This is a genomic window from Serratia myotis, assembly GCF_027474885.1.
In the GTDB taxonomy this organism is placed as follows: domain Bacteria; phylum Pseudomonadota; class Gammaproteobacteria; order Enterobacterales; family Enterobacteriaceae; genus Serratia; species Serratia proteamaculans.
Genome location: NZ_CP099707.1, coordinates 4768839 through 5503952, shown reverse-complemented (window position 1 = coordinate 5503952; position 735114 = coordinate 4768839). Strand labels below are relative to the sequence as shown.

664 protein-coding genes, 9 tRNA genes, 10 rRNA genes, 1 other RNA gene, 3 pseudogenes and 3 riboswitches (1 of these 690 cut by a window edge) are annotated in these 735114 nt (G+C 55.5%); of the genes and pseudogenes, 390 read left to right on the top strand and 297 right to left on the bottom strand.

What is annotated here, in order from left to right:
- Positions 1 to 682: 682 nt before the first annotated feature.
- From rpmH to NHG65_RS25805, 10 genes are all read left to right on the top strand, one after another.
- The gene (rpmH, locus tag NHG65_RS25850; RefSeq protein WP_003849659.1) at positions 683 to 823 is read left to right on the top strand and encodes a 50S ribosomal protein L34; all 141 of its coding nucleotides are present in this window, start codon (positions 683 to 685) and stop codon (positions 821 to 823) included.
- Between the two features lie 18 nt (positions 824 to 841).
- On the top strand, positions 842 to 1201 hold the full coding sequence (gene rnpA / locus NHG65_RS25845; protein ID WP_025123954.1) for a ribonuclease P protein component: 360 nt from the start codon (positions 842 to 844) through the stop codon (positions 1199 to 1201).
- Positions 1165 to 1422 (top strand): membrane protein insertion efficiency factor YidD, encoded by a 258-nt coding sequence (gene yidD, locus NHG65_RS25840; protein WP_012004505.1) that lies wholly within the window; start codon positions 1165 to 1167, stop codon positions 1420 to 1422. Before rnpA ends, yidD begins: the two co-directional genes overlap by 37 nt.
- A 2-nt stretch (positions 1423 to 1424) precedes the next feature.
- A complete protein-coding gene (yidC, locus tag NHG65_RS25835) occupies positions 1425 to 3062 on the top strand; it encodes a membrane protein insertase YidC (RefSeq protein ID WP_085120151.1) in 1638 nt (545 codons plus the stop codon).
- 101 nt (positions 3063 to 3163) lie between these two features.
- Positions 3164 to 4528, top strand: coding sequence for a tRNA uridine-5-carboxymethylaminomethyl(34) synthesis GTPase MnmE (mnmE, locus tag NHG65_RS25830; protein WP_219015039.1), 1365 nt, complete (start codon positions 3164 to 3166; stop codon positions 4526 to 4528).
- 156 nt (positions 4529 to 4684) lie between these two features.
- Positions 4685 to 5485, top strand: a complete 801-nt coding sequence (locus NHG65_RS25825) for an MBL fold metallo-hydrolase (RefSeq protein ID WP_499182805.1) — start codon at positions 4685 to 4687, stop codon at positions 5483 to 5485.
- A gap of 120 nt (positions 5486 to 5605) precedes the next feature.
- Positions 5606 to 6919, top strand: coding sequence for a lysine N(6)-hydroxylase/L-ornithine N(5)-oxygenase family protein (locus NHG65_RS25820; RefSeq protein WP_207978732.1), 1314 nt, complete (start codon positions 5606 to 5608; stop codon positions 6917 to 6919).
- Positions 6920 to 7015: 96 nt separating this feature from the next.
- Positions 7016 to 7741, top strand: coding sequence for a 4'-phosphopantetheinyl transferase family protein (locus tag NHG65_RS25815; protein WP_099064426.1), 726 nt, complete (start codon positions 7016 to 7018; stop codon positions 7739 to 7741).
- Between the two features lie 174 nt (positions 7742 to 7915).
- On the top strand, positions 7916 to 8482 hold the full coding sequence (locus tag NHG65_RS25810; protein WP_099064425.1) for an NADPH-dependent FMN reductase: 567 nt from the start codon (positions 7916 to 7918) through the stop codon (positions 8480 to 8482).
- 94 nt (positions 8483 to 8576) lie between these two features.
- Positions 8577 to 9629, top strand: a complete 1053-nt coding sequence (locus NHG65_RS25805; protein WP_499182804.1) for an alpha/beta hydrolase — start codon at positions 8577 to 8579, stop codon at positions 9627 to 9629.
- Between the two features lie 240 nt (positions 9630 to 9869).
- On the opposite strand, the gene NHG65_RS25800 is transcribed toward NHG65_RS25805, so the two are convergent.
- Positions 9870 to 11207, bottom strand: a complete 1338-nt coding sequence (locus NHG65_RS25800) for an NCS2 family permease (protein ID WP_099064423.1) — start codon at positions 11205 to 11207, stop codon at positions 9870 to 9872.
- Between the two features lie 224 nt (positions 11208 to 11431).
- On the opposite strand from NHG65_RS25800, the gene yieH reads away from it, so the two are divergent.
- Positions 11432 to 12097 carry a 6-phosphogluconate phosphatase gene (gene yieH, locus NHG65_RS25795; RefSeq protein WP_099064422.1) on the top strand — a complete coding sequence of 222 codons (666 nt, stop codon included), beginning with the start codon at positions 11432 to 11434 and terminating at the stop codon, positions 12095 to 12097.
- On the opposite strand, the gene NHG65_RS25790 is transcribed toward yieH, so the two are convergent.
- The 23 genes from NHG65_RS25790 to asnC form a co-directional block, all read right to left on the bottom strand.
- Positions 12090 to 12830, bottom strand: a complete 741-nt coding sequence (locus NHG65_RS25790) for an amino acid ABC transporter permease (RefSeq protein WP_099064421.1) — start codon at positions 12828 to 12830, stop codon at positions 12090 to 12092. The two genes, yieH and NHG65_RS25790, sit on opposite strands and share 8 nt — an antisense overlap.
- 1 nt (position 12831) lies before the next feature.
- The gene (locus NHG65_RS25785) at positions 12832 to 13557 is read right to left on the bottom strand and encodes an amino acid ABC transporter permease (RefSeq protein WP_499182803.1); all 726 of its coding nucleotides are present in this window, start codon (positions 13555 to 13557) and stop codon (positions 12832 to 12834) included.
- Between the two features lie 79 nt (positions 13558 to 13636).
- Positions 13637 to 14476 carry an ABC transporter substrate-binding protein gene (locus NHG65_RS25780; protein ID WP_099064419.1) on the bottom strand — a complete coding sequence of 280 codons (840 nt, stop codon included), beginning with the start codon at positions 14474 to 14476 and terminating at the stop codon, positions 13637 to 13639.
- 168 nt (positions 14477 to 14644) lie between these two features.
- Positions 14645 to 15379, bottom strand: coding sequence for a phosphate signaling complex protein PhoU (gene phoU / locus NHG65_RS25775; RefSeq protein ID WP_085120124.1), 735 nt, complete (start codon positions 15377 to 15379; stop codon positions 14645 to 14647).
- An 11-nt stretch (positions 15380 to 15390) separates the two neighbouring features.
- Positions 15391 to 16161 carry a phosphate ABC transporter ATP-binding protein PstB gene (gene pstB, locus NHG65_RS25770; protein ID WP_369804765.1) on the bottom strand — a complete coding sequence of 257 codons (771 nt, stop codon included), beginning with the start codon at positions 16159 to 16161 and terminating at the stop codon, positions 15391 to 15393.
- A 54-nt stretch (positions 16162 to 16215) separates the two neighbouring features.
- A complete protein-coding gene (gene pstA / locus NHG65_RS25765; RefSeq protein WP_099064418.1) occupies positions 16216 to 17106 on the bottom strand; it encodes a phosphate ABC transporter permease PstA in 891 nt (296 codons plus the stop codon).
- 1 nt (position 17107) lies between these two features.
- The gene (gene pstC, locus NHG65_RS25760; protein ID WP_085120121.1) at positions 17108 to 18064 is read right to left on the bottom strand and encodes a phosphate ABC transporter permease PstC; all 957 of its coding nucleotides are present in this window, start codon (positions 18062 to 18064) and stop codon (positions 17108 to 17110) included.
- Positions 18065 to 18156: 92 nt separating this feature from the next.
- Positions 18157 to 19197, bottom strand: a complete 1041-nt coding sequence (gene pstS, locus NHG65_RS25755) for a phosphate ABC transporter substrate-binding protein PstS (RefSeq protein WP_099064417.1) — start codon at positions 19195 to 19197, stop codon at positions 18157 to 18159.
- 336 nt (positions 19198 to 19533) lie between these two features.
- On the bottom strand, positions 19534 to 21363 hold the full coding sequence (gene glmS / locus NHG65_RS25750) for a glutamine--fructose-6-phosphate transaminase (isomerizing) (RefSeq protein ID WP_099064416.1): 1830 nt from the start codon (positions 21361 to 21363) through the stop codon (positions 19534 to 19536).
- Between the two features lie 280 nt (positions 21364 to 21643).
- Positions 21644 to 23014, bottom strand: coding sequence for a bifunctional UDP-N-acetylglucosamine diphosphorylase/glucosamine-1-phosphate N-acetyltransferase GlmU (glmU, locus tag NHG65_RS25745; RefSeq protein ID WP_099064415.1), 1371 nt, complete (start codon positions 23012 to 23014; stop codon positions 21644 to 21646).
- 296 nt (positions 23015 to 23310) lie between these two features.
- The gene (locus NHG65_RS25740; RefSeq protein WP_004950490.1) at positions 23311 to 23730 is read right to left on the bottom strand and encodes a F0F1 ATP synthase subunit epsilon; all 420 of its coding nucleotides are present in this window, start codon (positions 23728 to 23730) and stop codon (positions 23311 to 23313) included.
- Positions 23731 to 23750: 20 nt separating this feature from the next.
- Positions 23751 to 25133: a F0F1 ATP synthase subunit beta gene (gene atpD / locus NHG65_RS25735; RefSeq protein ID WP_012004485.1), complete on the bottom strand. Its 1383-nt coding sequence runs from the start codon at positions 25131 to 25133 to the stop codon at positions 23751 to 23753.
- A gap of 32 nt (positions 25134 to 25165) precedes the next feature.
- Complete coding sequence (gene atpG, locus NHG65_RS25730) at positions 25166 to 26029, bottom strand: F0F1 ATP synthase subunit gamma (protein ID WP_085120116.1); 864 nt, start codon at positions 26027 to 26029, stop codon at positions 25166 to 25168.
- A 58-nt stretch (positions 26030 to 26087) separates the two neighbouring features.
- Complete coding sequence (atpA, locus tag NHG65_RS25725) at positions 26088 to 27629, bottom strand: F0F1 ATP synthase subunit alpha (RefSeq protein ID WP_085120115.1); 1542 nt, start codon at positions 27627 to 27629, stop codon at positions 26088 to 26090.
- 12 nt (positions 27630 to 27641) lie between these two features.
- On the bottom strand, positions 27642 to 28175 hold the full coding sequence (atpH, locus tag NHG65_RS25720) for a F0F1 ATP synthase subunit delta (protein ID WP_085120114.1): 534 nt from the start codon (positions 28173 to 28175) through the stop codon (positions 27642 to 27644).
- A gap of 14 nt (positions 28176 to 28189) precedes the next feature.
- Complete coding sequence (gene atpF, locus NHG65_RS25715) at positions 28190 to 28660, bottom strand: F0F1 ATP synthase subunit B (RefSeq protein ID WP_004950476.1); 471 nt, start codon at positions 28658 to 28660, stop codon at positions 28190 to 28192.
- Between the two features lie 57 nt (positions 28661 to 28717).
- On the bottom strand, positions 28718 to 28957 hold the full coding sequence (atpE, locus tag NHG65_RS25710; RefSeq protein WP_004093904.1) for a F0F1 ATP synthase subunit C: 240 nt from the start codon (positions 28955 to 28957) through the stop codon (positions 28718 to 28720).
- Between the two features lie 49 nt (positions 28958 to 29006).
- Complete coding sequence (atpB, locus tag NHG65_RS25705) at positions 29007 to 29828, bottom strand: F0F1 ATP synthase subunit A (RefSeq protein WP_099064414.1); 822 nt, start codon at positions 29826 to 29828, stop codon at positions 29007 to 29009.
- A 20-nt stretch (positions 29829 to 29848) separates the two neighbouring features.
- Entirely contained in the window at positions 29849 to 30232 is a 384-nt protein-coding gene (gene atpI / locus NHG65_RS25700; RefSeq protein WP_085120112.1) for a F0F1 ATP synthase subunit I, read from the bottom strand.
- 640 nt (positions 30233 to 30872) lie between these two features.
- Complete coding sequence (gene rsmG / locus NHG65_RS25695; RefSeq protein WP_099064413.1) at positions 30873 to 31493, bottom strand: 16S rRNA (guanine(527)-N(7))-methyltransferase RsmG; 621 nt, start codon at positions 31491 to 31493, stop codon at positions 30873 to 30875.
- A gap of 136 nt (positions 31494 to 31629) precedes the next feature.
- Positions 31630 to 33519, bottom strand: coding sequence for a tRNA uridine-5-carboxymethylaminomethyl(34) synthesis enzyme MnmG (gene mnmG, locus NHG65_RS25690; protein WP_099064412.1), 1890 nt, complete (start codon positions 33517 to 33519; stop codon positions 31630 to 31632).
- Positions 33520 to 33901: 382 nt separating this feature from the next.
- Positions 33902 to 34342 carry an FMN-binding protein MioC gene (mioC, locus tag NHG65_RS25685; RefSeq protein WP_012147574.1) on the bottom strand — a complete coding sequence of 147 codons (441 nt, stop codon included), beginning with the start codon at positions 34340 to 34342 and terminating at the stop codon, positions 33902 to 33904.
- A 97-nt stretch (positions 34343 to 34439) separates the two neighbouring features.
- A complete protein-coding gene (gene asnC / locus NHG65_RS25680; protein WP_004950461.1) occupies positions 34440 to 34901 on the bottom strand; it encodes a transcriptional regulator AsnC in 462 nt (153 codons plus the stop codon).
- 155 nt (positions 34902 to 35056) lie between these two features.
- Between asnC and asnA the strand changes: the two genes are divergently transcribed.
- The gene (gene asnA / locus NHG65_RS25675) at positions 35057 to 36049 is read left to right on the top strand and encodes an aspartate--ammonia ligase (RefSeq protein WP_499182802.1); all 993 of its coding nucleotides are present in this window, start codon (positions 35057 to 35059) and stop codon (positions 36047 to 36049) included.
- A gap of 3 nt (positions 36050 to 36052) precedes the next feature.
- Here the strand turns inward: asnA and viaA are convergent, their stop codons facing one another.
- Together viaA and ravA are read right to left on the bottom strand one after the other, a co-directional pair.
- Positions 36053 to 37516 carry an ATPase RavA stimulator ViaA gene (gene viaA, locus NHG65_RS25670; protein WP_085120108.1) on the bottom strand — a complete coding sequence of 488 codons (1464 nt, stop codon included), beginning with the start codon at positions 37514 to 37516 and terminating at the stop codon, positions 36053 to 36055.
- Positions 37517 to 37518: 2 nt separating this feature from the next.
- Positions 37519 to 39027, bottom strand: coding sequence for an ATPase RavA (ravA, locus tag NHG65_RS25665; RefSeq protein ID WP_219017276.1), 1509 nt, complete (start codon positions 39025 to 39027; stop codon positions 37519 to 37521).
- Between the two features lie 283 nt (positions 39028 to 39310).
- On the opposite strand from ravA, the gene kup reads away from it, so the two are divergent.
- From kup to rbsR, 7 genes are all read left to right on the top strand, one after another.
- Complete coding sequence (gene kup / locus NHG65_RS25660; RefSeq protein WP_099064408.1) at positions 39311 to 41179, top strand: low affinity potassium transporter Kup; 1869 nt, start codon at positions 39311 to 39313, stop codon at positions 41177 to 41179.
- Positions 41180 to 41353: 174 nt separating this feature from the next.
- Positions 41354 to 41773, top strand: coding sequence for a D-ribose pyranase (gene rbsD, locus NHG65_RS25655; RefSeq protein WP_099065709.1), 420 nt, complete (start codon positions 41354 to 41356; stop codon positions 41771 to 41773).
- Between the two features lie 7 nt (positions 41774 to 41780).
- Positions 41781 to 43286 (top strand): ribose ABC transporter ATP-binding protein RbsA, encoded by a 1506-nt coding sequence (gene rbsA, locus NHG65_RS25650; protein ID WP_499182801.1) that lies wholly within the window; start codon positions 41781 to 41783, stop codon positions 43284 to 43286.
- Positions 43287 to 43292: 6 nt separating this feature from the next.
- Positions 43293 to 44258: a ribose ABC transporter permease gene (gene rbsC / locus NHG65_RS25645; RefSeq protein WP_037421280.1), complete on the top strand. Its 966-nt coding sequence runs from the start codon at positions 43293 to 43295 to the stop codon at positions 44256 to 44258.
- A 24-nt stretch (positions 44259 to 44282) separates the two neighbouring features.
- The gene (gene rbsB, locus NHG65_RS25640) at positions 44283 to 45170 is read left to right on the top strand and encodes a ribose ABC transporter substrate-binding protein RbsB (RefSeq protein WP_499183508.1); all 888 of its coding nucleotides are present in this window, start codon (positions 44283 to 44285) and stop codon (positions 45168 to 45170) included.
- Positions 45171 to 45237: 67 nt separating this feature from the next.
- Positions 45238 to 46164: a ribokinase gene (rbsK, locus tag NHG65_RS25635; RefSeq protein WP_099065711.1), complete on the top strand. Its 927-nt coding sequence runs from the start codon at positions 45238 to 45240 to the stop codon at positions 46162 to 46164.
- Positions 46165 to 46169: 5 nt separating this feature from the next.
- Entirely contained in the window at positions 46170 to 47171 is a 1002-nt protein-coding gene (rbsR, locus tag NHG65_RS25630; RefSeq protein WP_085120102.1) for a ribose operon transcriptional repressor RbsR, read from the top strand.
- On the opposite strand, the gene mdtD is transcribed toward rbsR, so the two are convergent.
- Together mdtD and NHG65_RS25620 are read right to left on the bottom strand one after the other, a co-directional pair.
- Complete coding sequence (gene mdtD / locus NHG65_RS25625; RefSeq protein ID WP_219017273.1) at positions 47168 to 48583, bottom strand: multidrug transporter subunit MdtD; 1416 nt, start codon at positions 48581 to 48583, stop codon at positions 47168 to 47170. The two genes, rbsR and mdtD, sit on opposite strands and share 4 nt — an antisense overlap.
- 66 nt (positions 48584 to 48649) lie before the next feature.
- On the bottom strand, positions 48650 to 49339 hold the full coding sequence (locus NHG65_RS25620) for a FadR/GntR family transcriptional regulator (protein WP_219017272.1): 690 nt from the start codon (positions 49337 to 49339) through the stop codon (positions 48650 to 48652).
- A gap of 522 nt (positions 49340 to 49861) precedes the next feature.
- Between NHG65_RS25620 and NHG65_RS25615 the strand changes: the two genes are divergently transcribed.
- From NHG65_RS25615 to rrf (NHG65_RS25600), 4 genes are all read left to right on the top strand, one after another.
- Positions 49862 to 51404: ribosomal RNA gene (locus NHG65_RS25615) — 16S ribosomal RNA — on the top strand.
- Positions 51405 to 51548: 144 nt separating this feature from the next.
- A tRNA-Glu gene (locus NHG65_RS25610) sits at positions 51549 to 51624 on the top strand.
- 234 nt (positions 51625 to 51858) lie between these two features.
- A 23S ribosomal RNA gene (locus tag NHG65_RS25605) occupies positions 51859 to 54767 on the top strand.
- A 102-nt stretch (positions 54768 to 54869) separates the two neighbouring features.
- Positions 54870 to 54985, top strand: a 5S ribosomal RNA gene (rrf, locus tag NHG65_RS25600).
- Together the 16S, 23S and 5S rRNA genes with 1 tRNA gene alongside form the textbook arrangement of a ribosomal RNA operon.
- An 82-nt stretch (positions 54986 to 55067) precedes the next feature.
- Here the strand turns inward: rrf (NHG65_RS25600) and mobB are convergent.
- Positions 55068 to 55586, bottom strand: a complete 519-nt coding sequence (gene mobB / locus NHG65_RS25595; RefSeq protein WP_207980030.1) for a molybdopterin-guanine dinucleotide biosynthesis protein MobB — start codon at positions 55584 to 55586, stop codon at positions 55068 to 55070.
- Positions 55579 to 56172: a molybdenum cofactor guanylyltransferase MobA gene (gene mobA / locus NHG65_RS25590; protein WP_499182800.1), complete on the bottom strand. Its 594-nt coding sequence runs from the start codon at positions 56170 to 56172 to the stop codon at positions 55579 to 55581. The genes mobB and mobA overlap by 8 nt, the downstream gene beginning before the upstream one ends.
- Before the next feature lie 152 nt (positions 56173 to 56324).
- Between mobA and NHG65_RS25585 the strand changes: the two genes are divergently transcribed.
- From NHG65_RS25585 to dsbA, 3 genes are all read left to right on the top strand, one after another.
- Complete coding sequence (locus NHG65_RS25585; protein ID WP_499182799.1) at positions 56325 to 56594, top strand: YihD family protein; 270 nt, start codon at positions 56325 to 56327, stop codon at positions 56592 to 56594.
- A 104-nt stretch (positions 56595 to 56698) separates the two neighbouring features.
- The gene (locus tag NHG65_RS25580; RefSeq protein WP_099063940.1) at positions 56699 to 57685 is read left to right on the top strand and encodes a serine/threonine protein kinase; all 987 of its coding nucleotides are present in this window, start codon (positions 56699 to 56701) and stop codon (positions 57683 to 57685) included.
- A 29-nt stretch (positions 57686 to 57714) separates the two neighbouring features.
- Positions 57715 to 58338 carry a thiol:disulfide interchange protein DsbA gene (gene dsbA / locus NHG65_RS25575; protein WP_020837681.1) on the top strand — a complete coding sequence of 208 codons (624 nt, stop codon included), beginning with the start codon at positions 57715 to 57717 and terminating at the stop codon, positions 58336 to 58338.
- A 46-nt stretch (positions 58339 to 58384) separates the two neighbouring features.
- Here dsbA and yihG read toward each other — a convergent pair whose 3' ends face one another.
- A complete protein-coding gene (gene yihG, locus NHG65_RS25570) occupies positions 58385 to 59275 on the bottom strand; it encodes a 1-acylglycerol-3-phosphate O-acyltransferase, YihG family (RefSeq protein ID WP_219017269.1) in 891 nt (296 codons plus the stop codon).
- A 504-nt stretch (positions 59276 to 59779) separates the two neighbouring features.
- On the opposite strand from yihG, the gene polA reads away from it, so the two are divergent.
- Entirely contained in the window at positions 59780 to 62584 is a 2805-nt protein-coding gene (polA, locus tag NHG65_RS25565) for a DNA polymerase I (protein ID WP_499182798.1), read from the top strand.
- Positions 62585 to 62791: 207 nt separating this feature from the next.
- Positions 62792 to 62839: a small protein SpfP gene (spfP, locus tag NHG65_RS25560; protein WP_071892919.1), complete on the top strand. Its 48-nt coding sequence runs from the start codon at positions 62792 to 62794 to the stop codon at positions 62837 to 62839.
- A gap of 279 nt (positions 62840 to 63118) precedes the next feature.
- Here the strand turns inward: spfP and yihA are convergent, their stop codons facing one another.
- Positions 63119 to 63769 carry a ribosome biogenesis GTP-binding protein YihA/YsxC gene (gene yihA, locus NHG65_RS25555; protein WP_099063937.1) on the bottom strand — a complete coding sequence of 217 codons (651 nt, stop codon included), beginning with the start codon at positions 63767 to 63769 and terminating at the stop codon, positions 63119 to 63121.
- Between the two features lie 747 nt (positions 63770 to 64516).
- Between yihA and yihI the strand changes: the two genes are divergently transcribed.
- Complete coding sequence (gene yihI, locus NHG65_RS25550; protein ID WP_112349268.1) at positions 64517 to 65068, top strand: Der GTPase-activating protein YihI; 552 nt, start codon at positions 64517 to 64519, stop codon at positions 65066 to 65068.
- A 182-nt stretch (positions 65069 to 65250) separates the two neighbouring features.
- Positions 65251 to 66624: an oxygen-independent coproporphyrinogen III oxidase gene (gene hemN / locus NHG65_RS25545; RefSeq protein ID WP_207980021.1), complete on the top strand. Its 1374-nt coding sequence runs from the start codon at positions 65251 to 65253 to the stop codon at positions 66622 to 66624.
- A 49-nt stretch (positions 66625 to 66673) separates the two neighbouring features.
- On the opposite strand, the gene glnG is transcribed toward hemN, so the two are convergent.
- From glnG to glnA, 3 genes are all read right to left on the bottom strand, one after another.
- Positions 66674 to 68086, bottom strand: coding sequence for a nitrogen regulation protein NR(I) (gene glnG / locus NHG65_RS25540; protein WP_085120084.1), 1413 nt, complete (start codon positions 68084 to 68086; stop codon positions 66674 to 66676).
- Between the two features lie 8 nt (positions 68087 to 68094).
- Positions 68095 to 69144 (bottom strand): nitrogen regulation protein NR(II), encoded by a 1050-nt coding sequence (gene glnL / locus NHG65_RS25535; RefSeq protein ID WP_099063934.1) that lies wholly within the window; start codon positions 69142 to 69144, stop codon positions 68095 to 68097.
- 182 nt (positions 69145 to 69326) lie between these two features.
- Positions 69327 to 70736 (bottom strand): glutamate--ammonia ligase, encoded by a 1410-nt coding sequence (gene glnA, locus NHG65_RS25530; protein ID WP_085120082.1) that lies wholly within the window; start codon positions 70734 to 70736, stop codon positions 69327 to 69329.
- A gap of 370 nt (positions 70737 to 71106) precedes the next feature.
- Between glnA and typA the strand changes: the two genes are divergently transcribed.
- From typA to fabY, 5 genes are all read left to right on the top strand, one after another.
- Positions 71107 to 72930: a ribosome-dependent GTPase TypA gene (gene typA, locus NHG65_RS25525; RefSeq protein ID WP_012147548.1), complete on the top strand. Its 1824-nt coding sequence runs from the start codon at positions 71107 to 71109 to the stop codon at positions 72928 to 72930.
- Between the two features lie 164 nt (positions 72931 to 73094).
- A complete protein-coding gene (yihX, locus tag NHG65_RS25520; RefSeq protein WP_099063933.1) occupies positions 73095 to 73685 on the top strand; it encodes a glucose-1-phosphatase in 591 nt (196 codons plus the stop codon).
- 49 nt (positions 73686 to 73734) lie between these two features.
- Positions 73735 to 74625, top strand: coding sequence for a virulence factor BrkB family protein (locus tag NHG65_RS25515; protein WP_099063932.1), 891 nt, complete (start codon positions 73735 to 73737; stop codon positions 74623 to 74625).
- The gene (gene dtd, locus NHG65_RS25510) at positions 74622 to 75059 is read left to right on the top strand and encodes a D-aminoacyl-tRNA deacylase (RefSeq protein WP_012147545.1); all 438 of its coding nucleotides are present in this window, start codon (positions 74622 to 74624) and stop codon (positions 75057 to 75059) included. Before NHG65_RS25515 ends, dtd begins: the two co-directional genes overlap by 4 nt.
- A gap of 23 nt (positions 75060 to 75082) precedes the next feature.
- Positions 75083 to 76030 (top strand): fatty acid biosynthesis protein FabY, encoded by a 948-nt coding sequence (fabY, locus tag NHG65_RS25505; RefSeq protein ID WP_099063931.1) that lies wholly within the window; start codon positions 75083 to 75085, stop codon positions 76028 to 76030.
- A 39-nt stretch (positions 76031 to 76069) separates the two neighbouring features.
- Here fabY and NHG65_RS25500 read toward each other — a convergent pair whose 3' ends face one another.
- Positions 76070 to 77731: an AsmA family protein gene (locus NHG65_RS25500; protein WP_099063930.1), complete on the bottom strand. Its 1662-nt coding sequence runs from the start codon at positions 77729 to 77731 to the stop codon at positions 76070 to 76072.
- 129 nt (positions 77732 to 77860) lie between these two features.
- Positions 77861 to 79261: a nucleobase:cation symporter-2 family protein gene (locus NHG65_RS25495; protein ID WP_099063929.1), complete on the bottom strand. Its 1401-nt coding sequence runs from the start codon at positions 79259 to 79261 to the stop codon at positions 77861 to 77863.
- 242 nt (positions 79262 to 79503) lie between these two features.
- On the opposite strand from NHG65_RS25495, the gene gltS reads away from it, so the two are divergent.
- The gene (gene gltS, locus NHG65_RS25490; protein WP_099063928.1) at positions 79504 to 80715 is read left to right on the top strand and encodes a sodium/glutamate symporter; all 1212 of its coding nucleotides are present in this window, start codon (positions 79504 to 79506) and stop codon (positions 80713 to 80715) included.
- Between the two features lie 60 nt (positions 80716 to 80775).
- Here gltS and recG read toward each other — a convergent pair whose 3' ends face one another.
- From recG to gmk, 5 genes are read right to left on the bottom strand one after another with little or no spacing between them, the layout of a single operon-like run.
- Positions 80776 to 82857 carry an ATP-dependent DNA helicase RecG gene (gene recG / locus NHG65_RS25485; protein ID WP_499182797.1) on the bottom strand — a complete coding sequence of 694 codons (2082 nt, stop codon included), beginning with the start codon at positions 82855 to 82857 and terminating at the stop codon, positions 80776 to 80778.
- On the bottom strand, positions 82854 to 83549 hold the full coding sequence (gene trmH / locus NHG65_RS25480; protein WP_413508661.1) for a tRNA (guanosine(18)-2'-O)-methyltransferase TrmH: 696 nt from the start codon (positions 83547 to 83549) through the stop codon (positions 82854 to 82856). The genes recG and trmH overlap by 4 nt, the downstream gene beginning before the upstream one ends.
- A 5-nt stretch (positions 83550 to 83554) precedes the next feature.
- Positions 83555 to 85666: a bifunctional GTP diphosphokinase/guanosine-3',5'-bis pyrophosphate 3'-pyrophosphohydrolase gene (gene spoT / locus NHG65_RS25475; protein ID WP_085120071.1), complete on the bottom strand. Its 2112-nt coding sequence runs from the start codon at positions 85664 to 85666 to the stop codon at positions 83555 to 83557.
- A gap of 19 nt (positions 85667 to 85685) precedes the next feature.
- On the bottom strand, positions 85686 to 85961 hold the full coding sequence (gene rpoZ / locus NHG65_RS25470; protein ID WP_004953385.1) for a DNA-directed RNA polymerase subunit omega: 276 nt from the start codon (positions 85959 to 85961) through the stop codon (positions 85686 to 85688).
- A gap of 54 nt (positions 85962 to 86015) precedes the next feature.
- Complete coding sequence (gene gmk, locus NHG65_RS25465; RefSeq protein ID WP_099063925.1) at positions 86016 to 86639, bottom strand: guanylate kinase; 624 nt, start codon at positions 86637 to 86639, stop codon at positions 86016 to 86018.
- A gap of 284 nt (positions 86640 to 86923) precedes the next feature.
- On the opposite strand from gmk, the gene ligB reads away from it, so the two are divergent.
- Entirely contained in the window at positions 86924 to 88648 is a 1725-nt protein-coding gene (ligB, locus tag NHG65_RS25460; protein WP_499182796.1) for an NAD-dependent DNA ligase LigB, read from the top strand.
- On the opposite strand, the gene NHG65_RS25455 is transcribed toward ligB, so the two are convergent.
- The gene (locus tag NHG65_RS25455) at positions 88626 to 90191 is read right to left on the bottom strand and encodes an MFS transporter (protein ID WP_499182795.1); all 1566 of its coding nucleotides are present in this window, start codon (positions 90189 to 90191) and stop codon (positions 88626 to 88628) included. The genes ligB and NHG65_RS25455 overlap by 23 nt on opposite strands.
- Before the next feature lie 116 nt (positions 90192 to 90307).
- Here NHG65_RS25455 and NHG65_RS25450 point away from each other — a divergent pair, with 116 nt between their 5' ends.
- A complete protein-coding gene (locus NHG65_RS25450) occupies positions 90308 to 91201 on the top strand; it encodes a LysR family transcriptional regulator (RefSeq protein WP_085120067.1) in 894 nt (297 codons plus the stop codon).
- 7 nt (positions 91202 to 91208) lie between these two features.
- Here the strand turns inward: NHG65_RS25450 and NHG65_RS25445 are convergent, their stop codons facing one another.
- Positions 91209 to 91826, bottom strand: coding sequence for a trimeric intracellular cation channel family protein (locus tag NHG65_RS25445; protein ID WP_085120066.1), 618 nt, complete (start codon positions 91824 to 91826; stop codon positions 91209 to 91211).
- Between the two features lie 281 nt (positions 91827 to 92107).
- Here NHG65_RS25445 and NHG65_RS25440 point away from each other — a divergent pair, with 281 nt between their 5' ends.
- Positions 92108 to 92542, top strand: a complete 435-nt coding sequence (locus NHG65_RS25440) for a DUF3574 domain-containing protein (protein WP_219017260.1) — start codon at positions 92108 to 92110, stop codon at positions 92540 to 92542.
- A gap of 38 nt (positions 92543 to 92580) precedes the next feature.
- Here NHG65_RS25440 and NHG65_RS25435 read toward each other — a convergent pair whose 3' ends face one another.
- Complete coding sequence (locus NHG65_RS25435; RefSeq protein ID WP_112349295.1) at positions 92581 to 93765, bottom strand: NupC/NupG family nucleoside CNT transporter; 1185 nt, start codon at positions 93763 to 93765, stop codon at positions 92581 to 92583.
- Between the two features lie 372 nt (positions 93766 to 94137).
- Here NHG65_RS25435 and NHG65_RS25430 point away from each other — a divergent pair, with 372 nt between their 5' ends.
- A complete protein-coding gene (locus NHG65_RS25430; protein ID WP_198404450.1) occupies positions 94138 to 94533 on the top strand; it encodes a hypothetical protein in 396 nt (131 codons plus the stop codon).
- 46 nt (positions 94534 to 94579) lie between these two features.
- Here NHG65_RS25430 and NHG65_RS25425 read toward each other — a convergent pair whose 3' ends face one another.
- Entirely contained in the window at positions 94580 to 95443 is an 864-nt protein-coding gene (locus NHG65_RS25425) for a YicC/YloC family endoribonuclease (RefSeq protein ID WP_099063912.1), read from the bottom strand.
- 126 nt (positions 95444 to 95569) lie between these two features.
- Here NHG65_RS25425 and rph point away from each other — a divergent pair, with 126 nt between their 5' ends.
- Positions 95570 to 96286: a ribonuclease PH gene (gene rph, locus NHG65_RS25420; protein WP_099063911.1), complete on the top strand. Its 717-nt coding sequence runs from the start codon at positions 95570 to 95572 to the stop codon at positions 96284 to 96286.
- Positions 96287 to 96378: 92 nt separating this feature from the next.
- On the top strand, positions 96379 to 97020 hold the full coding sequence (pyrE, locus tag NHG65_RS25415) for an orotate phosphoribosyltransferase (RefSeq protein WP_085120062.1): 642 nt from the start codon (positions 96379 to 96381) through the stop codon (positions 97018 to 97020).
- Between the two features lie 48 nt (positions 97021 to 97068).
- Here the strand turns inward: pyrE and slmA are convergent, their stop codons facing one another.
- The 3 genes from slmA to coaBC all read right to left on the bottom strand — a co-directional run bounded on the left by slmA (position 97069) and on the right by coaBC (position 99572).
- Entirely contained in the window at positions 97069 to 97665 is a 597-nt protein-coding gene (gene slmA, locus NHG65_RS25410) for a nucleoid occlusion factor SlmA (RefSeq protein ID WP_012147516.1), read from the bottom strand.
- Positions 97666 to 97918: 253 nt separating this feature from the next.
- A complete protein-coding gene (dut, locus tag NHG65_RS25405; RefSeq protein WP_099063910.1) occupies positions 97919 to 98377 on the bottom strand; it encodes a dUTP diphosphatase in 459 nt (152 codons plus the stop codon).
- A complete protein-coding gene (gene coaBC / locus NHG65_RS25400; RefSeq protein WP_198404448.1) occupies positions 98355 to 99572 on the bottom strand; it encodes a bifunctional phosphopantothenoylcysteine decarboxylase/phosphopantothenate--cysteine ligase CoaBC in 1218 nt (405 codons plus the stop codon). The genes dut and coaBC overlap by 23 nt, the downstream gene beginning before the upstream one ends.
- Positions 99573 to 99752: 180 nt before the next feature.
- On the opposite strand from coaBC, the gene radC reads away from it, so the two are divergent.
- The 4 genes from radC (at position 99753) to mutM (ending at position 102004) form a co-directional block, all read left to right on the top strand.
- Positions 99753 to 100436, top strand: a complete 684-nt coding sequence (gene radC / locus NHG65_RS25395; protein WP_099063909.1) for a RadC family protein — start codon at positions 99753 to 99755, stop codon at positions 100434 to 100436.
- A 263-nt stretch (positions 100437 to 100699) separates the two neighbouring features.
- On the top strand, positions 100700 to 100936 hold the full coding sequence (rpmB, locus tag NHG65_RS25390) for a 50S ribosomal protein L28 (RefSeq protein ID WP_004953342.1): 237 nt from the start codon (positions 100700 to 100702) through the stop codon (positions 100934 to 100936).
- 11 nt (positions 100937 to 100947) lie between these two features.
- Positions 100948 to 101115: a 50S ribosomal protein L33 gene (gene rpmG / locus NHG65_RS25385; protein ID WP_004392084.1), complete on the top strand. Its 168-nt coding sequence runs from the start codon at positions 100948 to 100950 to the stop codon at positions 101113 to 101115.
- Between the two features lie 79 nt (positions 101116 to 101194).
- On the top strand, positions 101195 to 102004 hold the full coding sequence (mutM, locus tag NHG65_RS25380) for a bifunctional DNA-formamidopyrimidine glycosylase/DNA-(apurinic or apyrimidinic site) lyase (RefSeq protein WP_099063908.1): 810 nt from the start codon (positions 101195 to 101197) through the stop codon (positions 102002 to 102004).
- Here mutM and coaD read toward each other — a convergent pair whose 3' ends face one another.
- From coaD to waaA, 3 genes are read right to left on the bottom strand one after another with little or no spacing between them, the layout of a single operon-like run.
- Positions 102005 to 102490: a pantetheine-phosphate adenylyltransferase gene (coaD, locus tag NHG65_RS25375; protein WP_085120057.1), complete on the bottom strand. Its 486-nt coding sequence runs from the start codon at positions 102488 to 102490 to the stop codon at positions 102005 to 102007.
- Positions 102491 to 102493: 3 nt separating this feature from the next.
- Positions 102494 to 103267, bottom strand: coding sequence for a glycosyltransferase family 2 protein (locus NHG65_RS25370; RefSeq protein ID WP_099063907.1), 774 nt, complete (start codon positions 103265 to 103267; stop codon positions 102494 to 102496).
- On the bottom strand, positions 103268 to 104545 hold the full coding sequence (gene waaA / locus NHG65_RS25365; protein ID WP_085120055.1) for a lipid IV(A) 3-deoxy-D-manno-octulosonic acid transferase: 1278 nt from the start codon (positions 104543 to 104545) through the stop codon (positions 103268 to 103270).
- A gap of 125 nt (positions 104546 to 104670) precedes the next feature.
- Between waaA and NHG65_RS25360 the strand changes: the two genes are divergently transcribed.
- The gene (locus NHG65_RS25360; protein WP_099063906.1) at positions 104671 to 105684 is read left to right on the top strand and encodes a glycosyltransferase family 9 protein; all 1014 of its coding nucleotides are present in this window, start codon (positions 104671 to 104673) and stop codon (positions 105682 to 105684) included.
- Between the two features lie 30 nt (positions 105685 to 105714).
- On the opposite strand, the gene NHG65_RS25355 is transcribed toward NHG65_RS25360, so the two are convergent.
- From NHG65_RS25355 to rfaQ, 3 genes are read right to left on the bottom strand one after another with little or no spacing between them, the layout of a single operon-like run.
- Positions 105715 to 106812: a glycosyltransferase gene (locus NHG65_RS25355; RefSeq protein ID WP_413479204.1), complete on the bottom strand. Its 1098-nt coding sequence runs from the start codon at positions 106810 to 106812 to the stop codon at positions 105715 to 105717.
- A gap of 2 nt (positions 106813 to 106814) precedes the next feature.
- Positions 106815 to 107942 (bottom strand): glycosyltransferase family 4 protein, encoded by a 1128-nt coding sequence (locus tag NHG65_RS25350; RefSeq protein WP_207980002.1) that lies wholly within the window; start codon positions 107940 to 107942, stop codon positions 106815 to 106817.
- Positions 107939 to 109021 (bottom strand): putative lipopolysaccharide heptosyltransferase III, encoded by a 1083-nt coding sequence (gene rfaQ, locus NHG65_RS25345; RefSeq protein WP_207980001.1) that lies wholly within the window; start codon positions 109019 to 109021, stop codon positions 107939 to 107941. Before rfaQ ends, NHG65_RS25350 begins: the two co-directional genes overlap by 4 nt.
- A gap of 211 nt (positions 109022 to 109232) precedes the next feature.
- On the opposite strand from rfaQ, the gene NHG65_RS25340 reads away from it, so the two are divergent.
- Together NHG65_RS25340 and NHG65_RS25335 are read left to right on the top strand one after the other, a co-directional pair.
- Positions 109233 to 110189, top strand: a complete 957-nt coding sequence (locus tag NHG65_RS25340) for a polysaccharide deacetylase family protein (RefSeq protein WP_207980000.1) — start codon at positions 109233 to 109235, stop codon at positions 110187 to 110189.
- 1 nt (position 110190) lies between these two features.
- Positions 110191 to 111294 (top strand): glycosyltransferase family 9 protein, encoded by a 1104-nt coding sequence (locus tag NHG65_RS25335; protein WP_413479199.1) that lies wholly within the window; start codon positions 110191 to 110193, stop codon positions 111292 to 111294.
- Here the strand turns inward: NHG65_RS25335 and NHG65_RS25330 are convergent.
- From NHG65_RS25330 to rfaD, 6 genes are read right to left on the bottom strand one after another with little or no spacing between them, the layout of a single operon-like run.
- Positions 111291 to 112274 carry a glycosyltransferase gene (locus NHG65_RS25330; protein WP_207979998.1) on the bottom strand — a complete coding sequence of 328 codons (984 nt, stop codon included), beginning with the start codon at positions 112272 to 112274 and terminating at the stop codon, positions 111291 to 111293. The two genes, NHG65_RS25335 and NHG65_RS25330, sit on opposite strands and share 4 nt — an antisense overlap.
- A gap of 5 nt (positions 112275 to 112279) precedes the next feature.
- A complete protein-coding gene (locus tag NHG65_RS25325; RefSeq protein ID WP_207979996.1) occupies positions 112280 to 113515 on the bottom strand; it encodes an O-antigen ligase family protein in 1236 nt (411 codons plus the stop codon).
- A 22-nt stretch (positions 113516 to 113537) separates the two neighbouring features.
- Positions 113538 to 114707 (bottom strand): glycosyltransferase, encoded by a 1170-nt coding sequence (locus tag NHG65_RS25320; protein ID WP_207979994.1) that lies wholly within the window; start codon positions 114705 to 114707, stop codon positions 113538 to 113540.
- On the bottom strand, positions 114704 to 115669 hold the full coding sequence (rfaC, locus tag NHG65_RS25315; protein WP_129936350.1) for a lipopolysaccharide heptosyltransferase RfaC: 966 nt from the start codon (positions 115667 to 115669) through the stop codon (positions 114704 to 114706). The genes NHG65_RS25320 and rfaC overlap by 4 nt, the downstream gene beginning before the upstream one ends.
- A gap of 2 nt (positions 115670 to 115671) precedes the next feature.
- Complete coding sequence (gene rfaF, locus NHG65_RS25310) at positions 115672 to 116718, bottom strand: ADP-heptose--LPS heptosyltransferase RfaF (protein WP_207979992.1); 1047 nt, start codon at positions 116716 to 116718, stop codon at positions 115672 to 115674.
- Between the two features lie 23 nt (positions 116719 to 116741).
- Positions 116742 to 117671 carry an ADP-glyceromanno-heptose 6-epimerase gene (gene rfaD, locus NHG65_RS25305; RefSeq protein WP_207979990.1) on the bottom strand — a complete coding sequence of 310 codons (930 nt, stop codon included), beginning with the start codon at positions 117669 to 117671 and terminating at the stop codon, positions 116742 to 116744.
- A 240-nt stretch (positions 117672 to 117911) separates the two neighbouring features.
- Here rfaD and kbl point away from each other — a divergent pair, with 240 nt between their 5' ends.
- Positions 117912 to 119108: a glycine C-acetyltransferase gene (kbl, locus tag NHG65_RS25300; RefSeq protein ID WP_207979988.1), complete on the top strand. Its 1197-nt coding sequence runs from the start codon at positions 117912 to 117914 to the stop codon at positions 119106 to 119108.
- Positions 119109 to 119117: 9 nt separating this feature from the next.
- On the top strand, positions 119118 to 120143 hold the full coding sequence (gene tdh / locus NHG65_RS25295; RefSeq protein WP_499182794.1) for an L-threonine 3-dehydrogenase: 1026 nt from the start codon (positions 119118 to 119120) through the stop codon (positions 120141 to 120143).
- 50 nt (positions 120144 to 120193) lie between these two features.
- Here tdh and NHG65_RS25290 read toward each other — a convergent pair whose 3' ends face one another.
- From NHG65_RS25290 to gpmM, 3 genes are read right to left on the bottom strand one after another with little or no spacing between them, the layout of a single operon-like run.
- Positions 120194 to 121159 (bottom strand): divergent polysaccharide deacetylase family protein, encoded by a 966-nt coding sequence (locus NHG65_RS25290; protein WP_099063892.1) that lies wholly within the window; start codon positions 121157 to 121159, stop codon positions 120194 to 120196.
- A 2-nt stretch (positions 121160 to 121161) separates the two neighbouring features.
- Entirely contained in the window at positions 121162 to 122496 is a 1335-nt protein-coding gene (gene envC, locus NHG65_RS25285; RefSeq protein WP_099063891.1) for a murein hydrolase activator EnvC, read from the bottom strand.
- Between the two features lie 9 nt (positions 122497 to 122505).
- Positions 122506 to 124050, bottom strand: a complete 1545-nt coding sequence (gene gpmM / locus NHG65_RS25280; protein WP_099063890.1) for a 2,3-bisphosphoglycerate-independent phosphoglycerate mutase — start codon at positions 124048 to 124050, stop codon at positions 122506 to 122508.
- 300 nt (positions 124051 to 124350) lie between these two features.
- Between gpmM and NHG65_RS25275 the strand changes: the two genes are divergently transcribed.
- From NHG65_RS25275 to cysE, 5 genes are all read left to right on the top strand, one after another.
- A complete protein-coding gene (locus tag NHG65_RS25275) occupies positions 124351 to 124785 on the top strand; it encodes a rhodanese-like domain-containing protein (RefSeq protein ID WP_085120037.1) in 435 nt (144 codons plus the stop codon).
- Between the two features lie 28 nt (positions 124786 to 124813).
- Entirely contained in the window at positions 124814 to 125062 is a 249-nt protein-coding gene (gene grxC / locus NHG65_RS25270; protein ID WP_012147490.1) for a glutaredoxin 3, read from the top strand.
- Positions 125063 to 125121: 59 nt separating this feature from the next.
- Positions 125122 to 125592 (top strand): protein-export chaperone SecB, encoded by a 471-nt coding sequence (secB, locus tag NHG65_RS25265; RefSeq protein ID WP_012147489.1) that lies wholly within the window; start codon positions 125122 to 125124, stop codon positions 125590 to 125592.
- Positions 125592 to 126611 carry an NAD(P)H-dependent glycerol-3-phosphate dehydrogenase gene (gene gpsA, locus NHG65_RS25260; protein ID WP_099063889.1) on the top strand — a complete coding sequence of 340 codons (1020 nt, stop codon included), beginning with the start codon at positions 125592 to 125594 and terminating at the stop codon, positions 126609 to 126611. Before secB ends, gpsA begins: the two co-directional genes overlap by 1 nt.
- A gap of 68 nt (positions 126612 to 126679) precedes the next feature.
- A complete protein-coding gene (cysE, locus tag NHG65_RS25255) occupies positions 126680 to 127501 on the top strand; it encodes a serine O-acetyltransferase (RefSeq protein WP_099063888.1) in 822 nt (273 codons plus the stop codon).
- A 66-nt stretch (positions 127502 to 127567) separates the two neighbouring features.
- Here the strand turns inward: cysE and NHG65_RS25250 are convergent, their stop codons facing one another.
- From NHG65_RS25250 to cpxR, 4 genes are all read right to left on the bottom strand, one after another.
- On the bottom strand, positions 127568 to 128239 hold the full coding sequence (locus NHG65_RS25250; protein ID WP_099063887.1) for a DUF3313 domain-containing protein: 672 nt from the start codon (positions 128237 to 128239) through the stop codon (positions 127568 to 127570).
- Between the two features lie 152 nt (positions 128240 to 128391).
- Entirely contained in the window at positions 128392 to 128865 is a 474-nt protein-coding gene (gene trmL / locus NHG65_RS25245; RefSeq protein WP_085120033.1) for a tRNA (uridine(34)/cytosine(34)/5-carboxymethylaminomethyluridine(34)-2'-O)-methyltransferase TrmL, read from the bottom strand.
- Positions 128866 to 128928: 63 nt separating this feature from the next.
- Complete coding sequence (gene cpxA, locus NHG65_RS25240; RefSeq protein ID WP_099063886.1) at positions 128929 to 130302, bottom strand: envelope stress sensor histidine kinase CpxA; 1374 nt, start codon at positions 130300 to 130302, stop codon at positions 128929 to 128931.
- On the bottom strand, positions 130299 to 130997 hold the full coding sequence (cpxR, locus tag NHG65_RS25235; protein WP_004953234.1) for an envelope stress response regulator transcription factor CpxR: 699 nt from the start codon (positions 130995 to 130997) through the stop codon (positions 130299 to 130301). The genes cpxA and cpxR overlap by 4 nt, the downstream gene beginning before the upstream one ends.
- A gap of 149 nt (positions 130998 to 131146) precedes the next feature.
- Here cpxR and cpxP point away from each other — a divergent pair, with 149 nt between their 5' ends.
- From cpxP to NHG65_RS25215, 4 genes are all read left to right on the top strand, one after another.
- Positions 131147 to 131641 carry a cell-envelope stress modulator CpxP gene (gene cpxP, locus NHG65_RS25230; RefSeq protein ID WP_207979986.1) on the top strand — a complete coding sequence of 165 codons (495 nt, stop codon included), beginning with the start codon at positions 131147 to 131149 and terminating at the stop codon, positions 131639 to 131641.
- 116 nt (positions 131642 to 131757) lie between these two features.
- Positions 131758 to 132660 carry a CDF family cation-efflux transporter FieF gene (gene fieF / locus NHG65_RS25225; protein ID WP_099063884.1) on the top strand — a complete coding sequence of 301 codons (903 nt, stop codon included), beginning with the start codon at positions 131758 to 131760 and terminating at the stop codon, positions 132658 to 132660.
- A gap of 218 nt (positions 132661 to 132878) precedes the next feature.
- Positions 132879 to 133841 (top strand): 6-phosphofructokinase, encoded by a 963-nt coding sequence (pfkA, locus tag NHG65_RS25220; RefSeq protein WP_085120029.1) that lies wholly within the window; start codon positions 132879 to 132881, stop codon positions 133839 to 133841.
- 194 nt (positions 133842 to 134035) lie between these two features.
- Positions 134036 to 135025, top strand: a complete 990-nt coding sequence (locus tag NHG65_RS25215; RefSeq protein ID WP_099063943.1) for a sulfate ABC transporter substrate-binding protein — start codon at positions 134036 to 134038, stop codon at positions 135023 to 135025.
- Between the two features lie 121 nt (positions 135026 to 135146).
- Here the strand turns inward: NHG65_RS25215 and NHG65_RS25210 are convergent, their stop codons facing one another.
- On the bottom strand, positions 135147 to 135737 hold the full coding sequence (locus tag NHG65_RS25210) for a TetR/AcrR family transcriptional regulator (RefSeq protein WP_207979984.1): 591 nt from the start codon (positions 135735 to 135737) through the stop codon (positions 135147 to 135149).
- 250 nt (positions 135738 to 135987) lie between these two features.
- Between NHG65_RS25210 and NHG65_RS25205 the strand changes: the two genes are divergently transcribed.
- From NHG65_RS25205 to NHG65_RS25195, 3 genes are all read left to right on the top strand, one after another.
- Positions 135988 to 137157: an efflux RND transporter periplasmic adaptor subunit gene (locus NHG65_RS25205; RefSeq protein ID WP_499182793.1), complete on the top strand. Its 1170-nt coding sequence runs from the start codon at positions 135988 to 135990 to the stop codon at positions 137155 to 137157.
- 9 nt (positions 137158 to 137166) lie between these two features.
- Positions 137167 to 140286, top strand: coding sequence for an efflux RND transporter permease subunit (locus tag NHG65_RS25200; protein WP_207979982.1), 3120 nt, complete (start codon positions 137167 to 137169; stop codon positions 140284 to 140286).
- A 174-nt stretch (positions 140287 to 140460) separates the two neighbouring features.
- A complete protein-coding gene (locus tag NHG65_RS25195; protein WP_207979980.1) occupies positions 140461 to 141072 on the top strand; it encodes a TetR family transcriptional regulator in 612 nt (203 codons plus the stop codon).
- 65 nt (positions 141073 to 141137) lie between these two features.
- Here the strand turns inward: NHG65_RS25195 and tpiA are convergent, their stop codons facing one another.
- Together tpiA and NHG65_RS25185 are read right to left on the bottom strand one after the other, a co-directional pair.
- Positions 141138 to 141905: a triose-phosphate isomerase gene (tpiA, locus tag NHG65_RS25190; protein ID WP_085120028.1), complete on the bottom strand. Its 768-nt coding sequence runs from the start codon at positions 141903 to 141905 to the stop codon at positions 141138 to 141140.
- Between the two features lie 127 nt (positions 141906 to 142032).
- Positions 142033 to 142623, bottom strand: coding sequence for a DUF1454 family protein (locus tag NHG65_RS25185; RefSeq protein WP_207980031.1), 591 nt, complete (start codon positions 142621 to 142623; stop codon positions 142033 to 142035).
- A 198-nt stretch (positions 142624 to 142821) separates the two neighbouring features.
- Here NHG65_RS25185 and NHG65_RS25180 point away from each other — a divergent pair, with 198 nt between their 5' ends.
- Positions 142822 to 143247, top strand: a complete 426-nt coding sequence (locus tag NHG65_RS25180) for a DUF805 domain-containing protein (protein WP_099063882.1) — start codon at positions 142822 to 142824, stop codon at positions 143245 to 143247.
- 9 nt (positions 143248 to 143256) lie between these two features.
- Here the strand turns inward: NHG65_RS25180 and fpr are convergent, their stop codons facing one another.
- Together fpr and NHG65_RS25170 are read right to left on the bottom strand one after the other, a co-directional pair.
- Complete coding sequence (gene fpr, locus NHG65_RS25175) at positions 143257 to 144003, bottom strand: ferredoxin--NADP(+) reductase (protein WP_099063881.1); 747 nt, start codon at positions 144001 to 144003, stop codon at positions 143257 to 143259.
- A gap of 3 nt (positions 144004 to 144006) precedes the next feature.
- Positions 144007 to 144630 carry a helix-turn-helix transcriptional regulator gene (locus NHG65_RS25170; protein WP_099063880.1) on the bottom strand — a complete coding sequence of 208 codons (624 nt, stop codon included), beginning with the start codon at positions 144628 to 144630 and terminating at the stop codon, positions 144007 to 144009.
- A gap of 296 nt (positions 144631 to 144926) precedes the next feature.
- On the opposite strand from NHG65_RS25170, the gene emrD reads away from it, so the two are divergent.
- Positions 144927 to 146111, top strand: coding sequence for a multidrug efflux MFS transporter EmrD (gene emrD / locus NHG65_RS25165; RefSeq protein WP_499182792.1), 1185 nt, complete (start codon positions 144927 to 144929; stop codon positions 146109 to 146111).
- A gap of 32 nt (positions 146112 to 146143) precedes the next feature.
- Here the strand turns inward: emrD and glpX are convergent, their stop codons facing one another.
- The 3 genes from glpX to NHG65_RS25150 all read right to left on the bottom strand — a co-directional run bounded on the left by glpX (position 146144) and on the right by NHG65_RS25150 (position 149683).
- Positions 146144 to 147154, bottom strand: coding sequence for a class II fructose-bisphosphatase (gene glpX / locus NHG65_RS25160; protein WP_099063878.1), 1011 nt, complete (start codon positions 147152 to 147154; stop codon positions 146144 to 146146).
- A 131-nt stretch (positions 147155 to 147285) separates the two neighbouring features.
- On the bottom strand, positions 147286 to 148794 hold the full coding sequence (glpK, locus tag NHG65_RS25155; protein WP_112349227.1) for a glycerol kinase GlpK: 1509 nt from the start codon (positions 148792 to 148794) through the stop codon (positions 147286 to 147288).
- Between the two features lie 43 nt (positions 148795 to 148837).
- Positions 148838 to 149683 carry an MIP/aquaporin family protein gene (locus tag NHG65_RS25150; RefSeq protein WP_099063876.1) on the bottom strand — a complete coding sequence of 282 codons (846 nt, stop codon included), beginning with the start codon at positions 149681 to 149683 and terminating at the stop codon, positions 148838 to 148840.
- A gap of 539 nt (positions 149684 to 150222) precedes the next feature.
- Here NHG65_RS25150 and zapB point away from each other — a divergent pair.
- Positions 150223 to 150462, top strand: a complete 240-nt coding sequence (zapB, locus tag NHG65_RS25145; protein WP_012147470.1) for a septal ring assembly protein ZapB — start codon at positions 150223 to 150225, stop codon at positions 150460 to 150462.
- 56 nt (positions 150463 to 150518) lie between these two features.
- On the opposite strand, the gene rraA is transcribed toward zapB, so the two are convergent.
- From rraA to priA, 7 genes are all read right to left on the bottom strand, one after another.
- Positions 150519 to 151004, bottom strand: coding sequence for a ribonuclease E activity regulator RraA (rraA, locus tag NHG65_RS25140; protein ID WP_020837546.1), 486 nt, complete (start codon positions 151002 to 151004; stop codon positions 150519 to 150521).
- 80 nt (positions 151005 to 151084) lie between these two features.
- Positions 151085 to 152002, bottom strand: a complete 918-nt coding sequence (locus tag NHG65_RS25135; protein ID WP_099063875.1) for a 1,4-dihydroxy-2-naphthoate polyprenyltransferase — start codon at positions 152000 to 152002, stop codon at positions 151085 to 151087.
- Between the two features lie 93 nt (positions 152003 to 152095).
- Entirely contained in the window at positions 152096 to 153430 is a 1335-nt protein-coding gene (gene hslU / locus NHG65_RS25130) for an ATP-dependent protease ATPase subunit HslU (protein WP_085120017.1), read from the bottom strand.
- Between the two features lie 12 nt (positions 153431 to 153442).
- Entirely contained in the window at positions 153443 to 153973 is a 531-nt protein-coding gene (gene hslV, locus NHG65_RS25125) for an ATP-dependent protease subunit HslV (protein ID WP_012147466.1), read from the bottom strand.
- Between the two features lie 102 nt (positions 153974 to 154075).
- Positions 154076 to 155026 (bottom strand): cell division protein FtsN, encoded by a 951-nt coding sequence (gene ftsN, locus NHG65_RS25120; RefSeq protein WP_499182791.1) that lies wholly within the window; start codon positions 155024 to 155026, stop codon positions 154076 to 154078.
- Between the two features lie 65 nt (positions 155027 to 155091).
- The gene (gene cytR / locus NHG65_RS25115) at positions 155092 to 156120 is read right to left on the bottom strand and encodes a DNA-binding transcriptional regulator CytR (RefSeq protein WP_099063873.1); all 1029 of its coding nucleotides are present in this window, start codon (positions 156118 to 156120) and stop codon (positions 155092 to 155094) included.
- A 289-nt stretch (positions 156121 to 156409) separates the two neighbouring features.
- Positions 156410 to 158605 carry a primosomal protein N' gene (gene priA / locus NHG65_RS25110; protein WP_413502694.1) on the bottom strand — a complete coding sequence of 732 codons (2196 nt, stop codon included), beginning with the start codon at positions 158603 to 158605 and terminating at the stop codon, positions 156410 to 156412.
- A 198-nt stretch (positions 158606 to 158803) separates the two neighbouring features.
- On the opposite strand from priA, the gene rpmE reads away from it, so the two are divergent.
- A complete protein-coding gene (gene rpmE / locus NHG65_RS25105) occupies positions 158804 to 159019 on the top strand; it encodes a 50S ribosomal protein L31 (protein ID WP_012147462.1) in 216 nt (71 codons plus the stop codon).
- A 78-nt stretch (positions 159020 to 159097) separates the two neighbouring features.
- Here the strand turns inward: rpmE and metJ are convergent, their stop codons facing one another.
- Entirely contained in the window at positions 159098 to 159415 is a 318-nt protein-coding gene (metJ, locus tag NHG65_RS25100) for a met regulon transcriptional regulator MetJ (protein WP_012147461.1), read from the bottom strand.
- A gap of 317 nt (positions 159416 to 159732) precedes the next feature.
- Between metJ and metB the strand changes: the two genes are divergently transcribed.
- The 3 genes from metB to metF all read left to right on the top strand — a co-directional run bounded on the left by metB (position 159733) and on the right by metF (position 164455).
- Positions 159733 to 160893, top strand: a complete 1161-nt coding sequence (gene metB / locus NHG65_RS25095) for a cystathionine gamma-synthase (protein WP_012147460.1) — start codon at positions 159733 to 159735, stop codon at positions 160891 to 160893.
- A 2-nt stretch (positions 160894 to 160895) separates the two neighbouring features.
- The gene (locus NHG65_RS25090; RefSeq protein ID WP_219017219.1) at positions 160896 to 163331 is read left to right on the top strand and encodes a bifunctional aspartate kinase/homoserine dehydrogenase II; all 2436 of its coding nucleotides are present in this window, start codon (positions 160896 to 160898) and stop codon (positions 163329 to 163331) included.
- A 227-nt stretch (positions 163332 to 163558) separates the two neighbouring features.
- A complete protein-coding gene (gene metF, locus NHG65_RS25085) occupies positions 163559 to 164455 on the top strand; it encodes a methylenetetrahydrofolate reductase (protein ID WP_099063870.1) in 897 nt (298 codons plus the stop codon).
- A 53-nt stretch (positions 164456 to 164508) separates the two neighbouring features.
- Here metF and NHG65_RS25080 read toward each other — a convergent pair whose 3' ends face one another.
- From NHG65_RS25080 to argE, 4 genes are all read right to left on the bottom strand, one after another.
- On the bottom strand, positions 164509 to 164754 hold the full coding sequence (locus tag NHG65_RS25080) for a 2Fe-2S iron-sulfur cluster-binding protein (protein ID WP_219017218.1): 246 nt from the start codon (positions 164752 to 164754) through the stop codon (positions 164509 to 164511).
- A 35-nt stretch (positions 164755 to 164789) separates the two neighbouring features.
- Positions 164790 to 164954 (bottom strand): ferredoxin reductase domain-containing protein, encoded by a 165-nt coding sequence (locus NHG65_RS25075; protein WP_413479178.1) that lies wholly within the window; start codon positions 164952 to 164954, stop codon positions 164790 to 164792.
- Positions 164955 to 165077: 123 nt separating this feature from the next.
- Positions 165078 to 167714, bottom strand: coding sequence for a phosphoenolpyruvate carboxylase (gene ppc / locus NHG65_RS25070; RefSeq protein WP_099063869.1), 2637 nt, complete (start codon positions 167712 to 167714; stop codon positions 165078 to 165080).
- A gap of 258 nt (positions 167715 to 167972) precedes the next feature.
- Complete coding sequence (gene argE / locus NHG65_RS25065; protein WP_165366392.1) at positions 167973 to 169118, bottom strand: acetylornithine deacetylase; 1146 nt, start codon at positions 169116 to 169118, stop codon at positions 167973 to 167975.
- Between the two features lie 216 nt (positions 169119 to 169334).
- On the opposite strand from argE, the gene argC reads away from it, so the two are divergent.
- The 4 genes from argC (at position 169335) to argH (ending at position 173840) form a co-directional block, all read left to right on the top strand.
- Complete coding sequence (argC, locus tag NHG65_RS25060) at positions 169335 to 170339, top strand: N-acetyl-gamma-glutamyl-phosphate reductase (RefSeq protein WP_099063867.1); 1005 nt, start codon at positions 169335 to 169337, stop codon at positions 170337 to 170339.
- Between the two features lie 29 nt (positions 170340 to 170368).
- Positions 170369 to 171142: an acetylglutamate kinase gene (gene argB, locus NHG65_RS25055; protein WP_099063866.1), complete on the top strand. Its 774-nt coding sequence runs from the start codon at positions 170369 to 170371 to the stop codon at positions 171140 to 171142.
- Between the two features lie 25 nt (positions 171143 to 171167).
- Complete coding sequence (locus NHG65_RS25050; RefSeq protein ID WP_085120003.1) at positions 171168 to 172388, top strand: argininosuccinate synthase; 1221 nt, start codon at positions 171168 to 171170, stop codon at positions 172386 to 172388.
- Positions 172389 to 172466: 78 nt separating this feature from the next.
- A complete protein-coding gene (gene argH / locus NHG65_RS25045; RefSeq protein ID WP_261286024.1) occupies positions 172467 to 173840 on the top strand; it encodes an argininosuccinate lyase in 1374 nt (457 codons plus the stop codon).
- Between the two features lie 64 nt (positions 173841 to 173904).
- Here the strand turns inward: argH and NHG65_RS25040 are convergent, their stop codons facing one another.
- Together NHG65_RS25040 and NHG65_RS25035 are read right to left on the bottom strand one after the other, a co-directional pair.
- Complete coding sequence (locus NHG65_RS25040; RefSeq protein ID WP_499182790.1) at positions 173905 to 175353, bottom strand: dihydrolipoyl dehydrogenase; 1449 nt, start codon at positions 175351 to 175353, stop codon at positions 173905 to 173907.
- A 77-nt stretch (positions 175354 to 175430) separates the two neighbouring features.
- Positions 175431 to 176162, bottom strand: coding sequence for a glutathione peroxidase (locus NHG65_RS25035; RefSeq protein ID WP_085120000.1), 732 nt, complete (start codon positions 176160 to 176162; stop codon positions 175431 to 175433).
- Between the two features lie 151 nt (positions 176163 to 176313).
- On the opposite strand from NHG65_RS25035, the gene oxyR reads away from it, so the two are divergent.
- Positions 176314 to 177231 carry a DNA-binding transcriptional regulator OxyR gene (oxyR, locus tag NHG65_RS25030; protein WP_099063864.1) on the top strand — a complete coding sequence of 306 codons (918 nt, stop codon included), beginning with the start codon at positions 176314 to 176316 and terminating at the stop codon, positions 177229 to 177231.
- Here oxyR and sthA read toward each other — a convergent pair.
- Positions 177214 to 178611, bottom strand: coding sequence for a Si-specific NAD(P)(+) transhydrogenase (gene sthA, locus NHG65_RS25025; RefSeq protein ID WP_012147448.1), 1398 nt, complete (start codon positions 178609 to 178611; stop codon positions 177214 to 177216). The two genes, oxyR and sthA, sit on opposite strands and share 18 nt — an antisense overlap.
- 215 nt (positions 178612 to 178826) lie before the next feature.
- Between sthA and fabR the strand changes: the two genes are divergently transcribed.
- Both fabR and NHG65_RS25015 read left to right on the top strand, forming a co-directional pair.
- Positions 178827 to 179459, top strand: coding sequence for an HTH-type transcriptional repressor FabR (gene fabR / locus NHG65_RS25020; protein WP_085120094.1), 633 nt, complete (start codon positions 178827 to 178829; stop codon positions 179457 to 179459).
- 13 nt (positions 179460 to 179472) lie between these two features.
- Complete coding sequence (locus NHG65_RS25015) at positions 179473 to 179841, top strand: YijD family membrane protein (protein ID WP_099063863.1); 369 nt, start codon at positions 179473 to 179475, stop codon at positions 179839 to 179841.
- Between the two features lie 44 nt (positions 179842 to 179885).
- Here NHG65_RS25015 and trmA read toward each other — a convergent pair whose 3' ends face one another.
- On the bottom strand, positions 179886 to 180989 hold the full coding sequence (gene trmA / locus NHG65_RS25010; RefSeq protein ID WP_499182789.1) for a tRNA (uridine(54)-C5)-methyltransferase TrmA: 1104 nt from the start codon (positions 180987 to 180989) through the stop codon (positions 179886 to 179888).
- A gap of 121 nt (positions 180990 to 181110) precedes the next feature.
- Positions 181111 to 181322: riboswitch (cobalamin riboswitch) on the top strand.
- Between the two features lie 68 nt (positions 181323 to 181390).
- Between trmA and btuB the strand changes: the two genes are divergently transcribed.
- The 13 genes from btuB (at position 181391) to yjfF (ending at position 194877) form a co-directional block, all read left to right on the top strand.
- Complete coding sequence (gene btuB / locus NHG65_RS25005) at positions 181391 to 183262, top strand: TonB-dependent vitamin B12 receptor BtuB (RefSeq protein WP_099063861.1); 1872 nt, start codon at positions 181391 to 181393, stop codon at positions 183260 to 183262.
- Complete coding sequence (gene murI / locus NHG65_RS25000) at positions 183207 to 184070, top strand: glutamate racemase (RefSeq protein ID WP_499182788.1); 864 nt, start codon at positions 183207 to 183209, stop codon at positions 184068 to 184070. Before btuB ends, murI begins: the two co-directional genes overlap by 56 nt.
- 442 nt (positions 184071 to 184512) lie before the next feature.
- A 16S ribosomal RNA gene (locus NHG65_RS24995) occupies positions 184513 to 186055 on the top strand.
- Between the two features lie 102 nt (positions 186056 to 186157).
- Positions 186158 to 186234: transfer RNA gene (locus NHG65_RS24990), tRNA-Ile, on the top strand.
- A gap of 125 nt (positions 186235 to 186359) precedes the next feature.
- Positions 186360 to 186435 (top strand) — tRNA-Ala (locus NHG65_RS24985).
- A 194-nt stretch (positions 186436 to 186629) separates the two neighbouring features.
- Positions 186630 to 189538, top strand: a 23S ribosomal RNA gene (locus tag NHG65_RS24980).
- Positions 189539 to 189640: 102 nt separating this feature from the next.
- Positions 189641 to 189756, top strand: a 5S ribosomal RNA gene (gene rrf, locus NHG65_RS24975).
- 94 nt (positions 189757 to 189850) lie between these two features.
- Positions 189851 to 189927: transfer RNA gene (locus NHG65_RS24970), tRNA-Asp, on the top strand.
- 53 nt (positions 189928 to 189980) lie between these two features.
- Positions 189981 to 190056, top strand: a tRNA-Trp gene (locus NHG65_RS24965).
- Positions 190057 to 190374: 318 nt separating this feature from the next.
- Positions 190375 to 191331, top strand: coding sequence for a galactofuranose ABC transporter, galactofuranose-binding protein YtfQ (gene ytfQ, locus NHG65_RS24960; protein ID WP_261427806.1), 957 nt, complete (start codon positions 190375 to 190377; stop codon positions 191329 to 191331).
- 23 nt (positions 191332 to 191354) lie between these two features.
- Positions 191355 to 192869: a galactofuranose ABC transporter, ATP-binding protein YtfR gene (ytfR, locus tag NHG65_RS24955; RefSeq protein ID WP_261427804.1), complete on the top strand. Its 1515-nt coding sequence runs from the start codon at positions 191355 to 191357 to the stop codon at positions 192867 to 192869.
- Between the two features lie 17 nt (positions 192870 to 192886).
- On the top strand, positions 192887 to 193888 hold the full coding sequence (ytfT, locus tag NHG65_RS24950; protein ID WP_198404506.1) for a galactofuranose ABC transporter, ATP-binding protein YtfT: 1002 nt from the start codon (positions 192887 to 192889) through the stop codon (positions 193886 to 193888).
- Positions 193885 to 194877, top strand: a complete 993-nt coding sequence (yjfF, locus tag NHG65_RS24945; RefSeq protein WP_099065441.1) for a galactofuranose ABC transporter, permease protein YjfF — start codon at positions 193885 to 193887, stop codon at positions 194875 to 194877. The genes ytfT and yjfF overlap by 4 nt, the downstream gene beginning before the upstream one ends.
- A 4-nt stretch (positions 194878 to 194881) precedes the next feature.
- Here the strand turns inward: yjfF and hdfR are convergent, their stop codons facing one another.
- A complete protein-coding gene (hdfR, locus tag NHG65_RS24940; protein ID WP_099065463.1) occupies positions 194882 to 195709 on the bottom strand; it encodes an HTH-type transcriptional regulator HdfR in 828 nt (275 codons plus the stop codon).
- Between the two features lie 119 nt (positions 195710 to 195828).
- On the opposite strand from hdfR, the gene NHG65_RS24935 reads away from it, so the two are divergent.
- Positions 195829 to 196167, top strand: a complete 339-nt coding sequence (locus NHG65_RS24935; RefSeq protein WP_085119975.1) for a MaoP family protein — start codon at positions 195829 to 195831, stop codon at positions 196165 to 196167.
- Positions 196168 to 196194: 27 nt separating this feature from the next.
- Here the strand turns inward: NHG65_RS24935 and NHG65_RS24930 are convergent, their stop codons facing one another.
- Entirely contained in the window at positions 196195 to 197718 is a 1524-nt protein-coding gene (locus NHG65_RS24930) for a YifB family Mg chelatase-like AAA ATPase (RefSeq protein ID WP_207980117.1), read from the bottom strand.
- A gap of 341 nt (positions 197719 to 198059) precedes the next feature.
- Between NHG65_RS24930 and NHG65_RS24925 the strand changes: the two genes are divergently transcribed.
- From NHG65_RS24925 to NHG65_RS24880, 10 genes are all read left to right on the top strand, one after another.
- Positions 198060 to 199292: an MFS transporter gene (locus NHG65_RS24925; protein ID WP_099065443.1), complete on the top strand. Its 1233-nt coding sequence runs from the start codon at positions 198060 to 198062 to the stop codon at positions 199290 to 199292.
- A 133-nt stretch (positions 199293 to 199425) separates the two neighbouring features.
- Positions 199426 to 199524, top strand: a complete 99-nt coding sequence (gene ilvL / locus NHG65_RS24920) for an ilv operon leader peptide (RefSeq protein WP_015962288.1) — start codon at positions 199426 to 199428, stop codon at positions 199522 to 199524.
- A gap of 142 nt (positions 199525 to 199666) precedes the next feature.
- Positions 199667 to 201313: an acetolactate synthase 2 catalytic subunit gene (ilvG, locus tag NHG65_RS24915; protein ID WP_207980118.1), complete on the top strand. Its 1647-nt coding sequence runs from the start codon at positions 199667 to 199669 to the stop codon at positions 201311 to 201313.
- A complete protein-coding gene (gene ilvM, locus NHG65_RS24910) occupies positions 201310 to 201567 on the top strand; it encodes an acetolactate synthase 2 small subunit (protein WP_012147433.1) in 258 nt (85 codons plus the stop codon). The genes ilvG and ilvM overlap by 4 nt, the downstream gene beginning before the upstream one ends.
- Before the next feature lie 21 nt (positions 201568 to 201588).
- Positions 201589 to 202515 carry a branched-chain amino acid transaminase gene (locus NHG65_RS24905; RefSeq protein WP_099065445.1) on the top strand — a complete coding sequence of 309 codons (927 nt, stop codon included), beginning with the start codon at positions 201589 to 201591 and terminating at the stop codon, positions 202513 to 202515.
- A 116-nt stretch (positions 202516 to 202631) separates the two neighbouring features.
- Positions 202632 to 204482 carry a dihydroxy-acid dehydratase gene (ilvD, locus tag NHG65_RS24900; protein WP_085119955.1) on the top strand — a complete coding sequence of 617 codons (1851 nt, stop codon included), beginning with the start codon at positions 202632 to 202634 and terminating at the stop codon, positions 204480 to 204482.
- 6 nt (positions 204483 to 204488) lie between these two features.
- Positions 204489 to 206033, top strand: coding sequence for a threonine ammonia-lyase, biosynthetic (ilvA, locus tag NHG65_RS24895; RefSeq protein ID WP_099065447.1), 1545 nt, complete (start codon positions 204489 to 204491; stop codon positions 206031 to 206033).
- A 113-nt stretch (positions 206034 to 206146) separates the two neighbouring features.
- Entirely contained in the window at positions 206147 to 207142 is a 996-nt protein-coding gene (gene ssp4 / locus NHG65_RS24890; RefSeq protein WP_099065448.1) for an Ssp4 family T6SS effector, read from the top strand.
- 44 nt (positions 207143 to 207186) lie between these two features.
- Complete coding sequence (gene ssi4 / locus NHG65_RS24885) at positions 207187 to 207717, top strand: immunity protein Sip4 (RefSeq protein WP_499182787.1); 531 nt, start codon at positions 207187 to 207189, stop codon at positions 207715 to 207717.
- A gap of 25 nt (positions 207718 to 207742) precedes the next feature.
- Positions 207743 to 208444, top strand: a complete 702-nt coding sequence (locus NHG65_RS24880; RefSeq protein ID WP_099065450.1) for a DUF2461 domain-containing protein — start codon at positions 207743 to 207745, stop codon at positions 208442 to 208444.
- Here the strand turns inward: NHG65_RS24880 and ilvY are convergent.
- A complete protein-coding gene (gene ilvY, locus NHG65_RS24875) occupies positions 208439 to 209323 on the bottom strand; it encodes an HTH-type transcriptional activator IlvY (RefSeq protein ID WP_099065451.1) in 885 nt (294 codons plus the stop codon). The two genes, NHG65_RS24880 and ilvY, sit on opposite strands and share 6 nt — an antisense overlap.
- A gap of 236 nt (positions 209324 to 209559) precedes the next feature.
- Here ilvY and ilvC point away from each other — a divergent pair, with 236 nt between their 5' ends.
- Complete coding sequence (gene ilvC, locus NHG65_RS24870; RefSeq protein WP_099065452.1) at positions 209560 to 211035, top strand: ketol-acid reductoisomerase; 1476 nt, start codon at positions 209560 to 209562, stop codon at positions 211033 to 211035.
- Positions 211036 to 211217: 182 nt separating this feature from the next.
- Here the strand turns inward: ilvC and kdgK are convergent, their stop codons facing one another.
- Both kdgK and NHG65_RS24860 read right to left on the bottom strand, forming a co-directional pair.
- On the bottom strand, positions 211218 to 212150 hold the full coding sequence (gene kdgK / locus NHG65_RS24865; RefSeq protein ID WP_499182786.1) for a 2-dehydro-3-deoxygluconokinase: 933 nt from the start codon (positions 212148 to 212150) through the stop codon (positions 211218 to 211220).
- 166 nt (positions 212151 to 212316) lie between these two features.
- Positions 212317 to 212520 carry a 2-hydroxymuconate tautomerase family protein gene (locus tag NHG65_RS24860; protein WP_004951695.1) on the bottom strand — a complete coding sequence of 68 codons (204 nt, stop codon included), beginning with the start codon at positions 212518 to 212520 and terminating at the stop codon, positions 212317 to 212319.
- Positions 212521 to 212663: 143 nt separating this feature from the next.
- Between NHG65_RS24860 and pdeH the strand changes: the two genes are divergently transcribed.
- Together pdeH and NHG65_RS24850 are read left to right on the top strand one after the other, a co-directional pair.
- A complete protein-coding gene (pdeH, locus tag NHG65_RS24855; protein WP_207980122.1) occupies positions 212664 to 213449 on the top strand; it encodes a cyclic-guanylate-specific phosphodiesterase in 786 nt (261 codons plus the stop codon).
- A 102-nt stretch (positions 213450 to 213551) separates the two neighbouring features.
- Complete coding sequence (locus NHG65_RS24850; protein ID WP_499182785.1) at positions 213552 to 215585, top strand: AsmA family protein; 2034 nt, start codon at positions 213552 to 213554, stop codon at positions 215583 to 215585.
- 32 nt (positions 215586 to 215617) lie between these two features.
- Here NHG65_RS24850 and NHG65_RS24845 read toward each other — a convergent pair whose 3' ends face one another.
- The 3 genes from NHG65_RS24845 to yhjD all read right to left on the bottom strand — a co-directional run bounded on the left by NHG65_RS24845 (position 215618) and on the right by yhjD (position 219160).
- On the bottom strand, positions 215618 to 216382 hold the full coding sequence (locus NHG65_RS24845) for a CDP-diacylglycerol diphosphatase (protein WP_261427800.1): 765 nt from the start codon (positions 216380 to 216382) through the stop codon (positions 215618 to 215620).
- A gap of 107 nt (positions 216383 to 216489) precedes the next feature.
- Positions 216490 to 217812, bottom strand: a complete 1323-nt coding sequence (locus tag NHG65_RS24840; RefSeq protein WP_099065457.1) for an MFS transporter — start codon at positions 217810 to 217812, stop codon at positions 216490 to 216492.
- Between the two features lie 328 nt (positions 217813 to 218140).
- Positions 218141 to 219160: an inner membrane protein YhjD gene (gene yhjD / locus NHG65_RS24835; protein ID WP_085119945.1), complete on the bottom strand. Its 1020-nt coding sequence runs from the start codon at positions 219158 to 219160 to the stop codon at positions 218141 to 218143.
- A gap of 465 nt (positions 219161 to 219625) precedes the next feature.
- On the opposite strand from yhjD, the gene NHG65_RS24830 reads away from it, so the two are divergent.
- Positions 219626 to 220492 (top strand): crotonase/enoyl-CoA hydratase family protein, encoded by an 867-nt coding sequence (locus NHG65_RS24830; RefSeq protein WP_085119944.1) that lies wholly within the window; start codon positions 219626 to 219628, stop codon positions 220490 to 220492.
- 16 nt (positions 220493 to 220508) lie between these two features.
- Here the strand turns inward: NHG65_RS24830 and pdeR are convergent, their stop codons facing one another.
- Positions 220509 to 222503 (bottom strand): cyclic di-GMP phosphodiesterase, encoded by a 1995-nt coding sequence (gene pdeR, locus NHG65_RS24825; protein ID WP_099065458.1) that lies wholly within the window; start codon positions 222501 to 222503, stop codon positions 220509 to 220511.
- A gap of 561 nt (positions 222504 to 223064) precedes the next feature.
- Here pdeR and spy point away from each other — a divergent pair.
- Positions 223065 to 223565: an ATP-independent periplasmic protein-refolding chaperone Spy gene (spy, locus tag NHG65_RS24820; RefSeq protein WP_099065459.1), complete on the top strand. Its 501-nt coding sequence runs from the start codon at positions 223065 to 223067 to the stop codon at positions 223563 to 223565.
- Between the two features lie 71 nt (positions 223566 to 223636).
- Here the strand turns inward: spy and NHG65_RS24815 are convergent, their stop codons facing one another.
- Positions 223637 to 224866 (bottom strand): Tm-1-like ATP-binding domain-containing protein, encoded by a 1230-nt coding sequence (locus NHG65_RS24815; RefSeq protein WP_499182784.1) that lies wholly within the window; start codon positions 224864 to 224866, stop codon positions 223637 to 223639.
- A 255-nt stretch (positions 224867 to 225121) separates the two neighbouring features.
- On the opposite strand from NHG65_RS24815, the gene NHG65_RS24810 reads away from it, so the two are divergent.
- The 4 genes from NHG65_RS24810 (at position 225122) to NHG65_RS24795 (ending at position 233775) form a co-directional block, all read left to right on the top strand.
- Entirely contained in the window at positions 225122 to 225775 is a 654-nt protein-coding gene (locus NHG65_RS24810) for a TetR/AcrR family transcriptional regulator (protein WP_260329772.1), read from the top strand.
- Positions 225776 to 226182: 407 nt separating this feature from the next.
- Positions 226183 to 229284 carry an autotransporter outer membrane beta-barrel domain-containing protein gene (locus NHG65_RS24805; protein ID WP_499182783.1) on the top strand — a complete coding sequence of 1034 codons (3102 nt, stop codon included), beginning with the start codon at positions 226183 to 226185 and terminating at the stop codon, positions 229282 to 229284.
- Positions 229285 to 229352: 68 nt separating this feature from the next.
- A complete protein-coding gene (locus tag NHG65_RS24800) occupies positions 229353 to 232448 on the top strand; it encodes an autotransporter outer membrane beta-barrel domain-containing protein (protein WP_499182782.1) in 3096 nt (1031 codons plus the stop codon).
- A gap of 475 nt (positions 232449 to 232923) precedes the next feature.
- On the top strand, positions 232924 to 233775 hold the full coding sequence (locus tag NHG65_RS24795) for a helix-turn-helix domain-containing protein (protein WP_099063407.1): 852 nt from the start codon (positions 232924 to 232926) through the stop codon (positions 233773 to 233775).
- On the opposite strand, the gene NHG65_RS24790 is transcribed toward NHG65_RS24795, so the two are convergent.
- The 4 genes from NHG65_RS24790 to NHG65_RS24775 all read right to left on the bottom strand — a co-directional run bounded on the left by NHG65_RS24790 (position 233765) and on the right by NHG65_RS24775 (position 238523).
- Positions 233765 to 235549 (bottom strand): ATP-binding response regulator, encoded by a 1785-nt coding sequence (locus NHG65_RS24790; protein WP_261418010.1) that lies wholly within the window; start codon positions 235547 to 235549, stop codon positions 233765 to 233767. The genes NHG65_RS24795 and NHG65_RS24790 overlap by 11 nt on opposite strands.
- Positions 235546 to 236040, bottom strand: coding sequence for a putative pterin-binding protein (locus tag NHG65_RS24785; protein WP_099063409.1), 495 nt, complete (start codon positions 236038 to 236040; stop codon positions 235546 to 235548). The genes NHG65_RS24790 and NHG65_RS24785 overlap by 4 nt, the downstream gene beginning before the upstream one ends.
- Positions 236041 to 236198: 158 nt before the next feature.
- The gene (gene gorA, locus NHG65_RS24780) at positions 236199 to 237551 is read right to left on the bottom strand and encodes a glutathione-disulfide reductase (protein WP_261418012.1); all 1353 of its coding nucleotides are present in this window, start codon (positions 237549 to 237551) and stop codon (positions 236199 to 236201) included.
- A gap of 129 nt (positions 237552 to 237680) precedes the next feature.
- Positions 237681 to 238523, bottom strand: coding sequence for a 23S rRNA (adenine(2030)-N(6))-methyltransferase RlmJ (locus NHG65_RS24775; RefSeq protein ID WP_099063426.1), 843 nt, complete (start codon positions 238521 to 238523; stop codon positions 237681 to 237683).
- A 135-nt stretch (positions 238524 to 238658) separates the two neighbouring features.
- On the opposite strand from NHG65_RS24775, the gene NHG65_RS24770 reads away from it, so the two are divergent.
- On the top strand, positions 238659 to 239063 hold the full coding sequence (locus NHG65_RS24770; RefSeq protein ID WP_499182781.1) for an ASCH domain-containing protein: 405 nt from the start codon (positions 238659 to 238661) through the stop codon (positions 239061 to 239063).
- On the opposite strand, the gene NHG65_RS24765 is transcribed toward NHG65_RS24770, so the two are convergent.
- Complete coding sequence (locus tag NHG65_RS24765; protein ID WP_499183507.1) at positions 239064 to 239975, bottom strand: LysR family transcriptional regulator; 912 nt, start codon at positions 239973 to 239975, stop codon at positions 239064 to 239066.
- Between the two features lie 105 nt (positions 239976 to 240080).
- Here NHG65_RS24765 and NHG65_RS24760 point away from each other — a divergent pair, with 105 nt between their 5' ends.
- The 11 genes from NHG65_RS24760 to NHG65_RS24710 all read left to right on the top strand — a co-directional run bounded on the left by NHG65_RS24760 (position 240081) and on the right by NHG65_RS24710 (position 253138).
- The gene (locus NHG65_RS24760) at positions 240081 to 241526 is read left to right on the top strand and encodes an amidase (protein ID WP_499182780.1); all 1446 of its coding nucleotides are present in this window, start codon (positions 240081 to 240083) and stop codon (positions 241524 to 241526) included.
- A 232-nt stretch (positions 241527 to 241758) separates the two neighbouring features.
- Positions 241759 to 242835 carry a mandelate racemase/muconate lactonizing enzyme family protein gene (locus tag NHG65_RS24755; protein ID WP_499182779.1) on the top strand — a complete coding sequence of 359 codons (1077 nt, stop codon included), beginning with the start codon at positions 241759 to 241761 and terminating at the stop codon, positions 242833 to 242835.
- A gap of 10 nt (positions 242836 to 242845) precedes the next feature.
- A complete protein-coding gene (locus NHG65_RS24750) occupies positions 242846 to 243619 on the top strand; it encodes an SDR family NAD(P)-dependent oxidoreductase (RefSeq protein ID WP_499182778.1) in 774 nt (257 codons plus the stop codon).
- 1 nt (position 243620) lies between these two features.
- The gene (locus NHG65_RS24745; protein ID WP_237520846.1) at positions 243621 to 244634 is read left to right on the top strand and encodes a zinc-binding alcohol dehydrogenase family protein; all 1014 of its coding nucleotides are present in this window, start codon (positions 243621 to 243623) and stop codon (positions 244632 to 244634) included.
- A 46-nt stretch (positions 244635 to 244680) separates the two neighbouring features.
- On the top strand, positions 244681 to 245667 hold the full coding sequence (locus NHG65_RS24740) for a C4-dicarboxylate TRAP transporter substrate-binding protein (RefSeq protein ID WP_207979793.1): 987 nt from the start codon (positions 244681 to 244683) through the stop codon (positions 245665 to 245667).
- Between the two features lie 54 nt (positions 245668 to 245721).
- Complete coding sequence (locus tag NHG65_RS24735; protein ID WP_085119929.1) at positions 245722 to 246192, top strand: TRAP transporter small permease; 471 nt, start codon at positions 245722 to 245724, stop codon at positions 246190 to 246192.
- The gene (locus NHG65_RS24730) at positions 246189 to 247466 is read left to right on the top strand and encodes a TRAP transporter large permease (protein ID WP_275881007.1); all 1278 of its coding nucleotides are present in this window, start codon (positions 246189 to 246191) and stop codon (positions 247464 to 247466) included. Before NHG65_RS24735 ends, NHG65_RS24730 begins: the two co-directional genes overlap by 4 nt.
- A 93-nt stretch (positions 247467 to 247559) precedes the next feature.
- Entirely contained in the window at positions 247560 to 248201 is a 642-nt protein-coding gene (locus NHG65_RS24725) for a GntR family transcriptional regulator (RefSeq protein ID WP_499182777.1), read from the top strand.
- Positions 248202 to 248292: 91 nt separating this feature from the next.
- Complete coding sequence (gene prlC / locus NHG65_RS24720; RefSeq protein ID WP_499182776.1) at positions 248293 to 250335, top strand: oligopeptidase A; 2043 nt, start codon at positions 248293 to 248295, stop codon at positions 250333 to 250335.
- A gap of 8 nt (positions 250336 to 250343) precedes the next feature.
- Positions 250344 to 251090 (top strand): 16S rRNA (guanine(1516)-N(2))-methyltransferase RsmJ, encoded by a 747-nt coding sequence (rsmJ, locus tag NHG65_RS24715; RefSeq protein ID WP_499182775.1) that lies wholly within the window; start codon positions 250344 to 250346, stop codon positions 251088 to 251090.
- A gap of 149 nt (positions 251091 to 251239) precedes the next feature.
- Positions 251240 to 253138: a bifunctional metallophosphatase/5'-nucleotidase gene (locus tag NHG65_RS24710; protein WP_099063436.1), complete on the top strand. Its 1899-nt coding sequence runs from the start codon at positions 251240 to 251242 to the stop codon at positions 253136 to 253138.
- A 56-nt stretch (positions 253139 to 253194) separates the two neighbouring features.
- Here NHG65_RS24710 and NHG65_RS24705 read toward each other — a convergent pair whose 3' ends face one another.
- The 8 genes from NHG65_RS24705 to uspA form a co-directional block, all read right to left on the bottom strand.
- Positions 253195 to 253794 (bottom strand): KpsF/GutQ family sugar-phosphate isomerase, encoded by a 600-nt coding sequence (locus NHG65_RS24705; RefSeq protein WP_099063437.1) that lies wholly within the window; start codon positions 253792 to 253794, stop codon positions 253195 to 253197.
- The gene (locus tag NHG65_RS24700; RefSeq protein ID WP_499182774.1) at positions 253794 to 255431 is read right to left on the bottom strand and encodes an FGGY-family carbohydrate kinase; all 1638 of its coding nucleotides are present in this window, start codon (positions 255429 to 255431) and stop codon (positions 253794 to 253796) included. Before NHG65_RS24700 ends, NHG65_RS24705 begins: the two co-directional genes overlap by 1 nt.
- A gap of 13 nt (positions 255432 to 255444) precedes the next feature.
- Entirely contained in the window at positions 255445 to 256398 is a 954-nt protein-coding gene (locus NHG65_RS24695) for an ABC transporter permease (RefSeq protein WP_099063439.1), read from the bottom strand.
- Position 256399: 1 nt separating this feature from the next.
- The gene (locus tag NHG65_RS24690; protein ID WP_099063440.1) at positions 256400 to 257389 is read right to left on the bottom strand and encodes an ABC transporter permease; all 990 of its coding nucleotides are present in this window, start codon (positions 257387 to 257389) and stop codon (positions 256400 to 256402) included.
- On the bottom strand, positions 257382 to 258881 hold the full coding sequence (locus NHG65_RS24685) for a sugar ABC transporter ATP-binding protein (RefSeq protein WP_499182773.1): 1500 nt from the start codon (positions 258879 to 258881) through the stop codon (positions 257382 to 257384). Before NHG65_RS24685 ends, NHG65_RS24690 begins: the two co-directional genes overlap by 8 nt.
- A gap of 99 nt (positions 258882 to 258980) precedes the next feature.
- Positions 258981 to 259967, bottom strand: a complete 987-nt coding sequence (locus NHG65_RS24680; protein ID WP_085119918.1) for an autoinducer 2 ABC transporter substrate-binding protein — start codon at positions 259965 to 259967, stop codon at positions 258981 to 258983.
- A 338-nt stretch (positions 259968 to 260305) separates the two neighbouring features.
- Positions 260306 to 261649 (bottom strand): NADP-specific glutamate dehydrogenase, encoded by a 1344-nt coding sequence (gene gdhA / locus NHG65_RS24675; RefSeq protein ID WP_099063442.1) that lies wholly within the window; start codon positions 261647 to 261649, stop codon positions 260306 to 260308.
- A 195-nt stretch (positions 261650 to 261844) separates the two neighbouring features.
- Positions 261845 to 262291: a universal stress protein UspA gene (gene uspA / locus NHG65_RS24670; protein WP_044554836.1), complete on the bottom strand. Its 447-nt coding sequence runs from the start codon at positions 262289 to 262291 to the stop codon at positions 261845 to 261847.
- Positions 262292 to 262900: 609 nt separating this feature from the next.
- Between uspA and uspB the strand changes: the two genes are divergently transcribed.
- Positions 262901 to 263236 carry a universal stress protein UspB gene (uspB, locus tag NHG65_RS24665; RefSeq protein WP_085119915.1) on the top strand — a complete coding sequence of 112 codons (336 nt, stop codon included), beginning with the start codon at positions 262901 to 262903 and terminating at the stop codon, positions 263234 to 263236.
- A gap of 74 nt (positions 263237 to 263310) precedes the next feature.
- Here the strand turns inward: uspB and pitA are convergent, their stop codons facing one another.
- Positions 263311 to 264813 carry an inorganic phosphate transporter PitA gene (gene pitA / locus NHG65_RS24660; protein WP_099063443.1) on the bottom strand — a complete coding sequence of 501 codons (1503 nt, stop codon included), beginning with the start codon at positions 264811 to 264813 and terminating at the stop codon, positions 263311 to 263313.
- Positions 264814 to 265114: 301 nt separating this feature from the next.
- Here pitA and NHG65_RS24655 point away from each other — a divergent pair, with 301 nt between their 5' ends.
- Complete coding sequence (locus NHG65_RS24655; RefSeq protein ID WP_207979783.1) at positions 265115 to 266314, top strand: BaiN/RdsA family NAD(P)/FAD-dependent oxidoreductase; 1200 nt, start codon at positions 265115 to 265117, stop codon at positions 266312 to 266314.
- Between the two features lie 60 nt (positions 266315 to 266374).
- Here NHG65_RS24655 and NHG65_RS24650 read toward each other — a convergent pair whose 3' ends face one another.
- Entirely contained in the window at positions 266375 to 267238 is an 864-nt protein-coding gene (locus tag NHG65_RS24650; RefSeq protein WP_207979782.1) for a helix-turn-helix domain-containing protein, read from the bottom strand.
- 365 nt (positions 267239 to 267603) lie between these two features.
- Here NHG65_RS24650 and NHG65_RS24645 point away from each other — a divergent pair, with 365 nt between their 5' ends.
- A complete protein-coding gene (locus tag NHG65_RS24645; RefSeq protein WP_207979781.1) occupies positions 267604 to 268050 on the top strand; it encodes a nuclear transport factor 2 family protein in 447 nt (148 codons plus the stop codon).
- Positions 268051 to 268291: 241 nt separating this feature from the next.
- Positions 268292 to 270214 carry an FAD-dependent oxidoreductase gene (locus NHG65_RS24640; protein ID WP_499182772.1) on the top strand — a complete coding sequence of 641 codons (1923 nt, stop codon included), beginning with the start codon at positions 268292 to 268294 and terminating at the stop codon, positions 270212 to 270214.
- Positions 270215 to 270262: 48 nt separating this feature from the next.
- Here NHG65_RS24640 and NHG65_RS24635 read toward each other — a convergent pair whose 3' ends face one another.
- The gene (locus NHG65_RS24635) at positions 270263 to 271183 is read right to left on the bottom strand and encodes a LysR family transcriptional regulator (protein WP_207979777.1); all 921 of its coding nucleotides are present in this window, start codon (positions 271181 to 271183) and stop codon (positions 270263 to 270265) included.
- Positions 271184 to 271295: 112 nt separating this feature from the next.
- Here NHG65_RS24635 and NHG65_RS24630 point away from each other — a divergent pair, with 112 nt between their 5' ends.
- From NHG65_RS24630 to NHG65_RS24615, 4 genes are all read left to right on the top strand, one after another.
- Positions 271296 to 272081 (top strand): hypothetical protein, encoded by a 786-nt coding sequence (locus NHG65_RS24630; RefSeq protein WP_099063449.1) that lies wholly within the window; start codon positions 271296 to 271298, stop codon positions 272079 to 272081.
- Positions 272082 to 272239: 158 nt separating this feature from the next.
- Positions 272240 to 273001 (top strand): SDR family NAD(P)-dependent oxidoreductase, encoded by a 762-nt coding sequence (locus NHG65_RS24625; RefSeq protein WP_099063450.1) that lies wholly within the window; start codon positions 272240 to 272242, stop codon positions 272999 to 273001.
- Positions 273002 to 273561: 560 nt separating this feature from the next.
- Complete coding sequence (locus tag NHG65_RS24620; RefSeq protein ID WP_207979773.1) at positions 273562 to 273771, top strand: hypothetical protein; 210 nt, start codon at positions 273562 to 273564, stop codon at positions 273769 to 273771.
- A gap of 51 nt (positions 273772 to 273822) precedes the next feature.
- Positions 273823 to 274032: a hypothetical protein gene (locus tag NHG65_RS24615; RefSeq protein ID WP_207979771.1), complete on the top strand. Its 210-nt coding sequence runs from the start codon at positions 273823 to 273825 to the stop codon at positions 274030 to 274032.
- 90 nt (positions 274033 to 274122) lie between these two features.
- Here the strand turns inward: NHG65_RS24615 and NHG65_RS24610 are convergent, their stop codons facing one another.
- The gene (locus tag NHG65_RS24610) at positions 274123 to 274545 is read right to left on the bottom strand and encodes an Lrp/AsnC family transcriptional regulator (RefSeq protein WP_219017166.1); all 423 of its coding nucleotides are present in this window, start codon (positions 274543 to 274545) and stop codon (positions 274123 to 274125) included.
- A gap of 143 nt (positions 274546 to 274688) precedes the next feature.
- On the opposite strand from NHG65_RS24610, the gene ctlX reads away from it, so the two are divergent.
- The gene (gene ctlX / locus NHG65_RS24605) at positions 274689 to 275615 is read left to right on the top strand and encodes a citrulline utilization hydrolase CtlX (RefSeq protein ID WP_207979767.1); all 927 of its coding nucleotides are present in this window, start codon (positions 274689 to 274691) and stop codon (positions 275613 to 275615) included.
- Between the two features lie 12 nt (positions 275616 to 275627).
- Here the strand turns inward: ctlX and NHG65_RS24600 are convergent, their stop codons facing one another.
- The 9 genes from NHG65_RS24600 to NHG65_RS24560 all read right to left on the bottom strand — a co-directional run bounded on the left by NHG65_RS24600 (position 275628) and on the right by NHG65_RS24560 (position 284652).
- Entirely contained in the window at positions 275628 to 276239 is a 612-nt protein-coding gene (locus NHG65_RS24600) for a helix-turn-helix transcriptional regulator (RefSeq protein WP_207979765.1), read from the bottom strand.
- Between the two features lie 2 nt (positions 276240 to 276241).
- Positions 276242 to 277876, bottom strand: a complete 1635-nt coding sequence (locus NHG65_RS24595) for a PglL family O-oligosaccharyltransferase (RefSeq protein ID WP_207979763.1) — start codon at positions 277874 to 277876, stop codon at positions 276242 to 276244.
- Between the two features lie 24 nt (positions 277877 to 277900).
- Positions 277901 to 278440 (bottom strand): fimbrial protein, encoded by a 540-nt coding sequence (locus tag NHG65_RS24590; protein WP_207979761.1) that lies wholly within the window; start codon positions 278438 to 278440, stop codon positions 277901 to 277903.
- A gap of 18 nt (positions 278441 to 278458) precedes the next feature.
- The gene (locus tag NHG65_RS24585; RefSeq protein WP_207979759.1) at positions 278459 to 279466 is read right to left on the bottom strand and encodes a fimbrial protein; all 1008 of its coding nucleotides are present in this window, start codon (positions 279464 to 279466) and stop codon (positions 278459 to 278461) included.
- A gap of 14 nt (positions 279467 to 279480) precedes the next feature.
- The gene (locus NHG65_RS24580) at positions 279481 to 280095 is read right to left on the bottom strand and encodes a fimbrial protein (RefSeq protein ID WP_499182771.1); all 615 of its coding nucleotides are present in this window, start codon (positions 280093 to 280095) and stop codon (positions 279481 to 279483) included.
- An 11-nt stretch (positions 280096 to 280106) separates the two neighbouring features.
- Positions 280107 to 280862 (bottom strand): fimbrial biogenesis chaperone, encoded by a 756-nt coding sequence (locus tag NHG65_RS24575; protein ID WP_499182770.1) that lies wholly within the window; start codon positions 280860 to 280862, stop codon positions 280107 to 280109.
- A gap of 19 nt (positions 280863 to 280881) precedes the next feature.
- The gene (locus NHG65_RS24570) at positions 280882 to 283383 is read right to left on the bottom strand and encodes a fimbria/pilus outer membrane usher protein (protein ID WP_499182769.1); all 2502 of its coding nucleotides are present in this window, start codon (positions 283381 to 283383) and stop codon (positions 280882 to 280884) included.
- 98 nt (positions 283384 to 283481) lie between these two features.
- Positions 283482 to 284033, bottom strand: a complete 552-nt coding sequence (locus NHG65_RS24565; RefSeq protein WP_207979755.1) for a fimbrial protein — start codon at positions 284031 to 284033, stop codon at positions 283482 to 283484.
- 88 nt (positions 284034 to 284121) lie between these two features.
- On the bottom strand, positions 284122 to 284652 hold the full coding sequence (locus tag NHG65_RS24560; protein ID WP_006317526.1) for a fimbrial protein: 531 nt from the start codon (positions 284650 to 284652) through the stop codon (positions 284122 to 284124).
- A 762-nt stretch (positions 284653 to 285414) separates the two neighbouring features.
- Here NHG65_RS24560 and NHG65_RS24555 point away from each other — a divergent pair.
- From NHG65_RS24555 to fetB, 5 genes are all read left to right on the top strand, one after another.
- The gene (locus NHG65_RS24555; protein ID WP_499182768.1) at positions 285415 to 285828 is read left to right on the top strand and encodes a YuaE family lipoprotein; all 414 of its coding nucleotides are present in this window, start codon (positions 285415 to 285417) and stop codon (positions 285826 to 285828) included.
- A gap of 2 nt (positions 285829 to 285830) precedes the next feature.
- Positions 285831 to 286979: an FKBP-type peptidyl-prolyl cis-trans isomerase N-terminal domain-containing protein gene (locus NHG65_RS24550; RefSeq protein ID WP_499182767.1), complete on the top strand. Its 1149-nt coding sequence runs from the start codon at positions 285831 to 285833 to the stop codon at positions 286977 to 286979.
- Positions 286980 to 286994: 15 nt separating this feature from the next.
- Positions 286995 to 287276, top strand: coding sequence for a FaeA/PapI family transcriptional regulator (locus NHG65_RS24545; RefSeq protein WP_129936986.1), 282 nt, complete (start codon positions 286995 to 286997; stop codon positions 287274 to 287276).
- 183 nt (positions 287277 to 287459) lie between these two features.
- On the top strand, positions 287460 to 288137 hold the full coding sequence (fetA, locus tag NHG65_RS24540) for an iron efflux ABC transporter ATP-binding subunit FetA (protein WP_099063463.1): 678 nt from the start codon (positions 287460 to 287462) through the stop codon (positions 288135 to 288137).
- Positions 288124 to 288897, top strand: a complete 774-nt coding sequence (gene fetB, locus NHG65_RS24535; RefSeq protein WP_207979750.1) for an iron efflux ABC transporter permease subunit FetB — start codon at positions 288124 to 288126, stop codon at positions 288895 to 288897. The genes fetA and fetB overlap by 14 nt, the downstream gene beginning before the upstream one ends.
- An 82-nt stretch (positions 288898 to 288979) precedes the next feature.
- On the opposite strand, the gene NHG65_RS24530 is transcribed toward fetB, so the two are convergent.
- Positions 288980 to 289816, bottom strand: a complete 837-nt coding sequence (locus tag NHG65_RS24530) for a TIM barrel protein (RefSeq protein WP_207979748.1) — start codon at positions 289814 to 289816, stop codon at positions 288980 to 288982.
- 45 nt (positions 289817 to 289861) lie between these two features.
- Positions 289862 to 291289, bottom strand: coding sequence for a sugar porter family MFS transporter (locus NHG65_RS24525; RefSeq protein WP_099063466.1), 1428 nt, complete (start codon positions 291287 to 291289; stop codon positions 289862 to 289864).
- A gap of 567 nt (positions 291290 to 291856) precedes the next feature.
- Here NHG65_RS24525 and NHG65_RS24520 point away from each other — a divergent pair.
- Both NHG65_RS24520 and iolB read left to right on the top strand, forming a co-directional pair.
- Positions 291857 to 293362, top strand: a complete 1506-nt coding sequence (locus NHG65_RS24520) for a CoA-acylating methylmalonate-semialdehyde dehydrogenase (RefSeq protein ID WP_099063467.1) — start codon at positions 291857 to 291859, stop codon at positions 293360 to 293362.
- Positions 293363 to 293448: 86 nt separating this feature from the next.
- Positions 293449 to 294270 carry a 5-deoxy-glucuronate isomerase gene (gene iolB, locus NHG65_RS24515; protein WP_207979746.1) on the top strand — a complete coding sequence of 274 codons (822 nt, stop codon included), beginning with the start codon at positions 293449 to 293451 and terminating at the stop codon, positions 294268 to 294270.
- A 64-nt stretch (positions 294271 to 294334) separates the two neighbouring features.
- On the opposite strand, the gene NHG65_RS24510 is transcribed toward iolB, so the two are convergent.
- Both NHG65_RS24510 and NHG65_RS24505 read right to left on the bottom strand, forming a co-directional pair.
- Positions 294335 to 295171 (bottom strand): MurR/RpiR family transcriptional regulator, encoded by an 837-nt coding sequence (locus tag NHG65_RS24510; RefSeq protein ID WP_099063469.1) that lies wholly within the window; start codon positions 295169 to 295171, stop codon positions 294335 to 294337.
- Between the two features lie 197 nt (positions 295172 to 295368).
- Complete coding sequence (locus tag NHG65_RS24505; RefSeq protein WP_499182766.1) at positions 295369 to 297297, bottom strand: bifunctional 5-dehydro-2-deoxygluconokinase/5-dehydro-2-deoxyphosphogluconate aldolase; 1929 nt, start codon at positions 297295 to 297297, stop codon at positions 295369 to 295371.
- Positions 297298 to 297831: 534 nt separating this feature from the next.
- Here NHG65_RS24505 and iolD point away from each other — a divergent pair.
- From iolD to iolE, 4 genes are all read left to right on the top strand, one after another.
- Positions 297832 to 299772, top strand: coding sequence for a 3D-(3,5/4)-trihydroxycyclohexane-1,2-dione acylhydrolase (decyclizing) (gene iolD / locus NHG65_RS24500; RefSeq protein WP_207979742.1), 1941 nt, complete (start codon positions 297832 to 297834; stop codon positions 299770 to 299772).
- A gap of 64 nt (positions 299773 to 299836) precedes the next feature.
- Positions 299837 to 300850: a bifunctional inositol 2-dehydrogenase/D-chiro-inositol 1-dehydrogenase gene (gene iolG / locus NHG65_RS24495; RefSeq protein ID WP_261427768.1), complete on the top strand. Its 1014-nt coding sequence runs from the start codon at positions 299837 to 299839 to the stop codon at positions 300848 to 300850.
- A gap of 39 nt (positions 300851 to 300889) precedes the next feature.
- The gene (locus NHG65_RS24490) at positions 300890 to 301774 is read left to right on the top strand and encodes a sugar phosphate isomerase/epimerase family protein (protein ID WP_099063473.1); all 885 of its coding nucleotides are present in this window, start codon (positions 300890 to 300892) and stop codon (positions 301772 to 301774) included.
- Between the two features lie 58 nt (positions 301775 to 301832).
- Positions 301833 to 302729 carry a myo-inosose-2 dehydratase gene (gene iolE / locus NHG65_RS24485; protein ID WP_207979740.1) on the top strand — a complete coding sequence of 299 codons (897 nt, stop codon included), beginning with the start codon at positions 301833 to 301835 and terminating at the stop codon, positions 302727 to 302729.
- Positions 302730 to 302864: 135 nt separating this feature from the next.
- Here iolE and yegR read toward each other — a convergent pair whose 3' ends face one another.
- The 4 genes from yegR to NHG65_RS24465 form a co-directional block, all read right to left on the bottom strand.
- Positions 302865 to 303185 carry a lipoprotein YegR gene (yegR, locus tag NHG65_RS24480; protein ID WP_207979738.1) on the bottom strand — a complete coding sequence of 107 codons (321 nt, stop codon included), beginning with the start codon at positions 303183 to 303185 and terminating at the stop codon, positions 302865 to 302867.
- A 519-nt stretch (positions 303186 to 303704) separates the two neighbouring features.
- A complete protein-coding gene (locus NHG65_RS24475; protein ID WP_499182765.1) occupies positions 303705 to 304883 on the bottom strand; it encodes a P1 family peptidase in 1179 nt (392 codons plus the stop codon).
- Positions 304880 to 305398 carry a GNAT family N-acetyltransferase gene (locus NHG65_RS24470; RefSeq protein WP_499182764.1) on the bottom strand — a complete coding sequence of 173 codons (519 nt, stop codon included), beginning with the start codon at positions 305396 to 305398 and terminating at the stop codon, positions 304880 to 304882. Before NHG65_RS24470 ends, NHG65_RS24475 begins: the two co-directional genes overlap by 4 nt.
- A 208-nt stretch (positions 305399 to 305606) precedes the next feature.
- Positions 305607 to 305738, bottom strand: coding sequence for a hypothetical protein (locus NHG65_RS24465; RefSeq protein ID WP_261260184.1), 132 nt, complete (start codon positions 305736 to 305738; stop codon positions 305607 to 305609).
- A 48-nt stretch (positions 305739 to 305786) separates the two neighbouring features.
- Here NHG65_RS24465 and NHG65_RS24460 point away from each other — a divergent pair, with 48 nt between their 5' ends.
- From NHG65_RS24460 to gntK (NHG65_RS24445), 4 genes are all read left to right on the top strand, one after another.
- Positions 305787 to 306482: a pirin family protein gene (locus tag NHG65_RS24460; RefSeq protein ID WP_499182763.1), complete on the top strand. Its 696-nt coding sequence runs from the start codon at positions 305787 to 305789 to the stop codon at positions 306480 to 306482.
- A 131-nt stretch (positions 306483 to 306613) separates the two neighbouring features.
- On the top strand, positions 306614 to 307609 hold the full coding sequence (gene gntR / locus NHG65_RS24455) for a gluconate operon transcriptional repressor GntR (protein WP_099063478.1): 996 nt from the start codon (positions 306614 to 306616) through the stop codon (positions 307607 to 307609).
- A 341-nt stretch (positions 307610 to 307950) separates the two neighbouring features.
- Positions 307951 to 309267, top strand: coding sequence for a gluconate transporter (gene gntT / locus NHG65_RS24450; protein ID WP_099063479.1), 1317 nt, complete (start codon positions 307951 to 307953; stop codon positions 309265 to 309267).
- Positions 309268 to 309395: 128 nt separating this feature from the next.
- A complete protein-coding gene (gntK, locus tag NHG65_RS24445; RefSeq protein WP_085119867.1) occupies positions 309396 to 309923 on the top strand; it encodes a gluconokinase in 528 nt (175 codons plus the stop codon).
- A gap of 48 nt (positions 309924 to 309971) precedes the next feature.
- Here the strand turns inward: gntK (NHG65_RS24445) and NHG65_RS24440 are convergent, their stop codons facing one another.
- Entirely contained in the window at positions 309972 to 310565 is a 594-nt protein-coding gene (locus NHG65_RS24440) for a YhgN family NAAT transporter (RefSeq protein ID WP_165366405.1), read from the bottom strand.
- Between the two features lie 239 nt (positions 310566 to 310804).
- On the opposite strand from NHG65_RS24440, the gene asd reads away from it, so the two are divergent.
- The 6 genes from asd to glgP all read left to right on the top strand — a co-directional run bounded on the left by asd (position 310805) and on the right by glgP (position 321969).
- Entirely contained in the window at positions 310805 to 311908 is a 1104-nt protein-coding gene (gene asd, locus NHG65_RS24435; protein ID WP_099063480.1) for an aspartate-semialdehyde dehydrogenase, read from the top strand.
- A gap of 498 nt (positions 311909 to 312406) precedes the next feature.
- The gene (gene glgB / locus NHG65_RS24430) at positions 312407 to 314593 is read left to right on the top strand and encodes a 1,4-alpha-glucan branching protein GlgB (RefSeq protein WP_499182762.1); all 2187 of its coding nucleotides are present in this window, start codon (positions 312407 to 312409) and stop codon (positions 314591 to 314593) included.
- Positions 314590 to 316575, top strand: a complete 1986-nt coding sequence (glgX, locus tag NHG65_RS24425) for a glycogen debranching protein GlgX (protein ID WP_499182761.1) — start codon at positions 314590 to 314592, stop codon at positions 316573 to 316575. The genes glgB and glgX overlap by 4 nt, the downstream gene beginning before the upstream one ends.
- Before the next feature lie 12 nt (positions 316576 to 316587).
- The gene (gene glgC / locus NHG65_RS24420; RefSeq protein ID WP_099063483.1) at positions 316588 to 317865 is read left to right on the top strand and encodes a glucose-1-phosphate adenylyltransferase; all 1278 of its coding nucleotides are present in this window, start codon (positions 316588 to 316590) and stop codon (positions 317863 to 317865) included.
- Between the two features lie 131 nt (positions 317866 to 317996).
- On the top strand, positions 317997 to 319430 hold the full coding sequence (glgA, locus tag NHG65_RS24415; protein ID WP_499182760.1) for a glycogen synthase GlgA: 1434 nt from the start codon (positions 317997 to 317999) through the stop codon (positions 319428 to 319430).
- A gap of 91 nt (positions 319431 to 319521) precedes the next feature.
- The gene (gene glgP / locus NHG65_RS24410; protein ID WP_112349140.1) at positions 319522 to 321969 is read left to right on the top strand and encodes a glycogen phosphorylase; all 2448 of its coding nucleotides are present in this window, start codon (positions 319522 to 319524) and stop codon (positions 321967 to 321969) included.
- 192 nt (positions 321970 to 322161) lie between these two features.
- On the opposite strand, the gene glpD is transcribed toward glgP, so the two are convergent.
- From glpD to malT, 5 genes are all read right to left on the bottom strand, one after another.
- Positions 322162 to 323670, bottom strand: coding sequence for a glycerol-3-phosphate dehydrogenase (gene glpD, locus NHG65_RS24405; protein ID WP_099063486.1), 1509 nt, complete (start codon positions 323668 to 323670; stop codon positions 322162 to 322164).
- A gap of 268 nt (positions 323671 to 323938) precedes the next feature.
- Entirely contained in the window at positions 323939 to 324697 is a 759-nt protein-coding gene (locus tag NHG65_RS24400; protein ID WP_020837378.1) for a DeoR/GlpR family transcriptional regulator, read from the bottom strand.
- A gap of 161 nt (positions 324698 to 324858) precedes the next feature.
- Positions 324859 to 325695, bottom strand: coding sequence for a rhomboid family intramembrane serine protease GlpG (gene glpG / locus NHG65_RS24395; RefSeq protein ID WP_099063487.1), 837 nt, complete (start codon positions 325693 to 325695; stop codon positions 324859 to 324861).
- Between the two features lie 164 nt (positions 325696 to 325859).
- Complete coding sequence (gene glpE / locus NHG65_RS24390; protein WP_112349138.1) at positions 325860 to 326186, bottom strand: thiosulfate sulfurtransferase GlpE; 327 nt, start codon at positions 326184 to 326186, stop codon at positions 325860 to 325862.
- A gap of 666 nt (positions 326187 to 326852) precedes the next feature.
- Entirely contained in the window at positions 326853 to 329567 is a 2715-nt protein-coding gene (gene malT / locus NHG65_RS24385) for an HTH-type transcriptional regulator MalT (RefSeq protein WP_099063489.1), read from the bottom strand.
- A gap of 544 nt (positions 329568 to 330111) precedes the next feature.
- Between malT and malP the strand changes: the two genes are divergently transcribed.
- Positions 330112 to 332517, top strand: a complete 2406-nt coding sequence (gene malP, locus NHG65_RS24380) for a maltodextrin phosphorylase (RefSeq protein WP_207979714.1) — start codon at positions 330112 to 330114, stop codon at positions 332515 to 332517.
- A 9-nt stretch (positions 332518 to 332526) separates the two neighbouring features.
- Positions 332527 to 334617 carry a 4-alpha-glucanotransferase gene (gene malQ, locus NHG65_RS24375; RefSeq protein ID WP_318439210.1) on the top strand — a complete coding sequence of 697 codons (2091 nt, stop codon included), beginning with the start codon at positions 332527 to 332529 and terminating at the stop codon, positions 334615 to 334617.
- 82 nt (positions 334618 to 334699) lie between these two features.
- Here the strand turns inward: malQ and nfuA are convergent, their stop codons facing one another.
- Positions 334700 to 335275, bottom strand: coding sequence for a Fe-S biogenesis protein NfuA (nfuA, locus tag NHG65_RS24370; protein WP_012147309.1), 576 nt, complete (start codon positions 335273 to 335275; stop codon positions 334700 to 334702).
- 67 nt (positions 335276 to 335342) lie between these two features.
- Complete coding sequence (gene gntX / locus NHG65_RS24365) at positions 335343 to 336026, bottom strand: DNA utilization protein GntX (RefSeq protein WP_129936969.1); 684 nt, start codon at positions 336024 to 336026, stop codon at positions 335343 to 335345.
- 42 nt (positions 336027 to 336068) lie between these two features.
- Between gntX and bioH the strand changes: the two genes are divergently transcribed.
- Positions 336069 to 336863, top strand: coding sequence for a pimeloyl-ACP methyl ester esterase BioH (gene bioH, locus NHG65_RS24360; RefSeq protein ID WP_099063493.1), 795 nt, complete (start codon positions 336069 to 336071; stop codon positions 336861 to 336863).
- 246 nt (positions 336864 to 337109) lie between these two features.
- Positions 337110 to 337394: a YdgH/BhsA/McbA-like domain containing protein gene (locus NHG65_RS24355; protein ID WP_099063494.1), complete on the top strand. Its 285-nt coding sequence runs from the start codon at positions 337110 to 337112 to the stop codon at positions 337392 to 337394.
- A 42-nt stretch (positions 337395 to 337436) separates the two neighbouring features.
- Here the strand turns inward: NHG65_RS24355 and NHG65_RS24350 are convergent, their stop codons facing one another.
- From NHG65_RS24350 to NHG65_RS24315, 8 genes are all read right to left on the bottom strand, one after another.
- Positions 337437 to 337676 (bottom strand): FeoC-like transcriptional regulator, encoded by a 240-nt coding sequence (locus tag NHG65_RS24350; RefSeq protein ID WP_112349132.1) that lies wholly within the window; start codon positions 337674 to 337676, stop codon positions 337437 to 337439.
- Positions 337676 to 339991 (bottom strand): Fe(2+) transporter permease subunit FeoB, encoded by a 2316-nt coding sequence (gene feoB, locus NHG65_RS24345; protein ID WP_207979710.1) that lies wholly within the window; start codon positions 339989 to 339991, stop codon positions 337676 to 337678. Before feoB ends, NHG65_RS24350 begins: the two co-directional genes overlap by 1 nt.
- A 71-nt stretch (positions 339992 to 340062) precedes the next feature.
- Positions 340063 to 340287: a ferrous iron transporter A gene (feoA, locus tag NHG65_RS24340; protein ID WP_085119832.1), complete on the bottom strand. Its 225-nt coding sequence runs from the start codon at positions 340285 to 340287 to the stop codon at positions 340063 to 340065.
- Between the two features lie 643 nt (positions 340288 to 340930).
- Positions 340931 to 343267, bottom strand: a complete 2337-nt coding sequence (locus NHG65_RS24335) for a Tex family protein (RefSeq protein WP_207979708.1) — start codon at positions 343265 to 343267, stop codon at positions 340931 to 340933.
- Between the two features lie 157 nt (positions 343268 to 343424).
- Positions 343425 to 343898 (bottom strand): transcription elongation factor GreB, encoded by a 474-nt coding sequence (gene greB / locus NHG65_RS24330; RefSeq protein ID WP_207979706.1) that lies wholly within the window; start codon positions 343896 to 343898, stop codon positions 343425 to 343427.
- Positions 343899 to 343984: 86 nt separating this feature from the next.
- Entirely contained in the window at positions 343985 to 344848 is an 864-nt protein-coding gene (locus tag NHG65_RS24325; RefSeq protein WP_207979704.1) for a fumarylacetoacetate hydrolase family protein, read from the bottom strand.
- 72 nt (positions 344849 to 344920) lie between these two features.
- Positions 344921 to 345955, bottom strand: a complete 1035-nt coding sequence (locus NHG65_RS24320) for a cupin domain-containing protein (protein ID WP_207979702.1) — start codon at positions 345953 to 345955, stop codon at positions 344921 to 344923.
- A complete protein-coding gene (locus NHG65_RS24315) occupies positions 345956 to 347446 on the bottom strand; it encodes an aldehyde dehydrogenase family protein (RefSeq protein ID WP_499182759.1) in 1491 nt (496 codons plus the stop codon).
- A gap of 113 nt (positions 347447 to 347559) precedes the next feature.
- Here NHG65_RS24315 and NHG65_RS24310 point away from each other — a divergent pair, with 113 nt between their 5' ends.
- From NHG65_RS24310 to envZ, 3 genes are all read left to right on the top strand, one after another.
- Complete coding sequence (locus NHG65_RS24310; RefSeq protein ID WP_283604004.1) at positions 347560 to 348504, top strand: LysR family transcriptional regulator; 945 nt, start codon at positions 347560 to 347562, stop codon at positions 348502 to 348504.
- Between the two features lie 330 nt (positions 348505 to 348834).
- Complete coding sequence (gene ompR / locus NHG65_RS24305; protein ID WP_004709363.1) at positions 348835 to 349554, top strand: osmolarity response regulator transcription factor OmpR; 720 nt, start codon at positions 348835 to 348837, stop codon at positions 349552 to 349554.
- On the top strand, positions 349551 to 350921 hold the full coding sequence (envZ, locus tag NHG65_RS24300) for a two-component system sensor histidine kinase EnvZ (protein WP_207979695.1): 1371 nt from the start codon (positions 349551 to 349553) through the stop codon (positions 350919 to 350921). The genes ompR and envZ overlap by 4 nt, the downstream gene beginning before the upstream one ends.
- Before the next feature lie 25 nt (positions 350922 to 350946).
- On the opposite strand, the gene NHG65_RS24295 is transcribed toward envZ, so the two are convergent.
- The 7 genes from NHG65_RS24295 to NHG65_RS24265 form a co-directional block, all read right to left on the bottom strand.
- Entirely contained in the window at positions 350947 to 351426 is a 480-nt protein-coding gene (locus NHG65_RS24295; RefSeq protein WP_085119824.1) for a type II toxin-antitoxin system VapC family toxin, read from the bottom strand.
- The gene (locus NHG65_RS24290; protein WP_261260163.1) at positions 351423 to 351686 is read right to left on the bottom strand and encodes a FitA-like ribbon-helix-helix domain-containing protein; all 264 of its coding nucleotides are present in this window, start codon (positions 351684 to 351686) and stop codon (positions 351423 to 351425) included. The genes NHG65_RS24295 and NHG65_RS24290 overlap by 4 nt, the downstream gene beginning before the upstream one ends.
- A gap of 126 nt (positions 351687 to 351812) precedes the next feature.
- Entirely contained in the window at positions 351813 to 353432 is a 1620-nt protein-coding gene (gene pckA, locus NHG65_RS24285; protein WP_099063503.1) for a phosphoenolpyruvate carboxykinase (ATP), read from the bottom strand.
- A gap of 196 nt (positions 353433 to 353628) precedes the next feature.
- Positions 353629 to 354507, bottom strand: coding sequence for an Hsp33 family molecular chaperone HslO (gene hslO, locus NHG65_RS24280; protein WP_099063504.1), 879 nt, complete (start codon positions 354505 to 354507; stop codon positions 353629 to 353631).
- A gap of 25 nt (positions 354508 to 354532) precedes the next feature.
- Entirely contained in the window at positions 354533 to 354946 is a 414-nt protein-coding gene (hslR, locus tag NHG65_RS24275) for a ribosome-associated heat shock protein Hsp15 (RefSeq protein ID WP_099063505.1), read from the bottom strand.
- Positions 354946 to 355623, bottom strand: a complete 678-nt coding sequence (gene yrfG / locus NHG65_RS24270; RefSeq protein WP_499182758.1) for a GMP/IMP nucleotidase — start codon at positions 355621 to 355623, stop codon at positions 354946 to 354948. Before yrfG ends, hslR begins: the two co-directional genes overlap by 1 nt.
- Before the next feature lie 96 nt (positions 355624 to 355719).
- The gene (locus NHG65_RS24265) at positions 355720 to 357852 is read right to left on the bottom strand and encodes an intracellular growth attenuator family protein (RefSeq protein ID WP_219017139.1); all 2133 of its coding nucleotides are present in this window, start codon (positions 357850 to 357852) and stop codon (positions 355720 to 355722) included.
- Between the two features lie 466 nt (positions 357853 to 358318).
- On the opposite strand from NHG65_RS24265, the gene nudE reads away from it, so the two are divergent.
- Positions 358319 to 358873, top strand: a complete 555-nt coding sequence (gene nudE / locus NHG65_RS24260; RefSeq protein WP_085119817.1) for an ADP compounds hydrolase NudE — start codon at positions 358319 to 358321, stop codon at positions 358871 to 358873.
- A gap of 50 nt (positions 358874 to 358923) precedes the next feature.
- Here nudE and mrcA read toward each other — a convergent pair whose 3' ends face one another.
- Positions 358924 to 361482 (bottom strand): peptidoglycan glycosyltransferase/peptidoglycan DD-transpeptidase MrcA, encoded by a 2559-nt coding sequence (gene mrcA, locus NHG65_RS24255; protein ID WP_207979691.1) that lies wholly within the window; start codon positions 361480 to 361482, stop codon positions 358924 to 358926.
- Between the two features lie 122 nt (positions 361483 to 361604).
- On the opposite strand from mrcA, the gene pilM reads away from it, so the two are divergent.
- The 12 genes from pilM to trpS all read left to right on the top strand — a co-directional run bounded on the left by pilM (position 361605) and on the right by trpS (position 371833).
- Complete coding sequence (gene pilM, locus NHG65_RS24250; RefSeq protein WP_499182757.1) at positions 361605 to 362447, top strand: type IV pilus biogenesis protein PilM; 843 nt, start codon at positions 361605 to 361607, stop codon at positions 362445 to 362447.
- Positions 362447 to 362983 carry a PilN domain-containing protein gene (locus tag NHG65_RS24245; RefSeq protein WP_099063510.1) on the top strand — a complete coding sequence of 179 codons (537 nt, stop codon included), beginning with the start codon at positions 362447 to 362449 and terminating at the stop codon, positions 362981 to 362983. Before pilM ends, NHG65_RS24245 begins: the two co-directional genes overlap by 1 nt.
- On the top strand, positions 362976 to 363497 hold the full coding sequence (locus tag NHG65_RS24240; RefSeq protein WP_261427749.1) for a hypothetical protein: 522 nt from the start codon (positions 362976 to 362978) through the stop codon (positions 363495 to 363497). Before NHG65_RS24245 ends, NHG65_RS24240 begins: the two co-directional genes overlap by 8 nt.
- Positions 363490 to 363852: a DNA utilization family protein gene (locus tag NHG65_RS24235; RefSeq protein ID WP_099063512.1), complete on the top strand. Its 363-nt coding sequence runs from the start codon at positions 363490 to 363492 to the stop codon at positions 363850 to 363852. The genes NHG65_RS24240 and NHG65_RS24235 overlap by 8 nt, the downstream gene beginning before the upstream one ends.
- The gene (hofQ, locus tag NHG65_RS24230; RefSeq protein WP_099063513.1) at positions 363849 to 365090 is read left to right on the top strand and encodes a DNA uptake porin HofQ; all 1242 of its coding nucleotides are present in this window, start codon (positions 363849 to 363851) and stop codon (positions 365088 to 365090) included. The genes NHG65_RS24235 and hofQ overlap by 4 nt, the downstream gene beginning before the upstream one ends.
- Before the next feature lie 350 nt (positions 365091 to 365440).
- A complete protein-coding gene (gene aroK / locus NHG65_RS24225) occupies positions 365441 to 365962 on the top strand; it encodes a shikimate kinase AroK (RefSeq protein WP_004391482.1) in 522 nt (173 codons plus the stop codon).
- 93 nt (positions 365963 to 366055) lie between these two features.
- On the top strand, positions 366056 to 367153 hold the full coding sequence (gene aroB, locus NHG65_RS24220) for a 3-dehydroquinate synthase (RefSeq protein WP_099063514.1): 1098 nt from the start codon (positions 366056 to 366058) through the stop codon (positions 367151 to 367153).
- Between the two features lie 158 nt (positions 367154 to 367311).
- A complete protein-coding gene (locus NHG65_RS24215; protein ID WP_099063515.1) occupies positions 367312 to 368334 on the top strand; it encodes an SPOR domain-containing protein in 1023 nt (340 codons plus the stop codon).
- Positions 368335 to 368589: 255 nt separating this feature from the next.
- Positions 368590 to 369402, top strand: a complete 813-nt coding sequence (dam, locus tag NHG65_RS24210) for an adenine-specific DNA-methyltransferase (RefSeq protein ID WP_099063516.1) — start codon at positions 368590 to 368592, stop codon at positions 369400 to 369402.
- 55 nt (positions 369403 to 369457) lie between these two features.
- The gene (gene rpe / locus NHG65_RS24205) at positions 369458 to 370135 is read left to right on the top strand and encodes a ribulose-phosphate 3-epimerase (RefSeq protein WP_099063517.1); all 678 of its coding nucleotides are present in this window, start codon (positions 369458 to 369460) and stop codon (positions 370133 to 370135) included.
- Positions 370128 to 370826: a phosphoglycolate phosphatase gene (locus NHG65_RS24200; protein WP_099063518.1), complete on the top strand. Its 699-nt coding sequence runs from the start codon at positions 370128 to 370130 to the stop codon at positions 370824 to 370826. Before rpe ends, NHG65_RS24200 begins: the two co-directional genes overlap by 8 nt.
- 2 nt (positions 370827 to 370828) lie before the next feature.
- Complete coding sequence (gene trpS, locus NHG65_RS24195) at positions 370829 to 371833, top strand: tryptophan--tRNA ligase (protein ID WP_112349113.1); 1005 nt, start codon at positions 370829 to 370831, stop codon at positions 371831 to 371833.
- Positions 371834 to 371884: 51 nt separating this feature from the next.
- Here the strand turns inward: trpS and cysG are convergent, their stop codons facing one another.
- From cysG to nirB, 4 genes are read right to left on the bottom strand one after another with little or no spacing between them, the layout of a single operon-like run.
- Positions 371885 to 373288 carry a siroheme synthase CysG gene (cysG, locus tag NHG65_RS24190; protein WP_413478954.1) on the bottom strand — a complete coding sequence of 468 codons (1404 nt, stop codon included), beginning with the start codon at positions 373286 to 373288 and terminating at the stop codon, positions 371885 to 371887.
- Between the two features lie 49 nt (positions 373289 to 373337).
- Positions 373338 to 374138: a nitrite transporter NirC gene (gene nirC / locus NHG65_RS24185; protein WP_499182756.1), complete on the bottom strand. Its 801-nt coding sequence runs from the start codon at positions 374136 to 374138 to the stop codon at positions 373338 to 373340.
- 30 nt (positions 374139 to 374168) lie between these two features.
- Positions 374169 to 374495: a nitrite reductase small subunit NirD gene (gene nirD, locus NHG65_RS24180; RefSeq protein ID WP_085119802.1), complete on the bottom strand. Its 327-nt coding sequence runs from the start codon at positions 374493 to 374495 to the stop codon at positions 374169 to 374171.
- A complete protein-coding gene (nirB, locus tag NHG65_RS24175) occupies positions 374492 to 377041 on the bottom strand; it encodes a nitrite reductase large subunit NirB (protein ID WP_129936952.1) in 2550 nt (849 codons plus the stop codon). The genes nirD and nirB overlap by 4 nt, the downstream gene beginning before the upstream one ends.
- A 303-nt stretch (positions 377042 to 377344) precedes the next feature.
- Between nirB and NHG65_RS24170 the strand changes: the two genes are divergently transcribed.
- On the top strand, positions 377345 to 378613 hold the full coding sequence (locus NHG65_RS24170) for a cytosine deaminase (RefSeq protein ID WP_243457993.1): 1269 nt from the start codon (positions 377345 to 377347) through the stop codon (positions 378611 to 378613).
- A gap of 49 nt (positions 378614 to 378662) precedes the next feature.
- On the opposite strand, the gene NHG65_RS24165 is transcribed toward NHG65_RS24170, so the two are convergent.
- From NHG65_RS24165 to NHG65_RS24145, 5 genes are all read right to left on the bottom strand, one after another.
- Positions 378663 to 379876 (bottom strand): IS3 family transposase gene (locus tag NHG65_RS24165; RefSeq protein WP_499182531.1). Its coding sequence is split into 2 segments (ribosomal slippage): positions 378663 to 379534 and positions 379534 to 379876, totalling 1215 coding nucleotides; the frame shifts between segments, so codons are not numbered across the junction.
- 110 nt (positions 379877 to 379986) lie between these two features.
- Positions 379987 to 381171, bottom strand: coding sequence for an MFS transporter TsgA (gene tsgA, locus NHG65_RS24160; protein ID WP_099063525.1), 1185 nt, complete (start codon positions 381169 to 381171; stop codon positions 379987 to 379989).
- Positions 381172 to 381360: 189 nt separating this feature from the next.
- Positions 381361 to 382341 carry a LacI family DNA-binding transcriptional regulator gene (locus NHG65_RS24155; RefSeq protein ID WP_099063566.1) on the bottom strand — a complete coding sequence of 327 codons (981 nt, stop codon included), beginning with the start codon at positions 382339 to 382341 and terminating at the stop codon, positions 381361 to 381363.
- 95 nt (positions 382342 to 382436) lie between these two features.
- Positions 382437 to 383744 (bottom strand): 6-phospho-beta-glucosidase, encoded by a 1308-nt coding sequence (locus tag NHG65_RS24150; RefSeq protein ID WP_099063526.1) that lies wholly within the window; start codon positions 383742 to 383744, stop codon positions 382437 to 382439.
- Positions 383741 to 384079 carry a PTS lactose/cellobiose transporter subunit IIA gene (locus NHG65_RS24145; protein WP_099063567.1) on the bottom strand — a complete coding sequence of 113 codons (339 nt, stop codon included), beginning with the start codon at positions 384077 to 384079 and terminating at the stop codon, positions 383741 to 383743. The genes NHG65_RS24150 and NHG65_RS24145 overlap by 4 nt, the downstream gene beginning before the upstream one ends.
- Positions 384080 to 384435: 356 nt before the next feature.
- On the opposite strand from NHG65_RS24145, the gene ppiA reads away from it, so the two are divergent.
- The 6 genes from ppiA to argD all read left to right on the top strand — a co-directional run bounded on the left by ppiA (position 384436) and on the right by argD (position 391268).
- Complete coding sequence (gene ppiA, locus NHG65_RS24140) at positions 384436 to 385005, top strand: peptidylprolyl isomerase A (protein ID WP_099063527.1); 570 nt, start codon at positions 384436 to 384438, stop codon at positions 385003 to 385005.
- Between the two features lie 161 nt (positions 385006 to 385166).
- Entirely contained in the window at positions 385167 to 386852 is a 1686-nt protein-coding gene (locus NHG65_RS24135) for a sensor histidine kinase (RefSeq protein WP_207979666.1), read from the top strand.
- The gene (btsR, locus tag NHG65_RS24130; RefSeq protein WP_099063529.1) at positions 386852 to 387577 is read left to right on the top strand and encodes a two-component system response regulator BtsR; all 726 of its coding nucleotides are present in this window, start codon (positions 386852 to 386854) and stop codon (positions 387575 to 387577) included. The genes NHG65_RS24135 and btsR overlap by 1 nt, the downstream gene beginning before the upstream one ends.
- A gap of 141 nt (positions 387578 to 387718) precedes the next feature.
- Entirely contained in the window at positions 387719 to 389245 is a 1527-nt protein-coding gene (locus tag NHG65_RS24125) for a helicase HerA-like domain-containing protein (protein WP_099063532.1), read from the top strand.
- Between the two features lie 98 nt (positions 389246 to 389343).
- Positions 389344 to 389919 (top strand): aminodeoxychorismate synthase component II, encoded by a 576-nt coding sequence (locus NHG65_RS24120; protein WP_499182755.1) that lies wholly within the window; start codon positions 389344 to 389346, stop codon positions 389917 to 389919.
- 131 nt (positions 389920 to 390050) lie between these two features.
- Positions 390051 to 391268 carry a bifunctional acetylornithine/succinyldiaminopimelate transaminase gene (argD, locus tag NHG65_RS24115; protein WP_499182754.1) on the top strand — a complete coding sequence of 406 codons (1218 nt, stop codon included), beginning with the start codon at positions 390051 to 390053 and terminating at the stop codon, positions 391266 to 391268.
- Positions 391269 to 391305: 37 nt separating this feature from the next.
- Here the strand turns inward: argD and NHG65_RS24110 are convergent, their stop codons facing one another.
- Together NHG65_RS24110 and crp are read right to left on the bottom strand one after the other, a co-directional pair.
- Entirely contained in the window at positions 391306 to 393381 is a 2076-nt protein-coding gene (locus NHG65_RS24110; protein WP_099063535.1) for a YccS/YhfK family putative transporter, read from the bottom strand.
- 54 nt (positions 393382 to 393435) lie between these two features.
- Complete coding sequence (crp, locus tag NHG65_RS24105; RefSeq protein WP_004718520.1) at positions 393436 to 394068, bottom strand: cAMP-activated global transcriptional regulator CRP; 633 nt, start codon at positions 394066 to 394068, stop codon at positions 393436 to 393438.
- 379 nt (positions 394069 to 394447) lie between these two features.
- On the opposite strand from crp, the gene NHG65_RS24100 reads away from it, so the two are divergent.
- Positions 394448 to 394855 (top strand): OsmC family protein, encoded by a 408-nt coding sequence (locus NHG65_RS24100; protein WP_112349102.1) that lies wholly within the window; start codon positions 394448 to 394450, stop codon positions 394853 to 394855.
- A 40-nt stretch (positions 394856 to 394895) separates the two neighbouring features.
- On the opposite strand, the gene NHG65_RS24095 is transcribed toward NHG65_RS24100, so the two are convergent.
- From NHG65_RS24095 to NHG65_RS24085, 3 genes are all read right to left on the bottom strand, one after another.
- A complete protein-coding gene (locus NHG65_RS24095) occupies positions 394896 to 395765 on the bottom strand; it encodes a phosphoribulokinase (protein ID WP_012147256.1) in 870 nt (289 codons plus the stop codon).
- A 276-nt stretch (positions 395766 to 396041) separates the two neighbouring features.
- Positions 396042 to 396275, bottom strand: coding sequence for a YheU family protein (locus tag NHG65_RS24090; protein WP_499182753.1), 234 nt, complete (start codon positions 396273 to 396275; stop codon positions 396042 to 396044).
- Complete coding sequence (locus tag NHG65_RS24085) at positions 396272 to 397252, bottom strand: hydrolase (protein ID WP_499182752.1); 981 nt, start codon at positions 397250 to 397252, stop codon at positions 396272 to 396274. Before NHG65_RS24085 ends, NHG65_RS24090 begins: the two co-directional genes overlap by 4 nt.
- 118 nt (positions 397253 to 397370) lie before the next feature.
- Between NHG65_RS24085 and NHG65_RS24080 the strand changes: the two genes are divergently transcribed.
- A complete protein-coding gene (locus NHG65_RS24080; RefSeq protein WP_499182751.1) occupies positions 397371 to 397973 on the top strand; it encodes a LysE family translocator in 603 nt (200 codons plus the stop codon).
- Positions 397974 to 397982: 9 nt separating this feature from the next.
- A complete protein-coding gene (locus tag NHG65_RS24075) occupies positions 397983 to 398765 on the top strand; it encodes a PhzF family phenazine biosynthesis protein (RefSeq protein ID WP_499182750.1) in 783 nt (260 codons plus the stop codon).
- Here NHG65_RS24075 and NHG65_RS24070 read toward each other — a convergent pair whose 3' ends face one another.
- A complete protein-coding gene (locus NHG65_RS24070; protein ID WP_499182749.1) occupies positions 398766 to 399746 on the bottom strand; it encodes a LacI family DNA-binding transcriptional regulator in 981 nt (326 codons plus the stop codon).
- A gap of 243 nt (positions 399747 to 399989) precedes the next feature.
- On the opposite strand from NHG65_RS24070, the gene NHG65_RS24065 reads away from it, so the two are divergent.
- The 9 genes from NHG65_RS24065 to tauD all read left to right on the top strand — a co-directional run bounded on the left by NHG65_RS24065 (position 399990) and on the right by tauD (position 409010).
- Positions 399990 to 400907 carry a GNAT family N-acetyltransferase gene (locus tag NHG65_RS24065; RefSeq protein WP_499182748.1) on the top strand — a complete coding sequence of 306 codons (918 nt, stop codon included), beginning with the start codon at positions 399990 to 399992 and terminating at the stop codon, positions 400905 to 400907.
- A 31-nt stretch (positions 400908 to 400938) separates the two neighbouring features.
- Positions 400939 to 402198 (top strand): MFS transporter, encoded by a 1260-nt coding sequence (locus NHG65_RS24060; protein WP_261418141.1) that lies wholly within the window; start codon positions 400939 to 400941, stop codon positions 402196 to 402198.
- Positions 402191 to 403270: a Gfo/Idh/MocA family protein gene (locus NHG65_RS24055; protein WP_499182747.1), complete on the top strand. Its 1080-nt coding sequence runs from the start codon at positions 402191 to 402193 to the stop codon at positions 403268 to 403270. The genes NHG65_RS24060 and NHG65_RS24055 overlap by 8 nt, the downstream gene beginning before the upstream one ends.
- Positions 403267 to 404331 (top strand): sugar phosphate isomerase/epimerase family protein, encoded by a 1065-nt coding sequence (locus NHG65_RS24050; protein WP_099063544.1) that lies wholly within the window; start codon positions 403267 to 403269, stop codon positions 404329 to 404331. The genes NHG65_RS24055 and NHG65_RS24050 overlap by 4 nt, the downstream gene beginning before the upstream one ends.
- Positions 404328 to 405449, top strand: a complete 1122-nt coding sequence (locus NHG65_RS24045; protein ID WP_499182746.1) for a Gfo/Idh/MocA family protein — start codon at positions 404328 to 404330, stop codon at positions 405447 to 405449. Before NHG65_RS24050 ends, NHG65_RS24045 begins: the two co-directional genes overlap by 4 nt.
- Before the next feature lie 107 nt (positions 405450 to 405556).
- Positions 405557 to 406552 (top strand): taurine ABC transporter substrate-binding protein, encoded by a 996-nt coding sequence (gene tauA / locus NHG65_RS24040; protein ID WP_112349091.1) that lies wholly within the window; start codon positions 405557 to 405559, stop codon positions 406550 to 406552.
- A gap of 9 nt (positions 406553 to 406561) precedes the next feature.
- Positions 406562 to 407329 (top strand): taurine ABC transporter ATP-binding subunit, encoded by a 768-nt coding sequence (gene tauB / locus NHG65_RS24035; RefSeq protein ID WP_099063547.1) that lies wholly within the window; start codon positions 406562 to 406564, stop codon positions 407327 to 407329.
- A complete protein-coding gene (tauC, locus tag NHG65_RS24030) occupies positions 407326 to 408165 on the top strand; it encodes a taurine ABC transporter permease TauC (protein ID WP_099063548.1) in 840 nt (279 codons plus the stop codon). Before tauB ends, tauC begins: the two co-directional genes overlap by 4 nt.
- Positions 408162 to 409010, top strand: a complete 849-nt coding sequence (gene tauD / locus NHG65_RS24025; RefSeq protein WP_499182745.1) for a taurine dioxygenase — start codon at positions 408162 to 408164, stop codon at positions 409008 to 409010. Before tauC ends, tauD begins: the two co-directional genes overlap by 4 nt.
- Positions 409011 to 409025: 15 nt before the next feature.
- Here the strand turns inward: tauD and NHG65_RS24020 are convergent, their stop codons facing one another.
- A complete protein-coding gene (locus NHG65_RS24020) occupies positions 409026 to 410939 on the bottom strand; it encodes an ABC transporter ATP-binding protein (RefSeq protein WP_099063550.1) in 1914 nt (637 codons plus the stop codon).
- A 133-nt stretch (positions 410940 to 411072) separates the two neighbouring features.
- Between NHG65_RS24020 and kefG the strand changes: the two genes are divergently transcribed.
- The 5 genes from kefG to NHG65_RS23995 all read left to right on the top strand — a co-directional run bounded on the left by kefG (position 411073) and on the right by NHG65_RS23995 (position 415703).
- The gene (gene kefG / locus NHG65_RS24015; RefSeq protein ID WP_165366406.1) at positions 411073 to 411624 is read left to right on the top strand and encodes a glutathione-regulated potassium-efflux system ancillary protein KefG; all 552 of its coding nucleotides are present in this window, start codon (positions 411073 to 411075) and stop codon (positions 411622 to 411624) included.
- Between the two features lie 2 nt (positions 411625 to 411626).
- Entirely contained in the window at positions 411627 to 413435 is a 1809-nt protein-coding gene (gene kefB / locus NHG65_RS24010) for a glutathione-regulated potassium-efflux system protein KefB (protein WP_129936933.1), read from the top strand.
- Between the two features lie 14 nt (positions 413436 to 413449).
- Positions 413450 to 413653 (top strand): YheV family putative zinc ribbon protein, encoded by a 204-nt coding sequence (locus NHG65_RS24005; protein WP_012147237.1) that lies wholly within the window; start codon positions 413450 to 413452, stop codon positions 413651 to 413653.
- A gap of 122 nt (positions 413654 to 413775) precedes the next feature.
- Positions 413776 to 414378 (top strand): peptidylprolyl isomerase, encoded by a 603-nt coding sequence (gene slyD / locus NHG65_RS24000; protein ID WP_085119777.1) that lies wholly within the window; start codon positions 413776 to 413778, stop codon positions 414376 to 414378.
- Positions 414379 to 414489: 111 nt separating this feature from the next.
- Positions 414490 to 415703 (top strand): IS3 family transposase gene (locus NHG65_RS23995; protein WP_499182531.1). Its coding sequence is split into 2 segments (ribosomal slippage): positions 414490 to 414832 and positions 414832 to 415703, totalling 1215 coding nucleotides; the frame shifts between segments, so codons are not numbered across the junction.
- 39 nt (positions 415704 to 415742) lie between these two features.
- Here the strand turns inward: NHG65_RS23995 and NHG65_RS23990 are convergent.
- On the bottom strand, positions 415743 to 415970 hold the full coding sequence (locus tag NHG65_RS23990; protein ID WP_099063553.1) for a SlyX family protein: 228 nt from the start codon (positions 415968 to 415970) through the stop codon (positions 415743 to 415745).
- Between the two features lie 370 nt (positions 415971 to 416340).
- Between NHG65_RS23990 and fkpA the strand changes: the two genes are divergently transcribed.
- The 42 genes from fkpA (at position 416341) to NHG65_RS23780 (ending at position 440068) form a co-directional block, all read left to right on the top strand.
- Complete coding sequence (fkpA, locus tag NHG65_RS23985) at positions 416341 to 417174, top strand: FKBP-type peptidyl-prolyl cis-trans isomerase (RefSeq protein ID WP_099063554.1); 834 nt, start codon at positions 416341 to 416343, stop codon at positions 417172 to 417174.
- A 394-nt stretch (positions 417175 to 417568) separates the two neighbouring features.
- Positions 417569 to 418291, top strand: coding sequence for a helix-turn-helix transcriptional regulator (locus NHG65_RS23980; protein ID WP_165366404.1), 723 nt, complete (start codon positions 417569 to 417571; stop codon positions 418289 to 418291).
- Positions 418291 to 418680 carry a sulfurtransferase complex subunit TusD gene (tusD, locus tag NHG65_RS23975; RefSeq protein ID WP_099063556.1) on the top strand — a complete coding sequence of 130 codons (390 nt, stop codon included), beginning with the start codon at positions 418291 to 418293 and terminating at the stop codon, positions 418678 to 418680. Before NHG65_RS23980 ends, tusD begins: the two co-directional genes overlap by 1 nt.
- 8 nt (positions 418681 to 418688) lie before the next feature.
- The gene (tusC, locus tag NHG65_RS23970; protein ID WP_261418154.1) at positions 418689 to 419048 is read left to right on the top strand and encodes a sulfurtransferase complex subunit TusC; all 360 of its coding nucleotides are present in this window, start codon (positions 418689 to 418691) and stop codon (positions 419046 to 419048) included.
- Between the two features lie 9 nt (positions 419049 to 419057).
- Positions 419058 to 419345 carry a sulfurtransferase complex subunit TusB gene (gene tusB, locus NHG65_RS23965; protein ID WP_219017121.1) on the top strand — a complete coding sequence of 96 codons (288 nt, stop codon included), beginning with the start codon at positions 419058 to 419060 and terminating at the stop codon, positions 419343 to 419345.
- Between the two features lie 142 nt (positions 419346 to 419487).
- On the top strand, positions 419488 to 419862 hold the full coding sequence (gene rpsL / locus NHG65_RS23960; RefSeq protein ID WP_025122329.1) for a 30S ribosomal protein S12: 375 nt from the start codon (positions 419488 to 419490) through the stop codon (positions 419860 to 419862).
- 96 nt (positions 419863 to 419958) lie between these two features.
- Entirely contained in the window at positions 419959 to 420429 is a 471-nt protein-coding gene (rpsG, locus tag NHG65_RS23955; protein WP_012147229.1) for a 30S ribosomal protein S7, read from the top strand.
- A gap of 97 nt (positions 420430 to 420526) precedes the next feature.
- The gene (fusA, locus tag NHG65_RS23950; protein WP_085119770.1) at positions 420527 to 422641 is read left to right on the top strand and encodes an elongation factor G; all 2115 of its coding nucleotides are present in this window, start codon (positions 420527 to 420529) and stop codon (positions 422639 to 422641) included.
- 70 nt (positions 422642 to 422711) lie between these two features.
- Positions 422712 to 423896 carry an elongation factor Tu gene (gene tuf / locus NHG65_RS23945; protein ID WP_208718396.1) on the top strand — a complete coding sequence of 395 codons (1185 nt, stop codon included), beginning with the start codon at positions 422712 to 422714 and terminating at the stop codon, positions 423894 to 423896.
- A 132-nt stretch (positions 423897 to 424028) separates the two neighbouring features.
- Positions 424029 to 424223: a bacterioferritin-associated ferredoxin gene (gene bfd / locus NHG65_RS23940; RefSeq protein ID WP_017894251.1), complete on the top strand. Its 195-nt coding sequence runs from the start codon at positions 424029 to 424031 to the stop codon at positions 424221 to 424223.
- Between the two features lie 74 nt (positions 424224 to 424297).
- Complete coding sequence (gene bfr, locus NHG65_RS23935) at positions 424298 to 424762, top strand: bacterioferritin (protein ID WP_099065725.1); 465 nt, start codon at positions 424298 to 424300, stop codon at positions 424760 to 424762.
- 405 nt (positions 424763 to 425167) lie between these two features.
- Complete coding sequence (gene rpsJ / locus NHG65_RS23930; protein ID WP_001181005.1) at positions 425168 to 425479, top strand: 30S ribosomal protein S10; 312 nt, start codon at positions 425168 to 425170, stop codon at positions 425477 to 425479.
- Between the two features lie 32 nt (positions 425480 to 425511).
- The gene (rplC, locus tag NHG65_RS23925) at positions 425512 to 426141 is read left to right on the top strand and encodes a 50S ribosomal protein L3 (protein WP_012147224.1); all 630 of its coding nucleotides are present in this window, start codon (positions 425512 to 425514) and stop codon (positions 426139 to 426141) included.
- Between the two features lie 10 nt (positions 426142 to 426151).
- The gene (rplD, locus tag NHG65_RS23920; RefSeq protein WP_085119645.1) at positions 426152 to 426757 is read left to right on the top strand and encodes a 50S ribosomal protein L4; all 606 of its coding nucleotides are present in this window, start codon (positions 426152 to 426154) and stop codon (positions 426755 to 426757) included.
- The gene (rplW, locus tag NHG65_RS23915) at positions 426754 to 427056 is read left to right on the top strand and encodes a 50S ribosomal protein L23 (protein ID WP_012147222.1); all 303 of its coding nucleotides are present in this window, start codon (positions 426754 to 426756) and stop codon (positions 427054 to 427056) included. Before rplD ends, rplW begins: the two co-directional genes overlap by 4 nt.
- 18 nt (positions 427057 to 427074) lie before the next feature.
- Positions 427075 to 427899 carry a 50S ribosomal protein L2 gene (gene rplB, locus NHG65_RS23910; RefSeq protein WP_099065724.1) on the top strand — a complete coding sequence of 275 codons (825 nt, stop codon included), beginning with the start codon at positions 427075 to 427077 and terminating at the stop codon, positions 427897 to 427899.
- A 14-nt stretch (positions 427900 to 427913) separates the two neighbouring features.
- Entirely contained in the window at positions 427914 to 428192 is a 279-nt protein-coding gene (gene rpsS / locus NHG65_RS23905; protein ID WP_004929772.1) for a 30S ribosomal protein S19, read from the top strand.
- Positions 428193 to 428206: 14 nt separating this feature from the next.
- The gene (gene rplV / locus NHG65_RS23900; protein ID WP_004391423.1) at positions 428207 to 428539 is read left to right on the top strand and encodes a 50S ribosomal protein L22; all 333 of its coding nucleotides are present in this window, start codon (positions 428207 to 428209) and stop codon (positions 428537 to 428539) included.
- Between the two features lie 17 nt (positions 428540 to 428556).
- The gene (rpsC, locus tag NHG65_RS23895) at positions 428557 to 429255 is read left to right on the top strand and encodes a 30S ribosomal protein S3 (protein ID WP_012147220.1); all 699 of its coding nucleotides are present in this window, start codon (positions 428557 to 428559) and stop codon (positions 429253 to 429255) included.
- Between the two features lie 12 nt (positions 429256 to 429267).
- Positions 429268 to 429678, top strand: a complete 411-nt coding sequence (rplP, locus tag NHG65_RS23890; protein ID WP_004951171.1) for a 50S ribosomal protein L16 — start codon at positions 429268 to 429270, stop codon at positions 429676 to 429678.
- Positions 429678 to 429869 carry a 50S ribosomal protein L29 gene (rpmC, locus tag NHG65_RS23885; protein WP_004951169.1) on the top strand — a complete coding sequence of 64 codons (192 nt, stop codon included), beginning with the start codon at positions 429678 to 429680 and terminating at the stop codon, positions 429867 to 429869. Before rplP ends, rpmC begins: the two co-directional genes overlap by 1 nt.
- Entirely contained in the window at positions 429870 to 430124 is a 255-nt protein-coding gene (gene rpsQ / locus NHG65_RS23880) for a 30S ribosomal protein S17 (RefSeq protein ID WP_012147219.1), read from the top strand.
- Positions 430125 to 430289: 165 nt separating this feature from the next.
- Positions 430290 to 430661, top strand: coding sequence for a 50S ribosomal protein L14 (rplN, locus tag NHG65_RS23875; protein ID WP_004951161.1), 372 nt, complete (start codon positions 430290 to 430292; stop codon positions 430659 to 430661).
- A 10-nt stretch (positions 430662 to 430671) separates the two neighbouring features.
- The gene (gene rplX, locus NHG65_RS23870; protein ID WP_004951158.1) at positions 430672 to 430986 is read left to right on the top strand and encodes a 50S ribosomal protein L24; all 315 of its coding nucleotides are present in this window, start codon (positions 430672 to 430674) and stop codon (positions 430984 to 430986) included.
- Positions 430987 to 431000: 14 nt separating this feature from the next.
- Positions 431001 to 431540, top strand: coding sequence for a 50S ribosomal protein L5 (rplE, locus tag NHG65_RS23865; RefSeq protein WP_004951155.1), 540 nt, complete (start codon positions 431001 to 431003; stop codon positions 431538 to 431540).
- 13 nt (positions 431541 to 431553) lie between these two features.
- The gene (rpsN, locus tag NHG65_RS23860) at positions 431554 to 431859 is read left to right on the top strand and encodes a 30S ribosomal protein S14 (RefSeq protein WP_012147218.1); all 306 of its coding nucleotides are present in this window, start codon (positions 431554 to 431556) and stop codon (positions 431857 to 431859) included.
- Positions 431860 to 431889: 30 nt separating this feature from the next.
- Complete coding sequence (gene rpsH / locus NHG65_RS23855; RefSeq protein ID WP_004951149.1) at positions 431890 to 432282, top strand: 30S ribosomal protein S8; 393 nt, start codon at positions 431890 to 431892, stop codon at positions 432280 to 432282.
- A gap of 14 nt (positions 432283 to 432296) precedes the next feature.
- Positions 432297 to 432830, top strand: a complete 534-nt coding sequence (gene rplF / locus NHG65_RS23850) for a 50S ribosomal protein L6 (RefSeq protein WP_012147217.1) — start codon at positions 432297 to 432299, stop codon at positions 432828 to 432830.
- A 9-nt stretch (positions 432831 to 432839) separates the two neighbouring features.
- A complete protein-coding gene (gene rplR, locus NHG65_RS23845) occupies positions 432840 to 433193 on the top strand; it encodes a 50S ribosomal protein L18 (RefSeq protein WP_037425856.1) in 354 nt (117 codons plus the stop codon).
- 14 nt (positions 433194 to 433207) lie between these two features.
- A complete protein-coding gene (gene rpsE / locus NHG65_RS23840) occupies positions 433208 to 433711 on the top strand; it encodes a 30S ribosomal protein S5 (RefSeq protein WP_004951140.1) in 504 nt (167 codons plus the stop codon).
- Positions 433712 to 433713: 2 nt separating this feature from the next.
- Positions 433714 to 433893 (top strand): 50S ribosomal protein L30, encoded by a 180-nt coding sequence (gene rpmD / locus NHG65_RS23835; protein ID WP_002213339.1) that lies wholly within the window; start codon positions 433714 to 433716, stop codon positions 433891 to 433893.
- Between the two features lie 3 nt (positions 433894 to 433896).
- Positions 433897 to 434331, top strand: a complete 435-nt coding sequence (gene rplO, locus NHG65_RS23830; RefSeq protein ID WP_012147214.1) for a 50S ribosomal protein L15 — start codon at positions 433897 to 433899, stop codon at positions 434329 to 434331.
- A gap of 7 nt (positions 434332 to 434338) precedes the next feature.
- On the top strand, positions 434339 to 435670 hold the full coding sequence (secY, locus tag NHG65_RS23825) for a preprotein translocase subunit SecY (protein WP_004929740.1): 1332 nt from the start codon (positions 434339 to 434341) through the stop codon (positions 435668 to 435670).
- A gap of 32 nt (positions 435671 to 435702) precedes the next feature.
- Complete coding sequence (gene rpmJ / locus NHG65_RS23820; protein WP_002227352.1) at positions 435703 to 435819, top strand: 50S ribosomal protein L36; 117 nt, start codon at positions 435703 to 435705, stop codon at positions 435817 to 435819.
- Between the two features lie 146 nt (positions 435820 to 435965).
- Entirely contained in the window at positions 435966 to 436322 is a 357-nt protein-coding gene (gene rpsM / locus NHG65_RS23815) for a 30S ribosomal protein S13 (protein WP_085119639.1), read from the top strand.
- 16 nt (positions 436323 to 436338) lie between these two features.
- Positions 436339 to 436728 (top strand): 30S ribosomal protein S11, encoded by a 390-nt coding sequence (rpsK, locus tag NHG65_RS23810; protein ID WP_004951128.1) that lies wholly within the window; start codon positions 436339 to 436341, stop codon positions 436726 to 436728.
- 30 nt (positions 436729 to 436758) lie between these two features.
- Complete coding sequence (gene rpsD, locus NHG65_RS23805) at positions 436759 to 437379, top strand: 30S ribosomal protein S4 (RefSeq protein ID WP_012147212.1); 621 nt, start codon at positions 436759 to 436761, stop codon at positions 437377 to 437379.
- 25 nt (positions 437380 to 437404) lie between these two features.
- Positions 437405 to 438394, top strand: a complete 990-nt coding sequence (locus NHG65_RS23800) for a DNA-directed RNA polymerase subunit alpha (protein ID WP_002919219.1) — start codon at positions 437405 to 437407, stop codon at positions 438392 to 438394.
- A gap of 40 nt (positions 438395 to 438434) precedes the next feature.
- The gene (gene rplQ, locus NHG65_RS23795; RefSeq protein WP_004929726.1) at positions 438435 to 438824 is read left to right on the top strand and encodes a 50S ribosomal protein L17; all 390 of its coding nucleotides are present in this window, start codon (positions 438435 to 438437) and stop codon (positions 438822 to 438824) included.
- Between the two features lie 147 nt (positions 438825 to 438971).
- Positions 438972 to 439346 (top strand): DnaJ family domain-containing protein, encoded by a 375-nt coding sequence (locus NHG65_RS23790; protein WP_219017120.1) that lies wholly within the window; start codon positions 438972 to 438974, stop codon positions 439344 to 439346.
- Positions 439346 to 439777: a Zn(2+)-responsive transcriptional regulator gene (gene zntR, locus NHG65_RS23785; protein ID WP_099065721.1), complete on the top strand. Its 432-nt coding sequence runs from the start codon at positions 439346 to 439348 to the stop codon at positions 439775 to 439777. Before NHG65_RS23790 ends, zntR begins: the two co-directional genes overlap by 1 nt.
- Before the next feature lie 84 nt (positions 439778 to 439861).
- On the top strand, positions 439862 to 440068 hold the full coding sequence (locus NHG65_RS23780) for an alternative ribosome-rescue factor A (protein WP_085119636.1): 207 nt from the start codon (positions 439862 to 439864) through the stop codon (positions 440066 to 440068).
- 57 nt (positions 440069 to 440125) lie between these two features.
- On the opposite strand, the gene mscL is transcribed toward NHG65_RS23780, so the two are convergent.
- The 5 genes from mscL to def all read right to left on the bottom strand — a co-directional run bounded on the left by mscL (position 440126) and on the right by def (position 444971).
- Positions 440126 to 440542, bottom strand: a complete 417-nt coding sequence (mscL, locus tag NHG65_RS23775; protein ID WP_085119635.1) for a large-conductance mechanosensitive channel protein MscL — start codon at positions 440540 to 440542, stop codon at positions 440126 to 440128.
- A 140-nt stretch (positions 440543 to 440682) separates the two neighbouring features.
- Entirely contained in the window at positions 440683 to 442059 is a 1377-nt protein-coding gene (gene trkA, locus NHG65_RS23770) for a Trk system potassium transporter TrkA (protein ID WP_099065720.1), read from the bottom strand.
- A 77-nt stretch (positions 442060 to 442136) separates the two neighbouring features.
- Positions 442137 to 443426: a 16S rRNA (cytosine(967)-C(5))-methyltransferase RsmB gene (gene rsmB, locus NHG65_RS23765; RefSeq protein WP_219017119.1), complete on the bottom strand. Its 1290-nt coding sequence runs from the start codon at positions 443424 to 443426 to the stop codon at positions 442137 to 442139.
- A 73-nt stretch (positions 443427 to 443499) separates the two neighbouring features.
- Positions 443500 to 444444, bottom strand: a complete 945-nt coding sequence (fmt, locus tag NHG65_RS23760) for a methionyl-tRNA formyltransferase (protein ID WP_261418399.1) — start codon at positions 444442 to 444444, stop codon at positions 443500 to 443502.
- Between the two features lie 17 nt (positions 444445 to 444461).
- Positions 444462 to 444971: a peptide deformylase gene (gene def, locus NHG65_RS23755; RefSeq protein ID WP_085119631.1), complete on the bottom strand. Its 510-nt coding sequence runs from the start codon at positions 444969 to 444971 to the stop codon at positions 444462 to 444464.
- Positions 444972 to 445104: 133 nt separating this feature from the next.
- Here def and dprA point away from each other — a divergent pair, with 133 nt between their 5' ends.
- The 5 genes from dprA to aroE are packed head-to-tail and all read left to right on the top strand — an operon-like array spanning position 445105 to position 448649.
- A complete protein-coding gene (gene dprA, locus NHG65_RS23750) occupies positions 445105 to 446226 on the top strand; it encodes a DNA-protecting protein DprA (RefSeq protein ID WP_499182744.1) in 1122 nt (373 codons plus the stop codon).
- Positions 446198 to 446671: a DUF494 family protein Smg gene (gene smg / locus NHG65_RS23745; protein WP_012147203.1), complete on the top strand. Its 474-nt coding sequence runs from the start codon at positions 446198 to 446200 to the stop codon at positions 446669 to 446671. Before dprA ends, smg begins: the two co-directional genes overlap by 29 nt.
- Before the next feature lie 25 nt (positions 446672 to 446696).
- The gene (locus NHG65_RS23740) at positions 446697 to 447242 is read left to right on the top strand and encodes a DNA topoisomerase family protein (protein ID WP_099065716.1); all 546 of its coding nucleotides are present in this window, start codon (positions 446697 to 446699) and stop codon (positions 447240 to 447242) included.
- A gap of 7 nt (positions 447243 to 447249) precedes the next feature.
- Positions 447250 to 447819 carry an L-threonylcarbamoyladenylate synthase type 1 TsaC gene (gene tsaC / locus NHG65_RS23735; protein ID WP_283603962.1) on the top strand — a complete coding sequence of 190 codons (570 nt, stop codon included), beginning with the start codon at positions 447250 to 447252 and terminating at the stop codon, positions 447817 to 447819.
- An 11-nt stretch (positions 447820 to 447830) separates the two neighbouring features.
- Positions 447831 to 448649, top strand: a complete 819-nt coding sequence (aroE, locus tag NHG65_RS23730) for a shikimate dehydrogenase (protein ID WP_099065726.1) — start codon at positions 447831 to 447833, stop codon at positions 448647 to 448649.
- Positions 448650 to 448686: 37 nt separating this feature from the next.
- On the opposite strand, the gene NHG65_RS23725 is transcribed toward aroE, so the two are convergent.
- Positions 448687 to 449229 carry a gamma carbonic anhydrase family protein gene (locus NHG65_RS23725; RefSeq protein ID WP_085119627.1) on the bottom strand — a complete coding sequence of 181 codons (543 nt, stop codon included), beginning with the start codon at positions 449227 to 449229 and terminating at the stop codon, positions 448687 to 448689.
- A 537-nt stretch (positions 449230 to 449766) separates the two neighbouring features.
- Between NHG65_RS23725 and NHG65_RS23720 the strand changes: the two genes are divergently transcribed.
- From NHG65_RS23720 to aceK, 11 genes are all read left to right on the top strand, one after another.
- Positions 449767 to 451309, top strand: a 16S ribosomal RNA gene (locus NHG65_RS23720).
- A gap of 102 nt (positions 451310 to 451411) precedes the next feature.
- Positions 451412 to 451488, top strand: a tRNA-Ile gene (locus tag NHG65_RS23715).
- Positions 451489 to 451613: 125 nt separating this feature from the next.
- Positions 451614 to 451689 (top strand) — tRNA-Ala (locus NHG65_RS23710).
- A 194-nt stretch (positions 451690 to 451883) separates the two neighbouring features.
- Positions 451884 to 454792 (top strand): 23S ribosomal RNA (locus tag NHG65_RS23705).
- A gap of 102 nt (positions 454793 to 454894) precedes the next feature.
- Positions 454895 to 455010 (top strand): 5S ribosomal RNA (rrf, locus tag NHG65_RS23700).
- Between the two features lie 13 nt (positions 455011 to 455023).
- Positions 455024 to 455099: transfer RNA gene (locus NHG65_RS23695), tRNA-Thr, on the top strand.
- A gap of 50 nt (positions 455100 to 455149) precedes the next feature.
- A 5S ribosomal RNA gene (gene rrf, locus NHG65_RS23690) occupies positions 455150 to 455265 on the top strand.
- Positions 455266 to 455642: 377 nt separating this feature from the next.
- Positions 455643 to 456572, top strand: coding sequence for a homoserine O-acetyltransferase MetA (metA, locus tag NHG65_RS23685; protein ID WP_099065617.1), 930 nt, complete (start codon positions 455643 to 455645; stop codon positions 456570 to 456572).
- Between the two features lie 387 nt (positions 456573 to 456959).
- The gene (gene aceB / locus NHG65_RS23680) at positions 456960 to 458558 is read left to right on the top strand and encodes a malate synthase A (protein WP_499182743.1); all 1599 of its coding nucleotides are present in this window, start codon (positions 456960 to 456962) and stop codon (positions 458556 to 458558) included.
- 46 nt (positions 458559 to 458604) lie between these two features.
- Positions 458605 to 459912 carry an isocitrate lyase gene (aceA, locus tag NHG65_RS23675; RefSeq protein ID WP_499182742.1) on the top strand — a complete coding sequence of 436 codons (1308 nt, stop codon included), beginning with the start codon at positions 458605 to 458607 and terminating at the stop codon, positions 459910 to 459912.
- Positions 459913 to 459982: 70 nt separating this feature from the next.
- Complete coding sequence (gene aceK, locus NHG65_RS23670; protein WP_499182741.1) at positions 459983 to 461737, top strand: bifunctional isocitrate dehydrogenase kinase/phosphatase; 1755 nt, start codon at positions 459983 to 459985, stop codon at positions 461735 to 461737.
- A gap of 30 nt (positions 461738 to 461767) precedes the next feature.
- Here the strand turns inward: aceK and NHG65_RS23665 are convergent, their stop codons facing one another.
- The 5 genes from NHG65_RS23665 to iclR all read right to left on the bottom strand — a co-directional run bounded on the left by NHG65_RS23665 (position 461768) and on the right by iclR (position 467344).
- The gene (locus NHG65_RS23665) at positions 461768 to 462409 is read right to left on the bottom strand and encodes a bifunctional 4-hydroxy-2-oxoglutarate aldolase/2-dehydro-3-deoxy-phosphogluconate aldolase (protein WP_115183629.1); all 642 of its coding nucleotides are present in this window, start codon (positions 462407 to 462409) and stop codon (positions 461768 to 461770) included.
- Between the two features lie 56 nt (positions 462410 to 462465).
- The gene (gene edd / locus NHG65_RS23660) at positions 462466 to 464280 is read right to left on the bottom strand and encodes a phosphogluconate dehydratase (RefSeq protein WP_499182740.1); all 1815 of its coding nucleotides are present in this window, start codon (positions 464278 to 464280) and stop codon (positions 462466 to 462468) included.
- Positions 464281 to 464390: 110 nt separating this feature from the next.
- The gene (gene gntU, locus NHG65_RS23655; protein ID WP_099065623.1) at positions 464391 to 465728 is read right to left on the bottom strand and encodes a gluconate transporter; all 1338 of its coding nucleotides are present in this window, start codon (positions 465726 to 465728) and stop codon (positions 464391 to 464393) included.
- The gene (gene gntK / locus NHG65_RS23650; RefSeq protein WP_099065624.1) at positions 465725 to 466264 is read right to left on the bottom strand and encodes a gluconokinase; all 540 of its coding nucleotides are present in this window, start codon (positions 466262 to 466264) and stop codon (positions 465725 to 465727) included. The genes gntU and gntK (NHG65_RS23650) overlap by 4 nt, the downstream gene beginning before the upstream one ends.
- A 249-nt stretch (positions 466265 to 466513) precedes the next feature.
- On the bottom strand, positions 466514 to 467344 hold the full coding sequence (iclR, locus tag NHG65_RS23645) for a glyoxylate bypass operon transcriptional repressor IclR (RefSeq protein WP_099065625.1): 831 nt from the start codon (positions 467342 to 467344) through the stop codon (positions 466514 to 466516).
- Between the two features lie 372 nt (positions 467345 to 467716).
- On the opposite strand from iclR, the gene metH reads away from it, so the two are divergent.
- On the top strand, positions 467717 to 471397 hold the full coding sequence (gene metH / locus NHG65_RS23640; RefSeq protein WP_499182739.1) for a methionine synthase: 3681 nt from the start codon (positions 467717 to 467719) through the stop codon (positions 471395 to 471397).
- A 36-nt stretch (positions 471398 to 471433) separates the two neighbouring features.
- On the opposite strand, the gene NHG65_RS23635 is transcribed toward metH, so the two are convergent.
- Positions 471434 to 472144: a UTRA domain-containing protein gene (locus NHG65_RS23635; protein ID WP_499182738.1), complete on the bottom strand. Its 711-nt coding sequence runs from the start codon at positions 472142 to 472144 to the stop codon at positions 471434 to 471436.
- Between the two features lie 192 nt (positions 472145 to 472336).
- Here NHG65_RS23635 and NHG65_RS23630 point away from each other — a divergent pair, with 192 nt between their 5' ends.
- The 6 genes from NHG65_RS23630 to NHG65_RS23605 all read left to right on the top strand — a co-directional run bounded on the left by NHG65_RS23630 (position 472337) and on the right by NHG65_RS23605 (position 478633).
- Entirely contained in the window at positions 472337 to 473398 is a 1062-nt protein-coding gene (locus tag NHG65_RS23630) for an ABC transporter substrate-binding protein (RefSeq protein ID WP_099065628.1), read from the top strand.
- 11 nt (positions 473399 to 473409) lie between these two features.
- Positions 473410 to 474207 carry an alkaline phosphatase family protein gene (locus tag NHG65_RS23625; protein WP_129936882.1) on the top strand — a complete coding sequence of 266 codons (798 nt, stop codon included), beginning with the start codon at positions 473410 to 473412 and terminating at the stop codon, positions 474205 to 474207.
- 9 nt (positions 474208 to 474216) lie between these two features.
- Positions 474217 to 475056, top strand: a complete 840-nt coding sequence (locus NHG65_RS23620) for an ABC transporter permease (protein WP_012147180.1) — start codon at positions 474217 to 474219, stop codon at positions 475054 to 475056.
- A 17-nt stretch (positions 475057 to 475073) separates the two neighbouring features.
- Positions 475074 to 475859 carry an ABC transporter permease gene (locus tag NHG65_RS23615; protein WP_085119752.1) on the top strand — a complete coding sequence of 262 codons (786 nt, stop codon included), beginning with the start codon at positions 475074 to 475076 and terminating at the stop codon, positions 475857 to 475859.
- A 4-nt stretch (positions 475860 to 475863) separates the two neighbouring features.
- Positions 475864 to 476856: an ABC transporter ATP-binding protein gene (locus NHG65_RS23610; protein ID WP_085119751.1), complete on the top strand. Its 993-nt coding sequence runs from the start codon at positions 475864 to 475866 to the stop codon at positions 476854 to 476856.
- Between the two features lie 127 nt (positions 476857 to 476983).
- Positions 476984 to 478633: a Na/Pi cotransporter family protein gene (locus tag NHG65_RS23605; RefSeq protein ID WP_085119750.1), complete on the top strand. Its 1650-nt coding sequence runs from the start codon at positions 476984 to 476986 to the stop codon at positions 478631 to 478633.
- A 51-nt stretch (positions 478634 to 478684) separates the two neighbouring features.
- Here the strand turns inward: NHG65_RS23605 and NHG65_RS23600 are convergent, their stop codons facing one another.
- The 5 genes from NHG65_RS23600 to NHG65_RS23580 form a co-directional block, all read right to left on the bottom strand.
- Positions 478685 to 483496, bottom strand: a complete 4812-nt coding sequence (locus NHG65_RS23600) for a hemagglutinin repeat-containing protein (RefSeq protein ID WP_499182737.1) — start codon at positions 483494 to 483496, stop codon at positions 478685 to 478687.
- A gap of 49 nt (positions 483497 to 483545) precedes the next feature.
- Positions 483546 to 485222, bottom strand: a complete 1677-nt coding sequence (locus NHG65_RS23595) for a ShlB/FhaC/HecB family hemolysin secretion/activation protein (protein ID WP_499182736.1) — start codon at positions 485220 to 485222, stop codon at positions 483546 to 483548.
- Between the two features lie 385 nt (positions 485223 to 485607).
- Positions 485608 to 486525 carry a ketopantoate/pantoate/pantothenate transporter PanS gene (gene panS, locus NHG65_RS23590; RefSeq protein WP_207977261.1) on the bottom strand — a complete coding sequence of 306 codons (918 nt, stop codon included), beginning with the start codon at positions 486523 to 486525 and terminating at the stop codon, positions 485608 to 485610.
- 144 nt (positions 486526 to 486669) lie between these two features.
- Positions 486670 to 488037 (bottom strand): lysine-sensitive aspartokinase 3, encoded by a 1368-nt coding sequence (lysC, locus tag NHG65_RS23585; RefSeq protein WP_261428160.1) that lies wholly within the window; start codon positions 488035 to 488037, stop codon positions 486670 to 486672.
- 108 nt (positions 488038 to 488145) lie between these two features.
- Positions 488146 to 488339, bottom strand: a riboswitch (Lysine riboswitch).
- Positions 488340 to 488391: 52 nt separating this feature from the next.
- On the bottom strand, positions 488392 to 490200 hold the full coding sequence (locus tag NHG65_RS23580; protein ID WP_099063610.1) for a cation:proton antiporter: 1809 nt from the start codon (positions 490198 to 490200) through the stop codon (positions 488392 to 488394).
- Positions 490201 to 490472: 272 nt separating this feature from the next.
- On the opposite strand from NHG65_RS23580, the gene pgi reads away from it, so the two are divergent.
- On the top strand, positions 490473 to 492119 hold the full coding sequence (gene pgi / locus NHG65_RS23575; protein WP_499182735.1) for a glucose-6-phosphate isomerase: 1647 nt from the start codon (positions 490473 to 490475) through the stop codon (positions 492117 to 492119).
- Positions 492120 to 492181: 62 nt separating this feature from the next.
- On the opposite strand, the gene NHG65_RS23570 is transcribed toward pgi, so the two are convergent.
- Positions 492182 to 493615 (bottom strand): capsule assembly Wzi family protein, encoded by a 1434-nt coding sequence (locus tag NHG65_RS23570; RefSeq protein ID WP_129936891.1) that lies wholly within the window; start codon positions 493613 to 493615, stop codon positions 492182 to 492184.
- A 225-nt stretch (positions 493616 to 493840) separates the two neighbouring features.
- Here NHG65_RS23570 and psiE point away from each other — a divergent pair, with 225 nt between their 5' ends.
- Positions 493841 to 494248 carry a phosphate-starvation-inducible protein PsiE gene (gene psiE, locus NHG65_RS23565; protein ID WP_099063607.1) on the top strand — a complete coding sequence of 136 codons (408 nt, stop codon included), beginning with the start codon at positions 493841 to 493843 and terminating at the stop codon, positions 494246 to 494248.
- Positions 494249 to 494337: 89 nt separating this feature from the next.
- Here psiE and malG read toward each other — a convergent pair whose 3' ends face one another.
- The 3 genes from malG to malE form a co-directional block, all read right to left on the bottom strand.
- The gene (gene malG / locus NHG65_RS23560) at positions 494338 to 495228 is read right to left on the bottom strand and encodes a maltose ABC transporter permease MalG (RefSeq protein WP_112347184.1); all 891 of its coding nucleotides are present in this window, start codon (positions 495226 to 495228) and stop codon (positions 494338 to 494340) included.
- An 11-nt stretch (positions 495229 to 495239) separates the two neighbouring features.
- Positions 495240 to 496817 carry a maltose ABC transporter permease MalF gene (gene malF, locus NHG65_RS23555; protein ID WP_499182734.1) on the bottom strand — a complete coding sequence of 526 codons (1578 nt, stop codon included), beginning with the start codon at positions 496815 to 496817 and terminating at the stop codon, positions 495240 to 495242.
- Between the two features lie 63 nt (positions 496818 to 496880).
- On the bottom strand, positions 496881 to 498074 hold the full coding sequence (malE, locus tag NHG65_RS23550; protein ID WP_037416088.1) for a maltose/maltodextrin ABC transporter substrate-binding protein MalE: 1194 nt from the start codon (positions 498072 to 498074) through the stop codon (positions 496881 to 496883).
- A gap of 358 nt (positions 498075 to 498432) precedes the next feature.
- On the opposite strand from malE, the gene NHG65_RS23545 reads away from it, so the two are divergent.
- The 4 genes from NHG65_RS23545 (at position 498433) to malM (ending at position 502835) form a co-directional block, all read left to right on the top strand.
- Positions 498433 to 499404, top strand: coding sequence for an alpha-amylase family glycosyl hydrolase (locus NHG65_RS23545; RefSeq protein ID WP_099063604.1), 972 nt, complete (start codon positions 498433 to 498435; stop codon positions 499402 to 499404).
- Positions 499397 to 500506 carry a maltose/maltodextrin ABC transporter ATP-binding protein MalK gene (malK, locus tag NHG65_RS23540; RefSeq protein WP_099063603.1) on the top strand — a complete coding sequence of 370 codons (1110 nt, stop codon included), beginning with the start codon at positions 499397 to 499399 and terminating at the stop codon, positions 500504 to 500506. Before NHG65_RS23545 ends, malK begins: the two co-directional genes overlap by 8 nt.
- A gap of 29 nt (positions 500507 to 500535) precedes the next feature.
- Positions 500536 to 501831 (top strand): maltoporin, encoded by a 1296-nt coding sequence (locus tag NHG65_RS23535; RefSeq protein ID WP_129936894.1) that lies wholly within the window; start codon positions 500536 to 500538, stop codon positions 501829 to 501831.
- Between the two features lie 95 nt (positions 501832 to 501926).
- Positions 501927 to 502835: a maltose operon protein MalM gene (malM, locus tag NHG65_RS23530; protein ID WP_219017104.1), complete on the top strand. Its 909-nt coding sequence runs from the start codon at positions 501927 to 501929 to the stop codon at positions 502833 to 502835.
- A gap of 55 nt (positions 502836 to 502890) precedes the next feature.
- Here the strand turns inward: malM and NHG65_RS23525 are convergent, their stop codons facing one another.
- From NHG65_RS23525 to NHG65_RS23515, 3 genes are read right to left on the bottom strand one after another with little or no spacing between them, the layout of a single operon-like run.
- Positions 502891 to 503874 (bottom strand): nucleoside hydrolase, encoded by a 984-nt coding sequence (locus tag NHG65_RS23525; RefSeq protein ID WP_219017103.1) that lies wholly within the window; start codon positions 503872 to 503874, stop codon positions 502891 to 502893.
- A 22-nt stretch (positions 503875 to 503896) separates the two neighbouring features.
- Positions 503897 to 504898, bottom strand: coding sequence for a LacI family DNA-binding transcriptional regulator (locus NHG65_RS23520; protein ID WP_207977271.1), 1002 nt, complete (start codon positions 504896 to 504898; stop codon positions 503897 to 503899).
- 22 nt (positions 504899 to 504920) lie between these two features.
- Positions 504921 to 506303, bottom strand: coding sequence for an MFS transporter (locus tag NHG65_RS23515; RefSeq protein ID WP_099063598.1), 1383 nt, complete (start codon positions 506301 to 506303; stop codon positions 504921 to 504923).
- 397 nt (positions 506304 to 506700) lie between these two features.
- Between NHG65_RS23515 and ubiC the strand changes: the two genes are divergently transcribed.
- Both ubiC and ubiA read left to right on the top strand, forming a co-directional pair.
- Positions 506701 to 507225, top strand: a complete 525-nt coding sequence (ubiC, locus tag NHG65_RS23510) for a chorismate lyase (RefSeq protein ID WP_207977273.1) — start codon at positions 506701 to 506703, stop codon at positions 507223 to 507225.
- A 17-nt stretch (positions 507226 to 507242) separates the two neighbouring features.
- A complete protein-coding gene (gene ubiA / locus NHG65_RS23505) occupies positions 507243 to 508115 on the top strand; it encodes a 4-hydroxybenzoate octaprenyltransferase (RefSeq protein WP_112347176.1) in 873 nt (290 codons plus the stop codon).
- Between the two features lie 59 nt (positions 508116 to 508174).
- Here ubiA and plsB read toward each other — a convergent pair whose 3' ends face one another.
- Positions 508175 to 510640 (bottom strand): glycerol-3-phosphate 1-O-acyltransferase PlsB, encoded by a 2466-nt coding sequence (gene plsB, locus NHG65_RS23500; protein WP_112347175.1) that lies wholly within the window; start codon positions 510638 to 510640, stop codon positions 508175 to 508177.
- A 149-nt stretch (positions 510641 to 510789) separates the two neighbouring features.
- Between plsB and NHG65_RS23495 the strand changes: the two genes are divergently transcribed.
- From NHG65_RS23495 to NHG65_RS23480, 4 genes are all read left to right on the top strand, one after another.
- Positions 510790 to 511158: a diacylglycerol kinase gene (locus NHG65_RS23495; RefSeq protein ID WP_085119730.1), complete on the top strand. Its 369-nt coding sequence runs from the start codon at positions 510790 to 510792 to the stop codon at positions 511156 to 511158.
- A 121-nt stretch (positions 511159 to 511279) separates the two neighbouring features.
- Positions 511280 to 511888, top strand: a complete 609-nt coding sequence (gene lexA / locus NHG65_RS23490; protein ID WP_012147154.1) for a transcriptional repressor LexA — start codon at positions 511280 to 511282, stop codon at positions 511886 to 511888.
- A 100-nt stretch (positions 511889 to 511988) separates the two neighbouring features.
- Complete coding sequence (dinF, locus tag NHG65_RS23485) at positions 511989 to 513335, top strand: MATE family efflux transporter DinF (protein ID WP_499182733.1); 1347 nt, start codon at positions 511989 to 511991, stop codon at positions 513333 to 513335.
- 303 nt (positions 513336 to 513638) lie between these two features.
- Entirely contained in the window at positions 513639 to 513848 is a 210-nt protein-coding gene (locus NHG65_RS23480) for a CsbD family protein (protein WP_012147152.1), read from the top strand.
- 108 nt (positions 513849 to 513956) lie between these two features.
- Here NHG65_RS23480 and zur read toward each other — a convergent pair whose 3' ends face one another.
- The 4 genes from zur to NHG65_RS23460 form a co-directional block, all read right to left on the bottom strand.
- Positions 513957 to 514469 (bottom strand): zinc uptake transcriptional repressor Zur, encoded by a 513-nt coding sequence (zur, locus tag NHG65_RS23475; RefSeq protein ID WP_012147151.1) that lies wholly within the window; start codon positions 514467 to 514469, stop codon positions 513957 to 513959.
- Positions 514470 to 514642: 173 nt separating this feature from the next.
- The gene (locus tag NHG65_RS23470; protein WP_099063592.1) at positions 514643 to 515401 is read right to left on the bottom strand and encodes an anti-sigma factor family protein; all 759 of its coding nucleotides are present in this window, start codon (positions 515399 to 515401) and stop codon (positions 514643 to 514645) included.
- A complete protein-coding gene (locus NHG65_RS23465) occupies positions 515398 to 515847 on the bottom strand; it encodes an RNA polymerase sigma factor (RefSeq protein ID WP_232519090.1) in 450 nt (149 codons plus the stop codon). Before NHG65_RS23465 ends, NHG65_RS23470 begins: the two co-directional genes overlap by 4 nt.
- 88 nt (positions 515848 to 515935) lie before the next feature.
- The gene (locus tag NHG65_RS23460; RefSeq protein WP_499182732.1) at positions 515936 to 516469 is read right to left on the bottom strand and encodes a tetratricopeptide repeat protein; all 534 of its coding nucleotides are present in this window, start codon (positions 516467 to 516469) and stop codon (positions 515936 to 515938) included.
- A gap of 204 nt (positions 516470 to 516673) precedes the next feature.
- Between NHG65_RS23460 and dusA the strand changes: the two genes are divergently transcribed.
- Together dusA and pspG are read left to right on the top strand one after the other, a co-directional pair.
- Positions 516674 to 517684: a tRNA dihydrouridine(20/20a) synthase DusA gene (dusA, locus tag NHG65_RS23455; RefSeq protein ID WP_207977280.1), complete on the top strand. Its 1011-nt coding sequence runs from the start codon at positions 516674 to 516676 to the stop codon at positions 517682 to 517684.
- 158 nt (positions 517685 to 517842) lie between these two features.
- On the top strand, positions 517843 to 518061 hold the full coding sequence (gene pspG / locus NHG65_RS23450) for an envelope stress response protein PspG (protein ID WP_085119725.1): 219 nt from the start codon (positions 517843 to 517845) through the stop codon (positions 518059 to 518061).
- A gap of 314 nt (positions 518062 to 518375) precedes the next feature.
- On the opposite strand, the gene NHG65_RS23445 is transcribed toward pspG, so the two are convergent.
- Both NHG65_RS23445 and NHG65_RS23440 read right to left on the bottom strand, forming a co-directional pair.
- The gene (locus NHG65_RS23445; RefSeq protein WP_207977282.1) at positions 518376 to 518807 is read right to left on the bottom strand and encodes a lysozyme inhibitor LprI family protein; all 432 of its coding nucleotides are present in this window, start codon (positions 518805 to 518807) and stop codon (positions 518376 to 518378) included.
- A 118-nt stretch (positions 518808 to 518925) separates the two neighbouring features.
- Entirely contained in the window at positions 518926 to 519915 is a 990-nt protein-coding gene (locus NHG65_RS23440) for a quinone oxidoreductase (protein WP_499182731.1), read from the bottom strand.
- Between the two features lie 179 nt (positions 519916 to 520094).
- On the opposite strand from NHG65_RS23440, the gene dnaB reads away from it, so the two are divergent.
- Positions 520095 to 521519 (top strand): replicative DNA helicase, encoded by a 1425-nt coding sequence (dnaB, locus tag NHG65_RS23435; RefSeq protein ID WP_085119722.1) that lies wholly within the window; start codon positions 520095 to 520097, stop codon positions 521517 to 521519.
- Positions 521520 to 521536: 17 nt separating this feature from the next.
- Complete coding sequence (gene alr / locus NHG65_RS23430) at positions 521537 to 522616, top strand: alanine racemase (protein ID WP_219017096.1); 1080 nt, start codon at positions 521537 to 521539, stop codon at positions 522614 to 522616.
- A gap of 42 nt (positions 522617 to 522658) precedes the next feature.
- On the opposite strand, the gene NHG65_RS23425 is transcribed toward alr, so the two are convergent.
- Positions 522659 to 523426 carry a transporter substrate-binding domain-containing protein gene (locus NHG65_RS23425; protein WP_413477244.1) on the bottom strand — a complete coding sequence of 256 codons (768 nt, stop codon included), beginning with the start codon at positions 523424 to 523426 and terminating at the stop codon, positions 522659 to 522661.
- A 214-nt stretch (positions 523427 to 523640) separates the two neighbouring features.
- Here NHG65_RS23425 and NHG65_RS23420 point away from each other — a divergent pair, with 214 nt between their 5' ends.
- The 5 genes from NHG65_RS23420 to maa all read left to right on the top strand — a co-directional run bounded on the left by NHG65_RS23420 (position 523641) and on the right by maa (position 527017).
- On the top strand, positions 523641 to 524108 hold the full coding sequence (locus NHG65_RS23420; RefSeq protein ID WP_099063584.1) for an Lrp/AsnC family transcriptional regulator: 468 nt from the start codon (positions 523641 to 523643) through the stop codon (positions 524106 to 524108).
- An 81-nt stretch (positions 524109 to 524189) separates the two neighbouring features.
- The gene (locus NHG65_RS23415) at positions 524190 to 525383 is read left to right on the top strand and encodes an amino acid aminotransferase (RefSeq protein ID WP_499182730.1); all 1194 of its coding nucleotides are present in this window, start codon (positions 524190 to 524192) and stop codon (positions 525381 to 525383) included.
- A gap of 135 nt (positions 525384 to 525518) precedes the next feature.
- Positions 525519 to 525935, top strand: a complete 417-nt coding sequence (locus NHG65_RS23410; RefSeq protein WP_017894193.1) for a secondary thiamine-phosphate synthase enzyme YjbQ — start codon at positions 525519 to 525521, stop codon at positions 525933 to 525935.
- Positions 525936 to 525939: 4 nt separating this feature from the next.
- Positions 525940 to 526293: an MmcQ/YjbR family DNA-binding protein gene (locus NHG65_RS23405; RefSeq protein WP_012147137.1), complete on the top strand. Its 354-nt coding sequence runs from the start codon at positions 525940 to 525942 to the stop codon at positions 526291 to 526293.
- A 166-nt stretch (positions 526294 to 526459) separates the two neighbouring features.
- Positions 526460 to 527017 (top strand): maltose O-acetyltransferase, encoded by a 558-nt coding sequence (gene maa / locus NHG65_RS23400; RefSeq protein WP_272931549.1) that lies wholly within the window; start codon positions 526460 to 526462, stop codon positions 527015 to 527017.
- A 33-nt stretch (positions 527018 to 527050) separates the two neighbouring features.
- On the opposite strand, the gene NHG65_RS23395 is transcribed toward maa, so the two are convergent.
- Positions 527051 to 528103, bottom strand: coding sequence for an NAD(P)-dependent alcohol dehydrogenase (locus NHG65_RS23395; protein WP_099063616.1), 1053 nt, complete (start codon positions 528101 to 528103; stop codon positions 527051 to 527053).
- Between the two features lie 222 nt (positions 528104 to 528325).
- Positions 528326 to 531157, bottom strand: coding sequence for an excinuclease ABC subunit UvrA (gene uvrA, locus NHG65_RS23390; protein WP_099063581.1), 2832 nt, complete (start codon positions 531155 to 531157; stop codon positions 528326 to 528328).
- 277 nt (positions 531158 to 531434) lie between these two features.
- Here uvrA and ssb1 point away from each other — a divergent pair, with 277 nt between their 5' ends.
- On the top strand, positions 531435 to 531980 hold the full coding sequence (gene ssb1 / locus NHG65_RS23385; RefSeq protein ID WP_099063580.1) for a single-stranded DNA-binding protein SSB1: 546 nt from the start codon (positions 531435 to 531437) through the stop codon (positions 531978 to 531980).
- Between the two features lie 79 nt (positions 531981 to 532059).
- On the opposite strand, the gene NHG65_RS23380 is transcribed toward ssb1, so the two are convergent.
- Positions 532060 to 533610: an MltF family protein gene (locus NHG65_RS23380; RefSeq protein ID WP_207977290.1), complete on the bottom strand. Its 1551-nt coding sequence runs from the start codon at positions 533608 to 533610 to the stop codon at positions 532060 to 532062.
- 83 nt (positions 533611 to 533693) lie between these two features.
- Positions 533694 to 534443 (bottom strand): 3-oxoacyl-ACP reductase family protein, encoded by a 750-nt coding sequence (locus tag NHG65_RS23375; protein WP_207977292.1) that lies wholly within the window; start codon positions 534441 to 534443, stop codon positions 533694 to 533696.
- Between the two features lie 129 nt (positions 534444 to 534572).
- Here NHG65_RS23375 and NHG65_RS23370 point away from each other — a divergent pair, with 129 nt between their 5' ends.
- Entirely contained in the window at positions 534573 to 535490 is a 918-nt protein-coding gene (locus tag NHG65_RS23370; RefSeq protein WP_207977294.1) for a LysR family transcriptional regulator, read from the top strand.
- A gap of 56 nt (positions 535491 to 535546) precedes the next feature.
- Here NHG65_RS23370 and bhsA read toward each other — a convergent pair whose 3' ends face one another.
- On the bottom strand, positions 535547 to 535807 hold the full coding sequence (bhsA, locus tag NHG65_RS23365) for a multiple stress resistance protein BhsA (protein ID WP_099063576.1): 261 nt from the start codon (positions 535805 to 535807) through the stop codon (positions 535547 to 535549).
- A 211-nt stretch (positions 535808 to 536018) separates the two neighbouring features.
- Between bhsA and NHG65_RS23360 the strand changes: the two genes are divergently transcribed.
- The 5 genes from NHG65_RS23360 to NHG65_RS23340 all read left to right on the top strand — a co-directional run bounded on the left by NHG65_RS23360 (position 536019) and on the right by NHG65_RS23340 (position 541126).
- Positions 536019 to 536462, top strand: coding sequence for a lipocalin-like domain-containing protein (locus NHG65_RS23360; protein WP_283603946.1), 444 nt, complete (start codon positions 536019 to 536021; stop codon positions 536460 to 536462).
- Complete coding sequence (locus NHG65_RS23355; protein WP_219017090.1) at positions 536459 to 537127, top strand: glutathione S-transferase family protein; 669 nt, start codon at positions 536459 to 536461, stop codon at positions 537125 to 537127. Before NHG65_RS23360 ends, NHG65_RS23355 begins: the two co-directional genes overlap by 4 nt.
- A gap of 47 nt (positions 537128 to 537174) precedes the next feature.
- A complete protein-coding gene (locus NHG65_RS23350) occupies positions 537175 to 537582 on the top strand; it encodes a VOC family protein (protein ID WP_499182729.1) in 408 nt (135 codons plus the stop codon).
- 336 nt (positions 537583 to 537918) lie between these two features.
- Positions 537919 to 539280: an NCS2 family permease gene (locus NHG65_RS23345; protein WP_219017089.1), complete on the top strand. Its 1362-nt coding sequence runs from the start codon at positions 537919 to 537921 to the stop codon at positions 539278 to 539280.
- Positions 539281 to 539476: 196 nt separating this feature from the next.
- Positions 539477 to 541126: a Na+/H+ antiporter gene (locus tag NHG65_RS23340; RefSeq protein ID WP_099063571.1), complete on the top strand. Its 1650-nt coding sequence runs from the start codon at positions 539477 to 539479 to the stop codon at positions 541124 to 541126.
- A 29-nt stretch (positions 541127 to 541155) separates the two neighbouring features.
- On the opposite strand, the gene NHG65_RS23335 is transcribed toward NHG65_RS23340, so the two are convergent.
- A complete protein-coding gene (locus tag NHG65_RS23335; RefSeq protein WP_099063570.1) occupies positions 541156 to 542043 on the bottom strand; it encodes a LysR family transcriptional regulator in 888 nt (295 codons plus the stop codon).
- A 138-nt stretch (positions 542044 to 542181) separates the two neighbouring features.
- On the opposite strand from NHG65_RS23335, the gene NHG65_RS23330 reads away from it, so the two are divergent.
- A complete protein-coding gene (locus NHG65_RS23330) occupies positions 542182 to 542604 on the top strand; it encodes a CidA/LrgA family protein (protein ID WP_099063569.1) in 423 nt (140 codons plus the stop codon).
- The gene (locus NHG65_RS23325) at positions 542597 to 543286 is read left to right on the top strand and encodes an LrgB family protein (protein WP_099063568.1); all 690 of its coding nucleotides are present in this window, start codon (positions 542597 to 542599) and stop codon (positions 543284 to 543286) included. The genes NHG65_RS23330 and NHG65_RS23325 overlap by 8 nt, the downstream gene beginning before the upstream one ends.
- A 59-nt stretch (positions 543287 to 543345) precedes the next feature.
- Here NHG65_RS23325 and NHG65_RS23320 read toward each other — a convergent pair whose 3' ends face one another.
- From NHG65_RS23320 to acuI, 14 genes are all read right to left on the bottom strand, one after another.
- Positions 543346 to 544044 (bottom strand): CTP synthase C-terminal region-related (seleno)protein, encoded by a 699-nt coding sequence (locus tag NHG65_RS23320; protein ID WP_499182728.1) that lies wholly within the window; start codon positions 544042 to 544044, stop codon positions 543346 to 543348.
- Between the two features lie 119 nt (positions 544045 to 544163).
- Positions 544164 to 545084, bottom strand: a complete 921-nt coding sequence (gene lpxP / locus NHG65_RS23315; protein WP_207977303.1) for a kdo(2)-lipid IV(A) palmitoleoyltransferase — start codon at positions 545082 to 545084, stop codon at positions 544164 to 544166.
- A 356-nt stretch (positions 545085 to 545440) separates the two neighbouring features.
- Positions 545441 to 545737 carry a DNA-binding transcriptional regulator Fis gene (fis, locus tag NHG65_RS23310; RefSeq protein ID WP_000462905.1) on the bottom strand — a complete coding sequence of 99 codons (297 nt, stop codon included), beginning with the start codon at positions 545735 to 545737 and terminating at the stop codon, positions 545441 to 545443.
- A gap of 21 nt (positions 545738 to 545758) precedes the next feature.
- Entirely contained in the window at positions 545759 to 546724 is a 966-nt protein-coding gene (dusB, locus tag NHG65_RS23305) for a tRNA dihydrouridine synthase DusB (protein WP_037410551.1), read from the bottom strand.
- A 386-nt stretch (positions 546725 to 547110) separates the two neighbouring features.
- Positions 547111 to 547845: a carbonic anhydrase gene (locus tag NHG65_RS23300; RefSeq protein WP_261428148.1), complete on the bottom strand. Its 735-nt coding sequence runs from the start codon at positions 547843 to 547845 to the stop codon at positions 547111 to 547113.
- 186 nt (positions 547846 to 548031) lie between these two features.
- Positions 548032 to 548913 (bottom strand): 50S ribosomal protein L11 methyltransferase, encoded by an 882-nt coding sequence (prmA, locus tag NHG65_RS23295; protein ID WP_099065502.1) that lies wholly within the window; start codon positions 548911 to 548913, stop codon positions 548032 to 548034.
- Between the two features lie 12 nt (positions 548914 to 548925).
- Positions 548926 to 550371: a sodium/pantothenate symporter gene (gene panF / locus NHG65_RS23290; RefSeq protein WP_499182727.1), complete on the bottom strand. Its 1446-nt coding sequence runs from the start codon at positions 550369 to 550371 to the stop codon at positions 548926 to 548928.
- Positions 550361 to 550603 carry a YhdT family protein gene (locus NHG65_RS23285; RefSeq protein ID WP_099065504.1) on the bottom strand — a complete coding sequence of 81 codons (243 nt, stop codon included), beginning with the start codon at positions 550601 to 550603 and terminating at the stop codon, positions 550361 to 550363. The genes panF and NHG65_RS23285 overlap by 11 nt, the downstream gene beginning before the upstream one ends.
- Positions 550604 to 550743: 140 nt before the next feature.
- The gene (gene accC, locus NHG65_RS23280) at positions 550744 to 552093 is read right to left on the bottom strand and encodes an acetyl-CoA carboxylase biotin carboxylase subunit (protein ID WP_012147113.1); all 1350 of its coding nucleotides are present in this window, start codon (positions 552091 to 552093) and stop codon (positions 550744 to 550746) included.
- 10 nt (positions 552094 to 552103) lie between these two features.
- Complete coding sequence (gene accB / locus NHG65_RS23275; RefSeq protein WP_112347144.1) at positions 552104 to 552568, bottom strand: acetyl-CoA carboxylase biotin carboxyl carrier protein; 465 nt, start codon at positions 552566 to 552568, stop codon at positions 552104 to 552106.
- A gap of 32 nt (positions 552569 to 552600) precedes the next feature.
- Entirely contained in the window at positions 552601 to 553053 is a 453-nt protein-coding gene (gene aroQ / locus NHG65_RS23270) for a type II 3-dehydroquinate dehydratase (RefSeq protein ID WP_020832079.1), read from the bottom strand.
- A 241-nt stretch (positions 553054 to 553294) separates the two neighbouring features.
- Positions 553295 to 553894 carry a protein-methionine-sulfoxide reductase heme-binding subunit MsrQ gene (msrQ, locus tag NHG65_RS23265; protein ID WP_099065506.1) on the bottom strand — a complete coding sequence of 200 codons (600 nt, stop codon included), beginning with the start codon at positions 553892 to 553894 and terminating at the stop codon, positions 553295 to 553297.
- On the bottom strand, positions 553895 to 554896 hold the full coding sequence (gene msrP / locus NHG65_RS23260; RefSeq protein ID WP_261416442.1) for a protein-methionine-sulfoxide reductase catalytic subunit MsrP: 1002 nt from the start codon (positions 554894 to 554896) through the stop codon (positions 553895 to 553897).
- A 123-nt stretch (positions 554897 to 555019) separates the two neighbouring features.
- Positions 555020 to 555997, bottom strand: a complete 978-nt coding sequence (gene acuI, locus NHG65_RS23255) for an acrylyl-CoA reductase (NADPH) (protein ID WP_099065508.1) — start codon at positions 555995 to 555997, stop codon at positions 555020 to 555022.
- Positions 555998 to 556283: 286 nt separating this feature from the next.
- On the opposite strand from acuI, the gene csrD reads away from it, so the two are divergent.
- From csrD to NHG65_RS23160, 19 genes and pseudogenes are all read left to right on the top strand, one after another.
- A complete protein-coding gene (gene csrD, locus NHG65_RS23250; RefSeq protein WP_499182726.1) occupies positions 556284 to 558215 on the top strand; it encodes an RNase E specificity factor CsrD in 1932 nt (643 codons plus the stop codon).
- A 412-nt stretch (positions 558216 to 558627) separates the two neighbouring features.
- Positions 558628 to 559671: a rod shape-determining protein MreB gene (mreB, locus tag NHG65_RS23245; protein WP_085119693.1), complete on the top strand. Its 1044-nt coding sequence runs from the start codon at positions 558628 to 558630 to the stop codon at positions 559669 to 559671.
- Positions 559672 to 559765: 94 nt separating this feature from the next.
- The gene (gene mreC / locus NHG65_RS23240; protein WP_099065510.1) at positions 559766 to 560770 is read left to right on the top strand and encodes a rod shape-determining protein MreC; all 1005 of its coding nucleotides are present in this window, start codon (positions 559766 to 559768) and stop codon (positions 560768 to 560770) included.
- On the top strand, positions 560767 to 561255 hold the full coding sequence (gene mreD / locus NHG65_RS23235; RefSeq protein ID WP_012147104.1) for a rod shape-determining protein MreD: 489 nt from the start codon (positions 560767 to 560769) through the stop codon (positions 561253 to 561255). Before mreC ends, mreD begins: the two co-directional genes overlap by 4 nt.
- Before the next feature lie 10 nt (positions 561256 to 561265).
- Entirely contained in the window at positions 561266 to 561850 is a 585-nt protein-coding gene (locus NHG65_RS23230) for a Maf family protein (protein ID WP_207977309.1), read from the top strand.
- A 38-nt stretch (positions 561851 to 561888) separates the two neighbouring features.
- On the top strand, positions 561889 to 563358 hold the full coding sequence (gene rng / locus NHG65_RS23225; protein WP_012147102.1) for a ribonuclease G: 1470 nt from the start codon (positions 561889 to 561891) through the stop codon (positions 563356 to 563358).
- Between the two features lie 104 nt (positions 563359 to 563462).
- Positions 563463 to 567278 carry an AsmA2 domain-containing protein YhdP gene (yhdP, locus tag NHG65_RS23220; protein WP_499182725.1) on the top strand — a complete coding sequence of 1272 codons (3816 nt, stop codon included), beginning with the start codon at positions 563463 to 563465 and terminating at the stop codon, positions 567276 to 567278.
- Positions 567275 to 568135: a deaminated glutathione amidase gene (gene nit1 / locus NHG65_RS23215; protein ID WP_099065513.1), complete on the top strand. Its 861-nt coding sequence runs from the start codon at positions 567275 to 567277 to the stop codon at positions 568133 to 568135. The genes yhdP and nit1 overlap by 4 nt, the downstream gene beginning before the upstream one ends.
- Positions 568136 to 568142: 7 nt before the next feature.
- The gene (tldD, locus tag NHG65_RS23210; RefSeq protein WP_099065514.1) at positions 568143 to 569588 is read left to right on the top strand and encodes a metalloprotease TldD; all 1446 of its coding nucleotides are present in this window, start codon (positions 568143 to 568145) and stop codon (positions 569586 to 569588) included.
- 290 nt (positions 569589 to 569878) lie between these two features.
- Complete coding sequence (locus NHG65_RS23205; RefSeq protein WP_499182724.1) at positions 569879 to 571552, top strand: ShlB/FhaC/HecB family hemolysin secretion/activation protein; 1674 nt, start codon at positions 569879 to 569881, stop codon at positions 571550 to 571552.
- Between the two features lie 26 nt (positions 571553 to 571578).
- Positions 571579 to 581076: a hemagglutinin repeat-containing protein gene (locus NHG65_RS23200; RefSeq protein ID WP_499182723.1), complete on the top strand. Its 9498-nt coding sequence runs from the start codon at positions 571579 to 571581 to the stop codon at positions 581074 to 581076.
- Positions 581073 to 581573, top strand: coding sequence for an immunity 42 family protein (locus NHG65_RS23195; RefSeq protein ID WP_219017077.1), 501 nt, complete (start codon positions 581073 to 581075; stop codon positions 581571 to 581573). Before NHG65_RS23200 ends, NHG65_RS23195 begins: the two co-directional genes overlap by 4 nt.
- A gap of 135 nt (positions 581574 to 581708) precedes the next feature.
- Positions 581709 to 582965 (top strand): annotated as a pseudogene (locus NHG65_RS23190) (VENN motif pre-toxin domain-containing protein); the annotation flags it as partial.
- 23 nt (positions 582966 to 582988) lie between these two features.
- A complete protein-coding gene (locus NHG65_RS23185) occupies positions 582989 to 583630 on the top strand; it encodes a hypothetical protein (protein WP_499182722.1) in 642 nt (213 codons plus the stop codon).
- Positions 583627 to 583968, top strand: coding sequence for a hypothetical protein (locus NHG65_RS23180; protein WP_499182721.1), 342 nt, complete (start codon positions 583627 to 583629; stop codon positions 583966 to 583968). The genes NHG65_RS23185 and NHG65_RS23180 overlap by 4 nt, the downstream gene beginning before the upstream one ends.
- A 178-nt stretch (positions 583969 to 584146) precedes the next feature.
- Positions 584147 to 585757: pseudogene (locus tag NHG65_RS23175) on the top strand (VENN motif pre-toxin domain-containing protein); the annotation flags it as partial.
- Positions 585758 to 585759: 2 nt separating this feature from the next.
- On the top strand, positions 585760 to 586104 hold the full coding sequence (locus NHG65_RS23170; protein ID WP_207977319.1) for an immunity 8 family protein: 345 nt from the start codon (positions 585760 to 585762) through the stop codon (positions 586102 to 586104).
- A gap of 377 nt (positions 586105 to 586481) precedes the next feature.
- A pseudogene (locus tag NHG65_RS23165) lies at positions 586482 to 586643 on the top strand (hemagglutinin repeat-containing protein); the annotation flags it as partial.
- A 632-nt stretch (positions 586644 to 587275) separates the two neighbouring features.
- The gene (locus NHG65_RS23160) at positions 587276 to 587953 is read left to right on the top strand and encodes a hypothetical protein (RefSeq protein WP_499182720.1); all 678 of its coding nucleotides are present in this window, start codon (positions 587276 to 587278) and stop codon (positions 587951 to 587953) included.
- 80 nt (positions 587954 to 588033) lie between these two features.
- Here the strand turns inward: NHG65_RS23160 and uriH are convergent, their stop codons facing one another.
- Entirely contained in the window at positions 588034 to 588978 is a 945-nt protein-coding gene (uriH, locus tag NHG65_RS23155; protein WP_499182719.1) for a uridine-preferring nucleoside hydrolase UriH, read from the bottom strand.
- Positions 588979 to 589186: 208 nt separating this feature from the next.
- On the opposite strand from uriH, the gene NHG65_RS23150 reads away from it, so the two are divergent.
- Positions 589187 to 589468 carry a zinc ribbon domain-containing protein gene (locus NHG65_RS23150; RefSeq protein WP_207977327.1) on the top strand — a complete coding sequence of 94 codons (282 nt, stop codon included), beginning with the start codon at positions 589187 to 589189 and terminating at the stop codon, positions 589466 to 589468.
- Between the two features lie 2 nt (positions 589469 to 589470).
- Entirely contained in the window at positions 589471 to 589848 is a 378-nt protein-coding gene (locus NHG65_RS23145) for a hypothetical protein (protein ID WP_207977329.1), read from the top strand.
- Here the strand turns inward: NHG65_RS23145 and aaeR are convergent.
- The gene (aaeR, locus tag NHG65_RS23140; RefSeq protein ID WP_207977331.1) at positions 589811 to 590722 is read right to left on the bottom strand and encodes an HTH-type transcriptional activator AaeR; all 912 of its coding nucleotides are present in this window, start codon (positions 590720 to 590722) and stop codon (positions 589811 to 589813) included. The two genes, NHG65_RS23145 and aaeR, sit on opposite strands and share 38 nt — an antisense overlap.
- Positions 590723 to 591030: 308 nt before the next feature.
- Here aaeR and aaeX point away from each other — a divergent pair, with 308 nt between their 5' ends.
- The 5 genes from aaeX (at position 591031) to NHG65_RS23115 (ending at position 595142) form a co-directional block, all read left to right on the top strand.
- A complete protein-coding gene (gene aaeX / locus NHG65_RS23135; RefSeq protein WP_012147087.1) occupies positions 591031 to 591234 on the top strand; it encodes a p-hydroxybenzoic acid efflux pump operon protein AaeX in 204 nt (67 codons plus the stop codon).
- A gap of 7 nt (positions 591235 to 591241) precedes the next feature.
- Positions 591242 to 592177, top strand: a complete 936-nt coding sequence (aaeA, locus tag NHG65_RS23130; RefSeq protein ID WP_085119165.1) for a p-hydroxybenzoic acid efflux pump subunit AaeA — start codon at positions 591242 to 591244, stop codon at positions 592175 to 592177.
- Positions 592177 to 594144 carry a p-hydroxybenzoic acid efflux pump subunit AaeB gene (gene aaeB, locus NHG65_RS23125; protein WP_099065081.1) on the top strand — a complete coding sequence of 656 codons (1968 nt, stop codon included), beginning with the start codon at positions 592177 to 592179 and terminating at the stop codon, positions 594142 to 594144. Before aaeA ends, aaeB begins: the two co-directional genes overlap by 1 nt.
- Before the next feature lie 243 nt (positions 594145 to 594387).
- The gene (locus tag NHG65_RS23120; protein WP_489844443.1) at positions 594388 to 594837 is read left to right on the top strand and encodes a ribonuclease domain-containing protein; all 450 of its coding nucleotides are present in this window, start codon (positions 594388 to 594390) and stop codon (positions 594835 to 594837) included.
- Positions 594838 to 594842: 5 nt separating this feature from the next.
- Complete coding sequence (locus NHG65_RS23115; RefSeq protein ID WP_037416266.1) at positions 594843 to 595142, top strand: barstar family protein; 300 nt, start codon at positions 594843 to 594845, stop codon at positions 595140 to 595142.
- 30 nt (positions 595143 to 595172) lie between these two features.
- Here the strand turns inward: NHG65_RS23115 and yjgA are convergent, their stop codons facing one another.
- Positions 595173 to 595721, bottom strand: coding sequence for a ribosome biogenesis factor YjgA (gene yjgA, locus NHG65_RS23110; RefSeq protein ID WP_085119683.1), 549 nt, complete (start codon positions 595719 to 595721; stop codon positions 595173 to 595175).
- Between the two features lie 177 nt (positions 595722 to 595898).
- Between yjgA and pmbA the strand changes: the two genes are divergently transcribed.
- Both pmbA and cybC read left to right on the top strand, forming a co-directional pair.
- On the top strand, positions 595899 to 597239 hold the full coding sequence (gene pmbA / locus NHG65_RS23105; protein ID WP_499182718.1) for a metalloprotease PmbA: 1341 nt from the start codon (positions 595899 to 595901) through the stop codon (positions 597237 to 597239).
- A gap of 156 nt (positions 597240 to 597395) precedes the next feature.
- Positions 597396 to 597782 (top strand): cytochrome b562, encoded by a 387-nt coding sequence (gene cybC, locus NHG65_RS23100; protein WP_085119680.1) that lies wholly within the window; start codon positions 597396 to 597398, stop codon positions 597780 to 597782.
- Here cybC and NHG65_RS23095 read toward each other — a convergent pair.
- Positions 597779 to 598564 (bottom strand): AraC family transcriptional regulator, encoded by a 786-nt coding sequence (locus tag NHG65_RS23095; protein ID WP_413502710.1) that lies wholly within the window; start codon positions 598562 to 598564, stop codon positions 597779 to 597781. The two genes, cybC and NHG65_RS23095, sit on opposite strands and share 4 nt — an antisense overlap.
- Before the next feature lie 281 nt (positions 598565 to 598845).
- On the opposite strand from NHG65_RS23095, the gene NHG65_RS23090 reads away from it, so the two are divergent.
- From NHG65_RS23090 to NHG65_RS23080, 3 genes are read left to right on the top strand one after another with little or no spacing between them, the layout of a single operon-like run.
- A complete protein-coding gene (locus NHG65_RS23090) occupies positions 598846 to 600300 on the top strand; it encodes an FAD/NAD(P)-binding protein (RefSeq protein WP_219017069.1) in 1455 nt (484 codons plus the stop codon).
- Positions 600297 to 601178: a formyltransferase family protein gene (locus NHG65_RS23085; RefSeq protein ID WP_499182717.1), complete on the top strand. Its 882-nt coding sequence runs from the start codon at positions 600297 to 600299 to the stop codon at positions 601176 to 601178. The genes NHG65_RS23090 and NHG65_RS23085 overlap by 4 nt, the downstream gene beginning before the upstream one ends.
- A complete protein-coding gene (locus NHG65_RS23080) occupies positions 601171 to 601959 on the top strand; it encodes a sulfite exporter TauE/SafE family protein (RefSeq protein WP_099065074.1) in 789 nt (262 codons plus the stop codon). Before NHG65_RS23085 ends, NHG65_RS23080 begins: the two co-directional genes overlap by 8 nt.
- Positions 601960 to 602002: 43 nt before the next feature.
- Here NHG65_RS23080 and rnk read toward each other — a convergent pair whose 3' ends face one another.
- Entirely contained in the window at positions 602003 to 602413 is a 411-nt protein-coding gene (gene rnk / locus NHG65_RS23075) for a nucleoside diphosphate kinase regulator (protein WP_085119679.1), read from the bottom strand.
- A gap of 426 nt (positions 602414 to 602839) precedes the next feature.
- On the opposite strand from rnk, the gene NHG65_RS23070 reads away from it, so the two are divergent.
- The 10 genes from NHG65_RS23070 (at position 602840) to NHG65_RS23025 (ending at position 611668) form a co-directional block, all read left to right on the top strand.
- Positions 602840 to 603187 carry a glycine dehydrogenase gene (locus NHG65_RS23070; protein ID WP_099062090.1) on the top strand — a complete coding sequence of 116 codons (348 nt, stop codon included), beginning with the start codon at positions 602840 to 602842 and terminating at the stop codon, positions 603185 to 603187.
- A 34-nt stretch (positions 603188 to 603221) separates the two neighbouring features.
- Positions 603222 to 603587, top strand: a complete 366-nt coding sequence (locus tag NHG65_RS23065; protein WP_012147075.1) for a glycine-rich SFCGS family protein — start codon at positions 603222 to 603224, stop codon at positions 603585 to 603587.
- Positions 603587 to 603883: a DUF4312 family protein gene (locus tag NHG65_RS23060; RefSeq protein ID WP_099062091.1), complete on the top strand. Its 297-nt coding sequence runs from the start codon at positions 603587 to 603589 to the stop codon at positions 603881 to 603883. Before NHG65_RS23065 ends, NHG65_RS23060 begins: the two co-directional genes overlap by 1 nt.
- Positions 603884 to 603913: 30 nt before the next feature.
- Complete coding sequence (locus NHG65_RS23055) at positions 603914 to 604690, top strand: DUF4311 domain-containing protein (protein ID WP_012147073.1); 777 nt, start codon at positions 603914 to 603916, stop codon at positions 604688 to 604690.
- An 11-nt stretch (positions 604691 to 604701) separates the two neighbouring features.
- Positions 604702 to 605352, top strand: a complete 651-nt coding sequence (locus tag NHG65_RS23050; RefSeq protein ID WP_037416299.1) for a DUF4310 family protein — start codon at positions 604702 to 604704, stop codon at positions 605350 to 605352.
- Positions 605353 to 605414: 62 nt separating this feature from the next.
- Entirely contained in the window at positions 605415 to 606554 is a 1140-nt protein-coding gene (locus NHG65_RS23045; RefSeq protein ID WP_499182716.1) for an amidohydrolase/deacetylase family metallohydrolase, read from the top strand.
- Entirely contained in the window at positions 606538 to 607656 is a 1119-nt protein-coding gene (locus tag NHG65_RS23040) for a DgaE family pyridoxal phosphate-dependent ammonia lyase (RefSeq protein WP_099062094.1), read from the top strand. Before NHG65_RS23045 ends, NHG65_RS23040 begins: the two co-directional genes overlap by 17 nt.
- Positions 607653 to 608393: a 2-dehydro-3-deoxy-phosphogluconate aldolase gene (gene dagF, locus NHG65_RS23035; protein ID WP_099062095.1), complete on the top strand. Its 741-nt coding sequence runs from the start codon at positions 607653 to 607655 to the stop codon at positions 608391 to 608393. The genes NHG65_RS23040 and dagF overlap by 4 nt, the downstream gene beginning before the upstream one ends.
- 92 nt (positions 608394 to 608485) lie before the next feature.
- Positions 608486 to 609700 (top strand): lactonase family protein, encoded by a 1215-nt coding sequence (locus NHG65_RS23030; RefSeq protein WP_261428136.1) that lies wholly within the window; start codon positions 608486 to 608488, stop codon positions 609698 to 609700.
- A gap of 51 nt (positions 609701 to 609751) precedes the next feature.
- Positions 609752 to 611668: a BglG family transcription antiterminator gene (locus NHG65_RS23025; RefSeq protein ID WP_207977349.1), complete on the top strand. Its 1917-nt coding sequence runs from the start codon at positions 609752 to 609754 to the stop codon at positions 611666 to 611668.
- A gap of 53 nt (positions 611669 to 611721) precedes the next feature.
- Here NHG65_RS23025 and npr read toward each other — a convergent pair whose 3' ends face one another.
- The 12 genes from npr to NHG65_RS22965 form a co-directional block, all read right to left on the bottom strand.
- The gene (gene npr / locus NHG65_RS23020; RefSeq protein ID WP_012147066.1) at positions 611722 to 611994 is read right to left on the bottom strand and encodes a PTS phosphocarrier protein NPr; all 273 of its coding nucleotides are present in this window, start codon (positions 611992 to 611994) and stop codon (positions 611722 to 611724) included.
- The gene (gene rapZ, locus NHG65_RS23015) at positions 611991 to 612845 is read right to left on the bottom strand and encodes an RNase adapter RapZ (RefSeq protein WP_012147065.1); all 855 of its coding nucleotides are present in this window, start codon (positions 612843 to 612845) and stop codon (positions 611991 to 611993) included. The genes npr and rapZ overlap by 4 nt, the downstream gene beginning before the upstream one ends.
- A gap of 131 nt (positions 612846 to 612976) precedes the next feature.
- Complete coding sequence (gene ptsN / locus NHG65_RS23010) at positions 612977 to 613438, bottom strand: PTS IIA-like nitrogen regulatory protein PtsN (protein WP_099062098.1); 462 nt, start codon at positions 613436 to 613438, stop codon at positions 612977 to 612979.
- Between the two features lie 163 nt (positions 613439 to 613601).
- Positions 613602 to 613889 carry a ribosome hibernation promoting factor gene (hpf, locus tag NHG65_RS23005; protein WP_012147063.1) on the bottom strand — a complete coding sequence of 96 codons (288 nt, stop codon included), beginning with the start codon at positions 613887 to 613889 and terminating at the stop codon, positions 613602 to 613604.
- Positions 613890 to 613912: 23 nt separating this feature from the next.
- On the bottom strand, positions 613913 to 615346 hold the full coding sequence (gene rpoN / locus NHG65_RS23000; RefSeq protein WP_099062099.1) for an RNA polymerase factor sigma-54: 1434 nt from the start codon (positions 615344 to 615346) through the stop codon (positions 613913 to 613915).
- Positions 615347 to 615396: 50 nt separating this feature from the next.
- Complete coding sequence (gene lptB, locus NHG65_RS22995) at positions 615397 to 616122, bottom strand: LPS export ABC transporter ATP-binding protein (protein WP_085119668.1); 726 nt, start codon at positions 616120 to 616122, stop codon at positions 615397 to 615399.
- A gap of 6 nt (positions 616123 to 616128) precedes the next feature.
- Positions 616129 to 616668, bottom strand: a complete 540-nt coding sequence (gene lptA, locus NHG65_RS22990; RefSeq protein WP_085119667.1) for a lipopolysaccharide ABC transporter substrate-binding protein LptA — start codon at positions 616666 to 616668, stop codon at positions 616129 to 616131.
- Entirely contained in the window at positions 616637 to 617215 is a 579-nt protein-coding gene (lptC, locus tag NHG65_RS22985; protein WP_085119666.1) for an LPS export ABC transporter periplasmic protein LptC, read from the bottom strand. Before lptC ends, lptA begins: the two co-directional genes overlap by 32 nt.
- Complete coding sequence (gene kdsC, locus NHG65_RS22980) at positions 617212 to 617766, bottom strand: 3-deoxy-manno-octulosonate-8-phosphatase KdsC (RefSeq protein ID WP_099062100.1); 555 nt, start codon at positions 617764 to 617766, stop codon at positions 617212 to 617214. Before kdsC ends, lptC begins: the two co-directional genes overlap by 4 nt.
- Before the next feature lie 17 nt (positions 617767 to 617783).
- Positions 617784 to 618770, bottom strand: coding sequence for an arabinose-5-phosphate isomerase KdsD (gene kdsD, locus NHG65_RS22975; protein ID WP_085119664.1), 987 nt, complete (start codon positions 618768 to 618770; stop codon positions 617784 to 617786).
- 16 nt (positions 618771 to 618786) lie between these two features.
- On the bottom strand, positions 618787 to 619764 hold the full coding sequence (locus NHG65_RS22970; protein ID WP_099062101.1) for a calcium/sodium antiporter: 978 nt from the start codon (positions 619762 to 619764) through the stop codon (positions 618787 to 618789).
- A gap of 20 nt (positions 619765 to 619784) precedes the next feature.
- Positions 619785 to 620063 carry a hypothetical protein gene (locus NHG65_RS22965; protein WP_157765416.1) on the bottom strand — a complete coding sequence of 93 codons (279 nt, stop codon included), beginning with the start codon at positions 620061 to 620063 and terminating at the stop codon, positions 619785 to 619787.
- A gap of 4 nt (positions 620064 to 620067) precedes the next feature.
- Here NHG65_RS22965 and mlaF point away from each other — a divergent pair, with 4 nt between their 5' ends.
- From mlaF to murA, 7 genes are all read left to right on the top strand, one after another.
- Positions 620068 to 620883, top strand: a complete 816-nt coding sequence (mlaF, locus tag NHG65_RS22960; protein WP_099062102.1) for a phospholipid ABC transporter ATP-binding protein MlaF — start codon at positions 620068 to 620070, stop codon at positions 620881 to 620883.
- A gap of 4 nt (positions 620884 to 620887) precedes the next feature.
- Complete coding sequence (mlaE, locus tag NHG65_RS22955; RefSeq protein WP_099062103.1) at positions 620888 to 621670, top strand: lipid asymmetry maintenance ABC transporter permease subunit MlaE; 783 nt, start codon at positions 620888 to 620890, stop codon at positions 621668 to 621670.
- A 4-nt stretch (positions 621671 to 621674) separates the two neighbouring features.
- Entirely contained in the window at positions 621675 to 622208 is a 534-nt protein-coding gene (gene mlaD / locus NHG65_RS22950; RefSeq protein ID WP_112347120.1) for an outer membrane lipid asymmetry maintenance protein MlaD, read from the top strand.
- Between the two features lie 14 nt (positions 622209 to 622222).
- A complete protein-coding gene (gene mlaC, locus NHG65_RS22945) occupies positions 622223 to 622852 on the top strand; it encodes a phospholipid-binding protein MlaC (RefSeq protein WP_099062105.1) in 630 nt (209 codons plus the stop codon).
- Positions 622852 to 623154, top strand: coding sequence for a lipid asymmetry maintenance protein MlaB (gene mlaB / locus NHG65_RS22940; protein ID WP_099062106.1), 303 nt, complete (start codon positions 622852 to 622854; stop codon positions 623152 to 623154). The genes mlaC and mlaB overlap by 1 nt, the downstream gene beginning before the upstream one ends.
- A gap of 140 nt (positions 623155 to 623294) precedes the next feature.
- Complete coding sequence (gene ibaG, locus NHG65_RS22935) at positions 623295 to 623549, top strand: BolA family iron metabolism protein IbaG (protein ID WP_012147051.1); 255 nt, start codon at positions 623295 to 623297, stop codon at positions 623547 to 623549.
- Between the two features lie 55 nt (positions 623550 to 623604).
- Positions 623605 to 624864 (top strand): UDP-N-acetylglucosamine 1-carboxyvinyltransferase, encoded by a 1260-nt coding sequence (murA, locus tag NHG65_RS22930; RefSeq protein ID WP_099062107.1) that lies wholly within the window; start codon positions 623605 to 623607, stop codon positions 624862 to 624864.
- A 70-nt stretch (positions 624865 to 624934) separates the two neighbouring features.
- On the opposite strand, the gene degS is transcribed toward murA, so the two are convergent.
- The 3 genes from degS to zapG all read right to left on the bottom strand — a co-directional run bounded on the left by degS (position 624935) and on the right by zapG (position 628056).
- Entirely contained in the window at positions 624935 to 625993 is a 1059-nt protein-coding gene (gene degS, locus NHG65_RS22925; protein ID WP_207977351.1) for an outer membrane-stress sensor serine endopeptidase DegS, read from the bottom strand.
- A 96-nt stretch (positions 625994 to 626089) separates the two neighbouring features.
- Positions 626090 to 627460, bottom strand: coding sequence for a serine endoprotease DegQ (gene degQ, locus NHG65_RS22920; protein WP_261416425.1), 1371 nt, complete (start codon positions 627458 to 627460; stop codon positions 626090 to 626092).
- Positions 627461 to 627654: 194 nt separating this feature from the next.
- A complete protein-coding gene (zapG, locus tag NHG65_RS22915; protein WP_085119655.1) occupies positions 627655 to 628056 on the bottom strand; it encodes a Z-ring associated protein ZapG in 402 nt (133 codons plus the stop codon).
- Positions 628057 to 628287: 231 nt separating this feature from the next.
- Between zapG and zapE the strand changes: the two genes are divergently transcribed.
- From zapE to sspB, 5 genes are all read left to right on the top strand, one after another.
- Positions 628288 to 629415, top strand: coding sequence for a cell division protein ZapE (zapE, locus tag NHG65_RS22910; protein ID WP_099062110.1), 1128 nt, complete (start codon positions 628288 to 628290; stop codon positions 629413 to 629415).
- A gap of 276 nt (positions 629416 to 629691) precedes the next feature.
- On the top strand, positions 629692 to 630120 hold the full coding sequence (gene rplM / locus NHG65_RS22905) for a 50S ribosomal protein L13 (RefSeq protein WP_012147045.1): 429 nt from the start codon (positions 629692 to 629694) through the stop codon (positions 630118 to 630120).
- A gap of 15 nt (positions 630121 to 630135) precedes the next feature.
- A complete protein-coding gene (gene rpsI, locus NHG65_RS22900; protein WP_085119653.1) occupies positions 630136 to 630528 on the top strand; it encodes a 30S ribosomal protein S9 in 393 nt (130 codons plus the stop codon).
- Between the two features lie 336 nt (positions 630529 to 630864).
- Positions 630865 to 631506 (top strand): stringent starvation protein SspA, encoded by a 642-nt coding sequence (gene sspA / locus NHG65_RS22895; RefSeq protein ID WP_085119652.1) that lies wholly within the window; start codon positions 630865 to 630867, stop codon positions 631504 to 631506.
- 5 nt (positions 631507 to 631511) lie between these two features.
- The gene (gene sspB / locus NHG65_RS22890) at positions 631512 to 632009 is read left to right on the top strand and encodes a ClpXP protease specificity-enhancing factor (RefSeq protein WP_099062111.1); all 498 of its coding nucleotides are present in this window, start codon (positions 631512 to 631514) and stop codon (positions 632007 to 632009) included.
- 118 nt (positions 632010 to 632127) lie between these two features.
- On the opposite strand, the gene NHG65_RS22885 is transcribed toward sspB, so the two are convergent.
- Entirely contained in the window at positions 632128 to 633546 is a 1419-nt protein-coding gene (locus NHG65_RS22885; RefSeq protein WP_099062112.1) for a glutamate synthase small subunit, read from the bottom strand.
- 10 nt (positions 633547 to 633556) lie between these two features.
- Complete coding sequence (gene gltB, locus NHG65_RS22880; protein ID WP_499182715.1) at positions 633557 to 638017, bottom strand: glutamate synthase large subunit; 4461 nt, start codon at positions 638015 to 638017, stop codon at positions 633557 to 633559.
- A 691-nt stretch (positions 638018 to 638708) separates the two neighbouring features.
- On the opposite strand from gltB, the gene mnmL reads away from it, so the two are divergent.
- The 4 genes from mnmL (at position 638709) to mtgA (ending at position 643698) form a co-directional block, all read left to right on the top strand.
- Positions 638709 to 639647 (top strand): tRNA modification radical SAM protein MnmL/YtqA, encoded by a 939-nt coding sequence (gene mnmL, locus NHG65_RS22875; RefSeq protein WP_099062114.1) that lies wholly within the window; start codon positions 638709 to 638711, stop codon positions 639645 to 639647.
- 92 nt (positions 639648 to 639739) lie between these two features.
- Complete coding sequence (arcB, locus tag NHG65_RS22870; RefSeq protein ID WP_499182714.1) at positions 639740 to 642079, top strand: aerobic respiration two-component sensor histidine kinase ArcB; 2340 nt, start codon at positions 639740 to 639742, stop codon at positions 642077 to 642079.
- Between the two features lie 237 nt (positions 642080 to 642316).
- A complete protein-coding gene (elbB, locus tag NHG65_RS22865) occupies positions 642317 to 642970 on the top strand; it encodes an isoprenoid biosynthesis glyoxalase ElbB (RefSeq protein WP_112347108.1) in 654 nt (217 codons plus the stop codon).
- Positions 642967 to 643698 carry a monofunctional biosynthetic peptidoglycan transglycosylase gene (mtgA, locus tag NHG65_RS22860; protein WP_413477262.1) on the top strand — a complete coding sequence of 244 codons (732 nt, stop codon included), beginning with the start codon at positions 642967 to 642969 and terminating at the stop codon, positions 643696 to 643698. The genes elbB and mtgA overlap by 4 nt, the downstream gene beginning before the upstream one ends.
- Before the next feature lie 45 nt (positions 643699 to 643743).
- Here the strand turns inward: mtgA and dolP are convergent, their stop codons facing one another.
- The 4 genes from dolP to NHG65_RS22840 are packed head-to-tail and all read right to left on the bottom strand — an operon-like array spanning position 643744 to position 647351.
- The gene (gene dolP, locus NHG65_RS22855; protein ID WP_099062118.1) at positions 643744 to 644319 is read right to left on the bottom strand and encodes a division/outer membrane stress-associated lipid-binding lipoprotein; all 576 of its coding nucleotides are present in this window, start codon (positions 644317 to 644319) and stop codon (positions 643744 to 643746) included.
- A 9-nt stretch (positions 644320 to 644328) separates the two neighbouring features.
- Positions 644329 to 644919: a DnaA initiator-associating protein DiaA gene (gene diaA, locus NHG65_RS22850; protein WP_004948462.1), complete on the bottom strand. Its 591-nt coding sequence runs from the start codon at positions 644917 to 644919 to the stop codon at positions 644329 to 644331.
- Between the two features lie 51 nt (positions 644920 to 644970).
- Positions 644971 to 645324: a YraN family protein gene (locus tag NHG65_RS22845; protein ID WP_170925084.1), complete on the bottom strand. Its 354-nt coding sequence runs from the start codon at positions 645322 to 645324 to the stop codon at positions 644971 to 644973.
- Positions 645321 to 647351, bottom strand: a complete 2031-nt coding sequence (locus NHG65_RS22840; RefSeq protein ID WP_261416421.1) for a penicillin-binding protein activator — start codon at positions 647349 to 647351, stop codon at positions 645321 to 645323. Before NHG65_RS22840 ends, NHG65_RS22845 begins: the two co-directional genes overlap by 4 nt.
- A gap of 62 nt (positions 647352 to 647413) precedes the next feature.
- On the opposite strand from NHG65_RS22840, the gene rsmI reads away from it, so the two are divergent.
- Both rsmI and rnpB read left to right on the top strand, forming a co-directional pair.
- A complete protein-coding gene (rsmI, locus tag NHG65_RS22835; RefSeq protein WP_085119140.1) occupies positions 647414 to 648277 on the top strand; it encodes a 16S rRNA (cytidine(1402)-2'-O)-methyltransferase in 864 nt (287 codons plus the stop codon).
- A gap of 41 nt (positions 648278 to 648318) precedes the next feature.
- Positions 648319 to 648697: RNase P RNA component class A (gene rnpB, locus NHG65_RS22830), an RNA gene on the top strand.
- A 58-nt stretch (positions 648698 to 648755) separates the two neighbouring features.
- Here the strand turns inward: rnpB and NHG65_RS22825 are convergent.
- Positions 648756 to 649457, bottom strand: a complete 702-nt coding sequence (locus NHG65_RS22825) for a pirin family protein (protein WP_099062120.1) — start codon at positions 649455 to 649457, stop codon at positions 648756 to 648758.
- Positions 649458 to 649564: 107 nt separating this feature from the next.
- Here NHG65_RS22825 and NHG65_RS22820 point away from each other — a divergent pair, with 107 nt between their 5' ends.
- Complete coding sequence (locus NHG65_RS22820; RefSeq protein WP_085119136.1) at positions 649565 to 650470, top strand: LysR family transcriptional regulator; 906 nt, start codon at positions 649565 to 649567, stop codon at positions 650468 to 650470.
- A gap of 35 nt (positions 650471 to 650505) precedes the next feature.
- On the opposite strand, the gene NHG65_RS22815 is transcribed toward NHG65_RS22820, so the two are convergent.
- From NHG65_RS22815 to NHG65_RS22765, 11 genes are all read right to left on the bottom strand, one after another.
- Positions 650506 to 651492 (bottom strand): glutathione S-transferase family protein, encoded by a 987-nt coding sequence (locus NHG65_RS22815; protein ID WP_129937254.1) that lies wholly within the window; start codon positions 651490 to 651492, stop codon positions 650506 to 650508.
- 73 nt (positions 651493 to 651565) lie between these two features.
- Entirely contained in the window at positions 651566 to 651961 is a 396-nt protein-coding gene (locus NHG65_RS22810; protein ID WP_099062123.1) for a DoxX family protein, read from the bottom strand.
- 295 nt (positions 651962 to 652256) lie between these two features.
- The gene (locus NHG65_RS22805; RefSeq protein ID WP_099062124.1) at positions 652257 to 652544 is read right to left on the bottom strand and encodes a YqjK-like family protein; all 288 of its coding nucleotides are present in this window, start codon (positions 652542 to 652544) and stop codon (positions 652257 to 652259) included.
- Positions 652541 to 652942 (bottom strand): phage holin family protein, encoded by a 402-nt coding sequence (locus tag NHG65_RS22800; protein ID WP_099062125.1) that lies wholly within the window; start codon positions 652940 to 652942, stop codon positions 652541 to 652543. The genes NHG65_RS22805 and NHG65_RS22800 overlap by 4 nt, the downstream gene beginning before the upstream one ends.
- Before the next feature lies 1 nt (position 652943).
- Complete coding sequence (locus tag NHG65_RS22795; protein WP_207977362.1) at positions 652944 to 653249, bottom strand: ElaB/YgaM/YqjD family protein; 306 nt, start codon at positions 653247 to 653249, stop codon at positions 652944 to 652946.
- 164 nt (positions 653250 to 653413) lie between these two features.
- Entirely contained in the window at positions 653414 to 653785 is a 372-nt protein-coding gene (locus NHG65_RS22790; RefSeq protein WP_099062126.1) for a DUF1090 domain-containing protein, read from the bottom strand.
- Positions 653786 to 654006: 221 nt separating this feature from the next.
- Positions 654007 to 654378, bottom strand: a complete 372-nt coding sequence (gene mzrA / locus NHG65_RS22785; protein WP_099062127.1) for an EnvZ/OmpR regulon moderator MzrA — start codon at positions 654376 to 654378, stop codon at positions 654007 to 654009.
- On the bottom strand, positions 654378 to 655052 hold the full coding sequence (locus NHG65_RS22780; protein WP_085119124.1) for a DedA family protein: 675 nt from the start codon (positions 655050 to 655052) through the stop codon (positions 654378 to 654380). The genes mzrA and NHG65_RS22780 overlap by 1 nt, the downstream gene beginning before the upstream one ends.
- A gap of 139 nt (positions 655053 to 655191) precedes the next feature.
- Positions 655192 to 655638, bottom strand: a complete 447-nt coding sequence (locus NHG65_RS22775) for a hypothetical protein (RefSeq protein ID WP_099062128.1) — start codon at positions 655636 to 655638, stop codon at positions 655192 to 655194.
- 185 nt (positions 655639 to 655823) lie between these two features.
- Complete coding sequence (gene exuR / locus NHG65_RS22770; protein ID WP_085119120.1) at positions 655824 to 656600, bottom strand: transcriptional regulator ExuR; 777 nt, start codon at positions 656598 to 656600, stop codon at positions 655824 to 655826.
- Between the two features lie 116 nt (positions 656601 to 656716).
- The gene (locus NHG65_RS22765) at positions 656717 to 658015 is read right to left on the bottom strand and encodes an MFS transporter (RefSeq protein WP_219017053.1); all 1299 of its coding nucleotides are present in this window, start codon (positions 658013 to 658015) and stop codon (positions 656717 to 656719) included.
- A 387-nt stretch (positions 658016 to 658402) separates the two neighbouring features.
- Here NHG65_RS22765 and uxaC point away from each other — a divergent pair, with 387 nt between their 5' ends.
- The gene (gene uxaC, locus NHG65_RS22760) at positions 658403 to 659815 is read left to right on the top strand and encodes a glucuronate isomerase (RefSeq protein WP_261463319.1); all 1413 of its coding nucleotides are present in this window, start codon (positions 658403 to 658405) and stop codon (positions 659813 to 659815) included.
- Positions 659816 to 659835: 20 nt separating this feature from the next.
- A complete protein-coding gene (locus tag NHG65_RS22755) occupies positions 659836 to 661326 on the top strand; it encodes a UxaA family hydrolase (protein ID WP_499182713.1) in 1491 nt (496 codons plus the stop codon).
- Positions 661327 to 661391: 65 nt separating this feature from the next.
- Here NHG65_RS22755 and sstT read toward each other — a convergent pair whose 3' ends face one another.
- The 5 genes from sstT to NHG65_RS22730 form a co-directional block, all read right to left on the bottom strand.
- Positions 661392 to 662627 carry a serine/threonine transporter SstT gene (gene sstT, locus NHG65_RS22750; protein WP_099062132.1) on the bottom strand — a complete coding sequence of 412 codons (1236 nt, stop codon included), beginning with the start codon at positions 662625 to 662627 and terminating at the stop codon, positions 661392 to 661394.
- Positions 662628 to 662891: 264 nt separating this feature from the next.
- Entirely contained in the window at positions 662892 to 663869 is a 978-nt protein-coding gene (locus NHG65_RS22745; protein WP_099062133.1) for a TerC family protein, read from the bottom strand.
- Positions 663870 to 664127: 258 nt separating this feature from the next.
- Positions 664128 to 664859, bottom strand: coding sequence for a glutamine amidotransferase (locus tag NHG65_RS22740; protein ID WP_219017050.1), 732 nt, complete (start codon positions 664857 to 664859; stop codon positions 664128 to 664130).
- A 1-nt stretch (position 664860) separates the two neighbouring features.
- Positions 664861 to 665841 (bottom strand): Gfo/Idh/MocA family protein, encoded by a 981-nt coding sequence (locus tag NHG65_RS22735; protein WP_099062135.1) that lies wholly within the window; start codon positions 665839 to 665841, stop codon positions 664861 to 664863.
- Between the two features lie 72 nt (positions 665842 to 665913).
- On the bottom strand, positions 665914 to 666420 hold the full coding sequence (locus tag NHG65_RS22730; protein WP_099062136.1) for a M48 metallopeptidase family protein: 507 nt from the start codon (positions 666418 to 666420) through the stop codon (positions 665914 to 665916).
- A 149-nt stretch (positions 666421 to 666569) separates the two neighbouring features.
- On the opposite strand from NHG65_RS22730, the gene rlmG reads away from it, so the two are divergent.
- Positions 666570 to 667709 (top strand): 23S rRNA (guanine(1835)-N(2))-methyltransferase RlmG, encoded by a 1140-nt coding sequence (gene rlmG, locus NHG65_RS22725; RefSeq protein WP_099062137.1) that lies wholly within the window; start codon positions 666570 to 666572, stop codon positions 667707 to 667709.
- Here rlmG and NHG65_RS22720 read toward each other — a convergent pair.
- The 3 genes from NHG65_RS22720 to NHG65_RS22710 form a co-directional block, all read right to left on the bottom strand.
- The gene (locus tag NHG65_RS22720) at positions 667703 to 668893 is read right to left on the bottom strand and encodes a type II toxin-antitoxin system HipA family toxin (protein ID WP_275881002.1); all 1191 of its coding nucleotides are present in this window, start codon (positions 668891 to 668893) and stop codon (positions 667703 to 667705) included. The genes rlmG and NHG65_RS22720 overlap by 7 nt on opposite strands.
- Positions 668894 to 668951: 58 nt before the next feature.
- Positions 668952 to 669224: a helix-turn-helix domain-containing protein gene (locus tag NHG65_RS22715; RefSeq protein ID WP_499182712.1), complete on the bottom strand. Its 273-nt coding sequence runs from the start codon at positions 669222 to 669224 to the stop codon at positions 668952 to 668954.
- A gap of 86 nt (positions 669225 to 669310) precedes the next feature.
- The gene (locus tag NHG65_RS22710; RefSeq protein ID WP_099062140.1) at positions 669311 to 671332 is read right to left on the bottom strand and encodes an NADPH-dependent 2,4-dienoyl-CoA reductase; all 2022 of its coding nucleotides are present in this window, start codon (positions 671330 to 671332) and stop codon (positions 669311 to 669313) included.
- 425 nt (positions 671333 to 671757) lie between these two features.
- Here NHG65_RS22710 and NHG65_RS22705 point away from each other — a divergent pair, with 425 nt between their 5' ends.
- A complete protein-coding gene (locus NHG65_RS22705; protein WP_499182711.1) occupies positions 671758 to 673377 on the top strand; it encodes an ABC-F family ATP-binding cassette domain-containing protein in 1620 nt (539 codons plus the stop codon).
- Positions 673378 to 673404: 27 nt separating this feature from the next.
- Here the strand turns inward: NHG65_RS22705 and pdxR are convergent, their stop codons facing one another.
- Positions 673405 to 674871, bottom strand: coding sequence for a MocR-like pyridoxine biosynthesis transcription factor PdxR (pdxR, locus tag NHG65_RS22700; protein WP_207977379.1), 1467 nt, complete (start codon positions 674869 to 674871; stop codon positions 673405 to 673407).
- Positions 674872 to 674999: 128 nt separating this feature from the next.
- On the opposite strand from pdxR, the gene NHG65_RS22695 reads away from it, so the two are divergent.
- From NHG65_RS22695 to tnpA, 4 genes are all read left to right on the top strand, one after another.
- Positions 675000 to 676265, top strand: a complete 1266-nt coding sequence (locus tag NHG65_RS22695; RefSeq protein WP_085119098.1) for a 4-aminobutyrate--2-oxoglutarate transaminase — start codon at positions 675000 to 675002, stop codon at positions 676263 to 676265.
- 13 nt (positions 676266 to 676278) lie between these two features.
- Complete coding sequence (locus tag NHG65_RS22690; protein WP_499182710.1) at positions 676279 to 677733, top strand: NAD-dependent succinate-semialdehyde dehydrogenase; 1455 nt, start codon at positions 676279 to 676281, stop codon at positions 677731 to 677733.
- A gap of 58 nt (positions 677734 to 677791) precedes the next feature.
- Positions 677792 to 679036 carry an aromatic amino acid transport family protein gene (locus tag NHG65_RS22685; RefSeq protein WP_099062144.1) on the top strand — a complete coding sequence of 415 codons (1245 nt, stop codon included), beginning with the start codon at positions 677792 to 677794 and terminating at the stop codon, positions 679034 to 679036.
- Between the two features lie 214 nt (positions 679037 to 679250).
- On the top strand, positions 679251 to 679709 hold the full coding sequence (gene tnpA, locus NHG65_RS22680) for an IS200/IS605-like element IS1541C family transposase (protein ID WP_129935314.1): 459 nt from the start codon (positions 679251 to 679253) through the stop codon (positions 679707 to 679709).
- 107 nt (positions 679710 to 679816) lie between these two features.
- On the opposite strand, the gene yfcF is transcribed toward tnpA, so the two are convergent.
- On the bottom strand, positions 679817 to 680452 hold the full coding sequence (gene yfcF, locus NHG65_RS22675; RefSeq protein WP_219017045.1) for a glutathione transferase: 636 nt from the start codon (positions 680450 to 680452) through the stop codon (positions 679817 to 679819).
- A gap of 171 nt (positions 680453 to 680623) precedes the next feature.
- Here yfcF and NHG65_RS22670 point away from each other — a divergent pair, with 171 nt between their 5' ends.
- On the top strand, positions 680624 to 681340 hold the full coding sequence (locus NHG65_RS22670) for an HPP family protein (RefSeq protein ID WP_219017044.1): 717 nt from the start codon (positions 680624 to 680626) through the stop codon (positions 681338 to 681340).
- A gap of 74 nt (positions 681341 to 681414) precedes the next feature.
- On the opposite strand, the gene NHG65_RS22665 is transcribed toward NHG65_RS22670, so the two are convergent.
- Positions 681415 to 681491, bottom strand: a tRNA-Ile gene (locus tag NHG65_RS22665).
- Positions 681492 to 681638: 147 nt separating this feature from the next.
- Here NHG65_RS22665 and mug point away from each other — a divergent pair.
- Positions 681639 to 682127: a G/U mismatch-specific DNA glycosylase gene (mug, locus tag NHG65_RS22660; RefSeq protein WP_499182709.1), complete on the top strand. Its 489-nt coding sequence runs from the start codon at positions 681639 to 681641 to the stop codon at positions 682125 to 682127.
- A gap of 64 nt (positions 682128 to 682191) precedes the next feature.
- Here mug and rpoD read toward each other — a convergent pair whose 3' ends face one another.
- The 3 genes from rpoD to rpsU all read right to left on the bottom strand — a co-directional run bounded on the left by rpoD (position 682192) and on the right by rpsU (position 686286).
- Positions 682192 to 684027: an RNA polymerase sigma factor RpoD gene (gene rpoD / locus NHG65_RS22655; protein WP_099065690.1), complete on the bottom strand. Its 1836-nt coding sequence runs from the start codon at positions 684025 to 684027 to the stop codon at positions 682192 to 682194.
- Between the two features lie 158 nt (positions 684028 to 684185).
- Positions 684186 to 685934, bottom strand: coding sequence for a DNA primase (gene dnaG / locus NHG65_RS22650; protein WP_085119308.1), 1749 nt, complete (start codon positions 685932 to 685934; stop codon positions 684186 to 684188).
- 136 nt (positions 685935 to 686070) lie between these two features.
- Positions 686071 to 686286, bottom strand: a complete 216-nt coding sequence (gene rpsU / locus NHG65_RS22645; protein ID WP_001144069.1) for a 30S ribosomal protein S21 — start codon at positions 686284 to 686286, stop codon at positions 686071 to 686073.
- 326 nt (positions 686287 to 686612) lie between these two features.
- Between rpsU and tsaD the strand changes: the two genes are divergently transcribed.
- Complete coding sequence (gene tsaD / locus NHG65_RS22640) at positions 686613 to 687626, top strand: tRNA (adenosine(37)-N6)-threonylcarbamoyltransferase complex transferase subunit TsaD (RefSeq protein WP_085119307.1); 1014 nt, start codon at positions 686613 to 686615, stop codon at positions 687624 to 687626.
- Between the two features lie 35 nt (positions 687627 to 687661).
- Here tsaD and plsY read toward each other — a convergent pair whose 3' ends face one another.
- Positions 687662 to 688309, bottom strand: a complete 648-nt coding sequence (gene plsY / locus NHG65_RS22635) for a glycerol-3-phosphate 1-O-acyltransferase PlsY (RefSeq protein WP_099065691.1) — start codon at positions 688307 to 688309, stop codon at positions 687662 to 687664.
- 107 nt (positions 688310 to 688416) lie between these two features.
- Between plsY and folB the strand changes: the two genes are divergently transcribed.
- Together folB and bacA are read left to right on the top strand one after the other, a co-directional pair.
- Positions 688417 to 688776, top strand: a complete 360-nt coding sequence (gene folB / locus NHG65_RS22630; RefSeq protein ID WP_006320572.1) for a bifunctional dihydroneopterin aldolase/7,8-dihydroneopterin epimerase — start codon at positions 688417 to 688419, stop codon at positions 688774 to 688776.
- 131 nt (positions 688777 to 688907) lie between these two features.
- Positions 688908 to 689732 carry an undecaprenyl-diphosphate phosphatase gene (bacA, locus tag NHG65_RS22625; protein WP_085119304.1) on the top strand — a complete coding sequence of 275 codons (825 nt, stop codon included), beginning with the start codon at positions 688908 to 688910 and terminating at the stop codon, positions 689730 to 689732.
- Positions 689733 to 689771: 39 nt separating this feature from the next.
- On the opposite strand, the gene NHG65_RS22620 is transcribed toward bacA, so the two are convergent.
- Positions 689772 to 691016, bottom strand: a complete 1245-nt coding sequence (locus NHG65_RS22620) for a multifunctional CCA addition/repair protein (RefSeq protein WP_499182708.1) — start codon at positions 691014 to 691016, stop codon at positions 689772 to 689774.
- A 123-nt stretch (positions 691017 to 691139) separates the two neighbouring features.
- On the bottom strand, positions 691140 to 691760 hold the full coding sequence (locus NHG65_RS22615) for a TIGR04211 family SH3 domain-containing protein (RefSeq protein WP_012146991.1): 621 nt from the start codon (positions 691758 to 691760) through the stop codon (positions 691140 to 691142).
- Positions 691761 to 692040: 280 nt separating this feature from the next.
- Here NHG65_RS22615 and NHG65_RS22610 point away from each other — a divergent pair, with 280 nt between their 5' ends.
- From NHG65_RS22610 to yjeH, 4 genes are all read left to right on the top strand, one after another.
- Entirely contained in the window at positions 692041 to 693348 is a 1308-nt protein-coding gene (locus tag NHG65_RS22610) for a CYTH domain-containing protein (RefSeq protein ID WP_207977393.1), read from the top strand.
- A gap of 45 nt (positions 693349 to 693393) precedes the next feature.
- Complete coding sequence (gene glnE, locus NHG65_RS22605) at positions 693394 to 696231, top strand: bifunctional [glutamate--ammonia ligase]-adenylyl-L-tyrosine phosphorylase/[glutamate--ammonia-ligase] adenylyltransferase (RefSeq protein ID WP_499182707.1); 2838 nt, start codon at positions 693394 to 693396, stop codon at positions 696229 to 696231.
- Between the two features lie 93 nt (positions 696232 to 696324).
- Positions 696325 to 697755: a bifunctional D-glycero-beta-D-manno-heptose-7-phosphate kinase/D-glycero-beta-D-manno-heptose 1-phosphate adenylyltransferase HldE gene (gene hldE, locus NHG65_RS22600; RefSeq protein ID WP_207977397.1), complete on the top strand. Its 1431-nt coding sequence runs from the start codon at positions 696325 to 696327 to the stop codon at positions 697753 to 697755.
- A gap of 25 nt (positions 697756 to 697780) precedes the next feature.
- Positions 697781 to 699034, top strand: coding sequence for an L-methionine/branched-chain amino acid transporter (yjeH, locus tag NHG65_RS22595; protein WP_099063255.1), 1254 nt, complete (start codon positions 697781 to 697783; stop codon positions 699032 to 699034).
- A gap of 29 nt (positions 699035 to 699063) precedes the next feature.
- On the opposite strand, the gene ubiK is transcribed toward yjeH, so the two are convergent.
- Entirely contained in the window at positions 699064 to 699342 is a 279-nt protein-coding gene (ubiK, locus tag NHG65_RS22590; RefSeq protein ID WP_012146986.1) for a ubiquinone biosynthesis accessory factor UbiK, read from the bottom strand.
- 145 nt (positions 699343 to 699487) lie between these two features.
- A riboswitch (FMN riboswitch) is annotated at positions 699488 to 699649 on the top strand.
- 110 nt (positions 699650 to 699759) lie between these two features.
- Between ubiK and ribB the strand changes: the two genes are divergently transcribed.
- Positions 699760 to 700413 carry a 3,4-dihydroxy-2-butanone-4-phosphate synthase gene (gene ribB, locus NHG65_RS22585; RefSeq protein WP_207977399.1) on the top strand — a complete coding sequence of 218 codons (654 nt, stop codon included), beginning with the start codon at positions 699760 to 699762 and terminating at the stop codon, positions 700411 to 700413.
- Positions 700414 to 700479: 66 nt separating this feature from the next.
- Here the strand turns inward: ribB and zupT are convergent, their stop codons facing one another.
- Complete coding sequence (gene zupT, locus NHG65_RS22580) at positions 700480 to 701247, bottom strand: zinc transporter ZupT (protein WP_099063257.1); 768 nt, start codon at positions 701245 to 701247, stop codon at positions 700480 to 700482.
- 206 nt (positions 701248 to 701453) lie between these two features.
- On the opposite strand from zupT, the gene ygiD reads away from it, so the two are divergent.
- A complete protein-coding gene (gene ygiD, locus NHG65_RS22575; protein ID WP_207977403.1) occupies positions 701454 to 702236 on the top strand; it encodes a 4,5-DOPA-extradiol-dioxygenase in 783 nt (260 codons plus the stop codon).
- 15 nt (positions 702237 to 702251) lie between these two features.
- Here the strand turns inward: ygiD and NHG65_RS22570 are convergent, their stop codons facing one another.
- Entirely contained in the window at positions 702252 to 703277 is a 1026-nt protein-coding gene (locus NHG65_RS22570; RefSeq protein WP_207977406.1) for a LacI family DNA-binding transcriptional regulator, read from the bottom strand.
- A gap of 214 nt (positions 703278 to 703491) precedes the next feature.
- On the opposite strand from NHG65_RS22570, the gene NHG65_RS22565 reads away from it, so the two are divergent.
- Genes NHG65_RS22565 through NHG65_RS22545 form a run of 5 tightly spaced genes read left to right on the top strand, consistent with a single transcriptional unit; the run spans position 703492 to position 707843 of the window.
- Entirely contained in the window at positions 703492 to 705261 is a 1770-nt protein-coding gene (locus NHG65_RS22565) for a class I mannose-6-phosphate isomerase (protein ID WP_499182706.1), read from the top strand.
- A gap of 5 nt (positions 705262 to 705266) precedes the next feature.
- The gene (locus NHG65_RS22560; protein WP_099063261.1) at positions 705267 to 705695 is read left to right on the top strand and encodes a PTS sugar transporter subunit IIA; all 429 of its coding nucleotides are present in this window, start codon (positions 705267 to 705269) and stop codon (positions 705693 to 705695) included.
- Between the two features lie 9 nt (positions 705696 to 705704).
- Positions 705705 to 706199, top strand: coding sequence for a PTS sugar transporter subunit IIB (locus NHG65_RS22555; protein ID WP_413502729.1), 495 nt, complete (start codon positions 705705 to 705707; stop codon positions 706197 to 706199).
- Between the two features lie 22 nt (positions 706200 to 706221).
- Positions 706222 to 707022 carry a PTS mannose/fructose/sorbose/N-acetylgalactosamine transporter subunit IIC gene (locus NHG65_RS22550; RefSeq protein WP_085119282.1) on the top strand — a complete coding sequence of 267 codons (801 nt, stop codon included), beginning with the start codon at positions 706222 to 706224 and terminating at the stop codon, positions 707020 to 707022.
- Positions 707022 to 707843, top strand: coding sequence for a PTS system mannose/fructose/sorbose family transporter subunit IID (locus NHG65_RS22545; protein ID WP_099063263.1), 822 nt, complete (start codon positions 707022 to 707024; stop codon positions 707841 to 707843). The genes NHG65_RS22550 and NHG65_RS22545 overlap by 1 nt, the downstream gene beginning before the upstream one ends.
- 274 nt (positions 707844 to 708117) lie before the next feature.
- Here NHG65_RS22545 and NHG65_RS22540 read toward each other — a convergent pair whose 3' ends face one another.
- The 4 genes from NHG65_RS22540 to NHG65_RS22525 all read right to left on the bottom strand — a co-directional run bounded on the left by NHG65_RS22540 (position 708118) and on the right by NHG65_RS22525 (position 711538).
- Entirely contained in the window at positions 708118 to 708900 is a 783-nt protein-coding gene (locus tag NHG65_RS22540) for a glucose-6-phosphate isomerase family protein (protein WP_499182705.1), read from the bottom strand.
- Entirely contained in the window at positions 708893 to 709456 is a 564-nt protein-coding gene (locus NHG65_RS22535) for a glucose-6-phosphate isomerase family protein (RefSeq protein WP_499182704.1), read from the bottom strand. The genes NHG65_RS22540 and NHG65_RS22535 overlap by 8 nt, the downstream gene beginning before the upstream one ends.
- 255 nt (positions 709457 to 709711) lie before the next feature.
- A complete protein-coding gene (locus NHG65_RS22530; RefSeq protein ID WP_099063267.1) occupies positions 709712 to 710872 on the bottom strand; it encodes a glutathionylspermidine synthase family protein in 1161 nt (386 codons plus the stop codon).
- Positions 710873 to 710875: 3 nt separating this feature from the next.
- Positions 710876 to 711538 (bottom strand): DUF1190 family protein, encoded by a 663-nt coding sequence (locus NHG65_RS22525; RefSeq protein WP_099063268.1) that lies wholly within the window; start codon positions 711536 to 711538, stop codon positions 710876 to 710878.
- A gap of 353 nt (positions 711539 to 711891) precedes the next feature.
- Here NHG65_RS22525 and NHG65_RS22520 point away from each other — a divergent pair, with 353 nt between their 5' ends.
- From NHG65_RS22520 to dhaM, 4 genes are read left to right on the top strand one after another with little or no spacing between them, the layout of a single operon-like run.
- Positions 711892 to 712998 (top strand): glycerol dehydrogenase, encoded by a 1107-nt coding sequence (locus NHG65_RS22520; RefSeq protein WP_099063269.1) that lies wholly within the window; start codon positions 711892 to 711894, stop codon positions 712996 to 712998.
- A gap of 52 nt (positions 712999 to 713050) precedes the next feature.
- A complete protein-coding gene (gene dhaK, locus NHG65_RS22515) occupies positions 713051 to 714121 on the top strand; it encodes a dihydroxyacetone kinase subunit DhaK (protein WP_099063270.1) in 1071 nt (356 codons plus the stop codon).
- Positions 714122 to 714130: 9 nt separating this feature from the next.
- The gene (dhaL, locus tag NHG65_RS22510) at positions 714131 to 714763 is read left to right on the top strand and encodes a dihydroxyacetone kinase subunit DhaL (protein WP_085119270.1); all 633 of its coding nucleotides are present in this window, start codon (positions 714131 to 714133) and stop codon (positions 714761 to 714763) included.
- Between the two features lie 11 nt (positions 714764 to 714774).
- The gene (gene dhaM, locus NHG65_RS22505; protein WP_499182703.1) at positions 714775 to 716208 is read left to right on the top strand and encodes a dihydroxyacetone kinase phosphoryl donor subunit DhaM; all 1434 of its coding nucleotides are present in this window, start codon (positions 714775 to 714777) and stop codon (positions 716206 to 716208) included.
- An 8-nt stretch (positions 716209 to 716216) separates the two neighbouring features.
- Here the strand turns inward: dhaM and dhaR are convergent, their stop codons facing one another.
- Together dhaR and tolC are read right to left on the bottom strand one after the other, a co-directional pair.
- Positions 716217 to 718163: a dihydroxyacetone kinase operon transcriptional regulator DhaR gene (dhaR, locus tag NHG65_RS22500; protein ID WP_261428112.1), complete on the bottom strand. Its 1947-nt coding sequence runs from the start codon at positions 718161 to 718163 to the stop codon at positions 716217 to 716219.
- 151 nt (positions 718164 to 718314) lie between these two features.
- On the bottom strand, positions 718315 to 719823 hold the full coding sequence (gene tolC / locus NHG65_RS22495; RefSeq protein WP_219016999.1) for an outer membrane channel protein TolC: 1509 nt from the start codon (positions 719821 to 719823) through the stop codon (positions 718315 to 718317).
- A gap of 286 nt (positions 719824 to 720109) precedes the next feature.
- Between tolC and nudF the strand changes: the two genes are divergently transcribed.
- From nudF to NHG65_RS22465, 6 genes are all read left to right on the top strand, one after another.
- On the top strand, positions 720110 to 720742 hold the full coding sequence (nudF, locus tag NHG65_RS22490) for an ADP-ribose diphosphatase (RefSeq protein ID WP_099063274.1): 633 nt from the start codon (positions 720110 to 720112) through the stop codon (positions 720740 to 720742).
- Positions 720742 to 721167, top strand: coding sequence for a DUF1249 family protein (locus tag NHG65_RS22485; RefSeq protein ID WP_099063275.1), 426 nt, complete (start codon positions 720742 to 720744; stop codon positions 721165 to 721167). Before nudF ends, NHG65_RS22485 begins: the two co-directional genes overlap by 1 nt.
- A 27-nt stretch (positions 721168 to 721194) precedes the next feature.
- Positions 721195 to 722022, top strand: a complete 828-nt coding sequence (gene cpdA / locus NHG65_RS22480) for a 3',5'-cyclic-AMP phosphodiesterase (protein ID WP_085119261.1) — start codon at positions 721195 to 721197, stop codon at positions 722020 to 722022.
- Positions 722022 to 722606, top strand: coding sequence for an esterase YqiA (yqiA, locus tag NHG65_RS22475; protein ID WP_099063276.1), 585 nt, complete (start codon positions 722022 to 722024; stop codon positions 722604 to 722606). Before cpdA ends, yqiA begins: the two co-directional genes overlap by 1 nt.
- A 46-nt stretch (positions 722607 to 722652) precedes the next feature.
- On the top strand, positions 722653 to 724548 hold the full coding sequence (gene parE / locus NHG65_RS22470) for a DNA topoisomerase IV subunit B (protein WP_012146962.1): 1896 nt from the start codon (positions 722653 to 722655) through the stop codon (positions 724546 to 724548).
- A 77-nt stretch (positions 724549 to 724625) separates the two neighbouring features.
- Entirely contained in the window at positions 724626 to 725522 is an 897-nt protein-coding gene (locus NHG65_RS22465; RefSeq protein WP_207977424.1) for a LysR substrate-binding domain-containing protein, read from the top strand.
- A 26-nt stretch (positions 725523 to 725548) separates the two neighbouring features.
- Here the strand turns inward: NHG65_RS22465 and NHG65_RS22460 are convergent, their stop codons facing one another.
- Positions 725549 to 725857: a putative quinol monooxygenase gene (locus tag NHG65_RS22460; RefSeq protein ID WP_413477279.1), complete on the bottom strand. Its 309-nt coding sequence runs from the start codon at positions 725855 to 725857 to the stop codon at positions 725549 to 725551.
- A gap of 33 nt (positions 725858 to 725890) precedes the next feature.
- Positions 725891 to 726472 carry an NAD(P)H-dependent oxidoreductase gene (locus NHG65_RS22455; protein ID WP_099063279.1) on the bottom strand — a complete coding sequence of 194 codons (582 nt, stop codon included), beginning with the start codon at positions 726470 to 726472 and terminating at the stop codon, positions 725891 to 725893.
- A gap of 316 nt (positions 726473 to 726788) precedes the next feature.
- Here NHG65_RS22455 and parC point away from each other — a divergent pair, with 316 nt between their 5' ends.
- The 3 genes from parC to ftsP all read left to right on the top strand — a co-directional run bounded on the left by parC (position 726789) and on the right by ftsP (position 731588).
- On the top strand, positions 726789 to 729062 hold the full coding sequence (gene parC / locus NHG65_RS22450) for a DNA topoisomerase IV subunit A (protein ID WP_219016996.1): 2274 nt from the start codon (positions 726789 to 726791) through the stop codon (positions 729060 to 729062).
- 240 nt (positions 729063 to 729302) lie between these two features.
- Positions 729303 to 730040 carry a 1-acylglycerol-3-phosphate O-acyltransferase gene (locus NHG65_RS22445; protein ID WP_085119250.1) on the top strand — a complete coding sequence of 246 codons (738 nt, stop codon included), beginning with the start codon at positions 729303 to 729305 and terminating at the stop codon, positions 730038 to 730040.
- A 132-nt stretch (positions 730041 to 730172) separates the two neighbouring features.
- Positions 730173 to 731588 carry a cell division protein FtsP gene (gene ftsP, locus NHG65_RS22440; RefSeq protein WP_099063281.1) on the top strand — a complete coding sequence of 472 codons (1416 nt, stop codon included), beginning with the start codon at positions 730173 to 730175 and terminating at the stop codon, positions 731586 to 731588.
- Here the strand turns inward: ftsP and NHG65_RS22435 are convergent.
- Positions 731585 to 732505: a LysR family transcriptional regulator gene (locus NHG65_RS22435; protein ID WP_499183506.1), complete on the bottom strand. Its 921-nt coding sequence runs from the start codon at positions 732503 to 732505 to the stop codon at positions 731585 to 731587. The genes ftsP and NHG65_RS22435 overlap by 4 nt on opposite strands.
- 149 nt (positions 732506 to 732654) lie before the next feature.
- Between NHG65_RS22435 and xapA the strand changes: the two genes are divergently transcribed.
- On the top strand, positions 732655 to 733476 hold the full coding sequence (xapA, locus tag NHG65_RS22430; protein ID WP_085119244.1) for a xanthosine phosphorylase: 822 nt from the start codon (positions 732655 to 732657) through the stop codon (positions 733474 to 733476).
- An 81-nt stretch (positions 733477 to 733557) separates the two neighbouring features.
- A complete protein-coding gene (locus tag NHG65_RS22425; protein ID WP_099063400.1) occupies positions 733558 to 734817 on the top strand; it encodes a nucleoside permease in 1260 nt (419 codons plus the stop codon).
- 97 nt (positions 734818 to 734914) lie between these two features.
- Here NHG65_RS22425 and NHG65_RS22420 read toward each other — a convergent pair whose 3' ends face one another.
- On the bottom strand, positions 734915 to 735114 hold the end of the coding sequence (locus NHG65_RS22420; RefSeq protein ID WP_499182702.1) for a helix-turn-helix domain-containing protein. It continues 658 nt past the right edge of the window; the window shows 200 of its 858 coding nt (coding positions 659–858); its start codon lies beyond the right edge, outside the window; the stop codon is at positions 734915 to 734917.

Below are 735114 nucleotides of genomic sequence, written 5' to 3'. Positions count from 1 at the left end.
GGCGGACTCCACTCGAACAAGATCAATAAAAGAAAAGAATCAGGCTAATTTTTTATAACTCATGATTTTTGACACATACCCGGCATCGGCTGTTTGCCTGTGGGGGATGCGAACCGCCTTTCACGGTTTATGTCCCTCACGATCCCCGCTTGAGAGATCGCGATCGGAATGACGGATCATAGCGCAATCCGCGCAAGAGATCCTCCCCTTCATCACAGATTAGATCCATTTTATCCACAGGCCCCGGCCTGCGGCGATCTTTTCGCCAGTCTCGTTAAATTGCAGGCAAAATCCCGCGTGGGGAAAGGGATTTTTTACATTGTCAACCGGTTATACCCTGTTATCCACGCAAGATCCTTGCTTTTCCCCCGAAGGATCGCATCGGGATCCTTGCGATTTACCTCCGAGTCCGTATAATCTTCGCCCTACGTGTGTACCTGGTTCCTAAATGGTGTGTCATTAACCAGACAGGATTCTGCGGTGACCACGGGCCAATACCGGATTTTACTCCGAATTGGCAGACAACCAGGTAGGCTAGCGCAATGTGAATTGACTCAGGACTGTACAATTATTACAATCCCGCCTCTTTATATATTGCGATTGAGGCGTCGGTCGTCTTCACGCCGAATAGCCAAACGCGTTTACTGATCAGTAATTATTTTAAGTTTAGGTAGAAATCGCCATGAAACGCACTTTCCAACCGTCCGTATTGAAGCGTAACCGTAGCCACGGTTTCCGTGCTCGTATGGCAACCAAGAATGGTCGTCAAGTTCTGGCCCGCCGTCGTGCGAAAGGCCGTTCTCGTCTGACTGTTTCTAAGTAATAAAAGCTAACCCGCTGAGTGGTTAAGCTAGCTTTTCCCAGGGAGTTACGTTTGTTAACTCCCACTCACTTCACTTTCGTCTTCCAGCAGCCACAACGGGCTGGCACGCCGCAAATCACCATCCTCGGCCGCCTGAACCAGCTGGGGCATCCCCGCATCGGTCTTACCGTCGCCAAAAAACACGTCAAACGCGCGCATGAACGCAACCGGATCAAACGCCTAACCCGCGAAAGCTTCCGTTTACTTCAGCACGAGTTACCGGCGATGGATTTTGTCGTGGTGGCCAAAAAAGGGATAGCGGATTTGGATAACCGCGCGCTGACGGAAGCTTTGGAAAAATTATGGCGTCGCCACTGTCGCCAGGCTCCCGCATCCTGATCGGGCTGGTGCGGGCTTACCAGCTCGTCATCAGTCCGCTGCTTGGGCCTCGTTGTCGCTTCCAGCCGACATGCTCTCATTACGCAATTGAGGCATTAAGCAGGTTTGGCATGATAAAAGGCAGTTGGTTAGCATTGAAACGCGTATTAAAATGCCACCCCTTGAACCCAGGTGGCGATGATCCCGTGCCGCCGAAACCCGACGATAACAGAGAACACTAACGATGGATTCGCAACGCAATCTTCTCCTCATCGCTCTGCTGTTCGTGTCTTTCATGATCTGGCAAGCCTGGCAAACGGACAATGCTCCGCAACCAGTCGCGCAGACCACGCAACAGACTTCGAACACTGCTACCGGTGATGCCGCAAGCTCAGCAGTTCCAGCCAGTGGCCAGGGTAAACTGATTACCGTTAACACTGACGTGCTGTCGCTGACCATCAACACCCGTGGTGGTGATATCGAGCAGGCTAAACTGTTGGCCTACCCGGACACTCTGGGTTCATCGACGCCATTCCAATTGCTGGAAACCACACCGTCATTTGTTTATCAGGCGCAAAGCGGCCTGACCGGCAGAAACGGTCCGGATAACCCGGCAAACGGCGAACGTCCTCTGTTCCAGGCGGCGCAGGACAGCTACACCCTGCCGGAAGGCCAGGAAGAGCTGCGCATTCCGCTGACCTTTACCGGTAAAGACGGTGCCATCTACACCAAGACTTTCGTGCTCAAGCGTAACCATTACGCGGTTGGCGTTGACTACAACGTCGACAACAAAAGCACCACTCCGCTGGAACTGACCCTGTTCGGCCAACTGAAGCAGACCACCGAGCTGCCTAAGCACCGTGACACCGGCAGCAACAACTTCGCCCTGCACACCTTCCGTGGCGCGGCGTACTCTTCCAGCGATGACAAATATCAGAAGTATGCGTTCGATAAGGACGAGAACCTGAGTGTGACCACGCAGGGCGGTTGGGTTGCGATGCTGCAACAATACTTCGCCACCGCCTGGGTACCGGCAACTCAGGGTAGCAATACCTTCTATACCGCCAAGCCTGGCGACAACCTGTCCACCATCGGCTTCAAATCTACTCCGGTAGTAGTGCAGCCTGGTGCGCAGCAACAACTGAACGCGACCCTGTGGGTTGGCCCGGAGCTGCAGGATCAGATGGCCCAACTGGCGCCGCATCTGGACCTGACCGTGGATTACGGTTGGTTGTGGTTCATCTCCCAGCCGCTGTTCAAACTGCTGAAGTTCATCCACGGCTTTATCGGTAACTGGGGCTTCTCAATTATCATCATCACCTTCATCGTGCGTGGCATCATGTACCCGCTGACCAAAGCGCAGTACACCTCGATGGCGAAAATGCGCATGCTGCAGCCTAAACTGCAGGCGATGCGTGAGCGTATCGGTGATGACAAACAGCGCATGAGCCAAGAGATGATGGCGCTGTACAAGTCTGAGAAAGTGAATCCGTTGGGGGGTTGTCTGCCGCTGGTTATCCAGATGCCAATCTTCCTGGCGCTGTACTACATGTTGATGGGCTCGGTTGAGCTGCGCCATGCGCCGTTCGCCCTGTGGATCCATGACCTGTCGGCGCAAGACCCGTACTACATCTTGCCAATCCTGATGGGCGTGACGATGTTCTTCATCCAGAAGATGTCGCCGACCACCGTGACTGACCCGATGCAGCAGAAAATCATGACCTTTATGCCGGTGATCTTCACAGTGTTCTTCCTGTGGTTCCCGTCCGGTCTGGTGCTGTACTACATCGTCAGTAACCTGGTGACCATCATCCAGCAGCAGTTGATTTACCGCGGCCTGGAAAAACGTGGCTTACACAGCCGCGACAAGAAAAAGACCTAAGCGTATTGTAGGGGTTCGGCGCGCTGAACCCTTGCAGCGATAGATAAGAGGCGGTCATTAAGACCGCCTTTTTGCATATTGAATTGTCAGAGAGAGTCACTATGAGCACCACCGATACCATCGTAGCCCAAGCCACTCCGCCGGGACGCGGCGGCGTCGGCATTCTGCGTATTTCCGGCCGTGGCGCCAAAGACGTGGCCCAGGCCCTGCTCGGTAAGCTACCGAAGCCGCGTTACGCCGATTATCTGCCATTCCGTGATGCAGAGGGTGCGACTCTCGATCAGGGCATTGCGCTGTGGTTCCCGGGGCCCAATTCGTTTACCGGCGAAGACGTGCTGGAACTGCAAGGCCACGGCGGCCCGGTGATCCTCGATCTGCTGCTCAAACGCGTACTGGCGCTTCCCGGCATGCGTATCGCGCGGCCCGGCGAGTTTTCCGAACGTGCATTCCTCAATGACAAGCTGGATCTGGCACAGGCCGAGGCGATTGCCGACCTGATCGACGCCAGTTCCGAGCAGGCAGCCCGCTCAGCCATGAACTCGCTGCAGGGGGCTTTTTCCACCCGCATCCACCAGCTTGTGGAAGCACTTACTCACCTGCGGATCTACGTGGAAGCGGCCATCGACTTCCCCGATGAAGAAATCGACTTCCTGTCTGACGGTAAAATCGAAGCGCAGCTCAATGGCGTCATGGCCGATCTGGACAACGTACGCGCCGAAGCGCGCCAGGGCAGCCTGCTGCGTGAAGGAATGAAGGTAGTGATCGCCGGGCGACCAAACGCCGGTAAATCCAGCCTGCTGAACGCGTTAGCTGGCCGAGAGGCAGCCATCGTTACCGATATTGCCGGGACGACCCGTGACGTTCTGCGTGAACATATTCACATCGACGGCATGCCGTTGCACATCATCGACACCGCCGGCCTACGTGAAGCCATCGACGAAGTGGAGCGCATCGGCATCGAACGTGCGTGGAATGAGATCGAACAAGCCGACCGCGTGCTGTTTATGGTCGATGGCACCACCACTGCGGCCACCGAACCGGCGGAGATTTGGCCAGAATTTATGGCGCGTCTGCCGCACCGTCTGCCGATCACCGTGGTACGTAATAAAGCCGACATCACTGGTGAAACGCTGGGTATGACCGAAGTAAATGGTCACTCACTTATTCGCCTGTCGGCGCGTACCGGTGAGGGCATCGATCTGCTGCGCGACCACCTGAAGCAGAGCATGGGCTTCACCAGTAATATGGAGGGCGGCTTCCTGGCCCGCCGTCGCCACCTGCAAGCGCTGGAACAAGCGGCCCAGCATCTGGTCGAGGGCAAAGAACAGTTAGTGAGCGCTTACGCGGGGGAGCTGTTGGCCGAGGAATTACGCCTGGCCCAGCAAGCGCTGAGTGAAATCACCGGCGAATTCACCTCCGATGACCTGCTGGGACGCATCTTCTCCAGCTTCTGCATCGGCAAGTAAGCCATCAAATACCGCCGATGCCGGCTTTCTCCGCCAGAGCGGGTAAATTTTTTACCTGCTCTCGGTGATTGATGCCTGAGCGGCCGGTCACAGCACCCTTCAGGGCCAGCGCGATATACTGAGCGACAAGGGATCCCCTCTCAGGAAAGAGCAAGCATGGCATTAACCCTCAGGGTGTTACTGGAAAATCGGCGTGCCGCAGGCGTGGACCCATCGCTGCGGGTGAAAGCCGGCCTAAGCCTGTTGATTCAGGATGAAACGGACTCGGTTTTGTTCGATACCGGCCCTGATGACAGTTTCCTGCATAACGCAGAGCTGATGGGCGTCGATCTGTCCGGGTTAACCGCGACGCTGCTGTCACATGGCCATTATGACCACTGCGGTGGCGTCCCCTGGTTAGCCGATAACAGCCGTATCATCTGCCATCCGCACATCGCCAATGAACGCTATTCGGCAGTGAAACTGCTGGGTAAAACCCGGAAAATCAAAAAATTATCGCTGGATATCGATTACTCACGGCATCAAATGGAGTACAGCAGTGAACCACTGCATATCAGCGAACGTTTTATCTGGTCCGGAGAAATCGTGGTTGCCGAGCCAAAGGCCTATGGCGTAATCAGTGGCAAAACGGAGGCGGTGGATTACGTTAGCGACGAGGGTGTGCTGATTTATAAGTCCGATCGTGGGCTGATTATTATTACCGGCTGTGGGCATCGTGGGATCATTAACATCGTGCGTCATTGCCAAAAGATCACCGGGATCAATAAGATCCATGCGTTGATCGGCGGTTTCCACCTGCGCTGCGCCTCACCGCGCCTGTTATGGCAGGTCAGGCATTTTCTGAGTCAGCAAAAACCGGATAAGATCATGGGATGCCATTGTACCGGCACATGGGGACGGCTGTGGCTGCCGGAGATGATATCACCGGCGACGGGAGACACTTTCGTTCTGGAATAAAACGCTAACAAGTACATTAGTTTTACCGCCATCCCCCTGAACGGGGTCCGCTATCTCCCCTGGCTTGCCAAAAATCACCTAAGCTTATCTCAGCGATTTTTGTCGGGAGAGATAAGAAAAATGAATGAACCACTGGATTTACTGGGTATCGGCCTTGGCCCTTTCAACCTCAGCCTGGCCGCCCTGGCCTATGAAAGTGGTGCCCTCAATTATACCTTCCTCGATCGAAACGCCAGCTTCCGTTGGCATCCCGGCATGCTATTGCCTTCTGCCTATATGCAGACCTATGTGCTGCAGGATCTGGTCACAGCGGTGACACCCCGCAGCCAATTCTCCTTTATCAATTACCTGGTCGAGCAGAAAAAAATTTATCGTTTTTTGATCACCGAACAGCAAATTATCAGCCGTGAAGAGTTCTCGGACTACCTGAGTTGGGCCTGTGATAGATTAGATGGGCTACAGTTTTCGCAGTCGGTTGAAAGTATTGATTTTGACGATGACCAGCAGTTGTTCGAGGTACGCACCCTCAACCAGACCCTGTGGGCGAAGAATATTTGCCTGGGTACCGGCCATGACCCCTGGTTACCGGCAGAGTTTTACCCGGCGCTGGGAGAGAATTGTCTGCATGCCGCCGAAATAGCCATTCGCAATCCAGACCTGACGGGTAAACGGGTGGCCGTAGTTGGGGGGGGTCAAAGCGGTGCAGATATTTTCCTGAACGCGCTGCGCGGTCACTGGGGAGAACCGGCGCAACTGGATTGGATTTCCCGCCGCCCGAACTTCCAACCGCTGGACGAGTCCGCTTTCACCAATGAATATTTCACCCCGGAATACGTCGATTATTTTTATACGCTGCCGCAGGATATTCGCGAACGCGAAATCAGGACACAGAAACTGCCTGCCGACGGTATCAGCAATCATACGCTGCGCACGCTGTACCGAGAGTTATACATGCGTTTCGATGTCATGCATCAGCCACGCAATGTCCGTCTTTTGCCGCACCGCACGCTGCTGGCAATCGAACCGACGGATAAGGGCTACCAGCTGCGTACCCGCCACGGTTTGGAAAATCGCCAGGAAGGATTTCATGCCGACATCGTTATTTTAGCGACAGGTTACCGCCCTTCGCTCCCATCCTGTCTAAAACCCCTGTTGCCGCGCATTCCCTTTGACGATCAGCAGCATTTGCCGCTGCTGCCGGATTTTAACCTTGAGTGGCAAGGACCTGAACAGAATCGTATTTATGCGGTGAATGCCGGTATACATAGTCACGGCAGCGCCGAGGGTGGGCTCAGCCTGATGGCCTGGCGCTCTGCCCGCATTCTCAATCATCTCCTCGGTAAACCCCATTTTGATTTGACGCCTAACGCATCAATGATCCAATGGTGGAGTGACGCGGCACCGGACAATAATATTGAACAGGAAGATAAATAGGATAAAACGCATACTGTTTTTTAATGATAAATCCGCGACTTATGCTTAATCTAACCCCCCTGCGTTTTCTGCTGCCCCTCTGTCATGGAGTGAATAATGGCGTGTCATTTTGCCCGATGGATCCCCACATCCACCGCACTGGATACCCGGAGACTCTCCGCAGACGTGGTTGCTGCGACCGCTTCTTTTTCCGTTAAACGCCGCCAGCGCTTCCTGCAGGGGCGCATCCTGCTCGCTGAGATGATGTTCTATCTTTATGGGCTGCCGGTATTACCCTCTATCGCCACCACCCCAACCGGCCGCCCCTGTTTCGTCGACAATCACCTGCCCGATTTCAGCCTGGCCTATGCCAGCGATACGGTGGGGGTCTTGCTCAGCCAGGAAGGCAAGGTAGGGCTGGATATTGAAGTCATGCGCGCCCGCGGCGGGCAGCATAAAGAGCGGCAGCACCAATACCAAACGCCGGCCGAAAGCGCCTGGATCAGTGCGCAATACGATCGACTGGAGGCAGAAACCCAGCTGTGGAGTATCCGCCAGAGCGTGCTAAAACTTTCCGGCCTGGGTAATAGCGGGCAGTCGACGCTGCTGCTGCATCCTTTTTCCGGCCATCTGCGCTCCAGTATCACCCCCCAGGTCCATGTGATGAGCGATGCCGATGAATACCTGAGTTGGGCTTGTGCGCGTGAACCCAGCCTTGAGCGCTTAATCTGTTGGCAATACGAAGCGGATAAAGGCCTGCAGAAGCACGGCGAAATCTCCCCGCGAACCCCAGCCATCTCCACCCGCTTTGTGAAATTAACCAGTCTGGCACTCCACCGCTGACATCGGCGATTAATGACGGATCCGTAAGATAAAACTTTCTTTAACGGATAAATTTCTGCATAAAACCGCAAAGTCAGCTAAATATTCAGCAATCATCTATTCTCACTGCCCTTCTTGCCCTACTATCTTCGGGTGTTCTAAGCTGAATCTGTTCATTCGAAAGGGAGAATCACCATGTCAGACCAAGCATTAAAAATCGTCACCCTGCTCGGCAGTTTACGTAAAGGCTCTTACAACGCGATGGTCGCCCGTGCCTTACCCGGCCTTGCCCCACAAGGTGTTACCATCGAAGCACTCCCCTCTATCCGTGATATCCCGCTGTACGATGCCGATATGCAGCAGGGAGAAGGTTTCCCCGCCGCGGTGGAAGCCATTGCCGAACAAATCCGCCAGGCTGACGGCGTGATCATCGTAACCCCGGAATATAACTATTCGGTGCCGGGCGGATTGAAGAACGCCATCGACTGGCTTTCCCGTCTGCCAAATCAACCCTTGGCCGGTAAGCCAGTGGCTATTCAGACCAGCTCAATGGGGCCAATTGGTGGCGCACGCTGCCAGTATCACCTGCGCCAGATCCTGGTGTTCCTCGACGCAATGGTGATGAACAAACCAGAATTTATGGGTGGCGTGATCCAGAATAAAGTGGACGCGCAGACGGAAGAATTGAATGACCAGGGTACGCTGGACTTCCTGACGGGGCAGCTGTCCGCCTTCAGCGATTACATCCGTCGTCTGAAATAAATGTCTTTTTTGACGCCTTCAGCAAAAATTGACTGATGGCGTCATTATCATGAGAAAAAAATCGCCAACCCATTAAAAATAAAGTCATTAAATTATGTATTTTTTTATTTTAGCCATATTACTGGCTTTCATCACCAGACCACTACTAGCCACAGAAATGCATTATCCCGCCGGAGAAGAGCCGATCGAGCTGCCGGTACATAGCCCGCTTAGCACCCAGTTACCCCGCACCGCACAGAGCCAGGAAGATAAAAAGATCGCCGCCATGTCGTTGTATCTGACGCTGATGCGTGAAGATGGCCGTAACGTATGGGCACCTTACCAGTTGGCGGCCTCCTCAGCAGAAAAGGGCCAGACCGAATTGGCAGAGCGTTATCTGCAACTGAGCGCCGATCGCGGGTTGTGGTATTACTACAATCTGTTGGAGGACGACGCCTTCAACAACATCCAACACAGCAGCACCTATCAGTCGATTCTGGCGATAACCAAAGCGCGCTATCTGCAACATGCGCATTGGTTCGAAGGCAAAGCCAGCTACGCCATACCGGACGGTCCCCCTCCACCCGGAGGCTGGCCAACGGTGGTGTATCTGCACGCCTATGGCAAAAGCGCCGGTATCACGCCTGAAGAGCGCCTGTTTTTCAGTGAGATCGGCGTCGCCTATGTTGAGATCAACGGCACCCAGATGCTGTCAGAAAACTGTTTCCGTTGGTCAAATTACAGTGATGAAAGCACTCAGAGCGCAATTCAGCGGGCTTTGCAGCCGCTAACCAAAGAATTAAAGCTCAACCCTCAACAGGTCTACCTTACCGCTCGTGGTCAGGGCGCACTGCATGCTGCCAATCTGCTGGCCAAGTACCCACAACTTTATGCCGGAGCGATGCTGATCGCCCCTAATGGCGAGATCAAACAGGCACAGCAATCGCTGGCAACCCATAAGCGGCTGGTGGTGGCGTACTACGATCGGCAAAATTTCAGCGATCAGGCGTTGGCGATGCACTTCGCCAATCTGTTCAGTGAGAATAATCAGGTAGAGGCTTTGCATTTTGCCCAGGGTGAGAACCCCGATGGCGGCTGGCAGGCACGTTTCAAACGGCCGTTGCAGTGGATGCTGCATCAGGCGCCCGACGCAACGCCGGGTGCCTGATGTGACTACGCGCATTGACTTGCAGGCTATGAGAAAGTTGATTATTAGGGAGAGCGTGCCGAAGGGGTCGTAGCAGCTTCAGCTGCCGACCAATTTGCCGGGAGCAAATTGGAACGACTTTCAGTCGGCCCGGAGGGTGGGACACACGGATGTGTCCCATAATGGCCCCTCGGTGCGCTAGGCCCGAGTATCTCAGGCTAAAAGCAAACCCAGGGCCGACGTTTGTCGGCCCTATTCGCATTAATGACCGTCTACAAAAACAATCTTCAGCACAAACAGTAGCGCGACAACCACCACGCATGGGCTGATTTCACGCCAGCGGCCGGTACCCAACTTCATGACGCAGTAAGAAATAAAGCCGAGTGCGATACCTTCGGTAATCGAGAAGCTGAACGGCATCATCACCGCCGTCACAAACGCCGGTACCGCTTCGGTCAGGTCATCCCACTTAACCCGCGCCAGGCTGGATGTCATCAGCACGCCCACGTAGATCAACGCACCGGCAGCGGCGTAAGCCGGCACCATGCCCGCCAGCGGCGACAGGAAAATCACCAGCAGGAACAGGATCCCGGTCACCACCGCGGTCAGACCGGTACGGCCGCCGACGGAAACCCCGGCAGAGCTTTCAATGTAGGCCGTCACGGAGGAGGTACCGACAAAGGAGCCGGCCACCGAACTGATGCTGTCCACGTACAACGCCTGCTTCATGCGTGGGAACTTGCCCGTTGCATCGGTCAGACCGGCCTTGTCGGTCACGCCAATCAGGGTGCCGGAGGAGTCGAACAGGTTCACCAGCATAAAGGAGAAAATCACCCCCGCCAGGCCAATGTTCAACGCCCCCGCCAGATCAACCTGGCCCACTACCGAGGTAATGTTGGGTGGCATCGAGAACACGCCGCCGTATTTCACATCGCCCAATGCCCAGCCGATCAGGGTGGTCACCACGATGGAAACCAGCACCGCCGCATGGAAGTTACGGGAGGACAGCACGGCAATAATAAAGAAGCCCAGCGCGCCCAGCAGCACATTGTGCGAGGTCAGGCTACCGATGGTCACCAGCGTATCCGGGTTAGCCACCACAATGCCGGCATTTTTCAGCCCCATCATGCCGATAAACAGGCCGATACCGCTGGTGATCCCCACCCGCAAACTCATGGGGATATTGGCAATCATCCAGTAGCGGACGCGGAAAATGGTCAACAGCAATAAACCGACCGCGCCCCAGAAGATGGCCCCCATGCCGATCTGCCATGAAATCCCCATCGCGCCCACCACCACAAAGGCGAAGAACGCATTGAGGCCCATTGCCGGCGCCAGTGCCACCGGCAGGTTCGCCAGCAGGCCCATCAAAATACTGCCAAAAGCGGCAATCAGACAGGTGGTTACAAACACCGCCTGCGTATCCATACCCGCCGCGCCCAAAATTTGCGGGTTAACGAACACGATATACACCATGGTCAAAAAGGTAGTAATACCGGCAATCGTTTCCGTACGCGCCGTAGTGCCATGTTGCTTGAGTTTAAACACACGCCCAAGCAAGCCTTGCTCAACGTCAAGGCCAGTGACTTGTTTGCTCATTATCAGAATTCCGAAGAAGGGAATGGAGAGTCGCTGGCTATCCTATAACAAAAAGTCAGGGTTTTGACGCCGCTCACAGCTTTTTTTCGCCGTCTTTACGGCTAAAACCCCCAACAGATTGTATTTACTGAGATTGATCGGTAAACCGTGATTCTGGGGTCGCAATCCTGCCTGATGCGGTTAAAGTGGCATTATCACCGCATAACCTAAGGACACGGCCCCTGATGAAGCAGATTGACTGTATTTTGTTTGATTGCGACGGCACGCTGGTGGACAGCGAAGTGCTGTGCAGCAAAGCCTACGTGCACATGTTTGCCCACTATGGCATTCACCTTTCGCTGGACGAGGTGTTCAGAAAGTACAAGGGGGTGAAGCTGTACGAGATTATCGAACAGGTTAATGCGGAGCACGGAGTCGCCTTGCCGAAGGAAGAACTGGAGCCGTTATACCGCCAGGAAGTGGCCCGTCTGTTCGACAGCGAATTGCAGCAGATTACCGGTGCGCGTGAACTGCTGGCACAGGTGTCAGTCCCTATGTGTACCGTGTCTAACGGCCCGGTCAGCAAAATGCAGCACTCGCTCGGCCTGACCGACATGCTGCACTATTTTGATGACCGGTTGTTCAGCGGCTATGACATCCAGCGCTGGAAACCGGATCCGGCTATCGTGTTTCACGCCGCCGAAAAAATGCAGGTACCGGTGGAGCGTTGCATCCTGGTGGACGACTCCGCCGCCGGGGCGCAGGCCGGGATCGCTGCGGGTATCCCGGTATTTTACTTCTGTGCCGATCCGCACAATAAACCGATCGACCATCCCCTGGTCACCGCATTCGACAGCCTGGCGCAATTACCTGCGTTGTGGCGTGAACGTGGCTGGCAGTTGACTAACTAGCCGGCAACGGCGGTTTGTTACGCCACCAGCGCCATGAGCGTTTCAACGCCCGGGTCTGCGGGCTAAAGCGGCGATTGACCGCATTGGCCAGCAGATCCAGCGCCAGACAAAAAACGAAGTACACCAGGGCGATAAACAGGAACACCTCCATCGGGTACACCATGCTGCGGTTGTTGACCTGGGTTGCCAGAAAGGTCAGCTCACCGACACCGACGATATAGGCCAGCGAAGTGTCCTTGATCAACGAAATCCACTGGTTGATAAACGAAGGCACCATCATGCGCAGCGCCTGGGGCAATACGATCATCCGCAGCGTCTGCCAGCGGGTTAACCCCAGTGATAAACCCGCTTGCCACTGGCCCGGGCCGATGGCGGCAATTCCCGCCTTCACCGCATGAGCCAGATAGGCCGAGGCGATCAACGCCAATGCGCAAACTACGGTAGTAATTTCCGGAATATCCACGCCAAAAACCATCGGCAGCAGAAAATAGGTCCAGAAAATCAGCATGATCACCGGGATGGCGCGGAAGAAGCCCAGCAGCATGGCCAGTAATCCGGCAGCGACGCCGCTCGACATCGCCAGTGCCACGCCTAACAGCGTGCCGAGAATGGCCGAAGCCACACCGGCCATCAGGCTGATCGCCAACGTCAGCGCGGCGCCCCCCAGCGGTCCGTCCGGCCAGGTGCCCCACAACAGATAGCCCAGGTTGTCGTAAATGACGCTGAAATCCATCTTAATGCCCTCTCAGCGGTTTACGCTGCTGTCGCCACATGCCCCAGCCTTCCAGCAACGCAATAATGGCAATGTACAGCAACGTCGCCACACCAAACGCCTGGAAGGTGCGCAGCGTCTCGGTTTCTACCTGACGCGAAGCATAGGACAGTTCGGCAACGCCGATCGCCATGGTCAGCGAGGAGTTTTTTATCACGTTCATATACTGACCCAGCAGCGGTGGCATGGCGATTTTCAGCGCCTGCGGCAGCACCACATAACGCATGGCCTGCCAGCCGGTTAATCCCAGCGCGTTGGCCGCATATTTTTGCCCGCCGGCGACGCCACGGATGCCAGAGCGGATCTCTTCGGCGATAAATGCACTGGAGTACAGCGTCAGGCCGAAAAAGCCGGCGAGAAACTCGAACGACGGCCACTCTAGCGGGCCGATTTGATGTGAAGTGTTCAGCCACTGCATAGCGGCAGAAGGCAGGATCTGCCCGGCGGCGAAATACCAGAAGAACAGCTGCACCAGCAATGGCGTATTACGAAACAACGAACTGTACCCCACCGCCAGCCAGCGCAGTCCCCACAGGCGGCTGTCACGCATTGCCGTCAGTAAAAACCCCAACAGCGTGGCGGCCAGGCTCGCGCAGGCGGAAAGCCACAGCGTCAGCAGGAAACCCTGCCATAGCCAGCTCAGATACTGCGGCGCCAGCAGCCAGTCTGAGAGTTTTTGCAGATGCATGCTAAATCCTTGTATTGCAGAATGCGCCAGGGGCGCAGCAAGCTGCGCCCCTCCGTTCACACCTCACAGCCCTCGCGGATCAGGCTTTCGGCTGTTGATCCAGGGGTGCGATGGTGAAATTGCCGCGTGGCTGCGCGGTTTTGGTTTCCGGGCCAAACCAGCGATCGTAGATCTTCACCGCTTCGCCGTCTTTTTCCAGTTTAATCAGCGTGTCATTCACGCTGGCGGTCAGGCGATCTTCGCCTTTGGGAATACCGACCCCCTGGTACTCTTTGGTAATGCTGAACGGCGAGATCTCGAAATCAGCCTTCTGCGCCGCCGGCAGGTTGCCTAGCAGGCCCACCAGTTTGGCATCATCCTGGGTGATCGCCTGAACGTTGCCGTTACGCAGCGCCACGAACGCCAGCGGTGTGTCGTCGTAAGAGATCACTTTGGCCGTCGGATAATGTTCACGCAGGGTAATTTCCTGCACCGTGCCCTTGTCCGCGCCAATGCGCAGTTTTTTGATATCTTCCGGGGTTTTCAGCACGCCTTTATGGGCGATAAATTTCTGGCCGGTGGCGAAGTACGGCACGCTGAAGTTCACTTCCTTGGCGCGCTCGTCAGTAATGGTGAAGTTGGCGGCGATCAAATCGACCTTTTTCGACACCAACAAAGGAATACGGTTGGCAGGATTGGTGGCTCGCAGCTCCACCTTCACACCCAGCGCTTTGCCGATCGCATCGGCCACATCAACGTCATAACCCACCAACTTTTTGCTTTGCGGATCGATATAACCGAACGGAGGATTACTGTCGAACACCGCGATACGCACTACGCCGGCTTTCTTGATGTCGTCGAGTTTGTCCGCATGCGCGGCACCGGTGGCGAGGCTGGTCAGGCTGGCTAACAAAGTTAAGGCCAAAACGCGATGTTTCATGAGTTGCTCCTAAGGGGTTGATGTCCTGCTGGCTGCTACGCTAGCAAGACCCGATTAGGTCAGGAAATAATATAAAAAGCTATATTTATAACCTTTTTATCTTTAGGGGTTTTAAACAGCATAAAGGCGCAGTTTTCTGCGCCTTTGGAGGGTAACTCGTGGGGAGAATTACTCTTTTTTCTCGTCTTTACCGTCGGACGACAACAGCTTTTCCAGCGCATCGCCGCCAATATGACGGAAGTCCTGACCTTTGACGAAGTAGAAGATAAATTCGCAAATGTTCTGGCAACGATCTCCGATACGCTCGATCGAACGGGCGCAGAACAATGCAGTCAGCACGCTGGGAATGGTGCGCGTGTCTTCCATCATGTAAGTCATCAGCTGACGTACGATGCCTTCATATTCCTGGTCGACCTTTCTGTCTTCGCGGTAAATTCGGATCGCTTCATCCAAATCCATACGCGCGAAGGCGTCCAGCACGTCATGCAGCATCTGCACGGTATGACGCCCCAGCGACTCCAGGCTAACCAACAGTGGCTGGTGCTGATGCGAGAACTTCTCCAGCGCGGTACGGCAAATCTTATCTGCCACGTCGCCGATACGTTCCAGTTCGGAGATGGTTTTGATGATCGCCATCACCAGGCGCAGGTCACTGGCGGTCGGCTGGCGTTTGGCGATGATCCGCACGCAGGCTTCGTCGATCGCCACTTCCATCATGTTGACCTTGGCATCGCCCTCGATCACCCGCTTGGCCAACTCACCGTCCTGGTTATGCATCGCGGTAATGGCGTCGGTCAGTTGCTGTTCCACCAGCCCGCCCATGGTCAACACCTGGGTGCGGATGTGCTCAAGTTCTGCGTTGAACTGGCCGGAAATGTGTTTATTTAAATTCAGGTTATCCATGATGCATCCTATCAACCATAACGGCCAGTGATGTAGTCTTCGGTCTGTTTTTTCTGTGGCGCGGTGAACAGGGTATCAGTATCACTGAACTCGATCAGTTCGCCCAGATACATAAATGCCGTGGAGTCCGAGCAACGCGCCGCCTGCTGCATGTTGTGAGTTACGATCACCACGGTGTAGTCAGACTTCAGCTCGCTGATCAGCTCTTCAATTTTACCGGTGGAAATCGGATCCAGCGCCGAGCAGGGTTCATCCAGCAATAATACGTCCGGACGAATCGCAATGCCGCGGGCGATACACAGGCGCTGCTGCTGGCCGCCGGACAGGCTGTAACCGCTCTGGTGCAGCTTGTCCTTGGTTTCGTTCCACAGCGCTGCCTTGGTCAGAGCCCACTGCACGCGCTCATCCATGTCGGCACGCGACAGCTTTTCAAACAGACGCACACCGAAAGCGATGTTGTCGTAAATCGACATCGGGAACGGCGTCGGCTTCTGGAACACCATGCCAACCTTGGCACGCAGCAGGGCGATATCCGAGTTGTCGGTCAGAATGTTCTGCCCATCCAGCAGGATGCCGCCTTCGGCACGCTGCTCGGGGTATAGCTGATACATCTTGTTGAAGGTGCGCAGCAGGGTTGATTTGCCGCAGCCGGATGGACCGATAAACGCGGTGACCTTGTTCTTGGCGATATCCAGCGTGATGTTTTTCAGCGCATGGAATTTGCCATAGTAGAAGTTCAGATCGCGTACCTGAATTTTGCTGCTGGAAGCGTCAGTAACCATACTCATCAAGACTTCTCTCTTTTCATCAGCGCCGCCAGGGCCGCGCTCAAAATTTTATGAATGCTTTTGCTTGGCGAAAACCACACGCGCCAAGATATTCAGGACCAATACGCACAGGGTAATCAACAACACCCCTGCCCAGGCCAGTTCTTGCCATTCGGCGAACGGGCTCATGGCGAATTTGAAAATGGTCACCGGCAGGTTGGCGATCGGCTGCATCAGATCGGTGCTCCAGAACTGATTCGACAGCGAGGTAAACAGCAACGGTGCGGTTTCCCCGGCGATACGTGCAATCGCCAGCAGTACGCCGGTGATAATGCCGGAAACCGAGGCCTTCAACGTGATGGCGGAAATCATGCGCCATTTCGGTGTACCCAGCGCGTAAGCCGCCTCACGCAGCGTATCCGGCACCAGTTTCAGCATGTTTTCGGTGGTACGGATCACGATCGGCACCTGCAACAGCGCCAGTGCAATGATCCCAGCCCAGCCGGAGAAGTGCTGCATCTTCGCCACCACGATGGTGTACACGAACAAGCCCACGACGATCGACGGTGCCGATAACAGAATGTCGTTAATAAAACGGATGATTTCCGCCAGCCAGGATTTACGGCCGTATTCCGCCAGGTAAATGCCGGCCATGATGCCCAGCGGCGTGCCGAATATCGTCGCCCACATGATCAATAACCCGCTACCGGCAATGGCGTTAGCCAGGCCGCCGCCGGCAGTGTTCGGTGGTGGGGTCATTTCGGTGAACAACGCCAGCGACATGCCGTCGATGCCTTTGGTCACCGTGGAGAACAGGATCCACACCAGCCAGAACAAGCCAAACACCATGGTCGCCATCGACATGAACAGCGCCAGTCGGTTTTTCTGACGGCGCCAGGCCTGCATTTTGCGACGGCTTTCCAACAGCGCCAGGTTGTTTTGCATTTCCATAGTCGCCACGTTAGCGTCCCTCCTTCTTGGCCAGACGCATGACCATCAACTTCGACAGCGCCAGGACGATAAAGGTGATAACAAACAGAATCAGACCCAGCTCCATCAACGCTGCGGTGTGCACCCCAGATTCCGCTTCGGCGAATTCGTTGGCCAGCGCAGAGGTGATACTGTTACCCGGCATATACAGCGAGACGCTGTCGAGCTGGTAGGTGTTACCGATGATGAAGGTCACCGCCATGGTTTCCCCCAGCGCACGGCCCAACCCCAACATCACACCGCCAATCACGCCATTCTTGGTAAACGGCAGCACGATACGCCAGATCACTTCCCAGGTGGTGCAGCCGATGCCGTAGGCCGACTCTTTCATCATCACCGGGGTCTGCTCGAACACGTCGCGCATTACGGCAGCAATGTAAGGAATAATCATAATCGCCAGGATCACCCCGGCAGCCAGAATACCAATACCAAACGCCGGGCCAGAGAACAGCTCACCGACAATCGGAATGCCGGACAGCACGTCGCCAACCGGAGTTTGGAAATATTCGGCAAACAGCGGGGCGAACACGAACAGACCCCACATGCCGTAAACGATACTCGGGATCGCCGCCAGCAGCTCAATGGCGATGCCCAGTGGGCGTCGCAGCCAGTTTGGCGCCAGCTCGGTCAGGAACAGCGCAATACCAAAGCTGACGGGCACGGCGATAATCAGTGCAATCAACGAGGTGACCACGGTGCCGTAGATGGGCACCAGCGCACCGAACTGCTCGGCAGGCGCGTCCCACTCTTTGGTCCACAGGAAGGAGAAACCGAATTTCTGGATGCTCGGCCAGGAGGCGAAGATCAGTGAAACAATAATGCCGCCCAGCAACAATAGGGTAATCAGCGCTGCCAGTTTAACCAGCGCGCTGAAGATGACGTCACCATTTTTACTCGGTGCTTTAATGGTCGGCTTGTACTCAGCCATAGATCACTCTCTGTTTTAACCCTGGCAGGCCCAACATAGGTCAGACCCTGAAAAACTGAGTGGGGCGCGTTGGATCACGCGCCCCTGCGTTGTTAGTACAGCGCTTTACCGGAACTGTCTTTTACGTTGGTTTTCCATGCTGCACGCACCTGCTCGACAACTTCGTTCGGCAGAGTGGCGTAATCCAGGTCATTAGCCTGCTTGGCGCCCGTTTTGTACGCCCAGTCAAAGAACTTCAGGACTTCGGTGCCCTGAGCCGGGTTTTTCTGCTCTTTGTGCACCAGGATGAAGGTGGTGGAGGTGATTGGCCAGGCGTTGTCGCCTTTCTGGTCAGTCAGGTCCTGTGCGAAGGTTTTGCTCCAGTCCACGCCTTTGGCAGCGGCGCTGAAGCTCTCTTCTGTTGGGCTAACCGCTTTGCCATCGGCAGAAATCAGCTTGGTGTAAGCCAGGTTGTTCTGCTTGGCGTAAGCGTATTCAACGTAGCCAATAGAACCAGGCAGACGCTGTACGAAGGCCGCGATGCCGTCGTTACCCTTGCCGCCCAGACCGGTTGGCCAGTTAACGGTAGAGCCTGCGCCGATTTTCTCTTTCCACTGCGCGTTGGCTTTGGACAGGTAGCTGGTGAACACGAACGAGGTGCCTGAACCATCAGCACGACGCACAACGGCAATGTTCTGATCCGGCAGCTTAACGCCTGGGTTCAGCTTGGTGATCGCCGGGTCGTTCCATTTCTTCACGTTGCCCAGGTAGATATCACCCAGAGTTTTACCGTCCAGGGTCAGCTCACCGGATTTGATGCCCGGGATGTTAACTGCCAGCACCACACCACCGATCACGGTAGGGAACTGGAACAGGCCATCAGCCGCCAGTTTTTCGTCAGTCAAAGGTGCATCAGAAGCCCCAAAGTCAACGGTATTGGCGATGATTTGCTTCACGCCACCCGAAGAGCCGATGCCCTGATAGTTAACTTTGTTGCCGGTTTCTTTCTGATAAGAATCTGCCCACTTGGCATAAACCGGAGCGGGGAATGTCGCACCTGCACCGGTCAGGCTAGCAGCAGCGAACGCGGACACGGCGGTCAGGGAGAAAGTCGCTGCCACAATACTGGCGACGGTGGTACGCATCAGTTTCATAATCCCTCCTAATGGGATATTCAAAAATCGACTTCAAGTCGTTTTCATCAGAGTAAGTATTGCTGCAGGAGGGAAAATAGGACAGTTTGGTGACAGTAAAATGTACGAAATATGACAGTTATATTACAACGCGAGCACCGTGATGATTATGTATTTAAAATCAGCCAATTAAAGATAAAAACACTCAGTAATTAATCAATAAAAAAACCCTTTCCATCTCACCTATCCGCTTGAATATGACAACTTTTATCCCTGCTGTCGCACCATTGTCATATTTGCTACAGCCATGAAAAAAGCCGACACGGCGGCCGGCTTTTAGAGGTTAACAGCAACGAGTTACTCTACCGTGACAGACTTCGCCAGGTTGCGCGGCTGGTCAACGTCGGTGCCTTTGATCAGCGCCACGTGGTAAGACAACAGCTGCAACGGCACGGTGTAGAAGATCGGTGCCACGATTTCTTCAACGTGCGGCAACGGAATGATGGTCATGCCTTCGCTGCTGACAAAACCGGCATCCTGATCGGCGAACACGTACAGCTGGCCACCGCGCGCGCGCACTTCTTCAATATTGGACTTCAGCTTTTCCAACAGTTCGTTGTTCGGCGCCACCACGATCACCGGCATATCGGCATCGATCAACGCCAGCGGACCGTGTTTCAACTCACCGGCCGCATAGGCCTCGGCGTGAATGTAGGAGATCTCTTTCAGCTTCAGCGCCCCTTCCATCGCGATCGGGTACTGATCGCCACGGCCAAGGAACAGTGCGTGATGCTTGTCGGAGAAGCCTTCCGCCAGCGCTTCAATGCTTTTGTCCAGCGACAGCATCTGTTCGATACGCGCCGGCAACGCCTGCAGGCCGTGTACGATTTCATGCTCAACGCTTTCCGCCATACCTTTCAGTCGGCCCAAACGCGCCACCAGCATCAACAGCACCGCAAGTTGGGTGGTAAAAGCTTTGGTGGAAGCCACACCGATTTCGGTGCCGGCCTTGGTCATCAGCGCCAGATCGGATTCACGCACCAGTGAAGAACCGGCCACATTGCACACCGCCAACGAACCGAGATAACCCAGTTCCTTCGACAGGCGCAGTGCCGCCAGGGTATCGGCGGTTTCACCGGATTGCGACAAGGTAATGATCAGGCTGCCCGGACGTACGGCAGATTTGCGATAACGGAATTCTGACGCGATCTCCACGTCGCAAGGCACGCCGGCCAGCGATTCGAACCAATAGCGGGCAACCATGCCGGAGTGGTAAGAGGTCCCACAGGCAATGATTTGCACGTGCTGCACCTTCGCCAACAGTTCGTCGGCACGCGGGCCCAGCTCGCTCAGGTTGATTTGGCCGTGGCTGAAACGCCCTTCCAGGGTGTTCTTCAACGCCAGTGGCTGTTCGTAGATCTCTTTTTGCATGTAGTGACGGTAAGCACCTTTGTCACCAGCGTCGTACTGCACCTGGGATTCGATTTCAGGACGCTCAACGGCGTTGCCCTGCTTATCGAAAATGTTGACGGTGCGCCGAGTCATCTCCACCACATCACCTTCTTCCAGGAAGATAAAGCGACGGGTTACCGGCAACAGCGCCAGTTGATCGGAAGCCAGGAAGTTTTCACCCACGCCACGGCCGATAACCAGCGGGCTGCCGGAGCGCGCAGCCACCAGCACGCTGGGATCACGGCTGTCCATAACCACGGTGCCGTATGCGCCACGCAACTGAGGGATCACGCGTTGAACCACCTCCAGCAAGGTACCGCCCTGGCGCTGTTCCCAATGCACCAGATGAGCAATCACCTCGGTGTCGGTTTCAGAGCTGAAGTGATAACCGCGTTCAATCAGCAGTTCACGCAGCGGTTCGTGGTTTTCGATGATGCCGTTATGCACCACCGTAATGTAATCAGAAACATGCGGGTGCGCGTTAGCTTCGGTAGGTTCACCGTGCGTTGCCCAGCGGGTGTGAGCAATACCGGTGCCCCCATGCAATTCATGTTGTTCAGCGGCTTCGGCCAGTTTGTTAACTTTGCCCACGCGGCGTAAACGGCTGACGTTACCTTCAGCATCCACCACCGCCAAACCGGCTGAGTCGTAGCCACGGTATTCAAGGCGGCGTAACCCTTCCAACAGAATCTCTGCAATATCACGTTGCGCTACTGCGCCTACAATTCCACACATCAGTTGTATTCCTAATTAAACGCCTTTCGGGGCGCTTTCGATGTCTTGACCTGATTTTGCCGGTTATAACCGTGCTTCCCCGAGCCTGTAGAGAATGGGGATTATCCTCTTCATCTTTCGAGCTGCTGCGTTGTTGGCTGCGAGTGCTCATCCCAGTCACTTAGTGAACTAAGCTCCTGGGAATTCACACTCTTACCGCCTAGCTGCAGCTCAAAATCTATTGAGGACTTTTATGTTTTGTATTGGGCTCGTAAGCGGAGCCCAACGCAAAACACACGAGTTACTTCTTCTTGACCGGGCGCTGCCAACCCTGGATGTGCACCTGCTTGACGCGGCTCAGCACCAGTTCGTCTTCGCCGATATCACGGGTCACAGTAGTACCAGCGGCGATGGTGGAACCTTTGCCGACAGACACTGGCGCCACCAGTTGGGTGTCGGAACCGACAAACACGCCGTCGCCGATAATGGTTTTATGCTTATTGGCGCCATCATAGTTACAGGTGATGGTACCGGCACCGATATTCACATCGTCGCCAATCTCGGCATCGCCCAGGTAGCTCAGATGACCCGCTTTGGACCCTTTGCCCAAACGCGCCTTTTTCATTTCGACGAAGTTGCCCACATGGGCACCCACTGCCAGTTCAGCCCCCGGACGTAAGCGGGCAAAAGGACCCACTGTGCATTCCGCTGCCAGCACGGCATCTTCCAGCACGCTGTACGGACTGATTTCGCAGTCATCACCGATCACACAGTTTTTCAGCACGCAGCCGGCACCGATTTTCACTCGATCCCCCAGCTTAACCGTGCCTTCAATAATCACGTTGGCATCAATAGAGATGTCGCGACCGTGGACAAGTTCCCCGCGCAGGTCAAAACGCGCCGGATCCAGCAGCATAACGCCAGCCAACAGCAATTTTTCAGACTGTTCTGCCTGGTAGATGCGCTCAAGCCGCGACAGTTGCAGGCGGTTATTCACACCTTCCACTTCGCTCAGGCGTGACGGATGCACAGCTTCAATTTTCTTGCCGTCGGCGTGGGCCAGCGCAATGATATCGGTGATGTAGAATTCACCCTGTGCGTTGTCGTTATTCAGCATCCCCAGCCAGCGCTTGAGATCGCGCCCGTTGGCCACCAGGATACCGGTGTTGATTTCATTAATCTGGCGCTGGGTTTCGCTGGCATCCTTGTGCTCAACAATGCCCACCACCTGGTCGTTCTCACGCACGATACGCCCGTAACCGCTCGGGTCAGCCAGCTTCACCGTCAGCAGGCCAATGCCGCCCTGTGGCTTCGCGGCCATCAGACGCTGCAAAGTATCGACAGAAATCAGCGGGACGTCGCCGTACAGCATCAGCACGTCTTCATCATCGGCAAAATGCGGGGCCGCCTGCTGCATGGCATGGCCGGTACCCAATTGTTCGGCCTGCAGCACCCAGTTGAGTGCGCCGTCGGTCAGGGTGTTTTTCAGCAGATCGCCGCCATGGCCATACACCAGATGGACGTTTTTCGCGCCCAGTTTCATCGCGGCATCAATGACGTGCTGCACCATCGGCTTGCCGGCCAACGGATGTAATACCTTGGGAAGATCGGAATACATGCGTGTTCCCTTGCCCGCGGCGAGGATCACCACACTCATTGCGCTGTTCGACATAAGCAACCTGATAACTCCATTTTGATAGACGAAAGTAGAACCCTTTAGTGACGATATTACTACATATTTCTCTGCACGAACCCAGTGTAGGCCATGGGGCACTAGGCACACAGCAATTAACACTCACATAACCCGGCAGTGGGCAGAACTGTCGGCGATCGGAGACATTTTCAGCCCCAACGGGGGGTTATACATCACCATACCCGCCGGGCTGAAACGCTTATTTTAAAGCAAAAAAAAAGCGACCCAATAGGCCGCTTTCTTAATTTTGGTTGCGTTATGAACGCGCCAAAATATTACATCGATCTTCTGGTGAGTTCGATAACGCGCAGTTTTGCGATCGCTTTCGCCAGTTCTGCAGATGCCTGAGCATAGTCGACATCGCCATGAGAGCTGCTGATATGCTCTTCAGCTTTACGCTTAGCTTCCAGCGCTCTCGCTTCGTCGAGGTCCGTTCCACGGATAGCAGTGTCAGCCAGCACGGTGACCACGCTCGGTTGTACCTCAAGGATACCGCCGGACAGGTAGATGAACTCTTCTTCACCGTGTTGTTTAACAATACGCACCATGCCAGGCTTGATGGCAGTCAGCAGCGGCGCATGGCCAGGGAAAATCCCCAGTTCGCCTTCGCTACCTGTCACCTGGATCTTTTGCACCAGGCCGGAAAACATGTGTTTTTCCGCGCTGACTACATCCAGATGGTAAGTCATAGCCATATCACCCTCCTCTCAAGACGTTACAGTTTCTTGGCTTTTTCCACTGCTTCTTCAATGGTGCCAACCATGTAGAACGCTTGTTCAGGCAGGTGGTCATAGTCGCCGTCCATAATGCCTTTGAAACCACGAATGGTGTCTTTCAGCGATACGAACTTGCCCGGAGAACCGGTGAAGACTTCTGCCACGAAGAACGGCTGAGACAGGAAGCGTTGGATTTTACGCGCACGGGATACGACCAGTTTGTCTTCTTCAGACAGCTCGTCCATACCCAGGATTGCGATAATATCTTTCAGTTCCTGATAGCGTTGCAGAATAGACTGCACGCCACGCGCTACATCGTAGTGCTCCTGGCCAACTACCAGCGGATCCAGCTGACGGCTGGTGGAATCCAGCGGGTCAACGGCCGGGTAGATACCCAGAGAAGCGATATTACGGCTCAGTACCACAGTTGCATCCAAGTGAGCAAAGGTGGTGGCTGGTGACGGGTCAGTCAAGTCATCCGCAGGGACGTAAACGGCCTGTACGGAGGTGATTGAACCAGTCTTGGTAGAGGTGATACGTTCTTGCAGAACACCCATCTCTTCCGCCAGCGTTGGCTGATAACCTACCGCCGATGGCATACGGCCCAGAAGTGCGGACACTTCGGTACCGGCCAGGGTGTAACGGTAGATGTTATCAACGAACAGCAGAACGTCACGGCCTTCGTCACGGAATTTCTCCGCCATGGTCAGACCGGTCAGAGCAACGCGCAGACGGTTACCCGGTGGCTCGTTCATCTGGCCGTAAACCAGGGATACTTTGTCCAGTACGTTGGAGTCGTTCATCTCGTGGTAGAAGTCGTTACCCTCACGAGTACGCTCACCCACGCCCGCAAACACAGAATAACCGGAGTGCTCGATCGCGATGTTACGGATCAGCTCCATCATGTTTACAGTTTTGCCTACGCCCGCACCACCGAACAGACCGACTTTACCCCCCTTGGCGAACGGGCAGATCAGGTCCATTACCTTGATACCGGTTTCCAGCAGATCCTGGGAGTTGGCCAAATCTTCGTAGCTTGGCGCCGGACGGTGAATCGCCCAACGTTCTTCTTCGCCGATATCGCCCTTCATGTCGATTGGTTCACCCAATACGTTCATGATACGGCCCAGGGTAGCTTTACCTACCGGTACTTCAATCGGGTGGTCCAGGTCAGTCACTTTCAGACCGCGACGCAGACCATCAGAGGTCCCCATTGCGATACAGCGAACCACGCCACCGCCCAACTGTTGCTGAACTTCCAGCACCAGCTTATTGGCACCGTTTTCTACCTCAAGAGCGTTGTACACTTTTGGTACGGCATCCTGAGGGAACTCGACGTCCACTACGGCGCCGATTACCTGGATAATCTTTCCAGTAGCCATCTTGAATCCTCTACGTAATTCGTAAACCTAGCTTAAACCGCGGAGGCTCCCGAAACGATCTCGGTGAGTTCCTGAGTGATGCTGGCCTGACGAGCCTTGTTGTATACCAACTGCAGCTCTTTGATCAGGCTACCGCCGTTATCGGTTGCGGCTTTCATCGCTACCATTCGTGCGGCCTGCTCGCTGGCCAGGTTTTCCACGACGCCCTGATAAACCTGAGATTCCACATAGCGGCGCAGCAAGGTATCAAGCAGCACTTTTGGATCGGGTTCATACAGGTAATCCCAAGATTTTTTCTTCAGCTCACCGTCATCGGCAGGCGGCAACGGCAGCAGCTGAACGATCTGTGGTTCTTGGGACATCGTATTGATAAATTTGTTACTGACAATGTACAGCTTGTCCAAACGACCTTCGTCGTAGGCTTGCAGCATCACTTTCACCGGGCCGATCAGCTCCGACAGGGAAGGGTTATCCCCCATGCCGGTAACCTGGGCAACCACGTTGCCGCCCACGGAACCAAAGAAAGAAGCCGCTTTAGAGCCAATCAGTGCCAAATCAGTTTCGACACCTTTTTCGGACCAGCCTTTCATCTCTGACAACAGCCGCTTGAACAGGTTAATGTTCAAGCCACCACAGAGACCACGGTCAGTAGACACCACCAGATACCCGACGCGCTTAACATCACGCTCATCCAGGTACGGGTGCTTATATTCCAGATTACCTAACGCAAGGTGACCAATCACTTTGCGCATGGTCTCTGCATAAGGACGGCTGGCCGCCATGCGTTCCTGCGATTTACGCATCTTGGAGGCGGCGACCATTTCCATCGCTTTAGTGATCTTTTGCGTGTTTTGCACGCTCGCGATCTTACTACGTATCTCTTTTGCGCCGGCCATGTCTGCTTCTCCTCATTGCCAGACGGCCTGCTGTCTTACAACTGCAGGCCGCTGAGCGTTACCAGGACTGGGTTTTCTTGAAGGTCTCGAGGATGCCTTTCAGCTTGCCCTCGATCTCGTCGTTGAAATTGCCAGTTTGGTTGATGTGGTTCAGCAACTCGGCATGCTCGCGGTCTGCGTAAGCAACCAGCGCGGCTTCGAAGCTCACGACTTTCGCGACTTCAACGTCGTTCAGGAAGCCACGTTCTGCGGCAAACAGCACCAGAGACTGTTGTGCGACGGACATCGGCGCATACTGTTTCTGTTTCAGCAGCTCGGTCACTTTCTGACCGTGGCTCAGCTGTTTGCGGGTCGCATCATCCAGATCGGAAGCGAACTGAGAGAACGCAGCCAGTTCACGGTACTGTGCCAGCGCGGTACGAATACCACCGGACAGTTTTTTCATGATCTTGGTTTGCGCTGCACCGCCCACACGGGATACGGAGATACCCGGGTTAACTGCCGGACGAATACCGGAGTTAAACAGGTTGGATTCCAGGAAGATCTGACCATCGGTAATCGAGATTACGTTGGTCGGAACGAACGCGGAAACGTCACCTGCCTGGGTTTCAATGATCGGCAGAGCCGTCAGTGAACCGGTTTGGCCTTTGACTTCACCTTTGGTGAAGGCTTCAACGTAGTCGGCGTTAACACGCGCAGCACGCTCCAGCAAACGGGAGTGGAGGTAGAATACGTCGCCTGGGTAAGCTTCACGACCTGGTGGACGACGAAGCAGCAGGGAGATCTGACGGTATGCAACGGCCTGTTTGGACAGGTCATCATAAACAATCAGCGCATCTTCACCGCGGTCACGGAAGTATTCACCCATCGCACAACCGGCATATGGCGCCAGGTATTGCAGTGCAGCGGACTCGGACGCGGTAGCAACCACAACGATGGTGTTTGCCAGTGCGCCGTGCTCTTCCAGTTTGCGCACCACGTTAGCGATGGTGGACGCTTTCTGGCCGATAGCCACGTAAACACATTTGATGCCGGAATCGCGTTGGTTGATGATCGCATCGATCGCCAGTGCAGTTTTACCTGTCTGACGGTCACCGATCACCAGCTCACGCTGGCCACGGCCGATTGGGATCATGGCGTCAACAGATTTGTAGCCAGTTTGAACCGGCTGATCTACGGACTGACGCTCGATAACACCAGGGGCAATAGCTTCAACCGGGGAGAAACCGTCGTTATCAACCGGGCCTTTACCGTCGATAGGTGCGCCCAGGGTGTTAACTACACGGCCCAGCAGGCCACGGCCAACCGGAACTTCCAGAATACGGCCGGTACATTTTACCTTCATGCCTTCGGCCAGATCCGCGTACGGACCCATAACCACGGCACCTACGGAGTCGCGCTCCAGGTTCAATGCGATTGCGTAACGGTTGCCTGGCAGCGCGATCATTTCGCCCTGCATAACTTCGGCCAGACCGTGTACGCGGATGATCCCGTCACTGACGGAAACAATAGTACCTTCATTGTGAGCTTCGCTCACCACATTGAACTGAGCAATGCGCTGCTTGATCAGTTCGCTGATTTCGGTGGAATTCAGTTGCATGCTCCAGTCCCCTTAAGACTGCAAGACGTCTGCCAGGCGTTCTAGACGACCGCGAACGCTGCCATCAATCACCATATCGCCAGCACGGATAATTACGCCGGCCAGTACAGACTTGTCAATTTTGCAATTCAGCTTAACTTTGCGTGACAGACGTTTTTCCATCGCAGCGACAATATTAGCCTGCTGCTTGTCGCTCAGTGCGCTCGAAGAGAGCACGTCGACTTCGACGGTGGATTCCAGCAAAGCGCGCAGTTCGATGAACTGCTGCAGCACCGCAGGAAGAACCAGTAAACGTCCATTTTCGGCCATTACACGGATAAAGTTCTGGCCATGTTCGTCGAGTTGTTCGCCACATACCGCGATGAACGTTCTGGACAGCGTCTCCGGCGCGACAGCGCCAGCCAGCAGTTCAGAAATCTGTTCATTGCGAGTGACATCAGCAGCAAACGCCAGCATATCCTGCCAGCGATCCAAGCTTTGATGCTCAACGGCAAAGTCAAAAGCTGCTTTGGCGTAGGGGCGAGCTACAGTTACAAATTCAGACATCAGCCCCTCCCTCCTTACAGTTCAGCGACCAGTTTATCTACGATGTCGCTGTTAGCAGCTTCATCCACGGAACGTTCGATGATCTTCTCGGCGCCGGCAATTGCCAGCATCGCGACTTGCTTACGCAACTCTTCACGAGCGCGCTTACGTTCGGCTTCGATCTCAGCCTGAGCCTGCGCCACGATTTTGTTACGTTCCTGCTCGGCTTCCGCTTTCGCTTCATCCATGATCTGAGCTTTGCGTTTGTTTGCTTGCTCGATGATCACCTGAGCTTCTGCTTTAGCAGTTTTCAGCTGGTCGGTCGCATTGGCTTGCGCTAAGTCCAAATCTTTTTTGGCACGTTCTGCAGAAGCGAGACCGTCAGCAATTTCTCCCTGACGCTTCTCGATGGCTGCCATGATCGGCGGCCATACGTACTTCATGCAGAACCAGACAAACAGAACGAACGCGATGGCCTGGCCGAGGATTGTTGCGTTAAGATTCACAGCACAATGCCTCTTTAAAAGTTAATAGTGTGGTTTCAGTGTAGAGAAATTCTCTACTTACGCGACAGCAAACATCACGTACAGACCCAGACCAACAGCGATCATCGGGATGGCGTCAACCAGACCCATAACGATAAAGAACTGTGTACGCAGCAAAGGAATCAGGTCAGGCTGACGTGCAGCGCCTTCCAAGAATTTACCACCCAGGATGCCGATACCGATCGCAGCACCGATTGCCGCTAAACCCATCATCACAGCGGCAGCCATGTACAGCAGATCCATACTCAGGTTTTCCATGACAGTCTCCAGTTTGTTTCAGTTTAAAAGTGTAAGTGTTTTAAGAAAATCAGTGCTCTTCAGATGCCATCGACAGATAGACAATCGTCAGAACCATGAAAATAAAGGCTTGAAGCGTAATGATCAGGATGTGGAAAATGGCCCAAGGCACATTAAGAAGCCACTGTGACCACCACGGCAACAAACCGGCAATCAGGATGAAGATCAACTCACCCGCATACATGTTGCCGAACAGTCGCAGGCCGAGTGAAACAGGCTTGGACAGCAGGCTGACACCTTCAAGAATCAGGTTGATTGGAATGAATAACGGATGGTTGAACGGCTGCATGGTTAACTCTTTAACGAACCCACCAATGCCTTTCATTTTGATGCTATAGAACAGAATCAGGACAAATACGCCTAACGCCATCGACAGCGTAATACTTACGTCTGCGGTAGGAACAACACGCAGCGCCGGCAAACCAAACACATGTTCGCCAATAAACGGCAGAAGATCGATTGGCAACAGATCCATCATGTTCATCAGGAATACCCAGACGAACACCGTCAGCGCCAGCGGAGCAATCACCTTGCTCTTACCGTGATACATATCACGAACGCTGCTGTCGACGAAGCCCATGATAAGTTCGACGGCAGTTTGAAGTTTCCCCGGTACACCACTGGTCGCTGTATTAGCCACTTTCTTGAAAATAAACAAGAAAACAGCCCCCAACAAGACAGAGAAGAACAATGAGTCAATGTTCAACGTCCAGAATGTCGGGTTACCAGAGTGTGGTTCAACTAACTGAAAAGTACGCAGATCCAACTGAAGGTTATTCAGATGGTGGCTGATATAGTCCTTTGCAGTCCCATTTTCTCCAGATGCAGACATGATGCCTCTTACCCTTTTAGTTAAGTTCGGTAACTGTTAATCACGGCCGGTGCCACTATCTGCACCACTAACACCGCTAAATAGGTCAGGCCAAGCGGTAAAAATGCCGCTTTGAACACCCCAAGCGCCACGATCAACAAAACTATGGTGATCAAGACCTTTAATCCCTCGCCGATGGCGAACGACCAGGCAACCCGACCGGGTGCCGGCGTCTGCGCCTGATGGCGCAAGGCAAACAGCATAAACATGGTACTCGGCAACCAGGCAGCGAGACCGCCCGCCAGCGCCGAACCGCTCCATTCCAGGCTTTTCAGACCGAAAGCAGCGCTGATCAGAACAAAAGTCATTAACTGCAGAAACAGCAATTTGCGAGCAACTTTTCCGCTGTAAAGGGACACAGACATGACGTTTGTTCTCTCCGTACCCCAGAGGGGGTATGCTGAGTGACGTATAAAACTGTCTTTACTGCTCTGAGTCAAGCAGCAAAAAACGAGCAAATTATACGGGGCATACCAACGAATTCAATCGATAAGTAGCGAAAAGGTGAACAATTATTTAAATTCTCCCATTTCAGGCTATTTTCACAAGAAAACGGTCGGAATAATAGGGCTCATTTAATTGTCTGATTATTCCAGTGTTACAGCAAGAAACGTGTAGTTGCTCACAATAATACCTATTACTGATTTATAGCCCAGGGTCGGTTAAAGCGTCTTTAGCAAATCGGGCGATCAAAAAGATATTATAAATCATAATATTACAAGTTAACTGTTCAAAAACAATCCGTATACCCACTAAAAACCTTTTATTGACAGCTTCGGGGATAGTATTCCAACAGCTAATTAACATTAGCAGCAAAGCAGGATCCTTCACTTATCGTTGCTAACGTAACTATTACGATCTGCAATTACCCTATTGTCGCCAATTAGCGGCTATTTTTGTGTTAATAAAAAGTAAATTAACTAAAAAAACCACCCGTTGATTAGCCTGCTTACTTTAACCATTGCCACTATATTTTAATTCGCGCTTACTTGATCAAAAACAAACTCAGTTTGCCTTAAGTACCACCAGGTGACGTTCACCTTCGAGTTCCGGTACCTGCAGACGAACCACCGATTCCAGTTCGATGCCTTCAGGCAACTGCGCCAGTTCTTCATCCGGACGCACCCCTTTCAGCGCGTAGAAACGCCCCTGCCCTTTTGCCGGCAAATGGTGACACCAGGTAAGCATATCCTGCAGCGAAGCAAAGGCACGGCTGATGACACCGTCAAACGGCGGTTCAGCGGGGAACGCCTCAACACGGCTCTGTACCGGCTCAACGTTAGTCAGGCCCAGTTCATGCTGTACCTGACGCAGGAAGCGCACGCGCTTGCCCAGGCTGTCGAGCAAGGTGAAATGGGAATCAGGGCGAACAATCGCCAGCGGAATGCCTGGTAAGCCAGGACCGGTGCCAACATCGATAAAACGGCTGCCCTGCAGATGCGGGTTTACCACGATGCTGTCGAGAATATGGCGCACCAGCATTTGTTGTGGATCACGCACCGAAGTGAGGTTATACGCCTTGTTCCACTTATCCAGCATGCCAACATAGCCCAGTAACTGCTGTTTTTGCTGATCGGGAAGCACAATGCCTGCCGCTTTGAGCAACGAATCTAATTTTTTCTGCACAACGGGTCCTCAGACTGGCGCACAACGGCAAGCCAGGTAGGGCTGGCCAAGGAGGTGGCCATGATAATTCAGGTCCGAAAAGATGTCAGCGGCCGTTTGCTCATCAAGTCAACAAACGGCCACCCAAAAACGGGATTTATGCGCTGCGGCGCAGCAGCCCCTGTTTTTTCAGCCAAATCAGCAAAATGGAGATCGCCGCCGGCGTGATGCCGGAGATGCGTGAAGCCTGGCCGATCGAGTTCGGTTTATGATCATTCAACTTGGCGATCACTTCATTCGACAGACCAGAAACCTGCTGGTAATCGAGATCCAGCGGCAGCACGGTGTTCTCATTGCGCTGCTGTTTTTCGATCTCTTCCTGCTGACGAACAATGTAACCTTCGTATTTCACCTGGATCTCAACCTGCTCGGCGGCCTGAGTATCGGCCAGTGGCGGAGCAAATGCCGCAACGGAGGTCAATTGGGTGTAATCCACTTCTGGACGGCGCAGCAGTTCTTCACCGTTGGCCTCGCGCGACAGCGGTGCTTTCAGCAGCGCGTTCACCTGCTCGACGTTCTCGGCGTGCGGGTGCATCCAGATATCACGCAGACGCTGGCGTTCCTGTTCGATGCGCTCCAGCTTTTCGCTAAAGCGTGCCCAACGGGCATCGTCCACCAGACCCAGCTCGCGGCCTTTTTCCGTCAGACGCAGATCGGCATTGTCTTCACGCAGCATCAGGCGGTATTCGGCGCGTGAAGTGAACATGCGGTACGGCTCTTTGGTACCCAGGGTGCTGAGGTCGTCCACCAGCACACCCAGATAAGCCTGATCGCGACGTGGCGACCAGCCTTCGTCTTCGTTGGCGTAACGTCCGGCATTCAGACCGGCCAACAGGCCTTGTGCAGCTGCCTCTTCGTAACCGGTGGTGCCGTTGATCTGGCCGGCGAAGAACAGGCCTTGGATAAATTTGCTTTCCAGCGTCGGCTTCAAATCACGGGGATCGAAGAAATCGTATTCGATGGCATAGCCAGGTCGAATGATTCGGGCATTCTGCATCCCTTCCATCGAACGCACGATCTGCATCTGTACGTCAAACGGCAGGCTGGTGGAGATGCCGTTTGGATAAATTTCATTGCTGGTCAGGCCTTCCGGCTCGAGGAAGATCTGGTGTGCGTTACGATCGGCAAAGCGCATCACCTTGTCTTCGATCGACGGGCAGTAGCGTGGCCCGATCCCTTCGATGATCCCGGCGTACATCGGGCTGCGATCGAGGTTATTACGGATCACGTCATGGGTTTTTTCGTTGGTGTAGGTGATGTAGCACGCCATTTGTTCCGGGTGTTGCCCGGCGTTGCCCATGAACGAAAATACCGGGATCGGTGTGTCACCGTGTTGCGGTGCCAGTACGCTGAAATCAATGGTGCGTGCATCGATACGCGGTGGCGTACCGGTTTTCAGACGGTTAACCCGCAAAGGCAATTCACGCAGTCGCTGTGAAAGCGAGATCGACGGAGGATCCCCGGCACGGCCACCGCTGTAATTTTCCAGACCGATGTGGATCTTGCCGTCCAGGAAGGTGCCTACGGTCAGCACGACCGCCTTGGCGCGGAATTTCAGCCCCATTTGGGTAACGGCACCGACAACGCGATCGTTTTCTACAATCAGATCTTCGACGGGCTGCTGGAAGATCATCAGGTTTGGCTGGTTCTCCAGGGCAGTACGTACCGCTTGGCGATACAGCACTCGGTCAGCCTGAGCTCGGGTGGCTCGTACCGCAGGGCCTTTGCTGGCGTTTAGTATCCTAAACTGGATGCCGGCATGATCGATCGCCGTAGCCATCAGCCCGCCAAGTGCATCAATTTCCTTAACCAGATGCCCTTTACCAATACCGCCAATCGCCGGGTTGCAAGACATTTGCCCCAGGGTATCGATATTGTGAGTCAGTAATAAAGTCTGACGTCCCATACGTGCCGCAGCCATAGCGGCTTCGGTACCGGCATGGCCACCACCGATGATGATGACGTCAAATTGCTCTGGATAAAACATGGAACTGCACCTCGTCGTATTGCGAACGATCGTTGTATTGCCCTGGGGTGGAGGATTCTACTCAAGTTTAGTCGATCGACCAAGTGGTCAGGATCCTTGAGTAATTAAAAGAAGATCTTTTTATTTAAAGATCTCTTTATTAGATCTCTTATTAGGATCGCGATCTTCTGTGGATAAGTGATTATTCGCGATTGAGATCAGCTAATTAAGGAGGATCGTTAGCTGTGAATGATCGGTGATCCTATGGCTTATAAGCTGGGATCTAAATGGCATGTTATGCACAGGACAAAAAGCGACCTAAGGTTGTTATTGGGATAACTACTGCTTTTACCCTGCTTTTAAGCATGGTTATCCACAATCGTTCGGGTGATCTTTGAACAAATTAGAGTAAATTAATCCAATTTTTCACCCATTCCTCTGCTGGATCCTCAGGAATTTCGTGTTCAGTCACGTCGATCTCGAGCCGATCGCCGATCCTTTTCGCTCCACGAGCAATCAGAAGATCGTCGATCCGTTGGATCGCACCACAGAAAGTATCGTATTCAGAGCTACCTAAACCGACTGCACCAAACTGCACCTGAGATAAATCAGGAAGCTGTTCTTCTATTTGTTCCAGTAGCGGTTGCAGGTTATCCGGTAAATCGCCGGCACCGTGGGTAGAAGACACCACCAGCCAGCGTCCGGACAGGGTCAATTCATCCAATTCAGGGCCATGCAGGGTCTCGGTCGTAAAGCCTGCCGCTTCCAGCTTTTCAGCCAGGTGCTCGGCTACGTACTCGGCACTGCCAAGCGTACTGCCACTGATCAGAGTAATGTCTGCCATGAAATGAATGATCCCAGCCTTCTCAAAGTGGCAGCATTGTACGCTGTGAATCGGCTGGGATCTACCTGTGGATAATATGGGTATAGTAATTAGTTGGCTAGGGAGTGATGGTACGCATGATGGGGTTCTGCAGCGAGATCAGGGTTTCAGTAGACTGGATCTCGTCAATCGTCTGGATCTTGTTGATAAGTACTTGTTGCAACGCATCTATCGAGCGGCACATCACCTTGATAAACACGCTGTAGTGGCCGGTGGTGTAATAGGCCTCGACCACTTCCTCCAGGCTTTCGAGCTTTTTCAGCGCGGAAGGATAGTCTTTAGCACTCTTTAATATAATGCCGATAAAACAGCAGACGTCGTAACCCAGGCGTTTGGGGTTCACGTCGACCCGCGCACCGGTGATGATACCGGCCTGCTTCATCTTCTCTACCCGCACATGAATGGTGCCGGGGCTGACGGCAAAGTTTTTCGCCAGTTCGGCATAAGGTGTGCGTGCATTCTCCATCAAGGCGTTAAGGATGCCGCGATCGAGATTATCGATCTGATAATTTTCAGCCATTTAATCCCCCACTAATTGCTGATTGTTGAATTATTACCGCATCAAAATGAACGATTAAAAGTGAAAAGGCAATATTGATTAGCGGATATTGAATTGTAGTGCCGTTCTGTTGCTTAATCGTTGGCAACAGAGACAGGTTTATAAGAGATACGGCAATGAAAAAACAGTTTATTCAAAAACAACAACAAATCAGCCTGGTTAAATCCTTCTTTTCCCGCCAGTTGGAACAACAGCTTGGCCTGATCGAAGTGCAGGCGCCGATCCTCAGTCGTCTGGGTGACGGTACCCAGGACAACCTGTCTGGCAGTGAGAAAGCGGTGCAGGTCAAGGTGAAAACCCTGCCGGACGCCACCTTTGAAGTGGTGCACTCGCTGGCCAAATGGAAACGCAAAACATTGGGCAGCTATGACTTCGGCGCCGGTGAAGGCCTGTATACCCATATGAAAGCCCTGCGCCCGGACGAAGATCGTCTGAGCGCGATCCATTCGGTCTACGTTGATCAATGGGACTGGGAGCGGGTGATGGGTGATGGCGACCGCAGCCAGGATTACCTGGAAAGCACCGTGCGCAGCATTTATGCGGCAATTAAAGCAACCGAAGGTGAAGTGAGTCGCGAATACGGCTTAACGCCGTTCCTGCCGGAGCAAATCCATTTTGTTCACAGCGAAACTCTGCTGCAGCGCTACCCGGGGCTGGATGCCAAAGGCCGTGAGCGGGCAATTACCAAAGAGCTGGGTGCGGTATTCCTGATGGGGATTGGTGGCAAGCTGTCGCATGGCAAATCACACGACGTACGTGCACCGGATTATGATGACTGGACCACCCCAGCAGCAGCAGGGCTGGCCGGCCTGAACGGCGATATCCTGGTATGGAACCCGGTGCTGCAGGATGCCTTCGAACTTTCTTCTATGGGGATCCGCGTTGACGCCAGCGCGCTGAAACGCCAGTTGGCGCAAACCGGGGATGAAGATCGTTTGACGCTGGAATGGCATCAGTCTCTGCTGCGTGGCGATATGCCACAAACCATCGGTGGCGGTATCGGTCAGTCGCGCCTGGTGATGCTGTTGCTGCAACTGTCGCACATTGGGCAGGTACAGTGTGGCGTGTGGTCTCCGCAGGTGCGTGAAGCGGTCGACGGCCTGCTGTAATGCTCAGCGCCGCCAGCGGCGCATTAAACGGCTTTTTAACCCGGTATCAAAGCGCCAGATATGATCGAAGATGCGCATGATGCCGGGCTTGCCGTAGTTGGACATCGCCACCGCGTGAAAGCGTTGCTGGTGGCTTTGCTGCTGTTGTTTGACCTTCTTTATTATCTCTTCCGGTAATCGCTGGGCAATAAAGTCAGAAATGATCACCGCGTCAGCGTCGAACCAGCCGCTTTCCGTCATTTTGCTGACGGTGGCGTTCAGGCAAGCCGCCAGATCGGTACCGCCACGGAAGTGCTGGCCGAGAAAACGCACCGCCTGCTCAATACCACTGGCAGCAGTGAGTTCGTAATGCACGATCTGGTTGGCGAACAGCATGATGTAGCAACGGCGGTTATCCGCCAGCGCGATGCGCAACAGTGCCAGACAGAACGCTTTGGCGCACTGTTCGTTGAAACCGCCCATCGAACCCGAAGTATCCACACAGACGATAAATGGCCCGCGCGGTTGCTGATCCTGCTGCTGGTGGGTGACCTGGCGGATCAGAACCTGTTCCTGCCAAACATCGCCCTGCAGGCGATAACTCAACAGCTGTTTCTCCAGCAGCCGGCGATAAAACTCAAACTCCAACTCTTCAATGCCCAGCGTGACCAACTCGGGCGGCAGCAGGCGCAGAATATCGTCGCTCTGGTGAATGCCGCTGACCTCTTCCGGCAGCGTGGCCGGTACCTGCACCATCACGCGGTACGGCTCGGGCAATGCATCCTGCTGTTGCACCGCCTTGGCCTGATAGCTACGCCCAAGCTGCTGTGCCAGTTTTTTCAGTTCCGGCTGCTGCTGCAAGAAGTTGCCGTATTCCACCAGCCTTTGATAGTCACCCCGTTGCAAGTGGCCTTTACTCATATCCCACAGTCGCCCGGCTGCGGTGTCGTTTTCCGACAGCAGCGGCTCCAGGGCACCACTCAGCGCCAGACGTTCCTGCAGCTCCGCCAATAGCTGTTCGCGTTCCTGTTCCAATAGCTGGTGATGCATCATGGTGGCCTGCAGCGTCAGGCTGATGCGCCAGCGCTGCAGGAACAGAGTTTGGAAGCTGTCGTCCAGCGGATGGTTGGGCAGATCGGCGGCATCCACCAGCGAGCGGGCCTGCTCATAAAAGGGGGAAACCAGTTGGCGCAGCAAATCCAGGGTGTCGTTAAGGTTATGGAAGAACTGGGTGTTGTTCTCCAGTTGGCACTGTTGATAGCGATAAAACTCCTGCGCCAGCGCGGGCGGTACCATGGCTTCGTGGAGACGTTCTTTCAGTTGCAGCTTCCAGCGCGGCAGGTCGCGATCCAGTGCCCGGCGGATTGCCGGAAACTTTTTGAAGAAAATCGACAGCTGCGGTGCCGCCAGCATGCCGATGATCATCTCCTCGATCAGCTCACCTTCGGTGATCGCCAGCAGCAGATCGAGCGTTTCCAGGCTGAGCATACTTACTGGCCGCGCATTTGCTGGTGCTGCTGTTTGATTTGTTCCGCCACCTGCAACAGGCTGGCCTCAATTTTTGCCAGCCTGGCGGCGGGGGTAAACAGGCAGGGTTGGTGCTGACTGAACAACCGGCGCTGTTCCGCCAGGCGCTGCGCCAACTGATCCATTTCATCCAGCATCGCCTGCGGCGTGCCGCCGGTCTGTTTGCCGGGCAGGGCCAGCAGTGCAGGTTGACGGCTGACGTCCAGCACCGTCAGATGCAGTTGCTCGTCCACTTCCAGATCGATCTGCTGGGCAAAACCAATGCCGTTCAGCTTGGCACGCACGTCGCCGCCTTTTTGCAGCCAGTTTTCCAGCGCGCTGTTTTCAATACTCAGATGGTTGACCTGGATATCATGCAGTTGCAGCGGTTTTTGCAGCAACAGGGTCAGAGTACCGGTGCCGAGCGGCGTTGCCAGAGCAAACTGAGGCTTTCTGCTGAACATGCCGCCCTTTTTCACCAGGGCGATCGCCTGACTGTCGCTCTGCTGCTGTTGATGCTGCAGCCAACGGGTATGGATCTGTTGCAGTTGGATCAGCAGCGATTGCTGTTGATAAGCCGATTCGTTCAGCAATTGTTCTACCTGCTGTTGCAATAGCTTCAGCGAGGTGAGGTCGTGCCACAGGCAGTCTTTCAGCAGCAATAAATCGATCGGCGCCACGGCGTCGCGACCGCTGAAGAAGGCGCAGGCCTGCAACAACCGCAGCGCCTTTTTCCAGCGACGGTCGGAGACGTAAGGGGCATTATCCAACGCATCCAGACGCTGGCGCAGCTGGAATATCAGCTCAAAGCAAGTCTCGGGCAGCTTGATTTTGTCGATCTGCGGTTGCCACTGGTGGTATTCCTCATCACTGATACTCAGTGCTTCAGGCACCGGGTTTTCATTCTCGTTCTGGCGACTGACCAGCAGTGAGCGGAAATTCTGTTTGTCCTGCACTTTGTCCAACCACAGGCGTATCAGCATGCGATCGTAAAGGGCTTCCAGGCTGCTGTCGGCATCCGGCAGTTCGTTGGAGGCGGTGACCAGCAGCCGCAGCGGGATCGGTTCTTCCGTATTACCGTTGCGGAAACGGCGTTCGTTGATCGCCGTCAGCAGGGTATTGAGGATCGCCGGGCCGGCCTTCCAGATCTCATCCAGAAATACGATTTCCGCCTCGGGCAGGTAGCCGGCGGTCAGACGTTGATAGCGGCCTTCGTCTTTTAACGCCTGGATCGACAAGGGGCCGAAGACTTCTTCCGGGGTTGAGAAACGCGTCATCAGGTATTCAAATGAACGCGCGCTGCGAAAGGCGAATTTTAACCGGCGCGCAATCAGGCTTTTGGCGATGCCCGGTGGGCCAAGCAGAAACACGCTTTCACCGCTGAGCGCCGCCAGCAAACACAGGCGAATGGCATCCTGTCGTTCATAAAGACCGCTCTCTAGCGCGTTGCTGAGGCGGGAAATCCGTTCTGCCAGAAGAGATGATGGCGCCATATTATTGTCGTGTTGTCCGAGTGTTAGCCAATCTTGGTGGATAATCCGATGATAAACCACCATTATTTTTAATGGTATAGCTTGTTGATTAGTAAAATCTTTCTATTATCAAAAGAGCGGCTGGTTCACATTTTGTTTATTTTTAGGGTCTGATATAAGGATAGGCAAGCAGTATAAATCGTGCATACTGTGCGCCTTTTAGTGGGCGTAACGGATCTTAGAGCCCGTATCTCTGGCTGATGCGGATGCATCGCTAACGGATGTTCTAATAAAGAAACGAATTATGAGCGCAGAGCATAAACAGTCCTTATCGGCGGTAACCCTGGCGGCAATTGGGGTGGTTTACGGTGATATCGGCACCAGCCCTCTCTATACTCTTCGAGAGTGTTTCTCCGGCCATTACGGCTTCGATGTTCGTCCAGATGTGGTTTTCGGCTTCCTGTCGCTGATTTTCTGGATGTTAATCATCATTGTTTCCCTCAAGTACCTCACCTACGTCATGCGGGCGGATAACGCCGGTGAAGGGGGCATCCTGACGCTGATGTCGTTGGCCGGGCGTCATACTTCGGCGCGTACCACCGCCGTGTTGGTGATATTGGGCTTGATTGGTGGCAGCTTTTTCTATGGCGAGGTGGTGATCACCCCGGCGATATCGGTGATGTCGGCGATAGAGGGGTTGGAAATCGCCGCGCCGTCGCTTGATGGCTATATTGTTCCCCTTTCCATCCTGGTGCTGACGGTGTTGTTTGCCATCCAGAAACACGGTACCGGCAGCGTGGGTAAGCTGTTCGCGCCAGTGATGCTGCTGTGGTTTATCGTTCTGGCGGTGCTGGGTGCACGCAGCATCATGGCGAATCCAGAAGTCTTGCAGGCGTTAAACCCGAAATGGGCGCTGAACTTCTTTATTGAATATAAGAAGGTGTCGTTCTTTGCGCTGGGCGCGGTAGTGCTGTCGATCACCGGCGTTGAGGCGTTGTACGCCGACATGGGGCACTTTGGTAAATTCCCTATCCGCCTGGCCTGGTTCACCGTGGTGCTGCCATCGCTGGTGCTGAACTACTTCGGTCAGGGCGCTTTGCTGCTGAAAAACCCGGAGGCCATCAAGAACCCGTTCTTCCTGCTGGCACCGGACTGGGCGTTGATCCCGCTATTGATTCTGGCGACGCTGGCTACGGTCATCGCCTCGCAGGCGGTGATCTCCGGCGTGTTCTCGTTGACTCGCCAGGCGGTGCGTCTGGGTTACCTGTCACCGATGCGTATCATCCATACTTCTGAGATGGAATCCGGTCAAATCTATATCCCGGTGATTAACTGGACGCTGTATATCGCGGTAGTGCTGGTGATTATCGGTTTCGAACACTCCAGCAATCTGGCGGCGGCCTACGGTATCGCCGTGACCGGCACCATGGTGCTGACCAGTATTCTGGTGACTTCGGTGGCGATCAAAAACTGGCACTGGAACCGTTTCTTCGCCGTCGGCATTCTGGTTATCCTGTTGATTATCGATGTGCCGATGTTCGCGGCCAACGCCCTGAAGCTGTTCTCCGGCGGTTGGTTGCCGTTGCTGTTAGCGCTGGTGATGTTCATCATCATGACCACCTGGAAGAGCGAACGTTTCCGCCTGCTGCGTCGCATGCACGAACACGGTAATTCCCTTGAAGCGATGATCGCCTCGCTGGAGAAATCGCCGCCGGTGCGGGTGCCTGGCACCGCGGTCTTTATGTCGCGCGCCATCAACGTGATCCCTTTTGCGCTGCTGCATAACCTGAAGCACAACAAGGTGCTGCATGAGCGGGTGGTGCTGTTGACGCTGCGTACCGAGGATGCCCCTTATGTCCATAACGTACGACGGGTGACCATCGAACAGCTTTCGCCGACCTTCTGGCGGGTAGTGGCCAGTTACGGCTGGCGTGAAACGCCGAACGTTGAGGAAGTGTTCCACCGCTGCGGCCTGGAAGGGCTGCCCTGTCGGATGACGGAAACCTCGTTCTTTATGTCGCATGAGTCGTTGATCCTGACCAAGCGGCCGTGGTACCTGTTCCTGCGCGGCAAGCTGTTTATTGCGCTGAGCCGCAACGCACTACGTGCGCCGGACCAGTTTGAGATACCCCCCAATCGGGTGATCGAACTGGGCACCCAGGTCGAGATTTAATTCCCCTCAAGGGCTCAGCATTCGCTGGGCCCTTTGTGTTTATGTTCTCGGTAACACGAGCGAAACGTTTCGATGACGATCACACTTCTGCACTGTCCCGGTTGCCTTCTGTTGACGTTTTTTTAAACTCCAGACACAAGCGAAACGTTTCGCTGGTGGAGTGAGAAGAAGAAGATGAAAAAAGGCGTGCTGCTGAATGCTGATGTTTCTGCCGTGGTTTCCCGTCTCGGCCATACCGACCAGATCGCCATCTGTGATGCGGGGCTGCCCATTCCGGCGGCAACGCAGCGTATCGATCTGGCGCTGACCCAGGGTGTACCGACATTTTTGCAGGTGGTCGGGGTAGTGACACAGGAAATGCAGGTAGAAAGCGCCATTCTGGCGGAAGAGATAGTTAAACATAATCCGCAGCTTCACCACGCGTTGTTGGCTCAACTGACTGAACTTGGCCAACACCAGGGAAATACCATCAGCGTGAGTTATATCAGCCACAGTGCGTTTAAAGCGCAAACTGAACACAGCCGGGCGGTGATCCGCAGTGGGGAATGCTCGCCTTACGCGAACGTGATCCTCTGCGCCGGCGTAACTTTCTGAGGCATTTATGCAACCTTTACTGCAACTGAAAGGGATCGATAAAGCCTTTCCCGGCGTGAAGGCGCTTTCAGGCGCCGCACTCAGCGTTTATCCCGGCAAGGTGATGGCGCTGGTGGGGGAAAACGGCGCCGGGAAATCCACCATGATGAAAGTGCTGACCGGCATTTATAACAAAGACGCCGGCAGTCAGTATTTTCTCGGTAAAGAGGTGGCATTCAACGGGCCAAAGGATTCGCAGGAAGCGGGCATCGGGATTATCCATCAGGAACTGAACCTGATCCCGCAGTTGACGATCGCGGAAAACATCTTCCTCGGGCGTGAGTTCGTTAACCGCATCGGCCGCATCGACTGGAAGCGCATGTATGCCGAAGCCGACAAACTGTTGGCGCGGTTGAACCTGAGTTACAGCAGTCACCGGCTGGTGGGCGAGTTGTCGATTGGCGATCAGCAAATGGTGGAAATCGCCAAGGTGCTGAGCTTCGAATCCAAAGTCATCATTATGGATGAACCGACGGATGCGCTGACCGACACGGAAACCGCTTCTTTATTTAAAGTGATCAACGAACTCAAAGCCGAAGGGCGCGGCATTGTTTATATTTCGCACCGGCTGAAAGAGATCTTTGAAATTTGCGATGACGTCACGGTGTTTCGTGACGGGCAGTTTATCGCCGAGCGACCGGTCAGTGAGCTGCAGGAAGATTCGCTGATAGAAATGATGGTCGGCCGCAAGCTCGAAGAACAGTACCCGCGTCTGAATCAGCCACGGGGCGAAAAACGGCTGGAAGTCAGCCAGGTTTCCGGTCCGGGTGTGGATAACGTCAGCTTTACCCTGTACCGGGGTGAAATTCTTGGCGTGGCCGGTCTGATGGGCGCCGGGCGTACCGAACTGATGAAAATTCTCTACGGTGCCGCGCCGCGTAAAGCCGGTACCGTCAGCCTCGATGGCCGCCCGGTGGTAACCCATTCGCCGCAGGACGGTCTGGCGAACGGCATCGTGTATATCTCCGAAGACCGCAAGCGCGATGGCCTGGTGCTGGGGATGTCGGTAAAGGAAAATATGTCGCTGACGGCGCTGCGTTATTTCAGCCGGTCCGGTGGCAGCCTGAAACAGGCGGAAGAGCAGCAGGCCGTGGGTGATTTCATCCGCCTGTTCAATATCAAGACGCCGTCGATGGAGCAGCCGATTGGCCTGCTTTCCGGCGGTAACCAACAGAAAGTGGCGATCGCCCGTGGCCTGATGACGCGGCCAAAGGTGTTGATCCTCGATGAACCGACGCGTGGCGTCGATGTGGGCGCTAAAAAAGAAATCTACCAGTTAATCAACCAGTTCAAGCAGGAAGGGCTGAGCATCATTCTGGTGTCTTCGGAAATGCCGGAGGTGCTGGGCATGAGCGACCGCATCCTGGTGATGCACGAAGGACACCTCAGCGGTGAATTCCCGATTGAACAGGCCACCCAGGAAGCGTTGATGGCTGCGGCCGTTGGCAAGCAATACGGCGTAAAGCAGGAGTAATCAGATATGAGTTCCCAGAGTGTGGCAAAGCGCTGGTTCAGTAAAGAGTGGCTGTTAGAGCAAAAATCACTGATTGCTCTGCTGGTGCTGATCGCCGTGGTCTCTTCCATGAGCCCGAATTTCTTCACCGTAAACAACCTGTTCAATATTCTGCAGCAAACCTCAGTGAACGCCATTATGGCGGTGGGGATGACGCTGGTGATCCTGACCTCCGGCATCGATTTGTCGGTGGGGTCGCTGTTGGCGCTGACTGGCGCGGTGGCGGCGTCGATCGTCGGTTTCGAAATTAACGCGGTGGTAGCCGTGGCGGCGGCTCTGGCATTGGGGGCGGCCGTTGGCGCCTGTACCGGGGTGATCGTGGCCAAAGGCAAGGTGCAGGCGTTTATCGCTACTTTGGTGATGATGCTGCTGTTGCGTGGTGTCACCATGGTGTACACCAACGGCAGCCCGGTGAATACCGGCTTTACCGACGTGGCCGATACCTTCGGCTGGTTCGGCATTGGCCGCCCGCTGGGGGTTCCTACCCCGATCTGGATCATGGCGATCGTGTTTATCGCCGCCTGGTACATGCTGCACCATACCCGTCTGGGCCGCTATATTTATGCCCTGGGCGGTAACGAAGCGGCGACCCGCCTGTCCGGCATCAGCGTCGACAAAGTGAAGATTATCGTTTATTCGCTCTGTGGACTGCTGGCGGCGCTGGCGGGGGTGATCGAAGTGGCGCGTCTGTCTTCCGCGCAACCGACCGCCGGGACCGGCTATGAGTTGGATGCCATTGCTGCGGTAGTGCTGGGTGGTACCAGCCTGGCCGGTGGCAAAGGCCGCATTGTCGGTACGTTGATCGGGGCGCTGATCCTTGGCTTCCTGAACAACGGCCTGAATTTACTGGGCGTTTCTTCCTACTACCAAATGATCGTGAAGGCAGTGGTGATACTGCTGGCGGTTCTGGTAGAGAACAAAAGCAACAAATAACCTCCCCCTACAGGAATCACGATGATGAAAATGAAAAAACTGGCAATTCTGGCTTCAGCCTTCGCGCTGAGCGCCACCCTGAGTGCTAACGCGCTGGCTAAAGACACCATCGCGCTGGTGGTTTCTACCCTGAACAACCCATTCTTTGTCTCAATGAAAGAGGGCGCACAGCAGGAAGCCAATAAGCTGGGTTACAACCTGGTGGTGCTGGACTCGCAAAACAACCCGGCGAAAGAGCTGGCGAACGTGCAGGATCTGATGGTGCAGGCACCTAAGTTACTGCTGATTAACCCAACCGACTCCGATGCGGTTGGCAACGCGATCAAGATGGCCAACCAGGCCAAGATCCCGGTTATCACCTTGGACCGTGTGGCAAGCAAAGGTGAAGTGGTCAGCCATATCGCTTCGGATAACCGCGTCGGCGGTAAAATGGCCGGTGACTTTATTGCCAAGAAAGTGGGCGCAGACGCTAAAGTGATCCAGCTGGAAGGGATCGCCGGTACCTCCGCCGCCCGTGAACGTGGCGAAGGCTTTAAACAGTCGCTGGATCAGAACAAATTCAAACTGCTGGCCAGCCAGCCGGCAGACTTCGACCGTACCAAAGGCCTGAACGTGATGCAGAACCTGCTGACCGCTCATCCGGACGTGCAGGCGGTGTTTGCCCAGAATGATGAAATGGCACTGGGTGCACTGCGTGCGCTGCAAACCGCCGGTAAAACCGACGTGGTCGTGGTAGGCTTCGACGGCACCGCTGACGGCGTGAAGGCGGTTGAAGGCGGCAAACTGGCAGCGACCGTGGCGCAGCGTCCGGATCAGATCGGCGTGATGGGTGTGGAAACGGCGGATAAAGTGTTGAAAGGCGAAAAAGTGCCGGCCACTATCCCGGTTGATCTGAAGTTGGTCACTAAATAACACTCTGTAGCACCAGCGCCATCAAAACGGGGCGTTTATGATGGCGCGCAATTCAGGAATCAATGCGATGGCAACAGGTAAGCTGGTGGTTCTGGGCAGTATCAATGCCGACCATATCCTTAATATTGAGCAGTTTCCCCAACCGGGTGAAACGGTGATCGGGAAGCAGTATAAAGTGGCGTTTGGCGGTAAAGGCGCCAACCAGGCGGTGGCGGCAGGGCGCAGCGGCGCGGATATCGCTTTTATCGCCTGCGTGGGGGCTGATGACATCGGAGAACGTGTCCGTCAGCAACTGGCGACCGATCGCATTGATACCCAACCGATTGAGGCGATAGCCGACAGTACCACCGGCGTCGCGCTGATTTTTGTTAATGCGGAAGGCGAGAATGTGATCGGCATTGATGCCGGTGCCAATGCTGCAGTGACTCCCGACTATCTGGCTCGTTATCAGCAAAAGGTGATCGACGCCGACGCGCTGCTGATGCAGCTCGAGTCACCGCTGGAGACGGTTATCGCTGCCGCCGGCCTGGCGAAACAGCATCAAACGCAGGTGATCCTCAATCCTGCGCCGGCACGTGAACTGCCGGACGAATTATTGGCCATGATCGATATGATTACGCCAAACGAAACCGAAGCCCAGCGCCTGACCGGTATTGCGGTCAATAATGATGATGATGCCGCGCGTGCCGCACAGGCTTTGCATGATAAAGGCATTGCCACGGTGATCATCACCCTCGGCAGCCGTGGCGTTTGGCTGAGTGAGAACAACAAAGGTAAGCTGGTGCCTGGCTTCAAGGTTAAAGCGGTAGATACCATTGCTGCCGGCGATACCTTCAACGGGGCGCTGGTCACGGCACTGCTGGAAGGTAAGGTGATGGCAGATGCCGTGCGCTTTGCCCATGCGGCGGCGGCCATAGCGGTGACTCGTCCTGGAGCCCAGCCTTCTGTGCCCTGGCGCGAAGAGATCGACACCTTCTTGCAGCAGCAGGAGTAATCCCTTTGGCCACCATGAAAGACGTCGCCCGTCTGGCGGGCGTTTCAACTTCGACAGTATCGCACGTCATTAATGACAATCGCTTTGTCAGCGACAGCGTGCGAGCCAAAGTCATGGCGGCCGTTGAACAACTGAACTATGCACCTTCTGCCCTGGCGCGCAGCCTCAAACTGAACCAGACGCGCACTATCGGCATGCTGGTGACCTCCAGCAATAACCCGTTTTATGCCGAAGTCGTGCGTGGCGTTGAGCGCAGTTGCTATGAGCGGGGTTACAGCCTGATCCTGTGCAATACCGAAGAAGATGCCGCGCGCATGAATCGCAACATGGAGACGCTGCTGCAAAAGCGCGTCGATGGTTTGCTGTTGATGTGTACCGAAAATCATCGGCCATCGCAGGACGCGCTGAGCCGCTATCCTTCGTTACCGATAGTCATGATGGATTGGGCGCCGTTCGAAGGGGCCAACGATATCATCCAGGATAACTCGCTGCTGGGCGGTGAGATGGCGACCGATCACCTGATCGCCCGTGGGTATCGCAAGATTGCCTGCATCGCCGGCCCACAGGATAAAACTACCGCACGCCATCGGCTGGAAGGCTACCGTCGCGCCATGCAACGCGCCGGGTTGACCATCTTGCCGGGATACGAAGTGCACTGCGATTTTGAATTTGAAGGCGGTGTGGATGCCATGAAGCAACTGCTGGCGCTGGCCGAGCCGCCACACGCCGTGTTTGCCGGCAACGATGCGGTTGCCGTTGGCGCCTATCAGGCGCTGTATCAGGCTGGGTTATCGGTGCCGCAGGACATGGCAGTGATGGGCTACGATGATATCGAGCTGGCCAAATACCTGGCGCCACCCTTAAGCACCATTCACCAACCGAAAGATTCACTGGGGGAACTGGCGATCGATACGCTGATTCATCGTCTGCAGAACCCGGAACGCGAAGCCCAGATCCTGGTGTTGACCCCTGAACTGGTGGAGCGCGCCTCGGTCGGTCATCGTTAGCCTGCGGTTTTAGCCGGCTTCTTCGGTTCCCGACCGCTGATCAGGTTACGCCCGTCCTTTCTTTTCAGCAGCATAAACACAAACGCCGACGCCACGGTGACAATTCCCATAGTGATAAAGGTGTAGTGGAAGTGATCGACCATGGTGCCAAATGACATTGTTTGGTAGAAACGCAGCACTGCCGCGCTGATCGCTACCCCGAAGCTAATGGAAAGCTGTTGAGTCACGGCCAGCACGCTATTGCCGGAGCTGGCATTGGCGTCGTTCAAATCTGCCAGGCTGATGGTATTCATGGCGGTGAATTGCGTAGACATCGCCATCCCCAGCACGAACAACGGCAGGATCATCAACCACAGCGGCATTCCCGGGCTTTGCAGTGCGAACTGGGCAATCAGCACGCCAATAATGACGGTGATACCCACCAGAGTCTTACGATAGCCGAACCAACGCAGCACCTGAGTGACGGTGGATTTCGCCATTAATGAACCGACGGCGGTCGGCGCCATCATGCAGCCGGCAATAATTGCCGAGTAACCGAACCCCACCTGCAGCATCAGTGGCATCAGGAACGGCACGCAGCCGGTGCCCAGCCGTGAAGCGACGTTACCGGCAATGCCCACCGAGAAGGTTCGGGTCTGGAACAGATCCAGACCAATCAGGGGTTGAGGGTGCCTGCGGGCATGGACGATATAGCCAAACAGCATCACCACGCCGCTGAGCAGAATGCCCAGTGAGATATAGCTGGCCAGCACCTGCTCACCAAACAGCTCAAGCCCGGTGGAAACCAACACCAGACTCAGGCCAAACAGCATAAAGCCAATAAAGTCGAAGCGGCGCTTGGGGGTGGTAAAGTCCGGCATATATTTACGGGCGTAGAAGATGCCGAGCAGGCCAATCGGGATATTGATAAGGAAAATCCAGTGCCAGGTGGCGTAAGTCACCAGCCAACCGCCCAGCATCGGCCCCATGATCGGCCCAACCAGCCCCGGCATGGTCACGAAATTCAGTACCGGCAACAGTTCGCTGCGCGGATAAGCACGTAGCAGCGCCAATCGCGCCACTGGCATCATCATCGCACCGCCGACTCCCTGAATAACGCGTGAAGTTACCAGCAGGCTTAACGTTGGGGAAAGCGCACACAGCAGCGAACCGAGAGTAAACAGTGAAACCGCGACGATAAACACCCGGCGGGTACCGAAGCGATCTGCCAGCCAACCGCTGACCGGGATCAGCATGGCTACCGTCAAGGTATAGCTGATAACCGCTGACTGCATCGCCAACGGTGAGCGCTCAAGACTTTGGGCTATCGCCGGCAAAGCCGTATTGAGGATGGTGGCGTCCAGTGCCTGCATAAAGAACGCCATGGCGGCGATCCAGGGTAGCCCTGCCATACTGCGCGCGGATTTAGTCATTGTGAGTCCCGGTTAACTGTCGTCTTCGTCCCTTTCGTCTTTCTTCTATATATAAGCAGGGATGCGTTAGTCTTTCTCTCTAAGCAAAACCTGGCAGGCGGCTAATGCCTCTGCGCTATCGCCGGCAAGTATCGCATCGACGATGGCCTGATGGTGCTGGAGCTTAATCACCTCGTTACCGGTGATGGCGCGGAAGTAACTTTGATACACCGAGCTGAACAGATTGGCGAATGAGGTCAGAAAGGGATTGCCGCTGGCTTCATAGATGAGCTGGTGGAACTGGGTATCCACCTGGATCCAGTGTTCCCGGTCAAACTGGATATGCAGGGCGCGCATTTCCGCCATCAGTTCAGCCAGCCGTGCAGTTTGCTGTGTGTTGGCGTTGGCTGCGGCCAGTGAGCAGGCTTGGGGTTCCAGTGAGGTGCGTAAGATAAGGAAGTGTTGCATGATCTGATCGAAGTTTTCTTTGGTCATCCACCAGGTCAGTAAATCCTGATCGAGAAAGTTCCACTGGCTTTGCGGCATGACCCGGGTCCCGATGCGTGGCCGGGGCAATAACATGCCTTTGGCCGCCAGCATCTTCACCGCTTCGCGTACTGCCGTGCGGCTAACGCCGAATTGTTCACCCAGTTCCATCTCTCCGGGCAGGATGCTGCCGGCCTGATAATCGCCTGCCAGAATTTGTTGGCCGAGTTTTTCTGCAAGTAGATAAGAAAGATTGCGTTGGGCGGCCTGTTGTTGAGCATTAAATTGCATGGCTGCGAGTCCTTACTGACATTGTTACTCTTATTTTACGCTACGGATCGCCAGTTTTTGTGGCTGTTTACCGGAAAAAGTGACGAAAACGCTGACTTGTGCAGCGCTTTGCCGAAAAAATCCGCGCTTGAAAAGTTTTTTGCATTTAGGGGTTGCGGCCTTCTGAGAACTCCCTATAATGCGCCTCCACTGACCGGGAACAACGACTCCTCTAACGAGAACCAAGTCGCCGGGTCAGGAAGAGAAAAGCGAAATAAACGCTTGACTCTTCGGGTGAAAAGCGTAGTATACGCCACCTCGAGATAGCAAGCTACGGCAGCTAACTCACTGCTCTTTAACAATTTATCAGACAATCTGTGTGGGCACTCCACAAGACGATATCCAGAACCTTCGGGTTCGAAAAAATATCAAGTCTTGAAGAGTGACCAAGCAATACGTTGTTTCGTTGGCTTGTCCAACAGAACGACTATTACGAAAGTTATTTTCGAGCATCGCTTCACGAGTTGAAGCAAATCAAGCTTTTAATTGAAGAGTTTGATCATGGCTCAGATTGAACGCTGGCGGCAGGCCTAACACATGCAAGTCGAGCGGTAGCACAGGAGAGCTTGCTCTCTGGGTGACGAGCGGCGGACGGGTGAGTAATGTCTGGGAAACTGCCTGATGGAGGGGGATAACTACTGGAAACGGTAGCTAATACCGCATAACGTCTTCGGACCAAAGTGGGGGACCTTCGGGCCTCACGCCATCAGATGTGCCCAGATGGGATTAGCTAGTAGGTGGGGTAATGGCTCACCTAGGCGACGATCCCTAGCTGGTCTGAGAGGATGACCAGCCACACTGGAACTGAGACACGGTCCAGACTCCTACGGGAGGCAGCAGTGGGGAATATTGCACAATGGGCGCAAGCCTGATGCAGCCATGCCGCGTGTGTGAAGAAGGCCTTCGGGTTGTAAAGCACTTTCAGCGAGGAGGAAGGGTAGTGTGTTAATAGCACATTGCATTGACGTTACTCGCAGAAGAAGCACCGGCTAACTCCGTGCCAGCAGCCGCGGTAATACGGAGGGTGCAAGCGTTAATCGGAATTACTGGGCGTAAAGCGCACGCAGGCGGTTTGTTAAGTCAGATGTGAAATCCCCGCGCTTAACGTGGGAACTGCATTTGAAACTGGCAAGCTAGAGTCTTGTAGAGGGGGGTAGAATTCCAGGTGTAGCGGTGAAATGCGTAGAGATCTGGAGGAATACCGGTGGCGAAGGCGGCCCCCTGGACAAAGACTGACGCTCAGGTGCGAAAGCGTGGGGAGCAAACAGGATTAGATACCCTGGTAGTCCACGCTGTAAACGATGTCGACTTGGAGGTTGTGCCCTTGAGGCGTGGCTTCCGGAGCTAACGCGTTAAGTCGACCGCCTGGGGAGTACGGCCGCAAGGTTAAAACTCAAATGAATTGACGGGGGCCCGCACAAGCGGTGGAGCATGTGGTTTAATTCGATGCAACGCGAAGAACCTTACCTACTCTTGACATCCACAGAATTCGGCAGAGATGCCTTAGTGCCTTCGGGAACTGTGAGACAGGTGCTGCATGGCTGTCGTCAGCTCGTGTTGTGAAATGTTGGGTTAAGTCCCGCAACGAGCGCAACCCTTATCCTTTGTTGCCAGCACGTCATGGTGGGAACTCAAAGGAGACTGCCGGTGATAAACCGGAGGAAGGTGGGGATGACGTCAAGTCATCATGGCCCTTACGAGTAGGGCTACACACGTGCTACAATGGCGTATACAAAGAGAAGCGAACTCGCGAGAGCCAGCGGACCTCATAAAGTACGTCGTAGTCCGGATCGGAGTCTGCAACTCGACTCCGTGAAGTCGGAATCGCTAGTAATCGTAGATCAGAATGCTACGGTGAATACGTTCCCGGGCCTTGTACACACCGCCCGTCACACCATGGGAGTGGGTTGCAAAAGAAGTAGGTAGCTTAACCTTCGGGAGGGCGCTTACCACTTTGTGATTCATGACTGGGGTGAAGTCGTAACAAGGTAACCGTAGGGGAACCTGCGGTTGGATCACCTCCTTACCTAATGATATTGATTGCGTGTAGTGCTCACACAGATTGTCTGATGAAAAAGTAATGAGCAAAAGCGCTACCTGTTGATGTAATGAGTCTCTGACTCATGCTGATACGAACCGATTAAGACGTTCAGTTTAATCGGATTTTCGTGTCCCCATCGTCTAGAGGCCTAGGACACTGCCCTTTCACGGCTGTAACAGGGGTTCGAATCCCCTTGGGGACGCCATCCGATAATGAGTGAAAGACATTATCACCGGTTCTTGCCGAACCGAAAACATCTTAAAGATGACTTTAACGAGTCGTGTTTAAGATATTGCTCTTTAACAATCTGGAACAAGCTGAAAATTGAAACATGACAGCTGAAACTTACTCCTCCGTAGAAGTACTGGAGTAAGGACTAACCTGTCATAGAGTCTCTCAAATGTAGCAGCACGAAGGTGGAAACACTTTTGGGTTGTGAGGTTAAGTGACTAAGCGTACACGGTGGATGCCTAGGCAGTCAGAGGCGATGAAGGGCGTGTTAATCTGCGATAAGCGTCGGTAAGGTGATATAAACCGTTACAACCGGCGATACCCGAATGGGGAAACCCAGTGCAATTCGTTGCACTATCATACGATGAATACATAGTCGTATGAGGCGAACCGGGGGAACTGAAACATCTAAGTACCCCGAGGAAAAGAAATCAACCGAGATTCCCCCAGTAGCGGCGAGCGAACGGGGAGGAGCCCAGAACCTGAATCAGTTCTTGTGTTAGTGGAAGCGTCTGGAAAGTCGCACAGTAAAGGGTGATAGTCCCGTACACTAAAATGCATTAATTGTGAGTTCGATGAGTAGGGCGGGACACGTGACATCCTGTCTGAATATGGGGGGACCATCCTCCAAGGCTAAATACTCCTGACTGACCGATAGTGAACCAGTACCGTGAGGGAAAGGCGAAAAGAACCCCGGCGAGGGGAGTGAAATAGAACCTGAAACCGTGTACGTACAAGCAGTGGGAGCCTACTAGTTGGGTGACTGCGTACCTTTTGTATAATGGGTCAGCGACTTATATTTTGTAGCAAGGTTAACCGTATAGGGGAGCCGTAGGGAAACCGAGTCTTAACTGGGCGAATAGTTGCAAGGTATAGACCCGAAACCCGGTGATCTAGCCATGGGCAGGTTGAAGGTTGGGTAACACTAACTGGAGGACCGAACCGACTAATGTTGAAAAATTAGCGGATGACTTGTGGCTGGGGGTGAAAGGCCAATCAAACCGGGAGATAGCTGGTTCTCCCCGAAAGCTATTTAGGTAGCGCCTCGTGAACTCATCTTCGGGGGTAGAGCACTGTTTCGGCTAGGGGGCCATCCCGGCTTACCAAACCGATGCAAACTCCGAATACCGAAGAATGTTATCACGGGAGACACACGGCGGGTGCTAACGTCCGTCGTGAAGAGGGAAACAACCCAGACCGCCAGCTAAGGTCCCAAAGTCATGGTTAAGTGGGAAACGATGTGGGAAGGCATAGACAGCCAGGATGTTGGCTTAGAAGCAGCCATCATTTAAAGAAAGCGTAATAGCTCACTGGTCGAGTCGGCCTGCGCGGAAGATGTAACGGGGCTAAACCATGCACCGAAGCTGCGGCAGCGACGCTTAGGCGTTGTTGGGTAGGGGAGCGTTCTGTAAGCCGTTGAAGGTGGCCTGTGAGGGTTGCTGGAGGTATCAGAAGTGCGAATGCTGACATAAGTAACGATAAAGCGGGTGAAAAACCCGCTCGCCGGAAGACCAAGGGTTCCTGTCCAACGTTAATCGGGGCAGGGTGAGTCGACCCCTAAGGCGAGGCCGAAAGGCGTAGTCGATGGGAAACAGGTTAATATTCCTGTACTCGGTGTTACTGCGAAGGGGGGACGGAGAAGGCTAGGCTAGCCGGGCGACGGTTGTCCCGGTTTAAGCGTGTAGGGGGAGTGACTTGGTAAATCCGGTTACTTATTCAACCCTGAGGCGTGATGACGATGCACTACGGTGCAGAAGTAGTTGATGCCAAGCTTCCAGGAAAAGCCTCTAAGCATCAGGTAACATCAAATCGTACCCCAAACCGACACAGGTGGTCAGGTAGAGAATACCAAGGCGCTTGAGAGAACTCGGGTGAAGGAACTAGGCAAAATGGTGCCGTAACTTCGGGAGAAGGCACGCTGGCGCGTAGGTGAAGAGACTTGCTCTCGGAGCTGAAGCCAGTCGCAGATACCAGCTGGCTGCAACTGTTTAATAAAAACACAGCACTGTGCAAACACGAAAGTGGACGTATACGGTGTGACGCCTGCCCGGTGCTGGAAGGTTAATTGATGGGGTCAGCCGCAAGGCGAAGCTCTTGATCGAAGCCCCAGTAAACGGCGGCCGTAACTATAACGGTCCTAAGGTAGCGAAATTCCTTGTCGGGTAAGTTCCGACCTGCACGAATGGCGTAATGATGGCCAGGCTGTCTCCACCCGAGACTCAGTGAAATTGAACTCGCTGTGAAGATGCAGTGTACCCGCGGCAAGACGGAAAGACCCCGTGAACCTTTACTATAGCTTGACACTGAACATTGAGCCTTGATGTGTAGGATAGGTGGGAGGCTTTGAAGCGTGGACGCCAGTCTGCGTGGAGCCAACCTTGAAATACCACCCTTTAATGTTTGATGTTCTAACTCGGCCCCGTAATCCGGGGTGAGGACAGTGTCTGGTGGGTAGTTTGACTGGGGCGGTCTCCTCCCAAAGAGTAACGGAGGAGCACGAAGGTTAGCTAATCACGGTCGGACATCGTGAGGTTAGTGCAAAGGCATAAGCTAGCTTGACTGCGAGAGTGACGGCTCGAGCAGGTACGAAAGTAGGTCTTAGTGATCCGGTGGTTCTGAATGGAAGGGCCATCGCTCAACGGATAAAAGGTACTCCGGGGATAACAGGCTGATACCGCCCAAGAGTTCATATCGACGGCGGTGTTTGGCACCTCGATGTCGGCTCATCACATCCTGGGGCTGAAGTAGGTCCCAAGGGTATGGCTGTTCGCCATTTAAAGTGGTACGCGAGCTGGGTTTAGAACGTCGTGAGACAGTTCGGTCCCTATCTGCCGTGGGCGTTGGAAGATTGAGAGGGGTTGCTCCTAGTACGAGAGGACCGGAGTGAACGCACCACTGGTGTTCGGGTTGTCATGCCAATGGCATTGCCCGGTAGCTAAGTGCGGAAAAGATAAGCGCTGAAAGCATCTAAGCGCGAAACTTGCCTCGAGATGAGTCTTCCCTGGGGACTTGATCCCCCTGAAGGAACGTTTAAGACTAAGACGTTGATAGGCTGGGTGTGTAAGTGCAGCGATGCATTGAGCTAACCAGTACTAATGATCCGTGAGACTTAACCTTACAACACCAAAAGTGTTTTGATTTGAGAGTAGATTTTCAGCGAATGTTCCGAGATTGGTTCTGATGGCTACGCGAGTGGCGGTTGGAATGAAACAGAATTTGCCTGGCGGCAATAGCGCGGTGGTCCCACCTGATCCCATGCCGAACTCAGAAGTGAAACGCCGTAGCGCCGATGGTAGTGTGGGGTCTCCCCATGCGAGAGTAGGACACTGCCAGGCATTAATTAAAGTCGAAAGCCTCATGCGAAAGCATGAGGCTTTTTGCTGTGTGCGAAAGAAAGAAAAGAAAGAACAGACGCAGCTACGCTGCGCCTTTCAGCCATTCCACGATGAAATCGGCAATACTTTCTGGTTGGTTGAGATCCAGGGATCTTGCCTTAACGGTTATCGATTGATCGCTGGCAACGGCGATAACGAACTCGTCCAACATATCCTCAAGCGGCCTGCCAATATCTTCACGATAAAGAATGATTTTGCTGACGGGCTCGTGCTTAAACCCTTCGACTAAAATTACATCCACCTTGCTACGATCAAAGCGACTGGCCAGATACTGAAGATCCAGGGATTGCTGTTCTGGAGTTTCTGTCATTAATGCCCAGCGACGATCGCTGGCGACCAGGGTCTGGTCGGCGCCCGCTTTGCGCAGTTCGTAACTGTCTTTGCCTGGCGTGTCCACGTCCATATCATGATGCGTATGTTTGATCAGCCCGACGTGGATGTGCCGCTGCTTTAATAAAGGAATTAATTGCTTAAGCAGCGTGGTTTTACCCGTCCCGCTATAGGCCGCGATCGCCAGCAAAGGAGGAAGCGCATTATTCATTGATGAGTCCTTTTTCCTGCTGCCAACGCAGACAGTCTTCCAGGGTATTAAGATTATGGAATGCCCCCTGTTGGCCCGCGAACGCTATTTGCCGTGCCCCTGCCGCGTCGAGGAATAACATCAATTTGCGTTCCCCACGGGCCAGATACTCTTCCAATTTAGGTGCCAGGCTGGTATGCAACAGCGCCAAAGTGGGGTGTGCCCGCTCTCCATCGCTGGCATAGGCGGCCAGAGCAGGGCCTTTTTGTTGCCAGAGCTGATCAACCAAAGTGGTGGGAAAATCGGGGACGTCGCAGGGGACAAAAGCAACCCATTCGGTGCTCGCGTGTTTCAGCCCGGCCAGCATGCCTGCGAGTGGGCCGGAAAAGTCGGGAGTCAGATCGCTGATGATGGGCAGACCACTTTCCCGATAGCTTTCTTGATTGCGATTGGCGCTGATGGCTATCTGGCCCACCTGGGGGCGTAGCCGAGAAAGTACGTATTGGTAGAGAGGTATGCCGGCTACCTGAACCAGACCTTTATCTTCTCCGCCCATACGTGTGGCGCGCCCGCCGGCTAAAATAATGCCGGTAATCTCCTCATGCATATCCATCATCCCGAATTTATGGCTAACGCCCTGATTGTAGCGCTAAAGAGGGGGCGACATCAGGATTTACCTTTATTGACAAGCTGCTCCTTTCACTGCGTTGGTAAGCCTGTTACTTTGTGTGTTTATTGATTCTATTGGATGATATTGCGATGAAAACGCACCGCGTAAACGAGCTGATTGAGCTGCTACAGCCGGCCTGGCAGGAAGATCCGGATCTCAATCTGATCCAGTTTTTGCAAAAACTGGCACAGGAAGCCGGTTTCCAGGGTAATTTGCCCGAACTGAGCGATGATATCCTGATCTACCATCTGAAAATGCGCGGCAGCGCCGTCACCGAACAGATCCCCGGCCTGAAAAAGGATTACGAGGAAGACTTCAAAACGGCATTGCTACGCGCTCGTGGGGTGATAAAGGATTAGCATTCGTGCGGTAAGGTGAACCAGTTACTCGTGAAACCTGCCATTAATGCTACTATTTCTCATTCCCGGCACAGTGATGTCACCAAACGAAACCGAATGTTGTTATGAACAACTCAGCTTTTAATTTTCAGACCCTGTCGCCCGACCTGATTATGGACGCGCTGGAGGGTGTTGGCCTGCGTGTAGACTCCGGGCTGACAGCGCTTAACAGCTATGAAAACCGCGTCTATCAGTTTATGGACGAAGATCGTAAGCGTTACGTGGTGAAGTTTTATCGGCCCGAACGCTGGAGCGCTGAGCAAATTGGTGAAGAACACCAGTTCTCTCATGATCTTGCCCTGGCGGAGATCCCGGCCGTTGCGCCGTTGTCCCTGCAAGGCCAAACGCTGCATACACACAGCGGTTTCTTTTTTACTGTCTTTCCCAGCGTTGGTGGGCGGCAGTATGAGATCGATAATCTCGATCAACTGGAATGGGTGGGCCGTTTCCTGGGGCGTATTCATCAGGTAGGTAGTGAAAGCCTGTTTGTGGAACGCCCGACAATGGGCATTGAGGAATACCTCATGGCACCCCGTCAGGTATTGGCTGGCTGTGAACTGTTACCGAAGGCCCAACGTGAAAACTTCCTGACCGCGATAGACCGGTTGATCGAGGCGATTAAACAACGTTGGCATCTGGATTGGCAGCCGCGGCGTTTGCACGGTGATTGTCACCCAGGCAATATTCTGTGGCGAGATGGCCCGCTGTTTGTTGATCTTGACGATGCGCGTAACGGGCCGGCGATACAGGATCTGTGGATGCTGTTGCACGGTGAACGTCGCGATCGTCTGATGCAGTTAGATATTTTGCTGGAGGCTTACTCCGAGTTTGCCGAGTTTGATCAAAGTGAATTGGCGTTGATCGAGCCGTTGCGGGCCATGCGCATGGTGTACTACCTGGCATGGGTTGCTCGTCGTTGGCAAGATCCCGCGTTTCCTAAAAGTTTTCCGTGGATGGCGGAGTCTGATTTTTGGTTATCTCAGACCGCGGCATTCACCGAACAGGTTAAGCTGTTGCAGGAACCCCCTCTGCAGCTGATGCCAATGTATTGAAGCTTTAACATAATGGAGAGTTTAGTCTTATGAAGAAAATATGGTTGGCACTCGTTGGCATGGTAATGGCATTCAGTGCCTCGGCTGCGCAATTTAGCGATGGTACACAGTACGTCACCCTGGACAAGCCGGTGACCGGCGAGCCTCAGGTGCTGGAGTTCTTTTCCTTCTATTGCCCGCACTGCTATCAGTTTGAGCAGGTGTATCACGTTTCCGAAAATGTGAAAAAGGCGTTGCCTGCGGGCACTAAAATGACCAAATACCACGTTGAATTCCTTGGGCCATTGGGTAAACAACTGACTCAGGCTTGGGCTGTGGCAATGGCGTTGGGTGTGGAAGATAAAGTTAGCCCACTGATGTTTGAAGCGGTGCAGAAAACCCAGACCGTGCAAACTCCGGATGATATCCGCAATGTGTTTGTGAAGGCTGGCGTGAGCGCGGCTGATTATGATGGGGCCCTGAACAGCTTCGTGGTGAAATCTCTGGTGGTTCAACAGGAGAAAGCCGCAGAAGATCTGCAACTGCGCGGTGTGCCAGCCGTATTTGTTAACGGCAAATACATGGTTAAAAACGACGGCCTGGATACCAGCTCGATGGATGCTTACGTGAAGCAATTCGCCGACGTGGTTAAATTCCTCAGTGAACAAAAGTAACCAAAATTAAGAGTAAAAAAGCCGGCTTAGCCGGCTTTTTCTTTCCTTACTGTCGCTTCAACTTATCCAGCAGCCGATCTTTATCCTGCCACAGCGTATTCAGCCAAAGCTGGAAACGCCGCTTAAACTGCTTATCGTTAAAGTAATCGCCATGCATAGTTTCATCGATTGGCAGCAACTCAATTCTTACCACTACGCGTTTCAACCGGCCACACAACATATCCAAAAAAGGCCGCTCCGTATTTTCAGGATAAAGCAGAGTGACGTTTAACACTTTATCGAACTGCTTGCCTAATGCACTGAGTGTAAAAGCAATACCGGCGGCCTTAGGGGCCAATAAATTGCGGTAGGGTGAATGGGTTTTAATTTTCTTGGCTTCAGTAAAGCGTGACCCTTCCACAAAATTGACGATAGTGGTTGGGCGTTGACGAAATTTTTCGCAGGAACGGCGTGTGGTTTCAATGTCATTCCCGCGCTTTTGCGGATGTTTGAGTAAATAGGCGCGCGAGTAACGTTTCATGAATGGCATATCCAGTGCCCAGCAGGCCAGGCCGACAAAGGGCACCCAGGCTAACTGTTGCTTAAGAAAGTATTTATTCATTGGAATATGGTTACGGAACAACACGCACAACACTACAATATCTGACCAGCTTTCATGATTACTGATCAGCAGGTACCAGTTTTTGCGCTCCAAGCCTTCCAACCCTTCAATATCCCAGCGCAGCTGCCAGTTGATGCGTAATAGCAGTGCCAGCCCCACACACCAGCACCACATCATAAAATCGGCAAAGGCTGAGATACGTCGCCAGACGGCAGGAAAAGGCACCAGTAGTTTAATGATACCGGCCAGCGTTATCGGGATCGAACAGAGCACGGTCACCAAAATGGCGAGCAGGGCAGAAAGTATAAAAATAACAGGGGATAACAATCTTGGCATGGTTATGGGCTGACGGTTGGTGAGAACAGCGTTACATGCCGGTATGCATGAACAAAAAAATATTTTAACAGAAATTATGGGGAGAAAGCGTCCGTAAACGGTAACTGTTTTATAGCGAGAGAAATAGGCATTTGCTGCGTTTTCGTGCAACTTGCTCATCTTGTGCTATGGTAATTGAGGTGTCAAATTTGATGAATAGTGCTATTAAAATTGGACGCAAGTTATATCCACAAATTGTGTAAAAGTCGATAATTACCCTCAGTCAAAATAACGCCATTTAACGCCGTGATTTCAATAGGAATTTTATTTCCTCTTATAACGATAAACGCATCGTTATAATTTGCTGTCTTTTCTATGCACAAAGTTATCCACAGGAAGGATCTTGCGGATCGCTTCGCAAGATCACAGGATTTTCACCCTTAATGCACGCTAAGGTTCGTCTCAGGCGGCCAGCTATGGCATGCTTACCGTCATGTCCGATCACGATAAAGATAAAGTAACGCTATGGCTCAAATTGCAGAAAACCCATTAATCCTGGTTGACGGTTCCTCTTACCTCTACCGCGCTTATCATGCCTTCCCTCCGCTGACCAACTCCGCAGGTGAACCGACCGGGGCAATGTACGGCGTGCTGAATATGCTGCGTAGCCTGCTGCTGCAGTACCAGCCAAGCCATGTTGCGGTGGTGTTTGATGCCAAAGGAAAAACCTTCCGTGATGAGCTGTTTGCAGAATACAAATCGCACCGACCACCGATGCCTGACGATCTGCGTGCGCAAATTGAGCCGTTGCACAAAATGGTCAAGGCGATGGGTCTGCCGCTGCTGGTCACGCCCGGCGTTGAGGCGGACGACGTCATCGGTACGCTGGCACTGGAAGCTGAAAAAGCCGGTCATGCAGTGCTGATCAGCACCGGCGATAAAGACATGGCGCAGCTGGTCACACCGAACGTCACTTTGATCAACACCATGAACAACACCATCCTCGGCCCGCAGGAAGTGTGCGACAAGTACGGCATCCCGCCGGAGCTGATTATCGACTTCCTGGCGCTGATGGGGGATGCCTCGGATAACATCCCAGGTGTGCCTGGCGTGGGTGAGAAGACCGCGCAGGGGCTGTTACAGGGCCTGGGTGGACTGGATGTGCTCTATGCCAATCTGGACAGCATCGCCACGCTCAGCTTCCGTGGGGCCAAAACCATGGCGGCCAAGCTGGAACAGAACAAAGAAATGGCGTACCTCTCTTACAAGCTGGCTACCATCAAAACTGACGTCGAGCTGGATCTGACCTGCGCCGATCTCCAGGTGTCTCCGCTGGACGTAGATACGTTGCAGCAGTTGTTCAAACAGTATGAATTTAAGCGCTGGCTGGCGGATGTCGAAGCCGGCATTTGGCTCGAAGGCAAGAAAGGCGCCGGAGTGAAAGCAACCAGCGCGGCGAAATCTTCTGCCAGTGCAGTTGCTGAAACCGGAAAAGCTCCGGCAGAAGCAACACTGTCGCAAGAAGGCTACGTCACCATTCTGGATGAAGACACCTTCGCCGAGTGGCTGGAAAAACTGAAAAAAGCCGAAGTGTTCGCGTTTGATACCGAAACTGACGGCCTGGATACCCTGACCGCTAACCTGATCGGCCTGTCATTTGCCATTGCACCGGGCGAAGCCGCTTATCTGCCGGTGGCACATGATTATCTTGATGCGCCGGCACAGTTGGATCGCGCTCATGTGTTGGCCACGCTGAAGCCGCTGCTGGAAGATGAGAAAGCGCTGAAGGTAGGGCAAAACCTGAAGTTTGATATGAGCCTGCTGGCGCGTTACGACATTACCTTGCGCGGTATTGCTTTCGACACCATGCTGGAATCCTATGTGCTCGACAGCGTAGGCGGTCGCCACGATATGGACAGCTTGTCCGATCGCTATCTTGGCCACAAAACCGTGACCTTCGAGGAGATTGCCGGCAAGGGTAAAAAGCAGCTCACCTTCAACCAGATTGCACTGGAGCAGGCAGCACCTTACGCCGCTGAAGATGCCGACGTCACGCTGCAACTACACTTAGCGATGTGGCCGCAATTGAAGGAAAGCGCCGAACTGTTGACGGTATTCAATGAGATTGAAATGCCGCTGCTGCCGGTGTTGTCGCATATCGAACGAACCGGGGTGTTGATTGACCAAAGCATTCTGGCCACACACTCCATTGAATTGACCAAGCGCTTGGCTGAGTTGGAAATTCAGGCCCATGAATTGGCGGAAGAGCCTTTCAATCTGGCATCTACCAAACAGCTGCAGGCGATCCTGTACGAAAAACAAAAGCTGCCAATACTGAAGAAAACCCCGGGTGGTGCGCCTTCGACTAATGAAGAGGTGCTGGCTGAGCTGGCGCTGGATTACCCGTTACCGAAGGTGATCCTGGAATATCGTGGCTTGGCGAAGCTGAAAACCACCTATACCGACAAGCTGCCGCTGATGATTAACCCGGTCAGTGGCCGGGTACATACCTCCTATCATCAGGCGGTGACGGCGACTGGGCGTCTCTCTTCCAGCGATCCTAACCTGCAGAATATTCCGGTACGTAACGACGAAGGGCGCCGTATCCGCCAGGCATTTATTGCTCCTGCAGGCTACCGCATTGTGGCTGCCGACTATTCGCAAATTGAACTGCGCATTATGGCCCACCTGTCACAGGATGAGGGGCTGCTGAAGGCCTTTGCAGCCGGTGAGGACATCCACCGTGCCACCGCGGCCGAGGTGTTTGGCCTGCCGCTCGATAAGGTGACCAACGAACAGCGCCGCAGCGCCAAGGCGATTAACTTTGGCCTGATTTATGGCATGAGCGCGTTCGGTCTGGCGCGACAGCTAGGGATCCCACGGGGTGAAGCACAGCGCTATATGGACCTTTACTTCGAACGTTATCCGGGCGTGCTGGAATATATGGAGCGCACCCGCCAGCAGGCCGCCAGCCAGGGCTATGTCAGTACGCTGGACGGTCGTCGTCTGTACTTGCCGGATGTCAGCTCCAGTAATGGCATGCGTCGCAAGGCGGCCGAGCGTGCGGCGATTAATGCCCCAATGCAGGGGACGGCAGCCGATATCATCAAACGTGCGATGATCGAAGTGGACGCCTGGCTGCAAGCTCAGGAGAAGCCGTTGGTGCGTATGATTATGCAGGTACACGATGAACTGGTGTTCGAGGTGCATGAGTCGGTGATTGAGGGATCCAACCAGCGTATTCGTGAGCTGATGGAAAACAGCATGGCGTTGGCCGTACCGCTGAAAGTCGACGTTGGCGTGGGTGCCAACTGGGATGAAGCCCACTAAGAATGCCGTGGCTTGCCAGCCGGACCTTCAGTGGATGCGCTAACTGGCGATAACCTAAGCAGTTTTTGTAATTAAGCTACAAGATACGGCGATTGTTTCCACAACCTCGCCGTTATTACGCACTAAACTGTGTAAGTAAACTACAAAAAATTCTTTTGCACTGCGAAAAAATCATGTAAAGTTACTCGCGTAGGGTACAGAGGTAAGATGTTCTATCTTTCAGACCTTTTACTTCACGTAATCGGATTTGGCTGAATATTTAGCCGCCCCAGTCAGTATTGACTGGGGCGTTTTTTATTGTAAAAACAAAGCCAAGCCATAAGTTTTTCCTATTCTCTCCGACCCACTTTTTCCTCAATCGATCCCCTGAAATTACCCATCCGTTGGACTTTCAACGTTAAATCGTCATAAGAGTTTATGATGGATTTCAGTCAAAACTGTAATTAGATAACGAAAATAGCCTGATATCGCGGATCGCGGGCGTAAAAAAGCCGATGCGCTTCCACATCGGCTATTGCGGCACCTGAGGCATTGTTATTCGCCGGCGGTGTCGTCATCTTCCGGCAGCACTTCCGGTGGGATCTCGTTAAACCAGGTGTTCAGCTTTTGGCTCAGCTTGTCGACACCGATTTTTTTCGGGGAAGAGAAGGCTTCAACCTGGATATCGCCCATAAACGGCACTACCGCTTCACGCACCATATTAAGCTGCGCTTTACGCGCGCCAGAGGCCAGTTTGTCTGCTTTGGTCAGCAGGAGCATGACCGGTGTACCGACATCGACGGCCCACTGAATCATCTGTTGGTCGAGATCTTTCAACGGATGGCGGATATCCATCAGCACCACCAGGCCTTTCAGGCAGTTACGCATTTGCAGGTATTCACCCAGCGCACGCTGCCATTTGCGTTTCATCTCTTCAGGAACTTCGGCGTAGCCATAACCCGGCAGGTCGACGAGGCGAATGCCTTCTTCCACTTCAAACAGGTTAATCAGCTGGGTACGCCCCGGCGTTTTACTGGTACGCGCCAGGCCTTTCTGGTTGGTCAGGGTATTTAACGCGCTGGACTTACCGGCATTAGAGCGGCCGGCGAACGCAACTTCAATACCTTCATCCCCCGGCAGATGGCGAATATCGGGCGCACTGGTGACGAAATGGGTCACATGATAATTGTAATTCTTGCTGGTCAAAATTTTTCGTCTCCGCGAGGATGGCTAACTGATTGGCGATTATAACTGCATCAGCGGTAAAAATGGTGTGTTTCTCTGTTTTTAAGCGTCGTGGCAGCAGGGCATGGTAGTCAGACCCGGCCGGGCTTGTGAGACATTCGCCATTCGAATAGGGGGTAATGTCGCTTTATTCGAAAGCTGTTTTTATTCTTTCCATTTTAAAACAATGATTTAATTCTCCGTTGTCCTCTTTGTGGTGCCAAAGCCCTGCAGCTACCTTGAGACTCCCCCTTGATCGCGTAAAGTAGCTTGCAGCACAGGGCTGTGCAGGATTAAGGAACATCCGGGAAGGGTGATAAATCTCATGGAGTGCACAGGAAGTGCTGGAGTGCCAGGATGAACCCAGAAGGAATTGACCTATTTGCATCTGAATATGCGAATAGCACAAGGATGGTGAAGTTACCGCGATTGGAATGCCCGCAGGAAGCGCGCTCAGGAAGAGTGGATGCGAACGGATTGCGCCATGGACGATTTTCCCTTCAGGATGAAGGACGTAGTGCGGCAGGGATTGCGTTTATAGCAAAAGGAAAAACCAGGATGTTGAATGTACGCACGGAGCGCGTAGCAGGAATATCCTTCGAAAGAAGGTGTAAAAAGGCGGCAGGTTTAACCTGCCGCCTTTTTTCTTTGTTCGCTTTCTGCTAGATTCCGCCGCAATCGTATAGCATCTATCTCTATACTGAATCTACATACCTAAGAGCATACGCTATGAACCAGCCATCAAAAGCACCTCGCGCCCCACGCAGCAGCGCGGCGACGCCGAAAAACAAAAAGAAAAGCCGTGCGGAGCTCGATCAGGAAGCCCGTGAACACAAGCGTCAGAAAAAACGCCGTGGTCTTGCTTCCGGTTCTCGCACCCAGGTTGAGTCGGCTAATCAAAAAAATAAAGCGGCAGCCCAGGCCAAAGATCCGCGTATCGGCAGCAAAGTGCCGGTAGCGCTGTTGGTTGAAGATAAACCAAAAGCCAAGCCGCAACCCAAGCCAAAAGCTGAAGCCAAGCCTAAACCACGTCTGACGCCGGAAGAAGAACTGGCCAAGCTGGAAAATGATGAGCGTCTGGACGCACTGCTGGATCGCATTGATGACGGCGAGACTCTGAACGCCGAAGATCAAGCTTATGTTGATCAGACGCTGGATCGTATCGATGCCCTGATGGAGCAACTGGGCATTGAATTGGGCGATGACGACGAAGAAGAAGAAGAAAAGCGGGAAGATATCCTGAAACTGCTGAAAGGCGGTAACCCGAAAGACGTAATTTAACGCGTCATGTGGTTGATCCTGACAGTAGCCCTACTCTTAATGTGTTATCTGCTGTGGTTATTCGGTAAACTGTGGCGGCTGTCAAAACGCAAAACGCGTTTTCGCAGCGCTTCCGCGGCCAGACAGCGTAGACAACTGCCCATTTCCCGGCCCGGTAGAAAAAAATATCGGAAGGAGTGAGCATGTCAGAGCAGGCAATTGTCTGGGATCTGGCCCTGATCCAGAAATATAACTATTCAGGGCCGCGTTATACCTCATACCCCACAGCGCTGGAGTTCAACCAGGGCTATGACGAAGCGGCGTTTCAACGCGCCGCTGCGCGTTATCCAGAGCGTCCGCTGTCGCTGTATGTGCATATCCCCTTCTGTCACAAACTCTGCTATTTCTGTGGCTGCAATAAACTGGTGACGCGTCAGACGCACAAGGCCGATGAATATCTGGCTGTGCTGGCACAAGAGATCGCTCAGCGCGCTCCTCTGTTTGCCGGGCGTAAAGTCGGCCAGTTGCATTGGGGTGGCGGTACACCGACCTACCTGAGCAAAGTGCAAATCAGCAAGCTGGTGGCAATGTTGCGCCAACACTTTGATTTTCTCCCCGATTTGGAAATGTCGATCGAAGTTGATCCGCGCGAGATTGAGCTGGATGTGCTCGATCATTTACGCAGTGAAGGCTTTAACCGCCTGAGCATGGGGGTACAGGATTTCAATAAAGAGGTGCAGCGGCTGGTGAACCGTGAGCAGGATGAAGCCTTTATCTTCGCCCTGATCGCCCGTGCCAAGGCACTGGGTTTTAACTCCACCAATATCGATCTGATCTACGGGTTGCCAAAGCAGACGCCGGAGAGCTTTGCCTACACCCTGCAGCGGGTGGCGGAACTGAACCCGGATCGCCTCAGCGTATTCAACTATGCGCATATGCCAAACCTGTTTGCCGCCCAACGTAAAATCAAAGACGCGGATTTGCCGAGTGCGCAGCAGAAACTGGATATCCTGCAGCAGACCATTGCCTCCCTGACCGAGTCCGGCTATCAGTTTATCGGCATGGATCACTTTGCCCGTCCGGATGATGAGCTAGCCGTGGCGCAGCGTGAAGGCAAACTGCATCGTAACTTCCAGGGGTACACCACTCAGGGTGACAGTGATTTACTGGGGCTGGGCGTGTCCGCCATCAGCATGCTGGGGGACAGCTATGCCCAGAACCAGAAAGAGCTGAAGACCTATTACAGCAGCGTAGAGGCGCAGGGTCATGCCTTATGGCGCGGTCTGGCGATGACGGAGGACGACTGCCTGCGGCGTGAGGTGATCAAAACGCTGATCTGCAATTTCAAGCTGGACTATCCGGCGATAGAACAACAGTTCGACATCGACTTCGCCAGCTATTTTGCTGAGGATTTGCAACTGCTGGCGCCGTTTGAACGCGATGGGCTGGTGGAACGTGACGAGCAGGGTATTCGCGTCACGCCGCGTGGCCGGCTACTGATCCGCAATATTTGCATGTGCTTTGATATCTACCTGCGCCAACAGGCGCGCACTCAGCAATTCTCTCGGGTTATTTGATCGATAAAAAAACGGCCGCGAATGCGGCTGTTTTCATCAATAACGCAAGCTATTCCATTCCCAACTCTTTCAACTTGCGCGTCAGGGTATTACGGCCCCAACCCAACAAGCGGGCAGCTTCCTGCTTATGCCCCTGGGTATGACGCAGCGCGGTGGTGAGCAGCGTGCGCTCCATTTCCGGTTGCGCTTCCGACAGCAGGTTTTGATGACCGGAACGCAATGCGCGGTCGGCCCATTGCGCCAGCAGCGTGGCCCAACTGTCCGGCAGGCTATGGCCGGCAGTTTCCGGTGCAGAGGTTTCAAACAGCTCACTCGGCAGGTCCTGGATCAGCACTTCCTGCCCGGCGGCCATCACGGTTAACCAGCGGCAGGTGTTTTCCAGCTGACGCACGTTGCCCGGCCATGGCAGGCGGGTCAGGGCAGTTTCGGTTTCCGGATGCAGATTCTTCGCTTCAACACCCAACTCTTTTGCCGCGACTTGCAGGAAGTAGCGGGCCAGACGGGGGATGTCCTCGCGACGTTCACGTAACGGCGGCAGGTGTACGCGGATCACGTTCAGGCGGTGGAACAGATCCTCACGGAATTTGCCTTCCTGTACCCGCAACTCCAGGTTCTGGTGGGTGGCGGCGATAATACGCACGTCCACCTTCACCGGCGCATAACCGCCGACCCGGTAGAATTGACCATCTGCCAGCACACGCAGTAAACGGGTTTGAACATCCAGCGGCATATCACCGATTTCATCCAGGAACAGCGTCCCGCCGTCGGCCTGCTCAAAGCGGCCCTGACGGATCTGATTGGCACCGGTAAAGGCCCCTTTCTCGTGGCCGAACAGCTCTGATTCGATCAGGTCTTTAGGGATCGCAGCCATGTTCAACGCGATAAAGGGTGACTTGGCACGCGGGCTATGGCGGTGCAGGGCATGAGCCACCAGCTCTTTACCGGTACCCGATTCGCCGTTGATCAGCACGCTGATCGATGAGCGCGACAGACGACCGATGATGCGGAACACGTCCTGCATCGCCGGGGCCTCGCCGATAATGTCCGCCACCGGATCGTTGGCCGGCTGGCTGCGCGCCGGCTGCTGCTGTTCCTGATAATGGCTGATGGCGCGTTCTACCAGCGCTACCGCCTCATCGATATCAAAGGGTTTTGGCAGGTAATCGAACGCCCCTTGCTGGTAGGCGCTGACCGCAGCGTCCAAATCCGAATGCGCCGTCATTATGATGACCGGTAGCATGGGGTGACGCTGCTTGATCTGCTTGAGTAACGCCAGGCCATCCATACCCGGCATGCGGATGTCAGACAGCAACACGTCAGGCGTTTGCGTGGCCAGGGCTTCGAGTACCGCATTGCCACTTTCGAAGCTCACGCAGCTCACACCGGCTCCAGTGAGCGCGCGTTCAAGCACCCAGCGGATGGAGCTATCGTCATCGACGATCCAGACTATCCCTCGTTGCATAGAAAACCTCACTGGCGAATAGGCAGGTAAACCGAGAATTCGGTATGTCCTGGCCAACTGTTAAATTCAATTTTTCCGCAATGCTGATCAATAAGATTACGGGCGATGGATAAACCCAGACCGGTTCCGCCTTCGCGGCCGCTGACCATTGGGTAAAACAGCGTGTCCTGCAATTGCGCCGGAACGCCGGGGCCGTCATCTTCGATATCGATACGTGCCGCTAACCGGTAGCGGGTACCGTGCAGGGTGATTTGGAATGCGGTACGGGTGCGCAGCGTGATAGTGCCGCCTGCTTCGCCCAGCGCCTGCAGCGCATTGCGGGTGATGTTCAGCAACACCTGCTCGATTTGATCCGGGTCGTGTGCCATCTCGGGCAGGCTCGGGTCGTAGTCGCGCACCAGCGTCACGTTATCCGGCTTCTCCAGCGACACCAACTGGCAAACGCGCTCCGCCACCTGATGAATACTCTGGGTAATGTGCTGGCCCGGGCGTTGCGGGCCCAGCAGGCGATCGACCAGATTGCGCAGGCGGTCGGCCTGTTCAATGATCACCTTGGTGTATTCGGTCAGCGACGGGTCGGGCAGGGCCTTGGCCAGCAGTTGTGCTGCGCCACGCAGTCCACCAAGCGGGTTTTTAATCTCATGTGCCAGGCCACGGACCAGATCGCGGGCGGCAACCTGTTGAGCATGCTGCAGCTGTTCCTGGCTCAGGCGGCGTTGGTTATCCATGGGCGCCAGCTCGATCAGGATATAGCCTTCAGACAGCGCCTGGGCGGTCAGGGAGAGGATATGTGCGCGCCCATCAACCACCAGGGTCACTTCGCTATCGGTAAAGCCCTGGCCGGCGCGCAGGCTCTCACGCATCAGATCAACGTTCAGTGAGAAATAGCCGAGCAGATCGGGCAAAGGTGTACCGAAAAGTTTACGGGAACTTTGTGCCAGCAGTTGTTGTGCTGCCGGATTGGCGTAATGAACCGCCAGATCATCATCCAACAGCAGGATGCTGTTGATGAGAGAATTGAGGATCTGCCCAGCATCGGGCAGCTTGCCAGTTGCCATACAGCAGACTCCTGCACCTTTTTAGTGCATCTATCCTACCCCATCCCCACAGCGTGCGGTATGGAATAGTTTTGCAGAAAATACGGTGGAGAAAAAAACCCATCCGAAGATGGGCAGAAAGTTTCCACGGCAACAAAAAAACAACTAAATCTGGGCGCCGTCCGCAGACGGCGCGGTAAAACTTAAACGCTGTAGTACAGTTCGAACTCAACCGGGTGTGGTGTCATGCGAACGCGGTCCATTTCTTCTTTACGCAGATCGATGTAAGCGTCGATCGCGTCGTCGGTGAATACGCCGCCACGGGTCAGGAACTCGCGGTCTTCGCTCAGTGCAGCCAGCGCTTCATCCAGGGAGCCTGCAACTTTTGGAATTTCAGCTTCTTCTTCTGGCGGCAGGTCATACAGGTTTTTGTCCATGGCATCGCCAGGGTGGATTTTGTTAATCACACCGTCCAGGCCTGCCATCAGCAGAGCCGCGAAGCACAGGTATGGGTTAGCCGCTGGATCCGGGAAACGGGCTTCGATACGGCGCGCTTTCGGGCTGGCTACCACTGGGATACGGATAGAAGCTGAACGGTTACGGGCTGAGTAAGCCAGCATGACCGGTGCTTCGTAACCTGGGACCAGACGCTTGTAAGAGTTGGTGGTCGGGTTGGCCAGGGCGTTGATCGCTTTAGCGTGCTTGATGATACCGCCGATGTAGAACAGGGCGATTTCAGAAAGGCCGCCGTATTTGTCGCCGGCGAACAGGTTAGTCCCGTTCTTGGACAGCGACATGTGGCAGTGCATACCGGAGCCGTTATCACCGAACATAGGTTTCGGCATGAAGGTCGCGGTTTTGCCAAATGCGTGAGCCACGTTGTGAACCACGTATTTGTAGATTTGGATTTCGTCGGCTTTCTTGGTCATGGTGTTGAAGCGGGTTGCCACTTCGTTCTGACCTGCAGTTGCCACTTCGTGGTGGTGCGCTTCAACCACCAGGCCCATTTCTTCCATGGTCAAACACATGGTAGAACGGATGTCCTGTGAAGAATCGACCGGAGGAACCGGGAAGTAACCGCCTTTGACTGCCGGACGGTGGCCTTTGTTGCCGCCATCATATTTGGTGCCGGAGTTCCATGCGCCTTCGATATCGTCGATAGCTACGTGAGAACCACGGATGCTGCTGCCGAAACGAATATCATCGAACAGGAAGAATTCTGGCTCTGGCCCGAACAGCACGGTGTCCGCGATGCCGGAAGAACGCAGGAAATCTTCTGCGCGCTTGGAGATGGAGCGCGGATCACGATCGTAGCCCTGCATGGTGCCTGGCTCGAGAATGTCGCAGCGAATGATCAGGGTGGATTCTTCGAAGAATGGATCCAGTACCGCCGTGCTGGCGTCTGGCATCAGCACCATGTCAGATTCGTTGATGCCCTTCCAACCACCGATCGAGGAGCCGTCAAACATTTTACCTTCTTCGAAGAAGTCGGCATTTACCTGATGAGAAGGGATGGTGACGTGCTGTTCCTTACCCTTGGTGTCAGTGAAACGCAGGTCTACGAATTTCACTTCATGCTCATTCAGCATCGTCAAAACGTGTTCAGCGGACATACTTAACTCTCCCGGATTTATCATTGTCTTCGTCGTGGAACGAATCTGTGGAACTGGCTTTTTTTGTCTTAAAAAGACTAAAGCGAAAACTGTGCCAACTTTGCTAAAGCGCTTTAATCGCCTTTCTGCGCGGCTTTTGCACAGAAACAGTATGCACCATCAGTGATGCATTGCACTTAAATGGTGCAATTCATGTGAGGTGGGGCACCGTAATGGTGCAAAAGTGCACCGGATGCTGCTTTTTGCACCGTGAAAGGGATCACATACTGACCTGTACACAGTTGTTTATAAGAGACTGTTGTGATCTTGTTTAGTCCCTCGCTTAATACGTGTACAATAGCGCGCTATTTCTAATGCCTGAGGCAAAGCTGTGATCGAAAATTTGCGTAACATCGCCATTATTGCCCACGTTGACCATGGTAAGACCACCCTGGTTGATAAGCTGCTGCAACAATCCGGTACTTTCGGAGAGCGTGTAGAAGCCACCGAACGCGTAATGGACTCCAACGATTTGGAGAAAGAGCGTGGGATTACCATCCTCGCTAAAAACACCGCCATTAATTGGAAAGACTACCGCATCAACATCGTGGATACCCCAGGACACGCCGACTTCGGCGGTGAGGTTGAGCGTGTGATGTCAATGGTTGACTCGGTGCTGCTGGTTGTGGACGCAATGGATGGCCCAATGCCGCAAACCCGTTTCGTGACCAAAAAAGCCTTCGCTAATGGTCTGAAGCCGATCGTGGTAATCAACAAGGTTGACCGTCCAGGCGCACGTCCTGATTGGGTTGTTGATCAGGTCTTCGACCTGTTCGTTAACCTTGACGCGACCGACGAGCAGCTCGACTTCCCAATCATCTATGCTTCTGCACTGATGGGGATCGCGGGTACTGACCACAATGAGATGGCGGAAGACATGACCCCGCTGTATCAAGCGATCGTAGACCACGTGTCTGCACCGCAGGTTGAGCTCGAAGCACCATTCCAGATGCAGATCTCTCAGCTGGACTACAACAACTACGTGGGCGTTATCGGCATCGGCCGTATCAAGCGTGGTAAGGTCAAGCCGAACCAACAGATCACTATCATTGATAGCGAAGGCAAAACCCGTAACGGTAAAGTTGCCAAGGTTCTGACTCACATGGGTCTGGAGCGTATCGAAGCGCCTATCGCTGAAGCTGGCGACATCATCGCTATCACCGGTCTGGGCGAGCTGAACATCTCTGACACCATCTGTGATGTGAATGCGGTTGAAGCGCTGCCGGCACTGTCTGTTGATGAACCGACCGTAACCATGTACTTCAACGTCAACACCTCTCCGTTCTGTGGTAAAGAAGGCAAGTACGTGACTTCACGTCAGATCCTTGACCGTCTGAACAAAGAGCTGGTGCACAACGTGGCACTGCGTGTTGAAGAAACCGAAGATGCTGATGCATTCCGCGTATCTGGCCGTGGTGAACTTCACCTGTCGGTTCTGATCGAAAACATGCGTCGTGAAGGTTTCGAGCTGGCGGTTTCCCGTCCTAAAGTTATCAACCGTAAAATCGATGGCCGCATGCAAGAGCCATTCGAAAACGTGACGCTGGATATCGAAGAACAGCACCAGGGTTCAGTCATGCAAGCCATGGGTGAGCGCAAAGGTGACGTTAAGGACATGATCCCAGACGGCAAAGGTCGTATTCGTCTGGATTACCTGATCCCTGCGCGTGGCCTGATCGGTTTCCGTACCGAGTTCATGACCATGACTTCCGGTACCGGTCTGCTGTACTCCACCTTCAGCCACTACGATGACGTGCGCCAGGGTGAAATCGGCCAGCGCCAGAACGGCGTGCTGATCTCTAACGGCCAGGGTAAAGCGGTAGCATTCGCCTTGTTCGGTCTGCAAGATCGCGGCAAGCTGTTCCTGGGTCACGGTGCGGAAGTGTATGAAGGCCAGATCATCGGTATTCACTCACGTTCTAACGACCTGACCGTGAACTGCCTGACCGGTAAGAAGCTGACCAACATGCGTGCTTCCGGTACTGACGAAGCGACTACCCTGGTTCCTGCTATCAAGATGTCCCTGGAGCAAGCTCTGGAATTCATCGATGATGACGAACTGGTAGAAGTAACGCCAACGTCCGTACGTATTCGTAAACGTCACCTGACTGAAAACGATCGTAAACGTGCAAGCCGCGGTCCTAAAGAAGCTTAATCGCTGATTTAGTCTGCAACACTTAGGGCGCGTCCAGCGCCCTGAGTTTTTTCCTCTGTCTTTTCCCATTTCTGCCGCGTGCTATACGCTTTTCTGCCTGCTCTCTATTCAGCCTCTGTTTTTCCCGCTACAGTAAAATCTCACCGGCCCATCAGGAGAGGACTATGCTGTATATCTTTGATTTAGGTAATGTGATCGTCGATATCGATTTCAAACGTGTACTGGGTGTATGGAGCAATTTAAGCGGTACGCCGCTGGCGGTATTGTCCGAGCGTTTCACCATGGGCGAGTTGTTCCAACAGCATGAGCGCGGTGAAATCAGCGATGAAGACTTTGCTGAACGATTGAGTGATGAAATGGGTATCGCTCTCAGCTTCGAACAGTTCGCTACCGGTTGGCAGGCGGTGTTTGTCGCCCTGCGCCCGGAAGTGATCGACATCATGAAACGCCTGCGCAGTGAAGGCCACCGCGTGGTGGTGCTGTCGAACACCAATCGCCTACACTGCAACTATTGGCCACAGCACTACCCGCAAGTGGCCGAAGCCGCCGATCATCTCTACCTGTCTCAGGATATTGGTATGCGCAAACCGGACGCCAATATCTATCAGCACGTGCTTAACGCCGAAAATACCCCATCGGAGCAGGCGGTGTTTTTTGACGATGTGGCGGCTAATGTGGCAGCGGCTGAGGCGCTGGGCATTAAAGGGGTGCACGTAACCGACCGCGACGTGGTGCCGGCTTATTTTGCCCAATGACCGCGAAGGGTTAAGCTTAAGGCGTACAAACTGACATCAAGGAGTGGCCATGTCGTTTTTCCGCCGCAAGAAGCTGCCTTCTGCGATCAAACCCAGCGTCACCTTTGGGCGGCTGCTGATCAAGCGCGTCGACAGTGATGGCCTGACCATGCTGGCGGGCCATTTGGCTTATGTTTCCCTGCTGTCGTTGGTGCCTTTGGTGACCGTGGTGTTCGCGCTGTTTGCTGCGTTCCCGATGTTCTCCGATATCAGCGTCCAACTGAAAAGCTTTATCTTCTCCAACTTCATGCCGGCCGCCGGCAACGTGATCCAGAGTTATCTGGAGCAGTTTGTTGCCAACTCCAACAAGATGACTGCCGTGGGTACCTGTGGGCTGATTGTCACCGCGCTGTTGTTGATCTCCTCGGTAGACAGCGTGCTGAACACCATCTGGCGTAGCAAAAACAAGCGTCCAATCGTGTTTTCGTTCGCGGTGTACTGGATGGTTCTGACCCTGGGGCCGCTGTTGGTCGGTGCCAGTATGGCGATCAGCTCCTATCTGCTGTCGCTCAACTGGTTGGCGCAGACCGGTGTTAACAGCCTGGTGGATCAGGTGCTGCGTATTTTCCCGCTGATCCTGTCGTGGATATCCTTCTGGCTGCTGTATTGCATTGTGCCGACGGTACGGGTGCCGCCCAAGGATGCGTTGATAGGTGCGCTGGTGGCCGGCTTGCTGTTTGAGCTGGGCAAGAAGGGTTTTGCCTTGTACGTCACCATGTTCCCGTCTTATCAGCTGATTTACGGCGTGCTGGCGGTGATCCCCATTTTATTCCTCTGGGTCTACTGGAGCTGGTGTATCGTGTTACTCGGCGCGGAAATCACGGTGACCATCGGGGAATACCGCGACTACCGCCAACAGAAGGCGGAACAACAGGCTCAGCCACCAGAAGGGCAGTTATGATTGCGTTAATTCAACGGGTATTAAATGCCAGCGTCACGGTCGAAGGCCAGACGGTAGGCAACATAGGCCCGGGTTTGTTAGTGTTATTGGGCGTGGAGCAGGATGATAACGAGCAGAAAGCCGTGCGCCTGTGTGAGCGTGTGTTGGGGTACCGCATCTTTGGTGACGAGAACGACAAGATGAATCTCAATGTCCAACAGGCAGGGGGCAGCCTGCTGGTGGTCTCGCAGTTCACGCTGGTGGCCGACACGCAAAAAGGTATGCGCCCGAGTTTTTCGCGCGGTGCGGTACCGCAGGAAGCCGATCGGTTATACCAATATTTTGTTGGCCAGTGCCGCGAGCGCGGCATAGAAACTCAAACCGGTGAGTTTGCGGCTGACATGAAAGTCGCGCTGGTGAACGACGGACCAGTGACGTTTTGGCTTCAAGTTTAAGTATTCTGAGAGAGAAGGCGTCTATGTATCACCTACGAGTACCGGTAACAGAACAAGAACTGAAGGATTATTACCAGTTCCGCTGGGAAATGCTGCGCAAGCCGCTGCACCAGCCGGTGGGGTCGGAAAAGGATGCCTATGACGCCATGGCGCATCACCAAATGGTGGTGGACGAGGGCGGAAAAATTGTCGCTATTGGGCGGCTGTATATCAACGCGGACAACGAGGCGGCGATTCGTTTTCTGGCGGTAGATCCGACGGTGCAGGACAAAGGCCTGGGGACGCTGGTGGCCATGACTCTCGAGTCCGTGGCGCGCCAGGAGAGTGTTAAGCGGGTCGTCTGTAGCGCCCGTGAGGATGCGGTGGATTTCTTTGCCAAACTGGGCTTCGTTAATCAGGGCGAGATCACCGCGCCGCAAACTACGCCGATTCGCCACTTTTTAATGATCAAACCCGTGGCGACGCTGGATGACATTTTGCATCGCCCCGACTGGTGCGGTCAGTTGCAGCAGGCCTGGTACGACCATATCCCGCTCAGTGAAAAAATGGGCGTGCGCATCAGCCAATATACCGGCCAGCGTTTTGTCACCACCATGCCTGAGATAGGCAACCAGAATCCGCACCATACGCTGTTTGCCGGCAGCCTGTTCTCCCTGGCGACACTGACCGCATGGGGGCTAATCTGGCTGTTGCTGCGCGAGCGTCATTTGGGTGGCACTATTATTCTGGCGGATGCCCATATCCGTTACAGCAAGCCGATTACCGGCCGGCCGCGAGCGGTAGCGGATCTCAGTTCATTGAGCGGGGATTTGGCCCGCCTGGCGCGTGGTCGTCGTGCGCGTGTGCAGGCGGAGGTTCACCTGTTCGGTGACGATGACAGAGGGGCGGTGTTTGAAGGCACTTATATGGTGTTGCCGGCCGAACCGGAAGTTCCCCTCGATCAGGGCGGTTGTGAGGCGATAGACAGTTGATACTGTGGCCCTCTCGGTGCAGAGAGGGCCAATCCCAAATCAAGGCAGTTGTTGTTCCAGCGTTTGTCCTGCTTTGCTGGTGGCCTGCAATTGGCCCTGCAATGAAGCCTTGAATGGCCCATCGCTGTTCAGCAAGCCTTTCAACTGTAATTGCAGGTTACCGTCACCTTCCAGTGGAACCGGTTGCCATCCCCATTGTTGCAGGGTGTTCACCGGTACCGAACGCCCATTCAGCGACAGCGTAAAAGGCTTGCCCGGCAGTTGCTCGACGGTGGCTTTGGCTTCCAGCAATCCCTGCGGCATAAAGGCGCTGAGCTCGGTGACGTTGATCTGCCCGTCATTAGCGTTCAGCGCCAACGATGGGCGGCGAACGTCTATCTTGTTGAAGGTGGCTTCGCTGCCGTTGAGATTCAGCGTGCCGGACCAGATACCCCACTGGTGATCGCGCGCCAGTAACAGGTTGCTGCCGTAACCGTCCAGCGCGGTGACCTGGAACGGGAAAGCCGGGTTGATGTCGATGATCAGATTGCGGTTGGTGGTCAGCTTGTTGACGTAGACCTCTGCCAGCCAGTGCGGCAGCGTTTGTAGCCACAACCCGCGCCAGTTACTCGGCAAGGTGTATTCCAACGCGGCGACCGCCACCTCATCCAGTTGCAGGCGATTATTAGCGCGCAGCCAGTTGCCGGAGGTACGCAATAGGCCACCTTCCCAGCGGGTGGTGAACTGCTGAATAGCGATACCCGCTGGTGAGAGACGCATATTCATGATCGGATCAATCAGGTGGAAACCGCCATTGATCAGATCGCTGGCGTTGAAGTTCAGCGAACCGTCCGGACTACTCCAGTCGCCCTGCTGGAAGGTGACGTTTTGCAGCGACAGGTCGAGATCGTTGAACGCCCACTCTTTACCTTCCAGCCGGGCATCGATCAGATCAAAACGTTTAAGCGTGATCGGCGGCAGGGCGGTAAAGCGCTGCCAGAATTGTTCCAGCGTCAGTGGCGTCTGCATGCGCACACCACTCAGCCGCAGGCGTTCTACCTGCCAGCTGCCGTCAGCGGCGCGGGTGGCTACGCCAGTCAAATCACCTTGCGCCAGATCGGCGCCGAAGTTGCTGAGCAGCAACTGGTTTTGCTTAAGCTCGCCCTGTACCAATACCTGTGAGGCTGGGATGCCGTTCAGCGTCATGGAACCGGCGCTGAACTGGAACTGATTATTTTCACCCAAGGGATGACCGGCGTTGGGCTGCCATGGCGTAATACCGGCATTGACCTGTTGGGCATCCAGCTGCCAGGTTTCATCATTGGATTGCAGCGCCATATTGCTCAGTTGCAGCACATTGGCCTGTATCGGCAATACCGAATTCTGCTGTGGGAGCTTAAGCGTCCCCTCGCGTAGCGTGACGCTATGGAAATAACGTGGTTCGGTGATTTGGCGCAGGCTGAGCCCGAGGTCTACCTGTTTGGCTATCAGCGATGGCGGCTGATTTTTTGTTGCCAACCGAACGTCTTCCAGGCTGATTTGGCTCGGTTGGTCCCACGAGTGCGAGATCTTCGCCACCGACAGCTGGTATTCGCTGTTATCGCTGACCCAGCGGCTGATCCAGCCGGCTGCCCAACGGGTTTGCCCAATGACGTACAACAGCGCAATGGCAAGTACTACCAGCAGCAGCAACGTCAGCAACAGTTTCCCGATAAATTTCATCGTCTACATCCGCATCGGTCAAAAAAGATACCCTGTTTATGCCGTAATTGGCTGGGCATCTCAAGTGCAATGGTCTGATAGGCAATAAAAAACGGCCGCAAGCGACCGTTTAACCGTCAGTGTGGCTGATTACGGCTTTTCGTGTTCGTGCGGGAACACCAGATTCAGCACGATGGCGGTGATCCCCCCGGCCGCAATGCCTGAGGAGAGCAGGGTTTTCAGCCAGTCCGGCGCGAACTGCAGGATCAGCGGTTGCTGGGAAACGCCCATGCCCACCGCCAGCGACAGCGCCATGATCATGATCGCCCGGCGGTTCAGTCGTTCGCGCGACACGATACGCACACCGGATGCGGCGATGGTGCCGAACATCACCAAGGTTGCGCCGCCCAATACCGGCTCAGGAATGTGTTGCACGAATCCGGCTACCGCCGGGAACAACCCCAACAGGATCAGCATCAGTGCCACCACGAAACCGACATAACGGCTGGCAACGCCGGTCAGCTGGATCACCCCATTGTTCTGACCAAAGCAGGAGTTGGGGAAGGTGTTGAACACCGCTGACAGCATTGAGTTCAGACCGTTGGCCAGCACGCCGCCCTTCAGGCGCTTCATATACAGCGGGCCGCTGACCGGCTGTTCCGACACGTCCGAGGTGGCGGTGATATCGCCAATGGTTTCCAGTGAGGTGACCATAAAGATCAGCATCAGGGGTAACAGCAGGTTCCAGTCAAAGCCCAGACCGTAATACAGCGGCGTTGGGATGATGATCGCTGCCGTCTCGGGAACCGGTTGGCTTGATGGCAGCATGTCCATGGCCCAGGCCAGCAGATAACCGACCGCCATGGCAATCACCAGAGAGGCGACGCGCAGGTACGGGTTGCGCTGACGGTTTAGCAAGATAATCACCAATAATACCGCACCGGCCAGCAGCAGGTTTTTGGGGGCACCGAAGCTACCCCCGTTCATCGCGGCATAGCCACCGCCGATGGAAGTCAGCCCGACCTGGATCAGCGATAAACCGATAATCATCACCACGATGCCGGAAACCAGCGGGGTGATAATACGTCGTGCCAGGTGCAGCACGCGTGATAGCAAGATCTCGGTGCAGGAGGCGACCATCAGTGTGCCAAACAGCGCTGCCATCATGGTTGGCACGTCGGCCCCGCCGTTTTTCAGCGCCAGCCCACCCATAATCAGCGGTGCAACAAAGTTAAAACTGGTGCCCTGAATTGACAGCAGACCGGAACCGACCGGCCCCCAGGTTTTAATTTGCAGGATAGAGGCCAGACCGGAGGCAAACAGCGACATGCTGATGATGTGTTGAGTATCCTGTGCCGGTAAACCTAACGCCTGACAGATCAACAGAGCCGGGGTGATCACTGCAACAAACATTGCCAACAGGTGCTGACTAGCGGCAAACAGCGTCTGAGGCAGTGGTGGGCGGTCTTCCAGGCGATAAATCAGTTCACTGTTGCGGGCAGGGGAGGATGCTTTTTGCGCAGCATCGAGCTCGGCGGATGGCATGGTCATGGTGTGGCATTTCCAGAAACGGCAAAGCAGGCATTTTAATGATTTGCCTCACAAAAGCAAACGGTTGCGCGTTAATGTTTTGTTAGTGTTATCGCCGGTTATGTCGCATTTTTATTCATTTTTTCTTGTGTTATCAGCGTTTTTTCCTTCTAATCCTGCACTCATCAAGTTTTAAAAACTAAGCGGTTTTCTATAACTTATTATTTCTTAATTGGATCTTTCCCCTTACATGGAGTACCTGGATGTTTCATCTTGATACTTATGGCACGTTAGTCGCGGCAACATTGGTTTTGCTCCTTGGGGGCAAATGCGTTACCAGCATTCCCCTGTTGAGAAAATACACTATCCCCGCACCTGTCGCCGGTGGCTTACTGGTGGCACTCCTGTTGTTAGCCCTGAAAAAGCTGGTTAACTGGGAAATCAGCTTCGATATGTCGCTGAAGGACCCATTGATGCTGGCTTTCTTCGCCACCATCGGTCTGAATGCCAACCTGGCGCGCTTGCGTGCGGGCGGCAAGGCATTAATGGTGTTCCTGTTTGTGGTGCTGGGCCTGCTGCTGGTGCAGAACGCCATCGGCATCGGCATGGCGAAAATGCTGGGTCTGGATCCGCTAATGGGTCTGATCGCCGGCTCCATTACGCTGTCCGGCGGCCACGGCACCGGGGCGGCCTGGAGCAAGCTGTTTATCGAGCGCTACGGGTTTGAAAATGCCACGGAAGTGGCGATGGCCTGTGCCACCTTCGGACTGGTACTGGGTGGCCTGATTGGCGGGCCGGTGGCACGATACCTGGTGAAGCACTCTTCCACGCCGGAAGGCACACCGGACGACAGTGTCCAGCCAAGCGGTTTTGAAAAGCCGGAAAGCGGCCGTTTGATCACCTCGCTGGTCATGGTTGAAACCATTGCCATGATCGCCATCTGTTTGAGCCTGGGTCAGTTGATCTCGGGCTTGCTGAGTGGCACGGTGTTTGAATTGCCAAACTTCGTCTGCGTGCTGTTTGTCGGCGTGATCCTCAGCAACACCCTGGCTTTCACCGGCTTTTATACCGTGTTTGAACGTGCGGTATCGGTGCTGGGCAACGTCAGCCTGTCGCTGTTCCTGGCCATGGCGCTGATGAGCCTGCGGTTGTGGGAGCTGGCTTCGCTGGCCTTGCCGATGTTGGCGATCCTGGCGGTGCAAACGCTGGTGATGGCGCTGTACGCCATTTTCGTCACCTACCGGGTGATGGGCAAAAATTACGATGCAGCGGTACTGGCCGCGGGCCACTGTGGCTTCGGTATGGGCGCGACGCCAACGGCGATCGCCAATATGCAGGCGATTACCGATCGCTTCGGCCCATCACACCTGGCGTTTCTGGTGGTGCCAATGGTCGGGGCGTTCTTTATTGATATTGCCAACGCGATTGTGATTAAGCTGTATCTGCTGCTGCCGATATTCCCGGTTATTGGCTGATTAACGGGTCGTAATAAACGAAAAGGGCGCCGATTGGCGCCCTTTTCTATGGTCGGGGGATTAGGCGTTGGAGTAACGCGCTTTTTCCGGTAACCAGCGTTCAATCAAGGCTCGGGCATGTTCCGGATACTGCTGATGGATATGGCGGGCGACGCGTTGCACTTCCGGGATCATCGCCTGATCGCGCAGTAAATCAGCCACTTTGAACTCTGCACTGCCGGTTTGACGTGTGCCCAGCAACTCACCGGGGCCGCGGATCTCAAGATCTTGCTGCGCAATAACGAAGCCGTCATTGCTGTCACGCAGCACCTGCAGGCGCTTTTGTGCCGTTTTGCTCAGCGGCGTTTTGTACAACAAAACACAGTGTGACGCGACAGCACCACGACCCACGCGGCCGCGTAGCTGATGCAGCTGCGCCAGCCCCAACCGTTCCGGGTTTTCGATGATCATCAGGCTGGCATTCGGTACGTCGACACCGACTTCGATCACCGTCGTTGCCACCAACAGCTGCAGTTCGCCTTGTTTAAAGGCCTGCATCACCGCCTGTTTCTCTTGCGCTTTCATTCGGCCATGTATCAGCGCGACTTTCAGTTCCGGCAACGCGACTTTCAGCTCTTCCCAGGTGGCTTCTGCCGCTTGGGCTTCAAGCACTTCAGACTCCTCAATCAGCGTACAAACCCAATACGCCTGTCGGCCTTCTTCGATGCAGGCGTTTTTCACTCGCTGAATAATATCGGCACGGCGGGTATCGGGAATGGCGACGGTAGTGACTGGCGTTCTGCCTGGGGGCAGTTCGTCGATCACCGAAGTGTCGAGATCGGCATAGGCGGTCATCGCCAGCGTGCGTGGGATGGGCGTGGCGGTCATGATCAACTGATGGGCATGGAAGCCTTGCTCCTCACCCTTCTCCCACAGAGCCAGCCGCTGGTGTACGCCAAAACGGTGTTGTTCGTCGATGATCACCAGCGCCAGGCCGGAGAACTGCACCTGTTCCTGGAAGATGGCGTGCGTACCGACCACCATCGACACCTGCCCACTGGCAATCGCCTCTTGCTGCGCGATACGCGCTTTACCTTTTTGCTTGCCGGCCAGCCAGCCGACTTGCAGCCCCAGCGGTTCAAACCACTGGCGGAAATTGTTGGCGTGCTGTTCGGCCAGCAGCTCCGTTGGCGCCATCAGCGCCACCTGCTTGCCGTGAGCGATAGCGCGCAACGCGGCTAGCGCAGCCACCAGCGTTTTGCCGGAGCCGACGTCGCCCTGGACCAGCCGCATCATCGGGAAGCCTTTTTGCATATCGGCTTCGATATCGGCCACCACGCGATCTTGCGCCCCGGTTGGTGAAAACGGCAACTGGGCGAGGAATTGCTTTTTAAGCCGGTCATCCGGCATCAGCGGCAGCGCCTGATAGCTCTGGGCACCGGCTCGTACCGCCAGCATGCTGAGGTTATGTGCCAGCAGCTCTTCCAGGATCAGACGTTTTTGCGCCGGGTGTTTACCCAGTTCCAAATCCGCTAACTGGATATCCGGCGGTGGGCGATGCAGGGTATGCAACGCCTGTGGCAGGCTCATTAACCCACCGCTCAGTTCTGGCGGCAGCAGTTCGGCAATGGAGCAGGTATCCAACAGCTCCAGCGCTTGATCGGTCAGCTTGCGCAGCGTGGCCTGCCGAATGCCTTCGGTGGTGGGGTAGACCGGCGTCAGTGACTCTTGCAGCTCAACCTCACTGCTTTCTCCCTGAATGCGGTATTCCGGGTGAATAATTTCTGCGCCGTGATTACCACGTTTGACTTCACCATAAGCGGTGACACGACGGCCGGTGGCCAGGCTGTTCTTCATCGCCGCATTGAAGTTGAAGAAGCGCATGGTGAGCAGGCCGGTACCGTCACTGATCTGACAGGTCAGCATGCGTCGACGGCCAAAGCTGATGTCTGTGCGCAGTACTTCGCCTTCCACGGTGGCAAAAATGCCCGCTTGCAGATCGTTTATTGGATAGAGGCGGGTGCGGTCTTCATAGCGCAGCGGCAGGTGCAGCAGCAAATCCTGAATGGTTTCCAGGCCAATTTTGGCCAGTTTACCCGCCTGGCTGGCGCCAACCCCGGAAAGTGTGGTGAGTGGGACAGCATCCAGCAGGCGGCCTTTCATTTACGTACCGTCGCTTGCATGGTTGCCCACCATTCGGCATCGGCGACCACCTGGCCCTGCTCATCAATGTGTGGGCGCGGCAGCCTTTTACGCTTGGCCACGTTGGCCAGTACCGGATAGCCACCTTCAAACAGCAGACGTTGCTGCTCTTCCTGATTGAGCATGCTGTGCTCACGGCGATACATACCGGCGTTTTGCCGCTGGCGTTGCGCTTCGTACAAAATCAATGCTGAGGCGACCGACACGTTCAGCGACTGCACCATACCGATCATCGGAATGATGATGTCTTGGTCGGCAAGCCGCAGGGCCTCTTCGGTGATGCCGGTTTTTTCCTGACCCAGCAGCACGCAGGTCGGGCGGGTGTAATCCACTTCGCGGAAGTCGACTGCACGGGCTGACAGGTTAGTCGCCAGAATTTGCATACCCTGATCTTTCAGATGGGTCACGGCGTCGACAATGGTGGGATGGGTTTTGACATTCACCCAGCTGTTGCTGCCGGCCGCGGAAGAAACCAGGGTGCGCATGCGCGGGGTTGGCCACACGGCATGCACCTGATGCACGCCGACGGCGTCGGCGGTGCGGATAATGGCGGAGACGTTATGCGGTTTGTGCACCTGTTCCAGGCAGACCGTTAAATCCGGCTGCCGGGTAGCCAGCATTTCACAAATCCGCGCATAGCGTTCAGGGCTCATAAGCGCTAATTTCGGTTACGGTTAACTTTAATGACATCCGGCATGATACGGATTTTACGCATAATATTTGCCAGATGGATGCGATCGCGGGTGGTCAAGCGGATAAAGGCGCTATAAACCCGGCCGTCTTTTTCTTCGGTATTCAGGCTTTGGATATTGGACTCAGCCGCATTGATAGCCGCCGTCAGGTTGGCCAACGCCCCCTGATGGTTAAACATGTCCACTTTGATCTCGGCAATGAATTCCTGCTCGATGTCTTTATCCCACTCTACCGCCATGAATTTCTCAGGCTCTTTCTGGTAGCCGCGGATATTCCGGCAGGACTCATGGTGGATCACCAGGCCTTTGCCTGGACTGACGTGAGCGATGATCGGGTCACCTGGAATAGGTCGGCAGCATTTGGCGAAGGTGATCAGTACGCCGTCTGCGCCCTTGATCGCCAGGTTACGCACCCCGGAGGACGTGCCCAGATTGGACTGGTCACCCTGCAGGTTTTTCGCTACCACCACGCTCATGGCATTGCCCAAGCCGATTTCAGCCAGCAAATCATCCAGCGTTGCCAGCTTCATGCGATCCAACTCGTGCTGGATATTTTCCGGTGGGATCTCTGCCAGTTTGCGGCTGCCGCCCAACGCATGATTCAACAAGCGACGGCCGAGGCTGACCGAATCATCGCGTTTGAGGTTCTTCAGCATCTGGCGAATTTTGGCGCGCGCTTTTGAGCTGACGACAAAGTTCAGCCAGGCGGCGTTGGGTCGTGCGCCCGGAGCAGTGATAATTTCGACCGTTTGGCCGCTACTCAGTGACTGCGACAGCGGGTACGGCTGACGATCGACCCGCGCACCAACGCAGGCGTGGCCGATATCGGTGTGTACCGCGTAGGCGAAGTCGACCGGCGTTGCGCCCGCAGGCAATTCGACAATGCGGCCTTCCGGGGTGAAAACGTAAATCTCATCCGGGAACAGATCGGATTTTACGCTCTCGATAAATTCAAACGAACTGCCGGCGCTTTGTTGCAGCTCCAGCAAGCTTTGCATCCAGCGCTGAGCGCGGATTTGTGCGGTGGTGCCGGTTTCGCCCTGTTCTTTTTCTTTATAAGCCCAGTGCGCGGCGACCCCCATTTCGGCCATCTGATCCATATCTTCGGTACGGATCTGCACCTCAACCGGTACGCCGTGTGGGCCGATCAATGAAGTGTGCAGCGATTGATAGCCGTTGGCCTTGGGAATGGCGATATAGTCTTTGACCCTGCCCGGACGCGGTTTGTACAGGCTGTGAGCCTGACCCAGTACGCGGTAGCAGGTGTCGACTTCCTTCACGATCACCCGGAACGCGTAGATATCCATAATTGAATGGAAACGCTGTTCTTTCAGGTGCATCTTGAGGTAGATGGAATACAGATGTTTTTCCCGCCCGCTGACGCGGCAGGGTATGCCGGCCTCGGTCAGTCGCCCTTCGATCTCAGCGAGAATCTTCTGGATCATCTCTTTACGGTTACCGCGTGCGGCTTTCACCACTTCTTTGATTACGCGATAACGGTTCGGGTACAACGCTTCAAAACCCAGCTCTTCCAGCTCGGTTTTCAGGTGGTGAATACCCAGACGATGGGCCAGAGGGCTGTAGATTTCCAGGGTTTCACGCGCAATACGCCGCCGTTTATCAGGGCGAAGCGAACCGAGGGTGCGCATGTTGTGCGTACGGTCGGCCAGCTTGATCAACACGACGCGGATATCCTGCACCATCGCCATGATCATCTTGCGGAAGTTTTCCGCCTGCGCTTCTTTTTTATCCTGGAACTTCAGCTTGTCGAGCTTGGATACGCCTTCAACCAATTCGGCAACGCTTTTGCCGAACAGTTGTTCCATATCCTGATAGGTGGCCGGGGTGTCTTCGATGACGTCGTGCAGCAATGCTGCCATCAGCGTCTCATGGTCGAGACGCATTTCCGCCAGAATGCAGGCCACGGCAACCGGGTGAGTAATGTAGGGCTCACCGCTGGAGCGTGTCTGTCCCTCGTGAGCATCACGTGCAACGAGGTATGCCTGTTTGAGGCGCTTAATCTGCTCCTCAGGCAGGTAACGTTGAATCAGCAGATTCAGGCTTTCAAACAGGTACAAAGGCAGACTCGCAGTCTAATTAACGACGACCTTCAGCAATGGCGGTAACCGCTTGAATCTCTGCGGCTTCCTGCTCTTGCTGCTCCTGACGATCACGAACATCGAGGATCTGGCTGGTGATCAGGCCTTCTTCGATTTCGCGCAGCGCGATAACGGTGTACTTGTCGTTTTCTTCCGGAACAAGTGCATCTTTACCGCCAGTCTGGATTTGACGTGCCCGACGAGCAGCGACCAACACCAGGTCAAAACGGTTACCAATTTTCTCTACAGCGTCTTGAACAGTTACGCGTGCCATATTTGTGCTACTCCACAGGTGACGAAAAGACTGGGCATAATACTGAAACTGTCTTCAGTCTGCCAATAGTTTGCTGATTAAAGCGTCATGCCGCAGTAATTGGCGGCCTAAACGCAGGCGCTCGGCGCGAATAATGGTTTTCAGATCGGACAGAGCCAAGTCGAAATCATCATTCACAATTAAATAATCATACTCCGCGTAGTGCGCCATTTCCGCCACGGCTTGCGCCATGCGTTTAGCGATCACTTCATCAGAGTCTTGCCCGCGGCCACGCAGGCGACGATCAAGTTCTTCCTTCGACGGCGGCAAAATAAAGATGCTGCGTGCCTGGGGCATTTTTGCGCGAATCTGCTGCGCGCCCTGCCAGTCGATATCCAGGAAAACGTCTACACCGGTCGACAGCACCTGCTCAATGGCGGCGCGTGAGGTCCCGTAATAGTTGCCGAACACTTCGGCGTGCTCAAGAAAGGCATCCTGCTCAATCATTCGGCAGAATTCATCTTTTGAGACGAAGAAGTAATGATCGCCATGCTGTTCACCCGGGCGGCTGTCGCGCGTGGTGTGCGAAACCGAAACCTGCGTGTCGTACAGCGGTTGCGTCTTTAACAAAGCCTGAATCAGACTTGATTTCCCTGCGCCACTGGGGGCAGAGACAATATAAAGTGTGCCTTGAGCCATGATGATGTTCGTTGGTAGCGGTTGATATGCCAATAACAGCGGATGTGTATTTTCTCCGCACAGTATACACGGCTAACGAGCCGGATGCAGCGTTAGCTCGCATTTTGCCCGCCGCTTTATGCTGAAAAAACCTCAAACAGACGAGTTTGCGCAGCTTATCGCTAAATTTTGGCGTTTTTCTGCAACGCGCTCTGCCCTTCTCGAGCTGCTTTGCAGAACGACTGATTGGCCATTGCCGCGTCTCCAATTCCCGGATTTACTGCCGGTTATCAGGGAGGTGCACAATGCGTAAAGGTGTGATGGGGATCGGGATGATCCTGCTGGGCTGTTTGGTGTTTAGTGGGCCACTGTGGGCGGAGTCTTGCCCGGCATGGCGGCCGGAGCGGTTGCAACTGGAGATAACCACGTTAAAAAACCAGCTTGAGCGCTGGGATGTGGCTTATTACCAACAGGGAAACAGTTTGGTTGAAGATGAAGTGTACGACAGCCTGCGCAAAAAACTGCAGCTGTGGCTAGCTTGCGCCGGGCTGGCATCGGCAGAGGAGCCTGTGCCGCTTTTACCTGCGGGCAAGTTGTCGCACCCGGTTGCGCATACCGGATTACGCAAGTTGCCCGATCCTGCCGCAGTGGCCCAATGGTTGCACGGCCGCAGTGACCTTTGGGTTCAGCCAAAGGTGGACGGCGTAGCCATTACGCTGGTTTATCGTGACGGAGTCTTGGTGTCGGCGATCAGCCGGGGGGACGGGCTGAAGGGGGAAAACTGGCTGGAAAAGGTGCGTGCCATACCGGCGGTGCCCACTGACATCAAGGATGCGCCGCAGATGCTGACCCTGCAAGGTGAGCTGTTTCTGATGGTGAACGGTCATCAACAAAAACGCAGTGGTGGCATCAATGCCCGGGCTAAGGTTGCCGGTGCGTTGATGAAAAAGAAGCCTTCACCGGTACTGCAGCAGATTGGCCTGTTTGTCTGGGCATGGCCGGACGGTCCGCAAGCGATGCCGCAGCGTTTACACCAGCTTGCTGCTATGGGGTTCCCTTTGACCCTGGCTTATTCGCAACCGGTGAAATCATTGGTGCAAGTGCAGCAATGGCGAGATCACTGGTACCAGGCTGCTTTACCTTTCGTCACCGATGGCGTGGTGATCCATCAGGCGCGTTCACCGCAGGGAAGGTACTGGCAAGCGAAGCCCGGTGATTGGGCCGTTGCCTGGAAGTATCCTCCGGCGCAGCAGGTTGCGCAGGTCAATGGCGTCGAATTCAATGTGGGGCGAACCGGAAAAATTGCCGTGGTGCTGCGCCTTGAACCTGTCAGGTTGGACGACAAATGGGTGACTCGGGTTAACCTCGGCTCACTACCCCGTTGGCGGCAATGGGCGGTTGTGCCTGGAGATCAGGTGGTAATCAGCCTGATGGGACATGGCATTCCGCATCTTAATAAGGTGGTCTGGCGGATAAAAGAGAGGTCGATGCCCAGTGCGCCATCCGCAGAACATTATCACCCGTTGAGTTGCTTTAGTTGGCGGCCAGGTTGCCGTCAGCAATTTCTTGCCCGGCTGGTATGGCTGGGTGGCCGACAGGGGTTAAATCTGCACGGGGTCAACGAATCTACCTGGCAGGCACTCATCGATCAGGGGCTGGTCCGGCATCTGTTGGATTGGTTGGTGTTGACGCCGGAACAGTTGATGTCTGCCCCTGGTATTGGCAGTAAGCGAGGGCAGAGCATTTACCGGCAGTTTCAACTGGCGCGACAGCAGCCTTTTGCCCGCTGGTTAATCGCCTTAGGCGCGCCGCTGTCCCCGCAGCAAGCGGTGACGTTGAAAAGCTGGCATCAGGTCCAGCAATTGCCCGCCGAAGCATGGCGGACGATGGCCGGTATTGGAACCAAAAGGGCGCGGCAGATTGCCGATTTTCTCCAGCACCCGCCATTGCTGGCATTGGTCAGCACGTTGGTATCCCAGGAAATAATCGGTTTTGCTGTTGGTAGCGTTACTCCGTCGGTTTCTCCATAAGCGCGTTTACCTTTTTCGTCAGGTTGTCGGCGATGGGTAAGGTATGACGCAGAAAAATAAAAACGATACCGGCTGAAATCGCCGTTATTATAGCCAGAATATTCAGCAGGTTATGAAATGCGGCTTCGTAGCTATTTCTCAACGCTGCAGTATCGAGATTCAGCAGCGTTGAAGCTTGCTGTAGGTCACCCATTGCCAGTCGATGGGCTCCCTCAGCCGCGTTGGTCAACGGGGTAGCCGGCAGATGCTGTTCAACCAATGTGGTCAATAATGCGCCCACCACAGCAAGTGCAATGCCTTCGCCCGCTACGCGCACGGTGCTAAAAATACCGGTAGCCATGCCTGCGCGATCTTTCGGCACCACGCTGACCGCCAGTCCATCCATTAACCCCCAAGGCAGGCTGATGCCGCAGCCAATGGTCAATAGCGGCAGCAGAAGCCGTAGGAGCGGCTGCCCCGGTGCATATTGCGCCAGCCATAGCAGGCCGAAGGCGCAGATCAGCAGGCCCAGGCTGGAAATGGCACCGGCGGAAAACCGGTGCGCCATCATGCCGGCCAACACCGGCAGTACCAGCATTGGTGCTGAAAGCGCGAACATCATGATACCCGCCTCCAGGGTGCCGTGACCTTCGATGCCAATAAAGCGCAGCGGGAGTAAAACCAGCAGCACCACGTAGGAATAGGCCGGGGCCGCGGCCAGAAATTGTACGCCTACAAAACGTGGATAGCGGAATAAAGACAAATCGAGCATCGGCCTGTGCCGACGATTTTCTATCAGGATAAAGGCAACCATAGAAAGCAACGCGCCGCTGAACAGGGCGACGACCTCGTGGCTACCCCACCCGCTATCGGGGGCCTGCAGTACGGCATAGGTCAGCAACGTCAGGGCTAGCGTAAAAGTGGCTGCGCCGGGCCAGTCGAGTTTGGCTGCTACAGGATCGCGCGACTCACGCATATAGCGTATGCCTGCGAACAGGGCGATGGCGCTGAGGAGCGACACACTGATAAAAATCGAGTGCCAGCCAAAATGTTGAACCAGAAATCCGGCCAGCAGCGGACCACATGCCAGACCGATACCAAAGGCAGTACCCAGCAGGCTGAAGGCTTTAGCGCGTTCTCTGCCATCGAAGACTTGGGCCAGGCCTGCGGTTCCTCCTGCAAGTGTCGCAGCAGCGGCGACCCCCTGCAGCGCACGTATTAGGTCAAAAGAGATGATGTCACGCACCATCAGCATAGTTAGTGAGCTTAGGGTCAGCACAGCCAGGCCACTGATGAACACGCGTTTACGGCCAAAGCGATCGGCAAGCGCACCGGCAATCATCAGGCTACAGCCAAAGGTCAGCATGAAGGCGTTGGTGACCCAACTGAGGGCGACAACACTGCCCCCCATGCTGGCGGCGATAGCGGGTAAAGAGACTGCCGGGCCAGTGAAGTTAACCGGTATGATCAACCCGGCCAGGCAGACGGAGAACAGGGTAATCCAGCGCGGTGGATGAACTGGGGATTCTGGAAACGGGCCCGGAAGAGGGTGAGGATTGTTCATGATGAGCTCCAGCGAAAGTATTGTCGGCTGGTATGGATGATAAAGAGGATTTAATTGGCTAAAAATGGGGCTATATTCCACTCTTTGAGGACAATAACGCTCTAATTGGAGGGCCTATGGACAGCCTCAGCGGATTATTGGCTTTTGTGCGCGCTGCCGAGCTACACAGTTTTGTCGCCGCAGGTGAACGTCTTGGCATATCGGCTTCCGCAATTGGAAAAAGCATTGCCAGGCTGGAGGAGTCATTGGGTGTCAGGCTGTTTAACCGCAGTACCCGGCGTATCAATCTAACCGAGGAGGGCTCATTATTTTTTGAACGTTGCCAACGTATCGTCAGCGAAATTGAGAATGCCGAAGCCGAAATGGCAAGGATCTCGGATGCGCCGCGTGGCAAGCTGCGTGTAAGCATGCCGGCGATTGGCTATCGAATGTTGGTCCCACTACTTGCTGACTTCAATGCGCTTTATCCTGAGGTTGAGCTGGATGTGGATTTTAATGACCGAATGATAGATCTGATCGCCGAAGGTATTGACGTGGCAGTGCGCAGCGGTGAGCTGGCTGATTCCCGGCTGATGGCCCGGCGATTGGGGCCATTCCGCTTGATACTGGCGGGGGCACCGGGATATTTCCAGCGTCGGGGCATACCACAGGTCCCGGAAGATTTGCTCAGACATGCCTGTTTGCGCTACCGCTACCCAGGCGGCCAGCAATTGCAGGAGTGGACGTTGTTTACGGATGGAGAGCCGGTTTCGTTTCGAATACCAGTGACGTTAACTTGCAACAGCATTGAAGCGCTGATCCACGCCTCCCAAGAAGGGTTGGGTATCACCTACCTGCCTGATTTTACGCTGTGTCAGGCGGTTAACACCGGGCGTTTGGTGGCGGTGTTGGATCAGCATACGCAGGAACAGGGATTTTTCTCTGCCCTGTGGCCGTCAAGCCGCCATATGCTGCCAAAGGTGAGGGTTTTTGTAGACTATCTGGCGCAGCATATGCTGCCTCTCCGATAACCTTTTGCTAATGATCCGGATGCTGGTAATTAAATACCGGTAGACCAAGACGAAAGCGCAGGGCGAGTAAGCGGGCACTGAGGCCAACGACCAGTGTGATGATCACCACCAGATTATGCGGCAGGCTGAAGTGTTGCAGGCCGATGTACAACCAGGCGGCGGCAAAGGAAATACCGGCATAGATTTCTTTCTGAAATACCAGCGGGATACGGTTGCAGAGCATATCGCGCAGTACGCCACCGAACACGCCGGTGATCACGGCGGCAATCGCGGCGATGATGGCGCCGTGCCCCATATCCAGTGCGACTTGCGCGCCGATGATTGAAAATACAATCAGGCCAACGGCATCCAACACCAGGAACAGGCGACGCAGGTGACGCATCAAGGGTGCCAGCCAGGTAGTGACAATCGCAGCAATGGCGACGATAACGATATATTCAGGATGTTTGACCCACCCCAGTGGAAAATGCCCGAGCAGCATATCGCGCACCGAGCCGCCGCCGATGGCGGTAGCCGAAGCGATAATAATTACGCCAAACATATCCATCTGGCGACGGCCGGCGGCCAGTGCGCCGGTCATGGCTTCGGCAGTGATGCCGATGATATAAAGAACGCTCAGTAACATAAGGTATTCACAGGGTGGGCGGGAATAAGTGTAATGGTGGAAGGGTAATCGTCGACGGGGTTCATCGCTACTGAGTTTTTCTAACGGGTGATGTTTCGGATTACTTTAATTAATCCATTGATGGATGGTTTTACTGGTTTATTGCCTTTTCTAACCTTTTGTTGCTAACAGCAGCATTAGAAATTTAGTGTTAGTTTCTATGGCTGACTATATTTATTGCATTCGGTCCGAGGCTACGCGTCGACGGCGGATACGGGTATTCACTAAGGAACATAAAGATAATGAAAAACACCTACCTGCTGGCGACGGCTGTAACAGCGGCCTTACTGTTGAGCGGTTGCGTTGCTCCAGTTCCGAACACCGTACAGCAAAAGTCAGCGGCTTGCTCAGTAGGCGATCCCATGACGCAAACAACGCTTTATTTTGGCCTGAATCGCCCTGTAGGGCCGGTGATCAGCGCAGCAGAGTGGCAGAGTTTCGTTGATCGGCAAGTGACGCCGCGCTTTAAAGATGGGCTGTCGGTATTTGATGCCAAAGGGCAGTGGCTGGGTAACGACGGCAAGCTGGCGCGTGAGAACAGCAAGGCACTGATGCTGATCCATGCGCCGGGCAAGGAAAGTGAAACCAATATTGAGGCGCTGCGCAGCAGCTATAAGCAACAGTTTGCGCAGGATTCCGTGATGCGTGTAGATGCGCCGGTGTGTGTCGCGTTCTGATGAAATCCCGGCCCGCAGGCCGGGGCTAGGGATTTGGCTTACAGAACCAACCCGGCGATGGCCGCCGAAAGCAGGCTGACCAGCGTTGAGCCGTAGACCAGTTTCAGGCCAAAACGAGAAACCACATTACCCTGTCGCTCGTTAAGCCCTTTGATTGCCCCGGCAACGATACCGATAGAGGCAAAGTTGGCGAAGGAAACCAGGAATACTGACAGGATACCCAAGCCGCGTGGCGTTAGCTCCGCAGCAATTTTCTTCAGTTCGATCATCGCCACAAATTCATTGGCTACCAGCTTGGTCGCCATGATGCTGCCTGCCCGCAGCGCATCCGGCGCCGGGATGCCGATCAGCCAGGCCAACGGATAGAATACATAGCCCAGGATCTGTTGGAAGCTGATACCGAACACCGCTGAGAACAGGGCGTTTACCGCAGAAATCAGCGCAATAAAGCCAATCAGCATGGCAGCGATAATCATCGCGATTTTGAAGCCCGCCAAAATATACTCGCCCAGCATTTCAAAGAAACTCTGATCTTCATGCAGCTTACTCAGCTTCAATTCAGGCTCATCGTCCAACTGATAAGGGTTGATGATCGACAAAATGATAAAGGTACTGAACATATTGAGGATCAGCGCTGCAACCACGTATTGCGCATCGATCATCGACATATAGGCGCCAACGATGGACATGGATACTGTTGACATGGCAGTAGCCGCCATGGTGTACATGCGGCGTGGCGAGATATCGCCAATGATGCCCTTATAAGCGATAAAGTTTTCTGATTGTCCGAGCACCAGCGTGCTGACGGCGTTGAAAGACTCCAGCTTGCCCATGCCGTTAACTTTGGACAGCAGAGTGCCAACCACACGGATAATCAGCGGTAAAATGCGGAAATGTTGCAAAATGCCGATTAGCGCAGAAATAAAGATAATCGGGCACAAAACCCCCAGGAAGATAAACGCCAACCCGTCTTTGCTCATGCCACCAAACACAAAGTCGGAACCTTGCGCGGCGTATGTCAGCAGCGTTTCAAAGAAACCGGCGACGTGTCTGATGACGCTAAGGCCACTTTCTGAATGCAGGAAGAAATAGGCGAGGGCACCTTCGATGACCAGAAGCTGAATAATGTAGCGCAGGCGGATTTTCTTGCGGTCATTGCTGACTAACAGGGCCAGGGCGATGATCACCACCAGGGCAAAAATAAATTGCAGAATTTGCGGCATAAAGGGTCCGTACAGCTTGCGGGCATGAAAAAACACATTTAGCCACAGCTTGGCCATCCTTTCATTACCTTAGGTGATAATTGGAATAAAATACTTTCAGTCAGCGAGATAAGTTACCCATTGCCACCCGTGCCTGCTGGGTCGCAGTTTTTCATAAACCCACGCCATTCAATTTCCGACGCGTTTTTTGAGTTGTGGCGCGCAAAGCTTCGCCTCTTCAATGTTTGTTGCCTAAAGGCCTGTAACCCAGTGCTCAGAATGTCCCACGGGTTGCGCTAATAGATTGGTTTATTAAGGATTAACCATGAAAATAGCCTGACATTTTGTCGCAGAAATTCAGCGAAATTTTTTCTCAGGATGAGGAGACCAATGATGAACACCAGCACCTTATTGCGGGCTTTGGCGAATGGCGTGAATCCCGATACCGGCGAGTTATTGAAACCCACTTCAATGGCCAGTTCACCAGAAGCGATACGTCTTTTGTTCGCCCTGGCCGAGGAGTTTCAGAGCGAATCTGAACGCCAGAAAAAGACCAAGCTAACGCCGGAGGAACGGCGACAGAAGAATATTTTTGAGGGGCGGCCGGCAAAATCTTATTTCCCCTGGGATGAAGAAGAGAAACAGCGATTGCAAGAAAGCCACGCCGCGGGCATGACGCTGGAGGTGATGAGCAGTGAATTTGAACGCTCGACCTGGGGAATTGCCGTGCAGCTGCAGAAAATGGGGCTGATTACCGAAGAGCAGGCGGCTGGTTTACCCAGAGCATAGTCGTAAAAAAGCCCGCTGACGCGGGCTTAAGCGAATGAAGAACATATCACTCGATGTTCTGGATCTGCTCACGCATCTGCTCGATCAACACTTTCAGCTCGATGGCGGAAGTGGTGACGTCGGCATTGATGGACTTGGATGCCAGGGTATTAGATTCGCGGTTGAACTCCTGCATCATAAAGTCGAGGCGACGGCCCACGGCTTCTTTCTTCTTCAGGATGTTGTGCGTTTCTTTTACGTGGGCTTCCAGACGGTCCAACTCTTCGGCGACGTCAATACGCTGCGCCATCAACACCAGTTCCTGTTCCAAACGGGTGTTTTCCAGTTGTACCTGAGCTTCTTCCAGCTTGCTGACCAGACGCTCACGCTGCCATTGCAGAATGTTTGGCATCTGGGCACGTACCTTGATCACTTCGGCGCTAACGCCGTCCAGACGCTGTTCAATCAGCGCTTTCAGTGCGGTACCTTCGCTTTCGCGAGCAATGATGAAGTCATCCAATGCCCCGTCCAGCGCCTGCATTAGCTGTGCGCTGATAGCGTCCAGATCCTGCTCCTGGGCAGACATCACCCCTGGCCAACGCAGTACGTCGATAGGATCAATTTCCCCTTCGTCGCTTTGCATTTTTACCCAGTTGGCGGCTTCGACCAGCTGCTTGGCCAGCTTTTCGTTCAGGATCATTGAGCTTTGCGCGCTCGGATCCAGTTCGAAACGCAGGTTGCACTCCACTTTGCCGCGGGTCAGGCGGCCACGAATACGTTCGCGGATCACCGGTTCCAGGCTGCGGAATTGCTCTGGCAGGCGGATGTAGGTTTCTAGATAGCGTTGGTTCACGGAACGCAGCTCCCAAGCTGCGCTGCCCCACTCACCCTTGATTTCACGCCGGGCGTAGGCTGTCATGCTGCGGATCATTGATGCGTACCCGTAATAGGAAAAGATGAGGCGATTATAGCGTTGGAGATGCGGGCAGGATAGGCATTACGTCACGAAGCCCGTATAATGCGCAGCCAATCGTTGATTAGAAGCCGGAGAGAGCCCATGCGTCCTGCAGGCAGAGCACCACAACAAGTTCGCCCACTGACACTGACCCGTCACTATACCAAACACGCGGAAGGCTCCGTGCTGGTTGAGTTTGGCGATACCAAAGTTTTGTGCACCGCCACGGTAGAAGAGGGCGTTCCGCGCTTCCTGAAAGGTCAGGGCCAGGGTTGGATCACCGCTGAATACGGCATGTTGCCGCGTTCTACCCACAGCCGTAACGCCCGCGAAGCCGCAAAAGGCAAGCAGGGTGGCCGCACGTTGGAAATCCAGCGCCTGATCGCCCGTTCGCTGCGTGCAGCGGTAGATCTGAAAAAACTCGGTGAGTTCACCATCACGCTCGACTGCGACGTCTTGCAGGCCGATGGTGGCACCCGTACCGCGTCCATTTCCGGTGCCTGTGTTGCGCTGGCCGATGCGTTGAATGCGCTGGTGGCCAACGGCAAGCTGAAAGCCAACCCGATGAAAGGCCTGGTCGCCGCAGTTTCTGTTGGTATCGTTAACGGCGAAGCGCTGTGCGATTTGGAGTATGTCGAAGACTCCGCAGCAGAAACCGATATGAACGTGGTGATGATGGAAGATGGCCGCATGATCGAGGTGCAGGGCACCGCCGAGGGCGAGCCGTTCAGCCACGAGGAGTTATTGGCGCTGTTGGCGCTGGCTCGAGGGGGTATCGATACCATCTTCCAGGCGCAGAAAGCGGCGCTGGCAGACTAATTATTAAGGCGACTCAAGGGTCGCCTTTTTTACGCTCGGCGATCGGGCGGCAGTATTAACAGATCTAACCGACCAGACGAGGAGAAGCAGCAATGAAAGCCTATCAGCGCCAGTTTATCGAGTTCGCGCTTAACAAGCAGGTATTGAAATTCGGCGAGTTCACCCTGAAATCCGGCCGCACCAGCCCGTATTTCTTTAATGCCGGCCTGTTTAATACCGGGCGTGATCTCGCGCTGTTAGGGCGTTTCTATGCCGAAGCGCTGGTGGATTCCGGTATCGAATTCGACCTGCTGTTTGGCCCAGCCTACAAAGGGATCCCGATCGCGACCACCACGGCCGTCGCGTTGGCAGAGCACCATGAGCGCGATGTGCCGTACTGCTTTAACCGTAAAGAAGCCAAGACCCATGGTGAGGGGGGCACGCTGGTAGGCAGCCCGCTGCAAGGCCGAGTGATGTTGGTGGACGACGTTATCACTGCAGGTACAGCGATCCGTGAATCAATGGAAATCATTGGCGCTGGCGGCGCGCGGCTTGCCGGGGTGCTGATTTCCCTCGATCGTCAGGAGCGCGGCCGTGCGGATATTTCGGCCATTCAGGAAGTTGAGCGTGACTATCACTGCAAGGTGATTTCCATCGTGACGCTGAAGGATTTGATTGTTTATCTGGAAGAGAAACCGGAAATGGCGGATCACCTGGCGGCGGTTCGCGCTTATCGCGAGCAGTACGGGGTTTAACGCGGGATTTACTATGCCGGGCGCACCAAAACGCACCCGGCATAGGGTTTATTGCAGCTGTGCCGCCAACAGTGGCCAGCGGCCATCAAATTCTTGCGTTGGGCGGTAGCGGAATTCGGAGCGTACGTAGCGTGACAGCATGCCTTCACAGAACGCCAGTAACTGGCTGGCCAGCAGCGTTTCATCCACGATAAAGCCTTTTCCTTCCCGCAGTTTGCGTTCTTTCAACACCTGACGCAGTTGCGCCTCGATGCGTTCAAACAGCTGGTTGATTCGCCCCTGCAGTCGATCTTGCTCAAACATTAATGCATGGCCGGTCATGATACGCGTCAGGCCCGGGTTGCGTTCGGCAAACCCCAGCACCAGTAACAGAATCAATCGCAGGCGGTTAAATGTCTCTTTCTCATCCTGCAGGATTAGGTTGATGCGCGTGATCAGGCTGTCTTCAATAAACTCGATCAGGCTGTCGAACATCCGTGTCTTGCTGGGAAAGTGCCGGTACAGTGCAGCTTCGGAGACTCCGACGTTAGCGGCAAGTTTAGCGGTGGTAATACGCTGGCTGCCGTCGCTGGATTCCAGCATCTGAGCTAATGCCTGCAGTATTTCCTCGCGCCGGTTCCTTTTGATTTTTTCTTTTTCTGCCATGTCTGATTAGACCCTTGCTAAAACTGCTTAGACTTTCGAAAACCCGGGCACCGGCCGCTGCAGAGATATCTCTGTGCGGCTTATGTGATAGCTTTTTTACGATGCTGGGGTCAGCGGCCTTAACGACCTGTATTCTCCGCGCGTCCTGGCCTGCGCTGAAATCGTAGCCGGCCAAACCTTGCCGTAGAGCTGTCCTTCTCTCCGGGGTGGCAAGATTTCAGGTGACGTTTCCCTGTCGGCAATCGGGTATCGCTTAGTGGCGGCCGGAGTGACCGAAACCACCGGCACCACGTTCGCTGCTGTCGAACTCTTCAACCAGATTGAACTCAGCTTGTACCACCGGCACAAATACCATCTGTGCGATACGTTCACCGGGTTCAATAGTGAAGGATTTTTGACCGCGGTTCCAGACGGAAACCATCAGTTGACCCTGATAATCGGAATCGATCAGGCCGACCAGGTTGCCCAGTACGACGCCGTGTTTATGGCCTAGACCGGAACGTGGCAAGATTACTGCCGCAATATCGGTATCGGCGATGTGAATAGCCAGGCCGGTAGGCAGCAGCGTAGTTTCACCCGGAGCCAGCTCAACGGCGCTGTCCAGACAGGCGCGCAGATCCAGGCCGGCAGAGCCTGGGGTGGCGTAGGTCGGTAATGGGAAATCCTGTCCGATACGTGGGTCGAGGATTTTAACGTCGATTTTTTTCTTCATAACGGCTGACTATCTCGTCTATTAAACGTTGGCCAAGGAGTGCCTTGTCGCTCAGCGCCAGGCGCTTTTCTCCATCCTGCCAAAAAAGGTGCAAGGCATTGGTGTCACTGTTAAACCCATGCTCTGCAAGCGATACATCATTAGCGCAAATTAAATCCAGTTTCTTACGCGCCAGTTTTTGTCGCGCGTATTCTTCCACATTCTGGGTTTCGGCGGCAAACCCCACGACAAAGGGACGATTTTTGGTCATTGCGGCAACGCCGGCAACGATATCGGGGTTTTTTACCATTTTGAGGATGATTTCATCACCCTGTTTTTTAATTTTTTCATCGGAAATCTGCTCGGCACGGTAGTCGGCCACGGCAGCACAGGAAATAAAAATATTCTGCGCCGCAGCGCGTTGCTGCACCGCCTGTTCCATTTCCAACGCGCTGACGACGTCAACCCGGGTGACCCAGGGGGGCGTTGGCTGGTTGACTGGCCCCGCGATCAACGTGACCTGTGCACCCCGTGCGGCGGCGGCACGGGCGATGGCAAAGCCCATTTTACCGGAGCTGTGGTTGCTAATGAAACGCACCGGATCCAAGGCTTCGCGCGTCGGGCCGGCGGTGAGCATAATCTTTAAATGTTGCAGATCTTGTGGCGTAGAGAAATGGCTGTTCGCCAGTTCGACAATTTCCAGCGGATCGAGCATGCGCCCCGGGCCGATGTCACCACAGGCCTGACTACCGCTGTCTGGTCCCCACAGCAGCATACCGCGTGCCTGCAGAGTGCGCAGGTTGGCCTGAGTCGCGACGGCGTGGTACATCTGTTGGTTCATGGCGGGCGCGGCGGCGATCGGTGCCGCCGTGGCCAGGCAAAGGGTAGTCAGCAGATCGTTGGCCATGCCGGCTGCGACGCGTGCCAGCAGATCGGCGGTAGCCGGAGCCAGGATCACCAAGTCTGCCCATTTACCGAGTTCGATATGGCCCATCGCCGCTTCGGCGGCGGGATCCAGCAGATCGTCTGAGACCGGATAACCGGAGACGGCCTGCAGAGTCAGCGGCGTGATAAAGGCTTTCGCCGCGTTGGTCATTACCACACGCACTTCCGCGCCTCTGTCACGCAGGCGGCGTACCAGTTCCGGGCATTTGTAAGCGGCGATGCCGCCACTGATGCCAAGCACAATATGTTTGCCGGAAAGTCCCGTCATCATGATTGTCCGATTGAATCCGAAAGATGTGCCATTTTAGCATAACCGCCAGACAGGTGAGCGATTCTGCTGAGTCTGCAGTGCGTTACATTGTGCTTTGCGCAGTACTTCGCAATGTTATCAAACACCTGTCGTTGGCCTCTCCGCTGCGTGGCATGCTGTGGCGTTTTCAGGGGGGCGATGATGAGCAGTCAGGTAATCACCTTGTGGCCGGATATGCTGGCACCACGGGAAAAGTTATTGCGTTATGGTGCGCCGGCGCTGTCTGATGCGGAGCTGCTGGCCATTTTTCTGCGCACCGGTTTTCCCGGTGTACATGTCATGCAACTGGCTGAGCAACTGTTGGAGCAGTTTGGCTCGCTGTATCACCTGATGTCGGCGGATCATTCAGTTTTTTGCAGCCACAAAGGGCTGGGTAATGCCAGCTATGCGCAACTGCAGGCGATTTCCGAGTTGGCGTTCCGCTTCTTTTCCAGCCATCTGGCGCAGGAAAATGCCATGCTTAACCCGAGGATGACCCAGCATTATTTGCAAAGTTTGCTGGCACATCATGAGCGAGAAGTGTTTTTGGTATTGTTTTTAGACAATCAGCACCGTGTTATTCGCCATCAGGAGATGTTTGCTGGTACCATCAGCAGCGTTGTCGTATACCCGAGAGAAATTGTGCGCGAAGCGTTGAAGGCTAATGCGGCCGCCATTATTCTGGCGCATAATCACCCCTCGGGTATGGCTGAACCCAGTCATGCCGATCGTTTGATAACCGAGCAAGTGGTTAATGCCTGCCTGTTATTGGAAATCCGAGTGCTCGATCATTTGGTGATAGGTCGGGGTGAATGTGTCTCTTTTGCCGAGCGCGGATGGCTTTAAGCGATTTTTTCGCGATCCTTATGGGATCTTTAGCTGTTCGGGACTTGAGCACTTACGCTTCAGAGCGTATACTACGCCACCTTTGAGAATCTTGGGTTTGGCGTAAGAGCCTATCTCAGCAGGTTTCTAACCTGATGTGTGGTTTCTAACCTGATGACGAGAGTCTCCTCAGTATGAAGTTTGCTGAGATGGGCTCTAAAAGCCTGACGAGGCGGCCATACTCTATACGAAGCTCGAGCTGATTTGATTTTTGGAGAATAGACATGTCACGAGTCTGCCAAGTTACTGGCAAGCGCCCGGTGAGCGGTAACAACCGTTCCCACGCAATGAACGCGACCAAACGCCGTTTTCTGCCGAACCTGCACTCACACCGTTTTTGGGTTGAGGCTGAGAAGCGCTTTGTAACGCTGCGTGTATCTGCTAAAGGTATGCGTGTTATCGATAAGAAGGGTATTGAGACGGTCTTGGCCGATCTGCGTACCCGTGGTGAGAAGTATTAAGGAACTGCATCATGGCTAAAGGTGTTCGCGAGAAGATCAAGCTGGTTTCTTCTGCTGGTACTGGTCACTTCTATACCACCACGAAGAACAAGCGTACTAAGCCGGAAAAATTGGAACTGAAGAAATTCGATCCAGTTGTCCGCCAGCACGTGATCTACAAAGAAGCTAAAATTAAATAATTTTAGTGGATTAATAAAAACCCGGCCTCGGCCGGGTTTTTTGCGTTATAAGAGTAGAAAACCGACAGGAGAGCGCCAGATGCCTGAATTACCAGAAGTTGAGACCAGCCGCCGCGGTATTGAACCTTACCTTGTCGGCCATAGCATTCAATATGCCGTGGTACGCAATGCGCGTCTGCGCTGGCCGGTTTCCGAGCAAATTCTGGCGTTGAGCGACCAGCCGGTACTCAGCGTGCAACGGCGCGCCAAGTATTTGCTGATTGAACTGGCGAGCGGCTGGATTATCGTTCACCTGGGGATGTCAGGCAGCCTGCGGATGTTGGCCGAAGAGACCGAGGCCGGTAAACACGACCACGTCGATCTGGTGATCAGCAACGGTATGACGCTGCGTTACACCGATCCGCGCCGCTTTGGCGCCTGGTTATGGTGTGACGATCTGGCGACCAGTAACGTGCTGGCCCACCTTGGGCCGGAACCACTGAGTGACGCTTTTACCGGTGCCTACCTGTACGAAAAATCGCGTAACAAGCGCACGCTGATCAAACCCTGGCTGATGGATAACAAGCTGGTGGTGGGGGTGGGCAATATCTACGCCAGTGAATCGCTGTTTACCGCCAGGATCCTGCCTGACCGTCCTGCGGGTTCGCTGAGTAAAGTGGAAGCTGAAGTGTTGGTGGAAACCATTAAGGCGGTATTGCTGCGCTCTATTGAGCAAGGCGGCACCACGCTGCGTGATTTCCTGCAATCGGACGGCAAGCCGGGGTATTTCGCGCAGGAACTGCAGGTGTATGGCCGGGCGGGCGAACCTTGCCGCGCATGTGGCACGCCGATTGAATCCGCCAAGCACGGGCAGCGCAGCACTTTCTTTTGCCGACGCTGCCAGCGCTGATTATTGCGCGGCGAGTTTTTCGAACAGGGCCTGGGTGACCACCGCCGGCAGGAAAGGGGCGATGTCACCACCATGGCGCGCCACTTCTTTCACCAGCGAGGAAGAGATAAACGACCACTCTTCGGAAGGCATCAGGAACACGCTTTCCAGCGTCGGCATCAAATGGCGATTCATGTTGGCCAACTGCAGCTCATATTCAAAATCAGATACCGCACGCAGACCGCGAACCAGAATATTGGCATTCTGATGGGCTGCAAAATGCGCCATCAGTTCACTGAACCCCAGCACTTCTACATTATCCAGATGCGATGTCACCTGGCTGGCTAAAGCTACGCGCTCTTCCAGTGTGAACAGCGGTTTTTTACTCGGGCTGGCGGCTATCGCCAAAATAACGTGATCGAACATCAGTGACGCACGGGTTACCAAATCCAGGTGGCCGTTGGTCATGGGATCGAAAGTACCGGGATAGATGGCTTTACGGGTCATGATTCACTTCTCTGAATAGTTGCGGCCCAATGCCCAGAGTGCGGCATATTTATTGAAGGTATATTGCGCGTTGACCACCGCTAACAGCAACCCCTGTTTGCCGTCCAGGAAGCCGGCACGCAGCAACCAGGTTTTGCAGAAGGCACCGAGGGTATGGGTCAGAATCGAGAGATAGCCGCAGCGCTTACCGGCCTGATGGCGTTGATTGGCCCATTCCTCGGCATAACGCAGCTGTTTACGCTGGAAGGCAAAAAAGTCGCGGCAGGTCAGGTGCAGTAGATCGCCGCTAAGAGGCACCACTTTCGCCCCGTTGATCGTGAGCGACTCGTGCACCAGATTGTCGTTATAGCGATAGCGCTGGTTGGCGTACAGCCGATTGACTCGGTCAGGATACCAGCCGCTGTGACGCATAAAACGCCCGAGGAACAGATTGCGGCGCGCGCAGCTGTAGACTTGATTATCGTCCGGAGCGGCCAGCGTTTGTTCAATTGATTGGCGCAGTTCTGGTGTAACGCGTTCGTCGGCGTCGATCATCAGAATATAGTCGTGGCTGGCGTAACTTTGCGCCAGTTGGCGTTGTTTGCCAAATCCCTGCCAGTCGACATGGGTGAATACTTTGGCGCCCAGACTTTCGGCTACGGCGACGCTGTCATCCTGGCTGCCTGAATCCAGCATGACGATTTCGTCTGCCCAGGCTACGGAGCGCAGGCAGTCCGGCAGCAGCCCGGCTTCGTTCTTGGCGATAATCACCACCGACAGGCTTTTGCGGGCGCTCATTTAATGGCTCCGAGGTGGCAGGTGCGGTTCTAACAGTTGCAGCAGGCGCTGCAGCGCTCCCTGATTTTGATACAGCACTTCTACCGCGTGGCGGCCGTAATAGCGGCGATAGTCTTCGTCGGTGAGCAACGTAGCCACTTCCTTGACCAACGACTCCTCGTCGGTCACGGTGATCAACCCTTCGGCCTGCGACAGCTTGGCGCAGATATCCTTGAAGTTGAAGGTATGCGGTCCCATCAGTACCGGGATGGCGTGTGCAGCGGCTTCCAGCGGGTTATGTCCACCGCGTTCCACCAGACTGCCGCCAACAAAGGCCAGATCGGCAATGCCATACAGCAGCATCAGTTCGCCCATGGTATCGCCGATCACCACCTGGGTGCTGCCGGAAGGGATTTCACCGTTGCTGCGCAGGGTGTAGCTGAAGCCGGCTTTTTGCACCAACTCTTTAGCGGTAGGGAAGCGTTCAGGGTGACGTGGTACCAGGATCAGCAGCAGGTCAGGGTGTTTTTCCAGCAGTTTGCGGTGCGCGGCCAGTAGAATGCTTTCTTCACCTTCGTGGGTGCTGGTGGCGATCCACACTGGACGACGCGGCGCCCATTGGCGGCGTAACGTGATGGCGCGTGCAGCCAGCTCTGGCGTAACGGAAATATCGAATTTCAGACTGCCGGTCACCGTCAGCTGTGAGCGCTTTAGGCCAAGTTCGACAAAACGTTCGCCGTCTTCCTGGTTTTGCGCGGCGATCAGGGTAATGCGGCGCAGCATATCGCGGACAAAACCGCCGATTTTTTTGTAGCCGGCGGCAGAACGGGCGGAAAGTCGGGCGTTGGCAATCACCAGAGGGATCTGTCGCTGGTGCAGGGCGTTAATCAGATTGGGCCACAGCTCGGTTTCCATGATGATGACCAGCTTGGGATTCACCTGATCCAGAAAGCGGCGCATGGAGCCAGGCAGATCGTAAGGCAGATAAACATGATGAACGTCTTTACCGAAGGCGGACTGCACGCGTTCTGAACCAGTCGGCGTCATGGTGGTCACAGTAATCGGTAAATAGGGGTAACGGTGGCGCAGTGCGCGGACCAACGGGATGGCGGCCAGCGTTTCACCCACGGAGACGGAATGCAGCATGATGCCGCCCGGCACGACTTTTCCGGCGCAGAAGCCATAGCGTTCTGCCCAGCGTTTACGGTAGGCTGGAGCTTTGCGGCTGCGCAACAGTAAGCGGAGCCAGATCAGGGGTTGGATGAGGTAGAGTAGTACCTGATATAAACGCAGCAACATTCTATCAATTTCATTTATATGGGTTATTCAGAATAGTACCATAACTGGAAGGGAAAGGCGCTAATTTGGTAACCTTGGGTGTCAGTTTCAGACAACAGGCGAGAGATTTCGCTGATAGGCTTGGAATGAAGAATATTTTAATTATTCGCCGTGACAATATTGGCGATCTTGTTTGTACCACTCCGCTGATCGAAGGGGTGAAAATTGCCTATCCGGATGCCAAACTTTATCTGTTAATCAATAAAGTCAGTCAGGATGTTGTTAAAAATAACCCGCACCTCGAAAAGGTTTTCGTCTATAAAAAGGCAAAGCACAAGGCGAAAAATGAAACCACGCTGGGGGTATATTTCGAGCGTCTGATGATTTTCCTTAAGCTGCGCAAAATAAAGTTTGATGCGGCGATCCTGGCCAACCCGGTTCCCTGCAAGTACAGCCTGCGCTTGGCGAAAATGGCGGGGATCGACAATATTATTGGCGCAGACTTGGGAACGCCTGATATTCATCATCCTTTTCGTAAGGAAAATTTCAGCGGCAAGCATCAGGTAGAGCATACCTACAGCTACCTTTCGGCCATTACCGAACAGCGTATACCGATCCCTCCGGTGCGGGTGTATCTGACGGCAGAAGAGCGCCAGCTGGCGGCGCAGCGTTTGCAAAAGTGCTTACCACCGGTCGAGCGAGTTTGTGCTGTTCATATCAGCAGTCGCAGCCCCAAACGGCGATGGCCGATCGAGCGCTATGCCGAAATTATCAATCGTTTACTCGCCGATAAGAACACGGCGGTGCTGATTTTCTGGTCGCCGCAGGGCACGCTAACGCCGGATGATATTGGCGATCAGAAACGCGCAGAGCAGTTATTGGCGCTTTGTCAGAACGAGCGTGTGGCGCTGTACCCAACGGCGTCGGTGCGTGAATTACTTGCCGGTTTTGATTTATGCGACAGAGTGTTGTGCAGCGACGGCGGCCAGATGCATTTGGCCGCGGCGCTGAATAAAGACATGGTGGTATTCTTTGGGGATACTGATAAAGAATCCTGGCATCCATGGTCTGGACGTTATCACATTCTGCAAACCGAATCGGGTGACTGTATTGATGTGCCCATCGACGATGTCTGGCAGAAAATTCAGGCATTCAATTAATTAAATATAAGGCAGGGTTCCCTGCCTTATTTATTTTTTGAGTGCCAAATACTGCTGACAAATAGGATTTAGCCCATAGCTCAGCAGCTGTTGGTGATTAATCTCCGGGGGGGTGGCATAAATTTCCGCCATTTTTTCCGCCAGTGACTTTTCATTAAGTTCCGCCAGCGCGTTATCCATTCCGGCTTTTTCCAGAATTTCCGTCGGCCCACCTGGGCAGCGAGTGCTGACTACCGGAGTGCCGCAGAGCAGCGCCTCCACCAACACGTTGCCAAAGCCTTCGCTGTCGGAGCTAAGTACCAGCAGAGATGCGTGCCGAATAAACGGATAAGGATTGGCCTGGAAGCCGAGGAACAACACGCGGTCTGCTATCCCCAACTGGCTTGCCAGCTGTTTCACTTCTCCTACGTTGGCTTCGCTGCCGGTGCCAATCAGCGCCAGTGGAGCCTGTATGCCCGATTGCGCATAGGCTTTCAGCAGGCGATCGTGCCGTTTGTGTGGATGAAAGCGCCCGACGTGCACCAGATAATCTTTACCTGCCAGCTCACAGGGTTCCGCCGCCTGCTGTTCGATGGCGGCAATATCAAACGGGTTGTTAATTACCGCCAGCCGATTTGGGATGATCGGCAGGTTCTGCTGTAAATCGTCTCCCACGGCTTTTGATACGGCAACGATATTTCTGCCTTGATAAACCGAGGCGATTTTCCGCTGTTTCAGCCAGCGATCAAGCCCCTTTCGATGGCCCAGATAGGAGGTCGACAGGATGCCGTGAATGCAAAACCACAGGCGGTCTGAAGAAAGCAACTGACTGCGGCTGACAATGCGATCGGTTTTATGCAGGTTGGAGAACACCAAATCATAGGTACCCTGTTGGCGTTCATTGTCGGCGATAGCCCGATCCAGCGCGGCGGCGCGGCGAGACAGTTCGGTCAGTTTACGCCATGGCGAGCGGCTGCTGTCCGCCACCACCTGATAGTGAATGCCTGAGGGGATCGGGTAGTTACAGACTTCGCGCAATGAAATCAGGCTGACGTCATGGCCCATTTGCTGCATACCCTGGCACAGGGTCAGCACCACTTTTTCTGCGCCTCCGCCTGGCAGGCCGTCGATAATCATCAGAATACGCATAGTTAATCCAGCAGCCGGTTATAAAGGGAGATCAACTGTTCCGACAGGTGTGCCGGGGTAGCCGACATAATACGCAATCTTGCTGCTTCGCCCATGGCGGAGCCCAAAGCCTGGCGCGGTAGCGCGGTGATCGCTGCGATCAGCGCGGGGACATCAAGGGCATCGGTCACGAAGCCATTTTCCCCCTGGGTGATAAATTCCGAGCCGCCGCAGGTGGTGCTGGTAATGACCGGCAGTCCGCAGGACATCGCTTCCAGGATAACGTTGGGAAACGGATCGTACAGTGTGGGCAGCAATAGGGCGTCGGCAGCCTGATAGAACGGCAGCGTTTGTTTTTGCACGCCCATAAACCGTAGCCGGTCGCTGCAACCCAGCGACTGGGCCAGCGCCTGATAACGTTTTTCAGCCTTATCCTTGCCCACCACCAACAGATAGCTATCGGTCGCTGCAACGGCACGGATGGCAGCGGCCAACCCTTTGCGCTCAAAACCAGAACCGACAAAAATCAGGCAGTGCGCCTGCTGCGGGATCTGGTATTGCTGACGTAGTTGCTGGCGCAGTTCGGCATTGGCGGGCAGAAACTTTTGATTATCAATGGCGTTGTAGATCACCGTGATTTTATCGGCCGGTACTCCGAAGTCATCGATGATTTCCTGTTTGATCATTTCTGCATTGCAGATGACGGCTTTCAGCTCTGGTGCGGCGTACATCGCCCGTTCCGCACACATCACGTAACGGTGGTAGCGGTTGGAGAACAGCCACTTGCGACGCCATTCCGGTAGCAGGCGCGCCCGCTGCAGTAACCAGCGGCGATGGACGCCATCACCGGCACGGTAAATATCACAGCCGGGAATGCGCTCATGGCTCTGCACCAGATCGAAGCTTTCTTTCTGCCATAACGCTCTGGCCGCTTCGGCAAAGCCGCGTTCACGGCTGATGCGACCGAATTTTAGCGGATTACATAGGTGGATATGCCAGTTTGGATTGGCATCACCCTGCCATTCGCGGGTGATAACGTTCAGATCGAGGTCCTGCTGTTCCAGCGCCTCAAGGGCGCGTGAGACGAAACGCTCAGCTCCACCGTCCGGGCGGTACTTTTGGCGAACGATCGCCAAACGAAATGCTTTCATGCCAGCGTGCTCCGCGCGGCTGCAATCACCGCGTCTGTAGGAATAAGGTCCAGATAACGTTCATCGGTGCCGGTATTGATGGCGTCAGGATCGGGTAAGTCGCCGTAGTCTCCGGCCCATATCACCTTGCCAATCACCTGCCAGGGGCGCCAGAACACCAGCTTGGAAGGGCCAAACAGAGCGATGCAGGGGGTCTGCAGCGCAGCGGCCATGTGCATGGGTACCGAATCTACACCGATAAACAGTTTAGCGTGGTCGATCAGGGCGGCCAGTTGTCGCAGTGTCAGTTGGCCGGCCAATGAAACTACGTCCTGCGGCGGACAGAGCGCCAGAATGCGCTCCACCATTTCGCGTTCTTTTGCGTCCGGCCCGGAAGTGATCACCAACTGGTGGCCATCGGCCTGCAGTGCGCTGATGGTGGCCGCCATTTTTTCTTCGCTCCAGCATTTGAAGAACCAGCGGGAGGTGGGTTGTACCACAATAAAATCGCCGGTAATGCTTTGCTGCTGCAACAATTGTTCGCAGGCCTGCCAGTCCTGCTGCGAGTAGCTCATGGTCACCTGCTGGCTGAGGGCTGGCAGGCCGAGCGGTTGCAACAGCGACAGATTCTGTTCAACCGTATGCAACCGGGCGTGATCGCTCACCGGCACCAACTGCGTATGACAATAGCGCCATAAGAAACCCTGCCGTTTGGGAAAATCGAAACCCAGACGAATACGCGCGCCGGTCAGCTTGGCGAGGAGGGCGCTGCGCCACTGATCGGCAAGATTGACCACCAGATCGTAACTTTGTGCTTTGAGCTGGCGGATCAGGTTAAGCTCATGGCGCAGGTGCGCTTTCGTCCCCTGCTTTTTCCACTGACGATCGATAACAAAGATATTCGACAGCGCCGGGTGGCTGGCCAGCATCTCCTGGGTTTCTTTATACAACAGTACGTCGATCTGCGCCTGCGGGTAGTTTTGCTGCAGGGTATTTATGACCGGTGTGATCAGCAACATATCGCCATGATGGCGAAGTTTAGCGATCAAAATACGCTGTATCGAGGGATCAGGAGCTAGGGCTGGCGCGTCGTTCATCATGAGTCGCTTTCTGGGAAACCAATCTTTGATTCTAAATGACCCGATCGCATGTGGCTACTGTTGCTCGGTTTTCTTGCGGTGAAGTGAAAAAATAGTCTGGGGGAGTGACAAAAGGCCTTCAACGTTGTCCAAACCAGGCAGCAAAGTCGTTTGCCCTGGCGAAACGCCCTGCGTAACATAATGCATTCTATTGATATCAGGCTCGATATTTATGACTAAACCGGCGTTTCTCATCACCATTGATACCGAAGGCGATAATTTGTGGCAAAACCACGATCGCATTTCGACCGAAAACACGCGCTTTTTGCCGCGCTTTCAGACGCTGTGTGAGAAATATGGCTTTAAGCCGGTGTATCTCACCAACTATGAAATGGCGGTGGATGCAGAATATGTCGAGTTTGCCCGTGATGTGATAGCCCGTGGCTGCGGGGAGGTGGGGATGCACCTGCATGCCTGGAACAGCCCACCGCTGACGCCATTAACCGACGACGACTGGCGCCATAAGCCCTATCTGATCGAATACCCGGTCGATCAAATTCGCGCCAAGGTCGATCATATGACCAAATTGCTGGAAGACAGCTTCCAGACCAAGATGCTCAGCCATCGCGCCGGGCGCTGGGCGTTTAATGAATATTATGCGGCCTTGCTACTGGAATATGGTTATCAGGTGGATTGTTCGGTGACGCCGCGCGTTAACTGGCAATACTCACCGGGCAACCCGCAGGGCAACGGCGGCACCGACTATCGCCACTTCCCATCGCAGGCCTATTTTATCGATCCGGAAAATATCGCCAGGGCGGGCTCCTCATCGCTACTGGAAGTGCCTATGAGTATCCAGTATAAGCATTCGGCGCTGATGAATACGCTAAAGCAGGGTTACGATAACCTGCGTGGCAAACGGCGCTCACCGTCGGTCAACTGGCTGCGGCCAAGCGGCGGCAATCTGGAAAAAATGAAGTTGGTGGCTGAGCGCTGTCTGGCTCAGGGCCATGACTACGTTGAATTTATGCTGCACTCGTCCGAGTTTATGCCCGGCGGTAGCCCGACCTTTAAAACGCAGCAGGATATCGAAGTGTTATATCGTGATTTGGAGCAGCTTTTTGCCTGGCTGCAGCAGCGCACGGTGGGCATGACGCTGGCCGAGTATTATCAACTTAAAGTGAACTGACATGTCGAAAAAATGGAAAATTAAGGTCGCGGATTGGTTTTTACGGCGCTATACAGCAAAGTCCGGCCGTTTTCAGGACAAAGCGACTTTCGACAGTCGGCTTCAGTTTGACAATATTGTCATCTATTCCACCACGGCGCTGGGTGACTTTATGTTCAATACCCCGGCGCTTCGCGCGATGCGAGAACGCTACCCTGATGCACATATCACGTTGGTGGTGCACAAAAAAAACCAGGAGTTAGTGGAGAACGGTCGCTATTACGATCGGGTGGTGTATTGGGACAGCAAAATCAAAACCATGCGCCCGCTGTTAAAATCGTTGCGCGAACATCGACCAGATTTGGCATTGATCCTGCACTCACATCTGCCGTATGACATTATCAGTGCGGTCTTGTCCGGGGCTAAATACATTATCAGGGATAACTACAGTTCTGGTATTTGCGGGCTTGAACCCTGGTTGACCAACTATATTTTTCATTACTACGGCCACTTTATTCGCCGCAAGTTGGAGCTGATTTCTATCTTGGGCTGCCGTAGTGACGATCCCACTATGGAAATTCCAGTGTCTTACCGGGCGGGCGTCAAAAGCAGTGAGCACTGTACTATTGGATTCCAGTTAGGCGCCTCTACGGAGTCACGTTGTTGGCCTGTCTCACATTTTGCCCGGCTGGCCGACGAACTGGTGGCTAAACAGGGCAATGTACGCATAGTACTGATTGGCGGGCCTTTTGATGAAGGGAAAGCACAACAATTCCTGAGTCAGGTTAGTCCTGAAACCCAGGTATGCATCGACAACCAGATTGGTAAAACGGGGTTGCAAGGGCTGTTGACGCTGATCGACAGCTTCCACGTGTTGGTAACCGGCGATACCGGGCCATTGCACCTGGCGGTGGCGATGAAGGTCAAAACCATTAGCCTGTTTGTCACCGCGGATTCGCGTTCTACCGGGCCGATTCAGGATCTGGAGCTACATCGAATCATTCAGGTTTCCCGTACCGGCTACACCATGCCACTGGAAGCGGAAAGCCCGATGGGGGTGATCCAACCACAGCGCATTTACGCTGAAGTCGTGGATCATCTGTCGTTAGATAAAGCGCAGGTTTAGCGCTTTTTCAACCGCCAGCGGATTTTTGACAGCCAGGTGTCCACCCAGGCGTAACGCATTTGTCGGATTTTTTTTCGCGGTACGCCGCTGTTGCTGCATACGTCAGCAAGACGCCGAAATCTATACCGTGCTTCTGGCGGGTAATAGTAATAACCGTACAATACCTTCGACATACCTTTCACTTCAGAGAAACAGTTGGCGAGCATTAACGCTGCCAACTGTCGTAGTGATTCATCACCCGGATGCTGGTCGATAAAGAGCAGCATTTTGTCGATAGCAAACTGCATATCTTCAATGTCTTTAGCTTTGACATTACGGGTAATTCCCTGGCTGTTGTCACGGTAAAAATAGAGCACGTGATCGAGATGAGCAATTTTCTGGGTTTTGAAATACTGGAAAGGGGTGAAAATCACGTCTTCATAACGCCTGCCATTTTCAAATGACTCTCCCTCCAACAGTGATCGCCTGTAGATCCGACTCCAGAGATGCCACATTGAGTGAGCAAATAATGGGGTTAGGCAGGACAAGCCAAGACTCGCGAAATCATAAGCGTTGCGACGAGCTGTCGTATCGGCGGGTTGTGTTGGTGGAACGTCGGTAAACTTCTGATAATTAAAATCGATAAGGTCATCTTCATCGGCAACCAACAGTGGCCGTAGAATGGCCAGATAGTCATTACTCAGCAAATCATCGCCATCCAGGAAGGTAATAAAGCGCCCTCGTGCGTGACGCAGCCCGACGTTGCGGGCATAGGCGATACCGCCATTTTTCTGTGTGATAAACGTCACATGCGGATGTTGGCGCTCCGCCAGTAATTGACGGACCCGTTCGGCAGAAGTATCTGTTGAACCGTCATCAATGATGATCACTTCAATATCATCAGCGATCTGGTTGAACAGCGAGCTCAGGCTGGCGACCACGAAATTTTCGTTATTGTAAAAAGGTACAATAAAGCTGAGCAGATGCGGCGACGAAACCATGTTTTTCAATTCTCTGATACTGGCGTTTTTTTCACTGACAGCACGCTGACGATAATCGCCAGGCAGAAAATCGCCGTGGCTTCGGTGCTGAAGAAGATAACGTCGCTGAGCCCGTAAACAAACAGGCTGAATGTGACCCCCAGTAGCAACGCATTGCGGTAGGGCTTAAGTGAGGAAACGAATAAACCGATGTAGAGCGCCAGTAAAAATAGCATGCCCCAGACACCTTTGAGTGAGTAGGTTTCCAACAGTTCGTTATGCAGATGCACGTTGATATAAGGCAAGACACCAGCCAGATGAGGCTCGTGTGCAACTATGGCGAGGATTTCGGCACCCCGTTGTTCTGCGGATTGTCCTAGTGGTGCTTGCGAACCGGTGCGTATTGCGACGACCTGCATGGAGACTCTGGAAATAATCGAGTTCTCGGTCTGTGGTTGATTGATTAGCCGCAAATCAGTCTGGAATGCTGTAATACGTTGTTCTATCTGTGCTTTAAAAACGAAACCGCTGGCGAGAAGCAACAGCGGCACGGAGGCCATCAGCAAAATTTTGTGTTTATGAGAAATCAGGTTTTTCGTTGCTAATATCGATAGGGCTACCGCAACTGGGTAAACCAGCATTGCTGCCCGCGTTCCGGTGAGTACCAACGTGGAGAAGGTAACCAGGAAGCCTAAAATATATAGTGGGATACGATATTTCGTCCGTAACATCAGTATTGCTTGCAGCATCACCAGGTTGATGGCGGTAATCAGATAGGCAGCAACAGTGGCACGATCGAAGTTGATCTCTATGCGTGGAATATCCAACCACAGCCCCTGATAAAGCGAGTAGCCGTTGACGGCGACACCGGTGGCCAGTGCGACGATGATAAACGCGCGTTGCATGCAAAGTCGCTCATTTAATGCAATCAACAGGATAAACGCAGTGGCGATCTGTAATTTACCGGTCGACATATAGGAGCGGTAAATATTGATGTAGTCACCGGGCTGTTTGAAGTGGTTCATCCAGAAAATAGTCGCCATACCCACGCAGAAAAACAGCAAAGGTAGAATTAAATTACGTTTATTTTTAAAAAAATATCTTAAATTCAAGCAGACAGCGATGAAGGAAATATAGCTGGAAATATAGAAAATATTGCGTCCGGTAGCTGAACCGAAAGGAATGGTGCAAAAAGCGATCGCGCAACCCAAATAGATGAGGTAACTGAAGGCAGGATGGGGTGTGGTCTCTTTTAATAGCATGGGACTAGGTTTCCAGCTCACATTACGGTTGGCTAATAAAGGATTTCAGTGCGTCATCAAACTCGGTCTTGAACATAGCATAGCTGAAATGTTCGACCGGGTAACGTTGTGCATTTTGACTCATATTTTGATAGATTTCCGGCACCATCAGCCTTTCCACCGCATCCGCACATTCAAGATGTGACAGCAACTTGGGCGTTACCAGGGTATCGCTAAGCGGATCGTAGACATCATGTGGGAAATCCACTTTGATACCGGTCAAGCGTTGATGTTCTTCAATCGTCACCGAGGGCGTCAGACCAATGCCGCAGTGTCCGTCTTGAATCACCTCTGGCTGGCCATCGACCTGTGGGAAAACCACCGGTACGCCAAAATACAGCGCTTCCATACAGGATAAGCCGAAGGGCTCGGTGATCGGCGTGCTCATGTAGATATGCGTACGATTAAAGAAGTCGGCTACGTTATCCTGGAAACCACTGAAGGTGACCCGGTCGCTCAGCTCAAGCTTTTCTGCCAGGGTTTCAAATGCTGCCCGATCCGGGCCCTTACCGGCAATCTCCAATGTGACATCATGCCCACGACGCAGTAGTTCCTGCATCATCAACAACGAAACACTAATGCCTTTCAGGCTCACCAAACGTGATGCCGTTCCGATCCTGACGGGTTTACTGAGCGGCTTCAGGTTATCGCTGATACCCGATGGCGTTTTCAGCCGATTTATCACCACGTGATTCGGGCAGGGCAGGTTGAACCGCAGCGCCATCACCCGTTTAGAGGCGTAGGACGCGGAGATGCAACCGTCCAGCATCGCGAGAAAACGTAAAGTCTTGTGATTCTTTGGGTAACGCCATGAACAGCCATGATCGTAATAAACCAGCTTCCCGCGTTTAGGTTTAGCAGCCAGACCCGGTATCAGATCCCAAACGATCACTACGTCGGCATTGGCCTGCTCGATTTTTCTTTTCAGCAGGTATTTACGCAAAAATTGCGGGCAGCGCAGCGGTAGCGAGTTAATCAGCCGATTGGCAAAGGTGACTTTTTGGTCAGGCATTTGCCGGCGAATCTCTTCGCCGACTTCACTGCTGATGCAAATCACTTCGTTGCTACCGTCGGTGGTGTCGTTGATGTACTGCAGGAACAGGCGTTCAACACCGCCCATTTTCCCTAAATTGATAATGTGCAGTTTTTTCATCCAATAACCTTTTGCAACTCGGACCAGACTGCGTCGGCAGTGAGGGTTGCCATGCTCTTTTCCGGGGAAATCAATGAGTGTTGGTTCTGACCATAACCGCCGATCAATCCTGGATCGGTAGGGCCGAACAGCGTGATATTCGGCCTGTCGAGCGCGGCGGTCAGGTGGCTGAGGCCGGTATCAACCGAGACCACGGCTTTCGCGCCTGCCAGGACTTCGGCCACCTGTTGCAGGCTGAGTTTGGGTAAAACTTCAACCTGTGGGAAGCCTTCCGCCAAACGCAATGCGCGCTGACGTTCGTGCTCCGCGCCCCACGGCAGTTTAATCTTTAATCCGCTCGCTGCGGCCAACGTAATCAGATCGCGCCAGTGAGACTCCGGCCAGTGTTTTTCGTCGCGGGTCGTGGCGTGCAAAAACACCAGATACTGCCCGGCATCGGCCGGCAGATGGCTGAGAAAGCGGGCCGCAATGGCGTAATCACCGTAGCTGTCCGGCTTGTCATAGCCCAGGCTTTTGGCGAACAGCTCACGTGTGCGTTCTACGGCATGCTGTTGTTTGTCGATATCATGGCGATGGTTATAAAACCAGCTGGCGAAAGGTTCGCGGGCGCTTTTGCTGTCCTGACCATGCTTGCTGCCTTTGGCGATGCGGGTGATCAGCGCGGCGCTTTTGATTAGCCCCTGTGCGTCGATCACGACATCGTAGTCGCGTTCCTGCACCACACGTTTAAAGTCGCAACGCTGTTGGCGGGTTTCGCTACCAAACCAGTTTTTGCGCCAACGGCGGATCGCCACCGGGATCACGCGGTCTACTGCCGGATGCCAGGTGGGAATTTGGCTGAAACCTTCCTCTACCACCCAATCAAAGCGGATGCCGGGGATCGCCTGCATCGCGTCGGTCAACGCCGGCAGCGTATGGAGCACATCTCCCATGGAGGAAGTTTTAACAATCAACACCTGCATGCTTATTCCTCGCTGGCGGCAAGTAACGGCGTCAGCGCGTCCAACACCTGCTGGGGCTGAATATCGATCAGGCTCTGATGGTATCCCTGATCGGCATCACCTTTGCGTATCTTATGGTAACCGCTTATTAAGCGGATCACTTTGGCTTTGCTGGACAGCGGCGGCGTGAAATCCGGGCTGCTTGGGCCGTACAAGGCGATCAGCGGTTTGTTCAACGCTGCGGCGACGTGCATCAGGCCGGAATCGTTACTGACCACGGCCGAACAGGAAGCCAGCAGGATCACCGCTTGCTCAAGCTGGGTTTCCCCGGCGAGATTCATGCAGAAGCTGCGGGAATCATCATCCAGTGCGGCCCGGATCTGCTCGCCCGCTTCATTATCTTTGGCGGAACCAAACAGGGCGATTTGATAACCCTGGTCAATCAGCTTTTGGGCCAGTGTGGCGTAGTGGTAGTGCGGCCACCGTTTGGCCGGGCCAAATTCTGCGCCTGGGCAAAAGCCGATAATCGGCCGATGATCGGTCAGATTGAAGGCGGCGGTGGTTTCGGCAATTTCTTCGTCGCTGACCTGCAGTTGCGGCCATAACAGAGGCTGTGGCAGGTCTTCGGCGCGCTGAATGCGTTGCTTGTCGTAGGCAAGGGCTACGTAACGTTGCACCATCAGTGGAAAGGCGGTTTTGTCCAGCAGGCGAATATCATTCAACAGGCCATAGCGCATTTCACCTCGCCAGCCGGTACGTTGCGGCACCTTGGCAAAGAAGGGCACCAGCGCGGATTTGAATGAGTTCGGCAGCACATAGGCGCGATCGTAACCGTTGGTTCGCAGGGCATGCCCCAGCCGCCGACGTTCACCGAGCGCCAGCGCACCGTGGCCCAAGGGCATAGACAGTGCCTGATTGACTTCCGGCATACGCGCCAGTAATGGACGGCACCAGGCCGGCGCCATCACATCAATTTCTGCCGTCGGGTGCTCGGCCTTCAGGGTGCGGTAGAGACTTTGCGACATCATCATATCGCCAACCCAAGAAGGGCCGATAACCAGTATTTTCATACCCTACGTTAAATCCCTTCTGCTTAAGCGGTGCGGTTCAACCAGGCCATGTACTCTTTCACGCCCTCGGCGACCGTTTTAAACGGTGCGTCATAGCCGGCGGCGCGCAGCTTGGTCAGATCGGCCTGGGTGAACGCCTGGTAGCGGCCCTTCAGCTTTTCCGGGAACGGGATGTTTTCTACCGTGCCTTTTTGGTGGAAGTCGACCACGGCATCGGCTACCGCCTGGAAGGTTTCCGCACGGCCGGTGCCGCAGTTGAAGATGCCGGACACGCCGCTTTTCAAGAACCACAGGTTGACTGCCGCCACGTCGCCGACGTAGATAAAGTCACGTTTGAAGTCCTGGCTGCCGTCGAACAGTTTTGGGCTTTCGCCGCGGTTGATCTGACCGTTCAGGTGGAACGCCACGCTGGCCATACCGCCTTTGTGACCTTCACGTGGGCCGTAAACGTTGAAGTAACGGAAGCCGCAAATTTGTGACTCTGCCTGCGGAAGGATTTCGCGCACATACTGGTCGAACAGGAATTTTGAGTAGCCGTAGACGTTCAGTGGCTCTTCAAATTGGCGCTCTTCAATAAACTCTTCACGGCCGCCGTAGGTGGCTGCGGATGAGGCATACAGGAACGGAATTTCGCGATCCAGGCAGTAGTGCAACAGGTCTTTGGAGTACTGATAGTTATTGTCCATCATGTACTTGCCGTCCCACTCGGTGGTGGAAGAGCAGGCACCCTCATGGAAGATCGCGTCGATTTCACCCAGATCGTCACCGGCGATGATGTTGGCGATGAAATCTTCTTTATCGATATAGTCGGCGATGTCGAGATCGACCAGGTTGGCGAATTTGGTGCCGTCTTTCAGGTTATCTACCACCAGGATATCGCGATACCCTGTGTCATTCAGCGCTTTAATGATATTGCTGCCGATCATGCCGGCGCCGCCAGTGACGATAATCATTGGGTTACCCCTGTTATTCTACCCGGTGGGACACAGTGCCCCACGCTCAATGCTGCTTATAATAGCATTTCATGTCGTCGCAAACATCGGACGGGCTCTGAATATCCCGCGATGTCGAGCTCCGCAGCACTTTGCCGTGATATCTGCTGCAATTTTCATATTCTCTCCCGCAGATTCTCGTCAGTTTGGTTACAAATCAGTAAAATATGTTGAAAACAGACCAATCCTGGAGATAACCGAATGTCCGCGTCTTTTTATCAGCAGTTGGAACAACAACTTGAGACCACCCGTAGTGAAGGGTTGTTCAAAGAAGAACGCATCATTATCAGCGCTCAGCAGGCAGATATTGCCGTTGCTGATGGTCGCCATGTGATCAACTTCTGCGCCAACAACTATCTTGGTCTGGCTAACCACCCGGCGATGATCGCAGCGGCCAAGGCCGGTATGGACAGCCATGGTTTCGGTATGGCGTCGGTGCGTTTTATCTGCGGCACCCAGGACAGCCATAAACAGCTGGAACAAAAGCTGGCCGATTTCCTGGGGATGGAAGACGCCATCCTGTACTCCTCCTGCTTCGACGCTAACGGCGGGTTATTCGAAACCCTGCTGGGCCCGGAAGACGCGATTATCTCCGATGCGTTGAACCATGCTTCTATCATTGACGGCGTTCGTCTGTGCAAGGCGAAACGTTATCGCTATGCCAACAACAACATGACCGAACTGGCTGCACAGCTGGAGCAGGCCAAGGCCGACGGCGCGCGCCACATTATGATCGCCACCGACGGCGTATTCTCAATGGACGGTGTGATCGCCAACCTGAAAGGGGTGTGCGACCTGGCTGACCAATATCAGGCGCTGGTGATGGTGGATGATTCCCATGCGGTGGGTTTTGTCGGCGTTAATGGGCGTGGTACCCACGAATATTGCGAAGTGATGGGCCGCGTCGACATCATTACCGGCACCCTGGGCAAGGCGCTGGGTGGGGCTTCCGGCGGTTATACCGCAGCAAAAAAAGAAGTGGTGGAGTGGCTGCGTCAGCGTTCGCGCCCTTATCTGTTCTCCAACTCACTGGCGCCAGCTATTGTCGCCGCTTCGATTAAAGTCTTGGAACTGCTGGAGCAGGGGGACGCGCTGCGCGATCGCCTGTGGGCCAATGCGAGTCTGTTCCGTGAAAAAATGACCGCGGCGGGCTTTGAGCTGGCCGGGGCCGATCACGCCATCATCCCCGTGATGTTGGGTGAAGCAAAACTGGCGCAGGATTTCGCCAATGCGTTGCTCAAGGAAGGCATCTATGTGACAGGTTTCTTCTATCCGGTGGTGCCGAAAGGCCAGGCGCGCATCCGCACCCAGATGTCCGCCGATCACACCCCGGAGCAAATTGAACGTGCAATTGCTGCGTTCATTCGTATCGGTAAAGATCTTGGCGTTATTGCATAAGGTAAAACCATGAAAGCATTGTCAAAACTGAAAGCGGAAGAAGGGATTTGGATGACCGATGTGCCTCAGCCGGAGCTGGACCATAACGACATCATGATTAAAATCCGTAAAACTGCGATCTGCGGTACCGATGTTCATATCTATAACTGGGATGAATGGTCACAGAAAACCATTCCGGTCCCTATGGTGGTCGGCCATGAATATGTCGGTGAAGTGGTTGCCATCGGCCAGGAAGTCAAAGGCTTCAGCGTGGGCGACCGCGTTTCCGGTGAAGGCCATATTACCTGCGGTCATTGCCGTAACTGCCGTGGTGGCCGTACGCACCTGTGCCGTAACACCACCGGCGTGGGCGTGAACCGTCCAGGCTCCTTTGCTGAATATCTGGTGATCCCGGCGTTTAACGCTTTCAAGATCCCGGATAACATTTCCGATGAGCTGGCATCTATCTTCGACCCGTTCGGCAATGCGGTGCACACCGCGCTGTCGTTTGATCTGGTTGGCGAAGACGTGCTGGTTTCCGGTGCCGGGCCGATCGGCATCATGGCGGCGGCAGTATGTAAGCACGTAGGCGCTCGTCATGTGGTGATCACTGACGTTAACGAATACCGTTTGGATCTGGCGCGCAAAATGGGCGTGACCCGTGCGGTAAACGTCAGCAAAGAGAATCTGACTGACGTGATGGCCGAACTGGGCATGACCGAAGGCTTTGACGTTGGGCTGGAAATGTCCGGTGCGCCACCGGCGTTCCGTTCGTTGCTCAACGCGATGAACCACGGCGGACGCATTGCCATGTTGGGTATTCCGCCGTCGGATATGTCGATCGACTGGAATCAGGTGATATTCAAAGGACTGTTTATCAAAGGGATTTACGGCCGCGAGATGTTTGAGACCTGGTACAAGATGGCTGCGCTGATCCAGTCGGGTCTGGATCTGACTCCTATCATCACCCACCGTTTCTCCGTTGACCAGTTCCAGCAGGGCTTTGACGCCATGCGTTCCGGCCAGTCCGGTAAAGTGATTCTGAGCTGGGATTAGTTTTAAGTTGCTGCTTAGGTGTAAAAAGGGCCGGAATTCCGGCCCTTTTTTTATGCTTTGGGTTTGTCTGGTGTTGAGTCTGTCCAGCGTTGCCACTGGCGTTTGATAAAGGTGACGGCTGGCGACTGCGTCACGCTTTCGCCGATCACGCCTATCGCCTTGCTGGCGTTGACTTTTTCCTTCGGCAACTTGACCTTACACTGTTTGATACCGCCGGTGAACGGGTTCTTCGGCTGTGGTTTCGTTGGCTTGACCGGTGGTGGGACGTAATTGCCACCGCTGCTGCTGCCCTGCGGCTCATTCAGCAGTGAGCTCGGTTTCACCAGCACAATATCGGCCGGCAGCGTCGGCAGCATTTGCTGTAACACTCTTACCGTCGCCGGGCGCGGGTGACCAATGGCTATGGCTGAACCATTACGTCGTGCCAACTCGACCGCGCGGTTGAACTGGCGGCGGATATCGGCTTCGTTGGCGGTATCGTCCAGGAACACCTTACGTTTGATCACCTTCACGTGCGTACCGGCTGCCGCGCGGGTGGCCTGACTGTTGCCGATGGTCATACTGTCGAGGAAATAGAGCTGGTAGCTGTCGAGTGCCTGCATCACTTTCTGCATGGCTGGCAGGCTGGAGGTCATGGCGCTGCCCATATGGTTATTCATACCCACCGCGTAGGGCACATTATTGACCGCATTGCGGATAATGCGCTGGATCTCTTCGCTGCTCATCGAAGGCTGCAGCGTATCACGCTCCAGCGGTTGCTTGCTGAGCGGTGCCATCGGCATGTGGATCAGCACTTCGCGACCCTGACTGTGGGCGCGGGTGGCCATTAAATGGGCATGAGGAGCATTGGGCAGTACGGCAACGGAAATCGCCGTCGGCATCTGCAGCACGGCGCCTTCTTCATGCGGCCGGTAGCCGACGTCATCAATAACGATGGAGAGTTTTCCTGCCTGTGCGGCGCAAACTTGCAGCAGACAGCCAATCAATACGGCAGTACGGATTTTGATATAGCGCAAATCTATCTTCCCAACCACGGTAGTGGGTTAACGGCCTGACCCTGGCGACGAATTTCGAAATAGAGCGACGGCGTTCCCTGGCCCCCGCTGGTACCCACCAAGGCGATTGGCTGACCGGCGCGCACCTGCGCCCCGACGTTGACCAACGCACTTTGGTTATAGCCATACAGGCTCATGTCACCCTTACCGTGTTCGATGACGACAACCAGACCATAGCCCTGCAGCCAGTCGGCCAGCAAGACACGGCCATCGGCGATGGCTTTCACTTCGCTGCCTTCGGAGGCCGAGATCACCATGCCTTTCCAGCGTAACTCGCCTTGCAGCTGTTCGCCAAAACCATGCAGAGTGCGGCCGCGCACCGGCCATATTGCCTGCCCATTCGGTCGGCCGAGGCCACCGGTACGGGCCATCAGCGAGCGGTCGGCTTCGCTTGGCTTATAACTGGTGCCGGTTTTCTTCGCCTGCTGTTCTTTGACGCGAACCTGCTCGCGCACCTTGGCGGCTTCACGGGCTTCGCGTTCCGCGCGGGCGCGGGCTTCACGTTCGGCCCGGGCGATCTTGTCGCGCATGCGAGTTTCGTTCTGGCGCAGTTCTACCAGACGCTGCTGGTCTTTTTCCAGCGAGGCTTCCAGTGCGGTCAGCGTTTTCTTACGTGCACCGCGTGCCTGCTCCAGCTTCTGTTGCTGCGTCTGCTGTTCGCCAAGCAGCGATTTCTGTTGGCCTTGCTTGGCGACCAGCGTGGTTTTTTGCTTCGCCAGTTCGGCGCGGGTTTGTTTCAGCTCTTCAATCGTTTGCTGGCGCGCTTCGTTCAGATAGCCGAAGTAAGCCAAAATGCGCTCGCTGCGCTGGCTTTCTTCACCACTGAGCACCAACTGTACGGCGCTGTGCTGGCCCTGTCGGAAGGCGGCATCCAGTTGTTTGGCTAGGATTTCTTGCTGGGTAGATTGCTGCTTTTGCAGCTTGGCGATTGAGGCATTCAGGCCGGAGATGTCTTTCCCCAACTGGCTCAATGTGCCCTGGGTGTCACGCAGCAGGCGACTGGCTTGCGCGATGGTTTTTTCTTGCTGCCTGAGCTGGTCCTGCAGTGAGCTGCGCTGTTGCTGCTGCTGTTTAACCGCCTTTTCTTTCTCGGCGATGCTCTGCTGGATGTCTTTGAGCTGGGATTTATTGTCCTCCGCCGCCTGGCTGGCTAACGGCAACAACAAGACGCCAGCGTAAAATACGCTGGCGCACATGGTGGTCAACTTCCTTGGCGCGGTGCGTTCAGGCAGCGGCTGGCTGCCTGTGTTTGCGCTTCGGGTTACCCTTGATAGTGCAAAAAACGCCTTTTCCCTCATGGAGAAGGATTATTCCACGATGAACAGCGGCTTACCAGTCATCTCTTGCGGGATTTCCATTCCCATCAGCGTCAGCATGGTCGGCGCGATGTCCGAAAGCTTGCCGCCATTGACTGCGCTGGCAGGCTTGCCGATATAAATCAGCGGGACTGGCAGGCTGGTGTGAGCGGTATGCGCCTGGCCGGTGGCCGGATCGCGCATTTGTTCGGCGTTGCCGTGGTCGGCAGTGATCAGCAACTGTCCGTCGGCAGCCTTGACCGCCTCGACCACCTGGGCGATACAGTTATCCAGTGTTTCTACCGCTTTTACCGCCGCGTCGTAAACGCCGGTGTGACCTACCATGTCGCCATTCGGGTAGTTGCAGATAATGGCGTCGTACTTGCCGCTGCCAATGGCGGTCAGCAGCTTATCGGTCAGTTCGGCGGCGCTCATTTCCGGCTGCAGATCGTAGGTAGCGACCTTCGGTGAGTTGACCAGCACGCGATCTTCGCCGGTGAACGGCTCTTCAACACCGCCGTTATAGAAGAAGGTGACGTGGGCGTATTTTTCGGTTTCCGAGATGCGCAGCTGGGTCTTGTCGTGTTTCATCAACCATTCGCCGAAGGTATTGCTTAACGACGCCGGCGGATAGGCGCAAGGAGCTTTGATGTCGGCGGCATACTCGGTCAGCATCACGAAATCACCAAAATGGATGACTTTGGCGCGTGGGAAACCGTCGAAATCAGCATTGACGAAGGAGCGGACGATCTGGCGTGCACGGTCAGCACGGAAATTCATGAAAATCAACGCGTCGCCGTCATGCAGCTCGGCAGAGGCTTCACCGGCGGCTTGCAGCACGGTCGGCTTGACGAACTCGTCGTTTTCACCGCGCTCGTAGGCGGCCTGCAAGGCGGTAACGGCGTTATCGGCCACGAAGTCACCCTTGGCCTGGGTCAGCAGATCGTAGGCCAGTTGCACGCGGTCCCAACGGTTGTCGCGGTCCATGGCGTAATAACGGCCAATCAGCGATGCGATGCGCCCGGTGCCCAGTTTGGCAAAGGCGTCGATGAAATGTTGCAGCGATTTTTCTGCGCTGCGGGGTGGAGTATCGCGACCATCCAGGAACGCGTGCAGGTAAACGGCTTTGGCACCGCGCTGTGAAGCCAGCTCAATCATCGCCAGAATGTGATCTTCGTGGCTGTGCACGCCGCCCGGCGACAGCAGGCCCATGATATGCACTGCTTTACCCGCCTGAACAGCCTTGTCGACCGCCGCCGTCAGCGTTGGGTTGGCGAAGAAATCGCCTTCTTTGATTTCTTTATCCAGTCGCGTCAGGTCTTGATAAACGATGCGCCCGGCACCCAGGTTGACGTGGCCGACTTCCGAGTTGCCCATCTGGCCGTCAGGCAGGCCGACATCCAGCCCGGACGCGGCGATCAGCGTATGTGGCTGCTGTTGCCACAGGCGGTCCATCACCGGCGTTTTGGCGTTCAGAATGGCGTTGTCCTGTTGTTCCTCGCGGTGGCCGTAACCGTCCAGGATCACCAGTACCATCGGCTTTTTGTTACTCGACATTGCGTTAACCTCGTTATGAACTTTATAAGTTGTGAATAGCCATTGGTCCATGGTCAGGCTAATGGCTATTCACTCTCAAAACCGTCTGATTTTACAACGTGGCCGGTTAAAAAGAGCCCAGAGAGATCAAAGTTGCGGTGAACAAGGCCGGCTTTTATGCTGTGGCACCGCGAATTTCTCAGCGTAGCCCGCAGTTTCTGCAATAGCGCTTGCTTATTGGCTGTATTTGCTGCACTCGGCAGGTATACTCTGGAACCTTGAGTTATTTTTTCCCTTAACTGACGGGAGTTGTTACACCCCATGCTGCAAGAAATTATGCAATTCGTTAGCAAGCATCCCATACTGAGCCTGGCCTGGATCGCCCTGCTGGTTGCGGTGATCGTCATGACGTTCAAGAGCAGTTTCTCCAAGGTGAAAGAGATCACCCGTGGTGAAGCCACCCGCCTGATTAATAAAGAAGATGCCGTTGTGGTTGATACCCGCAGCCGTGATGATTTCCGCCGAGGCCACCTGGCCAACGCCATCAACCTGACCGCCAGCGAAATCAAAAGCGGCAGTCTGGGCGAGTTGGAAAAACACAAGGCTCAGCCGATCATCGTGGTTTGTGCCAACGGCACCACTTCTCGCGAGCCGGCAGATAATCTGAGCAAAGCCGGTTTTGAAAACGTAGTTACGCTGAAAGACGGTATTGCCGGCTGGAGCGGGGAAAACCTGCCGCTAGTACGCGGTAAGTAATTCTTTAACGTATTTGAGGTGGTAATCCATGGCTAACATTGATATCTACACCAAAGCGACCTGCCCGTTCTGCCATCGCGCCAAGGCGCTGCTGAACAGCAAGGGCGCTGCGTTTAACGAAATCGCCATTGATGGTGATAATGAAAAACGCGAAGCGATGATTGCGCGCAGTGGGCGCACCACCGTGCCTCAGATTTTCATCGACGGCCAACACATTGGCGGCTGTGATGATTTATATGAACTCGATGCTCGTGGTGGTCTGGATCCGCTGCTTTAAGCGGGCGACTGCCGGTTACTGAGTGTCAATAAGGACGTTTAACCAAGGGTATTACACACATGTCAGAACAAAACAGCACCGAGATGGCTTTCCAGATCCAGCGTATTTATACCAAGGATATCTCCTTCGAAGCACCAAAGGCTCCGCAGGTTTTCCAGCAGGAATGGCAGCCAGAAGTTAAACTGGATCTAGATACCGCTTCCAGCCAGCTGGCTGACGAAGTGTATGAAGTTGTACTGCGCGTAACCGTGACTGCGTCCCTGGGCGAAGAAACTGCGTTCCTGTGTGAAGTGCAGCAGGCGGGTATCTTCTCCGTAGCGGGCATCGACGGCACGCAGCTGGCGCATTGCCTGGGTGCATACTGCCCGAACATTCTGTTCCCGTATGCGCGTGAGTGCATCACCAGCCTGGTTTCTCGCGGTACATTCCCGCAGTTGAACCTGGCACCGGTTAACTTTGACGCGCTGTTCATGAACTATCTGCAGCAGCAGTCCGAAGGCGAAGGTGCCGCACCACATCAGGATGCCTGATGAACACCGTCAATGCTTCAATGACCGTAATCGGTGCCGGCTCGTACGGCACCGCATTAGCCATTACGCTGGCGCGTAATGGCCACTCCGTGGTGCTGTGGGGCCATAACCCCGAGCAGATCCAAAAGATGCAGCACGACCGCTGCAACCAGGCATTTCTTCCTGACGTAGCTTTCCCCGATACGCTGTTGCTTGAAGCCGATCTGGCGCGCGCGCTGGCTGCCAGCCGCGATGTGCTGGTGGTGGTACCAAGCCATGTGTTCGGCGATGTGCTGCGTCAGTTGAAACCGCATCTGCGCCCGGATGCCCGCATTGTGTGGGCGACCAAAGGGCTGGAAGCGGAAACTGGCAGGCTGTTGCAGGACGTGGCGCGTGAAGCGCTGGGCGAGGCTATTCCGCTGGCGGTGGTCTCTGGACCGACGTTTGCCAAAGAGCTGGCCGCCGGGCTGCCAACCGCGATTGCGCTGGCTTCTACCGATGCGCAGTTCGCCGAAGACCTGCAGCAGTTGCTGCACTGCGGCAAAAGTTTCCGGGTTTACAGTAACCCCGATTTTATCGGTGTACAGCTGGGCGGGGCGGTGAAGAATGTGATTGCCATCGGTGCCGGGATGTCAGACGGTATCGGTTTTGGTGCCAATGCGCGTACTGCACTGATTACCCGTGGCCTGACGGAAATGACCCGCCTCGGCTCTGCGCTGGGTGCGGACCCATCGACCTTCATGGGCATGGCCGGGTTGGGCGATCTGGTATTAACCTGCACCGATAATCAATCGCGCAACCGCCGTTTCGGTATTATGCTGGGGCAAGGTAAAGGCGTGCAAGAAGCGCAGGACAGCATCGGTCAGGTGGTCGAGGGCTATCGCAATACCAAAGAAGTTTTGGCATTAGCGCAACGCTACGGTGTGGAAATGCCGATTACCGAACAGATTTACCAGGTGCTGTATTGCCATAAAAATGCCCGGGAAGCTGCGCTGAGCCTGCTAGGGCGCACCAGAAAAGACGAAAAACACAGCGCATAACCTATGAATTGGGCTGCCTGATCGCAATGCGGTGAGGCGGCCTGTTTTGCAAGGCGGAGAGGAACCTGATGTCGTCAGAAGAGTTAGAGCAGGTCTGGAATAGCATCAAATCAGAGGCGAGAGAGCTGGCTGAGTGTGAACCGATGCTGGCTAGCTTTTATCATGCGACGTTGCTCAAGCACGACAACCTGGGTGGTGCGCTCAGCTATATTCTGGCAAACAAGTTGGCTAACCCGATTATGCCCGCCATTGCGGTGCGTGAAGTGGTGGAGGATGCCTACCTGGCCGATCAGCAAATGATCGCTTCAGCGGCACAGGACATCCTGGCGGTGCGCCTGCGCGACCCGGCAGTAGACAAGTACTCAACGCCGCTGCTGTACCTGAAAGGCTTCCACGCCCTGCAGGCTTACCGTATTGGCCACTGGTTGTGGCTGCAGGGGCGGCAGGCGTTGGCAATTTATCTGCAGAACCAGATTTCGGTCGCCTTCGGCGTAGATATCCATCCGGCGGCGACCATCGGTTGCGGCATCATGCTTGACCATGCGACCGGCATTGTGATCGGTGAAACCGCGGTGGTCGAAAACAACGTATCTATTCTGCAGTCGGTCACTCTTGGTGGTACCGGCAAGACCAGCGGCGATCGTCATCCGAAGATCCGCGAGGGTGTAATGATTGGCGCCGGGGCTAAGATTCTCGGCAATATCGAAGTGGGTAAAGGCGCGAAAATTGGTGCCGGCTCGGTGGTGCTGCAATCGGTGCCGCCACATACCACGGCTGCCGGGGTGCCTGCGCGCATTGTCGGTCGACCGGAAAGCGATACGCCATCGATGGATATGGATCAGTACTTTAACGGTACCAACCACGGCTTTGAGTACGGCGACGGTATTTAAGCTGGCGGGTTGTTAAATAATACAATCAGGGGAGCTTCGGCTCCCCTGATGCTTTCTGGCGCGGAGTTAACCTTGTTTCGGGAACGCTACGGTATCGGCGACCATTTGATCGATTGCCGCTTTGACTTGTGCTTCCGTTACCGGTGCGCTGTCGTTGCTGACGGTTTCACCGTAGCTCTTGCGAACAACCTCAAGCACTGTCTTGCCGGTGTCTTGATCAATCAATTGCGCTTCCAGGAACAGGGTGGTGTTTTGCGTCCGGTGGCCCGTCGCGGCCATCGTACTGGCCACCACAGCGGCAACCGGCACCACCTCATAGAATTTCATGTCTTCATCTTCGGCGGATACGGCGGTGATCGCCACCTTGGCCAGCAATACGCGAGAACCCGTTGGGCTCTTAAGTACGGTTGTGCGCTCGGCTATCGCTTTTCTCATACTTTGGTCGGTGTAGTTTCTAATTTTGTCCAGTGTCTGCTGGCTGACGCGCGCGGTAGGTTTCGCCACCGGGTAATAGACTACCGGTGCAACATATACACCCCGGTAGTTGGATTCTTTAAAGTTAGGATCGATCCAACGCAGCGTTGTATGTCCGCTTGGTGAGCTGGTTTCCTGCAGTTTGCTGTAGTCCGGCAGGAAGCCTGAGTACTGCTCTGTTTTTGTTACTTTGGATGCACAACCCGCCAGCAACAGGCCAGCTGCCAGTACCGCTATGGCAACGCTCAAGCGTTGTTTTTTCATACGATTTCCTATGATGAGTGCCGATAACCCTTACAAAACATAGCTCATTATCTTCTGCTACAGCGAATGTTTTCAGCGCCGGGCGTGCCATGTTTCAGAGCGACTTATCAGGATCGTGATGTGTGGCTTGTTTTTACCTGTGCTGTTCTTGGTCAGGGCTTGATCAGGGCACCCGCGTAGTCCAGCTGCCGCCAGGCTTCATACACCACCACGGCTACGGCATTAGACAGGTTCATGCTGCGGCTTTGTGCCTGCATCGGGATGCGAATTTTCTGCTGCGCGGGCAGGGCTTCGAGGATCTCGGCTGGCAGTCCGCGGGTTTCGGGACCGAACAACAGGTAGTCGCCAGCCTGATAGCTGACTGCACTGTGTGCCGGGGTGCCTTTGGTGGTCAGGGCAAACAGCCGCTGCGGATTTTCGCTGGCGATAAAGGCGGCGTAATCGGCGTGTCGTTGGATACTGGCGAATTCATGATAATCCAGCCCGGCGCGGCGCAGGCGTTTGTCATCCCACGGGAAACCCATAGGTTCTATCAGGTGCAGTTGAAAACCGGTATTGGCGCACAGGCGGATGATATTGCCGGTATTGGGTGGAATTTCAGGTTCGAATAAAACAATGTTCAGCATGTAAAAAGCCCCTCATGACGAGGGGCGCAGAATAGCAAAATCTTACCGGCCTGTCTTAGGCGATCAGCGCTGATGCAAGGGTAACCACAACACCAGACGCAAACCACCGAGCGGGCTGTCTTCCGCTTTCACCCAGCCGCGGTGCTGGTTGACCGCCGCCTCTACGATTGCCAGGCCCAAACCGGTGCCACCGGAGGCGCGATCGCGCGCTTCGTCGGTGCGATAAAACGGTCGGAAAATTTGTTCGCGATCTTCCGCACTGACGCCGGGGCCATCATCATCGACCACAATGGTGATACCCTGATTGTCGGCGCTGAATGCCACGGCGATACGGGTGTTCGAATAGCGCAGGGCGTTACGTACGATATTTTCCAGCGCGCTGTCCAATGCGCCGGCATTGCCGAATAGCGTCCACGGACCCGGAGGGGAGGTAACCTCCAGTTGTTTGCCCATTTGTTCTGCTTCGAAGCCCGCGTCATCCAGCACATTGGCCCACAGTTCATTAGCCAGTAGCCGTTCACGTACCAACTCGCTTTTCTGCTGCCCGCGTGACAATACCAGCAGATCGTTGATCATCGAGTCCAGGCGCTGCGCTTCGGTCTCGATACGCGCCAGTTCACGCCCTTCACCGTGGCGACGGCGCATTAACGCGGTCGCCAATTGCAGACGGGTCAGCGGGGTGCGCAGCTCATGCGAGATGTCGGAGATCAGCCGTTGCTGAGCGGTCATCATGCGTTCCAGCGAGCTGACCATTTGGTTGAAACTGGCACCGGTAGCCAGAAACTCTTGCGGCCCGGCTTCGAGCTCCGGATGTTGTTTCAGGTTGCCGCGTGCTACGTCATCGGCCGCGTTTTTCAGTTTGCGTGCCGGTTTTGCCAGGCTCCAGGCCAGCCACAGCAGTAATGGGGCGCTGATCAACATGGTGACGATCAGCAGCAGCAGCGGCCGGTCGAACATCAGGTTGATGAAGTCGGATTGTGGGCTATTGGCGGGACGGATCAGGTACAACTGGTAGTTGTCTTCACCATCACGTACGGAGAATGGGCCGACCAGTTCGACACGGCCGTATTTTTTCTTCTTCGGGTGGTCGGAATTATCAGATTGGCCGATAAAATTACGCACCAACTGCATTTCGTTGCGCTGCATGTTGCCAATCACCCGGCCTTCGCTGGTGACCAGGAGCAGCCGCTGCCCCGGTGGGGCCCATTTTTCGATGGCGCGGAATAAGCGCCGCCACCACATCAGGTCGTTGGCCGGATCGTTTTGCAACTCGGCCTCGACATGTTGTTCCAGCATCAGCCCCTGCCGCTGCTCGCTGTCCAGCAGCGAGGTCATTTGGCGGGAGTCGAGCTTGGGCACCATCAACACCAGCATCAGCACCAGGGCTAATGTGAACCAGAAAATGGCGAAGATGCGTGCCGTCAAACTGTTGATCATGTCGCAGATACCATTAAGTAACCCCGACCACGCAACGTTTTGAACCACGGATGGCCATCTTTGCGGTTCGGCAGTTTACGTCGCAGGTTGGAGATATGCATGTCGATGGCGCGATCGAACGGTGTCAGGCGTTTGCCCAGCACTTCCTGGCTCAGCAGTTCACGTGACACCACCTGGCCGAGATGCTGCGCCAGCAGGTACAGCAGGGTAAATTCGGTGCCGGTGAGATCCAGCGTTTGGCCGTCGAAACTGGCTTCCTGACGGCCCGGGTTGAGCTGCAAACCGTCAACGTCCAGCGTGGGTGCGCCGGTATCCACGTTTTGCTGCTGTTCGCTCCAGTTGGAACGGCGCAGGATCGCACGAATACGCGCCACCAGCTCACGATCGTTAAAAGGTTTTGGCAAGTAGTCATCGGCACCCAGTTCCAGGCCCAACACGCGGTCGAGTTCACTGCCGCGTGCGGTCAGCATAATGACCGGCGTCTGGTGGTGCTGTCGCAGTTCTTTTAAGGTATCGATACCGTTTTTCTTCGGCATCATGATATCGAGCAACAGCAGATCGATGGAGCTGTCCAGAAGCGACAACGCCTGTTCACCATCGTAAGCCACGACGATGGTAAAGCCTTCCATTTCAAGCAGTTCTTTTAACAGCGAGGTCAGCTCGCGGTCGTCGTCAACTAACAGAATTTTATTCATTGTGTATTTTCCTCCTGACGCAAAATACGTCATCAACTGTTGGCATTCCATGACTTTACGTAGTTTTACATGCACTGACGCATGTTTGCAGGTGCAGCAGTACACTGCTCCTCGTTGATTCGCAAAGTGAGAAAGCACGAGGAGTTAAAATGCGTAAGGTGACCGCATTAGTTATGGCATCAATGCTGGCAATAGGTTCTACCGCTGCGTTCGCTGCCGACACTACATCGGAAACTGTACCGACTCCCGGAAGCGACGCGATGACCAGAGCACCCGGTCAGCACCATATGTTTGATGGTGTCAGCCTGACCGAAGAGCAGCGTCAGCGAATGCGCGATTTAATGCGCCAGGCGCGCCACGATCTGCCTGGTGTCAATGTAGCTGAAATGGAAGCCATGCATAAGCTGGTGACCGCAGACAAATTTGATGAAGCCGCCGTGTATGCCCAGGCGGAACAGATGGCTCAGCAACAGGTTAAGCGCCAGGTCGAAATGGCCAGAGTGCGCAACCAAATGTATAACCTGCTGACGCCACAGCAAAAAAGTGTTTTAGACCAGAAGCATCAGCAGCGCATGCAGCAGATGGAGCAACAAATTTCTGGTTTGCAGCAAACTTCTGCCCAGAAGTTAAGTATGACTGAGTAGTCCCTGTTTTTCCTTGCCATAGACACCATCCCTGTCTTCCCCCGCCATGATGGCGGGGTTTTTTTTGTCCATCATTCCGCTATATTGACCCTCTTAATGTTTAACCGGGATGGGTTATGGAACCGCAATATGCGCGTCTGGTGAAATCCGCTGCGTTAGCTGCCACCGCATTGGCCTCCATACTGTTAATGATCAAAATTGTCGCCTGGTACCACACCGGTTCAGTGAGCTTGCTGGCGGCGTTGGTGGATTCTTTGGTGGATATTGCCGCATCGCTGACTAATCTGCTGGTGGTGCGTTATTCGCTGCAGCCGGCTGACGAGGAACACACTTTCGGGCACGGTAAGGCCGAGTCATTGGCTGCGCTGGCACAAAGCATGTTTATTTCCGGCTCGGCCCTGTTTTTGTTCCTGACGGGTTTCCAACATCTGTACTCCCCGGAAACGCTACGTGATCCCGGCATTGGTATTGCCGTGACGGTGGTGGCCTTGTTCAGCACCTTGCTCTTGGTCACATATCAGCGTTGGGTGGTAAGAAAAACCCGCAGTCAGGCGGTGCGAGCAGATATGCTGCATTATCAGTCAGATGTCATGATGAATGGTGCTATTCTTATAGCGCTTGCGCTAAGCTGGTACGGTTTTCAACGGGCGGATGCGCTGTTTGCATTGGGCATTGGCGTCTACATTCTTTATAGCGCGCTGCGGATGGGTCATGAGGCGGTGCAATCGCTGCTGGACAGGGCATTGCCGGACGATGAACGTCAGGCGATCATCGATGTGGTTTCTTCCTGGCCAGGGGTGAAAGGTGCACACGATTTGCGTACCCGCCAGTCTGGCCCGACGCGTTTTATCCAGTTGCATCTGGAGATGGACGATGCGTTGCCACTGATGCAGGCACATCTTTTGGCCGAGCAGGTGGAACAGGCATTGTTGCATCGTTTCCCCGGAGCGGATGTCCTCATCCATCAGGACCCCTGTTCCGTGGTACCAGAGGGGCGACAGGGGCGTTGGGAGCTATAATCAATGTAGGGCCGGTGAGAGCCGTTTTGCGGTTAGCTCAGCGTGCCATGGTGGCTTTTTACCGCAATATTGCGTGACTTGAATCAATTCAGCTGGGTGTTTTTGTTATAATATCCAGCAATAAGCCGTAAAGCTGGTTTTCTGCAGCCGGAGAGGTTTCAAGACAATCGGCGAATACAGAATTCTTAAGAAATTGCATCTACAGTTCAGAGGTAGTCATGATCAAGAAAATCGGTGTACTGACAAGTGGCGGTGATTCGCCGGGTATGAACGCTGCGATCCGTGGCGTTGTGCGTGCTGCCCTTTCAGAGGGTCTGGAAGTTTTTGGTATTTACGATGGCTACCTTGGTTTGTACGAAGATCGCATGGAAAAATTGGACCGCTACAGCGTGTCCGATATGATCAATCGCGGCGGCACCTTCCTCGGTTCAGCCCGTTTCCCGGAATTCAGAGACGACAGCGTACGCGCCAAGGCGATTGAAAACCTGAAAAACCGCGATATCGATGCGCTGGTGGTCATTGGCGGTGATGGTTCCTATATGGGTGCCAAACGCCTGACGGAAGAGGGTTTCCCTTGTATCGGTCTGCCTGGCACCATCGATAACGACGTGGCCGGTACCGACTACACCATTGGTTATTTCACTGCGCTTGAAACCGTGGTGGAAGCGATTGACCGGTTGCGCGATACCTCATCCTCACATCAGCGTATTTCCATCGTTGAAGTGATGGGACGTTATTGCGGCGATCTGACGCTGGCGGCGGCTATCGCCGGTGGTTGCGAGTTTATCGTGTTGCCTGAGATTGAGTTCAACCGCGAAGATCTGGTGTGTGAAATCAAGGCTGGCATCGACAAAGGTAAAAAACACGCGATCGTGGCGATCACCGAACACATCTGCGATATCGATGAGTTGGCGCGCCATATCGAGCAAGAAACCAAGCGTGAAACCCGCGCCACCGTGTTGGGTCATATTCAGCGCGGTGGTTCGCCGGTAGCTTACGACCGCATTCTGGCTTCCCGCATGGGCGCTTACGCCATCGAGCTGTTGTTGCAGGGCTACGGTGGTCGCTGCGTCGGTATCCAAAACGAGAAGATGGTGCATCACGACATCATCGATGCGATCGAAAACATGAAGCGTCCCTTCAAGGGCGACTGGCTGGAAACGGCGAAAAAACTCTACTGATCCCGTTTTAATTCAGGCAATAGAAGCCTCCGCATGCGGAGGCTTTTTTTATCCCCAGCAGCAGATATATTCCATAATCGTCTAGCCCAACATTTTTTATTCTTTAATTGATAGGAGAGTTTCTGGCAGGCTCTGATGCTAAATCAACCGATTGAGGTTGCGATTATTTTTCCTGGGAGAGCGAGTCGATGCGTATGCGTAAATGGGGTGTAGGTCTGACAATCATGCTGCTGGCGTCTGGTGCCATGGCGAAAGATATCCAATTGCTGAACGTTTCATACGACCCGACGCGTGAATTCTATCAGGAATATAACACCGCATTCGGTAAATACTGGCAGCAACAGACCGGCGATAAAGTCACTGTACGCCAGTCGCATGGTGGTTCAGGCAAGCAGGCGACCTCGGTCATTAACGGCATTGAGGCCGACGTGGTGACACTGGCGCTGGCTTATGACGTGGATGCTATCGCCGAGCGCGGACGCATTGATAAAGAGTGGATCAAACGCCTGCCGGATAACTCGGCACCTTACACCTCGACCATTGTGTTCCTGGTGCGAAAAGGCAACCCAAAACAAATTCACGACTGGGCAGATTTGATTAAACCCGGTGTCTCGGTGATTACTCCGAACCCGAAAACCTCCGGCGGTGCACGCTGGAACTATCTGGCTGCCTGGGGTTACGCGCTGCATCAGAACAATAACGACCAGGCCAAGGCGCAGGAATTCGTTAAAAACCTGTATAAGAACGTCGAAGTGCTGGACTCCGGTGCGCGCGGCTCAACCAATACTTTCGTTGAACGTGGTATCGGCGATGTGTTGATCGCCTGGGAAAACGAAGCGCTGCTGGCGGAAAAAGAGCTGGGCAAGGACAAGTTTGAAATTATCACCCCGAGTGAATCGATTCTGGCTGAGCCGACCGTGTCGGTGGTGGATAAGGTGGTTGATAAGCGCGGTACCCGTGATATCGCTACGGCTTACCTGAAGTATTTGTATACGCCAGAAGGGCAAACCATCGCGGCGAAAAACTATTACCGTCCACGTGATGCGGCAGTGGCGGCCAAGTTTGCCGACCAGTTCCCGAAACTGAAGCTGTTCACCGTGGATGATACTTTCGGTGGCTGGACTCAGGCGCAGAAGGTGCACTTCGCCACTGGCGGTGTGTTCGACGAAATCAGCAAGCGTTGATAGTCGTATCATTGTCAGGTTGCTTAATTCATTGATAAACCCCATTTTAATGGGGTTTATTTTTGTCGACTGCAGGTTGTAGTGTTTTTACACTGCCTCCCGGCTAAAAATAGAGTCGGGATCAGGAAGTAATAATATGGCGGATGATATTTCTCACCATCTCACGGTCGAGGGTATCATTCAGATGTGGATTTCTCACTGCACGTACCGACAACCCTTCCAATAAAGCTGAAACGATCTCACAACGCGAGACCGTCTCCGGCGAGTTATTGCCAAGCAACGCGTAGAATTCCTGGAATACTTCCTGATCATGGCGCTCAACCAAATCTGCGATCGAGGGGTTACGCGCCACTTCTGCAAGGATCTCCATATTTAATACAGCGTTCTCCCTATCCAGATAGCGGGTGACGCTTTGCGAAGTGATATCTACTACGGCAGTGACTACATCTGCGTGCTGCATTGATTCTTTGGATTTTTCGATCAGCAATTCGAGCTCACTGCGTTCACGCTCGACAATGGCCTCAACGATCCCTTCCTTGCTTGCGAAATAGTGGTAGATATGGCCGGAACTCATACCGGCGGCAGCGGAAATTTTCGCCATGCTGCTGCGATGAAAGCCTTCGCGACGAAAGCACTCTGCAGCCGCTTCGAGAACTTGTTCCTTGCGACGGCGGGCAATCGCCGTGTCGCTTGGTTTTTTAGCTACTACCATGTTCTATCCTCAGGAAAGAGTTTGGGCTCTGCACCGCGAAAGTTTCTCGATTTGGTGAGTCCCGACGCTGTTGTAAATGCAAGCATGAAATGTGCAACCCGTGCGCAACCCCACAAAACATCTGGACAATTATAGGTCGATTGCTCAATCTATTTTGAGATTATCATTGTAAAAAGGCCAAGGCCATTTTTTTTATAGTCATTTATAGGTCGATTGACCAATCTATATTTTGTAATCCAGAGAGCCTTTAATGAACAAAAGTCACAAATTGATGGTGGCGAAATCACCATCAGCAGGGAAGAGCGCTGCGCTCCTGATTAGTATTTGTTTTGCTTTAACCGCGTGTGAAAAAGCGCCCTCCAGTTCCTCAGATGTCCCCCTGACAGAGGTCGGTGTCGTCACGGTTAAACCAAAATCAGTCCAACTTTCCTCAGAATTTCCCGGCCGTACGAATGCTTTTTTGATCGCAGAAGTTCGTCCACAAGTCAGTGGCGTATTGCTCAAGCGCGAGTTCAGGGAAGGTTCGAATGTCAGTGCTGGCCAAGTTCTCTACCAGATTGATCCCGCCCCCTACCGTGCCACATTGGCGCGTGCGGAGGCCAGCCTGGATTCTGCAAAACTGTTGTTCGAGCGTTACCAGCGTTTGGTCCAGACGCATGCAATCAGTCAACAACAGCGTGACGATGCGCGGTCACAGTACCTGCAGGCAAAAGCTGTCGTTGAAAGCGCCCGTATTGACCTGAACTACACCCGTATTGCAGCACCCATTTCGGGTCACATTGGGCGCTCCACGGTGACACAAGGTGCTCTTGTTACGGCCAGCCAAACGACCGCGCTGGCAACAATACAACAGCTAGACCCGATCTATGTCGATATCACCCAGCCCGCCACAACATTGCTTGAACTCAAGGAAAACCTGACCAGTGGCCAGCTCAAGAGTGCAGGTAAAGGGCAGGCAGAAATTCGTGTGATGCTCGATAACGGAAGAATTTATCCGCATCCGGGCACATTGCAGTTTTCCGAGGTCAGCGTTGATGAGAGCACGGGGGCGGTAACGCTCCGGGCTGTGGTCCCAAATCCGGAAGGGATCCTGCTACCCGGGATGTTCGTGCGGGCGCAGTTGCAGGAGGGCGTGAGTGAACAGGCGCTGCTGATACCCCAACGCAGTGTGACTCGTGATACTCAGGGAAAGGCGAATGCACTGATCCTGGATGATGAAGATCGGGTGCTACAGCGGTCATTGGTTACTGAGCGCAGCATTGACGGGCAATGGCTTATCCGGGACGGTTTGCACGTGGGTGACAGGGTGATCGTCGACGGGATCCAGAAAGTACAGCCTGGAATGCAGGTCAAGCCAATGCCGGTATCCGAAGTTCTCACCCACGGGGTCAACACCATCAAGTCAGATGCAGGCAAATAAGAGAAACCTATGTCCAGATTTTTTATAGACCGCCCCATCTTTGCCTGGGTTATCGCCATCGTCATCATGTTAGCTGGCGCCTTGTCGATTATGAAGTTACCGGTCAATCAGTATCCCAATGTTGCACCACCAGCCATCGGCATTATTGCCGGTTATCCCGGTGCCTCGGCGCAGACTGTTCAAGATACCGTTACCCAGGTGATCGAGCAGCAGCTCAATGGATTGGACGGACTCCGCTACATGCGGTCCGAAAGTAATTCAGATGGTAGTGTGACGATCGTGGTCACTTTCGAACAGGATGTTGACCCAAACATTGCCCAGGTACAGGTGCAGAATAAGCTGCAACTGGCAACTCCGATGCTTCCTCCAGTGGTCCAGCAGCTCGGTCTGCGCGTCATCAAGTACCAGGTTAATTTTATGGTGGTAGCCGCTCTGGTTTCGCAGGACGGGAAACTCGACAACTATGCGCTGGGTGACCTGATTGTTTCACAGTTGCAGGATCCGCTTAGCCGAACCAAAGGTGTGGGGGACTTTTTCGTGATGGGTGCCCAAAATGCTATGCGTGTCTGGCTCGATCCACTCAAGCTCAACAACTTCAAGTTGATGCCAAGTGACGTATTGGCGGCAATCGAAGCGCAGAACGTTCAGGTGTCCTCGGGTCAACTCGGTGGTCGCCCCTCAGGGCCCAAGGTCGGTCTTAATGCCACAGTGATCGGTAAAACCCTGTTGCAAACCCCCGAGCAATTCCAGGACATCTTGCTCAAGGTTAATCCTGACGGCTCTCAGGTTCGCCTGAGAGATGTGGGTGAAGTTAGCCTCGGTTCGGAAAGTTACACCTTTGACAGCCTGGTCGACGGTCACCCTAGTGCAGGTATTGCACTGCGTCTGGCCAGTGGCGGCAATACCCTGGGTGCGGTCAAGGCAGTGCGTCAGGTACTGACCGATTTGGCACCGACTCTGCCGGCGGGTGTCAAGGTTATCTACCCGTATGACACTGCGCCCGTAGTCAGCGAATCGATAAATGGGGTTGTGCATACGCTGGTCGAAGCTATCGTGCTGGTTTTCCTAATTATGTTCCTGTTTCTGCAGAACTGGCGGGCTACGCTGATCCCCACTCTCGCGGTACCTGTGGTGCTTTTAGGTACCTTCGGGGTGATGTCGGCATTTGGTTTCTCGATAAATATCCTCACCATGTTCGGCCTGGTACTGGCCATCGGATTGTTGGTAGATGATGCCATCGTGGTGGTGGAGAACGTCGAACGGCTGCTGATTGAGGAGCAATTGTCCCCGTTGGAGGCGACACGCAAGTCAATGGATCAGATCTCCGGTGCACTGGTGGGTATTGGGCTGGTGTTATCCGCAGTGTTTGTCCCGATGGCATTCTTCGCGGGCTCTACCGGGGTGATTTATCGCCAGTTCTCATTGACTATCGTTACCGCGATGTCTCTGTCGGTGTTAGTGGCACTGATTTTCACCCCGGCGCTGTGTGCGACCATCCTCAAACCGATTCACAACCACCAAGAGAAGAAGGGGTTCTTCGGTTGGTTTAATCGTACCTTCGAACGCAACACGCTGAGGTATGAACGTGGCGTATCGCGTATGGTGGCCGGTCGTGGCCGCTATATGCTGGTTTTTGTGCTTATCGTTGGTGCGCTAATACTCCTCTTTCCGATGATGCCGACATCGTTTCTGCCAGATGAAGACCAGGGCACCATGCTGGTGCAGGTCGAATTGCCCTCGAATGCCACTTTGGATGAAACTGCAGCGGTGCTGGCTCAGGTTCAGCAATACTTCGAGAAAGAAGAAAAAGAGACCGTAGATTCGGTATTTACAGTCGGTGGGTTCAGCTTTGCCGGTCGGGGCCAGAATTCAGGGTTGGCATTTGTCCAGCTCAAGCCTTGGGAAGAACGTCAAAGTACGGTATTCGATCTGCAGGCGCGTTCGATGAAACATTTCAGAAAAATCAAGCAAGGTTCCGTGCTGGCCTTCGCGCCGCCGGCAATCATGGAGTTAGGTAACGCCACAGGTTTTGATCTGTTCTTGCAGGACTACAGTGGACTTGGCCATGAGCATTTGATGCAGGCGCGGGAGCAGTTCCTGACTGAAGCGGCTAAAAATCCGGCGCTGGCGTTGGTTCGTCCAAACGGTAAGGGTGATGAACCCCAGTATCAGGTTTTGATCGATGACGAAAAGGCGCGTGCGCTGGGCGTCAGTCTGGATGAGGTTAACACGACAATGTCAGCCGTCTGGGGCTCGACCTATGCCAACAACTTCCTTGACCGTGATCGTATCAAACGTGTGTACATCCAGGGCGTGTCCCAGGCACGTATTACTGAAGAGGATTTCAGCAAATGGTACGTGCGCAATGCCAACGGTGAAATGGTTTCTTTCGCTTCCTTCGCCAGCGGAAAATGGATAAAAGGCTCACCGAAACTGGAGCGTTATAACGGGGTTCCGGCCGTTGAGATCCTGGGTGAACCTGCCTCCGGTTACGGTTCTGGCGACGCGATGAAAGCGGTGGAAGACATTGCTGCTAAGTTGCCTACTGGCGTAAGTGTAGCCTGGACAGGCCTGTCCTATGAGGAGCGGTTGTCGGGTTCTCAGGCGCCAGCATTATATGCGGTGTCAATCATTGCGGTGTTCCTGTGTCTTGCAGCACTGTATGAAAGTTGGTCTATTCCATTGTCGGTGCTGCTGGTCATCCCGCTGGGTGTGCTCGGTACCGTGGTCGCAACGCTAATGCGGGGAATGGCGAACGATGTTTTCTTCCAAATCGGTTTGTTGACCACTGTCGGTCTGTCGGCCAAGAACGCCATTCTGATCGTCGAATTTGCCAAGGACCTGCATGAAAAAGGGGGACGTACGCTGGTAGAGGCGGCTGTGGAAGCCGCGCGACTTCGACTGCGTCCGATTATCATGACGTCGCTGGCCTTCACCATGGGTGTGCTGCCTCTCGCACTGTCCAGTGGTGCGAGCTCCGGCAGTAAGCATGCGATCGGCACCGGTGTGGTTGGTGGTATGGTGACGGCCACCTTCCTCGCCATCTTCTTCGTTCCGCTGTTTTACGTTCTGGTCGCATCGTTCTTCCAAAAGCATCGCAAGGCAGGTGATTCGGAGGCGGATGAATAAGATTGACCCATAACTGACAAGGTTGCAGCGATGCTGCCTGCTTTATGGAGGTCACCGAGTCGGGCACCCATCCCGCCCTATCGAAGCAGTCAATGATCTATGGGGATACACACATTGTTAAGCCATGTGTCGTATTCCCTGCTCATTTCGCATTGACGGCAGAAGGAAAATCATGTGGTTAGACGTACAAAGGAAGCCGCGTTAGAAACGCGTGAACAGATACTGGATGCCGCTGAATGGTGCTTTCGTACGCAAGGCATCAGTGGTACCACGTTGGAAATGATCGCAAATAGAGCACATTGCACGCGTGGTGCGATCTATTGGCACTTCCGAGAGCAGACCGACATACTCCAGGCCGTACTCAAGCGCGGGCAGTGGGATCTGCTTGACCACCTCGAAGCCCTCACACATTCCAGTACTGAAGTCATTGCCTCTCTTCGTACTTGTCTGGTGAGTGGTTTGTTAGAGATACAAGCTAATACGTCGAAGCGCCATTCCCTCGAAATTCTGTCTTGTCGTTGTGAGTTTTCTCAAGATCAGGCCAGGTTTCTCACATTACAGTGTGAGGAATTGACTCGGATGATGGCGTTACTTCGCACCCTGCTGGAGCATGCTCAGGCGAGTGGGGAACTGCGTGAAGGCCTTTGCCTCAATTCAGCCGCAGCACTCATGGGTTATACGTTGGTGGGGGCGCTCAGGGTTCATTTGATACAGCCCGGAGTCAGCGATATCGAGCGCGATGTCATGGCTGCGCTGGACATTGTATTTTCTGCTATTACGCGTTAGTAACATAAAAACGCCCTCGGCCATCAAGGCCCAGGGCGTTTAAGTTATTTATAAGCCGAGTGAAATCAGGCTTTTTTAGCAGCAGCAGCGGCTTTGACGATCACGGCGAAAGCATCGGCTTTCAGTGATGCGCCGCCAACCAGCGCGCCGTCGATATCCGGCTGGGTGAACAGTTCTGCGGCATTCTTGTCGTTCACGGAACCGCCGTACTGGATGATCACTTCTGCAGCCACGGCTGCGTCCTGCTTGGCGATGTGATCGCGGATAAATTTGTGTACTGCCTGTGCTTGCGCAGGGGTAGCAGACTTACCGGTACCGATAGCCCAAATTGGCTCATAAGCGATAACCGCGCCTTTAAAGGCTTCAGCACCCTGGGTTTTCAGCACCGCGTCGATCTGGCGTGCACAAACTTCTTCGGTTTTACCCGCTTCGTTTTCTGCGTCAGTTTCACCGATGCACAGCACTGGGATCAGACCGGCAGTTTTCAGCACGGCAAATTTTTCGGCGATCGCAGCGTCAGTTTCTTTGTGGTAAGTGCGACGCTCGGAGTGGCCGATGATGATGTATTGAGCACCAACATCTTTCAGCATATCGGCGGAAACTTCACCGGTGAATGCGCCGGACAGGTTCACGTCTACGTTTTGGGCGCCCAGGGCAATGCGGCTGCCGGCCAGTGCGTGCTTGGCCTGGTCCAGATACATGACCGGTGGTGCGATAGCAACGCCACAACCGTCAACGCTGCTCAGTTCATTGCGCAGCGCGGCGATCAGTTCGTTAACCATGTGAGTGCTGCCGTTGAGCTTCCAGTTACCCATAACTAATGGATGACGCATGTTTTTTCCTCCAACAAGGGAACGCGAGAGTCGAAATAACCACTGCCGGACCGGCAGTTTACCTGCCCAACAGTATAGAGATGATTAAGCGCGAAGGCTTTGCTTTTCGTCATTAAATAGCCAGCTGTTACGGCTCGGATAACGCCAGCTTAACCGGTTCAACAGCGAAAGTTATCCCTTTATCGCCGTTGTCTGCCACCACATAACGGATTGCGCCGATCTGCTGTTGGTAGAAGCGTGAACCTTTGCCTTTTTCCAACAGGTTAGCCACTTTGCTCAGGCTTTTTTCCACCGTCAGCGCCGGTTCAAACTGGCGCATCAGTGCGGCCATATAACTGATGGCGCTGGTGCGGGCGGCCTTTTCTTCACTGCTCTGCTGCAGCGGCAGGTGGGTGATCTGCAGCGTTTTGATTTTGCCGGTGCCTTTTTCCAGCGCGATGGAGGCGTAGAGATTTTCGTTCAACTTGCTGGCGGCACGCGTCAGCAACGGCGTGTCGTCTTCTGCCGTTGCGATGGCACGAAATTCACCAATCGGCAGCGTTGGGTTGTCGCGGTTATATTTTTCGCGGAATTTTACCACCGTCAGATCAAACGTCGGCGCCCCGGCCAGCAGGTACGGCGCGGTGGGCGACGCACTGACGGCGGCATCCGGCGGATCGGCCCAGGCACTGCTGATACCCAACAACAGGCAGGCGATGGCGATGGTTTTTCTCAGCATGGCATACGACATCAAGAACAAAGATGGCTCCGATTAAAGCGATAACCGAGGGGGGTTGTCAAAGATCCCGCGCCATTATCGCTTGCTGACAGGAAAGCTGTGCGTTACTCCGCGTAATGCAGGGCGGAAATCTTCGCCCTGCAGCGCCTATGTTACACTGCACGGCAGAATATGGGCAGGCTAACAATGCAGGATTCAATGACAATACAACAGTGGTGCTTTTCGTTTAAGGGCCGAATTGGGCGGCGTGATTTCTGGATTTGGATGGTGTTATGGTTGCTGCTGATGGCGGTGGCTTTTTCTCTGGCCAGTCGTGAGCTGGTGGATATCCAGACCATTGCATTCTTTATCGTGGGGTTGCTGTGGCCGACGGCGGCGGTGCTGGTGAAACGGCTGCACGACCGCAACAAAGCAGGCTGGTGGGCGTTGTTGCTGATCCTGGCGTGGTTGCTGGCGGCGGGCAACTGGCAAATGCTGGCCCCGCTCTGGCAATGGGGCGTCGGGCGGTTTGTCCCGACGCTGATCATTGTGATGATGATGATCGATTTGGGCGCGTTTGTTGGCACGCCCGACACCAACCGTTTTGGCCCACCGGCCGAACCGGTGAAGTTCGGCGCGGACTGAGGTAACAGCTTACCAGTATTGCTCGCTGGTGATATGGCCCGGCTTGCGGCGCAGGTGCTTGCGCATCTGCCGCTGATCTTTCAGCGTTTGTTGGGTATCCCGCACCATTTGCGGGTTACCGCACAGCATGACGTGGTCAGTTTCAGCGTCGAGGGGTAATCCCACCGCTGCTTCCAGCCGGCCATCCTCGATCAGCGCCGGCACGCGGCCCGTCAGTGAACCGCTGACTTCTTCGCGACTAACGATAGTCTGAATGCGCAGTTTGCCGTTGTAGCGCTGCTGTAATTGTTGCATCAGCGGCAGGTAGCTGAGATCGCGCGCAAAGCGGGTGGCATGTACCAGCACCAGGTTTTTGAAACGCTCCAGGTCTTTGCCTTCCTGCAGCATCGACAGGTAAGGGCCAATCGCGGTTCCGGTCGCCAACATCCACAGGGTGTCGCATTCAGGCACTTCCTCCAGCACGAAAAATCCGGCGGCCTCTTTGGTCACCATCACTTCCGATCCCGGCTGCAGCTGATTGAGGCGTGGGCTCAGTTTACCTTCCGGCACGGTAACCAGATAAAACTCCAGATTTGGGTCACTGGGAGCGTTGACGTAGGAATAGGCGCGTTGCACGCGCTCGCCGTCAATTTCCAGCGCCAGTTTGGCAAATTGCCCGGCGGTAAAAGGAGCAATGGGGGCATGGACGGTAATGCTGAACAGCCCGTCTGTCCATTGCGTGACTTGCGTAACCTTGCCATTAACCCAGTCAGCCATACTCTAAAGCTCCAATCGTCGAATCAAATAAGCGCAATGTCGTGAACCGGAAATAGCGTGCGCAGTACGCTCTATGCGATAGCCGTGGCCAAACAAACGGTTAAACAGTTGCAGCTCCGAGTTGCACAGGCTACTGCAGGCGGTGGCCGCCACGCCGATCGGGCAGTGGTTTTCCACCAGTAACATGCCCTGCGGATGCTCAACCAGTTCGGCCATGTAGCCATCATGCTGCCGCAGACGCACCAGTCGGGTGAGTTTGGCCTGATGGCAGGTTTCCTCTGACAGCTGTTCGGCATAGCGCTGATAAAGCTTGTCTTCGCGCGCATTCAGTAGCTGCTCCACCTCTTCAGCGCCAAACAACTGATGGGCAGATCCCAACATCTCCGCCGCCAGCCGATCGTGGCCATTGGCAAACTGGGCGTGGCCCTGATGGGTCAGCGACCAGTAACGGGTGGGGCGACCTACTTTGGTACGCGCTTCCTCGTAATCAACCAGCTCACGTTTCTCCAGGGATTGCAGATGCTGACGGATACCCATGGGGGTGATGTCCAGACGCTCAGCCAGCATTTTGGCTGAATGTGGCCCCAGGGTTTTTAACTGCAATAAAATCAGCTCTGTTGTTTTCATAAACCCAATCCCTATGGTGTTATTTTATTTCAAGATGATGAAAATAATTATCGATTAAATGCTAAAGCCAAACTATTGAAAGTTTGCCATTTTTAACCCATAAGCGGTAGACGTACAGTTTAATTTACGAGGCTGGTTGGCTTTGCTGCCACTGTGACGGAGATCAATATCTGTCTGAAACTCGCTAAAAAAATCAGATTTGTTAGCTTATGCCGCCATAGAGGGCTGCTCGCCGTTCTGGCTGATTTTCGGGCCATACCGGGACGCTGTGACGAGTTAATACGTTAACGAAGATAATGAGAAAAATAGAAAACTTTCACCTGTTGGTGATGCTTACCCTGTTAGTGGCCGTCGGTCAGATGGCACAAACCATTTATGTCCCCGTTGTCGCTGATATCGCTAAAGATTTCTCGGTACGTTCCGGTGCGGTGCAGCGCGTGATGGCGGCCTATCTGATGACCTATGGTTTCTCGCAGCTGATTTACGGCCCGCTGTCGGACCGTATTGGCCGCCGCCCGGTGATCCTGGCCGGGATGATGATTTTCATGATTGGCGCTCTGGGTGCGCTGTTGTCCAATAACCTGACGATGCTGGTTGCCGCCAGTGCCATTCAGGGGATGGGGACCGGTGTGGCTGGGGTGATGGCGCGAACCATGCCGCGTGATCTGTATGCCGGTACCTCGCTGCGCTATGCCAACAGCCTGCTTAACATGGGGATTCTGGTTAGCCCGCTGCTGGCGCCGATCATCGGCGGAGCATTGGCGATGGTATTTGGCTGGCGTGCCTGCTATGCCTTCCTGTTGGTACTCTGTGCCGGTGTGGCTTTCGCCATGTTCCGCTGGCTACCAGAAACCCGCCCGCAGCAGACCGAGAAACGACGAATGCTGGCAAGCTTCCGCAAGCTGCTGGCCGACGGGACCTTCAGTTGCTATCTGGTGATGCTGATTGGCGCTTTGGCGGGGATTGCGGTCTTTGAAGCCAGCTGTGGCGTGCTGATGGGCGGCGTGCTGGGTCTGAGCGGTCTGACCGTCAGTATCCTGTTTATTCTGCCAATTCCGGCGGCGTTCTTTGGGGCCTGGTATGCCGGTCGTGACGGTAAAACCGTCCACAGCCTGGTGTGGCATTCGGTGATCAGTTGCCTGCTGGCGGGCCTGATGATGTGGATCCCAGGGTGGTTTGGCGTGATGAACATCTGGACGCTGATTGTACCTGCGGCGTTGTTCTTCTTCGGGGCCGGTATGATGTTTCCGCTGGCGACCACCGGGGCGATGGAGCCATTCCCCTATCTGGCCGGTGCGGCTGGCGCGTTGGTCGGGGGCATGCAGAATATGGGCTCCGGCCTGGCGACCTGGCTTTCCGCCATGTTGCCGCAGACCGGGCAGTTTAGCCTTGGCCTGCTGATGTTTGCCATGGCGTTACTGATTCTGCTGTGCTGGTGGCCGTTGTCCCACCGGATGCAGCATCAGGGACATACCGTATAAAACGAACAGGGCGCCTTCGGCGCCCTGTTTAATTACAGCAGAAACTCGTGCAGCGCCGGGTCTTTACGATCCAGATAATGGGTCGAGCGGATGCGGCGGATAGTGCGTGACTTGCCGCGGATCAACAGCGTTTCCGTGGTGGCCATATTGCCCTGACGGCTAATCCCCTCCAACAAATCGCCCTTGGTGATGCCGGTGGCGGAGAAAATCACGTTGTCGTTGCGCGCCATATCATCCAGCAGCAGTACCTTGCCGGCTTCAATCCCCATCTCTTTACAGCGTGCCAGCTCCTCTTCGCCGATGCGACGATTCTCGGCGCTGTCGCCTTTGACCTGATGACGCGGCAGCAGGCGTGCCTGCATATCACCGTCCAGAGCACGGATCACCGCGGCAGAAATTACCCCTTCCGGCGCGCCGCCGATACCGTACATCACGTCGACTTCACTGTCTGGCATGCAGCTCAGAATTGAGGCCGCCACGTCGCCGTCGGGGATAGCGAACACTCGCACCCCGAGCTGCTGCATCTGGGCAATAACGCCATCGTGACGCGGCTTGGCCAGGATCACCACCGTCAGTTGGCTCAGTGGCTTGCCCAGGCAGACCGCGACGTTGTTCAGGTTCTCAGCCAGCGGCAGGTTAAGATCGATAGCGCCGCGCGCTGCCGGGCCCACCACCAGTTTTTCCATATACATGTCAGGGGCGTGCAGGAAGGTACCGCGATCGCCCACCGCCAGCACTGCCAACGCATTGGGCTGGCCCATGGCGGTCATGCGTGTGCCTTCGATGGGATCGACGGCGATATCCACCGCGTCGCCCTGGCCGCTGCCGACCTGCTCGCCGATATACAGCATCGGCGCTTCATCAATTTCGCCTTCGCCGATCACGATGCGGCCATCGATATCCACTTTATTGAGCATAATGCGCATTGCGTTGACCGCAGCGCCGTCGGCGGCGTTCTTGTCGCCGCGTCCCAGCCATTTATAGCCCGCCAGCGCGGCGGCTTCGGTAACGCGGGAAAATTCGATGGCTAATTCACGTTTCATGGCAAAACCTGTCTGTGAGAAAGGAAGAAAATATCGGCAAAGTTTATCACAGCACGCGGCGGCGGGGGCGGGGCAAAAAAATGCGCCGCCCGGAGGCAGCGCATGATGGGGGTTAACCGGGCAAACAAGCGTTAGTCGTGCTCTTCCCAGGCTTGTGCGCGGGCAACCGCTTTTTTCCAACCGCTGTAACGGAAGTTACGCTCGGTGGTTTCAATGCTTGGGCGGAACTCACGCTCGATGACCGCTTTGCTCTTCACTTCATCCAGGTCATTCCAGTAGCCGATAGCCAGGCCTGCCAGGAATGCGGCACCCAGTGCCGTCGACTCACGCACCTCAGGACGCTCTACACGAGTACCGAGGATGTCAGACTGGAACTGCATCAGGAAGTTGTTAGCGACCGCGCCACCGTCCACACGCAGCGATTGCAGGCGAGTGTTGGAGTCGGCTTGCATGGCATCCAGCACGTCGCGCGTCTGGTAGGCAATGGATTCCAGCGTGGCACGAATGATGTGGTTGCTGTTCGCGCCGCGGGTCAGGCCGAAGATGGCGCCACGGGCATACGGGTCCCAGTAAGGTGCGCCCAGACCGGTGAAGGCCGGTACCACGTACACGCCGTTGCTGTCTTTCACCTTGGTGGCGAAGTATTCGGAGTCGGCCGCATCGCTGATCAGTTTCAGCTCATCGCGCAGCCACTGAATGGAGGCGCCGCCAATGAAGACTGCCCCTTCCAGCGCATAGTTCACTTCGCCGCGTGGGCCGCAGGCAATAGTGGTCAACAGGCCGTGGTTAGAACGTACCGCTTCTTTGCCGGTGTTCATCAGCAGGAAGCAGCCGGTGCCGTAGGTGTTTTTCGCCATGCCCGGTTGAACGCACAGTTGGCCGTACAGCGCCGCCTGCTGGTCACCGGCGATACCGGCGATAGGAATACGCGTACCGCCTTTACCCCCGATGTTGGTCTGGCCGTACACTTCAGAAGACGGACGGACTTTTGGCAGCATGGCGCGCGGAATATCCAACGCTTCCAGCATACGTTCATCCCAGTCCAGCTCATGGATGTTGAACATCATGGTACGTGAGGCGTTGGTGTAATCGGTCACATGCACCCGCCCCTGGGTCATTTTCCACACCAGCCAGGTGTCGACGGTACCGAACAGCAGCTCACCGCGTTTGGCGCGTTCACGGGCGCCTTCAACGTGATCGAGGATCCATTTTACCTTGGTGCCGGAGAAGTACGGGTCAACCACCAGACCGGTGTTGTGACGAATGTACTCTTCCATGCCATCGCGTTTGAGTTTTTCACAGATGTCGGCGGTGCGGCGGCATTGCCAGACGATGGCGTTATAGATCGGTTTGCCGGTCTCTTTTTCCCAGACGATGGTGGTTTCGCGCTGGTTGGTGATGCCGATACCGGCGATCTGATCGGAATTGATGTCGGCTTTTGCCAGCACTTCCACCAGCGTGGAGCTTTGTGACGACCAGATCTCCATCGGATCATGCTCAACCCAGCCGGCTTTCGGGTAAATCTGCGTGAATTCACGCTGCGACACCGCAACAATATTGGCATCGTGGTCTAGCACTACGGCACGTGAACTGGTAGTTCCCTGGTCGAGAGCGACAATGTATTTTTTTTCTACAGTCATGATTTTAGTCCTGCTATTGTTAACCGTTTTAAAACTGTGCCAATCACGCTTTACGCTGCTGAGCCTTGGCGGCGGGTTGTTCTTCGTCTACACAGACATCACACGGCAGATTGCGGCCAATGAGCATGCGGTAGCCAAAGGCACCCAGGCAGGCACCGATGATTGGGCCAAAGATAGGCACCAGGAAGTACGGAATATCGCGCGCACCGGTGAAGGCCACTTTGCCCCAGCCAGCCAGATAAGCGAACATTTTCGGGCCGAAGTCACGGGCCGGGTTCAGCGCAAAGCCAGTCAATGGTCCCATAGAGGCGCCGATCACGGCAATCAGAATACCGATTAACAGCGGTGCCAGCGGGCCGCGTGGAATGCCGTTACCGTCATCGGTCAGCGCCAGGATCAGGCACATCAGGATCGCGGTAATCACCGTTTCAACCAGGAAAGCCTGGCCAACGGAGATGTGTGCATTAGGGTAGGTGGAGAAGATACCGGCCAGGGCCAGGCTTTCGTCGCTGCCGCGCACCATATGGTTGACCGCTTCAAAGTCGAAGAACAGGTTGTAATACAACCCGTAGACCAGCGCTGCTGCGCAGAAGGCTCCGGCGATCTGTGCGACGATGTAAGGCAGTACTTTGCGTCCGTCAAAGCAGGCAAACAACCACAGCGCGATGGTCACCGCCGGGTTGAGATGCGCACCGGAGATGGCAGCGGTCAGGTAGATGGCCATGGCAACGCCCAGGCCCCAAATGATACTGATTTCCCATTGACCGAAGCTGGCGCCAGCCAGTTTCAGCGCGGCAACGCAGCCTACGCCAAAAAATATCAACAGGCCGGTGCCGAGGAACTCAGCGATACATTGGCCTTTTAGGGTCGGACTGGTGGTTTGGCTCATAATGTTGTTGTCCTGCAAAACGGCGGTTGTGGGTTTATAGGCTCAGGGTGTGTATCAACCCGGCCTATGGGTACAGTTTTTTTCATCTCGTCCAATTATTAATTGAGGACGTGATGTAAATTTATCGTTAACGAACATAAACGAGAAATAGCGAAATCAAAATGTGTGTGCTGAGTCATAAAATTGAGCGAATTCGCGTCGTTTTGTGTTCTTTCTGCACCATAAAACTGTGATCTGACCAGTGTTCCAGCCACCGTTCGTTAACAAATCAATTTACGCACCCTGGGTATTTTCAGTTTTTGCTGATGGTGACGGCAGGAAAATTGCAACAGACTGCGCGTTGAGCCGGATGTTGCTAGACAGTCGGGGACAGGCTACTTACAATCGTTTTTATCGAAAGAAGCGTTTTATCGAGACAGGCGCGTTATTTTCAATAAAAGCGTGTGTCACTTGGCGCGATGCATATTCGCAGCAGTTGCAACCTGAGTTGCGGCCGTTACCTATAGATGTACGCCTTGCTATCATGAGGGGACTGAAGAATGTCATTTGAAGTATTTGAGAAATTGGAATCAAAAGTTCAGCAGGCGATCGATACCATCACCCTGCTGCAGATGGAAATTGAAGAGCTGAAAGACAAAAACAACACTCTTTCACAGGAAGTTCAGGCTGCCTCCGGCAACCACGAATCGCTGGTACGTGAGAACCAGCAACTGAAAGAAGAGCAGCACGTATGGCAAGACCGCCTGCGTGCGCTGTTGGGCAAAATGGAAGAAGTCTGATTCCGGATTGCACGATCGAAAAGGGCGCCCAAGGCGCCCTTTTTCATATCTGAAGATTACTCGATATCGAGTGGATCCTCGGACAGGATAATACCGGTATTGTCAGCATACAGATGATCGCCGGAGAAGAACGTCACACCGCCGAAGTTAACGCGGATGTCACTTTCGCCAATGCTCTCACTGGCGGCACCCACCGGAATGGCCGCCATCGCCTGAATGCCGATGTCCAACTCTTCCAGATCGTCTACCTGACGAACCGCACCGTAAACCACGATGCCTTCCCATTCGTTCTGAGTTGCCAGACGCGCCAGTTCTGCGTTGATCAGGGCACGACGTACCGAGCCGCCACCGTCAATCACCAGGACGCGACCGCGGCCGTTTTCTTCAAGCAACTCGAATAACAGGCCGTTATCCTCAAAGCATTTCACCGTAGTGATTTGCCCGCCAAATGAAGTACGCCCGCCAAAATTGGAGAATAGAGGCTCAACTACGTTCACCTCTTCGTGATAGATGTCGCAAAGTTCGGAAGTATCGTATTTCATAGGATTTTACGTCTGTTTGCCGCTGGAATAACCAGTATATCCCTTTATTCGCCCTGTTGGCAAAATCATCAGTTCGATGGCTAACTGAGCACCACGCCAATAGCGAACAACACATTGGCCAGCAACGCCGCCTTAACCATATGTTCCAGCATAGGTCGCATGCCGGCAGGAGTCGGATCGCGCAACACGCGCAAGCCATGGCGGACCAGCAACGGGATGGCCAAGACAAACAGCCAGCCCCACAGGCTATGCAGGTTAAGCAGCGTGAACAGCGTAAAGCACGCCACCGCACCGATCAGCAGCAACACGTGGTAATAACGTGCCTTCTGCGGCCCAAGTCGGACTGCCAGGGTATTCTTGCCGTTGGCACGGTCGCTTTCGATATCGCGCAGATTATTGATATTGAGCACGGCAGCAGCCAGCAGGCCGCAGGCGGTGGCCGGCAGCATCACGATGCTGTCAAAGGTGTGGGTTTGCAGGTAGAAGGTGCCTGCCACGCTTAGCCAGCCGAAAAATACCAGCACCGAAATATCGCCCAGGCCTAAATAACCATAGGGTTTGTTGCCCACGGTATAGGTTATGGCGGCGACGATAGAAAGCCCGCCCAGCACCAGGAAGCCCACCACGTCGCTGGGTTGTTCACAGGCTACGGCGATCAGTGAACAGCCAGCCAGAGTGATCAACACCACCGTCACTATCAGCGCACGTTTCATCTGCGCCTGGGTGATCATGCCTTTTTGCATGCCACGTAGCGGCCCGATACGGTCTTCTTTGTCGCTGCCTTTTACCGCATCGCCATAGTCGTTCGCCAGGTTGGAGAGAATTTGCAGCAGGCCGGCCGTCAGCAGTGCCAGCAGTGCCACGCCAGGCTTCAGGCTACCTTGCCAGGCGGCAATGGCAGAACCGACGACGATCGAGGCAAAGGCCAGCGGCAGGGTGCGCGGTCGTAAACTTTCAAGCCAGGCTCTGGCCGGGGAGGTGGTAGTTGATGAGCTCATTTTTCGCTTCAGAGTTAGTGGCTGCGTCCGTTAGAAATAATTGTGGGAGGCATAATGCCTCCCACAGATGACTGACTGGACATGATTGAGCGATTATAGGATAAAACGACTCAAATCTTCATCCGCTACCAGTTCATCCAGATGATTACGTACGTAATCCGCATCAATTGTAATGGATTGACCGTTAATTTCACTCGCATCATAGGAAATATCTTCCATCAGACGCTCAAGCACGGTGTGCAAACGACGCGCGCCGATGTTTTCGGTGCTTTCGTTAACCTGCCATGCGGCTTCAGCGATACGGCGGATACCTTCGGCGGTGAACTCAATATTGACGCCTTCGGTGCCCATCAGCGCTTTGTACTGCTCGGTCAGCGAAGCGCTTGGCTCGGTCAGAATACGCTCGAAATCTTCGGTGGTCAGCGCCTGCAACTCAACGCGGATCGGCAAGCGGCCCTGCAGCTCAGGGATCAAGTCTGATGGGCTGGCGGTCTGGAATGCGCCGGAAGCGATAAACAGAATGTGATCGGTTTTCACCATGCCGTGCTTGGTGGAAACGGTACAGCCTTCCACCAGCGGTAGCAGGTCGCGCTGCACGCCTTCGCGAGAGACGTCCGGGCCGGAGCTTTGGCCGCCGCGCTTACAGATTTTGTCGATCTCGTCGATAAACACGATGCCGTGCTGTTCAACCGCTTCGATCGCCTGTTCTTTCAGCTCTTCCGGGTTCACCAGCTTGGCCGCTTCTTCTTCCACCAGCAGTTTGAAGGCTTCTTTGATCTTCAGCTTGCGTGGTTTCTGCTTCTGGCCGCCGAGGTTCTGGAACATCGACTGCAGCTGGTTGGTCATCTCTTCCATGCCTGGAGGCGCCATGATTTCTACGCCCATCGGCGCAGCAGCCAGATCGATCTCGATTTCTTTGTCGTCCAACTGGCCTTCACGCAGTTTCTTGCGGAATGCCTGGCGTGCCGCGGACGGCTCCTGATGCTCTTCCGCCTGGCCCCAGTTGTTCTTGGCCGGAGGCAGCAGTGCGTCAAGGATGCGCTCTTCTGCCAGCTCTTCGGCGCGGGTACGGTTCTTGTCGATGGACTGCAGACGCACCATTTTGATCGCGGCATCGGTCAGATCGCGGATGATGGAATCCACTTCTTTCCCGACGTAGCCCACTTCGGTGAACTTGGTGGCTTCAACCTTGATGAACGGCGCATTGGCCAGTTTTGCCAGGCGACGGGCGATTTCGGTTTTACCGACACCGGTCGGGCCGATCATCAGAATGTTCTTTGGCGTGACTTCATGACGCAGCATCTCGTTGAGCTGCATCCGGCGCCAGCGGTTACGCAGGGCAATGGCAACGGCACGTTTGGCTTTGTTCTGGCCAATGATGTAGCTGTCCAGTTCGCTGACGATCTCGCGCGGGGTCATTTCAGACATAGTATTCGATCCTTACGCTTTGGAAGGCAATTCTTCAATGGTGTGGAAATGGTTGGTGTAAATACAGATGTCACCGGCGATGTTGAGGGACTTATCAACAATTTCGCGGGCGCTCAGCTCGGTATTTTCCAACATCGCGCGGGCGGCTGCCTGGGCGTACGGACCGCCGGAGCCAATCGCAATCAAATCATTTTCAGGCTGGATCACGTCACCGTTACCGGTGATGATCAGCGAGGAGTTTTCATCCGCTACCGCCAGCAGCGCTTCAAGCTTGCGCAGCATGCGGTCGGTACGCCAGTCTTTTGCTAATTCAACGGCCGCTTTCACCAGGTGACCCTGATGCATTTCCAGCTTGCGCTCGAACAGCTCAAACAGCGTGAAGGCATCCGCGGTACCACCGGCAAAACCGGCAATCACTTTATCGTTATACAGGCGACGCACTTTCTTCACGTTGCCCTTCATTACCGTATTGCCCAAGGTAGCCTGGCCATCGCCACCGATCACTACCTGGCCGTTGCGGCGTACGCTTACAATTGTTGTCACGAGCAGACCCTCGTTGAAGACGGAAAGAAGCCCTCGCAGTATCTGCTTGCACAGACACTACGAGGCATATTGAGAGTATAGATGGGGGGGGATTGACGCTTTTCAACCCCCAACGGAGAGGGGAATGCAACTTGACATGCCTACGCCCTTCAGGCGCGACAGGGTTTTGTCCGCAGCAGCCCGGCTGCTGTAAGGGCCGAGCACCACACGGTTCCAGCCACCGCCGGCGGTGATACGGCTTTCAATACCTTCAAACGCCAGACGCGCACGCACGGACTCCGCCTGATCGGTTGCGCGGAATGAGCCACACTGCACCATCCACTTCTGCTTCGACTCAGGTTTGGTTTCCTGCTTGGCCGTTTCCTGTTTCACTTCCGGCTTGGTTTCCGGTTTGACCTCAGGTTTCGGCTGCTTAACCTGCACCGGCGGCGGTGTCACCGTCTGCGGCTTGGGTTGTGGCTTGGGCTGAGCCGGCTGCTGCACCGGTGCTGTCGTCGCGCCGCTGTTAAACGGATTGCGCGGTTGAGCTACCTGCGGTTGCTGTACCTGCTGCTGGATCTGCTGTTGTTGCACCTGCTGCTGCTGTTGCTGTTGCTGCAGACGGCTACGGGCAGCGGCCTGTGAAGGGTCGTTATACGGCACTTCATTCAGCTGCGTTGGGCGTTGTTGCATATCTGCCTGCATCTGATCCAGCAGTTGGCGTTGTTCTGCAGTCAACTGAGTCTTGGTGTTGGTGGTGCCGCCGGCCGTAGGTTCGGTCGGGGTTTGCACGCCAATCTGACGATTCTCCAGCTCTTTGATGTAGCGCCAACGCTCTTCCGGCTTCGGCGGCAAGCCGTTGCCCGGACGACTGCTGTGCACAGGCAGCAGCGGAGTGTCATCCGGCTTGTTGTGCGTTATGAAATAGAGGCCACCGATAAAGATCACCAGAAGTGCGACGGCCAGCGCCAACACGGTTTTGGAGACCTTCGGAGAACTGCGTTTTTTACGGCTGGGGGTTTTACGCTTAGCTCCTGCTGCGCGCCCTCGGCTTACATAGTCTTTTTGTGCCACTATTATTCCGCTGTGTCCTGATGAGGGGATAAGTCCGTCATGTTACTGAACCCTAAAATATTTGACTAGCGTTTAGGGGCAGCGGTGCTGCCTCTGATAATCAATTCACTGTCCAATAGCCGGGAGCCACTTGCCACTGTCTGTCCGTGTAGCTGCTCCAACAGCAACAACATTGCCTGCTGGCCAATCTGGTAACGGGGTTGAGCCACCGTGGTTAACGGCGGGTCGCAATACTGTGCCAGTTTGATGTCGTCAAAGCCGACGATAGACAGGTCCTGCGGGACTCGCAACCCCATCTTTTTCGCCTGCGACAGCACGCCGATCGCCATTACGTCACTGTGGCAGAAGACGGCCGTCGGCGGTTTTGGCTGTGCCATCAACGCCGCGAGCGCCTGAGCACCCGCTTCGTAGGTGAAATCACCCCGGGTAATATAGCTGCTTTCGACGCTAATGCCATTACGACGTAGCGCCTGAATGTAACCTTGCAGCCGATAATGGCTGAGCGGCATCTGCTCCGGCCCGGCGACACAGGCGATTTGCTTGTGACCGAGCTGATGCAAATAATGTACGGCTTCGAAGGCGGCGGTCAGGTTATCGATGTGAACCGTCGGCAGTTCCAACTCCGGGGCAAACTCGTTGGCCATCACCATCGGCGGCAGATTACGCTGCTCTTCCTTGCTGGCATCGAACGGCAAATTGGAACCGAGCAGCAGCATGCCATCGATTTGTTTGGTGATGATCAGATTGACGAAGGTGCGTTCCTGCTGGTTTTGCTGAGCGCAATCGCCAATCAGTACCAGGTAGCCCTGTTGTGCGGCGGTTTGCTCGATCCCCTGGATCACATCGGCGAAAAACGGATCGCAAATGTCGGGGACGATCACCAGGATGGTTCGGGATTCGTTACGCTTGATATTGCGGGAGAGGGCATGAGGAGAATAGCCCACGGCCAGCACGGCCTGTTCCACTTTCTGACGCGTCGGCGTTGACACCTTTTCCGGGTTCATCAGCGCACGCGACACGGTTGCCGTTGAAACGCCCGCCATTTCGGCAACGTCTTTCATGGTTGCCATGGGTAACTCTTTCTTGTGTTCCAACGCCTTTCTCCTTGCGTTAGCCCCATGCCAACGCGACTACTTCAGTTGCTCACAAATTCTTACCGTGCGGTGGTGTTGTTATCATTTAGCGCCATCCGCGTTCAAACATTCCGTCACGCTGCTGCAAGAGGTGACAAAATTGCCTTCACAGACATTCTAAACAGAATATGTCCTGCCTTTGTTACCTAATTTGCATAAAAAGTGTGACCTGGGAAGGTTTTTTAGCGTTCGCTCGCAATTTCAAGGGTAAACGTTTGCCTGGTAGGAACTGAATCGGACTTTTCTGGGTTCAACTGTCTATAGGATCAATGTCCAGCGTCCACTTCACCTTACGCGCCTGCGGCAGGGTGCTGACCAGGGGCAGGGAGCTTTTCATTATCTGTTGCAGCACCCGCCGAGAAGGGTGTTGCAATAGCAATTGCCAGCGGAAGCGGCCACCGCGTTTCGACTGCAGTGCCGGGACCGGCCCCATTACCCACAGCGAATCGTCTTTCAGCGGGCTGGCCTCCAGCAGGTTGCGCAGCTGCTGCAGGAATTGGGGGGCCTGCTGGTTATCGTGATCTTCCGAACGCACAATAATATGGCTGGTATACGGCGGCAGGAACACGCTATTGCGCTCTGCCAGCGTCTGTTTGGCAAAGGCGTCGTAACCTTGTTGCAGCAGTATTTGCAGCAGCGGGTGTTCCGGGTGGTGGGTCTGCAACAGCACCTCTCCGGGCTTACCGGCGCGGCCTGCCCGACCGGAGACCTGGGTATACAGCTGGGCAAAGCGTTCTGCGGAACGGAAGTCGGCCGAGAACAGCGCGCCATCGACGTCCAGCAGGGCTACCAGCGTGACATCCGGGAAGTGGTGGCCCTTCGCCAGCATCTGGGTGCCGATCAAAATGCGCGAACCGCCGCGGTGGATATCTGCCAGATGCTGCTCCAGCGAACCCTTGCGGCTGGTAGTGTCGCGATCGATACGGGTGATCGGGGTTTCCGGGAACAGCGGCGCCAGTTCGTTTTCCAACTGTTCGGTACCGACGCCGACCGACACCAGATGGGTAGACCCGCATTGAGGGCACTGGTGGGGGACCGGACGCTGGCTGTCACAGTGGTGGCAGCGCAGTTGACGATGATTCTGGTGGAAGGTGTAGTAATGATCGCAACGCTGGCACTCGGCGATCCAGCCGCACTCGTGGCATAGCAGCGCCGGGGCATAACCGCGCCGGTTCAGGAACAGCATCACCTGATTACCGGCCTTCAAATGGTGTTGCATGCTTTTCAGCAACGGCTGCGAAAGACCCACCTTCAGCGGCAGGCCTTTTAGATCGATCAGGTGCTGCGCCGCCGGTTTGGCGTTACCCGCACGTTGGGTGAGTTTGAGCTGGCGATATTTACCCAATTGCACATTGTGCAGGGTTTCCAGCGCCGGTGTGGCGGTGCCCATCACCATTGGGATGTTTTCCTCGCGGGCGCGGAATACCGCCAAATCGCGGGCGTGATAGCGCCAGCCTTCCTGCTGTTTATAAGAGCTGTCGTGCTCTTCATCGATGATGATCACACCCAGGCGTGAGAATGGAGTAAACAGCGCCGAGCGGGTGCCGATGACAATCGCCGCCTCGCCGCTGCGGGCGCGCAGCCAGACTGACAGACGTTCGCTGTCATTGAGGCCGGAGTGCAGCACCTCCACCGGCGCATTGAAGCGCTCGCGAAAGCGGGCAATGGTCTGCGGTGTCAGGCCGATTTCCGGTACCAGCACCAGCGCCTGCTTACCTGCGGCCAGAATGTTTTCCAGCACGCTGAGATAGACTTCGGTCTTGCCGGAGCCGGTGACCCCGGCCAGCAGCCAGGTGGCAAACTGGTCGTCTTCGCTGCGGATGGCACCTACTGCGGTGGCCTGTTCGGTATTCAGCCGCAGCCGCTCACCCAACACTTCAAAGCCGGGCCGCCAGTCCTGCGTAGCCACCGTCTGTGCCCGTAGATCGATCAGCCCCTTGGCGCGCAATGCCTGCAAGGCGCTCTCGGTTAATGCCAGTTCACTGATCTGGTGGCGATAGACCGGGCGCTGCAGCAGCGCGGCCAGCGCCTGCTGCTGTTTGGGCGCTCGCTTCAGGCTCTCTGGCAGCGTGGCGCGGCCCTGTTCGGTAGCGAACCATTGCCAAAGCGGGGCCGTTTCAGCCGGTTTCCCCTGGCGCAGCAGGATGGGCAGCGCGTGGAACAGCACTTCACCGATCGGATAATGATAATAGTCGCTGGCCCAGCGCAGAATGCGCCACAGGCTGGGGGAGAACAGGGAGGCGTGGTCGATTACGCTGTCGATGGGTTTGAGCTTATCGAGCGGTAATTCGCTGGTCTCGCTGCAGCCGGTGACGATACCGATCGCCCGTTGCTTGCCCCAGGGCACGGCTACGCGAGCGCCGACAGCCGGCTGCAGGCCTTGCGGCAGCAGATAGTCGAAGGTGCGGGCGAGGGGTACCGGCAAAGCAACGTGAACAACAGGCATGGGGTCATCCAGAGTAAAAAAAACAGTCCATCAGTTTACACGGCGCACCGGCAAATGTACGGTTCCGATTGCGCGGTACTTTTAATTCTGTATAATTTGCCGCCTTTGGTATAATTCGATACCAAATTTTTTATCAACCACGTGTGGTGTCTGGCGAAACAGGGCTGGATAGCGACACGGCCTTAACTGAGGTTTCCCATGAAACAAGGTATCCACCCAAAATACGAAGAAGTTACTGCTAACTGCTCTTGCGGTAACGTGATCAAAATCCGCTCTACAGTGGGTCACGATCTGAACCTGGACGTTTGTGGCGAATGTCACCCGTTCTACACTGGCAAGCAGCGTGATGTTGCTACCGGTGGCCGCGTTGACCGCTTCAACAAGCGTTTCAGCGTGCCAGGCGCTAAGAAATAAGATTTCTTATCGTCAGATGAAAAAGGCGCCTTCGGCGCCTTTTTTCGTTTCTACCGTCTGCAGTTGCAGACCGGCTGCTTAGTATTCCCAGGTATCGGGATCCACACCCAATTCACGCATCAGCAGTTTCGCGGCTTCCGGGATTTCATCGCTGCGTTCTTTGCGCAGGTCTTCGTCGTTCGGCAGCGGCTGGCCGGTAAAGGCGTGCAGAAATGCTTCGCACAGCAATTCGCTGTTGGTGGCATGGCGCAGGTTATTCACCTGGCGACGCGTCCGTTCATCGGTGAGGATTTTCAGGACCTTCAGCGGAATAGATACCGTGATTTTTTTTACTTGCTCGCTCTTTTTACCGTGTTCAGCGTAAGGGCTGACATACTCGCCGTTCCACTCAGCCATGGGACACCTTAAATTTGTCAGAAAAATTACAAAATTCTAAAAACCGGCCAATTATGCCCGATCTTCACTGTTCTCACTAAATAAATGTCAATTTTACGCGACCAGGGTCACTGAATGCGGACGATCAATAGGCGTCGCCTATGCATTCCGGGTTAACATCGTATCGTCATCTCAAACTGGCATAATTTTAGCGGGTATTAAGGCTTTGCTCAATCTATACGCAAAGAAGTTTAGATGTCCAGATGTATTGACGTCTATCTTCACTGCGATTAATCTTTAGGCCTCATTCATCCGAATCCCGAGAGCCGAGAGACCCTATGACGCGTAAACCTGCCACGATTGCCGTACGTAGCGGCCTGAACGATGACGAACAGTACGGCTGCGTTGTCCCGCCGATCCACCTTTCCAGTACCTATAATTTCACCGACTTCAATCAGCCTCGTGCTCATGACTACTCACGTCGCGGCAACCCGACGCGTGATGTGGTCCAGCGGGCGCTGGCAGAACTGGAAGGCGGCGCCGGTGCGGTGATGACCAGCAGCGGGATGTCGGCGATCCACCTGGTGACCACGGTGTTCCTGCAACCCGGGGATCTGCTGGTGGCACCGCATGATTGCTACGGTGGCAGCTATCGTCTGTTCGACAGCCTGAGCAAGCGTGGTGCTTACCGCGTACTCTTTGTCGATCAGGGGAATGAAGAGGCGTTGCAGCAGGCGCTGGCGCAAAAACCCAAGCTGGTGCTGATTGAAAGCCCAAGCAACCCACTGCTGCGCGTGGTAGATATCGCGGCGATTTGCGATGCGGCCCATGCCGTGGGGGCGTTAACGGTGGTGGACAACACCTTCCTCAGCCCGGCGTTACAGCAGCCGATTGGGTTGGGTGCCGATCTGGTGGTGCACTCCTGTACCAAATACCTCAATGGCCATTCCGACGTGGTGGCCGGCGCGGTGATTGCCAAAGATAAAGATCTGGCGGTGGAATTGGCGTGGTGGGCCAATAATATCGGCGTAACCGGCGGCGCGTTCGACAGTTATTTGCTGCTGCGCGGCATGCGTACTCTGTCGCCACGTATCAAGGCGGCGCAACAAAACGCCGATGCGATTGTCAGTTATTTACAGCAGCAACCCTTGGTGAAAAAGCTGTATCATCCTTCTCTGCCACAGAACCCTGGGCACGAGATTGCACGTCGTCAGCAACGCGGCTTTGGCGCGATGCTCAGCTTTGAACTGGACGGTGATGAAGCGCTGCTGCGTCGTTTCCTGTCTGCCCTTGAGCTGTTTACTCTGGCAGAATCCCTGGGCGGCGTAGAAAGCCTGATCTCGCATGCAGCGACCATGACCCACGCAGGTATGGCGGCAGAAGCCCGTGCGGCAGCCGGTATTTCCGAAAGCCTGCTGCGTATCTCCGTGGGTATTGAAGACAGTGAAGATTTGATTGCCGATCTGGAACGAGCTTTCCAGGCGGCGGCAACGAGGTAAGCATGAATGCAATTGCGGTAGCAGGGCCGGTGAGCGGGCGTCAACTGCACAAGTTTGGCGGCAGCAGCTTGGCGGACGTGAAGTGTTATCTGCGGGTGGCCGGGATCATGGCCGAATACAGCCAGCCGGGTGACATGATGGTGGTGTCGGCTGCCGGCAGTACCACCAACCAACTGATTAGCTGGCTGAAGCTTAGCCAGAGCGATCGTCTTTCTGCGCATCAGGTTCAGCAGACGCTGCGCCGCTATCACAGCGAATTGATCGGTGGTCTGTTACCGCCGGAAACCGCCGAGCCGCTGATCGCCGAATTTATTCAGGATCTGGAGCGTCTGGCGGTGTTGCTGGATGAAAAGCTCGACGATGCCGTGTATGCCGAAGTGGTGGGGCACGGTGAGATCTGGTCGGCGCGGCTGATGGCGGCGGTGCTGAACAAACTGGATATGCAGGCGGCCTGGCTGGATGCGCGCGATTTCCTGCGTGCGGAACGCGCCGCTCAGCCACAGGTTGATGAAGGCCGCTCTTACCCGCTGCTGCAACAGTTGCTGGCTCAGCACCCGGGTAAACGCCTGGTGGTGACCGGCTTTATTTCACGCAACGACGCCGGTGAAACCGTGCTGTTGGGGCGTAACGGCAGTGACTATTCCGCTACCCAGGTCGGTGCGCTGGCCGGTGCGGAACGCGTGACCATTTGGAGCGACGTGGCCGGGGTTTACAGCGCCGATCCGCGCAAGGTGAAAGATGCCTGCCTGCTGCCGCTGCTGCGGTTAGATGAAGCCAGTGAACTGGCACGCCTGGCGGCACCGGTGCTGCATACACGTACCCTGCAGCCGGTGTCCGGCAGTGATATCGATCTGCAACTGCGTTGCAGTTATCAGCCGGAACAAGGCTCAACGCGCATCGAGCGCGTGCTGGCCTCCGGCACCGGCGCGAAGATTGTCACCAGCCATGACGACGTGTGTTTGATTGAGCTGAACGTTGCCAGTCAGCATGATTTCAAACTGGCTCAGAAAGAGCTGGATTTGGTGCTTAAGCGCGCTCAGATCAAACCGCTGGCGATCGGCATTCATCCGGACCGTAATCTGGTCCAGCTGTGTTACACCTCGGAAGTGGTGAACAGCGTGCTGCGTACTCTGCAGGAAGCGGGGCTGCCAGGTGAGCTGCGACTGCGTGAAGGACTGGCGCTGGTGGCGCTGGTGGGCGCGGGCGTTTGCAAGAACCCGCTGCACAGTCACCGCTTCTATCAACAGTTGAAAGACCAGCCGGTCGAGTTTATCTGGCAGGCCGAAGACGGCATCAGCCTGGTGGCGGTGTTGCGTCAGGGGCCGACCGCGTTGCTGATCCAGGGCCTGCACCAGACTCTGTTCCGCGCGGAAAAACGTATTGGCCTGGTGCTGTTCGGCAAAGGCAACATCGGCGCACGCTGGCTGGAGCTGTTTGCCCGCGAGCAGAAAAATATTTCTGCCCGCAGCGGCTTTGAGTTCAGCCTGGCGGGGGTGGTGGACAGCCGCCGTAGCCTGCTGAATTATGACGGGCTGGATGCCAGCCGCGCCCTGGCATTCTTTGAGGACGAAGCGCAGGAGCTGGATGAAGAGTCCCTGTTCCTGTGGATGCGTGCTCATCCGTTCGACGATTTGGTGGTGCTTGACGTGACCGCCAGTGAGGAACTGGCCGAGCAGTATCTGGATTTCGCCAGCTACGGCTTCCATGTGATCAGCGCCAACAAACTGGCGGGGGCATCATGCAGCGATAATTATCGTCAAATCCGCGATGCCTTCGCCAAAACCGGTCGCCACTGGTTGTATAACGCTACCGTCGGCGCCGGTCTGCCGGTCAACCATACGGTGCGCGATCTGCGCGACAGCGGTGACAGCATTCTGGCGATCAGCGGCATCTTCTCCGGCACGCTTTCCTGGTTGTTCCTGCAGTTCGACGGCACGGTGCCGTTTACCGAACTGGTGGATCAGGCCTGGCAGCAGGGGCTGACCGAACCCGATCCGCGGGTCGATCTCTCCGGCCAGGACGTGATGCGCAAGCTGGTGATCCTGGCGCGCGAAGCGGGCTACGATATTGAACCGAATCAGGTGCGAGTTGAATCGCTGGTGCCTGCGGGTGCCGAGCAGGGTTCTGTCGATCAGTTCTTCGAAAACGGCGATGCGCTGAACCAGCAGATGCTGCAGCGTTTCGAGGCCGCCAGTGAAATGGGTCTGGTGCTGCGCCACGTGGCGCGCTTCGATGCCAATGGCAAGGCGCGTGTTGGTGTGGAAGCGGTTCGGCCTGAACATCCGCTGGCATCTTTGTTGCCGTGCGATAACGTGTTTGCCATCGAAAGCCGCTGGTACCGCGATAACCCACTGGTGATCCGCGGACCGGGTGCCGGTCGTGACGTCACCGCGGGGGCTATCCAGTCAGACCTTAACCGTTTGGCGCAGCTGCTTTAATTTTCTTGTGGGCGCGGATCTGCCGCGCCCCTCGTTTTTCCTGCCATAATTCTCTTTATCCTGAACATGAAATTCTTTCTCTTAACGGGTGAGGATTAATCATCCTATTACCCTCAGTTTCCTGTTGACTCTTTAGCCAACATACGGCATTTTCTATCTAGACGTCTAAACGTATAGACGCTTATCAAAACAAAGCAAAACAGTGATCGATAAGAGGCGGACAGGGTATGAGTTTTTTTCACGCAAACCAGCGGGAAGCGCTGAATCAGAGTCTGGCAGAGTTAAACGGCCAGATTAACGTATCATTCGAGTTCTTCCCGCCGCGCACCAGCGAGATGGAAGACACCCTGTGGCAGTCCATTGATCGTTTGAGCAGCCTGAAACCAAAATTTGTCTCTGTGACCTATGGCGCCAACTCTGGCGAGCGCGATCGCACCCACAGCATCATCAAAGGGATTAAGGAGCGTACCGGCCTGGAAGCGGCACCGCACCTGACCTGTATCGATGCCAGCCCGGCTCAGCTACGTGAGATTGCCACCGATTACTGGAACAGTGGTATCCGTCATATCGTGGCGCTGCGTGGCGACCTGCCGCCGGGCGGTGGCAAGCCTGAGATGTATGCCACCGATCTGGTGACGCTGCTGAAAGACGTCGGTGATTTCGACATCTCGGTGGCGGCCTACCCCGAAGTGCATCCGGAAGCCAAAAGCCCACAGGCGGATTTGATCAACCTGAAGCGTAAAATCGATGCCGGTGCCAACCGCGCGATTACCCAGTTCTTCTTTGATGTAGAAAGTTACCTGCGTTTTCGTGACCGCTGCGTGGCGACGGGTATCGACGTGGAGATCGTACCGGGCATTCTGCCGGTGTCCAACTTCAAGCAGTTGCAGCGTTTCGCCACCATGACCAACGTGCGCGTGCCGAGCTGGATGACCAGCATGTTTGAAGGGCTGGATGACGATGCCGAAACCCGCAAAATGGTCGGCGCCAATATCGCGATGGACATGGTGAAGATCCTCAGCCGTGAAGGGGTGAAAGATTTCCACTTCTATACGCTGAACCGTGCCGAAATGAGTTACGCGATTTGCCACACGCTGGGTGTGCGTCCGGCGGCCGTGGCCTGAAGAAAATGCCGGTCAGTGCAAACTGACTGGCAGGGTTATTTGCCGATGATGGGTTAAACATCTGGCACCAGTGTTGATGAGCGAGCGCGAGCAACGCAGATCAGAATCGAGCGGTTGGCGGCACGTTCTTCATCACTTAAAACATCATCCCGATGGTCTGCTTCACCCGCCAATAGTGTGACTTCATAACTGCGGCACAACCCCTCCTCGCTGATAGCCTCACCGGCGGTAAGACATTCGAAATTAAGCCTGTCGGCAGGGATCTGCTGTGCCAGGGCAAGACGCTGTACTTCTTCCATTAACGACTCCGGCCCACAACAGTAAATGTGCTCCCTCATGGCCGTTGCCATAAATATCCGTGCCGCCGGCACCACAGGATCATGCTGCGAGTCGGCGTGATGCCAATACCGCCGGCAATAAAGCGGTAGCGCGATGCGTCGGGAACCAGAGGAAACAACGAACGTGGTTCGCCCACCGTCAGCTGTTCGCCTATCTGCATACGTTCGAGAATTACCCCGAAGTTGACGGCAACCGGCGGCTACGGCTGAGTGCCTTATAACCCATCAGCGACGGATAAAAAAACGGCCCCTGTGAACAGGAGCCGTTTTTTACAACGCTCAACCTAGCCGGTGTTACGCATCCCGGCGGCAACGCCAGCAATGGTCACCATCAGCGCCTGCTCAACGCGGGCATCCGGGTGTTCCTGCTGGCGTGAGCGGTGCAGCAGTTCGGCCTGCAGTACGTTCAGCGGATCGGTATACACGTTACGCAGCGCGATGGATTCGGCGATCCATGGCAGGTCTTCCATCAGGTGCGCGTCATTGGCAATGGTCAGTACCACCTTAATGTCGCTTGCCAACTGGTCGCGCAACTGCTGGCCCAGTGGCCACAGTGATTTGTCGACCAGGCGCTGATCGTAGTATTCCGCCAGCCACAGGTCGGCTTTGGCGAACACCATTTCCAGCATCGCAATACGGGTGGAGAAGAATGGCCAGTCGCGGCACATGGCTTCCAGTTGATCCTGTTTGCCGGCTTTCACCGCCTCCTGCAAACCGGCACCGGCGCCCAGCCAGGCTGGCAACATCAGACGGTTCTGTGTCCAGGCGAAGATCCACGGAATGGCACGCAGGCTTTCTACACCGCCGTTTGGCTTACGTTTGGCGGGGCGTGAACCCAGCGGCAACTTGCCCAGCTCCAGTTCCGGCGTTGCGGCGCGGAAATACGGCACGAAGTCCGGATTTTCACGCACGTAGCCACGGTACATTTTGCATGAGGTGTCTGACAGGTCATCCATCAGCGCGCGCCACTCTTTTTTCGGTTCTGGCGGCGGCAACAGGTTGGCTTCCAGGATCGCACCGGTGTACAGCGCCAGGCTGCTGATGGTGACTTCCGGCAGGCCAAATTTGAAGCGGATCATCTCGCCCTGTTCGGTGACACGCAGGCCCCCTTTCAGGCTGCCCGGCGGTTGCGACAGCAGTGCCGCATGTGCCGGAGCACCGCCACGGCCAATCGAGCCGCCGCGGCCATGGAACAGGGTCAGCGCTACTCCGGCTTTTTCACAGGTTTTGATCAGTGCGTCTTGCGCGCGGTACTGCGCCCAGGAGGCCGCCATCACCCCGGCGTCTTTTGCCGAGTCAGAATAGCCAATCATCACCATCTGTTTGCCCTGGATAAAGCCGCGATACCAGTCAATATTCAGCAACTGGGTCATCACGTCATCGGCGTTATTCAGGTCGTCGAGGGTTTCGAACAGCGGGGCCACCGGCAGCGCGAACGGGCAACCGGCTTCTTTCAGCAGCAGATGGACCGCCAGGACGTCAGAAGGTGTGCGCGCCATGGATATCACATAGGCGGCAATTGAGCCTTCCGGCGCTTCGGCGATCACCCGGCAGGTTTCCAGCACTTCCTGAGTATCGGCGCTCGGTTCCCATTTCAGTGGCACCAGCGGGCGTTTGGAATTCAGTTCGCGGATCAGGAATGCCTGTTTGTCGGCTTCCGACCAGCTTTCGTAGTCACCCAGGCCCAGATAACGGGTCAGTTCGGCGATGGCTTCGGTGTGACGGGTACTTTCTTGACGCACGTCGATACGCACCAGCGGCACGCCAAAGCAGCGCACGCGACGCAGGGTATCCAACAGCTGACCATTGGCGATGATGCTCATGCCACAGGCCTGCAGCGACTGATAACAGGCGAACAGCGGTTCCCACAGCTGATCGTTTTTCACCAGCAGGTCGTGTGGCTTCAGGACGCGCTCGCCTTTCAGGCGGCCTTCCAGATAAGCCTGAGAGCTCATCAACTGGCTGCGCAGTTGCTTCATGATCTCGCGGTACGGCTCTTGCACCTCGTCGCCACCGGCCCGTGCGCGCAGTTCCGGGGTACATTCGGTCATCGACAGCTCGGACACCAGCACCTGAATATCGCGGGTGAACAGATCGCAGGCCTTCCAGCGGCTCAGCAGTAGCACGTGGCGGGTGATTTCAGCCGTCACATTTGGGTTGCCGTCACGGTCACCGCCCATCCAGGAGGTGAAGCGTACCGGCACCGCTTCTGCGGGCAGGCTGTAATCGATGGAGTTTTCCAACTGTTCGTTGAATTCGCGCAGGAAGGCCGGGACCCCTTCCCACAGGCTGTTTTCCACCACCGCAAAGCCCCACTTGGCTTCGTCGATCGGTGACGGACGGTTTTTACGGATCTCGTCGGTGTGCCACGACTGCGCCACTAATTGACGCAGGCGGCGCATGATCTTGTTGCGCTCGTAGTCGGCCAGATCGTTATGGTCGAGTTGGCTGAGGCAGGTGTTGACCTCAACCAGCTTGTGGATCAGGGTGCGGCGGGTGATTTCCGTCGGGTGCGCGGTCAGCACCAGCTCGATGGAAAGCTGCGACACGGCATTTTGCAGTTCTTTGGTGCTGAGCTTTTTGTCTTTTAGCCGGGTGAACAACTGCGCCAGCGCTTCCGGGTTGCTGGCGGCTTCACCATTAGGTGAAATGCTGTGGTACTGCTCAGCGGTATTGGTCAGATTGAGAAACTGGCTGAAGGCGCGTGCGACCGGCAACAACTCGTCGTTGGACAGGTTTTGCAAGGTGGAAAGCAGCTCCTGACGATGCGCTTCGTTACCTGCACGTGAAGATTTGGAAAGCTTACGGATAGTTTCAACGCGATCGAGAATATGCTCGCCCAGCGCTTCTTTGATGGTATCGCCGAGCAATTTGCCGAGCATACTGACATTACTTCGCATTGCCGAATATTGTTCGTTCATATAACCCCTGACCCAATTCTGTATGATTTTTATCTTGTAAGTAAATTTCACGTGTCAGGCCAACAGCGCCTGTTTCATCTCGCCACGTTCCTGTCCAATGGTCAATTGACACTATTTTTAGCAAAAAAACATCAAAATCGGCGCATTTTCTGAAATTTAATTACGGCACGCCGGTTATCAGTCTGGCTTATTTCATTGGTTTGCTACGTCTTAAGAGGTAGGGGGATGATAAATCATTAACCCTACCTTGTATCCGGTTTATTGGCGACAGAAGTGGCTGACCAATTGACTCAGCAGCTTGCGTGTCGGTTCGATAAAGCCGGTATCGATGTATTCATCCGGTTGATGTGCCTGGTCGATAGAGCCGGGGCCCAACACCAGCGTTGGGCAAACCTGCTGGACGAACGGGGCTTCGGTGCAGTAGTTGACCACCTGTGTGCGGGTGCCCAACAGTTTCTCAATCACGGCCACCATCTGGTGATCGGTCGGGCACTCGTAACCCGGCACCGAAGCATGCAGTTCCTCAATGCTCAGGCGGCCCGGCCAGCGCTGGCTGACTGGCTCCAGCGTTTGGTGCATCAGTTCATTGATGTTGTCGAGCGTCATGCCCGGCAACGGACGGATATCCAGATGCAACTCGCAGCAGGCGCAAATGCGGTTGGCTGCGTCGCCACCACTGATATGACCGAAGTTCATGGTCGGGTAGGGCACGGCAAAGGCCGGGTTGTTAAAGCGCTCTTGCAGCGTTTTGCGCAGCTCCATCAGGCGGCCGATGGTTTCATGCATCAGGTCGATAGCGTTCACGCCGCGCGCCGGGTCGCTCGAGTGACCTGATTGGCCGACGATGCGGATGGCGTTGGCCATGTGACCCTTGTGTGCGCGTACCGGCTGCAGCGAGGTTGGCTCACCGATAATGGCAAAGTCCGGACGGATACTGGTCGAGGCGGCGAAATAACGTGCACCGGCCATCGTCGTTTCTTCATCTGCGGTTGCCAGAATGTACAACGGCTTGGTCAGCTTGCTGGCGTCGATGTCGCGCACGGCATCCAGAATAAAGGCAAAGAAGCCTTTCATGTCGGCAGTGCCCAGACCGTACAGCTTATTGTCGTGTTCGGTCAGGGTGAAGGGGTCGCGTGTCCAGCGCCCTTCATCATAAGGTACGGTATCGGTATGCCCTGCCAACAGCAGGCCACCGCTGCCTTCGCCAATACTGGCCAGCAGGTTAAATTTATTGCGGCTGTCCGGCACCGGTTGTACGTCGACACTAAAGCCCAAATCGGCAAACCAGCCGGCCAGCAAGTTGATTAACGCTTCATTACTCTGATCGAGGGCGCCATCGGTGGCGCTGATCGACGGAGTGGCGATCAACGCCCGGTACAGCTCAATAAATGGAGGTAATTTCATCTTCACTGTTGACAGCCTTTGGTTAGGTTGGTATCAATATTCATGCAGTTATTGTGAATAAAAATACAGTAAGCTGGAGCGTAAGGGAACCCGATTCCCGGATGATTATAAAAACATCAACGCTCGACCTCGTGGGTGAACGGCAAAACAACGCTGGTGAGCCTGGAAACCTGAGTCGAATACGACCCAACGCAAGTCAAGAAGGTGAAAGGCCCCATGTTGAATACGCTGATTGTCGGTGCCAGCGGTTATGCCGGAGCAGAGCTCACGGCGTACCTTAATCGTCACCCACACATGAACATAACCGCTTTAGCGGTTTCAGCGCAAAGTGCAGATGCAGGAAAATTGCTTTCCGATTTGCACCCCCAGTTAAAAGGTATCGTCGATCTGCCGTTACAACCGCTGGTTGACGTTGCCAAAGCCGCGGTGGGCATCGACGTGGTGTTTCTGGCCACGGCGCATGAGGTCAGCCACGACATCGCGCCGGCGTTTCTGGCCGCAGGTTGCGTGGTGTTCGATCTCTCTGGCGCGTTCCGCGTAAAAGATACCGCCTTCTATAGCCAATACTACGGTTTTGAACATCAGCATGCTGACCTGCTGGAGCAGGCGGTGTATGGCCTGGCGGAGTGGCAGAGCGACAAAATCAAACAGGCACAGCTGATCGCCGTACCGGGTTGTTATCCGACGGCGGCGCAGTTGGCGCTAAAACCGCTGATCGATCAAGACTTGCTGAACCTGGATCAGTGGCCGGTGATCAACGCGACCAGCGGCGTGAGCGGTGCGGGCCGTAAGGCCAGCGTGAACACCAGTTTTTGCGAGGTGAGCCTGCAGCCGTACGGTATTTTCAACCACCGTCACCATCCGGAAATCGTCGCGCATCTGGGCGTGCCGGTCATCTTTACGCCACATTTGGGTAACTTCCCGCGTGGTATTCTCGAAACCATTACCTGTCGCCTGAAAGCCGGTGTGACCGCACAGGATGTGGCCGCCGTTTACCACGCCGCCTATGACGACAAACCGCTGGTACGGCTGTATGACCAGGGCGTACCGGCATTGAAGTCAGTCGTCGGGCTGCCGTTCTGTGATATCGGCTTTGCCGTACAGGGCGAACACCTGATCGCGGTGGCGGCGGAAGACAACCTGTTGAAAGGCGCAGCCGCTCAGGCGGTGCAATGCCTGAATATCCGTTTTGGGTTCCCGGAAACCCAGTCATTACTTTAATAAATCACCAGCGTGGGATGTAAACAGCGATGAACCCGTTAATTATCAAATTAGGTGGCGTGTTATTAGACAGTGAAGAGGCGCTGGAGCGTCTGTTTACCGCACTGGACAGCTACCGTCAGCAGCATCAGCGCCCGTTGGTGATCGTTCACGGCGGCGGTTGCGTGGTGGATGAGCTGATGAAAAAGCTTTCCCTGCCAGTGGTGAAGAAGAATGGCCTGCGTGTGACGCCGGCCGATCAGATCGACATTATCACCGGCGCGCTGGCCGGCACTGCCAACAAAACCTTGCTGGCGTGGGCCATCAAGCATCAGATTAATGCGGTCGGCCTGAGCCTGGCAGACGGTGGCAGCGTCACCGTCACCCCGCTGGATCCGGCGCTGGGCCACGTGGGCAATGCGCAACCGGGCTCCCCGCTGCTGCTCAATACCCTGCTGGCTGCCGGTTACCTGCCGGTGATCAGCTCTATCGGCATTACCGCCGATGGGCAGTTAATGAATGTGAACGCCGATCAGGCGGCGACGGCCCTGGCCGCCACGCTGGGTGCGGATTTGATCCTGCTGTCGGATGTCAGTGGCATCCTCGACGGGAAAGGACAACGCATCGCAGAAATGACGGCGCAAAAAGCAGAACAACTGATTGCTCAGGGCATCATCACTGATGGTATGGTGGTGAAGGTGAATGCGGCGCTCGATGCAGCCCGTACCCTCGGTCGCCCGGTAGATATCGCCAGTTGGCGCCATGCCGATCAGCTTCCTGCTCTGTTTAACGGCGTGTCGATTGGCACCCGGATCCTCGCTTAAATTTAGAATTAAAAAGGAAAAGACCATGCAAAACCAAGGCATCAAAAAAATCGTTCTGGCGTACTCTGGCGGTCTGGATACTTCGGCCATCATTCCCTGGCTGAAAGAAAACTACGGCGGCTGCGAAGTGGTGGCGTTCGTCGCGGATATCGGCCAGGAGCGCAGCGATCTGGAAGGTGTGGAGCAAAAAGCCCTGCAATCCGGTGCCTCTGAGTGTCACGTGGTTGATCTGCGTGAAGAATTCATCCGTGACTATGTTTACCCAGTGCTGCAGACCGGCGCCTTGTATGAAGGCAGCTACCTGCTGGGCACCTCAATGGCGCGCCCGATTATCGCTAAAGCGCAGGTTGAACTGGCGCTGAAAGTCGGTGCTGATGCGGTGTGCCACGGCGCAACCGGTAAAGGTAACGACCAGGTGCGTTTCGAAACCACCTATACCGCGCTGGCCCCACACCTGAAAGTGGTTGCCCCTTGGCGTGAGTGGGACCTGCGTTCCCGTGAAGCGCTGCTGGACTACCTGAAAGAGCGCAACATCCCGACCACCGCATCGCTAGAAAAAATCTACAGCCGTGACGAGAATGCCTGGCATATCTCTACCGAAGGCGGCGTGCTGGAAAGCCCGTGGAATGCACCGAACAAAGACTGCTGGGTTTGGACTGTTGACCCACAGGAAGCGCCGGATCAGCCTGAACAAGTGACCATCACCGTAGCAAAAGGCTGCGTAGTGGCGGTTAACGGTGAAGCACTGAGCCCGTACAAATGTCTGGAAACCCTGAACGTGCTGGGTGCCAAGCATGGCGTGGGCCGTATCGACATCGTAGAAAATCGTCTGGTGGGCATCAAATCCCGTGGTTGCTACGAAACCCCGGGCGGTACCATCATGGTGGCGGCACTGCGTGGCGTGGAACAATTGGTACTGGATCGCGACAGCTTCAAATGGCGTGAGCAGTTGGGTCTGGAAATGTCTTACGTGGTGTACGATGGCCGTTGGTTTGCTCCACTGCGTCGTTCACTGCAGGCCTCTGCCGAAGCGCTGGCCGAAGAAGTTAACGGCGAAGTGGTGCTGCAGCTGTATAAAGGCCAGGTGACGGCGATTCAGAAGAAATCTGCCAACAGCCTGTATTCCGAAGAGTTCGCGACCTTCGGCGAAGATGAAGTTTACGATCACAGCCACGCGGGCGGTTTTATCCGTCTGTTCTCACTCTCTTCACGCATTCGCGCGCTGAACGAGATAAAGAACAAGTAACTTATAACCATTCGGCGTGACTTGATAGGGGCGCAGCGTGCTGCGCCCCTATTCGCATAAAATTTCAGGAGTAAAGGTATGGCACTTTGGGGCGGACGGTTTAGTCAGGCGGCAGATCAGCGGTTCAAACAATTAAACGATTCTCTGCGCTTTGATTATCGCCTGGCGGAACAGGACATCGTGGGTTCCGTGGCCTGGTCGAAAGCGCTGGTCACCGTCAACGTATTGACGGCAACCGAGCAGCAGCAGCTTGAGCAGGCGTTGAACGGGCTGTTGGCAGAAGTGCAGGCCGATCCGCAGGCGATTGTCAGCAGCGATGCAGAAGATATTCACAGCTGGGTGGAGCAGAAGCTGATCGACAAAGTCGGTGATTTGGGCAAAAAGCTGCATACCGGCCGCAGCCGTAACGATCAGGTCGCGACCGATTTGAAATTGTGGTGCAAACAGCAGATCGGCGAACTGCATCAGGCGATTGTGCAACTGCAACAGGCGCTGGTGGAAACTGCTGAAGCCAACCAAGACGCGGTGATGCCGGGCTATACTCACCTGCAGCGCGCGCAGCCGGTAACCTTTGCCCACTGGTGTTTGGCCTATGTAGAAATGCTGGCTCGTGACGAAAGCCGCCTGCAGGACACGCTGAAACGCCTGGACGTCAGCCCGTTGGGCAGCGGTGCGCTGGCCGGTACCGCCTATCCGATTGATCGTGAACAACTGGCCGGTTGGCTGGGTTTTGCCTCCGCCACCCGCAACAGTCTGGACAGCGTTTCCGACCGTGACCATGTGCTGGAGTTGCTATCCAATGCCTCTATCAGCATGGTGCACCTGTCGCGCTTTGCCGAAGACCTGATCTTCTTCAACAGCGGCGAAGCAGCCTTTGTCGATCTGTCTGACCGCGTGACCTCCGGCTCCTCGCTGATGCCGCAAAAGAAAAACCCGGATGCGCTGGAGCTGATCCGCGGTAAGTGTGGCCGCGTGCAGGGCGCATTGACCGGCATGATGATGACGTTGAAAGGCCTGCCGTTGGCTTACAACAAAGACATGCAGGAAGACAAGGAAGGGCTGTTTGACGCGCTCGATACCTGGATGGACTGCCTGCAGATGGCGGCCCTGGTGCTGGATGGTATTCAGGTGAAACGTCCGCGCTGTAAAGAAGCGGCGGAGCAGGGTTACGCCAACTCGACAGAACTGGCGGACTATCTGGTCGCCAAAGGCGTGCCGTTCCGTGAGGCGCACCATATTGTCGGTGAAGCGGTGGTGGAAGCCATCCGTCAGGGTAAGGCGCTGGAAGCCCTGCCGTTGACTGATTTGCAGAAGTTCAGTGCGATCATTGGCGACGATGTGTACCCGATTCTGGCGCTGCAATCTTGCCTGGATAAGCGCTCAGCCAAAGGCGGCGTTTCTCCTCAGCAGGTCGCCAGCGCGATCGCCGCAGCGAAACAGCGCTTGGCTTAACCAGGTTACTCAGTATAAAGGGCGCAGTTCATATGCAGAACTGTGCCCTTTGTTTTTGGAAGGATTACTCGCCTGGGCAGCGCTGGCAGCGTTCCGCCTCGGCCTCGCCCAGTTTGAGCCTGGCTTGCAGATCGCGCAGCGCGGTGCGCAGGCCTTCTTCGATGACCGGATGGTAGAACGGCATGTCCAGCATCTGGTTGATGGTCATTTGTTGTTGGTGTGCCCAGGCCAGCAGGTGGGCGATATGCTCAACGTCCGGCCCCATCATCTCCGCGCCGAGAAAACGCCCGGTGCCCTGTTCGCCGTAGACGTGCAGGATGCCCTTATTGCGCAACATTACGCGCGAGCGCCCCTGATTCTCGAACGACACCTCACCGATTTCAAAACAGCCGCAGGCGCTGAATTTCTCGCTCAATTCGCGGAAGGTGGAGCCGACCATGGCGATCTGCGGATCGGAAAATACTACCGAAATCGCGCTGCGGCGCAGGCCCGGCGTGACTTCCGGGAAGCTGCCGGCATTGGTCCCGGCAATACGTGCCTGATCGCTGGCTTCGTGCAACAACGGCAGTTGGTTGCTGGCATCGCCGGCGATAAAAATATGCGGCAAGCTGGTTTGCATCGTCAGGCGATCGGCCTGGGGTACGCCCCGGGCGTCGAGTCGCAGGCCGGTATTCTCCAGGCCCAAATTATCGACGTTCGGGCGGCGACCGGTAGCGGCCAGTACGTAATCCACCATGATCTCCTGCGGCTTGCCGTGTAAATCCTGATAGCGGATAAACACTTTGTCGCCTTCGCGCTGCATCATCTCGACTTTCACATCGGCATCAAGATAGAACTCTTCGCCCAGGGCTTTGGCCGCGTAATTGCGCACCGTGCTGTCGGTCAAGGGGCCGACGGCGCCGCCAACGCCAAACACTTTGGTCTCGACCCCGAGACGATGCAGCGCCTGACCCAGTTCCAGACCAATCACACCTGGCCCGAACACCGCCACGGACTGTGGTAAATCATCCCAGTTGAAGACGTCGTCATTGACGATCAGTCGGTCACCCAGCGCATTCCACGCTGCCGGCCAGCTTGGACGGGAACCCGTGGCGATAACGATCCGCTGCGCCACGATGCGCGTATGCTCATCCACCTGCAGGGTGTTGTCGTCGAGAAAGCGGGCGTAGCCGCTAATTTTGTCGCCGGCAGGGATCTGGTCGACGCCTTCCAGCACAAAGCCGACGAAGCGGTCGCGTTCGCGTTTGACGCGGTCCATCACTTCACGACCGTTAATGGTGGTTTTACCTGCGGGATACACGCCAAAGCCCGGCGCACGTTCGATTTGATGCACCGCTTCGGCGGCGGCGATCAGTAATTTGGATGGCATGCAGCCAACGCGTGCACAGGTGGTGCCGTAGGCTCCGCCCTCAATCATCACCACGCTGGGGGTCGAAAGCTTGGCGGCGCGATAGGCACCCAGACCGGCGGTGCCGCCGCCGATAACCGCGACGTCAACATTCAACTGTTTCATATCCGCTCCTGAAAGCTAAAAAAAGGGCGGGCCAGAGCCCGCCAAAAGTTCACGTTGGCTTTGTTATTACTTATTAATCAGGCTGACAGGAAAGTTTCCAGGTCATCGCTACCGCCAATATGACGGCCGCCGATGAACACTTGCGGTACCGTGGCACGGCCGCTGACGGCGCGCAGGCTGACGGTCGTCGCGTCCTGACCCAGTACGATTTCCTCATACTGAATGCCGCGCTCCTGCAACATTTGTTTGGCTTTGGCGCAGAACGGGCAACCCGGCTTGGTAAACAGCGAAACCGACTCCTGCACTTTGAATTCCGGCGCCAGGTATTTCAGCATGGTGTCGGCATCCGACACTTCAAACGGGTCACCTGGCTTGTTCGGTTCGACGAACATTTTTTCCACTACGCCGTTACGCACCAGCATCGAATAACGCCATGACCGTGGGCCAAAGCCCAGATCGGCTTTCTCGACCAGCATGTTCATGCCTTTGGTGAACTCACCGTTGCCGTCCGGCACGAAGGTGATGTTCTCAGCGTGTTGATCGGCTTTCCAGGCGTTCATCACGAAGGTGTCGTTCACCGAGACGCACAGGATGCTGTCAACGCCGTGCTGTTTGAATACGCTGGACAGCTCGTTGTAGCGCGGTAAATGGCTGGAAGAGCAGGTTGGGGTGAACGCACCCGGCAGCGAAAATACGATGACGGTTTTATCTTTAAACAGATCCTGGGTAGTGACATCGATCCATTGGTCACCCTGACGAGTATGGAAGGTCACCTGAGGAATTTTTTTGCCTTCTTGGCTGGTAAACATGAATTAACCCCTTAATTAGGAAAAATAAATTTTTGCTATCAGCGTTGTGCCGCTTTGTTGGGACACATTATTGCCGCCGGGGCTTGATAGATCTAATCGCTCGTTGCTATCTTATCTATCGCCATGAGCTATCGTGGTCTGGAGGGAAACAATGAATATTCGTGATTTAGAGTACCTGGTCGCCTTGGCCGAGCACCGGCATTTCCGCCGTGCCGCCGATTCATGCCATGTTAGCCAACCCACGCTCAGTGGGCAGATCCGCAAGCTGGAAGACGAACTGGGTGTGATGTTGCTCGAACGCACCAGCCGCAAGGTGTTATTCACCCAGGCAGGTCTGCTGCTGGTGGAACAGGCGCGTACCGTGCTGCGCGAAGTCAAAGTTCTGAAAGAGATGGCCAGCCAGCAGGGTGAAGCCATGTCCGGGCCGCTGCATATCGGCCTGATCCCGACCGTCGGACCTTATTTGCTGCCGCAGATCATTCCTACGCTGCACAAAACCTTTCCCAAGCTGGAAATGTACCTGCATGAAGCGCAAACCCAACAGCTGCTGGCGCAACTCGACAGCGGCAAACTGGACTGCGCGATCCTGGCCCTGGTGAAGGAAACGGAAGCCTTTATTGAAGTCCCGCTGTTTGATGAACCCATGAAGCTGGCGGTGTACTCCGATCACCCATGGTCGCAGCGCGACCGCGTGGCAATGCCGGATCTGGCAGGGGAAAAGCTGTTGATGCTGGAAGATGGCCACTGCTTGCGCGATCAGGCGATGGGCTTTTGCTTCCAGGCCGGGGCTGACGAGGATACCCATTTCCGGGCAACCAGTCTGGAAACGCTGCGTAACATGGTAGCGGCAGGCAGCGGTATTACGCTGTTGCCTTCATTGGCGGTACCGCCACAGCGTGAGCGTGACGGCGTTTGCTATCTTGAGTGTTATAAACCCGAACCCAAGCGCACCATTGCGCTGGTGTACCGCCCCGGCTCTCCATTGCGCAGTCGTTATGAGCAATTGGCCGAGGCGATCCGCGAGCACATGCAAAACTACCTGGGTACCAAGTTAAAACAGGCGGTTTAAGCCGTTCAGCGCAGCCACCCGGTAGGCTTCGGCCATGGTCGGATAGTTGAAGGTCGTATTAACGAAATACTCGATAGTATTACCTTCACCTTTCTGCTCCATGATCGCCTGACCGATGTGGATGATCTCCGCCGCACGCTCACCGAAGCAATGGATCCCGAGGATCTGCAGGGTGTCGCGATGGAACAGGATCTTCAGGCTGCCGACATTCATCCCGGCAATCTGCGCACGGGCCAGATGTTTGAACTGAGCGCGGCCCACTTCATACGGCACCTTCATCGCCGTCAGTTCCTGCTCGGTTTTACCGACGGAGCTGATTTCCGGAATGGTGTAGATACCGGTCGGGATGTCTTCAATCAGATGTCCGCTGGCTTCACCGGAGGCAATCGCCTGCGCGGCAATACGGCCCTGATCGTAAGCGGCAGATGCCAGGCTCGGATAACCAATCACGTCACCCACGGCATAAATGTGCGACAGCGCAGTCTGGTACATGCTGTTCACTTTCAGCAGGCCACGGCTGTCTGACTCCAGACCGACGTTCTCCAGCCCCAGTGAGTCGGTGTTACCGGTACGGCCGTTGGCATACAGCAGGCAGTCTGCTTTCACTTTCTTGCCGGACTTCAGGTGAACAATCACGCCGTCGTCGGTGCCTTCGATCTTCTCGAACTCTTCGTTGTGACGGATCACCACGCCGTTGTTCCAGAAGTGATAAGACAGCGAGTCCGACATTTCCTGATCGAGGAACGCCAGCAGGCGGTCGCGGGTGTTGATCAGATCGACCTTCACGTTCAGACCACGGAAGATAGACGCATACTCACAGCCGATGACCCCGGCGCCGTAAATGATTACGTGGCGCGGCTCGTGGTTTAATTCGAGAATGGAATCGCTGTTATAAATGCGCGGATGGTTAAAGTCGACGCTCGACGGGTTGTAAGGGCGTGAGCCGCAGGCGATGACGATATGATCGGCGCGGATGGTGTCCTGGGTGCCGTCCATATAACTGACGCTGACGGTGTTGGCGTCAATAAAGCGCGCATCGCCGGCGAACAGCTTGCATTGGTTACGCTCATAGAATCCCTGGCGCATCCGGGTTTGCTGGTTAATCACGTTATCGGCGTGGCGTAAAATATCAGGGAATGTCGCGCTGAGCGTGCGTGAATTGTTATAAAGCGGGTTCTGGTTGAATTCGATAATGCGGCTAACGGCGTGGCGGAGGGCTTTGGACGGGATGGTACCCCAGTGGGTACATCCGCCGCCTACGTTATTGTACCGTTCGATAACGGCCACGCGGGCGCCCTGTTTCACCAACCCCATAGCGGCACCTTCACCACCAGGGCCCGAGCCAATAACTATGGCATCAAATTGATAGTGCTGTTGCATAGGGGAGAGACCTGTCTTATACAAAATTACAACGGTATCTTAACATCATAGCGCTGAGTGCCCAATCACCATTAGGCTTTTTGAGGCAAAGCACAAATGGTGCAGGCGGAAACTGTGACAGGACGCGTTTGTATAAATGCTGTTGCAATAAAATTTGCTATATTGCCGGGTCTACGGCGTTAGACTGACAAAATGGATCTTATCTGGATATGCATATGGGCGTCAGAGCACAACAAAAAGAACGGACTCGTCGTTCCCTCATTGAGGCGGCCTTCAGCCAGCTAAGCGCCGAACGCAGCTTTGCCAGCCTGAGCCTGCGTGAAGTCTCGCGTGAAGCGGGCATCGCACCGACGTCATTTTACCGTCACTTTCGTGACGTGGATGAGCTGGGATTAACCATGGTTGATGAAAGCGGCCTGATGCTGCGTCAACTGATGCGCCAGGCACGCCAGCGTATTGCCAAGGGCGGCAGCGTGATCCGCACCTCGGTCTCCACCTTTATGGAGTTTATCGGTAACAATCCCAACGCCTTCCGTCTGTTGCTGCGTGAACGCTCCGGCACCTCGTCGGCCTTCCGTGCGGCGGTGGCGCGTGAGATCCAACATTTTATCGCCGAACTGGCGGATTACCTCGAGCTGGAAAACCATATGCCGCGCAGTTTCACCGAGGCGCAGGCGGAAGCCATGGTGACCATCGTGTTTAGTGCCGGTGCTGAAGCGCTGGACATCGATATCGAACAGCGGCGTCGGCTTGAGGAACGTTTAGTGTTGCAACTGCGGATGATTTCCAAGGGTGCTTATTATTGGTATCGCCGCCAACAAGAAAAAGCTTCTGTATCCCACGTATAAAAGGTAGAAAGCGATGGAAAAACCAAGCCGTGAGAATGGTACCTTACTGCTGGCGTTGATTGCCGGCCTGTCGATCAACGGTTCGTTCGCCGCGCTGTTCAGCTCGGTGGTGCCGTTTTCGATTTTCCCTATCCTGACTTTGGTGTTGGCGGTTTACTGTCTGCACCAGCGTTATTTGCACCGTGCGATGCCGGACGGCATGCCCAAACTGGCCGCCGCGAGTTTCCTGCTGGGGGTGTTGTTGTACAGTGCGATCGTCCGGGCCGAATACCCGCAGATTGGCTCTAACTTCCTGCCGGCGATCATTTCCGTGGCGTTGGTGTTCTGGATTGGTATCAAGCTGAAGGCGCGCAAGGCGCTGGATGAGAATACGCCGGCCTGATGGGCGTAAAGCAGGGGCGCAGCAATAATGGCGCCCCTGTCAGATTAAACGCGTTTTTCCAACAGTACGCCACATTCCATATGATGGGTGTACGGGAACTGGTCAAACAGCGCCAGGCGGCTGACCCGATGGGTTTCCTGCAAAGTTTCCAGATTGGCGCACAGCGTTTCCGGGTTGCATGAGATATACAAAATACGCGGGTAGGCCTGCACCATTTTCACCGTTTCATCATCCAGCCCACTGCGTGGCGGATCGACAAAGATGGTTTCGCAGTTATAACTGCTCAAGTGGATACCTTTCAACCGATTAAACTCGCGGACTCCGTTCATCGCCTGAGTAAAGTCTTCCGCTGCCATGCGGATAATCTGCACGTTATCGATATGGTTGGCGGCAATGTTGTATTGCGCCGCCGCGACCGAAGGTTTGGCTATTTCGGTCGCCAGTACCCGCTCGAAGTTACGTGCCAGTGCCAACGAGAAGTTACCGTTGCCGCAATACAGCTCCAACAGATCGCCTTTGGAACCGGCGGTCGCGTCCAGCGCCCATTCCAGCATCTGTATGTTCAGCGCCGCATTCGGCTGGGTGAAGCTGTTTTCCACCTGACGGTAGATCATGTCGCGGCCGGCGACCGGCAGCACTTCGTCGACGTAATCCTGATCCAACATGATTTTCATTTTCGACGCACGGCCAATCAGCTGCAGGTCAAAGCCCTGTGCGCGCAGATCATCACGCAGCTTTTCTGCCTGCTGCTGCCAGGCGTCGTCCAGCTTGCGGTGATACAGCAGTGAGGCGATGATTTTGCCGCTGCGGGTCGACAGGTAGTCAATCTGGAACAGTTTGCGGCGCAGAACAGGCTCTGGCTTGATGGCGGCGATCAGTGCACTCATCAGGCGGTTAATTAATTCGCTGGCGGCGGGGAACTGATCGACACGGATGCGCTGCTTGGTCTGTTGATCAAACATGATGTGGTACATCTCGTCTTCATCATGCCAGATGCGGAATTCGGCGCGCATGCGGTAGTGGCTGACAGGCGAGCGGAACACTTCCGGCTCGGGTGCCGTGAACGGTGACATCAGCGTCTTCAGCCGGGCAGTTTTCTCCGCCAGTTGGTCATCGTAACGTTCAATAGGCAAATTCTCGGGCGTCATGTTTCTTCTCGTCAGGCAAATTTGATCAGCGGGGATTGTAGGGAATCAGCCCGTGAAGTCCAGTTTTGTCGCGTTTATTATTTGTAACATTGGTAGCAGTCTAGACATCTATTTACATTGATCGTAGCATTGTCATCCGGCCTCAAGCAGCGAGTGAAAAGGGAATCCGGTTCGAATCCGGAGCTGACGCGCAGCGGTAAGGGGAAGTCACGGCGATAGCGTTTTACGCAGACACTGTCCATTGCAGGATGGGAAGTCATCGCCCGGTGCAGGTAGCTCACAGGCTGCCCGCAACTCCCAAGCCCGAAGACCTGCCGGTGTTACGTCGCAATGTCCGTGGCCGTCGCGAAATACCGGCCATGATCCTGCGGCATCCACCAATTAAGTTTGGATGCTTTTTCATGACAATTACAAAAAATACACTGCTGGCGGTGGTTTCTTCCATCACGGCTTTTTCTGGATGGGCGCAAGACAACACCACAGCCAATAACAGCGATGATCTGGTGGTTTCCGCCAACCGCTTTCCACAGCCGGTTTCTTCCGTACTGGCACCCACCTCTGTCGTCACCCGCAATGATATCGACCGCTGGCAGGCAAAAAGCCTGACCGACGTGATGCGCCGCCTGCCGGGGGTGGATGTCGGGCAGAATGGTGGCCTGGGACAAAAAAGCTCGCTGTTTATCCGCGGTACCAACTCCAGCCATGTCCTGGTGTTGATCGACGGTATTCGCCTTAACCAGGCCGGCATCAGTGGTTCTTCTGACCTTAGCCAGATCCCGATTTCGCTGGTGCAGAAAGTCGAATATATTCGCGGACCGCGTTCGGCTGTCTATGGTTCCGATGCCATCGGTGGCGTGGTGAACATTATTACCACCCGTGAAAAGAACGGCACTACGCTTTCTGCCGGTGTGGGTTCAAACGGCTATCAGGCCTATGACGCTTCCACTCAGCAACAGTTGGGCGACAGCACGGTGGCGACGCTCGCCGGCAACTATACCTATACCAAAGGCTATGATGTAGTGGCTTACGGCAGTACCGGTATGCAGAGCCAGCAGGATCGCGATGGCTACATGAGTAAAGCGCTGTACGGCGCCGTTGACCATCAGTTCAATGAGGCCATTAGCGGCTTTGTGCGTGGTTATGGTTATGACAACCGTACGGCTTACGATGCTTATTATTCCTCCCCGACCAGCCCACTGGTAGATACTCGCAAGCTGTACAGCCAGACCTGGGATACCGGCCTGCGTTATAAAGAAGGTATCTACGCGACACAACTGATTGGCAGCTATAGCCATAGCAAGGATTATGATTACGATCCTCGACTGGGTATGCATGACAGTTCGGCAAGTCTGGTGGATTCAGAGCAATACAACCTGCAGTGGGGGAATACCCTGCAGTTGGGTCAGGGGACGGTCAGTTCGGGGGTTGATTGGCAGCACCAGGAGATCAAGCCGAATTCCACCACGGTCAACGGTGAGAAAAGTCAGCGTAATGCCGGTATCTATCTGACCGCACAGCAGTTGGTTGGCCCGGTAACCCTGGAAGGGGCGGTGCGTGGTGACGATCATTCTGAATTCGGCTGGCATGGCACCTGGCAAACCAGCGCGGGCTGGGAGTTTGTCGAAGGGTACCGCTTTATTGCTTCCTATGGCACGGCGTTTAAAGCCCCAAATATGGGCCAGCTGTATGGCAACTTTGGTAATAATACCGATTTGAAGCCGGAAGAAAGTAAACAGTGGGAAGGCGGCTTTGAAGGGTTGACTGGTCCAGTGACCTGGCGCGTTTCCGGTTACCGTAACGATATTGATAACCTGATTGATTCCACTGGGGAGACCAATTACGTTTATTACAATATCGGCAAGGCTACTATTAAAGGTATAGAAGCCACGGCCTCGTTTGATACCGGTCCGTTAACCCACCACATCGGCTACGACTATGTCGACCCACGCAATGCCAAAACCAACGAAGTGCTGCTGCGTCGCGCCAAACAGCAAGTGAAGTATGAGCTGGACTGGCAGGTCTATGATTTTGACTGGGCGGTCACCTATCAATACCTGGGGGAGCGCTATGACAAAGACTACAGCACCTACCCTGAGCAAAGCGTCAAACTCGGCGGCGTCAGCCTGTGGGATCTCGCAGTTTCGTATCCGGTCACATCTCATCTGACAGTTCGTGGTAGAATCGCCAACCTGTTTGATAAAGATTATGAGACGGCTTATGGCTACGCTACTCCAGGAAGAGAATACTACCTCACTGGAAGCTATACCTTCTAACACCACCGGGAAGGCCCGTCCGACGGTACTGGTATTTGACTCCGGCGTCGGCGGGTTATCGGTGTATCAAGAGGTTCGGCAACTGCTGCCGGACCTCCACTATATATACGCCTTCGATAATGTGGCGTTTCCCTACGGTGAGAAATCCGAAGAGTTTATTGTTGAGCGCGTGCTGGAGATTGTCAGCGCGGTGCAACAGCGCCATCCTCTGGCGATAGTCATCATCGCTTGTAACACTGCCAGTACCGTATCCCTGCCGGCTTTGCGCGAACGCTTTACCTTCCCGGTCGTCGGCGTGGTGCCTGCCATCAAACCTGCTGCCCGTCTGACCGCCAATGGCGTCGTCGGCCTGTTGGCTACCCGTGGTACCGTACAGCGCACCTATACCCATGAGTTGATTGCCCGCTTCGCTACCGATTGCAAGATCGAACTATTGGGGTCTTCAGAGCTGGTGGAACTGGCAGAAGCCAAGTTGCACGGTGACGTCGTACCGTTGGCGACGCTGAAGAAAATCCTGCAGCCATGGCTGAGCATGCGCGAACCGCCGGATACTGTCGTACTCGGTTGCACCCACTTTCCTCTATTAGCAGAAGAGTTAATGCAGGTGTTGCCTGAGGGAACCCGGTTGATCGATTCCGGCGCGGCGATTGCTCGTCGTACCGCCTGGCTGATTTCAACGCAGGAAGCTCTGGTGTCGACTCAGGAAGACAATTTGGCGTATTGCATGGCGTTAAATGAAGACACTGATGCTTTATTGCCCGTTCTGCAGGGATATGGCTTTAAATCGTTGAAAAAACTGCCTGTTTAAGGCTGTTTTGGTTAAACATTCAACGGTCGGAAAAAATATTGAAATTAGGGGTTGCGGCGTTCTGAGAACTCCCTATAATGCGCCTCCACTGACCGGGAACAACGACTCCTCTAACGAGAACCAGTCGCCCAGCCAGGAAGAAGCAAGCCGGTGAAAACACCGTTTCTTAATAAGAAAAAAGCTTGACTCTTCAGCGGGAAAGCGTAATATGCACCTCCCGCGTTACCGAGAGTTATCTCAGTAACGAACGCTCTTTAACAATTTATCAGACAATCTGTGTGGGCACTCCACAAGACGATATCCAGAACCTTCGGGTTCGAAAAAATATCAAGTCTTGAAGAGTGACCAAGCAATACGTTGTTTCGTTGGCTTGTCCAACAGAACGACTATTACGAAAGTTATTTTCGAGCATCGCTTCACGAGTTGAAGCAAATCAAGCTTTTAATTGAAGAGTTTGATCATGGCTCAGATTGAACGCTGGCGGCAGGCCTAACACATGCAAGTCGAGCGGTAGCACAGGAGAGCTTGCTCTCTGGGTGACGAGCGGCGGACGGGTGAGTAATGTCTGGGAAACTGCCTGATGGAGGGGGATAACTACTGGAAACGGTAGCTAATACCGCATAACGTCTTCGGACCAAAGTGGGGGACCTTCGGGCCTCACGCCATCAGATGTGCCCAGATGGGATTAGCTAGTAGGTGGGGTAATGGCTCACCTAGGCGACGATCCCTAGCTGGTCTGAGAGGATGACCAGCCACACTGGAACTGAGACACGGTCCAGACTCCTACGGGAGGCAGCAGTGGGGAATATTGCACAATGGGCGCAAGCCTGATGCAGCCATGCCGCGTGTGTGAAGAAGGCCTTCGGGTTGTAAAGCACTTTCAGCGAGGAGGAAGGGTAGTGTGTTAATAGCACATTGCATTGACGTTACTCGCAGAAGAAGCACCGGCTAACTCCGTGCCAGCAGCCGCGGTAATACGGAGGGTGCAAGCGTTAATCGGAATTACTGGGCGTAAAGCGCACGCAGGCGGTTTGTTAAGTCAGATGTGAAATCCCCGCGCTTAACGTGGGAACTGCATTTGAAACTGGCAAGCTAGAGTCTTGTAGAGGGGGGTAGAATTCCAGGTGTAGCGGTGAAATGCGTAGAGATCTGGAGGAATACCGGTGGCGAAGGCGGCCCCCTGGACAAAGACTGACGCTCAGGTGCGAAAGCGTGGGGAGCAAACAGGATTAGATACCCTGGTAGTCCACGCTGTAAACGATGTCGACTTGGAGGTTGTGCCCTTGAGGCGTGGCTTCCGGAGCTAACGCGTTAAGTCGACCGCCTGGGGAGTACGGCCGCAAGGTTAAAACTCAAATGAATTGACGGGGGCCCGCACAAGCGGTGGAGCATGTGGTTTAATTCGATGCAACGCGAAGAACCTTACCTACTCTTGACATCCACAGAATTCGGCAGAGATGCCTTAGTGCCTTCGGGAACTGTGAGACAGGTGCTGCATGGCTGTCGTCAGCTCGTGTTGTGAAATGTTGGGTTAAGTCCCGCAACGAGCGCAACCCTTATCCTTTGTTGCCAGCACGTCATGGTGGGAACTCAAAGGAGACTGCCGGTGATAAACCGGAGGAAGGTGGGGATGACGTCAAGTCATCATGGCCCTTACGAGTAGGGCTACACACGTGCTACAATGGCGTATACAAAGAGAAGCGAACTCGCGAGAGCCAGCGGACCTCATAAAGTACGTCGTAGTCCGGATCGGAGTCTGCAACTCGACTCCGTGAAGTCGGAATCGCTAGTAATCGTAGATCAGAATGCTACGGTGAATACGTTCCCGGGCCTTGTACACACCGCCCGTCACACCATGGGAGTGGGTTGCAAAAGAAGTAGGTAGCTTAACCTTCGGGAGGGCGCTTACCACTTTGTGATTCATGACTGGGGTGAAGTCGTAACAAGGTAACCGTAGGGGAACCTGCGGTTGGATCACCTCCTTACCTAATGATATTGATTGCGTGTAGTGCTCACACAGATTGTCTGATGAAATGAAAGAGAGCATAAGGTTTAATCTTCCCGGTTAAGCCTTAAAGCACCTTGTCGGGTCTGTAGCTCAGGTGGTTAGAGCGCACCCCTGATAAGGGTGAGGTCGGTGGTTCAAGTCCACTCAGACCCACCAATTCCCTCCTATCCTGCGTTGTCGCCCTGGTTGTTTACGTGAGTAAACGTCGCAGGACTTCGCTTTGACTAGAAGCGAATTGGCGAAGGTAGTAGACAGGGTGTAGAAAAATGCTTTTCTGATATGGGGCTATAGCTCAGCTGGGAGAGCGCCTGCCTTGCACGCAGGAGGTCAGCGGTTCGATCCCGCTTAGCTCCACCATATCAAAAAAATCTTAAAACTGATTCGCAAGAATCACGTTTAAGATTTTGCTCTTTAACAATCTGGAACAAGCTGAAAATTGAAACATGACAGCTGAAACTTACTCCTCCGTAGAAGTACTGGAGTAAGGACTAACCTGTCATAGAGTCTCTCAAATGTAGCAGCACGAAGGTGGAAACACTTTTGGGTTGTGAGGTTAAGTGACTAAGCGTACACGGTGGATGCCTAGGCAGTCAGAGGCGATGAAGGGCGTGTTAATCTGCGATAAGCGTCGGTAAGGTGATATAAACCGTTACAACCGGCGATACCCGAATGGGGAAACCCAGTGCAATTCGTTGCACTATCATACGATGAATACATAGTCGTATGAGGCGAACCGGGGGAACTGAAACATCTAAGTACCCCGAGGAAAAGAAATCAACCGAGATTCCCCCAGTAGCGGCGAGCGAACGGGGAGGAGCCCAGAACCTGAATCAGTTCTTGTGTTAGTGGAAGCGTCTGGAAAGTCGCACAGTAAAGGGTGATAGTCCCGTACACTAAAATGCATTAATTGTGAGTTCGATGAGTAGGGCGGGACACGTGACATCCTGTCTGAATATGGGGGGACCATCCTCCAAGGCTAAATACTCCTGACTGACCGATAGTGAACCAGTACCGTGAGGGAAAGGCGAAAAGAACCCCGGCGAGGGGAGTGAAATAGAACCTGAAACCGTGTACGTACAAGCAGTGGGAGCCTACTAGTTGGGTGACTGCGTACCTTTTGTATAATGGGTCAGCGACTTATATTTTGTAGCAAGGTTAACCGTATAGGGGAGCCGTAGGGAAACCGAGTCTTAACTGGGCGAATAGTTGCAAGGTATAGACCCGAAACCCGGTGATCTAGCCATGGGCAGGTTGAAGGTTGGGTAACACTAACTGGAGGACCGAACCGACTAATGTTGAAAAATTAGCGGATGACTTGTGGCTGGGGGTGAAAGGCCAATCAAACCGGGAGATAGCTGGTTCTCCCCGAAAGCTATTTAGGTAGCGCCTCGTGAACTCATCTTCGGGGGTAGAGCACTGTTTCGGCTAGGGGGCCATCCCGGCTTACCAAACCGATGCAAACTCCGAATACCGAAGAATGTTATCACGGGAGACACACGGCGGGTGCTAACGTCCGTCGTGAAGAGGGAAACAACCCAGACCGCCAGCTAAGGTCCCAAAGTCATGGTTAAGTGGGAAACGATGTGGGAAGGCATAGACAGCCAGGATGTTGGCTTAGAAGCAGCCATCATTTAAAGAAAGCGTAATAGCTCACTGGTCGAGTCGGCCTGCGCGGAAGATGTAACGGGGCTAAACCATGCACCGAAGCTGCGGCAGCGACGCTTAGGCGTTGTTGGGTAGGGGAGCGTTCTGTAAGCCGTTGAAGGTGGCCTGTGAGGGTTGCTGGAGGTATCAGAAGTGCGAATGCTGACATAAGTAACGATAAAGCGGGTGAAAAACCCGCTCGCCGGAAGACCAAGGGTTCCTGTCCAACGTTAATCGGGGCAGGGTGAGTCGACCCCTAAGGCGAGGCCGAAAGGCGTAGTCGATGGGAAACAGGTTAATATTCCTGTACTCGGTGTTACTGCGAAGGGGGGACGGAGAAGGCTAGGCTAGCCGGGCGACGGTTGTCCCGGTTTAAGCGTGTAGGGGGAGTGACTTGGTAAATCCGGTTACTTATTCAACCCTGAGGCGTGATGACGATGCACTACGGTGCAGAAGTAGTTGATGCCAAGCTTCCAGGAAAAGCCTCTAAGCATCAGGTAACATCAAATCGTACCCCAAACCGACACAGGTGGTCAGGTAGAGAATACCAAGGCGCTTGAGAGAACTCGGGTGAAGGAACTAGGCAAAATGGTGCCGTAACTTCGGGAGAAGGCACGCTGGCGCGTAGGTGAAGAGACTTGCTCTCGGAGCTGAAGCCAGTCGCAGATACCAGCTGGCTGCAACTGTTTAATAAAAACACAGCACTGTGCAAACACGAAAGTGGACGTATACGGTGTGACGCCTGCCCGGTGCTGGAAGGTTAATTGATGGGGTCAGCCGCAAGGCGAAGCTCTTGATCGAAGCCCCAGTAAACGGCGGCCGTAACTATAACGGTCCTAAGGTAGCGAAATTCCTTGTCGGGTAAGTTCCGACCTGCACGAATGGCGTAATGATGGCCAGGCTGTCTCCACCCGAGACTCAGTGAAATTGAACTCGCTGTGAAGATGCAGTGTACCCGCGGCAAGACGGAAAGACCCCGTGAACCTTTACTATAGCTTGACACTGAACATTGAGCCTTGATGTGTAGGATAGGTGGGAGGCTTTGAAGCGTGGACGCCAGTCTGCGTGGAGCCAACCTTGAAATACCACCCTTTAATGTTTGATGTTCTAACTCGGCCCCGTAATCCGGGGTGAGGACAGTGTCTGGTGGGTAGTTTGACTGGGGCGGTCTCCTCCCAAAGAGTAACGGAGGAGCACGAAGGTTAGCTAATCACGGTCGGACATCGTGAGGTTAGTGCAAAGGCATAAGCTAGCTTGACTGCGAGAGTGACGGCTCGAGCAGGTACGAAAGTAGGTCTTAGTGATCCGGTGGTTCTGAATGGAAGGGCCATCGCTCAACGGATAAAAGGTACTCCGGGGATAACAGGCTGATACCGCCCAAGAGTTCATATCGACGGCGGTGTTTGGCACCTCGATGTCGGCTCATCACATCCTGGGGCTGAAGTAGGTCCCAAGGGTATGGCTGTTCGCCATTTAAAGTGGTACGCGAGCTGGGTTTAGAACGTCGTGAGACAGTTCGGTCCCTATCTGCCGTGGGCGTTGGAAGATTGAGAGGGGTTGCTCCTAGTACGAGAGGACCGGAGTGAACGCACCACTGGTGTTCGGGTTGTCATGCCAATGGCATTGCCCGGTAGCTAAGTGCGGAAAAGATAAGCGCTGAAAGCATCTAAGCGCGAAACTTGCCTCGAGATGAGTCTTCCCTGGGGACTTGATCCCCCTGAAGGAACGTTTAAGACTAAGACGTTGATAGGCTGGGTGTGTAAGTGCAGCGATGCATTGAGCTAACCAGTACTAATGATCCGTGAGACTTAACCTTACAACACCAAAAGTGTTTTGATTTGAGAGTAGATTTTCAGCGACGTTCCGAGATTGGTTCTGATGGCTACGGGTAGTAGCGGTTGGAATGAAACAGAATTTGCCTGGCGGCAATAGCGCGGTGGTCCCACCTGATCCCATGCCGAACTCAGAAGTGAAACGCCGTAGCGCCGATGGTAGTGTGGGGTCTCCCCATGCGAGAGTAGGACACTGCCAGGCATCAATTAAACGTTATCGGTTTGACACCTGGTAATGAGCAAGATCGCCATGAGCGGTCTTGCCACATCGAAAGATGTAACGTGAAAGAACCGGTGGAGCGGTAGTTCAGTTGGTTAGAATACCTGCCTGTCACGCAGGGGGTCGCGGGTTCGAGCCCCGTCCGTTCCGCCACTTATTTAAATTATGCCTGCTAATTTTAGCAGGCATAATGTTAAGCATGATTTAGGGGCGTAGCTCAGTTGGTAGAGCACCGGTCTCCAAAACCGGGTGTCGCGAGTTCGAGTCTCTCCGCCCCTGCCATATTAGGAACCCTTTGCGAAAGCGAAGGGTTTTTTTTGCTTTCTACTTTTCCTAAATCCTCGCTATTCCCCTGATAAATTGCCTAAAAACCCTACCAAACCTGTTCCCAATTTAGACATTTTTAGCTGGATCCATGTACAAAATGGTTGTTCTCCCGTGATGTGATGCCGCTCATTATTCCTGCCTGATTTTCGACTACACCTAATGGGTGTCCGAGTCTTTGGATACCTAGTTCACCAGAAAAATATGCAGCATACACAACAACAGTTACCGCTGTCTGAGGCCACCAGGAGCCAGGGCAGTGCGGGGAGAACAAACATGGTTAAACGTCTGCTGTTAGCGGCCGCCATCACTGGCGCATTGATAAGTACGGTACAGGCGGCACCGTTGGTCGTCGGTTTTTCTCAGATTGGTTCCGAATCGGGCTGGCGCTCTGCGGAAACCAAGGTTTCGAAACAGGAAGCGGAAAAGCGTGGTATTACGTTAAAAATCGCCGATGCGCAGCAAAAACAGGAAAACCAGATCAAAGCGGTCCGATCCTTCATCGCCCAGGGTGTTGATGCCATTTTCATTGCACCGGTAGTCGCCACCGGGTGGACTCCGGTACTGCAAGAGGCCAAAGAGGCCAAGATCCCGGTATTCCTGCTCGACCGGATGATCGAAGTGAACGATCCCTCGCTGTATACCGCAGCCGTGGCGTCCGACAGCGTGCATGAAGGCAAGGTTGCAGGCGAGTGGCTGGTTAAAGAGGTCGCCGGCAAGCCCTGTAACGTGGTGGAACTGCAGGGGACCGTGGGCTCCAGTGTCGCCATCAACCGCAAGAAAGGCTTTGCCGACGGCATAGCCACCGCTGCCAACGTTAAAATCATCCGCTCACAATCCGGCGACTTTACCCGCAGCAAGGGCAAAGAAGTGATGGAAAGCTTTATCAAGGCCGAGCAAAACGGCAAAAATATTTGTGCGGTGTATGCGCATAACGACGACATGGCGATCGGTGCTATTCAGGCAATCAAAGAGGCGGGCTTAAAACCGGGTTCACAGATCAAAATTGTCTCTATCGACGGTGTCCCTGACATATTCAAAGCGATGGTGAATGGTGAAGCCAACGCCACGGTCGAGCTGACGCCGAATATGGCCGGCCCGGCGTTTGATGCGTTGCTGGCGATGAAAAAAGATGGCACTCAGCCGCCGAAGTTTATCCAGACCGAATCGAAACTGCTGCAGCCGGATACCGCGAAACAGGAATTTGAGCTGAAGAAAAGCATGGGCTATTAATCCACTCACCGGCGGGACAGAAGATGGTCACATCTCAAACCACGTTATTGGCGATTAAGGGATTATCCGTTGAGTTTCCTGGCGTTAAAGCGCTGGAGCAGGTTGATGTCACGTTACAGCGCGGAGAGATTATGGCGCTGCTGGGTGAAAATGGCGCGGGGAAATCTACGCTAATCAAAGCGCTAACCGGGGTTTATCAGCGTTCCGCCGGTGAGATATTGCTGGAGGGTACCGCCATTGCCCCACAGAGTACTGCACAGGCGCAGCTGCTGGGGATTGGTACGGTTTATCAGGAAGTTAACTTGCTGCCGAACATCTCGGTGGCGGCTAATTTGTTCATTGGCCGTGAGCCAACGCGCTTCGGCCTGGTCGATCAAAAAAAGCTGCTGCACCAGGCCCGGCAGCTTTTGCTGGGGTATGGATTACAGTTGGATGTCAGTCAGCCATTGGGCAATTACTCCATTGCGATCCAGCAGATTATCGCTATCGCGCGGGCGGTCGACTTGTCGGCCAAAGTTCTGATCCTGGATGAGCCAACTGCCAGTCTGGATGCCAAAGAAGTCAGCATGTTACTGGGTATTCTCGGCCAGCTCCGCAGCCAGGGCATGGGGATGATCTTTGTCACCCACTTCCTCGATCAGGTTTACCGTATTTGCGATCGCATCACTGTACTGCGCAACGGTAAGTTAGTGGGGACCCGAATTACCGCTGATTTACCGCGTCTGGAATTGGTACAGATGATGCTTGGCCACGCGTTTGACGAGTCGCTGCTTAAACGAGGTGAGCACGCGCCAACGGATGCGCCATCCCTGGTCGAATTCAGGGGTTATGGACGACGCGGCATGGTTGAACCCTTTGATCTGCAAATCCGTCCGGGCGAAATTGTAGGCTTGGCCGGTCTGCTGGGCTCTGGCCGCACGGAAACGGCTCAGCTGATATTCGGCATCAAACCGCGTGATAGCGGCAGTGCGAAAGTTGAGGGTCGTACGGTGAACATCCGCACGCCCCGTAAAGCTGCCAGCCTCGGTTTTGGTTATTGCCCGGAGGACCGAAAAACCGACGGGATTGTCGGTGCTGCGACGGTAAGGGAAAACATCATTCTGGCCCTGCAGGCGCAACGCGGTTGGTTAAAACCGTTATCACTGCGGGAACAAACCCATATTGCCGAGGATTATATCCAACTGTTGGGCATTCGCACGCCGGGGCCGGAGCAGCAGATCCAATATCTGTCCGGCGGAAATCAGCAGAAGGTGTTGCTGTCTCGCTGGCTGGCAACCAAACCGCGCTTTTTGATCCTGGACGAACCAACGCGCGGCATTGACGTTGGCGCGCATGCTGAAATCATCCGCTTGATCGAAAAACTCTGTGATGAAGGGCTGGCGCTGCTGGTGATTTCGTCCGAACTGGAAGAGCTGGCGGGCTATGCCGATCGTATCCTGGTGCTACGCGACAGAAAACACGTGGCGCAGCTTGAGCATGACGCCATTACGGTACCTGCGATCATGCAGGCGATAGCCGCGCAGCAGGGGGCCGAATGAACCTCAGGAGTTTCTCCATGACCGGTGGACCACGTAAAGTCAGATGGGTCTTCCCCGCAGGGGCGACACAACTGGGGGCGCTGGCGGTGATTTTGTTAATCGACAGCCTGGTCGCCCCGAATTTCTTTTCCATCCACATTCAGGATGGTCGACTGTTTGGCAGTGTGATCGACATTGTTAACCGTGGCGCGCCGGTAGCGTTATTGGCATTAGGCATGACGTTAGTGATCGCCACCGGTGGTATCGACCTTTCGGTGGGGGCCGTGATGGCTATTGCCGGTGCCACGGCCGCAACGCTGACCAGCGCCGGTTATCCGCTGGGTTACGTGCTGGCGGCTGCCTTGGCGGCGGGTGCGCTGTGTGGCCTGTGGAACGGCTTTCTGGTGGCAGTACTGCAGATACAACCGATTGTCGCCACGCTGATGCTGATGGTGGCCGGTCGTGGTATTGCGCAACTGATCACCGAAGGACAAATCGTCACCTTTGAACGAGAAGGGTTGGCTCGGCTTGGCAGCGGTGCGCTGATGTATCTGCCGATGCCGGCGATCATTGCCGCAGTGATGCTGCTGTTGATCTGGCTGCTGACGCGTAAAACGGCGCTGGGGCTGTTTATCGAAGCCGTGGGCATCAATCTGCGCTCGGCACGCAACGCGGGGGTCAGTACGCGCTGGGTGGTGATGGCGGTATATGTCATCTGCGGACTCTGTGCTGCGGTGGCCGGGATTATCGTCACGGCGGACATCCGCGGTGCAGACGCCAACAATGCCGGGCTGTGGCTGGAGCTGGATGCGATCCTGGCGGTGGTGATTGGTGGCGGCTCATTGCTGGGCGGGCGTTTTAACCTGCTGTTGTCGGTGGTGGGAGCATTAATCATTCAGGGGATGAATACCGGTATTCTGCTGTCCGGCTATCGGCCGGAATTTAATCTGGTACTGAAGGCGATCGTGGTGCTGGCGGTGCTGATGGTGCAATCACCCAGCGTCTCGTTGCGCCAACTGCTTAGGAGAAGAAAGCCATGATCAAACGTAATCTTCCACTGTTGATTACTGTCCTGGTGTTCCTTTTGGGCTATGGTTTTTGCCTCACTCAGTTCCCCAGTTTTGCTTCAACGCGGGTATGGTGTGACTTGCTGACCGACAACGCCTTTCTTGGCATCGTTGCGGTAGGCATGACGTTTGTGATCCTTTCCGGCGGTATCGATCTGTCGGTTGGCTCGGTGATCGCCTTCACCGGGGTGCTATTGGCCAAATTGATCGGAACCTACGGTATTGCACCGGGCTATGCGTTTGTTATTGCGCTGCTGATGGGCGCTTCGTTCGGCGCATTGATGGGTTGGATTATTGATGTACTGAAACTTCCGGCGTTTATCATCACGCTGGCTGGAATGTTCTTCGTGCGGGGCATGAGTTTTATCGTCTCGGAAGAGTCGATTCCCATTGATCATCCGTTGTATGCCGCGCTGGCGAACTATGCCTGGAAACTGCCGGGCGGTGGCCGCTTTACTCTGTTGGCGTTGGTGATGCTAATGGTGGTGGCGGTCGGCATAGTGTTAGCGCACCGCACCCGCTTTGGCCACAACGTCTACGCCATCGGCGGTAACCGGGTGTCTGCGGCACTGATGGGCGTGCCTGTGCAGCGTACGACGGTGCTGATTTATATGCTCTCAGGCACATTGGCAGCCTTGTCCGGGATTATTTTCTCGTTGTATACCTCGGCAGGCTACGCGCTGGCCGCCAGCGGCGTGGAGCTGGATGCCATTGCCGCGGTAGTGATTGGTGGCACCTTGTTGACTGGCGGGGTCGGTACCGTGCTGGGTACGCTGTTTGGCGTGCTGATCCAGGGGCTGATTCAGAGTTACATCACTTTCGACGGTACGCTCAGCTCCTGGTGGACCAAAATCGTTATCGGCATCCTGCTGTTCTGCTTTATCGGCCTTCAGAAGGCGATGAGCGCGTTTTGGCTTGGCAGACGAACCAAACCCCGCCATCCTCGTCTGAAGCCGTTATAGCGCCTCATGCTGTGGTATTTAAAGGTATTTTCAACAGTTGGCGGATCAACGGCTGTTGGTCGCTATTTTGCAGCCAAACGGCGTACAGCGGGCGGATAATCGGCGGGATATCGGCGGTGGCGGCCAACTGCGGATAGTCCTTCTCCCATTGGCTGGGCAGGAAGGCACAGCCGCCGGTGGTTTCCAGCAGTTGTCGGGTCAGGTGTGCGGAGGTGGTGGTCAGCACCGGCAGGGTATCCCCTTCCAGCATACGGCTTTCCTGTTGGTGGAAATCCGCCCCCCATTCCAGCTTGATATAGGGCATCGGCGCCTGTTTATCACGCAGGGTGGAGGAGAACAGCCGCAGCGAAAAATTGCCCAATAGCTGGCTGGCCAGTTCATCCATCTTGGGTGGCTCGGTGGTAATGAGCAAATCGAGCTGCCTTTCATGCAGCTGTTTTACCAAAGAGTGCCGTAATGCCACCCTGGCTTCCAGTTGTAACGCCTCACGTTGTTGATACAGCGATTGCAGCCACGGGGTCAGATAAGCTTCCCACAGCGACGCGGTGGCGCCGATGGACAATTCGGTATGCTGCAGCGAACGCACCACCTCTTTTTTTGCCAATTGCCAGGTCATCATCAGGCTCTCAGCATAAGGCAGAAGCCGCTCCCCAGCTGGCGTCAGCCGGATATTGTTACGATGACGAGTGAATAAATTCGCGCCCAATTGGGTTTCTAACTGGCGGATACGAAAACTGACGGCAGACTGCGTTAAGTACAAGGATTCTGCAGCTCGGCCAAAGTGACGCGTTCTACTGACCTCCAAAAAGGTTTTCAGTAATTCGGTATCCACACCCATCTCCAGAAATTTTTATCGTTAAGATTTAAATGTTTTGTTTTACACAATGTCAAGCCTATCTAATACTCCGCGCCATAAACAGCACGGCCATGAGAGAATTAGGAGCGTGTCAGATGGCGGATAGCTTCACCACGACCAATCGTTTTTTTGATAATAAACATTATCCTCGCGGGTTCTCCCGTCACGGCGATTTCACCATTAAAGAAGCGCAATTACTAGAGCGTTTCGGGTATGCGTTCAACGAGCTGGACGCAGGCAAACGTCAGCCGGTCACTGAAGAAGAACAGTTGTTCGTCGCAGTGTGCCACGGTGAGCGTGAGCCGGTTACCGAGCAGGAAAAAGTATGGGCTAAATATCTGGTGCGCACACGCCGCCCGAAAAAATTCCATACCCTGTCCGGCGGCAAGCCGCAGGCTGATGCGGTGGAAGATTACACCGACAGCGACGACTGATATCGATGGGGCCTTTGGGCCCCATTTTTATTCCAGGCTGCGGTGCAGCTGCAGCAACAGGCGGTCCATACTGCGGTAGCCAAGCGCTTCGCTCAAATGGCGCTTATCAATCTCCCGATCCCCCGCCAAATCTGCCAGTGTGCGAGCCACTTTTAAAATCCGTTGCCAGGCGCGAACCGATAATCCCAATTTGTTTAACGTCGTCTCAAGAAAGTCCGCATCTGCCTCGCTCAGTGCGCAATCCCGTTCAACCTCGTGATTATTTAGCAGGGCATTGATCTTCCCGGCACGTTCGAGCTGCCTTTCACGTGCCAACAGCACCCGCTCCCGTACCTGTGCGCTACTTTCACCGGCGATGCGTCGTTTGCTTAGCACGCCCGGTGGCAGCAGCGGCACCTCAATCGATAAATCGAAGCGATCGAGGAACGGCCCTGAAAGCCGTCCGAGATAGCGCAGCACCTGTTGTGGGGACGCGCGGTTGTGCATGCCCTGATAATGCCCGGTTGGGCTGGGGTTCATGGCTGCGATCAACTGTACCCTGGCCGGAAAGCAGACCTTGGCCGTGGCGCGTGAAATGACGATCTCGCCAGACTCCAGCGGTTCACGCAGGGCATCCAGCACCCGTCTTTCGAATTCAGGTAACTCATCAAGAAACAGCACGCCGTTGTGCGCCATGGAAATCTCACCCGGTCGCGGCAGTGAGCCGCCGCCAACCAGCGCGGCCATCGAAGCACTGTGATGCGGTGCACGAAACGGCCGCTGTCGCCACGGCAGCGCTTGCGCGGGATGGTGCAGCAGGCTGGCGACGGCGATGCTCTCCAGCGCCTCACGGTCGGTCAGCGGGGGCAGCAGGCCATTCAAACGGCTGGCCAGCATGGTCTTCCCGGTCCCCGGTGGGCCGACCAGCAGCAGGTTGTGGCCCCCGGCGGCGGCGATCTCCAGCGCCCGTTTCGCCTGTTCCTGGCCCAGAATATCTTGCAGATCGGCAGGCTCCTGCGTCGTCTCCGTTGCCGGCGGTGCGCTGGCTGCCGGTAAGTCGCCCTTGCCTAACAGAAAGGCACACACCTCCAGCAGGTGTTCTGCCACAAGGGTTTCGCTCTGGGTAATCAACCCCACCTCCCGGCCATTAGCGGTAGCCAAAATCAACTGCCTGCCCGCATCCAGCGCCGCCAACGCGGCGGGTATCGCGCCACTGACTCCCCGTAGTGCACCGGATAACGCCAACTCTCCCAGGAACTCATAACGCGCCAGCTTATCAGCCGGCAACTGTTCGGAGGCCGCGAGGATCGCCAGAGCAATCGGCAGGTCGTAACGGCCGCCTTCCTTGGGTAAATCGGCGGGTGCCAGATTGACGGTGATGCGCCGGGCGGGAAAGGTGAAGCCGTTATTGATCAGGGCACTGCGCACCCGATCGCGGGCTTCTTTCACCGTGGTTTCCGGCAGGCCGACCATGGTCAGGCCGGGTAGTCCGTTGCTGATATGCACTTCCACCGTAACCGACGGGGCCTGAACGCCCAGTGTGGCTCGGGTATAAATAACCGCCAGTGCCATGTTGCTCTCCTTGCTGAAGGCAACATGATGCGGGAGATGGGCCAGCGGAGTGCGGCAAGCTTGGGGTATTTGCGTGCTGAGTCGTAATTAAAATTATAAATTTCATAAAGATAACGAATTTTTGTGCAGAGCTGCGCAAAGGGTGGCAATACCCCCTAACAATTGCGTGAATGCTGCAACAAATTAGCAGGCTAACCAAGTTGCGGTGAGAGGGGGAATGGGTGTATTTAACAATTGATTAAAATAAAAATCACTTCGTTAACAAACTCCGACCGCCGTCGCCTTCCGACACGGCAGCCGCTAAACCTCATGACCTCGTATTCCAGAGTAGGGATAACACTATGTTTGGTTGGACCCCGCTGCAACGCAATGCAGCCATCGCCAGCTTTTCAAGCTGGACGCTTGATGCTTTCGATTTTTTCGTGCTGGTCTTTCTGCTCAGCGATATTGCGCAATCTTTCCATGTCGGCATGGAGGAGGTGACGCTGGCGATCCTGCTGACGTTGGCAGTGCGCCCGATTGGCGCACTGATCTTCGGCCGGGCGGCGGAAAAATACGGCCGCAAACCGATTTTGATGCTGAATATTGTCTTCTTCTCGATCTTTGAGCTGTTGTCCGCTGCGGCACCGTCGTTGACGGTATTCCTGATACTGCGCGTGTTGTATGGCGTGGCGATGGGGGGGATCTGGGGTGTGGCATCGTCGCTGGCGCTGGAAACCATCCCAGACCGCTCGCGTGGCCTGATGTCGGGGATTTTCCAGGCCGGTTACCCCTTTGGGTATCTGTTGGCGGCGGTGGTATATGGCCTGCTGTTTGAGGTGATTGGCTGGCGTGGGATGTTCGTGATCGGCGCAGCACCGATTTTACTGCTGCCATTTATCTACTACTGCGTGCAGGAGTCGCCGGTGTGGCTGGCGGCGCGTGAACGCAAGGAAAGCAGTGCGCTGCTGCCGGTGCTGAAGAGCCACTGGAAGCTGTGCGGCTATCTGGTGTTGCTGATGGCGGCATTCAATTTCTTCTCGCACGGCACTCAGGATATGTACCCGGTATTTTTGAAAGTTCAGCACGGTTTCGACCCTAAAACCGTCAGTATCATCGCCATTAGCTACAATATCGCGTCAATTATCGGCGGTGTTTTCTTTGGTGCGCTATCGGAAAAAATTGGCCGCCGGAAGGCGATTATCATTGCTGCGCTACTGGCATTGCCGGTGATCCCGCTGTGGGCATTTTCCAGCGGCTCGCTGATGCTGGGGATTGGTGCTTTCCTGATGCAGTTCATGGTGCAGGGTGCCTGGGGCGTGATACCGACTTATCTCACCGAACTGGTGCCGGCCAATACCCGTGCGGTACTGCCGGGGTTTGTTTACCAACTGGGTAATCTGATTGCTTCGGTCAACGCCACGCTGCAGGCGACGATTGCCGAGCATCATGGCCATAATTACGGGCTGGCGATGGCGATTATCGCCGGCACGGTGGCCATCGTCATTGCGCTATTGGTGTTCTTGGGTAAGGACACGGGCAGCAAGGCGATCTCGGGCGAGGCGAAATCTTCGGGTGTGCAGGCTAACGTTTGAAATCCGGGCTTTTTGCACGAGGTATGACCAGATTGCGCCGGATAATAACGCAAAAAAAGTGTTGTCATGCCGCGCGGGACTATGGTACCTCTGTAGGTATTAGTTCGAAACGAGCACAGTGAACAAACTTATTATGAAAGCCTTTGCCCAAGTGATTAGCCTAGTCGTGATTAGCGTGGTGGTGATTATTATCCCACCGTGCGGGGCTGCACTTGGACGAAGAATGGCTTAGAAAACAAGCCGGAATCGCAAGAGAACCCCCGCACCGAAAGGTCCGGGGGTTTTTTATTGGCAAGAGAAAAGTGAAGCGAGGATAAGACAATGAATAACAGAACAAAATCCTGCGGTTGTCGAAGTAAGGCGGGGAAATAACTATGAATGGGGCTCAGTGGGTAGTACAAGCGTTGCGTGCACAGGGGGTTGATACGGTATTCGGCTACCCGGGTGGCGCAATCATGCCGGTCTACGATGCATTGTATGACGGCGGGGTGGAACACCTGCTGTGCCGCCACGAGCAAGGCGCCGCAATGGCCGCCATTGGTTATGCCCGCTCAACCGGCAAGGTCGGCGTTTGTATCGCCACTTCCGGCCCTGGCGCCACCAACCTGATCACCGGCCTGGCCGATGCGCTGCTGGATTCTGTTCCGGTGGTGGCGATTACCGGCCAGGTGGGTTCTGCACTGATTGGTACCGATGCCTTTCAGGAGATCGATGTCCTCGGCCTGTCTCTGGCCTGTACCAAACACAGCTTCCTGGTGGAATCACTGGACGCGCTGCCGGGCATCATGGCGGAAGCCTTTGCCATCGCCAGCAGCGGTCGCCCTGGCCCGGTGCTGATCGACATCCCGAAAGACATCCAACTGGCTCAGGGTGAATTACATCCGCACCTGATGCCGGTAGTGGAAGAACTTCATTACCCGACAGCGGAATTGGCGCAGGCCTTCGAATTGCTGGCGCAGGCACACAAGCCGATGTTGTACGTCGGTGGTGGGGTTGGCATGGCGCAGGCGGTACCGGCGCTGCGTGAGTTTATCGCGGTAACCCAAATGCCCAACGTTGCCACGCTGAAAGGGCTGGGCGCACCGGACGCGGAGCAGCCGTATTATCTTGGTATGTTGGGTATGCACGGCACCAAAGCCGCCAATCTGGCGGTACAGGAATGCGATTTGCTGATTGCCGTTGGCGCGCGTTTTGACGATCGCGTGACCGGCAAACTGAATGCTTTCGCCCCGCACGCCAAGGTGATCCACATGGATATCGACCCGGCGGAAATGAGCAAATTGCGTCAGGCACACGTGGCACTGCAGGGGGATTTGAAAGCCTTGTTGCCGGCGTTGCAGCAGCCGCTGAATATCACCGCCTGGCAACAGCGAGTGGTTGAACTGAAAGAAACCCATACCTGGCGCTACGATCACCCAGGCCAGCCGATCTACGCGCCGCTGCTGTTGAAGCAACTGTCCGAGCGCAAGCCCGCTAACAGCGTGATCACCACCGACGTCGGCCAGCACCAGATGTGGACTGCACAGCACATGACCTTTGAACGTCCGGAGAATTTCATCACCTCCAGCGGTTTGGGCACCATGGGCTTTGGCGTCCCGGCCGCAGTTGGTGCCCAGATGGCCCGCCCGGAGGATACGGTGATCTGCGTATCGGGCGACGGTTCGTTCATGATGAATGTGCAGGAACTGGGCACCATCAAACGCAAGCAGTTACCGCTGAAAATCGTTCTGCTGGATAACCAGCGCTTGGGGATGGTTCGCCAGTGGCAGCAACTGTTTTTTGACGGGCGCTACAGTGAAACCAACCTTTCCGATAACCCCGATTTCCTGATGCTGGCCAATGCTTTTGGTATCCCCGGCCAGCGTATCACCCGTAAAGACCAGGTCGCAGGCGCGCTCGATGCCTTATTCAACAGCGAAGGGCCTTACATGCTGCATGTGTCGATCGATGAGCTTGAAAACGTCTGGCCGCTGGTGCCGCCGGGTGCCGGTAACGAAACCATGTTGGAGAAAATATCATGATGCAGCATCAACTCTCGATCCAGGCCCGTTTTCGCCCTGAAATGTTAGAGCGCGTATTGCGCGTCGTGCGTCATCGTGGCTTTCAGGTTTGTGCTATGAATATGGCAACGGCTGCAAACACCGACAAGATTAATATTGAATTGACCGTTGCCAGCCAGCGCCCGGTGGATCTACTGTCATCTCAGTTGAGCAAACTGATGGATGTCTCCTGCGTTGAGATCCAGCAACAAACATCACAACAAATACGCGCCTGATGCGCGAGAAGGATAAGAATAATGACGAAGAAAGCCGATTACATTTGGTTCAATGGTGAGATGGTTCCCTGGGCTGACGCCAAAGTGCACGTGATGTCACATGCGTTGCACTACGGCACTTCGGTGTTTGAAGGGGTCCGTTGCTACGACTCCCATAAAGGTCCGGTGGTCTTCCGTCACCGTGAACATATGCAGCGCCTGCATGATTCGGCAAAAATCTACCGCATGCCGGTATCGCAAAGCGTTGATGAGCTGATGGAAGCCTGTCGCGCCACGCTGCGTAAAAACAATCTGGTCAGCGCTTATATTCGTCCGCTGGTGTTTGTCGGTGACGTCGGTATGGGAGTAAACCCACCGGACGGTTACAAAACCGACGTGATTATCGCGGCGTTTCCTTGGGGCGCGTATCTGGGTGAAGAGGCGCTGGAACAAGGCATCGATGCAATGGTTTCGTCCTGGCACCGTGTGGCACCGAATACCATCCCAACCGCGGCCAAGGCCGGTGGTAACTATCTTTCCTCCCTGCTGGTGGGCAGTGAAGCGCGCCGCCACGGTTATCAGGAAGGGATTGCGCTGGATGTGCACGGCTATATTTCCGAAGGCGCAGGTGAGAATCTGTTTGAAGTGAAAGACGGCGTGTTGTTCACCCCGCCGTTTACTTCTTCCGCGCTGCCGGGCATCACCCGCGACGCCATCATCAAGCTGGCGAAAGACATGGGCTTTGAAGTGCGTGAGCAAGTGTTGTCACGCGAGTCGCTGTACCTGGCCGACGAAGTGTTCATGTCTGGTACCGCCGCAGAAATTACCCCGGTTCGCAGCGTTGACGGCATCCAGGTCGGCATTGGTAAATGCGGCCCGGTGACCAAACAGATCCAACAGGCGTTCTTTGGCCTGTTCACTGGCAAGACCGAAGACAAGTACGGTTGGCTGGATCCGGTAAATCCATAATTTACCCATCGCCTTTTAAGCTGAAGCTTGAAATTCATAGGGTAAATTGACAGACAGATAAGAATATCCAGGCGGTTCGTTCGCCGCCTGTAATAAATACATTTGGAGTGAAGAGCATGCCTAAGTACCGTTCCGCCACCACCACCCACGGCCGCAACATGGCAGGTGCCCGCGCATTATGGCGCGCGACCGGAATGACCGACGACGATTTTGGTAAACCCATTATTGCGGTGGTCAACTCATTTACCCAGTTCGTTCCGGGCCATGTGCATCTGCGTGATTTGGGCAAGCTGGTTGCCGAACAGATCGAAGCTTCAGGCGGCGTCGCCAAAGAGTTCAACACCATTGCGGTGGATGATGGTATCGCCATGGGCCACGGCGGCATGCTCTATTCCCTGCCGTCGCGCGAATTGATCGCCGACTCGGTTGAATACATGGTGAATGCCCACTGCGCGGATGCGATGGTGTGTATCTCCAACTGCGACAAAATCACCCCGGGGATGCTGATGGCGTCACTGCGCCTGAACATTCCGGTGATTTTCGTTTCCGGCGGCCCGATGGAAGCCGGCAAAACCAAGCTGTCCGACAAGATAATCAAGCTGGATTTGATCGACGCCATGATCCAGGGTGCCAACCCGAACGTCAGCGATGCCGACAGTGCGCAGATCGAACGTTCCGCCTGTCCAACCTGCGGCTCCTGTTCCGGTATGTTCACCGCCAACTCGATGAACTGCCTGACCGAAGCGCTGGGCCTGTCTCAGCCGGGTAACGGCTCGCTGCTGGCGACCCACGCTGACCGTAAGGATCTGTTCCTCAACGCCGGTAAACGCATCGTTGCGCTGACCAAGCGTTACTACGAGCAGGACGACGAAAGCGCACTGCCACGCAGCATTGCCAACAAGGCTGCATTTGAAAACGCCATGACGCTGGATATCGCCATGGGCGGCTCGACCAACACCGTATTGCACCTGTTGGCGGCGGCTCAGGAAGGCGAGATCGATTTCACCATGGAAGATATCGATCGTCTGTCACGCAAGGTACCGCACCTGTGCAAAGTGGCGCCAAGCACCCAGAAATACCATATGGAAGACGTACACCGTGCCGGTGGCGTACTGGCCATCCTGGGCGAGTTGGATCGTGCGGGTCTGTTGAACCGCGACGTCGACAACATCCTGGGCCTGAAGCTGACGGAAACGCTGAATCAGTACGACATCATGCTGACTCAGGACGAAGCGGTGAAGAAAATGTTCCGCGCCGGTCCGGCGGGTATCCGTACTACTCAGGCGTTCTCGCAGGATTGTCGTTGGGACACGCTGGACGATGATCGCGCAGAAGGCTGTATCCGCTCGCTGGAAAATGCCTTCAGCCTGGAAGGTGGCCTGGCCGTACTGTACGGCAACATGGCACTGGACGGCAGCATTGTAAAAACCGCCGGTGTCGACAAAGACAACCTGACCTTCCGCGGTCCGGCAAAAGTGTACGAAAGCCAGGACACCGCGGTGGAAGCGATCCTCGGCGGCAAAGTGGTTGCCGGCGACGTAGTGGTGATCCGCTACGAAGGGCCAAAGGGCGGGCCGGGCATGCAGGAAATGCTCTATCCGACCACTTACCTGAAATCCATGGGGCTGGGTAAAGCCTGTGCGCTGATCACCGACGGCCGTTTCTCCGGCGGTACCTCCGGCCTGTCTATCGGCCACGTTTCTCCGGAAGCGGGCAGCGGTGGCCTGATTGCGCTGATTGAAGATGGCGACATGATCGACATCGATATTCCAAAACGCAGCATGGTACTGGACGTGACGGACAGCGAACTGGCGGCACGCCGTGAAGTTGAACTGGCGCGTGGCGATCAGGCCTGGACACCGAAAAATCGTGAGCGCCAGGTTTCCTTCGCTCTGCGCGCCTACGCCACACTGGCGACCAGCGCCGACAAAGGTGCCGTGCGCGACAAGAGCAAGCTGGGAGGCTAAAGCACCATGGCGGAATCGCAACCCCTACCCGACGCCCCCTGTGGCGCGGAGTATTTGCGAGCGGTGCTCCGCTCGCCGGTTTACGAGGTGGCTCAGGTCACCCCGCTACAGGCCATGAGCAAAATCTCTTCGCGCCTCGGCAATACCATTTTGGTGAAGCGCGAAGATCGTCAGCCGGTGCACAGCTTCAAGCTGCGCGGGGCTTACGCGATGATCGCCAGCCTGAACGAAGAACAAAAGGCGCGCGGCGTGGTGACGGCTTCGGCCGGTAACCATGCGCAGGGCGTGGCCTACTCTGGTAAACGCTTAGGGATCAAAACGCTGATCGTGATGCCGGTAACCACCGCGGACATCAAAGTGGATGCGGTGCGTGGCTTCGGCGGCGAAGTGCTGTTGCACGGTGCCAATTTTGATGAAGCCAAGGCCAGAGCGATTGAGCTTTCGCTCAAGCAGGGCATGACCTTTGTGCCGCCGTTCGACCACCCAACGGTGATCGCCGGGCAGGGCACGCTGGCGATGGAACTGCTGCAGCAAGACGCGCACCTCGACCGGGTATTTGTGCCGGTGGGCGGTGGCGGTCTGGCGGCGGGTGTAGCGGTATTGATCAAGCAACTGATGCCGCAAATCAAAGTGATCGGCGTGGAGGCGGAAGACTCCGCCTGCCTGCGTGCGGCGCTGGATGCCGGGCATCCGGTGGATCTGGCCCGCGTTGGGCTGTTTGCCGAAGGCGTGGCGGTAAAGCGCATCGGTGATGAAACCTTCCGCCTGTGCCGGGAATACCTGGACGACGTGATCACCGTCGACAGCGATGCCATCTGCGCAGCGGTCAAAGATCTGTTTGAAGACGTGCGTGCCATTGCCGAACCCTCCGGTGCGCTGGCACTGGCCGGGCTGAAAAAGTACGTACAGCAGCACAACATCCAGGGGGAGCGCCTGGCGCACGTGCTGTCCGGTGCCAACCTGAACTTCCACGGTTTGCGCTATGTGTCGGAACGCTGCGAGTTGGGCGAGCAACGCGAAGCGCTGTTGGCCGTGACCATCCCAGAACAGAAGGGCAGCTTCCTGAAGTTTTGCCAACTGCTGGGCGGGCGCTCGGTCACCGAGTTCAACTACCGCTATGCCGATGCAGATAACGCCTGCATTTTCGTCGGCGTGCGTCTGACGCGCGGCCATGCCGAACGACTGGAAATCATCGAAGAATTGCATGCCGATGGTTATCAGGTGGTGGACTTGTCCGACGATGAAATGGCCAAGTTGCATGTACGCTACATGGTCGGTGGGCGGCCTTCGAAGCCGTTGCGCGAGCGTCTGTACAGCTTTGAGTTCCCGGAGTCACCGGGCGCGCTGCTGAAGTTTCTGCAGACCTTGGGCACCCACTGGAATATTTCACTGTTCCACTACCGCAGCCACGGCACCGATTTTGGCCGCGTGCTGGCAGGCTTTGAGCTGTCGCAGACCGAACCTGAGTTTGAGCAGCACCTGCAGGCGCTGGGTTACGATTGTCACGATGAAACCGACAACCCGGCGTTCCGCTTCTTTTTGCAGGGATGAGAAGAAATACATAAGTAATCGTGACCTATAAATCAGTTTATGGGTTGCGTAGTTGTGATTTTGTTGTGCATTTTTATACTGCCAAGACTTTTGACGTATAGGGATGCGCGACAATGACAACGGCCTTTTCTTCGCCATTTGGTTCTCCCGAAGATCAATTAACCCGCGCCGAGTTCGCTCGTATGCTCGGTAACAGCAATGTGCAGGAACTGTATCGGGATATTGATTTACAGGCCTTGCAGGACTCCCTGGACTGCAGCATCGCTTTTCATGGGGTGGGCATTATTTTTTCTGACGGCCAAAATTCGTATTTGGTCAGGCCGACCAAACATACCGGTTACTCAACGTCCTCGCAGGTCACTCACGTGGTGATCACCAAAACCGTTGCCCATACTTCGCGTACCGCGGCGACCAATACCCTGTCTGAGGCTTTGACCAAACCGAACGTCGGCAAAGAACTTGCGTCGGCGGCGCTATCTTGCGGCACACTGCTGGTCTCCGTTTTTTTACTGGCGTCGGGGAGCGTCGCGGTGCCCTTTACCGGCGGTACCAGTTCGGCGGTCGCCTATTTAGGCTATGCCGGCATGGCCGCCAGTGCCTTACAGTGTGGCAATGGCCTGTATCGTGTGAATAAGCTTTATGACGGGAAAGGCGATGAGCTTGCGCAGTTGGATTCGGAACAGTGGTATGTTGCTACCAGCACCATTTTGGACGTGATCTCTTTGGCGAGCGCAGGGGCCGCATTGAAAGAAGCGGCGATGACCTATCGCGCAATGCGAAGGGTTTCATCGCGTAAGGCGACGGAGTGGCTAAAAAGCATGCCCCGTAGTGAAAGAAAAAGACTCACTGAGAGCATCATACGGGCGGAGAATCCGGGTATTTCCAATCAAGTATTAAAACAGATGGTTAATGCGGGCTTATACCCGAAACGCTATCCAACGCAAGCCCTCCAGAACGGACTCCGACAGCAATTGCGGTCGGCGCTGAATAACTCTATGGCCTTTGTGGGCAGCGGTATCAGCGGTACTTTGTCCTCGCCGGTTAATGTGAAGGAAACGGGGCAATATTTTGTTGGGATCATGCAAAAATTACCGCAGATGGTGAGGTAATGTCAGACTGGATGATTAACCGCCTGATATCTCAAGGGCGAGAAATGGAACATCAAATCTTGCAGCGGGATCCGGCCGTCTATGCCGGCGTGGATGCGCAGCTAGATCAATATTTTCTGACGCCGGGGCAGCGTTTGTCGCCGCCGGGCGTGGGCAATGTCATGTTGCTGCTGATTTGTCTCACACTGGGAATGGCAGGAACCATGGGGCTATTGGCCGATTTGGCCTTTGCCGCAACCGGCCGTGCTTCGGCCGCCACACTGTTGGGCAGCGGTGCCGTCATGGCTGTGTGGATGACGCTGATTTTATTTCAATTGGTTCAGGGTAAAAATGTCGGAGTGTTATTACTGAAATATTATCTCGGCATGCTGGCCGTGTTTTTGATCGGTGCAGTCGCGGCCTGGATAGCGAACATCACCGGTATGGCCAATGGCCTGATGTTGCTGTGTGCCTGCATTGGCGGGGTTATTTTCAGTAATCGGACGGTGTTTTATCTGTATGTTGCCTATTTCAGGACGCGCCGACGTGTTTTTGTAAAGCGCCGTTGGCAGATGGAAGCCATGCGTAACCCCTGATAGAAACCTCGTTACGGGAAGGAATATGACGCAACAATTTAACGGTTTTAGCCAGCAGGGCCTGAATTTTCTCCAGCAGGTGCGCGTCGAGAACGACAAGGAGTGGTTTGAGGCCAACCGCGGTGTTTACGATAGCGAACTGCTGACGCCGTTCCGTTCGCTGGTGGCGGAGTTGAGCCCGGCGATGTTGGCGATCGATCCCCTGTTCGAGACTCGTCCGGCGATCGGCAAAACGCTGTCGCGCATTCACCGTGACACGCGTTTTTCCCACGATAAATCGCGTTACCGCAGCCGCATGTGGCTGACGTTCAAACGGCCAAGCAAAGACTGGAAGGACGCGCCGGTGTACTTCTTCGAACTGGGGCCGGACATGTTGCGCTACGGGCTGGGTTATTACAGCGCCAACAAACCGACCATGGACCTGTTTCGCCATACGCTGCAGCGCCGACCGCAGCCCTTTTTAGAGGTCGCGGCCTGCTGTCAGCCACCGTTCGAGCTGGTGGGCGAAAGCTACAAGCGACCCTTGGTGAAAGAGCAGGCGGCGGAGATCGCCACCTGGTACAACCGCAAATCCTTTGCGGTAATGGCAACCGACAGTCAGGTAGAAAAGCTGTTCAACGCCGGTTTGGTGCAGACTCTGGCGCAGGGTTTCCTGCAACTGGAACCGCTCTACCATTGGCTGATGCAGGTAGAGGCGATGAAACAGGTCGATCCCTCTGACTTATGACAGTAAACGCCAGAAAGCGTCGATCAGCGGATCGCTGAGGCGTTTTTTCTGCACGCAGACCCCCAGTTCGAACGGCTCGACCATGGAAATATTTTCCAGCTGCGAGATGCGGTTACGCACCGGTTCCGGGCTATTTTCCACCACCACGCCGGGGATCAGCGCGATACCGCAGCCCAGCGCCACCATCGAAACGATGGCCTCATGGCCGCCAACGGTGGCGTAAATCAGCGGGTTGGTGATGCGCTGGCGACGGAACCACAGTTCGATGCGTTTTCGCGACGGGCCGTGCTCCGGCAAAATAAACGGAATATTGGCCCAGTCGGGCTGCTCGGCAAACGCCTGACTGCGTACTGCGCAGGGCAACGCCGGAGCAATCAGCACCAGCGGGATCTCACCGATTTTGGTGAACGCTACGCTGGTGGGCAGGGTTTCGGGCCGGCCGGCAATGCCGAGGTCGGCTTCGTTGGACTGCACCTTGTCGACCGCATCGGCGGCATCACCGGTGGTCAGCTTGATTTCGACCAGTGGATGCTGCGCGCGGAAGCGATCGAGGATCGGCGGCAGGTGGCTGTAGGCGGCGGTGACCGAGCAAAATAGCCGTAACTCACCGCTTAGCGAAGGACCGTGTTGACCCAGCGAATGTTTCAGTTGCTGGTATTGCAGCAGCGTCTGCTGGGCAAAATCTTTTAGCTGTTCACCGGCGTCGGTGAGCTGCACGGTGCGGTTATCGCGCAAAAACAGCGGCTGCCCGAGGATCTCTTCCAGCCGTTGGATCTGGCGGGAAAGCGTCGAAGGGCTGACGTGCATCGCCTTGGCGGTGCGGCCAAAGTGATGGCTTTCAGCCAGATGGAGGAACAGCTTTAAATCACGCAAATCCATATCAGTACGCTCGCAGCAAGAGTGTTGCATAAATTGCAATGTCACATTCGTAATATATCAATTTAAGCAACGCGTTTCCTGTTATACATTGAGTTCAACGAATCTCCGCACAGACAGGGCGGGGAATGAAAATAACATGCACCCTATGTATTTCAATTTGCAGCTAGTGCAGATAACAACGCTGCAATTTGAAAGACGACGGGTATGCAAGACACAACATCTAACGGAGTACCACCATGGCTAACTATTTCAACACATTGAACCTGCGTCAGCAGTTGGCGCAATTGGGTAAATGCCGCTTTATGGCACGTGACGAATTCGCTGATGAAGCCGGCTACCTGAAAGGCAAAAAAGTGGTGATTGTCGGCTGTGGCGCCCAGGGTCTGAACCAGGGCCTGAACATGCGTGACTCTGGCCTGGATGTGGCTTATGCCCTGCGTAAAGAAGCCATCGATGAAAAACGTCCTTCATGGCGTAAAGCGACCGAAAACGGCTTCAAGGTAGGGACCTACGAAGACTTGATCCCCCAGGCAGACCTGGTGGTTAACCTGACGCCAGACAAGCAGCACACCTCGGTAGTTCGTGCCGTACAGCCGCTGATGAAGGACGGCGCGGCGCTGGGCTACTCCCACGGCTTCAACATCGTTGAAGTGGGCGAGCAGGTGCGTAAAGACATCACCGTAGTGATGGTTGCGCCAAAATGTCCGGGTACCGAAGTCCGTGAAGAATACAAACGTGGTTTCGGTGTGCCGACCCTGATTGCGGTTCACCCGGAAAACGATCCTAAAGGCGAAGGCATGGCGATTGCCAAAGCCTGGGCAGCTGCGACCGGCGGCCACCGTGCGGGCGTACTGGAATCTTCCTTCGTTGCCGAAGTGAAATCTGACCTGATGGGTGAGCAAACCATTCTGTGTGGCATGCTGCAGGCGGGTTCACTGCTGTGCTTCGACAAACTGGTTGCTGAAGGCACCGAACCGGCTTACGCAGAAAAACTGATTCAGTTCGGTTGGGAAACCATCACCGAAGCGCTGAAGCAGGGCGGCATCACCCTGATGATGGATCGCCTGTCCAACCCGGCCAAACTGCGTGCCTATGCGCTGTCTGAGCAGTTGAAAGAGATCATGGCGCCTCTGTTCCAGAAACATATGGACGACATCATCTCCGGCGCTTTCTCCGGTGGCATGATGGCCGACTGGGCAGAAGACGACGTGAAACTGCTGAACTGGCGTGAAGAGACCGGAAAATCGGCGTTCGAGAATGCGCCACAGTTCGAAGGTAAAATCAGCGAGCAGGAATACTTTGACCATGGCGTACTGATGGTTGCTATGGTGAAAGCCGGTGTTGAGCTGGCGTTTGAAACCATGGTTGACGCGGGCATCATCGAAGAATCTGCTTACTACGAATCACTGCACGAACTGCCGCTGATCGCCAACACCATTGCGCGTAAGCGTCTGTACGAAATGAACGTGGTTATCTCTGATACCGCAGAATACGGTAACTACCTGTTCGCCAACGCGGCAGTGCCGTTGCTGAAAGAGTTTATGACGACGCTGCAGGCGGGCGATTTGGGTAAATCTGTTGCCGGTACTTCAGTAGACAACGCGCAACTGCGTGACGTGAACGAAGCGGTGCGCAATCACCCAATCGAATCCGTTGGCCGCAAACTGCGCGGGTATATGACCGATATGAAACGTATCGCGGTGGCAGGCTAAATACCCGTCGTCTTTCAGGCTGTAGCGTTGTTACCTGCACTATCACACCCCAGTTACTTACTAAAGTAAGCGCCTGGGGATGAGATAGCTTGGCGCCTGGCTACAACCTGAAATCCCTAGGGTATTAAGATGGGTTTTCGAGTCCAATAAAAAGGCCAGCATCGTTGCTGGCCTTTCGCATTTTATTGCGGCATCGCGGCCAGTGGGATAATGGCCCCAGGGTACTGGATCACCGTGCTGGCGGTCAGATGACCGCGCTGCGCCGCCTGCACGGCATCACCGCCGGTTAAGCGTATCGCCAGATAACCGGCACTGAAGGAATCGCCCGCCGCGGTGGTATCCACCACTTTTTCTTTTGGTAAACGCACCGCCGGGATCTCAAATTCGCTGCCTTCGGCGCTAAATACCAGGCAGGAGTCTGCGCCGCGTTTAATCACTATTTCCGTCACGCCCAGCAGTTGGGTGCGCTGTACCACCTGTTCCACCGGGAGTTTACCCCACAGCAAGTCCTCGTCATCCAGCGTCAGGAAGGCAATGTCGGTACAGGCCAACACTTCGCGGTACGCCTGCTGCGTTTCTTCCCGGCTTTGCCACAGGCGGGGCCGATAGTTGTTATCGAAAATCACCTTGCCGCCGTTGGCGCGACACTGTTTTAGCAACGCTAGCAATTTGCTGCGGCTGGCGGCGTCGAGGATCGCCAGGCTGATGCCGCTCAGGTACAGATAATCGAATTGGGCCAGTTGCTCGCACAGGCTCTCCGCCTGCGGGCCTGCCAGCCAGTAGCGAGCGGCCGCATCATTACGCCAGTAATAGAAGGTGCGTTCGCCGGCGTCATCGGTTTCAATCACGTACAGCCCCGGCAGTTTGTTTTCCAGCCGTTGGATCAGGCGGGTGTGGACCTTTTCCTGCTGCCAGGACTGCAGCATTTCCTGGCTGAAACTGTCGGTGCCGAGTGCGGTCACGTAATGCACCTGCAGCGCGCTTTCTGCTACCTGACGGGCGATATAGACAGCAGTGTTTAAGGTATCACCGCCAAAACCGCGGCTTAGATCCGCGCCTTTCTGCGACAGTTCAATCATGCATTCGCCGATCACGGCAAGATTCTGGGTGGTCATAGTCAACGAGCCCTGGCTGAAAGAAGAAGATGGATAGGGACGAAATACAGCCAGTCTCAATGCAAGGGGCGGGGGGAGTCAATGAAAATAAAACAACGTTTTAATTTATTTATGATCGCGATCGGGAAACTAAAAAGTTTCCCGATACGGACCCCATCTCCACCCGCTATTTAGCCGCGGCGCGCAGGTCGGTGACGCTGTGGCCACCGATGCCCCAGTTGTCGGTTTCTACCTCATCAATCACCACCACGGTGGTGGCCGGGTTTTTCCCCAGCGTATCTACCAGCAGTTGGGTGACACCGGCGATCAGCTGTTTCTTTTGCTCCGGCGTCGCGCCTTCGCGGGTAATTTTGATATTTACGTAGGGCATGTTTTTCTCCTTGGATGTGCATACGCTATTCAATGTAGAAGGCTTTCACCGCTGCTTAAAGTTTTATTGCCCGCTGCCGATAAATCTGAGGGGCGATCCTGCAGCCTGAGCATTTTCATTTCCCTTCGATGGCGATAGTACCAATGACAACCAAGATGACTTCGGGTCTGCTGGCGCCACTCCTCGCCGTATGCTCGCATATCAAGGCGCAGCATTATTGGCGGCAATGCCGACGGCAGTACACCTTCCAGCCGATCTACCGCACCTGTGGCGCTTTGCTGGCGCTGGAGCTGCTAACCGCGGTCTATCATCCGGCCGCGCCGGATAAGCCACTGTCCCCGGAGCATTATTTTGCCGCCCTCGACGTCCGTAAGCGTCTGCAGATCATTCAGGAACAGCTGGAGCTGCTGCAGTATTGGCAGCCGCTGCTGAGTCGCCATGGGCTGATGGTCTCGGTCAATATCGACGGTATTGCACTGCAGGCGTTGCAGCAGCACGGCGCGTTGCAACGGCAGATTGCCAGCATGCCCTATCTGCGCTTTGAGCTGGTGGAGCACGCAGGGATGGCGTTAAACGGCCCGTTGCAGCAGATTGCCGGGGCAGAACGGCTGTGGCTGGATGATTTCGGCAGTGGCCTGGCGAACTTCTCTGCGGTCAGCACCTGGCGTTATCAATACATTAAGGTGGCGCGTGAGCTTTTCACCTTGCTCAAACAGACAGAGGACGGCGTCCAGTTGCTTTCCACCCTGGTCAAAATGATGAATCAACACAGCGAAGGGGTGATCGTCGAAGGGGTGGAAACCGAGCAGGAATGGTTGCTGGTGCAGCGCTCTGGCGCACTGGCTGCCCAGGGTTACTATCTGTCTCGCCCGGCCCATTTCGATACTCTGCAAAGCTTGCCTACGCAATTTTCCATGCCTGCCGCCTGATACCAGTCTCCCGCTAAAGCGTGAACTCTTGCCTATCCTCGGCTAGGCTTGGTAAAGCCACTTATCAATTTATGGGTAAGTTATCGCGTTCAGGGAGCCGTTATGACAAAAACAGGAAAAGCATTCACTTGGGTTGGCGGCATTGTGCTGCTGATCATCGCCGCGTTGGTGGTCTTGGTGCTGACCTTCGACTGGAACCGTCTCAAACCAACCATCAATGACAAGGTGTCGGCCGAGTTACACCGTCCGTTCGCCATTCGTGGTGATTTGGGCGTGGACTGGTCGCGCGATAAAGAAGAAGGTAGCTGGCGCGCCTGGGTGCCGTGGCCGCGCATTCATGCTGAAGATGTCGTACTGGGCAACCCGAAAAATATTCCTGGCGACAGCATGGTGCAGTTGCAACGCGTCGAGGCCAGTATCTCGCCGCTGGCGCTGTTGGGTAAAGAGTTGCTGATCCCGCGTATCTGGCTCAAGCAGCCAAATGCCAGTTTACAGCGGCTGGCTAACGGTGAGAATAACTGGACCTTTAACCTGGCCGGCGATCCTGACCAACCCCCGTCCGCCTGGTCGGTGAACATTCATGACATCGTTTTCGACCGTGGTCACATTGCTTTCAAAGACGCCACGCTGAAGGCTGATTTTCGCGCGGAGATTGATCCGCTCGGTAAACCTTTGCCGTTCAGTGAGGTAACCGGTAAAAAGAGTGCCGGTACTCTGATCCCTGCCGACTATATCTTTGGCTGGAAGGTGAAAGGTAAATACAACGGCGAGCCGTTGTCGGGCAGCGGCAAGATGGGCGGTATGCTGTCATTGCAAAATGCCGAGGTGCCGTTCCCGCTGCAGGCCGATGTACGCTCCGGTTCCACCCGGGTGGTAGTGGCGGGTACGCTGTCCGATCCGATGAACCTCGGTGGGTTGGATCTGCAGCTTAAATTCTCCGGCGACAGCCTGGGCAATCTGTATGCCCTCACCGGTGTGCTGCTGCCGAATACCCCGCCATACTCCACGGATGGCCACCTGATCGCCCGGCTGCACGAGAAAGGCGGTGCGGTGTTCCAGTACCAGAAATTTGACGGCAAAATTGGCGACAGCGATATCCACGGTGATTTGAAATATGTCGCCAGTAAACCACGCCCCAAATTGAGTGGCGAAGTGCTGTCAAAACAGCTGCGTTTTGCCGATCTGGCCCCGCTGATTGGCGCCGACTCCAATACGGAAAAAGCCGGTCGTGGCGAGAAGAGCCGCCAGCCGGCCGGAAAAGTACTGCCGGTAGAGAAATTTGATACCCAAAGCTGGCAGGTGATGGATGCCGACGTCAAATTCACCGCCAAACGCATTGAACACGGTAGTTCACTGCCGCTGAGCGATCTCTATACCCATCTGCAACTGGATAACGGCGTTATCCTGATGGATCCGCTGCGGTTCGGCGTGGCGGGCGGTAACCTCAATTCTACCGTCCGTCTCGACGGCAGTAAAAACCCGATGCAGGGGCGGGCAGATATGCATGCGCGTAAATTCCAGCTCAAGCAGTTGCTGCCGGATGTGGGATCGATGAAACGCAGCCTGGGACAACTGAACGGCGATGCCAAACTGACCGGCAGCGGTAATTCGGTGGCCGATCTGCTGGCAACCAGCAGCGGCGATCTGCGCATGGTGATTAATAACGGGGTGATCAGCCGCAGCCTGATGGAAATCCTCGGGTTGAACGTCGGCAACTATCTGGTGGCGCAGCTATTTGGTGATGACGTCGTGGGGATAAACTGCGCGGCGGCGGATGTCGGTATCCGTGACGGCGTGGCGGCACCGCGGCTGTTTGTGTTCGACACCGAGAACGCGATTATCAATATCAGCGGCAATACCAACTTCGCCACGGAACGGCTGGACCTGTCCATCGATCCGGAAAGCAAGGGCATGCGGGTGCTGACGCTGCGTTCGCCGCTGTATGTGAAAGGCACCTTCGCGCACCCGGATGCCGGTGTGAAGGCCGGCCCGCTGATTGCACGTGGTGCGGCGGCGGTGGCACTGGGCGTGGTGCTGACGCCGGCAGCGGCCCTGCTGGCACTGGTTTCCCCCAGTGAAGGCGGTGAAGAAAACCAGTGCGGGAAAATTCTGCAGCAGATGAAACAGAAGAAATGATCACGAAAGCCCGCTGATAACCCGCGGGCTTTTTACTTCAGTACCTGGCAATCATGATCCTGGATCTCTTCCGCCGAGGCCAGGGTAAATGGTAGCAGGCTACGCTCGGTGGCCAGCAACAGAAAATCGCCGCCCGGCAGCGCCGTCATCGCCAACCCAAAGCTCCCCATGCGACCGTCTGCGCGTGCCACGCCCGCCGCCAGCAGGCGGAAAGCCCCCTGTTTTTGTAACTCTTCGGGCGTTACCCGACGCACCAGATAATCATGGCCCAGCAGGCCGCCAGGTATTGGCTCCCACTGTTCGCTGTAATCCGCCGCGTACTGCGCCAACTGCGTTTTTACCGACGGCAGCAGGCAAGAGATATGAATGTGCAACTGATTCTGGGTCCGGCCATAGGCTGAATTAATCGCCAGCGAAATATTGGCGTCGTCGATCGCCTTGCCGTACTTATCGGCCATAAAGTGCCGTGCCTGCCAGGCTTGCTCAAAGAAGTTTGGGGTCGTGGCAGCCAGCACCTCGGGGCTTTCAATACCGGTGATTCTGGCGCTCGGCATCAGCAGATACTGCAGCGGCCCATTGCGGTCTTTGAACACCACAAAGCCGGCCTGTGGGTCAACCTGCGCACAGGGTGCCGGATTATTATGCGCCTGCTGATTGGGCAGACACTGTTGGCTGACGATGCGCCACAGCGCGCTCGATTGGGGTGGTTTCACCCATATCCAGAGCGCCCCAGCTATCGCGATGGCGATCATCACCAACGGCGCAACGTACAAAAATAGTCTGCGGCGCAGAGACATTATTGATTTCCGTTTCCGTGAAAGGAGAAGCGTTCAGCATAGTCTGATTTTATGACAGGAGACAACGCGGGAAATGCGGCCCCACAGGAGGGGCCGCCTAAGAAGGGTTACAGTGACTGGTCTCGGGTTTCTTTCATCAGCAACAGGGCGATCAGCGTGAGGCAGGCCATGGAGGCCAGATACAGCCCGACATAGAACAGACCATAGTGCGTAGCTAACCAGGTGGCGATATAAGGCGCGACTGCCGCCCCGAGGATCGACGCCACGTTGTACGAGAACGACGCTCCGGTATAACGGACTTCGGTCGGGAACAACTCCGGCAGCAGCGCACCCATCGGGCCAAAGGTCAGGCCCATGATGCTCAGGCCACACAGCAGGAAGCCCATCACCAGCGCCTGGTTACCGGAGCCCAGCATGCTTGGGAACAGGAAGGCGAAGGCGATCATCAGCAGGGTGATGACGATCATGGTCTTGCGGCGACCAAAGGCATCTGCCAGCAGGCCGGCAATCGGCACCATTACGCCAAAGCCAATCACTGCCACCATCAGCATCCACAGGAAGCTGTTGCGTGAGTACCCCAGCCCCAGCGGGGCCGCCGTGGTGCCGTAGGTCATCGAGTAAACCGTCATCAGATAGAACAGGGTATAGGTCGCCAGCATGATAAAGGTGCCGAGGATCGTTGCCTTCAGGTGTTTGCTCAGCAGAGTGCCGAGCGGGATTTTCACCTGCTTGCCGGCTTTGGCCACCTTGGCGAACACCGGCGTTTCATGCAGCGATACCCGCACATACAGGCCGATCAGCACCAGCGCGGCGGACAGGATAAACGGCACGCGCCAGCCCCATTCCATAAACTGTTGGTCCGTCAGCAGCCAGGAGAGCAGCAGGAAGGTGCCGTTAGCGAAGAAGAAGCCGATAGGTGCGCCCAACTGCGGGAACGAGCCGTACAGCGCACGCTTCTTGGGTGGGGCGTTCTCGGTGGCCAGCAAGGCGGCGCCGCCCCATTCCCCTCCCAGACCCAGGCCCTGACCGAAACGCGCCAGCGCCAACAGGATAGGGGCGAAGATGCCAATGGTTTCATAGCTTGGCAGTAGGCCGATCAGCACGGTGGAAATCCCCATGGTGAGCAGCGAGGCGACCAGCGTCACCTTGCGACCGACTCGATCGCCAAAGTGGCCGAACAGCGCCGAGCCAATTGGACGTGCAATAAAGGCGACGGCAAAGGTGGCCAGCGATTGTAGCGTTGCGGTGGTGGGATCGCCCTGCGGGAAGAAGATATGCGGGAATACGATCACCGCCGCGGTGGCGTAAATATAGAAATCGAAAAACTCGATGGCGGTCCCGACCAGCGAGGCGACAATCACTTTTCCGCGTGAGTTAACCGGTGTTGACGCGTCGTCGGCGTCCAGAGTTGGTGCGATGGAGGCTTGCATAATTTTTCTTATATTTTGAATTTGTAAAAATCCATCTTAGTCATAGCAAAATGCCTTTTCAATGATGAAACTTTGTACAATGCCGTAATTAACCGGTTAAAAAGCTTAATGTTTCATTGGTGTGTTTATGCGTGGTTTTTAACGTTGCCAAATGAATGATTCGCAGACTGAACATCTGTAAAAGCCGGAAAGAAAAGTTAGTCTGTAGTTTGTTATGCTGGGTTTGGCAGGTTTGATGGTGGTTTTTTGGTTTTATATGCTGGTTTGTTGGCTTAAGGTTGGAATAAAAAACCAGCCACCAGAGAGTGGCCGGTATGATTGCATTGCTTCAGGGTGCGGATTGTTCGGACGTTGGCAGGGTTTTATCTTCTTTATACTGCGCAGTGGCGATCCAGGCGGCGCAGAATAGCGTCAGGCGGGCAAAGAAATAGAAAAACGCCATCAGCCCAATTACCGAACCAAAGGCGGCGCCGGAGGGGGACTTTGCCACCTGTGGCAGCGTCATGGTCATCACAAACTTAATCACTTCGAAACCAATGGCGGCAAGTAACGTGCCGCGCAACAGCGCCTTTTTCTTCGGCTTATGCCGCGGCAACATCCAGAAGATCCACAGGAACAGCAGGTAGTTGGCGAAGATGGAGATCGACAGCGCAATCAGCGTCATCGCCGGCCGCAGCCACTCGATGCCTTCCAGACCCAGCGCCCGGACGATCGCCGACTGTGCCGAACCGGCGATGGAGGTCAGCGTCAGGGTGATAATCAGCGCCACTACCAGACCACTTAGCGAGACAAAGTCGCGGGTGTATTTGAAATAGATTTTTTCCTGATCCTGCGGATTACGTTCCCAGACATCCCGCGATTGCGCGCGGATCGCCTCACGCAGGTTACCCATCCAACTGATCCCCGAATACAGCGCCAGTGCCAGACCGGTCAGCCCGACGGTGGTGCGTTGCTGAATGGCGGTGTTGACGGTGTTTTTCAGCGTGCTGGCCAGCGTAGGGTCACTGATGCTACCGACAATTTTATTAATTATCCCGGTCAGCAGGTCAGGATTGGATGCCAGTACAAAGCCGACGGCGGCAAACGACACCATCAGGATCGGGATCAACGAAAGAAACGAGAAATAGGTGATGGCGGCGCCGAACTGGCTACCCAGACGATCGTTAAAGCGTTCGGTGGCGCGCAGCAGGTGAGCGATGCTTGGCCAGGCCTTGATACGTTCAACCAGGCGTGAAAAACCGGAGATGCGCCGATCAATATTCTGGTGGCCGGTTTTGATGGCGATCAGCGGCTTTTGCGGCGCTTCACTGTTGGGCTGGCGGGGGTCTTTATCTGATCCTGTAGGCATTACGTCACGATTTCCTTAACGATGAATATACCCGTCATACTTCAACTTGCATGCGCGTTGGCTGCCCTCACTTACCCAAATCACTTACTCAAGTAAGCTCATCGGGATTCGCTCAGTTGCCGCCTTCCTGCAACTCGAAGTCTTTAGGGTAGAGGCTCTCTCAGCCTTGATTATAGCCAAAAGGCGCGCTGATTTGGCCGCCGGGTTGGGCAACAGGCTAATTTGTGAGCTTAGCGCGTTCGTTCCCCGGGTGAAATGTTACTCCCCACCGATAGGTAAAATTCTTATATCAGTCGCGTGCCAGCACGCTTTTTTTCGTTCATCGGCCTCCAATTTTTATCTGTTTCATCACTAAGAAAGCGTTTACTCATGATGTGGCGCTGCGGTTTACCTGCCGCAGCATCACTGCAGCCGTAGGGGCTGGAACGGTTTCACCTGTTATCACTGGATAAAATGGAAGGTCATATGAAATTACTTAATCACCCCACCTGTCGTCCGTTTACCGAAGCGGGCAATTTGACACAAATCTCCGCCTACTATGAGGAAGAGCGGCACATCATGTGGATGCTGCTGCGCGCCGAACCGCGTCCTTGCTTCAATCAGGCGTTAATTGAAGACATCATGACGCTGGCGCAGGCGGCCAAAGAGTCATCATTGCAGTTTGATTTTTGGGTTACTGGCTCGCTGGTGCCAAATATGTTCAACGTGGGCGGCGATCTGCAGTTCTTCGCCGAGGCGATTAAAAACCGCAAGCGTGAGGCGATGATGGCTTACGCACGCGCCTGCATTGATTGTGTGCATGCGGCGGCACGCGGGTTTGATACCGGTGCGGTCAGCATCGCGATGGTGGAGGGCAGCGCGCTGGGCGGTGGCTTTGAGGCGGCGCTGGCGCACCATTTCGTTCTGGCGCAGAACAATGCGCGTATGGGGTTCCCGGAAATTGCCTTCAATCTGTTCCCCGGTATGGGCGGCTATTCGCTGGTGGCGCGTAAGGGAAACATGCGTCTGGCGGAAGAGTTGATTTGGGGCGGTGAGTCGCACACGGCGGAATGGTTTGAAAGCCGTGGCCTGGTCGATCAGTTATTCCAGCCCGGCGATGCCTATGTGGCTACCCGTACCTTCATTGATACCATCCGGCCCAAACTGAACGGCATGCGTGCCATGCTGCGTGCCCGTCAGCGGGTGTTGCAGTTAACGCGTTCTGAACTGATGGACATTACCGAAGACTGGGTGCATTCGGCCTTCACCATCGAGGAGAAGGATCGCGCCTATATTGAACGCCTGGTGATGCTGCAGGATCGCCACACGCTGAACCTGCGTCGTGCCGGCTAACGTTACCCTGCCCGCCTCACGCTGAGGAAGATGGCGGGCGATAAGACTGCAGCCAATGTTCCAGCTGTTCCGGGAGCATTGGCCGCGCAAACAGGAACCCCTGTTTTTCATCCACGCCGATTTCATCCAGGAATCGGTTCTCGCTTTCGGTCTCCACACCTTCGGCGATCACCCGGAATTTGAGCGCTTCGGCCGCCGCCACGATGGCGCGCACCAGCGACTGTGAAACCGGATTATCATTCACGCCACGCACAAAGCTTTTATCCAGCTTAATGGCATCCAGCGGAATACGCGCCAGCTGCGCCAGCGAAGAGTAACCGGTGCCAAAATCATCAAGATGAACCTGTGCACCCAGCTCACGTAGCCGGGTAATCACTTCGCGTGCGCGTTTCTCATCTTCAATCAGGCTGCTTTCCGTGAGTTCGAAGTCCAGCAGGCAGGGGGCCAGTTGATTTTGCAGTAACACCTGTGCCAAATCCTCAACGATAGAGTCATCAACCAATTGCCGGGCGGAAAGATTGACCGCGACTCGCAGTTGCAGCCCTTGTCGTTGCCAGTGAGCGGCCTGTTTGGCGGCGGTTTGCAGCACCCAGCGGCCGAGTGGGCCGATCAGGCCGGACTCTTCGGCGTAAGAGATAAACTGCAGCGGTGGGATCAGACCGCGCTCGGGTGAATCCCAGCGTACCAGCGCTTCCACACTGCAGACTTTGCCGCTGATCGCCTCGATTTTTGGCTGGTAATACACCACCAGCTGGTTTTGCTCCAATCCCTTACGCAGGTTGGTATCCAGCCACATGTATTCCGCGACGCGTTTGTTCATTTCCGGCGAGAACACGGTATAGGTCCGTTTGCCGTGCTCTTTGGCGACGTACATGGCGGTATCGGCGCTGCGGATCAGGCTGTCGAGATCGTTGCCATGTTCTGGACACAGCGCAATACCAATAGAGCAGCCGGTATAAACCTCGATTAGCCCTATACGGAACGGCGTTTTCAGCCGGTCGATAATACGTTGAGCCAGGCGTTGCAGCATTTCGCGGTCGGCCTGCTGGGCCAGTACCAGAAATTCATCGCCCCCCAGTCGGGCCAGGGTTTGGTCCTCAGCCAGACAGCCGAGCACTGCCAGCGACACCTCTACCAGTAAACGATCGCCGAACATATGGCCGTAGGCGTCATTAACCTTTTTAAAGTTGTCGAGATCGAGATACACCAACCCAACGTTGCTGCCATCGCGTGCGGCGATCGACTGGGTGATTTTGTCCTGAATGGCATTGCGGTTAGGCAGGCCGGTGATGATGTCGGTATTGGCCAGCACCCGCAGACGTTCCTGGGCGCGACGCTCTTCGGTGATATCGGTGCCGGAGCAGATCAGAAAGACTTCATTTTTACCGCTGCCGCTGTGAACGAACTTGTTGCGGAACAAAAACAGCCGCTCGCCCTTTACCGTTTTGATCCAGCGCTCCACCTCATAGGACGACCCATTACGGAAAAAGCCGGCGATGTTGCGCCGCGATGCCGAAGCTTCCTCCGGGCTCATAAACAGCTGAAAGACGTTTTTACCAATAACATCATGTTCGTGCAGGCCGGTGTACTCTTCACTCAGACGGTTGAAGCGCTGAATACGGCCATGCTGATCGACAATCACAATCACAGAGTTGGCTTCAGATACCACCTGTTCGGCGAAAGAAAGGCCGTGCACCAAATCACGGGCGACTGATTGGGTATCGCTGAAGGCGGAAGCGGTGCCCGCCCACTCCAGATTGTTGATTCTGCGCCCGACCAGATGCAGGTGTATTGGCTCACCGCTGATCGTGATGGTGATATCAAGGCTGGCGGTAATGCCACTTAGGCGACGGATTTTTGCTGCCTGCATGGCGCTGAGCGCCACGGCCATATGGGTTTTGCCTTTAACTGCCGACAACGCCAGGGCGTTGCTGTCAAACGTCAACCGCCAATAAGGACTGTTGGTGCCGAAGTGGGCGTTAAGAAGCATAGGGCCTTGGTCTGCGAACATGATGATTCCTCAAAAGGGCACGACAGCCAGGTCTGTGCAAGGAGCGCAGCCGCAGGTTATTGGCCCGGGAGTGGCCGTAGTGCACGTATCTCCATCATATAACACGTTTTTCACCGGTGGGGGATGAAACTATTATATAAGCAATAATTAGTTTTGCTCTGTAATCGTTCGATTATCCCCTTGCCTTAGAGTGTATGTGAGAACCTGAGGTTTCGAGAGATCCATGCGATCTCAGCGCATTGGCACGGCTATCAGCTTGTTGCAGGGCGGTTGTAGCACAGAGGTCTACATTATAATAAAGTGGGCCGTTGGCAGGAGTAATCCTATAGAATTAAACTCCATGTTGTGGTGAGTTTTATGTGATGGGAAACCAAAATTTCCAGTTAATACACATTATCTTCATAATTCATTCATTATTGATGAATAAAAGTGTTTCGGGCTTTAATAAATTTACACAGCATCGCATTACTATATATTTATCGGCCTATTATTATCTCCGACGAAAGATGAGCCTGTTCACGTACAGCGCTCCTGATGAAGAATAATTTTAAGGAAATGATTATGCGTAAACTGACCGCTTTATTTGTCGCTTCTACTCTGGCTCTGGGTTCTGCTTCTATGGCTTTCGCAGCCGATACTACGGCGGCGCCGGCCACCACAGATGCCACACCGATGAACATGAAAATGATGCACCACAAAGGCGAAGGTAAAGGTGGCCCGTTTGCCGGCCTGAACCTGACCGAGCAGCAGCGCCAGCAAATGCGCGATATCATGAAAGAAACACACCAGAAGCGCGGCGAAGGGACCAAAGATGAGCGCCAGGCGCTGCATAGCATGGTGGCTTCCGACAGCTTCGATGAAGCCAAAGCGAAAACCCAAATTGACGCCATCAGCAAAGCGCAGTCCGAACATATGCTGGAGCGCGCCAAAGCTGAAAATAAAATGTATAACCTGCTGACCCCTGAGCAGAAAAAACAATACAATGAGAATTATCAGAAACGCGAACAGAAAATGATGGAACACATGAAAAACATGAAGTCGAAAATGACGACTGCACAGTAATAATTTCATGTGGTAAATAAAAAGGGCCAGATTAATCTCTGGCCCTTTTGCTTTTTCTGACCAAAAACGAGTCACTTCGATGAGAGGCGAGGGTTGGCAATATGTTGAAACTGTTCGGTAACAATATGTGCAAAACGTGGATCGTTAATATGATAAGCCGTTTTTATCAGCCGTCGTTTGTTAGTTGGCCGAAGCGTACTTTCTAATGCCTGCATAAAAGCGGCCAATGCCTGTGGATCCCAAAAAGGCTGTCCCGGAGCATCCAGTGCGGATACCCCCCCTCCCGGGATCACAAATCGTACCTCACCGCTGCAAGCATTCATTTTCTCCCCTATCCAGCGTCCGATACTGGCATTTTCCTGTGGTGTAGTGCGAACCAAGGTAACCTGAGGGTTATGTTGGTGGATCAGGCGTTCGGCATAACGCGCCGGTACCGTTTCTGGAGGGCCAAAATTAATCATATCCAATGCACCACAAGATAGTATGCAGGGGATGCGGGTTCGGGCGATGGCACTAAAGCGATCCTCATTGCAGGGAAGAACCCCTCCAAACAGATAATCGGCCACTTCAGTTGTGGTCAAATCAAGCGCTGCGCTCAGCAAACGGCTATCGATCAGTTTCTCCAACGCTCTGCCTCCACTGCCGGTGGCGTGGAATACCAAGCAGTCCCATTGAGGTTCGAGCGCGGAAACAACCATTTTTATGCAAGGCGTTGTGACGCCAAACATCGTCAGACCGACAGCCGGTTTTTCCTCGATGTCATGAGCGGTGGCGAAACGTACCGCTCCAGCAATCTGGCATGCTGCATTGCTCAGGACACGGCGCGATATACGGTTTAGGCCCGCTATATCTGTAACGGAATACAGCATGGCGATATCGCTGTTGCCGACATACGCCGAGACGTCGCCTGCAGCCATGCTTGAAACCATCAATTTAGGCAGGCCGATGGGTAATTTTTGCATCGCCGGAGTGATAATGGCTGTGCCGCCAGAGCCGCCTAAACCAAGCAGGGCCGCGATATCGTGGCGTGTCAGGAGAAAACGTTCGAAGGCGAGTGCCATCGCGGTAATGGCATGGCTGCGGTTGGGGCAAAATACGGCCTTGGCCCCTTCGGGATGATAGCCGGCAACTTCCTCAGCGCAGATATCGGCTGCCGGGTTCGCCGGCAGGTTGCTGGTCGAGAGATCGACGGTAACCGTGGGTAAACCGAGGTTGGCGATAATCTGGCGGACATACTCCAACTCTTGTCCTTTGGTATCTGCTGTGGTAGCAATATAGACAAAATTTGAAGTATTAAACATTGCTCTTTCCTGCCGAATTTCTAATTTTATATTTTAAATTATAGCGTTAAATAATTATGTGGAACCCTGGTGTTGGTCGTTTAAGTTAGAATGATTAATATATCTACATAATGAGACGGTCGTATCATTTATGCAAGCCCAGTTCAGTACGAAATGAGATGCCTGTCTCAGTTTTGAGCGTTTTAATGCTGCCGACAAAGCGGGATGCGGTCGGTTTGATGGTTATCGTATGCTGTTCCGAGAGCGGGAGATGCGATGAAGTATGAGGTTGCCGTGCTAATAACTGCCTTTCCCATGAAACAGGAAAAATCTCTGACCTCTGCCCGGGCCAGAACTCATCATTTACTGTTGACCAGTGCCATGGCGCTGTATGACGAAGGGCTCTTTCCGTCGATCACTGAGCTTGCCGCACATGCGCAGGTGTCACGGGCCACGGCTTATCGTTATTTTCCCACCCAAAGTGAATTGATTGCAGCGGTAGTGGCTGAAAGTTTGGGGCCGATCCTGGAATGGCAACCAGAGGATCATGATGCGTTGAAACGCATTCAACAACTGCTGGCTTTCGCTTACCCTCAGATGGAGCAACATGAAGGTGCTTTACGTGCCGCATTACAGCTTTCACTACAGCAGTGGGCGCAAGCGACGCCGGGGGAAAAGTTCGTCCGCGGCAACCGCAAACGCCTGCTGAACCTGGCGGTTGAACCGTTGCAGGATAAACTACCGCCCGAGGCGTTACAGCGGGTGATTCATTCTTTTTCGCTGATCTATGGTTCGGAAGTTTTCCTGGTCCTGAAAGATATTTGGGGTCTGGATCTCGGTGGTATTCAGGATGTGACGCAGTGGATGGCGAAAGCCATAATTCGCCAGGCCGAGGAAGATGCGATGAACAGCAGAAAACCGCTAGCATGATAGTCCAATTTTTACTGCCATTCTCGGCGAAAACCAGCACATTTCACTGAGTGAGTATTGGTAATAGTTATAATTAAAATTGATAAAAAGAGCATCTTAAGCATTGTTGAACAGGCCGCAGGGGAGATACCCATGCGGCCTTTTTTGTTTCTATTATCCTTATTTATCATTTGATTATATTTCATCCTCAGCACGATAAATTCACGCCTCTCGCTGGCTTAAAGCCATCGAAGATCCTTATGTTTTTCCCCCTTTTTACTCGATCCTCAGGCTCCCGTTTAGATCATCCAGCGCCTTGACCCATTAGGCGCGCTTGAGATTGTTGTGCTTTATTTATTTGGTGTTACGAAACTGTTACACAAAAAAATCAATAAGACATTTGCAAACAACAATGGACGGTATCTGGGATGGAAAATAGACGTAAAGGAGTCAAGCCTGTTCAGGCGGCCTTCGGCTGGCCTGAAATTGGTGTTAATCGCGCACAGTGGAGTGCTGTGCTTTTTTGCCTGGCGGCGATCGGTGGAGCGCAGGCTGCACCTTATGTAGAGAGCGGTAAGCCGGGTGATCCTTCAAGTTGGCGTAGTAATGAATTCAACGCCGAATGGGGCCTGGGGGCGATCCACGCCGATCAGGCCTACGCCGCCGGTTATAGCGGGAAAGGCGTAAAACTCGGCATTTTCGATCAGCCGGTGTATGCCAAACACCCGGAGTTTGCCAGCCAGAACAAGGTAATCAATCTGGTGACTACCGGCATCCGCGAATACACCGATCCCTATATTCCGGTGAAAAAAGGCGACGTATTCCGCTATGACGGCACGCCGAGCGTGGACTCCGACGGCACGCTGGGTTCACACGGTACCCATGTGGGCGGCATCGCTGCCGGCAACCGCGATGGCGGCGAGATGCACGGCGTGGCGTTCAACGCACAAATCATCAGCGCGGAAAACGGCGATCCGGGCCCGGAGGACGGCATCATTCTCGGTAATGATGGCGCGGTGTACCAGGCCGGCTGGGATGCGTTGATCGCCAGTGGCGCGCGCATTATCAATAACAGTTGGGGCATCGGCATCACCGAGAAGTTTGATCAGGGCGGCAAGGATCCTGCCTATCCCCACTTCACGCTCGCCGATGCGCAAAAGCAGTTCGATCAAATCAAACAGATCCTTGGCACCAAAGCCGGTGGCGCTTATCAGGGCGCGATCGATGCGGCACGTAGCGGCATCGTTACCATTTTTGCCGCCGGTAACGATTACAACCTGAATAACCCGGACGCCATGGCCGGCCTGGCCTATTTCGTGCCGGAAATCGCCCCCAATTGGCTGTCGGTCGCCAGCCTGCAGGATCCGAGTAACACCGGCGATTACAGCATCAGCACTTTCTCCTCACGCTGCGGTTATACCGCCAGCTTCTGCGTTGCCGCACCGGGGACCAAGGTGTACAGCTCGATCATCGAAGGCAACAGCGTAGATAACCTGACCACCGGTTACGCCAAATACAGCGGGACTTCAATGGCAGCGCCGCACGTGGCAGGCAGCATTGCGGTGCTGATGGAGCGCTTCCCGTACATGACCGGCGCACAGGTTGCCTCGGTGCTGAAGACCACCACCGTTGATATGGGCGCTCCGGGTATCGATGCGCTGTACGGCTGGGGGATGATCGATCTGGGCAAGGCGATTAACGGCCCGGGCATATTTGTCACCGAACAAGATATTCCTGAGGAGTTCCGTGTTAGCGGTGCCTACGGCCCGGAACAGTTTGTGGTGAATTTACCGGGCGTCGGCGCGGTGCTGGACAAGGGAAAGCCGACCGAACGCGTGTGTGACGATACGCATTGCGGGTTGGATGTCTGGAGCAACAACATTTCCGGCCACGGCGGCCTGACCAAACAGGGCATCGGCACATTGGTACTGACCGGCAATAACAGTTACGCGGGGCCGACGCTGATCAATCAGGGCCTGCTGGCGATTAATGGCTCGGTCACTTCGGACGTCACGGTGCAAAACGCCGGTGTGCTGGGTGGCTCCGGGACGGTGGGATCACTGACCGCCCGCAGCGGCGGTACCGTGGCACCGGGCAATTCAATCGGCACGCTGAATGTGGCTCGTAACGTCAGTTTCGAGCCGGGTTCCCGTTACGCGGTGGAAGTAGCCCCCAACGGCCAGAGCGATCGGATCCAAAGCAACGGATCGGCGACGATCGGCGGGGGTGAAGTGGCGGTCTCGCTGGAGAACAGCACTAATCTGCTGTCGCAAAGCGAAGTCCGCAGCCTGCTCGGCCAGCAGTACAACATCCTGACTGCTCAACAGGGCATCAGCGGGCGGTTTGATTCGGTAGCACCGAACTACCTGTTCCTCGGTACCGGGCTGACTTACCAACCCAATCAGGTCACGTTGAACGTCGGTCGTAACGACACCAGCTTCGCCAGCGTGGCAGCAACCCAGAACGAGCGTGCGGTCGCGGCAGCGGCAGAGGCATTGGCGGCGGGCAATCCGGTGTACGAGAGCATCCTCAATGCTGGATCTACAGGGGAAGCCCGTCAGGCGTTCCGTCAGTTGTCCGGGCAGATCCACGCGGATATTGCCTCGGCACAGGTGAACGACAGCCGTTACCTGCGTGATGCGCTGAATGGCCGCCTGCGGCAGGCGGAAGGGCTGGCGACCTCGCCGGACATCAAGGCTGACGACGACGGCGGTGCCTGGGCGCAGTTGCTGGGTGCCTGGGACCATGCGTCGGGCGATGCCAATGCGACGGGCTATCAGGCTTCGACCTACGGCGTGCTGGTGGGGCTGGACTCGGCATTGGCGGATGACTGGCGCTTGGGCGTGGCGACCGGTTACACCCGCACTTCGCTGGACGGCGGCTACGGCTCGAATGCCGACAGCGACAACTACCACCTGGCGGTGTACGGCGGCAAACAGTTCGGTGAGCTGGCGCTGCGTGCCGGCGGTGGCTACACCTGGCACCGTTTCGATACCTCGCGTTCGGTCAATTACGGCATGCAATCAGATCGCGAAACCGCGAAATACAGCGCGCGCACCGAGCAGGTGTTCGCCGAGGCGGGTTACAGCGTGAAGGCTGACTGGGTCAATCTGGAGCCGTTCGCCAACCTGGCGTACATCAACTTCCAGAACAACGGTATCTCGGAAGATGGCGGGGCAGCGGCGCTGCACGGCGACAAACAGCACACCGACGCCACGGTGTCGACGCTGGGGCTGCGAGCTGATACCCAGTGGCAGGCGAGCAAAACCACTTCGGTGGCGCTGCGCAGCGAGCTGGGCTGGCAGCATCAGTACGGCGATTTGGATCGCGGCACCGGGCTGCGCTTCAACGGCGGCAACTCGCCGTTCGTGGTGAACAGCGTGTCGGCCTCGCGTGACGGTGCGGTGCTGAAGGCCAGTGCAGAGGTGGCGGTGAACAAGAATGCCACGCTGTCACTGGGTTACGGCGGCCTGCTGTCGCAAAACTACCAGGACAACAGCGTCAACGCCGGTTTCACCTGGAATTTCTGATCTTAAAAAACTGAGGGACAAGCCGCCTCTTCGGGGGGCGGTTTGACTAAAACAAAAAGGATAAGGGAATGAAGCAAGCGACAGGAAAGAACAAACCGGCATTGGCGCCAACATGGAAATTGAACGCCTTGCTGTGCGCGTTGTTGGCGGCAGGTGGCGTACAGGCCGCACCCTATACGGAAGGCGGCAAGATAGGCGATCCGGCAAGCTGGCGCAGTAATGAATTCAATGCCAACTGGGGGTTGGGGGCTATTCACGCCGATGAGGCCTATGCCGCGGGTTATACCGGTAAAGGGCAAAAGGTGGGCATTTTCGATACTCCGGTGAACAAGCACCCTGAATTTGCCGGTGACGGTAAACTGGTGAATGTGGTTACCCAGGGCAATAGAGCTTATACCGACCCGCATCGGACAGATATTAAGGCCGGCGATCGTTTTTACTTCGACGGCACCTTCCATTTCTATAACGGTGCGACGCTAAGTAACCACGGCGTCCACGTGGCCGGTATCAGCGGGGCCAATCGTGACGGCACCGGCATGCATGGTGTGGCTTTTGACTCACAAATCATCAGCGTTGATAACGACAATGACGGCCCGGCGTATGGCGAATTCCTCGGGCTGGACGGCAGCGTGACCAACGCGGGTTGGCAGGCGATGATCAACAACGGCGTGCGGGTCATCAATAACAGTTGGGGCGTCAGTATTCCCGATTTCCTGTCGGATAATGGCAAAAAACCCGATGCACTGCATTTCGAGCTGAAAGACGCACAGGAGCAGTTTGATCAGGTGAAACCGTTGCTGGGCAGTTTGGCGGGGGCCGGTTATCAGGGCGCGATCGATGCGGCACGTAAAAATATTCTGGTGCTGTTCGCCGCCGGTAATGACGGCAACTACAACCAACCGGACGTGATCAGTGGATTGGCCTATTTTGTCCCGGATATTGCGCCTAACTGGTTGTCGGTTGCCAGCGTTGCGCAAGATGATGCCTCCACCAACAGCGTGCCTTATACCATCAGCAGCTTCTCTTCCCGCTGCGGCTATACCGCCAGTTTCTGTGTCTCGTCACCGGGCAGTAAAATCTACAGCACCGTGGCCAACGGTTCAGACCCGAATCAACTGGTCTCGGACTACGGCAATAAAAATGGGACCTCAATGGCGACGCCGCACGTGACCGGCGCGGTCGCCGTGTTGCTGCAGCGCTTTCCGTACATGACGTCGGCGCAAATTGCCGACGTGCTGAAAACTACCGCTACCGATATGGGCGCACCGGGTATTGATGCACTGTACGGCTGGGGGATGATCAACCTGGGCAAGGCGATTAACGGTCCGGGCATGTTCTATACCGTCGAAGACATTCCTGAAGAGTTCCGCATTCCGGATCCGACGGGCGTGGCTTATGGCTCGTCACAGTTTGTCGCCAACATTCCTGGCTTCGGAGCTGAAATCGATCCAGGCACGCTGCAGGCTCGCACTTGTGATGACTACCACTGTTCGGTAGAGGTCTATTCCAATGACATCTACGGCCATGGTGGTTTGACCAAAGAAGGCCAGGGTGCGTTGGTGCTGACCGGCAACAATACCTACTCCGGCCCGACCTGGGTGAACACAGGCTTGCTGGCGGTGAATGGCTCGGTCACTTCGGACGTCACGGTGCAAAACGCCGGTGTGCTGGGTGGCTCCGGGACGGTGGGATCACTGACCGCCCGCAGCGGCGGTACCGTGGCACCGGGCAATTCAATCGGCACGCTGAATGTGGCTCGTAACGTCAGTTTCGAGCCGGGTTCCCGTTACGCGGTGGAAGTAGCCCCCAACGGCCAGAGCGATCGGATCCAAAGCAACGGATCGGCGACGATCGGCGGGGGTGAAGTGGCGGTCTCGCTGGAGAACAGCACTAATCTGCTGTCGCAAAGCGAAGTCCGCAGCCTGCTCGGCCAGCAGTACAACATCCTGACTGCTCAACAGGGCATCAGCGGGCGGTTTGATTCGGTAGCACCGAACTACCTGTTCCTCGGTACCGGGCTGACTTACCAACCCAATCAGGTCACGTTGAACGTCGGTCGTAACGACACCAGCTTCGCCAGCGTGGCAGCAACCCAGAACGAGCGTGCGGTCGCGGCAGCGGCAGAGGCATTGGCGGCGGGCAATCCGGTGTACGAGAGCATCCTCAATGCTGGATCTACAGGGGAAGCCCGTCAGGCGTTCCGTCAGTTGTCCGGGCAGATCCACGCGGATATTGCCTCGGCACAGGTGAACGACAGCCGTTACCTGCGTGATGCGCTGAATGGCCGCCTGCGGCAGGCGGAAGGGCTGGCGACCTCGCCGGACATCAAGGCTGACGACGACGGCGGTGCCTGGGCGCAGTTGCTGGGTGCCTGGGACCATGCGTCGGGCGATGCCAATGCGACGGGCTATCAGGCCTCGACCTATGGCGTGCTGGTGGGGCTGGACTCGGCATTGGCGGATGACTGGCGCCTGGGTGTGGCGACCGGTTATACCCGGACCTCGCTGGACGGCGGCTACGGCTCGAATGCGGACAGCGACAACTACCACCTGGCGGTGTACGGCGGCAAACAGTTCGGTGAGCTGGCGCTGCGTGCCGGTGGTGGCTACACCTGGCACCGTTTCGATACCTCGCGTTCGGTCAATTACGGCATGCAATCAGATCGCGAAACCGCGAAATACAGCGCGCGCACCGAGCAGGTGTTCGCCGAGGCGGGTTACAGCGTGAAGGCTGACTGGGTCAATCTGGAGCCGTTCGCCAACCTGGCGTACATCAACTTCCAGAACAACGGTATTTCGGAAGACGGCGGGGCAGCGGCGCTGCACGGCGACAAACAGCACACTGACGCCACGGTGTCGACGCTGGGGCTGCGAGCTGATACCCAGTGGCAGGCGAGCAAAACCACTTCGGTGGCGCTGCGCAGCGAGCTGGGCTGGCAGCATCAGTACGGCGATTTGGATCGCGGCACCGGGCTGCGCTTCAACGGCGGCAACTCGCCGTTTGTGGTGAACAGCGTGTCGGCCTCGCGTGACGGTGCGGTGCTGAAAGCCAGTGCAGAGGTGGCGGTGAACAAGAATGCCACGCTGTCGCTGGGCTACGGTGGCCTGCTGTCGCAAAACTACCAGGACAACAGCGTCAACGCCGGTTTCACCTGGAAGTTCTGATCCAACGAACTTAAATCCTGTTACTGAAACCCTGGGGTCAGCTTGCTGGCCCTATTTTTTTGGATTTTAACGGGGTGATGGCGGAGGGAGCACGTATGATGTATCACGCCGCTTTGCGGTAAAAACGACAAAAAAAAACGGGACCCTTGCGGATCCCGGTTCAAAACGCGGTAAAACAGTTTAGCGCTTACGGCCCATTTACGGCGAGGGTCTGTTGCATACATTCTCTCTGCGCCGTAATCGAAACGAGCTTTCCCTGGTGTCATTGTGATTATTAGTGATGCGTTCTTACTATTGTTATATTTTTATTGTGGTGTTGCTGTGTGTCTCTTCTGATACCATGTTTGACTATATAATGTGGTATGTCAAGCAATGTTTAGATTGTACATTGTATGATATACCAGTTTTGGATCGCTTTTTTGCACGGCAAGTATGAAAACGACTGAAAAAACAGCAAAAAAAATCGAAGGAAAAAATGGATAACAATCACCAAAAATTCGATTCACAGTCGATTGCAAACCGGGTCAGGGAACTGTTTGTACATTATGGGATTGGCAAGCGTCAGCATGCTAAAGAGCTCAGCCGTATTCTGGATCTGAGTTTTTCGCATGCGCACCGTAAGCTGAAGGGGCAAAGTCCCTGGACTCTGGAGCAGATTAACAACGTTGCGGCGGCATTAGGGGAGACGCCGTCAGCGATCGTGGATCTCGGTACTGAAAATGACATCTCCGCGCAAACTATTGCACGAGATGCCATCTTTTACGTCGGTGGTGCGGAGTTAGCCTGTGTCGGCTATATCGGCCATGAGCTGGTTGGCGGAAGGACGTCGGAATATGTCGCGCTGCAACAGGCAGGGCAATGGTGTGTTTATCGTGCGGATGATGCGCCTCAGGGCCAGCGTTACAGCGTGGAACTGATCGAGGTTCGCCCAGCCGCCGTCGAAGACGAGCGTTTGAGCATTGCGGTCCTGGATGATTCACATCAGGCGGCCGATGAACTGACAAAATACCTGAACGGGCGGGGTTTCCATGCGGTGGCGTTTTATGACGTCAGCAGTTTTTGCCTGGCGTTGCAGCAGAGCCTGTTCGACGGTTATGTGGTCGACTGGCTGATCGGCCAGGAAACGGCAGACCAATGCATTGAAACCATCCGCGCTTCAGACAACCCGGATGCGCCAGTCCTGGTGCTGACCGGCCAACTGGGCACCGATCAGCGTGAGTCTGAAATCGCCAGGGCGATGCGTGATTATGACGTGCTGGGTCCTTATGAAAAGCCAGTACGGCTCCATGTGATCGAAGCCGCGCTGCTGCGGTGTTTTAACCTTTAGCGATCAGCAGTGAGGCCAGTGCGGATGACAAGGCGTCCAACCGCACCGGCTTCATTAAATAGTTGTCGAACAGCGCCCGCTGCTCGGCAGCCAGCTGTTCCGGGCTATAAGCGCTGATGCCGACAATCGGGATTTGGCGATTGGGACCCCGCTGGCTACGCAGTTGTTTCGCCAGCGCGGCACCGTCAATGCCGGGCATTTGCAAGTCCAGCAGCAATGCGTCGTAAGGGCGCCTGAGCAGCTTTTGCAGCGCCCGTTCCGACGAGTTGCACAGTTCATATTGATAGCCGAGTTTGTCCAATAGCGCAGCGAAAGCGTCACTCACCGATTTGTTGTCATCAACCACCAAAACATGCTGCTGTTTGCGCAGCAGACCCTGGTGGTGGTGCGGTATTTCGTCCAGTTGTTGATCGTCGCTGACCTCGACCGGAATACTGACGATAAAGGTACTGCCTTTTTTGATATCGCTGTAGACGGTAATGCTGCCGTCGAGCAGCGTGACCAGCCCATGCACAATCGCCAGCCCCATCCCGACGCCGCCATACTGCCGGGTATGGGATTGGTCCAACTGGGTGAAAGGCCGGAATATCTGGTCAAGCATCTCTTTTTCGATTCCGATGCCGGTGTCGGTAACTTCAATAATCAACGAATTGCCGGTCGGCTGGCGTCGCAGGCTGCTGTACAGCGTGATAGTGCCGCTTTCGGTGTACTTGAACGCGTTGGTCAGCAGGTTGACGATAATCTGCCTGATGCGCAGCGGGTCAGAATGTATCTGCAGATGACCGCACTCCACCTCACACAGCAGCGTCACCTGATCTTTCTGACGCAGCATATTGATTTCGTTCGCCGTTTCCTCGACCAGCCGTTGGACGTCGAAGGCGGCGATACGCAGTTCCATCATCCCGCTGTCCAGATGGGCATAATCGGTCAGGTCCTTCATCTGGCTTTCAATTTGCTGCGCGGCGGTTTCCAGCCGTTGGAAGGTATCCGCATGCTCCGTCGACACCTTGGTATTCACCAGCACATCAATGGCGGACATAATGCTCTGCAGCGAGGTGCGTAACTCGTGACCGATGGCCCCCAGAAAGGCATTTTTGGTGCGGGTGGCTCTCTCCGCCTCAATCGCCTTGGCCTGTTGGCGGATGGTCAGGCGCTGCTGACGTAGCACAATCAGAGTGATGGCAATCAAGGCGATCACCGAGAACATCACGATCACCAGACCGTAAAAAATGATATGTCGTTTTTCGATATAGTCTTCGTAGGCGGCGGTGCGTTGCTTCACTTCGGCGTGATCGGTCAGGTTGGCCATCTCAATCGCGTAAGGCTTGATCTGCCGCATGGCCTGCGAAATCAACGAGAAATCAATCTTTGGGCTGTTCAGCAGAGTATCAATCTGATCCATTTTCGCCCGCATGTGTGCGACTACCTCGGGATAACCCGGTTCGGCGTACAGTGGCTGGGTGGATTCGGACACCGTTTCCAGCACGTAAAAACGGGAATAAAGGATTTCAAATTTAAGCCGCAGATCCTCGGCATCCACCTGCGGTGCATTTTTCAGCTGTTCGACCAGCGTATCAAACTCGGCCAGCTTGATGGAGAATTTGGCGATCGACCAGGAGTAATTTTCCTGAGTACCGGCAATAGCATACAACCCTTTCTTTGACAGGGTCGCACTGTAGTAATACAGCGTTACCGTCGAGGCCACCAGAAACAAGGCGGCAAAAATCGCCGGGATCGCCAGCCTGCTGCTGTTTTTAAACCCTGTGAGCTTCATTTGATCACAATCCTGTCCACTTGCCAGATAAAGCGTGAGTTGTAGAGCGGGGAATTCAACTCAGGCCCTGCGGCATCCCTGGGATAAACCAAAAATAGCGGTCCGAAGTTTCTGACCTTCAGCATTACGCCGTCCATCTTGTAGGCCAAAATCATATTGTATTTTTCGACGTCGGACAGCGGCACGTCGATGTAATAATCGTTCAGCGCATAAAACGTCAGCGTGCTGCCTTTGGCGCCCACACGCGCCAAAATGTCCGCCACAGCAATCCCTTCGAACTTTCTTTGCGGCGTCCAGGAGGTTGAGGTGGTGATGCTCTGCACCGGCATTGCCAACAGTTGTTTATCGGTAAACAGATAGCTTTTCTTTACCGGGTCGGTGGTGTTTTTGATGTTGCCCGAGACTTCCAGAGTAAAACTCAGCGCACTGGATTGGACGACCATCAACGCAAAAAAAGCCAACGTGATGTTTTTAAATAGCTTGAACAGCATCGGTGTTCTCCAGAGTCGCGGATGCTTGCATGAGCTCCGCTCATTGATCAGGCAAAATAATGGCAGAAAATAAAAATTTGTGTTGAAGGGAATGGTAAAGAGCACGAAAAGAAAAGGCCAGGGATTGCCCTGGCCTCGGTTTTTGCTGATTTTCGCGCTTAGCGCATGGTGACAAATTCTTCCGCAGCGGTCGGGTGGATCGCCACGGTGTTGTCGAAGTCTTTCTTGGTGGCGCCCATCTTGATTGCCACGGCGAAGCCCTGCAGGATCTCGTCCATGCCGAAGCCGATACCGTGCAGGCCAACAATCTTCTCTTCTTTACCTACACACACCAGTTTCATGCGGCACGGCTGACGGTGCTGCGTCACGGCGCTGTACATGGCGGTAAATGAAGATTTATACACTTTCACGCTGTCCGCCCCGAATTTCTCGATGGCTTCCGGCTCGGTCAGGCCGATAGTGCCGATTGGCGGATGGCTGAACACCACGGTAGCGATGTTGCTGTAATCCAGGTGCTCTTCCGGCTTGTTGTTGAACAGACGCTCGGACAGGCGGCGACCGGCGGCCACGGCAACCGGGGTCAGTTCAACGGCACCGGTGTTATCACCCACCGCGTAAATGCCTGCTACGTTGGTGTTCTGGTATTTATCGACGTCGATGTAGCCATTTTCGTTGGTTTTCACCCCGGTCACGGCCAGATTCAGGTTATCGGTCGCCGGTTCGCGACCAATCGCCCACACCAGGCTGTCGACGATGAATTCCTTGCCGTTTTCCAACTGCAGCGTCAGGCTGCCGTCGGCGTTCTTGACGATGGCCTTCGGTACCGAGTCGGTGTGCAGGCTTGGCCCTTCGGTGTTCATCACTTCCACCAGGGTTTCGACAATCATCGGATCGAAGCTGCGCAGCGGCGCGTGCTTACGTACGAACAGGTGCGTTTCAGCACCCAGCGCGTTCAGCACACCGGCGATTTCTACCGCGATATAGCCCGCGCCTACGATGGCAACGCGTTTTGGCATGGCGTCCAGATCGAAGAAACCGTCGGAATCGATGCCGTATTCTGCACCCGGAATGTCCGGATGGCTTGGGCGACCGCCGGTGGCGATCAGAATATGGTCGGCAGTGATTTTCTCACCGTTCACTTCCACCGTGTGGGCGTCGATAAAGCGCGCAAAACCTTTGATCACGTCGACTTTATTTTTGCCCAGCACGTTGTCGTAGGAATTATGGATGCGGTCGATATAGGCGGTGCGGTTAGCCACCAGCTTTTTCCAGTCAAACGCATTGACGGTGGTATCGAAACCGTAATCCGGGCCGTACAGGTGAATAGCCTCGGCGATCTGCGCCGCGTGCCACATAACTTTTTTCGGTACACAACCCACGTTGACGCAGGTGCCGCCCAGTTCCTTGGCTTCAATCAGTGCGCATTTCTGGCCGTACATGGCTGCCCGGTTGATCGATGCGATGCCGCCGCTGCCGCCGCCAATTGCTAGATAATCGTAATGTTTGGTCATCTGGGATTTCCATGAATTGTGTGAATCGAAGAGCGTAAGAGTTTAACGCCTGATGCAGGTTTGTCGCAAAGATTGCGTCGATGGCTGTGATAGGTGGGGTAAAGGCGCGGCGGGCCGCGCCCCGGAAGCTTATTCCGGCACCACCCAGTTCACCAGCTGATGACCATTGCCCGACGGCACCAGAATTTTGTGCAGCCACGGCAGCACGTTTTTCATCTGCTGTTCCAGCTTCCACGGCGGGTTAATCACGATCATGCCGGAGGCCGTCATGCCGCGCTGGTCGCTGTCGGGTCTGACCGCCAGTTCGATCTGCAGAATATTGCGGATGCCGGTGGCTTCCAGCTCTTTCAGCATGCGCTTGATCTGCTGGCGCATCACCACGGGATACCACAGCGCGTAAGTGCCGGTAGCAAAGCGCTTGTAGCCTTCCTGCAGGCCTTTGACCACGTCCTGGTAATCGGTTTTCATTTCGTACGGCGGATCCATCAGGATCAGCCCGCGGCGTGAAAGTGGCGGCAATTGGGATTTCAACTGTTGGTAGCCGTCGGCGCGCTGCACCTTGGCGCGCTCGTCCTTCTGGAACTCATTGCGCAGCAACGGGAAGTCGCTCGGGTGCAGTTCGGTCAGGTGAATTTTATCCTGCGGACGCAGCAGCTGGCGGGCAATCAGCGGCGAGCCAGGGTAGTAACGCAGTCTTTCGCCGCGGTTAAAGTTGTGCACTACGCTCATGTAGGCCGCCAGCTCTTCCGGCAGGTCGTCACGTTGCCACAGCAGGCCTATGCCTTCCAGGTATTCCCCGGTGCGCTCGGCGTGTTCACCGCTCAGCTGATAGCGCCCTGCGCCGGAGTGGGTATCCAGGTACAGGAACGGCTTGTCTTTTTCTTTCAGCGATTCAATGATCAGGCTTTGAACGGTGTGCTTGAGCACGTCGGCGTGGTTGCCGGCGTGGAAACTGTGGCGGTAACTTAACATGGCTTGTGGTAATTCCTTGTGCTCCCGACGGAGCGTGCTGAACAGAATAAAGGCTTATATTCTGCACAGTATAAACTGTCTGGGCGGGAAAAACCGGAATGCGTTACCACAGACCCTCTATCAAGGAGCAGGACAATGACCGAGTCGGCTATTTTGGCTAACTATCCCGGCGCACCGCGCTGGCAATTTGGCGACAGCCCGGCGCTGGCGGATGAGCTGTTGCAACGGGTGCTCGACGGCGACAAAACTGCAACCTGTGGTTCCTATGTCGCCTATCAACAAGCGAAATCACCGCTGGTTGGGGATTATAACGTGATCCTTAATGGCCAGGGTGAACCCGCCTGCGTCATCAGAACGCTTTCACTGAAGCTGACTCGTTACTGTGACGTCACCGCCGAGATGGCCGCGCTGGAAGGCGAGGGGGATAAGAGCCTGGCCTTCTGGCGCGAGGAACATCAGGCATTTTTTACTCGCGAAGGTACCTTTTCGCCGCAAATGTGGCTGGTATTTGAAGAGTTTGCCCTGGTTGAGGTCCTCTAGTTACGCGGCAGGTTGCTTTAGCGCAGCAACCACCTGTTCCCGCAACCAGCTATGGGCCGGATCGAGGTGCGAACGTTCATGCCATACCATCACCATGTCATAGCCTGGCAGCGCCAGCGGCACCGGGCAGGTGCGCAGGCTGCCCAGCAGTTCACCCAGCATGCGTGAAGGCAGCATGGCCACCAGATCGGATTTTGCCAGCAGCGTGGGAATGAACAGGAAGTGCGGCAGCGACATCACTACCCGCCGTGCCAACCCCTGCGCCTCCAGCAACGTGTCGGTCAGGGTACGAAAACCGCCGCCGTCCTGTGAAACCATCACAAATTCCAGCTGGCAGAACTGCTCCAGTGAAGGCGGTGTCTGCAATAATGGGTGGTCACGGCGGCCCACCAGCAGGTAGTTCTCGTGAAATAACTGGCGGTGACGTAGCCCGGCTGGCGCTTCTTCACGGGCCAGAAAACCCAGGTCGATCACGCCGTCGGCCAAATCACGACTCATGGTTTTGGGCGACGCTTCGCGGATCGCCAGACGGGATTTGGGCGCTGCCAGCCGCAGTTTGGGCAACATCGGCAGCAGAATGGCATATTCAGCCGCGTCGGCGGCGGCCAACTGCCAGGTCATTTCGGCCTGCAGTGGATCAAAGGGATGTTCCGGCGCCACCAAACGACCAAGGTCGGCCAGCGTCTGGCGCAGTGGCGTCAGCAGGCCGAGTGCGCGCGCCGTGGGCAACATGCCACGTGGGCCGGGTAGCAGCAGGGGATCGTGGTAAATCTCACGCAATTTGGCGAGCTGAATACTGACCGAAGGTTGGCTCAGATTAAGACGGGCCGCCGCCCGGGTGACGTTACGCTCGCTGAGCAGTGCTTCCAGCGTGACCAGCAAATTGAGATCGACCCGCTTTAAATTGTTGATAACTATTCCTCGTATTAAATCTATCAATTTCAACTATAGCTCCAATCCTCCTACCGTGGAACGGACGCCGGAAAAGCCGGTGAAACTGCAACGGATAAGGACGAGATGATGAAACTGAGCGAGTACGTTAGCTACGATGCGTTGGGGCTGGCCGAACTGGTGCAGCGCGGCGAAGTCAGTGCGCAGGAGCTGCAACAGACGGCGCAGGCCGCGGTTGAGGCGGTGAACCCGGCGATTAATGCGGTGGTGGAACATTGGACGCCGCCACCACCGGAGGGTGAAGGCTCACTGTCTGGCGTGCCTTTCCTGATCAAGGATATCGCCATCAGCATGGCCGGCAAGCGTCAGGAACTGGGTAGCCGGTTGGCACAGGGCCATATCGCGGCGACGGACAGTTATCTTATGAGCAATATTCGTCGCGCCGGGCTGGTCACCTTCGGCCGTACCACCACGCCGGAGATGGCCTTCAGCACCACCACCGAAGCGGTGCTTTACGGCGCGACGCGTAACCCCTGGAATCCGGATTTTAGCGCCGGAGGGTCCAGCGGCGGTGCCGGTGCGGCAGTGGCTGCCGGGATTGTGCCTATCGCTCACGCTACTGATGCCGCCGGTTCGATCCGCGTACCTGCCTCGTCGAATGGACTGTTCGGCCTCAAACCGACGCGCGGGCGGGTATCGCATGGACCGGCGATGGATGAAGTGTTCAACGGCTTTGGCGTGCAACTGGGGCTGAGTCGTACGGTGCGTGACAGCGCGGCCTTGCTGGATGCCCTGCAGCACCCACATCCCGGCGAACCTTATTACACCACACCACCGGCACAGACCTGGCTGTCACAGGTCACGTCAGAACCCGGCCGTCTGCGTATCGGCATGATGACTCAGGCGTGGAACGGCGGGAAAACCGATCCGCACATCGCTCAGGCCACGGCCGATACTGCCGTGCTGCTGAGTGAATTGGGCCATCAGGTTAGCGAGGTTGAGATGGCGATCGGCGCCAGTTGGCAAGAGCTGGTGTTCGCCAATGCGCAAATCTGGTGTGCCAACCTGGTCGGCTGGGTGGATGGCCTGAGTCAGGCAACCGGGCGGCCGATCTCAACCGAAACGCTGGAGCCGGAAACGCTGGCCTGTTACCGCTACGGGCTGGCTGCCAGGGCGGTGGATATGGTCGCGGCACTTGATGTGCGTAATCGGGTGACCCGCGCGGTGGCTGCCTATTTCCAGCAGTATGACCTGCTGCTGACCCCGACCCTGCCCGATTTACCCTGGCGCATTGGCCGTTACGGCACAGGGACGGCGGATATGAGCGGCCTGGAATGGACAGCGCATTTATTCGATCACTCGCCGTTTACGCCGGTATTTAACGTGGCGGGCGTGCCGGCGATGTCGGTGCCATTGGCGCAGGATCCGCAGCATAACCTGCCGATAGGCATGCAATTTGTTGCCGGTTTTGGCCGTGAAGATGTGTTACTGCAACTGGCGGGTCAACTGGAGCGGGCTGCGCCCTGGCAGCAGCGACGTCCTGCTATTTGGGCGGGGAATGCATTGCGCTAGTTAGATTACCTGTCTTCTCTCAATGGCTATGGGCCGGCTCGAGGTACGGCCTTATCTTCCCCTGCCTGCCAGGAGTATTTGTTAACGGGATCTCTTTTAGATTTGTTTGTTTTTGCATCAACCAATATATCGGTGTATCGTTGCTTTGCATCAGGGATCACAGACAATGAAGTCACTTAGTCGTTTGTTTTAATAGGTTTTTAATTCATTAACCGACTTTGGAGTATGCAAAATGGACAAAATAAAACAGGTCAATCTCTATCGAGCCGTCTCGCCTTTATCCCGCCCTATCGCGGATTCCACGCATTACATCAATGAAATTTCCTTTGTGGTAGCCGAAGTCGTGCTGGCCAGTGGCATCACTGGGGAAGGGTATTTGCTTTCGTTCCACTATTCGCCGGAGGCGATTGCCGGTGCAATGAAAGATCTCCAGCAGTTTGCCGTGGGTTACCACTGCTGGCAGACCGGAAAATTCCTGCAAGAAGTGGCGGCAGAGCACGAATACTTCGGTCACAACGGCTTACAGAAGTGGGCGGCGGCAACGTTCAATGTCGCGATGTGGGACGCCTGGGGCAAGACCCTGCAACAGCCGATCTGGAAGATGTTGGGTAACACCGTCGATCGCGTGCCGGTGTATGGCAGTGGCGGTTGGTTGTCCTATAGCGAGGCCGAACTGCTGGAAGAAGTTCTGGAATACCAGGCGCGCGGCTTGCAGGCGGTGAAGATCAAAGTGGGTTCGCCGGAAGTCGAGCAGGACATTATGCGTTTGCGCAAAGTGCGGGAAGCCGTGGGCTCTGGGATGAAAATCATGATGGATGCCAATCAGGGGATGTCCTTGCCGGACGCGCTGAAGTTATCGACACAGGCGGCAGACATCGGCATTCACTGGTTCGAAGAACCTTTGGTGCATACCGATTTCGACGGCTATCAGCAGTTGCGCCAGAAAACCGGCATCGCGCTGGCCATGGGTGAACGGGAATATGACATGGAACCGCTCAAGGCTTTGATCGCCCGTAATGCGCTGGATCTGTGGCAACCGGATCTGATCCGCATCGGTGGTGTTGAACCCTGGCGTGAGTCGGCGATGCTGGCACATGCCCATCACCTGCCGGTATTGCCGCATTACTACAAGGATTATGACGTGCCGCTGTTGTGCACTATCCCCAATCCTTACGGTGCGGAATCTTTCGACTGGATCGACAGCATTATCGATAACCCGATGGCCATTGATGGCGGCTACGCCTTTCCGCGTTCGGGTGCAGGCTGGGGTTTTAACTTTAACCCGGCATCTCTGACAGAAATCAAATAGGGACAGGGCGATGAAACAGGACGTTTTAACTCAGTATTTTTCATTACAGGGCCGGACCGGCATTGTTACCGGTGCATCATCCGGTATTGGGCGCGGCATTGCTCATCTGCTGGCGGATGCCGGGGCACGGGTGTTCAACTTCAGTCTGGAGGCCACGCAGACCACTGGCATTGACTATGAATTGAACCCCAGAGTGGTTGATATACAAGTGGATATTACCGATCGCGAACAACTGCAGGCTGCCGTCAATAGGGTCGCGGCAGAAGGGGCGATCGACTTCCTGATTAACAATGCAGGCATTACCAAGCGTGTGCGCGCCGAACAGGTTGATGAAGCCTGGTGGCGAAAAATCCACCAGATTAACGTTGATGCGGTGTTCTTTTTGTCGCAGCTTTGCTTTCCGCATTTGACCCGCTCGGCGCATATTGGCCGCATCGTCAACATTTCCTCAATGGCGGCGCATCTGGGCTTTAGCGAGGTAGTGCCTTATTGCTCGACCAAGGCTGCGGTCACCGGCATGACGCGTGGATTGGCTGTGGAATGGGCGCAGGAAAACATCCGTGTCAATTCGGTGGCGCCGGGCTGGATCCAGACCAATATGACGCAGGTAGTTGCCGATCCGCAGAGGCTGGAACGTATTATCAATCGGATGCCGCTACACCGTTATGGTCACCCACGTGAAGAACTGGGTGCCATGGTGTGGTTTTTGGTCAGCGAGGCGTCGCGTTACATCACCGGGCAGGATTTTGCCGTGGATGGGGGGGCGCTGAGCTATGGCTTCTGACATGAAGGTATTAGTGTGCGTCAAACCGGGTCAGCTGAGCCAACAGCGCCTGCCAATACCGCAACCGGCTGCCGCAGAAGTGTTGCTGAAAATGTGCGCCCTGGGCGTGTGCGGTTCGGATATTCACGCTTTCCATGGCCGTCAGCCGATGATGCAGTACCCGGCGGTGCTGGGGCATGAAATCAGCGCTGAAGTGGTGGCCTGCGGGCAAGATGCCACGCGCTATCACCCTGGCCAACAGGTGGTGGTGATCCCCTATCGCCATTGTGGGCGGTGCGTGGCCTGTCGGCGCGGACGCACCACGTGCTGTACTTCTTTGTCAGTGATGGGGATCCATCGCACCGGAGCGATGCAGGAATATGTCACGGTGGCTGAGGATGCTCTGGTGGCGGTCACGGGAATCTCTCATCTTCAGGCGGCGTTAATTGAGCCTTATGCCATTGCTGCCCATGCGGTACGGCGTAGTGGAGTGACTCAGGGAGTGAGCTTGTTGGTGGTGGGGGCGGGGGCTATCGGGTTAGGCGTTGCGGATATCGGGCGTAGCCTGGGGGCCGAAGTGATAGTGGCTGAAGCCGATCAACAGCGTCAGGCCTTTGCTGCAGAACACTATGGTTTTGCTCACGTATTAAATCCATTGGATAGCGATTTTGAGCGACAATTGCTGGTGCTAACCCAGGGGGATGGTCCCCAGATCGTCATTGATGCGACGGGTAACCCTGCTTCAATGAACCGCCAGGTCGAGCGGATCGCGGCGGGCGGAACGCTGGTATTTGTCGGCCTGCATACCGGCGAGGTGCGCTTTAATGACCTGGCTTTCCATAAGCGGGAACTGGATCTGCTCGGTAGCCGTGCAGCGGATGGCGAAGATTTCATCAAGGTCATCACTTTATTGCAGCAGGGAAAAATCAGCCCGGAAAAACTCTGTACCCGTGAAATACCCTTCACTGAATTAGACCAATTTCAATTTGAACAACTCAATCAGCCAGGCAATGTGAAGTCGGTCATTCTATTTTAAGCGTCAGCAGTCGGTTACCTGAATAATTGAACTGGAGATAATTATTATGAAAGGACAACTTAAGCGGTGGGTCATAGTGACCTGCGCATTATTTTCTTTGTTTGTTTTCAGCACGGAATCAATTTCAGCTAAATATACTATACGGGTTTCTTATGAAAATAACCCGGGTGAACCTTTTGATTTGGCGGTAAAGAAATGGGCCGAACTGTTTAAACAAAAAACTAACGGTCAGGGGGAATTGGTCTTGTTCCCCAGTTCCTCATTGGGATCAAAAAAAGACGTGATGGAGCAAATCAAGCTGGGTAGCGCGATGATCACCCTGGCAGATGGGGCGTTCTTTGCCGACTATCTGCCTGATTTCGGCATTATGATGGGGCCGTATCTGGGGCGCGATTACAACGATATTTTCACCCTGACCAAAACGCCCTGGTTTGCTGATTTGTCACGTCAATTGGACGACAAAGGGTTTCATATCCTTGCGGCTAACTGGCTGTACGGTATCCGCCAGATGGTGGTGAACAAACCCATCCATACCCCGGCGGACCTGAAAGGCGTGAAAATCCGCGTCGCCAACAGCCGTATCTTTATTGAAGCTATCAAGGCGATGGGCGCGACGCCAACCCCAATGCCATTGGGTGAAGTGTATACCGCGCTGACTACCGGTGTGATCGACGGCGCGGAAAACCCGATCCCGGTGCTGTACGGCCAAAAACTTTTTGAGCCGGCTAGGTACCTGATCATGACCGGGCATATTGATAATGTCACCCAACTGATTATTGGTCAGAAATATTACAGCCAACTTCCTGATGATATTAAAAAAGCGTTAACGCTATCTTGTGAGGAAGCGGGTAATTATATGACTCAGTTAATTATTCAGGCTGACCGCCAAGACCGGGAAAAAATGAAAGCGGCAGGCGTGACGGTGATTGAGGTTGACCGGGAATTATTCCGGCAGGCGTCAAAGTCGGCCTATCAGCAATTCCCGGAATGGACTCCGGGGTTATATGAAAAACTGCAAGGTTACTTAGAGTAATTATCTGCGATTCCTCGATAACTTCCGCTGCATTGCACCGGGGGAGTGAAAATCATGATACGTAAATTACTGGTTAATCTTGACGATATTCTCGCCTGCCTGGTGTTGACCGCGATTGTGGCGGTGACGGTACTGGCGGTAGTGATGCGTTACCTGGTGCATGCGCCATTGCCCTGGGTGGAAGAGCTGCAATTAGCGCTCTATCTGTGGGCCATCATGCTGGGGGCGGTCAGCGCCATGAAGCGGCGCAAGCACGTCGGCATTGATGTTTTTGTCAATCTGTTGCCCGCAGGTGCCCGCCGATTGATGCTTTATTGGAACGATGCGTTGAGCATGATTGTCTTGCTGTCGTTTGCCTGGCTCGGTTTGCTGCTGGCCGAAGGTGCGGGGGAAAAGATCACCCCGATCCTCGGTATTCGTTACCGCTGGATCGATATGGCGATCCCGGTAGGGTCATTGCTGATGGTGCTGCAATTGGTCGTCAACCTCTGTTATCGCGACAAACGTATGGAGGAATCATCATGACGGTAGCGATCTCCTGCATCATTTTACTGCTGGGTTTTATCAGCAAATTACCGATATTCATCAGTGTGATCCTCGCGGTACTGAGCTGGTTTTTCCTCGCGGGCGATCCCTCGCCGATCATTGCGGCACAAAGGATCGTCGGGGCCAGTGAGAACACCACGCTGTTGGCGATCCCGTTCTTTATCTTGCTGGGCAATCTGTTGAATTACACCGGCATTACCCGAAGAATGTTGACGTTGGCGGAGTTATTGACGCGCAAGTTTTATGGCGGACTGGCGCAGGCCAATGTGCTACTCAGTACCCTGATGGGGGGGCTGTCGGCCTCCAGTCTGGCGGACTGTGCCATGCTGTGCAAAATGCTGGTGCCGGAAATGACGCGCAAAGGTTACAGCAAGAGTTTTGCAACGGTGGTGACGGCGGCGGGCTCGTTGATCACGCCGATCATCCCGCCGGGCATTGCCTTGATTATCTATGGTTATGTGGCGGATGTGTCGATCGGCAAAATGTTTCTGGCGGGCATCGTGCCGGGAATATTGTGCTGTGCGGCGCTGATGCTGACGATTCGTCATCTTTCACGGCGGCGCAATTATCAGGCCGGCAATACCGCCACACCGAGTTGGCGCGAGTTTGGGCAAGCGCTGTGGCAGGCGATGCCGGCGCTTATTTTGGTGTTGGTGATTATCGGCGGGATCCGCATTGGCGCTTTCACACCGACCGAAGCGGGGGCGATTGCGGTGGTATTTGCCATTGGCATTGGCCTGTTTTTCACCCGTGAGATGAAGGTGGCCGACATCGGTGAGGCCCTGTTGGATACGGTATCTTCCACAGCGGGTATTATGCTCATTATCATGGCCTGCTCCGCATTCGCCTGGATACTGAGTTGGGAAAGAACCGCCCAGACGGTGGCGGAGATGATTACGTCACTGTCTGATAACCCGCTGTTGTTCTTGTTGGCACTCAACCTGTTTTTACTGGTGCTGGGGATGTTTATTGAAGGCAATGCGGCGATTATCGTGTTGGTCCCGCTGCTGATGCCAACGGTGAAGGCTCTGGGGATCGATCCTATCCAATTCGGCATTCTGATCATTCTTAACCTGGCGATTGGCAGTCTGACACCGCCGATGGGCACCATTATGTTTATTGCCAATTCGATTACTGGTACCCCGGTTTCTGCCTTTATCAAAGAGGTCTGGCCGATGTTATTGGCATTGCTGACGGTATTACTGTTGGTGACGCTGGTACCGGCGGTTTCGACCTTTTTGCCGGGGCTATAGCTTTGTAATCAGTGGGAGAATACTATTTCAGAAATACCCCTTATGAGATCCGTTATGAGTCGGTTGCGGTTGGATCGGGAAAAACCCGTCAAGATGCAAATTTACCATTGGCTGAAAGAACGCATTATTTATGGTGAGTTTGCGCCGGGTATGATTCTGGAAAAAAACGAACTCGCGCACGAGTTGAATGTATCGCCCACGCCATTGCGAGAAGCCTTGATTTTGTTGAAGCACGATAACTTCATCGATATGGTGCCGAACCTGCATACGCGGGTAAAACTGATAGACGTCAAACGGGTAGAAGAAAACGCTTTTATCCGTGCGGCGCTGGAAGGCGCGGTCGTCGAGCAATTGGCATTAAGCGGTATCAGTAAAGCGGTGGAGAAAACCTGCCAAAAACTGATTGATAGCCAGCTTGGTGCTTTTGGCAAGCAAGACTATGCCACTGTGTTCCACATTGATCTGGAGTTCCACCACCGCTTGGTCGACCAATTGGCGCTGGATTCGCTGTGGGATAATCTGTATGCCAATCGCGCCCACCTGGATCGCGCTCGCCAGTGTTCACCGGTGAATGTGGCGGGTATTCGCCGATCGATAGAACAACATCAGCAACTGTTGCAGTTGATCGTCAGTGGACAGGCACAGCCTGCACGGGAACTGATCAAGGCCCATGTCTGGTCAGTGTTTGATGATTTGCAACAGATCGCACCGGAATACCTGAGTCGCGATCATTGATTTTCCTGCTGCTTGGCTCCATGTTAGATATTCATACGCATTTTAAGGCCTGCCCGCTGCGGCGGGCCCCAACGCTAATCAGGACTGCCCTATGACAAATCCGTTGCTGACCCCGTTTTCCCTGCCGCCGTTTTCCGCCATTCGCCCAGAAGATATCGTGCCTGCGGTGCAATCCGCCCTGGCCGATTGCCGCGCTGCGGTAGAGCGCGTTGTCGCGCAGCCGGGGCCATTTACCTGGGATAACCTGTGTCAGCCGCTGGCTGAGTCTGACGATCTCCTGTCGCGCATCTGGTCGCCGGTGGGGCATTTGAATTCGGTGAAAAACAGCCCGGAACTGCGTACTGCCTATGAACAGGCGCTGCCGTTGCTGTCCGAGTACGGCACCTGGGTAGGGCAACACGAAGGGTTATATCAGGCGTACCGCAGCCTGAAAGAAGGCGCGGCGTTCGATAAGCTGACCGCGCCACAGCGCAAGTCGGTAGAGAATGCGCTGCGTGATTTTGAGCTGTCAGGCATTGGCCTGTCACCGGAAAAACAGCGTCGCTACGGCGAGATCGTCGCGCGCCTGTCCGAGCTGGGTTCCACCTACAGTAACAACGTGCTCGACGCCACCATGGGCTGGAGCAAGCTGATCACCAGTGAAGCCGAGCTGAGCGGTCTGCCGGAAAGCGCGCTGGCTCAGGCTCAGGCGATGGCGCAGGCCAAAGAGCAGGACGGCTGGTTGCTGACGCTGGATATGCCGAGCTATCTGCCGGTACTGACCTACGGCGACAACCGCGCACTGCGTGAAGAGATGTATCGTGCCTTTGCTACCCGAGCCTCCGATCAGGGGCCGAATGCCGGCAAGTGGGACAACAGCGAAGTGATGGCGGAAACGCTGGCGCTGCGCCACGAACTGGCCCAGCTGTTGGGCTTTGACAGCTATGCCGACAAATCGCTGGCGACCAAAATGGCGGAAAACCCGGAGCAGGTGCTCGGTTTCCTCAGCGATCTGGCCAAGCGTGCCCGTCCGCAGGCCGAGCAGGAGCTGGCACAGCTGCGCGCCTTTGCCAAACAGCATTACGGTGTGGATGAACTGGAAGCCTGGGACATCACTTACTACGGCGAAAAACAGAAACAGCATTTGTTCTCGATCAGCGACGAGCAACTGCGTCCGTACTTCCCGGAGCAGCGCGTGGTGGAAGGGCTGTTCGAAGTGGTCAAACGCATTTACGGCATCACCGCCAAAGAGCGCAAGGATGTGGATACCTGGCATCCTGAGGTGCGCTTCTTTGACCTGTTCGACGCCAGTGGTGAACTGCGCGGCAGCTTCTACCTCGACCTGTATGCGCGTGAAAACAAGCGCGGCGGGGCGTGGATGGACGACTGCGTTGGCAGTCTGCGCAAGGCCAACGGCGAACTGCAAAAACCGGTCGCCTACCTGACCTGTAACTTCAACCGTCCATTGGGCGACAAGCCGGCACTGTTCACCCATAACGAAGTGACCACGCTGTTCCACGAGTTCGGTCACGGTCTGCACCACATGCTGACCCAGATCGATACCGCCGGTGTCTCCGGCATCAGCGGTGTGCCATGGGATGCGGTCGAGCTGCCGAGCCAGTTTATGGAAAACTGGTGCTGGGAGCCGGAAGCGCTGGCGTTTATCTCCGGTCATTATCAGAGCGGCGAACCGTTGCCGAAAGAGATGCTCGACAAGTTACTGGCAGCCAAAAACTACCAGGCGGCGTTATTCATTCTGCGTCAGTTGGAATTCGGCCTGTTCGACTTCCGTATGCATGCTGAATACAGCCCGGAAAAAGGCGCGCAGATCCTGCCAACGCTGGCGGAAGTGAAGAAAATGGTGGCGGTCGTGCCTTCACCAAGCTGGGGTCGTTTCCCGCATGCTTTCAGCCATATCTTTGCCGGGGGCTACGCGGCAGGTTATTACAGCTATCTGTGGGCTGAAGTGCTGTCGGCCGATGCTTATTCGCGCTTTGAGGAAGAGGGCATTTTCAACGCCGAAACCGGTAAATCCTTCCTCGACAACATCCTGTCGCGCGGCGGTTCGGAAGAACCGATGGAACTGTTCAAACGCTTCCGTGGCCGTGAGCCGCAGCTGGATGCTATGCTGCGCCATTACGGTATTAAAGGATAACCCCACCGGTGAGCGTGTGTTTATTGTGTGAAGAAGGCGCCGATCCCGGCGCCTTGTCTATTCTGGCGGAACGCTGGCAGTTAACTTCGGACGACGAGGCGCTGATGGCGCTGGTGTTGACGCCCGAAAGGCTGGAGCTGCGCAAGCGTGACGAACCCAAACTCGGGGCGATCTACGTCGATTTCGTCTCCGGCACTATGGCCCATCGGCGCAAATTTGGCGGAGGGCGCGGTGAAGCGGTGGCGAAGGCGGTCGGCATCAAGGGCAGTTACCGGCCTGATGTGGTGGATGCCACTGCCGGTCTGGGGCGTGATGCCTTTGTACTGGCGTCTCTGGGCTGTCGGGTGCGGATGCTGGAGCGTAATCCGGTGGTCGCGGCATTGCTGGATGACGGCCTGCAGCGCGGCTATCAGGATGCGGAGATCGGCCCGTGGCTGCGTGAACGCATGACGCTGTTACACGCCTCCAGCCTGACGGCGTTGGGTGATATTGATCCACGCCCGGAGGTGGTGTATCTCGATCCCATGTATCCGCATAAGCAGAAAAGTGCGCTGGTAAAGAAAGAGATGCGGGTGTTCCAGTCGCTGGTGGGCAGCGACGATGACGCCGATGGCCTGCTGGAACCGGCACGCCGCCTGGCGACCAAGCGCGTGGTGGTGAAACGCCCGGATTACGCCCCGCCGTTGGCTAACGTACAGGCGCATGCGGCGTCGACGACGAAAAGTCATCGTTTCGATATATATATGCCCCTGTAAAATTTTATGCCCGCGGGCTCAGCATGCTGAGTTCGCGGTTCAATCTGATCTACCTCCCAATTCTCTGAATCCGCTTGAAATCCCTCTGGCAAAAATGCCAACCAGATCGCATGATTCCTGTTCATTTCCACTCCTATAATTAGATGATAATGAAGAAGACACTCCTTGCCGTTTTGCTTTGCCTGGGTACCTCTGCGATGGCCTCTGAACCTGTCAATATCACCATTCTTGGCACCTCTGATCTGCACGGCACCTTTGTGCCCTGGGATTACTCCACCGATACCGCAAATCTGGCCGGCAGCCTGAGCCAAATTGCCACCCAGGTGCATCAGGTGCGCGCCCAACAGCCGAATGTGATCCTGGTGGATGCCGGTGACACCATTCAGGGCAACTTTGTCGAGACCTTTAAGAACGACAAAACCAGCCCGATGATCCTCGGCTTTAACGCGCTGGACTATGACGTCTGGGTGATGGGCAACCACGAATTCGACTTCGGCCTCAAACCGCTTTCCACTTCACTGAACCAGTTCAAGGGCACGGCACTGGCTGGTAATATTTTGTGGGACAGCGGCAAGCCCTACCTGCCAGCGTATAAAATCATCGAACGCCAGGGGGTAAAAATCGGCATTATCGGCATGGATACGCCAATGACTGCCGAATTCGCCAAAGGCACCGACCGGGTGAAAGGACTGAACTTTACCGACCCGGTCCAGGCAGTGAAGCAGGTGATCCAGCAGATCCAGGGGAAAGTGGACGCCATCGTGCTGGTGGCACACATGGGGATCGACAATGAGAACCAGCGACCGGGCACCGGCGTGGGTGATATTGCCCGGGCTAACCCGGAACTGGCGGCGATCGTCGCCGGGCATATGCATGTAAAAGTCGACAAAGAAGTGATTAACGGGGTGATCGTCACCGAACCGGACAAATATGGCCGCGCGCTGTCACGCATCGATTTGCAGTTTGAGCAGCACAACGGCAAGTACGTGCTGATCAACAAAGACAGCTATACCTATCCGATCAAAGGCATCACGTCTGATAAAAAGCTGGAAGAGATTTATCAGCCGTACCACAAGATTTTGCGGGCCAACGCCAATCGGCCGATTGCCCAGCTCAGCGGTCAGGATCTGGTGCCGCCGGATGCAGTGAAAGGCATTCCGCAGGTGCACGTGCAGGATACCGGCATCAGCAAGCTGTATCAGGAAGCCGGGCATTACTATGCACCAAAGGCGCAGGTGATCGCGCTGCAGATTGATAACGACCGGCCAAAATTGAACGTCGGTACCATTACCGCCAAGGACATCGCCTTCAACTACCAATATGCCGGCGGCGAGATCACCGTTTATCAGCTCAGCGGCAAAGAGTTGAAGAAGTACATGGAATGGTCGGCGGGCTACTTCAATCAGTTGCATGACGGCGACGTGACCTACAGTTTCAACCCGCAGCGCCGCGCATCAAAATACTCGACCAATGATTTCTTCGATGGCGTGACCTACAAAATTGACCTGCGCCAGCCGGCCGGGCAGCGCATCCGTGACCTGCGGATGGCCGACGGCACGCCGGTGACAGACAGCACGCCAATCCGTCTGGGGATGAACAGCTACCGCATGGGGCACCTGACGCAAAAAGGCGGCGCGCTGGAAGGCATGCAGTTCCCGGTGCTGTCTGACAGCAAGGTGGAATACGGCGAAGAGGCGGGCACCATCCGTAATCTGACCATTCGTTATCTGACCGAGGTGAAGAAAGGCCAGTATCAGGGGCAGGCGGTACAGCGCTGGCAGTTGGTCGGGCTGGAAGGTTATGACCGCGAGCGCAAGATCGTCGAAAAACTGCTGAACGACGGCAAAATTAGCGTACCTACCAGCGAAGATGGGCGTTACGGCAACGTGGCGTCATTCAACGTGAAAGGGTTGCTGCTCAGCGAGCCACTGGCACGTCAACAGCAACAGGCTGCGCTGCAGGCGCAGTTAACTGCCGCCAGTGATCCGGTGGCGAAAAAGCGTTTGAGTGACCAGTTGGTGATTATTGAGGCGATTAACAAAGCCTGAGAATGATTACGGGCTCGGCATGTGTGTAGGGGCTCAGCATGCTGAGCCCTGTTACCTTAATGCCCCTGCAGTAACCGTTTGCCGACATCCCCGCCCGGGTGTACCGCCAGCAGCGTTTCTTTGTTGTAGCCACTGCGTTCCATCAAACAGGCACAGGCCGCGTCGAAAATCGCCAATACCAGCACGATAGAGGTGGTTGCCAGCATATTCAGCGGATCTATCTCATTTTCTACCCCGGTGCGGATCACCAACTCTGCCGCCTGGGCGATTGCCGAATCCGGATTTTCCGTCACGCCAATCAAGGGCACGCCCTTGGCCTGTAGCGTCGGCAGCAGCCGGGTCAACTCGTCGGAATTGCCGCCGCGCGAAATCAGAATCATCAGGTCATCGCCGCGCAGGAAGCCCAGATCGCCGTGCGCCGCATCGGTGGCGTTCAGGTAGATGGCCGGCCGCTCCACGCAGGCCAGCATATGGGCAATCTTGCGGGCTGCGATGCCGGAGGTACCGACGCCGGTGACCACAATCTTGCCCCGACACTCCGCCAACCGGGTTAGCAGCCGCTGCCAGGTCTGCGCGTCGATGCGTTGACCCAACTGGGCCAACTCCCGGCTGTAGACCGCCCAGGCCTGTGTGGCTCGCTGCCATTCCTGCTGCATCAGGCTTCCTCCTGCATCAGTTGGCGGTATTTCATGTGGTCGTTATACAGCTCATGGAACACACGATATTTACGATCGTAATAGCGCTTAATCTTGTTGGTTTGCGGCGTCACGGTTTTGCCGATGCGGCTCATGGCGCTCATCGCTTCCGGCAGGGTTTCGAACACTCCGGCCGCCACGGTGCCCATCATCGCGCCGCCCAACAGCATTGCCTCGCTCTCTTCCGGCAGCAGCATGGCACAGCCGGTGGCGTTGGCATGTTCCTGCACGAAAATCGGGTTCTTGGTGCCGCCGCCGCTGGCCATGATGGTATCGATGTTGTAACCGCTTTGGTTCATGGTTTCGATAATATGGCGGGTGCCGAGCGCGATGGCCTGGATAGTCGCCAGATAGTGCAGCGCCATGTCCTCCGGGGTGCGTGACAGCTTCAGCCCGGTCAGGGTGCCGGTCAGCGTCGGGTTGGCGCGCGGCGAGCGGTTGCCGTGGAAATACGGCAGCATATGAATGTCTTTGGTCAGGTAGGCGATGTCCTCCGGCTCACCCGCCATACGACGCAGCAGGGCGTTCAGCACTTCATAGATGGTCAGGCCCTGCGTTTTTGCCTGCGCCAGCAACTCCTGATAACAAGGGTGCGATTGGATCATGTGGTCAATCAGTGCACCGGTGGCGGACTGGCCGCCTTCGTTCAGCCAGTATTCCGGCAGAATGGCCGAGTAATACGGCCCCCACACGCCGGGGATAAAGCGTGCAGTGCGCGACATCGCCATATGTCCGGTGGAGGTGCCGCCGATCAGCGCGACGCGGCGATTAAAGTCCGCCACTTCACCGGAAACCCCGGTGGCACCCAGCGTGCCGAGGGTACCGGCGTGGGCATCAATGATCGACACGCTGACCGCGGTACCGGCAATCAATCCCATCTCACTGGCGGCGCGCTGGGTGAGGCCGTGACCGAGCGGTTCACCCATCATTTTGACGTCGCTGCCGATCTTGGCGGCATCGTGTTCCAGCACCTCTTCCAGCCCAATCTGTTTGAAATAGCTCTTGTCCCAGCGCTGTTCATGGCCGAGATAAGTCCATTTGCACACCGTCGAACACAACGAACGGGTGGCGTCCTGAGTGGCGCGCCAGGTCAGAAAGTCCGGCAGGTCAAACAGGTAACCGGCATTGGCCCAGGTGGTCGGCATATGCTGCTTCAGCCACAGCATTTTGGGGGTCTGCATTTCCGGCGAGATGATGCCGCCGACGAAATCCAGTACCCGGTGTTTGGTGGCATTTATGCGCTCGGCCTGGGTGATCGCCCGGTGATCCATCCACACGATAATGTTCTGCTCGGTACGGCCGGACGGGCTGACGGTCAACGGCTTACCCTCTTTGTCCAGCACCACCAGGGAGCAGGTGGCGTCAAAGCCCAGCCCTTTGACCTGGATCGGGTTGATGTCGGCCTGATTGACCGCATCACGCACCGCGTTGCACACCGCCTGCCAGATATTGTCCGAGGACTGTTCAACAAAGTCGGCCTTCGGGCGGTACAGATCGATGGTTCGGCTGGCCTGTCCGACCATGTGGCCGTTGAGATCGAATACCCCTGCGCGCGCACTCCCGGTGCCTACATCTACGCCAATAAAATAGCTCGCCATTATTTTTCTCCAGTCAGGCTTTTCGATTCTGTAATGCGATAAACAAGATCAGCACCGCACCCCACAGGGCCATGGTCAGATAGCTGCTGACGCCCAGCAGGTTGAGACCGCTCTCCAGCATTTGCAGCACAATCAGTGCCAGCACCAGCCCGAGCACCCGGCCAAATCCGCCATCCGGGTTAATCCCCCCCAGCACCGAGGCCAGAATGGTCACCAGCAGATAGGATTCGCCGTAGCCGGCCTTGGCCGAGTTGAATTTGGCCATCATCAGCAGTGCCGCACCCCAGCCGAGCAGGGCCGACAGGATATACACCGCGATTTGCACCCGGGCGGTATTCACCCCGCTGAAACGGGTGGCCTGCTCGTTGGAGCCGACCAGATACAGGCTACGTCCCAGCGTGGTGTGCTCCAGCAGCAGCCACAGGCCCACCGAGACCAGCAGGAACAGCAGCAGTGCCACCGGAATGCCGAGCAGGCTGCCGTTGCCGAGATACTGAATGGCCGCCGGGAAACCGGAGATCACCGCGCCGTTGGACAGCAGAATGTTCAGGCCGGTGATCAGCGTCATGGTGCCGAGTGTGGCAAGGATCGGCGAAACGCCGACCCAGGCGACCAGCACGCCGTTAAGCGCGCCAATGGCGACGGCGACCAGTAACCCGGCCAGCAGCGCCAGCACCAGAAACAGCGGTTGATCCGGGTGGCTGACGATAACGGCCGCCATCACCAGTGAACAGGCGTTGGCACCGGCGATAATCGACAGATTGATACCGCCGGTCAGCATGGTAATACCCATGCCCAGCGCCAACATGCCGAGGATCGGCAATTGCGAGGCGATCGACTGGAAATTACCGAGGCTGAAGAAACGCGATCCAAGCAGCCCGGCGAACAGCAGCGCCACGATGATAATGATCGCGCTTTGCAGGCGGATGATCCGATCGTTTGGGATCAGGCGGGTTAATGGGATCATGTCATAGCTCCTTGGCCAGCTTGCGTTTTTCATTCCAGGCGGTGCTGCTGATGCTGATCAAAATGATCGCGCCGCTGAACACCTGGTGCCAATAGGCCGATACGCTAAGCAGCGTCAGACCGTTCTGCAGGAAGGCCAGCAACACCACACCCAACAGCGTGCCGGTCAGCGAGCCGCGGCCACCGGTCATGCTGGTGCCGCCCAGTACCACCGCCGCCAGTACCGTCAGTTCGAAGCCGAGCAGCGAATTGGGGGCCACCGACTGAGTGATCTGCGCCTGTACCACCGCGGCAATGCCAGCCAGAATGCCCATGTAACCGTAAACGTAGAAGTGCAGCCGCAGCAGGTTCAGCCCCAGGCGCGATGCCGCATCGCGGTTACCGCCCATGGCAAAAATCTGGCGGCCGAGGCGCGTGAAGTTCATCAGCACGCCGGTGACGATAATCACTGCCAGCAGGCACAGCAGCGGCAGCGTCAGGCCGTAGTCATAGCCATCAGTGCCCTGGAATGAGAACCAACTGATGCCGTCCATAAACCAGTCGGGGAACCCATACAGCCAGGTGCCGTTGGTGGCGTACACCAGCAGGCCGTAGAACAGGTTCAGCGTGGCGATGGTGATGATGATCGCCGGCACTTTCAGCCAGTAGACCAGAAAACCGTTCACCAACCCGAGCAGCAGACCGACGCCCATTGCCAGAACGAACGCCAGCGGGAAACCGCCGCCGTGCTGGATCACCCAACTGGCCATCACGTACTGGGCGATAGCGGTGATCGCCGGGAACGAAATGTCGATACCACCGGCAATCAGCACCACGAACAGGCCGCAGGCGAGAATGCCGAGAATGGCGTAGCTGGTGGCCACGTCGGTCAGGTTGCCCAGCGTCAGAAATTCGCTGGTGCTGACGCTCAGGCCGATGGCCAGCAGCAACACCAGCAGGCCAAGGTAAAACTCGTGCCGCCCGGCCAGGCGGGCCAGTAATGACTTATCCATTCACCACCTCGGCGATCTGTTGTTCGGTACTGTGGTGCGGCGAAAACTCGGCGATCAACTCACCTTTGCGCATCACCATCACCCGATGGCTGTTGTAATAGGCTTCCGGGATCTCGTCGCAGATCATCAACACCGCCATGCCGAGTGCCGCAAGATCTTTGGCGATCTGGTAGATCCCCTCTTTGTTGGCGATATCTACCCCAACGGTCGGCGAGTCGAGGATCAGGATCTTCGGCTGCGTCGCAATCCACTTGGCAATAGCGATACGCTGGGCGTTGCCGCCTGACAGGGTTTTGACCGGCAGCGCGCTGTCGGACACCTTGATGTTCAGATCGCGGATCAGGCGGTTAACCAACCCGGCGGCTTTGGCATGATCCAGCAGCCCGAGCGGGGTATGCAGTTGATCAAACACCGTGACGATGGTGTTGTCGTAGATCGACTGCTCCATGATCAATCCCTGCGTCAGACGATCTTCCGACACATAGCCGATGCCCTGGCGCACCGCTTCGCGGTTGTTGTGTAGCCGTACCGGTTGGCCGTCGATCCTGATCTCACCGCTGTCTGGCCGGGTCATGCCGAACAGGCTGAGGCACAGCTCGGTGCGCCCTGCGCCAAGCAACCCGACGATCGAAACGATCTCGCCGCCGTGCAGGGAAAGATTGATGTCCTGATATTTGCCACGTCGGCTGAGATTGCGCACTTCGAGTCGCGGCGCACCGTCGGCTTCTGCCCGTGGGGGTAACTGGCTGTAGTGAAAGCGTTGGCCCGTCATCAGGAACGCCAGTTCATGACTGTCCAGCTCACTTGCCGGGTAAGTACCGACCAGCTTGCCGTCGCGCATCACGCTGATGCGGTCGGCGACTTCCATCACTTCATCCAGTCGGTGGCTGACAAACACCACGCAGATGCCCGCCGCTTTCAGTTCGTTGACCACCCGCAGCAGGCCGTTGACCTCCTGACGCGTCAGCGAGGCGGTAGGTTCATCCATGATCACCAGCCGCGCTTCGGCGGCAATGGCGCGGCAAATCGCCACCAGTTGCCGATCGGCAATCGACAGCTTTTCGACTTTCTTGTCGGGATCGATATGCACGCCGACGCGCGCCATGGCGTCCAGTGCCGTCTGACGCATTACCCGCTTGCGTACCCAGAAATGGCCGCCGGGCAGGTAGCGGTGAATGGCGATATTTTCCGCCACCGTCAGATTGGGGAATAAAGACAGATCCTGATAAATCACCTGAATGCCGTAATAACCGGATAGCTGCGGCGTCAGGGAATGAAACAGTTTGCCTTCCAGTGAAATATTGGCGCCTTTTTCCGGCTGGTAAACGCCGGAAATAATTTTAATTATGGTGCTTTTACCACAGCCATTTTGTCCGGCCAGGCAGTGCACTTCGCCTTTATTTAGAGTCAGGTTGATCTGGTCCAGTGCCAGCACGCCTGGAAATTGTTTACTGATATTTTCCAGGCTGATAAATGCGGTGGATGTGGTCATAGCGTTAACCTGTGCAGGTTTTTATTATCGTCGGGCGCGGTGGGCTGCGCGCCGACGTTATTTAATGATTTTCCCGGTGTGGCGAAATATTACTTAAGGTTAAAAGCCCAGTGATTTGGCATTATCTTTGGTAACTTCAAGAATTTTATTAAACCGAATCACTTTCTTATCCATATCGACGTCGGCTTTACCCAAACCTTCGATCGACAAGTCTTTGGTCACTTCCTTGCCTTGTAACAGTTGGTCGGCGACGGTCACCAGCGCGTAGCCGGCATCTTTCGGGTCCCACAGCAGCGCTTTCTTGATGTCGCCGCGCATCAGGTAAGGTGCAGCCTGTGCCGGCATGGCGATACCCACCACGGCAATTTTGTCCTTGGCGCGCTTCTTGGCGACTGCCTGACCGGCACCGATCGGGCCGAGGGAGCCGAAACCGATAATGCCTTTCATCTGCGGATAGGTTTTCATCAAATCCAGCGTAGTGGCGTAGGATTTATCGATACTTTCCGCCACCGGCAGGCGCGAAGTCACTTCGAACATATCCGGGTATTTGGCTTTCTGGTACTTGATGGCGGAATCCGCCCAGGCGTTGTGCAGCGGCACGGTCAGCGAGCCGACGTAAATGGCATAGCCACCTTTGCCGCCCATGTCTTTTGCCAGCTCATCGACGTTGGCCTGCGCATACTTCTCGCTGTCGATGGTTTCAATGTCCCACTGGCCAATCTGCTGGTCCGGGGATTCATGGGTCAGTACCACGATGCCTTTCTCGCGGGCCTTCTTCAGCACCGGTTCAAGTACCTTGGCGTCGTTAGGCACCACGATGATGGCGTTAACGTTCTTGGCGATCAGGTCTTCAATCACTTTGACCTGTGCTGCCGGGTCTGGGGTAGAAGGCCCGGTCTGGTAGGCATTAACGTCGAGCTTTTTCGCCGCTTCGTTGACGCCGACTTCCATACGGTTGAACCAGGGAATGCCGGTCACTTTGGCAACCACGGCGATCTCGTACTTTTCAGCAGCTAAGGCAGGTGTTGTTGATAACATGCACGCAGAAACCACACATGCATTTAATAATGCGAGGTTAAATTTCATTCGCTGTACCTTTTTTATCTGTAGGGGTGGTTGTTTTTCCACCTGAGCAGATTACAAAGGAAAGGAAGAGGGGGCGTAACCCGAATTTGAAAACTGTGAGCTGTGCACATTGAGGTGAAATTATAGCGGTTTTTATGTTAATTAAATGTTTAATAATTTAGGGGTGGTAATTTTACCACCTAAAATCCTCAGTTAATTAACAATATAACTCATGTTATTTTACATATTTGCAATGATTGGAGCGAAGGAACATCGCTTTTTGGCGGAAAAAATGCCGGTCTGAGCGCCGGCATTGAAACATTAAAGCAATGTGTGAACAATATCACCTTATTGGGTGATTACAGCACGCCCTGCGCCAGCATGGCGTCGGCAACCTTGACGAATCCGGCAATATTGGCGCCGTGTACGTAGTGAGTTTGCTTGCCCTCACCGCCGTATTCCACGCAGGCGTGATGAATATCCGCCATGATATGTTGTAAACGTACATCCACTTTCTCCGCTCGCCAGCCGATACGCGCGGCATTCTGCGCCATCTCCAGGCCGGAGGTTGCTACCCCACCGGCGTTGGCGGCTTTGCCAGGGGCAAACAACACGCCGGCGTCCAGGAATGCGTCTGTCGCCTGAATGGTGGTCGGCATATTGGCACCCTCGGCCACGGCTTTTACCCCGTTACGGATCAGCATTTGGGCGGCTTCCAGATCCAGCTCGTTTTGGGTGGCGCACGGCAGGGCGATATCCACCGGGATGCTCCATGGCTGCTGACCGGCCAGATAGGTCAGGCCGCGCTCGCGGGCGTAATCTTCCACCCGGCCATAGCGCTGATTCTTGATCTCCACCAAATGGGCCAGTTTCTCGGTGGTGAAACCGGCTTCGTCGACCAGGGTGCCGCCGGAGTCAGACACGGTGATGACGCGCGCATCCAGCTCCAGCGCCTTCTCAATGGTGTACTGCGCCACATTGCCTGACCCGGATACCGCCACCCGCATGCCTTCAAAGCCTAATCCGTGACGCTGCAGCATGGCGTCGGTGAAGTACACCAGGCCATAGCCGGTGGCTTCCGGGCGGATCAAACTGCCACCGAATGACAACCCCTTGCCGGTAAACACGCAGGCGGTGTTGTTGGACAGCTTCTTCATCATGCCGCTCATAAAGCCGACCTCACGACCGCCAACGCCGATATCTCCGGCGGGCACGTCGGTGTCTGGCCCCAGATGGCGGTACAACTCGGTCATCAGCGACTGGCAGAAACGCATGATCTCCGCCTGGCTTTTGCCTTTCGGATCAAAGTCCGAACCGCCTTTCCCGCCGCCCATTGGCAATGTGGTCAGTGCATTTTTGAAGGTCTGTTCAAAACCGAGGAATTTCAGGATCGATAAATTGACCGACGGGTGAAAACGCATGCCACCTTTATAGGGCCCAATGGCGGAGTTGAACTGCACGCGCCAGGCGCGGTTAACCTGTACCTGGCCGCGATCGTCCACCCAACTGACCCGGAACTGAATGGTGCGTTCCGGCTCAACCAAGCGCTCCAGCAGGGCGTATTCACGATAACGCGGGTTGCGCTCGATAAACGGCCACAGCGAGGTGAAGACTTCTCTGACCGCCTGTAAAAATTCTGGCTGATGAGGATTATGCTGTTGTAGTGAGGACAAGAATGACTCTACCGATAAGGCATGTTCCATGGATAACTCCTTTTGCATTAATTTTCCCCCACTATTTTTATAGATATTGGTATGGGTAAAGCGTGGGGAATGATGTTGTGTCTTTAGCGACTATATCACTGGAGGGCGGTTGATTATCAAGCGATTAATGATGGCGAAAGAACGAAAAACGCCCGCGGCTGCGGGCGTTGGGGACTGATGTTAGTGGGCGCTTACTTAATCTTCAGCTTTTTCTTCTTCGTCACGCAGCGGCACGATCAGCATGTCGATGTGCACGGTGTTGATCAACTGGCGTGCGGAGGACATCAGCTTGCTCCAGAAATCCTGGTGGTGGCCGCACAGGACCAGGTCCATATCGTATTTCTTGATAGCATCGACCAGCACCTGCGCCAAATCACCGCTGCCGCTCAGGGTTTCGGTAATCGGATAGCCGGCGTTTTGTGACAGTTCGGTCAAGGCGTGATGCGTTTCTTCCGAGATACGTTTTTGCATATCGCCGAGATTAACGTCGATCAGGCCGGTATACAGGTCGGAATAGTTAACATCTACGTGGATCAGGGAAACTTTGGCGTTGTACGGACGCGCCATAGATACGGCTTTTTCTACCAGAATTTTGCTTTCCGGGGATAGGTCTACCGCGATCAGAATGTGTTTGTAAGCCATGAGAATACTCCTTCCATATAATGCCGATTAAAAGTTAGCAGGCATCAGCGTACCAGCCTGGCGCTTTAGGTTTCATTTTATCATTCAGATAACATAATGATATGTTGGGGCGATCACACTGCACCGCATCAAAAAATCTCTTTATCGCTACTCTGTCAGTTTTACACCCGCCCGGCAAAAAATCCTATCGCCCGTGGTGCTATTGGCAGGTTGACCGATTGAAATATAAGCATTCTTAAACAGAGTATAGTCCCAAATAGCCCATTGGGCAGGGGAAAAGGCCATCAGCCATCAGTCAGGGCGGGAATCAGTTATAACCAATCGATAGATGACAAATTGGCGGGTTACGGTAAATTTTATCTACTGCTCAGGCCAGTTGCGTTTCAATAACCTACAATAATGAATATGGGCCTTATCATTACTCCTCTGAGCCAAACCTGCGCGATGTGCATCTGCATAACGATGGGTTACCTCCAGAGGCAGTGGGTTTTGCGCGGCCTGTGCGGTGCCAAGGGGATCGGAGCGGTAGGCTCCCGCAGTAATGGTATAGAGGTAGGGCAGTTGGACCCGGCGGAGCGCCGTGGATAACAACGCCTTGAGGAGGCAATCATGATCAGTACCGTCGCGCTGTTTTGGGCTCTGTGTGTGGTGTGTGTGTTAAACATGGTGCGGTATTACTCTTCTCTGCGCGCGCTGCTAGTGGTTTTGCGCGGCTGCGACCCGCTGCTGTATCAGTATGTCGACGGCGGTGGCTTCTTTACCGCCCACGGTCAGCCGAGTAAACAGATACGGCTGGTGCGCTATATCTTCTCGCAGCGCTATACAGAACATCACGATCCGGAGTTTATTCGCCGCTGTGAGCGGGTGCGTGGGCAGTTTATGCTGACCTCCGCGCTGTGTGGACTGGTGGTGATCAGCCTGCTGGCGTTGATGATTTGGTATTAAATCCGGCCGGTTTTTCCGACGACAGACAAAGAAAAGGCGGCCACCAGGGCCGCCTTTCACATGGAGCGAGCTGCTTAAATCACTTTAAGCGCCAACCAGTACAGCGAACCGGAAAGCAGAATCGAGATTGGCAGGGTCAATAACCAGGCCAACAGGATGTTCTTCACGGTTTTACTCTGCACGCCGCCGCCGTCCACAATCATCGTCCCGGCGACTGCCGAAGAGAGGACGTGGGTGGTGGAAACCGGCATACCGGTATAGCTGGCCACGCCAATCGACAAGGCTGCGGTCATCTGAGCCGACACGCCCTGAGCGTAGGTCATGCCCTTCTTACCGATCTTCTCGCCAATGGTAGTCGCAACGCGCTGCCAACCCACCATAGTACCGAGTGACAACGCCAGAGCTACCGCGACGATAATCCAGATCGGTGCATACTCAACGGTTTGCAGCAGATCCTGACGCAGGTTTTTCAGGAAGCGTTGGTCCTGGCTAGAGGTTTCCGGCAGCTTGGCGACCTTATCCGCGGTATCCGTTACGCACATCAGCAGGCGACGCAGGTGGCTGCGTTGATCTACCGTCAGTTGATCGTAACTTTGCAGGTTGTTCAGCAAACCTGAGGCAAGCTGAATCGCCGGCATGGCGCGGGCACTGTCACAATGGAACTCGACGGGTTTATCCGGCGAGACGTCCTCATCCGGGCTTGGCACCAACGGAGTCAGAGCGACCACATGCGACAGGGCGTCACTGTGTTGCTGGTAATATTGCTGCAGGTGGGCAACGGCATCACGCGTACGGGTGATGTCATAACCGGTTGCATTCATATTAAGCACGAAGCCGGCCGGAGCCACGCCGATCAGCACCAGCATAATCAGGCCGATACCTTTCTGGCCGTCGTTGGCGCCGTGCGAGAAGCTGACGCCGATAGCCGACAGGATCAGTGCGATACGGGTCCAGAACGGCGGCTTGCGTTTGCCGTCGACCTTTTCACGTTCAGCAGGCGTCATGTGGATACGCTGGCGTTTCTTGGTGCCACTCCAATAGCGGCGCAAGGCAAACACCATCAACCCGGCGACCATCATGCCAACCAGCGGCGAGATGAGCAATGACAGGAAAATACCAATCATTTTCGGGACGTTAAGCGCATCCACCACCGAAGTGTGGGTCATCAGTGCGTTGGTTAAACCCACACCAATAATTGCGCCAATCAGCGTATGGGAACTGGAGGCCGGCAGACCGAAATACCAGGTGCCGAGATTCCAGATAATAGCCGCCAGCAGCATGGAAAATACCATGGCTAATCCGTGTGCTGAACTGACGTTCAACAACAGATCTGTTGGCAACAGGTGAACAATGGCGTAAGCAACACTCAAACCACCGAGCATTACGCCAAGAAAGTTGAACAAACCAGCCATCACGACCGCAAGTTGCGAGCGCATGGCACGGGTATAGATTACTGTAGCAACCGCATTGGCCGTATCATGAAAACCGTTAATGGCTTCATAAAACAACACGAACAACAATGCGAGAATTAACATCAGGCCGGTATGGAAATCCAGGCCAGCGAACAAATGCAGCATAAGCGTTACGCCAGTTTGTGGACATGAACGCCGCGCATTATCCGTGACAACCGGGGCCGGGGAAAAGGAAAATATGACGTTTTTTTGATTTAGATATGACGAAATGATGGCAGTGGTATGACAAAGATATGAAATATCAGTGCGTTATGCTGTCTTGCCCGTTGTAATATTTTCTTACTATGGTGTTGTCGGTGTCATGGCTTTACAATCTGCCGCCGTAAAGTTGCCGGTTACCGGTAGCGATTCGGCTTAATATGGCGGCCTTTTGTCGCGATTGTGATTTTTATTCAGAGAGGCGCAGGTGGAACAGTTTGATGTCGTGGTAATAGGTGCGGGCGCAGCGGGCATGTTTTGCGCGGCGCAGGCAGGGCAACTCGGTTGCCGGGTGCTGCTGCTCGACAACGGCAAAAAACCGGGCCGCAAAATCCTGATGTCCGGCGGCGGACGCTGTAACTTTACCAATATGTACACCGAACCGGCCGCTTACCTGTCGAATAACCCGCATTTTTGTAAATCGGCACTGGCGCGTTACACCCAGTGGGATTTTATCGATCTGATCAACCGCCACGGCATTGCCTACCACGAGAAAACGCTGGGGCAACTTTTCTGCGACGACTCGGCGCAGCAGGTGGTCGAACTGCTGGTCAAAGAGTGTGAGCTGGGTCAGGTGACAACGCGCCTGCGTAGCGAAGTGCTGGGCGTCGAAAAAACCGCCGAAGGCTTCGAACTGGCACTGAATGGCGAGAAAGTGAGTGCTCGCTCACTTGTGGTGGCCAGCGGCGGTCTGTCGATGCCGGGACTGGGGGCTACGCCGTTCGGCTACAAGCTGGCGGAGCAGTTTGGCCTGAAAGTACTGCCGACGCGTGCCGCGCTGGTGCCTTTTACGCTGCATAAACCGTTGCTGGAACATCTGCAGACCCTGTCTGGTGTCTCTGTGCCTGCGGTGATCACTGCCGAAAATGGCGTCAGCTTCCGCGAAAGCCTGCTTTTCACCCACCGTGGCCTGTCTGGTCCGGCGGTATTACAACTTTCCAGCTACTGGCAACCCGGTGAGTTTGTAAGCGTTAACTTACTTCCTGCGCTTGATCTGGCGGACTTCCTTAACGAGCAACGCCAGGCCCACCCGAATCAAAGCCTGAAAAACACCCTTGCGCTGCACCTGCCGAAGCGTCTGGTGGAGTGTTTGCAGACGTTAGGGCAATTACCGGAAGTCACGCTGAAGCAGTTGAACCCGACGCAGCAGGCTGCGCTGGTAGATACTTTGCAGAATTGGCGCGTGCAGCCGAACGGCACCGAAGGCTACCGTACTGCAGAAGTGACGCTTGGTGGTGTGGATACCAAAGCACTGTCCTCCAAGACGATGGAGGCCGCCAAGGTGCCGGGCCTGTACTTTATCGGCGAAGTGGTGGATGTGACAGGGTGGCTGGGGGGCTATAACTTCCAGTGGGCCTGGAGCTCGGCCTGGGCCTGTGCTCAGGCTTTGGCTGTGCAGGGGCAATAAAGTCCGGCGAATGGCAATGTAGATTGCGCTGGTGCCAGCCGATGGGAGGCCTGGTGGTACTTACCTCCCAAGATTATTCCGCATAGCGGAAGGCGTCTGGCCAAAGTAACGGCGAAATTGGGTACTGAATTGCCCGGGTGAACTAAAACCGCACTGCAGGGCAATGGCGGTCAGTGTGAGTGCCGTTTGGGTGACTTGCTGACGGGCCCGCTCCAGGCGCCGTGATAAGACATATTGGTACGGCGGCAGGCCAAAGTGTTGCCGAAAAGCACGAGAAAAATGAAAAATGCTCAGGTCGGCAATCTTTGCCAAATCCTGCAAGGTAATATTATCGCCCAGGTTGTCTTCTATATAACTGGCCAGCAGTTCGCGCACCGGCCGGGAAAGAATTTCACGGTGTTGCCGGTCCGGTATTGCCGCGTGCTGATAACGTGCAGCTTCAGCCAACATAGCGATCATCAGTGAAGCGGCGTGCAGCTCGCTGTCACTTTGCTGCAGACCAAGGCATAACTGTTTAAGCACCGGGTTGCGCAGGTTTGCCCCAGGTTCAATGATCAGGCCTGCTTTTCCGCCAGGAATTAACTCAATCAACTGTGGTGAAATCGAGATTGCGGTATAGCTTAATGTGCCTTCGGCATAGCTCATGGCGTCAAAATCGCATCCCGCTGGAATGATATCGGCGACCTGACCTATAACCCGCGTTGCCGACGTGCGTTTTTGGTCGAACCAAACATCACCGCTGATGGTTGTGCTGCCATCGACCGAGTGATAGCCGTCATAGACGATCAACGTATGGGCTGGACGAATCAGACGAGCTTCATGAGGGCCGCTGACTCGTACGAGATCGACCCGGCCATAGTCCCAGCAACGTGAAGAGCGCTGTAATTCTTTTTCGTTGGTATAAACCAGCCCGTCAGATTTCATCCTTAACCTTCTCAAGTAAATCCTGTGCTATTTATTATGATTACCTGTGCGTAGCAACCGCCTGATATTGCGATTATGCCTACTCCATTGGCTGCGTTAATAAATATTCCCTTCTGATATGATATTTCGCAATAAAAATAGTGTTAATTTTAATTTCTTGCTATTGGGGTTAACTATTTCAGGATGTATATATTACATGATGTAATTTTACATTTGTTCTTCGGTATGTTTACAACATTTTGTTAACCTATAATTTAACTGACGTATAGGTGGTCGTATTTGTCGGAGTTTTCTTGCAGCTAAGGGGTATCCCCTGGTTCAAGAGGATTTAGATGAACTTAGCTATCAAATAGAGGAAACAAATTATGCACCATGACGATTTAAAACATGCCGCGGAACTGATGAAAAAGATGTTGGATAACTTTGCCAATAATCCGGAAAAGATCATCGATTTGTTTGCTGAGGATGCTGTTATTGAGTTTCCTTACGCGCCAGGTGAAGCCTACGGGTTCCCTAAAAGAATTGAAGGTAGGGCAGCGATTTTAAAATATGCCAAGGGCTTGCAGTCTGCATTACGTGATTACAAAATTAATCCCTTGAGTGATTGGGGGTGTTACTCACTGAGTGGATCTAAAAAGTTTCTGTTCGAATACACCGGGGATGCAATTACGGTTCCCGATAATAAACCCTACCATCAGGATATTCACGCATTTGTAGAAGTCCATCATGGAAAAATAACGTATTTTGAAGAGTACTGGGACGGATTTTACGCGATGATGGTGTTTGGCGCGATAACTGTAAAATCAGCCTGATATTTTCCCGGATTTACATTTGTTGCGCGTTATTTTCTACATGACGCGCAACATTCATAATAAATAGCAATAATCATAAAGAACCCCATGGGTTTTTTCTTTCAAATCCCAACATTCCCTCCGGCCGTTAACAAAATAAACCAAAAATAACATATTGGAAAACAGGCACGCATAATCAAAAATAAAACTAACTATTTAGGGTTAAATGGCGCCAGGAATAATTAAATTAAGAAGACATATTATGTTTATCAAATTATTTACACCTGGCAAGATTGGCAATCTCAGGTTAGCAAACCGGATGATTGTAACCTCTATTTCAACCCTGACGGCCACCGATGAAGGTTATGCCACTGAGCAACTTATGGCCTATTTAGCGCGTAAAGCCCAGGGTGGATGGGCGATGATCATCACGGAGTATTATGCCATAGCGCCACACGTCGGTTATTTCCCCCGGGCACTGGGGATTTGGAACGACGATCTGATAAAAAACCATACGGAATTGACACGGCGTGTACATCAAGCCGGTGCAAAGATTGCGGCGCAAATATCCCATGCAGGCAGAGAAATTTATCATGGGCATCCAAGAGAAAATGCCGTCAGCTCCTCAGCGCTGAAAGACGTTTACGGTGAGTTTAAACCGAGAGAGATGACCATTCCGGAAATTAAAAAAATCGTTTCTCAATTTGGTGATACGGCCAGAAACCTTAAAAAGGCCAATTTTGACGCAGTAGAAATTTATGCCGCGCATGGCTTCCTTATTTCAAACTTTTTGTCTAAATACACCAATCATCGAACTGATGAGTATGGTGGTAGTTTGAGAGATCGCATGCGGTTTCTGGAAGAGATTGTTAAGGATGTCAGGACTAAGGTCGGGGACGATTTTCCGGTATTGGTCAGGTTATCCACCAAGGAGTTTGTCCCCGGTGGGCTATCAATCGCAGAAACCCGGGTGATCGTCAAAAGGATGGAAGAACTGGGTATCGATGCCATCAATTGCTCTCAGGGCATTGTCACCGTCTCAAACAATATTGTTGAACCTTTCCAGGTGGGGAACGCACCTTTCGTCGATATTGCCGAGGAAATTAAAAAAATAGTCAGTATCCCGGTGATCACCACGGGGCGGATTAATGATGCCGACCTGGCTGAAACTACCCTGTTATCAGGGAAGAGCGATTTTGTCGGTATGGCACGTGCCTCTCTTGCGGATCCCGACCTGCCCAATAAGGTGTTGGCAGGGCGCTGGGATGAAATCCGCCACTGCATTGGCTGTAATCAGGGCTGCATTGGTAACAATGTCCGTGGGGAAATCTGTCGTTGTATGGTCAATCCAGAAATCAATCGTGAATATCAGCTGGATCTGACTAAAGCCGTCGATAAGAAGAACATCGTAATTATCGGCGGCGGCATTGCCGGTTGTGAAGCCGCTATTATGGCCGCGCGAAAAGGGCACGACGTTACCCTGTATGAAAAATCAGACCGACTGGGGGGAACCTGGTTAATCGCCAGTTTACCTTTATCTAAAGGCGAGTTGGTGTCGCTGGTTAAATGGCAAATCAGCGAAATGAAACGCCTGAATATAACCATAAAGCTGAATTCAGCCCCTGAGGTGGAAGAGATTGTGGCGTTAGCCCCGGATAAGGTGATTATTGCCACCGGAAGCCAACCCTTTTTGCCGCCTGTGAGCGGGATTGAGAGTCAAATTGTCGTGCAGGCAAATAAGATATTAACGCAGGATGCGCCGTTTGGTGAGAATGTCGTGGTGATCGGCGGTGGCTCCGTGGGGGTAGAAACTGCCGAGTACATGGCCTTTTGCGGCAGTTCTATTACCATTGTGGAAATGCGCAATGAGATCCTTCCGGGCCTGGAGCGAGAAACTAAAATAGGCCTTAAAGAGGCTATTCGCCATTACCGTATGGATGTGATCAAATCGGCAAAAGTGGTCGGTATTGGCGATGATTATGTCGCCATTGAGAAAAACGGTAAACAGATCAGGCTGGATGATGTTGATACCGTAGTGGTGGCAGCAGGCTCCCGTTCGGTCAACAAACTGGAAACCCCGCTGAATGAGGCGGGGATTTTAACCCATGTCATTGGCGATGCTAAGCAGGTGCGCAATGGCCTAGCGGCCATGCACGAAGGTTATCTTGCCGGCTATGGAGCATAAAGGCGGCTCCCGTTGTTGACGGGCATTAAGCAAACCGGTGGAGCATGATTAGGCTGAAGCCGGTTGCAGCGTCGCCACTAAAAAATCCATCAGGCTGCGCAGCGCCAGCGACTTATGCCGCTGGTGCGGGTAGACCATAATAAAGGGCCGCGTGGCTCCGCCATATTCCGTCAGGATCTCCACCAGTTGGCCGCTTGCCAGCAGCTCTTCTACGGTAAAACGGTAAGTCTGAAATACCCCCATGCCATGTTTTGCCAGCGTCAGCCCGCCCAAAAAATCCCCATTGCAGCTGGCATTGCCGCGAGTGGCAACATCGATCAATTTATTATTGTGCTTAAGCGTCCAGGGGGCGCTTTTGCCGGTGCTGGGCAGCTCAAACTGAATGCAGTTATGTTGGGCCAGATCTTCCGGTTGCTTGGGTTCACCGGCCCGCGCCAGATAATCGGCAGAGGCAACCACCACCAACTCGGCATCTTCCAGCTTACGGGCAATCAGGTTTGAGTCAGCGGGGTGATAACCGCGGATCGCCAGATCGTATCCGCCATCCGTAAGGTCAACGTTGTAGTTGTTAAGGTTCAGCGCCAACTGAATTTTAGGGTAGCGTTGGCTAAAGGCCGCCAGGACCGGCAACAGCCGAAAGTGAGCGTAAGGCGTGGGGATACTGACGCGTAGTAACCCTGCGGGCTCCAACTGCTGGCCTTGTATCTGCCGTTCTGCATTGTCGATTAATGCTATCGCCTCCCGGCATTGTTCAGCAAAGCCTTTGCCTGCATCGGTCAGGTGAATATGGCGAGTGGAACGGACAAACAGCCGGACACCCAGGCGATCTTCCAGCCGGGCGATCGAACGGCTGACCGCCGCTGGCGTAATGCCTGACGACACGGCCGCCGCTGAAAAACTGCCCACCTCAGCGACCAGGCAAAATAGCTCGAGCGTGCCCAATTGAAGATCGTCGAATTTTCGCTGCAATCTGTTACTCCATGTAATAAGCCCTGTGTTCTTTACCTTATTTATCATTCCGCAGGGGGGAAGTACAGTAGCTTTCTCTCAAGCAGTACTGGATATTTTAAGGAGATAACGAATGACTATTTTAGGTTATGAAACTGGCGAGATCCTTGCCAAAGCAGCAATGACTTCCGATTTTGAATTAGTTGGCGATATTCCGAATCAGGTGCTGGTTGATCAAATGGAAATAGAACGACGCAGCATGGATATTCGTCCTGGCATGAACCGTAAATATTCGCCGCTGGGTTTCCATGCCGCCACGGGCGCGCAAATTAATGGTGGCCGATATTTGTTTGATACCTGGGAAAATGTGAGCGATTACGCCCGTTTTACCAGTGAAGAGCTGGAGTTTGAACCGGGGGTTAAATTCTGGGACCGCGATATTTTTGGCCCGGTAGATCGTCATATCTGGAAGGTGATTGGTGCCCATGACTTTACCCCATTAGCGACCACTCACCATGTGAACCGCTTCGAGCGCTGGACATTCAATGGCGATAATCCAGAGCAGTTGCTGACCCGCATCTGGCCGACCCTGCGCAAGCAGGCCGAAAAGCAGGGGCTGGCGGCGGTGTGGTTGATGTACCAGCCGGATGAGAAACAAATCGCCATCCTGAGCGTTGCCAGCAAGGTTGATGGCGACCAGCCGAGTAACGTTGCGACACGCTCAATAGATCGTCTGGCGTTACTTCCATCAGCGGAACCCCTGTTGCCATTAGAGCTTAATGTGCAAAAAGTATTTGATCGCACTACGCCGATCCTGACGATGTGGTTACCACTGTCGCGGCACTTACATGGCGAGCCTTCGGCTTACCCTATGTCGCCTCCTTTTGCCCAACCTCAGGTTGCACCACAGCGCGTGTAACCGAGACTGCTGCTTTGCGAGCTTCTCGCAAGGCCCAGCGTTAATCAGGGCCGCTGGTTGGTCAGCGGTCTGTAATTTTTCAGTATTACTGCTTCAGCGGTCAGGTAGTTATCCCCAGCAGAGTAGTCCTGATGATATTTGATAAGTAAGGAAATAGTATGTTTGCTAAAAAAACAGTATTGATCACCGGTGCATCCTCAGGCCTGGGGAAAGCGATGGCAGAGCACTTTCTGGCTAAGGGCGCCAATGTTGTGATTAACGGTCGGACCGCGTCGAAACTAGAAAAGTTTCTGGCTGAACACCCTGCCGATAAAGATCGCATTGCATTGGCGCCCGGAGATATTAGTCTGAAAACCACCAGTGATAATATGGCCCGGGTGGCGATGGAAAAATTCGGTACCATAGATGTGCTGATCAATAATGCGGGTATCTTTGTTCCCAAGCCTTTCCTTGATGAGACCGAAGAGAATTTGGATCGTTATTACGCCAGTGGTGTAAAAGGACCTTACTTTGCGTCACAGGCGGTGATCCCTACCATGATCAAGCAAGGCGGCGGTTCTATCATTAATATCGGTTCAATGTGGGTAGAGCACCCGCTTGAAGCGACGCCAAGCTCCGCCTCACAGGTGGCCAAAGGGGGTATGCACACGCTGACCCGCCATCTGGCGATCGAGTTTGCCAAAGACAATATCCGGGTTAACACCATTGCACCGGGCGTGATCGAAACCCCGCTGTACGATGAACTGATGGATAAAGAGGCCTTCCGCGCGTTGGCGAACCTGCACCCATTACGCAAACTGGGTAAAATATCCGACATTGTCGCCTGGGCCGATATGCTGGCCGGCGAAGGTAGCCGGTTTGTGACCGGGCAAACCCTGCTTGTTGACGGCGGTATCACCGCGGGTAACCATGTAATTTAAGTATGTGAATTTTCACTAGCATTAAACGCATGCGGCCACTGCCTTCCCCGGCAGTGGCCGCATGCGTTATATATCAGTTATAAGATTTAAATGAATCGGTAAGTGAAAAGTATTTGCACGTGATAAAGCTAAAAAAACACCCCCCCTTATTCCCATCGCTGCATTAATGAATCATTGTTTAATGATTAAATTATTATATGTATTTATATGTAGCGTTGAAAATATGTGAACTACGCGTTTTTATTTTATTGGTATCGGCTTGCTTTTGAGATTTTTACAGGTTAACAATAAATAGAGTTAAAAGGTGTAGGTCAATTAAACGATACTAATAAAATGAACCGTTAATGAAAACTATTGATTGCAATTTATTAGATCAGATAGCCGTTGGCCGAGGAAATAATGGCGGGGGCCGTACCGATAATGGTGATAGGGGGCGGGGCGCTTTTGGGGGAGATGCCAATCCAAACAGCGTAAATGGCCAGTGCCATTGGTAATTGTAAGTAATGTTCGGGTAATATTTACTCGAACATTTAATAAATAAATTCGCAAAGAAGGTTAACATGGCAAGTCGAAAATCCTGGATGCCGTCAGCTGCAGCTGCTTGTTCCTTTAATATGTGGATTGTCAATCAATCATCATTGCAGATTGCCCAGTTTTGTGGGGATGTCTTTGATATCATTGTCGCGGTGCTTTCTTTTATCGGGTTTTATACCTTGTCGATGAATGTATTTGCTTTGTACTTTTGGCATAAGGGGGAAGAGTTTAAGTAACCGCTATCAATTACCGTTTCTTTTTAATTTAACTCGTAAAAGGAGAGTGGCATGGAAAGCAGAAAATCCTGTAGGCCGCTAGCTGCGGCTGCCAGTTTTTTTAATCTATGGTTTATCAATAAGTCATCATTGCAGATTGTTCAGCCTTGTGGGCAGTTGATTGACGTTATCGTCGCAGCTCTTTCTTTTGTAGGTTTTTATACCCTGTGGATGAGTATCTTCGCTTTATACTATTGGTGTAATGATAAAGAGTTTAAATAACAGCCATCACTTACCGCTTCGTTTTAGCCCTACCTTCATCTGCGGTATTGCCTGTTTAAAATTTGGGGTAGTCAAACCTCCCGTGAGCCGCTAAGCCTTGTGCGTCGACAGCAGGATGCTGGTCTCGGTATTGGAAATACCGGCGATGCGCCGGATGCGGCCCAAAATTTTATCGAAGTTCTCCAGGCTGTCGGTACGGATCTCCACCAGAATGTCCCATTTGCCGTTGGTGGTGTGCAGGGTGAAGACCGAAGGCTCACCGCGCAGCTGTTGCAACACGCTTTGCGCCTTGGTGCCTTCTACCGCCACAGACATCCAGGCACGGATGCGGTTATGTTCCACGCCCGGTTTTATACGGATGGTGTAGCCGGTGATGATCCCCTGTGCTTCCAGCGCCTCAATTCTTTTTTGTACCGTTGCGCGCGAGACTCGCACCTTGCCGGCGATCTCGGTGACGGAGGTACGCGCGTTTTCGCGCAGCAGCGCGAGGATCTGGCGATCGGTATCATTCATGCTGTCAAAGTGTCACTGTTAAGTATCGATTTGTAAAAATATAGAGCAATTTAGTCATTTTTCACACTGTTTGGCTTCAAGTTGATTATCCATAATGGTGTAGTGCCAGCCCTTGGAAAATCCTGAACCCGGTGAGAAATATCATGCAAACCACCCAATCCGTTTTTATGATCAGGCCGTCTGGCTTTGCCGCCAATCAGGAAACCCTGCTCAGTAATTTTTTCCAGAAGATTACGCAGAAAAATGAAAATCACATGGCAGAGGCATTGGTTGCCTTTAACGGCTACGTCGCTGCATTACAGCAAGCCGGGGTCGATGTCAGGGTGATTGATGAGATTAGCGGGCAGGAAACGCCGGACGCCTTATTTCCCAATAACTGGATTGCTCTGTTGGGTGACGGCAGCCTGTTCACCTTTCCGATGGAAGCGCTCAACCGACGACGGGAACGCCGCCAGGATATTATCGCGCAGCTCGCCAATGATTTTGTGATTGAACGACGAATCGATCTTTCCACCCACGAATTGGCCGGACGCTTTCTGGAAGGCACCGGCTCACTGATCCTGGATCACCAGCACAAGCTGGCTTACTGCTGCCTGTCTTCCCGCAGTTCGCCGGAGGTTGGCCACGAATTTGAATGCCACTCCGGCTATAAGATTGTGTGGTTTGACGCGGTGGATCGTAATAATCAACCGATCTATCACACCAATGTGATGATGAGCGTCGGCGCTCAGTTCGCCATTATTTGTCTTGAAAGCCTGTGTAATGAGGCGCAAAAAAGCGCGCTGATCGCCACGCTGGAACGCAGCGGAAAAACCCTTATTGACGTCAGCTTCGCTCAGATGGAGGCGTTCGCCTGCAACGTATTGGAACTGCGCGCCGAAGACGGCAGCCCGGTTTACGCCATGTCGACCCGCGCCTGGGCCAGTTTCACCCTGCAGCAGCAGGGGTTGATTAGCGGTTATGCCCGACTGGCACTGGGGCCGATCGACATTATTGAAGATCTCGGCGGCGGTGGTGCACGCTGCATGCTGGCGGAGATCTTCCTGCAAAAGAAACTGGCGGTGGGTTGATCCCTGCCGGTTTTAATTCAACCCCATCTGATTCAACAGCATTTTGTTTAGCTCGGTGTTTTTGTTTACGTTCAGCTTGCGCATCGCCGAGCGCTTATGGGCGCTGATGGTCTTCTGGCTGCGGTCTAACATGCCGGCGATGGTGCAGGCGGACATACCGGTGCTCATCAGTTTCAGCACTTTCTTTTCGCAACTGCTCAGGGCGGCGATGCGGCACTGCCGACATTTCCAGATGCCGCTGGCGTGCAGCGCCACCCAGGGCTGTTGGCAAAAATGCTCCAGTGCCATTTGCAACTTGTTGCGGATCATGGCGGTGGCATCGCGGCGGTTAATGCTGAACAGCGCCGGATGGGCGTGTGAATAACGGACGTCACGTTCATCGAGAACCAGCACGGTCATTTGCCGGTGGCGCGGCGTCTGGTGCGGGCTTTGATAGCAGCGGGCACAGCCACAGGTATCTTCCAGGGTGCGGAACACGATTTCGATCGGTTCCAGAGTCTGCAGATCGGCCGGATATCTACGGTGGCTGCTGTTCAGGCCTTGCAGATACTCTTCCAGTAGCAGCCGTAAGCCGAATTGATAAAAGTTATCGCTGCCCAGCAGGGTGAACCGAATATTAAGCATGATTACTCCTCAAAACGCATATCGTGCGGGAACAGTTGACGAGCCTGACGCTGCAGATCGGCGGCCCGTTGGGGGTGTTGCAGTAGACGACTGACCGCTATCAGGTTGATGTAGATATTGGCGTCCGGCCGCACAAGGATTTCGTTTTCTGCCCATTGCCGGTAACTCCACAGGGTGGTGGCATCGCGGGTTTGCGGATATTGCAGCAGCCGCTGCAACTGGACATCGTAGTCATATCGCCCCTGCCAGGGCGTCGGCGTCAGCACCTGGTTCATGGGGTCGAATTGCCGCAAGCCGGTTTTTTCCACCGCGGTAATGATCAGCGCGCTGTGCAGGCCGTTAAGCAGATAGGGCAGCATCAGTACAGCGGTGATGCCGGTGAACAGGCGCAGCGTTTGCTGTGGGCGGAGGGGTAATCGCAAACGGCGACGTACGTCGCCAGAACGCAGGATCACCAGCAGCAGCACGGCATGGGCGGCGGAAAGATAAAGTGGGTACTCCACCATCATGTGCAGCAGGATCGGCAGCGCCGCCAGCCAGGGGGCGGGGCGCAGTGGCAATGCTCGGGTGCGTTGCAGCAAACGCCATAACCCCCAGCAGACGATAGCGATGCCGCTCAGGCTGAGCAGGCCGCCTTCGATGCCCCACAGCAAAATTTCGTTATGCGGGTGGCTGATCGCGACACTTTCCATCCCGCTGCTGTGGGTGGTGTAGAAATGATGCAGAAAATCGTGTTGAAAATGACCGTAACCCCAGCCAAACCACGGGCGCTCGGCGATCATGCGTAGCGCTTCTTGCCAGTAAGCCAACCGGTAGAAAATCGGCTCCGCCACGGTGACCGCCCGCGTCGCGCCGTTGATCACCACCAGCAGCAGGCCGGAGCCAACCCCGGCAATCAGCAGCAACAAGGCGGCGGCGGCACGGCGGCGATTAATACGGTACAGCATCCACAGTTGCAGCGGCGACAGCAGCAGGGCGGCCAGCAGGCCGACGCGCGAGGCAATCACCACCAGCAACAGCGGCGCCAGTAACAATATGCTGGTGCTTAACCTTTGCAGGCTGCGCGACAAGGGGCGACTGTTGCTCAGCAGATACAGAGCCAGCGCCAGGCCGGTGGCCATAAAGCTGGCCATCAGGTTCCACTGCTGAAAGATGCCATAGGGGCGGTTTTTCAGACTGTTATAGCCGATCCAGTTGCCCGGTTGCAGCAGGCTGTATTGCACCAGACCGAACAGGGCCTCGATCACCGTCGCCGCCAGCAGCAATGTCAGCAGCCTGCGCCGCCGTGAGCGGTCGAGTGGGATCTGCAGCAACGCGAAGTAGGCCATTACGCCGAGTGCCAGCCCGATCAGGCGCGGTAAGGCTTCACTCAGCCAGGGTTGCTGCGCCCACAACAGCGGCAAAAATAAAATCAGGCCACCCAGTGCCAGCCGGTTAAAAAAGCCGGAAACCGCCAACGGCGGTCGACTGAACAGCATCGCGCCGAGGATAGTCAGGGCGATAAAAATTCCACCGACCAGATTCCACGGCAGATAAAAACCGCTGCCGCCGCGATTGGGCCAGTAAATATGCATGGCGATCAGGCAATAAAACGCCACCAGCCCGAATAACCAGGCCGCTTTGGGTTTGGACATCATCAAAGGTTCCTGCAGATGCCGGGCTTATTGGTAGGCCAGCACGAAATTGGCCACCGAGCTGAATTCGCCCTCGGTAATGGTTTTATTCTGTATCGCGCTGGGGTGACCCTGCACATAGGCGGTGAAATTCAGAATATTGGCGCCGTCCTGCAATGCCACCGCGCTGGTGGCCTGGTTCAAGTCAATATCGGCCCCTTTGCTGTCAAACAGGGCGATGGCGGCGCCGTTGGTGCCGTTATTAATCGCCAGCTTGCCCGGCAATTCGCCGTCTTCGGTGCCGCTGAAGGTCACGTTGACGGATTTGAACACCGTCGTTTTACAGTCGGTCAGCTTGATGTTGAAGGGCACCGGGTTGCTATGGCCGTAGCGGTACAGCGTTTTGACGATCACCGTGTCCATCTCCACCACCTGATCGGCCGATTGCGGTTCAATATTGCAGGGGCGGCTCACCACGGTGCCGTGGAACTGCAGCGGTGAACCGACCAGTTCGGTATCCGCCAGGGTTGGCAATGCTGCGAACCATAAGGGCGTGCAACTGAGCATCGCTAAAGCGCGTAAACGCATCGTCTGTTTCTCCCTGAGTTACTCGAAGGCCGCCACAATGGTGGCCGAGGCGTTAAATTCCCCTTCCGCGATTTCCTTACCGCCGCTGGCTAAGGGGGCCGCAACCAGGTTCCAACTGCCGCCGTTACCGATATTCGGCACCGGATAGAACTCATTCGGGACAACCAACTGGCCGTTATGTTTGATCTCAATACCGAGATCGGTTTTATCGGTTTTAAACGAGTTGTTGGAGAAGGGGGCCGGGGTGCCGGAGACCGCCAGTTTGATATTCAGCGTGCCGTCTTCAAAGCTGCCGCCTTCACACTGGAAGCGCACCGGAATGCTTTGCGGATAACTGTTGCCGTCCAGGTTGCTGCCGCTGATCTCACCGAACTCGACGTTGATCAGTTGCCCTTCGTTCACCACGCATTTATCCGGCACATACAGGATGGCGGACTGGATAAACACCTGCGCCATAGGGTTGGGGCCGAAACCACCGTCGGTAGAACCTAAACGGCCATACATCTCGATGATTTGCCGGTCATTAATCTGTACGCCGTTGATGATTTTTTTGCGTACCCGGAAGGTGATTTTACCTTTGGAGCCGCTGCCATAGTTATTGACCTGTAAAAAAGGCGGTTTGCAGGAGTGCTGATTTAGCAGATTGGACTCGTTATAAAACGGCACCGTGATATAGGCATTTTTATTGCCTGCGATCCAAACCTCGGCTTTTAAGTCCAGGAAGTCATTCAGTTTTAAATAGCCATTACCGTACTCGGAAGGAGGCAACGCCGAATCCGATTTATAAAAGTGTGGGCTGTTGGCGGGGATCGGGGTATCGCAATAGACCTTACCGGTATAGGTGCCGCCGAGGTCATAGGGAAACAACTTGGTAAAGCCGACCGTATTGGTAATGTTGGTTTCATTCAGATCGATATAAAACTGTTTTGGGCCGCCGTCCGGTGTCACATAGCCGTTGGCCCAGACGGCCGGGGCCGCCAGCGCCAGTGCCAGCGGCAGGCAGGTGTTCAGGTAGGATTTTTTCATTGCGTTTGTGAACCTCACAGGTAAATCACCTGAATATGTGCCACGCCGGAAAAGCCGGCGGCCATCACTGCTCGCTGAGTTGATTCCACGCTGGCGCTGAACCACAGCGTATTGCTGCCGGGCTGCAGAACGTAGGGGCGGCTCTGTTGATTGAGTGATAACGCACGACCTTGCTGATCCTTCAACCGCAGGCCGATGCCCTGCACGCCGCCGTTAAGTTTCAGCAGGTCCGGGTTGTTGACATCGCTGTCACCGAGAAACACCAGCGTAGCGGCCTGCTCCCCCTTTAAATAGAGCTGCCCGGCATCACCATTGCGTTGTCCCGTCGGGTTATCTGCCAGCGCTTTGGCCCCCAGCAGACAGTTGCGGAAGGAGAGACGAAAACGCACCGGAGTGCTTTGATCGCCGGCATTCTGGAAGTCACTTGCGTTGACGTCGCCCAAATCAATCGCCTGATCCTGGCTGTCCGGCGTCAGGCTGCAGGGAGAACTGAGCAGGCCGCCATGAAAGCTGACGGTGCCGGTGGTGCCTTGGATCACGCCCAGTGGCGTTGCCGCCGCTGCGCTGCCGGTGAACAGCAACGCGCCGAGCAGCAGGGGCCGCAGGCGGCCGCCGGTGAATTCAGCCATGCGCTAACTCCTTATTTTTTGGTATCGGGCACGGCGTTGCAGACGCTGCCGTTGCAGGCGAAGCGCAGCTCCGGGTGGCCGCCGTAGTCATTGATATAGGTGATGACAAAGCTGTTGAGGCCAGTGTCGCGTAGCTTAAGGGGCTCGTTGGATTTCGGTTTCAGCATCACCGGCTGGAAGTCACCCAATGCACCGCCGCCTTGTTTCTGTGTCTGACGGGTCATGCCGGTCAGCGTGATGTAAAACGGCGTAGGGTTCTCGACGGTGAAGCCACCGGCGCTTTTGTGAAACACCAGCTTCTCCTGCCACACTTCGCCTTTAGGCGCGACGATGCCCTTAGGCCGATAAAACAGTTTGATCTGGGTTTGCAGCGCCAACTGCATCACATTGGTTTTGCTGCTTTTCGGCGGGATCTCGCGCAGGTTGAAATAGAACACCGATTCACGATCCTGTGGCAGGCGGTCGGCCTCCGGCGTCTTGGTGATACGCACCACACTGCGTTCGCTGGCTTCAACCCGTTGCAATGGCGGCAATACCACCAACGGCGAGGTAATTTTCTGGTGCTGCTCGTTTTCCAGCCAGGACTGTGCCAGGAAAGGCAGTTCCTTGTTTTCGTTGACGATATTCAGGCTGATCGATTTCGCGTCGCTGAGGTAGATGGCACGGGTGCGATCCAGCGATATCGCCGCATTGGCGACAGGGGCTGCAGCGGCCAATGCCAGGCCCAGCGCGGCCATTTTTGCTAACGGAAAGTTATTCATAATCATCAATTCTCTGTGTTACGGATTACAGTTTGGCGCACGGCAGCAATAGCTGGTCCAGCGGTTTGGCGGCGCCCGGTATAACAATGCGGCACTGACGCTGACCTTCCCAGGCAACGTCCAGCTGCTCTTGCGGCTGCACGCCGGTCAGGTAGACCGAGCCGCCGTCGTTCACTACCGCCACTTCACGGCCACGTTCGCTCAGTACCGTGGCACCGAACGGAGGTTCACTGCCGTCAGCCAGTTTGATGGTGGCCAGCAGCTTGCTGCCTTTCACCACCTCAAAGTGGCGATAGCCGATGGCACCTTCGGTCAACGTGCCCTGAACTACGGCCCGGGTGGCCTCCACGTCGTCCGCCAGGGTATTGACGTCGATGCGGGTGTCGGTGTTGTAGTAGCTGGTGATGTCGGAGATCACCGCCAGGCCGAAGCGGTTGCTGTAGGCGCGACCGTTATTGATCGGTACCCCGGCGATGCCGTCGGTATCCAGCATCATTCGGCTGCCGCCGTTGCTGGAGTTCTGGTGTGCGGCTATGCCATGTCGGGTCGCGGTGATACCGCTGCGGAAGGTACCGCCGATCGACGAATAGCTGTCCTGCTGATAAGAGGCGCTGGCGTTGAGTGAGCCAAACGAGGCGTTATGGCTGTAGTAGCCACGGGCCAGCGATTTGCCGGACTGGTTAAAGCCGCCGCTGACCTGCCAGGTATTGTTCGGATCGGTGTAGTCGTTGTAAGACGCCATCTGCGTCACGTCACTGTTGCTGGTTTGCAGCGAGTAACCTATCCGGCGGCGATCGCCAATCGGGATGCTGAAATTCACCATCACGCTGTCGTCGGTGCGGCCGTGGTAAGTGGTGCGGTAGGCCGACAGCGATGCGGTGATGTTGCTGATATCGCCGACGCTGAACAATTTGCTGGCGGACAAGCCGTAGCGATCCTGCGCCCTGGCATCCCAATAGGTTTGGTGCGAATAGGTCAGGTAAGCGGTGATCGCTTTGGCGCTGTCTTCCGCCATAAAGGTTTTACTGGCGGTAATGGTGTACAGCTCTTTTTGGCGTCCGTCGTAGCGCTCGTCGTAGTCGCTGTAGCGTTCTTGCAGATACTGCGACATGTTCATGAATTTGCGCTGTGAGAAGCGGTAGCCGGCGAAGGTGATCTGGCTGTTCATCTCATCAAAGCGTTTGGCGTAGTTGATCTTGAATGACAGGCCACTGGCGGTCGGCTCGTTGGGCAGGCGAGCGATGGACTGCGTCACGTCTACCGACATGGCGCCAAACACGTTCAGATCGCGGCCCAGACCGAGCGCCCAGGCGTTGTAATCGCCGCCGAGCAATGCACCACCGTACAGCGACCAGGCGCTGGTTAACCCCCAGGAGAAATCACTGGCGGAGAACAGCGGCCCTTGCGTACGGTGATCGTAAGCCGATGGCTTACCTACGGCGACGTTGTAGCGAACATAGCCAGGGCGCGTCAGGTAAGGAATAGTGGCGGTATCTACCTGGAAGGTCGAAACGCTGCCGTCCTGCTCTTCTACCTTCACATCCAGCCGACCGCGTACCGAACTGTTGAGATCCTGGATGGCGAAAGGCCCGGCGGGCACGGTGGTTTCATACAGCGTACGGCCTTCTTGCGACACGGTGATTTTGGCGTTGCTTTTGGCAATGCCGCGCACTTCCGGCGCATAGCCCTGCAGGTTTGGCGGCAGCATGCGTTCGTCACTGGCCAGGTTGAGGCCGGTGAAGCGGTAGGAGTCGAACACGCCAGAATCGAGAAAGATTTCGCCGAGGGTCAGTTTGGCGGCCTGCATTGGCAACGCGCGATAGGCGTAGATCTGGTTCCAGTCGAAATTGCTGTCGCGCTCGCCGGCCTGCTGATTGTAATTGGCCTGATAATCGGCGCGCAGACGCCAGGCACCGAGGTTGGCACCCACCGTCCCGTAACTGCTGAGATTTTGTGCGGTATTGTTATTGTGACTCTGCTTGCCGACCTGGCCACTGATGCTGTAATCCAGCAGCAAGCCGGGAATACCGTCGTCCCATTGCTCCGGCGGGGTCCAGTCCGGATCGGAATATTTCATCCAGGCCTGCGGAATAGTGATCGCCAACACGCCGCCGCCGATGCGGTCGGATATGGTCGCCCCTTTAATGCCGCTGATATCGGCGCAGCTATTGTCGTGCCACAGGGTGATTTTTTTGACCACTTCCTCTTTCAACGCCATTTTTTCAACCAGATCCGGCGGCAGACAGACGCGGGAACGGTCTTTTTGGTCCGGCGACGGGTAATACTGGATGCTGCGCTGTGGCAGGGTTTTCTGGTTGATCTTGATATCCAGTAAATAGGCACCGGGCATGACGTAATCGGCGTCGGAAAAGCGCGACAAATCCACTTTGCTGCGATCGCCAATATCTAATACGTCGGTATTAAATTCCGTGGCGGAAAAAGCCGAATGCGCCCAGAGGAAAGATAGAATGACGGTGAGGGGTATTTTTTTCCGTGTCAGTAATGACGTCATAGCATAATCACTCATGGCAAATCCGCGCCCAATAGCAGGTCATCCTGTACGACCTGAATACGTAATACGTGGTGTCATTCAGTGCCTTATGGGGGCACCCGCCTAACGAGGCGTTACAGATAAGACAGGGTGAATTTCGCCAGAGAGCTGAATCCGCCGGCTCGGGCCCTGTCAGGGTGAATACGTAGTTGAGCGCCAAAGCGCAGCGTATTGTCGCCGGCGACGATCTGGTAATCCGCCGTGGTACTGCCCAGGGGGATCGGGGTGCCGGCGGCGGTCAGCAGCTCTATGGCCACGCCTTGCGCTTCGCCATAAACGCCCAGTAACTCGGGATCCCGGCTGTCAGCGGTGCCATCGAAGGTGACGGTAGCGGCACGGTAGATAAAGTCGGGCTTTACGATGCTGGCCAGTTCGCAATTCACCAGCTTGATCTCAAAGTTGCGGCGGCTGCCGATCAGTACCGGTTGTGCATCCAGAGCGGCATCGGTCATGGAGATCAGGCCGAAATCAACGGTCTGATCCAGGCTTTCACTGGCAATGCCGCAGGGAGTTTCGACGATCTCGCCGCCCAGACTGAGCGTGCCGTGGCCCTGATTCTTTGCCGTCGCCTCGGCGCTACAAACGCTGAGCGCAATAAGCACTACGCCCCAAATCCGGTGGGTCATGCTGGCGTCTCCCTGTTGCCGTGGATCCCGTTACCCAATATCCGTGCAGGTAAAGCGGGGATACCACAGAGGTATCCCCAGCGAGGGATTACAGGTAAGCCAGAGTGAAGTTTGCAACGCTGGTGAATTCGCCTGGAACCACGGCGCCAGAAGCGCTGCTGCCTTGCAGATAGGCGGCGAATTTCAGGGAATTATTGCCTTCGGTCAGGCCCTGACCATCGGTCGCGGTGCCCAGCTCAACATCTTTGGAGTGCAGGTTGTCATAGATCATGATGCCAGCGCCGGTTGCGGTGCCGCTCAGAGCCAGCAGTTTGCTGTTATCTGGATCCGGAGTCCCGGTGAAGGTCACCTGAACGTTCTTCATGGTAGCGATGGAGCAGTCTTTCAGTTCGATGCTGAAGGGCTCAGAGCTGGATTTACCCTCTTTGGCCAACAGACGGCTGCTGATTTGGCCCATTGGCACAGTTTGGTCAACAGATTCCGGTGCTACGCTGCATGGCGCATCAATAATTTCACCGGTAAAAGTAACTTTACCGCTGCCCTGGTTAGATGCGGCGTGAGCAACAGATGCAGAGGCGAAAGCAATCACGGTTGCCAGCATTAATTTATTCAGTTTCATTTCTCAAGTTCCTGTAGAGAGTATTTAAATAAAAAGAACAGCACATCTAAATCCCCCACAACGGCGGCAACCTCATGTCACCGACGCGGTAGTTGGAGCCAGATCCTTTTGCTCTGGGCAATACGCCACCACCCGTTATTCATGGGTGAATAACGAAAGATTTTGAAAGTCGTATAGGCAAAATCCGTAAAATAAAAATAGGTATATCGCCATAGCGTTTTGCTGGGATTATTCTTGCAAATAATAGGTGTGCTTGGAAATACCTTTTATTAATTTAAGTCAAATACAGAATATAAAACCAAAAGGAAAAAGAAATATATATGATTGAAAATCAATAGATCGTATACAAATATTATCCAGAATAAATGACTATATAAATAGCAATATGCGAGATATTAGATCACCAGAATTGTCCTTCACACTACAATTAGCAATATTGTTTTGATAATATCGCCCTCAGACAGCAGATGATGAATTCTGGCTGTTAATTGTAGGCTAAAAGTTAACTCGTTGTTTTGAAAGGAAGGTGAGCCAAAAATACTGGCTTGGGATGCGGCTTTTATTCATTGTGGCGAGGGTAACCCCCTTCGTATCATTAACAAAGTCATAACAATATTGCGAGTGTCGGATTATTACCAATATCCGCCTGCCGTTGTGCTCTTTTGTTATTTAACTCGTTAGGATTATTCGGAAGAAGTCAGTTCTGTCAGGGCCCCGAGACATAATAATGGCCTAAGTGAAAATTAAAGGATGATAAACGGAATGATTACCATAATTAATGTTTCAACTCGCCGCGCTACAATCGTTACGGCGGCGTTGATAATGAGCTGTTTACTGTTATCCGGTTGCGTTGGAAAAAATAGCACGGGTAACGTTGCCGTGAAAAAAGTTTCACAGAATAATCCTAAGGAAAACACTGACGAGCAACGCATCGCGCTTTGTCAGCAACGGGTCAACTCGCTGAAAAATATTAATCCGCCAAGCTACCAGAAGCGGATGGCTTATTTTAACGGACTGCTGGCCAACGCCTCTGGATATGCCGGTATTCGCAACAATGTGGATGAAAGCACCCGTAAGGCTATAGACGCGCTTTATAAATATAAAACCGAGAAGTTCTGCGCCGACGTTGAACATGAGCTGATGTCCGATCTGTCCAGCCGGGTAGAGAGCCTGTAACCATGAAAAAGTACGCGGAAGGAGCCGCGGCTTTGCTGCTGTTGCTGGCGGCAGGTGGTGCATCTGCTGGGGATGACGGTATCCCCGCATTGCTGAAGTTTGCCGAGCAACAGCAGGCCGTGCCGGTGGTGGAAAAAGCGCCGCCGACGCCCCAGCCGGTTGCCACCAGGCCCAAACCTGCCGCCACTGCGCGTACTGACAGCGCCCGACTAACGGCGCTGAATCAGGCTATGCAGCAGCAGGCTGAGACCATCCGTCGGTTGGAGCAACAGTTGGCGGCTCAGACGCAGGCTAAGTCACCCGTTCCGGCACCGACACCCAAGGCAGAGCCTGTGGATATCAGACCGCTGGTGGCGGCTTTGAATGGAGTTCGCCGGGCCATCGCCACACCGCCGGATCTGATTGCCATGGCGGCAGCACTGGCACGGCAACAACGGCTGGTCACTGAGCAGGATCGGCAGCTACAGCAGCTCAACCGTCAGCTAGCCGCCCAGAGTCAACCCCCAGGGCTGGTCAGCGATGCAGATAAACAGGCCTACGCCGCCGGAGTTTCGCTAGGGCGCGACATCCTGAAACTGCAGGAAGAGAACCGACGGCTGGGGATTGAAGCCGATCGGCCACGCTTGCTGGCGGGCATTGCCGACACGCTGGCGGGCAAGCCGCGACTGGACGACACGGCCATCGGCAGTGCGCTGCAGGCTACGGATGCGGCTTTGCAGCAGGCCCAACAGCAGCGGCAACAGGCTCTACGACAAGATAGCAAAACCTACCTTGTCGATTTCGCCAGACAACCGGGGGTGAAAAAAGATGCGCTCGGTTTCTATTACCGCGTGGATTACGCCGGCGATGGGCAGATAGCCGCCAGCGACAGCGTCGATATTGTGGTGCGCGAAAGTCTGCCCGGTGGGCAGGTTATCAAGGATATGGAGTTGGCCGGCACGGTGATCTCACAACCCTTGGCACAGTACCCGCCGCTGTTCCGTGCCGCCATTGGCAAACTGAACAAACACGGGTCGATGACGCTGGTAGTGCCGCCGGCACTGGCCTATGGCGATAAGGGAAGCCCCCCGGCCATTCCACCGGGAGCCACCATGATTTACACCTTGCGGGTGGCCGACGTGCTGCCGCAGGACAGGAGCAGGCAAAAGTAACTCAAGGAGAACGCGATGGCCAAGGCGCCGATAACATATGAAATCAGGAAGTCACATATGCTAAACGTGTTACGAAAACTGTGTATGGAACGTGCGGCGGGGGCGGGCGGGCACCATCCGCCGGCTCCGGAACACTGGCCTAAAACCAGGGAGTTGGCGGACAAATGCGGTGAGAACATTTACACCACGCGTACGTTGTTATTGGCACTGGAAAAAGAGGGGAAAGTGAGTTGTACCCACCGCAGCATCAATAATTCGTTACGCTGGTATATTTGTGCATCACCCAAAAAATGGTAATTCCTTTCCTGCTTTGTTTTTTTGACTACCTTTCACAGTGAATCAATACAGGGCTGGTGGGGCGAAATGCTCCTCAGCCCGACGCCATTGTTACGATGCATGACCAACCATTGCCAGCGCATTTTTTTAAGCTCTATACTGGCGGCCTGAGTGCAAATATGTTCATGAGGGATGCGGGCTTAAATGAAGGAAAGCAAAGAAATACTTTTATTGGATGATATTCATTATCAAATAGATGAGCAGGTTATTCTGGATTCAGTGTCTTTCAGCCTGAATTCGGGGGAGTTTAAACTGATTACCGGGCCGTCCGGCTGTGGAAAAAGCACCCTGCTTAAAATCGTTTCCTCGCTGATCGATCCGACCCGTGGAAAAATTATCTTTGCCGGCAAGGCCATCACCGATATAGCGCCGGAAGAGTATCGCCAACAGGTATCTTACTGTTTTCAAACCCCCTCGCTGTTTGGCGACAGTGTGTATGACAATATTGCGCTGCCTTACCAGATCCGTAAGCAAAAACCGGACGAGAAAAAAATGCAGGCCGATCTGGTGCGTTTCGGATTGCCGGGAAATATGCTGAAAAAAAGCGTTAACGAATTATCGGGTGGGGAGAAGCAGCGTATTTCGTTGATCCGTAATCTGCAGTTTATGCCCAAGGTGCTGTTATTGGATGAGATCACCAGCGCGTTGGATGAAGATAACAAGCGTAACGTGAACGAGATTATTCATCAGCTGGTAGCGCAGCATGGCGTGGCGGTGTTGTGGGTTACGCATGATAAAGACGAAATCAAACATGCGGATGATGTCATTACCCTGAGTGCGCAGGGTGCCCGGGCACAGGAGAAAACCGATGAACCAGCATAATATCAGCAATGAATCCTTGGCCCTGTCGATGGTGTTGGTGATTATCGCCATTTTAATCAGCCATAAAGAAAAGCTGGCGCTGGAAAAAGACATTATCTGGAGCATTTGCCGGGCGGTGGTGCAGCTGATTATTGTCGGCTACGTGCTGAAATATATTTTTGATGTGAACAACGCCATTCTGACGGTGTTGATGGTGCTGTTTATCTGCTTTAACGCGGCTTACAACGCACAAAAGCGCAGCAAATATATCGATCATGCGTTTATGACTTCGTTTATAGCCATCACAACCGGCGCGGTTTTAACCCTGGTGGTGCTGGTGTTGACCGGCTCGATAGAGTTTACCCCGATGCAGGTGATCCCGATTTCTGGCATGGTGGCCGGCAATGCGATGGTGGCGGTCGGGCTGTGTTACAACAATTTGGGGCAGCGTTTCAAAAGCGATCAGCAGAAAATTCAGGAGATGCTCAGCCTGGGGGCCTCACCGAAGTTTGCCTCAGCGGCGCTGATCCGCGACAGCATCCGCGCCTCGTTAATCCCGACGGTGGATTCGGCCAAAACCGTTGGACTGGTTAGCCTGCCTGGCATGATGTCCGGCCTGATCTTCGCCGGTATTGATCCGGTGAAGGCGATTAAGTACCAGATTATGGTGACTTTTATGCTGCTTTCCACCGCCAGCCTGTCGACCATTATCGCCTGCTACCTGGCCTACCGTAAGTTCTACAATGCCCGTCACCAACTGGTGGTGAGCACGCTGAAATAGCGTCATAAAAATAGGGGTAGGGCGCTGCACGCTGCGCCCGGTGAAATCAGGTCGAGCATGCTCGACCCCTACGCTGTGGCCATTACCCTTGCAGCAGAGCGATACTTTGGCGGATTTCACGTTCGATATCCGCCTCTGTCCAGCTATCCAACTGCGAAGAGAACGGCTCGAAGGCGTAAATGCCGGTGTAGCCCAGGCGCTCCAGGTTCTGCACCTGTTTTTTACTCTCCAGCCGATCCCGGTCACTCAGCATGATGCGTTCTTCGTCGCTGAGCGCACTTTTGTCTCGTGCATCTTCCACCCCGGAAAGGTGTACCAGGCCAATACCCTCGATCTGAATCTGCGCATCAAACTCAGGCTGCGCCACATCACTTAAATAATGGTGGAAGGTATCCAGCACGATTTTGTACGGCGCGCCTGAATCGCGGATCAGGGACTGCGTCAGCAAGGATGACCGCAGTGAACTGATGCCGAACCCCAGCGGTTCGACGTAACCCTGCACGCCGTATTGCTTGAACAGCGGCGCCAGCAGCTTCAGGGCTGCCAGCGTGTCGGTTTTTTTCTGCTCCTCACTGCGCCGATCGTCCGCGCTACAGTGCGGGCACAGCACCAATGCCTGGCTATGTATCGCCTGAGCCTGCGACAACAGCGCCTCGGCGTTCTTCTGCAACCCGGCCTGATCGTCCAGCAGGTTAAACCTGCCGAGGGCGTTAATGGTGATGATTTCGATACCGTATTTTGCCGCCAACGCATTTAATTGATCGTTGCTCAGGTTATCGGTCACCTTGCCGCTCGGCATGTCGTTGCGCAGCTCAACTTTGCTGAGCCCGCACCTTTTCACCAGGCTGAAAAACGGCTCCAAATCCAGATTTGGCGCGATCTTGCGGTTGATACAAAAACGGTCTGGCGCAATGGTCATGATGCATTACTCCTGAATAATGTGAGAAGCCTGAGTTTTGCCGACTTACAGCGGCGTTCTTTGTGTTTCGGGTTGCGGTTGGCGATAGCGTTTGGCCATCACCACGTCTTCCATTTTTTCCAGCGAGACGCCTTTGGTTTCAGGAATGTAGCGGCTGATAAACCAGTAGCTAAACAGGCAACAGGCGGCGAAGACCCACATTGGGAACGCGCCGTGGAAGCTGGAGAACAGATAAGGGTTGTCGTTGATCATCGGGAAGCTTTGCGAAACAACAAAGTTGGCCAGCCACATGCAGCCGACGGCGATGCTCATGCCCTGCGCCCGCATGCGATTAGGGAAGATTTCTGACACCAGTACCCAGGCGCCGACGCCCCAGGACAGGGCATAAAACACCATAAAGAACAGCATGCCGAACAGGGCAAAGTAGCCGGTGGCCTGGGTGTAGAGGGCATAAGAGGTGATCAGCAACCCGGCGATGGCACCCAGGGTGCCGTAACGCATCAGTGGAATGCGGCCTATGCGATCCATCAGCATGGCGCCAATCACCGAACCGACCAACTGCAATACGCCAATCCAAATGGTCTGGAACAGCGCTTCCTGGGCGTTTTCGGTGACGGTTTTCAGCACCATTGGCGCGTAGTACATCATCACGTTGACGCCGGTGACCTGTTGCAGCATGGCGATCATGCAGCCGACAAACAGAATAAAGCGCACCCGCACGTCGCCGAAATTCAGCTTCTGCCGGCTTTTTTGCTGGTCCTGCTGCAATGAGTCTTTGATTTCCTGCAACACGCTTTGCGCATGGGCGGCGTTGGAGACTTTGGTCAGCATCGCCAAAGCCTGATCGTCACGGCCGACCATCACGCTCCAGCGTGGTGATTCCGGAATGATAAACACCAACATCAGGAACAGCATGCAGGGGATCACTTCCGACCCTATCATCCAGCGCCACCCCATCTCCACCAGCCAGGCTTCGCTGGCGATGCTGGCGATTTTGAAGTTAACGTAGAAAATCACGATTTGGCCGAACACGATGGCGAACTGCTGCATGCTGAGCGCCCGACCCCGCATGTCTTTTGGCGAGACTTCCGACATGTACATGGGGGAGACGGTGGCGGCGATGCCCACGGCCAGACCGCCGATAATGCGGTAAATCACAAACCAGGTGAAGGTGGCGGCCAGCGCAGCACCCACTGCCGAGATGGTGAACAGCACCGCTGCCAGCATCAGAGCCTTCTTGCGGCCGTAACGCGCAGCCAATGGCCCGGCACCAAAAGCACCGACCACACAGCCGATCACCACGTTGGAAACCGCCCAGCCGGTTTCAGCCGGGCTAAGGTCAAAATAGGTTTTCAGGGCATCGATGGCGCCGGAGATCACGGCGGTGTCGTACCCGAACAGAATGCCGCCGAGTGCCGCAATGCCGCAAATTCGCAGTATGTACCCGGTATTATGCTTACGCTGATGTGACATGTGTTGCTCCGATTTTTATCCTGGCTTCCACCCGCGCAGTAGGTTGTAGGGAAGAGGGAGGCGGAAGGGTGTGAACCGTGCCTGTCATCAAGGCGGTGATATTCGAAATAATCTGGGCTAAACAAGAACATTTATTTCATAATTAGTGAATAATGAAATATTGATTTTTAGATCCAGTTCAAAAAAAACCGCAAACAGTCCACCCGCGTTACCAGGCGACCCCTTTGCCTCAGGCTTTGTCGTAGTGCCCGGTGGGCTACCTGTTTCTGTATAAAAGTCAGGGTTAATTCCCGCCGGTTGGCGGATGATCGGCAGGGCGGCTTTTTTCCCGACATGTAATGGCTTTGCACAAGGGCATGGCAAAATTGCGACCTCCCGCACTAAAAACAAATTTTCTAAAATAATTTATTTGAAACTTTTTTTTCAATGAAATAGAGTTTGCTTCATCCGGTCAGGATTTAGCCTGCTTGTGGGCAGTTTCCGGCAAGTGGTGTGATGAAAACGCTACCCTGTGCGGCAGTGCCGCACAGGCGGTCAGGCGACAGCGGACTTAAAAGAGGGTGAGACATGAAAACCGTGGGTAACTTTATTGGTGGGCAGGTGTGCCTGAGCAGCAGCAATCAAACCGTCGACGTGCATAATCCGGCCACCGGGCAGGTTGAACGGCGCGTCACGCAGAGCACCGCCGCCGAGGTGAAGCAGGCCATTGACGTGGCTCACCAGGCCTTTGCCGACTGGTCACGTACTACACCGCTGCGCCGGGCGCGCATCATGTTCAATTTTAAGGCGCTGCTGGAACAGCATCGCGACGAGCTGGCGAAGCTTATCGTCAGTGAGCACGGCAAGGTTTACTCCGATGCACTTGGCGAACTGACCCGCGGTATTGAAGTGGTCGAGTTTGCCTGCGGCATTCCACATTTGATCAAGGGCGAGTATTCGGCGGACGTCGGCAGCGGCGTTGACAGCTTCTCGCTGATGCAGCCGCTGGGCGTGGTCGCGGGTATCACCCCGTTCAACTTCCCGGCGATGGTGCCAATGTGGATGTTCCCTATCGCGCTGGCCTGCGGTAACACCTTCGTGCTTAAGCCACCGGCCTTGGTGCCTTCGGCGTCGGTACGGATGGCAGAATTACTGAAAGAAGCCGGTCTGCCGGACGGCGTATTCAACGTGGTGCACTGCGCTAACGAAGATGCCGCGCAACTGTGCACCGATCCGCATATTCAGGCGGTGAGCTTTGTCGGTTCGTCCGCCGTGGCGGAACATATCTATACCACGGCCAGTGCCCAGGGTAAGCGGGTACAGGCCTTCGGCGCGGCGAAGAATCAGGCCATCATCATGCCGGATGCCGATCTGGACGCGACGGTAAATGCCCTGATGGGCGGTGCCTTTGGCTCTGCCGGTGAACGCTGTATGGCGCTGCCGGTGGCAGTGGTGGTCGGCGACGACACGGCGGATAAACTGATCGCCAGGCTGAAACCGCTGATCGCCCAACTGCGCGTTGGCCCAGGCATTCAGCAGGGCGGCGAAGAAAACGAAATGGGGCCGCTGGTTTCCTCGGCGCACCAGAAGAAAGTATTGGGTTATATCGATCTGGGCGTGGAAGAAGGCGCAACGCTGGTGGCTGACGGCCGCAATTATCAGGTGTCGGGCTACCCGGACGGTTACTATGTTGGCGGCACGTTGTTTGACCACGTCAAACCGAATATGCGTATCTATCGTGAAGAGATCTTCGGACCGGTGTTGGGCATTGTCCGCGTGCCGGACTACCAGACCGCCATCGACACGGTAAACAGCCATGAGTTTGGCAACGGCAGCGCCATCTTTACCAGCAACGGCCACTACGCACGCCAGTTCGTGCAGGAAGTGCAAGCCGGTATGGTGGGGGTTAACGTGCCAGTGCCGGTTCCTATGGCATTCCACAGCTTCGGCGGCTGGAAGCGCTCGGTGTTCGGTGCGCTGAACGTCCATGGCACCGACGGTGTACGTTTCTACACCCGCATGAAAACTGCCACCGCCCGCTGGCCAACCGGGCAGCAGACGGTGTCGGAATACAGTATGCCGACGCTGGGTTAAATCCCTTTAGGCAGCAGGGGCCGTTATTCCAATGGGGTAGCGGCCGTTGTCGTTTTACCGAATCGTCAGGTTACAGGAGGAATACTATGTCTTCATTACTCGCCAAGTGTCAGCAGCCGGATGGTCAGGGCCGCATCCAGCATGTCACCCCAGAGAATGCCGACTGGCGCTTTGTCGGATTTGATGTCTATCACCTTGAGGCCGGTCAGTCGCTGCAGTTGGAAAGCGGCGACAAAGAATTATGTCTGGTGTTGGTCGCCGGTATTGCCTCCGTCGCCACTCTGCGTGCGGAATACCCGAGCATCGGCAAACGTATGAGCCCGTTTGAGCGCACACCGCCTTACGCGGTTTACGTGCCGCATCATGACAAGATTGAAGTCCGGGCGGAAACCACACTGGAGTTGGCGGTCTGCAGCGCACCGGGTCATGGGCACCTGCCGTCGCGCCTGATCACCCCGGCAGAGGTGGGCGTCGAACGTCGTGGCAAAGGGCGTAACCAGCGTCTGGTACATAATATTCTGCCGGACAGTGAACCGGCCGACAGCCTGCTGGTGGTGGAAGTTTATACGGATGAGGGGAATACCAGTTCGTATCCCAGCCACAAACACGACCAGGAAGACTCGCCGGATGAAACCTATCTGGAAGAGACTTATTATCACCGGATCCAACCGGAGCAGGGTTTTTGCATGCAGCGGGTGTATACCGACGATCGCTCACTGGATGAATGCATGCCGGTGTATAACCGTGACGTGGTCAAGGTGCCGCGCGGCTACCACCCGGTGGCGACGCTGGCCGGTTACGACAGCTACTATCTTAACGTGATGGCCGGGCCAGTACGCTTGTGGAAGTTTACCTGGGAAAAAGACCACGCCTGGATTAATACCGACGGCTATCCCGCAGCTAAATAATTGCATATTTACGACGTTGCTAAGATGAGCGTCACCCTCTCCAGGGGGAGAGGGTAATTCTTCGTTACTCTTCTTTGGCGTTATTCAATGCCAGCGATACCGCCAGGGTTTGCGCCAGACACATTGAAGCGACCTGGGAGCGGAAACCATCGACCTGCGCTTCACGCACCACAAAGCACACGTCGCTGAAGGCGGCCAGCGGACTGACCTGGCTGTCGGTAATGGCGATCTGTTGCGCACCGCTTTTGGCACCCAATTCAACCAGTTCCAGTGCTTCCTGCGCATACGGCGAATAGCTGATGGCGATCACCACGTCATTCGGCTTCACCATGCTCAGCTGTTCGGTAAACATGCCGCCCAGTCCGTCAATCAGGAATGCCCGGCGCTCCAGATGGCGTAACGCATAGGTGAGGTAGGACGCGACGCTGAAAGAACGGCGCAGACCAATCACGTAGATATTCTCGGCGTTATTCAGCAGCTCAACCGCCCGATCCAGCTGCTCAGAGCTGGTTTGCATCGCCAATTGTTGCAGCGCCTGGGAGTTGACCATGGTGAAAACGTTAAGAATTTCCGCCGGCTTTTCCGGTGCCACGTTACCGTCGGTAGAGGTCTGACGAAACAGACGCGCCCGCTCGGTGTAGTTGACCGTTTCTTCCATCAGGTGCTGGCGAAAAACCTGTTTCATTTCGTTGAAGCCGCTAAAGCCAAAGGCGTTGGCGAAGCGGATCAGGGTAGAAGGGGGGACGCTGGCCTGTGCGGCGATGGAGGCGACGGTATCGAAAGCAATGCTGTTACTGTTATCCAAAATGTAACGCGCCACCTGTTTCAAACGCTTGCTCAGCGTTTCATAGCGGTGACGGATCTCGTCCTGTAACAGCGAAAGTTGAGTTGGGTTGTTCATCCATTCGGCTCGCAGTGTGGGCTAAGGCGTATCGGCCTGACGCCTGAGTAATTGACAGGTTATTCTAACAGATGGATTGGAAATTTCATTTCACCAAAAAGCGATTTATTCGATTGCAAGATGCGTTACTTCACAGAAAACAGGCAAAAAAATCCCCTTAAAGCGGCGAAAATCCGTTTAAGGGGAGGGTTCGGCAATTAATGCTGGTGAGGCGTCGGGCGGTATTGACGCCAGAAGCCAATCAGCGTCAGGTATTTTTGTTTCACCTGCTCGATTAAAGCGGCGTCATCCAGCTCACCCTGCAGCCAGCGGCGTGAAGGCTGGCCAAAAATGGTGCGGCCGACGGCAAAACCTTTCACCCAGCGTGCATCCGCCGCCGCCGCAAAACCGGCTTTCAGCGTTTCTTCCGGCGAATCCAGCCCCAGGATCAATACCCCGCGGCAGTGCGGATCGTTAGCGTCGATCAACGCGCCGACCTGCTGCCAGTGCTCGGCGCTCAACGGCGGCAATTTCCACCAGTCCGGCTTAATGCCCAGCTGATAAAAGTGCTGCAGCATCTCCAGGTAGTAGCTTTCATTCTTGTCAGCGTTACTTTCTGGCAGGATCACCTCCAGCAACAGTTCATGGCCGGACTTACAGCAGCCGCGATACACGTCGCTAATCAGTTCATCCTGCTCGCGGCGCAGTTCGACGGCGTCATGCGGATGGTAAAACACCAGGCATTTCACTACGTGTTCCTGCGGCCAGTCGATCAGTTGCGAACCGATATTGCCATGCTCCAACCGCAACGGCCGTGAGCCGGGCAGCTCGACCGGTCGACCGATCCACCAGCCCTGGCCGGTGATCTCGTTCAATGCGGCCTGACCATAGGTGGTGTCGGCCAGAATGCCGCTGTTGCCCCGTAGCCCGGCGGCTTCTGCGGCCTGTTGCGCCGCCGTCAGCAGCAGGGTTTTCAGTTTGGGGATACGTTCCTCGCTGACATTGGCTTCTCGCGCCATGTCCACCAGCTGTTTGCGGTGATCGAAGGCGAACACGCACAGTTCCGGCCATTGCTGTTTACGGGTGGTGACCCGGTGCAGATGGTTAAGCCGCTCATCGCGGTCCGGGCGTTTCACTTGCTGTTCGCGTTGCAGATAGTCATCCAGCTCCTGCTTGCTGGGCATCGCCGGGGCACAGCCATGGCGCGAAACCACCAAGGCTCCGCAGGCATTGGCATAGCGGCAGGCCTGATCCCAACCTTCATCGTTCAGGTAACCGCGCAGCAGGCCGGACATAAAGGCATCGCCCGCGCCCAGCACGTTCAGCACCTCAACCCGCACGCCGGAATGCAGTTTTACCTGCTGCCAGTCGGCGGCGATCTCGCCTTCGAATACTGAACAGCCTTGTGCACCGCGTTTGCAAACCAGCGTGGCCTGGGTCGCTTTACGCACGTTTTTCAGTGCGGTCAGGGTATCGGTGCTGCCGCCGGCAATATGAAACTCTTCTTCGGTGCCGACGATCAAATCAAAGTGATGCAGTACTTCCTGCAGTTCGCGGGTCACTTTTTCTGACTCGACAAAACGGGTTTCGCCGTCACCCAGCGACGTCAGCCCCCACAGCACCGGCCGGTAGTCGATATCCAGCGCGGTACGCAGGCCGTGGCGGCGGGCGTATTCCAGCGCCTTCAATACCGCCGCACGGGTGTTCGGGTGTGAAAGGTGGGTACCGGTAATGGCCAGTGCGCGCGAGGATGCGATGTAGGACTCATCGATATCGTCCGGCGTCAGCGCCATATCGGCGCAGTTTTCACGGTAGAAAATCAGCGGGAAGGTTTCCTGATCCTTGATGCCGAGGATCACCAGGCCGGTCAGGCGCTGGGGGTCGGTGATCAGGCTCTGGGTGTCTGCACCGACGCGTTGCAGTTCTTCGCGCAGGAAACGGCCCATATGCTCGTCGCCGACGCGGGCCAGCATGCCGGACTTCAGACCCTGAATGGCGGTGCCGTAGGCCACGTTGCCGGAAGAGCCGCCGAGATATTTGGAGAATGTGCTGGCATCTTCCAGGCGTGCGCCGATCTGTTGTGCATAGAAATCGACGGCAATACGCCCGAGACAAATGACATCAAGCTGTTTTTCTTGTGTAGCCATACCCGTTTCCTTCTGTATTAAGCCAAACCCCGACTACGAAGCATTTTTGGAGTATGAGGAATAAAAATTTCAATTTCAAGATTGAATGAAATTTACACCCCAAAAATGTGATGCATTTAAAACAGCGCCAATACGCCAGCGAAAAGCACTAAAAACCGCGCCCTGCCTGAAGGGAAAACACCGGCAAACGGCAAGGGCATTGAGGGCGCCACAGGCCGACGGTACCAAGGGTTACAGCGAGTTAGGCTGCGGATGGGGCGGGACATCGGTGGGGGCAGGAGGGGCTAAGTCAGTGAATTCTAAAGGCATGGATGAAACGGTGTTTTCATCAATATGCGATCTTTATCGCAAAATGAAATGTTTCTTCTGTAATGTGATTTTATGAAAAATATATTTGTTTATAATCGCTTCACGTTTCAGGTTGTCGGCTTAAGTAGCGCAGCGCGCTGAAAGACGGCGGATATCACACAGCTTCTCAGGTTCGGCATGCGGGTGGTGCCGGAGCGGGCGTGACTACTCTAAAAGGGTGAGCAAATGGGCAAGATCCGGTTAACCATGGCACAGGCACTCGTCAGGTTTCTCGACAACCAGTATCTGCTGGTCGACGGTGTGGAAACCAAATTCGTTAAAGGCATCTTTGCTATTTTCGGCCACGGCAACGTGCTTGGCCTGGGACAGGCGCTGGAACAGGACAGCGGCGAGCTGGTGGTGCATCAGGGGCGTAATGAGCAGGGCATGGCCCACGCCGCAACCGGTTTTGCCAAGCAGAAACTGCGCCAGCAGATCTACGCCTGTACCTCTTCCGTCGGCCCGGGTGCCGCCAATATGATCACCGCCGCCGCGACCGCCACCGCCAACCGCATTCCTTTATTGCTGCTGCCGGGTGATGTTTACGCCTCGCGCCAGCCGGACCCGGTGTTGCAGCAGATTGAACAGTCTTACGATCTCAGTATCAGCACCAACGACGCTTTCCGTGCAGTGAGCAAGTACTGGGATCGTATTGTGCGACCGGAACAGTTGATGAGCGCCTGTATCAACGCGATGCGCGTGCTGACCGATCCGGCAGAAACCGGTGCGGTGACGCTGAGCCTGCCGCAGGACGTGCAGGGCGAAGCCTATGACTACCCTGACTACTTCTTCCAGAAACGCGTGCACCGTCTGGATCGCCGCCCGGCGACCGAAGGCATGCTGGCCGATGCGCTGGCGCTGTTGACCTCCAAGCGTCAACCGCTGGTGGTGTGCGGCGGCGGGGTGAAATATTCCCAGGCCGGTCAGGCGCTGCGCGAGTTCGCCGAACGCTTCCAGATCCCGTTTGTGGAGACCCAAGCCGGCAAGGGCACGGTCCCGTCCAGCCACCCGTTTAACCTGGGTGGCATTGGTGAAACCGGCTGTTTGGCCGCCAATACCCTGGCCCGACAGGCCGATCTGGTGATTGGCGTGGGCACCCGTTATACCGACTTCACCACCTCGTCCAAATGGCTGTTTCAGAATCCCGACGTCGATTTTCTCAACGTCAATGTCAGCGCCTTTGACGCCGGCAAGCTCGATGGCCTGCAGGTGTTGGCCGATGCCCGCGAGGCACTGTCTGCCCTGGGGGCACGGTTGGCGCAGGCCGATTACCGCGCCGGTTGGGGCGATGCCATTGCCGAGGCTCGTCGTGCGCAACAGCAGGAAACCGCCCGCGTTTATGCGGTGGAATACACCGGCGAAGGCTTTGTACCGGAAATCGACGACCATCTCGATCGAGACCGCGTGTTTGCCGAATTTATTGAAAAGACCGATTCGCTGCTGACCCAAAGCCGGGTGCTGGGGGTGCTGAATCAGCATCTGCCACAGGACAGCGTGATCGTGGCCGCCGCCGGTAGCCTGCCGGGGGATTTACAGCGCGTGTGGCAGAACCATGGCGAGCACGGTTATCACGTGGAATATGGCTACTCCTGCATGGGCTACGAGGTTAATGCCGCGCTGGGGGTCAAACTGGCCGAACCGCAGCGCGAGGTGTACGCGATGGTTGGTGACGGTGCCTTTATGATGTTGCACTCCGAGCTGGTCACCTCGATTCAGGAAGGCTGCAAAATCAACGTGGTGCTGTTCGACAACATGACCAACGGCTGCATCAACAACCTGCAGATGGAACACGGCATGGACAGCTACACCACCGAATTCCGCTTCCGCAACCCGCAGGGCGGCAAACTCGACGGCAAGCTGGTACCGGTCAATTTCGCCATGCTGGCGGCGGCTTACGGCTGTAAAACCTACAGCGTGACCACCGAACAGCAGCTGATCGAGGCGCTGGCCGATGCGCGTCTGCAAAGCGTTTCTACCCTGCTGGACATCAAAGTGCTGCCAAAAACCATGGTGCACAAATATCTCAGCTGGTGGCGCGTGGGCGGTGCCCAGGTTGCCGACAGCGAAAAAATCGTCGCCGTAGCCCGCAAGCTGCAAGAGAACATCGACAAGGCTCGCGACTACTGATTAACACATGGCTTGATTACCCAGACCTTGCGTCTGCCGCAACTATTTGAAGAGGATAACGAAAATGACACTGAACATTGGGGTTATTGGCACCGGCGCAATCGGTCGGGATCACATTCGTCGCTGCAGCAAAGTGTTGCAAGGCAGCCGCGTCGTGGCGGTGAATGATATCAACCGTGATAACGCTGCCAAGGTAGTGAGCGACCTGAAGCTGGACGCCAAGGTGTATGACAACGGCCACGATCTGGTCAAGGCCGCGGACGTGCAGGCGGTGCTGGTCACCTCCTGGGGCCCGAGCCATGAAGAGTTCGTGTTGGCTGCGATTGCCGCCGGCAAGCCGGTATTCTGTGAGAAGCCGCTGGCGGTCACTGCACAGGGCTGTAAAAACATCGTTGAGGCTGAAGCCAAACACGGTAAACGCCTGGTGCAGGTCGGTTTTATGCGCCCTTACGATCAGGGCTATCGTGCGCTGAAACAGGTGCTGACCAGCGGGCAAATCGGCGAGCCGCTGATGCTGCACTGCGCGCACCGCAACCCCACCGTTGGTGAAGCTTACACCACAGATATGGCGATCACCGACACCCTGATCCACGAGATCGACGTGCTGCGCTGGCTGCTGGATGACGACTATGTTTCGGTGCAGGTGGTGTTCCCACGCAAAAGCCCCAAAGCATTCCCGCATCTGAAAGATCCGCAGATTGTGCTGTTCGAAACCGTCAAGGGCACGCGCATTGATGTCGAAATCTTCGTTAACTGCCAGTACGGCTATGACATCCAGTGTGAAGTAGTGGGTGAAACCGGCATCGCCAAACTGCCAGAACCCTCTTCAGTACAGATGCGCAGCGGTGCCCGACTCTCGACCGAAATTCTGACCGACTGGAAAGACCGCTTTATCGATGCCTATGACGTTGAGCTGCAAGGCTTTATCAATGACGTGCAGGCAGGCGCGCTGACCGGGCCTTCCGCCTGGGACGGCTATGCTGCCGCCGTGACGGCCGATGCCTGCGTGGCTGCACAGCTCAGCGGTGAGATTGTGCCGGTGACCCTGCCGCCGCGTCCGGCGTTCTACAACAAGTAGTGTGCTGAACGCCGTACTCACGTTTAAAGAGGAATCACTATGAAGATCGCTTTTGATGTTGATGTCATCAGGGACCTGGGCATCACCAAAATGGTTCAACAGGTGGCGGACTGGGGCTATCAGTATATTGAACAGTCACCGCATCCGCAGATCAATCCGTTCTACAAGCACCCGAAAGCCGGGCGTGAAGTGATGGCGGAATACAAAAACGCGCTGAAAGCCACCGGCGTGGAGATCTCCTCATTTATCGTGGTGTATCGCTGGTCCGGCCCGGGAGAAGATCGTCGTCAGGCGGCAGTCAAAAACTGGCGTCGGATGATCGAAATCGCAGTGGAAATGGGGGTGCAGGTGATCAACACCGAGCTGGCGGGCAACCCCAATGAGCCGGAGATCTGTGAAGAGTTGTGGTATCGCTCCATGGAAGAGCTGTTGCCGATTATCGAGCGCGAAGGTATCCGCATGGAGATCCAGTCCCATCCTTGGGACTTCTGTGAACTGAGCAACGAAACCGCCGATATCGTCAAATCGTTGCGCAGCGATCACGTTAAGTACCTCTACAGTGTGCCGCACACCTTCTACTACGACAAAGGCCAGGGCGACGTGGCCGGTATGCTGAAATATGCCGGTGACGATCTCTCGCATGTGTTGATCGCCGACACCATGAACCATACCAAACACTGCCGTTATATCGTCAACCCACCGGGTGTCGACGCTGCTGTGCACCAGCATATGGGCATCGGCGAAGGCGAAGTGGACTTCGACATCCTGTTCCAGACCCTGCGCGATATGGAGTTTGCCAATCGCAGCTTTAAGGTCGGCGGTGAGTCGATTATCTGCACCTCGCTGTTTGGTTATCCGGAAAGAATGAAAACCCAGGCGGTCGCGACCCGCGAGCGGATCGAAAAAGAGCTGTTGGGCAAATAAATTCCTGGCTGCGCGGGTGAAAATCACCGCCAGGCCGATCTGACTATTGAGGCTGACAATGAATAAAGACAACGTAAAACTGGCCATCGCCCCGATTGGCTGGACCAATGACGACATGCCCGACCTGGGCAAAGAGAACACTTTCCAACAGTGCGTCAGTGAAATGGCGCTGGCCGGGTTCACCGGCAGTGAAGTGGGCAGCAAGTACCCGCGCGATCCGGCGGTGCTGAAGCCGATGCTGGATATCCGCGGCATTCAGATCTGCAATGCTTGGTTCAGCACCTTCTTCGCCGATGGCCTGAAAGAAAAAACCATCGATGAATTTATTAACCATATGAATTTCCTGCATGCGATGGGGGCCAAAGTGATTGGCTGCTCCGAGCAGAGCAAGAGTATTCAGGGCACCACCAAAGGGGTGTTCGAAGAGAAGCCGTACTTCACTGATGAAGAGTGGCAGCGGGTGGCTGAAGGTTACAATGAGCTGGCTAAAATTGCCGCGGGCAAGGGGATGCAGGTCTGCCTGCACCACCATATGGGCACCGGCATTCAGACTACCGCCGAGATCGACCGCTACATGAGCATGGTGAACGACGACGTCTACCTGCTGTTTGATACCGGCCATGCCTACTACTCCGAAGGCAGCCAACAGGCGATGATGGCGATCCTGGAAAAATACCTGCCGCGAATCAACCATGTGCATTTGAAGGATGTGCGTGACGAAGTGGTAGCAGAAGTGAAGGCCAACAAACTGAGCTTCCTCGATGGCGTGAAGAAAGGCACCTTCACCGTGCCAGGGGACGGGGTGATCGACTTCCTGCCGGTATTTAAACTGCTGGATGAGCGCGGTTACAAAGGCTGGATGGTGGTGGAGGCTGAGCAGGATCCGGCTTTGGCCAACCCGTTTGAGTATGCGGTGAAGGCACGCCGCTATATCAAAGAGACCGCCGGCATTTAATCCGGCAGAGGTCTGGGAGGGGCGCTTGAGCAATCAATGCGCCCCTTTTTATTCTTGGTGGGTGTCAGGTGAGGGTTTTTCAGGTGGTGACGCAAGCGCCACGGGTGAAGGCCTTGTGGCGTTCGCCTTTAAAATTTATACGCATTGGAAAACGAGTTTCGCTACGCCATTAACCAAAAGATGCGAATCGGTTTCTGATTTAACTTCTTTCATCGCCTTGTTCTGCTGCTTACAAAAATCCGTAGCGTCCTTTGCTACCAGAGCCTCTGCGCCAGTCACTCTTCCACGGCCAGGCGAAGCCTCCACCGCTGCCGTATAGTTTCCATCCGGAAGTTTCTCTATGTTGGAGTGATAAGATAAACCAATAAATCCAACCCGGGTATTGTCATTTTTTACTGCGCAACCCGATAAAACAAGTGCAGCGCCTAACAGTAAAGTACAGAAATGTTTTTCCATTGAATAATTACTCCGTCTATGTAGTGTTGTTGTTCCCAATGTAAAGACAGCGACTAATAACTGGAGTTCTTATTCATTCATGGCAAGTTAATGCTGTTTAGGCTTCATTTAAAATAGATATAAAATTATTGCTATCGGTTTGGCACCAACGCCTGTGCGCTTTACAGTGCGGCCTTGTCGGCTGTATAGCCATGGCGGCTCAGTATTTGTAAGTAAGTGAGATTTTAAATATTATGCTCATGATGAGGTTATTTATTAACGGTTGAAGATGTGTGGGTTTATTCATAACTCACTTTTCTATAATTGGTTCTGTAATTAAAGTATTAACTACAAGTTGGATGCTTGATATAAATTATCGGAAGTGTGAGGCTTTTGGTTTGACTGATATTTCCGTATGAACCTCTAGTGAAATAGTGAAGGCACGCCGTTATATCAAAGAGACCGCCGGCATTTAATCCGGCAGAGGTCTGGGAGGGGCGCTTGAGCAATCAATGCGCCCCTTTTTATTCTTGGTGGGTGTCAGGTGAGGGTTTTCCAGGTGGTGACCTGCCCGCCGGGCCACGGGGTTGCGGCGTAAACGCCACGGGCGATCGCTCGCGCCAGGGTGTCCGCCGCCAGTGCGCCAATTTGCAGCACCGCCAGTTCTCGGCTGCCTTCGACTTCACGTTGGCCGGTGGATAGGGCAAACACCACGTCACCGTCGAACGGGCTGTGCAGTGGGCGGATAGCACGCGCCATGCCGTCCTGTGCCATGATCGCCACGCGTTTAAGTTCAACCCGGGTCAACGCCAAATCGGTGGCGATGCAGGCCAGGGTGGTGTTTTTTCTGCCGCCTGTCGGCTCTTCCGGCATCCAGTCTTCCCCCTGTCCGTGCAGTTGTGCCAGCGCTGCGGGGCCGCCGTTACCAAACTCACCGTTGATTTCATAGGGCGTGGCCCAGAAGGCGCGAGTGCCGGGAGCCACCACCGACCCCAGGCTGTTGACCGCCACCAGAGCGCCGACGGTCGCGCCGTTAGCCGCTACGATCGAAGCCGAACCCAGTCCGCCTTTCAGCTTGCTCATGCCGGTCATGGCGCCATAGCCTGCGCCCACGGTACCGAGTGGGAAATCATGGCCTGCCTTGCTCGCGGCCTCTATCCCCAGTTGGCGATAAGGTGGATTCAACTGCCAGTCTTTGTCGCCCGCGTTACTGAGATCGTACAGGCAGGCGGTGGGCACTATCGGGGAAACCGGCACGCCCGGGGCCGGGCGCAGGGCATAGCCTTTGCCTTGTTGCCCCAGCCAGGCAGCCACGCCGTCGGCTGCGGCCAGGCCATACACCGAGCCACCGCTCAGCACTAACGCATCGATGGTCTGCACCAGGTTATCTTCCCCCAGCGCATCGGTTTCCCGGGTTGCCGGGCCGCCGCCGCGCACGTCGACTGCGGCGATCGCCGGGCGATCCGGCAGGATCACCGTGGTGCCGGTGCGCACCCTGCTGTCCTGGGCGACACCGACCCGCAGGCCGGGCACGTCGGTAATCAGGTTACGGGTGCCGGTACGTACGGCAGGAGAAGTTGGCATTGCGGCCCCCAGGAAGGTGGTGGGAGAAAGGATGCCGATAGCACCCGTTACGCAGGCCAGCGTTTGCACAAAGGTGCGGCGGCTGACGGTTAAAGGGCGGTTATCCGCCCCGGTTCCACTTTTGTTTTCACTCATAATGAAGGTTTTTTCTGCTGTTCGCTGCGAAAACGCGCCATGTGATGGGAGTCGACCAGCTCGCCGTCGCGTATGGCATAGGCGCGGCTGGTGCCTTCAATTTCAAAACCGAACTTGCGGTATAGCGCAATGGCGGCCTGGTTGTCAGTAAACACCGTCAGTTCGATGCGTTCGATGGCCGCCCAATTATCACAAAGGTCGATCATCGCCTTCATCAGACTGCTGCCGACGCCTTTACCCTGATGACGGTCGTCGACACCAATGCCAAAGCTCGCCACGTGACGACGACGCACGCGCTGATTGAGCATCAGGCCCAACTGGCCGACGATCTGCCCATCGATACAGGCCACCAGGTTATGGCTGCCCGGTTCGAGGTTGGCGAGACGCTTATGCCACAACTCGATTGACGGTAGCGGAAGCTGTAGTGTGTCGCGGTAAGCCTTCGGCTGAGAGTAAAGCTGATGAAGGGCTTGGGCATCTGCCGTTTCCACGTGACGAACCACTATTTCGCTCATTGCGCTGCTCCTTTGGCTTACCGGTTGAATAACCTCTGAATTTATCCGTTTAATGTGTCGAGTCAATATTATTACGTATTGGTTAAAAAAACGCTTTACAGGTGCGAATGATAATGATTATTATTGCGATGCGTTCCGGGGAGAGTATCAACCTTTGGTACCCTCGCTGCGAAGGCACGACATTGCTCACATTGCTTCCAAGTATTACTTAGCCAGCTCGGGTGCTGGCTTTTTTTTTGCCTGTTTTCCGCCCCTGCCAGTCTTCAACAAATCCACTGCCCATCGCTTCAAAACTCCATCTAATTTTTTGAACAGAGCGAAGAGTTTTTTGCGCTTTCATATTCTGCTGTCAGGACTAGACTGTAAAAAACATTGAGGAGAGTTGAATATGATTTACTTACGTAAGGCAGAAGATCGTGGTCATGCCAATCATGGTTGGCTGGATAGCTGGCACACCTTCTCATTCGCCAACTATCACGACCCTGATTTTATGGGCTTCTCGGCGCTGCGGGTGATCAACGAAGATATGATCGATGCAGGGCAGGGGTTCGGCACCCATCCGCATAAAGACATGGAAATCCTGACCTACGTGCTGAGCGGCACGGTAGAACATCAGGACAGCATGGGTAACAAAGAGCAGATCCAGGCCGGTGAATTCCAGATCATGAGTGCCGGCACCGGGGTGCGCCACTCCGAGTACAACGGCAACAGCGATCGTCCTTTGCACCTGTACCAGATTTGGATCATTCCCGATCAGGTTGGGTTGGAGCCGCGCTATGAGCAACGCATGTTTGATGCGCCACAGGGCCGTCAACTGGTGCTGTCGCCGGATGCACGTGAGGGTTCGCTGAAGGTGTTCCAGGACATGACGTTGTCCCGTTGGGCGTTGAGCAAAGAAGAGCAGGCGGAATGCCTGATTGAAGCTGGGCGCCGTGTATGGGTTCAGGTGGTACGCGGCAAGGTGGTGGTCAATGGTCAGCAGGCCGGCACCAGCGATGCTTTCGCGGTGTGGGATGAAACTGCACTGTCGATTAAAGCCGATGAAGACAGTGAAATCTTACTGTTCGATCTGCCGCCAGTCTGATTAAGCGGTAAATATCAAGGGCTCACAGGGTGAGCCCTTTTTACGTTGTACCCTTCCATAACCAACAATATCGGCCCCGGTTTTTTTTTGCTAAAATGAGCGCCCATTCACGGTTAGCCAGTTCATTGATAATGAAGAAAAAACGGCCGGTACTCCAAGATGTTGCAGACAAGGTTGGCGTGACCAAGATGACGGTGAGCCGTTATCTGCGTAATCCCGATCAGGTTTCTGCCGTCTTGCAGCAAAAAATTGCCGTCGCGCTTGATGAGCTGGGCTACATTCCCAACCGTGCGCCGGATATCCTTTCCAACTCCACCAGTCGCGCCATTGGCGTCTTGCTGCCGTCGTTGACCAACCAGGTGTTTGCCGAAGTGTTGCGCGGCATTGAGAGCGTCACGGATGCGCACAATTACCAGACCATGCTGGCGCACTACGGTTATTTGCCGGAGCGTGAAGAACAGCGGCTGACCTCGCTGCTGTCTTACAATATTGATGGCCTGATCCTGTCTGAACGCCACCATACGGCGCGCACCATGAAGATGATCGAGGTGGCGGGGATCCCGGTAGTGGAACTGATGGACTGCGTTTCGCCGTGCATCGATCTGGCGGTCGGCTTCAATAACTTTGAAGCGGCGCGCCAGATGACCCAGCAAATCATTGCGCATGGTCATCGCCACGTGGTGTATTTTGGCGCGCGTCAGGATGAGCGTACCATTATCAAACAGCAGGGCTACGAGCAGGCGATGCGTGAATCTGGCCTGCAGCCCTACAGCGTGATGACTGCGCGTTCGTCGTCCTATTCCGCCGGGGGGGAGTTACTGCGTCAGGCGCAGCGCGACTACCCGCAAATTGACAGTATTTTTTGCACCAACGATGACCTGGCCATCGGGGCGACCTTCGAGTGTCAGCGGCAGGGGTTGTCGATCCCTAAAGATATGGCAATTGCCGGTTTCCACGGCCACGATATCGGCCAGGTGATGGTGCCGAAGCTGGCGAGCGTGTTGACGCCGCGTGAACGCATGGGGCAAATCGGCGCCGAACGTCTGCTGGCCCGACTGCGGGGTGAAACGGTCAGCCCACGTATGGTTGACGTCGGTTTCACCGTGATCCCCGGTGGCAGCATCTGATCGGTTTTAAGCCTTTGTTTGAGCAATTTTAATTCTGCAACCGCGCCGTCCGGCGCGTTTTCATTCCCCTCTGTAAGCTTGTCGCCTGTTACCCCCATAAGTTTGATCTCTATCCCAGAACGCGAATTTTAGCCCGTTACCCGGTTCCGGCGATCGGGTTGTTACCGGTATCATGATACCGGTAACAATGAGCGAGCGGTGATATTGATCGAGATAGAACCTTTGCCTCAGCACCACCTACAGCTCGTCTTCTAACACCGGGAAGAGCCTAAAAATAAAACAAACGCGCGCTTTACGGCCTATCGTAAAGAGGTCTGCGATAAAAAGGTTGGAGAAAAATTATGCCATTAGTGATTGTTGCAGGCGGCGTAGCGCTGCTGCTGCTGCTGATGATTCGCTTTAAGCTGAACGGCTTTATCTCTCTGATTCTGGTTGCTCTGGCGGTCGGTATCACCCAGGGTATGCCAGTCGATAAAGTGATCGGCTCCATCAAGGCCGGCGTTGGCGGCACGCTGGGCAGCCTGGCGCTGATCATGGGCTTCGGTGCCATGCTCGGCAAGCTGCTGGCGGACTGCGGTGGTGCCCAGCGCATCGCCACTACGCTTATCGAAAAGTTCGGTAAGAAACACATTCAGTGGGCAGTGGTGCTGACCGGTTTTACCGTCGGCTTTGCCCTGTTCTATGAAGTCGGCTTTGTGCTGCTGTTGCCGCTGGTATTCAGTATCGCCGCTTCTGCCCGCGTGCCATTGCTGTATGTCGGTGTGCCGATGGCGGCTGCGCTGTCGGTCACCCACGGTTTCCTGCCGCCGCACCCTGGCCCAACGGCGATTGCCACCATTTTCCATGCCGATATGGGCAAAACCCTGCTGTACGGCACGCTGTTGGCTATTCCAACGGTGATCCTGGCCGGCCCGGTTTACGCTCGCTTCCTGAAAGGCATCGATAAGCCGGTACCGGAAGGCCTGTATAACCCAAAAATCTTCACCGAAGCGGAAATGCCAAGCTTTGGTATCAGCGTTGCGACTTCTCTGGTGCCGGTGATCCTGATGGCGCTGCGTGCAGTAGCCGAAATGGTGCTGCCGAAGGGCCACAGCGTACTGCGCTTTGCCGAGTTCTTCGGTGATCCGGTGATGGCAACGCTGATTGCGGTGCTGATCGCCATCTTTACCTTTGGTCTGAACCGTGGCCGTACCATGGATGAAGTGATGGGGACCATCACCGACTCAATCAAAATTATCGCCATGATGCTGTTGATCATCGGCGGTGGCGGTGCGTTCAAGCAGGTGCTGGTCGACAGTGGCGTAGAGAAATACATTGCCGCGCTGATGGAAGGCAGTAACGTCTCACCAATTCTGATGGCATGGTCGATTGCTGCCGCGCTGCGTCTGGCGTTGGGCTCGGCTACCGTGGCGGCAATCACTGCGGGGGGCATTGTAGCTCCGCTGATCGCCACTACCGGCGTCAGCCCGGAACTGATGGTGATTGCGGTCGGCTCCGGCAGCGTGATTTTCTCTCACGTCAACGACCCGGGTTTCTGGTTGTTCAAGGAGTACTTCAACCTGAGCATCATGGAAACCATCAAGTCCTGGTCGGTGCTGGAAACCATCATTTCAGTCTGTGGTTTGGTGGGCTGTCTGCTGCTGGCGACGGTCGTATAAGACGGTCGTATAAATTTGTTGGGTATAGTGAGGTTTCCGGTGCCCGGGGCGGTATCGGAAACCATTTTGAGTTTGGGGCGCTTTTGATGACGCTGTCAGCGTCATCTGATCCCATAAGGGCATGAGATATGAGTAATCCACAGCACCACGTATTTATTTTGATGGGCGTTTCAGGCAGTGGTAAGTCCGCGGTGGCCAGCGCTGTTGCCCATGAAGCCAGTGCTGCGATGCTGGACGGTGACTACCTGCATCCGCGTGCCAATATTAATAAAATGGCCGCCGGGCATGCGTTGGACGATAACGATCGTGCTCCGTGGTTGGCGGCGTTGAATGACGCCATCTTTGCCATGGAACGCACCAACGACGTTTCTTTGCTGGTGTGTTCGGCGCTTAAAAAAAGCTATCGCGACCGTCTGCGTGAAGGCAATCGCAATCTGCATTTCATCTATCTGAAAGGTGACAAGGCGGTAATTGAAGAGCGTTTGAAGCAGCGCAAGGGCCATTTCTTCAAGCCACAGATGCTGGTTTCCCAATTCGCCACCCTGGAAGAACCGGGTGCGCAGGAGACGGACGTGCAGGCGATCGAGATTGACCAGCCGCTGGACGGCGTGGTGGCAGATACCCTGGCTTATATTCGGCGCGTTGCAGCCCAGTAACCCGGGCTGCCGCGACCTCTTGGCGCCGAACAGGCGCCCGGAGATTCACTACAACTTCATGTAAGCGCGCACACCGTCCAGGAACATCTGGGTAGACAGCATCACCAGAATCAGTCCCATCAGCCTCTCCAGCGCGCTCACGCCTTTGCTACCCAGCAGGCGCAGGAACAGGTTCGACATCAGCAGAATGGCGGCGGAAATCCCCCAGGCAATCAGCAGTGCCACCACCAGATATGAAATCTGGTTTGGATACTGGTGCGAAAGCAGCATCAGCGAGGCCAGAATCGAAGGGCCGGCGACCAACGGGATGGCCAGCGGGACCAGGAAGGGTTCTTCACCGGCGGAAAGCCCGCTACTGTCACCTTCCTGCGAAGGGAAAATCATTTTGATGGCGATCAGGAACAGAATGATCCCACCGGAAATCGACACGGTCTCGGTGCGCAGGTTAAGGAACGCCAGAATTTTCTCACCGGCAAACAAGAAAATCAGCATCAACAGCAGGGCGATCAGCAGTTCGCGGATCAGCACCACCCGGCGGCGGCGTGGCTCCAGGTGCTTGAGTACCGACATAAAAATCGGCAAGTTGCCCAGTGGATCCATGATTAAAAACAGCAATACCGTGACCGAAACCATCTCTATCATCATTACCTCTGAATCTGAAAAACGCGTCGGCCATCCCGACCGCTTAATAACCTATGCCCTATGGCTTTCAAGTTACAGCCAGGCGACCCGTTGGCTCATCTCTCAGGTATATAAGAAGGATTGCTGAGAATCGCTCTCCCATCGAATAAATTCACTTTGCGCCTGCGCCGACATTTTGTAAGGTGGGGAGATATTGCACACAACTTATAGCAGTCATCCTCCAAGGCAGGACAGTCATTATGAAAAACGTTGGTTTCATCGGTTGGCGCGGAATGGTCGGCTCCGTACTCATGCAACGCATGACGGAAGAGCGCGATTTTGACGCCATCCGCCCGGTCTTTTTCTCCACCTCGCAACACGGCTTAGCGGCGCCAAGCTTCGGCGGCCAGCAGGGCACGCTGCAGGATGCCTACGATGTTGATGCACTGAGCGCGCTCGATATTATTATTACCTGCCAGGGCGGCGATTATACCAACGAAATTTACCCGAAGCTGCGTGAAAGCGGCTGGCAGGGGTACTGGATCGACGCCGCTTCTTCTCTGCGTATGCAGGATGACGCGATTATCATCCTGGATCCGGTCAACCGTGCGCTGATCCAGCAGGGCCTGGATAAAGGCATCAAGACCTTTGTCGGCGGCAACTGCACCGTCAGCCTGATGCTGATGTCGTTGGGCGGTCTGTTTGCCAATGATCTGGTGGAGTGGGCGTCTGTGGCGACCTATCAGGCGGCTTCCGGCGGCGGCGCACGACACATGCGTGAACTGCTGACCCAAATGGGCATGCTGCACGCCGACGTGGCGAAAGAGCTGCAGGATCCGGCTTCGGCGATCCTGGACATCGAACGTAAAGTCACTGCGGCCACCCGTAGCGGCAAACTGCCGACCGATAACTTTGGTGTGCCATTGGCCGGCAGCCTGATCCCGTGGATCGACAAGCAGCTCGATAATGGCCAGAGCCGTGAAGAGTGGAAAGGCCAGGCGGAAACCAACAAAATCCTCAACAGCGGCCTGGTGATCCCGGTCGACGGCTTGTGCGTGCGCGTCGGCGCGCTGCGCTGCCATAGTCAGGCGTTTACCCTGAAGTTGAAAAAAGACGTCCCACTGCCGGAAATCGAACAGATGCTGGCGACCCACAATGACTGGGTGCGGGTGATCCCGAACGACCGTGAGCTGACCATGCGTGAACTGACGCCGGCAGCGGTTACCGGGACGCTGAATACGCCGGTCGGTCGCCTACGCAAGCTGAATATGGGGCCGGAATATCTGTCTGCGTTCACCGTAGGTGACCAGTTGCTGTGGGGTGCGGCCGAGCCGCTGCGCCGCATGCTGCGTATCCTGCTGTAAACCTGAACCGTACTTCCCGGGGGCTGAGCTCTTTCAGCCCCCAAAAGCCTTATTTTCTTCCGTTTTCCCCGTTTCGGCGCGTTATGGACTAACTGGCTGCCAACCAGAGAAAGGGCACAGGTCATCAGCACTCCTCCATGCGGGCAGCAGCGCAAAGACGCTGTCAGGCTGGCAGTTTTCTTAATGAAGAATTTTCCTTGGTAATGCGGCAATGTTTTTAACCGACATTAGCTATGCTTAAAGGGCTGGCGGATAAATTTTCACCAGCGCTAAAAATAAGCATAAAGAGCGGAATTCGGGCCGGGAAGGTGAGAATTGATCAATAACCGACCGCAATCACGCTTTAGATACCGAATGAATTGCATGATAACCAAAACGGCTATGGATTAAGCGTTACGTCCTGTGGATCTCAAGGTGCAGCCAACTCAGCTGCAACCTGAAAGGCGATGGGCTACGCGGCCTCTTATAAATCATGCTCTTAATCTTAGGAAGAAGACTATGCCTGTACTTCCCGATCGTGACGTGATTGATCAGCTTTTCTCCGGCAACTCTGCCGACCCCTTTTCCCTGCTGGGTATGCATGCGGCCGATAACGGCCTGCAGGTGCGTGCGCTGTTGCCTGACGCCAGCGAAGTCTGGTTGCTGGAGCAGCAAACCGGCCGCCGCCTGGTGCAGCTTGACTGCGATGATCCGCGCGGTTTTTTCAGCGCGACGGTGCCCCGTCGCAAAACTCCGTTCCGCTATCAATTTGAGGTTCGCTGGCAAGATAGTCAGCAGACTGTCGAAGATCCCTACCGTTTCGGTACCCTGCTGCAGGATATCGACAGTTGGCTGTTGGCCGAAGGCACCCATTTGCGTCCGTATGAGCGGTTGGGCGCCCACCTCACCACGCTGGATGACGTCGAAGGCGTCAGTTTTGCCGTTTGGGCACCGAATGCCCAACGCGTTTCGGTGGTGGGCGAGTTCAACTTCTGGGACGGCCGCCGCCATCCGATGCGCCTGCGGCGTGAAAACGGGATTTGGGAGCTGTTCCTGCCGGGGGTGAAAGCCGGGCAATTGTACAAATACGAAATTATCGACTGCTACGGCAATACCCAGTTGAAGGCCGATCCTTACGCCTTCGAGGCGCAAATGCGGCCGGATACGGCATCGCTGGTAACGCGGCTGCCAGAGGTGGTAGCAAACACCCCGGAACGTCAGCGTGCCAATGATTTTGACCGACCGATGTCGATTTACGAGGTGCACCTTGGTTCGTGGCGACGCCACACCGACGATAATTTCTGGCTCAGCTATGGCGAACTGGCGGAACAGTTAATTGGCTACGTGAAAGACATGGGCTTCACCCATATCGAGCTGCTGCCGATTAACGAGCATCCGTTTGACGGAAGCTGGGGTTATCAGCCGTTAGGACTGTACGCCCCGACCCGGCGCTTCGGCACCCCGGCCGACTTCAAAGATTTTGTCGCGGCGGCGCACCGGGCTGGCATCAACGTGATCCTGGACTGGGTGCCTGGGCATTTCCCCAGCGATGCCTATGGTCTGGCGAATTTCGACGGCACTGCGTTGTATGAATACGCCGACCCGCGTGAAGGCTTCCATCAGGACTGGAATACCCTGATCTACAACTATGGCCGCCATGAGGTGCGTAACTATCTGGCGGGCAACGCCCTTTACTGGCTGGAACGCTATGGCATCGACGCGCTGCGTGTCGATGCGGTGGCCTCGATGATTTACCGCGACTACAGCCGTGCCGACGGTGAATGGGTGCCGAATTACTACGGCGGCAACGAGAATCTGGAGGCCATTGCCTTCCTGCGTTACACCAACCACAGCGTCGGCAAAGAGCGGCCCGGTGCGGTGACGTTGGCGGAAGAATCCACCGATTACCCGGGGGTGACGCTGCCACCGGAGTCCAATGGCCTGGGGTTCCACTACAAATGGAATCTGGGCTGGATGCACGACACGCTCAACTACATGCAATGCGACCCGGTGCACCGCAAGTATCATCACAATCAGATGACCTTCGGCATGCTGTACGCCTACACCGAGAACTTCGTGCTGCCGATTTCCCATGACGAAGTGGTGCACGGCAAGAAATCGATTCTCGACCGCATGCCTGGCGATGCCTGGCAGAAGTTCGCCAATCTGCGTGCCTACTACGGTTTTATGTGGGCGCACCCAGGCAAGAAGCTGCTGTTTATGGGTTGCGAGTTCGCCCAGGGGCGCGAATGGAACTTCGACAGTAGCCTCGACTGGCATCTGCTGGAAGGGCTGGATAACTGGCACCACGGCGTGCAGCGACTGGTGCGCGATCTTAACCATTGCTATCAGCAGCAGGCACCGTTGTATGAGCGTGACTATCGCCCGGACGGTTTTGAGTGGCTGGTGGTGGACGACCACGACAACTCGGTGTTTGCCTTTGCCCGCTATGATGCGCACGGCAATGAGCTGATTGCCGTCAGCAACTTTACCCCGGTGCCGCGCCACCACTATCGCATCGGTATTTCCCGCCCCGGCGAGTACCGGGAAATTCTCAATACCGACTCGCACCACTATCACGGCAGCAATACCGGTAACCAGGGCCGCGTGGTGTCCGAGCAGATAGGCAACCACGGCCGCGAGCATTCGATTAGCGTCACCGTACCGCCGCTGGCGACCATCTACCTGCTGCGGGAGGTGCAATGACTGAGCTGACGTCCGGCATCGCCGCGCCTCTCGGGGCGCATTATGACGGTAACGGCATCAACTTTAGCCTGTATTCCGCCCATGCTACCGGGGTGGAGCTGTGCCTGTTTGACGAACAACAGCGCGAAGAGCGTCTACCGCTGGCGGCGCGCAGCGGTGATGTTTGGCACGGTTATCTGCCGGGCGGTAAACCGGGCCAGCGTTATGGTTTCCGGGTGCATGGCCCGTTTGATCCTGCGCAGGGGCTGCGTTTTAACCCCAATAAGCTGCTGCTGGATCCCGCCGCACGTGCGGTTGAGGGGCCGGTGGCCGATGATCCCTATTTGCATGGCGGTTATGACCAACCGGACACGCAAGACAGCGCGGAGCTGATGCCCAAGTGCGTGGTGATCGACGAAGCCTATGACTGGCAGGATGATTGCCCACCGGCGACGCCGTGGGGCAAAACGGTGATCTACGAAGCGCATGTGCGCGGCCTGACCCTGCAACACCCGGATATCCCGCAGGTGCTGCGTGGCAGTTTCGCCGCGCTGGGTCATCCGGTGATGATCGCCTACTTCAAACGTCTTGGCATTACCGCGCTGGAACTGCTGCCGGTGCAGCAACACAGCTCCGAGCCGCGCTTGCAGCGCCTGGGGTTGATTAACTACTGGGGCTATAACGTGCTGGCGCATTATGCGCCGGATAACCGCTACTCCAGCCTGCGCACCGACATGACGCCGTTGCGTGAATTCCGCGATGCGGTGAAGGCACTGCATAAGGCCGGGATTGAAGTGATCCTCGACGTAGTGTTCAACCACAGCGCCGAACTGGACATGGACGGGCCGACGTTGTCGCTGCGAGGGATCGATAACCCGGGTTATTACTGGCTCACGCCCGAGGGTAGCTACGTGAACGATACCGGCTGCGGCAACACGCTGCGGTTGGATCAGCCACCGGGCGTGGCCTGGGTGATGGATTGCCTGCGTTTCTGGGTGGGGGAATGTCATGTAGACGGCTTCCGCTTTGATCTGGGCAGCGTGCTCGGTCGCACGCCGGCGTTCGATCGTGACGCGCCGCTGTTCCAGGCGATGCTGGCAGACGACCTGCTGTCACGCTGCAAGCTGATCGCCGAACCCTGGGATATTGGCCCCGGTGGCTATCAGGTGGGGGAGTTTCCCGGTCGTTTTGCCGAGTGGAACGACCATTACCGGGACGATATGCGCCGCTTCTGGCTGCAGGGCGATATCTCGCTGGGACAGTTCGCCCAACGTTTTGCCGCCTCCAGCGACCTGTTCAACCAACGCGGGCGTGCGCCGTACGCCAGCATCAATATGCTGACTGCTCATGACGGCTTTACCCTGCAGGATCTGGTCAGTTTTAACCGCAAGCACAACCAACTGAACGGTGAAGGTAACCGTGACGGCAGCGACCGTAACTTTAGCAATAACCACGGTGTTGAAGGCCCGATTGCCGACGACGCCATTGTGCAACGCCGTAGGGCCAGCCGGCAGGTGCTGCTTGCTACGCTGTTGCTGTCCCAGGGTACGCCGATGCTGCTGGCCGGCGATGAGCATGGACACAGCCAGCAGGGCAACAACAATGCCTATTGTCAGGACAACGCTATCACCTGGCTCGATTGGGCCACGGCGGATGACTCACTCACCGCTTACACCGCCGCACTGATCCACCTGCGCCAACAAATTCCCGCCCTGCAGCATGACCGCTGGTGGCTGGAGGGCGACGGTAACGTGCAGTGGCTGAACGTGCAGGGGCAACCCCCCAGTGCGCAACAGTGGGAGCAGGGTGCACTGCAATTGCAGATCCTCCTGTCGCAACGCTGGCTGGTGGTGGTGAATGCCACGCAGCAGGCGGTGGAGATGACGTTGCCCACCGGCGATTGGCAGCTTGTCGCCCCCTTTACTCAGGAAGATTCGCGGGCGGTTTTACCCGCCTGGAACCAGGCTGCGCACTCGATTTGCGTGCTGGTAAAGAAAAAATAAAAGGAGTCAGCTATGGTTAGGTTTGAAAATAAAGACCCCCTGATGTTGGCACGCCAACTGCCGATTAAGTCCGTCGCCCTGATTTTGGCCGGTGGCCGCGGTTCGCGTTTGAAAGATTTAACCTCAACCCGTGCCAAGCCGGCCGTCCACTTTGGCGGTAAATTCCGCATCATTGATTTTGCCCTGTCGAACTGTCTGAACTCGGGGATCCGCCGTATCGGTGTGATCACCCAATATCAGTCTCATACCCTGGTGCAGCATATTCAGCGTGGCTGGTCGTTCCTCAACGAAGAGATGAACGAATTTGTCGATCTGCTGCCGGCCCAGCAACGCCTCAGTACCGAACACTGGTACAAGGGCACGGCGGATGCGGTGTACCAGAACCTGGACATCATTCGCCGCTATGAGGCCGAATACGTAGTGATCCTGGCGGGCGATCATATCTACAAGATGGATTACTCGCGCATGCTGATCGACCACGTGGAAAAGGGGGCGCAGTGTACCGTTGCCTGCTTGCCGGTAGCGCGTGATGAGGCCAGCGAGTTTGGCGTGATGGAAGTGGACGAGAACGATCTGATCCTTGAGTTCCTGGAAAAACCCAGCAATCCACCGCCGATGCCGGGCAACCCGGAGATGTCGCTGGCCAGCATGGGGATCTACATCTTTAACGCCGACTACCTGTTCAAACTATTGGAAGAGGACATGTCGACGCCGGGTTCAACTCATGACTTCGGCAAGGATCTGATCCCGAAAATCACCGCGCAGAAAGCGGCCTGGGCGCATCCGTTCACGCTGTCCTGTGTGACCTCCAACCCCGAGCTGCCGCCGTATTGGCGCGACGTGGGGACGCTGGAAGCTTACTGGCGTGCCAACCTCGATCTGGCTTCGGTGACGCCGGAGCTGGATATGTATGACCGCGCCTGGCCGATCCGTACCCATATGGAGCCGCTGCCGCCGGCCAAGTTCGTACAGGACCGCTCCGGCAGCCACGGCATGACCATGAACTCGTTGGTGTCCGGCGGCTGTATTGTCTCCGGTTCGGTAGTGGTGCATTCGGTGCTGTTCCCAAGGGTACGGGTGAACTCGTTCTGTACCATCGACTCTACTGTATTGCTGCCGGACGTTAACGTCGGCCGCTCCTGCCGCCTGCGACGCTGCATCATCGACCGCGCCTGCCATATCCCCGAGGGCATGGTGATTGGCGAAAACGCCGATGAGGACAGCAAACGCTTTTATCGTTCGGAAGGCGGCATTGTGTTGGTCACGCGCGAAATGTTGTCAAAGTTGTGAGTTAAGGTATCCGGCAGAAAGATAGCCTGCCGCCATATAAACGGACTGACTGATGGCTTGCACAACGCGGGATTAACAACAGCGGCAAGCCTGCTTTTCCAGAGTTAATTTGCCGATTCTCAGGAGTGATAATGCAGGTTTTACACGTATGTTCTGAAATGTTCCCCCTGCTGAAAACCGGGGGGCTCGCAGACGTGGTTGGCGCATTACCGGCAGCTCAGATCGCCGAAGGCGGCGATGTTCGGGTGCTATTGCCCGCTTTTCCTGACGTGCGCAACGGCATACCGGACTCTGTGCTGGTGGCGGAAATCGATTCGTTCGCCGGCCGGGTGGGTCTGCGCTACGGTACCTATCACGGCGTGGGCATCTACCTGATCGACGCCCCCTGGTTGTACGATCGACCGGGTAGCCCGTACCACGACCAGTCGATGAATGCCTATTCCGATAACCACCGACGCTTTGCCCTGCTGGGCTGGATGGCCTGTGAGCTGGCCAAGGGGCTGGATCGCTACTGGCGACCGCAGGTGGTGCACGCCCATGACTGGCATGCCGGGCTGGCCTGCGCCTATCTGGCGGCCAATGGTCATCCGGCACGATCCATTTTTACCGTGCATAATCTGGCCTATCAGGGATTGTTCTCCCCCCATCACGTGGCGGAACTGTGGTTGCCGCCGTCGTTCTACAACATTTATGGCCTGGAGTTTCACGGTCAGATGTCATTCCTGAAAGCCGGTTTGTTCTACGCCGACCATATCACCGCCGTCAGCCCGACCTATGCGCGTGAGATCACCCGGCCGGAGTTTGGCTACGGCATGGAAGGGCTATTGCAGGAACGCCAGCGACAGGGGCGGTTGAGCGGCATTCTTAACGGGGTGGATGACAAAATTTGGGATCCGTCCCACGATCCGCGCCTGACCGCCCGTTATGACGCGGACGATCTGAAGAGCAAGGCCAAGAACAAGCTGCACCTGCAAAAAGCCATGGGGCTGAAGGTCGATGAGTCGCTGCCGGTGTTTGCGGTAGTCAGCCGTCTGACCCACCAGAAAGGTCTGGATTTGGTGCTGGAAGCGCTGCCGGCGCTGCTGGAGCAGGGCGGCCAACTGGCGCTGCTAGGGGCCGGCGATGCGGTGCTACAGCAGGCGTTTCTGGCCGCGGCTGCCGACTATCCGGAACAGGTTGGCGTGCAGATTGGTTACCACGAGGCTTTCTCCCACCGCATTATCGGCGGGGCGGATGTGATTATGGTACCGAGCCGCTTTGAACCCTGCGGGCTGACCCAACTTTATGGCCTGAAATACGGCACGCTGCCGCTGGTACGCCGCACCGGTGGGTTGGCGGACACGGTGGTGGACTGCGCGCTGGAGAATCTGGCCGACGGCAGCGCCAGCGGATTTGTCTTTGATGATTGTGACGCCGCCGCACTGAGTAACGCCATCCGGCGTGCCATGGTGCTGTGGAGCAGACCTAAGCATTGGCGTCACGTCCAGCGCCACGCCATGAACGTGGATTTTGGCTGGCAAGTCGCGGCACAGGAATATCTGTCGCTTTATCAACGCTTATCGTAACTATTGTTATGCCCTATGAATTTCAAGCTGCAGGTAACAAGGCTGCGGCTTGAAAGGCGACGGGCAATCACGCACTTGGGATCGAAAAACTATGACGTTACCGATTAGTTACACCTCACCCACGGTCAGTGTTGAAGCGCTGAAACACTCCATCGCCTATAAATTGATGTTTATTGTCGGCAAGGACCCGGCTATCGCTACCGAGCATGACTGGCTGAACGCCGTGCTGTTTGCGGTACGCGACCGTATGGTGGAGCGCTGGCTGCGTTCTAACCGTGCGCAACTTTCACAGGATGTGCGCCAGGTATATTACCTGTCGATGGAGTTCCTGATCGGTCGTACGCTGTCCAACGCCTTACTGTCGATGGGTATTTATCAGGATATCGACGACGCGTTGAATGAGATGGGCATGAACCTGGCTGAGTTGCTGGAGGAAGAGAACGATCCAGGGTTGGGTAACGGCGGCCTGGGGCGACTGGCCGCCTGTTTCCTTGATTCGCTGGCGACGCTGGCGCTGCCGGGACGTGGCTACGGCATTCGCTACGAATACGGCATGTTCAAACAAAATATCGTCAACGGTCAGCAGATGGAGTCACCAGACTACTGGCTGGAATATGGCAACCCGTGGGAGTTCCCGCGCCACAACACCCGTTATAAGGTGCGTTTTGGCGGACGTATCCAACAGGAAGGCGCCAAGGCGCGCTGGGTAGAAACCGAAGAGATCATTGCCACCGCTTACGATCAGGTGATCCCTGGTTTTGATACCGACGCCACCAACACGCTGCGGTTGTGGAGCGCCCAGGCCAGTAATGAGATCAACCTGGGCAAATTCAACCAAGGCGATTACTTTGCGGCCGTTGAGGATAAAAACCACTCTGAAAACGTTTCGCGCGTGCTGTACCCGGATGACTCAACCTCTTCCGGGCGCGAACTTCGCCTGCGGCAGGAGTATTTCCTGGTGTCGGCCACGGTGCAGGATATCCTCAACCGCCACTGGACGATGCATAAGACCTTCGACAACCTGGTGGACAAGATTGCCATTCACCTGAATGACACCCACCCGGTGCTGTCGATCCCGGAACTGATGCACCGCTTAATCGACGAGCATAAATTCAGCTGGCTGGATGCCTGGGCGGTGGTGGAACAGGTGTTCTCCTACACCAACCACACGCTGATGAGCGAAGCGTTGGAAACCTGGCCGCTGGATATGATCGGTCGGATCCTGCCGCGTCACCTGCAGCTGATTTTCGAGATCAACGATCACTTCCTCAAGCACGTACAAGAGGTCGCGCCGGGCGATAACGATCTGCTGGCGCGAGTGTCGATCATTGATGAAACCAATGGCCGTCGGGTGCGCATGGCCTGGCTGGCAGTGGTAGCCAGCCACAAGGTTAATGGCGTTTCCGCGCTGCATTCCGAGCTGATGGTGCAATCGCTGTTTGCCGATTTCGCCCATATTTACCCCGATCGCTTCTGCAATAAAACCAACGGGGTGACGCCGCGCCGCTGGCTGGGGCTGGCTAACCGGCCGCTCTCCGCCGTGCTGGATGACAGCATCGGACAGACCTGGCGCACCGATCTCAGTCAACTGAGCGAGATCAAGGCCAATGTCGATTACCCGAGCTTCTTGCAGGCGGTGCAGGCCGCCAAACGGCAGAACAAGGAGCGACTGGCTACCTACATCGCCAAAACGCTGAATGTGGTGGTCAACCCGGACGCGCTGTTCGACGTACAGATCAAGCGTATCCACGAGTACAAACGGCAGTTGCTCAACGTACTGCACGTGATCACGCTGTATAACCGGCTGCTGCAGGATCCGGAAACCGAGCGGGTGCCAAGGGTGGTGATCTTTGCCGGCAAGGCGGCCTCGGCCTATTACGCCGCCAAGCAGATCATCCGCTTGATCAACGATGTCGCCAAGGTGATCAACAACGATCCGCGAGTGCATACGCAACTGAAAGTGGTGTTTATCCCGAACTACGGTGTCAGTCTGGCGCAGATGATCATTCCGGCGGCGGATCTTTCCGAGCAGATCTCACTGGCGGGCACCGAGGCGTCCGGCACCAGTAACATGAAGTTTGCTCTTAACGGTGCGCTGACCATCGGCACGCTGGACGGTGCCAACGTCGAGATGCTGGAGCACGTGGGGGAGGAGAACATCTTTATCTTCGGTAATACCGCCGAGCAGGTAGAAGAGCTGCGACGCAACGGTTACAACCCGCATCTTTACTATGAGCAGGATCCCGAGTTGCATCAGGCGCTGACCCAGATCGCCACCGGGGTTTTCAGTCCTGAGGAGCCAAAACGCTACAGCAACCTGTTTGATTCACTGGTTAACCTGGGCGATCACTACCAACTGCTGGCGGATTACCGCAGCTATGTGGATACGCAGGACAAGGTGGATGAGGTGTACCGTAATCAGGATGACTGGACGCGGCGGGCAATATTGAATATCGCCAACATGGGGTACTTCTCTTCCGACCGCACCATTCAGGAGTATGCGGACGAAATCTGGCACATCAAACCTATCAAGCTGTAAATGCAAAAGGGCCGGATATCCGGCCCTCAGGTTGTTAACAAAGTTCTCTGTAGTTAAAAGCCCCGATGCAGGGCTAATAAAAACAAAGGATTCTGTCTTCTAGGTTTACCCCAAACATCCGAAAACCACGTTTTTCGGGTGTTTGTCATCAGGTTAAGGGCCGGATATCCGGCCCTTTTTACGTTTGGCGAGTTACGATGCCAGAGACAAGGTCTTCGCTTTCACGTGTTCTGCCAGCCAGGTTTTCACCCGTGCCTGCTGCGCTTCGTCCAACCACATGCCCAGCTTGGTACGGCGCCAAATCGCGTCATCCAACTCCACTACCCACTCTTTGTCGATCAGGTAGCGCAACTCGGCTTCATGCAGGCCATGACCGAAATCTTCGCCCAGGTCGCTGAGGCTATTGGCATTGGCCAGGATCAGCTCGCTGTGGCTGCCGTAGGTGCGTGCAAAGCGGCGTGCCAGGGACTCCGGCAACCAACTGTGCTCACGGCGCAGTTTTGCGGCGTAGCTGTCGCGATCGCCACCGATGTCGCCACCTGGCAGCGAACCGTTTTTGGTCCACGCCGGGCCGCAGCCAGGGTAGTAGTGCGCCAGTTTTTCCATCGCATGCTCAGCCAGCTTGCGGTAGGTGGTCAGCTTGCCGCCGAACACTGACAGCAGCGGCGCTTTGCCCTGTTCGTCATGCACGTCCAGCGTGTAGTCACGGGTTACCGCCTGCGGTGAGTCTGACTCATCGTCGCACAGCGGACGCACACCAGAGTAAGTCCAGACGATATCGTCGCGGCCCAACTGCTTCTTGAAGTGATCGTTATACACTTTCAGCAGGTAGTTGATTTCGTTATCGTCGATCTTCACGTCTTTCGGATCGCCGTGATACTCCACGTCGGTGGTGCCGATGATCGAGAATTCGTCATTCCATGGGATCACGAAGACGATACGGTGATCTTCGTTCTGCAGAATATAGGATTGCGGCTGATCGTGTGCTCGCGGCACCACGATGTGGCTGCCCTTGATCAGGCGAATACCATAAGGAGATTTCAGCTTCAGGCCGTCGTCGAAGAAATGTTTCACCCACGGGCCAGTAGCGTTCACCAGGCCCTTGGCGCGCCAGGTAAAGGTTTTGCCGCTGTCGACGTCGACCGCTTCCACCATCCACAGGCCGTTTTCACGCCATGCGCGGGTCACTTTGGTGCGGGTGCGCACTTCGCCACCGCGTTTCTCTACTTCCTGAGCGTTCAGTACCACCAGGCGAGCATCGTCGACCCAGCAGTCAGAATATTCGAAACCGCGCTTTAACTCAGGCTTCAGCACCGATTCTGGTCCAAAGCGCAAGCCCTTGCTGCCAGGCAGGCTGGTGCGTTTGCCCAGGTGATCGTACAGGAACAGGCCGATACGGATCATCCAGGCCGGGCGCAGGTGCGGCTGATGCGGCAGGCGGAAGCGCATAGGGAAGGCAATGTGTGGTGCCAGTCTCAGCAGCACTTCACGTTCGGCCAGCGCTTCGCTCACCAGACGGAATTCGTAGTGTTCCAGGTAGCGCAGGCCACCGTGGATCAGTTTGGAACTGGCGGAAGACGTAGCACAGGCCAAGTCTTGCGCTTCCAGTAGCAGAACGGACAGCCCGCGCCCGGCAGCATCGGCCGCGATGCCGGCACCGTTGATGCCGCCACCGATAACGATCAAGTCTTTGGTTTCCACGTCAACTTCCTCCAGATGTTCGAAATAGCTCTTTCATGTTCGTTTTCGCTCATGATTGTAATCAAAAACCAACAAACAAGCCAAGACTTAACCAAACAAAAACATTTAGGCGTGATAGAGGTAACAGTTTGATGATAGTAGTTATACAAAGAGAAGGGATATTGGCGTCAGGAATTGCGGGGTTCAGCAGGCTGAACCCCATGATAAAATGGCAGGCATGAAGGGCGCAATGGGCGGCGCCATTGGGTTTAACAGCGGTGGGAAAGACTTAGCAAAGCTCGAGCTGTACGTCGTATTGTTCGATGATTTTCATCACGCTCGGTGGCGGCAGTTGGTCGGTAAACAGGTAATCGATCAGGTTCATATTACCGAGGTTTACCATCGCGTTGCGGCCGAATTTGGAATGGTCGGTAACCAGCATCACACAGCGTGAGTTTTCGATAATTGCGCGTTTGGTGCGCACTTCGTGATAGTCGAATTCGAGCAGCGAACCATCCATATCGATGCCGCTGATGCCCAGAATGCCGTAATCGAGGCGGAACTGGGAGATAAAGTCCAGTGTGGCCTCACCCATGATACCGCCATCGCGGGTGCGGACTTCACCGCCGGCCAGGATCAGACGAAAGTCTTCTTTGGCGGTCAGCAGGGTGGCGACGTTCAGGTTATTGGTCACCACGCGCAGGTTCTTGTGGTTCATCAGCGCATGGGCTACCGCTTCCGGTGTGGTACCGATATCGATAAACAGCGTGGCCCCGTCCGGGATCTGGCTGGCGACACGTTGGGCGATACGCGCTTTCTGTTCCGACCACATCACTTTACGATCGTTGTATGCGGCGTTGACCGAACTGGAAGGCAAGGCTGCCCCACCATGGTGGCGTTGGATTTTGTTCTGATCGGCCAGGTCATTCAAATCACGGCGAATCGTTTGCGGACTAACGTCAAAATGTTCGACCAGTTCTTCCGTACTGACATAACCCTGCAGGCGCACCAGCTCGATAATAGCGTCATGACGCTGTGTTTGCTTCACGGTAATCCCCTATACCCTAAATAATTCGAGCCGTATCGCGGCGGTAAGTCCGTGAATCCCCAGGAGCATAGCGAACTATGTGACTGGGGTGAATGGACGCAACCAACAAAGATGCAGCTTGAAGTATGACGGTTATAAAACGCCTGGCTTGTACCTGGCTGTTATTGTTCGTTGTGCGCGCGATGACGCGTGTCCCAAAATGCCATCAATAACCCTAACACTAAACCGGCCACGTGTGCCGCGTTAGCGATCGACATTCCTAAAATATCGAAATATCCCGCTACCAGCCACAGAACTGAAAACACCATCAGGCCGCGCGGCAGCATCAGGCCGCGTTCCGGCGCTCTTTCACCGCTGAGCCAGCAGTAACCCATCAGCGCGTAGACCACGCCTGACAGGCCGCCGAACAGGGCACCGCTAAATAGTGACTGCGCCCAGCCGCTGAAGAAGGCCGAGACCACCGCCAGCACGAACAGTTTGCCGGCGCCGAGGCGTTTTTCCAGCGGGCCGCCGAGATACCACCACCACAGCAGGTTAAAGGTGATATGCAGCAGGGAGAAATGCAGGAAAGCGTGGCTGACCCAGCGCCACAGCTGCAGGTACTGGCTGCTGTTTTGCGGCCAGGAGAGCCAGTACATCACCGTGTCGTCGCCCAGCGCCTGCATCAGGATATAGACCGCAATGCACAGCACCATCACGCCCAGCGTCAGCGGCCCGGCTTTGCTGCGCAGGGTTTGCAGGTAGGAAAAGCCCTGGTAGTGCAGATCGGCGTCGGTATTACCGGCCTGCCAGCTGGCGGCGCGATAGCGACTGTTGAGCGGGTCGATCAGGAACTGCTGCAGCTCGTGTTGCACCTGCTCCAGATGACGGTCGTCTGCCAGCCAGATTTCCGCCGTCTCGCCGGTATTGTGCACCTTAAGCTCAATGCCCTGTGTCGTCATGTAGTCGACAAAGGCCTGCGCCAGGCGGGGATTGGATACGGCGATTACTCTAACCATTGCTCTTCCGTCTAAGTGAATGATTTTAGCCGCCGGTGACCCGACGGCGTTGACGGCCGATTATACCGTCGAAATCCTGAGCGCAGGCAAAGGATCTGCGAAAAACCAGTAAAAACACTCACTAACGGCACGAGAAAGGAACCCGCCGCAGGGACGGGAAAGGATTATACGGAGGTTTCAACGTCCTGCGGGTACTGACGCGCCCAGGCCTCAAAGCCGCCGTCGATGCTGTACACCGCGTCAAACCCCTGATGCAGCAGGTATTGCGCCGCGCTGCGGCTGCTGTTGCCGTGGTAGCACATCACCATCACCGGTCGCTCAAAGTCATTCTGCTGCATAAAAGTTTGCAGGCTGGCGTTGGTAAGGTGAAAAGCGCCCGGCGTGTGCCCGGCTTCAAAACTCTGTGGATCGCGGATATCGACCAGGGCGGCACTGCCGTCTTTCCAACGGCTGTATGCCTGCTCAACGTTGATCGCTTCAAACTGTTCCATGACTTCCGACTGCCTCGTAATTAGTAATGTCGCTATTGTAACCAACTCCGAGGCAATTAAGACCAGAGCAATACTATGGTTTTTAGGCGGCGTATCGGCTTCATACCTTAAACTGCATTTTTAAAGTTTATCCTGCGGGCTGACAGCCATGTTCTTAGGGACAGAAACAAAAAAACCGCCGAGATGGCGGTTTCTTTGTGCTAGTCCGGTAAGCGGCCATTCCAGCAGGTTTGATACTGATGTAGCGCAAGCACGATCCGGTGTTCATATTTTGTTCTGCTTAACATGCAGTGTCAAGTGTCAGGCCAGCATAAAAGGCATATAGTGTTTGTGGGCTTTTCCGCCACCTTAAGCAAGTGGGCATCGGTTTTGGGGAAAGGATTCCAATAGCCGTAAATGCAAGCACGGTTCGGTGCTTGCTTTTCACGGTGGTATCACCGGTGGTGCTGACGTGAAGCGGTTTGAGCATGGACCGCACAATGAAACGATACTTTTGTGTTGTGCTCGTTGTATCTGGTGTGATGTTGTCGACTGGAAAGGGAAGTTGGAATCTCTCCGACAACGTTATTTCGGTAACAATCTATCACCAGAGCAAGTAAGCCAGATGGCCGCTTTGCGGCCATCTTTTACCTCAACACTTCTTCCACTCGCTGTTGAAGTGCTCTTTTAAGCGCCGTAGCCCATCATCTTCAGCAATTGCTGAGCCTGCTGTACCGCTTCCTGTCGGTGGGCGACGCCCAGCTTCTGGTACAGGTTGCGGATGTGGGTTTTGATGGTGGTGGCCGCCACTGCCAGTTCACCGGCAATCTGGTCGTTGCTGTAACCGGAGTAAATCAGCCCCAGCACCTGCCATTCGCGCTGTGTCAGCGGGCTGGTGCGGATCAGTTCCGGTACCTGCGGGTGCGTTAACAGCTTATCGACGAAGTTCTCGTCAAAATGCGCGAACTTATGCCGATGATGTTGGTTGATGTCGCGCAGAATACGTTGGGCGCGGTGGTTTTCCAGCTCCGGCAGCGTATTGAGCTGGATCAGTTGGCGCAACTGCTGCGCCATCGCTTCGCCTTCAATGACAAAGTGGCTGATAAATCCGGTGCGGCTGGCCAGTGACAGTGCCTCCATCAATACCTTTTGCGCGTCGCTTTTGCGTTCCATCTGCCAGTAAAGTTGGTTACTGAGCAGCAGGTTACGGTTCAGATCGCTGACCAGTCGCAGGCGGCGGGCGTTTTCGTTGAGTTCGTCCAACACCACCCCGGCCTCTTCATACTGGCCCAGCATGATTTGCACCCGGGCAATGTTGCGCCACTGGCCCTGCATAAAGTGGTTGTCCGCCATGCCGGGTTTTTCGGTCTGACGCAACCATTGGGCCGCCGCCGCGGTATCACCGGTCATCTGCCAGTGGATCACCCGCGGTTTATCGGCGTTGGTTAGCCAGTCACGGTGGTACTGGGTGCCGTGCAACAGCACTTCGCAACGTTGCATGTGCGCATTGGCGTTATCCAAATCGCCACGCGCCAGCGAACATTTGGCCAGCATGGCGATGCATTGCAACTGCTGCTGAGGCTGGTAGTTGGCCAGGATTTTCAGGCCCTCGCGGGCCGCATCTTCCGCTTCGTCCAGCCGCGACCATGACCACAGGATCTGCGAACGGATGCGCAGCAGGAACTCATGCATCGGCAACTGTTCCAGATGCTGTTCACGCACCAACTCAAAAGCTTTGTCCTGTGTTTCGTAGGCGGCCTGCAGGAAACCCTGTGCAATCAGAATTTCGCTCTGCTGCAACAGCGCCCACAGCGCATAGTGGTATGCCTGATGACGCCGGGCCATTTGCTCGGTTTGCTGCATCATCGGCAGCGCCCGGGCCAGTTCGCCCTTGCAGTGATGGACTTCGCCGGTCACCGAAGTGGCGACAATACGGCTGTAATAGCTGGAAAGTGGCAGGAACTTCAGCGCTTCGGTGGCCAGGCGCTCGGCTTCTTCCGGTTTACCGGCGTTGATCGCCACCTGGGCGCGCAGGGCGTCAAATTCGGCCTGCAAGGTGCGGTCAACCTCAATTTTTTGCTCGCGCATCGCCTGTTCGGCCCGCTCCAGCAGGGTGTTCACTTCGCTGTAGCGGTGTTGACTCTGTGCCAGCCAGGCCTGCAGCAGTGCCAGCTTGGGATTTTGAATCAGCCGTTCATAGGGGAGTGCATTCAGACACTCTTCCAGCAGGGCCAATTCGCTGTGATGGAACAGTGACCAGGCGTGCTGCAGCAGGATATCTCGCAGCATGCTGACGTCACTGGCCGCCAGTGCGTGGTGAATCGCCTCTGCCGGGTAACCCAATGCCAGCCAGCCTTCGGCGGCGGCACGGTGTAAGCCGGGCAGTTCCAGGGCCAGCTCCCATTGGCAGCGTTGACGCAGGAAAGTGGCGAACAGCGGGTGGAAGCAGAACCACTCGCCACTGTCGTCCATGCGATGGATAAACAACCCCTGGCGCTCCAGCTCTTCCAGCCGTTGCTGGCCATTGTCTTCGCCGGTCAGGCGTACGATCAGCGCATCGTTCATGGAGCGCAGTACCGAACAGCGCAGCAGGAAGGCACGTGCCTCGGCGTCGACGTGATCCAGCACTTCGTCCACCAGATAATCCGACAGGTGGCTGGCGTTCAGCCCGGCCAGGCGTTTGGCCGACTGTTGGGCGGAAGAGGTAGACTGCCGGGCAGACAGGGCGATCAGCTGCAGCGCGGTGGCCCAACCTTCGACCTCATCGCACAGGCGGCTGCTGTCTTGTTGCTCCATTGGTGCGACCAGGCGGCAGTCGAAGAACTGTTTGGCTTCCTGATGGGTAAACGCCAGTTGTTGCGTGCCCATTTCCAGTAACTGGTCGCGCACGCGTAAATTGGCGATACCCAGCGGGGGCAGGGTACGGGACAGCAGGATCAGCGTCAGATTTTCCGGCTGGTGACGCAGGAAAAAGCGCATGGCTTCGTGAATGACATCATTGGTGATCAGGTGGTAGTCATCAATCACCAGGTACAGCGGCTGGTGCCAGTCAGACAGTTCGATAAACAACTGGGCAAACAGCGCCGACAGGCTGGCGTACTGATGCTTTTGGCTCAGCGCTTCGCTCTTCACGCAGTGGCCGCCGCTGGCGAGTTGCAAGGCGGCGATCAAATAGCTGGCGAAACGCTCGGGCTGGTTGTCGCTCTCATCCAGCGAGTACCAGCCTAAGTCTGATTTGCCGGCCGCCCACTGTGCGACCAGCGTCGTTTTTCCGTATCCCGCAGGGCAATTGACCAATGTCAGACGATAGTTGGCCGCGCTGGCCAATTTGGCCAACAGGCGATCGCGGATCACGGTATTTTGCAGCCGTACCGGGCGGCTCAGTTTTGATGGGATCAGCATAGTATTCCAGAGTGAAAAGCGCGGTTCCCGCCGCCGTAGGCCTGCCCGATGGCGTTTTTTTCATCGTGACGCCTGCCGGGATCGGAGTGAGGCTAATTATTTTATGGCTCGTAATTAATCCCCCTCCTAACTTCTGACAACGTTAAACGTATTGCAACAAGGTTCAGCATTGGCTTGGAGTTAAATTGCTATTGATCACACTTTTTTACGTTTGCAGGCAAATCCTTGTGAAATAGCCGTGGTGTGGCACGGTTTGGTGACGCAGATACAGAAAAGCATTTCTGGCAATCTGCGCCACTATAGCCGGCGCAATAACTATGCTAACGTCATTGAACAAGTTTTCAGCGTATTCTCAGTGCTCGCTGCCTTCGTCGGTGGGCTTTTTTGCATGATGCAAGGGAGTCAAAAAGTGCCTGAGATCACAATTTTAGCTACGCCCCAATCCTCCTCCCCAGCTAATCCCCAGGCGGGATGATGCCTTCACTGTTTCTCCCCGGCACGATAACGGTAATTTGACCCACTTACTGGATAGAGAGTTTTCCTTATGTCACAGCCTACGCTTAAAAAGGATGCTTTTCTGGCGGCACTGACCCGTCAGTGGCAACAGTTTGGCCTCAGTTCTGCACAACAGATGACCCAGCACCAATGGTGGGAAGCGGTAAGCCGCGCACTGGCCGAACAGCTTGCTGCACAGCCTGCACCACCCAAAAGCAGTAAGCCGCTGCGCCATGTGAACTACATTTCGATGGAGTTTCTGATTGGTCGCCTGACGGCCAACAACCTGATTAACCTGGGCTGGTACGACACCGTCGAGCAGGCATTGGCGGAACAGGATATCAAGCTGGCAGACCTACTGGAGCAGGAAACCGATCCGGCGTTGGGCAATGGCGGGCTGGGGCGCTTGGCGGCCTGCTTCCTGGATTCGATGGCGACGGTGGAACAACCGGCCACCGGCTACGGGCTGAATTACCAGTATGGGCTGTTCCGCCAGTCGTTTAGCGGCGGCCAGCAGCAAGAGGCCCCGGATAACTGGCAGCGCGAGAGCTACCCGTGGTTCCGTCACAATGCGGCGCTGTCGGTGGATGTCGGCATCGGTGGGAAGCTGGAAAAACTGGCCGATGGCCGCGAACTGTGGCGTCCTGAGTTTACCCTGCGCGGCGAAGCCTGGGATCTGCCGGTATTGGGCTTCCGTAATGGCGTGACCCAGCCGCTGCGCCTGTGGCAGGCGACCCATCAGCATCCGTTTGACCTGAGCGATTTCAACGACGGCAAATTCCTGCAGGCGGAGAAGCAGGGCGTAGAAGCCGCCAGGTTGACCAAGGTGCTGTACCCGAATGACAACCACCAGGCGGGCAAGCGCCTGCGCCTGATGCAGCAATACTTCCAGTGCGCCTGTTCGGTGGCCGATATTCTGCGTAAGCACCATCTGGCGGGGCGCAAAATTGAAGACCTGCCGAAGTACGAAGTGATCCAGTTGAATGACACCCATCCGACCATCGCCATTCCGGAAATGCTGCGTATTCTGCTGGATGAACATCAGTTGGACTGGGATGCCGCCTGGGCGATCACCAGCAAAACTTTCGCCTACACCAACCATACCCTGATGCCGGAAGCGCTGGAGTGCTGGGATGAGAAACTGGTGCGCAGCCTGCTGCCACGTCATTTCTCCATCATCAAGCAGATCAACGCCAACTTCAAAAAGCTGGTGGATAAACACTGGCCGGGCGACGACGCAGTATGGGCCAAACTGGCGGTGCACCATGACAAACAGGTGCGCATGGCTAACCTGTGCGTGGTCAGCGGCTTTGCGGTCAACGGCGTGGCTCAGCTGCACTCCGATCTGGTGGTGAAGGACCTGTTCCCGGAATACCACCAACTGTGGCCAAACAAATTCCATAACGTCACCAACGGCATCACGCCACGTCGCTGGCTGAAGCAATGCAACCCGGCGCTGTCAGGGCTGATTGATGAAACGCTGAAGGTGGAGTGGGCGAACGATCTCGACGCGCTGAAAGGGCTGGAGAAATACGCCGATGATGCGGCGTTCCGCCAGCGTTATCAGCAAATTAAACGCGATAACAAAGTCATATTAGCCAACTACGTGCACGACGTGATGGGGCTGACGCTGAACCCGGACGCGATTTTCGACGTGCAGATCAAACGCCTGCACGAATACAAACGCCAGCATTTGAACCTGCTGCACATTCTGTCGCTGTATCGCCAACTGCGCGATAACCCGCAGCTGGATATCGTGCCGCGGGTCTTCCTGTTCGGCGCCAAAGCGGCACCGGGCTACTATCTGGCGAAGAACATCATTTATGCGATCAACCAGGCAGCGGAAAAGATCAACAACGATCCGCTGGTGAAGGATCGACTGAAAGTGGCGTTTATTCCCGACTATCGTGTGTCCGTCGCTGAACTGATGATCCCGGCGGCGGATATTTCTGAGCAGATCTCGACCGCAGGCAAAGAGGCCTCCGGCACCGGCAACATGAAGCTGGCGTTGAACGGCGCGCTGACCGTCGGCACCCTGGATGGTGCTAACGTGGAGATCGCCGAGCAGGTGGGCGAAGACAATATCTTTATCTTCGGCAATACCGTGGATCAGGTAAAGGCGCTGCTGGCGAAAGGCTATGATCCGCTCAGCTACCGCAAGAAAGACAAGCACCTGAAGGCGATCCTGGACGAACTGGCAAGTGGTGCATTCAGCCATGGCGACAAGCATGCCTTCGACATGATGCTGCACAGTCTGCTGGAAGGGGGCGACCCTTACCTGGTGCTGGCGGACTTTGCTTCTTACTGCAAAGCTCAACAGCAGGTAGACGAACTCTATCGTGACCGTGATGAATGGACGCGTCGTACTATTCTTAACACCGCGCGTGTCGGTATGTTCAGTTCGGATCGCTCGATCCGCGACTACCAGCAGCGCATCTGGCAAGCCAAGCGTTAAGGAGAGCGAATGGATCGCAAGGTCATCGATCAAGCGGCCGCTCAGGCGGGTATCGCTGCCGATTATATTAATGCCCACGGTCAACAGCAGGCGATCGCTGAGGACACCAAGCGCCGACTGCTGGATGCCATGGGACGCACTACGACCCCACAGGAGACTGCAATGACGCCGCTACCGGCGGTGAAGGTCTTCTATCAGGGTGCGCCGGTGGCGTTGCCATTGGCGGGCAGCGGTGAGTATCTGTGGACGTTGCTGCGTGAGGATGGCGGCCAGCAACAAGGGCGTGCCAGCGCGCGTAAAACCTTTACCCTGCCGGGCGAGTTACCACCGGGTTATCACCAACTGACGCTGAAACAGGGCGAGCAGCAGTGGCAGTGTCGACTGATCGTGGCGCCGAAACGCTGTTATGAACCGGATGCCTTGCTGACTGGAAAGAAGCTGTGGGGCGCTTGCGTCCAGCTTTACACCCTGCGATCCGATCGTAACTGGGGTATCGGTGATTTTGGCGATCTGCGTCAGATGGTGGAGCAGGTCGGTGAGCGGGGTGGTGCTTTTGTCGGGCTGAACCCGATCCACGCGCTGTATCCGGCCAATCCGGAAAGCGCCAGCCCGTACAGCCCGTCATCGCGGCGCTGGCTGAACGTGATTTATATCGATGTGAACGCGGTGGAAGATTTCCAGCGCAATGACGCCGCGCAGCAATGGTGGCTGAAACCGGCCACGCAAAAGAAGCTGGCCGCGGCGCGCAGCAGCGAGCAGGTGGATTACAGCACGGTGACGCAGCTAAAGCTGGCGGCGCTAAAGCTGGCATTCCCGCTGTTCCAGGCACGTAAAGCGGGTGACGAGCAACGTCAGGCATTTGAGCAGTTTGTTCTCGACGGTGGCGACAGCCTGTATCAACAGGCCGCCTTTGATGCGCTGCACGCCTATCTGGCTGCCAAAGACAGCAGCCTGTGGGGCTGGCCGGCCTGGCCTGAGCAATATCAACAGGGCGACAGCGCTGCGGTGAAGCAATTTTGTCAGCAACAGCAGGATCAGGTGACGTTTTACCTGTGGCTGCAATGGTTGGCGGCCAGCCAGTTCGCCGATTGTTTCCGCCAGAGCCAGCAACAACAGATGCCGATCGGCCTGTACCGCGATTTGGCGGTCGGCGTGGCGGAAGGGGGCTCGGAAACCTGGTGCGAGCGCGAGCTTTATTGTCTGAAAGCCTCGGTGGGTGCACCGCCGGATATTCTGGGCCCGTTGGGGCAAAACTGGGGCCTGCCACCGATGGATCCCCATGTGATGGCGGCCCGGGGCTACCAGCCGTTTATCGATCTGCTGCGTGCCAATATGACCAGCTGCGGCGCACTGCGCATTGACCACGTGATGGCGTTACTGCGTCTGTGGTGGATACCCTACGGTGAAACCGCGGTTCACGGTGCCTATGTGAAATACCCGGTGGACGATCTGCTGGCGGTACTGGCGCTGGAAAGCCAACGCCACCGCTGTATGGTGATTGGCGAAGACCTCGGTACCGTTCCGGTTGAGATTGTCGGCAAGCTTCGCGACAGCGGCGTCTACTCCTATAAGGTGCTGTATTTCGAACGTGACGGGGAGAACCATTTCCGCGCACCGCAGGCCTATCCGGTGCAGGCCATGGCGACTATCACCACCCACGATCTGCCGACGCTGCGCGGTTATTGGCAAAGCGGTGACCTGCAGTTGGGCAACCAACTGGGATTGTATCCGGATGCGGAGATCCTGAAAGGGCTGTTTGCCGACCGTGAGCGAGCCAAGCAGGGGTTGCTGGACGGGCTGCACCACTATGGTTGTGTGCCGCAGAAGGTAGGAAAAAAGGCGGCGTTGTTGAATATGAGCCCGTTGCTTAATCGGGGCTTACAGCGTTATGTCGCCGACAGCGCCAGCGCGTTGCTGGGTCTGCAGCCGGAAGACTGGCTGGACATGGCGGATCCGGTCAATATTCCTGGCACCAGCGATCAGTACCCGAACTGGCGACGTAAACTGACCCACACGCTGGAGGAGATGTTTGCCGATCAGCAGGTCAACCGGTTACTGAAGGATTTGGACAAGCGGCGACGCAAGGTCTCGGTAGGGTAATTGACGTAAAAATGCCGGATTGGGCACACCAAATCCGGCATTTTTTTATCCGCTGTGGGGCATCAGGCCCTAAAACAGGGGATTAATAGTAAGAGTGCTCGCCGCGCTGGTGCTCGGTCAAATCGCGCACGCCTTTCAGTTCAGGGAACTTCTGCAGCAGCTCTTTCTCGATGCCTTCCTTCAGGGTCACATCGACCATTGAACACCCGTTACAGCCGCCACCAAACTGCAGGATCGCCAGGCTGTCATCAGTGATTTCCATCAGCGTAACACGGCCGCCGTGGCCTGCCAGCTGTGGGTTGATCTGTGACTGCAGTACGTATTCAACACGCTCCATCAGCGGTGCGTTGTCGTCCACTTTACGCATTTTGGCATTTGGCGCTTTCAGCGTCAGCTGCGAGCCCAGTTGGTCGGTGACGAAGTCGATCTCGGCATCGTCCAGATAAGGTTTGCTCAGTTCGTCGATATAGGCGGACAGCTTTTCGAACTTCAGCTCGGTGTCTGTCGCTTCAACCGCATCCGGCGGGCAATAAGAGACACCGCATTCGGCCGTAGGCGTACCCGGGTTGATCACGAATACGCGGATTTGGGTGCCTTCCTCTTGATTTGCCAGCAGTTTGGCAAAGTGTTCCTGTGCAGTATCTGTTATACGAATCATGGCATTAGCTCGTTAGTTCAAATAGTTGACTTCTATACTAGGTTATAATACGCCCATTGCCTTGGCACTACAACGTGCGGCAAACACACCAAATCTGTATTGATGCGACTCCCTGCCGCTGCAACAACCTGGAAATTTCTGCCACCGTACTGCCCGTCGTCACCACATCGTCCAGCAGGGCGACGTGTCGACCCGCCAAAGATTCATGGCAGCGAAATGCACCGCGTAGATTACGCCGCCGCATACGGGCCGGCAACCGTTGCTGTGGGGCGGTTTTACGCACCCGGCTCAGGGCGGCGGGGCGATAGTCGCAGCCCAGCCAGTACGCCAGCGGCCGCGCCAGCAAATCGCTCTGGTTATAGCCGCGACGCCAGCAACGTTTAGCCTGTAAGGGTACTGCTAAAATCACATCGGGTCTGTTCAGATATTGCTCTCGATGCGCCCGTTGCCAGTTTAGCAAAATTAACCGTGCCAGCAGCGGTGCCAGCTCCGGCGTGTGCTGAAACTTGAATTTTTTGATCAGTTGGCGCAACGGGGCCTGGTAGTCGCTGACGAACACTAACGCCTGCCAGGGGGGCGGCTGTTGCAGGCAGCGGCCACAGGGCAATACCGTATCGCCGGCGGGCAGCCCGCAGCGGGGGCAGCATAGCGGTTTGGCGGCCATTTGGCGCAGGCAGTAGCTGCAGATACCCTGACGACTAAGATGTAATGGCTGTCGGCATAGCCAACAGCGGCTGCAGATTGATAGCATAGCCGTCCTCCCTGACGGATGAGAATGAAAGGACAATAACTGATGACTGCGTTGTACTGGCAAACAATAGGTGAAGGCGATCGCGATCTTGTGCTGCTGCATGGCTGGGGACTGAATGCAGAAGTGTGGAGTTGCATGCTTGAGCGACTGACGCCGCATTTTCGCCTGCATTTGGTCGATTTGCCGGGTTATGGCCGCAGCCAGGGGTTTGCTGCCATGTCGCTCGAGCAAATGGCGGAAATCGTGCTGGATGCCGCGCCGGCCCAGGCATGGTGGCTAGGCTGGTCGCTCGGCGGGCTGGTGGCCAGCCAGATAGCGCTGATGCAGCCGCAGCGGGTACGTGGGCTGATCACCGTAGCCTCTTCGCCCTGCTTTACGGCACAGGGTGACTGGCCGGGGATCCGCCCGGAAGTACTGAGCGGTTTTCAGCATCAGTTGAGTCAGGATTTTCAGCGTACCGTAGAGCGTTTTCTGGCATTACAGACGCTGGGAACGGAAAGCGCACGGCAGGACGCCCGCTTGCTGAAGTCGGTGGTGCTTAACCAGCCGACGCCAAGTGTTGAAGTCCTGAACGGTGGGCTTGAAATATTGCGGACGGCTGACTTGCGTCAAGCGTTGACGCAGTTGTCGCTGCCCTTGTTGCGGGTTTATGGTTATCTGGACGGATTGGTGCCGCGTAAGGTGGCCGGGTTACTCGACGTCAGTTGGCCACACTCGTCTTCAATCATCATTGCCAAAGCGGCCCACGCGCCATTTATTTCCCAGCCTGATGAATTCGCTGAAATTATCTGCACCTTTGTGGCCGAAAGTGGGATCCGCTGCCAAAACGCACAATAAAGCGTTAAAAAAAGAGCTGCTTAGTGGATAAAAAATAAACCTGTCCGATACTTAGGGGGGTAACTGCGTTGGCTGGGAAATGAAAAAACCGTTCACGGTTTTTTTACTTTGGCGTTTCGTCTCTGGGAAAACGGCTCTCGTCAGGGAAAGCAACGAGGTCAGAAGATGTCACGGCAGCCGGTATTATGGCGCACTTACCCTGGACAGTTTTCATAATAAATAAATTATCCATTGAGAGGTATTGTAATGAAATCTTTGAAAATGATTATTGCCGCGTTAGTTGTAGGTTCAGTGTCTTTCAGCACCCTGGCAGCGACCCTGCTGACCAAGGAAGATCTGGACAAGAATCCGGGTAAATACGAGAAAGTGGGTACAGTAACCACTACCGCACAAACCACGTCGCCAATGGATGCAAAAGAAGAGCTGTCCAAACTGGCTGATGAAAAAGGCGGGCAATACTACGTAATTCTGGCTGGCCGTGAGCACGGCAAGTTCAGTGCTATCGCTGACGTGTATAAAGACAAGCAATAACGATTGATTGAACAGGGGCGCGCCTGTGCCGCGCCCCGATCCTTACGACTTCAAACGATAGACCACCGTACTGCATCCCTGGCCCTCTGGGCAGCTTTTACAACTGCCACTCAGGCAGGCGCTGTTATCCTGCTCGATACGCTCCACTTTCCCCATCGCGATTAAACGCTCCAGCATGGCCTGCACTAACGGCAGCGGGGCCGCCAACTGACGGCTGAGTTGAAGCGCCTGCACGTTGCCGTGCAGCGCCAATGCATCACGGATCTGCAGCAGGCCGGCCATCAGTGACAGTCCCCCTTGGCACCCTGGCAACAGGTTGTTGGTGTAGCATTGCCCAGCCGCACTGTTACCCGGCTGCGCGCCCGACGCAGGCCGAACAGGATCAACAGATTGAACAGCACCACAATGGCGATTGCCGTCAGGCTGTACTGCGGATGCTGGCTGAAGGTGGCGACCTGATAAAACAGCGTGGCCAGGGAGTAAGCGACATTCAGCCCCCAGAGAATGGAGAAGGTCATCCAGCCGCGGCTGGATTCACGGGCGATAGCCCCCATGACCGAGACGCAAGGGACGTAAAGCAACACGAAAATCAGGTAGCTGTAGGCGGAAACCCCGGAGCCGAATTTACTGCTCATCACGCCCATTGAGCCGACGTCCATTTCCCCATCGCCCTTGCTGGCCTCAATCGGGTTGGACAGCACGCTCAGGCTGAAGGTGTCTTTCAGCCCCTGCCAGGTGGTATTCAGTGCTCCGCCCAGTTCGTCCAGCAGGTTAAAGTTGGCGGCATCAAATTCGGTATTATTGATATGTTCGGCGGTGTACAGCGTGTTCAGGGTGCCGACCACCACTTCCTTCGCCATGGCGCCGGTCACCAGACCGACGGTGGCCTGCCAGTTATCATTGTGCACGCCCATCGGTTGCAGCAGCGGTGTCAGCACCTTGGACACCGACGCCAGTGCGGAATCATTGATGTTATCCACCGGTTTGCCGCTGAACGAAAAGCTGTTCAGGCCGCCAATGAAGATGCTGGCAATCACGATCACTTTACCGGCACGCAGGACGAAGCCTTTCAGTCGCTGCCAGGTTTGCAGCAGCAGACTTTTCAGGTGCGGCACATGGTAGACCGGCAGCTCCATCACGAAGGGTGAGGCTTCGCCGCGCATGATGGTGTACTTCAGCACCAACCCGGTGAGGATCGCCACCACAATGCCGAGCATATACAAAGAGAACACCACGCCCGCTCCGTCCTGACCGAAGAAGGCAGCGGCAAAGACGGCGAAGATGGCCAACCGGGCGCCGCAGGACATGAAGGGAGCCATCATGATGGTAATCAGGCGCTCGCGCTGCGCATCCAGGGTGCGAGCGCCCATGATGGATGGCACGTTGCAGCCAAAGCCGACAATCAGCGGCACGAAAGATTTCCCGGGCAACCCGAGTGCCTGCATCAGGCGATCCATCACGAAGGCTGCCCGAGCCATGTAGCCCGAGTCTTCGAGGAACGACAGGAACAGGTACATCATGCCGATTTGCGGCACCAGTGGCAGCACGGTGTTGATACCGCCACCGACCCCCTGTGCCAGGAAAATAGTCAGCCATTCAGGGAAATGCAGGGTGTAACCCAGCCATTGAATACCCTGGATAAAGATGGCCGCAGAACCGATATCGAAAATTGGCTGCAGCGCACCACCAAGGTTGATTGCCAGCAGGAACATCAGATACATCACCAGCAGGAAGATCGGCACTCCCAGCCAGCGGTTGAGGATCACTTTATCCAGGGCTTCGGTAAGGCGGTTTGGTATCGCCTGCTGCGAATTGCTGACGGCGTCACACAGAGTGGCGATCGACTGATAGCGCGCATCGGCGATGACTAATGCCGGGTCTTCCTGTTGCTGTTGTCGCAGTGCCTCTCTGGCTGCCGGCAGCAGGGCCGCTGCCGGGCCGGCCAAAGAATGGCTGTAGATATCGCCCTCCAGCATCTGCAGTGCCAGCCAGCGACGCTGTTCGCTCGGCAGGTTTTGCGGCATCGCGTCGCTCAGCGTGGTCATTTCTTTGAGCAGCACCGGTGGGTAGAGCACCAGCGCTTTCAATTCGTTGAACTGATGATTGTCGATCATCTGCTTGAGTACGCCAATACCATCGGCCTTGGTGGAGATCAGCGGTACTACCGGACAGCCGAGGCGTGCGGACAGGGCGGCGATATCAATATCAATTTTTTGACTTCTGGCGATATCCAGCATGTTCAGCGCGACGATGCAGGGAATACCCAGCTCCAGCAGTTGCAGCGTCAGGTACAGATTACGTTCCAGGTTGGAAGCGTCGACCACGTTGATCAGCAGATCGGCGTCGCCGCTCAGAATGTAGTGGCAGGCGATCTGCTCGTCGAGTGAGGTTTGCTCCGAGATGGTGGTCAGGGAGTAGGTGCCGGGCAGATCGACCAGTTTGACCTGGGATTGCGGCGTGGTGAACAGGCCTTCTTTACGCTCCACCGTCACGCCCGCCCAGTTACCGACCCGCTGGCGCGCCCCGGTCAGCTGGTTAAACAGCGTAGTCTTACCGGAATTAGGATTTCCTATTAAGCCAATAGTGAGTTTTTTCATAATTTTGCGTGATATCAGTCAAGGGAAATGGGGCCAGGCGATGCGCGAGGCCAAGGCAAGGCGACTCCGCGTCAGGATGGGTCGTCGAGCAGGATCAGGGCCAGATCTTTCCTGCGCAGCACCAGGCTGACGCGGCGGGTTTTAATTTCTATGGGATCACCCAGTGGTGCGACGCGTACCACTTCAAACGACGAACCCGGCAGCATGCCGAGTGATAACAGTTTCTGGCGGTAGGCTGGGCCGATTTCATTGGCGAAGCCGGCGATCTTATACGACCGTTTAGGCAGAAGATGCATGTAACCTTCCCTGAGCCCAGCTTATTGGGCCGATGATGATAAAAGAACGTTCCAAAGGAAGCGCCGCGGTAAATATGACGGGCTGCCGACGTTTTCAATCCATGAGGTAATGCAGTGAACACGCACAATAATAATAGTGAGAATCATTATCGTATTCAATACAAAAAATAGGGGTATTGGTAACCAAAAGTTGTGGCGAACACATTTAACCATCGAGGTCGCCTGACAGGACTACTTTTATCACCCGGTTTGGCGGGGCGCAAATGCGAATGGTGAGTTAAAACAGTTACGTGATTGTAGTGATGTTTTCCAGTTTGAAAAAATTAGCGACAAATTCGGCAGCTTTGATCGGTTAGCACCCATATTGGTATTTATTTGGCAACATCTCGTCGGCTGAATACGAGCGGTAACTATTTGTGTTTCTCTGGGAAATGGCGAAATGGGAACATGATGTTAATAACGGTGTTAATCGATGGCGATACAACGCTATTTTCAGGCCTAAAACATTGGGTCGTTATAGCCGTTGGTAAGATTAGAGAAAAATGCAGGTTTATTGAGGCGGGTCAAAAATCGCGGGGATATTTCGGCAGGAAAGGGCGGAGTGAACTCCGCCCTGCATCCCATTAGCCGGGTTAGGGTCTGATTAAGATTTTTTGCCGAATGCCGCCGCCAACGCATCACCCATGGCGCTGTTACCTGCCGAAGTGTTGTTGTTGCCGCCGCGCGGTTTACCCTTATTGGCCGGTGCCCGGTTTGCATTGTCCTTGGCCGGGGCGGAATTGTTGCCACGGCGCGGCGAACCTTCCCCCGGTTGCTCGTCCAGACGCATGCTCAGCGCGATGCGTTTGCGCTGAAGGTCAACTTCCATCACCTTCACTTTGACGACGTCGCCGGCTTTCACCACGGTGTGTGGATCTTCGACAAACTTGTCCGCCAGCGAGGAGATATGTACCAGGCCGTCCTGATGCACGCCGATATCCACAAAGGCACCGAAGTTGGTCACGTTGGTCACCGAACCTTCCAGGATCATGCCCGGCTGCAGGTCATTGAGGGTTTCAACGCCTTCAGCGAAGGTGGCGGTTTTGAATTCAGGGCGCGGATCGCGGCCCGGTTTCTCCAGCTCCTTCAGGATGTCGGTCACCGTTGGCATGCCGAACTTCTCGTCGGTGAAATCGCTGGCCTTAAGGCTACGCACCGCTGCCGGGTTACCCATCAGATCTTGCAGTGCCTGGTGGGTGGCAGCCAGAATGCGTTCGACTACCGGGTAGGTTTCCGGGTGAACGGTCGAGGCATCCAGTGGGTTTTCGCCGTGGTTAATACGCAGGAAGCCGGCGCACTGCTCAAAGGCTTTTGGCCCCAGACGGCTGACTTTCAATAGCTGTTCACGGTTGCTGAAACGGCCGTTCTCATCACGCCAGGTGACGATATTCTGCGCCATCATGCGCGTCAGGCCAGCCACGCGGGCCAGCAGCGGCACTGAGGCGGTGTTCAGATCGACCCCAACGGCGTTCACGCAGTCTTCAACCACCGAATCCAGCTTTTTCGCCAGTTGGCTTTGGCTGACATCGTGCTGGTACTGACCGACACCGATGGATTTCGGATCGATTTTCACCAGCTCGGCCAGCGGATCCTGCAGGCGGCGGGCGATAGAGACGGCGCCACGCAGCGAGACGTCGAGGTTAGGGAATTCCAGTGCCGCCAGTTCGGAGGCGGAATACACCGAGGCACCGGCTTCGCTGACGATCACTTTCTGCGCTTTGACTTCGCCGAACTGCTGTTGCAAATCAAGGTAAAAACGCTCGGTTTCACGCGACGCGGTACCGTTGCCGATGGCCACCAGTTCCACTTTGTGTTTGATGCACAGTGCCGCGACGATGGCAGCGGCTTTGGCGGTCTGTCCGGTATGCGGGTAGACGGTGTCGGTGGCGACCAGTTTGCCGGTGGCATCCACCACCGCCACTTTCACCCCGGTACGCAAGCCCGGATCCAGCCCCATGGTCGCACGCATGCCGGCCGGTGCGGCCATCATCAGATCGTGCATGTTACGGGCGAAGACGTTGATTGCTTCGTCTTCCGCACGCTCGCGCACGGTACTCATCAGTTCGGTTTCCAGATGCAGCAGCACCTTGATGCGCCAGGTCCAGTTGACCACGGCTTTGCGCCAGGCATCTGCCGGGGCGTTATTCAGGCGCAGATCGAGATGGCTGATGATGATCTGTTCCGCCTGGCTTTCACGCGGAGCTTCTTCAAACTGTGGATCGGCGTTCAGCGCCAGTTGCAGCACGCCTTCGTTGCGGCCACGGAACATGGCCAGCGCACGGTGTGAAGGCACCTGGGCAATAGGTTCATGGTGATCGAAGTAGTCGCGGAATTTCGCGCCGGCTTCTTCTTTGCCTTCCACCACTTTGGAGACCAGATGCGCATGCTTCCACAGGTAATTACGAACCTTGGCCAGCAGTGCGGCGTCTTCAGCGAAGCGCTCCATCAGGATGTAACGCGCCCCGTCGAGGGCGGCTTTCACGTCCGCCACGCCTTTGTCGGCGTCAACGTAGCGTTCGGCCAGCGTTTCCGGCTGCTGCTGAGGATCCTGCCACAGGCTGTCCGCCAATGGGGCCAGACCGGCTTCGATGGCGATCTGTCCACGGGTGCGGCGCTTGGGTTTGTAAGGCAGGTAGAGGTCTTCGAGTTCGGTTTTGCTTTGCGTGGCGGTGATCGCCCCCGCCAGTTGTTCGGTCAGTTTGCCCTGCTCGTCGATCGATTTAAGGATGGTCTGACGGCGGTCTTCCAGTTCACGCAGATAACCCAGGCGGGTTTCCAGCTGGCGCAGTTGGGTATCGTCCAGACCCCCGGTGACTTCCTTACGATAGCGTGCAATAAAGGGCACGGTATTACCTTCATCCAGCAGACGGATGGCGGAGTCAACTTGCTCCGGCCGGGCCTGCAGTTCTGTTGCAATAATGCGGCTCAGTGGGTCATTCATAGGTCTGGTATCTGTTGATAATGGTGAGTAAACAGGGGGACAGTTATACGGATTGCGCGCGGAAAATGCCAGTGAAGCGGGCCACCTCTCGGCAGCCAGGGCACGTAAAGTGGCCTGTACCGCGGCGGCGGACACCCGCTAGGAAAAAGCCGAAATCTTATTTAACGTACTCAATCTCATTCACATACCACAGCGCATCTCCCGCCGGGGTGTTGACGGTGGCGGCATCACCCACTTCTTTTTTCAGCAGGGCGCGGGCCATCGGTGAATCGATGGAGATATAGTCCCGACGGCCAAAAATCTCGTCATAGCCGACGATGCGAAAGCGTTTGATCTCACCGTCTTCGTTTTCCACCTCTACCCAGGCACCAAAGAACACTTTGCCTTGCTGCTGCGGCGAATGGTCGACGACTTTCAACTGTTCGAGGCATTTGGTCAGGTAGCGCACGCGGCGATCGATTTCCCGCAGCCGTTTCTTGTTGTACTGATAATCGGCATTTTCACTTCTGTCGCCAAGGCTGGCGGCCCAGGTCACTTTTTTGGTGACCTCTGGCCGATCTTCCCGCCAGAGGTAATCCAGCTCTTGTTTAAGTTTGTCGTACCCTTCACGGGTGATCAGCGGTGTTCTCATACAAGCTTGTTACCGTGGCAATAGTGGAACCTATAGCGCGAAGTGTACGACAGATACGGGGCCAGAGGCATCGAAAATAGGGCTTGTCAGGGGGTGCTGTCGGCTATCGTGACCGACATCGCACCGATGCGTTCGATGCTGACCTCGATACAGTCACCGGCCTGTATCGGCGAGACGCCGGACGGCGTACCGGTATAAATTACATCGCCCGGCCACAGGGTAAACATCGTCGAGGCATAGGCAATCAGGCGCTGTACGTTATAAATCAGGTGGCGGGTGTTGGAATGCTGCCTGAGTTGGCCATTCACCCGAATACTGAGATCCAGCGCGTTCGGATCGCCGATTTCGTCAGGGGTGACAATCCACGGGCCCAACACCGAAAATCCATCGGCCGACTTACGAAAAGAGGGAAATTCCGAACCGCGGACGGTCATGTCTATGCCGATAGCGTAGCCGAACACCACCTCCAGGGCCTGTTCGACGGGCAGGTTCCGGGCGCGTTGGCCAATGATCACCGCCAGTTCGACCTCTGGATCGGTACGTCGATCAGGAATGGGCAAGTTGATGATCTCGTTCGGTCCGCACAATGAGCTGTTGGCCTTGAGAAACAGACCGTATTCGCTGATATCGGTATAGACCTTGCCATGGTTGATTTGTTGGTCGGCATTGGCTTCGGCGATGTGATCGCGATAATTGATCGGTGCGGCAATAAGTTTGCCGGGGTTGGCCACCGGCGAATTCAGGTTCACCTGCTCCAGCGGATAACTTTCCAGTCGTTCCCAGTTTGCGCCCAGTCCCTTGGCAACGAAGGGGAAATGACTAATCATCCAGTCGGCGGGCGGCGTGGGCCAATGGGCGGGGGGGATGGAGTGAAACATTGGCGTGATGTCATACACCCGCTGCTGCCGGATGATCCCTATCCGGTCATGATTGAAACGGCAGATCTTCATGATACAGGCCCTCTGAAGGCGAAATGGAATGGTATTGCCCGCTGAGCGGGCCGAGAGAGAAAACAGGCGTTATCAGCCTTCTGGCATGATTTCATGACGCCAGATCCCCAGTTTTTCCAGCACCGGGCGATCGGAAAAACTGAAACAGACCGTATCGCCATCCGGCGCAGACAGCCGATAGCTGAGCCATGAAGGCAGCGCAAAGATATCTTTCGGTTTTAACCGGAAGTGGATCCCTCCTGTCAGCCGTATTTCCAGCTCCCCCTCCATCACCACCAGTACCTGGCTGGCATTGCCACGCTGATAAAGACTGGTAAACCCCTTGGGCAGCAGCGTGATGACGGTGCCGAGGGTCGGAATGGCCCAATCGCCGTTGGCCGGGTTGATGTAACGCAGACTGATGGCATTGGCCGGATCGATCTCGCTATGGCGCTGCAGTTGCTCCAATGCTTCACGCGTGCGTTGATACGGGTAGTTAAATATCGGCGAGGGCTGACTCTGCCCCGTCGGACGATACTCCAGCGGCATCAGGCCTGCGCCGTAGCGGGCCAGGGCATCACCCTCCGGGCGCGGGTCCAGCGTTTGGCCTGCGGGCAGGCGGTCTTGCCGAAATCCGGCCTTGAGAAAGTGCAGCAGCGGGGCATCCAGACCATCCAGCCAGAATATCGGTTTATCGGTGTCATTTTGGTGCTGGTGCCAACGCCATGAGGGGGTAATGATAAAATCCCCCGGGTGCAGCGTGGTCTGCTCGCCGTCCACCGTAGTGTTGCCGCCCTCGGCTTCCAAAATAAAGCGCAGGGCGGTGGGCGTGTGGCGATGCAGCGGGGCAATTTCCCCCGGCAGCACCATTTGCATCCCGGCATACAGTGTGTCGGTGATGCGTGACGAACCCGGTGGCAGCGACGGGTTTTCCATGACCAGCACGCGGCGCTCGGCACGTTCGATGTCGATCTTCGAGCCGATATCCAGCAGCGCGTCTTTGACCTCGGCGTAATGCCATTGATAGGGCGTAGCCTGAGGTTCAGGTTGATCGGGGACCAGACCATGCAGTGACTCCCATAGCGGGAACAGATGCTTTTTTTGCAGTTGCTGAATATCGATGCTCATTTAGTCCTTCCTTTGTGGGTCAGTGACCCCCACATTTTGATAGACGTGTTTGTATTCGATAAAGCTGTCCAGTGAGGCGATGCCGTTCAAACGGCCCAGGCCGCTCTGCTTGTATCCTCCCTCTTCGAACTCATCGTGAATTTGCGCCCAGTCGTTGATCCACACGCTGCCGGCCTGAATTTCCCGCGCGACCCGGTGCGGTCGGTTAGCGTCCATTGACCAAATACTGGCGGCCAATCCGTAGTCGCTATGATTGGCGGAGACGATCGCTTGCGCTTCGTCGTCAAACACCTCCAGCGTGAGCACCGGCCCGAAAACCTCCTGCTGCACAATGTCCAGATCGCTGTTGGGCACTTCCAGCAGGGTGGGGCGATAGAACGCGCCTTTGGCTAAGGGGCCATCCACTACCGGCCCACCGCGAACCACGGCAGTGGCGCCCTGGGCCAGTGCGGCAGTGACCATGGCATCGACCCGCTGGACGCTTTGTCGGTCAATTAACGGCCCCAGTTCAACGCCTGGTTCCAGCGACGGCCCGATTTTTACCGCTTCCAGCAACGCCGCCATGCGGGCACGCACCTGCGGATAGATCGCGCGCTGTACCAGTAAACGGCTGCCGGTTACGCAGAACTGGCCGCTGAAGGTGGTGAGTGAGCGCACGATCATCGGCAAGGCACGGTCCAGATCGGCGTCTTCGAACAGTAAATGTGGCGTTTTCCCGCCCAGTTCCAGTGAGATACGTTTGATCCGTTGCATGGCGTTGGCCGCCAGGGAGCGCCCGGTGCGGGTGCTGCCGGTAAAGCTGATGGCCGGCACCGCCGGGCTGCTGACCAGCAACATGGCACCGTCGCTGCCACTTTCGGTAAACAGGTTCACCACGCCCTGCGGCAGGCTGTCGACTTCGGCCAGAATGCGGGCGAATGCGGCGTTAACCTGGGCGGTCTGAGCCGGGAGCTTGATGACGGCAGTGTTGCCGGCGGCCAACGCCGGAGCCAGCGATCGGATAGTCAAAATGGCAGGCGAGTTCCATGGTGTGATCACCCCGACCACGCCCAGCGGTTCGTACAGCACCCGGGATAAGGCACCGGGCTCAATTTCCATGGCGCGCCCATAGGTTGTCAGGGCCAGTGCGGCGGCGTAGCGCAGTTTGCTGGGAATGAACTTAACCTCAAAGCGGGCTTCGTTCAGCGGCTTGCCATTGTCTTGCGCCAGGATCTGGGCCAGGGTTTCCGCGTGTTGTTCAAACCGATCGGCCATTTGGTTCAGGCAGCGTGCCCGCAGGTGCCGATCGCGGCTCCATGCCGGCACAAATGCGCGTTGGGCGGCGGCTATCGCCATCGCGGCTTCCTCTGCCCCGCCGTCGGCAAACTCGCCCAGTTCGGAGCCATCCGCCGGGCTGATGCTGACGCCTTGTTTGGCCGAGTCCTGCCATTGGCCATCGATCCAGTGCAGTGCTTTGGGTCTGGCTGAGAGGGTCTGGTCACCTGTTTGCATAACCGCTCCTGTGATGCATTTTTGTTAATGAAATGAAAATTTCCATGTGCCGAAAGGATATCTGCTGCTTACAATCAATCAATCGAATGTGGTTTATTGGCCGAATAACAAAAATGAATTTGAAGAGCGTCGATTTGAATCTTTTAGTGGTGTTTGACGCCATCTTTCGTCAGCGCAGCGTCGGTCTGGCGGGGCAGATGTTGGGTATTAGCCAACCGGCGGTGAGCCATGCGTTGGCTCGCTTGCGCCAGCTGTTTGACGATCCGATGTTTGTGCGAATTAATAATGAGATGTGCCCGACCGACCGGGCCAGTGAACTGATGCCGTCGGTCGAACGGGTGCTGCTGATGATCCGCGACGATGTGTTGCAACCGGCGGGCTTTGATCCGGCGGCCAGTCGCAGAACGCTGACGCTCTGTATGCCGGATATCGGGGAGCAGTATTTCCTGCCGCCATTGATTAACCATCTGGCGCGGGTGGCGCCAGGGATGGCGGTGGTCAGTCATGAGCTGGCGCCGGCGCAATTGGAGGAGGCGCTGGAAAGCGGACGGGTCGATCTGGCTATCGGCTATTTTCCCGATTTGCGGCGCGCCGTTTTTTATCAGCAGCGGTTATTTTACAGTGGGTTTTGCTGCGCGGTGCGGCAGGAGCATCCGCAGATTGGTGAAACGCTGTCCTTGCCGCAGTTCTTACAGGCAGAGCACGTGACTGCCCGTTTGCGCATTCGCAGTCAGGAAATTGCCGAGCAGGCGATGAGAGAGCAGGGAATTGCGCGCAACGTCAAACTGCAGACCAGCCATTTTCTGAGTCTGACCCATATCATCGCCCAAACGGATCTGCTCGCCACAGTGACCCATCAAGCGGCGCAATTGCTGCAGGCCGCGGGCAAAGTGAATATTTACCCGGTTCCTTTCCCAATACCGCATTTCCCGGTGATGCAGTATTGGCATGAACGTGCTCATCATGATCGCGGTAATCAATGGCTACGTGGGGAAATACGCGGCTTGTTCCAACGCGATGATGAAAATACCGCCGATGAATGCGCGGCAGAACATTAGGTGCATTGTCACTCCCGGCTTAGACTGGCGGTACGATAGCCGGAGTCAGGGTTAATCAGCTTATAAATACGTCGTTAATTTGAGCGACAGCCCCCTGCAGCCCGCGACGGTGATGTCATTTTGCTGAGTGGCTGAGGGCGCTTTTTCCGGCGAAACGAGACAATATCGAGTGGATTAATTGGCTTGTTGAATGAAAGATATTGATAACTCGGTAAAAGAATAAGCTTTGTAACAATTTAGACTAGAATATATACCAATAATCGCTGTCCGAATTGGCATGGTTTTTTAACAATATTCACGTCAGGCAATACAGCCTTTGGGAGTAATACAATGCAAGAGAATCATAAGATTCTGGTCGTCGATGATGACATGCGCTTGCGCGCGCTTTTAGAGCGTTATTTAACCGAACAGGGTTTTCAGGTTCGCAGCGTGGCTAACGCTGAGCAAATGGATCGCTTGCTGACACGTGAATCCTTCCACCTGATGGTGCTGGACCTGATGCTGCCGGGCGAAGATGGGCTTTCTATCTGCCGCCGTCTGCGTAGCCAAAGCAACCCAATGCCGATCATCATGGTGACCGCCAAAGGTGAAGAAGTCGATCGTATCGTCGGCCTGGAAATCGGCGCTGATGATTACATCCCAAAACCGTTCAACCCGCGTGAACTGCTGGCCCGTATCCGTGCGGTATTGCGCCGCCAGGCCAATGAACTGCCGGGCGCCCCTTCGCAAGAAGAGGCGGTGATTGCCTTTGGTAAATTCAAACTGAACCTGGGTACCCGTGAAATGTTCCGCGAAGACGAGCCTATGCCGTTGACCAGCGGTGAGTTCGCGGTACTGAAGGCGTTGGTGAGCCATCCGCGTGAACCGCTTTCGCGTGACAAGCTGATGAACCTGGCTCGCGGCCGTGAATACAGTGCAATGGAACGTTCCATCGACGTGCAGATCTCTCGTCTGCGCCGTATGGTTGAGGAAGATCCTGCGCATCCACGTTATATCCAGACCGTTTGGGGTCTTGGCTACGTCTTCGTCCCGGACGGCAGCAAGGCATGAGACGATTGCGCTTTTCACCGCGTAGCTCGTTTGCCCGAACCCTGCTATTGATCGTCACCTTGCTGTTCGTCAGCCTGGTGACGACCTATCTGGTGGTGCTGAACTTCGCCATCCTGCCCAGTTTGCAGCAGTTCAACAAGGTATTGGCCTACGAAGTTCGTATGCTGATGACCGATAAGCTGCAACTGGAGGATGGTACCTTGCTGGAAGTGCCGCCAGCGTTCCGTCGTGAAATCTATCGCGAACTGGGGATTTCTCTCTATACCAATTCGGCGGCGGAGGAGAGCGGTCTGCGCTGGGCGCAGCACTATCAATTCCTCAGCCAGCAAATGGCTCAGCAGCTTGGTGGGCCCACCGACGTCCGGGTTGAAGTGAACAAAAACTCACCGGTGGTGTGGCTGAAAACCTGGCTGCAGCCGGATATCTGGGTGCGTGTCCCGCTGACTGAAATTCACCAGGGCGATTTCTCGCCGCTGTTCCGCTATACCCTGGCGATTATGCTGCTGGCGATAGGCGGCGCCTGGCTGTTTATTCGCATCCAAAACCGCCCGCTGGTGGAGTTGGAGCATGCTGCTCTGCAGGTCGGCAAGGGTATTATTCCACCGCCGCTGCGTGAGTACGGCGCATCCGAAGTGCGTTCGGTAACCCGGGCCTTTAATCAGATGGCATCGGGCGTTAAGCAACTGGCGGATGACCGCACGTTGCTGATGGCCGGCGTCAGCCACGATCTGCGCACGCCGTTGACGCGCATCCGTCTGGCGACCGAGATGATGAGTGCCGAAGACGGCTACCTGGCGGAGTCGATCAATAAAGATATTGAAGAGTGCAACGCCATCATTGAGCAGTTTATTGACTATCTGCGCACCGGCCAGGAGATGCAGACCGAGTTAAGCGATCTGAATAGCATCCTGGGTGAAGTGGTGGCTGCCGAGAGTGGTTATGAGCGGGTTATCGAAACCGCTTTGGCACCGGGTGAACTGATGATGAATGTGCATCCGCTGTCGATCAAGCGTGCGGCGGCGAACATGGTGGTGAATGCGGCGCGTTATGGCAACGGCTGGATCAAAGTCAGCAGCGGACGTGAGCTGCAGCGCGGCTGGTTCCAGGTGGAAGACGACGGTCCGGGCATTAAACCGGAAGAGTTAAAGCATCTGTTGCAACCGTTCGTCCGTGGCGACAGCGCGCGTAGCACCAGCGGAACCGGACTGGGTCTGGCGATTGTACAGCGCATTATCGATGGTCATCACGGTGCTTTGGATATTGGCACCAGCGAACGTGGCGGGTTGTTGATCAGGGCTTATATTCCGTTGCCGATGGAGAAGAAAGAGTCGGCCAACGGGAATCAGACTGTGAAAGATAACGCCTGACATCCCTGACAGTGGCATTGCCCTGTCAGGGTTTTCTGCTCATGACGTAGTATTCCGCCGCTTCTTCATGCAGACGCCGACCGGTGCTGGCTTGCCAGGGGTCGATTAATTCAATCCCGCAATGGATAAAGTCTTTGGTATTGCGCGTGGCCAGGGTGGCACCGTAATGCAGGCAGGTGGCGGCGATTTGGGTGTCCGCCATGCTCATCAGCCGGCCCTGACGCTGATTTTTCCCCATGAGTTCTGCGTATTGCAGCGCGCAGAGTGTATCAAATGGCAGGGTTTGCTCATCAAATCTAATCTGCACTGCCTCCGCCAGCTTATGTTTGAATTCGCGCTGCCGTTTCCCATCAGGCATACAGGCAACCCCGCTGAACAACTCGGCGAGAACTATCGCACTCAGATAAAGCTCATCGTTGTCTTTTTCATTCAGCCATGTAAGGACGTTGTAGTGCGGGTTGGGGCGCAAGGTTTCTGAAACCACATTGGTATCGAGAATAATCATAATTGGTCATCGTCGTCGTCAAAGGTGACAATCCGCGGCGGTGTTTTATCACGCGGCGGGATCTCCAGTTCAACGCCACCCAACTCAGCAAAGTGTTGATGCATCCAAGTGCCTAAGCCATAACGCGGCGGTTTTTTGACTAATGCCTGTTTCAAAATCATTCGAGCTTCCTCCTCCATGGAATGGCCGTTTTTTGCTGCCGAGACGCGCAGCAACTCCTTGACTTCGTCGTCCAGATTTCTGACGGTTATGGTAGCCATTGAAACCTCCTTTGCTATCAATGATTGCACTGCATTATTATCTCTTTACACTGATTAAAAAACAACCGATAAAAATAAAAAAAGGCGTGGGATCCACGCCTTAGCTGAAGCTGTAAGAAGAAGGTATTACAGTTTTGGACCGGCGCTGACCAGTGCGGCACCTGCCGGGGTGTCGGTGTATTTGTCAAAGTTGGTGACAAAACGCTCGGCCAGGTCCTGGGCCTTCTCTTGCCATTGCTCAAGGCTGGCGTAAGTGGCACGTGGATCCAGAATGTCCGGGTTAACGCCTGGCAGTGAGGTTGGCATCGCCAAATCGAAGATCGGCAGAGTAATGGTTTCCGCCTTATCGATTTCACCGCTAAGGATCGCGTCGATAATACCGCGGGTATCCTTGATGGAGATGCGTTTGCCCGTGCCGTTCCAGCCGGTATTCACCAGATAGGCCTGTGCGCCAGCGGCTTGCATGCGTTTCACCAGCACTTCGGCGTACTGCGTTGGGTGCAGCGACAGGAAGGCTGCGCCGAAGCAGGCGGAGAAGGTTGGCGTTGGCTCGGTCACACCGCGCTCGGTACCGGCCAGTTTGGCGGTAAAGCCAGACAGGAAGTGGTACTGGGTCTGGTTAGCGGTCAGGCGAGATACCGGTGGCAGTACGCCGAAGGCGTCTGCGGTCAGGAAGATCACCTTGGTGGCGTGACCCGCTTTGGATACCGGCTTCACGATATTCTGGATGTGATAGATCGGGTAGGAAACGCGGGTATTCTCGGTTTTCGAACCGTCGTTGAAATCTATCGTGCCGTCAGCCAGCACGGTGACGTTTTCCAGCAGCGCATCGCGTTTGATAGCGTGATAGATATCCGGCTCGGCTTCTTCAGACAGTTTGATGGTTTTGGCGTAGCAGCCACCTTCGAAGTTAAACACGCCGTCGTCGTCCCAACCGTGCTCGTCATCGCCAATCAGCTGGCGTTTTGGGTCGGTGGACAGGGTGGTTTTACCGGTGCCGGACAGGCCGAAGAATACCGCCACGTCGCCTTTCTCACCCACGTTGGCCGAGCAGTGCATTGAGGCGATGCCTTTCAGCGGCAGCAGGTAGTTCATGATGGAGAACATACCCTTTTTCATTTCGCCGCCGTACCAGGTGCCGCCAATCAGTTGCATGCGCTCGGTCAGGTTGAAAGCGACAAAGTTTTCCGAGTTCAGGCCCTGTTGCTGCCAGTTCGGGTTGGTGCATTTGGCGCCGTTCATGACGACGAAGTCCGGTTCGAAATCCTGCAGTTCTTCGTCGGTCGGGCGAATGAACATGTTTTTAACAAAGTGCGCCTGCCAGGCGACCTCGGTAATAAAGCGGACTTTCAGGCGGGAGTCGGCGTTGGCGCCGCAGAAGGTATCTACCACAAACAGGCGTTTGCCGGAGAGTTGCGTGGTGACCAGCTGTTTCAGGTCTGCCCAGATTTCCGGGCTGAGGGGTTTGTTGTCGTTTTTGCCTTTACCCTGATCGGCCCACCAGACGGTGTCGCGGGTGATGTCGTCACGGACGATATATTTATCTTTCGGGGAACGGCCGGTAAAAATACCGGTGTCGACGGATACAGCACCCAGCTTGGTTACGACCCCACGCTCAAAACCTTCCAGAGATGGGTCTGTTTCTTCCTTAAACAGCAAGTCATAACTCGGGTTGTGAACGATTTCGCCGACGTTATGAATCCCATAAGCGGCCAGATCCTGAGGGGTTATACCTTTAACACGCATGTCACTACTCCTTGGTCACAGAATTTCTGGCGCCAATTGTAGGGATTCAGCAGCGAGTAACCGCGATAGGTATCAAATATTTAACGTTTTAGTCGGTTTTTCGTTACGATCTGAGAGATAGCACACGGAAAAAAGCAAACGTGCAAACGGAGTAAACAGGCAGGCGCAGGGCGCGCCCGCCGATATGAGGTGCTACTTAGTGCAACTGCTCGCTTTCGTCGGTGTTACCCGTGTACAAGGCGGCAACATCCACGGCGTCAAACACATAGTGATTGCCGCAGTAATCGCAGTGCATATCAATATTGCCATCCTGCTCGAGCATTTGGGCCACTTCTTCCGCCGGCAGGGTGATCAGCGCATCAGCGCAACGCTGGCGTGAACAGGTGCAACGGAAGATCACGTCCTGCGGTTCATACAGGGTGACTTCTTCCTGGTGGTACAGGCGATACAGCACTTCGTTGGCCGGCAGGTCGAACAGCTCTTCGCTTTTCACCGTATTGGTCAGTTGCACCAGATGATCGAAATCATCGGCGTTACCGTCCTGCGCCGGCAGGACCTGCAGCAGCATGCCGCCCGCAGCCGGTTGGCCTTCAGACTCACCGGTACGGATGAACAGGCGGGTTGGCAACTGCTCGGACTGGCGGAAGTAAGCCTCGAGGCACTCGGCCAGCGTTTCGCCTTCCAGTGCTACCACGCCCTGATAGCGCTCGCCTTCGGAGGGGGCGATGGTGATCACCATGACGCCATTGCCGATCATCTGATGCAGCGTGCTGTCATCAGCGATTTCGCTCTGTACCCGCGCCACGCCACGCATTTCCTGGCGGTTGTTGCCGTTAATCACCGCCAGCTTCAGCGGACCGTCGCCCTGCAACTGCACGGTGATGTCGCCGTCGAACTTCAACGTTGCGGTCAGCAGGCTGGTGGCAACCAGCAGTTCACCCAGCAATTTCTTTACCGGTGCGGGATAGTCATGGTTGTTCAGAACCTGCTGATAGGTTTCGCTGACGGTAACCAGCTCACCGCGCACCGCGTAGTTTTCAAACAGGTAACGGTGCAATTGGTCATGGTTAGACATAGTTTTCTCTCATTGCGGTGAGGGTTTATTCCTGCTCACCAAATTTAAATTTAATCAGGTCGCGCCGCTCTTTCTTGTCCGGACGGCGGTCCGGATGCGGCATGGTCAGCGCATTCATCTTGCGCGCGAGCGCCACTTTCTCTCGGTTGACGATGCTGGCCTCAGTTTCCTGATACATTTGCTGCGCCTCGTCGGCGCCGCGCCGTTGGCTGGTCAAAGCCAACACGATCACCGTGCGTTCTTCATTTCCCTGACGCAGTTTGATCTCGGCGTTAAGCTCGACAATCTTGCTCGGCTTGCCGCGCTGTCCGTTGTAGTGCACCTTGCCGCCGTCGATCATGTCCCGGGCCAGTGCGCGGGTCTTATAGAAACGTGCCGCCCAAAGCCACTTGTCCAGCCGAACGGCTTCGTCGTCCGTTGCTTTTCCTTTCCCTTTCATCAATTCCCCCTGGCCAGCGCCGGTATCAACAGGCGGTAATCGCGCATCGATGGGTAATGCTGGAAGGTTTTCTCCGCCATGCTGGAGTCCGGGTTCTGCACGCCCAGGCAGTAGCGAATGCCGAAGGTACGGGCGGCATCCAGAATAGGTTCACCGTCGTCGACAAACAGCGTGCGCTGCGGATCAAAACCGGTATGTTGCTGCACTGCCTGCCACAAACGCTGATCTTCTTTCGGATAACCAAATGTGTGGGTAGAAAGTAATAAATCAAGGTGCCGATCCAAACCGGTATGCTCAATTTTTACCGCCAGGCTGTGTGGGTGGGCGTTGGTCAACAAAATAGTCCGGTGGCCCGCCGCACGTAATGCCTGTAAAAACGGCTCGGTATCTTCACGCAGACGGGCGCGGCTGCCAACCTCGCTGGTCATGCGGTAAATATCCATGTCCAGCCGTTCGCTCCAGTAATCGAAGCTGTACCAGTTCATGGTGTGCTGTACTGCCAGATATTCCTGGTGAATAATTTCATGCGCTTTATCGAAGGGAATGGCACGCTGCTCGCTCAGGGCCTGTGGCACCAGGCTGAGCCAAAAGTGGCTGTCGAACTCCAGATCGAGCAGGGTACCGTCCATATCCAGCAGCACGGTATCAATCTCACGCCAGTCAAACTCGGGAACCATGAAAACTCCATTGGCGAATCGTCGGCGGTCCGCAGGATAAGGATAATAGCGTTAGCGTAGCATAAGCAAATGACAGGGCGCAGGCCGGCGAATGACTCAGGGCATCGGCCGCAATGACATCGGGGCGAACTGCGGGTTAAAGCAACTTTCGTAGTAGCGCTGGATATCGGCGATCCGGTGCTGATTGCTGCGACGACGCTGTACCAGTCGCCAGGTGTTGTAACCCAAAACCACGGCGACCGTCAGTAGCAACAGGCTGGTGCCGAGATAACGCCACAGGGTGATGATATCCGGCTCGCTGTGCAGCGAAATATGGCGGGTGCCGTTGGCATCGACGCTGATATTGGTGATCACTCCCTGCGCTTCGAACGGCGTATGCAGCAGCATACTGGCAAGGCGTTGCAGCTCATTCCATTGGTCAAGCGCGTTGTATTCGTTTAGCGGCACCGTGGGCTGCGGGTGATTCACCAGCTGTTTACCTTCATCGCTACTGATCAGGAATCCGCCGGGCGGTGGGCTGTTGAGTGCGGCGGCAGCCTGCCGGGTTTCACTGTAGACGAATGAGGATGCGGCCACCTTGGTCAGGCTTTCCAGCGATTCAGCGCTTACCGGACGCAATAGCACGTTCACCCCTTGCAGCGAACCAGATTTGGCGCGTTTCACCAGAGTGCCCCAGTTTTTGACGTTACCCAGGTTCACCAGTGCGTTCTTCAGCCGGACACAGTCATTGTCTGCCTGACACAAATCTTGCGTTTTCAGTACAATATCCGAAAAATCATCCAGCAGGATCATGCCGGATTTTTCGATCGCACTGGCCAACTGCGGGTTGAGCTTTTGTTCGGTGCCGTCAGGATGCAACTGGTCATTGACCGTCGCCAGCAGGGCAGAGGCCTTGTCGATGACTTCCGATTCCGGCTGCGGCAGGGGGGCCGCGTTGTTCCAGTAAATGCCTGAGCAGTCGAACGGCATAAAGCTGGAAGAGCGTGTGCCACTGGTTAACGGCGGCACATAGCACATGCCCGTGCCCTGAGCCTTCAGCGTGTCCCCGATGCGCAGCGTTGTGCCTTCCAATGCCTGCACGTTGGTGACTTCTATTTTTTGTGCGCCCTGCAGCCAGGCCATGCTTAGCTTGAGCGGCAGACTCAGTGGGATATAGGTCAGCAACAGCAGCAGTACCAGAAGCGAACTGGCCATCAGCACCGCATTTCGGCCCCATTGCTGCAGCGGGAAGTTTTTCACCTCATCGTGCAGCGAAAGGTAGCGCCCCTGGCGCAGCACCTGACGGTTAAGGTAAATATCCACGTCGGTGGTTTTACCCAGATCCTGGGTAACGTAAGGCTGCCAGTGTGGCGGGTAAATCAGATCGATGATGCCGAGTGAAATGTTGCTGATTTGCCCCTGATTGGATTCGCCAAACAGCCCCCAACGCTTGGGGGTGCCCCGCAGGCAGTGCACTTCTTTCAGTTCGCGTGTGGCCGGGCGGCGGAACAGGTTCCAGCAGCCCCAGGCGATCATCAGCACGGCGACGACAATCATCCAGGGGATCACCACCACTGGGCTGATCAGGCTGAAGAACAGCAACAGCAGGGCGGCCGAAATGATGGCGGCTTCCTTGATACCGTTCGGACGATTGAGTGCGTGTTCTTCCGGCGTTTCCTTGCGGATGTTCACCAGTTCGACGTGCTCGCTCTCTTCCTTGCGAATAGAGGCGTTTTGGCTGGAACTCGCCTTCACCATCGGCGGCAGTGGCCGATCGTGAATATGGTCTTTCAGCGAATGCCCGTTGAGCGAGATCACCAGCGGCAGCGTCTGGGTTTTAATCACTTCCACATGGTTATCGGCGCTGATGTACTGCTCCCAGAACGGCGGCAGATGCACCTCTTCGGCGTCCAGGTAATAGCGCCATTTATTGGGTTCATCGCTGGCCAGCCCGTAGCGGGTGATGGCGTGGGTGATCGGGTAGACGTTGTCGCTTTGTGGGGTCAGCGCCAGCTTGGCAGAAGGTAATGAGCTGTTGCCGGGCAACAGTTTGTTGCTCAGCTTATTTTGTTGGCCGAGATAGTGCTCAACGGCGGCGCGTTCTTCGCCGGTCAGCTTACGGTGTGTGGGTTTGATAAAAGGCAGCGTACGCGTCAGCAGCGGCTGATTGCGGGCTTTGAACCAAAGATACAGGCCGGCGGCAATCAGGCAGGCAAGCACTAAGGCCAATATCAACACTATTGTGCTCATGCTATCCCCATCCTGTACCCGTGAACCTCACCAACCTGATGAATCGTGGAGTATTATACGCAGTCCAATCACCAAGAGACACCCTGATCCGTGACGGGAAAGCAGATTCTCCGTCGGGATCTCACTTATTGATAAAAAATATTCGTCCTACTGTCCTGTCTTACCTGCGTGATGATAGCAACCAGGTTGCACTGTCGATATCGGCATTATCTTATTTTAATGCGTTCTTTTTGCTGGATGAGAACAGAAAAGCGGCGGGTACTGGCTACGCTTGTTAAAAAAAAGTAAATTACTGCTTGTGCTCGTTGCGGCCAAGGTTCTCATTAACGCACAATGTGATCAAGATCGGATTTGGTCAGCGTTTGAACGCATGTGAACTGCGCGTCACGCCAATCATTATTCTGGTTATTCGCGTCATCACGCCTGATGCTGTGGCCTGCCGCTGGATAACTCATTTGAGGCAATCATGGATAAACACCTGCAAAAACCTAAAATTCTGAAAGTGGAAACGGTCGCGCGTTCGCGTTTATTTAACGTTGAGTCGGTCGATCTGGAATTCAGTAACGGTGTACGGCGGGTGTATGAGCGGATGCGGCCCTCAGATCGCGAGGCCGTGATGATTGTGCCGGTGATTGGCGACGATTTACTGCTGATCCGTGAATATGCCGTGGGCACCGAATCGTATGAGCTTGGCTTCCCTAAAGGGTTGATTGACCCGGGTGAAGGCGTGCTGGAAGCGGCTAACCGTGAACTGATGGAAGAGGTCGGCTTTGGTGCAGGTCGCTTTGATTTTCTTAGCAAGCTGACAATGGCGCCGTCGTACTTTTCCAGCAAGATGAATATTGTGCTGGCGCACGATCTTTACCCGCAGAGTCTGGAGGGGGATGAACCGGAACCCTTGCCACAGGTGCGTTGGCCGATAGCCGACATGATGGCGTTACTGGCAGAGCCTGATTTCCGCGAGGCGCGTAACGTTAGCGCATTGTTCCTCACCGAGGCGTTTTTGCGCGGTTCACGTTAGACACTGATGATTCAAAAAAGAAAGGGCCAGAATTTTTCTGGCCCTTTTTGTTAGAACAATTCGTGGCTCTCGCCACCGGGGTCGGTCAGCGTTGTACCGGTATCCCTTGATGGGTAGTCCGTCGGCTGAGTCCCTTCGATAAAGTACTCGGAACGGCTACCGCCGCCACCGCCGGAAAGCTTACCGCTGTTCTTGTCGATGGTGACGCTGATAATGCCCGGTGGTGGGGTAACTTTCTGCTCCGGAATGCCTTCCAGTGCCGTTTTCATAAAGTCATCCCAGGCCGGTTGTGCACTTTTCGCACCGCCTTCGCCGCCGGAAACCTGATCCGGGATCGCACCGGATACCGTTGCACGGCCAAGGTCACGCCGATGGTCATCGAAGCCAATCCATACCGACGTCACGGTATCCGGGCCATAGCCGGAGAACCAGGCGTCTTTTGAACTGTTGGTGGTCCCGGTTTTGCCGCCGATATCACGACGTTTCAGATCACGACCTGCACGCCAGGCGGTGCCCATCCAGCCCGGTTCACCGTAGATGTTGCTGTTCAGCGCGTCGTGCATCAGGAATGCCAGCGGGGTGCTGATAACGTGTGGCGCATATTGTTGATCGCCATCCTGCTGAACCTGAGCCGGGGTCACCTGCTCCAACTGCGGCATTGGCACGTTGCCATTCTTGCCTTCCTGCGACGTCGCGACATTTTCAATATTGTCTTCGGAAAGCACGGCAGAGCGGTGGGTATCACCATAAATCACCGGCAGATTACAGCTGTCGCAGACAATCTTCGGCTTGGTTTCGAACACCGTGTTGCCGTTATCGTCTTCAATCCTGGTGATGAAGTACGGATCCACCAGATAACCGCCGTTGGCCAGCACCGCGTAACCCCGTACCAATTGCATTGGGGTGAACGAAGCGGAACCCAGCGCCAGTGATTCGGTGTGTACGATGTTTTGTGCCGGGAAGCCGAAACGCTGCAGGTATTCTGCCGCGTAATCGACGCCCATCGCACGCATCGCACGCACCATCACCACGTTCTTCGACTGTCCCAGCCCCTGACGCAGGCGAATCGGGCCGTCGTAGGTTGGCGGTGAGTTCTTCGGTCGCCAGTCGGTACCGGCACCTGGATCCCAACGGGTGATCGGCAGGTCATTCAGGATAGTAGCCAGGGTCAGGCCCTTGTCCATCGCTGCGGTATACAGGAAGGGTTTGATATTGGAACCGACCTGACGCAGTGCCTGAGTGACGCGGTTGAACTTGCTCTGGTTGAAGTCGAACCCGCCGACCAGGGCTTTCACCGCCCCGTCATTCGGGTTGATCGACACCAGGGCAGAGTTGACGTCCGGCACCTGTGACAGCCACCAGTTTTCGCCCACTTTGCGGACCCAAACCTGTTGACCGGCCTGCACCACATCGGTGACGCGTTTCGGCGTTGAGCCCTGCTGCGTGTCGGACTTGTAAGGCCGTGCCCAGCGCATGGTGGACATCGGCAGCGCGACATGACTGCCGTCTGCCATCATGGCCGTGGCCTCTTCGGCGCTGGTTGCGACAATCACCGCCGGCGACAATGGACCGTAGTTAGGCAGATTCTTCAATGAGTCGACGATCTGCTTTTGGTCCCAGGCTGCTTCACCCACTTTCCACAGCACGTTGGACGGGCCGCGGTAACCGTGGCGCATGTCATACGCCAGCACGTTATTACGTACCGATTCCTGCGCCGCCAACTGCAGCTTCCTGGTGACGGTGGTGTAGACCTTGTAGCCATCGGTATAAGCATTGTCGCCATAACGCTTGATCATCTCCTGACGCACCATCTCGGAGAGATAAGGTGCGGAGAAGCTGATTTCCGGCGCATGGTAATTGGCCACCAACTCTTCACTGCGCGCCTGATCGTACTGCGACTGGGTGATGTAATGCTCATCCAGCATGCGCGACAGCACCACGTTGCGGCGAGCTACGGCGCGATCGTGGGAGTAGAGCGGGTTGAAGGTTGACGGGGCTTTCGGCAAGCCGGCAATGGTCGCCATTTCGCTTAAGCTGAGCTGACTGACGTCTTTACCGAAGTAAACCTGCGCCGCGGCACCCACGCCATAGGCGCGATACCCCAGATAGATTTTATTCAGATACAGCTCGAGGATTTCGTCTTTGGTCAGCATCTGTTCGATGCGTATTGCCAGGAAGGCTTCCTTGATTTTGCGCATCAGGGTGCGTTCCGGGCTTAAGAAGAAGTTTCTCGCCAACTGCTGGGTAATGGTACTCGCCCCCTGTGACGCATGGCCGGAGACCAGCGCAATAGAGGCTGCACGGAAGATACCGATAGGATCGACGCCATGATGCTCATAGAAGCGGCTGTCTTCGGTGGCGATAAACGCATGCACCATAACCGGCGGAATTTGGTTCAGTTTTAGCGGAATACGGCGTTTCTCACCGTATTGGGCGATCAGTTCGCCATCGGCGCTGTAAACCTGCATCGGTATTTGCAGCCGCACATCTTTCAGCGTTGCAACGTCAGGCAGCTGCGGCTCGACATATTTGTACAAGCCAAAGATCGAGGCTGCCCCCAACACGATGCAACACACTGCAAGGATTAGTAAATACTTTACGAACTTCACCTGAGATTTCCCATTTTCATGTCATTTGGGCAGTTTATAAACAACCGCGCGGTAGTATAAAGGCAAGCCTGCAACATGGATATGTTCTTTTGTTATCTGACGATATGGAGGTCGGGCGAAATATGTTTACTCAAGCATGGCAGGTGGGACTGGATATACAAAGTCACTGCGTTCGTGCCTTGGCAGCACAACGCCGCCGCAATGGCTGGCAACTGCGTCACTGGTGGCAACAAACGCTGCCGCAACCGGTGCTGCGTGAGGGCTGTCTGGAACAGACCGACGCCCTGATTCAGGCATTACGGCAATGGCGGGTTCAGTTACCAAGACATATTTCCTTACGCATTGCTCTGCCCGCGCAGCGGGTTCTACAGCATCAGATGCCGCTGCCGGACGCCAGGCTGAAAGAGCCGCTACGTGGCGATTACATCACCAGTCAGGGGCTGAAACAGTTTCCCCTGGATAGCCAAACATTGGCGCTGGACTACCGCCAGGCACTGCCCGAACACGCGACCCTGCTGCTCACCGCCGCACGCCAGCAAGAGCTGCAACAGTGGCTAAACTGCCTGCGCGAGGCCAATTTGCAGCCTCAGGTGGTTGATATTACCCCTTGCGCACTGTGCGTCATGGCAGAGGCGGCAGGCGTGTCGGCCGACGCCGGTTTGTTGCATCGCCTCGATGACGAATGGCTATGGGTGGCCCCGCATCGAGTGGTGTTTGCCTATGGCATCGTACCGATAAGGGAAGCTGCTGGGGCAAGTCAGGCGCTGGCGGCGATGAATGCTGCCTGTCCCTCACTCGGTGAAGACCAGATTTACTATAGCAGCGTGATGAATGAGCCGCCGCCGCCAGGCAGCCTGCCGTGGTCACCCTTTAGCGCTTTCAGCCAACTTCGGCCCCCGTTACCCGTATTGCCGGCGGCGTTTGTCTTGGCCGGCGGCCTGGCGCTGCGCGCTGAGGATAGCTGATGTATCAGGTTAATCTCTTGCCATGGCGCACACGAGGTCAGCGTCGCCGCTGCGCCTTCTGGTTACGTATGTTCGTCTTGCAACTGGTGTTGGTGCTGGCGGTACTGATGGTCGTTTTTGGCTTGCTGAGTCAGCAACAGGTACAGCGGCATGCGGCACTGTTAGCGCTGATCGATCAGCAGACAAAACTGACCGATCGTTATCAACAGTTGCAACAGGCGATGGCACGTCTGGCGCGTTTAACCGCGCTGGCACAACAGCATGACAACAACCGGGCGCATAACCGCCGTTATCTGCAACTGTTACAACAACTCCCCGTCCTGTTACCTGACCCGCTGTGGCTGATCGCGCTGGAAAGCCACGCGCAAAGTATCACCTTACGGGGCCTTAGCCGGCGCTACGAAGCTGTGCTTCAGTTTGAGCAACAGATGACGGCGTTACCCCTGTTACAGCGCTACCGACTGGCAGAAGTCGCGCAGCGCCAGGATGGTTTGTTCTCGTTTACGTTGGTGGCGCAATGGGGGCAGGGTGGATAAGCCATTGCCGTTTTGGTTGGCGAGAGGGTTGGGGTTGCCGGGGTGGAAGCTGCTGGCCATCCAGTGGCTGGTGTTGGGTAGCCTGATCCTGCTGTTCGGTTTGTTGCTGTTGCAAGGGAAATGGCAGCAACTGGCACAGACCGAGGCAGAGCAGCAGCGCCTGACGCAACAAATGAGCCCCTTGTGGGAGCAACTCGCCCGTATGCCGACGCTGGAACAGGTGAATCAAGACTTGCAGCAGGTCGCTCGTCAGCCTGTCGCCGAGGGGGACCTGGCGGTTGCCTTACAACGGGCAAATGCCGGGCTGCAACGCTGGCAGCAGCAGGAGAGCTCACCGCGGCAAACCCTGCGGCTGCATCTCAATTACGGCAGTTTATTAAGACTGTTGGAGAGCCTGCCTGCCAACTTGCGTATTGATCAAATGACCGTTGAAGCGCAGGCGGAAGGGCTGATGGCAAATTTCACTCTCCAGGCAGCTTTGGCAGAGGCTGCGGCGGTAAACCCCAATGAATAAAAGTTACGGGTTCTGGTTGCTGTGGCTGCCTCTGACGCTGATGGCCCAGCCGCAGCCACGCGATCCTTTCAAGCCATTACCCTTGCCTGACTGCCCGAGCGTGGCGGAATCACCGGTGAACTGGCAATTGAAAGGCACTATCGGGCAGGCGGCGCTACACCATGCCTGGGTTATCACCACCGCCGGACAGTGGCTGCGATTAAAGCCTCAACAAACCTTATTGGCTGGCCGCTGGCGGGTAGAGCAGGTCCTGGAGGGGCAATTAACGCTGAAGGAGAAACAGGGCGATCCGGCGTGTCCGGTCGCTGAGGATGCCGTGGTATTGACCCTGGGAAACCATAAGGAAGAAAAATGAAAGGATGCCGTTGGCTGGGCGTGTTGCTCTGGAGTGTCGCTATTGCCGGTGCCGCGCAGGACCAGGAGCCTATTTCGCTGGAATTTCAGGATGCGCCAGTTGCTCTGGTGTTGCAGGCACTGGCGGATTATCAACAACTGAATGTGGTCACCGCTGCAGGCGTGGGCGGCAACCTGACGCTGAGGTTGGATAACGTGCCCTGGCGCCAGGCGCTGACGGTGATCCTGCGCATGGGGAAGCTGTCCATGACGCTGGAGGGGAATGTGATGATGGTCTCTCCTGAACCCAATGAGCAGGAAAAGCAGCGTCAAAAATTGGCGTTGGCGCAAAAACAACCGCTGCACAGCGTGACCTTGCCGCTGAGCCATGCCGATGCGCAAGAGATTGCTGAAAATCTCAATGCTCAGGGCAGTCTGTTACTGAGTGAGCGTGGCAGCGTGGTCGCGGATAAGCGCACCAACGCTGTTCTGATCCGCGACACTGCACCGGTAGTGGCGCTATTAACCCAGCGGATTGCGGAGATGGACACACCGTTGGCGCAAGTACAATTGGCGGCGCATATTGTCACCATCAACAGCGAGAGTTTACGCGAGCTGGGTGTGCGTTGGGGGCTGGCATCGGATGAGCGGCCGGCAAAGTCATGGCAAATGGACGGCTTTAACATCGGGTTGCCGCTGGATCGCAGCGCAGTCAGCGCGGGTTTTCATCTGGCGCGGATCGGCGGGCGATTACTGGATCTGGAACTGATGGCGCTGGAGCAGGAGAACCGAGTGGAAATCATCGCCAGTCCGCGCCTGCTGACCGCGAACCTGCAAACCGCCAGCATTAAACAGGGGACCGAAATTCCCTATGAGGTAAACAGCGGTTCCAGCGGGGCGACGTCGATGGAATTCAAGGAGGCGGTGCTGGGCATGGAGGTGACGCCGAAAGTTTTGCCCAATGGCCGTATCACCCTGACCCTGCAAATCAGCCAGAACATGCCCGGGCGTTCAATCAGCCGTGCGGCAGGCGAGACGTTGGCGATCGATAAACAGGAGATCAAAACCCAGGTGACGCTCAAAGATGGCGAAACCGTTGTTTTAGGTGGTGTATTTCAACGTCATAGCGCCGAGGGCGCAGACAAGGTACCCGGGATCAGCGACGTACCCTTGCTGGGATCCTTGTTCAAACAGAGCAGCAAACAGCATAAACGACGCGAGCTGGTGATATTCATTACTCCGACATTGATTAAGGCCTGAGCAACCGGGTGTGCGGTTCGTGGGAAATCGCCTAAAGTTGATGAGCAGATGCACTTTTTTATCACCTTCGGGGCATCTGCGTTTGACGCTGCGACCGATTTAGCTTACAAGGGTTACCGAATTGAGCACCGAGGTTTTTTTGTTAGCGCCAAGACGCCGTTAAAAACGTATGGTTTCCCTCCTGCGGCGTGGATTGCGATTTATTCGGTTGCCAAACTACCAAGAGTGTTGAGATAATTTTCCGTCTGATCTCGCACTATCGTTCATGAGGTTTCAGTTTAGGTCCCGCCGCTGATTTGATTGGCGGGGCGGGTTAACATTAACGAATTGTCTTAGTAATACCGAAAAACATGGCAGAGAAACGCAATATCTTTCTGGTTGGGCCTATGGGTGCCGGCAAAAGCACTATTGGCCGTCAGTTAGCTCAGCAACTCAATATGGAGTTTTTCGACTCCGATCAAGAAATTGAGCGACGTACCGGAGCTGACGTGGGCTGGGTATTCGACGTGGAAGGTGAAGAAGGTTTCCGCGATCGTGAAGAAAAAGTCATTAATGAACTGACGGAAAAGCAAGGCATCGTGCTGGCTACCGGCGGTGGTTCGGTTAAATCGCGTGAAACGCGTAACCGTCTGTCGGCGCGTGGCGTAGTGGTGTACCTGGAAACCACTATCGAGAAGCAATTGGCCCGTACCCAGCGCGACAAAAAACGTCCGCTGCTGCAGGTTGATTCTCCTCCGCGTGAAGTGCTTGAAGCGCTGGCGAAAGAGCGCAATCCGTTGTACGAAGAAATTGCAGATGTCACCATCCGCACCGACGATCAAAGCGCTAAAGTGGTTGCCAACCAGATTATCAACATGCTGGAAAGTAACTGATTGCGGTTTCCGTGTTCGCCACGGCAAATGCGGAAAGACTGATTGTGTTCCCCGCAGTAGCGGGGATAAACCACATTGAGAACTGAGCGCGACATGGAGAGAATTACCGTAACGCTTGGGGAGCGCAGCTACCCGATAACCATAGCCGCCGGATTGTTTAACGATCCGGCTTCTTTTATGCCGCTGAAGGCGGGTGAACAGGTCATGCTGGTCACTAACCAAACCCTGGCGCCACTCTATCTGGACAACGTCCGGAAGGTGCTGGAGCAGGCAGGCGTCATGGTGGATCAGGTGATTTTACCTGATGGCGAACAGTATAAATCCCTTGCCGTGCTTGAGCAGGTGTTCTCGGCACTGTTGGAAAAGCCGCACGGTCGTGATACCACGCTGATTGCCCTCGGGGGCGGCGTGGTAGGCGATCTTACCGGCTTTGCCGCCGCTTGTTATCAGCGCGGTGTCCGCTTTATTCAGGTCCCTACCACGCTGCTGTCGCAGGTGGACTCTTCCGTTGGCGGTAAAACCGCCGTCAATCATCCGCTCGGTAAAAACATGATCGGCGCTTTCTATCAACCCGCTTCGGTGGTGGTTGATCTGGATTGCCTGAAAACCTTGCCTGCGCGTGAGCTCTCCTCTGGTTTGGCTGAGGTGATCAAGTACGGGATTATTCTCGATCGCGATTTCTTCGTCTGGCTGGAAAACAATATCGATGCCCTGGTGGCGTTGGATATGCAGGCCCTGGCCTACTGTATCCGCCGCTGCTGCGAGCTGAAGGCCGAGGTGGTTGCCGCTGATGAACGCGAAAGCGGTCTGCGCGCGCTGCTGAATCTGGGCCATACTTACGGCCATGCGATCGAAGCCGAAATGGGCTATGGTGTATGGTTGCATGGTGAAGCCGTTGCTGCCGGTATGGTAATGGCGGCAGAAACCGCGCACCGTCTCGGTCAGTTCTCAAGCGAAGATATTGAACGCATTAAAGCACTGTTGTTGCGCGCCGGTTTACCGGTGTGTGGCCCGCAGGAAATGGCTCCGGGATCTTATCTGCCGCATATGATGCGCGATAAGAAAGTACTGGCCGGTGAATTGCGCCTGGTACTGCCGACGGCCATTGGCCAGGCGGAGGTCCGTGGCGGAGTGGGGCACGATATGGTGCTTGCTTCGATCGCAGCTTGCCTTCCCGAACGGAATGCCTAAGTAAATCGGACGAAGTAACAGTGGCTTAGCCGCCGTTTACATCTATATTAATAATGTGCAAAGCCTGACTGGCGTCGCTTTGCCATCATCGGGTTAATCTGCTCGTGCCACGGTAGGTCTACAGTGGTGGGCTTTTGCCTCTAGTTGGAGGGTTTCAGATGGATGAGTTTAAACCGGAAGACGATCTCAGACCTGATAGCAGCGATCGTCGTCCTGCACGTTCGCGTAAACCGGCTCCGGGACCGCGTTTTGCCGTTTCGCGTCAGCATTTAATGATTGGTATCGGTATTCTGGTGTTGTTGCTGTTGATTATCGGCATTGGCTCGGCGTTGAAGGCGCCAACCAAGCATGAAGCAGCACAGGAAAGCGCGCAGAATGGCGCAGCCAAGGACATTAATCTGTCCGGCTCTTCGTCACTGACTGCCGGTAATACCGGTGTTCCGGGCGGAACCACGGATACCAATGACAATAACGGTGTGAGCAGCAGCTCGCAGCCGCAAACCGTCAGCGTTCCACCGATCTCCAGCACCCCGACGGAAGCGCAACCGCAGCCAGCACAGGGCGGCGCGCAACAGCGTGTCGATCTGCCGGGCAATATGTCGGATGCACTGTCGGCGCAACAGGGTCAGGTTGATGCGGCAACGCAGGGCATGAGCGGTCCAGCTTCAACGTTGCCAACGGCACCGGCTACCCTGATGAATGGCGCAGCGGCGAAAGAAGCCGTACGTCCGGTTCAGGGCACTGCGCCACAGCAACATAAAACACCGGCAAAAACCGCCAGCAAGCCGGCGGCTACGGCCACACAGCATAAATCGCCAACCACGGTGTATACCCCGGCACCTGCCTCTTCCGCTAAAGCGGGAGCAGCAAGTACCAAGGCGGAAGCCGTTAGCGGCAGCGGCGGTTCGCTGCAGTCTGCACCGGCAAGCCATTACACTCTGCAACTGAGCAGCGCTTCGCGTTCCGATACGCTGAATGCCTACGCCAAGCAGCAGAAATTACAGCATTATCTGGTGTATTCGACTAAACGTGACGGTAAACCTTGGTACGTGCTGGTGAGTGGCAACTATGCTTCCTCAGCAGAAGCCAAGCGCGCAATTGCGACGCTGCCGGCTGATGTTCAGGCGAAAAAACCATGGGTTCGACCTGTACGTCAGGTACAGCAGGATCTGAAAAAGTAACCCGATAGATTTCAAGCTGCATTCAGGCATTGTAGGGGCGCACATGCTGCGCCCCTGTTACTCAGGGCGAACAGAGCCGCCCGTGACCGATGACTGGAGTGGCCTGCGGACAGGCCGAATAACTGTGCGCGGCCAGGGGTGCTGCGGCTTGAAGGATGAAGGGTATCAATCACTTAAATTTGTGCGCTGATGTGCTGTCTGAAACAGAGTACAATCCGCCGCTCTGAATTGTATAATAAGTAGCTAATTGACGGCATGAAGAAAAACCGCGCTTTTTTAAAATGGGCTGGTGGAAAATACCCGCTGGTGGACGAGATCCGTCGTCACCTACCAGCAGGCGACTGCTTAATCGAGCCCTTCGTGGGTGCGGGTTCAGTCTTCCTGAACACGGAATACGACGCCTATATTCTCGCCGACATCAACAGCGATCTTATTAACCTGTATAACATCGTTAAACTGCGTACGGATGACTTCGTGCGTGATGCCCGCCTGCTTTTCACCGATGAATTCAATAAGTCAGAACAGTTTTACCTGCTGCGCGAAGAGTTTAATACTAGCGCCGATGCCTATCGTCGCGCGCTGCTGTTTCTTTATCTGAACCGCCACTGTTATAACGGCCTGTGCAGATATAACCTGCGTGGAGAGTTCAACGTCCCGTTTGGACGTTACAAGAAACCGTACTTCCCGGAGGACGAGCTGTACTGGTTCGCTGAAAAATCCCGCAACGCCACTTTTGTCTGTGAGCATTACCGCGATACCATGGCAAAAGCCGAGCGCGGTACCGTGGTGTATTGCGATCCGCCGTATGCGCCTTTATCGGCGACGGCGAATTTTACCGCCTACCACACCAACAGCTTTAGCATGGCCGACCAGCAGAGCCTGGCGCTGATGGCGCATCAGCTTTCGGTAGAAAGCCAGGTGCCGGTATTGATTTCCAACCATGATACCGAGCTGACGCGCGACTGGTACCAGCACGCGTCGCTGTACGTGGTGAAAGCGCGCCGCACCATCAGCCGTAATATTCTTGGTCGCAGCAAAGTGAATGAGCTTTTGGCGCTGTATCGTTAAACCGGGGTTACGCCCCGGCGTATAACAATTCGAACCCTACGTTTGGAGATAGCGGATGAAAAAATTTTTGATTGCCCCGTCCATTTTGTCAGCAGACTTTGCCCGCCTGGGTGAAGACACTGCCAACGTGTTGGCCGCAGGCGGCGACGTAGTGCATTTTGACGTAATGGATAACCACTACGTTCCTAATCTGACCATCGGGCCGATGGTTTGTCAGGCGCTGCGTAATTACGGCATCACCGCGCCGATTGACGTGCACCTGATGGTGAAACCGGTCGACCGTATTGTGCCGGACTTCGCTGCAGCGGGTGCCAGTTACATCTCTTTCCATCCGGAAGCCTCCGAACACGTCGATCGCACCATTCAACTGATTAAAGAGCATGGCTGTAAAGCCGGTCTGGTACTCAATCCGGCAACGCCGCTGAGCTACCTCGATTACGTGATGGATAAAGTCGACGTGATCCTGCTGATGTCGGTTAACCCTGGCTTTGGCGGCCAGTCGTTTATCCACGGTACTCTGGATAAGCTGCGTCAGGTGCGCAAACTGATCGACGAAAGCGGTCGTGATATCCGCCTGGAAGTGGATGGTGGCGTTAAGGTCGACAATATCGCCGAGATTGCTGCCGCGGGCGCAGACATGTTTGTCGCCGGTTCAGCCATCTTCAGCAAGCCGGATTATCGTCGGGTGATTGACGAAATGCGCAGCGAGTTGGCGAAGGTGACGCATGGCTGATTTCAGCGCGGTCCGCGCTCTGGCCTTTGATCTCGATGGCACGCTGGTCGACAGCGCGCCGGGGCTGGCCGCTGCGATCGATCTGGCGCTGGCAGAAATGGGCCTGCCACAGGCCGGTGAGGCCCGGGTGGGCACCTGGATTGGTAATGGTGCTGATGTGCTGGTACAGCGTGCGCTGCGCTGGGCCGAGGTGGAAGCCACGCCGGAACACTGCCAACAGCTTCGCGAGCGCTTCGATCATTTCTATGCGCAAACCGTCGACAGCGGCAGTCGTCTGTTCCCACAGGTGAAAGAAACCCTGGCTCAGTTGGCTGCGCAAAATTACCCGATGGCCCTGGTGACCAACAAGCCAACGCCGTTTGTGGCGCCGTTACTGGCCGCATTGGGCATTATTGATTACTTCTCGCTGATTATCGGCGGTGACGACGTGGTGGAAAAGAAACCGCATCCGGCGCCACTGTATCTGGTCCTCGGCAAGCTTGGCCTGCGCGCCAACGAGTTGCTGTTTGTCGGCGACTCCCGCAATGATATTCAGGCGGCACAGGGGGCAGGTTGCCCAAGCGCCGCACTGACCTACGGTTATAACTACGGCGAGGCGATTGCCCTGAGCCATCCCGACCGCGTGTTGGAGCGCTTTGCCGACTTGTTGCCCGCTCTTGGGCTGTCATCTTTAGAGAATCAGGAAATTTAAACATGAGTAAGCCCATCGTATTTAGCGGCGCGCAACCGTCCGGTGAACTGACCATTGGTAACTACATGGGTGCGCTGCGTCAGTGGCTGCAGATGCAGGATGATTACGACTGCATCTTCTGCATCGTCGATTTGCATGCGATTACCGTACGTCAGGACGCAGATAAATTGCGCAAAGCCACGCTGGATACGCTGGCGCTGTACCTGGCCTGCGGCATCGATCCGCAAAAAAGCACCATCTTCGTGCAGTCGCACGTGCCGGAGCACACGCAACTGAGCTGGGTACTGAACTGCTACACCTATTTCGGCGAACTGAGCCGTATGACCCAGTTCAAGGATAAGTCCACCCGTTACGCGGAAAACATTAACGCCGGCCTGTTCAGCTACCCGGTGTTGATGGCGGCAGATATCCTGCTGTATCAGACCAACCAGGTGCCGGTCGGCGAAGACCAGAAACAACATCTGGAGTTGAGCCGTGACATCGGTCAGCGTTTCAACGCGCTTTACGGTGACGTGTTCAAAGTGCCCGAGCCGTTTATTCCCAAGTCCGGTGCCCGCGTGATGTCGCTGCAAGAGCCGACCAAGAAGATGTCCAAGTCGGACGATAACCGCAATAACGTGATTGGCCTGCTGGAAGATCCGAAAGCGGTGGCCAAGAAGATCAAACGTGCGATGACCGATTCCGAAGAGCCGCCAGTGGTGCGTTACGACGTGGCAAACAAGGCGGGAGTGTCCAACCTGTTGGATATTCTCTCTGGCGTGACCGGCAAGAGCATTGCTCAACTGGAAGCCGAGTTTGAAGGCCAGATGTATGGCCACCTGAAAGGTGCCGTTGCTGAGGCGGTATCCGGCATGCTGAGTGAGCTGCAGGAACGCTTTCATCGTTTCCGCAATGACGAGGCCCTGCTGCAGCAAGTGATGCGTGATGGCGCTGCCAAGGCCCGTGTACGCGCTCAGGAAACCCTGGCGAAGGTTTACCAGGCTGTGGGCTTTGTTTCCCCACAGTGAGGCTCTGAGCAAAAAGAAAAGCGGCCATTGGCCGCTTTTTTTACGTCTGAATCAGGCCATTTTGGCCAGCGGTTGCGGTGGTTGCTGGCTGGAGAACCAGTTCAGTTTGCTACGCAGGCTCACCACGCTGCCGACAATAATTAAACTTGGGCTGGCGGCCTGCAAAGCCAGTTCCCCCAACTGGTTTAATTCACCTTCTATGACCCGCTGGCGGCAGGACGTGCCGTTTTCTACCAGTGCTACCGGGGTTGTGGCTGGCATGCCGTGCGCGATCAGTTGGCGCTGGATCTCTGCCGCCTGTGTCAGACCCATGTAAAACACCAGAGTTTGTTGCTCTGCTGCCAGCGTTGACCAGTCCAGTCCGCCGTCACTCTTGGCATGGCCGGTCACCAGCCGCACGCTTTGCGCATGGTCGCGGTGGGTGAGGGGAATGCCACTGTAGGCCGAACAACCAGAGGCGGCGGTAATGCCCGGCACCACCGAGAATGGGATATTGGCCGCGGCCAACGTTTCCAGTTCTTCACCACCACGGCCGAAGATAAACGGATCACCGCCTTTCAGGCGCACCACGCGTTTACCCAACTGGGCTTGTTGCAACAGGATTTGATTGATTTCCTCCTGGGGTACGCAGTGATGGCCCGCGCGTTTGCCGACGAAAATGCGCTCGGCATCGCGGCGCACCAGCGTCATGACCTCATCGGATACCAGCCGGTCGTAAACCACCACGTCAGCCTGCTGGATCTGCTGCAGGCCTTTCAGCGTCAGCAAACCGGCATCGCCCGGCCCGGCCCCCACCAGCACCACTTCGCCGCAATCTTGCGGTTGGTGGCTAAACAGCTGTTCGATCTGCTGTTCCGCCAGCGCCTGGTCATTATTGGCCAGCGACTGCGCCAGCCGATCATGGGCAAAAAGCTTTTCCCAAAAACGACGGCGTGAGCCGATATCGCTGAAGTGCTTTTTCACCCGCTGACGCAATGAACCGCCCAGTTGCGCCAACTTGCCAAGATGTTGGGGCAGCACGGCCTCCAGCTTTTCACGCAGCAGTCGTGCCAGCACCGGGGCTTTCCCACCGGAGGACACCGCGACCATAATTGGCGAGCGATCGATAATCGACGGCATGATAAAGCTGGCGCGCTTTGGATCATCGACCACGTTGCAGAACACCCGCTGTTGGTTGGCGCACTGATACACCAGCGCATTGACCTCGAGGCGATCGGTAGCGGCGATCACCAGCCACTTTTCCGTCAGTAACTCTGCACTGAATTCACTTTCCGCCAGTGTGACCCGGCCCTGAGCCGCCCACTCGTGGAACTGCGGGTTGAAGGCACAGGCATTGACGGTCAACATCGCACCGGCATCCAGCAGCAGGCGAGCTTTGCGCTCGGCAATCTCACCGCCACCGACCAGCAGGCAGGCTTTGTGTTGCAGTTGGCAGAAAATCGGCAGGTAATCCATCGGCACTCCTCGGGGCAATCAGCAGTGGGGCGCAAGGCGCCCCTGAATATTAGGCAGTCTGACGCGCAGCAGCTTTCTCAGCCTGTGGCCGTTCGGCACTTGGCGTGGCGTACCAGTAGCCCAGGCCCATCAGCACGGCACCGGACAGGATATTGCCCAACGTTACCCACAGCAGGTTATGGCCGATCCCGCTCAGGGTATAGGCCTCGCTGTGATGACCGAACCAGGACAGAGCGAACAGCGTCATATTGGCGACCGAGTGTTCGTAGCCGGACGCGATAAAGGCCAGCAGGCACCACCAGATGGCGATGAATTTGGCGGCACCCTCAACGCGGATGGCCATCCAAATCGCCAGGCAGACCAGCCAGTTACACAGCACACCCTTGAAGAACAGCACTTCTGCCGGGGCGGTGGTTTTTGCCAGCGCGGCGGTATGCACCAGGCTGGTGTCCACCGACAGCAGGCTGCCGCCACCGTAATAGTACATCAGTGCGACCAGCACCGAGCCCAACAGGTTGCCCAGCCAGGTTTGCGGCAGGACGGTCCACATCTGGCCCTGCGTGATGGTACCGGCTTTGACGCCCAGCGTCAGGAACATGGTATGGCCGGTGAACAGCTCCGAACCGGCAATGATCACCAACGTCAGCGCGATGCCGAAGGTGGCCCCCATCACCAGCGGACGGAGGGACGGATCGACCAGATTGCCGAGGGTGAAAATCAAAATGATGCCGAGGCCGACGTAGGCCCCGGCCATCGCCGAGCTGATCCAAAAGCCCAGCGGGCTGTGCTTCGCCAGCCTGACGATGCGCGCCGCGTTGGCGGCACATTTGTTGATGGTATCGGTGAACATGCTGCTTCCCCTGAGGTTAAAGTGAAAATATCAGGCCGCGACCTGCACCATGCCGTCCAGAACCCGGCTGGTAAAATGCGCGACGGAACGGCTGTCATCTTCCAGGCAGTAGCCGTCGTGCAGGCGGAAATGTTGTTTTTTTAGCGGGCTGGCGACCCACAGTTCACCCTGATGTTCGGCGATCAGGCCGCGTGATAACACGCTGGCCTGGGCGAAGGGATCAATATTGCTGATGGCAAACACCTGTTCGTCGGCATAAGGGCGGAATATCGCTACCTGTTGCTCGCCGATCAGGGCACACACGCCGGTGCCGGGCAGAATATCGGTGATGGGGCAAAGGGTTGTCCACTGGCTCATACGTTGTTCTCCTCAGCTTCCAGCAGGGTGACAGGAATACGCTCATCCGGACGCGCCGGCCGATGCTGTTCGCGCTCGGCGACCACCTGGACGTTAGGATCGCGTTGGCTGCTGTTGATAAAGTGGGCGAAGCGCACCTGGGACTCAGGGTGCTCAAGGGTTTCTTTCCACTCGCAGACCACTGCGTCGCGCAGGCGGGCGATCTCGGCTTCCAACTGGTCGTTAATCCCCAGTTTGTCGTCAATGATCACCTTACGCAGATAATCGATGCCGCCTTCCAGGCTTTCCAGCCATACCGAAGTGCGCTGCAGCTTATCGGCGGTGCGGATATAGAACATCATAAAGCGATCGAGATAGTGCTCCAGCGTCTCGCGGTCGAGATCCGCTGCCAGCAGGTCGGCATGGCGTGGTTTCATCCCGCCGTTACCGCAAACGTACAGGTTCCAGCCGTTTTCGGTGGCGATAATGCCGACGTCTTTGCCCTGGGCTTCGGAACATTCACGGGTGCAGCCGGAAACGCCAAACTTCATTTTGTGCGGGGTGCGGATCCCTTTGTAGCGATGTTCCAGCTTGACGCCAAAGCCGACGCTGTCGCCGACGCCAAAGCGGCACCAGGTGCTGCCGACGCAGGTTTTGGACATGCGCAGCGCCTTGGCGTAGGCGTGACCGGTTTCAAAGCCGGCGGCAATCAGCTTGCTCCAGATGGCCGGCAGGTCGTCTTTCTGCGCGCCGAACATGCCGATGCGCTGGGAGCCGGTCAGCTTGGTGTACAGGTTGTATTCCTTGGCGATTTGGCCGACTACCATCAGCCCTTCCGGCGTGATTTCGCCGCCAGGAGAGCGTGGGATCACCGAGTAGGTACCGTCTTTCTGGATATTGCCGAGGAAGTTGTCGTTGGTGTCCTGCAGCGGCGTGTGCTGCGGTTTGAGAATGTATTCATTCCAGCAGGAGGCCAACAGTGAACCGACGGTAGGTTTACAAACTTCGCAACCGTAGCCTTTGCCGTATTTGGTCAACAGTTCGTCGAAGGATTTGATGCCTTCAACGCGGATCAGGTGGTACAGCTCCTGGCGTGAATAAGCGAAGTGTTCGCACAGGTGGTGGTTGACCTCGATACCCTGTTTGCTCAGTTCGGCGTTCAACACCTGAGTGATCAGCGGGATACAGCCGCCACAGCCGGTGCCGGCTTTGGTTTCGGACTTGATCGCCGCGACGGTATGACAACCCATGCTGACCGCTTTGATGATATCGCCTTTGCTGACGTCGAAGCAGGAACAGATTTGTGCGGTTTCCGGCAGGGAGTCGACGCCGATGGCCGGTTTGCTGCCCGCATGTGCCGGCAGGATCAGGCCGTCCGGGTTTTCCGGCAGTTCGATGGCGTTCAGTGCCAGCTGCAGCAGGTTGCCGTAGTCGCTGGTATCACCGACCAGTACCGCACCCAACAGGGTTTTGTTGTCGGCGCTGACCACGATGCGTTTATAAACCTCTTTGCTCTCGTCCAGATAGACGTAGCTGCGTGCGCCTTCGGTGCGGCCGTGGGCATCACCGATACCGCCGACGTCGACGCCCAGCAGTTTCAGCTTGGCGCTCATGTCGGCACCCATGAAGGTGTTTTCACGGCCCAGCAGATGATCGGCGGTGACCTGCGCCATTTTATAGCCCGGCGCTACCAGGCCGAAGGTGCGTTCACGCCATGAGGCACATTCGCCGATGGCATAAACGTCAGGATCGGAGGTCTGGCAGCTGTCGTTAATCACGATACCGCCGCGGCGGGCGGTGGCCAGACCGCACTGGTGAGCCAGCTTGTCCTGGGCACGGATGCCGGTAGAGAAGACGATAAAGTCCACTTCCAGCGCGGTCCCGTCGGCGAACTGCATGGTTTTGCGCGCCTGCTCCCCGCCGTTGACGATTTCCTGGGTATTTTTACCGGTATGGACTTTGACGCCCATGCGTTCGATCTTGCGACGCAGTTGATCGCCACCCATCGGGTCGAGCTGTTCGGCCATCAGTACCGGCGCAAATTCGATGACGTGAGTTTCAACGCCGAGACTTTTCAGCGCCCCGGCGGCTTCCAGACCCAACAGGCCACCGCCGACCACCGCACCGCGTTTGCTGCGGCGTGCGCAGGCTTCGATGGCGTTCAGATCTTCAATGGTACGGTAGACGAAACAGTCCTGGCTTTCGGAGCCTTTAATCGGCGGGATCCACGGATAAGAGCCGGTGGCCATGATCAATTTATCGTAATAGATGGTACGGCCGGTATTGGAGTGAATGACTTTCTCACTGCGGTTGATGGTGATGGCGCGTTCGCCAACCAAAACCTTCACGCCTTGTTTCTCGTAAAAGCCTTCGCGTACCAGCGAAAGTTCTTCAGCGGTGTGGTGGGAGAAATAAGAAGAAAGGTGTACGCGATCGTAGGCGATGCGCGGTTCTTCGCAAAATACGGTGATGTCGAACTGGTCTTTGTCTGCTTTTTCCAGCAGATCTTCGATAAACCGGTGGCCGACCATGCCATTACCGATGACAGCAAGTTTGACTCTGCTCATTATTGCCTCAAAATTCTGGTTTCCTAGCGTTACCTTATTCCTCCCTGTGGGCAATTTATTGATGCAAATCAATCGCCCCTCCATATACCTCTAATGTGGTATATGAATGATTTTTATCGTTATTTGATAAGTTGCGGTTTTTATTCATCTTTAGCTGAAACGAGCCAGTTAATGCGAATTCTACCCATTCGGGAGTAATCGGTGGTGGAATAAATTATTGGCGGCTTTGTCAGTATGATCCGCTGCCAGTATGATGAATAAAACAGGCTGGAACAGCAGAGGTGAAGGGTGGCCAAGAGTCCATTGAAGTTTATCGATAACCTGCGTCTGAGCGGGCATGAAGGGCTGTGGCAACTGGCGATTGAGCAGGGGCGCATCGCCCATATCGTGCCGCAACCGGAAGGGCAGGAATGGCGCAGCGATGTGCTGGATGCGCAGGGCGGGCTGGCGATGCCGGCGTTTGTTGAGCCACATATCCATCTGGATACTACCCAAACCGCCGGGCAACCGGCCTGGAACCAGTCGGGTACCCTGTTTGAAGGGATTGAGCGCTGGGCAGAGCGCAAGGCGTTGCTGACCCATGAGGACGTTAAGCAGCGCGCCTGGCAGACGCTGAAATGGCAAATCGCCAACGGCGTGCAGTACGTGCGTACCCACGTTGACGTTTCCGACCCGACCCTGACTGCGCTGCGTGCAATGCTGGAGGTGAAACAGGAAGTTGCCCCCTGGGTCACGTTGCAAATCGTCGCTTTTCCGCAGGAAGGCATTATGTCCTATCCCAACGGTGAGGCGCTGTTGGAAGAGGCGCTGCGACTGGGGGCCGACGTGGTGGGAGCCATTCCGCACTTTGAGTTTACGCGCGAATACGGCGTGGAGTCGCTGCACAAGGCATTCGCTTTGGCACAGAAATACGATCGGCTGGTGGATGTCCACTGCGATGAAATAGACGACGAGCAGTCGCGCTTTGTCGAAACCGTGGCGGCGCTGGCGCTGAAGCTGGATATGGGGGCCAGAGTCACCGCCAGCCATACCACGGCGATGCACTCTTACAATGGTGCTTATACGTCACGGCTTTTCCGCCTGCTGAAAATGTCCGGCATCAATTTTGTCGCCAATCCGCTGGTGAATATTCACCTGCAGGGTCGTTTCGACAGCTACCCGAAACGGCGCGGCATCACCCGGGTGAAGGAGATGCTGGAGGCGGAAATCAACGTCTGCTTTGGTCATGATGATGTGTTCGATCCCTGGTATCCGCTGGGCACCGCCAACATGCTGCAGGTACTGCATATGGGGCTGCACGTGTGCCAACTGATGGGATACGGGCAGATCGACGACGGGCTGAAACTGATCACCAGCCACAGCGCGCGCACCCTGAACCTGACCGACTACGGCCTGACGGCGGGCAACAGTGCCAATCTGGTGATATTGCCTGCGGACAGCGGTTTTGATGCGGTGCGCCGACAGACGCCGGTGCGTTACTCGATACGTCAGGGCACGGTGATTGCCGAGACCCAGCCGGCGGAAACCACGCTGTATCTGGCGCAGGACGAGAAAGTGGATTTCCGGCGTTAAGTCCGTATTTGTCATGACTAGTCCGGCTATAGGTTGACACTTTTCAGCCTTATAACGCCCGATGAACTTCATCGGGCGTTTTGTATTGTAGCGACAGATGTGGCCGTCGTGTGTTGTAGATTTCCACTGACTGCCTGACCATCTTTCTTGCTTGCCCGATATCTTCCGGGCTGCCGAGCAGATACTCCATTTTTAATATCCCGTTTACCCGTTCCGCCAGGGCATTCTGGTAACAGTCATACCCATCCGTCATTGAACAGATGACACCATGCCGTTGATGTAATTCCTGATATTCCTTCGAACAGTACTGGATACCCCGGTCTGAGTGATGAACCAGCGCATGGGTTGTGCGCCTCCCGGCTAACGCCATTTTGAACGCGTTGGCCACATGCCGGGTATGCAGGCTGTCATGAACATGATAACCCACGATTTTTCTCGACCAGGCATCGGTTACCAAACTCAGATACGCCGTGCCTGTCCTCAGCGGAAGGTAGGTGATATCCGCTACCCACACCTGTTCCGGGCGATGGGCAATGACCTGATTTGCACCCGGCTTCAACAAGTTGGGATGACGGTAAAAACGATGGTGGCTGTGTGTCGTCTTGTGATAGGCCCGTTTGGGCATCACCAGCAATCGTGAACAGCGCAGTATCTGGAACAGACGGTCCCGGCCAACGTGCAACGCGGGCTCTGGCTGCTGTCGCAACAAGTAATGCAGTTTGCGTGTGCCCAACCGGGGCTGGTGCAACCGAATGGCGGTCACTTGCTCAACGATGTGCCGGGCCTGTCTTTCTTTCCCGCACTCACGTTGCAATGACTGATACCACGCCTGCCGACTGATGCCCATATACCGGCAGACGCGCGTTATTGTGAGTCTCGGCGTTTGTGTTTGCGTGATAAGACGGCCAACTGCTTTTTTGTCAGTGTTGCTCCGAACTCGGTATTCATCACTTTCACAACGGCTTCAAAAAACTGGGCTTTGACTTCTGATTCAGCCAGTTGCTGCTCCAGTTCTTTAATGCGTTGTTCGGGCGTAAGCGGCATTTTGGGCATGGTGACTCCGCACGTTCTTGTGGGGGAGGATGAACGCCAGTCGAGTTGACCGTGCTTGCGTAGCCAGTTCAACACCGTTGCGTTTCCCTGAATACCGTAACGGTCAGTGGCCTGACGGCAGGTCATTTCACCTTTTTCGACCTGTTCGACGACGGCTAATTTAAAGGATAGAGAGTAATCGCGTTGCGTGCGTTTAACATACTGGTTCATCACATTTTCCTCTGTGCGTGAGTAAAATGTGTCAACGCTATTTAGGACGGGTCATCAGCATAAAAAAGGGCGCCGAGGCGCCCTTTTCATATCACGACATTGACGACGAATCAGTTGGTCACGTGGCCGTGGCTACGGTGCTTGGTTACGAAGCCGAGCAGCAAACACATCACGAACACCGCCAGGTACAGGCCGTTGGCGGTTGTCAGCGCTGCGTGTGCGCCGCCTTTGGCTACGATCGGGCCGGTGACCACGAAGGTCAGCATGGTGCCGATGGTGCCGCAGGTCAGAATGAAGTTAACCAGTTTCGGTGAGGAAACCTTGGTCTGCAGCGAACCCAGAGTGATCAGCGTGGTGTAGATCGCGCTGGAAACGAAGCCCAGAGCCATAATGTAGTAGCCCAGGTGTTCCGGATTATCGGTGCTGACAAACAGGTACATCGCGCCAGTCGCCAAAGCGGCCAGAATAGTGACGATGCGCTGCAAATCGAAGAAGCGCAGGATAAAGCTGAATACCCACATGCCGATCATGTACGAGGTCCAGAAATCACTCACCAGCTTACCGGCCTGGCTGATATCCATCCCGAACGACTTGGTGGCGTATTCCGGTACCCACTGAATGAAACCCAGCTGGCCGAGGATGTAGCACAGTGCGGCGATCGACAGGAACAGCACGCCGATACCCCATTTTTCTTTCACTACCGGCTGGCTGGCGTCGGCACCTTTGTTGCCCAGCACCGGGAATTCGGAGAACAGGGTCAGCACAAAGATACCCACGTACAGCAAGCCGATGCAGGCATACACCCAGTACCAGCCGATCTGACGTGCCAGCAGCATCGCGGCGACAATCGGGAAGATCATCCCGGCCATGCTGAAGAAGGAGTCAGTGAACAGCAGGCGCGAACCGCGCTGGCGGCCGGCGTACATATGGGTGATCAGGAAGGTGCCTATCGACATGGTGATACCGCTGACCACGCCAAGGATAAACATGCACAACGAGAACATGGTCAGGCTTTTGCTCAGCATCAACCCGGCAACCGCCAACAGCATCAGCACAAAGCCAAACATCAGTTGACGTTTCAGCGGGATAATTTCCATCAGCCAGGCATTGAGGAAGATAGAAATCAAAATACCGGCGTTAAGAAAGGTAAAAGTATTGCTCATGCTGGAAACCGGCAGATTAAAGTACTCTGCAATGTTCCCCATCACCATCCCTGTGACGATAACTAAAGCACCGGTCAGCGCATAAGAAAAATAGCTGATCCAGGTAAGCCGTAGACGGTTGCTGTCATTCATTATATAGGCCTGATTATGTCTGTTAAGAGTTTAAAGCTGGCATAAGGCCGCTGGCTTTTCCTGGCAAAAGCAGAAAAAAGTCCCGATCAGGCCACCAGGGAGCGGATCCTAGCACAGACAACGGGAGTTTTTGTGATGGCTATCTACTTTTTGATGCAATCAATGAGAGAGCCTGAAATATTTTGTGATCTATTTATTCACCGTCGCGATCGAGTCGCGGCTGATGACGATTGGCGTGAAGCTTACCTGTGGGGTAGCCGGGTCGATCAGCAGGCGGGCGGCGTATTGCGCCATTTCGGTAATCGGGAAATGTACGCTGCTCAGTGCCGGGCGGACGAAGGGCGCGCGTTCGCCGCTGTCATAACAGATCAACGAGATGTCCTGCGGCACCCGCAGACGGTGTTCGTTGATCGCCAGCAGCGCACCGATGGCCATCTCTTCGTTGCAGCAATAGATAGCCGTGGGCGTGGTTTTCATTTTTAGCAGTTGATCGGCGCAGCGATAGCCGCTCTCCAGATCGTAGAGCCCTTCGGTGCAGGCCACCGGTTTGATATGCGCCGCCTGCATGGCCTGTTCAAAACCCTGCAGTCGCAAAAGGCTGGAAGGGCGGTCGCGCGGGCCGCTGATGCAGGCGATGTGGCGGTGGCCGGCATCAATCAATTGTTGTGTCGCCATGCGACTGGCGTAGGGATGATCGAAGGTGACGCAGTGCGCTTCCAGGCCCGGCACCAGACGATCGAGCAGTACAAAGCGGTGTTGCTCCGCTGCCAACTGGCGCAGTTGGTCATCGCTGAGGAAACGGACATGCAGGATCACCCCATCGCAGCGCAGGCTGAACAGCCGCTGGATCGCCTGCCATTCGTTTTCTGCGCTGTTGCGCCCCTGAGTCACCAACAACTGCTTGCCGTGGGATTCGGCTTCAGTTTGCACAAAGTCCATCAGCGCGCCGAAGAAGCCGCCGCGATAGGAGGTGGTAACCAATCCCAGGGTATTGCTGTGGCTGGAGGCCAACGCGCGGGCGGCCGGATTGGGCGTGTAGCCAAGCTGGGCCACCGCCTTTTCGACCTTCTCGCGGGTTTGCCCTTTAACGTTGGTATCGCCATTCACAACGCGTGACACGGTGGCGCGGGACACACCCGCCAGGGCTGCGACATCTTCCAGTGTCACCATCATCCGACTCCTGATTACGACAAAAATGGGGCCGACGTATCGACCCCTACATACTAGTTATAGCAATGTATCAGCAACCCTGGCTGGCCCGGCGGTTATTTGAACTGAGGCAGGTAGGGTGCGTTCACCGCCAGCACTTCATCCAGCAGCGGCTGTGCCACATTGGCATTGCCGACCAGTGGGTTGGTGACCAAGGCCAGCAGGCCACTGCGGCGATCGCCATGCACCGCAGCTTCGATGGTCAGGCGCTCATAAGCTTTCACCTGTTGGGTCAGCGCATGCATAGAATCCGGCAGCGTGCCGAAGGTCAGCGGATGGGCACCCTGAGCATCGATGATACAGTTGGTTTCTATCACAGCGTCGTCCGGTAAACCGCGAATAGCGCCACGGTTTGCGGTATTGACGACTAATTGCGTCCCGAGATTATTATGGATCGCACGGATTAGCTCCAGCGCCACTTCCGAATAATATGATCCACCGCGGAAACTTAACTGTTCCGGTTTGCTGTCGAGATGCGGATCGGCATACAGCTCAAACAGCTCTTTCTCTACCTTCATTACCTGCTCGGCGCGGGTACCGCGTTCGGCCGCTGCGGCAATTTCCTCGGCCAGCATCTCTTTGGTTTGGTAGAAATAGCGGTGGTAGGGGCAAGGGATCGCCCCTACGGCGCGCAGGAAATCTGGCTGCCAAGGCTCTTCCTTGATGTTATTCATGGTCAGCGCTGCCCCATCACACAGCATGTCGATCACCTTGCCGGTGACGTCATGACCGTTTTGCAGCACCTGATGTACCCACACCATGTGGTTCAGCCCGGCGAACTGCAGTTGCACCTCCTGATAAGGGCTTTTCAGCATATTGGCAATCATGTGATGCATGCTGATCGGCACGTTGCACAGGCCGATGATTTTTGCTTTGGTGTAGCGGGAAACTGCTTCGGTGACGATGCCGGCCGGGTTGGTGAAGTTGATGATCCAGGCGTCTGGCGCCAGTTTTTCCACTCTGCGCGCAATATCCAGCATCACCGGGATTGTGCGCAGCGCCTTGGCGAAGCCGCCAACTCCGGTGGTTTCCTGGCCGATCAAATCGTATTTCAGCCCCAAACGCTCGTCGGCGGCGCGCGCCGGCAACTGGCCAACGCGGAACTGAGTCAGCACGAAGTTGGCGTCGCGAATGGCCTCATCCAGTTCGAAATGTACGCTGACCTTCACCTGCTCCAGCCCGTGACGCGCCAGCATGCGTTCGGTCAGCGCGGCGATGATCTCAACCTTTTCGCGGCCAGGCTCAACGTCCACCAGCGCCAGTTCGGTCACCGGCAGCTCTTCGATACGCTGGATCAAACCATCGACCAATTCTGGCGTGTAGCTGCTGCCGCCGCCAATCACGGCTATTTTCAACGATTTCATGCGCGGGTCTCCAACTGGGCCTGACGGCGATAGAGCTCAATCATGTCATCCGCCAGATCCTGGATCACCATGGCATTCATCAGATGATCCTGGGCATGAACAGTAATCAGGTTGATGGTCAGTTTGCCGCAGCCTTCGTCCAGACCGATCAGTTGGGTCTGAATAAGATGGGCTTTTTTCACCGACTGTTTGGACTCGGCCATATGCTTGGCTGAAGCGGTAAAGTCGCCGGCGCGTGCTTGCTGCAGCGCCATCAGCGCACTGCTACGGGCGCCACCGGAGAACACCAGCAGCTCCATGATGGTGCTTTCAAAATCGGCGCTGATTTCAGTCATCAATTCACTCACATTATTTCTCCTGTTATTGCGCGGCAGCGGTGCCGGCGGACATTCATTATTCTTGTCTTTGCGCTCAAATGAGAGCGCTCTCATTTCTCTAGAGTAACGGGAATGGAAAACGAAACCGGGAGTTGTGTCGCAAAAAGCGACGAAGGCGTAAAAAGGGCAAAAAATGCGTGATGCATTTGGCAAAAAGGTCTAAGGCGATCATACTTTTGGCAGTAAAATCCGGGGCTGACTGAGATATGTCCCACTATTACGTAAATATAGGTAAATGGCTGGCACTCGCAGGTTCAGCTCTTTAGAATCAAGGCGCTTTTCCGTTGTTTGTCTCTCAGAGAAAGGACCCGTTAATGTTCAAACGTACTTTAGTGACCTTCGTTGCGCTGTGTTCCCTGACAGCAATGACACCCGCCGCGCTCGCCGCCGGTGAAACTCATGTCATGCTGACCACCTCAGCAGGGAATATCGAATTGGCGCTCGACAGTCAGAAGGCTCCGGTTTCCACCAAGAACTTCGTCGACTACGTGAACAGCGGCTATTACAACAACACCGTTTTCCACCGCGTGATCCCGGGCTTTATGGTTCAGGGCGGTGGCTTTACTGCAGATATGCAGCAAAAATCCACCCAGGCGCCAATCAAGAACGAAGCGGATAACGGTTTGCGCAACCTGCGCGGCACCATTTCGATGGCGCGTACCGCCGACAAAGACAGCGCTACCAGCCAGTTCTTCCTCAACGTGGCGGATAACGCCTTCCTGGATCACGGCCAGCGCGACTTCGGTTACGCGGTATTCGGCAAAGTGGTCAAGGGCATGGACGTGGTAGATAAAATCTCCCAGGCGCCGACCGGCAACGTCGGTCCGTACCAGAATGTTCCGAGCAAACCTATCGTCATCCTGTCAGCGAAAGTGCTGCCATAATGATTTTGCGCCGGCCCCAGGTGGGCCGGCTGCGTTGCTTTCCCCGGAAGCCTTGCCTGCATCACTGTTTTTTCCCCCGTCACATGCTTTAATCGCCAGCTTATAATCAGACCGGAAACCCGGCGTTTTGCATCTGTTTTCTTAAGGGATGAGCTGCTGCCATGTTCGAATTTAGCCAGGTGCTGCTGCTGTTGCAGCAGATGTGCGTTTACCTTGTCATTGCTTATTTACTGAGCAAAACCCCGCTATTCATTCCGCTGACGCAGGTGACCATCCGCCTGCCGCACAAGCTGCTGTGCTACGTCATTTTCTCGGTGTTCTGCATCATGGGCACTTATTTCGGTCTGCATGTCGAAGGCTCGATTGCCAACACCCGCGCCATCGGTGCGGTGTTAGGCGGCCTGCTGGGCGGGCCTTCGGTGGGCCTTTTAGTGGGACTGACCGGTGGTCTGCACCGTTATACCCTGGGGGGCATGACCGATATCGCCTGTGCGGTATCAACCGTAGCAGAAGGGCTGGTGGGCGGGCTGGTGCATAGCATTGCCATGCGTCACCGGCGTATCGACTTGCTGTTTAATCCCCTGTTTGTCGCCGGGGTCGCGCTGGTGACCGAAGTGCTGCAAATGGTGATTATCCTGGCGATTGCGCGCCCATTCGACGAGGCACTGCGGCTGGTGGAGCATATCGCTTTGCCGATGTTGATCGCCAATACGGTGGGGGCCGCAATGTTCATGCAAATCCTGCTGGATCGGCGAGCGATGTTCGAAAAGTACACCGGCGCGTTTTCCGCCAAGGCGCTGAAAATTGCCGAGCGCACCGAGGGGATCCTGCGACAGGGGTTCGATCAGGAAAACAGCATGAGGGTGGCGCGAGTGATTTATCAGGAACTGGGTATTGGCGCCGTAGCGATAACCGACCGCGATAAACTGCTGGCGTTTATCGGCATCGGTGACGACCACCACCTGCCGGGCACGCCGATCTCATCAAAGCACTCGCACCGCGCGATCGACAACAACGAAGTGGTCTACGCCGACGGCAATGAGCATTCCTACTGCTGCTCGATTAACTCCAGTTGCAAACTGGGCTCGACGCTGGTGATCCCGCTGCGCGGTGAGAATCAGCGAGTGATCGGCACCATCAAGTTGTATGAGCCGAAGAGTCGCTTGTTCAGCACCATCAACCGTACGCTGGGTGAAGGTATCGCCAGCCTGTTATCCGCACAGATTATGGCCGGCCAGTACGAGCGCCACAAACAGCTGTTGGCGCAATCAGAAATCAAATTACTGCATGCGCAGGTCAATCCCCACTTCCTGTTTAATGCCCTGAATACGCTGGTGGCGGTGATCCGACGTGACGGCGACCGGGCCTGTGAGTTGGTGCAAAATCTTTCGACCTTTTTCCGTAAGAACCTCAAGCGTTCCGGTGATGAAGTCAGCCTGGCGGACGAGCTCGAACACGTGAATGCCTACCTGCAAATTGAACTGGCGCGTTTTGCCGATCGGCTGGAGGTGGTCGTTGCGTTACCGCAAGAGTTGTTGGCGGTTCGGTTACCGGCATTTTCACTGCAGCCGATTGTTGAGAATGCCATCAAGCATGGCACTTCGCAGTTGCTGGGCGTGGGGCGGATTGATATTGGCGCGCGGCTTGAAGGCGGCTGTTTGTTGCTGCAGGTCACCGACAATGCCGGATTATTCCAATCCCAGCCGAACAACAGTGGGCTGGGGATGAATCTGGTGGATAAGCGGATCCGCGTGCGTTACGGCGACGCCTATGGGGTACAGGTGGCCTGCGAGCCGCAAACATTCACCCGCATTACGATCAATGTCCCCTTGGCGAGGGCCGCCTGATGTTAAACGTACTGATTGTTGATGACGAACCTTCCGCACGCGATAACCTGCGGCATTTGCTGGAAGCTGAAGAAGGCATCTCTATTGTCGGCGAATGCGCCAATGCGATAGAGGCTATCAGCGGCATCCATCGTTTGCAGCCGGACGTGGTGTTTTTGGATATCCAGATGCCGCGCATCACCGGGCTGGAGATGGTCGGCATGCTCGATCCCAACCGTATGCCGCATATTGTGTTTCTGACCGCTTATGATGAATACGCGGTGCAGGCCTTTGAAGAGCATGCGTTTGACTACCTGCTGAAACCGGCGGAACCGAAACGACTGAGCAAAACGCTGCAGCGCCTGCAGCAGCAACGCGAGCCGCAAAATATCGCCGCGCTGGACGAAAGCGCCGGCTACCTGAAATACATTCCCTGCACCGGCCACAGCCGCATCTATTTGCTGCGCTTTGATGAGGTGGTGGCTATCCGTTCACGGCTGAGTGGGGTGTTCGTGGTCCGCAATGACGGCATGGAGTGCTTTACTGAGCTGACGCTGCGCACGCTGGAAATGCGAACGCCGCTGGTGCGTTGTCATCGACAATACTTGGTTAACCTGGAGCTGGTGCGCGAGATCCGCTTTGATGACGGTGGCGCGGCGGAAATGATCATGCCGGTCGGCGAACCGGTACCGGTCAGCCGTCGCTACCTGAAAGCGCTGAAAGAAGAGCTGGGGCTGCGTGGTTAGGGCGATTCTGAAAGTATTGGCTTTTGCGGGCGTCTTGATGACGCCCTTTTTGTTTGTCCTTGACGGGGTTACGCCACGCTTATAGCTTTATTGACATCAACTGGCGCTTTTCGCGCCACGTCAGCGTCCAAGGAAAAGAAAATGAGTGAAGCACGGATTATTGCCAAAGCGATGAAAGACGGGAAACCGGAACAGGATCTGGTGATCTTGCCCGCGTTGGCCAACCGCCATGGTCTGATCACCGGCGCGACCGGGACCGGTAAAACCGTGACGCTGCAAAAAATGGCTGAGCAATTCTCGCGTATCGGCATTCCGGTATTTTTGTCCGACGTGAAGGGCGACCTGTCGGGGATAGGCACCGAAGCCGTGCCCTCCGAAAAACTGCAGGCGCGCCTGACGGCCATTGGCGTCACTGACTGGCAGCCACAGGCATGTACCCTTATTCCGTGGGACATCTACGGCGAGAAGGGCCACCCGATCCGCGCCACCGTGTCTGACCTGGGGCCGCTGCTGCTGGGCCGCTTGCTGGATCTGAACGAGGTACAAAGTGGCGTGCTGCAGTTGGTGTTCAAAATTGCCGACGATAACGCGTTGCTGCTGTTGGATATGAAAGATCTGCGCGCCATGGTGCAGTACGTGGGTGACAACGCCAAACAGTTCCAGACCCAATACGGCAATATTTCTTCGGCTTCGGTGGGCGCTATCCAGCGTGGGCTGCTGACGCTGGAAGAGCAGGGTGCCAACCAGTTCTTCGGCGAGCCGATGCTCGACATCAATGATCTGATGAAAACCGACGCCAACGGCCACGGCATCATTAACCTGCTGGCGGCGGACAAGCTGATTAACCAGCCGAAGCTGTATTCGGTGTTCCTGCTGTGGTTGCTGGCTGAGCTGTTTGAACACCTGCCGGAGGTGGGTGACCCGGAACAGCCGAAGCTGGTGTTCTTCTTCGATGAGGCACACCTGCTGTTCAACGACGCGCCGGCGGCACTGCTGACCAAAATCGAGCAGGTAGTGCGTCTGATCCGTTCCAAAGGCGTCGGCATCTACTTTGTGACCCAGAACCCGCTGGATATCCCGGACAGCGTGCTGGGCCAATTAGGTAACCGTGTACAGCATGCGCTGCGTGCCTTTACTCCTCGCGATCAGAAAGCGGTGAAAGCCGCGGCGCAAACCATGCGTGCCAACCCGGCCTTCGACGCAGAAACGGCGATCACCGAACTGGGCGTGGGTGAGGCGCTGGTGTCGTTCCTGGATGAGAAAGGGCGACCTAACGTGGTGGAACGGGCGATGGTGATCGCGCCGGAATCCAAAATGGGCATGCTGGGGGCGGAAGGGCTGAACAGTGCGATCAATAAATCGCCCTTGTACGGTCGTTACGAAGATATGGTTGATCGCGAATCCGCTTATGAGAAGTTGTCATCGGCAGGTTTTGCTACCGTCGGCACGCCGCAACCGGGTCAGCCGACATCGCAACCGCAGGCACAGCAGCCGGCAGGCGGTGGTTTGATGGGCGGCCTGAACGATATCCTGTTCGGTTCTACCGGCCCACGTGGTGGCAAGCATGACGGCATCGTCCAGACCGCGGCCAAGAGCATGGCGCGTGACCTTGGCCGCCAGATCTTGCGCGGTGTGTTGGGCTCGATTATGGGTGGCCGTAAAAAGTAAGCTGAAATTATCGCTGGCGGCAGTATTGTAGGGGCGTTGTATAATGCGCCGGTGTCAATCGGGGCTAGCCCCTTACAATGCTGTCCGTTGGAACCCCTATGCTGCTGTTGATCGATAACTACGATTCATTTACCTATAACCTTTACCAGTACTTCTGCCAATTAGGCGCCGAAGTGTTGGTGAAGCGTAACGACGAACTGCAACTGGCCGATATAGAAAGGCTGGCACCGCAGCGTCTGGTGATCTCGCCGGGCCCCTGCACCCCAAATGAAGCCGGTATCTCGCTGGCGGCTATTCGGCATTTTGCCGGCAAGCTGCCGATCCTCGGCGTTTGCCTGGGGCACCAGGCACTGGGACAGGCCTTTGGCGCCAACGTCGTGCGCGCCCGTGAGGTGATGCACGGCAAGACCTCGGCGATCCGCCATCTCGACAGCGGTGTTTTTCACGGATTGAACAATCCGCTGATCGTCACCCGCTACCACTCGCTGGTGCTTGAAGCCGCTACCTTGCCGGACTGTTTTGAAGTGACCGCCTGGAGCGAGCGCGACGGCGTACGCGATGAGATTATGGGCATCCGCCACCGTCAACTGGCGCTGGAAGGGGTGCAGTTCCATCCGGAGAGCATCCTCAGTGAGCAGGGGCATCAGCTGTTGGATAATTTCCTTAAAAGTTAGTTGGTTAGGTTTTTTTTAACCGCGAAGACGATTTGCGTTTGCCCTTTATTGGTTTTTTATGCATATTTTGTGATTATATTTTCACTCAATCGCAACAAAAAGACTGAATCACATTCAGGGTGGACCCCATAATGACCGAAAAACTCGAAGTCAACCGCAGCACCTTTGATCAGGTTATCTTGCCTGTTTATGCACCTGCCCAGTTTGTCCCGGTCAGGGGCAAAGGCAGCCGCGTGTGGGACCAACAGGGGAAAGAGTACATCGATTTCTCTGGCGGCATTGCGGTGACGGCGTTGGGGCATTGCCACCCGGCCCTGGTTGAGGCATTGAAACAGCAGGGCGAAACCCTGTGGCATACCAGCAATGTTTTCACCAACGAACCGGCGCTGCGTCTGGCCACCAAGTTGATCAACGCCACCTTTGCCGACCGGGTGTTTTTCGCCAACTCCGGTGCGGAAGCCAATGAAGCGGCCTTCAAACTGGCACGCCATTACGCGATTACCCGTCACAGCCCGTACAAAACCAAAATCATCGCTTTTTATAACGCTTTCCACGGCCGCACGCTGTTTACCGTCTCGGTGGGCGGGCAGGCCAAGTATTCTGATGGTTTTGGGCCCAAGCCGGCCGATATCGTACACGTGCCGTTCAACGATCTGGCGGCGGTGAAGGCGGTGATGGACGACCATACCTGTGCGGTGGTGATGGAGCCGATCCAGGGGGAAGGGGGCATTACTCCGCTCAATGCCGAATTCCTCAAGGGCGTGCGTGAACTGTGCGATAAACACCAGGCGCTGTTGGTGTTTGACGAAGTGCAAAGCGGCATGGGCCGCAGCGGCAAGCTGTTCGCCTACATGCACTATGGTGTGACGCCGGACATCCTGACTACCGCCAAAGCGCTCGGTGGCGGTTTCCCGGTTAGCGCCATGCTGACCACCGAAGAGATTGCCTCGGCGATGCAGGTGGGCACCCATGGCACCACCTACGGCGGTAATCCGCTGGCCTGCGCGGTGGCGGAAGCGGCACTGGACGTGATCAATACGCCGGAAGTGCTGAGCGGCATTGAGTTACGTCACGGGCTGTACGTGCAGGCGTTAAAGAAAATTGGCGAGAAGTACGGTATTTTCAGCGATATTCGCGGCATGGGCCTGTTGATTGGTGCCGAACTGACGGCGCCGTATCATGGCAAGGCGCGCGATTTCCTGACGGCGGCGGCTGCTCGTGGGCTGATGATCCTTAATGCCGGGCCAAATGTGATCCGCTTTGCACCTTCGCTGGTGGTGGAAATCCAGGATATCGACGAAGGTATGGCGCTGTTTGAGCTGGCAGTGCAGGACGTGATTAACGCTTAATTTGTTGCACTGATAACCGGGGCGCCACAGGGCGCCCTTATTGATCGCGCAGTTTGCGCTTCAGCCAGATGCCATGATGCGGGCGTTGGCTCCAGGCCAATGACGAGATGGTATGCATGACGCTCAGGTGCGACAGAATACGCCGCAGGTGGCGTTCCATTTCGGTCACCGGCATATCCGGGTGCAAATCCGGCGGCTGCATAATGCCGTTGCCACTGCTCGGCCCATCGTATTCCAGCCGCTGCTGACAGCTTTGCAGCGCGATCTCACAAGATTGCAGATACTCCTCCGCCAGCTTTGGCGTCAGCATATAGTGCTCGCGCGCCAGGATGGTCATCGCGTTCAGATGTTCGACAATAAACTGGCTGTGCGTCACCCACAGGCGCATATCTGCCAGATAGTTCGATTCAAACCCCGGCTCCTGCATTGCCTGATTCAGCGAGGTGAATAACGCATTGTGCGCCTGATTAACCTGCATGCGGGCATAGGCCAGTGCGCTGGGGTCGGGTTCCTGTTCTTCCAGCAGCAAACGCAGCGCCTGCTGATCGTTCTCCAGCGCCTGGTGGGCGTTCTTGCGCAGCAGCCCGCTTTGCCACTGTGGCCACAGCCAGATGGTGCTGCCGAATACCAGCACGCAGCCAATCAGGGTGTCGATCAGCCGTGGCACCAGGAAATTGGTGCCGTTTAGCGCCAGCAATTGCAGGGTGTAGACCGCCGTCACCGTAAAGCCAATCACCGCCAGCCCATAGTTTTTACGCGATACCAGATAGGCCAGCAGCGTGATCACCAGCATCACGCTTAGGGTCTCGGCCTCGGGTAGCTGTAATTGCAGCAGACCGGCGGCGAGCACCAATCCGACCAGGGTACCGAGCGCACGGTGCTGGATGCGCACCCGGGTGGCGTTGTAGCCGTTCTGGCTCACCAGCATGATGGTCAGCAGGATCCAGTAAGGCTTCGGCAGATTGAAAAACAGACCCAGACTGCTGCCCGCCGCCAGCGTGACACCCAGCCGTGCCGCATTGCGCAGGGCGTTGGACTTGAACGACAGATAGCTGACCAGCGCGGGCCAAAACGGCAGGCGGTTTTGGTTGGCCATCAGATCGCGGCGGTAGAGCGGGTGCTGGGTGCGCAGCAGACGTGCGATGCGACTGAAGTGGTAGTAGCAGAACTGGCCCACCGGGTTGTCCGGGTGCTGCGCAGCGACTTTTTCCAGTGCCGCCAGCTCATGGTCCATTTTGAATCGCTGCGAATGCTGGTGGTAGAGAATATCGTGGGCCACCGTGCGTAGTCGGCCGGCAATCACCTGCGCATTGCGGCGGATAATCGCTTCGGCCTGGCTCTGCTCCACCAGTTTTTGTACCTCTTCCGGCAGATGCAGGCTGACGGTGATGTGTTCCTGCAAATCCAGCGCGACCTGAAAGGTGCGTTGCAGGCGCTTTTGCTCAAGGTTACTGGCGTGCGGCAAAAAATTAAGCTGCTGATACAGCAGGGTGATCAAGTCCATGACTTTTTGCTGGCGTACCAACAATGGCGGTAGCGCAGTCTGCGGATCGGTATGCTGGGTCAGTAGCGAGTATTTGGCTTCGAAGTAGTCCGCCAGCTCCAGATAGAGCTGATTGAGCGACTCGCGCATTGGCTGCTCTTTCCACAGCTTGAACCAGAACCAGGTGAACAGGCCGTACCAGGCGGTACCGACCACGTATAACAGCGGTGCGTGCCACAGCGGGACTCTACCGACCATGCTGAGAGAGAAGATGGCGGCCACCAGTGCGGCAGGCAGCAGGCGGGCGTGTAACGGGCTGATTTCACCGCTGACGCCGAGCAACAGGGCCAGGCCGAGCATCAGTAACGGCAGCGGCAACTGCCAAAGCAGGGCTTGCTGCAGCAACAGGCTACTGAAGGCAAACAGGGAACCGCCGACGATCAGGCGTTTGAAGAAGCGTTTGTGGGGCGTGTCCAACCCGGCGATGTTACAGCAGGCGGGGACCAGGGAAAATAGCAGGCCGTATTGCAGTTGGCCAATCAGCAGGCCCAGCAGTACCGGCAGGCAAAGCACCAGCGTTTGCCGCAGTGCGTAATTGACTTCCGGGTGGTAAATCAGTCGGCGCCACATGATGATTCAGGGCATAAAAAAACGGCGCGAATCATCGCGCCGTTTTTTCAGTAATTAACGCGTGCCGTAAACGACAATAGTTTTGCCGTGGGCGGAGATCAGATTTTGATCTTCCAGCATTTTCAGAATACGACCAACGGTTTCACGTGAACAACCGACGATCTGGCCAATTTCCTGGCGGGTAATTTTAATCTGCATGCCATCCGGGTGGGTCATGGCATCAGGTTGTTTCGCCAGGTTCAGCAGGGTTTGCGCGATGCGGCCCGTCACGTCCAGGAAAGCAAGGTTACCCACTTTCTCAGAGGTGATCTGCAGACGGTTTGCCATCTGCGCTGACAGGCGCATCAGGATGTCCGGGTTAACCTGAATCAACTGGCGGAATTTCTTATAGGAAATTTCAGCCACTTCACAGGCGGTTTTCGCCCTAACCCAGGCGCTACGCTCCTGACCTTCTTCAAATAATCCAAGCTCGCCGATGAAATCCCCCTGGTTAAGGTAGGACAGGATCATCTCTTTACCTTCTTCATCCTTAATCAGCACCGCTACGGAGCCTTTGACGATGTAGTAAAGCGTTTCGGCCTTTTCACCTTGGTGAATCAGCGTACTTTTGGATGGATATTTGTGGATATGGCAATGAGACAGGAACCATTCGAGAGTAGGGTCTGTTTGCGGTTTGCCGAGAACCATTCGCTGTTATCCTCTGTTGTTATCGCTGCCTTGTGTCACAGGGGTCAGAGTTCCCTGTAAAACGTGCTGTCGCCGTTTTTTTAATGGTGGCTGGCAGCAGGTTTTGAGGCGTGTCATAAATATACGCTGTCGCCCTAGCATATTAACTTGCCGGGAGAGCTGCAAGCTACATTCTGTTAACATACCGGTAAAGGAGCCTTTCCCTGGGAGTTTCCCTGAAATCAGTGTCCCGGAAAGATTTATTGCGGCTCTGTTTGTAGCACAGAGTGAGGCGGGTGTCTTGTGTTGTCTCGCTTCAGCATGATTAGCATCAGGTTCCGTTGCCAGTTTCTATGCGAAAGCGTAGTCTGATTTTAAGAAATTAACCGGAGTGACCAGTATGCAGGCAAGAGTTAAGTGGGTGGAAGGGCTGACGTTTCTGGGTGAATCCGCGTCTGGCCATCAGGTGCTGATGGACGGTAACGCCGGTGATAAAGCCCCCAGCCCGATGGAAATGGTGCTGATGTCGGTGGGAGGCTGCAGCGCGATCGATGTGGTGTCGATCCTGCAAAAAGGACGCAACGATGTGCGCGACTGCGAGGTGAAATTGACCTCCGAACGGCGTGAAGAAGCGCCACGCTTGTTTACCCATATCAACCTGCATTTTATCGTCACCGGTAAAGATTTAAGTGACAAGATTGTTGAGCGGGCGGTGAATCTTTCCGCCGAGAAGTACTGCTCGGTCTCGCTGATGTTGAGTCAGGCAGCCAGCGTGACCCACAGTTTTGAAATCCGCACAGTGTCCTGACGGATAGAGGGGGCGCGGCCTGTCGCCGCGCTCTGATAAGTTACTCGATTTTTTTGCCTTCCAGCAGTTGCTGCACCAGCGGCGCCATAATCAGCTCCATCGCCAGCCCCATTTTGCCACCCGGCACCACCAGCGTATTGATATGCGAGATAAAAGATCCCTGCAGCATGGCCAGCAAGTAAGGGAAATCGATCTGGTCCAGACCGCGGAAGTGGATCACCACAAAGCTCTCGTCCAGCGAGGGGATCGCCTTGGCGGCAAACGGGTTGGAGGTATCTACCGTCGGCACCCGTTGGAAGTTGATGTGGGTGCGGGAGAACTGCGGCGTGATGTAGTTGATGTAGTCTTCCATCGAACGGACCACCGAGTCCATCACCGCTTCACGGGAGTGGCCGCGTTCACCGGTATCGCGGATCAACTTCTGGATCCACTCCAGGTTGACGATAGGCACCACGCCGACCAATAAATCGACATGTTTGGCCACGTCGTTGTGTTCGGTCACCACGCCGCCGTGCAACCCTTCATAGAACAGCACGTCGGTCGGTGCCGGTAAGGCTTCCCACGGCGTAAAGGTGCCGGGGACCTGGTTATAGGGCACCGCTTCATCGTAGGTATGCAGATATTTGCGAGAGCGGCCGGTACCGTTGGTGCCGTACTCGCTAAAGCTTTGTTGCAGCAGGCCGAAGTCGTTGGCCTCAGGGCCGAAATAGCTGATATGACGGCCGAGATCGCGCGCTTTGCGGATTGCCGCGTCCATTTCCGGTCGGGTATAGCGGTGGAAACTGTCGCCTTCCAATTCAGCGGCACGGATGTTCAACTGCTGAAAGATTTTACGGAACGCCACGCTGGTGGTGGTGGTGCCGGCGCCGCTGGAGCCGGTCACTGCGATAACGGGATGTTTGGCGGACATGGTGGTGGGTCACTCCGTGTTAAATGCGCAGGCGTCAGATAAAATTATACCCGTCATCTTTCAAGCTGCAGCGTTGTTACCTGCACTCGCTCACCCCGGTTACTTACTCGAGTAAGCGCCCGGGGATGAGCGAGTTGGGCGCCTAGCTGCAGCTTGAAAGCTATAGGCTATATTGGTGTGTTTGACGCCCTTTCGCCAAGGGCAAAATTCCGCGCGTTGGTTTGCAATCCCTCATTGTTACCTGATTTTTTCCGTCAGTCATAGAACCGATCGGCACTAAATTTCTTCTTGTCCGGCGCGGAACTGTCCTCGAGGCATGATGTTGATGGTCTCATGCAGTTCTGACCACACCAACAGCACCTCGACACTTTTCAACTGGCGGCGTACATCTTCCACCTTCTGTTCCAGCGAGCGCTCGTGCTCGCCGTAGTCGGTCCCTTCACGCAGCACAAAGGACTCGATCAGGCCGTTCAGGGTCTCAGCTTCCAGTTCTTTCCAGGGGATAATCACTTGGTTGTTTCCAGATAAGGGGCAAGCCAGGATGGAATACGGTATTCCAGCCACATATGGGGTTTTTTCAATGTACCGCCGACAAAGCCGACGTGGCCGCCAAACTCGGTCAGCTGATACTCAATGTTGGGCGGCAGCGTGGCGACCTCGGGGATCACTTCGTCGGTCATAAAAGGATCGTCCTTGGCATGGATGATCAACAACGGCGTTTGGATCGACGGCAACAGCGGCAGGGCACTGCAGCGGCGGTAATAATCGGTAGCGTCGCTGAAACCGTGGATACGCGAGGTAATGGCATCGTCAAAGTCGCGGATCCGGCGCAACGCCTTGAGTTGCGGCAGTTTCAGCGGCAGGGTGTCAGGATAGTGCAGCAGTTTGCGGGTGGCGTTTTGTTTCAATTGCCCGAGCAGATAGTGCTGATAAACCCGCGAGAAGCCCTGATCCATCCGCCATGAGCAGGGTTCCAGCATCAGTGGCGCAGAGACCACCACCGCCGCCTGCAGCAGGCTGTCGGCGCCCTGTTGCGCCAGGTAGCAGGCCAGCATGTTGCCGCCGAGCGAGACACCCACGGCGGCGGTTGGCGCTTCCCCGTAGGTGGTTCGCAGCCACTGCAGGAAAAATCGCGCATCCTCCGTTTCGCCGGAATGATAGATGCGTTGCTTACGGTTCGGCACGCCGCTACAGCCGCGAAAATGCATCACTACCCCGAGCCAGCCTTTTTCGCGCCAGGCGCTGAGTTGGCCATGGGCATAGGGGCTGTAGAAGTTGCCTTCCAGGCCGTGGAACAGCACTACACGTGGCTTGTCGGTAGCCTGAGTCGGGTCTTCGCTCCAGGCGAGATCGACAAAGTCGCCGTCGGGCAATTCCAGCCGTTGCCAATGAGGTTTCAGCTGTACATGGCGGCGCACCAGCCGTGGCAGCAGTGTCTGCAGATGGGGATTACTGGCCCCGGTCAACGGGCGAAAGGATTCATGCATAGCTTGAGTAAAAATCTTTTTGGCAACTATTGTGGGATGATTAGTGCGCTGTTAGCTTCACTACCCTGAGTTAACAATAATACTGCAAAAATCCCCCTGGGTGAGGAGCACCCGCCTGATGGAAGCGAGTTTATTTCTTTCGATGTTAGGTTTTCTGTGGGTTGCCGCGATCACCCCCGGCCCCAACAATATGTTATTGACCACTTCCGGCGCCAACTTTGGCTTTATGCGTTCACTGCTGCTGATGATAGGTATCATGCTCGGCATGCAAAGCATTTTGCTGCTGGTGGCCTTCGGCGTCGGCAGCCTGATTCTGGTTTATCCGGCTCTGCATCTGGTGCTGAAAATTCTCGGCAGCCTGTACCTGCTGTGGCTGGCGTGGAAAGTGGCCACCGCCGCCTATGAAAAGCTGGAAACCGACGTGGCACCGCCCAAGCCGATACGGCTGTATCAGGGCTGGCTGCTGCAATTCCTTAACCCCAAGGCCTGGCTGATGGCGCTGGGGGCGGTGGCAAGCTTTAGCCTGGCAGGCGATAAGTACAACACCTCGGTTCTGGCGATCTCGCTGGGTATTTTCGTGGTGAACATGGTTGCCGGCGTGATTTGGCTGGGATTTGGCACGGTGATTGGCCGCCTGCTGCGCAGCAAAAAGGCCTGGATCATCTTTAACGTTTCTATGGGGCTGCTTACGGCGGCCTGTGTGTTACTGATCTGGCATTAAGGAAATACGATGGCAGAAAATTACTTCCACATTGTGGCTTTCACCGGCGAAGGATTTCGTGGCAACCCGGCCGGTGTCTGCCTGCTGAAACAGTCACTGTCGACCGCCGAGATGCAGGCCATCGCCAATGAGCTGAGCCTGCCGGAAACCAGCTTTGTCTGGGACGATGGGGATATGTCGGCTATCCGCTGGTTCACGCCTCATCGCGAGGTCGATCTGTGTGGCCATGGCACGCTGGCGGCGGCGCACGTGATGTTCAGCGTGGTGAACCCGGCGCTGCAGGATATTCGTTTCCGTTCGGCGAGCGGCGATTTGTACGTTAAACGCGACGCCGAAGATGGCGAACGGCTGGTTCTGGACTTCCCATCCCGGCCGCCGCAGAAGGTTGCGGAGCCCACAGGGTTAACGGCGCTGCTGGGAGCTGAACCGCAGGAAGTGTGGCAGGCCAATGCGCTGTTAGTGGTGCTGGAAAGCGAAGCGCAGGTGCGGGCGTTACAGCCGGATATCCCGGCATTGATTGCCCTGGTCGGCCGTGCGGTGATCGTCAGTGCTCCGGGTGAAAAGGTCGATTTTGTCTCGCGCTATTTCACTCTCGACGGCGGCGAAGACCCGGTGACCGGCTCGGCACACTGCACGCTGATGCCTTACTGGACCGCACGTCTCGGTCGCCATCAACTGCACGCGTGGCAGATTTCGGCACGTGGCGGTGAGTTGTTCTGTGAGCTGAAGGGCGATCGCACCTTGATTGGTGGCTATGCGGGTACGTTTTTGCGTGGGGAATTGAGCCTGTAATCAGGCTGAGCCACGCTCTACCAGCCGCCACTCAAGCACTTCATTACGCGGCGGTTGTTGCGGATTTTTGATTTTTTCCAGCAGCAACTGCACGCTGCGCACGCCGAACTGGTGCATCGGTTGTTCGACGGTGGTCAGCGGTGGCGTGGTGACGGCACCGAATGGCACGCCGTCAAAGCCCATTACCGCGACATCTTCGGGAATGCGCAATCCCTGTTGGTGCAGGGTGCTCATCGCCCCACCGGCGATCACGTCGGAAATGGCGAATACCGCATCCGGCCGCGGCCCGGTATCCAGCAGGCGGCCCATGGCCAACGCACCGGCGGCATATTCCAGTCCCTCGACGTATTCCACCTGACAATAGTCGAACCCGGCTTCGGCCAGCGCCTGTCGATAACCTTGCTCTCGCTGCTGCGAGTAGAGATAGCGCATGTCGCTGTTGATCAAGGCAATACGTCGTCGGCCCTGTGCAGCTAAATAACGCACGCCGGCCATCGCCGCCTGATGGTTGTCGATGGTGACTGAAGAAGCGCGGAACTCGGGATCGCCTTCGCCGCATTGTACCCAGGGGAAATCGCCAATCATTGCGGTCAGGCCAGGCAGGCAACTGACGGCGTCCATGGTAATCACGCCGTCGACCACTTTACCGCTCAGCAGGCTGAGATAGGCTGACTCCCGGGTTGGATTGGATTCGGAGTTGCACAGCAAAATGTGGTAGCCGTGGCGTTCGGCTTCTTCTTCGATACCGCGTACTACCAGGGAACAAAAAGGATTGGTGATACTGGAAACCAGTACCAGCAGCATACGGCTACGCGAAGTGCGTAGCTGACGCGCCAGCAGGTTGGGTTGGTAGTCGCATGCGCGGATCGCCGCCAGTACCTTGTCGCGAGTGGCCGGTTTGACGATTTGCTGGCCGTTCAATACCCGTGAGACCGTCGCGGCAGAGACGCCGGCGAGTTTCGCCACCTTTTCGATCGACATGGTTTGCTGTTCCTTCTGCCCAATTGCCCCGCACAATATGCCCAAGCGCGGCAAAAAGTCTGCGCCTGGCCTCAGGATTGTGATGTGGGTTACAAATTCATCTTATCAGCCCCTTTCAACAGATTAATCAGGTTGCCGAAAAAAAGAAATCGATTACATTTTGCTCATGGTGGAAATGAAATCGATTACATTTTGCGATTTCGCGTTATTTCGCTGAACCCATAATCTGAAAAGAGGTGGCGGATGCAGGTGCAACTGAGAGTAGCGGAAAACGGTGATCGCCAGACGGTCGCACAACTGATTCATCTGTCGACCAATGCCTGGTATCAACGCCACGGCATGGGCGCCATCTTTTCCGCAGAGCCGACCAGCTGCGGGCTGTTTGTTGACGTCTATCACCATCTGGATCCCGGCCAACACTGGGTTGCGCACGATGAACAGGGCGTGCTGTGCGGTTCCTGCTTCTTTCACCCGCGTGAAACTCATCTCGGGCTGGGCATCATGAATGTACATCCCGACTACTTTGGCCGTGGTATCGCCGCGCAACTGTTGGGCAAGGCCGATGAGCTGGCGGGAGAGCGGCCTGTAAGGTTGCTTTCCAGCGCGATGAACCTGGATTCCTACGCCCTGTACCACCGCGCCGGTTTTACGCCCTATGCGATTTACCAGGATATGACGATCCCGGTGCCGGTAGAGGGATTTTCCTTCCCCAGTCTGACGCGTGGCAGAGTGCGCTCCGCCCAGCCAGAGGATCTGCCCGGCATCCTGCAGTTGGAACGAACGCTGTTGGGCATCGAACGTCGGCGCGATATTGACTACTTCCTCAACGACGCCAGCGGGCTATGGCGGACTGCCGTGTGGGAACTTGACGGCAGCATTGGCGGTTATCTGGCTTCGGTGGCGCATCCGGCTTCCCGCCTGTTGGGGCCGGGCTGCAGCCACAGCGAAGAGATTGCCCTGGAGTTGATCAGTTGGATGCTGGATCGCCACCATCGCGGTACCACGCCGGTGGTGCTGGTACCGGCGCAACGTTCTGCCCTCAGCCAGGTGCTGTTGCAGTGGGGCGGGCGGATTTGTGAATTGCATTTGGCGCAGGTGAAAGGCCGTGCGCTACAACCCGGCGGTGTGGTTATGCCGTCCTTCCTGCCGGAAAGCGGTTAGACAACACCACAACAAGACCAATGGGGGAATTATGCAAACTGACAGCGCGGTCCTGGGGACCAAAAGCGTCACATTCAAATGGGTGGTGCCGCGGTTGGCACTGATGATGTTTCTGCAGTTCTTTGTTTGGGGGGCGTGGTACGTCACGCTCGGCGTAGTGATGGGTAAGTTCGGCCTGGCGGCGATCATCGGCGATGCTTACTCGACCGGGCCGATCGCTTCGATTCTGTCACCGTTCGTGCTGGGCATGCTGGTCGATCGCTTCTTCGCCTCGCAGAAGGTGCTGGGGGTGCTGCATCTGATCGGTGCCGGGTTGTTGTGGCTGATGCCCGGCTTCTTCAGCAGTGGACAGAGCGGCCTGTTGTGGATCATTTTCGGTTATATGTTGTGTTATATGCCGACTATTGCCCTCAGCAACAACGTGGCGTTTTACAGCCTGAGCAACAGCGAAAAAGCCTTCCCTGTGGTGCGGGCGTTCGGCACCTTTGGCTGGATTGTCGCCGGGCTGATCGTCGGTGCCAGCGGGCTGTCAGACAGTACCGCTATTTTCACACTGGCGGCGGTGGCCTCGTTGGTGTTGGCCATTTACAGCTTCACCCTGCCACACACCCCGGCGCCGGAACGCGGCAAACCGATAAAAATGCGTGACCTGCTGTGTGCCGATGCTTTCGCCATGCTGAAGCAGCGACACTTCCTGGTATTTATCATCTGCGCGACGCTGATCTCCATCCCGCTGGCGGCCTACTATGCCTATGCCGCGCCTTTCATTGCGGCGACCGGTTTCAGCAATGTCGGTGGGGTGATGTCGTTGGGGCAGATGTCCGAACTGTTCTTTATGCTGCTGATCCCGTTTCTGTTTGTACGGCTGGGCATCAAGGTGATGCTGCTGATTGGCATGTTGGCGTGGTTCCTGCGCTACGTGATGTTTGCGCTGGGGATTACCGAAGAACTGCGCTGGATGATTTACCTCGGCATCATTCTGCACGGCATGTGCTACGACTTCTTTTTCGTGATCGGTTTTATCTACACCGACAAGGTGGCCGGTGACAAGGTCAAGGGCCAGGCCCAGAGTCTGCTGGTGTTGTTCACCTATGGTCTGGGCATGTTGATCGGTTCACAAATCAGCGGTGCACTGTTTAATCGTTTGGTGACGGCAGAAGGGGCGGCAGCGCTGCCACAGTGGCAGAGTTTCTGGTGGTATCCGGCCATCGGTGCGCTGGTGATCGCGGCACTGTTCTTCTTCACCTTCAATTACCGGGAAATCCCGCAGGGGGAGAAACGCGATGACTGACTTGCGCGTGCTGGTGGTGGGCTGCGGCAATATGGGGGCTTCACATGCTGAAGCCTATCAGGGTATGGACGGCATCGAGATTTGTGGATTGGTGGCGCGCGGTGATTCCCGACATCGGCTCAATACCCGGTTGGGGGGCGGCTACCCGGTGTTCAGTGATTTCGCCCAGGCGCTGGCGGTGACGCGTCCGGATGCGGTTTGCCTGACCACCTGGCCAGATACTCATGAGGCCTACGCGTTGGCGGCGCTGGCTGCCGGTTGCCATCTGTTCATTGAAAAACCGCTCGCCACTACCCAGGCCGGTGCGGAGCGAGTGATTGCCGCCGCGCGGGCCACCAGACGGCAACTGGTGGTCGGCTATATTCTGCGTCACCACCCGTCATGGCAGCAATTTGTCGAATTGGCCCGTGATTTGGGCAAACCGCTGGTGATGCGCATGAACCTCAATCAACAGAGTCACGGTGCGATGTGGGATGTGCACCGCAGTTTGATGCAGTCGCTGTCGCCGATTGTCGACTGTGGCGTGCATTACCTCGACGTGATGTGCCAGATGACCCAGTCGGAGCCGGTCAGCGTCAGCGCCATCGGTGCACGACTGAGTGAGGAGTTGCCGCCGGAAATGTACAACTATGGCCAGTTACAGGTGCGTTTTGCCGATGGCTCCGTTGGCTGGTACGAAGCCGGCTGGGGGCCGATGATCAGTGAAACCGCCTACTTCGTCAAAGACGTGATTGGACCGCGTGGCTCAGTCTCGATCGTCGCGCGGCAGGCGGATGCGGATTCAGATAACGTCGACGGCCACACCCGTACCGACTCGTTGCGTATCCACAGCGCGGCGTTGGATAGCACTAATCAGTTTCTCCAATCGGACCGCTGGATTGACTGTCAGGACGAACCGGGCCATTTGGCGCTGTGCCTGAGCGAGCAGCGCTATTTTCTTCAGGCGATCCAGGACGGGTTGGATCTCGGCCAGCATTGGCAGGATGCCCTGAACAGCCTGCGGGTGGTACTGGCGGCGGACGAAGCGGTGCGCAGCCGGCAAACAGTAATGTTAGGGAGGTCATCAGCATGAAAACCATTCAGGGGCCGGGGCTGTTTCTGGCCCAGTTTATCGGCCCGCAGGCGCCGTTTGATTCGCTGGACGGGTTGGCCGGTTGGGCCGCCGGGCTGGGGTTTAAAAGCCTGCAGATCCCGACCACGTCCCCCGCTATTTTTGATCTCAAGCGGGCGGCCCACAGCCAGGAGTATTGTGACGAGGTGCGCGCGTTGCTGGCGGGGCACGGCCTGACGATCTCCGAGTTATCCACCCATTTGCAGGGGCAACTGGTGGCGGTGCATCCGGCTTACGATCCGGCTTTTGACGGCTTTGCTCCGGTCCAGGTGCGCGGCAATCCTCAGGCCCGGCAGGCATGGGCAACGGAGCAATTGCTGATGGCAGCACAGGCATCGCAGCGGTTGGGATTAGCCGCACACGTGACTTTTTCCGGCGCGCTGGCCTGGCCCTATTTTTACCCCTGGCCACCGCACAATGCGCTGTTGCTGGAGGAAGCCTTCGGGCAACTGGCACAGCGTTGGCGGCCGATCCTCGATGCTTTTGACGACGTCGGTGTCGACCTTTGCTATGAACTGCACCCAGGGGAGGATCTGCATGACGGTGTGACCTTTGAGCGCTTTCTGCGGCAGGTTGGCAATCACCCGCGTTGCCATATCCTGTATGACCCTAGCCATCTGCATTTGCAGCAGATGGACTATCTTGGCTTTATTGATGTTTATCATCCGCGCATCCGGGCGTTTCACGTCAAGGATGCTGAATATCGGCCCAGTGCTCGCAGCGGCGTGTACGGCGGTTATCAGCCGTGGCTGGAAAGACCCGGACGCTTTCGTTCACTCGGCGATGGGCAGATCGACTTCCCGGCAATTTTCAGCAAGCTGGCGCAGTACGATTTTCCCGGCTGGGCCACGCTGGAGTGGGAGTGCTGTCTGAAATCGCCGGAGGCCGGTGCGCGGGAAGGGGCTGAGTTTATCGCCCGCCATATTATTCCGGTCGCTGAGAGGGCGTTTGATGATTTTGCCGCCGTCGGCGGTGAACGCAAACAGGTCAGACAGATGTTGGGTATGGGGGAGCAACCATGAGATTACGCTTGGGGATGGTCGGCGGGGGCGAAGGGGCCTTTATCGGCGCAGTGCATCGTCTGGCGGCGCGGATGGACGATGAGTTTGAGCTGGTAGCCGGGGCTTTCTCTGCTGATTGGGAAAACTGTCGCCGCACCGGCGAACGGCTACACCTCGACCCACAGCGCTGCTATCACGATTTTAACCAGATGGCGCAGGCAGAGGCGGCGCGCGAAAACGGCATCGATGTGGTGGCTATCGTCACCCCCAATTATCTGCATGCGCCGGTGGCGACCGCGTTTCTTAACGCCGGCATCGACGTCATCTGCGACAAGCCTCTGTGCAACAGCTATGCCGAGGCGTTGCAGTTGGCCGACACGGTGCAGCGTAGCGGAAAGCAGCTGATATTGACCCATAACTACAGTGCCTATCCGTTGGTGCGCGAGGCGCGTAGTCGGGTATTAGCCGGTGAATTGGGGGCGATCCGCTTTATCGAGGTGGAGTATTTGCAAGAATGGCTGGCGCAGCCGCTGGAACTGACCGACAACAAGCAGGCTGGCTGGCGTTCCCAGCCAGAAAAGGCCGGGGCCGGCTGTATTGGTGATGTGGGTACCCATGCCTGGCAGTTGGCGCACTTTGTCAGCGGCCTGTTGCCGCAGGCGATCAGCGCCGAACTCACTGCGTTTATTCCTGGGCGTCAGATAGACGATGATGTGCGGGTGCAAATGCGCTACGCCAACGGTGCCAGAGGCAGACTGTGGGCCAGTCAGGTGGCTTGCGGCCATGAGAACGGCCTGCGGTTGAGGATTTATGGTAGCGACGGCAGCCTGGAATTTTGTCAGGAGCAACCTAATCAGCTGTGGATGCGGCCCCGGGATGCGCCAGCCTATTGCATAACACGCGCCTCTTCATTCCAGTATGTGGAGAACCGTTCACTGGCACGGGTACCGGCAGGGCATCCTGAAGGCTATCTGGAAGGATTTGGTCAGATTTACCGCGAGGCGGCGGCACGATTGCGGGATGGGCCGCAGGCGGCATCCCTGTTACCGGGGATTGATACCGGGGTACAGGGCATGGCATTTATCGATGCTGCCCAACGTAGCAGTACTGCCGGTGGGCAATGGGTCGACCTGAACTAATTTATATTCCCATAAGTAATAACGCAGTTTTTTTTATTCTTTTATAGCTCGCCACCGCTCAGATAAAACTGTCAGCAACTGAACAGACTTTTATCAACGGAGCGATCATGGCGAGCAAACTGTTTTCATTACGCGGCGCTGCACTGCTGGTGTTATCACTTAGCGCGGCTAATGCCTATGCGGTAGACGTGACCGTGGCCTACCAGACGTCGGCGGAACCCGCCAAGGTGGCGCAGGCGGAAAACAGCTTCGCCAAACAATCCGGTGCCACCGTCGACTGGCGTAAATTCGACAGCGGATCCAGCGTGCTGCGTGCGTTGGCCTCCGGCGACGTGCAGATCGGTAATATTGGCTCCAGCCCACTGGCGGTGGCCGCCAGCCAAAAACTGCCAATCGAAGTGTTTCTGATCGCCTCCCAGCTCGGCAGTTCCGAAGCCCTGGTGGTGAAAAAAGAGATCAAAAGCCCGCAGGATTTGATCGGCAAACGCATCGCCGTCCCCTTTATCTCAACCACCCACTACAGCCTGCTGGCTTCTCTGAAGCATTGGGGCATCAAGCCTGAGCAGGTCAAAATTCTCAATCTGCAACCACCGGCGATTGCCGCCGCCTGGCAGCGCGGCGACATCGATGGCGCCTACGTCTGGGCGCCGGTGGTCAATGAATTGGCCAAGCAGGGTAAAGTGCTGACCGATTCCGCCCAGGTCGGGCAATGGGGCGCGCCGACGCTCGACGTTTGGGTGGTGCGCAAGGACTTTGCCGACAAACATCCTGAAGTGGTGACCGCCTTTGCTGCCAGCGCGCTGAACGCGCAAAAAGCCTATCTGGCGCAACCGGAACAATGGCTGAAGGACAAGGGCAATCTCAGCACGCTGTCCCGTCTGAGCGGCGTGCCGGAAGAACAGATACCGGTGCTGGTGAAAGGCAATACCTACTTGCCGGTGGCGGAGCAAATCACCCAGTTGGGGCAGCCGGTGGACAAGGCGATCCGTGATACTGCCGAGTTCCTGAAACAGCAGGGCAAAATTCCACAGGTCGACAGCGACTACAGTGCCTACGTCACCGATCGTTTTGTGAAACAGGTGCAGGCTGCGCCGCAGTCGTAGGGGAGCCGTATGTTAAACGTTAATCACCTTTCAGCAGAGTATCAGGGGCGCCCTGCGCTGCGGGACGTTTCGTTCCAGATTGCCGCCGGGCAACTGGTGGTGGTGCTCGGGCCTTCGGGCTGCGGCAAGACCACGCTGTTGAATTTGATCGCCGGGTTTATTGAGCCTTCAGCTGGCAGCATCACGCTTGATGGAACGACCGTTAACGGTCCCGGAGCCGAGCGGGGCGTGGTGTTCCAGCATGAAGGTTTACTGCCGTGGCGTAATGTGGTGGATAACGTCGAGTTTGGCCTGCAACTGGCCGGTATCGGCAAGCAGCAGCGCCGTCAGGTGGCAGAGCAGATGTTGCAACGTGTCGGGTTGGCCGGTTATGAACGGCACTTTATCTGGCAGCTCTCCGGCGGTATGCGTCAACGGGTGGGCATTGCCCGCGCACTGGCCGCCGACCCGCGTCTGCTGTTGCTGGATGAACCGTTCGGCGCGCTGGACGCTTTTACCCGCGAGCAAATGCAGGAACTGCTGCTGAACATTTGGCGTGATACCGGCAAGCAGGTATTGCTGATCACCCACGATATTGAAGAGGCGGTGTTCCTGGCCAGTGAACTGTTGCTGCTGTCGCCGGGGCCGGGGCAGGTGGTGGAACGCCTGACGCTTAACTTTGGCCAACGCTATGCCGACGGCGAGGCCTGCCGTTCGATTAAGTCCGATCCTGAATTTATCGCGCAGCGCGAATACGTGCTGGGCAAAGTCTTCCAACAGCGCGAGGCCTTGCTATGAGTCTGCATTCTGCCCTCAAAGAGGGGGCTCAGCCGCAGGCTGCAGCAGCGCCCCGTCGTTTTAGCGTGCCGCGTAACGTCTGGCTGAGCAGTGCCACCCTGCTGGTGGTATTGGCCATCTGGTGGAGTGTGACCGCGCTGAACCTGATCAGCCCGTTATTCTTACCGGCCCCGCAGCAGGTGTTGCATCAACTGATTACCATCGCCAGCCCGCAAGGCTTTATGGATGCCACGCTATGGCAGCATCTGGCCGCCAGCCTGGGACGCATCCTGGTGGCGCTGTTGGCCGCGGTGATTATCGGTGTGCCGGTGGGCATTGCCATGGGGTTAAACGACACGGTGCGCGGCATTCTTGATCCGTTGATTGAGATTTACCGTCCGGTGCCGCCGCTGGCCTATTTACCGTTGATGGTGATTTGGTTCGGCATCGGCGAAACCTCCAAAATACTGCTGATTTATCTGGCGATTTTCGCCCCGGTGACGCTGTCTGCCGTGGCCGGTGTGCGCAGTGTGGCGCAGGTCCGGGTGCGGGCTGCTCGTACGCTGGGCGCCAACCGCTGGCAGGTGCTGCGCTTTGTGGTGCTGCCGAGCGCCTTGCCGGAGATTTTAACCGGCATCCGCATTGGGTTGGGGGTCGGCTGGTCGACGCTGGTGGCCGCAGAACTGATTGCCGCCACTCGCGGCCTGGGATTTATGGTGCAATCCGCCGGTGAGTTTCTGGCGACCGATGTGGTGCTGGCCGGTATCGGCGTGATTGCGATTATTGCATTTGGGCTGGAGCTGGGGTTACGTGCCTTGCAGCGCCGATTGACCCCGTGGCATGGAGTACAGCAATGAACGAACGTTTAAGTATCACCCCGCTGGGGCCTTATATCGGTGCACTGGTGGAAAACGTTGAGCTGGCGCGCCCGTTGGGCGATGGCCAGTTCGAGCAGCTTTACCATGCGCTGCTGAAGCACCAGGTGCTGTTCTTGCGCAATCAGCCAATCACGCCGCTGCAACAGCGTAATTTGGCCGGTCGCTTCGGCGAGCTGCATATCCATCCGGTCTACCCGCAAGCCGCCGACGTGAAAGAGATTATCGTGCTGGATACCCATGACAATAATCCGCCGGACAACGATAACTGGCACACCGACGTGACCTTTATCGAAAACCCGCCTTTGGGGGCGATTCTGGCGGCGAAAACCCTGCCCTCCACCGGTGGCGATACGCTGTGGGCCAGTGGCATTGCGGCCTATGAAGCCTTGTCTGAGCCGTTCAGACAATTGCTGGCCGGGCTGAAGGCGGAGCATGACTTCACCAAGTCATTCCCGGAGCACAAGCATCGTGGCAGTGAAGAAGAACGTCAGCGCTGGCAGGTAGCGGTACAGAAAAACCCGCCGTTGTTGCATCCGGTGGTGCGCACGCATCCGGTCAGCGGCCGGCAGGCTCTGTTCGTCAATGAAGGTTTCACTACGCGGATTGTTGATTTGGCACCGAAGGAGAGCGACGCGCTGCTGAACTTCCTGTTCGCCCACATTACCAAGCCGGAGTTCCAGGTGCGTTGGCGCTGGCAGGAAAATGACGTTGCCATCTGGGATAACCGCGTGACGCAGCATTACGCCAACGCGGATTATCTGCCGCAGCGGCGCATTATGCACCGCGCGACCATTCTGGGGGATAAGCCTTTTTACAAGGCCTAAAAGGTGGGGTCTGAGTTACAGATCAAACTCGTTGGTGAACTGTTCCAACTGCTCTTGCGCATCCAGCCAGGTCATTTCCGTTTCTTCCAGCGCGGACTTGGCCTGGCTTTGTTGTTGCAGGCAGAGGGTCAGATCGGCCTTGCGGCTGATGTCATACAGCGAAGAGTCCGCCAGCTTCTCTTCCACCGCCGCCAGTTCGGCACTCAGCTTTTCCATCTGCTGTTCCAGTTTGGCAATCTGCTTGCGTAGCGGCTGAGTCTGGCTGCGGAACTCGGCTTCCCGACGTTTCTGATCCTTGCGCGCCTGGGCGCTGTTACCGTTGTTTTCCTTGTCCGGCGCGTCCTGCTGGTTTTCCTGGCGTTGCAGGTCGATCAGCCATTGCTGATAGTCGTCCAAATCGCCATCGAACACTTCCACCTGGCCATCGTGCACCAGATAGAGATCGTCAGTAGTGGAGCGCAACAGGTGACGGTCGTGCGAGACCACCACTAACGCGCCCTCGAAGTCGATCAGCGCTTCGGTCAGCGCCTGACGCATGTCCAGATCCAGGTGGTTGGTCGGTTCATCGAGCAGCAGCAGGTTAGGGCGTTGCCAAACGATCAGAGCCAGTACCAGCCGGGCTTTTTCGCCGCCGGAGAAACGCTCGGTGGCCTCGGTGACCTTATCGCCCTGGAAGCCAAAGCCGCCCAGGTAGTCGCGCAACTGCTGTTCCAGCACCCGGGGAGCGATGCGGCTCAAATGCTGCAGCGGGGATTCGTCGGCGCGCAAGAACTCCAGCTGATGCTGGGCGAAGTAACCCAGCTTGATGCCTTTTGCCAGACCAATCTCACCGCTCAGCGGTTCCAGTGAGCCGGCCAGCATTTTGATCAGGGTAGATTTACCGGCGCCATTACGGCCCAGCAAACCGATGCGCGAGCCGGGCACAAGGTTCAGTTTGATCGAGTTCAGGATCACCTTGTCGCCATAACCGGCGCTGACCTTTTCCATGCGCAGCAAAGGGTTCGGCAGGCTTTCCGGTTGGCGGAAGCTGAAGCTGAACGGGTTATCGACGTGGGCCGGTGCGATCAACTCCATGCGTTCAAGCATTTTGATGCGGCTTTGCGCCTGTTTGGCCTTGGTGGCCTGCGCGCGGAAGCGGTCAATGTAGCTTTGCAGGTGCGCCACTTTCTCTTGTTGGTTCTGGTACAGCGCCTGTTGCTGAGCCAGTTTGGTCGAACGCTGACGTTCGAACGAAGAGTAGTTACCGGTATATTCGTTAATGGTTTCTTGTTCGATATGCAGAATTTTATCGACGATCGGATCGAGGAAGTCGCGGTCATGCGAAATCAGCACCAGCGTGCCAGGGTAGCTCTTCAGCCAACGCTCCAGCCAGATCACCGCATCCAGGTCCAGGTGGTTGGTGGGTTCGTCGAGCAGCAGCAGGTCTGAGCGACAGACCAGCGCTTGTGCCAGGTTCAGACGCATGCGCCAGCCACCCGAGAAGGCGCGTACCGGATTGAGCAACTGTTCGTTGGAAAAGCCCAGACCGTGCAGCAGGCTGGCGGCGCGTGAACGGATAGTCCAGGCATCGAGCGCGTCCAGTTTACCGTGCAGCGTGGCGATGGCGTGACCGTCGTTTTTATCGTTCGCCACCTGCAATTCGGCTTCAAGCTGGCGGAATTCGCGGTCGCCGTCGATCACATACTCAAGCGCCGGTATATCCAGCGCCGGCGTTTCCTGGTTGACCCAGGCCAGGGCCCAGTTGCTTGGGAAGGTGTAGCTGCCGCCGTCCGCGGCCATTTCGCCCTTCAGCAATGACAGCAGCGTCGATTTGCCGCAGCCGTTTTTACCCACCAGGCCGACTTTCTGACCTGGATTAACCGTCGCAGTGGCGTTGTCCAACAGGACGCGGGTGCCGCGTCGGATTTGTAGCGAGGAAAATACAATCATAAAGTGCCGTATGTTCAGAGTATGTTAAATTGAGTGAGTTCTAAGTTAACAGGACGCAGACTGTCCTATTATTAGTCTTTGCGGAGCATGGTAACGGAAAACCGCTACCCTGACGACGCTTTGGAGGGGAATGATGTCACAGCCGCCGAAGGTCTTGCTGCTGTATGCCCATCCGGAATCCCAGGACTCGGTCGCGAATCGGGTTTTGCTTCGACCGGCACAGCAGTTGGACCATGTCACCGTGCACGATTTATACGCGCACTATCCTGATTTTTTTATTGATATTCACCACGAACAACAACTGCTGCGTGAACATCAGGTCATTGTTTTTCAACATCCTCTCTATACCTACAGTTGCCCGGCCCTGTTGAAAGAATGGCTGGATCGCGTGCTGTCGCGCGGTTTTGCCAGCGGCATGGGTGGTAATGCGCTGGCGGGAAAGTACTGGCGCTCGGTGATCACCACCGGTGAACCTGAGGGGGCCTATCGCACCGGCGGTTATAACCGCTATCCGATGGAAGATATTTTGCGTCCGTTCGAACTGACCGCGGCCATGTGCCACATGCACTGGCTGACGCCGATGCTGGTGTATTGGGCGCGCAGGCAGAAGCCGGAGGTGCTGGAAAGCCATGCCGCCGCGTATGGCGACTGGCTGCGTAATCCGCTACCACACGGAGGGAGGTAAACATGGAAGGTTCAACCTTACTGACCGCAATTTTACTGTTCCTGTTCGCCGCGGTGGTCACGGTGCCGATCGCTCGTCGCCTGGGCATTGGCGCAGTGTTGGGATATCTGATCGCCGGTATCGCCATCGGCCCCTGGGGGCTGGGCTTTATCCGTGACGTTGACGAGATCCTGCACTTTTCCGAACTGGGCGTGGTGTTCCTGATGTTTATCATCGGGCTGGAACTGAACCCGAGCAAACTGTGGGAGTTGCGGCGCTCCATCTTTGGCGTCGGTGCCGGGCAGGTGCTGATTACCGCCACGGTGCTGGGGGCGCTGCTTTATCTGACTCATTTCGCCTGGCAGGCCGCCGTAATCGGGGGCATTGGGCTGGCGATGTCGTCAACCGCCATGGCGCTGCAGCTAATGCGCGAGAAGGGCATGAACCGCAATGAGGGCGGCCAACTGGGGTTCTCGGTATTGCTGTTCCAGGATATGGCGGTGATCCCGGCGCTGGCGCTGATCCCGATCCTGGCCGGGGCCGGGGGCAGCAGTGACGACTGGGCACAAATTGCACTCAAGGTGGCGGCGTTCGGCGGCATGCTGATCGGTGGACGTTTCCTGCTGCGGCCGCTGTTCCGCTATATCGCCTCTTCCGGGGTGCGTGAAATCTTCACCGCTGCCGCTCTGCTGGTGGTGCTGGGGGCGGCGCTGTTTATGGATGCGCTTGGCCTGTCGATGGCGCTTGGGACCTTTATCGCCGGCGTGCTGCTGGCGGAAAGTGAATATCGCCATGAGCTGGAGATTTCAATCGAGCCATTCAAGGGGCTGTTGCTGGGGCTGTTCTTTATCTCGGTGGGTATGGCGTTAAATATCGGCGTACTCTATACCCATCTGGCCGAAGTGTTGATTGGCGTGGTGGCGCTGGTGGCGATCAAGTCAGGGGTGTTGTATTCACTGTCGCGTATCTTCGGCCTGCGCAGTTCGGTACGTTTGCAGTTTGCCGGCGTGCTTAGCCAGGGCGGTGAGTTTGCCTTTGTGCTGTTCTCGGCGGCGGGCACGCAGAAGGTGTTGCAGCCCGATCAACTCGCGCTGCTGTTGGTGGTGGTCACTCTGTCGATGATGACCACGCCGCTGCTGATGCAAATTATTGATCGCATCCTGGCGCGCCGTTACAACGCCCGCGATGAAGACGAAGAGACGCCGTATGTGGAGGACGATGACCCGCAGGTGATCATCGTCGGTTTCGGGCGTTTTGGTCAGGTGATCGGCCGGTTGCTGATGGCCAACAAGATGCGCATCACCGTGTTGGAGCGTGATGTCAGCGCTGTCGGTGTGCTGCGCCGCTACGGTTACAAGGTGTATTACGGCGACGCCACCGAACTGGAGCTGCTGCGTGCGGCCGGTGCGGCGAAGGCCAAGTCGATTGTGATCACCTGTAATGAACCTGAAGACACCATGGAAATCGTGCGTCTGTGCCAGCAGCATTTTCCCGACCTGAGCATTCTGGCGCGGGCTCGCGGCCGTGTGGAGGCGCACGAATTGCTGCAGGCCGGGGTCAAACAGTTCAGTCGTGAAACTTTTTCCAGCGCGCTGGAGCTGGGGCGCAAGGCGTTAACGGAGCTGGGTATGCATCCGCATCAGGCCTACCGGGCGCAGCAGCACTTCCGCCGGTTGGATATGCGTATGCTGCGTGAGCTGATGCCTCCGCATCACGGCGATGTGGCGCAGATTTCCCGCGTAAAAGAAGCGCGGCGCGAGTTGGAAGAACTTTTCCATCGAGAAATGCAAAAAGAGAGTCGCCAGTTCGACGGCTGGGATGAATACGAATAATTTGGAGCACTGAGATGTCTGCAACACGTAAAAGATTTATCGCCGGGGCGGTCTGCCCGAGCTGTAAGGCTATGGATACGCTGGCAGTTTGGCGTGAAGACCAGGTTGAAGTGGTGGAGTGCGTTAAGTGCGGCCATCATCAGCGGCAGACCGAAGAGCAGGTAGAAAAGCACGTCCGGCCGCAGGAACAGGTGATCGGTATTTTCCATCCGGAGTAGCGTTATCGAGCGCGATTTTTTATGCTGGAGGGTACAGCGGGAAAGATTTCCGATACAATCTGTCCGGTTAAGGCGCAGCCCCCATGACGGTTGCGTCCAAGTATCCAACGGTAGGAGATATCATGAAAGTAGCAAAAGACTTGGTGGTCAGCCTGGCTTATCAAGTACGTACAGAAGACGGTGTTTTGGTTGATGAGTCTCCGGTGAGTGCGCCGCTGGACTATCTGCACGGGCATGGCTCTCTGATTGCAGGTCTGGAAAAAGCTCTCGAAGGCCACGAAGCGGGCGATCGTTTTGACGTGAATGTTGGCGCTAACGATGCGTACGGCAACTACGACGAAAACCTGGTGCAGCGCGTGCCGAAAGACGTCTTTATGGGCGTTGACGAGTTGGAAGTGGGTATGCGCTTCCTGGCTGATACCGATCAGGGCCCAGTGCCGGTCGAAATCACCGAAGTGGACGGCGATCACGTAGTGGTTGACGGTAACCACATGCTGGCGGGTCAGAACCTGAACTTCAACGTGGAAGTTGTCGCGATCCGCGAAGCTACCGCTGAAGAACTGGCGCACGGCCACGTACACGGCGAGCACGATCATCACCACGACCATGAACACGGCGAAGGCTGCTGCGGCGGTCATGGCCACGATCACGATCATGACCATGCGCATGACCAGGATCAAGCCAAGAAAGGCGGTTGTGGTAACGGCGGTTGCGGCTGCCACTAATCGCAGCGCAGTAACGGCAAAAAAGGGCGGCCCTGGGGCTGCCCTTTTTTATGGTTTTGACCCGTCCTAAATAGCGTTGACACATTTTACTCACGCACAGAGGAAAATGTGATGAACCAGTATGTTAAACGCACGCAACGCGATTACTCTCTATCCTTTAAATTAGCCGTCGTCGAACAGGTCGAAAAAGGTGAAATGACCTGCCGTCAGGCCACTGACCGTTACGGTATTCAGGGAAACGCAACGGTGTTGAACTGGCTACGCAAGCACGGTCAACTCGACTGGCGTTCATCCTCCCCCACAAGAACGTGCGGAGTCACCATGCCCAAAATGCCGCTTACGCCCGAACAACGCATTAAAGAACTGGAGCAGCAACTGGCTGAATCAGAAGTCAAAGCCCAGTTTTTTGAAGCCGTTGTGAAAGTGATGAATACCGAGTTCGGAGCAACACTGACAAAAAAGCAGTTGGCCGTCTTATCACGCAAACACAAACGCCGAGACTCACAATAACGCGCGTCTGCCGGTATATGGGCATCAGTCGGCAGGCGTGGTATCAGTCATTGCAACGTGAGTGCGGGAAAGAAAGACAGGCCCGGCACATCGTTGAGCAAGTGACCGCCATTCGGTTGCACCAGCCCCGGTTGGGCACACGCAAACTGCATTACTTGTTGCGACAGCAGCCAGAGCCCGCGTTGCACGTTGGCCGGGACCGTCTGTTCCAGATACTGCGCTGTTCACGATTGCTGGTGATGCCCAAACGGGCCTATCACAAGACGACACACAGCCACCATCGTTTTTACCGTCATCCCAACTTGTTGAAGCCGGGTGCAAATCAGGTCATTGCCCATCGCCCGGAACAGGTGTGGGTAGCGGATATCACCTACCTTCCGCTGAGGACAGGCACGGCGTATCTGAGTTTGGTAACCGATGCCTGGTCGAGAAAAATCGTGGGTTATCATGTTCATGACAGCCTGCATACCCGGCATGTGGCCAACGCGTTCAAAATGGCGTTAGCCGGGAGGCGCACAACCCATGCGCTGGTTCATCACTCAGACCGGGGTATCCAGTACTGTTCGAAGGAATATCAGGAATTACATCAACGGCATGGTGTCATCTGTTCAATGACGGATGGGTATGACTGTTACCAGAATGCCCTGGCGGAACGGGTAAACGGGATATTAAAAATGGAGTATCTGCTCGGCAGCCCGGAAGATATCGGGCAAGCAAGAAAGATGGTCAGGCAGTCAGTGGAAATCTACAACACACGACGGCCACATCTGTCGCTACAATACAAAACGCCCGATGAAGTTCATCGGGCGTTATAAGGCTGAAAAGTGTCAACCTATAGCCGGACTAGTCATTTATCAATAATGTGGTGGCGGTGTTTCTTCCGACTGCGAAGCTATCATCGACGTCTGGGTCGAACGCATTTTATCGGTCAGCACGCGCAGATGTTCCTGCAATTTCAGCATTTCAAGCTGGTGCTGTACCAGGGTCTGGTTGAGATCTTCGATGGTGACTTCCTGGAAGGCCTGACGGCTCTCCAATTCTTCAAGCCGCAGTAACAGGCTTTGGTTATCGGCGTTGTGCATGGGTGCTACCTCTGACGCGGTTTAATCCTGAATCTGACGCTATGTTAACAGCTGCCGCCGGCTTTGCGCTGCGCTATTTCACCCCGTTCCATTGGGGCGATTACCGAGCGTGTTGGTGCACTGTGTAAAGTGCTGAAAAATAGAGCGCTTACCTTGGGCGGATTTGTTACCGTTGGGCGTCAGATGGTGGAAAAATCTGATTTATCATATGGGTAGCACATTAAACGAAACTTCTGTTTAAAGCTGGAGTCACACTTTGACTCGATTGGTTACCTGTGTGACTGTTTTGTTTTGTTTCGGACAGCTATAGTAGCCCGGTTATCTTACTTAATGATTGTTTGGGGCATCGCTTCAGACACTGGAGAAATGGATGAAATCTTTGTTTAAAGTCACGCTTCTGGCAACCACCATGGCTTTTGCTTTGAATGCGACCCAGGTCATGGCTGCCGATGCAGCTAAACCAGCAGAAGCGGCTAAAGCTGCCGACGCGGCACCAAGCACTGGCAAGTTCAAGAGTGACGACGAGCAAGCGGCTTACGCACTGGGTGCATCCCTGGGCCGTTACATGGACAACTCGCTGAAAGAGCAAGAAAAACTGGGTATTAAACTGGACAAAGACCAGTTGATCTCAGGCGTTCAGGACGCTTTCGCCAACAAGAGCAAGCTGAACGACGCAGATATCGAAAAAACCCTGCAGAGCTTTGAAGCGCGCGTGAAGGCTTCTGCTCAGGCGAAGATGGAGCAGGACGCGAAAGATAACGAAGCGAAAGGCACCAAGTACCGTGACACCTTCGCTAAAGAGAAAGGCGTGAAGAAAACCGAGTCTGGCCTGCTGTATCAGGTAGAGAAGCCAGGTACCGGTGCTGCGCCTAAAGACAGCGATACCGTTGTGGTGAACTACAAGGGCACCCTGACCGACGGTACCGAGTTTGATAACTCGTACACCCGTGGCGAGCCACTGTCATTCCGTCTGGACGGCGTGATCCCAGGCTGGACTGAAGGCCTGAAACACATTAAGAAAGGCGGCAAAATCAAGCTGGTTATCCCACCGGCGCTGGCCTACGGTAAAACTGGCGTCCCGGGTATCCCGGCTAACTCCACTCTGGTGTTCGACGTTGAGCTGCTGGATGTGAAAGCCGCGCCGAAAGCAGACGCCAAGGCTGAGAAACCGGCTGACGCAGCGGCTGATGCCAAAGCACAGTAAGTTTGCCTGAGTCCCCACACCGCCGCGAACATTCTTCGCGGCGGTGTTCATTTCAGCCTGCCGAATCGGGCGTAACTTTCACTTCCTCCTCCACTGATTGCTTGACGCCTGCCGGGCATCGGGCTTAACGTCAATACCACGCGCAAACGCAAGGACTTTACTCTGGCTGTTTTGCTAGACTAATTATCCGGACTTATAAGTCATGCGCCTGCCCCTTAGGGCGTGTACCTAAAACTGTTCCTGGCCGTCAAGGTCGGCGGACGCATGTCGTGCTGTTTCATACTGATATCAGCCAGCTCGCACACCCTGAGCAATCCCAGGGAGTGAAGAAGCCCGCACGAGCAGTTTTAGCTGCGCCCCCTGGCACAGGCGATCTTTGAGGGTGGTATTTTCGATGTCTAATTCGCTTTTATCCAGCGAAGCCAGCGAACTTGATTTGCTGAACGAACGTCCGTTTACCCAAACGGATCATGAAATTCTGAAGTCTTACGAAGCCGTGGTTGATGGCCTGGCGATGTTGATCGGTGGGCACTGTGAGATTGTGCTGCACGCACTGGAAGATTTGAAATGCTCGGCGGTACGTATTGCCAACGGGGAGCATACCGGGCGGCAAATCGGTTCGCCGATCACCGACCTGGCGCTGCGCATGTTGCATGACATGGCCGGCAATGACAGCAGTGTATCGCAAGCCTATTTTACCCGCGCCAAGAGCGGTGTGCTGATGAAGTCGGTGACTATCGCCATTCGCAACCACGATCAGCGGGTGATCGGCCTGCTGTGTATTAACATGAACCTCGACGTGCCTTTCTCTCAGGTGATGCAGACCTTTATGCCGCCGGAAACTCAGGAAGTGGCTCCTTCGGTTAACTTTGCGTCTTCCGTTGACGACTTGGTGGCTCAAACGCTGGAGTTCACCATTGAGGAAGTTAATGCCGATCGTAACGTCTCCAACAATGCCAAAAATCGTCAGGTGGTGCTGAACCTCTACGAGAAAGGCATTTTTGACATCAAGGATGCGATTAACCAGGTGGCGGATCGCCTGAATATCTCCAAGCACACCGTGTATCTGTACATCCGCCAGTTCAAAAGCGGCGATTTGGTGGGAACTGACCGCTGATGCTGAATTACTGCCTTTTGGTCACCGGGCCGGCGTATGGTACCCAGCAGGCCAGCAGTGCCTACCAGTTTGCTCAGGCTTTGCTGGCGAAAGGGCACCGCCTCTCCAGCGTATTTTTTTACCGTGAAGGGGTGTTTAACGCCAACCAACTGACGGCGCCCGCCGGTGATGAGTTCGATTTGGTCCGCGGCTGGGTGCAGTTGGCACAGCAACACCGTGTTGAGCTCAATGTCTGCGTGGCGGCTGCGTTGCGACGTGGGGTGACCGATGAACAGGAAGCGGCTCAGCAGGGGCTGGCTGCGGCAAACCTGCAGCCGGGTTTTATCCTCAGCGGGTTAGGTTCACTGGCAGAGGCTGCGCTGAGCAGTGACCGCCTGGTACAGTTCTAAGAGAATTTATGAAACGAGTCGCTTTTGTTTTTACCCAGGCTCCGCACGGCAGTAGCGGCGGCAGGGAAGGGTTGGATGCGTTACTGGCCACTTCGGCGCTGAGCGACGATCTGGGCGTGTTTTTTATCGGTGATGGCGTGTTGCAGCTATTGCCGGGGCAGCAACCGGAAAAAATTCTGGCTCGCAATTACATTGCCACCTTTGGCGTATTGCCGTTGTATGACGTTGAGCAGTGTTATCTGTGTCAGGCATCCTTGCAGGAGCGCGGTCTGAGTCAGGTGACCGACTGGGTGCTGGACGCCGAGGTATTGGCACCGGATGCGCTGCGTCAACAGTTAGCCGGCTATGATGCGGTGATGACTTTTTAGGAAATCCTGATGCTGTATACCCTTGGCCGTTCCCCCACTCAATGCGATTTACCTGCGTTGCTGCGCCTGGCGGCAGCGGGCGATGACCTGCTGTTGTTACAGGATGGCGTGCTGGCCGGCCTGGCCGGGAGTACGCATCTTGAATTGCTGCTCAACGCCCCCATATCCCTTTATGCACTGCAGGATGACCTGGAGGCCAGAGGCCTGGTTGGTCATTTTTCGCACAAGATCACTGTCATCGGCTATAATCACTTCGTTGAATTAACCGAAAAACACCGCAGCCAAATGTCTTGGTGATGAGAGTATTGTTGTATATTTCTTGACACATCTACTACTCAGCCCTAAAATTCTGCGTCCCGTACTTTGCCAGTAGTGCATACGGGGGGATTTATCACATGTTTACGAAGCAACAAGCGAAGCAAAAACCAGGAGCTTTTTAATGGCAACAATTAATCAGCTGGTACGCAAACCACGCTCTGTGAAGGCTGCTAAAAGCAACGTTCCAGCGCTGGAAGCCTGCCCGCAGAAACGTGGCGTATGTACTCGCGTATATACCACCACTCCTAAGAAACCAAACTCCGCACTGCGTAAAGTATGCCGTGTGCGTTTGACTAACGGTTTTGAAGTTACCTCCTACATCGGCGGTGAAGGTCATAACCTGCAGGAACACTCCGTGATCCTGATCCGTGGCGGTCGTGTAAAAGACTTGCCAGGTGTGCGTTACCACACCGTCCGTGGTGCACTTGACTGCTCCGGTGTTAAAGACCGTAAGCAATCTCGTTCCAAGTACGGCGTGAAGAAGCCAAAGGCTTAATGGTTCTCCGTTAAGTAAGGCCAAACATTTTCACTTTAATGTCAAAATAAACTCGTAGAGTTTTGGACAATCCTGAATTAACAACGGAGTATTTCCATGCCACGTCGTCGCGTGATCGGCCAACGTAAAATCCTTCCAGATCCTAAGTTCGGATCCGAACTGTTGGCCAAATTTGTAAACATCCTGATGGTAGACGGTAAAAAATCTACTGCAGAAGCAATCGTCTATACCGCGCTGGAGACCCTGGCTCAGCGTTCTGGTAAAGATCACCTGGAAGCTTTCGAAGTCGCTCTCGACAACGTTCGCCCGACTGTAGAAGTTAAGTCGCGCCGCGTTGGTGGTTCTACTTATCAGGTACCAGTTGAAGTCCGCCCGGTCCGTCGTAATGCTCTGGCAATGCGTTGGATCGTTGATGCTGCTCGTAAACGCGGTGATAAATCCATGGCTCTGCGCTTGGCGAACGAACTTTCTGATGCAGTTGAGAACAAAGGTTCTGCTGTTAAGAAACGTGAAGACGTTCACCGTATGGCAGAAGCCAACAAGGCGTTCGCCCACTACCGCTGGTAATTGCCACGCAGTAGTTATGCTAACCAAGCGGGCGCTTCAAGAAGCCAACCCGCTTGGGTTAACCGAACTTGAACGCCTAAGGCAATAGAGGAATCAAATGGCTCGTAAAACACCCATTGAGCGCTATCGTAACATCGGTATCAGCGCTCACATCGACGCCGGTAAAACGACCACTACCGAACGTGTTTTGTTCTACACCGGTGTAAACCACAAAATCGGTGAAGTGCATGACGGCGCAGCTACCATGGACTGGATGGAGCAGGAGCAGGAACGTGGTATTACCATCACGTCCGCTGCGACTACCTGTTTCTGGTCTGGTATGGCTAAGCAGTTCGAACCACACCACATTAACATCATCGACACCCCAGGACACGTTGACTTCACCATCGAAGTAGAACGTTCCATGCGTGTTCTTGATGGCGCGGTAATGGTTTACTGTGCTGTTGGTGGCGTTCAGCCACAGTCTGAAACCGTATGGCGTCAGGCTAACAAATACAAAGTTCCACGCATCGCGTTCGTTAACAAAATGGACCGCATGGGTGCTAACTTCCTGAAAGTTGTTGGTCAGATTGAACAACGTCTGGGCGCAACTCCGGTTCCTCTGCAGCTGGCTATTGGCGCGGAAGAGAAATTCACCGGTGTTGTTGACCTGGTGAAAATGAAAGCCATCAACTGGAACGAAGCCGATCAGGGCGTGACCTTCGAATACGAAGAGATCCCGGCTGATATGCAAGAACTGGCTGAAGAATGGCATCAGAAACTGGTTGAGGCCGCTGCTGAAGGCTCTGATGAGCTGATGGAGAAATTCTTTGGTGGCGAAGAGCTGACCGAAGAAGAAATCAAAACTTCTCTGCGTAAGCGCGTTCTGAACAATGAAATTATCCTGGTTACCTGTGGCTCTGCGTTTAAAAACAAAGGCGTACAGGCAATGCTGGATGCTGTTGTTGAGTATCTGCCAGCACCAACCGACGTTGAAGCTATCAACGGTATGTTGGATGACGGTAAAGACACTCCAGCAGTTCGTCATTCTTCTGACACCGAGCCGTTCTCTGCTCTGGCGTTCAAAATCGCTACTGACCCATTCGTGGGTAACCTGACGTTCTTCCGTGTTTACTCCGGTCTCGTCAACTCAGGTGACACTGTATTTAACCCAGTGAAATCTCAGCGTGAACGTCTGGGCCGTATCGTTCAGATGCATGCTAACAAGCGTGAAGAGATCAAAGAAGTTCGCGCAGGCGACATCGCTGCTGCTATCGGTCTGAAAGACGTGACTACCGGTGACACTCTGTGTGATCCGAACAACGTGATCATTCTGGAGCGCATGGAGTTCCCTGAGCCGGTAATCTCCGTAGCCGTTGAACCAAAAACCAAAGCTGACCAGGAAAAAATGGGTCTGGCTCTGGGCCGTCTGGCGAAGGAAGATCCATCATTCCGCGTATGGACTGACGAAGAATCAGGTCAGACTATCATCGCAGGTATGGGTGAACTTCACCTGGACATCCTGGTTGACCGTATGCGTCGTGAATTCAACGTTGAAGCTAACGTGGGCAAACCTCAGGTTGCTTACCGTGAAGCGATTCGTTCGAAAGTTACCGATATCGAAGGTAAACACGCCAAGCAGTCTGGTGGTCGTGGTCAGTATGGTCATGTTGTAATCGACATGTACCCACTGGAACCGGGCGTTAATCCGAAAGGCTACGAGTTCGTCAATGACATTAAAGGTGGTGTGATCCCAACGGAATACATCTCTGCCATTGATAAAGGCCTCCAGGAACAGCTGAAGTCTGGTCCACTGGCGGGTTACCCGGTTGTTGATCTCGGTGTGCGTCTGCATTTCGGTTCTTACCATGATGTTGACTCCTCCGAATTGGCGTTTAAACTGGCCGCTTCTATCGCCTTTAAAGATGGCTTTAAGAAAGCGAAACCTGTTTTGCTTGAGCCAATCATGAAGGTTGAAGTTGAAACGCCGGAAGAGAACACTGGTGACGTCATCGGTGACCTTAGCCGTCGTCGTGGTCAACTGAAAGGTCAGGAATCCAACGCTACTGGCGTTCAGATTCACGCTGAAGTTCCGTTGTCCGAGATGTTCGGCTACGCAACTCAACTGCGTTCTCTGACCAAAGGCCGTGCTTCTTACTCCATGGAGTTCCTGAAGTACGATGATGCGCCGAACAACGTCGCTCAGGCCGTTATTGAAGCCCGTGGTAAATAAGCTTTCGGGTTTAACACATTGATCAGTGCTCTCTCCATGAGGGGAGAGCATAAGAGTAAGGAATATAGCCGTGTCTAAAGAAAAATTTGAACGTTCCAAACCGCACGTTAACGTTGGTACTATCGGCCACGTTGACCACGGTAAAACTACCCTGACTGCAGCAATCACCACCGTTCTGGCTAAAACCTACGGCGGTTCTGCACGTGCTTTCGACCAGATCGATAACGCGCCAGAAGAAAAAGCTCGTGGTATCACCATCAACACTTCTCACGTTGAGTATGACACCCCGTCTCGCCACTACGCGCACGTTGACTGCCCAGGGCACGCCGACTACGTTAAAAACATGATCACCGGTGCTGCTCAGATGGACGGCGCTATCCTGGTTGTTGCTGCGACTGATGGCCCTATGCCACAGACCCGTGAGCACATCCTGCTGGGTCGTCAGGTTGGCGTTCCTTTCATCATCGTATTCATGAACAAATGCGACATGGTTGATGATGAAGAGCTGCTGGAACTGGTAGAAATGGAAGTTCGTGAACTTCTGTCTGCTTATGACTTCCCTGGTGATGACCTGCCGGTTGTTCGTGGTTCAGCGCTGAAAGCACTGGAAGGCGAAGCTGAGTGGGAAGCTAAAATCATCGAACTGGCTGGCTACCTGGATTCTTACATCCCAGAACCAGAACGTGCTATCGACCTGCCGTTCCTGCTGCCAATCGAAGACGTCTTCTCCATCTCCGGTCGTGGTACCGTTGTTACCGGTCGTGTTGAGCGCGGTATCGTTAAAGTTGGCGAAGAAGTTGAAATCGTTGGTATCAAAGACACCGTTAAGTCTACCTGTACCGGCGTTGAAATGTTCCGCAAACTGCTGGACGAAGGCCGTGCTGGTGAGAACGTTGGTGTTCTGCTGCGTGGTATCAAGCGTGAAGACATCGAACGTGGTCAGGTACTGGCTAAACCAGGTTCTATCAAGCCGCACACTCAGTTCGATTCAGAAGTGTACATCTTGAGCAAAGAAGAAGGTGGTCGTCATACTCCATTCTTCAAAGGCTACCGTCCACAGTTCTACTTCCGTACAACTGACGTGACCGGTACCATCGAACTGCCAGAAGGCGTTGAGATGGTAATGCCTGGTGACAACGTGAACATGGTTGTTACTCTGATCCACCCAATCGCGATGGATCAAGGCTTGCGTTTCGCAATCCGTGAAGGCGGCCGTACTGTTGGCGCTGGTGTTGTTGCTAAAGTTATCGCTTAATCGCGAATAATTTTTCGACACAAAAAGAGGGCACTTCGGTGCCCTTTTTTTATGCAATTCGCTCAAATCTTAATTGAAATAAAAAGCATTCCTATTTAGACTTACTGCATTGGTTAAGAAGTGAGTCTCTCTATGTATGTATGTCTGTGTAATGCCGTGACTGACAAAGCGATCCGTAAGGCCGTACGTCAGCATAATCCGCATACCATGAAACAACTGCGTGAACTGGTCCCTATTGGTACCGATTGCGGAAAGTGCATTCGTCAGGCCAGACAGATTATGGTGGAGGAAAGCGGAACCATTATTCATATGCACGAAGTTGCCTAACTAAAGGTAAGGTTATTTTTTGACTCTTGGCTTACAGCTTCTACACTTTTAGAACTGGCCAGGAGGAGTTACCTATGAAAGGCGATAAAAAGATCATTGCTCACCTCAACAAGCTGCTCGGTAACGAGCTGGTTGCCATCAATCAATATTTCCTGCACGCCCGAATGTTCAAAAACTGGGGTTTAACTCGCCTCAATGACAAGGAATACCACGAGTCGATCGATGAAATGAAGCATGCCGATCGTTACATCGAGCGTATTTTGTTTTTGGAAGGTATCCCGAATTTGCAGGACCTCGGCAAGTTGAATATTGGCGAGGATATTGAAGAAATGCTGCGTTCCGATCTGGCCCTGGAGTTGGATGGCGCCAAGAGTCTTCGCGAAGGCATCGCTTACGCCGATTCCATCCATGACTATGTCAGCCGTGATTTGATGATAGAGATCCTGGCCGATGAAGAAGAGCATATCGACTGGCTGGAAACCGAACTGGATTTGATCGACCGACTGGGTATTCAGAACTACGCACAAGCCCAACTCTAGCAGATTAGCACCCGTTTTTCATTTAACAAATACGCTCCCCAGCCGGCAGGTTTTCTCTCTGGCAGGGCGGGGGAGCTGGCACAACGCCGTATCGAAATTCCTCGCATGCCCCTGTTTATCACTTACCGATTTGCCGCCCAAGAAATAAACCTGCAAAAAATGTCGATATCCTGAGCATATTTCCATCTGTGCCTTGCTTCTCGCTCTGTTTTGCGTATAATGCGCGGGCTTACCTAATCTTGGTAAGCCTGATTTTAGCGAATCAGTCGATTGGCAAGTTTGTTTTGCCTTTCGAACAATACTCCCGATATGGGGGTTATATGTTGACGATTACACTCCCCCATCAATCGAAATGGGTGTGAGGAGTAATTATTTACGTTTATAAATAATTGGAGCTCTGGTCTCATGCAGAACCAAAGAATCCGTATCCGCCTGAAAGCGTTTGATCATCGTCTTATCGATCAATCAACCGCGGAAATCGTCGAGACTGCTAAGCGCACTGGTGCGCAAGTCCGTGGTCCGATCCCGCTGCCAACTCGCAAAGAGCGCTTTACCGTTCTGATCTCTCCGCACGTTAACAAAGACGCGCGCGATCAGTACGAAATTCGCACTCACAAGCGTCTGGTTGACATCGTTGAGCCAACCGAGAAAACCGTTGATGCTCTGATGCGTCTGGATCTGGCTGCTGGTGTAGACGTGCAGATCAGCCTGGGTTAATCAGGTCATTGAGCGATTGAGAGGTTGAAACAATGATTGGTTTAGTCGGTAAGAAATTGGGCATGACTCGTATCTTCACTGAAGATGGCGTTTCTATCCCAGTAACCGTGATTGAAATTGAAGCGAACCGCGTGACTCAGGTCAAAGACCTGGCTAACGACGGGTACCGTGCCGTTCAGGTTACTACCGGTAGCAAAAAAGCTAACCGCGTGACCAAACCGGAAGCGGGCCATTTCGCTAAAGCTGGCGTTGAAGCTGGCCGTGGTCTGTGGGAATTCCGCACTGCTGAAGGTGAAGAATTTACTGCAGGTCAAAACATCAGCGTAGAAATCTTCGCTGAAGTTAAAAAAGTCGATGTTACCGGTACTTCTAAAGGTAAAGGTTTTGCTGGCACTGTAAAGCGCTGGAACTTCCGTACCCAAGACGCTACCCACGGTAACTCCTTGTCTCACCGCGTTCCGGGTTCTATCGGTCAGAACCAGACTCCGGGCAAAGTGTTCAAAGGCAAGAAAATGGCTGGCCACCTGGGTGACGAGCGTGTAACCGTTCAAAGCCTGGACGTAGTACGTGTTGACGCTGAGCGCAACCTGCTGCTGGTTAAGGGTGCTGTACCGGGCGCAACCGGTGGCAACCTGATCGTTAAACCAGCTGTGAAGGCGTAAGGGGATAGCAATGGAATTAGTATTGAAAGACGCGCAAAGCGCGCTGACTGTTTCCGAAACTACCTTCGGTCGTGACTTTAACGAAGCGCTGGTACACCAGGTTGTTGTTGCTTATGCAGCAGGTGCCCGTCAAGGTACTCGTGCTCAGAAGACCCGCGCTGAAGTGACTGGTTCCGGTAAAAAACCGTGGCGCCAGAAAGGTACCGGCCGTGCGCGAGCAGGTTCTGTAAAGAGCCCGATCTGGCGTTCAGGTGGTGTGACCTTCGCTGCAAAGCCACAGGACCACAGTCAGAAAGTAAACAAAAAGATGTACCGCGGCGCGCTGAAAAGCATCCTGTCCGAACTGGTACGTCAAGATCGTCTGATCATTGTCGAGAAGTTCTCTGTAGAAGCGCCTAAAACTAAGCTGCTGGCACAGAAACTGAAAGATATGGCTCTGGAAGATGTGCTGATCGTGACCGGTGAACTGGATGAGAATCTGTTCCTGGCTGCTCGCAACCTGTACAAGGTTGACGTGCGCGATGTAGCAGGTATCGACCCGGTTAGCCTGATCGCCTTCGACAAAGTGGTTATGACTGCTGATGCTGTGAAGCAAGTTGAGGAGATGCTGGCATGATCCGTGAAGAACGTCTGCTGAAAGTGCTGCGTGCACCGCACGTATCTGAAAAAGCATCCGCTGCGATGGAAAAAACTAACACCATCGTACTCAAAGTTGCCAAAGACGCGACCAAAGCAGAAATTAAAGCTGCAGTGCAGAAACTGTTTGAAGTCGAAGTCGAAGACGTTAACACCCTGGTAGTTAAAGGGAAAGTGAAGCGTCACGGTCAGCGTGTTGGTCGTCGTAGCGACTGGAAAAAAGCTTACGTCACCCTGAAAGAAGGCCAGAATCTGGACTTCATCGGCGGCGCAGAGTAAGTCGGAGGAGTAAGAACAATGGCAATTGTTAAATGTAAACCTACATCTCCGGGTCGTCGCCACGTTGTTAAAGTGGTTAACCCTGAGCTGCACAAGGGTAAACCTCATGCCCCGTTGCTTGAGAAACTGAGCAAAAGCGGTGGCCGTAACAACAATGGCCGAATCACCACCCGTCATATCGGTGGTGGCCACAAGCAACATTATCGTCTGGTTGACTTCAAACGCAACAAAGACGGTGTGGCTGCAGTGGTTGAGCGTCTGGAATACGATCCGAACCGTTCCGCGAACATCGCGCTGGTTCTGTACAAAGACGGCGAACGCCGTTATATCCTGGCGCCGAAAGGTCTGAAAGCTGGTGACCAGATCCAATCTGGCGTTGATGCTGCAATCAAGGTAGGTAACGCCCTGCCAATGCGCAACATCCCAGTGGGTTCAACGGTTCATAACGTAGAAATGAAACCAGGTAAAGGCGGTCAAATCGCTCGCTCTGCTGGTGCCTACGTTCAGATCGTTGCACGTGATGGTTCCTACGTAACTCTGCGTCTGCGCTCAGGCGAAATGCGTAAAGTTCCAGTTGATTGCCGCGCCACCTTAGGTGAAGTCGGTAACGCTGAACATATGCTTCGCGTTCTGGGTAAAGCAGGTGCTGCACGTTGGCGTGGTGTTCGTCCTACCGTTCGCGGTACGGCGATGAACCCGGTCGATCACCCGCACGGTGGTGGTGAGGGTAAAAACTTTGGTAAACACCCAGTAACACCATGGGGCGTTCAGACCAAAGGTAAGAAAACCCGTAGCAACAAGCGTACTGATAAGTTCATCGTACGTCGCCGTAGCAAAAAATAATTAGAGGATAAGCCATGCCACGTTCTCTCAAGAAAGGTCCTTTTATTGACCTGCACTTGCTGAAGAAGGTAGAGAAAGCGGTGGAAAGCGGTGACAAGAAGCCTTTGCGCACTTGGTCCCGTCGTTCAACGATCTTTCCTAACATGATCGGTTTGACCATCGCTGTCCATAATGGTCGTCAGCACGTACCAGTGTTCGTTTCCGATGAAATGGTCGGTCACAAACTGGGTGAATTCGCGCCGACTCGCACTTATCGCGGCCATGCGGCTGATAAAAAAGCTAAAAAGCGCTAAGGTAGGAGGAAGAGATGGAAACTATCGCTAAACATCGCCACGCTCGTTCTTCTGCACAGAAGGTCCGCCTTGTTGCAGACCTGATCCGCGGTAAGAAAGTGTCGCAAGCTCTGGAAACTCTGGCCTACACCAACAAGAAAGCTGCTGGTCTGGTTAAGAAAGTGCTGGAGTCTGCCATTGCTAACGCAGAACACAACGATGGCGCTGACATCGATGATCTGAAAGTCACGAAAATCTTCGTAGACGAAGGCCCAAGCATGAAGCGCATTATGCCGCGTGCAAAAGGTCGTGCAGATCGCATCCTGAAGCGCACCAGCCACATTACTGTGGTTGTGTCCGATCGCTGAGACTCTGGAGACTAGCAATGGGTCAGAAAGTACATCCTAATGGTATTCGCCTGGGTATTGTCAAACCTTGGAACTCTACTTGGTATGCGAATACCAAAGAATTCGCTGACAACCTGGACAGCGACTTTAAAGTTCGTCAATTCCTGATTAAGGAACTGGCGAAAGCTTCCGTTTCTCGCATCGTTATCGAGCGTCCTGCGAAGAGCATCCGTGTGACTATTCACACTGCTCGTCCAGGCATCGTTATCGGCAAGAAAGGTGAAGATGTCGAAAAACTGCGTAAGGTCGTAGCGAACATCGCTGGCGTTCCTGCGCAAATTAACATCGCCGAAGTCCGTAAACCGGAACTTGACGCTAAATTGGTTGCTGACAGCATCACTTCACAGTTGGAACGTCGCGTTATGTTCCGTCGTGCTATGAAGCGTGCTGTACAGAATGCAATGCGTCTTGGCGCTAAAGGTATCAAAGTTGAAGTAAGCGGCCGCCTTGGCGGTGCTGAAATCGCGCGTACCGAATGGTACCGTGAAGGTCGTGTTCCGTTGCATACACTGCGTGCGGATATCGATTACAACACATCTGAAGCGCACACCACTTATGGTGTAATCGGCGTTAAGGTATGGATCTTCAAAGGTGAGATCCTGGGTGGTATGGCTGCAGTTGAACAACCGGAACCGGCTGCTCAACCTAAAAAGCAGCAGCGTAAAGGCCGCAAGTAAGGAGAGTCGCTGATGTTACAACCAAAGCGTACAAAATTCCGTAAGATGCACAAAGGCCGCAACCGTGGTCTGGCGCAGGGTACGGATGTTAGCTTCGGCACTTTCGGTCTGAAAGCTGTTGGCCGTGGCCGTCTGACTGCTCGTCAAATCGAAGCAGCTCGTCGTGCAATGACTCGTGCAGTTAAGCGTCAAGGTAAAATTTGGATCCGTGTATTCCCGGACAAACCAATTACCGAGAAGCCGCTCGAAGTGCGTATGGGTAAAGGTAAGGGTAACGTGGAATATTGGGTTGCCCTGATCCAACCTGGGAAAGTCCTGTACGAAATGGACGGTGTACCAGAAGAGGTCGCCCGTGAGGCATTCAAGCTGGCTGCAGCTAAATTGCCGATCAAAACCACCTTTGTAACTAAGACGGTGATGTAATGAAAGCACAAGAGCTGCGTGAAAAAAGCGTTGAAGAGCTGAACACTGAGCTGCTCAACCTGCTGCGTGAGCAATTTAACTTGCGCATGCAGGCGGCAAGTGGCCAGCTGCAACAAACTCACCTGTTGAAACAAGTGCGTCGTAATGTCGCACGCGTTAAGACTTTACTGACTGAAAAGGCGGGTGTGTAAATGACTGATATTAACCGTACTCTGCAGGGTCGTGTTATTAGTGACAAAATGGAGAAATCCATGGTTGTTGCTATCGAGCGCACGGTGAAGCACCCGATCTACGGGAAATTCATCAAGCGTACGACCAAGCTGCACGTACATGACGAGAACAACGAATGTGGTATCGGTGACGTGGTAGAAATCCGCGAATGCCGTCCACTGTCTAAGACTAAGTCTTGGACGTTGGTTCGCGTTGTAGAGAAAGCGATTCTGTAATAGAGTAGCTGGCTCTAACTTATAAACGGCTCAGAAAATGAGCCGTTTATTTTTTCTACCCATACTTTGGAAGCGGTGTTATAATGCTGCGCCCTCGGTTATGGGGCTTTTCAACGATCTAGTAATAGGTCCTAAAGTTGTAGTTGACATTAGCGGAGCACTAACATGATCCAAGAACAGACTATGCTGACCGTGGCCGACAACTCCGGTGCACGTCGCGTAATGTGTATCAAGGTTCTAGGTGGCTCGCACCGTCGCTACGCAGGCATTGGCGATGTCATCAAAATTACCATCAAGGAAGCAATTCCTCGCGGTAAGGTGAAGAAAGGCGATGTGCTGAAGGCGGTAGTGGTGCGCACCAAGAAGGGTGTACGTCGCCCGGACGGTTCTGTCATTCGCTTCGATGGTAATGCATGCGTTATTTTAAACAATAACAGCGAGCAACCTATCGGTACGCGTATTTTTGGGCCGGTAACTCGTGAACTGCGTAATGAGAAGTTCATGAAAATTATCTCTCTGGCACCAGAAGTACTCTAAGGAGCGAAACATGGCAGCGAAAATCCGTCGTGATGACGAAATTATCGTGCTTACCGGGAAAGACAAAGGTAAACGCGGTAAAGTAAAAAATGTCCTGTCTGCTGGTAAGGTCATTGTTGAAGGTATTAACCTGGTTAAGAAACATCAGAAGCCGGTCCCGGCCCTGAACCAACCAGGTGGCATTGTTGAAAAAGAAGCTGCAATTCAGGTTTCTAACATTGCTCTCTTCAACGCGGCTACCGGTAAGGCTGACCGTGTAGGCTTTAGATTCGAAGACGGGAAAAAAGTCCGTTTCTTCAAATCTAACAGCGAAACTATCAAGTAATTTGGAGTAATACGATGGCGAAACTGCATGATTACTACAAAGACGAGGTAGTCAAACAACTGATGTCTCAGTTTGATTACAACTCTGTCATGCAAGTCCCTCGGGTCGAGAAGATCACCCTGAATATGGGTGTTGGTGAAGCGATCGCTGACAAGAAACTGCTGGATAATGCAGCAGCGGATCTGGCAGCAATCTCCGGTCAAAAGCCGTTCATCACCAAAGCACGCAAATCTGTTGCAGGCTTCAAAATCCGCCAGGGCTATCCGATCGGCTGTAAAGTAACTCTGCGTGGCGAACGCATGTGGGAGTTCTTTGAGCGACTGATTTCCATTGCTGTTCCACGTATCCGTGACTTCCGTGGCTTGTCCGCTAAGTCATTCGATGGCCGTGGTAACTACAGCATGGGTGTGCGTGAGCAAATCATCTTCCCAGAAATCGACTATGACAAAGTCGACCGCGTTCGTGGTTTGGATATTACCATTACCACTACTGCGAAATCTGATGATGAAGGCCGCGCGCTGTTGGCTGCTTTTAACTTCCCGTTCCGTAAGTAAGGCAGGGTTACTGATGGCTAAGCAATCAATGAAAGCACGCGAAGTCGTTCGCGTGAAACTGGCTGAAAAGTACCGCGCTAAACGCGAGGAACTGAAAGCTATCATTTCTGGTGTGAACTCTTCCGACGAAGATCGTTGGGATGCTGTTCTCAAGCTGCAAACTCTGCCGCGTGATTCCAGCCCGTCTCGTCAGCGTAAACGCTGCCGCCAAACTGGCCGTCCACATGGTTATGTGGGCAAATTCGGGTTGAGCCGTATCAAGTTACGTGAAGCCGCTATGCGCGGTGAAGTACCAGGCTTGAAAAAGGCTAGCTGGTAATTACCAATTGAATCACGGGAGTAAAGACAGATGAGCATGCAAGATCCGATCGCGGATATGCTGACCCGTATCCGTAACGGTCAAGCCGCGAACAAAGTTGCGGTCACCATGCCTTCCTCCAAGCTGAAAGTGGCAATTGCCAACCTGCTGAAGGAAGAAGGTTTTATTGAAGATTTCAAAATCGAAGGCGACACCAAGCCTGTTCTGGAACTGGTACTGAAGTACTTCCAGGGCAAGGCAGTGGTAGAAAGCATTCAGCGAATCAGCCGTCCAGGTCTGCGTATCTACAAGAAAAAAGATGCGCTGCCAAAAGTTATGGCTGGTTTGGGTATTGCTGTTATTTCTACCTCTAAAGGTGTTATGACCGATCGTGCAGCTCGCCAAGCAGGTCTTGGTGGCGAGATTATCTGCTACGTAGCTTAATTCGGGAGGAAAGAATGTCTCGTGTTGCAAAAGCACCCGTCGTCATTCCTGCCGGCGTAGAGGTAAAACTCAACGGTCAGGTTATTTCGATAAAGGGTAAGAACGGCGAGCTGACTCGTACTGTCCACAACGCCGTTGAAGTGAAGCAAGAAGCTAATGCACTGACTTTCGCCCCGCGCGAAGGTTTTGCAAACGCATGGGCCCAAGCGGGTACCACGCGCGCTCTGCTGAACGCAATGGTCGTTGGTGTTACCGAAGGCTTCACCAAGAAGCTTCAACTGGTAGGTGTTGGTTATCGTGCTGCTGTTAAAGGCAACGTGGTGAATTTAGCCTTAGGCTTCTCTCACCCGGTCGATCACCAGCTGCCAGCAGGTATTACTGCTGAATGCCCAAGCCAAACTGAAATCGTGCTGAAAGGCGCTGATAAACAAGTTATTGGCCAGGTTGCTGCAGATCTGCGTGCCTACCGCCGTCCTGAGCCTTACAAAGGCAAGGGTGTCCGTTACGCCGACGAAGTCGTGCGTACCAAAGAGGCTAAGAAGAAGTAAGGTAACACTATGGATAAGAAATCTGCTCGTATCCGTCGTGCGACCCGCGCACGCCGTAAGATCAAAGAACTGGGTGCAACCCGCCTGGTGGTACATCGTACCCCGCGTCACATTTACGCACAGGTAATTGCTCCAAATGGTTCTGAAGTACTGGTAGCCGCTTCTACTGTAGAAAAAGCTATCACAGAGCAATTGAAGTATTCCGGTAACAAAGACGCAGCAGCAGCCGTAGGTAAAGCTCTGGCTGAGCGCGCGTTGGAAAAAGGGATCTCTAAAGTCTCCTTTGACCGTTCCGGTTTCCAATATCATGGTCGAGTCCAGGCACTGGCAGATGCTGCCCGTGAAGCTGGCCTTCAGTTCTAAGGAAGAGGTTTAAGATGGCTCACATCGAAAAACAAGCTGGCGAACTGCAGGAAAAGCTGATCGCGGTAAACCGCGTATCTAAAACCGTAAAAGGTGGCCGTATTTTCAGCTTTACCGCACTGACAGTAGTTGGTGATGGTAACGGTCGCGTTGGTTTTGGCTACGGCAAAGCACGCGAAGTTCCGGCAGCGATCCAGAAAGCGATGGAAAAAGCCCGTCGCGCTATGATTAATGTTGCTTTGAATAGCGGTACTCTGCAGCACCCTGTTAAAGGTGCTCATACGGGTTCTCGTGTGTTCATGCAACCAGCTTCCGAAGGTACCGGTATCATCGCCGGTGGTGCAATGCGCGCCGTTCTGGAAGTTGCAGGGGTTCATAACGTATTAGCTAAAGCATATGGTTCTACTAACCCGATTAACGTGGTTCGTGCAACTATTGCTGCTTTGGAAGATATGAAATCCCCAGAAATGGTCGCTGCTAAGCGTGGTAAGTCCGTCGAAGAAATTCTAGGGAAATAACCATGGCAAAGACTATTAAAGTAACTCAAACAAAAAGCAGCATCGGCCGTTTGCCAAAGCACAAGGCAACCCTGATCGGTTTAGGTCTGCGTCGTATTGGTCATACTGTAGAGCGTGAGGATACTCCTGCTGTACGTGGTATGGTCAACTTGGTTTCCTACATGGTTAAGGTTGAGGAGTAACAGATGCGTTTAAATACTCTGTCTCCGGCTGAAGGTGCCAAGCATGCGCCTAAGCGTGTAGGTCGTGGTATTGGTTCTGGCCTGGGTAAAACCGCTGGTCGTGGTCACAAAGGTCAGAACTCACGTTCTGGCGGTGGCGTACGTCGTGGTTTTGAAGGTGGTCAGATGCCTTTATATCGTCGTTTGCCGAAATTCGGCTTCACCTCTCGCAAAGCTATGATCACGGCAGAAGTTCGTCTGTCTGAACTGGCTCTTGTTGAAGGCGACGTAATCGACCTGAACACGCTGAAAGCCGCTAACGTTGTTGGTGTCCAGATCGAATTCGCGAAAGTTATGCTTTCTGGCGAAATCGCTCGTCCGGTTACCCTGCGTGGTCTGCGTGTCACCAAAGGCGCTCGTGCTGCTATCGAAGCTGCTGGCGGTAAAATTGAGGAATAAGTAGCAGATGGCTAAGCAACCAGGATTAGATTTTCAAAGTGCTAAAGGCGGACTCGGCGAGCTGAAGCGCAGACTTTTGTTTGTTATCGGCGCGCTGATTGTCTTCCGTATCGGCTCTTTTATTCCGATTCCTGGTATCGATGCCACTGTGCTTGCCAAATTGCTCGAGCAGCAGAGAGGCACTATCATTGAAATGTTTAACATGTTCTCTGGTGGTGCCCTCAGCCGTGCTTCTATCTTCGCTCTGGGGATCATGCCGTATATTTCGGCGTCGATCATTATCCAGCTGTTAACGGTGGTTCATCCAGCGTTAGCAGAAATTAAGAAAGAAGGGGAGGCTGGCCGTCGCAAGATTAGTCAGTACACCCGTTACGGTACGCTGGTGTTGGCCATATTCCAGTCGATCGGTATTGCTACCGGTCTGCCGAATATGCCTGGTATGCAGGGTCTGGTGTTAAACCCAGGCTTTGCGTTCTACTTTACTGCAGTAGTGAGCTTGGTTACCGGGACAATGTTCCTGATGTGGCTGGGTGAACAGATTACTGAACGCGGTATCGGTAACGGTATCTCGATCATTATCTTTGCAGGTATTGTAGCGGGACTCCCGCCGGCTGTGGCCCATACTATTGAGCAAGCCCGGCAAGGCGACCTGCACTTCCTCCTGTTGCTGTTGGTTGCAGTATTGGTGTTTGCAGTAACCTTCTTCGTTGTTTTCATCGAACGTGGTCAACGTCGTATCGTCGTTAACTATGCGAAACGTCAACAAGGTCGTCGTGTTTATGCAGCACAGAGCACACACTTACCGTTGAAAGTGAATATGGCAGGGGTTATCCCGGCAATCTTCGCTTCCAGCATTATTCTGTTCCCGGCCACGATTGCATCATGGTTTGGGGGCGGTACCGGTTGGAACTGGCTGACAACGATTTCGCTGTATTTGCAGCCAGGGCAACCGCTTTATGTGTTACTCTATGCGTCTGCAATCATCTTCTTCTGTTTCTTTTACACGGCGTTGGTTTTCAACCCGCGTGAGACAGCAGATAACCTGAAGAAGTCCGGTGCCTTCGTACCAGGAATTCGTCCGGGAGAGCAAACGGCGAAGTACATCGATAAAGTAATGACGCGTTTAACCCTGGTGGGCGCGATGTACATTACTTTCATCTGCCTGATCCCGGAGTTCATGCGTGATGCAATGAAAGTACCATTCTACTTTGGTGGTACCTCGCTACTGATCGTGGTTGTCGTCATCATGGACTTTATGGCTCAAGTGCAAACTCTGATGATGTCAAGTCAGTACGAGTCTGCATTGAAGAAAGCAAACCTGAAAGGCTATAACCGCTAACGGGTTCGTTTGAGAAGTTACGGAGAGTAAAAATGAAAGTTCGTGCTTCCGTCAAGAAATTATGTCGTAACTGCAAAATCGTTAAGCGTAACGGTGTCGTTCGTGTGATTTGCAGCGCCGAGCCGAAGCATAAACAGCGTCAAGGCTGATTATCTCGCATATTTTTCTTGCAAAGTTGGGTTGAGCTGGCTAGATTAGCCAGCCAATCTTTTGTATGTAGCTGCAACATTATTTGAGTATCCTGAAAACGGGCTTTTCAGAATGGTGTTGCCGTATAAAATAGTAGGAGTGCATAGTGGCCCGTATAGCAGGCATTAACATTCCTGATCATAAACATACCGTAATCGCCTTAACGTCGATCTTCGGAATCGGTAAAACCCGCTCACAGTCTATCTGTGCGTCTACGGGTATTGCCGAAAGTGTTAAGATCAGTGAGCTGTCTGAAGAGCAAATCGAACAGCTGCGTGAAGCAGTCGCCAAATTCACCGTAGAAGGTGATTTGCGTCGTGAAGTTACCCTGAGCATCAAGCGTCTGATGGATCTTGGTACATACCGTGGTTTGCGTCATCGTCGTGGTCTGCCAGTTCGCGGTCAGCGTACGAAGACCAACGCACGTACCCGTAAGGGTCCGCGTAAACCGATCAAGAAATAATCAGGGTGATTGAATAATGGCAAAGGCACCTGTTCGTACACGTAAGCGTGTAAGAAAGCAAGTCTCTGACGGCGTGGCTCATGTCCATGCTTCTTTCAACAACACCATTGTAACTATTACCGATCGTCAGGGTAATGCATTGGGTTGGGCAACTGCCGGTGGTTCTGGTTTCCGTGGTTCTCGTAAGTCAACTCCGTTTGCAGCTCAGGTTGCAGCAGAACGTTGTGCTGACGCAGTAAAAGAATACGGTATCAAGAATCTGGAAGTTATGGTTAAGGGACCGGGTCCAGGCCGCGAATCAACTATTCGTGCTCTGAACGCCGCTGGTTTCCGCATCACTAATATTACTGATGTGACTCCTATCCCTCACAACGGTTGTCGTCCGCCGAAAAAGCGCCGCGTATAACGCTGCTTTTAGGTTTGTTGGAGAAAGAAAATGGCAAGATATTTGGGTCCTAAGCTCAAGCTTAGCCGCCGTGAGGGCACAGACTTGTTCCTGAAGTCTGGCGTTCGCGCGATCGATACCAAGTGTAAAATTGAGCAACCGCCTGGTCAACACGGTGCGCGTAAACCGCGTCTGTCTGACTACGGTGTACAGTTACGTGAAAAGCAAAAAGTTCGCCGTATGTACGGTGTTCTGGAGCGTCAATTCCGTAACTATTACAAAGAAGCAGCACGCCTGAAGGGCAACACCGGTGCAAACCTGTTGCAACTGCTGGAAGGTCGTTTGGACAACGTTGTTTACCGTATGGGCTTCGGCGCTACTCGTTCAGAGTCACGTCAGTTGGTTAGCCACAAAGCAATTATGGTAAATGGTCGCGTTGTTAACATCGCTTCTTATCAGGTATCTCCGAATGACGTAGTCAGCATCCGCGAGAAGGCTAAAAAGCAATCTCGTGTTAAAGCTTCTCTGGAGCTGGCTGAGCAGCGTGAAAAGCCGACCTGGCTTGAAGTTGATGCTGCTAAGATGGAAGGCGTGTTCAAGCGTATGCCTGAACGTACCGATCTGTCTGCGGACATTAACGAACACCTGATCGTCGAGCTTTACTCCAAGTAAGGCTTAGTACCAAAGAGAGGACACAATGCAGGGTTCTGTGACAGAGTTTCTAAAACCGCGCCTGGTAGATATCGAGCAAGTCAGTTCGACGCACGCCAAGGTGACCCTTGAGCCGTTAGAGCGTGGCTTTGGCCATACTCTCGGCAATGCACTGCGCCGTATTCTGCTTTCGTCTATGCCGGGTTGCGCGGTGACCGAGGTTGAGATTGATGGTGTACTGCATGAGTACAGCACCAAAGAAGGCGTACAGGAAGATATCCTGGAGATCCTGCTCAACCTGAAAGGGCTGGCGGTGAGAGTTCAAGGGAAAGATGAAGTTATCCTTACCCTGAATAAATCTGGCATTGGCCCTGTGACCGCTGCCGACATTACCCATGATGGTGATGTCGAAATCGTCAAGCCTCAGCACGTGATCTGCCACCTGACCGATGAAAACGCTGCTATCAGCATGCGTATCAAAGTTCAACGTGGTCGTGGTTATGTGCCGGCTTCTGCCCGAATTCATTCGGAAGAAGATGAGCGCCCGATCGGTCGTCTGTTGGTTGACGCCTGCTATAGCCCTGTAGAGCGTATTGCCTACAATGTTGAAGCAGCGCGTGTAGAACAGCGTACTGACCTGGACAAGCTGGTCATCGAAATGGAAACCAATGGCACGATCGATCCTGAAGAGGCGATCCGCCGTGCGGCAACCATCCTGGCTGAACAACTTGAAGCTTTTGTTGACTTACGTGATGTTCGTCAACCAGAAGTTAAAGAAGAGAAACCAGAATTCGATCCGATTCTGCTGCGCCCTGTTGACGATCTGGAATTGACTGTCCGCTCTGCTAACTGCCTTAAGGCAGAAGCTATCCACTACATCGGTGATCTGGTACAGCGTACCGAGGTTGAGTTGCTGAAAACGCCGAACCTGGGTAAAAAATCTCTTACTGAGATTAAAGACGTGCTGGCCTCCCGTGGTCTATCTCTGGGCATGCGCCTGGAAAATTGGCCACCGGCAAGCATTGCTGACGAGTAACCGGATCACAGGTTAAGGTTTTACTGAGAAGGATAAGGTCATGCGCCATCGTAAGAGTGGTCGTCAACTGAACCGTAACAGCAGCCACCGCCAGGCTATGTTCCGTAACATGGCCGGCTCTTTGGTTCGTCATGAGATCATCAAGACGACCTTGCCAAAAGCAAAAGAGCTGCGTCGCGTTGTTGAGCCGCTGATTACTCTTGCCAAGACCGACAGCGTAGCTAATCGTCGTCTGGCATTCGCCCGTACTCGTGATAACGAGATCGTGGCAAAACTGTTTAACGAGCTAGGCCCGCGTTTTGCGAGCCGTGCCGGTGGTTACACTCGCATTCTGAAGTGTGGCTTCCGCGCAGGCGACAACGCGCCGATGGCATACATCGAGCTGGTTGATCGTGCTGAGTCTCAAGCAGAAGTAGCAACTGCAGAGTAATCTGTAGACGCGTGGAAAAACCGGGCTTGCCCGGTTTTTTTACGTCCATCATCAGCCAAACGTGCGTTATTTCCCTTCCTGACTTAAGATCCCCGTCCCTATCCGCTATGCTAACGCTATTAATCAGCTCTACTGAGAGATCATGTTATGTGGTTACTCGATCAATGGGCAGAACGTCATATCCTGGATGCGCAGGCCAAAGGGGAATTAGATAATTTACCGGGCCAGGGTCAGCCACTTGAATTGGATGATGACAGTGCGGTACCTGCAGAATTGCGTACCGGCTTCCGCTTGCTTAAAAACGCCGGCTATTTACCCGCTGAGTTAGAAGATCGCAAAGAGGCTTTGAATATAGCTCGTTTGCTGCAAGGGATTGGTAGTGAGCATCCGGACTATGCCGAACTTGGCAAACGAATGGCGTTACTGGAACACCGTTTACGACAAGCAGGAATGAGTACTGATTTTTTGCATGGTGAATATCAACGTGCACTGAGTGGCAAATTTTCATCGGAGGATGAGTGATGCTTAAGATTGGCCAACTGGCAAAGCTTGCTGACGTGACGCCGGATACCGTGCGTTATTACGAGAAGCAGGGAATGATGGATCATAATATCCGTACCGAGGGCGGTTATCGGTTGTACAGCGATCAAGACCTGCAGCGGCTGCGTTTTATCCGTTATGCCAAGCAGCTCGGTTTCACGTTGGAAACTATCGCCGAACTGTTGTCGATCCGTGTTGATCCCGAGCACCATACCTGTCGGGAATCGAAGTCGATTGTCGATGCGCGGCTCAGTGATGTTGAAAATAAGCTTAAAGAACTAACACGGATGCGTGAATCGCTAAAGCGTCTTAGCGATGCCTGCTGCGGTAGCGCGCATACCAGCAATTATTGCTCCATCCTGGAGGCGCTTGAGCAAGGTGCCAGTGATGATAAAACTAAAAAAGGTGCCTGAATGGGCTATCAGCACTTTAATTTTTATACGGCCGGCAGTATTATCGCCACGATTTATATCCATAGATAAACTAGGAGCATTACCATGACTAAATACCGTCATACCAAAGGCCAGATACAGGACAATGCCATTGAGGCACTGTTGCACGATCCGTTATTCCGACAAAGGGTAGAGAAAAATACCAAAGGCAAGGGCAGCTACCGGCGTAAAGACAAACATGCAAAAGGCGGAAACTGGGAGGCCAGTGGTAAACTATCAAGCGATAATTTACCACTGGCCTTCTGGTTTTAAGGCATTAAAAAAGCCATCTTAATAAGATGGCTTTTTAGTCGCGCAGGAGAAACTGTTTTACAGTTTAGGTTGTTGCTGTTGACTCAGTAAATCACGAATTTCAGTCAGCAGTTTTTCTTCTGCGGTCGGTGCCGGAGGCGCTGCTGGCTCTTCTTCCTGTTTACGACGCACTTTATTCATTAATTTAATTGCCAGGAAAATAGCGAAGGCAACAATCACAAAATCGAAAATGGTCTGGATGAATGAACCGTAGTTCATTACTACTGCAGGAATCGCGCCCTGAGCTTCGCGTAATACCAGGTGGAATTGTTTGAAGTCAACGCCGCCAATCAGCAAGCCCAGTGGTGGCATAATGATATCTGCAACGAAAGACGATACGATCTTACCGAATGCCGCACCAATAATCACACCTACTGCCAAGTCGACCACGTTGCCACGCATGGCAAACTCGCGGAACTCTTTCATCATACTCATAGAACGCACCCCTTGCAGAATTTAATAACTCAAGTTTAACAAAGCAATTTCCCTTTGCCACAAAAGGAGCGAAAACTTTTATCTCCTTCCATGGCGGAGAACAACTTCGCAATTATAGACCATCTATTACTACATTTGTTCTACAAGAAGAATGGACTTGGTTGGAACAGGCGTTCAACGTCAGGAACGAACTTTTTGTCGGTTATAAACATAATGACATGATCGCCTTGTTCAATTTTGCTGCTGCCGTTGGCAATAATAACGTCATCACCGCGCACAATGGCACCAATGGTGGTACCCGGCGGCAATTTAATATTTTCAACGGTGCGACCGACCACTTTTGAGGTACTCTCATCACCGTGCGCAATGGCTTCGATGGCTTCCGCGACACCGCGGCGGAGTGAGGAAACGCTGACAATATCTGCTTTTCTTACATGGCCCAACAGCGCTGAAATGGTTGCCTGTTGTGGGGAAATGGCAATGTCGATGACGCTGCCCTGTACCAGGTCAACATAGGCACGACGCTGAATCAACACCATGACCTTTTTGGCGCCCATGCGCTTGGCGAGCATAGCCGACATAATGTTTGCTTCGTCGTCATTGGTGATAGCGATAAAGACATCGACCTGATCAACATGTTCTTCCGCCAGCAGTTCCTGGTCCGAGGCATCGCCATAAAATACGATGGTGTCATGCAGTTGCTCGGCCAGTTCTGCGGCACGTTGCTGATTACGTTCAATCAGCTTCACGTTGTAGGATTTCTCTAACCGTTGCGCCAGGCCCGCACCGACGTTGCCTCCCCCGACAATCATGATGCGCTTATAGGGTTTCTCTAATCGTTGTAGTTCACTCATTACCGCACGGATGTGCTGCGAGGCGGCAACAAAGAACACTTCATCACCGGCTTCAATAATAGTGGAACCCTGCGGGCGAATCGGTCGATCCTGGCGGAAGATAGCAGCGACGCGAGTATCAATGTGCGGCATATGTTCACGCATTGAAGACAGAGCGTTACCCACTAACGGGCCACCGTAGTAAGCTTTTACTGCGGCGATGCTGACCTTGCCTTCTGCAAAGTTGACTACTTGCAGCGCGCCCGGGTATTCAATCAATTTATAGATGTAATCGATAACCAGCTGTTCTGGTGAGATCAGGTGGTCAATGGGCACCGCTTCCGGATTAAACAGCTTCTCTGACTCACGGATATATTCTGGCGCACGGATGCGGGCGATTCGGTTAGGGGTATTAAACAGCGAGTAGGCAATCTGACAGGCAATCATGTTGGTTTCGTCTGAGTTGGTGACGGCAACCAGCATATCGGCATCTTCAGCCCCTGCTTCTCGCAGCACGCGTGGATGAGAGCCATAGCCCTGAACAACCCGCAGGTCGAACTTATCCTGTAACTGACGCAGGCGGCCGGAGTCGGTATCCACGACGGTAATATCGTTATTTTCGCCCACCAGGTTTTCCGCCAGTGTCCCGCCAACCTGACCCGCGCCAAGAATAATTATTTTCATTCGCTTCTCTGCTTCACACTGAAACCGCTGAAGATTATCTGAAAGGGCGCAACAGCCGCGCCCAGAGTACTGAACAGCTACATTTTAATCAGCTTAGCGTAAAAGAAGCCATCCCCATCCTCTGGATGTGGAAGATTCTGTCGGCCAGGCTGTTGCTCGTTGCCGGTTTCAACCAGACGGGCCTCGGGATGACGCTGAAGGAAGGCGCTAATCTGCTCTGAGTTTTCTGCCGGCAGAATGGAGCAGGTGGCATACACCATCACGCCTCCGCTTTTGAGATGCGGCCAGATGGCCTCAATAATCTCGGCCTGCAGCGCGGCCAGCTCAGCGATGTCTCGATCGCGACGCAGCCATTTGATATCTGGATGGCGGCGGATCACACCGGTAGCTGAGCAAGGGGCGTCCAACAAAATACGATCGAACTGCTTGTCGCCGCACCATTGTTGCGGAGTGCGGCCATCGCCCTGCTTCACTTCAGCGTGTAAACGCAGGCGTTGCAGGTTTTCTTTGACCCGGCTCAGACGTTGTTCATCGATATCGACGGCCATCACATGGGCTTTGGGAGCCGCTTCTAAAATGTGGGTGGTTTTACCGCCGGGAGCTGCGCACAAATCGAGGATCTGCTCTCCGTCTTGCGGATCCAGCAGATCGACACAACCCTGAGCGGAGGCATCTTGCACGGTGACCCAGCCGTCGGCAAAGCCCGGCAGATCGGTAACGGGGCATGGCGCAAGCAAACGCACGGCATCGCGATATTCGGCATGCGGTTCGGCGGCGATATCAGCCTGTTCCATCAACTGTAAATAGGCTTCGCGAGTGTGATGCAAGCGGTTGACGCGCAGCCACATTGGCGGTTTCTGATTATTGGCATCAATAATCTGTTCCCACTGCGCGGGATAGGCCTGTTGGATACGCTTCAACAGCCAGCTTGGGTGCAGATAGCGGCTGTCATTATTGGCAGCACGTTGCAGCAATTCTTCCTGCTGACGTTGGAACTGGCGCAGTACGCCGTTGATCAGACCTTTAAGCTGCGGGCGCTTCAGCGCAACTGCGCCTTCCACGGTTTCCGCCAGCACCGCGTGAGCGGGAATACGGGTATACAGCAGTTGGTATAAGCCGACCATCAGCAAATAGTGCAGCGTACGCTGCTTGCCGGTCATTGGCTTGGCCATTAATTGTTGAATACACCATTCCAGCTGCGGCAGCACGCGCAGGGTGCCGAAGCACAGTTCCTGCAGCAGAGCACGGTCCTTGTCAGAAATGGTCTTTTGCAGTGACGGCAGGACAGTACTGAGTGACTGGCCCTGATCCAGCACCTGGCCGATGGCTTTGGCAGCGATGCTGCGGAGATTGTAATTGTTTTTCATAGGCTAAAGCTGATAACGATCGGCATTAAGAAAGAAACAGCCCGGCGATTATCGGCCGGGCAGTGGGGGCGGTTTATAACCGGTTGCCCGGTGTAAACCATTCACGACGTGAGTTCAGCAGATCCTGCGCTGACATGGGTTTTTTGCCTGCCGGCTGCAGTTGAGTCAGGTTAAGAATACCCTCGGAGGTCGCCACCTGAATGCCGTGCTTGTCGGCATGGACGATGGTGCCAGGTTCTGCGTCCGTGCTCTGCGTCAGCACCGTTGCTTGCCATACCTTCACCGGTTGATCGTCAATGGTGAAATAGCTGACTGGCCACGGGTTGAAGGCACGAATACAGCGTTCAAGTTGCGTAGCGGACAGGCTCCAGTCCAGGCGAGCTTCTTCTTTGCTCAGCTTTTCGGCGTAGGTAACCAGCGATTCATCCTGCACTTCACGTTTCGCCGTACCCTCAGCCATCTGCTGCAGCGTGGTCAGCAAACCCTGCGGGCCAAGCTGAGCCAGCTTGTCGTACAGACTGGCGCTGGTGTCAGCGGCTTCGATCGGGCAGGCGATCTTGTGCATCATATCGCCAGTGTCCAAACCCACGTCCATCTGCATGATGGTCACGCCGGTTTCGTTATCGCCGGCCCAGAGGGAACGTTGGATCGGGGCGGCACCACGCCAGCGTGGCAGCAGTGAACCGTGGACGTTGATGCAACCGAGTCGCGGCATATCCAGCACCGCTTTGGGCAGGATCAGACCATAAGCCACAACCACCATGACATCGGCGTTGAGATCGGCAACCAGGTGCTGGTTCTCTTCCGGGCGCAGTGATTTGGGCTGAAACACCGGTAAATGGTGCTGCTCGGCCAGAACCTTGACCGGGCTGGGTGTCAGCTTGTTGCCGCGACCGGCAGGGCGGTCAGGTTGGGTGAAAACCCCGACAATCTGGTGCCCAGATGACAACAGCGCGTCAAGATGACGCGCTGCGAAGTCTGGAGTTCCGGCGAAAATAATCCGTAAAGAGTCAGACACGTTGATTTCCTGATCGGTTAGGCGCGGGCGTTAAGCTTGGCCATTTTTTCCAGTTTCTGACGAATACGCTGGCGCTTCAGTGGCGACAGGTAATCGACGAACAGCTTGCCTACCAGGTGATCCATTTCGTGCTGGATACAGATGGCCAACAGGTCGTCGGCTTCCAGCTCAAAAGGTTTGCCGTCGCGATCCAGCGCTCTGATTTTCACCGTAGCGGCACGCGGGACTAAAGCACGCTGTTCGGGAATGGAAAGGCAACCTTCCTCAATCCCGGTTTCACCGCCTTTTTCCAGCAGTTCCGGGTTGATCAGCACCAGGCGCTGATCGCGGTTCTCAGAAACGTCAATGACGATAATGCGCTGATGGATATCCACCTGTGTCGCAGCCAGGCCAATGCCTTCCTCTGCGTACATGGTTTCAAACATATCATCCACGATGCGCTGGATATTCGCATTGACTTCTTTAACCGGGGCCGCGACTTTGCGCAGCCGGTCGTCTGGGTAATGTAATACCTGCAATACTGACATATATCTTGAGATCTGTATCCGAGTGATAAACGAGGTTTAGCTTCTATTCTAGACATTTCCCAGCCTGATTGACAGCATTGCGCACCAATTGCTCGAATTGGTAATACCACCATTTTCTGCGAGGGAACAGGCGATGCAGGCACAGGAAATCGGCATACGAATGCGTGGGGTCACCGGGCTGGATACGGCACAAGCCAGCCAGATAATACGGCAAATGGTGACGGCCGGTGGGCCGCCGTATTCTTTGCTGCGGGAGTTGGGGCTGAATGACCGGCAGCAGGCCCAGTTTCGCCAGGTGGATCCACGCTACCTGGCCGCTACGCTTACCTGGTTGGAACAGCCTGAAAACCTGTTGTGGATCTATGGCGAGGCTGACTACCCGGAGCGGCTGCTCCCTATCGATGATGCACCTTTGCTGCTGTTGGTAAAGGGTAACCCGGCAGCCGTGCAGCAGCCGCAAATCGCTATGGTTGGCAGTCGGCAGTTCAGCCATTACGGTGAACACTGGGCCAATTACTTTGCCACCGGATTGGTGCACTGTGGGTTTACCATCACCAGCGGGCTGGCCCTTGGCATCGACAGTATTTGCCACCGTGCAGCGTTGGCTGCTGAAGGGGGAACCGTCGCCGTTCTGGGCAGCGGCCTGGCCAACATCTATCCGCGCCGGCATCAACGCCTGGCAGAACAGATCGTTGAAAGCGGCGGAGCCCTGGTTTCTGAGTATCTGGCCACCGATCTGCCGATGCCTGACCACTTTCCACGCCGTAATCGCATTATCAGTGGATTAAGCCTGGGCGTGGTGGTCATCGAAGCCTCCCTGCGCAGCGGTACGCTGATTACTGCCCGTTACGCTCTGGAACAGGGGCGTGAGGTTTTTGCTTTACCCGGGGCACTGGGCAACCCAATGAGTGAAGGTACGCATTGGCTGATCCAGCAGGGGGCCTATCTGGTTACCGGGCCGAAAGAGATCGCTGAGCAACTGGGAAGCGGCCTGCATTGGCTGTCGCTGAACGAAAATACAACTATTTGTGCGTCAGAAGCCGAAGTTGAATTGCCATTTGCCGATGTGTTGGCTAACGTAGGAGATGAGGTGACACCTGTTGACGTCGTCGCTGAACGTGCCGGCCAACCTGTGCCAGAGGTGGTAATCAAGTTACTCGATCTGGAGTTAGCAGGGTGGATCGCAGCTGTACCCGGCGGCTATGTCCGAATAAGGAGGGCAGGCCATGTTCGACGTACTGATGTACTTGTTTGAAACTTATATCCACAATGAACCAGAGATGCGCGTCGATCAGGATCAACTGACCGATGATCTCGCTCAGGCGGGGTTTCATCGGGATGATATCTACAACGCGTTGAATTGGCTTGAAAAACTCGCCGACCTGCAGGAAGGCGAAAATGCGCCGTATTTTATGGATGCCGATCCGCTGGCAATGCGGATTTACACCGAAGAAGAAGGCGTGCGTTTGGATGCCAGTTGCCGTGGTTTCCTCCTGTTCCTGGAGCAGATTCAGGTATTGAACCTCGAAACCCGTGAAATGGTTATCGATCGTGTTATGGCTTTGGATAACACGGAATTCGATCTCGAAGATCTGAAATGGGTGGTGTTGATGGTGCTGTTTAATATCCCCGGATATGAAAGTGCCTATCAGCAAATGGAAGAACTGTTGTTTGAAGTAAACGAAGGTTATCTGCACTGAGCCGATAACATGAATAGAAGAAGTTATGACAAAAGCAGCGATTTTTGCCGCCAGGCAAAATGAACCCTGTCCGGAATGCGGGGCCGAGTTGGTGATCCGCAGTGGTCGCCACGGCCCCTTCCTCGGCTGTTCCCGTTATCCTGAATGCCAACATATCCGGCCGTTGAAAGCGCAGGCCGATGGCCATATCGTCAAAATGCTGGATGGGCAGGAATGCCCGAAATGCCAGGCGACGCTGGCCTTGCGTCAGGGCCGTTACGGTATGTTTATCGCTTGCAGCAACTATCCGGAGTGCGACCACACCGAGGTCATCGATAAACCGGACGAAACCAGTATCAGCTGTCCGCAGTGCGAGCAGGGCAAACTGCTGCAGCGCAAATCGCGCTATGGCAAGGTGTTCCACTCTTGCGATCGCTACCCTGAATGCCAGTTTGTTCTCAATTTTAAACCCGTCGCCGGTGAGTGTGAGTACTGCCACTATCCGTTGCTGATGGAAAAGCGCACGGCGAAAGGCCCAACCCTTTGCTGTGCCAGTAAACTTTGCGGGAAACCCGTAGTCACTACAGAATAATGACATCATGAACTCAGAATCCACTGCCACCTTCCTGCCAATTATTGACGCGCTGTATAATCACCAGGTCATTGCCTACCCGACCGAGGCGGTATTTGGCCTGGGTTGCGATCCCGACAGCGAGCAGGCGGTTAATGCCTTATTGGCACTGAAACAGCGTCCCTGGGAAAAGGGACTGATCCTGATTGCGGCCGATTATGCGCAGCTAACACCTTATATAGATGACACCGTGCTGAGTGAGCAGCAGCGTGCCACGATGTTTGCCAGTTGGCCGGGCCCGGTGACCTGGGTAATTCCTGCCAGGCCGGAAACGCCACGCTTGCTAACCGGTCGTTTCAACTCGTTGGCGGTACGTGTTAGCGACCACCCATTGGTGCAGCAACTTTGCCGGCAGTTTGGCAAACCGCTGGTATCGACCAGCGCCAATCTCAGCGGGCAAGAGCCTTGCCGCAGCGCCGATGAAGTGCAGCAGCAGTTTGGTGCCGCTTTCCCGGTGCTGGCCGGCAGCGTCGGTGGCCGTCTTAACCCTTCTGAAATCAGAGATGTCCTGACCGGTAAGCAAATCCGTCAAGGCTAGAGGTCATGTACATGGAGAAGTTTGCGGTATTCGGTAACCCTATCGGTCACAGCAAATCACCGCGTATTCATGCGCTATTTGCCGCCCAAACAGGTATAGAACACCCTTATGGTACGGTGCTGGCGCCGCTGGACGGTTTTGAAACCACTCTGCAGGCGTTTATTCAGGCTGGTGGTCAGGGAGCGAACGTCACGGTTCCCTTTAAAGAGAAGGCCTACGAGGCGGCGACTGAACTGAGTCAACGGGCCTCGCTGGCCGGTGCGGTAAATACCTTGAAAATACTGCCAGACGGCGGGTTACTGGGTGACAACACCGATGGGATCGGCCTGCTGACCGATCTTGAACGTCAGGGGTTGATCCAACCGAAGGATCGTATCCTGCTGGTGGGGGCGGGTGGCGCGGCGCGCGGCGTGATCTTGCCACTACTGTCTTTTGGCTGTGAAGTGGTGATCACCAACCGTACTTTTAGCCGTGCGCAGACACTGGCGCAGGTATTCCAGCACCTGGGTGAAATATCCGCGTTGCCTCTGGATCAACTCGATCAACAACAGTTTGATTTAGTGATTAACGCAACGGCATCCGGTATCAGTGGTGACATCCCGGCGTTACCGGTTGGTACGGTCAATGGCCATACCCGTTGTTATGACATGTTTTATCAGCAAGGATTAACACCCTTCCTGGCCTGGGCGCAGCAACAGGGTGCCACAGAATATGCCGACGGTTTAGGGATGCTGGTGGGGCAGGCCGCGCATGCGTTTCTGTTGTGGCATGGTGTAATGCCGGAGATCGAACCGGTATTGCGTCAGCTGCGTCACGAACTGGCCGCGTAAATTCCGGCCCGTTCTCCGGTGAGGGAACGGGCGCTTGTCAGATATCTTCTGACAAGTATTCGTCTTTCCAGCGAACATAGTTAGTAGAAGAGTAAAGCAACCCCTCTCGCTCGGCGGCGGTCAGTGGACGAACCTGGCGTGCCGGGCTACCCATATAAAGATAACCGCTCGCCAGTCGTTTACCCGGCGCGACCAAGCTGCCGGCGCCAATCATTACATCATCTTCTATTACTGCACCATCCAGCAGGATCGATCCCATTCCTACCAGTACTCGATTGCCAATGGCACAGCCGTGCAACATGGCTTTGTGCCCAACGGTAACGTCTTCACCGATCAGCAACGGATAACCTTCAGGGTTATGTTCAGACTTATGGGTCACGTGCAACACGCTGCCATCCTGAATATTGCTGCGTGCACCAATTTTTACTGCGTTCACGTCGCCGCGGATAGCAACCAATGGCCAGATACTGACGTCATCGGCCAGCTCAACGTTGCCGATCACCACGCTGGAAGGGTCGATCATGACGCGTTGACCCAGTTTAGGAGAGTAATGAAGATAAGAACGTACTGCATCGGACATGGTAATAGCCTCACGTCGGGATCATATTTACCGGCAATACTAGACGCTGGCGGTGGAATTACAACCAACTGAAGTGACGGATCCTGTGGAAAACGGCCCTGATCGCGCAAGATCCACTCGAAGGGGCTGAAAAGTGTGCAAACAGTAAGAAAAGATCAAGAAAGGGGTTGTGCAAAAAATTCGGATCCCTATAATGCGCCTCCATCGACACGGAACATGTGAACAACTTCACAGAGTCTCCGGGGTTCGAAGAGAAAAAATCCTGAAATTTAGGGGTTGACTCTGAAAGAGGAAAGCGTAATATACGCCACCTCGAGATAGCAAGCTACGGCGGCTAACTCACTGCTCTTTAACAATTTATCAGACAATCTGTGTGGGCACTCCACAAGACGATATCCAGAACCTTCGGGTTCGAAAAAATATCAAGTCTTGAAGAGTGACCAAGCAATACGTTGTTTCGTTGGCTTGTCCAACAGAACGACTATTACGAAAGTTATTTTCGAGCATCGCTTCACGAGTTGAAGCAAATCAAGCTTTTAATTGAAGAGTTTGATCATGGCTCAGATTGAACGCTGGCGGCAGGCCTAACACATGCAAGTCGAGCGGTAGCACAGGAGAGCTTGCTCTCTGGGTGACGAGCGGCGGACGGGTGAGTAATGTCTGGGAAACTGCCTGATGGAGGGGGATAACTACTGGAAACGGTAGCTAATACCGCATAACGTCTTCGGACCAAAGTGGGGGACCTTCGGGCCTCACGCCATCAGATGTGCCCAGATGGGATTAGCTAGTAGGTGGGGTAATGGCTCACCTAGGCGACGATCCCTAGCTGGTCTGAGAGGATGACCAGCCACACTGGAACTGAGACACGGTCCAGACTCCTACGGGAGGCAGCAGTGGGGAATATTGCACAATGGGCGCAAGCCTGATGCAGCCATGCCGCGTGTGTGAAGAAGGCCTTCGGGTTGTAAAGCACTTTCAGCGAGGAGGAAGGGTAGTGTGTTAATAGCACATTGCATTGACGTTACTCGCAGAAGAAGCACCGGCTAACTCCGTGCCAGCAGCCGCGGTAATACGGAGGGTGCAAGCGTTAATCGGAATTACTGGGCGTAAAGCGCACGCAGGCGGTTTGTTAAGTCAGATGTGAAATCCCCGCGCTTAACGTGGGAACTGCATTTGAAACTGGCAAGCTAGAGTCTTGTAGAGGGGGGTAGAATTCCAGGTGTAGCGGTGAAATGCGTAGAGATCTGGAGGAATACCGGTGGCGAAGGCGGCCCCCTGGACAAAGACTGACGCTCAGGTGCGAAAGCGTGGGGAGCAAACAGGATTAGATACCCTGGTAGTCCACGCTGTAAACGATGTCGACTTGGAGGTTGTGCCCTTGAGGCGTGGCTTCCGGAGCTAACGCGTTAAGTCGACCGCCTGGGGAGTACGGCCGCAAGGTTAAAACTCAAATGAATTGACGGGGGCCCGCACAAGCGGTGGAGCATGTGGTTTAATTCGATGCAACGCGAAGAACCTTACCTACTCTTGACATCCACAGAATTCGGCAGAGATGCCTTAGTGCCTTCGGGAACTGTGAGACAGGTGCTGCATGGCTGTCGTCAGCTCGTGTTGTGAAATGTTGGGTTAAGTCCCGCAACGAGCGCAACCCTTATCCTTTGTTGCCAGCACGTCATGGTGGGAACTCAAAGGAGACTGCCGGTGATAAACCGGAGGAAGGTGGGGATGACGTCAAGTCATCATGGCCCTTACGAGTAGGGCTACACACGTGCTACAATGGCGTATACAAAGAGAAGCGAACTCGCGAGAGCCAGCGGACCTCATAAAGTACGTCGTAGTCCGGATCGGAGTCTGCAACTCGACTCCGTGAAGTCGGAATCGCTAGTAATCGTAGATCAGAATGCTACGGTGAATACGTTCCCGGGCCTTGTACACACCGCCCGTCACACCATGGGAGTGGGTTGCAAAAGAAGTAGGTAGCTTAACCTTCGGGAGGGCGCTTACCACTTTGTGATTCATGACTGGGGTGAAGTCGTAACAAGGTAACCGTAGGGGAACCTGCGGTTGGATCACCTCCTTACCTAATGATATTGATTGCGTGTAGTGCTCACACAGATTGTCTGATGAAATGAAAGAGAGCATAAGGTTTAATCTTCCCGGTTAAGCCTTAAAGCACCTTGTCGGGTCTGTAGCTCAGGTGGTTAGAGCGCACCCCTGATAAGGGTGAGGTCGGTGGTTCAAGTCCACTCAGACCCACCAATTCCCTCCTATCCTGCGTTGTCGCCCTGGTTGTTTACGTGAGTAAACGTCGCAGGACTTCGCTTTGACTAGAAGCGAATTGGCGAAGGTAGTAGACAGGGTGTAGAAAAATGCTTTTCTGATATGGGGCTATAGCTCAGCTGGGAGAGCGCCTGCCTTGCACGCAGGAGGTCAGCGGTTCGATCCCGCTTAGCTCCACCATATCAAAAAAATCTTAAAACTGATTCGCAAGAATCACGTTTAAGATTTTGCTCTTTAACAATCTGGAACAAGCTGAAAATTGAAACATGACAGCTGAAACTTACTCCTCCGTAGACGTATTGGAGTAAGGATTAACCTGTCATAGAGTCTCTCAAATGTAGCAGCACGAAGGTGGAAACACTTTTGGGTTGTGAGGTTAAGTGACTAAGCGTACACGGTGGATGCCTAGGCAGTCAGAGGCGATGAAGGGCGTGTTAATCTGCGATAAGCGTCGGTAAGGTGATATAAACCGTTATAACCGGCGATACCCGAATGGGGAAACCCAGTGCAATTCGTTGCACTATCATACGATGAATACATAGTCGTATGAGGCGAACCGGGGGAACTGAAACATCTAAGTACCCCGAGGAAAAGAAATCAACCGAGATTCCCCCAGTAGCGGCGAGCGAACGGGGAGGAGCCCAGAACCTGAATCAGTTCTTGTGTTAGTGGAAGCGTCTGGAAAGTCGCACAGTAAAGGGTGATAGTCCCGTACACTAAAATGCATTAATTGTGAGTTCGATGAGTAGGGCGGGACACGTGACATCCTGTCTGAATATGGGGGGACCATCCTCCAAGGCTAAATACTCCTGACTGACCGATAGTGAACCAGTACCGTGAGGGAAAGGCGAAAAGAACCCCGGCGAGGGGAGTGAAATAGAACCTGAAACCGTGTACGTACAAGCAGTGGGAGCCTACTAGTTGGGTGACTGCGTACCTTTTGTATAATGGGTCAGCGACTTATATTTTGTAGCAAGGTTAACCGTATAGGGGAGCCGTAGGGAAACCGAGTCTTAACTGGGCGAATAGTTGCAAGGTATAGACCCGAAACCCGGTGATCTAGCCATGGGCAGGTTGAAGGTTGGGTAACACTAACTGGAGGACCGAACCGACTAATGTTGAAAAATTAGCGGATGACTTGTGGCTGGGGGTGAAAGGCCAATCAAACCGGGAGATAGCTGGTTCTCCCCGAAAGCTATTTAGGTAGCGCCTCGTGAACTCATCTTCGGGGGTAGAGCACTGTTTCGGCTAGGGGGCCATCCCGGCTTACCAAACCGATGCAAACTCCGAATACCGAAGAATGTTATCACGGGAGACACACGGCGGGTGCTAACGTCCGTCGTGAAGAGGGAAACAACCCAGACCGCCAGCTAAGGTCCCAAAGTCATGGTTAAGTGGGAAACGATGTGGGAAGGCATAGACAGCCAGGATGTTGGCTTAGAAGCAGCCATCATTTAAAGAAAGCGTAATAGCTCACTGGTCGAGTCGGCCTGCGCGGAAGATGTAACGGGGCTAAACCATGCACCGAAGCTGCGGCAGCGACGCTTAGGCGTTGTTGGGTAGGGGAGCGTTCTGTAAGCCGTTGAAGGTGGCCTGTGAGGGTTGCTGGAGGTATCAGAAGTGCGAATGCTGACATAAGTAACGATAAAGCGGGTGAAAAACCCGCTCGCCGGAAGACCAAGGGTTCCTGTCCAACGTTAATCGGGGCAGGGTGAGTCGACCCCTAAGGCGAGGCCGAAAGGCGTAGTCGATGGGAAACAGGTTAATATTCCTGTACTCGGTGTTACTGCGAAGGGGGGACGGAGAAGGCTAGGCTAGCCGGGCGACGGTTGTCCCGGTTTAAGCGTGTAGGGGGAGTGACTTGGTAAATCCGGTTACTTATTCAACCCTGAGGCGTGATGACGATGCACTACGGTGCAGAAGTAGTTGATGCCAAGCTTCCAGGAAAAGCCTCTAAGCATCAGGTAACATCAAATCGTACCCCAAACCGACACAGGTGGTCAGGTAGAGAATACCAAGGCGCTTGAGAGAACTCGGGTGAAGGAACTAGGCAAAATGGTGCCGTAACTTCGGGAGAAGGCACGCTGGCGCGTAGGTGAAGAGACTTGCTCTCGGAGCTGAAGCCAGTCGCAGATACCAGCTGGCTGCAACTGTTTAATAAAAACACAGCACTGTGCAAACACGAAAGTGGACGTATACGGTGTGACGCCTGCCCGGTGCTGGAAGGTTAATTGATGGGGTCAGCCGCAAGGCGAAGCTCTTGATCGAAGCCCCAGTAAACGGCGGCCGTAACTATAACGGTCCTAAGGTAGCGAAATTCCTTGTCGGGTAAGTTCCGACCTGCACGAATGGCGTAATGATGGCCAGGCTGTCTCCACCCGAGACTCAGTGAAATTGAACTCGCTGTGAAGATGCAGTGTACCCGCGGCAAGACGGAAAGACCCCGTGAACCTTTACTATAGCTTGACACTGAACATTGAGCCTTGATGTGTAGGATAGGTGGGAGGCTTTGAAGCGTGGACGCCAGTCTGCGTGGAGCCAACCTTGAAATACCACCCTTTAATGTTTGATGTTCTAACTCGGCCCCGTAATCCGGGGTGAGGACAGTGTCTGGTGGGTAGTTTGACTGGGGCGGTCTCCTCCCAAAGAGTAACGGAGGAGCACGAAGGTTAGCTAATCACGGTCGGACATCGTGAGGTTAGTGCAAAGGCATAAGCTAGCTTGACTGCGAGAGTGACGGCTCGAGCAGGTACGAAAGTAGGTCTTAGTGATCCGGTGGTTCTGAATGGAAGGGCCATCGCTCAACGGATAAAAGGTACTCCGGGGATAACAGGCTGATACCGCCCAAGAGTTCATATCGACGGCGGTGTTTGGCACCTCGATGTCGGCTCATCACATCCTGGGGCTGAAGTAGGTCCCAAGGGTATGGCTGTTCGCCATTTAAAGTGGTACGCGAGCTGGGTTTAGAACGTCGTGAGACAGTTCGGTCCCTATCTGCCGTGGGCGTTGGAAGATTGAGAGGGGTTGCTCCTAGTACGAGAGGACCGGAGTGAACGCACCACTGGTGTTCGGGTTGTCATGCCAATGGCATTGCCCGGTAGCTAAGTGCGGAAAAGATAAGCGCTGAAAGCATCTAAGCGCGAAACTTGCCTCGAGATGAGTCTTCCCTGGGGACTTGATCCCCCTGAAGGAACGTTTAAGACTAAGACGTTGATAGGCTGGGTGTGTAAGTGCAGCGATGCATTGAGCTAACCAGTACTAATGATCCGTGAGACTTAACCTTACAACACCAAAAGTGTTTTGATTTGAGAGTAGATTTTCAGCGACGTTCCGAGATTGGTTCTGATGGCTACGGGTAGTAGCGGTTGGAATGAAACAGAATTTGCCTGGCGGCAATAGCGCGGTGGTCCCACCTGATCCCATGCCGAACTCAGAAGTGAAACGCCGTAGCGCCGATGGTAGTGTGGGGTCTCCCCATGCGAGAGTAGGACACTGCCAGGCATCAAATTAGTGTGCTGATATGGCTCAGTTGGTAGAGCGCACCCTTGGTAAGGGTGAGGTCCCCAGTTCGACTCTGGGTATCAGCACCACTTTATTAAAGTGGGTTTAGAAGTTCGGCGAAAAGAATTAAAAGAATTTGCTTGGCGGCAATAGCGCGGTGGTCCCACCTGACCCCATGCCGAACTCAGAAGTGAAACGCCGTAGCGCCGATGGTAGTGTGGGGTCTCCCCATGCGAGAGTAGGACACTGCCAAGCATCAAACAAAGTACGAAGCCCCATGCGAAAGCATGGGGCTTTTTACTTTTTCTGTTATTCGGTGTTCAACTCGAGCATGAACATGCGAAAAGCCCGTCGGGAACGGGCTTTAACGCCGCTTGCGGCGGCCCCAAAGGGGTGAGTCTCAGGATGAGACGAGTATTGTAGGACACTGCCAAGCATCAATTAAGCCAAGAGGCCATCCGAAAGGATGGCCTTTTTGCTTTGTGTTTTTAAAAAAACGCATGAATTCCACCTATACCAGCGCAATGAAACATTTTCACCTTCCTGTAGAACACTCGACATTGTGCCCAAAAACCGCTATCTTCGGGCATCTAGAAGTCTAAACGTTTAAATGGATGTGTGAGGGTTAAGCAATGCCGATTCGTGTTCCTGATGAGTTACCTGCAGTCAGTTTCTTGCGCAATGAGAATGTCTTTGTGATGACATCCTCTCGGGCAAAAACACAGGAAATCAGGCCGTTGAAAGTGCTGATCCTCAACCTGATGCCAAAAAAGATCGAGACGGAAAACCAATTTTTACGTCTGCTTTCCAACTCTTCGCTGCAAATTGATATCCAGCTGCTGCGTATCGATAGCCGCGAGTCGAAGAACACGCCGGCGGAGCATCTGAACAACTTCTACTGTGATTTTGAAGACATTCAGGATGAGAACTTTGATGGCTTGATTGTCACCGGGGCGCCGTTGGGACTGGTTGATTTCTGTGACGTTGCCTACTGGCCACAGATTGAACGGGTGATTGATTGGGCCAAGAACCACGTCACCTCCACGCTGTTTGTCTGTTGGGCGGTACAAGCTGCATTGAACATTCTGTACGGCATCCCGAAGATGACCCGTGAAGTGAAACTGTCGGGTGTTTATCAGCATCAAACACTGCAACAGCACGCGTTGCTGACCCGCGGTTTTGATGAGACCTTCCTGGCTCCCCATTCACGCTATGCGGACTTCCCCACGGAGATCATCCGCCAGTACACGGATTTGGATATCCTGGCCGAATCAGAGCAGACCGGGGCCTATTTGTTCGCCAGTAAAGACAAGCGCCTGGCGTTTGTTACCGGGCACCCGGAGTATGATGCGCTGACGTTGGCGGGTGAGTATTGTCGCGATAACGAGGCTGGTCTTAATCCAGTAGTACCCTTGAATTACTTCCCCGATGATAACCCCGAACTCACACCAAAAGCCTCCTGGCGCAGTCATGGCCACCTGTTGTTTGCCAACTGGCTCAACTACTATGTTTACCAGATCACGCCATACGATCTGCGTCATATGAACCCAACTCTCGAGTAACCTTTTTACCCCAATCGGCGGCTGAATCGAGGCCGCCGACGTCACTTATCCCTCATCTGCATCCCTTCTTTTCTTCTCTATTCTAGTAAAAGTCATTTCCTAACAATCACTTAAATTAATTCTTGGCAGTTTATGGAACCGGTTTCCTTACTGGTACTTATTGTTATCTATATTAACCAATTGATAACAAAGGGTTAATAAAATATTTTATAATAAAATGGAAATCGTTTTTGATTTTTATTTTTAGTTGGGTATTCTTAGATCCAGAGAGAAGAGATCTGACCAGTTAAGGATCGTTTTATCGGCCCTGATCCACACTGATTTTTGATGAAGATGCGCCGGGCTGGCTAGCGGCAGCGGTGCGCAACGATGGGAAGGAGCAAGACAATGACGCAACAGATAGTAGGCACGGAGTTAACGTTTACGCAGGGTTTCACCGCTGCTGAGCGACAGGTGTTGACGGATGACGCGGTCGAATTCCTGGCGGAACTGGTGAGTAAGTTTACTCCACAGCGCAACAAACTATTGGCTGCGCGCGCCTGCTGGCAGCAGAAGATCGATCAAGGCGATCTTCCAGACTTCATTTCGGAAACTACTTCCATTCGTAATGGTGAGTGGTCTGTCCGCGGCATACCTGAGGATTTGCGCGACCGCCGGGTGGAAATCACCGGTCCGGTTGAACGCAAGATGGTGATCAACGCCCTGAACGCCAATGTGAAGGTGTTTATGGCGGACTTCGAAGATTCACTGGCGCCGAGCTGGGACAAAGTGATCGATGGTCAAATCAACCTGCATGATGCGGTGAACGGCACCATCTCTTATACCAATGAAGCCGGCAAGATTTATCAGCTGAAGCCGAACCCAGCGGTATTGATTGCTCGCGTACGCGGCCTGCATTTGCCGGAAAAACACGTGCAATGGCAGGGGGAAGCGATCCCGGGTGGCCTGTTCGATTTTGCGCTGTATTTCTTCCATAACTATCGTCAATTGCTGGCCAAAGGCAGTGGTCCTTATTTCTACCTGCCGAAAACTCAGTCCTGGCAGGAAGCGGCCTGGTGGAGCGAAGTCTTCAGCTTTGCCGAAGATCGTTTCTCCCTGCCACGTGGCACCATCAAAGCCACGGTGCTGATCGAAACGCTGCCGGCGGTATTCCAGATGGACGAGATCCTCTACCACTTGCGCGATCATATCGTCGGTTTGAACTGCGGCCGTTGGGATTACATCTTCAGCTATATCAAGACGCTGAAAAATCATGCCGACCGCGTATTGCCGGATCGTCAGTCGGTCACCATGGACAAGTCATTCCTTAGCGCCTACTCCCGCTTGCTGATCAAGACCTGCCATAAGCGCGGTGCCTTTGCCATGGGCGGTATGGCGGCGTTTATCCCGAGCAAAGACGCGGAGAAAAATGCCTGGGTGCTGAACAAGGTCCGGGCGGATAAAGAGCTGGAAGCCAATAACGGCCACGACGGTACCTGGGTGGCACATCCAGGCCTGGCGGATACCGTCATGGAAGTGTTCAGCCGGGTACTCGGTGAGCGCCGCAACCAACTGGAAGTGCTGCGTGAAAACGACGCGCCAATCAGTGCTGCGCAGCTGCTGGAACCTTGTGACGGTGAACGTACCGAAGCCGGCATGCGGGCCAATATCCGCGTGGCGGTGCAATACATCGAGGCCTGGATCTCCGGCAATGGTTGCGTGCCGATTTACGGCCTGATGGAAGATGCGGCGACGGCAGAGATTTCCCGAACCTCTATCTGGCAGTGGATCCACCACGAAAAGAGCCTGAGCGATGGCCAACTGGTCACCAAGGCACTGTTTCGCCAGATGTTGAAAGAAGAAATGTTGGTGGTACGTGAAGAGTTGGGTGAGGCGCGCTTTAACGCTGGCCGGTTCGAAGAAGCCGCGCGTCTGATGGAACGTATCACTACGCAAGACGAATTAATCGATTTCCTGACTTTACCTGGCTATGAGCTGCTGGCCTGAACCTGTTCCTGACCATTAACCCTACATTATGAAAAGGATAAAAATTATGTCTACCTCTCGTGCTCAACAGATCCAACAGCTGGAACAGGAATGGAAATCGGCCCGCTGGGAAGGTGTCACCCGCCCGTACAGCGCGGAAGACGTGATTAATCTGCGCGGTTCGGTTAACCCGGTCTGCACGCTGGCGCAGAACGGTGCCGCCAAACTGTGGGAACTGCTGCACGGTAAATCACGCAAAGGTTATGTCAACAGCCTGGGGGCACTGACCGGCGGTCAGGCGTTGCAGCAGGCCAAGGCTGGCGTCGAGGCGATTTACCTGTCCGGCTGGCAGGTGGCGGCCGATGCCAACACCGCGTCTGCGATGTACCCGGACCAGTCACTGTATCCGGTTGATTCCGTACCGGGCGTGGTTGAGCGCATCAACAATACCTTCCGCCGCGCCGATCAGATCCAGTGGGCTAACAAAATTGAACCGGGCAGCAAAGGCTACACCGACTACTTCCTGCCGATCGTGGCCGATGCCGAAGCCGGCTTTGGCGGCGTGCTGAATGCCTTCGAACTGATGAAGGCGATGATTGAGGCCGGTGCTGCCGGGGTGCACTTCGAAGACCAACTGGCGGCGGTGAAAAAATGCGGTCATATGGGCGGCAAAGTGCTGGTGCCAACCCAGGAAGCGATCCAGAAGCTGGTTGCTGCACGTTTGGCGGCCGACGTACTTGGTGTGCCGACGCTGGTGATTGCGCGTACCGATGCCGATGCTGCCGATTTGCTGACCTCTGACTGCGATCCTTACGACCGCGAGTTTGTTTCCGGTGAGCGCACCGCCGAAGGTTTCTTCCGCACTCATGCTGGTGTTGAGCAGGCGATCAGCCGTGGCCTGGCATATTGCCCGTACGCTGACCTGGTGTGGTGCGAGACTTCCACGCCGGATCTGCAGGCGGCCAAGCGCTTTGCCGATGCGATCCATGCCAAATTCCCGGGCAAACTGTTGGCTTACAACTGCTCGCCGTCATTCAACTGGAAAAAGAACCTGGACGATCAGACTATCGCTCGCTTCCAGGAAGAGCTGTCGGCGATGGGCTACAAATACCAGTTCATCACGCTGGCAGGTATTCACAGCATGTGGTTCAACATGTTTGACCTGGCGCACGCCTATGCGCAGGGTGAGGGCATGAAGCACTACGTCGAGAAAGTACAGCAGCCGGAATTCGACGCCGTGGCACGCGGTTACACCTTTGCCTCACACCAGCAGGAAGTGGGCACCGGTTACTTCGACAAGGTGACTACCATTATTCAGGGCGGTACTTCATCGGTTACCGCGCTGACCGGTTCGACGGAAGAACAGCAGTTCTGAGGCGGCAACGCTGACAAGTGGTAACCCGGAGCCTGCTTATGCAGGCTCTATTTTCTGGCGGGAGGTAAGGATGGCGGCAAAACTGGAGCTGTTGATTGCGCAGACGATCCTGCAGGGCTTTGATGCACAGTACGGCCGCTTCCTGGAGGTGACCGCCGGTGCGCAGCAGCGTTTTGAGCGGGCGGACTGGCCGGCAGTGCAGCAGGCGATGAAAAAGCGTATCCACCTGTATGATCACCACGTCGGCCTGGTGGTAGAGCAACTGAAGTGCATCACCGGGCAAAAGTATTTTGATGCAGATTTCCCCAGCCGGGTGAAGGCGGTGTATACCGATTTACTGCCGGAGTACCCGCGCTTTGAGATTGCCGAAAGCTTTTTTAATTCCGTCTACTGTCGGCTGTTCCGGCACCGCGATCTGACGCCGGAAAAACTGTTCGTTTTCAGCTCCCAGCCGGAAGGGCGCTTTCGCGACATCCCGCGTCCTCTGTCACGCGATTTCACCGCCAACGGCGACGTCTCGGCGATGCTGTACAACCTGCTGACCGACTTGCCTCTGCGGTTGCCGTGGGAAAACTTATCGCGTGATATTGATTACATCACCCAGGCGTTGCAGCAAAGCTTCAGTGCGCAGCAGTTGGCAGGAGCGACGTTCCAAATCGCCAACGAGCTGTTTTACCGTAACAAAGCGGCCTGGTTGGTAGGTAAGCTGCGAGTGGCAGACCGGGTCTATCCTTTCCTGTTGCCGATCCACCACAGTGATTCTGGCGCTTTGTTTATTGATACCTGTCTGACCAGCAAGGCCGAGGCCAGCATCGTGTTCGGCTTCGCCCGTTCTTATTTTATGGTTTACGCTCCCCTGCCGGCGGCGATGGTCGAGTGGGTGCGCGAAATCCTGCCGGGCAAAACCACCGCCGAGCTGTATATGGCGATCGGCTGCCAGAAGCACGGGAAAACAGAATGTTACCGCGAGTACCTGACGTTTATGAGCGGTTCGCAGGAGCAGTTCATCATCGCGCCAGGGGTCAAGGGCATGGTGATGCTGGTCTTTACCCTGCCGTCGTTCGATCGGGTGTTCAAGGTGATCAAGGATGAGTTTGCGCCGCAAAAAGAGGTGACGCAGGCGCAGGTCATGGCGTGCTACCAACTGGTAAAGGAACACGATCGCGTGGGGCGCATGGCGGATACTCAGGAGTACGAAAATTTTGTCGTCGACAAGGCGCGTCTCAGTCCGGAATTATTGGCGGAACTGCAGCGTGAGGTGCCGGACAAGCTGGAGGATCTGGGGGATCGCATCGCGATCAAGCATCTGTATATGGAACGCCGCATGACGCCGCTGAATCTGTATCTGGAGCAGGCTGATGAACAACAGATGCGTGACGCGATAGAAGAATACGGTAATGCGATCAAGCAACTGGCCGCCGCCAATATTTTCCCCGGCGACATGCTGTTCAAGAACTTCGGCGTGACCCGGCACGGACGAGTGGTGTTCTACGATTACGATGAGATTTGCTACATGACCGAGGTCAATTTCCGCGATATTCCGCCGCCGCGCTACCCGGAAGATGAGTTGGCCAGCGAACCCTGGTACAGCGTGTCACCCAATGATGTGTTTCCGGAGGAGTTCAGGCACTTTTTGTGTGGCGACCGGCGCATCCGGCAGGTGTTTGAAGAGATGCATCGCGACCTGTTCGAGGCCGATTATTGGCGCGGGTTGCAACAGCGCATCCGTGATGGGCATGTGGAGGACGTGTTTGCTTACCGTAAAAAACGCCGTTTCAGCCAGCGCAGTGGGGCGGCGCTACCTGCGACCTCGGCCACGGCTTAAGGGCGCAGTTTATCACCGCGCCCAATACGATTAAGCTTTCGCCCCCGCAACGGCGGCGCGCGCCAATTCGGTGATGCGTGCGTAGTCGCCGCTTTCCAGCGCATCTGCCGGTACCAGCCAGGAGCCGCCGATGCACAGCACGCTTTTCAGCGCCAAATAGTCACGGTAATTATTCGGTGAAATGCCACCGGTTGGGCAGAAGCGCACCTGTGGGAACGGGCCGCTGATAGCCTGCAGCGCTTTCACGCCCCCGTTGGCTTCCGCCGGGAAGAACTTAAACTCACGCAGGCCGTGATCCATGCCCAGCATCAGTTCCGACACGGTGCAGATACCGGGAATTAACGGGATTGAACCGGCAGTGGCTGCTTTCAGCAGATCGGCGGTCAGGCCCGGGCTGATGGCAAACTGAGCGCCGGCATCGGTCACTTCCTGCAACTGCTGTGGATTAATGACGGTACCGGCACCGATAATCGCATCGGGCACTTCTTTGGCAATGGCGCGGATCGCGTCCATCGCGCAGGCGGTGCGCAGGGTGACTTCCAATACCCGCACGCCTCCGGCTACCAGGGCTTTCGCTAAGGGGACTGCATGTTCCAGCTTGTTGATGACGATCACCGGGACTACCGGTCCGGCCATCAGGATCTGTTCTGCGCTTGTCTTCCAATTTTTCATTAACGGTTCTCTCCAGTTATGGCCGCCGCCTTCGGGCTGCACGGCCATGCTATCGGTTAAAATTTAATACAGCAGGCGCCCTGTTCGGCCCCGGAAAGCTGGCTGCGCAAGGCACCGAACAGTTCGCGGCCACAGCCGATATGTTCTGCGCTCAGGTCGGGCTGGTAAGGCGCACGCTGGGCCAACTGCTCGGCATCGACCAATAATGCCAGCTCGCCAGTGCGGCCGTTCACGCGGATCAGGTCGCCGTTTTGCACCTTGGCCAACATGCCGCCGGTGTAGGCTTCCGGGGTCACGTGGATGGCGGAAGGCACTTTGCCGGAAGCGCCGGACAGGCGGCCATCGGTCACCAGCGCCACTTTAAATCCACGGTCCATCAGTACGCCCAGTGGTGGCATCAGCTTGTGCAGTTCGGGCATGCCGTTGGCCTGTGGTCCCTGGAAGCGCACTACCACCACACAATCGCGATCCAGCTTGCCGGCTTCAAACGCCGGAACAATGTCATGCTGACTTTCAAATACTACTGCCGGCGCTTCGATAATCTGGTTGTCCGTCGGTACCGCCGAGGTTTTCATGACCGCCCGGCCGAGGTTACCGGCTAACACTTTGGTACCGCCGTGATGCTCGAAAGGCTCATCTACGCTGGCGATCACCTTGGCATCGAGCGACGTCTCCGTCCCTTCACGCCAGGCCAGTTGGCCATTGTCCAGCCACGGCTCCTGGGTGTAGCGCGCCAGGCCAAAACCGGCCACGGTGTGCACGTCTTCGTGCAGCAGGCCGTGCTTTAACAGTTCGCGTACCACCAGGGCTACGCCACCAGATGCCTGGAATTGGTTGATGTCCGCCGGGCCGTTCGGGTAGATACGGCACAACAGCGGCACGGCGTCCGACAGCTCGGAGAAGTCGTCCCAGTTGATAATGATACCGGCGGCGCGAGCCATGGCCACCATATGCATGGTCAGGTTGGTGGAGCCGCCGGTGGCCAGCAGCGCCACGATGCCGTTCACCACCACTTTTTCATCCATCAGTTGGCCGATCGGCAGATAGTTGCCAGCAGTCTCGGTCAGGCGGGTCACCTGACGGGCGGCGGCGTCGGTCAGCGCATCGCGCAGCGGTGTATCCGGATGCACGAAGGAAGCGCCCGGCAGATGCAGCCCCATCACTTCCATCACCATCTGGTTGGTGTTGGCGGTGCCGTAGAAGGTGCAGGTGCCGATGCCGTGATAGGAGGCGGCTTCGGCCTCCAGTAGTGCCAGACGGTCAGCCTTGCCTTCGGCATACAGTTGGCGTACCCGTACTTTCTCTTTGTTCGGCAAGCCGCTGCTCATCGGGCCGGCGGGCACAAACAGCGACGGTAAGTGGCCGAAGGACAGGGCCGACATCACCAGCCCCGGGACGATTTTGTCGCAGATGCCGAGGAACAATGCGCCGTCGAACATATTGTGCGACAGGCCGATGGCGGAGGACATGGCGATCACGTCGCGGCTCATCAGCGACAGCTCCATGCCGTCCTGCCCCTGGGTCACACCGTCGCACATGGCCGGTACACCACCGGCCACCTGACCGACAGCACCCACCGCGTGCAGCGCCTGCTTCAGCCGCTGCGGGTAGTTTTCGTAAGGCTGGTGGGCGGACAACATGTCGTTATAGGCGGTAATGATGGCGATATCGCTGTGCACCATGTTTTTCAGCGCGGTTTTATCATCCGGTTGGCAGGCGGCGAAGCCGTGCGCCAGGTTGCCGCAGGCCAGTTGTGCACGATGTACGGTTTGTGAACGAGCCGCCTCAATGCGTGCCAGATAGGCGGCACGGCTATGTTTGGAACGGTCGATGATGCGTTGTGTGACACGGGATAGGGTTGGATTAATCATACCTTCCTCACATGCTATTGTTATAGACGCCGCCTGTGGCGGTGCCCCCGGTGGTGGTTTGCGGCCCTGATGTGCAAAGGCCGGGGGCGTTGTTATGTCGTTATGGTGTTTTAAAACAGGGTGAACGCGACCATGCCGATGATGCCGCCCACGCTGCCCAGAATGGTTTCCATCACCGTCCAGGTTTTCAGCGTTTGCAGTTCATTGGCCCCGGTAAATTTACCGAACAGCCAGAAGCCGGCGTCATTGACGTGGCTGAGCACGATAGACCCACCGGCAATACAGATTGCCAGTGCGGCCAGTTGTCCGCCGCCGAGCCCCAGTTGACTGGTTACCGGCAGCACCAGGCCGACGGTGGTCAGACAGGCCACGGTGGCGGAGCCCTGGATCACCCGCACCATGGCGGACAATACAAAGGCTGCGACGGCGATCGGCAGACCGGTGCCGATCATGGCGTCACCCAGTGCCGGGCCGACGCCGGAATCCACCAGGATCTGTTTGAATACGCCCCCGGCACCGGTCATCAGCAGGATGATCCCGGCGGGCTGGACCGCCGCAGAGCAGATGGCCAGCGTTTGCTCGTTGGTCATGCCGCGTGGTTTTGCCAGGCCATAAATCACGATTAAACAGGCGACTAAAATGGCGATAAACGGGTGGCCAATAAACTCCAGCCACTGTTGTAACGGCGAGCCAGGCGTGACCAGGCGGGCACCAATGGTTTTCATGCCGACCAGCACCAGTGGGCAGAGTACCAGCGCCAGGCTAAGGCCAAATGACGGCAGGTTGGCGGTATTCAGCGTCGGTTCGTTTTCATCCGCCGGCATTGACCAGTTAACATAGCGACTGATAAAGCTGCCGTACAACGGGCCTGCAATCAGCATGCCGAGAACCGCGGCGACCAGGCCGATGGCGATCATCCAGCCGAAATCGGCCTTCATTTGCGACGCCAGCAGCATCGGTACCGGCCCCGGCAGCAAGAATGAAGCGGCGGCGGCGACACCGGCAAACAGCGGAATGGCCAGCTTAACGATGTTGCCGTCGGTACGGCGCGCCACGGCAAACACGATGCCGATCAGCAGCACTACGGCCACGTCAAAGAACAGCGGTAGGGCACAGATCAAACCGGCGATACCGAGCGCGTAATGAGCCTTGCTCTGGCCGAAACGTTTCAGCAAATGCGCCGCAATTTGATCCAGTGCACCGACCTCGTGCAGTATCTTGCCGAACATTGCCCCCAGTGCCACCACGATGGCCAGGAAGCCCAGCGTGTCGCCCATACCTTTTTGCATGGTATCGGCGATGCGGTCGAGCGGCATGCCGGAGAAGATCCCGGCAGCGATAGACACCAGCATTAACGCAACGAAGGCGTGCATACGCGCCTTCATCACCAGAAACAGCAGTAAGAGAACCGAGCCGACTGCGGTACCGACCAGCGTTACAGTATTCACGCGCACACGTCCTGTGGCAGGAAGCTCTGGATATGCCGAACGGTGTCGGCGATCACGCCTTCCAGCGGTTGGTTGATGTCCACAGACATCACATCGCTCTCGTCTGCTCCCGGCTGTTCCAGTGCGGCAAACTGCGTCACCAGCATCTGCGGTTTGAAGAAGTGGCCGTTACGTGCTGCCAGACGGGCTTCGATCACCGGGAAGTCACCGTGCAGGTAAATGAACGACAGGTTACCATTACCGGCGCGCAGGCGATCGCGGTAGTGTTTTTTCAGCGCTGAGCAGACGATGACCGAGACATTATTGGTGCGTTGCATGGCGAAGGCGGCATCGTTGAGTGCAGCCAGCCACGGGGCACGATCTTCATCGTTCAGCGGTTCACCGGCGGCCATTTTCAGGATATTGCTACGCGGGTGCAGAAAATCGCCGTCGAGGAACCCGGCGGACAGTTGGCGGGCCGCTGCGGCGGCCACGGCGGACTTACCGCTGCCGGAAACGCCCATAATGACGTAAATACGGTTTTGATTATTGGTCATGGCTTAGCTCCAAAACGACAAGTGGCGTTACCCTGCGCTAATTGTTACCGGTAACATGTTATCGGTAACATTGTCGAAGGAAGTTTCGCCGGTTGCAATGGGCTTTCGCAGGCAGGATCGTTATCTGTGATCGGCTTCAAGTTTTTATTGGGCGGGATAAACAGGATCGGTACAGCGTTTTACATGCTGACAACAGCAGAGGGCGAAACAGGCCGGGGCGCAGAAACTGCACCCCAGAGAGGGCTATGTTTAACGCACGCCGCCATATTCCAGGCTGATCTCTTTCGCCGCGTGGATCACTAACGCACCCAGCTCAATCACGCGGTTGTCGGTAATGCGTGACACCGGGCCGGAGATCGAGATAGCGGCGAAGGCTTCACGGTGCTCATCGAAGATGCAGGCCGCGACGCAGCGCAGGCCGAGCGCATGCTCTTCATCGTCAAAGGAAAAGCCCTGCTTGCGGATCTGCGCCAGACCTTCCTTCAGGTTGTGCGGCGTCAGGGTATGCTGGGTATAGGTTTGCATGCCCTTTTTATGCAGCAGTTTGGTGACCTGCTCATCCGACAGGGTGGAAAGAAAGGCTTTCCCGGCGCCGGAAGCGTGCATAGGCAGTTTGCCGCCGATCGGTGCCGACATGCGCATCAACGCGGTGCACTGCACCTGATCGATAATAATTGCCTGGTACTCGCTGGTATCCAGCACCGCCAGATTGACCGTCTCGCCGGACTCTTCCATCAGGCGGCGCAGCGTTGGGTGCACCATCGCCAGCAGGTTGCGGCTCTGCAGGAAGCTGCTGCCGACCACAAAGGCATGTGAGCCGATGGTCCACAGGCCCAGATCGCCCACCTGACGCACGAATCCCTGCTGTTGCATGGTGGTGAGCAGGCGGTGGGTGGTGGAATTGGGCAAGCCGGCCTGTTGGGCCAGATCGGTCAGTGCCACGTTACCCTGCGCTTCGGCAATGTATTCCAATAATTTCAGACCACGGGTCAACGACTGCACCTGGCCGGTGGGTGCACTGGCGGCCGGGGATGCAGCACGGGGCTTTTTGCCGCGTTTGGCAGGAGCAGGGGTGACCATATTTCACATTCCTTTTTCCGTATGATGGAATTCATTTTCGTTTTTTACGTATGAATTGCAAGCCATCAATCAGCTCATCGGATCTGTTGTCCGGCAACCTGAAAAACTCTCAATTAGCGCTCGCCCCTTTGCCACCACAACCTGTGCTAGGATGGCCGATACCCGTCGCCTTTCAAGCTGTAGTGTTGTTACCTGCGCTCGTTCACCCCAGTCACTTACTTTAGTAAGCTCCAGGGGATGAAAGAGCTGGGCGCCTAGCTGCAACTTGAAATCCATAGGGTATGTAACATTTGGGTGATGGTGAAATAGTGATCTGGCGATTTCACACAGTGGTTAGTACTGCAGTGGTTTGAAAGATAAAGGGGATGAGGAGTGACAAATCGAGTAGAACAACTGCGCCGGCAGTTAGCGCAGCGAATTTTAGTGTTGGACGGCGGCATGGGCACCATGATCCAGAGCTATCGTCTGGAAGAGAGCGACTTTCGTGGCGAACGTTTTGCCGACTGGCAGAGCGATCTGAAAGGCAATAACGACCTGCTGGTGTTGACCAAGCCGGAAGTAATTACCGCCATTCACTACGGCTACCTGGAAGCCGGGGCCGATATTCTCGAAACCAATACCTTCAACTCCACGCCTATTGCCATGGCCGACTACCATATGGAGTCGCTGTCCGCTGAGATTAACTATCAGGCCGCCTGCCTGGCACGAGTTTGCGCCGATGAATGGACCGCACGCACGCCTGAGCAGCCACGTTACGTGGCCGGGGTGCTGGGGCCGACCAACCGCACCGCTTCTATTTCACCGAACGTCAACGATCCGGCGTTCCGTAATGTTTCTTTCGATGAGCTGGTGGAAGCCTACCGCGAATCGACGCGTGCACTGGTAGAAGGCGGTGTCGATCTGATCATGATCGAAACCATCTTCGATACCCTGAACGCCAAAGCCGCCGCCTTCGCGGTGGAAACCGAATTTGAAGCCCTGGGCGTTGCGCTGCCGATCATGATTTCCGGCACCATCACCGACGCTTCCGGCCGTACCCTGTCCGGCCAAACTACTGAAGCCTTCTATAACTCGATGCGTCACGTCAAGCCGCTGAGCTTTGGTCTGAACTGTGCGCTGGGCCCGGACGAACTGCGCCAATACGTTTCTGAGCTGTCGCGCATCTCGGAGAGCTACGTTACCGCTCACCCCAACGCCGGTTTGCCCAACGCCTTCGGTGAATACGATCTGGACGCGCAAGAGATGGCGAAACAGGTTGGCGAGTGGGCGAATGCCGGCTTCCTGAATATTATCGGTGGCTGTTGTGGCACCACGCCGGAACACATTGCCGCGATGGTCAAGGCAGTGGCGGGTGTACCGCCGCGTCAACTGCCGGAGATCCCGGTCGCCTGCCGTCTGGCTGGCCTTGAGCCGTTGAACATCGATGCCAAAACGCTGTTCGTCAACGTGGGCGAGCGCACCAACGTCACCGGTTCCGCCCGCTTTAAACGGCTGATCAAAGAAGAGAAATACAGCGAAGCGCTGGCCGTGGCCCGCCAGCAGGTGGAAAGCGGCGCACAGATTATCGACATCAACATGGATGAGGGGATGCTCGACGCCGAAGCGGCGATGGTGCGTTTCCTTAATCTGATCGCCGGTGAGCCGGATATTGCCCGCGTGCCGATCATGATCGACTCCTCCAAATGGTCGGTGATCGAGAAAGGCCTGAAGTGCATCCAGGGCAAAGGCATTGTTAACTCAATCTCGATGAAAGAGGGCGAAGAGGCCTTTATTCATCATGCCAAGCTGGTGCGCCGCTACGGTGCTGCGGTGGTGGTGATGGCATTTGACGAGGCAGGCCAGGCGGATACCCGCGAGCGCAAGTTCGAGATTTGTCGCCGCGCCTATAAAATCCTGACCGAGCGTGTTGGCTTCCCGCCGGAAGACATCATTTTTGACCCGAATATTTTTGCCGTCGCCACCGGTATCGATGAGCATAACAACTACGCCGTCGACTTTATCGAAGCCTGTGCCGACATCAAAACCCACCTGCCGCACGCGATGATCTCTGGTGGCGTTTCCAACGTCTCGTTTTCATTCCGTGGCAACGATCCGGTACGTGAGGCGATCCACGCGGTGTTCCTGTATCACGCGATCCGCAACGGCATGGACATGGGTATTGTTAACGCCGGGCAGTTGGCGATCTACGACGATCTCAGTGCCGAACTGCGCGAGGCGGTGGAGGATGTGATCCTCAACCGTCGTGACGATAGCACTGAGCGCCTGCTGGAACTGGCGGAAAAATACCGCGGCAGCAAAGACAACGAAGTGGCGGTACAGCAGGCGGAATGGCGCGGCTGGCCGGTCGAAAAGCGGTTGGAATATTCGCTGGTCAAAGGTATTACCGAGTTTATCGAACTGGATACTGAAGAAGCCCGGCAGAGAGCGGATCGCCCGATCGAAGTGATCGAAGGGCCGCTGATGGCGGGGATGAACGTGGTCGGTGACCTGTTCGGCGAAGGCAAAATGTTCCTGCCGCAGGTGGTGAAATCTGCCCGCGTCATGAAGCAGGCGGTGGCCTATCTGGAGCCGTACATCGAGGCCAGCAAAGAGAAAGGCTCTACGGCAGGCAAAATCCTGCTGGCGACGGTGAAGGGCGACGTGCACGACATCGGCAAAAACATCGTTGGCGTGGTACTGCAGTGCAACAACTACGAAATTGTCGATTTGGGCGTGATGGTGCCGACGGAGAAAATCCTCAGAACCGCGCGTGAGCAAAACGTGGACATCATCGGCCTGTCGGGGCTTATTACCCCGTCGCTGGATGAGATGGTCAACGTGGCAAAAGAGATGGAGCGTCAGGGCTTTACCCTGCCGTTGCTGATTGGTGGCGCGACGACCTCCAAGGCCCATACCGCGGTGAAGATTGAGCAGAACTACAGCGGATCAACCACCTACGTACAGAATGCCTCGCGCACCGTGGGCGTGGTATCGGCACTGCTTTCCGCCACCCAACGCGATGACTTTGTGGCGCGTACCCGTAAAGAATATGAAACCGTGCGTATCCAGCACGCGCGTAAAAAACCGCGTACCCCGCCGGTTGACCTGCAGAAAGCCCGTGATAACGCCATGGTGCTGGACTGGGAAAACTACCAGCCGCCGGTGCCAAAGCAGTTGGGTGTTTATCCGGTTGAGGTCGGCATTGAGACGCTGCGTCATTATATCGACTGGACGCCGTTCTTTATGACCTGGTCACTGGCGGGTAAATATCCGCGCATTCTGGAAGATGAAGTGGTGGGGGAAGAGGCCAAGCGACTGTTCGCCGATGCCAACCAGATGCTGGACCTGCTGGCTGCCAACGGCAGTCTCAACCCGCGTGGTGTCTATGGCCTGTTCCCGGCCAACCGCGTCGGCGACGACGTTGAGGTATATCGCGACGAGAACCGTGATGAGGTGCTGGTGGTCAGTCGCCACCTGCGTCAGCAGACCGAAAAAACCGATTTCCCGAACTACTGCCTGGCGGACTTTGTCGCGCCAAAAAGCAGCGGCAAGGCCGACTACTTCGGTGCCTTCGCGGTAACCGGTGGTCTGGAAGAGGATGAACTGGCGGCAGCCTATGATGCGCAGCACGATGATTACAATAAAATCATGGTCAAAGCGCTGTCGGATCGTCTGGCGGAGGCTTTTGCCGAGTACCTGCATGAGCAGGTGCGCAAGCTGCACTGGGGCTTCGCGACCGAAGAGAACCTGAGCAATGAAGAGCTGATCCGCGAAAACTATCAGGGCATCCGTCCGGCACCGGGCTATCCGGCCTGTCCAGAGCACACCGAGAAAGCGGAGATCTGGCGCCTGCTGGATGTTAACCGCCATACCGGCATGGTGTTGACCGAGTCCTTCGCCATGTGGCCGGGGGCGGCAGTGTCCGGCTGGTACTTCAGCCATCCGCAGAGCAAGTATTTTGCGGTGGCGCAGCTCCAGCGCGATCAGGTGGAAGACTATGCGGTGCGTAAAGGCATGAGCGTCAGCGAGGTTGAACGCTGGCTGGCCCCTAACCTCGGCTACGACGCCGACTGATCATCCTTCATTCGGGGCGCGCTGGCCGCGCCCCTGTCATTGTGCCTCCACGTCAATGTGCAGCGCGTCGTAACGCCAATATTCCAAATCACAATCAATCACCCGATCGTGCTGATCGCGGTTAACCCGGGTAATAAATAGCGCCGGGCTGCCGTAGGTCACTTTCAGCATTGCGGCTGCTTCCTGCGGCAGCAGGGTCGGCAGCATATCGAAACGTACTCGCCCATAGCGAATACCGTAGCGTTCGGCATATAGCCCGGTCAGCGACTGGGTTAAGTCTTCGTCCAGAATACCGGCAAAGTAGGCGGGATTGAGGTAGTGCTCACAGTACAACACCGCGCGGCCATCGATATAACGCAGCCGACGAATGCGGTAGACCTCGCTGCCGGGTGGCAAAACCAACCGTTGGCACAGCTCGCCGTACAGCGGCAGGGTGGCGGTGTCGATCACTTCGGTATGGGCATCACGCCCCTGCTGCTGCGCCATGGCGTGGAAATGGCTGCGCTGCAACGGGTTATACACCAGCCGGGGCGGCGAGATAAACCAGCCGCGCCTCACCTGACAGTAAATCACCCCCTGCGCCTCCAACTGGCCGAGCGCTTCCTGCAGCGTAATGCGTGTGGTGGAAAACTGTTCACTCAGGGCGCGTTCAGAAGGCAGTTTGCCATCGGCGCTGAATTCCCCGTTGGCGATACGGTTAGCCAGAGTCTGGCAAATCGTCGCCACGGTTGTTGTTCCTTCACTCATGCAACAGTTGCCCCATTTCAGTGCTTATCGCCCCAGTTAAGGTAGACCAACGGCAGCCCTGTGACGCACCAAATACGATAAAAATGCTGCTTTTTTACACTGACATATAATTATCACATTCGTCCGTTAGATTGGCTTGGTTCTTGCTGGACTAGTCCAGCCACTTCCACACTACCACCCGGAGCATCAGTTATGAAACGTTTGTGCGCTTCTGTGTTAACCAGTGCCATTGTCCTGTCCAGCCAAATGAGCTGGGCTGCCGATTCCGACCTCGCGGCGCTGGAACAGGCTGCCAAGAAGGAAGGGGAAGTCAACAGCGTCGGTATGCCGGACAGCTGGGCCAACTGGAAAGATACCTGGCAGGATCTGTTGACCAAGTACAGTCTGAAGCATGCCGATACCGACATGAGCTCGGCGCAGGAAATCGCCAAGTTCGACGCGGAAAAGAGCAATGCTACGGCGGATATTGGTGATGTAGGTGCGGCCTTTGGCCCGATTGCGGTACAGAAAGGGGTGACCCAGCCGTACAAGCCATCCACCTGGGATCAGGTGCCTGACTGGGCGAAAGACAAGGACGGCCACTGGGCACTGGCCTATACCGGCACCATTGCCTTCATTATCAACAAGAAACAGGTGAAAGAGATCCCGCACAGCTGGGCGGATCTGCTGAAAGGGACTTATCAGGTCACTATCGGTGACGTGGGGACCGCTTCGCAGGCGGCCAGCGGTGTGCTGGCAGCGACTTACGCCATGGGCGGCAATGAAAAGAACCTGAAGCCGGGTCTGGAGTTCTTCGGCAAGCTGGCCAAGGCCGGGCGTTTGAGCCTGAGTAACCCGGTGATCGCCTCGCTGGAAAAAGGCGAAGTGCAGGTCGGCGTGGTTTGGGACTTTAACGGACTTAACTACCGTGACCAGATCGACAAAACCCGCTTTGAAGTGCTGATCCCGTCCGACGGCTCAATCACTTCCGGCTACACCACCATCATCAACAAATACGCCAAGCATCCGAATGCCGCCAAGCTGGCGCGTGAATACATCTTCTCTGATGCCGGCCAGATTAACCTGGCGCGTGGCTATGCCCGCCCAATCCGTGCCGAACATCTGACGCTGCCGGACGACGTCAAAGCCAAGCTGCTGCCGGCCGAACAGTATAAAAATGCCCACCCAATCGCCGATCCGGCGGCCTGGGAACAAAGCGCCAAAACGCTGCCGCGTCAGTGGCAGGAAAACGTCATTATGTTTATGCAGCAGTGAGTTAAACCATTATGAAAACGATCCTCGTGCTGCTGGACGGTCTGAACTATCAGGTGGCGCATGACGCCATGGGCTATCTGCAGGCCGAATGTGCGGCAGGGCGCGGACGGTTGTATCAGTTGGAGAGCGAGCTACCCTCGCTCTCCCGACCGCTGTATGAATGTATCCTCACCGGTGTGCCGCCGGTGGAGAGTGGCGTGGTGCATAACCAGGTGTCACGCCTCTCGCATCAGCAGAGCGTGTTTCACTATGCGCGTGCCGCCGGGCTAACCACCGCGGCGGCCGCCTATCATTGGTTCAGTGAGCTGTACAACCGTACCCCGTTCGACGCCGCGCGCGATCGCCATACCGACGATACCGGACTGCCGATCCAGCACGGTCATTTTTATTATGACGACCGCTATCCGGACTCCCATCTGTTTGACGACGCGGAAAGTTTGCGTCGCCGTCATCAGCCCGATTTCTTGCTGATCCACCCGATGAATATTGACGACGCCGGGCACCGCTTCGGTCTGTCTTCGCCGCAGTACCGTAATTCGGCGCGCAATGCCGACGGGGTATTGTCGCGCTATCTGGCCGACTGGTTGGCCGACGGCTATCAGGTGATGGTCACTGCCGATCACGGGATGAATGACGATCGCAGCCACGGTGGCGTGTTGCCGGAAGAGCGTCAGGTGCCGCTGTTTGTCTTCGGTAGCGCATTCAGCCAAAGCGACGCCAATCCGCAGCAAACCGACCTGTGCGGCACGCTGTGCGAGCTGCTACAGGTGGCGCATGACAAGCCGCGTTGCCGTGCGTTGTTGGCATAAGGGCGAATAATGAAAGCTAAGTGGATTGCCGCGCTGTGCCTGCTGCCGTTCATCCTGCTGTTCGGCGCGTTTCAAATCGCGCCGCTGGTGTGGATTGCGGTCAGCAGCTTTTTCAGCCAGACCAGCGGCTGGGGGCTGGGCAACTATGTTGATGTGCTGACTTCGCCGTTCTATCTGCAGGCGTTTCAGTTCTCGCTGGAGATTTCCCTCTGGTCGAGCGTCTATGGGCTGTTGATTGCCCTGGTGGGCAGTTACTCACTGCGCCAGCTGGGCCAGACGCGGTTCCATGATTTTGTGATGTCGTTTACCAACATGACCAGCAACTTCGCCGGGGTGCCGCTGGCGTTCGCCTTCGTCATCCTGCTGGGGCTGAATGGCTGCCTGACCTTGCTGCTGCGCAAGTACGGCCTGATGGAGAGCTTTAACCTTTACTCCAAAACCGGCCTGATCGTGCTCTACACCTACTTCCAGATCCCGCTCGGGGTACTGCTGCTGTACCCGGCATTTGATGCGCTGCGTGAAGACTGGCGCGAATCGGCATCGTTGCTTGGCGCCAGCCCGTGGCGCTATTGGCGGCATATCGGCCTGCCGGTGCTGGCTCCGGCGCTGATGGGCACCTTTGTCATCCTGTTGGCCAATGCATTGGGTGCCTATGCCACGGTGTATGCGCTGACCACCGGCAATTTCAACGTGATACCGATACGTATTTCTGCGCTAGTGGCGGGGGATATCTCCCTCGATCCGAATCTGGCCAGCGCGCTGGCGATGCTGCTGGTAGCGATGATGGCGTTTATCACGCTGATCCATCAGTGGCTGTTACGCAGGAGCTACCTCAATGCTCGCTCATAATATTGCGGAGGGCGGCCATGTCGCGTTTTGAAACCGGTTATCACCGTGTGGTGAGCGGCCTGCTGTTGCTGATCCTGCTGTTACCGCTGGCAGCGACGCTGATTTATGCGCTGGCTACCCAATGGGGCGCGACCATCCTGCCGGACGGTTTTACCCTGAAATGGCTGGTGGCGTTATGGAGCGATCCGCGCTTCCTGCTGGCGCTGTGGCACTCGCTGCTGATCTGTTTCGGCACTCTGGTGTTGGCGGTGGTGGTGATTTTGCCGATGATGTTTGTAATTGCTTACTATTTCCCCAAGCTGGATGCGGTGATGAACGTGCTGATCCTGCTGCCGTTCGCCGTGCCGCCGGTGGTGTCAGCGGTCGGGCTGATGCAGCTGTTCGCCGCCGATCCGCTGCCGCTGCTGGGCACGCCATGGATCCTGATTGGCTGTTATTTCTCCATCGCGCTGCCGTTTATTTACCGAGCCATCAGCAACAACATGCAGGCGATCAACCTGCGTGATCTGATGGATGCTGCGCATCTGCTGGGGGCCAGCACCTGGAAAGCCGCATTGTGGGTGGTGCTGCCGAACCTGCGCAAAGGCGGGATGATCGCGGTGCTACTGTCGTTCTCTTTCCTGATTGGCGAATTTGTCTTCGCCAACCTGCTGGTGGGCAGCCAGTATGAAACGCTGCAGGTTTACCTGTTCAACATGCGTAACGGCAGCGGCCATTTCACCAGCGCACTGGTCATTTCTTATTTCGCCGTGGTGCTGCTTGTCACCTGGTTGGCGAACTTGCTGAATAAAAATAAGGGCTAACCCGATGGCTTATCTCAATGTCACCCGTCTCAACAAACATTATGGGCAGACCCAGGTGTTTCAGGATATCGATTTCACCGCCGAGGAGGGCGAGTTTGTCACGCTGCTCGGGCCGAGCGGCTGTGGCAAGTCCACGCTGCTGCGCTGCCTGGCGGGGCTGACCTCTGTCGACAGTGGGCAGATCCTGCTGCAGGGACAGGATCTGGTGCCGGTGCCCCCGCAAAAACGTGGTATCGGCATGGTGTTTCAGAGCTATGCGTTATTCCCGAATATGACGGTAGAAGGCAATGTGGCCTTCGGCCTGAAAATGCAAAAACTGGCGGCCGGGCAGATCCAACAGCGGGTGCAGGAGGTGCTGGCGCTGGTGGAACTGACCGAGCTGGCGAAGCGTTATCCGCACCAGCTGTCCGGCGGCCAGTGCCAACGGGTGGCGCTGGCACGCTCGTTGGTGACCCGTCCACGTCTGCTGCTGCTTGATGAACCGCTCTCGGCACTGGATGCGCGGATCCGCAAACATTTGCGCGAACAGATCCGTCGGATCCAGCGTGAGCTGAACCTGACGGCCATCTTCGTCACCCACGATCAGGAAGAAGCTTTGACGCTGTCGGATCGCATCGTGCTGATGAATAAAGGACAAATCGTGCAAAGCGGCGATGCAGAAACCCTGTATACCCAACCGGCCGACGTTTTCGCCGCCGGGTTTATCGGCAACTACAACCTGCTGAGCGCCGAACAGGCGACGGTTTTGACCGGCAGCACTTACCGCGGTAAGGTAGCTGTTCGTCCGGAGTCCATGACCCTACTGCCTGCCGGGCAGGGGATCGCCGCGGTGATCCTCAGCCACAGCCTGTTGGGCAACGTGGTGCGCTATCGGGTTCAGGCCCGTGGCGTGGAGCTGCTGGTCGATGTGCTCAACCGTTCGGTCGAAGATTTGCGACCTGACGGCAGTGAAATTGGGCTACACTTAGAAACTGTTACATTACGGGAAGTTGCATGACATTTTCCCGCTGACAAACGGAATTTCCCTTCCCTTCAGCGGCAGTCTGCAACCCGTTGCCGCTGTTCTGCTCTTTTAACGCCCGGCAGAACGGTTGCCTTGCTGGCGTTTATGGAGTGTATTTTCCGTGTTGACCCTTCTTCATCTGCTTTCTGCGGTGGCGCTGTTGGTGTGGGGTACCCACATCGTGCGCACCGGGATCATGCGGGTCTACGGCGCTAATCTGCGTCGGGTATTGAGCGACAGCGTGGAGAAAAAACCGCTGGCGTTCGTCTCTGGCATCGGCGTGACTGCGCTGGTGCAAAGCAGCAACGCTACTGCACTGCTGGTGACCTCTTTCGTTGCTCAAGGGCTGGTGGGGCTGACGCCTGCGCTGGTGATCATGCTCGGCGCCGACGTGGGTACCGCGCTGATGGCGCGAATACTGACCTTTGATCTCTCCTGGCTATCACCGCTGCTGATCCTGGTCGGCGTGTTCCTGTTTCTTAGCCGCAAGCAAACCCGGGTGGGGCAAATGGGCCGGGTGTGCATCGGCCTCGGGCTGATTGTCCTGGCTCTGGAGCTGATCGTCGCCGCCGCAACGCCGATCACCCAGGGCGCGGGAGTGAAGGTACTGTTCTCGTCACTGACCGGCGATGTGATGCTGGATGCCCTGACCGGCGCGTTGTTCGCCATTGTCAGCTATTCCAGCCTGGCGGCGGTGTTGTTGACCGCCACCCTGACCGCTTCCGGTGTGATCTCACTGAAAGTGGCGCTGTGTCTGGTGATTGGCGCCAATCTTGGCAGTGGCCTGCTGGCGGTGATCAACACCAGTGGCCAGAACGCCGCCGGCCGTCGGGTGGCACTGGGCAGCCTGTTGTTCAAACTGATCGGCTGTGTGCTGGTGCTGCCCTTTGTCTCTTATCTGGCAGACGCGATGGCCCGGCTGCCCGGTGAGAATGAAGAGTTGGTGATCTATTTTCACGTGTTCTACAACCTGATCCGCTGTCTGGTGCTGATCCCTCTGGCCGGGCCGATGGCACGGCTGTGTGAAGCGCTGATCGCCGACGTGGCGGCTGACGATCCCCGGCTGCGACCACGGCATCTGGATGCCAGCGCATTGGATACGCCGACGCTGGCTTTGGCCAATGCCGCGCGTGAAACCCTGCGTATGGGGGACGTGGTAGAACACATGATGATCCTGCACCGCGAAGTGCTGCACGGTAAGATCGGGCAGGATAAAGAGGTGCGCCGGTTGGACGATGACGTCGACGTACTCTACACCGCCATCAAACTGTATCTGGCGCAGATCCAGAAAGAGGATCTGGGCGAGGAAGACTCGCGCCGTTGGGCAGAAATTATCGAAATGGCGCTCAACCTGGAGCAGGCCGGGGACATCATTGAACGCATGACCGGCGATATCGCATCGAAGTCGCATGCGGCGCGGCGGGCGTTTTCGGCCGAGGGGCTGGCGGAGCTGGACACGCTGTATGAGCGACTGATCGGCAACCTGCGGCTGAGCCTGTCGGTGTTCCTGTCCGGCGACCTCACCAGCGCCAAGCGGTTACGACGTTCCAAGCATCGCTTCCGCATTCTGGATCGCCGTTACGCGCATGCGCATGTTGATCGTTTACACCAACAGAACGTGCAAAGCATCGAAACCAGTTCGCTGCATCTGGGGCTGTTGGGGGACATGAAACGCCTGAACTCGCTGTTCTGTGCGGTAGCGTATAACGTGCTGGATCAGGATGAGAAGGATGACGAGCGCGAGTGGGAGGATACGCCGAGCACGCTGTAAAAAAATGCCCCCGGCTGAACCGGGGGCATGATTTTGATTATTTACCGCCAGTTATTTACCCGAGAAAACACCCGCCTTGGCATCGGCAGTCTGGCTATTGCCGTAGCCGCCGACCGGTGTCTCCAGATTCACCACGCTTTTACCGGCGATCCCCAACAGTCCACCGGCAGAGGCGGCCGCATCCAGGTGACCGCCACCCTGATAACGGCTGCCCGCCACGTCCTGTTGTTCCAGCTTAGCGTTACCCAGCGTCACCTCACCTTGTTGGCTGCGGATCTCAGCGCCGGTCAGGTGGGTGCTGCCCTGCACGTTCAGCGTCACGTCATTTTTCCCACTAATGGCGGATTGCACGCCAACCGCATCGTTATTGACCACGTCGGCGTTGACCTTGAACTGACCCTGCAGCCCGGCGGGGCCGGTCAGGCTCTCTTTGGACTTGTTACCGAGGAAGCGAGCGCCGCGATCCCACAGCGGTGCCTGCTCTTTTTCACCCACCAGGGTTTCCGGCAGGGTCACTTTGCTATCGGCCTTGTTGAAGCTAACCGCGCCGGTGGTGTCCTGTTTGGGATCAAGACGACGGGCCACGCTGTTGTACTTGTCGGTAGTGGCGTCAGCGACCTTGTTGATACCCCCTTCCAGCTTCTCTTTCACATTACCGGCATAGCGCGGAGTGCCCACTTTCGACAGTTTGGAGGTGATGCTGCTGGCCGGGTCGTTGGTATGGTTCAGACCGACGTCCACATTGACCTTAACGCTGCTTTCGCTGTCTTTGCGGCTCTCGACGTGCAGGTTGCCATCGACGTTGCCCTGTACGTGTTCGGCATCGATCCGGGCACCGGCCAGGGTGGTGTCTTTACCGCTGTTGATCGTCACTTCGTTGGCGTTAATCAGACTGTTGCCCTGGGTAGTTTTCTGCAGTTTGTCGACGCCGACTTTTACCCCGGCACCCAGAGTATGGGTATCGCTGCCGCTGGTGGTATCAACCTTGCCGTTGGCGTCCTTGTTGAAGGATTGGCCGCCTTTGGCGTTCGCCTTCAGCCCCAGGTTCCAGTTGTTTTTCTGCTCCTGATTTTGCACCGATTCCAAGACTACACCGCCATGTCCGGCATTCAGGGCTACGCTGTTGCCTTTGACCTCGGTCCCCTGCAGGTGTAACGCCTCGTCGTCACTGCCTTTGGCGGTAATGTTCACTGCGCCACCGCCGGTGATTTTTCCGCCCTGCCGGGTGGTGGAAGATTCATCGACCTTGGCGATGTCAAATGCACCGCCGAGGGAAATGCCGCTCGCGCTTTTTTTGTCACTGTCGGTGCTGTTACCGCCAATATCGATATTCCCTGACAGCGTATCGTCCTTACGCGTCTGGTGCGACTCGGCTGCCTGTAGCGCCACCTTATCGCCTGCCTTCAGCGTAACGTCGCCCTGGCTGGTGACCGTGCTGCCTTGCAGCGTCAGCCCATGCCCGGCCTCCAGTTCTACGCCCTGTTGCCCACCGATGTGGCTAACCTGTGCGCTGCTGCCGTCGCTTTCCCCCACGCTGCGATCGCCGCCCAGCCCAACGCCGAAGTTTTTGGTCTCCGGGGTGGAGCCACCTTTGGCCGACACTTTGACATTGAAACCGTTGTGGCTCTCATGACTGCGGTCGGTAGCCTGCTCGAAACGGATGTTGCCGTCTTCGGCTTTCACCTGAGTCTTACCCTGGCCGGCATCCAGTGAAGTGCCCTGATAAACCGCATCCTGCTTGACCTGGATGTCGATGCCATTGGCGGCGGTGATGCTACCGGTCACGGCCTGGCTGCCGGTGCTGGCGCTGTGTTTGTTGCCGCCTTCTCCTTTGCCGTCGACGTTCAGGTCGTTGCCGGTATTGGTGTAAACGCGCACGCTGGCACCGCCACGGGTATCGCTTTGGCTCTGCTGTTGGCTATTTTCCGCCGCTTCACTGCGGTGGCTGTCCGCCTTCAGCGTTACGGCACCCTGAGTGGTTTGATATTGGGTCCCGCGATCCTGCAGTTCCCCGCCAGCGTTAACCGCAATCTCCCCGGCCTTAATGGTGCTGACCACGGCCTGCGAACTGCTGTTACTGTTTTCGCTGCTGCCGCCGTTGGCAGCGACGTCGATCCCGACGTTTGGCAGACCGATGCTGCCGATATCGTTAATCACGCCGTTGGCGTCCAGCTTGGCGGCTTTGCCCACGGCGCGTTCAACCGGGCGGGTGATGGCGCTGTAATCAACGTTGGCACCGATATCCACGCCGACGTCGGTTTTGCGGGTATTGCTGCTTTCGCTGTCCGTGGCGGCCAGATGGGCCACGCTGTTGGCATTTTCCTGATATTTACCGCCAACCTGATGCTGTGCACCTTGCTGAGTCAGTTGGTCATTGGCGCTAATCGTCAGGTTGCCTTTGATATCACTGCCTGAGGTGACGGCCTTGCTGCTTTGCGAGTGCGTTTTGCTGTTCTCGTAACCGCCTTCAATACCCGAGCCGACTTTATCGATGCCGCCGGTGTAATAGAACCCACCGCCGACTTTGGTTTGCTCGGTGTCGCTGGTGGTCTTGTTGTCAGCCGCCAGGAAGGCGACGTTGTTGCCACTGACGCTGGCGTCTCCCTGGGTGGTCACCAGTTTGGAGCCGCTGAAGGTCACGTCTTTATCCGCCTTCAACGTCACGCTGCCGCCGCTCAACATCGACGACTGTTGCTCGCTGCGGGTAGTTTTCTCGCTGTCGCTGGTATGTTCTATGCGTAAACCGGCGCGGTATTGTTTATCGCCTTTTTCGTTGGCATAGCCGTTGATCGCCAGCGCGGTTTTCTGCTCATCAATGCGTTGCTGCTGCTCAGCCGCGCTGACATTGAGATTGCCACCGGCCTGGATATCCAGTTTGCCGGCGCTGGTCACCTTGCTGCCCACCACGTCGGTATCCTGTTTGCTGACCAGTTGCAGGTTGGTATCGGAAACCAGTTCACTGGCGGTGGACTGCTGGTGGCTGTTGTTGGACTTTTGCGAACTGCTGGTAATGTTAAAGGCGGTACCGGTGCGGGCATTGATTTTGTCGACGTTGGTGCTGAGCGCGTTATCAATCCGCAGGCCCCCGGCGCTGGCTTCAACAAAACCGCCCTGGCTGCCTTTGACCTTGCTGCCGGTAATGGTTACGCCCTGTTTGCCGTTCAGCCACAGGGTGCCATCGGCGGTCAGGTCGGAAGCGTTGCTGACTTCGTGGTGGTGACTGTTGTCTTTGTTATCGCCGCCGCCGATGCCGCCCCATGAGGTTTTATTGTCACGCACCGATTTGGCGTTGGCGGTCTTCTGCACGTCGATGTTGATCTGGTCGTTGGCATTGATTGTCAGATCGCGCGCTGCATACACTTTTGCCCCCCGAGCCTGCACACGGTTACCGGCACTCAGCGTCAAATCCCCCCCGGCATGCAAATCGCTGGCCTTCAGGCTTTCGGTTTCATTGCTGTTGTTCCAACTGCCGGTTCGCAGGCTGGAGGTATGGTTACGCTGATAACCGCGTTCACTGGTTTTCTCCCGCTCAACCAGCCCGGCGATCTGTACATCGCGTTTGGCTCCAATTTTCAGCGAGTTACCGGCCCCGACAGTGGCACCGAGCAGCTTCACATCCTGTGCGGTGGCGGTCAGCGTGGCATTTTTGCTGGCGCTGACGCTGCTGCCGACCTGCTGGTGCTGTTCATTTTCGCGGGTGACGTCGTACTGCCAGGAGTAGAACCATTGGTCGTTGGTATGGCCCTGAGTTTGCTTCAGTTGCTGGCCGTCGAGCGTCAGGCTGGCACCCTGCAAAGTAACCTCTTCGCCGCGAATATCGGTGGCGGTCAGATGGTTGCTGTTATCGGCCAGCAGGCTGATATTTTTGCCCGTAAGCTCGGTGCGGGTCAGCTTTTGGCTGGTGTTGCGGTCGTTGATGTAGATGCCGCCGCGATAGTTTTGGTAGTTCTCACCGCTGTTACGGCTACTGCTGTCATCACTAATCTGGCTTTCGGCACGAATGTTGTCGGCCTTCACCCTGATTTCGTCGCTGCCCTGCAGCTTGCCCGCCAGCTTCACGCCGCTGCCTGCTGCGGTGTTGATAATGTTGATGCGTCCGGCCTGCATGCTGCCAAGATAGTAGCTGTCCAGCGCACTCAAGGGTTGTTGGCTGCTGAGCACCTGTGCGTCGCGTGAGACGCGGTTATTGCCGGTGACAGCGTTGATAGCCGACACCGCCTTGTCATTTTTGTCAGTGACGATCACCTCGCCGCGGCTGTCGATGCGCGGGGCAATCAAGTCCAGTATGCCATCGGCGTTCAGTTTGCCATTCAGGCTTAGGGTGTTGCGATTACCCAGCGTGCTGTAGCCCTGCAGCATGCCGTTTTCCACCAGCGGGTTGCCCACCACCAGTGACGAGCGGCTGGTATTGATAAAACCGCAGCCGTCACAGCTGATGCCGTTCGGGTTGGCTAACACGTAGTCGGCCGCCATGCCGAAGATTTCCTGCTGGCCGTGCAATAGCGACGGATTACGGCTGATCACTTCGTTGAGGATCACGCTGGCCGCCTGGCTGTTCAGGTTCGGGTTGGCGCCCAACTGACCGGCCAACTGAGACAGTCCGGACTCGCGTGAGTTATTCAACACCGCGCCGGGCTGGTTGACGTTGAAATCCTGATACTGGTTATGCGACAGCCCGTGGTCATTCGGTGTGACAATATTCACCACCTGTGCGCCGTTACCGGCGGTGGAAACCCCGGGGCCGTTAGCCCCATTGGCCGCCACAATATCACCGGCGTAACCGTTGCCGAGTGAGGCGAGAATGATCGCCAGTGAAGCGGCCAACTTGCCCGCCGCCGAAAGCCTGAAGTTATTATTTTTCATCCATGTATCTCCGTATATCGCCGTGTGGTACTGCAAAAAAAACAACTGACTAAAAGGTGTACGAGAAGCGGGCCAGCACCTGGATCGGGTCGTCCGGCAGGGTATGACTGGACAGCAGCCAGCCTCGGCTGGCTTCGACGTCAATGATGGCGCGCTGATAACGCAGGGTGGCGCCGGCGCTCAGTCCGGCGCTGCTTTGCCAGCCCGAAGGTCGGTTGTCACGTGGCAGCACCCGGCCGACGTCGCCGCCGAGGCGAGGGGTGAGGGTGCTTTGGCCCAGATTAAAGCTGCGGGACAGGGTATTTTGCAGATACCAGCCGTTATCGCCGGACAGCGTGCTGCGGCTGAAACCGCGGATCGCGCTGCGGTCGGTCAGGCTGAGCCATTCCACGCCGGGCAGCCGATCGCGGCTGTATTGCCCGTACAGCAGGTTGCTGAGCTGGTAACTGGAACCGGCCAGGGTGAAGCGTTGAGTGAGATTGGTGAACAGCTTGCCCTTGGTGAATTGGGCATCGGGCAGACCGGCACCGCTGTGGCGATCGGCACCGAACCACGGCAATCCTTGCTCTACGCTGAGGTTGGCGCTGATCAACCCGGTAGGCAGGATCTGCAGGTGGTTAACCCCCAGTTCGAACAGGCTGAGCGTCGGGCTGCCGAGACCGATACGTACGTTCTCGAAATAGTTATTGATGCGCTTATGGGTCAGTTGGCCGCTCAGGGCGTTGATCTGATCGCGATCGCGGTAAAACACATAGTCGCCGCGCAGACCATACTGCTGGGTCTGACCGTGCAGCTTATAGCTGTTGAACACCAACTGCTGGCGGTTCATGTATTGCGAATAACTGGCAAAGCCGCTGAAGGTAAAAGCGCCATAGGGCAGGGAATAGAGCAGGGTATAGGCGCGGTTGTAGCGCTGCGACGGATCCTTCAGCGTACCGGCGACGTTCAGACTGACAAAGTCCGACAGGCCAAACGGGCTGTCCAGCGTTGCCGTGCTGCGTGCCAACCACTGGCCGGTATTTTTCTGGCCATAATTGTCCAGGGTGGCAGACAGCAACCAGGGTTTGGCATGTTGGTTGTGCAACCGAATAATAGAACCACCGGTTTGGTTACCCGGCAATATATCCAATCGGGTTTTATTCGATTGCAAACGATTGGCCTGATCCAATCCCTGATCGAGCTGAGTTAATTTCAGCGGTTGACCTTCCAGTCCTGGGAATAATAACTGGCTGTTAACCCAGCGATCTCCCCCTTCTATTTTTTCGATAAATCCCTCGGTGACCCGCAGGCCCAACTCGCCCTCGGCATTGGGGCGAATAAACTGCACACGGGCGGTGATATAGCCTTTATCAAGATATAAACGGGTGAGTTCGCGGGTCAGACGGTTGATGTCATTACTGCTGATGCAACGCTGTGGCAATGCGCTGAGTGCCGCCAAATCTTTCGCCGACAGCAGAGTAACGCCCTGCAGATACACGCCGTCGATGGGCAGGCACTGGGCAGAACGTGGCAGTGCCGGTGGCGCGGGTTCGGGTTCTGCCAGTAATTGCTGTTGTTTAAGCTGTTGGTAGCGTCGTTGCTCGATCTGCTGATTCACTTCACGCGAACCGTCTTGCAAGGCGCGGCGTGATTCGCCCATCGGCGAGAAATGCTCCATTTCCGGCAGGGTAGCGGCAGGGATCGCGGTGCTGAACAGCAGCACCAGAGCGGCGGTTTTTTTAATCATTGTAATCCATTATGAGAAGCCGCCGGGGCGGCCTGCTCAATCCATGAGGTCAATATACGGACGGCCAGCGGCCGGCCCGAAATAGCGAGCGACAAGCACATTGCGTGATATCTCGACTTGCCACAGGCAAATTAAGACGGTGGGTGTATATCTAAATAATAATTAGGCTGCTTGTTTTAATTTTCAGATCCCTTGAGTTAATTAACTAAAAAAAGTAATTAACTCCTCCGCCATTTAAACTTTATCGGCACGGATAGGAAGAATCTGAATTTTTATTTTGTCGGGGGATAATAGAGGATGAGGGTAATTCTGACAATCCGACCAGTGGGAAATACGAAATTTCGCAGAAGGGGTGGGGCACAGTCATTTGTGCCCCAGGGTGTAATTATTTTTTGTTGATCGGCCGACCGGACCAGTAACCCGCCAGCAGTGAGCCGGACAGGTTATGCCACACCGAGAACAGGGCACCCGGCAGTGCGGCCAGCGGTGAGAAGTAAATTTTGCCCAGCGTCGCCGCCAGCCCGGAGTTCTGCATGCCGACCTCAATGGCCAGCGTGCGGCAGGTCGATTCGTCAAAGCCAAACAGCTTGCCGCCCCAGTAACCGCTCAGCAGCCCGATGGCGTTATGCAGGATCACCGCGATGATCACCACCAGCCCGACCGAGGCGATATGGCTTTGGCTACCGGCCACCACGGCACTGATGATCGCCAAAATGCACACCATCGACAGCGCCGGCAGAATGGGCTCAATGCGTTTGACGGTTTTGGTAAAGGTGTGATGGACGATCAACCCCAGGCCAATCGGGATCACTACGATCTGCAGAATGCTCAGCAGCATGCCCATGACATCGACGCTGATCTCGGTATCGACATACAGGCGGGTCAGCAGCGGCGTGGCGAAGACGCCCACCAGCGTGGAGACCGCCGAGATGGTCACTGACAGTGCCACATCGCCTTTGGCCAGATAGATCATTACGTTGGAAGCCGTACCGCTGGCAACGCTGCCCACCAGGACCATGCCTGCGGAAAGATCCGGTGGCATGTGGAACAGCATCGCCAACAGCCAGGCCGCCAGCGGCATAATCAGGTAATGCAGAAAGATCCCTGCGGCCACCGGGCCTGGGCGGGACAGCACGCGCCTGAAGTCATCCAGCCGCAGCGTGACGCCCATGGCGAACATGATCAGCATTAACAACGGGCTGACATAGGGGCCGATACCGGTAAAGGTGGTGGGGGTGAAGTAGGCGGCGACGGCGAGCAGCACCGCCCACAGGGGGAATAATCGGGTAAATTTTGCCAGCATGAATGTGGTTTTCCTTAGCCAAATAGAACGATGGGGTGGAGTTGTGTTTTTTTGCGGGTTCAGCGGACTGAACCCCTACGGTTATGAACTGATTTTTTAGATGTAGGGGCGCAGCATGCCGCGCCCGCAAGGGATGATAATAGTTTATTCGAACAGATTGTGGTGCAGGGTACGTACCACTTGTTCCGCGTCGTTGCCCGGTACCAGGAAGCACAGGTTATAGCTGCTGGCGCCGTAACAGATCATGCGGATATTGAACGGGTCGAGCACGCCAAACACTTCTTTGCCCACGCCGCAGGCCTGGGAAAGTTTGTTGCCGATCAACGCCACCAGCGCCAGATTTTCTTCGACTTCTACCCGGCACAGTGATGACAGCTCGGTCAGCAATGAGGTGGTCAGCAGGCTGCCGCCGGTAGAGGTTGAGCCGGTGGTGTCCATGGTCAGCGCCACGCTGACTTCGGATGTGGTGATCAGATCCACCGAGATGTTGTGACGGGCCAGAATGTTGAACACTTCGGCCAGGAAGCCACGGGCATGCAGCATGTTGAGGCTGTGCAGCGTCAGCAGGGTTTGCTTGCGGCGCAGTGCCAGCGCACGGAACAGCGGCGGGTTCTCGGTGGTGTTACACACCAAAGTTCCCCCGGCGGCCGGATCTTTGCTTGAACCGACAAACACCGGAATATCACTGCGCACGGCCGGCAGCAAGGTGGCCGGATGCAGCACTTTCGCGCCGAAGGTGGCCATTTCTGCCGCTTCTTCGAAGGTGATTCTATCGATGCGTTTTGCTGACGGGACCACGCGTGGATCGGTGGTGTAGATGCCTGGCACGTCGGTCCAAATATCCACCCGACTGACGCTCAGCGCTTCGCCCAGCAGTGCCGCGGTGTAATCGCTGCCGCCACGGCCCAGCGTGGTGGTACGGCCTTTCGGCTCGCTGCCGATAAAGCCCTGAGTGACCACCAGCGCTTCTTGCAGGCGTGGCTTGAGTAGCGACAGGGCCAGTTGTTTCAGCACCGCGTTGTCTGGTGTAGCACGGCCGAAGTGGTCGTCGGTGTGCATCACTTTACGCACGTCAAACCACTCTGCCTGTACCTGGCGGGTGCGGAGGATCTCAACGAACAGCAGGGTAGACATCAGTTCACCATGGCTGACCAGCTCGTCGGTCAAGGCCGTTGAGGTTGCCAGCGCAGCTGCTTCGGACAGCATGGCGATGTTTTCCAGCATGCGGTCGATTTCATCGCGAATAACCGTCGGGTTATCGAGGCGATCGAGGATGGCGTATTGGATGCGACGGATTTCATCGAGCTGGAAATGGCGTTTGTCGGCATCGCTGCCTTCGGCCAGAGCCACCAACAGGTTGGTGACGCCCGCGGAAGCGGACAAGACCACCAGGCGTACGTCCGGATTAGAGAGTACGACGTCGGCGCTGCGGTTCATGGCTTCAAAGTCGGCAACGCTGGTGCCGCCGAATTTGGCGACAACGGTGGAATTCTGGGGTGCTGCTTGGTTCATGTAAAAACCTCGTGTCAGGGTGGCTCTATTCAGAGAGCGCTTTTTTCATAGCCTTGGCACAAGGGAGGAGCGATAAACGGGGGCAGGCGTAGGGGTTAAAGCTACGATACACCCAGAAGCGCCCCACCTTGCTGATTGTCATTACGGACAATCCCTGGTGACAACCCAGAGGATTCAGCCCCTGTAGTCGATACGATGAATGCCGTACATCACCTTACCTCGGCGTCGCTCCCCCTCAAGTGCCGTCATCGGAAAACGGCTCCTCTGACACTCTACCTGGGCGACGCACCTCTTCTGGCTTGCGCACCGGGTGCGCAAGTAGGCTGTTAGGAATAGCCGGTAATCACGCTGCTGTCAACGTCCGGACGTTGAGGGATTTTCATCTTGCACCAGCGCAATCAACGTACAGGGCATCGCCGGGACGAAACCGGTACCAATGGGTTGCAGAGTGCCATCCTCCCGTTGGCTAAATAACGGAATAATCCCCTGATTTTTTTCAATATATTCCAGCCAGCCAAAGTTTTCGTTCAGCTTGGTAGCCTTGATGGTGGCACCGTGGGCGATCAGGCTGCTTAACCGGCCGTAGGTGGCTTCTTGATTGAACAAAACTTCATGCCGACGGAAGCGCGAGCTTTCCCCACTGTTGCCACGGCCTTTCAGCGGTGCACCGGAGCGGATGGCGAATACCTGTCCTTCGCCAAAAATATGGCCGAAGTGATAGACCGCCAGCGCATTCTGATGGCGGTTAGGCGACAGCGCCAACACCTGCGCGGTATCGCTGAGATCGAGGTAGTTCTCGGCATGCTCGGAGTAAGCATGCCCATAATAGGCGGGGATGCCGTCCATGCGCGCCTGGCGGTAATACTCCCAGCTGCTGTCGGTGACAATCACCGGGATATTCATTTTTATCAACGCCTGCGCCAACATACGCGCCACGCTGTTGGCGCCGACGATCAACACCCCGCGCGGTTTTTGCTGCTGCACCCGCAGCCAACGCGCCATCATGCTGCTGGTCAGGCTTTGCAGCACCACGGTACCGATGATCACGGCAAATACCACGGTTACCAGCCGATCGGCTCCCGGGTAGCCACTACGCTGCAAGGTCAGGGCGAACAGCGAACTGACCGCCGCGGCGACGATGCCGCGCGGCGAAATCCAGCACAGCAGCAGCCGATCGCGCCAGTGCAGGGAAGAGCGCCAGGTCGACACCGCAATACACAGCGGTCGGGCGATAAACTGCACCACCAGCAGCAGGCCCAGCAGTGGCCAGCCCATATTCCACAGCGCCTGGATATCAAGCCGCGCCGCCAAAATGATAAACAGCGCTGAAATCAGGATCGCCGACAGCTCTTCCTTGAATGCCAGTATGTCGCTGGTATCTACATCGCGCATATTGGCCAGCCAGATACCCATTACCGTGACGGTCAGCAGACCGGACTCGTCGGCAATGGCGTTGGACACGCCAAAAGCGGTCAGCATGATCGCCAGCACCGCCAGGTTCTGCAGGTAGCCCGGCAACCAGACGCGGCGCAGCGCCAGACCCAGCAGGTAACCGAACAGCGCACCGGCCACCAGGCCGACGGCAGCGGTGATCCCAAGCGTGTAGAACAGATGGGTATAGGACTCGGAATGTTGTTTCAGTACGATAAATTCAAACACCAGCAGGGTGAAGATAGCGCCGACCGGGTCGATCACTATGCCTTCCCAGCGCAACACCTGGTTGATATTGGCGTTGGGCCGTACCACTCGCATCAGCGGGGCGATGACCGTCGGGCCGGTAACCACCGTGACTGCACCGATCAGCGCGGCCAGCTCGGGCGGAAAGTCCAGTAGCCACCAGCAGGCCACGCCGATCACCAGGAAGGTCATCAGCATGCCGATGGTCACCAGGTTGCGCACTACGCCACCGAGGCCACGTATTTCCTCGACCCGCAGCGTCAGCGCCCCTTCAAACAGAATAATGGCGACAGACAGCGACACCAGCGGGAACAGCAGATCGCCAAACAACGCGTCCGGTTGAACCAGATGCACCACCGGCCCCAACACCACGCCAAACACCAACAGCGGCAGAATGGCCGGCAGGCGCAATAGCCAGGCCAACCACTGCGCCAGCAGTGAACTCAAGCCAATAACCACTAACATCAACGGGGCAGATAATTCCATAGTCATGTCCTTCGTGTTTCAAAGCGCAGCCTGCTGGCCGCGCATCCTTCGCCTAATTACGTCAATGACGTGGTGATAACCTGACACAGTTTAGTGACAGTTAACTAACCCTGATAACAGGCTGTTATCCAAAAGTATAGGGGAAGAGCTGAAACGATGCGGCGGCGTTTGACAGTTAGCGCCTATCGCAAGAAAAGAGATCATAATCACAGTCGAACAGGCTACAATCGGACAACCACGTCACCTTTATTCTCAAGCCTAAGAGTGTTGCTATGAAAAATATCAATCCTAGTCAAACCGCTGCTTGGCAAGCCCTGCAGCAACATTTTGAACAGATGAAAGATGTGCAGATCAGCGATCTGTTTGCTCAGGACAGTGAGCGTTTCTCCAAGTTCTCCGCCACCTTCAACGATCAGATGCTGGTGGACTACTCTAAAAACCGCATAACCGCGGAGACCCTGGAGAAGCTGCAGGCACTGGCGAAAGATACCGATCTGCAAAGCGCGATCAAGTCCATGTTTGCCGGTGAGAAAATTAACCGTACCGAAGACCGTGCGGTGCTGCACGTTGCCCTGCGTAACCGCAGCAACAGCCCGATTATTGTGGACGGCAAAGACGTAATGCCGGAAGTGAACGCGGTGCTGGCCAAAATGAAACAGTTCTGTGACCGCGTGATTGGCGGTGACTGGAAAGGTTACACCGGCAAGGCCATTACCGACGTGGTGAACATCGGTATTGGTGGTTCGGATCTCGGCCCTTATATGGCGACCGAGGCGCTGCGCCCTTACAAGAACCACCTGAATATGCATTTTGTCTCCAACGTTGACGGCACCCATATCGCCGAAACGCTGCAGCCGCTGAACCCGGAAACCACCCTGTTCCTGGTGGCGTCCAAAACCTTCACCACCCAGGAAACCATGACCAACGCCCACAGCGCGCGCGACTGGTTCCTGAGCACTGCCGGCGATCAAAAACACGTAGCGAAACACTTCGCGGCGTTGTCTACCAACGGCAAGGCAGTGGGTGAGTTCGGTATCGATACCGCCAACATGTTCGAGTTCTGGGACTGGGTCGGTGGTCGTTATTCCCTGTGGTCGGCGATTGGTCTGTCGATTGCACTGTCACTGGGTTACGAGAACTTCGAGCAGCTGCTGAGCGGCGCGCACGCGATGGACAAACACTTCGCGCAAACCCCGGCGGAGCAAAACCTGCCGGTGCTGTTGGCGCTGATCGGCATCTGGTATAACAATTTCTTCGGTGCAGAAACCGAAGCTATCCTGCCATACGACCAGTACATGCACCGTTTTGCCGCTTACTTCCAGCAGGGCAACATGGAATCTAACGGTAAATATGTCGATCGCAACGGCAACCCGGTGGATTACCAGACCGGCCCGATCATCTGGGGCGAGCCAGGCACCAACGGTCAGCACGCGTTTTACCAGTTGATTCACCAGGGGACCAAACTGGTGCCTTGCGACTTTATCGCACCGGCCATCAGCCACAACCCGCTGAGCGACCACCACGCCAAACTGCTGTCGAACTTCTTCGCGCAGACCGAAGCGCTGGCGTTCGGCAAGTCGCTGGACGTGGTAGAAGAAGAGTTCGCTGCACAGGGCAAAACGCCGGAAGAGGTCAAGCACGTGGCGCCATTCAAGGTGTTTGAAGGCAACCGTCCGACCAACTCCATCCTGCTGCGTGAGATCACCCCGTTCAGCCTGGGCAGCCTGATTGCGCTGTATGAACACAAGATCTTCACCCAGGGCGCGATCCTGAACATCTTCACCTTCGATCAGTGGGGCGTGGAGCTGGGCAAACAGCTGGCTAACCGTATCCTGCCGGAGCTGGCCGGTGACGAAGCGGTCAGCAGCCATGACAGCTCAACCAATGCGCTGATCAACCGCTTCAAAGCATGGCGTTAATTACCGCCTGAATTGATGCCAATAAAAAACCCGCCGCGGCGGGTTTTTTTACGTCTGAATGATTACAGATTGATCGGCACTTCGAAACTGATGCCTGCGCCCACGTCGTCGGCGGTGCTGGCGTTGTTATCGGTGTACCACAGGCTGGTGTCAAACTTGACCTGTGAATCGAAGTTGTAACCCCAGCCCAACTGAATGCCTTTCAGCGTGTCGGATTTCGGGAATGCCTGGTTAATGGTTTGATTTTTTGGATTCACTTTGGCGTACACCAGACGGGTGCTCCAGCGCTGGCCGTCATCCAGCACCATTTCTACACGGCCGGACAGCATCTGCCCGTCACCACCCATAGCGTGGCCCAGTGGGTAACCTTGCTGATAATAGCCGCCTTTATAGACGTAATGATTGTACATTACGTTCTCAGTATTGCCGTTTGACCGGGTATCAGACCCTTCGATAGACCAGTTGATGGTGGTTGGACCCCATTCCGGATGACCTTCCAGGCCTAACAGATAGGCATTGTGCGACGGCAGCATACCAGCTTCATCTTCGCCAACTATCTGGCCGTAGAAGCTGACAGGTAGGCCTACTAGCGGCTGCAATTTTAATTTGAAGTCGAAACCGCCCAGTTGGTTACCAGGATCGTTTTTCACATCGCCGGTGTTATCGTTGCCGGTCACACCATCCCAGAATGAACTCCAGGAGTGCGGACGGCCATCACCGCCCCACATCATGACACGCGAAGCACCCAGCTCGAGGAAGTTGGTCGGCATCATGGTAAAGCGACCGCCGATCAGCTTGGTATCAGGCACGGCGCTGTACTGTGATAATTGGCCAGCGGTAAGCTGGTACTGCCAACGGCCAATCCACGACAGCCAAGGAGTTTCAAACGGCGATTGGTCGGCGCGCTGCAGCATAAAGCCGGCAACCGGTCGTGCGGCGTCGGAACGGATCAGGCTACCGTCATAGCCCGGTCCCCACCATTGGGATACTTCACCGAAGGATAACCACTGGTTCCAGATTTTTACTGCACCATAGGAGCCATTCAGGTTGAATTTGGAGCCGTCGCTGACGCGTTGATCGCCCTCAACCGACCCCTGGACGCGCACGTCCCAGAACTCGCCGTTGGCACCGGCACCGATAGTCAGGCTTTGGTCTGCGTACTGGTTCTGACCGAAGCCCTGCGGTGTGCCCGGCTTGTCGGTGGCAGCGTAGCCGCTGATGCGAATATTGGCTTTTAAGTCACCGACGCGGCGTTGAACGCGGTCGAGGACGTTTTTCTCGGTATTGGTTACCGGTTTGGCCTGGGAAATAACGGAGGTGATTTCTTCCTGACTCAGCGGCCAGGTCGACAGGCTGACGTTGATGACACCGCGGTCGGACAGCCAGGCCAGGTCATTACGCAGATCATTATCAGGGGTGACCAATCCGCTGGCATGACTGCTTAATGCACAGGTAAACAGGCCTGCGGCGACCAGTCCGTTAAGTTTAGCGCGCATAAATAAATATTCCCTTGTTAATTCGAGTTGTTTGTTTTATGTAAAGATCTATGACCCATCATAGTTGACATTTCAATTTGCTACAAATATATCCATACGAAACATTTATTTATAACAGTCTGAATAGTATTAATTTTTTCCTGGCTCCGTGCGGATATTAATTTTTAAGATAATGCCTATGTTAGGATGCGCGGATAACTTCAGTGGTATTGATGGGGAATATTTATGGCAAAAACCTCCCGCTCGGTAACGATCGCCAAAGGGTTGCAACGGGTGTTGAATGTTGGACTGCTGCTGCTGGCAGCGATCCTGATCGTCTTTTTGGTTAAAGAAACCATTCATTTGGCGAAAGTCTTGTTTGTCAACAACGAGGAGTCGACGTCCTATCTGCTGATTGAAGGGATTGTGATTTACTTCCTCTACTTTGAGTTTATCGCCTTGATTGTGAAGTATTTTGAGTCGGGTTATCACTTCCCGCTGCGTTACTTTATTTATATCGGCATTACCGCAATTATCCGTTTGATCATTGTGGATCATGAAAATCCAATTGATACGCTAATTTATTCAGCCGCGATATTGTTACTGGTGGTGACGCTTTATCTGGCCAATACCGACCGCTTAAAAAGAGAATAAATGGGCATAAAAATGGCGGCCCATAGGGGCCGCCGAAGACACAGGTATAGAGCGAAGTACAGCAAACGCATTACAGTGGCAAAAAACCTTTAACCCTTGACCCCACCGGCCGTCAGGCCCCCAACCAGCCAGCGCTGTGCCAGCAGGAATACGGCGGTAATCGGAATGGCTGACAGCACTGCCGCAGCGGCAAAGTCGCCCCACAAGTAGTTTTGCGGATTGAGATATTGCTGCATGCCCACCGCCAGCGTGTAGCTGTTGACGTCACGTAACAGCAGCGAGGCGACCGGCACTTCGGTGATGGCGGCGATAAACGACAGAATAAACACCACCGCCAGAATCGGCACCGACAACGGCAACAGCACCAGACGGAAGGCTTGCCACGGGCTGGCACCGTCCAGCGCGGCGGCTTCCTCCAGCGAATTATCGATGGTCTCGAAATAGCCTTTGATGGTCCAGACGTGCAGCGCGATGCCGCCCATATAGGCGAAGATCACCCCACCGTGGGTATTCAGGCCGATAAACGGGATGTATTGGCCCAGGCGATCGAACAAGGCGTACAGCGCCACCAGTGACAACACCGCCGGGAACATCTGGAAAATCAGCATGCTTTTCAGCAGCGTGCTTTTACCGCGAAAACGCATGCGGGCAAAAGCGTAGGCGCAGGTGGTAGACAGCGTAACGATGCCGATGGCGGTGATCACCGCGATCTTGATCGAATTCCACAGCCACAACAGTACCGGGAACGGCGGTGGGGTCACGCTGCCGTCGGCGTGCGTCACGCTCATGCCAAGCGCCAGGCGCCAGTGATCCCAGGAAATTTGCTCCGGTATCAGGCTGCCGGTGGCGAAGTTGCCAGATCGCAGTGAGATAGTGATCACCATCAGCAGCGGGAACATGATCAGGGCGATAAAGCACAGCATCAGAGTATGGGTCATCCACAGGCGCAGGCGCTGGGATTTGGGTTGGACCATAGCCATTATTTTTCTCCCTAGTCGAAGTTCATCTTGCTGGCTTTCAGATTCAGGATCGCCAGGGCGCCCACCAGCAGGAAGATCAGCGTGGCAATTGCCGCCGCCAGCCCAAAGTCCTGTCCGCCGCCGCCTTCGAAGGCGATACGGTAGGTATAGCTGACCAGCAGGTCGGTATAACCGGCCGGCGTGGTAGTCCCGATCATATCCGGTCCGCCGTTGGTCAACAGTTGGATCAGCACGAAGTTATTAAAGTTGAAGGCGAAGCTGGCAATCATCAGCGGCGTTAGCGGCTTAATCAGCAGCGGCAGAGTGATGCGGAAAAAGTTCTGCATCGGGGTAGCGCCGTCCATTGCCGAAGCTTCGTACAAATCGTCAGGGATCGCCTTTAACAGCCCCATGCACAGGATCATCATGTACGGGTAGCCCAGCCAGGTGTTGACGATCAAAATCATGCTCTTGGCGGTGATGGGGTCGCTGAACCAGGCCGGTTTGATGCCGAACAGATGGCTGAGCATCATGTTGATTTCACCGAAACTTTGGTTGAACAAGCCTTTGAAAATCAGAATCGAAATAAATGACGGCACCGCATAGGGCAGTATCAGCATCACGCGATAGATGGCTTTGCCTTTCAGCGCATCCCACTGCACCACGCAGGCCAGCACCATGCCTACCGCCACGGTGAGGATCACGGTCATCACCGAGAACACGATGGTCCAGATAAAGATCGACACGAACGGCTTCTTGATGCCTTCATCCTGCAGGACGCGCAGGAAGTTTTTCCCACCGATAGTCACGGTGTAGCCTGGGCTGAGGGTCTCTTTGGCCCAGTTGCCGTCGGCATTTACCGCCTGATAGAAGCCAATCTCCGGGTTAGGCCGGTATTGAATATGGGTTTGCTGGTCGGTCAGCTGGTTGCTGTCCTTATCCAGTGCGTAAAGCGGGGTGGTGCCGGAAAACTGGCGCAGGGAACTCATGCGCAGCTCACCGCCTTCCGGTAACTGGGCTACCAATTGGCTCAGCGCCTGACGGTTTTGAGTGATCACCCGCAGCGTGGCGCGTTCGCCTGTCGGTTCGCTGCCTTCCTCAACCAGCTTCAGCGTTTGCGGTGCGTTGGCATCAAAGCTGAAAGGCTGGGAAATCAGCTGTTGGCCGCTGTCCGGGTGGGTTAACTGCAGACGCCAGCGTTGGTTTTCCGCAGGATACAGGCCGAAGGTAAAGGTCTTGCCGGTCTGGAATTGACGCTGCATCAGCACCGACTGGGCGCGCTCAAAAGTGAGCTGGTTGGTGCTGCTGTAGTTGGTAAAGGCGATGGCAATGGTACAAATCAGCGGAAACAGGACAAATAGCCCCATACCGGCGATGCCCGGATAAACGTAGCGCCAGGCGTAAGCACGGCGGTTGGCGAAGACGTAAAGCCCAGCGCTGACCAAGATCAGCGTCAGAATGGCAAACAGGTATTCACCCTGTGCATACATCAACACAATCAGATAGCAGGTAACCAGGCTGAACAGGCCGATGACCAGCCATTTCAGTATGTCACTCTGCCACCACTTCGACTTTTTGCGCGCAGGTGACCCGGCGTGAGCTAATTGCATAGGGCGTTCCTTTCTGTGGAGCTACAGCGGGGCGCAGGTCCGCACCCCGCACAACGTAGTGTGTTACTTGGTAATACGGGTCTGTACGTCATCCAGTGCGGCTTTCACCGTCTGGCGGCCGCTGACGGCGTTGATCACCGCACTGCGTTCGGCGTACCAGAAGGCGCTCATCTGCGGGATGTTAGGCATGATTTCGCCGTTCTGTGAGTTTTCCATGGTGGCGGCAATCTTCGGATCTTTCGCCAACTGTTCCTGGTAAGACTTCAGCGCGACTGCGCCCAGCGGTTTGTCCTTGTTGACGTCCGCCAGCCCCTCGTTGGTCAGCAGGTAGTTTTCCAGGAATTCGGTCGCCAGCTCTTTGTTCGGGCTGGCGGCGTTGATCCCGGCGGTCAGTACACCGACGAAAGGTTTGGACGGCTTGCCTTTAAAGGTTGGCAGCAGGGTCACGCCGTAGTTGATTTTGCTTTGTTCGATGTTGGACCAGGCCCAGGGACCATTGATGGTCATCGCAGTCTGGCCTTTGTTGAACGCGGCTTCGGCAATCGAGTAATCGGTATCGGCGTTGATGTGTTTGTTTTTCACCAGATCGACGATGAACTGCAACCCGGCCTGTGAACCGGCATTGGCCACGCCAACGTCCTTGATGTTGTACTTGCCGTTCTCATACTTGAAGGCATAACCGCCGTCGGCGGCGATAATCGGCCAGGTGAAGTAGGGTTCTTGCAGGTTCCACATGATGGCGCTCTTGCCTTTGGCGCGCAGCTCTTTGTCCAGCGCCGGGATCTCTTCCCAGGTTTTTGGCGCCTGCTTGATCAGGTCTTTGTTATAAATCAGCGACAGTGCTTCTACCGCGATCGGGTAGCCAATCAGCTTGCCATCGTAGCGCACCGCGTCCCAGGTGAACGGGAACAGCTTGTCCTGGAAAGCTTTGGAAGGATGGATCTCGGCCAGCAGGCCCGACTGCGCGTAGCCGCCAAAGCGGTCATGGGCCCAGAAGATGATGTCCGGGCCGTCGCCGGTGGCAGCCACTTGCGGATATTTCTCTTCCAGCTTGTCCGGATGCTCGATGGTGACTTTGATACCGGTGTCTTTCTCAAATTTTTTGCCGACTTCGGCCAGGCCGTTATAGCCTTTATCGCCGTTGATCCAGATAACCAGTTTCCCTTCCTCGATCTTGGCGAAGGCGGAAGAAGAAAGCACCAGGGTGGTCAGAGCCGAAAGCACCAGTGTGCGGGCGGTGGTAAAGCTGCGAGTCATAATCCAATCCTTCTTTTTTATGGGCACGTAAATCAAGGAGAGAGGTTTCGCGGTAATAGTGGGTCACAAAGCGACACATTCTCATCCTCCCCCCCTCTACGCCCCAGGCCTGCGGAGTGTGATCCAGTTAACATTGCGCTCTATTCTGTGGTGTCAGACACAAAATAGGGGGACGATTTTTGCCAGGCAGATCACAGATTTGTCTTAAGCGTGGAACTTCTCACCGCCGCAGTCGTTCTCTCATCCTCCCATCTCCTCCCCCATGAAAAATCCTGTTACGGATGATTACCCTTTGTGGGGTTTACCGCACTATCGGCCACATTGATTTTCAACACCCAATGCAGCAGGAACCGGATTTATGTCGCCAATGCCTACCGCCACTCAGCCAACCCTGTACCGGATCCATCCGGTCAGTTTCCGCGATGGAAACGGGGACGGTGTAGGCGACGCTCGCGGCATGATTGCGGCATTGCCCTACCTGAGCACGCTGTCGATCGACGGCCTGGTATTGCCGCAGGCATTGGCGGCACAAGATGACGCCGCCGTCGCCGCCCAGGGCCTGGCACTGTGGTACTGCGATGGGCCAAACCACATTCGACGCGCCGCAACGCCGCAACAGTATCTCCGCAGCCCATTGGCGCTGGAAGTGGTGCCTTTTAGCGTGGAGAAGCTGGTTGAGGTATTGAATGCCCGCCGGGCCACGCTGGCCGACAGCCTGTGGAGCACCGGTGATGCCGACCAGCCTCGGGTGGTCAGCCACTGGGGGCAGGGTAACTTGCGTTCCGCCGATGCTTTTTTGACGTTGCTGGCCATGCTGCCCGCGCCGATTTGTCTGTATCAGGGAGAGGAGCTGGGTCTGCCGCACGCGGCCGGTTTGCAGGATCCGCTTGGTGCTCAAACGCCGATGCCCTGGCATGAAGCGCCGGAGCAAGTGACCGCCGGTGAGATCCACTGGTATCAGCAGGTGGCGATCGAACACCGCGCGTTGGCCATCAGCCGCCAACAGCATGACAACCACTCGACCTTACGTTACTGCCAGTCTCTGTTGGCGCTGCGCCGTTTGCCGGTGATCCAGCAGGGTGAGCTGAGCGCCATCAGCCAGCGTAATGGCGTAGTTCGCTTACTTATTACCCATCAGGATCAATGCCTTGAAGCGCTGATTAACCTGCAGCCTTATACTCAGGCGGCCGCGCCGTCTGAGGCGACCTTGCCACTGGCATGGCAGCACGGCGCGCAGCAAGAGGGTCATCAATGGGTTTTGGCGGGTTTTGCGTCCGCCATTTTTACACGAAACGTTAACTGCGAAAGCAGGGGAGTAACGCATGGCTAGCGTCACATTGCGCAGCGTTTATAAGGCTTTCGGCGAGACTGTGATTTCCAAGGACGTCAATCTGACGATCGATGACGGTGAGTTTGTGGTGTTTGTCGGGCCATCGGGCTGCGGCAAGTCAACGCTGCTGCGCATGATCGCCGGCCTGGAGGACATTACCTCCGGTGAGCTGATGATCGGCGATAAACGGATGAATGAGGTGCCACCGTCCGAGCGCGGCATCGGCATGGTATTCCAGTCTTATGCGCTGTATCCGCACCTGTCGGTGGCCGACAACATGTCGTTTGGCCTGAAGCTGGCGGGGGCTAAAAAAGCGGAAATCAACCAGCGGGTGAATCAGGTATCGGAAGTGCTGCAGCTGGCTCACCTGCTCGACCGACGGCCCAAAGCGCTGTCCGGTGGGCAGCGTCAGCGGGTGGCAATCGGCCGTACGCTGGTGGCGGAGCCGGACGTGTTCCTGCTCGACGAACCGCTGTCCAACCTCGACGCCGCACTGCGGGTGCAGATGCGCATTGAGATCTCCCGTCTGCACAAACGTTTGCAGCGCACCATGATTTACGTCACCCACGATCAGGTTGAAGCGATGACGCTGGCCGACAAAATCGTGGTGCTGGACGCCGGGCGTGTCGCCCAGATCGGCAAGCCGCTGGAGCTGTATCACTATCCGGCCAACCGCTTTGTCGCCGGCTTTATCGGGTCACCGAAAATGAATTTCCTGCCGGTCAAAGTGACCGCCGCAGAACCGCAACAGGTCCAGGTCGAACTGCCTAACCGCCAACTGGTGTGGTTGCCGGTCGAAGGCACAGAGGTACAGGTTGGCTCGAATCTGTCGCTGGGCATTCGCCCCGAGCATCTGTTGCCGGGTGACGCCTCTGAAGTTCGTCTGACCGGTGACGTACAGGTGGTGGAGCAACTCGGCAACGAGACGCAAATCCACATCCAAATCCCGGCAATTCGTCAAAACCTGGTTTACCGCCAGAACGACGTGGTGCTGGTAGAAGAAGGTGCAACATTCGCTATCGGCCTGCCGCCTCACCGCTGCCATCTGTTCCGTGAAGACGGTACGGCATGTAAACGGCTGCACCAGGAGCCGGGCGTTTAAAGCATCACAGTCTGTATAACAGGAGAATAATGATGACTACTCTGCGCAAACTTCCTCTGGCACTGGCAATCGCCGCTGGTGTTCTCACCACTCAGGCAATGGCCCTTGATTTTAAAGGCTATGCCCGTTCCGGCATTGGCTGGACCGGTAGCGGTGGTGAGCAACAGTGCTTCAAGGCCACCGGCGCCGACAGCAAATACCGTCTCGGTAACGAATGTGAAACTTACGCCGAACTGAAGCTGGGTCAGGAAGTGTGGAAAGAAGGCGACAAAAGCTTCTACTTCGATACCAACCTGGCTTACTCGGTTTCACAACGTTCTGACTGGGAAGATGTGACGCCAGGCTTCCGTGAAGTGAACGTGCAGGGTAAAAACCTGATCGAATGGCTGCCGGGGGCCAATATGTGGGCCGGTAAGCGTTTCTATCAGCGTCATGACGTCCATATGATCGACTTCTACTACTGGGATATCTCCGGCCCGGGTGCGGGTCTGGAAAACATCGATCTGGGCTTCGGCAAGCTGTCTGCTGCCGTGACCCGTAACTCCGAATCCGGCGGTTCTTACGGTTATCTGGATAATGAACTGGACCAACGCCCTACCGTCAACGACACCTTCGACGTGCGTTTGGCCGGTCTGGAGTTGAACCCGGGCGGTACCCTGGAGCTGGGCCTGGACTACGGCCGGGCTAACGCGCAGGACGGCTACAGCCTGGCTGACGGTGCCAGCAAAGACGGTTGGTTGGTGACTGCGGAACATACCCAGAGCATCCTGACCGGCTACAACAAGTTTGTGCTGCAGTACGCCACCGATTCTATGACTTCGCAGAACAACGGCCGTAGTCAGGGCTCCACCATCGACAACAACGGCAAGATGATCCGCGTGCTGGATCACGGCGCCATCGACTTCAACGATCAATGGGCGATGATGTATGTCGCCATGTTCCAGGATATCGATCGCGACAACAACAATGGCACCACCTGGTACACCGTGGGCGTGCGCCCAATGTACAAATGGACGCCAATCATGAGCACCCTGCTGGAAGCCGGTTACGACAACGTGAAATCCCAGCGTACCGGCGATCGCAACGGCCAGTACAAAGTCACCCTGGCGCAACAGTGGCAGGCGGGCAACAGCATCTGGTCCCGTCCGGCGATCCGCGTATTTGCAACCTACGCCAAGTGGGATGAGAAATGGGGTTACGCTAACAGCGATTCCGGCACCGGTTACACCTCAGGTACCGCGTACAACGACACCAGCATGCATACCTTCAGCCGCGGTAATGACGATGAAGTCACCTTCGGCGCCCAGATGGAAATCTGGTGGTAATGAGATAACGGGGAGAGCCAGGTGCTCTCCCCAACCTGTATTCGCCGACAACGTCTCTCTTGCCTGAGCCGCGTCGGATACCATGGGGTATAACAATGAAAAAGAATCTGCTGTCACTCTGCCTGTCACTGGCCCTTACCGTGGGCGCGCCACTGGTGGCCAATGCCGATACACCGGCCAATGTTTCCATCGCTCCGGCTATTAGCGCCAGCACGCTGCAAAGCCTGCCATGGCAACCGCTGGTACCGCCGGTCAGCCAGGACGTAAAACTGGATAATGTCAGCCCGCAAATTAATCAGGGTGACATTCAGGGCGCTATTGCCGCCTATACGCTGCCGGCCGATCGCGGCTCGCTGGAAGTCACGCTGAGCAGCATCAGCAAGAACAACGCCATTTACGCCCCGAGCGTACTGGTGCTGGATGAGCACCTGCGTCCGGCCGCCTATTACCCGAGCAGCTACTTCCCTTATCAGCCTCCGGGGGCAATGTCGTCCGATCGCCTTGAGGGCACGTTGAAACTGACCCCGGCGCTCGGCCAGAAACAAATTTATCTGCTGGTGTACACCACCCGTCAGGATCTGGCGAAAACCACCCAATTGACTAACCCGGCGAAGGCTTATGCGCAGGGCGTGGGCAACGCGGTGCCGGATATTCCGGATCCGATTGCCAGCCACAGCACCAGTGGCACCATCAAACTGAAAGTGACGGCTGAACAGGGCAGCGGCAATATCATGATCGGTATGCTGCAACCGGCACCGGCGGCGACGCCAGTGGTGGTGGGTTCCACCGCGGCGATTGCGGCTGCACCGACTCCGGCACCGGCACCGACCAAACCGGCGGAACCGATGCTGAATGACACTGACACTTACTTTAACAACGGCATCAAACAGGCGGTGAAGGCGGGCGATATCGATAAAGCGCTGAAACTGATGAATGAGGCTGAAAAACTGGGTTCTACCACAGCGCGTGAAACGTTTATTGGCAGCGTGAAAGGCAAGGGGTAGTACCCGACGCTGCCGATGCTGGCTTGATGATTGGTGCGCCCCGGCGCACCTTTTTTCATTCGCGAGCTAGCGTTTCGCCGATCAACGCCAGCAGACGCGCGTTATCCACCTGCTGCATTATCCGCACCGGTTGGCCTTCGGGTTCCGGCATGCCGACCGTCAGGCGCAGACTTTCCGGTCGCCAGCGACGGGAGCTGCCTCGCGTCATGGCTCCTTCCAGCGCCACATCGACAAAATACTCCTCGGTAGTGACCAATTGCGGCTCCAGCAGCCAGGCGATGACCAGTGCATCATGGATCCAGCAACCCGGCAGATGGCGGGTATGGCGGGAATAGTCGATCCAGGGCTGGGTTGTGGCCCGCAGGTAGCGGCACAGCGGCGTGTCCGGCTGGGTCATCTGTAGCAGGTCTGCCTGGGTCAGCATGGTTTGCGTGGTGACGTCCAGCGGGGCGAGCGTGATGTTGGCACCGCTGGTCAGTACCTGCCGTGCGGCCTCTGGATCCAGGCCGAAATTGGTGTCCTTGATGTAGCCCTCGACGTTGAACACTCCCCCCATAATGACGATTTCCTTCACCGCCTGCGCCATCTGCGGGTACAGCTGCAGGGCATGGGCAATGTTGGTCAGCGGGCCGATCGCCGCCAGGGTGATTTCGCCGGGGTGATTGCAGATCAGTTCGCCGATCGCGACGGCGGCGTTCGGTGCTGGTGTCGTTGCTGCTTGCGGGTAAGGTGTATTACGCCACAGAGCCGCCAGCTGCGGATCGGTAATCGCACGATCCAGATGGGTGCGCCAGGGCTCTGGCGCTTCATTCAATGCTCGCGCCGCGCCTGCCACCACAGGTACCTGATAACCGGTTTGTTGTAGCAGATGGTTGGCCACGGCAAAGCCGACGTCGCGTGGCGTATTGCCGGCCACGATGCTGACAAGCTCCAGTGAGAGCTGCGGTTTGGCCGCCAGTGCCAGCGCCAGCGCCAGCCCGTCGTCAACGTTGGCACCGGGAATGCCGTTGCCGGGATCGCAATCAATAATCAAACGCATAGCAGTTACCTGAATCAATAAACTAGCAGCCGCACGATCGGCGGATATGCAGCTGGAAGGCGAACTCGTGCAGCTCTGGCTGCGCGGCACCGGCGGCCAGCATGGCGATGGCCTGCCTGGCCATGGCGTCGATCGGCTGTTCGACCGCACTGAGCGGCGGTACGCTGAACTCGGATTGCTGAGTGCCGTTAAAGCAAATGATAGCCAGATCGTCCGGCACCCGCAGCTGATGTTCCGCCAACGCCGACAGGCAGCCGAGTGCCTGCTGCTCGTTGGAGGTGAAGATGGCTCGCGGACGGGGCCCTTGCAGCATTTTCTGGCTGGCCTGATAGCCGCCCTGGCGGGTATAGGGCGCTTCAAAAATCCACTCTTCGCGCGGCGTGATACCGGCCTCGAGCAGGGCGTCGCGCCAGCCGTTCAGACGATCCTGCGCGTTAAGCATGGTCAGCGGGCCAACAAAAATGCCGAGTTCCCGGTAGCCGTGCTGCAACAGGTGGCGTGTGGCCTGGCAGGCGGCGTCGCGTTCATTGACGCGAATGGCGCAGATGCCGGCATGGCTGTCGATGGTGTCGATCATCACGCAGGGGGTGCCGGAGGCGCGGATCAGATCGAACCACGGATGGCGATCGACACTGGTGTACAGCAGCCCATCAACCTGACGGCGCAGCAGGTGGTTAATCAGGTCATGTTCGCGCTGCCGGTCGTCGCCGGCGTCACCTAACAGCAGCACGCGGCCATGACTGAACGCCTCGCGCTGTAATGCCCGTGCCAGCGTGGCAAAAAACGGATTGGAAATGTCGGGCACCACTAACCCATAGGTGAGGGTATTGCCGGAAGCCAATGCCCGGGCGATATCGTTCGGCCGATAACCGGTTTGCTCGATCGCCGCCAGCACCCGCAGACGGGTGGCTTCTGCCACCGGACGCGGGCCGTTGTTGATCACGTAGCTGACGACCGCAACCGAGGTGCCCGCTACGCGGGCGACGTCGGCACGGGTGATGCGCCGTGCGGATTGATTATCCAAGTTGGGTTCCTGTGCGCCCTGATCACACTGCGTCCTGCGGCAGGTTAAGATCGCGGCCGCGGGTTTCTGGTGCAAAGAAGGTAGTGATTAAGCCAATGCCTGCCATTACAACAAAATAGCAGGCGACAGGCCACCAGTGACCGAAACCGGCCAGCAGCGCGGTCGCGATCAGCGGTGCGGTACCGCCGGAGAGGATCGACCCCAGTTCCTTGGCAAACGCCATTTTTGAGTAGCGGTTTTTGACGCCGAACAGTTCCACGCCATAGGCGGCCTGTACGCCAAAAATCCCCAGCGATGCGATGCACATGCCGACCACAATCACCGAAATCACTATCGCCGGTTCGCGGCTATCGAGCAGCCAGAACGCCGGGAAGGCGTACAGTACCAGCAACAGGCAGAACCAGCGGTAGGTAATACGGCGGCCGAAACGATCGGAAAGCCAGCCCGCCAGGGGGATCACCAGGAAGCCGCACAGGGAGGCGATCATCACCGCCAGCGCTGGCACCGACTTATCCACCATCAGCACCTTGGCGACGTAACCCACGATAAACCCCTGGCACAGATAAGATGGGCCGTTTTCGCCGATGCGCAGGCCGAGCATGATCCAGAAGGCTTTGGTGCGTTGCAGATAGCTGCGGTTATCCGCTGCGACGGGAGTGTTGTCCAGCATCCGCTGACGGTTTTGTTGTAGCTCGCGTTCAAACACCGGCGTTTCACGCACGTGACGGCGCAGGTACAAAGCACCCCCAGCGATCAGGATGCTGGCGAGGAACGGAATACGCCAGCCCCAGGCGATCAGATCCGCTTTGTCCAACTGCAAGATCAGCAACCACACCAGTGAGGCCAGCAGGGTACCGCTGTTGGAGCCAATCGCAATGATCGAGGCGACCAGCCCCCGTCGTTTGGCTGGGGCGTATTCCGCCAGCATCACCGCACCGCCGGAAAGCTCGGCTCCGGCCCCGAAGCCCTGAGCAAAACGCAGGATCACCAGACAAATGGGAGCCCAGACGCCGATTTGTGCGTAGGAGGGGATCAGCCCGATCAGCGTGGTAGAGACGCCCATCAGCGCCACCGTGGTGAGCAGCACTACGCGGCGGCCTTTACGATCGCCAATCCAGCCGAAAACCAACGCGCCGATAGGGCGGGCGATAAAACCGACGGAATAGGTGGCGAAGCTGGCCAGCAGCGCCACCATGGGGGTGGCTTCGGGGAAGAACACGTCGCCGAACACCATGCCGGCCGCCAGGCCATACAGGGCGAAATCGACATACTCCATGGCCGTACCGAGCCAGCACGAGAAAGTGGCGCGCCAGAATTGACCGCGCCCTTCTTTGGTGGCCAAACGTTCATCGGCCGCCAACGTTTCGTCGGTGGCCTTTGGGGTTGCAAGCGTTGTTTCGCTCATGGCATTGATATCCTCTTTTCGTCTGCGCCACACCTATGGCGTGATCGCGGTAAAGATGGTTTCCCTGGTGTCGGCAAGAAAGTTTGCTGACAAAGTGTCGGACTGATGGCGATTCAACGCTGCAGTACAAGGGTATCTACGCGCGTAGATAAAACAATGCTGCAGAGGTGAAAGTTTGCAGAAGATCACAGAATCCCCATCGCTCCGGGGAATGAAGGTAAAGAAAACAGATGGCAGAAAGATGACATCGCGGTGCTTTTTCGGCGCGTATTTTGCTGCGCGTGACCCCACGAATCAGCCTGCCGCTTTTGAATTTCTGCGTTACAATGAGCGCCTGTTAACAGTTTGTCTGGTCTGGCGCGGCCGCAGGGCGCGGCGTCAGGCATGGAGTAGAACAATGTTTGGCAATAGGGATTCGATCCTACCGCCGCTGGAGTGGTTATCTGCGCAACATCCTCCGGTGCCTGCCGCCATCAGCGACTGGCTGATGGAGCCCGGTTCCATGACGCGTCGCTTTGAACGCCACTGTGGGCGGGTGCACGTTGAGCCGCAGCGCGAATGTTTTTTGACCCGCGAGCAACTGGGTGAAGAGGCCGAACACCTGCCGGACAGCCCGCGCTATTGGCTGCGTGAAGTGGTGCTGTTGGGCGACAACCAGCCCTGGCTGTTGGGGCGCACGGTGATCCCGCAGGAAACGCTGACCGGCCCGGATCTGGCGCTGGTGGATTTGGGGACATTGCCGTTGGGCCGCTATCTGTTCAGCAGCGATGATCTGACCCGCGATTATATTCACATGGGTCGGCAAGATGCGTTGTGGGCACGGCGCTCCCGCCTGCGGCTGGCGGGTAAACCGCTGTTGCTGACTGAACTGTTTTTACCGGCTTCACCGCTGTACGCTGCGGGGAGTGTAGACCCTGAATAATGAGGAGAGGAAATACCTTGGAGGGAAGCGTGATTCAAAGCAAATGGCAGGCTTATAGCCATCTGATGCGCATTGATAAGCCGATTGGCACCTTACTGTTGCTATGGCCGACGTTGTGGGCACTGTGGCTGGCGGGAAAGGGCGTACCGTCGCTGTCTGTTCTGGTGGTGTTTGTGGTCGGGGTCTTCATGATGCGTGCCGCCGGTTGTGTGGTGAATGACTATGCCGATCGCGCCGTCGATGGCCACGTAAAGCGGACTGCCGGGCGGCCGATGCCGAGTGGCCGGGTGAGCGAGAAAGAGGCCAAGATCCTGTTTGTGGTGCTGGTGCTGATCTCGTTTGGGCTGGTATTGACGCTGAATGCGATGACTATCTGGCTGTCATTGGCAGCGCTGGCGCTGGCATGGGCCTATCCGTTCATGAAACGGGTCACCCATCTGCCGCAGTTTGTGCTGGGCGCGGCGTTTGGCTGGGGCATTCCGATGGCCTATGCCGCCGTTAGTGAATCACTGCCGCTGAGCTGCTGGCTGCTGCTGCTGGCCAATATCTGCTGGACCGTGGCTTACGACACGCTGTACGCCATGGTTGACCGTGACGATGACCTGAAGATTGGCGTTAAATCTACCGCCATATTGTTTGGCCGCTACGACAAACTGATCGTCGGTTTGCTGCAGTTCGCCACGCTGCTGTTGATGCTGTGGGTCGGCTATCTGACGCAGATGAGCGGTGCTTTTTATTGGTCGCTGTTGCTGGCAGGCGCTTTGTTTATCCATCAGCAAAAGCAGATCGCCACCCGCGAACGCGACGCCTGCTTTAAAGCGTTCCTGGACAACAACTACGTTGGGCTGGTGCTGTTTCTCGGCATCGCGTTGAGCTACTGGCAGGGCTAACGATTTACAGCAATAAAAAAGGCACCCGAGGGTGCCTTTTTCGTTTTAGTATCAGTGAATCAGTCTTCTTTCACTTCCACTGCGGCCGTCTCCGGCAGGGCGTTGGTTTCCGCCGGCATGCTGACGCTTTCAATGGTCAGCTTGATTTCCGGGGTAATCAAATCGCTCAGCATGTTGTACACCTCCATGGTGTGCTCACGGACCGCATCGCCGATGTCGTTGATGTAGCCTTCTTCACGCAGCGTCGCCACCAGGGTGGAGAACACCGCCTTGTCAAAGAACTCCGGCGCATTGATACCGTGCAGCACCGACAGACGTTGGGCCATGATACGGCTCTCTTTCTCCAGCGCACCGCGGTTGATGCTCGGATTGGCGCTGAGGATCGACATGGTGATGGCATAGCGTTGCAGCGTTTCACGGACACCGGCGGCCAACAGCTGTAGCGGCCGGATACGCGCTGGGTTTAGCACCAGATCGTCGCCTTTGTCGCAGATCAGTTGCTGACGGATCATTTCATCGATCAGCGGTCGCAGCACTTCCGGCAGTTGTTCCTTATCGTTGTGCAGGAACAGCTCGGCCTTCAGCATCGGGTAAATCAGACCAATCTGCCGTAGCAGTTCGGCGCGCGATACCCGGCGGTGGTGCATCACGATAGTGGCGATCAGCGAAGGCAGAACCAGCAGGTGATGGATATTGTTACGGTAATAGGTCATCAACACCGCCTGCTCGCGCGGCAGGATGATGATATCGCCGATGTTATCCTTCTCCACCTCGAACTTGTTCATGTTCAGCGCGTGGTCGAGTAACTCATCCGGCGTTTGGGTTGGCACGGTAACGTCGCTGGCATAAGGCACGTTGCGCATCAGTTGCAGATAGCATTCCAACTGCTCAAGCAGCTGCTCACGGGTCAGCGAACGCTGGCGTGAGGCCAACAGCGCCGTGGAACACAGGTTCATGGCGTTGGCAGCGGCAGCATTGTTGATGCGAACCATGATTTTGGCCGCCAGATCGTTGACCGTCGGCGTCAGCCAGCTTGGGCGCTGGGATTCGATCGGGTCAATCGATTCACGCCACTGCGGCACATTCTGGTTCAGATAGGTAGTCAACGGCAGTGGATCGCCGAAGTTGACGTAACCCTGGCCAAGATTGCGCAGCTTGCGCAGGCCGCGCAGCATCTGCAGCAGGCTCTCTTTTTCCTTGGTCGCACCACGCAGCTCTTTGGCGTAAGTGCCCACTTCCATCACGTGCTCGTAACCGATGTAGATCGGCACCAGTGTGATAGGGCGGGTACCGCCACGCAGCATCGCCTGAATGGTCATCGACAGGGTGCCGGTCTTCGGCTCCAGCAAACGTCCGGTACGAGAACGGCCGCCTTCGACGAAATATTCCACCGAGTAACCGCGGGTAAACAGCTCGCCGAGGTATTCGCGGAACACCGTCGAGTACAGCTTGTTGCCTTTGAAAGTACGGCGGATAAAGAAAGCGCCCAGACGGCGGAAGATCGGCCCGGCCGGCCAGAAGTTGAGATTAATCCCGGCAGCAATGTGCGGCGGCACCAGACCCTGGTGATACAGCACGTAGGACAGCAGCAGGTAGTCCATGTGGCTGCGGTGGCAGGGCACATAAACAATCTCGTGGCCGTCCTGCGCCAACTGACGCACGCGTTCGGCGTTGGTGACGTTGATGCCTTGATACAGCCGGTTCCAGGTCCAGCTCAGCACGCGATCGGAAAGGCGCACCGTCTCATAAGAGAAGTCGGCAGCGATCTCTTCCATCAGCGCAATGGCATTCTGCTGGGCTTTTTCGTGGGAAATTTTCTTGCTGCGAGCCTCGTCTTCGACCGCTTTTTCGATCGCCTTGGACGCCAACAGCTTGTTGAACAGGTCCTGACGGGCCGGCAGGCTTGGACCGACGGCGGCCAGACGCTGACGCGAGAAGTGCATGCGCGCCACGCGTGCCAGTTTTTGCGCAATGATTTTGTCCGTACCGTGTTCAGTCGCCATGCGGCGCAGGGAAACGGTATTGGAGAAACGGACAAAGCTGTCGCGGCCGAGCCACAGCACGGCGAAGAATTTCTGGACGCCGTTCAGCAGACGCAGATGCGGGGTGCCGTGACCTTCGCGCCCCGGAGAGCGACCGAACATCACCGAGACCGGCAACATCTGAATGTCGAGATCCGGATTACTGCGATGCAGATCCAGATAGTCGTGGAACAGTTTTACCGACTCTTCTTTCGGCGTGTAGTAACGGAATACGCGCGGGCCGTCGTGAATAAACACGTGGCTGGGCAGCACGGTGCCGTCTATCTCCAGCGGATTGAGGGGATCGGGCAGATCTTGCGCCAGGCACTGGGTGCGCAGCGTCAGTAAATCCGCCTTGGAATTATAAGGTAAAACATACAGAATCGGCCGTGAGGGATCCAACCCTAACTCCGTGACCGGATCTGAAGGGATAACCTTACTTCTTACCAACAGTTTGAGTGGTAAATTCAATAGTTTATAATAAATTTTACGCCAACCTGACATAACAACGTGAAGCCTCTTGTTAGCAATGCGCCGCAAGCATACCAGAATCCGGGTAGCAGATCTGTGGTGTTGGAAAACCGAGAGCCGGGAGCGTTTCCTGGCCTAGACTGTTTAATTATGACTTACCTCTGCGAAAGGCACTAAAAAACATGACAAAGCAAGCAACCGGCCTGACCCGTATTATTAAAGCGGCCGGCTACTCTTATAAAGGCTTTTCCGCCGCCTGGCAGCACGAAGCGGCATTTCGCCAGGAATTGGTGGCGACAGTGCTGGCTATCATACTGGCGATTTGGCTGGACGTGGGTGCGATAGCGCGCATTTTACTGATCGGATCGGTGCTGCTGGTGATGATCGTCGAGATACTGAACAGCGCGATTGAAGCGATTGTCGACCGGGTGGGCACCGAACATCACGAGCTCTCCGGCCGGGCAAAGGATATGGGCTCGGCGGCGGTCTTGCTGGCGATTATTCTGGCGCTGTTTGTCTGGGGTTCGGTGCTGTGGCAGCACTTTGCCTGAGTGGGGGAGTTCTGTTGCGACGCGGGTCGCTAATCCCTGATTTTTATTCACTCTTCGGTTCCCAAGCCGCACTTACCTGTATATACTCACAGCAAGACTGTATAAACAAACAGGGGGCGGAATGAAAGCACTAACTACCAGACAGCAAGAGGTCTATGATCTGATTCGCGATCATATTTCGTCCACTGGCATGCCGCCAACGCGCGCCGAGATCGCCATGCGTCTGGGGTTCCGTTCGCCAAATGCCGCAGAAGAACACCTGAAAGCGCTGGCGCGTAAAGGCGTCATCGAGATCATCTCCGGCGCTTCGCGTGGTATTCGCCTGCTGATGGAAGATGAAGAAGGTTTACCGCTGATTGGCCGCGTAGCCGCCGGTGAGCCGCTGTTGGCGCAACAGCATATCGAAGGGCACTACAAGGTCGATCCTTCCCTGTTCAAACCAAGCGCGGATTTCCTGCTGCGGGTCAACGGCATGTCGATGCGTGACATCGGTATTCTCGACGGCGATCTGCTGGCGGTGCATAAAACCCAGGACGTGCGTAATGGCCAGGTCGTCGTGGCGCGCATTGAAGATGAAGTCACGGTCAAGCGCCTGAAAAAACACGGTAACGTGGTTGAGCTGCTGCCGGAAAACAGCGAATTCCAGCCGATTGTGGTCGATCTGCGTCAGCAGAATTTCACCATTGAAGGTCTGGCGGTCGGTGTGATCCGCAACGGCGATTGGGTTTAATCCCTACGCTCGACACTGTCCTCTGATTTAAGTCGCCCCAGCTCTGGGGCGATGTCATTTCTGACTGATTAAAACCGCACTGCCACGGGAACATTTCACTATGCGCCTGCTTTCTGCCTTCACCAGCGATACCGATACAGCCCTGTGGCGCCTTGCGCTGCCCATGATTTTCTCCAATATCACCGTGCCATTGCTTGGGCTGGTGGATACTGCGGTGATCGGCCACCTCGATAGCCCGACCTATTTGGGCGGTGTAGCGGTGGGCTCCATGGCGACCAGTTTCCTGTTTATGCTGCTGTTGTTCCTGCGTATGAGTACCACCGGACTGACCGCACAGGCGCTGGGGGCGCAAAATCCGCAGGGGCTGGCGCGTGCCTTTATGCAACCCTTGCTGCTGGCCGTGTTGGCCGGGGTGGCCATTGTACTGCTGCGCTATCCGCTGATTGAGTTGGCGCTAAAAATCGTCGGTGGTGACGGGGCGGTGCTGAAGCAGGCTCGTTTATTCCTCGAGATCCGCTGGCTAAGTGCCCCGGCGGCGCTGGCCAATATGGTGATCCTGGGTTGGCTGCTTGGCGTGCAATACGTGCGTGCGCCGGTGATCCTGCTGATTGTCGGCAATCTGCTGAATATCGTATTGGATATCTGGCTGGTGATGGGGCTGGGCTGGAACGTGCAGGGTGCAGCGACGGCGACTGCCATCTCTGAATATGCCACGTTGCTGCTGGGGTTAGGGCTATCCTGGCGAGTGATGCGCATACGCGGTATTTCTGTGCCGATGCTGCGTCAGGCCTGGCGCGGTAATCTGCGGCGTCTGCTGGCATTGAATCGCGACATTATGCTGCGTTCATTGTTGCTGCAACTGTGTTTTGCCTCGCTGACTATTTTCGGTGCCCGGCTTGGCGGCGAGGTGGTCGCAGTAAATGCGGTACTGATGAATTTGCTGACCTTTACGGCTTACGCGCTCGACGGTTTTGCCTACGCGGTGGAAGCACATTCGGGCCATGCCTATGGGGCCCGTGACGATAGCCAACTGCGTAAAGTATGGCGTGCGGCTTGCCGGCAGGCCTGTCTGGTGGCGTTGGGCTTTGGCCTGCTCTATGCCGTGGCCGGCCAACAAATTATTGCGGCGTTGACCTCTTTACCGGAGCTGCGCGCACTGGCGAACCACTATTTGCCGTGGCAGGTGGTGCTGCCATTGGTGGGGGTATGGTGCTATTTGCTGGACGGCATGTTTATTGGTGCCACCCGCGGCGCAGAAATGCGTAATAGCATGGCAGTGGCGGCGGCTGGTTATGGCCTGACGCTGTTTACCCTACCGGTACTGGGCAATCATGGGCTATGGCTGGCGCTGGCGGTATTTCTTTCACTGCGTGGCATCGCACTCGGTTGGATTTGGCATCGCCACAGAGTGGATGGGACCTGGTTTGCAGCGGATTCGGCACGATAAAAAGCATTTAAACATTAATTTTATTTATGTTTTTTATTCATATTAAGTTACATTTTCTTGAGCCAAATTGTTTCCGCTTACTTGCTGTTCTGTCGGGGTTTTTACTAAATTATATTTATTTGGCGAATTTTTATCCTGACTTTTTCCTTTTTATCGCTATCTGTGGCTATAGTTAATCATGTGGCTGGCGGAATGAATGGGAATAAGTATTCCATTTGTTCTGGTCGATTGACCAACATTATTACTCAGTTAAGCCCAGCGACGAGTTTTTAAAACTGACTAATCACAGGTAACGGAGAGGTTATGAACAAAGATCAAGCCGACGGTAACTGGAAGCAGTTTAAAGGGAAAGTGAAGGAACAATGGGGCAAGCTGACCGATGACGATCTGACGGTCATTGAAGGGAAACGCGAACAGCTTGTTGGTAAAATTCAGGAACGTTACGGCTACCAGAAAGAGGCGGCCGAGAAAGAAGTGAAATCTTGGGAAGACCACAACAAATATCGCTGGTAACGCGATGGGCCGCAGCGGATTGCGGCCACAGGCTACTTTTAAAGGCCTGGCGTTTTTATCCCCTTGACGCTATGGCCGCAGGTACAGGGAGGTACCTGAAAACCCAACCTATTTCTTCTTGATGGCAATGCTGTGATCGTGTTCGCCACAGTCATGCTTGCTGTCACAGGCTTCTACCTCAACGCAACCCGCACACAGGCCATGGGCCTCCACCACGTTGTGACGCAGGACAAAACCAGACTCTTTCGCCAGTTTTTGCAGCGTCTCTTCGACCCCTTCGGTCGTCCGTTCGGTCACCTGACCACAGCGATCGCAGATAAACAGCGCGGAAGTATGCGTCGGCTGTTCGAAGTGATGACACAGCACGTAGCTGTTGGCTGACTCAACCCGATGAATGAACCCCTGTTCCAGAAGGAAATCCAGCGCACGGTACACCGTTGGCGGTTTGGCCTGAGGTTCGGCGACGCGCAGCAGATCGAGCAGGTCGTAAGCGCTGATGGCACCGGGCTGCTGTGCCATCAGGCGTAACACTTCCAGCCGCTGCGGTGTCAGTCGCACATTGCGTTGCTGACAGAGTTGTTCAGCCTGCGCCAGCAGCTTTTCCTGGGTGCTTGAGTTCATGGCAAATTTCCCGGTACGTAAAAAAGCCGATTTTACCATGCTTCAGCCGAATCGCCGAGAGTCGGCCCCTTTTCCTCTGATATGGCGCACTAATCGACTGGTTTACCGCCTGCCGCGAGCCTGGATTGTGATGATGTTCACACTTGGCGGCTGAAGTCGGAGGCAGTCAATCTTTAGCTGGCGAGTGAGTGTTGCAAGCGACCCGCCAATGCGGCCAGGTCCGGCGCGGGATTATGGCCAATCAGCATAAAGCCATGACGGCCATCGGCCCAGTAGACTACGTTCATGCCCTGGCGGCGCTCGCTCTCTGCGGGCAGCGGCTTGCCCGATTGCTGAATGATGCACAATGCCAGCGCACCATACTGCGCATCCTGCCAGGTCAATTGAGCGATACGTCGATCGTCGTAAGCCAGCACGCGGGCGTTTTTCAACTCGGCGCCGCTCAGTATCAATTTCGGTGCCGAGAGGGCGATACCCAGTCGCTCGCCGGTTTGTTGTAACTGATGGGCGATCTGCGTTGCCGTGTCATCGTAGCCTGCCAGCGTTTCAGGTGTGTATAGCGCCATATACTGGGCGACCAAACCGCGCCAGTTCTCTTCTGGCTGGCTGAGCTGTAAATAGGCGCGATCGCCTGCGATGCCCAGTGCTAAAAAACCGACGGCGGCGGCTATCAGGCCACGCCGGCTGACACCATGCTGCATTGCAGGGGCAGTAAGGGGGCCTTCGGCCCGCAGCCGTTGTACCGGCGCTTCATCAAGCAAAGGATCAAATGCCTGCTTAAAGGGCAGGTTGCTGCGTGCCAGTAACGATAAACGCTCGGCCAGTGCCGGTTCGCCGCCCAGGCGCTGTTCCAGAAGCTGGCGCTGTTGTGGATCCAGTTGATTATCCAGATAGGCGACCAACAGTTCATCCGCGCTGTAGGTTGAACTCATGATTGTTCTCCTTTTGCCTGCGGTGAGCGGCTTTGCAGCACGCTGTCGTTTGCCAATCTCAGGCGTGCCGCCGCCAGACGGCTCATGATGGTGCCAATGGGAACGCCAAGCACCTCGGCGGCCTCACGGTAGGAAAGCTCTTCCACGTACACCAGAAACAGCGTGTTCCGCTGCGCTTCCGGCAGCCGGTTCACGCGTTGCATCACCTCATTAGCCCAAATCGGATCCTCGCTATTTTCTACCCCGGTCAGTTCATCGACGTCGACAAAACCTTGCCCCTGGCGGATATGCTGGGCGCGGATCTCGTTAAGCCAGATGGAGTGAAGGATGGCAAACAGCCAGCGGTCCATACGCGTCCCCACGGCAAACTGTGCGGCGCGCTCCAGCGCCCGCACACAGGTGGCCTGCACCAAATCGTCGGCAACATCCCGCCGGTGGGAAAGCACCAGGCCGTAGCGCCACAGGCGGGATAGATACTGGCCTATTTCGTTGCGGATCGCGTCGCTACTGATGTTTGCCTCCGGTTCGGCTAGATCATGATTCTGGGTGGTTATCGATGGCCGCAGCCAGATCGCGGTACTCTTCGCAGCCCGTGCCACACAGCGATTGGATCACCTTCAGTTGTTCTTTCGCCAGGTCCTGACGGCCCTTGACCATATAGGCTTCGCCCAGATATTCACGGACTTTTGGGTATTTCGGATCCAGCGCCACTGATTTTAAATAGTAGCCGATCCCTTCATCGGTGCGGCCGAGCTTGCGGGTAGCATAACCCCGATAGTTGAGCGCCACGGCGGTGTTGGGATCCTTCAGGGTATTGAGCATATCGAGTGCTTCCTGGTAACGACCGCTTTTTGCCAGCCCATAGGCATAGTTCGCCCGATCGTTGTCGTCGATCATACTGCTTTTTTCCACCATGCAGGTCTTGGTTTTTGTGTCGTATATCTGGCCTTTCGGGCAGGTGGGCGTGGTCTGGCCGCTACTGTCACCGCCCATCGCCAGGGCCGCCCCGGAAAACAGCAAAGAACCGGCAATCACGGGCAACAGCAGGCGTTTCACGAAACTGTTCATGGTTGTTTCCTCATTGGGAAGGGCGCAGAACTGCACCCCTGTCGAGTGAACACCTGACAGGGCTTTTTTATTCGTTTTTTAGGGATCTTTTTAACCCGGCGGCACGGCGGTTTTCCCAATGCCGCCGATTGTCGTTATAATAGCCGTTTGCGGCAGCATGCCGTTCGTTGAAACCAGACAGAATCAGGTAGCCAGTAGCCCAGCATGACGACAGACAACAACGCCCCAAAATACGCCGCCAATCGTTTCTCCATCGCGCCGATGCTCGACTGGACCGATCGTCATTGCCGTTACTTCCATCGCCTGCTGACCAAGGAAACGCTGCTGTACACCGAGATGGTGACCACCGGCGCGATTATCCACGGCAAGGGTGACTATCTGGCCTACAGCGAAGAAGAACATCCGGTGGCGCTGCAATTGGGCGGCAGCGATCCGGCCGCCCTGGCACACTGTGCCAAACTGGCCGAGCAGCGCGGCTACGACGAGATTAACCTCAACGTCGGTTGTCCGTCCGATCGGGTGCAGAATGGCATGTTCGGTGCCTGTCTGATGGGGCAGGCAACGCTGGTTGCCGATTGCATCAAGGCGATGCGTGACGTGGTGTCGATCCCGGTGACGGTAAAAACCCGTATCGGCATCGACGACCAGGACAGCTACGAGTTCCTGTGTGATTTTATTGCCACCGTGGCCGGGCGTGGCGAGTGCGACATGTTCACCATTCATGCGCGCAAGGCCTGGCTGTCTGGCCTGAGTCCGAAAGAGAACCGCGAAGTGCCGCCGCTCGACTATCCGCGCGTCTATCAGCTTAAACGTGATTTTCCAACGTTGACTCTGGCCATAAATGGCGGGGTAAAAACGCTGGAAGAGGCGAAGGAGCACCTGCAGCACCTGGACGGTGTGATGATGGGGCGCGAAGCCTATCAGAACCCAGGTATTCTGGCGCGGGTCGACAGCGAACTGTTTGGCCGCCAGACCGACGTGATGGACAGCGTGGCGATTATTGAGTCGCTGTACCCTTACATCGAACGTGAACTGTCGAACGGCACTTATTTGGGCCATATTACCCGTCATATTCTGGGCCTGTTCCAGGGGATCCCGGGAGCGCGCCAGTGGCGCCGACATTTGAGCGAAAATGCCCACAAGCCAGGGGCCGATGCCCGGGTGGTTGAGCAGGCACTGGACCTGGTGCGCTTACCGCGTACCGAGATGGCATAACAGAGATAAAATCTGACTAAAAGTTAGTTGTTTTGACCAGGCATGTCGCGTTATGTGATGTGCCTTTTTTTTAATTTCAATCACTTAGTTTTTACGCAGTTTTGGCACGCTTCTTGTAATAGTTCAGCAGATACTTTGTTTTGCGAAGGAGCAAAATCATGTTGGAACTCTTCTTTCTGGTCGGTTTTGTCGTCATGCTGATGGTGACCGGGATTTCGCTGCTGGGTGTGTTCGCCGCGTTATTGGTGGCAGCCGCGTTTATGCTGATCGGCGGCCTGTTTGCGATGGTAATTAAGCTGTTGCCGTGGCTGATTTTGGCGGTGGTGGTCGTTTGGATCTACCGTTCGATGCAGAAACCGCAAATACGCCGCTACTAATTTTTTGTCGAACAATCAGTCGGTCACGCTGAAATCCACGCAACAGACTTGCTCTGAATGCGGCAGCGATCACAGCTTGGTGTTTTAAATGCTAATGCGGCGTATTAGCCGTGTTTTTTGCGTTTCCGGGCTGTTAGCATGTTTGTCGATGCAGCGATGCGACCGATTTCATCACCGCAAGAGACAATAATACCCAATACGAGTGTTGCTCAAGCAACCCCCTGTCTCTGGCGGACTCTGCTCTACCCCTACAAATGCAGTAATAGAAAGGGCTCCGTAAGGAGCCTTTTTCTATTGGTCACCATCCCGAGATATCAGGCTGCCGGCCAGGTATCACTTTCAAGCTGCAGCGTGCGTTCCAGGGTCATATTCAGCTCACACATGGCAGAATCCAGCATATCGCCGGAACCATGGGGTGCCGCGACCAATGCCATACACTGACTGTCTTTGAACTTCAGCCAGTCGCGTTGCGCCTGACGCCAGGCTTTTGGTGCGGCTTTAAACTTGAGAGATTCCTTGTAGGATTTGTTCAGCCGGGTATCCCAGAGTTTGAGTTCTCTGTCGATACAACCAGCAGCACCGGGCGTGTTGCCACCCTGTTTATCCATGCATTGCAGATAGGCAGCAGAGTAATGATATTCCATTAAAACGTTTTTCTCGGTGTTCTGGCTGGCGGCCTGCGCTGTGGAGAGTAAAGCAGGAGCTGCGGCGAAAACCAGTGCTGCGGTCAGCATTTTCAGTTTCATTTATGATTTATTTCCTTATTGATCAACATTAAATGCCAGAGGATCATATTCCATTTGCGGTAATTATTCGATGCTGCGCAGCACTTTATACTGCCTTTGTTTTGTAAGGATATTTGTCTTAGCGGCCGGGGATCAGCAGGCTTGAACCGCTGGTGTTACGGCTTTCCAGCACCTGATGGGCACGTTGCGCGTCGGCCAGCGCAAACTTTTGCTCTTCCTTCACGTCGACCTTGATAGCCCCGCTGCCAATCAACGAAAATAGCTCATTGCTGGCATACTGCAGCTCCGCCCGGTTGGTAATGTAGCCGTTAAGCGAAGGGCGGGTGACGTACAGCGAGCCTTTTTGGTTAAGCAGCGCCAGATCGACGCCGGTGACCGGGCCGGAGGCATTACCGAAGCTGACTATCAAGCCACGGCGCTTCAGGCTGTTGAGTGAGGCCTGCCAGGTACTTTGGCCTACCGAGTCGTACACTACGCCGACTTTCTCGCCCTGTGTCAGTTCAGCCACGCGTTGGGCGATATCTTCCTTATGGTAATTGATGGTTGCCCAGGCGCCGGCGTGTTTTGCCAGTTCCGCCTTTTCGTCGGAGCCGACGCTGCCGATCAGTTTGGCCCCAAGCGCTTTGGCCCACTGGCAGGCAATCAGCCCGACACCGCCCGCGGCGGCATGGAACAGGAACACTTCGCCCGGCTGTACCTCATGGGTCTGGCGCAGCAAATAATGCACCGTCAACCCTTTAAGGAAGGACGCCGCTCCCTGCTCAAAACTCAGGTTATGCGGCAACAGCGCCACTTTTTCTACCGCAACATTGTGGACTTCGCTGTAAGCGCCAAGCGATGATTGGGCATATACCACCCGGTCACCCGGTTTCACCGCGCTGACGCCGGTACCGACCTTGATCACCACCCCGGCCGCTTCGGTGCCCAACCCACTCGGTAGCTTGGCGGGCGGGTACAGACCGCTGCGGACGTAGGTGTCGATATAGTTGATGCCGATCGCCTTGTTCTCGACCTGTACCTCACCGGCTGCCGGGTCTACGGGGGTAAAATCAACGTATTGCAATACTTCCGGGCCGCCGGTGGCGGAGAATTGGATGCGCTTTGCCATTTCATTACCTCGTGTGGGAGTCTGATTTCACCCTACGCGTTTTAGCATCGACGATCCAGTTTGCCCTGTTGCGGATTGATACCTTTTTTGCATCGGTTATGCGCAGGAATCACAGATAAAAATCACGTATACTCTCGCGTCAGGATCCTCCCTTCGCCACCGGATAAAGAATACGTTTCATGGCAGGAAAAAAACCAACCAACAGAACAAACGCAGACGAAGCCAGAGATCGCCCACGAGATCGCCAGATGGAAGGGCTGAAGATGCCACCACATTCGCTGGAGGCGGAACAGTCCGTGTTGGGCGGTTTGATGCTGGATAACGAACGCTGGGACAACGTGTCGGAGCGCGTAGTCTCCAACGATTTCTTCAGTCGCCCGCACCGCCTGATCTTCACCGAGATGCAGCGCCTGCTGGAAATGAGTCGACCGATCGATCTGATCACCCTGTCCGAATCACTGGAACAGCGGGGAGAACTGGATTCCGTCGGCGGTTTCGCTTACCTGGCTGAATTATCGAAAAACACCCCAAGTGCTGCCAACATCGGTGCTTATGCAGATATCGTACGTGAACGTGCGGTAGTGCGTGAAATGATCTCAGTGGCTAATGAGATCGCCGATGCGGGTTACGATCCGCAGGGCCGCAGCAGTGAAGATCTGCTCGATCTGGCCGAATCCCGGGTGTTCCAAATCGCGGAAAACCGCGCCAGTAAAGATGAAGGCCCGAAAGGCATCGAGCGCATCCTGGAAGATACCGTTGCGCGTATCGAACAGCTGTATCAGCAGCCGCACGACGGTGTCACCGGGGTAGATACCGGCTACCAGGATCTCAATAAGAAAACCGCCGGTTTGCAGAAATCGGATCTGATCATCGTCGCCGCCCGTCCTTCGATGGGTAAAACCACCTTCGCCATGAACCTGTGTGAACACGCCGCGATGACGCAGGAAAAACCGGTGCTGATCTTCAGCCTCGAGATGCCAGGCAACCAGATCATGATGCGTATGCTGGCGTCGCTGTCGCGCGTAGACCAAACGCGCATCCGTACCGGCCAGCTTGATGACGAGGACTGGGCGCGCATTTCCAGCACCATGGGTATCCTGCTGGAGAAGCGCAATATGTACATTGATGACTCCTCTGGCCTGACGCCAACCGAAGTTCGCTCCCGTGCGCGGCGTATTTTCCGCGAGCATGACGGTCTGAGCCTGATCATGATCGACTACCTGCAGCTGATGCGCGTACCGTCCTTGTCCGACAACCGTACGCTGGAAATCGCCGAAATCTCTCGCTCGCTGAAGGCACTGGCGAAAGAACTGCAGGTGCCGGTGGTGGCGCTGTCGCAGTTGAACCGAAGCCTGGAGCAGCGTGCCGACAAGCGCCCGGTCAACTCCGACCTGCGTGAGTCCGGTTCCATCGAGCAGGATGCCGACCTGATTATGTTCATCTACCGTGATGAGGTTTATCACGAGAACAGCGATCTGAAAGGGATTGCCGAAATTATTCTGGGTAAGCAACGTAATGGTCCAATCGGTTCCGTACGCCTGACCTTTAACGGCCAGTGGTCGCGTTTCGATAACTACGCGGGACCACAATATGATGACGAATAATCAGCTAAGGAAGTGAAATGAAAGCGGCAACCGCTGTAATCGACCGCCGCGCTCTGCGACATAATCTGCAACAGGTGCGCCGTCAGGCGCCACAAAGTCGCCTGATTGCCGTTGTGAAAGCAAACGCTTATGGACATGGCCTGCTGGAAACAGCGCACACCCTGCAAGACGCCGACTGCTACGGCGTGGCGCGCATTGGCGAGGCGCTGATGCTGCGCTCCGGCGGCATCGTCAAACCGATCCTGATGCTGGAAGGTTTTTTCTCCGCCGAAGATCTGCCGGTATTGGTAGCCAATAATATCGAAACCGCGGTACACAGCATTGAACAGCTTGAAGCGCTGGAACAGGCCACGCTGGCGCGGCCGGTACCGGTGTGGATGAAGCTGGATACCGGCATGCATCGCCTGGGCGTGCGTCCGGAACAGGCCGAGGCGTTCTACCAACGTCTGAGCGCCTGCCGTAACGTGGTGCAGCCGGTTAATATCATGAGTCACTTCAGTCGCGCCGATGAACCTGAGTCTGATACCACGCTGAAACAAATGCAGTGTTTTGAAAGCTTTGCCGCCGGTAAACCGGGACAGCGTTCGATCGCCGCCTCCGGGGGAACCCTGCTGTGGCCGGATGCGCACAATGAGTGGGTACGTCCAGGCATTATCCTGTACGGCGTCTCGCCGATGGAAGGTTCCAAAGGCTGTCAGTATGACCTGCAACCGGCCATGACGCTTAAATCCAACCTGATCGCGGTGCGCGAGCACAAGGCCGGTGAGTCGGTGGGCTACGGCGGCACCTGGGTCAGCGCAGGTGATACGCGTTTGGGCGTGGTAGCCATGGGTTATGGCGACGGCTACCCGCGCAGTGCACCTACGGGGACACCGGTATGGCTTAACGGCCGTGAAGTGCCGATCGTGGGTCGGGTGTCGATGGACATGATGTCGGTCGACCTCGGGCCGGATGCTACCGATAAGGTCGGCGATGAAGTGGTGCTGTGGGGGCAGGCGTTGCCGGTTGAACGTATTGCCGAATGCACCGGCATCAGCGCTTATGAGCTGATTACCAAACTGACGCAGCGTGTGTCGATGGAATACATCGGCGAATAGTCTGTGAGGGGCCGGCGCCTGCCGGTCCCAATCATTAACGCGTTACTTCTTTACCGCCAACCACCGATCGATAATGCTCTGATACTCACCGGTCGCTTTGGCCAGGTGCAGCCACTGATCCACATACAGTTTCCAGCTCAAATCATCACGCGGCAGCATGTAGGCCTTCTCGCCGTACTGCATCGGTTTTTTGGGATTAACCGCGCACAGCTTTGGATAACGTTTTTGCTGATACAGCGCCTCGGAGGCGTCGGTGATCATCACATCGGCTTTCTTGTCGACCAACTGCTGGAAAATCCCCACGTTATCATGGGTCAATGTCAGCTTGGCTTTGGGCAGATGGGCATGCACGAAGGCCTCGTTGGTACCACCCGCCGGCTCCAGCAGGCGCACGGAGGGTTTATTGATCTGGTCGATGGTGCGGTATTTCTTCACATCAGTGCAGCGCACCAGCGGGATCTTGCCGTCGGTATCCAGCATGTCGGCGAAGAACACCTGCCTTTGCCGCTGTAGCGTGACGGAAATACCGCCCATGGCAATGTCGCATTTACCGGCAACAAAATCCGGCGTCAGGGTTTTCCAACTGGTTTTCACCCATTTCACCTTGGCTCCCAGACTCTTGGCCAGCGATTCCGCCATGTCGATATCAATGCCTTCATAGCTGCCGTCTTCTTTCAGGAAGGTGTAGGGCTTGTAATCACCGGTGGTGCACACTTCCAGTGCGCCTTGTTGTATCACCTTATCCAGGTGCGATTGGGCGCTGGCGCTCCCGGCGGCTATCAGCAGTGCGAGAGGTAATAACTTTTTCATCGGCGTCCTTTTTATACATTCGTGGTTTTATGCGCGCTTTAGCCGTTCATTGTTGCTGACTTGCGCGAGTTACCCACTTTTTATGCCATTAGCAGGTGGAAACGTTCGGCATTGCTGCTGTGCGCTTCACAACCTCGGCGGGGGAAGGGTATCCACAGTCAAAAAACTGATAGGCTGTAACGTCAACATTTATTAACACAGTTTACAGGTGGCTATGTACAACATTGACGATTTTGATATGAAAATCCTGACGCTGTTACAGGCCAATGGTCGCCTGACCAATCAGGAACTGAGCGATCTGGTGGGGCTGTCGGCTTCCCAGTGTTCCCGGCGGCGCATCAGCCTGGAGCAGGCGCAGCTGATCCGCGGCTACCATGCACGGCTGGCACCGGAAGCCGTTGGGCTGGGGCTGGTGGGGCTGATAGAAGTCAGCCTGACCCAACACGGCCAGGAGCAGATCGACAGTTTCCACCAGATGCTGGAAGAAGTGGACGCTATTCTTGACGCCTATAAAACTACCGGCGATGCCGATTATCTGCTGAAGGTGGCGGTGGCGGACCTGCCGGCGCTGGATGACCTGATTAGCCAGACGCTCTCGCGGCACAAAAGCGTGGCGCATATCAAAACGGCGGTGGTGCTCAATCGAATCAAGGAAAATGGTTTGCTGCCGGTGGCGAGATAAAGCTAAAACCGATCGCCGTTTTCCGTCTATATTAGGAACATAACGCTGTGCCCGACCCACAATAATCCAGGAGAACAACCCGTGTTCCAGAACGTTGATGCCTATGCAGGTGATCCGATCCTGTCGCTGATGGAAAAATTCAAAAAAGACCCCCGTGCGCACAAGGTTAACCTGAGTATCGGCCTTTACTATGATGAGCAGGGCATTATCCCGCAGATGAAAGCGGTGGCCGCAGCGGAAGCGCAGCTGAATAGCGTGGATCACGGCGCGTCAGTCTACCTGCCGATGGAAGGCCTGCTGCCTTACCGTACTGCCATTCAGCACTTGTTGTTCGGTGCCGAGCACCCGATGTTGCAACAAGGCCGCATCGCCACCATTCAGACCGTGGGCGGTTCTGGCGCGCTGAAAGTCGGTGCCGACTTCCTGAAAAGCTACTTCCCGGATTCGCAGGTGTGGGTCAGCGATCCGACCTGGGAAAACCACATCGCCATCTTTGGCGGTGCCGGCTTCAAGGTGAACACCTATCCGTACTTCGACAGTGAAAGCCTGGGCGTGAAGTTTGACGCCATGCTGAGCGCGTTGAAACAACTGCCGAAGCACAGCATCGCGCTGCTGCACCCGTGTTGCCATAACCCGACCGGTTCTGACTTGTCCAATGCTCAGTGGGATGAAGTGGTCAAGGTGATCGCCCAACGTGAGCTGATCCCGTTCCTCGATATCGCCTATCAGGGCTTTGGCGGCGGCATTAATGAAGATGCTTATGCCATTCGCTCTATCGCCGCAGCCGGTCTGCCATGCCTGGTGAGCAATTCGTTCTCGAAAATCTTCTCGCTGTATGGCGAACGCGTTGGCGGCCTGTCGGTGGTTTGCGAAAGCGAAGAGGCGGCCGGGCGCGTACTGGGCCAACTGAAGGCCACGGTACGTCGCAACTATTCCAGCCCGCCGAACTTCGGTGCGCAGGTGGTGGCGAAGGTGCTGAACGATACGCAACTGAAAGCCCAGTGGCTGGCAGAAGTGGAAACCATGCGCACCCGTATCCTTGAGATGCGCAAAACGCTGGTGGAAGCGCTGAAAGTTGCTCTGCCACAGCGTAACTTCGGTTACCTGTTGGAACAGCGCGGCATGTTCAGCTACACCGGCTTCAGCGCGGCACAGGTTGATCGCCTGCGTGAAGAGTTCGGCGTGTACCTGATCCACAGCGGTCGTGTTTGTATGGCCGGCCTGAACCATAACAACGTGCACCAGGTGGCCGAGGCGTTTGCCGCAGTGCAGTAATATTGTTAGGGTGAATTAACGTTCATCGTAATGCGAAGGGAGCGATAGCGATATCGCTCCCTTTTTTGTTGTCGGTTTGCCGCCGGAGTTGCCGCAAACTGGATAGAGAATATACTGATTGAGGGGCGCTCACTCATGTGGCATCAGCAAACGCTAATCCTCAGCGCAAAAGCGCGTGGTTTTCATCTGGTTACCGAAGAGATTACCGACCAGCTAACCCACTTACACCGCCTGCAAACTGGCCTGTTGCATCTGTTGTTGCAACATACCTCGGCCTCGCTGACGCTGAACGAGAACTGCGATCCTACGGTGCGAGCCGACATGGAGCAGCATTTCTTGCGTCAGGTGCCAGAGAACGCACCCTATCAGCACGACTATGAAGGGCCGGACGACATGCCGGCACACATCAAATCCTCTCTGTTGGGCACGTCCTTGACGCTGCCTGTCGGTCACGGGCGACTGATGCTGGGCACATGGCAGGGAATTTGGCTGGGGGAGCACCGCATTCACGGCGGTTCACGCCGTGTTGTGGCCACGTTACAGGGGGAATAACCCAATGAATAACACAGCACTGCTGGAATACTGCATGGCGAAGCCGGGCGCGGAACAGAGCGACCAGAACCAATGGCAGGCCAGTCAGATCAAGGTCGGCGACGTGATGTTCGCCATGGTGTGCGAGGTGCAAGGGCGACCGGCGCTGGCGGTAAAATCCAGTCCGGAACTGGCGGAAAGCCTGCGGGAACACCATCCGGAGATTGTCGCCTGCGAGCGGCTGAACAAAGCGCACTGGAATACGGTGTTTCTCGACGGCAACCTGCCCAACTCGCAGTTTTACACCCTGATCGACAGTTCATATCAGCTGGTGCTTGAAGGGTTACCTGATCACGTGCGCCAGGAACTGCGCGCTTAAGCATTGAGGGCAGGCGTGTCGCCTGCCTTTTCCCATGACTCATCCTTTCTTTTGTCGGCCAAATTGTGATCGCGACTCGATAATGGGAACGTTCCCCGTTGATTGTCTGCCGGAAACGGCTAGGCTTTTATACTCGATAAACCACCAGACCAAAGGATGCCGTCAGATGGCCATGAGTGAAGAGAAACGCAAGATGATTGCCGGTGAGCTGTATGACGCCGGTGACGAGTTACTGCGCAGCGAGCGCAAACGAGCACGCCAGTTGGTACATCATTACAACCATTCTTCCCCGGACGAGACTGACCTGCGTAAACAGGGGTTGGCCGAGCTGCTGGGCCGGTATCAGGGAGGAACTATAGAGCCGACGTTCCGCTGCGATTACGGCTACAACATTTTCCTGGGTAAAAACTTCTACGCCAATTTTGACTGCGTGATCCTCGACGTGTGTGAAGTGCATATCGGTGATAACTGCATGCTGGCACCGGGAGTGCATATCTATACCGCTACCCATCCGCTGGATGCGGAAACCCGCGTTGGCGGGGCGGAGTTCGGCAAAGCGGTGCACATTGGCGATAACGTGTGGATTGGCGGCCGGGCGGTGATTAATCCGGGTGTGACTCTGGGGGATAACGTGGTGGTGGCATCCGGTGCGGTGGTCACTAAAGACGTTCCGGCCAACTGCGTGGTCGGTGGTAACCCGGCACGGGTGATTAAACAGCTGTAAGAAAAATCGGGCACCGTGCTGGCGCCCGGGAACTTAGGCTCGCAGCGAGTTGATATCCACCACGAAACGGTATTTTACGTCACTTTTCAGCATCCGCTCGTAGGCCTGGTTGATCTGCTGCATCGGGATCAGTTCGATGTCTGAGGTAATGCCGTGCTGACCACAGAAATCCAGCATCTCCTGGGTTTCTGCAATACCGCCGATCAGCGAACCGGCGATGCGGCGGCGCTTCATAATCAGGTTAAACACCTGCGGTGATGGATGGTCGTGTTCCGGCGCACCTACCAGCGTCAGAGTGCCGTCGCGATGCAGCAGGTTAAGGAACGGGTTCAGATCGTGCTGGGCGGCCACCGTGTTAAGAATAAAGTCGAAGCTGTTGGTGTGCTGCGCCATCTCTTCCGGGTTGCGGGAGATCACCACTTCGTGGGCTCCGAGGCGCTTGGCGTCCTCCACTTTGGACTGAGAGGTAGTGAACAGCACCACATGTGCGCCCATCGCCCGGGCCAATTTGACGCCCATATGCCCCAGCCCGCCGAGACCCACGATGCCGACCTTTTTACCGGGACCGGCACCCCACTGGCGCAACGGGGAGTAAGTGGTGATACCGGCGCACAGCAGCGGTGCTACACCGGCCGGATCGAGATTTTCCGGCACCCGCAGTACAAAGTCCTGATCCACCACCATCGCGGTTGAATAGCCACCGTAGGTGATGGCGCCGGTTTGCCGATCCTGACCGTTATAGGTGCCGGTAAAGCCGTTTTCACAGTATTGCTCCAGCCCTTCTTCACAGCTCGGACAGCTACGGCAGGAATCCACCATGCAACCCACGCCGACCAAATCGCCGACCTGATAACGTGAAACATGGTTGCCGACGGCGCTCACGCGGCCAACAATTTCGTGGCCGGGCACCACCGGGAAAATCGTGTTGCTCCATTCGTTGCGGGCCTGGTGCAAGTCAGAATGGCAAACGCCACAGAACAGAACGTTGATTTGTACATCGTGGTCGCGCAGGACGCGCGGCGTGTAATCAAAAGGAACCAGCGCGGACTTGGCGTCGTGCGCGGCATAGGCGTGCGTAATGTTCATGGTCACTCCAGTCATCAGTGGGTAGGGCATGGCTTCCGGCAGCAGGATGCCGGTGAGACGCGGCCTGAATACAGCAGGTGGCCACAGAGGGAACATTGATGATAAAAGCTGCGAGCGGGGAGGGAAATGCCTGAAAATGTCTAAATCTTGCCTGTTTCTGTTCAATTTGAGCGAAACAGGGAATAGCGCGGGCCGTCACAGGAACGGCCCGCCGGGCAGGGATTATTTCTTCTTCAGTAACGGCTTGAGGAAGCGTGCGGTATGCGAAGCTTCACAGTTGGCCACGGTTTCCGGCGTACCGGCAACCAGGATCTCGCCGCCGCCGCTGCCGCCTTCCGGCCCCAGGTCGACAATCCAGTCCGCGGTTTTAATCACGTCCAGGTTGTGCTCAATCACCACGATGGTATTGCCCTGATCGCGCAGTTGATGCAGCACTGCCAGTAGTTGCTGGATATCGGCGAAGTGCAGACCGGTGGTCGGTTCATCCAGGATATACAGCGTTTGGCCGGTCCCGCGTTTTGACAGCTCACGGGCCAGTTTGACGCGCTGCGCCTCACCGCCGGACAGCGTGGTCGCCGACTGGCCGAGACGGATGTACGACAGGCCGACTTCCATCAAGGTTTGCAGCTTGCGCGCCAACGCCGGGACTGCGTCGAAGAATTCGCGTGCTTCCTCGATGGTCATCTCCAGCACTTCGTGAATGCTTTTGCCTTTGTACTTCACTTCCAGCGTTTCACGGTTATAGCGTTTGCCTTTGCACTGGTCGCACGGCACGTAGATGTCTGGCAGGAAGTGCATTTCCACCTTGATCACACCGTCGCCCTGGCAGGCTTCGCAGCGGCCGCCCTTAACGTTAAAGCTGAAACGACCCGGGTTGTAGCCGCGGCTGCGCGACTCGGGTACGCCGGCGAACAGTTCACGCACCGGGGTGAAGATACCGGTGTAGGTCGCCGGGTTAGATCGCGGAGTACGACCGATCGGGCTTTGATCGATGTCGATCACCTTGTCGAAATGCTCCAGGCCGGTCACTTCGCGGAACGGGGCCGGTTCGGCAAGGGTGGCACCGTTGAGCTGGCGCTGGGCGATCGGGAACAGCGTGTCGTTGATCAGCGTTGACTTGCCCGAGCCGGAAACCCCGGTAATGCAGGTAAACAGCCCCACCGGCAGTGTCAGCGTCACGTCTTTCAGGTTGTTGCCACGCGCACCGCTCACTTTCAGCACCTTGGTCGGATCGGCCGGCACGCGCTGCTCAGGAATGGCAATCTCGCGTTTGCCGCTGAGGAACTGGCCGGTCAGTGACTCCGGCTGCGCCATGATGTCTTCGACGGTGCCTTCTGCCACCACCTGGCCGCCGTGTACACCGGCACCGGGGCCGATGTCGATCACGTGATCGGCGGCGCGGATGGCATCTTCGTCATGCTCTACCACGATCACCGTGTTACCGAGGTTGCGCAGATGGATCAGCGTTTCCAGCAGGCGCTCGTTGTCGCGCTGATGCAGGCCGATCGACGGCTCATCCAGGACGTACATCACGCCCACCAGGCCGGCACCAATCTGGCTGGCCAGACGGATGCGCTGCGCTTCACCGCCGGACAGGGTTTCCGCCGAGCGTGACAGTGACAGGTAGTTCAGGCCGACGTTCACCAGGAACTTCAGGCGATCGCCAATTTCCTTCAACACTTTCTCGGCAATCTGGGCGCGTTGGCCGCTGAGCTTCATGTTCTGGAAGAAGGTCATGGCGTGGCCGATGCTCAGATCGGAGATTTCCGGCAGCGTGGTGTCTTCAACGAACACGTTACGCGCTTCTTCACGCAGGCGGGTGCCGTGGCACGAGGCGCAAGGACGGTTGCTGATAAACTTCGCCAGCTCTTCACGCACCGCGCTCGATTCGGTCTCTTTATAGCGGCGCTCCATGTTGTGCAGCACGCCTTCGAACGGATGGCGGCGCACGGTGGTGTCACCGCGATCGTTGATGTATTTGAATTCGATGGTTTCTTTGCCGGAGCCGCTCAGCACCGCTTTCTGCACGTTGGCATCCAGGCTGTTGAACGGCGCTTCGACGTCGAATGCGTAATGCTCTGCCAGTGAACGCAGCATCTGGAAGTAATAGAAGTTACGGCGATCCCAGCCGCGGATCGCGCCGCCAGCCAGCGAAAGCTCGGGGTTTTGTACCACCCGCTCCGGATCGAAGAACTGCTGTACCCCCAGGCCGTCACAGGTCGGACAGGCACCGGCCGGGTTGTTGAACGAGAACAGCCGTGGCTCCAGTTCGCGCATGCTGTAGCCGCAGATGGGACAGGCAAAGTTGGCGGAGAACAGCAGCTCATCGGCTTTTGTGTCGTCCATATCAGCCACTACCGCAGTGCCACCGGACAGCTCCAGCGCAGTCTCAAAGGACTCCGCCAGGCGCTGTGACAGATCGTCACGGACCTTGAAGCGATCGACCACCACTTCGATGGTGTGCTTCTTCTGCAGTTCCAGCTTTGGCGGATCGGAAAGATCGCAGACTTCGCCGTCGATACGCGCACGGATGTAGCCCTGGGTCGCCAGGTTTTCCAGCGTTTTGGTGTGCTCACCCTTGCGGTCTTTCACCACCGGGGCCAGCAGCATCAGGCGTTTGCCTTCCGGCTGGTTGAGCACGTTGTCCACCATCTGGCTGACGGTTTGCGCCGCCAGCGGCACATGGTGCTCCGGGCAGCGTGGCTCACCGACGCGGGCAAACAGCAGGCGCAGATAATCGTGGATCTCGGTGATGGTACCGACCGTGGATCGCGGGTTATGTGAGGTCGATTTCTGCTCAATGGAGATTGCCGGTGACAGACCTTCAATGTGGTCGACATCCGGTTTTTCCATCAGCGAAAGGAACTGGCGTGCATAGGCGGAGAGCGACTCGACGTAGCGACGCTGCCCTTCGGCATACAGAGTATCAAAGGCCAGCGAGGACTTGCCTGAACCGGACAAACCGGTGACGACGATCAGCTTGTCACGCGGGATAATCAGGTTGATGTTTTTGAGATTATGGGTTCGAGCACCACGAACTTCGATATTGTCCATTTACACTTCCCGTCTTGATGATACACCGCGCCTGTCTGGGTGATTTACGGGCGATTTTGTGATCAAACGCGCAAAAAACCGGCACAGCCAGTACGAAACGCATAATTATGACACAAAAAAACCTGAATGAATATCCAGTACACGAATGCAACCAAGTCGATAGAAAGGACAATTCTGGAATACAATACGCAGTTATCAACACGGGTGTCGTTTCGGGCTGAGCGTGTTAAACTTACTCGTTTATACTGTGTAAAAATCAATCATCAGGAGAGTTCTCATGGCCAGCAGAGGCGTAAACAAAGTAATTCTGGTCGGGAATCTGGGCCAAGACCCAGAAGTCCGTTACATGCCGAATGGCGGCGCAGTGGCCAACATTACCCTGGCAACCTCCGAAAGCTGGCGTGACAAGGCGACTGGCGAGCAGAAAGAAAAGACCGAGTGGCACCGCGTTGTGCTGTTCGGCAAGCTGGCTGAAGTGGCGGGCGAATATCTGCGTAAAGGTTCCCAGGTGTACATCGAGGGCGCTCTGCAGACCCGTAAATGGACCGATCAGGCTGGCGTAGAAAAATACACCACTGAGATCGTTGTGAACGTTGGCGGCACCATGCAGATGTTGGGCGGCCGTCAAGGCGGCGGCGCACCTGCAGGCGGCGGCCAGGCTTCCGGTGCTCAGGGCGGCCAGGGCGGTTGGGGTCAACCTCAGCAGCCACAGGGCGGCAACCAGTTCAGCGGTGGCCAGCAGGCTCGCCCAGCGCAGAACAACGCGCCGGCAGCCAGCAGCAACGAACCACCAATGGACTTCGACGACGATATTCCTTTCTGATATCAGGTTGTCTGAAGCCGATGAAAAAGCCCCGAAAGGGGCTTTTTTGTATTTAAGGGATAGCGTTTTCACGCCAGAGTCACGGCTCGACGGGGGCGCCTTTGGCCTTTTCTGGTACCGGCGCACTCCTGGTTTTATCCATCGCCAGCTGTTTGCGGCCCTGCTGGTCCATGATGAGGCGATAAGCGATGTAGTACTTATAGATGTTACTGACATAGGTCACTGTCTCGGCCCCGATCCGCTCGGCTGCCAGGTATTCCACGTTGCCAAACCAGACATTGGGGTTAAAACCGCGCTTCTCGCTTTCGGTTCGCAAACGGGCGATACGGGCCGGTCCGGCGTTGTAGGAGGCAAACGAGAACAGCACTTTGTCGAGGGGGGTCATAGGTTCGTCAGCGTAGTAGCGATCAATCATCCAGCGCATGTATTTCACCCCGGCATTGATATTGGGGTCCAGCTTGCGGATGTCACCGACTTTCAGTTCCTTACCGGTGCTCGGCATCACTTGCATCACCCCGATGGCACCGACCCGGCTACGGACCGACTGGTTGAGGCGCGATTCCTGATAACCCTGAGCCACCATCAGCAGCCAGTCGACATCATATTGGTCGCCGTATTTTCTGAAAATGTCTACCAGCGCCAGCATTTTGCTGCGTTCCCTCTCTGCCGCCGCATTTTTGACATATTTGGCGCTCTTCAGGTAGCGCAGCAGGAGGGTGTTGCCCAATTTGCTGCCCTGGCGGTTGTCCTTGACGAAGTTATCAAGCAGGGCGAGCAACTGCGGACTCTCCTTGCGAACGGCCCAGGCGATGTTGGCATCGTCACGCAGCACCACATTTTCGTGCACCTGAATTTTGGGGAAAACCTGTTTCCAGAACAGAGCCTTGTGGCGATCGACCACGATAAGCGGGATCAGACCGGCGTTCAGCATCTCGATCAGGTCTTCATCTTCGAGCGATTCAGGAGCCGCCTCAAGGGTCATGAGCGGAAGTGACTCTTTGGCAAAGCGCGCGTTAAGGGCCAGCAGGCTTTCGTGATAGCTTGATGAAAAACGCACAAACACCGTCTTGCCGGAGAGTTGCTCCAGGTTTTCTACCTTCGGCGACGCGGGGCCAGAGAGCAGCAGTTCCTGAACTTTCGGGTAAAGAGGCGTGGTGAAGGCCACCCGTTCCTGACGTGCGGGAGTGACCGTGAGGTTGGCAGCAACGATGTCACCTCTGCCTTCATTGAGTGCCGTGAGTAGCTGATCGCGCGCTACCGGCACAAAGATGATGCGCACCTTCAGATGGCGTTGTTTGAGCTTTTTATCCTTCGCCAATTTGAGATTGAGGTTGCGATCGAACTCGATAAATATGTCATGGGTGAGGCCACGCTGAGTGCCCTTGACGGTGAAGAAAAAGGTTTTGCTGTAGGTGGTCAACACCCGGATCACCCGTCGATCGAGCATGCCGGGCAAATCTCCTTTCCAGGGTTGCATGATGTCGTCCATTTTGACTTCCAGTGCATCTCGCTCCTCCTGCGCCGGCGGCTTTTCCTTCACCGGAGCAGCATGCACCGAACTGACGAACAGCAGGGCCGTGATACACGCCAGGCAGGCGACTAGCAATCGTTGAGAAGAGAAGGCATTCATGGAAGACACTCCGAATGGTGCGTCTTTTCATTGTAGTCAAACTAAAAAAGCCCCGAGAGGGGCTTTTTAACTATCTGGGAATATTAAGCCGAGAAGCCGCCGTCAATGCTCAGGCTGGCACCGGTGATATAACCTGCCTCAGGGCCAACCAGGTAGGCGACGAAGCTGGCAATCTCTTCATCCTTGCCGTAACGGCTGATCGCCATCATCGCTTTCAACTGCTCGGCAAAATCGCTGTTGGCCGGGTTCATATCGGTATCTACCGGGCCGGGCTGCACGTTATTGACGGTAATGCCGCGCGGGCCGAGATCGCGAGCAATACCCTTGGTCAGACCGACCAGCGCAGATTTGCTCATTGCATACACCGCGCCACCGGCAAATGGCATACGTTCGGCGTTGGTGCTGCCAATATTGATGATGCGGCCACCGTCATTCATATGGCGCGCCGCTTCCTGGCTGGCGACGAACACGCTGCGTACGTTAACCGCCAGCGTACGGTCCAGATCTTCCAGCGGCAGTTCTTCGGTGCTGCCCATGGCCAGCACCCCGGCGTTGTTCACCAAAATATCCAGATTGCCCAGACTGTTTACTGCCTGGCGTACCGCCTGCTGCAGAGCCGCGGCATCGGCACTGTCGGCCTTGATGGCCAAAGCCTTGCCGCCGGCAGAAGTGATTTCGCTGACCAGTGCGTTGGCTTTATCGGCAGAGGCGACATAGGTAAATGCCACGGCGGCACCTTCGCGCGCCAGGCGTTTGGCGATGGCGGCACCGATACCGCGTGAACCGCCTTGAATGAATGCGACTTTGCCTTGCAGAGAGAGAGTTGCGGACATGATGTTTCTCCAGAGTGGGATTAGGTTAATAAAGCTACCGGTCCAGTATCGGAGAAACGCGGATTGGGAACTAGCCACAAAGAGCTATAATCAGCTTAAACCAATGGTTTGAAATCGACGGGATAAATCATGCTCGGACATCTGGAGTGCTTTGTCAGTAGCGCAGAGAGTGGCAGTTTTTCTGCCGCCGGTCGCAAGCTGGGGATCAGTTCTGCGGCGGTGGGGAAGAACGTCACCAAACTTGAGTCGTTGGTGGGGGTGCGGCTATTCCAGCGCAATACGCGCAAATTGACCCTGACCGAAGAGGGTGAACGTTTTTTGCAGGAAGTCAGCGGGGGATTGCTGTCGATCCAGTGCGCTTTGAAAGGCCTGAGCAGTAGCGGTGGGGTCGCGGCGGGTACACTGAAGGTCAGCATGGGCACCGCTTTCGGCCTGCATTTTGTCTTGCCGATGCTGCCGGACTTCCTGGCCCATTATCCGGCGATTGTTCCAGACTGGCATTTTGATAATCGTCAGGTCGATCTGATTGGTGAGCATTTTGACGCGGCAATCGGCGGCGGCATCGAGCTGGCGCAGGGGATGATCGCCCGCGAACTGGCACCGGCACACGGCGTGCTGGTGGCTTCGACGGCGTATCTGCAACAACATTCGCCGCTTCAGCAGCCGGAACAGTTGGCGAGTCATGCGGGTATTTTTATTCGCTCACCGCAAACCGGGCGCATCCGTAATCTGCCGCTGCGCAATGCGGATAACGAGCAGCGCGCGCCGACCATGACGATAAAAATGACGGTCAATGAGCCGGAAGCGGCGGCACGGGCTGCCGAAATGGGGCTGGGCATTGCTCTGATCAGCATGCCGAACGCCTTGCCTTATCTGGAGAGTGGTCGCCTGGTGCGAGTCTTGCCTGGCTGGTATGTCGATCGCGGTAGCGTGCGCCTGTACTTCCCCACCACCAAATTCCTGCCGACCAAAACCCGGGTATTTGTCGATTACATCACCGAACAATTCCGTCTGCAAAAGCTGGCGACACGCTTTGACGCGCGTTAGAAACGAGAAAAGCCCCTTTCGGGGCTTCATTCTTCCGTCAGTTGACTGTCTGACGATCAGTTGAAGATTTCTGCGGTGCCGTACAGTTTGTTCTGGCCACCGGCGGAGATGATACGGTAAGAGTTGGCGCCTGATGCTGCGGCTTTGTTGGCCAGTTCAGTTTCCAGTGCGCTCAGGTTAGAAGCGCCGCTAACGGACACCACACCGATTTTCTGGGCATTAGCCGCAGGTTGGTTAGTCGGCTGATCGGCAGCAACGCTGGCGAAAGAGGCGGTAGTCAGCAGCAGAGCAGTAGCAAAAATTTTGATGTTTTTCATGATTCAATCCTCAGGGTATTTTTTAGGTGAGAGGTTGTTCCCTCTCGATGTGATAGATAATAGGCTGAAGCGATTGAATAGAAAATCGGAGAGTTTTGATAATCTCCATCAAATAAATTGACTTATTTTTGAGCGCAGTTATTCCCGCTGGCGTGCGGCAAAATTCGCCACTACCCTTTAGGGCAGTAATATCCTTAAAGGAGCAAATGGCATGTCAGTCAACGTGTTTATCGGTAGCTGGTCATTGGTATCTTCTGTGTTCAAAGGGGAAGACGGCAAGGTCAATCACCCGCTGGGCGAGCAGGTGTTGGGTCGCATTAACTACGAGCCCAATGGCACCATGGCGGCGCAGCTCTACAGCGCCACCCGGCCACGCTTTGCCGCCGACGATCTGGCGCAGGGCACCGGGCAGGAAACCCACGCCGCTTTTATCAATATGATTTGTTATTTTGGTCGCTATCAGGTGGATGAGAGCGACCAGCGGATAGTGCACCAGGTTGAAGGCAGCTCGTTCCCCAATTGGATCGGTAGCCGACAGGTGCGTTTTTATCATTTCACCGGCGATCGCCTCCAGCTTCGCACTGTACCGCTACAGCTTGGCAACGGCGTGCAGATCGGCGAACTGGTGTGGCAGCGGATAGGAGCCACCTTATGATCACTGTTCACCATCTGAATAACTCACGTTCGCAACGCATCCTGTGGTTTTTGGAAGAGTTGGATGTGCCCTATCAGGTGCAGCGCTACCAGCGCGATCCGCAAACCATGCTGGCACCCCCGGAGTTGAAGAAGATCCATCCGCTGGGGAAGTCGCCGGTAATCGTCGATGGCGATCTGACGCTGGCGGAGTCCGGTGCCATTATTGAATACCTGCAGGAAGCCTATGATGCACAGGGGCAGTTTATGCCGACGGACTACCACGCCCGTCAGCAGTTCCGATATTGGCTGCATTATGCCGAAGGTTCGCTAATGCCGCTGCTGGTGATGAAACTGGTCTTTAGCCGGCTGGGGCAACCGCCGATCCCCTGGTTGTTGCGGCCGGTGGCGGGGGCCATTGGCAAAGGGGTACAGCGGGAGTATCTGGATAAGCAGATCGCGCCGCATTGCGACTATCTGGAACAGCACCTGAACAAAAGTACCTGGTTTGTCGGCAACGAGTTCAGCGCGGCGGATATCCAGATGAGTTTCCCACTGGAAGCAATGGCGGCACGCGGTGCATTGGACGGTTGCCCTAAGCTGCGCGGTTATCTGCAGCGCATTCATACACGCCCGGCCTACCAGCGGGCGCTTGAGCAGGGTGGGCCTTATGACCTGCTGAGCTGAGGGAATGGGCTATACTCGATGAGGTCAACCTTCATCGGAGGTAGCCCATGGCTACGCAAATTTTTGTTAACCTGCCGGTGGGCGATCTGCCCGCATCGGTGGTGTTTTTCACCCAGTTGGGCTTTAGCTTCAACCCACAGTTTACCGATGACACCGCCGCCTGCATGGTGGTCAGCGACAGTATCTATGTGATGCTGCTGACCCACGAAAAATTCAAAATGTTCACCCCGAATCCGATTGGCGACGCCAGGAAGGCGACCGAGGTTTTGCTGTGCCTGTCGCAGCCCGATCGGGCCGCGGTGGACGCTCTGGTGCGCAAGGCGATCGCCGCCGGGGGCAACACCTATAACCAGCCACAAGATTACGGCTTTATGTACGGCCACGGTTTCCAGGATTTGGACGGTCATATCTGGGAACTGATGTACATGGATGAAAAGGCCGCACAGGCTCAGTAACCCTTTTGCCCTCCGTTCGGGGGGCTTTCCCATCAGATTTACCTATGTGACAAATACCGTCTTTTCGATAATGATGGATCCCAATACTTTTCTGCATAAATTGCCGCGATCTTTGGTTGATCAGAGGGTATATAAGGCTGGATAATCGTTTGCCTTGAATAAACCACCGCAAATCACCCGCATCACGCATTGAGAGTTAATCGTTTGCCTTTGTGAGCGCTGCCAGTTGGCGACGTGAGTAAAGTACCGGAAAGCAAACGATACCCTACAAAACAGGCGTGAGCGGAATAACAAGCCTTTGAAACGGGCTGGCAATGAAACACAGGGGACAGCAACATGTCGAATTCTCAAGCGAATAACGCCGTTAAACCAAAAGGCGGGCTTGATGGCTATTTTAATATTTCTGCGCGTGGCAGCAGCGTACGTCAGGAAGTGGTGGCAGGGTTAACCACCTTCCTGGCGATGGTTTACTCGGTGATTGTGGTGCCGAGCATGCTGGGCAAGGCCGGTTTCCCGCCAACGGCGGTGTTTGTTGCCACCTGTCTGGTCGCCGGTCTGGGCTCGCTGCTGATGGGATTATGGGCGAATTTGCCGATGGCCATCGGCTGTGCGATTTCACTGACGGCTTTCACCGCCTTTAGCCTGGTGCTGGGCCAACACATCAGCATTCCGGTGGCGTTGGGCGCGGTATTCCTGATGGGCGTGCTGTTTACCATTATCTCGATAACCGGCATCCGCGCCTGGATCCTGCGTAATCTGCCGATGGGCGTGGCGCACGGTACCGGCATTGGTATCGGCCTGTTCCTGTTGTTGATCGCCGCAAACGGCGTGGGCCTGGTGGTGAAGAACCCACTGGATGGCCTGCCGGTGGCGCTGGGTGCCTTCACCTCATTCCCGGTGGTGATGACGCTGCTCGGGCTGGCGGTGATTTTTGGTCTGGAGAAACTGCGCGTGCCGGGCGGTATCCTGTTGGTGATTATCGCCATTTCGGTAATTGGCCTGGTGTTTGACCCAGCGGTGAAATATCAGGGTCTGTTTGCCATGCCAAGCCTGGCGGATGCCAACGGCCATTCGCTGATCTTCAGCCTGGATATTATGGGGGCATTGCAGCCGGTAGTATTGCCGAGCGTGCTGGCGCTGGTGATGACGGCAGTATTTGACGCCACCGGCACCATCCGTGCAGTGGCCGGTCAGGCCAACCTGCTGGATAAAGACGGGCAGATCATCAACGGCGGCAAAGCGCTGACTTCGGACTCCCTGAGCAGCATTTTCTCCGGCCTGGTGGGCGCCGCCCCGGCGGCGGTGTATATCGAATCTGCCGCAGGGACGGCTGCGGGCGGTAAAACCGGCCTGACCGCGACCGTGGTTGGTCTGTTGTTCCTGGTGATCCTGTTTCTGTCGCCGTTATCTTATCTGGTGCCGATTTACGCGACCGCACCGGCGCTGATGTATGTGGGCCTGCTGATGCTGAGCAACGTCACCAAGCTGGACTTCAACGACTTTGTTGATGCGATGTCCGGCCTGCTGTGCGCGGTGTTTATCGTCCTGACCTGTAATATCGTCACCGGCATCATGCTGGGCTTTAGCTCACTGGTGATTGGCCGTATCTTCTCCGGTGAATGGCGTCGGTTGAATATCGGCACCGTGCTGATCGCCGTAGCCCTGGTGGCGTTCTATGCCGGCGGTTGGGCAATCTAATCGGCTTGTCGTTTCCCCCGTCGCTTCGGCGGGGGATGTTTTATCCCCATTTCTGCTTCAGATAAGTCTCCTTCTGCCGATACTGCATTTTGAATGGCACAACAAGCTTTAACCGCTGTAAAAAAAGTGATCTACTATCGGGGGCATACTCCGGCTATGTGCTGTTGTGGTTTGAACCCTAGAGTCTAAGGAAAGCATGGAAATCTTTTTTACAATCCTCATTTTAATTTTGGTGGTCTCCCTGTCTGGGGTGGTGACGCGTATGTTGCCGTTCCAGGTACCGCTGCCGTTAATGCAAATCGGTATCGGGGCGCTGCTGGCCTGGCCACATTTCGGGCTGCACGTCGATTTTGATCCCGAACTGTTCCTGGTGCTGTTTATCCCGCCGTTGCTGTTTGCCGATGGCTGGAAAACCCCAACCCGCGAATTCCTGCACCACGGCCGTGAAATCCTTGGCCTGGCGCTGGTGCTGGTGCTGATTACCGTGGTCGGCGTGGGTTACCTGATTTACGCCATGGTGCCCGGGATACCGCTGGTCGCGGCGTTTGCGCTGGCGGCGGTACTGTCGCCCACCGATGCCGTGGCGCTGTCCGGTATCGTCGGTAAAGGGCGCATTCCGAAGCCGATCATGGGCGTGCTGGAGGGCGAGGCGCTGATGAACGACGCGTCCGGCCTGGTTTCACTCAAATTTGCCATTGCGGTGGCGATGGGCACCATGGTGTTTACCGTGGGTGGCGCGACCCTCGAGTTTCTTAAGGTGGCGATCGGTGGCCTGCTGGCTGGCGTGGCGGTCACCTGGCTCTACAGTAAGTCGTTGCGCGTAATGAGCCGCTGGAGTGGTGACGACCCGGCGACACAAATCGTGTTCCTGCTGTTATTGCCGTTTGCCTCTTACCTGATTGCCGAACACATTGGCGTCTCCGGTATCCTGGCCGCGGTCGCTGCGGGGATGACCATCAGCCAGTCCGGCGTGATCCGCAACGCACCACTGGCGATGCGTCTGCGTGCGAACAGCGTCTGGGCGATGCTGGAATTTGTATTCAACGGCATGGTATTCATCATGTTGGGTCTGCAACTGCCGGGGATCCTGGAAACTTCCATCCTGCAGGCGGAATTGGATCCGACCATTCAGACCTGGTACCTGTTTGCCGATGTCGCCATTATCTACGGCGCGTTATTGATATTACGTTTCACCTGGCTGTGGCTGATGAAAAACGCCAGCCGCCGCTTTATGAAAAAACGGCCGTTGCAGTTTGGTGATTTCACCACGCGTGAACTGTGGGTGGCGTCGTTCGCCGGGGTGCGTGGGGCGATTACGCTGGCCGGTGTGCTGTCTATTCCGCTGCTGCTGAGTGACGGTAGCGCCTTCCCGGCGCGCTATCAGCTGGTGTTTATCGCCGCCGGGGTGATCCTGCTTTCGCTGATTGCCGGTGTCATGGCGCTGCCGCTGTTGTTGCGCGGCGTGCAGGTGGCAGACAAGAGCGTCAGCAAGAGTGAAGAGCGGATGGCGATTGCCATGGCGGCTGAGGTGGCGATCGAAAGTATCAACAAAATGGAAGAACGCCTGGCTGTCGATACCGAGGAGAATATCGATCCGCAGGTGCTGAAAGAGATCAGTTCGCGGGTGGTGGGGGCGCTACGGCGGCGTATCACCACCAAAGACGATATCGAGAATGCGCTGATGCTGGAAAACCTCGAGCGGCGCTTCCGCCTGACGGCACTGCGTGCCGAACGTGGTGAGTTGTATCACCTGCGCGCCACGCAGAAAATCAGCAATGAGACGCTGCAAAAACTGTTGCACGATCTCGATCTGCTGGAAGCGCTGTTGATAGAGCGCGAAGGCTAATACCCACGGGGCCGCAGATGCGGCCCCGTTCATTTCACCGGCGGCCAGTAGTCGCGACAGCAGGCTATCCAGGCCTGGGCGCTGTGCGACAGGTAACTGCCCTGGCGCCAGATCAACCCGACTTTCCATTCCATACGTGGCTCCAGCGGCAGCCAGAGCAGGTTTTCCTTATCCAGCCACTGGCAGACCGGCTCCGGCAGGGTGGCGATACCGACCCCTGCCTGCACCATCGATGCCAGAAAATCCCATTGCCCGCTGCGCACTGCTATCTGTGGCTCAAAACCGGCCTGACGGAAGGCTTTCATCAGCATCTTGTAGAGCGCAAAGTCTTCGTTATAAAGCAGGATCGGCCAGTTGGCCAATTCATTGATATTGATGCTGGTGCGGTTCAACCAGTGGGATGTGCGCGGTGTGACCACGCACATTGGGTGAGCGAGTAATGGCAGGAAGGTCAACGGCTGATCGGAATCGACCGGCAGAATGGTCATTGCCAGATCCAGTTCACCGGACATCACCGCCTGCTCAACCGACAGCCCGCCCAGCTCTGAGATTTTCAGCTCGATGCCGGGATAGGTCTGGCGGAACTGACGGATCAAATCGGCAATCTGCCGGCCAACCATCGGCGGGATACCCAGCCGCAGCACGCCTTTTTTTACCGAACTGATGTCTTCCAGCTCTGCCTCCAGCTGGCGGAACTCATCGATAATCGCCAGACCGCGCTGGTACACCGCCTGGCCGCTGTCGGTCAGGTGCAGCTTGCGCCCTTCGCGGATCAGTAGCGTGCACTCCAGTTCTTCTTCCAGATGACGCAGCATCTTGCTGATGGTCGGCTGGGTGACGAACAATTTTTCGGCCGCGCGGGTAAAGCTTTGTTGCCGCACTACTTCGACAAAGTAGCGCAAAGTGCGGACATCCACGTTGGGTTCTCCTCAGGGACAATACCCTCGGGAAATTATTCCCTGATGGCATGATGTTGATAATTTTAATTCATTTCATGGGAGGTTTCCTGGCTGCGTATACTGTAAACCGTGAATTTTTGTTTAAGGTCATCTTTCATGTTACTGGCGTTACGCCATGCTGCTCCCTCTCTGCTGGCCCGCTTGCAGGTGCCGATCCAGGTTGTCTTATACGCGGTGTTATTTTTGATTGCCGATCGACTGGTGCAACAGTTTCATCTGCCGCTGCCCGCCAATATTATCGGCATGTTAATGCTGTTGGCGCTGATCTTGCTGCGTATTCTGCCGTTGAACTGGGTCAGGGCCGGTTCACGCTGGCTGCTGGCCGAGATGCTGCTGTTCTTCGTCCCGGCGGTGGTGGCGGTGGTTAACTATGCCCAGTTGCTGATGGTAGAAGGCTGGAAGATTTTCCTGGTGATTGCCGTCAGTACCACGCTGACGTTGGGCGCGACGGGTTTGGTGGTCGATCGAGTGTATCGACTGGAAGTCTGGCTGCAGCGGCGAAAACAGCGCGATGAATGATTTTACCCTTGGCATCGTCTGCTTTCTGGTGACGCTGGCGCTGTACTTCGCCAATAAAAAACTCTACCGCCGCCGCCGTACCTTACTGCTGATGCCACTGGTGCTGACCCCGATGATCCTGGTGCTGTTGCTGGTGGTCACCCATATTTCGTATCAGGATTACATTGGTGAAACGCACTGGTTGCTGTGGCTGTTGGGGCCGGCGACTATCGCCTTCGCGGTGCCGGTGTACGAGAATCTGCATATCATTCGCCGCCATTGGCTGTCGCTTAGCGCCGGGGTGTTGACGGCGGTGCTGGTGGCGGTTTACAGCTCAGTATGGCTGGCACGCCTGCTGACGCTGCCGGAAGAGGTGCAACGCAGTCTGGCGGTGCGATCCATCACCACGCCGTTTGCACTGGAAGCCGCCAAACAGATGGGTGGGCAGGCGGATCTGGTGGCGCTGTTCGTGGTGATCACCGGGGTGTTCGGCATGGCGGTGGGGGACATGTTGTTCCTGCGGTTGGCGGTGCGCAGCAGTCTGGCGAAAGGTGCCGGGCTCGGGGCATCGTCGCACGGTGCCGGTACCGCAAAAGCTTATGAGATGGGCCAGGAAGAAGGGGTTGTCTCCAGCCTGGTGATGATGTTGGCAGGGATTATCACGGTGATTGCCGCCCCGCTGATAGGGCAACTGATGTGGTAAGCCTGCGGTTGTATTGCCGATGGAGGGCCATATCGACATGGCCCTCATTATCCGCTTTGTCAGGCCGTTGCAGCGGTCTTGATCAGTTCCACCACCAACGGGGAAAGCTCGTTACGTAATGCCGCACGTTCGGACTGGAACAGCGTGGCAGCGTAAAAACGGTGCCCCGGCAATTCGACTGACCGCACGTCACCTTCGCTGTCATGGCCGCTGATAATCAGCGGATGCTGGTGTAGATCGGCGACAAACTCCGGGTTAACGCCGAAGTTACAGTGGTAGCCTTCATGCGTTTCCAGCTTGCCGTAGGCTCGGGCTGCCAGCGTATTCGGTTGGAAAAGAATGGCACCGCTTTTTTCGACCAGCGAACAACTCAGCGGAGCAATCACCAACCGGCCACCGCTGTCGGTTTCAGCATGTCCGGCATCATGCCAGCCCATGACGTTACGGGCGTATTCCACAATCGCATACTGGAAGCCACCGCAGGAGCCGAGGAAGGGGACGTTCTGCTCACGGGCATGGCGGATCGCCATAAAGACACCGTCGTCATGATTATACGGGCTGCCGGGTACCACCCAGATCGCATCATAGCCTTGCAGTACCGAGGGGGCAGTAATGGTTGCTGTGGGCAGCCAGTGAGATTGGATATCGACGTTAAGGTGTGTGGCGGTAAGCTGGAGAGCAATAGGGATGGCCTGGTGAGAAACGGCCTCGGGTTTGTAGTCACCGACCAGAGCAATGCGAACTTGAGTTTTCATCATTTCCTTTTCCTGCGCGGGTAAAAAAGGAGATTACAGTAAAGCCGAACGCCAATCTGTAGTTTTCTAAATGCGGCGCACAAAAAAGCCCGGCGTTGGCCGGGCTCGGTTTGGGGCTTGGCTCAGTACAGCGACGGGGCGCCGGCCGGCCGGGTTTTGAAGCGACGATGCAGCCACATATACTGCTCTGGCGCGCGCATGATCTCTTTCTCAACCACTTTATTCATGTAAGCCGCGGCAGCGATCTCGTCGCTGATCGGGTAATTTTCCAGTGCCGGTTGGATCAGCAGATCATAACCACGGCCTTTCTCGCGACGGATCAGCACCACCGGCACCAGCGCAGGTTTGGCCAGGCGTGCCAGCATATAGGTCCCGCTGGTGGTAGCGGCCTGATCGACGGCGAACAGCGGAGCAAATACGCTGCCACGTGGGCCGTAGTCTTGGTCCGGAGCGAACCACACGGCTTCACCGCGTTTAAGAGCCTGAACCATGCCGCGCAGGTCTTTGCGATCGAGCATGGCCTTGTTGGAACGCATACGGCCTTTGGTTTGTGCCCATTCCATTGCTTTATTGTTGTGCGGGCGGTACATCGCCATCATCGGCTGACACAGGCCCATGGCACGGCCGCCCAATTCCAGCGACATAAAGTGCACGCCAATCACTAGCACGCCGCGTTGATTCTGCTGGGCTGCTTTCAGATTATTGATACCAGAAACGTTGAACCAGCGTTTGACGCGTTTATCTGACCAGAACCAGGCCATACCGGTTTCCAGCAGGCCCATGCCGAGGGATTCGAAGTTGCCTATCACTTTGCGTTCGCGCTGCGCCACGTCCATGTCCGGGAAGCACAGTTCCAGGTTACGGCGAGTAATGGAAACCCGGCGCTTCAGGAATCGCATCGAGGTGCGGCCCATCCACATACCGAGCTTGTGCAGCACCGGGTAGGGGAGTTGAACCAGTAAGAACAGGAAGGCCAGGCCGAACCAGGTAAGCCAGTAGCGCGGATGCAGCAGTGCCATTTTGAATTTTTGCGGACGCTTCATATGAACTCATTTATGCATTAATTAGGGGCAGCAACCTGTAACGCACAAGGATCCCCTCAATTGCGGTACGACCACTCAGACACCCAGACATCACTATCGTTTAGCCAGATTCCATAATTGACTAAATCTTTACACTCGAAGGGCGGTTCGCGCTGCTATCAGGCTTCGGAGGGATGCTGTAGGCCCGCGAAGGCGGCTCCAGGAATGTATATTGTAACACAGAATACGGCCTGATAAGGAGGCGTGGCATGCGAATATTCTCATTCGCATTGACATCACTTTGGCAGAAGGCCCAATAAGAAAAAGGCGCCGCCTCTTGCGAGGTTGCGCCTTTTCAACATGCAAACTGACTAGTATCAGTTCATGCCGTATTTTTTCAATTTCTTACGCAGCGTACCACGGTTGATGCCCATCATCAGGGCGGCACGGGTCTGGTTGCCACGGGTGTATTGCATCACCATGTCCAACAGTGGCTGTTCAACTTCAGCCAATACCAGCTCATACAGATCGTTAACGTCTTGACCGTTCAGTTGAGCAAAATAGTTCTTCAGTGCTTGTTTCACCGAGTCACGCAGAGGCTTTTGAGTCACTTGGTCCTGTGAGTTCACGGTAGAAACGGTCAGTACGTCAGAATTTACGCGTTGTTCGAACATAGTTCTGTCAGCTCTTTTTTGTTACGCAAGATTTTCGAAATATGCCTCCAACGCCTCCAGCTGTTCGCTGGCATCCTCTATGGCGTTGAATGTGCGCCGAAACTGGTCATTCGGGGCGTGCTCCTGGAGATACCAGGATACGTGCTTACGAGCAATCCGGAATCCCTTGCCTTGGCCGTAAAAGCCGTGCAATTCCCGAATATGCCCTATCAACAAACGCTTAACCTCGCCAAGCGGCGGAGGGGGCAGCAGTTCCCCAGTGTCCAGATAATGCTGGATTTCCCGGAAGATCCAGGGTCTCCCCTGAGCAGCGCGGCCTATCATCAGGGCATCAGCCCCAGTGTAGTCGAGCACTGCTCTGGCTTTATGCGGGTCAGTAATGTCGCCATTCGCGATAATCGGAATGGAAACACTCTGCTTAACTGCCCGAATGCTGTCGTACTCCGCGTTGCCGTTGAACAGGCAGGCACGGGTTCGGCCATGAATCGTCAGGGCCTGTATACCACAGTCTTCGGCCAGTTGGGCAATCTCTACACAGTTACGGTGTTCTGGTTCCCAGCCGGTGCGAATCTTAAGTGTTACCGGCACATCCACAGCGTTAACTACCGCGTGGAGGATCTGTTTAACCAGATCCGGGTACTGCAACAATGCAGACCCTGCAAGCTTCCGGTTCACTTTCTTGGCCGGGCAACCCATATTGATGTCGATGATTTGTGCGCCACTGGCCACGTTAATACGCGCCGCAGCGGCCATATCATCTGGATCACATCCGGCAATCTGCACGGAACGGATCCCTGGTTCATCACTATGGACCATACGCAGACGCGACTTATCCGTCCGCCACACCTCCGGATTGGAGGAGAGCATTTCGGATACAGCCATCCCAGCACCCATTGCATGACATAGGGCTCTAAATGGGCGATCTGTAATGCCGGCCATCGGGGCCGCAATCAAGCAATTTGTAAGCTGGTGGTGTCCAATGCGCATAGACAAAGAGTAACCATACTGTGTCCGCAAGGGCGCGTATATTACGCATTTTTGCGTTGAGATGAAAGGCCAAACTTTGACCAATCAGGCGCTATTTGGCAATAAAAATGCACCTCGTCAGGATCTATAAAAATATTATATATATTTAACAATGAGTTGACGAAATATGGTTAATTTGCGTGCAATAAAATATTCCCCACACAACAGAATTTTATCTGTAATGAGTCTCGATTCAGCTGGATATTGACAGTATTTCAGGGCATTTATCAGGGTATTCCGTTGAGAATAGGCACAATTACGTTGAAGCTGCGTGGTGAGGGTTTTGGTGTAAAGCGGTCTGGTTCACCACCGGCCATGACACCGGCGGTGAAGTCTTCCCTATAGCCTTAGTCGATGATAACGCGGCCATTCAGCGGCTGTAGCGGGCGATTGTTCGCATGCTGTACTGCGGTGCGGAATTGGGCGATCTGCTCAGCTGACGCGCTGACGGGCTTATCCAGTACCATCCAGCTTACGCCTTCAGAACAGGGGGGAGTGGTCAACGAACCGCTGAACCGATAGAAGTTAAACCTTTTTGGCAGCAGGACTTTGATATCCAGCGGTGTAGTCAGTACTGCAGTCTGACCGACGGCTGTCGGTATCTGCTGCCAGGCCCGCGCCAGTTGCGAATTGGTTTTGCCTTGCTGGAACATCAAAGCCAGCACCGCCAACTCACCTTGCTGGTCTTTATAGACAAAGTGCGCCTCCAGCGGGAACTGCTTGCCATCAATTTCGTTTTCGCTGGGGGCGTGGAAGTGAAATTGCTGCAGCGTGAAAGTGTCGTTATCCAGAACTAAAGTATTGCCGCCGCTAACGTTAACCTGCAGGGTATGGCCGTTATTGACGATCTGTTGCTTGCCTGGTTGGAAAGCGAGTTTCAGTTTGTCGTGTTGGGTTTTCAGCGCGCCCTTAATATTCACCGGTGACTGGTTTTTACCGGTTTCGCACAGCGAAAAGTCCGGGGAAAGTTTGCCCCAGTGTGCCGGATCTTCCTGACCTTCATAGCCCCAATGCGCTTGCTCTGCCGCACCCGCCGAAAAGCAGGAGACCATTAAAACGGCGACTAATATTTTCCCTTTCATTGCCAATCCTTATTTAAACAACGTTAATCTTCTGTGGCGGCCAGCGACTAAAAAAACCGGCGGTGATCGCGCCTGCAGCAGAATACGCTCGCTTTTTGTCAGGATAAATCAGTGAAATCTTGGGGCGAAAAAAAACCACCGTAACCTGTTAAGTTATCGGTGGTTTTTATCAAAGCAAAAAGGGAATTAGTTACGTTGACCGGTAATACGGCACCATTCTTCGCGTTCTGCGACCGGATCGAGCGTGAATTTATCCTCATAGGCTTGCGCCACGCTCGCGGCCTGGGTCGCCAGTACGCCGGACAGGCCCAGATAGCCGCCGGACTTCGGCAGGCAACCGATCAGCGGTGCCAGCTCACGTAATGGGCCAGCCAGGATGTTGGCGACCACCACGTCGGCCAGCAGATCGGCCGGTTGGTCTTTTGGCAGATACAGCTCCAGACGCTCTGAAACGCCGTTACGCTGCGCGTTGTCGCGGCTGGCCTGAATGGCCTGGGGATCGATATCGATGCCGATAGCGCGCGCTGCACCGAGTTTCAGTGCGGCAATTGCCAGGATGCCGGAACCGCAGCCGAAGTCGATAATGGTTTTACCGGCCAGATCGAGGCCGTCCAGCCACTGCAGGCACAGCGCCGTCGTTGGGTGGGTGCCGGTACCAAACGCCAGGCCCGGGTCGAGCATCACGTTGACCGCGGTTGGGTCGGGCACGTCACGCCAGCTTGGGCAGATCCACAGACGCTCGCCGAAGCGCATCGGGTGGAAGTTATCCATCCACTCACGTTCCCAGTCTTTATCTTCCAGCTGTTCGATCTTGTGGCGGAAACCGGCGCCCAGCAGCGGATGCTGTTCCAGCATGGCCACCACTTCAGCCATATCGGTTTCGGCGTCGTACAGGCCGATCACATCGGTATCGCCCCACAGTAGGGTTTCACCTGGCAGCGGTTCGAACACCGGATTGTCGTGGGTGTCCTGAAAGGTCACCGAGACCGCGCCGCTTTCAACCAGTGCGTCGCTCAGGTCTTCTGCCTGGCTGCCGGTGGTGTTCAGTTTGAGTTGGATCCAAGGCATAGCAATTCTCTTTTAAGAGGGTAATGATGACGCCGCCCGACGTTTTTCGCCTACGACGTTACCGATATAAAATGCCAACAGGCCAAACAGCAGTGAAGGCACGATAGGGTGCAACCCCGCCAACTGCAGCTTGAAGCTGGCCAATAGCGTATAGCATACCGCACCCGTCACCATTGAGCTAAGTGCTCCCTGCGCGTTGGCGCGTTCCCAGTACAGGCCCAGCACCAGTGGCCACAGGAACACCGCTTCCAGGCCGCCGAACGCCAGCAGATTCAGCCAGATGATCATTTCCGGTGGTCGCCAGGCCGCCAGCAGCACCAATAAGCCAAGGATTAGCGTGGTCAGGCTGGAGAAGCGTTTGATCAGGCGTTCGTTCTGCATTTGCTGCGGCCGTACGCCAAGGTAGAGATCTTTAATAATAGTGGCGGATGATTGCAGCAATTGGGCATTAATGGTCGACATGATTGCCGCCATCGGCGCAGCCAGGAAGATACCGGCGGCATATGGCGGCAGCACGGTGATCATCAGCGTTGGGATCACCTGATCGGGGATCTTCAGATCCGGCAGTACCGCACGACCCAGCGCGCCGGCCAAATGCATGCCGAACATCAGCACCGCCACCACCATGGTGCCGAGGATGATGCCGCGATGTACCGCCTTGCTGTCTTTGTAGGAGATGCAGCGCACCGCCGTATGCGGCAGGCCAATCACGCCAAAGCACACCAGGATCCAAAACGATGCCATAAACGGCAGGCTGAGGATCTGTTCACCGCCCTGCGGTGACACCAGTGCCGGGTCAATCTGCTGGAGTTTGTCCACTGCGCTATGCAGACCGCCGGCGGCGTGGATCACCGCAACCAGTAACAGCACGGTGCCGATCAACATTACCAGACCCTGCATGGCGTCGTTCAGCACGCTGGCACGAAAGCCGCCAAAGGCGGTATACAGCGCAATGCTGATGCCAAAGATCAGCAGACCGGTGTCGTAAGGGATACCGGCGGCGGTTTCCAGCAGGCGTGCGCCGCCGATAAACTGCACCGTCATGGCCCCCAGGAACGCCACCAGCAGGCTAAGACTCGCCAGCCAGACCAACAGACGGCTTTGGTAACGGCCGTACAGCATGTCGTTCAGGGTGATGGCGTTGTAGCGGCGCGCCAGAATAGCGAATTTTTTGCCCAGTACACCGAGCGACAACCACACCGCCGGCAGTTGGATCATCGCCAATAGCACCCAACCCAGGCCGTATTTATAGGCGGCACCGGGGCCACCGATAAACGAACTGGCACTGATATAGGTGGCGGTCAGCGTCATGGCCAGCACGAAGCCGCCCATCGAGCGGCTGCCAAGGAAATATTCGCTGAGGAAGTTGCCGGTTTGACGACGGCTGTACGCGTAGACCGACAAGCCAAACACCAGCACCAGATAGCCAACCAGCGGCAAAATGACTTCAGTTTGCATCGCCGTCCTCCAGCGAAATATCACGGAATACGCCGCGTACCATCAGCCAGCACAGGCCGATAAACAATAGCGGGACCAGCAAACAGGCCATTTCGAACCAGTGCGGCAGGCCGGTAATACCGGATCCACTGTCCGGCAGGTAGGCTGCCAGTGACCAGGCCAGCAGATACAGCAGCGTCAGACCGAGCGCCCATCGTGCTTCGCGGTGGGCTTGAATAAAGCGTGTTTCCATCAGTGTTCCCCATAGGTTTACGGTGATGGTTTTGCCAAAGGTAAGGAATTCTACGGCAAGGCCGGCTTTTGCCAAGCCGTTACAAAAGAAAAAGGCCGGTGATTAACCGGCCTTCTGTCAGGCGATGCGAATAGCCTGCCTTAGGTTTCCTGCAGACCGAGCTTCTTCTCCAGATAGTGGATGTTGGTGCCACCGTGCTGGAAGTTTTCGTCGCTCATGATCCGCTGCTGCAGTTCAACGTTGGTTTTGATGCCATCGATGATCAGTTCAGCCAGGGCGTTCTTCATGCGGGCAATTGCCACGTCACGGTTTTCACCGTAAGTGATCAGTTTGCCGATCATGGAATCATAGTACGGCGGTACGGTATAACCGGCGTAAATATGAGATTCCCAACGCACGCCGAAACCGCCTGGCGCATGGAAACGGGTGATCTTGCCTGGGCTTGGCAGGAAGGTGTTCGGGTCTTCGGCGTTGATACGGCATTCCACCGCGTGGCCGTGAACCTTCACTTCATCCTGTTTGATCGACAGCGGTTGACCGGCAGCGATACGCAGCTGCTCTTTGATCAGATCCACGCCGGTGATCATTTCGGTAACCGGGTGTTCAACCTGAATACGGGTGTTCATTTCGATGAAATAGAACTCGCCGTTTTCGTACAGGAACTCGAAAGTTCCCGCACCGCGGTAACCGATCTCAACACAGGCTTTCGAGCAGCGCTCGCCGATGTAACGGCGCATTTCGCTGGTGATGCCTGGTGCTGGTGCCTCTTCAACCACTTTCTGGTGGCGGCGCTGCATGGAGCAGTCACGTTCAGCCAGATAGATGGCGTTACCCTGACCGTCGGCCAAAATCTGAATTTCGATATGGCGTGGGTTTTCCAGGTATTTTTCCATGTAAACCATGTCATTGTTGAAAGCCGCTTTGGCTTCCGCTTTTGTCATGGAAATGGATTGCTCGAGGTCTTTGTCGCTGCGCACAACGCGCATGCCACGGCCGCCGCCGCCGCCAGATGCCTTGATGATCACCGGGTAACCGATGCGCTTGGCGAAGGCCCGGTTTTTATCCATGTCATCGGTCAGCGGGCCGTCGGAACCAGGTACGCAAGGCACGCCGGCTTTCTTCATGGCGTTGATGGCAGAAACCTTGTCGCCCATCAGGCGGATGGTTTCGGCTTTCGGGCCAATGAAGATAAAGCCGGAGCGTTCGATCTGCTCGGCGAAGTCAGCGTTCTCAGACAAGAAGCCGTAGCCCGGGTGGATCGCCACTGCGCCGGTGATTTCCGCCGCAGAGATGATAGCCGGGATATTCAGATAGCTTTTTACCGATGGCGCAGGACCGATACACACAGTCTCGTCAGCCAGCAGTACGTGTTTCAGATCGCGATCGGCTGTGGAGTGCACGGCAACGGTTTTGATGCCCAGCTCTTTACAAGCACGCAGGATACGAAGCGCGATCTCGCCACGGTTGGCGATAACAATTTTATCAAGCATGTTCGCCTCGTTATTCGATGACGACCAGTGGCTCGTCAAATTCTACCGGTTGGCCGTTCTCTACCAGGATGGCTTTCACCACGCCGGATTTATCCGCTTCGATCTGGTTCATCATTTTCATGGCTTCAACGATGCACAGCGTGTCGCCGGCATTCACTTTCTGGCCAACTTCGATGAAGGATTTCGCATCCGGGCTTGGTGTGCGGTAAAAAGTGCCAACCATTGGGGAACGGACGATGTGGCCACTCATGGCCGCTGGTGCTGCAGGGGCTTCAGCTGGCGCGGCAGCCACGGCGGTAGCCAGAGCTGGCTGCGGCTGTGCCGGCATTGCGTATGCCTGCGGCATCATTGGGTAAGACTGTACCGGTGCGGCACGGCTGATGCGAACCGACTCTTCGCCTTCAGAGATTTCCAGTTCAGAAATGCCTGATTCTTCAACCAGTTCGATCAGTTTCTTGATTTTACGAATATCCATGAGTGTGATTCCGTACTCTTTTTGCGTAGCAATTAGTGGGTTTTCGACAGACGGTTAACCGCTGCCTGTAAAGCAAATGTGTAGCCATCTGCGCCGAGGCCGCAAATCACACCCACCGCAATATCGGAAAGGTAGGAGTGATGGCGGAAAGGCTCGCGGGCATGCACGTTGGACAGGTGGATCTCGATAAACGGGATCTGCACCGCCAGCAATGCATCTCGCAGCGCCACGCTGGTATGCGTGAACGCGGCAGGGTTGATCAGAATAAAATCTGTATTGCCGCGCGCCTGGTGTATGCGGTCAATGAGCGCATGTTCGGCGTTAGACTGCAGATGGCTCAGGGTAATATCCAGTGCGGATGCCTGGTTTTCCAATCCGTTAACAATCTCTGTTAGCGTCGTGCTACCGTATTTCTCCGGTTCACGCGTCCCCAGCAGATTCAGATTGGGGCCGTTCAGAAGCAAAATGTGAAACTTATCCGCCATTGTGCTGGTATCTCCGGCAATAAAACCATCATCGTAGAAAATAACCCGATGTCACCGATTTGTCACCTGTTAAGGGGGAAATTCACCCTGAGAACAGGAACAAGGTCGGGCATTATAACGATATCGTAGCAATTCGCAGCTAAATACTGGTCTTATCAGCGAAGATATTCAACCCTAAACCCGCAAACTGGCCAGGCTGTTATCGCATTATGAGGGGTAGAACACAGAAAAGTTCCGCCTGTTAACGCCACCAATTGCGGAATTTCTTGTATCTCAGTGCCAGCAGCACGACGGCCAGCAGGGCATAAATGAAGGGCTGTGGCGAAAAGGTTTTGACCGACCACAGGTAATGAATCGGTGCCAGGATCGCCACCAGATACACCAAATTATGCAGCGTTTGCCATTTGGCGCCCAGTTTGCGCATCGCCCACAGCGTCGAGGTCGCGGCCAGCGCCAGCAGGATCAACCAACTGATAATGCCGAGCGTCAGGTAAGGGCGGGTAACCAGTTCGCGCCCCAGCAGGCCGATATTGCTCAGCCCCAATTCCAGCGTCGAATAGCTTATCAGATGCAGCGTGGCCCAGGCAAAACACCAGAGCCCCACCAGGCGACGGCAACGAATCAGCAGTGGTTGGCGGGTATAGCGTGCCAGCGGGGCGATCATTAAGGTGGCCAGCAACAGCTTCAGCGTCATTCTGCCGGTAAAGTGCTGAATATCCTTGGCCGGATCGGCGCTAAACCAACCCTGATCCACTGACAGTACCAGCCAGAGAAAAGGCAAAAATGCCGCCAGATAAATGGCGACCTTGATCCATTTGATATGGGTTGGAGTCAAACGCACTTAGAAATTCTCCCGCAGATCCAGGCCGCGATACAGTGAGGCCACCTGTTCGGCATAGCCGTTAAACAGCAGCGTTGGCTGACGTTTAACATCCAGAATGCCGCCGGAGCCGATAAAGCGCTCGGTGGCCTGCGACCAGCGTGGATGATCGACGTGCGGGTTCACATTGGCATAGAAACCGTATTCATTAGGCGCAGACTGATTCCAGGTGGTCGGCGGCTGATCGCGCACCAGACTGATATGGACGATCGACTTGATGCCTTTAAAACCGTATTTCCATGGGGTGATCAAGCGCAGCGGCGCACCATTCTGCGGCGGCAACGTTTTGCCGTACACGCCGACGGTCAGCAGCGCCAGCGGGTTCATCGCCTCATCGAGACGTAGCCCTTCAACATAGGGATACTTCAGCCCGCCGCCGATAAAACGGTCTTTCTGGCCCGGCATCTGTTCTGGATCGTACAGCGTCTGGAAGGCGACGTAGCGCGCGTTGCTGTTCGGTTCCGCCAGCTTGATCAGCTTACCCAATTCAAAGCCAATCCACGGCACCACCATCGACCAGGCTTCGACGCAACGCATGCGGTAAATGCGCTGTTCCAGCGGGAAGCGTTTGATTAAGTCATCGATGTCCAGCGTGATCGGTTTGGCGACTTCGCCGTCGATGCGCACCTGCCAGCCTTCGGTTTTCAAACCGCCGGCATTGGCCGCCGGATCGGCCTTATCCAGACCGAACTCGTAGAAGTTGTTGTAGCCGGTGACCTTATCTTCCGGCGTCAAGGCCAGTTGGGCCTGCCAGGCTGCCGGCGTGCTGAATTCCAGCGGTTTGCCCGGCGGTGCCTTGGGCCGATCGTGACCTTTAAACCATGACAGCAAATCGGCCTGTGCGTTAAGCGGCAGGGCCAGTGACGCGGCGGTGATGCCTAACGCCTGCAACACTTTTCGCCGTTGATAAAACACGCTCTCTGGCGTGACATCGGCCTCAGTTAATTTAGGTTGTTTGCTCATGCTATTTTTCTCCGAGAATATGAAGTAAGCATGGCGTGAAACCAGGCCTTATGCGAGAGACCGCGGGAAAATATGAAATTTCGCAGACGGGACATGCCCCCCGTTGTTGGGGGGCGTTCAGGCTTAGCGGACTTTCACCAGAGTACGGCCGGTGACTTTGTTATCCAGCAGCGCGGCAGCGGTGGCCGGTGCCTGTTCCAGCGTGATTTCCTGGGTGGCTTGCTGATAGAAGCTGTCTGGCAGGATACCGGCCAGGCGTTCCCAGGCGGTTTGACGGCGATGCAGCGGGGTGTGCACCGAGTCCACGCCTTGCAGGCGTACATTGCGCAGAATAAATGGCATCACCGTGGTCGGCAGGTGATAACCACCGGCCAGGCCGCAGGCAGCGACAGTACCGTTATAGTTCATTTGCGCCAACACTCGTGCCAGCATAGTGTCGCCGACGGTATCGACTGCACCGGCCCACAGTTGTTTTTCCAGCGGGCGCGGGGCTTCGAGATAGCCGCTACGCGACAGCACTTCTTTGGCACCGAGTGCTTTCAGGTAATCGGTATTGCTTTCGCGGCCGCTGATTGCCGTCACGTGATAGCCCAGCGCGGCCAGAATAGCGATCGCCGTGCTGCCTACGCCGCCGCTGGAGCCGGTAACCAAAATGTCGCCGTCATCCGGGCGCACACCCCCTTCTTCCAGCGCCATCACGCACAGCATGGCGGTAAAACCGGCGGTGCCGAGGATCATCGCCTTGCGTTCATCCAACCCGTTTGGCAGCGGCACCAGCCATTCGCCGGAGACACGGGCCTGTTCCGCCAGGCCGCCCCAATGGTTTTCACCCACGCCCCAGCCGGTAAGCACCACGCTCTGGCCTTCTTTAAAGCGATCGTCACGGCTGTGGCGCACGGTACCGGCGAAGTCGATGCCTGGCACCATCGGGAAGTTGCGTACAATCTTGCCTTTGCCGGTGATCGCCAACGCGTCTTTATAATTGAGGCTGGACCAGTTGACGTCTACCGTGACATCGCCGTCGGGCAGTTGATCGCTGCTGATATCTTTGACTTGAGCCAGAGTTTGATCGTCTTGTTGTTCCAATAACAGTGCACGCATGTCACTCTTCCTCTCGTTAGCTAATTTTCTGAATCTGTCTTTAATTGACTATATGCATATAAGAATTGTATGTCCTGATTAAAGACAAAAAAGGGTGATTGAAGGTTTTCTTCGTCGACGATGCTTGGTAGCTTGAGCGACATGAGTTGTCGGCGAGTATCGTCAGGGCAAAGCCAGTGAATCATTAAAAAATCAGGGTGTTGTATTGGATTCTTTTGAGCGAATTCGGGGCCTTTATACGACCAAAGGTGAAAATCCACGTAACGATAACGGACAAGGCACAGGGATGCGATTCACCACCAAGCTCTCTGCATTGATCACCCTGCTGGTTGCTTTGGCGATGTTTTTGATGCTGATGGGCTGTTCATACAGTTACTTTTACGTCACTCAGGAGCGACTGGAGCGCCGCTTCGACTCGCTGATGACTTCGCTCGATCAGGCGATGTTGCATGAACCTCCGCAGGAGCAGGAAAAATGGCTTCCTCTGGTGATGCGCCCACTCGGGATCGTGGCCGTCAGCGTGGATACCAGCCACAGCAAGCTCCTTTCTTATAATCTGCCGACGCTAAAGCAGCCCTGGGAGTCACTCAATGGCTACCGGCAAGTTTCACTGCCGCTGATGCAGCATCCCGGCGCTTCGCTACGCATTACCTATATTGACCCTTTCGCCAGCGACGTACGTTCTCTGCAATCCACTGCGGCCGTCACGCTGTCGATCGTTATCATGGTGGTGATCCTGCTGTTCAGTTTACGTTGGCTGCGAGAGCAGGCTGATGGGGAGGACAGGCTGGAGCGCCGTGCCCGCCGCATTCTTAATGGCGAGCGGGAGAGCGTGATGCAGGGCGACGTACGTGAATGGCCGGCGAACGTCAGCGGTGCGCTCGATCGTCTGTTGGCGGATCTGACGGAAGCGCGCGAGGAGCGCAGCCGGGTCGATACGCTGATCCGCGCCTTTGCCGCGCAGGACGCCAAAACCGGGCTGAACAACCGATTGTTCTTTGATAACCAACTGACCACCCAACTGGAAGAGGAAGGCTCGCACGGCATCGTCATGATGGTGCGATTACCCGATTTCGACACGCTGCGGGAAATCCACGGTAACAGTGCGGTACAGGAACTGATGTATTCACTGGTCAATCTGTTGTCGACCTTCGTGATGCGCTATCCGGCGGCGCTGTTGGCGCGCTATTTCCACAGTGATTTCACCGTGCTGTTACCGCACCGCACGTTGAAAGAAGCTGACGGTATCGCTTCACAGCTGGTTCACGCGATTGATGCCCTGCCTTCAACCGCACTTATCGATCGCGAAGCGTTTTTGCATATCGGCATCGTGGCATACCGCAGCGGGCAAACCACCGAGCAGGTGATTGATTACGCAGAGCAGGCCACGCGGCATGCCACGCTGCAGGGGGAAAACGGCTGGTATGTTTACGACAGCCAGGTGCCGGAAAAAGGGCGCGGCAGCGTCAAATGGCGCACCCTGTTGGAGCAGGTGTTGGCGCGGGGTGGCCCGCGGTTGTACCAGAAGCCGGCGGTGACGGTGGACGGAGAAGTCCATCACCGTGAGATCATGAGCCGGATTTATGACGGTACCCAGGAACTGCTGCCATCTGAATATATGCCGCTGGTACAGCAGTTGGGGTTGGCGGAAAGTTACGATCGTCAGCATCTGAGCCGCATCCTTCCTTTATTGGCACTGTGGCCCGAAGAAACGCTGGCATTTACGCTGTGCGTAGACTCTTTATTGCAGCGTTCTTTCCAGCGCTGGCTGCGAGATAGCCTGCTTCAGTGTGAAAAAAGTCATCGTCGGCGAATTCTGATTGAACTTGCAGAGGCAGACGTGTGTCAACATATCGACCGTTTACGTCCGGTGCTGAGATTACTCTCAGGATTGGGCTGTCGTCTGGTGGTGTCCCAGGCGGGGTTAACCGTGGTGAGTACCTCCTATATCAAGTCCTTACCGGTGGAACTGGTTAAGCTCCATCCTGGTTTGGTGCGGAGTATTGACCGGCGTGATGAAAATCAGCTGTTTGTTCAGAGCCTGACGGGTGCCTGCGAAGGCACCAGCACCCAGGTTTTTGCCGCCAGCGTGCGGACGCGCAACGAATGGCAGACGCTGAAAGATCGCGGGATCCTCGGTGGGCAGGGCGACTTTTTCGCGTCGCCGGAACCGATAGACGTAGGGCGCAAAAAATATTCGCGTCGTTATCGCGTTTAACCTGAATGCCGGGCAAAAATTGACGTAGAATGAGCGCCAATTCATCTGGGCTATTTTATCTGTCTTTTTGGGATAACCCCCAAACTGCCTGCGACAATGACGCCTATTTGATATAGGCTCTTGTCAGTCCTTTTCTGTTGAGCGTTGGTAGGTGCTTACCACCAACGGCAATCAGGGAATATGTTAGATTTTATGAGCTGTGTTACGCCGTTTCGTGCGCTGACAGGGTGGTAAACTGAGCCTTTGTTCAGGGAATTCAGGCCTCATCCAATTTCCGTGCATTCGAGCAGAAACAATACAGACTATTTTTCACCGAAGTAGAACGTTTTTGCGCCTTGTCGCTGCTTCGTGTGGTTGGTAAAGTAGGCGGATTTTATTTTCCGCCCCCAGCTTGCAGGATTATCCTTTAGTTATGTTTAAGAAATTTCGTGGCATGTTTTCCAATGACTTGTCCATCGACTTGGGTACCGCCAATACCCTGATTTATGTTAAAGGGCAAGGCATTGTACTGAACGAACCTTCGGTGGTTGCCATTCGCCAGGATCGTGCCGGTTCACCCAAGAGCGTTGCGGCCGTGGGTCATGAGGCTAAACAAATGCTGGGGCGTACGCCCGGCAATATCGCGGCTATTCGTCCGATGAAAGACGGCGTTATCGCCGACTTCTTCGTGACTGAAAAAATGCTGCAGCACTTTATCAAACAGGTTCACAGCAACAGCTTCATGCGGCCAAGCCCGCGCGTGCTGGTGTGTGTGCCGGTCGGCGCAACTCAGGTTGAACGTCGTGCGATCCGCGAATCCGCCCAAGGGGCCGGTGCGCGTGAAGTGTTTCTGATCGAAGAACCTATGGCTGCGGCAATCGGTGCAGGCCTGCCGGTTTCTGAAGCGACCGGTTCAATGGTGGTGGATATCGGTGGTGGTACTACTGAAGTCGCGGTGATCTCACTGAACGGTGTGGTTTACTCTTCTTCCGTGCGTATCGGCGGTGACCGTTTCGACGAAGCCATCATTAATTATGTGCGTCGTAACTATGGCTCACTGATTGGTGAAGCGACGGCCGAACGTATCAAACACGGCATCGGTTCCGCTTATCCGGGCGATGAAGTGCATGAAATCGAAGTCCGTGGCCGTAACCTGGCTGAGGGCGTGCCGCGCGGCTTTACCCTGAACTCCAATGAAATCCTCGAAGCGCTGCAGGAGCCGTTGACCGGCATCGTCAGTGCGGTGATGGTAGCGCTGGAGCAGTGTCCGCCGGAACTGGCTTCCGACATTTCCGAACGCGGCATGGTGTTGACCGGTGGTGGCGCATTGCTGCGCAACCTGGATCGCCTGCTGATGGAAGAAACCGGTATTCCGGTCGTCGTGGCAGATGATCCGCTGACCTGCGTAGCTCGCGGTGGCGGCAAGGCGTTGGAAATGATCGACATGCATGGCGGCGATTTGTTCAGCGAAGAATAGTCAGCCCCAGGAAGGAGGAATCGTATCGGATGAATGCGCAAAGCGAAAATCAGGTACGGTTCCTCTTTCTGTTGTCGAGGAACACGCATAATTTATGAAGCCGATTTTTAGCAGGGGGCCTTCCCTGCAACTACGACTTTTTTTGGCAGTGATTGTGGCTATTTGCCTGATCGTTGCCGATAGCCGTCTCGGTACGTTCGTGAAAATACGTAACTACATGGACACGGCTGTCAGCCCTTTCTATTTCCTGGCCAATGGGCCACGCAAAGTTTTGGACAGCGTTTCAGAAACGCTGGCTACCCGCCAACAGCTGGAGCTGGAAAACCGGGCTCTGCGACAGGAACTGTTGCTGAAAAACAGCGATGTTCTTCTTCTTGGCCAATTCAAGCAGGAAAATGCCCGTTTGCGTGAGCTGTTAGGCTCGCCGCTGCGCCAGGACGAACACAAAATGGTCACCCAGGTGATCTCGACCGGTTCCGATCCTTACAGCGATCAGGTAGTGATCGACAAAGGATCAGATAACGGCGTTTATGAAGGTCAGCCGGTCATCAGTGATAAAGGCGTGGTCGGTCAGGTGGTGGCGGTGGCGAAGGTCACCAGCCGCGTGCTGCTGATCTGCGATGCGTCACATGCACTGCCGATCCAGGTGTTGCGTAACGATATCCGGGTGATCGCCGCAGGCAGCGGTTGTGCCGACGATTTACAGCTCGAGCATCTGCCAAACAATACCGATATTCGCGTGGGTGATGTACTGGTTACCTCCGGCCTGGGCGGTCGCTTCCCGGAAGGTTATCCGGTGGCGGTAGTGTCCTCGGTCAAAGTGGATAATCAGCGTGCCTACACGGTGATCCAGGCACGCCCTACGGCGGGCCTGCAGCGCTTGCGCTACCTGTTATTGCTGTGGGGTGCCGACCGTAATGGCGATATGCCGTTGCCGCCGGACGAAGTGCACCGTGTTGCCAACGAGCGCCTGATGCAGATGATGCCGCAGGTGCTGCCGCCGGCCGATTCTATGGGGCCGCCAATGCCTCTGCCGGCACCGGCAACCGGCGCTGCCGTACCGCCAACCGCTGCACCGGCCACTGGAGTCACCCAATGAATCGCTACCGCAGTAATGGGCGCTGGATAATCTGGCTGTCATTCCTGGTGGCGCTGGTGCTGCAAATCATGCCGTGGCCGGAACAGATCTACATGTTCCGACCTTCCTGGCTGGCATTGATCCTGATCTACTGGGTGATGGCGCTGCCACACCGGGTTAACGTCGGCACCGGCTTTGTGCTGGGGCTGATTATGGATCTGATCCTCGGTTCGACGCTGGGCGTGCGAGCGCTGGCGCTGGGGATCATTGCCTATCTGGTCGCGTTCAAATTCCAACTGTTCCGCAACATGGCCCTCTGGCAACAGGCGCTGATCGTGGTGCTATTGTCCCTGGCGATGGACGTTGTGGTGTTCTGGGCCGAGTTTTTAGTGATCAACGTCTCTTTCCGCCCAGAGGTGTTCTGGAGTAGTGTGGTAAACGGCATTTTGTGGCCGTGGTTATTCCTGCTGATGCGCAAAATCCGCCGTCAGTTCGCCGTACAGTAAGGGTATATCAATGACTTCGCTTTATCTGGCCTCCGGCTCTCCCCGTCGACGTGAATTACTGACCCTGTTGGGCGTGACGTTTGAAATCATCCTGACGGATACCGAAGAACAGCGGCAGGAAGGAGAAGCTGCCGAAGCCTATGTGCGTCGTTTGGCGCAGGATAAGGCCAGAGCAGGCGTGGCACTGGCTCCACAGGATTGTCCGGTGCTGGGCGCCGACACCATTGTGGTGCTCAATGGTCGGGTATTGGAAAAACCGCAAAACGAAGCGCATGCGGCCCAAATGCTGGCGGCGCTGTCGGGTAAACAGCATCAGGTGATGACCGCGGTGGCGATCGCCGATCGCCATGACGTTCTGTGCCAGCTAGTGGTGACAGACGTGACATTCCGCAACCTGTCACAGCAGGATATCTGCGACTATATTGCAACGGGCGAACCGATGGATAAAGCGGGCGCCTACGGAATTCAAGGAAAGGGTGGTTGTTTCGTCAGAACGATAACCGGGAGTTATCACGCGGTGATGGGCTTGCCGTTAGTCGAAACACATGAGCTGCTCAGTCATTTTGTCGCATTACGTGATGTAAGAACCGGTTGATGGGCGCTGCCATTATCGACCGGCTCTGAGGAGAAGGCATGACAGCTGAGCTACTGGTTAATATCACACCGTCTGAAACGCGGGTTGCCTATATTGATGGCGGCATCCTGCAAGAGATCCATATCGAGCGCGAATCCAAGCGCGGCATCGTCGGCAATATTTATAAAGGGCGCGTCAGTCGCGTGTTGCCGGGTATGCAGGCGGCATTCGTCGATATCGGCCTGGACAAAGCGGCCTTCCTGCACGCCTCCGATATCATGCCGCACACCGAATGTGTTGCCGGTGATGAGCAGAAAAATTTCCACGTGCGAGATATTGCCGAACTGGTACGCCAGGGGCAGGATCTGATGGTGCAGGTGGTGAAAGATCCGCTGGGCACCAAAGGCGCACGTCTGACTACCGACATCACTTTACCTTCGCGTTACCTGGTGTTCATGCCGGGGGCAGCGCACGTTGGCGTTTCGCAGCGTATAGAAAGTGAAGCCGAGCGCGATCGCCTGAAAAAAGCCGTCGCCGGTTACTGCGATGAACTGGGTGGATTTATCATCCGCACCGCGGCAGAAGGCATTGGTGAAGAAGAGCTGTCGCAAGACGCCGCCTTCCTCAAACGGCTGTGGACCAAGGTGATGGAGCGTAAAAAACGCAACCAGACCAAATACAAACTGTACGGCGAGCTGGCACTGGCGCAGCGTATTCTGCGCGACTTTGCTGGAGCGGCGCTGGACAGGATCCGCGTCGACTCGCGCCTGACCCACGATCTGCTGGTGGAGTTTACCGGTGAGTACATCCCGGATATTACCGCCAAGCTGGAGCTGTACACTGGCAGCCAGCCGATCTTCGACCTGTACGACGTCGAAAACGAGATCCAGCGGGCGCTGGAGCGCAAGGTTGAGCTGAAATCCGGCGGGTACCTGATCATCGACCAGACCGAGGCGATGACCACCGTGGATATCAATACCGGCGCCTTTGTCGGCCATCGTAATCTTGATGAAACCATCTTCAATACCAATATCGAAGCGACCCAGGCGATTGCCCGCCAACTGCGGCTGCGCAACCTGGGCGGCATTATCATCATTGACTTCATTGATATGAACAATGACGAGCATCGTCGTCGGGTGTTGCATTCACTGGAACTGGCGCTGAGTAAAGATCGGGTAAAAACCACGATTAACGGCTTCTCTCAGCTAGGCTTAGTGGAAATGACGCGTAAACGCACACGCGAAAGCATTGAACATGTGCTGTGTCATGATTGTCCTACCTGTCATGGACGCGGCACCCTGAAAACTGTGGAAACCGTGTGCTACGAAATTTTGCGTGAAATTGTGCGCGTGCACCATGCTTATGATTCAGATCGTTTCCTGGTTTATGCCTCTGCGGCGGTGGGTGAGGCGCTGAAAAGCGAAGAGTCCCATGCGCTGGCCGAAGTGGAAATCTTTGTTGGCAAACAGGTGAAGGTGCAGATCGAACCTTTGTACAGCCAGGAACAGTTTGACGTTGTCATGATGTAGTTCGCCTGTTGGCGACCAAAGTCCGATATGGGTGGGGCTCAGCGTGCTGGGCCCCCCATGCATAGATATTCCCGTTGCCAGGCAGCGGAAGCAAGGAGAACTGCGTGAGGCGACTGCCTGGGATTTTGTTAGCTACAGGCGCCAGTCTGATTGTCGTCGTGGCGTTGTTGATCAGTGGGCTGCGCTTGGCGCTGCCTGAACTGAACAACTATCGCCCGCAACTGTTGGCCAAGGTCGAAAGCCTCTCCGGCGTACCGGTCCAGGTCGACTTTATGCAGGGAAGTTGGGAAACCTTCGGCCCGCAGCTGGAAATGCGCAACGTACGCGCCACGCTGCCTAAAAGCAACCTGCGTATTGAACGTGTTACGCTGGCACTGGATGTGTGGCAGTCGCTGCTGCACTGGCGCTGGCAATTCCGCGATCTCACCTTTTACCAACTCCAGTTTGATCTCAATACTACCCTGGGTGGCGACGAGCACCAGGGCAGCACCATCGAGCCGGGGAAAGTCAGCGATTTACTGTTACATCAGTTGGATCACTTCAACCTGCGCGACAGCCGTATTTCATTCCTTACGCCCGCCGGTGCGCGCGCCGAGTTTGAGATCCCACAGCTTACCTGGCTTAACGGCCGCGATCGCCACCGTGCCGAAGGGCAGATTAGCCTGTCGACGCTGAATGGCCAGCATGGCGTGGTACAGCTGCGTATGGACCTGCGTGATAACCAGGGCTTATTGAATGTGGGTACGGTCTATATGCAGGCCGATAATATCGACATGAAACCCTGGTTCACCCGTTGGCTGCGCATTAATACCGGTCTGGAAAGCGCCGATTTCAGCCTGGCGGCCTGGCTGCAGATCAAAAACGGTGAGATTGCCGGTGGCAATGCGTTGCTGAAGCAGGGCGCGGCCAACTGGAACGTGGGGAAACAGCCACACCGGCTGGACGTGGACAATCTGGCGCTGACGCTCAGCCGCCAGGGGACCGGCTGGCAGGTCGAAGTGCCACAGTTAAACCTGGCCACCGACGGTCAGGCCTGGCCGCAGGGTAAGCTTTCGGCATTGTGGTTGCCGGAAAACACCGAGTTTATGGGGCCGGGGCAGACGGAAGAACTGCGCGTGCGTGCCTCCAATATTCAGCTAGAACGCCTGGCTGCGCTGTTGCCGACCTTCTCGTTCCTCAGCCCGGACGTACTTGATCGCTGGAACGATTTGCAGCCGCAAGGCCGGCTCAACGCGCTGGCATTAGATATCCCGCTGAAACAGCCGGAAAAAACCCGCTTCCAGGCCCGTTGGCAGGACGTCAGCTGGCAGCCGTGGAAACTGCTGCCGGGGATTAACCACTTCTCTGGCGCACTGAGCGGTGGCGTGGAGAATGGCCGCCTGCAGCTCGATCTCAACGACAGCACCTTGCCGTACGGCGATATGTTCCGTGCTCCACTGGAAGTCAGCAGCGCGCGTGGTGCGCTGACCTGGTTGAACAACGATCAGGGCTGGGAACTGGCGAGCAAAAATCTGGATGTGAAGGCCAAATCACTGTGGGTTAACGGTGATTTCCGCTACCAGCAACCGGCCAAAGGTGACCCGTGGCTGAGTATTCTGGCCGGTATCCGCCTGTATGACGCGGCGGACGCCTGGCGTTACTTCCCGGAACCACTGATGGGCAAGCACCTGGTGGATTACCTCAGCGGTGCCATTCAGGGCGGGCAGGTGGATAACGCCACGCTGCTTTACAACGGTGACCCACAGCATTTCCCTTACCGCAAACACGAAGGCCAGTTTGAGGTGTTTGTTCCGCTGCGCCACTCCACTTTCCAGTTCCAGCCGGAGTGGCCGGCGCTGACCGATCTGGCTATCGATCTCGACTTTGCCAACGAAGGGCTGTGGATGAATGCCCCGCAGACCAAGCTGGGCAAAGTGGACGGCAAGAATGTCACAGCCGTTATTCCGGACTACCTGAAAGAACGTTTGCTGGTTGATGCCGACGTGGCGGGCCAGGGCGCGGAAATCCATAACTATTTCGAACAAACCCCGCTGCACGATTCGCTGGGGGCGGCCCTGGATGAGCTGCAGATTGGCGGTAATGTCAGTGGGCGCTTACACCTCGATATTCCCTTGAACGGCGAGCTGGTTCGCGCCACGGGCGAGGTGGCGCTGAACAACAATTCACTGTTGGTGAAGCCGATTGAAAGTGAGCTGCAAAGGGTCAGCGGCAAGTTCCGCTTCGATAACGGCAACCTGAGCAGTGATACGTTGTCGGCCAACTGGTTCGGGCAACCGGTCGCGGTAAATTTCACCACCCTGGAAGGCAAAAGCGACTACAAGGTCAACGTTGGCCTGAAGGCCGACTGGCAGCCGGGCAAATTCCCGGGTATCCCGCAGGAAGTGGCCGATGCGTTGAGTGGCAGTGCTCCCTGGCAGGGTCAGGTTGCCATTGTCTTACCGCATAAGGGCGCAGCCAGCTATGACATTGGCGTTGATGCTGACCTCAAAAAAGTAAGCAGTCACTTACCTTCTCCGTTAGATAAACCGGCGGGTGAGTCCTTGCCGTTGAGCGTAAAAGTGAAGGGTGGCCTGAATGGATTCATGCTGACTGGCAACGCCGGCAAGCAAAATCATTTCAACAGCGAATGGACCTTCGCCAAACAGCAGGTGACGCTGGCGCGCGCGGCATGGCAAACCGAGGGCAGTGGGACCCCGGCGTTACCGGCCGGTAAATCACTGACGTTGAATTTGCCGGCGCTGGACGGTGAGAAGTGGCTGGGCCTGATGGCACCGGCGATGAAACAAAGTGGCGGTTCGGGCAAGGTGGGTGGTTTTAACTTCCCGACCACCGTAGCCCTGAAAACGCCGCAGTTACTGCTGGGCGGACAGGCCTGGCACAAGCTGACACTCTCGGCGGAGCAACAGCTCGGTGGCACCCTGATCAGCGCCAAGGGCGAGGAAGTCGACGGCAGCCTGCGAGTGACAGAACGTGGGCCGTGGCGTGCCGATATCAACTATCTTTATTACAATCCGCAGTTTAGCGACAGCAAGGGCACCCCGACCGCGGCAACCAACCCGTTGGCAGTGGTAGACAAGGTTTCCTTCCGTGACTGGCCGTCGTTGATGCTGCGCTGCAAGTCGTGCTGGGTGATGGGGCAAAACCTCGGCAAGGTGGAGGCAGATCTGGCCAATCAGGGCGATACCCTGACCCTGGAGCATGGCTTGATCGACACCGGCAAAGGGCGCATGACCGCCAGCGGCCTGTGGAAACAGAACGCTCAGGAAGAGCGCAGTTCGCTGAAAGGCAAGCTGCTGGGCGGCAAAATTGACGAAACCGCCGCTTTCTTCGGCATCACCACGCCGTTGAAAGGTGCGCCTTATGACATTGATTTTGATCTGTACTGGCGTGGCACGCCGTGGAAACCGCAGATGAGTACCCTCAGCGGTGCACTGAAGGTCAATATGGGCAAGGGAGAGATCGACAGCATGGGCGGCGGTCGTGCTGGCCAGCTGTTGCGTTTGGTCAGCGTCGACTCCTTGTTACGTAAGTTGCAGTTCGATTTCAGCGATACCTTCGGCAAAGGTTTCTACTTTGACTCCATCCGCAGCACCGCGTGGCTGAAAGATGGCATAATGCATACCGATAATCTATTAGTTGACGGACTGGCGGCGGATATCGCCATGAGCGGTCAGGTCGATTTGGCACGCCGACGGATTGATATGGAAGCGGTTGTCGCACCGGCTATTTCGACCACTGTCGGTGTCGCCACCGCATTCGTGATTAATCCGATCGTCGGCGCGGCGGTGTTTGCTGCCTCGCAGGTGCTGGGGCCGCTGTGGAACAAGATCTCACTGATTCGCTACCATATCAGTGGCGATCTGGACCAGCCGAAGGTCAATGAGGTGTTGCGTAAGCCAAAGGAGAAGAAGGCGCCATGAGAAATGCTAACGTTGCGTTGTTACAGTTGTGCAGTGGTGATCGGGTGCGTGATAACCTGGCCCAGATTGAACAGCAGATTAAGCAGCTCAATGCCGGGGTAAAACTGGTGATGACACCGGAGAACGCCCTGCTGTTCGCCAATTCCGCGGCTTATCGTGAACATGCGGAACACCAGGGTGACGGACCGCTGCAGAATGCGGTGCGCGAGATGGCGCGGCGCTATGGCGTCTGGCTGCTGATCGGCTCGATGCCGCTGGTCAGCCGTGAAAACCCTGCGCTGATCACCACCAGCAGCCTGCTGTTTGACGACCAGGGCGAGATCCGTGGGCGTTACGACAAGCTGCACATGTTTGACGTGGACATTAACGACTCTCACGGCCATTATCGAGAGTCAGATACCTATCAGCATGGCCAGCAACTCACGGTGGTGGATACCCCGGTCGGGCGGCTTGGCATGACCATCTGCTACGATCTGCGTTTCCCGGCGCTGTTCCAGGCGTTGCGAGCGCAGGGTGCTGAACTGATTTCCGTACCGGCGGCCTTTACCCGCGTGACCGGCGAAGCGCACTGGGAAATCCTGCTGCGCGCCAGGGCGATTGAAAACCAGTGTGTGATCCTGGCACCGGCGCAGGTTGGCAGCCATGGCCCGACTCGTCGTACCTGGGGCCATTCGCTGGCGGTGGACGCCTGGGGCAAGGTACTGGCTGAAAACCCGGATGCGGTCTCGGCATTGAAAGTCCGGGTCGATATTGCCGGGCTCAAAACGATTCGCGAGCAGATGCCGGTATTGCAACATAACCGATTCCAGACGTCGCTGACGGCGCCGTTTGACAAAAAATCCTCCATTAAAGAGTGAAAAAATTATGAGTCTGACGTTTGTCAGTGAGCAGTTACTTGCTGCCAATAAGCTGAGCCACCAGGATCTGTTTTCCGTCCTGGGGCAACTGGCCGAACGCCGCCTCGATTATGCCGATCTCTATTTTCAGTCGAGCTACCACGAAGCCTGGGTGATTGAAGACGGCATCATCAAGGATGGCTCCTACAATATCGATCAAGGGGTCGGGGTGCGTGCCGTTAGCGGCGAGAAAACCGGCTTCGCTTATGCCGATCAGATCACCCTGAACGCCTTGCAGCAAAGCGCCCATGCGGCGCGCAGCATTGTGCGTGATATCGGCAATGGTCAGGTGCATACCCTGGGTGAAATCAGCCATAAGGCGCTGTACCCCCTGCTTGATCCGCTGCAAAGTCTGCCGCGTGAAGAGAAAATCGCCCTGTTGCACCGTGTTGACAAGGTCGCGCGTGCCGCCGACAAGCGGGTACAGGAAGTCAGTGCCAGCATCACCGGCGTGTACGAGCAGATCCTGGTGGCGGCTACCGACGGCACTCTGGCGGCGGACGTTCGCCCACTGGTTCGATTGTCAGTCAGCGTGCTGGTGGAACAAGACGGCAAGCGTGAACGTGGTTCCAGTGGTGGCGGCGGCCGTTTCGGCTATGACTATTTCCTGGAAATCGCTGATGGCGACGTCCGTGCCGATGCATACGCCAAAGAAGCGGTGCGCATGGCATTGATTAACCTTTCCGCGGTGGCGGCCCCGGCCGGCAATATGCCGGTGGTGCTGGGCGCGGGCTGGCCTGGCGTTCTGCTGCATGAAGCGGTGGGCCACGGCCTGGAAGGCGACTTCAACCGTCGCGGTACCTCGGTATTCAGCGGCCAGATGGGTCAGTTAGTGGCCTCCGAGCTTTGCACCGTGGTGGATGACGGCACCCTGCAGGGGCGTCGTGGTTCACTGGCGATCGATGACGAAGGCGTGCCAGGCCAATACAACATGCTGATTGAGAACGGTATCCTGAAAGGCTACATGCAGGACAAGCTCAATGCGCGTCTGATGGGCGTTGCGCCGACCGGCAACGGCCGCCGTGAGTCTTATGCGCACCTGCCGATGCCGCGCATGACCAACACTTACATGCTGGCGGGCAAGTCGACGCCGGAAGAGATCATTGCCAGCGTTGAATACGGCCTGTATGCGCCAAACTTTGGCGGCGGCCAGGTAGATATCACCTCTGGCAAATTTGTGTTCTCCACCACCGAAGCCTATCTGATCGAAAATGGCCGCATCACCAAGCCGGTGAAGGGCGCGACGCTGATTGGCTCCGGCATTGAGGCGATGCAACAGATTTCGATGGTCGGTAACGACCTGGCGTTGGATAAAGGCGTCGGCGTCTGCGGTAAAGAGGGGCAAAGCCTGCCGGTGGGCGTCGGCCAGCCGACCCTGAAGCTGGACACCCTGACCGTTGGCGGTACCGCGTAATACATTTCCAGGGGCCGGTTCACGGCCCCTGTTAGCCTCTTTTTTGCGGTGCTAATCGCATTAACAGCAAATTTCCTCCATCTGGCTTAAATTAAGAGTGATTCACTGTTTTTTTCTGCTAGAGAAAATCAATAAGCTACATTTACCCTTTCCAGGTGACTTTCCGCTGCCTGCTTTAGGAATGTTCGTTACTGAAGGGCCAAATCCGGGTCGCGGCTAATGGTTCGCATCTTGTTACATTCCCCGTTCTGTCGTTAAAATGCTGAAAAAACACACGGATGATCTTCTGAATGGATTCAGTTACTCAACGGCTCTCGGCCGCTTTATTGTGCATTTTATTCTCCTCCGCCACCGACGCTAACCTGCTTACCCCGGCGGATCGTGACACCATCCAACAGCAGCAGCGTGAATTGTTGGACCAAAACCAGCAGCAGCGGCAGGAACTGCAACGCAGCCTGACGCCGACCTTGCCCGTAGCCCCCGGCCCCAATGCCAGCGCGGGTGGCCCTTGCTTCACCATCAACCATATTCGGCTGGAAGGCGCGGATCACCTGCCTGCCAGTGCGCAACGCAAACTTACTCAGGATTATCTGCAGCAATGCCTGAATCTGGGGCAGATCCAAACGCTGGTACAGCAGATTTCCGACTGGTATATCAGTCGTGGCTATATCACCAGTCGGGCATTTCTGACCGAACAGGATCTGTCGCGTGGCGAGCTGCGGTTACTGGTGCTGGAAGGCAAACTGGAGAAAATCCTGCTGGAGCAGCAGGACGATCGCATGCTGAAAATGGCCTTCCCGGGCCTGCAGGGCAACATCCTTAACCTGCGTGATATCGAACAGGGCATGGAGCAGATTAACCGTCTGCGCCAGCAACCGGTGCAGATAGAAATCTTGCCCGGCAGCCAACCGGGCTTCTCGGTGGTCAATTTGAGCGCCAAACCCGAGTTTCCGCTGATGCTCGGGTTGGGGTTCGACAACAGTGGGCAAAAAAGTACCGGCACCGGGCAGATCAACGGATCGCTGACCGGCAATAACCTGCTGGGGCTGGCGGATCAATGGTTTGTCGCCGGTGCGCGCAGCAGTGATTTTGCCAACGACCATAATGCGCGCAGCGTGCAAACCGGCGTCAGCCTGCCTTACGGTTACTGGACGCTGGATTACAACTATTCCTACAGCGACTACCTGACCACCCTCAATAACCAGGGTTTTGACTGGCGATCCAGTGGCGACAGCCAGACTCATCGGCTGGGTGTTTCGCGGGTGTTGTTCCGTGACGGCGAAATGAAAACCGGCATGTCGCTCGGGCTGACGCACCGTATCAATCGCAATTATCTCAACGATACCCGGCTGGAAAGCAGCAGCCGCAAACTGACCAGCGTTACGCTGGGCGTCAGCCATAGCCAAAAACTGCTGGGCGGTTTCGCCACTCTGAACCCGGCCTACAGCCGTGGTGTGCCCTGGCTGGGCGCGGAAAATGACAGCGAAAAAGTCAAAGAAGCCCCCCGGGCCGAGTTTCACAAGCTTTCGCTTTCCGGCAGCTATTACCTGCCGCTGGGGCAGGAGTGGACCTATCTCACCAGTTTATACAGTCAGTGGAGCAACCACCGTTTGTACGGCAGCGAACGTCTGACGATTGGCGGCGAGAGCTCGGTGCGCGGCTTCAAAGAGCAATACCTTTCCGGCGACAAGGGCGGCTACTGGCGTAACGAGGTGAACCGCTCGCTGGTGACACTGCCCTACCTCGGCAGCATTAACGCCCTGGCGGCGGTGGACGGCGGCTATCTGCATCACGATACGCTGGACGCCAACGCCTCCGGCACGCTGTGGGGCGGTGCCGTAGGGCTGGGCAGCCGTAACCGCTACTTCAGCAGCCAACTGACCCTCGGTTGGCCACTGGCTTATCCCGACTGGCTGAAACCGGATCGGGTCTCGGTTTATTACCGGGTCAATATCGTACTTTAACGCTAATGCACAGGAAGGTTTCAAGGATGAAGCGCCAAAATAATCAACCGCTTAAAGCTCATCAGCGTCTGTTGAGCTACACCCTGTGCATCTTGCTTGCCGGGCAGCCGCTGCTGCCGGCGCTGGCCGAAGGCATCAACGTGGCCGAGGGTAATACCCGGGTCGATCAGGCTGCCAATGGCGTGCCTGTGGTCAATATCGCCACGCCGAATCAGGCCGGTATTTCTCATAATAAATACAACGATTTCAACGTTGGCAAAGAGGGGATGATCCTCAACAACGCCACCGGTCAGCTCAACCAGAGCCAGCTTGGCGGCCTGATTCAGAACAACCCCAACCTGCAGGCCGGTAAAGAAGCGCAGGGAATCATCAATGAGGTGGTAGCACCCAACCCTTCACAGCTGCGCGGCTACCTGGAGGTGGCGGGCAAGCAGGCCAGAGTGATGGTGGCTAACCCCTATGGCATCACCTGCGACGGCTGTGGCTTTATCAATACCCCCAACGCAACGCTGACCACCGGCAAGCCGGTGCTGGACGCCGACGGCAAGCTGCAGGCGCTGGAAGTGACCCAGGGAGCGATCACTATTCAGGGCAAGGGGCTGAATGCCGGCAACAGCGACAAATTCGCCCTGATCGCTCGCGCTACCGCGATCAACGCGGAACTGCATGCCAAAGATCTCAGCATTACGCTCGGTGCCAATCGGGTGGATGCGACAGGCAAGGCCACGGCGATCGCCGGTCAGGGGGAAGTTCCCAAAATCGCCATCGATACCGGTGCGCTGGGCGGTATGTACGCCAACCGTATTCATTTGGTGTCCAGTGAAAAAGGGGTGGGGGTTAACCTCGGCAATCTCACCGCGCGTGAAGGCGATATTCAACTGGAGGCCAATGGTCAACTGCGGCTGAACAACACGCTGGCACAGGGCAACCTGAATGCCACGGCGGCGAGCATCACGCTGAGCGGCAAGCATAAGGCGGAGCAGGCGCTTACCCTGAACAGCCGTGGCGATATCGCTATGGAGCAGGCCACGCTGAGCGCCAAAGGCGATATGAACCTGACCGCTGCAGGCAAACTGCAGGCGGGCAAAGCCGATACGGACGGCCGCTTGCAGTTGAATGCCGCCAGCCTGAGCAGTGATAAAAACAGCAGCCTGACGGCCGAAGGGGATATTGACCTGACGCTCAGCGGCGACGGCAACTGGCAGGGTACCCTGACCGCCGGACGCGATCTGCACTTGCAGACCCATCATCTGACCAACAGCGGCCAACTGGCTGCCAATCACGACAGCCGCCTCAAGACACAGAACCTGACCAACTCCGGTCTGATACAGGCACAGGGCACGCAGAACCTGACCAGTACCCAACTCAATAACCCGGGGCAGTTGAAAGCGGGCGGTGTGCAGACCATCACCGCCAACGGTGTCGATAATCAGGGGACGATCACTTCCCAACAGCAGCTCGATCTGCGGGTGCGCGACAAGCTTAATGTCGGTGGCTCACTGTCTGCTGATGGCTTGTTAACGGTACAGGCTGGCGAGTTTTTGTTGGCCGGAAAAGCCAACGGCAAGCAGGGTATTACCCTGGACCACACCGGCGTGCTGAAGACTGAGCTGGGTTCATCATTGCTGAGCGACAGCAATATCACCCTCACCGCTGATGACGTGCAACTCGGCGGGCTGCTTTCCAGTGAGCAAGGCCTGACGCTGGAAACGCCAAAACTGCTGTCTACCGCCGGCGCCCGCACCCAGTCCAAACAGGACATGACGCTCAAGGTTGCGCAAGACGCGCAGTTGGCCGGCGTGTTCAACACGCTGGGGGATTTGAAGTTTTCTGCCGCCACTGCGCATAACAGCGGTGACATTGGCGCCAGGTCGCTGGATCTGACATTCACTAAAACCTTCAACAACGCCGGTAAGTTTGAGGCGGAAAATACAATAACCCTCACCACGCCATCGTTGATAAATTCGGGGGTGATGGTCGCCAAAGGTATCGAACTCAATGCCGACAGTCTGGACAACAGCGGACGACTGCAGGCGTGGGAAAACGCGAATATCACCAGTAAAGATCTGCAAAACCGCCTGGCGGGCCAGTTGTTGGCCGGTGGCACACTGACGCTGCAGGGCACTGAGCTAAACAATGCCGGCAAGCTGCAAGGCAAGACCGTAGATATTGACGTTCAGCGTTGGGACAACACCGGCAGCGCGCTGGGCGATGACGGCTTAACCGCCGTGGTTGGGTTGACGCTGGAAAACAGCGGGCAACTGCTGAGTGAAGGGCCGATGAAACTGACGGCAGCCACGCTGAACAACGACGGTAAAATACTGAGCGAAGGCGCGTTAGCGCTTTCGGCGGACAGCGTCAGCAATCAGGGGGAAGCGCAAGGTGCGACCACCCACGTTACCGCCAAATCGCTGACCAACAGCGGCAACCTGATTGGCATACAAAAGCTGGTGTTGCAGCTGGAAAAGGATCTGAACAACGCCATCGGTGGCAAGTTGCTTAGCGACGGTGAACTCACGGCCAACGCGGCGACGGTGAATAACAGCGGATTATGGGATAGTGGGAGTATTACGCTGACGGCTCAGCAACTGGATCATAAAGGCACGTTGCAGGCGGACAAAGAGATCTTGCTGGATCTGAGCGGCAGTCTTACTGCTGATGCGGGTAGCAAGATCTTCTCCAATGGCAAGGCGGACCTGACGGCGCTGTCTTTGGACAACCAGGGCCATATACAGGCCGATGAACTGAAATTGAACGCCACAGACCTGACCAACAGCGGCAGGCTGCAGGGGCAAACCCACCTCGAGGCCAAGCTGAGCGGTGTATTCAATAACCTGGCAGGCGGTAACCTGCGCAGTCTGGGAACCTTGCGGCTGGAGGCGGCGGAGCTAAATAACGTCGGGCATCTGCAGGGCGATGGCAGCAGCGTGCTGCAGTTGGATCGTCAGTTGACCAACTCCGGCAACCTTAAGGTGGGCGGTGCGTTGAGCCTGAAAGCAGCGACGCTGATCAACAGCGGCTGGCTGCAAGCCAACAGGCTGACGTTCAACGGTACCCGTTTGGATAACAGCGGCACATTGAGCACCACCGGCGATAACCAGCTGACGCTCGATAGTCTGAATAATAAGGGCACGCTGCAGGGCGGTAATTTAATCCTGCAAGCGGACAGCCTGGATAACAGCGGTACGCTGCTGGCGACGAGCCAGATGAGTCTCAAAGTGCGGCAGGTAGATAACCAAAAGAGCGGCAAGCTGTTGAGCGGTGGCGATATGACACTGGCAAGCAGCCTGCTGAATCAGTACGGCCAACTGGTGGCACTGGGCAACATGACGCTGACGCTGAAGGACGCCTTTACCCAGAATGGCACTCTGGCGGCTGGCAAAGCGCTGGCCCTGACCAGTGACGGCGATATTCTGCTGCAAGGCACCACTCAGGGCCAGGGTGTCGATGTGCGCAGTGGCGGCCAATTAACCAACGCCGGCACCTTGCGCGGCGGTAGCGGCGAAATGCGCCTCGAAGCCGCCGGGATCACGCAAAATGCCGATGCCAGCCTGCAGTCGGGCGGATTGGTGCAGTTGTTGAGCCGTGGCGACATTAGCAATAACGGCTTTATCGGCACCGCCGGTGATCTGCTGTTGAGTGCCGCTAACCAATTGATCAACAGCGGCATGTTGTACGCCGGTGGCGATATGAAGTTACTGGCGGATCACATCACTAACCAGCGCGGCGACATTCTGGCAGGCAAAGACCTGTGGATGCAGAAAGATGCCGACGGCAAGGCCAACAGCCAGATCGTCAACACCTCCGGCACCATAGAAACCGAAACCGGCGATATTCATATCAACACCGCGCATCTGCTTAATCAGCGCGATGGGCTAAAAACCTCGGTTACGCAGGAAGATCTGACCAAAAAATACGACTGGCTGAACGGCGCCACTGCCAGCATCCCGCTGAGCTTCTTTGACGATGACGAGTACGGCTACTACACCGTAGATACCATGCGTCAAATGGCGGGGGATGCTGCACGTGAAGTGTACAAGAGGTATACCTACGCCTCGCCGTATGCCACGACCAAAGAGATGGCGCTGTCGACCAGTAAAGTAACGGTCAGCAGTGATGGCGGCGCGGGACGCATTGCCGCCGGTCGTAACATGACGCTGAATGCCACCACGTTGGATAACCTGGCCAGCGATATTCTGGCCAATGGAGATATTGCGCTCACCGGCAGCACGCTGAACAACCAGTCATGGGCTGCGGGTACAGAAACGCGCTATCAAACCTATACCTATCAAAAACCGCCGTTGCCGGGATCGGATAATAAGCCGAAGGTATCTGCTGTATCTGCAATCAATGACTACGCCAAAGGGAAAATTGACGACAAGAATATCCACTATAAAGCCAGCGGAGAGGTGCGCACTGAACGCACCGACGACGGAGTCTATCGTTCGGTTATTCAGGCTGGTGGTGCAGTCAATGCCAGCTTTACCGACGATATCAGCAATACCACGCTGACCCCGAACGCCGGTAGCCTCAGCCATACCCTGACCCGACCCACGTTGGACAGCCTGCAGCAGCCTGACGCCGTCAGCGGCGTAGAACAGCAAGCGTTGGCGAAGGATCAAAGCGTCGTTTTCGGCACGCCGGAGTGGAAAGACAATCTGCAGGCGGCGCTCGGTACCCTCGGCAATAACGCCGTAGACTTGTCAGATTACCCACTGCCAAGCGGTGGCAATGGCCGCTTTGTCGTCACTGAGGATCCGAGCAGCCCCTATCTGATCACCACCAACCCCAAACTGGACGGCCTGGGCCAGTTGGACAACAGCCTGTTCGACGATCTCTATGCCATGCTGGGCCAACAGCCGGGCGTTGCCCCGCGTGAAAGCGACAGCCGTTTCACCGATGAAAAGCAGTTTATCGGTTCGGCCTATTTCCTCGACCGCCTGAAATTAAACCCAGATTACGACTACCGCTTCCTGGGGGATGCGGCGTTCGATACCCGTTACATCAGCAACGCGATGCTCAGCCAAACCGGCCAGCGCTATCTTAACGGCGTCGGTTCCGAACTGGCACAGATGCAGCAACTGATCGACAACGCGGCACGGGCGCAGAGCGGCCTGAATCTGCAGTTTGGCATCAGCCTGACACCGGCACAGGTTTCACAGCTGGATCACAGCATCGTCTGGTGGGAGAAGGTGGCGGTCAACGGCCAGACGGTACTGGCACCCAAACTCTATTTGGCCAAAGGTGACGTCGCCCCACTGAGCGGCAGCGTGATTGCCGGCAACAAGGTTAACCTGAACGGTGGCAGCATCCGCAACGACGCCAGCACGCTGCAGGGCGGCGAGCGCCTGAACGTCAATAGTCAGGCGGGCATCAGCAACCTTAATCAGGGGATGATCGACGCTACCGGTGGGCTGAAGTTGAATGCTATCGGTGATATCAGCAATATCGGCTCAACCATCAGCGGTCAGCGTGTCCAGCTTGCAAGCCAGGACGGCAGCATTATCAATAAAACTCAGACCCGCCAGTGGGATGCCACCGGAACCCAGGGTGGCCAATCGCTGACGCTGTCGCGCACGGAAGTCGGTGATACTGCCGTGATCCGCGCCGGAGATACATTGAACATGCAGGCCGGTAACAATATTGATGTTACCGGGGCGCAGGTTACCTCTGGCGGTGCCATGGATCTGCGGGCGGGCGGTGACGTCAACCTGCTTGCCAATAACACCTCTCGCGTCGACAAGTCTGACGGCGGCCGTTGGGGTGGTGGGCTAAAAGAAAGTGAAACCCATGGCAGCCTGGCCACTGAAATCAGCGCGGGTGGGCCACTAAACGTCAGTGCCGGGCAGGATCTGAACCTGGCCGCCAGCCAAATCGGCAGCAAGGGCGATGCGGCATTAACAGCCGGACGTGACATCAATCTGCAAACCGCCGAACAGGGGAGTCGTCAGAAAACCGACGGCAGTGAGCACATCAGCAGTGGCGCGACGCGTAGCACCCTCACCAGCGGCGGTGATCTGCAGTTGCAGGCTGGTCGCGACCTGAATTCACAGGCCGCGGCGCTGGTGGCAGACAACGACGTCGGCCTGCGGGCCGGGCGTGACGTTAACCTCAATACCCAGCAAAGCCGGGAATACCAGGAAAGCCACGGCGGCCGCCAACAGCGGGTGAATGAGTCCATACGCCAGCAGGGCACGGAAATCGCCAGCGGCGGCGACACTCGCATTCAGGCCGGACGGGACGCGACCCTCAACGCCACCCAGGCCCAGGCCAGCGGTGACGTGGCGGTGAGCGCCGGGCGTGATATCGCGCTCAATAGCGCCACCGAAAGCGACTACAGCTTCTTCGAAGAGACCAAGGTCAAAAAAGGACTGATGTCCAAAACCACCACCCATACGGTGGAAGAGGACTATGCCACCCACGAGAAAGGTGCACTGCTGAGCGGCAACAACGTCTCGCTCAACGCCGGTAATGACCTGAAGGTGCAAGGCTCGACGGTAGTCGGTGACGGCAAGGTGAACCTGCAGGCGGGCAATAACGTCGATATTGTGGCGGCGACCGAGGAACAATCCAGCTACCGACTGAACGAGAAAAAAACCAGCGGCGTGTTCAGCGGCGGCGGCATCGGTGTGACCTTCGGCAGCAAATCTTCCCGCCATCAGTTGAACGAAGACGGCACTACCCAAAGCCAGAGCGTCAGCACCATAGGTTCAACCGGTGGCGACGTGAATATCGTGGCCGGCGGCAAGGCGCATATCGGTGGCGCGGACGTGATTGCGGATAAGAACCTGTCGGTGACGGGAGATAGCGTGCAGATCGATCCGGGCCAGGATATTCGCCGTCGTGATGAAACTTTTGAGCAGAAGCAGAGCGGCCTGAGCCTTGCCTTGTCCGGTACGGTAGGCAGCGCCATCAACAGTGCGGTGACCACCGCCCAGCAGGCGAAGCAGGAGACCGACGGGCGACTGGCGGCATTGCAGGGTACCAAAGCAGCCTTGTCCGGCGTGCAGGCGGTTCAGGCAGGGCAACAGGCAACGCTTGGCAATACCGATACCGAAGAAGGCAGCATGGTCGGCATCAGTATCTCGCTGGGTGCCCAGAAATCGTCGTCGAAGCAGCATCAGGAGCAAACTGCCGTTACCGGTTCCTCGCTCACTGCCGGCAATAACTTGCAGTTGACGGCTACCGGCAAAGGCAACACGGCCGACAGCGGCGATATTGCCGTGGTGGGCAGCCAGCTAAAAGCGGGGGGAGACACCACCCTGAATGCCGAGCGGGATGTGCTGTTGTTGGGTGCCGCCAATACGCAGAAGACCGAGGGCAGCAACAAGAGCAGCGGCGGTAATATCGGCGTCAGTATTGGCGTGGGACAACAGACCGGATTGAGCGTGTTCGCCAATGCCAACAAGAGCCAGGGTAGCGAGCATGGCGATGGCACGTTCTGGAGTGAAGCGACGATAGACAGTGGCGGTACGCTGTCGATGCACAGTGGTCGGGACACCCTGCTGTCGGGGGCCCAGGCCAGTGGCGAAACGGTGAAGGTGGATGCCGGACGTAACCTGACGTTGCAAAGCCAGCAGGATAGCGATAACTACGACGCCAAGCAGACCAGCGTCAGTGGCGGTGTCAGCGTGGCCATCATCGGCGCGGGTGGCTCCGCCAGCCTGAGCATGAGCCGTGACAAGCTGCACAGCAATTATGACAGCGTGCAGGAGCAAACCGGTCTGTTTGCCGGCAAGGGCGGCTATGATGTTAAGGTTGGCGAACATACGCAGTTGGACGGTGCAGTCATTGCCAGCACCGCCACGGCGGATAAGAACCGTCTTGATACCGGCACACTGGGCTTCAGCGATATCCATAATCAGGCGGATTTCAAGGCCGAGCACCAGGGGGGGAGTATCAGCAGCGGCGGCCCGGTGGGGTCAGATCTGCTGACCAATCTGGCAGGCGCAGCCCTTTCCGGTGCAGGTAATAAAGGGCACGCAGAAGGCACCACGCAGGCGGCGGTGTCGGGCGGTAGCGTGGTTATTCGTGACCAGGCCAATCAAAAGCAGGATGTTAATCAGCTCAGCCGGGATACCGAGAACGCCAATGGCAGTATCGGGCCGATATTCGACAAGGAGAAAGAGCAGAATAGGCTGAAGCAGGCGCAGCTGATTGGCGAAATAGCCGGGCAGACAATGGATGTTATCCGCACTCAGGGTGATATCAATGGGCTGAAGGCGGCGAAAGCGGCCAATCCGACTGAAAAAGACGTCAAGGTGCTGCGTAATAGCGATGCCTATAAAAAGGCGATGGAAAGCTATGGCACCGGCAGCGATATGCAAAGAGCCGCGCAGGCGGTAACGGGGGCATTGCAGGCTCTGGCGGGGAACAATCTGGCCGGGGCTCTGGCGAGCGGTACGGCACCTTATCTGGCGAGAGAAATCAAAGCGCGTATCGGTGATGACAATGTAGCCGCCAACGCGATGGCACATGCGGTGCTGGGTGCGATAGCTGCGCAGTTAAACAACCAGTCAGCGGTAGCCGGAGCGGTGGGTGCCGGTGGTGGCGAACTGGTAGCGCGAGTAATACTGAGTGAGATGTTCCAGGGCCGTAAAATCTCGGACCTGACAGAAAGCGAGAAACAGCAGGTGAGTGCGCTGAGCCAACTGGCCGCAGGGCTGGCGGGCGGTCTCGCTGCAGACAGCAGCGCAGGCGTGGTGACAGGTTCGCAAGCCGCTAAGAATGCGGTGGAGAATAACTATCTGAGCAGCAAGCAGATAGATAGCTGGTCAGTTGAAATGAAGTCATGTCAGGCTTCCGGCGGTGACTGTGCCGGCGTGATTAAGAAATACGAAGAGATGAGTACCGCCCAACAGAAACAGTTAATCAGTGAATGTTCTGCCAACCCGGCATCATGCCAGCAGAAATATGGTGACGTACTGACCGACAGCCTGGCGGTGAAACAAGCCATAGATCGAGCTATGGGTGAAGATATCCCGATCAAGATGGTTTACGATCTAACCGCGACCTTTGCGCAGCAGATGCAGGTTGAAGGTGTTGTAGCGACGAATAAAGTCTCGGAAGCGTTGCAAAAAGAGTACGGTCTGGATGAAGTGCAGGCGGGTATTATTGCCAGTACAGCGGCTTCGGCGTTTGGGGGGATTAATAAGGCTGGTAAACATTCATCTGGAATTAAAGATAATAGATTACCAATCCCCGAAGCAACAGTCGCAAAAAATGGATTTAAAATTGAATCGAATCCTAAACATACACTAGGTGCGCCTGGTTCCAGACCTAGTGCAGGAGTGGAGCCAAAGAGTTCTTTAGCGCTTTTCGAGAATTCGATTGCTACAAAAGATCCTAAGATAAGATTATCAATTGATAGTAATGGTAATATTCATCGATTCTTTAATACTAGCAAAGATGGCTCTGGTACTTATCATTGGAGTGGCAGCACCGGTGATGGTAAAAATGCTTTAGGCAACAGAGAATTAGGTAGTTTTAATAAAGAAATCAAAGAATTAAAGGGCAAAAAATGATCTTTGGACAACCTTTTGAATTTGCTGTTTTTTATGAGGTTTTAGAAAAAACAGAGGATAATTACTGGAAGTATGGACTTTTTGGATTTTTTATTGAGGATGAAATATATCCATCGAGAGGATCAAACTATACATTACATATGGCTATGAATTATTTAAAAGATAGTCAGCAAGAAATAAATAGTTGCAAGAGTGCCGGATTGGCCTTGTCAGGAAGTGCTTCTGAGTTGATAACGCAGTTGGCTCATTCACATGGAATGCTTCTTGATAGTGATCCTGATGATCTGGAATTACCTGATTCTGAAGCGTTAGGCGTGTTTTTAAGCCCTCTTGAAATATCAGACGTCGGCTTCTATTTATTTTATTATCCTAAAGATAATGACGAAGAGTATTTAGTATATAGTTCAGATTATGGCAGCACTGCTAAAAAAACCATTTTAAAGAAAGGGACGGTCAATAGCGTGCTCGAAAAACTTCCCAATCAAGACGCTATATAGAAATAAAATCCCGCCTTAATCACAGCGGGATTTTACTATTTATACCAGTCAGTTACCCCTCGGCTGCCAGCCGGATAATCAACTGTCCCGGTTCGGTGATCATCTCGATCCGTTGCTCGGTGGTAAAGCCCAGTTATTGCCGTGGTGGGTAGCCAGCTAAAAGCGGGGGGAGACACCACCCTGAATGCCGAGAGGGATGTGCTGTTGTTGGGTGCCGCCAATACGCAGAAGACCGAAGGCAGCAACAAGACCAGCGTCAGTGGTGGCGTCAGCGTAGCCATCATCGGTGCGGGTGGCTCCGCCAGCCTGAGCATGAGCCGTGACAAGCTGCACAGCAATTATGACAGCGTGCAGGAGCAAACCGGTCTGTTTGCCGGCAAGGGCGGCTATGATGTTAAGGTTGGCGAACATACGCAGTTGGACGGTGCAGTCATTGCCAGCACCGCCACGGCGGATAAGAACCGTCTTGATACCGGCACACTGGGCTTCAGCGATATCCATAATCAGGCGGATTTCAAGGCCGAGCACCAGGGGGGGAGTATCAGCAGCGGCGGCCCGGTGGGGTCAGATCTGCTGACCAATCTGGCAGGCGCAGCCCTTTCCGGTGCAGGTAATAAAGGGCACGCAGAAGGCACCACGCAGGCGGCGGTGTCGGGCGGTAGCGTGGTCATTCGGGATCAGGCCAATCAAAAACAGGATGTTAATCAGCTCAGCCGGGATACCGAGAACGCCAATGGCAGTATCGGGCCGATATTCGACAAGGAGAAAGAGCAGAACCGGCTGAAGCAGGCGCAGCTGATTGGCGAGATAGCCGGGCAGACAATGGATGTTATCCGCACTCAGGGTGATATCAATGGGCTGAAGGCGGCGAAAGCGGCCAATCCGACTGAAAAAGACGTCAAGGTGCTGCGTAACAGTGACGCCTATAAAAAGGCGATGGAAAGCTATGGCACCGGCAGCGATATGCAAAGAGCCGCGCAGGCGGTAACGGGGGCATTGCAGGCTCTGGCGGGGAACAATCTGGCCGGGGCTCTGGCGAGCGGTACGGCACCTTATCTGGCGAGAGAAATCAAAGCGCGTATCGGTGATGACAGCGTAGCCGCCAACGCGATGGCGCATGCGGTGCTGGGTGCGATAGCCGCGCAGTTAAACAACCAGTCAGCGGTAGCCGGAGCGGTGGGTGCAGGCGGTGGCGAACTGGTAGCGCGAGTAATACTGAGTGAGATGTTCCAGGGCCGTAAAATCTCGGACCTGACAGAAAGCGAGAAACAGCAGGTGAGCGCGCTGAGTCAACTGGCCGCAGGGCTGGCGGGCGGTCTCGCTGCAGACAGCAGCGCAGGCGTGGTGACAGGTTCGCAAGCCGCTAAGAATGCGGTGGAGAATATGCGCTAAGTGCCAATGACTTCGGTAAGGGCATGGCGGATTACGGCCAATCAGTACAGTCCTACGCGCAATATGCTCAGGATAAGAATCTACCGCCGGAACAGGTACAAGCTGACCTTGCTCGAATGGTGAAAGGTGATTTGCCAGAAAGTGCGGATATTATCAAAGCCATCCTGAGCAACAAACCTGGCTCCGATACCGTCATGGCATTGCTGACAGCGCAAGAAGCGAAGGATTATGCGTTGGCGCTGTTGACGTCAATCCCGGCAGAAAAAGCGTTGTCTGTAGTGAGTAAAGGCGCGACTGTTATCAGCAATAAGATGCTGATCAGTGCGGCGGAGAAGATCTCTACAGCGAAAGCGGGAACGCAGTTTACAGCGCCAAGAGATTTGAATGAGCAGGTATTGTGGAATCAGGTAAAGGATAATCCGGCAAATGGAGTGAAGTTCTCCGATAAAGGATTAAGTCTAAATTCTGATCCGCGTTTTCCCAAGTCTGTTGGTTTTGAAAAAATGACGGCTATGCAACGCTTGAGTGATGGAAGCCCAATCGAGATTCATTACCAATATAATTCGATTACTGGTAAAGCTTACGATATGAAAATTGTAACGCCTCAACGTACAACAACTAATCCATCTGATGTTATCAACTCAGTAAAGGAGAAAGTCAGATGAAAGTTAGAGATGCATGGGTGGGAGATATAATTGATATATTTGGTATTTATTGGGTCTTATCAGTGGATAGATCATGTACTGAAACGATCCTTCTAGGATTGCCAAAAAAAAACGGTGGGTTAGTGCCTTATCGAATTACTGGAAAACTAGTTGATAAGGTTGAAATTATAGATTCATCCATTCCTGATGGTTTTATTTATTATCATTCAGGTATTTATCACAGAGCATTAATTGAAGAAAATCTATTAGATGATCTTCGTGAATATGACGAAACTGCCTATAAGCGGTTCCTCGAGATCCTGAAAGCAGAAGGTCGTGTAGATCAGGACTTTTATTAATCGTTGAATAGCTGTCCCACCCCGGCCAACTGGCCGGGGTGGGACAGCTATCAAGCCCTAAATCCTGCCCCATCTCGCCGTTGCAGTCGGATCACCCCGGGTGCGGCGGTGACTTCCAGTTGTTCGGCGTCGGTGATGCCGGATCCGCTTAGCCAGTCGCCACCAATCACCAGTTCGCCATGCCGAAGGCACCACGCAGGCGGCGGTGTCGGGCGGTAGCGTGGTTATTCGGGATCAGGCCAATCAAAAGCAGGATGTCAATCAGCTCAGCCGGGATACCGAGAACGCCAATGGCAGTATCGGGCCGATATTCGACAAGGAGAAAGAGCAGAATAGGCTGAAGCAGGCGCAGCTGATTGGCGAAATAGCCGGGCAGACAATGGATGTTATCCGCACTCAGGGTGATATCAATGGGCTGAAGGCGGCGAAAGCGGCCAATCCGACTGAAAAAGACGTCAAGGTGCTGCGTAACAGTGACGCCTATAAAAAGGCGATGGAAAGCTATGGCACCGGCAGCGATATGCAAAGAGCCGCGCAGGCGGTAACGGGGGCATTGCAGGCTCTGGCGGGGAACAATCTGGCCGGGGCTCTGGCGAGCGGTACGGCACCTTATCTGGCGAGAGAAATCAAAGCGCGTATCGGTGATGACAACGTAGCCGCCAACGCGATGGCACATGCGGTGCTGGGTGCAATAGCTGCGCAGTTAAACAACCAGTCAGCGGTAGCCGGAGCGGTGGGTGCCGGTGGTGGCGAACTGGTCGCGCGAGTAATACTGAGTGAGATGTTCCAGGGCCGTAAAATCTCGGACCTGACCGAAAGCGAGAAACAGCAGGTGAGCGCGCTGAGCCAACTGGCCGCAGGGCTGGCGGGCGGTCTCGCTGCAGACAGCAGCGCAGGCGTGGTGACAGGTTCGCAAGCCGCTAAGAATGCGCTGGAGAATAACTCACTGTCGGGAGATCATGCCCGCGAATCTGTTAAACAGATTGCCGGAAATATGAAGGATCAGGTCAGGGGTAAGCTGGGTGAAGGTACACTATCGTCCATCGTTAACAGTGTTATCGGTGCGGCAGCAGACTCAGGCGATGCGTTGCTTGGCGCAGCGGATTATGGTGCCGATGGGGCGATGGCTCTCACCTCATGCGCAATGGGCGATAGCTACTGTACCCAAGCATTAAGCGATCTGTCAGGTAAGAATCAGGCTGCCGCGGATACTCTGAAAGCCTTGATGAAGAGTGATACCTGGTCAGCGGTAGCAGACACGGTAAAGCAGGCGTATCAGGGAAATCAGGTAGCGTTGGAAGCTACAGGTGGAATGCTTGCCGGTATTATATTACCCGGTAAGAAGGTGCCGGGTGGAACGGTTGCATCTGATGCGAGTAAGGCGGAATCAACAGCAGCTAAAGCTACCGGTGGAGCGGAGAATATAGCCACCTACCCGAAGCTAAAAGACGATCTGGTACTGCAAAATCTGAACAATATTGCGAAGCAGGATCCGAGGCTGGAAATCGCTATTAAAGGTGATGGATCAGGTAAAAAAGACTTCTCTATGGGGAAAGGATCCAGCGCTGAAGCTGATAGGCTAGGTAAAATATGGCTAGGCGATGGAGCAAAAAAAACTAGCGGGGGTAGTTGGATTAGCGCTGATGGAACTCGTGGGTATCGGCCACCTTCAGCTAAAGACTCTCCTTTCGCTACAACGGGTACACAAGCAAACTTTGAAACTTATGAAATCAACTCGTCAGGTAAGTCAGTCAAAGTTGGAAATGGTCATCTGAATATTTTGGATTAAAAATGAAAGCAGTACTTAAAAATATTGATTGTGTTCACCATGAATTCATTGCTTATCAGCCTGCGGTTGACGAAATAGCAATAACTTTAACCCTGACGATAGGTACTTCTGATTCGTTAGGTGGAGACAACTTTGATCTTTTTATCTGCACCCCAGAATGGCTCTGTAAGCATCAGTGGTTGCCGGAACTGATGCGTCACACGCTTTTGGTACGTAGATATGATTTGGATGAGATAACCAAAACCATCACAGATTACATCGACCAGTGCGAAGGCAGTGACTGGATGGAGATAGCTCAAAAGCTCTCCCGCGCCTTTGCCTGGGAATATGAAGATTATCAACCTTAACAGGGAGCCCCGGCTATTGGCCGGGGTTCTTGTCTCTATGCACTAAATCCCCCAAAGCTGTAATGGCAGCGGCTGACACCGCTGCCATGATGTGACGTTGGTGCTATTTAACGGAGTTGGGGAAATGGCCTAACGTGCTGGAAAAGCGCGCCGGGGCAAAAAGTTGCCAGCGTCAAAATGCACTGACGAAAAGTGGTTGTCACAGGCTGAGTATACTGGGAAAAACTCTGTTCGCTGGTTAGCTTCACAACGGATAAATTTTTTGTGGAGAATAACTTTTTGGCTGTTCCTGCGTCTGTTTCGCCGTCGGTTGTTGTACCAAATTCGTCTATTAGTGAAACAGGTGGAAATGAAACCTGGGATGCGGAGATGGTTCGGATATCGAGAACGGCAACGGTAATATCGGGCCGATATTCGACAAGGAAAAAGAGCAGAACCGGCTGAAGCAGGCGCAGCTGATAGGCGAGATAGCTGGGCAGACAATGGATGTTATCCGCACTCAGGGTGATATCAATGGGCTGAAAGCGGCCAACCAAAAATAACAGTGCTTCAGCGGGTGCTGTTACTATTTAGAAGCGTTAGGATTTGTAAGTAATATGAATAAGTTAGAGGTCTACATAAAAATGTTTGAACTTGTTCTACCTTATGTTAGGAGTATTCAGTCACAAAGTTCAAGGGTGAAATCAAGGGATGTATCATGTTATTTAGAAACGGAACTTATACATAGTCTTCCTAAAAGCTTTATGGATACTAGTATAACTGAGCATGATATATGGTTTTTGAATTACCAGGCGAAATATTATTTTGAAAAGTGCAATGATGATATATCACCAAACTATAATCAGCACGTGGATTATATCAGGATGTTATTTAAAATGGTTTCTGAAAAATTAAAATCTAAGCTAATGTGGGCAGGCCCATAAGTAACAAGCCAGGATAATGTTGACATTGTTACTTCTAAGCCCTAGATCTCGCCTCCGTAACCGACTCACTCTGGGGGACGGCGATATCGTGAGTTATAATCTAAAAACATGATTATCATAATGTTTATCTTATGAATATTTAATCACTCAAGATTAATCATTAATAAAATAAATTTCTTTGCATTAAAGATAAACGATATGAATAAATACCCAACATGATGTTGGAATACTACTAACAAGGAGCAGTAATGAAAAAAGTTCTGTGTGTTTCCATGGTGAGCAGTTTTCTGTTATTAACTGCCTGTTCATCAACCAATAATGTAGAAAAGGTCACCGCTGCTAATGGCAGTAGCATTGGCGTGAAGACTTTCTTTGCTCTACCTGAAAATAATAATAATCAATATGCTGATACCAAGCTGCGTATTGTCACGCAGGTCGATACAGGTGTAGGTATGGGGCTACAGGTTTTAACATCTGCACTTACCGGTGGTCTTTCTGCCAGTACCTTCAGCAAGGATACGTTGAAAGGCAGCAGCGTAGATACTTTGCCAGAACCGACCAAAAGCTATTTGGTGCCTAAGGCCAAGGTTGTTATCGCCGACTGGTTGCAAAAGAACGGTGCTGGTTACAGTTACAAGAATAATTTGAACATCACCCCCGCCAGGTGGTTGCTGGTTTATCAAGAGCTGGCGAAAAGTGATACTCAATTCGAACTGCGCTACGCCGTTACCTTTTATAAGCGGCCGGAGGGGGGAAGCATGTTCTCAGCCTTCGACCAATTCAAATGCAGCCCAACCCCGCGTTCGGCATCGTTGGCACAGTGGCAAGCCAGTGATTATGCGATGGTGAAACAGGTCACTACAGAATATATGGATAACTGCCTGAGCCAGCTGGATGGGAAATTAACCGCATTACTAAAGCGCTAGTTTCTCCTCCGCGATAAACCCAGGCAGGGCGGTTATCCAAAGCCACCCGGTTCTCCAATACCGCCTTTGATAGCCGCAGCTTAAACCTTCACTTCCCCAATCCTCTCCAGTGCATCCACCACCAAATCCCAGAACTTATCCTGATCCAGCTTTACCGCCACCTGGGTGTGGCAGTCCGGCGGTGGCGCGGTGCGGAAGTCGGCTACCGTCATGCCCAGCGTCAGGGTGCCGGTCAGTTCGATATCTACCGGGACTTTACGCACCGTCATCACGTCGGGGTCGATCACATAAGCCACCGCACAAGGATCGTGCACCGGCGGTGCGCTAAAGCCCTGTGCCTGTTGATACATCTTGCCAAAGAATTCAAGCAGTTCGCCGACAAACCTGGCCGGTCCGGTCTGGATAGCGGCAATACGGGCGCACACTTCTGGCGTGGCGAGAGCCTGATGGGTCAGATCCAGCCCGACCATGGTCAGTGGCCACTTTTCATTGAACACGATGTGCGCGGCTTCCGGATCGATCTTGATATTGAATTCTGCCACCGCGCTCCAGTTACCCACGTGGTAGCCACCGCCCATCAAAACCACTTCTTTCACTCGTTCGGCAATGCGTGGTTCTTTGCGCACCGCCATAGCGATGTTGGTCAGGCCGCCGGTCGGCACCAGCGTCACGCTACCCGGCGGGTGAGCCATGATGGTGTCGATGATCAGATCTACCGCATGGGAGGGTTCCAGTTTTAATGTCGGCTCCGGCAGCACCGGACCATCCAGGCCCGACTCGCCATGGATATCAGGGGCGACTTCTATTTGTCGTACCAACGGGCGCGGGCAGCCGGCGGCAAAGGGTACGCCGGTAATATTGGCGATGCGTGCGACGGCCAGCGCGTTGCGGGTGACCTTATCCAGCGTTTGATTGCCCACCACGGTGGTCACGGCCAGCAGATCGATCTGCGGGTTACCCCAGGCCAGCAGCATGGCGATCGCGTCGTCATGTCCCGGGTCACAGTCCAGTATGATTTTTTTCATTGTTATTCCTGATGCAGGGAGAGGTCTCCGCAGCATAGCGCACCGGTGGTGGGCGGGGTAATGACCGAAGATGCTTTTTGCTAACCACATCAAAGCGTTGCTGATTTCGCGGTATAATTAAACGTAAATCCCCCTTGGCGCGCTTTACCCTGGAGTTTACTCCAGGGTTTATTCTGCAACCTGGCGTAAAGCACTGAGGAGAAGCGCGATGAGCATGTTGAAAAAGCTTTTGGGGCAAGGCGGTTTTGGTGGCGGGCATCAACGTGCGGGGCACCGTAGCGGGCATCATGGCAACCGTTATAATCAGCATGGCGATCAGGGGCCACAATGCCTGCAATGTCAGGCGCCTAACAAGCCCGGTGCCCGGTATTGCCACCGTTGCGGTCAGCCTTTTGAGGCGGCAGCGGCACAATGCAGCGGATGTTCCGCACCCTTGCCACCGGGCAGCCGTTTTTGTCAGCAATGCGGCAAGGCCGCTAACGGGGGATAGCCATGACCAAGCGTGGATGGAGTGTGGCAGTACTGTTGGCGACAATGGCAGTGTGGACGCTGCTGGCCTGGGGTGTCTCTGGCATATTGGGTTGGTTGCCTGCGCTGACGGAGCTGGCGCAGAGCGGTTCGGCCCAGTTGGCACCGCAGCTTACCGGCTGGCTCAGCCTGGTGCCGCAGGCATTATTGGACAGTTGGCTGCCGCTGTTGCAGCAACTGGGCGGCTGGCTGGCGGGATCTTTCCCGTTGCTGCTTACCTGGGCGGGATATGCCGTCTGGCTCATCTGGGGGTTGGGCATGCTGGCACTGCTGGTACTTGGCGCTTTGGCGCGCCGTGTTTTGCTCAGCGATAGCCCTGATAGACTTCCCCCACGCGCTTAAAGTACTCGGTCAGGTAGTCGATACACACCTGTACCTTGAGCGGCAGTTTATCTTTCTCGGTGTACACCGCGTACACCGGGCGAGGATCCGCATGATAGCTTTTGAACAGGATCTCGATCTCTCCGCGTTTGATCTCTTCGATCACCCACATCAGCGGCGCATAGGCGATACCGGCCCCGGCTTTTAGCCAGCGGATCATGGTCTGTGAATCGTTGGTGACAAAGCGCCCTTGTGGTGCGATGCGCGTGCTGATGCCTTCCGGCGCGATCAGCTCGAATTCGCTATCTGGTCGCACGCTGTATTCCAGCCAGGAAAAATTGACCATGTCGCTCGGTTTTTGTGGAGTGCCGTACTGGCTGAGATAGCTTTTGGCGGCACACACCACCATCGGCATTGAACCCAGGCGTTTGGAGAACAGGCTGGAATCCTGCAGCGCACCGGTACGGATCACTACGTCCAGCCCGTCAGCAATCAGATCCGGGGCGGGGATGCCGGTCACCAGGTTCACCGTCAGGCCAGGGTACTCTTTCAACATATCGGCGGTCATGGTCGCCAGCACGTTTTGCGCCATGGTGGAAGAACTGCCAATACGCAGCGTGCCGGTCGGTGTATTATTAAACGCATACAGCTGTTCGTGCACCTCGCTGACTTCCAGCAACATGCGGCGACAGCCCTGATAATAGATTTTTCCGGCCTCCGTCAGGCCGATGCTGCGCGTGCTGCGGTTGAGCAGCTTGACCTGCAGCTCATTCTCCAGTTTGGAGACGGTCTGGCTGATAGACGAAACGCTCATATCCAATTGGCGCGCTGCCGCAGTAAATGACCCGCATTCAACCACTTTGGCGAATACCGACATCCGTTTTAGTCTTTCCATTATTCACTCTGGCTTAAAAGTGATTTAGATCACAGATTGTTGATGAGTTGATAGTAAGCACGCTAATATAAACCGGTCGGGTGGAAAGACCTTACCAACGCGCGAGCGCGATCGGCAGCGCCATAATGGCCGATCCCTCCGGTATCCTCGCAGTCCCTATCGCGGATGTACGCTCCAGAGTTTACTCTTATTTCAGGTTCCTGACCTGCCTGGGCCGGAATTTGTGGTGCGCGTCAGCTAAAATGTAAAGAGAATGTGAATGGATATAGGTCTCAAAGCCCGGTGCAGTGAACAATAAGGAAAAATTGATGAGTTTGCTTCCGGTTATGGTCATTTTCGGACTGTCGTTTCCCCCGATATTTTTTGAGTTGCTGCTTTCGCTGGCGCTGTTTTTTTTACTGCGCCGCCTGCTGCAACCCACCGGGATTTACGATTTTGTCTGGCATCCAGCGCTGTTTAACACCGCGCTGTACTGCTGTTTGTTCTATCTGATTACCTGTCTTTTCGTTTGAGGTCGCTGTGAAAAATTTTTCAATAAAAATAACCCGAATCGCGATCACTCTGATTCTGGTCCTGCTGGGGATCGTCGCCATATTCAAAGCCTGGGTGTTCTACACAGAATCCCCCTGGACGCGTGACGCCAAGTTCACCGCCGACGTGGTGGCCATTGCCCCGGACGTCACCGGTCTGTTGACCGACGTGCCTCTGGTGGACAACCAACTGGTGAAGAAAGGGCAGGTGCTGCTGGTTATCGACCAGCCGCGCTACCAACAGGCCCTGGCAGAAGCCAGCGCCGATGTTGCCTATTACCAGACGCTGGCAGCGGAAAAGAGACGTGAAGCCGGTCGCCGTGTGCGCCTCGGTGTGCAGGCAATGTCGCAGGAAGAGATCGACCAGGCTAACAACGTGCTGCAAACCGTAGAGCATCAGTTGGCGAAGGCAGTGGCGACTCGTGAACTGGCTAAATTGGATCTGGAACGCACCACGGTGCGCGCACCGGCCGATGGCTGGATCACTAACCTGAACGTACATGCCGGTGAATACATCACCCGGGGTTCAGTCGCGGTGGCGCTGGTGAAGAAAAACAGTTTCTACATTCTGGCCTACCTGGAAGAAACCAAGCTGAATGGCCTGAACAAGGGCGATCGTGCAGAAATCACCCCGCTGGGCAGCAATCGCATCATGCACGGCACCGTCGACAGCGTGGCTGCCGCCGTCAACAACAGCAGCAGCACCGTGAACAGCAAAGGGCTGGCGTCGATCGACAGCAACCTGGAGTGGGTACGCCTGGCCCAGCGCGTGCCGGTGAAGATCCTGCTGGACGACAAAGACCAGTTGCATCCGTATCCGGCGGGGACCACCGCCACGGTGGTGATCACCGGCAAGAACGATCGTGCTACCGACAGCGGCTCGCCTTTTGTGCGTTTGATGCATCGGCTGCGTGAGTTCGGTTAATGAATAACCCAACCTTTATCCGGCTGAGATTTGCCTTCAAGCTCAGTTTCGCGATTGTGTTTGCCCTGTTTGTCGGTTTCCATCTCAATCTGGAAACCCCACGCTGGTCGGCAATGACCGCTGCCATCGTGGCCGCCGGCACGGCCTTTGCTGCGGGAGGCGAGCCTTTTTCCGGTGCGATTCGCCATCGCGGCTGGCTGCGTATTATCGGCACCTTTATCGGCTGTTTTGTTGGCATCGTGATTATCGTCACTACGGCGCGTGCACCGGTGGTGATGTTGTTGTTGTGCTGCATTTGGGCCGGTTTTTGCACCTGGGTTTCCTCTCTGGTGAAAGTTGAAAACTCCTATGCCTGGGGTTTGGCGGGTTATACCGCGCTGATCATTATCGTGACCGTTGCCAGCAGTGAATCTCACCTGCTGGAAGCGCCGCAGTTCGCCATTGAGCGCTGCAGCGAGATCGTGCTGGGGATCGTCAGCGCCGTGCTGGCGGACCTGCTGTTCTCACCACGTTCGATCAAACAGGATATCGACCGGGCGGTGGATAAACTGCTGGTGGATCAGTACCTGTTGATGCAGATGTGCATCAGCAACGCCGAGAAAGAAGACATCGACCGTGCCTGGAGCAATCTGGTGAAGAGCACCACTGCGCTGAACGGCATGCGCAGTCACCTGATGATGGAGTCATCACGCTGGCAGAAAGTAAACCGGCGCGTGCTGGCGATGCATACGCTGTCGCTGACGCTGATAACCCAGGCCTGTGAAACCTATTTAATCCTGTTGAACCACCCGGATGCACTGAAGGAAAATATCCGTGAGTTGCTGATGGTCCCGGCGGCAACGCCGCAGGAAATTCATAAACGAATGAAGCTGTTGCGACAGGTGTTAACCACCAACCGCACCGACGAAACATTGCTGACCATCACCAGTTGGGTGGGGGCGGCTACCCGTTACCTGTTGCTGGCTAAAGGCGTGCACACCAACAGCAGTATCAGTGCGGTTGAAGAGGGTGTGCTGAGCAGTGAGGTGGTGGTTAAACCGACCTCGGCGGAAGGTCACCACGCGATGATTAACGGCCTGCGCACCTTTGTGGCGACGGCGTTTGGTAGCCTGCTGTGGCTGTGGACCGGCTGGACCTCCGGCAGCGGTTTTATGGTGATCATCGCGGTGATCACCTCGCTGGCGATGCGTACCCCGGCACCACGTATGGTGGCGATGGACTTTATCCTGGGTATGTTGGCGGCGATCCCGGTCGGCTCGCTGTTCTTTATGGTGATCCTGCCGGCGACTCAGCAAAGTATTTTACTGCTGTGCCTCAGCCTGGGTCTGCTGGCGTTTTTCATCGGTATCGAAGTGCAAAAACGGCGGTTGGGTTCGCTCGGCTTGCTGGCGGGGACCATCAATATTCTGGTGTTGAGTAACCCGATGGAGTTCAACGTCACACAGTTCCTCGATGGCGCGCTCGGCCAGTTCCTCGGCAGTTGCGTGGGCCTGATGGTGCTGTTGCTGATCCGTGATAACTCCCGCGAACGTACCGGCCGTACGCTGCTGAACCAGTTTGTCGGCAGTGCGGTATCGGCGCTGACCACCAAGACCTCACGTCGTCAGCAAAACCACCTGCCCGCGCTGTATCAGCAGTTGAATCAACTGCTGATGATGTTCCCGAACGATATCGCCAAGTACCGACTGGCGCTGAACCTGATCATTGCTCACCAGCGTATGCAGCGAGCGGAGATCCCGGTCAGCGAGGAGCTTTCGGCGTTCCATAAACAGATCCGCAATACCGCCGACCACATGGTCTCGGCGAAGAACGACGTAAAACGTGCTTATTATTACGATCGGCTGTTGAGCGAAATGAACGATTATCAGCAGAAGCTGGTTGATTATCAGGCACCGCTCAGCGTCACCGGGCCGGTAAAACGCCTGGCCGACATGCTGCACCGCTATCGTCATGCGTTGATTGACTGATACCTCAAATACCCCTGCCGGGGCTATACTTGCCTGAGATAGCCCTGTTTCAGAGTTGCACTGAGTGCCAGACGCGCGGCAAAATGGCATGATTAGCTTGAACGGGTGATGCAGGTTGTTCGGCGCGGTTTCCCTGAAGTGAAAACGTTACATGCCAGTCATCTCTGCTTCATCCTTTTCATCTATAAATCCAACCAGCATGGGTGCTGATGCACCCCTGTAGGCCATAAATCAGGGACAGCAATGAACAAGCGGATCCTCGTGGCGATAGTTATCGCCGTTGTGATAGCCGGTTTTAACGCATTGCGCGGTAACGATCGAGTGATTGCCAACGTGCCGGCGGTGGCCGAAGGTCAGAGTATTGACCAACTGACGCAGCAGAAAAGGGTGGTGAGCTACTTGCAGCAGCATCAGCGGTTGCCGGACTATTACCTCACCAAGAAGCAGGCGCGTGAGCAGGGATGGGATGCACGTAACGGTAATCTGTGTTCGGTGCTGCCGGGCAAGGCGATTGGCGGCGACCGTTTCTCAAACCGAGAAGGGCAATTGCCCACGGCCAGCCGTCGGATATGGCGCGAGGCGGATATCAATTATCAATGCGGCCGGCGCGGTGCCGATCGCTTGCTGTATTCCAGCGATGGCCTGATTTTTGTCACGCGTGACCATTATAAAAACTTCATTCGGGTGGAGTGAGCTTGATGGCAAAAGTAGAGTTCGATTTTAATCAGATTAACGATTTGCCGGCGTTTTACCGCGACTTTGCGCATAAGTTTGCGCTGGATGAGGCGTTTGGCGCCAATCTGGACGCACTGTGGGACGTGGTGACTGCCGACATCGGCTTGCCGGTGGAGATTGAATTCACCCATCTCAACGCCCGCAGCAAACGACGCTTTGGCGCGATTATCCTGCTGTTTGAAGAGGCGGAGGAAGAGCTGGAAGGCAGCCTGCGTTTCAATATTCGTGAAAGCAGCGGTGAACCTGCACATCACCGGGGATGAATCGAGTTCATCCCGTGGTGACGGCGGCGATCATTGGGCGGTCTCGGCCAGATCGCGCAGGTATTGGAATATTTGACGGTAAGCTTTCGGCGGCTTGTTAGCGGCTTTCTCTTTCTGTGCGTTACGCACCAGCGAGCGCAGCTGCTGACGATCGGCTTCCGGATACAGCGCCAGGATCGGCGGGATCGCATCATCGCCTTCTTCCACCAGGCGGTCACGCAATGCTTCCAGCTTGTGGAACAGCGAAACCTGTTGGTTATGGCGGTTCTTCAGCTTGTCGAGCGCGGTCTGAATCGGCTCTATGTCGCGGGCACGCAGCATCTTGCCAATCAGTTGCAACTGACGACGGCGGCCTTCTTTCTTGATCTTCTGCGCCAGTTCAATCGCAGCGCGCAAATCTTCATCCAGCGGGATGCGTTCCAGCGCGTTCTTACCCAGCTCGACCAGTTCGACACCCAGGTCTTTCAGCGCTTCGGCATCACGTTTAATTTCACTTTTACTGACCCAGATAATCTCGTCATCTTCCTCGTCAATGTTCTCCGGGACATCGTCGAGCCAGTCTTCAGGCTGTTTGTTCATGGTAGGCTCCGTTAAAAAGAGGCTAATCCTAACAGGTTGCCGGCTTTATGCGAAATTCCACGCGGTTCCTGTTAGACTCAAAAGCATAAATCTCATGATTTTTGCGCGTGACTCCGCGCGCAACCACGCCGCCACGGCACTTTTCTCAACGATTTTCTGATTAAGTATGGCAGATTGATGAAAGTAGTCACTCAAGTTGCAGAACAGCGCAAGGCGCTGGAACAGGCCGTCTCACAGGCTTTGGAACTGGCGCGCGCCGGCTCCGATGCGGCAGAAGTTGCCGTGACCAAATCAACCGGTATCAGCGTCAGCACCCGCTTCGGCGAGGTGGAGAACGTTGAGTTCAACAGCGATGGTGCGTTGGGCATTACCGTCTATCATCAGCAACGCAAAGGCAGTGCTTCTTCTACCGATCTCAGCCCGGATGCCATTGCCCGCACCGTGCAGGCGGCGCTGGATATCGCCCGCTATACCTCGGTGGATCCGCATGCCGGTCCGGCAGAGAAAGACCTGTTGGCGTTTGAAGCACCGGATTTGGACTTGTTCCACCCGGCAGAGCTGGACGCCGATCGCGGTATCGAACTGGCTGCTCGCGCCGAACAGGCGTCACTGGCGGCGGATAAACGCATCACCAATACCGAAGGCGGCAGTTTTAACAGCCACTACGGTATCAAGGTGTTCGGCAACAGCCACGGCATGCTGCAAAGTTATTGCTCGAGCCGACATTCATTGTCGAGCTGTGTGATTGCCGAGCAGGGCGGTGATATGGAGCGTGATTACGCCTATACCATCGGCCGTGCCATGAGCGATCTGGAAAGCCCTGAATGGGTGGGCCAGGAATGTGCCCGTCGCACTTTGTCACGTCTGTCACCGCGCAAGCTGTCGACCATGACTGCCCCGGTCCTGTTCGCCTCTGAAGTGGCGACCGGCCTGTTCGGCCACCTGGTTGGTGCCATCAGCGGCAGCAGCGTTTACCGTAAATCGACCTTCCTGCTGGATTCGTTGGGCAAGCAAATCCTGCCGGACTGGCTGACCATCGAAGAGCATCCGCACCTGCTGAAAGGGCTGGCTTCCACGCCGTTCGACAGCGAGGGTGTACGTACCCAACGGCGCGACATTGTTAAAGATGGCGTGCTGCAAACCTGGCTGATGACCAGCTACGCGGCGCGCAAGCTCGGCATGCACAGCACCGGCCATGCGGGCGGCATCCACAACTGGCGTATTGCCGGGCAGGGTAATGACTTTGCCGGCATGCTCAAGCAGTTGGGTACCGGCCTGGTGGTTACCGAGCTGATGGGCCAGGGTGTCAGCGGCATTACCGGTGACTACTCACGCGGTGCTGCCGGTTTCTGGGTGGAAAATGGGGAGATCCAGTATCCAGTCAGTGAGATCACCATCGCCGGTAACCTGAAAGACATGCTGCGTAATATTGTCAGCGTGGGCAGCGATATCGAAACCCGCAGCAATATCCAGTGCGGTTCCGTATTGTTGCCGGACATGAAAATCGCCGGTCAGTAATCTCTGCTACGGCTGGCCGCTTCGGTTGCCAGCCGCATCTCTCTCCTTTCCTTCCCCCGTTTTAACCTTGCTTACAAATCTTCGGTTTCGGTTTTCAGCGCCCTTGCCTATGGTTAGGCTGGGTCAAATAAAACAATAACCGGAAGGTGAGCAAGCATGTCGAACAAACTGAAAGCGCTGTTGGCGTTGGCGCTGCTGGGTGCCAGTACACTGGCGGTCGCGGCCGATCTGGCCGACGATATGGATACCATCGCAGGCAATTACAAAAAGGTGCTGAGCACCGACTCTACGGATACCCTCAAACAAAGCCTGCAGAATATGCGTGCCGCGGCGGTAGATGCCAAGCAAAGCAAGCCGCCGAAAATGGAAGACAAAGCCAACGATAGCCCAGAGATAAAAGATTTTCACCACGGACTGGATACGTTGATCGGCCAGATCGATCAGTCGCTGGCGCTGGCCAACCAGGGCAAGCTGGCAGAAGCCAAACAGGTCGCGCAGGGCTTCAAGCAAACTCGCGACACCAACCACAAGAAATTCCGTTAAGCCCTTTCGCGCCGTTCTGAAGCCAGATAGCAGGACGGCGCCTGCCCCAGCACGCGGCGAAACATGGTTGCAAACGCCGCGCTGCTTTCATAACCCAATTCCAGAGCCACCTGCGTAACGCTACTGCCTTCGGCCAATTGGGCCAGCGCCAACACCACGCAGGCCCGCTGACGCCATTGTGAGAATGACATGCCGGTTTGATCCCGGAACAAGCGGCTGAAGCTGCGGATACTCATATACAGGCGTGTAGCCCACACCTGCGGTGAGTCGTGCGCGTCGGGCTGTTGCAGGAATCTCTGGCACAGTTCCCCCAGTCGTCGATCGGCAGGCAGCGGGATGTGCAGCGGCAGGGACTGCAACTGGGCCAGCTCATGTAACAGCAAACTGACCAGCGCACCATCCCGGCCTTGCTGCTGATACTCGAGGGGCATATCGACCGCCGCCATCAACAGTTGGCGCATCAGCGGTGTCACGCTAACCACCTGACAAACCTGAGGTTGAGAGGCCAGCAGCGCCGTCGGTTCAATGTACAGGCTGCGGGTGGTGACGCCGACCATTCTCACCTCGTGCGGTATCTGTGGCGGCAGCCACACCGCCCGCTGTGGTGGTACAAGCCAGTTACCCTGGAGGGTAAAGACGTGCATCACCCCGGTGGCACCATAGAGTAGCTGAGCGCGCCTGTGGCTGTGCATGGGCAACAGATGGCCTGAAGGGTAGTCGGTCCCTATGGCAATCACCGGCCTCGGCACGTGGTCGAGGTCATCAATACGTACGTTGCGCATAAACCCTGTCGTTGTGCAGTTTGGCCGAAACGCAATGATAGTTGGCCTTTCATATAAAGCAAGCCAGTCGCCATCACTCTACTATCAGGGCAGAAAAATAACGCTGCCTTGGTGGCGAGGTATTTTATTGTTGATTGAACCCTCATTATTTTAAACGCCGGGGCGGGGTGGGTTATCTCACCTGTGCAATACAAGAAGTTAATAAGGAATAAATGACTGTTTATTCCAACACCTGAAGCAATAGTTATTCTTTTAATGCTGTGACTATAAGGTGATATTTCATGTATAAGATCGGTGTGATTGGTGGTGGCGCGGCGGGTATTTCTTTTGCGTATAACTTTATTAAGAATAAGTCGATTAATAATTGCAATAAGCATCTTTCGCTGAAGGTTTATGACAAGCAAGGCTTTAATGGTGGTATGGCTTACAGTAGTGACTTCGATAGCCATATCCTCAATATGACGCCGGAGAACATGTCGGCGGATATTTTTGATCGCGCGCACTTTTCCGATTGGATCTCGATGCATTTCCCTCGCTACTGTAAAGACCGCTATCCGCCTCGCTGGGTTTATAAAGATTATCTCGATTTTATTCGTGATATGTCGGTGTTTATGGCGGCTGACAGCAACGTTACGCTGAATTTTATTACCGCTGAAGTCGAAGCGATCGGCTCGCATTCCGGGGGGTATTTGTTGACCACCGCCGGTGGCGCTGCGGAGCAGATGAACGCGTTAGTGTTGTGTTCGGGGCATAATGAAGCGGAAAGCCTGTATCCGATTGATGGCGTTATTGCCTACCAGGCTAATCGGGAATTGCCGGCTATCAGCCCTGCTTCAGCAGTCGGTGTGATTGGCTGTAGTCTGACGGCGATAGACGCGATTATCGAGCTGATTGAACGGGTGGGCGCGAGTGATATATCCGCTTTGTCGCGTTCCGGCTTGTTCCCCAGCGTGCAGCCTGCACTGATGCGTGCACCACCACCCGCATTCAGGCAACGGCTGGTCCGTTTCGTCGCCGACCATAGCTATATCGACGCCCATCAGTTGGTTCATGTGATTAACGCGGCGTTGGAGCAATACTACCCAGGTCCGGAGCGGCTGACGGTGCTGTCGGCGATGGGGGCCGGTAAGGATTGTTATCGCGATCTGGCTGAAAGCCTGAGCCGGGCGCGCTTCGCCCGTGAGCATATTTGTAGCTACCTGGCCGCTATCCATCCTGCGGTATGTGAGGCTTGGGTAAAAATGGATGAAAATAATCGACAGGTATTTATGCGCTTCTATAATTCGTCCTGGATGCGGAACAGGCACGCCATGCCATTAAAAAATGCCAATAAAATTATCACTGCATTTGAATGCCAACGGCTGCGTGCTTTTGGCGGTGTGATCAATATCGAGAAGAACGATCAAGGTTTTAAAGCTTTTTGCCATAATACGGCGGTACATACCCAATACTTGCTTAATTGCACGGCCCCTTCTTATCAAATGAAACCAAACCGGTTAAACGACACTTTGTTGCAGGGTGGCCTGGTGCAAGAAAATATATTTGGTGGCGTGAAGTGTAATCCCCTGACACTAAAAATCCCGGACGAACAGGGCAATGAACAAAACCTTTACTCTCTGGGTGCTCCGGCGAAAGGCGATCTTTTTTATACCTCGGCAATGGAATCCATAACCCGGGATATCAGTAAAATAGTTTTCAATAACAGCATATTTAATACCAAGAAGGCAACAGTATGAAAAACGTAGCGCTATTTGTTGGCAACGATATTTTTTCCTGGTTGGCATGTCAGGATGTTATTAGCGCCTTAAACAAGGAGTGTACTTTTACGGTTTATTTTCCGCTGGCGAAAGCGTCGGGTCGTTTACAGGAGCCGGCGGTGCGGCAACTGGGGCTTTATGAGCGTCAGGTGTTGAATGACTTCGTCTTTCCCTTTGCCAGCCGACATGCCGATGTTTGTCAGGGGGCTTATCAGGCACCGCAGGTTTTCCTGGCGGATGCCGGGGTGAATGCGCATCGTATTACGGATATCAATGACAGTACCTTTATCAGCAGCTTGGGCAATATGGATGCGGTGATTTCATTGCGCTGTTATCAGAAGTTTTCTGCCGATTATGTACGGGCTTTCAGCCAGCGCGGTAAATTGTTATGGAACCTGCATCCAGGGGATTTACCGCATTATCGCGGTGTCATGACGCTCTTTCGCGCCATGATGAACGGTGAGGAACGCTGCGCATTAACGTTGCACGAGATGGATGAGCAATGGGATGCCGGCCCGGTGATCGCTCGCCAGCCCGCCGAACTGCGCTATGACCTTTCATTTTTGGAAAATATGCTGTTGCTGGGGATCCGTTCCGGCGCCTTTTTGGCGAATCAGTTAATGCGGGTGGGTGAGCGGAAACCGATAACCGTGGAACGGCAAGGCGACTACCGTTATTGGGGTTTCCCGGATGCACAAACCCTGGAACAGGCACAGGCGGTGGGGATTGAACTCGTCGACCATGATGCTATTCGCCGCCATTACCTGGCGTTGTTTGTCGGCGATGAATTCCATGCGTTGGCCGGTCAGTTCGCAGCCGGTTTTGATGATTTCATTCGGGCGCATAGCCATGATTGAGACGCTGGTCATCCTCGGTGCCGGTTTTATTACCGGCATCACCACCATTTTGTTCGGTTTTGGCGGCGGCTTTGTGGTGGTGCCTTTTGTTTATCATTTGGTTGCCGCTTCGGGTGAACAGTCAGGTCAGGCAATGCATATCGCGGTGGCGACCTCGACGGCGGTGATGATCCTGAATTCGGGCTATGCCACCTTCACCAACTGGCGCAGCGGCAACCTGCTGCGTGAAACCATCGTCCCGCTGATCTATTTTATCGGCATTGGCGCTGCGTTGGGGGCTTTTGCCTCCAGCTTGCTGGAAGACGGAGTGGTTAGGCTGCTGTTTGTAATTTATATGCTGGTGACGATCGCAGACTGCCTGTTCAGACAGGGTTTTTTAGTCAAGCCGGCTCGTGCGGTGCTGTCAAAGGCGACCCTGTGGATCGGGGGGCCGTTAATCGGGGTGATTGCCACCATGCTCGGCGTGGGGGGAAGTGTGCTGACGGTGCCTTTATTGCGTCGGCATGGCTATGAAATGAAGCATTGCGTCAGCGCGGCCAATCCGTTGTCGATCCCGGTCGCCGTCATTGGTGCATTGATGTATGTCGGATTGGGCTGGAAGGAAATGACCGGGCCGCAATACCTGGGCTATGTCAATCTCACCATTCTTGGGCTGCTGGTGGCTGCAGGTATTTCGGGGATCCTGTTTGCCAAAAGGTGGTTGCCGAAGGTCAACGACAGGCTGCATGCCAGAATTTACGTGTTGCTGTTGATCCTGGTTTTGATCGCCATCAGCTTGTAAGACACAGACAGAAAGGGCGGTAAGGTACCGCCCCGATAACCACTTAGCGGTGGTATTCACCCGCCGCTTCCGGCTGGTACAACAGTTCCAGCACTTCGATATGCGCTTCTTCACCGTTTGGCAACTGCCAGGTAATCTGGTTACCTATATGCATGCCCAGCAGCGCTGCGCCCAGTGGCGCCATCACAGAAAGCTGCTCGTGGCTATCCTTCAGCGAAGCCGGGTAAACCAGCGTACGCACGTGTTCTTCTGCCGTATGCAGGTCGCGGAAACGCACGCGGCTGTTCATGGTCACCACGCTGGCTGGGATCTGGGACGGCGGCAGGATTTCGGCGCGATCCAGCTCGATGTTGAGCGCGGCGGCGACATCGGTGTTGGCATAGGCCGGTTGTGCCAATAGCGCATCCAGGCGCTCCGCATCCAGCTCATTAATAGTAATGGTTGGTTTGGTCATTCCACTCTCCAGTCAAATCAAAGGGCGCAGGTTACGTGCCCATAAATTCGGAAAAACAGCACAAAAGCAACACCCCCCGCGCCAGAGGAGCGGGGGGTGTTGTTGATGTCGAATTGTCTTACCGATAGTAGGCGGTTAAGCGGGGAAAAGAAAGAGATCCCGATCACGAAGCTTTTCACCACCGCTGCGCGAACTGGAAACAGTTTGTGGTGTTATCTTTTTGTAATTTAATTGAATTATCTGGCAAATGCCTATTTTGCGAAATGGATCCCTGACGGTCACTGAATTTCCACTTCCAACTGGAAAAAAACACGCTACACAGAAAATCTTCCCGGGGTTAGGGTAAAGGCATCAGAGAAGGCGGGTTATTCAGGTGATGCGCTATGCGATTGACAGAATCATGTTTGGATCTAGGGGTACTGAAAAGTGAATGATGGATCTGCTGCGAGAGAAAATAGTGAGCAACCCGATATCAGTCAGGCCGGGGCGATAACCGAGCAGGTACTGGCTGATATTACCGCGATGCTGAGCGCAGAAGGCATTTATACCAATGCCGTACAGCAACAGATGCTGGAATCGCATATTCGTGCCATGGTGCTACGCTCAATAACCGGTGAGCCTTTGCCTGAGGTGGATAAATCGTTGTTTGATGAAATCTCAGAGGAATCAATGAAAATGGCGGAAAGAGTCGTGGATCCCTTTAGCACTCTACCGATAGAAGAAGCTTATTTGCTTTCCGTACATTTTGAAGTGGCAAAAGATAATAACCAATAGCAGTTAACGAATTAATTTAATCAGGAGAAATACCATGGGTCAGATTACCGTAGTGATTGGCGATCGTTTGGGTAAAGGTCAGAAAGTGGGTCAGGGCATTGAAAACGCAGGCGGAAAAGCCATTGTGATCCCAGGCGTAGCGGCAGACATGAAGCTCGGCGACGTGATGAAAGCGGAAGGCGCGCAGTTGGGTATTTCTTTCTGCGGCAGCGGCGGCGCTGGGGCGATTACCGCTCAGACCAAATACGGCTATAAAGCCAAATACGGCATGCGCTCGATTGATGAGGGCGTGACGGCAATTAACGAAGGCTGCACCGTGTTAGGTTTCGGTTTTATGGATAAAGAAGAACTGGGCCAGAGGCTGGTTGAAGCCTACGTTAAAAAACACGGCAATCCGTAATGAAAGAGCAATATACAACGTCGGTAAAGGTGGAGGGTAAGGGCGACAGCAAAGCGAAAGCTTTTGCTTCCGCCTTGGCCAATGTGCAGGGCGCGGTATTAAAATCCACCAGTAATATTCTGCTGCGTATTGAACCGCAGGATGTCAGCGTATTAAAAGCGGAAGAGAAAATAACAAAAGAAAAGTTTCTGTTCTTCTTTCTGCCGCGCGAAAGAAAGAACTATTCCGTTACTCTGGAAATAACCGTGAACGTGACAATCATCAATACAGAAAAAGTTGTCTTCGTCGCGAAATAAAAACGTTAGCATAAATCAAAGGGTATACTGATGTTTTTAATCATCTTATTTAAGTCGCTTATTATAGGCGGACTGGTGGGGGTTGGCGTAGGGGCCGGCGCCGCACGTATGTTCCATGCTCCGACCACACAGGGCATGGGCGCTTTCCGCACCCTGGGCGAGCTGAACTCCTGCGAGGGCGATCCGGCTTCCCATTTCTCATTCGGTCTGGGCTTCTTCTTCAACGCCTGGGCGTCTTCCGTGGCGGCGGGGGCCTTCACGCAGGACGTTGACCACCGCATCATCCCACATTGGGGGGCAGCGGCGTTGATGGTCAAAAACCGCAACCTGGCGCAAACGCTGCACGATCCGAAAAAAATGGCTATCGCCTGCGGCATTATCGGCATGCTGGTAGTGGCCTTCCTCAATACCACCGCCTCCGCAGTGCCTGCTGCGCTGCAGGTCACGGCGATTAAAGTGTTGGTACCGGCCGCTAACCTGCTGGTGAACACCGTGATGCCGGTGATCTTCTGGCTGGCGGCGATCGACGCCGGGCGTCGCTCCGGCTTCTGGGGCACCATCTTCGGCGGCCTGGCGCAGTTGATCATGGGCAACGCCGTACCGGGTCTGGTGCTGGGTATCCTGATCGGTAAAGGCGTGGAAGAGAGTGGCTGGAACAAAATCACCAAGATCATGATGGCGGTGATCGTGCTGTTGTTCGTGCTGAGCGGTTTCTTCCGCGGCTTCGACATGAAAGTCCTCGAGTCCTTCAGCCTCGGCGTGCCGGGCTGGCTGGATGCCATTCACAATACCCTGAGCGGTAAATAAGGAGCTGGATGATGGAAGAACAAACCCAAAAAGGCTTCTGGTATGCCGACTGGTCATTCCCGATTTTTGTTGGCCTGCTCTCTTCCGGCGTGTTCGCCGGGACGCACATGTACTACCTGTATGGCATCGGCGCCTTTAACGAAGTGGCCTTCGTATCCATGCTGCGGGCCGGAATGGACACCGGCGTTTATGGCGCGGTGGCGGCATTCGGTGCCAGCTTCCTGTTTGCGCGCATCATCGAAGGCTCGCTGGTGGGGATCCTGGACATCGGCGGTGCGATCCAGACCGGTGTAGGGTTGGGGGTGCCGGCACTGCTGCTGGGGGCGGGGATTATCTTCCCGGTCGCCAACTTTGCTGCCTCGCTGATAACGGGTCTGGTGATTGGTTTGGCGATTGGCTACCTGATCATTCTGGCGCGTAAATTCACCATCAATCAGAGCAACTCCACCTACGGGGCGGACGTGATGATGGGGGCCGGTAACTCCTCCGGTCGCTTCCTGGGGCCGTTGATCATCCTGTCTGCGATGACCGCCTCGATCCCTATTGGCATTGGTTCACTGCTCGGCGCACTGCTGTTCTATATCTGGAATAAGCCAATCACCGGCGGGGCGATCCTTGGGGCGATGCTGTTAGGGGCTATTTTCCCGGTAGCCATCGCTTAAATGCGACTGTGATTGTCGGGGAGCGGTTCGCCGCTCCCCTGCTTGAAAAGGAGTAATGCAGTATGTATGACTTAGTGATCAGACGCGCCAGACTGGCGGATGGCCGGTTGGTCGATTTGGCGGTGCAGGATGGCAAGATTGCCGAGGTAGGGCAGTTGGCTGACGACGTTAGTGCTCATCGGCTCTGGGATCTGGCGGGTCAGCACCACCTGAGCGCCGGTTGGATCGATTCCCACGTGCACTGTTACCCCTCTTCGCCGATTTACCACGACCAACCGGATTTGGTCGGCACCGCCTGCGGAGTCACCACGGTGGTCGACGCCGGTAGCACCGGCACCGATGATATCGATGCGTTTTATGCGTTGACACGCAGTGCCAAAACCAACGTCTTCGCCTTCCTGAATATTTCACGTATTGGCCTGCTGCGGCAGAACGAACTGGCCGATCTGGCGGATATCGATAAGCAGAAAGTCAGCCAGGCAATTGGCGACCATCCGGGTTTTATCATCGGCATCAAGGCGCGTATGAGCAGCAGCGTGGTTGGGCAGAATGGCACCCGGCCGCTGGTACTCGCCAAAGAGATCCAGCAGGAAAACAACCTATTGCCACTGATGGTGCATATCGGCAATAACCCGCCGGATCTGGACGAGATCGCCGATCTGCTGACCCGTGGTGACATTATCACCCACTGCTACAACGGCAAACCGAACCGCATTCTGACCCCGGCGGGCACGCTGCGTGAGTCTATCCAACGTGCGCTGCAGCGCGGCGTGTTGCTCGACGTCGGCCACGGTACCGCCAGTTTCAGCTTTGAAGTCGCCCGGCAGGCGATTGCGCTGGGCATTTTGCCGCATACCATCAGTTCCGATATTTATTGCCGCAACCGCATGGCCGGGCCGGTACACAGCCTGGCGACGGTGGTGTCCAAATTCTTCAGCGTTGGGCTGTCGCTGCCGCAGGTGATCGCCTGTGTGACCGAGAACGCCGCCTCGGCGCTGCGCCTGGTCAACAAGGGCCGGCTCGACGTGGGCTGCGATGCCGATTTCACCCTGTTTGATCTCCGCCAGGGGCCGCAGGTATTTGCCGACTCAGAAGGGCAATCAGCCACCGGCCAACAGTTGCTGGTTCCGCTGGCCGCCGTGGTGGCCGGGGAAATCCTATTAACCGATGAAGGGAAAGCCGCTCATGTCTTCGATTTATGAAAAATATAATTTAAAGCAGGTCATTAACACTTCCGGTCGTATGACCATGCTCGGCGTGTCCACGCCACGTCAGGACGTCATTGACGCCGTTGACTACGGCCTGAATCACTATTTTGAAATCAAGGATCTGGTCGACAAGACCGGTGCCTACATTGCCAACCTGCTGAACGTCGAAGATGCGGTGATCGTTTCCTGCGCCTCGGCGGGCATCGCCCAGTCGGTGGCGGCCCTGATCGTCAAAGATAACGCCAACCTGCTGGTGAATCTGCACTCCGCGCCGATCACCGTTCCGCGTGAGATTGTGCTGCCGCGTGGCCATAACGTTAACTTTGGCGCGCCAGTGGACACCATGGTCGCACTGGGGGGCGGCAAGGTGGTCGAAGCGGGCTACGCCAACGAGTGTTCTGCCGAGCAGCTCGAAGCCTGCATTACGCCGCAGACCGCCGCTATTCTCTACATCAAGTCGCACCACTGCGTGCAGAAAAGCATTCTTTCCGTTGAACAGGCGGTGGTGGTGGCGCGCAAACATAACCTGCCATTGATCGTCGACGCCGCGGCGGAAGAAGATTTGCTGTGCTACTACCAGATGGGGGCCGACCTGGTGGTTTACAGCGGCGCCAAAGCCATCGAAGGGCCAACCAGTGGGTTGGTGATTGGCAAGAAGCAATACGTTGAATGGGTGAAGCTGCAATCCGGCGGCATCGGCCGGGCGATGAAGGTCGGTAAAGAGGGCATCCTCGGTCTGACGCAGGCGATCGAAAGCTATCTGACGCTGGAGAAAACCACCGGCCAGCAAATGGTAGAAAGAATGACGCCGTTTATCGACAGTCTGAACACCCTGACCGGCATCAGCGCCAAAACCGTCTGGGACAGCGCCGGCCGCGACATTGCGCGGGCGGAAATCACCTTTGACGAAGCGGTGCTCGGGCGTTCGACCTACGACATTGTGCAGGCGCTGAAAACCGGCGAGATCGCCATCTACTTCCGTGGCTATAAGGCCAACGAAGGCAAGATTGAAGTGGACGTGCGCAGCGTTGACCAACAACAGCTGATGACCGTCTTCACCTGTATTAAAAATCTGTTTACGGAGAAACAAGCATGAAGTTGCAACCTAACTACTATCGCGATCGCGTGTGCCTCAACGTATTGGCCGGCTCGAAAGACAATGCGCAGGACATCTATTCGGCAGCGGAAGGGCATGTGCTGGTGGGCGTTCTCTCCAAGAACTACCCGGACGTCGACAGTGCGGTGGCTGACATGCAGCACTATGCACGGCTGATTGAAAATGCGCTGTCAGTGGGATTGGGCGCGGGCGATCCGAAACAATCGACGATGGTCAGCCTGATTTCCCAACGGGTGCAACCACAGCACGTGAACCAGGTGTTTACCGGTGTCGGGGCCAGCCGCGCGCTGTTGGGGCAAAATGACAGCGTGGTGAACGGTCTGGTGTCGCCTACCGGCCGCGTCGGCTGGGTGAAGATCTCGACGGGCCCACTGAGCGCCGCTGCGCCAGACGGCATTGTGCCGGTGGAAACCGCCATTGCCCTGTTAAAAGACATGGGCGGCAGCTCAATCAAGTATTTCCCGATGGGTGGGCTGGCATGCAAAGAAGAATACCAGTATGTGGCCCAGGCCTGCGCCGAGCATGATTTTATGCTGGAGCCGACCGGCGGTATCGATCTGGAAAACTTCGAGCCGATCGTCGAGATCGCACTGGCCGCCGGTGTGAAACGGGTGATCCCGCATATCTACAGCTCAATCATCGATTCCGCTACCGGCAATACCCGCCCACAGGATGTCAAAACCCTGCTGGCAATCACCAAAAAGCTGGTGGGATAAACGCATTATCGGATGACGTAAGGCAGGGAGGCGACAGGCTCTGTATCCACAGGCGCGGGCACACCGCGCCGCTATCTATAATCAGGATAACTATGCGAAACTGGCAGTCTCCAACCCTACGCACCGCGTTAACCCTGGCGCTACTGGCGATGTCCAGCCCGGCGCTGCATGCTGAGGATGCAATGAAATCTACGTCATCTCATTTCGCTTATATCGGTACCTATAATCCCAACGGTGAAGGCGTTTACCGGGTGCAGGTTGACCCGGCCAGCGGAGCGCTGAGCGGCAGAACGCTGGTCAGCAAACAGGGCAATCCGGCGCAGCTCACCGTGGATGCCAAAGGCCAGACGCTGTATGTCGCCAGCGAAGTGGCAAATTTTAACGGCACTAAACACGGCGGCATTATCGCTTACCGTATCAATCCATCCGATGGCAATTTGACGCAGCTGAACCAGGTCGATTCACAAGGCGCGGGGCCGGTTTACCTTTCTCCTACGCCAAACGGCCGTTATCTGCTGGTAGCGAACTACGTCAGCGGCACCGTGGCCGCCTTCCCGATCGAGAGCGACGGCAAGCTGGGCAACGCCAGTTCGGTGCAGCAACAGCAGGGGCCGGCAGGTGCCGGCAAGCCAGAAGGCGCGGTGGAAGGCAGTTTCGCTATCAGCGATCACAATGGGCCGCATGCGCATATGATCGCCAGCGATCCGAGCGGCAAGTTTGTATTCTCCACCGATCTGGGGCTGGATCGGATCTACCAGTGGCGCTTTGACGATACCAGCGGCACGCTGACGCCGAACGATCCACCGTGGATCGCCGCGTCTTCCGCGGGTGCCGGTCCGCGTCACTTTGTATTCCATCCGGACGGTAAAACTGTGCTGCTGGTGAACGAAGAGGCCTCGACGCTGACCAGCTACCGTTTTGATAACCAAAAAGGTACTCTGAAACAGTTACATGTCGTCTCTTCGCTGCCTGCCGACTATAAGGGCACCAACTTTGCTGCCGGTCTGGTTCTCAGCGAAGACGGCAAAAATCTGTATGTTGCCAACCGGCTGCATAACAGCATCGCGCAGTTCAGCGTCGGCAGTGACGGTGAACTGCAGTCGGTGGCGGAAACCTGGACTCGCGGCGATTATCCACGCTCGTTGACGCTAAGTCCGGACGGACATTATCTGTATGCAATGAACCAACGCAGCGATAACGTCACCCGCTTCAGCGTAGACAAGGCCAGCGGCAAACTCAGCTTTGTTGAAGGCTATACGCCGGTGGGTAGCCCCTCGCAAATGGTGTTCTTGCCGGTGGCGAAGTAACCCGTTGCCCGCCTGATTCCCCAGGTGGGCACCTTAATTGACGGAAAGAGAATGGTGCGATTTCCCTACCCGCGTTTGGCCTATCTGTTCGATGCTCTGCAATCTGAGACTTTGCCCCAGGATGAGCTGGCGAAGCGCTTTGCGGTGTCCACCCGAACCGTGCGCGCCGACATCACCGCGCTGAACGATATTCTGGAAAAATACGGCGCCCACTTTGTGCATAGCCGTGGGGCGGGTTATCGCCTGCAGGTCGATGATGCCGTGCTGTTCAGCGCCCTGCAGCATCGGGAACGTAAAAAACACGCTACGCCACGCAGTGCGCAGGAACGGGTGCACTATCTGCTGATTCGTTTTTTGACCTCAGCCTTTTCTCTGAAGCTTGAAGATTTAGCCGATGAATGGTTTGTCAGCCGCGGTACGCTGCAAAACGACATGGCTGAGGTGAGAGAGCGCCTGGCGCACTACCAGTTGACCATTGAAACCAAACCGCGCTACGGCATGAAGCTGTTTGGTTCGGAGATGGCGATCCGCGCCTGTCTGACGGATCTGTTATTCCAGTTGCACCTGGCCGACACCGAGAATCCGCTGCTCAACAATGAGATCCTGCTGCAACCGCAGGTGGCGAACTTTGCCGGGCTGTTGCATCCACTGTTGTCGCAATATGCCATCCGCCTGACCGACGAAGGCGAGCAATATCTGATTTTCTACTGTGCGGTGGCGCTGCGGCGCATTACCGACGGTTATCCGCTGCCGGACTTTGACGTTGAGGACGGCGATGACGCGGTGCGCAAGGTATCGACCTGGCTGGCGGGGGAGCTGCGCAAAGCCAGCGGCAAAGAGGTGTCGATGGCGGAGGAGGCCTATCTGCGGGTGAATATCGCCGCGCGGCGGGTGCAGGAGGTACAGCCGACCGAGATCAATGCCGATGACGAAGAAGCGCTGGTGGATTACATCCTTTCGTACATCAACGCGCACTATAACTACAACCTGCAGGGCGACAAGCAGCTGCGCGCCGATCTGCTGACCCATATCAAGACCATGATCACCCGGGTGAAGTACCAGATTAATATCCCTAACCCGCTGTTGGCGAACATTAAACAGCACTACCCGATGGCCTATGATGTGACGCTGGCCGCGGTCTCCAGCTGGGGGAAATACACGCCTTATACCCTGAGCGAAAACGAGATCGGCTATCTGGTGCTGCACATTGGCGTTGGGCTGGAGCGGCATTACAACATCGGCTATGAACGGCATCCGCAGGTGATGCTGGTGTGCGATACCGGTAACTCGACGGTACGTATGATCCAGGCGCAGATTGCACGTAAATACCCGCAACTGGTGATGACGCGCATCGTTTCGCTGCGTGATTACGAGGTGCTCAACCACATCGACGAAGACTTTGTGATTTCCAACGCGCGGGTCAGCGAGAAGAACAAGCCGGTGGTGGTGATGTCGCCGTTCCCTACCGAATACCAGCTCGAACAGCTGGGCAAGTTGGTGCTGGTGGATCGTACCAAGCCCTATATGCTGGAGAAATTCTTCGACGCCGAGCATTTTATGCTGGTCAACGAGCCGCTGACTCAGGCGCAATTGTTCCAGAAGGTGTGCAGCCAGCTTGAACGTGAAGGCTACGTCGGCGATGATTTTTATCCGTCGGTGGTGGAACGCGAGGCGATTGTCTCTACCCTGCTGGGCGAAGGGATTGCACTGCCGCACTCACTGGGGCTGCTGGCGAAAAAAACCGTGGTAGTGACGCTGCTGGCGCCGCAGGGCGTGGCCTGGGGAGAGGGCGAGGTTGCCCATGTGATTTTCCTGCTGGCGATCAGCAAGAGCGATTACGAAGAGGCGATGGCGATTTACGAGCTGTTCGTCACCTTTGTGCGCGAGCGTTCGATGAGCCGCCTGTTGGGCAGTGATAATTTCGACAGTTTCAAAGCGGTGGCGCTGGACTGTTTAAGCCGGATCTAGTGGGGAATTATAGGGTGTAAGTCAGAGGGCGCAGCATGCAGCGCCCCTGGCGGTTAGTCTTCGTCAAAACCGGAGTTAATCAGTTCGATCACGGCGGCCAGTGCCTTGGCTTCATCCGGGCCGGTGGCTTCCACTTCGATATGACGGCCCTGTGCGGAGTCCAGCATCAGCAGCGCAATCACGCTGCTGGCTTCGGCCTCGGTGCCGCTGTCATTGCGCAACATCACCTCGGCATCAAAGCTCTGCACCAGCTCAAACAGCTTCATCGCCGGGCGCGCGTGCATGCCCAGTTTGTTTTTGATTTCAACCGTTTGCTTGACCGTCATTGTTTGCGTTTTTCCAGCGTGCGGTGGCGTGACTGCACGTTTTTGCCGCGTGAGCGGAAGTAGTCGGCCAACTGTTCCGCTACATAGACTGAACGGTGTTTACCGCCGGTACAGCCAATGGCGACCGTCAGATAGCTGCGGTTGTTGGTTTCCAGCATCGGCAACCACTGTTCCAGATAGCTGCGAGTCTGGTAGATAAAGTTATGCACTTCAGTGTGGCGATCGAGGAACGAGGCGACGGGCTTATCCAGGCCGGTCATCGGACGCAGTTTCGGATCCCAGTGTGGGTTTGGCAGGAAACGCACGTCGAACACGTAGTCGGCGTCAATCGGGATGCCGTGCTTAAAGCCGAAGGATTCGAACACCATGGTCAGCTCGCGCTCGCGTTTACCCAACAGGCGGGTACGCAGCATTTCGGCCAGCTCATGCACCGACATTTCCGAGGTATCGATGATCAGATCGGCCCGGGAGCGCAGTGGCTCAAGCAGGTCGCTCTCTTCATCGATGGCGCTTTCCAGCGACAGGTTCTTGCTGGATAGCGGGTGCAGACGGCGAGTATCACTGTAGCGGCGGATCAGCGTATTACGGTCGGCGTCGAGGAACAGCAACTGCGGTGAAAAGCTGTCCGGCAGTTGGGTCATCGCATATTCAAACACTTCCGGCGATTCCGGCATGTTACGCACGTCGATGCTTACCGCAGCGGAGCTATTGCGTTCAGCCAACGTATTGGCAAGCTGCGGCAGCAGTACCACGGGCAGGTTATCAACGCAGTAAAAACCCATGTCTTCCAACGCCCGCAAGGCGACGGATTTCCCTGAACCGGAACGGCCGCTGACAATCATCAGCACCATGTGGCAACTCCCCCTGGCATCTCAGTGGCGTTTATCGCCACCGCTAGAAACTTTATGATCCCGATCTGAACCGGGATCCATCGTGGCTAAACAGTATCGTTATCCGGGCTGGAAGTCACGCCAGCCGGGCATTACTCGGTGATGATTTGGTAAAGCTCTTCGTCACTTTGCGCTGCCCGCAGGCGGCGGCATACGGTTTTGTCGGCCAGGCGCTTGGCGACCAGCGACAGGGTATGCAAATGGGTTTTACATTGGTCGGCCGGCACCAGTAAGGCGAACAGCAGATCGACCGGCTGGTTATCAATGGCGTCAAAGGCGATAGGTTGGTCGAGACGGATAAACACGCCAACGGCCCGCAGTGTGTCCTCTTCCAGTTTGCCGTGGGGAATAGCGATACCGTTGCCGATACCGGTGCTGCCCATGCGCTCGCGGGTGAGAACCGCGTCAAACACTACCTGTGGTGACAGGTTGAGCTGCTTGGCGGCCAGTTCGCTGATAATTTCCAAAGCCCGTTTCTTGCTGGTGCAATGGACGGAACTTCTGGTGCACTCGATGTTTAACACCGAGCTTAATTGCATTGTTTCGTTGTTCATCTCATCTTCACTTAAAACCACACCAGCAAGCAGGAGGCTTGTGAGGTGATTTTTCGCCTTGTTTAACCCTTGATGGCTTATCGGCGCGATACCCATACAGGTAACGCGCCGATGGCCGAGGCTACGTTTGAGCCGTACCCGCTGACGGAAACGGCCCAGAATGTCAGTGTTGTTTCAGTTTGTCTTTATGTTTGTTCAATTGACGTGCCAGCTTATCGATCAGGCTGTCAATTGCGGCATACATGTTCTCGTCTTCCGAGGTGGCGTGCAACTCGCCTCCATTCACGTGCACCGTTGCTTCCGCAATCTGCTGCACTTTTTCCACACTAAGAACGACATACACCTGATTTATGCGATCAAAATACTGTTCGAGTTTAGCGAACTTGGTGTTCACGAACTCACGCAAAGGTTCGGTGATTTCGATGTGGTGTCCGGTAATGTTGAGCTGCATAATGTCTTCCTTCTCAATAGAGGTCAAACCAACTGTTTACGTTGGTTGGACGGCGGGATGGACAAAGACTCTCGGTACTTGGCGACGGTACGCCGCGCCACGATGATCCCCTGGTCGGAGAGCAGGGTAGCCAGCTTGCTGTCGCTGAGCGGTTTGGCGGGGTTTTCCGCCGCGATCATTTTCTTCACTACTGCCCGGATCGCCGTAGAGGAAGCTTCGCCTCCGCTGTCGGTATTCACATGGCTGGAGAAGAAATATTTCAATTCGAAAATGCCGCGCGGACTGTGCAAAAACTTCTGCGTGGTCACGCGTGAAATTGTCGATTCATGCATCTCCACGGCCTGGGCGATATCCGCCAACACCATGGGCTTCATAAATTCAGCACCCTGTTCAAAGAACGCCTGTTGCTGCTCGACGATGCAGCGTGAGACTTTCAGCAGGGTGTCGTTTCGGCTTTCCAGGCTTTTGATCAGCCATTTTGCTTCCTGCAGATTGCTGCGGATGTACTGGCCGTCGCTGTCGTTACGCGCGCTGTTACCCATTGCGGCGTACTGCTGGTTGATCTTCAAGCGTGGAATGCTGTCGCTATTGAGCTCAACCGTCCAAACATCTTGCACCTTACGCACCAACACGTCCGGGATCACGTACTCGGATTCGCCGGTATTGATCGACTGGCCCGGACGCGGATCGAGAGACTGAATCAGCTGCATCGCTTCTTTCAGTGTATCTTCTTTTGAGCGGGTTGTTCGCATCAGGCTGCGAAAGTCGTGGTTAGCCAGCAAGTCCAGATGTTCGCTGATGATCAGGCGTGCTTCAGCCAGGTATGGCGTGTCTTTGGCATACTGGGAAAGCTGAACCAGCAGACAATCGCGCAGATCGCGCGCGGCGACGCCAACCGGATCAAAACGCTGTACGCGCTTCAATACCGCTTCGACTTCGTCCATTGTCACATTCTCGTCACCGATGCTCTCCAGAATGTCTTCCAGTGGCACGGTGAGATAGCCAGTGTCATCAACGGCGTCGACGATCGAGGTGGCGATAGCGGCATCGGTATCGGAGAACGGTGTCAGATCCACCTGCCACATCAGGTAGTCCTGCAGGGTCTGGGTGGTTTCGCCCTGATACACCGGCAGCTCATCGTCACTGTAATCGGTACGGGTACCGGACGGCGTACCGGCGGTGTAGATTTCATCCCAGGTGGCGTCCAGCGGCAGCTCTTCGGGCATGTCCTTCTGTTCCAGCGCCTCGCGGGTATCCAAACCTTCGGTTTCGACGGTCTCTTTGGCGTCGACTTCTTCGTGCAGATCGGTCTGTTCAAGCAATGGGTTGCTCTCTAACGCCAGCTGTATCTCCTGCTGGAGCTCAAGCGTGGACAACTGCAGCAGGCGGATAGCCTGCTGGAGCTGGGGGGTCATGGCCAGTTGTTGGCTAAACCTGAGTTGCAAACCTTGCTTCATAATCTTCAGTCTACTTCCGTTAACAGTCGTCCATCAGGACGCGCTGGCACTCAGAGGCGGAATTCTTCGCCCAGATAAACGCGTTTCACCTGCTCATCGGCCAGAATAGCATCCGGCGTGCCGTGAGCAATCAGTTTGCCCTGGCTGACGATATAGGCGCGTTCACACACGTCCAGCGTTTCGCGCACGTTATGGTCGGTGATCAGCACGCCCAGGCCGCTGTCACGCAAGTGCTCGATAATTTTTTTAATGTCGATAACGGAAATCGGGTCAACCCCGGCGAAGGGTTCATCCAACAGGATGAATTTCGGGTTAGCCGCCAGGGCACGGGCGATCTCGACGCGGCGGCGTTCACCACCGGACAGCGCCTGGCCCAGGTTGTCGCGCAGGTGGGTGATATGGAATTCTTCCATCAGCTCTACCGCACGGTCTGCACGCTGCTCACTGCTGAGATCGTCACGGATCTCCAGTACGGCCATCAGGTTGTCATACACGCTGAGGCGGCGGAAGATCGACGCTTCCTGCGGCAAATAGCCGATGCCACGACGCGCACGGGCGTGCAATGGCAGCAGACTGATGTCTTCTTCGTCAATCACAATACGTCCGGCATCACGCTGAACGATACCGACCACCATGTAGAAAGTGGTGGTCTTGCCGGCGCCGTTTGGCCCCAGCAGGCCGACGATTTCGCCGGATTTCACTTTCAGGCTGACGTCTTCAACAACTTTACGGCCCTTGTAGGCTTTCGCCAGGTTTTCTGCGATGAGTGTAGCCATAGGTGATTAGTTACTCTTCTTTTGCCCGTTTTTGTCTTGCAACTGCGACGGTACCAGAACCGTAGTCACGCGTTTGCCTTTATCGCTGAACGCCTGCATTTGCTGCTGTTGCACCAGATAGGTGATGCGATCGCCTTTTACGTTGCTGTCGAGCTGTTCCAGATAGGCATTCCCGGTCAGGGTCACCAACTGCGACGCCACATCGTAACGGACTTTCTGCGCATGGCCTTTTACCGGCTTGCCGCTGTCTTGCATCTGATAGAAGGTGACCGGATTACCAAAGGCTTCGATATAAGTCTTGTTCTGATCGCCGCCCGGCCGGGTCACCACCACCTTGTCCGCTTTGATATCGATAGTGCCCTGCTTGATCACCACGTTATCGGTAAAGGTGCTGACGTTGCTCTGCATATCCAGAGACTGTTTCAGCGAGTCGATGCTCACCGGTTGGTTGGAGTCGGACTTCAGTGCCCAGGCTGGGGCGCTGGCGGCCAAAATCAAGCTGCCGATCAACAGATTACGGCTTTGTTTGTTGGTTCTGAATTTCATAGTTGGTCTTAACCTTATCAATCAGCTCAGCGGTTTTGGCCCGCAGGTTCCCACGCATTTTCATGCCGTTAGAGGTGAAGTTCGTCCCGTAGAGCGTCACTTCGTCATCCGAAGCCACATCCTGGGTCACCAGGTTCACCTGAGCATTGTCCGTTTTAATTTTTTCCAGCTGTGAGGTGGTGGTCAGGCTGTTCACCTCGACATGGCCGTAAAGATACAGCATCCGGTCTTTAGTCAGTTTGGCGCGATCGGCGCGAACTGACCAGGTAGCCACCGCGTTTTCATCAAACAGCGTCATCACCGGCTGGGTAAACCAGCTTAATTCATCGGCGGTATAATACTTGACGTCTTCCGCCACCAGCTTGTAGCTCAGCTTGCCGGTCGGATTGTACACTATGGTGACCGTATGCTGGCTCTGATAAGTCGGATCCTGGCTGTTAGCCGGTCCCGGCGCGGCATCGTCATTGACATCAGTCATGTTCCAGCCAATCAGCGCCAATGCGATCACCGCCAGCAGGATGGTGATCCAAAGTTTGGTTTTACTCATATCGACAGCCCTTTGGCGTCCTCCAGCTTGTTCTGAGCCAAAAGAATAATGTCACACAGCTCGCGCACCGCACCGCGGCCGCCGGCAATGCGGGTAATATAGTGGGCGCGTGGCAACAGCAGCGGGTGTGCATCTGCCACCGCAACCGACAGGCCAACCTGCGCCATCACCGGCCAGTCAATCAGGTCGTCGCCAATATAGGCTACCTGATCTGCCGTTAGCGACAGTGTATCCAACAGTTCGCGGAAGGCCAAAAGCTTATCGGATTGCCCCTGATAAAGGTGGGCAATACCGAGGGTCTTTGCCCGATCTTCCAGCAGCTTGGCAGAGCGGCCGGTGATGATCGCCACTTCAATATCTGAGGTTTTCAGGCAGCGGATGCCGTAACCGTCACGTACGTTGAAGGCTTTTAACTCTTCGCCGTTGTTGCCCATGAAGATCAGGCCGTCTGACAGCACGCCATCGACATCACAAATCAGCAGGCGGATTTTGCTGGCACGCGCCATGACGTCTTGTTCTACAGGCCCGTAGCAGGTTTCAACCAGACTCATTGAGTTCTCTTCCATAATTAAACGACGCCGGCGCGCAGCATGTCATGCATATGTACCACACCCAGCAATTGGTCGCCATCGGCAACCAGCACTGCGGTGATATGGCGTTGCTGCATCAGGTTCAGCGCGTCTACCGCCAGCAGGTTCGGGCGCACTCGCACGCCGCCGAGCGTCATGACATCGACAATCTTGGCTTCGTTGAGATTGATACCCATATCAAATATCCGCCGCAGGTCACCATCGGTAAAGATACCGGCGATCTTCATCAGATCGTCACAGATGACCGTCATGCCCAGATTTTTGCGGGTGATTTCCAGCAGGGCATCACGTAGCGAAGCATCGGCACTGACGTGGGGAATTTCATCGCCGCTGTGCATGATGTCGCTCACGCGCAGCAGCAGTCGGCGGCCCAGCGCGCCACCTGGGTGCGACAGTGCAAAATCTTCCGGCGTAAAACCACGGGCCTTCAGCAGGGCGACGGCTAACGCATCGCCCATCACCAGGGTAGCGGTGGTGCTGGTGGTCGGCGCCAAGCCAAGCGGGCAGGCTTCCTGCGGCACTTTAATGCACAGATGAATATCCGCCGCTTTGCCCATCGAACTTTCCGGATTGTTGGTCATGCAGATCAACGGGATTTGCTGGCGTTTCAATACCGGGATCAGCGCCTGAATTTCGTTGGACTCACCCGAATTGGAGATGGCGAGTACGATATCCTGTGCGGTCACCATGCCGAGGTCGCCGTGGCTGGCTTCCGCAGGATGAACAAAGAACGAAGGCGTGCCGGTGCTGGCGAAGGTGGCGGCAATCTTGCAGCCGATATGGCCGGATTTACCCATGCCCATCACCACCACTTTGCCGGTGCAGTCGGCGATCAACTCACAGGCGCGAGTAAAGTCGGCATTGATGTATTGATCGAGCTGGGCCAGCCCGTCACGCTCAATCTGCAGCACTTCTTTGCCTGCCTGCTGAAAATCAAAGCCTGGTTGCAACTGAATGTTCGACATGCTCATTCCCGTCGGTTTAGCCGAAAGTATTGAAAGGGTTAAAAAACAGCACCGCAAGATACGCAATAAAACCACATAATAACAGAGCGCCTGCCAGATGGCCGATACGATGTTTCCGCCCAATGCACAGGGCGCTGAGCACAATGCTGACCGCCAGCATCACCCAATAATCGCGGTGGAAGGCGGCACCATCGACACTGCCCGGAGACAGCAGGGCGGGGACGCCCAGTACGATCACCGTATTGAAAATGTTGGAGCCGATGATATTACCAATCGCCATATCATCCTCCCCCTTTAGTGCCCCGGCAATGGAGGTGGCCAGCTCCGGCAGGCTGGTGCCGATAGCGATAATGGTCAAACCGACCACCAACTCACTCATGCCGAAATAGTGCGCAATCACCGTGGCGTTATCGACCACCATTTTGGAAGACAGCGGCAGAATGATAAAGGCCAGCACCAGCCACAACACCGCCACGGTGTTGCTGCTGTCCTGCGGCAGTTCGGCCATTTGTTCCACGGTCAGGCTGTCGTTGCCTTCGCGCTGCGCCAGCCGGGCAATTTTCAACATCAACAGAATGAATACGGCGGCGGCGGCCAACAGCACCACGCCATCCAACCGACTCAGCGTGCCGTCCATCAGCACAAAACCGCACAATACTGTGACCGCCAACATCAGCGGCAGTTCGCGGCGCAATACTTCGGAACGCGCAGCCAGCGGGTGGATCAACGCGGCAACGCCAAGGATCAGTAAAATATTGGTGATGTTGGAACCCAATACGTTCCCCACCGCCATATCTATTTGCCCGTTCAGCGCGGCGGTGGTCGACACAAACAGTTCCGGCAGTGAGGTGCCGATACCGACGATGGTGATGCCGATAATCAGCGGTGGTACACCAAGTGAACGAGAAATGACCGCAGCACCGTAAACTAAGCGGTCTGCACCATATACCAGTAAAAATAAACCAACGATTAATAAAGCTATCGCGAGAAACATGCAGGGTCCTTTGTTGGGAATTATCCCGGTTCGTTGGTTAAAAGCCGTAATTCGGCTATCTTGCTTTGCCCTCCGTTGCGCAGGCTAAAGCCGCAGCAACGGGATTTCCCGGCTAATATATGAACACTTTCGTTTTTTTTCGTTATGGCGCCAATTTTGACCGGGTGGCGCGTAAAAGTAAAACCTATGGCACCATTGGTAGCGAAATGCCGGTAAGTTTTTGTAAAGATGAGACGCATTGCGCCCGTTGCTTTAACATCGCGGGTAGATTTGGCAAAAATGAGCCGTAAAGGATCCATTAACATGCACCAGAAGGCAGAGAATCTGGTCGAAGTTCGCGACATGACTTTCTCGCGCGGCGATCGACTGATATTCGAAGACATCAACCTGACGGTTCCCCGTGGCAAGGTGACAGCGATCATGGGGCCGTCCGGTATTGGTAAAACGACGCTGCTGCGTCTGATTGGCGGCCAGCTGGCACCGGACAGCGGTGAGATCTGGTTTGATGGCGATAACATTCCCGCGTTGTCCCGCCATCAGCTGTATGAAGCGCGCAAAAAAATGAGCATGCTGTTCCAGTCCGGCGCGCTGTTTACCGATCTGACGGTATTTGAAAACGTGGCTTATCCGCTGCGTGAACACAGCCGTTTGCCGGAACCGATCCTGCGTAGCACGGTGATGATGAAGTTGGAGGCGGTTGGGCTGCGTGGTGCGGCTGAGCTGATGCCCAATGAGTTGTCAGGCGGTATGGCGCGGCGTGCCGCGTTGGCGCGGGCGATTGCGCTCGACCCAGAGATGATCATGTTCGATGAGCCTTTCGTCGGCCAGGATCCTATCACCATGGGCGTGCTGGTGAAGCTGATCGATGAGCTCAATCACGCGCTGGGCATCACCTGCATCGTGGTTTCGCACGACGTGCCGGAGGTGCTGAGCATCGCCGACTACGCTTACATTGTTGCCGACCATCGGGTGATTGCCGAAGGCACGGCGCAAGAATTACAGAACAATCCTGATGCGCGCGTGCGCCAGTTCCTGGATGGTATTGCCGATGGGCCGGTACCTTTCCGTTATCCGGCCGGCGATTATCAGGCCGAGCTGTTAGGTTTAGGGAGTAAATAAGCTGATGTTATTACAGGCGTTAGCGTCGTTAGGACGCCGTGGCATCAACACCAGCGCCAGCTTTGGGCGCGCCGGATTGATGTTGTTCAACGCGCTGGTCGGGCGGCCTGAACCGCGTAAGCAGTGGCCGCTGTTGCTCAAGCAAATGCACAGCGTGGGCGTACAGTCGCTGTTGATCATCATGGTTTCCGGGGTGTTTATCGGCATGGTGCTGGGCCTGCAGGGCTATCTGGTGCTGACCACTTACAGCGCCGAAGCCAGTCTGGGCATGATGGTGGCGTTATCGCTGCTGCGTGAACTGGGCCCGGTGGTCACCGCACTGTTGTTTGCCGGTCGAGCCGGTTCCGCGCTGACGGCCGAAATTGGTCTGATGAAGGCGACCGAGCAAATATCCAGCCTGGAAATGATGGCGGTCGATCCGCTGCGACGTATTGTCGCACCGCGTTTCTGGGCCGGTTTGATCAGTATGCCATTGTTGACGCTTATCTTTGTCGCGCTGGGCATCTGGGGCGGCTCGGTGGTTGGCGTGGACTGGAAGGGCATTGACAGCGGCTTCTTCTGGTCGGCGATGCAGGGCGCGGTAGAGTGGAAAAAAGACTTGCTCAACTGCCTGATCAAGAGCGTGGTTTTTGCCATTACCGTGACCTGGATTGCCATCTTCAACGGCTATGATGCGGTACCGACCTCTGAAGGGATTAGCCGGGCAACAACGCGTACCGTGGTACATTCGTCACTGGCGGTGTTGGGATTGGATTTCGTGCTGACAGCACTGATGTTTGGGAATTGATTCGATGCAAACGAAGAAGAGTGAAATCTGGGTTGGGGCATTTATGCTGATTGCGCTGTGCGCCATCGTGTTTTTGTGCCTGCAAGTGGCGAACATTAAGTCGATTGGTAACGAACCGACCTACCGTATTTACGCGACCTTCGATAATATCGGCGGTCTGAAAGCGCGTTCACCGGTGAAGATCGGCGGGGTAATGATAGGCCGGGTGGCCGATATCTCGCTTGATCCTAAAACCTATACGCCGCGCGTCGCCCTGGACATCCAGGATAAATTCGACCAGATCCCGGACACCAGCTCGCTGGCGATCCGCACCTCCGGCCTGCTGGGGGAGCAATATCTGGCACTGAACGTCGGTTTTGAAGATCCGGATATGGGCACCGCCATTTTGAAAGATGGCGGCACTATTCAGGACACCAAATCAGCCATGGTACTGGAAGATCTGATCGGCCAGTTCCTGTATAAGAGCGGCGGTCAGGATGACGCAGCCAAAGCGGGCGACGCGACTGCTGCGCCGCAACCTGCTGCCCCTATTCATTAAGAGAGGAAACCTGCATGTTTAAACGTTTACTTATGGTTGCTCTGCTGGTGGTTGCGCCGCTGGCGAATGCGGTCGATCAAACCAATCCTTATAGCCTGATGCAAGACGCGGCTCAAAAGACCTTCACCCGTCTGAAAACCGAACAGCCAAAGATCAAGCAGGATCCTAACTACCTGCGTTCCGTAGTGCATCAGGAACTGATGCCGTTTGTGCAGGTCAAATACGCCGGTGCGCTGGTGTTGGGCCGTTATTACAAAGACGCGACGCCGGCACAGCGTGAAGCTTACTTCACCGCATTCCAGGCTTATCTGGAGCAGGCCTACGGCCAGGCGCTGGCGATGTACCACGGCCAGACTTACCAGATTGAACCTGAAAAGCCGCTGGATAATGCCGATATTGTGGCCATTCGCGTGACCATCATTGATCAGGGCGGTCGTCCGCCGGTGCGTCTGGATTTCCAATGGCGCAAAAACAGCAAGACGGGTTACTGGCAGGCATATGACATGATCGCCGAAGGCGTCAGCATGATCACCACCAAGCAAAACGAGTGGGCATCTACCCTGCGTACTCAAGGGATTGACGGCCTGACCAAACAGCTGCAGGCAGCGGCGCAGCGTCCAATCACGCTGGATCAGAAAAACTGATGACCACGGCCCTCAGCTTTGAATCGCAGCAGCAGACCCTGATCCTGCGCGGTGAACTGGATCGGGAAACTCTGTTGCCGCTGTGGGAACAGCGGGAAACGTTGCTGGCGGATAAAACCGTCCTCGACGTTACGCAACTGCAGCGTGTGGACTCTTCCGGGCTGGCATTGCTGGTACATCTGCGTGAACAGCAGCGTCAGCGCGGTGTGGAATTAAAAATTTCTGGCGTCAGCGATCGCCTGAAAACCTTGATCACGCTGTACAACCTGCAAGCAATAATGCCTGTTGATACCGCTGGTTAGCCCTACTTTCGGCTGGCTATAGACGGTTTCGCCTCAGAAAGCCCCTGTTACACAGGGGCTTTTTCTTTAGTTTAAGAAAACGTCTGATTCCACTAAGATGTCAGGCTGATTATGATCCTTTTGATGCAGAACTGGATACTATGGAAAATAACGAGATTAAAGACGTGTTGATGCGAGCATTGGCACTGGATGAAGCACATGTTACTGGCGACGGTAGCCATTTTCAGGTGATTGTGGTCGGTGAGCTGTTTGCCGCCATGAGCCGCGTCAAGAAACAACAGACAGTGTATGCACCGCTGATGGAATACATTGCGGACAACCGTATTCATGCCTTGTCGATTAAGGCATACACCCCTGAAGAGTGGCAGCGAGACCGCAAACTCAACGGATTTTAAGGCTGTTTGCCCAGCGGGGCGGGCAGCGTCAGTTTAGATAATAGAGAGTAGTCAAATGGATAAATTTCGTGTGCAGGGCCGGACCCGTCTCAGCGGTGAAGTTGCTATTTCCGGGGCTAAAAATGCCGCCCTGCCGATCCTGTTCGCCGCATTATTAGCGGAAGAGCCGGTCGAGCTGCAGAATGTCCCGAAGCTGAAGGACATCGATACCACCATTAAGCTACTCAACCAGTTAGGCACCAAGATTGAACGCAATGGCTCGGTGTTTGTTGACGCCAGCGGTGTGAATGAATTCTGCGCCCCCTATGACCTGGTGAAAACCATGCGTGCTTCTATCTGGGCACTGGGGCCGCTGGTCGCTCGCTTTGGCCGTGGCCAGGTTTCCCTGCCGGGTGGCTGTGCGATCGGGGCACGTCCGGTTGATCTGCACATCACGGGTCTGGAACAGCTGGGTGCTGAGATCAAACTGGAAGAAGGCTATGTTAAAGCTTCCGTTGACGGCCGCCTGAAGGGCGCACACATCGTTATGGACAAGGTGAGCGTTGGCGCTACCGTGACCATCATGAGTGCGGCAACGCTGGCGACCGGCACCACCGTGATTGAGAACGCGGCTCGCGAGCCGGAAATTGTCGATACCGCCAACTTCCTTAACACGCTGGGTGCGAAAATCACCGGAGCAGGCAGTGACCGCATCACCATCGAGGGCGTTGAGCGCCTGGGCGGCGGTGTTTATCGCGTGCTGCCGGACCGTATCGAGACCGGTACCTTCCTGATCGCTGCCGCGGTTTCCGGTGGTAAAGTGATGTGCCGTGATACTCGTCCAGATACGCTGGATGCGGTGCTGGCCAAGCTGCGTGAAGCCGGTGCGGATATCGAAGTAGGCGAAGACTGGATCAGCCTGGACATGCATGGCAAGCGTCCGAAAGCGGTGACCATTCGTACTGCGCCGCATCCGGGGTTCCCGACCGATATGCAGGCCCAGTTCAGCTTGCTGAACCTGGTCGCAGAAGGCACCGGTGTGATCACCGAGACCATCTTCGAAAACCGCTTCATGCATGTGCCTGAACTGATCCGCATGGGCGCACACGCCGAGATCGAGAGCAACACTGTGATTTGTCACGGCGTTGAGCAACTGTCCGGTGCACAGGTGATGGCGACCGATCTGCGCGCTTCAGCCAGTCTGGTGATTGCGGGTTGTATCGCTGACGGTGTAACCGTGGTCGATCGTATCTATCACATTGACCGTGGCTATGAGTGTATTGAAGACAAGCTGCGTGCGCTGGGTGCGAATATCGAGCGTGTGAAAGGCGAATAATCTGTTGGATGCCGGGGTGTTGCCCCGGCGGAAATGCAGTATTGAAGGGTCTGGCTTTGCCGGGCCCTTTTTAATTGTTATCTTCCGGGAATTCACCCACCGTCATCTTCAGCGTGATGCGTTTGCCCTCGCGCAGTACGACCACCGGAATTTCTGTACCGGGGCGGATCTCCGCCACCTGATCCATGGTCTCCAATACCGATATTGCCGGTTTGTTGTCGACATTGATAATCACGTCGTTGATATGGAAGCCGGCGTTACCTGCCGGTCCGTTCGGCGTAATTTCGGTCACGATAATGCCCTGCAGGCGATCGATGCCGGAATTGGACGAGCGCAGGGGAATAATTTCTTTACCCTGAATACCGAAATAACCACGAATGACGCGGCCGTCACGGATCAGTTTATCCATGATCTTGGTAGCCAGCTCGATGGGAATAGCGAAGCCCAAACCTTCCGGCGTTTCCCCATCGGTGACTTTATCGTAGGTCAGGGTATTGATACCGATTAACTCACCCAGCGAGTTGACCAGCGCGCCACCCGAATTGCCGCGGTTAATCGAGGCATCGGTCTGCAGGAAGGTTTGGCGACCGGTGGTGCTCATACTGATACGACCGGTGGCGCTGAGGATCCCCTGAGTAACCGTCTGGCCGAGATTATAGGGGTTGCCGATAGCCAGCACGACGTCACCCACGTGAGCGGTACGGGCGGTATTGATTGGGATAACCGGCAGGTTGCCCGGATCTATTTTCAACACCGCCAGATCGGTCAGGCTGTCAGATCCGACCAACAAGGCTTCATAGCGGCGGCCATCCTGGACGACCACGGTAATTTGTTGCGCATCCTTGATCACATGGCGATTGGTCAGGATATAACCGCGATCGTTCATGATCACCCCGGAACCCAGCGACAAAACGTTGGTGGTGCCATTTATATTACGGTTGTAGATATTCACGACGGCAGGCGCAGCGCGGCGTACCGCTTTGTTGTAGCTGACCGGTGTTTCGTCACGGGTACTGTCATGTTTTTCTGCGAACAGGGTATTGGAGGAACGTAGCACGGGAAGCGCAGCCAGCAGCAGGCCGGCAACGATTAGACCAATAACGACGGAACGCAAGATCTTAGCAAACATGGAGTTTTAGTACGTGAGGTAAAAGATACACGGAGGATAACATGAGAATACCGGGCGCAGTATGTCACCGAGCCCGGTTTTTAAACAAATTACCGATTAACGCAACAGCAGATAAATGGTTTCACCGCCGCGCACGATGTTCAGTGCCATCACCGGGGGTTTGGCTTCAAGTACCTTGCGTAACGCCGTGATGTTCTCAATACGCTGGCGGTTGATGCCAATGATCACATCATCTTTCTGCAGTCCGATCTGCGCAGCCACAGAACCTTTATCGACTCTGTCGATCTTCACGCCCTTGTCACCGCTTGGAATGGCACCGTTGCTGAGTGAAACACCCTGCAAGGCCGGAGAAAGCGTTTCGGCATTGGTGGAGGCACCATCGCTGTTATCCAGCGTAACGGAAACTTCCTGTGGCTTACCGTCGCGCAGCAACCCGATCTTGATGATTTTGCCCGGCGCGGTGGTCCCCACCTTGGCACGCAGCTCCGCGAAGCTGCTGACGGCCTTGCCGTCGACGGAAACCAGAATGTCACCGGCCTTGATACCCGCCTTGGCAGCGGCGGATTTAGGCAATACTTCGCTGACAAAGGCGCCGCGTTGGGTATCGGTATTAAACGCCTTGGCCATATCGGCGGTCATTTCACTGCCTTTGATGCCCAGCAGGCCACGTTTGACTTCGCCAAACTCGATCAGCTGTTGGCTGAGGTTCTGCGCCATGTTGCTTGGGATGGCAAAGCCGATGCCCACGTTGCCGCCGCTTGGCGCCAAAATGGCGGTGTTGATGCCGATCAGCTCACCGTTGAGGTTAACCAGTGCGCCGCCCGAGTTACCGCGGTTGATGGAAGCATCGGTCTGAATGAAGTTTTCCAGCCCTTCCAGGTTCAGGCCGCTGCGGCCCAACGCAGAAATAATGCCGGAAGTCGCGGTCTGACCCAGGCCGAACGGGTTACCGACGGCCACGGCAAAATCACCGACCCGCAGTTGATCGGAGTCCGCCATTTTAATCGCGGTCAGATTTTTCACGTCGCTGAGCTGCAGCAGGGCGATATCGGATTGCTCGTCACGACCGAGTAGCTTGGCGTCCACTTCACGGCCATCGTTCAACTGCACGCTGATTTTGTCGGCGTTGTTGATCACGTGGTTGTTGGTCAACACATAGCCTTTGGTGGCATCGATGATGACGCCAGAACCCAACCCTTCAAACGGACGTGAGCTTTGTTGCTGTCCTGGGGCATCGGGGCCGAAGAAGCGTTTGAATTCCTCAGGAACCTGCTGGCGCTGTATCTGTGTGCCTTCAACATGCACGCTGACGACGGCGGGCAGGACTTTTTCCAGCATCGGTGCCAGGCTTGGCAGCGGTTGTCCCTGAACGGCGACGGGCATCGCCGCGGTGGCTGCCGGTACGGAGGTCAGTGTGAGGCCAATACTCATTGCCAATGCACTAAGAATTAACGACTTTTTATTCATTGATTATAACTCTCTCAATACCTGCCGGTGAAAGGGTGATGATAATGCAGCAGCACTACCATAGTGAAGGATAAGACCGTGAATTTGCGTGAAAAGTTCACTCAGGCGCCAGCTTTAAGAATAGCTCAGCGTGGGGAAGAAAAACCGGGGAAAGCAAAGACCCGTGGGACTGGCCCACGGGCGAAGAACGGCGTTTAGTCGCGGCGCGGACGTTCGCCACGCAGCAGGCCAGATGCGCCTTCAGAGTAATCGCGTGGCATCTCTACCGGCGTTTGATCGTTATCCGCTTCGGCTTCGCTCAGGCGATAACGGAACGGGTTTTCCTGCATTGGCAGGTCCGGCAGCAGGTTGTTGGAGCTTTTCGCCATGTGCTGATACAGCTGGCGATAGTCGCGTGCCATGTTGTCCAGCAGCTCAGCGCTACGGGCAAAGTGGCCGACCAACTCCTGGCGATACTCTTCCAGGTCGGTTTTGCTCTTGTCCAACTCATTTTGCAAAACTTGTTGTTGACGTAATTTACGGTTACCAAAACGCATCGCTACCGCACCAATGACGATACCGACCACCAAACCAATCAGCGCATACTCCCAGGTCATGATGACTCCTATTTTGACTTCGTTGTTCCGCAGGGATTTTTCACTTAATAATATCCACTATAACCGTTAACCTTGTCCGAGTGGAATCCTGATGAGCCATGACCTGTTTTCTTCAGGGTTTTCAGTAGCGCCCTGAGTGGGTATTTGTAGCGATAAGGGCAAGAAGCCCCGTAAAATTGCCGCGAAAATGGGCTAAATAATTTCTAAGCGTTGTTAGGGAACATCGAACAGATGCAGGCACAATCACCATTATCACGCTACCAGCAGGCGCTGGATGCGGGAGAATATCAGGCCGATGCGGTGCAACGTCAGGCCGTGACTCAACTGGATCATATCTATCAGGCATTGCAGCAGACGCCCGCTGTCAATGCGTCGGTCGGTGGCCTGCGCGGCAAGTTCAACCGTTGGCTGGGCAAGAGCAGTGAAACGGCTCAGCAGCGCCCGGCTCAGGGCTTATATATGTGGGGCGGCGTTGGCCGCGGCAAGACCTGGCTGATGGATATGTTCTTCCACAGCCTGCCGGGGGACCGCAAACTGCGTCTGCATTTCCACCGTTTTATGCTGCGGGTGCACGAAGAGCTGACGGAGCTGCAGGGGCAGGAAAACCCACTTGAAATCATCGCTGACGGTTTCAAGGCGCAGACCGACGTGCTGTGTTTCGACGAATTCTTTGTTTCCGATATTACCGACGCCATGCTGCTGGCAACCTTGTTGCAGGCGCTGTTTGCCCGTGGCATTACGCTGGTGGCGACCTCCAATATTCCGCCGAACGATCTGTACCGCAACGGCCTGCAGCGTGCGCGTTTCCTGCCGGCGATCGACCTGATTAACCAGTATTGTGACGTGATGAACGTTGACGCCGGCATTGATTACCGCCTGCGCACTTTGACTCAGGCCCATTTGTACCTGACGCCGCTTGATGAGCAGACCCGGCAGACCATGGACCGGATGTTTGTGAAGCTGGCCGGCAAGGAAGGGGAGGCGGCGCCGGTATTGCAGATCAATCACCGGCCGTTGCAGGCGATCCGCGCGGTAGACGGCGTGCTGGCGGTAGATTTCCACACGTTGTGCGAAGAGGCGCGTAGCCAGTTGGACTATATTGCATTGTCGCGCCTGTACCACAGTGTGATCCTGTATAATGTGCGAGTAATGGGGCCGTTGAAGGAAAATACTGCACGTCGCTTCCTGGCGTTGGTGGATGAATTTTACGAACGTCACGTCAAGCTGGTGATTGCCGCCGAAGCGTCGATGTTTGATATTTACCAGGGGGAACGGCTGAAGTTTGAGTACCAGCGCTGCCTGTCGCGGCTGCAGGAAATGCAGAGCGAGGAGTATCTGAAGTTGCCGCATCTGCCGTGACGCCCAGGGGGACCCCGACCGCCGGTGTCCCCGCATTTCCGCCGTTAGCGCTAAATTGCGTTTCTATTCAAAAAGCGTTCGATCTTTGTGAGCGACTTCTCTATAATCTTGCGACCCCACGTTACAACAAAGTTTTTTTCCCAAAAACTTTTTAGTGCCGGCAATGGCTATTCGAAGGGGTAGGTTTGCTGGACTTGTATGGTCGTGTGAGCCTCAACTGTTTTCGAGCGTTTGGGTGTTCACCAACGTGTAACTAATTATTGGGTAAGCTTTCTAATGAAAACTTTTACAGCTAAACCAGAGAGCGTAAAACGCGACTGGTACGTTGTTGATGCAGATGGTAAAACTTTAGGCCGTCTCGCTACTGAACTGGCTCGTCGTCTGCGCGGCAAGCATAAAGCGGAATACACCCCGCACGTTGATACCGGTGACTACATCATCGTTCTGAACGCAGAAAAAGTTGCTGTAACCGGCAACAAGCGTACAGACAAAGTGTATTACCGTCACACCGGCTACGTCGGTGGTATCAAGCAAGCGACCTTTGAAGAGATGATTGCCCGCAATCCAGAGCGTGTGATTGAAATCGCGGTTAAAGGCATGCTGCCAAAGGGTCCGTTGGGTCGTGCAATGTTCCGTAAACTGAAAGTTTACGCGGGCACCGAGCACACTCACGCGGCACAGCAACCGCAAGTTCTTGACATCTAATCGGGATTATAGGCAATGGCTGAAAATCAATACTACGGCACTGGTCGCCGCAAAAGCTCCGCAGCTCGCGTTTTCATCAAGCCGGGCAGTGGTAACATCGTAATTAACCAGCGTACCCTGGAACAGTACTTCGGTCGCGAAACTGCCCGCATGGTAGTTCGTCAACCGTTGGAACTGACCGATATGGTTGGTAAATTTGACCTGTACATCACCGTTAAAGGTGGTGGTATCTCTGGTCAGGCTGGCGCTATCCGTCACGGTATCACCCGTGCACTGATGGAGTACGACGAGACTCTGCGCGGTGAATTGCGTAAAGCTGGCTTCGTAACTCGTGACGCCCGTAAGGTAGAACGTAAGAAAGTCGGCCTGCGTAAAGCACGTCGTCGTCCGCAGTTCTCCAAGCGTTAATTTTTTACTGCCTCGGCAGTGGAATTTACGCCAAAAACCCGGTGCTTCACCGGGTTTTTTTATGCCTGAAAATCAACTTGTCGCTACTAAAATCTTTGGTATATCAGACAATTCAATACGAAATCACCGTACAGCCCCCACAAAACAAGCAAAATCTGGTAAACTATCATCCACTTTTGCGCCTGTTCGCCATGCAGCAGTTATCAGCCTACCTCCGAGGCCGTTTTTATGACCTAAGGTTTCGCTGCAAGTTGCTGGCCTGCGGTCAAGATCATTCAGGATAGCAGCCTGTCCGTTGGCTATTCGCAGTATTTTCTAGATAACTTGGAGGTTTTCATGGCTGTCGCTGCCAACAAACGTTCGGTAATGACGCTGTTCTCTGGCCCGACCGACATTTTTAGCCATCAAGTACGTATCGTACTGGCGGAGAAAGGTGTCAGCGTTGAGATTGAGCAGGTTGAGTTGGATAACCTGCCGCAGGATCTGATTGACCTCAACCCGTACCAGACGGTGCCTACCCTGGTCGATCGCGAACTGACCCTGTATGAATCCCGTATCATCATGGAATACCTTGATGAGCGCTTCCCGCACCCACCATTGATGCCGGTCTACCCGGTTGCTCGCGGTGAGAGCCGCTTGATGATGCTGCGTATCGAGAAAAACTGGTATTCGCTGATGTACAAAATCGAGCAGAGCAACGGTCAGGAAGCTGAATCAGCACGCCGTCAACTGCGCGAAGAACTGCTGGCGATTGCCCCTATCTTTGGCCAGACCCCGTACTTCATGAGCGAAGAGTTCAGCCTGGTAGATTGCTACCTGGCGCCGCTGCTGTGGCGTTTGCCGCAGTTGGGCATTGAACTGAGCGGTGCCGGTTCCAAAGAGCTGAAAGGCTACATGACTCGCGTGTTCGAGCGTGATGCCTTCCTGGCCTCCCTGACCGAACCCGAGCGCGAAATGCGCCTGCAGACTCGGGGCTAAGCGTTATGGATATGTCTCAGATGACTCCACGCCGTCCGTACCTGCTGCGGGCGTTCTATGACTGGTTGCTGGACAATCAGTTGACACCGCACCTGGTGGTGGATGTGACGCGTCCTGACGTGCAGGTACCTATGGAATTCGCCCGTGATGGTCAGATCGTTCTGAACATCGCGCCGCGTGCAGTAGGCAACCTGGAATTAGGCAACGACGAAGTGCATTTCAACGCGCGTTTCGGTGGTGTGCCACGTGAGGTCCTGGTGCCAATGGCAGCGGTGCTGGCAATTTATGCCCGTGAAAACGGTGCAGGCACCATGTTCGAACCGGAAGCCGCTTATGAAGCGGAAGGCACGTTTGAAGGTTTGGACAATGAGACGATCCCTTCGGAAAGCCTGATGTCGGTAATTGATGGTGATCGCCCTGATCTGGATGAAGGTAACGATCCGGATGATGAGCCACCACCGCCGCCACGTGGTGGTCGCCCGGCACTGCGCGTGGTGAAATAACCTCGCAGTGGTGAACACGAAAGGTCGCTTTGGCGACCTTTTTTATTGCCTGCGCCCCGGGAAAAAACAAAGGGCCCGGCAGAGTTAACCGCGGGCCCTTGGGGTGAAGCTGAGGAGCTTAGACTTCCAGGTAGCTCATGATGCCATCGGCTGCTTTACGGCCTTCGGCAATCGCAGTCACTACCAGATCTGAACCGCGCACCGCATCGCCACCGGCGAAGATCTTCGGGTTGCTGGTCTGGAAGGCATTATCGGTGCTTTCCGGCGCCACAATACGGCCCTGTTTGTCGAGCTCAACGTCGTGAGCGGCCAACCAGTCCATCTTATGCGGGCGGAAACCAAAGGCCAGAACTACGGCATCGGCATCGATGATGTGCTCGGAGCCCGGTACCTGCTCCGCCGTTTGGCGGCCATTGGCATCCGGTGCACCCAACTGGGTACGAACCATTTTCACACCGGCCACGCGACCGGCGCTGTTCAGTTCGATGCTCAGCGGCTGCAGGTTGAATTTGAAATCAACCCCTTCCTCACGCGCGTTTTTCACTTCACGCTTGGAGCCTGGCATGTTGGCTTCATCACGGCGGTAGGCACAGATAACGTCGGTTGCCCCCTGGCGGACAGAGGTACGCACGCAGTCCATCGCGGTATCACCACCGCCCAGTACCACCACGCGTTTGCCTTCCATGTTGATATACGGCTCGTGCTGCTCGGCTTGATAGCCCATCAGCTGCTTGGTGTTGGCGATCAGGAACGGCAGTGCGTCATAGACGCCCGGCGCTTCTTCATTCTCCAGGCCACCGCGCATGGACTGATAGGTACCGACACCGAGGAACACCGCGTCATACTCACTCAGCAGCGTCTCCATGGTGATGTCTTTACCCACTTCGGTATTGAGTTGGAACTCAATGCCCATCTCGCTGAAGATGCCACGGCGTTTCACCATTACTTCTTTTTCCAGCTTGAAGGCCGGGATACCGAAGGTCAGCAGGCCACCGATCTCCGGATGACGATCGTAAACCACCGCTTTCACGCCGTTGCGAGTCAGCACGTCGGCACAGGCCAGGCCGGCAGGGCCAGCACCGATCACTGCTACGCGTTTGCCGGTAGGCAGCACGTGGGACATGTCCGGTTTCCAGCCCATCTCAATCGCTTTATCGCTGATATAGCGCTCGATGTTACCGATAGTCACCGCACCGAACTCGTCGTTCAGGGTGCAGGAGCCTTCACACAGACGATCCTGTGGGCAAACGCGGCCGCACACTTCCGGCAGGCTGTTGGTCTGGTGCGCCAGGTCCGCAGCTTCCATGATGCGGCCTTCGTTCGCCAGCTTCAGCCAGTTCGGGATGTAGTTGTGAACCGGGCATTTCCATTCGCAATACGGGTTACCGCAGGACAGGCAGCGGTCCGCCTGCGACTTCGCCTGAGTTTCCGAAAACGGCTCGTAAATCTCTACAAACTCAATTTTACGGATCTTGAGCGGTTTCTTTGGCGGATCAACGCGCTGCAGGTCGATAAATTGATAAACATTCTGACTCATTAATGACCTCTTACTGCGCCTGAACCCGCAGCTCGGCTGCGGAACGACTACGGTGACCCAACAATGCTTTGACATCACTGGACTTCGGCTTGACCAGAGCGAACTTCGGCGCCCATTCCGGCCAGTTAGCCAGAATCTCTTCCGCACGCGAAGAACCGGTCGCCTGAACGTGCTCGGTAATCAAGCCACGCAGGTGCTCTTCATGAATCGCCAGTTGTTCGACATCCAACACTTCCACCAGCTCCGGGTTCACACGTTTGCGGAACTCGCCGTCCTCATCCAGCACGTAGGCGAAGCCGCCGGTCATGCCCGCACCAAAGTTGATGCCGGTTTTCCCCAGCACGCAGACGATGCCGCCGGTCATGTATTCACAACCGTTGTCACCGATGCCTTCGACTACGGTGATGGCACCGGAGTTACGCACGGCGAAACGCTCACCGGCACGGCCTGCGGCGAACAGCTTGCCGCCGGTAGCGCCGTACAAACAGGTGTTACCGATGATGCTGGCTTCGTGGCTGCGGAATGCAGATCCAATCGGTGGGCGTACGGCGATACGGCCACCGGCCATGCCTTTACCGACGTAGTCGTTGGCGTCGCCGGTCAGGGTCAGTTCAACCCCACCCGCATTCCAGACGCCGAAGCTCTGGCCTGCAGTACCGGAGAAGTACGCCTTGATCGGATCGGCTGCCATACCCTGATCGCCATGCACGGTAGCGATGGCACCGGACAGGGTAGCGCCCACTGAGCGGTCGGTATTGCGGATATCGAAGTAGAAAGCCTTACTGTGCTTGGCTTCGATATGCGGTTCCGCCTGCGCCAGCAGATCTTTGTTCATCAACCCCTGGTCGAACGGTGGGTTGCTGCTTTCAGTGCAGTACAGCGCCTTGCCTGGGTGCGGCGTAGCGGTTTGCAGCAACGGCGACAGATCCAGTTTGTTCTGCTTGGCAGAAATACCGTCCAGTTCGGTCAGGAACTCGGTACGACCAATCAGATCGACCAGTTGGCTGACACCCAGTTGCGCCATGATTTCGCGGGTTTCACGCGCGATAAACTGGAAGTAGTTAACCACACGTTCCGGCAGGCCGTGATAGTGATCGCGGCGCAGTTTTTCGTCCTGAGTTGCCACGCCGGTTGCGCAGTTATTCAGGTGACAGATACGCAGATATTTACAACCCAGCGCCACCATAGGGCCGGTGCCGAAGCCAAAGCTCTCTGCACCGAGGATCGCCGCTTTGACGATATCCACGCCGGTTTTCAGGCCGCCATCCACCTGCAGGCGGATTTTATGACGCAGGCCGTTAGCCACCAGCGCCTGCTGGGTTTCCACCAGGCCCAGTTCCCACGGACAACCGGCATATTTCACCGAAGACAGCGGGCTGGCACCGGTACCGCCATCGTAGCCGGCGATGGTGATCAGGTCGGCATAGGCTTTCGCCACGCCGGTGGCGATGGTGCCGACGCCCGGTTCGGAAACCAGCTTCACCGAAATCATCGCCTTCGGGTTGACCTGTTTCAGGTCGAAGATCAACTGTGCCAGATCTTCGATCGAGTAGATGTCATGGTGTGGCGGTGGGGATATCAGGGTCACGCCCGGCACCGAGTAACGCAGCTTGGCGATATACGGGGTTACCTTATCGCCAGGCAACTGACCGCCTTCACCCGGCTTGGCCCCTTGAGCCACTTTAATCTGGATCACATCGGCATTCACCAGGTAGGCCGGGGTCACGCCGAAACGGCCGGACGCCACCTGCTTGATACGTGACACCTTGTTGGTGCCGTAGCGCGCAGGATCTTCGCCGCCTTCACCGGAGTTGGAGAAGCCGCCGAGGCTGTTCATGGCAATCGCCAGCGACTCATGCGCTTCCGGGCTCAGTGCACCGATAGACATGGCTGCGGTATCGAAACGTTTGAACAGCGATTCGGCCGGTTCAACCTGATCGACCGGAATTGGCGTGCCCTTCGGCGTAATGGCCAACAGGTCGCGCAGCATTGCCACCGGGCGTTCATTCACCAGTTTGGCGTAAGTTTGATAGTCGCTGTATTTGCCGCTGTGAACCGCGGTTTGCAGCGTGCTCACCACGTCAGGGTTGTACGCATGGTACTCGCCGTCGTGGACAAACTTCAGCAGGCCACCCTGTTCCAGCGGCTTGCGTTTCAGCCACGCGCGCTTGGACAGGTTCTGCAGATCCTGTTGGATATCGCTGAAACTGGCGCCGCCGATGCGGCTGACCACGCCCTGGAAACACAAATCGGACAGATCGCGATGCAAACCGACGGCCTCGAACAATTTGGCGCAGCGGTAAGAAGCAATCGTCGAGATGCCCATTTTGGACATGATCTTGTACAGGCCTTTGTTGATGCCGTTACGGTAGTTCAGCATCACTTCACGGTATTTCTTGTCGATCGCCTGGGTATCTACCAGTTTGGCCAGGGTTTCGTAGGCCAGGTACGGGTAGACCGCCGTCGCGCCGAAGCCCAGCAGCACGGCGAAATGGTGCGGATCGCGGGCGCTGGCGGTTTCAACGATAATGTTGGCGTCGCAACGCAGGTTCTTATCTACCAGACGGGTCTGGATCGCGCCTACGGCCATCGGTGCAGGCACCGGCAAACGGCTTGTGGAGATAGCGCGGTCGGACAGCACCAACAGCACGGCACCGTCGCGGACTTTGCGTTCCGCTTCGTCGCACAGGGCGCGAATGGTCTGTTCCAGGTCTTGCTCGGCCGGATCAAAGGTCAGATCGAGCGTATCGGCGCGATAATATTCGCCTTCCAGCGTGGTGAGCTGTTTGAAGTCGGAGTACAGCAGGATCGGCGATTTGAAGCTTAAACGGTGCGCCTGACCTTCGGCCTCGCAGAACACGTTCATTTCGCGGCCGATGCTGGTCGCCAGTGACATCACATGCGCTTCACGCAGTGGATCGATCGGTGGGTTGGTCACCTGGGCGAACTGCTGACGGAAATAGTCATAAATGATGCGCGGACGACTGGAGAGCACGGCGAACGGGGTATCGTCACCCATTGAGCCAGTGGCTTCCTGGCCAATTTCACCCAGCACGCGGATCACCTGATCCAGTTCTTCGCTGCTGTAGCCGAACTGTTTCTGGTAAGTCTCGAGCTGCGAGTCGTCAAGTTCGCGGCTACCGACCTGATCGGCCGGCAGGTCTTCGAATGGCACCAGACGCTTGACGTTCTTTTCCATCCACTCTTTATACGGGTGGCGGCTTTTCAGATCGTTGTCGGTCTCGGCGGAGTGCAGGATCCTGCCGCTGCGGGTGTCGATCACCATCAGCTCGCCAGGGCCCACGCGGCCTTTCTCTACCACCTCATCGGGCTGGTAATCCCAGATCCCGACTTCCGAGGCGCAGGTAATCAGCTTGTCTTTGGTGATGACGTAGCGCGCCGGACGCAGACCGTTACGGTCCAGGTTACAGGCGGCGTAGCGGCCATCGGACATCACGATGCCGGCAGGGCCGTCCCACGGCTCCATGTGCATCGAGTTGAAGTCGAAGAAGGCGCGCAGATCGGTGTCCATGTCCGGGTTGTTCTGCCAGGCCGGTGGCACCAGCAGGCGCATGGCACGGATCAGATCCATCCCGCCCGCCAGCAGCAGTTCCAGCATGTTATCCAGCGAGCTGGAGTCGGAGCCGGTTTCATTAACGAACGGCGCGGCAGTCTGCAGATCCGGGATCAGCGGCGTCTGGAATTTATAAGTACGGGCCCGTGCCCACTGGCGGTTACCGGTGATGGTGTTGATCTCGCCGTTGTGCGCCAGATAGCGGAACGGCTGTGCCAGCGGCCAGCGCGGCACGGTGTTGGTGGAAAAACGCTGATGGAACAGGCAGATGGCCGATTCCAGGCGCAGGTCCGCCAGATCAAGATAGAAACGCGGCAGATCCGCAGGCATGCATAAGCCTTTATAGATCGTCACCAGGTTGGAGAAACTGCAGACATAGAAGCTGTCGTCCTGGACGCGCTTCTCGATACGGCGGCGCGCGATAAACAGGCGGCGTTCCATATCGCGTGGACGCCAGCCAGCCGGGGCGTTAACAAAGATTTGTTCAATGCGTGGCAGAGAAGAGAGGGCGATCTCACCCAATACGTCCGGGTTGGTCGGCACTTCACGCCAGCCGACCACTGACAGCGTTTCATTCTGCAGTTCTTCTTCGACAATGCGGCGGCTGGCACGGGCTTCCTCTTCGTTCTGGCTGAGGAACATCATGCCAACGGCGTAGTTCTTGGCTAAGCGCCAGCTGCGTTCTTCCGCCACCATGCGGAAAAAGCGGTCAGGCTTTTGTAATAACAGGCCGCAACCGTCGCCAGTCTTGCCGTCAGCAAGGATTGCGCCACGGTGCTGCATACGGGCCAGCGCGTGAATAGCAGTACGCACCACCTTATGGCTAGGTTCGCCTTCTATGTGGGCGATCAGGCCGAAACCACAGTTGTCCCGCTCTTGGGATTTATCGTACAACATATCAGTGAACCTCCCCAGGCTCTGCGTGACTCTCACAACCTTTCACGAGGGGGCTTCCCTTCAGGCAGAAGTCCAATCAGCAAGGTTAATAGCGCCGATCTGCTTTTCCGCCCTCCGTTAATGGCCTCTCGTGACGGTTCTCACAAGTGGTAAATGACTTGTTTTAAGAGGGAGTCTTAAATTACTGCATAAATATGACGAGACGTTTGCCCGTCCAGAAAGCTTCCAGCGGACTTCCAACTTAGCGAGAAAGAATACGCAGGTCAACTATAGGCCTAAGGGGGTTTCTTATGGGATTTATTGCGGTCAATTAATTGATATTTAATATGTTATGGCAATTTTTGAGCTTGCGCAGGGGAGTGGTGAACCCCGGAGAAATGTGAGCTGTCTCACTATAGTGCAATGCCTGAATCTCTGCACCATGCTAGTGCGGGTGTGAATGTCAGAGTTTTGTTCTAATAAGTTAATCTTTTTCGTTGTTTATAACTATTTTTCATCGCTTTGTCATATTGACGTGAACGGTTGCGTGAGAATAAGAAAAATTCATCTCGACCTGAGTGATTTTATTTGCATTTATAATGAATAGTTATGCCTGGTGAAGCCTTGCGGGGAAAGCGTTGATCTCTGTCATCGCGGGAAAAGCCGTTTCTTATTAGCATCACGGGCTTTGAGCACAGAGATCTCCAAGATTATGCAGTTGCCGCAATTAGTCAATATGTTTGGCGCCGATCTCCAGCGCCGCTATGGTGAAAAGATCCATAAACTCACGCTGCACGGCGGTTTCAGTTGTCCGAACCGCGATGGCACTCTGGGGCGCGGTGGTTGTACCTTCTGCAATGTGGCCTCTTTCGCCGATGAACAGATGCAGCAGCAAAGTATCGCCGAACAGTTGGCGTTGCAGGCGGTCAGGGTCAATCGCGCTAAGCGCTATCTGGCTTACTTTCAGGCCTACACCAGTACTTATGCAGAAGTGAGCCTGCTGGCACAGATGTATCAGCAGGCTTTGTCGCAGGCCGACATGGTTGGCATCTGCGTTGGGACTCGCCCGGACTGCGTACCGCCCGCGGCGCTTGATCTGCTGGCGGGTTACCTTGAGCAGGGGTATGAGGTGTGGCTGGAACTGGGGCTACAGACGGCGCACGATAAAACTCTGAAACGCATCAATCGCGGCCATGATTTCTCCTGTTATCAGCACACCGCCCGGCTGGCACGTGAACGCGGGCTGAAGGTGTGCAGCCACCTGATTGTCGGGCTGCCGGGGGAAACGGCCGCCGACCATCTGGCGACCCTGAAGCAAGTGGTGGACAGCGGTGTGGACGGCATCAAGCTGCACCCGCTGCATATCGTGACCGGCAGCACCCTGGCGCGGGCCTGGCAGGCCGGGCGATTGCCCGAACTGTCGCTCGAGCATTATGCCGCCAGCGCCGGTGAGATGATCCGCCATACGCCGAAAGAGGTGATATATCACCGTATCTCCGCCAGCGCGCGCCGGCCGACGCTGTTGGCACCATTATGGTGCGAAAACCGTTGGAACGGCATGCAGGCGGTGGGGGGCTATCTGCAACAGCATGGCGGTCAGGGCAGTGCATTGACAGAAAAGCAGCAATATCGTCCTTGCGCACTGTTTTGATTTGCAATCTTTCCCACACTTCGGCGTTTGCTTTCTTATCTCATCGGGGTTTTACGGTATGATTTACAAGATTCTGTCTGATGGGAGCGGCTATGAAGCAAATCCGGGTGTTAGCCCAGTACTACGTTGATTTAATGGTAAAACTGGGGCTGGTACGCTTTTCGCTGCTGCTGGCATCGGCACTGGTGGTGCTGGCAATGGTGGTGCAGATGGCGGTCACCATGCTGCTGCGCGGGGAAGTAGAAAGCATCGACGTGGTGCGTTCAATCTTCTTCGGCCTGCTGATTACGCCATGGGCGGTCTACTTTCTGTCGGTGGTGGTCGAACAGCTTGAGGAGTCACGCCAGCGCCTGACGCGGCTGGTGGATAAGCTGGAAGAGATGCGCCACCGCGACCTGGAGCTTAACCAGCAGTTGAAGGACAACATCAGCCAACTGAATCAGGAAATTGCCGACCGTATCAAGGCGGAAGAAGAGCGTCAGCAGGTGATGGACAAGCTGACGGGAGAGATGGAGCAGCGTGAACTGGCGCAGATTGAACTGGGTCAGCAGTCGGCGCTGTTGCGTTCCTTCCTCGATGCTTCGCCGGATTTGGTCTATTACCGCAACGAAGACAAAGAGTTCTCCGGCTGTAACCGGGCGATGGAACTGCTGACCGGCAAAAGCGAAAAACAGCTGATCGGCCTGACGCCATTTGACGTCTACGGCCAGGAAATCGCCGAGAAGGTGATCGAAACCGACGAGAAAGTGTTCCGTCACAACGTCTCACTGACCTATGAACAGTGGCTGGTTTACCCGGATGGCCGCAAGGCCTGTTTTGAGCTGCGCAAGGTGCCGTTTTACGACCGCGTGGGCAAACGCCACGGCCTGATGGGCTTTGGTCGCGATATAACCGAGCGTAAGCGCTACCAGGACGCGCTGGAGAATGCCAGCAGGGACAAGACCACCTTCATCTCAACGATCAGCCACGAGCTTCGTACGCCGCTTAACGGCATCGTCGGCCTGAGTCGCATTCTGCTCGATACCGAATTAAACGACGAACAGCTGAAATACCTCAAAACCATCCATGTCAGCGCCATCACGCTGGGTAATATCTTCAATGACATTATCGAGATGGATAAGCTCGAGCGCCGTAAAGTGCAGCTCGACAACCAACCTGTAGACTTCACCGGCTTCCTGGCCGATCTGGAAAATCTCTCTGGCCTGTTGGTACAGCCGAAAGGGCTGCAGTTTGTGATGGAGCCGCAACAACCGCTGCCGCAACAAATCATCGCCGACGGCACCCGCCTGCGACAAATCCTGTGGAACCTGATCGGCAACGCGGTGAAGTTTACCCCGCAGGGGCGAATTGTGGTGCGCGTACGGCGCGAAGAGCAGGATCGGCTGGTGTTTGAAGTGGAAGACTCCGGCATGGGCATTCCGCAGGATGAACAGGACAAAATCTTCGCCATGTATTATCAGGTGAAGGATCAGCACGGCGGCCGTCCGGCGACCGGTACGGGCATTGGGCTGGCGGTTTCCAAGCGTCTGGCGCAGAGCATGGGCGGCGATATCACCGTCAGCAGCGCACAGGGGCACGGTTCTTGCTTTACCTTATCCATCAAGGCACCGGCGGTAGAGGAAGCGGAAAGTGAGACCGCAGTCGAAGAGGCGCTGCCATTGCCGGCGCTGCATATCCTGCTGGTGGAAGACATTGAGCTGAACGTGATTGTGGCGCGTTCGGTGCTGGAGAAGCTGGGCAACAGCGTTGAAGTGGCGATGAACGGCCAGGATGCGCTGGCGATGTTCGATCCGGACGAGTTCGATCTGGTGCTGCTGGATATCCAGTTGCCGGACATGACCGGGCTGGATATCGCCCGGATACTGCGTGAACGCTATGCCGGGCAGGCGCTGCCGCCGTTGGTTGCACTGACCGCCAACGTGCTGAAAGACAAAAAAGAGTACCTCGACGCGGGAATGGACGATGTGCTGAGCAAGCCGTTGTCCGTACCGGCGCTGACCAAGGTGATAAAGCATTACTGGGATCATCAACCCTCTCACACCACAAAGAAAACGGAGCAAAAGACGATGAAGATTAATGAGTCTTTACTGGATACCACCATGCTGGAACAGTACATGGACCTGGTGGGGCCGCAGTTGATTCATCAGAGCCTGGAGATGTTTGAGCAGATGATGCCGGGTTATCTGGCGGTGCTGGAGTCCAATATGACGGCACGCGACCAGAAGGGCATCACCGAAGAGGGGCACAAAATCAAAGGTGCTGCCGGCTCGGTTGGCCTGCGTCATTTGCAACAGATTGCACAGCAAATTCAAACCCCGACGTTGCCGGCATGGTGGGATAACGTGCAGGATTGGGTTGATGAGCTGAAGCAAGAGTGGCGCAACGATGTGCAGGTACTGCGTGAGTGGGTAGCGGAAGCTGAAAAAAAATGACCCCGACCTAGGCCGGGGTGCGCGAATATTGCGCCAACACCAGGGAAATTGTGAACCTGCGTATTGGTTTTAATGTTCTGGTCGAGCAGGTTGTAGAGAATTCCTAAACATCATACAGCCAACAACATAGCAAATGTAAGCGCTCTTGTTAGAAGATTCATTAAAATGTGTGATGTAGATTAGTGTTTGTCAACTCAGAGCACTTACCAGTTGACAGTATCGACAGGAGGAAGGGTGATGAAAAACGTTGGCGTAGTGCTGAGCGGCTGTGGGGTTTATGACGGTACGGAGATCCATGAGGCCGTCCTGACGCTGCTGGCGTTGGACCGGGCAGGGGCGCAGGCGGTATGCTTTGCCCCTGATAAACCTCAACTTCATGTTATTAATCACTTATCCGGTGATGAGGTGCCAGAGTTTCGCAATGTTCTGGTGGAGTCTGCGCGCATTGCCAGAGGGAAAGTCCAGCCGCTTTCACAGGCCGACGCCAGCCAACTGGATGCCTTGATCGTCCCCGGTGGCTTTGGCGCGGCAAAGAACCTCAGCAGTTTCGCCAGTGAAGGGGCGGAATGCTGGATTGATAAGGATTTGGCTAAGTTAACGCAGCAAATGCATAAGGCAAATAAACCAATTGGTTTCATGTGTATTGCCCCCGCGTTGCTACCGAAACTGTTGGATCAACAAGTGCGGCTGACCATTGGCAACGATCCCGACCTGGGTGAAGTGATTGATGCCATGGGCGGTGAGCCGGTGATTTGTCCGGTTGATGACATCGTGGTGGATGCTGAGAACAAAGTGGTGACCACGCCGGCCTATATGCTGGCAAAATCGATCGGTGAGGCGGCCAGCGGAATTGATAAGCTGGTTTCACGGGTGCTGGATTTGACTGAATGAGAAAATCTGCGGGCAAATCGATTTTTTCCCGGCCCTGGTTTTGGCTGAAACGCGGATTAATTACGCTGGTCGGCGTGTGGCTACTGGGGATTGTCACCTTTGCTTTTTTGCCCGTGCCTTTTTCTGCGGTGATGGTTGAACGGCAGCTTGGCGCCTGGCTGAGTGGCGATTTTGGCTATGTGGCCCATTCCGACTGGGTGTCGATGGACGATATTTCCCCGCAGATGGCGTTGGCGGTGATGGCCGCGGAGGATCAGAAATTTCCGGAGCACTGGGGTTTTGACGTGGCGGCGATCGAAAAGGCGCTCAGTCACAATGAGCGTCGGCCCACGCGCATTCGTGGCGCCTCTACGCTGTCCCAGCAAACGGCAAAGAACCTGTTCCTGTGGGATGGCCGCAGTTGGCTGCGCAAGGGGCTGGAGGCCGGGCTGACATCGGGGATTGAGCTGGTGTGGACCAAGCGACGGATCCTGACGGTATACCTGAATATCGTCGAATTCGGCGACGGTGTTTTCGGCGTGGAGGAAGCGTCACAGCGCTTTTTCAATAAACCGGCCAAGCGTCTGACTGCGTCAGAAGCTGCATTACTGGCAGCGGTATTACCTAACCCGCACCGCTTCAAGGCCAATGCGCCTTCCGGTTACGTGGTACAACGGCAGCAGTGGATTATGCGTCAGATGCGTCAGTTGGGCGGGGAAGAGTTTCTGAAAGAACATAATCTGGATTGAGTGAGTTTTTCCCCTCTCCCGTGGGAGAGGGGGATTGAGCACTTGCTATTTCACGTAGGTAAAGGCGGTGGTGACATGTTTCACACCGCCCACCTGGCTGGCTGTCTGCGCCGCAGATTGTGCTTCCTGTTGCGTGACCAGACCCAGCAGGAACACTTCACCATTTTCGGTGGTGACTTTCACATTGGACGATTTCACAGCATCGCTGGTGAGCAATTGTGAACGGACCTTGGTGGTGATCCAGGTGTCGGAAGACGCGGTGCTCAGACTGACCGGCGTCCCCTGACGGACCTCGTTGTACACTTCGGTAGTGCCTTCAACACCCATCGCGATCTGCTTGGCGCGGGCGGCCAGATCGGTATTTGGCGCCTGCCCGGTCAGCAGCACTTTACCCTGATAGGCGGTCGCAACCACCCGGGCATCTTTCTTCAACTGCTGATCTTTGCTCAGGGCGTTTTCAACCCGGGCTTCCAGTGTGCCATCGTCTACCTGAGTGCCCACGCTGCGTGGGTCAGTGGCGGTTTTGGTGGCAACGGCAGCGCTGCCAACGACAACGCCTGCAATACAGCCTTGTAACAGCAGGGCGCTGGACAGCACTGCAAATGTGGCTTTCAGCTTCATCTCAGTTCCTTATTCGTCCTGGTGGGGAAACAACGTACTATCTATCAGGTCGCATAGGCAATTTACGGTAAGCATATGCATTTCCTGAATGCGTGCACTGCGGTGTGATGGGATGCGGATCTCGACATCCTGTTGACCGAGCAAGCCGGCCAGTTCACCGCCGTCGTAACCGGTCAACGCGACAATCGTCATGTCGCGCGTTACCGCGGCTTCGACCGCTTTCACAATATCACGGCTGTTGCCGCGGGTGGAAATTGCCAGCAACACGTCGCCGGCATGGCCGAGCGCGCGCACTTGTTTGGCGTAGACTTCGTCGTGCAGCCGATCGTTGGTGATCGCCGTCAGCACCACGTTATCGGCATTTAGCGCAATGGCCGGCAAGCTTGGGCGCTCGGTTTCAAAGCGGTTGATCATGCTGGCGGCGAAATGCTGCGCGTTGGCTGCCGAGGTGCCGTTGCCGCAGCACAGAATTTTATTACCGTTAAGTAAGGATTGAACCAGCGTCATCGCGGCACGCGAGATGGCGTCGGGCAAGGCCTCCGCCGCCGCAATCTGGGTTTGGATGCTTTCGGTAAAACAGGCTTTAATTCTATCCAGCACGTTGTATTAATCCACTAAGTCAAAGGGCCGGTCTGCACCGGTAAACCACGATTAATCCGCATTGAAGGCGTTGGGTATCCATTCTAACTGGCTACCTGTGATGGCCAAAACATCAAAACGGCAAGACGATGTGTCAAAACTGGCTCCGCGTCCCGCCAGCCAAACGGCGGCGGCATGCAGCAACTTCTGCTGCTTGCGATAAGTGACGCTGGCCGCCGCACCGCCAAAAGCATCGCTGCGGCGGTAGCGGACTTCAACGAACACCCAGGTTTGACCATCGCGCATGATGAGATCGAGCTCACCACCGCGCAGCGCCACATTGGCAGCGCAGAAGGTGAGCCCGGCGCGTTCCAGATAGTGGCGGGCCTGTAACTCATAGCCCGCCCCTATGGCGCGTTGACTCAAGAGACCGGAACGACCATGCCCTGACGGTATTGCAGCCAAGGCAGTTTTCTGTTGATCACACAGCCCGGTGCGGCGGTGAGCATGCCAGTCGTGCCGGAGACCTGGAAACCGGGCAACTGGCGCATTTCAGCAAAGTGGTTGGACAATGTCCAGGCATCCATCCCCATTGCGTACAGACGCACCAGCGAATAATCGTTGCGGAACTGGCTGCTTGCCTGTTGTAACAACTGCGGGTTAGCACCGGCCAACAACGGAATATCACTGAACTGCAGGCCTTCCATTTCCAGACGGAAGTCCGGACCGGCCCCGGCCTGGTAGCTGCGTGAGCTGGCGTACATTGCCGGCTTGCTGCGTGAGTTGGTGGCCATGTCGATCATCGGTTTGATCAGCGTCAACTGGGACTGGGTGGCGACGATATAGACCGAGTCTACGCTGCCACCGCTGGTTGCAGGCGTATCGCTTGGCGGTGCCGGAATGGTCAGCCCGGCAATGGTCACGGCCTGCGGTGCCGGTGCGGCGGAGATTGGCGTCCCGGACATGCGAATACCACCGCTGTTGACCATCTGGCGCAGTTCACTGGCGGAGCCAATGTTCTGCTGCAGCACGGTCTGTCCGCCCAGGCTCTGCCACTCCTGGTTAAAGGCTTTGGCAACGCGGTCGCCGAAGGCACCGCGAGGGATCAGCAACAGCGGCTGCCGTTTCTGTTGTTCCCAAATGTGGCGGGCGGCGTCACGTGCTTCATTTTCCGGTGAAAGCGCGAAGTAACAGATGTTCGGGTTATCTTTCGGCGTTTCCGGCTGATTGAGCGCCAGCACGTTCAGCGTGGTAGTACTGCTGGCAAGTTGATCGACGTTTTCTTTCAGCAACGGGCCGACCACCAGGGTTGCGCCATCCTGCTGTGCCTGCGTCAGCAACGCGGCCAGCGGTTGGCTGGAGGTATCATACACTTTAATCTGTGCGTTAGCGGCCTGCGGCGGAGTAATCGGCGCAGTGGAAGGTGCAGCAGGCTGGGCAGCCGTCACCGGGGCAGCATCCGGCGCCGAGGTGCTGACTGCACCGTTGGCGTTCTGGTCTGCTGACGCGGGATCTGCGCTCTGCACTGGCGCGCTGTCAGGCTGTGATTGCTGTTGCTGCACCGGGGCCGAAGGGGTCACACCGTTCTTGGCTGCTTCAAAGCCTTTTTGGATCGCATCGGCAAACACTTTTGCCTGGCCATTCAGCGGCAGCAGCAGTGCGATTTTTGAAGTGGAGGCCTGGGTGAAGTTCAGCACCTGGTTCAACTGGGTCGGTAGTGTTTTCGCCGCCGGGTTCTGTGGATAGCGATTCTGCCAGTCTTTAATCCCGGCCTTCAGCAGATCGGGATCCTGCTTGTTGTCCTGATAGACACGCAGCAGATCCAACCAGCCCTGCAACACATTTTCATTAGCGTTGATCACCAGGCTGTTCATGTCCTGCGTCGTCAGTTGCAGCAGCGACTGCCAGGTTTGGTCCAGGTTGGTTTGATGTGGCTTGCCGGTCAGCAACGGCTCTTGCGCAATGTAAGCGCGGATCAGCGGCAGGGAGGGTTTACCCTGATTGGCGGCGATCTGCGCCTGATAGAAACGTACCAACTGGTTGGCCGACAGTGAGCCGGTATCCAGATGCCCCAGCGTACTGCGAGCGCTGACGTAGCTTTTGTTTGCCACCTGCAGTTCTGCGGTCAGCAACTGGCTTTCCACCTGCTGCACGCTGCTGAGGTTTTTCGGCAGTTGCTTCAGTTGTTCACTGGCCTGCGGCAGTTTCCCTTCACGTAACAACGCGCGAATAGCAAGTAATTGCCAGTCAGCCTTGTTATCATTGCTGCTTTGCTGCAGCTGCTGCAGATAGTAATCGGAACTGGCGCTCGCTTCGTCCTGTATATTGGCGGGCGGCGTCTGCGGGGCCTGACTCGGACAGCCTGCAAGGAAAAGGGCTGCTGCGATCACTGCGGTAAGTCGGACAGGCTTTGAACGCCCTGCTTTGGTACGAACGAATGTTGAGGAAAGCATACTGTATCCAGTGATGTTTTTTTCAAGATGCTCAATATTAAATCGGCAACCCGGATGAAACAATGAATCAACACCAACAATCAGTCATTTCTGCATCAACGCTGTATGTGGTGCCCACCCCAATCGGCAATTTAGGGGATATTACCCACCGTGCGTTAGAGGTACTGAAAAGCGTTGATCTGATTGCGGCCGAAGACACGCGCCATACCGGGTTGCTGTTGCAACACTTTGCGATTAGCGCGCGGTTGTTTGCGCTGCATGACCATAACGAACAACAAAAGGCCGATCAACTGCTGGCGAAACTGCAGGAAGGCCAGAGCATAGCGCTGGTTTCCGACGCCGGTACGCCTTTGATCAACGATCCCGGTTATCACCTGGTACGCCGCTGCCGCGAAGCCGGCATCCGCGTGGTGCCGCTGCCGGGCGCTTGTGCGGCAACCACGGCACTCTGTGCCGCAGGTCTGGCTTCTGACCGCTTCTGCTACGAAGGGTTCCTGCCGGCGAAAACCAAGGGCCGTAAGGATACGCTGATGGCGCTGGCAGAGGAACCGCGTACGTTGATTTTCTACGAATCAACCCACCGTTTGCTGGAAAGTTTGCAGGACATGGTCACCGTGTGGGGGCCGCAACGTTATGTGGTGCTGGCGCGTGAGCTGACCAAAACCTGGGAATCGATCACCGGCGCGCCGGTTGGCGAACTGCTGGCCTGGGTGCAGGAAGATGAAGTCCGTCGTCGTGGCGAAATGGTGCTGATCGTCGAAGGTCATAAGGCGCAGGACGATGCATTGCCGCTGGAAGCGCTGCGGACCCTGGCGTTGCTGCAAAAAGAGCTGCCGTTGAAAAAGGCGGCGGCGCTGGCGGCGGAGATCCACGGCGTGAAGAAAAATGCGTTGTATAAATACGCGTTAGAGCAACAAGAACAGTAAAGCGGTTGACCTGCCGTGAGCGCAACGCTACTATCCGCGCCGGAGTTGACCAGACAGTCGCCGCTTCATTGCCGTCCCTTTCGGGGGAGACAGATGGAGGGGAGGAAAGTCCGGGCTCCATAGGGCAGGGTGCCAGGTAACGCCTGGGAGGCGCAAGCCTACGACTAGTGCAACAGAGAGCAAACCGCCGATGGCCCGCGCAAGCGGGATCAGGTAAGGGTGAAAGGGTGCGGTAAGAGCGCACCGCGCGACTGGCAACAGTTCGTGGCACGGTAAACTCCACCCGGAGCAAGGCCAAATAGGGGTTCACATGGTACGGCCCGTACTGAACCCGGGTAGGCTGCTTGAGCCAGTGAGCGATTGCTGGCCTAGAGGAATGACTGTCCACGACAGAACCCGGCTTACCGGTCAACTCCCTCTATAAAGAAAACCCCGCGTAACTTGCGTTACGCGGGGTTTTTTCCTTTCTGGATCCGACTTACACCGGCAAATCGATCAGCAGTGCACGCAGCGGCGTTTCGGCACGGAGAGTCAGGCGGTTTTCCTCGTGGATAAACGCCCCATCACCGCAGGTCAGGCGTTGGTTGTCGTTACGCTCGCCATGGGCATCAATAGTGCCGTGGATCGACTGCAGGTAAGCACGGGGCCCGTTCAGCGCCAGCGTCTGCTGTTCACCCGGCTGTAAATCCAGGTGGTGGATCCACACCTGTTGGCGCAGTTGCAGGCTGCCCTGTGCTCCGTCTGGGGAAGCCAACAGCGTCACGCCAGCCTGTGGCAGCATCAGGCGCTGTACTCGCTCGTTGCTGCGCTCCGGGCAGGCATCCAGCCACAGTTGCAGACGGGTCAGCGGCGTATCACTGCTGATGTTCTGCTCGCTGTAGCTCAGTCCCGGCTGGGTCGCCATAAGCAAGGCTTCACCGGCCCTGGCGTTCACCGTATTACCTTCGCTGTCGCGGTATTCCGCTTTACCCTGCAGGATCAAATTCAGGATATCCACGCTGGGATAGGTGCGTGGCTGGAATGAAGCGCCTGGCGCCAGCACCTCCTGATTTAACACCCGCAGTGAGGCGTAGCCCATCAGCTTGGGATCGAAGTAGTGTCCAAAAGAAAAGGTGTAGCGAGCCTGCAGCCAACCAAAGTCAGCTTGCCCGCATTGTTGTGCTGTTCTGCATGTAATCATGGCAATCGGCTCTCTAAATTCATTATCTAGATGGTAAGCATCTGGACGCCGGATTGTTAGCCAGTTAATCTGGTCGGCATATTCAAATTTCCTGACAGAGAGATTCGATGGCCAGAGATCGGGCGTTAACGCTTGAAGCGTTAAGGGTTATGGATGCGATCGACCGACGTGGCAGCTTCGCTGCGGCAGCCGATGAGCTGGGGCGTGTGCCTTCGGCACTCAGCTACACCATGCAAAAATTGGAAGAAGAATTGGACGTGGTGCTGTTCGACCGCTCCGGTCACCGGACCAAGTTCACCAACGTCGGGCGTATGTTGCTGGAGCGTGGGCGGGTCCTGCTGGAAGCGGCAGACAAGCTGACCACCGACGCCGAAGCGCTGGCACGCGGCTGGGAAACGCACCTGACTATCGTCAGCGAGGCACTGTCGCCACCGAGCAAACTGTTCCCGCTGGTCGATAAGCTGGCGCTGAAGGCCAATACCCAGGTGTCGATCTTCACCGAGGTGCTGGCTGGTGCCTGGGAAAGGCTGGAGCAGGGGCGTGCCGATATTGTTATCGCCCCGGACATGCATTTCCGCGCGTCATCCGAAATTAACACCCGCAAGCTGTACAAGGTGATGAGCGTGTATGTGGCCGCGCCGAACCACCCCATCCATCTGGAGCCGGAGCCGTTGTCTGAGGTGACGCGCGTGAAGTACCGCGGTATTGCGGTAGCGGATACTGCACGTGAGCGTCCGGTGTTAACCGTGCAATTGTTGGATAAACAGCAGCGTCTGACGGTCAGCACCATTGAGGACAAGCGCCTGGCTTTGCTGGCTGGATTGGGTGTGGCGACCATGCCTTACCCGATGGTCGAGAAAGACATCGAAGAAGGGCGTTTACGCGTGGTGGGGCCGGAATACAGCCGCGAAGTCGATATCATCATGGCCTGGCGGCGTGACAGCATGGGGGAGGCGAAAGCCTGGTTCCTGCGTGAAATCCCACGGCTGTTCGCCCAACTGGAACGGCAGTAAAACGCCCCCCTCGCGGCTAAGCAAGGGGGAGTGTGTTAAGCAAAACGTCGGTCGCGGCCATGCGGCTCGTCCAGATCCTGCGCCGGCCCGATGGAAATAATGCCGTGCGGATTGATGGTGGCGTGGCTGCGGTAATAGTGATTGCGGATATGCGGCAGGCTGACCGTTTCGGCAATGCCCGGCATCTGGTAGATGTCACGCAGGAAGCCGTACAGGTTGAGATAATCGCTGATACGGTGTTTGTCGCATTTAAAGTGGGTGACATACACCGGATCGAAGCGTATCAGCGTGGTCCACAGGCGCAGGTCGGCCTCAGTCAGGCGATCGCCGGTCAGGTAACGCTGTTGCCCCAGGATCTGTTCAAGTCGTGCCAGTGCGTCAAATACCCCGTTCACCGCTTCGTCATAGGCTTCCTGGCTGGTGGCAAAACCGGCTTTATAGACGCCATTATTCACCTGGTCGTAAATCCAGCCGTTCAGTTCATCAATTTTTTCGCGCAGTTCGGCGGGGTAATAGTCTCCGGCGCGTGCGCCAACACCATCAAATGCGCTGTTGAACATGCGGATGATATCGGCGGATTCATTGCTGACGATGGTCTGTTGCTGTTTGTCCCACAGTACCGGCACAGTTACGCGGCCGGTGTAGTGTGGGTCGGCGCGCAGGTAAAGCTGATAGAGAAAGTCTGAGTGGTACAGGCTGTCGCCGGTGGCTTCAGGGAAGTCGCTGCCGAAGGTCCAGCCATTTTCCAGCATCAGCGGATGCACCACGGAAACCGGAATGAGTGACTCCAGCCCTTTCAATTTGCGCATCAGCAGGGTGCGATGTGCCCAGGGGCAGGCGAGTGAAACGTACAGGTGATAACGATCTTTCTCCGCTTTAAAACCTCCGACTCCGTGTTCGCCCGGTTGACCGTCTGTGGTCACCCAATTGCGAAACTGAGAGGTTGAGCGCTTGAAACGACCTCCGGTGGATGAGGTGTCATACCAGATGTCTTGCCAAACGCCATCGACGAGTTGTCCCATGGGAATCTCCTTCGTGTCCGAGTGAAAAAGCAAAAGGGCCCGACATGCGGGCCCCTGAGTCGGTATTAAAATCTTACCACTTTTTGTTCAGAATACGGTCGATGCTGAAACCGCCTGGGCCAGCAACGGCCAGTACGATGAAGCCGCCGGCGATGGTCAGGTTCTTCATGAACATCAGCTGGTTTACGCCTTCCGCAAAGTTAGTATGGAACAGTAATGCGGTCAGGATGGTAAAACCGGCGGTGAACAGTGCCACGGTACGGGTCAGGAAACCGAACAGAATTGCCAGACCGCCACCAAATTCCAGCAGGATGGTCAGTGGCAGCAAGAAGCCAGGTACGCCCATCGATTGCATGTACTGTTGGGTTCCGGCATATGCATCACCCATTTTGCCGTAGCCCGCCACGATAAACAGGATTGGCATCAGAATACGAGCAACCAGCAAACCTGTATCTTCTAATTTTTTCATCATCAACTCCAAAGTGATTTTTGTTTGCCAGTCTTGGCGTTTGTCATGTTAGTGGGTGGTATGCCGGGTCTCTGACCCTGTCCTGCCCGTTTCGTCTTGATGGAGTGAATGTTAATCGGGAAGCGTGCGCTTTGTTAGCAAGTAAAACTGTCGTATTTTTTCAAAAAAACTGAATCTTTAGCCTGCTAACAAATCGTGGGGAATCAGAAAGTTGCCCGACCTTTACCGACAGAAACGCAAAGTTTCTGTGAAAAGGGGGGCAAAACATCGGAAGTATTGATGGTATTTGGGAAGGTTACTTGCTGGAAAAGGTTTTCTGGATCAAGCGGATAGTACCAAAGGCACCAAAAGCACGGCGTGACCAGCGAATCAACTTGCTGGGATGGCGGACGCCATATAACGCCATTACGCTGGAGCCCACTACAAGGTATTTACGCAGGCCGAAAATGGTTTGCCAACCGCGATCGATGCGCTCGGTCTTTTCCAGCCACAGGGTTTTGTTTTCGGCGAGATCCAGCCTTTGCTGCTGGATCTTGCGAATGAGCTTCTCTTTTCTCCATTCCAGATAGCGGCGGCGATTCATTTTTCACCTTCCAACTCGGAACGGTCGATTTCCAACTGCTTGCGCGTGGCACCCAGCAGCGTGGAGCGGCGGGCCTTGACCAATGTCCAGATAGCGCCAACCACGGCCAGGAACAACAGCACCCCGGTAGTCGCGCCTAACGCCATCAGACGATAGATAGGGTCGATAGCCCAGAAAATTAGGATCAACAGACTCATCAGGCCAAATGCGGTGAACAACAGGGTCATACCGGCCATAATCAGTAACTGGATGAGGTTGGCTTTCTCCTCTTCCAGCTCGACCACGGCCAGCCGAACCCGGGTTTCCACCATACCGACCAGAATGGTGATGATGCGCTGGGCGACATCCAGGACCCCTTTAGCGGGGCCCTGTGCACGAACTTGCGGTTGTTCTGCCATATTAGCGGCGCGCTAACAGAACGCCCAGCACTACGCCGACCGCAGCGCCGATACCGATACCGGTCCACGGATTATCACGAACGTACTCATCCGCCTGGCCGGCGATTTGTTTGGTCTGGGAGGCAATTTTGTCGCCGGCATCGTTCAGGCGTACGCGGGTATCTTTCAACGCGCTTTCGGCTTTGGAACGCAGCTTTTCCAGTTCAGCTTTTGGCTTATCGGTGGAAGAGTTCAACACTTCTTCCAGCGTATCGGCTAAGGATTTAAGTTCAGCGCGTAAGTTTTCTGCATTTGAATCATGGGCCATGTGATTATTCCTTAACGTTAACTTCGACAGACTTTCAACATAGCGGATTTTTTCGCCGGAGCAAAGGGCGGATGGGTAGCTGATATCACCAAGCATCCATTTTATAGGTAATAAAAATCCCGTGTGGCGTGGCTCTCAGCGATAAATCCGCTGGTGTAAAAAAATTATTCCGCCTGGGCCTGTTTCAGCTCGGCTTGAGCTTCAGTCAGCTTTTTCTGCTTCTTGGCCACTTTTTCCAGGTTACCGGTCTGCTGGGCTTCTTTCAGTTCCTGCTGACGCTCGGTGACCTTGCTTTGTTTTTCATCGATTTTTTTCTGGCGATCGGCCTGCAGGCTGGCTGGGGTGCAATGGGTTTGCACTTCGCTCAATGCCTTTTTCAGCCCGGCTACACGCTGAGTATTGCCGTGCTGGGTGGCGTAATCGATCTGCTTTTGAATTTCTTGTGCCTTGGTCACACAGCCGTTTTCTGCTGCGAACGACAGGGCCGGTAAGGCGAATAATGGGAGAGCCAGTAAAATGGCTGGGCGTAATTTCATACTATCAGTTCCTTATTATTGGGATGCATTGGCACGCATCCTCTGTTCCTGACTGCCAATAGGGCAGTGCGACAGGAGTCTTACGCGGCTGACTGACGCTAACCTTCAGCATAGTCATGGATCGCGTTGACCCCCAAAGAATCCGCCTAAGTTCGGTGGTGATTGATGATTAATTGAACAGATAGGCCAGATGAAAGGAAAACCCTTCATTTGAAGGGGTATTATCCCAGATTGAGTGGGGAGCGTGCAAATTCACGCACCCAATGGGTTGGAACAGGGGATTCGCTCAGGGCGATGATGTAACCCGGCGGCAAAATGTTTTGCAGCGCTTCGCGCGCCAGCAACTGTTGCTCCGGCGAGTCCAGCCGGATCACCAGGCCATCGCCTTCCGGGGTGATACTTTTGATGCGAATACCGCGTTGGTCCAACCGCTGATAGACATAAAAGCCGTCGGGTAGCGAAAGGCCTTGCTGGCCGGCACGGATGCGCAGTTCGCTTTCAGTACGCACCATGCAGGGCACCAGCAGCGTGGCGAGCGCCAGTAAGGCTAGCGCAATCAGCAATAGGTACTGCCAGCGCGGGCGCCTGGTCATCACGCCCCTTTCCCCTGGCTGTCGGCGCGTTTCTTGCGCCACAGTACGATCAACGAACCCACCAGCCCGACCACCAGCAGCACCAATGGCAGCAGCATCAGGCAGAACATCAGTTGGTCTTCATACTTGCGGAACACCGGCGTTTTGCCCAGGGCAAAGCCCAGCGAGGTCAGGATCACCACCCACAGCAGACCGCTCATCCAGTTAAAGAACTGGAAACGCGCATTGCTCAGGCCGGAAAGACCGGCAATGGTTGGCAACAGGGTGCGGACAAACGCCAGGAAACGGCCAACCAGCAGGGCGGAAAGCCCGTGACGGTGGAACAATTGGTGGGCACGCTGATGATAATGAGCCGGCAGATGGGATAGCCAGCCCTGCACGGTTCGGGTATTGCCGAGCCACTTGCCCTGTATGTAACTGACCCAGCACCCCAGACTGGCGGCGACGGTCAGGATAAAAATGGTAAGTGGGAAATTCATGGTGCCTTTGGCGATCAGTACGCCAACCAGGATCAGCAAGCTGTCACCCGGCAGAAACGCCGCCGGCAACAGGCCATTTTCCAGGAACAGGATCAAAAACAGCAGGGCGTAGAGAGTCCAGACCAGCGAAGGATTCGCCAGCGTCTCAAAATCCTGCTGCCATAAGGCATGTAACAGTTCTTTAATGATGTCCATCCGGTGTTCCTAAAACGTCATTGTTTGTTTTTGTCTCAGCGGCGGATCGGGAGTAGGCGAAGAGCGCGTGGGCGATCCTGGCTGCTGATAATGATGAAACGGCGTTGCTTTTAGTGGGTTCTAATCGGTGCGACACCGGTCAAGAGTGATACGTCAGCGTGCCACGATAAAGCATATTACTTTCTTTCCAGCCACCCAGCCTGTTTTGCTGCTGCGGGGTATGCAGCGTCCAGTTGACCTGGGCAAGCCGGTTTGGCGCAGGTGATTTCTGACGCGGGAGTCGAGTGTTGTGGCCCAACTCAGTGGCTAACGAATAAACCGGCAGCAGTTGGGTGGGGACGGGTAGCGAACCGGGGTAAGAATGTACCCGCGGCAGCAGCAGCGGCATTTTACCTGGCGCTTTACGTCGCAATTCTGCCGGTGACCGGTAAACCGGGTCCTCTGGGGAAAACACCGGTTCAGCTAGCGATGGCTGGCTGTTCAGTGCGGTGGGAATGGCTTTGGAAGACGCCGCGCATAGCTTTTGGCCGGAGACCGAACCGGTCCAGCAAAAAAGAGCAATAAGCATGGCAAACAACCAGCGCATGTATTCGCGTCCCGCCCCGTAGCAGAGGGTAAAAAAGTGGCTCAACTTTACCAAAATAGCACGATTGGCAACAGGGAAATCTACGTTGCCAGCGGTGAAATACTACACGGCAAACCGCCGTTCAGGCATCGATTCAGCGGATTTTACAATACCTGACATAACACTACGGTTTTTGACTGCCTGAGCTATTTATTTTCTGCGGTCACGTTGTCCAAATGAACCACCGGGTTATCGGCAAACAGATAGCGGTCAGCGTTGTATTCAAAATCGTCACTGGTGGCGTTGAACAGCATTTGCTTGGTATTTTCCAGGTGCTGCCACATGGCCAGTTTGGCGGCATAAGGATCTTTGCGTATCAATGCCTTGAGGATCTGATCGTGATCGTCACACCAGCTGGCGATGGAGCGGTCGTCGATATGTTCATGCAGCTTGATCCAATAAGGATTATTCACGCGCTGCACCCACATTTTTTCCACGATGGTGGCCATTGCGGTGTTCTGGGTGGCCAGCGCGACTTGCACGTGGAATTTCAAATCCCACTGCGAATCGCGGAAGCGATCTTCCTTGCGTGCCTGTTCCTGGATCTCCATCAACTGAACGATGTCTTGTTTGGTGACCTGGGTGGCGGCGAACTCGGCAATGTTGCTTTCAATCAGTTGGCGCGCCTGTAGCAGTTCGAATGGCCCTGCGGTGGCAAACTCAATGCTGTCACCCGGTATCACCAGGTTTTTCTGCTGGTTGGACATCACGTGGATCCCGGAGCCTTTGCGCACGTCAACATAGCCTTCCACTTCCAGCATGATGATAGCCTCCCGCACCACGGTGCGACTGACGTTCATCTCTTCGGCAATGTAGCGTTCGGCCGGCAGTTTATCGCCCACCGGGTACCGACCGCTTTCAATACGCTGCTTAAGCTCGGCGGCCAGTTGCTGATACAGGCGTCTGGTTTCAGTGAATTCCATAGTGAATGCTCTTAGGGTAGGGAGGGTCGTGTGACCATGGATTTGTTATACCACTTATCCGGCAGAGCTACCAGTGGACGCGGGGGAACGCCCGGCACAGCGGCCGGGCGGTGGGGTTAACTGCGTGCCGGGGCCGGCTGCAGCGGGTCTTCCTGCGGCTCGGAGGCCGGTCGATTTTGCAGAATGGTCCAGATAGCGATGGCGCCGAGGATATCGAATACCGACAGTGCAGCGAATAACGGGCTGAAGCCCAGGGTATCGGCCAATGCACCGACCACCAGGGCAAACATGGTGCTGGCGGTCCAGGCTGCCATGCCGGTCAGGCCGTTGGCGGTGGCCACTTCATTGCGACCAAATACGTCAGAAGACAGGGTAATCAGTGCGCCAGACAGCGCCTGATGGGCAAAGCCACCGACGCACAGCAGTGCGATAGCCGCATAAGGGCTGGTGAACAGGCCGATCATACCGGGGCCAATCATCAATACCGCCCCCATAGTGACCACCAACTTGCGCGAAACGATCAGGTTCACCTTGAAGTGTTTCTGGAAAAACGGTGGCAGGTAGCCGCCAACGATGCAGCCGAGATCGGCGAACAGCATCGGCATCCAGGCGAACATGGCGATCTCTTTCAGGTTAAAACCGTAGGCTTTGAACATGAATAACGGGATCCAGGCATTGAAGGTGCCCCAGGCCGGCTCTGCCAGAAAGCGCGGCAGTGCGATGCCCCAGAACTGGCGGTTGCGCACAATCTGCCAGGCGGACATTTTCTTGGCGTTGTTGGTTTGGTGTTGGGCTTCCTGGCCTTCGAGAATGTAATCGCGTTCCTCATTGCTGAGTTTTTTCTGGTCTTTCGGGTGCTTATAGAAGATCAGCCAGCAGATGGCCCAAATCAGGCTCAGTACGCCGGTGATGATAAACGCCATTTCCCAACTGTGTGCCACGATGGCCCAGACCACCAGCGGTGGGGCGAGCATGCCGCCGATCGACGAGCCCACGTTGAAGTAGCCCACGGCGATCGAACGCTCTTTGGCCGGGAACCACTCGCTGCTGGCTTTCAGCCCTGCGGGGATCATCGCTGCCTCCGCCATGCCCACGGCGCCGCGTGCCAGTGCCAGTCCGCCCCAGCTGTTGGCGAGTGCGGTACCCATACAAAACAGCGCCCACAGAATGGCGAACATGGCGTAACCCACTTTGGTACCCAGTACGTCCAGCACGTATCCCGCCACCGGTTGCATCAGGGTGTAGCAGGCAGAATACGCCGCGACAATATAGGAGTACTGCTGCGTGGTGATATGTAAGGTCCCTTCCAGCGTCGGTGCTGCAACGGCTATCGCATTACGAGTCAGGTAACCCAGCACGGTGCCGATGGTCACCAGCCCGATCATGTACCAGCGTAACCCTTTAATTTTACGCATCCAAAATATCTCCCAGTCTTCAATAGGTGGCGCCGAGATGGCGGCAGCGTTTTAGGGGGCTCCCCCTTTTCGTTGTTCTGCGCCGGCCTGTCCGTCACCGACGTATTCCCGCCGCATGAACGACTGGGTGGCGAGACAATAACTTGTCATACAGATTTAAAAGTTGAGTGATATCACAAAAGCCGTTTTTCAATTGGGCAATACTGTTTGCTGGATAATTATGCGATTCAGGCGGCTTTTTGCCGTAAAACTGCCGGTTAACGGCCTTTTATGGACGATGGCGCCAAGGCAGAGGGTGATATTTTGCTGGACGCTCAGTAAAATTGGTGTGATAACTTTGTCGCATTGGACACAGTGTCGAACGGCAAGCAAGGTGAGGAGCCAGATATGGCGACGTTTTTAAACGAAGATTTCCTGTTGGGCAGTGAGTTTGCCCGGCGTTTGTATCATGACTATGCGGCAGACCAACCGATCTTTGACTATCACTGCCATTTACCGCCGGAGCAGATCGCCGAGAACACCCGCTTCAAAAATTTATATGAAATCTGGCTAAAGGGCGATCACTACAAATGGCGGGCGATGCGCACCAACGGTGTGGCTGAGCGACTCTGTACCGGTGATGCCAGCGATCGTGAAAAGTTCGACGCCTGGGCTGCCACCGTGCCGCACACCCTGGGTAACCCACTTTACCACTGGACCCATCTGGAGCTGCGTCGCCCGTTCGGTATTACCGGCACGTTGCTTTCCCCGACGACGGCGGACGATATCTGGCAGCGCGGCAACGCCTTGCTGGCGCAGGAGGATTTCAGAGCGCGTGGCATCATGCAGCAAATGAATGTGAAGATGGTCGGAACTACCGACGATCCGATCGACGATTTGCGCCACCATAAAGCGATTGCGGCCGACAGCAGTTTCGACATCAAGGTGCTGCCAAGCTGGCGACCGGACAAGGCGTTCAATATTGATGCGCCGGGTTTCAATGATTACCTGCAAAAACTGGAAGCGGCAGCGGATATCAATATTGGCCGCTTTAGTGCGCTGTGTGACGCGTTGAAAAAACGTATGGATCATTTTGCCGCTCATGGCTGCAAGGTGGCTGACCATGCGCTGGACGTGGTGGTGTATGGCGAAGCGGACGAAAGCGCACTGGACGCTATTTTAACGGCACGCCTGAGCGGCAAGCTGCCTACCTCGGAGCAGAGTGCTCAGTTCAAAAGCGCGGTGCTGCTGTTCCTGGCCGCCGAATATCAGCGCCGCGAATGGGTGCAGCAGTATCACATCGGTGCGCTGCGCAATAACAACAGCCGCATGCTGGCCAGCGTGGGCCCGGATATTGGCTTCGATTCTATTAACGACCGGCCGTTGGCGGAGCCGCTTTCTCGCCTGCTGGATGCCCAGGCACGCCAGGGCGGGTTACCGAAAACCATTCTGTATTGCCTTAATCCGCGCGACAACGAAGTGATCGGCACCATGGTCGGCAACTTCCAGGGGGAAGGCACGCCGGGCAAGATGCAGTTTGGCTCTGGCTGGTGGTTCAACGATCAAAAAGACGGTATGCAGCGGCAGATGACGCAGTTGGCACAGTTGGGCCTGCTGAGCCGTTTTGTCGGCATGCTGACCGACAGCCGTAGCTTCCTGTCTTATACCCGTCATGAATACTTCCGCCGTATCCTTTGCCAGATGATCGGCCGCTGGGTGGAGGACGGTGAAGTGCCGGCGGATATCACGCTGCTGGGTGAGATGGTGAAAAACATCTGCTTCGACAATGCCAAAAACTATTTCGCCATTGAACTGGCGTAGCCGTTGCCCGAGGTGGGTTTATGCAAAGCATGGTAAAAATTCATTCGCTGGATAATGTCGCGGTAGCGCTGCGCGATCTGGCCGCCGGCGAAACGCTGGAACTGGAGACACAGGCCATTCGGCTGGTACAACCGGTGACGCGCGGGCATAAGTTTGCCTTGCAGCCGATCGCCGCCGGTGAAGCGATCATCAAGTACGGTCTGCCGATCGGGCATGCATTGGAAGCCATCGAGCCGGGTGAACATATTCACTCGCAAAATGCCAAAACCAACCTGAACGATCTCGACAGCTATCTGTATCAACCGGCCTTTTCCACGTTACCGCCACAGGCTGCGGATCGAGAGGTTCAGCTTTACCGCCGGCGCAGCGGGGAGGTGGGAGTCCGCAACGAGCTGTGGATCGTGCCGACCGTCGGCTGCGTTAACGGTATTGCCCGGCAGATCCAGCAGCGTTTTCTGAAGGAAACTCAGGATGCGCAGGGGATCGACGGCGTACATCTTTTCAGCCATCCGTTTGGCTGTTCGCAACTGGGTCAGGATCACGAGAACACCCGCACCATGCTGCAAAATATGGTGCGCCACCCGAACGCCGGGGCGGTGTTGGTGATTGGCCTGGGGTGTGAGAACAACCAGGTGGATGTGTTCCGCAGCACGCTGGGTGCGACCGATGAGCAGCGGGTACGCTTTATGGTGTGCCAACAGCAGGACGATGAGGTCGAGGCTGGGTTGGAGCAACTGCACGCCCTGTATCAGGTGATGCGCGATGACCGTCGCCAGCCGGGCAAACTGAGCGAGTTGAAGTTCGGACTGGAGTGCGGCGGATCGGACGGCCTGTCCGGCATTACCGCCAACCCACTGCTGGGACGTTTCTCCGACTACCTGATCGCCAACGGCGGCACCACGGTACTGACTGAAGTGCCAGAGATGTTTGGTGCCGAACGGATCCTGATGAGCCGCTGCCGCGATAGGGCGACCTTCGAGAAGACCGTCAGCATGGTGAACGACTTCAAACAGTACTTTATCGCCCATAAACAGCCGATTTATGAAAACCCCTCGCCGGGCAATAAAGCCGGCGGCATTACCACGCTGGAGGAAAAATCCCTCGGCTGTACGCAGAAAGCCGGGCAGAGCCAGGTGGTGGACGTGCTGAAATATGGCGAACGCCTGCGGCAGCCCGGATTAAACCTGCTCAGTGCACCGGGTAATGATGCGGTGGCGACCAGCGCGCTGGCCGGTGCCGGCTGTCATATGGTGTTGTTCAGTACCGGGCGCGGCACGCCCTATGGCGGTTTCGTGCCGACGGTGAAGTTGGCCACCAACAGCGAACTGGCGGCGAAGAAACCCCACTGGATTGATTTTGACGCCGGTCGGCTGATCCACGGTACTCCGATGGAAAGCCTGCTGGAGCAGTTTGTCGATCTGATTGTGGCTATTGCCAATGGTCAGGCGGCGCGTAATGAAGTGAATGACTTCCGTGAACTGGCGATTTTTAAAAGCGGGGTGACATTGTAGGACTGTGGTCTTGAGGCCAAAAAAAGGCGCCCGATAACGAGCGCCTTGTCGCATTAGCTTAAAAATTAACGCACTTTCAATGGATCTTCATCCGCCAGACGTTGGTCTTCCGCCTGGCAAGCTGCCGCGGTGAACAGTACGTCGGTAGAAGAATTCAGCGCGGTCTCGGCAGAGTCTTGCAGTACGCCGATGATAAAGCCGACGGCAACCACCTGCATAGCCACGTCGTTCGGGATACCGAACATGTTGCACGCCAACGGGATCAGCAACAGCGAACCCCCGGCCACGCCGGAAGCCCCGCAGGCACAGACCGCCGCGACAATGCTCAACAGCAGCGCGGTTGGGATATCAACTGGCACACCCAGGGTATGCACTGCCGCCAGCGTCAGCACGGTAATGGTGATCGCCGCACCGGCCATATTGATGGTCGCGCCCAATGGGATGGAAACCGAGTAGGTGTCTTCGTTCAGATTCAGCTTTTTGCACAGTTCCATATTCACCGGAATATTGGCGGCTGAGCTACGGGTGAAGAATGCGGTCACGCCACTTTCGCGCAGGCAGGCAAACACCAGCGGATAAGGGTTGCGACGGATTTTCCAGAACACGATCAGCGGGTTCAGCACCAGTGCGACCAGCAGCATACAGCCGATCAACACCACCAGCAGTTGGGCATAACCCCACAGCGCACTGAAGCCGGTTTCTGCCAGTGTCGAAGCCACCAGGCCGAAGATACCGAGAGGGGCGCAGCGGATCACCGCACGCACTACCATGGTGACCGCATGCGACATATCGTTAATCAGCGATTTAGTGGTGTCGGAGGAGTGGCGCAGCGCCAGTCCCAGACCCACAGCCCAGGCCAGAATACCGATATAGTTAGCGCTAATCAGCGCCTGGAACGGGTTGGCTACCACGCTCAGCAGCAGGCCTTTCAGCACCTCTATAATGCCGCCCGGTGGGTTGATGTCGGTATTACCGGCCACCAGCGCCAGATTGGACGGGAACATAAAGCTGACCACGACCGCCACCAGCGCTGCAGCGAAGGTACCCAGCAGGTAGAGGAACAGGATCGGCCGGATATTGGTTTTCTGCCCGTGTTTATGATTGGCAATGGAGGCCATCACCAACACCAGCACCAATACCGGTGCCACCGCTTTCAATGCACCAACAAACAGCGCACCCAGCAGACCCACTGCCGAAGCCGTTGCCGGTGAGACCAGCGCGATGATAATACCGGCCACCAGGCCGACCATGATTTGTTTGACCAGACTGCCCTGAGTGATCTTTTGTAGTAGTTTTTGCATAGTGCTTTTCTTCCCGATGATGTTGCTTACAGCTTTATCTCGGCGGGAACCTCGCCGGACAACTTTATTTGTATCTGTAACCAAGTGTGTTTGCCAAATCAGTATTCAGTAAACCAATGGGGTTGGAAAGGGCCAGCGGTGAAATTCTAAGGGCGGATCAACTCTTGATAACATACTGGTTACATTTGTGTGATCGCAATAACGTTTGGCGTTTGGGACGAATTGCCAAACAATCACGGGGCGACTAGCGCCCCGGATAACAGATTATGGAGCTTTATTATTGGCCAGGCGGTCATTCCGGCGGTTAACCCAGGCGTTGATCAACAACGTCAGCGTCAGAATACTGGCGACTACGCCGAGCGAAACACCGATCGGGATGTGGAATAAATCGATAATCAGCATCTTGACGCCGATAAACATCAGGATCAACGACAGGCCGTATTTCAGCATCGAGAAGCGCTCAGCCACATTAGCCAGCAGGAAGTACATGGCGCGCAGGCCCATGATGGCGAACAGGTTAGAGGTCAGTACGATAAACGGATCCGTGGTCACGGCAAAGATAGCCGGGATGCTGTCGACCGCAAAGATCACATCACTCAGTTCCACCAGGATCAGCACCAGCACCAGCGGTGTAGCAAACAGCAGGCCGTTGCGGCGCACGAAGAAGCGCTCACCTTCCAGGTTGTCGGTCATGCGCAGGTGACTACGCAGCCATTTCACCAGCGGCTTGTCGCCAATCGCTCCACCATCTTCCTTCGCCAGCGCCATCTTGATACCGGTGAACAGCAGGAAAGCGCCGAACAGGTACAGCAGCCATTGGAACTGGGTCACCAGCCAGCTACCGGCGAAGATCATGATGGTACGCAGTACGATCGCGCCCAACACGCCAAAAATCAGCACCCGACGCTGCAGGTTGGCCGGAACGGCAAAGTAACTGAACAGCATCAGCCAGACGAAGACGTTATCAACCGCCAGTGCTTTTTCGATCAGGTAACCGGTGAGGAAGGCCAGTGCCTGAGTATCGGCGACGGCACGTCCGGCAGTTTGGTTCAGGTAGTACCAGAAACCCAGGTTGAACAGCAGAGACAGGCTGACCCACACCAGTGACCAACTGGCGGCCTGCTTCAGCGTCATGGTATGTGCGCCTTTGCGGCCCTGCAGCAGGAGGTCGATTGCGAGCATCACAACTATGATGGCGGCAAAGCTGCCCCATAACCAAGGTGTGCCAACGGTATTCATCATCAGAGGTATCCTTCAAAAACAAAAACGGCCAACGTCGGAAGACGCTAGCCGCTCTTATGAACGCTGCAAGCAAACCTCGCCTTCCGGCAAGGTCTCACTTACAACGTTGATGAAGGTGCACCTTAGTGCGCCCTGACATCAGGTTGCCCGGTAACCGGGTGCTTGCGCACCGTAATGACGATTAACCGGCAATGAAGTTACTCCCCTTTGCACGGCAGAAAGTAATGCAAAATGTGTCAGTGGTCAACGTTTATTGCGTTACCCGGCCAGGGCTTTTTGTGCGCCGAGGCTGACGACAAACCCTTGCAACAGCAGTCGGCTGAATGGGGTATCGCTAACCTGCTGTTGCTTAAGCTGATACTCCTCCTGTTGCTGCGGATAGAGCTCGCCAAGCCAGCTCAGATACTGGTGCATCACCGCGCCGTTAAATTCCGGATGGAACTGGGTGGTCAGCACTTGCTCGCCATAACTGAGGATCTGGTAAGCATCCTGCTGCGAACGTGCCAGCACCACGGCGCTGGCAGGGGGCGTCAATACGCTCTGCGCGTGGATCAGATTCGCCTTGAAGCGCGGTGGCAGCATCGCCATCCGCCGGTCATTGGCGGCGGCGGGCAACAGTTCTATCTCCAGCGTGCCGACCTCCATGCCCTGCGGGTGATAGCCGACTTCCCCGCCAAGCGCATAGGCCAGCAGCTGGTGGCCGTAGCAGGCGCCAAAAATAGGCAGTTTGATCAGCATGGCCTGTCGCAGCCATTCTGCGGCCTGTTCACTCCAGGGCAACTGCTCGGTGACCATCGCCGGTGAACCAGTGATCACCACGCCAGAGTAGTGTTGCGGCGGCAGCGGTTGTTCGCCTGCGGGAAGATGCACGATCTGTACGCGATCGGCATCAATGTTTCCCTGTTGCAGGAACATGCCGTCGAAATTGGCTTTTTCCTGGCGGATCACCTCCGGCGCGTCGCCGGTTTGCATCAGTAATAACGGCTTCATGTCATGCTCCGTCGGCAGGAAATACCACGCCGGTCTGGCGGCGGATTTCGGTCAGCAGGCGGGCGATAATCAGCGAATTCTCTAACCCCGGATGTTCCACCTGCCGTTTTTCCACCAGTTCGGCGAACACTTGCGCTTCATACAGCATGGTATTGATATGCTGCGGCTGGGTCAGATCCTGGCGCTGACCACCGCGCGGCGTTAGTACCACGCCCTGACACTCCGAAATTTTCTCAATCATCAGCGTGCCTTCTTCACCCTGGATCTCGCTCGGAATGTCAGAGTTGCTCACCTTGGAGTGGGAGAGGGTCACATCGAAATCGCCGTAATTGAGGCAGGCGGTGCCGTGCGCATCAACGCCGGTATCCAGCAAGCTCGCGCTGGCGATCACCGATTGAGGCTCGCCGAACAGTGCCACGGCACTGGCCAGGCAGTAATAACCAATGTCCATGATCGAACCGTTGGAAAACTGCGGGTTGAAGGTGTTTGGGTTTTCACCAGCCAGATAGCGTGGGTAGCGTGAGGAGTACTGGCAGTAATTGATAAAGGCTTTGCGCAGGCGGCCGATTTTCGGCAGCGTTTGTTGCAGCGTCAGGAAATTGGGCAAATGGGCGCTTTTAAAGGCTTCGAACAGTACTACCTGATTTTCACGTGCACAGGCCACCAGCTTCTCGGCTTCGCGCAGGTTGGATACCAGTGGCTTTTCGCAAATCACGTGCTTTTTATGGCTGAGGAACAGCAGCGACTGCTGGCAGTGCAGGCTATTGGGGCTGGCGATGTAAACCGCGTCGATGGCGTCCGACTGGGCCAGCGCCTCAAGGGAATCGAAAAACAGACTGACGGGGTAGTTGGCACCAAATGCCTGCGCCTGTTCGAGCTTGCGCGAATAGACGGCGGTCAGCTTCAGCTTGCCGCTTTCGTGTGCGGCGTCAATAAAGCGTTCCGTAATCCAGTTGGTACCAACAACGGCAAAGCGAATCATAGATATCTCCGGTTCCCAGGCGACGGGTAGAAAGAATCAGATTATCACGGCATTTACCGAAGGCGAATCCTGCTATGCATACAGATTGCCAAACACGGAGAGGTGGGTCAGATACAGCCGGGTATCGAACTCCAGTTGATGGTAATTGGGTTCCATATGGCAACACAGGCTGTAGAAGGCTTTGTTGTGGTCTTTCTCTTTCAGGTGCGCCAGTTCATGCACCACGATCATGCGCAGAAACGGCTCCGGTGCCAGCTTGAATACCGTCGCCACGCGGATTTCTGCCTTGGCCTTCAGCTTGCCGCCCTGCACGCGGGAAATGGCGGTGTGCATGCCGAGTGCGTGTTTCATTACCTGGATTTTACCGTCGTAGGCCACTTTGCTCAGCGGCTGAGCATTGCGCAGATACTGGTTTTTCAGATCGACGGTAAACTGATAAAGCGACTTGTCGGTGGTGCAGTCGTGCACCTGGGGATAGCGCTGCAACAGCACCTCACCCAGACGTTGCTGGTCGATCAACTGCTGCACCTGGCTTTGCAGATGTTCAGAGTAACCCTGCAGGTAAGTCAGTTCGGACATCGTCTTCCCGTATTGGCCATAATTCAGCGGGTCATTGTATGATGTTTTTTCGCGCAAAGCCCGCAAAGGGCAATTTATCCGAAAAAACATTTTACTGCCGGACGTTTTTAGGGGATAAACAGCCCAAATTTTATCAGTCAGGAGGGGCAATGAGCCAACTCGATCTGGGAACACAGCAACTTGAGCTGGAACGTTATCCCCAACAGGAAGAATCCACCCAACTACAGGCGTGGGAAGCGGCGGACGAATATCTGCTGCAACAGCTTGAAAATGTAAACATTGGCGATCGTCCGGTGCTGATTTTCAACGACAACTTTGGCACGCTGGCCTGTGCGCTGCACGGTCATCAGCCATACAGCATCAGCGATTCCTATATGAGCCAGTTGGCCACGCGCCATAACCTGAAGCTCAATGAATTGGATCCGGAGCAGGTTACGCTGCTGGACACCCTGGCCGAATTGCCTGCGTCACCGGCGGTGGTGTTGATCCGTATTCCTAAAGCGTTGGCACTGCTGGAACAGCAACTGCGTGCGTTGCGTGATGTGGTGGCACCGGACACGGTGATCATCGCCGGGGCTAAAGCGCGTGACGTGCATACCTCGACCATGCAGCTGTTTGAAAAAGTGCTCGGTCCTACTCGCACCAGCCTGGCATGGAAGAAAGCGCGGTTGATCCACTGTGACGTCGCCGACATCGTGCCACCGGTAGCGCCGGTAACCACCAACTGGGTGCTGGACGGTACCGATTGGATTATCCACAACCATGCCAACGTGTTCTCACGCAGCAACCTGGATATTGGCGCACGCCTGTTCCTGGATCATCTGCCGCATGACATTGAAGGCCACATCATCGATCTGGGCTGCGGCAACGGTATCATCGGCATGGCCGCATTGATGCAGAACCCGCAAGCGCAGGTGAGCTTTGTTGATGAGTCCTACATGGCGGTGGCCTCCAGCGAACTGAACGTGGAACATAACTTGCCGCAGGATATGGATCGTTGTCAGTTTGAAGTGAATAACTCACTGGCGGGGATTGAGCGTGAAAGCGTGCAGGCGGTGCTGTGTAACCCCCCATTCCACCAGCAGCATGCGATTACCGATCACACCGCCTGGCAGATGTTCTGTGACGCCAAGCGTTGCCTGCAGGTAGGAGGCGAGCTGCGCATCGTTGGTAACCGCCATCTGGATTACCACCAGAAACTGAAGCGTTTGTTCGGCAACTGCACCCTGATCGCATCCAACAAGAAGTTCGTGATCCTGAAAGCGGTGAAATCTGGCGCACGTTACTGATTGGCAGAGCGTAGCGCCAGCCATTTTCCATCAATATCTCGTTGAATCTCTTTGGCTAATGCGGTTGGTACCCCGACCGCATTAGCCTGTTGTTGGAAATGGCTTACCACGCTGTAAATTTCTTCGGCCATATTCATTGCGGCCTTGGCGTTTGCCAAACCTGCCTGCCCGGCCATCATCGTCATTGCCGATGCGGTAATTTGCGAACCGTTACCGTTAAAAGCCGTCATATGCTGACCATAAGGCGAAGGGCTATAAACGATGTCATAGCAGGGGGATAGCCGCCAGTTGTCTTGATCATCGGCCAGAAAAGCAAAGTTCTTGGCATGATCGTCCTGATTTACCGTCAGATAATTGAACAAGGCTCGTCGTAGTAATTTTCTGGCTTCTTCCACACCGCAGAGTATTCGGGTCGCCTTAATCAGATCGACATAATCCAGTGAAGGTTCGCGGAATGGGGCATCCAATAATCCGCTGGCAGAAATCATGTGCCAACGGCCATGGCCGCCAACACAGTCAAAGCGATCTTGCTGGAGCCAATGGCGGTCTTTACCGATATTGAGCAAAGTAAAGTCTGCAACTTCTATTCCCGCTTGCCGTGCCATCATCATATAAACGTATTCGATCTGGCTTTCACTGTGGCCAAGGGCAAACTTCTCTGACGTTAGCTTCACCAAAAGCTTCTTGCCGATGGCATTCTGTTGAGTAGAAAAAGTGCCATCAGCTAACCGAGTGACGCTTAGTTTTGGCCGTGCTCCTCCTGATCCGCCGGCATTCATCAAATGAGCAATCAGGTGTGACTCCGTCCCTTCAAATTCCTTAACGGCTTCGTTCCCTAGCGTTATCAACGTTAAATCGGGTGAGTTATCCTGATGGGAGAATGGCAAGTCAGGCTCATAAAATAAAGCACCAAACCCACGTTCACCGGTAAAGGCCAACCGTTCCAATACGCTAATTTTTCTGGGGTTATAACCATGGGTTCGAAATACTCGATCCATCAAATAAAGCCCCCAACCGTCCGGCAGACTATCGGCAAAAATGCCCTGTAGCCCGTAATGCGGCTGTTGGGGCGCCTGATGTAAAGCGTTATCCCAGGGTAAGTTGAAGGGGGACAGTGAACTCTGATGAGAGGCTAAATAGCTTTCGTCGTAACGGAAATAAACACCAGTGGTGTTTTCTGCCAACTGCCCAACATTTTGCACATTGCCATCGCTCAGACGGCGCTTTACCCACAGAGGGACATTAAGCACTCTTCAATACCTCCTCGATAGTTTGCGGCTTATTTTGGCTTTTGGTCAGTTGATGCAGTTCATTTAGATTGCCAAGAGCGTCATAGAGCATCAGGAACTGACGCAATGAGATATTGCCGCTGGCTTCGAATTTGCGGATGGTGCTGTTGGGTACCCCGGAGACTTTAGCCAAGGCGGTGACTGATAATTTACGGCGTTTACGCAATTGCTTCAGATAGTCCTGCAAGGCAAGCTGCGTATCGTAGGGGGTGTGTAGGGAAATCATGGTGCACCTATGACGACCTTAATTGCTACTATTATAGCAATTAAGGTCGTATATAGGCATTTTTTGCCACTATAGTGGCAGATTTTTTACAGTGCCATAGCCAGCCGCGTGCCTTGATCGATAGCGCGGCGGGCATCCAGCTCGGCGGCGACGTCCGCTCCACCAATCAAATGCACCGTTTTGCCCATCGCCAGCAGCGGTTGCTGCAGTTCACGACGCGGTTCCTGCCCGGCGCAGATAATCACCGTGTCGACCGGCAAGCAGCTTTCCTGCTCGGCTCGCGAAATATGCAACCCTTCATCGTCAATACGCTGATAATTCACGCTATTGAGCATTTTTACGCCGCGCATCGCCAGACTGGTGCGGTGGATCCAACCGGTGGTTTTCCCCAGGCCTTCGCCCACTTTGCTGGTTTTGCGTTGCAGCAGATAGATTTGCCGGGCCGCACGCGCCGCCACGGGCCCCTGGGCTGCCAGTCCGCCGCGTTGGTTGAGCTGGTCGTCGATGCCCCATTCACGGTTAAACTCAGCCTGATCCAGGCTGCTCGATACCCCGTGCTGGCTGAGGTACTCGGCAGTGTCGAAGCCGATGCCGCCGGCACCGATAATCGCCACCCGCTGGCCGACCGGTTTTTTGTCACGCAGTACATCCAGATAGGTCAGGACTCTGGCGTTATCAATACCGGGGATCTCCGGGGTTCGTGGCACGATGCCGCAGGCGAGGATCACTTCGTCAAATTCAGCCAGATCGGCCGCCGTCACCCAACTGCCCAGCTTTAGCGTGACTTCCAGCAGTGCCAGTTGGCGGCGGAAGTAGCGCAGGGTTTCATGGAATTCTTCTTTGCCGGGGATCTGTTTGGCAATATTGAACTGGCCGCCAATCTGATCGGCGGCGTCGAACAACGTCACCCGGTGGCCACGGCTGGCGGCGGTGGTAGCAAACGCCAGTCCGGCCGGTCCGGCACCGATCACCGCCAGTTTCTTCGGTTTTTCTGCCGCGATCAGGGGCATTTCGGTTTCGCGGCAGGCGCGTGGGTTAACCAGGCAAGAGGTGAGTTTGCCTTCAAAAATCTGGTCGAGGCAGGCCTGATTACAACCAATGCAGGTATTGATCTCGTCGGCACGGCCCTCGGCCGCTTTTTGCACAAAGGCGGCGTCGGCCAGGAACGGGCGAGCCATCGATACCATGTCGGCGCAGCCGTCTGCCAGCACTTGCTCTGCGACTGCCGGATCGTTAATGCGGTTGGTGGTGATCAGCGGAATGCGCACTTTGCCCATCAGCTTACGGGTCACCCAACTGAAACCGGCGCGCGGCACCATGGTGGCGATGGTCGGAATACGCGCCTCATGCCAGCCGATGCCGGTGTTGATAATCGTCGCACCCGCCTGCTCAACCGCCAGCGCCAACTGCTCGATCTCCTGCCAGCTGGAACCGTCCTCTACCAGATCCAACATCGAAAGACGGTAAATCAGAATGAAGTCGCTGCCGACAGCCTGCCGCACGGCCCGGACGATCTCCACGGCAAAGCGCATGCGGTTGCTGAAGCTGCCGCCCCATTGGTCGTCGCGCTGGTTGGTGCGCGACACCAGGAATTGGTTGATCAAATAGCCTTCGGAACCCATCACCTCGACGCCATCGTAACCGGCCTGCTGTGCCAGTGCCGCGCATTGGGCGAAGTCGGCGATAGTCTGCAGAATGTCTGCTTCGCTCAGCGCGGTGGGGGCGAAGGGATTGATCGGTGCCTGCAGCGCGGAGGGCGCGACCGGCTGCGGCTGATAGCTGTAGCGGCCAGCATGCAGGATTTGCAGCGCAATTTTGCCGCCGGCCTGATGGACGGCCTCGGTGACAATGCGGTGATGACTGACCTGCTGTGGCTGGCTGAGGGTGGAGCCGCCGCGGTACACCACGCCTTTTTCATTGGGGGCGATACCGCCGGTGACGATCAGCGCCACGCCGGCGGCCGCGCGTTCGGCATAGAAAGCAGCCATACGCTCGGGGCCATTGGGCAGTTCTTCCAGGCCGGTGTGCATCGATCCCATCAGCACCCGATTTTTCAGGGTGGTGAAGCCGAGATCCAGCGGCGCCAGCAGGTGTGGGTAATTGCTCATTGCAGTCTCCATCGCTCATCCCCCCGCATCTTTCAAACTGCAGCGTTGTTGGCCGCGTTCGTTCACCCCAGTCACTTACCAAAGTAAGCTCCAGGGGACTCTCAAACTTGCCGCCTAACTGCAGCTCGAAAGCTTTTGGGTATGATCAGTTGTTATTATTATGTACGACCAAGTGGTCGGATGAGATAAATCTAGCCGTTGTCACTGCCGTTGGGAATCTGTGTTGCGCTGAATGTGATAGATGTCATGGATCTTTATTGTTGTTTGCATCGTGAACAACAAATCGGTTAGCATTTGTGCGTTGTCAATTCCTTCTCTCTGCGGAGTCATCACCGAAAATGAACAAACACGCCTGTTGATATCTTGTCCCACGTTGAGCACACCGGTGCCATGTGGGGATGTTTTGATCTCATCCAGGAGTGCTTATGGCTCATTTTGCGCAGTCCCCTCATTTTGTTTTACATCAACTGACCTGCCAGTTTGCTGACGGCGAAACGCTGTTCGGTCCGTTGGATCTCACTTTCGATCAACAGCACTGCGGCCTGGTTGGGCGCAACGGCGTCGGAAAAACTCGTCTGCTACGGCTGATTGCCGGGCTGGATCTGCCCGGTGGTGGGCATGTCGAATCCCATGCTTCATTGGCCTACGTAGCGCAGCAGCCAGACATCGCGCCACAGACCACGCTGGCCCAACTGCTGGGCTACGGCGAGACCTTTGCCGCACTGACCCGCCTTGAGCAGGGGCGACCGCAGTCGGACGATATCGATCGTCTGGAAGGGCAGTGGGATCTGAACGATCGTTTGCAGGCTGCATTTGCCACCGCCGGGTTACCGGCTTTCGATCCGCAACGGCCGGTGAAGGATCTCAGTGGTGGCGAACGGATGCGCGCCGCATTGTGCGGCGCGATGCTGGGTAACGCCGACTTCTTGTTATTGGACGAACCGACCAACCATCTTGATACTCGCGCTCGCGAGGGGTTATATCAGCAGTTAGAAAGCTGGCGCGGCGGTTTGCTGGTCGCCAGCCACGATCGACAACTGCTGGCGCGCATGCAGCGTATTGTCGAGCTGACGCCCGGCGCACTGCACAGCTACGGCGGTAACTACCATGATTATCGCCACCAGCGTGAGCTGGAGCAGCAGGCGGCACGTGCCGGGCTGGAACATGCGCGTCAGGAACGTCGGCGCACTCGTGCCCGACAGCAGAAAGAGCACGACATCAGCCAGCGGCGCTCTGCACAGACGCTGAAAACCGTCGATACGCTGAACATCGCCTCTTTTGAGCGCGTGGCTTACAAGGCCGCGGCCAAAGAGAGCCTGGGTACGCTGCGCAAACAGCATCAGGAGCAGAAAGGCTCCCTCGATGCCGCGGTGCGTGAAGCCTGGCAGCGGGTGGAGGAAGACAGCCCGGTAATGTTGACCCTGCCGGGCAGCGCTGTGGCGGCGGGCAAACAGGTTCTGGTGCTGGAACAGCTGCAACTGCCTTTTATCACTATGCCGCCGTTGGATTTACGTATCGATGGCCCGATGCGCGTGGCGCTGACCGGCCCGAATGGCTGCGGTAAATCCACCTTGCTGAAGGTGATCCTGGGGCAATGGGCAGCCAGGGGTGGTCGTTGCCACTGTCCGCTGCCGACGGCTTATCTCGACCAAAACCTTTCCCAACTCGATCTGTCGCTTTCGGTGGTTGAACACCTTGGCTTGCAGGATTCGCCGCTCAACGAGGGCAGGATGCGTAGCCAGTTGGCACAGTTACAGCTAAACGCCGAACGGGTGCTGTTGCCGCTGGCGGCGCTGAGTGGCGGTGAGCGATTGAAAGCGGCGTTGGCCTGCATGCTGTGGCGGCAGGAGCCAGCGCAGTTGTTGTTGCTGGATGAACCGACCAACCACCTGGATCTGGCGTCGTCGCTGGCTATCGAGGCTGCACTGGCCAGTTTTCCCGGTGCGATGCTGGTGGTTTCCCACGATGAGGCATTTCTGCAGGCGTTAAAATTGACCCACCGTTTACAGTGGCGGCAGGAAGGGTGGCAACTTCAGGTCTTTTGATGGAAGACCGTGGCCGCTAGTTTCGTTTCAGGGATTAATGCATTCCAGCAGCAGGGTAAAGGCGGCGGCCATTTGTTCTTCCGGCACGCAGGCGAAGCCCATCAGCAGGCCACGGCGATGGTTGGGCAGCATGTAGTAACGCGACAGCGGTCGCACCAGTACGCCGCGTTCGTTGGCGGCGGCGGCGATCGCGACATCGTCAGCCTGGTCCGGCAGGTTAAGGATCAGGTGCAGCCCGGCGTTGTTGTTGAATTCGCTCAACGCTTGTTTGCCCAGGTGCTGCTCGATCAACGCAGTTAAAAACGCCCGGCGTCGGGCATACAACAGCCGCATGCGACGGATATGCGCGGTGTAGTGGCCTTCCTGAATAAACTGCGCCAGTGCGGTCTGGATCAGCAGGTGACCGCCGCGGTACAGCTCGGCATGGGCGGTTTTCAGCGCCGCCATCAAGGGTTTTGGCAACACCACGTAACCCAGCCGCAGCGCCGGGTACAGCGTTTTACTGAAGGTGCCGATATAGATCACCGGCGCGTCGGCTTCCAGTCCCTGCAACGCCGGGATCGGCTGGCCGGAAAAGCGGAATTCACTGTCGTAGTCATCCTCAACGATCCAACTGCCGCCGTTGCGCGCCAGCGCCAGCAAGCGTTGTCGCCGCGCCAGACTCATCACCGATCCCAGCGGATATTGGTGCGACGGAGTAACAAATATCAGTCGCGGTGCACCTGTGGGCTGCTCCGGCGGTACCATGCCGGCCTCATCAACCGCCAGCGGGCAGATATTCACGTCGTTCATCCGCAGGATATTGCGGATCCCCCAATAGCCCGGTTCTTCAATCCAGGCGTCGTCCCCAGGATTGCACAGCAGCCGCGTCACCAGATCTATCGCCTGATGGATGCCTTCGGTAATCAGAATTTGCTCCGGCGAACAGCGTACCGAGCGCGCCACGCGCAGATAATCCACCAGCGCATGCTGCAATTCAGGACTGCCACCCTGGTTGCTGTAGGTCAGCCGCTGTGGGGCTGGGCGGCGACTGATCCGTGCCTGTATCTTGCTGAATAACTGGTGTGGGAAGGCATTCACATCGGGCACGCCGGGAATAAACGCCCCCCATTGTTTGGGGCTGGCACTGGCGTGATGTAACAGGGCGGCCCCGCGTTCCGACAGTTCAATACCCCGTTGTTCTCCGTCACTGCCTGCGGGTGCGCTGGCAGTGGATAAACAACTATCCGGTACGGTTTCGGCGACGAATGTGCCACTTCCGGCGCGTGCCAGCACATATCCTTCTGCCAGTAATTGTTCATAAACGGTTAAAACCGTGTTGCGTGAAAGGCTAAGCTCTTGCGCCAGATCGCGTGAGGCGGGCAGGCGGCTGGAGGGCGGCAGGCTGCCGTCCAGAATGCTGGTGCGGATCGCGTTATATAGCCGTTTATGCAGCTTGTCATCGGGCTGTTCGCCGAGACGCTGCAATAACAGGTCACCACTCAGTGAGCGCAATTGGATCCCTCAATTAATCGTAACTGGCTCTCGATTATAGGGCCACATCCTGTGTAAATAAACGTCATTGTTTCACGAATGTGAACGAAACGTACAGATGGCACCGCCCACCGACCGGAGAGAACAACATGAAAAACGCAGAATTGAATCAACGCCGTCAGGATGCCACCCCGCGTGGGGTAGGTGTGATGTGTGATTTTTACGCAGAGCGCGCAGAGAACGCCACGCTGTGGGATGTCGAAGGCAATGAAGTGATCGATTTCGCCTCCGGTATTGCGGTACTGAATACCGGGCACCGCCACCCTAAGGTGATCGCCGCGATTGAAAAGCAGCTGAAGGCCTTCACCCACACCGCTTACCAAATTGTTCCTTACGAAAGCTACGTCACCCTGGCGGAACGTATCAACCAGCGTGCGCCAATCGAAGGCCCATGCAAAACCGCCTTCTTCACCACCGGTGCAGAAGCGGTAGAGAACGCGGTCAAAATTGCCCGTGCCCATACCGGTCGCCCAGGGCTTATCACCTTTGGCGGTGGTTTCCACGGCCGTACCTATATGACCATGGCGCTGACCGGCAAAGTGGCACCTTACAAGCTGGGCTTCGGACCCTTCCCCGGTTCGGTGTTCCACGGGCAATACCCGAATGCGCTGTACGGCGTGACCACCGAAGACGCGATGAACAGCCTGGAACGCATCTTTAAAGCGGATATCGATCCCAAGCAGGTCGCGGCCATCGTGCTGGAGCCGGTACAGGGCGAGGGCGGTTTCAACATCGCACCGGCCGAATTCATGCAAGCGCTGCGTACGCTGTGCGACGAGCACGGCATTCTGCTGATTGCCGACGAAGTACAAACCGGGTTTGCCCGTACCGGCAAACTGTTCGCCATGGATCATTACAGCGTGAAGCCCGACCTTATCACCATGGCGAAAAGCCTGGCGGGCGGTATGCCGCTGTCGGCGGTGGCAGGGCGTGCCGAAGTGATGGACGCTCCGGCACCGGGTGGGCTGGGTGGTACCTATGCCGGTAATCCACTGGCAGTGGCGGCAGCGCTGGCGGTACTGGAGGTGATTGAAGAAGAACAACTGTGCCAGCGTTCGCAACGTCTGGGTCAGCATCTGGTGGAAGTGTTGCAGCAGGCGCGCCAGACCAGCCCGGCGATCGTGGATATCCGCGCGCAGGGTTCGATGGTCGCGGTGGAGTTCAACGATCCGAAGACCGGCAAGCCTTCGGCGGAGATTACCCGCCAGGTGCAGCAGAAAGCGTTGGCAGAAGGCCTGTTGCTGCTGAGCTGCGGCGTCAATGGCAACGTGATCCGCTTCCTGTACCCGCTGACCATTCCTGAAGATCAGTTCACCAAGGCCCTGGGTATTCTTTCTCGCGCGCTGGCCCAATAAGGAGTGATCGGCAATGAAATTGAATAATCCCGAGCTGCTGCGCAGCCAGTGCCTGATTAACGGTGAGTGGTGCGATGCGCTGAGCGGCAAGCGTGAAGCGGTGATCAACCCGGCGACCGGCGTCGAATTGGCCAGTATTCCGCTGGTCAGCGGCGAAGAAACCCAGCAGGCGATCAACGCGGCGCAGGTGGCGCAGCAGGGCTGGAAACAACTGACGGCCAAGCAACGTTCCGCATTGCTGCTGGCCTGGGCCGACAAGGTACTGGCAGCGCAGGAAGATTTGGCGCAGCTGATGACTGCGGAGCAGGGCAAGTCATTGGCGGAAGCGCGTGGCGAAGTGGCCTATGCCGCTTCGTTTATCACCTGGTTTGCCGAAGAAGCTAAACGGGTCGACGGGGTGGTATTGCAGGCGCCGCTGGCCTCACAGCGCCTGGTGGTGGTCAAACAACCGATTGGCGTTTGCGCGGCGATCACGCCGTGGAACTTCCCGGCGGCGATGATCACCCGCAAGGTAGCACCGGCGTTGGCAGCAGGCTGCGCCATTATCGTTAAACCGGCGGAACAAACGCCGCTGACCGCGCTGGCGTTAGGCAAGCTGGCGCAGGATGCCGGTATTCCGGCGGGCGTATTGCAGGTGGTCACCGGCGATGCTGCTCAGGTGGGTAAAGTGCTGTGCGACAGCCCGGTAGTACGCAAACTGAGTTTTACCGGTTCGACCGAGGTCGGCCGCATTCTGATGGCGCAGTGCGCGCCAACCATCAAAAAACTGTCGCTGGAACTGGGCGGCAATGCGCCGGTGATCGTGTTCGACGACGCCAACCTGGACGCGGCGGTGGCGGGCATTATGTCCTCCAAATTCCGCAACAGCGGCCAGACCTGCGTTTGCGCCAACCGTATCTATGTACAGGACGGCATTTATGACCGTCTGGTGGACAAACTGGTGGCGGCGGTCGAACAACTGAAAGTCGGCGACGGCAGCCAGGAGGGCACCACACAGGGGCCGTTGATCGACCAGGACGCAGTGGAAAAAGTACAAAGCCACATCGACGATGCGTTGATCAAGGGTGCGCAGATCGCTATCGGCGGTCAGCCACACGCGCTGGGACGGACTTTCTTCCAGCCGACGGTCGTGACTGGGGTGACGCAAAAAATGCGCTTCGCCAAAGAAGAAACCTTTGGCCCGGTAGCGCCGCTGTTCCGTTTCCATGATGAGGCGGAAGCCATCGCCATGGCCAACGATACCGAATTCGGCCTGGCAGCCTATCTGTTCACGCAGAACGCCTCGCGCCAGTGGCGGGTACCTGAAGCGTTGGAATACGGCATGGTCGGCATCAATACCGGACTGATTTCCAACGAAGTCGCGCCGTTTGGCGGCGTGAAGCAGTCAGGGCTCGGACGTGAAGGATCGCGTTACGGGATTGAAGAATATCTGGAGCTGAAATACCTGTGTATCGATGTGAGCTGTTAACCACCGGGAAATTAACCGATCCCGGTGGCCAGGGCCGCCGGGAGACAAAGGATGCCGTATGTCTGCTGAAAATACCTCTGTTTCTCCGGCGCTTGCCGCCGGGGTGCGAGCACCTGCACCCACCAAATCACTGAGTTTCCTCGAAGGGGTGGCGATGATTGTCGGCACCAACATTGGCGCCGGCGTGCTGTCTATCGCTTACGCTTCCAGCAAGGCCGGTTTTCTACCGCTGCTGTTTTGGCTGGTGCTGGTGGGCAGCCTGACTACCATCACCATGCTGTACGTTGCCGAATCTACCCTGCGCACCCGCGCCCACCTGCAATTAAGCGGGCTGGCAAAACGTTATGTCGGCGGCATTGGCGCCTGGCTGATGTTTGCTTCGGTCTGCGTTAACAGCGTCGGGGCGCTGACCGCCTACATGACCGGCAGCGGCAAGCTGTTGCAGTCCCTGTTTGGTATCTCCCCGGCTATCGGCAGCCTGCTGTTTTTCGTGCCGGCCGCGGGGGTGTTGTACCTGGGGCTGAAGGCGATTGGCCGTGGCGAAAAGTTTATCAGTATCGGTATGGTGGTGATGCTGACCGCGCTGGTGGCGGCCACGCTGCTTAAAGATACCAGCCAGATGCGCAACCTGCTGGACGGTGACTGGCGCTTTATGGTGCCGGTATTCAACGTGGTGGTGTTCTGCTTCTCTGCGCAGTACATCGTGCCGGAAATGGCACGCGGCTTCTCGGATAAGCCGGAGCAACTGCCCAAGGCGATTATGGTCGGTATGGCGGTGACCTTTGTGCTGCTGGCAGCGGTGCCGATGTCGGTGATTGCGCTCAGCGGGTTGGCGGGTATCTCTGATGTGGCGACCATCTCCTGGGGTCAGGCGTTAGGGCAGTGGGCGTTCTTCTCCGCCAACATCTTTGCTCTGTGCGCGATGCTGACCTCCTACTGGGGGTTGGGCGGCAGCTTCCTGACCAATATTTTCGACCAGTTCAGCCTGGGTAATGACGAACAGCCACTGCGCCGCTTCGGCGTGCTGATGCTGGTGGTGTTGCCGCCGTTTGTGCTGGCATACAGCGGGCTGGTGTCCTTCGTTAACGCGCTATATTTCGCCGGGGTATTCAGTGGGGTGATCCTGTCGATTATGCCGATGCTGATCCTGCGTGGGGCGCGCAAGCACGGCGACCAGACGCCACGCTGGCAGTGCAGCTGGATCACTCACCCGTTGTTGCAGGTCAGCATCGTATTGCTGTATCTGGGCAGCGCGGTGTACGCGATTGCGTCGCTGTTTGGCTATTTGCCCTCTGGATGGTGAATTGCCTTCCCTCAAGAAGTGATGTTGTTTCTCGATAATTGAGAACGGCGGCGTCGTGGCCGCCGGTTTTTGTGCACAGAAAACCCCCAGCTAGGCTGGGGGTTCAGTAAAGCTTTCAGCTTTGAGCCAGTTATAAAAACCCCTTTTGATTTGTTAAAACAGTTTGCGGTCTGGCAACTGCAAATGTTCAACAAGAAATCAAAAGGGGGTCCCAATGAGGGACGAAAAGAGCTTAGCGCACACCCGATGGAACTGTAAATATCACATAGTTTTTGCGCCGAAGTACCGAAGAAAGGTGTTCTACGGGGAAAAACGCAAAGCGATTGGCAGTATTTTAAGAAAGCTGTGCGAATGGAAAAACGTGAATATTCTGGAAGCGGAATGCTGTGCGGATCACATTCATATGCTTCTGGAAATCCCGCCGAAGATGAGTGTATCGGGGTTTATGGGGTACCTGAAGGGAAAGAGCAGCCTGATGCTTTATGAGCAGTTTGGGGATTTGAAGTTCAAATACCGTAACAGGGAGTTTTGGTGCCGAGGGTATTACGTTGATACGGTAGGGAAAAACACGGCCAGGATACAAGAATACATAAAGCACCAACTGGAAGAGGATAAAATGGGTGAGCAACTCTCGATCCCGTATCCAGGTAGCCCGTTTACGGGCCGTAAGTAATCCATAGATGCAAATGTCAGATTGCTATGCGCCTGTTAGGGCGCGGCTGGTAACAGAGCCTTATAGGCGCATATGAAAAACCTCCGGCTATGCCGGAGGATATTTATTTACCCGCGCATTTTCTCCGGCAGCGCCAACCAGGCCTGCACCGAAGGACGTTGCCACTGCTTTTGCGCATAGTGGCGAATGTTTTCCGGCACCGCATCGCCGTGTATCACCAGCCGATTGAGCATCAATGCCAGATCGGTATCGGCAATGCACCATTCCCTGAACAGATTATCCTGGCCGTGACTCAGCAGCTTTTCGACTGCGGCGATCAACTTGCTGGCGGCAACCTGTGCGGCAGCAGACAACGGAGGAAACTTGGCGTTAAGGAACACCGCCTCTGTCGGCCGCTCGGCACGCAGCGCTAACAGATCGCTACGCAGCCACGCCTGGACTTCGCGGGCCTTGGCGCGTTGTTTGACATCACGCGGGTACACCGGGTGGGCCGGGTGGATCTCATCCAGATATTCATCGATGGCTGAGGACTCCGACAGCTGAAACTCGCCGACTACCAGCGTCGGTACCCGGCGCGTTAATGACAGCGCCGCGTAGGCCGGCTCTTGATTTTTCCCCTGCGACAGGTCGACCGGCTTCAGGGTGAAGGGAATGCCTTTCTCCGTCAGTGTAATAAACGCCGACATGGCATAGGGGCTGAAAAAGTTGGCATCGGTATAGAGTTCGACTATCGGCTGAGACATTGGGTTTTCCTCAAGGCAAAGGGAGGCGAACTTTGATAATTGACGAGCAGTGGCTAAAGATCAATCTGTTAGCGGAAAGTTATTTCAACGAAGACTCGCGCTGCAGGCGGTGGCTACTGGCATTGTGATATATTTGTTGCCATTAAGTTGAGTTTGGCAGCGTGAAGTAACATGAAGAAGCAGTGGGTAGAAAGTTTGAAAATGGGGTGCGCACGTTTATGGCCGCATCCCTTAGCCGTCGGCAAAAAAGAGATTTTGCTTTCCAGCGTCGGCGCTGGGTTGGGGCTGATGATTTCCGGTTGGATCAGCCATTTTGTCCTGGGTGAGGTCAACCTGTGGTTTATTGCCCCGATGGGGGCTTCTGCGGTGCTGTTGTTTGGCGTGCCAAACAGTCCGCTGGCGCAGCCATGGTCGATCGTTGGCGGCAATATCTCGGCTGCGGCGGTAGGGGTCAGCACCAGCCTGCTGATTACCGATCCCGGCTTGGCCTGTGGAGTGGCGGCGGCGTTGGCGATTGGGTTGATGTTCAAACTGCGCTGTTTGCATCCGCCCGGCGGCGCGGTCGCGCTGACCGCGATCCTCGGCGGACCGGGTATTCACCAACTGGGCTACAGCTTTGTGTTGTACCCGGTGCTGCTGAACTCGGTGCTATTGGCCGTGCTGGCGATTATCTTCAATAACCTGGCCGGACGACGTTATCCGCACCCCCTGGCCTCGGCCGAAGCCAAGCCAGCCAATCTGCCGATTGATGCGGTGTCTATCACCCGTGCCGATCTGCACGAGGCGCTGATGCAGGGCGAACTGTTTGATATCGACGAAGACGATCTGCAGGAAATCCTGCTGCGTGCCGAACAGCTGGCGCATCAGCGGCAGAACGGTGGTGCCTGATTAGGCTAGCGGGCGGAAACAAAAAAGCCACTTCTGAGGAAGTGGCTTAATGTGCTGTTATATCAGCTAAAATTTGGTGGCCCCTACTGGACTTGAACCAGTGACCAAGCGATTATGAGTCGCGTGCTCTAACCAACTGAGCTAAGGGGCCAAGCGGCGAGATTATACGGTAATCCTTCGGCGCAGGTCTACTGTTAACCATCTGTATGTTGCTTTTCTGCGCAGTTCTAGCCTGTTGTAATTGCTGGCGGATTTTGCGATAACCGCTGTAAATCCCTTTAACGGACTCTCGAACCCTATGGAACTCCTGGCGCCCAACCTGCGGGTGGTGTTTTGCGGCATCAACCCTGGCCTGTCTTCGGCCCATCAAGGCTACCCTTTTGCTAACGGCAGCAACCGCTTCTGGAAAGTGGTGCATCAGGCCGGTTTTACCGATAGTCAGTTAGCGCCGGATCAGTGGCAACAGCTGCAGGAGACCGGCTGTGGCATCACCGCCTTGGTGGCGCGGCCTACAGTGGCAGCCAGTGAGGTAACGCGTGACGAACTGCTCAGCGGCGGTGAGGCGTTAAAGGAAAAGATCCTGCGTTACCAGCCGCGGGCGCTGGCGATTTTGGGCAAGCAGGCGTTCAGCAATGCCTTTGGGGTGCGTAAAGCGTCCTGGGGACGTCAGGACATGACGATCGGTAAAACTGAAGTGTGGGTGCTGCCGAACCCCAGCGGATTGAACCGTGCCACGTTGGAGCAGCTTACAGAGAGCTATCGCGAGCTGTTCCTGGCATTGAAATAAGTCTGATGGATTTTAGGCAATAAAAAACCCCGGCGAGCCGGGGTTTTTTGCAAGCAGCTAAACCTTAGTCGTCCAGGAAGCTACGCAGCACTTCGGAACGGCTTGGGTGACGCAGTTTACGCAGCGCTTTGGCTTCGATCTGACGAATACGCTCACGGGTAACGTCGAACTGTTTGCCCACTTCTTCCAAGGTGTGGTCAGTGTTCATATCGATACCGAAACGCATACGCAGCACTTTCGCTTCGCGGGCGGTCAGGCCAGCCAGGACGTCGTGCGTTGCAGAGCGCAGGCTTTCCGAGGTAGCAGAATCCAGCGGCAGCTCGAGGGTGGTATCCTCGATGAAATCGCCCAGGTGTGAATCTTCATCATCACCGATTGGCGTTTCCATGGAGATCGGCTCTTTGGCGATCTTCAGCACTTTGCGGATTTTGTCTTCCGGCATCAGCATGCGTTCAGCCAGCTCTTCCGGCGTCGGCTCGCGGCCCATCTCTTGCAGCATCTGGCGCGAAATACGGTTGAGTTTGTTGATGGTCTCAATCATATGCACCGGAATACGGATGGTACGCGCCTGGTCGGCGATAGAGCGGGTGATAGCCTGACGGATCCACCAGGTGGCGTAAGTTGAGAACTTATAACCACGACGGTATTCAAACTTGTCTACCGCTTTCATCAGACCGATGTTGCCTTCCTGGATCAGATCCAGGAACTGCAGACCGCGGTTGGTGTATTTCTTGGCGATAGAAATAACCAGACGCAAGTTGGCTTCAACCATCTCTTTCTTCGCACGGCGGGCTTTCGCTTCACCGATAGACATACGACGGTTGATGTCCTTCACCTGTTCGATGGTCAGGCCGGTTTCTTCTTCGATCTGACGCAGTTTCTGCAGGCTGCGCTGGACGTCATCCGCGACGTCTTTCAGCTTTTCTGACCATGGCTTGGCCATTGCCAGTGCGGCTGCGAACCAGGTATCGCTGGTTTCATTGCTGGAGAACAGGGTAACGAAGTTTTTCTTCGGCATTTTGCACTGTTCAACGCACAGCTTCATGATGATACGTTCTTGAGTACGAACGCGGTCCATCATGATGCGCATGCTGTTGACCAGGAAGTCGAACTGTTTTGGCACCAGGCGGAACTGCTTGAACACTTCAGACAGCTTCAGAATTTCTTCTGCTGCGCTGGCGTGGCTGCGGCCGTTCTTTTTGATGACAACACGCGTCGCTTCATACTGATCGCGCAGGTCGGAGAATTTCTGACGAGCCAGCTCTGGATCGATGCTGTTGTCGTCTTCTTCTTCTTCTTCGTCATCTTCTTCGTCGTTGTCTTTCTGCTCTTCGGTCGACAGCTCAGAACCGACGTGCGTCGCGGTAGGAGCGATGTCCTCTTCCGCATTAGGATCGACGAAGCCGATGATCAGGTCGGACAGGCGAGCTTCGCCCGCTTCGACGCGATCGTACTGCTCCAGCAAATAGGTGATGGCTTCCGGGTACTCGGCAACGGAGCACTGAACCTGGTTGATGCCGTCTTCAATACGCTTGGCGATGTCGATTTCGCCTTCGCGCGTCAGCAGTTCAACGGTCCCCATTTCGCGCATGTACATGCGCACCGGGTCAGTGGTACGGCCAATTTCAGACTCAACGCTGGACAACACTTGAGCAGCCGCTTCCGCCGCATCATCATCGGTGTCGGTGGTGTTCTCGGCCAGCATCAGGTCATCGGCGTCCGGTGCTTCTTCCAGCACCTGGATGCCCATGTCGTTAATCATCTGGATGATGTCTTCGATCTGGTCGGAGTCGACGATATCTTCCGGCAGATGGTCATTGACCTCAGCATAGGTCAGATAGCCTTGCTCCTTACCACGGGTGACAAGTAGCTTTAGCTGTGACTGCGGGTTTTGCTCCATAAGACGGTATCCACACTTCAGAGTATTGGGGTTGGTGTCGGTCGGCGAAACCGCCAACAATAGCATTTGGGGCGTTTTTGTTGTTGCCGCGGCCCACTGTGGCGGCATATTGCAGGGCTCTGCCCTCGCATTTATCGGCACTTAAGCCGTTTAGGTATTCAGTTTTTCTTCGCTAGCACTTGGTTAAGAGAACGGACTTCTTCACGTTCTTCCGGGCTGAGGCCGTGCGTTCTGGCCTGGGCGATCAATGTCTCCAGCCGTTGCTCCAGTACCGAGTCATAAAGGCTGGCCAGGGTATCCAAAAAGGTCTGTTCGACCCTTTCCTCAACGATCATATGGTTCCATGTCGCCAAGGTTTCAAGTTGCTGGCTCAATTTGTTGTCGCGATACTGCTCCAACAACAGGCCGGTAGTCAGGCCCGGCTGCGCTAAACAGGTCTGCACCAGCTCGACAAACAGCGGTAAACCGGCCTGTTTGGTCTGCTCTAATCCCTCGAGTGAAGGGATAAGTGTAGCCAGTTGCGGATTTTGTACCAGTAACCCTATTAGTATACGCATGGTTGTGCGTTTTAGCTGGGGCGCCTGGTAGGTATTCGCATTTTCAGCCTGTTTGGGCATCAGCTTGTCGAGCTGGCTATCATCCAGCAGGCCAAGCTTGCTGCCGAGCTGTTGTCGCAGGTACAAGCGCAACGTTTCGCCCGGCACCTGAGTAATCAGCGGCAGTGCCAGCGTGCTCAGCTTGGCGCGACCGTCCGGGCTGCTCAGATCGACCTGTGGCATCAGGGTTTCGAACAGGAAAGTGGAAAGCGGCTGCGCCAGCTCCATTCGCTGTTCGAAGGCCTCTTTGCCTTCTTTGCGTACCAATGTGTCCGGGTCTTCGCCATCAGGCAAAAACATAAACCGCAGCTGACGCCCGTCATTCAGATAGGGCAGTGCGGTTTCCAGTGCGCGCCAGGCCGCTTCACGGCCGGCTCGGTCACCGTCATAACAACAGACCACGTTGTCGGTGGCGCGGAACAGCAGCTGAATATGTTCAGCCGTCGTTGAGGTTCCGAGCGAGGCGACGGCATAATCAATGCCGTATTGCGCCAACGCCACCACGTCCATATAGCCTTCCACTACCAGCAAACGCTGCGGGGTAGGGTGGTTCTGCTGCGCTTCATACAGGCCGTACAATTGACGACCCTTGTGGAATACTTCAGTTTCCGGCGAGTTCAGGTATTTCGGCATGCCGTCACCCAGCACGCGCCCGCCAAAGGCGATCACTCGCCCGCGTTTGTCGCGAATAGGGAACATCACGCGTTCACGGAAACGATCGTACGAGCGTCCTTGATCGTTAGTCACCAACATGCCGGCATCGTTCAATGCGCTGCGGCTGTCGGCGTCGCGACCAAAACGCTTTAAAGCATTATCCCAACCGGCAGGTGCAAAGCCGATGGCAAAATGGCGGATAACGTCGTCACTCAACCCGCGCTGTTGCAGATAATCACGCGCCGGCGTACCGGAAGATTGATGCAGTGACTGTTGATAGAACGCACTGAGCTGTTCCATCAGTTGATACAGGCTTTGGCGCTGATGACGTTCGATTTGTGTCGGTCCGGAGCCCGCCTCGTAAGGCACTTCCAGTCCGTGCATGGTTGCCAGCTCTTCGATGGTTTCGACAAACTCAAGTCGGTCGTAATTCATCAGAAAGTCGACGGCGTTACCGTGCGCACCACAACCAAAACAGTGATAAAACTGCTTTTCGCCATTAACGGTAAATGAAGGCGTTTTTTCGTGGTGGAACGGACAGCACGCGTGGTAGTTCTTGCCCTGCTTCTTGAGCTTTACCCGGGCATCGATCAGATCGACGATGTCGGTGCGAGCCAGCAAGTCATTGATAAATACACGCGGAATTCGTCCAGCCATAAGCCCTTACTTCACTAGCCTATAAACGAGAACAAGCCGCGCATTCCTTTCGGAAAGCACGGCCTTCGTATGCAACTACTCGGTCTGCGCGATTTTTAAAATCAGAAATTCACGCGGCGGGGTTACCCCCGAAGAATTAATACAGACGAGTGCGGCGTGCGTTTTCGCGAGCCAGTTTCTTCGCGTGACGTTTCACAGCAGAAGCTTTAGCGCGTTTACGTTCGGTAGTCGGTTTTTCATAGAACTCGCGACGACGAACTTCAGCTAAAACGCCTGCTTTTTCGCAAGAGCGTTTGAAACGACGCAGAGCAACGTCAAATGGCTCGTTTTCACGTACTTTAATTACAGGCATGTGCCTCTCACCTCAATAAAATTCGGTTTGCTGCTGGCCAAGCGCCAGCAATTTCAAAATGGTGCGGAATTTTACTTCAACGGATGCTGCTTTGTAAAGCACCACAGCAAATTGAAACCTGCGGCCACCCTGGTAAAACATGCGCAATTTTGCATCGGGCGCTGATTATAGACTAATCAGAAAAAAATGCTCGTTTTTAATCAAATGGGCATTTATGGCTGGAATCATCAACATAGCCCAATGTGGCTGACAAGATGCGCCGCGCTGGCGGTAAACAGGCCTGATTGTGCTAAACTGACGGCCGCACGTGAATGATGGGAAATGTAATGCGAGTACTGGGTATAGAAACCTCCTGCGATGAAACCGGAATTGCAGTGTATGACGATCAGGCCGGTTTATTAGCGAATCAATTGTATAGCCAGGTGAAGCTGCATGCCGACTACGGCGGCGTGGTGCCGGAACTGGCTTCCCGCGATCATGTGCGTAAAACCGTGCCCTTGATTCAGGCGGCATTGAAGGAAGCGAACCTGACCGCGGCCGATATCGACGGCGTTGCCTATACCGCCGGGCCCGGCCTGGTGGGGGCGTTGCTGGTCGGCGCGACCATTGGTCGTGCGCTGGCGTTTGCCTGGGGCGTGCCGGCCGTACCGGTGCACCACATGGAAGGCCACCTGCTGGCACCGATGCTGGAAGATAATCCACCGGCGTTCCCGTTTGTCGCGCTGCTGGTTTCCGGCGGCCATACCCAGTTGATCAGCGTGACCGGTATTGGCCAATACCAACTGCTGGGCGAGTCGGTCGACGATGCGGCGGGTGAAGCCTTCGATAAAACTGCCAAGCTGCTGGGGCTGGACTATCCCGGCGGGCCAATGTTGTCGAAAATGGCGCAGCAGGGTACCGCGGGCCGTTTCACCTTCCCGCGGCCGATGACCGATCGTCCGGGGCTGGATTTCAGCTTCTCCGGGCTGAAGACCTTTGCCGCCAATACCATTCGCTCCAACGGTAATGACGATCAAACGCGTGCGGACATTGCCCGGGCGTTTGAGGATGCGGTGGTCGATACGCTGGCGATCAAATGCAAACGCGCGCTGGAGCAAACCGGTTTCAAACGACTGGTGATGGCCGGCGGCGTCAGTGCCAACCGTACGCTACGGACCAAAATGGCGGAAATGATGCGCAAACGCGGCGGGGAGGTGTTCTATGCCCGTCCGGAATTCTGCACGGATAACGGCGCGATGATCGCTTATGCGGGTCTGGTGCGGTTGCAGAGCGGTGCCAATCCGGAACTGAGCGTTTCGGTGCGACCGCGTTGGCCGCTGGCTGAATTGCCTGCAGTATAAATAGTCGAAAGGCCGGAGCTCTCCGGCCTTTTTAATTACTCTTCTTTCTTCTCTTCTTCCTGCTCCGACCCTGCCGCGTCGGTTTTCTTCTTGCGAAAGACACTCCAGATTTTCCCTTCCTGGCCACGCCACAGGCGCTGAATATTGTCGTGGTGTCGCATCAGGATCAAACACGACAGCATCGCTACCGGGAAGGTGAATTGTGGTTTGAACCACCAGACGTAGAACGGAGCAATCAGCGCGCTGATAATCGCACCCAGCGAGGAATAACCACTGAGCAATACGGTCAGCAGCCAGGTACCGGTCATCAGGCCGGTAAGATCCCAGCCGATCGGCGCTATGGCACCAAACGCCGTCGCCACGCCTTTACCGCCGCGGAAGTGGAAGAACACCGGGTAGATATGCCCCAGGCAGGCGGCAATCGCCGTCAGGCCGAGATACAGCGGCGGGACATCAAGTTTGTATGCCAGCCAGACCGGCAGCATCCCTTTGAGAATATCGAATACCAACACCGCCGCCGCAGCGACGCGACCGCCGATGCGCAGGACGTTGGTCGCTCCTGGATTCCCTGAGCCATTTTCACGCGGATCGGGCAGCCTGGCGATCCGGCAAACCAGGATCGCACTGGAAACTGAGCCACACAGATACGCGAAGATAATCATGCCAAGCGCGGTAGCACTCATAACGCGGTTCCGTTTAATAAGGGTCGTTTTACTCTCAACATATATGGATAATACTCATATTCCGCTGGAAGTGGTATCCGGCAAGGCCAAAAACAGAGAATGACGTGATGGATATCGTATTTATAGAAGAGCTTACCGTAATTACTACCATTGGCGTTTATGACTGGGAACAAAACATTCGCCAGAAGCTGGTGTTCGATATCGAAATGGGTTGGGACAACCGCCAGGCCGCCGCCAGTGACGATGTGAATGACTGCCTGAGCTACGCCGATATCAGTGAAGCCATCATCCAGCACGTGGAACCCAATCGCTTTGCGTTGGTGGAGCGGGTTGCAGAGGAAATATCTGAAATATTACTCCAGCGCTTCAATTCCCCGTGGGTCCGTATTAAGGTCAGCAAACCGGGCGCGGTTGCACATGCCAGCCGGGTTGGGGTGATCATTGAACGTGGCACCCGGCCGGTGTGACGTTCTGTCATTCTTGTGCAACTTAAGACCGTTAACCTGGTCTGAACCTGAGAATTGTTTTAGCGGCAATGTATTGAACACTGCCGCTTTTTTATGTTTATAGCCGTAAATTTATAGGGTGATCGAAGCACATGGCGGACATGCATTCACTGTTTATTGCGTTTGTTCTTGGGGTGGTCGAAGGGTTAACTGAATTTTTACCGGTGTCTTCTACCGGGCACATGATCATTGTCGGCGAGTGGCTGGGTTTTACCGGCGATAAGGCCAAAACCTTTGAGGTGATCATTCAGCTGGGGTCGATTCTGGCGGTGGTAGTGATGTTCTGGCGTCGCTTGTTCGGGCTGATCGGCATTCATTTTGGTGGTAAGCCGGTCGAACACGAAGGTAAAACCACGGGCCATTTGAAACTGGGCCATATTCTGCTGGCGATGATCCCGGCGGTAGTGTTGGGGCTGCTGCTCCATGACTTTATCAAGTCGCTGTTTGCACCGAAAAACGTCATGTATGCGCTGGTGGTCGGCGGTTTCCTGCTGCTGGCAGCGGAATGGTTCAAGCCGAAAAAACCAAGTGCAGAAGGGCTGGATGATATTACTTATCGCCAGGCATTTATGATTGGTTGCTTCCAGTGTCTGGCACTGTGGCCGGGCTTCTCCCGCTCAGGCTCCACCATTGCCGGTGGCATGCTGGTGGGTGTGAACCGTTACGCGGCTGCGGAGTTCTCTTTCATTCTGGCTGTGCCGATGATGATTGGTGCCAGTGCACTGGATCTGTACAAGAGTCTGCACTTCCTGACGATGGGCGATTTACCGATGTTTGCAGTCGGTTTTGCCACTGCCTTCGTGGTAGCGCTGATCGCGATCAAGACCTTCCTGTCGCTGATCAAACGCATCTCGTTTGTGCCGTTCGCTATCTATCGCTTTATCGTGGCGGGCGTGGTTTACATGGTCTTCATGTAAGCTGAGCTGCAATAAGAAACCCCGCATTGCGGGGTTAGTTTATGCCTGATCGAGAGGGGTATCCTGGGTTTGTTTCCAGTCGGCCAGCGCCTGTTGACGGCGGCGGTTGAGTTCGTCGCGGATCGCCAGCCCTTGCAGGCCACTGGCCACCACCTCTTTGACCGACACCGCGTTCGCCACCTGAAACGCCTGGCGCAGATAATCGCCCTGCGGATAAGGGTTATTTTCAAAGCCGGTACGCCCGCGGGCGTCAGCTTCGCTGGTGAGGATCATCTGTTCCAGCCGCTGCGGTTTGCGCCAAACATCAACCGCGTCAAACAGCTTCAGCAGGGTCTCCGGGCGCAGCTTGTTTACCGTATGGATCAGGTCGTGATATTCGGCGACCAACTTGGCCAGATCGCGCACCGGGTTGGGTACTCGCAGCCGCTGGCACAGTTCTTCGACCAGCAGCACGCCCGCAGGTCCATGGCCGTGGTGATGTGGCCAAAGCTCTTTTGGCGTCTGTCCCTTGCCGAGGTCATGGCAGAGTGCGGAGAAGCGTACATCCACGTCTGGGCTTAGCTGGGCAGCGATTGCCAGCGTCATCAGGGTATGAACACCGGTATCAATTTCCGGATGCCATTTGGCGGGGGCCGGTACGCCGAACAGGGCGTCGATCTCCGGGAACAGTACGCCCAGTTCCTCGCAGTCACGCAGTACCTGAAAATATACCTGTGGGCTCTGGCTTTTCAGTGCCTTCTCGGTTTCTTTCCATACCCGTTCGGCCGTCAGCGCTGAGAGTTCACCGCTGTGGGCCATCTGACGCATCAACCCGGCGGTCTCCGGGGCAATGCTAAAACCCAGATGGGCGAAACGGGCAGCAAAACGTGCCACGCGCAGCACGCGCAGCGGGTCTTCACCAAAGGCGTCGGATACGTGGCGCAGCACCCGCGCTTGCAGATCGGCCACGCCGTTGAAAGGGTCTATCAGTTCTCCGTCAGCGCTGCGGGCGATGGCGTTGATGGTTAAATCGCGGCGTTGCAAGTCTTCTTCCAGCGTCACGTCCGGCGCGGCATAGCAGGTAAAACCGGTATATCCCTGGCCGGATTTTCGTTCGGTCCGCGCCAGCGCATATTCTTCATGAGTCTCCGGGTTAAGAAACACCGGGAAGTCTTTACCGACCTGTTGATACCCCAGCGCCATCAGCTCTGCCGGCGCGGCGCCCACCACCACCCAGTCGCGGTCGACCACCGGTATCTCAAGCAAGCTGTCGCGGACGGCACCGCCGACCAGGTAAGTCTTCACTGTTAACTCCTGAATTTATCCAAAGGCTCTGTGGATCAGATTACCTCAATTAGCGATGCGCTGCCGAAACCAATAAAAAGGGCGCCATGCAGGCGCCCGATCTCAAACTGAACGTGACTTAAATCAGTTCATCCAGCGGTTGTTGCTCTTGCGACGCGGGATCAGGTGTGGCAACAGCAGACCCAACAGCAGGCCTACGCCAGCTACGCCGCCGCCGTACATGAACCACTGCAGGATAATGGTGCGCTGTTTGTCGTCGAGCTGCAGGTTAACGGCGTTAACCTTTTTCTGTGCCACGACCAGCTGATTTTTCAGATCCTGGTTTTCCTGCTGCAGACCGCTGATGGTGCTGTCGCTACCCGCCACTTTCTGCTGCATTTCTGCGGTGCGCTGGTTCCAGCTGTTGTCGATGTTGGCCAGCTTGTCTGTCAGGGTTTTGACCTGTTGTTCCAGCGCGGGCACCTGGGTGCGCAGGCTTGGGGTCTGGCTAAGCTGATCGAGCGGGATCCAGGTATTGCGGCCCTTGGCATCGCGGATCTGGCCATAATTGGTGCTGTCATTTACGCTCAACAGGGTCACTTCTTCACCGGCGTTCAAGGTACCGACAATACGGTACTGATTACCCGGGCCGCTGTGGACGTAAGTATTCAATTCATCGGAGATATAGCGCTTATCTTCGGCATGTGCGCCCCAAGTGATGCTGAAGCTCAGCACGGCAAGGCAAATTAGGCGTAATTTCTGCATTAGTTCATCGTTTCTGTGTGAATTTATGGGAACGATAGTAGAGCGTTCAGTCTGACGACGCAACGCAAAAACCGGAATGAGAACTATCTTACTGTGGCAGATTCTGTGAGTTGCGCAGTGTTTTATAACGTAACAGGTTTTTTCTGCAGTTAGCAGGGTTAAGGCGTCGGGAATCGCGGTAAGATAACGGCAACTGTGCGTCACCGGGCAGAACGCGGCAGGCCAGTCCCGCCGCCGTGAAGGCTGACGCGAATGCGTAACTTATTGGTGTAAAAGACTTATGACCGTTGAAATAGAACTGAAATTTATTGCTACCCCGGATGCGGTTGCCGCCTTGCCGCAGCAACTGGCCGCCTGGCCGAATCAGCATTCTGCGCCGCAAAAACTGACCAATATTTATTTCGAAACCGCCGACAATTTCCTGCGTGGTCAGGATATGGGGCTGCGTATTCGTGGGTACGACGACAGTTATGAAATGACCATCAAAACCGCCGGTAAGGTAGTGGCAGGTTTGCATCAGCGTCCTGAATACAATGTGGCGATTGCCACGCCGGAGCTGGCGCTGGATAGGTTCCCGGCGGATATCTGGCCGCAAGACTGCGATGTTCAGGCGCTGGAGCAGGCGTTGCAGCCGCTGTTCCGCACTGACTTTGTGCGTGAGAAGTGGGTGGTCACTTACGGTAAGAGCGAGATTGAGGTTGGTCTTGACCAGGGTGAAGTGCGAGCCGGTGAGTTGAGTGAAGCGCTGTGCGAGATCGAACTGGAACTGAAAGAAGGCAATACCACCGATTTGCTGGCGCTGGCCAACGCACTGGCGGAGCACGGCGGCCTGCGTCAGGGCAACCTGAGCAAGGCGGCGCGGGGCTATCATCTGGCGCAGGGCAACGTCCCGCGTGAGCGTCATCCGCTGGCAGTATTGAAGCCGGCCGCCAAATCCAGCGTTGAGCAGGGGATGATCGCCAGTTTCGAACTGGGTTTGAGCCATTGGCAGTATCACGAAGAGCTGTGGCTGCGCGGCGATACTCAGGCCCGTCGTTCCGTGATGGAGGCGATTGCGCTGATCCGCCAGGCACTGGTGATTTTCGGTGGTCTGGTGCCACGCAAGGCCAGTGCCGATCTGCGCGCTCGTCTGACCGCACTGGAACCGCTGTTGATTGATAAAACCACCCAACCGCAGGTGCTGTGCTACAGCGCGGAATATCTACAATGTAAGTTGGCGCTCACATCGTGGTTGGTGACCGGTGCCTGGAAACCCTTTATCGATGCCAAGGCGCAGGCCAAGCTTGACGGGTCCTTCAAACGTTTCAGTGACATTATGCTGGGCCGCAGCGCCGCCGAATTGAAAGAAGCCTTCACCCGCACGTTGAACGATGATGAATATGAGGAACAACTGCCGCGTCTGACGCGTCAGGTATCGGCATTTATCCTGCTGTCGGGCGCTTACCCTGACGACGAAACCGGTCCGTACATCGACGCTTGGCGCGAGTTGCAACTGGCGGTGGCCGAACGGCGTCAGGGCTGGTACGAAGGCAGCCGCAAGCAGGCCTTATTGCAGGCGCCATTCTGGTTAAACGGCGCCCTCCGCTAATTAAGCTGGCCTGCGAGGCGCAGGCCGCAGAACGGATCATTCACTATGTTGCCACTTTCAGCAGCGTTACAGGCTCAGGCACAAAACATCGTGCAGCGTTTTCAGGAAACTCAGGGCGCGGACTGCGCGCTCAGCGATCAGGAACAGTGGGTTTTGGCGTCGAGCGACTTTGTCTGCGACATGTTGCTCAACCAGCCGGAATGGCTGGCGACGCTGCGCAAGCAACCGCCGGTGGCGGACGAGTGGCAACATTATGCAGCCTGGCTGCAGGATGATTTGGAAGAGGTGCGTGACGAAGCGCAACTGATGCGCGTACTGCGGCTGTTCCGCCGCGAGACGCTGGTGAGGATCGCCTGGGCGCAGGCGTTGGGCCAATGCAGCACGCAAGAAACGCTGTTGCAGCTGAGTGGGTTGGCAGAAACGCTGATCGTCAGCGCCCGCGACTGGCTATACCAAACCTGCTGCCGTGAGTGGGGCACTCCCTGTAATGCGCAGGGCGTACCGCAACCGTTGCTGATCCTCGGGATGGGCAAATTGGGCGGCGGTGAGCTGAATTTCTCATCTGATATCGATCTGATCTTTGCCTACCCGGAAAATGGCCAGACCCAGGGCGGGCGGCGTGAGCTGGATAACGCCCAGTTCTTCACCCGTCTGGGGCAGCGGTTGATCAAAGCGCTGGATCAGCAAACCATCGACGGCTTCGTCTATCGCGTGGACATGCGCTTACGGCCGTTTGGCGACAGCGGCCCTCTGGTGATGAGTTTCGCCGCGCTGGAAGATTATTACCAGGAACAGGGCCGTGACTGGGAACGTTACGCGATGGTCAAGGCGCGGCTGATGGGCGGTTCGGAAGACGTCTACAGCGAAGAACTGCGCAAAACCCTGCGGCCGTTCGTTTTCCGTCGCTATATCGATTTCAGTGTGATCCAGTCGCTGCGCAATATGAAAGGCATGATCGCCCGTGAGGTTCGGCGGCGCGGGCTAAAAGACAATATCAAGCTGGGTGCCGGCGGCATCCGCGAAATTGAATTTATCACCCAGGTGTTCCAACTGATCCGAGGCGGCCGTGAGCCGGCGTTGCAGGGCCGTTCCTTGCTGCCCACGTTACAGGCGGTGGGGGAGCTGGGGTTGCTGGAGCCGCAGCAGGTACAGGCGATGAGCGCCAGCTACCTGTTCTTGCGTCGGTTGGAAAACCTGCTGCAGGCGATTGCCGATCAACAAACACAAACGCTGCCGCAGGATGAACTGGATCAGGCGCGCCTGGCCTGGGGCATGGGGTTCGACGACTGGTCGGCACTGCTGGCGGCGCTGGAGATCCATATGCAGGCGGTCAGGGCGGTATTTAACGACCTGATTGGCGACGATAGCCCTGACGTTGGCGAAGATCCGGATTATCAGCACTATCACAGTCTGTGGCAGGACGCGCTGGAAGAGAACGAACTGGCCCCGTTGACGCCACACCTGGACGAAGAGGCGCGCAGGCAGATGCTGCGCACCATTGCCGAGTTTCGTCATGACGTCGACAAACGCACCATCGGCCCACGCGGTCGTGATGTACTCGATCAACTGATGCCCCGCCTGCTGGCGGAAGTGTGTCCGCGTCAGGATGCACCGACCGCGTTGCTGCGACTGACTCAGTTGCTATTGAGCATCGTGACCCGTACGACCTACCTCGAGCTGCTGGTGGAATACCATGCGGCGCTCAGCCATTTGATTCGCCTGTGTGCGGCTTCACCGATGGTGGCCAATCAACTGTCGCGTTATCCCTTGCTGCTGGATGAACTGCTGGAGCCGGCGACGCTGTATCAACCGGTGGCCCCGGATGCCTACCGCAGCGAGCTGCGTCAGTACCTGTTGCGGGTGCCGGAAGACGACGAAGAGCAGAGGCTGGAGGCGCTGCGCCAGTTCAAACAGGCGCAGCAATTGCGTATTGCCGCCGGGGATATCTCTGGTGCGTTGCCGGTGATGAAAGTGAGCGATCACCTCACTTATCTGGCGGAAGCGATTATCGATACTGTGGTGCAGCAGGCGTGGAACGATATGGTCGCACGCTATGGCCAGCCGACCCATTTGCAGGAGCGTGAAGGGCGTGGTTTTGCGGTGATTGGCTACGGCAAGCTGGGCGGTTGGGAACTGGGCTACAGTTCCGATCTTGATCTGGTGTTTATCCTCGATTGTCCGCCGGAGGTGATGACCGACGGCGATCGCAGCATCGACGGCCGTCAGTTTTATCTGCGTCTGGCGCAGCGCGTGATGCATCTGTTCAGCACCCGCACCTCGTCCGGTATTTTGTATGAAGTGGATGCCCGCCTGCGGCCTTCGGGCGCGGCCGGTATGCTGGTCAGTACCGTCGAAGCCTTTGCCGATTATCAGCAGAACGAGGCCTGGACCTGGGAACATCAGGCGTTGGTGCGGGCGCGCGTTGTACATGGCGATCCGTTGTTGCACCAGCAGTTTGATGTTATCCGCCGTGAGATCCTGTGCAAACCGCGTGATCCGGAAACGCTGAAGCGCGAGGTACGCGAGATGCGCGAGAAAATGCGCAATCACCTTGGCAGCAAGCAGCGCGATCTGTTTGATATCAAAGCCGACGAGGGCGGGATCACCGATATCGAATTTATTGCCCAGTATCTGGTCTTAGGCTATGCGGCCGCCGAACCACGCCTGACACGCTGGTCTGATAACGTGCGTATTTTCGAGCTGATGGCCAATTACGACATCATGTCGGAAGAAGAAGCGCGCGCGCTGACCCAGGCTTACGTCACCATGCGCGATGAGATCCATCATCTGGCGTTGCAAGAGCATTCCGGCAAGGTCGGCAATGGGCAATTCGTCACCGAACGTGAACAAGTCCGCGCCAGTTGGGCGAAGTGGCTGGGCTGAGCAGGCCGGTTGCGCAATACGTTTTGCAGCTATTACAGACGTCTGTGGTAATATCTGCGCCACTAAAATTTTGTACTTTTTTGGAGTTATCGGATGAAAGTTACACTGCCTGATTTTCGCCGCGCCGGGGTATTGGTGGTGGGTGACGTCATGTTGGATCGCTATTGGTATGGGCCGACCAGCCGCATTTCACCGGAAGCGCCGGTGCCGGTGGTCAAGGTTGAAACCATTGAAGAGCGTCCTGGCGGTGCGGCTAACGTGGCGATGAACATTGCTTCGCTGGGCGCTAACTCACGCCTGGTGGGCCTGACCGGTATTGATGATGCCGCGCGGGCGCTGAGCGCCAAGCTGAATGAAGTGAACGTGCGCTGTGATTTTGTCTCGGTGCCGACGCATCCGACCATCACCAAGCTGCGCGTGCTGTCGCGTAATCAGCAGTTGATCCGTCTCGATTTCGAAGAAGGCTTCTCTAACGTCGATCCACAGCCGTTACTGGAGCGCATTCAACAGGCGCTGCCACAGATTGGCGCACTGGTGCTGTCCGACTACGCCAAAGGCGCACTGAGCCAGGTACAGAGCATGATCCAACTGGCGCGGGCTGCCAAGGTGCCGGTGCTGATCGATCCTAAAGGATCGGATTTCGAGCGTTATCGCGGCGCAACGCTGCTGACGCCAAACCTGTCCGAATTCGAAGCGGTAGTCGGTCACTGTAAAGACGAAGCCGAACTGGTTGAACGCGGCATGAAGTTGGTCGCGGACTTTGAGCTTTCTGCCCTGTTGGTTACCCGTTCCGAACACGGCATGACGCTGCTGCAGCCGGGCATTGCGCCACTGCATCTGCCAACTCTGGCGCAGGAAGTGTTCGACGTTACCGGTGCCGGCGATACGGTTATCGGCGTGTTGGCCGCGGCACTGGCTGCCGGTAACACGCTGGAAGAGTCCTGTTTCCTGGCCAATGCCGCCGCCGGTGTGGTGGTGGGCAAGCTGGGCACCTCGACCGTTTCACCGATCGAGCTGGAAAACGCGGTACGCGGTCGGGCCGAAACCGGCTTTGGCGTGATGACCGAAGCCCAGTTGAAAACCGCTGTGGCGCAAGCACGTCAGCGCGGTGAAAAAGTGGTGATGACCAACGGTATCTTCGACATTCTGCATGCCGGTCACGTCTCTTATCTGGCCAATGCCCGCAAGCTGGGCGATCGCCTGATTGTGGCGGTGAACAGCGATGCTTCCACTAAGCGCCTGAAAGGCGAAACCCGTCCGGTCAACGTGCTGGAAAACCGCATGATCGTGCTGGGTGCGCTGGAAGCGGTGGACTGGGTAGTGCCGTTTGAAGAAGACACGCCACAGCGACTGATCGCCGACATCCTGCCGGATCTGCTGGTGAAAGGCGGTGACTACAAGCCTGAAGACATCGCCGGCAGCACCGAGGTGTGGGCCAACGGCGGTGACGTCAAAGTGCTGAACTTTGAAGATGGTTTGTCGACCACCAACATCATCAAGGCAATCAAAGACGGGCGTGGTTAACGCTCGCTGAAAACGGCGGTGGGCAGTGAGTGGACTAAAGCAAGAGCTGAGTTTGGCGCAGGGCGTTGGGCTATTGTCCACTTCACTGCTGGGCACCGGAGTGTTTGCCGTTCCGGCCCTGGCAGCACAGGTGGCGCAGGGCGATAGCCTGTGGGCCTGGCCGGTGCTGATTATCCTGGTCTTCCCGATCGCCATCGCCTTTGCCGCTTTAGGCCGTCACTTCCCCAGCGCCGCTGGCGCAGCACACTTTGTCGGGCTGGCCTTTGGCCCGCGCATGGCGAAAGTGACCGGCTGGCTGTTTTTGTCGGTGATCCCGGTTGGGCTACCCGCTGCGTTGCAGATTGCCGCCGGTTTTTGGCAGGCCACTTTCGGCTGGAGCGCCAATGGCCTGCTGTTGGTGCAGATCGCCACGCTGGTGGTGATTTGGTTTTTAGGCACGCGCAGCGCAGGTTCCAGCGCCAATATTCAAACGTTAATCGCTATTCTGGTGGTGGCGCTGGTGGCCGCTATCTGGTGGCGAGGCGACATCTCACTGACTCAAATTCCCTGGCCGGCCATCGACGAAATCTCCCCGCCCAATCTGTTCCACGCATTGGCAGTGATGTTCTGGTGCTTTGTGGGGTTGGAGGCGTTTGCCCATCTGGCGACCGAGTTCCGTAACCCTGAACGCGATTTCCCGCGTGCGCTGTTGTTTGGCATGTTGGTCGCCGGGGCAGTGTACTGGGGCTGTACCGTAGCGGTGCTGCATTTCCATGCCTACGGTGAGCATCAGGCGGCGGCAGCTTCGTTGCCGGGTATCGTGGTGCAGCTGTTTGGTCAGCATGCGCTGTGGGTAGCCTGCATTATTGGCTATCTGGCCTGCTTCGCCAGCGTGAATATCTATACCCAAAGCTTCGCCCGGCTGGTGTGGTCGCAGGCGCAGGATCGTCCGTCCAGCGCGCTGGCCAAGCTGTCTGCCGGACAGGCCCCGGTCAATGCATTAAGCGCGGTGGTGGGGAGTTGCTTGCTGTTCACTTTGCTGATTTATACGCTGAAGCTACCGCTGGATACGCTGCTGGTGTATGCCAATGGCATCTTCGTGTTGATCTACCTGCTGTGCATGCTGGCGGGTTGCCGAATTTTGCACGGACGTTCGCGGTTAATGGCGGCGACAGGACTGGTGCTGTGTGTGTTGCTGATGGTAATTATTGGCTGGAAAAGTCTGTATGCGCTGGCAATGTTCGCGCTGATTTGGCTGGTGTTGCGGCTTAAGCCGCAGGCGGCGTTCAAACCGCAATAAGGGCGCGGTGCCGCGCCCTTAACGGTAACTTATTCGGCGTCTGGCTGTTGCGCAGCAGGCGTGGCGTTCAGCTTGCTTTCCAGCTCACTCATACGCTGTTCCAGCAATGCCAGTTTTTCGCGGGTGCGCAGCAGCACCTGGGTCTGCACGTCGAACTCTTCGCGGTTGACCAAATCCAGGCGGGTGAGCTGTGACTGCAACACCTGACGGATTTTCTTCTCAACGTCTTCCCCGAATTCACGCACACCTTTAGGCATGGACTCATGCACCTGACGTGCGATCTGTTCAATTTTTTTCGGGTCAATCATGGCGTTTCCCTTTCAGAGTTTATTAGCTGTCGCCTAGTGTAATGCGAGTTGCTCGCCGGATAAACTATTAACCGCATTCCATGGCACTGGCCGAATTGTGCTTTTGCCAATTGCCCTGATTAATCATTAGCGTTATAGTCGAGAAGCTTATTCTCAGGGCGGGGTGCAAGTCCCCACCGGCGGTAAATCACCTTTTACGGTGAAAGCCCGCGAGCGCTCAGCCAGTTTCTTGCAGTTTGGTTAGAGGTCAGCAGATCCGGTGTAATTCCGGGGCCGACGGTTATAGTCCGGATGGGAGAGAGTAACGGTATCTGCCGGGTTTGCGCCCGCTTGCGTTATTTTTTTAGCTATTGCTAGCTACTCCTCAAGATCGCCCTGGTTCTGGTAATCCATAATTTTCTAATGAGGTTTTTTACCATGAATCAGACCCTACTTTCAGATTTCGGCACGCCAGTAGAACGCGTAGAACGCGCTCTTGAAGCATTGCGCAGTGGGCGCGGTGTGATGGTGCTCGATGATGAAAATCGTGAAAACGAAGGTGATATGATCTTCGCCGCAGAAACCATGACCGTTGAGCAGATGGCGCTGACCATTCGCCACGGTAGCGGTATTGTGTGCCTGTGTCTCACCGAAGAACGCCGTCAGCAGCTTGAGCTGCCGATGATGGTGACTCACAACTCCAGCCAGTTCCAGACCGCCTTCACCGTGACTATCGAAGCGGCGCAGGGAGTGACGACAGGTGTTTCCGCATCCGATCGTCTGACCACCATTCGTGCGGCAATTGCTGATAACGCCAAGCCGAGCGATTTGAACCGCCCTGGCCACGTGTTCCCACTGCGTGCGCAGCCGGGTGGTGTGCTGAACCGTCGTGGCCATACCGAAGCGACGATTGATCTGGTATCAATGGCCGGTTTCAAACCTGCCGGCGTGCTGTGTGAACTGACCAACGATGACGGCAGCATGGCGCATGCGCCAGAAGTGATCCTGTTCGCCAAACAGCATGACATGCACGTGCTGACCATCGAAGATCTGGTGGCTTACCGTCAGGCGCAGGAGCAGAAAGCCAGCTGATATCAGACTGATTTTCTGAACATGAAAAAAGCCGCATACGCGGCTTTTTTTGTCGCTGAAAAACGGTTAACCGATGCCGCCACTTTGTAACAGCGTCAGGCTGAATCCCATCACCGCCATTCCGCACAATACCCCGTAGCTCGGGTTATTATTCGGATCAATTTCTTTCGCCAACGGCATCAGTTCATCGACCGATAGCGCCACCATAATGCCGGCGACTGCCGCCATAATCGACGCCATCACCACCGGTGATATCATCGGGCCGAGCAACAGAAATGCCAGCACGCCGCCGAGGATTTCCGCCATACCGGAAATTCCCGACCACAGCAGTGCCTTGGTCTTTGAGCCGGTCGCCGCATATACCGGCCCGGCAACCGCCAGACCTTCAGGGATATTGTGGATGGCGACGGCCAGCGCGATGCCCATCCCCAGTTCAAGATCGGCACTGGCAGTGACATAGGTAGCAATGCCCTCCGGGAAGTTGTGCAGGCTGATGCCCAGCGTTAACAGCACGGCGGTACGTTTCAGGTTGTGCGGCTGGAGCGGCTTCTGCAGTAAATCTTGTGGATGCTGGTGTGGCAGCATCCGATCCAGCGCAAAATAACCCAGCAGGCCGAGCATGAACATGCCGTAGCCCAACATCGGTGACATGCCCTGGGTGTGCAGCGCCGCTGGCAGCATTTCCATTAATGATATCAACAGCATAATCCCGGCGGCAAAGCCGAGAGAAAATGCCAGCATTCGATTGGAGGGCTTCTGGCCAATAATGCCGAATAGGGCACCGACAAAGGTGGCGCCGCCGGCCAGCAGGGTCAGGAGCAGTGGTACGGACATAACTCTCTCCTATATGCTGAAATTATTGTTTATTTTCTGATACTAACAGAGTAAAGGCATAAATCGAGTGGATTTGGCTGATTGCTTCCATTGTTTTAACCATTCAAATTTATTGAAGATCATCATCATGGTTATCCGGCTGTTTTAGCGCGGTAAACGGCGTAATCTGGTTCACATAATGTATTGCGACCAACCAAGGATCCTGTATGAACACCTCTCGTATGCCAGCACTTTTTCTCGGCCACGGTAGCCCGATGAACGCGCTGGAAGAAAACCGCTACACCCAGGCATGGCGTACGTTGGGTGAAACCTTGCCACGTCCGAAGGCTATCGTTGCCGTTTCTGCTCACTGGTATACCCGTGGCACTGCGGTTACCGCGATGGAAAAACCGAAAACCATCCATGACTTTGGCGGGTTCCCACAGGCGCTGTTTGATACTCAGTATCCGGCACCCGGTTCACCTGAACTGGCAGCGCAGATCCAGCAGGTGCTGGCGCCGATCAACGTCAAGGCTGACGTCAGTGAGTGGGGGCTGGATCACGGCACCTGGGGCGTATTGATCAAAATGTATCCCGAGGCGGACATTCCGGTCGTACAGCTCAGCATCGACGGTACCCAACCGGCGGAATATCACTATGACCTGGGCCGTAAACTGGCGGAGCTGCGCGAGCAGGGGATCATGATCGTTGCCAGCGGTAACGTGGTGCATAACCTGCGGATGGTGAAATGGCAGGGTGACGCCACCCCTTATCCATGGGCAACGTCGTTTGATAAGTTCGTGCGAGATAACCTGAATTATCAAGGCAATAACCACCCGCTGGTGAACTTTATGCAGCATGAGGGCGCGGCGCTGTCGAACCCGACGCCGGAGCACTATCTGCCGTTGCTGTACGTGCTCGGCGGCTGGGACGGTGAGGAGGCGATAACCGTGCCGGTGGATGGCATTGAGATGAGCTCATTGAGCATGCTGTCAGTACAGATCGGCTAGAACGTTCACGCCAGCTCAGGCTGGCGTGGATTTATCTGCAAAACCGCAGGACTCGCGGATCACCAGAGAAGGCGGCAGGATGATACGTTTTGGCGGCTCATCATTGCCCTGAATACGGCTATACAGCAGTTCCCCGGCTTTACGGCCAATCTCGCGCGAGGCCACCGACACGGTGGTCAAACCCGGCTGTACCAGCGAGGCTTCGGTAATATCATCAAAACCAATTAACGCAAAATCTCTGCCAATCTGACGGTCGAGTTTGCGCAATGTCTGCATTACCCCCAACGCGACGATGTCCTGATAGCACAGGGCTGCAGTGATTTCCGGGTGGGCTCTTAGTAACTGTTCTGCTGCCTTGGCACCGGAGCTCTGGCTGGCCTCGCTGTCCACAATCCATTCCCCTTTAACCATAATCCCGTGTTCCAGCAGCTTGCTGGTGTAGCCTCCCAGCCGCTGTGCGCGCGTGGTGGAGCTGATGGAGCCGCCGATAAAGGCGATATGGCGATGGCCAAGATCCAGCAGATGCTGAGTCGCCAATTGGGTGCCCAGGAAGTTGTCGGTGCCGACGAAGTCAAAATGCGCATCGGCCACAGGCCGAACCACCATAATGGCCGGTATCTTGCGGCGCTTCAGCGTTTCAAAAAACAGAGTGGGAGTTTGCCGGGCGGCGCACAGCACCATGCCGCTGGTATTGTTCTGTAGCAGGGAGTCGACAAATTTTTGCTGCCTGTCGGCAGACTCTTCGCTGTTGGCCAGAAACAGCATCAACTGGTGACGCTCCATTTCCTGGCTCAGTCCGGCGGTCATCTCCGCATAAAACGGATTGGTGATGTCGTGCAGTAACAGGCCGACCTGGTTGCTGCTGCGATTGCGCAGGTTAGCGGCGGTCTGGTTGTAGACATAGCCCAGTTCATCAATGGCACTCAGTACCCGCTTACGGGTGGCGTCCGATATGCGGCCACGGTTGCGCAATACCATCGATACCGTGGCGGTGGAGACTTTTGCGTGTGCGGCGACGTCCGCCAAAGTTATCGTGCTCATTTTATCTCCTGTCGATGCCGACGGTCATAGCAAGGTATAACGATTAACCTTATTTCGTAAAATTCCGTCAATAAATCGTGATTCACGTCACGAAAGTTCGGTTTTTTATGGGGTTATTATCGATTTTAAGAGGTTAATCCCGTTAACCAGCCTATTTATCAGAAGGTTAATCGATTAATCTTTTTCTATGTATCCAGTTCATAGGCAGAAGAATATGACAGAGCAACAGCATAAATCAACCAGCTATGACAAGTATCCGGAAGTGGCGGTGCAGGGGTTTGATAATGCCGCCTGGCAAGGCTGGCAGGCAGTGACCGAGGCCGTCAGCCACAAAATTGCCGCCCTCGGGTTGCGTAAAACCCTGTTGGTAGTGGATTGCTACCATGGGGTGAGTCTGGCAGAGCTAATCGAGAATCTTATTAAGCCTCTGCAGCCGGCCAGTAGCATCAATGCTGAATCGGCCAAATACGATGAACCGCACATCCACGCGATGATTGAGCGCAATTTAACCGATGACCGTGTTTTTGGCGTGTTGTCGTGCCATGAAATGCCCGAGTTTTTTGATGCTGAGCGCGTCCAGCAGTTGCGCGATCAAATTGCGCGCGTCGACAGTGGGCTGGTGGTGGTTTATGGACCGGGCGCGGCGCTGATCGCCGAAGCCGATGTATTGGTGTATGCCGATATGGCCCGCTGGGAAATCCAGCAGCGTTTTCGCCGCGGCGAACTGGGCAACTGGGGCGCGGCCAATGTGGACGAGGATGTGCTGCGCCGCTACAAGCGTGCATTCTTCGTGGAATGGCGAGTCTTCGATCGTCATAAAACCCCACTGCTACAGCGTGCAGATTTTGTGTTGGACACCAACCAGGCCAGCCAACCGAAGCTGGTGACCGGTACGGCTTTCCATGCCGGATTGCAGCAGGCAACCCAACGCCCATTCCGCGTGGTGCCGTTTTTTGACCCCGGCGTTTGGGGTGGCCAGTGGATGAAACAACAGTTCGATCTCGACCCGACGGCAGCCAACTATGCATGGTGTTTTGACTGCGTGCCCGAGGAAAACAGCCTGCTAATGCGTTTTGGTGACGTCCGGGTCGAGATCCCCTCACAGGATTTGGTGCTGTTATATCCCCACCCCTTACTGGGTGAGCGGGTGCATGCCCGCTTCGGCGCCGAATTCCCGATCCGTTTTGATCTGCTGGATACCGTCGGCGGGCAAAATCTCAGCTTCCAGGTGCACCCGCTGACGGAATATATCCAACAGCATTTCGGTATGCATTACACCCAGGACGAAAGCTATTACATCCTGGCGGCAGAGCCGGGTTCCGAAGTGTACCTGGGGGTGAAAAACGGCACCGAACCGCAGGCGATGATGGCCGATCTGGCCGCCGCGCAAAGAGGTGAAAAAGCCTTCGATGATCAACGTTTCGTGAATCGTTTCCCGGCGCGTAAACACGACCATTTTCTGATCCCGGCGGGGACGGTGCATTGTTCCGGCTCGGGCGCCATGGTGCTGGAGATCAGCGCTACGCCGTACATTTTCACCTTCAAGCTGTGGGACTGGGGTCGTCTGGGATTAGATGGACAACCGCGTCCGGTGCATCTGCAGCATGGTGAGCAGGTGATCAACTGGCAGTGCGACACCACCTGGGCAACGGAGCATTTGGTGAACCGCATTGAGCAAGTTGCCGAAGGTGCTGGCTGGCAGGAGGAGCGAACCGGTTTGCACGAGCGGGAATTTATCGAAACTCGGCGTCACTGGTTTAGTGAACCGGTGCTGCACCATACCGAAGGCCGGGTGAACGTGCTGAATCTGGTCGAAGGGGAAGAGGCGGTAGTTGAAAGCCCTGAAGGCCATTTCGCGCCCTTCGTGGTGCATTACGCCGAAACCTTTATCGTACCAGCCGCCGTGGGGCCGTACCGTATCAGCCCCCATGGTCGCAGCCTGGGCAAAACTCTGGGCACCATTAAAGCCTGGGTAAGGGGATAAGCATTATGTTGAAAGTGATAGTGACCTCCCATGGCCCGTTGGCCGAGGCGCTGATGAGCAGCGCAGGTATGGTTTACGGTGAACTGCCAGGAACCAGCCATGTGGCCCTGAGCGAAGGGGCGGGTATTGAAGCCTTTAAACAGGATTTTGCCGATGAATTGCAGCGGGTAAGCGCAGGGGCCGACGGTGTGCTGGTGCTGTGCGACATGCTGTGTGGCACGCCCTATAACGTGGCCTGCCGCCACGCATTTGATCCCCAAAGCCCGGTGCCGATGGCCGTGGTGACCGGCGTGAATTTTCCGATGTTGTTAATGAGTGCCGAATTACTGGAGGGAAAGGATGTTCAACAGGCGGCACAGGAGCTGGTAGCGCTGGGGGCTGAGGCGATTTCCCTTGCTCGTCCAGCGGTAACGGCACAACCAGACGATTTCTGAGGAGAGAATATGGCCATTTCATTTGTTCGTATCGACGACCGGGTTATTCACGGTCAACTGGTGACCCGTTGGGCGAAGGAATTGCCCTGCGACGGCATTGTGGCGATCGATGATGAGGTAGCGGCGGATCCACTGCTGTCATCGGTGATGAAGGGGGCGGTGCAAGACACCAGGGTATGGTTGTTTACCGTGCAGCAGGCGATAGAAAAACTGCCGAAGGTAATCGCCAGCGACAAGCAGTACTTTGTGATTGGCAAATCACCGGTCACGCTGCGCAGGCTGATAGAGGCAGGGGTCGATCTCAGTAATCGTAACAAGAAAATCAACGTTGGGCCGATGTCTGCCCGCAAGGACACGGTGACCATTGGCCCGAATCAATCAGTGAGCGCGGTAGAGGCAGAGGCCTTCGATTTTCTTACTGAACACGGACATGCCATCGAATTTCGTTTAGTCCCTGATGCCAGCCATTTCAGTTGGCTGGACGCAAAAAAGAAACTCAAATAAGCCTGAACGGCAGGAGTTAACTATGTGGTTTGAAGCGACGCTTATCGGGATACTTTGCTATCTCGGCGCGCTGAGCAGTCCCTGGCTGCTGGGACTGACCGGAGGCTGGTATATTCTCAGCCGTCCGTTGGTCTCCGGCATGCTGGTGGGGGCTATTCTCGGCGATGTACAGACCGGTATCATCATCGGTGTTGCGGTCCAGGCGGTGTATATCGCCATGGTCACACCGGGCGGATCGATGCCGGCCGATCTCAACTTTGTAGCGTTCCCGGCGATTGCGCTGGGTATTCTCTCCGGGAAAGGAACCGAGGTGGCGGTCGCACTGGCGGCGACTATCGGCATCATGGGGACCGTGCTGTTCAACGCCATGATGGTGCTCAATTCTTACTGGAATCACCGTGCGGATCTGGCGGTGGAGCGCGGTGATGAACGGGGAATTTACCTCAATAGCGCCATCTGGCCGCAGGTCACCAACTTCCTGCTGCGTTTTATTCCGACGTTTATCGCGGTGTTTTTCGGGGCGCGCTACATCAACGCCTTTATGGACAGCCTGCCGGCGCTGGTGTTGACCACCATGAACGTGGTGGGCGGTATTCTGCCCGCGGTCGGTATCGCCATCCTTCTTAAACAGATTATTAAAAGCTACAGCATGCTGATTTACTTCCTGGTGGGGTTTATCTGCATTGTTTTCCTCAAGCTGAATATGGTGGCGCTGGTGATTGTCGGCGCGCTGCTGGCACTGATTCACTACAACTATAAGCCAGAGCCGCAGGTGGCCGCCGCACAGGCCGCGCCTCAGGCTGATGATGAGGATGAATTCTGATGGATACGCCAACACCAAAATTGACTAAGCAGGATCTGCGTCGTTGCTGGCGCAGTTGGATGATGTACAACCTGTCATCGATGAGCTTTGAACGCCTGGAGTCTTACGGTTTCTGCCTGAGTATGATGCCGGCATTGAAAAAGCTGTATCAGGACAAGCAGCAGCGTATTGAGGCCATTCGCCGCCATACCTCGTTTTACAATACCGAGCCGCAGCTGGGCGCGATTGTGAACGGCATGGTGATAGGGCTGGAAGAAAAACGCGCCAACGGTGAGCCGATAGACGGGGAAACCATTAACACGCTCAAGGTGGGGCTGATGGGGCCGGTGGCCGGTATTGGCGACTCGATGGTTCCGGGCATGCTGATCCCGATTTTGCTGAGTATCGGCATGGCGCTGGCGGCCGGTGGCAGTGTGATTGGCCCGCTGTTTTACATCATCGCCTTCAGTCTGATCGTCATTCCGGGGTCTTACTGGCTGTTTATGAAAGGCTACAACATGGGCTCCGGCTCGGTGGAGATGTTGGTCAGCAGCAAATCCTCACGCCTGCGGGAAGCACTTTCCCTGCTGGGGGTATTCGTCATGGGCGGCGTCGCGGCGAGCTACGTCAAACTGGGGACAGGTCTGGAGTTTGTCACCAAAGACGGGGTAAATATTCACCTGCAGCAAATGCTGGACGGCATTTTCCCTAACCTGATGCCGTTGATCGTGGTGCTGGCGACCTGGTACCTGATGGCCAAGCGCGGGCTTTCACCGGTGAAAGCGATGCTGGGGTTATTGGTATTGGCAGCGGCAGGGGTGGCCTGCGGCCTATTCTCATAATACCCGTCGCCTTTCAAGTTGCAGCGTTGTTACCTGCACTCAGTTATGTGGCCCGTCCATGGGCCACACCCCTTTGGGGCCGCTGCTAGCAGCGTTCAAATCTGCTCCCGGCAGATTTGTCCCCCCAGTTACTTACTTAAGTAAGCGCCTGGGGATGAGTGAGCTGGGCGCCTAGCTGTGCTGTACAGGGATGTACAAATGCCGCGAGCGCATGGACGCGCCAGAGCGGCCAACTCGAAATTCATAAGGTATGAAATTTCCTGTTATTGAGCGTTTACGGCTCAAATCGTTGCCATTTTTCCGCTACGTTGCCCGGTTTGGAAATGAACTGAAAGCGTGCCGGATCGGCTTCAAACTGTGAGTATAAGGGGGCATCGCTCAGGCCGAACTCGTGGTATTGGCGTGGTCCGATGGCGTGCAGCCTGCCGGATTGATATCGTGGATTCTGTTGCCAAATAATATGGTTGCCCTGCAATAACGGGTACCAGGCCAGCCCTTTGTATTCACGTACTGCATCGTATTCAAAGCCATATTCACGATCGCACCAGGCGGCGAAGGTCAGCGGCTGGTTGGGATCGGCGGAAATGGTGGCGTGAGCCCATCCTGGCGGTACCAATACCTTTTCACCGGGGCCGGCATGGACGGCAAAGCAATGTCCCGGCTCACGCTCAACCCGCTCTTGCATGTAAATAATGGCCTTACCTTGCCAAATCTCGTATAGCTCCGGCGGTGACCAGCCGCTGTGTACGCTGATGCGGTGCACATGGCCCTGGCTGCGTACCGGCTCCTGACCTAACTGGCCCTTGGCATAGGTGACAATACCGAACAGCAACATGCGCTTCTTCAATTCCGCCAAATGCTGTTGTTTGGCGACGTCCATAGCGATGGCATAAACCTGTTCCGGCCCATGGCAGTCAGGATCGCGTAAGGAGCGGCGGATTTGTTCCAGCGTCCGTATTTCCGGCAATGGCCCAATCACCTCATCGCCATAGCTGAATCCCATCGGGTTGTCGCTAATGCGCACATCAAGGCCAAATTGCAGCATCGAGTCACTCATATTGCGCCTCCGCTTTCCAACCGTTGCCATCGGCAAAGACCCGCAGTTTGAATCCCTGTGGTTGCAGTGCGTCGTAGTTGTGCCCTGCCACCGTTGGCCAGACCGCCAGGGCGGACAGCACCTCAGTACCGGTGTTAATCAGGCGGTGAGCGGTAAACGAAGGGATATGGTGAACGCTGCCGGGGGCAACCTGTTCCAACGTACAAGCCCCGTCCCGGTGTTGCAGTAGCAGCAAACCCTGGCCACGCAGACCAAAATAGAACTCAGCCTGTTCGGGGCGCTGATGAAAATGCCCACGGGTCATAAAGAATTCGTTACCCACCCGGCCAGGCTGCAGGTGAGTGGTGCCCACAAACAGCTCACCTTCTTGTAGCTCGGAAGGCAGCATTTCGACCTGATAGACGGCAAGTTCTGCCGGCATCGCTCGCCATGCTGCAGGATCGGCAAAGATCCCCGCCAGACTGCCCAGGGTCGTAGATTTGCGTTGAATATCAGGTGCGGTAAAGCATCCGTCGGTCAGGTCGACCTGCGGTGGAATAAGGGACGTCAGTTTCATATCTGGTTGCTCCGCCCGAGGAGAACAGACGCTTCGAGTATAAAAGGTTAATCGATTAATCACCAGCCGGAAAGCATAAAAAAAGCGCGATATTATCGCGCTGAGTTTTATGAAAAAGTTGTTTTTTAACCCGAGATACCCGGGCCTAGCGCACCGAGGGGCACTCCGGCGGGCAAGCCGCTACGACCCCTTCGGCACGCTCTCCCTAATAACGGGCTTCGTCAGTAGTCTGAGCGTGATATCAACCAATCTGTGTTAACCGAGGATGATGTGCGGGTAGAAACGCGACAGATCCTGGGTGATCAGCTCGCGATCTTCGCGCAGGCCGATGCCGCAGGGTTGATCGTCGACCAGCCAACTGCCGATCAGCGTATAGCTGCCTTCAAACTGTGGCAGTGGGTGGAACTGCTGCACGATCATGCCTTCTTCGCCATAAGGGCCGTCAACGCGGGCGACTTCCTGACCGTTCTGCACGATCTGGATATTGGCGCCTTCGCGTGAGAACAGCGGCTTGGTGACGTAGTGATCGAGCTGTGGATGATCGTCCTCTGCAAAGTAAGAGGCCAGCAGATTCGGGTGATCCGGGAACATTTCCCACAGCATCGGCAGCAGGGCCTTGTTGGAGATAATGCTTTTCCACGCCGGCTCCAGCCAGCGCACGCCGGCATCTTCCAGCTTGGTGGAAAACATCTCGCGCAGCATGAATTCCCACGGGTATAGCTTGAACAGATTACCGATAACCTGATTTTGCAGGTCGGTAAACTGGCCCTTTTCGCCCAGACCAATCTCTTCCATAAACAGGAATTCTGTTGGGACTCCGGCTTCCAGCGCGCAGTCCTGCAGGTATTGCACGGTACCGCGGTCTTCCTCACTGTCCTGGCAACAGGCCAGGTGCAGCAGGCCGAAACCGTGTTGTGCTTTCAGCTCGGCGAAACGCTCGATCAGTTTTTCCTGCAGGCTGTTGTACTGATCGGACTCCGGGCTGAGATTGCCGGCGTTGATCTGGTCTTCCAGCCACAGCCATTGGAAAAAGGCCGCTTCGTACAGCGAGGTCGGGGTATCGGCGTTATTCTCCAGCAGCTTGGGCGGATTGATACCGTCGTAGGCCAGATCAAGACGTGAATACAGTGACGGCTGGCTGGTGCGCCATGAGCTGCGCACGAACTCCCAGGTGTGTTTCGGGATGCGGAACTTGGTCATCAGCGCATCGCTGCTGACCACTTTCTCTACCACCTGCAGGCACATCTGGTGCAATTCGGCGGTAGCGTTTTCAATTTCTTCAATCTGCGCCAGCGTGAATTGGTAATAGGCATCCTCACACCAGTACGGCTCGCCATACATGGTGTGGAAGCGGAAGCCGAATTCGGTGGCTTTTTCGCGCCAGTCCGGGCGCTCGGTAATCGCAACGCGTTTCATGCATTAACCGCCCATGCTGCGTGAGCTGGAGGTTGCGCTGCTGCGCTGCATGCTGGTCTGCTTGGCAACGGATTCGCCAAAGCCGCCGCGGGTGACGGTATTGGTGACGGCCGGTTTAGGTGCCATTGCGGTTTTCGGCACCGTCATGGTGCGGCCACCGGCGGTCGCCGGGCCATAGCTCTTGCCAGAAGCGTCAACGAACTTGCCGTTGGCCGGGCTGGCAGCGTTTTTAGAGGTGAACAGCGGCTGCTGAGCAAAGCCGGAGCCGCCCATCATGCGGCCCATCATGTAACCTGCCATCAGCGGCATCCACATGCTGCCACTGCTCTGTGACTCTGCGGCCATGCCGGCCTGGGCCGGAGCTGATGCTTGTGTACATTGCGCTTCACCGAACTCGGCGACACAGTCTTCACGGGTGGCATATTTTGGCGCGGTTTTTTCGGCTTCTTTCAGGGCGTTGTTATAGGCGGTGGTGCACTGCTCGCTCATCGAAGGATTGGTGCGCGAACAGTCGTCGGCATTCTGATACATAGAGACCGTTTCATCGCTCTTCTCGCAGCCGGCCAGCATAAAGACTGCGCTGATCGCCAAAGCTACGGGCGCAACGCGGTAGTCGCGCCAGGATTTGCGGAACGTCTCTCGGTTGATGTTTTTTGTCCGTTTCATCGTTATTCATCCCATCAGTCGGGCTGTATTCGCCCATTCCCAGTAATGGCGGTAAGGATAGGGGAAAGATGGTCAAAATTAAAGCTGAAATGCCCACAGAATCCACTCTTTACGCAGCTATACGTTAGGTTGTGCGCCAGTTCGCTTTACCGGCTAAAAAAGCCGCGTCATAGTTTCATTTTGGAACATCGAGACGAAAGTAACGTTCCATAATGAAACGAAAAAGTCGAAGAACCTAAAGCGTCTGGCAAGCCCTATAGTCAGTTCATAACAACGCGACGGCACAAGACCGACGCATCTATCACCTGATATCTGAACGTTACCATCGCCAATTTCCCTACAAGGATCCGGTTATGTTGAGAATCATCCAGTCTCCAGGCAAGTACATCCAGGGCGCCAACGCATTGGCCGCCGTGGGCGAATACGCTAAAGCCCTTGCCGACCATTATTTTGTGATTGCCGACGACTTCGTGATGAAGCTGACGGGCGATACTCTGATGGGCAGCCTGCATCAGCACGGGGTGAAGCATCACGCCTGTGTGTTCAACGGCGAATGCTGCCATAAAGAAATCGACCGGCTGGGCCTGGAGCTGAAGGCTCATGGTTGCCGCGGTGTGATTGGTGTCGGCGGCGGTAAAACGCTGGACACCGCCAAGGCCATCGCGCATTACCAGCATCTGCCAGTGGTACTGATCCCGACCATTGCGTCTACCGATGCTCCCACCAGTGCGCTGTCGGTGATTTACACCGAACAGGGCGAATTTGCCGAATACCTTATCTACCCGCGCAACCCGGACATGGTGGTGATGGACAGCGCGATTATCGCCAAGGCACCGGTGCGACTGCTGGTGGCGGGGATGGGCGATGCGCTTTCGACCTATTTTGAAGCACAGGCCTGTTTCGATGCTCAGGCGACCAGCATGGCGGGCGGCAAATCGACGCTGGCGGCGCTGAGTCTGGCGCGGTTGTGTTATGAAACGCTGCTGGCGGAGGGCGTGAAGGCCAAGCTGGCGGTTGAGGCCGGGGTGGTGACGGAGGCGGTCGAGCGCATTATCGAGGCCAATACTTATCTGAGCGGCATCGGTTTTGAAAGCAGTGGCCTGGCGGGCGCGCACGCTATCCACAATGGTTTCACCGTACTGGAAGAGTGCCATCACCTGTACCACGGCGAGAAAGTGGCGTTTGGCACGCTGTCACAGCTGGTGCTGCAAAACAGCAGCATGGAACAGATCGAAACGGTGCTGGATTTCTGCCAGCGTCTCGGCTTGCCAATCACGCTGGCGCAAATGGGTGTGAGCGGCGATCCGGCAGCGAAAATCATGGCGGTGGCCGAAGCCAGCTGCGCGGCCGGTGAAACCATCCACAACATGCCGTTCGAGGTCACGCCTGCCAGCGTACAGGCGGCCATTTTGACGGCAGATCGGCTGGGCAGTGCCTGGCTGCAACAACACTCAAGCTGATACCGCAGGGGCGCAGCAGGCTGCGTCCCGTCGGCCAAACGAGGAAATAACCGTGAAAAAACTGATCAATAAAGTTGAGTCGGTACTGGAAGAGCAACTGCTGGGGTTGGCAGAGGCTCACCCAGAGTTGTTGGTGCATCAGGAGCCGGTGTTTGTCACCCGCGCCGATGCGCCGGTCGCGGGCAAGGTAGCGATCCTGTCCGGTGGCGGCAGCGGCCACGAGCCGATGCACTGCGGTTTTGTCGGCGAAGGCATGCTGGATGGTGCCTGCCCGGGGGAAATTTTCACCTCGCCCACGCCGGATAAAATGTACGAGTGCGGCCAGGCGATCGACGGCGGTGCCGGGGTGCTGTTGATCATTAAAAACTACACCGGCGACATCTTGAACTTTGAAACCGCGACTGAACTGCTGCACGACAGCGGTACCCAGGTGGCGACGGTGCTGGTGGACGATGATGTGGCGGTGAAAGACAGCCTGTTCACCGCCGGGCGACGCGGGGTGGCCAATACCGTGCTGATGGAGAAACTGCTCGGTGCGGCAACGGCGCGCGGCGACGACCTGGATAGCATTGTGACGCTGGGGCACAGTATCAATAATCACGGGCATTCGATCGGTATTGCACTGGGTGCCTGTACCGTGCCGGCGGCCGGTAAACCTTCGTTCGTGCTGGCGGAAAACGAGATGGAATTCGGCGTCGGCATTCACGGCGAGCCAGGCATTGCGCGACGCCCGTTCACCACCCTTAATGCGGCGGTGGACGACATGTTCCATACCCTGATCGACCATGGTCACTACCAGCGCACTGTCCGCGTCTGGGATCGTCAGCAGGGCGAATGGCGCGATGAAGTACAGACCAAACAGCCGCTGACGCGTGGCGACCGGGTGATCGCACTGGTGAACAACCTGGGGGCGACGCCGCTGTCCGAGCTGTATGGCGTTTACCACCGGCTGGCGGAGCGTTGTGCCGAGGCGGGAATGATCGTTGAGCGTAGCCTGGTGGGCTCTTACTGCACGTCGCTGGACATGCAAGGGGTCTCGATCACGCTGCTGAAAGTGGACGACGAACTGTTGTCCTTGTGGGATGCGCCGGTGAAAACACCTGCGCTGCGTTGGGGCTGCTGAGGAGGAATCATGGCGTTAACCAAACAACAAGTGGTCGACTGGCTGATGCGCTGTGGTGAGGTGTTTACCCAGCAGCGTGATTTTCTAACCCGGCTGGATACCGAGATCGGCGATTCCGACCACGGGCTGAACATGAACCGCGGCTTCAACAAGGTGGTAGAAAAGCTGCCTTCGGTGGCGGACAAAGACATCGGTTTTATTCTGAAGAACACCGGCATGACGCTGCTGTCCAGCGTGGGGGGAGCCAGTGGTCCGCTGTTCGGCACCTTCTTTATCCGTGCCGCACAGTCGGCCAACGCTAAACAGAGCCTGGATCTGGCGGAGCTGCACCAAATGATGCAGGAGGGTGTCGAAGGCGTGGTGATGCGCGGTAAGGCGGAGCCGGGTGATAAAACCATGTGCGATGCCTGGTGGGCGGTAGTGGAAAGCCTCGGCCAGTCGGCTCAGCAGCAGTTAAGCGTGGCAGAGGCCTTGCAGCGTGCCAGTGAGCGGGCGGAGCAGGCGGTTGAAAGCACCATCACCATGCAGGCACGCAAAGGGCGGGCCAGTTACCTGGGTGAACGCAGCATCGGTCATCAGGATCCGGGTGCCACCTCGGTGATGTTGATGATGAAAACGCTGGCAGCGGTCGCCGGCCAATAGCAGGAGGCGAGATGATCAATATCGTTGTAGTTTCACACAGTGCGCTATTGGCGCGCGGGGTTGAAGAGCTGGCGTTGCAGATGATGCGCGGCGACGGCTGTAAACTGGTGCTGGCGGCGGGTGTCGATGATGAGGATCATCCGATAGGCACCGATGCAATCAAAGTGATGGAAGCCATTGAGTCGGTGGCTGACGGTGCGGGCATTGTGGTGTTGATGGATTTGGGTAGTGCGCTGCTGAGTGCCGAAACCGCGATCGATCTGCTGGATCCGTCGTTGGCCGCCAAGGTGAAGCTGTGCTCGGCACCACTGGTCGAGGGGACGCTGGCCGCGGTGGTGGCCGCCAATGCCGGAGCGGGGTTGGAACAGGTGCTGGCCGAGGCTCAGGGCGCGCTGCAGGCCAAACAGGCGCAGTTGGGCGAAGCTGCCACGCCGGTGGCCAAAAGCGTTGAGTTGCCGCTGACACAAGGGAAAAGCGTCAGTTGGACGGTGCAGAACCCGCATGGCCTGCATGCTCGTCCGGCCGCCCGACTGGCGGAAACGCTGGCCCCGTTCGATGCCGAACTGGTGTTGGAAAAGCAGGGCCAGTGCGCCAATCCGCGTAGCCTTAACCAGCTAGCGCTGTTGCTGGTGCGCCACGGCGACACCATCCGGCTGATTGCCGACGGGCCGCAGGCCGATCAGGCGCTGGCGGCGTTTAGCGCGCTGGCAGAGCAGCACTTTGGTGAAACGGTTTCCGAGCAGAGTCTGCCTTCATTACACGGGATTCCGGTGGCTGAAAGCGTGACCAGTGGCCCGGTGTGGCAGGCGATCAGCTTCTGGCCGACGGTGGTCGAGCGTACTATTGGCGCAGACGACGTACTGAACGAACAACAGCGGCTACGCCAGGCATTGCAGCACACGCTGAGTGATTTGAATCGGTTGGCGGAGCGCACTGGCTCGTTGATTGGCAAACCGCAGGCGGCTATCTTCGGTGCTCACAGTATGCTGCTGGACGACCCGGATCTGCAGCAGGCGGCCTATACCCGCATCGCCCGGCAGCAATGCAGTGCCGAGCAGGCCTGGCGGCAGGAGATGGAAGCCATTGCCGGGGAGTATCGCGAACTGGATGACGAATATATGCGGGCGCGTGAGTTGGACGTGCGCGATATGCTGCGCCGCACCCTGAGTCATCTGCAACAGCAGCCGTTGCCGGTGATTACGCTGACCGCGCCGTCCATTCTGGTGATGGACGAACTGATGCCGTCAGACGTGGTGATGCTCGACCGTCGTCTGGTGCTCGGCATCTGCCTGAGCGGTGGCAATGCGCTGTCGCACAGTGCGATCCTGGCGAAAGCGATGGGGATGCCGATGGTGGTGGGCATGAACGACTGTATGAGCAAAACCCGCAACGGCCAGAAAGCGATGCTGGACGCGGCGCGTGGTGTGCTGCAACTCAGCCACTGATTGCACCCTCAGGCGCGCAGCTTAAACTGGCGGATATCAATCTGATATTGTTTGATTTTCCGCCACAGCGTGGTGCGGCCAATGCCCAGTAACTGCGCCATCTCGTTCAACTGTCCGCGGCTGATGTTGGCCGCGTGAATAATCGCCTGTCGTTCCATCTCCGCCAGCGTCAACAGCGGCATGCCCGGTTGCGGTTCACTTTCCAGCAGCGGCTGGTGGCTGAGCAGGTGTTCAGGTAAATCCGCCAGTTGCAGGTGGTGGCCGTGACACATCATCGCGGTGCGCTCCACCACTCCCTTCAGTTCCAGATCGTTGCCGGGCCACAGATACAATCCGAGTTGGGCCATCACCTCATCATCCACCCGGAAACGGCACTGAAAATGCTGTTCAAGCGTGCGCAGATGGTGCTTTACCAGTAACGGAATATCGCTCAGTCGCTGGCGCAGCGAGGGGATCTGGATCTCGAACGCCTGCAGGCTGTAAAACAGCTGGCGGCGAAAACGATTCTGCTGCACCAACAGTGGCAGATCGGCGGCGCTGCTGGCGATCACCCGCACATCGACCGGGATCACCCGGTTGGAATTGAGCCGCATCACCACGCCGGTTTTCAGCACCTGCAACAGCGCCGACTGCATCTCCGCCGGTAAATACTCGATCTGTTCCAGGTACAGCGTACCGCCGTTGGCCAGTTCAAACTTGCTGAGTTGGCCCGCTTCTTCCTCGTTGGCATCGCTGCCCAGCAGCTCACGCAACCCCTGCGCTTCCGGCATCAGCTGGCAGTTGAGGGCGATATAAGGCCCGGCGGCGCGGTCGCTGGCGTTGTGGATCGCCTGACTGAGTAGCTCCTTACCGACGCCTTCCTCGCCGCACAGCAGGATCGGGTGCTGGCCCTTCGCGGCTTGCTGGCCATAACGGATCAACCGGCGCATCTCCAGCGAGGCGGAAGGCATTTGTTCAAAACTGTGGCTGACACGGCCCAATTGGCTGCTGACATACTGGCGCAGCCGTTCTAGCGGATGCAGCAGGGCGATAAAACTACAGCGCTCACCGTCGAAGATTGGCTTGAGGGTTAACAGCGTCGCGATAAACTGCCGCTGACTTTCAAAGGTGACCTCAACGTGCTGCAACGGCTGCCGCTGGGCGATGGCGCGGTTGAGCAGGGCGGGCAGCGTCAGCAACTGGGTCAGCGCTTTGCCCTGGCTTTGTTGCTCATCCAGCTTCAGCAAGGAAGCTGCGCGCTGATTGATGTACTGCAGGTAACCGCGATGGTCCCAGGCCATGACGCCGTCATCCACCCCGTCGAGCAGGCCATAAAGCTGGTTCAGGTGGCGGTTGGATTCTGCCAGCAGGCTGTCGGCGTTCAGGGAGTTGCCGATCTCGCGTGCCAGCGCCAGCGTCAGTGACAGATCGCCGGCGGCGCAGTCGGCCAACCGGCAGCCCAGCGCAATCGAACCGCGTTGACGACCGCTGTTGTCGTAGACCGGCGTGGCGCAGAATGACCAGTCGTGCAGCGCCTGGCGCACATGTTCGCTGCCGCGCACCTGCATCGGGTGGCCCTCGGCTACCGCCAGTGACGGCGCGTTGGTGCCGATGTCCCCCTCGGCCCAATAGGCACCGGGGGTAAAACCCAATAGCTGCAGGCATTCGCGCGTTGGGGCATCGCCGCACAGCCACAGCATGCAGCCGCTTTCGTCGAGGATCATCAGCAGGCAGCGGCGCTGTTCCATGTATTCGCAGGCGTCTTCCAGCGCCGCCTGACCGAGCGTTAGCAGGTCATTCTTACGCTGGCAGATGGAATTAAAGGTGGCGCCGAGTGCGCAGTGGGGCGCTTTCCACACCGCGGGCTGCATCAGGCTGCGGCAACGCAACCAGGAAGCATAGATTGCCGGCGCAGGGCGTTGCGCGGGGGGCAGGTCACCTTCGATCAGGCGTTGCCAGCTTGAAGTGTTCTCCATCGGATCCCATCCAGACGAGATAAAGCGATAACCTGGATGATACCACTCCAGGGTGGGGGAAGGGCTGTGAGGCGGCGGGCAGAACCGATGACCCGGCAAAAAAAACGGGGTGCGGCAGAAGCCGTACCCCGTATTCAGCGGCGTAAATCCATCAGTTACGGAATGGGTTACCGCTGTTGCGTGCAGGCTGGCTGGTGGTGGTCGCCGGCGCGGAGGCACGGGTGGCAACCGGAGCAGCAGCAACTGGCGCGGAGGTTTGTGGTGCAGGGGCGTTGCCGTTATAGCCTTCAGCGTAAGCGTCTTGTGCCGTAGTCGCTGGGGCTACCACGTCTTGCGAAGTAGAAATCGGTTTACCCAATGCGCCGTTCAGCAGCAGCAGGTCGTTCTCGTTCAGGGTACCGAGTGCCGACTTGATGTTCAGTTGGTTGATCAGGTAGGTATAACGCGCACTGGAGAGCTGTTGCTTGGCGTTATACAGCGTACTGGTGGCATCCAGCACGTCGACGATGGTGCGGGTACCAACCTGGTAACCGGCCTCGGTCGCATCCAATGAACTCTGGGCAGACACTACCGCTTGTTGATAGGCGTTGATGCTGCTGATCGAGGCATTCACGTTATTGAACGAAGAACGCACGGTCTGCACTACGCTACGGTGGGCGCTTTCCAGTTGCTCACTGGCGCCGACGAAGTTGTACTGCGCCTGCTGCACCTGCGAGTTGGTCTGGCCGCCGCTGTACAGTGGCATATTGAAGCTCAGGCCCACTTTGTTCTGACCAATATCAGCGTCGTTGTTCACGTTGCGAGAACCGCTGTAATTAGTATTGCTAACCGCGGTAGATGCGCTGAAATCAACGGTAGGCATATAACCGGTCTGTGCGGAACGGATCTGCTCACGGGCCAGATCCTGGCTCAGACGAGCGGACAACAGGCTCAGGTTACGGCTTTCTGCTTCTTTCAACAGGTTATTTACGGCATCCGGGCGTTTGGTGTTGAAACGGTCGGTATTCAACGAGGCCAGTTCCGGATAGAAGGTACCGGTGACCTGGCGAAGTTTTTCCAGCGCGTTATCCAGGTTGTTACGGGCAGTTACTTCGGCCGCCAGCACGGTATCGTAGGACGAACGGGCGTTCTGCACGTCGGTGATCGCTACCAGGCCCACGTTAAAGCGTTGGGTGGTCTGGTCCAGGGTGCGGTAAACCGCTTGCTTGTTCGCCTGGGTATAAGACAGCGTATCAATAGCGCTCAGCACGTTAAAATAGGCGGTCGCGGTATCGAGGATCAACTGCTGCGAAGAGGTCTGGAAAGTCACGTCGGAAATGCCGGCGGTTTTTTCCTGCAGCGTCAGCGCACGCCATTTGGACATGTCGAAGATAGTCTGCGTCAACGCCAGTGAGCCACTGGTGGCATCGCTGTTGGCATCGCGGCTGTCACGGTAGCCATTGGTGTAAGTGTAACCGGCGCTCAAACCCAACTGTGGCAGCAATGGGCTGCGTGCTTCGTTGATTTTTTCGAATGCGGCGTCACGGTCAGCGGCGGTTTTGCGCAGATCCGGGTTACTTTCCCTGGCCTGTTTGTAGACCTGCAGCAGGTTCTCTGCCTGGCTCATTGCACTGAAGCCGCCCAGGCTCAGTCCGATAAGAAGGGGGAGCAGTTTCTTCATTTGCATTCCTTGTTGTGCAGCAATATTGCTATGTTGTTAGCGCTGACGATAGACGAAATAGTTGCCGATTCTAACAGAGTCTGTTGTACGCCTCAGGTGGCTGAATGTGCCATCTTGCGTAACTTTTACCTTTCAGGCCGCCTGTTTACCTTAGTTCAACTGGCTGCGTACGTCACACCTGATATCATGGCTCACAATCTATCATAAAGCCGCGGAAGATTATCCCGCCGTTTCTGTCATCAAAACTGTTTATTTTATCGGCATACTCACGCTGGAGAATTCATTTATGAGCCACTCGCAACCATCGCCCGTTACTCTCGATAAAAATGATGTAGAAATTATTGCACGTGAGACGCTTTATCGTGGTTTTTTTTCACTCAATTTATATCGTTTCCGCCACCGCTTGTTCAACGGTGAGATGAGTCCCGAAATTAAACGCGAAATTTTCGAGCGCGGGCACGCCGCGGTATTACTTCCCTATGACCCGGTGCGTGACGAGGTGGTGCTGATTGAACAACTGCGGATCGCTGCGGTCGATACCAGTAGGTCACCCTGGCTGCTGGAAATGGTGGCGGGCATGATCGAAACCGGCGAGAGTGTTGAAGACGTGTGCCGCCGTGAAGCGCAGGAAGAGGCCGGCGTCGTGGTCGGACGTTGCAAGCCGGTGTTGAGCTACCTGGCCAGCCCTGGCGGTACCAGCGAGCGCTTGTCAATTATGGTGGGCGAAGTGGACGCGACTACGGCGGAAGGCATCCATGGACTGGAAGAAGAACATGAAGATATCCGGGTCCATGTGGTCAGCCGCGAACAGGCTTACCGTTGGGTTGAAGAGGGTGCGATTGATAACGCGGCATCAGTGATTGCATTGCAGTGGCTGGCGTTGCACCATGAATCGTTAAGAAAAGAGTGGGCCAATTAATGAAACAGCGCTATACCCCTGATTTCCCCGAAATGATGAGATTGTGCGAAACCAACTTCGCGCAATTGCGCCGCTTGATGCCGCGCAATGATGAAGTGGGTGAAACGGTGACTTATCAGGTGAACGGCGCCAGTTATCGTCTGACCATTATTGAATCCACCCGCTATACCTCGCTGGTGCAGATCGAACAGACCGTCCCGGCAGTCAGCTACTGGAGCCTGCCTGCGATGACGGTGCGGCTGTATCATGACGCGATGGTTGCGGAAGTGTGTTCAAGTCAGCAGATCTATCGCTTTAAAGCACGTTATGATTATCCCAACAAAAAGTTGCATCAACGCGACGAAAAGCATCAAATTAACCAGTTTCTTGCTGATTGGTTGCGCTACTGTTTGGCGCATGGAGCAATGGCGGTTCCGGTTTGTTAAACAGACTGAGATAACAAAGGACACCATTTGGAAAGCCTGTTTAAACCGACCGTGGCAAGTGGGGCCAGGGTCAGGATCCTGCAAATAACAGATACCCACCTTTTTGCCGGCGAAAATGAGACTTTGCTTGGCATCAATACCTATCGCAGCTATCACGCGGTGTTGGACGCTATCCTGGCGCAGCAGCGTGATTTTGATCTGGTCGTCGCCACCGGTGATTTGGCACAGGATCATTCATTGGCCGCCTACCGGCACTTTGCCGAAGGTATTGCACGGTTGCCGGCGCCTTGCGTTTGGCTGCCGGGCAACCATGATTTTCAGCCGGCGATGGTCGACGCACTGGCCGACGCCGGAATTGCCCCGTCAAAACAGGTGCTGGTGGGCGATCACTGGCAGGTGCTGTTGCTGGACAGCCAGGTCTTCGGCGTGCCGCACGGTGAGCTGAGCGAATATCAGCTCGAGTGGATGGAGCGCTGCCTGCAAGCCTATCCCGATCGCTATACCCTAATGCTGTTGCACCATCATCCGCTGCCGTCCGGCTGCACCTGGCTCGATCAACACAGCCTGCGCAACCCGCATACGCTGGGCGCGGTGCTGTTGCGCTACCCGAAAGTGAATACCCTGCTGTGCGGGCATATTCACCAGGAGCTGGATCTGGAGTGGCAGGGCCGACGCCTGCTGGCATCGCCGTCCACCTGCGTGCAGTTCAAACCGCATTGCACCAATTTCACTATCGACGAGGTTTCACCCGGCTGGCGCTATCTTGATTTGCTGCCGGACGGCCGCGTCGAGACGCAGGTTTTCCGCCTGGAAAACGACGATTTCCGCCCCGACATGGATTCGGATGGGTATTGATGCCTTCGACACTGCTCTACCTGCACGGTTTTAACAGCTCGCCGTTCTCGGCCAAGGCAACGTCTTTCAAAGCGTGGCTGGCCGAACATCATCCGCATATCGAAGTCCTGGTGCCTCAACTGCCGGTGTTCCCGGCGGAGGCGGCCGAAATGATCGAGAACATGGTGATGGAGCGAGCCGGGCAGACGATAGGCGTGGTCGGCTCCTCACTGGGCGGGTACTACGCAACCTGGCTTTCGCAGTGTTTTTCACTGCCGGCGGTAGTGGTTAACCCTGCTGTGAAGCCGTTTGAACTGCTGATTGACTACCTTGGCAAAAACGAGAACCCCTACACCGGCCAGCAATATGTGTTAGAGTCTCGTCACGTTTACGATCTGAAAACGATGCAGATCGATCCCTTGGAGTCACCGGATTTAATCTGGTTGCTGCAACAAACGGGCGATGAAATTCTCGATTATGGGCAAGCGGTCGCCTATTACACCGCATGCCGACAGACGGTGGAGTCGGGTGGAAACCACGCCTTCGTCGGTTTCGAGCATTACTTCCCCCAGATTGTGGATTTTTTAGGGCTAAACGCTGTCTGAGCAGACGGTTCCGGCACCTTCCTTACTAACCACGAAAAACTCAACGATGACTCAATCCAGCTATAACGCTGATGCCATTGAAGTACTCAGCGGTCTAGAACCAGTGCGCCGTCGTCCCGGCATGTATACCGACACGACGCGCCCCAATCACCTTGGCCAAGAGGTGATAGATAACAGCGTCGATGAAGCGTTGGCCGGTCACGCCAAGCGCATCGACGTGATCCTGCACGCCGATCAGTCACTGGAAGTGATCGATGACGGCCGTGGTATGCCGGTGGATATCCACCCTGAAGAAGGCGTACCGGCGGTTGAGTTGATCATGTGTCGTCTGCACGCGGGCGGTAAATTCTCCAATAAAAACTACCAGTTCTCCGGCGGCCTGCACGGCGTGGGGATTTCGGTGGTTAACGCCCTGTCGACCCGGGTAGAAGTCAACGTCAAGCGCGACGGCAACGTCTACAGCATTGCCTTTGAAAACGGCGACAAAGTGCAGGATCTGGCGGTGACCGGCAGTTGCGGCAAACGCAATACCGGCACCAGCATCCATTTCTGGCCTGACGAGAAGTTCTTCGACAGCCCGCGTTTCTCGGTCTCGCGTCTTAGCCACCTGCTGAAAGCCAAAGCGGTACTGTGTCCTGGGGTAGAAATCTACTTCATCGACAAGCTGAACAACACCGAGCAACGCTGGTGCTATCAGGACGGCCTGACCGATTACCTGATGGAAGCGGTTAACGGCCTGATCACCCTGCCGGAAGCGGCGTTTGTCGGCAACTTTGCCGGCGATACCGAGGCGGTAGATTGGGCACTGCTGTGGCTGCCGGAAGGCGGTGAACTGCTGACCGAAAGCTACGTCAACCTGATCCCGACCATGCAGGGCGGCACCCACGTTAACGGCCTGCGTCAGGGCTTGCTGGACGCCATGCGCGAGTTCTGTGAATTCCGCAATATCCTGCCGCGTGGCGTGAAGCTGTCCGCGGAAGATATCTGGGACCGTTGCGCCTACGTGCTGTCGGTGAAGATGCAGGATCCGCAGTTCGCCGGGCAGACCAAAGAGCGTCTGTCGTCACGTCAGTGTGCGGCCTTTGTTTCCGGCGTGGTGAAAGACGCCTTCAGCCTGTGGCTGAACCAGAACATTCAGGCGGCGGAACAGCTGGCCGAGCTGGCTATTTCCAGCGCCCAGCGCCGTCTGCGTGCCGCCAAAAAAGTGGTGCGCAAGAAGCTGACCAGCGGTCCGGCACTGCCGGGTAAACTGGCCGACTGTACGTCGCAGGATCTGAACATGACCGAACTGTTCCTGGTGGAAGGGGACTCGGCGGGCGGTTCAGCCAAACAGGCACGCGATCGTGAATATCAGGCGATCATGCCGCTGAAAGGCAAAATCCTGAATACCTGGGAAGTCTCCTCGGATGAAGTACTGGCCTCGCAGGAAGTGCACGACATCTCGGTGGCGATCGGTATTGATCCGGACAGCGAAGATCTCAGCCAACTGCGTTACGGTAAAATCTGTATCCTGGCGGATGCGGACTCCGACGGCCTGCACATTGCCACGCTGTTGTGCGCGCTGTTTGTACGCCATTTCCGTTCGTTGGTGAAGGGCGGTCACGTGTATGTGGCGATGCCGCCGCTGTACCGTATCGACCTCGGCAAAGAGGTGTTCTACGCGCTGGATGAAGAAGAAAAGGCCGGCGTGCTGGAACAGTTGAAACGCAAAAAGGGCAAGCCAAACGTTCAGCGCTTTAAAGGGCTGGGTGAGATGAACCCGCCGCAATTGCGTGAGACTACCCTGGATCCGAACACCCGCCGTCTGGTGCAGTTGACGGTGAGCGATGAGGACGTGGATCAGACGTTGGCGATGATGGACATGCTGCTGGCCAAGAAGCGTTCCGAAGACCGCCGCAACTGGCTGCAGGACAAAGGCGATATGGCCGAGCTGTCTGCCTGACCGACAGGCCCGGCTCCCCGCCGGGCTTTCTTCCCGCAGGCGCTGCATGCGGCGCCCGATGACTCTGGGCGGAATGCATGAAAATCACCCTCGAAGAATTACTGGCGTTTACCACCGTCGTTGACAGCGGCTCTATCACGGCCGCCGCCGAACAGCTCGGTCAGACGACCTCCGGTATCAGCCGCGCGCTCAGTCGGCTGGAAAAAAAACTCGATACAACTTTAATGCGCCGCACCACGCGTCGGCTGGAGCTGACCGAAGAAGGCCAAAACTTCCTCAGTCATGCGCGCGAAATTATCCGCTCGGTGGAGAACGCCGAAGAACAGATGGCGTTGCGCAGGCTGATCCCGGCCGGCAAGCTGCGGGTCAACGCCGCCGCCCCCTTTATGGAACACGTGATCGTGCCGTTGGTGGCCGGCTTTCGCCAAAGTTATCCGCAAATTGAGCTGGAACTGAATACCGACAATCTGATTATCGACCTGCTGGAGAAACGCACCGATATTGCCATTCGTATCGGTGCGCTGCGGGATTCGACCATTCATGCGCGCCTGTTGGGTGCCAGCCGCTTACGTGTTCTCGCCAGTCCGGATTACCTCGCACGTAACGGCACCCCCACCAGCGTCGAAGCGCTGCGAGAGCACTGCCTGCTCGGCTTCACTCAGCCGGAATCACTCAATCTGTGGCCGTTGCGTTATCAGCAGGCGCAGCATTTTGCCATCACGCCGACAATATCGGCCTCCAGCGGTGAAACGTTGCGGCAGTTGGCGTTGCGTGGCGAAGGGATCGTGCAGTTGGCTGATTTTATGACGCGTGACGATCAACGCAGCGGGCGGCTGGTACCGTTGCTGGAGCAGGAGACGTTAGATGTGCGCCAGCCGATTAATGCGGTGTATTACCGCAATACCCAACTGGCGGCGCGTATTACCTGTTTTCTCGACTACGTCAGTGCGCATATTGATGCGCAGACGCTGTAGGGGCCATAGGGCGGCCCCTCAGGGGATTACAGTGCGTTACCCAGTACGTGAATCGTCACGCCCAGCACACTGTCTTTGATGGTGTCACGATGCTGGTGCATGTGAGCGATATCCAGGTGTTTTTCCAGGTGCGCCTGGCTGGCCCATTTCTCCAGCATAAACACCGAGTCCGGCGACAGTTTCTGCCATGGCGCCTGGGTGTGACTGTCGATCATTGGCGTATATTCACTACAGCCGTCTTCTGCCAGCACCAGCGGGATCAGTTTCTCAATCGCCTTCAGGACCGTTTCACGGTGGCCCGGCTTGATTTTGATTTCTGCAATTACGGTGATCATCACTACCTCATTGATTGACGTGCATAGTGCCAGTTAAGCAAAAATTTCGGCCAGATGCTCGCGATAACGTGCGATGTCGCCGTCGATATCCGGTTGTTTAATCACGTCATTACAGATAAAGGTCGGCAGCGCTTCCATACCCAGGAACTGATTGGCCTTGTGGAAGTGCAGATACACGCCGTCAACCCCGACGCCGTGGAAGAACTGTTCCGGGTCGGTAAAGGCTTCCAGCGGGGCGTTCCAGGTCAGGCTCAGCATGTACTTCTTGCCCTGGATCAGGCCGCCGGAACCGTATTTTTTGCCGGCGTCGGAGCGGGTGCGACCATCGCTGGCATACAGGCTGCCGTGCCCGGCGGTGAACACTTCATCGATGTATTTTTTCAGGATCCACGGCTCGCCCATCCACCAACCGGGCATCTGATAGACCACCACGTCGGCCCACAGGTATTTTTGCACTTCGGCTTCGATATCGTAGCCGTCGTCGACCACGGTGACTTGTACCTGGTGCTGCACATCGCGCAGATAGGTTTCCGCCACGTCGCTCATCGTTTGGTTGAGTTCGCCGTTAGAATGACCGAACTGTTTTTTAGCATTGATAATCAGGATATTGCTCATCTTTCACGGCACCTGTCAGAGTTAAAGTCTATGATGCCCTCCGCGCCAGGGGGCGGAAAACATTTCGCTGACAGAGAGTGTAATGCTTAGCAATGTAAGTAAAAATGGGATCCAGCGCACAACAGTGTTGACTGTGAGTCAATAAATGCGCCGTAGAATAGCGAAATTTTGCATAAAATCGGCAGATGAACCGGCCACGCCGGATGATTGCTGCGCCATCTGTGACAGCCACCCCGCTGATGAGTTACTATCGCGGACAGAATCAACCCTTTGTCGTCCAGGGATTGCCAAGCCACGGTCTGAGGATAATTGAGTAATGAGTGATCTGACTCATGACGGTGTAGAGCGTTTACCGCTGCACACATTCACTGAAAACGCCTATCTGAACTATTCCATGTACGTCATCATGGATCGGGCGTTGCCGTACATTGGTGACGGTTTGAAGCCGGTACAACGCCGCATCATCTACGCCATGTCTGAGCTGGGGCTGAGCAACAGCGCCAAATTCAAAAAATCTGCCCGTACCGTGGGTGATGTGCTGGGTAAATACCATCCGCACGGCGACAGTGCCTGCTATGAAGCCATGGTGTTGATGGCGCAGCCATTCTCTTATCGCTATCCGCTGGTAGACGGCCAGGGGAACTGGGGTGCGCCGGATGATCCTAAATCCTTCGCCGCGATGCGTTATACCGAATCCCGCCTGTCCAAATACGCGGAGGTGCTGCTGGCCGAGCTGGGTCAGGGGACCGTTGACTGGGTGCCAAACTTTGACGGCACCATGCAGGAGCCGAAGATGTTGCCGGCCCGCCTGCCCAACATCCTGCTGAACGGCACCACCGGTATCGCGGTGGGTATGGCGACCGATATTCCGCCACACAACGTGCGTGAAGTGGCCGCCGCTGCAGTGGCGCTGATCGACAAGCCAGGCGCTTCGCTGGAAGAGTTGCTCGAGTTCGTACAGGGCCCGGACTACCCGACCGAAGCCGAGATCATTACCCCGCGTGAAGAAATCCGCAAAATTTATCAGAACGGCCGCGGTTCGGTACGTATGCGCGCCGTCTGGAATAAAGAAGACGGCAGCGCGGTGATCACTGCCTTGCCGCACCAGGTTTCCGGCGCCAAGGTGCTGGAGCAGATTGCCAGCCAGATGCGCGCTAAAAAGCTGCCGATGGTCGAAGATCTGCGTGATGAATCCGATCACGAGAACCCTACGCGGCTGGTGATTGTGCCACGTTCCAACCGTATCGATCTGGATCAGGTGATGAATCACCTGTTTGCCACTACCGATCTGGAACGCAGCTACCGCATCAACATGAACATGATCGGTCTGGACAACCGCCCGCAGGTGAAAGGGCTGGTGGAAATCCTCACCGAGTGGCTGGCATTCCGTCGCGATACGGTACGTCGCCGCCTGAACTACCGTCTGGAAAAAGTACTGAAACGCCTGCACATCCTGGAAGGTTTGCTGGTGGCGTTCCTCAATATCGATGAAGTGATCCACATCATCCGTAGCGAGGACGAGCCCAAGCCGGTGCTGATGCAGCGTTTTGGCATTTCTGATACCCAGGCCGAAGCGATCCTCGAACTGAAACTGCGCCATTTGGCGAAGCTGGAAGAATTCAAGATCCGCGGCGAGCAGGATGAGTTAGCCAAGGAGCGCGATCAACTGCAGGCGCTGCTGGCCTCCGAGCGCAAGCTGAACACCCTGATCAAGAAAGAGATCCAGGCCGATGCGCAGGCTTATGGCGACGATCGCCGCTCACCGATTACCGAGCGTGCAGAAGCCAAGGCGATGAGCGAGCACGATTTTGTGCCGTCGGAGCCGGTGACCATCGTATTGTCTGAAATGGGCTGGGTACGCAGCGCCAAGGGCCACGATATCGATCCAAGCGGCCTGAGTTACAAGGCCGGTGACAGCTACCGCAGTGCGGCACGCGGCAAGACTAACCAGCCGGTGGTGTTTATCGACTCCACCGGGCGCAGCTACGCACTGGATCCCCTGACGCTGCCTTCGGCACGTGGGCAGGGTGAGCCATTGACCGGCAAGCTGACGCCACCGCCGGGTGCAACCATTGAGCAAGTGCTGATGGCCGCAGACGACCAGAAATTGCTGATGGCTTCCGACGCCGGTTACGGCTTCGTCTGTACCTTCAACGATCTGGTGGCGCGTAACCGTGCCGGTAAGGCGATGATTACTCTGCCGGATAACGCCAAAGCGCTGGCGCCGATGGAAATTCACGGTGACGATGACATGCTGCTGTCGATCACTGCTGCCGGACGCATGCTGTTCTTCCCGGTTGCCGACCTGCCGCAGTTGTCGAAGGGCAAGGGTAACAAGATTGTTTCTATCCCGTCGGCCCAGGCCGCATCCGGTGAAGACAAACTGACATGGCTGTTCGTGCTGCCGCCGCAAACCTCTGTGACCCTGCACGTGGGTAAACGCAAGCTGACGCTGCGTCCGGAAGACTTGCAGAAATTCCGTGCGGAACGTGGCCGTAAAGGTACCTCACTGCCACGAGGCCTGCAGCGAATCGACCGCGTAGAGGTCGATGCTCCGGCGCGTGCGCCTACCGGCGACAGCGAAGAGTAAGCCTGTAACGGCAGGATAACCCCTCGGGCGCAGCATGCTGCGCCCGCTTTATTTCCCGCCGGCGGCAATTATTTTCAAATAGTTAACATTTCCCGGCATAAAATTATTGTGCGTTTCGTCGGCTGGCGGGAAAATAGCAAAAAAAGGCAGGGCAGGTTTTCGAACCCTGCAATCAAAGAATGAGTAAAGGGATCTGCGCAGCGTTTCAGGCTGCGCCGGCAGTGTGCTAATGAGGTTGTTATGTTATTAATTTTACGTGCCGTGCTCGCCACCCTGTATTGTCTGCTGGTGTGCATTTTCGGTTCTATTTACTGTTTATTTTTCCGTCCCCGAGATCCCCGCCATGTGGCGACGTTCGGTCATTTGTTTGGCCGCCTGTCCGGGCTATTTGGTCTGAAAGTGGAAGTCCGCGTGCCGGCCGATGCAGCTAAAAACGGTAACTGCATTTATATTGCCAACCACCAGAATAACTACGATATGGTAACGGCCGCCAAAGCGGTACAACCGCGTACCGTGACCGTGGGTAAAAAAAGCCTGCTGTGGGTCCCGTTCTTCGGCCCACTGTATTGGGTGACCGGTAACTTGCTGATTGACCGTGATAACCGCGCCAAAGCGCACGGCACCATTGCTCAGGTGGCCGAACAGTTTAAAAAACGTGATATTTCGGTCTGGATGTTCCCTGAAGGCACCCGCAGCCGCGGACGTGGGTTGATGCCGTTTAAAACCGGTGCATTCCACGCGGCTATCGCTGCCGGAGTGCCGATTGTGCCAATCTGCGTTTCCACCACCAGCGGTAAAATTAATCTTAACCGTTGGAATAACGGTCATGCGATCGTCGAGGTGATGGAGCCGATCGATATCAGCAATTACAGTAGAGAAAATGTGCGTGAGCTGGCTGCCCATTGCCATGAGCTGATGTTGGCGAAAATTGCCGAGCTGGACGCGGAAGTTGCCCAGCGCAATGCGGCCGGAAAATAATATCCCTACCGGCTTCAAAGAATGAACTTTTAAACGGCGTCAAACGCCGTTAGCGACTGGGCTCCTGCTAATCTGATTAACAGGGGCCCGGTTTTTGCACAGGGTTTAATCATTGCTTTTCATGGAGAAAATATGTCACTCAGTCGACGTCAGTTTATTCAGGCATCGGGCTTGGCGCTGTGCGCAGGAGCCGTGCCGCTGAGGGCTGAGGCGAGCGGAATGCAGACCCCATTACCTATTCCCCCGTTGCTGGAGTCCCGCCGCGGTCAGCCGCTGTTTTTAACCTTGCAGCGCGCCCACTGGGCATTTATGGATAATCGCAAGACGTCGGTGTGGGGCATTAACGGCATGTACCTTGGACCGACGGTGCGGGTTTACAACGGCGATGACGTCAAACTGATCTACAGCAACCGCCTGCCGGAGCCGGTGGCGATGACCATCAGCGGTCTGCAGGTGCCGGGTACTCTGACCGGGGGCGCGCCGCGCATGATGTCTCCCAACGTTGACTGGTCACCGGTGTTGCCTATCCGCCAGAGTGCGGCCACCTGCTGGTACCACGCCAGCACGCCCAACCGCATGGCCCCGCATGTTTACAACGGCCTGACCGGGCTGTGGCTGGTTGAGGATGAAGTCAGTAAGGCATTGCCGTTGCCGAACCACTATGGCGTCGATGATTTCCCGTTGATCATTCAGGACAAGCGGCTGGATAACTTCGGCACACCGGAATATGACCCCCCGTCGCAGGGCGGCTTTGTCGGCGATACGCTGTTGGTTAACGGTGTACAAAACCCCTTTGTCGAAGTCTCACGCGGTTGGGTGCGCCTGCGCCTGCTTAATGCTTCCAACTCACGTCGCTACATGCTGCAACTGAGTGACGGTCGGCCACTAAACGTGATCTCCAGCGATCAGGGTTTCCTGCCGGCACCGGTAGCGGTGCAACAGCTTTCGCTGGCACCGGGTGAGCGCCGCGAGGTGCTGATCGATATGTCGAAAGGTGATGAGGTGACGATCAGTGCCGGTGAAGCTGCGGGCATTATGGATCGCCTGCGCGGCCTGATTGAGCCTTCCAGCATCCTGGTTTCCACCCAGGTGTTGACGCTGAAACCGACCGGTTTACTGCCGCTGGTAACCGACAATCTGCCGATGCGTTTACTGGCGGATGAACTGCTGGACGGCAGCGTTAGCCGCACCCGCGAATTCCGTCTGGGCGACAGCCAGGCGGGGATCAACGGGGCCGTCTGGGACATGAACCGTATCGATGTACAAACCCAGCAGGGCAGTTGGGAGCGCTGGAATATCCATGCGGATACGCCGCAGGCGTTCCATATTCAGGGCGTACGCTTCCTGGTGAAACGGGTCAACGGCGCGCAGCCGATGGCGGAAGATCGCGGCTGGAAGGATACGGTATGGGTCGACGGCGACGTCGAGCTGCTGGTCTACTTCAATCAGTCCACTTCAGAGCATTTCCCGTTCCTGTTCTACAGTCAGACGCTGGAGATGGCGGATCGCGGCAGCGCAGGCCAGTTTATGGTGCAGCCTGCGCTTTAAGTTGGTTGCAGAGGCTTATCCTGGGGAGCCGCACGCAACATCTCCAGAAACGCCTGCACCACCGGCGTTGCGCTGTCGGCATGATAAATGGCGTACAGATCCGCTGACGGTGCCTGCTGCAGCGGGCAAAAACGCACGCCGGGCCAGGGAATACGGCCGTAACTGTCCGGCAACAGCGTAATGCCATAGCCTTCTGCCACCAGCGCCATCAGGGTTTGCGGTTCGTTGACCTGATAGGCGATATCCGGTTTGAAACCCTGCTGCAGACACAGGTTATGCAGATACAGGCCCAGGCTGGCCTCGTGCGGCGGCAGCACAATGAATTTTTCATGTCGCAGCGCGGCGAGTGGCAGGCTTTCCGCCTGCGCCAGCGAGTGGTCCAGCGGCAGCACCACCGCAATATTCTCCCGGGCCAGCAGTTGGCTCGCCAACCCCGGCAGTACCTGCTGCCTGGCCTCGCGCCAGACACCAATATCGATATGACGTTTTTGCAGCGCAGTGATCTGCTGGCTGGGTGTCAGCTCGTTTAACGCCCAGGTGACGTTGGCCGCTTGCCCGGCAAAGCGCTTCAGCGCCGGTATCAGCCCGCCCCAAACCGAAGTGCCGACCATGCCGACCACCATATGCCCGGCCTCACCACGGCCCAGTTGTTGCACCTGGTTCAGCGCATGCCCGGCCTGATCCAGCAGCATTTCTACGTTTTGCAACAGCGTGCGGCCTGCCAGCGTTAGCGCCATCGAGCGGGTGGTGCGTTTGAACAGCTCCACGCCCAGCTGGCTCTCCAGCTCTTTGATGTGTTTGCTGAGCGGCGGTTGCGAAATATTCAGCCGCAGTGCCGCCTGGGTGAAGTTCATCTCCTCCGCCACCACGCGGAAATAATGCAGCAGACGGAAATTAATCCGGCTGGGATCGGGCAGGGGTTTGGGCTGTTTGATGCTGATGATGGCCTCCTGTGGCTACCAATTTATAGGTAAATGGAATAAATCGGCCGCCAATAATGTATTGGTCGCCGCTGCACCTCGCTCTCTACTATGGGGATCACCTCCCCCTCATAGAAGAGAATACAATGTTTAATCAAGAAGATGCTTTTTCCTGTGCTGAAGTGATCCGCACCCGACTGCCGGGCTTCCAGCCACGCGCTGCTTTGATTCTGGGGTCCGGGCTGGGCGCACTGGCGGAGGTGATGACAGACACTCTGACCATCGACTACGCAGAGCTGCCAGGGTTCCCCGTCAGCAGCGTGGTGGGCCATGCAGGGCAGCTGGTTGCCGGCTGGCTGGAGGGCGTGCCGGTACTGTGCATGAAGGGGCGCGGCCACTATTACGAAGGTCGTGGCATGCAGGTGATGACCACCGCCGTCCGCACCTTCAAGCTGCTGGGCTGTGAATTCCTGCTGGCCACCAATGCTGCCGGTTCTTTGCGCCAATCGGTGGCACCGGGCAGCCTGGTAGCCCTCACCGACCACATCAACTTTATGCCTGAGTCGCCGCTGGTTGGCGATAACGACGAGCGTTTTGGCCCGCGTTTCTTCAGCCTGGCCAACGCCTACGATCGCGAGCTGCGCGGTCAGTTGGCTCAGGTGGCGGAAAGCGTAGGCATTCCGCTGGCAGAAGGGGTATTTGCCGCTTACACCGGGCCCAACTTCGAAACTCCGGCTGAAATCCGCATGATGCAAACGCTGGGTTGCGACGTGGTCGGCATGTCGATCGTGCCGGAAGTGCTCTCGGCGCGTCACTGTGGGCTGAAAGTGCTGGTGGTGTCCGCGATGACCAACTACGCCGAAGGGCTGTCGGATACGCCGCTGTCCCATGAGCAAACGCTGAGCTGTGCAGCGCTGGCGGCCGAGGACTTTATGCGCCTGATCCGTGAGTTCTTCAAAACGCTGTAATGCTGTAAAACCCCTCGCGGCAGGGAGCGGGAACCCTGCCGTGCGAATCATCGTTTTAATCAGAATAATAAGGTGATGGTGATGGCAATAAAAACGCGACTGAAGGTGATGGTCTTTCTGCAGTTCTTTATCTGGGGTGCCTGGCTGGTCACGCTGGGATCTTACATGATTAACACCCTGCATTTCAGCGGTCTGCAGGTGGGTATGGTATACAGCGCCAAAGGTATTGCGGCGCTGATTATGCCGGGGTTGGCGGGCATTCTTGCCGATCGCTGGATCAAGGCCAATTACCTGTATGCACTGTGTCATCTGCTCGGTGCGGGTGCACTGTATTGTGCCGCCCAGGTTGAACAACCGATGCTGATGTTTTGGGTGATGCTGTTCAACGCCATGGTGTATATGCCGACCATTGCGCTTTCCAACGCCATTTCCTATTTCTGCCTGGAAAAGCACGGTTACGATACGGTCAAGGATTTCCCGCCGGTGCGGGTGTATGGCACCGTCGGTTTTATTGTGGCGATGTGGCTGATCGGTTTTAGCCGAATTGAACTCAGCAATATGCAACTGTATCTGGCCTCCGGGGTGTCTCTGCTGTTGGCCGGTTATTCGCTGACGCTGCCGAATTGCCCGACCAGTAAGGTGGAAAAGTCGAAAAGCTGGTTCAGCGTGTTGGGGCTGGATGCACTGGTGTTATTCCGCCAGCGGCGCATGGCATTGTTTTTCCTGTTTGCCATGCTGTTGGGGGCGGCACTGCAGGTCACTAACACCTTCGGCAACCCGTTCCTGCACGATTTCGCCAATAATCCGCTGTATCAGGACAGCATAAGCGTCAGATACCCGGCGGTGCTGTTGTCACTGTCACAAATCTCCGAGGTGTTTTTCATCCTCACCATCCCGTTCTTCCTGCGCCGATATGGCATCAAACAGGTGATGCTAATCAGCATGGCGGCCTGGACGCTGCGTTTCCTGTTCCTGGCCTATGGCACCCCGGTCGGTTTCGGCTTTGTCCTGCTGCTGCTTTCGATGATCGTCTACGGCTGCGCCTTTGATTTCTTTAATATCTCCGGGGCTATCTTCGTGGAGCAAGAGGCGGATCACCGTATTCGTGCCAGTGCGCAGGGGCTGTTTATGACCATGGTGAATGGCATAGGCGCTTATCTGGGGGCGATTGCCAGCGGTGAAGTGGTGGATTTCTTCACCCACAACGGCGTCAAAGATTGGCAGAGTATCTGGTTGATCTTTGCTTTATATACGCTGGTACTGGGCGTGATTTTTGCTCTGACCTTTAACTATCAGCATCGGCCGGAGGAAAGCCCTGGCCCAATACAGCGGGCGCATTAAACAAACATGGGCGCATCTCGTTTGTGCCCATATTAGTTCTGCTGGCGGATATTACATTTTAGCCTGCAACCCCCCATAAAAACGATAGCCCCCACTTTCACTGGTGCCGCAGAAATGAGGGGGATTGGCCGAACTGGCGACGAAACTGAGTACTAAACTGGGCCGGAGCGCTAAAACCGCATTGAGCAGAGATCTCCGTTAAAGACGATGTGCTATTGATCACCAGTTGATACGCCCGTTCCAGGCGTCGCTGCAGGACATACTGATAGGGCGGCAGGCCAAAATACTGTTTAAAGA

Bases quoted from the DNA above. Each gene is read 5' to 3' on its own strand.
- rpmH (WP_003849659.1), top strand. From the start codon at position 683: ATGAAACGCACTTTCCAACCGTCCGTATTGAAGCGTAACCGTAGCCAC.
- yidD (WP_012004505.1), top strand. From the start codon at position 1,165: ATGGCGTCGCCACTGTCGCCAGGCTCCCGCATCCTGATCGGGCTGGTG.
- yidC (WP_085120151.1), top strand. From the start codon at position 1,425: ATGGATTCGCAACGCAATCTTCTCCTCATCGCTCTGCTGTTCGTGTCT.
- mnmE (WP_219015039.1), top strand. From the start codon at position 3,164: ATGAGCACCACCGATACCATCGTAGCCCAAGCCACTCCGCCGGGACGC.
- NHG65_RS25825 (WP_499182805.1), top strand. From the start codon at position 4,685: ATGGCATTAACCCTCAGGGTGTTACTGGAAAATCGGCGTGCCGCAGGC.
- NHG65_RS25820 (WP_207978732.1), top strand. From the start codon at position 5,606: ATGAATGAACCACTGGATTTACTGGGTATCGGCCTTGGCCCTTTCAAC.
- NHG65_RS25815 (WP_099064426.1), top strand. From the start codon at position 7,016: ATGGCGTGTCATTTTGCCCGATGGATCCCCACATCCACCGCACTGGAT.
- NHG65_RS25810 (WP_099064425.1), top strand. From the start codon at position 7,916: ATGTCAGACCAAGCATTAAAAATCGTCACCCTGCTCGGCAGTTTACGT.
- NHG65_RS25805 (WP_499182804.1), top strand. From the start codon at position 8,577: ATGTATTTTTTTATTTTAGCCATATTACTGGCTTTCATCACCAGACCA.
- NHG65_RS25800 (WP_099064423.1), bottom strand. From the start codon at position 11,207: ATGAGCAAACAAGTCACTGGCCTTGACGTTGAGCAAGGCTTGCTTGGG.
- yieH (WP_099064422.1), top strand. From the start codon at position 11,432: ATGAAGCAGATTGACTGTATTTTGTTTGATTGCGACGGCACGCTGGTG.
- NHG65_RS25790 (WP_099064421.1), bottom strand. From the start codon at position 12,830: ATGGATTTCAGCGTCATTTACGACAACCTGGGCTATCTGTTGTGGGGC.
- NHG65_RS25785 (WP_499182803.1), bottom strand. From the start codon at position 13,557: ATGCATCTGCAAAAACTCTCAGACTGGCTGCTGGCGCCGCAGTATCTG.
- NHG65_RS25780 (WP_099064419.1), bottom strand. From the start codon at position 14,476: ATGAAACATCGCGTTTTGGCCTTAACTTTGTTAGCCAGCCTGACCAGC.
- phoU (WP_085120124.1), bottom strand. From the start codon at position 15,379: ATGGATAACCTGAATTTAAATAAACACATTTCCGGCCAGTTCAACGCA.
- pstB (WP_369804765.1), bottom strand. From the start codon at position 16,161: ATGGTTACTGACGCTTCCAGCAGCAAAATTCAGGTACGCGATCTGAAC.
- pstC (WP_085120121.1), bottom strand. From the start codon at position 18,064: ATGGCTGAGTACAAGCCGACCATTAAAGCACCGAGTAAAAATGGTGAC.
- pstS (WP_099064417.1), bottom strand. From the start codon at position 19,197: ATGAAACTGATGCGTACCACCGTCGCCAGTATTGTGGCAGCGACTTTC.
- glmS (WP_099064416.1), bottom strand. From the start codon at position 21,363: ATGTGTGGAATTGTAGGCGCAGTAGCGCAACGTGATATTGCAGAGATT.
- glmU (WP_099064415.1), bottom strand. From the start codon at position 23,014: ATGTCGAACAGCGCAATGAGTGTGGTGATCCTCGCCGCGGGCAAGGGA.
- NHG65_RS25740 (WP_004950490.1), bottom strand. From the start codon at position 23,730: ATGGCTATGACTTACCATCTGGATGTAGTCAGCGCGGAAAAACACATG.
- atpD (WP_012004485.1), bottom strand. From the start codon at position 25,133: ATGGCTACTGGAAAGATTATCCAGGTAATCGGCGCCGTAGTGGACGTC.
- atpG (WP_085120116.1), bottom strand. From the start codon at position 26,029: ATGGCCGGCGCAAAAGAGATACGTAGTAAGATCGCGAGCGTGCAAAAC.
- atpA (WP_085120115.1), bottom strand. From the start codon at position 27,629: ATGCAACTGAATTCCACCGAAATCAGCGAACTGATCAAGCAGCGCATT.
- atpH (WP_085120114.1), bottom strand. From the start codon at position 28,175: ATGTCTGAATTTGTAACTGTAGCTCGCCCCTACGCCAAAGCAGCTTTT.
- atpE (WP_004093904.1), bottom strand. From the start codon at position 28,957: ATGGAAAACCTGAGTATGGATCTGCTGTACATGGCTGCCGCTGTGATG.
- atpB (WP_099064414.1), bottom strand. From the start codon at position 29,828: ATGTCTGCATCTGGAGAAAATGGGACTGCAAAGGACTATATCAGCCAC.
- atpI (WP_085120112.1), bottom strand. From the start codon at position 30,232: ATGTCTGTGTCCCTTTACAGCGGAAAAGTTGCTCGCAAATTGCTGTTT.
- mnmG (WP_099064412.1), bottom strand. From the start codon at position 33,519: ATGTTTTATCCAGAGCAATTTGACGTCATCATCATCGGTGGTGGCCAT.
- mioC (WP_012147574.1), bottom strand. From the start codon at position 34,342: ATGGCAGACATTACTCTGATCAGTGGCAGTACGCTTGGCAGTGCCGAG.
- asnC (WP_004950461.1), bottom strand. From the start codon at position 34,901: ATGGCTGAAAATTATCAGATCGATAATCTCGATCGCGGCATCCTTAAC.
- asnA (WP_499182802.1), top strand. From the start codon at position 35,057: ATGAAAAAACAGTTTATTCAAAAACAACAACAAATCAGCCTGGTTAAA.
- viaA (WP_085120108.1), bottom strand. From the start codon at position 37,516: ATGCTCAGCCTGGAAACGCTCGATCTGCTGCTGGCGATCACCGAAGGT.
- ravA (WP_219017276.1), bottom strand. From the start codon at position 39,027: ATGGCGCCATCATCTCTTCTGGCAGAACGGATTTCCCGCCTCAGCAAC.
- kup (WP_099064408.1), top strand. From the start codon at position 39,311: ATGAGCGCAGAGCATAAACAGTCCTTATCGGCGGTAACCCTGGCGGCA.
- rbsD (WP_099065709.1), top strand. From the start codon at position 41,354: ATGAAAAAAGGCGTGCTGCTGAATGCTGATGTTTCTGCCGTGGTTTCC.
- rbsA (WP_499182801.1), top strand. From the start codon at position 41,781: ATGCAACCTTTACTGCAACTGAAAGGGATCGATAAAGCCTTTCCCGGC.
- rbsC (WP_037421280.1), top strand. From the start codon at position 43,293: ATGAGTTCCCAGAGTGTGGCAAAGCGCTGGTTCAGTAAAGAGTGGCTG.
- rbsB (WP_499183508.1), top strand. From the start codon at position 44,283: ATGAAAATGAAAAAACTGGCAATTCTGGCTTCAGCCTTCGCGCTGAGC.
- rbsK (WP_099065711.1), top strand. From the start codon at position 45,238: ATGGCAACAGGTAAGCTGGTGGTTCTGGGCAGTATCAATGCCGACCAT.
- mdtD (WP_219017273.1), bottom strand. From the start codon at position 48,583: ATGACTAAATCCGCGCGCAGTATGGCAGGGCTACCCTGGATCGCCGCC.
- NHG65_RS25620 (WP_219017272.1), bottom strand. From the start codon at position 49,339: ATGCAATTTAATGCTCAACAACAGGCCGCCCAACGCAATCTTTCTTAT.
- mobB (WP_207980030.1), bottom strand. From the start codon at position 55,586: ATGAATAATGCGCTTCCTCCTTTGCTGGCGATCGCGGCCTATAGCGGG.
- mobA (WP_499182800.1), bottom strand. From the start codon at position 56,172: ATGCATGAGGAGATTACCGGCATTATTTTAGCCGGCGGGCGCGCCACA.
- NHG65_RS25585 (WP_499182799.1), top strand. From the start codon at position 56,325: ATGAAAACGCACCGCGTAAACGAGCTGATTGAGCTGCTACAGCCGGCC.
- NHG65_RS25580 (WP_099063940.1), top strand. From the start codon at position 56,699: ATGAACAACTCAGCTTTTAATTTTCAGACCCTGTCGCCCGACCTGATT.
- dsbA (WP_020837681.1), top strand. From the start codon at position 57,715: ATGAAGAAAATATGGTTGGCACTCGTTGGCATGGTAATGGCATTCAGT.
- yihG (WP_219017269.1), bottom strand. From the start codon at position 59,275: ATGCCAAGATTGTTATCCCCTGTTATTTTTATACTTTCTGCCCTGCTC.
- polA (WP_499182798.1), top strand. From the start codon at position 59,780: ATGGCTCAAATTGCAGAAAACCCATTAATCCTGGTTGACGGTTCCTCT.
- yihI (WP_112349268.1), top strand. From the start codon at position 64,517: ATGAACCAGCCATCAAAAGCACCTCGCGCCCCACGCAGCAGCGCGGCG.
- hemN (WP_207980021.1), top strand. From the start codon at position 65,251: ATGTCAGAGCAGGCAATTGTCTGGGATCTGGCCCTGATCCAGAAATAT.
- glnG (WP_085120084.1), bottom strand. From the start codon at position 68,086: ATGCAACGAGGGATAGTCTGGATCGTCGATGACGATAGCTCCATCCGC.
- glnL (WP_099063934.1), bottom strand. From the start codon at position 69,144: ATGGCAACTGGCAAGCTGCCCGATGCTGGGCAGATCCTCAATTCTCTC.
- glnA (WP_085120082.1), bottom strand. From the start codon at position 70,736: ATGTCCGCTGAACACGTTTTGACGATGCTGAATGAGCATGAAGTGAAA.
- yihX (WP_099063933.1), top strand. From the start codon at position 73,095: ATGCTGTATATCTTTGATTTAGGTAATGTGATCGTCGATATCGATTTC.
- NHG65_RS25515 (WP_099063932.1), top strand. From the start codon at position 73,735: ATGTCGTTTTTCCGCCGCAAGAAGCTGCCTTCTGCGATCAAACCCAGC.
- dtd (WP_012147545.1), top strand. From the start codon at position 74,622: ATGATTGCGTTAATTCAACGGGTATTAAATGCCAGCGTCACGGTCGAA.
- fabY (WP_099063931.1), top strand. From the start codon at position 75,083: ATGTATCACCTACGAGTACCGGTAACAGAACAAGAACTGAAGGATTAT.
- NHG65_RS25500 (WP_099063930.1), bottom strand. From the start codon at position 77,731: ATGAAATTTATCGGGAAACTGTTGCTGACGTTGCTGCTGCTGGTAGTA.
- NHG65_RS25495 (WP_099063929.1), bottom strand. From the start codon at position 79,261: ATGACCATGCCATCCGCCGAGCTCGATGCTGCGCAAAAAGCATCCTCC.
- gltS (WP_099063928.1), top strand. From the start codon at position 79,504: ATGTTTCATCTTGATACTTATGGCACGTTAGTCGCGGCAACATTGGTT.
- recG (WP_499182797.1), bottom strand. From the start codon at position 82,857: ATGAAAGGCCGCCTGCTGGATGCTGTCCCACTCACCACACTTTCCGGG.
- trmH (WP_413508661.1), bottom strand. From the start codon at position 83,549: ATGAGCCCTGAACGCTATGCGCGGATTTGTGAAATGCTGGCTACCCGG.
- rpoZ (WP_004953385.1), bottom strand. From the start codon at position 85,961: ATGGCACGCGTAACTGTTCAAGACGCTGTAGAGAAAATTGGTAACCGT.
- gmk (WP_099063925.1), bottom strand. From the start codon at position 86,639: ATGGCTCAAGGCACACTTTATATTGTCTCTGCCCCCAGTGGCGCAGGG.
- ligB (WP_499182796.1), top strand. From the start codon at position 86,924: ATGCGTAAAGGTGTGATGGGGATCGGGATGATCCTGCTGGGCTGTTTG.
- NHG65_RS25455 (WP_499182795.1), bottom strand. From the start codon at position 90,191: ATGAACAATCCTCACCCTCTTCCGGGCCCGTTTCCAGAATCCCCAGTT.
- NHG65_RS25450 (WP_085120067.1), top strand. From the start codon at position 90,308: ATGGACAGCCTCAGCGGATTATTGGCTTTTGTGCGCGCTGCCGAGCTA.
- NHG65_RS25445 (WP_085120066.1), bottom strand. From the start codon at position 91,826: ATGTTACTGAGCGTTCTTTATATCATCGGCATCACTGCCGAAGCCATG.
- NHG65_RS25440 (WP_219017260.1), top strand. From the start codon at position 92,108: ATGAAAAACACCTACCTGCTGGCGACGGCTGTAACAGCGGCCTTACTG.
- NHG65_RS25435 (WP_112349295.1), bottom strand. From the start codon at position 93,765: ATGCCGCAAATTCTGCAATTTATTTTTGCCCTGGTGGTGATCATCGCC.
- NHG65_RS25430 (WP_198404450.1), top strand. From the start codon at position 94,138: ATGAACACCAGCACCTTATTGCGGGCTTTGGCGAATGGCGTGAATCCC.
- NHG65_RS25425 (WP_099063912.1), bottom strand. From the start codon at position 95,443: ATGATCCGCAGCATGACAGCCTACGCCCGGCGTGAAATCAAGGGTGAG.
- rph (WP_099063911.1), top strand. From the start codon at position 95,570: ATGCGTCCTGCAGGCAGAGCACCACAACAAGTTCGCCCACTGACACTG.
- pyrE (WP_085120062.1), top strand. From the start codon at position 96,379: ATGAAAGCCTATCAGCGCCAGTTTATCGAGTTCGCGCTTAACAAGCAG.
- slmA (WP_012147516.1), bottom strand. From the start codon at position 97,665: ATGGCAGAAAAAGAAAAAATCAAAAGGAACCGGCGCGAGGAAATACTG.
- dut (WP_099063910.1), bottom strand. From the start codon at position 98,377: ATGAAGAAAAAAATCGACGTTAAAATCCTCGACCCACGTATCGGACAG.
- coaBC (WP_198404448.1), bottom strand. From the start codon at position 99,572: ATGATGACGGGACTTTCCGGCAAACATATTGTGCTTGGCATCAGTGGC.
- radC (WP_099063909.1), top strand. From the start codon at position 99,753: ATGAGCAGTCAGGTAATCACCTTGTGGCCGGATATGCTGGCACCACGG.
- rpmB (WP_004953342.1), top strand. From the start codon at position 100,700: ATGTCACGAGTCTGCCAAGTTACTGGCAAGCGCCCGGTGAGCGGTAAC.
- rpmG (WP_004392084.1), top strand. From the start codon at position 100,948: ATGGCTAAAGGTGTTCGCGAGAAGATCAAGCTGGTTTCTTCTGCTGGT.
- mutM (WP_099063908.1), top strand. From the start codon at position 101,195: ATGCCTGAATTACCAGAAGTTGAGACCAGCCGCCGCGGTATTGAACCT.
- coaD (WP_085120057.1), bottom strand. From the start codon at position 102,490: ATGACCCGTAAAGCCATCTATCCCGGTACTTTCGATCCCATGACCAAC.
- NHG65_RS25370 (WP_099063907.1), bottom strand. From the start codon at position 103,267: ATGAGCGCCCGCAAAAGCCTGTCGGTGGTGATTATCGCCAAGAACGAA.
- waaA (WP_085120055.1), bottom strand. From the start codon at position 104,545: ATGTTGCTGCGTTTATATCAGGTACTACTCTACCTCATCCAACCCCTG.
- NHG65_RS25360 (WP_099063906.1), top strand. From the start codon at position 104,671: ATGAAGAATATTTTAATTATTCGCCGTGACAATATTGGCGATCTTGTT.
- NHG65_RS25355 (WP_413479204.1), bottom strand. From the start codon at position 106,812: ATGCGTATTCTGATGATTATCGACGGCCTGCCAGGCGGAGGCGCAGAA.
- NHG65_RS25350 (WP_207980002.1), bottom strand. From the start codon at position 107,942: ATGAAAGCATTTCGTTTGGCGATCGTTCGCCAAAAGTACCGCCCGGAC.
- rfaQ (WP_207980001.1), bottom strand. From the start codon at position 109,021: ATGATGAACGACGCGCCAGCCCTAGCTCCTGATCCCTCGATACAGCGT.
- NHG65_RS25340 (WP_207980000.1), top strand. From the start codon at position 109,233: ATGACTAAACCGGCGTTTCTCATCACCATTGATACCGAAGGCGATAAT.
- NHG65_RS25335 (WP_413479199.1), top strand. From the start codon at position 110,191: ATGTCGAAAAAATGGAAAATTAAGGTCGCGGATTGGTTTTTACGGCGC.
- NHG65_RS25330 (WP_207979998.1), bottom strand. From the start codon at position 112,274: ATGGTTTCGTCGCCGCATCTGCTCAGCTTTATTGTACCTTTTTACAAT.
- NHG65_RS25325 (WP_207979996.1), bottom strand. From the start codon at position 113,515: ATGCTATTAAAAGAGACCACACCCCATCCTGCCTTCAGTTACCTCATC.
- NHG65_RS25320 (WP_207979994.1), bottom strand. From the start codon at position 114,707: ATGAAAAAACTGCACATTATCAATTTAGGGAAAATGGGCGGTGTTGAA.
- rfaC (WP_129936350.1), bottom strand. From the start codon at position 115,669: ATGCAGGTGTTGATTGTTAAAACTTCCTCCATGGGAGATGTGCTCCAT.
- rfaF (WP_207979992.1), bottom strand. From the start codon at position 116,718: ATGAAAATACTGGTTATCGGCCCTTCTTGGGTTGGCGATATGATGATG.
- rfaD (WP_207979990.1), bottom strand. From the start codon at position 117,671: ATGATTATCGTCACTGGCGGCGCCGGCATGATCGGCAGCAATATCATT.
- kbl (WP_207979988.1), top strand. From the start codon at position 117,912: ATGTCCGCGTCTTTTTATCAGCAGTTGGAACAACAACTTGAGACCACC.
- tdh (WP_499182794.1), top strand. From the start codon at position 119,118: ATGAAAGCATTGTCAAAACTGAAAGCGGAAGAAGGGATTTGGATGACC.
- envC (WP_099063891.1), bottom strand. From the start codon at position 122,496: ATGAGGGAAAAGGCGTTTTTTGCACTATCAAGGGTAACCCGAAGCGCA.
- gpmM (WP_099063890.1), bottom strand. From the start codon at position 124,050: ATGTCGAGTAACAAAAAGCCGATGGTACTGGTGATCCTGGACGGTTAC.
- NHG65_RS25275 (WP_085120037.1), top strand. From the start codon at position 124,351: ATGCTGCAAGAAATTATGCAATTCGTTAGCAAGCATCCCATACTGAGC.
- grxC (WP_012147490.1), top strand. From the start codon at position 124,814: ATGGCTAACATTGATATCTACACCAAAGCGACCTGCCCGTTCTGCCAT.
- secB (WP_012147489.1), top strand. From the start codon at position 125,122: ATGTCAGAACAAAACAGCACCGAGATGGCTTTCCAGATCCAGCGTATT.
- gpsA (WP_099063889.1), top strand. From the start codon at position 125,592: ATGAACACCGTCAATGCTTCAATGACCGTAATCGGTGCCGGCTCGTAC.
- cysE (WP_099063888.1), top strand. From the start codon at position 126,680: ATGTCGTCAGAAGAGTTAGAGCAGGTCTGGAATAGCATCAAATCAGAG.
- NHG65_RS25250 (WP_099063887.1), bottom strand. From the start codon at position 128,239: ATGAAAAAACAACGCTTGAGCGTTGCCATAGCGGTACTGGCAGCTGGC.
- trmL (WP_085120033.1), bottom strand. From the start codon at position 128,865: ATGCTGAACATTGTTTTATTCGAACCTGAAATTCCACCCAATACCGGC.
- cpxA (WP_099063886.1), bottom strand. From the start codon at position 130,302: ATGATCAACAGTTTGACGGCACGCATCTTCGCCATTTTCTGGTTCACA.
- cpxR (WP_004953234.1), bottom strand. From the start codon at position 130,997: ATGAATAAAATTCTGTTAGTTGACGACGACCGCGAGCTGACCTCGCTG.
- cpxP (WP_207979986.1), top strand. From the start codon at position 131,147: ATGCGTAAGGTGACCGCATTAGTTATGGCATCAATGCTGGCAATAGGT.
- fieF (WP_099063884.1), top strand. From the start codon at position 131,758: ATGGAACCGCAATATGCGCGTCTGGTGAAATCCGCTGCGTTAGCTGCC.
- pfkA (WP_085120029.1), top strand. From the start codon at position 132,879: ATGATCAAGAAAATCGGTGTACTGACAAGTGGCGGTGATTCGCCGGGT.
- NHG65_RS25215 (WP_099063943.1), top strand. From the start codon at position 134,036: ATGCGTAAATGGGGTGTAGGTCTGACAATCATGCTGCTGGCGTCTGGT.
- NHG65_RS25210 (WP_207979984.1), bottom strand. From the start codon at position 135,737: ATGGTAGTAGCTAAAAAACCAAGCGACACGGCGATTGCCCGCCGTCGC.
- NHG65_RS25205 (WP_499182793.1), top strand. From the start codon at position 135,988: ATGAACAAAAGTCACAAATTGATGGTGGCGAAATCACCATCAGCAGGG.
- NHG65_RS25200 (WP_207979982.1), top strand. From the start codon at position 137,167: ATGTCCAGATTTTTTATAGACCGCCCCATCTTTGCCTGGGTTATCGCC.
- tpiA (WP_085120028.1), bottom strand. From the start codon at position 141,905: ATGCGTCATCCATTAGTTATGGGTAACTGGAAGCTCAACGGCAGCACT.
- NHG65_RS25185 (WP_207980031.1), bottom strand. From the start codon at position 142,623: ATGCTGAGAAAAACCATCGCCATCGCCTGCCTGTTGTTGGGTATCAGC.
- NHG65_RS25180 (WP_099063882.1), top strand. From the start codon at position 142,822: ATGACAATACAACAGTGGTGCTTTTCGTTTAAGGGCCGAATTGGGCGG.
- fpr (WP_099063881.1), bottom strand. From the start codon at position 144,003: ATGGCTGACTGGGTTAATGGCAAGGTTACGCAAGTCACGCAATGGACA.
- NHG65_RS25170 (WP_099063880.1), bottom strand. From the start codon at position 144,630: ATGAAAACAACAGAGCTGATTTTATTGCAGTTAAAAACCCTGGGGCCA.
- emrD (WP_499182792.1), top strand. From the start codon at position 144,927: ATGAGAAAAATAGAAAACTTTCACCTGTTGGTGATGCTTACCCTGTTA.
- glpX (WP_099063878.1), bottom strand. From the start codon at position 147,154: ATGAAACGTGAATTAGCCATCGAATTTTCCCGCGTTACCGAAGCCGCC.
- glpK (WP_112349227.1), bottom strand. From the start codon at position 148,794: ATGACTGTAGAAAAAAAATACATTGTCGCTCTCGACCAGGGAACTACC.
- NHG65_RS25150 (WP_099063876.1), bottom strand. From the start codon at position 149,683: ATGAGCCAAACCACCAGTCCGACCCTAAAAGGCCAATGTATCGCTGAG.
- zapB (WP_012147470.1), top strand. From the start codon at position 150,223: ATGTCATTTGAAGTATTTGAGAAATTGGAATCAAAAGTTCAGCAGGCG.
- rraA (WP_020837546.1), bottom strand. From the start codon at position 151,004: ATGAAATACGATACTTCCGAACTTTGCGACATCTATCACGAAGAGGTG.
- NHG65_RS25135 (WP_099063875.1), bottom strand. From the start codon at position 152,002: ATGAGCTCATCAACTACCACCTCCCCGGCCAGAGCCTGGCTTGAAAGT.
- hslU (WP_085120017.1), bottom strand. From the start codon at position 153,430: ATGTCTGAAATGACCCCGCGCGAGATCGTCAGCGAACTGGACAGCTAC.
- priA (WP_413502694.1), bottom strand. From the start codon at position 158,605: ATGCCTGTTGTTCACGTTGCTTTGCCGGTACCCCTCGCCCGCACCTTC.
- rpmE (WP_012147462.1), top strand. From the start codon at position 158,804: ATGAAACAAGGTATCCACCCAAAATACGAAGAAGTTACTGCTAACTGC.
- metJ (WP_012147461.1), bottom strand. From the start codon at position 159,415: ATGGCTGAGTGGAACGGCGAGTATGTCAGCCCTTACGCTGAACACGGT.
- metB (WP_012147460.1), top strand. From the start codon at position 159,733: ATGACGCGTAAACCTGCCACGATTGCCGTACGTAGCGGCCTGAACGAT.
- NHG65_RS25090 (WP_219017219.1), top strand. From the start codon at position 160,896: ATGAATGCAATTGCGGTAGCAGGGCCGGTGAGCGGGCGTCAACTGCAC.
- metF (WP_099063870.1), top strand. From the start codon at position 163,559: ATGAGTTTTTTTCACGCAAACCAGCGGGAAGCGCTGAATCAGAGTCTG.
- NHG65_RS25080 (WP_219017218.1), bottom strand. From the start codon at position 164,754: ATGGAAGAAGTACAGCGTCTTGCCCTGGCACAGCAGATCCCTGCCGAC.
- NHG65_RS25075 (WP_413479178.1), bottom strand. From the start codon at position 164,954: ATGCAGATAGGCGAACAGCTGACGGTGGGCGAACCACGTTCGTTGTTT.
- ppc (WP_099063869.1), bottom strand. From the start codon at position 167,714: ATGAACGAACAATATTCGGCAATGCGAAGTAATGTCAGTATGCTCGGC.
- argE (WP_165366392.1), bottom strand. From the start codon at position 169,118: ATGAAATTACCTCCATTTATTGAGCTGTACCGGGCGTTGATCGCCACT.
- argC (WP_099063867.1), top strand. From the start codon at position 169,335: ATGTTGAATACGCTGATTGTCGGTGCCAGCGGTTATGCCGGAGCAGAG.
- argB (WP_099063866.1), top strand. From the start codon at position 170,369: ATGAACCCGTTAATTATCAAATTAGGTGGCGTGTTATTAGACAGTGAA.
- NHG65_RS25050 (WP_085120003.1), top strand. From the start codon at position 171,168: ATGCAAAACCAAGGCATCAAAAAAATCGTTCTGGCGTACTCTGGCGGT.
- argH (WP_261286024.1), top strand. From the start codon at position 172,467: ATGGCACTTTGGGGCGGACGGTTTAGTCAGGCGGCAGATCAGCGGTTC.
- NHG65_RS25040 (WP_499182790.1), bottom strand. From the start codon at position 175,353: ATGAAACAGTTGAATGTTGACGTCGCGGTTATCGGCGGCGGCACCGCC.
- NHG65_RS25035 (WP_085120000.1), bottom strand. From the start codon at position 176,162: ATGTTTACCAGCCAAGAAGGCAAAAAAATTCCTCAGGTGACCTTCCAT.
- oxyR (WP_099063864.1), top strand. From the start codon at position 176,314: ATGAATATTCGTGATTTAGAGTACCTGGTCGCCTTGGCCGAGCACCGG.
- sthA (WP_012147448.1), bottom strand. From the start codon at position 178,611: ATGCAACAGCACTATCAATTTGATGCCATAGTTATTGGCTCGGGCCCT.
- fabR (WP_085120094.1), top strand. From the start codon at position 178,827: ATGGGCGTCAGAGCACAACAAAAAGAACGGACTCGTCGTTCCCTCATT.
- NHG65_RS25015 (WP_099063863.1), top strand. From the start codon at position 179,473: ATGGAAAAACCAAGCCGTGAGAATGGTACCTTACTGCTGGCGTTGATT.
- trmA (WP_499182789.1), bottom strand. From the start codon at position 180,989: ATGACGCCCGAGAATTTGCCTATTGAACGTTACGATGACCAACTGGCG.
- btuB (WP_099063861.1), top strand. From the start codon at position 181,391: ATGACAATTACAAAAAATACACTGCTGGCGGTGGTTTCTTCCATCACG.
- murI (WP_499182788.1), top strand. From the start codon at position 183,207: ATGGCTACGCTACTCCAGGAAGAGAATACTACCTCACTGGAAGCTATA.
- ytfQ (WP_261427806.1), top strand. From the start codon at position 190,375: ATGGTTAAACGTCTGCTGTTAGCGGCCGCCATCACTGGCGCATTGATA.
- ytfR (WP_261427804.1), top strand. From the start codon at position 191,355: ATGGTCACATCTCAAACCACGTTATTGGCGATTAAGGGATTATCCGTT.
- ytfT (WP_198404506.1), top strand. From the start codon at position 192,887: ATGACCGGTGGACCACGTAAAGTCAGATGGGTCTTCCCCGCAGGGGCG.
- yjfF (WP_099065441.1), top strand. From the start codon at position 193,885: ATGATCAAACGTAATCTTCCACTGTTGATTACTGTCCTGGTGTTCCTT.
- NHG65_RS24935 (WP_085119975.1), top strand. From the start codon at position 195,829: ATGGCGGATAGCTTCACCACGACCAATCGTTTTTTTGATAATAAACAT.
- NHG65_RS24930 (WP_207980117.1), bottom strand. From the start codon at position 197,718: ATGGCACTGGCGGTTATTTATACCCGAGCCACACTGGGCGTTCAGGCC.
- NHG65_RS24925 (WP_099065443.1), top strand. From the start codon at position 198,060: ATGTTTGGTTGGACCCCGCTGCAACGCAATGCAGCCATCGCCAGCTTT.
- ilvL (WP_015962288.1), top strand. From the start codon at position 199,426: ATGAAAGCCTTTGCCCAAGTGATTAGCCTAGTCGTGATTAGCGTGGTG.
- ilvG (WP_207980118.1), top strand. From the start codon at position 199,667: ATGAATGGGGCTCAGTGGGTAGTACAAGCGTTGCGTGCACAGGGGGTT.
- ilvM (WP_012147433.1), top strand. From the start codon at position 201,310: ATGATGCAGCATCAACTCTCGATCCAGGCCCGTTTTCGCCCTGAAATG.
- NHG65_RS24905 (WP_099065445.1), top strand. From the start codon at position 201,589: ATGACGAAGAAAGCCGATTACATTTGGTTCAATGGTGAGATGGTTCCC.
- ilvD (WP_085119955.1), top strand. From the start codon at position 202,632: ATGCCTAAGTACCGTTCCGCCACCACCACCCACGGCCGCAACATGGCA.
- ilvA (WP_099065447.1), top strand. From the start codon at position 204,489: ATGGCGGAATCGCAACCCCTACCCGACGCCCCCTGTGGCGCGGAGTAT.
- ssp4 (WP_099065448.1), top strand. From the start codon at position 206,147: ATGACAACGGCCTTTTCTTCGCCATTTGGTTCTCCCGAAGATCAATTA.
- ssi4 (WP_499182787.1), top strand. From the start codon at position 207,187: ATGGAACATCAAATCTTGCAGCGGGATCCGGCCGTCTATGCCGGCGTG.
- NHG65_RS24880 (WP_099065450.1), top strand. From the start codon at position 207,743: ATGACGCAACAATTTAACGGTTTTAGCCAGCAGGGCCTGAATTTTCTC.
- ilvY (WP_099065451.1), bottom strand. From the start codon at position 209,323: ATGGATTTGCGTGATTTAAAGCTGTTCCTCCATCTGGCTGAAAGCCAT.
- ilvC (WP_099065452.1), top strand. From the start codon at position 209,560: ATGGCTAACTATTTCAACACATTGAACCTGCGTCAGCAGTTGGCGCAA.
- kdgK (WP_499182786.1), bottom strand. From the start codon at position 212,150: ATGACCACCCAGAATCTTGCCGTGATCGGCGAATGCATGATTGAACTG.
- NHG65_RS24860 (WP_004951695.1), bottom strand. From the start codon at position 212,520: ATGCCCTACGTAAATATCAAAATTACCCGCGAAGGCGCGACGCCGGAG.
- pdeH (WP_207980122.1), top strand. From the start codon at position 212,664: ATGACAACCAAGATGACTTCGGGTCTGCTGGCGCCACTCCTCGCCGTA.
- NHG65_RS24850 (WP_499182785.1), top strand. From the start codon at position 213,552: ATGACAAAAACAGGAAAAGCATTCACTTGGGTTGGCGGCATTGTGCTG.
- NHG65_RS24845 (WP_261427800.1), bottom strand. From the start codon at position 216,382: ATGTCTCTGCGCCGCAGACTATTTTTGTACGTTGCGCCGTTGGTGATG.
- NHG65_RS24840 (WP_099065457.1), bottom strand. From the start codon at position 217,812: ATGCAAGCCTCCATCGCACCAACTCTGGACGCCGACGACGCGTCAACA.
- yhjD (WP_085119945.1), bottom strand. From the start codon at position 219,160: ATGCCTACAGGATCAGATAAAGACCCCCGCCAGCCCAACAGTGAAGCG.
- NHG65_RS24830 (WP_085119944.1), top strand. From the start codon at position 219,626: ATGAAATTACTTAATCACCCCACCTGTCGTCCGTTTACCGAAGCGGGC.
- pdeR (WP_099065458.1), bottom strand. From the start codon at position 222,503: ATGTTCGCAGACCAAGGCCCTATGCTTCTTAACGCCCACTTCGGCACC.
- spy (WP_099065459.1), top strand. From the start codon at position 223,065: ATGCGTAAACTGACCGCTTTATTTGTCGCTTCTACTCTGGCTCTGGGT.
- NHG65_RS24815 (WP_499182784.1), bottom strand. From the start codon at position 224,866: ATGTTTAATACTTCAAATTTTGTCTATATTGCTACCACAGCAGATACC.
- NHG65_RS24810 (WP_260329772.1), top strand. From the start codon at position 225,122: ATGAAGTATGAGGTTGCCGTGCTAATAACTGCCTTTCCCATGAAACAG.
- NHG65_RS24805 (WP_499182783.1), top strand. From the start codon at position 226,183: ATGGAAAATAGACGTAAAGGAGTCAAGCCTGTTCAGGCGGCCTTCGGC.
- NHG65_RS24800 (WP_499182782.1), top strand. From the start codon at position 229,353: ATGAAGCAAGCGACAGGAAAGAACAAACCGGCATTGGCGCCAACATGG.
- NHG65_RS24795 (WP_099063407.1), top strand. From the start codon at position 232,924: ATGGATAACAATCACCAAAAATTCGATTCACAGTCGATTGCAAACCGG.
- NHG65_RS24790 (WP_261418010.1), bottom strand. From the start codon at position 235,549: ATGAAGCTCACAGGGTTTAAAAACAGCAGCAGGCTGGCGATCCCGGCG.
- NHG65_RS24785 (WP_099063409.1), bottom strand. From the start codon at position 236,040: ATGCTGTTCAAGCTATTTAAAAACATCACGTTGGCTTTTTTTGCGTTG.
- gorA (WP_261418012.1), bottom strand. From the start codon at position 237,551: ATGACCAAACATTACGATTATCTAGCAATTGGCGGCGGCAGCGGCGGC.
- NHG65_RS24775 (WP_099063426.1), bottom strand. From the start codon at position 238,523: ATGTTAAGTTACCGCCACAGTTTCCACGCCGGCAACCACGCCGACGTG.
- NHG65_RS24770 (WP_499182781.1), top strand. From the start codon at position 238,659: ATGACCGAGTCGGCTATTTTGGCTAACTATCCCGGCGCACCGCGCTGG.
- NHG65_RS24760 (WP_499182780.1), top strand. From the start codon at position 240,081: ATGATGAAACTGAGCGAGTACGTTAGCTACGATGCGTTGGGGCTGGCC.
- NHG65_RS24755 (WP_499182779.1), top strand. From the start codon at position 241,759: ATGGACAAAATAAAACAGGTCAATCTCTATCGAGCCGTCTCGCCTTTA.
- NHG65_RS24750 (WP_499182778.1), top strand. From the start codon at position 242,846: ATGAAACAGGACGTTTTAACTCAGTATTTTTCATTACAGGGCCGGACC.
- NHG65_RS24745 (WP_237520846.1), top strand. From the start codon at position 243,621: ATGAAGGTATTAGTGTGCGTCAAACCGGGTCAGCTGAGCCAACAGCGC.
- NHG65_RS24740 (WP_207979793.1), top strand. From the start codon at position 244,681: ATGAAAGGACAACTTAAGCGGTGGGTCATAGTGACCTGCGCATTATTT.
- NHG65_RS24735 (WP_085119929.1), top strand. From the start codon at position 245,722: ATGATACGTAAATTACTGGTTAATCTTGACGATATTCTCGCCTGCCTG.
- NHG65_RS24730 (WP_275881007.1), top strand. From the start codon at position 246,189: ATGACGGTAGCGATCTCCTGCATCATTTTACTGCTGGGTTTTATCAGC.
- NHG65_RS24725 (WP_499182777.1), top strand. From the start codon at position 247,560: ATGCAAATTTACCATTGGCTGAAAGAACGCATTATTTATGGTGAGTTT.
- prlC (WP_499182776.1), top strand. From the start codon at position 248,293: ATGACAAATCCGTTGCTGACCCCGTTTTCCCTGCCGCCGTTTTCCGCC.
- NHG65_RS24710 (WP_099063436.1), top strand. From the start codon at position 251,240: ATGAAGAAGACACTCCTTGCCGTTTTGCTTTGCCTGGGTACCTCTGCG.
- NHG65_RS24705 (WP_099063437.1), bottom strand. From the start codon at position 253,794: ATGCAGCAGGAATGGCAGCGAGCCACACAGGCCTGGGCGGTCTACAGC.
- NHG65_RS24700 (WP_499182774.1), bottom strand. From the start codon at position 255,431: ATGGCGAGCTATTTTATTGGCGTAGATGTAGGCACCGGGAGTGCGCGC.
- NHG65_RS24695 (WP_099063439.1), bottom strand. From the start codon at position 256,398: ATGATCCCATTAACCCGCCTGATCCCAAACGATCGGATCATCCGCCTG.
- NHG65_RS24690 (WP_099063440.1), bottom strand. From the start codon at position 257,389: ATGGATAAGTCATTACTGGCCCGCCTGGCCGGGCGGCACGAGTTTTAC.
- NHG65_RS24685 (WP_499182773.1), bottom strand. From the start codon at position 258,881: ATGACCACATCCACCGCATTTATCAGCCTGGAAAATATCAGTAAACAA.
- NHG65_RS24680 (WP_085119918.1), bottom strand. From the start codon at position 259,967: ATGAAATTTAACCTCGCATTATTAAATGCATGTGTGGTTTCTGCGTGC.
- gdhA (WP_099063442.1), bottom strand. From the start codon at position 261,649: ATGGAACATGCCTTATCGGTAGAGTCATTCTTGTCCTCACTACAACAG.
- uspA (WP_044554836.1), bottom strand. From the start codon at position 262,291: ATGGCTTACAAACACATTCTGATCGCGGTAGACCTATCCCCGGAAAGC.
- uspB (WP_085119915.1), top strand. From the start codon at position 262,901: ATGATCAGTACCGTCGCGCTGTTTTGGGCTCTGTGTGTGGTGTGTGTG.
- pitA (WP_099063443.1), bottom strand. From the start codon at position 264,813: ATGCTGCATTTGTTCGCTGGCCTGGATTTCCATACCGGCCTGATGTTA.
- NHG65_RS24650 (WP_207979782.1), bottom strand. From the start codon at position 267,238: ATGAAATCTGACGGGCTGGTTTATACCAACGAAAAAGAATTACAGCGC.
- NHG65_RS24645 (WP_207979781.1), top strand. From the start codon at position 267,604: ATGCACCATGACGATTTAAAACATGCCGCGGAACTGATGAAAAAGATG.
- NHG65_RS24640 (WP_499182772.1), top strand. From the start codon at position 268,292: ATGTTTATCAAATTATTTACACCTGGCAAGATTGGCAATCTCAGGTTA.
- NHG65_RS24630 (WP_099063449.1), top strand. From the start codon at position 271,296: ATGACTATTTTAGGTTATGAAACTGGCGAGATCCTTGCCAAAGCAGCA.
- NHG65_RS24625 (WP_099063450.1), top strand. From the start codon at position 272,240: ATGTTTGCTAAAAAAACAGTATTGATCACCGGTGCATCCTCAGGCCTG.
- NHG65_RS24620 (WP_207979773.1), top strand. From the start codon at position 273,562: ATGGCAAGTCGAAAATCCTGGATGCCGTCAGCTGCAGCTGCTTGTTCC.
- NHG65_RS24615 (WP_207979771.1), top strand. From the start codon at position 273,823: ATGGAAAGCAGAAAATCCTGTAGGCCGCTAGCTGCGGCTGCCAGTTTT.
- NHG65_RS24610 (WP_219017166.1), bottom strand. From the start codon at position 274,545: ATGAATGATACCGATCGCCAGATCCTCGCGCTGCTGCGCGAAAACGCG.
- ctlX (WP_207979767.1), top strand. From the start codon at position 274,689: ATGCAAACCACCCAATCCGTTTTTATGATCAGGCCGTCTGGCTTTGCC.
- NHG65_RS24600 (WP_207979765.1), bottom strand. From the start codon at position 276,239: ATGCTTAATATTCGGTTCACCCTGCTGGGCAGCGATAACTTTTATCAA.
- NHG65_RS24595 (WP_207979763.1), bottom strand. From the start codon at position 277,876: ATGATGTCCAAACCCAAAGCGGCCTGGTTATTCGGGCTGGTGGCGTTT.
- NHG65_RS24590 (WP_207979761.1), bottom strand. From the start codon at position 278,440: ATGCGTTTACGCGCTTTAGCGATGCTCAGTTGCACGCCCTTATGGTTC.
- NHG65_RS24585 (WP_207979759.1), bottom strand. From the start codon at position 279,466: ATGAAAAAATCCTACCTGAACACCTGCCTGCCGCTGGCACTGGCGCTG.
- NHG65_RS24580 (WP_499182771.1), bottom strand. From the start codon at position 280,095: ATGGCTGAATTCACCGGCGGCCGCCTGCGGCCCCTGCTGCTCGGCGCG.
- NHG65_RS24575 (WP_499182770.1), bottom strand. From the start codon at position 280,862: ATGATTATGAATAACTTTCCGTTAGCAAAAATGGCCGCGCTGGGCCTG.
- NHG65_RS24570 (WP_499182769.1), bottom strand. From the start codon at position 283,383: ATGAGTGATTATGCTATGACGTCATTACTGACACGGAAAAAAATACCC.
- NHG65_RS24565 (WP_207979755.1), bottom strand. From the start codon at position 284,033: ATGACCCACCGGATTTGGGGCGTAGTGCTTATTGCGCTCAGCGTTTGT.
- NHG65_RS24560 (WP_006317526.1), bottom strand. From the start codon at position 284,652: ATGAAACTGAATAAATTAATGCTGGCAACCGTGATTGCTTTCGCCTCT.
- NHG65_RS24555 (WP_499182768.1), top strand. From the start codon at position 285,415: ATGATTACCATAATTAATGTTTCAACTCGCCGCGCTACAATCGTTACG.
- NHG65_RS24550 (WP_499182767.1), top strand. From the start codon at position 285,831: ATGAAAAAGTACGCGGAAGGAGCCGCGGCTTTGCTGCTGTTGCTGGCG.
- NHG65_RS24545 (WP_129936986.1), top strand. From the start codon at position 286,995: ATGGCCAAGGCGCCGATAACATATGAAATCAGGAAGTCACATATGCTA.
- fetA (WP_099063463.1), top strand. From the start codon at position 287,460: ATGAAGGAAAGCAAAGAAATACTTTTATTGGATGATATTCATTATCAA.
- fetB (WP_207979750.1), top strand. From the start codon at position 288,124: ATGAACCAGCATAATATCAGCAATGAATCCTTGGCCCTGTCGATGGTG.
- NHG65_RS24530 (WP_207979748.1), bottom strand. From the start codon at position 289,816: ATGACCATTGCGCCAGACCGTTTTTGTATCAACCGCAAGATCGCGCCA.
- NHG65_RS24525 (WP_099063466.1), bottom strand. From the start codon at position 291,289: ATGTCACATCAGCGTAAGCATAATACCGGGTACATACTGCGAATTTGC.
- NHG65_RS24520 (WP_099063467.1), top strand. From the start codon at position 291,857: ATGAAAACCGTGGGTAACTTTATTGGTGGGCAGGTGTGCCTGAGCAGC.
- iolB (WP_207979746.1), top strand. From the start codon at position 293,449: ATGTCTTCATTACTCGCCAAGTGTCAGCAGCCGGATGGTCAGGGCCGC.
- NHG65_RS24510 (WP_099063469.1), bottom strand. From the start codon at position 295,171: ATGAACAACCCAACTCAACTTTCGCTGTTACAGGACGAGATCCGTCAC.
- NHG65_RS24505 (WP_499182766.1), bottom strand. From the start codon at position 297,297: ATGGCTACACAAGAAAAACAGCTTGATGTCATTTGTCTCGGGCGTATT.
- iolD (WP_207979742.1), top strand. From the start codon at position 297,832: ATGGGCAAGATCCGGTTAACCATGGCACAGGCACTCGTCAGGTTTCTC.
- iolG (WP_261427768.1), top strand. From the start codon at position 299,837: ATGACACTGAACATTGGGGTTATTGGCACCGGCGCAATCGGTCGGGAT.
- NHG65_RS24490 (WP_099063473.1), top strand. From the start codon at position 300,890: ATGAAGATCGCTTTTGATGTTGATGTCATCAGGGACCTGGGCATCACC.
- iolE (WP_207979740.1), top strand. From the start codon at position 301,833: ATGAATAAAGACAACGTAAAACTGGCCATCGCCCCGATTGGCTGGACC.
- yegR (WP_207979738.1), bottom strand. From the start codon at position 303,185: ATGGAAAAACATTTCTGTACTTTACTGTTAGGCGCTGCACTTGTTTTA.
- NHG65_RS24475 (WP_499182765.1), bottom strand. From the start codon at position 304,883: ATGAGTGAAAACAAAAGTGGAACCGGGGCGGATAACCGCCCTTTAACC.
- NHG65_RS24470 (WP_499182764.1), bottom strand. From the start codon at position 305,398: ATGAGCGAAATAGTGGTTCGTCACGTGGAAACGGCAGATGCCCAAGCC.
- NHG65_RS24465 (WP_261260184.1), bottom strand. From the start codon at position 305,738: ATGAAAGCGCAAAAAACTCTTCGCTCTGTTCAAAAAATTAGATGGAGT.
- NHG65_RS24460 (WP_499182763.1), top strand. From the start codon at position 305,787: ATGATTTACTTACGTAAGGCAGAAGATCGTGGTCATGCCAATCATGGT.
- gntR (WP_099063478.1), top strand. From the start codon at position 306,614: ATGAAGAAAAAACGGCCGGTACTCCAAGATGTTGCAGACAAGGTTGGC.
- gntT (WP_099063479.1), top strand. From the start codon at position 307,951: ATGCCATTAGTGATTGTTGCAGGCGGCGTAGCGCTGCTGCTGCTGCTG.
- gntK (WP_085119867.1), top strand. From the start codon at position 309,396: ATGAGTAATCCACAGCACCACGTATTTATTTTGATGGGCGTTTCAGGC.
- NHG65_RS24440 (WP_165366405.1), bottom strand. From the start codon at position 310,565: ATGATAGAGATGGTTTCGGTCACGGTATTGCTGTTTTTAATCATGGAT.
- asd (WP_099063480.1), top strand. From the start codon at position 310,805: ATGAAAAACGTTGGTTTCATCGGTTGGCGCGGAATGGTCGGCTCCGTA.
- glgB (WP_499182762.1), top strand. From the start codon at position 312,407: ATGCCTGTACTTCCCGATCGTGACGTGATTGATCAGCTTTTCTCCGGC.
- glgX (WP_499182761.1), top strand. From the start codon at position 314,590: ATGACTGAGCTGACGTCCGGCATCGCCGCGCCTCTCGGGGCGCATTAT.
- glgC (WP_099063483.1), top strand. From the start codon at position 316,588: ATGGTTAGGTTTGAAAATAAAGACCCCCTGATGTTGGCACGCCAACTG.
- glgA (WP_499182760.1), top strand. From the start codon at position 317,997: ATGCAGGTTTTACACGTATGTTCTGAAATGTTCCCCCTGCTGAAAACC.
- glgP (WP_112349140.1), top strand. From the start codon at position 319,522: ATGACGTTACCGATTAGTTACACCTCACCCACGGTCAGTGTTGAAGCG.
- glpG (WP_099063487.1), bottom strand. From the start codon at position 325,695: ATGGTTAGAGTAATCGCCGTATCCAATCCCCGCCTGGCGCAGGCCTTT.
- glpE (WP_112349138.1), bottom strand. From the start codon at position 326,186: ATGGAACAGTTTGAAGCGATCAACGTTGAGCAGGCATACAGCCGTTGG.
- malT (WP_099063489.1), bottom strand. From the start codon at position 329,567: ATGCTGATCCCATCAAAACTGAGCCGCCCGGTACGGCTGCAAAATACC.
- malP (WP_207979714.1), top strand. From the start codon at position 330,112: ATGTCACAGCCTACGCTTAAAAAGGATGCTTTTCTGGCGGCACTGACC.
- malQ (WP_318439210.1), top strand. From the start codon at position 332,527: ATGGATCGCAAGGTCATCGATCAAGCGGCCGCTCAGGCGGGTATCGCT.
- nfuA (WP_012147309.1), bottom strand. From the start codon at position 335,275: ATGATTCGTATAACAGATACTGCACAGGAACACTTTGCCAAACTGCTG.
- gntX (WP_129936969.1), bottom strand. From the start codon at position 336,026: ATGCTATCAATCTGCAGCCGCTGTTGGCTATGCCGACAGCCATTACAT.
- bioH (WP_099063493.1), top strand. From the start codon at position 336,069: ATGACTGCGTTGTACTGGCAAACAATAGGTGAAGGCGATCGCGATCTT.
- NHG65_RS24355 (WP_099063494.1), top strand. From the start codon at position 337,110: ATGAAATCTTTGAAAATGATTATTGCCGCGTTAGTTGTAGGTTCAGTG.
- NHG65_RS24350 (WP_112349132.1), bottom strand. From the start codon at position 337,676: ATGGCCGGCCTGCTGCAGATCCGTGATGCATTGGCGCTGCACGGCAAC.
- feoB (WP_207979710.1), bottom strand. From the start codon at position 339,991: ATGAAAAAACTCACTATTGGCTTAATAGGAAATCCTAATTCCGGTAAG.
- feoA (WP_085119832.1), bottom strand. From the start codon at position 340,287: ATGCATCTTCTGCCTAAACGGTCGTATAAGATCGCCGGCTTCGCCAAT.
- NHG65_RS24335 (WP_207979708.1), bottom strand. From the start codon at position 343,267: ATGAATGACCCACTGAGCCGCATTATTGCAACAGAACTGCAGGCCCGG.
- greB (WP_207979706.1), bottom strand. From the start codon at position 343,898: ATGAGAACACCGCTGATCACCCGTGAAGGGTACGACAAACTTAAACAA.
- NHG65_RS24325 (WP_207979704.1), bottom strand. From the start codon at position 344,848: ATGAAGATCTGCCGTTTCAATCATGACCGGATAGGGATCATCCGGCAG.
- NHG65_RS24320 (WP_207979702.1), bottom strand. From the start codon at position 345,955: ATGAGCATCGATATTCAGCAACTGCAAAAAAAGCATCTGTTCCCGCTA.
- NHG65_RS24315 (WP_499182759.1), bottom strand. From the start codon at position 347,446: ATGCAAACAGGTGACCAGACCCTCTCAGCCAGACCCAAAGCACTGCAC.
- NHG65_RS24310 (WP_283604004.1), top strand. From the start codon at position 347,560: ATGAATTTGAAGAGCGTCGATTTGAATCTTTTAGTGGTGTTTGACGCC.
- ompR (WP_004709363.1), top strand. From the start codon at position 348,835: ATGCAAGAGAATCATAAGATTCTGGTCGTCGATGATGACATGCGCTTG.
- envZ (WP_207979695.1), top strand. From the start codon at position 349,551: ATGAGACGATTGCGCTTTTCACCGCGTAGCTCGTTTGCCCGAACCCTG.
- NHG65_RS24295 (WP_085119824.1), bottom strand. From the start codon at position 351,426: ATGATTATTCTCGATACCAATGTGGTTTCAGAAACCTTGCGCCCCAAC.
- NHG65_RS24290 (WP_261260163.1), bottom strand. From the start codon at position 351,686: ATGGCTACCATAACCGTCAGAAATCTGGACGACGAAGTCAAGGAGTTG.
- pckA (WP_099063503.1), bottom strand. From the start codon at position 353,432: ATGCGTGTTAAAGGTATAACCCCTCAGGATCTGGCCGCTTATGGGATT.
- hslO (WP_099063504.1), bottom strand. From the start codon at position 354,507: ATGTCTAACCATGACCAATTGCACCGTTACCTGTTTGAAAACTACGCG.
- hslR (WP_099063505.1), bottom strand. From the start codon at position 354,946: ATGAAAGGGAAAGGAAAAGCAACGGACGACGAAGCCGTTCGGCTGGAC.
- yrfG (WP_499182758.1), bottom strand. From the start codon at position 355,623: ATGGTTCCCGAGTTTGACTGGCGTGAGATTGATACCGTGCTGCTGGAT.
- NHG65_RS24265 (WP_219017139.1), bottom strand. From the start codon at position 357,852: ATGAGCACAATAGTGTTGATATTGGCCTTAGTGCTTGCCTGCCTGATT.
- nudE (WP_085119817.1), top strand. From the start codon at position 358,319: ATGGATAAACACCTGCAAAAACCTAAAATTCTGAAAGTGGAAACGGTC.
- pilM (WP_499182757.1), top strand. From the start codon at position 361,605: ATGTTTACTCAAGCATGGCAGGTGGGACTGGATATACAAAGTCACTGC.
- NHG65_RS24245 (WP_099063510.1), top strand. From the start codon at position 362,447: ATGTATCAGGTTAATCTCTTGCCATGGCGCACACGAGGTCAGCGTCGC.
- NHG65_RS24235 (WP_099063512.1), top strand. From the start codon at position 363,490: ATGAATAAAAGTTACGGGTTCTGGTTGCTGTGGCTGCCTCTGACGCTG.
- hofQ (WP_099063513.1), top strand. From the start codon at position 363,849: ATGAAAGGATGCCGTTGGCTGGGCGTGTTGCTCTGGAGTGTCGCTATT.
- aroK (WP_004391482.1), top strand. From the start codon at position 365,441: ATGGCAGAGAAACGCAATATCTTTCTGGTTGGGCCTATGGGTGCCGGC.
- aroB (WP_099063514.1), top strand. From the start codon at position 366,056: ATGGAGAGAATTACCGTAACGCTTGGGGAGCGCAGCTACCCGATAACC.
- NHG65_RS24215 (WP_099063515.1), top strand. From the start codon at position 367,312: ATGGATGAGTTTAAACCGGAAGACGATCTCAGACCTGATAGCAGCGAT.
- dam (WP_099063516.1), top strand. From the start codon at position 368,590: ATGAAGAAAAACCGCGCTTTTTTAAAATGGGCTGGTGGAAAATACCCG.
- rpe (WP_099063517.1), top strand. From the start codon at position 369,458: ATGAAAAAATTTTTGATTGCCCCGTCCATTTTGTCAGCAGACTTTGCC.
- NHG65_RS24200 (WP_099063518.1), top strand. From the start codon at position 370,128: ATGGCTGATTTCAGCGCGGTCCGCGCTCTGGCCTTTGATCTCGATGGC.
- trpS (WP_112349113.1), top strand. From the start codon at position 370,829: ATGAGTAAGCCCATCGTATTTAGCGGCGCGCAACCGTCCGGTGAACTG.
- cysG (WP_413478954.1), bottom strand. From the start codon at position 373,288: ATGGATTACCTGCCGATTTTCTGCCAACTGCAACACAAAGCCTGCCTG.
- nirC (WP_499182756.1), bottom strand. From the start codon at position 374,138: ATGTTCACCGATACCATCAACAAATGTGCCGCCAACGCGGCGCGCATC.
- nirD (WP_085119802.1), bottom strand. From the start codon at position 374,495: ATGAGCCAGTGGACAACCCTTTGCCCCATCACCGATATTCTGCCCGGC.
- nirB (WP_129936952.1), bottom strand. From the start codon at position 377,041: ATGAGCAGAGTCAAACTTGCTGTCATCGGTAATGGCATGGTCGGCCAC.
- tsgA (WP_099063525.1), bottom strand. From the start codon at position 381,171: ATGAATGACAGCAACCGTCTACGGCTTACCTGGATCAGCTATTTTTCT.
- NHG65_RS24155 (WP_099063566.1), bottom strand. From the start codon at position 382,341: ATGGTGACACTGGAAGATGTCGCAGCCCTGGCGGGTGTGTCCCGCGCC.
- NHG65_RS24150 (WP_099063526.1), bottom strand. From the start codon at position 383,744: ATGAAATCGTTGAAAATAGCCGTGATTGGCGGCGGCAGCAGCTACACG.
- NHG65_RS24145 (WP_099063567.1), bottom strand. From the start codon at position 384,079: ATGACTGAAATCAGCGCCGATTTTGAAAGCACCATCATGGAGCTGCTG.
- ppiA (WP_099063527.1), top strand. From the start codon at position 384,436: ATGTTCAAACGTACTTTAGTGACCTTCGTTGCGCTGTGTTCCCTGACA.
- NHG65_RS24135 (WP_207979666.1), top strand. From the start codon at position 385,167: ATGTTCGAATTTAGCCAGGTGCTGCTGCTGTTGCAGCAGATGTGCGTT.
- btsR (WP_099063529.1), top strand. From the start codon at position 386,852: ATGTTAAACGTACTGATTGTTGATGACGAACCTTCCGCACGCGATAAC.
- NHG65_RS24125 (WP_099063532.1), top strand. From the start codon at position 387,719: ATGAGTGAAGCACGGATTATTGCCAAAGCGATGAAAGACGGGAAACCG.
- NHG65_RS24120 (WP_499182755.1), top strand. From the start codon at position 389,344: ATGCTGCTGTTGATCGATAACTACGATTCATTTACCTATAACCTTTAC.
- argD (WP_499182754.1), top strand. From the start codon at position 390,051: ATGACCGAAAAACTCGAAGTCAACCGCAGCACCTTTGATCAGGTTATC.
- NHG65_RS24110 (WP_099063535.1), bottom strand. From the start codon at position 393,381: ATGTGGCGCCGACTGATTTACCACCCGGAAGTCAATTACGCACTGCGG.
- crp (WP_004718520.1), bottom strand. From the start codon at position 394,068: ATGGTTCTCGGCAAACCGCAAACAGACCCTACTCTCGAATGGTTCCTG.
- NHG65_RS24100 (WP_112349102.1), top strand. From the start codon at position 394,448: ATGCAGGCAAGAGTTAAGTGGGTGGAAGGGCTGACGTTTCTGGGTGAA.
- NHG65_RS24095 (WP_012147256.1), bottom strand. From the start codon at position 395,765: ATGTCCGCCAAACATCCCGTTATCGCAGTGACCGGCTCCAGCGGCGCC.
- NHG65_RS24085 (WP_499182752.1), bottom strand. From the start codon at position 397,252: ATGCATGAATCCTTTCGCCCGTTGACCGGGGCCAGTAATCCCCATCTG.
- NHG65_RS24080 (WP_499182751.1), top strand. From the start codon at position 397,371: ATGGAAGCGAGTTTATTTCTTTCGATGTTAGGTTTTCTGTGGGTTGCC.
- NHG65_RS24075 (WP_499182750.1), top strand. From the start codon at position 397,983: ATGGCAGAAAATTACTTCCACATTGTGGCTTTCACCGGCGAAGGATTT.
- NHG65_RS24070 (WP_499182749.1), bottom strand. From the start codon at position 399,746: ATGTCGATCGAAAAGGTGGCGAAACTCGCCGGCGTCTCTGCCGCGACG.
- NHG65_RS24065 (WP_499182748.1), top strand. From the start codon at position 399,990: ATGCAGGTGCAACTGAGAGTAGCGGAAAACGGTGATCGCCAGACGGTC.
- NHG65_RS24060 (WP_261418141.1), top strand. From the start codon at position 400,939: ATGCAAACTGACAGCGCGGTCCTGGGGACCAAAAGCGTCACATTCAAA.
- NHG65_RS24055 (WP_499182747.1), top strand. From the start codon at position 402,191: ATGACTGACTTGCGCGTGCTGGTGGTGGGCTGCGGCAATATGGGGGCT.
- NHG65_RS24050 (WP_099063544.1), top strand. From the start codon at position 403,267: ATGAAAACCATTCAGGGGCCGGGGCTGTTTCTGGCCCAGTTTATCGGC.
- NHG65_RS24045 (WP_499182746.1), top strand. From the start codon at position 404,328: ATGAGATTACGCTTGGGGATGGTCGGCGGGGGCGAAGGGGCCTTTATC.
- tauA (WP_112349091.1), top strand. From the start codon at position 405,557: ATGGCGAGCAAACTGTTTTCATTACGCGGCGCTGCACTGCTGGTGTTA.
- tauB (WP_099063547.1), top strand. From the start codon at position 406,562: ATGTTAAACGTTAATCACCTTTCAGCAGAGTATCAGGGGCGCCCTGCG.
- tauC (WP_099063548.1), top strand. From the start codon at position 407,326: ATGAGTCTGCATTCTGCCCTCAAAGAGGGGGCTCAGCCGCAGGCTGCA.
- tauD (WP_499182745.1), top strand. From the start codon at position 408,162: ATGAACGAACGTTTAAGTATCACCCCGCTGGGGCCTTATATCGGTGCA.
- NHG65_RS24020 (WP_099063550.1), bottom strand. From the start codon at position 410,939: ATGATTGTATTTTCCTCGCTACAAATCCGACGCGGCACCCGCGTCCTG.
- kefG (WP_165366406.1), top strand. From the start codon at position 411,073: ATGTCACAGCCGCCGAAGGTCTTGCTGCTGTATGCCCATCCGGAATCC.
- kefB (WP_129936933.1), top strand. From the start codon at position 411,627: ATGGAAGGTTCAACCTTACTGACCGCAATTTTACTGTTCCTGTTCGCC.
- NHG65_RS24005 (WP_012147237.1), top strand. From the start codon at position 413,450: ATGTCTGCAACACGTAAAAGATTTATCGCCGGGGCGGTCTGCCCGAGC.
- slyD (WP_085119777.1), top strand. From the start codon at position 413,776: ATGAAAGTAGCAAAAGACTTGGTGGTCAGCCTGGCTTATCAAGTACGT.
- NHG65_RS23990 (WP_099063553.1), bottom strand. From the start codon at position 415,970: ATGCACAACGCCGATAACCAAAGCCTGTTACTGCGGCTTGAAGAATTG.
- fkpA (WP_099063554.1), top strand. From the start codon at position 416,341: ATGAAATCTTTGTTTAAAGTCACGCTTCTGGCAACCACCATGGCTTTT.
- NHG65_RS23980 (WP_165366404.1), top strand. From the start codon at position 417,569: ATGTCTAATTCGCTTTTATCCAGCGAAGCCAGCGAACTTGATTTGCTG.
- tusD (WP_099063556.1), top strand. From the start codon at position 418,291: ATGCTGAATTACTGCCTTTTGGTCACCGGGCCGGCGTATGGTACCCAG.
- tusC (WP_261418154.1), top strand. From the start codon at position 418,689: ATGAAACGAGTCGCTTTTGTTTTTACCCAGGCTCCGCACGGCAGTAGC.
- tusB (WP_219017121.1), top strand. From the start codon at position 419,058: ATGCTGTATACCCTTGGCCGTTCCCCCACTCAATGCGATTTACCTGCG.
- rpsL (WP_025122329.1), top strand. From the start codon at position 419,488: ATGGCAACAATTAATCAGCTGGTACGCAAACCACGCTCTGTGAAGGCT.
- rpsG (WP_012147229.1), top strand. From the start codon at position 419,959: ATGCCACGTCGTCGCGTGATCGGCCAACGTAAAATCCTTCCAGATCCT.
- fusA (WP_085119770.1), top strand. From the start codon at position 420,527: ATGGCTCGTAAAACACCCATTGAGCGCTATCGTAACATCGGTATCAGC.
- bfd (WP_017894251.1), top strand. From the start codon at position 424,029: ATGTATGTATGTCTGTGTAATGCCGTGACTGACAAAGCGATCCGTAAG.
- bfr (WP_099065725.1), top strand. From the start codon at position 424,298: ATGAAAGGCGATAAAAAGATCATTGCTCACCTCAACAAGCTGCTCGGT.
- rpsJ (WP_001181005.1), top strand. From the start codon at position 425,168: ATGCAGAACCAAAGAATCCGTATCCGCCTGAAAGCGTTTGATCATCGT.
- rplC (WP_012147224.1), top strand. From the start codon at position 425,512: ATGATTGGTTTAGTCGGTAAGAAATTGGGCATGACTCGTATCTTCACT.
- rplD (WP_085119645.1), top strand. From the start codon at position 426,152: ATGGAATTAGTATTGAAAGACGCGCAAAGCGCGCTGACTGTTTCCGAA.
- rplW (WP_012147222.1), top strand. From the start codon at position 426,754: ATGATCCGTGAAGAACGTCTGCTGAAAGTGCTGCGTGCACCGCACGTA.
- rplB (WP_099065724.1), top strand. From the start codon at position 427,075: ATGGCAATTGTTAAATGTAAACCTACATCTCCGGGTCGTCGCCACGTT.
- rpsS (WP_004929772.1), top strand. From the start codon at position 427,914: ATGCCACGTTCTCTCAAGAAAGGTCCTTTTATTGACCTGCACTTGCTG.
- rplV (WP_004391423.1), top strand. From the start codon at position 428,207: ATGGAAACTATCGCTAAACATCGCCACGCTCGTTCTTCTGCACAGAAG.
- rpsC (WP_012147220.1), top strand. From the start codon at position 428,557: ATGGGTCAGAAAGTACATCCTAATGGTATTCGCCTGGGTATTGTCAAA.
- rplP (WP_004951171.1), top strand. From the start codon at position 429,268: ATGTTACAACCAAAGCGTACAAAATTCCGTAAGATGCACAAAGGCCGC.
- rpmC (WP_004951169.1), top strand. From the start codon at position 429,678: ATGAAAGCACAAGAGCTGCGTGAAAAAAGCGTTGAAGAGCTGAACACT.
- rpsQ (WP_012147219.1), top strand. From the start codon at position 429,870: ATGACTGATATTAACCGTACTCTGCAGGGTCGTGTTATTAGTGACAAA.
- rplN (WP_004951161.1), top strand. From the start codon at position 430,290: ATGATCCAAGAACAGACTATGCTGACCGTGGCCGACAACTCCGGTGCA.
- rplX (WP_004951158.1), top strand. From the start codon at position 430,672: ATGGCAGCGAAAATCCGTCGTGATGACGAAATTATCGTGCTTACCGGG.
- rplE (WP_004951155.1), top strand. From the start codon at position 431,001: ATGGCGAAACTGCATGATTACTACAAAGACGAGGTAGTCAAACAACTG.
- rpsN (WP_012147218.1), top strand. From the start codon at position 431,554: ATGGCTAAGCAATCAATGAAAGCACGCGAAGTCGTTCGCGTGAAACTG.
- rpsH (WP_004951149.1), top strand. From the start codon at position 431,890: ATGAGCATGCAAGATCCGATCGCGGATATGCTGACCCGTATCCGTAAC.
- rplF (WP_012147217.1), top strand. From the start codon at position 432,297: ATGTCTCGTGTTGCAAAAGCACCCGTCGTCATTCCTGCCGGCGTAGAG.
- rplR (WP_037425856.1), top strand. From the start codon at position 432,840: ATGGATAAGAAATCTGCTCGTATCCGTCGTGCGACCCGCGCACGCCGT.
- rpsE (WP_004951140.1), top strand. From the start codon at position 433,208: ATGGCTCACATCGAAAAACAAGCTGGCGAACTGCAGGAAAAGCTGATC.
- rpmD (WP_002213339.1), top strand. From the start codon at position 433,714: ATGGCAAAGACTATTAAAGTAACTCAAACAAAAAGCAGCATCGGCCGT.
- rplO (WP_012147214.1), top strand. From the start codon at position 433,897: ATGCGTTTAAATACTCTGTCTCCGGCTGAAGGTGCCAAGCATGCGCCT.
- secY (WP_004929740.1), top strand. From the start codon at position 434,339: ATGGCTAAGCAACCAGGATTAGATTTTCAAAGTGCTAAAGGCGGACTC.
- rpmJ (WP_002227352.1), top strand. From the start codon at position 435,703: ATGAAAGTTCGTGCTTCCGTCAAGAAATTATGTCGTAACTGCAAAATC.
- rpsK (WP_004951128.1), top strand. From the start codon at position 436,339: ATGGCAAAGGCACCTGTTCGTACACGTAAGCGTGTAAGAAAGCAAGTC.
- rpsD (WP_012147212.1), top strand. From the start codon at position 436,759: ATGGCAAGATATTTGGGTCCTAAGCTCAAGCTTAGCCGCCGTGAGGGC.
- NHG65_RS23800 (WP_002919219.1), top strand. From the start codon at position 437,405: ATGCAGGGTTCTGTGACAGAGTTTCTAAAACCGCGCCTGGTAGATATC.
- rplQ (WP_004929726.1), top strand. From the start codon at position 438,435: ATGCGCCATCGTAAGAGTGGTCGTCAACTGAACCGTAACAGCAGCCAC.
- NHG65_RS23790 (WP_219017120.1), top strand. From the start codon at position 438,972: ATGTGGTTACTCGATCAATGGGCAGAACGTCATATCCTGGATGCGCAG.
- zntR (WP_099065721.1), top strand. From the start codon at position 439,346: ATGCTTAAGATTGGCCAACTGGCAAAGCTTGCTGACGTGACGCCGGAT.
- NHG65_RS23780 (WP_085119636.1), top strand. From the start codon at position 439,862: ATGACTAAATACCGTCATACCAAAGGCCAGATACAGGACAATGCCATT.
- mscL (WP_085119635.1), bottom strand. From the start codon at position 440,542: ATGAGTATGATGAAAGAGTTCCGCGAGTTTGCCATGCGTGGCAACGTG.
- trkA (WP_099065720.1), bottom strand. From the start codon at position 442,059: ATGAAAATAATTATTCTTGGCGCGGGTCAGGTTGGCGGGACACTGGCG.
- rsmB (WP_219017119.1), bottom strand. From the start codon at position 443,426: ATGAAAAACAATTACAATCTCCGCAGCATCGCTGCCAAAGCCATCGGC.
- def (WP_085119631.1), bottom strand. From the start codon at position 444,971: ATGTCAGTATTGCAGGTATTACATTACCCAGACGACCGGCTGCGCAAA.
- dprA (WP_499182744.1), top strand. From the start codon at position 445,105: ATGCAGGCACAGGAAATCGGCATACGAATGCGTGGGGTCACCGGGCTG.
- smg (WP_012147203.1), top strand. From the start codon at position 446,198: ATGTTCGACGTACTGATGTACTTGTTTGAAACTTATATCCACAATGAA.
- NHG65_RS23740 (WP_099065716.1), top strand. From the start codon at position 446,697: ATGACAAAAGCAGCGATTTTTGCCGCCAGGCAAAATGAACCCTGTCCG.
- tsaC (WP_283603962.1), top strand. From the start codon at position 447,250: ATGAACTCAGAATCCACTGCCACCTTCCTGCCAATTATTGACGCGCTG.
- aroE (WP_099065726.1), top strand. From the start codon at position 447,831: ATGGAGAAGTTTGCGGTATTCGGTAACCCTATCGGTCACAGCAAATCA.
- NHG65_RS23725 (WP_085119627.1), bottom strand. From the start codon at position 449,229: ATGTCCGATGCAGTACGTTCTTATCTTCATTACTCTCCTAAACTGGGT.
- metA (WP_099065617.1), top strand. From the start codon at position 455,643: ATGCCGATTCGTGTTCCTGATGAGTTACCTGCAGTCAGTTTCTTGCGC.
- aceB (WP_499182743.1), top strand. From the start codon at position 456,960: ATGACGCAACAGATAGTAGGCACGGAGTTAACGTTTACGCAGGGTTTC.
- aceA (WP_499182742.1), top strand. From the start codon at position 458,605: ATGTCTACCTCTCGTGCTCAACAGATCCAACAGCTGGAACAGGAATGG.
- aceK (WP_499182741.1), top strand. From the start codon at position 459,983: ATGGCGGCAAAACTGGAGCTGTTGATTGCGCAGACGATCCTGCAGGGC.
- NHG65_RS23665 (WP_115183629.1), bottom strand. From the start codon at position 462,409: ATGAAAAATTGGAAGACAAGCGCAGAACAGATCCTGATGGCCGGACCG.
- edd (WP_499182740.1), bottom strand. From the start codon at position 464,280: ATGATTAATCCAACCCTATCCCGTGTCACACAACGCATCATCGACCGT.
- gntK (WP_099065624.1), bottom strand. From the start codon at position 466,264: ATGACCAATAATCAAAACCGTATTTACGTCATTATGGGCGTTTCCGGC.
- iclR (WP_099065625.1), bottom strand. From the start codon at position 467,344: ATGGTCACCCCTGCTCCTGCCAAACGCGGCAAAAAGCCCCGTGCTGCA.
- NHG65_RS23635 (WP_499182738.1), bottom strand. From the start codon at position 472,144: ATGAGTGAAGGAACAACAACCGTGGCGACGATTTGCCAGACTCTGGCT.
- NHG65_RS23630 (WP_099065628.1), top strand. From the start codon at position 472,337: ATGAAACGTTTGTGCGCTTCTGTGTTAACCAGTGCCATTGTCCTGTCC.
- NHG65_RS23625 (WP_129936882.1), top strand. From the start codon at position 473,410: ATGAAAACGATCCTCGTGCTGCTGGACGGTCTGAACTATCAGGTGGCG.
- NHG65_RS23620 (WP_012147180.1), top strand. From the start codon at position 474,217: ATGAAAGCTAAGTGGATTGCCGCGCTGTGCCTGCTGCCGTTCATCCTG.
- NHG65_RS23615 (WP_085119752.1), top strand. From the start codon at position 475,074: ATGTCGCGTTTTGAAACCGGTTATCACCGTGTGGTGAGCGGCCTGCTG.
- NHG65_RS23610 (WP_085119751.1), top strand. From the start codon at position 475,864: ATGGCTTATCTCAATGTCACCCGTCTCAACAAACATTATGGGCAGACC.
- NHG65_RS23600 (WP_499182737.1), bottom strand. From the start codon at position 483,496: ATGAAAAATAATAACTTCAGGCTTTCGGCGGCGGGCAAGTTGGCCGCT.
- NHG65_RS23595 (WP_499182736.1), bottom strand. From the start codon at position 485,222: ATGATTAAAAAAACCGCCGCTCTGGTGCTGCTGTTCAGCACCGCGATC.
- panS (WP_207977261.1), bottom strand. From the start codon at position 486,525: ATGCTGGCAAAATTTACCCGATTATTCCCCCTGTGGGCGGTGCTGCTC.
- lysC (WP_261428160.1), bottom strand. From the start codon at position 488,037: ATGAACCAAGCAGCACCCCAGAATTCCACCGTTGTCGCCAAATTCGGC.
- NHG65_RS23580 (WP_099063610.1), bottom strand. From the start codon at position 490,200: ATGGAATTATCTGCCCCGTTGATGTTAGTGGTTATTGGCTTGAGTTCA.
- pgi (WP_499182735.1), top strand. From the start codon at position 490,473: ATGAAAAATATCAATCCTAGTCAAACCGCTGCTTGGCAAGCCCTGCAG.
- NHG65_RS23570 (WP_129936891.1), bottom strand. From the start codon at position 493,615: ATGCGCGCTAAACTTAACGGACTGGTCGCCGCAGGCCTGTTTACCTGT.
- psiE (WP_099063607.1), top strand. From the start codon at position 493,841: ATGGCAAAAACCTCCCGCTCGGTAACGATCGCCAAAGGGTTGCAACGG.
- malG (WP_112347184.1), bottom strand. From the start codon at position 495,228: ATGGCTATGGTCCAACCCAAATCCCAGCGCCTGCGCCTGTGGATGACC.
- malF (WP_499182734.1), bottom strand. From the start codon at position 496,817: ATGCAATTAGCTCACGCCGGGTCACCTGCGCGCAAAAAGTCGAAGTGG.
- malE (WP_037416088.1), bottom strand. From the start codon at position 498,074: ATGACTCGCAGCTTTACCACCGCCCGCACACTGGTGCTTTCGGCTCTG.
- NHG65_RS23545 (WP_099063604.1), top strand. From the start codon at position 498,433: ATGTCGCCAATGCCTACCGCCACTCAGCCAACCCTGTACCGGATCCAT.
- malK (WP_099063603.1), top strand. From the start codon at position 499,397: ATGGCTAGCGTCACATTGCGCAGCGTTTATAAGGCTTTCGGCGAGACT.
- NHG65_RS23535 (WP_129936894.1), top strand. From the start codon at position 500,536: ATGATGACTACTCTGCGCAAACTTCCTCTGGCACTGGCAATCGCCGCT.
- malM (WP_219017104.1), top strand. From the start codon at position 501,927: ATGAAAAAGAATCTGCTGTCACTCTGCCTGTCACTGGCCCTTACCGTG.
- NHG65_RS23525 (WP_219017103.1), bottom strand. From the start codon at position 503,874: ATGCGTTTGATTATTGATTGCGATCCCGGCAACGGCATTCCCGGTGCC.
- NHG65_RS23515 (WP_099063598.1), bottom strand. From the start codon at position 506,303: ATGAGCGAAACAACGCTTGCAACCCCAAAGGCCACCGACGAAACGTTG.
- ubiC (WP_207977273.1), top strand. From the start codon at position 506,701: ATGTTTGGCAATAGGGATTCGATCCTACCGCCGCTGGAGTGGTTATCT.
- plsB (WP_112347175.1), bottom strand. From the start codon at position 510,640: ATGTCAGGTTGGCGTAAAATTTATTATAAACTATTGAATTTACCACTC.
- NHG65_RS23495 (WP_085119730.1), top strand. From the start codon at position 510,790: ATGACAAAGCAAGCAACCGGCCTGACCCGTATTATTAAAGCGGCCGGC.
- lexA (WP_012147154.1), top strand. From the start codon at position 511,280: ATGAAAGCACTAACTACCAGACAGCAAGAGGTCTATGATCTGATTCGC.
- dinF (WP_499182733.1), top strand. From the start codon at position 511,989: ATGCGCCTGCTTTCTGCCTTCACCAGCGATACCGATACAGCCCTGTGG.
- NHG65_RS23480 (WP_012147152.1), top strand. From the start codon at position 513,639: ATGAACAAAGATCAAGCCGACGGTAACTGGAAGCAGTTTAAAGGGAAA.
- zur (WP_012147151.1), bottom strand. From the start codon at position 514,469: ATGAACTCAAGCACCCAGGAAAAGCTGCTGGCGCAGGCTGAACAACTC.
- NHG65_RS23470 (WP_099063592.1), bottom strand. From the start codon at position 515,401: ATGAGTTCAACCTACAGCGCGGATGAACTGTTGGTCGCCTATCTGGAT.
- NHG65_RS23460 (WP_499182732.1), bottom strand. From the start codon at position 516,469: ATGAACAGTTTCGTGAAACGCCTGCTGTTGCCCGTGATTGCCGGTTCT.
- dusA (WP_207977280.1), top strand. From the start codon at position 516,674: ATGACGACAGACAACAACGCCCCAAAATACGCCGCCAATCGTTTCTCC.
- pspG (WP_085119725.1), top strand. From the start codon at position 517,843: ATGTTGGAACTCTTCTTTCTGGTCGGTTTTGTCGTCATGCTGATGGTG.
- NHG65_RS23445 (WP_207977282.1), bottom strand. From the start codon at position 518,807: ATGAAACTGAAAATGCTGACCGCAGCACTGGTTTTCGCCGCAGCTCCT.
- NHG65_RS23440 (WP_499182731.1), bottom strand. From the start codon at position 519,915: ATGGCAAAGCGCATCCAATTCTCCGCCACCGGCGGCCCGGAAGTATTG.
- dnaB (WP_085119722.1), top strand. From the start codon at position 520,095: ATGGCAGGAAAAAAACCAACCAACAGAACAAACGCAGACGAAGCCAGA.
- alr (WP_219017096.1), top strand. From the start codon at position 521,537: ATGAAAGCGGCAACCGCTGTAATCGACCGCCGCGCTCTGCGACATAAT.
- NHG65_RS23425 (WP_413477244.1), bottom strand. From the start codon at position 523,426: ATGAAAAAGTTATTACCTCTCGCACTGCTGATAGCCGCCGGGAGCGCC.
- NHG65_RS23420 (WP_099063584.1), top strand. From the start codon at position 523,641: ATGTACAACATTGACGATTTTGATATGAAAATCCTGACGCTGTTACAG.
- NHG65_RS23410 (WP_017894193.1), top strand. From the start codon at position 525,519: ATGTGGCATCAGCAAACGCTAATCCTCAGCGCAAAAGCGCGTGGTTTT.
- NHG65_RS23405 (WP_012147137.1), top strand. From the start codon at position 525,940: ATGAATAACACAGCACTGCTGGAATACTGCATGGCGAAGCCGGGCGCG.
- maa (WP_272931549.1), top strand. From the start codon at position 526,460: ATGGCCATGAGTGAAGAGAAACGCAAGATGATTGCCGGTGAGCTGTAT.
- NHG65_RS23395 (WP_099063616.1), bottom strand. From the start codon at position 528,103: ATGAACATTACGCACGCCTATGCCGCGCACGACGCCAAGTCCGCGCTG.
- uvrA (WP_099063581.1), bottom strand. From the start codon at position 531,157: ATGGACAATATCGAAGTTCGTGGTGCTCGAACCCATAATCTCAAAAAC.
- ssb1 (WP_099063580.1), top strand. From the start codon at position 531,435: ATGGCCAGCAGAGGCGTAAACAAAGTAATTCTGGTCGGGAATCTGGGC.
- NHG65_RS23380 (WP_207977290.1), bottom strand. From the start codon at position 533,610: ATGAATGCCTTCTCTTCTCAACGATTGCTAGTCGCCTGCCTGGCGTGT.
- NHG65_RS23375 (WP_207977292.1), bottom strand. From the start codon at position 534,443: ATGTCCGCAACTCTCTCTCTGCAAGGCAAAGTCGCATTCATTCAAGGC.
- NHG65_RS23370 (WP_207977294.1), top strand. From the start codon at position 534,573: ATGCTCGGACATCTGGAGTGCTTTGTCAGTAGCGCAGAGAGTGGCAGT.
- bhsA (WP_099063576.1), bottom strand. From the start codon at position 535,807: ATGAAAAACATCAAAATTTTTGCTACTGCTCTGCTGCTGACTACCGCC.
- NHG65_RS23360 (WP_283603946.1), top strand. From the start codon at position 536,019: ATGTCAGTCAACGTGTTTATCGGTAGCTGGTCATTGGTATCTTCTGTG.
- NHG65_RS23355 (WP_219017090.1), top strand. From the start codon at position 536,459: ATGATCACTGTTCACCATCTGAATAACTCACGTTCGCAACGCATCCTG.
- NHG65_RS23350 (WP_499182729.1), top strand. From the start codon at position 537,175: ATGGCTACGCAAATTTTTGTTAACCTGCCGGTGGGCGATCTGCCCGCA.
- NHG65_RS23345 (WP_219017089.1), top strand. From the start codon at position 537,919: ATGTCGAATTCTCAAGCGAATAACGCCGTTAAACCAAAAGGCGGGCTT.
- NHG65_RS23340 (WP_099063571.1), top strand. From the start codon at position 539,477: ATGGAAATCTTTTTTACAATCCTCATTTTAATTTTGGTGGTCTCCCTG.
- NHG65_RS23330 (WP_099063569.1), top strand. From the start codon at position 542,182: ATGTTACTGGCGTTACGCCATGCTGCTCCCTCTCTGCTGGCCCGCTTG.
- NHG65_RS23325 (WP_099063568.1), top strand. From the start codon at position 542,597: ATGAATGATTTTACCCTTGGCATCGTCTGCTTTCTGGTGACGCTGGCG.
- NHG65_RS23320 (WP_499182728.1), bottom strand. From the start codon at position 544,044: ATGATGAAAACTCAAGTTCGCATTGCTCTGGTCGGTGACTACAAACCC.
- lpxP (WP_207977303.1), bottom strand. From the start codon at position 545,084: ATGAAGCGTCCGCAAAAATTCAAAATGGCACTGCTGCATCCGCGCTAC.
- fis (WP_000462905.1), bottom strand. From the start codon at position 545,737: ATGTTCGAACAACGCGTAAATTCTGACGTACTGACCGTTTCTACCGTG.
- dusB (WP_037410551.1), bottom strand. From the start codon at position 546,724: ATGCGCATTGGACACCACCAGCTTACAAATTGCTTGATTGCGGCCCCG.
- NHG65_RS23300 (WP_261428148.1), bottom strand. From the start codon at position 547,845: ATGAAAGGGAAAATATTAGTCGCCGTTTTAATGGTCTCCTGCTTTTCG.
- prmA (WP_099065502.1), bottom strand. From the start codon at position 548,913: ATGCCTTGGATCCAACTCAAACTGAACACCACCGGCAGCCAGGCAGAA.
- panF (WP_499182727.1), bottom strand. From the start codon at position 550,371: ATGCAAACTGAAGTCATTTTGCCGCTGGTTGGCTATCTGGTGCTGGTG.
- NHG65_RS23285 (WP_099065504.1), bottom strand. From the start codon at position 550,603: ATGGAAACACGCTTTATTCAAGCCCACCGCGAAGCACGATGGGCGCTC.
- accC (WP_012147113.1), bottom strand. From the start codon at position 552,093: ATGCTTGATAAAATTGTTATCGCCAACCGTGGCGAGATCGCGCTTCGT.
- accB (WP_112347144.1), bottom strand. From the start codon at position 552,568: ATGGATATTCGTAAAATCAAGAAACTGATCGAACTGGTTGAAGAATCA.
- aroQ (WP_020832079.1), bottom strand. From the start codon at position 553,053: ATGGCGGATAAGTTTCACATTTTGCTTCTGAACGGCCCCAATCTGAAT.
- msrP (WP_261416442.1), bottom strand. From the start codon at position 554,896: ATGAGCAAACAACCTAAATTAACTGAGGCCGATGTCACGCCAGAGAGC.
- acuI (WP_099065508.1), bottom strand. From the start codon at position 555,997: ATGCGTGCACTGTTATTGGAACAACAAGACGATCAAACTCTGGCTCAA.
- csrD (WP_499182726.1), top strand. From the start codon at position 556,284: ATGCGATTCACCACCAAGCTCTCTGCATTGATCACCCTGCTGGTTGCT.
- mreB (WP_085119693.1), top strand. From the start codon at position 558,628: ATGTTTAAGAAATTTCGTGGCATGTTTTCCAATGACTTGTCCATCGAC.
- mreC (WP_099065510.1), top strand. From the start codon at position 559,766: ATGAAGCCGATTTTTAGCAGGGGGCCTTCCCTGCAACTACGACTTTTT.
- mreD (WP_012147104.1), top strand. From the start codon at position 560,767: ATGAATCGCTACCGCAGTAATGGGCGCTGGATAATCTGGCTGTCATTC.
- NHG65_RS23230 (WP_207977309.1), top strand. From the start codon at position 561,266: ATGACTTCGCTTTATCTGGCCTCCGGCTCTCCCCGTCGACGTGAATTA.
- rng (WP_012147102.1), top strand. From the start codon at position 561,889: ATGACAGCTGAGCTACTGGTTAATATCACACCGTCTGAAACGCGGGTT.
- nit1 (WP_099065513.1), top strand. From the start codon at position 567,275: ATGAGAAATGCTAACGTTGCGTTGTTACAGTTGTGCAGTGGTGATCGG.
- tldD (WP_099065514.1), top strand. From the start codon at position 568,143: ATGAGTCTGACGTTTGTCAGTGAGCAGTTACTTGCTGCCAATAAGCTG.
- NHG65_RS23205 (WP_499182724.1), top strand. From the start codon at position 569,879: ATGGATTCAGTTACTCAACGGCTCTCGGCCGCTTTATTGTGCATTTTA.
- NHG65_RS23200 (WP_499182723.1), top strand. From the start codon at position 571,579: ATGAAGCGCCAAAATAATCAACCGCTTAAAGCTCATCAGCGTCTGTTG.
- NHG65_RS23195 (WP_219017077.1), top strand. From the start codon at position 581,073: ATGATCTTTGGACAACCTTTTGAATTTGCTGTTTTTTATGAGGTTTTA.
- NHG65_RS23185 (WP_499182722.1), top strand. From the start codon at position 582,989: ATGGCGGATTACGGCCAATCAGTACAGTCCTACGCGCAATATGCTCAG.
- NHG65_RS23180 (WP_499182721.1), top strand. From the start codon at position 583,627: ATGAAAGTTAGAGATGCATGGGTGGGAGATATAATTGATATATTTGGT.
- NHG65_RS23170 (WP_207977319.1), top strand. From the start codon at position 585,760: ATGAAAGCAGTACTTAAAAATATTGATTGTGTTCACCATGAATTCATT.
- NHG65_RS23160 (WP_499182720.1), top strand. From the start codon at position 587,276: ATGAAAAAAGTTCTGTGTGTTTCCATGGTGAGCAGTTTTCTGTTATTA.
- uriH (WP_499182719.1), bottom strand. From the start codon at position 588,978: ATGAAAAAAATCATACTGGACTGTGACCCGGGACATGACGACGCGATC.
- NHG65_RS23150 (WP_207977327.1), top strand. From the start codon at position 589,187: ATGAGCATGTTGAAAAAGCTTTTGGGGCAAGGCGGTTTTGGTGGCGGG.
- NHG65_RS23145 (WP_207977329.1), top strand. From the start codon at position 589,471: ATGACCAAGCGTGGATGGAGTGTGGCAGTACTGTTGGCGACAATGGCA.
- aaeR (WP_207977331.1), bottom strand. From the start codon at position 590,722: ATGGAAAGACTAAAACGGATGTCGGTATTCGCCAAAGTGGTTGAATGC.
- aaeX (WP_012147087.1), top strand. From the start codon at position 591,031: ATGAGTTTGCTTCCGGTTATGGTCATTTTCGGACTGTCGTTTCCCCCG.
- aaeB (WP_099065081.1), top strand. From the start codon at position 592,177: ATGAATAACCCAACCTTTATCCGGCTGAGATTTGCCTTCAAGCTCAGT.
- NHG65_RS23120 (WP_489844443.1), top strand. From the start codon at position 594,388: ATGAACAAGCGGATCCTCGTGGCGATAGTTATCGCCGTTGTGATAGCC.
- NHG65_RS23115 (WP_037416266.1), top strand. From the start codon at position 594,843: ATGGCAAAAGTAGAGTTCGATTTTAATCAGATTAACGATTTGCCGGCG.
- yjgA (WP_085119683.1), bottom strand. From the start codon at position 595,721: ATGAACAAACAGCCTGAAGACTGGCTCGACGATGTCCCGGAGAACATT.
- pmbA (WP_499182718.1), top strand. From the start codon at position 595,899: ATGAAAGTAGTCACTCAAGTTGCAGAACAGCGCAAGGCGCTGGAACAG.
- cybC (WP_085119680.1), top strand. From the start codon at position 597,396: ATGTCGAACAAACTGAAAGCGCTGTTGGCGTTGGCGCTGCTGGGTGCC.
- NHG65_RS23095 (WP_413502710.1), bottom strand. From the start codon at position 598,564: ATGCGCAACGTACGTATTGATGACCTCGACCACGTGCCGAGGCCGGTG.
- NHG65_RS23090 (WP_219017069.1), top strand. From the start codon at position 598,846: ATGTATAAGATCGGTGTGATTGGTGGTGGCGCGGCGGGTATTTCTTTT.
- NHG65_RS23085 (WP_499182717.1), top strand. From the start codon at position 600,297: ATGAAAAACGTAGCGCTATTTGTTGGCAACGATATTTTTTCCTGGTTG.
- NHG65_RS23080 (WP_099065074.1), top strand. From the start codon at position 601,171: ATGATTGAGACGCTGGTCATCCTCGGTGCCGGTTTTATTACCGGCATC.
- rnk (WP_085119679.1), bottom strand. From the start codon at position 602,413: ATGACCAAACCAACCATTACTATTAATGAGCTGGATGCGGAGCGCCTG.
- NHG65_RS23065 (WP_012147075.1), top strand. From the start codon at position 603,222: ATGGGTCAGATTACCGTAGTGATTGGCGATCGTTTGGGTAAAGGTCAG.
- NHG65_RS23060 (WP_099062091.1), top strand. From the start codon at position 603,587: ATGAAAGAGCAATATACAACGTCGGTAAAGGTGGAGGGTAAGGGCGAC.
- NHG65_RS23055 (WP_012147073.1), top strand. From the start codon at position 603,914: ATGTTTTTAATCATCTTATTTAAGTCGCTTATTATAGGCGGACTGGTG.
- NHG65_RS23050 (WP_037416299.1), top strand. From the start codon at position 604,702: ATGGAAGAACAAACCCAAAAAGGCTTCTGGTATGCCGACTGGTCATTC.
- NHG65_RS23045 (WP_499182716.1), top strand. From the start codon at position 605,415: ATGTATGACTTAGTGATCAGACGCGCCAGACTGGCGGATGGCCGGTTG.
- NHG65_RS23040 (WP_099062094.1), top strand. From the start codon at position 606,538: ATGTCTTCGATTTATGAAAAATATAATTTAAAGCAGGTCATTAACACT.
- dagF (WP_099062095.1), top strand. From the start codon at position 607,653: ATGAAGTTGCAACCTAACTACTATCGCGATCGCGTGTGCCTCAACGTA.
- NHG65_RS23030 (WP_261428136.1), top strand. From the start codon at position 608,486: ATGCGAAACTGGCAGTCTCCAACCCTACGCACCGCGTTAACCCTGGCG.
- NHG65_RS23025 (WP_207977349.1), top strand. From the start codon at position 609,752: ATGGTGCGATTTCCCTACCCGCGTTTGGCCTATCTGTTCGATGCTCTG.
- npr (WP_012147066.1), bottom strand. From the start codon at position 611,994: ATGACGGTCAAGCAAACGGTTGAAATCAAAAACAAACTGGGCATGCAC.
- rapZ (WP_012147065.1), bottom strand. From the start codon at position 612,845: ATGGTGCTGATGATTGTCAGCGGCCGTTCCGGTTCAGGGAAATCCGTC.
- ptsN (WP_099062098.1), bottom strand. From the start codon at position 613,438: ATGAACAACGAAACAATGCAATTAAGCTCGGTGTTAAACATCGAGTGC.
- hpf (WP_012147063.1), bottom strand. From the start codon at position 613,889: ATGCAGCTCAACATTACCGGACACCACATCGAAATCACCGAACCTTTG.
- rpoN (WP_099062099.1), bottom strand. From the start codon at position 615,346: ATGAAGCAAGGTTTGCAACTCAGGTTTAGCCAACAACTGGCCATGACC.
- lptB (WP_085119668.1), bottom strand. From the start codon at position 616,122: ATGGCTACACTCATCGCAGAAAACCTGGCGAAAGCCTACAAGGGCCGT.
- lptA (WP_085119667.1), bottom strand. From the start codon at position 616,668: ATGAAATTCAGAACCAACAAACAAAGCCGTAATCTGTTGATCGGCAGC.
- lptC (WP_085119666.1), bottom strand. From the start codon at position 617,215: ATGAGTAAAACCAAACTTTGGATCACCATCCTGCTGGCGGTGATCGCA.
- kdsC (WP_099062100.1), bottom strand. From the start codon at position 617,766: ATGAGTCTGGTTGAAACCTGCTACGGGCCTGTAGAACAAGACGTCATG.
- kdsD (WP_085119664.1), bottom strand. From the start codon at position 618,770: ATGTCGAACATTCAGTTGCAACCAGGCTTTGATTTTCAGCAGGCAGGC.
- NHG65_RS22970 (WP_099062101.1), bottom strand. From the start codon at position 619,764: ATGTTTCTCGCGATAGCTTTATTAATCGTTGGTTTATTTTTACTGGTA.
- NHG65_RS22965 (WP_157765416.1), bottom strand. From the start codon at position 620,063: ATGGATCCTTTACGGCTCATTTTTGCCAAATCTACCCGCGATGTTAAA.
- mlaF (WP_099062102.1), top strand. From the start codon at position 620,068: ATGCACCAGAAGGCAGAGAATCTGGTCGAAGTTCGCGACATGACTTTC.
- mlaE (WP_099062103.1), top strand. From the start codon at position 620,888: ATGTTATTACAGGCGTTAGCGTCGTTAGGACGCCGTGGCATCAACACC.
- mlaD (WP_112347120.1), top strand. From the start codon at position 621,675: ATGCAAACGAAGAAGAGTGAAATCTGGGTTGGGGCATTTATGCTGATT.
- mlaC (WP_099062105.1), top strand. From the start codon at position 622,223: ATGTTTAAACGTTTACTTATGGTTGCTCTGCTGGTGGTTGCGCCGCTG.
- mlaB (WP_099062106.1), top strand. From the start codon at position 622,852: ATGACCACGGCCCTCAGCTTTGAATCGCAGCAGCAGACCCTGATCCTG.
- ibaG (WP_012147051.1), top strand. From the start codon at position 623,295: ATGGAAAATAACGAGATTAAAGACGTGTTGATGCGAGCATTGGCACTG.
- murA (WP_099062107.1), top strand. From the start codon at position 623,605: ATGGATAAATTTCGTGTGCAGGGCCGGACCCGTCTCAGCGGTGAAGTT.
- degS (WP_207977351.1), bottom strand. From the start codon at position 625,993: ATGTTTGCTAAGATCTTGCGTTCCGTCGTTATTGGTCTAATCGTTGCC.
- degQ (WP_261416425.1), bottom strand. From the start codon at position 627,460: ATGAATAAAAAGTCGTTAATTCTTAGTGCATTGGCAATGAGTATTGGC.
- zapG (WP_085119655.1), bottom strand. From the start codon at position 628,056: ATGACCTGGGAGTATGCGCTGATTGGTTTGGTGGTCGGTATCGTCATT.
- zapE (WP_099062110.1), top strand. From the start codon at position 628,288: ATGCAGGCACAATCACCATTATCACGCTACCAGCAGGCGCTGGATGCG.
- rplM (WP_012147045.1), top strand. From the start codon at position 629,692: ATGAAAACTTTTACAGCTAAACCAGAGAGCGTAAAACGCGACTGGTAC.
- rpsI (WP_085119653.1), top strand. From the start codon at position 630,136: ATGGCTGAAAATCAATACTACGGCACTGGTCGCCGCAAAAGCTCCGCA.
- sspA (WP_085119652.1), top strand. From the start codon at position 630,865: ATGGCTGTCGCTGCCAACAAACGTTCGGTAATGACGCTGTTCTCTGGC.
- sspB (WP_099062111.1), top strand. From the start codon at position 631,512: ATGGATATGTCTCAGATGACTCCACGCCGTCCGTACCTGCTGCGGGCG.
- NHG65_RS22885 (WP_099062112.1), bottom strand. From the start codon at position 633,546: ATGAGTCAGAATGTTTATCAATTTATCGACCTGCAGCGCGTTGATCCG.
- gltB (WP_499182715.1), bottom strand. From the start codon at position 638,017: ATGTTGTACGATAAATCCCAAGAGCGGGACAACTGTGGTTTCGGCCTG.
- mnmL (WP_099062114.1), top strand. From the start codon at position 638,709: ATGCAGTTGCCGCAATTAGTCAATATGTTTGGCGCCGATCTCCAGCGC.
- arcB (WP_499182714.1), top strand. From the start codon at position 639,740: ATGAAGCAAATCCGGGTGTTAGCCCAGTACTACGTTGATTTAATGGTA.
- elbB (WP_112347108.1), top strand. From the start codon at position 642,317: ATGAAAAACGTTGGCGTAGTGCTGAGCGGCTGTGGGGTTTATGACGGT.
- mtgA (WP_413477262.1), top strand. From the start codon at position 642,967: ATGAGAAAATCTGCGGGCAAATCGATTTTTTCCCGGCCCTGGTTTTGG.
- dolP (WP_099062118.1), bottom strand. From the start codon at position 644,319: ATGAAGCTGAAAGCCACATTTGCAGTGCTGTCCAGCGCCCTGCTGTTA.
- NHG65_RS22840 (WP_261416421.1), bottom strand. From the start codon at position 647,351: ATGCTTTCCTCAACATTCGTTCGTACCAAAGCAGGGCGTTCAAAGCCT.
- rsmI (WP_085119140.1), top strand. From the start codon at position 647,414: ATGAATCAACACCAACAATCAGTCATTTCTGCATCAACGCTGTATGTG.
- NHG65_RS22825 (WP_099062120.1), bottom strand. From the start codon at position 649,457: ATGATTACATGCAGAACAGCACAACAATGCGGGCAAGCTGACTTTGGT.
- NHG65_RS22820 (WP_085119136.1), top strand. From the start codon at position 649,565: ATGGCCAGAGATCGGGCGTTAACGCTTGAAGCGTTAAGGGTTATGGAT.
- NHG65_RS22815 (WP_129937254.1), bottom strand. From the start codon at position 651,492: ATGGGACAACTCGTCGATGGCGTTTGGCAAGACATCTGGTATGACACC.
- NHG65_RS22810 (WP_099062123.1), bottom strand. From the start codon at position 651,961: ATGAAAAAATTAGAAGATACAGGTTTGCTGGTTGCTCGTATTCTGATG.
- NHG65_RS22805 (WP_099062124.1), bottom strand. From the start codon at position 652,544: ATGAATCGCCGCCGCTATCTGGAATGGAGAAAAGAGAAGCTCATTCGC.
- NHG65_RS22800 (WP_099062125.1), bottom strand. From the start codon at position 652,942: ATGGCAGAACAACCGCAAGTTCGTGCACAGGGCCCCGCTAAAGGGGTC.
- NHG65_RS22795 (WP_207977362.1), bottom strand. From the start codon at position 653,249: ATGGCCCATGATTCAAATGCAGAAAACTTACGCGCTGAACTTAAATCC.
- NHG65_RS22790 (WP_099062126.1), bottom strand. From the start codon at position 653,785: ATGAAATTACGCCCAGCCATTTTACTGGCTCTCCCATTATTCGCCTTA.
- mzrA (WP_099062127.1), bottom strand. From the start codon at position 654,378: ATGACCAGGCGCCCGCGCTGGCAGTACCTATTGCTGATTGCGCTAGCC.
- NHG65_RS22780 (WP_085119124.1), bottom strand. From the start codon at position 655,052: ATGGACATCATTAAAGAACTGTTACATGCCTTATGGCAGCAGGATTTT.
- NHG65_RS22775 (WP_099062128.1), bottom strand. From the start codon at position 655,638: ATGCGCTGGTTGTTTGCCATGCTTATTGCTCTTTTTTGCTGGACCGGT.
- exuR (WP_085119120.1), bottom strand. From the start codon at position 656,600: ATGGAATTCACTGAAACCAGACGCCTGTATCAGCAACTGGCCGCCGAG.
- NHG65_RS22765 (WP_219017053.1), bottom strand. From the start codon at position 658,015: ATGCGTAAAATTAAAGGGTTACGCTGGTACATGATCGGGCTGGTGACC.
- uxaC (WP_261463319.1), top strand. From the start codon at position 658,403: ATGGCGACGTTTTTAAACGAAGATTTCCTGTTGGGCAGTGAGTTTGCC.
- NHG65_RS22755 (WP_499182713.1), top strand. From the start codon at position 659,836: ATGCAAAGCATGGTAAAAATTCATTCGCTGGATAATGTCGCGGTAGCG.
- sstT (WP_099062132.1), bottom strand. From the start codon at position 662,627: ATGCAAAAACTACTACAAAAGATCACTCAGGGCAGTCTGGTCAAACAA.
- NHG65_RS22745 (WP_099062133.1), bottom strand. From the start codon at position 663,869: ATGATGAATACCGTTGGCACACCTTGGTTATGGGGCAGCTTTGCCGCC.
- NHG65_RS22740 (WP_219017050.1), bottom strand. From the start codon at position 664,859: ATGAAGCCGTTATTACTGATGCAAACCGGCGACGCGCCGGAGGTGATC.
- NHG65_RS22735 (WP_099062135.1), bottom strand. From the start codon at position 665,841: ATGATTCGCTTTGCCGTTGTTGGTACCAACTGGATTACGGAACGCTTT.
- NHG65_RS22730 (WP_099062136.1), bottom strand. From the start codon at position 666,420: ATGTCCGAACTGACTTACCTGCAGGGTTACTCTGAACATCTGCAAAGC.
- rlmG (WP_099062137.1), top strand. From the start codon at position 666,570: ATGAGCCAACTCGATCTGGGAACACAGCAACTTGAGCTGGAACGTTAT.
- NHG65_RS22715 (WP_499182712.1), bottom strand. From the start codon at position 669,224: ATGATTTCCCTACACACCCCCTACGATACGCAGCTTGCCTTGCAGGAC.
- NHG65_RS22710 (WP_099062140.1), bottom strand. From the start codon at position 671,332: ATGAGCAATTACCCACACCTGCTGGCGCCGCTGGATCTCGGCTTCACC.
- NHG65_RS22705 (WP_499182711.1), top strand. From the start codon at position 671,758: ATGGCTCATTTTGCGCAGTCCCCTCATTTTGTTTTACATCAACTGACC.
- NHG65_RS22695 (WP_085119098.1), top strand. From the start codon at position 675,000: ATGAAAAACGCAGAATTGAATCAACGCCGTCAGGATGCCACCCCGCGT.
- NHG65_RS22690 (WP_499182710.1), top strand. From the start codon at position 676,279: ATGAAATTGAATAATCCCGAGCTGCTGCGCAGCCAGTGCCTGATTAAC.
- NHG65_RS22685 (WP_099062144.1), top strand. From the start codon at position 677,792: ATGTCTGCTGAAAATACCTCTGTTTCTCCGGCGCTTGCCGCCGGGGTG.
- tnpA (WP_129935314.1), top strand. From the start codon at position 679,251: ATGAGGGACGAAAAGAGCTTAGCGCACACCCGATGGAACTGTAAATAT.
- yfcF (WP_219017045.1), bottom strand. From the start codon at position 680,452: ATGTCTCAGCCGATAGTCGAACTCTATACCGATGCCAACTTTTTCAGC.
- NHG65_RS22670 (WP_219017044.1), top strand. From the start codon at position 680,624: ATGAAGAAGCAGTGGGTAGAAAGTTTGAAAATGGGGTGCGCACGTTTA.
- mug (WP_499182709.1), top strand. From the start codon at position 681,639: ATGGAACTCCTGGCGCCCAACCTGCGGGTGGTGTTTTGCGGCATCAAC.
- rpoD (WP_099065690.1), bottom strand. From the start codon at position 684,027: ATGGAGCAAAACCCGCAGTCACAGCTAAAGCTACTTGTCACCCGTGGT.
- dnaG (WP_085119308.1), bottom strand. From the start codon at position 685,934: ATGGCTGGACGAATTCCGCGTGTATTTATCAATGACTTGCTGGCTCGC.
- rpsU (WP_001144069.1), bottom strand. From the start codon at position 686,286: ATGCCTGTAATTAAAGTACGTGAAAACGAGCCATTTGACGTTGCTCTG.
- tsaD (WP_085119307.1), top strand. From the start codon at position 686,613: ATGCGAGTACTGGGTATAGAAACCTCCTGCGATGAAACCGGAATTGCA.
- plsY (WP_099065691.1), bottom strand. From the start codon at position 688,309: ATGAGTGCTACCGCGCTTGGCATGATTATCTTCGCGTATCTGTGTGGC.
- folB (WP_006320572.1), top strand. From the start codon at position 688,417: ATGGATATCGTATTTATAGAAGAGCTTACCGTAATTACTACCATTGGC.
- bacA (WP_085119304.1), top strand. From the start codon at position 688,908: ATGGCGGACATGCATTCACTGTTTATTGCGTTTGTTCTTGGGGTGGTC.
- NHG65_RS22615 (WP_012146991.1), bottom strand. From the start codon at position 691,760: ATGCAGAAATTACGCCTAATTTGCCTTGCCGTGCTGAGCTTCAGCATC.
- NHG65_RS22610 (WP_207977393.1), top strand. From the start codon at position 692,041: ATGACCGTTGAAATAGAACTGAAATTTATTGCTACCCCGGATGCGGTT.
- glnE (WP_499182707.1), top strand. From the start codon at position 693,394: ATGTTGCCACTTTCAGCAGCGTTACAGGCTCAGGCACAAAACATCGTG.
- hldE (WP_207977397.1), top strand. From the start codon at position 696,325: ATGAAAGTTACACTGCCTGATTTTCGCCGCGCCGGGGTATTGGTGGTG.
- ubiK (WP_012146986.1), bottom strand. From the start codon at position 699,342: ATGATTGACCCGAAAAAAATTGAACAGATCGCACGTCAGGTGCATGAG.
- ribB (WP_207977399.1), top strand. From the start codon at position 699,760: ATGAATCAGACCCTACTTTCAGATTTCGGCACGCCAGTAGAACGCGTA.
- zupT (WP_099063257.1), bottom strand. From the start codon at position 701,247: ATGTCCGTACCACTGCTCCTGACCCTGCTGGCCGGCGGCGCCACCTTT.
- ygiD (WP_207977403.1), top strand. From the start codon at position 701,454: ATGAACACCTCTCGTATGCCAGCACTTTTTCTCGGCCACGGTAGCCCG.
- NHG65_RS22570 (WP_207977406.1), bottom strand. From the start codon at position 703,277: ATGAGCACGATAACTTTGGCGGACGTCGCCGCACACGCAAAAGTCTCC.
- NHG65_RS22565 (WP_499182706.1), top strand. From the start codon at position 703,492: ATGACAGAGCAACAGCATAAATCAACCAGCTATGACAAGTATCCGGAA.
- NHG65_RS22560 (WP_099063261.1), top strand. From the start codon at position 705,267: ATGTTGAAAGTGATAGTGACCTCCCATGGCCCGTTGGCCGAGGCGCTG.
- NHG65_RS22555 (WP_413502729.1), top strand. From the start codon at position 705,705: ATGGCCATTTCATTTGTTCGTATCGACGACCGGGTTATTCACGGTCAA.
- NHG65_RS22550 (WP_085119282.1), top strand. From the start codon at position 706,222: ATGTGGTTTGAAGCGACGCTTATCGGGATACTTTGCTATCTCGGCGCG.
- NHG65_RS22545 (WP_099063263.1), top strand. From the start codon at position 707,022: ATGGATACGCCAACACCAAAATTGACTAAGCAGGATCTGCGTCGTTGC.
- NHG65_RS22540 (WP_499182705.1), bottom strand. From the start codon at position 708,900: ATGAGTGACTCGATGCTGCAATTTGGCCTTGATGTGCGCATTAGCGAC.
- NHG65_RS22535 (WP_499182704.1), bottom strand. From the start codon at position 709,456: ATGAAACTGACGTCCCTTATTCCACCGCAGGTCGACCTGACCGACGGA.
- NHG65_RS22530 (WP_099063267.1), bottom strand. From the start codon at position 710,872: ATGAAACGCGTTGCGATTACCGAGCGCCCGGACTGGCGCGAAAAAGCC.
- NHG65_RS22525 (WP_099063268.1), bottom strand. From the start codon at position 711,538: ATGAAACGGACAAAAAACATCAACCGAGAGACGTTCCGCAAATCCTGG.
- NHG65_RS22520 (WP_099063269.1), top strand. From the start codon at position 711,892: ATGTTGAGAATCATCCAGTCTCCAGGCAAGTACATCCAGGGCGCCAAC.
- dhaL (WP_085119270.1), top strand. From the start codon at position 714,131: ATGGCGTTAACCAAACAACAAGTGGTCGACTGGCTGATGCGCTGTGGT.
- dhaM (WP_499182703.1), top strand. From the start codon at position 714,775: ATGATCAATATCGTTGTAGTTTCACACAGTGCGCTATTGGCGCGCGGG.
- dhaR (WP_261428112.1), bottom strand. From the start codon at position 718,163: ATGGAGAACACTTCAAGCTGGCAACGCCTGATCGAAGGTGACCTGCCC.
- tolC (WP_219016999.1), bottom strand. From the start codon at position 719,823: ATGAAGAAACTGCTCCCCCTTCTTATCGGACTGAGCCTGGGCGGCTTC.
- nudF (WP_099063274.1), top strand. From the start codon at position 720,110: ATGAGCCACTCGCAACCATCGCCCGTTACTCTCGATAAAAATGATGTA.
- NHG65_RS22485 (WP_099063275.1), top strand. From the start codon at position 720,742: ATGAAACAGCGCTATACCCCTGATTTCCCCGAAATGATGAGATTGTGC.
- yqiA (WP_099063276.1), top strand. From the start codon at position 722,022: ATGCCTTCGACACTGCTCTACCTGCACGGTTTTAACAGCTCGCCGTTC.
- parE (WP_012146962.1), top strand. From the start codon at position 722,653: ATGACTCAATCCAGCTATAACGCTGATGCCATTGAAGTACTCAGCGGT.
- NHG65_RS22465 (WP_207977424.1), top strand. From the start codon at position 724,626: ATGAAAATCACCCTCGAAGAATTACTGGCGTTTACCACCGTCGTTGAC.
- NHG65_RS22460 (WP_413477279.1), bottom strand. From the start codon at position 725,857: ATGATCACCGTAATTGCAGAAATCAAAATCAAGCCGGGCCACCGTGAA.
- NHG65_RS22455 (WP_099063279.1), bottom strand. From the start codon at position 726,472: ATGAGCAATATCCTGATTATCAATGCTAAAAAACAGTTCGGTCATTCT.
- parC (WP_219016996.1), top strand. From the start codon at position 726,789: ATGAGTGATCTGACTCATGACGGTGTAGAGCGTTTACCGCTGCACACA.
- NHG65_RS22445 (WP_085119250.1), top strand. From the start codon at position 729,303: ATGTTATTAATTTTACGTGCCGTGCTCGCCACCCTGTATTGTCTGCTG.
- ftsP (WP_099063281.1), top strand. From the start codon at position 730,173: ATGTCACTCAGTCGACGTCAGTTTATTCAGGCATCGGGCTTGGCGCTG.
- xapA (WP_085119244.1), top strand. From the start codon at position 732,655: ATGTTTAATCAAGAAGATGCTTTTTCCTGTGCTGAAGTGATCCGCACC.
- NHG65_RS22425 (WP_099063400.1), top strand. From the start codon at position 733,558: ATGGCAATAAAAACGCGACTGAAGGTGATGGTCTTTCTGCAGTTCTTT.